This is a genomic window from Tenacibaculum aestuarii, from assembly GCF_964510395.1.
Taxonomy (GTDB): domain Bacteria; phylum Bacteroidota; class Bacteroidia; order Flavobacteriales; family Flavobacteriaceae; genus Polaribacter; species Polaribacter aestuarii.
Genome location: NZ_CAZEFY010000001.1, coordinates 115344 through 1038089 on the forward strand (window position 1 = coordinate 115344; position 922746 = coordinate 1038089).

Below are 922746 nucleotides of genomic sequence, written 5' to 3' on the forward strand. Positions count from 1 at the left end.
CAGATACCAGTGTTAAATAACGTTTTTGGAGCTATTAATGGAGTTTTTGAAGCTATAGGTGTTCCAGAAAGATCAATAGTTTTTGCTACAGACGCTGCGAGTGCTGTTGTGATTAAAGATGAGTCATTAGAAGATAAAACGGCTCAAATTGTCGGAACATTATTAGCAAGTCCTACTTTCCCTCCTTTTGTGGCAAGTTTCGGTTTGCCTACAGATGCAACTACATTACAAAAAGTGGCAGGTTTATTAGGGACTTATTATGGTCAAGCAAGACAAGCAACAGAAGCAGATTTATTAGTGCTACCAAGTAGTGCTATAATAGGAGAGGTTAATACTGATTCAGTTGGTTTTTTAATGTCTCAAGGTTTACCACAACAGTTAGCGGGAATGTTTTCTGTAGAAGGTATTTCTCTGCCTCTTGAAGATAAATGGGTGTTAATTCCAGAAGAACAAGCAGAAATTAAAACAGCTACAGATGGATACAATACAACAATAAAAGCAATGGCGGAAGCTAAAGGATTGGCTTTTGTTGACTTAAAAGCTCTTTTAGAAAAAGCTTCTACTACAGGTTTAGAGTTTGGAGACTACAACTTAAATACGAGTTTAGCAACTGGAGGTTTAGTGAGTTTAGATGGAATTCATTTAACAGCTAGAGGATATGCGTTAATGGCTAACCAAATGTTATTAGCGATTGATAAAACATATGGTTCTAATTTTGAAGATGCCAAAGATGGTTTAGCAAAAGCAGTAGATTACCCAACAAACTACTCGCCTTTGTTACAATAAACAGAATTTAGAAAAAAAAAGCTGAGAATTAATTCTCAGCTTTTTTTTTGTTCTTATCAGAATTGATAATATATTTTTTATACTTACCATCTTTATATCTATGGTATATAAATATAGGCATCAATACAAATGACATGTATAAAACACCTAATCCCATTACAACTTGACCTTTGGGGTGGTTAGTGTTTAAAAGGTAAGCTCCTACAATCATCCATAGTAAAAAAATTACAAATAATATTTTAAGTAATGTCTTCATCTGTTCTTTTGAAATAGTTTTCTAATACAAAAATAAAAATCCTAAACGGTTAGGCTTAGGATTTTTGCTTGTTTTACGGTTTTAAAAGACTATGCTTCCATTTTTTGTAACCAAGAACGTACATTTACCTCTTGATTAATAATGTTGCTTAATTCTTCTATTTTAACACGTTTTTGCTCCATGGTGTCTCTGTGACGAATGGTAACGGTATTGTCTTCTAAAGTATCATGATCAACAGTAATACAGAAAGGAGTTCCTGCAGCATCTTGACGACGATATCTTCTACCCACAGCGTCTTTATCATCGTAAGAAACATTGAAATCCCATTTTAAATCATCTACAATTTTACGAGCTATTTCTGGCAACCCATCTTTTTTAACTAATGGTAAAATAGCTGCTTTTGTTGGAGCTAAAACAGCAGGTAATTTTAATACTGTTCTAGTAGTACCGTTTTCTAATTCTTCCTCTTGTAAAGAGTTAGAGAAAACAGCTAAGAACATTCTGTCTAAACCGATAGAAGTTTCTACTACGTATGGTACATAGTTTTTGTTTTCTTCAGGATCAAAATATTGTAATTTCTTTCCAGAAAACTCTTCATGTGCCTTTAAATCGAAGTCGGTACGTGAGTGAATTCCTTCTAATTCTTTAAATCCAAAAGGAAACTTAAACTCAATGTCAGCAGCAGCATCAGCATAGTGTGCTAATTTTTCATGGTCATGAAAACGATAATTGTTAGCTCCCATTCCTAATGATAGGTGCCATTTTAAACGCGATTCTTTCCATTTTTTATACCATTCTTTTTGAGTTCCTGGTTTTACAAAAAATTGCATTTCCATTTGCTCAAATTCACGCATTCTAAAGATAAACTGACGAGCAACTATTTCGTTACGAAAAGCTTTACCTGTTTGTGCAATTCCGAAAGGAATTTTCATACGACCTGTTTTTTGTACGTTTAGGAAGTTTACAAAAATTCCTTGTGCAGTTTCAGGACGTAAATATACTTGCATAGCACTATCTGCAGAAGCACCTAATTGGGTACCAAACATTAAGTTGAATTGCTTTACTTCTGTCCAGTTTTTAGAACCAGTTAACGGATCAGCAATTTCTAACTCTTCAATTAAGGCTTTAACATCTGCTAAATCTTCATTTTCTAAGGATTTAGCTAACCTGCTTAAAATAGTATTGATTTTTTCTTGATACCCTAAAACTCTTGCGTTCGTTGATACAAATTCTTCTTTATTAAAGGCATCGCCAAAACGTTTCGCAGCTTTTGCTACCTCTTTATCAATTTTAGCTTCAATTTTAGCACAGTAATCTTCTACTAAAACATCTGCTCTATATCTTTTTTTAGAATCTTTATTGTCAATTAATGGATCGTTAAAAGCATCAACGTGCCCAGAAGCTTTCCAAGTGGTAGGGTGCATTAGTATTGAAGCATCAATACCTACAATGTTTTCGTGCATTTGCACCATTGCTTTCCACCAATAATCGCGAATATTTTTCTTTAATTCTACTCCGTTTTGAGCATAATCATATACCGCACTTAATCCGTCATAAATTTCAGATGATTGGAATACATAACCGTATTCTTTAGCGTGCGATAAAACTTTTTTAAATTGATCTTCTTGTTTTGCCATATTGCAAAAATAAAATAAGGATTTGAACTTAGGGTATTGAAAAAGAAAAAAGTGAAGAATTTAGTTAACTCTTCACTTTTGTTGAAATATTGTATGTAACTATTGTTTTATTTAAGCTTAATTTTAGTGTTTCCAGAATACACCCCGTCAACAAATGCGCTTATAACGTAGGTTCCTTTTTTAATGTCGTCACGATTAACCAATACTAAAGAAACTAAGCTTAAGCGGTTGTTGTCGTAATTTACTTCAAGCGAATCGGTATATTGAACTTGAGTACCAGTTTTTAAACTGAATTTACCTTTAGGGGCAATTACATTCTTGTTTTCATCAGTAATTTGAATGTAAACTCTTTTTTCACCAGCAGAAGTAATAGGGTTTTCTAATAAATCAAAATTTATTCGAAATGCATCAGTTCTATTTGATCTAGAAGTTGAGGTAAGTTTTCCACTACTACGTTCTTTCATCGCAACAGCTTTAACCGGACTTGTTTTTATAATACCACCAATAGCTACTTTAGCTTCTAGCTCTTTATTTTTTTCTACTAAATTTTCATTTACGCTGTCTTTTTGTTGTAAAATTTCATTAGCAATAACATTTTCTTGAGTTAAGGCTTCGTTAGCACTATTTAAAGAGTCTATTTGAATAAATAACTTTTTGTTTTCACGCTCTAGAGTTGCAATTCTTCTTCGATATTTTCTGATTAAATTGAAGTTGTCAGACTTTAAATCTTTTATAGAGTCTCTTAAACTCTTCATTTTTGTTAGCTCTATCTCTAATCTATCAGCTAAACGTTTTTTGCCAACAACAACATCTGTATAATCTTTAATCATTTCGTCAAGATCTTGCTGTAAATCGGCTTTTTCTTCTAAGAAAATGTTGTTGAGTGTTTTGTTTTCGCTTGTTTTTTGCTGAGCATAAAAAATTAGGAAAACTGTTAGAAGTACGAGTACGACAATTAGTACATTCTTCTTTTTTTGATTGTTCATGATTTTAGGGGAATTGAATTTATAATATGTGTTTTTCTATCTATTGTGGGGTTTGTTTTTTATTTTAAAGCTAATGAATTATTACCAACGTTAATGCCATTTACAAAAGTATTAATATGGTATACACCTGCATTGATTTTGTTATTTATATTTACAAATGAAACCATAGATAGTTGTCTGTTGTTGTAATCAGCGATTAAAACATCACTACATGGTGTCTTTTTATTGTTGTGTGCGCAATCATCTTTTATGGGCGCCACAACATTGTTGTTGTTGTCAGTAATTTGAATGTGTACTTCCTTAGGTCCCGGTGATGCTACTTTATTTTCTAATAAATCGAACTCTATTTTAAAAGCATTTACTTTTTCTGATCTTGTTGTAGAAGTGTATTTTCCGTTTTTTCTTTTTTTAAGAGCTTCAGCTTTAATTGTTGATATTTCAATAACTTCAGCAATGGCAACTTTTTCTTTTAAAACTTTACGTTCTTTGTTTAATTGGTTATTTATACTAAATAGCTTTGTGTTTTGATGTTCTTTGAAGAGTAGTGCTTGGTTAACACTATCGTTCTTTGAAAGTAACTCATCGTTTATACTACTTAGGTAGTTTATTTTTTCAAAAAGCTTATGATTTTCTTCGATGAGAATTTTTGTTCTTTTTCTATAGTATCGTATAAATCGGTAATCGGCTTCTTTTAAGTTTTTAACAGAATCTCTTAGTTGAACAACTTTTTCTAGCTCATCTTTTAATCTTAAAGAGTATTCGTTTTTCTTAAAACTAGCTTGCTTATAATCTTTAATTATGGAGGTAAGTTCTTGCTCTAATTCTTCTTTGTCTAATTCGAAAACGGCTTTTAATTCGGAATAATCTTTAGCGTTTTGATAGGAAAGAACTCCTATAATAACCACTAATAGAATCAAAAAGGCTGTAAAGCCATTATTTTTTATTTTTGAAGGGATCATCATTTTTAGCGTGGATGATGCATATTTGTGTTTTGTGCTAATATACTATTTATTTTTTAACACATTTGTAAATAAATGCAGGTGGAAAATTTAAAGGTTCAAAACTAAGGTCAATATCGTTACCAAAAACATCTTTTAATTTCTTGTAGTAAGTTAAACTGTATTGGTATTGAATAAAAGCTCCGTTGGTAGCAAGAAAATTATAGTTCTTTACTAAAATAGCATGAGAAATTTCTTTAGGAATAATGGTTAAAGGCAAACTAGAAACAATGTAATCTGCTTTAGTGTAACCTAACTTTTCAAGTTCTGATTTAATTTTTTCAGCAGATGCTTTTAGAACAATTAACTGTGGATGTTTTATCTTTTGTAATTCTCGGTAAAAAGCATCATTAATTTCGAAGCAAATTAATACAGTATTAGACTTAATTTTGTTTAAAATATGGTGTGTTATCGCTCCATTACCAGGTCCTAATTCTACAATTACTTCCGCCGTAGTAAAATCAATTTCTTTTAGCATTTTATTAGCCAAATACCTTGAGCTAGGAATAATTGTACCTGATGTTTTGTAGTTTTTTACTGCTTCTTTAAAAAAATTAAATTTAGTGCTCAAAATATCGTTTTCTGTTACTTTTTGTATCTTTCTGTTAAAAAGAGGCTTGTAAAGATGCAATTTTTAAAAGATATATTTTATGTATTCTATCCCAATTTATGTATAAATTGTGAAATAGCGTTACTTCAAAATGAAAAATTTCTATGTACATTTTGTAAAAATGATCTTCCAATTATAGACGATAATGAGCATATAAATGTTACATTAATGTCAACTTTTTATGGTAGAGTTCCTGTAGAAGAAGTACGTTCTTTCTTGTATTATCAAAAAGAAGGAATTACCCAAAAACTTATTCATCAATTAAAATATAAAAACCAACCAGAAATAGGAGTTTTTATTGGTGAGTGGTTTGGAAGTAATTTAGTAGATATGAATGTTTTTGAAGGTATAGATTATATTGTTCCCGTTCCATTACATCCCAAAAAACAAAGAAAAAGAGGTTATAATCAAGTAACATTATTTGGAGAAGCATTAAGTAAGATACTCGATGTTGAATATAAACCAAATGTACTTATTAGGTCTTCAACAACTAAAACGCAAACATTAAAACAGCGATTTGAACGTTTTTCTGATAGTAACACAAAATTCAAATTAGCAAACACCACAATTTTTGAAAACAAACATGTTTTATTAATTGATGATGTGATTACAACTGGAGCAACGATAGAAGCTTGTGCAAACGAATTGTTAAAAACTAAAAATATAACCATTAGTGTTGCTACTATGGCGTATACTCAAAAAGGATAGTAACTTTCCATCTTAATTTACTACTTTTGAAATTGGATTTAAAACCATCAATTTGTGAAAAATAAACATCTTATTTTAATAACACTTTTTGCTTTTATCATCGTTAGTTGTGCACGTAAAGGAAGACCAGAAGGAGGCCCAAAAGATGAAACAGCACCTATTATGGTTACAGCAAATCCACCATACGAAACTATTCATTTTAAGGAAGACAATATTCGTATTTATTTCAATGAGTATATTGTTTTAAAAGATTTACAAAAGCAATTAGTGGTTTCACCTCCAATGAAAAACCCACCACTAATTACTCCGCAAGGAACTCCAAGTAAGTATATCAATATAAAAATATTAGACACCCTACAACCGAATACAACGTATACATTTAACTTCGGAAATGCGGTTCAAGACAACAATGAAAACAATAAATTAGAGAGTTTCAAGTACGTGTTTTCTACAGGGAGTTATATTGATTCGTTAACAATAAAGGGTTCTGTCGCTGATGCTTTTGATAAAAAGGAAGTAAAAGAAGTAAGTGTGTTGTTGTATAAGCTAGATAGCGTTTATAACGACTCAATTATATACAAACAAAAACCTAATTACGTAACTAGTACGTTAGATTCTACAAACTTTGAGTTTAGTAATTTACGAGAAGGAAAATACTTAATGTTGGCCTTAAAGGAGCAAGCAAACGACTACATTTTTAGTAGTAGAAATGATAAAATAGGTTTTGTAGCCGATACAATTACATTGCCAGCTGATAGTGTTATAAGTAACCCGATTCGTTTTTTTAAAGAGATTCAACCGTATGAATTTAAAAGAGGGAAAGAAGTAACTAAAGGAAAAATTCAGTTTGGATTTGAAGGGAAGCAAGACGATATAAATATTGAAATACTGTCGGAAGTTCCGCAAGATTTCAAATCATTTACACAGTTAGAAAAAGACAAGGATACATTAAACTATTGGTATACTCCGATTGAAAGAGACTCGTTAAACTTTATTGTAAACAACCTAAATTTTAAAGATACGGTTACCGTTTTTTTAAGAAAAAAACAGATTGATTCTTTATCAGTGTCATCAAATGTGGGAGGTGTTTTACATTTAAAAGATACAATGTTTATTCAAACGAATAATCCTATTGTTTCTATTGATAAATCCAAGTTTTCTTTAATAGATAAAGATACTGTTGAGGTAGCTTTTGAATTGAAAAAACAATCGATTAACAAACTAGCAGTCTTATTTGAGAAGAAGCCTAAATTTGGTTACATTTTTAAAGGATTACCACAAGGAATTACGGATGTTTACGAAACTACCAACGATACGTTAAATTACAAGTTTACAACTCGTGCAGTAGATGATTATGGAGGTATAGTGTTGGATGTTAAAAAAGAAACACCATACCCAGTAATTATTCAATTATTGGTAAAAGATGAGGTGAAAGAAACAGTGTATCTTTCAGAATCTAAAAAAATAGAGTTTACCCTGTTAGAACCCAAAGAATATGCTATAAGAGCTATTATTGATGAAAATAATAACCGTGTGTGGGATACGGGTAATTTCTTAGAACGTAAACAACCAGAGCAAATTATTTATTACGGAACAGAACTTAAGTTAAGGGCTAATTGGGTAGTACAAAATGAACCTTTTGTGATTAAATAATACAAATGTCATTTCGAAGGAGTTTGCGACTGAGAAATCTCGCTCTAGAGATCTAATACTTCAAAATGACACTTGTAAAAAAGCTTAGAAGCACATATTAATGTGCCTCTAACCAATTTGCTCCTGTATCAATTTCAACATCTAACGGAACACTCATCTTAAAAGCATTTTCCATTTCTTGCTTAATGATAGGTTTAATGATTTCAACTTCATCTTTATGTGCATCGAAAACCAATTCATCATGTACTTGTAGTAACATTTTCGACTTAAAGTTTTCTTGCTCAAATCGCTTATAAATGTTAATCATGGCAAGTTTAATGATATCGGCAGCCGACCCTTGAATAGGTGCATTTACCGCATTCCTTTCTGCAGCACCACGAACAATAGCATTACGAGAATTGATGTCTTTCAAGTAACGACGACGTCCTAAAACAGTTTCTACATATCCGTGTTCACGAGCAAAATCTACTTGTTCTGCAATGTAACGTCTTAGTTTAGGATAGGTAGCATAATAGGTGTCGATTAATTCTTTGGCTTCTGAACGAGTTAAATCGGTTTGATTGCTCAACCCAAAGGCAGATACCCCATAAATAATTCCGAAGTTAACCGTTTTAGCATTGCTACGTTGTTCGCGAGTTACTTCGTCAATAGGAACATTAAAAACTTTAGCAGCAGTAGAAGCGTGAATATCTTCTCCATGCTGAAAGGCTTTAATCATGGTTTCTTCCTCGCTTAAAGCAGCGATGATTCGTAATTCAATTTGACTGTAATCTGCCGCTAATAATACATAATCTTCATTTCTTGGAATGAAAGCCTTACGCACTTCTTGTCCGCGTTTTGTACGGATAGGAATGTTTTGTAAGTTCGGGTTGTTTGAACTTAAACGTCCAGTAGCAGCTACTGCTTGTGCATACACCGTATGTACTCTTCCTGTTTTTGGATTGATCTCATTAGGAAGCGCATCAACATAAGTGCTTTGTAATTTTTTATACTGACGATATTCTAAAATATCAGCTACTATTTGATGATCTTTGGCTAAGTAAGAAAGTACATCTTCCGCAGTAGAATATTGTCCTGTTTTTGTTTTTTTAGGTTTGTCAACCAACTTTAATTTGTCAAATAGGATAGGACCTAATTGCTTTGGAGAAGCAATGTTAAATTCTTCACCTGCTTGTTGGTAAATGTTTTGTTCTAATTGTAGGATATCCTTGGTTAGCTCAACAGATAAAGACTTTAAAAAGTCAGTATCTAAGTTAATTCCTTCAATTTCCATAGCAGATAATACAGAAACTAACGGGGTTTCAACGTCGTTGAACAGTTTGGTTACGTTTCCGTTTTCTAATTCCTTAGAAAAATGCTCTTTTAATTGATACGTTACATCGGCATCTTCTACAGCATACTCTGTTTGTTTTGGTAATTTAACTTCACGCATAGAAAGTTGATTTTTACCTTTTTTACCAATTAACTCTGTAATAGAAACGGGTTGGTAGTTTAAATAGGTTTCAGAAAGTACATCCATGTTATGACGCATATCTGGATTGATAAGGTAATGCGCAATCATGGTGTCAAATAATCTACCTTTTACAGGCATGTTATAATTTGATAATACTTTGATGTCATATTTTAAATTGTGACCTATTTTTTCAATAGTTTCCGCTTCAAAAAATGGACGGAACTCTTCTAAAATAGTGGTGGTTTCTTCTTGGTCTTCTGGAAAAGCAACATAGTATCCTTTGTTAGCTTCCCATAAAAAAGCAATTCCAATTAATTCAACCTCTAGTGCTTTTAAACCTGTTGTTTCGGTATCAAAACACACAGAGTTTTGTTCTAACAACTTTTCTAATAAAAGTTTTCTTGAAAGAGGTGTGTTGACTAACTGGTAAAAATGATTGGTGTTATCAATGGTTCTAAATCCGTTGATAGTATTTTCTTCTGAAGTATTTCCGCTACCTGGAGCAGCAAATAAATCGAATTGACCTGAAGTGCTAGCTTTGGTGACTTTTGGTTTTTCAACAGAAGAAGTATTATCTTGAACTTCTTCTGGAGAAGCAAATGTTTTTAAGAAATTCTCTGTTAAACGACGGAACTCTAAATCGGTGAAAATTTCTTTGGTAGCTTCAATGTTTGGTTGTTCAAAAATTAGCTTATCTAGTTCTAATTCAACAGGAACGTCTAACATGATAGTAGCTAGCTGTTTTGAAAGCATACCAAGTTCCGCATTGGCTTCAATCTTTTCTTTCATTTTGCCTTTTAATTCATGGGTGTTGGCAAGCAATCCTTCCATAGAACCATAAGCAGCGATGAATTTTTTAGCTGTTTTTTCACCTACACCAGGTAGTCCAGGGATATTATCAACAGAATCTCCCATCATACCTAAAAAGTCAATTACTTGTAATGGGTCTTCAACTTCAAACTTAGCTTTTACTTCTTCAATACCCCATTTTTCATAACCATTCCCCATACGTGGTGGGCGATACATAAAAATGTTATCAGACACTAATTGAGCAAAATCTTTATCAGGAGTTACCATATAGGTTTGCAGACCTACTTTTTCGGCTTTTTTGGCAAGGGTTCCAATTATATCATCAGCTTCATATCCTTCTTTTACAATAGCAGGAATATTCATTGCCTCTAATATTTTTTCAATATACGGAACCGCTAAACGAATAGCTTCTGGTGTTTCTTGTCGATTAGCTTTGTAATGCTCAAAAGCCTCAACACGATCAGTACTACCTCCTTTATCGAAACATACAGCTAAATAATCGGGTTTTTCTCGTTTAATTACATCCATTAAAGAGTTTGTAAACCCCATAATAGCAGAAGTGTCTAAACCTTTAGAGTTGATTCTCGGATTTTTAATAAAAGCGTAATATCCTCTGAAGATTAGCGCATATGCATCGAGTAAAAAAAGTCGTTTTTGATCTGCCATGTTGTATATTGAGTCTGTTGAATTAAATTATTGATACCTATTCGCTTACGGTAAAAAGGCAATATTGTTTATTCGTGAGAATTTTGAAGGTAAAGCTACAAAACTTTAACAAGATGTTAAAAACCTATTTTAAGAATCGCTGTATCTTTGTTTATCCTTAAAAATGAAGTAAATGTCTCGTTGGGTAGTAACTCTTATTATAGTATCAGCAATCATTATTCTGCTTGAAACGTATGCGTTTCAGGCAATAAAAACACTAACTAAAAGTAAAATTGTACAGTACAGTTGGTTGTTGGTAAGTTTGTTGGTGTATGCGAATTTTTTCTATGTAATTCTTACGTCAGATAGAGGTTCTGGACAAACAATTAAGTTTCAATGGGCAGTAGGGTTGTTTTTACTTGTTTTGGTGCCAAAATTAGTAGTGTTGTTGTTAATGTTTGGTGAAGATGTTGTGAGATTTGCTCAAAAAGGATTTTCTTTTTTCTCTAAAGAAGAAACCAAAGATTTGGCAGGAAGAAGAGCTTTTGTGTCAAAAATAGCCTTAGGATTGGCTGCGTTACCTTTCGCAAGCATGCTGTATGGTATGGTTAAAGGAAAATACAATTATAAAGTATTAAAATATCAATTAAGTTTTAAAGATTTACCCGAAGCTTTTGATGGTTTTACCATATCTCACATTACCGATATTCACTCTGGAAGTTTTGATAATCATGAGAAAATTCAATATGGAGTAGATTTAATCAATGAGCAACAATCAGATATGATTTTATTTACAGGTGATATTGTAAATAATTTTGCTCATGAAATGGATGATTGGGTATCTGTTTTTTCTCAATTAAAGGCTCCTGAAGGTATGTTTTCTGTTTTAGGGAACCACGATTATGGTGATTATTCAGATTGGAAAAGTCCAAGAGATAAAAAAGCTAATTTTGAAGCAATCAAAGATATTCATCCAAAGATTGGGTTTGATTTATTGTTAAATGAAAACCGTTATATTGAAAAAGACGGACAAAAAATAGCATTGATAGGTGTAGAAAACTGGGGGAAAGGTCGTTTTAGTAAAAAAGGAGATTTAGCAAAAGCCTCTGAAGGGGTAAAGCAAGAAGATTTTAAGATTTTACTTTCTCATGATCCCAGCCATTGGGAGCATATGGTAAAAACAGATGAATATAATTATCAATTAACGCTTAGTGGACATACACACGGGTTACAATTTGGAATTGAAATTCCAGGTTGGTTTAAATGGAGTCCCTCAAAATATGTGTATAAGCAATGGGCAGGATTGTACGAAGAATTTGGCAGATATATTAACGTAAACAGAGGGTTTGGATACCACGCTTTTCCTGGAAGAGTAGGTATTTGGCCTGAAATTACCGTTATAGAGTTAAAAAAAGCCTGATTTTCAGTATTTTTTAAGAATAAAATAATATTTACCTAACAAAAAATTAGTAATTTTAGGCTCTTTACTGATTAAACTTATGCAAAAGATGACAAAGTTTGGTGAAATTATAAGTATTAACAAGCCTGTGTTAATTGATTTTTATGCAGATTGGAGTGAGTTAGAGCCTAGTTTAGACACACTTCGTGATGTTGCTGCTGCTTTGGGAGATAAAGCTAAAGTTATCAAAATAGATATTAAAAAGAATGAAATTCTTGCTGAAGCTTTACGTGTAAAGGGAAACCCTACATTTATGATTTACAAAAATGGGGAAATGAAGTGGCGTCAAACAGGTGAGCAAGATGCCAATACCTTAATTGGTTTGGTGCAACAATACGTTTAGTTTATCGCCTTAAATTCGTAACCTCTTTCCGAAAATTTTTGAAGCATTTTTGGTAGTGCATAGTATAGCTTTTCACTAGCTTTTATACTGTCGTGAAAAACGACAATACTTCCGTTTTGTGTATTTTTAAGTACATTTTGTAAGCATTTTTCTTTTGAAATTGTTTTGTCAAAATCAGCAGAAAGTACATCCCACATAATAATTTTGTAACCTTTCGCAATCAATTTTTTTGCTTGTGTTCTTTTTATTTTTCCATAAGGAGGACGAAACAGTTTTGCTGTTTGATGAGACAATAGGTTTTCACACTTATTTATATTCTCAAAATAAGTGGTATTACTATTTTTCCAGCCGTTTAAATGATTAAAAGTGTGGTTTCCTACAGAATGTCCTTCGGAAATAATTCTATTGAAAACAGCAGGGTGTTTTCGTATGTTGTCTCCTATGCAAAAAAAAGTAGCTTTCGCATTGAATTGTTGAAGTTGGTCTAGCACAAATTCCGTTACTTCTGGAATAGGACCGTCATCAAAAGTTAGAAAGATTTCTTTTTGATCAGAAAAAAAAGACCACGTATACTTTGTGAATAAACGTTTAAGTATACGTGGTGTTTTTATAAAATACAACCTCATTAATTAAGGTTTTATAGAATCTAGTTGTTCTAGTTCCAATTCTTCTTCAGTTGGTGCTCTAAAGAATCTTTCATGAACCATATAATCTTGGAATGCTTTTTTACCGTACTCTTCATCTTTGTCATAACGTACAATTTGCTGGATAATGTTTTGATACATGTACAGGTTAGTTTGTATGTTGTCTTCTACCAAATAAAGGTCTTGAGGGTCAAAAGTAATATAGTATTGTAATTTTTGCTGGAATATATCAATTAATCTTTCAGCAGTTTCACGTGCTTTATCAATATCACCTATGCGGTAGTACAATTCTGGATATCCTAAAGAGAAGTTATAGTGGTCAAAATCTCTAATAGGCATTTTATGTAACGATAAATCTAACACGTCTTTTGCGTTTACAGAATCACCTTTTTGCATAAACTCTTCCGATAAACGGATTAAGTTATTACGTAATGAAATAGCGTTACGCTTGCTTTGTTCATCTAAATAAATTTCACCGTTATTAATAGTTTTCCAATCCCATTTTTTAACGTTAGCATACATTTTTTCTGGGTCGATACGTCCCATTTCAAAAATAGATTGTCCTTCGTTAGAAGTTTTAATAGGAACCAGTTTGTACGACATTCCATCTAGCTGTAAATAATCTTTTAACCAGATGTACTCTTCATCTGCATTAGCACCACCTGTGAAATAAAGAGGGCGTTTCCAATCAAAATTATTTAAGATATCTAACATTAAAATTCGCGCTTTTGATAAAGCTCTGTTATCAACAGTAATGTCAATATAATCAACTATTTTATCAGCATCTTTCGCTGCTACTAACCCCGTTTTTAAAGCGTTTTCTTTGTTAACAGGAATACGGATTTTATTGGTTGGATAGAATTTTTCTCTCGCTCCATCCCCAGCATCTAAATAGGTTGCGTCATTGTCACTAGCAATCCAACGCATAAAGTCACTGATAGAAAGAACCGAATCTTTTAATTGTGGTATCTCGTAATAGTACGCCATATCTAAAGTTCCGTACTTATACTGATCGTGAGTTAATTGTGAAGGAATAGGATCGGCTGTATAGGTTTTCTTTTTCATTTGATCGATATACCAATCTGTTTGAAAAAGGCTAGTGTTTACAACTTTAATATCTCTACGTACTCCTTCAACTTGTTGCATATACCATAGCGGGAACGTATCATTATCACCAATGGTAAAAATAATCGCATTCGGATCACAGCTTTCTAAATAGGTTTGCGCATTTAATTGAGCCAAATAGCGGTCTGATCTATCATGGTCATCCCAGTTTTGGAAGCCCATTAATGCAGGAACCGCAACTAGTGAAACTGCAGAAGCAGCAATTGCAACTACACGTTTGTTGGCATACTTTTTAAAATAATCATATAAAGCAAGCACCCCGAAACCAATCCAGATGGCAAATACATAAAACGAACCAACTACAGCATAATCACGTTCACGTGGTTCAAATGGTTTAGGGTTGGTATAAAATATGATGGCTAATCCTGTAAATAAGAAGAACAAGGTTAGTACATAAAAATTCTTTTTATCTCTGTTAAGTTGATAAAATAGTCCGAAAATTCCTAAAAGGAAAGGTAAAAAGAAGTAGGTGTTACGTCCTTTGTTATTTTTTACATCATCTGGTAAATTTTGCTGAGAACCTAAGCGAGCTTCATCAATAAAATTAATACCACTTAACCAGTTTCCGTTTTCAACATCTAAATGTCCTTGGATATCGTTTTGACGTCCTACAAAATTCCACATGAAATAACGCCCATACATATAGCCAAATTGATAATCGACCATAAATTTCATGTTCTCTAAAAAGGTTGGGCGTCTTTTACTACGAGCAGGAATTCCAGCAATGCTTTTATATTGTTGCTCAGAAGCAGGATTAACCATACGCGGGATGAATCCTTTGTGTTTGCTAGAATAATTAGGAAGTACGTTTTTATACCTGTTTACAATAACATACTTTCCATCTATTTTTTCATATTTAGGTTTGTCGTCTTTATATGGATTTTCCGCATCTTGTTCTCTGTCAAAAGCAACAGAGTAGTAATTGTCATAAAAAACATTGGCATCACCGTATTGTTCACGGTTATAGTAGGCTAATAATTCACGAGCACTTGATGGATTGTTTTCATTGATAATCGTATCAGCATTGGCACGAATTGGTAACATTAACCAAGACGAGAACCCAATCATGATAAATAATACTGAAAGTACCAAGGTGTTTGCGGTAACCATATTCTTTTTACGCGTGTATTTTAATCCGTAAAAGAATAATCCTATTAACACTAATCCGGCGATGATTGTTCCTGAGTTGTATGGTAAGCCTATTTGGTTGATGAAGAATAACTCAGCAACACTAAAGAATTTTAAAGTAAACGGGAATAAGAATTTAAAGACAAAAGCTAACACTAAAATAGCTGCTAATGTTGCGATAGCTGTTGTTTTTACAGTAATGTTCTTATAGGTTTTAAAGAAATATACTAAAACGATTGATGGAATAACAAGTAATGATAAGATGTGTACTCCAAAAGATAATCCTACTACAAAACTGATTAAAACTAACCACTTGTTTCCTCTAGGGCTATTTAATTCGCTTTCCCAACGTAAACCTAACCAGAATAGTAGCGCCATTAAGAAAGAAGACATAGCATATACTTCCCCTTCAACAGCACTAAACCAAAAACTATCTGAGAATGTGTAAGCTAAAGCTCCAACTAAACCACTACCTAATACAGCGATAGCTTCATTATTACCTAGTTTTCCATTTTTTACAGCCATTTTTCTAGCTAAATTGGTGACTGTCCAAAACATGAAAAGGATAGTAAAAGCACTTGCCAATCCAGACATAAAGTTAACCATTTTAGCTAGCTGACTAGGATCGCTAGTAAACATAGCAAAGAAAGCACCTAACATTTGAAACAAAGGAGCTCCCGGTGGATGTCCAACTTCTAAATTTACTGCGGTTGCTATATATTCGCCACAATCCCATGAACTTACAGTAGGTTCTAAGGTTAAGGTGTAGGTAATTAATGCTATTGCAAATGAAAACCATCCTAAGATGATGTTCCACTTTTTATAGTTAGGCTCAGTCATAGTTTTTTATCTAGATATAAAGTACGAATGTATTAATTACTAATGATTTTTTCGATGAAAACAAAAATATAATTTTGACAGTTTTCTTAAAATAACCTCTTATATAAAGTTCTGTTAAATGAAATTTTAGAGGTTAAAAAAGAAGTAAACGAAAAAAACTGTAAAAAATTTGCTGAAATATAATTTTGTTTTATATTTGCACCCGCAATAAGCAATTGGCCTATGGTGTAATGGTAACACACCGGTTTTTGGTACCGATATTCAAGGTTCGAGTCCTTGTAGGCCAACAAAATCCTTACGAACTTTCGTGGGGATTTTTTTATAAAAAGTGTTTAATGATTTCTAAATATAAAACTTTGTGTTTATATTTGCATTGTAAACATTGGCCCATGGTGTAATGGTAACACACCGGTTTTTGGTACCGATATTCAAGGTTCGAGTCCTTGTGGGCCAACAAAAAGTCTTAACTATCTTTTAGTTAAGACTTTTTTATTTGTAACAAACTTCAAAGGTTATCGTCTTCATTTAAAAACAACTACTATTATGAGACGAATTGTAATTACCTTTTTTAGCCTTTTTGTATTAACTACTGTTTTTGCACAAGAAAAAAACTTTAAAGAATTTTATCAATCTAATAAAGATAGAGCCGAGGTATCGTTAAACATTCCTAGTTTCTTTGCTAATATGTTCATTTCTGATGAAGATACTGATGAGTTTGGAGTGTTTTTAAAGAAATCTAAAAACTATAAAATAATGGTTTTTAACAATAACATGTCTTCTGTTCAAAAAGACTTTCAAAAGTTTGCTAGAAAAAACAAATTAAGGACTTTAGTTAGAGTAAAAGACGGTAAAGAAAGAGTTACGGTGTATTTTAGAGAAAGTAAAGATCGTATTAAAGAAATTATAGTTAATGTTCATGACAATACAGATGAGTTAGTTTTACTTGGGATTAAAACCAATCTTACTATGGATGAATTATCAGCTATGGTTGAAGCGTCTACAAAAAATAAAAGCATAGCTTCAAATTAAAATATTTCTAAGTTCCCTGAGTGTAGTAGAAGGGAATCCTAGAGAACTAACCTTGTTATATAGAAAACTCCGACAAAAATTGTCGGAGTTTTTATTTAATCAAGCATAGCCTTTAAGCTTTCTATTACTTTTTTGCTGTTTCCAATAAAAATTTGGTCTTCAACAATAAAAACTGGACGCTTTAAAAAGGTATACTCATCTAAAATATACTGGCGATAATCAGCTTCAGTGACATTTTGATTTTTCAAATCCATTTCTTTGTAAAGTTTTGCTCTTTTGTTAAATAAACTCTCATAGCTATCAGTCATAGCACGCATTTCTTCTAACTGAGCAACTGTAATTGGTTGGGTTTTTATTTCTTGTTTTTCAAACCCATCAAGATTTACTTCTTTTAAGATTCTTCGGCAAGTATCACAAGTTTGTAAAAAATAAACTTTCTTCATCGTATTATGTTTTTAAGGCGTTAGATTTTAACCATTAAATAATAAATACTCAACACAAGTTTTCATGGTTAAATAGGTATCTTTGAAATAGCTAAAATAAGTAGAAAAATGAACAAACAATTTGAAGTTTTAAAAAGATCAAGAGAATTAGTTTTAAAAAGAATAGAAGGTTTAACAACAGAGCAATTACACACAATTCCAGAAGGTTTTAATAATAATATTGCATGGAACGTAGCTCATTTAGTAGTAACACAACAGTTATTACACTATAAATTATCTGGATTGAATTGTTTAGCACCAGATGAATTAATTGAAGAATATAGAAAAGGTACTTTTCCAAAGAAAGAATTTACAGAAGAAGAATTTGAAGAAGTAAAAGAGTTATTACTTGGTTTACCAGACACCTTACAAGAAGATTTTGAAGCAGGAATTTTTACAGAATACGAAGAGTATGAAACTAGTACAGGTTTTGTAATCGATTCTATTGAAAGTGCTATTGCGTTTAATAACTTACATGAAGGAATGCATTTAGGTATTATCATGACTTTGACGAAGTTGGTGTAATAGCTATTTAACTCTGAAGAAAACAACAAATATCGATAGATGAAGTTCAATACCAAAACCATACACGGAGGGCAAGAGCACGAAGAAGCTACAGGAGCAGTAATGCCACCTATATTTCAAACGTCTACCTATGCGCAATCAAGCCCAGGAGTGAATAAAGGATATGCGTATTCACGAGCAGCCAATCCAACTCGTACGGCTTTAGAAAAAGCTTTTGCAGCTCTTGAAAATGGAACTCACGGATTTGCTTTTTCTTCGGGTTTAGCATCAATCGATTGTGTATTGCGTACCTTAAAACCAGGTGATGAGGTAATTGCAGGTGATGATATTTATGGAGGAAGCTATCGCCTGTTCACAAGATTGTTCCAAAAAAACGGATTGAAATTTCAATTTGTTGATATGGATGATGCATCGAACGTAACTAATGCGATTTCTGAAAGCACAAAATTAATTTGGATAGAAACTCCAACAAATCCGTTAATGAAAATTGCGGATATAGAAGAAATTACCAAAGCTGTAAAAAACAAAAGAGCTGATATTTTAGTGGCGGTTGATAATACATTCGCGACTCCTTATTTACAGCGTCCATTAGATTTAGGAGTTGATATTGTAATGCATTCGGCTACTAAATATTTAGGAGGGCATTCCGATTTGGTGATGGGAGCTTTAATGGTTAAAGATGCTCAATTAGCTGAAGAATTACATTTTATACAGTTTGCTGCAGGTGCTATTGCTGGACCGATGGATTCTTTTTTAGCGCTCCGTGGAGTAAAAACCTTGCATTTGCGTATGCAGCGTCATTGCGAAAACGGGAAAGCTGTTGCTGAATATTTAGTAAATCACCCTAAAGTTGGGGAGGTGTTCTATCCAGGTTTAGAGAGTCATCCAAGTTATGAAATAGCTAAAAAACAAATGGATGATTTTGGAGGAATGGTTTCTTTTCGACTAAAAGATGAGAGTAAACAGGCAGCCTTAACTTTTTTAGAAAACACTAAAATTTTTACGTTAGCAGAATCGTTAGGAGGCGTAGAAAGCTTGGTGAGTCATCCAGTAACAATGACACATGCTTCAATTCCAGAAGCGGAACGTTTAAAAATAGGAATTACCGATTCTTTAATTCGTTTAAGTGTTGGAGTAGAAGATATCGATGATTTATTAGTCGATTTAGAGCAAGCATTGAATAGATAAATGAAAAATCCGAAGTAAGCTTATTTCGGATTTTTTTAAAATAAGAATATACCAATCAGTATATTTTGTATATTTGTCGATATTTTAAGATGATGTCTAAGTCAGAAAGAACTAAAGCCTTTATAATTGAAACGGTAGCTCCTATTTTTAATAGAAGTGGTTTTTCTGCTATGAGTTTGTCAAAAATAACAACAGCCACAGGTTTAACAAAAGGAGCTATTTATGGTCATTTTGAAAACAAAGAAGAGTTAGCTATTGAAGCGTTCAAATATTCTGTACGTAGGGTTTTAAAAGACTTGAATAAAACAGTAAATAAAGGAGAAACACCTTTAGTAATGCTATTAAATGTTGCTTTTTTTTATGGTTCATATTATGAGTATAATAAAGAATTTGGAGGCTGCCCTATTTTAAATATTGGTGTAGATTCTGATAATCAAAACAAAGCAATTGCTCAATTGGTACAGTCTTACAATTATAGAATCTTAGATCGGTTTTCACAATTGATAGAAAGCGGAAAAAAATCTAATGAAATTAAAGAATCTGTAGATAGTATGCTATATGCGAAGCGTTTTTTTTATATAATTGAAGGAGCTGTATATATGTCGCATATTATGAAAGATGGAAGTTATCTTAAAGACGTTTCCATAGTGATTCAACAAATTATAAAACAAGAATTACAGAAATAATATTTTTTTAATCAAAAATATACCAATTGGTATATTTTAAATTTTAGCAACATGGAATTACCAAAAATTTTAGAAAGTAAAACAAAAATTAGGTTTCAAGATTGTGATCCTTTTAATCACTTAAATAACGCTTCCTATTTCAATTACCTTATCAATGCAAGAGAAGATCAACTAATAAAACATTATGGTATAGACATATATCAACATGGAAAAGATCGAGGAAAAAGCTGGGTAGTAGGTTCACATCAAATAGCCTATTTACAGTCTGCAACCTTAATGGAAACAGTTACAATAGATTCTCAATTGTTGCATTATGGGAATAAAAATTTATTAGTAGAAATACGTATGTGGAATGAAGATAAAACAGAACTAAAAGCCATACTTTGGAGTTCTTTTGTATATTTTGATTTGATAAAATTATCATCAGCACAACATACTGAAGATATAATGGAGCTTTTTGAAAGTGTTGTTTTACCTGTAGAGGAAACTAGTTTTGAAAAAAGAACACAAAGTTTTCGATTACAAAAAGTTGTATAAAAAAAGACCTGCTTTTGCAGGTCTTTTCTATTTGTAGCAAAGCTGAAATTATTTAGCTTCTGCGTATCTTCTTTCTACTTCGTTCCAGTTAACTACATTAAAGAAAGCTTCAATATAGTCAGGACGACGGTTTTGGTAGTTTAAGTAGTAAGCGTGTTCCCAAACATCTAATCCTAAAATAGGAGTTCCGCCACAAGTAACACCTGGCATTAATGGGTTGTCTTGGTTAGGAGTAGAGCAAACTTCTACTTTTCCTCCTTTGTGTACACATAACCAAGCCCATCCTGAACCAAATTGTGTAGCAGCTGCTTTAGAGAAAGCATCGATAAATGCTTCTTTCGATCCAAATTCAGCTTCGATAGCATCTCTTAACTCACCGGTTAGATATCCTCTATCTTCTGGGTTCATTACTGTCCAGAATAAAGAGTGGTTATAAAATCCACCTCCGTTGTTACGTACAGCAGCATTGCTCATGTCTAAATTAGTTAAGATATCTTCGATAGATTTTCCTTCTAAATCAGTACCTGCAATAGCATTGTTTAAGTTGTTTGTATATCCTTGGTGGTGCTTCGTATGGTGAATCTCCATAGTTCTAGCATCTATATTTGGTTCTAAAGCGTCGTAAGCATATCCTAATTCTGGTAATTCGAAAGCCATAATTATTTGTTTTTAAATAGGTTAAATTTTTCGTTTTTCTGAATGTAAATTTAACCCAAAAAAATAAGGCAAACAACTGTTTGCCTTATAGATAATTTATTTAAGTATAAATAATAACTATTATTTAAATTTTGATTTTATAAACAAGAGTACTACTACGACTCCTAATATTTTTGAAATAAAAATAGCTAAATACCAATAGCTCATGACAAAATATGTGTCATGGATGTTTAAAACTAGGTTTTTATCTCGGATATAAAAACCTATTGCTAAAACTAAGGCTATTGATATTAAAAACCATCTAATCATTTTCTTAATAAGTAGGTTTATCTTCTGAAGAAAACTCACTCATAAATTCTTCTGCTTTTTCTACCATTTGTATACTTCCGCAGTAAAAAGGAACACGTTGATGTAATTCTGTTGGTTTAATATCCATGATACGTGTAAATCCGTCAGAAGCTTTACCTCCCGCTTGTTCACAAATAAAAGCCATAGGGTTACATTCGTATAATAAACGTAATTTTCCTTTAGGAGTTATCGCTGTAGCAGGATAAATATATACACCACCTTTAATCATGTTTCTATGGAAGTCTGATACTAACGATCCGATATAACGCGCTGTATACGGACGGTTATCAGCCTCATTTAATTCTTTACAGTGAATTAAGAAACGCTTCATTCCTTCCTGGAAATGCGTAAAATACCCTTCACTTACAGAGTAAATTCTACCAATCTCTGGGAATTGCATGTTAGGGTGTGATAAGTAAAAAGTTCCGATAGCTGGATTTAAAGTAAATCCGTTTACGCCATTACCGGTAGTGAAAACTAACATAGTTGAGGTACCGTAAGCAACATAACCAGCAGCTACTTGCTCGCTACCTTTTTGTAAGAAGTCTTCTTTGGTAACAGGAGTTCCAACAGGAGAAATTCTACGGTAAATAGAGAAAATAGTTCCAACAGATACGTTTACATCAATGTTAGATGAACCGTCTAAAGGATCCATTAATAAAACATATTTGTTTTCGTTAGCTTTATTGCTTCCTTCAACAATTACAAAGTCATCTTCCTCTTCACTAGCAATACCACAAACAATTTCACGGTTAATTAGTGTTTGTTTGAATAAATCATTAGCTAAAACATCTAATTTTTGCTGTGCTTCACCTTGTACATTAATATCTCCAGCAGCTCCAGTAATATCTACCAATCCTGCTTTTCTAATTTCGTGATTCACCACTTTGGCAGCAAGACGAATAGAGTTTATTAAACGAGATAATTCACCAGAAGAATACTTGAAATCCTTTTGTTTACTGATGATGAACTCTCCAAGAGTCATATGTTTATTATTCATATTAAATGTTTGTGTTGTGCGTACAAAGATGCCAACTTTTTAGAGTAACTACAACGATTTTGAATATTTATTTTTAATAATACTTTTGTATTACTTAAAATTAACTAAGGTTTTATATATTCGCAACTGTTAAAAAAATCTTAAAAAAAATTATATGAAAAAATTACTACTTCTTGTAGCGTTTATGTTATGCGCTAATTCTTTTTCTCAAAGTGCCGATTTAGATCGAGAATATTTTAATGTTTCTTATGTTAAACTTCCAAGCACCCCGATTTTAGAGAACGATAAAAGAACCTATTCTATTAACCTTAGAGGTGTTTCAATCGAAGGGTTTTCAAGAGTGAATTACCCAGGAATACTAGATGTTAATTACAATTTCAGTGGAACAACAGTAAGAGATGTAAAGGTTGATAAAATTAAACACGAAAAGAAAGATAAAGATGGAAAGGTAACATCTACTTGGTATACCTATAAAGCTAAAGCAAGTTTCACATCAAGTGCAGGAATTACGGTTATAAATGCTTTAACAAAAGAAAGTAATGAAAGAGCCTTCCAAGAAAGTTCAGATTATACAAGTGATGAGTTTTCTAGTTATTATAAAGCAGAAAGACATTATGCTTTAAATAAATATGATATAAAAAGCAATCATGCAGCTAAACATAAATCTCTGATTAAAAATAGTGTAAGGTATTATCTTAACAGTAAATATGGTTATGTTCCTTATACTAATCAAAATGAGTTCTTGTGGATTTTAGGTTCAAAAAAGCATCCTGAATATGCAAAACATCATGAAGCATATCAAAAAGTAAAAGAAATTTTCGCAAAAATGAAGTATGATGAACCAACAGATGAAATGGCAAAAGAGCTAGAGCCTATAATTGCTTATTTTAATGAAGTTGTTCCAAGATTTGAAGGAAAAAAACGTAAGTTAAGAAAGGTAAGATATGCCAGTTATTATAACATAGCTAAGATTTACTACTATTTAGATATGCCTGAAAAGGTAAAAGAATATGCTCAGAAAATAATAGACAATGATTACGATAAGTCTGATGGAAAAGGTTTTATAAGAAATGCAGATGACCTTATTGAAACGTTAAAGCGTAATGAAATGGACTCTCGTCATATGAAGGTGCTTACAGAAGACCTTAGAAATGATGCAGTAGAGGAAGAAGAGGTTGTTGTAGAAGAACAATCAAAAGAAAACCAAATTAGTTTAGAGTTGCAAAAGGCATATTTAGTTTCTGCTAAAAATGATACACTTCTTGTTAATATCAATAATAAAGATATTTCAAAAATAGGTCATACACTGAAAACAGTTCAGTTAGATAGTAAAGGAGAGTTGGTAGGTGTATTAACTAAAAATGCCAGCGATTGTAAAGAAGTTTTATTTATTGATGGAACTCGATATAAAAGTATTAAGTTTAAAGAATCTTCAGTTAAATCAGGATCAGTAGATTTAGGTCAAGCAGCTTCAGGTAAATTATGTAAAGTACTTTTCGAATCAGACAAGATTGGATTATATAAATTTAATGATACAGAGTTAGTAATTCTTCCTGCTGCTAGTGAAAAAGGAAAGTCTACTTCAGGAATGAGCTTTGTATTTGGATTTAATAAAAACTTAGCCAAAATAGCTAAAGACTGTCCTGCTGTTGTGAAGAAAGCAGGAGAAAAAACTTACAAAAATACAGAAGAAAGCTTACTAAAGTTTTGCGAAGAATTGACCAACTGTGAAGGAGATCAAGCATCAAAATAAAAGCTAACAAATCATAAAATGAAAAGCAATCTTTTAAAGGTTGCTTTTTTTATATCTTAGAATTTAAAAATTCTTACAAAAACAGTTAGAATGGAAAATTCAACAAAAAAAAATGATATGTTTTAATTTTTTTATTTGTTTTTGAGGTTTTTTTTAAAAAGTATCTTTACCCAAAATTTAAGAAATGAGTTTTATTATTAGAGCAGGAGAACAGAAAGATGCACAAGCTATACTAGATTTAATAGTAGAGTTAGCTGTTTTTGAAAAAGAACCCGATGCGGTTGAAGTTACAGTTGAAGATATCGTAAAAGACGGTTTTTCTGATAGCCCAAAGTTCAAAACTTTTGTGGCAGAAGAGGATAATAAAATTATAGGAATGGCATTGTTTTATGAACGCTATTCTACATGGAAAGGAAAAGCAATTCACTTAGAAGATTTAATGGTTACCCAATCTAAAAGAGGTATTGGTGCAGGAAAAGCGTTGTATACTTCAGTATTAAAATATGCTTATGAAAATGGGTGTAAAAGGGTAGCTTGGGAAGTCTTAGATTGGAATACTGGTGCTGTAGATTTTTATAGAGGAACAGGAGCAATAGTATACGAAGAGTGGAGAGTATGCCATATGAATGAACAAAGCTTACAACAATTTTGTAATGAGAATATTTAAGTTTGGAGGAGCATCGGTAAAAGATGCTAATGGAGTAAAAAATGTTGCACAAGTATTGCAACATGAAGGTACAGAAAATACTTTGGTAGTAATTTCTGCCATGGGAAAAATGACTAACGCGTTTGAACGTGTGGTTGATAGTTATTTTTATAAAAAGGAAGACCTTACAGAGGCTCTAAGTTTTATAGAAAATTTTCATCAACAAATGATGAACGACTTATTCAGTCAAAATCATGAAGTTTATACCAAGGTCAATTATTTATTTGGAGAGTTAAGCGGATTTATGGTGAGAAACACTTCAAAAGATTACAATTTTGTTTATGATCAAATGGTTGGTTTTGGTGAATTATTATCCACAACTATAGTAAGTGCATATTTGTCTGAAATAGGAGTTAACAATCAATGGTTAGATGTAAGAGAATTAATCAAAACCGATGGTAATTACCGTGACGCAAAGATTGATTGGGAACAAACTCAACAACAAATTCACGATAAGGTTGATGTTTCTCAATTAAATATTACTCAAGGGTTTTTAGGAGGTTTTGGAGAACAAACTACAACGTTGGGTAGAGAAGGTTCTGATTATACCGCAGGTATTTTTGCGTATTGTTTAGATGCAGATAGTGTTACTATTTGGAAAGATGTTGAAGGTGTGTTAAATGCTGATCCTAGAGTGTTTTCAGAAACAGCTTTGTTAGAAGAAATTTCATATACTGAAGCGATAGAAATGGCATTTTATGGAGCCTCTGTAATTCACCCAAAAACTATTCAACCTTTAGAGCAAAAAAATATTCCGTTGTTTGTACGCTCGTTTGAAGATGTTACAAAATCGGGAACTTGTGTTGGTAGAGGAAAGAAAATAACTCCAGAAATACCGTGTTACATTGTAAAGAAAAATCAAATTTTAGTAGCAATCTCTGCAAAAGATTTTTCTTTTATGGTGGAAGATAATATCAGTGACGTTTTTAAAAAATTACACGAATACAAATTAAAGGTAAACTTAATTCAAAATTCTGCTATTAGTTTTTCTGTTTGTATCGAAGATAAGTATAATCATTTTAAAGACTTTTATAATGACTTAAAAGGAGCCTATAAGATTAAAGCTTATGAAGATACGACGTTATTTACCATTCGTCATTTTGATGATGAAGCTATAGAAACTATTAGAAAGCGAGGAAAATCTATCATTCGTCAGATTAATACCGAAACGGCGCAATTAGTGATTCAAGAAAACGTTTAAAGCTAGCAAAAAATGATTTATATTTGCAGTTATGTCAATTGATAACTGTGTATGGGATTAGTAACACCTAAAGAAGTTGCAAAAGCAATAGGGGCTGATAAGTTCGGGGTTTTCGGAACGTTTTCAGGATGGTTGCTGATGAAAGTTCTACGAATTTCAAAAGCTAATGAAGTTTATAATAAGCACAAGCATAAAAAGGATTTACCTTTTTTAAATGGTTTGCTTGATGAGTTTCAGATAGAGTTTGAAATTCCTGAAGAAGATTTAAAACGTATTCCTAAAGAAGGACCGTTTATCACCATTTCTAATCATCCGTTAGGAGGAATTGATGGTATTTTATTATTAAAGCTTTTATTAGAGCATAGAGCAGATTATAAGATAATCGCTAACTTTTTATTACACAGAATAGAGCCTTTAAAGCCTTATGTAATGCCCGTAAATCCTTTTGAAAATCATAAGGATGCAAAATCGAGTGTTGCAGGAGTGAAAAATGCTTTACTGCATTTACGTGAAGGAAAGCCATTAGGACTTTTTCCAGCAGGAGAAGTGTCTACCTATCGTGATGGGAAGTTAATGGTTGATAAAGAATGGGAGCAAGGAGCTGTTCGTTTGATAAAAAAAGCGAACGTACCAGTAATTCCTATTTATTTTCACGCTAAAAACAGTCAGTTGTTTTATACGCTATCTAAAATTAGTGATACCTTAAGAACAGCAAAACTTCCATCGGAATTACTATCTCAAAAAAATAGAGTTATAAAAGTAAGAATTGGAAAACCAATTTCAGTAAAAGATCAAGATGCTTATCCTGAAATTCCAGAGTTTTACCAGTTTTTACGTAGAAAAACGTATATGTTGGCAAATCCGTATGAGAAAGCTTCTCAAAAGATTTTATCAACACAAAACCTTAAAATTCCGAAGAAAGCCAAAAATATTACTTCTCAAAAATCACCAGAGTTATTTGAAAAAGAAGTAGATGCTTTACGTGAGAAGGGAAGTAGGTTATTAGAAAGTAAAAATTATGAGGTGTTCTTTGCAACCGCAAAAGAGATTCCTAATATTTTACATGAAGTAGGTCGTTTGCGCGAAATTACCTTTAGAGAGGTTGGAGAAGGAACCAACAAACCAATTGATTTAGATAGGTTTGATAAGTATTATCATCATTTATTTTTGTGGGATAATGATCAAAAGAAGTTGGTTGGAGCTTATAGAATGGGCTTAGGAAAAGATATTTTTAAAAAGCATGGTGTAAATGGTTTTTACATTCACACGTTGTTTAGAATTGAACCTGAATTGTACCCAATGATGGAAAAAACCATTGAAATGGGACGTGCTTTTATCATTAAAGAATATCAACAAAAACCAATGCCACTATTCTTATTGTGGAAAGGCATAGTTCATGTTACGTTACGATATCCAGAACATAAATATTTAATGGGAGGGGTAAGTATTAGTAACCAATTTTCTGAGTTTTCAAAGTCGTTGATGATTGAGTTTATGAAGTCGCATTACTACGACCCATATGTGGCGCAATACATTCATCCGAAGAAAGAGTTCAAGGTGAAGCTGAAAGATGCCGATAAAGATTTTGTTTTTGATGCTACAGAGGCAGATATGCAAAAGTTTGATAAACTTATTGATGAGCTAGAACCAGGAGAATTACGTATTCCTGTGTTAATTAAGAAGTACGTAAAGCAAAATGCACGATTAGTAGCTTTTAATGTAGATCCGAAGTTTAATAACGCTATTGACGGATTAATGTACATTAAGGTAGCAGATATACCAGAAAGCACGGTAAAACCTGTAATGGAAGAGTTTCAAGCAGAGTTAGAGCGACGTGCAGCAGAGAACTTGAATAAATAATTATTACAGAAAATATAATATAGTTCAATAAAAAAAGCATCGTACTAAGGTACGATGCTTTTTTTATTATATAGTTTTAAAGGTTATTTGAACAACCTGAAAATATCATTTCCGTTAGCAAATAGTAGTAATGCTATTAATAAGATAAATCCTGTGATTTGTGCGTACTCTAAGAACTTATCACCTGGTTTTTTACCAGTAATCATTTCCCATAAGGTAAATACAACGTGACCACCATCTAACGCAGGAATTGGCAATAAATTCATAAAACCTAACATGATTGATAAGAAGGCTGTAATGTTCCAGAATGTGTACCAGCTAAATTCAGAAGGAAATATACTTCCGATAGAAATAAACCCTCCTAAACCTTTGTAAGCACCTGTACTCGGATTTAAAATCTTTTTCATTTGCTTAATATAGTTGGTTAGGGTAGTCCAAGCTTTGTTTGCTCCTGCAGGAATAGCTTCTCCAAAAGAATAACTTCTTTCAGCTAAGGTATAATATCCTAACTTTTCTAAATCTGGTAAGGATAATATAGCAATAACAACACCTAATTTTCCTTCTTCAGTAACTTTTACAGGAAGGCTCACATTTTGGTTATCTCTTTTGACGGTAATAGTTACATCTTGACCTTTATTTTTATCTAGTTCAACTTGAGCTTGATCAAAATAGGTTATTGGTGTTCCATTAATAGAAGTTATAATATCTGTCTTTTTTAATCCACTTTTGTTATTTGGAGAATCTTCAGGAACTTGTCCTATTACAAAAGGTGTTCTATAGCTTAGAAAAGCACCAGCATCTTTACTTCTATCAACTAACTTAGAAATAAAATCGGTAGGAATTTCTTTTTCAAGAACGGTTCCGTTTCTTTCTATAGTATAATTATGACCGTTGATAAACTCTAAAGGTAATTCTCCAAATTTTTCAATTTTTTGACCATCAATAGTTAAGATTTTATCTCCTGTTTCTAAACCTAAGTCTTTACCTAATTGGTCTTGTACCCAAACACCATCTTTTAAACTTTCGTTTGGTAAATACTTTTCTCCATAAACCCACATTAAGCAGATGTATATTAAAATACCTAAAACGAAGTTTACAAAAACTCCACCTAACATAATAATCAAACGTTGCCATGCTGGTTTAGAACGAAACTCCCAAGGTTGTGCAGGTTGTTTCATTTGCTCGGTATCCATACTTTCGTCAATCATACCAGCAATTTTTACATAACCTCCTAACGGAATCCAACCAATACCATACACCGTTTCACCTATCTTCTTTTTGAATAAAGAGAATTTGTAATCGAAAAATAAATAGAATTTTTCTACACGGGTTTTAAATAATTTAGCTGGAATAAAGTGCCCTAATTCGTGTAAGACAATTAAGAGTGATAAGCTTAAAATAAATTGAGATGCTTTTATTAATATTTCCATAAAAGGTGTTGTCTAAATTTTAAATCTGACAAATGTACGTTTTTCAGTACAGTTCTAAAAGTTTGTAATAGACTTGCGCTTTTGTTTTAACAAACTTTTTAGGGTTGCTGCATTAAAGCCCGTGTTTTTAGTCGTATTTTTGCAGAAAATTTTAGTACTGTGGATATTAAATTCTTCAAAAAATCAAAAAGCACCCTAATTTTTATACTTGTTTTTAGTGCAATTGTTGTTCCTGTATTTTATCATTTAGTAAAAGTTGATACTAAATTACCTATTTACAATCCGGCAGACATCAATCCAAAATTAGTTGATGTTTCCGTAAGAAATAGAACGAAGAATCATAAAGTAGGAGAATTTACTTTGATTAACCAAAATGGTGATACAATTACCAATGCTGATTATAAAGATAAAATATATATAGCTGATTTCTTTTTTACACGTTGTCAAACCATATGTATTGCGATGGCGTATAACATGAGCGAATTGCAAGAGCATTACAAAAATGATGATGATATTATGTTTTTATCGCATTCTGTAACTCCAGTTATGGATAGTGTACCACAATTACGAAAGTATGCCGATGAAAAAGGTGTAATTGATGGAAAATGGAATGTAACTACAGGCGAAAAAAAGCATATTTACAACTTAGCACGTAAGCACTACTTTGCTGTTTTAGATGAAGGTGATGGAGGAGAGAGTGATTGGGTTCATACCGAAAACTTTGTGTTGATAGACAAAGAAGGGCGTATTAGAGGTTCATATGACGGAACCAAAAAAGAAAACATGCAAAAAATAATCGATGATATTACTCTTTTAAAAGAAGAGTATAAATAGAAGATTATAAAAAACTCATAAGTAAAAAGACCTTGATGTTAAGCTTAACATCAAGGTCTTTAAGTTTATAGTAGAATTTAGTTTTTATTTTTTATTCCCGTCTTCGTCAAAATTCTTGTTAATCTCTTGTTCTGTTTTAATTACAGATACAGCTAAAGACAATAACATAATCGCCATGGGTTGCCATGTTAACTCTTTTGCCATGTAAGCCAAAACTAAAGCAGCAACAAGTGAAATAGCCGAATATTTTAAAAATTCTTTGATAAAAAACGCATTCGCAAACTGCCAAATAGTATCATTTTTCATGGTTTTATTAGTACGGTAACCGTAAATCGCATTGATTTTTTTTGGTGGGAAAAAGTGAAAAATAATACTGAATAAAAAAAGCACTCCGTTTATAGAAAGCACATAATAAATAGGGTTCATGTTTTAATGTTTAATAGAATTTACAATTCCTTTTAACAAGGAGTTTACATCGGCATTTTTGGTAAGTCCGGTACGAACTACTACCAAATCTTGATCAGGCAAAATAAATACATTTTGACCTTTATAACCGTTAAAAGAATACATATTTTTAGGAGCATCAGGAAATTTTCCACCAGCGTTTAACCAAATTTGTGCTCCGTAAGAACTGTCAGAGGTTGGTGTAGGTTTTGTAGCATAATCAACCCAATCTTTATCAAAAAGATGTTCACCATTCCACTCACCGTTATGTAGGTATAATAATCCAAACTTAGCCCAATCTCTTGTAGTAGCCCAAGCATATGATGAACCTACATAATGGTTGCTCATATCAGTTTCAACTATCATAGAATTCATGCCAATTTTATCAATTAAAGCACTATACCAAAAATCAAGATATTTTTGTTGTGTGTTGAATTTTGTTCTTAAAATACCAGAGAGTAAATTGGTAGTTCCAGAAGAATAATTCCAAGTCTCGTTGGGTTTACCTACTAAAGGCTTGTTAACTTGAACTTTAGTCATGTCTTTTTCTAAAAACAACATTTTTGTAACATCAGAAATGGTATTGTAATCTTCTTCCCATTCTAGGCCAGAATTCATTTGTAATAAATTATGAATGGTAATGTTTTTGCGTTCGTCACTTTCCCATTCTGGAAACAAATTGCTTTGTTGCATATCAATTTTTCCTTGACATTTTAAAATACCGAACAAAGTACCTGTAATACTTTTGGTCATCGACCAACCTAGTTGCTTCGACTCTTTGGTAAAACCAGTATCGTATTTTTCAGCAATAATTTTGTCTTTGTATACTACAATAACCGAACGAGTTTGATTTCTATCATTAAAAATAGTATCAATAGTTTCGTTAAGTTTTTTATAATCAATATTAGAAAAAATAGTGTCTTTATGATCAGCGTTTCCGTAAGGAAATGGGGTGATGTTATCAGGTGTTGAGCGTTTTGGTGTAGGTTGCGGTTTTGTGATGTCAAAATCATTTGTAACCAAAACAGCTCCTAGTCCTTCTCTGTATACAGCTTTTCTTTTTAGTAAACCGTATACTGAACCCGTTGCCGATTTTTCTTCAACATTAATTTTATCAGAAGTTACATTGATAGGTGAAAAGTTATTGTCGTTAGTATCGGTAAATTCTAAACTTCTTCCAGCAAGAAAAACCGATGAAGCAGTGTTTTTGGCAGAGTACCCAGCAAGGATATTTAGCTTTGGATAATTGTAATAAATGGCAACACCCAAGGCTATTACAATGAGTAAAAGGATTCTTTTAAAACTTTTCATAAAACGTGGTTTTAAGCAAATGTAAGAATTTAATTGTTTGATGATTGTATTTGAAAAGCAAGCCCTACCTTTGTGCTAAATTTGATGTTTTACATGTTTAGTATAGATAAAATTCGAGCTGATTTTCCTATTTTAAATAGAGAAGTACACGGAAGAAAATTAGTGTATTTAGATAACGGAGCAACTTCGCAAACACCACAGGTGGTAATTGACGCTATTGTTGATTATTACTCTAATTACAATGCTAATATCCATAGAGGAGTACATACATTAAGCCAAGAAGCAACTGATAAATATGAAGAAGCAAGAATTAAAGTTCAAAAACACTTTAATGCGAAGCATTCGTATGAAATTATATTAACTTCAGGAACTACTCACGGAATTAACATTGTGGCGTCTGGTTTTTCGGCAATTTTACAAGAAGGTGATGAGGTATTAGTTTCGGCTTTAGAACATCATTCTAATATTGTGCCTTGGCAAATGCTATGCGAGAAAACAGGAGCTATTTTAAAGGTGATACCAATGAATGAAGATGGTTCGTTACGAATGGATTTATATCATGAATTATTAAATCCAAAAACTAAATTAGTTTTTTGTAATCATGTTTCAAATGCTTTGGGAACTATCAACCCAATTAAAGAAATTATTCATGCAGCGCATAAATTTGGTGCATATGTATTGATTGATGGTGCGCAAGCGGTTCCGCATATAAAACCAAATGTACAAGCATTAGATGCTGATTTTTACGTAGCATCAGCACATAAAATGTGTGGACCAACAGGTGTTGGAATGTTATATGGAAAGGAAGAATTGTTGCAATTATTACCACCATATCAAGGAGGTGGAGAAATGATTGAAACCGTAACTTTTGAAAAGACTACGTATGCCGGATTACCACATAAGTTTGAAGCAGGAACTCCTAATATTTGTGGAGGAATTGCTTTTGGAGTAGCTATTGATTATATGAATTCGGTTGGTTTTGATGCTATTCAACAACAAGAAAATGAATTGTTAGCATATGCGACCCAAGAGTTAGAAAAAATAGACGGATTAAAAATCTACGGAACAACGAATAAAACATCGGTTGTCTCTTTTAATTTAGAAGGTATTCATCCGTACGATGTTGGTGCAATTTTAGATAAATTGGGTGTAGCAGTTCGTACAGGACACCATTGTGCACAACCTATCATGGAATTTTACTGTATTCCTGGTACGGTAAGAGCATCGTTTGCTTTTTACAATACTATAGAGGAAGTAGATCTGCTAGTTAGTGCAGTTAAGAAAGCGCAGATGATGTTAAGTTAAAAGATTATAATAATTTAAAAAAGCCTCCATTGGAGGCTTTTTTTGTTTGTAATTATATTTTGATTTTTAGTCTCTTGACATAAATATCTGCAAAACATACCAGAACAATAACATTAGAGAAGCAAATAAACCTAATGCCGCTGGAATGTAATCATCTGTAGAGAATTTATGAACTAAGTTAGAAGTTTGATATAAAATAGATCCAGCTGCCAATACACACATTCCAACTGAAAACCATAACCCTAAGTTAAATCCAAATAAAGTTCCAGCAATAATTAATCCGATAGCGATAAAAAATCCAACTGATAATCCAGCTCTGATAAAAGAAAAATCTTTTTTAGTAATAAATACGATGGAAGAAATTCCAACAAATAATGCAAGTGTTACAATTCCGGCCTGTTTTATAATATCAAAGTTGTTCGTATACGAAATGGCAATATAAATTAGAGGGATAAAAATAAAAGCTTGCGCAAAAACATATCCTGAATAGGCTAGGTATTGCAAGTTTTTATCCGAAGTTTTTAAAGCGGTACTTTCAGCGTAACTGGTTACCAACATAAAACCCCCTAGTAATAATAACCACTTATAGCCTTGGGTCATTGATAAGGCAAATTCGACAATAGTGGCACTTTGTAAGAATAAATATTCAAACAAAACAAATAATAATACACCACCCGCAACATGTGTATAGGTTTTTTTGTAAAAAGCTATTCTATCAGCTTCTGAAACTTGTGCTACAAGCACTTTTGGTTCAAATGAGTTTTCCATAATTATTTTTTTAAACTAAATGTAAATATATGTTTTTTGGATGATTTTAAATTCTCTTGTATTTATTATAAAAAATATATCTTCTAACTCTTAAAAATATCATATTCACGATTTAGTTTGTTTAAAATTGATGTTTTTTATTTGTTTTTGTTAAATTTTAACATTTAAATAATGTTAAAAAATGTAGGTTCCAAAGTGATAAAACCTAAGAAATTAACTTTTTTTTAACTTTTTTTTAGCATTAAAAAAAAATCATATATTGCACATCGTTAAAGAAACCCTTCAAAATATTATTAATAAAACAAGTATTTAACACTTTAAATTATGTAAGTCTTGTTTGTTATGTTTTTTTAACAGAATTAATGCCACAAGGGCATTTTTGTTTAACTATTTTTTTTAATTTTTCACAACATGAAAAGAATTTTTTTAACACTAGCTGTAGCGGCATCTGTTTTAGTAGGATGTCAGGAAAACTCAAAAGACGAAGCTGTACCTAATCAAGAAGCAATCGACATGAGCGATTTTTATGTAGAAACTGAAGAGGTTTCTCATAAAGGAGGAAGTGAGCAATGTCACTCAATGAGAGTTTTAAACAGACAAGTGAAAGAGAACCCAGGATTATACAAGAAAATGTATGATATTGAGTATGCTACAAGAAAGTTAACAACGGCTAAAGGTAAACCAGGAGGTGGTTCTGGAAGCGGTGATGTAGATGTTTTACCAATCGAAGACGGATTAGGAACTATTAACATTCCAGTATACGTACACGTTGTTTTACCAAACGCAAGTAGTGTTACAAACTCTCAAATTCAAGCACAAATGAATGTGTTGAATGATGATTTTAGCAGTACAAATACAAACCAACTTCCTTCAGGAGCTACTGATTTTATCAACGATGCAACTAATACAGGAATCCAATTTACATTAGCAGGTACTTTTAGACATGATGATCCTAAGTCTTCTTGGGGAACTAACGATGCTGTAAAAGCTGCTTATCCTCCAGTTACTCCTTCAACTCACTTAAACATTTGGGTGTGTGAAATAGGTGGAGGTATCTTAGGATATGCTCAATTCCCAGGAGGTAATTCTGCTACTGATGGGGTAGTGTTATTAGCAGGAAGCTTACCAGGTGGTTCTTCTGCTCCATATAACATGGGTAGAACTGCAACACATGAGGTTGGTCATTACTTAAACTTACGTCACATTTGGGGAGACGGAAGATGTCGTCAAGACGATTTCGTAGCAGATACTCCATCTTCTGATGGTGCAAACTACGGATGTCCTACTTACCCAACAGTTAATTGTCAAACAGCTGACATGACTATGAACTACATGGATTATACTAACGATGCTTGTATGTACATGTTTACAGATGGTCAACGTAACAGAATGAGAGCTTTATTTGCTTCAGGTGGTGCAAGAGCTTCTATGCTAAACTAAAAAAACCAAGTCTTTTAAAAGACGTTCTCAATAATTATTTATAATTATTATAAAGCCAAGACTAACCTAGCTCTTGGCTTTTTTTATATTTTTATAAGCTCAAATAAAACGCGCACATTGAAAAATATAAAATTCCCAACTCCACATACAATTTTGTTATTAATAGCAGGACTTGTTGCTGTTTTAACGTGGTTTATACCTGCAGGTAAGTTTGATACGTTAAAATATCAAGAAGCTGGAAATTCTTTTGTTTATAAACATTTAGAAGAAGAAAAAACAATGCCTGCAAACCAAGAAACCTTGGAAGGCTTGGGAATTAAAATTCCGTTAGAAAAATTTACGAATGGAGATATTGCTAAACCAATTAGTGTACCAGGAACCTACACACAATTAGATCCAAAACCTCAAGGGTTTTTAGATTTTTTTAAATCGCCTATAAAGGGTATTATTCAATCTTCGGATATTATCCTGTTTGTATTAATTTTAGGAGGAATCATCGGTATTATGAACTTTACAGGAGCTTTTGATGCAGGTATTGCATGGTTAGCAAAAACAATGAAAGGAAAAGAATATTGGTTGATTTTTGTAGTAACTACTTTGATTGCTGCTGGAGGAACTACTTTCGGATTAGCAGAAGAAACCATTGCTTTCTATCCGATTCTAATTCCGATTTTTTTAGCAGCAAAATACGACGCTATTGTGGCTTTAGCTTGCGTGTATATTGGATCATCTATTGGTACTATGTGCTCAACAGTCAATCCGTTTAGTGTAATTATTGCTTCAGATGCTGCTGGAATTAACTGGACGACTGGTTTTACAGGAAGATTATTAATGTTAATTGGTGGGATAATTATCTGCGTGATTTATATTCTACGATACGCAAACAAGGTTCAAAAAGATCCGACAAAATCGATTATTTACGATCAAAAAGAAATGATCGAAGGTCTTTTTGGAAGTTCAACATCAAACACACATAGGTTAACAGGAAGATTACGCATTATATTAACTGTTTTTGCGATGTGTTTTGTGATTATGATTTATGGAGTTTCTCGTTTAGGGTGGTGGTTTGAAGAAATGACAGTTGTATTTTTAATAGGAGCAATTTTAATTGGTTTCTTAGCCAAAATGAAGGAAGAAAACTTTGTAACTACGTTTATTAAAGGAGCAAATGATTTATTAGGAGTGGCTTTTATTATTGGAATTGCTCGTGGTGTTTCTGTATTGATGGAGCAAGGGTTGATAAGCGACACTATTTTACAACATGCAAGTGAGTTTACCACAGGAATGTCTAAAGGAATTTTCACAAATGTGACGCTGTTTATTTATTCAGGATTGTCGTTTTTTATTCCAAGTTCATCAGGAATGGCGGTATTAACAATGCCTATTATGTCGCCTTTGGCAGATACCGTTGGGGTGGGTAGAGAAGTGATTGTAAATGCTTATCAATATGGAATGGGGCTGTTCGCTTTTATCAACCCAACTGGATTGATTTTAGCATCGTTGGCAATAGTAAAAGTAGGATATGATAAATGGTTGAAATTTGTAATTCCGTTAGTAATTATTTTAACAGTTTTCACCATGATAGCTTTAACTGTTCAAGTGTATTTATAACCGATGAAACGAATTTGTACTTTTCTTTTTTTTAGTGTTTTCTTCGGATGTACACTTGTTAAAAAATCAACAAACATGAATACAAAAACTGTCATAGCGCATCGAGGAGCCTCAGGATATTTGCCTGAACATACTATGGAAGCCAAAGCGATGGCGTATGCGATGAATCCTGATTATATTGAACAAGATTTAGTATTGAGTAAAGATGATGTTCCTATTGTGATTCATGATATTGAGTTGGATGATGTTACCGACGTTGCCCAAAAATTTCCTGAAAGAAAACGAGAAGATGGGCGATTTTATGTCATCGATTTTACTTTTGATGAATTGCAGCAGTTATATGTTACAGAACGTTTCAATCCGAAGACGGGAGAGCAGGTGTATCCGAATCGATTTCCGAAGGGAAAAGGAAGCTTTAAATTGCATTCTTTACAACAAGAAATAGAATTGATTCAGGGATTGAATGCTTCCACAGGAAAAAATATCGGAATTTATCCGGAAATTAAAAATCCAGCATTTCATCATCAAAACGGAAAAGACATTGCTAAAATCACTTTGGATATCCTTTCTGAGTACGGTTACAAAACAAAGGAAGATAAATGTATATTTCAATGTTTTGATGCTAAGGAGCTAGAACGTGTTCGAAAAGAATTACAATCAGATTTATTTTTAGTGCAATTAATTGAGTTTTCTGAAGAAACCAAACAACTTCAGTATTTCGCAACTTATGCAGACGGATTAGGACCTTGGTACAAGCAAATTTTAGATAAAAAAGTAGGAGAGAAGTGGCAGTTTACAACACTTGTTGAAGATGCTCACAAATTGGGATTGCAAGTGCATCCGTATACGTTTAGAGCTGATCAATTAGAAGAGTTTTCTTCTTTTGAAGAAATGATGCAAGTGCTCTTTTTTGAAGCAAATATTGATGGTGCTTTTACCGATTTTCCTGATAAAATGGTCCAGTATTTAGCTAAACAGTAACTTCTAATAACTTTTTACGGTACACAGAGAGTAGTTTTGATTTAGAAATAAAACCAACATAGACTCCGTTTTTTATTACGGGTAAATTCCACGCGCCACTTTCTTTAAATTTCTCCATCACTTTTTCGGTAGTATCGGTGTAGAAAATTATAGCTGGGGCAATTTTCATAATATCTCTCACTTTGGTGGTTTCGTATAATTCTTGATTAAACATTATAGGACGAATATCATCTAACAAAACAATTCCTATAAACTTGTTTTCATCGTCAACCACAGGGAAAATATTACGTTTGGATTTTGAGACTGCTTGTTTTAACATGTCGCCAAGACTCATTTCAGGATGAATTTTTACAAAGTTTTTTTCAATAACTTGACTCATTCTCATCATCATCATCACATTTTTGTCTTTGTTATGCGTAAATAACTCTCCACGTTCCGCCAATTCAATTGTATAAATAGAGTTTGATACAAAATACTTGGTAATAGCAAACGAAACGGCTGCAACCAACATTAGCGGAACAAATAAATCATAACCTCCTGTAATTTCAGCAATTAAGAAAATTGCAGTTAAGGGAGCGTGTAATACACCTGCCATTAAACCTGTCATACCAATTAAGGTAAAATTGGTTTCAGAAACATCAAATCCAAATTGATTGATGACTTTTGCAACAGCATTTCCTAAAGTACTTCCCATTACCAATGTAGGGATGAAGATTCCTCCAACTCCACCAGCAGCGAATGTGGTGGTCATAGCAATTGCTTTAAATATTCCGATAAGTAACAAAAAAACAATGATCATCCATACATTTTCAAAATCGATATTGTAATGAATACTTTTTAACGCTTCTGGCGCATTTTCAGAGAGTAAGTTGTTGATGATTCCGTAACCTTCACCATATAGTGGAGGGATTAAAAAAAGCATTAACCCGATAGTAATTCCACCAAAAACCAACCGTTTAAAAGGTGTATACTGTTTGAAAAAATTCGTTATTCTGAAATATATTTTTGAAAAATAGACTGATGAAAATCCTGTGAAAATAGCTAGAACTAAGTAAAACATCAGGTCGTTAATTTCAAAAGCTTGCTGAAGTTTTACGCTAAATAATACGTCTTTCCCTAAAAAGAAATAAGAAGTTATTACAGCCGAAACGGACGCTAGTAACAACGGAACTAAAGATGCAAAAGCAATATCTAAACTAAAAATTTCTACGGCAAAAATAATGGCTGCAATAGGAGCTTTAAACATAGATGACATAGCCCCGGCAGTCGCACAACCAATTAATAACATTCGGGTTCTCATGTTCATATGGAATAGTTGTGCTACTCCAGAACCCAACGCTGCTCCAGTACTTACAGCAGGTCCTTGTAATCCTGCAGACCCTCCAAAACCAACTGTGATTGGTGCAGTAATAAGTGACGCATACATTTTGTAACGCTCTATAATTCCGTTTTTCTTGGAAATTGATTGTAACGTGGTAGAAATACCATGACCAATGTCTTTTTTGATTAGATATTTTTTAATGTAATACACTAAAAATAATCCGATGATAGGAAAGATAAAGTATAGTGAATGATGGTATTCTTCAATAAGACCATCTTCTAAAATATTATGGAAAAAGAACGTGAGGTTCTTTAAGATTAGCGTACCTAAACCCGCTAAAAAACCTACTAAAACACTCAATATATAGATAAATTGACGTTCAGAAATATGTTTATACCTCCAAACAAGTATTTTCTTGTAAATTTCTTTTGATGATAGCATTGTGCTTTAGAGCCTTAGTTGATATATGAAAACCTAGTTATGAATAATTAAAGATACTACCATCTTTTTAAATTAGGAATAATTTTATTACACAATTAAACGAACACCACCTAGTTCTTCTACTTTATAAGGAAACTTTTTACTTGGAGCTCCTATAAACATGAAATTAATTGGGATGTTCCATTTTTTAGATAATTCTTTGATTAATTCTGGAGTGAATTTTCCTTCAACTACTTGAAAATCGACTTTAATTTCTGGGTATTCTTTGTCTAAAAACGTAATTTCACTTGGTAAATTTTCAGGAATAGTTTGCCCTTTTTCCAATGCTAATACAATTTTTATTTTTTTAGTGTGTTCATTTCTAATAATGTATAACATCACTTTATTAAGAGTAGCAATGTTGTCTCCCTTAGTGAAAAACACAAATTCTTGAGAGTTTATTTTGTCTACGGTTTGGGTAATTTTTTTATCTACGTTAAAAACTAATTTTCTTAACGGGTTGAAGATTGCATAGATTACTCGCAACACTAATTTTAATAAAACCGTGCGGTTTAACATGATAATGACGAAAATTATGGTTGGGATAAAATAATCTAAGAAGACTACAGTGTTACTTGGTAAATCACCTTTAGGATCTATTAAGATGTTACCAACAAGAGCAGAAGATACGGCTATGATTGCTAATATAACGGATGCCCAAGGAGCTTTTTCTGGTCTGGGTAATTGATTCCTTCTTATTTTTAAAAGGATGTTTCCTATGGCAAACAAAGCCATTACCGATAAAAATGAAATGGTGTATACACCAGCAAGTAAACCTACATTTCCATTAGTTATAAGCAATACAGAAACTGCCAGAATAAAGAATAAAATAATGATTCGGTAAGAGCTTCCTCTTTTATTTTTCTTTAAAAAGAATTGAGGCATGATGCGATCTAAGGTCATACGCTCCAAGAGACCTGTAACCCCAACAAAACTAGTTAAAACAGCACCACTCAACACCAAGAAAGCATCAACAGCAATAATAGCAGCTACCCATTCTCCTCCAACAAAATCGCCCATTTGAACTAATAAAGTGTTTTGGTAATCTGCACTTTGTAATACGGGAATGGCAAATAATGATAAAGCAAAAATTGCCATTAAAGGGTTGATAATACTCACGATTATCCACATATTTTTTAATGTTTTTGGAAATACACCTTTTTGCTGTTCTTCAACAAAATTGGCAGAACTTTCAAAACCAGAAACTCCTAACATTGAAGCTGCAAAACCAAAAAAAATAGCATACCAAATACTATTTTCCGATTGATATCCCCAGTTTTCGAAAAGAATATCGATACCGTTTTGAGATAAATAAAAGATGATAAAAAAGGTTAGTACAACTAGTGATACTAAATGAAACAAAAAAATACCAACCGCTACTTTAGCCGATTCGGTAATACCGCCAATAGTTAATAATGCGAAAAATAATAAAAGTCCAACAGTTGCTATAATAATTGGCATAGAAGGAATTAGGTGATGTAAGTAATGAATAGCTTCATTGGCTGAAATAACAGCAGTAGCCATATACGAAAGGATGGTTAATGTTGCTGCAAAAGAAGCCATTAACTTACTTGTGGTATTCAATAAAGCGTTGTAGGCACCACCATTTAGAGGCATTGCACCAACAACTTCACCATAAATTTTCCGAAATAAGAATAGTACAACCGATACTATTAAAAGAGTTATCCATGCGTATTGACCTGCAAAAGCTATTGCTAAGGCAGAAACATACAAAACAGAAGAGCTGATGTCATTACCACAAATGGCAGTTGATTCTAGTTCATTAAGTTTCTTAGAAACGATTTGTTTCATAATATTATTGATTAGTTCTTCTGAGATTTAGTCTTTTTCAAGAAGTGTAACGATTAGTACATTAAAGGTAATAAAAAACCCTGCATAATTTGCAGGGTTCTTATTTTTAAGTTTTTACATCTATTTTGATGCTTAATTCTTGTAATTGTTCATCGTCTATAGTTGCAGGTGCATCGATCATTACATCGCGGCCTGAATTGTTTTTAGGGAAGGCAATAAAATCACGAATCGTTTCTTGACCTCCTAAAATAGCTACCAAACGATCTAACCCGAAAGCTAAACCTCCGTGAGGTGGCGCTCCGTATTCAAAAGCATCCATTAAGAATCCAAACTGAGCTTTTGCTTCTTCTTCAGTAAATCCTAAATGCTTAAACATGATTGCCTGAGTTTCTTTATCGTGAATTCTGATAGAACCTCCACCAATTTCATTTCCGTTTAATACTAAATCATATGCGTTTGCTTTTACAGCTCCTGGATCAGTATCTAATAACTCTAACTGACCTGGTTTAGGAGAGGTAAATGGGTGGTGCATTGCGTGGTAGTGACCTGTTTCTTCATCTAACTCTAATAATGGGAAATCGATAACCCATAATGGAGCGAATTCATCAGATTTACGTAAACCTAAACGTTCTGCCATTTCCATACGTAAAGCACTTAATTGTGCACGAACTTTGTTGGTGTTTCCTGAAAGAATACAGATTAAATCTCCAGCCTTTGCTCCAGTAGCTTCTGCCCATTTTGCTAAATCTTCTTGGTCGTAGAACTTATCTACCGATGATTTAAAGCTTCCATCTTCGTTACATTTTACATATACCATTCCTAAAGCTCCTACTTGCGGACGCTTAACCCAATCGATTAATTTATCAATTTCTTTACGAGTGTATGAGTTTCCACCTGGTACCGCAATTCCTACTACTAACTCAGCATCGTTAAATACTTTAAAGTCTTTGTGTTGTGCTACTTCGTTTAACTCTCCAAACTCCATTCCGAAGCGAATATCTGGTTTATCATTACCATATTTACGCATCGCTTCATCAAAAGTAATACGTGGGAATTTCTCTACTTCTACTCCGTTGATTTCTTTCAATAAATGACGTGTCATTCCTTCAAAAATCTCTAAAATATCTTCTTGCTCAACAAACGCCATTTCACAGTCTATCTGTGTAAACTCTGGTTGACGGTCGGCACGTAAATCTTCATCTCTAAAACACTTAACAATCTGGAAGTATTTATCCATACCACCTACCATTAACAACTGTTTGAAGGTTTGTGGTGATTGAGGTAACGCGTAAAACTGTCCAGCATTCATACGAGATGGTACTAAGAAATCACGTGCTCCTTCTGGAGTAGACTTGATTAAATATGGAGTCTCTACATCAATAAATCCTTTGTCAGATAAATATTTGCGAACTTCCATCGATACTTTATGACGGAAAATTAAGCTATTTTTTACCGGATTACGACGGATGTCTAAATAACGATATTTCATACGAATATCTTCACCTCCATCCGTTTCATCTTCAATAGTAAAAGGTGGTAATTTCGCCTCGTTTAAAATTTCTAAGTTCGATACTAAAACTTCTACATCACCTGTTGGAATGTTCACGTTTTTAGATTGACGCTCAATTACGGTACCTGTTACTTGCACAACAAACTCACGTCCTAAAGTTTTGGCTTTTTCCATTAACTCTTTAGAAGTACGCTCTTCGTCGAAAATTAACTGTGTAATTCCGTAACGATCACGTAAATCTACCCAAATCATAAAACCTTTATCACGTGATTTTTGTACCCATCCAGAAAGGGTAACTTCAGTATTGATGTGCGATGCTCTTAACTCACCACAAGTATGCGTTCTGTACATTTTTAAAAATTTTATTCTCGCGTAGCGAGATTTCCTACAAATTGCCATTCCGAACTTGTTTCGGAATCTAGAAATTTTTGCTGTGCAAATTTAACTATAAATGTTAGTTTGTAAAAAATTACTACGAGTTAGTTTTTATGAGTTTAAATCTTTTGTTTTGCAATGTAAAACCTTTTTCAAATGACACTAGATACATTTAAACAAACGATACAAAATTCACCGGAAAAAGTAGAATTTTCTGATACTATTTCAGTGATTGAAAACGTATACAATTTTACACCAACTGCTTTTAAAAATGGCGATTTATACAATGAAGCTGAAAAAAATCAAGGTTCATGTAAAGTGTTTTCGTTTGCTATACAACTGGGATTAAGTAAAGAAGAAACCTTGGCTTGTTTTGGGCAGTATTATTTTGAGGATGTTTTAAAAAATCCTGAAGGAACAGATCATCAAAACATTAGAAATTTTATAAACACTGGTTTTGAAGGATTGCTTTTTGAAGGAGAAGCGCTAACAAAACGTTAAGTATTGTTAGAGTTATTTTATTTCTTCTATCTCAAATAAATATTCCAAAGTGACCTTAAAGATTAAGTCTTTATAAAGTAATTTGAGTTTTATTATTTATTGATTTTTTTTCGTAAATTATAGGGTAATTTGATGATTATGAAGAGTTCAGCTATGTTTTTGGTGTTGTTTACTACTGTTTTCTTATTTGTACTAACAGGTTTGGTTTTTACTAAAATAGGTTTTAGTTGGGTATTTATACTTACAGTGATAGGTCAATTATTAGTCGTTTTAATGGTGTATAAAGTACTACGAGACCATTATACGACCAGCAAAACTTTTGAAGATTTTTATGAAGATTTTCCTATAGGTAGAGAGTAAAACCACCAGAGCCTGATAATAAATCATAAACTATAAAGCAGATAATAGATTAATTAACTTTTCATTATCAAATATTATTAATAAAATTATAGCTACTATGACGGGTAGGACTACATAAAATACAATCAGTTTTATTGATTTATGAATATATTTTCCAGTAAACTTAGGAAGTATGTTAAAGTTATTGTTCATTATTATAATCCTATTTAACTTTCTATTAACCCAAAGCTACAAATCATTTCTTTTAAAGCAGTTAAATAAAGTTTGTTCATTATTTTTTTGTTACTAATTATTTTCAACAATATTATGATAGCATGTAAAATAAAAATAGGACACAAAAAAACAGCTTTTACTGAAGTATAACTTATTTGTTTTTAGGTGTTTGTGTGTTTTTAAATAATGGCTGCTAAGTTTTGTGCTTCTTTGAAGTAACTGAAAAACAAGGAAATGTCCTAGAATATTCTAGGACAGAATTACAGAAATTATTTTTTGTCCTATTTTGATAAAACCTTAAATTGTATAATTCTTAGTATTTATAAGGGTTTAACAAGAGTTTTTTGATTCTAAATGAAGAAAAAAAGTGACAAAATGGTTTTAAAACTCATTTGTTTTTAACTTCTGAAAATACTTTGCAGCTTCTCTTTTTACTTTTGGCGCTAAAATTAGCGTTGACAATACTGTAGGAATCGCCATTAAAGCATAAGCACTATCAATTAGGTTGATAACAAAATCTAATTTTATAATAGAAGCAATTACAATAGTAATGATGTAAATGTAATTGTATGATTTTCCAATTTTGGTATTGGTTAAAAAGCTTAAACAACTAAATCCGTAAAAAGAGTAGGTGAAGAGTGTTGAAAAAGCAAAAATCAATACACAAATGGTTAAAATTACACTACCTATGTTGTGAGGAAGTACCGCATCGAAAGCAGCTAAGGTCATCGAAATTCCGTTACCATCAAAACCTTTCCAAACTCCCGAAGCTAAAATAGCTAAGGCAGTTAAAGAACAAACTAATAAAGTATCAATAGCAGGCCCTAGCATAGCAACTAATCCTTCTCGGATAGGTTCTTTGGTTTTTGCTGTCCCATGCATCATAGGTGCAGTTCCTAATCCTGCTTCGTTAGAAAAAGCAGCACGTTTTACTCCCGTAATAATTAAAACTCCTAAAGCACCTCCTAGAACAGACTTTCCTGAAAAAGCATCTTCAAAAATTAAAGAAAAAATAGCAGGAACTTGTTCTATTCTTAAAAACAGGATTGTTAATACTGTAACAAGATATACGACAACCATTATAGGGACTAATTTTCCTGCGACACTACCAATTCGCTTAATTCCTCCAAAAATTACCATGGCAACAATAATGGCAATAGAAATACCTAATAATAATTTAGCGGTAAAATGATTGGTTTCATGTACTTGAAAAACATCAATCAATGTTTGTGTTAATTGGTTGGCTTGAAAAGCAGGTAGAGTTCCTATCAATCCAGCAGAAGCAAAAAACACAGCTAAAGGCTTCCATTTTTTTCCTAATCCCTCTGTAATAACATACATCGGACCGCCTTTTACATTTCCGTTTTCATCTTTTCCACGATACATTACCGATAAACTACAGGTAAAAAACTTGGTTGCCATTCCTACAAAAGCACTTATCCACATCCAAAAAATAGCACCAGGACCTCCAGTTGCAATAGCAATAGCAACACCGCTAATGTTTCCCATTCCTACGGTAGCAGCAATAGCAGAAGATAAAGCTTCGTAATGGGATAAATCTCCTGGAGAGTCGGCTTTGTCGTACTTTCCTCTTAAAATAGCAATGGCATGTCCCATATATCTAAAAGGAACTAACCCTGAATAAATAAAAAGAAATAAACCACCTCCAATTAATAAAATTAATAAGGGAATTCCCCATACCCAAGAAGAAAATTGAGCAACTAAGTCTTGAATACTTAAAAACATGAAATAGGATTTTTACGAAAGTACTAAAAAGTGATAGTAAAAAAAGAACGATAGCTGTGAATTAACAACTATCGTTCTTTTGTGAATTTTTATTTACAAACAATTCCTCTTTTTCCTAAGAACTCAATATCTCTTAAAAAACCTTCTTGAATAGTTTCTGCTTGAAAAATAAAGGTTTTATCGTGTAGCTTATTGTTTTCAAAAAACGTTACCTGAAAACGATTGTCTAAATCAAACAATTCAGGTTGCATCAATTCAAATTTTTGGTAGCTGTTTGCAGGGAGTTTGTCTATTTTTCTACGGAAAACAGAAGTAGTTTTAGTGTCTGAGAATCCTTGAGAAACAATTACGACCATCTCTAAGTCAACATCCTTTCTGTTTAGAATATATACATTCCAATCCTCTTTGCCGTCAATTTCATTGGTTTCTAAAACTACAGCGATTTCTACACCTGTTACTTTAGGAATTTCAATATCTTTTTTCATTGAATACTTCTTTAAAAGGAAAGACGAAAGTTTAGTGCTTTCGTCTTTTATGTTGTTTGAATTTATTTCAAAATTAAATTACAGATTTAAATTGCTCTAAGAAACGTTTGTCATTTTCGTAGAACATACGAATATCTGGAATTTGGTATAATAACATTGCAATACGCTCGATACCCATTCCAAAAGCATAACCGCTATATTTTGTAGGATCGATATTACAGTTCTTTAAAACATTTGGGTCTACCATACCACATCCCATAATTTCTAACCAACCTGTTCCTTTGGTAATTCTATAATCGGTTTCAGTCTCTAATCCCCAGTAAATATCTACTTCAGCACTTGGCTCAGTAAATGGGAAGTATGACGGACGTAAACGTATTTTAGACTTCCCGAACATTTCTTTGGTAAAGTATAATAAGGTCTGTTTTAAATCGGCAAAAGAAACATCAGTGTCAATGTATAATCCCTCTACTTGATGGAAAATACAGTGTGCACGTGCAGAAATATCTTCGTTTCTAAACACACGTCCTGGAGATATCGTACGAATTGGAGGTTCGTTGTTTTCCATATAACGTACTTGTACCGATGAGGTATGTGTTCTTAATAACGTATCAGGATTTTTTTCAATAAAGAAAGTATCTTGCATATCACGTGCTGGGTGATATTCTGGTAAGTTTAAAGCAGTAAAGTTATGCCAATCATCTTCAATTTCTGGACCTTCAGAAACGGTAAAACCAATTCGGTTAAAAACCTCTATGATTTGATTTTTTACTAAAGAAATTGGGTGGCGAGAACCTAAATTTATAGGTTCAGACGGACGCGTTAAATCGCCGTAAACACCTTTTTCCTCAACAGCATTTTCAATAGCTTCTTTTAATGTGTTTACTTTATCTTCAGCAGAAGTTTTAAGTAAATTGATGGTTTGACCAAATTCTTTCTTTTGGTCGTTAGGTACATTTTTAAACTCAGCAAATAAATCTTTTAAAATTCCTTTACTTCCTAAATACTTAATTCTAAATGCTTCAATCTCTTCTTTTGAAGTAGTATTAAAAGCATTTACCTCTCCAATCAATTCTTTTACCTTGTCTAACATAATCTATCCAAAAGTTAAGTGGCAAATTTACGTTTTTTTGTTAAAATAAAAGAGAATTTAAGAGTGTTTACTGCAGTACTAGTAAAACTCAGAAAATAACCATTAAAATGGAAATTAAAAAATAGTAAATTAATTATATTTGTATAGTAAAATTAAAAAAATACAGAACAACTAAATTTATGGAATCTAAAATAAATGCATTTATGGATTACGTTAAAGAACGTAATGCATATGAACCAGAGTTTTTGCAAGCTGTACATGAAGTAGCAGAAACAGTAATTCCGTTTATAGAAAACAATCCAAAATATCAAGGCAAAAAATTACTAGAGCGTATGGTTGAACCTGAGCGTACTATTATGTTTAGAGTACCTTGGGTTGATGATAACGGAGAAACTCAAGTAAATAGAGGGTATAGAGTAGAGTTTAACTCAGCTATTGGTCCTTACAAAGGAGGTTTACGTTTTCATCCATCAGTAAACTTATCAATTTTAAAGTTCTTAGGGTTTGAACAAGTATTCAAAAACTCATTAACTACCTTACCAATGGGTGGAGGTAAAGGAGGATCTGACTTTAACCCTAAAGGAAAATCTGACCGTGAAGTTATGGCGTTTTGTCAATCTTTTATGACAGAATTAGCGCGTCATATAGGTCCTGATACTGATGTTCCTGCTGGAGATATTGGTGTTGGTGGTCGTGAAATCGGATACATGTTTGGTCAGTACAAACGTTTACGTAACGAATTTACTGGAGTGTTAACTGGTAAAGGAGCTTCTTGGGGAGGATCATTAATCCGTCCTGAAGCTACTGGTTATGGTGATGTATATTTTGCTGAGAACATGTTAAAAACGAAAGGAGATTCTTTTGAAGGAAAAACGGTAGTAGTTTCTGGTTCTGGTAACGTAGCACAGTACGCAACTGAAAAAGCAACTGAATTAGGAGCAAAAGTAGTTACGATGTCTGATTCTTCAGGATATATTTATGATGAGGCAGGTATTGATGCTGAAAAATTAGCTTTTGTAATGGAGTTAAAGAATGTAAAGCGTGGACGTATTAGTGAATATGTAGATCAATACCCATCAGCTAAGTTTTTTGCTGGAGAAAGACCATGGGGAACTAAATGTGATGTAGCGTTACCTTGTGCAACTCAAAATGAGTTAAACGGTGAAGAGGCTAAAGCTTTAGTTGCTAATGGATGTATTTGTGTGGCTGAAGGAGCTAATATGCCTTCTACACCTGAAGCTATAGAGGTATTCCAAAAAGCAAAAATATTATTTGCACCAGGAAAAGCATCTAACGCAGGTGGAGTTGCTACTTCAGGGTTAGAAATGTCTCAAAACTCATTGCGTTTGTCTTGGACTCGCGAAGAGGTTGATGCTAAATTACATTCAATTATGAACAATATTCACGAAGCGTGTGTTAAGTACGGTACACAAGAAGGTGGATATGTTGATTATGTTAAAGGAGCAAATGTTGCTGGTTTCGTTAAAGTTGCTGATGCAATGTTAGATCAAGGAGCTGTGTAATAAATATCGCATATATAAAGTAAAAACCTCATAGACATCTATGAGGTTTTGTTTTTTATTAGGGGAATGAAATGGATTATATAAGACGTTATTTGCTATTATTAATAGTTAAAGGCATCTTATAAATATGGTTCTTTACTGTTAATTCTTTATTTATCAGTTTATAATTTAATCTGTTTTTTACGTAGTGACAAACTTGTTCAGTATCACAATTAACATTCAAAATAACTATCTCTCCATTTTTGTTTATTAAAAATTCTACGATAGTCTTTACTTCTTTATCAAGAACAAAATTAGGATTACCCAGTAGTTCGACAATTCTTGTTCTGATTTGTTCCTTAGCAGGGTTTTCGTTTGTTGAAAATGCTGAAGTGCTCATTAACGTAACGAATACGAATACAAATAACTTTTTCATTTTTTAGAGATTTAGAGTTTGTTAAAATTTGTTACTGTAAAAGTACTGTGAATGAGTTGTTTGAGTGTTGTGTTGTTGATTAATAAAAGATTGTTTTAAGGTAAAAGAATGAGCAACGATTGGTTAGTTTACATAGAGTTAATATTGGTAATATTTGTCTTTTTTGTTGATTTTATTTCTTGTTTTTCAATCAATAATTTGTTTTTCATTTAAGATGCTAATTTTATTAAGAAAATTTAAGAAAAATTAATATTTCTAAGAGTTAGTTTTAGGTTATAACTCTCTTAAAAACTCCCTTTTACGCGCTGTTTTTTATGATAATTCTTTGTGAAAAGGCATAAAAAAAATCCTGAGAAAACTCTCAGGATTTGTATTTTGAATTGAAATCGATTTATTATTCTACAGTAACCGATTTTGCTAAGTTTCTTGGCTGATCTACGTTTTTACCTAACATTACAGCTATATGATATGATAATAATTGTAACGGAATCGTAGTTAATAAAGGAGTAAAAGCTTCTTGAGTATCAGGAATTTCAATCACGTGATCTGCAATTTCTTTAACCGTTTCATCACCTTCTGTAACAATCGCTACAATTTTACCACTTCTCGATTTAATCTCTTGAATGTTACTAACTACCTTTTCATAATGACCTCTACTTGTAGCGATTACAAAAACAGGCATGTTTTCATCAATTAAAGCGATAGGTCCGTGCTTCATTTCAGCAGCAGGATAGCCTTCAGCATGAATGTAAGAAATTTCCTTTAATTTCAACGCTCCTTCTAAAGCTACAGGAAAGTTAAATCCTCTACCTAAATATAAACAGTTCTTAGCGTCTTTATAAACAGTGGCTATTTCTTTAACCTGAGCATCAATTTTTAATAAATTCTCTACTTGCGTAGGAATTTGTTGCATCGTTTGTAAATAGTTATTTACAGCTGATGTAGATAAAGTTCCTTTAGCTTGCGCTAACTTTAAAGCGATTAAAGAAAGTACTGTAATTTGTGTCGTAAATGCTTTTGTAGAAGCTACTCCAATTTCTGGTCCAGCATGAGTATATGCTCCAGCATGCGTTTCTCTAGCAATAGAAGACCCAACTACATTACATACTCCGAATACGAAAGCGCCCATAGATTTTGCTAATTTAATAGCAGCTAATGTGTCAGCAGTTTCTCCAGATTGAGAAATGGCAATTACTACATCGTTTGGAGTAATAATTGGGTTACGATATCTAAATTCTGAAGCATATTCCACTTCAACAGGAATGCGAGCCATGTCTTCAAAAAGATACTCGCCAACTAATCCTGCATGCCAAGAAGTACCACAAGCAACGATAATAATTCTGTCTGCATTTAAAAACTTAGGCATGTTATCATCAACACCAGCCATTCGGATGATTCCCTCATTGGCTAGCATTCTACCTCTATACGTATCGATAATCGCTTTAGGTTGCTCGTAAATTTCTTTTAACATAAAGTGGTCGTATCCACCTTTTTCTATTTGCTCTAAGCTTAATTGTAACTTTTGAATATTCGCATCGATTTCTTTATCGTTTTCAATCTTACGAACTTTAATTCCTTTATCTTTTTTTATGATGGCTAACTCACCGTCTTCAAGGTAAATAGCATCTTTGGTATATTCAATAAAAGGAGAGGCATCAGAAGCTACAAAAAATTCTTCGTTGTTTTTTCCAACACCAATAGCGATCGGACTACCTAAACGTGCTACAACTAACTCGTTTGGTTTTGTTTTGTCGAAAACAGCAATTGCATAAGCTCCAATTACATTGGTTAATGCTATTTGAACAGCCTTACCTAATTTACAACCTTCACTTTTCTTTACTTCTTCAATAAGGTTTACTAAAACTTCAGTATCAGTATCACTTTTAAATTCGTAACCTCTAGATATTAATTCTTTTTTAATGGTATCGTAATTCTCAATAATCCCATTATGAACAATAACCAAATCTCCAGACTGAGAAAAATGAGGGTGTGAATTTACGTCATTAGGTACACCATGAGTAGCCCAACGCGTGTGTCCTATTCCTATTTTTCCAACTTTTCGCTCTTCTTCTTTGTTAGTAATTATTTCTAAGTCTGAAACTTTTCCTTTGGTTTTAGATAAATGCATAGTTTCTCCATCATACATCATAATACCTGCACTGTCGTATCCTCTATATTCTAAACGCTTTAACCCGTTAATTACAATAGGATAAGCATCTCTGTGTCCTATATAACCTGTGATTCCACACATAACAATTTCTTATTTTTCTTTTGAATATGATATTTTTAAAACAGCTCTTTTAGTTCCGTTAGCAGTTTCATCTCCGTTTAATAACGTTACAGACCTAGGGTTCCAATTATATGTCCTTACATTGGTACTATTATTGCTTACTGGATCATCTGTAGGGTTGTATACTTTCAGAATTAGTGGGTCAGCTGTAAAATCGTCTTTTCCATTTAACAAATTAGATATGTAATTTGTAATTTTAAAAGTATACTTTTCGGGGGTACCATCATCGTTTTTTTGTAAAGTACCTCCATAATAACCAACTTCTAAATAGGCATCCGTTAATTGAGTTGGAGAAATGTTTCCGAACTCATTTTCTTTATCTTGATAAAGAAAAAGCTGTTGAGGAATAGAACTTGATTCTAAATTAATGGTTTGATCCACATAAAAAGTAAGTGAAGCATCAGTAATTAACCAATTATTTGCTCTTAACTCTTGAACTTTAGAATCATCTAAAATTTTAATTTCCGCATTACTTCCTGCAGTTCCTTGAATTATAAATTTATTTGCTGTAGGTTGTGTTGAAGCTGGGGACATCTTATAGTGACTATTTCTTACGCCAGAAAGAGGAAAGGTATATTTACTCTGAATAGTGTCTTTTACATTTCCAGATTCGACAATAGACTTGGTGTAATAAAAATCTATTGAAGGGGTTGGTGTAGCCGCTAAATTAAACGGAGCCATTGCTCCATCATTCCCAGTAGCTATAATTTTTATTCCATCAAAATATTCATCGAAGCTATCTTTTGAAGAAAACTCAGGACTTTCAAATTTATCCCAAAAAAGATTTTTCATTGTAGCTAGATCTAAAGGGATAGCTAAGAAAGGAGTCTTAGCTTTCAGAGATTTATAAACCCTAATAGTATCTATGAAAGTAGTTGTGTTTGTTAAAGAAATAGACCTGTCAATTCTATTAAATTTAAAAATAGTATCAGCTGAACTAGGTTTAAAGTTATAAGAAGATCCCTCGTTTAAAATAGTATTTCCTAGGTAGTCTGCATCAGAAAAGAAAGAATTTTTCTTTGAAGGATCAGTAGGATCTAGAGTATTTAAAAACGTTTCATTTTGTAACACTTGTATGTTCACAGGAGTATTAGGGTCTCCTAATATTGAGTCTAACTTATAGCTAGTTACATTATTAGATGTAGTTGCAGTTGCTTGGTATGGTAGTTTTAAAATTACTTTATCTAAGTTAAAAATCGTATCTCCATCTGTTATATTTTCCTGAGTTTTTAAGCCAGAAATATACCCAATTTGAGAAATTATAGAAGCTTCAATTTTTTTTGCATTAGGATTGTTGTAAACACCTAACCAATATTCGTTAATATTGGCATTGATATTGTCCGCTTGAACTTTTTGAATATCTATTGGAGTGATTTCAACATCTAATAAAACTTCTCCTGTTTCAAATTTATCGTTTGTAACAACATTTGTTCCTACTTCACTAAAATCTTTTTCACATGATGTAATAGCTGCAAAACATAGCAGGCTAATACCTAATACCCCAATTTTTCTAATCATTACTCGCTTAATTCTAAAACGTTTTCTTTATAAAATTCTAAATATGCTTCTGTTAAAGTTTCTTCAGATTGGAAATCTAATACTTTTGCATTTGTCTTTTCAATAAAAGATTCAATTTCCTCTGGTAAAACTTCACTACCTTTTATAACGGCATCTGAGTTTTCAATAGCACTCTTTAAAATATTTAAATGACTTGGTGTTTCGATGGTTACTACTTTAGATTCTTCAATCTTGTCAAAACGAACCTTGTTAGCCATTTCTTTATTTAAATCTTCAATGTCACTATTATACAGCGAAGTTACAATCTTACTTTCTGCAAACAAAGGTTCTTCTTTATAATATTCTCTTAAATATAAAGGTAATAAAGAGGCCATCCATCCGTGAACATGAATAATATCTGGAGCCCAGTTTAGTTTTTTAACGGTTTCAACAACACCTTTAGCGAAGAAGATCATACGTTCATCGTTATCCTCAAAAAGCTTATCATCTTCGTCAGAATAAACTGCTTTACGCTTAAAGTATTCATCATTGTCAATAAAGTATACTTGCATTCTTTCTTTAGGAATAGAGGCAACTTTAATTATTAAAGGCATGTCCATATCGTTAATAATCAGGTTCATACCCGAAAGACGAATAACTTCGTGCAATTGATGCCTGCGCTCGTTAATTACCCCAAAGCGAGGCATGAAAATACGGGTTTGAATTCCTTTAGAATGTGCATTTTTAGCAACGTTAAATGCGGTAGACGATAATTCTGTTTCTGGTAAATAAGGGGTAACCTCAGACGAAACATATAAAATTCTCTTATCCTTCATTAAATCGGTCTCTTTTATTGAAGGTGCAAAAATACGAAAATTAATGCAAAAATCGTGTTAAATTGCTAATTTTGCATGCATTTCAATAAAATAACAATGAAAATTTTCACAAGAAAATCCGAATTAAAAGAGTTTTTATCAACTCAAAAAAAAGATGAAAAGTCTATCGGATTTGTCCCAACGATGGGGGCTCTTCACCAAGGGCATTTGTCACTTATAAAAAGAGCAAAAAAGAAGCATGACCTTGCTGTTGTAAGTGTTTTTGTAAATCCAACTCAGTTTGATAATAAGGAAGATTTAGCCAAATATCCTAAAACATATGATAACGATGTAGCTTTATTAGAGTCGGTTAATTGTGATGTGTTGTTTTTTCCTTCGATAGAAGAAATTTATGCTGAAAATGTGGCTTCAGAAAAGTTTGATTTTGATGGTTTAGAACATCAAATGGAAGGAAAGTTTAGAGATGGTCATTTTGATGGGGTAGGTACAATTGTAAAAACCTTGTTTGAAATTGTTGAGCCAAATACAGCTTATTTTGGGAAGAAAGACTTTCAACAATTACAAATCATCAAAAAATTAGTTGAAAAATATGAGTTGCCAGTAAAAATAAAAGGAAGGCCAATTTTTAGAGAAGAAGATGGACTAGCAATGAGCTCTCGAAATACACGATTGATTGAAGAGTATAGAGAAGTAGCACCTTTTATTTATAAAATCTTAAAAAAGGTAAGAAAGAAATTTGGAGCAAAAAATCCTGAAGAGTTGACCAAATGGGTAGAAAAGAAGTTCAAAAAACATCCATTATTAGAACTTGAGTATTTTACCATAGCGGATGAAAAAACGTTAGAAACTGTAACAACAATAGAACCAGATAAAAAATATCGTGCTTTTATAGCTGTTTTTGCAGGAGATATTCGTTTGATTGATAATGTCGGATTGAATAAATAAGATAAATCATTGAAGTTGAAACTTCAGTTAAAGTTTCTAACAATGTTAAAATCATCAAAAAACAAATTAGTATTCATCAAAAAACAGCTATTTTTGCAGCATGTTAGTACAAGTAGTAAAATCTAAAATACACCGTGTTAAAGTAACTAATGCGGATTTAAACTATATAGGAAGTATCACCATTGACGAAGATTTAATGGATGCAGCAGGTATTATTGAAGGTGAGCGCGTTCAAATAGTAAACAACAATAATGGAGAGCGTTTAGAAACGTACGCAATTCCTGGTCCAAGAAAAAGTGGAGAGATTACCTTGAACGGTGCAGCAGCACGTAGAGTTCAAAAAGGAGATGTACTTATCTTAATCGTATACGCTTTTATGGAATTGGAAGAAGCGAAGAAATTTAAACCACAATTGGTATTTCCTAACGAAGAAAATAACCTGTTAGAATAGTTTGAGTTTATCAGTAAAAAAAATCATAAAAATAGCATTACCTCTCGTTTTGGGAGGTTTTTTAGTTTGGTATTCATTATCAAAAGTATCTGTAGCCACTTTATTACAGTATTTTAAAGATGCTAATTATTCATGGATAGCTTTAGGGTTGTTTTTCGGAATTTTAAGTCACTTATCTCGTGCTTATCGTTGGAAATTTTTACTAGAACCTATGGGGTATAAACCAGATTTTGGTAATAGCACCATGGCTGTTTTAGTAGCGTATTTGGTAAATTATGCAGTTCCTAGGGCGGGAGAAGTGTCACGTGCAGCGGTAATGACAAATTACGAGGATATTCCGTTTGAAAAAGGTTTTGGTACTATCGTTGCCGAAAGAATGGCAGATTTGCTAATGATGCTTAGTATTGTAGCCATTACATTATTTGTTCAGTTTGATTTTATTTATCAATTACTGACTAAAAATTTTGATCCAATTAAAATTGGAATTCTTTTAGTAGGATTAGTCTTGTTTTTTGTTGTTTTTACTCGTTCTGTAAAAAAAGCAGAATCGGGTATTGGTTTGAAAATTAAAAATTTTGTAGTAGGACTAGTAGAGGGTGTTACTAGTATTTTTAAGATGAAAAACAAGTGGGCTTTCATTTTTCATACCGTGTTTATTTGGGTAATGTATGTGCTAATGTTTTGGGCAACCATACCAGCAATTGAAGGGTTACAAGTTCCATTAGGTGGTGTTTTAATAGGGTTTATTGCTGGTGGATTTGCAATTGCAGCTACTAATGGAGGAATAGGATTGTATCCTGTTGCCGTAGCTGGAGCTTTAGCGTTATTTGGAATTGCAGAAGAACCTGCAACCGCTTTTGGTTGGATTATGTGGACTGCTCAAACTGCTATGATTATCATTTTTGGAGGATTAGCATTTTTGTTCTTGCCTATTTATAATAGAAATAAAAAAATATAGGGCGTTCCCTTTCAGGTCGTGCTTTCCGCACTCGCTTTTTTTGTTTTTAAGAACAAAAAAGAGCTCAAACAATTGCTGCAATCGCTAACGCAAACATTTGTTCAATAAAAAAGCAAAGTATTTTATATTTGAAACTTGTAACTTTAGCATTTTTCAATATTTAAAATGTGTTAAACTAAACCAATGGCAAAAATCAAAACAACTTTTTTCTGTCAAAACTGTGGAGCGCAACATGCGCAATGGGTTGGGCAATGTGGCTCATGTAAAGAATGGAACACCATTGTTGAAGAAGTAATTCAAAAAGAAGAAAAAAGAAGTTGGAAATCGCCATCAAACTCTCAAAAAAGAGTTGCAAAACCTTTACGTGTTGAAGATATTCAACTGAATCCAGAAGAGCGTTTTGGTACGAAGAATCAAGAATTAGATACCGTTTTAGGAGGTGGATTGGTAAAAGGAGCTGTGGTGTTATTAGGAGGTGAACCAGGGATTGGAAAATCAACTTTGTTACTACAAATTGCTCTGCAAATTCCACAAAAAGTATTGTATGTATCTGGGGAAGAAAGTCAGTCACAGATTAAAATGCGAGCAGAACGTATTGAAGGAAAAAATCCTAATTGTTTAATTCTTACCGAAACTAATACACAACAAATTTTTAAAAACATAGAAGAGGTTCAGCCAGATGTGTTGGTGATTGATTCTATCCAAACCTTACATACCGATACGATTGAAGCTTCACCAGGAAGTATTTCACAAATACGAGAAACTTCCGCAGAACTCATCAAATTTGCGAAAGAAACAGCAACTCCAGTATTGTTAATTGGGCATATTAATAAAGAAGGACATATTGCAGGACCAAAGATTTTAGAACATATGGTGGATGTAGTGTTGCAGTTTGAAGGAGACCGAAATCATACCTATCGAATTTTACGCTCCCAAAAAAACCGTTTTGGTTCTACCGCCGAATTAGGAATTTACGAAATGCTATCAGATGGATTACGAGAAGTATCCAACCCTTCAGAAATCTTAATTTCAAAAAAAGACGCTGATTTAAGCGGAACCGCGATAGCTTCAACATTAGAAGGAATTCGTCCGTTAATGATAGAAATTCAAGCGCTTGTTTCAACAGCGGTTTATGGAACTCCACAACGAACTACAACAGGTTATAACCTCAAGCGCTTGCATATGATTTTGGCGGTGCTAGAGAAGCGTGCGGGATTCAAATTAGGAGCGAAAGATGTATTTTTAAATGTAACAGGTGGAATTCATGTAGACGACCCAGCAATAGATTTAGCGGTGGTAGCAGCGATTTTATCGTCAAACCAAGATTTGGCTATCAATCCAGATGTGTGTTTTGCAGCCGAAGTTGGTTTAGCAGGAGAAATTCGTCCTGTTTCTAAAATAGACCAACGAATTACCGAAGCTGAAAAACTAGGGTATAAAACATTTGTGACTTCAAAATACAATAAGATTAACAGTAAAAATCATTCGATAAAACTAATTTTAGTAAGTAAGATTGAAGAGGCTTTTGCTACATTGTTTGCGTAGACTAGTTTTCTTCCTTTTTCTTTCCAAAAAGTCTGTTGAAAAAACCTTTAATTCCTTTTTCTCTGTATGGAGGACAGTCGATTGAGGAAGATATTTCTTCTGGTATATCAAAAGAGGTTAAGTATTTTTCCTTTAGTTCAGGGTTGTTTTCTATTTCTTTGAGGATGTTGGCTACAATAGGCAGCGCTAAAGAAGATCCCGAACCATTTCCACTGTTAAAATGTATGTCGTTTTTAGAAGTCCCAACCCAAGTTCCGAGAACAATATTTGGTGTATAGGCCATAAACCAGGCGTTGGTGTAATTTTGAGCGGTACCTGTTTTGCTGGCTAGTGGACTTTTAATTTTATACCTATTTCTTATGCTAGCACCCGTTCCTTGTTCTACAGCTTGTTGTAAAATAGTTGTCAAGGTTTGTGAGCTTTCTTCTGTAAATACTCTTTCGGTTTTTTGCGCTTCGCTTTCATAAATGATATTTCCTTCTTTATCGGTAATTTTATGAATCATGTACAAATCATTCATCTCACCATTATTGGCAAAAGCACCGTAAGCTCTTGTGGTTTCAAAAAGTGATAAATCTAACGTTCCTAAAGCAATAGAAGGAGCGTCGTCAGTAATTTCAGGGAATAATAACTTTTCACAAGTGTCAATCAACCATTCTTTTTCTAGTTTGAAATATAGATTTACACTAGGAATGTTCATAGACTTCATCAACGCATACCACATGGCAACTTTTTTATCAGGAGTTGAGCTATGGTCGGCATTTTTCGGTTCCCAATTATCGTATTCAGGGTAGGTTTTTTCTTCGTTTTCAAAATAATCACACGGAGAAATTCCATTTTCCAACGCTGTAGCGTATAAAAACGGTTTGAAAGCTGAGGCTATTTGACGGTGCGATAACACCATATCAAAAGGAAGTGTATTAAAATTATTACCGCCCACCCAACTAATCACTGCTCCGTTTTTCGGATTCGTAACCAAAACAGAAGCATTTAGCATTTTATCATAATACCAAAGACTATCAATTTTATTACCAGTAATGGTTTTTGTACTGTCCCAATCAAATAGTTGAATAGTTCTCTTTTGTTTATCTTTTTCTGTGAATTGTTGTTTTTTAAACCATCTGTTTTTTTGCCTGTTTGAAGCTAATTCTTTGTCTAACTGTTGTTGCTTAATGATGAGCTGTTCCTTAGCAGATTTCTCCGCAATTTTTTGAATATCATAATTCAGCGTTGTATGAATTTTTAATCCGTCTGTTTCTAAATTGTAGTTGCTGTTAGAAGCCTCATTAATGGTTTTTATAAGTTCTACAGCTTTTTTCTTTACCTGATAGGTAAAATAACCCGCTGTTGTATTTATATCGAGGTTATGATAGTTGAGTGTAATAGGTAGTTTTTGTAAACTGTCGGTAACTTTATTGCTTAAATACGCTTCGTTGTTCATTAATTGAAGCACTATGTTACGACGTTTTTTAGCATTTTCTGGATTTAACCTCGGATTGTAATAGGTATTGGCTTTTAACATCCCTACCAATACCGCTGATTCTTCGATATTTAATTCGTTGACAGATTTGTTAAAAAATCGATTAGCAGCCGATTCTACTCCAAAATTATTTTCTCCAAAGGGAACCGAGTTTAAATACAATAACAAGATTTCATCTTTGCTGTATAGTTTCTCCATACGACTGGCAATGATGAGCTCCTTGATTTTATTGATAGGCATACTCAAAAAGCCATGGTACTGCCTTCCGTAGAGGTTTTTAATTAGTTGTTGGGTAATAGTACTTCCCCCACCTCCAGAGGCGTCTTGTAGTAAAATACTTCTAAAGAAAACACGGGCATAGCTTTGACCGTCGTAGCCATTATGAGAATAGAATCGTTTATCTTCTGTAGCTATTAAAGCTTCTTTTAAATGATTTGGAATTTGTTCTAGTTGAACATTGGTTCTATTCTCAGCAAATACTTTACCTATAATTACCTCGTCGGATGAATAAATTAAAGAAGCTTCTTCGTTGATAATAGACGTTAATTCTTCTTTGTTAGGGAGCTTCCCAAACACTTCAAAATACACTAACGAGAATAACGCCACAACAGAAAGAAACCCAAAAAGGATGAGTCCTGTTATGGATTTCAATAAAAGGCGTAAAGACCTTTTCTCTTTAAGTTTACGTTGTATTTCTTTGAGTGTTTTCATCATACTAAAAACGAAGTGTCGTTGGTAAAATTGTGGTTTTGATTTACTTTGGGTTAAAAAAATGAAAAGAAAAAAGTTTAATTATAAGGTCAAAAAACTTAATAAAAAATATATGATTAATTTTTCCATTGACTTTTAAATAAGTTTTTTCCCTCTTCTTTAAAGGATGATACTTCAATTTTAATTTTTGTACTTTCTAAAATAACTTTTTCAAGAGAAAAATTAATGTCATTTTGGCTACTTATTGTGTAGAGCGAAGTATATTTTTCGCCTAATTTATATAAATTAGGAAACCCTAATTCAATTTTAAAAGTAACATCACAATTTTTAAAGTCAACAAGAGAAGGAGAATCGTAATTAGTGACTATGTTGTTAGTGCTTAAATTTGAACCAATAAAATGTATTGATTCTTGAGCGACTCCCATGAGAAATGTGTTGTTATTAGTTAGGCTGGTGTTAAAACCTACAAATTGTATTGGTGTTTGATCAAATCCAACAGTCATTTCTTTTTCATTATTTCTGAAAACTATTTTAATAATAATCTGAGCATCTTTCAGTTTATTAAGTCGTTCAATTTTTTTGTTGTTTCTACTTACGGGTAGATGGTTTCCATTTTTACTTGCAGCTTTCTGAAGTTTCTTGAATTCAATAGAGTCTGCTTTTATTGATGAGAAAAAAGATATTTCAAATTCTTTAGGTATGGGATTATTGAGTTTTTCTAAATTCTTTATCTGAATTTCTGATTTTTCACGAAGAGCTTCTTGTAACTCAATGATTTTATCAGTTTTATCTTTAAGTTCTTGTTCTTGATTATTACTTTTAATTATACTGTTTATAGAGAGTCCTACTGTAATAAAGCCACCCAAACAAATCAGAACTATTTCAATCATTCTGTTGAATTTTTTCATTTTTAAGTTAAAGATAACATTTTAAAGATAAAAGCTAGCTGTTTAACAACATCCACCACCATCGTAATGATAGGTAGATTCTGAGAAAAATATATCGTCTCTTCCCAACGCTTTTAAATCCGCGGCTGTTTTATCACAAATCGCTAAGGGTTGGTTTTTTAATAAGGTGTGTCCTGCTCCGTCATCAAAATAGTCTTCATCACCAAAGTAAATGGCAGCTTTTCCTGTAAACACACAAGGTCCGTCAGCAGGCATCGGATCTTTAATCGCTGCTACTTCAATCGATTCGATATAAATCAATTCATCCGTAGGATAATTTTTAGGATCTAAAATTCTGTATGGTTTACGCGCTCTGATTTCAATGGTTCCAAAACCAGCGTCGGTTAACATCTTTACATATTCTGCAATCGGTAAACTTCCACTTAAACATAAGGCACGCAAACGTTCGTCGTTGCGCAAGGTTTCATTCATAGGTTGCTCACAGGTAGGATCACTCATTACCAAACGTCCGTGAGGTTTTAGCACGCGGTACATTTCAGCAATGGCTTTTTTCAATTCTTCAGCTTTAAAAATGTTGAATAAACAGTTTTGAGCAGCTACATCAATCGAATTATCTTCTACAGGTAAGTGTAAAGCATCTCCTTTTCGTAAATCAACGAACTCACTTTTAAACCAATCGTTTTGTGCTTCAGCTTCAACGAAATTCTTTTGAGCAGCTTCTAACATTTCATCTACCACATCAATTCCTATCACTCCGTTTTTCTGACGAGAGAAATATGAAAATTGCAACAATTCCATTCCGCCACCAACACCTACATATAATATTTTAGGATTGTTGGTTAAATCGCGCGCATGCACGGTAGAACCACATCCGTAGTTCATTTCTTGCATGATTTTAGGGATTTTTAATCCAGGTAACTCCCAAATTGGGTTTGTGGTACAGCACAAACCAACATCAGGGGTCAAGGCTGCTTCTTTATATACATCGATAGTGGTTTCTAAGTAACTCATGTATTGTTGGATTCTTGGAGTTTTCAATTTTTAAATAATTAGAATTAGAGAACTTGAATTCCGTTATCTAAAAATCTAGCTATCTAGTAATCTAATTATCTAAATCTCTAATTAATTCTTTAAAAAGTGTAATCATTTTCGGTTCAGCTTTTCCAGCAACTTCAATGATTTCGGTAATATCTACAGGTTGTAAATCTTTAGGATCACACTCATCGGTTAATACCGAAACAGCTGCACACGGAATGTTGAGTTGTTTTGCTACGATTATTTCAGGAACAGTACTCATTCCCACCGCATCTACTTCTAAAATTTGTAACATTCTGTATTCAGCTCTGGTTTCCAATTGCGGACCTACAACACTAGCGTATACACCTTCTTTCAAGTCTATGTCGTTAGCTTTAGCGATTGCTTTCATTTTTGTATTCAATTTTTTTGAATACGGTTCAAGCATGTCGGCAAAAATATTTCCGAAGGCATTAGCTCCTTTAAAGGCTAGGGGAGAACCTCCTTGTAAATTCAAGTGATCTTCTAACAACATCAAATCACCTTTTTTGTAAGAAAGGTTGATAGCACCTGCAGCATTAGAAACTAATAATGTTTGAATACCTAACGCATGCATGGTTCTGATGCCATAGGTAACTTCCCATAAATTATATCCTTCATACATATGAAAACGACCAGACATAACCACCACTTTTTTACCCGATAGGGTTCCGTAAATCAATTTTCCTGAATGAAATTCTACTGTTGCTTGAGGAAAGTGTGGAATGTCTGCATACGAAACTTCTTGTTCAATAGTTATTTCATTGATTAATTTTCCTAACCCTGTTCCTAAAACAATTCCTATTTCAGGGTTGGTAATTCCTTTATATTGAAGAAACTCTTGTGTTTCTTGTAGTTGTTGTTTTTTTAGCATTTTTATATCGTGTTTGTCATTATGGGGAGTGACGGTTAGTTTAAAAATTGATTGAATATTGGGTTGTTTTTGATGTCGTCAAAAACATCTACATCGTTTAAGGTTTCCAGCAAAAATACTGATTCGTTTTGTAAATCGTTCAAGGTATCTTTTCTAACAGTTGAGGTTCCCCAGTCTTTATGTTGAAAAATGTTTGCATGAAGTTTTTTCATGCCCAATAAGTAATAACCTCCATCTTCCGCAGGGCCCATAACAACATCATTAGAATTCAATTTTTCAAAAGCTTCATTGATATGTTCAGAAGTTAAATCAGGTAAATCGCTACCAATAATAATCACTTTTTCATATCCAGTAGAAAAAGCTTGTTGAAAAGCATTGTGCATTCGAATACCTAAGTCGTTTCCGTTTTGTTGATGCTTTTGATATAGGGTAGCATCCCAAATATCATGTTCACGAACTTTTACGGAATAATAAACGGCTTTGTCGCACGATAAATTTTGGGTGACTTGTTTTGTGTGTTCTAATAAGAATTTATAAATATCAAACGCAGCTTCATTTCCAATTGTTTTAGCTAAACGCGTTTTTACTTTACCTAATTCAGGGTTTCTGGTGAAAATTAAAAGAAGATTTTTTGACTTTGGCAGTAAAGACATATTGTTTACAAAGGTGTTTCGAAATTAATGTGTTATGTTACAGTTCCTTGGCAGCTACTACCAGCCCCTGCGGTACATCCGTAACAATGTTGGTTGATAATAATATTCCTGTTTTGTAACAATGCTTCGTTGTATTCAGAAATATGTTGGGACTTACTGGCTACTTTTAGGTTTAGCATCTGGTTGAAATCGCAATCATATAAATATCCGTTCCAACTTACAGATAAGGTATTGGTACACATTATATTTTCTACCGCCATAGGATTGTAGGCTTCTACTAACGAATACATATAATCTTCGTAGTTTTCAGAAGCAATTAAATAGTCTAAAAATCGGCTAATAGGTAAATTGGTAATGGCAAATAAACTGTTGAATGAGATTCCGAAATCTTCATATAATGCTTTCTTGAAATCAGTTTCTAAAGCTGCTTGATCTCCTGGTAAGAAGGCGCCTGATGGGTTGTATACTAAGTCTAATTGTAAACCAGTTCCTTCAACTCCGTAACCAACGTTGTTTAACATTTTTAAAGCTTCAATAGATTTGTCGAAAACACCGTCACCACGCTGTTTGTCGGTTTTTCCACGTGTCCAATGTGGCATAGAAGAAACCACATGTATATTGTGTTTTTTGAAAAACTCAGGTAAGTCGTAATATTTTTTATTCGCTCTAATGATGGTTAGGTTAGAGCGAACAATAAAATCTTTGATTCCTGCTTTAGATGCTTCTTCTACAAACCATCGAAAATTAGGATTCATTTCAGGAGCACCACCTGTTAAGTCTAAGGTGTGTGCTTCTGTTTTTCGAATAACCTCTAAACATTGCTCCATGGTTTCCATGGTCATGATTTCTTTTCGGTCAGGACCAGCATCTACATGACAATGTGCACAAACTTGATTACACATGTACCCTAAATTAATTTGAAGAATTTCTAATTTTTTAGGACGTAAAGGAAACTGATTGGTTTCTTTTATTTTTTTTGCAAACGTAGGTAATTCGCCATCAGCAAAAACTCCATTTGATAAGATTTCAAGCTGACGTTGTGTGTTTGATAAATCGTTGTTTCTAGATTGTAAAGATTTTTTCATCATCCTTCCTAATAAAGCTGAAATAAGTTCAGCTTCTCATCATTTTTAGTATTTAATATCCTTTGACTTTGCTCAGGATAACATAGTGAGGAACAAGTATTTTTGAGTAATGAGATCCCAACCTTCGTTGGGATAAGCGATTCACATAATTTTGATTTTCAAAAATGGTTCTCTGCTTACATTTCTAGTTTGTTCACTTTGTTCATCATTTGAACACCGTGTACTAAAGTAGCACCACTTTTAATAGCAGCTCCTACGTGAATGGCTTCCATCATTTCTTCTTTAGTGATTCCGCGTTGTAATCCGTCTTTTGTGTAAGCGTCAATACAATACGGGCATTGCTCGGTATGTGCAACAGCTAAAGCTATTAAACTTTTTTCGCGTGCAGTTAAGGCGCCTTCTTCAAAGACTTTTCCGTAGTATTCGAAAAACTTGTTTCCTAATTCTTCACTCCACTCAGTAATTTTACCAAACTTGCGTAAGTCGGCAGGATCGTAATATGTTTTTGACATGTATTTTATTTTCGGGGTTAGACGAGACGTTTATTGATACTTTACAAGCAATATTATGAAAAGTATAGATACAAAAAAAGCCTTAACAAATTTGTTAAGGCTTTTGTACTGAAGGCGGGACTTGAACCCGCACGGGCATTACGGCCCATTGGATTTTAAGTCCAACGTGTCTACCAATTCCACCACTTCAGCGTATGTGCTTTGTTAATGACTACTTTTAAAATGAAACCTCACTCATACAAGTGAGGTTTCTTGGTACTGAAGGCGGGACTTGAACCCGCACGAGCATTACGGCTCATTGGATTTTAAGTCCAACGTGTCTACCAATTCCACCACTTCAGCATACTCTTTTAAAAAAAGGCTTGAGCGAAAGACGGGATTTGAACCCGCGACCCTCACCTTGGCAAGGTGATGCTCTACCCCTGAGCTACTTTCGCGTAGTCATTTTTTATTTTAATGAACGTGCATTGCTGCGAATGCGGGTGCAAATATAAAACCTTTTTTTTAATTACAAAGCACTTTTTATTTTTTTTCAATTTTAATTCCAATAAAATTTTATGGTGGTTCAATAAGAATGGAATATCTTTGCAGAAATTTTTTAAAATTAGAAGTGAATTCTGTTTCATCTGTACATACTAAACCCTCTGTAAAATCAATAGTTAAAGATTTTAAACAATTAACTAAAGTTGGATTATCTATAAGTGTAGTTTTTACATCGGTTACAGGATATTTATTAGGAGCAGAAACAATTGATTATACTACTATAATATTATTAGCTTTAGGAGGCTACTTAATGGTAGGAGCATCTAATGCTTTTAATCAGGTAATAGAAAAGGATATTGATGCGGTAATGCAACGCACAAAAAATCGTCCGTTACCTTCTGGAAGAATGTCTACGACCGTAGCATTAACTATAGCGACTCTTTTTACGATAGCGGGTATTACAATTTTATATATTATAGATCCGAAATGTGCTTTGTTTGGGGCGATTTCTATCTTTTTATATACAAGTGCTTACACACCATTAAAAGCAGTAACACCTCTAGCAGTATTTGTAGGGGCAATTCCTGGAGCGATTCCTTTTATGTTAGGATGGGTAGCAGCAACGGGTAAATTTGGTATTGAAGCTGGATTTTTATTTATGATTCAGTTTTTTTGGCAATTTCCTCATTTTTGGGCTATCGGTTGGTTACAGTTTGAAGAATATAACAAGGCAGGTTTGCACATGTTGCCAATGGATAAAAAAGACAAAGGTGCTGTGGTGCAAATTATTTTTTATACCTGCATAATGATTTTAATGTCAATTGCACCTGTGTTAAAAGTAACAGGAGATTTATATATATATCCGTTAACAGCAGTAATTATTCTATTATTAGGATTGTTAATGTTGTATTATGCAATACAATTATATAAAACAGAAAAAAACACAGATGCACGTAAATTGATGTTGGCAAGTGTTTTTTATATTACAATAGTACCCATTATATATGTGGTAGATAAATTTTTACACTAATGAGTGAACAATCGTTACAAGAAGAATTAAAAGTAGCTAAACGTAAATCGGCTAAACCAATGCTGTGGATTTCCATGGTAAGTATGGTAATGTTTTTTGCTGGGTTAACAAGTGCTTATGTAGTAAGTATGAATCGTGAAGATTGGGTTACCTTTGATTTGCCTCAGGCATTTTACATTAGTACTGTATTAATTGTATTAAGTAGTATTACGTTGTTTTTCTCTCAAAACTTATTGAAAAAAGACAATATTAAAGGGTCATTAATCTTATTGTTAGGTACATTAATATTAGGTTTAGGCTTTGTGTGGTATCAATGGGTAGGATTTAATGAATTAAAAAATACAGGTTTATATTTTACTGGACCTGAAAGTACAGTATCAACATCGTTTATAATAGGAATAACATTTATGCACGTTTTACACTTGTTAGCAGGGGTAATCGTGTTATTGGTTGTTATTTATAATCATTTTAAAAAGAAGTATACATCAAGCAATATGCTTGGATTTGAACTAGGTGCAATCTTTTGGCATTTTGTAGATGTATTGTGGATTTACCTATTTTTCTTTTTCTATTTTATTAGATGATGAAAAATGCGTAATTTTGGCGCACTGATTAAACAAAAATTAACAAAAAGAGATTTATGGGAGCAAATATTGCTGTAAATTCTGACAACAAAGAGACCTGGGGCGGAGGTGGTGTAAAACCATTTGGCGCTAGTTATGGGAAAATGATGATGTGGTTTTTCATCGTATCTGATGCATTAACTTTTTCGGGCTTTTTAGCAGCGTATGGTTTAACACGTTTTAAGTTTATTGACTCTTGGCCTATTGCTGACGAGGTATTTACACACTTTCCTGGTTTACACGGTGTTCATGCGCCGATGTATTACGTAGCATTAATGACATTTATTTTAATTGTATCATCGGTAACAATGGTGTTAGCAGTAGATGCAGGTCATAAAATGCAAAAGAAAAAAGTAGCATGGTATATGTTTGCTACCATCATTTTTGGTATTATTTTCGTTGGTTCTCAAGCTTGGGAATGGAAAAACTTTATTAACGGTTCTTACGGAGCTGTTAAAACTGCCGATAATCACATTTTACAATTTGTAAAAGACGGACATCAAATTGCATTGGCTGATTTTGTTCATAGTGATAGAAAAGATGGAAGAGTTCAACATCAAAGAGAAAATGGATTATGGTTTGAAAAAGAAGCAGCTATTTCTCAATATTCAGTAGCTCAAGTTCAAGAAGCTTTTAAGGCAGATCCTTCTTTGTTAGTTAGAATTGAAAAAATCAATCCAGACACTAAGAAAAAAATTATTTTATCAAGAGAAGAAAGTATTGCTAAGTTAGCTACAGCAACTAGAGTTGTTGAAGGAGCTAATTTAATAGAGAATGAATACGGTAACCCTATTTTTGCTGATTTCTTCTTCTTTATTACTGGTTTCCACGGATTCCACGTATTCTCAGGAATTGTAATCAACATTATCATTTTCTTTAACGTTGTGTTGGGTACGTACGAGCGTAGAGGGCACTACGAAATGGTTGAAAAGGTAGGTTTATATTGGCACTTTGTAGATTTAGTTTGGGTATTTGTATTTACCTTCTTCTACTTAGTATAATTTTAAAAAAAAGAGGAAATGGCACACGCACACGAATCGAATACAAAAAGAATTTGGATTGTTTTAGCAATTTTAACAGTATTAACAACTGTAGAAGTTGCCTTAGGTATTGTTAGACCAGATTTCTTAGTTTTCAATGACTTTTTAGGTACTCACTTATTAAACTGGGTATTTATCATTTTAACTTTAGTTAAAGCATATTACATTGCTTGGGCATTTATGCACTTAGAAGGAGAAAAACCATGGTTAAGAAGAGCTATTGTTTGGACAGGTGTTTTCTTAATATGTTATTTAGTAACACTAATTCTAATAGAAGGTGATTACTTACACGATACATTAGCACCATTAGTAAAGTGGTAATCAAAATAAAATGAGAAAAGAGGTGGTGTTAACCGCCTCTTTTTGTATATAAGATTTAGTAAAATGAATAAAACAAGAAAATACATAGTACTGTTTGCGCTTTTTATAGTGCCTCTATTGTTTTATATTTTTTTGTCACTAGGAATCAATAATTTCGCAAAATTACCTGTGCTCACAGAAAATGTAATTGATATATCCTCAGTAAGTAAACAACATCAATTTGATAAAAAAATATCAATAGTTACTTTTTTAGGGAAGAATGTACAGGAGGTTAAAGGAGAACTATTTAATCTTAATGAGAAAATATACAAACCATTTTACGGATTTAAAGACTTTCAATTAATTGTAATAGCTTCTCCTGAAGTTAAAGACGATGTTGAAAAACTTGAAAAAGAGATAGGGACTTATACCAATATGATTAGCTGGAAGTTTGTTTATGCTGATGATACAGAAATACAAGTGCTGTACGATAGTTTTAAAACAAACCAATCATTAGATAATAAATTGCATTCATCTAAAGCCTTTATTATAGATAAGGGAGGTAATTTAAGAGGGAGAAATGATGATGAAGATAGTGCTGGTGGAAAATTGTTTGGATACAATATGAAATCAGTAGCAGAGCTGAATAATAAGATGAAAGACGACGTTAAAGTTGTGTTGGCAGAATATCGTTTGGCATTAAAAAAGAACAATGCAGACAGACAAATTTAACCAGAGTTAAGTCATGAAAAAACAGAATTATTCTTACATAGGTATTTCGCTTATCGTTTTACTTTTTGGAATTTATGCTATTCCTAAAATCATAGCACACTTTCAAACAGCAAACTTACACAAGTTTAACAAGGTGCCAGATTTTGAGTTTATCAACCAAGATGAGAAAGTAATTACTAATAAAGATTATGAAGGAAAAGTATATGTAGTTGAATTTTTCTTCGCTACATGTCCAACAATCTGCCCATTGATGAATCAAAAAATGGTAGAAATTCAAAACGAATTTATGGGGAATCCTAATTTTGGAATCGCTTCGTTTTCAATTACCCCAGATATTGATACTCCACATCAGTTGAAAGAGTATGCTAAGAATAATGGTATAAACCATAAGAACTGGCATTTGTTAACCGGAAAAGGAGATGATGTAGTGTATGATTTATCTAACGAAGGATTTAAGTTGTATGCAGGTAAAGGAGAAGTTAGTCATGGCGGATTTGAACATTCAGGATTATTTGCGTTAGTTGATAAAGACGGATACATAAGATCACGATATGACGAGAACGGAAACCCCATTCTGTATTACAGAGCATTAGATGAACATGGTTTTGGTGATCAAATAACAGAGTTAAAAGAGGATATTAAGTTATTATTAAAAGAATAGCATGAGTAGCACAGAAGAAAAAAAATATAAAAAATTTATTACGATAATATCTATCGTAATTCCTATCGCGGTGGCAGCTTTATTCGGCATTAAAATACCTAATGTAGAACCGTTATCGTTTTTGCCTCCTATTTATGCTAGTATTAATGGTTTTACAGCTGTATTATTAGTTGCTTCTGTTGTGGCTATTAAAAATGGTAAAAGAAAATTACACGAGCAGTTAAATACAATAGCAATAATTTGTTCTGCGTTATTTTTAGTAATGTATGTGGCTTACCACATGACTTCTGATTCCACTAAATTTGGTGGAGAAGGAATGATTAAGTACGTGTATTTTTTCATTTTAATAACGCATATTTTATTATCTATTGTAATTATACCTTTTGTATTAATTACATTTATGAGAGCGCGTTTAGGAAATTTTCCAGAACATAAAAAAATAGCAAAAATTACATTTCCATTATGGCTGTATGTTGCAGTGACGGGAGTAGTAGTGTATTTAATGATATCACCTTATTATGTATAAAAAACTTATAGTATTAACACTGTTGTTTTTCTTTTCGTTAAACATGTCTGCGCAGTGTGCTATGTGTAAAGCTGTTGTTGAAGGAGGTAATGAAACCATTGCAGAAGGAGTAAATAATGGAATTACTTATTTAATGATTTTCCCTTATTTATTAGTAGGGGTACTTTTTTATTTTATTTATCGCCACAAAAAGAAAGGCAAAGCTTAATTCAATTAAGTAATATTTTTTGTAACAAATTATATTTTTAATCGTCATATAGTGGCAGTTAAGAATAATTAATTGTTTTTATTGTTAGTTTTTAAACTGTTTAAAGGTTTTTCTAATTAACAATAAAATGATATATTTCTTTTTTTGAAATATCAACTAGCTAATAATTTAAACAAAAAATATTTGTCTTTTGAAAACTAAAATTGCACTATTCACAGCTATATTTACCTCATTAGCTGTTTTTTCTCAAAAACAATGGACCTTAAAAGAGTGTGTAGACTACGCTTTAGAAAATAACATTACTATTAAGCAAAATCGGTTAAATGTAAATTTAGCAGAAAAAGACGTTGAGATTGCTAAAGGAAATTTCTTGCCTGATTTAGGATTTAGTAATTCTCATAGAGGATCTTTTGGATTGTCTTCAGGGGTTAGCGGAGTTAATACCAGTCAAGATAGATATTCAACAAACTTTGCTTTAGGAACTCAAGGAACTATTTTCAATGGTTTTAGAAACTTAAATTCTAAAAAGCAAGCTTTACTTAATGTTAAAGGGAGTGAGTTAGACTTAGCGAAAATAGAAAATGACATTTCTTTAAACGTAGTAAATGAATACTTAAATGTACTGTTTGCAAAAGAAAACCTTGCAGTAGCAAAAGTTCAAGCAGAAATAAGTAAAAAGCAAATTGAAAGAGCAAAAGCTCAATATGAAGGAGGAGCAATACCTAAAGGAGATTTATTAAATGTAGAGTCTACAGCCGCTAATGATATCCAAAATGTAGTGATACAAGAAAACACATTAAGTATTGCTTTACTTAGATTAAGTCAGTTGTTACAGATTTCTTCAGAAGATTTTGCTGTTTCAGATATTGAGGTAGGGTCACCATCAGCGGCTTTATTGTATGACAATTCTAGTGTCGTATACGAAAAAGCATTAACACAATGGCCAGATATAGAAAGGGCAGAATTAAACCTTGAAAACGCAGATTTAGGAATAGAATTAGCTAAAGGAGCTTATTTACCAACCTTAACTTATTCAGCAAATGCAGGTACTTCTTATTTTACAGTATTTGGAGAGCCTGATAGAAGAGTTATTGGAGTTGATCCAGTGACACAATTACCTATATATGAGTCTTATGGTTTTTTTAAGCAATTAGATAATAATTTAAGTTATGGGGTAGGGTTGTCATTAAATATCCCAATATTTAATCGTTTTCAAACAAAAAACAGAGTAGCTAAATCTACTATTGATAAAGAGGTCTCAGAGTTAGCTCTTGAAAATCAAAAATTGCAGTTGGAACAAGAAATTGAAAGTGCTTTTTTAGATGCTAAAGCAGCAGCAAAAACTTATGAAGCAGCAAAAATATCTTTAGAAGCGCAACAAGAAGCTTTTAAAAATGCACAAGTAAGTTATGATTACGGATCAATGACTCAATTCGATTTCGATCAAGTTCGTAATCGTTTAGTAAATGCTGAAGGAGCAATGATTAGAGCGAAATATGATTATGTATTTAAAACGAAAGTATTAAAATTCTACTATGGTGAATCTATCGTAGATTAATAAGAAAGAGATATTTATTGTTGGAAGAACCTCGTTAGATTTATGCTAACGGGGTTTTTCTTTGTATGACATCCAATGATTTTTTATTCAACTTTATATAAAATGTATCTTTGCCAAAAATAATTTCAGTTTGGCAACAATCTTAAACATAGAAACAGCAACTAAAAATTGCTCGGTTAGTATAGCAAAAGATGGAGTAACCCTCGTTTTACAAGAATTGAATGATGGTAATTATTCTCATGCTGAAAAACTCCATCCATTTATTCAACAAGTGGTAGAGGAAGCTAAAATATCTTTCAATGATATTGATGCTGTAGCTGTAAGTAAAGGACCAGGTTCTTATACAGGTTTGCGTATCGGAGTTTCTGCTGCTAAAGGATTGTGTTTTGCGTTTGATAAACCTTTAATTTCTATAGAAACATTGTATTCTTTAGCTCACAAAGCTACTGTAGATAATGGAGTAATTGTGCCTATGTTAGATGCACGTCGTATGGAAGTTTATGCGGCTGTTTACGATAGCAATTTTAATCAGTTAAGAGAAATTAAAGCTGAAGTTATTGATGAAAATTCTTTTCAAGAATATTTGTCAGAAGGAAAAGTGTATTTTTTAGGAGATGGGACAGAGAAGTGTAAAGAAGTTATTACACATGAAAATGCTGTTTTTATTGACAGCAAACATCCTTCAGCAAAAGAAATGGCACAATTAAGTTACGATAAGTACAAAAAAAACGACATCGAAGATGTCGCTTATTTTGAACCTTTTTATTTGAAAGATTTTGTGGTAACGCCAGAAAAAAAACGTTAACCCTCTTTTTGTATTTCTACAGAGTGTGGATATGGAATTTCGATTCCAGCTTTGTCTAAGGCTAGTTTAGTGTTTTCGGTTACATCAAAGTAAACGCCCCAATAATCTTCTGTTTTACACCAAGGTCTTACAGCAAAATTTACTGAGCTATCTGCTAACTCTAATACATTAACAGTAGGAGCTGGGTCTTTTAATACTTTTGGGTGTGAAGTAAGAACATTCATCAACACTTCTTTAGTTTGTTTGATGTCAGCGTCATAAGAAACTCCAAAAACTAAATCGACTCTACGAGTTCCTTCCGAAGAAAAATTAATAATATTTCCGTTTGATAAAGAACCGTTTGGAATAATTATTTCTCTGTTTGATAAACCAGTAAGTTTAGTAGTAAAAATTTCTATTTCTTTTACAACACCAGTTTCACCTTGAGCTTGTATTAAATCGCCAACTTTAAATGGTTTAAAAAGCATAATTAAAACCCCACCAGCAAAATTACCTAAAGAACCTTGTAGTGCTAAACCAACAGCTAAACCAGCAGATGCTAATATTGCTGCAAACGAAGTCGTTTCTACTCCAAGTTTTGCTATTACAGTAATAATTAAAAGAATCTTTAACGTCCAGTTTAATAAGTTGATTAAGAACTTTTGAAGTGTGACATCAACTTCTCTTTTAATCATTACTTTTTTGGTAGCTCTAAGTAGTAGGCTAATAATATAAGAACCTACAATGTAAATAATAATAGCCATAATCGCTTTTGGGGCGTAGGTGACTATTAATTCTTGAAATTTTTCTAAATACTTTTCCATTAGTTATGGTAAATTTTAGTGATTAATAATTGATTTTATTAGTAGTGGTTGGTTTTTATCTATAGAAATAAACTAGCTAACGCTAATAAAGCAGGGATAGACTGAATGGCAAAAATACGAGGTTTTTTTGTAGAAAAAGAACCATAAAGACCTGCAATAAACACACAGGTTAGAAAAAATATAGCAACATCGTTTTTTTGTGAAATCATAGACCAGATTAAACCAGCTGCTAAAAAGCCATTATACAATCCTTGATTGGCTGCTAATACTTTAGTTTCTTCAGCAAATTGTTTAGATTTTAAACCGAAAGTTTTTATGCCTTTAGGTTGCGTCCATAAAAACATTTCTAGTATTACGATGTAGATATGAATCAATGAAACAAAAGCTATTAAAGTGTATTGTATACCATTCATAATGTTATAAAATTAAATTTGCGGTTTCGAAAATAATTAATCAAAACCGCAATTAGTAGTAGTTAGTATATAGTTTTGGTTATTTTACTTCAAAAGTAACCTTAAGATTTACTCTAAACTCTGTGACTTCGTCATTATTTACAACCACACTTTGTGATTGCACAAAGGCAGATTTAATTCCTTTTACCGATTTTGAAGCTTGTTTAATCGCTTTTTTTGTAGCATCTTCCCAACTATTTTCAGAGTTTGCTAAGATTTCAATAACTTTCATTACAGCCATAATTTCTCGTTTTTTTATAATTGTTATGTAAATATAAGGTTTTGTTTTTTTTATTTTACTGAAAATTAATCAATTACATTTTTAATGTTAATTTAACGTTATGTAAATGTTTCAAATATGTAAAATTTTTGTATATTTGTGTTATCAGGTATTAACTTTAAAAGATTTAGATTATGAAAAAATTAGTATTAGCAGTATGCATGTTGTCGGTAGGGTTGTTACAAGCTCAAGAAGTAGAGCCAAAATATGAAGTAACAGGAGAGTTAGTGAAAGTCACGTATTATTACGAAAATGGTGCTATTAAAGAACAAGGTTTTTTCAAAGATAAAAAGTTAGAAGGTACTTGGACGTCTTTTGATACAAAAGGTAACAAAGTGGCTATTGGTCATTATGAAGCTGGTAAAAAAGTAGGAAAATGGTTTATGTGGAAAGAAGACGGTTTAAAAGAAATCGACTTTAAAGACTATACTATTGCTAGTGTTCAAACTTGGAAAGAAGAAACCAAAATGGCAGTTAAGTAAAGTTGTTACTTGAATAAAAAATAAAAAAACCGAGCAATTTGCTCGGTTTTTTATTTTCTTCCAAAATCAGCAGGAATTTCGCCCCATGCCTTAGTTTCCCATTTCAATAATGGATTTTTATAAGAATTTTCTTGTAGCCATTTTTCGGCACGTTTTATTAAATCTAGTATCTCTTTATTAGAGCTGTCAAAAACAATATTTGTTCTGCATTCTTTCTTTTTAACCCAACTCATGGCAATTTTTGAATCAGAATAAATAGGGTAAGTATTCAGTTTTTTACTTTTTAGTAAAGCAATTCCGTGAACTAAAGCTAAAAATTCACCAATATTATTCGTGCCATTTTTAAAGGGACCCATTCTAAAAATTTCCTTTTTACTATGGGTAAGCACACCTCGGTACTCCATTATTCCAGGGTTACCAGCACAAGCGGCATCAACTGAGATACTTTCTAGAATAGGAGTTCCATATTTAGCTTTCTCTGTAGCTGATAAGGTAGGTTTTTTAGTGTCTTTCCCTTTGTACTCGTTATAGCTTTTACTCAACGCTAGTTCTGCCTCTTTTTTATCGGCAAAAGCTTTGTATTGGGCTCCTGTAAAACCATCAATTTGTTTTTTACAAGCATCCCAAGATGAAAAAACACCCGTTTTTTTCCCTTTCCAAACAACGTAGTATTTTTTCTTTTTACTCATTTTGTAAAATTACCTGTTCAATTACCTTCGGAAAATGCTCATATTCTAACTCGTGAACTTTTTGAGCAATCGTTTCTGGGGTATCTTCTGAAGAAACAGCAGTTTTTGCTTGAAAAATGATGGCTCCCTCATCGTAATTTTCATTCACATAATGGATGGTAATACCTGTTTCAGGCTCATTATTTTCTTTTACAGCCTTATGAACATGCATTCCATACATGCCTTTCCCACCGTATTTTGGTAATAATGCAGGATGAATATTGATAATTTTGTTAGGGAAGGCTTCAACAATTTTAGCAGGAATACGCCATAAAAAGCCAGCTAACACGATAAAATCGGCTTCTACATGCAAGAAATTTAAAACAGTGTCATCTTTTGTAAAACTTTCTCTATCAAAGAGAGATGCGTCTATTCCTAGTCTTTCACAACGGTCAAAAACTTTGGCATGTTCGTTGTTAGAGAGCACGTGAGTAACAATTGCAGTTTGAGTTGAGTTGAAGTGTTTTATGATGTTTTCGGCGTTAGAACCCGATCCTGAAGCAAAAATTACGATGCGTTTCATGTTAAAAATCAGTTGTTTTGTTACTACAAAAAAAAGAATAATTATTAACAATGGTGGTATTTGTAGCAAAATATTCAGGTATTTTTTTTAATTTAGACATCACATTTTTGTGCAAAAGTTAGAATTAATAACTAAGATTTGTATTTTTGCCACGATTTTAAATTTTAAAACAAACAAATTATGTCAGACATTGCATCAAGAGTAAAAGCAATTATCGTAGACAAATTAGGAGTAGACGATAACGAAGTAACTAACGAAGCAAGCTTCACAAACGATTTAGGAGCAGATTCTTTAGATACAGTTGAGTTAATCATGGAATTCGAAAAAGAATTTGATATTCAAATTCCAGATGATCAAGCAGAAAACATTGGTACTGTAGGTCAAGCGATTAGCTATATTGAAGACGCAAAAAAATAAGATTATATGCAATTAAAACGAGTTGTAGTAACTGGACTTGGCGCATTAACGCCAATAGGAAACAATAAAGAAGAGTATTGGAATAGCTTAGTTAACGGAGTTAGCGGAGCAGCACCTATAACGTATTTTGATGCTGCCAAGTTCAAAACTCGTTTCGCATGTGAACTTAAAAACTTCGACGCGACTGAATTCATTAACAGAAAAGAAGCGCGTAAAATGGATAGGTTTACTCAGTATGCAATGGTTGCCTCTGATGAAGCAATTGCTGATGCGAAGTTAAACTTAGACGAAGTAAACAAATTAAGAGTTGGTGTTATTTGGGGTGCTGGTATTGGAGGTTTAGAAACATTCCAAAACGAAATGTTAAGCTATGCTGAAGGTGACGGCTCACCTCGATTTAACCCATTCTTTATTCCAAAGATGATTGCAGATATTGCTCCAGGAAATATTTCTATTAAAAATGGATTTATGGGACCTAACTATACTACGGTATCTGCTTGTGCATCATCTGCAAATGCAATGATTGATGCATTAAATTACATTAGACTTGGTCATTGTGATGTAGTTGTAACAGGTGGTAGTGAAGCTGCAGTTACAATTGCTGGTATGGGAGGTTTTAATGCTATGCATGCCTTATCTACTAGAAATGAGAGTCCAGAAACAGCTTCAAGACCATTTGATGCTGAGCGTGACGGATTTGTATTAGGTGAAGGAGCAGGAGCTATTATCTTAGAAGAATACGAACATGCCAAAGCTCGTGGAGCTAAAATTTATGCTGAAGTTATAGGTGGAGGTTTATCTTCGGATGCTTACCACATGACGGCACCACATCCTGATGGAATAGGTGTTATTGCTGTAATGAAGAACTGTCTTGAAAATGCTGGAATAAAACCAGAAGACGTAGATCATATCAACACTCACGGTACTTCTACCCCTTTAGGAGATGTTGCAGAGTTAAAAGCAATCTCTGAAGTTTTTGGAGATCATGCTAAAAACATTAATATCAACTCAACAAAGTCCATGACAGGACATTTGTTAGGTGCTGCTGGTGCAGTTGAAGCTATTGCTTCATTATTAGCCATGGAGCACGGTGTTGTTCCCCCAACAATTAATCACACTAACGTTGATGAAAACATCAACCCAGAGTTAAATTTAACGTTAAATAAAGCTCAAAAAAGAGAGATTAAAGTTGCAATGAGCAATACATTTGGTTTTGGTGGTCATAATGCCTGTGTAGCCTTTAGAAAACTAGATTAATCTTTTATGAATTTTCTTCGTAGAATTGTCAAACCCCAAAATAAGGAGGACGAAAACTTCTACTACGAATTAAAAGAGTTACTTAATTTTAAACCAATTAAGTTATCGCTTTACAAAAAAGCATTTACGCACAGATCTCTAAAGTTAGTTGACAGTAAGGGAAACCCAGTTAACTATGAGCGTTTAGAGTTTTTAGGAGATGCTATTTTAGGAACGGTAATCGCTTCTTACCTATTTAAAAAAGTACCCGATGGAGATGAAGGGTACTTAACACAAATGCGCTCTAAAGTTGTTAGTAGAGAGCATTTGAATGATTTAGGTAAAGATTTGGACTTAATTAAATTTGTAAAAAGTAATATTTCCAAAGAACATGTTAGTAATAATATTCATGGAAATATTTTTGAAGCCCTTATAGGAGCTATATACTTAGATAGGGGGTATAACTATTGTCATCAGTTCATATACGAACAAGTTATAATGCCTTATGTAGATATTGAAAGACTTGAAGGTAAAATATCAAGCTACAAAGGTTTTGTTATCGAATGGTGTCAAAAGCAGAAGAAAAAATACAAGTTTGAGTCTTATGAAGATTCTGGTAATCAGAATAAGAAGCATTTTAGCGTACGTGTAAGTATAGATGGTAATATTATAGCAAAAGGTAGGGCAACCTCTAAGAAAAAAGCAGAAGAAATAGCTGCTAAAAGAGTGTACTACGCTATGCAAAGCCAAATGCTAAATCCTTAACACTTACTTAAAAACGTTTTCGAAAAAATTACACACTGTTTTAGATACATTCATTAATTTAGCAAAAAACAAATAATTGTTTTTATGCCAATTTATGAGGTAAATATTAATGATTTTTCTAACGACGATTACACGTTAATAGGCGTCCATACTACTTTGAATGACTATAGGTTAGCGTATTTGTTAAATAAACATTTACAAGTTAACTTTCGTAGAGCAAATTACGATTTAGATTTTTTTCAAAAGAATATAGAATCTTCATATGTCGTATATGAGTATACAAACACAAAATTAGATCAAGATTGGTTTTTAATATCCAATGTATTTAAATACACTCTTGAAACAGAATCAATAAGTCTTTTTGGTCAAAGTGATTCAACCAGCTATTTGATTCCAGAGAAGAAAAAAATCGATTTTTTTTTAAAGATAGAAGGAGAATTTGATTACGGTTTTATAGTAAAACTAATAGAAAATATTAATCAAGTTCCACAAATAATAACCTCTTACGAAATAGAGGTAAACTCATTAAAGTCGAAAGACTTTTTAATTTTTTAATAATATGCCACATAACAAGAAAACAAAAATTGTAGCAACATTAGGTCCAGCAACCAATACTAAAGAAGTTTTAGCAGATATGGCTGCTGCAGGTGTTAATGTTTTTAGAATTAATTTTTCACACGCTGATTATGATGTAGTAAAAGAACGTGTTCGTCAAATACGTGAAATAAATGAAGAAAGAGGGTATAATGTAGCAATTTTAGCCGATTTGCAGGGGCCTAAACTAAGAGTAGGGGTAATGGAAGAAGGAGTAGAATTAAAGGCTGGAGATACCTTTATTTTTACTACAGAGAAATGTGAAGGAACTCAAGAGAAGGCTTTCATGACCTATCAACACTTTCCTAAAGATGTAAAAGTAGGAGAAAAGATCTTAGTTGATGATGGTAAGCTGTTATTTGAAGTAGTTGCAACAGACAAAGAAAAAGAAGTTGTAACTAAAGTTATTGTAGGAGGTCCTTTAAAATCAAAAAAAGGAGTAAACTTACCTAATACTAAAATATCATTACCTGCTTTAACTGAAAAAGATAAAAAGGATGTTGTTTTTGCATTAGAGCAAGAGGTAGATTGGATTGCACTTTCTTTTGTAAGGACTCCAGAAGATTTACGTATTCTTCGCGATTTAATTAAGCAGAAATCACGCTATAGAGTTCCTGTAATTGCTAAGATTGAAAAACCAGAAGCGGTTGAAAATATTGATGCTTTAATCCCATATTGTGATGGATTAATGGTAGCTCGTGGTGATTTAGGAGTTGAAGTACCAATGCAAGATGTACCGTTAATTCAAAAAAGTTTGGTTCGTAGAGCTAAACAAGCAAGAATTCCAGTAATTATTGCAACACAAATGATGGAAACTATGATTGAAAACTCGGTACCAACTAGAGCAGAGGTAAATGATGTTGCAAACTCTATCATGGATGGTGCTGATGCTGTTATGCTATCAGGAGAAACATCAGTAGGAAAGCACCCAGTACGAGTTATTCAAAAGATGACTGAGATTATTGGAAGTGTAGAGTTTTCAGATTTGATTGAAGTTCCGCAAGAACCGCCACATATTCGCACAAAAAGATTCATTACAAAATCGGTTTGTCACCATGCAGCATTAATGGCAGATGATATTAATGCAGCTGCAATCTCTACTTTAACGAATAGTGGATATACCGCTTTCCAAATTTCAGCTTGGAGACCAAAATCACATGTATTAGCATTTTCATCTGAAAAGAGAATTTTAGGGAAATTGAATTTGTTATGGGGAGTTAGAGCTTATTTTTATGATAGAGAGTTAAGTACTGATGACACAATTGAAGATATTAATGAAATTGCAAAGGAGAAAGGTTTTGTAAAATCAGGAGATTTTATAATAAATCTATCTTCAATGCCTGTTGAAGCCAAAGGAATGGTAAATACCCTACGTGTTTCACATATCGATTAAAATAATAGCTATATAAATAATAAAAAAGCTCAACTTTTAAAGTTGAGCTTTTTTATTTACAATTTTATTTTTCTGTTACAAATAATAGCATCATTTATTACAAAAGGCATGGGCATCATTACTTCACTTCTTGGTTTAATTGTAAACTTAGGGTGTGATAGTAAGTCGTTAGATATTTCGTGTAATGTAATGTTGGGTTGTATGTTTTTATCAATAGAAAAAGAAATAGTTAAATCGCTATCAGTATTTGCCATTTGGTAAATAAGTAGTGTGCCTTTATCAGTAGTAAAAGCTTTTCCAGAGTCATATAAAGTACCGTTAACAGTTAGATCCGTTAAGGTAATTTTAGAAGCTGTAAACAATTCATATTTATCAATATTTCTAGTAGGTGTAATAGTAAAAGAAATGTTTCTCTTCCCATTACTAATAGTGTCTTTATTGATATTTATGTTAGAAATAGCAATGTCTTTATTCTCTGTTTTTTTATAAAAATTAAAAGAAGTATTGTACTTGCTATTTCCAGCAAGTAAGTCTTTTCCTCCTTGAGGAGAATCTTCATCAAAAAATTGTTTAGTATACCCGTCCAGGGTTTTATTATGACTAGCCCAATATGAAGTATTAGTATCAGAATTTTGGATGAATACTAAGCTGTTAGGTTTTTTCTTTTCTATTGAAAATCCACTATTAAAAGTAGCCAAAACAAAAAATAATAACGCTACAAAACCTGTAAGAGACTGCCATCCATTTTTTAGTTTTTCTTGTTGAAAAATAGGAAGCATAAATCCGAAAAGAAGTACTAAAAGTACAGCTGAAATCAATAACATTTTTAAACCTAAAGCAACAGGGAATAGTTGTACCATTGGTGCAACCATATAAATAGTTGGAATTGATAGAATAGCAAACAAAGTACCTCTAGACTCCTTTTTAATATTCATAAAAAGGAGAATTGCTAAAATAAATAATGAAGCATATACAGGAATAATTAAAAAACCAGCACCAGGAAGGTTTGTGTATATAAGGTAATTTACAACCAATCCAAAGGTAATAGGTGCAACTAATAAATCTGTTGTTTTGTGTTCTTTAAAGAACGAGTATGTTTTAAAAATTATCCAAAGGTTTAAGAATACAAAAGCGACAATGTATTGATGTCCGTTATAGGTAAACCCATGTAACATATCTGTATACTGTGGATGAATAATTAATAGCAATTGCCATAAACCATACGATATTCCTATACACATTACTAAGGAAATGATATATGGGATAAATCCTTTTAACATTCCAACAGTGGTGATTTTTTTTCTTGAAACTCCTACAAAAACCAATGCAATAAAAATAACTAGGGCAATAATTAACATAGGTAAAACCCAAGAAAAAGGATAGGTTAAAAGTTTTGTAAAAGGGAAGTTGACATAAATATAGTCGGTGTCACTGTTTAAATTAGTTAAGTCAGCATCTGCAAAATAGTTTAATGTGCTAGTTAAGTAATCTGCTTGATGTAATAAGGTTTCTCTGTTTAATCGTTCGTAAGAGTCTTGTTCGGTATGATAATCAAAATGATCATCAATAAAAGCAAAATTAAATCCGTTGACATTCCCTTTTTCTCTAAAAACTGTTAAATCGGTATCGTTGGGTAGCTTCTTGTATACTCCATACATCAAAGAATTGGCGGCAGGATAGTTTGGATTCGCTTTCAGAAATTCAGTAAGTAATGTTTTATTTTTTCCGTTAGTTTCCATTAGCATATAACTAGATCCACCACTACCACGTGCTTCAAAATTTAAAACCAAACCAACATCTTTTGCCCAAGGGTGATTTTCAACAAAGGCTTGCGCTCCTAATAAACCTAATTCTTCTGCATCCGAAAAAAGTATGATAATATCGTTTTTGGGAGTTTTATTTGCTGCTAAGTAAGCTCTAACACCCTCTAAAATAGTTACCACACCAGAACCTGCGTCACTAGCTCCAAGTGAAGAATGTGGATTGGAATCGTAATGTGATAATAGTAGCAAAGCTTTGTTACTGTCACTTCCCTTAATTCTAGCAAGAATATTTTCTGTAGTTGTAGCAGCTCTCCATTTTTTATTGATAGCTGTTTGATATTGAACTTCGGGGTTTAATCCTAGTTTTTTTAATTCTTGCACAAGATATTCTTGTACAATTTTATGCTCCTCTGTACCGGTATGATGTGGTTTTTGAGAAATATTTTTTAGATGATATAACGCGTTGTCTACAGAAAAATCAGCAGTTTTTATTTCTTTTTTACTAGATGATACACTAGGTATCATATCACTAAAGCTCCAATAAACTGTTAAAATGATAATGATTACAGCTAGGTAATTTCTTGATGTTTTCATAGTTTAATTTTATCCCTTATAAAAATAGGGAATTTATTTTTTAACATACTTAGTTTTAATTGGTTAAAAATCAGTATATTTAAGTCTATCCTAAAACTAATTATTATGGGAATTATCAATTTTCAAGGTAAACGAAATAATCCACCAGAAAAAGAGAAGGAGCCAATTTTAGTGTCAGATTATATGACAAAGAAGCTTATTACGTTTAAGGAAGGTCAAACTATTGAAGAGGCTATTAATATTTTAATTAATAATAAAATATCTGGAGGGCCGGTTGTAAATGATAATAATGAATTGGTAGGTATTATTTCTGAAGGTGATTGTATAAAGCAAATTTCAGATAGCAGATATTATAATTTACCGATAGAGAATAGTACTGTTGGAAGAGCCATGGTAAAAGAGGTTCAAACGATAGATGGTGATACGAACATATTAGATGCAGCTAATAAGTTTTTACAATCTCGTAGAAGACGTTTTCCTATTGTTCAAAATGGTAAATTAGTTGGGCAAATCAGTCAAAAAGATGTGTTAATAGCTGCGATGAAACTTAAAGGAAATACTTGGAAGTAATTACTCTTGTTTAACTAATAAATAGAATTCATTTTCCAGCTCTAAATATCCTTGGTCGTACACATAATAATAGGTGTTTCCTGTTTTTGTGGTATATAAAGATGTGACAAATTTAAAATCAAAACCTCTATCAAATAACTTGCGACGCGTTACTTTTGTTTTACCTGAAACGTTTAACTCGGAAAGAATTTTATAGTTTTTTCGTAAGCGGTTATTAGTATTTCTGATAAGGTTTTTGCTATCCTTGTTTACCTTGTTATTGTAGGCATTTCTACAGTAATCGGAACAGAATTTTTTATCAATTCGTCCGATTACCTTTTCACCACACTCTAAGCATTGTTTATCGATCATAATCTGATTTTTTTAATTCATACCAGTTCACATCTACACCCTTAAAGCCAAATTCATTCACAAATTGTAAACCTATTTTTTGTAGAATTTTGTTAGAACCAATATTTTCTACATCGGCAGCACCGTAAATAATATCATAATTCATTTCTTTAAAGCCGAAGTCTAAACAAGCAAAAGCAGATTCAGAAGCATACCCTTTACCCCAAAAACGAGGAATAAAACGATAACCGATATCAATAAAGTCAGTAAATCCATTTAATTCTTCTTTTTCTCCTGTGTTGAGTTTCAATCCTGACCACCCAATGAATTCTCCTGATTCTTTTTCAAAAGCAGCAAACCTGCCAATACCTCTTTCTTTGTATTGCTCTTCAAAAAACGTGATAATATCTTCTGCTTGTTTGTAGGTTGTGATTGGATTGTTCCCTAAATATTTATGCACTTCAGCATTTGAGTCTAACTCAAAAATTCCTTCTATTTCACTTTCTCTAAATTCTCTTAAAATTAAGCGCTCTGTTTCTAAATAAAATTTCATATTCTAACTGTTTGATTTCAAATATATTAAAAATATTTAAACGATTACATTCAATTACAAACGAAAATAAACGATTACAAACCGTTTTTAATTTGTACGGTGTTTCATCTTTGTAATGTCAATTCGTTTGAATGACAGAATCTTAACTGTTTAACATTAAAAACAAATATTATGAACGCACTAAAAAACAGAGTACAGTTAATTGGAAATTTAGGAAATAACCCAGAAATTATTACCCTTGAAAGTGGAAAGAAGCTAGCAAAATTTGCTATCGCAACTAATGAAACGTATAAAAATAATCAAGGGGAAAAGGTAACCGACACACAATGGCACAATGTAGTTGCTTGGAACAAAACAGCTGAAATTATAGAGAAGTACTTAGAAAAAGGAAAAGAAGTAATGATTGAAGGTAAATTAACATCTCGCTCTTTTGAAGACAAAGAGGGTAACAAGCGTTATGTAACTGAAGTAGTTTGTAATGAACTATTGATGTTAGGAAATAAATAAGAGGAAAAATAAACTGTGAAAAAAAGAAAAAGTAAAAGAGCGGTTATTAACCGCTCTTTTTATATTATAAATTCATGCTTAACTGAATACGTTTTCTTGAAGTATCCACTTCTAACACTTTTACCTGAACATGTTGATGTAAACTCACATGTTCATTTACATCTTTAACAAATGTATCAGATAGATTGGATACATGAACCAAACCACTTTCTTTAATTCCAATATCCACAAAACAACCAAAATTGGTAATGTTATTTACAATTCCAGGTAGTACCATACCTGTTCGTACATCATCTATTGTTTTAATATGCTCGTTAAAACTAAAAGTTTTGGCCTTTTCACGAGGATCTAAGCCAGGTTTTTCCAGCTCTTTTACAATATCTTGTAGCGTTGGTAATCCATAAGAATCGGTTACATATTGCTGAAGCTTAATTTGTTTTAAAGCAGAAGAGTTACCAATTAAATCATCTACCTTTTTACCAGCATCTTTGGCTATTTGTTTTACTAAAGTATAACGTTCTGGATGTACAGCAGAATCATCTAGTGGATTGTCACCGTTTTTAATTCGTAAGAAACCAGCAGATTGCTCAAATGCTTTTCCTCCTAAACGAGGAACTTTTTTAATGCCAGTTCTATTGGCAAAAGCTCCGTTTTCGTTTCTGTAATTTACAATGTTCTCAGCCAATTTAGGCCCAATACCAGAAACATAACTTAACAAAGAAGCACTGGCGGTATTAATATTAACCCCTACTTTGTTCACACAGTGTTCTACTACAGTATCTAGCGACTTTTTTAGTTGTGTTTGATCTACATCGTGCTGATATTGTCCAACTCCAATTGATTTTGCTTCAATTTTTACCAATTCAGCTAAAGGATCTGCTAATCGACGTCCGATGGAAACAGCCCCACGAACGGTTACATCATAATTAGGGAACTCGTCTCGTGCAATTTTGGAAGCTGAATAAATAGAAGCACCAGCTTCACTTACAACAAACACTTCTACGGGATTTTTAAAATAGACACTTTTTACCAATCGTTCAGTTTCTCTCGAAGCTGTTCCGTTACCAATAGCAATGGCTTCAATTTTATAAGCATCTGCCAAAGAGCTAAGTTTGTTTATAGCTTCTTTTGACTGATGTTGTGGCGCATGCGGAAAAATAGTTTCGTTATGTAATAAATCTCCTTGTTCGTTCAAACAAACTACTTTACAACCTGTTCTAAATCCAGGATCGATAGCTAAAATTCGTTTTTCACCCAGTGGAGAGCCTAATAGTAGTTGTTGTAGGTTTTTAGCAAATACTTTGATGGCATTTTCATCTGCTCTTTCTTTAGCAATAGTTAAAGCTTCATTTGACAATGCAGGGAAAAGCAAACGTTTATAGGCATCAGCGATGGCTAGTTCAATTTGTTCTGCACATTCGTTATGTGAACGAATAATTCTGTCTTCTATTTTTTGAAGTGCTCGTTCGCCATCAATACTGATTTTTATACGGATAAAACCTTCTTTTTCGGCACGCAAAATAGCTAGTAATCGATGCGACGGAATTCGACTTAGGTTTTCTTCCCAATCAAAATAATCTTTAAATTTTTGAGCAGCTTCGTCTTCCTTTTTGGTTTTAACGACTTTGGTTGCAATGGTCGCAAAACGCTCTAATTGATAACGAATGTTATTTCGAACATCCGTTCGTTCGTTAATCCATTCAGCAATAATATGGCGAGCACCTTCTAAAGCATCGTCTATTTGCTCTACTTCGTTCGAAAGGTATTTTGAAGCGGTAAATTCCAAATCGTTTACTCGCTGACTCATAATCATCTTTGCTAATGGTTCTAAACCGTTTTTACGAGCTGTTTCAGCTTTGGTTTTGCGTTTCTTTTTATAGGGAAGGTATAAATCTTCTAACGTGGTTAAATCTTCTGCTTTTTCAACCTTGCTTTTTAGTTCATCTGTTAAAACCTCTTGCTCTTCTAAAGCTTTTAAAATTGCTGATTTTCGTTTTTCTAAGGTTTCAAATTGTTCTTTGAATTGTACAATTTGACCGATTTCAACTTCATCTAAATTTCCTGTTTTTTCTTTTCGGTAACGAGCAATAAAAGGAATGGTACAATCTTCATTTAACAGTTCAATAGTATTTTGAATAGCGGTTGAAGAAAGGTTGGTATGAGAACCTATATAGGATAGTAAATTCATAAAATAAAACAAATATAAATTTTTATTCGGGGGTATACAATCTATATGTTTTTAGACTATCTTTCGCGGTTAGTCTAATTGTAAATTTATTAATGCAAACAACTGTAAATGAATTGCATAAGCAACAGTATGAACGATTGATTACTGGCTTAATTTCCAACGAGTTTGGAGTTTGTGATGATTTTTTTTCTGCTGATATGATAGCAGGATTTCGGGATAATTTGACACAACATTATACCGAAGGAACCATGTATAGAGCGGGTATTGGAAAAGACGCTGATTATACAAAAGACAAAGAGATACGACGAGATGTTATTTGCTGGATTAACGAAAAAACTGAAGATGCTTTAGAAAAGATGTTTATCCAAAAAATGAATGAATTTGCTGAATATCTAAACAAAACATGTTACACTAGTATCAATGCTTTTGAATTTCATTATGCCTATTATGATGTAGGTAGTTTTTACAAACGTCATGTAGATCAGTTTAAGAGTGATAACGGAAGGTTGTTTTCGTTTGTAATGTACTTAAATGACGATTGGAATGTTGATGATGGAGGAGAGCTGGTATTGTACATTAAAGAAATGACAGAAACCATTTTACCGATTGGAGGTAGAGTTGCTTTTTTTAAGAGTGATGTAACCGAACATGAAGTAAAAGCAGCGTTGACAAGACCTCGCTTAAGTATTGTAGGTTGGTTTAAGAATGTGTAAACTAAAAAACCTCACAATTTGCGAGGTTTTTTAGTTTTTGAATATATGTTTTAAGCTATAAATTCACCATTATTAACCTTTTCTGAAGGCTGAACAAAAGCTAATTTGCCATCAGGGGTATCAGTCATTAAAATCATTCCTTGGCTTTCTACGCCACGAATTTTTCTTGGTGCCAAATTACATAAAACAGTTACTTGCTGTCCAACAATATCTTCTGGTTTAAAGCTTTCAGCAATACCAGAAACGATTGTACGAACATCCATACCAACATCAACTTTTAGTTTTAATAACTTTTTGGCTTTCGCTACTTTTTCAGCTTCTAAAATAGTTCCAATACGCATGTCCATTTTTGTGAAATCGTCAAACTCAATGGTGTCTTTTTGAGGTTCAACCACTTTGTTTGCCGCTTCATTGGCTTTTTTAGTTGCTTCTAATTTCTCTAACTGTGCTTGAATAGTAGTGTCTTCAATTTTAGAAAACAATAATTCAGCTTTATTTATTTGATGATTCTCAGCTAATAAAACCTCTTTTTCAGCTACATCATTCCAAGTAAGCGTATTATCGATGTTTAAAATTGATTTTAACTTTTCAGAAGTGAAAGGTAAAAATGGTTCAGATACTACTGCTAAGCCAGCTGCGATTTGTAACGCAACATTCATGATTGTTTTTGTGCGCTCTTCATCTTCTTTAATTACTTTCCAAGGCTCTTCATCTGCTAAATATTTATTACCCAAACGAGCTAAGTTCATCATTTCTTGAGACGCTTCTCTAAAACGATAACGTTCGATTGATTTCGCAATCACATCTGGGAATTGTTTTAATTGTTCTAAAGCATTTTCATCTGCTTCTGATAATTCACCAGCAGCAGGTACTAATCCGTTATAGTATTTGTTGGTTAATACTACCACACGGTTGATAAAGTTTCCGAAAATAGCAACTAATTCATTATTGTTTTTCGCTTGAAAATCTTTCCAAGTAAAATCGTTGTCTTTAGTTTCAGGTGCATTAGCTGTTAGGGTATAACGTAACACATCCTGCTGATTAGGGAAATCTTCTAAATACTCATGTAACCAAACCGCCCAGTTTTTAGAGGTAGACAATTTATTTCCTTCTAAATTTAAGAATTCGTTTGCTGGTACATTTTCAGGTAAAATAAAATCTCCATGTGCTTTTAACATTGCAGGGAAAATAATACAGTGAAACACAATATTATCTTTACCAATAAAGTGTACTAATTTCGTATCGTCTTTTTTCCAATAGTCTTCCCAGTTCTTACCCTCACGAGCAGCCCATTCTTTGGTAGAAGAAATATACCCAATAGGGGCATCAAACCAAACATATAACACTTTTCCGTCTGCACCTTCAACAGGAACAGGAATTCCCCAATCTAAATCACGAGTTACGGCACGAGGACGTAGTCCATCATCAATCCACGATTTTACTTGACCTAATACGTTAGGTTTCCAATCGTTTTTATGTCCTTCTAAAATCCATTCACGTAAAAAAGCTTCATGTTTATCTAAAGGTAAAAACCAGTGTTTGGTTTCTTTTAAAGTAGGTACATTTCCAGTTATTGCTGATTTAGGGTTGATTAAATCGGTCGCATTATGACTTGTTCCACATTTTTCACACTGATCCCCATAACTTTCTTCATTTCCACATTTTGGGCATGTACCAATTACAAAACGATCTGCTAAAAACTGATTAGCTTCTTCATCGTACAATTGTTGTGTAACCTCTTCAATAAATTCACCATCGTTGTATAATTTGGTAAAGAAATCTGAAGCTGTTTTATGATGAATTTCTGCTGAGGTACGTGAATAGTTATCAAAAGAAATTCCGAAATCTTCAAACGATTGTTTAATGATTCCGTTGTATTTGTCTATAATAGCTTGCGGAGTAACACCTTCTTTTTTAGCGCGCATTGGTATTGCAACTCCGTGTTCATCTGAACCACAAATGTATGCCACGTCTTTTCCTCTTTGACGTAAATAACGAGCATAAATATCTCCAGGAACATATACCCCTGCTAAGTGACCAATATGAATAGGTCCGTTTGTATAAGGTAATGCCGCTGTAATTGTATATCTTTTTGGTGTACTCATGTTTTTCGACTAAAATTAAACCGCAAAAGTACGAAAAAGCAATTTTTTATACTGTTATAAATTAGGTACATTTGATGGATTTTAAACTTTTAGAATCAAGAAAGAGACTTGTTTATGGAAAAAAGAATTTTCACTTTATTTTTTTTATTGATAATTACATCGGTTTGTGCGCAAAATAAAACTATGAAATTAATAACACCACCATATTTACATAAAGGAGATACAATAGCTATTGTGGCTCCTGCAGGAATTTTAAAGAATAGAAAACATGTAATTGATAAAGCAAAAGAACTTGCTGAAAGTTTGGGATTAAAAGTGGTTTATGGTAAACATTTATTCAATCAAAATGATCATTTTGCTGGGACGGATGAAGAGCGTTGTCAAGATTTTCAAGATGCGTTAGATAACCCGAATATTAAAGCAATTTGGAGTGCACGTGGAGGATATGGCTCGGTAAGAATTATTGATAAATTAGATTTTACGAAGTTTAAACAACATCCTAAATGGATTGTTGGTTATTCTGATATTACAGTTTTTCATAATCATATTCATAATTTAGGAATAGAAACGCTACATGCTATGATGGGTACAAGTATGGAAGAAAAACCAGAAGAACTTGTACAAACTATTGCTACTTTTAAAAAAGCATTATTTGGAGAGGAATTACGATATTCAATTCCTTCTTCAAAAGAGAATAGAGTAGGAGAAGTATCAGGAGAATTGGTAGGAGGTAATATTGCTATTTTAGCTTCGATGTTGGGGTCGGATAGTCAAATTTCTACTGATGGTAAAATTTTATTTATAGAAGAAATAGGAGAATACAAATATTCGATTGATCGAATGTTGCAAAGCTTAAAACGTGCAAGGTATTTTACGAAGGTTAAGGCTATTATTGTAGGTGATATGACCAAGATAAAAAGAAACACGACTCCGTGGGGAAGTTCAATAGAGCAGTTGATTTTAGAAGTTGTTCCAAAAGATATTCCTATTCTTTTTAACTTTCCTGCAGGGCATGAGCCAGACAATAGGGCATTGATTTTAGGAAGAGAAGTTTCTTTAAGTGTTCAAAAAGAAACTTCTACAGTGCTATTTAAGTAATTTAATTTTTGTCTTTTCTAGTGTTTATACCAAATAAACGATATAACGGACAAAAATTAACAAAACTAGTGATTAGCAAAACAATAGCTAGTACAAGCAATATGTTGCCTAAAACGCCTGAGATAATTTCAAAGTAAGATAGTGCTGCAATAATTAAAGCAATTAGCGTTCTAATAGCCTTGTCGGTGTTTCCCATATTTTTTTTCATGGTAGATAGTTTTAAGGTTATTCAAATATAAGTTTTTATATGGCACAACACAATGAGCTTGGTAAGAAAGGAGAGCAATTAGCAGTTGATTATCTATTAAAAAACGGGTATGAAATTGTTGAAAAGAATTATCGTTTTCAAAAAGCTGAAGTAGATATTATTGCTCAAAAAGACAATGTGTTAATAGCTGTTGAAGTGAAAACAAGATCATCTATTAATTATGGAAATCCTCAGGATTTTGTGAATCCGAAGAAAATAAAATTACTAGTAAGCGCTATTGATAATTATGTAAATGACCGAGACCTAGATGTTGAAGTGCAATTTGATATCATAGCTATATTAAAAGAAAAAGAAGTGTTTAAAATACAGCATATTAAAGATGCATTTTTATATTTTTAAAGTACAAAAAAAGCTCAACAAATTTTGTTGAGCTTTTTTATGTTTTTAATTGTGAGGATTAATTGCTTTTTCCTCCATTAAAATATTTTTCTACATCTTCAACATGATCAGGCATTGCAATAATTTTTTTGCTCTTGTCTAATATGAAATAAGAAGGTGTACCTAGTAAGTTATATTTTTTTACTGTTTCATTATCAAATTTGTACTCAGGGTGAGTTCCTATTGCATTATGCCACTCTGGTAAATCTTTAACAAATTCTGTCCATTCAGTTGCATCATTTTCAATACCAAAAGAAATAACAGAGATTTCTTTATGGGTTTGCATAAACTTATACAACTCAGGTATTTCTTTAATACAGTGAGGACAACCAGTACTCCAAAATACTAATAAGTACTTTTCACCATCGTTTAAGGTAGATAATTTTAATTCTTGATCGTTTTCTTTCCAAGAAAAATCAGGAGCTATTCTATCTATAGTTGCAAGTAAGATATCTAACTTTTCCTTTTTAAATTCAGCGTCTTGGTCTTTACTAGGTAATTTGTCAAAGTATTCTTCAAACATCCAATCTACAGCAGGACCATTTCGTTTATCGGTAAGTGCACTTATTAAGTAGTAAGTAACAGCTTTTTCTAATTTGTCAGAAGATATTTTCTTCATAACATTTTTGATAGACTCTTTAATTAATTCTTGTTGTACTTCTTTGTCTTCAGAATAGTTTAAATAAAATACATAATCACTGATTTTATCAATTAAGAAAGAAGAGTTGAATAAATCTTCACTTCCAAAATCAACATATTCAAAGAAGTTTTCACTAGTGGCAGATAAATAATCTTTTAGGTTGTCGTGAGGGTTGTATGAGTTATACCTACGAGAAGCTTTTATAAAGCTATTTACTAACATTCCTTCAGACTTATTTTCATACGTTTTTTGAACGTCTTCAAGTTCTTTAACTTCTTTTTTGTAAGCTTTTTTAGCATCTTTATCTTCAGACTCTATATAAGAAGCTTGAAAAGAATCTATCTTTTTTTGTACTGCGTTATAAGCTTGTAGGTATTCACTATACAATTTATTTTCTCTAGAACTTGTGAATACTACAGCTGATTGATCTGAAAACTTAGGATTAAAAACAAATTCAACGTTTTCTTTATTAAAGAAGAAATCAACAAAGCCTGCACCTGTATTTCTATAAGTAGCTCTATAAGCACCAGTAGGAGCTGTTCCAGGAAGTTCAAAGTTAAATCTACCTAATACTTGCTTTTCTCCACTAATAATTACAGTGTCTAGTTGAATAGTAGTATTTGCTACAAAGTTTTGCTTAGCGCCTTCTATCTTATATAAAATTACCCAATCACCTTTATCTGGAGGGGTCATAGTACCTTTGATAGTGTATTGAGCATTAACTAATGATGTTGTAAATATTAATAGAGCGAGTAGTTTTTTCATCATAATATTTTAAAGGGTTGCTAATAAGGTTTTAAAACTAGGTATTTACAAACTTCTATCCAAGAAGTATACCACATTTATTTTTTCTTATGTATTTTAGAAATGTTTTTTTAATTGTTTGATAACATGAAATTTAAAGATCAGGTATTTTGGATTACTGGTGCTTCATCAGGTATAGGAAAATCTTTAACTATTGAATTAGCTAATCTTGGAGCAAAGTTAATTATCTCTTCGAGAAATGAAAGTGTTTTGTATGAAGTTATAAAAGAATGTAAGTTTCCTGAAAAGGTAGCTGTTCTTGCGTTAGATTTAGAGGCTTATGAAAGTTTAGCTAGTAAAGTAGTCGAAGCTGTTTCATTTTTTGGAAGAATTGATGTTTTGGTAAATAACGGAGGGATAAGCCAAAGGTCCTTGGTAAAAGATACTTCCATTGCGGTTGACAAACGATTGATGGATATTAATTATTTAGGAACGGTTGCATTAACAAAGGCTTTGTTACCTCATTTTATTGAAAATAAATATGGGCATTTTGTGGTAACCACGAGTATAGTAGGAAAGATTGGAACCCCATTACGTTCTGCTTATGCAGCGACTAAACATGCTTTACATGGTTTTTTTGATAGTTTACGAGCTGAACACTATAATGATAACATTGCTGTTACGTTGGTTTGTCCAGGTTTTGTAACAACGAATGTTTCTAAAAATGCGTTAACAGGTGATGGAAGCCCGCAAAATACGATGGATACAGCCACGGCAAACGGTATTCATCCTGATGAGTTTGCTAAACAAATGGTGAAAGCTATTCGAAACAAACGAGAAGAGGTTTATATCGCCGGAGTTAAGGAAAAGCTTGGAGTTTATACCAAACGTTTCTTTCCGAAGTTATTATCAAAAATGATTCGAAAATTAAGTGTTACTTAATTAAAAAAGTCAATTATTTCAAAATAGTTAATAATAGCTTCTTTCATTAAAACCGATTGTTCTCCTGGTTTTAAAGTTGGAAGCTCAGTTAAGGTTCTATAGTGAGGCCAACCATCATTATCAAAAAAATCGAATTCATAGTATCCGTAAGGTTCTAACAACTTACAAATAGCGATGTGCATTAGGTTAACTTTCTCGTCTTTTTTAAACTTTCTATGACCTTGTCCGAGTTCTTGAACACCAATTAAATAAATAATTCCATCTATATTTAATTCATCACCGTCAGCAAATTGTTGTGATAATTGAGTTACCACGAAGGCCCATTTTTCTTTTAAGTTGGTTTCTTTAGTCATTTGTGTTTTTTAGAAAAAGCAAAGATACAAATGAGTTATGTATATTTGAGCATGTAATTTGTTTTCGCACTTATGAATACTTTTGATATTATTATTACAGCTTTGTTACTCTTCGGTTTTGTAAGAGGTATTATGAAAGGGCTTTTTGTTGAAATAGCTTCGTTGGTAGCCTTGGTTGCTGGAGTTTATGGAGCGATACACTTTTCGTATTTTATTGGAGATTGGTTAAAAAATAGTGTTACTTGGGATGAAAAGTACATTTCATTAGCAGCATTTGCAGGAACTTTTGTAGTGATAATTATTGTAATTGCTTTACTCGGTAAAATATTGACGAAAATAGCTGATTTTGCTTCTCTTGGAGTTTTAAACAAAATACTAGGAGGTGTTTTCGGAGCGTTAAAAATTGGATTGATTTTAAGTGTGGTTTTTATTTTCTTCGGAAAAATGAATGATACGATTCCGTTTGTAAAGCAAGAAAGTTTAGAAGAGTCTATTTTATACAAACCCGTAAAAAAAATAGCACCTACTATTTTTCCATCGATTATTAAAGATGATGAAAAGGAGGAAGGAGAAAAGAATACTCTAGAGTTAGAACTCAATATATAGAAACAAAAAACGGATGAAAAGTTTCATCCGTTTTTTATTAATTTACTAATCTAAGTGATAAATTTCCATAATATCTGTTAAGATATGTTCAAAATCGATTTTTAAATCGATGAGGTTACCTGTTTTAATATCGAAAACCCAACCGTAAACTTTTAAGCCTCTATCTCTGTAGGCCTTTTGTACAGCTGCAGTTTTAATAAGATTAACACATTGTTCTTGTACGTTTAAATCAACCAAGCGATCGTAACGTTCATTTTCATCTTCAATTTTATTCAATTCATCTTTATGTAAGCGATACACATCTCTGATGTAACGTAACCAAGGATTTAATAAACCTAAATCGGCAGATTGCATTGCGGCTTTTACACCCCCACAAGAGTAGTGACCGCAAACCACAATATGGTTGACTTTTAAATGCTCTACAGCATATTCAATTACTGAAGCAGAATTTAAATCGATTGCAGGAACCATATTTGCAATGTTTCTGTGAACAAATACTTCACCAGGTTTAAGTCCCATTAAATTTTCGACAGAAACTCGACTATCAGAACACCCGATGTATAAAAATTTTGGGTTTTGCCCTTCATTTAATTTCTTAAAATAATTAGAATCTTTGGATAGTTTATTTTGTATCCACTTTTTGTTATTCTCAAAGATTTTAGATAAATCCATATTTAAGTGAGTTTATTTAACGGTGTCTTCTACATTAGTTTTAACCCAATTAAGACATTTTTCGAAAGAGCTAAATATATGTTCTTCGGAAATTAAATCAGGAATAATATCGATACGTTCCATCATATATCGAGGTTGTTTCAAGACATTAACTAACAGAACAGTAATCCCGTTTTTTTCTAAGTCAACTAAAACATCTTCGAGAGCGTACAACCCTGATTGGTCAATATATTGCATTCTTCCCATACGAATTATTACATGTGAAGCTGTGCTCGGAATTTGTTTAGATAAAGCTAAGAACTCGCTGGTAGACCCAAAAAACAAAGGGCCTTTTATATGTTTGATGAAAACCTCTTCGGTTAATTCATTAGGGAAGTTCTTTTCGTCTGCCCATTTTTCTTCTTTTAAAGATTTCACATCAGAGCGTTCAGCAGTTAAATCACCAATTTTTTTCATAAACATCAAAGAAGCAATTACTAATCCAATACCAACGGCATAGACTAAATTCCAAAAAGTAGACAATACAAGTACCACTAGCATAATAATTACTTCAGAGCTCACTTTAAAAGGTCCAATTTTAATGTCTTTGGGTAGGTTAGGAATAGCTTTTAATCCTTTATAATCCATCACGCCAATTCCGACTGTTATTAAAATACCTGCTAAAACCGATGCTGGAATTTTTGAAGCAATAGGTCCTAAACCTAGGAGTATAATCAATAACATTACACCTGCAACCATTCCTGATAATTTTGTTTTTCCTCCAGAATTAATGTTTACTACGGTACGAATAGTTGCTCCTGCACCAGGAATTCCCCCGAAAATAGCAGCAATACTGTTTCCAATACCTTGTCCGACTAATTCTTTATTAGGTTTATGTTTAGTTTTAGTCATGTTATCTGCAACTACTGAGGTTAATAAAGAGTCGATAGCTCCAAGTAGTGCCAGTGTTAGTGCTGTAAAAATATATGGAGTAACGCTAGAGAAGCTAAACTGTGTAAAGATTTCCATGTTAGGAATAGGGAATCCCCCAGGAATTTCCTCTATTGGGCGATAATTTAAATTGAAACCTAAGGCAATAGCGGTCATTACAACTAAGGCTACTAAAGTACTAGGTACAGCTGTTGTAATACGTTTGAAGCCGTAAATGATAAATATTGTTCCTAAAGCTAGAATAAGCTCTAACCAATTAATGTTTTTTAATGCTCTAGGTAATACTTTAAATGTTCCTAAAACACCAGAAGCTTCTTTACCTGCTAAAGTTTTACTTTCTTTTAAAATATCTGCTTGAGTTGTAGCTTCAGATCTTTTAATAGTCTCTCTAAAGTCTTCTAGAACTAAAATGCCTTCTCCAGCTTCTTCTCTTAAGATGTTTTCTAAAATTAACTCTTCTGCTTGAGGTTTAAATTGTTCAACAAATTGTGTGTCTTCTTTTGCGTAATATCCTACAGAAGGTAAAATTTGAGTGACTAAAATAATTACTCCTATGGCAGTCATAAAACCTGACACAACAGGGTAGGGGATATAACGAATATATTTTCCGAGACCTAAGAGTCCTAGTCCTATTTGAATAAACCCAGCGAGTAAGAATACAGTTAAAATAGCAGGTAAGGCTTTGTTAATGTCACCATCATTTGTGGCTAAAATACCAGCAATAACTACCATACTAACTGCAGTCATAGGGGCAGTAGGGCCAGAAATTTGTGTGTCAGTACCGCCAAATAAAGCAGCAAAAAAGGCGATAAATATAGCACCATATAAACCAGCACTTGGACCTAAGCCCGAAGATACCCCAAAAGCAAGTGCTAGCGGTAATGCTACAATACCGGCTGTAATACCACCAAATAAATCTCCTTTAAAATTAGAGAAAAGATTTTTCATAAGAATAATTGTTAGGTAGGCACTAAGATAATTATTCTAAAATAAAAAAGGAATCTAAACTTGAGTTTAGACTCCCTTTGTATTTAAGTGATATGTTAAGTTTTAAGTTCTATTCAAAGAAAGCAACAGATCCATCTTTAATGTCATACATAGCTCCAATAATCATAATTTCTCCGTTTTTATGCATTTCAGCAAGTACATCACTTTCTTGTAAAATTCTATCGATTGTTAATTGTACGTTTTTCTTAGCAACAGTATCAACAAATTCTAAGTTAGATGAGTTTCTTAAACTAACATCTGTTGGTTCTGTAACAGCTTCTACTGCTGGTTTAATTTTACCTAACATATTTGTTAAGTTACCTAACTCAGCATTATCACAAGCTCCTTTAACAGCTCCACAACTTGTATGTCCTAAAACTACAACTAGTTTTGTTCCTGCTAATTTACAAGCAAACTCCATGCTTCCTAAAATATCTTCATTTACAAAGTTACCAGCAATTCTTACACTAAAAATATCTCCTAACCCTTGATCGAAAACTAATTCCGCTGAAACTCTAGAGTCAATACAACTTAAGATGGTTGCAAAAGGAAATTGTCCTTCTCTAGTATCGTTTACTTGCTCTAATAAGTTACGGTTTGCTTTTAGGTTGTTTTGAAATCTTAGGTTACCTTCTTTTAAATATTGTAAAGATTTCTCTGGGGTCATTGTAGCCTGCGTTTCTTTAGTATGTGCTTTCATGATATATGTTTTTATAAGGTTGTTTTAATTAGTAGACGTTACTAATAGTGATGTTTTTAAGTTGTTTATCACTGAGTAAATGTCTGATTTTGTTAAAGAGTTTTCATTTTCTCCTCTATTTATATGTAAAAGATGAACGTTGTTTTTTAATAAATAGTTAGAGAGATTTTTAATTGTATTATTATTTTTATCGAAATTATAATTTACAGTCTCCTCATTAAGATTTTTTTGAATATTATTCATACTCTCTCGGTTTTTAATGAAATTAAAAGAAATTAAAGGCTCTTTAGTGTTAGCTAATAATCCTTTAGTTATATCTTTATCTAAAGATTGTATATTATTATTTAAAAGTCCTAAAGTAATATGTTCATCAGGATTTAAACTATTGTTGTTTTCAGCAATAAAAATAATATTATTGTAATTTTTTAAAATATAACCAGTAAGGTTATCGCCAGTAATATTTAATGAAGAAGGTTTTCTTTTACCTAAAACAATTACATCTGGGTTATTTTTACTTATATACTGATCTATTTCTTGTTTTACATTACCAAAAGAAAAATCATAAGTTATAGTTACATCATATTCTTTAGAAATAGGTGTAATAAAGTTTAAAATTTTCTTTTTAGTAGAGCTATATTCTTTATTAATAGTGCGCATAGCAGATAGCTGACTCTCTTTTTTTACAATATCTGTTGCATTTTTTGCATGAAAAAAAGTGATGTCGGCTTGAATCATTTTTGCAATACTAACAGCACTTTTAAGAGTATTGTTAGTAGATTCTTGTAAGTCAGAAAGCACTAGTATTTTATACTTGTTTTGCTTCATGGTTTAAATGATTAGATTATGCTGCTTTAGGTCTTAATTTAAAGAATTGAATAAAACTATCTGGATTTTCAACTTCACCACGTTCAGAAATAAGTTTAATGTTGATATTTCTTTCTTTGGCTTTAATAGCAAAATCTTCTAATATTTCAACAATATCGTTGTCTAAATACCTTGTTTTGCGCACATCTAGTTCTAAATACGTGTCTCTTGGCAAACTATCTAATTCTTTTAAGATAGCTCCTTTGTTAAAGAAAGTTACTTCTTCAGCAAGTGTCATTTTTATTTTGTGTAAACCATTGCTCTTGTCTTCTATGTGTAAGAAGTGAGAGTTTTGATAACTCTTAATTAAAATAACAACAACTCCTACTGCCAAACCTAATGAAATACCAGTTAATAAGTCAGTAAAAACAATACCTAAAACTGTTATAACAAATGGTACAAACTGCTTCCAACCTAAGGCATACATTTGCTTGAATAAGCTTGGTTTTGCTAATTTGTAACCTACTACTAGTAAAATAGCTGCTAAAACTGATAAAGGTATTTTGTTTAATAAAGTTGGAATTAAAATTACCGATATTAATAATAATAAACCGTGAATAATAGCAGACATTTTAGATTTACCTCCAGATTGAATATTAGCTGAACTTCTTACAATTACTTGCGTAATTGGTAATCCACCGATTAAACCAGATAAAATGTTACCTGTTCCTTGTGCAACTAATTCTCTATTGGTTGGAGTTACGTTCTTTTCAGGGTCTAATTTATCAGTAGCTTCAACACAAAGTAACGTTTCTAAACTAGCTACTAAAGCAATAGTAAAAGCAGTTACCCATACTTCATAATTAGTAATAGCGCTAAAATTAGGGAAAGTAAATTGAGCTAAGAATGAATCAACACTTTCAGGAATTGGTACACTTACTAAGTGAGAAGCTTGAATTGCTAATGTTCCGTCTCCTTGGGTAAGAGTAAAGAAAATGATACCAGTAACAACTGCTACTAATGGACCTTGAATTATATGAAATATTTTACCTTTTTTACTTAAAACTTTATCCCAAAGAATTAAAATTGCTAATCCGATTAAACCAATAACCATTGATCCCATTGTAATATTATCTACAATATTAAAGATCGCAGAAAATGTGTTTTCACCAGATGATTCAATAAAACTATCTGCTCCTTCTGGTTCAGCATCGTATCCGAAGAAGTGAGGAATTTGCTTTAAAATAATGATAACTCCAATACCGGTAAGCATTCCTTTAATTACAGATGACGGGAAATAGTACCCGATAACACCAGCTTTAAGAACTCCAAAAAGGATTTGAATAATACCTCCTAAAACTACAGCTACTAAAAAGTTTTCATAACCTCCTAAAGAAGCAATAGCTGTTAATACAATTGCTGCTAAACCAGCAGCAGGTCCACTAACTCCAATTTTAGAACCACTAATAGCTCCAACAACAACACCTCCTACGATTCCTGCAATTACACCTGAAAAAAGAGGGGCACCACTAGCTAATGCAATACCTAAACATAAAGGTAAAGCTACAAAGAACACGACTATACTAGCAGGTAAGTCGCTTTTAATATTTTTAAACATAATGTATGTGTATATTTTGATACTCTAAATGAAAATTTAGAGTGTACTTTTAAAATGAAAAATCAATTATTTTTAATTATTAGATTGAGGGGTGTAATATTATAGACACGCATCTCAAAAAATATTAATTTTATTCACCAAGTACCGCATGGAGTATTATTCCATGAAATAATTAGCAAAAAAAATTAAGCAGTAAAAAACTCGGGAGGTGGAGTTAGAATTTTAGGGTATTGAGAAACGTAGTTTTTAGACTCAAAACGTACGTTTTTCTTTTTTTGGATAGTTTTGTACAAAAAAGAAACATAATCATTGTTAGGATGCGCTTTCAATTCTGCGACCTTAACATGTTTTGTATTTTCTTCTTCTTCACTTAAACTTAAGAAGATAGTAATATCTTGGTCTTTATCTACCAATGTGATTATCGAAGGAGTAACAATAATCCCAGCGAATAATACAACAAAAAATATGGCGATTTTAGACTTCAATCAATATAACTATTATAAGTTCAGCTGCAAAAGTAATTATTTTTTTAAAGCTAAAATGTTATAATTCTTTTAAATTTTCAGATTGTGTCCAACCTATTTTGCCATCAGCAAGTTTTATTTTTTTCCAATTATCTACCGAATCTAACACAAGAACTTTTGTTCCTTCGTGCAAGGTAAAGACTTCGTCTGAGTTATTTGTAGGCTCATTGTTAACCGAAATTACTTCCGAAAAAACGATGGCTTCTATAGTGTTTTTTGATTGATTGTATTGAGTGTATGTAACAATCAAAGATGCAATTAAAAGTAAAAAAGAGATAATGCTAGTTGTAAAATATAGTCTCTTTTTACTAGGGGTATAAGCAAAATAAAATAGTAAAAAGAATACAGAAGCAATAAATGAGATTATTACTGTAACGATAGCCCAAGTGTTGTAAGCTAACTTTTGTAAATAGTTTTCATTGAATTTTTGCAATACAGATTTAGGTAAGGCTTCAATTCTATCTAAGGTTAATCGTTTTGCTAAAACTAAATTGTTTTTAGCATCTTCGTTCAAAGGATTTAGTTTTAATGCTTTTTCGTAGTTATAAATTGTAGGAGCTACTTTGTTAAGTTTATAATAACAGTTTCCTAAGTTATAATAGAGTTCAGAAGAAGCAATGTTTTGACTTTTAATTTGCTCATACAATTTAATTGCCTCTTCATAATTACCTTTTTTATACAAAGAATTGGCATTTGAAAATAAATCATTGGTGTTTTGTGCCAAGGTACAAAATGACACCAATAAGAATAATAATATAGCTAGCTTTCTCATTATAATTGTCGGTCTAATTGCATTATTACTTGTTTTGCCTTTTCGTACTCTTCTTTCATTTGTACGTTTGTAATGGGAGTATATCGAGCAAAATCACAATTATTAAAGACATCAATAAAACTACTTATTGTGGTGCTGTCAACATTTTTATTAGCTAATAATTCAGTGATTTTTTCACGACTGATATCAGAGGTTTCTACACTTAATTTAGCTTTTAAATAATTGTGTAAAGCTCTTTCTAACGCCTCATAAAAAGCTTCTTTGTTACCTAGTTGTTTTTGAGCTTCCGATAAGTATTTTTTAGCTAGTTTATCTGCTTTTCTTAGTTTGTTTCCTAAAACATCACTATTACGTTCTTCTTTCTTTTTCTGAATAAAAATTCCGATAGGAATTGCTACAATAGGAAGTAATAACAAAATATAAAATAAAGTAGATTTAAAGAAATCTTCTGTTTGTATAGGTTGGAAATTAGTTGATGTTTGAATATATCTAAAATCACTACCTGTAATATTTACATTTTGTTTGGCTACAGCATTGGTGTCTGAATCCGTAGGGATTTCTTTTCCTTCTAAAACATCAACATATAAGTCGTCTGTTGTAATTGTTTGATATACCTCTTCTTTAGGGTTGAAGTATGAAAAACTAACCTTCGGGATTTTATACTTTCCTTTAAATTCTGGAACTACAGTGTAGCTGTCGGTAACAGATCCTTTTAGCCCGTCAGAAAGAACACTAACACTTTCTTTTCTTTCTGGTTGGTATACTTCTAGCTCTTTAGGGGTTTCAATTTTAGGAAGTTCAAATAATTTTAAATTTCCTTTTCCGTTAACAGCAACTTTAATTTGAGATGATTCGTTTGCTTTTAAAGTGTTTTTACTAAGAGAAACATCAAAAGAAAATTGCCCTACTGCTCCTGTAAAATCTTCTGGTTTATTTTGAAGAGGTAATGCTTTTGCGTTGATTACTTTTTTTACTGAAGAAAACTCTTTACGAACTTGACGTGTAATAAGATTACCAAAAAAGTCTGCTTTTCCAGTAGGTACAGCTACGACAACATCCATTTTCATAGGGTCTATTGTTAGCTTACCTGAAGTTGTTGGGATTAATAAAGCTTTATGTAAAACGGCGTAACGATGACGTTCTCCATTGTAAGTGCCTATTTTAACTTGAGTTCCATTAATTTTTATCTCTTGGTTCCAAAAACCATTGTATTGTGGTGCTTCTGTAATTCCAAAATCATAAACGCTCACATTATCGCTAACATACAGACGATACTCTATGTATACTCCTTCACCTACATAAGGTTGTGACTGGGAAACTTCAGCAACTAAATGTATGTTTTGTTCGGCAATATAATTCGGATCGTTTGGATTTTTAGGGATATCTACAGCATCTAATACAATAATTTTTACAGGATTAGATTTGATGGTTTCTCCTTCAATTTCAATGCTTGCTGAAGGAATGTTAAATTCTCCTTTTCGTAGGGGCTGAAGAATAAAAGTGTACGATTGGTTAAAAGAAACTTTACCGTTAATCCAAGATTGACTTACTGATTGACTCGGACCACCAACAATTTTAAAATTAGTGAAGTTTGGTGGTTTAAAATTATCACCACCTTGTTTGTTGATAGAGAATTCAATACGTAATCGTTGGTTTACACCTAATTTATTTTTACTGACAGTAGCTGTTAATGCAGTGTCTTGTGCACTAAGAGCAATTGTTATAAAACTAACTAATAACGTTATGTATACTTTCAACTTCATATTCATTTTTCAAAAATGCCTAAAAATAATTAAGATTTTAACAACTGAAAAAATTACCAGTCTTTTTCTTGTTTTACTTTTCTTCCTTTTGATTTTTGCGCATTTATTTTCTTTTGCGTTTTGTTTTCTTCGTTGTTTAAACTCTCTAGTAGCTGTTTCATTTGCTCAGGAGTCATGTTACCTTGTTGAGGTTTAGGTTGTTGATTTTGTTTGTCTTTTTGATCTTGATTAGGTTTTTGCTGATTGTTTTGATCGTCATTTTTTTGATCTTGATTATCATTCTTTTTGTCCTTATCGTCACCTTTTTGATCGTTGTTTTGATCGTTCTGCTTGTTTTTATTATCCTTTTGGTCTTTGTTTTGCTGATCTTTCTGGTCTTTGTTTTTATTCTTTTCCTCTTCTTCTTCAATTTTTTTCTTTAAGGCATTCAACTTTCTATCATTAGGAAAAGCTTGTAATCCATCATTAACAATATCTTTTGCAGATTGAGTTTTTCCGTAGGTATATAGCTGTGCTCCCGCATTAAAAAAATTAGTAGCAGAGCTTTGTGCTTGCATCAGTGTTGAAGCCAAACAAACTAATATGAATAAAAAACTTCTCATTATTTAATAATTTGATTAATATCTTCAAGTCTTTTAATATAGTCTTGATAATGTTTGGTTGTTTGATCTTTACTTAAAGCTTCTTTCATTAAACTTAATGCTTTAGAAAAATCATTATTATTTAATGCGTTATCAGCTTTTTGTTTCATGCTTTTTGCATACTCTGATGGTTTAATATCTTTATTATCAGGATTATTTTTGTTCTTATTGTCGTTATTGTTCTGTTTGTTTTGTTCTTGTTTTTTAGCTTCTTTTTGAGCAACCGCTAAATTATAACGAGTTTCATCATCATTCGGGTTTCTTCGTAAAGCATTTTTAAAAGCTTCTACAGCTTGCTCGTATTGTTTTTCTTCCATCATAGCATTACCAATGTTGTGGTAAGCTTCAGCTTGCTCTATTTTGTTTTTTGAAGTTTTGGTGGTTACTTCAAACTGTTCAATAGCTTCTTTGTATTTTTTTTCTTGATATAAGGTGTTTCCGAAGTTATAACTCGCTTTTTCATACTTACTGTTTTTACCTAAGGCTTTTCGGTAAGCAATGGCAGCATCGCTATATTTTTCTTTGTTGTATAGTTTGTTTCCGTCTCGTAATAAAGCACGTGCTTCACGCTGTAACTTCAACGTATCTTGTTGTGCGTTTACCGTAGCCGATAAAGCAAAAGCAAGGATTATTAGGATGTTTTGTAAATTTTTCATTCTATCATTCAATACTTAACGGAGTTTACGACTCCTCATTAAATAAATCTACTTTCTTTAACCATTTGGTTTTTTTGTCAAACAAAAACATATCGAGAATTAAAAACAACAACCCAATAGCTACAAACCATTGAAATTGGTCTTTGTAATCAGAGAATTGCTTAGTTTCAAACTCACTTTTTTGTGCGTTACCAATAATTTTTTCGATGGCCTCAACTGGATTTTCAGTTTTATTTCCATCAAAATATTGTCCGTCAGAAGCATCAGCAATTCCTTGTAAAACATCAGGTTTACGTTGGGTAATTACTGTTTCTCCCATTCTATCTTTTTTATAACCAATAAGTGCGCCATTTAATTTTATAGGAATTGGACCTCCTTTTTCAGTACCTACACCTACGGTGTATACTTTTACGCCTTCGTTGGCAATATTTTGCGCAACTTGTTTAGTTTCTTCTTGATGATCTTCACCGTCAGAGATTATAATTAAAAAGCGATTGGTTTGCTCATCGTTATCGTAATAAGTTTTTGCTAAGTTCAAAGCTTCTTTTATAGCGGTACCTTGACTTGAAACCATATCAGGATTTGCATTTTGCAAAAACATTTTTGCTGCGGCGTGATCGGTTGTTATTGGAAGTAACGGATACGCATTTCCTGCATAAATGATAATACCAACTCTATCACTTCCTAATTTATCAATCGTTTTAGAAATAATTTGTTTAGCTTTTTCTAGTCGATTTGGAGCAATATCTTCTGCTAACATACTTTTAGAAACATCTAAAGCAAAAACAACATCAACACCTTCTCTTTTTACAGTTTTAAGTTTGGTACCCATTTTAGGGTTTACCAAAGACAGAATTAAAAAAGAGAGTCCTAAAATAAAAACAATCAATTTTAAAACGGATTTAAAAGTGGAAGTGTTTGGTGCTATTCTGGTTAAAAGAATAGTGTTTGCGAATTTTTTCTGTGTTCTTTTTTTCCACCATAAAACCAACAGGAAAACCACAACTATTATGGGAATAATTGCAAAAAGGTAAAAATATATTGGTTCTTCTAGTTTGTACATTTTTTATTCAAAGGTTTGAATGATTAAATAAAGCTTTTAAATAATGTGTTTTTCAGTAAAAACTCTAGTAATAAAAAGATTCCTGCTAAGAACACGAGTAAGCGATATTTTTCAGAATAATTATAGTATTTAAACTCTTCTATTTTTGTTTTTTCTAGCTTGTCAATTTCGTCGTAAATTTCTTTAAGCTTCGTGTTGTTTGTGGCTCTAAAATATTTTCCGTTAGTTTCGGAAGCTATATGTTTTAGTAGGGCTTCGTCAATTTCTACAGGTTGATTTTTAAATGAAATCTTACCTGTTCTTGGGTCTCTTGCCCAAGGTACAGGAGCCATTCCGTTAGTTCCAATACCAATAGTGTATACTTTTATTTCGTTACCTTTTGCTAGCTCCGTAGCTGTTTTAGGATCAACAAATCCAGCATTATTTACTCCGTCTGTCAACAGAATAATTACTTTACTCTTTGCTTCGCTTTCTTTTAATCTGTTTACGGCAGAACCTAAGCCCATTCCGATAGCGGTACCATCCTCTAATTGTCCCCATTTAATTTCAGAAATGGTTCTTTTTACAATGGATTTATCACTGGTAATAGGAGTTTGTGTAAAACTTTCACCAGCATATACAACAATACCAATACGATCATTGGGACGACGATTCACAAAATCAGTAGCTACTCTTTTTAAAGCTTCCAATCGGTTTGGCTGCAAATCTTTGGCTAACATACTTGCTGAAACATCAATAGCCATTACAATATCAATACCGCGATTTGTTTTTGTTTTCTTGCTTACGGCTACGTTTCTTGGACGAGCCAAAGCAATGATTAAACAAGTCAACGCAAGTAGTCTTAACAAGTACAATAAAGGTTTTAATTTAGGTAAAATAGAACCTTGTATTTTAAAACCTTTGGTGCTTGACATTTTTAATTTCGCGCTATCTTTTTTTCGGCTATAGAAACTCCAAAAAGCTAATAGAGGAATCAATATCAGTAACCATAAAAACTCGGGACTATGAAACTCAAAATTATTCCACTTCATCTTCTTCTATTTGTTTTTTTGGTTTCAAATTATCAATAATAAACTTAGCATTTTTACGGTCTCCCTCTATTTCATGAGATAAAGGTTTTGACTTTGCAAACTTTACTAAATCGGATTCTTGTAATAATCCTTTTAACTTTTCAATAGTTTCTTTAGTTGTTTCTATTGATTTTGTGTCGTTAAAATCTTTTAAAACACTAATTAATTCATCCGTAGTACTTTCTAAAGCAGGAACGTGTAACTCTCGCTCAATATACCCTCTAATAATGTCGGTTAACTCGCTGTAATATTGTTTTACTTGATTATTCTGCCACAATAATTTTTTATCTAATTCTTCTAATTTTTGCATTGCTTCTTCATAAGGAGCCAATAACGGAACAATAATCTTTTCTTGTTGTTCTTTTTTCTTTTTGAAAACAAAGAAGTAGAGTAGTAGCGCAATAATAGCTAAAGCTATTACAGCCCACCAGATATACTGTTTGAAATCGTCAAATTGATATGGTTCTCCTTTGATTCCTTTAATAGGGAATTTTTTAACCTTGGTAGTGTCAATAGGAACAGTAGCAACATTTACTAGCAAACTATCAGTTAAATAGGCTTGATTTCTAACGAATATTTGCTGCCTTGGAATGTAAAATGCGCCACTATCAAATCCTGTTAAAATATATTTTTGAACCAGTTTGTTTTCAATTGTGTCGATCTTTAGGGTATCGATTACTTCCAACCCTTTTAAACCTTCTAACTTAGGGATGATGACATTTTCGGTAGCATCAACAGATATTTTATATTGAAATTGTTCTCCAATTCTAATGCTGGTAGTGTCAATTTCAGCTTTTACCTGAGGTTGTTGTGCAAAGGTAAAAGAAGCTAAAAACAAGCATAAATAAAAAAAGTTGTATTTCATTCTTATCCTTTTCTTTTAAAATAACCTAATAATTTACGCACATAGCTTTCATCAACTCTAGTGCTAATAGTACCTGCACCACTTTTTGTAAACGAATTTTCAAAATAATCGGCTAAACGTAAGGCATTAGCTTTGTAATGTGTTCTTACATTTTTAGAACTCGTATTTACCAAATGTGTTTTGCCTGTCTCTGCATCTAACATTTGAACCATTCCTAAATTCGGAATTTCTTCATCGTGTTTATCGTATACGCGAATACCCGTTACATCGTGCTTATTACCAACAATTTTTAAAGTACGCTCATAATTGTCATCCATAAAATCAGAAAGCATAAAAACAATAGCTTTCTTTTTCATAATGTTGGATAAAAATTTTAAAGCCTCACTAATGTTAGTTTGTTTGCTTTTTGGTTGAAATTCTATAAGTTCACGAATAATTCGTAATACATGACTTTTTCCTTTTTTAGGCGGAATGTATAACTCAACCTGATCAGAAAACAGAATTAATCCAACCTTATCGTTGTTTTGAATGGCAGAAAATGCTAATGTTGCGGCAATTTCAGTAACTGTATCCTTTTTAAATTGTTCAGAAGTACCAAAAAATTCAGAACCTGAAACATCGACTACCAACATCATAGTAAGTTCGCGTTCTTCTTCAAAAACTTTTACATAAGGTTCATTGTAACGTGCGGTAACATTCCAATCGATTGCTCTAATATCGTCTCCGTATTGATATTGGCGTACTTCAGAAAAAGTCATACCACGCCCTTTAAAGGTTGAGTGATACTCTCCTCCAAAAATATGATTAGACAACCTACGTGTCTTAATTTCTATTTTTCGAACTTTTTTTAGTAATTCTTTTGTGTCCATTTTTTCAATTCTCAGTTAACAGTTATCAATAATCAGTAAAAATATATTCAGCTGATAATTGTTCATTGATAATTGATTAAGGTACTTGTACTTCGTTAATAATAGAATTGATAATATCTATTGAAGTAATATTTTCGGCTTCTGCTTCGTAAGTAATTCCAATTCTGTGGCGTAATACATCATTTACTACAGCTCTCACATCTTCAGGAATTACGTATCCTCTTCGTTTAATAAAAGCATAACATTTTGCTGCTTTTGCTAAAGCTATACTACCACGAGGAGAAGATCCAAAACTAATTAATGGTTGTAGTTTTTCTAGGTTATATTTTTCAGGATAACGTGTTGCGAAAATGATATCTAAGATATATTTTTCGATTTTTTCATCCATATACACCTCATTAACTACTTGACGAGCTTTGATAATCTGGTCTATAGAAATTACAGGGTTTATTTTTTGAAAACTTCCATTTAAGTTTTGACGCATGATAAGTTGTTCGTCTTGTAATTTTGGGTAGTCAATCACAGTTTTTAACATGAAACGGTCAACTTGTGCCTCAGGAAGTGGGTATGTACCCTCTTGTTCAACTGGGTTTTGAGTTGCCATTACTAAGAAAGGTTCGTCTAGCTTAAAAGTTTCGTCACCAATAGTAATTTGACGTTCTTGCATAGCTTCCAACAATGCAGATTGCACTTTTGCAGGCGCACGGTTAATCTCATCTGCTAATACAAAGTTGGCAAAAATTGGCCCTTTTTTAATAGAGAAATCATTCTCTTTTACGTTGTATATCATAGTCCCTACTACATCGGCAGGTAGTAAGTCTGGAGTAAACTGAATACGGCTAAAACTTGCATCGATAGCTTTAGAAAGTGAGTTGATAGCTAGGGTTTTTGCTAAACCAGGAACACCTTCTAATAAGATATGACCGTTTCCTAAAAGCCCTATAAGTAATCGTTCAATCATGTGCTTTTGACCAACAATTACTTTATTCATTTCAGTAGTTAATAAATCTACAAAGGCACTCTCTCTTTCTATTTTTTCATTGATGGCTCTTACGTCTATATCCATAGTATTTGAAATAAATTAGAATTTTATGAAACAAAGCTACAATAATAAGAAAATAAGAGTTGTTAAAGTATGGTTAAAGGTAAAAAGCCGTGATTGAGTGGTTTTTTGTTAAATAATAGTATTTCTGTTTGTGTATATGTCAATTTTATATTAAAAAATTTGCTATTCTAATATAAAATTAACATTTTTAACATTATATATAAACTAAATCTAATGAATACACTTATGAAAGCAAAAAACAAAATTTTTGTCTTTATTTTATTGATGTCATTTACATCAATGATTGGTCAGACAATTAAAGGTAAAGTGACTGATGAAAGTGGAGTACCACTTGCTTTAGTTAATGTTTTGGAAAAGGAGACAGTTAATGGGGTAAGTACAAATGAACAAGGTGAGTTTGTGCTCAATGTTAAAAAGATGCCTGCTACATTAGTGTTCTCTTCGGTAGGTTTTACTACGTTGGAAAAAACATTGTATAATGTTTCTTTCGTTACTATAGTTTTAAAGGAAGATAATGTTTTAGAGGAAGTTGTGTTAACAGGTAACCGTGCTAAGCCTAGAACAATTTTAGATTCTGCAGTGCCTATTGATAATGTAAGTGTGAGAGAGTTGCAAGCTACAGGTCAAACAAATATAGACCAAATGTTAACGTACACAGTTCCTTCTTACAATTCAAGTAACCAAACAATTTCTGATGCAACAGCGCATTTTGATCCTGCCGATTTACGTGGGTTAGGACCAAGTAGAACTTTAGTTTTAGTAAACGGAAAGCGTAAGAACCAAAGTGCCTTAGTATATGTAAATGATACACCAGGTAAAGGAGAAGTAGGAGTAGATATGAAAAGTATTCCTACAGCTGCTATTGAAAGAGTAGAAATTTTACGTGATGGGGCTTCTGCTCAATATGGTTCAGATGCTGTAGCTGGGGTTGTAAACATTATTTTAAAAAAAGGTGTTGAATTTACTCAAGTAAATGTAAACTCTGGAGTAACGAAAGAAGGAGACGGATTTAATATTGATGGAGATGTTAACCATACATTTACCTTTGGTGAAGGAGGTTTTGTGAATGCTACCTTAGGTTTAAGTTATCAAGAAAAAACCGATAGGGCTGGTGAACCAGGAAAAGATGATTTGTTTGGTGTAGATAATCAATGGACACGAGATAATCCAGATTTAGGAATGATTATTGGACAACCAGAAATGAAAAAAGGAGATTTGTTTGTGAATGCAGAATATCCTTTAAACGAGAACACTACACTATATGGTTTTGGAGGATTTAATATGCGACAAGGTAAAAGTTTTGCTCTTTATAGACCTCCATATTGGATTACAGATGATTTTGGATTGTTAACACCTCCAGGAGAAACTTATGATGGATTTCAACCAACCTTTGAAACAGATATTCAAGATATTTTATTCACAGCAGGTAGTAGGTTTAAGTTAGGAGGATTTAATGCAGATTTAAGTGGTAGTTATGGTCGTAACTCTGTTGATTATACAATAGGCAATACAATTAATGTAAGCTTGGGAGCTAACAGTCCTACTTCTTTTGATGCAGGAGCATATGCTTTCAGTAATATTGTAGGGAACTTTGATATGAGTCGTTCTTTTGGGGATGTAAGTTTAGGGTTTGGTGTTGAAGCAAGACAAGAACGATTTGAAGTAACAGCTGGAGAGGAGGCTTCGTATATTGATGGTGGAGCACAATCATTTCCTGGTTTACAACCTGGTAACGCTTTAAATGAAACAAGAACTAACGTAGGTGGTTATGGTACATTAGATTGGGATGTTTCAGAAGACTTTTTAATAGGCGGGGCAGTTCGTTATGAGAATTATTCAGATTTTGGAGATAATTTTTCATGGAAAGTAAATTCTAGATATAAGTTAGGGGAAGCAGGAGTGTTAAGAGCTTCATATAGTACTGGATTTAGAGCGCCATCATTACATCAGGTATATTTGAGTAATGTACAAACTTTAGTTTCAGGAGGTACTATTTCAAATCAAGGAACATTCAATAATGTAAGTCCAGTGATTCGAGATTTAGGAGTTGATCCATTATTTGCTGAAACTTCTAAAAATGTTTCGGCAGGTATTACGGTAAAGGCTTCGAATGACTTTACAATTTCGTTAGATTATTACAATGTTAAAGTAGATGATAGAGTAGTGTTTTCTGGAGAAATTGGAGGTACTGATGATGACGGGAATCCAAATGCAGATGTTCAACAGATTTTGGATGATAACTCAGTAACAAGTATTAAGTTTTTTATCAATGCTGCTGATACTAAAACAGAAGGTTTTGATTATACAATGCGTTATAAAAACATTGACTTTGCAGCAGGTAAATTAGGATTAAACTTAGCATTAAACATCAATAAAACTAAATTAGAAGGAGAAGTAAAAACTCCAACTAAGTTAGCAAATTATAAGAATGCTATTTTTAATAGAAAAGAACAATCAAGAATTATTAGTGCAAGACCTAATACTAAACTTTTATTTGGGGCTGATTATAAGTATAAAAAGTTTACAGCCTTTTTAAATAATACATACTTTGGAGAAGTAACATGGCAACATGCTACAGATCCTAATAAAGATCAAACATTTACTGGAAAGATAATTACAGATATTTCTTTAGGTTATGAGCTTTCTGATATGATTTCTTTCAATGCGCAAGTAAATAATTTATTTGATGTGTACCCAGACGAAATTGATACAAAGGGAGATGTTGTAACTGATTTAGGAGGTCGTTTTAAATACCCTTGGGAAGTAAATCAATTTGGATTTAATGGAATGACATTTAAAGCAGGATTAACCTTTAAATTTTAAGATTAATTATTTGATAATGAAAAAAAGCACCTTTTAAAGGTGCTTTTTTTATGGTCAATTTCTTTACTTGTATAGTGTTTTAAAAGAAAATAAGGTAAAGAGGTTCTAGGTATTGGGAAGTTTTAAGAAGCGTAAGTTTCTATTGAAGTACATAAGTTGTTTTGTTGATTTTAACGAATAGTAGTTTTTGTGTTAATGTGTTGTGAATGATTTATTTAAGGATATTCTTGTTAAGGGTTGTAAATATTAGTATGTTTATAGTTAATTAACGTTTTTAATATAAAAAACAAAAAATAAATATGATTATGAAACAAAAAATTAAATTAATAGTTTGTGTTTTATTGATGTCATTTACATCAATGATTGGTCAGACGATAAAAGGAAAAATTACAGATACTAATGGGGTAGCTTTGCCTTTTGTAAATGTAATAGAGAAAGGAACTACCAATGGTGTAACTACTGACGATAATGGAGAGTATTTTTTAAAAGTAAGCCAGTTGCCTGTTACGGTTATAGTCTCTTCAGTAGGATATAGAACGAAAGAAGTAGAAGTAACTGATAGTTCTTATCTTACAATAGTAATTGAAGAATCAAGTGAGTCCTTAGAGGAGGTGGTAATTGTAGGTTCTCGTAATAAAGGGAGAGTCGCAATAGATTCTCCTGTAGCTATTGATGTGTTAGATGTTTCTAAGCTTACTGAGTCGGCACCACAGGTTACGGTGACCGAAATTCTAAATTATGCAGCACCGTCTTTTAATTCTAATCCTCAATCAATTTCTGATGGTACGGATCATATTGCGCCAGCAGCATTAAGAGGATTAGGTCCAGATCAAGTATTAGTGTTAATCAATGGAAAAAGACGTCATAAAACTGCTTTGGTAAACGTAAATGGTACTTTTGGTAGAGGTTCAGTGGGTACAGATATGACAACAATTCCATCAATAGCTATTGAAAGAATTGAAATTCTTAGAGATGGTGCAGCAGCTCAATATGGTTCAGATGCTATTGCAGGAATCATAAATATCGTCTTAAAGAAATCTACAAATAAGTTAGAAGTTAACTTAACAACAGGTGCTAATTTTACAAGTGAAAGTAGCCCAGAGAGAGATATAGATGGAGAAAAATTAAACTTAGGGTTAAATTATGGATTGCCAATTGGTAAAGACGGTGGATTTATAAATTTTACTGGAAATTTTGATTTTAGAGGATGGACTAATAGAATGCAAGAATGGGAAGGCTCAATATTTAATGCATATAATTCTATTGAAAGAGTTGCAGCAGCAGATGGGTATAATATTTCAAATCTATTAGATGATGATTTAGATGATATTTTTAATTACGCAGGTGATGCAGGAATTACATTGAATGGTACTGAAACAAAAGAAGAATTACGAACAATCTTAGGGGCTGATGTTACCGAAGCAGAATTGTTAGCCCGTGGCTTGAAAAGGAGTGATTTTAACATGAGAGTAGGGCAATCTAGGGTAAGAGGAGCGCAATTTTTTGCAAACATGGAAATTCCGTTAGGAAATGAAACCTTTATTTATGGTAATGCTGGTTTAAGTTACAAAAATGGTAATGCGGCAGGTTTCTATAGATTACCAAATCAATCTAGAGCATACACTCCAGCATATATGAACGGATTCTTACCAGAGATAAATTCTAATATTCAAGACAAATCATACGCGGTTGGAATAAAAGGAAAGTTAGGTGATTGGAATGTAGATTTTTCAAATACATTTGGTAGAAATGAGTTTAATTACTTGATAAGCAATTCAAGCAATGCATCTTTAGGTAATTCAACGCCTTTTGAAGCGAATTCAGGAGGGTTTTATTCAAGTGAAAACACGACAAATATTGACCTTAGTAAGTTTTACGAAGACGTAATGGCTGGCTTAAATATCGCTTTTGGTGCTGAATACCGTTTAGAAAATTATGGTATTGTAGCAGGGGAGGAAGCATCGTATGCACAATACAATACATTGGGTAATGTACACGATCCAACAGATCCTAGTTCAATGGTTCCTGAAGATTTTTTTGGTAACTCAAGACCGGGAGGTATTCAGGTGTTTCCTGGGTTTAAACCAGAAAATGAAGTAAATTCATTCAGAAACTCTATAGCAGGTTATGTAGATGTTGAAGCAGATATTACAGAATCTTTTTTATTAAGTGGAGCTGTACGTTATGAGAATTTCTCAGATTTTGGAGGTACTTTAAATGTAAAAGTAGCATCTAGGGTAAAAGCTTCTAAAAACTTTAATTTAAGAGCTAGTTTACAAACAGGGTTTAGGGCACCATCATTGCATCAAATATCTTATAGTTCAACCAGTACGTTGTTTGTAGATGGTATACCAAATGAAGTTGGGGTGTTTTCAAACACTTCGAGAGTTGCAAGGATTTTAGGAATAGGTAAACTAAAAGAAGAAACTTCTTTTGGATTTTCTGCAGGATTTACAGCAAAAGTGCCAAGTGCAAACTTAAAGTTTACAGTTGATGGATATATAATAGATATTGATGATAGAGTAATATTAACAGGAAGTTTTGATGATAATGGAGACGCTGAGTTGGAAAGATTGTTCCAACAAGCAAATGCTACACAAGCAGCATTTTTTGCAAATGCTGTAGATACTCAAACAAAAGGAGTAGATATTGTTGTAGATCACAAAGCAGATCTTTCTGATAAAATGAGGTTAACTAACACTTTAGCGTTTACATTTTCAAAAACGAATGTAGAAGGTGTGAATATTCCAACTGCTATAGAAAACGCAGGATTATCTGATACTTATTTTGACCCAACAAGTAGAATTTATTTAGAGTCTGCTGTTCCTACAACAAAAGGAAATTTATCACACAATTTAACGGTTAACGATAAATGGAGTGTCTTTTTAAGGAATAGCTATTTTGGAGAAGTTGAAGAAGCAACTAACAGTAACGATCCTTCTATAGATACTACCTTTGGAGGAAAAATTGTTACGGATCTTTCTTTTGGATACAAGTTTAATAAGAGCCTAAGTTTAACATTAGGAGCAAATAATTTATTTGATGTTTATCCAGATAAAAACGACCCTGCTTTTAGATCTGATGGAAGATTTATCTACTCAAGACGTTCTGTACAGTTCGGAACTAATGGTAGACATTTATTTGCTAGATTACGTTTTGTATTAGATTAACATTGGAATAAGCCATAAAAAAAGCACCTTTTTGAGGTGCTTTTTTTTATTAATTATATTCTTTTAAAACTAATTTATTATTTTCAAAAACAGCATAGGTGTAATACTGAATCCAATCCCCTGTATTAAGGTAAACACTGTTCTCTTTAAGTTGAATTTCTAAAGGGAGATGTCGGTGTCCAAAAACAAAATAATTGTAGTGCTTGGTTTCTAATTTACGCTTACAATATTGTACTAACCACTCATTATCTTCGCCTAAAAATTTAGCGTCTTCATCACCAGAAATCAATTTGTTTTTTACAGACATATATTGACCTAATCGAACACCTAAATCTGGATGTAACCAACGAAACATCCATTGAAATAAAGGAAACGTAAATACTTTTTTCATACGTTTATACCCTTTGTCTCCTGGTCCTAGTCCATCTCCATGACCAATTAAAAACAATTTATCATTGATTTTAAATTCTTGAGGAGAATGATACACAGGAATGTTTAATTCTTTTTCAAAATAATCATGCATCCATAAATCGTGATTCCCAACAAAAAAGTAAATAGGAATACCACTGTCTTTTATTTCTGCGAGTTTACCTAAAACGCGTACAAAGCCTTTGGGAACCACAGTTTTATACTCAAACCAAAAATCAAATAAATCACCTAGAATAAAAATTGCTTCAGCATCTTTTTTAACTTCGTTTAACCATGTAACAAACTTTTGTTCACGAGGAAAACTAGCCTCAGAAGTTGGAGCTCCTAAATGTTGATCGGAAGCAAAATAGACTTTTTTATTTTCAGAAGTGTTGATTGAAATCAAATCGTAAATTTTGGTAAAAATAAGTATTTTACTCAGAGTTAGCACAAACAAATTTTGGCTACATTTGTTTAAGAACTTACATGAATCCACGTATATGAATCCGTTTGATGATACTTACTTTATGAAAAAAGCCTTACAAGAGGCTGAGCTTGCTTTTGATAAAGGAGAAGTTCCAGTAGGTGCAGTAATCGTTTTTAATAATCAAATTATTGCTAGAGCGCATAATTTAACTGAGTTGTTAAACGACGTTACAGCGCATGCCGAAATGCAAGCTTTTACTGCAGCAGCAGATTTTTTAGGCGGAAAATATTTAAAAGACTGCACCTTGTATGTTACACTAGAACCTTGCCAAATGTGTGCGGGAGCGAGTTACTGGACACAAATAGGTAAAATAGTGTATGGAGCAAGTGAGCCAAAACTTGGTTTTAGTGTATTAAAAACAAAATTACATCCAAAAACAAAGTTAATATCAGGGGTTTTAGAAGAAGAATGTGGTTATTTATTGAAGAAGTTTTTTATTGAAAAACGTAATTTAAATTAAACATAACTTCATTGTTTGATTTTCTAAAAATTAGAATAATGTTTGTTGTTTTGCTCCACTTTCGTGTTCTAATAACCATTTTTTACGCCAAACACCACCTGCATATCCTGTTAACGAACCATCAGAACCTACAACTCTATGGCAAGGAATAACTATCCAAATAGGATTTTTGCCATTCGCTGAAGCTACCGCACGAATTGCTTTTACATCTCCTAATTGTTTGGTTTGTTCTAAATAAGTTCTGGTTCTTCCAAAAGGAATGTTTAATAGCTCATTCCAAACCGATTGTTGAAAGGTTGTTCCTTGTGGATTCAATTGTAAATCAAACACTGTTCTTTTTCCAGCAAAATACTCATCAAGTTGAGCGACACAATTTTGTAAACAAGACGGAGTCTCTTTCGGAATGCTAATTGTAGCCGAAGTATTTTCATCCAATACCGAAATCGATTGGATTCCGTTTTCATCGCCATTAATTTTGGCAATCCCGATAGGAGTTTTATAATATGTGGTTTGTAAGTTAGACACCAAAAACGTCTTTAGAGTTCTGTGTTGTAATTTCCGAAATTTCTTGAAAAGTCAATCCATAAATATCTACTAACTTATCCACAACATTAGTTATGTAGCTACTTTCATTACGTTTACCTCGGTATGGAGTTGGAGCTAGGTATGGAGAATCTGTTTCCAAGACGATATGTTTGATATCTATTTGATTTAGAAACTTATCAATTTTTCCGTTTTTAAAAGTGGCAACACCTCCAATTCCTAATTTCATGTTGTATGAAATTGCCTTTTCAGCTTGTTCTAAGGTTCCTGTAAAGCAGTGGAAAATTCCGAATAAATCATCTCCTTTTTCAGTTTCTAATACCTCAAAAATTTCATCAAAAGCATCACGACAGTGAATAACAATAGGTAATTTTTTTTCTTTTGCCCATTGAATTTGAGTACGAAAAGCTTCTTGTTGTTGTGGTAAAAAAGTTTTGTCCCAATATAAGTCGATACCAATTTCACCAATCGCATAAAAATTACGTTTGTCTAGCCATTCTCTTACATGTGCTAATTCTTCTTGGTAGTTCTCTTTTACCGAAGTAGGGTGTAACCCCATCATTAAAAACACATCGTCCGGGTAGTTTTTTTCTAAATCGAACATACGTTGAGTATAAGAACTATCAATCGCAGGAATAAAGAAACGAGAAATACCAGCTTCTTTGGCACGTTGCATCATTTCGTTTCTGTCTTCATCAAATTGACTAGAATATAGGTGTGTATGGGTATCTGTTATCATATTTTTTTAAAGAAAGACCTTTCGCTAAGGCTCAAGGTGACATTGTATTATTGTATCTTTGTGATGACAAAAGTACAAGAAATGGCAAGTTTGAAAAAAGTATTACGAAAAAAGAAATACATCAAAATAAAACTTAAAAAAATGGTGACGAATCATTTAGAGTTAGATGCGGAGATAAATGGTGTTATGGGAAGGTTTATTTTAGATACAGGCGCTTCTAATTCTTGTGTTGGGCTAGAGTTAATAGAGCGTTTCAAGCTTATTTCTGAAGAAAGTGAGGTAAAGGCGGCGGGTGCGGGAGCAACAGATATGGAGACGCAAAAGTCAGAAAATAATTCATTGAAAATAGGGAAGTGGAAAACTGAAGCTTGTGATTTAGTATTGTTTGACTTAACGCATGTAAATACTGCCTTAAAACAACATAATGCACAAGAAGTTGATGGGATTATTGGTGCAGATATTTTAGAAGCTGGAAAAGCGTTTATAGATTACAATAAAAAAGCATTGTATTTAAAGAAGCCAAAAAAGAAAAAGGTTAGAAAATTGAAAGTTCCTTTTTAATCGCAGGGAGATAGCCAATTGTTTATCATAGGAAGATTTATAAAAAGTAGCGCTTACTAACAAAAAAGACCTCACAGATTTTAGAAAGTTGTGAGGTCTTTTTTTATAAAGGATTTTTAGTTTTAACTTAAAACTTCTTTAATTCTTTTGATAGCTTCACGTAATTGTAATTCAGAAGCAGCATATGATAAACGGATACAGTCTGGAGCACCAAAAGCTTCACCAGTAACTGTAGCTACATTAGCTTCTTCTAATAACAACATAGAAAAATCGTTAGCATCTTTAATTTCTTTTCCACGGATGGTTTTTCCGAAGAAATCAGAAATATCTGGGAATACATAAAAAGCACCTTCAGGTACGTTTAATTTGAAACCGTCAATTTCACCTAATAATTGTAATACTAAATCTCTACGGTTTTTAAACTCATCTACCATGTACTGTACTTTTTCTGGCGATGCTTTTACAGCTGTAATTGCAGCACGTTGTGCAATACAGTTGGTTCCTGAGGTAATTTGACCTTGCATTTTTGTACACGCTTTTGCAATCCATTCAGGAGCACCAATATAACCGATTCTCCATCCTGTCATAGCAAATGCTTTTGCTAATCCGTTAACAGTAATGGTACGGTCGTACATGCTTTCAATAGCAGCAAAACTAAACGGCTTTGTTCCGTAGTTGATGTGTTCGTAAATCTCGTCTGATAAGATATAGATGTTTGGGTGCTTTTCTAACACTTTAGCTAAAGCTCTATATTCTTCTTCGCTATAAATTGTTCCACTTGGGTTGTTTGGCGAGTTAAAGAAAATCATTTTTGTTTTTGGTGAAATAGCAGCTTCTAATTGTTCTGGAGTGATTTTGAAATCATTTTCAATAGAAGAAGGAATTTCGGTAAATTTAGCCTCACACAAAGTTGCAATTGCAGAATAACTTACCCAATATGGAGCTGGTAATAATACTTCATCACCAGGGTTTAATAATACCTGAGCTACGTTAGCAATAGATTGTTTTGCTCCTGTAGAAACTACCACTTGATTAGGAGCATATGTTAAGTTATTATCACGTTTAAACTTTTCGCAAATAGCTTCTTTCAACTCTACGTACCCGTCAACTGGAGTGTATGAGTTGTAATTTTGATTGATAGCTTCAATAGCGGCATCTTTAATAAAATCAGGAGTATTAAAGTCTGGTTCTCCTAAACTTAAACTAATGATGTCTCTACCTTCAGCTTTTAACTCTCTCGCTTTAGCAGCCATTGCTAAAGTTTGCGATACTGGTAAACTTTGAATTCTGTTTGATAATGCGTTTGACATTGTGTTGTTATGTTGTATGTTGATTATGCTAATTGAGGTTTTCTTCCTAACTCAGCTAAATGTCTAAAGTGTTCAATAACTGCTCTACGAGTTGTTTTGTATTCGTTATAAGGAAGGTTGAATTCCTTAGCAGTTTCTTTTACAATCTTAGCTAATTTATCGTAATGAATATGCGATATATGTGGGAAGATATGGTGCTCTACTTGATGGTTTAATCCACCTGTATAGAAATTAATAAACCAGTTTTTAGGTGCAAAATTTGCAGTGGTATATAACTGATGAATAGCCCAAGTGTTTTTCATGTTTCCGTCTTCATCAGGTAAAGGAGTTTCTGTTTTAGGAACGATGTGTGCTAATTGGAAAACTACACTTAAAATAATTCCAGCAGTATAATGCATTACAAAAAATCCGATTAAAACTTTCCACCAAGCAACATCCGTAATTACGATTGGTAATACCAACCAAAGGGCATAATAAATCACTTTAGAAACTACTAATTTTGTCCATTCTTTAGCTGGGTTAGGAAATTCACCGTACGATAATTTGCGCTTTAAATAGCTGTGCATTTGCTTAAAATCGGTCGTAATTGCCCAGTTAATAGTTAACAATCCGTATAAAAAGATTGAATAATATTTTTGGAATTTGTGAATCCATAACCATTCAGAGTGTTTAGAAAAACGGATGATTCTACCAGCATCCATGTCTTCATCATGATCTTGAATGTTTGTGTAGGTATGGTGTAACACATTGTGTTGTACTTTCCAGTTGTATACATTACCTGCTAAAATATAAATACTACTTCCAAAAAGTTTGTTTACCCATTTTTTGCTTGAGAAAGATTCATGGTTAGCGTCGTGCATTACATTCATTCCAACTCCAGCCATTCCAACTCCCATTAATACAGTTAAGGCTAATTTTATCCATTGAGACATATCAATAGTTAAAATTAATATGAAAGGAACAATAAAAGTAGCTAACATAATTATTGCCTTTGTGTATAATTTCCAGTTTCCTGTACGTTTAATTTCGTTTTCTTTAAAGTATGTATTAACTCTTTTGTTTAGAGTTCTAAAGAACTTTGTTTTGTCTATTCTTGAGAAATTTACTGTCGTCATTTGTTGTTTGTTTGTCCCGCAAAAATAAACGTTTTTAGTTCACGGTTATTGCTATAAGCCAACTTTTTAAGCAGATTAATATCTTTTACTTAAAAATTAACTATACCAAATTGTTTTTTATTTTTGCAGCGGAAAAAATCACTAGATGGAACTTATAAAAAAATACTTTGGCAATTTAACGGAAACACAATTAGAACAATTTTCTAAGTTGCAAGAATTGTATCAAGATTGGAATTTAAAAATTAACGTTGTTTCTCGTAAAGATATTGATGAGTTGTATTTACGTCATGTACTGCATTCGTTAGGAATTGCAAAAGTTATGGAGTTTAAAGCTGGTGCCAAAGTAATGGATGTAGGTACTGGTGGTGGTTTTCCAGGAATTCCGTTAGCTATTTTATTTCCTGAAACTCAATTTCACTTGGTTGATTCTATCGGAAAAAAAATTAAAGTAGTAAATGAAGTTGCTGAAGGCTTAGGTTTACAGAATGTAAAAACGACTCACGGGCGTGTTGAAGAAGTAGATGATACGTATGATTTTATTGTAAGTAGAGCTGTGGCACAAATGGAAACATTTCATCGTTGGGTGAAAAATAAAGTACACAAAAAGCAAAATCATGCACTTAAAAATGGGATTTTATATTTAAAAGGTGGTGACCTTACGGAAGAACTTGCGAACTTCCCTAAAGCCACCATTTATGATTTACCAGACTTTTTTGAAGAAGATTTCTTCGAAACTAAAAAAGTGGTGCATTTACCTATGAAATATAAAGGTTAAGCTTTTACAGTAGAAAAAACATAGTGCATTTCAGCTGCAATTTGTAAACTGCGCTCTAAGTATTTTTCTTTTTCTAAAGATGTTCCGTCATATAATTTAGGATCTTCATAAGTAACAGGTACTCTTTTATCAGCACCAGCAATAAAAGGACATCCTTCATCAGCTTGTGAACAAGTCATTATGGCACCAAAAGCTGAGGTTGGATTAAAGTCATCGTCATACTTTTTAGAAAAACCTATAATAGGAGGTATGTTATCAGCATACTTTACCGCGTAAATAGGATTTGTTTCATTAGATAATTGTTGAATTTTAAATCCGTTATCAACTAATGTTTTTACCACTGTTGAATTCATAGCGGTAGCTTCTGTACCACCAGAATAAGTGTTTACATTTGGTATTTGATAGTGATACGCCATGGTTTGTGCCCATACTTGCGACAAATGACTTCTTCTGGAGTTGTGTGTGCAAATAAAATTTAGGCTTATCATCTCCTTATTCTCCAGTTTTTCCTGAATGTAATTTACAAGTGGTTGTAAAACTTCTTTTCGTTCTTCCGAAACAGTTGGTAAACTAGAAATAGTTTTCTGTAGTTCAGAAAACAGAGTTGAGGTTCTTGCTTTCATATTAACAACATCCTGAGTTAGGTTCACATGCAGTTTGTTTTTGTAAATCAGATAATTTTACTCTTGGTTTTTCTTGTGGAATCCCGCAGTTATCTTTCGCTAAACAATCTGTTTGTTTTGTAGTTAATAAGAAGTTAGTTCCGTCAAAATCTAATCCATACTTACCAATAGTACTTCCTTGGTATTCTACTTCAATTTCTAAATCAGGAAAGTTTAATACTTTTTCTGATAATTCAATAATATGGATTAATTTTTCCGGGTGTAAACGATGATCATAATCATTAGCATTCCATAATTGGAAGTTTACAACTTCTTCATTTCTAACTACACCACCACAATCGATAAAATTTTTGGTGATTTTCCCTACTTCTGTTACGTGAAAATGATTAGGAACTAAGCTACCGTCAGGTAATTGAAAAGCAATAGTTTTTAATGTGCTTAAATGTTGTTTGATTTCTGATAGTTTCATGGTCTTTAATATTTATTGTAATATTACGATTAATAGATTCAAATTTTTTTAACAACAACTCTGGTTATTCATATCAAGGTTTAAAAAAGAAGAAAGTAAGGTTTTAATTTCTTTCCATGTTGATGGATTGATGCAATAGCAAACGCTAGTTCCTTCAATAGTTCCTTTAATAATACCAACCTTCTTTAATTCTTTTAAATGCTGTGATATTGTAGGTTGCGCCAAACCGATTTCATTTACCAAATCACCACAAACACAAGAATTCAATTTGAATAAGTGTTGTATAATAGCAATACGCGCTGGGTGCCCTAACACTTTTGCAATCGTAGCTAATTGATTTTGCTCTTCAGTAAATATTTCTGATTTGGTTAATCCCATTGATTTATTATTATATTGCAATATTACGATTAATAAATAAAATACCAATTACTTTTAATGTTATTTTTTATAAAAAGTTTAATACCAGCGTTTTTTCTTCTTTTTAGAAGCTTCTGATTTTCTTCCTTTTTTGTGTTTACTAACAGTGTTGGGTTGTTTTTTCTTCTTTGGTTTTGCTAGAGGGAATGGATGGTCTTCTACAATTTTTATAGTTCTATCCATAAATTCTTGAATAGCTTTGATGTAAGAAGTTTCATCGGCACTACATAAAGAAAAGGCGATTCCAGATTTACCAGCTCTACCTGTTCTACCAATTCGGTGCACGTACGTTTCAGGAATGTTAGGTAAGTCAACATTAATTACAGCATCTACTTTGCTAACGTCAATTCCACGAGCAGCAACATCTGTAGCAATTAAAATATTGGCTTTGTTATTTTTGAAATCTTCTATAGCTTGGTTTCGTAAGTTTTGCGACTTATCACCATGTACGCTGGTTGCTTTGTATCCGTTTTTTTGAAGTGTTTTTTCTAACTTATCAACTCCAAATTTGGTACGACGAAATATAATAATACGACCTTTTATGGTGTTGCGTAATAAGTGCAAACACAAATCGACCTTATGTTTTTTGGGTGTGTAATATAGTAACTGACCAATGTTTTTAGAAGTAGTCTCCGCAGGTGAAATGTCTACCTTTTCAGGATTGCGTAGCATTGATTTGGCTAAATCGTTTACCTTATCAGGCATCGTTGCAGAAAACAGTAAGGTTTGCTTTTTACGCGGACACAATTCTTCAATCTTTTGAACATCTTCAATGAAGCCCATGTCCAACATTAAATCAGCTTCATCTAGCACCAATGTTTTTAGTTGACGAACATCAATACTACCTTGTTTGTGTAAGTCGATAAAACGACCAGGGGTAGCAATTAAAATATCGATACCTTTTTCCAAAACATCTTTTTGAGGCTGGGTAGCAACACCACCATAAATAACCGTAGTTCTTAAATTAGTGTATTTGCTATAGCTTTTAAAGTTTTCTTGAATTTGAATCGCTAATTCACGAGTAGGGCTTACTACTAATGCTTTTATCTTTTTGGCTCTTTTTTCAACATCAGCTTCTTCAGAAAGCTCTTGAATAATAGGCAACGCAAAAGCAGCTGTTTTACCTGTACCTGTTTGAGCAGCTACAATCACATCTTTTTTATTAAGTACTAACGGAATTACTTCTTGTTGTACTAAAGTTGGTTTGTGGTGTCTTTCTTCGGTAAGTGCTTTTAAGATAGACTTGCTAAGTTGTAGGTCTGAAAACTGCATCAAATATTTTTTTGCAAAGGTAGGCTAAAAGGAATGATATTATAAGGTTTACCAATAAGTTAAAATATATCCTAACATAGCGCCTCCTAAAACGATAAAAGCACTATTTAATTTTTTTAAATAAAAAACAGCTACTAGGCTTATAATAGCAATAACAATAGTACGCCAATCAGTTATGGTATCTTTTGCCATTTCAATACATACAGCAATTATTAGAGCCACGGCAGCTACATTTACAGCATCTAGAATAGCACCAATAAGCTTCGATTTCCTCATTTTAGGAATCAACGGATTTAAAACTAAAACAAAAAAGAAGGATGGTAAAAATATCCCTACAGTTGCTGCAAGTGCGCCAGTTATTCCATTCATTTGCCAACCAATAAAAGTAGCGGTAGATAAAACAGGACCTGGAGTTATTTGTCCTACAGCAACTGCATCTATTAGTACTTGTCTTGAAAGCCATCCGTTAGCAACCAATTCTGCATCTAAAAAAGCAAATAATACATAACCACTTCCGTATAAGATTGCTCCAACTTTTAAAAAGGTAAATAAAATTTTCAGATTGTTAACTTGAAGCGTTTCACTCGCCTGAAATATAAAAAAAGGAAGTATGCTGGTTAAATTATTACGGTTTTGGTTGAAAAAATAGAGTAACGCACCTAGTAAGCCACAGCCAAATAAAGCTGCTATTTCGTTAACACCTAAAAGGCAGGCAACTAAAGTAATTAACCCTAAAATAGCTAAAGATGTATTCTTTACAGCTTTTTTACCTAATCGATAAGCTGCCATAACAATAATGGCGATTACTGCGGGTTTTATTCCGTAGATAAAAGGTTCAACTTTAGGAAGCTGACCATATTCTTGGTATAACCACGCAACTATTGATGTAATTACTACGGCAGGAAAAATAAAACAAAAGCCAGCTGCAATTAACCCTTTCCAACCAGCTCTTTCATGTCCGCAATGCATGGTCATTTCAGTAGAGTTTGGTCCTGGTATTAAATTAGTAGCTCCCATTAAATCTAGAAAATGTTGCTCAGTCATCCATTTTCTTTTTTTAACAACTTCATCTTCCATCATGGCAATATGCGCAGCAGGTCCGCCAAAAGCAATACAACCTAGTTTAAAAAATAGTTTGGCGACTTCTTTAAGTTGAGTTTTTTGTGACATTTTAAAGTGTTAGAAAAATAGATTTTAGTGGTTTTTGGAGGTAAATTTAAATAAAAGTACACTGGTTAAAGCTTTTTTACACTTTTTTGACAATTGATTTACACTTTTAACGGAAGGTTGCGATAGTTTTGATGAAAACTTTAAAAACGAATATTATGAAAACCATTAAAAATAGAATTTTGTTAGTTGGGGCGTTGCTAACTATAGTTTTGGTAAGCGGATTTGCTAAAAGTACTTCAACAGTTACACCAAAAGAGGAAAAAAAGGTGACAGAAACTGTAAAAAATCAAACAATCAATATGTTTGTAACACATGGTCATTGTAGCACACCGTTTGGTGGTATTGTAAACGATTTAAAAGTAGATATTCCTGTGCGAATGGATGCTGGAAACCCGTTAGAAAACATGCGTATTTCGTTTGAGGTTGACCCAAACTCATTTAAAGCGTGTAGAGGTGATGTGGCTGATTTAACCAAAAGAGTTAAAACTAAAGGAGTGTTTATTAGCGATAACAACGAAAAAATAAGGTTTAAAACGACCAATGTGTATGTGATGGGAGTAGATTGGTATCAAATTAATGGAGTGCTATCTATTAAAGGAGTGGAAAGAGAGGTGAAGTTTTTTGCTACTGGAATTAGAAATTCATACGAAAGTATGTCTAGTGAACTGGTATTACAAGGGCAAGTAAATTTATTGGATTGGGGTATTGATTATGACAAGCTAGTAAATGGACAATCGTTAGATGTTCCTACAAAATGGTTGTATTTGAATATGAAAATTGGGTTGAGTTAGTATACCCTAAAAGAACATTAGACTTTGAAAAATTAAAAGCCAGAGGAGAAAATTTTCTCCTCTGGCTTTTAGTTTTTTATTATTTGTCAGATTCAGATGTGTAATCTTTGCGAGACATGTTTTTTATCGACATTAAACCATCAATATGTTCATGAAGACTTGAATCAATATTATTCATCATTGGATCTAAAATGAAATCAACACCTTCTTTTCTAGCAAATTTAGCCGCAGGAACAAAATCACTATCTCCTGCTATCAAAATAATTTGATTGACACGTTCTTTAAATGCTAGAGTAGCAATATCAAGGCCTACTTTCATATCAACAGCTTTTTGATTCAAGGGGTAAGTTAAATCGTCATCTGTTAAATCAGAAATTTTAATTTTTTTTGTAAGTAGTGGTTTTGTATGTCTTGCATTTATAGTCCATAATCGAGAACTATTTTTTAAGAAACCGAGCCTTAATGCTATTTTTCTTTGTTGCTTTAAAGTTGTAAACAACTTATTTCTAAATTTAAATTGATCGGTATTTTTAAAACTAAATGATTTTCCGCTGATGGGTTTTTTTGAATCACCATCAAATGGTTTTGCATCGTAATAAAAAATTCGATAAAGTTCTGTAGGAGGAAGTCCATATCTACTTCTATACCTGTTAATCTTTTGTATATGTCTAAAACAATAAGAAACGATATTTTTAGCTACAACTTCAGGTTCGTCTGTTTTTTCAAACCCCTTTATGTATTTATATCTTCTTAGAAAGAATCCCCCATCAATTAAAATAGCTGTTTTCATACTTTATAGTAAAAAAAAAGTCCAAAGTCAGTATTTGTCGCTATAATTCCTTAAGAAAAAAACAAAGTCTTAAGGTGACAAATCCGCTCGATGGACATTATATACTACAAATGTAGTGAAATATATTTTTCTGCAAAACTTTTTATATTCTCTTTTTTTATATCAATTTTTGTACCAAAAAATAAAAAGTGCGTTTAAGAATTAAGCTGTTTTAAAAAAAGTAAAACTCCAATTGGATTAAACCTAAAAAATAGACTGTTCAGAAAGGGTGGTAAACTCCTCTAAAAAGCGCATACCTCTGTAGGAGTTTCCTTTTTTATTCAATTTAGGACTCCATACTGCAATCGCATACTGGTTAGGGTGTATGGCAATAATACCACCGCCAACTCCACTTTTTCCTGCAAGTCCAACTTTAAAAGCAAACTCCCCAGATTCGTCATAAAAACCGCAAGTTTGCATTAATGCATTGATTCTTTTGGATTGACTTTTAGTTAGTATTTGTTCATCTTGTCGTGTTTCTCCGTTATTGGCTAAGAAGAAAAACAATTCAGAAAGTTGTTCGCAAGTGAGTTCCAACGAACATAAATCGAAATAGAAATCCAATACCACTTCAGGGTCATTGTATATGTTTCCGTAGGACTTAATAAAATTACATAAGGCAACATTTCGATATCCTACCGATTTTTCAGAAGCCGCAATTTTTGCTGAGTAGTTAATATCTTGATTTATCGAAAGACTTTTAATGAAATTCAATAAATCTTCCTTAGGGTTTATCAAGCTACTAATTAAAATATCAGCAATTACAATAGCACCTGCGTTGATAAACGGATTTCTAGGAATACCATTATCCGTTTCCAGTTGTATCAATGAGTTAAAACTATTTCCAGAAGGTTCTACACCTAATCTGTCCCAAATAGATTCACCAAGATGCTTATACGCCAAACAAAGAGATAATACTTTAGCAATACTTTGTATAGAGAATTTTTCTTGAAAATTACCTAAACCAAAATTGGTGTTGGAAATGGTTGATATATGCACACCAAATTTTTCTGAATCAATGGTGGCCAATTCAGGAATATAGGTAGCTAACTCACCTGTGTTTTCAATAGGAGTTATTTTCTCATATACATTTTCAAGTATTTCTTTGTAATTCATCGTTTTTAAACATCTCGAATGGTTGCTAAACGAAATTAGTTGAATTCTGTTTGAAAACAAATAAAAAAGCAACCTACTTGGTTACTGAGCGTAGCCGAAGTGAGGTTGCTTTTAGTTATATAAAGTTCCGTAATCGGAATATCTTATCCTAAGAAAGGGTAACGGTAATCAGTTGGAGAAACAAATGTTTCTTTGATTAAACGAGGAGATACCCAACGTAATAAGTTTTGAGCAGATCCTGCTTTATCGTTTGTTCCTGAAGCTCTTGCTCCACCAAATGGTTGTTGTCCTACTACAGCTCCTGTTGGCTTATCGTTTATGTAGAAGTTACCAGCACAGTTTTCTAATGCCTTAGTAGCTTCAGCAATTGCATAACGATCTGTAGAGAATACAGCACCTGTTAAAGCGTATTCAGAAGTTCCGTCAACTAATTGTAATGTTTCAGCCCAATCAGCATCCTCATATACATATACAGTTACTACAGGACCGAATAATTCAGTTTCCATAGTCGTGTATTTAGGATTAGTAGTTAAGATAACTGTTGGCTCGATAAAGTATCCTTTAGATTTATCGTAGTTACCACCTGCAATAACGTCAGCGTCAGCATCAGCTTTAGCTTGATCGATATATCTAGCTAATTTATCAAAAGATCCTTCGTGGATTACAGCTGTGATAAAGTTGCTCATATCTTCTGGAGAACCCATTTTGAAAGAAGCGATATCTTCTTTTACATAATTTAAAGTTTCTTCAGCTAATGATTTTGGTAAGTATACTCTTGAAGCTGCAGAACATTTTTGTCCTTGGAATTCGAAAGCACCACGAGAAATACCAGTAGCTACTTGCTTAGCGTTTGCTGATGGGTGAGCAACGATAAAATCTTTACCTCCTGTTTCACCAACAATTTTTGGATATGTTTTATAAATATGGATGTTTTCTCCAATTTTCTTCCAAATATCTTGGAATACGTTTGTAGAACCAGTAAAGTGGATTCCAGCAAAATCAGGAGAAGCTAATACAACTTCAGTAATATCAGCAGGATTTCCTAATACTAAATTGATAACACCATCAGGTAAACCAGCTTCTTTAAAGATTTGCATAATTACGTTAGCAGAAAAAACTTGGCTACTAGAAGGTTTCCAAACTACAACATTCCCCATCATTGCTGCAGATGCAGGTAAGTTTCCAGCAATAGCAGTAAAGTTAAACGGAGTTACAGCGTACACAAATCCTTCTAATGGTCTGTATTCAACGCGGTTCCAAATTCCGTCATCAGAATTAGGTTGCTCACTGTAAATATCAGTCATATACTCTACGTTGAAACGTAAGAAGTCGATTAACTCACAAGCTGAATCGATTTCTGCTTGATGAACTGTTTTAGACTGTGCAATCATTGTTGCAGCATTAATCTTTGCACGGTAAGGACCTGCGATTAATTCAGCAGCACGTAAAAAGATAGCAGCTCTTTGTTCCCAAGGCATTTGTGCCCATTTAGTACGAGCTTCTAAAGCAGCAGCAATAGCTTTTTTAGCATGCGATTTGTCTCCAACATGAAATTGTCCTACTACATGTTGATGATCGTGAGGAGGAGTCATGTTTTCAGTCTTTCCTGTTCTAACTTCTTCACTACCGATATACATTGGTACATCCATAGATCCGTTAAAATATTCTTTGTATTGTTTAGAAACTGCTTCGCGCTCTGGAGATCCAGGAGCATATCCTTTTACAGTTTCATTAATGGCAGTCGGTACGTGAAAAAATCCTTTTCCCATTTTTGTATGTTGTTTGTTGAATTAAATTTCTTTCTTTGTTATTGAAAAGTCTTGAAAACTTTCTTAAAAAGACAAAGTTAAGGTTATTTTAGGAATATTTAGGTGGACAAAAGGCTTGAATTTAATAAAAGGAGAACAACATGTGTACGGTAACTTATTTACCTTTAAAGGATAATAATTTTATTTTAACTTCTAATAGAGATGAAGATCCGAAGCGTAAAACAATTGCGCCAAAAACTTACTGTGAAGAAGGAGTGAAGTTAACCTACCCGAAAGATGAACTGGCAGGAGGCACATGGATTGGTTTAAGTGAAAAACACCGATTGATTTGTTTATTGAACGGAGGTTTTACCAAACACAAAAGAGCGGAATCTTACCGCATGAGTAGAGGAGTTATTGTAAAGCAATTACTAAAGGTTGATAACCCTGTTGAAATGATTAAAGGTTTTAATTTTGAAGGAATAGAGCCATTTACAATTGTGTTGGTAGATTGGGCAAACGAACTAAAAGCATATGAACTGGTTTGGGATGGAGTTGAAAAACATTTTCAGGAGTTGGGTAATGAGCCTAAAATATGGTCGTCTTCAACTTTATATGGTGAAGAAATGAAACAATTAAGAAGAGAATGGTTTTCAGAATGGTTAAATACTACTCAAGAGATTAATCAGTTAAATATTGTTAACTTTCATCAAGATGAAACTAGAGGAACTCCAGAAATTTCATTAAAAATGAAACGTAGTTATGTTGAAACAGTAAGTATTACTTCTGTGGTAAAAAAAGACAATGAACTTACCATGACTTACTACGATTTACATTCAAATATTAACACAATACAAGAAGAAATCATTCGTTCGTAATTAAACCTATTTGGTATCTTTGCCAAAAAATTAATATGAACAAAAGATTACTATTGCTATTCTCACTTATTTCTACTTTTTTGTTTACAAGTTGCTTTGAGTTTGTAGAAGAAGTTAGCTTTAATAAAGATGGTTCGGGTAGTGCTGTATTAACTATCAATTTAAGTAAGAGTAAAACAAAATTAGCCTCAATAATGTTGCTTGATAGTATTAATGGTTACAAAGTACCATCTAAAACTACTATTAGAAACAAAGTAAACGAAATAGTTTACAAAATAAAGCAGACCAAAGGGGTTCATAACGTAAAAAACACGTTAGATTTTAACGAATTTATCGTAACTGTTTCGTGTGATTTTGATAATGTTGAAGCTTTGAACGAAGTGATTTCTAACTTCAGTTCAAAGAAGCATATAGAAGCGATTAAGAAAAATCAGCACTTTACCTATAATAAAGAAAACAAAACGTTTACTCGTAGTCATCATTTCGATTTAGGAAAAGAGTTTCAAAAAACAAAAAATCAAGATCGTAAAGTATTTGAAACGGCTACTTATACGAGTGTTTATCGATTTGAAGAACCTATAAAATCGACTGAGAATAACCAAGCAAGAATATCAAAAAGTAAAAAAGCAATTATGCTGCATTTACAAGCACAAGATATTATATCGAACACACAAACAATCAAAAATAAAATACAATTAGAAAATTAAAATCAGGGTGAAACCCACATGGTTAAAAGAATCTTTTAAATAGAAAGTATAAAGATTACTTTAATCATCAAAGGTTACTTATGATTTTAAAAAGCAAAAACAAACACATGAAAAAAATTATTGCTACACTACTGCTTTTAAACACTATTACAGTTATACAAGCTCAAAAATTAGAGACTAAAATACCTGAGAATGTTGATGTGCTAATCTCTGCAAATGCAGAAAACTTATTTAAGTTAATCAATGTGTCGGATATTGATGAAAATGCTATTGGAAGAGAGATTTTAAAAGATTTAAATAGAGATTATAGGAATTACGAGGATAAGTCTCAAGCGGCAGTTGTCGATGAGAATGAAGAGAGAAGTAAAGAGAATGAAGTAATTAAACATAAAGTTTCTTCTGTTGCTAAGGCAGGGGTGAATATTAATGCAAACGCATATTATTTCTTAACAAAGACGGATAGTATTTCGTATCATAACTTTTATGTTGAGTTAAATGATAGAAAAACGTTTGAATCTTTGTTGTATGAACGCGAAAAGAAGAAGCTTAAAACGGAAGGAAATTATAGTTACATTGCAGGACGTTCTTCTTTTAAAATTTGGAATGACCACACGTTATTACTTATAAACGGAAGTATGTCTTCATCATTTTTCTCTGATAACAAAGAGCGTTTAGAGCAGTTGAAAGAAGAAGGAGAATACAACTATAACTTCAAGAGAAGATTAGCTAGAGAATGGTCGAAAGAATATGGATTGAATGTTTTTGATAAAAACTACTCTAAATCAATTGCTTCAAACAGAAAGTTTCAAAAAAGTAAAAAGAAAAATTCATCAGCAACATTATGGGTGCGTAATTATGGTGAGTTAATGACAGATGTTTTTAAATCTTTTGGAAACAGTTTTTATCCTTTATATGCTGAAGGAAATCAAAATGTTTATGGAGTTGAAGAAGTAACTGCAAACTTGTTTTTTGAAAAAGATGATGCAAGAATTTTGTTAGATATGGCGGTTAGTTCTGATATGAGCAAGTCTTTTAAGAAGATTTACAATAAGAGAATGAACCGTAACTTGGTTAACAGTTTCGATCATGATAAGGCTTTAGCTTTCTGGAGTATTTCTTTAAACACTGAAGAAACATTAAAGCAGTATCCAGAATTGATCAATAAAATGTATGGAGGTATTTTGCCTAAGTTTCAAGAAGAAATTGAAATTGTAGGAGATTTATTTTCTTTAGTAATAGACGAAAAAGCTATTGGCGAATTAATTACAGGTGATGCATTGTTAGTGTTGAATGATTTTGCTAAAAAAGAAGTTGAGTACACTACCTATGAGTATGATAAAGATTACAAGCGTAAAGAAGTAACAAAAACAAAAGAAGATTTTGTGCCAGATTTCACGTTAATGATTGGTTCTGAGAAAGAAGAGTTATTAAATAAGTTTTATCAGATAGGAGCAAAGCACAATGCAGTAAAAATTCAGGATAATGTAGTTGAGTTTGTAACTAAAAAAGCAGATTTGCCATTTGGTTTATATTCTGTAGTGAAAAACGATGTGTTGTATTTAACAACTTCTAAAACTGGGGCATTAAATATTGCTAACGGTACTACAAATTTCAATACTAAAAAACATAGTAAATTAGTAAGAGATAATTCAACTGTATTGTATGCTGATGTGAACGCAATTTTAAACAAAGTACCGAGTGAGTGGATGAGTAAATCAGAAAAAGAAGCCTTACATTTTTCTACTGAAAACATGAATGATGCTGTATTTAGAGTTTCTAGAATGAAAGGAAACACCATTTCTTCTGAGTTAAAACTTTCAACGCAAGGAACAGAAGAAAACACCTTAAAATTATTATTAAAATTTATCAACTCGGTAGCGAAATAAACTGAATGATAAAAAAAATAGCATATATCTTTTTAATAGTATGCTGTATTATAGTTACGGTTGGGTTTTTTAGATACAATCCAACCGTAATTTATGCAGGAAAAGTTCCTGTTTCTGCAGAGGCGGTTATCCATATTAACCTTCGAGAAATAGAATACAATATACTTACTAGCTTTTTAGAGCATCCACTTTCTCAAGTAGATTTTAAAAAATCATCTACAGTAAAAGAAAAACAACGCTCGTTGTTAGATCAAATTGAAGTTCCTAATAGTGTGTTTTTGTATACGAATCAACAAGAATTCAAAGGGTTTTTAATCAGTGATAAAGTTTCGGTTAAAAACGATTTTGTTGAGGTTTTAAAAGAAACGGGATTTAAAGAAGAAAAGGTAGGGAAAATTACCATTTACAGGAAACAACAAATTACTTGTGTAGTTAACAATAACGAAGTTCAAATACTATTTAAGGTTGATAAAAGTGCTAAGGTTTCTAATGAGTTAATAGAGGTTCTTGATAAGGGGAATTACTTTTCTGATGATGCTGAAATTTTTTCGAATATTAAAAAACATAAAAGCCCGATAGCATTCAGTACGGATAAAGGAGGTTTCTTCAAAGTTTTGGTTGATGAAGGTCAGTTAAGTATTGAAGGGAAATTAAATGAAAATAACGATATTTTCTTGCCTTTTGAAGCTAGTTTTGAAGCTGATGCTATTGCTACTACTTCAGGGAAATTAAACACTAAAAAACTAGCTAAGATTTTACCAAAAAATGCTTCAGGAAAATTTAGAAAGCTTACTACATTATCATTAGATTCCATTGCTGCTAAATGGAACGGAGAGATGGATTTTAACCTTTCTTCATTTGTTAAGAAATCAGATACTATTGTAACTTATGAGTACGATGATGACTTTAATAAAGTGGAGAAAAAAGAGATCCAAAATACAATAACTCCTAACGTAACTTTTAATTTAGAAGGAGAGGGATTATGTGAGTATTTGCATGAAAAAGAGGTAATCAAACAAGTGGAAGATAACGAAGTGTTAACCCTAATGCCTCTGTTTACCACGTATAGTTTTTGTAAAGAGAGCGAGTTACAATTCACTTCGCAAAAACAACCAGTTTTAAATAAGCTTAAAAAACTTGATGATAAGTTTTATTTTTCGTTTGATGTGGCTCAATATCAAGCAAAAGATAGGGGGATATATTCTTTTAAAAACAACTATCTAGATAAAGTTCAGGTATTGGAATTGTCTGTAGCTAATAACAATCAGTTAAAAGCAACGATAAAGCTTAAAAACACTTCAAAAAACTTCTTTTTACAACTGTTGAATTAAAAGTTAATACAGCGCAAAAGTTATAGCCCAAACTATTACTATACCAAAAAACATCAGAGTTACAAAAACGGTGTTTATGATAAAGTATTTAATGAGTGTTTTAAAGAACGATTGACCGTAAAATTTTTTCATTGCTATAAATAAATACACTAAAAAGAGTATAGAAAAAATTGTAAGTAAATTATTACTGCTTTTGTTGATAAAACCTATGATGTAAAAAATACTAGCAAGTAGAAAAAACACGGTTTGTACATGAAAAACAAAGACTAAATGTTCAACATAAGTGTATTTTCTTCGAATGTATATAAAGGCTAAGAAAAGAGTAAACAAAGGAAGTAAAACAAATAACGAAATAGAGATATACGAGAAAAGTTGTTTGTTGAATTTATTACGTTCGTCGTCATTTCTTACATATGAGTTTACGAGTTTAACCTTAGAATATAAAAAGCGGTTACTAAAATTCTTTTCAATTTTTAAACTATCTAGAGCGCTTTCGGTAGAAAGGTTTGGGTTTTCTTCTTCAAACTTTAAGAAACTATAAAAAACAGAATTGTTAATATGATTTTGAACTGAATCTACTTCTTTTGTTGGGTCCTTTTTGTTTAGATTTAAAGAGTCTGTTTTTTTTTGATTCAGTTTTATTTCGCCAAACACAAGGTCGTGTAGCTGACTAATGTTAAGTTGTCTTGCTTCTTTGTTTTCAACGTTAATATTCAAAAAAGAGCTGTCGTTGGGAGTGCCTTTTCTAAGTTTTTCAAAATGGTCATAACTATTAATTGCTCCCAGAATCAAAAAGAAAATAATTGTTGTAGCTAAATAAAATCGAAACGGATTAGTGTATCGGATTCTTCTTCCTTCAATATAATCTTTCGAAACTTTTCCAGGATTAATTAGTAAAGGGATTAATGTTCTCCAAAACTTTGTGTCTAAAGAAAAGAAACCAGCAAAAAGTTCACGAAGAAAAACACTTAAAGTGATTTTTTTTCCTCTATTATGTTGTCCGCATTCAGGGCAAAATTTTTCATGACGAGTAAAAGGATATCCGCAATTTAAACAGTTAGGGTCTTTTATAACTGCAACTTTATTTTTTTTGCTCATTAGTTTAAAGTAGACGTAGTAGTTAGTTGAAAAGTTGGTATGATAACTAAAAACTCTTCTAAGGTTTTTGTGTTAATCATTTTATAATTACCACCCATTGCTCCTGTTGTTGAAAGTAAGAAACAATTAGATTTGTAGTTGTAAATGTCGTTTGGTTTTAAGGTAGGAGTTTCTCCAACAACACCTTCGCCTTCTACATATTCAGTGTTGTTAAGAGCATCAAAAATAACCCAAAAGCGTTCAAGTAGTTTTACGGTTTCTTTTGATCTGTTTTCAATAGTAATATAGTAGCTAAAGGCATAGTACTGCTGATAGCCCCTGTAAACGGTACCTTTGAAAGAAGTTTTTACCGAAATTTTTATCCCCTTAGTTACTTGCTGAAACATAGGATAAAGATAGTTCTTTTTCACTTTTTAGTCAATGTTTATTGTAAGGCTTACTTATTTTGATTAAAATAACCATTACCAACACCAATGACTCTGTCGTAAATTTCACCAAAAGGTTTGTAGTAAACAACCACAGTATATTCGTTTTCAGTTTGGAAAAATGATCCATCTATTTCATGTAAGTTAACAATGTTGTTTGAATTTAATGTAGCATAACTATAGTTATAAAAACCTTGTTTGAAAGGTAAAATGGCTTTGTAAATTCCTTGACTAGAATCATAGGTCATTTTGTTTTCTTCTGATAATTTATAATTATTGAAAGCACCATACACATACACATCTTTGTTTTCATAAGGCTCAAAAGCATCTAATGAGAAATGAACTAAAGAGTAATCAGCTTCGGTATCATCTTGTTCGTTATTTGCGTCTCGTTCGGTGGTTCTTACTACAAACTGTCCATTAATATCTGGATTGTAGGTGTAAGGTTTGTCTGCTCGAGGTTCATCAGTATATATATAACTGTGATATAAATTGTCACGCGTAACTTTAGCTACATTTAAACTGCTGTTTCTAATATATTTGGTGTCAAAATTTAAAAATTCATTACCTGCCCAAAAATTAGTTTCCACAGTGTGGTTATACAGTAATTGCTGAGGTTTAATGAATATAGGTTGTAAACTGTTAATAGCTGTATTCCAATTGTGATTTTGAAATAGTGTTACATTAATTTCTTGTGAAGGATTGTTGATTTGTAAATTAGGATGGTTTATTGAGAATTGAACAGTTTGTTGTTGGTTAGCTGTTGAGGCGTTTCTACTTCTAAAAACAGCTACACCTACGGTGGTTATATCTTCATAAAATACACATTTTCTGGTGAAAACAACCTCGTAATTTTCATCAATAACAGAAATTAAATAATTGCCACTTTTGGTAATAATGGTGTTCTGATTCGGTATTTCAACCCAATAATGCGTGTAGGGCTGAAGCGTGTTGAATGAATTTGAAAAATTGATGATTTCATTTTGTTCAAAACCTTGGATATATTGGTTGCTAGGCATTGAGCTAGGTTTCCAATCATGTGTCATATGTTCAATTTTGTACTGATATTGTTTGCTGTCAGCATCTAAATCATCAAAAGAAAGTTTTAAAACTTCACTTAAACGTACAATTGGAGCATATTGTTCAGAATTGTGCTTAGGGCGAAGTTGAACTGTTTTTATGTTTTGAGCATAGCTGTAAATAGTACAGAATAAAACAACGATAAGTAGGCTTCTTAATTTCATAATTAACAAAAATATCAAAATATACGCCAAAGACAATGTTTTTATTTAGAATAAATATAAATAATGTTGTTTCTTGAAGATAAAAATGGTTTTATTCTGCGGTGGATTTCAAAATTTTTAAATTTGCATGTTTTTAAGAAAATCAAATTAATCAGTTCCTATGTCAAAAGACATCCGTATTAAGAAAGGCTTGGATATCAAGCTAGTTGGCGAGGCAGAACAGGTAACTACCGAACTTCCATTAGGTAGTGTGTTTGCAGTAAAGCCAGATGATTTTCACGGCGTTATTCCTAAAATTTTAGCGAAAGAAGGTACAGAAGTAAAAGCAGGTGAAGCACTTTTTCATGCAAAAAGTGACGAGCGTATTTTATTTTCTAGTCCGGTTAGTGGTAAAGTTACGGAAATCGTTCGTGGAGCACGAAGAAAAGTTTTAGCAATTAAAATCACTGCTGATGCACAGCAGGAATACAAAGATTTTGGTAAGAAAGATGTTGATGCAATGTCTGGAGAAGAGGTGAAAAATCACTTATTTGCTTCAGGTTGTTGGCCGTTTGTAAAACAACGTCCGTACGACGTGGTTGCAAACCCTAATCAAGCACCAAAAGCAATTTTTGTATCAGCCTACGCAAGTGCACCTTTAGCAGCTGATTATGATTACGCATTGAAAGGTAAAGAAGCTGAGTTACAGGCTGCTTTAACAGCGTTAACAAAGTTAACTACTGGTAAAGTTCACGTTTCTGTTGCTAAAAACTCAACACTATCACCGTTTAAAGACGTGAAAGGAGTAGAGCTACATAAAGTTTCTGGACCACACCCATCTGGTAACGTAAGCACACAAATAGCACAGATTAGCCCTATTAATAAAGGAGAAGTTGTGTGGGTAGTAACACCACAAGACTTAGTTGTTATTGGGGAGTTATTATTAACAGGTAAGTTTAATATTACTCGTACTCTTGCTTTAGCAGGGTCTAAATTTAACAAGCCACAATATGTTACTGCAAAAGCAGGAGCACAAGTTGCTGATATTGTTAAAGAAAACTTAGATGCTGATAACGCACGTGTTATTAGTGGAAATGTATTAAGCGGTGTGCAAGTTGGAGAAGATGGTTTCTTAGGGTACTATGACAACATGATTACTGCAATTCCTGAAGGAGATGATTATGAATTCTTCGGATGGAATAAGCCAATCTTTGATAAGATATCTACTTCTAGAGCATTAACATTTTCTTGGTTAACCCCGAAGAAAAAGTATGACTTAAATACGAATACTAACGGTGAACACAGAGCATTTGTGGTAACTGGTTCGTATGAAGAAATTTTTCCGTTAGATATCTATCCGATGCAATTATTAAAAGCTTGTATGTATAAAGATCTTGACGAAATGGAAGGATTAGGAGCTTATGAAATTGCACCAGAAGATTTTGCATTAACAGAATTTATTTGTGTATCGAAACAACCTCACCAAAAAATAATTCGTGAAGGATTAGATTTAATGAGAGAAGAATTAGGATAAGATATGGGCTTAAAACAAAATTTACATAATTTAAAAGAGAAATATAAAGGTACTAAGATGGCGCCTGCGTTTAACGCAATCCACACCTTTTTATATTTGCCAAATGAGACTACTCATGGAGGAACTCATATCAAGGCAGCCGATGATTTAAAGCGTACCATGAATACAGTAATTATGGCATTAGTACCATGTTTACTTTTCGGTATGTTTAATGCAGGGTATCAACACAACGCTGCAATTAATGGCTTTACTGAAGGAATGTCTTTCTTTAGTGGAGACTTTTGGAATATGGACAATTTCCTAGTTGGTTTAACTAAAATTTTACCATTAGTAATTGTATCGTATTTAGTAGGTTTAGTAATCGAATTTATCTTCGCTGTAATTAAAGGACACGAAGTAGAAGAAGGTTACTTAGTAACAGGAATGTTAGTTCCGTTAATCGTACCAGTAGATTTACCATTATGGATGTTAGCTGTAGCTGTAGCTTTCGGTGTTGTAATTGGTAAAGAAGTATTTGGTGGTACAGGAATGAACATCTTAAACCCAGCGTTAACAATTCGTGCATTTTTATTCTTCGCATATCCAACTTGGATGTCAGGAGATAAAGTATGGGTTCACGGAGCAGATCCTCGTGTAGGAATGTTAGGAACGAATGGTGTACCTGATGCTATCTCAGGAGAAACAATCTTAGGTAGTTTAGCACAATCACAACCATTACAACACTCAGTTTCTGATATGTTCTTCGGATTTATTCCAGGTTCAGTAGGAGAAACTTCAACATTATTAATCTTATTAGGAGCTTTATTCTTAATCTTTACAAAGATCGGAAGCTGGAGAATCATGTTATCTTCAGTAATCGGAGCTTTAGTAATGGGATTCATCTTCAATCAAGTAGTTGATATGGGATGGGTTGGTGAAACTAGTAAGTTTTACGGATTAATGAGCTTAGACTTCTGGAAACATTTATTAATTGGAGGTTTTGCATTTGGAGCGGTGTACATGGCAACTGACCCTGTAACAGCAGCACAAACTAACAAAGGAAAATGGATTTACGGTTTCTTAATCGGATTTATCTCGATTATGATTCGTGTATTCAACCCAGCATATCCAGAAGGAGTAATGTTAGCGATCTTATTAATGAACGTATTTGCTCCAACTATCGATCACTACGTGGTTCAAGGAAATGTAAAAAGAAGATTAAAACGTTTAAAAGCTAAAACTGCCTAATTATGAGTAAGAAGACAGATAGTAATGTATATACGGTAGTATTCGCAATAGGAATGGTACTAGTAGTGGGTGCGTTGTTAGCTTTTACAGCGTCATCACTTCGCCCAACAATCGACGGAAATAAGCGTATCGAAAAGCAACAAAATATTTTGTATGCTATGGGTGTAAACGAAAATGATGAAACAAGTATTGAGTTTGTTTCAAAAGATAAAGTAGCTGATGAGTTTGCTAAATACATCAAAAAACAACTAGTAATCGAAGGAGAAAATGTTTCTGAGGATGCTAAAGCATATTTAATTGATGTTAAAAAACAACAAACAGCAGCTAAAGAAGGTAAAACAAGAAAATTACCATTATTTGTAGGTGAAAAAGATGGAACTACATTTTACATCGCACCAATTAGAGGTAAAGGTCTTTGGGATGCTATTTGGGGATATGTTGCAATGGATAAAGACATGGTAGTTCAAGGAGTTTTCTTTGATCACAAAGGAGAAACACCAGGTTTAGGAGCTAATATTAAGCAACGTTTCTTTATGGATGATTTTATTGGAGAAGATTTAATGAGCAATGGTTCTTTTAAAGGAATTGCAGTTTCTAAATCAAACAATGATCCAAAGAACGAAGATAAGAACGATAATGAGGTAGATGCCATTGCAGGAGCTACAATTACTGGAGACGGTGTAGCTGCAATGATTAAATCTGAATTAGGTTTATACGTACCTTACTTTAAAACATTAAAATAAATATGGGACTTTTATCAAAAAAAGACGCAGCGTTAATTACTGATCCACTAGCAGATAATAACCCAATTACTATTCAAGTATTAGGTATTTGTTCTGCATTAGCAATTACGGCAGAGTTAAAAGCTTCTATTGTAATGTCTTTATCGGTATTATTTGTATTAGGAGTAGGAAATGTGGTAATCTCGTTAATGAGAAATATTATTCCATCAAAAATTAGAATTATTGTACAGTTAATCGTAGTAGCTACTTTAGTAATTATTGTAGACCAAGTGTTAAAAGCATTTGCGTACGATTTAAGTAAAACCCTATCGGTATTTATTGGGTTAATTATTACCAACTGTATTATCATGGGACGTTTTGAGGCATTTGCTTTAGGTAACGGACCTTGGAGATCTTTCTTAGATGGTATTGGTAATGCTTTAGGATACGCAGTAATCTTAATTATTGTAGGATTCTTTAGAGAGCTATTAGGTTCAGGTACTTTATTAGGATTTAAAGTATTAGGAGATCCTATCGAGAAAACAGGATTGTATGCTTTAGGATATGAAAACAACGGATTTATGTTATTATCACCAATGGCATTAATTGTTGTAGGTATTATTATTTGGGTACAACGTACAAGAAATAAAGCATTAGTAGAAGACTAACCTAAGTTAGTATTCATTAAAAATATAGAGAAATGGAACATATAGAATTATTTTTCAAGTCGATATTTATAGATAACATGGTATTCGCAACCTTCTTAGGAATGTGTTCATACCTTGCAGTATCTAAAAAAGTATCAACAGCCGTAGGTTTAGGAGCAGCCGTTATTTTCGTATTAGCGGTAACTGTACCAGTAAACTGGTTGTTAGATCAGTATTTATTACAACCTGGAGCTTTAAAGTGGTTAGGAGCTGAGTATGCAGACTATGATTTAAGTTTCTTATCATTCATCATGTTTATTGCAACAATTGCAACCATGGTACAATTGGTAGAAATTATTGTAGAAAAATTTGCGCCAGCATTATATAACTCTTTAGGAATTTTCTTACCGTTAATTGCTGTAAACTGTGCAATTTTAGGAGGATCGTTATTCATGCAATCACGTGAAATCCCAACATTAGGTTTATCATTAACTTACGGTGTAGGTTCTGGTATCGGATGGTTCTTAGCAATTTTAGCAATTGCAGCTATTCGTGAAAAAATCAGATATTCATCTGTACCACCAGCGTTAAGAGGATTAGGAATTACATTTATCATTACAGGTTTAATGGCTATCGGATTTATGAGTTTCGGTGGAATGTTAACAGGTGGTGATGATGAAGGTAAAAAAGAAGAAACTACAGCAGTTCAGGTTGAAAAGAAAGAAGTAGAAGAGAAGAAAGTTGAAACAACTGAAGAGAAAGCTGAAGAATTAGCTAATAACACTAAAGAAATTACAGAATAATGGTATTTTTAGAAGTAAGCACAGGAGGAACAGTTGCTATTACAGTATTAGCGTTTTTAGCGGTAATCTTAGTTTTAGTAGCGTTATTATTATTTGTAAAGCAAAAGTTAGCACCATCTGGACCTGTAAAAATTACAATTAATGGTGAAAAGACAATAGAAGTACCATCAGGAGGAACTTTATTATCTACCTTAGGTAATGAAAAAATCTTCTTACCATCAGCTTGTGGTGGTGGTGGTTCTTGTGTACAATGTGAGTGTCACGTAAATTCTGGTGGAGGTGAAGCTTTACCAACAGAAACACCTCACTTTACACGTAAAGAATTACAACATGGTGTTCGTTTAGCATGTCAGGTAAAAGTAAAACAAGACATGGATATTTCTATTCCAGAAGAAATTTTCGGAATTAAGAAATGGGAAGCAACTGTTGTAAGAAACTATAACGTAGCAACCTTTATTAAGGAGTTTGTAGTTGAGATTCCAGAAGAAATGGATTATAAAGCAGGTGGGTATATTCAAATTGAAATACCACCATGTGAAATAAAGTATGCTGATATGGATATTTCTGCACATCCACAAGATCATCCAGGTGAGCCTGATAAATTTGAGGCTGATTGGGATAAATTTAACCTAAGGCCATTGGTAATGAAGAATGAAGAAACTGTAGAGAGAGCATACTCTATGGCTTCTTACCCTGCAGAAGGACGTGAAATCATGTTAAATGTTCGTGTAGCAACACCTCCTTTCGACCGTGCTAAAGGCGGATGGATGGATGTAAATCCAGGAGTAGCATCTTCGTATATTTTTAATCAAAAACCAGGAGATAAAGTAACTATTTCCGGACCTTATGGTGAATTCTTTATCAATGATTCTGAAGCTGAAATGCTATATGTAGGTGGTGGAGCTGGTATGGCACCAATGCGTTCACATATTTATCATTTATTTAGAACTTTAAAGACCGGTAGAAAAGTAACATACTGGTACGGAGGTCGTTCTAAAGCAGAATTATTCTACATTCACTACTTTAGAGCGTTAGAAAAAGACTTTCCAAACTTTAAATTCTACTTGGCATTATCTGAGCCATTAGAAGAAGATAACTGGAAGGTTAAAAAAGATATTAATGATGAAAGCGGAGATGGTTTTGTTGGGTTTATTCACCAAGTTGTAATAGACCAATATTTATCTAAGCATGAAAGTCCTGAGGATTTAGAATTATATTTCTGTGGACCACCATTAATGAACAAAGCAGTACAAAAAATGGGTGAAGATTTTGGTCTAGATGACGAAAACATTCGTTTTGATGACTTTGGAGGATAATCACTTAATAGTGACTTTAAATATAAAACCGATACAATATTGTATCGGTTTTTTTATACAGTAAAAATGACCACTGGTAATTAATAATCAACCAATTATAGATTTTTTAACCTTTAGTTAAACTGAATGGTTTTCTTTTGTAGCTATCTACTAAATATTTAACCAAACTAAATCTATGAATTGCCCAAATTGCCAATCTATTTCGATTAGAAGAAAAAGAAGAAGTCTCATTCAAAAGATTGTCTTTTTTAATAAGAAAAAATTTAAGTGCTTTGATTGTAAAACGATGTTTTTTGCAAAATGATTTATTCGTAAATCACATCAAACTTATAAACAGGATTATCTTGTTCATATTCAAAAATCTTAGAATAATCCATAACATTAGGTATTTCTTCTAGCTCGCATAAATGTTTAACAACTGAACCCAACCCGTTAAATAAAACTTCTTTGTTTGTAGGGGCTTGAGGTTTTGGGTTGTAGTGACATAGTGGAACAGTAAATCCGCAAGCTTCTAAAAATACTTTTTCAATCTGTAAGAGTTCTAAAGGTGAGTAACCATTAAATTTTCTACCTAAATTTTGATGTACCCTACCAACATAGCTTAACTCTAGCGAACCATGACCATTTGTTAGGTGTTTCCAGCTATCTCGGTTATCTAAAATATTACCAACCGCACAAGCTGAACAACATTCAGGGTTTAATTCGTCATTATGAAAAGCATTATAAAGCTTTATAAGTGCTTGCTCTAATCTTTTAGGTGTTTCCATAATCAAAATGAATTAAGTCCTTTAAATATACAAAATATTGGTTGTACCTTTGCATCAAATTATTGTTAATGACTACTTTTCAAGATTTAGACTTATCAAATCCACTAAGAAATTCAATTGAAGAATTAGGTTTCGTTAATCCAACACCTATTCAAGAACAAGCTTTTCCTGTAATTCGTTCAGGAAAAGACGTTGTAGGTATTGCTCAAACAGGTACAGGTAAAACCTTTGGGTATTTATTACCTATACTTCGCGATTTAAAGTTCTCAAAACAACAACATCCTAGAGTGATGATTTTAGTGCCTACACGTGAATTAGTTGTGCAGGTGGTTGATGAAATTGAAAAGTTAGCAAAGTACATTACGTTAAAAACTGTAGGGGTTTATGGAGGTGTTAATTTGAACCGTCATAAAGAAGCAGTTATGCAAGGGGCAGATATTATTGTAGCTACTCCAGGACGTTTATACGATCTAGCATTAAGTAATGTGTTAAAGTTAAAATCTATTCAAAAATTAGTGATTGATGAAGTAGATGTGATGCTTGATTTAGGTTTCCGTTTTCAGTTGTTAAATATCTTTGATTTACTACCACAACGACGTCAAAACATCATGTTTTCGGCAACGATGACGGAAGATGTAGAAGCATTGATTGATGATTTTTTTATAGCACCACATAAAATAGCCATTGCAGTTAGTGGAACTCCGTTAGATAATATTCAACAGACAAGTTATGACGTTCCGAATTTTTATACAAAAGTCAACTTATTGAACTATTTGTTATTCGATAAATCGGAGTTTAGTAAAGTATTGGTGTTTGCACCGAATAAGAGAAACGCAGATAGATTGTTTGATTGTGTGGCTGAAGAATTTCCGTCACAAGCCTGTGTAATTCACTCGAACAAAACACAGAATTATCGTTTACGTTCTATTGAACAATTCAATAAAGGAGAAAAACGAATCTTAATTGCAACCGATGTAATTGCTCGTGGATTGGATTTAGAAGAGGTTACTCATGTAATCAATTTTGATGTGCCACATTTCCCAGAAAACTATATGCACAGAATTGGTCGTACAGGTCGTGCTGAACGTGAAGGGAAAGCAATTTTATTTGCTACGGAAAAAGAGCAGGAAGCTAAACAAAGAATAGAGGAGTTAATGGATTATACAATTCCGAAGTTAGAAATTCCTGAACAAGTAGAAATAACCAAGCAGTTAACGGAAGAAGAGCGTCCGAAGGAAGAAAGAGAAGTGAATAAAAATAGAACTTCTCAAGAGTATGAGGCAGGTCCAGCTTTCCACGAAAAAAAGGAAAAGAATAAAAAAACAAATCAAGGAGGTTCGTATAGAAGAGAGCTTGCTAAGAAATACAAAAAGCCAAAAACTAGAGGGGATAAAAACTACAACAAACGCAATAAGAAACGTAAATAATGCAAGAACTTACCAAACAAGAACTCCACAATTTAGGAATGAATATTGTGGGTAAGAAACTGCAAGAAATGGGGTATGAATTTGTTGCAATCAATAGCGAGTTGAAAAAACATCCGCAGTTTGTGTTGTATAAAAAAGGAGAGCCTACTATTTTTGTATTGGTAAAAACTACAAATAACATTCAGTCACCACAAGAATATGATGTGTTATGGATGGAAACCTTTAAAGAACACGCAAAAAATCAAAACGCAAAAGTTTGGTATGCAGGAATTGGTATTGCTAATGCAGAGAGTGTAGAGCTACCCGTTTTTAAAGATCAACCTTATTACGTAGCTTTTGATGATTTTATTAAGTTTTAATACTTGTCATATCGAGTGATTTTGTTCTTGAGTAAAGCGAATAAGCACAAAATTGCATCGAGATATCTCTTATCAATAAAGCATTTTTAAATCGATAGGATTTTAGTATTTTTAACTATGGAAGAATTACTATCCGATATTCGTGAATGCACTATTTGTAAAGATTTTATAGAGCCTAACCCTGTTGTTTTAGCAAGTAAACAATCAAAGGTTATTATTGTTGGTCAAGCACCAGGAACAAAAGTACATCAATCAGGAATTCCTTGGGATGATGCTAGTGGAAAGCAATTGCGAAATTGGCTAGGTGTTACTGATGAGCAGTTTTACAACACAAACAATTTTGGAATAATTCCAATGGGATTTTGTTATCCAGGAAAAGGAAAATCAGGAGATTTACCACCAAGAAAAGAATGTGCACCTCTATGGCATCAACCCTTGTTAGATGAAATGCCCAATGTACAATTAGTTATTTTAATTGGTATGTATGCTCAGAATTACTATCTAAAAGACAAAGCAAAACGAACGCTTACAGAAACGGTAGATGCTTTTCACGAATATTTACCAGACTATTTTGTGCTGCCGCATCCATCACCAAGAAATCGATTTTGGTTAACTAAAAATCCATGGTTTGAAAAGGAGGTATTGCCTCAATTAAAAAAGATAATTAAAGAGTTACTATAGGATTAAAAAATAACCCAGTTCTCAAACAAATAAGTTAATTACTTTACATTGATAAATTCGTACTTTTGTACCGTATGATAGAAACACGTGAAGCCATATCAGAAAAAGCGGTTTTAATAGGAATTATAACCCAACATCAAGACGAAAAACAGTCAGAAGAATATTTAGATGAACTAGAGTTTTTAACTCTAACAGCTGGAGGGGTTGCTGTAAAACGTTTTGTACAAAAACTTGATAAGCCCAATCCGAAAACTTTTTTAGGAACAGGAAAGTTAGAAGATGTAAAAGCGTATATAGATTCAAATGATATTGGAACAGCAATTTTTGATGATGAATTATCGCCTGCACAGTTGAGGAACATCGAACGCTTTTTAGATTGTAAAATTTTAGATAGAACCAACTTAATCCTAGATATTTTTGCGAGTAGAGCACAAACTAGTTCAGCAAAAGCTCAGGTTGAATTGGCACAATATCAATATTTGTTACCTCGATTAACTCGTATGTGGACCCACCTTGATAAGCAAAAAGGGGGAATTGGGATGCGTGGACCAGGGGAAACAGAAATTGAAACCGACCGTCGTATCATTCGTGATAAAATCTCATTGCTTAAAAAGAAATTAGAAACTATTGATAAGCAAATGTCAATACAGCGTAAAAACCGTGGTAAAATGGTGCGCGTTGCTTTGGTAGGATATACGAATGTGGGGAAATCTACCTTAATGAATGTGATTAGTAAGAGTGAGGTTTTTGCTGAAAATAAATTATTTGCAACCTTAGATACTACAGTGAGAAAAGTAGTCATTAAAAATATTCCATTTTTAATGACCGATACTGTTGGATTCATTAGAAAATTACCGACTCAGTTAGTAGAATCGTTTAAGTCTACCTTAGATGAAGTTAGAGAAGCTGACTTACTATTACATGTAGTAGATATCTCACATCCAAATTTTGAAGATCATATTGCTTCTGTAAACAAAATTTTAGACGAAATTGATAGTAAAGATAAGCCTACAGTCATGGTGTTTAATAAGATAGATGCTTATACTCATGAAACAATTGATGAAGATGATTTGATTACAGAGAAAACTAAGGAACATTATACTTTAGAAGATTGGAAAAGAACATGGATGAATGATTTAGAAACAGAAAGTATATTCATATCTGCCTTAAATAAAGATAATCTAGAAGACTTTAAAGAAAAGGTGTATGAAGAAGTGAAAAAGATACATATACAACGTTTTCCTTATAACGATTTCTTATATCAAGAATACTAGTTTTTTACAGTAATAAAACACAACGATAACACAAAAAGAACTTAAATAATTGTTATTTAAGTTCTTTTTTATTACATTTATAAATGTTAACACAGTATTTTCTGTGTTTTTTTAAACATTGTAAACCAGTTTTTTAAACATTTTATCCCCCCTAAAAAATGAAAAATAACAAAACTTCGCATAAAAAATCAGCACGATTTTTAGTAGAACATCAAGTTGAAAAGAGTTCATTCATTAACACTCTAAACTTAGTTTAATTCAGCCTTGAAACTTAATAGGTATTCATAAAGCTTTTAATTTTTAAAATAAAGGCCTAAAGAATTGTCTGCTCAATTTTGTATTGAGTTACCATGTTTTAACAAAACAGATCGTGATGAAAAAAATAATAATATTCTTGTTAGCTATTTTATATAGTACACATTTAATTAATGCACAAGAAAAATGTACATCTAAAGATCATGATGCGAAAGATATAAATACGATAGATAAATGTTTGATTGAAAAACAAGATGACAATCAAGAAGAATCTCCTCTAATAGTAACTACGGTCTCTAGTAGAAGATATTTAAAAAAACGTGTTTATTTTGAAAAAGTTACTCGCTTGGCTGAAAAGTTAAAAGCGAAAGAGTTACATTCTTTAAAAATAATTAATGAACTAAATTCATATCATTTAAGTAATCTTACTCCAATCATTAGAAAAACTGAGGGCAAAGGTGTTTCTTTTGATATAGTTGATGAAATTCCTATGTTTTTATCTTGCTCAGATTCTTCAATGGATAAAACAGATTGTTTCAATTATGAAATGCAGCAACATATACTTAATACTTTAGTTTATCCAGATAAAGCTTTGGATGAGGGTATAGAAGGTGACGTGTTGGTGAGTTTTATAATTGACGAAACAGGTAAGGTTACTGATATAAAAACAGAAGGAGAAGGAGTGCATGAACTTTTAAAAGAAGAAGCAAAAAGAATTGTATTGTTGCTCCCAAATTTTAAACCAGGAAAACAAGCTGGTACTTCTTCTAAAGTATTGTATAGTTTTCCTATGAATTTTACATTGAATACAGATGTAGATTAACTATATAAATAATTTAATAATTCACAAAAAAAGAGTACTTTTGCCCGCTAATTTTTCTTTATTAATTAATATATTAATTAGTTGACTAGGAAATCATTAAAACCCTTAAGTGTGAAAAAAGTAATTTTATTTATATTTTTAGTTTGTCTATATACTACTAATGTAATGTCTCAACGTGAAGTTTGTGAAACTCCTGAAGAAGCTTTAGACTTAAATAGTATTACTAAATGTACGATTGAGCCTAAAAGTAAAAACAGCAAAGGAACACGTCAAATCTCTGTTAAGGTTTCTGCTAACAGAAGGTACCTAAAAAAGAGAGAGATGTTCAAAAAGAAAGTTGTGTCTAATGCAGCTGACCTATCTAGTGTAGGTACAGCAAAAGTTGATGAGACTCAAGAATCAGCTGAGATTGCTAAATCCTTAGTAATCAAGAATAATATTGAAGATCTAACGAGTAAACTATCAGCCGAAGAAATAAGAAAAGCTGAAAAGTTTAGTACTGTAGACAAGATACCTCTTTTTACGGCTTGTGAAAAAGCTAAAAAAGGAGACAGGTTAGATTGTTTTAATATTGAAATGGTAAAACATATTCAAAAGCATTTCAGGTACCCTAGTCAAGCAGTTAAAGAATCTATTCAAGGTGAGGTTTGGGTTCGTTTTATTATTGATAAAAACGGACAGGTAAAGAACATTAAAACCTTAGGACCAACGAATGGAGAGTTGTTAAATAATGAAGCTGTTCGAGTAGTATCACAATTACCTCAATTTATCCCAGCTAAAAAGCAAGGGGGTAATACTTCAGTTAAATACGGATTCCCTATTATGTTTGCTCTAGATGAGTAAATAAACCAACGATAACTTAACACAAATCAATTAAAATAAACATTATGTTTAAAAATCTACTATCTATATTTTTAGTAGTTTGTGCTATATCTGTATATGGACAAACTACTATAAAAGGAAAAGTCTATGACGAATATCTAGAGCCTTTTTCTAATGCTGTAATTATTTCGAAAGATGCAAGAGCTACTTCTGATTTTGATGGAAACTTTTCTATTACAGTAAAAGAGGCATACCCGGTAAGTCTTCAGGTTTCTGCTTTTGGATATAAAACGGAATTAATTGAAATTCTATCAGAAGGTCAAGAAGTAAATGTTATATTAAAAGAAAACATTGCATTAGATGAAGTTGTAATATCTGCATCAAGATCTCCAGAACGAGTTATAGAATCTCCTGTAACTATCGAAAGAATGGGGATTAATGATATTAGAAAAAATACATCGGTAACATATTATGATGGAATGGCTAACTTAAAAGGTATTGATTTAAGAGAAACCGGTTATGGTTTTAAATCAATCAATACAAGAGGATTTTCATCTTTTGAAAACACTCGTTTTGTACAGTTAGTTGATGGTATGGATACTGCGGTACCTGCATTAACATTTTCTATGGGTAATTTAGCAGGGAGCTCGGATTTAGATGTGGAAAGTGTTGAAGTGTTACCAGGAGCTGCTTCTGCCTTATATGGTGCAAATGCTTTTAATGGAATTATGTTATTAAAGAGTAAAAATCCATTTAAATACTCTGGTATTAGTACTTATTTCAAAACAGGATACAGTTCTCAAGAAGCTGGAGGAAACAATCCTTTCTACGATTTTGGAATGCGCATGGCTTACAAGTTTAGCGATAAATTTGCGGGTAAAGTAAACTTTACTTATTTCAGTGCAGAGGAATGGCACGCTAATAACATAGGGAACTCTACTGGAATTGGAGGTTTTGAAATAGGTGGAGATAGATCTTTACCAGGATATGATGGTATTAACGTATATGGAGATGAAGTATCTGCTACATTAAGACAAATAGCAACAGAAGCAAGTAAAACAAATCCATTAATTACACAAGACCTTATCAATTCGTTACCTGATGAAAAAATTACAAGAACAGGGTATGATGAATCAAGTTTAGTTGATTACAATTCAAACGGTTTAAAGTTTGATGCTTCATTACACTATCGTCCTTGGGCTAATGAAAATTTAGAGATTGTTTGGAATTCAAGATTTGCTAGAGGTAAAAATATTTATCAAGGAGCAAACAGATATGTGCAAGATGGGTTTTCTTTCGAGCAACATAGGTTAGAATTTTTAGGAAAAAACTTTTTCTTAAGAGGATATTATACTGCAAACGATTCGGGAGATTATTTTGATTCTCGTTTCAAGGCAATTAACATAAACCGAGTTTGGAAAGAAGATAAAAATTGGTTCGGAGATTACTTAAATGCTTATTTAAGTCAAGGAAGAGATCACTCTAAAGCTAGAGATTTTGCTAATAGTGGTCGTTTTATGCCAGGAACTGCAGAGTTTAATAAAGCTGCAACAGATGTGGTTTCTAAATCAGTAGCAGAAGGAGGGGCAAAATTATCAGATCAAACATCATATTACCATGCAGATGGTAACTATAACTTCCGTGATATAATTAAGTTTGGAGAAATTCAAATAGGAGGTTCTTATAGAAAAATGAACTTAAACTCTCAAGGTTCAGTATTTACAGATAGAGATTCTAAAATATCATTTGATGAATTTGGTATTTATACTCAGTTGCAAAAGAAGTTTTTTGATGAAAGATTAAAGTTTACAGGATCTGTTCGTTATGACAAGTCAACAAATTTTAAAGGAAATTATTCGCCAAGGGTATCTTTAAATTACTCATTAGGTGAAAATAAAGATCACGTAATTAGAGCATCTTATCAAACAGGATTTAGAAATCCAACATTACAAGAGCAGTACTTTGGTCTTCCTATTGGAACAGGACACTTAATAGGTGGAGTTGAAGATAATTTAGATAGATACGTAGTTAATATTGGAGGAGGAAAAACTTTAACAGGGGTTGATGCTTTTCAGAACTCTTTTTCAAAAGCTGAGCTTGATAGAGGAAACTTCAAAAAGTCTCAATTAAGTATAATTGAACCAGAAAAAGTTATCTCATATGAATTAGGATATAGAAGTATTATCAATTTAAATTCAGATAAGATTTTAGAATTAGATATTAATGGTTACTATAACAATTATGAGTCTTTTACAGCAATTAAAGATGTTATTGTGCCTCATTATGGTGGTTTTGATGCTAACGGTAATCCAGATGCACAAGCTTTAGCAGCACTACAAAGCAATGATGTAACTTCTTTCTCTGTAAATACCAACTCGAATGCAGATGTAACTTCTTATGGTATTGGAATAGGCATGTTGACTAAAATATTTAAAGGATTTGAATTAGGAGCAAGTTATAATTATGCTAAGTTTGATTTTGATGAAGCTTCAGACCCAGATTTTGAGCCAGCATTTAACACACCAGAGCACAAAGTAAAAGTTCAGTTTGGTCACCCTAACTTATTTAAAAACTTTGGATTTAACATTAATGCTCGTTGGCAAGATGAATACTATTGGCAATCATCTTTCTTACAAGGGTTAGTTGATGCTAGAACAGTATTAGATGCTCAAGTTAATTATACAGTTCCAGCAATTAAATCAAGGTTTAAAATAGGAGGAACTAACTTAACTGGTAAGGAATATTTTATTGCACCAGGAGCAGGATCAATAGGTTCTTTATATTACATATCTTGGACAATCAATGACTAATTAACTTAGTTGTATAAAATAAAAGAGGCGTGAATTGTAATTCACGCCTCTTTTTGTATAATGATTAAAATAGTTTATTCATTTTCGCTATCATCACTAATAATGCCTAATCGCTTAGCGCGTTGTTCCCAGCTCTTTCTAGCTAAGCTTTGAAGGTTAGCTACATTATCACTTTCATCCATAATTTCATAGCCTAAAAGCGTTTCTATAACGTCTTCTTGAGTAACTAAACCACTAACAGAACCATATTCATCAACAACTAAAGCTAAGTGCTCCCTTTGTTCAATCAAACGTTCAAATAAATTTGGAATGGATAACTCTCGACTAGCTATTATAATCTCTCTTTTAATACTTTTTAAAGGTTCCTCTCCTTTATTATCTACTAATGAAAGTAATAATTGGTCTTTTAAAACATAGCCTGTAATATTGTCTGGATTTTCAGCATAAACAGGAATTCTTGAAAATCGTAAAGGTCTATTTTCGTTAAAGAATGATTTTATACTTTGGTTTTCATCAGCAGTAGTAAGAACTGTACGAGGAGTCATAATATGTTTAGCCTGTACTTGTTTAAAGTTTAGCATGTTTCTGATTACTTTACTTTCGCTTTCATGAAAAACTCCTTCTTGTTCAGCAATATCGGTCATTGCGGTAAAATCTTCTCTACTAAGTACGCTTTCTCCATGAGCTCCTTTTCCAAATATTTTGGTAAAAAGTTGAAGCGTCCAGATAATTCCTGTGTATTTGCAGAAAAAGATTAAGATATTTAAAGCTTTTGTTGAAAAACCAGCCAACGATTTCCAGTAAGTAGCCCCTATAGTCTTAGGAATGATTTCAGAAGCCACTAAAATTAAAATAGTCATTATAGCTGAAACAATAAAAACACCATTACCATCATCACTAAATATCTTTTTTGCTTGCGCACCTACTAAAATGGCTCCTACAGTATGTGCGATAGTATTAACAGTAAGGATGGCGATAAGGGGTTTGTCTACATCTTTTTTTAAGGTTTCTAAATCGTCAGCGTACGCTTTACCTTCTTTCTTTTTAACATTAACAAAAGTTGGTGTTACACTTAGTAAAACAGCTTCAAGTATGGAGCATAAAAAGGAGAAAAATATAGATAAAGTTGCGTAAACAATTAAAAGTGTCATTCGTTAAAATTTTTAAGCTAAAATACATAAAAAAGAAAACCTCAAGAAGTACTTCTTGAGGTTTTAAATAGGTGTTTTGTTATGTTTTAAAAACCGTAGTTAATTCCTAAACCAAATACTTCTCTTGTTTGAAATCCTTCAAAAGCATTATCATCATAAATTGTTTGCATAGAAAGGTTTGCAGATAAATACTTGTTAACTTTCATTACTACATTAACAGTATAATCAATATCTACATTTTGAAACTCTTCTAAATAGTTGCTATAAAGGTTTAAGATATTTTCTACAGAAACATTTTTCATTACGTCTAATTTGTAATAAGCGTTTAAAGCAGCACCTAACTCATAACGGGTTGTTTCTCCTTGTGCCACACCAAAAGCTTCTCCTGTCTCAGTTAAATGTCCGTGTACTAGTATAACTTTAGAAGTTGCAGGAGCAATATTAACTTTTAAGTTGTCATGTTTTTTCCATAACATACCAGGTCCAAATTGAAAGTATGCAGGAGAAAAGAAATGCGATGTTTGGATTCCGTCTTCAGTATATGTTGATGACATTTGTGTTTTAAAGTTTAAAAAAGCAGAATAGTACCAGTTACCACCAGCTTTTTTACCCGCTAATGAGTTTAACTCTAAACGGTCATCTGTTTTTTTCATTTCTTCTCCTTTTAGTTTTGTTAAACCGTAAGAAGCGATTAATTTATTGTCCCAAGTCCAGTCACCTTTAGTATAGTTAAAGTCGTAATTTAAACCAATGGTACCAGAAATGTTATTTGTACCTCCAGCTAACCAGTTGTTAAAGGCAGATTGATTGAACAGGAAAGAAATGTTACCGTTTCTTTTCCATCCTTCTTTAGGTTCTTCTTTTTTTTCTTCTTGTGCATTAGCTGTTAAAGCACCAAACAAAACAGCGATTGCTAATAATTTTTTCATTATGATGAATTTTAATTTATTTTTTTGAGGGCGCGAATGTACGCTTTACATAAAGCTTAGACAAAGTTATTGATTAAAAGTCACGTTTTATGAAAAATATAATTCAAGCCAAGTCCAAAAACCTCTTTAAATTGTATTTTCTTAGAAGCGTCATCATCAATAATTGCATGTAAACCAAGGTTTGTAGAAAGGTTTTTATTAATCTTTACGAAGATGTTTAATTGATAATCGATATCTATATTCTGTGGATTACTTAAATAATCTGAATAGACAGCAAGAATATTTTCCATTGTTACGTCTTTCATGATTTCTTTCTTGTAGTAAGCAGAAAGGTTAAAACCTAAGCCTAGTTTTGAGGTTTTACCTTCTTCAACACCATACTTCCCTGAAAATTCATTAGAAACAAACGTATAACGAGCTGTAGCTGGTGCAATGTTTATCCTAGCATCATCATTTCGTTTCCAAAGCATACCGGGGCCAAAACTCCAATAAGCAGGAGAGAAAAAGTCAGAAACCGCTAGTTTTGGTTCTTGTTTATAATCATATCCTCTAGCATATTGTGTTTTAAAGTTACTAAAAAAAGAGAAAAACCAAAGTTTAGAAGCTTTTAGACCTAATAAAGAATTGTATTCGAATCGGTCTTCTGTTTTTCTCATTCCTTGACCGTCAACATAACTTAAACCGTAAGCAGATATAACTTTATTATCCCAGTTCCATTTCTTTTTTTTGTAGTTGAAATCATAACCAAGCGTCATGTTTCCGGCAACAGTGTTGTTTCCTCCTGCAGACCAATTAGCAAAAGATGATTGGTTGAATAAAAAAGTATATTTACCTGTAACCATCCATTTTTTTGGCGGGTTCTTTTTTATCAATACTTCAGGAGTAAGGAATCGTCTTATAATGGTAGAGCTATAGTCAACTTCAGCAGGAGCACTAACTAATTTTAATGCTGAAATGCTGTCTTTTTTTGTCCTTTGTGAAAAGGCAGAAAAAGAATAACATATAAAAAGAAATAAAAAGAGTTTTTTCATCTATAGTTAAGTTAAGGAGTTTATAAATCGAATTACTTTTTTTTCTTGTAAAGAGGTACTGTTGAACAAGCTTCACCAAACATAATAGTCTTGGCTACAGTTTTTACTTTTTCAATAAGTAAGGTGTATGCCGAAGCTGGTATAGGCTTATTTGTACAACCTTTTATAATTATGGGTTTGTCTTTGTATTCAGATATATCAATTTGGTTTATGATATCTTGGTAAATAACTGTTTCAAGTAGTGGTAAATCACCAACTACTACTTTTTTAGCAAAAGGTGTAAGCTCGACAGTTAGTAACAAGTATGCCCATGAAGGAATAATAGCATCAGAAGAGCAAGTTAGAGCAACATAACTATCTTGATATTGAGACCAGTCGTGATTTTTTACAGACTCTCTAAAGTCTTTTTCACGAAGAATTAATTCTTCAAATAACCAATCTTTAATATCAAACATTACACGTTTACCTTGAGGATAAAAATCTTCAAGGTCTATTGTAGTAAGATTACTATTTGCTACTCTATTAATTATTTCTTCTGCCATATTTTTATTCAATAGTTGTTGAGTTAAAAAACTTTAACTGCTATTTAAGTATTGTAATAATTTCCTTAAAAAATGAAATTATTTTATAACATTCCTAGCTCTAATTTAGCTTCCTCACTCATCATGTCTTGTGTCCAAGTAGGATCAAAAGTGATTTCAACTTCACAGTTGTTAATTTCTTTTAGTGTTTTTACCTTTTCTTCAACTTCAACAGGTAAAGTTTCTGCTACAGGGCAGTTAGGAGAAGTTAACGTCATTAATATTTTTGCGTCGTTTTCCTCCGAAATAAATACGTCGTAAATTAATCCTAATTCGTAGATGTCTACTGGGATTTCAGGATCGTATATCGTTTTTAATACACGTACGATTTTATCTCCTAATTCTTCTAATTGATCTTCGGTCATTGTTATTTGTTGTATGTATATTCTTCTGTTACTATTGATTGAGTATTGGGGCTGGTTTTAACTTGTTTGATTAAAAAACCATCGGCGTCATATGTATTTGTATAAGTGTTTTCAAAAAATAATTGATTATCTATATAAGACTTTGTTTTTATAAACACATTAATCGGTGGTAATGTTTTTATTTCATCACCTAGTGCAAAAGTAGCTCTAAAAATTGATGATCTGAGATAGGCTTCAAAATAAGGTACAGCAGAAAAAGGACTCTTCTTTATATTCTCATATTGAATAATATGATATTCTGTATCTTTATATACAATCTTTACCTTATCATTTTCTAAATACTCAAATGTTATTATCCAGTCAGTAGAGTTTGGTGTATCATTAACATTTCTAACTTTAACTAATCTATTCGAAGAATCATATTCATAATAGACTGTATTTAATAGGTTTAAATTATAGGTTTCGGATTTAACAATATTACCTTCATTATAAGTAAATAAAGTTTTAACAATAAGCTCTTTATTATCATACTTATATATACTTAACAATTTGTTTTCAAGATAATTAAATTCATAATAGTCATCAACGTTATTAGAATAAAAATTTTTTTTTAACCTAAATTGATCGTCATATGTGTATTGATTGATTGATGAAGAGTTATTATGTGTATATATTTTCTTTATAGGTAGTTTTGGTTCTACTTTGACAGGATCAATTGAATTACCTTCACTAGAGCACCCCAGCATAAAAAAAAACATGATATTTAACGCAATCAATATTTGTTTCTTCATATTATTAATTAGTTAATTTACTTTGCTGTGCAATCGCATACATTTTAATCTGTTTTACCATTGATACTAATCCGTTAGCTCTGGTTGGACTCAAATGTTCTTTTAAGCCAATTTCGTCAATAAAATTAGTATCAGCTTCTAAAATAGCTTTCGGTGTTTGGTTTGAAAATACCCTCAATAATAAAGCCACAATTCCCTTGGTTAAAATTGCATCACTATCGGCAGTAAATTCAATAGTGTCTCCTTTTAATTCAGAATGTAGCCATACTTTTGACTGACAGCCTTTTATCAGATTTTCATCTAATTTGTAAGCATCGTCTATTAATGGTAATGATTTTCCTAATTCGATGATGTATTCGTAACGTTCCATCCAGTCTTCAAACATTGAAAACTCATCAATAATTTCTTCTTGTATTTCTTTGATAGTCATTTTTTAAAACTATTTTTGCAGAGTCAAAAAGACCGTTTTTAATTAAAGGGGCAAAATTACGACAAAAAAGGCAGTTAACATTACAGTTTGCGTCTTAATACATATTATTAGTAAAACTTTAAGCCTTACATTGTTAAGGCAAAAAGAAAAGAAATATTTCTTCTAGTACAGGAGATTAGGTAGAGTTATGAGTAAATTATTAGCAGTAGGTACGGTAGCGTTTGATGCTATTGAAACACCTTTCGGAAAGACAGATAAGATTTTAGGAGGATCAGGTACGTTTGTAGGATTGGCAGCTTCACAGTTTGGAGTAAAAACAGGAGTTGTTTCTGTTGTTGGAGGAGATTTTCCTCAGTCATATTTAGATATGATGAACAATAAAGGAATCAATACTGATGGGGTTGAAATCGTAAAAGACGGAAAAACCTTCTTTTGGAGTGGAAAATATCATAACGATATGAATTCTCGTGATACTTTGGTTACTGAATTAAATGTGTTAGAGCATTTTCAGCCAGTAGTGCCAGAGTCTTTTAAAGATGCGCCAATTGTGATGTTGGGGAATTTACATCCATTAACACAAGCATCGGTGTTAGATCAAATGAATGAGCGCCCAAAGTTAGTGGTATTAGATACTATGAACTTTTGGATGGATATTGCTTTAAACGATTTACACGAAGTGTTAAAACGTGTAGATGTTATTACAATTAATGATGAAGAAGCTCGTCAGTTAAGTGGAGAGTATTCATTGGTTAATGCAGCTCAAAAAATTCATGAAATGGGACCAAAATATGTGGTGATTAAAAAAGGAGAGCACGGAGCTTTATTGTTCAACGAAGGTAATATGTTCTTTGCGCCAGCGTTACCACTAGCAGAAGTGTTTGATCCAACAGGAGCAGGAGATACGTTTGCAGGAGGTTTCTGCGGATATTTAGCTAAAACTGAAGATATTTCTTTTGAAAACATGAAGAGTGCCATTATCTACGGATCTAACTTAGCATCGTTCTGTGTTGAAAAATTCGGAACAGAACGTATGGAGGAGCTGTCAAACCAAGAAGTACAAGCACGTTTACAAGCTTTTAAAGAATTAACACAATTTGATATTGAATTATCATAACTATAAATCCGCGCTTTTTGGTGCGGATTTTTTTATACAACACACAAAACCACAACACAACTAAATACTTGAAATTAAATGAGTGACGCTATTAAACATGAATGCGGAATTGCAATGGTTCGATTAAAAAAACCATTACAATATTATAAAGATAAATACGGTACCGCGTTTTATGGTGTAAACAAAATGTATTTGTTAATGGAAAAACAGCACAACAGAGGTCAAGATGGTGCTGGATTAGCAAGTATTAAATTTAATGTAGAGCCAGGAACAAGGTATATAAGTAGAGTTCGATCGAATGAGTCGCAACCTATTCAAGATATCTTTGGAAAAATTAATAAAAGAGTCAACGGGGTTTTTGAAGAAAATCCAGATAAAGTTGATGATGTTGAATGGCAAGAAGAAAATGTACCTTATTTAGGTAATTTATTCTTAGGGCATGTTCGTTACGGTACTTTTGGAGGAAACTCTATAGAAAATGTACACCCGTTTTTACGTCAAAGTAACTGGAAGCACCAAAGCTTAATTGTTGCAGGTAACTTTAACATGACAAACTCTAAACAATTATTAAATGATTTAATAGAGTTAGGGCAGCATCCAAAAGAATCTACAGATACGGTTACTATTTTAGAAAAAATAGGACATTTCTTACAGTCGGAAGTTTCTGATTTATATTTAAAAGCAAAAGAAGAAGGATTTAATAAAAAAGATGCTTCTCCATATATAGAAGAACATTTAGATATCCAGCGTATTTTAAAGCGTTCAGCTAAGAACTGGGATGGAGGTTATGCTATGGCAGGTATGTTAGGACACGGAGATGCATTTGTATTGAGAGATCCATCAGCTATTCGTCCAGCATTTTTCTATGAAGATGATGAAGTAGTGGTGGTAGCTTCTGAGCGTCCAGTTATTCAAACAGCTTTTAATGTAGATATCGATTCAATAAAAGAAATTGAAAGAGGTCATGCGTTAATTATTAAGAAAAATGGTCAAACAAGCATGTCGCCAATTTTAGAGCAACGTCCTAAAAAAGCATGTTCGTTTGAGCGTATTTATTTTTCTAGAGGTAGTGATGCTTCAATTTATAAAGAGCGTAAAAATTTAGGAAAATATGTATTTCCTGAAGTGTTAAAATCGATTGATAATGATATTGAAAACTCTGTGTTTTCATACATTCCAAACACGGCTGAAACTTCTTTCTTCGGAATGATGGAAGCTGCGGAAGATGTGTTAAACCAACAGAAAACAGATGCTATTTTAGCAGGTGGAGGAAAATTATCAAAAGAAAAGGTAACGGAGATTCTTTCTAAACGACCACGTTTTGAAAAGATAGCTATTAAAGATGCAAAACTACGTACTTTTATTACAGATGACAGTAGTCGTGATGATTTAGTAGCGCACGTATATGATATTACTTACGGAGTTGTAAAACCAACCGATAACTTAGTGATTATTGATGATAGTATCGTAAGAGGAACTACTTTGAAGAAAAGTATCATTAAGATATTAGATCGATTGAATCCAAAGAAAATAGTGGTAGTTTCATCGGCACCTCAGATTCGTTATCCAGATTGTTATGGTATTGATATGGCTAAGATTAATGATTTTATCGCATTTAAAGCTGCTTTAGAGTTGTTAAAAGAAACAAATCAATACAACATTGTTGATGAAGTGTATCAAAAATGTAAGCAACAAGAAAATAGTGAGGATAAAGATGTAGTAAATTACGTAAAAGAAATTTATGCACCGTTTACTGATGAAGAAATCTCTGCTAAGATTGCTCAGATGTTAAAAACTGAAGAAATTAAAGCTGAAGTAGAAGTAATCTTTCAACCTGTTAGTGAATTGCATAAAGCTTGTCCAGATAATTTAGGAGACTGGTACTTTACTGGAGATTATCCTACTGATGGTGGTCATAGAGTGGTAAACCAAGCGTTTATCAATTTTTATGAAGGAAGCGATGCTAGAGCTTACTAATAATAAGTATTAGTGATATAAATAAAAAAAGAGTGATCAATTGATCACTCTTTTTTATGGTGTAAATATTTGTTTTTTACATAGGAACAACGATAGCTCCAGAGAATTTCTCGCGAATTTCATTTAAAGCTCTGTCTGCATGTAAACGTGTTTTGTAGTTTCCAACTTGTATTTTCCATTCAGGGGCAGAATAAGTTAACTTGGTGTATACACCAGGGTACTCCACTTGAAATCTGTTTCGTAAGCTTCTAGCTCGTCCTTCTTGGCCATTATATAGCTGTATTCTATAACCAGTTCCGTTGTGTTTGTTGTAAGCTCTTTTTTTCTCTATTAAAGAGTTAATGTTTTTGCTGTCAGCGTACTTAGATTGTGCATTTACGCTAAAAACACCAGCTGTTAATAGAAGTATAAGTGTTATGATTAAACTGCTTTTCTTCATTTTTTGAATCTTTTTACAAAAGTAACGACTTGTCCGTTAATAGATTGTTAATCTCTTTTATTTAGAATTATTATAAATTGCAAATAAGCAATCTCTTTACATTTCACAATTTAGACAGAAGTAGTACTTTTGTGCAACTTTCTGTGTGCTAAATTAAAATTAGTAATACAGGAAAAATTGTACCAAAATAGATACAAAACTTATATTTTATAGTATGAAAAGTGTGAATCATCACAGTCGGTTAACCAAAACTCTAGTAAGGAGTTTAGCTTTCTTTTTAGTTTTCTTAGTAAGTTTTTCGGCGTTCTCGCAAGATGTAGACGAAGCGCGTCAAAAAGAAGGGAAGAAATTATTTAAGTCTTTATGTGCTTCTTGTCACAAGTTAGATAAAAAACTTGTGGGACCTGCTTTAGGTAGTGTTGAAGAAAAAAGGACTAATGAGTGGCTAAAGGCATGGATTAAAGATAATGCTGCTTTAAGAGCTACTGGGGATAAAGATGCTATTGCGATTTTTGAAGAATACAATGGGTCTAACATGACAGCTTTCCCTCAGTTAACTGATCAAAATATTGATGATATTTTGTATTATACAACTGTAGGTGAGTTGAAAAAGACTCCTGCTGCAGGTGCGGAAGTTGTTGGTCAGCCTCAAGGAGATCAAGCTCCTCAGTGGTTGATATATATATTAGCAGCGGCAATTGTTGTAGCGTTTTTAATTATTGGTAGTTTATTGAAGACTATTAGTGAGTTAAAAGGTGCTCCAAAAACTCCAGGTTTAATGGGGCAAACTGCTGAGTTGTGGGAAGGAATTAAACGTAATACATTCTTAAAAGTGTTAACGGTAATTTTTGGAGCTTTAATAGCTGCGTACTTCTTATTCGGTACGTTGTTTAAAGTTGGTGTTGATACGAATTATCAACCAATTCAACCAATTGCATTTTCGCATAAAATTCACGCAGGAGATAATAAGATTGATTGTCAGTACTGTCACTCTTCTGCTAAGCATAGTAAAACATCTGGAATTCCTTCAGTAAATGTTTGTATGAACTGTCATAAAAACATTTCAGAAGTTGCAGATGATACTAAAGTTGTAATGGATGATCATACCTTAGTAAAAGCAGATTTAGATAAAGAAATCGCTAAGATTTACGAAGCTGCTGGTTGGGATCCAGATAAATTAGAATACACAGGTAATACTAAGCCAATCAAATGGGTTAGAGTTCATAATTTACCAGATTTTGCATATTTTAACCACTCACAACACGTAACAGTAGGTGGTGTTGCTTGTCAAAAATGTCACGGACCAGTAGAAGAAATGGAAGAAGTGTACCAATATTCTCCATTAACAATGGGTTGGTGTATCGACTGTCATAAGGAAACTAAGGTTGACTTAAAAGGTAATGAGTACTATGCTAAGATTCACGAAGAATTAGCTAAGAAGTACGGTGTTGAGCAAGTAACAATTGCACAATTAGGAGGAAAAGAGTGTGGTAAGTGCCACTATTAATCAAATTAGAAAGTAGAAAAACACATATATAAATGGCTTCAGACAAAAAATACTGGCAAAGTGTTGAGGAACTTAAAGGAAGTTCTATTGTTGAAACGCTACGTAATAATGAGTTTGTACAAGATATCCCTACAGATGAGTTTTTAGGTGATAAAGAAACCTTAGAAACTTCATCAACATCACGTAGAGATTTCTTGAAATATGTTGGATTTACCACTGCGGCAGCTTCTTTAGCAGCTTGTGAAGGTCCAGTAAGAAAATCAATTCCTTATGTAGTGCAACCTAATGATATCGTAGTAGGTGTTGCCGATTGGTACGCAACTACAATCGCAGATGGTTTTGATTTCGCAAACGTATTAGTTAAAACACGTGAAGGGCGTCCAATTCAAATCATGCCTAACAAAGAGGCAGGAGGAGTAACAAACGCACGTACGCAAGCATCGGTTTTATCATTGTATGATGGTAAATTAAGATTAAGAGAACCAAGAAAAGGTGAAACTGAAATCTCTTGGGCTGATGCTGACAAAGAAATCGTGGCTAAGTTAAACGAGTTAAAGAACGCTAACGAACCAGTAGTCTTATTAACAGGAACTTTAGCGAGTCCTTCTACTGATAAAGTTATTGCTGATTTTATCGCTGCTTATCCAAATGTTAAGCATGTAGTATATGATGCAATTTCTGAAAGTGCCACAGCTGATGCTTTTGAAGCTATGTATGGTAAAAGAGCTTTACCAGACTACGATTTTAGTAAAGCAGGAGTTATCGCGTCTATCGGAGCAGATTTCTTAGGAGATTGGCAAGGTGGATATGAGAAATCATATGCAGATGGTCGTAGAGTAGCAACTGGTAAAATGTCTTACCATGTTCAAATTGAAAGTAACATGTCTTTAACAGGTGCTAGTGCCGATAAAAGAATTGTTGCTAAGCCATCTGAACAAATTTTCGCTTTAATCAATTTATACAATGCAGTAACAGGAAATACTCTTCCTTCTAAAGCAACCGCTTTTGATGCAGAAGTTAAGCAATTAGCTAACGATCTTAAAAAAGCAGGTTCAAAAGGAGTTGTAGTTACTGGGTTAAATGATAAAAATGCACAATTAATTGCTTTAGCAATTAACAACGCATTAAACAGTGAAGTAATCGATACACAAGCGGTAAACTTAACTCGCCAAGGTAACGATACTGAAGTTGCACAATTAGTAGCAGATATTAAAGGAGGAAAAGTAAAAGGTTTAGTTACTTATAACGTAAACCCAGTTTACTCTTTAGCAAATGCAGCTGATTTTGCAGAAGGAATTAAAAACTTAAAATTATCTGTTGCCTTATCTACTCAGAATGATGCAACAGCTAATGCTACACAATATACATTGCCAGCACCTCACAACTTAGAAAGTTGGGGAGATGTTATGGCTAAAGAAGGTGTTTATAGTTTAATGCAACCTACTATTCAACCATTATTTAATACACGTCAGTTACAAGATGTATTATTAAAGTGGTCAGGTAGTACAGTAAACTACTATGATACTTTAAAAGAATTTTGGAGTACTAATGTTTTAGGAGGAGCTTCTTGGAATCAAGCATTACATGATGGATTCTTTAAAGCTACAACTACTACTGAAGATGTTGCTTTTGAATCTACTGCAGATGTAAATGCAGCAGCAGTAGGATTAGTAAGATCTGCTAACAGTGCTTCAGGATTTGAATTAAACTTATATTCATCAACTGCATTAGGAGACGGTAAACAAGCCAACAACCCTTGGTTACAAGAATTACCAGACCCTCTTACCCGTGCTTCTTGGGATAACTACTTAACTGTTTCTATGGCTGATGCTAAAGAATTAGGCTTTGAAAACCCAGTAAAAGATAACGGAGCAATTAACGGGAACTATGCTAATGTAACGGTTAATGGAGTTACAATTAACAAAATTCCAGTAATCATTCAACCAGGTCAAGCTAAAGGATCAGTTGGTTTAGCATTAGGTTATGGTAGAACTCAAGGATTAAAGCCAGAGATGCAAGTAGGTATCAACGCATATCCTTTCTATCAAAATGGAAACAACGTACAATTCAATGTTTCTATCGAAAAAGCTTCAGGATGGCACAAGTTTGCTTGTATGCAAGTACAAAGCACTTTAGCTGGTCGTCATGATATTTTGAGAGAAGCTTCATTAAAAGAAGTAAACGATAAGAATTTAGATCCTAAGCATACATGGAACAAACCATTTATGGTTTCTTACGATCACCAAGAAGTTGAAGGAAGTAAAATCGACTTATGGGATGAACATGATAGAAGTTTAGGACATCACTTCAACTTATCTATTGACTTAACATCTTGTACAGGATGTGGGGCTTGTGTTATTGCATGTCATGCAGAAAACAACGTGCCTGTTGTTGGTAAAGATGAAATGAGAGTTGGTAGAGATATGGCTTGGTTACGTATTGACCGTTATTATTCTTCAACTGTTGTAGATAAGCAATATGAGAAAAATGAAAATGGAGAGCCAAGAATTACTTTAGAAGAGTTCAAAGCTCAAAACCCTAATTTAGCGAACCAAGAAGTTGAAAGAAGATATACTGAAAAAGTATTAGAGTTAAGCAAAGGAGATTTATTTGATGCTTTAGAAAACCCAGCTGAAAATCCTCAGGTTGCTTTCCAACCAATGATGTGTCAGCACTGTAACCACGCACCATGTGAAACAGTATGTCCAGTAGCAGCAACATCTCACGGTCGTCAAGGTCAAAACCAAATGGCATATAACCGTTGTGTAGGTACTCGTTACTGTGCAAACAACTGCCCATATAGAGTTCGTCGTTTCAACTGGTTTAACTACGCTGAAAACAACGAGTTTGACTTTAACATGAACAATGAGTACGGAAAAATGGTATTAAACCCAGACGTAGTTGTTCGTTCTCGTGGAGTTATGGAAAAATGTTCTATGTGTATTCAAATGACACAAGCTACCATCTTAAAAGCTAAGAAAGAAGGTAGAGCTGTAAACAAAGATGAGTTTGAAACAGCTTGTTCTGCAGCTTGTTCTACTGGAGCTATGGTGTTTGGAGATATTAACAACTCTGAAGATACAGTTACAGCATTAAAAGAAGATAAAAGAGCATTCCATGTGTTAGATTATATTGGTACAAAACCAAACGTAGTGTACCAAGTGAAAGTAAGAAATACAAACGAAGCTTAATAGTAAAATTAATAAGTATATAGATTTATGTCGTCTCATTACGAATCATCTTATAGAGAACCTTTAATACTTGGTGACAAGAGTTACCATGATATTACGGAAGATATCGCAAGACCTATTGAAGGTAAAGCAAACAAAAATTGGTATATAGCATTCTATATCTCTTTAGCAGCAATGTTATGGGGATTTGGATGTATCTTTTACACCGTAGGAACAGGAATCGGTGTATGGGGATTAAGTAAAAACATCGGTTGGGCATGGGATATTACCAACTTTGTATGGTGGGTAGGTATTGGTCACGCAGGAACACTTATTTCTGCAGTACTTTTATTATTCCGTCAAAAATGGAGAATGGCAATTAACCGTTCTGCAGAAGCGATGACAATCTTTGCGGTATTCCAAGCAGGATTGTTCCCAATCATCCACATGGGTCGTCCATGGAACGGATACTGGGTATTACCAATTCCTAACCAATTCGGATCATTATGGGTTAACTTTAACTCACCATTATTATGGGATGTATTCGCAATTTCTACGTATTTATCGGTATCATTAGTATTCTGGTGGACTGGTTTATTACCTGATTTTGCAACGATTCGTGATAGAGCTGTAAAACCTTTCCAAAAGAAAATTTATGCATTATTATCTTTCGGATGGTCTGGTAGAGCTAAAGACTGGCAACGTTTTGAAGAAGTGTCGTTAGTATTAGCAGGTTTAGCAACTCCTTTAGTACTTTCTGTACACACAATTGTATCGATGGACTTCGCTACTTCTATCAACCCAGGATGGCACTCAACAATTTTCCCTCCTTACTTCGTAGCAGGGGCAATCTTCTCAGGATTCGCAATGGTACAAACCTTATTAGGTATTATGCGTAAGGTTACGAATATGGAAGCATATATTACACGTTTACACGTAGAGTATATGAACATCGTAATTATTTTAACTGGGGGTATTGTAGCTGTAGCTTATGCAACTGAATTCTTCATCGCATGGTATACAGGTTCTCCTTATGAAAACTATACATACTTATCGTTTGGTGCTGAAGCAGGTGCTTATGGATGGGCATTCTGGTCGTTATTAATCTGTAACATTTTCACTCCACAGTTATTATGGATTAAAAAAATTAGAAGAAGTTTTATCTGGTCTTTCATTATCTCAATTGTAATTAACATCGGTATGTGGTTCGAGCGTTTTGATATTATCGCAATTGTATTAAGTAAAGGACAATTACCATCTACATGGTGGCGTTTTGAGCCAACGTTTGTAGACGTAGGTATCTTCATAGGAACTATCGGGTTCTTCTTTGTATTATTCTTATTATATGCAAGAACTTTCCCAGTAATCCCTACGGCAGAGATTAAGACTATTTTGAAATCATCAGGTGAGAATTTTAAAAAATCAAGAGAAGAGAACAATGAGCACTAATAAAGTAATTCACGCATTATATAATGATGATGATATCTTAATGGATGCCGTTAAGAAAGTAAAGTCAGAAAATCATCATATTGAAGAAGTATTTTGTCCATTCCCAGTTCACGGGTTAGACAAAGCAATGGGCTTAGCTCCAACACGTTTAGCAATTACTGCTTTTTTATATGGTATTACAGGTTTATCAGTAGCAGTTTGGTTAACATGGTATACTATGATTGCTGATTGGCCTCAAGATATTGGTGGTAAACCAAACTTTTCTTGGGCAGCTAACATGCCAGCTTTCGTACCAATTTTATTCGAATTAACAGTATTTTTCGCAGCACACTTAATGGTAATCACTTTTTATATGAGAAGTAAGATTTGGCCATTCAAAGAAGCTGAAAACCCAGATCCAAGAACTACAGATGATCACTTCTTAATGGAAGTTCCAGTTCACGGAAACGAAGAAGAATTAGTAGCATTGTTAGAAACAACAGGAGCTGTAGAAATTAACGTAGTAGAAACGCACTAATAAAGAGATATGAAGAGTTTAAAAATAATTATCGCTTTAGCTGTAGTAGCAACAAGCTTAAGTTCTTGTAACGATAAACGTAAACCACAAGTACAGTACATGCCAGATATGTATGTATCTGTGCCTTACGATGTAAATGGTGCAGACGGTTTAAATGGAAAAATGGTTAACAAGTTACCTGTTGCAGGTACTGTAAATAGAAACGGTGTAGTAGCTTATGATATTCCTAATACTAATGATGGATACGAAAAAGCAAAAGCTGAATTAAAAAACCCATTACCAACAACTGAGGAAAACTTAGAAAAAGGTAAAGAGTTATACGGAATTTACTGTGCTTCTTGTCACGGAACAAAAGGTGATGGTAATGGAGTATTATCTCAAAGAGATAAATTCAACGGTATCCCAAATTACGCAGATAGAGAGTTAACTCCAGGTAATATTTACCATGTAATTATGTATGGTAAAGGAGTAATGGGATCTCACGCATCACAGTTACAATACAACGAGCGTTGGCAAGTTGTACAATACGTAGAAAAATTAAGAAGCGAATTAAAATAAGTCTATAATAGATAGTTAAGATATGTACCAGTTTTCAGGAAAATTAAAAATGCTAGCTATTGTTTTAATGGCTGTAGGACTTTTAGGAACAGGTTATAGTTTCTTTACAGCGCCTAAAACATTAGATGAAGCAAAAGAAATTTTAGCAAAACAAGATGCTCACCATGGTGGTCATGAAGCAACAGCAACTCACGCAGAAGAAGAGCATGCTGAAGCAGCTAAAGTTGAAGAGCATGTAGAAGAAGTAGCTACTGAAGAAACTCAAGCAGATAGCACAGCAACTCAAGTAGAAGAACATGCAGTAAATGTTGCAGAACAAGCACAAGATTCAACAACTGTTCATGCTAATGAAGCTGACACTAATGAAGAAGTAGCACACACTGAAGCAAAAGAAGAAACACACGCAGTAGCTGAAGCACACGGTGAAGATCATGGAGATGCTCACGCTGAACATGCTTTCCACCAAATGCAAAACAGACCATGGTCTGCAATGTATGTGGCTTTATTATTCTCTTTAGGAATTACATTATTAGTATTAGCTTTTTATGGATCTCAAATCGTTGCACAAGCAGGATGGTCAGTAGTATTACATAGAGTAATGGAAGCGATCTCTTCAAACTTACATTATGTAAGTTTAGTAATGTTAGTTTTCTTAATTGCAACAGCAATGCACATGAACCACTTATTTACTTGGATGGGAGAAGGAGTGACTGATCCTACAAGTCCTAACTACGATGCTATTGTAGATGGTAAAAAATGGTGGTTAAACACTCCAGGATGGTTAATTAGAAGTATTATTTACTTAGCAGGTTGGAATGTATACCGTTTCTTAATTAGAAAGTGGTCTTTAGCACAAGATAATGGTGATTTAAAACAACATAAGAAAAACTATAACGCTACGGTTATTTTCTTAGTGTTCTTTATGCTTACAGAGAGTATGGCTTCTTGGGACTGGATTATGGCAATTGACCCACACTGGTTCTCAACATTATTCGGATGGTATGTATTAGCTACTTTCTTAGTATCAGCTTTAACAGTGATAGCTATGGTAACTATTTACTTACGTTCAAAAGGAGTATTAACTTTAGTAAACGATAGCCATATTCATGACTTAGCGAAGTTTATGTTTGGTTTCTCAGTATTCTGGACATACTTATGGTTTGCTCAGTTCATGTTAATTTGGTATGCAGACATGCCAGAAGAAACAACGTATTTCTTATTACGTTTTAACGAATATAAAGTACCATTCTTAGCAATGGTTGTAATGAACTTTATTTTCCCAGTATTACTATTAATCAACAGTGATTTTAAGAGTAGACCTTGGTTTGTAATCTTAGGTGGTGTTGTAATCTTAGCAGGTCACTATATTGACTTATTTGTAATGATTATGCCAGGAACCGTTGGTGGTCAATGGGGATTCGGAATTGGTGAAATAAGCGGATTATTATTCTTTGCAGGATTATTCATCTTTGCTACGTTTAGTGCTTTTGCTAAAGCTAATCCAGTACCAAAAGGAAACCCTTACTTACACGAAAGTGAAACCTATCATTACTACAACATCGAACACACAGGAGAAGATAGTAATCATCATTAATAAAAAGAATTAATAAACAAATAGTTTAGATAATATGCTCGCTTTATTTTATATTTTCATAGCAGTTGCAATTGGAGTAAGTTTTTGGCAAATTACTCGTATAATGAATTTCCGTTCTGTAATTGCTACAGATGAAGACAACGAAAAACAAGGTAAATACGCTTTAGGTTTCCTAGCATTCCTTTATGCAATGATGATTTACTGTTTAATTGCCATGAACGTAATTATGTTACCAGAAGCTGCTTCTATTGAAGGAGAGCATGACGATAACTTATTCAATATTACATTTTGGTTAATTGGTATTGTACAATTTGGTATGCAGTTTTTAATTTTCTTCTTCACTTATAAGTATAGAGGAAATAAAAACAACAAAGCATTATTTTATGCTGATAGCCACAAATTAGAGTTAATTTGGACAACAATTCCTGCAGTAACAATTGTATTGTTAATTGGATATGGTTTATGGGCTTGGAATCACATTATGTATGTAGGAGACGATGAAAATCCAATCGTTATTGAGGTTTACTCTCAACAATTCCGTTGGGATGCTCGTTATGCAGGTGAAGACAACCAATTAGGTCTTGGTAATGTAAACTTTATCAAAGGAATTAACACTATGGGAGTAGATATGTCTGACCCTAGTGCGCAAGATGATAAGCAAGTAACAGAATTATATTTACCAAAAGGTAAGAAAATATTATTCAAGTTCCGTTCACAAGACGTATTACACTCAGCTTATATGCCTCACTTTAGAGCGCAAATGAACTGTGTTCCAGGTATGGTTACTCAATTTGCTTTCACACCAAAGTATACAACTGCTGAAATGCGTGACAATGAAGAAGTAAAGGCAAAAGTTGAAGGAATTAACAAAATTAGAAGAGCTAAAGGAGAAGACCCATATGAGTTTGATTACTTATTATTATGTAACAAAATTTGTGGAGCATCTCACTACAATATGCAAATGAAAATCACTGTAGTTGATCAAAAAGAATACGACAAGTGGTTATCAGAACAAAAAACATTAGCTCAAGTAATTAAATAAGATATTTTTTAAAAGTATATAAAGATATAGATTATGTCAGATCATCATCACAAAGAAACATTTGTAACTAAATACATCTTTAGTCAAGATCACAAAATGATCTCTAAGCAGTACCTAGTTACAGGTATATTTATGGGTATCATAGGAGGTTTTATGTCTATGTTGTTTCGTTTACAAATTGCATGGCCAGATACATCGTTTTCAATTGTTGAAGCGTTCTTAGGTAACCATCAAACAGATGGAATTATGAACCCAGATATGTACTTGGCGTTAGTTACAATACACGGTACAATCATGGTATTCTTTGTATTAACGGCAGGTTTAAGTGGTACATTCTCTAACCTTTTAATTCCGTTACAAATTGGAGCACGTGATATGGCTTCAGGATTCTTAAACATGGTATCATACTGGTTATTCTTTTTATCATCAGTAATCATGGTTATTTCATTGTTTGTTGAAGCTGGACCAGCATCTGCAGGATGGACAATTTATCCTCCATTATCTGCGTTACCACAAGCAATTCCAGGTTCAGGTACAGGTATGACATTATGGTTAGTGTCTATGGCAATTTTCATTGCTTCATCTTTACTAGGATCATTAAACTATATCGTAACAGTATTAAACTTACGTACCAAAGGAATGAAAATGACAAGATTGCCATTAACAATGTGGGCTTTCTTTATTACAGCAATTATTGGTGTAATTTCATTCCCAGTATTATTATCAGCAGCATTATTATTAATCTTTGATAGAAGCTTTGGTACTTCTTTCTACTTATCAGATATCTTTATTTCTGGAGAAGTATTACACTACCAAGGAGGATCACCAGTATTATTTGAACACTTATTCTGGTTCTTAGGTCACCCAGAGGTATATATCATCTTATTACCAGCATTAGGTATTAGTTCTGAAGTAATTTCTACTAACGCACGTAAACCTATCTTCGGATACCGTGCAATGGTTGGATCTATTATGGCAATTGCATTCTTATCTACAATCGTATGGGGTCACCACATGTTCGTATCAGGAATGAATCCATTCTTAGGTTCTGTATTTACATTTACTACAGTATTAATCGCAATTCCATCAGCAGTAAAAGCGTTTAACTACGTAACTACATTATGGAAAGGTAATTTACAATTAAATCCTGCAATGATGTTCTCTATCGGATTAGTTTCTACATTCGTAACAGGAGGTTTAACAGGATTAGTATTAGGAGATTCAGCATTAGATATTAACGTTCACGATACATATTTCGTAGTGGCTCACTTCCACTTAGTAATGGGTGTATCTGCCTTATTAGGAATGTTTGCTGGTGTTTACCACTGGTTCCCTAAAATGTATGGTAGAATGATGAACAAAACATTAGGTTACTGGCACTTCTGGTTAACAATTATTACAGCTTATGGAGTATTCTTCCCAATGCACTTTATTGGTTTAGCTGGTTTACCACGTCGTTACTATACAAACACAAATTTCCCAATGTTTGATGATTTAGCAGATATCAATGTATTCATGACTATCATGGCAATTATTGGTGGAGCTGCTCAGTTAATCTTTATTGCTAACTTCTTTATCTCTATGTACAGAGGTCAAAAAGCTACGCAAAACCCTTGGAATGCAAATACATTAGAGTGGACTACACCTGTAGAGCATATCCATGGAAACTGGCCAGGAGAAATTCCTGAAGTTCACAGATGGGCTTACGATTACAGTAAAACAGATGAAAATGGTGAGTATGTTCACGGAAAAGATTTCGTGCCACAAACAGTGCCATTATTAGATGGAGAAGAGCCATCTTAATAAAAGGTAAAAAAATAAAAAGCCTCCCAATTTTGGGAGGCTTTTTATTTTTATGAACATAAGAATTCTTTATAATACGTATCTTAGCATAGTAAAGAGCTAAGTAACATATATTACAAAACAACCGTTTTATTTCAAGTATATTTGCAACTATATGAACGAAAACCTAAACCCTGAAAATAAACATTATTCTAATGAAGAGTTGGACGTTGAAAAAAAGCTGCGTCCACTGTCATTTGATGATTTTACAGGTCAAGATCAAGCGATAGAAAATCTTAAGATTTTTGTAGAAGCAGCAAATCAGCGTGATGAAGCGTTAGATCATGCCTTATTTCATGGACCTCCGGGGTTAGGAAAAACGACGTTAGCACACATTTTAGCGAATGAGTTAGGGGTTGGTATCAAAGTTACCTCAGGTCCTGTTTTAGATAAACCAGGAGACTTAGCAGGTTTACTAACCAACTTAGATGAAAGAGATGTACTTTTTATAGATGAAATCCATCGATTAAGCCCTGTAGTAGAAGAATACTTGTATTCGGCTATGGAAGATTATAAAATAGATATTATGATTGAATCTGGGCCTAATGCACGTACAGTACAAATCAATTTAGAACCGTTTACTTTAGTTGGTGCTACTACACGATCAGGATTGCTTACAGCTCCTATGAGAGCTCGTTTTGGAATCAGTAGTCGATTGCATTATTACTCAACTGAGCTACTAACAAACATCATTCAACGAAGTGCTTTTATATTAAAAGTACCAATTTCTATGGAAGCCGCTATTGAGATTGCTGGAAGAAGTAGAGGAACACCACGTATAGCGAATGCATTATTGCGTAGAGTGCGCGATTTTGCACAAATAAAAGGAGATGGTACCATTACTATTGAAATCGCTAGATATGCGCTAAAAGCATTAAATGTTGATGCACATGGGCTAGATGAAATGGATAATAAAATATTATCTACGATTATTGATAAGTTCAAAGGTGGTCCAGTTGGAATTACCACGTTAGCTACTGCCGTGGCAGAAAATTCAGAAACAATAGAAGAAGTGTATGAACCTTTTTTAATTCAACAAGGGTTTATCATGCGTACGCCAAGAGGAAGAGAAGTAACCGATTTGGCATATAAACATTTAGGTAGAATTAAAGGAAGTAGCCAAGGAGAGCTCTTTTAAAAATGAAACTGTTAAAAAAACTCATACCGATACTAGAATGGTTGCCTAACTATAAAAGATCACAATTAAGAGGTGATGTAGTTGCAGGTATTACCGTTGCTATTGTGTTAATACCACAAGGTATAGCGTATGCACTTATTGCTGGATTACCACCTATTTATGGGTTATATGCCGCATTAATGCCTCAATTAATGTATGCTATTTTTGGTACATCACGCCAAGTAGCAATTGGTCCTGTAGCAATGGATTCATTAATTGTAGCAACAGGAGTTTCTACCTTAGCATTAACAGGATCTGAAAGTTATATAGGTATAGCAATATTACTTGCGTTGGTAGTAGGATCTATTCAATTTTTAATGGGAATTTTCCGCTTAGGTTTTGTAGTTAACTTTTTATCAAGACCAGTAATAACTGGGTTTACATCAGCCGTGGCTTTAATTATTGGACTCAATCAGTTTAGAAATTTATTCGGAGTAGATTTTGTACAAAGTGATCAAATACATGTGCTGTTAGAAGATATTTTGTTCCGACTTCAATATTTTAAAACAAATACTACGATTATAGGTTTAATAGCCTGTATAATTATCATAATTTTTAGAAAAGTAAATAGAAAGATTCCAAATGCATTAATCGTTGTGATATTAGGAATCATAACAATACGTCTTTTTGGAGATCAACTTGCAGATGTAGCTATCGTAAAAGATATTCCTTCAGGACTTCCTAAGTTTTCAATACCAGTAATTGATGTAGCATTAATACGAGAGTTAATACCAATTGCAGCAACATTGGTTATGGTAGGATATTTAGAAACCATTTCTATAGGAAAAACGTTGGAAGCCAAACAAGATGAATATAGAGTTCGACCAAACCAAGAATTAGTAGCGTTAGGATTGAGTAATATGGTTGGATCGTTGTTTCAATCGTATCCTTCAGCCTCAAGTTTTTCTCGTTCGGCAATCAATGCAGAATCAGGAGGCACAACAGGAGTTTCAGCAATCGTTTCGGCATTATTGGTAGTAATCACCTTACTTTTCTTAACACCGGTATTTTACCATTTACCTAAAACTATTTTATCAGCAATTATTATTGTTGCGGTTTTTAACTTGATAAATGTACAAGAAGCAAGAAGGTTATGGAAAGCGAATAACTTAGATTTCTGGTTATTATTAGCTACTTTTTTAGCAACGATTTTCTTCGGAATTGAATACGGAATTTTAATAGGAGTAGTTTTATCGTTAATCGTTTTAATTTTTAGAACCTCAAGACCGTACGTAGCGGAGTTAGGAAAAGTGCCAAATTCAGATTTTTATCGTAATAAAAACAGATTCAAGGAAGTCATTATAGAAGAAGAAATTTTAGTGTTCCGTTTTGATGCACAATTATTTTATGCCAATTCAAACTATTTTCGTGATAAATTAGACGAAATGGCAGCAGAAAAAGGAAAGGCATTAAAGTTGATTGTTTTAGATGCAGAGAGTATTAACAGGGTTGATAGTACAGGTATAGATATGTTAAAAGAACGTATTGTTTATTTTAACAAGCATAATATCCAATTCTATTTTGCGGGAGTCAAAGGACCTGTAAGAGACGCCTTTTTTAGAGGTGGTTTATTAGATGTTGTAAGTTTAGATCACTTTTTTATGCGTGCTAACGGAGCCGTAAATTTTTATAAAACAGGAGATAATCAAAACCAAAAAAAATACGCACAATACATACATCAAGCGTATAAATAACTATATAATATTATGAAAATAGAGCAGATTTATACAGGTTGTTTAGCACAAGGAGCCTATTATATTGAAAGTAACGGAGAAGTAGCAATTATAGATCCATTACGTGAAGTAGATCCTTATATAAACAGAGCTGAAAAAGATGGCGCTAAAATCAAATATATTTTTGAAACGCATTTTCATGCAGATTTTGTAAGCGGTCACGTAACCCTTGCAGAAAAAACAGGAGCAACGATTGTATATGGACCAACAGCGAAAACGAACTACGAGGCTCATATCGCAACAGATGGTGAAGTATTTACGCTAGGTGATATTACCATTACTGTATTACACACACCAGGACATACGATGGAAAGTACTTCTTATTTATTAAAAGATAAAGACGGAAAAAACCATGCGATTTTTAGTGGAGATACCTTATTCTTAGGTGATGTAGGGCGTCCTGATTTAGCGCAAAAAGCAGCAAACTTAACACAAGAAGAATTAGCAGGATTATTGTACGATAGTTTACGTACAAAAATTATGACGTTGGAAGATGAAGTAATCGTTTATCCAGCACACGGAGCAGGTTCAGCTTGTGGTAAGAATTTAAGTAAAGAAACAGTTGGAACGATTGGAGATCAAAAGAAAACCAACTACGCACTTCGTGCAGACATGACCAAAGAGGAGTTTGTTAAAGAAGTAACTGATGGTTTATTGCCTCCACCAGAATATTTTCCTTTAAATGTAAAAATGAATAAGGAAGGATACCAATCTATCGATGAAGTTATTAAAAGCGGAGCAAAAGCTTTATCAGTAGAAGATTTTGAAAAAATAGCGAATGAAACTGATGCGTTGGTATTAGATGTTCGTAATCAAGCAGAATTTATTCAAGGATTCATTCCGCAATCAATTTTTATTGGTTTAGGAGGAACGTTCGCACCATGGGTAGGAGCCTTAATTAAAGATGTTACACAACCAATTTTATTAGTTACCCCTGAAGGACAAGAAGAAACGACGATTACACGTTTATCTCGTGTTGGTTTTGATAACGTATTAGGATATTTAGATGGAAGTTTTGATGCTTGGAAAACAGCAGGAAAAGAAGTAGATACCTTACGTTCGGTTCCTGCAACTGTTTTAGCAGAGGAACTTACGAATGGAGCTCCAGTTTTTGATGTGCGTAAACCAGGAGAATATGCAAGTGAGCATATTATAGATGCACCAAGTACTCCGTTAGATTTCTTAAACGATCATATTGAAGAGTTTCCAACAAAAGGAGATTTTTATGTGCATTGTGCAGGTGGATATCGTTCAGTAATTGCAGCATCTATTTTAAAAGCAAGAGGATTCCATAACATAATTGATGTTGCGGGTGGATATAAAGCGATTAAAGAAACTGATATTCCAAGATCAGCAGCTGTTTGTCCATCAACTTTAAAATAAAAATAATGAAGAGAGATATATTTTTAGTAGGTTTATTTTTAACAGTAGTATTGTCTTGTAAACCTCAAACCAATGAGGCAAAAGATATCACGGTTGAAAACTTGCAGGTAGTTTTAGAAAACGAAGATAAGGTACAGTTATTAGACGTTAGAACTCCACAAGAATGGGCAGAAGGAGTAATTAAAGAACCGATAAAAATAGATATTACAGGAGATGACTTTGAAGGAAAGGTTTTAGAAAAGTTAGATAAATCACAACCTGTATATATTTACTGTCGCTCAGGAGGTAGAAGTAAAAAAGCTACGGAACTCCTAGCTAAGAAAGGATACAAAGCCTACAATGTTCTAGGAGGAATTTTAGAATGGGAAGAAAAAAATAAAGAATAAAAGAAAATCCCGAGCATTTGCTCGGGATTTTTTGTGCATAGTGTTTTTTACTTAATTACATATTCCTTATTTAAGTCCAAAATTTTGTGCCCGAATATTTTTTTCTTTTTCAAATCCACTACAATAATCAGAAATACATTTTGTTTTTCAGTCGAAAGTAAAATATGGTCAAAAGTTTTTAAATCATTTCGATAAACTTTTTCCACGAGTTCATTTTCGTAAACAATTCGGTTCACGATTTGACTTTCGGTCAATTTTTTCACATAATTCCATATGTCAATCGGCTCATTAATTTCCATTTCTGTAATGTCTGTCATTCCATTGCCAAAGCTGTTTTTAAATTCTATTTCTGTTAATTCTTGTGTCATTTAGGACAATGTGATTAAGGTTGTGAATTCGTTTCAATGATCTATATCCATTGACAACGAAGTTAGTCTTTTATAACTTAATTTTCAAGAGTATAAAAAAACCGAGACAATTGTCTCGGTTTTACTTTTTCTTAGCTCTTTTCCCACTTAAAATTTTAACGTTGCACCTACTAAAAAGTTTCTAGTGGCTTGCGGATAGTATCCTTGTACTTCAAAAGAGGTTCCAGGAGTATCCCAAGTATTTAAATAGGTGTATCCTCTATCAACATATTCTTTATCAAAAAGATTGTTAACCAATCCAGTAAATACAATTGATTTAAAAATTGTATTCATTTCAAGTTCATAACTAACATTAAAATCACTAACGTAATAGCTATCTAGTTTAGAGGCTTCTGTATTAGTATTACTCAAATATTGTTCACCAACAAATTTAGATAGTAAAGCTAATTGTAGCCCTTTTGCAGGCTTATAAACCAAAGCATTTCCAGCAATAATATTAGGGGAAAAAGCAATATCTGTAGTGCCAATATTGCGTTGAACACCATCACGATCTAACATAAAATTGTTGATTTTATTACTACTTACCGTAAGGTTTTGGTTAATGCTAAACTTGTCTGAAACGTTAATATTAGCATCAATTTCTACTCCTAAACGATAGCTGTCTTTAACGTTTTCACGTAAATATTCTCCAACATCATTCAGTCCACCTGTTTGAATTAATTGATTGTCGTACGACATATAGTAGATATTAGTATTCAATTGAACTGTTTTATTGTGTAAACGCCATCCAAGTTCAAAATCATCTAACGTTTCATGTTGTACGTTGATACCGTTTTGGAAATCATCACGGTTCGGTTCTCTATTCGCACGCGCATACGATGCATAAATACTGTTCTCTTTATTGATGGTGTAAGTAACCCCTAATTTAGGATTAAAGAAGCTAAACGAAGTATCAACATTTAAAGGATTTCTATCTGAAGTAAATCCGCCGGTTGTATAATCAATAAATCTACCTTGTACATCAACAAAAGCTTTTAGGTTATCAAAAACATTAAAAGTAGCCTTAGAAAAAACACTAAAATCATCTTTTTTAGCATCGCTAAAATAATAACGATCTCTAATACTAGCTCCATCAGCAAATTCTTTAGCCCAAATAACTTCTCCAAAATGATCTCCTGTATAATTACTATAAGAAGCACCAGATATTAACTCGAACTTTTCAGTTTTATAAGTTACATTAGCATTAGCCACATAAAAGTCATTGTCTAACCAACGACGAACAATTAAATCTGTAGCAGGAGAACCATACCAGTCAGTTCCTGTCGCCTCTACAATACCATCATATTTTGATACAGCACTGTCTTCTTTAAATTGCTCAAAATACCCTTTTCCTTTGGTATAATTTAAACCAATATTGGTAGACCAATTTTCTGATAATTGCTCATTCCAGTGTAATTGGTAATGATCTTGCCAATAATTATCAGTTTCATTATCGTAGGTATACGGATTTTGACGACGGTTTTCTTGTAATTCCTCAGCGCTTAATCCATACCAAGCTTGGTACGTTCTTTCTTTTCCTCCAAAAGCTAAGGCTTTAATCAACGTATTGTCATCGGTATAGCTACCTTGTAAAAAATACGATTTTAAATCGGTAAAGGCACGGTCAACATATCCGTCAGAATAAATGTTAGACAAACGTCCTGCAAACTCAAAATGATCGTTTAGTTTTCCAGTAGTAAATTTTACGGTGTGCTTTCTTGTCCCGTACGAACCAAAAGCGTTTGAAATTTCTCCACCAGCTTCCTCAGAAACGGCATCGGTTAAGATGTTTAAACTAGCTCCAAAGGCTCCAGAACCGTTCGTAGATGTTCCTACACCACGTTGTAATTGTAAACTTTGGGTAGACGAAGCAAAATCACCCATATTTACCCAAAAAGTACCCTGACTTTCGGCATCGTTATACGGAATTCCGTTAATCGTAACGTTAACACGAGAAGCATCCGAACCACGCACACGAATATAGGTGTATCCAACACCAGCACCTGCATCCGACGAAGATGTTACCGAAGGTAAATAGTTTAATAGTACAGGAATATCTTGTCCTAAATTACGTTTTTCTATTTCTTGTTTGCTAAGGTTAGAGTGTGTTACAGGCGCATCTGCTTTTACACGAACAGCAGAAACCAGCACTTCATCTAACACTGTTTCGTTAGAAATTAATTGAAAGGTAATTTGTTGGTTGTTGGTAAGTTCAACTTCTTGTGAAGTACTTTTAAATCCTACATAAGAAACCTCAATAGTATGCGTTCCTTTGGTTAGGTTTAATTTGAATTTACCATTAAAGTCGGTTGAAGTTCCTTTGGTTTGATTTCTAACAGCAACGGTTGCACCAACTAAAGGTTCTTGATTTCCATCAACTACTTTACCAGATAAAATAAACGTTTGTGCGCTCGTTGTTAATGTTGTGAATACTACGAGTAAAAAAGTTACTATCTTCACTTTTTTACGAAAAGACATCGGTCTCATTTATAAAAAACAAAATCGAATAAAAAGAGGTAATTATTCTTTAATTAAAAATTGAATAATTAAATTATGAGCGTAAAGCGTAGCTTTACTTTTGCACTCGCTAAAAAGGTCTACCAGACCTTTTATTTACGCTCGCTTCCCTAAACAGCATTACCTGTTCTAGGTTCGTTGGGTATGATCTCAGCCCTACTTTTAATTATAAGTTATAAATGTTGAATTTTAAGTTAACTAACAACTATTCATTAAACACTAATAACTCAAAAAGGCACCCCTTTATGAGAACGGTGCAAAGGTAAATATGAAATATGAATTAAGAACGATAAATAGTAGGTTTTTCTAGTGTTGTTTGTAAATGAATAGGAAGAAATCAAGGAAGTAAAAAAACATTCTCATCAATTTATAGATTTAACTCATGCATTCCATCGTAATTTTAATATTTTAGTGGTGAAAATATCAGATATTTATGAGTAAATCTTTTAAAACGAGCGTTAATAAAACGCATGATTTTGACTTTACTGAAGCGCAAATAGAGGCGTTAGATATAGTAGAAAAATCAAAAAATAACTACCACGTACTTGAAGGCAACCAATCGTATCAAGCTACTATACTTCAAACAAATTTCAATAAAAAAACATATACCATTCAAATCAACGGAAACACATATGAAGTAAGTATTTCTAACGAATTAGATATGTTGATTGATGAATTAGGGTTAGAAGTAGCAGCAGAGAAAAAAGAAAACGATATCAAGGCACCAATGCCTGGGTTAATTGTTTCTGTTGATGTTGAAATTGGTCAAGAAGTAAAAGAAGGTGATGGAATTTTGGTGTTAGAAGCCATGAAAATGGAGAATACCTTACAAGCACCAAGAGATGGAGTGGTAAAATCGATAGCGATTCAAGCAGGAGACAAGGTAGAAAAGAATACGGTTTTAATAGAAATGGAATAAGATGAAAAAGATATTAGTAGCAAATAGAGGAGAGATTGCCTTGCGTGTAATGCGTACGGCAAAAAAGATGGGAATTAAAACGGTAGCGGTTTTTTCAGAAGCAGATAGAAATTCACCACACGTAACTTTTGCGGATGAGGCTGTGTGCATTGGTCCTGCACCATCGAATCAATCGTATTTATTAGGAGATAAAATTATTGAAGTAGCGAAGGAATTAGGTGTAGATGGGATTCACCCAGGATACGGATTTTTAAGTGAAAATGCAGCCTTTGGAGAAGCCGTAGCAAAATCAGGAATTGTATTTATAGGACCGAAAACTCATGCTATTGAAGTGATGGGTAGCAAATTGGCTGCAAAAGATGCAGTAAAAGCTTATGATATTCCGATGGTTCCGGGGATTGATGAAGCGGTAACCGATGTGGAGTATGCATCGAAAGTAGCGAATGAAATTGGCTATCCAATCTTAATCAAAGCTTCAGCAGGTGGAGGAGGAAAAGGAATGCGTGTTGTTGAAAAAGAAGCTGATATAAAAGAACAAATGCAGCGTGCAATTTCAGAAGCAGAATCAGCTTTTGGAGACGGTTCTGTATTTATAGAAAAATATGTAGGCTCACCACGCCATATTGAAATCCAAGTATTGGCAGATGCTCATGGAAACGTAGTACATTTATTTGAACGCGAATGCTCGGTACAACGTCGCCACCAAAAAGTAGTAGAAGAAGCACCATCGAGTGTGTTGACTCCAGAGATTAGAGAAGCTATGGGAGCCGCAGCCGTAAGAGTTGCGAAAGCCTGTGATTATTTAGGAGCAGGAACGGTGGAGTTCTTATTAGATGAAAATAAAAACTTCTACTTTTTAGAAATGAACACACGTTTACAAGTAGAGCATCCAGTTACGGAACTTATTACGGGAGTAGACTTAGTAGAGCAACAAATAAAAATAGCAAGAGGAGAGGAGTTATCATTCACCCAAGAAGACTTGCAAATTAAAGGACACGCGCTAGAGTTACGTGTATATGCCGAAGATCCGTTAGACAATTTTGCACCGAGTATTGGAGTATTGGAAATTTATCAACATCCGAAAGGAGAAAATATTCGTGTAGATGATGGTTTTGAAGAAGGAATGGAAATTCCTATTTATTACGATCCGATGATTTCTAAATTGATTACCTACGGAAATACGCGCGAAGAAGCTATCGAGTTAATGAAACAAGCGATTAGTAATTATAAAGTAAAAGGAATAGAAACTACGTTGCCGTTCGGAAAGTTCGTATGCGAACACGAAGCTTTCACCTCAGGAAATTTCGATACCCATTTTGTAAAGAAGTATTACACACCTGAGTTGTTAGAAGCAGGATATGAAAAGGAAGCGAAGATTGCTGCACAAGTAGCCTTACAGCAGTATTTAAAAGAGCAACGTATTTTAAAAACTTGTTAACACATAATGTGCGTTAGGGATTGCAGCGGCATCCTTTTGTTGTCAGTTCGAGTTTGCGAAGCAAGTATCGAGAACTAACAAAAGATATAGCGGAAAGCCCGACCCTTTGGGAACGCCCAAAAAAAGAATATAGATGAAATCTAAAATAGAAGAATTACAACATAAAATTACCGAAGCAAAGTTAGGAGGCGGACAACAACGCATCGACCGTCATCATCAAAAAGGAAAATTAACCGCTCGTGAGCGTATCGATTATTTCTTAGATGAAGGTTCTTTTGAAGAAGTAGGCATTTTGGTAACCCATAGAACGACCGATTTCGGGATGGAAAATCAGAAGTTTTATGGCGACGGAGTGGTAACAGGATACGGTACAGTAAACGGACGCTTGGTGTACGTGTTTGCACAAGATTTTACGGTATTTGGAGGTTCGTTATCGGAAACACATGCCGAAAAAATCTGTAAGATTATGGATTTAGCCGTAAAAGTAGGAGCGCCGTTAATCGGATTGAACGATTCTGGGGGAGCACGTATTCAAGAAGGAGTACGTTCGTTAGGTGGTTATGCCGATATTTTTTATAGAAACGTACAAGCATCAGGGGTAATTCCACAAATCTCTGCGATTATGGGACCTTGTGCAGGTGGGGCAGTGTATTCACCAGCCATGACCGATTTTACCGTTATGGTAGAAAACTCAAGTTATATGTTTGTTACGGGACCTAACGTAGTAAAAACAGTAACCAATGAAGAAGTAACTTCAGAAGAGCTAGGAGGAGCAAGTACGCATGCAACCAAATCGGGAGTAACGCATTTAACGGCAGCGAACGATGTACAATGTTTGGAAGATATTAAAACATTGTTGAGCTATATGCCACAAAACAATCAAGAAACTACAGCAAAATTACCATTTGAATTAGGTGATGAAATTAGAGATGAACTAGCCAATATTGTTCCAGATAATGCAAACAAACCATACGATATGCGTGCGGTGATTGATGGTATTGCTGATGCTGATTCGTTTTTTGAAATCCATAAAGATTATGCTGATAATATCGTAGTTGGATTTGCGCGTTTAGGAGGAAGAAGTGTTGGAGTTGTAGCCAACCAACCGATGAGTTTAGCCGGGTGTTTAGATGTAAACAGTTCTAAAAAAGCAGCACGATTCACCCGTTTTTGTGATTGCTTTAATATTCCGTTATTGGTATTGGTAGATGTACCAGGATTCTTACCAGGAACCGACCAAGAATGGAATGCGATTATTACCAACGGAGCAAAATTATTGTATGCGTTGAGTGAAGCTACTGTGCCAAGAGTAAGTGTAATTACCCGTAAAGCCTATGGTGGAGCGTATGACGTAATGAACTCAAAACACATTGGAGCCGATATGAATTTTGCATGGCCTAGTGCAGAAATTGCAGTAATGGGAGCAAAAGGAGCAAGTGAAATTATCTTTAAAAAGGAAATTGCTGAAGCTGACGACCACGAAGCAAAATTAGCTGAAAAGGAAGCGGAGTATGCTGATAAATTTGCGAATCCGTACCGAGCAGCAGAACGCGGATTTGTAGATGAGGTAATTTTACCACAAGATACGCGTAGAAAACTGATTAAAGCCTTTGCGATGTTAGAAGGTAAAAAGGTGGAACGACCAAATAGAAAACACGGGAACATACCTTTGTAATTTAAAACTAAAAACTATGAAAAATGGACTTACAGATGTTTCTTACCTACTATTTGTATGGCAAGGTGTTTTACTAATATCATTAATTTTACTAGTGTACTCACTAGTTGATATTTTAAAACACTCGTTTAAAGGAAACGATAAAATTATTTGGGTACTTGTGGTGTTATTTTTACCAATTCTAGGCTCAATTTTATACTTGATTTCAGGTAGAAAACAGCGTTTGAAATTAAACGCTAACTAATATAAAAGGGTTAAGAACACGAATGTTCTTAACCTTTTTTTATTAAAATATGACAACGCAAAAAATGAACGAAAAACTATATTACGACTTATTAAATATTGAAAAACTACTTGATAAAGTAAAGCTTCAAGGTATTGAGTACTTAAAACAACTTTCAGATGCACCGACTTCTACTAAACAAACAGTAGAAACAGAAGAAACATTAAATGATGTTGGTATTGGCGGGTTTGATACATTAAAAGAGTTCAATAATAAATTCGGAAAAATAATTGTAGGTTCATCAGGCCCTCGATATCTTGGCTTTGTGACTGGAGGTTCTACTCCTGCTTCAATCATAGGAGATTGGCTGACGACAATTTACGACCAAAATACCCAAGCAATAAAAGGACAAGGAGATATTTCAGCCGTGATTGAAATAGAAACTATAAATCTGCTTTTAGACCTTTTCAACCTACCAAATAACTTTATCGGTGGTTTTGTTACAGGAGCAACAATGTCCAATTTCACATGCCTTGGAGTTGCCAGACAGTGGGTTGGAAAACAGTTGGGTAAAGATTTTGCTAAGGATGGAATTACTGAAAGAATAAATGTTTTGTCAGCGGTACCACACTCTTCCTCAATTAAAACACTATCAATGTTAGGTATAGGAAGTAAAAATATTGAGAAAATAAAAACTGAACAAGGAAATAGGGAAAGTATAGATGTCGAGGATTTGAAATTGAAAATCAATTCGTTAAATGGAGAACCATTCATACTCATTACAAGCGCGGGGACTGTCAATACGGTTGATTTTGACGATTTCATAGCAATATCAGAATTAAAAGAGAAGCATAACTTTTGGTGGCATATTGATGGGGCTTTCGGAGCATTTGCAGCCTGTTCTCCAAAATATAGACATTTGATAAGCGGCTGGGAAAATGCGGACAGTATAACGATTGATTGTCATAAATGGTTAAATGTTCCTTATGAAAGTGCCGTCTTTTTTGTAAAAGAACAACATAAAGTTCTGCAAACTGAAACATTTCAAAATTCCAACGCCCCTTATTTGGGAAACCCGCTTGACAATTTTAACTATTTAAACTTTTTACCTGAAAACTCAAGGAGATTAAAAGCCCTTCCCGCTTGGTTTTCATTAAAAGCATATGGAAAGAGAGGTTATCAAGACATTGTAGAAAACTCCATTGAAATGGCAAATATTTTAGGACAATTCATCGACAGAAGCAAGGTTTTTGAGTTATTGGCACCTGTAAGATTGAATAATATTTGTTTTACATTGAGTGGTACGGAAAATCAAGATAAAGTATTGGATTTTTTAATAAAATTAAACGATACAGAAAAGGTATTTATGACACCAACAGTTTATAATGGTAAAAAAGGAATTAGAGCATCTTTTTGTAAATTGGAGAACCACAAAACAAGATGTTGAAATTATAATAAACGAAATGATAAAATTAACAACGATCGACTAAAATGCCTATCGTTAACAACATCTCCTATAAGTAATTGCATGTTCTCGCTTACTTCTGAAAATCCTCGAGGATTTTCAGTCTGGTGCGTACTAGCAAAATTAAATACCAAACTACGCTAAAACCGAAACTTTTTTCGGTTTTCTTTTTTTTCAGCATGTTGTTTTTTTTCGTCTAAACGTTTGGCAATCGCTGCTTTTTTAGGTTTGGTAGCCTTACGTACTTTAGGTACTACTAAAGCTTGTTCTACTAAGTTAAAAAAGCGTTCAATAACGAGTTCTTTATTGCGGTGTTGTGAACGACTTTCTTGAGAACTTAGGGTTAATGTATTGTCTTTAGATAATCTGCTGTCTAGGTTTTTAAGCAACAATTCTTTTTCCTCTTCGGTGAGCCCTTCAGAATTTTCAATTGCAAACGTCAGTTCTACTTTAGAGGAAACTTTGTTTACATGCTGTCCGCCTGCACCTGAGCTTCGTACAGCTTTAAAAGTAAGTTCTTTAAGAAGTTGTTCTTTGTTCATGGTTTTCAATGAGTACCTCAAATATAGGGAATCTGTTGTTGTTTGTATAGAGGGCTTAATAATCGAAGTGACTCTTATTGGTGAGATTTCTCCCTCTGCTCGAAATGACAAAACGTACGTCATTTCGAAGGAGTGTGCGACTGAGAAACCGTAAGGTTCAGCGGAGCTAAATCTCAAAGTCGAGTGTTAGGAGTTTTAAAGGGTAGTAATTACTCTTATTGATGAGATTCCTCTTCCTTCGTCTTTCGAAATGACGTTTAGCAATGCTTACAAATCGTAATTGGGAGCATCGGGTGATTGATGCATAAAATGCATGTCTACATCGGTAAGGGTATCCGAAAAAGAATACAAGTTTTCTTTTTTAGCTAATAATTCGTCAATCACAGCTACAGCTTTTTTCAATCGGGTTTCTTTATCTCCTTTTAATAATACATACGGACGGTTGTACTTTTTCAACGCATTTTCAAAGGCTTTAAACATTTCCAATCGTTGCTCGGGTCTGTCGCGTAAATCATCGGCCTCCCAAGGTGTATCAATGTAGGTTAAGAAATAAACATCGTAGGTGTTTTCAATAGCCGCTTCATCTAGCTTAGGATCTACGAATCCACCGTAATATTCTTCAGAATATACTTTGGTTTCTAACAAATCGGTGTCACAAACCAAGACTTTATCTGCTTTTCTAGCCAATTCGTTTTCCAAACCCATTTGTCCTTCAGCAATCGGAATTAAATCGCTTTGTTCACAGGTTTTACGTTCGTTATTCCACTTGTCTTGTAAATATTCACGTGCAAATTCGGGAGCCCAAACCGTATTGTAATGACGTGCTAACTGACCAGAAAGTGTGGTTTTTCCCGTACTTTCAGGTCCAAATAATACTACCTTTACAAGGTTGATAGGTTGTTGTTTAAGCGCTTTTTCCATGCTAAATATCCTGCAATTGCTATAAAAGTAAAAATTAAATATTGAAAACTGGTAAAGGTAAACCCTTTATAAAAGTATAAAGGAACGGAAATGATATCTCCGATAATCCAATAAATCCAGTTCTCTATTTTTCGTTTTGCCATGAGCCACATTCCCACAAAGAAAATAGCTGTGGTAACGGTATCAACATAGGCAGTCCAGTTAGTCCATTTGTCGAAACTTGTGTACACAACATACACAAAAAGTAGGGTTGCTAAAAAAATAGCGATGCTTATTTTTTTCTCTTTGGGTGTGGTTCTAGAAATTGGTGTAACGTGAGAGGCATCTACTTTACGTGTCCAGATATACCAACCGTATACACTCATACTAAAATAGTACCCATTAATCATCATGTCGCCTAATAAGCCCCATTTTAGTAATAAATAAACAAAAATTGCGGTGCTAACCATTCCCGTAGGGAACACCCAAATTTTATTCTGTTTAGAATACCAAACGGATAAAAAACCAAAAATTACGGCAATAATTTCTAGCCAAATATCAATTGGGTTATATTCGGCATATTGACCAAAAAGGAAATCAAAAAGTTGGTTCATAATCGCTACGATCCGTTTTTACGATTTTCATAAATAGCAATCCGTTATCTATCAATTCAAATGTGTTTTTTAATTCAGAAGTAATTAAACCCATTACTGTGTCATAATCCCCGTACACCTGAGTACTTAACGGATTTTCTAACACCGTTAAACCTGAAGCGCGTAGCTTTTTAATAAAATTGATAATAGGTTCTTCAAATTCGTTTTGAAGTGGACTTAGGGTAAGTTCTACAGAGATTTTCATTTGTTCTTTTTATTGAAAAGAAACAAAGTTACAAAGTTTCAAAATTGTTTAAGGTGTTTTAATAGAATAGTTCCTTAGTATGCATATACACAAGTAAATCCTTCCATTTCTAAGAAGCGAATATCATAATCAGAAGTTTCACCTTCATATAAAATTTTACCCGTAGTTTCATTGGTGTCGAAAGAGAAATCTTCAATATAGATGTTATCTAAAAACAACAGTTTTTTCTTACCGTAGATTTTATACAAACTTTCTTTAGCTCCCCAAACAATGGTTAATTTACTTACCAAAGCTTCGTGATTAGCGATTGATTTGTATTCTTCAATAGGAGTGAACTTATGGGCAATTTTTACAATTTTATCACGCTGCATTTCAATATCAATACCAACAGGTTGTTCTGTAGAAATAATGATAGCCGAAAAGATGAATGAATGCGTTATCGAAATAAAATTTCCATCTTTTAAATGTGGTTTTCCATACTCATCATACACCAAATCATTATCAGTATAACCAATTTCCTTTAGTAAATGGCGCACACTTAAAAAACCTCTTTGATGTAAATCAGATTTCATACCATTTACTCGCTGCTGATTTTCATCGGTAAGAAATACCCCTTTAGAAAGTTCTTCAAAAGGTTCATCTATCTTCCAAATCAACGCTTTAGCGTGGTTGTTTACCGTTAATGTTTTGTAAAGAGGCATATTTTAGAAAGTTATTTCGTAATTTTGCGACTCAATTTTAAGATATATAAATATACAAAAATATGAGCACAAAAACCGTTACATATGTTCCTTACAAAGTTAAAGATATTTCTTTAGCCGATTGGGGAAGAAAAGAGATTGAATTGGCAGAGGCAGAAATGCCTGGGTTAATGAGTTTACGTGAAGAATACAAAGAGGAGCAACCTTTAAAAGGTGCAAGAATTGCAGGATGTTTACACATGACGATTCAAACTGCGGTTTTAATTGAAACACTACAAGCTTTAGGTGCTGAGGTTACTTGGAGTTCTTGTAATATTTTCTCTACGCAAGATCAAGCTGCTGCGGCAATTGCAGCTGCAGGAACTCCTGTATATGCTTGGAAAGGAATGAATGAAGAAGAGTTTGATTGGTGTATCGAGCAAACCTTATTCTTTGGTGAAGATCGTAAGCCATTAAACATGATTTTAGATGATGGTGGAGATTTAACAAACATGGTATTAGATAAATACCCTGAGTTAGCTCCTGGAATTAAAGGTTTATCAGAAGAAACGACTACTGGTGTTCACCGTTTATACGAACGTGTAAAGAACGGAACGTTACCAATGCCAGCAATTAACGTAAATGACTCGGTTACAAAATCGAAATTTGATAACAAATACGGATGTAAAGAATCTGCAGTAGACGCGATTCGTCGTGCTACAGATGTAATGTTAGCAGGTAAAAGAGTTGTAGTTTGTGGTTATGGTGATGTAGGTAAAGGTACTGCGGCATCTTTCCGTGGAGCAGGTTCTATCGTTACTGTTACTGAAATCGATCCTATTTGTGCATTACAAGCTGCAATGGACGGTTTTGAAGTAAAGAAATTAGAAACTGTTGTAGGTAAGGCAGATATCGTAATTACTACTACTGGTAACAAAGATATCGTTCGTTCAGAGCACTTTGAAGCGATGAAAGATAAGACTATCGTTTGTAACATCGGTCACTTCGATAACGAGATCCAAATGACTTGGTTAAATGAAACTTACGGAGATACTAAGGTTGAAATTAAGCCTCAAGTTGATAAGTATACTGTTAAAGGAAATGATATTATTGTTTTAGCAGAAGGACGTTTAGTAAACTTAGGTTGTGCTACTGGTCACCCAAGTTTTGTAATGTCTAACTCATTTACAAACCAAACCTTAGCGCAAATCGAATTATGGAAGCATGCTGATAAGTATGAGAATGATGTGTATATGTTACCAAAACACTTAGATGAAAAAGTAGCAAAATTACACTTAGCGAAGATTGGTGTTGAGTTAACTGAGTTACGTGAAGACCAAGCGAAATATATTGGTGTAACTGTTGAAGGACCATTTAAGCCTGAACATTATAGATACTAGTTTATAGATTTAAGATTTTTAGAATCAAGAAATAAAAAATCCCGCAACATTGTTGCGGGATTTTTTTATACTGTTTATAAAAGTTTTATTCGGTAGGAATACGCTCATCAATCATTTTTAATGGCATATCTTCCATTAAATCGATTAAGTCTAAAATATCTCTTACTTTTTCTTCTTCTTCGGCTTGTTCCGTAACAAACCATTGTAAAAAGATTTCAGAAGTGAAATCACCTACTTTTCTTGCAGTTTTAAATACGTTATGAATTGATTTAGTAACTTCTATTTCTGCATCCAAAGAAGCCTCGAAAATAGCTCGTAAGCTTTCAAATTCATGTGCTACTTCTGTTACAGTAGGAGAGATGGCACTACCACCATTATCGTTTACAAATTTAAAAATCTTCATCATGTGAGCTCTTTCTTCTTCAGCTTGCTTATAAAAATAAGTAGCACTATTTCTAAGCTCTCTTTGGTCGCACCAAGATGCCATAGCTAAGTATTTAGAAGAAGCATATTGCTCCATCATAATTTGGTGGTTTAGCAAATCAACTACTTCCACATCTAAAATCATGTCTCTTCTTATTGCTGTTTCCATAATATTTTGTTTAGTTTTAATACTATAAAGATACAGATTATAAGACGTTAAAAAGAAAAGAGGAGCTAATTTAAAGCTAGTCTTAGTAAAGAGTTTTTTGCTTAAAAACAGATAGTAATAACTCTCTTAACTCAATAATTTGAGGTACTTCTAAGAATAAAACATGTTGATTGTCAGCAACGAAAAGGAGTACGAAATTATCACCGTTAATGATGTTTTCTAATGATTCGTAAGAAGCATATTCTAAGACTTTTTTTCTAAAAGCTAGTAATTGACAAAAAGTAAAGTCTATTACTTTATAGCCTAAATCTAGCTGGTAACAGTTTCTGCCACTATAAGAAATTTTAAATGATATATCTTCTACGAAAAAATTCATTCGGCAAATATAGTTATTTTTAATAAATCTAAAGAAGAATAGCAGAGTAATAAAAAAGCCTGCAAATTTTGCAGGCTTTTTAAGTTATAAATGTCTTTTAAGACTTAGATGTTTAATGATTCAAATAACTCAATTAACTTAGGATTAGAAGGTCTAGGAGCATCCGAATCTACAATATTTCCTTGAGGATCAATCAAAACAAAACGAGGAATTCCTGTAACTTTATAATCTTGAACAAATTTTGAATTCCAGTTATTATCAGCAAATAATTGTACTCCTACTAATTCTTTTTCTTCAACCATTTTTCTCCAAGCTTCATAATCTTTTTTCTGATCAACAGAAATACTTACAAATTCAATGTTCTTGTTTTGAAATTTTTCTTCAACTTGTTTTAAAAAAGGAATTTCATTTTTACAAGGTTGACACCAAGTAGCCCACATGTCAATGTAAACATATTTACCTTTTAAATCATCTAAAGATGTAGTACCTCCTTTGTGATTTTCGTAATTTACAAACTTAGGAGATTCCATTCCTTTAGCCAAGTTTTTTGCTAGGTACTGTTTGTCGTTATATACTTTAGTTAAGTATTTTTCTAAACCAGTAATACTTTGTTTTTGATTTGCAGCAAAAGTAGAATCTAAAGCAGCTTCGTCTACTCTTTTGTTAAATCCATCAACAAAATCAGAAACTTTAGCTCTAAAGTCTAATTCTGGTAAATCCATTAATTCTTTATCTCCAAATAAAGCTTCTTGCTCTACAGAAGATTTAGCGATGAAAGCACTTTCTTTAGAACCTTCTCCTGTAAAAGTGATAGTTTCATCAAACTCATTAGTATCAAGAGTCATGTTAATATCAGCCCCGTTTTTTAAGTATAAAGTAGCATATTCTTTACCATCAAAAAGTCTGTAAAAGCCATCTTTTACATTCATAGTATCTTTAAATACACCATTTTCATCAACTTTTATTACTCTGTTGAATTTAAATTGAGGGTTAGATATTACAACAGAATCTGAATTTTTATTTGTTATTTTTCCAGAAAAAGTAACGTAATCTTTTGATTCTTTGCTACATGCAACGATAGATAGCGCTAAAAGCGATGAATAGATAAATTTTTTCATTTATAAAAATTTTTTATAGTGGTGTGTAAATTTATAAATATTATTCAAAGAACAAGTGTTAAAAAAATATTAATCGTCCACACAATGCTCTTTTCTAATAGTATTTATAATTTCAAGTGAAATAACTTCACCATTTCTTTGGTATTGGTATTTTACTTTAGGAAAAAGAAAAGCGACTATACGAATAATAAGAATGAGAAAGGAAAGGCAAAATATAACGACAAAAATGAAGAGTATTATTTTAGAAACCCAATCGGCTTTTTGATAGATCTCATTTTTATCATGGCAATAGGCTACAAAACAATGTTCAATACCATCTATTGGCTCAAAAGTAAAGTTAACCACATTTTCTAATAGTTTCCAAAAGTTAGAAGGATTACCTTCTTCATGATGCATAAAAAAACCAATACGAGCAGAAATGGTATTATCGGGGTTTCCTTTAGCTAAAGCATTTCCTAATTGATCAAAAGCAATTAAAACATTAAAGAACCAAGTAGGGTTTCTTCGTATATTGTTTTCATCTATTATTTTACAATATGCTTCTTTTTTTCTCATGTTAGTTTAACCAGCCCTCTCTATCTAAACTACGGTATTGAATAGCTTCAGTAATATGCTCTGATTGAATATCTTTTGAATCTGCTAAATCTGCAATGGTTCGAGATACCTTTAAAATCCTGTCATAGGCTCTAGCAGAAAGGTTTAGTTTCTCCATAGCTATTTTTAAAAGTTGTTTGCTTTCTTCTGAAATTTTACAGAATTGACGTATTTGTTTTACGTTCATTTGAGCGTTGTAATGAATGTTGTCAAAGTTTTTAAATCGTTCTGTTTGTAGTTCTCGAGCTTTAGTAACACGGTTTCTAATATCTACACTACTTTCTCCTTTACGTTCTTCAGAAAGTTTTTCAAAAGGTACAGGAGTTACTTCTATATGAATATCTATTCGATCTAATAGCGGACCAGAAATTTTGCTTAAATAACGCTGCATTTCTGCAGGAGAGGAGGTAATAGGAGCGTCAGAGTTATTAAAATATCCAGATGGACTAGGGTTCATGCTTGCCACTAACATAAAACTACTTGGATAGTTTACTGTAAAACGAGCTCTAGAAATAGTAACTTCTCTGTCTTCTAGAGGTTGACGCATTACTTCTAATACTGTTCGTTTAAATTCGGGAAGTTCATCTAAAAAAAGGACTCCGTTATGCGCTAAAGAGATTTCTCCAGGTTGAGGATATTGTCCGCCTGTCAAACCCAAGAGTAATTGATAATATGAATGTATTTTTTTGTAAATTCAACAACAGTTTATACAAATATAATACTTTATATGAAATTGATTACTCGCAAAATACAACAGAATTTAATAATGAATTCAAGAAGAGTGCGAGAAATTAAATTAAAAAAGTTCTCATTGTCAGGTCAAATAACAAGCCAAAAGAATAATTCAATAATACAGTTTGAGTCTTCATTAGAACGTGATTATTCTATTTTATTGGAATTTCAACCGAACATTAAGTGTTATTTAGAACAACCTATGATAATTAACTACAAAGAAGGAAAAAGAGGAAGAAAGTACATACCTGATTTTTTTGTCCAAGAATTAGACTCTGAGATTAACGGAAGGGTTGTCGAAGTAAAATATCAAAAAGAGTTATTTGAAAAAAGAGACATCCTTAAATGTAAGTTTGAAGCAGCAAGAAAATTTTGTTTTGAAAATAATTTAAAGTTTGAAGTTGTAACTGAAAATGAAATCAGAACAGAGTATTTAAAAAACTGTAAATTTCTGTGGAAATATAGGTTTAATAATAGTGTAATTAACTGGACAGATATAGATTTAATTCTATATTTATTTGAAGAAAAAGAAAAAGTAACACCAAATCAAATAATGGAGCTAACAAAAGATGATTTTAAGAAAGCTGAATTGTTGTATTTGACATGGTTTTTGTTGTCATCAGGTTATGTTTCGTGTAATATGAATAAATTAATAAATATGAACACCATTTTATGGATAGATTAGTTATTAACGTTGGAGAAAAAGTATTGTATAAGAATCAAGAAGCTTTGATAGTAAAAGTGATAGACTTAAATAAGGTTTCCATTAAGATTTTGAAAGAGAATATTATCTATACTGTAGATATATCAGAATTAAAAGTTTTTTCAGAAGAAGTTATTCTTAAAAGAGATTTAGGCTCAGACATATTATCGGAAAAGGAGTGGGCGCTGGCAAATAGAAGGTATAAAATTATAGAGCCTTTAATTAATACAAAAAGAACACTAAAGGAAGTAAGTAGGATAGCAAAACAGTCTTCAGTACACTATACTACTATATATAGATGGTTAAAATTATATGATGATTCAGGATTGATTTCTTCTTTAGCTAGGAAAAGAAATTTAAATGGGAAGTTTAAAGGAAGATTAAGTAAGTCACTTGAAGATATTATTAATTCAAAGATAGAAAGTGTTTATTTAACACCTTCAAAAAGATCTATTAAAAGATTGATGAGGGAAATAGTGAAAGATTGTTTGAAGTTAAAAATAGAGCCTCCACATGAAAACACTGTTAGAAATAGAATAAAAAATCTATCCGAAGAAGAAAAACTAAGAAGAAGATATGGGTTTTCGAAAGCTAGAGATAAATATCATCCAATTAAAGGAAACTTTCCAGGAGCAGACTTCCCCTTATCAGTAGTGCAAATTGATCATACTTTATTGGATATTATATTAGTTGATGAACATTTAAGAAATCCATTTGAAAGACCTTACATTACTTTAGCTGTAGATGTGTTTAGTAGAATGATACTTGGTTTTTATTTGTCTTTTGACCCCCCTGGTGAAATAGGAACAGGTTTATGTATATCTCATGCTATACTTCCAAAGGATATTTGGATGGAAAAAACTGGAGTAAATGAACAATGGCCATGTTGGGGAGTTATGAAAACAATTCATTTAGATAATGCAAAAGAGTTTAGAGGAAAAACATTGAGAAGAGCATGCCAGAATTATGGAATATCAATAGAGTACCGCCCTCCTGGAACTCCTAACTGGGGAGGACATGTAGAAAGGGCGCTGAAAACGATATCAGAAGAGATTCATGATTTGCCTGGTACCACTTTTTCTAAAGTTTCCGACAGAGAGAATTATGACTCTAAGAAAAAATCATCTTTCACATTAAACGAGCTAGAGAAATGGTTAACTATATATATAACAAAAGTATACCATAAAAGACTTCATTCGTCCATTAATATGTCACCCTTGGAAAAGTTCAAAGAAGGGATATTAGGGTCGTCTAAAAGTCCAGGAACAGGAATGCCTCCAAGAATCTTTGATGAAAGAAGAGTTCAATTAGATTTTATGCCAATGATTGAAAGAACAGTGCAAGAATATGGTGTTTTAATAGATCATATTACATACTATGATGAAGTGTTGAGAAGGTATATTAATGCAAAATCATTAACAGACCCATATGTAAAAAAAAGAAAGTTTATTTTTAAAAGGGACCCTAGGGATATTAGTGTTATTTATTTTTATGATCCTGAGTTGAATGATTATTTTGAAATTCCGTATAGAGATACTTCTAAGCCAGCCATTAGTATTTGGGAGTATAGAAGTGTTATTAAAAAACTTAAAGATAATGCCGTAAAAATAGATGAAGAATCAATATTTAATGGATATAAAGAAATGGAAGAGATTGAGTTAAATTCAATAAAAAGTACTAAAAGCTTGAGAAAGAATACTCATCGAATAATAAAAAAGCAATTGAAAAGTAAAATAGAACCTGAAATAAAAAAGAGAGTTGGGAAGAAGGGTGAAAAAGTTGAAATAACAAAAAGAATAGAACCTTTTGAAGATATAGAAGATGAAACATTTAATTAAAAGTACATCTGAGTTTGTAAAAGAAGCTTCTGATAAAGAACGTTTATTATATACTAGGAAACCTAAATGGATAGGATATCCTATTGCTAAGTCTATAATAAAAAAGTTAGATGAATTACGAGATTATCCTATGACTCACAGGATGCCAAATGTTTTATTAGTTGGAAATTCAAATAATGGAAAGACAGCTCTTTTAAAGAAATACCTTAGCAAAAACCAACCATATTCAGATGAAGAAACAGGAGAGTTGTTTGTGCCAGTTTTATATGTTCAAGCCCCACCAGAGCCTGATATAAAGAGGTTTTATAGTGCTATACTAGAGGCTATGTTTGCACCATATAAGTCTTCGGAAAAAATAGAACCAAGACAAAGAAGGACGTTTCACTTAATTAAGAAGCTAAATATAAGACTCCTTATTATTGATGAAATCCATCATGTATTGGCAGGAACAATAAGTAAACAGAGAATGTTTTTAAATGCTATTAGGCATATGTCTAATGAACTTGAAATATCATTAGTTTTTTCAGGAACAAGAGATGCTTTTAATGCAATTCAAACAGATAATCAATTAGCTAATAGGTTTGAACCAAAAGTTCTTTCAAAATGGAATTTTAATGAAGATTATTTAAGGCTTTTAGCAAGCTTTGAAAGAGTGATGCCTCTTAAAGAAGAGTCTTTTTTATACGAAACTTCAATGGCAAAGAAAATATTAGCAAAAAGTGAGGGATTAATAGGAGAAATATCTAAAGTTTTGGAATTAAGTGCAATTTTAGCTATAGAGACAGGTGTAGAAAAAATAACAAAAAACATTATAGATAGTATAGACTATACATCTCCTTCTGATAGAAAAAAGGCTATTTATAGGTTATAACATATAAGGTGCTTTAAAATAAAGGTTTATTGTATCTGTATAATTTTATATTGTAAATAATTTTCATTTTGATTTTTAGTAGTATCAAAATGAAAATTATTTATAAATAGTTAATCTCCAGGTTTATGTATGTGAGGTTTTAAGTCAGGGTGCTTAGGTTTGTTTGGAGGTGTAACTCTTCTCCTCCTATCTGGTGTATTATCTCTTTTTTTAGGTTTTGGGCCTGGTTTTATTGATTTGATTTTAATCATTTTTTATAGTTTAAGATTCTTTTTTTGTTTAAAACTTTGTGAACTGAACCATTTGGAATTTTCCTTTAAAATAATTCCCTCTATTCGCTTAACTAAAGTGTTATATGCTTCACCTTGGTTATAAGGAGGAGATTTAGTTAGGTATAAAAATTTTTCAGATTTCAAGGTCTCTGATATTAACCTATATTGAACCCAATTAGTTTGAAATTTTGATAATGAAAGTATAGTTGATATTATGGCAATAGTTAAACTTATAAAGCTGATTATTTTATATGACCATAAGGATTTCTCATCTGTTATGCTGTTTAAAAAAGGAATTAATAAAGCAAGAAAAACCTCTAAAACATGAAATGTGTAAAAAAGTTTTTTATTATGGTAACTTTTTTTGTCGTGCCAATCAATTTGGTTATTTAGTCTTTCATTTATGTATTGTTCTGAACCCATCAAAATTTTAAAATTTACTAATTATATTTTCTAGTTCCTTCCAATCCCAAGGAATAACTTTTGCATTTTCTAATTCAGGAATAATTGATTTAATGTTATTTTTGAAGATATGCATTCCAACTACTGGAATATTTTCCTCTTTAGCACATTTAATTTCCCAACGAGCACCAGAAGAATTCCATGTTTTCCCACTTAAAAGAACTATAACCCCATCACATCCTTTTATTTTGGTTCTACATTTCTTTTTCCAAATATCTTCAGGCCAAGGTTTTTTCACTGACATATCAAAGAAACTGAAAGGTGAACGATTACTTTTAGCTTGTTTTACTAAATAATCTCTGTAGATTTCATCATCTTTAGCAAAGCTGATAAATACTCTTGCTTTACCTCTATGCTTTATTTTTGATTTAGCAGTTGAAGGCTTAAAAATATCGTATATGATAGTTCCTATTGCAAGGGCTCCTAAAATAAATGCAGTCGTATTAATTGGAGACTTATTATTTTGACTCATAGAGCTATATGTATCTATTTTTAACTAAATCCCAATAACGTTCTCCTAAAGCTGTAAGCTTGCAAGATTTCGAGCACATTGCAGCATGCCACATATGAGGAGCATCTACAGGGACGACTAGATTAACGCGATTATACTTTTGTAGTATTTCAAATTTCAAAGTGTTTTCTTCTATTGGATCAGGATAGAGAGATTTTTGTTCTGAATTACGTTCAGGTTCATAGGTTGGGTCAAGTTGATAATCTTCCCCTTTTTTAGGAAATAAATTTGTTAACATTTTAAGATCAGACAATGGAATTGGTGCGTTAGCAACTCTAAGAGGCATGAACTTTTTAACATTAGTTCTGAAAATAGGTCTTTGTCCCCAATCACCAATTCCTTGATCTATATGTGCATATGCACTTCCTAGAGTTACTTGCCCAAGTAAATTAGCTGCGCTTCCATATAAAGCATCAACTAATAGATTTGTGAACACCCCAGTCCCATTTTTTTCTTTAGCATATTGATCAGCACTTGTAGCTGTTAAAATAGTCATACCATCAGATAACATAGTTAAATCTTGGTTAATAGAAAACTCACCAGCAGCACCAGCATGACAACAATCTAAAATTATTATTTTGTTTTGTGCTTTAGACTCATGTGCTATGTTTAATAACTCAGACATTGGAACCCCAGAATCTCCATGTTCACTTTCTGAGGTTAATAAATAACCTCCTGTAGTTTTATCATACCCCCCGTGACCAGCAAAATAGAAAAGAGCAGCACTGGGATTACCATGAAATAATTCTTTAATATTATCTTTCAGATCTTTCCTAGTCAACTTAGAGTCAGGTCCATTGACAGTTATTAGTTTGGTTTGAAAATTTTTAGTCCCATCACTATCTCTTTCTAATACAGCTTCTATTGAATGAGCATCATTTACACATCCGTATAGTTGTGGAGCTTTTTCATAAAAATCCACACCAACAATTAGTGCTTTTCTAATCATAATATATCAATATTTGCAAAATTATATTCAGGCTTTTTATCATATTTGACCCAACGATCAAATTCAACATAAGTATTTGAAGACTCCACAGCATAAATGCGATTGTGTAAGCCATTTAATGATGCTTCCTTAATATATGGATACAACATTAAGTATTCTGAGCGATTAAAAGTATTTTCATTATAAGCCCCTTTTGCAACAGGAAAGATGGCACACTTATTTGTATTGCCGTCTACATAACCTAACTCCCATGGAATCCATTTTGACATAGCTACCTTTGAAGAGATTGCAAGTAATAAGGATTTAGAATGTTTAAGTCTACATCTAATTAGTTCAGCACTTTCTCTTGTTACTTTATTTCTGTCTAAATGACTGTCTACAATCCAATCGACATATACTTTGTAACCTTTATTTTTTAATTCATGATATATACCAAGTACTTCATCTTTATCTAAAAAGCTGTGAGATAAAAAAATATCAAATTTTTCCGCTTTGTTAATAGCTTTAGCTGAAAAAAACCTTAGCTCTTCATTAAGAACCATTTTTTTGTTATAAGCTAGATTCTTTAAGTAATTACTTGTATAAAGTCCCATAATTCTACTTGTTTTTACCTTCCGTCATACATTGATTAATAGCTGCAGATATTTTGTCCCAATTCCAACTAATTGTTCTGTTTCTTTGTAAGAAAGAAGGAATTTTTGTGGTTGAGTTTGCTCCATCTATGTACACGCCAAAAACAGGGACATTATTATTATGAGAAAATAAAATTTCCTTTTTTACTCCCGTAGCCATATGTGTATTTTTACCAACAAGTACAATTAACATATTACATTTGTTAATTTTCTGATTAATGAGTTTTTCCCAATCTTTTTGAGGTAGTCGTGTTTTAGAAGACCAGTCCTGAATTTCAAATGGAGTTTTACTGTTTTTTATTTGACCAACAAATAAATCTCTGTAGGATTTATTATGGTCAAAATCGAAACTGATAAATGCTCTTGGATTTGCCATTTTATATTTTTTTAAATTATTGTTACAAAGATTCACTAATTGCTTTTTGGTAAAAACCTATTAGAAATAGGAGATCTCCTATTTAAGAAAAAGGATTATTCATAGATTTTAGTTGTGGGTTATTTTATGTGTGTTTTTTAAACTTTTTTTGTATCAAAATCAGGCAAGAGGGCTTGCTATTAATTTAATTAAAAACATATTAGATGAAAGACTCACTTAAGAAACTACCTTTCTTTTTTATAGGGAAAAGGGTTACCGAAGAAAGAAAAGAAAATTTTAAACAACAAAAGTATCCTGTTTTATGTAAACAGTTAGGTAAGAAAGATACTCAAAGCGTATGGTATTCAAGAGAACACATTTCCAAGTTGTTAGAAGAAATAGACCATGCAGGAGGTGATGGAATTAGATTGCACTTTGGAGCATATGAGAAAGAACACCCTTTTGAGGGACAATTATGTTTAGTGATGAATGTTACAAGAGTTAAAAAAGAAGGAGAGTTTCAAAAAAGAGAAAATATTTTTCTTGAAGAAGAATTAGATTTTGAGGAGCGCTCGAAATCAGATCGATCTACTAGTGATTCTGATTCAAATGTAATTAAAAGAGATTTTAATTTTGGTTCACCTTGCCCTCCAAGGTGTGAAGAAGACATAGAGGAAGGAAATTAATTTAAGATAAATTTAATTTATTATGTATATTGTCAGAGTGAAGGGGTTGGTTAATTATGAGTATATCTATTTAGTACCTGTGGTTTTAAGCGCAATAGTAAGCGTTAGAAGCTTTATATGGAATAAAGAAATATATTTCAGACTATTTTCAATCCTTTTACTACTGACTATCTTAGTTGAATTGTTTGCTATTTCATGGAAATTGGAACTTCATCAAACGAAGTATTGGAATTATAGTCGGTCTAATTTGTGGATTTATAACGCTTTTTTGTCTTTTAGACATGTTTTTACTTTGCTTTTTATATATTTCATAATAGAAACTCCTCAGTTAAAGCAAATGATAAAATGGTCAATAATACCATTTATATTGTTTTTTACACTCAACTATGTTTTTGTACAAACTCCTTTTTATGTAAATAGTTATACTATTATTTTATCTAGTATAATTTTAGTAGTTATATCTGTTGCCTATTTTAAACAAATATTGGAGGAAACTAAGATTATTAAATTGTCTATCAAACCAGAATTTTGGATTTGTTTAGGAGGATTTATATACTATACAGGAACACTTCCATTTTTTATTCTATTTAATAAATTAATAACTACTTCATCTTCTTATCTAAACTCTTTTTTATTTATAAACGACACTTTGAATATAGTAATGTATTCAATGTATTTAATAGGCTTTTTATGTTTACATCAGAATCAGAAATAATGCTTACAATATTAGTGTCAACAGTTTTGCTCTTGTTTTTTTGTGGAGTAGTTATATATTTTCTATTTAAATATCAACGAAAACGTTACTCACATCAGCAGGAAGTATTTGAATTAAAGGAGTCATTTAATAAAATTTTATTAAACTCTAAAATTCAAATTCAAGAGCAAACATTAGATCATATTTCTAAGGAGTTACATTCTAACATAGGTCAATTAGCATCGTTAATTAATATTAATTTATCAGAGTTATTACATAAAACCGAAGAAAAGGAAATTGTTATTGAAACTAAGGCTCTAGCCAAATCACTCTTATCTGAATTAAAATCCATTAGCACAGCTTTAAATACTGATTATATAATGAAAGTAGGTTTTGAGAAAGCTCTAAAAAATGAGTTAAATAGAGTCTCTAAAACAATAAAGTACCCTGTAAATTTTAATGTTAAAGGGAATGCTTTTAGTTTAGGTCCAGAAAAAGAGATAATTTTATTTCGTCTTTGTCAGGAAGTAATTAATAACGTTATACGTTACGCACAAGCAAGTGAAATGAATGTTAATTTAGACTATGATAACGATTCTATTAAATTAGCTATAGAAGATAATGGTATTGGATTTGATATAGATTCGGTTAAGAAAAACAGAGAAAAAAATAGTAGCACAGGACTTTTAAATATTGAAAAAAGAGCTAAAGTTATAAATGCTAATGTAAATATAGTTAGTAAAATAAATTATGGAACTAAAGTTTCTTTATTAATATCTAGATAAGCATAAAATGATAATTAAAGAAGAAAATTACCCGAAAGTAAAAATATCTATTGTTGATGATCATAATCTTTTTAGAAAAGGGTTGGAAAAGCTAATAAATCTGAGAAATCAAGATAATAGATATCAAATATTATTTGAAGCAGAGAATGGAGTGGATTTACAACAAAAACTAAGACTAGTAGGGGTGCCGGATATTGTTTTTTTAGATATAGATATGCCTGAAATGGACGGGTATGATACAGTTTCTTGGGTGAAGCAAAACTATAAAGAAATGAAGATAATAGTTGTAACTATGTTTGAGAATGAAGAAGCTGTTATCAAAATGATACGTGAAGGGGTTAATGGTTATTTATCTAAAGACCTTGAAGTAGAAGATATGCATAATGCACTAGAAACGGTTATTTCAGGGAATAATTTCTTTCCAAATTTCGCTGCGGAAATTATGGCGAATAATATAGGTAATATTGATAGCTCTGGTTACATAAAAGTAGGGCTTTTAGCTGGTGTTTCCGAGCGTGAACGAGAATTTTTAAATTATGTGCCAACTGATCTTACTTATAGCCAAATAGCTGATAAAATGTATTTAAGTGAAAAAACGATTGATGGCTATAGAGGAGCAATGTTTAAAAAATTCAATGTAAAGAGTAGGCAAGGCTTAACAACATTCTTACTTAGAAATAAGATTATAAAATAAAAATTAGTAAAACAGAATAAAATGACTTTAGAAGAAATAAAGAAAAGAAAAAACATTGTAGGAAATGTTATAGAGGAAAAAGGGATTGTTTATAAAGTGACTATAGTTCCAAAAAGAGAAAAAGACTTTCAAGACTTTATAAAAGACTATTTAGATAAAGAAAATAAGTTAGAATTAGCCATAGCATGTTCTGTAAATCAAAAGTTTAAACTTTGTGGAATTTGGTCCGATGGTGTTAATATTTTAAAAATAAATATTTAATTATGACAACTGTACAAAAATTAATAGAAGAGTTAGAAAAAATGCCGAAAGGTTTATTTGTTTCATTAAACATTGATAAAAATGGTTCTTTTTTATCTATTCCCTTAACGGAAATTAAAGTAGAAGAAAAGGCTTTAGAGTCCCCATATTCTGAACCAGGAACTAAGCAAAAATTTATTATATTAACCCAAAAAGGGTTCTAAATTTTAGATTTCTTACAACTGAAATTACTGATAAGTATAGAAAAAAGGAATTGGTATTCTAATGTTATGAGTTTATTAATATGATTTATTATTGATGTTAGACGATAAAACATTCACACATGGTCTACATAAAATCATTATCAAAAGAAATTTGGCCTGGGTATATCCCTCCTTATCAAGATGAATTGTTTTCTAGTTGGTTTTTTAGGCTTGCTGGAAATCATAAAATAAAAACATATTCATTCAGTAAAGAGAAGTTGGGGGCTATTCCTATTTGGAATAGAGATAGTGATATGTACTACTCAAAAAAATTGATTAAGAAGCTTGTTCTTCATACTCCTTTAAATGAAAAAAGAATTAAATCTCTTTTTTTAAATTCTTATGAAGGTTATCTTTTTGAAAAAGTTAATACTTCAGGAAAAAGTAAAGGAATATTACCACTAGGGATTTATCATAGGTATAGAAAAAGAAAAGGGTTATTGTTTTGCCCGAGGTGTCTGAAAGAAAGAAAATACTTTAAAAAAGAGTGGAGACTATCTTCTTCTATAGTGTGTTTAAAATGTAATTCTTTTTTACAAGATTCTTGTCCAAAGTGTAATAAGCCTATTGTTTTTCATAGGTTAGATATAAAAAATAAAAGTGAATTACTAGATAATGAGATAACTAACTGCTATAATTGTTTGTATGATTTATCAATGTCACCAGTGTTATCTCCAAACATAAAATATATTCAATACCAAAAATGTATTAATAAAACTCTTTATCAAGGTTATAATAATATATCAAACTACTCATTTTCATATTTTTTTGTGCTTTTTAGATTGTGTAATCTTTTAGGAGCAAACAGTTTAATTTGGAATAAATTTAGTTCTTATTTTAGGGATAAGTATGAAAGCTTTGGTTTAAATGAAGTAAGTCATAGAGAATTTGATTACTGTGATATTAAAGCTAGGAGGGTTTTATTATATGAAGCATATTTTTTATTAAAAGATTTTCCTGTAAATTTTAAAAAATTTGTAAATGAAAATAGAATAAATTATACGGATTTTTGGAGAGATGACAATAATAGATTACCATTCTTCATATACGATATACTTAAAACTTAAAGTTTGTCTATATATTCTTTGATCTTCCTTGATATATATAATTTAGGAATTTCATTATTTGGGAGAACACATGTAAAGTTGTGAAGTTCTATCCCTATTTTACTCAAAGATTTTCGTCGTTTTAAGAGCCATAAATTTAAACCTCTGCTACTACATTGTTTGATAACAAGGTTCAAATCTTTTTTTATTTCTTTTTTATTGAAATCATAAAATAAACCAATATACTTTGTATAAGTTTGAGGGAACTTAATCAAGTAAAAGTAGTCTGTACCTTTTTTAATTTTAAATAAATAATATTTTACTTTCTTTTTGTTAAGCGTTAAGTAATTTTCTTTTTTGTTTGTTGAGTCTAACGATATATAACTCCCAGTTATGTCCTTAAAATGATTTAACTCATTAATAATATCATAAAACGAATTAAAGCTTCTAAGATCCTCTAGATTTTCATTAGTTTGTTGTTCGCTAGCATTTATTCCTTTTGAATTAGAATTATTAGAAGTATCACTGCTAGTCGAGTAAGAAGTTTCATTAGAGGTGATAATATCAATATTTTCTTTGACCCATTGATTTTTTTGGTCATTTCTTTTAGTTTTTTCAATGGGAATATTAATTTCAAAGGAATTAAAAAAAGAATCTAACTTTTTATCATCTTTAGGGGCATTGCTTTTAGGGGAGTCTATAATTGGAGAATTATCAGGAACAGAGCTTTTAAAAACTTTACCTCTATATGCCTTTTTTTCTTTTTCATTTCTTTTTTTAGTACTATTTTTTTCAACTTTGGGGTGTATAAAAATCTTATCAACATTAATCATGTGTTTTTCAGTTATGTTGAATTCAGATACTTTCATGGCAAAAAATATATTATTAATCCCAAGTCCATCACTTTTTTTAAGATAGATTCCTTCAAGTGAGAATGTAATTTCTGAATCGAAAGGAAGACAAGCTCTAAAATAATTTGTTCTTTCTATGTTTGAACTAGCTCCAATTTCTTTAATGCTATTCTTTCCTGAACCGTTTTTTAAAAATTGAAATAGACTAAGTTTTTTAGTGTCATAATCCTCTAATACGTCATTGTTATAAATTATATGACCAAGTTTAGTTTTATTTGTTTTTTCTATATCAATTTTTATAAATAAGTCATCATAAAAACGATTTTCTAATATTGATAAAACTACATCACTTGATACACCATGAAAATAGAAATGTTGAAGAAGTATATACTCAGGAACAATGACTAAAAAGTTGTTTAATAAAAGCCGGTAATATTTAAATCCATTTAGTTTTTTTAAAGGGATAGGGTATCCAAAATCACTTAACAATTGCATCGATAAATATCGATCATTGTTTGAATCATAGCTTTCTTGTGATAAATGACTATAGGTATATTTATATTTCTTAAGAAAAATTTCTGATCCCATAATGGACTCTCCTCTAGAATTGAAAGCATATCCAATATGAATTTTATTTAACCATTCACCAGGTAGTTCAATATAAGCTTTTTTTTCTAAAATATTATCTATGATTAAGGTAGAAGATTTAAAGTTTCTTAAATATACTCCTAATCTTTTTTGACCTTTATAATATATATTAGTTTCAATCCACGTAATAATCCAAAATGTGTTTTTCTTTATGTTAGGAAGGACTTTATCTTCTATGCTATAATTCAAAGTAATACTATTATTAAATTTTAGTGTAAATTATTAAGTTTTAATGTAGATTATCAATTTCTATTAAAATTGACAATTAAGTATTTAAAGCCTTCTTCACGTGCTTTTATGGCTATAGGTAATGCTCCTTTAATAGGTTGTAAACTTCCGTCTAAAGAAAGTTCTCCCATAATTATATAGTCTCCTATGTTTTCAGATTGGATTTGATTAGAAGCGGCTAAAATCCCAACAGCTAAGGTTAAATCATAAGCGGCACCTTCTTTTCGAATATCAGCAGGAGCCATATTGATTATGATTTTTTTACCAGGAAGTTTATAGTTGTTATTGGCTAAAGCAGCCGAGATTCTGTACGAACTTTCACTTACCGCTTTATCAGGTAATCCTACCAAATGATAACCTATTCCTTTATCAATATTTACTTCAACAGTAATTGTAGTAGCTTCTATACCAAAAACAGCGCTTCCATAAACTTTTACTAGCATATTTTCTCTCTTTCTGTTAAAGATATAAAAAATATGTTAAGGTGTTGTAGTTGATTTAGTTATGATAAATCTTCTTCTTTTTTTAAAGAGGGGAAAACAAATCTGTATAATTTTCGCATGCTTAAGAAGATAAGAACAACAAAAATAATAGCTATAATAGGTAAGAAGATAGAGAAAACAGACATAACCACAGAAGAGCCTGTTTCTACTGTTGAAATTATAGGGTTTGCAACTCCAGCTGTTGTAGCTGTTGAAGTTAAACGAGCAGAAGCTGTGGTACCCTTTATTGCACTTGCAGTACCGCCACCAGCAATAATAGCTAAAGCCCAAGTGATAACAGGTGATAAATCAGCAACAGTTGAGACCATTACGGCTGTACCAGCAATAGCGGCTAACGGAATTGCAATAGTATCGAGTAAATTATCAAACCAAGGAATGTAATAGGCAAATATTTCCAATAGAGTAGCAACGCCCAATGTGATAATAGCTGGTGAACTTGCTACCCACAACCAGTTTTCATTTAAAGGGATAACTTGATAATAACCAGCTAAGCTTAAAGCAAACAAAGGAAGGAAAACTCTAAATCCGACCGAAGCGGCTAGCCCGATTCCTAAAAAGATACTGATGATTGTTTCTGGAGTCATCTTTTTTAATGTAAGATATAAAAAAAGCCCCTTTTAAAAAAGAGGCTTTGTAAATATTATGATAATACTATTATTAGTTGTTGTTGAAACGGTCTAAACCAGTTTTTAACCAATTGTAGTATGTTGTATGATCTGTGTACTGTTGAGGTGAGTTTAATACTTCTAACTCAGGACTCATTAATACATAGAATGGTTGAGAAGCAGTTTTAAAGTTTGCTGCTTGTAAGGTAGCCCACTTATCACCATACGTTCTAATTCTTTTTACTTTACCGTTAGATTTGATAAAATCAAATTGCTCTTCTTCTGGTAACATTCTTTGGTGATCATCTACGTATAAAGAAATTAATACATAATCATCATTGATTAAAGAATAGATGTTTGGTTGACTCCAAATATTTTCTTCCATTTTACGACAGTTTACACATGCCCATCCTGTAAAATCTAATAATACTGGTTTGTTAACAGATTTAGCGTAAGCAATACCTTCGTCAAAATCTTTAAAACAGTTTAAGTTAAGAGGACAGTGGTTGTCTTTTTCATATATACTATGGAATTTAGGCGGAGCAAAGCCACTTAATAATTCATTTTGATTCCAAGCTGGTTTTTCCATTACTCCAGGAGCTAAGTAGACAGATAAAGCTAATGCACCTATACCTACTAAGACTCTGAAAAGCGTCATTTTTCCATACTTTTTTCCAATAAACCCGAATAAGTAAAGAGCTAATAAGAATGCAATTAAAGCCCAAATTCCGATAAAAATTTCTCTTTTTAATAATCCCCAGTGACCAACTAAGTCAGCGTTAGATAAGAATTTGAAAGCGAAAGCTAATTCAATAAATCCTAAAACAACTTTAACAGTGTTTAACCATCCACCAGACTTTGGTAAAGTATTTAACCAGTTAGGGAACATTGCAAATAAAGCAAAAGGTAATGCTAAAGCTAAACCAAATCCTACCATACCTACAGATAATTGCATAGCACCACCACTTAACGATCCTGCTAATAAAGAACCTAAAATCGGTCCAGTACAAGAGAACGATACAATTGCTAATGTTAACGCCATGAAGAATATTCCTAAAAACCCTCCAACATTTGAAGCGCTATCTGCTTTATTACTCCAAGAGCTAGGTAACGTTAATTCGTAGAATCCGAAGAAAGAACCAGCAAAGAATATTAGAATAACAAAGAAGAATAAGTTTAACCAAATATTGGTAGAAATGTTATTTAAAATTTCTGGATCTAATGTGTCTAAGAAATGGAAAGGAAGACTTATTAATCCGTAGATTAATACTATAAAGAATCCGTATAAGATTGCACTACCTATACCTTTACCTTTTTTTTCTGTACGTTTTGTGAAAAAAGATACCGTTAAAGGAACCATTGGAAATACACATGGAGTTAAAAAAGCCAATAATCCACCAACAAAACCTAATAAGAAGATATTTAATAAACTATTATCTTTTTCTTCCCCTTCAGCACTAGTGTCTGTAGAGCTTTTTAATAAAACAGTATTTTTTAAATCTAAATTTAAAGATTGTGATAACTCTTTACTTTTCTCATCTACATCTGCAACGGTTTGCTCTACCACTTCTCCTGTTAAAGAGAATGTAAAATCTTCATCAAAAGGTAAACAGTATTCTTTACAAACTTGAGCATCAAGATTTAAAGTTACCTTTGTTAGCGTAGAGTCAGAAACAGTAATTCGCTGTACTAATTTACCTTCTTCAACGAAAAAGATTTCGTCTTTTCCCCAGATTTCACTAAACTGTGTTTCAGTTTCACTTTCTTTAGCTTTACCGTTTAGGGTGTATCCAGTTTGTCCTTCTGCAGGAGAAATTGTCATAGGTAAAGAAGCGTCTTCTGGATTATACTGAGAGTATAAGTGCCAGTCTTCAGCTATTAATACGTCAAAAATAAGGTCGTACTCAGTGTCAGAGATTTTCTCTACCTTAGGAGTAACAACTACGGGGTTATCATCAGATTGAGAATAAACCGCTAAACCTATGAATAATAAAAATAGAGTAAAGAATTTTTTCATTCTATGTAGTTTGATGGGGTTAATTAAATACTAATTTGTAATAGTTTGGTCGTTTTATCTGTTGGTAAAAAGCGTCTGTCTTGTCGTTTTCCTATAATCCAAATAATCTCATTTTTACTAGAACAGAGGAGCCAAATTTTATTTTTATTTATAATTGATATTTTCTCGTCTTTAAAATACTTACTTATTTTTTTCTTTCCTAGCATTCCTGTAGGATAAAAAAAATCGCCGGAATTCCACCGTCTAAGTTTTAGGGGATAACTAAGAAGTTCATTATCAACATAAATACTTTCTTGATTAGTGTCTGATTTTTTTTGAACCCTTTTTAGTAACAGCCTAATAGGAACTGTAATTTCTTTGTTTTCCTCCCTAATAGTGTAAACCTCCTCTTTAACAGAGGATTTTTCACTAGTGCGTAAAAGTAATAAAAAATCTCTGTCTTTCAACAAAGTATAATTTTTTGTTAAAATTTGCTTTCCAGATTGCGCATAAATAAGGTTGTGAACATCGTTCCATTCCCTGAATTCATAAGGCTTTATTAGCTGATAGAGGTAAGCTTTAGGGTTGGATAACTTTAACAGTTTTTCAATATTGATTTTTAACAAATCACCCTCTTTTGAAATGATTTCGTGGGTAATATCCTCTATTTTATCATCAATAATTTGTTGAGATTCTTTTAAATGATCAATTGTTTTATTGAAGTTTTTTAAAACACTAGCATTCAGTTCTTTTAATATAGGTGTAACTTGATGTCGTATTTTATTTCTAAGATATTTAGTTTCCGAATTACTTTCATCCTCACGCCATTCAATATTATTTTGTTTAGCGTAGTTTAAAATTTCTTCGCGAGAAAAAACAAGTAACGGACGAACAATGTTTCCATTAATAGGAGGGATGCCTGTTAGTCCTTCTAATCCTGTGCCTCTAGTAAGGTTGATTAAAAAAGTTTCTAAATTATCATCAGCATGATGAGCTGTAAGTAAATGTTCGAAAGAATATTCTTTACTTAATTCATCAAACCAATTGTAGCGGAGTTCTCTCGCAGCTAATTGTGTTGATAGTTTATTGTCAGCAGCGTATTTATTCGTGTTAAAACGGGTTACATAGGTGTTAATCCCTAGTTTTTTTCCTAAGTTCTTAACAAATTCTTCATCTTTATCACTTTCTTTTCCTCTTAGTTGAAAGTTGCAATGAGCTAAGGAAATATCAAAATTAAGTTGATGTAATAAATGAGTTAGTACTACGCTGTCAACTCCACCAGAAATAGCGATGAGTAGTTTTTTACTTTTTAAAAAAGGAAAATGTTCGTCAATATGTTTAGCTAATTCTTGGAGCATAAAAAATGTAGGTAACTATTGTAATTGACTGTTTAACCAGTTAACTACATCTTGCAGCATTTCTTCTTTACACAAGTCATTTTGTAACTCATGATATCCACCTTTGTATAATTTTAAGTTAGCTTTCGGGCTATTGTTGGCAAAAGCTTCTGTTCCTTTATAATCAATAATTTTATCACCAGTACCGTGTAGCAATAACATAGGTGTTTTTAAGGAACTAGCATTTTCAATGGCCCATTCACCAGCATCAATAAAAGATAACGAGAAATTAGGGCTCACTTTATTATGTACCAATGGATCATCAACATATTTTTGAACTTCAACAGGATCACGAGATACATCATTTGCATCCAATTCATTACCTAAAGTTATTGAAGGAGCAATTTTTTGTATAATTTTTCCTAGTGATAATTTCCAAGCTGGTGGCTCAAAAGCTAATCGTAAAAACGGACTTGTAGCTATGATTCCTTGTAGATTATGTTCTTTTCTAAGGGTGTAGTTAATTACAGTATTTCCTCCCATAGAATGCCCGTATAAAAAGATAGGTTTGTCACCAAAAACCTCTTTAGCTTTTTCAATAAGTTTGGTTACACTTTCTAAGACATACTCAAATCCTGGATTGTGACCTCTTTTTCCAGTTGTTTTTCCATGTCCGAAGTGATCAAAAGCAATTACACCAAAATTGTTGTCGGTTAATTTTTGAGCAACATGCTCGTATCTACCAGAATGTTCTCCCATTCCGTGAACAATAACAGCTACAGCTTTAACGGTTTCAGGTTGCCAATACTGACCAAAAAACGTTGCCTTTTGAAAATCGAATGTAAACGTATGATGTGTCATTAGTCTCTGGTAATGTTTCCGTCTTCTAAAATATTAAAAATAATAGTAGAAGGTGAATCAGAAATATATTCAACTAATTCAATACTATTCTTGTTAAGAGTAGAAGTGGTTCTAAGCATTCCTTCTGCAATTTCATCATAAGCTAGTACCTGACTGTTAATTATATTAAATTGCTTGTCGTAAGTTACTAACATTGAAATAAGCTCATTGTTGTTTGGGTAAAAGTAATAAACAACCGATTGGAAATTTTCTGATAATTTTGGAAGATAAGAAACACCAATTTTACTTTCTTCAGTTAATTGATCTTCAAAAATTGAAGGTAATTTTAAAAGCTCTTGTTGTGATTTGGTTAATAGTTTTCCTTCTGCATGATTGCTAAAGTTAGTACTATCAACTAAAGGAACTGTTTTAGTAGGATACTCATTTAAAAATGAATATTTGTTTGATTTACAAGAAGTAGCTGTAGCAATAACAGCGATAAAAAGTAAAATTTTAAAGGTGGTTTTCATCTTTTTATTTTTTAATAGATTTTTGATTGTAAAATACAAGTTACGAGTATTTGCTATAAATATAGTTAACTTTTGTTAGTATGTGTTAAAACATACTTCATAGCCTTTGCTTTTAGCAAACATTCTTCGTATTCTTTTTCTGGAGTAGACTTTGCAGTAATAGCACCACCTACTGAATAGGAAACGTATTTATTTTCTGAATTGTACAAAATACTTCGGATAACCACATTAAAATCAAAATCACCATCAGGAGTGAAATAGCCTAAGGTGCCAGAATACAATCCGCGTTTTGTTTCTTCTAGTTTTTCGATAATTTCCATAGCCGATATTTTTGGAGCTCCAGTCATACTTCCCATAGGAAAAGTATCTTTAATTACATCAACAGGGTGGGTGTTGTTGTCAATTTCAGAAACTACCGTAGAAATCATTTGATGTACTTGTTTAAAAGAATACACTTTGCATAATTCTTCTACTTGAACGCTTCCTTTTTTTGCGGTTCTAGATAAGTCGTTGCGAACTAAATCAACAATCATGATGTTTTCAGAGCGCTCTTTCTCGTCTCGTGCTAAATCAAATGCAATTTTTTCATCTTCAATCGGATCAATTAAGCGTTTAGCTGTTCCCTTTATAGGTTGAGAAATAATTTTAGTTCCTTCTTTTCTTACATATCTTTCAGGAGTGGCTGATAGCAAATAATGATTGTCATTTCTAAAAAAAGTAGCAAAAGGCGGTTCTGATATAGCATTTAAATGAGTGTATACTTCATACGGATTGATTTCTGCGTTTTCAGCATAAAATTCTTGACAAAAATTAGCTTCGTAAATATCGCCTCGGTGAATATGTTCTAATACTTTTTCTACTTTTTGATGATACTCATCTTTATGGATACGAAGCTTAATTTTAAGCTCGTTTTCATCAGAATCATTATCAACTTCTTTCGAAATAAAGTTTGGATTAGTTTCAATAATGTCTTCAAAATCTTCCTCTAATTCATCATCAATCATTTGTAAATAATGAAATTCGACAGTGTCGTTTTTAATGAATATTAATTTTTGAGGTTGAAAAAAATAGACATCAGGAAAATGAAGTCCGTCAAAGTTATTAGAAGTCAGTTTTTCTACATCGTTTTTTACATCGTATGAAATATATCCGAAGATATAATCTTTAGTATACGATTGATATTCTTTTAGTTGTTCAAAAGCTCCGTGATAATCGGTTTTAATAGAAGTGAATTCCTCTACAGCTAACGCGCAATCAAAAGAACTGTAATGCTGCTCGTAATTGTTAGAATCTAGCCAAATAGCAGTTTCAAATTGTTTAGCCCAAACAAACAGCTTTTGTTTGAATTTATTTGGCTCATCTATAGAAAAAATACGGACAGTTCTTGACATCGCCACAAAAATAAGAAACCCGATAGAAATACTGCTATCGGGTTTGGGTTTTATATAGGTTGAAGTTTACTCTTTTTTTGAGTTTTCGTACTCTTTAATTTTCTGTTTAACTTCTTCTAAAGTTCCTTCAAAAATTTTTTCTTCAGTTGTTTCTTCACCGTTTTTAATAATTGTAGTAGTAATAGTAGCTTTAGCAGTACCATCATCATTCTTTTCAATATTTACTTTAACGATGTTTTCTAACTTGTTCTCTGTAGTAAATTCAGTATCAGTAGAAAGTTTTATTTCATGTTTTTTACCATTCTCGTCAATCCAGACTTTCATTTCTTCTGTCTTTTCATGTGTTTCAGAAGAAGTGTGTCCGCCTAATATTGGTGCAATAACTAAACCAACTAAACATGTAAGTTTAATTAAAATATTCATTGATGGACCTGAAGTGTCTTTAAAAGGATCTCCAACAGTATCTCCTGTAACAGCAGCTTTATGTGCGTCTGAACCTTTGTAGGTCATCTCTCCGTTAATTTCAACACCAGCTTCAAACGATTTTTTAGCATTGTCCCAAGCACCACCTGCGTTGTTTTGGAAAATAGCCCACATTACACCTGATACACATACACCAGCCATATAACCACCTAAAGGCTCTGCTCCGAAAACCAATCCAATAATAATAGGGGTGATGATAGTTATTAACCCAGGTAAAATCATTTCTTTTAAGGCTGCTTTGGTTGAAATATCTACACATTTTGCATATTCAGGAGTGCCAGTTCCTTCCATGATTCCTGGAATTTCTCTAAACTGACGACGTACTTCGTGTACCATTTCCATGGCTGCTTTTCCAACAGATTGCATTGCTAAGGCAGAAAATATTACAGGAATCATTCCGCCGACAAATAAGGCAGCTAATACATCGGCTTTAAAAATGTTAATACCGTCAATTCCTGTAAAAGTAACATAAGCGGCAAATAGCGCTAAAGCAGTTAAAGCTGCAGAAGCAATGGCAAAACCCTTACCAACCGCAGCAGTAGTATTTCCAACAGAATCTAAAATATCAGTGCGTTCACGTACATGATCCTCTAATTCACTCATTTCAGCAACACCGCCTGCGTTGTCAGCAATTGGTCCGAAAGCATCAATAGCTAATTGCATTGCTGTGGTTGCCATCATTGCAGACGCTGCTAAGGCTACACCATAAAACCCAGCGAAATAATATGAACCGTAAATTGCAGCTGCAAATAATAAAACTGATAGAAAAGTAGATTTCATTCCTACTGCTAAACCAGCAATAATATTAGTTCCTGCGCCAGTAGCACTGTTTTGAACGATGTCTAATACAGGTTTTTTACCTAAGCTAGTGTAATAAGAAGTTACCATAGAAATTAAGGCTCCAACTGCTAAACCAATACAAGCAGCCCAAAACACATTTATAGAAGAAACTTCTTGAATGCCTTCACCAAAGAAATTCATGCGCATGGTTTCAGGTAACATCCATTTAATTAAAAAGAAACTTGCTGCTAAGGTTAATATAATAGCTGTCCAGTTACCAGTATCTAATGCTTTTTGAACTTGAGCTTCTTTTGCAGAGTTATCTTTAATTCCGACTAAAAAAGTTCCAATAATAGAAGCTACGATACCAACTCCAGCAATAACCAAAGGAAGTAAAATAGGTCCCATTCCATTAAAGTCATCAGTGAACTGTGAGGTTATTGACATATCTCTAATCACATAGTTTCCTAAAACCATGGCAGCTAAAACAGTTGCTACATATGAACCGAATAAATCGGCTCCCATACCTGCAACGTCACCTACATTATCACCTACATTGTCGGCAATAGTAGCAGGGTTACGTGGATCGTCTTCAGGAATTCCTGCTTCTACTTTTCCAACTAAATCAGCTCCTACGTCGGCAGCTTTGGTGTAAATACCACCACCTACACGAGCAAATAAAGCAATTGATTCTGCTCCTAAAGAAAATCCTGCTAAGGCTTCTAAAACAACGGTCATTTCATTGTAAAAATTTCCTCCTTCAGTAATAAATTGACCAATAAAAATAAGGAAGAATAAACTTAATCCTAGTACAGCTAAACCAGCAACTCCAAGACCCATTACGGTTCCTCCTCCAAAAGACACTTTTAAAGCTTGCGGTAAACTAGTTTTGGCAGCTTCTGCTGTTCTTGCATTTGCGTCAGTTGCAATTCGCATTCCTATGTTACCAGCTAAGGCAGAGAAAATTGCTCCTATGATAAAGGCAGGGACAATCATTATACTTGTGGTTTCTACTAATTGTGAAATACCGAATAGCGCTAGTGAAGCTATAATTACGAAGATTAATAACAATCGATATTCAGCAGTTAAAAAAGCAAGGGCTCCTTCTTTAATACTTTTAGAAATGGCTTTCATTTTATCATTCCCTGCGTCTTGCTTTCTAACCCAGACCATTTTTGTATACATAAAAATGAGTCCTAAAAGTGCCAAAATAATAGGCACGTACATCATGTTTTGTTTCATGTTATTGTTATTTGATTAGTTATAAGTGTTCGTAAATATAACAAAATCAATAACTAAACAAAAAACCTCTCAGTTGTAACTGAAAGGTTTTTTTAATTTTATAGTGAGTTTTACGTATTAAATAGTAAAATCTCCATTTGTTTTATGTTCGCTATTTTCATAACGCTCTAAACATTTATCTAAGATTTCGTAAGCTTCATCTGCGTTACCCCAATCTCCGATATCCACTTTCTTTTTTTCTAAGTCTTTGTAAACTTGGAAGAAGTGAGTGATTTCTTGTTGACGGTGTGGGTTTAAGTCAGATAAATCATTGTATTTGTTCCAGATTGGATCAGATACTGGTACACAAACGATTTTTTCATCTGGACCTTTTTCATCAGCCATATGGAAAACACCAATTGGCTTTACTTCCATAACACACATTGGGAAAGTTGGTTCTGCTCCTAAAACTAATACGTCTAATGGATCTCCGTCTAATGCTAAAGTTTGAGGAATGAATCCATAATCACCAGGATACATCATTGATGAGAATAACATTCTATCAAAACGAATTTTTCCTAAATCAAAATCGTATTCGTACTTATTTCTGCTTCCTTTTGGAATTTCAATTAAAACATCTACTGTTTTTCTCTCTTTTGCGGTCATATATTCTTAACTTTTCTTCGTTTCTAAAATCGGTTTGCAAAAGTAACGATTTATTACTTTTTTTTAAGAAAAAACTGGTTTATTTTATGGTTAATTGTATGATTATAAGCCAGGTTTAATTCCTATACGAATAGCAAACTTTGGGGTTGGAGCAACTGTGGAACCTGCTGGAGGTGTGTAATTGCTTCTCCAAATAGCATCAACTCTAAGAAAACGTAAGTTTCCGTATCCTATATTTTCTAGTCCAAAACCATATTCATAATACACTTTATTTGGGGCGTTGTAATTTACGTTTCCAGCATTTATAGCTCTGTTTTCTGCTGAAATTGTTCCGTAAGCGGCTCTAAAAGTTACTAAACTACGTAGTTTTAGTTTTTTCAATAATGGAATTCTATTTAAAATATAACCATTAAAGTGATGCTCAAAATGTCCTGCTAAATATTCATCAGTAACAAAATCGTAATAATTAAGTAAGGTGAAAGTGTCTTTAACTAGAGAAAATGATTGATTGGCAGGCACAGGGCTTAGCAAAGCTATTGGCACATTTCCAAAAGTTTTTCCAGCTTCAAAAGTAGCGTCTAAAACACCAAATTTACTTAGTAAAATAGGTTGGTTGTATTTGAACTGGATTTTATCATAGTTGTGTGTGCCGTTAAAAAGGTCTTTGTACCCTCTTCGATAATTAAAAACTAACGTTGGGTAAATATTACTTCCAAAACGTCTTTCTACCCCTAGACCATATACAAATCTGCCAGGAGTATAAGTAAGATAAATATCAGAAGCTACATCTGTTAATTTTGATTGAGTATCTCCGTTTGCGTCAATATAATCCATAGAGAAATATCTTTCATCAGCAGAAGAAATTTTTGCATAGGCAAGGTTTATTCCAAAGTGTAAGTTTTTTTGAATTTGATAATCAAAATTTGTAGCAATTTTTTCTACATTAGATAAAAAGTAGTTGTCGCCTCTTGAAAATACAGCAGCAGTACCAAAACTTCTACCTAAAAGTTGCGTAGTGTTTAATAAAGTACTCCCTAATTGCTCAATGTCTTTTTGATAAGCAGCTCCTATTGCTATTCTAGGTTTGTAGGATAATAAATAACGCCCTTCAGCGGCATATTTTACTTTTTTGTCTTTAAAACCGTAGGCAACATGACCTGTTAAACGAAATCGATCATCTTTGGTCACAAAAGTTCTAAAACCTAATTTGGTTCTAAAACCTTCAACTTGGTTGTTGGCAAAAATAGTCCATAAAGGACCAACTTGAAAACCTAAATTGGTGTTTACGTATCCGCTAGAGACCGTGTTAATAAGTCCCGTGATGTTTTTTATTTGCTTTTTCTTTTTAACGTTTTTAATTAATTCATACGTTTTTTTGCTTTCATCACTCTGAACAGATTCCCAGTATGTGTCTTCTTTTTCATACTGATTAGGTCTTATTTTTTCAATTTTTTCTTCGTAGAAATTTTCAGAAAGAGGTTTGTTTAAAATGTAATTTTCAAACGTAGTGTTTTTCTTAATCGTTAAACCTTTATTACTGTCATTTTTATCAATAAAAGTAAAATCTCCTTCGTAAGCATTTTTAGTAGGAATGTAAATACTATCGTTTCTAACTTCGAATTCTTTTTCAAAAGTTAATCCTCTTACAAAGTTTAGGTTGATACTTTTATGGACTTTCATTTTTAGCTTTTTTATAGAAAAGCTTTTGTCTGCAATCCATAAATTCCCTTGAAATGCTAAATCACCATCTCTTCTAGGAAAGAAGTAGATATTGTATAATTTTCGGTTGTTGTCAACAATACTATCGTATAAAACATAGTCGTAAGTAGAAAAACCATCTATAGATAGTGGGCTTACAAATGACTTACGTAATAACGTAATGTCATTTTGAAACACATCAATATTTTGAAAAGTGTTAGCCATTCTATCAAAAACAAATCCTTGAGCGTTTAATCCTTCTGATTTTTCAGCTTCAATATCTTCTCTTACAGCATTAGTTATATTATTGCCATAAATGTTGGAAACCTGTTCATTTATATAAATAGGTATGTAATAATTAATTCCGTCACTATCGTATTGAACTTGGTTAATAGCTTGTTTGTATTCGTCTTTAAATAATTTTCTTAAAAAAAGCGTGTCTAGGTTATTTAGGCCAATTTCTGTTGAAGTGTTCTTTTTATATTGATAGTGGTCAACTAAATCCAGTCCGTTTTTTCTTTTACGTTTCCAAACTTCTTTTAGAATTTTATAAGCAGGATTTTCTTTCTTTTTTAAGCGTTTTTTTGGTTTTGTAACAATAACAACCTCCTCTAATTGATTACTTTCTTCTCTTAAAACAACATTTAAGAATTTTGTTTTTTGATTGACTTTGATTGCTTGTTTTTGAAAGCCCACAAAAGAAATTTCTAACGTGCCTCTAAATTTCTTAGTTTTTAAATAAAATTTACCATCATCATCAGTTGTAGTACCATAGTTTGTCTTTTTTAACGAGATGTTTACAAAAGGTAACGGATTGTTGAATTCATCAACAACTCTACCTTGAAGAGTTAGTTGAGCGCTTAATGTGTTGGTTATTAGTAGTATTGTTAATGTTAGTGAAGTTCTCATTAGTTTCTTTACTACAAAATCCTTTTGACGAGCGCCAAAAGGATTTTAATTTTTTCAATTTCTTTTTTTCTTTTAATTACTAACGATACATTACCTCTTTTACGGCGGCAATTACGTCATCAGCATTTGGTAACCATTCTTCTAATAAAACTGGAGAGTATGGTGCTGGTGTATCGGCAGTTGTAATTCTTTTAATAGGAGCATCTAAATAATCAAATGCCTCGTCTTGTACTCTAAAAGTGATTTCTGATGAAACACTTCCGAAAGGCCATGCTTCTTCTAAAATTACTAATCGGTTTGTTTTCTTAACAGATTCTAAAATAGCTTTATGATCCATTGGGCGAACTGTACGTAAGTCGATAATTTCTATTGAAATTCCTTCCTTAGCTAATTCATCAGCAGCTTTGTAAGCTTCTTTGATGATTTTACCGAAAGAAACTACAGTTACGTCAGTACCTTCTCTTTTAATGTCAGCAACTCCAATAGGAATGATATATTCCCCTTCTGGAATTTCCATTTTATCACCATACATCTGCTCAGATTCCATAAAAATAACTGGATCGTCATCACGAATCGCTGCTTTTAATAATCCTTTAGCATCGTAAGGGTTCGAAGGAACAATTACTTTTAATCCAGGACAGTTAGCGTACCAGCTCTCAAAAGCTTGTGAGTGTGTTGCTGCTAATTGACCTGCAGAAGCTGTTGGTCCACGGAAAACGATAGGACAGTTAAATTGCCCACCACTCATTTGGCGAATCTTTGCTGCGTTGTTAATAATTTGATCAATACCCACTAATGAGAAATTGAAAGTCATATATTCAACAATAGGACGGTTACCATTCATTGCCGATCCAACAGCAATACCGCCAAAACCTAATTCGGCGATTGGAGCATCAATTACACGTTTTGCCCCAAACTCGTCTAACATTCCTTTACTGGCTTTATATGCTCCGTTATACTCTGCAACTTCTTCACCAATCAAATAAATGCTTTCATCTCTACGCATTTCCTCGCTCATTGCTTCGCAAACGGCTTCTCTAAATTGTACTGTTTTCATACGTTTTATAAGTAGTTGTTTATCAAGATTGCAAAAATAATAAAAATACGAGTAATATTGTAGCTTTAAAACAACAAATGATTAAGTCATATTAATACCTTAAATTTGAGGCAGATTAAGGTTAGGTAAAAAATTTATTATGCACGCATAGTAAATTAAAAAAAATGCTTAACTTCGTCGCATAAAATTAAGTTTCTTTAAAACAACGATATATGAAAATATTAGTTTGTATCAGTCACGTACCTGATACTACTTCAAAAATCAACTTTACTGATAATGATACAAAGTTTGATACTAACGGAGTTCAATACGTAATAAATCCATACGATGAGTTTAGTTTAACTCGTGCTATGTGGTTTAAAGAAAAACAAGGAGCAAGTGTAACAGTTGTAAATGTAGGAGGAGCTTCTACAGAGCCAACATTACGTAAAGCATTGGCGATTGGTGCAGATGATGCTATTCGTGTAAATGCTGAGCCTACAGACGGATTTATGGTTGCTAAAGAGTTAGCTGAAGTTGTTAAAAATGGAGGATATGATTTAGTGTTAGCAGGAAAAGAATCTGCAGATTATAATGGGCAAATGGTTCCAGGGATGTTAGCGTCTTTATTAGATTTTAACTTTGTTAATGGTTGTGTTGGTGTTGAAGTAGACGGAACAAACGTAACGTTAAGTAGAGAAATTGATGGAGGTGAAGAAAAAGTTTCTTCAACGTTACCAATGGTGGTTGCAGGACAAAAAGGAATCGTAGAAGAAAAAGATTTACGTATTCCTAACATGCGTGGAATTATGATGGCTCGTAAAAAACCATTAAGTGTAGTTGAACCAACTGGAGCAGCAGCGGCTACATCAACTCAAAATTTTGAAAAACCAGCGCCAAAAGGAGCAGTAAAGTTAGTAGATAATGTTGATGATCTAATCAATTTATTACACAACGAAGCGAAGGTAATCTAATTTAAAATTAACATCATATTGTTGGGACTTGTTCCTAATAATAACTAAAATATAAAAATATGTCTGTATTAGTTTTTGCCGATTCATCGGAAGGAAAATTCAAAAAAACAGCTTTTGAAGTTGTTTCATACGGAAAAAAAGTAGCAGAACAATTAGGAAGCGATTTAGTAGTGTTGACTATTAATGGAGGAGATGCTTCTGAATTATATACTTACGGAGCAGAGAAAGTTGTTGAAGTAAAAAACGATTTATCATCGTTTAATGCTAAAGCTTATGCTTCAATTATCAAACAAGTTGCAGAAGTGAAAGGAGCAAACACAGTAATTATTGACTCTAGTGTTGACGGATTAACTCTAGCTCCATTAGTTGCTGTAGGTTTAGAAGCAGGATATGCTTCAAATGCGGTAGCATTACCGAGTAGCACAAGTCCTTTTGTTGTTAAGAGAAAAGCATTCTCAAATAAAGGATTCAATAATACTGAAATCTCAACTGAGAAAAAAGTAGTAGGTGTAGCTAAAAATTCTTACGGAGCGCATGAAAATGCAGTAAGTGGATCAACTGAAAGTTTTGATGCTGCATTACCAGAATTAGGAGTGAAGTCTGAGAGTATTAGTAGAGCTACAGGAAAAGTAACAATTGCTGATGCTGATATCGTTGTTTCTGCAGGTAGAGGTTTAAAAGGACCAGAGAATTGGGGGATGGTAGAGGAATTAGCCGAGGTTTTAGGAGCAGCAACAGCTTGTTCTAAACCAGTGTCTGATTTAGGATGGCGTCCTCACAGCGAGCACGTTGGTCAAACAGGTAAGCCAGTAGCTTCAAACTTATACATTGCTATTGGTATTTCTGGAGCAATTCAGCACTTAGCAGGTATTAACGCATCAAAAGTAAAAGTGGTAATCAATACTGACCCAGAGGCACCTTTCTTTAAAGCTGCAGATTACGGTATTGTTGGTGATGCTTTTGAAGTTGTACCTCAGTTAGTAGAGAAATTAAAAGCTTTTAAACAAGCATAAAATAGGGGTGTTTTTTTCTTTTGTTAGAAATTAGAGTACAACTCATAATTTTTAGTAAATTGTGCCCACTTTAGAAGGCTGTCTAAATATTTAAGCAAAAGGCCTAAATTTAGACAGTTTTTTTGTATTTTATGATGATTGATTGTACATGAGTTTAATTAAACTAACTATAAAAGGGATTTCGTATAGCCAAACACAAAGTGGGGCGTACGCTTTAGTGCTAAGTGAGATGGAAGGAACTAGAACGCTACCTATTATTATAGGAGCTTTCGAAGCACAATCAATTGCCATAGCTTTAGAAAAAGAAATTCGACCACCAAGACCTCTTACCCACGATTTATTTAAAACATTTGCCGACAGATTTTCTATTTTAATTAAACAAGTTATCATTCATAAATTGGTTGATGGTGTGTTTTATTCAAGTTTAATTTGCGAGCGAGAAGGAGTAGAAGAAGTGATAGATACGCGAACATCAGATGCTATTGCATTAGCGGTTCGTTTTGAAGCGCCAATTTATACGTATGAGAATATTTTAGATAAAGCGGGTATTTATCTGAAAATGGATGAAGAGTTAACTATTGAAGAAGATTTGGAGTCGGATGAAGAAGATGAAATAGAATTTTCTTTTGATGAGGATGAAAAAGAAGAGGATTACTATTCACACTTATCTTTAGAAGAATTGCACGAACAACTTAACGATGCTGTAGCAAATGAAAATTATGAGTTGGCGGCCAGAATCCGTGATGAAATCAGCAAACGTTCTTAATTAAAATCATTTAAAATGAAGAAACTATTTACTTTCATAATGCTTTGCGTTACGATGATAACTTTTAGTCAAAGCATTGAAAAAAAGTGGAATTTCTCATCAATCACAACAACTGAAGGAGATTCAATTGTTACGATAAACCCTGCAGATGTTCTTAATCTGTCAGAAGGAAAATTCAACTACTCATTAGTTGATAAAGATAGTTTACAAGCTTCAGGAAACTATATTCATCAAAACAACTTATTAATTTTTAATTACAACCAACCTAACGATACTGTTCGTTATTATAATGTGGTTGAATTAACAGAGGATGGATTAACGCTTTCTGAAAAAAATATGTTGTATAAGTTTACAACAGAGTCAGTAGCAGGTTCTGTTATTGAAGCTGAAGAAGCTGAACAAAAAGTGAGTGAAATAATTCCAAGTCAAGGTTTTTCTTTTCATAGTTTGTGGAGAGGAGCACTGGGAATGGTTTCTTTATTAATCCTAGCTTTTTTATTTAGTGCTAATAGAAGAGCGATTGATTGGAAAATAGTTGGATTAGGATTAGCTTTTCAATTGCTTATTGCTGTTGGAGTATTAAAAATTCCTTTTGTACAAAAAGCATTTGAGCTGGTAGGGAGTCTATTTGTAAGTGTATTAGACTTTACAAGGGCAGGAAGTGAGTTTTTATTCAGTGGTTTAGTAGCTGATATGGATTCTTTCGGATTCATTTTTGCTTTCCAAGTATTACCAACCATTATATTCTTCTCGGCATTAACGTCGCTTTTATTTTACTTAGGGGTTATCCAATTTATCGTTAAGATTTTTGCTATGGTGTTATCGAAGATCCTTAAAATTTCAGGTGCGGAAAGTTTATCGGTAGCAGGAAATATTTTCTTAGGACAAACCGAAGCACCTTTATTAATCAAGGCGTATTTAGAAAAGATGAACCGTTCTGAAATCTTATTGGTAATGATAGGAGGAATGGCGACCGTGGCTGGAGCAGTGTTAGCTGCATATATTGGTTTCTTAGGAGGTGATGATGAAGCATTACGATTATTATATGCAAAGCACTTATTAGCAGCTTCTGTAATGGCAGCTCCAGGTGCAATTATTATTTCAAAGATATTATATCCACAAACTGAAGAGGTGAATACAGACGTGCAAGTATCGTCAGAGAAAATAGGATCAAATATTTTAGATGCTATTGCAAATGGTACAACAGAAGGTTTACAATTAGCGATGAATGTTGCAGCAATGTTATTAGTGTTTATTGCATTTATAGCCATGATAAATGGTATTTTAGGTGGAATTGGAGGTTTTGATGGGATAGAATATTTTAGTTGGAAGTTTACTTCTTTAAACGAATTAATTGCTAATGCAACACCTTATGAGGCATTATCACTGGAGTTTATTTTAGGATATGCTTTTGCGCCATTAATGTGGTTAATTGGTGTAGCAAAAGAAGATATGGCATTAATGGGGCAGTTATTAGGTGTTAAGTTAGCAGCAAGTGAGTTTGTAGGATATATCCAGTTGGCAGATTTAAAAAATGCAGCAAGTGCTACACATTTAACCTACAATAAGTCTATCATTATGGCAACTTATATGTTATGCGGATTCGCAAACTTTGCTTCAATTGGTATTCAAATTGGAGGTATTGGTTCTTTAGCTCCAGGTCAGCGTAAAAACTTATCTGAATTTGGAATGAAAGCATTAATTGGAGGTACTATTGCTTCGTTAATGTCGGCAACTATTGCGGGAATGATTATAGGTTAGTGACGATTATTAGAAATAAAAAAGTTAATAACTTATTAATATAATTTTAAAGAGCGTCTACATTTTGTGTAGATGCTTTTTTATTTTTACCTTGATTATTTAACATGAAAGTTTAACGATTAAACGGAGAAGGATGAAGCAGTATTTAGATTTAGTAAAACACGTTTTAGACAACGGAAACGAAAAAGGAGACAGAACAGGAACGGGAACCAAAAGTGTTTTTGGTTATCAAATGCGATTTGATTTAAGTGAAGGTTTTCCGATGGTAACGACTAAAAAGTTACATTTAAAGTCGATTATTTATGAGTTATTGTGGTTTATAAAAGGTGATACTAATGTTAAATATCTTCAGGAAAATGGTGTTCGTATTTGGAATGAATGGGCAGATGAAAATGGAGATTTAGGTCCTGTCTATGGTCATCAATGGCGTAATTGGAATAGTGATGAAATAGATCAGTTAAAAGAAGTAATAGAAACACTAAAAACGAATCCGAATAGCCGTAGAATGTTGGTGTCAGCATGGAATCCGTCAGTGTTACCAGATACTTCTAAATCGTTTGCAGAAAACGTAGCGAATGGTAAAGCAGCACTTCCTCCATGTCATGCTTTTTTTCAGTTTTATGTAGCTGATGGTAAACTCTCATGTCAATTATATCAACGTAGTGCGGATATCTTTTTAGGAGTTCCGTTTAACATTGCATCATATGCGTTGTTTACTATGATGGTTGCTCAAGTTTGTGGTTATGAAGCAGGAGAGTTTATTCATACGTTTGGTGATGCACATATCTATAACAACCATTTAGAGCAATTAGAGTTGCAGTTATCACGTGATCCAAGACCACTTCCGAAGATGAAAATCAATCCAGAAATAAAGAATATAGAAGATTTTACTTTTGAAGATTTTGAGTTGATTGATTATAATCCACACCCTCATATCAAAGGAATTGTAGCTGTATAATTTAACTTTATTTTTTGTAGTTTGTTTAGTAAATTTGTAGGAAATCAGCTAAAATCTATAAAAAATGACCACAGATATCGATACTTTAAAGGACGCTCTCTATGAAAAAATAGCCGATATTCAAGATGAAAATGTATTAAGAGCTATTCATACTTTAGTGGATAATATTAGTACAGAAGAATTAGAAGAGGCTATTACAGAGAAAAGAGATCTTACAGGATATATTAAAGAGTGGGTTAAAAGTATGTAAACCCTTCAACTAAGATTTATGATTACACTTATTGCTGCAATTGCAAAAAATAATGCTTTAGGAAAAGATAACGACTTAATTTGGCATTTACCAGCCGACCTAAAAAGATTTAAACAAATTACATCAGGTCATCATATTTTAATGGGGCGTAATACTTTTGAAAGTATTGGAAAACCGTTGCCTAATCGTACTTCTATCATTATTACCAGAAATAACGATTATTTTAAAGATGGATGTTTAATAGCAAATAATATTGAACATGCAATTGAACTTACGGAAGGAAATAATGCATTCATCATAGGAGGTGCTCAAATTTATAAGCAAGCTTTAGAACAAGACTTAGTAGATCGTTTGGATATTACTATTCTACATCACGAGTTTGAAGCAGATGCTTTTTTTCCGGAGATAGACAAAACTGTTTGGAAAGAAGTAGCTAGGGAAGATTTTAAAGCAGATGAAAAAAATAAATATGATTACAGTTTCGTTTCTTACGAAAAGAGAAGAGATTAAGGATATAAGGTTAAAGTAAATAAACCTTGAATCATTTGTCTAAAAATCCATCAATCTAAAAGTATGTCAATACAACTTACAGGAATATCAAAAACCTACGGGACACAAAAAGCAGTAAATACTATTTCTTTTGAAGCAAACAAAGGAGAAATTGTGGGGTTTTTGGGTCCAAATGGAGCAGGAAAATCAACTACGATGAAAATCTTAACAGGTTTTATTCAGCCATCAGCTGGAAGTGTTTTAGTGAGTGGGATTGATGTTACTTTAAACCCTATCGAAGCTCAAAAAAAGATAGGATATTTACCGGAGCACAATCCGTTGTATTTAGATATGTATGTTAAGGAGTACTTACAATTTCAGGCTTCTTTACACAATATTGATAAGACAAAAGTAGCTGAGGTAATTGAGCAAGTAGGCTTATCGGTAGAAGCGCACAAAAAAATCAATCAATTATCTAAAGGATACCGTCAACGTGTAGGATTGGCAGCAGCTATTTTACATAATCCAGAAGTGTTGATTTTAGACGAACCTACTACTGGGTTAGATCCGAATCAATTGGTTGAAATCCGTGAATTGATTAAAGAATTAGGTAAAGATAAAACGGTTTTGCTGTCTACTCATATTATGCAAGAAGTAGAGGCCGTGTGCGATCGCGTTATTATTATTAATAAAGGAGAAATAGTAATTGATAAACCGATATCTGAATTAAAAACAGATACGGAACAAGTGATAAGAGTAACGTTTGATTACAAATTAGAAGAACAGTTTATCAAACGATTACCAAATATTAAAGCCTTCAAAAACACCGTAGAAAATAACTGGATTTTAACTTTTGACACTTCAGAAGATATGCGTCCAGTAATTTTCGATTTTGCTCAAGAAAACGGGTTGAAAATCTTAGGACTAAATACCGAAAACAAAAACTTGGAAAGTTTATTTAGGGAGTTGACTAATTAATCCTATGAATATCCAAAGGAATATAGTTTTAAAAAGAGTTGATAAGAAACCAATTCTGATTGATGTGTTCTTTTCGGAAGAATTTATTAATCAGCCAGTAGTTGTTTTTTGTCACGGTTATAAAGGTTTTAAAGATTGGGGTGCTTGGAACTTAATGGCTGAAGCTATAGCTAAAGCAGGATTTTGTTTTATAAAGTTTAATTTTTCTCACAACGGAGGTACTATTGATAATCCTATTGATTTTCCAGATTTAGAAGCTTTCGGAAAGAATAATTACACAAAAGAACTTGATGATCTAAATGATGTGTTAGATTGGACACAATCTTATTTTAAGAACAATAAAAATGTAGATTCGAATTCCATCAATTTAATAGGTCATAGTCGTGGAGGTGGTATTGCTATTATAAAAGCTTCTGAAGACTCTAGAGTTTCAAAGCTTATTACGTTAGCAAGCATAAGCGATTTTGGAAAAAGAACAGCTACAATTGGTGATTTAGAAGAATGGAAAAGAAATGGAGTAAAGTATGTTGTTAACGGAAGAACTAAACAACAAATGCCTCATTATTATCAATTTTATGAAGATTTCAAAGCCAATGAAAATCGACTTCATATTAAATCAGCAGTAGAGAAACTAACGATTCCGTACTTAATTGTTCATGGAGATAGTGATACTTCTATTTCACTTAATGAAGCGAAAGAACTATATGAATGGAACTCTAATAGTGAATTAAAAATTATTCCAGAGGCTGATCATGTGTTTAATGTTAGGCATCCTTGGGAACAATCAAAATTATCAAAAGAATTAGCAAGTGTAGTAGAGGAGGTTTTATTGTTTTTTAATAGATAAATTCAACTAAAAATGTTAGTTGGAAAAATTCTTTTTAAACCACACTTTTTTCCAAACTCTTTTTAAAATTAAAAAAGTAGCATTTTCAGAATACTTATCAATATCACTTGATGCTATATTTTGTATTTCCTTTTCAGAAACATCAATACGATACAAAAGATTTGAGTACGAGTTAAAATCTTGTAGAATTAACTCCTTAATAATTTTTTGAAGAGACTCTTTTAACTCTAAAGGACTACTGTTTTCAGGAAAATTTACATCAATACCAGTTAGGCTAAGATCTTTGTTAAGTTGAATAATAAGATCTTTATATAACTTGGTGGTAGCCACACTACTCAGTAAATCAGCGCTATTTTGATAGCTAGGTAGCATTTAGTTAATTCAATTTGTAATTAATAAATTGCTCGTCTAAAGCTTTTAAAAATTCACTAGATACTTTAATTTTAGTGGTTCTACTTGGTAAGCTTAGTTCAATTTTTTCTTCAGTGTCCCAAATAGTAAAGTATAAGCTTTGAGAACCTTTATTGGTAGCAAATAAGTGTTGTAACTCCTTAATCGTGTTTTCTTTTACTTCTTGTAACGGAATTTTAATGGTTAGTTTTTTACACATTTTGTCCATGATGTCGTGTAATAATAAAAACTCATTAAATGCAATTCTAGGTTCACCTTTAACTCCTTCTTTATTAGTCCACCCAGGTTTAATGGTTGTTTTGATAAACAAGAATGAATTTGGAACCAAAAAGTGCTTGAATTTTAAGTAATCTTCCCCAAAAATTCTGAACTCGTAGCTGTCATTGTAATCTTCCATAATAAAAGAAGCCCAACCTTTTCCGGCTTTAGATACACGGTGTTGTACATCGGTAACAATACCTGCAAAAGACAATCCTAAACCTTCGTATTGAGCAATATTTTTAAAATGTGCTAGGGTAGCGTTGCAAAAATTCATTTCATTTTTAAAATCATCCAACGGATGCGCAGAAATATACATTCCTACGACTTCTTTTTCGCGGGCTAAGAGTTCCATGGTTCCCCATGTTTCGCATACTGGAACTTGAGGTTCTGGTAAATCAACTTCAGAGGCTTCTCCAAACAGAGAAACTTGAGAGGAGTTTTGATTTTCTTGGTATTTATTTCCAAAACGGATGGCTTTTTCTAAGAAAGTTTGTCCTTTTTCGTCTTTTACATAATATTGAGCACGATGTGTACTCGTAAATGAATCAAATCCTCCAGCTAAGACTAGTCCTTCAAAAGCTTTTTTGTTTGCTACACGTAAATCCACACGTTTTGCTACATCAAAAACAGAAGAATAATGCCCATTTTCTTTACGCTCATCAATAATGGCTTTTACAGCAGAGCCACCAACTCCTTTAATTGCCGCCATACCAAAACGTACAGCTCCGTCTTTGTTTACAGAAAACTTAGCGTATGATTCGTTTACATCTGGTCCTAATACTTCTAAGCCCATACGCTTACATTCTTCCATGAAAAATGAAACAGATTTAATATCGTTCATGTTGTTTGAAAGAACGGCAGCCATATATTCGGCAGGGTAGTGGGCTTTTAAATAAGCAGTTTGATAGGCAATCCACGCATAACAAGTAGAGTGCGATTTGTTGAAAGCATAGGATGCAAATGCTTCCCAGTCTTTCCAAATCTTTTCTAAGGCTTTTTCATCATGCCCGTTAGCTTTTGCTTGGTTGACAAACTTAGGTTTCATTTTAGCAAGCACGGCAGCTTGTTTTTTACCCATGGCTTTACGAAGTACATCGGCTTCACCTTTGGTAAAATCAGCTAGTTTTTGTGAAAGTAACATTACTTGCTCCTGATATACCGTAATTCCGTAGGTTTCAGCTAAATATTCTTCCATCGCAGGAAGATCGTATTGAATCTCTTCATCACCATGTTTTCTTCGAATAAATGAAGGAATATATTCTAAAGGACCTGGACGATATAGGGCGTTCATTGCAATTAAATCGGCAAAAACGGTAGGTTTTAATTCACGCATGTACTTTTGCATTCCAGGAGATTCGTATTGGAAAATCCCTACGGTTTCTCCACGCTGGAACAATGCATATGTCTCTTCGTCATCAATAGGAAAACTTTCTGGGTCGAGTTCTACTCCGTGACGCGCTTTTACAATTTTTACCGTATCCTTAATCAGGGTTAATGTTTTTAACCCCAAGAAATCCATTTTTAATAATCCAGCACTTTCTACGACCGAGTTATCAAACTGGGTAACGTACATGTCGGAATCTTTCGCAACCGATACAGGTACGAACTTGGTAATATCATCAGGAGTAATAATTACCCCACAGGCATGAATACCTGTGTTACGAACAGAACCTTCTAAAATTCGAGCTTTATTAATGGTTTCCGCTTCCAGCCCACTACCATCGGCAATCGCTTTTAGTTCGTTGACCATTTCAATTTCTTCGGAACGAAGTTTGGCTTTTAATCCGGCTTCATCCAAAGAGAATATTTTAGCCAATTTCATTCCTGGGATTAACTTGGCAATTCTATCGGCTTCAAAAAGGGGTAAATCAAGCACTCGAGCAGTATCACGAACAGATGATTTAGCAGCCATGGTTCCGTAGGTAATAATTTGTGCTACTTGGTTGGCTCCATATTTTTGGATTACATAATCCATTACCCGACCACGACCTTCATCATCAAAATCAATATCGATATCGGGCATCGATACACGTTCAGGGTTTAAGAAACGCTCAAAAAGTAGGTCGTATTGAATAGGATCAATATTGGTAATCCATAAACAATAGGCAACTACCGAACCTGCGGCAGATCCACGTCCAGGGCCTACCGATACATCCATGTTTCTGGCTTCTCGAATAAAGTCTTCAACAATTAAGAAGTATCCAGGGTATCCTGTTTTGGCAATTACATCTAGCTCAAAATCTAAACGTTCTCGAATGCTATCTGTAATTTCACCATATCGTTTTTTGGCTCCTTCGTAGGTTAAGTGACGTAAAAAATTATTTTCTCCACGTTTTCCTCCATCTTCTAAATCTTTTTCATCTCTAAATTCCTCAGGAATATCAAAGGCAGGTAATAATACATCGCGAGCTAAACCAAAAGGCTCAACTTTATCTACAATTTCTTGAATATTAATGATGGCTTCTGGTAGATCAGCAAAGAGTTTTTTCATCTCTTCGGTAGATTTAAAGTAGTACTCATCGTTAGGTAAACCGTAACGATAACCTCTTCCTCTACCTTTCGGAGTCGCTTGTTTTTCTCCATCTTTTACACACAATAAAATATCGTGTGCGTTGGCATCTTCTTTCCCTAAATAAAAGGTGTTGTTGGTAGCAACAATTTTTACGTTATGTTTTTTTGAAAACTCTAAAAGAGTTTCATTCACCACTCTTTCGTCTTCTTGTCCATGACGCATTAACTCGATGTACAAATCGTCACCAAATTGCTCTTTCCACCAAAGTAAGGCTTCCTCAGCTTGGGCTTCACCAACATTTAATATTTTACTAGGAACTTCTCCGTATAAATTCCCAGTTAAAACAATTACATCTTCTTTGTATTGTTCAATTATTTTTTTATCAATTCTTGGAACGTAGTAAAAACCATCCACAAAAGCAATAGAAGACATTTTTGCTAAGTTGTGGTATCCGTTTTTGTTTTTAGCAAGTAATACAACTTGGTATCCGTTGTCTTTTTGACTTTTATTCGTATGATCTTCACAAATATTGAACTCACAACCCACAATAGGTTTTAAAATAGTTTCTGTAGGTGTTTCGCCTTTTCCTATAGCTTCTTGATTAGCAGCTTCGGCGGCTTTGTTGTGGCCTATAACGGCTTGTACAAAGTGAAAAGCAGCCATCATGTTGCCGGTATCTGTCATAGCAACTGCCGACATATTGTCTTTTGCAGCAGCATTTACAATATTACCAATTTGGATGGTAGACTGTAGAATTGAGTATTGTGTATGGTTGTGTAAATGGGCAAATTTAACTCCTTCAAGCTCTGCTAAACCTTCTGCAGTAGAAATGGTAGTAGCTTCTTCAGTTTCTGAAGATTTCCTTTTACGGATTTTTTCACTTTCCTTTTTAAGGTTTAAGTGTTTAAGTCCGATAACTTGAATCGGATTAGGATTTGCCTCTGTATAACGTTTAAAATAATCTGAAGGAACATCTAATTGTTCTTCGGTATACTGACGTAAACGAATTAATTCTAAGAAACATCGAGTTGTAGCTTCAACATCGGCAGTAGCGTTGTGAGCTTCACCAAAACCAGTTCCGAATAAGTAATTGTGTAATTCGGTAAGGGTAGGAAGCTTGAATTTTCCTCCACGACCTCCAGGAATTTGACACATTTCGGCTGTGTGCTCGGTACAGGTATCTAAAACTGGTAATTCAGTTAGGTTATTTTCAACACCCAAACGATGAAATTCACACCCCATAATGTTGACATCGAACCCAACATTTTGCCCAACAATAAACTTTGTTTTTTGTAAAGCATTGTTGAATAATTCTAGTCCTTCACTTAATTGAATACCTTGTTCAATAGCTAAATCGGTAGAAATTCCGTGAATACGTTCTGCGTCGTATGGAATGTTAAATCCGTCAGGTTGAATTAAGAAATCGTTGTGTTCAACCAGATTTCCTAATTCATCATGTAATTGCCATGCAATTTGTATGGCTCTAGGCCAGTTATCGGTATCGGTTATTGGAGCGTTCCAGCTTTTAGGTAATCCAGTAGTTTCGGTATCGAAAATTAAATACATGGGCAAAAATTACTTGAAGTGTTTTTGAGTAAAACAAAGTGTAAAAATACGAAGAATTTAGATTGATACAGAGAGAAGTTATTAACGAGTGTTTTTGAGTTGAGGTAAAGGCTTGATTGGTTGACCGTAACTAAAAATTATGTTATTAATAGGTTAAGTTTAAAATAAATATCAGAAAAAGTGATTGATAATCAATTAATAAGATTACATTTGCACTTTAATATAATATTTTTTACAATGAAAGAAGGAACAGTAAAGTTCTTCAATGAATCTAAAGGTTTTGGATTTATTACAGAGTCAGGATCAAACACAGAACATTTTGTACACGTATCAGGTTTAATCGATGAGATTAGAGAAGGTGATACTGTTGAGTTTGAACTTAAAGAAGGAAAAAAAGGATTAAACGCTGTTAGCGTTAGAGTATTATAATATATCTCATATTTTATTTTTCTTAAGAGTCTGTTTTACAGGCTCTTTTTTAGTTTAATAAAATAGTTTTTTTGCTTTTTAATGAAAAAGATTTCATAAATTTGCGCCCACTTATCACGAGATGATAAGATTTATTAATAACCAAGGTCGCGAACCTTAAAAATTAAAATTATGCCTGTAAAAATTAGATTACAAAGACACGGTAAAAAAGGAAAACCATTTTATTGGGTAGTAGCTGCTGATTCTAGAGCTAAAAGAGACGGTCGTTTCTTAGAAAAAATCGGAACTTATAACCCAAACACGAACCCTGCAACTATCGATTTAGATGTTGATGGAGCTGTAAAGTGGTTACAAAATGGTGCTCAACCAACTGATACTGCTAGAGCTATCTTATCTTATAAAGGAGCTTTATTAAAGAATCACTTAGCTGGTGGAGTAAAAAAAGGAGCTTTAACTGAAGAGCAAGCAGAAGCTAAATTTACTGCTTGGTTAGAAGAAAAAGCATCAAAAGTAGCTGGTAAAGCTGATGGTTTAGCGAAAGCAAAAGAAGATGCTAAAGCTAAAGCTTTAGAGGCTGAAAAAGCTGTAAACGAAGCACGTATTGCTGCTGCTGTTCCTGCTACTGATAGCGAGGACGCTGCTGTTGCTGAAACAGGTGCTGATAGCGAAGAATAAAAACGTGTACTACGATGATGCAAAAAGAAGATTGCTTTTATCTTGGCAAAATCGTTAAAAAACATAGTTTTAAGGGTGAGGTAGTTATTAAGTTAGATACTGATGAACCCGATCTTTACGAAAATTTGGAATCAGTTTTTGTCGATTTAGGCAATAATCTGGTTCCTTTTTTTATTGAAAAATCTTCATTGAGTAAAGGAACTATGTTTAGAGTAAAATTTGAAGATGTAGATACTGAAGCTGATGCAGAAGCTATTTTGCGTTCAGAAGTGTATTTACCTTTAGATTTGCTTCCAAAACTTTCTGGAAATAAGTTTTATTATCATGAAGTTATTGGTTTTACGGTTGTTGATGATAATTTTGGTGAAGTTGGAACTATTGTGAGCATCAATGATGCTTCTGCACAGCCTTTATTTGAAGTAAATAGAGAGGATAAAGAAATCTTTATCCCTATGATAGATGATTTTATTAAAAAGGTAGATAGAGAAAATCAAGTAATTGAAGTAAATACACCAGAAGGATTAATTGAGTTGTATTTAGGATAATATTTTTAGATATACTTCATTAAGATAGTATAAAAACGGAAGGAATTGACCCTTCCGTTTTTTTATTTTTTAAATATCCATTTTCTTGAATCATCGTTTTCTTCTTGAATTTCAATGGTATTGTTAATTAGTTTTAGTACAAAGTTTTCATCTGTTTTAAATGAGTAGTTAGTTTCATTTATTTTATTCCATGTTCCTATGTATGGGGTTCCTTCGTCTAAATTACAATCAGGATTTAAGTGACGAGCCCATTCTAATGAGTTGTTTTCACTGAATTTTATATAATTTTTTTCAATACATTCATATTGAGATTCATTGCCGTTAATTAATAGTTTGGTTTGTTTCCAAGTTCCAATTAATGAGTTGTCAGAAACGTTTTCATCACTAGAAGAGCAGTTTAAAAAAGTTAAAGAGATAACAAGTAATAAAATATTTTTTTTCATAGTATAAAATTTAAGGCTATTTAAATTAAACAGCCTGTTTTACAACTTTTAATTTATAGTGTTTTTTGTTTATCTCTTTTGCAATTAAGTCCTTTGACCTAATTACATCAGTTATTTGAAGATTTCTACCATTAAAATTTCTTTTAACAATAACTCTTTCCAGCCAATATAGTTCTCCTTTAAAAATTAAAGGGAAGAATAAAAAGCGGCTGACTTTTCTTTTTGCTCTTTTTTGAGAGGGTTTTAGGTTGATTTTCATTTCTTTTTTTTGGTTGAGTAAAGATTTTGCATGTAATAAAACAAGGGTTACTCTTCTTTTTTTTAAAAAAAGCTTGACAAATGTAATTGGGGAGGGGAATGCTAATAAAGTATACTATCATTTAATAGTAAACTTTATTAGCATTGCAATAATAATTAAAACTTTATAAAAATGAGTTCGAAATCGTCCAAAAGAAGGAAAATTAACATAGAGATCATATTCTTGTTTAATCAGTATTTTTACCTTTTTTTATAAAATGGGCAAGAAGTATGCTTTTAAAGGTCTAAAAAATATACTCAAAAACGCAATCTTCCCCGTTTTCAAAAACTTGCTGCATCCCTATATAGCTAAAACCTAAGTTTTTTAACAATTTTTGAGATTTTTCGTTTTTAGGCATGGTTAAAGCTAATACTTTATCCTGTTTAAACTTTGTTCGAACGTACTCTATAATCAATTTTGTAGCTTCGGTTGCGTATCCTTTTCCTCTTCCGATAGGTAAAAAAGCGTAGCCAATATCAATAAAATCAAGAGAATCTCTTTGTAATGCGGTAGATGCACCAATAGGTCTGTTGGTTTCTTTTAAAATAACCGTGAAAAACCCCAATCCGCCTAATTTTGAATTTTTAAATAAAATGTCTTTTAAATAGACCTCGGTTTCTTCAATAGATTTCAAATTTTTATCACCTATAAATTGGATCCAATCAGGGTCGTTGAATAACTCAAAATAAAAAGGAGCATCACTCACCAGAGCATTTCGTATGATTAATCGTTCGCTTTCTAATAACATGGTTTAAATATAAATTAAAAATGTACTTTTGCGAAGCAAAAAAATAATAAAATGAGTTTATTACAAGAATTACAAGATAGAAGCGGAAATCAATGCGAGCTATGTGCATCAAAAGATAACTTATCGATTTACGAAGTGCCACCAATTTCTACAGGTGGAGTAGATGGTAGTTTACTGGCTTGTAGCACTTGTATTGAGCAAATAGAGAATCCTGAAACTACAGACGCAAACCACTGGCGTTGTTTAAACGATAGTATGTGGAGTGAATTTAGAGCGGTAAAAGTTGTAGCTTGGAGAATGTTACATCGTGTTAAAAAGGATGGTTGGTCGCAAGATTTATTGGATATGCTTTATTTAGAAGATGAAGATGTTCGTTTTGCAGAAGCAACAGGAGAGCATTTAGATGAAAGTGAAAAAATTATTCATCGTGATGTGAACGGAGCTATTTTACAAGCGGGAGATAATGTGGTATTGATTAAAGATTTAAAAGTAAAAGGTTCTAGTATGGTAGCTAAACAAGGTACTGCAGTACGTAGAATTTCATTAGACCCTGAAAACGCTAAATATATTGAAGGTAAAGTAGATGGAACACAAATTGTAATTATTACCGATTACGTCAAGAAAATGGCTGAAAAGGAGTAATAATCCTAGTTTCAAGAAAGAGAAAAATGTCTGCTAAATATTATAAAGAAAAACACTTACAAGCAACAAGATATAAAATAGAAAACGTTATCAGGCAGCAAGATTTTTTGTCGAGACATAGGTGGAAAGTAATTGCTGCTGGTATTGTTTTTAGTTTTTGGGCTCCTACCTATACGCAAGGGCATTACTCTTCAAAAAGGATGTCTATACTTGAAAAAACTGATTATACCTATTTAAAACTAGTAATGCTTTGTGCATCTGTTTATATGGTTTTATGTATTCTTTATCATTTATCAAGTAGGTATCAGGATAAAAAGAAATTAAAAGAATTAAAAAAACTAGAAAAAAGATTAGAGAAGGAAATTTCAGAGTTGGATTAATTGTTACTTTTCAGTATTATAATACACTTTATAAAATTTCATTTTTTTCTCTTCGTCATAACCCTGTTCTAAATATTCAGCTGAAGCATCTGGAGCATCTACATCAATTTTAATTTGAATGTTGGTGTCTAGCTTTATTTCGGTTTTGAACTTGCTTTTTTCTTTCTTTAAAACAACATCAGATACTTCAAAGTTATTACGAATTAATACATCGTTCAATTTCTCAAAGTGTTGTTTATAGTCTTCAAACAAATTTTTGTGTTTATCTTCTTCAAAAATTTCATCCTTAAAGTTGTGATAATCTACATTTTCGTGTTCTTTAAAATAATCAACTGTATTAGCTAAGAAGTTGCTTTGTTCTTGTTTTCCAAATTCAGGTTTTATTACTTCTTCAGAAAACTCCTTGCACATTTCTAAATAGTTCTGCGTGTGTAAATTGCGATCGTCGGCATACTTTACGCTTAAAAAGTTTTTAATCCAGTATTGGGCATCGTAATTGTTATTGTCTACTGATAAAACTACCGTTCCTTCTGTGTCAGAAGAGTTTAAAATCAAACAACCTTTATCTAATCTTTTAGTAGAAATTCCTTTTTGAACTACAACATCAAAACTATCATCGTCTAAATAGGTTTGAAAGAAATCTACTTTGCTTTCAATTTTAAAAACTCCAACAGCCTCTGTTAAAACATCTTTGTACTCGATACCTTCAAAATAAGCAACAATTACATCCCCTGTTTTAATATTGGCAGAGTTTGATTGCTCGTATAAGTGGTTAACAATGTTTTTAGAATGTTGGATGAAGACCTCATTGCTATCATCTTCAAAAATATCTGAAGTGTATTTGTTGATTTCGTTTAAACGAACATCTGCATGATGACTAAAACGATAACTCTGCGTAACCGAACCAAATGGTTTTAGTAAAAAAGGAAGTAATAATTCGTAGCTTTCTTCATCAAAACGCACTAAACTTTCAGAAAAAGCATTTTGTCCGCTATTGTATTTATTGGCGACTTTATGAATGATACATTTGTTAATTTCGGTACGAGTTCTTTTAATCATCTTCTAAAAAATTGGAAGACAAAAATAGAAAAATTAAAGTTCCAATTTTAATTGTTCGGGTAACAATTTAAATGATTTTCTGTGGTAGGTTGTTGCGCCAAATTGTCGAATAGCTTCGCGATGTTCTTTGGTCGGGTATCCTTTGTTTTTTTGCCAATTATACTGTGGAAATTCTTGATGAATTTTCTCCATGTATTCATCTCTGTATGTTTTTGCTAGTACAGATGCCGCAGCAATACTCATAAACTTAGCATCACCTTTTACAATAGTTTGATGAGGGACTTCTTCATATGGCTTAAATTTATTCCCATCAACAATAATAAATTCTGGTTGAATATTTAATTGTTGAATAGAACGATGCATGCCTGTGATTGAAGCCTGTAGAACATTCAATTCATCCACTTCTTCTTGATGAATGAAGGATACTCCAAAAGCTAGAGCGTGTTCTTCAATATATGGGCGAAGCTCTTGTCTTTTTTTCTCAGAAAGTTGTTTAGAGTCGTTTAGTAATTCATGTTTAAAATTATCTGGTAAAATAACCGCGGCAGCTACAACAGGACCGGATAAGCATCCTCTTCCAGCTTCATCAGTACCAGCTTCTAATTTATGTCCGCTAAAGTTTAATTTCAACATGCTACAAATTAACAGTTTTCAAAGAAATTAAACTTAAAATTAATCGTTAAATTATTTTACTTTTGCTGTTATGAAGAAAAATCTGTTAGTATTCTTTTGTTTGATTAGTGTTCAGGTATTTTTTGCTCAGTTAAGAACAATTGATGGAGGCTTTGCAAGAGGTAGAGGAGGACTTAATCAAGGTAGAGACTCATTACCTGAAAATGAAATCAATGTAAAACTTAGTGGAAAGACAAAGTATACAGACTATAAAATAATATCACATAAGAACGACACTACTATTGTAGATACTACATTGACTATTCAAAAAGAGTATAAGTTTAATTTTTTGCGAAAAGATAATTTTGAGCTATTGGCTTTTCATAATCAAGGCCAAACATTTAATAATTTAGCATACGATTTTATAAATGTTTCTCAGTTTCCGGATATTGGTTTTAGAGCCAAAATGTTCAATTATATTGGTGTAGAAGATGTAAAGTATTATCATGTTCCTACACCGACGACAGAAATTATGTATCGTACAGGTTTAGAACAAGGACAGGTTTTAGATGCACTTTTTACTACAAACTTTTCTAAACGATTTAATTTAGCAATAGCTTATAAAGGACTTAGGTCTTTAGGAACATATAGAGAGTCATTAGCAAGTACGGGTAATTTTAGAGTAAGTTTTAGTTATGAAACTCCAAAAGGACAATATGCAATAAGAGGACATGCTGTAAATCAAGATTTTTTTAATCAGGAAAGTGGAGGGTTAACAGAAACATCTTTGGAGGCTTTTATAAACGATGATCCTAATTTTAGTGCCAACAGAGGTAGGATGGATGTGGTTTTAAATAATGCTGAAAATAATTTAGATACAAAACGTCTGTATTTTGAACATACTTTTAAATTACTTTCATCTAAAGATAGTGTAACTCAAAGAGATTTTTCAAACTTAAAATTAGGGCATTCATTTACCAGAGATTCAAAATTTTATCGTTTTAATCAAGGAACAGCAACACCAGAAGTGTTTGGTAATGTTAATGTTTCTAGTGGAATAAATAACAAGACGAAATACTTGTTGTATGATAATCAGTTGTTTTTAGACTTTAATTCTAAGTATGTTTTAGGGAAGTTTCGCGTTAAAACAGGAGTAACTTCATATAACTACGGATATGAAAACTTGCAGAACAACACAGTTGGAATTACTAAAAACAAATTAAAAGGTGATGCTGTTTCGTTTGGAGCCGATTGGAACGGACGTATAGGAAACTTTCATGTAAATGCTTCAGGGAGTCTTACTCCAGGAAGTGGGCGTTTATCAGGAAATCAATTTTCAGGAGAAGCATTTTACAAGAAAGATAGTGTACTTACCATAAAAGGTAGATTAGGGATTAGTAATAAGTCTCCTAACTTCAATTTTTTACTACACCAAAGCAGCTATGATGAATATAATTGGGAAAATAATTTCTCTCAGATAGGAATGAGAAGTTTAGGAGGGGTTATTGATTCTAAATGGGGAAATGCTTCGCTAGATATTACCAATATTAGTAATTATACTTATTTTGACGAAAATGGAAAGCCTAATCAGTTTTCTGAAGATGTAAATTACTTAAAAGCCAAAGTTTCTAAAGAGTTTGCTTTCGGAAAATTTGCTTTGGATAATACTTTAATGTACCAAAAAGTGGCAAGTGGAGAAAGTGTTTTTAGAGTACCTGAATTTGTTACTAGAAATACGTTTTATTATACAGATGAGTGGTTTAAAGGAAAACCTTTGTTAGTTCAAATAGGAGCTACGTTTAAATATTTTTCAGAATATAAAGCAAATGCTTACAATCCGTTGTTAGCAGAATTTACTTTGCAAAACGATACAGAAATAGGTTATCCAACAGTTGATTTGTTTTTTAATGCACGTGTAAGAAGAACTCGAATTTATTTTAAAGCAGATAATATTAGTTCCTTTGCGTTTAAAAAGAATTATTTTTCAGCACCAAACTATCCGTATAGAGATTTTGTAATTCGCTTTGGAGTAGTCTGGAATTGGTTTATTTAAAATTATGAAAGAAAGATTAAAACAAAACTGGAAGCTATTTTTAATAGCTAGTCTAACTTTAGGTTTGGCACCTTTTAAACCACCACATATTGTAGGAAAGTTAGAATGGATTGCTGGTGGAAATGCTTTTTCAGGAGAGCACGCTATGAAATTTATGGATTGGTTTGACGTGTTTTTACATGGAACTCCATGGGTATTTTTAATAGTTTCTTTAATTTTAAACCTTTTAGCAGTAAACTTAAAAAGTAAAATAGAATAGCTACTTTTTTCAATAAAAAATAACCTCACTTTTTAAGTGAGGTTATTTTTTGTCTATTATTTAGATGTAAGTTGTTTTATTTTAATTCTAAAGGCAGCATATACTAGTGTAGTAAAGGGGCTTAACCAATTAAACATAGCATAAAAAGCATAATCTATAACAGGCACTCCTAATACACCCGAGTGGTAAGCTCCACAAGTATTCCAGGGAATTAAAACAGAAGTTACTGTACCAGAGTCTTCCAGTGTTCTACTTAAGTTTTCAGGAGCCAAACCTTTATCTCTATAGGCTTGCGCATACATTTTTCCAGGAACAACAATTGCTAAGTACTGATCAGAAGCTGTAAAGTTTAATCCGATACAAGTAGCAACTGTACTAGCAAATAAACCAAACACAGAGTCAAATAAGCTCAACATAAAGCTACTAATTTTAGCCAAGGCTCCGATAGCGTCCATTACTCCACCAAAAACCATCGCTAATAAAATCAACCATACAGTTCCTAGCATTTTTTTCATTCCTCCTGCAGTAAATAAATCTTTTAAAACCTCATTATCTGTGGCAACGGAAGTTTCAACAGTAATGGCTTGCATTACTCCTTTGTAAGCAGCTTCAAAATTTAATTTCTCAACCCCTGCAACTTGTGCTACAATGTGTGGTTGGAAAATTAAAGCAAATATTCCACCTAAAATTGTACCTGCTAAAAGAGCAATTAAAGGAGGTGTTTTTTTAATAATTAGAATGATAACTAAAATAGGTACTATAAATAACCACGGAGTAATATTAAATGCTTTGTTAATATCGGTAAGCATTTGTTGTGTGTTAGCCTCACCGGTAGTTGTTTGTGTAAATCCAAGTATGATAAAGAAGATAATGGTAATGACAAATGTAGGAATTGTGGTATAAGCCATGTATCTTATATGGGTGAATAAGTCAGTCCCAGCCATTGCAGGAGCTAAGTTAGTTGTGTCAGACATTGGAGACATTTTATCACCAAAATAAGCTCCAGATAAAACAGCACCAGCTGTCATTCCTAAAGAAATTCCTAAAGCTTCTCCAATACCTATCAAAGCAATACCTACAGTAGCTGAGGTTGTCCAAGAACTTCCTGTAGCAACAGAAATTACAGCACAAATTATTAGACAAGCGACTAAAAATATAGTAGGGTTTAAGATTTGAAGTCCGTAATAAATCATTGATGGAATAATACCACTAATAAGCCATGTTCCAGCTAAGGACCCTACCATTAAGAGTATTAAGATAGCGCCTGCTGTAGATTTAATGTTTTCAGCAACTTCTTCTATCATTCTTTCGTAAGAAACCTTGTTTCTAAATCCTACAATAGCAGCAACAGCACCTCCTAATAATAATATAAATTGATTGCTTCCGCTTAAAGCATCATCGCCAAAAACATATACATTATAAGCTAACATTGCAATTAAGGCAAAAACAGGAATTAATGCTTCCCAAATGGTCAACTCTTTATTCTGGATTATTTTTTGATCTTCAATTTTAATTTCTGAAAGGTTTTTATCGTCTTGCATGTGTAATTTTTTCGGATTGTAATGTTACGATTTTGAATAGAATTACACAAATCGAATCAGTTAATGGCTTTCTTTAAGGAAAATTGAAAAGAAATGACAGATAAACAAAAATGTCACTTTAAATAATGTGAAAGAAGTTCATAATTTTCACATTATTTAAAATGACAAGTCTAAAAATATAAAATAGAGGTTTTTACAGTACATCAACCTCTTTCATACACTCTTTCATCATTTGATAAGTGCGTTCTATATCATTATCTAATCCGATAGAAAAACGAATTAATCCATCGGTTAACCCCATTTCTTTTTGTTCATCTAAAGGAATTTCTGATGAAGTTGAAGTACCTGGAGCTGAGAATAACGTTTTATAAAAACCTAAACTTACTGCTAAATATCCTAAGTTTTTATCTTGCATTAGTTCCATTAAAGCATTGGCTTTGTCTAAAGAACCTGCATCGATAGTTAACATACCTCCAAATCCGTATTCTTCATTCATCATTGATTTAAAAACTTCATGAGATGGATGTGATTTTAACCCAGGATATACTGTTTTTAAGCCATCAGCTTCAAACTTTTCGGCTAAATAGCTAGCATTTTTACTGTGTTGTTTCATGCGAATATGAAGGGTTCTCATATTTTTTAAGATAGATGAAGCGCGTAAAGAATCCATAGAAGCTCCTAGTAGCATACTTGCGCCATCAATAACGCTTTTTTGTGAATTGATGAAGTCTGTAGTTCCACAAACAACACCTCCCATAGTATCAGATGAACCGTTGATGAATTTTGTTAAACTATGAACTACAATATCAGCACCTAATTGAGCTGGCGAGATTGATAACGGAGAAAAGGTATTATCAACAACCAACTGTAAATTATGTTTTTTTGCTATGGCAGCTAATGCTTTGATATCTGCTACCTCTAAAAGTGGATTACTTACAGTTTCGCAGTAAATCATTTTAGTGTTTTTGTTAATAGCAGCTTCAACGATGTCTAGTTTTGTGATATCTACGAAAGAAGTTTCAATTCCTATTTTAGGAGTGAAATTTTTCAAAAAAGCATAGGTTCCTCCATAAATAGTTCTACTAGAAACTATATGATCGCCCGCACCGCAAATTTGTAAAATAGTTGGCGTGATCGCTCCCATGCCCGTAGCAGCAACATTGGCTGTTTCTGTTCCTTCCATGGCAGCAAGAGCTTCTGCTAAATAAAGGTTTGAAGGAGAAGAGTGACGAGAATATAAATAGCAACCGTCTGTATTTCCTTCGAAAGTATCAAACATTGTTTTTGCTGATAAGAATGTATATGTTGAAGAGTCAGAAATAGAAGGGTTAACACCGCCGAATTCTCCAAAATACTGTAAGTCTTGTATGTTGTTTGCAGGTTTAAATTTCATGTTGAATTGAATTAATTATTTAATGACTACTAAAATCAATATTATGAGTTAAAAAATCAATAGAAGATGTTTTTTATGGTTTTTTAGACTAAATTTGTGATAATAATTAGATTTTATTACAATTATTATTATAGTAAGGTTAATTTAAATAGATTTTTTTTCAGATGAAGTTAGATAAAATAGATAAAAAATTGTTAGAACTACTTCAAGTTGATAGTAAACAAACAACTAAACAGTTGTCTTTGCACTTGGGGTTATCGGTTACTGCAGTTTATGAGCGAATAAAAAAACTAGAAAAAGAAGATGTTATTAAGCAGTATGTTGCCTTAGTAAACAAGAACAAAATTGGAAAATCATTTTTGGTGTTTTGTCATATTCGATTAGAAAAGCATACCAAAGAATATATTGCTGTTTTTGAAAGAGAAATTAATAAGTTAGAAGAGGTAACCGAATGTTTTCATGTAAGTGGTGATTACGATTATATTTTAAAGATCTATGTAAAAGATATGGATGAATATCGTGAGTTTATGGTAAATAAACTTACGGCCTTAAAGCATATAGGTAGTACCCATAGTATTTTTACTATTGGTGAAATTAAAAATTCTATAGCAATAGCTTTATAAAAAAAGCGAGTAATTAATTACTCGCTTTTTCAATTTCTATAAAAACATCTTGTGCTTTTATTATTTGGTTGTAAAACTCTTTTAAGTAATAATATTCTTCACTACTGTATACTCTTTTGTTTAGGTTCATTCTTGAGTATACACTAATTACATTATTTAAGTTTTTAAAATTAACAATAAACCTTCCTCCTTTATTTGGTAGAGATAAAGCTTTATTCTCAGGTAAACTACTTACAGTATATCCTTCAGGTAATTTTAAAGAGAGCATATAGGTGTAATTTCTAGGAAAACCATAATCGACAGGGTAGTCTCTCTGATTAAGTTTAAAAGGGTTTTGAGTATATCTGTCTATTAAAAAAGGATTGATTCTAAGTTTTGTGTCAAAATTTATATGATCAGTTGTGATTTCGTAAATTTGATGTAAAGTGTTTTCTTTTTCATCTAAGTTTTGATGTTCTAAATTTTCTACTTCTATATTAGGGTGTTCAGATTCAAAATTTTCAATATAACTTTCGATATCTGTAGAGTTTAAATTCTCTCTATCATTTACAGCATAAAAACCATCACTAGAAATCATTAAATTACCACCTAATTTATTGTCTTCATCAAAAGATAATTGAGCTTTAATACTTCTAAAGCTTTTTTTCAATAATTTAATACTTTCCCAATAACTACCACTAGCAAAATCCATGGTTCTGCCGTCACCATTTAATGATTCATGTTGTACTAAGCCAAAAGGTAATTGTTTGTTAGTAGCATCTAGAAAGTATGCTTTGTTGTTTATATTAGCTTTTACTAGTAAATAATTGAAGTCATCAATTATTGGGTGTAGTCTTGTAGGGACAGCTTTATTTCTTGTTGAGGTTAAAACAAGATAACTTTCAATATTTGCTGCTTTTAAAGAATTGTATAATGATAAATTGATATCAAAAACATTACCTGTTTTATTTTCAAAAGCATCTTTAATTCTTACTTTTTTTGAGGGCCAATATTTTTCATTCCAAGTAAAGTAATCTTGAATATAATAATAAACTTTTTTGGCTTTTTCTAAATCATCGTTAATTAAAAGAAGAGCAGGAGGTAAGTTGTTTTTAAAGAAATTTTTTTTTGAGGTTTGATTGTCTAAGAAATCATATTTCAAACTTTTATCTGCATCTTTCCATGTTTTAGTGTATTTATCAACTCCTCCTCTTGGGTTTTGAAAAGATTCTAAATCAAAACAAAGTTTAGATATAAAGTTTTCTTTACTCAACATATAATCTTCTTCTTTAAAAGCAGGAATATGGTCTATTCCATAATCTAAAATCAAACAAGCACCATCACCAAGCCCAGGAACATAGACACATCCTTTTTTTACAGAAACATCACTTCTATTTAATTCAAGAAAGCCTACAAGTCTAATATTATACTTCCAGTTACCTAAAATTGCTGCTGTAAAATCGCTTTTAATTTTAGGGATATCTGATTGAAAATACCAATCATCAATTTTAGAGTAAGGAGAGGTAACTGAGTAAGTGTATTCGATTACACTGCCTTCTTTAATATTGGGTAAAGTAAATGTAACTTCTTTCCAGTCCCCATAGAGATCCTTTGTGTAAACTTGCTTATCAATTAATTGGTTTTTTAGAATTGTATTACTTTTTGAAACATTATAAGTAATCCCTTTTATTGAATGTACTTTTTCATCTCCATAAAAAGGGATTTGTATGGTGGCTTTATTAGTTCCTTCTTTTTTAAATATTTTTACTTTAAAGTAATAATCAGTAGTTTTTTTGTAATCCCTACTTTCATCTAAATAATAATTGGCATGTTCGTATAGAACAACTGCATTTGCGGTTGTGTCTTTCTCATAGCGATTCATGTTTAACTCTTGTATACTTACATTGCCAATTTTTGTAGATCTTTTCTGTTGAGAAAAACTATTGTTCAAAAAGATTAAACAGATTAAGATTAATAATAGGTTCTTCATAGTAATTTTATAGTTTGGTTAATTCTGTTCTTAGATTATCGTATTTGGTAACTGTTTTTCTAAATTTTCTGTAGGCTTCATAACTCTCCTTAGAATAAATGCCTTTTAGAAGAGAAAATTCTCTTATATATTTAAAAGAAGTATCATCTATTTTTTCAAAACGAATACTGTACGTTCCAAATTTATTAGTGATGTTTAAGTTTTCTGGAAAGGTTGTTAAAGTATAACCTTGAGGAATGCTAAAAGTGAATTCATCTTTATCTGTAAAACCTCTTTCTATTTCTAATGAACGCTGTCTATTTCTGTATTTTTTTGGAACACCAGTTATTCTATTAAATACATTAAGTTTGAACAAATAACTACTATCTCTAACTGTTGCAAACTTTTCTATTTTGATATTAAGACTCTCTGTAAATTCAATCTTTTCTTTGTTGTTTACATGTTTAATATCTTCAATTTCTAAATTATTGTTATAACTCCAAACATCAGTTTTGTAATGTTTGTTGAGTTCTTTTTGAGTATAATTTTCAATATGATACTTGTCATCATATTGAGTTCCGTATGATTTTCTTTCAAGTTGAGCTGAAATACTTCCTTCAGGTAATAACTTAATAGAGGCTTTGGTTACCTGTAAATTATCTTTATTAATATAAGCAGGTGTTCTTTTAATGACCCCGCCTTCAGGGGTTATCACAAGCACATCTCTATCGTCAGTAAAATCTCCCAAAAAACCAAAAGGCATAGTTTGACTGGTACATTCTAACCAAATATCATTTCCATTGTTAGGAATATTTAAAATAACATGATTACCCTGCATAGAAGAAAAATCGCTGTAAACATTTTTCTTTGCACTGCCAGCCCAAACAACAGAGTAGTGTGACTCAACACCAACGGCGTCTAAAAGAGCTTTAGTGTAATTGGTCAACCCTTTACAATCACCATACCCTAATTCATGAACTTTATTTGCGGGAATCGGTTTCCATCCACCAATTCCTTCTTGAACACTAATGTATCGTGTTCTGTTTTGCATATAAGAATAAATAGCTTTAGCTTTAAGTATCGGATCTTTAATTCCTTTAGTAATATTATTAACTTCAGATTTAATTGATTCAGAAACAATATCATTTCCGTTTTTCAAATATTCATAGCGCCATTTTCCAAATTCCTTCCAGTTACTAGCCTTACCTTTTATGTTCTTTAAAGAAAATTGATTTAAAGCGATAGTTAAGTTAGGGACAAACTCTTCGAAATTTAAAGTATAATGCTCAGGTTTAATAGCTTGTTGGTTTGTTAGCACGTAATTTAAATTAGTGTCTGTAGAAGAGTTTTTAATAGAAAAACCATTGAAGTTTTTTTCTCTTTTTCTAAATGGAATGTTTTGAGGATTGTTTATAATATAAACGCTTCTTTCTGTAGCTAAATAGTAATTTTCAATAGGAAGCCATTTGGGGATAAAACCTGTAGAAGAATTTTTTTCTTCTGATTCAAAGACGACAGTATAAGGATATGATGTTGGGGTATGTTCTAAAAATTTAACTCTAGAGTCTGAATATAGAGTACCTCCATCAATAGTACTAACATCTTGAAAGTCGTTCTTGGAATATTTTTTCACCTTGTTTCCTAATGCATCATAAATAATAGCAGATAAACGGGTGATTTTGGTGTCGTTATTATAATGCTTGTAGGCATCAATATGATCTTTTCCTAGCTTATTAAGAACGGTAACAATTCTTTTTTGTTTAATTGTAAGTTGATCTACGGCTTCTACTGTTATGACTAATTCGTTTAATCGTACTACAGCGTTAGCATTTTCTTTTAGTTCTTTTGAAATGAAAAGAGAAGAAAGGTTTTGTTTTTCTTGAGAAAAAATACTAGTACATAGCATCAACACTATTAAAAAAATAGTGAGCTTGTTGGTTTTCATGCAATTAATTCATTTTGTTTTCTAACAAACGAAAATATAAAAAATAATAGAATAAGAAAATTATAGCTTTTATAAAGTCTCTTGCTGATTTTTATAAAACGAATCGGCTTGTAGTTTCATTAAGTTACGAGCCATTTTTTGTTTGTAGTTGTACATCTCTTCCTCAGTTTTTAAATCGGAATATACTTTATTGTTGAGATCTATGTCAGTTTGTAGAATAGCTTCTCTTTGATGAACTTGTTGTTGAATCCAAGTTTTTACCTGAGACTCATGGTTTTCTAGTTTATAATCATATTCACTTTTTGAACTGATTAGTTTCGCAAAAATAGGGGCAGTTTCTATCGCTAAAAACAACAAGAATATAAAAAAGGAAGGTAGCCAAGATAATTTGTTTAGAGCATTAACGCGAGCCATTAAACCATCAAAATTGGAAATAATAGGTTGGGTTTGTGTTTCTTTCAATTTCTGATTTTCCAGTAAACTGGCTATGGTAGCTTCTTTCTGCTGAATTTTGTTAGTGTTTTCAGTTTTTAACAGATTCAATTCGGCAAGAGCAGCATCGTGTTTGTCTCTTTTCTCTTTATAAACAGGACCTTTACCAAGAAGTTTTGTGCCTTTTCTTCCTTCAGCTTCGGCAATGTAGGTTTCATAAAGTGTATTGACTTCTTGTTCTTTGACGGTTATCTCATTTTTTAAAGAAGTGATTTCAGTATTGATTTTCTCGATTTCAGGAGTAAATTGCTGCGCAATTTGAGTTTTGTTGTCCAGTGTCATCTGATTTTTCTCAGTCAACAATACTTGGTTGATTTCTTTTTCGAAAATTTTTAATTCTAACGGTTTAGAAATTACCACAGCAATAATCATTGCTAACAATAATCTTGGAAGCACCTGTATAAGTTCTTTTCGTTTAGATTCACTTTTTTTTATGGTAGAAACAATAAATCTATCCAAATTAAAAATGAGTAATCCCCAAATAATTCCGAAGAAAATAGCGGTGTAAATATTGTCAAAAACAGTGTATAAGGCATAGGCAGAAGCAATGGTTGCCATAAGCGCAGTAAAGAAAACGGTAGCGCCAATACCAGCATATTTATTTTGCTCTCCGTTAGCACACTTTTCAAGCAGTACTAAATCTGCTCCTGAACAAAGAAGGAAAAATCGTTTTAACATAAAATAAGCTTATGTTTTAATAACGAGTTATTTAGGGTTTTGTTACAAAAAAAGCCTCATTTAAGAGGCTTTTAACAAGTATATGTTTTGAGTGTCAGTTATTTATTACTAGTAATATATACTGATCCTGTACCATCTTTATTTTTTTTAACATCAACTTTTTTTATGTTTTTAGGTGCTATTTTGTCTAATTTTTCCTTAGAAATAAGCTTACCATCTAAGTAATATTTTATATCAGATGTGTCAATATGGCTTATATTTTTATTAACCTTCTTGCCATAAAATTTAATTACTTTTTTAGAATTAGTTTCCTGTATTTGTATGCTAAAATCTTTTTCTTTTTTTGTAAAACTAACGGCTTCTGTATGAGTAACCTCTTTATTATCTATATAGTAGGTAGCATTTGGATATTTGAAAACTAATTCTTTTGCACTCATTGGTGGAGGTGGAAGTGGAATGTTTGATACTTCATCTTTTTTATTTTTTGCAGGCGGAGGTGGTTGTGGAAGTTGCTCTTTTATTTTTTGTATATATTCTTTTGTGTTTAACTGATACTGATGTTCTTGAGGGAAACGTTCGCTCCTTGCATTTTTATGTACAAAACTTCCTGAGTAGTTATAAAAGTCAGTGTTTTTATAATTGTTTAAAACATTGTTGTCAACTGCATTTCCGTCAATCCAAATGGCATACTTTTTAGCGTTTTTTAAATCTTGAAATAATTTATTAGACAAAGCTTTTTGTTTCAACCTAGTTGGTGGGGGAGGTGGTGGAATCATTTTCTTTTCTTCCTCAGTTAATTCTGAGAATTTTTTAGAAATAACATTACCGTCTTTTGTGGTATAAGTAAACGTTCCATTTTTATGATTGATGATTCTTTTTTGTTGAGGTATTGAGTCATTCCCTTTTTTGGGAGAATAATCTACTTTTGAGGTTTTTAATGAAGTTCCATCATCATAAAGATAAGAAAGACTGTTGGTTAATATTATTTCATTCAAGTGTTTCTTGGTCAGTTTTTCACGAATAGATTTTATAAAAGACATTAAAACTTTACCAGTAGTAAAAATTTCTAAATCTGATTTTTTTCCTTTAGTTTCTTTAAGAAATTCATTTTTAATATTATCAATATTTATTAACCTGTTGTTTAGGTAATATTTGTTAGTTTTTTGGTCGATGAACAATGTTGGAGCATTAATTTTGACATACTGTTTAAATACTTCATCTAAATTATCTTTTTTATAGTCAAGCTTCCTATTTTGATTGAAAAATTGTTTTTGTCCGTTTTGTAAAGTAAATTTTAAATTTTCCCAAGCAGAATTTTTTACTCCTTTTAAAACAATTTCTTCCTCTGTTGCTTTTATCGAAAAAGCATATTCACTTATCTTCACATGGTTGTCATTTGAAAATCCCCAATCGGTTATTGTAAACTCTTTATCCAAAGGAATATTTAAACTTGCCCACCTTTTACAATTGTAGCATTTTAAATCTATATGATTACCATCTCTTTTAATTGAAGCTATAAAGTTTTCAGGTTTTTTGTCAGTATCTTCTAAAAAAGGAGAATCAGTATTACTTACCTTCTCTGGTAAATCACCTCGTGTAATTTCTGAGTCTATCAGCCCATTAGTGTTTTCATAAGCTTCTACTCTTTCAGCAAAAAGTAGTGTAAAACCTGCTAATACGGGTATTACCGCCAGTTTTTTTAGTAAGATTTTGGTGCGAGAACTTTGTTTTGTCATCATTAGTAATCTTTTTTTAGTTAATAAATAATTCAAATTACTGGCCAAGTAATATTCGTTGTTCCAAGCAGCTCTATTTAATAGTAAATATTGATACTCGGTAGTGTTATTATGTGTTGTAATTACTTCGTTATCAGCTAAAAATTCGTGGTTTAACTTAATAGCTTTTTTAAGGAATATAAATGTCGGATTTATCCAAAACATCACTTGCAAAAACTCAATGAGCAATACATCAAAAGTGTGTTTTTGTAGTGCGTGTGTTAATTCGTGTGTGTAGAGTTCGGTTTCTATTTTATTTGAATTGTATTCATCTTTGTTAATGAAAATATAGTTCCAAAAAGTGTGTGGACTAATAACATCGTTAACTAAAACAAGCGTAGCTTTTTCCTTTTTAATTTTTTGATGGTGTTTAGTTTTGAGATAAATGCTTACCAGATTTTTTATAAAACGAATCAAAAGAATCAAAGCAATTATTACATAGGCAAAGATTAGATATTGTGTGTAGTTTACTTCTTGTACTTGAGGAGTAACGACCTCCGTAGTTATACTGCTGTCTACAATCATCGGAACAAATACTTCGGATGCCTGCGGAGCAACTTCAATATATATTTTATAAAATGGAGCTAAAAATGAAAATAATACGCTTCCTAACAGATAAAATCGGTTGAATCGATGCATTTTTTCCCGCTCTAATATCAAATGATAAAAGGCAAGCAACAAGGCTAAACAAATTCCTGATTTGATTAAATACGTTACCATTATTGTTGCTTTTTAATTTGTTGATCGATAATCTTCTTTAAATCTTCTAATTCTGAAACCGATAAATCTGTTTTTTCAGTATAAAATGAAGCAAATTGACTTGCCGAATTGTTAAAAAAGTTTTTAATCAACCCGTTTACGTGCTTAGAAAAATAATCTGATTTTTTAACCACAGGGAAATATTCTCTTGATTTTCCATACAACTTATAATCTACAAAACCTTTGTCTTTCATCCTTTTTAATAAGGTAGCAACTGTTGTTGTTGCTGGTTTCGGTTCAGGAAACTCGGCTAAAATATCTTTCATAAAAGCTTTTTTCAGTTTCCATAAATATTGCATTACTTGTTCTTCGGTTTTTGATAACTGCATTTCTACAAAATTAGAATTAACTCTACAAATGTAGAAATAATTTTTAATTCTACAAGTGTAGAGTGTTTTTTTAATAAAGAATTAATAAATTACTTATCTAAGTAACAGGCAAATATTAGTTATTTTGAAGAAAAAATTAAAAGTATGAGATTTATTACAACACTTTTGTTATTCTACATGTTTACTGGGTTTTCTCAGGAAAAGTTTGAGAGAGAATATAGGGTAGATATTAGAAAAGTGCCAGCAACTTCATTACAGATCATTAAAATGTGGGGTTTTAAAGAGAAAGTAAAGTGGTATGCAGAAGAAAGTCAAGATGGAAAAACTTTTGAAGCTAAAGTACATTATCAATCTAAAAAACACAGTATTGAATTTTCTGAAAAAGGAGAAATAATAGATGTTGAAATAAAAGTAGATTTTACAGAGTTAGATAAGGAAGTGCAATCAAAGATTGAGCATGTTTTGTTTGGGAAACTTGAAAAATTCAAAGTAAAGAAAACCCAAATTCAATATAAAGGAGATGAAAGCGAGATGTACAAAGCTGTATTTAAGTTGGTGAGCCATCATGAAAAGATACTTCCTAATTATGAGTTGATTGTTAAGGGAAAAAGAGAAAAGTCGTATGAGAGTTACGAATTTTTATTTGATAGTAAAGGAATTCTAATAAAAGAGTTAAAACTTGCTCCTCAAAACAACGATAATTTAGAATTTTAATGAAAATGAAACTTGTATTTTTAGTATTTGTGTTGTTTGTAGTATCGGTTAAAGGGCAGATAAGTTTTACGTCAGGATGGTTGCCAAAAGTAGTGGTATCAGCAAAAACATCATCCACTACAAAATGGGTAAATAGTATAGAGGCTAGGGAGATTTTTTATGAAGATGAATTCACATTTTCTCATAGTTTAGTAGATGTATCCAGTATTTTTTCGATAAAATCAGATGTAAATAAATCTTTTAATGTAGGATATATTCTCCGATTTAAAGAGGATGATATTATTCATCGTACGGTTCAACATTTTAATTTAGTACAAAGTTTTGATGCACTTAAATTAGCACATCGCTTCGGTTTTGAACAATTTTTTGAATCAGGAGCTAAACCCCAATACAGAACTCGTTATCGAACCTCTTTAGAAAAAGCTTTGTCAGGAGATAAAGTAGATGTTAAAGAATGGTATGTAAAATTGTCAAATGAATATTTGTGGCAGTTTAATGAAGAGGATCTAGAAGTACGATTATCGCCATATTTAGGCTATCAACTTTCTAAAAAAGACAAATTAGAGTTTGGTCTTGATTATCGTTTAGGAAAATTACTAGATACACCGAAGAAGAATTCTTTGTGGTTTAGAACCACTTGGTATATATCTTTATAAAAAAAAGTCATTACAGCTGTAATGACTTTTTTTGTGTTGTTATTTAGATAATTCAGTAAAATACTGATAGAAATATGGAATGGTTTCAATTCCTTTTAAGTAATTCCACACCCCGAAATGTTCGTTAGGTGAGTGAATTGCGTCAGAATTCAATCCGAATCCCATTAAAATAGTTTTACTCTTTAATTCTTGCTCAAATAAAGCTACGATAGGAATACTTCCTCCACTACGTTGCGGAATAGGAGTAACTCCGAAGGTTTCTTGATATGCTTTACTAGCAGCTTGGTAACCAATATTGTCAATAGGTGTTACGTATCCTTGTCCTCCATGATGAGGTTTAACTTCAACTTTTACTGATTTAGGAGCGATACTTTCAAAGTGTTTTTTGAATAATTCTGTAATTTCTTCCCATTCTTGTCCTGGCACTAAACGCATTGATATTTTTGCGTACGCTTTTGAAGCAATCACAGTTTTTGCACCTTCACCAGTATATCCTCCCCAAATTCCGTTTACATCAAGGGTAGGGCGAATAGAGTTACGTTCGTTCGTAGTATAACCAGCTTCTCCATGCACATCATCAATATCTAAAGCAGCTTTATAGTCTTCTAAAGAGAAAGGTGCTTTTGCCATTTCATCACGTTCTTCACGAGATAATTCTTCTACTTTATCGTAAAAACCAGGAATGGTAATATGATTGTTTTCATCGTGTAAAGAAGCAATCATTTTTGTTAAAATATTGATTGGGTTTGCAACCGCACCACCATATAATCCAGAATGTAAATCACGATTAGGACCTGTAACCTCAACTTCTACATAACTTAACCCACGTAAACCAGTGGTGATTGAAGGAATGTCGTTAGCAATCATTCCTGTATCAGAAATTAAAATTACGTCGTTGGCTAATTTTTCTTTGTTTCTAGGAACGAACCACGCTAAGCTTTCTGAACCTACTTCTTCTTCACCTTCAATCATAAACTTAACGTTACAAGGTAAGTTTCCTGTATGGGTCATGTATTCTAATGCTTTAACATGCATGTACATTTGTCCTTTGTCATCACAAGCACCACGAGCAAAAATGGCTCCTTCAGGATGCATATCTGTTTTTTTAATCACAGGCTCGAAAGGAGGAGAAGTCCATAAATCGATTGGGTCAGCAGGTTGTACATCGTAATGACCGTATACTAAAACCGTTGGTAAGTTAGGGTCAATTATTTTTTCTCCGTAAACAATAGGGTATCCAGGAGTTTCGCAAATTTCTACTTTATCACATCCTGCTTTTTCTAAGCTTTCTTTTACAGCATCAGCAGTATTTAAAACATCTTGATTGTAAGCTGGATCTGCACTTACTGATGGAATTTTTAATAAATCGATAAGCTCATTAATAAATCGATCTTTATGTTGAGCTATGTAATCTTTTACGTTTTGCATGTGTTGAATATTAATGAACTTCAAAAATAAGAAAAATAGTATACTTGTTCTTGGTAGTTTGCAAGTATTGTTTATATTTGCATCCACAATTTCAAAAGTACGCGGGCGTGGTGGAATTGGTAGACACGCTAGACTTAGGATCTAGTGCCGTGAGGTGTGAGAGTTCGAGTCTCTCCGCCCGTACTTAATCAAGATGCAATTAGCTTATTTTTAGTTAATTGCATTTTTTGTTTCTTAAGGTTTGCACGATTATTGCACGATTTTTCCAAATTTTAATTATTTCAACTCTTTATAAATTAAATCGTGATTGATTAAACTTATGTTTTATTGTATGTAAGGTCATTAGTGTGTTAATTAGTTCTAATAAAACATTTGTGATTTATTTACTAAATGTCTTTTTTATGGTTATTACTCTGTAAGTTTATTATAGTTTGTGTAGTCATTTTGACAGTTTTCTTTTGTTTGTCATGTTTTAGATGTGTATTTGACAATATGACACTCTTTTTTGTACTTGGCATATTGTTTGTTATATAGTTTTCGATTCTAGCGAAAGTTGTTTTACAGAATTATGTTTTGTAAACGGGGTTTATGTAAATGCCTTAGGATCGTAACAAAATAATCTCTAAAAAATATGAGTATTATTAAAACAGTAGCTTCTAAAATCTTATCAGAAGTTTCAAAAGAAATGGGAAAATCGTTTAATGATTTAAAATTTTACGGAATTATCTATTTAGGAATGGTAGGAGCAAAAAAAATCAACAAATTACTATTTAAATAATTAGAAATGTTGATTTATTAAGACCCAATGAATTGATGTTAGCATTGTCAGAAAGAAGTGTTACAAGTTAGGTTTAAGGTCTTTAACTTAAAATTGTAGATAATCCATAATGGAGGTTGACAATTATTTAGAGTAAATTATTTCGAAATAAAAACTCAAAGAAAAGCACGCTCATAACGAGTGTGTTTTTTTTTTTGAAAAAAGAGAAAGGTTGAGATTCTTAGTATAAAAAATTAAACTTCATTATTTATCTATTAGAGATAAAATTGGAGGATTATAAGTGAAAAAATCATGTAGTGAAACGGGTAAATTACACTACTTATAATAGAATAAAATGCACTTTACCCGTTTCACTACATGATTTTTTTTCTTTAATAACTGAAATATGGAATCCCTTTTTTTATATTAAAAATAAATTGTTTATGATTTATTCTCCATATCTAAAATTTGAATTTTTCAGCTTTCGCTTCTAAGAGTAAGAACTATCTATAAACTGCTAATGCCTTGATGTAGATAAGCTACCCTAGCTAAACGGTCAAAACAGAAAGTGTTGAAATAATCAAATAGGAGGGAAAATCACAATGCACACTAACATTTTGTGAGTGTGCATTATTTTAGCTACTTTTGTGATTATATAATGCTGATTATGAGTCAGTAATTGCAAAAGTCTAGTGAAAAATATTAATGACTACTTGTTTCACTAGCGTATTTTTAATAATTCTTTAAATTTTATTGTATAATCCAGACTATCTAATTTGAATATTAGATTTAGTCTTAAAATTTATTATTATGAATGAAAATTTAAAGGAAGTAATGATTGAATTACTAAAAAAGTTAGCAAACTCTTTAAAAGAATTAACAAAAGAGTTCCTATCAAAATTGATAAATGAATCAATTGAAATTTTATTTGAATACTTGTTAAACTATTTTAGAAAAGCTTCAATCACCTAACTTCAAATAATAAAAATACGTAGCTTGTTTTAAGTTACGTATTTTTATTTTATCACCGTAATAAAAGACCTATGAATTAATCATTAACAGCTTTAAATAATCTATTTAATGCCGCATAAGTAAAGTAAAGAGCTACTGGTTGAAATATTACTGCTATGAGTGCTATAAAAAATGAGGTGTTTCTCCATGTTACTATAAAGTTGTATATAGAAAATAATGAAAATAGAATCACTCCAAAAGTTAAATCTATAAAACAACATACAACAGCAATCAATAATCTAACTAATACTCCTGTATTAAAAACATTATATCCATAATTATCCATTGCACTGTTCCATACCAAATAACCAACAACAATTAATAAGATTGGAATACCCACTAATAATAAAATAACCATAATAAATTTCTTTTTGTATTAAATTAATTTTAAGCTAATCTATAAAATAGTTATGATATATCATAACCTTTCATGATTGTTTATTCAGGTATTTTATGATATGGAAGATATTGATAGGAAATACCTTAAGGAAGTAGGAAAAAACATTTCAAGAATCAGAAAATCAAGAGGATATAGCCAACTAGATATATGTGCTATAATTTCTATGGAGAAATCTAATCTATCCAGTATAGAAAATGGCAGACAAAATCCTGCCACCTTAACTTTGAAAAGAATTGCTGACGCTATTGGCGTTGAGGTTAAATCTTTCTTTGAATTTGATACTTAATTAGGTATCTTCTCTAATAAATCAACATAGACTTTACACCATTCTCCTTCTTGCTCAAGAAAAATAAACTTATTCTCTTTATATGATTTGGTATTCTTTTTATTTCCTTTCAATCTTTATTATTTTTTCTTCCTCTAATATTCTAAAAAAAACATCAATTAAATCCGTAAATCTTAAAATATTGAAATCATTATTTTTCTTATATTGAAACTGTACATAGCAATCTATTAAATTCCCTTTAGGATACAACATTGCTAGCTTAGTCAAAGTTATCTTAGCCTCTCTATTATTATGATGCTTAAGTTTATTATTAAACAATCTTAACTCTTTCAAGTTTTTGTACTTTCTTTCTAACTCCAACTTTTTGAAATCATTATACTTTGCTTTATATATTCCTTCAATTATAGCATATATATCTTTAGTCAAACTTTTGATTCTTGGAATTAGTTTATTAAAAGCTTGATTACTTTCATCTGAAACCCAATAATTTTCATCAAATGTTTTCGGTATATATTCATTCTTGTTATGATGAAATTTAACTTCATACAACTCACCAATAACATCAAGAACAACACCAATATCTTCATACAAATAATATGAATTATCTAGATCGTAAACTCCTACTTTATTCACCTTCAATTTTTCTTGAACTATTTTCTTATATATACAATGTTTGATGTAGCCTTTTCTTTCTTAAACTTCATAGGGTCATAATTCTCAATCTTAGGTTCTAAGATATTATTACTAAAAAACAACACTTCTTTACCCTCCCTACTTTTATAAGCAGTATGTTTAAAAGAAAATTCTTTTTTTGAACAATCACTATACAATTCTTGAATCTGCGGTACATTATCGTAAGAAACTATCCATTTAATATTCTTAATATCTTTTATTTTATCACTTACTTCTTTATGACTATCATACTGATAATGGTTCATATAAAGAGTACTTGCTTTTAAATAATAAGGAGGATCAAAATAAAAAACAACATTCTCGTCTTCTGCTTCTTGTTGCACTTTATCTATTAATCTAATAGCATCTTTTTTATAAAGTCTTATGTTTTTTTTGTACTTAGCTATTCTTTTTATTCTTTCGATTAAGTCAGGTTTATTAAAACGGCAATCCATCAAATAATTACCTTTTTGTTCTATTCCACCCATCACACCTGCATTTATTATTCCTGAGCGGTTTGTTCTATTTAAATAAAAGGTTGAGAAGCCTAAATCTAATAAATTTGACTTTTCTTTATCGAGTTGAACCTTCTTTTGTTTTCTCCATTCTTCAATTGTTAATTCAGCATCTTCAATTAATTTACAAAGTTTATTTGTATTATTCAAAACAGAGTGCCAAAAAGCATATATAGACCTATCCCTATCATTTATAGTAATCTTACCTACATAGCCTTCTAACAACAAAAACAAGGCAACTGAAGCTCCTCCAGAATAAGGCTCAATATAATGACCATTAATATTATTATCGACACATATTTTAGCTATAAATGCAGATAGTTTATTTTTCCCTCCAGGATATCTTAAAGGTGAATAAAACATTAACTATTCTTTCTAAAAAAATGTTGAACAATATCTCCCACTATATAAGATTTTTCTAAAATCCCATCCTTAGATACTGGAATACTTCCATGTGCAAACTTAGCCAAAACCGCATCAAGGTTATTACTTTTATCTAACCAACCATTAGTCAAAGCTAAGAAATTCACTTTTTCATGACTTAGATTCATTTCATCCCTAGCTACTTTTATAAAGTCTTTATACAAAGAATCCTCTTTTAATTTATCAGGTTCACTTTTTCTAAAATACTCCCTAGCTGACACATCCAATAAAAATCTTAAAGACATACCTACAATGCTCAAAATTGCATTATTTTCTTTTCCATAATTATAAATTGAGTCAATAGCCCTGTAAGTATCATTTATTTTACCACTCTCCAATTCAAGAGTTCTTCCAAAGAGAATATCATTTACTTTTGTAACTGGAGTCTTTCTTGGCTTAGAAGGAACAACCTTTGTTTTTGTTTCTCTTTGTTTTATTATTTTAGTCCTAGGTATTGAAGGATTAAAGGTCTTTAATTTTTCTTCTAAACTAGGGTCATATTGGATTAGAGGTTCTTTTAATTGCCCCCTATATTTTCTAGTAGTAATAACTCCTTCTTCTACAAGACTAACAATATTATTTAAAATCAACAAGTTTTCCTCTTCCGAATAATTTGATTTTATCCCACTTCCTACATCGTATTTAAAACCAATACTTTCTAGATTTTTTTGAGTCAGAATTTCATCTTTAACAAACCTCTTATTCATTTTTTTGTTATCACTAATTATCCCTGTTTGTTCATCTAATTGAATGAAAAGACTTTTTTCTTTACCTCTATGCAAATAAAGGAAATAATCCCTTTCTAAAGTTCCCCAAGTACCTGAATTTGTATGTTTCCTTTCAATATTTTTAAGTGCTGTTTCCTTATCACAAACATTACAAGGTATGCTTGTCAAACTCTTTAATTCTTTAGGTTCTTCATCAAAAAAAAGTCCTCCATTAAGCTTTTGATAAAGCTCTTCGTCTTGTAAGTATTTCAATATAGCAATACGTCTATTACCATCATAAACAATATTACTTCCATTTTCTCTAACAACAGTTGGCAGTTCACTAAAATCATAATATGTTCCCATTTTATCCAAAAAATCTTGTAAGTTCCACTTTTTTTTATCATCTATAATTGCTTTTGATATAATATCAAGATCAGAACTTTCAACATCAATTGGATCTCTTGGATTCTCTGTCCATAACTTTAAATTTGAAACCTTTAAATACTCGATCTGTTGCTTTTTCATATTATTTTTTCTCTTCATCCTAATACAACTTACTAAATATAAGCTTTATTAGGATTTATATTTCTTTAAATTGTATTTTACTGAAAAATAAAAGTAATAATAATTACCTAATAAGACAATCAAGATATAATCACCTATTATTCTTAAACATCATATTCTTCATCTAGTTTATCTTTTAACGATTTTAATTCTTTTATATACGGTTCTTCAGAATTATAAACTTTTAAAATACGTTCGGCAAATCCTTTTAAAAAAAACCCATACATTAATTTTATATTTCGCTTAAGAAACATCTTATCCTCCTCTTTATCAATATTCAACTCAATAACACCATCCAATTCAATCAATGATTTTAAAATAAATTGAAAACTTAAAAAGATTCCAAAAACCTCATACTTTTCTCCATAATAATGACTACTATTTTCAATTCTTAACACATATTCATTCAAAGCATTTAGTCCTTTGAATATAATATGGTTAGGTGTAGACAAAGAATTATCAGAACCAAGTATAGGCTTAGGTTGCACTATAAATTCTAAGTTATCAAGATGGCTTTTTATTGAATCGTAAAGTGAATGATAATTGTTAAATTTTCTATCATTAGAATTCCGTTCTTTTTCTTCATTTAAAGCATCCATTTGTATTCTGTTTGCTTTAATTTGTTCTTGAAAAGAGATATAAACTAAAAAAGCTCCTATTAAATTTATTACAGGCGCTGTAATTCCTCCTATTGTATCTCCTATCTGGCCAGTTTCAGTAAAATTCCATTCTTCAAAAATCGCAGGTCTAGTAAACACATATAATGATGAAAATATTAATAAACCCCCTATTATTAATATAATTAAATTCTTATTACTCATCTTGTATTATCGATAACACATCTAAACATTCATTAACACTCACATATACAAAGAGAAGCTAAGCGTGGAATTACTTAAACAGCAAAAAATCACAAACAATTTACCCTTCTTCTTATTACCCTAAAGAAACAATTTATTTCCAACATAGAAAAGTCTATTCATCATTTTAAATAAATATTAGAGCATAAAAAATCATGTCGTGAAACGGGTAAATTACACTACTTATAATAGAATAAAATGCACTTTACCCGTTTCGCTACATGATTTTTGACAAAATGATAAACAATGAACATTCCAACCTGAAATACTATGTAGAATTTCAAGCTAGAATGTTTTGTTCGAAACAGCTAGAAAAATTATTTAATCAAACTTGATAGCTTTAATTTTTTTTAATAGCTTTTATTGTTCCATAAGCAAGGCAACTGATGCCTGCTCCTATTGCCATCGGAACAGTAAAAGCAATTCCAGTAGCTAATGCTACAGCTGCACCTACGGAAGCACCAGCAGTGCTAATGGTAGCAACAGTAGTACTTGCTTTAATTTTTTCATCGTCCATAAATATTAGAAGTTTTATTATAATTCGTACTCGATTGTTTTTCTTGACCTTTCTGAATATATCAAGTTTAATGCTAAGAACTCTAACTTACATAAAGATAGTTTGCGTACTAAATGTTTCTTTGCCAGATAATCATTCTATTAGCTTCTGAAGGCTATTTAAGCGCTTTTAAGAAGTTTTTTTGTAGTCTTACAGATGTTTGTTTAAAATAAAAAAACAAAGCTTTAAAATAGGTTTTAATGATTATTTGATGTGTTTTCGATAGTAATTAATTATAGTTAAAATCTATTTTAAAGCTTTCTCTTTTACTAAACATTTAGCTCTGGTTTTTGTAATAAAGTTCTTTAAACTGTTTAGCGTAGTCATAAGAGGTTTTTCCAATGTATCCCAAAAAAGTTTTCTCGCTTGAATGACCTGTAACGCTCATGATTAAATAATTAGGAAGAGTGCCAAAATTATTTGTGCAAAAACTACGTCTACAAATATGGCTTGAAACCAATTGCCATTTTTTGTATAAACCATATTCTCTCCGTTTTGAATCTTTGTTAAAGAGCATTCCTTCGGTAATTGTGTCAATTCCTGAAATTCTACACACATCTTTTATATAGTCGTTAAACTTTTGTTGGCTAATCTTATGAGGGAAACCGTCCGAAATAATTTCTTTAGTTTCATTGAGTAAGGGAATAGTAACTTGTTTACCCGTTTTCTGTTGTTTTATTTCTATTACTTCTAAATTGTTTCTCATATGAATGTTATTTGATGTTATGTTGAGTAAATCACTAACTCTTTGACCTGTATAACACCCAAATAGAAGCCATTTTTTAGCGTTCTTAAGGCTTTTCAACTTAAAATGAGTGTTCTTTATCAATTCAATTTCATCAGGTGTTAAAACGATTATATGTTTGTTTTTAGTTTTGTATCCTGTTACCTTAACAAGTTGTGGGTGAGTTTCTAAACCATGAAAAGAAGCATCATTACATATTGTTTTAATAGCACTTAACATTCTTCCTGCGTAACCAGATGCGTATTTTTTATCATCAATCATCCAGCTTAGGAATTCATTACTAAAATTAAGATTTACATCTATGATTTTAATTTTCTTTTTCCCTTGAAATTCTTTTAAGAATCTTCTTAAGGTTTTAAAATCATCAATTCTACTCTTAGAAAGACCAAAACCACCTTTCGAATTTTTAATTGTTGGAGCTTTCTCAATGTAGTGTGAGATGTATTCTGTTAAATTAGAGGGAAATAGTTCCTTAGTTTTTTGTTTTTGATATGAAACTCTGTTAAAAAAGATGTCTATACATTCTTGTAACCAGTTCTTATCAATTCTAATTACATTATAGTCTTGATTGAATTTGTTAAATATATGTTCTTCTAATTTTATAATGGTAGATTTAACTTCTAGAGCTTCTTTACAATTAGTTTTAGGGTATTTAAGCTGTTTCTTATTTTTCGAATCAAACCAAAATGATCTTTTACAGTTGTAATTTGTGTTGATAAATAAGTCAATTTCGTTTTTATGAAGTAGTCTTAAAATTAAAGGTGCAAATTCTTTCTTAGATCTGTAAATAAAATTTATTGATGCCATAATTAGGGTGCAAAAAATTGCACGTTATTTGCACGATTCGATATAGAAAGGTTTGAAATATTGAGATTTAGGAATTAAATGAGGTAATGTGTTAAATGTCTAAAAGCCAATAAGTACGCGGGCGTGGTGGAATTGGTAGACACGCTAGACTTAGGATCTAGTGCCGTGAGGTGTGAGAGTTCGAGTCTCTCCGCCCGTACTGATTAAAAAAACGTTTTAGAATTTTCTAAAACGTTTTTTTGTGCTTAATACTTAGTGTCGGAGTCCGTTATTTTATTTCTTTTTTCCTTTACCTCTTCCGTTGCCTTGTCCTCTTGACTTATTTTTCTTGGAACTAGCATTATTCTTTAATTGGTGGAATTCGGCAGAACCAGGTTTGATTCCTGCTTGCTTTGCTATGTAACCCCATCCTTTATTTTTATGTTTCTTATAAATGATAATTACATCATCTATCGATCTTCTTGATAATCTAACTATTTGTAAAGTCAAATAGATTTCTCCTGCCTTCATACCGATACTTCCTTTCATGTATTCAATTTTTCTCTCTGAAACATTATTAGAAATACTCAAATTAGTCTTAAAGGCTCCAAAGTTTAGATTGGCATCGGCGTTAATAATATTCAAATCAGAATCTAATTGAGCACTTCCCGTATTAAAGGAAATTTGAGCAGAGACTGAAAAAGTAAAAAATAATAAAAGGATAGTAAGTAAGTTTTTCATATTTGGGGGTTTTAATTAATTGAATAGTACTAATAACTCAGTTTGTTTTTCAAAATTGTATAGTATTTTGAAACTAAGTATTTTTTTTCAGGCAATACAAAATTTAGATGAGTGATAGGAACAAACTTATCGAGGTAACCAAAGAAAAGTTTATAATATTTGGAAGTAAGGATACAATGATAGATTAAATCGCTGAATTTTTTGTGATTAAAAAAACAGTGTTTTTTTTGGAAGCAATAATCTAAACCTAGGGTTAGGTACAGATATGAGTGAGAGTTCTTCCACTCGTATGCATAAAAAAACAAAACCTTAATTCTTAAAGAATTAAGGTTTTGTTTTTTTACACATGTATACAATTTACACGTTTTTTCTTTATTTATACTTTGTTATAAGTTAATAATTAATTGTAATAATTTTTTTATAAAAGGTTATAGCTTTTCAATTATTTTATTTATCAATTCGGTTGTAGAGTTGTAATTCTTATTGTCTTCTTTTGCCTTTTCTATAGCTTCTTTCGCTTTTTTTAAAGCTTCAGTGTGTTTTCCAGTTTTGAATAACAGCGCAGCATAAGTGTCTAGATTGTAATAATTTTTGTTTAGCTCAATTGATCGAATAATCCATTTTATAGCTTCTTCTAATTTTTCTGGAGAGTTGTTATTTTTATAATAGCTCCATGCTAATGAATTTAAATCGTCTGAGCTATTCCAAATAAATTGTACATCTTTTACTCGTCCAGTTTCTATTAATCGATAGGGGAAAATATTATAATTTATTAATGCATCTGATATTTTTCCGTTATCTAGATAAAGAATCAATGGAGCTAAAGAGGTGTTAAATACATTGTCAAACCCTTTTTTGCCTTTTCCTAAATTAGCATGAAAATTTAAAGAATTTTTCCACTTTAAATGAATGCCTTGTTTTAGTACATCGTTTAAACTATTCTCTCTGTCAACATTAACAGTGATAATATTTACCATTGATAAATCGCATTGGTTATAGCGGTTGATTAGTTTTACACAAGGATCACACCATTTACCACTCCAAGTTATTACTAAGGTTGGTAGTTCTTTTTTGATATTATATTCAGAAAAAATTTTACTAAATGAAATTGTTTTATTGCTTTTTATATCTGTAATGTCAACAGCTATCTGACTGAATGAGAAGTTTGTAAGAAGTAAAAAGGAAGTTATTAACATTAATTTTTTTTTTCATTTGATAGAGAGTTTTTAATTATTGTTAGTAATAGTTTATTGGTGATTTTAGTAAATTAAAGGAGAGAAATAGATTCATAAACAATTTATACTATTATTTTTTTTCCTGTTAAATAAACGATTTATTTTTAATGTATGCAAGGGTTAAGTGTTTCAAAAAAAGGTTTTTATAGTTGCATTGGCTGAACTTTTTGGAGTAGTGTTTAGGCTTTTAAGGGTACATGAAAAGAGATAATGAAAGTAAATTTGTATTCTTAAATCTTTTTAGTACAAAATTATGAAGCTTTCAGTATTAGATTTATCTATCGTGCCAAAGAATGGAGATAGACATCAAGCCTTAATGAATAGTTTAGAGTTAGCTCAACAAGCAGATGCGTTAGGGTTTTCTCGTTTTTGGGTAGCTGAGCATCATGCGGCAGGAACAGGAGCAGGACGTACGCCAGAAGTTATGATTCCGTTTATTGCTGCACAGACTAAAAAAATTAAAGTAGGTTCAGGAGCTGTTTTGTTAAACCATTATAGCCCGTTTAAAGTAGCAGAAACTTTTAATAGTTTGGAAGAATTATTTCCTAAAAGGATAGATATGGGAATTGGAAGAGCCACTGGAGGACAAATAGTGGATATGGCATTGCAACGACATCGATCTGTATATCGTCAAAACATAAATGATTCAGCAGATCAATTAATAGAATTGTTACATTGGATGAATCAAGGTTTTGATCCTGAAAATCCTTTTTCCGAAATTAAATCACATCACAATGGCACCACTCCAGAGTTTTGGTTGTTGGGTTCTGGTCCTTGGAGCTCTAATGCTGCTGCCGAGTTAGGTTTACGTTATGCTTTTGCAGGTTTTATAAACCCTACAATGTCTTACGGAATAGCTCAGCATTACCATCAAAACTTCAAACCAATAGCACACGAATCAGGAAGTAGGAAACCACAATTAATGTTAGCGTTAAATGTATTTGCTGCGGAAACTGAAGAAGAAGCGCATCGAATGACAGCTCCACTTCAATTATTTGAATACCGTTTAAGAACGAAAGCCGATACTCAAAGTCTGCTTGAAGATGAAGATACGGCTATAAAACTGCTAGGGGATAGGTATAAGAAGCCTGAAGAATTAATAGATCCAAAACAACCACCAAAAGTTTTGGCTAGCACTCCTGAAAAATTGTACGGTTGGTTAACACAAATAGCTGAAGTTTACGGAACGGATGAAATTATGTTGCAAACTATTACAGGTAATCACGAGGCGCGACTAAAATCACAAAAACTATTAGCAGAAGTGTTTTTTAAAAAGGATAAGTAGTTTTGAAATACACTTTTAGGGGTAGTGTTTAGGCTTTTAAGAGTATTGATAAAGAGGTAGTAAGAAGTAAATTTGTAAGGTAATTACAGTACGTTAAATAAATGAGTATGAAAACAATAATGAATTTTTTAAGTAAGATAGAGAATGTCTTATTAAGAGGAAATACTCTGACACAAAAACAACAACTAGTTCCTGTTAGAGTACGTAGTAGAAGATAATAAATGTTAAAAAACAAGAATTATGAAACCATCAGAATTAGCAAAAAAACGCTATGCAACCAAAAAATACGATAGCAGTAAAAGAATACCACAAGATAAGATTGAAGAGTTAAAAGAGGTACTGCACTTAGCACCTTCGTCAATTAATATTCAACCATGGAAGTTTACGTTTGTACAAAACCCAGAAGTAAAAGGTAAATTAGCTGAAGCTTCACTTCACAACACAGAAAAAGTGAATCAAGCAGATTTATTAATTGTTTTTAGTGTAGCCGAAGACTTAGATGCTTTTCAAAAAGTAGTAGATAAAGAATTGCCAACAGGTCTTAGCGATTGGTATAACAATATAAAAGCTAACATACCAGAAAACGATTTACGAGTATGGTTAGCAAAGCAAGTATACATTGCGTTAGGAGTTGCTATGAGTACATCTATTGCACTAGGGTTAGATTCTACACCGATGGAAGGTATAGAACCTGAAAAGTATATGGATATTTTAGGAATGACAGATTACAAGCCTCTTTTTGCGTTATCAGTAGGTTACAGAGCAGAAGATGATCGTTATCAGCCTGAAGTGATGCCAAAATCGAGAAGACCTTATGAAGATGTAATTGAGGTTATCTAAACAAAAGTTACTTTTTTAATAGCTAGGTATAGGATTTATAATATTTTAAATATCTTTAACAAAAAGGTATTTATACTGTGCTCACAACATTATTCTTAATTCTATACATAGCTATTATTCTTGCCGTTGCGGTTATTATTATTAATACCTCAACCCCACCCAAAGCAATAGCGTACTTATTTTTACTTATCTTTTTTCCTGTCGGAGGAATAATTATTTATCTTACCGTTGGAATAAATCATAGAACTTATAAACTCTATAATAAGAAGCTAGAAGTAGATAAAAGTATTTTTATAGAACTTAAAGAGCAACTAAAAAATTATACTAAAAAGACGCTATCAACCTCAAAAATCCAATTAAAGCATTTTTACAATCTTTCTAAGTTTATACATCAAGAAAATGTTTTGACAAGTAACAATAAAGTTAGTTTGTTACTAAACGGAGAACGCAAATTTCCAGAAGTAATTAAGGTATTAAAAGCAGCTAAGAATCATATACATATTGAGTATTATATCTATCAAAACGATGCTATTGGAAAACAAATTGGAGCTATTTTAAAAGAAAAAGCTGCGCAAGGAGTGAAAGTACGTTTTATATACGATGATTTTGGATGTAAAGATATTCGTAAATCATTTGTAGACTCTTTAATTGAAAGTGGTGTTGAAGCGTATCCTTTTTATAAAATAAAGTGGTTGTTGTTGGCAAACAGAATCAACTATCGAAACCATAGAAAAATTATTGTTGTTGATGGTCAAGTTGGCTTTATTGGGGGAATTAATGTTTCTGATAGGTATATAAATCCTAACAAGTTTAATCGTTATTGGCGTGATACACATATAAAGATTGAAGGATTAGCGGTGTTGAACTTACAGCGTGTTTTTTTAGCAGACTGGAACTTTTGTGCTGATCAAAATGTTATTGTTGAAGAAGAACTTTTTCCTATAGATAAACAAGAAATTACAAGCGATCATACTCAGTTAGTACAAGTAATTTCTAGCGGACCAGATTCTGATCATCCAGATATAATGTATGCGCTTATTCAGGCAATTTTATTGTCAAAAAAAGAAATACTGATAACTACTCCTTATTTTGTTCCTAGAGCTTCTTTTTTAGATGCACTTAAAATAGCTAGCTTAAGTGGAGTGAATATAAAACTATTAGTACCCAGTATTTCAGATTCAAAATTGGTAAACGGAGTGTCTAATTCTTTTTATAAAGAAGTGTTAGAAATAGGAGTTGAGGTGTATAGGTATAAAAAAGGGTTTGTACATGCAAAAACGATGATTTTTGACGAGTTAATTAGCTCTGTGGGAACTGCAAATTTAGATGAACGTAGTTTTGAACTCAATTTTGAAATTAATGCTTTGGTTTATGATAAAGAATTAGCTTTTCAGCTAAAAGAAGCCTTTTTAGAAGATTTAAAGCACAGTGAAAAAATAGATATAAAACAGTGGAATAGCAGGTCTGTTTTTATACGATTTGCAGAAAGAATAGCTCGTTTGTTAGCTCCTATTTTATAAAAAAGCTTCTCAATTTAGAGAAGCTTTTTTGATTATTCTTTGATGATAAACATCGATCTACGATTGAGTTGATGCTCTTCTTCAGTACATGTTGTAGTGTTTGTACAATTAATAATAGCTATTTTATAGGTTGGCTTACTTTTTGAACATTTGGGGGTAATTGATAATCCTTAAGGAGTATTTACGTAATTTTTCGAGGCTTAATTTTGTAAAGATTATTAATACCGTAAATAAAAATAAGTAAGATGAAAAAAGTGAGTTTGTTTTTACCAATAATTGTTTCATTAGTGTTGCAATCATGTGGTAGTTTAAAGAATACAGGAAGTACAGAAGAAGTGTTTTGGGTAAGTGGCATAAAGACAGAATGTAGTGCTGGTGCGGGTAAAATGAACTGTTTAAATGTTTATAAAGGAAATAATATTGCAGAAGCAACTTGGGAGCTTTTTTATGCTCCGATTGAAGGATTTATTTTTGAAGAAGGAACCCTTCAAAAAATAAAAGTGAAAGTAGAACGATTAAATCCTAAAGATGTACCTGCAGATGCTTCTAGTATAAAGTATACATTTCTTGAAAAAATAGAGAGTCAAGCAGATATTAGAACTTATTTAGCTGGAGAATGGAGTGTTACAAGTTTGTATGATAGAGAATTTAATGAAACAACAAATGCTCCAAGCTTAACGATTGACTTAAATAAAAATAGGGTTTCAGGAAATGATAGCTGTAATAATTATACAGGTCAAATATCAAATATTACCTCGCAAAGTTTAAAAATTAAAACAGTGACAACTACTAGAAGAATGTGTTTCATAATGGATGTTGCCAATAGTTATAACAAAGCTTTAGGAGAAATAAATACCTATTTAATAAAAGGAAACAACTTGATTTTTTTTAATAAAGAAGGAAAAAAAACCGTATCTTTTACAAAATCAGTTAAAAAAGAATCAGAAGCTTCGTTGAATGGAGATTGGATTGCAGCTAGAATTGAAGGTGCTCCAATTAATCGAATGTTAAAAACTCCACGTATAAAAATTTCATTAGAAGAAATGAGATTGTCTGGAAATAACGGATGTAACGATTATACAGCTCTGATTAATAAAATATCAGAAGACAAAATTGAAATTGGTCATATTGCAGCTACACAAAAAATGTGTAGAGATATGCAAATCGGTGCTGATTATCTTAAGATGTTACAGAGTTCTGTTAGTTTCGAAGTAAAAGAAGATTTACTTAAATTTTATAACAAAGAGGGGGGAGAAACAATCTCATTTTTAAAAGTAGTGAAGTAAAACACTGAAAATAAACACATATCATCTTTGTTAAAAAAGGATTTAACAATTTTTTAACTTCGTTTAGTTCGGTTTGTTCCGAACTAAACTTATTTTTGCAGAGTAAATTTTTAATGATGATGAATCAAGTAGAAAAGAAAAAATGTGAATTAGTTGAAAAGTTGGGGATCTTTTTAGAAAAAAAAGAACAAATGGCTCCTGTGGCCGCAAGAATTTTTTCGCATATCATTTTAACGGGAAAACAAGGAACAACTTTCGAAGATTTGGTATCGGGTCTTTGTGCGAGTAAAAGCACAATTTCAACACACCTTAACCACTTACAAGATTTAAAAAAGGTGAATTACTTTACTAAAACAGGAGACAGAAAAAAGTATTTTGTTTTAAATAAAGATACAATGCTTCAGGGAATTAGTGATATGGTTGAAGAATGGAAAGGAGAGAAGCAATTACATATAGAGATTAAGGCTTATAAAGAAGAAGCTAATGAAAATTTAGAAGAAGAGAACCAATTTGAATTAGGTTTTCACGATAGCTTTATCGAGTTTTTAGATGGAGCAATAACATCTATTATCAAATTGAAAGAAACAATTGTAAACCACAAACACTAATTATAAAAAAAAATGAGAAAAACAAGAATATACGGTATTACCATACTTGGTATTGTTGTTATGACTTTTACAGGTTGTAAAAAAGAGCAACAACAAGTTCCTAATCAGCAAAGAGCTTTACCTTTAGCTGTAATAGCTGTGCCTCAAAAAAATGTTACAGCATACACAAGTTATCCAACAACTATAGAAGGTACTGTTAATAGTGAAGTACGAGCAAAAGTTTCAGGATACATCCAAAAAGTGTTGGTAGATGAAGGTCAAAAAGTAAGAAAAGGTCAAGCTTTATTTAAACTAGAAACGCAATCGTTAAGTCAAGATGCTGGAGCAGCAAAAGCAAATGTTAACGCAGCTCAGGTTGAGGTAGAAAAACTAAAACCTTTAGTAGAGAAAAACATTATAAGTCCAGTTCAATTAGAAACAGCAAAAGCAAAATTAGCGCAAGCTAAAAGTGCGTATAATAGTGTGGTGGCAAATATTGGTTATGCTACAGTAAGAAGTTCTGTAGATGGTTATGTAGGAGCAATTCCTTACAGAGAAGGTTCACTTGTAAGTGCTACTAGTGCAAAACCGTTAACTACTGTAGCAAGTATTAAAAAAGTGTTTGCATACTTTTCTATGAATGAAACAGAATATTTAAATTTTCTTCAACAAACAGAAGGTAAAACACTTCAAGAGAAAATTAAGAACTTCCCTAAGGTAGAATTGGTTTTAGCTAACGGACAAGCGTATGAAGAAAAAGGAACAATTGAAACTGTTACAGGTCAAATTGATGCTAAAACAGGTACTGTAAGCTTTAGAGCAGTTTTTGATAACCCTAACCGATTATTAACTAACGGAAATAGTGGTACAATTAAAATACCTAAATTATATGAAGAAGCTTTAGTAGTTCCACAATCTGCTACTTATGAGCAACAAGGACAAACGTACGTGTATAGCGTTGGAGAAAACAATACAGCAAACTCAACTTTAATTACTGTTAAAGATAAAAACGACATGCTATATGTTGTTGGGTCAGGTATAAAAAAGGATGATTTAATTGTAGTTAAAGGTATTGGTAAGTTAAGAAACGGAATGCCTGTTGAACCACAAAAGGTAGCTTTCGATAGTATTGTAAAGCCTATTAAACCCCTATTTCAATAATATTTTAGATCAGTAAATTATGTTAAAAACATTTATAGAAAGACCGGTACTATCTACCGTTATTTCAATTATCATAGTTATTCTGGGTGTTTTAGGGTATACAACTTTACCTGTTGAACAATATCCAGATATTGCACCTCCGACCATTCAGGTAAATGCAGTTTATCCTGGTGCGAGTGCTGAAACCATTTTAGAAAGTGTTATCATTCCCATAGAAGAACAGATTAATGGGGTAGAAGGAATGACTTATATGACTTCTTCTGCATCCAATAATGGTACAGCAAATATTACCGTATTTTTTGATCAAAAAACTGATCCGGATATTGCGGCTGTAAACGTACAAAACCGTGTTGCTAGAGCAAATCCTTTATTACCACAAGAGGTAATTCAAACAGGGGTAACAACGCAAAAGCAACAAACATCGGCGTTAATGTTCTTATCAGTATATTCTGAAAACGAAAATTACAACGCAACTTTTGTTCAAAACTATTTAAAAATTAACGTTATACCAGCACTTCAAAGGGTAAATGGTGTAGGTAATGTAAACGTATTCTCTAACCAAGATTACGCAATGCGTATATGGTTAAAACCAGAGAAGTTAGCGGCGTATAATTTAGTTCCAACAGAAGTAACAGCAGCTTTAAGAGAGCAAAGTTTAGAGGCTTCTGCAGGTTCATTAGGGCAAAACGACGGACAAGCATTTTCATATAACATTAAGTATAGCGGACGTTTTAAAACGGAAGATCAGTACGAGAACATCATTATAAAAGCATTAGATAACGGAGAGTATTTACGATTAAAAGATGTTGCTAAGATTGAGTTAGATTCTCAAGGGTACGATTCGTATGGTTTTACTGAAGGATATCCTAGTGTTAACATGGGAGTTTATCAAACTGCAGGATCTAACGCACAAGAAATTATTGAGAACATTAAATCAGAGTTAAGTCGTTTATCTCAAGATTTTCCAGAGGGAATCAAATACGAGATTAACTATGATACGAATAACTTCTTAACAGCTTCGATGAACAAGGTAAGAAATACGTTAATAGAAGCTTTCTTATTAGTATTCTTAGTAGTATTTATTTTCTTACAAGATTTTCGTTCAACGTTAATTCCAGCAATTGCAGTACCAGTAGCAATTGTAGGTACGTTCTTTTTCTTAAACTTATTCGGGTATTCGATTAACCTGTTAACATTATTCGCATTAGTATTAGCAATTGGTATTGTGGTAGATGATGCAATTGTAGTTGTTGAAGCGGTGCATGCTAAGATAGATGAAGGAGCTACAGATGCAAAAGCAGCAACATTAGATGCGATGCATGAAATTTCAGGAGCAATTATTTCGATTACTTTAGTAATGGCTGCGGTATTTATTCCTGTAACGTTTATTCAGGGACCAACAGGGGTATTCTATGAGCAGTTTGGTATTACGCTTATTGTCGCAATTTTAATTTCTGCAGTAAACGCATTAACATTAAGTCCAGCACTTTGTGCTTTATTCCTAAAAGGACACGATGATCATGAAGATGAAAACAAAAGCTTTTTACAAAAGTTTTATGATAGATTCAACGCAGGATTCAATGCTACTACAGAGCGTTACGGAAGATCATTAGCCTTTTTATACAAGAACAAATGGGTAACAGGGTTAATATTAGTTCTTTCAGGAGTAGGAATTTGGTGGGCAGCTAATACAACCCCAACAGGATTTGTTCCTAGTGAAGACCGTGGTATTATTTTTATGAACGTAGAGTTACCAGCAGGTTCTTCTATGGATAGAACAAATGTGGTTACACAAGAGTTATATAAGAAAGCAAAAGATATTCCAGGTGTTAGAGGGGTAACTGTAATTAATGGTAGAAGTTTAATTAGTGGGGCAGGAACTAACTACGGTTTAGGATTTGTGAAGTTAGAAGATTGGGATAAACGTGAGGCAGACGATCAATCAGCAAATGCTATTATAGGTAAATTGTTTGGTGTCGCAGCTACAATTCCTGATGCCAATATCATTTTCTTTGCGCCACCAAGTATTCCAGGATTTGGTCTTTCAGGAGGTTTTGAAGTAAACTTGTTAGATAAATCAGGAGGAAGCTTTGAAGATTTAGATAAAACAACGCAACAGTTTATTGGTAACTTGATGAAGCATCCAGAAATTCAGTATGGTCAATCATCATTCAATACAAAATATCCTCAATACGAATTAGATATTGATGTACCGTTGGCTAAAAAATACGGAGTTTCGATAAGCAGTATTTTCTCAACCTTACAAGGATATATTGGAGGAGTTTATGCAGCAGATTTTGCAAGGTTTGGTAAACAATACCGTGTATATGTTCAGGCATTGCCAGAAGATCGTAGCGATGCGAATTCATTAAATGAATTATATATAAAAACAGGAAGTGGAGAAATGGCTCCAATTACACAGTTTGTAAAATTAAAAAAAGTGTATGGTCCACAATCGGTAACACGTTTTAACTTATATAACTCAACAAAAATTAACGGAGCAGCAAACCCAGGATATAGTACAGGTGATGCGATTGCTGTTGTAAATGAAGAAATTAAAAACTTACCAAGTAATTATGAAGTTGCTTACTCTGGTTTATCTCGTGAAGAGGTGAGTGCAGGTAACCAAACAGTAGTGATTTTCTTATTAGTTATCGTTTTCGTTTACTTTTTATTAGCAGCGCAATACGAAAGTTACATCTTACCATTAGCAGTAATTTTCTCGTTACCTTTAGGTGTCTTCGGAGCATTTTTCTCAACAAAAGTAATGGGCTTAGAAAACAACATCTATTTCCAAATTGCATTGATCATGCTGGTAGGACTCTTGGCAAAAAATGCGATTCTGATTGTAGAATTCGCAGTACAGCGAAGAAGACATGGAGAAAGTATAGTAGATGCAGCTATTCATGGAGCAAAAGCACGTTTACGTCCGATTTTAATGACCTCATTTGCGTTTATCTTAGGGTTAATGCCGTTAGTATTAGCAAAAGGAGTAGGAGCAGAAGGAAACAACTCAATCGGAACGGGTGCAGCAGGAGGAATGTTAATTGGAACAATTTTAGGAGTATTTGTAATCCCTATTTTATTCATCCTTTTCCAATGGTTGCAAGAAAAAGTATCAAGTAAACCAGCTGTTATTGAAACTAAAGAAGATTAATTATGAAGTTTATAAATAAAACCTTGGTTGTAGTCGTAATGGCTACAACCTTACAAAGTTGTTTTGTTGCAAAAGACTACGCACGTCCTGAGCTAAAAGAAACAGAACACTTGTATCGTACCGATAATTTACCACAAGATAGCCTTTCAATGGCAGATGTGTCTTGGAGAGATATGTTTGTAGATGCTCATTTAAAGCAATACATTGATGAAGGTTTGCAAAATAACCTTGATATTCGTGTAGCTATACAACAAATGGCAGCAGCTGAAGCTTATATGAAGCAAGGTAAAGCAGGGTATTTACCAAGTATAGGAGTAGGAGCTAAAGCAACACATCAAGAATTAGCTAAAAATAGTCAGTTCGGATCTTTTTTCAACGGAAGTTTACAACAGTTTGAAATAACAGGAAATCTTTCTTGGGAAGCAGATATTTGGGGAAAAATACGTAGTAACAAAAGAGCAGGAAAAGCAGGTTATTTACAAAGTGTAGCAGCTCACCAAGCAGTTAAAACTAAGTTGGTTTCAGCTATAGCATCAACATATTATCAGTTAGTAGCATTAGATGCACAGTTAAAAATTACTGAGCAAACTATTGAAACTAGAGAGAGTAGTGTAAGTACCATTAAAGAACTGAAAAATGCTGGACAAGTAACACAGGTTGCTGTAGATCAGAACATAGCTCAGTATAATAAAGCAAAAGCTTTAAAAGTTGATTTAGAAGCTGCAATTTTCAAAACAGAAAATACGTTAAATTTATTATTAGGTAAAACCTCTGTAGTTATTGAAAGAAGTAAGTTAGATCAGCAAGAGCTTAATGCGGCTATTAACCTTGGAGTACCGGCTACATTATTAAGCAACCGACCAGATGTGATGGCTGCTGAATATGGCTTAATCAATGCTTTTGAAATGACGAATGTGGCAAAAAGTAACTTTTATCCATCGTTAACTGTAACTGCAAATGGTGGTTTCCAAAGTTTAGAGTTAGATGAGTTGATAAGAGCAAATTCGTTGTTTGCTAATATTGTAGGCGGATTAACTCAGCCAATTTTCAATCAAAGAAAAATTAGAACGCAACACGAAGTAGCAAAAGCGCAACAAGAACAAGCATTGTTAAACTTTAAGAAAACATTGTTAACAGCAGGTAACGAGGTTTCTAATGCACTTTTCGATTATAACGCAGAAACAGAAAAGTTCGAGTATAGAAAAAATGAAGTTGAAGCGTTGCGTAGAGCAGAAGTAAATTCTGAAGAATTATTGAAAAACGGATATGCGAACTATTTAGATTTATTAACTGCAAGAGAAAGTGCATTGAATGCTGAGTTAAACGTTATTAATAACAAATTAAATCAGTTGTTAAGCGTTGTAAATTTATATGAAGCGTTAGGAGGCGGTTGGAAGTAAGATCGTTTTTATTATGAGTAATAGGAAAAAACTTATCGATGTAGCTAAAGAAAAATTTATAGCTTTTGGTAGTAAACATACTACAATGGATGAAATAGCCGAGTTGCTCGGAATATCCAAAAAGACAATCTATACTTGTTTTTCATCCAAAGAAGAATTGATTATAGAAAGTATCAAAGCGCTAATAAATGAGTTTAAAATTGATGTAGAACCTATCCTTAACTCTAATGAATCAGCTTTAGATAAAGTAATAGCGATTTACGAAGTAATTTTTAAGTACGTAGTAAAATTTAAACCGTCGTTTCTTTTCGGATTAAAAAAGTATTACCCTAATGCGTACGATGCATACAAAGAAATTACTATAGATGTAGTTTCTACAGATATAATGAGGTTACTTGAAGAAGCTAAAGTGAATGGAGAGATAAGACCAGATGTAGATCTTGAATTATTTAGCAAGCTATATTTAAGTGATTTAGAACGTCGTTTGTTTGATGCTGATAATTTGTTTGACAATTATCCAAAAGAGGTGTTATTAGAATATATGATTGTTAATAATTTAAACTCTTTAAAACCTACCACTAAATAGGGATATAAGTTCGTGGTTTTTAAGAAGTGTCATGGAGTTTTAAAACTTATGGCACTTCTTTTTTTTTGATGAGAATGATAGTTTAAAAATAATTATTTTTGATGTTTTAGACGATTAGTAAGTAAATGAAGGAAAAAATAATAGAATATCAACTTGCACAACCCAAAGATTTTTTTGCAGAATTAAGTAAAATATTACCTGTAGAAATTAAAGGAACGGAACTTGTTTTTAAGGAAGAACTAGGTGAAGGAAAGATAAAATACATAGAAGTGCAAGAAGGTTTATGGGCGCAGCAAATAGATTATACTTTACATAATGATATAGGTTTGTTTCGAATTCCTAAAAGCACAAATGATTTCTTTTTAGTTGATTTCTATTTGTCAGATACAGAAATAATAAGATGTGCAGAAGGAAAAACATTTAAACAAAGTTTTGAAAATGTAAATATGGTATTGAGTTCTTCTACTACTGCATCAAAAGCGTTATTGCCTAAAAACAAAAGAATAAAAGCTTTCAATATTCTCATTTCTAAAGAGTGGTTATTTAAAAACGTATTAGACGATCATGATAGTTTACGAGGCTTTTTTAGTTGTAATAGCCCAATATACTTATCAGAAAATTTAGATTATAAACTCAAAGAGTTATTAAAGAAAATTGATTTAAACCAAAATAATAGATTAACATCAATTTCTAACATTATACAAATTGTCGATTACTTATTTATTCGTTTTGGAGACAGACCTTTAAAAGAAGGGAAGCAAAACATACATCCAAACGACTTACAGCAGTTGATGAAAGTAAGGAAAGTATTAGATACAAACCCGGAAAAAGAAATTTTGTTAAACGATCTTTCAGGAATTGCGGGAATGAGTTTATCTAAATTTAAGCGTCTTTTTAAACAAGTTTTAGGAACAACACCATATAAATATCACTTAAAGAACAAAATGGAAAAAGCGATGGAAACCCTACAACAAGGTAACTATTCTGTGTCTGAAACAGGTTTTTTAATGGGCTATTCTAATTTAAGTCAGTTTTCAAAAGCGTTTAAAAATCACTTCGGAATTTTACCTAGCGAAGTAAGCATATAAACTTATCTAAAACTCCAGTTTTTATAATTAGCAGAAGCCTCTAGTTTATTTTCTAAATCATCTGGAAGTCCAGGGAAAAAATCAATCCCTGTTTTTTGCTCTAATTCATCAATAGAAACTACAAAATCAGATAGAGGTTTATTACTGTCTTCATGTGGAAGTAAAAAAGCAATGGCTTTCACTTCAGGTTCTGTGTAATCTAATAAAACCTTGTAAAAATAGTTGGGAACGCTTACGTTTTCCTTTCCAATAGTTTTCAAGTTAGGTTCTAAAACTCCACCAGTAACAACATACAAATGGTTATATTTTTTAGCCCAATAACGAGTTTTTTGCTCTAGTTTGTTCCAAATACCAGCGTTAAATTCATGGTTTTGAGGAGAGATATTAGAGGTGTAAAAGGTTTCATCATGTGCTTTTTGTGAAGCGCGTCTATCTCCTGCAGGACATAAATGCCCTTTGTCGTAACCAGATTTTTTATAATTTCTCCAATCAGCAGATTTGGTTTTTACTTTAGGATCTTCAATAAAAAAAGGACGTTTATAATTGGTGTAAACAATATCACTTTTATCTAAAGTATAAGCGACCCACTCAGCCTGTTCATGTTGTTCACTATAAGATAACTGGTAGCCATTATGTTTAATAATAGCTCCAGTTGTAGAAGTTGGAAAGTAATTAAAGTTATTAGATGTATTGTTTGCCGTTTGCGTTAAATCTAAAGAAGAAGTGTGGCTATCTTTTTGTTGTAACCAATAGCCAACAAGCAAAGCAACAATTGTAATAACTACTTTTATTTTCCTAGAATTACTCATTTTTATTTATCTGAAATAAGCTCTTTGTTTAATACGATTTCTTTAAAGTCTGCTGTTTTTTCAACTTCATTAAAAATTTCTTGAAATTTAGCAGGAGGTACTGTTAATTTACGTTTCACTAAGTCTAACCAAGCACCATAAACAGTAATAATAGCAGATAGTTTTCCAGCTTCGTTAAAAACTTCATGTTGAATTTTCCAACGCTCACCTTTACTAGACAATCCTGTAACTTTTAAGTTCACAGTAATATCCTCTCCCATGTGGATTTCTCTTAAAAACTTGGTGTTTTCTTCAAATAAAATAGGTCCTACATTTTCTTTTGTAAAATCTTGAACTGTAACATTATGCTCTTTAAAAAAACGTAAACGTAATTCAGCTGCATAATCGTTGTATGCGGTATGACGCATGTGTATGTTGGCATCAAAATCTGCCCATCGTGTTTTAAATTGTACACTAAAACTCATATCTAAAATTTTAAGAAAGCGAAATTACAAATTTTTAAGCTTTCACGTCTAAAGCATCACGAAGCGTATTTCCGATAAGCATAAATGCCATTACTAAACTCATAATTGCTAGCCCAGGGATAATGGCTAAATACGGCTTTCCAAGAATAATATAATTGTAGTGGTTTTTAATCATAGCTCCCCAAGAAGGAGTAGGAGGTTGTGCTCCGATACCTAAGAAACTTAAGCCGCTTTCAATCAAAATAGCGGCTGCAAAATTAGCAGCAGATATTACAATAATTGGTGCTAAAATATTGGGTAAAATATGCTTGAAAATAATTCTAAAATCAGAAAAACCTAAGGCTTTAGCGGCTTCAACATATTGTTGTTGTTTAGTAGTAATTACTTGACCTCTAACCACACGTGCAACTTCTACCCACATAGTTAAACCTACAGCAATAAATACTTGCCAAAAACCTTTTCCTAAAGCCAGTGTGATTGCAATTACCAATAAAAGTGTAGGGATAGACCAAGTAATGTTGATAATCCACATGATAAAATCGTCTATTTTTCCGCCAAAATACCCTGCAATTGCTCCGATAGGAATTCCGATGACAAGAGAAATAAAAACGGCGATAAAACCGATAAAAAATGAAATTCTTGCTCCGATTAGTAACCTGCTCAATAAATCGCGTCCGTATTTATCGGTTCCTAAGTAAAATGTTTTTTCTTGAATGTATTTTTCGTAAGCTGCAGGAAAGTCCTTTGGTAAATCATCTGCATACTTAATTACTTCTAGTTGATTATTTTTAACTGAGTGTGATTGTATAGGAATTTCAGTTGCCGATTGTTCTTTTCCGTTCATAAAAACTGAAAACCACGACTGCTGACTTTTACTTTCAGAAGGGATGCTCAACATTTGAACAGAAAAGCCTGGAGGCTTAGAGTGAATTTCTAAATGCATTTGATTAGCAGAGTTACTATTGTCTGGTGCTAAAACATAGCAGAAAACTGCAACTAATCCACAAAAAATAATAAACCAAAAGCTAAACATTCCTGTTTTACTACGTTTAAATTTTTGGATGGCTATTTGCCACAAAGATGTACTTACGTTACTATTCACTCTTTTTAAATTCTTTCAAATTATTGATGTCAATACTCGACGGATTTTGAAAAACTTCTAAATCAAAATATTTAACAGAAGCTAAGATGTGATCAAAAATATTCGCCATTACACGCTCGTAATCTTGCCATACTTTTTCTCTACTAAACGCATAAATTTCCAACGGAATTCCATTAGGAGTTGGTTCTAGTTGACGAGACATGAGTAACATGTCTTGGTTAATTTTTGGATGATTTTCAATATACTTGTCTAAATAAATTCGGAAAGTTCCAAAATTGGTCAAGTTTCTACCGTTTAGTAAGACTGACTTATCAACGTTATGCTTCTCATTGTATTTTTTTATTTCCTCACTACTTTTTGTAATGTAATCAGAAATTAATTCAATTTTTTTAAAGCGTTCGATGTCTTCATCAGTAAGAAAATGAATACTATTTATTTTAATTAAAATAGCTCGTTTAATGCGTCTACCCCCTGAACTATTCATCGTTCGCCAGTTTTTGAACGAATCGGATGTTAGGTAATAGGTTGGGATGCTGGAAATGGTATTGTCAAAATTTCTAATAATTACTGAAGTTAAGTTGATTTCAACCACATCACCATCAGCACCATATTTTTCCATAGTAATCCAATCACCAATTCTAACAGTATCGTTAACCGCTACCTGAATACTTGATACAAAACCAAGAATAGTATCTTTAAAAACTAATAAAAGAACTGCTGAAAAAGCTCCTAAAGCAGTTAAAAAACGAATTAGAGGTTTACCTGTTAAAACTGAAAAAGACGAAATAGCTGCAATAAGCCATAACACAATCATAAAGATTTGCACATAGCTTTCTAAAGGTTTGTCTTTAAAAGCTTCGGTAGTACGTAAAAAATCTTTAACTGTTAATAAAATACTACGGATAAACCAGATGATGGCAAAAATAATTCCGATAGTCGTAATACGTTCTGCGTAGGTAAACAAGTTAGGGAAATCAACAAGAATTTCTTTTAGAAGATTATAAATCAGTATGAAAATGATAATTCTTGTTAAGTTTAAAAAAGTCCTGTTTTTAATTAGTAAATCATCAAAAGTGGTAGATGTTTTATTCGCCATTTTGCGAATAGCTTTTCTACCAAAGTATCTGAAAGCCTTAAAAAGGATATACCCTAATAGAGTAAGTACCACAAGGTTTGCTAAAAGATTAAGGTATATTAAAGTGGTTTCAGAAAGAGAAAAATGCTCTTTAAAAAATCTATAAAAAAACTTGTTTAACATAGTAGTACAAGGTTGTTAATCTGTTATTTCTTCTCCAATTTTTAAGCCGAAATTTCTTCGGAACCAATACACCGCAATATATAAAACAGGGGTGTCTAGGGCAGCTACAATAACTTTAAATAAAAATCCACTTATTAAAAGACTTCCAAAGATATTCCAAGGAAGAATTTTAAAGGAGCTCAATAAAAATAGTACGGTAAAAGTATCTATAAATTGTGATAAAAAAGTAGAGAAGTTGTTACGAAGCCATAAATGTTTTCCTTTGGTTAAATTCTTCCAAAAATGAAAAATTCGGATATCTATAAATTGAGCAGCTAGATAAGCTAGCATTGAAGCTAAAACAGCTAAAGGAGACAATCCAAAAACTTTTGTAAACGTACCATTGTCAATAGGAGAATTATCTATAGCAGGCGTATAATCGGCTACTAGAATAATGAGCATAGAAAAAAAGGAGGCAAAAATACCAGCGATTACTACTTGGTTGGCTTTTTTCTTTCCGTAAATTTCCGATAAAATATCAGTAATTAAAAAAGTAATAGGATAAGGAAGAATACCTACCGAAACCTCAAAACGGAACAAATTAAAAGGTTCCCAATAAAAAAACTTCTGAAAAATTAAATTCGAAGTTACTAAAGATGCAATAAATAAAGCTGCTAAAACTAAGTAGATAAGTTGCGCTTGGTTTTTTAGTCGTGCCGTCATAAAACGAAGATAGTAATTTTAAAAATTGTATGTTTGCATCGTTAAACAAACAACAAAATAAATACATGAAGGCATATATTTTTCCAGGTCAAGGAGCACAATTTACAGGAATGGGATTAGATTTATATGAAAATTCACCATTAGCTCAAGAACTTTTTGAAAAAGCAAATAATATATTAGGATTTAGCATTACCGATGTAATGTTTGAAGGTACTGCTGAAGAATTAAAACAAACAAAAGTAACGCAACCAGCTATCTTTTTACATTCGGTAATTTTAGCGAAAGTTTTAGGTGATGATTTCAAGCCAGAAATGGTAGCAGGTCACTCATTAGGGGAATTATCTGCATTAGTGGCTAATGGAGTATTATCTTTTGAAGATGGATTAAGATTAGTTTCTAAACGAGCTTTAGCAATGCAAAAAGCTTGTGAAATTCAACCATCAACTATGGCAGCTGTTTTAGGATTAGAAGACAAAGTTGTGGAAGATACATGTGCTGAAATTGATGGAGTAGTAGTAGCAGCAAACTATAACTGTCCGGGACAACTAGTAATTTCTGGAGAAATTGAAGCTGTTGAAAAAGCTTGTGAAGTATTAAAAGAAAAAGGCGCTAAAAGAGCATTACTTTTACCTGTAGGAGGAGCATTTCATTCACCAATGATGGAGCCTGCTCGTGAAGAGTTAGCAGAAGCAATTGAAGAAACTACTTTTAACGAGCCTATTTGTCCGGTATATCAAAATGTAGTAGCTAAAGCAGTAACAAATCCTGCAGAAATTAAAGAAAACTTAATCGCACAGTTAACAGCACCAGTAAAATGGACACAGTGTGTACAAGCAATGGTTGCTGACGGTGGTACAGAGTTTGTTGAAGTAGGTCCTGGTAAAGTATTACAAGGCTTAATGCGTAAGATTGATAGAAACGTAGCAGCTAGCGGAGCTAGTTTTGAAGCGTAATAAATTTTATATAAAAATAAAAAAGCGAACTCAAACGAGTTCGCTTTTTTTATGATTGTAATTCAGAATCTTTAATGTCTAAGGTTCTTGAAATTTGATGTTCTTTTGGTGCTAAGAGAATCATATAAATTAATAAAATTACTCCTAACAGTAAAAAGTCAGGTTTTAAAAATAAAATTATAAAACAAGCTCCTTCAATAACAGCCCATCTTACGATTGAAGCTGTTTGATAAATGGCAAACTTCTCTTCATTACTAGCTTCTCTTTTTACATTTTTCAACATGTTTTTAAATAAGAAATTACTAAAAACATAGGCAATTGCAGGAATGAAAGCATAGAACAAAGAAGAATTATCAATAACCATTTTGAAAATGTTTTCAAAATCTCCTAAAATAAAATACGCCAAAGTAATTCCTGCTACTAAAGCTAAATGAATAAATTTTAATGTTTTAATTTTCTGTTTCATAGTTTTATTTATTAAATAGTCATTTTGAAGAAGGTGCTATCGAGAAATCTATACTATTTATAGTAATGAGATTTCTCCCTTTGTTCGAAATGACCTTTTACCATTATTAAATAAAATCGTTAATAGTTTTCGTAATAAAAGCTAATTGTTCTTCATCTAATTCTGTATGCATAGGCAACGAAATTACTTCATCAATTAATTGATTGGTAATTGTAAAATCAGCTTCGTTATACCTGTCATCTTGATATGCTTTTTGGGCATGTAATGGTACAGGGTAATAGATAGCATTAGGAATATTATTATCTAATAAATGTTGGTGTAATTCATCACGTTTTCCATTGGTGATTTTCAAAGTATATTGGTGGAAAACATGGGTTGTAAAATCGCTAATTGTTGGTGTAACGATATTCGGATTGTTAGCAAAAGCATTTGAGTAGTATTCTGCAGCTTTTCTACGAGCATCACAATAACTATCTAATAAAGGGAGTTTAGCTTTTAACACCGCTGCTTGAACAGAATCTAAACGTGAGTTCACTCCAACTACGTCGTGGTAATAACGTTTGTACATTCCGTGGTTTACCATTCCTCGAAGTGTGTGTGCTAATTCATCATCATTAGTAAAAATAGCACCACCATCACCATAACATCCTAAGTTTTTAGAAGGGAAGAAAGAAGTGGTTCCAACATTACCCATTGTACCTGCTTTCTTTTTTGTTCCGTCAGTAAAAGTATAGTCAGCACCAATAGCTTGTGCGTTATCTTCAATCACAAATAAATTATGCGCTTTAGCAACTTCAAGAACAGCTTCCATATTCGCACATTGTCCAAACAAATGTACAGGAACAATTGCCTTTGTTTTAGGTGTAATTGCCTTTTTTAAAGCTTCAATATCAATGTTAAAGGTATCTGGTTCAACATCAACTAAAACAGGAGTTAATTTTAATAAACCAATTACTTCTACAGTAGCAGCAAAGGTAAAATCGGCAGTAATAACTTCATCACCTGGTTCTAAACCTAAACCCATCATGGCTATTTGCAAAGCATCTGTACCGTTAGCGCATGGAATTACGTGCTTAACACCTAAATATTTTTCTAAATCTGCTTGAAACTCATGAACATACGGTCCGTTAATATATGCTGAAGTATTTAAAACTTCTTGGATAGAAGCATCAACCGTATCTTTTATTTTTTGATATTGACTTTGTAAGTCAACCATTTGAATTTTTCTCATTGAACATGATTTTTATTAGCATCAAAAATACAAACAATCTATGATTGATGTTGTAGAGATTTCTAAAATAATTTATAGAGAAGGACTTTTTTAACATATTTGAGAAATAGAGGAGTAAATAATAATTCTGTTATATTTGATGAAAAATCATCCCTAATGAAGTTATTAAAAAAGTCGTTAAAAATTGTTCTGTTATTACTAGTGTTATTAAGTGTTGGTGTTTGGTTGTTTACAAAAACTCTGCATCCAACTTATGAGGGAGAGTTACAACTAGCCTCAATTTCAGATAAAGTTACTGTGTTTTATGATGAAGTAGGAGTTCCGCACATTACTGCACAAAATCAGCAGGATGCTTATATAGCTTTAGGATACGTACATGCCCAAGACAGATTATGGCAAATGGAATTGATTCGAAGAATTTCGGCTGGAAGATTAGCAGAAGTTTTTGGAAAAGATTTAGTTAGAGTCGATAAATTTTTCTCTGGATTAGGGATTGAAGAAGCGGCTGAAAAAACAATTCAAGAATTAGATAAAAATTCTGAAGCTTATAAATTAACAGAAGCGTATTTGAATGGTGTAAATCAGTTTATAGAAGAAGGGGCAACTCCTTTAGAATTTTATTTAGTAGGGTTAGAAAAAGAAAATTACACTATTAAAGATGTGTATAATGTCTTTGGTTATATGGCGTTTAGTTTTGCTGTTGCACATAAAACGGATCCGTTATTAACAGAAGTAAAAGAAAAATTAGGTGAATCTTATGTAAATGAATTATTGAGTTCTTACAACGAAAACTTAACACTTAACAAAACAACGAATAAAAAAACTATCCATGCTGATTTTTCAATTGCTGTAAATGAAATAATGGATAAACTACCTGTTTCTCCATTTATTGGAAGTAACTCATGGGTAATTGCGCCACCGAAAACTAAAAACGGAAAAGTAATTTTTGCGAATGACCCGCATATTGCATATTCTCAACCTTCGGTTTGGTATCAAAATCACATAAAAACTCCCGATTTTGAAATCTACGGATTCAATTTAGCGTTGATGCCGTTTCCGTTATTGGGACATAACACAAATTATGCTTATGGATTGACGATGTTGGCAAATGATGATTTGAATTTTTATGTAGAAGAAAACAATCCTGAAGATCCGATGGAATATAAAACACCTGAAGGGTACCAGAAATATGAGCTATGGGATAAGCATATAAAAGTAAAGGGAGGAAAAGATACCACGTATCAGGTAAAGGTGAGTAAACACGGTCCAATTATGAATGGTTTAATGGAACAGGTTAAAGACAAAAGACCAATTGCAACGAACTGGATTTATACACAGTTACCTAATAAGTTGTTAGAGGTGTCATATAAAATGTCGCATGCTAATTCGTTACAAGATTTTAAAACAGGAGCAGCACAAATTCATGCACCAGGTTTAAATGTAATGTATGGTGATGCCAAAGGAAATGTAGGTTGGTTCGCTTCTGCTAAATTATATGAGTTAAGAGATAGTTTGTCTTCTAAAATGTATTTAAATGGAGCTTCTGGTAAGGATGAAATTATAGCGTATTTAGACTTTGAAGAAAATCCGCAAGCAGAAAATCCGAGTTGGAACTATGTGTATTCAGCAAATAATCAACCTGATTCTGTGAGGGGTAAGTTGTATCCAGGATATTATCAGCCAGAAGACAGAGCAAAGAGAATTGTAGAGTTATTAGAGCCTAAAAATGATTTCACCAAACAAGATGTGGCTGAAATGATTTACGATGTTACTTCGCCTGTAGTTCCAGAAATTGGAAGAGAGTTATTAGCAAGTGTAGATAAGTCGTCATTATCACCTTCAGCTAAAAAAGCGTATTCGGTATTAGAAAAATGGGATGGAGAATATTTAAAAACCAATGTAGCTCCGACGATTTACAATCGATTTTTATATGAGTTTTTAACTGCTACTTTTAAAGATGATTTAGGAAAAAGCTTTCAGTTATTTATTGATTCACAATTGCAAGATCAGGTGTTAGCTCAACTAGCTAAAAGAGAACAATCGGTTTGGTGGGATGATGTTTCAACAACTGATAAAGTTGAAACTAGAAACGAAATAATCACGACAGCTTTTCAAAAAGCAATTGCATTTTTACAAAATCAATTAGGAGAAAACGTAGATGATTGGACGTGGAATCGTGTAATTTCTGTGGAGTATGAGCATGCTATTGGTAAAGCAGGCGGATTGCTACGTAAATTCTTTAATGTAGGTCCGTTTGAAACCATTGGAGGAAATGAGGTAATTAATAACCAAATTTTTAAGTTGGATAGCACAGGAGTGTATAAAATTCATGCAGGACCTTCAACTCGAAGAGTCATTGATTTTTCTGATGTAGAAAACAGTATTGCTATAATGCCAACGGGTCAATCAGGAAACGTGTTTAGTCCGTATTACAAAGACCAAGCACAAAAATATGTAGATGGTGAGTTTGTAAGGATGAATCTCAATGAGGAAGATATAAAGAAGAATAAAAATAAATTGGTGTTTTTACCTAAGAAATAATTCTCTAACATCATTGGAAGGAATGAAGCATTTTTTTGTTTAAATCTCTTAATATGAAAAAAGTCTATGAATAATGAAGTCAATATCACTAGCGATGGTATAAATATATACGTTAGTTTAAGGGTGGTTTCTAACAAAGTAGCGAATGCTTTTTTAGTGTTAGTTAATTGTGTGGCATTAGTGATTTTAGTACTTGTTTTAAGTAAGATTAATATTGAAGATGAACCTAAGTTGCTGTTTCCAATGATTATAGCTCCGTGTTTGTTTTTTTATTTCGCAGGACGTTATTGCTTGTGGAATTTGTACGGTGTTGAGAATATTATAATTAACAAAAATTCATTTAGCTCTTCCCTTGATTATGGATGGTATAAAACGAATTTAAAAACACAAAAAGTAGGTGAACTTGGTTTAGGATTTGAGGTTAAAAGGGTAGAAGGGGAAACCAATAAAGGAGATATAGTAATTATAGACTATGCTAACGAAGCAAAATTGCCTCTAAAAATTTACACAACAAGTGTTTTAATTCCTGAAGATAAAGCAGAAATTATTCTAGAGGAAATTTCTAAGATTTTTATTAGTGATTTAGATGAAGAGTATGATTTTGTTCCTTTTTCAGAGAATTAAACTTCTTTATAAATTTCTTCAAATGGAATTCTAAAACGTTCTCCATAAACTCCTTCTGGTTTACGGATACCACAAGAAATGACCATATTAATTTCTGCGCCAAAAGGTAAGCCTAATAAGCGTTTGAGTCGCCAAGTGTCGGAGCCTTCCATAGGGCAGGTGTCATAACCTTCAGCAGCCATTGAGAGCATGAATGTTTGTGCTGCTAATCCACAGGTTTTATGTGCTACTACACGCATATCACTATTGCGAACTTCACGATAAATAGGTCGGAAAAGCCCTATAACAAGAATCATCAAGTATTTGATATAGCCAAAAATTCCAAAAATATCAAAGTAGGTAAACGGAATTAGCTTTCCGTAGTAATTACGTGCTACTTTTTCTCTACTTCGTTGCTCCGATTTCGGATTGTTTTTTCCAAAAACTTCATCCATAAAAGCTAAGTTGGCTTTAGCGCGTTTGCGCCATAAATCTTTACGAACCACAAAAACAACTAACTGTTGTGCAGTTCTAGCAGCATTTTGATTAAAACACAAGGGAGCTATTTTTTGCATCATTTCTTTAGAAGTGATATGATAAAACTCCCATAGTTGCATGTTGCTACTGGTAGGTGCTAAACTTGCTTGTTCTAAGCATTTTTTTACAATAGCAGTGTCTATTGGTTTTTCAGAGTCGTACACTCTTACCGAACGACGATAATTAACTGCTTCTGATACGGTTTTTTCACTCATAACTTGAAAGTCTTGGTTCTTGATTCTTTTTTCTTGTTTCTGAAGAAAAACTATCCCAGTTTCATTAAGGTTTTTAATTGTTGCAATTTTCCTTTGTACGGAGCATATCGAGTAGGAACGTCTAACCAAGTTCCGCGAGAAACCACTCCTTTTTTGTGTGAAAAGGTGTCAAACGTTTGTTTTCCGTGATAACCACCTATACCACTTTCTCCCACACCACCAAAAGGTAATCTATGATTGGCAAAATGAACTGTAGTGTCGTTTATGGTTCCGCCACCAAAAGAATAACGCTGAATCATTTTTTTAGCAAATGAATTTCGATTGGTAAACACATATAAAGCCAAAGGTTTGTCGTATTTAGCAGTGATTTTTTCAATGTCGGCTTCATTTTCGTAAGAAATTAGAGGGAAAATTGGCCCGAAAATTTCTCCTTTCATTACTTCACTATCCAAACTAGGTTCGTCAATTAAGGTAGGAGCAATGTAGCAATCGTCTCTATCAGTTTGTCCGCCAATTACACACTTTTCATTTTCTAGCATCAAAGCTAACCTATCAAAGTTTTTAGTGTTTACGATACGTGGAAAATCAGGAGAGTTTTGAGGGTTCTCTCCATAAGCCCTAAAAATTTCTTCTTTAAATTGTTGTATAAACTGTTCTTTAACCGATGTATGAATCAATAAATAATCAGGAGCAATGCAGGTTTGTCCGCCATTGATAAATTTCCCCCAAACCAAACGTTTTGCGACCAATTTAATATTGGCCGTTTCATCAACGATACACGGACTTTTTCCGCCCAATTCTAAGGTAACAGGAGTTAGGTGATTTGCTGCGGCTCTGGCAACAATTTTACCTACAGGAACACTTCCAGTAAAGAAAATATAATCCCAACGTTGTGCTAACAATTCAGTAGAAACATCTACGCCACCTTCAACAACAGCTACATGATTTTTATCAAAAACAGTTTCTACAATTTCTTTGGTAATTTTACTTGTATGTGGTGTTAATTCCGAAGGTTTTAATACTACCGTATTTCCTGCTGCAACAGCTCCTAATAAAGGTGAGAATGCTAGTTGATAAGGATAATTCCAAGGAGCAATGATAAGTACAGCTCCGTAGGGCTCTTTGTAAATTTTTGCTGAAGAAGGGAAATTTAATAATGACGGTAATACTCGCTGAGGTTTGCTCCAAGAATAAATGTTTTTTATCGCCATTTTTAATTCAGCCAAAACGATGGAAGTCTCGGTCATGACTGCTTCATATTCCGACTTTTTAAAATCATCATGTAGTGCTTTGACAATATCTTGTTGTCTAGCAATAAGTTCTTTTTGTAATCTTTTTAAAGCATTTTTTCTAAAGGAAATATCTTTGGTTTGTTGGGTAGCAAAATAGTTTTTTTGCGACTGAACCAATTCGGGAATATTCATAAGTTATAAGTCTTGTAATTTTTTATTCATTATTGAAAACCATAATGGTGGAACTAATGCAACGAGCATCATACCTGGGTAGCCAGTCGGCATCTGTGGACTTTCAGGTAGTGATTTTAAAAGTTGATAATGTTTACTTCCGTTATAATGATGGTCGGAGTGACGAGATAAATTAAATAGCATTAACATACCAATTCTGTGATCAGAGTTCCATGAATGTGTTCTTTTTACTCGTTCGTAACGACCTTTTTCGTTTTGTTTACGTAATAGTCCGTAATGTTCTATATAGTTTACAGTTTCAAGTAATAAAATTCCAAAAATAGCAGCGGAGATAAAAGCTAATAATGCTTTTAACCCGAATAAAAAGAAAATACCTATTAACAATAATATGTTACAAAGTGTATAGATAAGCATTCTGTTTTGTAGGTGAAACCAACTTCTTCCAGAATTTTTTAAACGTGTGTTTTCTGCTTCCCAAGCTTGATAATAGCTTTGAAAATGAGAACGAATCCAGAAAAGGTATACTACTTCATTTTTTCTGGCGGTAGCGGCATCTTTTGGAGTGGCTACATTAAAGTGGTGTCCTGCATTATGGTACGGTAAAAAATGAGTATCTAAAGAAGTTAAGAGTAAAATTTCGCCTAATAATTCATCAAAACGATTGTTGCGATGCCCTAGTTCATGACCAACATTAATACCAATAACACCACACATTAACCCCATGGCAGATACTCTCCCTATATATTCTAAGGTGGTTAGTTCTGTGTCTTTCATCATCCACAAAAACCATCCTAAAAATACTACCTGAACAGGAACTGTTACATATAATATATAGGTGTATAATTTGTTTGCTTTTTCAATCTCTTCTTGTTCTTTGTCAAAATTGTCTTTATCTGGTTTAAAAAGTAGTTCAAGTAGCGGAACTAGGCCAAAGAAAACAATTAAAGGGATAAAAGTTAGCCAACCTGTGTAGGTAAACGAAATGTAAACAGTAACAGGAAGAATTAAAATAGCTAAAAATTTAAGGGCTTTCATCTTGGGTGAAATTTGTCTAAATATACAAATTACAAACAAGCATCCCAAATAGGGTCAGAAGGTGTTGGAGCAGTAAGTTTTATCAATTCTTTACTTACTGGGTGTGTGAATTCAATTTTTCGAGCATGTAAATGGATACTACCATCTTTATTGCTTCTTTTAGCTCCGTATTTTAAATCACCTTTTATAATAGCACCAATGTTAGATAATTGCACACGAATTTGATGATGACGACCCGTTTCTAAATCGACTTCTAGTAATGAATAATTATCTAAGTTTTTAAGTGTTTTGTAGTGAAGAATTGCTTTTTTACTTCCTTTAACTTCTTTGGTGAAGGCTTTAGATTTATTATTCTTCGGATTTTTCTTCAGGTAGTTTGTTAAGGTGTCTGAAGCTTTTTTAGGTTGTTGCTGAACTACTGCCCAATAGGTTTTCTTAATGGTTTTATCACGTAACATCTTATTCAATCTCTCTAAGGCTTTTGAAGTACGTGCGTAAATAACAATACCAGTAGTAGGGCGATCTAATCGGTGAACCGTTCCTAAAAAAACATTTCCTGGTTTGTTGTAATTTTCTTTGATGTATTCTTTTACAACGTCTGAAAGTGGTTTATCGCCCGTTTTATCACCTTGCACAATGTCACCAGCACGTTTGTTAACCACTATAATATGGTTGTCTTCGTGTAAAACTTGTAGGTTTTCTTTAGTAGAGTGCATGATAGGTGATAGCTTCAGTGGCCTGAAAGCTTATTTAAAATTCTCAGCTACGTCTTCGTTTACTTGGTCGATAAAATTTAAAAACTCATCACGCCCCATTCCTGTTGATGAAGAAGTAACAAACGACATAGGGAGTTCTTCCCAATAGTTTAATAATTTCTTTTTATAAGAGGTGATTTGTTTGTTAAGTTTTGAACTTCCTAATTTATCGGCCTTTGTAAAAGCAATACAAAAAGGAATGCGATTTTCACCTAAAAACTGCATAAAATCCAAGTCTATTTTCTGTGGATCGTGGCGAGAATCAATTAAAACAAAAGTGCAAACTAATTGTTCGCGCTCCTTGAAGTAGTTTTCAATAAAATATTGAAAAATTTGTCGTTTCTTTTTAGAAACTTGTGCATAACCATACCCTGGTAAATCAACCAAAAACCATTCATCATTAATCTTAAAGTGGTTGATTAGCTGTGTTTTTCCAGGTTTTCCAGAAGTTTTAGCTAAATCCTTACGTTCCATCAACATATTGATTAATGAGGATTTTCCAACATTAGAACGACCAATAAAAGCATATTCAGGAATACGTTCTTTTGGTGCGTTGATAACATTGCTGTTACTCATTACAAAATCAGCAGATTTTATCTTCATACTACTAAGTTATAGCTGTTGTTATATTTCGCGTTTAGAAAGCCAGCCTTCTAAAATCTCATTAAATTCTTCAGGTCTTTCCATCATAGCTGCGTGTCCACATTTATCAACCCAATATAAATCAGCATCAGGTAATAATTTATGGAAATCTTCGGCTACTTCTGGTGGAGTAACACTGTCTTGTTTTCCCCAGATTAAACAAGTAGGCTGTTTCATGCTAGGTAAATCTTTAGCCATGTTGTGACGAATTGCACTTTTAGCAATCGCTAACGTTTTAACTAACGTATTTCTATCGTTAATAACTTCGTATACCTGATCTACAAGTTCATCAGTGGCAATTTCTTTGTCGTAAAAAACATCTTGTGCTTTTTTTCTAACAAATTCTTTATCACCTCTTTTTGGGTAACTATCTCCCATAGAGTTTTCATACAATCCTGAACTACCAGTTAAAACTAAAGCCTTAACATCTTCGGGGTAATGTTTTGTAAAGTATAAAGCAATATGCCCACCTAAAGAGTTTCCTAAAAGAGTCACTTCTTTAAGTTCTTTAAATTCGATAAAGTCATGTAAGAATTTAGCTAAATTCTTAACATTGGTTTTAAGGAGAGGTAAGGTGTATAGGGGTAATTCTGGAATAATAACTTTGTATCCTTTTTTTGAAAGGTGATTAAAAGTTGAGTCAAAATTACTTAAAGCGCCCATTAAGCCATGAAGTATAATAATCGGACTTCCTTCTCCTGCTTCTGCGTATGTAAATTTGCCTTCTTTCTTTAAAAATTCAGTCATAGATTTCTTGTTTGACTTAACCACAAATGTAGTTCTTTTTTGTTAAAATTTCATTTTTATTATTTCTGAGGTTTATATTCTTTGAAAGGGCTTAAGTGTCAGTTTTTTAGGGTGAAAACCAAAACTTATTAACAAAGTGGTAAAATGTGGTAAAAAGTGGTAGATTTTTTTTATTTTTGATGCAAACTATAGTTTCTTTACGTGGTAAATTTAATTGGAACATACGAATGCAAAGTAGATGCTAAGGGAAGGATGATGATGTCATCAGCTTTCAAGAAGCAGTTGTCTTCTGTGTTGCAAGATGGGTTTGTGATTAAACGTTCTGTGTTTCAGTCTTGTTTGGAGTTATATCCGATGCAAGAGTGGAATTCGGTGATGGCAAAAATCAACAAACTAAACCGATTTGTAAAGAAAAATAATGACTTTATCAGGAGGTTTACAGCGGGTGTAAAGGTGGTGGAGATGGATGCTTCCGGTAGGATATTAATTCCAAAAGATTTGTGTCAATTCGCAGAAATTGAAAAAGAAGTAGTGCTTTCGTCTGCGGTGAACATTATTGAGATTTGGGATAAGGATAAATACGAAAAAGTAATAGATGATGCTGTTGTTGATTTTGCTGATTTGGCAGAAGAGGTAATGGGTAATATAGGAGAAGATGAGTTATCATAGTCCAGTTTTGTTGAAAGAAAGTGTAGATGCACTCAATATTAAAGAAGATGGAGTGTATGTGGACGTGACCTTTGGTGGAGGTGGGCATTCGCGTGAAATATTGAGTCGATTGGGTGAGAAAGGAAGGTTGTTTGCTTTTGATCAAGATCCGGATGCGCAGCAAAATAAAATTGACGATCCGCGTTTCGTGTTGATTGGTGAGAATTTTCGATTTATTTCGAGGTTTTTACGTTTTTACGGAGTGAAAAAAGTGGATGGTGTATTGGCAGATTTAGGTGTGTCATCACACCAGTTTGATGAGGCAGAAAGAGGTTTTTCAACTCGTTTTGATGCTGATTTGGATATGCGAATGGATCAGAAATCAGAATTGTCTGGAAAGAAAATTATCAATACTTATACTGAGGAGCAATTGTCGGATATATTGTTTTTGTATGGTGAGTTGCGAAATGCACGAACACTGGCGAAAACAATTGTTGAAGCAAGATCTGAGAAAGAAATCAAAACAAGCTTCGAGTTGAAAGAAGTGTTGCAAAGATTTCTTCCGAAGGCAAAAGAACATAAAATTCTAGCACTGATTTTTCAGGCAATACGTATTGAGGTGAATCAAGAGTTGGAAGTGTTGAAGGAGTTTTTAGAGCAGATGCCTCAGTTGTTGAATGAAGATGGTAGGTTGAGTGTGATTTCGTATCATTCTTTAGAGGATAGATTGGTGAAGCGATTTATAAGAACAGGATTGTTTACTGGGGAGCCTGAAAAAGATTTTTATGGGAACACGAATGAGCCTATGAAAAAAGTAGGTAAAATGATTGTTCCTACAAGAGAAGAAATAAAAGAGAATAATAGGGCGCGTAGTGCAAAACTGCGAATAGCAACGCTAAAGTAATGTCGAAAGAAAAGAAGAATATTGTATATAATCTTTTAAGAGGAAGTTTTCTTACAGATGAGAGCTCGTTTAAAAATTGGCGGATTTTAACTTTTGTGGTGCTTCTGTTGTTATTGATGATTTATAGTGCGCATAGTGCAGACGCAAAAGTGGTTCAGATAGCAGAGCTGAATAAGAAGAAAAGAGAATTGCGGGATGAAGATGTAGATACGAGTATACTACTTATGAAAATGAAATTAGAAAGTAGTATTCGAGATAGAGTAAAAAGTAAAGGATTGTATCCTGCAAAAACACCTCCTCAAAAAATTAAAGTAACATATAATAAAGAATAATATAAATGGTAGTTAAAAAAAGCATATTAAACAAACTCTATGTATTAGTTGTTTTAATGACGCTTTTCTTTGTTGTTATCATTTTTAGAGTTTTTAATCTTCAATATGTTGAGGGAGAGAAGTATCGTAAATTATCCCTTGAGAAAACTACAAAAAACGATACAATTTTCGCGAATAGAGGTAATGTATATGCTGCTGATGGAAACCTGTTAGCAACCTCAATGTCTAAGTTTACAATCCGTATGGATGTGGTGGCGGTAGATTCAGAAGTTTTTGAAAAAAATATTCGAGGATTATCAGAAGCTCTTTCTGGTTTACTAGGAAAGCCAGCAAGCTATTATCAAAATAGGTTGCGTGAAGCTAAAAGACGTAAGAATCGTTATTTATTTATAGCTCGAAATGTTGGGTATAATGATTATGTGAAAATGAAAAGCTTCCCGATTTTTAATAGAGGAGTGTATCGAGGTGGTTTTATTGCAGAACAGCAAACAGTTCGTGTACATCCGATAGGGAAAATTGCTGAACGAACTATTGGTTATGATGATTACAGAGGAGGAGCAGGAATAGAAGGTGCATTTGCTGATTATATGGAGGGTGAAAATGGTTGGCGACTAAAGCAAAAAATTGCTAAAGGTCAATGGAAGCCAATTAATGATGTAAATGAAAAAGAGCCTATTGATGGAAGTGATGTGATAACGACAATTGATGTGAATATTCAAGATATTACACATCATGCTTTGTTAAAGCAAATGGAGTATTTCGAGGCAGATCATGGTTGTGCTGTAGTGATGGAGGTGGAGACGGGTGAGATTAGAGCGATTTCAAACTTAGGAAAAACTTCTAGTGGAAAATATTACGAAAAAAGAAACTATGCTGTTTGGGAGAGTCACGAACCTGGGTCTACATTTAAACTGGCAAGTTTAATGGTGGCTTTAGAAGATAAGGTGGTAGATACTTCGACAGTGGTGGATTGTGAAAAAGGACGAATTTATATCAACAATCGTAAAGTTGAAGATAGTAAGAGGGGTGGTTACGGAAAAATATCGATGGGTAGGGTATTTGAGGTTTCTTCTAATGTTGGAATTGTAAAAACGATACAGAAATATTACGATAATAATCCAGAGAAATTTACTGAAAGAATTAAGTCTTTTGGATTAGATCAATTAACTGGTGTGAAAATTAAAGGAGAAGGGAAACCATATATCCCGGAACCATCAGAAAAGAGTTGGAGTCCTATTTCATTAGAATGGATGGCGTGGGGATATGGGGTGTCATTAACACCTTTACAAACACTAGCTTTTTACAATGCGGTAGCTAATGATGGTAAGTTGGTGAAGCCGTATTTCGTTAAAGAATTACGCGTGGGTGGTAAAGTGGAGCAGAGTTTTGGTACAGAAGTATTGAAAGAAAAAATAGCTTCTCAAGAAACCTTAGATAAGGTAAGGAAGGTGATGGAGAATACCATTCAATATGGAACAGGGAAGAGAATATATTCTCCAAATTTTTCAATGGCAGGAAAAACAGGGACCGCTAAAAAATATATTCCTCGAACTAAAAATGACAAAGGTGAGTATGAGGGAGGTTATTATTCTAATGAGAAGTATGTAGCGTCATTCGCAGGGTTCTTTCCGGCAGATGAACCTAAATATTCTTGTATAGTAGTAGTGCATAGTCCTAAAAAAGAAAAAGGGTACTATGGGGCTACAGTTGCAGCGCCAATTTTTAAAGAAATAGCTCAAAAAATATACACTTCAACAGCTATTAATAAGCAGTTTGTCGCTGATAAAATTTCAGATGAAGTAATTGATAACGAATATCAAGAGTACTATCAAAACTTAAGAAAGTATAAAACCATTATGCCTAAAGTAACAGGTATGAGTGGAATGGACGCTATTGCTTTGTTAGAAAACATGGGGTTAAAGGTGAAGTTTTCAGGTGTTGGAAAAGTAAAAGAACAATCGGTAGAAAACGGAAAAAAAGTAGAAAAAGGAGCAACGATATATTTAAAATTATCATAGTTGAAGAATTTAAAAGACATATTATATAAGGTATCGGTAAGCGAGGTTTACGGAAATACTGATGTTGCTGTGAATGCAATTCAGTTTGATAGTAGACAAGTGCAGGATAATGATGTTTTTGTAGCGCAAAAAGGGGTAAGAGTTGATGGTCACCAATACATTGAGAAGGCTATTAACCTTGGAGCAAAAGCAATTATTTGTGAAGAGATTCCTGAAGGAAGAAGTGAACAAGTAACGTATATAAAAGTAGAAGATTCCAATGTTGCTTTAGCAATAATAGCGGCAAATTATTATAACAACCCGTCAAAAAGCTTGCAGTTAGTAGGAGTTACAGGTACCAATGGTAAAACTACAATTGCAAGCTTATTGTATCAATTGTTCAAAAAGGCAGGATATAAAGTAGGCTTGTTGTCAACGGTTACAATAATGGTTGATGAAAACGAGTATAAGGCAACACATACAACACCAAATTCAGTGGCGATTAATAACTATTTGTCAATGATGGTTGAAGAAGGTGTAGAGTATTGTTTTATGGAGGTGAGTTCTCATGGAATTCATCAAAAACGTACTGAAGGTATAGAGTTTGCAGGAGGTGTGTTTACAAATTTATCGCACGATCATTTAGATTATCATGAAACCTTTGCAGAATACCGTGATGTGAAAAAATCATTTTTTGATTCGTTGCCAAAATCGGCATTTGCCTTGGTGAACATTGATGATAAAAATGGGCAAGTAATGTTGCAAAATACGAAAGCTACTAAACAAACTTATGCGCTAAAAACTATAGGAGATTTTAAAGCGAAAGTATTAGAGAAACGTTTTTCAGGAACTTTATTAACAATCAACGGTATTGAAGTTTGGACGAAGTTAATAGGTGAGTTCAATGCGTATAACTTATTAGCTATTTACGGTGTAGCAGAATTGTTAGGACTTGAAAAATTAGAGATTTTACGAATTGTAAGTGAGTTAGAAAGTGTAAGCGGACGCTTTCAATATACAATCTCAGATGGTGGGGTTACTGCAATTGTAGATTATGCACATACACCTGATGCTTTGAAAAATGTGCTGCAAACCATTAACGACATCCGTACAGGAAATGAAACTGTGATAACAGTTGTAGGTTGTGGTGGAGATCGAGATGCAACTAAACGGCCTAAAATGGCATTGATTGCTTCACAATTAAGTAATCAAGCAATTTTTACTTCAGATAATCCAAGAACTGAAGATCCACAGTTGATTATAGATCAAATGGAGGAAGGGGTTTCTGCGGAAAATTATAAGAAAACATTATCTATTTTAGATAGAAGACAAGCAATAAAAACAGCTTGTAAGCTAGCAAAGTCGGGAGATATTATCCTAATTGCTGGAAAAGGACATGAAACCTATCAAGAAATAAATGGAGTACGTCATCATTTTGATGATTTAGAAGAAGTAACCAACTGTTTCAATCAACTAAAAAAACACTAACGAATGCTATATTATTTATTTCAATATTTAGAAAGTGAGTTTAGTCTAACAGGGGCGAGTGTGTTTCAATTTATCACATTCCGATCTGCAATGGCGTTCATTTTGTCTTTGTTGATTTCAACCATTTTCGGTAAAAAAATCATCAATTATTTAAGAAGACAACAAGTTGGTGAAACGGTTAGAGATTTAGGTTTAGAAGGACAAGTGCAAAAAGCAGGAACCCCTACAATGGGAGGCGTCATCATCATTCTAGCTACATTAATTCCTGTGTTGTTATTATCAAAACTAGAAAATGTATACATCATAATCCTGTTAATAACCACAGTTTGGATGGGGTTTATTGGTTTTGCTGATGATTATATCAAAGTATTCAAAAAAGACAAACAAGGGTTAAAAGGAAGGTTTAAGATTTTAGGTCAAGTAGGTTTAGGACTAATAGTAGGTTCTATGCTGTATTTCCATCCAGATGTAACTATTAAAGAACAATTGCCAGTGGCAGAACAAGTTGTGCAAGTTGATGGAAAAAAGAAAGTGTTTGGAGAAACTCATAAATCAACAAAGACAACAGTTCCATTTATGAAAAACAACGAGCTGGATTACGCGAAAGCATTTAGTTTTTTAGGTGATGGATATGAAAAGTATGGTTGGATAGTATTCATTTTTGTTACCGTATTTATTGTAACAGGAGTTTCTAACGGGGCAAATTTAACTGATGGAATCGATGGTTTAGCAGCAGGATCGTCAGCAATTATGGTCATTGCTTTGGCAATTTTTGCGTGGGTATCGGGTAATATCATTTTTGCAGATTATCTAGATGTAATGTATATACCAAAATCAGGAGAAATGACCGTGTTTATTCTAGCATTTGCAGGAGCATTGATAGGGTTTTTATGGTATAACACATATCCTGCTCAAGTATTTATGGGAGACACTGGAAGTTTAACTATTGGAGGAATCATAGCAGTTATAGCTATTGCGATTAGAAAGGAATTATTGTTACCAATTTTAGCAGGAATATTTGTGATAGAAAACCTATCGGTAATCTTACAAGTATCATGGTTTAAGTACACGAAAAAGAAGTTTGGAGAAGGAAGGAGAATCTTTAAGATGTCGCCTTTACATCACCATTACCAAAAATCAGGGTATCATGAAAGTAAAATTGTAGTCCGTTTTTGGATTGTTGGAATTTTACTAGCGGTATTTACCATTGTAACATTGAAGTTAAGATAAATGAAGAGATTAGTTGTGCTTGGAGGAGGAGAAAGTGGTGTAGGAACAGCGCTTTTAGGGAAACAAAAAGGATATGAGGTTTTTGTTTCAGATAAAGGAAGTATAGCAGAGCGATACAAAAAAGTTCTTTTACATAATTCAATCGATTTTGAAGAGAATCAGCATAATGAAAGTAAAATTCTAAATGCTGATGTGGTTATGAAAAGCCCAGGTATTCCAGATAAAGTAGCATTGGTGCAAAAACTGCTTTCTGAAGGAGTGAAAGTAATTTCAGAAATTGAATTTGCTGCTCAGTTTACAGAAGCTACTATTGTGGGAATTACGGGTTCAAACGGAAAAACCACAACAACTATGTTAACACATTATGTATTACAAAAAGCAGGATTGAATGTAGGAGTTGGTGGGAATATAGGAGATAGTTTTGCAGAACAAGTTGCGGATGATAATTACGATGAATACGTGTTGGAGTTAAGTAGCTTTCAGTTAGACGGAATTGAAACATTTAAACCACATATTGCTATAATAACCAATATCACACCCGATCATTTAGATCGATACGAATATGAATTTGACAATTACATAAACTCGAAATTCCGTATTACAAAAAACCAAACGGAAGACGATTTTTTAATATACGATGCCGATGATGAAGCAATTCAAAATTGGTTAAAAAATAACAAAACAAGAGCAACCCTGGTGCCATTTTCAATAGAAAAAGAATTGGAATACGGAGCTTTTTTAAGACAAGATACGATACTGATGAAATTAAATACAGAAGAAAAATTAATGAAGGTTTCTGAATTAACATTACAAGGAAAACACAATACTAAAAATGTAATGGCAGCTTCAATGGCAGCTAGATTGCTAAAAGTAAGAAAAGAAACAATTGCTGAAAGCTTGTCTGATTTTGAAGGTGTAGAGCACCGTTTAGAAAAAGTACAAAAAATTAACGGGATAGAATTCGTTAATGATAGTAAAGCAACCAACGTAAATGCAGTTTATTACGCGTTAGAGTGTATGGATAATCCAACAGTTTGGATTGTAGGTGGTGTTGATAAAGGGAATGATTATTCAGATTTATTACCGTTAGTCAGAGAGAAAGTAAAGGCAATTGTATGTTTGGGATTAGATAATCAGAAAATCATAGACACTTTTGCGAGTGTAGTTGATGTTTTAGTAGAAACTGCTGGGGCAGAAGAGGCTGTTAAAGTAGCTTATAAAATAGCACAAAAAGGCGATACGGTATTGTTATCTCCTGCATGTGCTAGTTTTGATTTATTTGAAAGTTACGAAGACAGAGGAAGAAAATTCAAAGAAGCTGTAAGAAACTTATAAAAGCAAAAAAGATTGATGAAACACATCTTTCGACATATTAAAGGAGATAGAGCTATTTGGGCTATCGTAACAATGTTGGCAATATTTTCGTTTATGCCAATATATAGTGCTAGTACCAATTTAGTGTATGTAGTGGGTAATGGGTCTACTTTTGGACATTTAATAAAACACATCGTGTTATTAATTACAGGTTTTGCTGTGATTTATGGTGTGCATAAAATTCCGTATAGATACTTTAGTGGAGGTTCTGTTTTAATGTTTCCAGTTGTTATTGTTTTGTTGATTTTTACTCTAGCTCAAGGAACAACCATTGGAGGTGCAAATGCTAGTAGATGGATACGAATTCCGTTTGTAGGTATTGGTTTCCAAACTTCTACGTTGGCGGGTCTTGTGTTAATGGTGTATGTGGCTAGATATTTAGCCAAACATAAAGAAAAAGTTATTTCATTTAAGGAGAGTCTTTTACAGTTATGGTTGCCAGTTGGTATTGTATTGGTATTGATATTACCTGCAAACTTTTCAACCACGGCCATGGTGTTTTTTATGATTCTGTTGGTGTCATTTATAGGAGGTTATCCGTTAAAATACATCGGATATATATTAGGAATGGGACTCATCTCTTTCTTGTTTTTTATATTACTAGCTAAGGCGTTTCCTGATGCTATGCCTAACCGTGTAAATACCTGGAAGAGTAGAATTGAAAATTTTTCTCAACCTAATGGCGAAGAAAATTATCAAGTAGAAAAAGCAAAAATAGCCATAGCTACAGGTGGAGTTATTGGAAAAGGGCCAGGGAAAAGTGTTCAGAAAAACTTTTTACCTCAATCGTCATCCGATTTTATTTATGCAATTATTGTTGAAGAATATGGTTTGGCAGGTGCAGTTGTAGTTATTTTTATTTACTTTTTATTACTCTTTAGAATATTAATAACAGCTAAAAAGGCTACCACCATATTTGCAACATTGTTAGTTGTAGGTGTGGGAATCCCGATTGTTTTTCAGGCGATGATAAACATGGCGGTAGCGGTCAATATTTTACCAGTAACAGGACAAACACTCCCCTTAATTAGTAGTGGAGGTACCTCTATTTGGATGACATGTTTCGCATTAGGAATGATTTTAAGTGTAAGCGCTTCTAAAAACGAAACTGAAGAAACAATTTTAGATGATAACCCTTTAGATATTTTACATGAAACAGTCGATTAATATCATAATAAGCGGTGGAGGTACTGGTGGACACATTTATCCAGCCATAGCAATTGCTAACGAAATTAAAGTTCGTTATCCAGAAGCTAATATTTTGTTCGTAGGAGCTAAAGATAAAATGGAAATGGAAAAAGTTCCGCAAGCGGGATATGAAATTGAGGGATTATGGATTTCGGGTATCCAAAGAAAACTAACTCTAGCAAATTTGATGTTTCCTTTCAAGTTGTTAAGTAGTTTATGGAAAGCACACCGAATTATAAGAAGATTTAAACCAGATGTAGCAATTGGTACAGGAGGTTTTGCTAGTGGGCCAACATTAATGGCTGCTAATCAAAGAGGAATTCCTACTTTGATTCAAGAGCAAAATTCATATCCGGGAATCACCAATAAATTTTTAGGGAAAAACGCGCAGAAAATATGTGTAGCATATGATGATTTAGAACGTTTTTTTCCAGAGGATAAAATTATAAAAACAGGAAATCCAGTTCGACAAGATTTACTGTTTATTCATGTAAAAGTTGAAGAAGGTAAAGAGTTTTTCGAATTAAACACTTCTAAAAAAACCTTGTTGGTTTTAGGTGGAAGTTTAGGAGCTCGTAAAATAAATCAGCTAATAGAAGCTAATTTAGATTTTTTTAAAAATCAAAATATACAGCTTATTTGGCAATGTGGTAAGTTGTATTTTGATGAGTATAAAAAATACAACGAGGTTGAAAATGTGCAAGTACATCAATTCTTAAACCGAATGGATTTAGCTTACGCAGCTGCCGATTTTATCGTGTCGAGAGCAGGAGCGAGTTCGGTGTCAGAGCTATGTATTGTAGGTAAACCAACCATTTTTATTCCGTCACCTAACGTGGCAGAAGACCATCAAACAAAAAATGCTAAATCAATTGCTAAAGAACATGGAGCAATTGTGGTTAAAGAAAATGAGTTAGAAACGTTTCCTGTGGTATTAGAAACTTTGTTGAAAGATAAAGGGAAACAAGAGAGTTTAAGTGAGAATATTAATGAATTGGCGTTGCCTAATGCAACAAGTAATATCGTTAATGAAATAGAAAAATTAATCAGTTAGTGAATTTAAAAACGATACATAACGTTTATTTTATAGGTATTGGTGGAATTGGGATGAGTGCCTTGGCTCGCTATTTTTCCGAGAATGGTAAAGTAGTTGCAGGTTACGATAAAACACCATCACCTATCACTAAGAGTTTAGAAGAAATAGGAGTAGAGCTTCATTTTGAAGATGCTGTAAAGAATATTCCGATTTCATTTTTAGATAAAAAAGCTACATTGGTAGTGTACACGCCAGCGGTTCCTAAAAACCATCTAGAGTTAAACTATTTTATAGATAACGGATATACGGTTTTAAAAAGAGCAGAAGTGTTGGGAGAAATTACCAAAAACACTTTTTGTTTAGCTGTGGCTGGAACACATGGTAAAACGACGACTTCATCAATTTTAGGGCATATTATGCAGCCTGAAAAAGCAACCTCTTTTTTAGGTGGAATTGCAGAAAATTATAACTCCAATTTAATTTTAGGTGAAGATAAAGTATCGGTGGTTGAAGCAGATGAGTTTGATCGTTCGTTTTTAAAATTATCTCCAAATATTGCCTGTGTAACCTCTATGGATGCAGATCATTTAGATATTTATGGAGAGAATGAAATGCTTCAGCAATCTTTTGTTGAGTTTGCGAATAAAGTTTCAGATACATTAATTGTTGCAAAAGGATTACCACTAAAAGGGTTAACCTATGCTGTAAATGAAGATGCAGATTATAAAGCTTTTAATGTTAGGGTTGAAGTTGGTAAGTACATTTTTGATGTACAAACACCAACATCTCAAATTAAAGATATTGAATTCCATCTACCAGGAAATCACAATATGATGAATGCGTTGGCAGCATTAGCAATGGCAGATGTATATGGAGTTTCGTTAGAGAAAATAAAGGAGCAATTAAAATCTTTTAGAGGAGTACAAAGGAGATTTTCATATAAAATAAAAACAGATGATGTTGTTTTAATTGATGATTATGCACATCATCCAACAGAAATAAAAGCAGTAGCACAATCGGTTCGAGAAATGTTTCCAAAAGAAAAAGTGTTAGCAATTTTTCAACCGCATTTATTCAGTAGAACAAGAGATTTTGCTGATGATTTTGCAGTAGCATTATCCTTGTTTGATGAAGTGTTGTTGTTAGATATTTATCCGGCAAGAGAATTACCTATTGAAGGAGTTACTTCAAGTTGGTTATTGGATAAAATGACCTTAGAAAATAAAATGCTAGTATCTAAAGAAAAATTAAGTGACGAAGTGCTAAAATCTGAGTCAAAAATTGTAGCAGTGTTAGGGGCAGGAGATATTGGTTTATTGGTAGAAGAAGTAAAAAATAAAATTAAAGAAAAACACAAAATCTAGTATGAAAAAAGTAGCAACTTATCTGTCTTTTTTCTTGTTGTTGATGTTTTTGGCGTTTTTGTATGGCTTTACAACCAATAGAAACGGCTTGAAAAAGGTTAAAAACACCGTAGTAGAGTTTGAAGCAGGTGATAATAACTTTTTGACGCACAGTATGGTTGATAAATTGTTAATACAAAATAATGAATTTGTTAAAAACCAACCGAAAAGATTGGTAGATTTACACTTTCTAGAGGCTAATGTTTCGGCGAATCCGTATGTTGAAAAAACAGCAGTGTTTTTAACGGTAGATGGGGTGTTAAAAACAGTAATAAAACAACGAACACCGATAGCTCGCATTGTTGATAAGAACAAATCTTTTTATGTTGATAAGTACGGGGCAGAAATTCCATTATCAACAAACTTTTCAGCAAGGGTACCATTAGTTTTAGGAGTAGGGGAATCTGAACAAATCAAAGAATTAACACAGTTAATAAAGGTTATAAATAGTAATAGTTTTTTCGCTAAAGAAATTATTGCTATTCAGAAAGACGCCAAAAACGAATATACATTTACAGTTCGTAGCGGTGATTATGAGATAATTTTTGGTGAGTTTAAAGATGCGGCTGAAAAATTTAAAAAGCTAACAGCATTTTATAACAAAGCACTTAAAGACAAAACTATAAGTAATTACAAAACGATAAATGTAAAATACCACAACCAAGTTGTGTGCACAAAACAAAATCAAGATGGAAAACAATAAAATTGCAGTTGGTTTAGATATTGGTACAACCAAGATTGTTGCCATGATTGGTCGTGAAAACGAATACGGAAAACTTGAGGTTTTAGGTATTGGTAAAGCAAAAAGTTTAGGTGTAAAACGAGGGGTAGTTAATAATATCACACAAACCATTCAATCTATTCAACAAGCTGTTGATGAGGCCGAAAGTGTTTCAGGAAGAAAGATAGAGAATGTTGTAGTAGGTATCGCTGGTCAACATATAAGAAGCTTACATCATAGTGATTATATAACACGAGAAAAAGCTGAAGAAGTTATCGATGCGAATGACATTGAGAACTTAGTAAATCAGGTACATAAATTAGTGATGTTGCCTGGTGAGGAAATTATTCATGTGTTACCTCAAGAATTTAAAGTAGATAGTCAGCCAGATATTAAAGAACCTATCGGAATGTACGGAGGAAGGTTAGAAGCAAACTTTCACGTTGTGGTTGGTCAAGTATCTTCTATCCGAAATGTAGGAAGATGCATTAAAAGTGCAGGTTTAAATTTGTCTGACATTACTCTTGAGCCGTTAGCATCGGCATCTGCAGTATTAAGTCAGGAAGAAAAAGAGGCAGGTGTTGCGTTGATTGATATAGGTGGTGGAACGACAGACTTAGCCATTTTTAAAGACGGAATTATTCGTCATACAGCAGTCATTCCTTTTGGAGGTAATGTTATTACTGAAGATATTAAAGAAGGCTGCTCAATTATAGAAAAGCAAGCAGAGTTGTTAAAAATTAAATTTGGTTCTGCGTGGCCAGGAGAAAATAAAGAAACGGAAATTGTTTCTATTCCAGGGTTACGAGGAAGAGAGCCAAAAGAGATTACACTTAAGAACTTATCTAAAATAATTCACGCAAGAGTGCAAGAAATTATTGAGCACGTGTATTTAGAAATTAAAAACTACGGACACGAAACTCAAAAAGGAAAACTCATTGCAGGTATTGTTTTAACTGGTGGTGGAGCTCAATTAAAACATTTACGTCAGTTAGTAGAATATATTACTGGAATGGACGTTCGTATTGGGTATCCAAATGAACACCTTGCAGGAGATTCAGATAAAGCATTATCAAGTCCAGCATTTGCAACTGCAGTTGGGTTGTTAATGGAAGGCTTAAAAAAAGAAGAAAGTGAAGTAGCGGCAGAAGAAGCTCCAGAAGTGTTTGTAGAAACAACTATTGAAGAAGAAAAAGAAGCTATAGAAGAAGCTCAAGAAGAGAAGGAACTACCAGCGAAAGAAAAGTCTAAATCAATCTTTGAAAAGTTTACCAAGCGATTCACTGAAGGATTTAAAGAGTTTTTAGATAACGCAGAGTAAAAGTATATAAAAAGCTACTCCGAATTAATCCCCTAAGAAGGAGAGTGTAAATTGAATAAGAATTAATAAAAAAGAAAAGTTATTATGAGCGCAGAATTTGATAACATTTCATTCGACATGCCGAAAACACAATCGAATGCCATTAAAGTAATTGGTGTTGGTGGGGGAGGAAGTAACGCAGTAAACCACATGTATAGTAAGCAAATTCACGGAGTAGATTTTGTGATTTGCAACACTGATGCACAAGCATTAGAAAACAGTCCAATTCCTAATAAAGTACAATTAGGTGCACACTTAACTTCTGGGTTAGGTGCGGGTGCAAATCCTGAAATAGGAGCACAAGCAGCGGCTGAAAGTATTCAAGAAATTCAACAAATGTTAAGCACGCATACCAAAATGGTATTTATTACCGCAGGTATGGGTGGAGGTACCGGTACTGGTGCAGCGCCAATCATTGCCAAAATTGCTAAAGATATGGATATTTTAACGGTAGGAATCGTTACAATGCCATTTCAGTTTGAAGGAAGAATGCGCTCAAAACAAGCTCAAACAGGAATTGACGAGTTACGTAAAAATGTGGATTCGTTAATTGTTATCAATAATAATAAACTGCGCGAAGTTTATGGTAACTTAGGTTTTAAAGCAGGCTTCTCAAAAGCAGATGAAGTGTTAGCTACTGCGGCTAAAGGTATTGCAGAAGTAATTACACATCACTACAAACAAAATATCGATTTACACGATGCTAAAACGGTATTGTCTAATAGTGGAACTGCAATTATGGGATCTGCAAAAGAAACTGGAGCAAACAGAGCTAAAAATGCAATTGTAAAAGCGTTAGATTCACCGTTATTAAACGATAACAAAATTACAGGAGCTAAGAATGTATTGTTATTAATTGTTTCTGGAGGTAATGAAGTAACCTTAGATGAAATTGGAGAAATCAACGATTATATTCAAGATGAAGCAGGATATGATGCCAATATTATTATGGGTATTGGTGAGGATGAAACTTTAGAAGACGGAATAGCCGTAACAGTGGTAGCAACGGGTTTTGCTGCTGATCAACAAGGAAATATTACCAATACAGAAGTAAAAAAGATTGTTCATACTTTAGAAGATGAGCAAAAAGCTACGTACAATTTTGGAGATCAAAAAATTCAAACTTCTCCTAGTATAAATGAACCTTTACCAACTAAACCTGTTGATAAAGTTGTTCACGTATTAGAGGAGGAAGTTGTTGAGCCTAAATCGAATTTAATTCCTACTACAGAGGCTATTAAAAATATTGATGTAGTGTATGACGAAATCGCTATTGAAACCATTTCAGAAGATGATTTTATCATAACAAATATCGCTGAGCCAAAAGTAGAGGAAGAAGTAAGACAACAACCAATTCAACAAGATTTATTGTTTGATTTACCGTTGAATTCTTACGAAGAAATAAAACCAGCTTCTCATTTAGTTGAAACTACAAATGAGATTAAAAATATTGAAGTAACTGCACAAGAAATTACATTTCATAAAGTAGAAAAACGATATGTTTTAGACGATTTTAGTGCAGAACCAACAATTGGTAAAAGTTCTACACCTACTATAAAAGAAGAGGTAGAAGAAGAGTTACGTTTTCAAGTAAAGTCAAAAACTCAAGAAGAAATTAATAATATAGATACATCTAGTGAAGAAGTATCTCCGTTGAGTTTAACAATTTCTGAAGTGCAAAAAAGAGCACAAGAAAGACGTGAAAAAATGAAAGGTTTTAACTATAAGTTTAACGACCAAAGAATAAAAAATGTAGATGAAATTGAGAGTCAACCAGCTTATAAAAGATTAGGAGTTGATATTGATTCAGGGTCAAATATTAGTAAATCAGACACTGCATTAAATACTGATAATAACGATTTATTACGCTCAAATAACTCGTTTTTACACGATAATGTAGATTAATAAAAGAATAACACGTATTTTTAAAATCCCGATTTATCGGGATTTTTTTAATAGTAAAAATCACAAAATTATGAGTTTGCAAAAACAGGTAATGGATAAAATGAAAGAAGCTATGAAATCGAAAGATACCGTAGCTTTAACCGCTTTAAGAGCCTTAAAATCGGCTTTTATGTTAGCAAATACAGAAGTAGGAGCAGGTGAATTATCAGAAGCAGAAGAGTTGAAAATTGTTCAAAAGCAAGTAAAACAACGTAAAGATAGTGCAGCTGTATTTACAGAACAAGGGCGTAATGATTTAGCAGAACCAGAATTAGCTGAAGCAGCTGTTTTAGAGCAGTTTTTACCAGAAGCGTTAAGTGATGAAGAAATTGGTAAAATCGTTGAAAAAACCATTGCAGATGTTGGTGCTGAGGGAATGAAAGACATGGGTAAAGTAATGGGAATAGTTTCCAAGCAATTAGCAGGTCAAGCAGATGGAAAAACAATTTCAGCAATTGTAAAGGCTAAATTAGCATAATCATTTTTCTAGACCCAGTAGTTCAACTGGATAGAACATCAGATTTCGGCTCTGAGGGTTGGGGGTTCGAGTCCTCTCTGGGTCGCAAAAAGAAAACAGCAGAAAATATATTTTCTGCTGTTTTTATTTAAGGAAATATTTGGGGGAATTAGTTGATTAACTAAGAGCAATATTACAAAACATAAATATGAGCTTGTGTAACTTAAGTTACATAAGCTATATTTGAAGTTTTAAATTGATATGAAACCTATTTTTCTTATAAAATATACCGCTTTCCTTCTAGGCTTTATAGGAGTTGGAATTAACATAGTAGAGTCTATATATGTCTATGTTTTCAACAAGCCTATTTTTGTGCATTTTTATCCAATAAAGAAGAAGCTACCTAAAAAGAAGAAAGAGTTTTTAGTTGAAAATGTAAGATTCTATAAAAAACTAGATGAAAAACAAAAAGTATATTTTGAACATCGACTGACCAAGTTTATCAGAACTTATGACTTTGTTGAAAGAGATAATTTTGAATTAACTCCAGAAGTAAAAGTCTTAATAGCTTCATCATATATAAAGTTGACTTTCGGAATGCGAAAGTACTTAACCACTACTTTTGATAAAATTATTATATATCCCACTAGTTTTTATTCAACAATAACCAAACAATATCATAAAGGAGAGTTTAACCCAGGGTTAAAATCTATTGTGTTTTCTTGGGAAGATTTTTTATTAGGAGATATTATACTAAACGATAATTTAAATTTAGGTATTCATGAGTTTTCTCATGCCTTAACTTTTCACGGAAGAAAATCGAAAGATGTAAGTGCACGAATTTACTATCGATTATTTGAAGAAATAACCAGTTTTATGGATGATAAAGCGAATGCTGAAAGAATTAAATCATCAGGGTATTTTAGAGAATATGCGCTAACAAACAAGTTGGAATTTGTTGCTGTAATTATGGAGCACTTTTTTGAAACTCCAGAAGATTTACAGCAACAATTCCCACAACTGTATAAAAAGATTCAACTCATGTTGAATTTTAAATAACAGTTTACTCTACAACTCTAACAGCATTGTTGCTTGGATCAGCAACATATAATTTATTAGAAACGTTGTTATAATTTAATTTATATGGACCTTTAAATTGTGCCGTAGAAGCACCTCCATTTACAAAACCATAGCCGTTACCGATTACAGTTGTTACTTCTAGAGTACGCATATTAATAGCCCTAATTCCATAATTACCACCAAGAGAGCCTATATATAAAAAGGTTTCATGAGGGCTAAAAGTTAAGCTTTTTGCCGATGTAAAACGTGCACCCTCACCAATACCATTGGTTGTACCACTTTCGGTGTCAGAACCTGCTATAATAGTAGCATTGTTTGTTTGTAAGTTTATTTTTAATATGGTTCGCCAATTTGCAACATATAGATGTTCATCTTTACTATCTATCACAATTCCTTGAGGGTAAAAAGTTGTTGGTAAATTCGTTAAGTTTAAAGTAGATACTTGTTTGTTTGCTATATTAATTTTTCTAATTCTTCCTGTACTAACAATTCCATTTTCACTTTCCAGAACATATAAAACAGTTCCATTGGTGTTTGTTATAATATGAGAAGGATGCTTAAATTGAGCATTTTCACCTATCCCATCTGCACTTCCATAACTACCGTTACCAGCAATAGTACTTACTTCTTTGGTATTTATATTTATAGCTCTAATTTTAATTTGAGTAGCTACATATAATGTTTTGTAGTCTTTGCTAAAGGTTAAAGTTAGTGGACTTTGAAAAGAAGCGGTTGTACCCACACCGTCATTACTATTTGATGAACCATCTCCTGCAATTGTTGTTATATGGTAGTTTCCACTAGTATTGATAGTGATTTTTTTGATGCTGTTATCACCAGTATCAGCTACATAAATGTCACCATTTTGATCTACTGCAACATCTGAAGGGAATGAGAATGCAGATAAGGCCACCAAATCAGGTTGTGAGCCAATACTGGTTACATTTCCTTTTAAAATATCATCTATAATTTCTGCTGGACTTTTAATTGTAGAAGGATCATCACTACAAGAAATTAGTTGTAGCGCTATGTACATTAATAATATTCCTTTTTTAAATAATTTCATTTGCTTTTTTGTTTAAATGTTGTTGTACGTTCGTTATTTTTTATTCTAAAACTGTTCTCTATTTTTTAGTACCCATGCTTTTTTGTTTGTCTATCTCAGAAGCCGTTTTATTGAAAAAAATTACTAACTCTTTCATAAAACTCTCTAATGTTGGATACCTGTCTCTATTGTTATCATATCTTTCTAGTTCTTTGACTAACTCATGAGTCCATAAAAAACCGTTATTTAACTGTTCATTCAATTCCTTTTTGATTGTTTTTTTATCAAAATTATGGTCCTTCAGATATTTAATAACAGCCGTTCTAACCAACGCTTCATCATACATAGTTTTCCAATTACCATATGCTTGTTTATTCATTTCATCTTTTATATTATCAAAGATGATTGTTCCACTTTCTTGGAGTTTAGAGCGGTGTTTTTCTATAACATGATTTACAAAGGAATGATTGAATTCATGTAAAATAGTTGGGAAATAATCTTTCATTTCATATTTGGGCATACCTAAGTTATCAACACTCCACGTTCCCATTATAGCATAGACCACTTCATTTCCATTCGGATAAATTATTTTTGGACCATAGCTCGCTCCTCCATTTCCCAAGGCATTTATAATTTTAAATTCTCCTTTTGGACCTTCTCCATAAAATTTTTGATACCATTCTAGGTCTAAATTTTGATAAACTTTTTTAAATCTATTTGATGCAGCTTTGTAGAGTTCTTTATTGTTATTAAAAAAAGTTTCACAGTCGGTATCAGTATAAAATTCATTTAATAGTTTTAAAAACTGTGTAGAGTTTTTTTCAGTCCACGATTTCTCCAGTGATTTATTTGAAAAAGGTACTATCAAAGCTTTTATATTTGGAGGTTCAGTTATATGTATAGCCATACTCATAACTGAACTAAAACCAATTCCTTTTTCATGTAATTCACTTTTTACATACTTAATTAAATCGTGACTTTTAAATTTCTCAAAATGATTTTGAATGCTTTCAACATACTTAGGAAAAAGATTTTGACTATATTCATGGCTATCTGCAAGCCTAAAAACAATGCTTAATAACTCTATACGTTTATCTACTTTTGGTTCTTTTAGTATTGTTTCTTTTTGTTCGCTTACTTTTTTTCTATCTTGAGAACAAGCGCTTAAAGTGATTAAAATCAGGAATATTCCTATTATTTGTTTCATTTAATAGATCTTTTTGGACTATTTCTAATGGCACACAATTTCTTATGAAGGCCATTAAAAGTTATTTGATAAACAGCAGGTAGAAATTATAAAGAAGCTTAGGTGCTGTAAAAAAGGTCAAAACAAGTGTATGTTTTGACCTTCTTCTAATAGCATGATTTTTAAGGGCAAGAAGTATTATAGCTAGCAGTACTATCTTTTGTCCAAGTGCTTGGTGGGGTAAAACCAGCATCTATTTTTATACAAGTTAAATCTGGATTAGATGATGCATTCATATAAGTCATATTAGCATTGTTGCCATTAGCTATATTTAAACTTGTTAAGTTATTATTATAAGCCATAAAACTCTTTAAATTTATGTTATTACTTAAATCAATACTTGATAAGTTATTATTATAGACTTGTAATTGCGTTAATTTTACAAGTTTACTCACATCTAAACTTGAGAGTTTGTTTCTATTAATGTTGAAGTCTTTAATTTCAGTTAAACTACCCAAATTTATTGAAGTAATTTGATTTTCACTACAAATTAAATTAATTAAAGAAGAATTATTTTGTAGGTTTAAATTACTTAATTTGTTATTTGTAATATATAATCCCTCCAATAAAGTATTTTGAGTAAGATCTATATTTGAGAGATTGTTGTAAGAACATGTTAGGGTTTCTAGTTTTATATTTTTAGAAACGTCAAGAGAGGTTAATTGATTATTATAAATATTTATGATTTTTAGTTTAGTATTATTACTTAAATCTATATTAGAAATTTGATTTGAACTTAGGAATAATGCATTTAAATTAATAAATTCCTCAATACCCGTTACATCAGAAATGTTTTTATTATTTGCCTTAAGAGTTCCTGTAAAGTTATTAGCTTCAGTTACTTGTATTTCGTTATCTCCATTTGTATTTATAGCAGTATTTGCTACTAAAACTGCTTTAAAGTTAGCGTCTGGTATGTTTACAACGTTGCCTCCGGTTTCAACTACATCAGAAACATTAATTCGTATTTGTTTATCTACATTGTGTACACCATCAGAAATTCTTATTGTTAAAATGTGATACGTAGAGGTTTCGTAATCTAAACTTTTACCTGTAATTAATGATATTTTACCATTATTGGCATCAATTTCAAATAAGTTTCCTGTTGTGCTCAACCCTGGCAAACTATAACTAATGTTGTCGCCTTCTGCATCAGTAGCTTGTATTTGCCCAATAATTAAGGTATCATTAATATCTTCAGGAACGCCAAAGGGACCAAATGCAGTAAAAGTAGGTGCAACATCGTTTATATTCGTTACATTTATAGTAACAGTAGCGTTGTCTGAACTACCATTACTGTCACTTACTTTTATATTTAATGTATGCGTAGTATTATTTTCATAATCTAATGTTTTACCAGATGCAAGTCGTAATTCTCCTGTATTGCTAAGAACAAATAAATTAGTAGCATCTCCACTTTCTATTGAAAAACTTGATAGATCACCATCAGTATCGTTAATCGCCAACGTTCCTATCAAATCTGCATCTGTAATATCTTCAGAAACAGTAAAACTTTGATCGTTAATGGTAATAGGACTATTTTCGTTTACATCGGTAACGTTAATGGTTATTACTGCTGAGGTTTTGTCTTTACCATCACTTACTTCAACCGTAATTTCGTGTTTGGTCTGGGTTTCATAGTCTAAACTTTTGTTAGCAGCAATGCTTAATTCTCCAGCAACATTAACAGCAAACAGATTGTTGTCGTTTTTTGTGACTTTAAAAGTTAGGTCGTCTTTATTAACATCTGTGGCAGTAATAACTCCTATTTTGGTGTTGGCAGCTTTGTCTTCTGCTACCGTAAAACTTTGTGCTTTAATAACAGGAGGTGTGTTTTGTGGTTCGTCGTCTTTACTACAAGAAATTAGTTGTAGTGCAATAAAGCCTAGTAATATTCCTTTTTTAAATAATTTCATTTTGATCTTTTTTTAATTAATAGTACAAGAGTACTTTTATATGTAGATATTTTAAAAAACAGTTTACGAAGAGTAAATTGAGTTTGTAAATTGAAAATGTAAATTAAAGATAAACCATGAACCCCCTAAAAATCAATTGAATTTTAGGGGGCATGTTTTATGAAAGACGATTACTAATTTGCTATTCGTACAATAAACTCTTTAATTTTTTTCTGAGACATTGCCTTTACCTTTGTGCTATTTTTACTGTAAAAATTACTGTATGCAAAGTTAGTCCAATCTGCATCTTGCTTATTGGCTGGCATTACCATAACAAAACTTTCTTTATCATATGAAATTAAAAAAAGACCAATATTATTATAAAAAACTGGTCTGTTTAGTTCTTTACTTTCTACTTCTTGATATTTATAAATTGCAGGTATACACTTTTTACAAGCAGCTACGGCTACTGTTTTTGTAGTACCTAATAAGCTATATTGAAAAAACTTAGTTTTAGTTTGCTCATTTCCAACAGTTCTTTCTCCTTCAAGTAAATGATAAAGACCATTAATATTTTTGGTAGGTACTTCATTTTGAGCATAGACTGTAAAGGGTAATATAAATACGAAAATATATTTAAAAATTTTCATTTGTCTTTTTTTATAATCAATAATATAAGAGTACTTTTAATATATAGTTTTATAAAAAACGTTTTTACGAAGAGTAAATTGAAATAGTTTGTTACGACGCTATATTTGTTGTATAAAATACCTCAATATTAATTTATAACGTTGAGGTATTTTGCAGTTTTATTAAGGGGCGTCGTAATTTAGAATTGGTATACTTCCTTTGTAGTACCCTATAACATTGGTTCCTTTTTCATCTACTAAGGTAATTGTAATGGTGTATTCGTTGGTATTAGAAGTAACAGTAATACTTCCTGATTTTATATCAATATTACCTGTTTGATTATCTCCTAAAGACGCATCAAAGCCTACAAAGTGAAATCCTTTTTCAATAATAAAACTACTATTGCTTTGGTCGTTAACAGTATATGTGCCTTCGGTTAACTTTGTTTGTTCATCAGAATTAATTTGAAAGGCCAAAATATCACCACTGCCTTGTGGATCTTCACTAGCATCAATAGTAAGTCCTGAGCTAGAGAGATATAGTGTAAAATAGGTAATATCATTATGTGTTCCATTTTTAATAAGTACTGAGTTTTTAATTTCAAAACTTTTTGCTCCTATTTTAATTTCATTTAATTTTTTAGGAATAGTATCATCGTCACTATTACAAGCGTTAAAAAAGAATGTACTTAGTGTAAGTAAGATTACACTGAAAATTTTGAATAGTTTCATAAAAAATATTTGTTGTTAATTGTTTTTATTTAATTGTTACACTAGCATTGCATCCGCTATTGGCACTGTAGCAATGAGATTTGTTAGAAGAGTTAGGATTGAAATTGTAGTAATAATTTTTAGTACATGGTACTTTTATTGAATTAGCATGACCAACTCTACTACCATTTCTTGAACCTTCTTCAAAAACATAAATATCTTTACCTGTTCGGTTTATAATAGTAACAATAGTTGAAGCTTTTTCTTCATCTATAGAGGCTACAAATGCTTGGTATTCTTTAAGTCTTTTATATTCTGGAGTAGCTTTAACTGAATCGTTGTAACGTTTTATTTCATCAGCATCCATTTTTTTTGCTTTTTTAATAGCTTCTATTTTAGCATTATCTTTTGCTGTTAAAGGAATTGCTTGCTTTTTTTTCATAGCAACTACATAGTCGTTAAACTTTTTATCGAGGTTTAAAGATGTAAGATATTTGTAAGTAGGTGAAGAAGGTACTGATGAGTTTCTGGCTGATTTAATTTTAGCTTTCATTCTAGAAAGGAACCCTCCCTTTTTCTTTTTAGGAGTTTTAGTTGTAGCTTTTCTGTCTTTTACAAGCACATAAACCGAAGTTACATTTTCCATACTAGGGGCACTTCCGTCGTATATTTTTCTTAATTCAAATAGTAAATCATCAATTACCATATAACCTTTTTTTGTATAACCGTGTTTTATACTCATAGGATACACATAATTGTCTATGGTACCATAATCACTTAGTTCGGTTTCACGAAAAGCTCGTTTGTTTTCACTAATAAATCTAGCTTCAAAACCAACGGGAATACCCGTTGGGGTGCGTTCTAATTCAATTTTAACAGGAAGATAGTCTGTATTAAAATTATAAGTACCATCGCCTTTAGCTACTAAACCACCAAAACCTTGGTAGGTAGCTCCATCTCCATTGTTTTCTAGTGCTTCAAAAAGAGTTTGTTGTGCTTGTATTGTTATTGTTAACAAAGTTAATACACTTAGTAAGAATATTTTTTTCATCTATTATTTTATTATATTGATTTTCTGATAAGGACTGTATCTTAATTCACCTGTTGTAAAACCTTTTAATCTTAAAAAGTAATTCCCTGTACTTGGAATATAGGTTGAAAAATTTGAAGTAATAAAAGAGTATGCCCAGGTGTTTCCTGATAAGAAACGAGTAGTAGCAACTTCTCCTAATTTATTTAAACTTAAATCATATATTTCCATACTTATGGTTAAGTTGTTAGCAATAGCAGAAGCTGCAGATGATCCAAAGTGAAAATCGAATTGCTGACGGGTACTTAAACCTAATTCGGTTAATACTGTTGAGGTTGAAGTTCTATTGCTTAGGAAAAAGAAGTGATATAAAAAATCATCTTCATCTCCATCAACCATAATATAAGGTCTGTTAGGTGAAGTAGGAGGTATGCTTATTTCTAATTCTGTGTTACTTTCTTTTTCTACAATAAAAGCTTTGTAAATGTCTGTTTTAGCTTTAAAATGTTCTTTTATAAAATTTAAGATACTAATATTTGCATTAGCATCATCAACTTTTGAAAACTCAAGAGGTAATGTATATTCTTGTTTTAATACATCTCCTTTAATTTTTATTTCATAATTGTAATCACTATTATATCCTTCAACCGAAACTTCTGGAACCCAAAAATTATTAATTACATCTCCTAAATCATAAATGAAATAGGTGTCTTTGAAGTTAGCAAACGTTTTTGTGAAATAGGCTTTTGTGATACTTTTGTTTTTAGGAGTATCAACTACATTGTCATCATTATTTCCACATGATATTAATTGTAGTCCAATCATTAAAATAAATAATCTTTCTTTTAAACTTTTCATTTTTACTATTTTTTAGTATTTGATATGCAATAGTAGTTGTAAAGGATTATTTTGTAAGAAAATGTTTTGTGAACAGCAAAAAGAGTTTATGAATAGTTTTTTACAAGCAAGTAAAAAGCGATGTTAATTTAGAATAGATACTTAAAAGGCATGGTTACAATTACTCTTGTGCCATTAGGATTGTTGTTTTTATAAATATCTTCAATAACAAAACCTATTTTAGTAACATATTGTTTTTGAAAAATTTCTAAACGTTTTTTTATGGAGTTCAACGCAAAAGATTCATGACGGTTTCCTTGGCGGAGATTAATTTCTTTACTTTTCTTTCTTCCAATACCGTTATCAGTAATAATACATTGTAAGGTATTTTCTGATAGATTGAAGGTGATGTCTAGTTTTTTTTCTCCTTCTTTATGTAGTAAACCATGTACTAAAGCATTTTCAATAAAAGGTTGGATTAGTAAAGAAGGAACCTCCAATTCTTCATGAGCATCGTAGGCAATTGTGTAGGTGAAATCATCACCAAAACGAAGTTTTTCTAGTTGTAGATATACATTTAAAAACTCTAACTCTTTTTCTATAGGAATAAAATCTTGATTTGTATAGTTTAAGGTGCTTCGTATAAGTTTAGCAAATAATACAATATAGTCGTAGGAAGCATCAGTATCTTGTTGTAATACCAAATCTTGAATAGAGTTTAACGCATTAAAAATAAAGTGCGGATTCATTTGTGAACGCAAAGCAGTTAAATTAATAGCGATCAGTTCTTTTTCTAAAGATATTTTTTCAAGTTGGGCAATGCGCTCTTTTTCCTTTTTCTGCATTGCTTGTTTAAAGTAAAAAATAGTAGCTCCTAAAATAAGAGAACCAATTAATAAGATAAACCACAAGGTTCTCCAAAAAGGCTTTTTAATAAAAAAGTGCAGCTCTTTTATTCCATAGTTAGTATCTGTACGATTTAAAAAAGGATATACTTGAAAAGTATATTTACCTGCAGGTAAACTATTGTATTTTACTGAGTTTTCACCAATAGCCGTAGTTAACCAAGTATCGTTGTACCCTTTTAAACGATATTTATATGCTCCTTTTTGGTTAAACAAAAAACCATTGACATTAAAAATTATTCTTATTGCATTTTGATTATATTTTAAGGTATAATTTGAAGTAATTAAGGTGTCTTTTTCATTAATTTCTATAGTACTAAAATACACTTTAGGATGTAATGTTTTAAAAGCATTGTTTTTATCAATAGAAAATAACCCTTTGTCAGATGAGAAATAGATTTTGTTACCAATTATTTCAATACCAGAAATATTGTATGATTTAATACCGTCTCGTTTGGTGAGTGTTTTAAATTTATGAGTGAGAATATCGAGCTTTTGAATACTGTTTACACCTACAATCCATAGCTTATTTTGGTCAGCTTTAATTTTTTCAATAATATTTGAGGTCAAGCCATTTTGTGTCGTATAATGCCGAATTACCTTGCCATTTTTAATTCCTAAAAGGCCATTTTTAAATGTGGCAACCCAAACAATACCATTAGCAGTTTGGGTTATAGATTTACTATAGACGGGTTTTTTATTGTTTACAATTACTTGCTTGTTCCAAAGGCTGTCATATACAGCTAATTCGTCGACAAATGAAACATAAACTTGATGTTTTATTTTGTCATAAAAAGAATCGTAAGTTCTTTTATTTGTTGAAATAAATTTTTCTTTACCGTGGTAATTAGCGTTTTTTAATAAAACAACTTTGTTATGGTTGGTGTAAAGTAAATCGTTGTGAGCTAAGAATGAAAAACTTTTTGCAGCATCAAAAAATCTAGTTTTTTCAAGGGTTAAATTTCTATAATCTAAAATATAATTTCTAAATCCTTTACTAAGGTAAATTTTTTGCTGCTTGGGATTGTATTTTAGTTTAGACAGTTTTCCTTCGTTAATAGGTAAATTAATAGTTGTAGAAGTATGAGAGTTGGTGTTATAAAAAATAACATTTCCATGGTTACTCCCCACAACTAAGGTACTATCGTTTATTTTTTCTAGTGTTTTTACATTTTCCTCTTTTAGAGGAATATTACAGGTTTCTATATGAATATTAGGGATAATATAAACACCGTTATTTAAACTAGTAAGCCAATAATTATCGTCTTTATCTTTAATAATTTTGGTAATATGTTTATCTGTTAAAAATCTTTTCTTTAGATGAAAAGTAGCGTTTTTGAAAGTAAAAACCCATACTCCTTGATTTGTTGCTATCCAAGTTTCATCGTTATGCTCAAAAATAGTATAGAGCTTTATTTTTTCGAGAGATTCTAGCCCATTTACAGGTTCTAACTTTTTTTGAGGGAAGTTTAATTTATAAAAGCTGTTTTTTTTGTTTCTTATTTGAGAGTAAATGAAAGTTGAGTCCGTTTTAAAAATAATAGACTTCCCCAAACTTAAAGCATTACCTTTTTTTCCTATATAAGGAAGATTGGTTTCTATTAGTGAAGTTATACTGTTGTCTTTGTTTATTGAAATAATAGAGTCGATGGCTCCTGAATAAATAGCATTATTAAAAGAAAACGGAGTTCCGAATTTTTTTATAGTAGTGTGTTGTTGTATTATTTGTTTGGTTTTTAAATCTATTTTGTAGATCGTTTTTACTGTAAAAACCCATAAAAAATCATTTCGTATTACAAAATCAGCCAGTTCACCATTTAAGTAGTTACTTAAGTCTTTAAATAAATGTAGCTCATCGTTTTGGATATAGAAAAACTGACCAGAAATATTATTGCACCAAATTCGTCCTAAGTTATCTTCTTGAGTATTAAATACAGAAGCTCCGCGTTGTAAAGGATTACTATAGTTTTTAAAGGTTTTACCATCATATCTGTACAGTCCTTTATTTGCACATAGCCATATAAAACCTTTACGATCTTCAAGAATGTTATAAAACTCATTATCTGGAAGTCTATTTCTTTCAGAAAGCTGTATAAACACAGGTTCTTGTGCTTTTGTAACACTAGAAGTACAAAGGATAAATAATAAAAGAAAATATTTTATTAAGAGAAATATTTGGTTATGGCTAGATGCTATTTTCAAAGCTACTTATTCTTGATCTAGAAATCTTTGCTGTAATAGCTCCATTATCTAGGGTGAGGTTTAAAGTTGTTTTATTTAAAAAATTAGTATATGTTAAATTAACAATCCATGTTCTATGAGAACGAAAGAAAAGACGTTCATCTACCAAAATATTTTCAAAATATTTCAAATTTTTACTGGTAGTGATAGTTGTTTTAGTTGATAAGTGTATTTTACTGTAGGCTCCATCAGCTTCTATAGCAACAATATCAGCTAAGTTGACAATATGTCTATTACCCAATTCTGGAATGACAATTTTTTTATAATTTTTATCTTTTATAGTTTCAAGTAGCGCTTGATAATCAACTAATGAAGCTTCTTGGTGTAGCTTATGTTCTAACTTTTTAAGAGCTATATCTAATTTATTTCTATCAATAGGTTTTACTAAATAATCAATAGCATTTAACTCAAAAGCTTTAATGGCGTAGTGATCATAAGCAGTAACAAAGATAATTTCAAATGGTATAACATCAAAAAACCTTGCAATTTCATAGCCTGCATAATTAGGCATCTGTACATCTAAAAACACAACATTGGGTTGTAATTCTTTTATTTTTTGAACGCCAGATTCTAAATTATTACAGGAATCAAGAATGGAAATATTGGTAGAAGCTCTTTCTAGTAAGTTAGATAAAACATTTCTTGCACTTTGTTCATCGTCAATAAGAATAGCTTTAATTTCTACCATAAAAACAAATATAGTAATAGTGTTTTTATAAAGAGATTAAGATTTTACGAAAGAGAAATTGCGTTTGTGAGAGAGGAATAATCAGGAGGAAGAAGGTTAGTGACTAAAGTATAAATAGAAAATTGTTGCTGTATATTTTTAAGAGTTCCAAAAAAGTACTCTATTATTACAGCAACAATTTCTACAATTGTATAAAAAGATTCAACTCATGTTGAATTATTCCGTAGAATAAATTCTTACTCTTTTACTTTAAATACCTTGGTTAAAATATCATCCATCAAACACCATTTGGTTAATGATGATTGTAATAAGTTGGCTCCTACAAAAGCAGTAAACCATAACCAATTAATATTTACTTTAATTGCTAAGATTAAACTAATAAGTATAAAACTACCAGCAATACCACGTACAATTCTATTCTTCATAATTAAATATATTTATCAATAGGAACCACAACAGCTCGTATTGGATTATTTGTTTCTAAATTTTTATTAAAAGCTTCAATTAAGTTAAACAGTGTATCTATTTTATCAGTTTCAGTAAATGAGAAATACATATATGAACCAGTTGCTTTTTCATTTCCAGAGAACCAATTATTTACAGAAATTACAGGAAAAGAATTTCGAAAACCTTCAATATCAGAAGCACTAAAATTATCTATAGTTGCTTCTTTTAATAGTTTCATTACTTCATTTTGAAGTCCATCAACTACGGTTATTATTAATAACTTCATCTTATTTATAGTTTTTACGTTCAATTAAATAGTATACTAATGGTACTACCAATAAGGTTAGTACAGTCGCAGTAATTGTTCCTCCCATTAAAGAGATAGCCAATCCTTGGAAAATAGGGTCGAATAAGATTACAAACGCACCAATAACTACCGTACCTGCTGTTAATAGGATAGGAGTGGTACGTACCGCACCTGCTTCAATCACGGCTTGTTTTAATGGAATTCCTTCTGCTAAACGTAAATTAACGAAGTCAATAAGTAAGACGGAGTTTCGTACCATAATTCCTGCGAGAGCAATCATTCCAATAAATGAAGTAGCTGTAAAATAAGCCCCCATCATCCAGTGTCCTAAAATAATTCCTACCATAGATAATGGAATTGCAACCATCATTACAATGGGAGCTTTAAAGTTTTGAAACCACCCTACAATCAACATATAAATAATGATGATAACTCCTAAAAAGGCAATTCCTAAGTCTCTAAACACTTCTAAAGTAATTTGCCATTCACCATCCCATTTTACGGTGTAGTTATCTTCAAAATCGGGTTGTTTAATGTATAATTCGTTCAATTCATATCCCTTTGGAAGTGGAATTTCTTTCAGTTTCTCTTCCATTCCTAAAATAGCATAAGCAGGACTTTCCAATTCCCCAGCCATATCAGCCATCACATATACTACACGCTTTTGATTTTTTCGATAAATACTTTTTGCGCTATTCTTTTCTTCAACAGATACCAAATCACTTATAGAAACTAGGTTGCCGTGTTGCGATTTAATCTGCAATTGAGCAATATCTTGAACAGAAGATTTCTCTTTTTCATCCAAAGCAAACACAATTCCTACTTGATTAGAAGCATCTTCATCATATAAAGTTGAAACCGCTCTGTTGGATAACGCCATGTTTAACGTAAAAGCAATTTGCTGAGGAGCCACACCGTATAACATTGCTTTTTCTTTGTCGATTACAAATTCATATTCCGTTTGATTGTCCTCTACCATCCAATCAATATCTACGACATCGTTGGTATTGTGTAAGATGTTTTGAATTTCGTTGGCAATTTCAATTTGCTTGTCATAATCTGGTCCGTAAACTTCTGCAACAATAGTTGATAATACAGGAGGTCCTGGTGGAACTTCTACTAATTTTACATTAGCCTTAAACTTTTTAGCAATGTTTTGAATATCACCACGCATCAACTTAGCTATATCATGACTTTGTATACTTCTATCTTTTTTGTCAACCAAGTTTACTTGAATATCTGCCATATTACTACCACCACGTAAATCGTAATGACGAACTAATCCGTTAAAGGTAATTGGGGCAGAAGTACCCACATAACTCTGGTAGTTTACTACTTCTGGTCGTGTAGACAAGTATTGTGCTATTTCTTTTGTTACTGCATCGGTACGCTCCAATGTGGTACCTTCAGGCATGTCAATTACTACTTGGAATTCGTTCTTGTTATCAAAAGGCAGCATTTTTACAGCTACCGATTTGGTAAAGAATAACGACATCGAACCTAGCAACAAAAGAATAGTGATTCCTAAGAATGTCCAACGTTTGGTCTTGTTTTCAATAAGTGGGCGCTCGAATTTATCATACAACTTATAAATCAATGTACTTTGCATTGCTTTAGCTTCATCTTCTTCTACCTTTTCCTCCGCACCGTGCTTGTCTTTTTCGCGTAAGAAAATATATCCTAAATACGGGGTAATCGTTAATGCAACAAACAGTGATAAAATCATAGCGATTGAGGCTCCAATTGGCATCGGACTCATGTAAGGTCCCATTAACCCAGATACAAACGCCATTGGTAACACCGAAGCAATTACGGTAAAGGTTGCTAATATGGTTGGGTTTCCTACTTCGTTAATCGCATATAAAGCAGCTTGTTTAAACGGCAATCGTTTCATCTTAAAATGCCTGTGCATATTTTCAGCAATAATAATGGAATCATCTACCACAATACCCGTCACAAATACCAAGGCGAACAAGGTAATTCGGTTTAAGGTATAATCTAACATGTAGTAACTTAGTAAGGTAAGTGCAAAGGTGATGGGAACCGATAAGAAAACGACCAATCCACCACGCCAACCCATGGCTAACATTACCACTAACGTTACTGCGATAATTGCACCGATTAAGTGTAATAATAATTCTGATACTTTTTGAGAGGCTGTTTCACCATAGTTACGTGTAACTTCAATATGTACATCATCAGGAATTAAGTTGGTACGTAAATGATCAACCTTAGCTAAAATAACATCGGCAATTTGCATGGCATCAGCTCCTTTTCGTTTTGCTACCGAAATAGTTACTGCTGGGTACTCTGATTGATACGTTGAAGCATTGCTACTTGCTTGTCCGTACCCAAAACTTACATAGTTTTTAGGAATTTCTGGTCCGTCTAGTACCTTTGCAACTTGTTTTAAATAAATAGGTTGATTTTGTTGTACACCAACCACTAAGTTTTTTACATCTTCTGCCGATTGTAAAAACTTTCCTGTAGTCACTAAAAACTCGGTGTCGTTTTTATCATAACTCCCCGCACTTAGTTGCTGATTACTGACCTTAAGCATTTCAGTAACCGATAAAAAGTCTAATCCACTTGCAGCTAGTTTGTCTTTATCTAGTACTACACGCACCTCACGATTTCTACCTCCAATTTTTTGAGTAATCGCTACATCATTTACTTTTTCAATTTCATTGGTAAGTTCTTGTGCTATTTGTTTTAATTGATAGTCATCATAATTTTCACTCCATAAAGTCAACCCTAACATTGGTACATCATCAATGGCACGTGTTTTTACCAAAGGCATCGTAACACCTTTCGGCATTTGATCCATATGTTTGTTAATCTCATTGTATAGTTTTACGAATGAGCGCTCGATGTCTTCTCCCACATAAAACTGAACAATCACCATTCCTTGTTCCTTCATCGAAGTAGAGTATACGTACTCTATTCCTTTGATGTTAGAAATTATTTTTTCTAAGGGTTTGATAACTCTCGATTCTACTTCTGTAGGGCTCGCACCTGGATATCCTACAAAAATGTCAGCCATAGGCACATCAATCTGTGGTTCTTCTTCTCTCGGAATTAAAAAAGAACTGTACACACCAATTACCATAAACACTACCATTAATAAGATGGTAAGTTTAGAGCCTATAAACCCTTTGGCTATTTTTCCTGCTAAACCTTCTTTCATTTTATATAATTTGAAAATTTGTTGATTTGATGATTTGAAAATGGGATGATTGGTTCATTTTCAAATTTTCAAATTGATTTTATTGAATTGTAATGTTCGCTCCGTTGTAAAGTTTACCTTCAGAAGAAACGATATAACTTTCATTGGCAGATAAACCTGATAAAACTTCTACTTGATCTCCAAAAGTTCTTCCTAAGCGTAACCAACGTAATACAGCGGTGTTACTTTGACTTACGGTATAAACTCCAGATAATTGTCCTTTGTGTACTAAAGCTTCTGACGGAATTAAAACCATGTCAGTACTTTTTTGTGTTTTTTCAACAGGAAACTGAACCGTTGCAAACATTCCTGATAACAATTTCACATCGGTTTTATCTAGGTTGATTTTAACTAAGTATTGTCCTCCTGTGTTTTTTGCTGAGGTACTTACTTCCGATACTTTTCCTGTAACTGTTTTGTTGATTGATTTGATAGTTACATCAACTTTCGTGTCCTTTTTAATTTGAGAAATATCACTTTCTGGTACTAACGCAGTAACTTCAAATCCGCCTTTTCCTTCTACAGAAATTAAAGGCATTCCAGGATTCGCCATGGCACCTTTATCGATAAATTTGTTAGTTACCACTCCTGAAAATGGAGCTCTAATATTAGTATAGGCAAACTGAGAATTGATTTCGTTTCTCATTTGTTTTACTGCTTCTAGATTTGCCTTAGCAACATTGTAATGTACTGTGATATCGTCAAATTCTTTTTGAGAAGCACTGTTCTGTTCAAATAAGTTTTTAAAACGATTGTAATCTTTTTCAGCGCTTGAAAACCCTGCTTGTGCTTTAATAATGTTAGCTTCTACTTGTGCTTTCTTAGCTTGTAAATCGCTGTTGTTGATAGATAGTAATAATTGACCTTTGTTTACTTTATCACCAACTTTTACGTGTATGTTGGTTACATAGCCCATCATACGAGTACTTAATTCAGCACTGTTGGTAGCTTCCACTTTTCCACTTGCTGTTATAAACGGATTGTTATCGTTAGCCGTTACTTTAGCAACTTTTACAGCCACTGTTGGTTTGTTATTATTGTTTGTTGTTTCTTTTTTACCACAACTTATTGTTAAAAGTGATGCGGCAAGAGCGATTGTATATATAGTTTTCATTTGTTCGATTTTACTGTTGATTATTCTTTAGTTAAAAAATCTAAATAAGCTTTGGTATAATTATATTGATATACAGTTTGGTAATATTCTAATTGCTTTTGCGCGTATTGCGTTTCAGCGGTTAATAAATCGGATGTTTTTTCTAACCCTTCTTTAAATCTATTTTTTCTGATTCGTAAGGCTTCTTCCGATTGTTGTAAAGCCAATTCGGTTAGTTTTAACTGTTCCTCAGCATCAGTTAACAATCGTTTAGTATTATTTAATTCTAATTGACTTTTAGATTTGTACTGCTCGTATTCTAATCTTGATTTTTCATACTGAGCTTTACTTTTTTGTGCTTTTCCGTAGCGTTTAGAGCCTTTGAAAATATCCCAAGTTAATTGTGCTCCTACTACATAACCACTTGCATCAGCATTGAAAATTTTATCATCGTATAATTCGTAACTACCAAAAGCATTTAGGCGAGGAAGGAAATCCATTTTATCAGCTTTGTGCATTTTTTGATAAGCCTCAGAAGCTAATTCCATTGCTTTAATATCGGAACGATTTTCTGAAATCGTAATATCTACTAACTGATTGGTTAGGTTTACTTGTAAGCTATCTGAAGGTTCATAAATGTTGTTTTGTTCTTCATTCATTAAAAAAGACAAGTAGTTAGAAGCATTTAGCACATTGCTTTTTGCTGCTTGTAATTGATTTTTTACTTCGGTAACTCTAACTTCAACGGCTAGTACATCAGCACGTTGTAAATATCCTTGTTTAAAGCTATTTTCTGCCATTTGTTGGTTTGCTTCTGCAGCTTTTAAGGCTTTTTCTAATACTGAAACTCCCTTGTGAGCTAATTGCAATTGCATGTATGCTTTTTCTACTTCAAGTAATAAGTATTCTTGAGTACGTTGCGTTTGCAAGTTGGTCGCCTCCATTTTAGTTTTAGCAGCCTTACGTTGGTAGATACCGTCTAAATTCACTAAAGGTTGCTGTACTTCAATTTTAGTGGCAAAATTTTGTGTTCGCTTTGGGTTGTTCAATAAATCTGGATTAAAATCAGCTTGCGTTAAAATTTCTTGATTCAATTTGCTGCCAAATGCCATTAGCGGATTCGTAGTTACAATTCCTGTATGAGAAGCGGTAATATTTGGCAAGAAAACAGCATTGGTTTGCTTGTAATCAGCACGCGCTTGCTGATAGTTTTGTTCAGATATTTTTAATGAGGTGTTATTTTCCTGAACTCTTTTTAAAACCTCACTTTTGGAAATTGAAGTTTTAGTTTGAGCTTTTATAGTAGTAGCCATTAAAAAGGCCACTATAAATAAACTAACATATGATTTTTTCATCTTAACTATTTTGTTATAGCAAATTTAGTGGCATAAAACACAGTAGTCAGTAACTAATGTTACAATGAAAAAACGCCTAAACAAAAGTCTAGGCGTTCTTCACTAACAATTAAAAATCAGCTAATACTTGGAAATGTTTCTGTTAAATGCGCTTAGGTGATTGTATGAAGCGTTTAATAAATTGGTATATACATTTATACTGTATTCGTCATTGGTGCTCTTAATAGCTAACTGTAGATCTTTAATATCTTTTTCTTCAATTAACTTACCTACTTCAAGTGCATCTAGTTTAGATTTTTGTCCTTTGCTTATTAATTTATTATATAGTTTTTGAAGTCCAACGTTTTTAAAAACTCCCTTTTCTTTATTTAAGATAAAAGTGATATGATTGACTTGTAGTAAGTTTTTCATAGCGTTCATATGTCGCTCTTCGCTTTGACTGATGTTTTCAAAAATACGTAGGTTCCATTTTTCATTAAGAACATTATATACATCAAATGCTAGTTTTTCTTCTTCTAGCATAAAAAGCATTTCGTTTTTTTCTTCTTGAGAAAGAGTAAGTTTTGTGTTGTCTGTATTCTGGCAAGAGCTACTAACACTTGAAAAAAGTAATAAGAATAGCATGCCTATTGTATTTAAAGTTTTCATGATAACAGCTTTTAAATTATACACTAATTTAAATATTGTATAGGCTGTAGTCTGCAACTTTAGTTACATAAGGAATACATTTTAAGTGTGTTGATTGATAATGCCAATCAAGTCGTTTTTATATAACATACCCGATTGTCTCCATAATAATTTACCTTCTTTAAAAAGCATAAAAGTAGGCACCCCTCTAATTTGGTAGGTGTTTGCTATTTGCGGATTTTTATCAATATCTATTTTTAAAATAGTAACGTTTTCACCTAAATCTTGTTTAACTTCTTTTAAAATTGGCGCCATCATTTTACATGGACCACACCACTCGGCAAAGAAATCAACCAATACAGGTTTCTTACCTTTTATTATGTCTGAAAAATTTCCCATGTTTTAATTTTAAATGAATTATTTACTGTCGTTGTTAAATGAAATACTCCAAATACCACGTACTTGATTTACATCGTAACCTTGTGCTTTATCCGAAGGATATAAAAGAGCTAATTTTTGCAAAGTCTCGGTTTTTATTTGTGTTTTAGGAGTTCCGTGGCATTGTAAGCACATGTTGTTCGTTATAATTGGATAATAGAATTGGGTTGTGCTTCCTATCTGTTTCGTAACGGGTTTGATGGTTTCGTTGTTGCTTACCACTTTTTTATAGCCTTCAATAATCTCTAATTCTCCTTTGTTAGCAGCATTGTTAGGGTTTCTAGGTTTATCAGAAACTCTTTTGATTGTAGCATTAAAATTAGTAGCCATACTATCGGTTAATTTGTAAGCTTGTTCGTTGCAAAATTGTAAAGCGTGTAAAGTTCCTTGTTTTTGAATAGCTCCCATTAAGTTTTTACCTAATGCTTTTTTGGTTTCCATGGCATATTCTAGCCCAATTTCTTCTGGAGTTTTGTCAGGTTCAGTATTGCTTACTTTTCTACCTGAATTGATATAGCTTTTACCTTGTTTAGACTCCCAATGCTCTTTAAACCAACTAGGTTCTTCAATTTGATATTTGTACAAATAATCAGCTATTTTTTTAAGGTCTTCTTCTTCAAATTTTTGATAAGGCATTAGTCCAAATCGTTTAACAGCACCCCTCATTTTAGCACTTTCTTCTGTAGGGTTTACCACAAAACTTACAAAGCTTTTAGTAAATTCTTTTTCCGAAGTATTTGTATTAATATAATGAGCTTTGATAGCAATCATTGGAGGGGCTACTCTTTCGTTATGTGGTGTAGAAGCATTATGACAAACAAAACATTTTGTTTCAAGCAGTTTTTTTCCAGGAGGAATACTAGCTTCTACAGTTGTAATATCTTTGGCGTTTTTCTTAGAGTAATCACTTTTTTTAGCTTGATCACAACTAACAATTGATAAGATAGTGAGTAAGGCTATTAATTTTTTCATCGTTCTAATATTTAGTATAAAGGTAGAACGATTCTCTTATAAAATATGTAACTTAAGTTACAGGCTTATAGTTCTAACACTTTAATCTGGTTACGATATAATTCTATTTTATGTTGCTTTTCTAACGCTTTTAAAAGTCTAGATACAACAACTCGAGAGGTGTGTAAATCATTAGCAATTTGCTGGTGTGTTACGCTTATGGTATCGTTATGGTTTACCAATGCTTTGTCTTTTAAATATTTTAATAAACGTTGATCCATGTTTAGAAAAGCAATAGTATCAATAGCATCAATAAATTCTTGTAGTCTACTATGATAACTATGTAAAATAAACTCTTGCCAACTTTTATATTTACTAAGCCATTCACTCATTTTTTGCTTAGGTATCATTAAAAGTTTTACATCAGTTTCTGCAACCGCTTTTATTTTACTTTTAGTCTCACCCATACAGCATGAAAGCGTCATGGCGCAAGTATCACCTTTTTCAATATAGTATAAAACGAGATCGTCACCTTCTTTATCTTCACGTAAGATTTTAATTGCACCACTTAAAAGTAGGGGTATAGAGGTAATATAACTTCCTATATCAATAATAACATCATTTGCTTTTACATCTTTTGCTATGGCAACATCAGCTATTTCTTTTAATAATGCATCTTCAAATAAATAGCCGTAGTATTTCTGTAAGTCTTCAATCAAGATAAAATGTTTTTTGTAAAAATAGGTAATTATTTACACTTTAGATATACATAAAATAGTAGTTAATCTATGATTTTAATCAGTTTTTTACTTGAATTTAATACTGAAATTTGAAGTAGTTAATAACACAAAATTATAGTAATAATGAAAAAAAGAACTCCAGTTTCAGCAATAATGACAAAAGAAGTTATCACGTTAAGTAGTACTGATGATTTAATGACTGCGGAAAAAATATTTAAGAAAGAACATATTAGACATATTCCAGTAGTAAGTGGAAGCGAAATTAAAGGAATGTTAAGTTATACAGATTTGTTACGAATTAGTTTTGCAGATGCTGTTGATGATAATGAAACAGACGTAGACACTGTGGTATACAATATGTTTACAATAGACCAAGTAATGGCAAAAAACTTAGTAACCGTAAATTCAGATACAACTATTAAAGAGGTTGCGGAGATTTTAGCAAAAAAAGAATTTCATGCATTACCTGTTGTAAATGATAATGAATTAGTTGGTATCGTAACAACGACTGATTTAATTAACTATTTATTAGAACAATTTTAGTTTATACATAGGAAACAAAACAGATTACACTTAATAATAAGGAAAGACCTTACTTTTATTATGGTTTTTTCTGAAATGAATTATTTGACAGAATTTATTTTTGAGAAACTTAAAACACTTTATTATGTTAAAAAATATTTCAAGCTTAGGTTCAGTTTTAAATAAATCAGAGCAAAAATCAGTTAATGGAGGATGGATTTACGTTTTATGCCATAACTGTGAGCCTCTTCCTAGAGGTTATGTTTGTATGAATGATGTTTTTTGTGGAGGTGTTTAAGCTTACATGAATGAAAAAACAAAAAGCCATATAAGTGATTATATGGCTTTTTTCAATAATATTATTTAGTCCTACTTATTACTAAAGTAAGTTGTTCTTAATTTATAATATTTTTTAAATTTTCAATTGTATCTGTAGGGTTGTTACTTTTAAAAACAAAACTACCTGCTACTAATACATCAGCTCCAACTTCGATTAGCTTATTTGCATTTTGGTCAGTTACACCTCCATCAATTTCAATTAAGGTAGATGCTTCGCTAAATTCAATTAAGTTTTTTAATTGCTGAATTTTTTTGTACGTATTTTCAATGAATGATTGTCCACCAAACCCAGGATTTACACTCATAATACAAACCACATCTAAGTCTTTGATGATATCTTCTAAAACTGCGATAGGTGTATGTGGATTTAAAGCAACTCCTGCTTTCATACCAGCTGCTTTAATAGCTTGAATTGTTCTATGTAAGTGAGTACAAGCTTCGTAGTGTACGGTTAAGATGTCAGCTCCTAAATCGGCAAAAGTTTGAATATAACGATCAGGATCTACAATCATTAAGTGTACATCAATAGTTTTGTTAGCATGTTTTGTGATTGATTTTAAAACAGGTATTCCAAAAGAGATATTTGGTACAAAAACACCGTCCATAATATCAATGTGAAACCAGTCTGCATCACTATTGTTAACCATTTCAACATCACGTTGTAGGTTTCCAAAATCAGCCGCTAAAATTGATGGGGCTACAAGTTTTTTCATTACTATAAGTTGTTGTGTTGTTATTTGATGCAAATATAGTTAAAACCAAGTGCATTAAAACCAAAAAGAAAGCTCTCATATAGAGAGCTTTCATTCATTAATCAAAAAACGAATAGTTATGATAACTATTTGTTATTGTATATAGGTTTATCCTAAATATGTCATTAAAATCTTACTACGAGATGTATGCTTTAATCTTCTAATAGCTTTTTCTTTAATTTGACGAACACGTTCACGAGTTAAATCGAAAGTTTCTCCAATTTCTTCTAAGGTCATTGGTTGGTGTTCACCTAAACCAAAGTATAGCTTAACAACATCAGCTTCACGCGGAGTTAAAGTTTCTAAAGCACGATTAATCTCAATACGTAATGATTCGTGTAATAAAGTTTTATCTGGATTTGGTGATTCACCAGAGTTCAATACATCGTATAAGTTAGAATCTTCACCTTCGATTAAAGGAGCATCCATTGATACGTGACGACCCGAGTTTTTCATCGATTCTTTAACGTCGTTAACAGTCATGTCTAATTTCTTAGCAATTTCTTCAGCACTCGGTGGGCGCTCATTTTCTTGCTCTAAGAAAGCATACATTTTGTTAATCTTATTGATCGAACCAATTTTGTTTAACGGTAAACGTACAATACGAGATTGTTCTGCTAAGGCTTGTAAGATAGATTGACGAATCCACCATACAGCATATGAAATGAATTTAAAACCACGAGTTTCGTCAAAACGTTTAGCAGCTTTAATTAATCCTAAATTTCCTTCGTTAATTAAATCAGGAAGAGTTAATCCTTGATTTTGGTATTGTTTTGCAACCGATACCACAAAACGTAAGTTAGCCTTGGTTAGTTTTTCAAGAGCTCTTTGGTCACCAGCTTTAATTCTTTGCGCTAATTCTACTTCTTCATCGGCAGTAATTAAGTCTACTTTTCCTATTTCTTGCAAATATTTGTCTAAAGACGCGGTTTCTCTGTTGGTAACCTGTTTTGTAATTTTAAGTTGTCTCATTCTACTTCAAATGTATTTTAATTTCAGTCTACATTATCTTATACGTAAGCATTGAGTCTTTTGTTACAAAAAAGATGTTTTTTTGAGATAATTTATTGAAATGTTAATATTTTGTTAATTTTGTAAAATAAAAGAAAAAGTAAGTGACCCTCACTTAAAATTCTGTGTCTCACAACTAATATAACTAAAGGAAAACTAACTATACTGCCCCTTGGAGAGTATTGATGTAACAAAATTAAGCGACGAAGAATTGGTTCGTAAAATAGTAGAGAAAAATGATACTCATTTATTTGCTACTTTATACGACCGTTATGCTGGTGTGGTATATAACAAATGTTATGGATTTTCATCAAGTAAAGAGGAAGCGCAAGACTTAACGCATGATGTGTTTATTCGTTTATTTGTAAAATTGAGAACTTTTAAAGGGAAATCGAAGTTTTCTACATGGTTGTATTCTTTTACTTATAATTTTTGTGTGAATTATGTACAAAGAAACAAAGAGAAGAGAAAAGAAAAAGTAACTGTAGTAACAGATGAAATAAAAGAAGAAAGTAGTATTAATGATATTGATGACGCTACATTGTTTGAGTTAAAGTCAGATAAACTGGCTAAGGCACTCGAAATGATTTCTCCTTCAGAAAAAATAATTTTATTAATGAAATATCAAGATGAAATGAGTATAAAAGATATTTCAGAGGGGTTAGAACTAGGGGAAAGTGCTGTAAAAATGCGCTTAAAAAGAGCTAAGGAGAAAGTAGTTAAAGCGTATAATGAATTGTAATAATTATGGATAACCCGTTCAAAAAAATATTACATAACGAAGAGTTGCCCGAAGTACTTAAAAGTAAAGTACTTAACGATGTTGCAATGATAAAATTATCCATTGATATGGCTGATTTATTTGTTGTTAAATACCCCAATACCATAATTGACTTAATGGCAGGAGGAAAAGGTCAAGAAAAAAAAGACGATAAATAATTAATTGAACCAAATATAGTATACTAGTTATGAATTTTTTAGAAGTAGATGTTCTGCAGCCCTTTAAAGATATTTTTCAAGAAATTATAAACACGCTGCCAACGGTAGCAATGTTTGTTCTTTTTGTAATTCTTTCATGGTTAGTGATAAAAGTGTTTTTATATGTAGTAAGAAAAGCACTGGCGAAGACTAAAATTGATGAATGGTCTAAAAAACTACGAAAAACTGAAATTTTTGGAGATAGTACAATAAATATTGTATTGACCAATGTGATTTTAGCTGTGTTAAAGTGGTTTTTAATTTTCGTTTTTGTAATGGTAGGAGCCGAAATGTTTGGGCTAAATATCGTTTCAGAAGGAATAAAAAGCTTTTTTGCTTACTTACCTAAATTATTAACTGCGTTAGGAATTTTTGTGGCGGGTGCTTATTTAGGAACTGTAGTAAAAAAAGCTATTCAATCAATGTTTAAATCTCTCGAAGTCTCGGGAGGAAACTTAGTTGGAAATATAGCTTTTTATTTGATTGTAGTTTTCTTATCTATAACAGCGTTAGATCAAGCAGGAGTTGATACATCAATAATAAAAAGTAATGTAACATTATTAATTGGATCAGTACTTTTAGCTTTTACTTTAGCCTTTGGTTTTGGAGCAAGAGAAGCTGTTGCAAGATTACTTTTCGGGTATTATTCTAGAAAGAATATAGAGATAGGATCTAAGGTTATTATTAATGATGTTGAAGGAGTTGTTGTTGCTATAGATAATATTTGTGTAACCATTGCTACTGTAGATGGGAAGGTTATTTTACCAATTAAAGATGTGGTAGATAACAAAATAGTTATAAAAAATTAGTAAAAATTTAACATTTTTTTATATCTTTGACTTTACTAAAAACAATGTTTTTTACAGTACGATAGATTTCGGGGGACTTCTATCTAACAATAAAGAGAAATCTTTATGAAAGGAGGTCACGAAAGTGACCTTTTTTTATTTCATAAATGTGACTTATAAATATAAAATGTGTCTAAACTATATAGTAAATAGATTTCGGGGGATTTCTATCTAATGCAAAGAAAAAGGCTATCAGAATTCTGATAGCCTTTTTTATTATAGAAAATAAAAATATTGTCTTATTCAAAAGCTAAGTGTAAAAATACACCTCTGGTTCCTAGGTAATTAACAGGATCTGTCCATTGAGAAGCTTTGTTATCATATTTTACTTCGTTATTTATAGCAAAAACACCTCTTATTGAAGGAGAAAATTTAAAGTAACTTAAGTAAAAATCTACTCCAATACCAACTTCATACATAAAGTTGTTGGTTGTTGTTCTAAACTCTCCAGCAAAATTATCATCAGTATTACGTTCGTTACTTGAAAAGTTATGATCGTACGAAACTCCACCTATCACATAAGGTCTCATGTTATTAAGTCTGTTTGTGCTAAATTTTAATAATAAAGGCATATGTAAGTATGTAGCACCAACTTCACGCGTAGTTATGTTTTCTGGACCTGATATATGATTGAAACGTAATGTTTTGGTATTTGACATTAAACCAGGCTCAAAACGTAGGTTTATGTTGTTGTGAAGTCTTAAATCGGCAATTAAACCAACATTAAACCCAACAGATGACTCTACTTCAATTTCGGGATTGTCAATGCTACTTGGTTTGTAACCTATTTTGTAACTATTATTATTGACTCCTAGATAAAAACCATAGTGAAAAAGAGGTTTGTCAAAACTAGGAAGTTTTAATATTTTTTCTCTTTGAGCTTGAGCAGCAATAGAAACTGCGAAAAATCCGAAAAGTAAAAGCCTTTTTAACATACTATTTTAAAGCGGTATAAATTGATGCAACACCAAAGGTTACAGGTATATTCTTTGCATTCTTAAACCCATTTTTTTGCAAAATATTGTTGAAAGCCTCTCCAAAAGGAAAAGAATTTGCTGTTTCAGATAAATAAGCGTAGGCAACTTTGTCTTTTGAAAAGAGTTTACCGATAACAGGTAAAATAAAATTTGTGTAAAATTTGTACCCTTGTTTAAAAGGAAATTTGGTTGGATTTGAAGTTTCTAATACCACAAATTTACCTCCAGGCTTTAGTACACGAAGTATTTCGGTTATACCTTTATCTAAATTTTCAAAATTTCTAACACCAAAAGAAACTGTAATAGCATCAAAGGTATTGTCAGGAAAAGGGATGTTCTCACTATCTCCAACTACCATTTCTATTTTGTTTGATAAGTTGGCTTTGGCAACTTTTTGTCTACCTACTTGAAGCATTCCTTCAGAAATATCTAAACCAACAATTCTTTCAGGGTTTAATTCAGACATCATTAAGGCTAAATCACCAGTGCCAGTAGCAATATCTAAAATTTGTTTCGGATTATTTTCTCCTACTAGTTTTACTACTTTCTTACGCCAACTAACATCTATTCCAAAAGAAATAACACGGTTTAATCCGTCATAATCTTCAGAAATATTGTCAAACATTTTAGCAACTTGCTCTTTTTTTCCTAATTCAGAATCTTTATATGGTTTGATGTTTTCAGACATGTGTTTTTGTATGGTTTACGGTGAATTATCCGTTAATAGCGACTACTTCGTTAATTTGATTTGGCAACATTTCTTTTAGCATGGTTTCGATACCATTTTTCAAAGTTACTGTTGAAGATGGACATCCGCTACATGCTCCTTGTAAAATAACGCTTACTCGTTTGCTTTCTGCGTCGTATGATTGAAAAGCAATGTTTCCTCCATCAGAAGCAACCGCAGGCTTGATATATTCATCTAGAATATCAACAATTTTAGTTTCAACGTCAGTTAAATTCTCTTTAGGAATTTCAACGTTTTGTTTTGTTTGTTGCTTTGGTAATTCAGTAATGATTTCTTTACCTTCTTGAATAAAGTTGCGAATAAATGTACGAACCTCTTGGTAAACCTCATTCCATTCAATCATATCATATTTTGTAATAGAAATATAGTTTTCAGAAATGAAAATTTCTTTTACAAAAGGAAAATTGAATAAGGCTTGGGCTAGAGGAGAAGACTTACTAGCTTCTTCAATATTTGTAAATTCAACATCAGTTTGTGTTAAAGCTTTGTTAGTTCCGAATTTCATTACAGCTGGATTCGGAGTAACTTCTGCATATACTTCAATAGCGTCTTTTTTAGTAGTTTCTTCTTTAACTACTAAATCTCCACTTTGAATATAAGCTTCAATTTGTTCTCTAACTTCTTCTTCAACATCACCCCATTGTACAATATCGTATCGTTGAATTGCTATAAAATTAGCAGTCACTAATACTTTTTTTACAAATGGAAGATAAAAAAGTTGTTGTGCTAAAGGTGAGTTTTTAGCCTCGTCAATATTATTGTATTCATAACTACCACCGTTTACTAAAATTTTGTTGCTAACAAACTTTAAGATGGTTTCGTTATTGGTTTCTTGTATGTTTATTTTAATAGAACTCATAAGTTGTAAATAAGGAGCAAAATTAAGGTAAAAAACTGAGATATGGATATATAAAAAATCCTGCATAAAGCAGGACTTTTGTATGGTCTTTTCAAGAATTATAAACTGAATGTAACAGTCCCGGAAATTCTTGAGGTATTGTTTTTAATTGCTAAGTCGCTATTTTGGTAAATTGTATAATACTCTTTGTTGTTAGATTTGGTATAACTTAAGTCAATTTTCATATTACCAAAGTTATATCCTAATCCAGCAGATAAACCTTGTATGTTGTCATCGTCAGTATTACCGCCTAAAAGTAAATTAGGATCTTTTTCGTAATGGTATCCACCTCGTATGCTCATGTTATCAAAGCGCCATTCGGCACCAACATTTAAAGCATGAGTATTTCTATAATCATTAACAAAACTAGTGTTAGTGTTTGAGAAGTTTCCACCACTATATTTTATGTTTTTAAAATCTTTATAGGTGTAGTCTAGACTAATTAAGCCTTTTTTACCTATTACATAAGCCCCACTTGCAGTGAACCTACTAGGAGACCTGAATTTGTATAAATAAGATTCAGGACCAATAATATCAAGATCTTCAGGGATGCTTAAGTTTTCGACTCTCTTCATTAAAAGTTCATCATAATAATCTTCTAAAACCTCTTGATACCATGTAGGTGATTCGTAAGCTAAACCAAGTCTAATATTTTGGTCGAGTTTATAAATAAATCCTAAGCCTATTGAAAAACCTGTTCCTTGTATATAACTTTCAGTATAATTCTCTACATCCAATATATTACCATTTATATCGTCATTTATTTCATTGAATAAATGCTCTCTGTAAAATTCTAAATCGTGAAAGTTTAATGATGCACCAACATATAGTTTGTTTTGATGTACAGATGAGAAACCTAGGCTAAATACACTCGATTTTCCGTCAATATAACTAGAGTTGTATTGGTCGAGACTTCTATCAAACTGAGTTTTTATAGCTTTTGGGTCGGCAACGTGCTCGTTATAAATTAAATATTGACTATTACCTTCTGCCGCATGAAATCCGCTAAAATCTTTTTTGATTCGGTAATTAAAAGTCAACGCAAAACGATTCCAATCAGAGTTAAGCGCAGAATCGAAAGATAAAATACCACCAGCTTGCGTTATGTTGAAAAAATCATCTTCCGTATTTGTAGAATTCCCATAGTAATTAGAGGTGTATTCTGTGTTTCTATTGCCTAATGTAACGCCAAAGGTACTTTTAATAGCTACAGCACTACCTGCAGGGTTAATTCCGAAGGAAGAAATATCGCCCCCTAAGGCACCGAAAGCACCACTCATAGCCTCAAAACGAGCGGTTCCGTAATTGTCGTCCTTAGAAAATAAAACTCCTAAATCATTATAGTTTAAAGATTGAGAATAGGCAGTATATGTACTAGCAATACCAATTGCAAGAGCTAAAATTCTTTTCATGTGTTCATTTTTTAAAATTATCTCCTAGAACTTCTTGAGTTGTTGCTTCTTGATCTTGAGTTATTTCCAGAAGAATTACTTCGAGAACTTCTAGATGGAGCGGAATAACTACGAGAAGATCTGTTAGAAGATCTTGAATAGCTTCTGTTATTTCTTGAACTGTTACTACGAGAAGAATATTCCTTTTTACTTCGGTTATTAGATCTAGTGTAGTTGCGAGAATTTCTTGTCGGAGTAGATTTTTTTACTGATCTATTTCTGTCACTACTGTTAGTGTTATAACTTCTAGAATTTCTTGTAGATCTTGTTACACTTCTGTTGTTGTAAGAATTATTACTACTTCTTACAGCATGTCCTCTAGAGCTTCTACTTCTAGTAGTACGTGGTACGCTTCTGTAACTACCGTTAGAACGAGTTCCGCTAGAATTGTAACTTCTTGTTCTGTTAGAACGATTTATAGTTCTGTCGTTAGATCTGTTGCTTCTTGTGTTATAACCTCTAGTATTTCTTGTAGAACGAGTATTTCTAGAACTACGATAAGTTCTGTCGTTACTTCTTCTATAAACATCAGAAGAACGTCTTGAAACAGTAGTCCCTCTACGATTAGTGGTATACCCTCTTCTAGAGCTTGAAGCTACTCGGTTGTTCCTATAATAGTTAGCGCCTCTATATGGCCTATAATAATTGTTGAAATGTTGTCTGTTGTAATAATAAGGTCTGTAGTAATCATATCCATAGTATGGTTGATTCCAATAGTGGTAAGGATGCCAATATGGGTTATATCCCCAATGATGGTTATACCCCCAATAGTTGTAGTAACGAGGTCTCCACCAAGGTCTGTAATAGTCATAATAGGTGTCGTAATACCAAGAATTGTAGTAACTTCCCCATCTAGGGTAAGTATTAATATTAATTACTACATCGCTGCTGTTACTTGTATATCCCCAAGGTTCGTTATTATAAGTAATTCTTGTTTGAGGTTCTTCTTCGTAAATATCTTCCTCTTCATAATAATCAGCATTTTCAGATTTGTAGTTTTCTATATCTGTAAAAATATCTGTTCCGTTTAAAGTACCTAAACGTTCAACTTCTTTGGTAAAGTAATTTTCTTCGTAATCATCATATTCTCTTTCGTCAACAATAATTACTCTACGTTCAGGTTGTTCAATATCGTCTGCATAAATTCCATCATCATAACCAACAGTTGTTTGTGCTGATCCACAAGAAACGAATGTTGCTACCGTAAAAAGCGATAGAATAAAAAGAGGAAGTTTGGTATTGGCGTATTGGAACTTCATGACCTTAGGTTTTTAGTTAATGCAAATTATTTTTTATTGAGCAGCAAAAATTAATTTCTTTGTTGGGCTTGTTACCTTATTTAATGTAGTTTTGCAGACACAATTTACGCATAAAAAATAACAATATTTATGCCAAACTTTTGAATATGAGCAAACATTTAACAAAAAGAGCCGAAGATTACTCGAAATGGTATAACGAATTGATTGTCAAAGCTGATTTAGCTGAAAACTCAGCGGTTAGAGGATGTATGGTAATTAAGCCCTACGGATTTGCAATTTGGGAAAACATGCAAAAAGAGTTAGATAGAATGTTTAAAGAAACAGGACATCAAAATGCATACTTTCCTCTTTTTGTTCCCAAAAGTTTGTTTGAAGCTGAAGAGAAAAATGCTGAAGGTTTTGCAAAAGAATGTGCGGTAGTTACACATTACCGCTTGCAGAACGATCCTGAAAGAGAAGGGAAACTTCGTGTAGATCCTGAAGCAAAGTTAGAAGAAGAGTTAGTAGTGCGTCCAACTTCCGAAGCAATTATTTGGAATACCTATAAAGGATGGATTCAATCACATAGAGACTTACCATTATTAATCAACCAATGGGCGAATGTGGTACGTTGGGAAATGCGTACACGTTTATTTTTACGTACCGCAGAATTTTTATGGCAAGAAGGTCATACAGCACATGCTACAAAGGCTGAAGCAATTGCAGAAGCAAAGCAAATGCAAGAAGTATATGCAACTTTTGCTGAAGAATTCATGGCAATGCCAGTGGTAAAAGGAGCAAAAAGTGAGAGCGAGCGTTTTGCAGGAGCTGATGATACCTTAACTATTGAAGCGTTAATGCAAGATGGAAAAGCGTTACAAGCAGGGACATCTCATTTCTTAGGGCAAAACTTTGCTAAAGCGTTTGATGTAAAGTATACGTCAAAAGAAGGAAAGCAAGAATATGTTTGGGCAACATCTTGGGGAGTGTCAACTCGTTTAATTGGTGGGTTGATTATGACACACTCTGATGATGCAGGTTTAGTATTGCCTCCAAAGTTAGCGCCAATCCAAGTAGTAATCGTTCCTATATATAAAGGAGAAGAGCAATTAGACGCTATTTCAGAAAAGGTAGATGTAATTGTAAAAGAATTACGAGCTAAAGGAATATCAGTAAAATTTGACGATAGAGATACTTTTAGACCAGGAGCTAAGTTTGCAGAATACGAATTAAAAGGAGTACCTGTAAGAATCGCTATGGGAGCTCGTGATTTAGAAAATGGTACAGTTGAGGTCGCTCGTCGTGATACTTTTGAAAAACAAACAGTTTCTAGAGAAGAGGTAGTAGATGTTGTAGCTAACTTATTAGAAGAGATCCAAGAGAATTTATACACTAGAGCATTAAACTACAGAAACGATCACATCACAGAGGTAAATACATTCGATGAGTTTAAAGATGTGATAGAAAACAAAGGAGGATTCGTTTCAGCACACTGGGATGGTACTATTGAAACAGAAGATACGATTAAAGAATTAACGAAAGCAACCATAAGATGTATTCCTAACGACGCAAAAGAAGAGGAGGGAGTATGTGTGTTTACAGGTAAACCATCTATTAAAAGAGTGCTCTTCGCCAAGGCTTATTAAAAAAAATAAAAAAAAGCTTTGTGTAATAAAAAACAGTTTCTATATTTGCACCCGCAATCGCAAAATAGATTGTTTTGGTCCGTTCGTCTAGGGGTTAGGACGCCAGGTTTTCATCCTGGTAACACGGGTTCGATTCCCGTACGGACTACAAGTTCTTAAGCTAGTTTTAGAGTGAAAATAAAACTAATAAAAAGATAAAAATTATTGCAAATAACAAAAAGAGTTGTATATTTGCACCCGCAATCAGAACGATTGTTTTGGTCCGTTCGTCTAGGGGTTAGGACGCCAGGTTTTCATCCTGGTAACACGGGTTCGATTCCCGTACGGACTACGAGTTTTTTATAAACAATTAACGAATTTAGTACAATGGCAAATCATAAGTCAGCATTAAAGAGAATCAGAAGTAACGAAGCGAAGCGCTTAAGAAATAAATATCAGCATAAAACTACACGTAATGCTGTTAGAAAATTAAGAGCTACAGAAGATAAGAAGGAAGCAGAAGGAATGTTTTCGACTGTTGTATCTATGTTAGATAAGTTAGCAAAGAACAACATTATTCATAAGAATAAAGCGGCAAACTTAAAGTCAAAGTTGGCTAAGCACGTTGCAGCTTTATAAGAGTTTTAAGGTTAGTTAATAGTTAAAAACGCCTCGATGTTTATCGAGGCGTTTTTTATTTTTTTGTTAAATTAAAGTTTACTTTCCTTTTTTATGTGGTAACATCTATATGTTTTATTTGCTTATAGTAGCCATCAGCTATAACAATTAAATCAATAGATTCGGCTTTCTTCATATGTATTGTGTAGCTACCACTATTTATTATATTAGTTGAGTCCATTACAGGATAGGATTCGTCTAGTTTTAGATTGTAAACCCAAGCTCTACTGTAGATAGTTGTATTTTTAATGGTTTTATTGGAGTTGACATCAATTACTTTTCCATAAATTTTTATTTCTTTGTTGTTGCATGAGGCAAAGAGAAAAATAAAAGTAAATATTCTTAAGGTATTACCAGTCATACTTCTTATGAGCATCTAAACGGATAAAGATAAATAAGAGTAGTGTAAATCCCCATAAAGAAGAACCTCCATAACTAAAAAAGGGTAGAGGGATTCCTACAGTGGGAAATAAACCTATTACCATGCCTATATTAACAGCAATATGAAAAAAGAAGATAGAGGCTACACTGTAACCATATATTCTTGCAAATTTGTTGGTTTGAATTTCTGAAAGATATATAATTCTATATAGAAGCGCCATAAATAAAATAATAACGAAGGAGCTTCCTATAAAACCCCACTCTTCACCAACTGTACTGTAAATATAATCGGTGTGTTGTTCAGGAACAAAATTTCCTTGCGTTCTGTCTCCTTGTAAAAAACCTTTTCCAGAAAGCCCACCAGAACTAATGGTTTTTTCTGATTGAAAAGAGTTGTACCCAATACCTTTATTATCTTGAACTTTTCCTAGTAAGATGTCAAATCTATCTTTTTGATGTTGCTCAAGCACATTGTTGTAGGTGTAACTTATGCCTAAAATAAATAATGTAGTAAATAGATATGAACTAAGTATTTTTAATGCGTTAAAACGAAAAAAACGTTTGTCTTTATAGACTCCATAAAGTGTAGTAAGGGTTATAATAAATAAACAAGAGATTAGAACCCATTTAGCACCAAAAGACACGGTTAAAATAAACAGAATAATAGTTGTTACTCCAAATAAGATATAACTTAATGTAAGTCCTTCTCTATTTAGCACAAAAAAGAAAGCAAAATAAATTAAAACAGATCCCATATCAGGCTGAAGAGCAATAAAAAATGCGGGTAAAAAGATGACGATAAAAGCCTTTGCTTGATTTTTTAAGAGTTTAAGGTTGTATTGCCGATCACTCATTAATTTGGCTAAAGCTAAAGAAGTACAGGCTTTAGCAAATTCAGAGGGTTGTAATCCAAGTCCTCCAAAGTTATACCAAGAGGTTGCTCCGTTAATTTTTTTACCAAAAATCAAAACACCAGCTAACAGTACTAGTGAGATGATATATAAGACACTGGCAAATTGTTCGTAAAACTTAGAATTAAAAAACAGGATAAAAATAATTACAGGTATGCTTAAGCCTATGAAAACAATCTGTTTTCCATACTTTGTTGAAAAATCAAAAATTTCTCTAGTTTCTTCTGTTGAAGAAGAAGCGTAAATATTCATCCATCCAAAGCCAACTAATATGATATATAACAATACAAGTAGCCAGTCAATTCCAGCAAAAATATTATTTCTTTCTTGTCGCAATTGTATCTGTGTTTTGGATTAGTAATTGATTGTCGTATCGTTCTTGAAGGCTTAAGTTAATCATTTTGTCTTCTACATGTTTTCTAGATACTTCACCATTTAAATACTTTTCAATTAAAAGACTAGTAATTGGTGCTGCGATTGTAGATCCGTATCCTCCGTTTTCAACAAATATAGCAATGGCTATTTTAGGGTTGTCTTTTGGAGCAAAGGCAATGAAGATTGAATGATCTACCAACTGAACTTTTTTTCGATTAACTCTAATAAAATTTTCAACAGTACCTGTTTTACCGCAAATGTCTATTCCTTTAACTTGACTATATCTAGCCGTACCTCTGGTAAATGTTTCGTACATCGCCTCAATTGCAACAGGAAAATGTTCAGGAGAAACAGTTGTGTTTCTTCGCATTATATAAGTAGAGTCTTTAATAGGTTTGTTATCTATTTTTTTAACAATATGAGGAGTGTAATAATATCCTTTGTTCGCAATTGCTGCAGTCATGTTTGCTAGTTGAATAGGGGTGGTTTCTACTTCACCTTGACCAATAGAATTGGAAATAGTAGTTGTTGCTCCCCATCTAAAATCATAACTTCTATCGTAGAATCTCCCATCAGGAATTCGTCCCTTTTGACCAGAAGGTAAGTCGTACCCTAAATAATTCCCTAAACCAAAACTTTTGGCATGTTCACTCCAAACATCAGTACCAATGGTTGCGTTTTCGTATTTATCGACAATTTTTCTGTAGGTGTTAGCAAAATACGTGTTACATGATTTAGCAATAGCTGTTTTTAAACGAACAGGACGACCAACAATATTACAGTGACAGCCCATGAATTCGTTTGGTCTTCTACCATAACGATAACCATGATTACAGAAAAAACCTGAGTTTTCATCAATTACACCTTCTTGTAGGCCAATTAAACCTGTAAGTATTTTAAAAGGAGAACCAGGTGCGTATGATGCTTGTAAACCTCTGTCGAAAGTAGGCATGTTAATAGTATCGTTAAATAGTCTTACTGAGTTTGGAGAGCGTTTTCTTCCAACTAATAAATTTGGGTCATAAGAAGGAGCGGTTACTAGTGCTAAAATTTCACCCGTTTGAGGCTCTAAAGCTACAATTCCCCCTCTTTTACCTGCCATTAATAATTCACCGTATTGTTGTAATTCACTATCAATAGTTAAGGTTAAGTCTTTTCCTGGGACTGCTAACGTGTCGTATTTGCCATCTTTGTACGAACCTGTTATTTCATTTAAGTTGTTACGTTTAAATCTTTTTTTTCCTTTAATACCTCTTAAATAATTTTCATATTGTTTTTCAACACCCCAAGCACCAATTAATTCTCCTTGTTCGTAATAGTCACTTTGTTTTGCTTTGTATTCACTTACCTCACTAATATATCCTAATACATTTGCAGCGGATTTTACAGGATAATTACGAATAATACGTTTTTGTACATAAAAGCCTTTGTATTTTGGTAGTTTTTCTTGAAGGTAGGCATAATCTTCTTTAGCTAATTGTTTTAAAAATACAGATGGTAACCATCTTGCATAATTCTCAGCTTTAGTAAATCGTCTTTTAAAATCGTCTTTGTCAATTTTTAAAAGTGAGCAAAACTCTAATGTGTCTAAAGGTTCTACTTCTTTTGGAACAATCATTACATCATAAGATAATTGATTGGCAACTAGTAGTTTTCCATTACGATCATATATGTAGCCCCTTGAAGGATAATCATACTCAACCTTAATGGTGGCACTATGGGTTAGGCTGTTTTCACTTCCTTTTATGATTTGTAAGTGAAACAATCTAGAGATATAAATAATTCCGATAAGGGTAATTAAAAATAAGAGTAAAAAACTTCGTTTCATGTTAGCTTTTTCCTAAAAATAAAACTTCCTAAAAAATACAAGAGTAACGTAAAAATACTAGAAAATAGTGTGTTTATAAGTACGTTAGTGAAATTGTAAAAGCTAAAGTTAGTTAAACTAAACAAGATAAAATGATGAATAAGTGTTAAAATAGCAGTATAGTTAAACACCTTATCAAAAGATTCGTGTCTTAAGTTAAAAAGTTGATAGTCGGTAGTTGTTTTTTTAAAGATAACCTTAAAAAAAAATAGTCTGAGGTAAGCTATAAACAAGGTAGCGAAAGTGTGTATACCTCCAGAGTTAGAAAATGCATCTACCGAAAGTCCTAATAAAAAAGCTGTAATTAGAATAGGAAAACGATTTTCTTTCATAGGATATAGAAAGATAAATACAATGTAAATATAAGGGTTTACATATCCTAAAAATAAAATATTGTTAAGAACAAGCACTTGTAGTAGCAAGAGAAAAACAAATAAAAGTATTAAGTAAATAGTTCTATTCATTATTGTTTTCTAAATTTTTAATTTCTTCTTTATGAAGATTCGTTACGACATAAATGTACCCTAAGTTAGACATGTCGTTAAAAAGTTTAATATCAATATTGTTAACAGCAGATAATTCTTCGGGAACTTTTATGATCGTACCTATAGGAATTCCTTCAGGAAAAATAGTAGATCTACCTCCTGTAATAATTGTATCACCTACTTTAAATACTGCTTGCCGAGGAATGTCTGTTAACTGCACAATATTATAATCTTCACCATTCCAAACTAATGTTCCGTAATGATGATTGTTTTTAAACTTAGCATTAATGTTACTTTTAGAGTTTAAAATAGATTGTACTCTAGCAAAATTAGATCCGACATTATCGGTAATTCCAATAATACCTTTACTGTTAATTACAGCCATTTCTTTTGTAACATTGTCGTTTTTTCCTCTGTTAATTGTTATAAAATTATCCGTTTTACTATAGGAGTTCTTGATAACTTTTCCAGAAGTATAAATGTAATCAGGATTAAGTTTAACCGTATCTATAACTTGATGACTCGAAATACTGTCAAAGTAACTGTTAAGTCTTTCTAATTTATTTTTTAGAGATAGGTTTTCTTCAACTAAAACCGAATTTTTTTCTTTTAGGCTGAAGTAGTCAGATAAATTAGATGATTTTTGATATAATCCACCAGTAATAAAATTAGTAGAACTAATAAATTTACTTTTATGAAAAGAGTGGTTATTTATGATTAATGCAACAGCTATAATTTCTAGAAATAGAAAAAATAAGAAGAACTTATACTTCTGAAAGAAATAAATAAGCTGTTGCATAAATAATCATTCAATTTTATTTGATTAATACTGTTTTGTATTTTTCTAGGTTTTTTAACGCAATACCAGTACCACGTACAACCGCACGTAACGGGTCTTCAGCAACGTATACAGGTAAATCTGTTTTTCTAGATAAACGCTTGTCTAAACCTCTTAGCATAGAACCTCCGCCAGCAAGATAAATACCGGTATTATAAATATCGGCAGCTAATTCAGGTGGAGTTTTAGATAAGGTTTCCATTACAGCATCCTCAATACGTAGAATAGATTTGTCTAAAGCTTTGGCAATTTCACGATAAGAAACTTGCACTTGCTTAGGTTTTCCACTTAATAAGTCACGACCTTGAACCATCATGTCTTCAGGTGGATTCTCTAAATCTTCAGTAGCAGAACCTATTTGTAGTTTTATTTTTTCAGCGGTAGTTTCTCCAACGTGTAAGTTGTGTTGTGTACGCATGTAGTACATAATGTCACTTGTAAATAAATCACCTGCTACTTTTACTGATTGATCACATACAATGCCAGCCAATGCTATAACAGCAATTTCTGTAGTACCACCACCTATATCAATAATCATATTTCCTTTAGGTTCCATTATGTCAACACCAACACCAATAGCAGCAGCCATAGGTTCAAAGATTAAATAGATCTCTTTGGCGTTCATATGACGACCAGAATCGATTACCGCTCGTTTTTCTACTTCAGTAATTCCAGAAGGAATACAAATTACCATACGTAATGATGGTGGAAAAAGCCTCTTTTTAATTGCAGGAATTTGTTTTACAAATTCCTTAATCATTTCTTCGGAAGCTTGGAAATCAGCTATGACACCGTCTTTTAACGGACGTATAGTTTTGATATTTTCATGGGTTTTTCCTTGCATTCTATTTGCTTCATGACCTGTAGCAATAATTTTACCTGTTATTCTGTTACGAGCAACAATAGAAGGGTTGTCAATAACAACCTTGCCATTGTGAATTATAAGTGTATTGGCAGTACCTAAATCTACTGCAATATCTTCTGTCATGAAATCGAAAAAACCCATAAAGATTTCGTTATTTTATATTTATTTTAATGTATTTTCACAAATCTAATAAAAATCTGTGGGTAATTTACATTGAATATAATTAATGTTTAAAATGTCTTGTTCCAGTAAAAACCATTGCTACACCGTTGTCGTTACAATAATCGATACTTAATTGATCTTTAATAGAGCCTCCTGGTTGAATTACACTTTTAATTCCTGCTTTGTCTGCAATTTCTACACAGTCAGGGAAAGGGAAAAATGCATCACTAGCCATAACTGCTCCGTTTAAATCGAAGTTAAAGCTTGTTGCTTTTTCAATTGCTTGTCTTAAAGCATCAACTCTACTTGTTTGACCAGTTCCACCAGCTAATAATTGCTTATCTTTTACTAAGATAATTGTATTAGATTTTGTGTTTTTACACAGCTTAGATGCAAATAACAAGTCCTCTAACTCACTTTCTGATGGTTTATTGTTTGTTGGGTACGATAAATCTTCTAATTTATCAGTAATATAGTCTTTATCTTGAATTAAAACCCCGTTTAAAGCAGTTCTAACTGTTTGTTTTGGTAATTCTATTTCTTTTTGAACTAAGATAACTCTGTTCTTTTTACCTTTTAAAATTTCTAAAGCATCAGCATCGTAAGCAGGAGCAATAACAACTTCACAGAATAAATTGTGAATTTCTTCAGCAGTAGCTTTATCTATTTTTGTGTTTGCAATTAAGATTCCTCCAAAAGCAGAAACAGGATCACCAGCTAAAGCGTCTACATAAGCTTGGTGAATAGTTTTACGTTGTGCAAAACCACAAGCATTGTTGTGTTTTAAAATAGCAAATGTTGGATCTTCACCTTTAAATTCTTCAATTAAGTTTACAGCAGCATCAACATCTAATAAGTTGTTGTAGCTTAATTCTTTTCCGTGTAACTTATCAAACATTGCATCTAAATCTCCAAAGAAAAATCCTTTTTGGTGTGGGTTTTCCCCATAACGTAATACTTTTGAAGTAGTTTCACTTGCTTTGTAAACGATTTCGTCTTCGTTAAAATAATTGAAGATAGCCGTGTCGTAGTGAGAAGAAATATTGAATGCTTTTGCAGCAAACTTTTTTCTATCGCTTAAAGAAGTATTTCCGTTGTTTTCAGAAATAATGTTTAAGAACTCTGCGTATTGTTCCATTGAAGAAACAATTACTGTGTCTTTAAAGTTTTTAGCAGCAGCACGGATTAATGAAATTCCTCCGATATCAATTTTTTCAATAATATCTTGTTCAGAAGCACCTGAAGCTACTGTTTTTTCAAAAGGATATAAATCAACAATTACTAAATCTAACTGTGGAATGTTGTATTCTTCCATTTCAGCAACATCACCTTCGTGATCTTGCCTGTTTAAAATTCCACCAAAAACTTTTGGGTGTAATGTTTTAACACGTCCTCCTAAGATAGAAGGGTACGAAGTAACGTCTTCTACAGGTACAACTTCAATACCTAGGTCGTTGATGAATTTCTCTGTACCACCGGTAGAGTAGATAGTAACACCTAGTTCGTTAAGTTTTTTTACGATAGGTTCTAAACCGTCTTTATGAAAAACGGAAATTAATGCTGATTTAATAGTTTTTGTATTGTCCATTATTGTTGTGTTGTTAAGCTTGCAAAGCTAGTAAAACCCTGGGGCTTACACAATAAAATTTTAAGTTTTGAAAAGTAAAAAACGCCACCAAAATTAATTCGATTCTGGTGGCGCTTTCATACAACAAATATGAAAAAAGAAAACATTACTCTGCGGTTTCTAAAAAGTTACGAAACCAAGCAGTAAATTTTTCTAGTAAAGATTGTTGAGATGCTGAACGAGCATTAGCATTACCTAATGCTGCATAAGAAGGATATTCTCTATTGCTCATAATTAAGGGGATTAAATGGGGTTTATTATAAAACGTACCAAATAAAATAAAAAAAATCCTAATAATCAAATGATTATCTAAAAAAATTAGATAAAACTTGCTACTTTGTCACAAACATACTCTAGTAAAGCCTCGTCATTTGGGGTAAAAGGGTTAACGGTATGAGAATCAATATCAATTTGACCAATGTTTTCTCCGTTTACAAAAATTGGAATTACAATTTCTGATTTCACTTTCCATCCGCAAGAAATATAATTGTCTTGTTCACTAACATCTTGTACTACAAAATTTTCATTACTTACAGCAACTTGGCCACAAATCCCTTTCCCGAAAGGGATGATAGTGTGTTCGGTTGGTTCTCCATTAAATTGTGCTAGCTTTAGTTCCTTCTTATCTCCGTTTCTAAAGTAAAATCCAACCCAATCGTAATAGGAAATTTCCGAAGCTAAATAATCGCAGATTTGTTGTAGTTTTTCGTCTTTAGATGAAGTGTTGTTAACTATTGTGTCTATATTATTTTTTAATTCTTGTATGTTCATTGTTTATGTTTCTTATCTTGTTCGTAAAGAGGGTTTAAAGCTTACAAAAATAGTTGTATGAATTGTGATAAAAAATAGAATTTTTTAAATTTTGTACATTTGCAAAACATGAAGAAATTCGTTTCTAAAATAATAGCTACACTTTTAGCACTTGTTGTGTTACTTTCTACATTTTCTTTTAATGTAGAAAAACATTTTTGTGGAGATTCTTTAGTTGCAATTTCTTATGTAGGGAATGTAGCTAGTTGTGATGATGTAGAAGAGGATAGCTGCGAGAGCAAAACAATAGAGCCTTCATGTTGTAAAGACGATGTGGAGTTTTTAAAAGGACAAACTCAAATTCAAAAATCACTTGTTGAAAAAGTAACTTTTACAAAGGTTATAACAGCAGTTACTTCATATACTTATTACAAGCAATTATTTTCAGACTTAAAAAGACAGCTTGTTCCACACAAGTTTTATATACCACCCAAACTGTTTTTTGATATACAAGTACTTCACGAGGTTTTTATCATATGATACTAATAATTCTTTTACAAAAAGTTTAGAATTATATAATTAAGTATGATAAATTAAGAATGAAAAGATTTTTTATTGTCAGTATTTCTTTGCTGATTTCTTCATCACTTTTTGCTCAGAAAGAGTTAAAAGGAGTGATAAAAGATAAAAATGGACCTAAAGATAATTTAGGAGTTTACGGAGCCAATATCCATTGGTTAAATACGGAAGTTGGTACTACTACCAACAAAAAAGGAATGTTTAGTATTCCGTATAAAAAAGAGTATAGAAAATTAATAATAAGTTTTGTTGGTTATAAAACAGATACAATAATTGTTAAGAGTACAAAACCAATCAATCATTATTTAACTGAGAGTAATACGTTAGAAGAAGTTGCTATTACAGCAAAAAAGGACGCTACTCAACGATCTTATTTACAAACACAAAACTTGGTAACTATTAATAGTGAAGAATTGTTAAAAGCAGCCTGTTGTAATTTGTCTGAAAGCTTTGAAACCAATCCGTCTATTGATGTTAATTTTTCTGATGCATTAACAGGAACAAAACAAATACAAATGTTAGGTTTAACAAGTCCGTATTTGTTAATTACACAAGAAAATATACCATCGATAAGAGGAGCAGCACAAGCATTTGGGTTAACATTTACACCTGGAACTTGGGTTGAAAGTATTCAAATAACAAAGGGAGCAGGAAGTGTTATAAATGGTTTTGAAAGCATTTCAGGACAAATAAATACTGAGCTAGTAAAACCATCAACCAATCATAAATTTTACCTTAATGCTTATGGAGCTATGGGAGGTAGGTTTGAATTGAATACTCATTTTAATCAAAAAGTGAGTAAAAAATGGCAAACTGGTTTGTATGTACATGGAAATTATAGAGGAGAAAAGTTTGATAAGAACAATGATAACTTTTTAGATAATCCGTTAGCAGAACAAATAAATGTGATGAATCGTTGGCAATATACTGATGCCGAAAAAGGATGGGTAAGTTTTATCAATTTTAGATATTTAGATGATTCAAAGCAGGTAGGCGAAGTTGATTTTAAACCAGAAGAAGATAGAGGATCAAATACAGTTTGGGGAAGTGAAATAAAAACCAAACGTTTTGATACTTCTGTAAAAGTAGGGTGCGTTTTCCCTGATTTACCTTTTCAAAGTATGGGTTTTCAAGCAGCCTATAGCAATTATGAACAAGATTCCTATTTTGGATTAAGAGAGTATAATATTAAGCATCAAAGTTTTTACAGTAATTTTATGTTTAGCTCAATTATTGGAGATACTCGTAATAAATTTAAAACAGGTGCCAGTTTTACGTATGATAAATACGATGAATTTATAAGCACTGTAATGAATTCGAATTTTGATAGAAATGAAAACTCAATAGGAGCATTTTTCGAATATGCTTATGATAATGCTGATAATTTTAGTGTTACTGCTGGACTTCGATTAGATCATCATAATTTGTTAGGAACTTTTGTAACACCTAGGTTACATATGCGTTATGTTCCTTGGGTGAGAGGAGTATTTAGGGCTTCTGTAGGAAGAGGAAAACGAAGTGCTAATATTTTTGCGGAGAATCAACAGTTTTTTGCTTCGTCAAGAACAGTTAATATTGAAAATTCAGGAGGAAACATTTATGGATTAGATCCAGAAGTGGCTTGGAATTATGGAGTTTCGTTTTTACAAGGGTATAAACTATTTGGTAGAAAAGGAGATGTAACATTCGATTTTTATCAAACAAATTTTTCAAATCAGGTAGTAGTTGATTGGGAAAATTCGCAAGAGATATCTTTTTATAATTTAGAAGGAAAAAGTATTGCTAATAGTTTTCAGGTAGAAGTTAATCAAAATATTATTCCGTATTTCAATACTCGATTCTCGTATAAGTTTTATGATGTTTCTACTGATTATAGATCAGGAAACTTAGCGAAAGCATTACAAGCTAAACATCGTTTTTTTGCGAATGTATCTTATGAAACTAAAACAGAAGATAACGACGCTAGTTGGAAGTTTGATGTAACCTATAATTGGATAGGGGAGCAACGATTACCAAATACAAACAATCAGTTACCAATTTATTCGAATAGCTATAACTTGCTAAACACTCAGATAACAAAAGTGTTTTCAAAAAAGTTTGAAGTGTATGCTGGGGCTGAAAACATTACAAATTACAAACAAAAAAATCCTATATTAGGAAGTGATAATCCATTTGGAGCAAATTTTGATACTACTATTATATATGCACCAGTTTTTGGAAGTAACTTCTATGCAGGATTACGATTTAAAATAGATTAACTAATTCAACAAACAATAAATAGAGAAGACATGAAAAATATATTTTTATTAGCAGCAGTTTTACTATTAAGTACATCAGCATTTGCTCAGGACAAGAATGCAAAAGTATCTTTTGAGGTAGATGGTGTTTGCATGATGTGTAAAAAACGTATTGAAAAAGCTGCGTTAAAAACAAAAGGAGTAAAGTTTGCAAAGTGGGATGTAAATACTCATCAACTAAGTTTAATTATTGATGAACGTAAGACCAATACAGAAACAGTTAAAAAAACGATTGCAAGTATAGGACACGATACGAAAGATTTTAAAGCACCTAAAGAAGCATATGATAATTTACATGAATGTTGTAAATATCGTGATGAAGAAGTGCAGGAAGATCATAAAAAGGCAAAGAAATAATAAAAAATCCCGAGTTTATACTCGGGATTTTTTATTACATCATTTGTAAATTGTTAATTTCTTGTTGTGTAAGCTCACGCCATCTACCACGAGGTAAATTCTTCTTGGTTAATCCAGCAAAAACAACTCTATCAAGTTTTATTACATGGTAACCAAAGTGCTCAAAGATTTTACGAACGATACGGTTTCTTCCTGAGTGTATTTCAATACCAACTTCAGTCTTCTTTTCTCCATCTACATACGAAACAGCATCAATAAATACTTTTCTTCCTTCAATAACAACATCACCACGTAGTTTTTCTAAATCAGCTAAAGTTAATTTTTTATCTAAAGAAGCATGGTATAATTTACGTACGTTGTGCTTTGGATGTGTTAATTTCTTGGCCATTTCACCGTCATTGGTAAATAATAATAAACCAGTGGTATTTCTGTCTAATCTCCCTACAGGATAAATACGTTCTTTAGTAGCATTAGCAATAATTTCCATTACTGTTTTACGACCGCGATCGTCTTCCATAGTAGTGATGTAATTTTTAGGTTTGTTAAGTAGTACGTAACGTTTTTTCTCCATAGAAATTAACGTACCATCAAAACGAACTTCATCAGTAGGTTGTACTTTATAACCCATTTCAGTAACCAATTTTCCGTTTACTGAAACACTTCCGTGCTCGATATAAGTGTCAGCTTCTCTACGAGAGCAAATTCCTGAGTTTGAGATGAATTTGTTTAAACGAATACCAGTGTCTTCTGTTTTTTTCTGAACAGGTTTGTTGGTTTTAGGTTTTCTGAAATCTTTTTTGAATTGATTTTTTCCTTGAGGATTGCTGTTGCGTTCAGCTTGTCGTCCTCTCGACGAGTTTTTTGAATTCATTCTTAAGTTTTTAAAAAGTGCGCAAATTTACGGTAATTATTTGGTTTTTAATCTAAAACTTCAATTACTTTATCTAAAATTAAAGACTTGTCAATAAACAATAAACTAAAGACACCAATTAATAATAGCACTTTTAAAATATTGTGTGCAAGTCGATATTGATTTTTTTGAACTGAATTCCATGTGTAAAATCCGACAAAAATTAAGGTAATTGCTGCTAAATAGAAGTAGTATTTCATGTATTCAATAGCAGGGTAGGTGTTTATAATTCCGATAGGAACTAGGGTAAGAAACATTAATAAAATAATAGTTCTTTTGGTAGTACGTTCGCCATAAATTACAGGGAAAGTATTGTAGTTGTTGGCGATAGCCCCTTTAATGTTTTCTAAATCTTTGATTAATTCTCGTGTCATAATAACTAAAAAGAGAAAAATCGCATGCACAAATATTACTTTTGAAAAGTTTTTATAATGTACAAATACAACAAAAAACGGGAGTATCGTTAAGATGGTTGCACTAATGAGTCCAACCAACGGATATTTTTTTAATTTATGTGAATAGAACCAAATTCCGAAAATATACACCGCAAAAAAGAAAGCTGCTCTCCATGATACTAACCAGCCAAAACCAAAGCCAATAAAATTCAGTAAAAAATAAAGTCTAAGCTTTGTTTCTTGTTTTACGTAGGAGTCAATCCCAGTTTTTATAGGGCGATTGATTTTATCAGCATTTTTATCATAAAAATTATTGATGATATATCCTGCTGCAACTACACAAACAGTAGCGATAACTAAGTAGAGTAAATGCCAATCGAAAACAACAGGTTTAACCGATTTTGCATCAGAGAAAATAAAAATAGCAGCCAAATATTGGGCTGCTATTAATACTAAAATGTTGTAACCTCTTATGACTGATAAAAGGCTTAATATTTTTAAAAGTAAGGTGTTGTTTTTAAATGTACTCATAGTAGCATTTTAAAAGCGATACACCAATTCTAATTTGTAATCTTTTAAACTGTTTTTTGCTTTTTCGTAATCTTCAGTAAATCCTAAGATGTAACCTCCACCACCAGAGCCACAAAGCTTTAAGTAGTAATCGTTTGTTTGAATTCCATTTTCCCAAACTTTATGAAAAGCAGTAGGAATCATAGGTTTAAAGTTAGCTAACACTACTTTTGATAATTTTTTTACATTACCAAACAACGATTTTACGTTTCCTTGTAAAAAGTCTTCAATACAAGCATCAGTATGTGTTGCAAACTCTTCGCTTATCATTTTACGGAATCCTTCGTTTTTCATCTTGTTCATAAAGATGTTAACCATAGGTTCAGTTTCACCAACTTGTTCAGAATCTAATAAGAAAACAGCTCCTTTTCCTTCTTTTTGAGATGGAATGCCTGCTGGTTCAATATGTTCTTTCGAATTGATTAAGATAGGTAAGCTTAAATATGAGTTTAACGGATCTAACCCAGAACTTTTTCCATGGAAAAAAGATTCCATTAAAGAAAAAATCTGTTTTAACGTAAGTAATTTGTCGCGTGTTAGGTTTTCTAAAACCGTAATTTTATCGTTAGCGTACTGGTCGTAAATAGATGCAACTAAAGCACCAGAACTTCCTACTCCATATCCTTGAGGAATAGAAGAATCGAAGTACATACCGTTACCTATATCATTTTTTAATGAGGCCAAATCAAAAGAAACTAAATCAGAATTCAAGTTTGCCAAATACGTATAAAATTTGGCTAAACTTTGATTTGATTTTTTAGCTTCTCCTGTTAAGTTTTTGGCAGACTTTAATGCGCCTTTATATGAGCTAAAAGGAATAGCTAGTCCTTTAGAATCTTTAATGATTCCGTATTCTCCGAAGAGTAATATTTTAGCATAAAATAAGGGTCCTTTCATAGGTGTTTTAATTACAGGGCAAACATACGAGTAAAAGTACTAGTTTACAAACTAGTATACGTTTTTGTAAAAAGTTTTCCAAATACCAACTTTTTCATTTTCGCGGTATTTTCCTTTAGATTCTATTTTACCGTTTTTGTAAAAAGTTTTCCAAACTCCTTCTCTTTTACCTTCTTCGTATTTACCTTCTTCTTTAAGTTCTCCCGACTCGTAGTAAACTTTTCGTATACCGTGTAATTTTCCATCTTTATAATTAGCTCTGTGAAAAGGTTTACCGTTAGGATGATAATACAAAACTAAACCGTCAAACTGTTCTTCATTAGGAATGTTAACGGTACTAAATCCTTCCATTTGAATTTGGCCATTTTTGTAGTAATCTACAATCCAATAACCATTATTCATTCTTTTAGGAGTAGGTCTGTAAAATTCGTGATTTTCTTTAGTCGTTTCTTGCCAATTTTTATCAAACCATACGGTGTCTTGCGCGAAGATAGACGTAGTGACAAAAAGAGCAAAAAAGGATAGTAGTATAGTTGAACTTCTCATAATAATAGGAGATTTAGGTTATATAGGTTTTGCGCCAAAACCCACACTATCACAAATATACTGATTTTTTTGGCAGTATGCAGCTAAAATATTCTTAATAAACAGTTCGGTTTCAGTCTTTTCTGAATTAGGGTAAAGTACATGTACGTTTGCACCTGCATCTAAAGTAAAGCAAATATTACTGTTGTTTTCTTCTCTATACTCCCAGATTTTATTAATAATTTCTAACGTATTAGGCTTCATCAAAATAAAATACGGATTACTAGTTAACATCATTGCATGTAGCGTTAACGCTTCGCTTTCAACTAAATTGATAAAAGCTTTGATGTCTCCGTTTTGAAGAATTCTAGAAAGTTTTTCAAGGTTTTCATTCGCTTGAATAAAACGATTTTCAGCATACGGATGGTTGTACATTAAGTTATGACCAACGGTACTAGAAACTTGTTTTTCTCCTTTATCAACTAATAAAATAGTGTCTTGATAGTTTTCGAAAATAGGATGTACCTCGTATGGGAATTTTACACCAAATAAGTCTGAGCTTCCTTTTATTTCAGGGTGGTTTCCCCAAACAACTAACGGACCTTCAATACTTCTACTAGCACTTCCAGAACCTAAACGAGCTAAAAATGAAGCTTTTTTGTTGGTGTATTCCTTAGTTAGCTCTGGATTTAATTCTTTTTCTAAGCTCATTAAACACATAGCGATAGCGCTCATTCCACTTGCAGAAGAAGCAATTCCGCTACTGTGCGGGAAAGAGTTTTCCGAAGAAATTACCATTGAATACTCTAAGATATACGGACAATATTCTTGAATTCGCTCAAAGAACTTAGCTATTTTAGGTTTAAAATCATCTTTCTTTTTTCCTTCAAAGAACAATTCAAATTGAGCTTGATTTTTAGGATCTATCTTTGAAAACTCAATTTTTGTAGTAGTATGACAGTTGTTTAGGGTAAAGCTTATTGAAGCATTTTTAGGGATTTGTGGTTCACTTTTTCCCCAGTATTTTATCAAAGCAATATTGCTAGGTGTTTGCCAAGTAACAGTTAAGTTTTCTACTTTTCTGTCTTGAGATTGAAATATAAAATCAGATGTATTCAAAGTGTAAAATTTTGCGGTAAAGATAAAGTTTCACTTACACTTGTGCTAATTTTTGTAAAACAGTGTCTTTGTAACTTCTACTTATAGAAATTGCTTTTTTTTGAATTTCGATATACTCGTTGGTGTAAGAGTCAATTTTGTTAAGAGCTATAATAAATGAACGATGTACACGTAAAAATTGTTCTTTCGGTAATTTTTCATCAAAGCTACTAATTGTTTCTCTTGTAATTGTGATGTTGTCTTGTGTAAAAACTTTTACATAATCACCTAAACTTTCAATGTATAAAATATCACAGAAGTTAATTTTTACCATTTTCCTGTCAGCTCTAACAAACATATAATCTTTAGAAATCTCATTTTCTGTAGGGGTATTTATGCGGGAGTTTGATTCTGAAATTTTTTGAACAGCTTGTAAGAAGCGATCAAAAGAAATAGGTTTTAGTAAGTAATCTGTAGCTTGTAAATCAAAACCATCAACAGCGTACTCTCTATAAGCAGTGGTGAAAATTATATTAGATTTTTTGTTGATGATTTTTGCTAAGCTCAGTCCGTTAATTTCAGGCATATTAATGTCAAGAAAGAATAAATCGATTACATCAGTTTGTGTAATTTGTAACGCTTCTAGTGCATTTTTGCAACTTGCTATTAGTTCTAAGTTTGGTGTCTTTTCAATAAATGTTTCAAGAATTTCTCTTGCTATTGGTTCATCGTCAACAATTACACAAGTTGTTTTTTTAGCCATTTTTTAAAGGAATTTTTAAATCAATGATAAATTGATTTGCTTCAGGTTTTATTGAAAGATTAGCTTGGTTTTTATACAACATTTCTAATCTTTTTTGAATGTTTTCTAGTCCAATACCCTTTTTTGTGGTGGTTGCTTGTTTTGAGGTGTTTTTAATGTGGAAAATTAAAAAATCTTCGGTAGTTTTCAGGTCAATGTCAATCTGTAGAACACCATCAATTTGCGTCCCATGTTTAAAAGCATTTTCAATAAAAGGTAACAATAACATCGGTGGGATTTGTATAGTGTCATTGTATAGGTTTTTGATAAAATTAACCTGTAGACTTTCTTGAAAGCGCATTTTTTCTAACGAAATATAATCATGAATATGTAGAATTTCATTTTTTAATAATACTGAAGGTTTATCAACTTGATAGAGGATATAGTCTAACAAATTAGAGAGTTTTAAGATCATATCAGGTGCAGTGTCCGATTTTTTGAGAGTAAATCCATACAACGTATTCAAGGTATTAAATAAAAAATGTGGATGAATTTGCATTTTTAAGAACTTTAATTCTTGTTCTTTTAATTGTAATTGTGTTTGTAGGAATTTATTCTCTATAGTCTTTTTCTCTTCAATTGACTTGTAATTATGGCTTAGTATTTTATACCCACTAGCTAAAACAATGATTAAAAATACACATACCAAAATAACCGATGAACTTTTGGTTAAGGCAGGCATGTTTTGAAATTCTAAATTAAAAAAGAAAACAAACCCGAAAACAACAGTGATTAAAACTCCGAAAAGGGTGAAAATAATAGCATATATAGTATACAATAAGAACGACCAATACTTTTTTGTAAGTAAATAATTAGGGATTAAGTTATAAGCAAAAACGTAGGAAGTTATAATAGAAATTACCGATAAAATACTAGTGAACCAAAACAGAAATTGTGGGTTATTACTCCCCGTGCTAAAAAATAAGTAGAAAAATAACCAAACTAGCACCCAGTATAAAATGTGAAGTGGTGTTTTAAATAAAAAAGAAGTAAATATCTTTAGCATTTTGTAAAAAAGCACATTTTTAAGTTTAAATAAAAGTAAAAATAGACGAAATAAAGATTTAGTAAGCTTTTTAACTGTTTTTCTATTTCAGAAATTAAATTTGTTAAATCAGGTAGGTATTAGGTAGTTTGTCGTGTTTTTAATTTTTCATTTGAAGTCAATGATACTTTTACAGAGTACAATTTTAAAAACTAATTTTATGAGATTTATTATCGAAGGTGGAGCACCATTTATGATTACTCTTATCGTATTATTACTACTTACAGTCTTCTTATTTGTTAGAGGGGTGAAGAATAATACTGAGAAGAATGCTAAACTTATCAAATCAATTAGCTTGTTTTCTTTTGTTTTCGGGGTCTTTTCCTTTGTTTTAGGAATGCTAGGAGGGTTAGAAGCAATAGCTATAGCAAATGATATAGCACCTCAAGTTTTAGTAGGAGGACTTAGAGTAGGTTTATTGGCACCAACATTAGGATTGTTTATTTATCTTTTAGGGAGACTATTCGATATTATCTTGTTGTGGAAAAGAGAAAGCTAATCTAGATTTTTGATTAGTTAGTTCTTTTAATACCCATTTCTATTTTAGAAATGGGTATTTTTGTTGCATGAGAAAAATTAAACTGATTTGGGATTTTAAAGGTCCTGATGGATTGGAAACGGCAAAGCATCACTGTGTACATTTAAAAGAGTTTGCACAGATAGATAGTTTGCCATATCATGAAGTAAATTTTGTATCTTTAAACGAAATGCATACGATCGCTTTTATAGTGGTTGATGAAGAGAATATGAAGATTTTTAGAGATGCATTAAAACCTCATAGAGGAGAATTAGCGTAAATAACACAAAAAAAATAGACCTATGTTTTTAATTAATGCCTTAGCAAAACCAAAAAAATCATCTGAACATTACGATGAAGTTTTAGGAGCTTATGTAAGTTTGTATGTCGATTATAAAGATATCGAAGGAGCTATGCAGTTAGCTAAATTTTACATCAAGGAAGAAGACTGGAAAGTAGTAGAAATAGAAGACGAATATTTTACGTTAGATTCTGTTGACGATGTAGAAGATGAAGAGCAAAAAGAGTTATATGAAGAAGCAGTAGAGTATGGGTACTCTATCATTTTTAACTGTTACGAAGAAGAAGGAGAAGACGAAGATTAATAAAATAAAGTCATTTCGAACGAAGTGAAAAACTTCAATTTATGTTCGAAATGACTTTTAATCTATTCTGCAATAGCATTTGCGCAAATAAAACCACCTGTCCAAGCATTTTGAAAGTTGAAGCCACCAGTAACGGCATCAATATTTAACACTTCACCTACAAAAAACAAGTTTTTGTGTTTTTTACTTTCAAAACGTTTAAAGTTAATTTCTTTTAAATCGATACCGCCAGCTGTTACAAATTCCTCTTTAAAAGTAGTACGGCCATTTGCGTTAAACAACCCTTTTGTTAATTGATTAGCTAAATTTTGAAGTTGCTTATTGCTCAAATCAGCCCAGTTTTGGTCGTTTTTTACTTCCGAAGCTGTAACTAATCGTTCCCATAATCGACGAGGAATATCGCTAAAAGGAGATTTTAAATTCACTTGCTTTTTAGCTTGCGATTTTTTTAACTCTTGTAATGCCGAAAAAACCGAATCGGTATCTTGCCCTAACCAATTTACGAGTACATTATATTGGTAGTTTTTATCAGCTAAAATTCGAGCACCAAAAGCGGATAATTTTAAAATGGCAGGACCACTTAATCCCCAGTGGGTAATTAATAACGGGCCAGAATTTTCTAGGTTTGTTCCAACAAGTGTTACTTCTGCATTTGGTACAGAAATACCACCCAAATCAATAATTCGCTTGTCTTTAATGTTAAAAGTAAATAAGGAAGGAACGGGCTCAATAATTGTGTGATTTAGTGTCTTACATAAATCCCATACTTTTTTACTGCTTCCAGCAGCAACCACTACGAAATCTGCTTCAAAATCTTGATTTTTTGTGTTGATAACCCATTTCTCATTTTGTTGATAAACAGAATTCACACCATGATTTTTTAACACCGTAATTCCGAGGTTGTCAACAGCGTTTTGGAAACAATCTATAATAGCTTGTGATGTATTCGCTTCTGGAAATACTCGATTATCCTCTTCTATTTTTAAAGGAACTCCGCGATTTTCAAACCATTCAAAAGTATCACCAGTCATGAATTTGTGAAAAGGTCCTAATAACTCTTTTTCACCTCTTGGGTAGAATTTTGTTAGTTCTTTAGGTTCAAAACAAGCATGCGTAACATTGCAACGACCTCCACCAGAAATTTTCACTTTTTGTAAAACCTCTTTTCCTTTCTCAAGAATAGTAATGTCCAATTCAGGATTGAGTTCTTTTGCATTAATTGCAGTAAAATAACCTGCAGCCCCACCACCAATAATAATGACCTTTTTCATTATAAAATCATTTCTTTATATGAAAGGATAGTGTTGAATCCTTTTTGTTGAAAATAGCTTGTAGTATCTTCATTTCCTGTAACTAAAATAAAATCACCACCCCAAGCGCCTAAGCTTTTTACTTCACCAAAATAGTCGGAAAATAAACTTTGTTTTACAGTGTCTTGTTTTATAATTGAACTAATGATTTGTTCATGCTCAATAATGATGTTTTCTAAATTTTTAGAAGTGTTAGTTTTTAAAAACTCTTGAGTTAAATTGTCAATTTCAGGAATTAATATTTTAGCTTCTTCTTTGTGTTTTTTATAGTGAGCAATTCCTTCTCTACTATTTTGTTTTTGATTTAAATGCACAAAAAACAATTCTTCAGAAAAACTTGGATTGAAATTTACTTCTTCAATATGAGGTTGTTTTTCTTCTAGCTTATATAGAATCGGAGTGTTATGTTTTGCACAAGCAATATCGTAACCACTTCCAGAAAAAGCGTTCCAAAGCAAAGTAAACGGATTTGCATTTGCCCAAGTAGCTATATTATTAATTAAGGTTGAAGAACTTCCTAATCCCCAGTTTTGAGGGAATGTTAGATTTGCCTTAACGATATATCCATGATTAGTATTTAAAAAATCAGGGTTTAGTTTTTTTGCTTCTTGTAAAATATCACGTAAAGTTTCAGCTATAAATTCAGCGCTTCCTTCTTTATCAGACTTAAATGTTGCTGAGGTTAACCTAAGTTTTGGTAAATCGAAAGAAGCTTCAAACCAACATTCTCCGGTATGCGTAAAACTTCCCCAAATAAGTTGTGGTTCTTTAATCGGTTCAACAATTAAGTCTTGTCCAAACTTAGTTGGGACAGCTAATGATGTTGCGCCATCCAAAACAACATACTCTCCAGTGAGTAATAATTTTCCGTTAGAGTAGTGTCGCATTATACCAGCCCAAATTGTTTAAAATGATGTGTAAAATGTTTTACTTGGAATTTTTTCCAATACTCATAATCCAACTCTCCAAAAAATGGATGTACTACTTTTCGGGTTGGATTTTCATTAAAAATAGTTTCGAAATGCTGCACTTGCTCAATCAAATCAGTAATAGCCTCGTTCATAGAACTAAACTTTAATGGAGTTGGATCTTCAGATAAAAATGGAGCTTTAAATCCGATTTGTAACTCGCTATCGGTATTTAAAAAAGGCTTTCTTCTGGTTGTTTTCTCTTCAGAAACATAGATGTCAACCTTCCAGTTTCCATTCGCAATTTGAGTAACCAAGCTTAAATGTTCTACCATTTGTTGCCCGCTCATTTTACCAAACAAAGGTTTTGCATCGGCTTTTAAATTTACAAGAGTATCACGTACTTCTTCTTCGTTTAAAAAGTCTATCCATTGTACTTTTGGCTTACGAAGCTCATTTAACTTTTCAACAACAGCACTATGTGAAGCAGTTCTATCTTCAAAATAAGCAGCCACAACCTCTTTTTCTTCGTTAGTAGCTTTGTGTTGATTCAAGATATTCATCAAGTGCATTTTCATGTGTCCGTGTTGAATACCTTTAGTAGTTAAGGCACGTAAAGCAGCAAAGTTTTGCGCTAAACCTGCAGCAGCGATAATTTGCATTAAGGTGCGTGCACTTGGTTTTTGCATCATATCTAACGACAATTTTGCCATTGGGTGTAATGCAGTTAGTCCACCTACGGTACCTAAAGCTAAAGGAATTTCAATCCAAAATCTAAAAACACCATTTTTCACTTCACAATGAGTTAAACTACTGTACTGCCCATTTTTTGAAGCATAGGCATGTGCTCCTGCTTCAATTGCTCTAAAATCATTACCCGTTGCCAACACAACAGCATCGATTCCATTCATAATACCTTTATTATGGGTAACTGCACGATACGGTTCTATTTCGGCAATTTTAACTGCCTGTTCAAATTTTTGAGCAAATTTCTCTGGATTTTTACCTCCTAATTCTTCTACCTTACAGCTTACTTCCGCTCTAACTAAACATTCAGGAACGTAGTTAGAAAGTATGCTCATCACAATTTCAATATCGTCTTTTCTAAAAGCCTTGGCAATAGCCTCTAAACAAGAGTTGATAAAGTTAGCACCCATACTATCTTTTGTTTCAAACGTAACATGTAATTGATAGTAATCTGCTAGTTTATCAGTTTTGTCAACCAGTTGAATATCTAAAATACCACCACCACGTTTTTCCATGTTTTTAGTAATGGATGCAGTGGCAGCATGTAATTCGGTTTTTTGTTCATTGAAATAAGAATGTAACTCCTTTTTATCACCAGCGTACATAAAATGTACTTGACCAATTTTTGTGGTAGAAATCACTTCAGTTTTAAACCCACCTTTAGTACTCCAGTATTTGGCTACTTTGGATGCAGCAGCAACTACAGAACTCTCTTCTACTACCATAGGTATTGCATAACTACGTCCGTTAATTACAAAGTTAGGGGCAACGCCGTAAGGCATATAAAAGTTAGAAATGGTATTTTCAATAAAATCATCGTGCAGCTGTTGTAGCTTGTCATCTACATTCCAATATTGCGTAATAGTTTGTATAATTTCTGGTTGATTGTTAAAGTAAGTTTTTGCCAACCAGTCTATTTTTTCTTCTTTGGTAAGTTTAGAAAAACCAGAGATCGTTTTAGACATTCTCAATTCATTTTTGATGGCTCAAAGATACGTGAATCATGTTAAAATGGTCGTGTTATTTGGTTTTTATGATTTTTTTGAGCGGATTTTTGGCTATTTTTCCGTAAACTTGGCAAACTTTTTAGATAAACAACAACTTAACATGAAGAAATTATTACTATTGTTTATAGGAATATCTTCGCTAGTACAAGCTCAAAAAAAAGATATTTCTTTAGAGGATATATGGCGAAAAGGCACATTTAGAGCCGATTATATGAACTCTTTAAATTCTATGAAAGGAGATTTTTATTCGCTATTAAATTATGAGAATGGAAGCTCTACTGTAGATAAATACAGTTATGAAACTTTAGAAAAAGTTGAAACTATAGTTGATAGTAAAGATTTAGCAGGATTGAAATATTTTCAATCGTACAGCTTTAATAATGATGAGACCAAATTAATTTTAGGAACTAACTTCAAACAAATTTTCCGTCATTCATATTTAGGTACATATTATGTGTATGACATAGCAAAAAAATCGTTAGATTTAATTGGTACAGATATTCAAGAACCAACTTTTTCTCCTGATAGTAAAAAAATAGCCTACGCTAAAGACAATAATTTATTCATTAAAGATTACTCAGATGCTAATGCGGTAATTCAAATTACCAATAGTGGTAAAAAGAACGAAATCATTAACGGTATTACCGATTGGGTTTATGAAGAGGAATTTGGTTTTGTAAAAGCTTTTGAATGGAGTAAAGACAGCAAAAACTTAGCTTACTTACGTTTTGATGAAAGTAAGGTTAAAACTTTTTCAATGGATGTATACGGAAAAGGTAAATACCCAACACAACATGTGTTTAAATATCCAAAGGCTGGTGAAGAAAATGCTAAAGTAGCTTTACGTATATTTTCATTAGAAACTAATAAAACTGCGGAAATCAGAGTTGGAGATTATGAGTATATTCCAAGAATTAACTGGACTAACAATCCAAATATTTTAGCAGTTAGAACATTGAATCGTCATCAAAATGATTTAAAAATGTATTTTGTTGATGCAACTACTTTTAATAGTTCTATCGTTTTAAACGAAACAGATAAAGCATATGTAGATATTACTGATGATTTAACTTTTTTAGATGATAATAGCTTTATTTGGACAAGTGAAAAAGATGGATACAACCATATTTATCACTATGATAAAAATGGTAAATTATTAAATCAAGTAACTAAAGGAGATTGGGAGGTTACTTCTTACTACGGATATAATGCAGATAAGAAAACTATTTATTATCAGTCAGTAGAAAATGGTTCTATTAATAGAGGGGTATATAGTATTTCTTTAAATGGTAAAAACAAAAAGTTATTAAGTAATCCTACAGGAACAAACAATGCTTCTTTTAGTAAAAACATGCACTACTTTATCAATACTTTTTCTGATGCAAATACACCACCAGTGTACACGCTAAGAAATGATGAAGGGAAAGTATTAAAAACTGTAAAAGATAATGCAGCTTTAAAAGAAACTATTGCAGGATATAATCTAAGTAAAAAAGAGTTTTCTACAATTAATGTAAACGGAAACGACTTAAACATGTATACTATTAAGCCTGCAAACTTTGATGCAAATAAAAAGTACCCGGTTTTAATGTATCAATATTCAGGACCAGGTTCTCAAAATGTAAAAAATAGTTGGAATGGTTCAAATGATTATTGGCACCAAATGTTAGCACAAAATGGTTATATAGTTGTTTGTGTAGATGGTAGAGGAACAGGTTTTAAAGGTCGTGATTTTAAGAAAGTTACTTACATGAATTTGGTAAAATATGAAACTGAAGACCAAATCTCTGTGGCTAAAGAGTTAGCAAAATTACCGTATGTTGACGCGAATAGAATTGGTATTTGGGGATGGTCTTTTGGAGGTCATATGAGTACCAACTGTTTATTAAAAGGAAATGATGTTTTTGCTGCAGCAATTGCAGTAGCACCAGTTACTACATGGCGTTTTTATGACACGATTTATACAGAACGTTATATGCGTACACCAGAGGAAAATCCAGCAGGATATGATGATAATTCACCTTTAAACTATCCAGAATTATTAAAAGGAAAGTATTTATTAATTCACGGAACAGGTGATGATAATGTACACGTTCAAAACGCTTATAGAATGGCAGAGGCTTTAATTCAAGCAAATAAGCAATTTGAGTGGGGAATGTACCCTGATAAGAATCATGGTATTTATGGAGGTAACACGCGTTTACATTTGTTTACTAAGATGACAAACTTTATTAAGAGTAACTTATAAAGTAAAAAATAAAACTATGTACAAACTCTTTAAAAATAGTTAATATGGATTTTTCGTTAGGATTGATAATTTTTGGATGGATTTTTTGTTTAATATGGATACCTCTGGTTATAAGAGCAAACAGCAAAATGCATCCAAGAGCGCTTTTTGTTTGTTTTTTTGCAGAAATGTGGGAGCGCTTCTCATATTACGGGATGAGAGCATTACTTACCTTATATATGGTAAAAGTTGTTTTTCAACAAATATCTAGTGGTGAAGCAGATGTAAAATCCCTTGCTATTTATGGAACCTATACAGCGTCCATATATCTTGGGCCTATTATAGGAGGTATGATGGCTGATAAGTATTTAGGTTTTAGAAAATCTATCTTACTAGGCGGTATTTTAATAAGTTTAGGACATATTGTGTTAGCAGCCCAAGGCTTAATTGCTGAAACTAATGAGCTTTTCTTTTTCATAGCTTTATCTTTTATAGTTGTAGGTACTGGTTATTTCAAACCAAATATATCGAGTTTTTTAGGGAAATTTTATGATCAAGATGACCCAAGAAAAGATCCTGCATATAATATTTTTTATATGGGAATTAATGTTGGGGCTTTCTTATCGGCATTAACATGTGGGTATTTAGGAGAATCTATAGGTTGGCACTGGGGATTTGGATTAGCAGGAGTAGGGATGTTCGCTGGTTTGTTGGTGTTTTGGAGAAATCTAAAATATTTTGGAGAAAAAGGTCTTGTTCCAGATGAAAAATATGATACTAAAAGTATTTTTGCAGGACTTAGCGTTAATAAGTTAATTATTCTTTTAAGTTTTGTTGCTGTGCCACTTTGGGCTTTACTATTTAGTTATGATAATGTTTTTAAATTTGGACTTACGGGTATTACTATTGCTGTATTGGGATATTTATTTTACCTAAGTACTCAATATGAAAATGGTTCGAGATTATTAGTAGTTTTAGTGTTGTTTATATTTCATGCTATGTTTTGGGCTTTATTTGAGCAAGCAGGAGGAACACTAACTTTGATTACTGATAGGTTTGTTGATAGAACAATTGGAAATTCAGAAATTCCAGCATCACAGTTTCAAGCGTTAAATGCACTTTTCATCATTATTTTTGCGCCTGTTTTTGCTTGGTTATGGATGAAATTAAACAAGCTAAAAATGGAACCTAGCACACCTCTAAAATTTGTATATTCTTTAGTCTTGTTAGCATTAGGGTTCTTAATTATAGTTATTGGAGCGAAATCAGCAATAGCATCAGGTGAAAAAATTATAGTTTGGGCAATAATTTTTATGTATTTATTCCATACTTTAGGTGAATTATGCTTGTCTCCAGTAGGTTTATCTATGATTACCAAACTTTCTCCATCTCATATAGTTGGTTTTACAATGGGTGCTTGGTTTTTATCTTATTCAGTTGGTAATAAAATGGCAACAGAGATTGGAAAATTAATTAGTGTAGGTGAATTAGAAGAAAATGCTTCTATGGCAGAACAAGTAAGTCCTTATGTTGACGTGTATCTTCAATGGGGGGTATATGTAGTGTTAGGGTGTGCCGCAATACTACTCTTATTAGTTCCATTACTAAAAAGATTAATGAAAGGAATACATTAAAACAAATTATCATACAAACTATATAACAAGAATAATGAATACAGATATTGAGAATTTATTTAAAGACAAGGTGTTAGGACATCCAGCAGGATTGTTTGTGTTGTTTTTTACAGAAATGTGGGAACGTTTTTCGTACTATGGAATGCGTGCTCTTTTAGTTTTATTTTTTACAGCATCTTTGTTAGATGACGGTTGGGGATGGCCACGTGAATGGGCATTTGCTATTTTCGGAACCTATACTTCTTTAGTATATTTATCAACAATGGTTGGAGGGTATTTTGCCGACAACGTTATAGGTATTCGTAAAGCTGTTGTTATAGGGGCGTTATTAATGACCATAGGTCATGCTTGTATGGCAGTGGAAACATCTTTCTTTATTTATGCGGGATTAGGATTTTTGGTAATAGGTAGTGGTTTTTTCAAACCTAATATGACTTCTATTATTTCTGAAATGTATAAAGGAAAAGAAGAGAAAAAAGATGGAGCTTACACCATTTTCTATATGGGAGTAAATGCAGGTGCTTTCTTAGGAATTCTTTTATGTGGATATTTAGGAGAGAAAGTAGGATGGTCTTGGGGATTCGGAGTAGCTGGTATCTTCATGTTATTTGGATTATTACAGTTCTGGTTAGCTCAAGGGATTTTTGGTAAAATTGGTGATGGACCTAAAAATAAAAATGTAGATATTATTGATGATATTACTTCAGAAGAAAAAGAAGTTGAAGAAGGAAGAAATCCTTTTACAGGAGTACAAAAAGTATTAATAGGTATTTCATCTTTATTAGGTTTATTATGGATTTTTAATGACCCTGTCTCAAAAATATCAGAAGGAAAATACAATGTTTTCCCATTTGAGTTTGCAGGTCTTTCAGGTCCTACTGTAGCAATTCTTTTAGCATTTTTAATATTCATTGTATTATTAGTAATGCGTATTCCTAAATACACACCGGTATTAAGAGATAGAATGTTAGCAGTAATGTTTTTTGCCTTTGTAACAATTTTCTTCTGGGCAATTTTTGAACAATCACCAAGTTCATTAACTGTATTTGCTAAGGATTATACAAATAGGGTTTTAGAAGGAAATGCAGGATTTATATTTAAAGTAGTAAACTCGTTAATGACTATTGTTCCTCTTGGAATTATTACATGGGTTCTTCTTTTATTGTTTAAGAAAACATTTGCAAAGTATGCGTGGTCTAATGTGTTTTTAGGAACGAGTTTTGTAATAATTTGGTTCATTGCAATATGGATGTTAAAGGAAGAATTCCAAAAAGATGCTGCTGAAATTCCGGCTTCATGGTTTTCAGTATTAAATTCATTGTATATTATCACTTTAGCGCCATTATTCTCTAAATGGTGGGAAAGTAAATACAATCCAAATGCAAATATGAAATGGGCAATTGGTATGGGGTTATTAGGTTTAGGAATGGCAGTTATTGCTATTGGAGCTGATGGTATTGAACCAGGGGCAAAAACTGCATCAGTAAGTATTGTCTGGTTAATTTTAGTGTATTTATTCCATACTATGGGAGAGTTATGTGTATCACCAGTAGCCTTATCTTATGTTTCTAAATTAGTACCAGGTCGTATGATTGCGTTTATGTTTGGTATTTGGTATTTAGCGGTAGCTATTGGAATGAAGTTAGCAGGAGTATTTGCAGAATCATCTGAAGCAATTGCTAAAGAACAAGGATTAAGTAGCTTTTTCTGGTTATTAACGGCTATTTCTTTTGGATTAGCAGTATTATCGGCGGTTCTTTATCCAGTAATTAAAAAGTTAATGCACGGAGTTAAATAACTCTAAATAAACGTTAAAACAACCTTTTACAACCTGTCAATTTTAAATGTTGGCAGGTTTTTTTGTAAATTTGGAACACTTATTGAGACTTAAGGAGTATGAAAAAAATAATATTAGTAGCAGTTTTAACCTTTATTTCACTTGGAGTAAAGGCACAAGATAAAGTAAACTGGTTAAGCTTTGAAGAAGCGATGGAAATGAGCGAGAAAGAGCCAAAGCCAATTTTAGTAGACATTTATACTGACTGGTGTGGTTGGTGTAAAAAAATGGATAAAACAACATATAAAAACAAAGTAATTATTGAGTATATCAATACACATTATTATCCAGTAAAGTTAAATGGAGAAGCAAAACATGATATTACGTTTCAAGGAAAAACGTTTAAGTATCAAGCTCAAGGAAGAAGAGGGTATCACCAGTTAGCAGCAGCTATAATGAAAGGACAGTTAAGTTATCCTTCAACAGCTTTTTTTAATACTGAAAGACAGTTATTACAAAACGTACCTGGATATTTAGAAGAAAAAAGATTTGAAAAAATACTAGCGTATTTTAATAAGGATAATTATAAGAATACACCATGGAAAGAGTTTGAGAAGAACTTTAAAAGCGCCATGTAAAGTCTATTCTTTTAAAATATAAGCACCATTTTGACCAGTATACCAAAATGGTGCTTTTTGTTTATAACAAGTTTCTTTCCATCTGTTAATGTACGATTTGTAATTACTTCCATCAGCAATAATTTGTTGAGGCTTTAGTGTTGCAATAAGTCTGTTTAAATTAATTTTTGGACTGTTTTTCAAAATTACTATAGGCTTTTTAAGTCCATCTATTTGATAAGCCCCTAAACTATCTACAATTAAAACTTGCTTGCTTTTATATGAGAAAACATTAATAGTAGAGTCAATAACTTTAGAAGAAATATGTTCCCCAATTCTATACGATTGAAGTACTTTTTGTTGACGTAAAATTGAATCATTCAAAGAACTAATGATTGTTAATTCCTTACCATTTCTCTTTCCGTAAATTGAGTGTCGGCTTTTGTGAAATACAATAAACTCACTTTTGTTGCTAATTTGATACTTCTGATAAAAATAAACTCCTTGTAGCATCGTAATTGAAGTCAGTAAAAAAAGAATGCTTTTTGAGGTTTTTTGAATCCAAACTTGAAATATGAAGATAATAAATATATACCAAGCTAGCATCTCCCATAAAGACATGGAAATTTCTTTGAATAAAAAATCTTCTTGATGAGCAACCCAATTAACAAAATAATTCATCAAAGAAATTACGAATCCGTACGCATCAGCCATAAATTGATGTAAGATATTGAAGGTTGCTAATAGAATGATTACTATTCCGCACCCTAAAATTGTTCCTAAAAAGGGAATGATAATTAAGTTAGACAGAATAAACAATCCTGGAAACTGATGAAAATAGTACAAACTAATAGGTAAAATACCTGCTTGTGCAGCTATTGAAACTGTAAATAAGCTCCAACCTTTATCTAGTAACCAAAGTTTAGGTTTCCAGAGGCTGTAGAGTAATGGTTGTGCCCAAACAATACCAAAAACAGCTAAGTAGCTCAATTGAAATCCAACATCGAATAAAAACATTGGTTTTATTAAAAGTAAAAAGAACATAGAACTGATTAAAGAATACTCAATAATCTTTTTTCGTTTGAATGATTGTCCAATTGCGACAAAAGTGAACATGGTTACAGCTCTAACTACAGAGGCTGATAATCCAGCAATAAAAGCAAAAGACCAAAGTAATAATACAATGAAAACAGTTTTGATAATAATTCCATGCGGAATTCTTTCAAAAGGTTTAAATAGATAGGAGAGTAGCAATAACAAAATACCAATATGTAGCCCTGAAATAGCTAAGATGTGAACCGCACCAGCATTGGTATAGCTTTCTAATAATTCTTTTGATATTTCTTGACGCTGACCGAGTAATAAAGCATTAATCACAGCAAATTCATCATTTGAAAAATGATATTGTTTTAAGGAAGTTTGTACTTTTTCCCTAATACTAGCTGATAGATTGATTAAAGAAAAACTTGCATCATTAAGCTGTTTAAATTGTTTTTTATCTAAAAATACTTGATGATAGATATACTGTTTTGCCAAATACTGTTTGTAATCAAATTGATGTGGATTTAAAGGAGGAATCAATTCTTTAAAAGAAGCTTTAATAAAAATCCGATTACCAACAGCAAGTAAGGTTTGTGTACTGTCTTTTTGAATGTTTAGAAGAATAGTTCCGTTTGTTTTGGTGGAATCAACCTGAGAAACTTTGGCTACATACTTTGTATAATAATTTCCTGGTTTTAACACTTTTTGTATGGTTAGTATAGAAGTAGAATTGTCAGTTAATTGATGCTTATAATAGTTTTTATGATTCTTCGGATTGTGAATATACGTGGTACTAACTCCAATAAAAACAAAAAGTAATAAGCTAACTACGCTAAAAGCTTTTCGTGTTAGGGTTTTTCTTAAAAAATAGAGAACAGTTAGAAAACCTAGTGAAACACATCCTAAATAAAGAAAATTAAAATGCCAAATTTGTGTGTAAAATTGAAGTGTGATTCCAATAATAACACATAACAAAAAATGAAATGGAGGGTATTCTAACAATTTTTTCATAGCCTTTTAAAGTTATGAAAAAAGAGTGAATAAGGAAAATTAGTTATGGTTAGGTTACTAACTTATTTAAAAGAAAACAAAGAATTTAGTCAAGGGGAATTAGAAGTAATATGTTATACCGCGCTATAATTAGTTTTACCAAAGTTCAAAATGTGCATAAAATTTCCACGCTTTAAACCAAGTTACGAAACAACAAAGAACAAATCCAATAATCAGAAATAGTAGTCTGAATCTATCCAATTTTAATTTTCCTTTAAAATAATATTGGTCTAAAATTTCAACAATAATGCCTGTTGAGTAGAGAATGTTCATCAAAATTCCCCAAGCAATTATTCCAATTAAGTCAGTTACTATAAAAACACTATCACTCCAATCTTGTAGTCCACTAAAAATACCATAAATACCCGAGGCTCCAACAAGTAGGTTAAAAATTAACCTTTTGGATTCCCACCATTTTACTATAGAAAGTGACTTGTCAGTTTTGATGATTACGTTGTATTTATAAATTAATTGTAATGTTATTTAGAGTATAAGCTAAGTTACCCAAAATAGCATAAAAACCAAACAAAAAAAAGCAACCTCAAATAAGATTGCTTTTTTATTCATTATAAACTTTAAAAAGTAATTTATACGATTTCTACAACCAAACCTTCTTCTGTTTTTTCAACTTTAGCAAGGTTGTTTTTAGTTAATCCTTTAATGGTTTTGTCCCATTTTTTGTTCGATAAACCACTTTGAGTTTTTAACTCGTTTAAATCTATTTTTTCAGCTTTTTCAATCAATGCTAACAATGCTTTTTCATCATCGTTTAACTCAACAGTAGGAGCTTGCTTTTCAGGTTTCATTTGAGGGAAGAATAACACTTCTTGAATTGACGGATTGTTCGTTAAATACATAATTAAACGATCCATTCCAATTCCTAATCCAGAAGTAGGAGGCATACCATATTCTAAGGCACGTAAGAAATCTTGATCGATAAACTGACCAGCTTCATCATCTCCACGCTCCGCTAATTTTAATTGTGCTTCAAAACGCTCACGTTGATCGATAGGGTCGTTTAATTCAGAGTATGCATTGGCAATTTCTTTACCACATACCATTAACTCAAAACGTTCAGTTAATTCAGGATTGTCACGGTGCTCTTTACACAGCGGAGACATTTCCTTCGGATAATCGGTAATAAAGGTTGGTTGAATGTAGTTTCCTTCACATTTCTCACCAAAAATCTCATCAATTAACTTTCCTTTACCCATCGTGTCATCTACCTCGATACCCATGTCTTGAGCAGCTTTACGGATTTCATCCTCCGATTTTCCGCTAATATCAAAACCAGTAAAATGTTTGATAGAGTCTGCCATGGTAACACGTGCGTACGGAGCTTTAAAATCTACTTTATGCTCTCCAAAAGTAGCTTCTGTAGTTCCGTTAACTGCTAATGCACAGTGCTCTAATAATTTTTCCGTGAACTCCATCATCCAGTTGTAGTCTTTGTAGGCTACATAAATTTCCATGGCTGTAAATTCTGGGTTATGCGTTCTGTCCATTCCTTCATTACGGAAGTTTTTAGAAAACTCATACACACCGTCAAAACCACCAACAATCAAACGCTTTAAGTATAACTCATTCGCAATACGCATGTATAATGGAATGTCTAAGGCATTGTGATGTGTAATAAACGGTCTTGCAGCAGCACCACCTGGAATAGGCTGTAAAATTGGCGTTTCTACTTCAAAGTATCCAGCATCGTTAAAAAACTGACGCATCGCATTGAATAACTTAGTACGCTTTACAAAAACCTCTTTTACTTGCGGGTTTACTACCAAATCAGCATAACGTTGACGGTAACGCATTTCAGGATCGGTAAATCCGTCAAAAGTATTTCCTTCAGCATCTACTTTTGGTAATGGTAATGGCTTTAAAGATTTACTTAATAATTTGAAATCTTTTACCATTACAGTGATTTCTCCGACCTGAGTTTTAAACAACTCACCTTCAATTCCTACAAAATCACCTATATCTAATAACTTTTTGTACACTTCGTTGTACAAGTTTTTGTCTTCACCAGTACAAATCTCGTCACGGTTAAAATATATCTGTACACGACCTTCGCTATCTTGTAACTCTGCGAAAGAAGCTTTTCCTTGGATACGACGTGACATTAATCTACCTGCAATCACCACCTTTTTACCCTCTTCAAACTTCTGTTTAATCTCTTTCGAGTTTGAATTTAATGGGAATAAATCAGCTGGGTAGGGATTGATGCCTAATTCTCTTAGCTTCCCTAACTTTTCTCTACGTACAACTTCTTGTTCTGATAATTGCATGGGTTAATTTTTATTAATTTTTAATGAAGCTGCAAAGATACAATCAATTGCAGAATTAAACAACGCTTAACAGATTCACATTTTTTGTAAAAAAAGAATAAAAGTTTGCAAACTTTAAAAAAGGGTGTATATTTGCAGGCTGTCTAATTTTAAAAGGACAGCATTTAGTTGTGTTGTTAGGTACTTTAAATAGTACCATGGTTTTGTTAACCAATGGAAAGCTTCCCTGAGATGGGTTGCTTTTTTTTTTGCATTAAATTCAAATATTTTTTGAAGCTATTTCCCGCTTTCCGCACTCGCTTCCCGAAGTGTCGGGAGAGCTCAAACAATTGCTACAATCGGGGCTAAGCGTATTTGCTAACTTCCCTAATTATTTAAGGGGCCTCTAAGCATATCCGAAGGGACATTATCAATAAAACTTCTTCCTAAAAGAAAGAATTACTGTACTCAAAAAACTTCACTATAAATAATACCAAGTATACCGTAGCAATAGAAAATTTAATAGTTGCTGATGCTAAAAATCCTAAAAAAGCACCGAACGATGCTTTAATAGCTCTGTTAGTGTCTTTACTGTCGTAAATCAATTCACCAACTAAAGCTCCAACAAATGCACCGATTAAAATTCCGAAGGGAATAGGAGTAAAGAGTCCAACAATTAAACCAATTGTGGTACCATAAACACCATATTTAGAACCTCCAAAGCGTTTGGTTCCCATAGCAGGGATAAAATAATCAAGAATAAATATGAAGACAGCAATAGCTAGGGTAATGCCTAAAAATGTCCAGTTTTGAGGTACAACACTTGTTAAGTGTAACAATAACAAACCTACCCAACTAGTAATAGGTCCTGGTAGTACAGGTAAAAACGACCCGACAATTCCTAAACAAGCAAATACAAACCCAAGTATAACTAAAAATATATCCATTAATTTTTTTTATTGATATGACGAAGATAGGAAAGCTTTGTTACATATTTATTAACTAAAAAATTAGTTTAACTAATTTTTTAGTTATATTTGTTTCAGAAATATTTCATATAAAGTACTATGAGTAAACAATTAACGAAGGCAGAAGAGCAAATAATGCAGGTGTTATGGGATTTAAAAATAGCATCGGTAAAAGAAGTAATTGAGCAGTTGCCAGAACCAAAGCCAGCATACAATACGGTTTCTACCATAATTAGAATTTTAGAAACTAAGGAGTTTGTGGGGCATAAACCAAAGGGTAGAGGGTATGAATATTACCCGTTGATAGAAAAGTCTGACTATAGCAATGAGAGTTTACACAAGTTAATGGATGGTTATTTTGGAGGTTCATTTAAGAGTATGGTGTCGTTTTTTATGAAAGAAAATAAAATGGACATTCAAGAGCTAGAAAGTATTTTAAAAGAGGTAAATAAAAATAAGAAGTCATGATCAACTATATTATTCAAATTATATTATTTCAGGTACTGTTTGTAACGGTGTACGATTTCTTTTTAAGCAAAGAAACCTTTTTTACTAAAAACCGATGGTATTTGTTGGGTACAGCAGTGCTTTCATTTGTGTTACCCTTGTTTAAAATTCCAACGGTTCAAAAAGCTGTGCCGCAAGAATATTATATTTTATTACCAGAGGTAGTGTTGTCACCTCAAAAAGTGATTGAGAAAGCGGCTTGGTATCAGTCTATTACTTATTTAGACGTGTTGTTTTGGAGTGGATGTACCTTGTTTTTAATAGTGTTTTTAGTAAAATTAGAACGTATCATCCGACTGGTATTACAATACGGAACTACTCGAAAAGATGACTATAAATTGATATTACTTCCGAAAGAAACCAAAGCGTTTTCATTTTTCAATTATATTTTTTTAGGAAAGGATATTCCATCATCAAAGCAAGAAAAAATCATTCAACACGAATTGGTACATAGTGAACAGAAACATACGTTAGACTTACTGTTTTTTGAATTTTTAAAAATAGTAATGTGGTTTAATCCAATGGTGTATGTGTATCAAAATCGTATTTCGTTAGTTCATGAGTATATTTCAGATGCTGTAGCAAGTAAATCTGATAAAAAAGAAAATTATATCAACCATTTACTCGCTGATATTTTTCAGGTCGAGCATATTTCATTCATTAATCAATTTTATAAACATTCATTAATCAAAAAACGAATTATTATGATGACGAAAACACAATCAAAAAAGGTAAAACAGCTAAAATATTTACTGCTAGTTCCACTTTTAGGAAGTATGATTTTATATACAGCATGTTCAAGTGAAACAAGTAATGTTGAGCAGCAAAAAGAAAATTCAGTTATGTATTTAGATGAGTCAGGAATTAATAAGCGAATTTTTGAATCAAAGCAATCTTATATGGATGTGTATATGGGGGTTGAAAAACCTAAAACAAAAGAAGTACAATTAAAAGATCTAACGAGTTTAGAGTTGTCTGAATACAATGAAGTTGTAAATAGATTTAAAGAAAAAGGCCAAGATATAGACTTAAAAGTTTATGAAGGGTTTGAGAATAAAGCTCGTAAAGTTTTATTTATGGATATGAGCGTTTCACTTAAAAAATTTAAATCTAATAAGGGAAACACAATAGAGGGAGAAGACGTTCCTTTTGCTATGCTAGATAAAGTACCAACGTTTCCTGGATGTGCAGAAGGAGATAAAGACTGTTTTCATAAAAGTGTAAGCAAGTTTGTGCAAGATAATTTTGATATGTCAATAACTAAAGACCTTGGACTTCCAGCAGGAAAAAAACGAATTTATGTACAATTTAAAATAGACAAAGAAGGTAAAGTAATAGATGTAAGAGGAAGAGCTCCGCATCCAACATTAAAACAGTATGCTGAAGAATTGGCACAAAAATTGCCTCAAATGAAACCAGGTGAGTATAGAGGAGAGAAAGTACGAGTAGGGTATACCTTACCAATTACTTTTGAGGTGAAATAAAATAAGTATCTTGGTCTCAGTTAACCAATGAACAATACCAAAAATAGAAACGTGAAAAATAAAATTTTACTTATTGTTTTTGTAGTAGGAATTATAAAAGTCGAGGCGCAAGTTTCGGCTTTTCAAACTATTGATAGTTTACTAAATAAAGGACGCTATCAAACAGCATTAACAAAGTTACATGAGTTGGATACTACTTTTCAATCAACTTCAAAGATAGCTGCAATCTATGCATCTATAGATAATCATAAGCAAGCTTCTAAATATTATGAGCAAGCATTAGCATTGGAAGATGATTATACTGTAAAAGTAAACTTAGGAAAAGCGTATCAGAAAGAAAAAAAGTTAGAAAAGGCAATTGAAATTTATGAAGGAATTGTAAATGAGGATGCCGAAAATTTATTGATACAATATCAACTAGGAAAATTATACGCAAAAACCAAACAACCTGCTAAGTCGATAGAAACTTTTAAGAGTTTAACCCAGAGAGATAGTACAAATGCAAATTATTACTATCAATTAGGAGTTGGATATGCAATGTTGGACAAGAGTAATTTAAAAATTAATAGCTTTTTAGAAGCTTACAAAAACGATGAGGAGCATATTAAATCGATTCATCAATTGGCGTTGGCGTATACTTTTTTAAGAGATAAAGATTCTGCAACCATTTTTATCAATAGAGGTTTAGAAGTGGATCCGAATCACATCGCTTTAAACAAACTTAAAATTAATAACCTCTACAGAAAGGAAAAGTATAAAGAAGCGATTAAGCTATTAGATAAGATAGATTCTATAGAGCCTAATGAGCATTATACTCAAAAAATGTTAGGACGAAGTTATTTTAATTTGAAGAAGTATAAGAAGGCGAAAGAGTATTTTAATAAAGCACTTAATATAGATCGATCAGATTTTAAAGCGTATACTTATTTGGGAGATATCAATTTTGAACAAAAAAAGTATTATAAAGCTCAGTTGGATTATATGATGGCAACCTTTGCAGGTAAAGAACCAAGAGATGTAGAGTATTATCAGTTAGCGCGAGTTTATGAAAAATTAGGGAACCCTAAAGAAGAATTGAGTTTTTATAAAAAAGCAGTAGAAGAAAATAGAAAAAATTATAAAGCTTTATATCAATTAGCAAGAAAGAGTGAAAATTATTATGAGGATAAAAGAATAGCGTATAAGCATTATAAAAACTATGTAAATCGTTTTGAAAGAAAAGATTCCTCTATGACTGAGCATGCAAAAGATAGGGTAGAAGCAATTAAAAAGTATTATTTCTTACAAGGAGAAATTTTAGATTAGTGGTAAAATTCGTATATTCATCTTAAAATCAATAAGATGAATATACGTTATACCGTCTTTTTACTTTTACTAACTACTTCTTGTGATTTTTTTTTACCACCTAAAAAGGAGAATCTACAAACTCTAGATACTATAGTAGATTTTACGAAAGTAGATGTTTCACCTGCTTTTAATAGATGTAGAAGTCTTTCAGAAGAAGAAAAATCGAAGTGTTTTAGAGAAGAAATTCATGAAAGGTTTGCTAAAAGTTTACAAGAGTATTCTTTTGTAATACAAGAAGGAATAGAAGAAGAGGTACTTATTGATTTATTAATTAATACTGAAGGTAAATTTATATTGAAAAACATTACGGCTTCAAATAATGTTACGCAGCAACTTCCAGAGTTAGATAGTATTTTAAAATCTACTATTGAAAAATTGCCACAAATACAACCCGCAACAAAAAGAGGTATTCCTGTAGTTACGCAATATCATTTACCATTAAAAATTCAAACAAAATAAGCTTAGAGTTTTAACAACTCCTCTACAAAACCACGTTCGTTAGATAATCTCGGAACTTTGTGTTGACCACCTAATTTCCCTTTTTCTTTCATCCAATCGTAAAATAAACCTTTGCGGGCTTGATGCACTTTTGGCATTGCTAAGGTCATATTGTTATAACGTTTAGCCTCGTAGTCAGAGTTGCAATTTTTTAGGGCGTTATCTAACATTTCAGTAAAGAAGGCAAGATTTTTAGGAGGCTTTTCAAACTCTATAATCCATTCATGCGCTCCATTTTCCTTTCCGTTCATAAAGATAGGCCCAACAGTATATTCTTTTATTTCACTATTGGTTTTATCACTGGCAGCTTTTAATGCTTCTTCAGCATTTTCAATAATTAATTCCTCTCCAAAAACGTTGATGTGATGTTTGGTACGTCCAGTAATTTTTATACGATAAGGATCGGTTGAGGTAAATTTAACTGTGTCTCCAATTAAATAACGCCATAAACCGCCATTTGTAGTTATTACAACAGCATAGTTTATATCTTTTTTTACTTCGGAAAGAGGAATTGCAATAGAGTTTTCACCATCGTATTGATCCATAGGAATGAACTCATAGAAAATCCCGTAATCTAACATCAATAACATTTCTTCAGAATTGTTTCGGTCTTGGATAGCGAAGAATCCTTCAGAAGCGTTATAGGTTTCATAGTATTTAAAATCGTCTTTCGGAATCAACTTTTTGTACTGTTCACGATATGGGTTAAAGTTGATTCCTCCATGAAAGTATACTTCTAAATTAGGCCAAACTTCCAAAATATTATCCTTTCCAGTTTTTTCTAAAACTTTGTTTAGTAAAACTAGCATCCAAGAAGGAACTCCAACCAAACTGGTAATGTTTTCGTGAATGGTTTCGTTGATAATGGCTTCCATTTTCGTTTCCCATTCACTCATCAATGCTGTTTCTTGTTTAGGAGCAGAGCTGAAATCTGCCCAAAAAGGCATGTTTTCAATAATAATAGCTGAAAGATCTCCGAAATAAGAGTTATTGTCTTCATATACAGCAGAGCTTCCGCCTAAGCGAAGTCCTTTTCCTGTAAATAACTTGGCATCTTCATTGTTGTTAATATACAGGCACAACATGTCTTTTCCTGCTTTAAAATGGCAATATTCAATAGCTTCATCACTTACAGGAATAAACTTACTTTTTGCGTTGGTAGTACCGCTAGATTTTGCAAACCAACGGATAGGTGTTGGCCAAAACAAATTTTGTTCTCCTTTTCTACAGCGTTCAATAAGTGGTTCAATACTCTCGTAACGTTGAATAGGAATATTATTTGCAAAGTCGGAGTAATTTTTAATTGAAGCAAAGTTTTGTTGTTTTCCAAATTCAGTATTCTTAGCAGCACTTACGAGTTTGAGTAACAATTCATTTTGTACATCAATAGGGTATTTTAAAAACAACTCTACTTGATGTTTACGCTTTTTTAAGAACCAAGAAATGATTGAATTTATAAATGGAAACGTCATAGTTTAACTCTTAATTCAATTTTTTTACAGTAAGTTTGTGAAGCTAAAAGTAATAAAATTTAAGACATGCAATACCAAGGAGTTTTAAAAAAAATGCCTACAGAGAACCTAACGACTGTTCAGTATTATTTAGAGATGCCATCTGGTTATTTGAATATGAATCAGTTATTGAATAGAGAAATGTCTTTAAGTTTTGTTACTTATGAGTGTTTAAACTGCCATTTAGAAAAGAAAATTTATCGACAAGGTTTTTGTAAGAGTTGCTTTTTCGAAACACCTACTGCTGGTGATTGGATTATGCGTCCTGAGCTGAGTAAAGCACACTTAGGAGAAGAAGATAGAGATTTAGAATATGAGAAAAAAGTGCAGTTACAACCACATATTGTGTACTTGGCAAATTCAAGTAATGTAAAAGTGGGAGTAACAAGAAAACAACAAGTGCCAACTCGTTGGATTGATCAAGGAGCACACGAAGCTATTGAAATAGTTGAGGTGCCGAATCGATATTTAGCAGGAATAACGGAAGTTGCTTTAAAAGAACACGTTGCAGATAAGACCAATTGGAGAACGATGCTTAAAAATGACATTAAGGATGAAAATTTAGTGGAGTGGAGGGAGCGCTTACAAGAGTTTATTCCTGAAGAAGCAAAAGAATATTATATAGCTACGAATACGGAAACAAATATTCAATTTCCTGTAGAGAAATATCCAAAAAAACCTAAAAGTTTAAACTTAGAGAAAGAAGAAAACTATACAGGTAAGTTGGTTGGAATAAAAGGACAATACCTAATTTTTGAAGACGAAACGGTTTTTAATGTTCGTGCCAATGAAGGGTTAGTTGTGAAGATTGAGTTGCTATAGTAAATCCATTTCTCGTTGAATATTTATACGAGCAGTTTTTTCAAATTTTTGATGGAAGTATTCAGTTTTAAATATATTATCCATGGTTAAAAAATGTTTTAGAGCTTTTTTTCGACCAGGATTGTAAACTAAGTTAGGATACACAGCGTACTCTTTTCGCACATTTTTATAGTATTGCTCGTATCTTTCCCAATTTGAGCCCAAAATAGCTAAGTCAGCATCGGTAAAATAATTGGTGTCAGTATCTTCTGATACTTTATGATGTTTAGTAGCTAAAATTTGATTTTCACACCTTTTAATAATTTCTTTAGGTACATAGAGTAGTTGCATTCTTTCTATAGCGAATTCAGCACTCTTTTCTTCATTGTTATTTTTAAGTGAATTGTAGATTACATCGTGATAAAAAAGTGTAAATAAAATAGTATTCCAAGAGCTAATTTCTGTTTTCACTTGAGATAATTGAAAAAGTAAATTTTCTAGATGAACTAAAGTGTGGTAGTATCGTTTTTTGTTAGTATGGTTTTTAACAATCTCTTCCCAAAGAGTTAGGTGTAATGTTTTGTTATCAGAATAATTAGCGGCTAAACTTAGAAAAGTATTTTTTAGCATAGGAGTAAAATAATAAGATAAAAAAAACGGGGATATCCCCGTTTTTTAATTTTTTATGGCAACTTGGTGGTTATTCATTCGTAACTCACTTAATACATTTAATGCTTCATTGATGTAAATGTCTTTTTGTAAGTTTTTATGCCAAGCAACACGTTTTTCCTCTAAAACAGTGTCTTTTTTAAATAAGTTTAATTCGTATTTGGGTGATTTAAACGTTAAATGAGAATCGAACTTGAAGATATCTTTATATTGTTCGCCTTCTTTAACTTTAGCTTCACTTTCCTTTTTAAAAGTATCGTAATTTAATGAGTATACTCTTTCGTCTTGGTTTTTCTTTAACCACTTAGCGTAATCGTTTATTTTATTAAATTTTTCATCACTCATTACACGTTGCTTACTGTTGTATACAACATCAGCAAAGTTACTATAGGTATTGGTAGTTGTATATTTAGCTTGTTTTACTTTATCCCATGGTAAAGCTCCATCTAAATCACGTTCGCCAAAGTCCATATAACTGTATCTACTAGGTAATGAAATATCAGAGTAAACACCTTCAATTTGTGTAGAACCACCGTTGATTCTATAAAACTTTTGAATGGTCATTTTTAAGGCTCCTAAGTCATCAGGATATTGCTCATAAAAACGATTGATAGGTAATACGTTTTGTACGGTTCCTTTACCGTAAGTTTGTTTACCACCAATAATAACTCCACGTTTATAATCTTGCATTGCTGCAGCAAAAATTTCTGAAGCAGAAGCAGAGAATTCATTTACCATTACTACTAATGGTCCTTCCCATTGTATTTTAGAATCGGTATCATTTTTTACTAAAGGATCTTCTCCACGGTACTTTACTTGTACTATAGGCCCTTCTTTAATGAATAATCCTCCAATTTCAATTGCTGTTTTTAACGAACCACCTCCGTTATCACGTAAGTCAACGATTAAACCTTCAATATTTTCTTTCTTTAAACGCTCAATTTCTTGCTCCATGTCTTTTGCAGCATCTCTTCTGCTTAAGTCATTGAAATCAATATAAAATCTCGGAAGATTTATTACTCCGTATTTTTTACCATCCTTTTCAACAATACTCGATTTAACAAAAGTTTCTTCCAATTCTACAACATCTCTAATAACAGGAATAACTTTAATAGAACCATCAATTTTTTTCTTAACGGTTAAACGTACTTCAGTCCCTTTTTTTCCTTTGATAAACTTAATAGCATCGTCTAAACGCATTCCTACGATATCTAAAGGCTCTTCGTCTCCTTGAGCAACTTTTAATATGATATCATCAGCTTCTAGTTCACCTTGTTTCCAAGCAGGACCACCAGAAATTAACTCAACAATATGCGTGTAAATTCCTTTCTTTTGTAAACGAGCACCAATTCCTTCAAGCTTACCAGACATTTCTTGATCGAAACGTGTTTTAATATTCGGAGACATGTAAGTAGTGTGCGGATCAAAACCACTTACCACACTATTTAAGAACGTAGAGTACCAGTCAGAATTTTCCAATTCGCCTATACGCATGTACAAGTCGTCCATGTTTTTTAATACTTTCTTTCTAGCTTCAACTTCTAATTCTTTAAAAGATTTCTTTTTAAAGTTTTTGTCTTTTTTTGCTTTTTCGTTTTGTTGAGCTTCAGCATCTTCTATATTACTTAAAATAGATAGTTTTAATTGTTTTCTCCAGTAGTCGGTTAATTCGGTTTCGTTTTTAGCAAACGGAATCTTATCGTAATCAATATCAATTATCTCATTTTTTTTGTAGTTAAAAGGTTGTTTTAACAAAGCACGATAATTTGCTTTTCCTGATTCCATTTTTTCAAGAAAACGATTATAAACTAGTTTGTAAAAATCAATGTTAGATTCTCTTAGTTGATTATCTATTTGATATTTATATTGAGAGAATTCTTTTAAATCTTCTTGTGTAAAATAGCGTTTACTTGGATCTAAACCATCAATGAAAGTTGTATATACATGTTCAGAAAAATCGTCATTCAAATCTTTTTGAACATAATGGTAACGACTTAAAATGTTTTTTAAAACATATACAATAACTCTATCTTTTTCTGGGTCATTATTAGGAAGTGTATTCGAGCTAACAGAGTTCGAAAATAATAATGTAATTGCTAAAAATGGAATAATAAGCTTCGTCTTCATAAAACCTTCTATCTTTAAATTTGTGTTGAGTAGTTTAGTTGTGTTGCTAAGCTACTAAAATAATGCCAATTTTTTAAGTTTTGTTGCTTTTTATAAAAGCAGCAGTTTAATTTTTATTCTCTTGATTTAAACTTTAGGTTCATTCAAGGATGTAATACTACGATCTCTCTTAAAACACTTAGATAATATATCTTGTGTTAGATTGAAATAATAGCACAAAAAGCCGAAATAATAAAAATGGTAAGATGAACAATAATTCGTATCATGACGCTTGTGTTTGATTACCACAATTTTACGCATAAATACAACCAATCTGTCTTTACAAAATGTTAAAAAAAGAATCCTTTTTTTATGTTACATTTGTTGTAAAACTTACATACTATGCAAGACAGACCTTTAATTTTGGTTACGAATGATGATGGAATTACTGCTCCAGGTATTCGAATGTTGATTGAAATCATGAATAAAATAGGAGATGTAGTAGTAGTAGCTCCTGATAGCCCGCAAAGTGGAATGGGACATGCAATTACGGTGAATAATGTGTTGCATTGTAACCCAATTACCATAGATGAAGGCCCGCAAATAGAATATAGTTGTTCAGGTACTCCAGCCGATTGTGTTAAAATGGCAAAGAACGAAATATTAAATCGCACACCTGATTTATGTGTTTCTGGAATCAATCATGGTTCTAATTCATCTATCAATGTAATTTATTCAGGAACGATGAGTGCTGCTGTTGAAGCAGGTATTGAAGGAATTCCAGCCATTGGTTTTTCATTGTTAGATTTTGATTGGCATGCTGATTTTAGAGCTGCGCGTAAGTTTATAGAAAAAATTGCGTTAAATGTGTTGTTAAATGGCTTGCCTGATGGAGTTATTTTAAACGTAAACATTCCGAAGTTAAAAGAGAAAGATATTAAAGGAGTTCGTATTTGTAGACAAGCAAACGGATATTGGAAAGAAACATTTGATAAGCGTAAAAGTCCGTTCGGAAAAGAATATTATTGGTTGTCAGGAGAGTTTGTAAACAGAGATAAAGGACAAGACACTGATATTTGGGCGTTAGAAAACGGTTATATTTCTGTGGTGCCTGTTCAGTTTGATATGACAGCGCATCACGCAATTCAAAAATTACATACATGGGACATATAAAGAAAGAAATAGCCATAGGAATTTTAGTGTCGTTGTTGGCAACAGCATGTGGATTTTTTGTGTATTTACAATACATTTCACAATCAGACTTATCTGAAACACTAAACAAAATAAAAGAAGGAGGTATGTTAGGATCGGTAATAGCATTATCGGCTATACCTAACTTATTTGTGTTTTGGGTATTTTTAAAAAAGAAGCAAGATTATAGAGCAAGAGGAGTGTTAATAACTACCATTGCAGTAGCGTTATTAACCGCAATTTTAAAATTTTTCTAATTTTAGTAAATGAAGTATTACATTCTTGTAGGAGAAGCTTCGGGTGATTTACACGGAGCAAACTTAATGAAGGCGTTGTTGAAACAAGATCCAGAAGCAGAGATTCGTTTTTGGGGTGGAGATTTGATGCAAGAAGTAGGAGGTACGTTGGTTAAACACTATAAAGAGCGTGCTTTTATGGGGTTTGTTGAGGTGTTGATGAACTTACGAAAGATTTTAGGTATGATTTCTTTCTGTAAAAAAGACATTGCTCAATTCAATCCTGATGTACTTATTTTTATAGACAATTCTGGGTTTAATCTTCGTATTGCTAAATGGGCAAAACAACAAGGTTTTAGAACCAATTATTATATTTCGCCGCAAGTTTGGGCAAGTAGAGCAGGTAGAGTAAAAGATATCAAACGCGATATTGATGAAATGTTTGTGATTCTTCCGTTTGAAAAAGAGTTTTACAAGAAGTACGAGTACGATGTACACTTTGTAGGGCATCCTTTAATTGACGGAATTGCTGGTAGAAAGCAGGTGTCGATAGATAAATTTAGAAAAGAACACGATTTAGGCTATAAAGAAATCATAGCATTACTACCAGGAAGTAGAAAACAGGAGATAACCAAAATGCTATCGGTAATGTTATCATTGGTTGATGATTTTCCTGAGTATCAGTTTGTGGTGGCGGGCGCTCCGAGTCAGTCGTATGAGTTTTATCAAGAAATTATTGGCGATGCAAATGTGAAATTCATCAATAATAAAACTTACGATTTATTAAGTGTTTCGTATGCCGCTTTGGTAGGGTCAGGAACCGCAACTTTAGAAGCAGCGCTGTTTAAAGTTCCGCAGGTGGTGTGTTATAAAGGAAGCAATATATCGTATCAAATCGCAAGACGAATTATTACCTTAAGTTATATATCACTAGTCAATTTGATTATGGATAGAGAAGTGGTAAAAGAATTGATTCAAAATGATTTTACGAAAGAAAACTTAAAGTATGAGTTAGAGCGTATTCTTGAAGCAGAACATCGTCAGCAATTATTTTTATCGTACTTTGATTTAGAACAAAAACTAGGAGGTAAAGGAGCCTCTACCAAAGCAGCAAAATTAATTGTTGATGGAGTAAAAAAATAAAACACCTATGATTAAAAAAATCCTCTTTCTATGCACATTGTCATTTTTAATGGTTTCTTGTGGATCATCAAAAAATATAAGTGGAGCTTACCAAAAAACAGCATCAACAATTAGCCCTAAAACGGTTGATGTTGCAAGCGTTAAGACAGAAGCTACTGAAGAGGTTGAGGTAAAAGAAGTAACCGTTGCCGATAAAATTATATGGACAGCAGTTACCTACAAAGGAGTTCCGTATCGTTTTGGCGGAATGACAAAAAAAGGAATGGATTGCTCTGGATTAATTTTCACGTCGTTTCAACAACGTGAGGTTCCTATTGCCAGAAGTTCTCGTGAAATGTATCGACAAGGAGAGAAAATTTCGTTACGAGAAGTACAAAGAGGTGATTTATTGTTTTTTAAAACAAGAGGAAGGAGAGGGTCTATAAATCATGTAGGTTTGGTAACTTCTGTTGATAATGGAGATGTACGTTTTATTCACTCAACTACTTCAAAAGGGGTGATTGTAACCTCACTACACGAAAATTACTGGAAACGTGCTTTTATTGAAGCGAAAAGGGTGTTGTAATTTTTAGTGAATGTTTATATGTTAGCGTAAACATAACTTTTAATTAAAGATAAAAATAATTTAATACTTTTGGAGACACCTCTTAAATCTCTATAAAGTAAATGAAAGTATTAGATGTAGTTATTATTGAAGATGAAGACTTGGCAGCATCTTCTTTAGAAAATTTATTACTTAACAGTCCTTATTCAATTTCTGTAAAAAAGCGATTAGAAAGCGTTGAAGATTCAGTTGTATGGCTTCAAAATAATACCTGTGATTTAATTTTGAGTGATATTCATTTAGGGGATGGTTATAGTTTTGAGATTTTTGAAAAACTAAAAATATCTACACCAATTATCTTTACAACAGCTTTTGATGAGTATGCTATAAAATCATTTCAGTTTTTTGCTATAGATTACTTATTAAAACCTTACAGTGAAGAAGCTTTACTTAAAGCGATAGAGAAGTATGTAGGCTTAAAAGAAGAGAAAGGTTATGGTGATAAATTAGAGCAATTGCTATTACAAATGAGTAGCAAAATAAACGATCAAAAAGAAAAAGAACGTTTTTTAGTCTCAAAAGGAAATTTATCTATTTCTATAAAAAGAGAAGATGTAGCTTATTTTATGGCACAAGGAAAATATTTATTTCTGTTTACTTTTGATAATGAAAGCTACCTTTATGATGGGACTATTTCTAGTTTAGAAGAAGAACTTTCAGAAAAAGATTTTTTTAAAATCAATAGAAAGTACATCATCCAACACTCAGCTATAAAAAACATTTCAAAATACAGTAATAATCGTATAAAAATAGATTTACAACCTGGTCTTAATGTAGAAGAGATGCTTTTAGTAAGTGCACAAAGAATTAAAGAGTTTAAGAGTTGGTTAGATAATTAGAAGGAATGAGATTTCTGTTTAAAAAAAGAAAACATCAATATTACCTTTTAGTAAGTGTATCGCTGATTATATTATTTTTTATAGGGTATAGACTTATAACCCAAAAAATAACTTCGGAGGCAGAAGGGTTAATGGAGGTTGTTGTAGAGCAATATGCTAAAGAAAAGAAGAGTATTTTACAGTTCGATTTTAATGAGTACAACAAATTTATTGTAGATGCCCAAAAAATTATTGAAAATATTAATAGTTCAAATGAAAGAGAATTAAGGAATAGATTGCTGTTTAATAGTGAGTTGGCTTTCTCTGAAGAGAATATTGATGCAAGTTTTGTTTATTTTTTTAATGAAGGACAGATTGTTGATTCTTACTTTTTAGGAGAGAAAAATATTGAGGTAGAAGTTTTACAAAAAGTTGAGAAGTTACAAGATGTAAATCAAGTCACTGATGCTGTTATACTTTTAGAAGGAAAACCATACTATCAAGAAATAATAAAATACCAGCTGCAAGATGATTCTTATGTTGTTTTTGGGTATAATATTAACTTGTTGAAATATTGGAATTATTTTTCACAAAAGTATAGTGGAAGAGGAGGATATGTTATTTTAACAACTGAAGAGGGGGTTTGTATGCTACATCCTGAAATATCATATATAGGAAGGTACGAAGCTTCTTTTTTTGATAAAATTTCATCAAGTCAGATTGTAGGGAGGCTTAGTAAGCAGAAAAATAACAATACTGAAGAAATTAAAGTGGCAGTAACTTCTGAGTATTTAAACTTGGAGGTTATGAGATATTATGATGTTATACAAATAGGGAATTCTAATTTAATTTTAATAACCAGTTTCCCTTTAAATATCTTTATTAAGGAGTCTGTAAATAATATAAAGGAATATTTACTTTGGATGAGCTTGTTGGCATTATTAACTTTTATGTTAATACTCGGTTTTTCTCGTAGTCAACTAAGAAGTCAACATTTAAAAGCACTTCAATATGAAAAAGAACGAAAACGATTAGCTATAAGTAACGAGCAGTATCAACAAAAAAATGCTCGTTTACAATTAAGTCAATTACGTAAGAAATTAAATCCTCATTTTTTATTTAATACCTTGAATTCATTACATGTTTTAATAGGGTTAGATAAAACCATGTCTCAACAGTTTGTATTAAAACTATCAGAGGTTTATAGGTATCTATTAAAAGAAAGAGATGCTAATAAGGCTACAGTTAAAGAGGAGCTATATTTTTTAGAGCAGTATTTCTTTTTGCAAAAGATTAGATTTAACAATAGTATAAATTTAGATATTGTAAATAAAGCAGATGAAAAAAGTTTATTTAAAAAAATACCTTTTTTAGCTTTAGAAACCTTAGTTGAAAATGCAATAAAGCATAATGAAATAACAAAAAAAACACCACTTTTTATTAAAGTTTTAATAGAGGAAGACCAGATAGTAGTTAGTAATAATTATAATCCTAGAAAAAATAAAAAAGAAACAGGCTACGGTATTGGATTAAGTTATTTAAAAGATTTTTATGCGTTTTATAGAGTAACTACATTTAAAACAGAGGTTTTTGAAGAAAGTTTTAAATGTTATCTGCCTTTGTTGTCAAAATAGTAAAATTCACTCCTTTTAATAAGTACTTCACTCCCATTTAGTTTTTAAAAAACATCTTCAGTTCTACATTTGGTTTCTTGTTAATCAAGATAATTTATGAAGAGTTATACTCAAATGAAGAATGTTAAATTAAAAACACTAAGCTTACTGTTTGTGGTTTTTACCACTTCTCTTTTTGCGCAAAAAAAAGAAGAGGAGAAGAAAGATTCTATTAAAGATAGTAGCAATGTATCTTATTCTAAACTGAAAAAAGAAGGGAACATAAAAAAAGGATTATTCAATATTTATAAATTAAAAGAAGATATTTATTTTGAAATTCCTGATTCATTGTTTTCAAAGGACTTCTTAATTGTCAACAAAGTGTCAAAGGTTCCTTACGAACTAAACGGACATGGATTAAATAAAGGAATGGCTTATGAAACCAAATTAATTAGGTTTTATAAAGACACTGTGCTAAACAAGGTTTGGGTAAAAACACTAACGCCAAGAGTTAAATCACCAAAAGACAACGCAATAACTCTTTCTGTGCAAGAAAACTTTGGGGAGTCTATTATTGAAGGATTTAAAATAGAGTCTGAAAACGAAGAGAAGACTACAGCGCTTATTAAAATAAATAGAGTGTTTAACGGAGAAGATAAAAGTTTTAATGATTTACTAGCCAATATAGGTTTGGGAGGTAGTGTTAAAACGAAACTATCAAAAATTGAAACATTAAAAACGTTTTCAAAAAATATTGTAGTTAAATCTCTTTTAACGACATCAGTTTCTGAAGGAAAAAGTGCTGCTTTACCTTTATCTATAGGGGTAACAACAAATATCGTTTTGCTTCCAACTAATATAATGAAACCTCGTTTTGGAGACAAAAGGATAGGGTATTTTAGTAAACCTATGGATTATTACTCAGATAGTCAACATGAAGTAGAGCATCGTGAATTAATTACACGTTGGAGGTTAGAGCCTAAAGAAGAGGAAATAGAAAAATATAAAAAAGGAGAGTTAGTAACTCCAAAAAAACAGATTGTTTATTACATAGATCCTGCAACACCAAAAAAATGGGTGTCATATATAAAAGATGGAGTATATGATTGGAATAAAGCCTTTGAGCAAGCAGGATTTAAAGATGCTGTGGTTGTTAAAGAAGTGACCAAAGAAGATAAAGATTTCGATATTGATGATGTCCGTTATTCAGTAATTACTTATGTAGCTTCAGAAAGGCAAAATGCGATGGGGCCATCTATAGTAGATCCAAGAAGTGGAGAAATTTTAGAATCAGATATTATTTGGTGGCATAACCTAATGAAAGGGTTACATCAGTGGATTCGTGTGCAAACAGGACCTATAAACCCAGAAGCAAGAGCCAATGTTTTTTCAGATAAAATTATGGGAGAATCTATAAGGTTTGTGTCTTCTCATGAAGTAGGACATACGTTTGGATTAAAGCATAATATGGGAGCATCGTTTAGTTATCCTGTAGACTCGTTGAGGTCAGCAAGTTTTACTAAAAAAATGGGCGGAACAGCTCCGTCTATAATGGATTATGCTCGTTATAATTATGTTGCACAACCAGGAGATAATGTAACAGAAGTCAGTCCCAAAATAGGAGTGTATGATAAGTATGCTATCAATTGGGGGTATCGTTGGTTAGATGCGAAAACAGCTCATGAAGAATTACCAATACTAAACCAATGGATAAGAAAACACGAAAATGATCCATTATATTTTTATGGTCCACAACAAGGAGAAATTATAGATCCAAGGTCACAAAGTGAAGATTTAGGAGATAATGCAGTGAAAGCAAGTGAGTACGGATTGAAAAATTTACAGAGAATTGTACCTGACATTTTAACGTGGACAAAAGAAGAAGGAGAAGATTATTATAAAGCTGCCAAATTATACAAAGCAGTAATAGACCAATGGCAACTTTATAGCGGTCATGTAATGGCAAACATTGGAGGAATTTATATTAATAATACTATTTATGGTGATAATAAAAATACCTTTGTACCTGTACCGGTTAAAGTTCAAAAAGAGGCATTAGAGTATATAATAAATGAGGCAATTTTACCACAAAAATGGTTGTTTACTCCAGAGTTAATTCACAAAGTATATCCTGTAAGAGATGCACCAGACGGAGAACGTTTTTATTCTCCAATTTCCATGCATCGAGCTTATCAAACGAATATGATTTATCGTTTGGTACATACCGATCGATTAATGCGTATTACAGAAAATAAAGTGTTGATTTCAGATACTGAAGAAGCGTTTACCGAAGAGTATTTATTTGATCAACTTTACAAGGCGATCTTCAAGAAAACAATGAAGAATGAACCGTTAGATATGTTTGACCGTATGACTCAAAAAAATTATGTAGATGTACTAACTGTTGATAGAAACATACTTTTAAAGAAAACAAAACAAACGGCAATATCTAGTGATGATAAGAACTTCAAAAATGTACACTTTACATACATACCTAGAGTATCAGACGCAGGTTCTAACAAGAGAGCAGAATTAGAAAGGGTTTTAAAATTATTGAAAAAGAAAAGGAAGAAAGGAAACATAGCTACACAAAATCATTACAATGATTTAATAGCTAGAATAGAGTATAATTTGAATAATTAAGATGATGAATAAAAAAATAATTTACTTACTGCTTCTTCTACCATTTTCAGTTTTTGCGCAGAACACAAAAGTAATAAGCGGAACAGTTATCGATGAAGCAAGAAATGAAACACTTCCAGGAGTAACTATTTATGCTTCAACAAAAGTAATTGGAAATAAAACTAATATAGACGGTGTTATCCAAGCTTCAATGATTGGTACAACTACCGATTTTGACGGGAATTTTTCTTTCAATGCACCAGTAGAAACAAAGTACATTATAATTTCTTACATGGGGTTTGAAACTGAAAAAATAAATGTAGAAAATAGAAGTACAAACATTATAATACCTCTAAAAGAAAAAGAAGAGCTTTTAGGAGAGGTGGTTATAATGGGGTATCAAAAAATCGAAAAGAGAAAAGTAACTTCATCGTTTGCTAAAATTAAAACAGATGATGTTAAACGTGCGGGTACAGCTAACGTAGATCAAATGCTTTCAGGTGAAATTTCAGGGGTACTTGTGCAACCAACTACAGGAGCACCAGGAGCGCCAGCAAAAATTCAAATTAGAGGTACATCAACTTTAACAGGTTCATCTGATCCTTTATGGATTTTAGACGGAATTCCTTTACAAGGAAATGATATTCCAAAAGATTTTAGAGATAAAGACAATATCGATAATTTAAAATCTTTTCCTATTGCAGGAATAAATCCAGAAGATATTGAAGAAATTACCGTATTAAAAGATGCTTCGGCAACTTCTATATATGGAGCAAGAGCTGCAAACGGAGTAATTGTAATTACTACGAAAAAAGGTAAAGAAGGAGCTATGCGAATTAACTTTAACGCAAATACTTTTTTAACCTTACGACCAGATTTTGATAAGTTAAACTTAATGAATGCGAATGAGAAAGTAGATTTTGAGTTAGGTTTAGCGAGTAGACCAGATTTAACTTACCAAAGTAATAGAGGAGAAGTGGCTCGTATTTTAGATGCTTACGGAGAATACGGAAACTTCCAAAGTAATGGGTTTTCTAGCATAAACCCATTAGCTCAAAACGCAATTAATAACTTAAGAAATCAAGATGTTAATTGGGGTAATAAGTTGTACCAAGCTGCTATTAATCAACAATACGGATTAACGCTTTCTGGTGGTAGTGAAAAATCAAGATACTATTTCTCTTTAGGGTATTTTGATGAAGAAGGAACAACAAAAGGTACTGGTTTAAATAGATACAACCTTACGTTTAAAAATGATTATGATGTAAATGATAAGTTAAATGTAGGAGTATCAGTTTTTGCGAGTAGAAATAAAAGTACATCGTATATAACAGGGGCAGATGCTTATACAAACCCAGCTTATTATTCAAGAAGAGTAAACCCTTACTTTACACCATATAATGCACATGGAAGCTACAATTATGATCCTGATTTAATTGAAAGGTACGATTTAAGTGTAAGTTTTAAGTATAATCCTTTAGAAGAAAGACAAAATACAAATCAAGAGCTAACATCGTATTCTATAAAACCTATCATAGATCTTACATATAAGTTTAACAGTAACTTAAAACTATACACGCAGTTTGGAATGCAGTTCGATTTTGATAAAACAGAGAAATTTTCAGACAAAGAAAGCTATTACACAAGAAAATACAGGTTTAGATCTAGATATCAGGATGATAATGGACAAAATGCTTTTTTCTTACCAGAAGGAGGTATAATTCAAAACTGGAATAGCGATGCTTTTCAATACAACTGGAAGAGTACATTAAATTACAACACATCAATTAATAATATTCATGAGATTGATGTAATGTTAGGAACTGAATTTAGAGAAGATAAGCGTACAGAGATTCATACAAAAGGATTTGGTTTTAATCCTAATACATTAACTACTGTACAAATAACAGATGAAAGAGCACTGAAGAATAAATTGTTTGAACCATATAGGAAAACAGTTAACGAAAATGCATACGCATCTTTCTTCGGAACAGCTTCGTACACTTATGATAGAAAGTATACTGTTTTTGGAAGTTTACGATATGATGGTTCTAATTTATTTGGTGTAAATCCAAAATTTAGATACTTACCATTATGGTCTGTAGCAGGGTCTTGGAACGTAGCAAAAGAAGACTTTTTTGATGTAGACGCTATTAATGAACTTAAAATAAGAGGTTCGTACGGTGTACAAGGAAATATAGATAAATCTACCTCTCCTTACGTTGTAGGTATTTATGAAGAGGTAACTATTTTACCAGGAACAACAGAAGAAGGTATTAACATTATTTCTGCTCCAAACAAAGATTTACGTTGGGAAAAAACAGTTTCATCAAACGTTGGATTTGATTTAGGGATGTTTAATAACAGAGTATATGTGTCGGCAGATTACTACTATCGTAAAAGTACTGATCTAATTGGTTTACAGGCTATACCGTTAGAGTCTGGGTTCAATTTTATCAATACAAACTGGGCAACGTTAAGTAATAAAGGAGTTGAATTAGCTATAAATACGAGAAATATTGTAAAAGATGATTTTACATGGACAACTAGCTTTAATATTTCTCATAATAAAAATACTGTAGAAAGAATTCAAACCAGAGATAATCAATTAAGACCATCGTTATTAGGATACGGAGTAAATGCAGTTTTTGCCATTAAAACTGCTGGTATAGATAGTAATGGATTACCATTATTTTGGAAAGATGGTAAGAAAGTAACAGCGGTAGATTTTTATAACTTATCAGAAGGAGTTGATGGAAGTCAATTAACCGATGAAGAGCATAGAAATTTATATACCTATGTAGGTAATGGAGATCCTGAGTTTAGTGGAGGTTTCATCAATAAATTTCAGTATAAAGATTTCAGTTTAAGTATAGCTACAAATTTTAACTTAAATCAAACAGTTAGAAGAACACCTTCGTATCATCCAACGCAAGTAAGTCCGAACTATAACTTTAACAAAGAAGTGTTACAAGCAGGTACAGGAAGTTATCCAGCATTGATAGGAAGTACAACACCAGGTTTTGACACTGGTTTAGTTTATAGTTGGTATCATACTTACGATTCAGGTAATACGTTTAGAGATTTAGATATTTGGGTAGATAAAATTTCATACATAAGAGTTAACAGTATAAAATTTGGGTACAATGTACCAAGTAAGTACTTAGAAAGTATCAATGTTTCAAGATTAAGCTTTAACCTAGAAGGAAGAAATCTATTTGTTTTCGGAACAGATTACGATGGATATTTCGACCCTGAAACTTTTGGTAGTCCATACTCACAACCAATACCAAAAATTATTTCTTTCGGATTCAACCTTTCTTTTTAAAAAATATAGAAATGAGAAAACACATATATATATTATTCATAGCAGTAGTGAGCATGGTTTCGTGTGACGACTACTTAGATGTAGAACCAATAGGGCAAATAATTCCTAAATCGGTTGAAGATTACCGAAGCTTTTTAACAACAGCTTACGGTATAGAAAAAAACAGTCATGTATTAACAACATATAGAAGTGATGAGCTTCAATTAACTAAAGCATCTTTAGGATCAGAACAGTATGAAGATCTTTTTATTTGGAATGATGCCGGTGCATCACCACTAACAACAGCTTTTTCGTATGCTAGTTTTTATAGAATAATCTTTCATGCAAACCACGTTATAGAAAATCAAGCTGAAATAACTGGAGACGCCACTCAAATTAGTCAGTTGGTAGGTGAAGCTTATGCTTTAAGAGCCTTGCAATACTTTCAGTTGGTTAACTTATATGGTAAAGCTTATAACGGTGCAACTGCTAATAGCGATGGAGGAGTGCCTGTAGTAACTGAGTATAATTTAGATCAGAAATATGATATTCAGTCTGTTGAAGAGGTTTATGAACAAATCTTACAAGATATTACAAATGCTGAAACACGTTTAAATGTTGCACAACAAGAAACAGGATTAAATTATAGATTCTCAACAATAGCTTTAAAAAGCTTAAAAGCCAAGGTGTTTTTATCTAAAAATGAATGGCAAAAAGCTATTGATGCAGTTAAAGAAGCATTGGCTATAAAAAATACTGTTCAAGATTTAAACTCAGATAGCTCAATGATGCCTTCAGAATTTAATTCAGTAGAATCTATTTTAGCCTTAGATATGGTGTCTTCTTTTGATATCACTACTTACGCTTCTATGTCTGATACTTTTTTAAGTAAATACGATAGAACAAATGATTTAAGATTCAATATATATTTTAAGAAAGACGGAACGGTTTATAGAGCTGCTAAAACAGCTAATATTAAGTATAGATCTACCTTTAGAGTAGCAGAACTGTATTTGATTTTAGCAGAAGCGTATGCGCAACAAAACGAATTAAGTTTAGCAAAAACAGAATTGTTAGCGTTTGCAAAAAACAGATATACTCCATCTAAAATGACAACTCATACTACATATATCAACTCTTTAAACAAACAAGAGTTGTATGAAGAAATATTAGATGAGCGCGCACGTGAATTTGCTATTGAAGGTCAACGTTGGAATGATTTAAAGAGAACTACACAACCACAAATTGTAAAGTGGTATGAAGGAAAAAATTACACATTACAACAAAATGATAGTAGATACGTAGTTCAGTTTCCTAACGATGCTAAAATAAACAACCCAAACTTTTAAAGTATAATCCGTGATTATCGAACGGAATAAAAGAAGTCGATAGTAAATTACTAATTTTTAAATTTTTACATTATGAAAAAAGTTTTCCCTTTTTTGTCTTTAATTATAGCGCTTGTAGTAGTAAGCTGCTCTAGTGATGATAGTGACAAAATAGTACAATCATCATTAAACAGTATTACAAGTTTTAATATAGACTTTGAAGGATTAACTGAAGACGATGTTGTTTACGATTTAGGAAACAATATTACAATCAGTGTTCCTTTTAATACTAACATTTCAGGTTTAGTACCTAATATTACTATTTCAGAAAAAGCTACAATTTCTCCAGCACCAGGACAACCAGTAAACTTTGTAGATGGTGAAGCTATGCCTTTTACAGTTACTGCTGAAAACGGTGATGAAAAAGTATACAATGTTACTATTAATATTCGTGGTGAAGTAGGTAGTGGTTCACAAATAAAAACATATCATTTTAAAGATGATTATAGTGAGAGTATTACTACATATACCTACGACGACAATTCTAATTTTATCAGTTCATACACTATAGAAGAAGGAGGAGCTACTACAACTTATACATTTATATTTAATGATAAAAACCAAGTAATAGAAGTAAAGTCAGATACAAAAAGTACTGTATACACTTATAATGAAGAAGGCTTAATTGTAAGTGCAGTAGAGAAGGAAGACGGTATAGAAGCTTATACTTATACCTATACGTATAATGCTGAAAATAAATTAGAGAAAAAAGAGAGAGTGAATAAAGAGAATGATAAAATAACTAATACAAGTTATGTATATAATGAAGAAGGAAATGTTAAAACAGAAACAGTAGGTACAGAAGCATTAGAGAATACTTATGATGACAAAAATAATCCTTTTAAAGGAGTATACCCTTCAGCTTTTGCTAAAATTAACGTAGGAACAGGGTTAGATGGAGTAAATATTAATAATCCAGCACAAGGAAGTTTTTCAAGCGACACTTCAGTAACTTACGTATATAATACAGATGAATACCCAGTAACAGCTTCGTATGTTGTATTCGGTTTTATTAATACTAATATTACATACACCTATTATTAATTAATGTTTATTCCCCAGCAAAGCACTCTTAGAATTTATTTCTAAGGGTGTTTTTTTATTCTAAAATTTATGAGAAAAATAATAATACTTATCACAGCTTTTCTAGTAGTAAGCTGTAATACTAGTGAAACTAAAAAAGAAGAAATAGTAGAAAACGTAACAAAAGAAGATAAATTAAAAGAACTGTACTTAAAAACAGTAAAACCGTTGTTTAAAGAGTTTACAGATGTTGATATTCCAAATGAATTTAGAATAGACAAAGAAGACACTACTGTAAACGCAGGAGCAGCAATGAACTATGTTGAAGTAAGTCAAGGTTTAATAGAGTATGATAAAGATTATATAAAAGTTTTTGTATTGGCACATGAGTTAGGACATATCGTAACGCTAAAACAAGCAGAACAATTTAATTTGGGAACAGAAATACCAAATGGAAATAAAATAAATGCTTATAAAAAAGCAGAATATCTTGCCGATATTATAGCGGTTCATTTAATTACTACACAAGAGGTGGAGTTAGGAAACGATTTAAAAACAAATTTTGAGGTTTTACAAAACTTGTTAGGTCCAGAAATTTTTACACACCCAGGAGCAGTTGATAGAGTAGCATTGATGAGAAAGTATGTAGAAATAAGTACGAATAAAAATGCAAACACCATCTATCAAGAAATAATTGAAAAGATTTGGAATATGGAATAAAAAAACGCCTTTAAGGGCGTTTTTTGTTTTATCTCCTAGCTTAACTCTAAAATTACTTGAAATATACTTTTATTGAAACGAAAAGGGTGTTGTGAATTTTTTAAGAGTATGGTTTCGTTACTTAATGTTGATAACTAAATTAACAAAAGAAACTAAATGAGAGTGAAATAGTAGAGTTTTATGAGCATATTAGTAATAATATACATAGTGCCCCGAAAGTTTTTATTTTTTTCGACGTTTAATTAATTTTTCGTATTGATTTACTAAATGGTATAAATATGTTATTAAGGCATCAAAAAAATCAACCGCTTCTTTCGCATCTTGTTGGTTAACAATTTGATTGTGAGAATGTGCTCCGTCGTTTCCAATTAATCTTAATTCGTTCGCCCAATTATAAAGAGTGTTTTCTAAAACTCCTTTCGAGTTCAAACTTTTCAATTTATTTGCCAAGTCTCCTTTATTTTCTCCTTTGTCAATACAGATAGCCTCTATTCCTTTCCGACACATTATCACGCAAGCATCGTATGCGTGAGCTCGATAACATTTCAGAGCTTCTTTGTAAGGATTAAATACAATTTTAGGACAATTTTTTATTGCCTCATTTTCGGTGTTTGGAAAAAACTGTAATTCGCTTGTCAGAAAGTCATCTCCTCCTGCTATTTGAAAATTTTTCTCTTTTAAAAAAGGATTTTTACACCTTAAACACTGACTTAAAAAAACTTCAGTAATATATCCACATAAATCTTCATTTACTGTGTTCTCGGAAACATAGGAATAAATTATGGCAGTCTCAACTACTGAATTACAAGTCGGGCAAAAATTAATTTCTTTAGATTTTTCGCTTGTTTTTTCTTCTTTAAACATTTTCAAATTATGGTTAATATGATTAAGGAAATGAATTTATTTAATGACTTATTTCCAATTTTACACCAATTTAGTAATTTAAAAATTAAGCTTAAACAAAAAAGCAATCTCATTTGAGATTGCTTTTTATAAATATTATTTAGCAGAATAATTAATTCAACATTTGCCATAATTTATCTTTTAGTTCCATTAAGCCTAGTTGGGCAACAGATGAGATAAATATAGTTTCAATACCTTCTGGTAAATCTTGTTTAATTTCTTCTTTCAATTCGTCGTCTAACATATCCGATTTTGAGATAGCTAATAAACGATCTTTATCTAACAATTCAGGATTGTGCTTGCGTAATTCATTCAACAAAATGTCGTATTCTTTTTGAATATCCTCACTATCGGCAGGAATTAAAAAGAGTAGGGTAGAGTTACGTTCAATATGACGTAAAAAGTGATGTCCTAATCCTTTTCCTTCAGCTGCTCCTTCAATAATTCCAGGAATATCTGCCATGACAAAACTCTGGTGATTACGGTATTCTACAATTCCTAAATTAGGTTTTAAGGTTGTAAAAGCATAATCTGCAATTTTTGGTTTTGCAGCAGTAATAACCGACAATAAAGTTGATTTTCCTGCATTAGGGAAACCTACTAAACCAACATCGGCTAAAATTTTTAATTCGATACGAAACCAGCCTTCTTGTCCGTCAATACCCGGTTGGGCATAACGAGGCGTTTGGTTGGTAGATGATTTAAAGTGCCAGTTACCACGACCACCTTTACCACCTTCTAATAAGATGATTTCTTGTCCGTCTTCAATTACTTCATGTAAAATCTCGTCAGTATCGGCATCACGGATAATAGTTCCTAACGGAACAGGAACCACAACGTCTGCACCATCATGACCAGTACTTCGGCTAGCACTACCATCGCCACCATGTTCAGCTCTAAAGTGACGTTTAAATTTTAAATGGAAAAGCGTCCACATATTTTTATCGCCACGTAATATAATGTGACCACCTCGACCACCATCACCACCATCAGGTCCACCTTTCGCGATGTATTTTTCGCGATGTAAGTGAGCAGATCCACGACCACCTTTACCAGATGATGCGTAAATTTTTATATAGTCGACAAAATTTCCTTCAGTCATTGTTTTGGGTTTTAGGTTAAAGATAAAAGGCAAAAGAACATTTGCCCTTAACCTTACCTTTTAGTTTGTTTATAATGTATCAAATACGTCTGATAAACGTTGTGTAATATCATCGATAGACCCTACACCGTTTATTCCGTAATAATTACCTTGTGCTTGGTAAAAATCTTTTAAAACAGCTGTTTTAGTGTTGTATTCGTTAAAACGATTACGGATTTTACTTTCATCCATATCATCTGAACGACCGCTTGTTTTTCCTCTTTCTAAAATACGCTTAACTAATAAATCTTCTGGAACTTCTAAAGCAACCATTCCGTTGATACGCTCACCTTTTTCAGCTAAAAATGCGTCTAAAGCTTCTGCTTGAGATTCGGTACGAGGAAAACCATCAAAAATAAATCCTGCTACGTCAGCATTTTTGTTAACCTCTTCTTTTAGCATGTTAATTGTAACTTCATCAGGAACTAAATCACCAGCATCAATATATGTTTTTGCTAATAACCCTAATTCAGTTTGATTTTTAATATTAAATCGGAATACGTCTCCTGTTGAAATGTGTACTAAATTGTATTTTTCTTTTAAAATTTCTGCTTGAGTACCTTTTCCTGCACCTGGAGGACCGAATAATACGATGTTTTTCATTTTGGGTTGTGTTGTTAATTGATAAATAGCTGGTAAATTTCTACCAATACCTTTATAATCCAAGCCGTAACCAACAATAAACTTATCTTCAATACCTTTTCCGATATAGTCTATATGCAATTCTTTACGATATACATCTGGCTTGTAAAAAAGTGTAACTATTTTTAATTCTTTTAAATTTTTTGTAGAAAAAATCTCATAGATTTCTTGAAGGGTTGTTCCGGTATCAATAATATCTTCTAAAATGATAACAGTACGTCCTGTCAAGTCTTCGTTAAGACCTATTAAACTTTTTACATTTTCTGTTGAACTAGTACCTTCATAAGAAGATAGTTTTACAAAACTTATTTCACAATCACCTTTATATTGACGTAAAAAATCGGCAGTAAAAACAAAGCAGCCGTTTAAAATTCCTATAAAAACAGGAACCTCGTCTTTAGGTAAATCATTTTTAACTTGTTTGGCTAAAGATGCAACAATACTAGAGATTTCATTTGTTGAAATGAACTCTTTAAAATATAAATCGTGAAGTTTTGTAATTTTCATCAGAATGCAAAGATAGTTTCTTGATATTAAATGAAAAAACCGTTTTGAATAAACTTCAAAACGGTTTTATATATGTTTAAGTAGCACTTATTTGTTTTCTTCCTTCTTAGAAACGTCGAACATAATTGGTGTTGCAACGAATAAAGAAGAGTAAGTACCTACTACCACACCTACGATTAATGCGAACATAAATCCTTTAATACTGTCTCCTCCAAAGAAGAAGATAGCTAACATTACTAATAATGTTGTTAAAGAGGTGTTGATAGTTCTTCCTAAAGTACTACATAATGCTTTGTTTACTAAGTTAGCGGTAACCGTATTTTTACCTTCAGTAAATTCTCTAATTCTATCAAAAATTACCACGGTATCGTTTAATGAGTATCCCACTACGGTTAAGATAGCAGCGATGAACGACTGACCGATTTCCATATCAAATGGCATGAATTTGTATAGTAAAGAGAATACACCTAATACTACTAATACATCGTGGAAAACAGCCACTACCGCACCGATAGAATACGCCATTTTTCTAAAACGTAATAAGATATATAAGAACACTACGATTAACGATCCTAATACCGCCCATAAAGCAGCTTGCTTAATATCGTCAGCAATTGTAGGTTCTACTTTCATATAACTCATAATTCCGTTTCCTGCTTTTTCAAAACCAGGTTTGAAATCTTCATAGGTAGTATTTCCTAAGTGAGATTTCAATCCATTGTATAAAGCAGTTTGTACTTCTTCATCAACTTCAGTACCCTCTTCGTCAATCTTAAAAGCAGTAGTAATTTTTAATTGATGATCAGATCCGTAAGTTTTAACTTCAGGAGCAGTACCGAATACAGTTTTTAATTCTTCAGCTACTTCGTTACCTTTCATAGCTTCGTCGAAACGAACTACATAAGAACGACCTCCTTTAAAATCAACTCCTTGTTTTAATCCTACAGTGAATATAGAAACTAAACCAACAGCGATAAAGAATCCTGAAACGATATAAGCGATTTTACGCTTTTGTAAGAATTCAACGTTGATGTTCTTAAACCAGTTTTTAGAGAATCCAGTGTTGAAAGGTAAACTAGTTCCTTTAGCAACTGCACCGTCAATAAATAAACGAGTAATAAATACAGCAGTAAATAAAGAAGTAGCAATACCAATCATTAACGTTAAAGCGAATCCTTTAATTGGCCCTGTACCAAAAGTGTATAAGATTACTCCTGTTAATAAGGTAGTAATGTTAGCATCAATAATAGCAGATAGTGCTCCCTTAATACTAAATCCTTCCTCTACAGAGTCACCTAAGTTTTTACCTCCGTTTAATGCTTCTTTAATTCTTTCAAAGATAATTACGTTCGCATCAACCGACATACCAATGGTTAAGATAATACCCGCAATACCTGGTAAGGTTAATACAGAGTTGAATGATGCTAAAATTCCGAAGATAAATAAGATGTTTACAACTAAAGCAATGTTAGCATAAATACCAGCTCTACCGTAGTATAAGAACATCCAAACTAAAACTAAAATAATAGCTAAACCAAATGACCACATACTAGCATCGATAGATTCTTTACCTAAAGATGGTCCTACTACTTCAATTTGAATAGCTCTAGCAGGAGCAGGTAATTTACCAGCTTTTAAAACTGTTGCAATATCTTGTGCTTCTGTAACGGTCATAGAACCTCCAGAAATTTGAGTACTACCTCCAGAAATTACTTGGTTTACACTTGGTGCTGTATATACGTAATTATCTAAAACAACAGCAACGAATTTACCAACGTTTTCAGCTGTCATTTTAGCCCATTGTTTTGTTCCTGAAGCATTCATTAGCATAGATACTACAGGCTTGCTCATTTGGTCATATTCTTGTTTTGCATCCGCAATAACATCACCATCAATAGGGGCTTTGTCTTTTCTGTTAGATTTAATAGCGTATAAATTTATAATTTCGCTACCATCAGCACCTGGTTGTGCTTTATAATCCCATAAAAACTTAGTGTATTTTAAGTTGGTAGGTAATAAAGCTCTTACTTCTTTATTGTGTAAAAAGTTATTAACTTTTGCAGTGTCCTGAACTCTAGCTTGTGCAACTAAAGGACTTACTTCTTGAGGACCTCGAGCTACGTTAGGGTATAAGTAAGTAAATAAGTTCTTTTGAGTTTCAACATTTGTTGAATCAGCAGACTCACCTAATAAATCATCAATGTTATCAGCCGTTTTAGTAGTGTCTTTAACTTCTTCTACAGCAGAATCATCTTTTAATAATTCAGCAACTTTAGCATTCGCAGTAAAGAAAAAGTTTTGTACATCAGCATTGGTGTGTACTTCCCAAAATTGTAATTCAGCAGTACTTTGTAATAATTTTTGAGCGCGATCAATATCTTTCGCTCCTGGCAATTCTACTTGAATTCTACCAGAGTTTCCTATACGTTGGATGTTTGGTTGTACAACTCCGAATTTATCAATACGGCTACGTAATACTTCAAAAGCAGTGTTGATAGAAGTGTTGATTTCTTCTTGTAAAGTCGATTTAACCTGCTCGTTAGTTTTGTTGAAGTCTATTTTATCACGTAAAGCTTTCGTTCCAAAAATGCTTGGGTCACTTAATTTAACGTTACCGTTGCTTAATTTCTCGAACTCATCGTAGAATAAATCTAAGTAATTCGCTTGACTGTTCTTTTGAGCTTCATCAGCATTCTTTAATGCTTGCTTAAAAGTTGTGTTTTGAGAATCGTTAGATAATCCGATTAAGATATCTTTTACTGATACCTGTAAAATTGCATTAATACCCCCTTTTAAATCAAGACCAAGGTTCATTTCTTTGTCTTTGATGTCGTTGTAAGAGTACTTAGCAAATCCTAAGTTTACTACCTCTTTGTTAGCTACGCTATCTAAGTATTTTCTTTCATATCTTGCTAAAGCTCTTCCGTTGTTATCACTAACATTTGCTTTCGCATACTGTTTCGCACTGTCTTCTACCTTATTGGCGAAAAACGAGAACGATAATTGATAAATACTTACTAAACCAAAAAGTATAGCAAATAATTTAATTAATCCTTTGTTTTGCATTGTAAATAATTTAATCGACTTTATTTTAAAAACGTGCAAATATAGCGTTTCGTTAAAAAAAAAGCGAATTCTTTTGTCATATTTATGTCATAAGGCAATAATTGGGGAATAAATGCTAACAAAAGTCAGTTTTTGCGGGAATTATATTGTGTATATTTACTTACTTTTTAGAAAAAAACAAATAACTTAAATTTTAAACAATTTGCCATGGCGCATTTAACCGATATCGAGATTGCTCAAGCAAAAGAATTACAACATATTAAACATATAGCTAGTAAATTAAAAGTAAGTGAAGATAACTTAGAAATGTATGGGAAGTACAAAGCTAAATTACCACTTGATTTAATTGACGAAGAAAAAATAAAAGAGAATAACTTGGTGTTGGTAACAGCATTAACTCCGACACCAGCAGGTGAAGGAAAAACAACAGTTTCTATAGGGTTAACAGAAGGATTAAACAAAGTAGGAAAACAAGCTACTGTTGTGTTGCGTGAACCATCATTAGGACCTGTTTTTGGTATTAAAGGAGGTGCAGCAGGTGGAGGATACTCTCAAGTAGTTCCTATGGAAGATATTAACTTACATTTTACAGGAGATTTCAATGCTATAGAAAAAGCAAATAACTTATTGTCAGCATTAATAGATAACAATTTACAGAGTAGTGTTAACAATTTAAATATTGATCCAAGAACTATTTTATGGAAACGTGTAATTGATATGAACGATCGCGCGTTACGTCAAATTACTATTGGGTTAGGAGGTACAGCAAATGGAATTCCACGAGAAGATGGGTTTAATATTACACCGGCATCTGAAGTAATGGCGATTCTTTGTATGGCAACTAGTTTTGACGATTTAAAAGAGCGTTTAGGAAATATTTTCATCGGATTTACTTTTGATAAAAAGCCAGTTTTTGCTCGCGATTTAAAAGCGCAAGATGCTATGGCTATTTTATTAAAAGATGCAATTAAACCTAATTTAGTACAAACGTTAGAAGAGAATCCAGCGATTATTCACGGAGGACCTTTTGCTAATATTGCTCAAGGAACAAACACTATTATTGCAACTAAAATGGGATTGTCGTTATCAAACTATGTAGTAACAGAAGCAGGATTTGGTGCAGATTTAGGAGCTGAGAAATTTTTGAATATTAAATCACAATATGCAGGGTTAAATCCGAAATGTGTGGTGTTAGTTGCGACAATTAGAGCGTTGCGTCATCACGGAGGCTCGCCAAAAGAAGAATACAATACTCCAAGTTTAGAGCGCGTGCAGAATGGATTTAAAAACCTAGAAAAGCATATTGAAAATATTAGGAAATTTAATATTGAGCCTGTAGTAGCCATCAATTCTTTTATTTCTGATACTGAGGAAGAAGTAAACTATGTAATTGAGGCTTGTGCTAGTTTAGGTGTACAAGCAGTTGTTTCAGAAGGATGGGCAAAGGGAGGTGAAGGAACAAAAAAATTAGCAGAGGCTGTTGTTGATGTAGTTGAAAACAAGGCTACCCAATACAAACCGTTGTATGATTGGAAAAGTCCTGTAAAAGAAAAAATAGAAAAGATTGCTAAAGAAATTTACGGAGCTTCTGGAGTAACCTATGATAAAAAAGCAGAATTAAACTTGAGAAGAATAGATCGATTAGGTTTTAATGATTTTGCTATTTGTATGGCTAAAACTCAAAAGTCTTTTTCAGATAATGAAAGTTTAATAGGAAGACCAGAAGGATTTACTGTAAATGTTCGTGAAATAGAAATTGCTGCAGGTGCACAATTTATCATTCCTATTTTAGGGAAAATGATGCGTATGCCTGGGTTGCCTGCAATTCCTGCTTCAGAAAATATGAAAATTGATAACAAAGGTGTAATCTCAGGATTATCATAAGCATGGAACCTATTATTGTAGCCAAAATAATTAATGCTTCGGTTAATGAAGTATGGAAAGCAATTACTAATCATTCTTTGATGATTGAGTGGTTTTTTGAAAATATTCCTGCTTTTGAACCTGTAGTCGGATTTACAACAGAGTTTAACGTACAATCTGAAGAACGAAATTTTTTACATGTTTGGAAGGTAGTAGAAGTTGTTGAGGAGCAAAAAACTGTTTGCGAATGGAAATATCCTGAATATGTAGATGCAAGTATGTTTGTAACTTTTGAATTGAAATCAATATCAGATAGTAAAACGGATTTTACAATTACTGCTCTAGGAATAGAACATTTTTCGGGGATGAATATCCCTGAGTTTACAAGAGAGAGCTGTAAAGGTGGTTGGGAGTATTTTTCTAACCGATTACAACAGTTTTTAGTGTAAAAAAAATCCCGAGTGATAAACTCGGGATTTTTTTGTTTAAAATTAGAATCTATTCAGTGATAAGATTGTTTAGTTTTATGCTTTTTAGAGCTTCTAGACTTCCTTCTATAGAGTTCAAATCTCCTTTTAAGTCGTACTTCTTACCATTTACCGTAACAAATATTCCGATGTTATTAATTTTACCTTCTTTACTAGTTTGGTAAATTTCATAAGTAGCACCTTTGTTTTTAAAGGTCAATGTATTTTCTGTTTTATTAAGCTTGAAATTATAATCTCCTTCCATCATTTCAATTGGGAATGAGAATTCCACAGCCCCATCAGGTTTAATCAAAGCGTAATTAAGGTCTAGTTCATTCATGCTAAATAGAACAACTTGCTTTTGGTTTTTAATAAGATTAAATGATAATATTTCAGAAAGCTCATCATATTCTAAATCTAGTGTTTTAGTAGTTTTTGTACTTTTTTTATTTCCATTCCATTTGGTTGTAGTAGTAGAATAAAAAGGAGCGGAACCAGCATTTTCTTCTATGATTAGAGTAGGAGTGGGAACATTGTTAACTGCTTTAAAAGTTGAATATTGATGCCAGCAACAACCACTTTTTGTAATAGTGTGGATGGTTTTTGTTTTGTCATTCGTTTGAAACATACCACAATATTCTTGTGCTAATCGAGTAAATTCAGGACTAAAGGTTAGTTTATTATTAATTTCGAGGTATATTCTAAAAGATGGACCATGGTAACAACTGAATTGCCCATCCATAATGGCTAAATCTTTAACACCATCAAAATTGAAGTCTTTATATATTAAAATACTCTGTTCTCCGTAAGGAAGTTCTAAAATGTTTGTTTTAACAATCCCTATGGTTTCTAATTCAAAAGTTAATTCGTCGGAATGAATTTCTATAATTTTGGTATTTGTTTTAGATTCAAATACAGCAACACTTCCTTTTTTAAAAATTTCATTTTCATAACCTTTTTCAATAGACAAGAGTCCTTTATATTTTTCTGAAAAACCTTTGATTTCGTATTTTGTTTGGCCTAATACGTTTAGAAAAGTGAAAATAAGTAAGAGTGTTAAATTCTTTTTCATTACTTTGTTAAGTATAATAATTTCAAATAGTTTTTTTATCAACGACAAAATTATCAAAAAATGTACGGGATTAAACCAAAAAACAACCCTTAGGTTACAGAAGTAGCCGAATGAGGGTTGTTTTTTATGTTAACGAGTGTGTGATTAATTTACACCACGTTGTTTGTTTATTTCATCTTGTAATTGTCTACGTAATTTTTGTTCTTTTTCTATAGACTTTCTTTTGTACTGTTCAAACTCTTCTTCAGTATCAGCCAATAAACTCTTAGTTTCTTTAGTAACTACATTACTATTGTTAAAACGATAAATAAAGAAAGCTAATCCAGCTAGTAGTGCGAAAATAATACCCCATACAATAGTGTTATAGGTAGCCTTATCTAAAGGAATTCCAATAAATGAAATTGCATCTTCTTTACCGATAGAAGTAGCTAAATCTGTATTTAAAGTATCAATTTTTGTTTGTAACTCAGTAATACTTTTTTGTTGTTCGTTTATTTTAACTTGTTTAGAGGCAGCATCTGTTTTAATTACCTTTATGCTGTCTAATATACTTTTTTGAAGTCTTAAGTATTCATTCTTCTTTATTACTTTATAAATCTGGTAATTGTTCGATTTTTTATAAAGCTCATTAAATTGGTTCTCAACAGTATTTGGTTGTTCAGGAAGATTTTCTTGAGCGATAATACTTTGAGTAAAAATAAAGATGAATGCTATTTTGAAAAATTTCATAGGATTGGTATTTTATTTCAATTGATGAATATAAGATGGTTTAAAAAAACCCAAACGTTTAGGTTTGGGTTTTTAGTATAAGCAAGGTTATGAAACTTATTTTACTTTCTCTACAATGGCCTTAAAAGCTTCTGGGTTGTTCATAGCTAAATCAGCTAAAACCTTACGGTTTAACTCGATGTTATTAGCTTTAACTTTACCCATAAACTGTGAGTAAGACATTCCGAACTGACGAGCTCCAGCGTTGATACGTTGAATCCATAATGAACGGAAGTTTCTCTTGTTGTTTTTACGGTCACGGTATGCATAAAGCATTCCTTTTTCAACCGCGTTCTTTGCTACTGTGTAAACGTTCTTACGACGTCCAAAGTAACCTTTTGCTTGCTTCAAGATTTTCTTTCTTCTATTTCTTGAAGCTACTGAATTTACTGATCTTGGCATAATTCAAATGTGTTTTTGTAGTAGGCGGTTTATATAATTTTAAGTGTTTAGTTTTAGTTGTATTTAACTGAAAACTATAAACTCAAAACTTAAAACTCTTTATGGCCCAACTCCATGGTTAATAATTAATTTACTACCTAGCTAACAATTATTTTAATACTAATTGTTGCTTAATGTTAGCTTCATCAGACTTATGTACTAATGTAGCGTGTGTTAATGCAAGCTTACGTTTTTTAGACTTCTTTGTTAAGATGTGGCTTTTAAACGCGTGCTTTCTTTTGATTTTTCCAGAACCAGTTAACTTGAAACGTTTCTTGGCACTAGATTTTGTTTTAATTTTAGGCATCTCTGATCTTTAGTTTTATCTTGCTTATATTATCGTTATAGATTTGTCTATTTTGTCTTTTTAGGTGCAATAAACATAATCATACGTTTTCCTTCCAATTTTGGCATTTGCTCTACTTTACCATATTCTTCTAGTTCTTGAGCTAGTTTTAATAGTAAAATTTGTCCTTGTTCTTTGAACACAATCGAACGTCCTTTGAAGAATACAAAAGCTTTTAATTTGGCTCCGTCTTGTAAGAACTTAATAGCATGCTTCTTTTTGAATTCGTAATCATGTTCGTCTGTTTGAGGGCCGAAACGAATTTCTTTTACAGTAACTTTAGTAGCTTTCGCTTTTAAAGCTTTTTCACGTTTCTTTTGCTCGTATAAGAACTTTTTGTAATCAATAACTTTACAAACAGGAGGAACAGCTTTAGGTGAAATCTCAACTAAATCTAATTCTAACTCTCGTGCAATCTCTTTAGCTTTAGCTAAAGGGTATACACCTACTTCTACGTTATCGCCTACAAGACGAACTTCGTCAACATATTTAATTCTATCGTTAATTCTATGTTGATCTTCTTTAATTACTCTTGCGGGTTTTCTTCCGCCTTTTCTTCTAATTGCTATGACTTATAAATTTAAAATTACTATCTATTTTTTAACTTCCGAAAGGAACCAATGTTTTACTAACTTCATTCTGTATTAGAGAAATGAATTCTTCTATAGTAAATGTTCCTAGGTCTCCTTCGCCATGTTTCCTTACAGATACTGTGCCATCTTTTTCTTCTTGTTCACCAACAATTACCATAAATGGTATTTTGTTAACTTCGGCATCACGAATCTTTCTTCCTGTCTTCTCGTTGCGATTATCAACGAGGGCGCGAATTTCGGAATTTTCCAACAAAGTTAAAACTTTTTTGGTATAATTTTGATATTTCTCACTGATTGGCAGTATAATAACTTGTTCTGGAGTTAGCCAAAGTGGGAAATTTCCACCAGTGTGCTCTAATAAAACAGCAATAAAACGTTCCATAGAACCAAACGGTGCACGGTGAATCATTACAGGGCGGTGTAATTGGTTATCGGCTCCTTTATAATGTAAATCGAAACGTTCTGGTAAGTTGTAATCTACCTGAATAGTTCCTAATTGCCAACTTCTACCTAAAGCATCCTTTACCATAAAGTCTAACTTCGGACCATAAAAGGCAGCTTCACCTTCTTCAATCACATAATCTAAACCTTTATCTTTAGCTGCATTGATAATTGCTTGTTCAGCTTTTTCCCAATTTTCAATAGAACCTATATATTTATCTGGGTTTTCCATATCTCTGATAGAAACCTGAGCAGTAAAGTTTTCAAAACCTAATGATCCGAATACATATAATACAAGGTCAATTACATTTTTGAATTCTTCATCTAATTGTTCAGGAGTACAGAAAATATGTGCATCATCTTGAGTAAACCCACGTACACGAGTTAAACCATGTAGTTCTCCACTTTGCTCATATCTATATACAGTACCAAACTCAGCAAAGCGTTTTGGTAAATCTTTATATGAATAAGGTTTGTGGTTGTATACCTCACAGTGATGCGGACAGTTCATCGGTTTTAACAAGAATTCCTCGTCTTCTTTTGGAGTAGTAATTGGTTGAAAACTATCTTCACCATATTTAGCATAGTGTCCAGAAGTAACATATAATTCTTTCTGACCAATATGTGGAGTCATAACCATTTCATACCCCGCTTTCTTTTGAGCAGCTTTTAAGAAATCTTCTAATCGGTTACGTAAAGCGGCTCCTTTTGGTAACCATAAAGGTAAACCTTGTCCTACTTTTTGAGAAAATGTAAATAGCTCTAATTCTTTACCAAGTTTTCTATGATCACGTTTTTTAGCTTCTTCAAGAAGTTCTAAATATTCTTTTAATTCTTTTTGCTTCGGAAAAGAGATTCCGTAGACACGAGTAAGCTGATTGTTCTTTTCGTCACCACGCCAGTATGCGCCAGCAACATTCATAATCTTTACAGCTTTGATGATTCCAGTATTCGGAATATGACCTCCACGACATAAGTCGGTAAAGTCACTATGATCACAAAAAGTGATATCACCATCTTCTAAACCTTCAATAAGTTCTACCTTATATTGGTTATCTTGTGCTTTATAGTAAGCTAAAGCATCAGCTTTAGAAATAGAACGCATTTTAAATTCAGCTTTTTCACGAGCACGCTCTAAAAATTTCTTTTCTATTTTATCAAAATCTTTTTCAGAAATAGTTTCGTCTCCAAAATCAACATCATAATAAAAACCATTTTCAATAGCAGGCCCAATAGTTAACTTTGCGTTCGGATAAAAATCTTGAATAGCTTGTGCTAATACGTGAGCAGAAGAATGCCAAAAAGCTTTCTTTCCTGCTGTGTCATTAAAAGTATATAATACTAACGAGCCGTCTGTGGTAAGTGGGGTGGTGGTTTCAATGGTTTTTCCTTCAAAACTTGCAGAAATAACATTTCTAGCTAAACCTTCACTAATACTTTTCGCAACATCCATTGGAGTGCTGTTCTTTTCAAATTCTTTGACGCTCCCGTCAGGCAATGTAATCTTAATCATTATATATATGTGTTATATGTAATTTCCTTACAAGTGGAAATTTTGAATTGCAAAGATATTGTAAAAGCATTTTTAATACAATATATATATAAGGTATTTCTAAGACAAATTTTGTTTCGAGATATTATGCTTAATAATGACTATTTGCAAAGGTTTTAAGTGTTTTGAATACTAGGCTCCGTTAGTGTTTCATATCTTTTTAATGATAAGATGTTTCTGAAATTCGTAGAAAGTTTCTCTGTTTTAGAAGATAAATGATAGTAGCTTAATAATGCATTCAGAAAACTTTCACATGTAAATCGTTAATTTTTAAAGTATTAAAAAAAGCTTTAGAAAAAAGGCAAAAAAAGTGCTTGTTATAAGAAAAAAGGTATCTATATTTGCACCCGCAAACGGAAAAGCGGTAAGCTAAGAAGTTAGTAAGAGTTCATTAAAATAGGGTGTAAGATAAGTAAAGAAAAGGTTAAAAAATATTGTAGTTTTTTCTTGTTTTATTTAAAGTAAATGTAGTATCTTTGCAGTCCGATTTTAACGGGGATAGTTCATTAAAATAGTGTAGCGAAACAAACGAAAAAAAACTTCAAAAAAGTTTTTGTCAGAATAAAAAGAGTTTGTATGTTTGCACCCGCTTTAAGAAAGCGGTTACGATCACAGAGATTTTGGGAAGCGATAAGCTACTAGTTCGATTCTAGTGTTTCTACAAGAAGGTTGAGTTAAAGAGATGAGTTTAAGACTTGTTATTGGCGACTTGCCAAGTTCATTGAAAATATTGAAATTGACAGCGTAATTAAAAGAGTAGAATTACCACGGCGATCTAATTTAGGTTAGATTACCGAAAAAATTCTTTTGGAACTTAACATTTAAAATAATTAAAGATTTTACAATGAAGAGTTTGATCCTGGCTCAGGATGAACGCTAGCGGCAGGCTTAACACATGCAAGTCGAGGGGTAACAGGGTGCTTGCACCGCTGACGACCGGCGAACGGGTGCGTAACGCGTATAGAATCTGCCTTGTACAGGAGGATAGCCTTTAGAAATGAAGATTAATACTCCATAGTGTAGAGAAGTGGCATCACTTTTTTATTAAAGATTTATCGGTACAAGATGACTATGCGTCCTATTAGCTAGATGGTAAGGTAACGGCTTACCATGGCAACGATAGGTAGGGGGTCTGAGAGGATTATCCCCCACACTGGTACTGAGACACGGACCAGACTCCTACGGGAGGCAGCAGTGAGGAATATTGGTCAATGGAGGCAACTCTGAACCAGCCATGCCGCGTGCAGGAAGACTGCCCTATGGGTTGTAAACTGCTTTTATACAGGAAGAAACAGTCGTACGTGTACGACCTTGACGGTACTGTAAGAATAAGCACCGGCTAACTCCGTGCCAGCAGCCGCGGTAATACGGAGGGTGCAAGCGTTATCCGGAATCATTGGGTTTAAAGGGTCCGCAGGCGGTCAATTAAGTCAGAGGTGAAATCCCATAGCTTAACTATGGAACTGCCTTTGATACTGGTTGACTTGAGTTATACGGAAGTAGATAGAATAAGTAGTGTAGCGGTGAAATGCATAGATATTACTTAGAATACCGATTGCGAAGGCAGTCTACTACGTATATACTGACGCTCATGGACGAAAGCGTGGGGAGCGAACAGGATTAGATACCCTGGTAGTCCACGCCGTAAACGATGGACACTAGTTGTTGGGGTTTACCTCAGTGACTAAGCGAAAGTGATAAGTGTCCCACCTGGGGAGTACGATCGCAAGATTGAAACTCAAAGGAATTGACGGGGGCCCGCACAAGCGGTGGAGCATGTGGTTTAATTCGATGATACGCGAGGAACCTTACCAGGGCTTAAATGTAGAGTGACAGGGCTAGAGATAGCTTTTTCTTCGGACACTTTACAAGGTGCTGCATGGTTGTCGTCAGCTCGTGCCGTGAGGTGTCAGGTTAAGTCCTATAACGAGCGCAACCCCTATCGTTAGTTGCTAGCAGGTAAAGCTGAGGACTCTAGCGAGACTGCCGGTGCAAACCGTGAGGAAGGTGGGGATGACGTCAAATCATCACGGCCCTTACGTCCTGGGCTACACACGTGCTACAATGGTATGGACAATGAGCAGCCACTTTGCGAAAAGGAGCGAATCTATAAACCATATCACAGTTCGGATCGGAGTCTGCAACTCGACTCCGTGAAGCTGGAATCGCTAGTAATCGGATATCAGCCATGATCCGGTGAATACGTTCCCGGGCCTTGTACACACCGCCCGTCAAGCCATGGAAGCTGGGGGTGCCTGAAGTCGGTTACCGCAAGGAGCTGCCTAGGGTAAAACTGGTAACTAGGGCTAAGTCGTAACAAGGTAGCCGTACCGGAAGGTGCGGCTGGAACACCTCCTTTCTAGAGAAAGATGGTGAGTTACATAAGAGGTTAATTTTACTCTTTGCTGTTAATTTTAAAAAATAGACTAAGATCTTAAAAAAGAGAATTTTAGATGTTTGATATAAAATATCTAAGCTGTCTAAGACAGTCTCGTAGCTCAGCTGGTTAGAGCGCTACACTGATAATGTAGAGGTCGGCAGTTCGAGTCTGCCCGAGACTACAATTTTAAAGAGATTAGTTGAAAGGAAATTTTAGAAGTTGGGTATCCCAAGTTGACGTATAGGTCATCAATTAACTGATAACTGTTAACTGATAGCTGACTACTGAAAAGAAAAGGGGGATTAGCTCAGCTGGCTAGAGCGCTTGCCTTGCACGCAAGAGGTCATCGGTTCGACTCCGATATTCTCCACCAGGTAGCACCTGGAGGCAATAATAAATATTGTTTCAGAGTGTTGCACGAATTGTACTGATAAATACTTATCAGTGGCGATTCGCCACGTTCATTGACATATTGGTAAAATGATATCGTAAAGAATCAAGATAGAGAGTTAGAGAAATCTAACAAAATATTTTTATAAGAACAAGAATTATAAAGAGCTCGTTGTAGTATTTATACTACAGCAAAAAGTACAATAAGCTAAATAAGGGCGTATGGAGGATGCCTAGGCTTTCAGAGGCGATGAAGGACGCGATAAGCTGCGATAAGCTACGGGGAGAAGCACATATTTTATGATCCGTAGATTTCCGAATGGGGCAACCCGTCATGTTGAAGACATGTCACACCTTCGGGTGAGCAAACCTGGTGAACTGAAACATCTAAGTAACCAGAGGAAGAGAAAACAAAAGTGATTCCGTTAGTAGTGGCGAGCGAACGCGGATTAGCCCAAACCAATGTTGTTACGGCAATATTGGGGTTGTAGGGCTGCGACATTAGAATCTTAGAGAACTAGAATCGTTTGGAAAGACGAACCGCAGAGAGTGATAGTCTCGTATAGGTAATCGAAGAGGATATAGCAGTACCCTGAGTAGTGCGGGACACGTGTAATCCTGTATGAATCCACCGGGACCATCCGGTAAGGCTAAATACTCCTGAAAGACCGATAGTGAACTAGTACCGTGAGGGAAAGGTGAAAAGAACCCTAAGTAAGGGAGTGAAAGAGAACCTGAAACCGTACGCCTACAAGCGGTCGAAGCACATTTACTGTGTGACGGCGTGCCTTTTGCATAATGAGCCTACGAGTTACTGTTACTAGCAAGGTTAAGATTTTAAGGATCGGAGCCGAAGCGAAAGCGAGTCTGAATAGGGCGAATATAGTTAGTAGTAGTAGACGCGAAACCGAGTGATCTACCCATGGGCAGGTTGAAGCTGTGGTAACACACAGTGGAGGACCGAACCAGTTGACGTTGAAAAGTCTTTGGATGACCTGTGGGTAGGGGTGAAAGGCCAATCAAACTCGGAAATAGCTCGTACTCCCCGAAATGCATTTAGGTGCAGCGTTGATTAAAAGTTTTATAGAGGTAGAGCTACTGATTGGATGCGGGGGCTTCACCGCCTACCAATTCCTGACAAACTCCGAATGCTATAAAATGTTTTTCAGCAGTGAGGGCATGGGTGCTAAGGTCCATGTCCGAGAGGGAAAGAACCCAGACCATCAGCTAAGGTCCCCAAATATATGTTAAGTTGAAAAAACGAGGTTTGACTGCCCAGACAGCTAGGATGTTGGCTTGGAAGCAGCCATTCATTTAAAGAGTGCGTAACAGCTCACTAGTCGAGCGGTCGAGCATGGATAATAATCGGGCATAAACATATTACCGAAGCTATGGACTTATTAAAGTGGTAGGGGAGCATTCTATATGTGCTGAAGGTGTGCTGTGAGGCATGCTGGAACGTATAGAAAAGAAAATGTAGGCATAAGTAACGATAAAGGGGGCGAGAAACCCCCTCACCGAAAGACTAAGGTTTCCTCAGCGATGCTAATCAGCTGAGGGTTAGTCGGGACCTAAGGCGAATCCGAAGGGAGTAGTCGATGGACAACAGGTTAATATTCCTGTACTTCTTATAACTGCGATGGGGTGACGGAGTAGTGAAAGCACCGCGAACTGACGGAATAGTTCGTTGAAACATTTAGGTATTAGACTGGTAGGCAAATCCGCCGGTTTAGCTGAAGTGTGATAGTACCACAAGTCTTCGGATGCGTGGATAGTGTGCCTAAAATCTTCCAAGAAAAACCTCTAAGCTTCAGGTTATAAGAACCCGTACCGTAAACCGACACAGGTAGTTGGGATGAGAATTCTAAGGTGCTCGAGAGATTCATGGCTAAGGAACTAGGCAAAATAGACTCGTAACTTCGGGAGAAGAGTCGCCCTACTCCGGTAGGGCCGCAGTGAAAAGATCCAGGCGACTGTTTATCAAAAACACAGGGCTTTGCTAAATTGAAAGATGATGTATAAGGCCTGACACCTGCCCGGTGCTGGAAGGTTAAGTGGAGTTGTTAGCTTCGGCGAAGCAATCAAATGAAGCCCCAGTAAACGGCGGCCGTAACTATAACGGTCCTAAGGTAGCGAAATTCCTTGTCGGGTAAGTTCCGACCTGCACGAATGGTGCAACGATCTGGATACTGTCTCAGCCATGAGCTCGGTGAAATTGTAGTATCGGTGAAGATGCCGATTACCCGCAGCGGGACGAAAAGACCCCGTGAACCTTTACTATAGCTTCGTATTGACTTTGGATAAGTAATGTGTAGGATAGGTGGGAGACTTTGAAGCAGCGTCGCTAGGCGTTGTGGAGTCATCCTTGAAATACCACCCTTTGCTTATCTAGAGCCTAACTCAGTAATGAGAACAGTGCGTGGTGGGTAGTTTGACTGGGGTGGTCGCCTCCAAAAGAGTAACGGAGGCTTCTAAAGGTTCCCTCAGCACGCTTGGTAACCGTGCGTAGAGTGCAATGGCATAAGGGAGCTTGACTGAGAGACATACAGGTCGATCAGGTACGAAAGTAGAGCATAGTGATCCGGTGGTTCCGCATGGAAGGGCCATCGCTCAAAGGATAAAAGGTACTCCGGGGATAACAGGCTGATCTCCCCCAAGAGCTCACATCGACGGGGGGGTTTGGCACCTCGATGTCGGCTCGTCACATCCTGGGGCTGGAGAAGGTCCCAAGGGTTGGGCTGTTCGCCCATTAAAGTGGCACGCGAGCTGGGTTCAGAACGTCGTGAGACAGTTCGGTCTCTATCTGCTGTGGGCGTTAGAAATTTGAGTGGATCTGACTTTAGTACGAGAGGACCGAGTTGGACTGACCTCTAGTGTATCTGTTGTCTCGCCAGGGGCACTGCAGAGTAGCTACGTCGGGAAGGGATAAGCGCTGAAAGCATATAAGCGCGAAACCCACCACAAGATGAGATTTCTTTAAAGGGTCGTGGAAGATCACCACGTTGATAGGCTATAAGTGTAAGTGCAGTAATGTATGTAGCTGAGTAGTACTAATAACCCATAGGCTTATGTACGTATCCCGGTCTTCGGACCGGGAGCAAACTCTTTGATAATTTATGATATGATTTTACTAATATGTTAACTTATACAGTTGAAATATACTGCAACGATTTAAGGTGATTATCGCAATGGGGCTCACCTCTTACCATTCCGAACAGAGAAGTTAAGCCCATTAGCGCCGATGGTACTGCCACTGGTGGGAGAGTAGGTCGTTGCCTTTCTTTTAAACCTCAATCTTTTAATAGATTGAGGTTTTTTTTTGCCTTTTTTTTAGAATATTATAGCATATCCTTAATAGGAAATTCTAATAGAGTGATCTCTATAATATTAAAAAATTATGTTCTTGTGCTTAGATTTTCTAATACCCAGATTTTTCCTTTTTTATAGAAAGTTATGGCTCTTGGTAAACTTAAGTTCGTTACTGATGCATCAAAAGTTCCATTTAAGTGGTAAAACGACTAATGATTCTACTAATTGATGGTAATCCTGGGTTTCCAAATAACGAAAACCAACTATTTTAATCTAGCTCTACAACATACCTTCAGGACCAATTTAATTATAATTTGAATAGTATAAGGTTGATTAGTTCAGAATAAGAATATAAAAATTAATATAGAAAAAGTAAAAATCTATTTACCGATACAGAAAGTAATAATCTCAGTTAATTTAATATATTTAGGTAGTTGAGAAGGAGTATAAGGGGAAGGTTTAGTTTAGATTTGAATTGTTTTTTTTATTAAAACTTTCTTTAAGGTTTGCAAATGACTTTACTAAGATTCTTTGTAAAATTGGATCTCTTAAGAATTTTGGAATTTTTGATTTAGTCAATGAAAGAGCACAAAACTCTACATCTATAGTACTATTTGTAGATAATTTTAATCGCCATTCTGATAAATTATAACCTTCTCTAGTAACTCCTTTTTGAGGTTTTATAAAATTAGGGAGAGATTTAGAAGAAAGAATTAAAAAACTATCTTTCTTGGATATTGTAGAATATGTAACTAAATCTTTTTGTTTAAAAGGGAAAGGTATATCATATATGGCATGCGAAACCCAATATGAATCCTCACTTTTTAAGATATTAATATCTCTTATACCATTATTCCAAAGTTTGATATGTTTTGGTAGTTTTAAGTGATATATTACTGAGTCGAAATTGTTAGAATTTAATTTAAATTTTGCAGATAAAAGCCTTGTTTTGATGGTGTCATTGAAAATCAAATCTCTGTAATTAAGGCTTATCCCTTTTTTCTTTTTTACCTCTTTCCATTTTCCTTTTTTTGATAAGTAAACAAACTCTTGAAGTGAATTAATAGAATCTAAAAGTTTATTCTGTGCTTGTAGATTTATTAATGAGATAAAGAGTGTCGTTAATAAAAGTATTTTGTTCATCATTATAATTTGTTTTTAGCGTAATAATCTACAGCATCAATTATAGCTTTATCAATGGATTGAAGGTTAAGATGTAAATGCATTATTGACATATTGTTAGAAAAATAATTTTTAGTACATAAAATTTTAGCATTTGTTGAATTAAGACTAGATTTTATACGAAAAGTTCTTAATATATTTCCTAAGTATCCTAATGCTATTAAGAAAAATTCAGGAATTTGTATCATTGTTGGGTTTTGCTGAGTAACAGTATTTAATAAATTATAAAATTCTTTATAGCTTAAATCTTTGTTAGCTAATAAATATTTTTTACCAGATATTCCAGTGTTTATTAATTTTACAATTTGAGTAGAAACATCTTGAACGTGAATGAAATTTTTACCCCCAGGTGGGTAAAAAACTATCTTTTTTTTCCATCCCATTAATATTATTTTACCTGAACTAGGTTTTGAGTCATAAGCACCAATCATGAACGTTGGGTTAATAATAGTGATATTTATTTTGTCTTTATATTGTAATAAATCGTTTTCAGCTTCTTTTTTACTCTTTGCATAAAATGATTTACTAATAAATGAATAAACATCTGTTTTTGAACAGTAATTGTTTTGAATTGTATTAGCACTACTTACAAAAATAAATTGCTTAACCTCACTTTCGATAGCGCATTTAATTAAATGTAAAGATGCATTACAATTAATTTTTTTATAGGTATTGTAATTTAATATATTTTGATCTGTAATTGCTGCAGTATGGATAATACAATCAATTTTTTCAAATTGAATTTTGAAATCATCAAATAAATCTCCTTCAATAATTTTTAAATTAGAATGTATTTTTCCAAAGTATTTTTTTTTATTTCTTAAAAGTCCAATGACTTTAAAGTTACTATCTAGTAATTCATGGCAAATATTAGTTCCTAATAATCCATTTAGACCTGTAAGAAAAATTGTTTTCATTCTTGTAACTCTTTTTTAATCAATTTGGTAAGTATTCTTATTTTGAACCTTAAAGGAAGTAGCATAGTGATGAAATAACTAATAGGATTTAATAAAATCAAAGATTCTTTATGAAGCATTTTTTGTATTGATTTTCTTGCTACCATTTTTGGATCTAAAACAATACTTTTTCCGATGAAGTTTTGAGAATTAATCCTAGAAGTAACTTCTGGGTTAGTTTTCATTGAACCTGGTGTTATTACACTTACGCTAATATTAGAGTTTTTAAGTTCTTCAGCCAATCCAAGAGAAAACCAATGAATAAAAGCTTTCGATGCAGGGTATACTGTTTTGTATCCTACAGGGGAAAAAGCTGCGACACTAGATACATTTAAAATATAAGATTTATGTTGTTTCCTTAAATTAGGTAAAAGCTGATGAGTAAGTATAACACCAGCTTTTATATTTACATCTATAATATTAAGTAGATAATCAGTTGGTACTTTATCTATTTTTTTTGTTCCACCAATCCCAGCATTGTTGATTAACACATTTATATTAAATGCTTGGTTAATTATACTCGTAAATTCTTTTATTTCTTCTGCATTGGATAGATCAACTTCAAAATAATAAACTTTAATTTTCGTGTTTAGATTTTTAATTATTTCACATAGTTCTGAAAGGTTTTCATTAGGTAGACTAGTTAAAATTAAATTATGACCTAGTTCTGCTAAATGTAAAGCATACTCTTTACCTAAACCTTTGCTTGCACCAGTAATTAAAGAAAAGCAATAGTCGCTTTTATGATTTTTTACTTTTTTTAAACTTAACTCTGAATGGTTATGATTTGGTAAAAATGTGCTTGTTATTGCTTTCATCTTTGTAAAATAATTAGAACTCTAAAACTCTAACAGTACTCAGGTTTTCTAGTACCCATAAATTTCCTTTCTTATCAAAAGTAATGGCACCTGGTAAGCTTAAGTTAGAAACTGTTTTATCAAAGGTTCCATCTAAATAGTAGCGACTTATAGTACCTCCAATTGGATTTATACCAGGAATTCCAAGTAAAGAAAACCAACTATTCTCGTCTAATTCAACTACATACAGCATTCCGTCTGGACCAATTTCTACATCAATTACTGAGGTTAATCCGTTAATAAGCACATTACAATCACCAACAGGGTTTTCTTCATCACAAACGGCATGTGTTGCATTTGCAGGTAATTTCCATATACGTGAACGACCAATAGGAAGACCTTCTGCCAAAGCACCTGTTAATTCGCCTATATAAATATAACCGTCTGGTCCTACAACTACTGATGTTGGTACAGGTTGAACATAACATTCTATATTTTCATCTTCACCGGTATACCAACGTACAAGATGATTTCCTTCTTCATTTAAAGGAGGGGATAGAATAGCTTTGTAATCTACCTCACCTTCAGAAGTTGCATATAAAATTGTATTACCGGCAGCATCTGCTACTAAAACTGTTTCTTCGTCTAATGTTGTTACTTTATACGGATTATTTTGAGGGCCAGCACTAAAGCCATCAATAGCTTCACAAAGTTGATTTTTCCATTGCAAACCTTCAAATGCATCTGGGTCGTTATTATGTTCAAAAGCAGCTAGGTTTGCAACAATTTTTGCATTCCCGTTAGATATTTTATAAAGTTCTCCATTTTGTGCTAAATCGGTACCTCCTGTCGTTACAAAAGCATTTCCACTGCCAATGGAGGCTATTCCTTGAATATTACTAACAGAATTAATAGAAGTCATTGTTTTTATTTGACCATTTTTGATTACTTGAATAGTTTTAGAATCCGTACCATTTACAGCAACCATGATACTACCATCGGGAGCAGCAGATATATCATACACTGTTCCGCTAAATGCATATGTTTCATTTGGATTTGTTTTTTGCTTTTGATTCTTGTTGTTTGAAATGATATTTTCTTGTAATGTCTCTTCTTGACAGCTTGTTAGTAGAAAAAAGGTAAGAAGAACTATAGGTATATACCTAATTTTTATGTTTTGGTTAAAGTTTTTCATATTAGAAAATTTAGATAGTTGTTAAAGATTATTTTATTTGAGACGGTTGTTTTTTACTTTTTCTAGTCGCGAAGCTTGCTGTAGTCTAATTCTTCAATGATTTTCCAGAGTTCATCATTATTTAGACCATAACTTTCTACAGTTATACCAAAGCGCATGTCATATAAAAATAACATCCTGTAAAAGTTATCTTTCTTTACATAGGTTTCTAAAACTTTTAATCCGTTTCGTTCATAGGTTTTTTCGTAGCCAGATGCTTTTTTGCTATTAATTTTCATGTTTTGAGCCATGTAATGAGTGTTTATAGCTAGTAAACCGTCTTTACTTGCTCCATCTACAATAGAAATTTCTAGTTTATGATTTTCATCGTTTTTATAAATAGCTCCTGCTGAAGCAATATCATTTTGTGAAATACGACTTGTTGTAAATGTTTCTCTTTTAAAATCACCCAAGTTTTCAGGTAACCAGTTTTTAAGTTGTGCTTCAGTGGCTGGTTCTGTAGCTTTTAAACGTTCTCTAAAATCATTAGTCTTAGATGCTTTTTTTACTGCTTTAACAGTTTCTTGAAGAATTTCTTTGCTTTCTTTTTTATCGGTATTGCATGACCAAATAAAGAATAAACACAGTATGATAAAATATGTTTTTTGTGATTTCATTTGTATAGTTGTTATTTAGGTATGCATTTAAGCTTTCCGTTTTCATTTGCTATTTCAAGTGTTTTTTTTACTAGAAACTCTGGAGTGAACATTTTTCCAACAAAGTCTACCATATTACCTTGGTCTTTAGGAATTACGATACCTAATTGTTTATTAGTAGCATAGAATTTTTTATAAAGTAGAAAGTGTGAATCTAAATTTTCATCATAATCATCAATATTTGGATAACGAACCAAATCTGTGATGAATTTTTTTGTTTCGTAGGTTAAATCTGTATATTTTATTTCGCATTGAGGACAATACTTCTTATACTCTGATTCGGTAAGAATATAGTCGTCACTATACATATGTTTAATTTCCTGTATATCTTTTATTCCATATAGTTTAAAACCTTTTGCAATAGTGTTAGCTACATATCCCCAAAAATAATTTTTAATTTTTTCATCATATTCCATATATGTTTGTGTTTGGTCATTTTCATCGGCCTCCTCATCAGAGAGTCCATAAAATTCTTGTGGGCAGTAATTAATGGCAGTGCCAGCAAAAAGTATCATAGATTCTATACCTAACCAATCTTTCTTTTTACAAGGATCGCTTTCGGTTTCAGCCCTTAAATCACAATAGGCTAAAACTTCAGCGTAGGCTCCCATTATTTGTAAACATTTTCCTGTTTTAGATTCGTTGGAGAATTTATTTAAAGCTTCAGAAAAATTTCCCATTAACATTTTAAGTTTAGGATCGTCTAATTTTTTAGTTACTTCATCGTTTAGATCATTTACAACTTTTTTATCATCTTTTTTTTCAGTAGTTTGTGCAGGTTTTCCAAACCCATCTTTTACAGCTCCTACAATGTCATCAAGATCTATTTGACTCACCGTATGTGGTATACTAAAGCAATACACTATTGCTAGTATGAATAGTATTTTTTTCATGATGCTTTGTTTTTAGTTGTTAGAAAAACCTTGAGCTTTGTATTCACTTTTGTTAATAACTAGGTTTTGTTGTTTAATATCTGTACAAACCATACTAAAAGCGCCCTTTTTATCTTTGTTAGAAGTATGATTCATTTCCATTAGCATCGTATTTTCATCTAGAGGTATAATACCATTGGTTACTTTACCCATGCCACTCATTCCTCCTAAAAAGCCTACTGGAGTTTCATCAGTAACCCAAATTCTTGTCACTCCTTCTTTTGAGGTTATTTGAAATCCTTTACAGAAATAGCCTAAAATTGTTTTGCTGGGTATAGAAGTTATTTTAACATCACTATTTTTTACATCAGCTTTTTGGTTTAGCTTTTTAGTGTATTTGTCCATCATGCCACTATTCATTGGTAAATTCATTGCTGTTTTTTGTTCTCCGTTGTCACTAAATAGTACCATGAGTTTGTTTTTCATATCCATTACTGTAATATTATTTTGTTTTCCATCAGTCATAGAATTTCCAAAATATGCTTTGTTTGGTTCTAACCAATACTTCATATCTGTTTCTTTTTTATCCGTATCAACCTTCATAGTACACAGGTATGAGAATTTATAGGTATCAGGAACAGCATCAAGTCCGCCACCAAACATTTTTGACATTTTTTGCTGCATTGCACCTTCTTTCTCTTTGTTTTTTTTCGAAGGATTACTAGTTGTAGCACTGTCTATAACCTGCTCTGTTTTTTTGGTAACGACTTCATCTGTTTTTTTTAAAATGGTTTTTTCTGCGGCCTCTTGAGCTTTCTTTTTTAATTTTTTAAAAAATTGGGCTTCTGCTGTATAACTCATACTTAAAAAAAGTAAGGTTAATACTATGTGTTTTGTTTTCATGGTTTTTGTTTTTTGAGGTTTTAAGTCATTATTTTACTAGATATATGTATTAATAATATTATATCTACTTTGTATAATACCTTCCATTTGTTAATACTACAATTCCTATACTTTTAATACCATCAACATAACTCTAGTATAATTAAAATTTTCCCCTTTATTTTAGAGTTAATTTTTTACCAATTATAAAGTGATAAAATTCTATTTAGAATTAATCTTCTGAGTTCTGAATCATTATTTCCATCGTTGTTCCAATCTGTATCATCATTACCATTAGTCAAAATAACTACTCCAGCAGTTTTAATACCATCACTGTTACTTATTCCTCTAATTCCATTGAATATAGCTTTGAATCCAGTGTTTGTACCACCATGTCCATATCGATTACCATTAATATTGACTCCCATATGATTATCTACAAGGTTTGTAATTGCAGTTGTAGAAAGAATACGTTGGTTTTTATATATGCCGTTGTTATTAATCATAATAATTAGGTTTGCTAATTCCTCTGCATTCGTATACAGTCCAGCTGCTGCATATTGAGGATACCTCATAACAGGAAAAGCTTCACCTTTTATATTATGTCCTCTTGAAAATTCATCATACTTATTTTCTGGATTTATTAGGAACTCACTATTACCCATGCCTAAAGGCTTTAAAATATTATCACGCATCCATGTTGCATATGATTCATTTTCAATATCTTCAGTTAAAGCTTGTAATGCCGTAAACGCTTGACCTGAATACCAATTAGAAGTTATTCCGTTAGGATTATTAGTCATTTTTGTTGGGTGATACGTTATTGAAACAGCCTCCATTAAATCACTTATATTTGGAATATCATCTAAATCATCTAAATACAATTCTATGTTATTGTCTTTATTTTGATAACCTGAATATCCCCCACCTCTATGCTGACCTCTACTATTAGGTGGAATGTATTGGCAATTTGAGTTAAAAGTACTTCCTCTACCCACAATACCACTTCTATGTTGTAAGATGTTTTCTATAGTTACCTCATTAAAATTCTTAACCCAACTAGAATCTTTTACACATGAATTAAAAGGAATACTACTTTTAAGTTTCCCTGACGTTAATAGATTTTCAGTTAGCGTTACTTTATTATCATCAATTAATTTGAAGGCTCCGACTGCAGCAAATACTTTACTGATAGAAGCAGCTTGAAACATAGATTCTGGATGTACGGCATAACGCTTATTATTAGCTGTTAAATGTCCATAACCTGTGGACCAAGCAATTTTACCGTTTATTACAACTGCTATTGCAACACCAGGAATGCTTCTTTGACGCATTAACTCCCATATAGATTGACCATTTATATTCTGTTCAAAATCTCTTATTTTGTTTGAAGGAATGTTTTTAAGACGTTTATTGGCTACAACTGACCAACCATTTTTATCAGGATCGAAAACCAAAATGGAATTGTTATAGCCTTTACCTCTAAATTCTCCTAATTTTTTAAAAGCTTCTTCAGGGATGTTTCTTGAAAAGAAGTAATCATCAGCTAATATTGTCCAGCCTCCTGAAGGTGTAAATGATACTTTACTAATTTTTCGGTCACTTGGTTTGTTAGGCATATCAGTTTGCCTGATATTTCGCATTATTTGATAACATTCATCAGGTATGTTTCTAGTGTAAAATTGTCCATCAGTAGTCAAGATTACCCAAGCATTATTACTATCATTAAAAATGTTTTTATAGGGAAATGATACACTTTCTATAGTCTTACCTTGTTGTTTAAAAGATTGTATTTTCTCATAGCATTCTTGTGGGATATTTCTCGCATAAGTATCATTTTTTGTGATAATGATCCATGAATTATTACCTCCATTTGGAGGAAAAACGACTTCTTTAATTTTTATTCCTCTGCTTACGTATTCTTTAATTTTTTCATAGCATTTTGGTGGAATATTTCTTGCGAAATGTTTATTGTCTTTTGTGATAATTACCCATCCTCCATTTGGTGAAAATGAAAAAGACTGAATACCTTTAGGTAAAAGTTCTTTCATTTTTTGATGAGCTTCATCAGAAATGTTTCTATAAAACTTTATTTGATTGATAACTCCTGAATTAGTATTCGAATTATTATTCTCTTGTGAAGTTGTAACAATATTATCTTCAACATTAGGAGTTGGACTACCAATAATAGGTGTAGTTATATTAGAATTGTTTATTGAAGTATTGGTACTTAAGTTTTTTTCAGTTTCTCCTATTAAAGTTTTATCATGAGCAGGTAATAAATACAATAGATTATCTTTTAATGTTAAGTTTTTAGTAGGTGTTTTTAAAACAGTATTGGTTTCAAAATAATCTCCTTTTAGAGTGTTACTAGAAGTGTCAAAAGAATATTGTTGTATGTTATTAAAATTTAGATTTTCTGTTGCAAACTCTTTTTCAAAATCGAACACCATTTGAGCTTCTTTTTCAGGAAGTACAGTATATCTTCCGTAAGTATTAAGATCAATAAATTGAAGTTTTTTAATATCTGAAAACTCATAAGGTCTAACTGTTTGTGTATCGGGATTATTTATATTGATATTTGGTTTTTTTACATCTGAAAATTCATAAGGTCTTAATTCATGATTGCCTGAAATAGTACCTAAAAAGGTTTTGGTATTTGGATAGACATTTTTTAAGCTGGGTATTTTTTGAAGATTTGATACTGAATTAATATCTAAAACTCTATTTGTTTTTCGATCTACAATCATTGCAATTTGTATATTATTGGTAGAGGAGATGATTGTAAAATTAGCAATACCCACTTTAGCATCGTATTTATAATCGTTAATAGCACCACCAATAGAAACCATGGTAGGTTGCATTTTAAATCGAGGTAAGTTTAAAATTAATTTATTGTCTAAAAATATTTTAAGGTTACTGTTTTTACATGCTATTTTAACATGACGCCATATAGGTTCTAGCGTATGTAGGTCTTTAAAAAAGTTCTCGGCTTCGCCTGATTCTGGTTGTAACCAACTAGTTGATATTCCATTTCGTTTTATAATGAAAGGATTATAACGAATATTGCCTTGTTTATGGCTGTATTTTCCGTTCCATAACCTAACAATAATACGTTGCCCGTATATAGAACTTGTTTTTCCAAAAAAGGCATCGAACTCTATGATAAAATCACCATTAATATAATGGTTAGTTTGGTCGTTAACAACAGGCTTAATAATACTACCATGTAGTAAACTTATGGTATTAAATCCGTCAATTGCCTCAACAGTTGCCATACCAGTAATTACATCCCATTTACTGGGGAAATCCCCCATAGTTTCCCCTGAAACATCATCGTAAAATATTTGAGAATAGCCTACATGTGAAGCTATAATCATGATTAAGAATAAAAACTTTGTTTTCATAGTATTTGTTTTTAGTTATTACTATTGGAGGAGCAAAAAAGAGGGGCGATGTTTATTTATATTAATAAACATAAATGCAAAGGGTGAAGTTAAAAGGAGTATAATTTCAAAAGAAACTATTTAACTACGTGCAACTTAAAAGTAAGATTAATAGTTAAGTTGTTAAGAGGTTTATTTATAGTTTGTTTTAACCAGTACATACTTTGTATGTTGAAACTTATACATCGTTTTTACAAAGTTACAAGATGAAGTTTTCAAATTAGAAGGGTTTTTGTTGATTTTATAAAGTGAAATACACTAAAAATGAAGTGGTTATGTTATACTGAATTTTTATAAGTATATTTAAGGAAACGATGTAAGGTATGATTCGAGCAATTATTATAGACGATGAATTTAATGCCGTTAAAAACTTAAAATGGGAAATAGAAAGCTTTTGTAGTGATATAGAAATATGTGACACATTTACCAATCCTTTAGAAGCAATATCGGGGATTAATTATCTAAAACCCGATTGTGTTTTTTTAGATATTGAAATGCCAGAGATGGATGGTTTTCAGTTGTTAGAAAGATTAACTTTTAGAGATTTTGACTTGATCATTACTTCAGCATACGATAATTATGCAATAAAAGCTTTTAAAGAACATGCGGTAGACTATTTACTAAAACCGATAGATTCAGAAGACTTACTTAAGGCAGTAAATAGAGTGCGTCAAAACCAAGAAGGAAATACACTAGGCAACCAGTTAAAAAATATTATAAAATCATACATACCTGAAAAAAAGTTCGCACGTTTAGCAATGCCAGTTTTAGGAAAAACCATTTTTGTTGATTTTAAAGATATCATATACTGTAAGTCTGAAGGAAGCTATACAGAAATACATTTTAACGAAGACAGTATGGAGTTGCTTTCTAAAAAGTTAAAAGAGATCGAAGCGCAAACAGACGATTCATTTTTTAGAGTACATAATTCGTATTTAGTTAATTTACACTACGTAAAAGAGTATGTGAAAAATGATGGGCCTTATTTGGTATTATCTAATGGAGTATCAATTCCTGTTTCGAGAGCGAAAAAGAATGAATTGTTACAGATATTAAATTCCTAATTTACTTTGGAAACTTCTTCGTTAACATATTTTTTTAACCAGCCTCATCAAAATGGTTTTTTAGTTTTTACCTTAGGTATACTCTTCATTTTAACAGTTTACCACTTTTTATTGTACTTTCAACATAAAGATAAACTCTATCTTTTATACAGCGGATATACCTTTTTTATTATTCTTTCTCAACTACAACATCTTAGAGAGGGCTTTTTATTTGAATTTTTACAACCTATATCACAAATAGCGAAATATCCAGAAGTGTATACCGAAATGTATTATTTCATTTATGCTTTTTTTGCTTTCAAATTTTTAGAGATAAAAAAAGAACTCCCTTTATGGTATAGTTGGTGTTTTAAAGGATTGTATGTAATTATGGCGTATTGCGTGTTAAAGTTATTGTTTTATGTTACTACAGGAAATTACAAGTTTGTATATCAAGGATATTTTTATTTTACGATGATGATGACGGTTTTGGGTATTGTAATGTATGTTCCTTTTTTTAAATCAAAAAGCGTTTTAAAGTACTATATGATTAGCGGATCTATGGTGCTTTTTATAGCATCAATATCTTCATTATTATACTATTTACACTTAATAGAGGTTGGAAAAAAAGTTGAAACCGCTTATAGTATTTTGTATACAGGCTTTATTTTAGAAAACATCATTTTTTCTTTAGGGTTAGGACATAAGCAAAAACTAATTTTAGAAGAACGAAACGAATCGCAAAAACAACTAATTCAGCAGTATTTGGAAAACGAACAATTGCGAGAAAAAGTTCAAAAAAAGTTAGAATTAGATATTGAAGCATTGAACAAACAAACAGAACTAAAAAAGTTAGAAGCTGTTAAAATGCAATACGATAAAGAGTTGGCAGAATTAAAAGTGGCAACATTACGAAATCAAATGAATCCGCATTTTATTTTCAATTCTTTAAATTCCATCAAACGATATATTATTGATAACGATAAAGTAGAAGCAGTTTTTTACCTTAATAAATTTTCAAAGCTCATTCGAAAAATTTTAGCGAGTACTATAGATACAGAATCTTCTTTACAAGAAGAATTAGAAATTTTAGAGTTATACATGAGTATAGAAAATACTAGGTTAGATAATACAGTAGATTTTTCGTTAAGTGTAGATGAAGCGCTGAATTTAAGAATGATAAAAGTTCCGCCTTTAATAACCCAACCGTTTATTGAAAATGCGATTTGGCACGGACTCGCATTAAAAAAAGGGAATCGGAAACTAACCGTACAGGTTTTTAAAGTAAACGAAAATCAAGTGCAAATAGATATTGTAGATAATGGGATTGGTAGAGTAAGATCAAGAGAGATTAAAGAGAAGAAAATCCATCAACGTTCATCTGTTGGAATAAAACTAACCGAAGAACGCTTGCAACATTTTGCTAAAAATTATAAAAGTAAATCAACGATTGTTTTTACAGATTTGTATGAAAAAAATCAACCTGAAGGGACCAAAGTGTCATTGTTAATTCCTTTGGTGTAAGCTAAAAATTTTATATAAGTACATGGAACATTTATGCTGTTAAAAGCTGTAGTTTTGTCTGGTAAAAAACAGTTTGTTATGATTTTACAATTTAAAATGGATAAAATACAGAATGAATTATAAGTATGCTTATTTAGTTCGATTTCAATATTTAGGATTTCGCTTACATGGTTGGCAAAAACAACCTAATTTAAAAACAGTTCATTTTTTTGTAGATAAAACGTTGAAATTTGTTTGTAAAGGAATCCGATGTAAATCAGTAGGAGTTGGAAGAACAGATGCAAAAGTTTCATCGACTGATTATTATTTTCAGTTGTTTATTGATGAAAAGCTAGACGAAGCTTTTTTTATAGAAGATTTTAATAGCAATTCTCCTTCTGATATTCGTGTAGTTGCTGTTGAGCAAATAGAGGATGAAACATTTAATATTATTCAGCATCCAAAAACAAAAGAATACCGATATTATTTTTCTCACGGAGAAAAGAACCACCCTTACTGTGCGGCTTTCTTAACAGGATATTTAGAAGAGTTAGATGTGGAATTGATGAAACAGGGTGCACAATTGTTTGAAGGCTTTCATAATTTTAAGCATTACTGTACCAAACCATCACCAGAAACAAAAGTTGAAAGAGAGATTGATGTTTGTAAGATTGAAGAAAACACAGAGCTAACAGCTTCATTTTTTCCAGAGAAAAGCTATGTGCTAATCATTAGAGGAAGTGGTTTTTTACGTAACCAAATCCGTTTGATTATGGGGGCTCTAGCAGAATTAGGAAAAGGGAATTATGATTTAGAGTTTATAAAGAGAAGTTTGAGTCCTGAAAATAGTGATATTGACTTTATGAAAACTATTGCTCCAGCTTCAGGGTTACATTTACATAAAGTAGAATTCAAAAAATAAAGCTTGTCAATAGACAAGCTTTATTTTTATGATATATATATGTTGAATTAGAATTAATCTCTAATTAAACTTCTTGAAATTACAATTTTTTGAATTTCAGAAGTCCCTTCATAAATTTGAGTAATTTTGGCATCACGCATTAAACGTTCAACATGGTATTCTTTAACAAAACCATTACCTCCGTGAATTTGAACAGCTTCAACAGTTTGTTCCATCGCTACTTTAGAAGCGTATAATTTAGCCATAGCACCTTCACGATCATAATTTTCACCAGCATCTTTCTTACAAGCAGCAGCCATTACTAAATGACGAGCAGCAGCAATTTCAGTGTACATATCTGCTAATTTGAATGCGATAGCTTGGTGGTTACAAATTTCAGTACCGAAAGCTTTACGCTCTTTAGAGTATTTTAAAGCTAATTCGTAAGCTCCAGAAGCAATACCTAATGCTTGAGCTGCAATACCAATACGTCCACCAGATAACGTTTTCATCGCGAATTTGAATCCGAAACCATCTTCACCAATACGATTTTCTTTAGGAACTTTTACATCGTTAAATTGTAACGTATGTGTATCAGAACCGCGAATACCTAATTTGTCTTCTTTTGGTCCAACGTGGAAACCTTCCATACCTTTTTCAACAATGAAAGCATTGATTCCTTTGTGACCTTTGGCTCTATCTGTTTGAGCAATTACTAAGTAAACATCTGCACGTCCACCATTTGTAATCCAGTTTTTAGTACCGTTTAATAAGTAATAATCTCCTTTGTCTTCAGCAGTAGTTGCTTGTGAAGTAGCATCAGAACCTGCTTCTGGTTCACTTAAACAAAACGCACCGATTTGTTCACCAGTAGCTAATTTGGTTAAGTATTTTTGTTTTTGCTCTTCAGTTCCGTAAGCTTCTAAACCGTAACAAACTAATGAATTGTTTACAGAAACCATTACTGAAGCAGAAGCATCAATCTTAGATAACTCTTCCATGATTAACACGTAAGAAACCGCATCCATTCCGCTTCCTCCATATTTAGGATCTACCATTACTCCCATAAAACCTAACTCTCCCATTTTACGTACTAATTCGTTCGGGAACTGTTGTTTCTCATCTCTCTCTATAACTCCAGGTAATAATTCGGTTTGAGCAAAATCACGTGCAGCATCACGAATCATTAAATGCTCTTCTGTAAGATTAAAATCCATTATGTTTTTATGTTTTATTAAATTATTCGTAAAAATTGTGCTCAAAGATACTTTTTTAATAGCAAATTTTCAATAGAGTTGTTATTTTTACTTCATGCAAGAAAAATATATTTACTGCATCGGATTGATGTCGGGAACTTCGCTAGATGGGATTGATTTGACGTATATAAAAATGCACGCTTCTTCGTACAAAGATTTTGAAATTTTAAAGGCGGAGACCGTTTCATACTCAAAAGAATGGAAAATTAAACTGCAAGAAGCAGTAGCCTATAGTAATGAAGAGTTGAAATTATTAGATGGTGCTTATGGTGAATTATTAGGGAAAGTATTAAATAATTTTCTAAATAAGAATGCTATTAATAATGTAGACTTCATAGCATCTCATGGACATACTATATTACACCAGCCAGAAAACGGAATTACATTACAAATAGGTAATGGACAAATTATAGCCAATCGCACCCAGCAGAAAGTAGTATGCGATTTTAGAACACAAGATGTACAATTAGGAGGACAAGGTGCGCCTTTGGTACCCATAGGAGATAGCTTGTTGTTTGCTTATTTTGACTATTGTTTAAACTTAGGAGGTTTTGCCAATATTTCTTATGAGAAGGCGAATCAAAGAATCGCTTTTGATATTTGTCCTGTAAATATTGTGTTGAATCATTATACACGTATAATAGGATTGGAATATGATGATGAAGGAAAAATAGCTTCCGAAGGAAAAATCAATTTCCTATTATTAGAACAACTGAATTTACTTTCATTTTATCAAGAAATTCCTCCGAAGTCATTGGGGTTAGAGTGGGTTCAGAAAAACATCTTTCCTTTAATAGATAAATATGAGAATGATATTCCTACAATTTTAAGAACTTTTATTGAGCATACAGCCCTGCAAATAGGGAATATTATAGAAAATGAGGCTGTTATTTTGGTAACAGGCGGAGGAGCTTTTAATACTTTTTTAATGAACAGGATTGAGTTCTACACGAAAACCACAATCAAACAAGCGAGTAAAGAACTTATCAATTATAAAGAAGCACTGATTTTTGCATTATTAGGCCTATTAAAAGTTCAAAATAAAGTAAATTGTTTACAATCAGTAACCGGTGCAAAAAAGGATCACTCTTCAGGAGAAATATTTTACCCAAAGAAATAACATAAAGTATTTTGAGTAATGTTGTTTTTTATAATAAATTTGTTCGGTAACAACTAAATAACAAAAGCTGCACTAAAATGAATCAACTTTAACTCCCCCAAAGGGGAAATAATTATAAAGGTTTTTTGAAAATGAAAAAGAGATTATATAAAGTTGAAAATCATCTATTACAAAACTAAACAATGAAAGAATTACTTAAAAAATACGAAGAAAAGCAACCAGAAATAGTATTTAATTGGAAAGACCCTGAAACTGAAGCGGAAGGTTGGACAGTTATAAATTCGTTAAGAGGTGGTGCTGCCGGTGGTGGTACACGCATGCGTAAAGGATTAGATAAATATGAAGTAATGTCACTTGCAAAAACAATGGAAGTAAAATTTACGGTATCTGGTCCAGCTATTGGAGGAGCAAAATCAGGAATTAATTTTGATCCACAAGATCCAAGAAAAAAAGGAGTTTTAGAGCGTTGGTATAAAGCGGTTGCTCCATTATTAAAAAATTACTACGGAACAGGAGGTGACTTGAATGTTGATGAAATTCACGAAGTAATTCCAATTACAGAAGATAGTGGTGTTTGGCATCCACAAGAAGGAGTTTTTAACGGGCACTTTAAGCCTACAGAAGCAGATAAAATTAACCGTATAGGTCAGTTACGTCATGGAGTAATAAAAGTGTTAGAAGATGAAAAATTATCTCCTGATATTGCTAGAAAATATACAGTAGCTGATATGATTACTGGATATGGTGTTGCAGAAGCAGTACGCCATTACTATGATATTTATGGAGGAACAGTAGTGGGTAAACGTGCCGTTGTTCAAGGTTTTGGTAACGTAGGTTCTGCTGCTGCTTACTATTTAGCACAAATGGGAGCTAAAGTTGTAGGAATTATCGACCGTGTTGGTGGTGTTATTAAGGAGGAAGGGTTCTCTTTTGAAGAAATTCAAGAACTATTCTTACATAAAGATGGTAATACTTTGGTTTCAGAAAACATGATTCCTTTTGAAGAAATAAACGAGCGTGTTTGGAATTTACCATGTGAAATTTTTGCACCTTGTGCAGCTTCTAGATTAATTACACAAGAACAAATTAATAGTATGATAAAATCTGGTTTAGAGGTTATTTCTTGTGGAGCGAATGTTCCGTTTGCAGATAAAGAAATTTTCTTTGGACCAATTATGGAGGATACTGATAAAAAAGTAAGTTTAATCCCAGATTTTATTTCTAACTGTGGTATGGCAAGAGTGTTTGCGTATTTTATGGAAAGAAGAGTGGAAATGACGGATCAAGCTATTTTTGAAGACACTTCAAATACAATAAAAAAAGCGTTACAAAGAACGCATGCAAAAAGTGCGGCAAAGACTCAAATAAGCGAAACAGCTTTTGAAATTGCTTTGAAAGAGCTAGTATAAATATGTAAATACACAAAACTATGTTCAAATATTTTTTAGGGAATAGTCCTAAGTGGTTTAAAATGACCATGATTGGTTTTTTAATCTTTAATGTGTTTTCTTTTTTCGTTTTAGGAAAAACAATTACTGCATGGCTTTTTATAGGTGAGTTTATTTTCACGTTGGCTATGGCATTAAAGTGTTACCCATTACAGTCAGGAGGACTAATAGCTATTGAAGCGTTAATTCTGGGGCTTACAACACCCGAAAAAGCATACCATGAAGTAGATCAAAACTTAGAAGTAATATTACTTTTAGTATTTATGGTAGCAGGTATTTATTTTATGAAGCCTTTACTAATGTTTATTTTTAGTAAGGTGTTTACTAAAATAAAATCGAAGGTTGTGTTATCGTTGTTATTTGTATTCTTAGCAGCGATCTTATCAGCATTCTTAGATGCGTTAACGGTTACAGCTGTTTTAATTAGTGTAGCTGTAGGATTTTACGGAGTGTACCATAAAATTCATTCTAGCGCGTCGTCTGATTATGACAAAGATGGTGTTCTTGATAGAAAAGAGTTAAGTGGAGAAACCTTAGAGCAATTCCGTAGTTTTTTACGTAGTTTAATAATGCACGGGGTTGTAGGTACAGCGCTAGGAGGTGTTTGTACTTTAGTAGGGGAACCACAAAATTTATTAATAGGTGAGCGTTTAGGTTGGGATTTTATTGAGTTCTTTCAGCATATGGCGCCAATAACAATGCCAGTATTAGTAGCAGGTATGGCTACAACTGCAGTTCTTGAATTAACAGGATGGTTTGGTTTTGGAGCAAAATTACCAGATGTTGCAGCAAGAATTATAGAAAAATATACAGAAGAGGAAGATGCAAAACGTACAGAGAAAGAAAAGTACGGGTTAATCGTTCAAGGTACAGCAGCAGTGTTGTTAATTATCGGTTTAGCGCTTCACTTAGCTCCTGTAGGTTTTATAGGATTGGCTTTAATAATTGTACAAACTGCTTTTATGGGAATTACCGACGAGCATCAGTTAGGACATGCTTTTGAAGAAGCTTTACCATTTACAGGATTGTTAGTGGTTTTCTTTGTTATTGTAGCAATGATTCACGATCAACACTTATTTACTCCTATTATTAATTGGGCATTAGAGCAAGATCCAGCTTCTCAACCAGGACTTTTCTATATAGCAAATGGAGCATTATCTGCAATTAGTGACAATGTTTTTGTAGCTACAGTTTATATTGGAGAGGTGCAAGATGCATTTAAAAATGGAGCTATTTCAAAAGAGCATTTTGAAAATTTAGCTATTGCAATTAACACAGGTACTAATTTACCTAGTGTAGCAACTCCAAATGGGCAAGCAGCTTTCTTATTCTTACTAACATCATCATTAGCACCATTAATCAATTTGTCTTACGGAAAAATGGTAAAAATGGCATTACCTTATACTATTGTATTAGGTGGTTTAGGATATCTTATGGTGAAGATCGTATTAGGGTAGATAAATAAAAAATAGCATTTTTAAAATCCTGAATTTTTTAAAGTTCAGGATTTTTTTAAACAATTAAAAAGGAAGTCATTCGTTAATAATTAAACACGCAAAAATTACATTAATGTTAGCATATTTTCAAGAACAAACTGAGTTACTAGAAGAAATTCCACAAGAAAAAACATTATCAATCTATAATTTAATTATGGATGGAGGTGTTGGAGGACAAATTATCATTGCTTTATTATTTGTGTTGCTAGCAGTAGCCCTTTACATTTATTTTGAGCGTTTCTTTGCAATTAAAGCCGCCTCAAAAGTTGATGTGAATTTTATGGATCAAATTAGAGATCATGTAACGAATGGTAGAATTGATAGTGCTAAATCACTTTGTGATACAACCGGAAGTCCTACAGCAAGATTAATAGGTAAAGGAATTTCTCGAATTGGAAAACCTTTAGAAGATATTAATACAGCTATTGAAAACGCGGGAAAATTAGAAGTGTATCAATTAGAAAGAAATGTTTCAGTATTAGCAACGATAGCTGGAGCTGCACCCATGATTGGTTTCTTAGGTACAGTAATTGGAATGATTGTTGCCATACATGAGATAGCTAATTCAGGTGGGCAAATAGATATTAAAATGTTATCAGACGGATTGTATACAGCAATGACAACAACAGTAGCAGGTTTAATTGTAGGGATTATTGCTTATATTACTTACAATCACTTGGTGGTTCGTACTGATAAGGTAGTATATCAAATGGAAGCGAAGTCGGTTGAGTTTTTAGATTTATTAAACGAACCTGTATAATGAATTTAAGAGGAAGAAATAAAGTCAATCCAAATTTCAATATGTCGTCAATGACAGATATTGTTTTTTTGTTATTGATATTTTTTATGCTAACATCAACATTGGTTACGGTAAGTGCTATAGATGTGTTGTTGCCAAAAGCGGGAGGGAAAACTGAAAACCAAACTTCGGTAGCAGTAACGATAACAAATGATGCGTCATTTTATATAGACAAAACTAAGGTAAGTAATACAAATTTAGAAAAAGAATTACTAGCTAAAGTAGGAACAGATAAAAAGAAAACAGTGGTAATTCGTGGCGATCAAAACGTGCCGTATAAAAATGTAATGCAAGTAATAGATATTGCTAATAAAAATAAGCTGAAAATGATTTTAGCTGTAAAAGGCAAGTAAATGACAGTTTTGGACACCCAACATAAACGTAAATCTGCTGTAATTACAGTAATTATTCTGATACTGTTGTTAGTCGGAATATTCAACTACGGAATGAAGTATTTAGACCCGCCTATTGAATACGGATTGGCAATCAATTTCGGTAATTCTGATGTGGGAAGCGGTGAGCCTGTTGAAAAAACGAAGACTGAAGCAACTCCTCAGCAAGAAGAAGTGGTTGAAGAACGAGTAGAAGAAACGTCAGAAGAGCCTATCAAAGAAGAAGTCATTACAAATGACACTGCAGAAGAAGTTCCTGTAGTTGAAAAAAAAGAAGTAAAGAAAGAGGCTGTAAAAGAAACTCCAAAGGAAGTAACACCTAAAGAAAAACCAAAGCCCAAACCATCAAAAGAAACTACAGATGCATTAAATAGCTTGTTAAATGGGACTTTAAAAGATGGAGCAAATACTGGTGAAGGAGATGATAAGCAAGCTGGTGTAAAAGGAAATGAAAATGGTGACCCAAGTTCAGATAAATATTATGGAAATTCAGGAAGTGGTTCAGGAGGGAATTATAATCTGACAGGAAGAAAAGCACTATCTAAACCTATTGAAAAACCAAACTGCCAAGAAGAAGGAACTGTTGTAGTAAGCATAGAGGTAGATCAAAATGGGAAAGTAATAAAAGCTACACCAGGAGCTAGAGGAACTACAAACTCAGCTGGGTGCTTAGCAGATGCTGCAAAAAAAGCGGCATTAAGAACTAAATGGAATGCTGATGGAAATGCTCCATCAAAACAAAGAGGAACCATAATCTACAAGTTTTCTCTTTCAAAATAATTTATCTTTGCTAAATATTTATAACGTAAAGTTTTTCAATTAGGTTGTATATATACAAGAGACAATCATTGAAGAATTAATAAACACAAATACATGAAGTTAACTGTTATTGGAACAGGCTATGTAGGGTTGGTATCAGGGGCTTGTTTTTCAGAAATGGGAAATAAAGTAACCTGTGTAGATATCGATCAAGAAAAAATAAACAAACTGCACCAAGGAGTCATTCCTATCTACGAACCAGGATTAGAAAAAATGGTGTTGAAAAATGTAGAGAAACAAAACTTGTTTTTTACAACGAAACTAGAAGAAGCGATTGAAGAAACCGAAATCGTTTTTATTGCGGTTGGAACTCCAATGGGAGAAGATGGTTCTGCAGATTTACAGTATGTGTTAGCTGTAGCTAAAGAGATCGGTCAAAAGATGAATCACAGATTAATTGTGGTTGATAAATCTACCGTACCTGTAGGAACAGCCGATAAAGTAAAAGCTACGATTCAAGCAGAATTAGATAAAAGAAATGTAAAAATTGAGTACGATGTAGTTTCAAATCCTGAATTTTTAAAAGAAGGAGATGCAATTAACGATTTTATGAAGCCAGATAGAGTGGTAATTGGAGCAGAATCTGACTATGCGTTTGAAAAAATGCGTCAGTTATACACGCCATTCACCATGTCACACGAACGTTTTATAGGAATGGATGTTCGTTCTGCGGAAATGACGAAGTATGCAGCAAACGCGATGTTAGCAACTAAAATTTCGTTTATGAATGAAATGGCGAATATTTGCGAACGAGTAGGAGCGGATGTGAATAATGTTCGTGCAGGAATCGGTTCCGATTCAAGAATAGGTTACAGTTTTATTTATCCAGGAGCTGGTTATGGAGGTTCTTGTTTTCCGAAGGATGTGAAAGCATTGAAAAAAATTGCGGAAGAAAACGGTTATGAGGCACAATTGATAAGGTCAGTTGAAGAAGTAAACAACCGTCAGAAGTTTGTGGTTGCAGATAAAATTATCAAAAGATTTGGAGAAGATCTAACAGGAAAAACCTTTGGTTTGTGGGGATTGGCATTCAAGCCAGGAACCGATGATATGCGTGAGGCTCCAGCAATTTATGTGGTAAAAGAATTGGTGAAGAGAGGAGCAAAAGTGCAAGCCTATGATCCGAAGGCAATGGAAGAAGCGCAACATTTTTATTTAAGAGATGTTGAGAATGTAGCTTATAAAAATGCGAAGTATGAAGTTTTAGTTGATGCTGATGCATTGATATTATTGACAGAATGGAAAGAATTCCGTTCGCCAGATTTTTCTGAAATTGAAAAACAATTGAAAACTCCAGTTATTTTCGATGGAAGAAATCAGTACAATAGCTACAGTTTAGAAGAACGAGGATTTGAATATTATCAAATAGGAAAGAACTAATGAAAATTTTAGTAACGGGGGCAGCAGGCTTTATTGGATTTCATTTAAGTGAAAAATTATTAGCATTAGGGCATACAGTTGTAGGAATTGATAATATCAATGATTACTATGATGTCAATTTAAAATATGCTCGATTAAAAGAGTTGGGGGTTGATAGAGAGAATGCTGAGGTTTTTTATAAAGAAACGATTAGTTCAACAAATGAAAACTTCAAGTTTATCAGGTTGAACTTAGAGGATAAAGAAGAACTGCTTCAATTGTTTACTACTGATAAATTTGAAGTGGTTTGTAACCTTGCAGCACAAGCAGGAGTTCGTTATAGCATCGAAAATCCTGATGCGTATATTCAAAGTAACATTGTTGGTTTTCTGAATATTTTAGAATGTTGCAGACATCATCAGATTAAACATTTGGTGTATGCGAGTAGTTCAAGTGTATATGGAGCTAATAAAAAAGTGCCTTTTTCCGAAGAAGATAGTGTAGATAATCCAGTGAGTTTGTACGCAGCAACGAAAAAAAGCAACGAACTCATGGCGCATACCTACAGCTATTTGTATAAGATTCCGACAACAGGATTACGATTTTTTACCGTTTACGGACCATGGGGAAGACCCGATATGGCACCTATTTTATTTGCTGATGCTATTTCAAATGACCGTCTAATCAAAGTGTTTAACAACGGAGATATGGAGCGTGATTTTACCTATATAGATGATATTGTAGAAGGAGTAAAGCGAGTAATAGAAAAGTCAGTTGAAAATAGAGAGCTGTATAAAATCTATAACATAGGAAATAACGATTCTGTAAAACTGTTGGATTTTATCACCCAAATGGAAATGAGCTTAGGGAAAGAAGCAACCAAAGAAATGTTACCGATGCAGATGGGAGATGTAAAAAGAACTTGGGCAAATGTTGATGGTTTAATAAGTGATTACGAATACAAGCCTCAGATAAAGGTAGCAGAGGGAGTACGTCGTTTTGTACAATGGTATCAAAAATATCATAGTTAATTTGTAAAAGCTTCAGTTATAATATAATTGTTTAATGACTTATCAAGAAGTACTAGATTGGATGTTTGCTCAGTTGCCAATGTACCAACGCCAAGGACAAGCAGCATTTAAAAAAGATTTAACCAATATTTTCGCATTGTGTGAAGAGTTGGGTAATCCGCAAAAAAAGTTTAAAACGATTCATGTAGGAGGAACGAATGGAAAAGGATCCACTAGTCATATGCTTGCTTCTATACTACAAGAGGCGGGTTATAAGGTTGGATTGTATACGTCTCCGCATTTAAAAAACTTCACAGAGCGCATTCGAATCAACGGGGAAGAAATTTCGAGAGATGCGGTGATTGATTTTGTAGTAAACAATAAAGTTTTTTTAGAAAAGCAAGGGTTGTCTTTTTTTGAAATGACAGTTGGATTGGCCTTTGAAGAATTTGCGAATCAAAAAGTAGATATTGCAATTATTGAAGTAGGTTTAGGAGGAAGGTTAGATTCTACCAATATAATTATACCTGAAGTTTCGGTAATTACGAATATCGGATTGGATCACACACAGTTTTTAGGAGAAACCTTACCAGAAATAGCTTTTGAAAAAGCAGGAATCATCAAACAGAATATTCCTGTGGTTATTGGTGAACGTCAAAATGAAACGGAAAAAGTGTTTATCGCTAAAGCGGAAGAATGCAAAGCACCAATAGTTTTTGCTTCAGATAATCCAAAAAACTATGCGACGGATTTACTGGGAGACTATCAAAAGTATAATGTAACAACAGCCGTAACTGCAATTCAACAACTAAAAGAGTATAAAGTTTCTAAAGAAAATATTAAAAACGGATTATTGAATGTAGTAAAAAACACGAATTTAAAAGGTCGTTGGCAGGTGTTACAGGATAATCCGAAGATAATTTGTGATACAGCACATAACAAAGAAGGACTTTTTTATACCTTAGAACAATTAAAAAAGGAAAATTATAAGCAATTACATATTGTTTTAGGAGTAGTTTCAGATAAGAATTTGAGTGAAATTTTACCAATGTTTCCAAAAAATGCAATTTATTATTTCTGTAAACCAAATATTCCTCGTGGGTTGTTGGCAGACGAATTAGAAGCCCAAGCTAACGGGTTTGATCTGGTTGGAGAGGTGTTTGATTCTGTAAGTCAGGCATTTGAAAAAGCAAAAACAAATGCGTCTGAGGAGGGTGTAATCTATGTAGGTGGAAGCACATTTGTGGTGGCAGAAATTTTATAGAAAAAAAACGAAAAAAGTTATTGTCAATCTCTAAAACTGTTATATATTTGCATCCGCAATTAACAAGTAAGGGCGCGTAGCTCAGTTGGTTCAGAGCACTTGGTTTACACCCAAGGGGTCAGGGGTTCGAATCCCTTCGCGCCCACAACTCTTACAAAGATTTAATTGCAAACGGGCGCGTAGCTCAGTTGGTTCAGAGCACTTGGTTTACACCCAAGGGGTCAGGGGTTCGAATCCCTTCGCGCCCACTACAAAGTCTCATCATTTTTTGATGAGACTTTTTTTATTACCCGATATTTTGTTAAAGGTGTTTTTCTTAGTTTTGTAGATATGCATCCTACAAGTTAGTAATATTAAATAGAAATGGTTCAGGGTAGTTTAAAAATAAGAATACCTGTTTTAAATTATGTATATTATTTAGAGATATACATTGAGAAGAAAATCTATATTTTACAATTAAATAGGTTAGAAAAGAAATAGGAGCTTTTGTAGCTTTAAATGGAAAAATTCCAAGCTTAGAGTAGTAGTTGATCCAAAACCTAAAAGAAATCAATTTAAATATAATTAAGTTTTATAATGTTAAATTTAAATAAATTCATATCAAAATACATAACTAACAGAAATGAAAGTATGTTTCTTGATGATATTGAAAATAATAAAAAAATATTGTCAGAAAGAATTAAAGACAAAACAGTTCTAGTAATTGGAGGAGCAGGTACTATAGGGAGTTCTTTTATAAGAGCATTATTACCTTTTGAGCCCAAAAGCTTAGTTGTGGTTGATATTAATGAAAACGGATTAACTGAATTAACTAGAGATATAAGGAGTAACGGAGATTTTAAAGTTCCGTTAGATTATATTACCTATCCAATGGATTATGCACATTCTGTTTTTTATAAAATGTTTAAAAAAAGAGGAGGGTTTGATATTGTAGCTAATTTCTCTGCTCATAAACATGTTAGAAGTGAAAAAGACCTTTTCTCTGTTGAAGCGTTAATTAAGAACAATGTGATGAACGCAAAGAAATTGTTGGATATTTTAGAGTATTATCCACCAAAACATTTTTTCTGTGTGTCAACAGATAAGGCTGCAAATCCAGTTAATATAATGGGGGGAAGTAAAAAGATAATGGAAGATCTGATTATGACCTACTCATCAAAGTATCCAATAACAACAGCTAGGTTTGCGAATGTAGCATTTTCAAACGGATCTTTACCTCAAGGTTTTTTAGAGAGGATTTCAAAGAATCAACCTATATCTGCGCCAAATGATGTGACTCGATATTTTGTTTCGCCTGAAGAAAGTGGTCAAATTTGTTTATTGGCTTGTATTTTAGGTAATACAGGTGAAATTTACTTTCCAAAGTTAAGAGAAGAACAAGTAATGACTTTTTCAGATATGGCAGTAAAACTTCTAGAGGAAAATGGTTATGAAGTTGATTATTGTTCCTCAGATGAAGAAGCTGTAAGAAAGGCTTCGGAGGATTTTAATAATAAATACCCTGTCCATTTTTCTGGTAGTAATACTACAGGTGAAAAACCTTATGAAGAGTTTTATACAAATAAAGAGGAGGTTTCGTTAGATCGCTATAAATCGCTCGGGGTTGTGGTAAATTTAAAGCCAAGAGAAATGTCTGAGGTTAATGAATTGTTTAATTCACTTAACTTAGCTTTTAATAACGAAAAAACTACAAAAGAGGATATTGTAAATATAATGAAAGATTTTCTTGTTAATTTTGACCATAAAGAGTTAGGGAAGTCATTAGATTCAAAAATGTAATGTATAAACAATTAATAAATTTTATTAGAGATCAGTTTAAAACGGATGATTTTATTCCTTTGCATGCACCGACTTTTGTAGGGAAAGAGAAGGAGTATTTGAATGAGTGTATTGATTCGACATTTGTGTCTAGTGTGGGTAAATTTGTAGATTTATTTGAAAACAAGGTGGCGGAATATACCAAGTCTAAACATGCTATAGTTTGTGTAAATGGTACGAATGCTCTTCATTTGGCATTACTTGTAGCAGGGGTTAAACCAAGTGATGAGGTAATAACACAACCACTTACATTTATTGCTACAACGAATGCAATAGTTTATGCTAATGCTAATCCAGTATTTGTTGATGTTGATATTGATACTATGGGGCTATCTCCAAAAGCATTAAGAATATTTTTAGAGGAAAATTCAGAATTGAGAAATGGAGAGTGTTATAATAAATTTACAAATAATCGTATCAAAGCTTGTATGCCAATGCATACTTTTGGACATGCGTGTAGAATTGAAGAAATATTAAGTATTTGTGAAGAATATAAAATAGAATTGGTTGAAGATGCTGCAGAAGGTATGGGAAGCTTTTACAAAGGAAAGCACTTAGGTACATTTGGAAAGATAGCAGCCGTTTCGTTTAATGGTAATAAAATTATGACCACAGGTGGTGGTGGAATAATTTTAACAGATAACGATGAGTTGGCAGCTGAAGTTAAGCATCTTTCAACACAATCAAAAGTACCTCATAAATGGGAGTATGTTCATGATAATATTGGCTTTAATTACAGAATGCCAAATATTAATGCTGCGTTAGGCCTTGCACAATTGGAAAAATTAGATTTTTTTATAGAGAATAAAAGAGAGTTAGCTAATGTGTATTCATCCTTTTTTAAAGAGAAAGGAGTTTCTTTTTTTGAAGAAAGAGAAGATGAAAAATGTAACTTTTGGTTGAATGCAATCATTCTAAAAGACAAAAAAGAAAGAGATTCTTTTTTAGATGAGAGTAACACATCAGGAGTAATGACAAGACCAATATGGCAACTTATGAATAAGTTACCAATGTTTAAAGATAATGTAAAAGGGATGCTTACAAACTCAGAATGGTTAGAAGACAGAGTTGTAAATATTCCTAGTAGTGTTAGATTATAATTAAAAACGAATGACTAAACCAGAGCTAATACTTGTTGGAGGTGGGGGACATTGTATGTCTGTGATAGATGTTGTAGAATTAGAAGACAAATTCAAGATAAAAGGTATTCTTGAAATTAACAGTAATCAGCAAGAGGTTCTTGGGTACCCGGTTTTAGGGGGAGATGATTTGATAGAAGAGTTAGTGAATGAAAAAGTTTTTTTTCTAATAACTGTAGGGCAAATTAAAACATATAGAATAAGAGAGAAAATTTCAGAGAGGTTAACAAAAAATAAAGCACAATTAGCAACAGTAGTTTCTCCAAGAGCATATGTATCAAAACATTCGTTTATTGAAGAAGGAACTGTCGTAATGCACGATGTTGTGGTGAATTCTGGGGTTAGTATAGGGAAACATTGTATCATTAATACCAAAGCTAACATAGAGCATGGAGTTGGTATTGAAGATTTTTGTCATGTATCAACTTGTGCAGTTGTAAATGGTGATTCTATAATAAAAAGAGGGACATTTGTAGGAAGTAACGCAACGATTTCAAACGGAATAATTATTAAAGAAAACAGTATTGTTAGTGCTGGGGAATTTATTAAACGATGAGTAGGACACTTATTATAGCAGAAGCAGGTGTAAATCATAATGGTGATATTAGGCTAGCTAAAAAATTAATTGATGTAGCCGCAAAAGCAGGAGTTGATTATGTCAAGTTTCAAACGTTCAAAGCTAGCAAGCTTGTTACGAAAAAAGCAAAACGAGCAGAATACCAAGATACAAATACTAAGAATAACGACAGTCAATTCGAGATGTTAAAAAAACTTGAGTTATCTCAAGAGGACCATTTTCACTTAATAGAGTACTGTAAAAATAAGAATGTAGAATTCTTGTCTACAGGGTTTGATTTTGATAGTGTTGACTTTTTATATGAAATAGGTGTACGCTTAGCAAAAATCCCATCAGGAGAAATTACAAACTTGCCTTATCTAAGAAAAATAGCAGATCTGTTTCCAGAAGTAATACTATCAACAGGAATGGCAGATATTAAAGAGATTAAAGATGCTGTTGAGGTGCTTTTAAAAGGTGGAGTTGAAAGGGAGAAATTGACAGTTTTACATTGCAATACTGAATACCCAACACCAATGAGTGATGTTAATTTAAAAGCAATGCTTCATATAAAAAAAGAGTTAGGGGTAAATGTAGGGTATTCTGATCATACTTTAGGGGTTGAGGTACCTATAGCTGCAGTTGCTTTAGGAGCTAAAGTTATTGAAAAGCACTTTACTCTTGATAGAAATATGGAAGGACCAGATCATAAAGCTTCTTTAGAGCCAGATGAACTAAAATTAATGGTTAACTCAATACGAAACATTGAGAAGGCACTAGAAGGGTCAGGAATAAAAGAGCCTTCAAACTCAGAACTAAAAAATAAAGAGATAGCAAGAAAAAGTATCCATGTAAAATCAACTATTAAAAAGAATGAACTAATTACTGAAGATGCCATAACGGTATTGAGACCAGGTGATGGAATCTCTCCTATGGAATGGGATAAGGTAATTGGTAAAAAGGTGTCTAAAGACCTAGAACCATTTCATAAATTAACATGGGAAGACGTATTATGAGAATAGGAATATTAACTAGTTCTAGAGCTGATTTCGGGATTTATCAACCGCTGATTAATGAATTAGTTTTAGAAAAATATTTTTTTAATGTAGAAATCATTGCTTTTGGAACTCATTTGTCAAAATATCATGGTTTTACACTTTCTGATATTAAAAATAAATACAATATAAAAATCCATGAAGTGAGTTCTTTACTTGTTAATGATAGTCAGGCATCAGTAGCTACTTCTTATGGATTGACTACTCTTAAATTTGCTGATTTTTGGGATAACAACATTTTTGATCTTGTTTTTTGTCTAGGAGATAGGTTTGAAATGAATGCTGCTGTACAGACAGGAATTCCTTTCGGAGTTAAATTTGCACACATACACGGTGGTGAAACTACACTAGGAGCTATAGATAATATTTACAGACATCAGATTTCATTAGCTTCTCAGTTACATTTTACAAGTACAGAGAAATTTAAAGAGCGAGTAACCGAACTAATTCAGTCTGATAAAAATGTATACAACGTGGGAGCTTTAAGTCTTTCCGAAATAGATCAGTTTATTCCTTTACCAAAGCATAAATTATTATCAGCTTTTAATATTAAAGATGAATCTTACTGTTTGGTAACTTTTCATCCTGAAACGAATGCTTTTGATTCGAATGAAAAGTATGCTCTTGAAATGAAAAAAGCTTTAGCGAAGTTAACAGAACAGATTAATTTGGTAATTACGATGCCAAATGCTGACACGATGGGAAGTGTTTATAGAGAACAATTATTTTTATTAAAAGAAGAAAAGAATGAAAAAGTTTTTTTAGTAGAAAACTTTGGGAAAGAAAATTACTTTTCAGCAATGTATTATTCAGATTTTTTATTGGGAAATACATCTAGTGGAATTATAGAAGCAGCGTCTTTTAATAAATATGTGGTAAATGTAGGTGATAGACAAAAAGGAAGACTTCAGAGCGAAAATGTTATCAATGCAAAATTTGATTCAAAAGAGATATTGGCAAGCGCTAGCATTTGCTTAAAGCAAAAAGATTTTTCAGGAGAAAATAGATACTATAAAAAAGGTACTTCAAAAGAAATAGTAGAAAAAATAAAGAATTATGAGGAACTATAAAGAGCATTTAATTACTTCTGAAAGTACAATTAAAGAAGCTTTATTTAGGTTAGATCTTTTAGCTAAAGACGCCATACTTTTTATAATAAATAACGAAAATAAATTAGTAGGTTCTTTAACAGATGGAGATGTTAGAAGAGGGTTACTTAAAGGTTGTACAATTGATAATAAAGTTACGGATGTTATACAAGAGAATCCTAAATATATAGAGAAAGACAATTATGATATTAGTAAAATAATAGAATATAGGGAGAATAACTACAGAATATTACCAGTTATCTCTAAAGATAGAGAAGTAATAAATGTAATAAATTTTCGCTTACTAAGATCGTATTTGCCAGTTGATGCTGTGATAATGGCAGGAGGAAGAGGAAGTCGTTTGGAACCATTAACAAATACTACACCCAAGCCATTGCTAAAAGTTGGAGACAAGCCTATAATGGAACATAATGTTGATAGGTTGGCTTTATTTGGAATAGATGATTATTGGGTATCTGTTAAATACCTTGGAGAACAAATTGAAATGTTTTTTGGAAGTGGAGATTCAAAAAATTTAGACATAAGATATGTTTGGGAAGATAAACCATTAGGAACGATTGGGGCTGTATCTAAAATTAAAAAGTTTAAACATGATTATGTTTTAGTAACGAATTCAGATGTTTTAACAAATTTAGATTACGAAGATTTTTACTTAGATTTTATAGAAAAGGATGCTGATTTCTCAGTAGTTTCAATTCCTTATAATGTAAATATTCCTTACGCAGTTTTAGAAAACGAGAATGGTTATATAAAAAGTTTTAAAGAAAAACCAACGTATACATATTATTCAAATGGAGGGATATATTTGATGAAAAAGGAGGTGTTAGATTATGTTCCTAAAGAAGAGTTTTTTAATGCTACAGATTTGATGGAGTATCTAATTAAAAAAGGTAAAAAAATAATATCATATCCTTTAGTTGGTTATTGGCTTGATGTAGGTAAGCATGAAGATTATAAAAAAGCACAAGAGGATATTAAAAGAGTAAAGTTCTAGGTTCTTAGGAATTTAGAAGAAATTAATAAAACGTTATCATGTTAGCAATTATACCAGCTAGAGGAGGCTCTAAAGGGTTGCCTGGAAAGAATATTAAAGACTTAAAAGGAAAACCAATGATTGCGTATACAATAGAAGCTGCTTTAAAATCTGAAAAAATTTCCAGAGTAATAGTTAGTACTGATTCAAAAGAAATAGAAAAAGTAGTAAAATATTATGGAGCAGAAGTTCCTTGTTTAAGGCCTGCAAGTTTATCTGATGATAAAGCTTCTTCATTAGATGTGTATAGGTATGTAATAGATAAAATAGAACAAGAGGAAAAAAATAAGATAGAAGAGTTTATAGTTTTGCAGCCTACAAGTCCATTGAGAAATGAAATTCATATAGATGAAGCAATTAATTTATTTGAAAATAAGGAGGCAGATTCTGTTGTGAGTTACTGTAAAGAATCTCATTCAATTTTCTGGCATAAATATATTGATGGTGATGGAAGTTTTGTGGAGATTTTTAAGGATAACTTTCAAAAGAATAGACAAGAAATAAGAAATACATACTACCCTAACGGAGCAATATATATATTTAAAAGAAAAGTCTTAGAAACAGGTAAGTATTATTCAGAAAAATCGTATGCTTATTTGATGGATAGGAATGTTTCTGTAGATATTGACGATATTGACGATTTTCAATATGCAGAGTTTTTAATGTCAAAAAAGTAAAAACACTTAAAAACAACTAGGAGTTTTAATAGAGGAAGGCTTTGATTTTTTAACTAGACAAGTTGTTATAAACAATAATAGGTGTTAAAAAGTCTCATCATCAATGGATGATGACTTTTTTATTATATAACCTTTTGTTAATGATGTTTTTTGTAGTTTTGTGAGCTGATAAAAAGAGAAAAAGACATAAACAACTTCGAAAAAATGAATATAGATCTTTCCGGAAAAAAAATAGTAGTTACTGGAGGTGCTGGTTTTATAGGTTCCAATCTTTGTGAGGTTCTAGTAGAAAAGAATAACAAAGTAGTGTGTTTAGATAATTTCGCTACAGGGAAAAGAGAAAGTATAGCGCATCTTCATGAAAATCCAAATTTTAAATTAATAGAAGGTGATATAAGAAATTTAGAAGATTGTAAGAATGCTGTTGAAGGAGCAGATTTTGTACTGCATCAAGCCGCTTTAGGTTCGGTGCCTAGATCAATTAATGATCCTATTACCTCTAATGACGTAAATGTGGGAGGATTTCTAAATATGTTGGTGGCTTCAAGAGATGCAGGAGTAAAGCGTTTTGTATATGCTGCTAGTTCTTCAACTTATGGAGATTCAAAGGGGTTGCCGAAAGTAGAAGATGTGATAGGGAAACCATTATCACCCTATGCAATTACGAAATATGTAAATGAATTGTATGCTGATGTTTTTGCGAAAACCTATGGTTTAGAAACAATAGGACTCCGTTATTTCAATGTGTTTGGTAGAAAGCAAGACCCAAATGGAGCGTATGCAGCAGTAATTCCAAAATTCGTAGGGCAATTTATGAAAGGAGAATCTCCTACAATTAACGGAGATGGAAATTATTCAAGAGATTTCACCTACATAGACAATGTAATTCAAGCAAATTTATTGTCTTTGGTGGTTGATAAGCCTGAAGCGATAAATACAGTATACAACGTAGCGTACGGAGATAGAAATACGTTGAATGATTTGGTAGGGTATTTAAAAGACTACTTATCAGAGTTTGATGCTTCTATAAAAAATATAGAAGTAGAACACGGACCTAATAGAGTAGGAGATATCCCTCATTCTTTGGCAAGTGTAGAGAAAGCAAAAAACTTATTGAACTATAATCCACAATACTCACTTCAGCAAGGATTAAAAGAAGCGGTGAAGTGGTATTGGGAAAACTTATAAGAAAATGAAGCAACCAAAAATAGCAGTGATAGGATTAGGATATGTAGGGTTACCGTTAGCAAGATTATTTGCTACAAAATATCCAACAGTAGGTTTTGATATCAATAAAGAGCGTGTAGCAGAATTAATGTCTGGAACGGATACTACTTTAGAAGTAGAGGATGAGGTGTTACAATCTGTATTAGTTGAAAAACTATTAGATGCAAAAGGATTGTTTTGTTCCACTTCTTTAGAAGATATTAAAGAATGTAACTATTATATAGTAACAGTTCCAACTCCGGTTGATAAGAATAACCGCCCTGTGTTAACTCCTCTAGTAAAAGCTAGTGAAACGGTAGGAGCAGTATTGAAGCAAGGAGATATTGTGGTGTATGAGTCAACAGTATATCCAGGAGCAACTGAGGAAGAATGTATCCCTGTGTTGGAAAAAGTGTCTGGTTTGAAATTTAACGAGGGTTTTTACGCAGGCTATTCTCCAGAGCGTATCAATCCAGGAGATAAGGAACATACGGTTGAAAAGATTTTGAAAGTTACTTCAGGGTCTACACCTGAAATAGGAAAAAAAGTAGACGACCTGTATAAATCGGTGATTACTGCAGGTACACATTTGGCACCAACAATTAAAGTAGCGGAAGCAGCTAAAGTGATTGAAAATTCTCAAAGAGATATCAACATTGCTTTTGTAAATGAATTGGCGAAAATTTTTGGTTTGATGGATATCAATACACACGATGTGTTAGAAGCAGCAGGGACCAAATGGAATTTTTTACCATTCAAACCAGGTTTAGTAGGTGGTCATTGTATAGGGGTGGACCCTTATTATTTAGCGCAAAAAGCTCAAGAATACGGATACCATCCAGAGATTATTTTGGCAGGGCGTAGACTAAATGATAGTATGGGAGATTATGTGGCTTCTGAAGTGGTGAAGTTGATGATTAAAAAAGATATTCGCGTAAAAGATGCTAAAGTTTTAGTGTTAGGAGTAACCTTTAAAGAAAATTGCCCTGATGTACGAAATACCAAAGTAGTAGATGTGGTGGCAGCTTTAAAGGATTATGGAACAAGTATTACTATTTACGATCCTTGGGCAAACGAAGAGGAAGTGATGCATGAATACGGATTAACATCAACAAGAAAATTACCGAAAGAAACTTTTGATGCGATTGTATTAACAGTAGCGCATAAAGAGTTTGAAGATTTAGATTTTTCATCATTACGAAATGAAAAATCTGTGGTGTACGATGTAAAGAATGTGTTATCTTGCTCAATAAAAGATAAAGGGCTTTAGTGGATTGAAACTAAGACATAGACTAAAAAAAGTTGAGAGAAAGGAGAATGAGAGATTTTAGAAAATATGATATTTGGCAAGATGCTATTAGCTTAATTGATGTTGTTTATGATGTCGTTTCTAGGTTTCCTGAAACGGAAAAATTCAGCTTAAGCACACAAATTATTAGAGCAGCGGTCTCTATTCCTTCGAATATAGCTGAAGGAAGTTCTAGAGAGTCAGAAAAAGATTTTGCGAGGTTTTTGCAAATAGCCCTTGGCTCATGCTTTGAATTAGAAACACAAATTATCATTGCGATGAGAAGAAGTTATATGAACCAAGAGTCGGGAGATAACATTGTGATGAAGATTCAGAGTATACAGAAAAGGATTAATGGGTTAAAAAGAAAATTAAAGAAATGATTTATAAAAACGTTGTTTTTAAGGAGAATTATACACTAAGTCAATGTCAACGTCTAAGTCTAAGTCAACGTCAATGTCAACCATGAAAAACTTTGCACTCATAGGAGCCGCGGGATATATTGCTCCACGTCATTTAAAAGCAATTAAAGATACAAACAATGTCTTGTTGGCTGCATTGGATAAAAATGATAGTGTAGGCGTTATGGATAGCTATTTTCCAAAAGCTGATTTTTTTGTAGAGTTTGAACGTTTTGATCGTCATATTGAAAAGCTAAAACGCCAACAAAATATTCAGTTGGATTATGTAAGTATTTGTACTCCTAACTACCTACACGATTCTCATATTCGTATGGCATTACGCAGAGGAGCCGATGCGATTTGCGAAAAACCGTTAGTATTAAATCCATGGAATGTGGATGCTTTAGAGTCAATTGAAAGAGAAACTGGAAACAGCATCAATACGATATTACAATTACGATTGCATCCGAGTATTATTGCTTTAAAAAACAAAATTGAAAAAGAAAATAAGAATGAAAAGTACGAAGTAGACCTAACCTATATCACCTCAAGAGGAAATTGGTATGATATTTCTTGGAAAGGTGATGAGAGTAAGTCTGGAGGTATTGCAACCAATATTGGAATACATTTTTTTGATATGCTATCCTGGATTTTTGGAAATGTACAAGAAAATAAAGTGCATCTTAGAGAAAAACACAAGGCGTCAGGCTACTTAGAATTTGAAAAAGCCCGTGTTCGTTGGTTTTTATCAATTGATGAAACTACTTTGCCAAAAGAAATTCAAGAGAAAGGGCAAAGAACCTATCGTTCTATTACGGTAAATGGAGAAGAAATTGAATTTAGTGGAGGCTTTACGGATTTACATACTATTAGCTACCAAGAAATTTTACAAGGAAATGGCTTTGGTTTACAGGAAGCAAGACAATCCATTGAAATTGTGCATGATATTAGAAATAAAGATGTGTTTGTTTCAGATAATCATCATGCTTTTTTAAAGCTTTAACACTAGTTTTTAAAATAGTCAGAAATGAGTCAGTTAAAAAAAGGAGCTATTTTATCTTATGTTACAATTGTATTAACAAACATTGTAGGTTTAGTTTTAACTCCATTTATAATTGAAAAGTTAGGAGATGCTGAATATGGGTTGTATACTTTAATTGGAGCTTTTGTCGGTTATATTAGTGTTTTAGATTTTGGACTTAATAACACAATTGTAAGGTTTGTAGCTAAATATAGAGCGGAAAAAAATAAAGAGGCAGAGGAAAACTTTTTGGGAACTACAATACTTATTTATGGAATAATATCTTTAGTTATTCTTTTTTGTGGTGCACTACTCTATTTTAATTTAGACAGTATTTTTTCATCTTCATTAACCAATACCGAACTAGAAAAAGCTAAGGTAATGTTTGTTATTTTGATTTTTAATTTAGCAATAACATTACCCGGAGGAGCTTTTGCGGCTATATGCTCTGGTTATGAGCATTTTGTTTTTCCAAGAGCTGTTAATATAGGAAGGTATATATTTAGATCGTTAATGGTTGTAGGGCTGTTAATGTATGGAGGAGACGCAGTAGGTTTGGTGATTTTAGATACAATTATGAATGTGCTAGTTATCGTTTTAAATAGTGTTTATGTTTTTAAAAAGATTAAAGTTAGCTTTAGTTTTAAAGGAACAGAACTGGCTTTAGTAAAGAAGATTTTTTCTTATTCTGTATGGGTTTTTGTTTTTGCGCTAGTAAGTCAGTTTCAGTGGAAAGTTGGACAGGTTATTTTGGGAACATTAACAGATACCGTTACAGTTGCAATTTATGCTGTTGGTATAATGTTAGGAACTTATTATGGAGCTTTTTCTACAGCGGTATCAGGTGTTTTTTTGCCTAGAGCCACAAAAATGATAGTTGAAGAATCATCAAGTTTAGACTTAACACTAATGATGGTGAAAATTGGGAGAATTTCTTTTTTAGTTTTATTACTAATTTTAGGAGGCTTTTTATTATTTGGTAGACAGTTTGTTTTTTTATGGGTAGGTGTTCAATATGAGGATTCATGGTTTGTTGCTACTGTAATAATGGTTGCTTATACAGTAGCTCTTGTACAATCTTTTGCACATCAAATTCTTGAGGCGAAAAGTAAATTTGCTTTTAAAGCTGTAGTATACATAAGTTTTTTAAGTCTAGGTACTATACTAGGAGCTTATTTGGTAGGGAGTTATGGTATAAAAGGTATGGTAGTAGGAACTACGATAGGTTGGATTATTAGTCAAATAATAATGAACTACTATTATAATAATGTTATAAATTTAGATATTAAGTTGTTTTTTATAAAGTTGTTTTCAGGTACATTGCCAACTTTTATATTGATAATGTTATTGAGTTATTTCATTACATTTATTACTATTGATGGCTGGAGTGGGTTACTTATTAAAATAACATTTTTTTTCATAATCTATTCTTTTTTAATGTTTAATTTAGGAATGAATAAAAGCGAAAAAGATATTGTAAGAAGTTTTTTACCCCGTTTTTAAATAAAAGAAAATGTTCAAAGTTAATAATATAAGATTTACAGATTCAGGAAAGAGAATAGATTATGATTATACTTATGATAAGGCAATCTCTAGGTTCTTTGATAAAAAGGAAATATTTTATAGTAGTTACAATATAGATGTTTCTAATGTTCCAAATAGTATAGCTGTTATACCTTTATTAGTTAATATTATGCCAATTTCTTGGTTTGCCGGTTTTGATGTTTTTGTAGATGAGTTAGATAAAGAATTTTTACAGTCTTTGGAACAGATAAAAAAAGAGTTTGTAAAAAATCATCCTGAAATAAAACCTCAAGAAAGTAAGCTTATTGTAAATAATGAAATTAAAAATGTCTATGAAGTAAACCAAGTAGCTATGTTATTTAGTGGAGGGGTTGATGCATATACAACTTTTTTCAGGCACTATGATAAAAAGCCCCATTTAATAACTATACATGGAGCTGATGTTGAAATAGAAGATATTGAACAATGGCAAAGAGTTATTCAGATTAATAAAGAAGAACCAGTAATAAAGAATAATAAAAAACATTATGTAGAATCTAATATAAGGAGATTTTACACGCATCAAGTAGATTTATTATTACCTAATTTAGGATGGTGGGGAAAGGTACAACATGGTTTGTCTTTAAATGGATTAGTAGCTCCTCTTTCTTATGTTGAAGGATATCAAGAAAACTATATAGCTTCATCTTATACAGATAATATTAAAATAGCGTGGGGGTCAACACCAGAGATTGATAATAGTATTAAATGGGGGAATACTAGGGTTATTCATGATGGATATGAATTAAAAAGACAAGATAAGATTGATTTTATAGTTGATTTTATTAGAGAATCAAAGGGCTTTGTAAATTTACGAGTATGTTATTCTCTTTTGAATAAAAGTGTAAATTGTGGAAAGTGTGAAAAATGTTTAAGAACTATTATTGCAATAATTCTGAATAATGAATCACCAAATAGGTTTGGTTTTGAAACGGATGAACGAGTTTATAATCAAATAATAAAAATTTTTGAAAAAGGAATAGAGTCCAAAGGAACCAAATATTTTTGGTGGGAAATTTCTGAAAAAATTAAAAATACATCTTCGATTTACATTTTCAAAGATGAAAAAAAAGAAAAGGAAAAACTTAGGGAATTAAATAGTATCATAACGCAAAAGTTAACTGAAGTTATTGGGGGCAAGAAAAGGGAATTTGTGTCTAGGTTAAAATTTCGTTTACGAAGAAAATTTCCAAAAACATTCAATTATTATTTAAAATTTAGACAAAGAAAAATATGAAGTTCGGTTTATTAAAATATGAAGAAAATAAAAAGTTTTTTAACGTAGGAGATAATATTCAAAGTTTAGCTGCAAAACAATTTTTACCTAAGGTTGATGAATATGTAAGTAGGGAAAAAATGGCAGATTATGGAGGAGATAAGATAAAAATGATTTTGAATGGGTGGTTTACACATAATGTGCATAATTGGGTGCCTTCTGAAAAGATTGAGCCCCTTTTTGTTTCCTTTCATATAAATAATACTGCAGCTCCTTATATGTTAAATGAAAAAGGAATAGCATACCTGAAAAAACATGAACCTATTGGATGTAGAGATCAGTTTACGGCTGAAACACTTCAGGAAAAAGGAATAGATGCTTATTTTACAGGTTGTTTAACTTTGACATTAGATAATTATAAGGTCGAGGATAGTCAAAGGACTGATGAAGTTTATATTGTTGATCCTTTATATGGTTACACCACTTATAAAAAGGTAACATATAATTTTAGAAGGTTTGCGAAAAGTATTCTTAATGGCACTATATTTCAGATAGGAAGAAGTAATAAACATTTGAAGAATATTATAGATAAATCTTTATTAGAAAAAGCAATTTATATAAATCAAGAACCAGCGGCTAATAAATATACTACAGAAGAAAAGTTTGAGATGGGAGAGGACCTATTAAAAAAATATGCTAAAGCAAAATTGGTGATAACTTCAAGAATTCATTGTGCTTTACCATGTTTAGCTTTAGGAACTCCTGTAATATTTATTAATGGTTTTGATAGTTTTGTTGATTCTTGTAGGTTTGAAGGTATATTAGATTTATTTAATAGAGTTGATGTAAATAGTAAAACAGGAGAGTTTACTACAAACTTTAATTTAGAAGGAAAAATAAACGAAAACACAAAAATTAAAAATTTAGAAAAGCATCATACTTTGGCTAATAATTTAAAACAAAAGTGTAAAGAGTTTATTTTATCATAAAGATAGAAATGATAATAAATAAGAAGGAGTTAAAGGAGCAGTTGATTTTTAATTTGAGTATTCAGAAGAATAACGAGAAAGAAGTGTCTTTAAAACAATTTTATCGGTTATTGAATTAATGAGAAAGCAAATAACAATTCAGCAATCCAATCATCTTAAAGCAATAGCAATTTTGATGATGTTGTGTCTTCATTTATTTAATAGAGATTATCAAGGTATATTTAATCCTTTAATATTTTTAGGTACACAACCATTATCGTATTATATTTCTTTGTTTTGTGATGCATGTGTGCCAATTTTTGCTTTTGTGAGTGGATACGGATTATTTTATAAGTATGAGCAAAATAAAAATGATTATTTAAAGGGGAACTACTTAAGATTAAAAAAACTATATATTAATTATTGGGTAGTCTTAGTATTGTTTGCTGTTTTTTTAGGTCTTTTTTTAAATAAAAGTGGCTATCCAGGTGATTTTTATAAAATTATATTGAATATAACAGGTTTAGAAACAAGTTATAATGGTGCATGGTGGTTTTTCACTATTTATGTTTTTTTTGCACTTACAAGTAAATTTTGGTTTAGTTTATTAAATAAATTAAATGCTTATTGGTATTTCTTTTTTTTAGTAACTATTTATGTTTTAGCTTTTTATTTTAGGATTTACAAAACAGATATCTTTGATAATCCTTATTTAAAATGGATGCATGTAAAAGCGGCATTGTATTTTTGTACATTACTTCAATTTATGCTAGGTGCTTATGCGTTTAAATTTAATTGGTATAGTAAAGTGGATAAACTTTTTAATAAATTAAATTACAAAGAAATAGTATCTATATTAGTGATTGTATCAATGGTTGTTCTACATGCATTAATACCTAACTTAATAATTGCACCTTTTACAGCTTTGGTATTTATATTTATGTTTTTGCAAATTAAACAACCCAAATTTAACTATAAAATCTTAGATTTTTTTACTCCTCACGCTACCAATTTATGGTTGATACATATGTTTTTTTATCAAATTTTTTTTGCAGAATTTATCTACAACTTTCAATATCCCATAATAATTTTTATAGTGTTAGTAACCGCTTGTTTAGTGAGCTCTTTTATTATTAATTATATTATTTCTAATATAAATAGAATTATATGAAAATTTTATATATCACAAACGGTATTAATGGCGCAGGAGGTTTAGAACGCGTACTTTCTGTTAAAGCCTCATATCTTGCAGATCATTATGATTATGATGTAAGCATACTATCTTTAAATGACAACCATTTAAACCCGTTTTATACATTTTCAGACAAGATAACAATGTTAAGCATTTCGGTGACAGGAAATCCGCTCCAATATATCAAGGCGTATAAAAAGGGTATAACTCAAATTGTGGATCAAATAAAACCAGATGCGATTTCGGTTTGCGATGATGGATTAAAGGCATATTTTATACCAAAAATAGTTTCTAAAAAGACTTCTTTAATCTATGAGCGACATGTTTCCAAAGAAATAGAAATGCGTGATGATTATAGTTTTTTTAAGAAAGTAATGATAAGGCTAAAATGGAAGTTAATGGAACGTTTGGCAAAATCTTATCAAAAATATATAGTGCTAACTTCAGGCAATCTAAACGAATGGAAAAGCTTGAAAAATTTAGAGGTAATAGCTAATCCATTATCTTTTTATCCTAAGGAAAAATCTAGTTTATTAAAGAAACAAGTAATATGTGTAGGGAAACAGAGTTATCAAAAAGGACAAGACTTGTTACTGGATGCTTGGAAGAAAGTAAATCATAAATATCCGGATTGGAACTTAGCAATGTATGGAAAAATTGAACCTTCATTAAGTCTTGAGAAAAAAGCGAAAGAATTAAATATTATAAACTCAGTATCTTTTTATAAACCAGAGAGAGATATCCAAGATAAATATCTGGAATCGTCTATATATGTTATGTCTTCAAGGTTCGAGGGGTTTGGCATGGTATTAACAGAAGCCATGGCTTGTGGTTTACCTGTTGTTAGTTTTGATTGTTCTCATGGTCCAGCCGATATTATTACTGAGGAAGAAGATGGATATTTGATTGAAAAAGAGAATGTTGATGCGCTTGCTGCTAAATTAATCAAATTAATAGAAAATCAAGATCTTAGAATACAAATGGGGGCAAAAGCCAAACAAAATGTTAAAAGGTATTTGGTTGAAGAAATCATGAAGGAATGGGATTCGTTGTTTAAAGAGTTAACCAAATGAGAATAGTTTATAATACAGACCAAATATACTTGCATGGTGGTATTGAAAAGGTAATGGCAACCAAGGTAAATTATCTGGCGAAAATAGAAGATATTGATGTTTATATTATAACGACTGAACAAAAGAAAAAGCAACCATGTTATCTGTTAAATTCTGCTGTAAAATTAGAAGATTTAGGAGTTAACTATCAAAGAGGTTTATCCTATTTTAGTTGGGTAAACCTAAAAAAAGCAGTCAAACATTTGATAAAGCAGCGAAGAAAATTCAAAGAATTACAGCCTGATGTAGTCATATCTCCCAATTATAATTTTGACCATTATTGGCTACCATTTATTGTACCCAATAAAACAAAATTAATTAAAGAATTACATAGCTCCAGATTTTATGAAGTAGAAAAACGAAAACAAAAAAGTTTTAAAAACAAGTTGGCATGGAAGTTACAAGACTGGATTGAAGCTAAATACGATTATGTAGTAGTGCTTAATGACGATGAAGTGAAATATAGACCGGGGAACAACGCTGTTGTAATTCCTAATCCTACTATAGTACCTATGTATCAAGCAGATGTTATGCAAAAAAATGTCATGGCTGCTGGTCGTATTTCGCCTATTAAAGGATTTGATAAATTAATTGAAGCCTGGCAATTAGTAAATAAAGATTTTCCAGATTGGCAGTTACACATTTATGGCGATAATTATGGCAATACTAAGAATGACTTACAAAAATTAATAAAAACTTTAGCGTTAGAGCAAAGTGTTACTTTTAAAGAAAGCGTGACCAATTTGCCCAAAGCAATGCTTAACTATGGGATTTACGTTATGAGTTCAGAGACAGAGTGTTTTCCTACGGTTCTCTTAGAAGCTTTGTCTGTTGGTTTACCAATTGTGTCGTTTGATTGCCCTAATGGACCAAGACATATAGTTACTCACCAAAAAGACGGTTTATTAGTTGAACATCAAAATGTTGAAGCATTAGCAGAAGGGGTAAGAATGTTAATAAACAATGATGTTTTAAGAAACGAATTTAGTAGTTTTGCCAAAACCAGCGTGCAAAGATTTGAAGTTAATCAGGTTATGAAACAATGGTTATTGCTGTTTAAGAAAGTTAGTTAGACTTATGAGTATTGATTTTATACCATTAGAGTACTATACACCAATTTTTTTTTATACTATATTGTTGGTTGTGTTATTTACTTTTTTAGAGCTATTAACCAAAGGCATTTTAAAAATAAAGTATGGTTTGTTGTTAGTTTTTGCCATAGTACTGTATATGGGGTTACGACCTATAAGTGGTTTTTATTTTGGAGATACATCAACCTATGCACAAATTTTTGAAAGGTATCAAAACGGGTTTGCTATAACCACAACTAAAGATGTGGTTTTTCATTATTTCACCATGTTTTGTTCAACGATAATGGGCGTACATTCTTTCTTTCTTATTTGTGCCTTTATATATGTGTTTCCATTGTATTTAGTAAGTAAAAAATGGTTTAAGCAATATTGGTTTTATGCGTTTTTATTGTTAGTAGCATCATTTTCGTTTTGGGCTGGAGGAGTAAATGGTGTAAGAAATTCAATGGCAGGCTCTTTGTTTTTATTGGGGATTTCTAGAGATAAGCGCTTGTTTCAGTTTCTTTGGATTCTTATGGCAATTAGTTTTCATAAATCAATGCTATTACCAACTATGGGTTTTGTATTGGCTCAGTTTTATAATAAGCCTAAACATATGATTATTTTTTGGTTGTTATGCATTCCTTTATCATTAATAGCAGGGGAGAGTTGGGAAGTCTTTTTTGCTAACTTAGGTTTTGAAGATGATAGATTGTCTTATTTAACGCAAGGTAATGTTAACGATGATAAATTTAGCAGCACAGGTTTTCGCTGGGATTTTTTATTATATAGCTCTTGTGCAGTATATGCAGGTTGGTATTTTATAGTTAAAAAGGGTTTTAATGATAAGATTTACAATTGGCTTTTTATTACTTATTTAGTTGCTAATGCTTTTTGGATCCTAGTTATTCGAGCTAATTTTTCTAATAGATTTGCATATTTGTCATGGTTCATGATGGCTTTGGTGATAGTCTATCCATTTTTAAAAGAACGTATAATCAAACAACAATCGATGAAACTCGGATTGATTATAGTGATTTATTTTGCGTTCACATTTTTTATGAACGTCATATTAAAATAATAGTTTTATGAAAACAATTACAGTATTTACCCCCACTTATAATCGCGCTTATTGTTTGAGTCAGTTATATGAAAGTCTTTGTAGACAAACAAGTGATGATTTTAAATGGTTAATAGTTGATGACGGATCAACTGATAGCACAGCAGAATTAATCGAGGAGTGGATAAAAGAGAAGAAAATATGTATAAATTACCATTATAAAGAAAATGGAGGGATGCATACAGGGCATAATATGGCATTAAAATTAATAACAACAGAACTTAATATGTGTGTTGATTCAGATGATTATGTTCCAAAAGACTCTATAGAAAAAATTGTTAGCTTTTGGAAAAATAATAAGAGTAATAATTACGCTGGTATTTTAGGGTTAGATAGGTATAAAAATGGTGATTTGGTTAGCACAAAAAAATTCCCTAAAAATATTAAATCAGGTAAATATTCCTTGTTAAAGAGAAAATTTGGAGTAGTTGGAGATGTTAAGTTTGTATATGTTACTGATATTATAAAAAAATATGATGATTACCCCGTTTTTACGAACGAAAAATTTGTGCCATTAGGATATAAATATAGTAAGATTGATATGGAATATGATATGCTTTTTTTTAATGAAACATTATGTATAGTGGATTACTTACCCGATGGGTCAACTAGAAATATGTTTAAACAATACTACAAGAACCCAAAAGGTTTTGCGTTTAGTAGAATAGAATCTTTAAAAGGGCTCTACTCATTAAATGAAAAATATATTATTTGTATTCATTTGGTAGCAGAGTCTTTACTTTCAGGCCAATCCCCCTTTTATAATAATTCGAATAAATTATTAACATTATTTTCCTTTCCGTTTGGAGTGCTGTTGTATTTCCTAATTCTATTGAAAAATATAAAGCAATAACAATGTCAGTAGGTTCACGTTTTCAAAAATACCAAGTAATTATAAACTTTCTTGTTTTTATAAATAAAGTTATACCAAAAAAAATAAACAAATTATTTTTAGTTTTGTTTAGAAATATACCAACGCCTTTAGGGGTTTTAATTAGGTATGTCTTGTTAAAGAATATTTGCTTAAGTGTTGGTAAAAACTTAGTTGTATATGAGGGGGTTGTGTTTGATTCTCCTGAAACTATGAGTTTCGGAGATAATGTTTCAATAAACCCATATTGTTATCTCGCTGGAGAAATAATTATTGGAGATAATGTGTCTATAGCTCATACAACTGCTTTTCATAGCTATAATCATACATGGAATAATCCTGATTTGACTATTAATAGAAACCCACTATATTCAAAGAAAATAATTGTTAAAAATGATGTTTGGTTTGGTTGTAATTGTATAATATTATCTGGTGTAAAAATTGATAATCGTACTGTAGTTGCTGCTGGTAGTGTAGTGAATAAGTCGTTGAAATCTAATTCTTTATTTGCGGGAAACCCTGCACGATTTATAAAGAGTATTTAAAAATTTATATTTAGCTATTATCAGGCTTAAAATTACTGTGTGAAATATATTTAAAAATTTTGTAAGAAAAAATAAAAAATGAAAGACTATAAGATAGTAAATATATCTTCTGAAACATTATCGTTATTTAAAAAGTGTTTTGATAAAAATGGATCATCTAAGGAAGAAGAAAAAGTAAAATGGCAATTTTTAGAATCACCAATAAATGAAAGATACGTAGATATAGCGTTAGACAAAGAGAATAACAATATAGCAGCAATTTATGCAGTTTTCCCTGTTACTTTTATTTTAGATTCAAAAAATGTTACTGGTTCTCAGTCTCTTGATACAATGACAGACATAGACTATAGAGGAAAAGGACTTTTTGTGAATTTAGCTAAAGATGTTTACGACAAAGCTAGTCAAAATAATATTCAATTGGTTTATGGTTTTCCTAATGGTAATTCTATACATGGTTTTATTAGAAAATTAGATTGGGTAAACTTAGACCCAGTACCCTTTTTAATAAAACCACTAAAAACTAAATACTTCACAAAAAGAATATCTTTTTTGTCTTGGTTACCAAATATTAATTTAAGTAAGGTAAAAAAGACGCCAATAATCAATAATATATCTATAATTGAGAATAAATTTTTTCCAAATGAAGTAAATAATATATGGTGTGAGTTTTCGAAATCATTCAAAATAGCAGTCAATAGAGACAAAGAATATTTAGAATGGAGATATTTAAAAAAGCCTTTAGAAGACTATAGAATTATACATGCTTATACTAGAGAAAAGGAGTATTTGGGGTTTGTAGTGTTTACTATAAAAGAAAAACATGGTGGTAAAATTGGCTATATTATGGAGTTGATATATGATACAGCGAATAAATCAGTTGGAGAGGTTTTAATTGATTATGCAGTAAATGAAATAAAAAAGTCGCAATGTGATTGTGTCTTAAGTTGGTGTTTTGATCATTCTCCAAATTATAATGCTTTTAAAAAGTCTAAATTTTATAAAATACCAGAAAAATTAAAACCAATTGAATTACATTTTGGAGCAAGATCTTTTAATTCAGATGTTTCTGAAATAATTAATAATAGAGAAAATTGGTATTTAAGTTATTCTGATTCTGATACGGTATAAGATGAAAAAAAAGGGAAAATTTGTAATTTCATTGGATTTTGAATTACGTTGGGGAGGGGTAGAGAAATGGTCAATTGATTGTAAATACTCTTATTTCTTAGAAACAAGAAAGTCTATACCTCAAGTGCTTTTGCTTTTTAAACAAAATGATATTAAAGCAACATGGGCTACTGTAGGTTTTTTGTTTGCTAAAGATAAAAAACAGTTATTAGATTATTCGCCAAGTATTCAACCTACATACTCAAATCAAAAACTTTCATCGTATAATTATTTCAACGAAATAGGTAATAATGAAAAAAATGATCCTTATCATTTTGCTTATAGTTTGATAACAAATATACTTGAAACACCAGGACAAGAGTTGGGAACGCATACTTTTTCTCACTATTATTGTAATGAACTAGGACAAACTATAGAGGAATTCGAAGCAGATTTACAATCTGCTCAGAATTTAGCAAGAGATAATTTTGGAATATCATTAAAGTCTTTAGTTTTTCCACGAAATCAATATAACCCTTATTACTTAAATGTAGTTGAGAAACAAGGGATCAAAGTTGTCAGATCAAACCCAGATGTTTGGTTTTGGAAAAGCACTAAGGGTAAGATGATGCCAGCTTTTAGAGCTATGGATACACTATTCTCAATAAGCCGTTCATTATCATTTGATAGTAATGATCTAAAAAATAATAATAAAATTATTGAATTACCTGCAAGTCGTTTCTTTAGACCATACAAAGATAAAGAAATGTTTATTCAACAACTGAAGATGAATCGAATAAAAGGAGAAATGACTTACGCTGCGAAGAACAATTTAGATTATCATCTTTGGTGGCATCCACATAACTTAGCAGAAAATGTTGATAAAAATCATAATCAGTTAATAGAAATTATTAATCATTTTAAACAATTAAGAGGTAAATATGGTTTTGAGTCTACAACGATGGGTGATTATGCCAAGATTTAATTTTAACAGCTTATTATTAATAAAAAAAAGACTAACATTAAATACTTTATAAACGAATGATACCATACAGTCTCCTTCGCATAACTACCGTACCGATATCATTAAAAGTTTTATTAAAAGGACAGCACCGTTTTATGTCGTCAAATGGTTTTAAGGTTCTTGGAGTTTCTAGTAAAGGTCCAGAGTTAGAGGATGTTCAGGATGAAGAGGGGATCCGTGTAGTTAGTGTCGAAATGACACGAACGATAGCTCCTTTAAAAGACTTAAAGTCATTAGGAGACTTTTACAAACTTTGCAAAAAAGAAAAACCTACGATGGTACATTCTCATACACCAAAAGCTGGAATAGTGGGAATGTTGGGAGCAAAATTGGCAGGTGTACCTATTCGTTTACATACTGTGGCGGGTTTGCCTTTAATGGAAGCTAAAGGAATAAAGAGAAAAATATTAGATTTTGTAGAAAAGTTAACCTATGCTTCAGCAACGAAAGTATACCCAAATTCAAAAGGCTTATACGATTTTATTTTACAGCATAAATTTGTAGATAAAGAGAAGCTAAAAATTATAGGGAATGGCTCTTCTAATGGTATAGACACTAGCTTTTTTTCTATTAAACAGATTTCAGAAGAAAAGCAAAATCAATTAAAAGAAGAATTGAACGTGTCCGACGATGATTTTGTATTTGTTTTTGTAGGTCGTTTAGTTGGAGATAAAGGAATAAATGAGTTAGTTAGTGCTTTCTCTAAACTATCTAAAGAAAAGAAAAATATAAAATTAGTATTAGTAGGATCATTTGAAAGTGATCTAGATCCTTTGAATCAAGAGGCTTTAGAAGAGATAAGAAAGAATGAAAATATAATAGCAGTTGGTTATCAAAAAGACGTACGTCCTTATTTTGCGATTGCAAATGTATTGACTTTCCCTAGTTATAGAGAAGGGTTTCCCAATGTAGTAATGCAAGCAGGAGCTATGGGCTTACCAAGTATTGTTTCTGATATAAATGGCTGTAATGAAATCATAGAGGAAGGAAAAAATGGAATAATTATTCCTGTCAAAGATAGTACTGTAATATATAGCGCTATGCAGAGAATGATGGACGATGAGGTTTTTTATAAGCAACTAAAAGCCAATGCTAGAGAGATGATAGTGGTACGTTATGAACAATCGTTGGTGTGGAATGCTTTATTAGAAGAATACAATACATTACTTAAAGAAAGAGGGTATGCTGTATAAAAAAATAATAAAACGTTTTTTAGATTTTATTGTAGCCTTTTTAGGGGTTGTCGTTTTATTGCCAATTTTTCTAATAGTTACAATTGGGTTATTTTTTGCAAACCAAGGGAAACCTTTTTTCTTTCAAAAACGCCCGGGTAAAGATGAACAAATTTTTAAGGTCATAAAGTTTAAAACCATGAACGATAAAAAAGATGTTCAAGGAAGTTTATTATCAGATGCTAACCGACTAACAACTATAGGTAAGTTTGTAAGAAAAACTTCTTTAGATGAAATTCCGCAGTTACTAAATGTACTAAAAGGAGATATGAGTTTGATTGGCCCTCGCCCTTTATTACCTGAATACCTACCATTGTATAATGAGGAACAAAAGAAACGACATAATGTTCGTCCAGGCATTACGGGATGGGCACAAGTAAATGGACGAAATGCGATTAGTTGGCAGCAGAAATTTGCATACGATGTGTGGTATGTAGAAAATTTAAGTTTTGTATTAGATGTAAAGATTTTCTTTTTAACTTTTTTAAAAGTATTTAAATCAGAAGGAATCTCAAAAGAAGGTGAGGTAACAACAACTAAATTTTTAGGAAATGAAAAATAAGGTTTGTTTATACGGAGCTAGTGGGCACGGTAAGGTTATTAAAGATATTGCTACAAATAATGGTATAGAAGTAATTGCATTTGTAGATGATACACCAAAATTTGAAACTCTTCATGGTGTTCAAATTATAAAATCTTCGAAGATAGAATCACTAGTGAAAGAAAACTTTATAATTTCAATAGGAAATAATGAAATAAGAAAGAGAGTTAGTGAGTCAATTAAAGTGAATTTTACTTCGTTGATTGATAAAACGGCTATAATTTCCAAGTTTAGCTCAATAAACGAAGGGACAGTTGTAATGCCTTCAGTAATAGTGAACTCTGATACAAATATAGGGAAACATTGTATTATAAATACAGGAGCTGTTGTAGAGCATGATTGTACTATTGAAGATTATGTACATATTTCACCTAATGTAACAGTAACAGGAGGTGTTAATATAGGAGAAGGTACACATGTGGGAGCAGGGGCGGTAATAATACCAGGGGTAAATATTGGAAAATGGGTTACTGTGGGGGCAGGTTCAGTTATTATAAAAGATATTCCTGACTATGCAACAGTAGTAGGTAGCCCAGGGAGAATTATAAAGTAAAAGAATGAAAGAAAAAATATGGCTTTCCTCACCACATATGGGAGGTGGAGAACAAAAATATGTTCAAGAAGCGTTTGATACCAATTGGGTAGCGCCTTTAGGACCTAATGTAAATGGTTTTGAACAAGATTTAGAGGAGTATGTTGGAGAAAACTCAAAAGTAGCTTGTTTAGCTTCGGGTACTTCGGCGTTACATTTAGCATTAATTTTAGCAGGGGTAGGCTATGTAGATGAAGTGTTGTGCCAGAGCATGACATTTTCCGCTTCTGCAAATCCAATAGTTTATCAAGGAGCAATACCTGTTTTTGTGGATAGTGAAAAAGATACATGGAATATGTGTCCGAGTGCTTTAGAAGAAGCAATTGTGGATAGAATTGCTAATGGAAAAAAGGCAAAAGCAATCATTGTAGTGCATTTATATGGAATGCCTGCAAAAATGGATGAAATTGTAGCGCTTTCGAAAAAATACGGTATAACCTTAATAGAAGATGCGGCGGAAGCACTAGGATCAACCTATAATGGACAAAAATGTGGTACGTTCGGTGATTTTGGAATTTTATCATTCAACGGAAACAAAATAATTACGACTTCTGGTGGAGGAGCTTTGGTTTGTCGTAATGAAGAAGATAAACAGAAAGCAATCTTTTTAGCAACCCAAGCACGTGATAATGCCCCTCATTACCAACACTCACATATAGGATACAACTATCGTATGAGTAATATTGTAGCGGGTATTGGTCGTGGTCAAATGGAGGTGCTAGATAAGCATATCGGTTTTAGAAGAGCTAATAATCAGTTTTATCAAGAAGTATTCAAAGGTATAGATGGAATAAGAGTTTTAACAGAACTAACATCAGAGTATTATTCAAATCATTGGCTAAGTGCTGTAGTTATAGAGGAAAGTAAAACAGGTTTTTCAAGAGAAGAGCTACGTTTAGCCTTAGAAAAAGAAAATATTGAGTCTCGTCCCTTATGGAAACCAATGCATTTACAACCTGTTTTTAAAGAGTGTAAATATTATGGAACAAACATCTCAGAAAAATTATTTGAAGACGGATTATGTTTACCTTCAGGTTCTAATTTAAGTGATGAAGATAGAGCACGAATAAAAGAGGTGATTTTGAAAATAATTAAGTAATGAAAAAGATATTAGTTACAGGAGGTTTAGGGTTTATCGGTTCACATGTAGTGGTAGAACTGCAAAACGGAGGTTTTGAAGTAGTAATTATTGATGATGTATCAAACTCGAAAATAGAAGTATTAGACCAAATTACTGAGATTACGAATGTTAAACCAGATTTTCACCAGATAGATTTACGAGATAGAGAGGATGTACATAACTTCTTTAATAAAAATTTGGTTGATGGAGTAATACATTTTGCGGCTTTTAAGGCAGTAGGAGAAAGTGTGCAAAAACCGTTGGATTATTACGAAAATAATATCAATGCTCTAGTGTATCTGTTACAAGAAATGAAAGATCGAAATATTGATCATTTTATCTTCAGTTCCTCATGTACTGTATATGGACAAGCAGATGAATTACCAATTACAGAAGAGGCACCTATCAAACCAGCAGAGTCCCCTTATGGGAATACCAAACAGATAGGAGAAGAAATTATAAAAGATAGTTGTAAGGCCTATAATATGAATGCTATAGCTTTACGATACTTTAATCCTATAGGAGCACATGAGTCGATTAAAATAGGAGAATTACCGTTAGGAGTTCCTCAAAATTTAATTCCATTTATAACTCAAACGGCAGCAGGAATTAGAGAAGAACTTGCGGTTTTTGGAGACGATTATCCAACTCCAGATGGTACTGCAATTCGTGATTATATCCATGTGGTTGATTTAGCAAAAGCGCATGTAAAAGCTTTGGAACGTTTGTTGAATAAAGAAAATGAAGAAAATTTCGAATTTTTTAATGTAGGAACAGGAAAAGGAAGCTCTGTAATGGAAATTATTAAATCCTTTGAAAAAGTAACGCGACAATTATTAAATTATAAAATAACGAGTAGAAGAGAAGGAGACATCACAGCTGCGTACGCAGATACTACAAAAGCCAATAAAGTATTAGGCTGGAAACCTCAAGAAACACTAGAAGAAGCGTTGCTATCAGCCTGGAAATGGCAACAAAAACAGTAATAATAAGAAACTTGTCATTTCGACCGCAGGGAGAAACCTTTAGGTTCAGTGTAGCTAAATATTAAAGTTGTGAGTTACTCCTCTTAATAAGATTTCTCACATTCGTTATCACTCAGTTCGAAATGACGTTTTGTTTGTTATTTCGAATGCAAGGAGAAAATTTCTTTTTCAAAGAATAGGATGCAAAAGCTTCGAGATTCAGGCGTGAAACGCCGCGAAGTTTTGCGTACGGTTCTGCGTAGCAGAAATTCCTATTGAAAAAGTGTCCTTTTTTGATTCGTTTTTTGGACAAGCAAAAAATGAATGGAGAGTAAAAATAAAAGCTTGTCATCGCGATTCCGATACTTCGGGAGAAGCAATCGTTATGTTAATAGTTTGAGATAAACAAATTACTTCGGTCGCATTCTCCTTCGTGATGACAAAAAAAAAGGACACGTCATTTCGACCGTAGGGAGAAACCTTTAGGTTCAGTGTAGTTAAATCTTAAAGTTGTGAGTTACTCCTCTTAATAAGATTTCTCACATTCGTTATCACTCAGTTCGAAATGACGTTTTGTTTTTCATTATAACAAAGAGAAATCGGAGGAATCTCAACCCCGACCTATTTTCATTTTAATAGAATTCAAGGTTATGGAGTATAAGAGAATCCAAAAAGTTTACGGTCTGGATTCGAATACGGAATACAACGTAGAATTCAAAAAAAGGAAACTAAGTCTAGATTTTTTTGGTTCGTTTTTTTATCAACGGAAAAAATGAACAGTAAAAAAGAAAATCACGTCATTTCGACCGTAGGGAGAAATCTTTGTGTTCAGCGTAGTTAAATCTTAAAGTTGTGAGTTACTCCTCTTAATAAGATTTCTCACATTCGTTATTACTCAGTTCGAAATGACGTTTTGTTTTTCATTATAGCAAAGAGAAATCGGAGGAATCTCAACCCCGACCTATTTTCATTTTAATAGAATTCAAGGTTATGGAGTATAAGAGAATCCAAAAGTTTACGGTCTGGATTCGAATACGGAATACAACGTAGAATTCAAAAAAAGGAAACTAAGTCTAGATTTTTTTGGTTCGTTTTTTTATCAACGGAAAAAATGAACAGTAAAAAAGAAAATCACGTCATTTCGACCGTAGGGAGAAATCTTTGTGTTCAGCGTAGTTAAATCTTTAGGTTATGAGTTACTCCTCTTAATAAGATTTCTCACATTCGTTACCACTCATATTCGAAATGACATTTTGTTTGTCATTTCGACTGTAAGGAGAAATCTTTAGGTTCAGCGTAGTTAAATCTTTAGGTTATGAGTTACTCCTCTTAATAAGATTTCTCACATTCGTTATTACTCAGTTCGAAATGACGTTTTGTTTGTCATTTCGACCATAAGGAGAAACCTTTAGGTTCAGCGTAGTTAAATCTTTAGGTTAATCGTAGCAAATTTTATATCGAACTAAAGATTTTTGAAATTCTTCACCACTTTGTTTGAATCACTCACTAAAAACTAAAAATTGAAAACTTCAAACCTCCCTAATAGTTTATTTTTTCTATAAATTAGCAAACGATTTAAAAGTTACTATATGAAAGGTATCATACTAGCAGGTGGGTCAGGTACACGCTTATACCCTATCACAAAAGGAGTATCTAAACAGTTACTTCCGATATATGATAAACCAATGATTTATTATCCATTATCGGTATTAATGTTGGCTGGAATTAAAGAAATTTTAATTATTTCTACTCCAAATGATTTGCCAAGTTTTCAAAAATTACTAGGAGATGGTACCGATATAGGAATTCAGTTGAGTTATGCCGAACAACCTTCACCAGATGGATTAGCACAAGCTTTTATAATAGGAGAAGAGTTTATAGGAAATGATAATGTTTGTTTGGTATTGGGAGATAATATCTTTTATGGTCATGGTTTAACAAAAATGTTGGAGAGTGCTAGACTAAATGTAGAGCAGGAAAATAAAGCAACGGTATTTGGATATTATGTAAATGATCCAGAACGTTATGGAGTGGTAGATTTTGATACTGAAGGAAATGCGATTTCGATTATAGAAAAACCAAACAATCCTCAGTCAAACTACGCAGTTGTTGGATTATATTTTTACCCCAATGATGTAATACAAGTGGCTAAAAATGTAAAACCATCGGGAAGAGGAGAATTAGAAATTACTTCTGTAAATCAGCATTATTTAGAGAAGGAGCAGCTAAAAGTAGAACTAATGGGTAGAGGTTTTGCTTGGTTAGATACAGGAACACATGATTCGTTAATGGAGGCAGGTCAGTTTATTGAAACAATAGAAAAGCGTCAAGGATTAAAGGTCGCTTGTTTAGAAGAAATAGCATTGCGTATGGGGTACATTGATGAAGAACAAATAAAAAGATTAGCAGAGCCATTAAAGAAAAATAATTACGGACAATATCTTTTAAATCTTATAAAATAAAAGAATGAATTTTATAAAAACAGATATTCCAGAGGTAGTCATCATTGAACCTAAAGTTTTTGGTGATCATAGAGGTTATTTTTTTGAAAGTTTCAATCAAAAAGAGTTTGAAGAAAATATTGGAGAGATAAACTTTATTCAAGATAATGAATCAAAATCTTCTTTTGGAGTGCTTAGAGGATTACATTTTCAAAAACCTCCCTATACGCAAGCAAAGTTAGTGAGGTGTATTAAAGGTAGAGTTTTAGATGTTGCAGTTGATATCAGAAAAAAATCACCTACATATGGAAAACATGTGATTGTAGAATTGTCAGAAGAGAATAAAAGACAATTGTTTGTTCCGAGAGGTTTTGCACATGGTTTTGTGGTGGTGTCAGAAGAAGCTATTTTCTCGTATAAAGTAGATAATTGGTATGCTCCTGAATATGATGCAGGAATTGCTTGGAACGACAGCATGTTAAATATCGATTGGAACATCAACAATAGCGAAGTTAAGTTATCAGAGAAAGACCAAAAGCTGCCAATGTTAGAAGAGCTAGAGAATCCTTTTATATAACAATAATGAATATATTAGTTACAGGAGCTAGTGGACAACTAGGTTCAGAAATCAAAGAATTGTCTTTAAATTATACTGGTTCTAAGTTCTTTTTTGAAGACTCAAAAGGCTTAGATATTACCAATGCTGCTTTTGTTGATGATTATATAGAAAAAAACAAGATTAATGGAGTTATCAATTGCGCAGGGTATACCGCTGTAGATAAAGCAGAAGAGGCTCTAGAAGAGGCTAAAAAGGTAAATATTTTTGGAGTTGAAAATTTAGTTAATTCAATAAAAAGTAGAGGAGGGAAATTAATTCATATTTCTACCGATTATGTATTTAATGGTGAAAGTTTTTTACCCTATAAAGAAGAAGATAATATAGCTCCTTTAGGAGTGTATGGTTCTACTAAGAGAAGAGGAGAAGAGATTGTGGAGTCTTCATCTATTGAGGCTATAGTCATTAGAACTTCATGGGTGTATTCAGCTTATGGAAATAATTTTGTGAAAACAATGATGAAGTTGGGAAATGAGAGGGAGTCTCTTGGGGTTATTTATGATCAAATAGGAACTCCAACCTATGCTAGAGATTTAGCGAAAGTTTGTTTACATATTATTTCTTTAGATAGAAAGATAGATAGAGACTCAAAAATATATCATTTTTCAAATGAAGGTGTTGCTTCGTGGTATGATTTTGCAAAAGCAATTATGGAGTTTGGAAACATATCATGTTCAGTTACCCCGATAGAGTCTAAAGACTACAAAACGTTAGCTAAACGACCTCATTATTCAGTTTTGAATAAGCAAAAAATTAAAAATGATTTTAATATCGAAGTTCCTTATTGGAGAGACTCTTTAAAAAAATGTATATTGAATATTAATAAAGAAAAATAATATGAAAAACATATTAGTTACAGGAGGAGCAGGCTTTATAGGGTCACATGTAGTTAGGCTATTTGTAAACAACTATCCTGATTATAATATCATCAACTTAGATTTTCTTACCTATGCAGGAAATCTTGAGAATTTAAAAGATATTGAAGGGAAACCGAATTATATGTTTGTTAAGGCTGATATTTGTGATTATGATACTGTGGTCGATATTTTTTCAAAATACAAGATAGATGGAGTAATTCACTTAGCAGCTGAATCGCATGTAGATCGTTCGATAAAGGATCCTTTGTCATTTGCAAGGACCAATGTAATGGGAACATTGAGCTTATTACAGGCAGCTAAAAACTATTGGGAAGGCAATTTTGAAAACAAGTTATTTTATCATGTATCTACAGATGAGGTGTATGGTTCTTTAGGTGATGAAGGTTTCTTTTTAGAGACCACAGCGTATGATCCACATTCTCCTTATTCAGCGTCAAAGGCTTCATCAGATCATTTTGTAAGAGCTTTTTACGATACCTACGGTTTGCCTGTAGTGATTTCTAATTGTTCAAATAATTATGGTTCATATCAGTTTCCAGAAAAGTTAATACCGTTATTTATCAATAATATTTGTAACAACAAGCCTTTACCTGTGTATGGAAAAGGAGATAATGTGAGAGATTGGCTGTTTGTAAATGACCATGCTAGAGCTATTGATGTTATTTTTCATAAAGGAAAATTAGGAGATACTTATAATATTGGAGGATTCAATGAATGGAAGAATATTGATTTAATTAGGGTATTAATAAAAACAGTAGATAAGCTTCTCGGAAGAGAAGAAGGTGCTTCTGAAAAGTTAATAACCTATGTAACAGATAGATCTGGACACGATTATCGTTACGCTATAGATTCTTCAAAATTAAAAAATGAGTTAGGATGGGAACCTTCTTTACAGTTTGAGGATGGAATTGAGAAAACGGTAAAATGGTATTTAGAAAATGAAGATTGGCTAAAAAATGTTACTAGCGGAGAGTATCAAAAGTACTACCAACAAATGTATGAGTAGTAACTAAACTATTGAAAAAAAACTTTTTGCCAAACTGAGCCTGTCGAAGGGTAATCAAAATAGGATACGTCATTTCGACTGTAAGGAGAAATATTTAGACTCATCGTAGCTAAATATTTGTGTTCAGCGTAGCTAAACCTTAAAGTTGTGAGTTACTCCTTTTAATAAGATTTCTCATATTCGTTACAACTCATATTCGAAATGACGTTTTGTTTGTCATTTCGACTGCAAGGAGAAATCTTTAGGTTCAACGGAATTAAATCTCAATCCCGACCTATTTTTATTTTAGTAGAATTCAAGGTTATGAAGTACAAGAGAATCCAAAGAGTTTACGGTCTGGATTCGAATACGGAATATAACGTAGAATTCAAAAAAAGGAAACTACGTCTAGATTTTTTTGGTTCGTTTTTTCATCAATGGAAAAAATGAACAGCATAAAAAAAGTACGTCATTGCGAACCCGACATATCAATAAGCAGAATTTAATAATAAAAACTCTCTTTTTCAAAGAATAGGACGCAAAAGCTTCGAGATTCAGGCTAGAAACGCCGCAAAGTTTTGCGTACGGTTCTGCGTAGCAGAAATTCCTATTGAAAAAGTGTCCTTTTTTGATTCGTTTTTTGGACAAGTAAAAAATGAATAAGGAATAAAAATAAAAGGCCGAAACTAACTTAGTTTCGGCTTTTTATTTACTGTATTTTAGGTTTATCTTAATCTGCTTAAGCTAAGGTCTTTATTGTATTTCACGACAAATAAACCATTATTGCTACTGCTTCCAAATACTTTTTTACGATAGTCGAATTTATTTTCTACACGTAAAGAAGCTCCCTTTTTAAAGGTAGTGTCAAGATCTTCACCAGAAGCTAAACGCATTAAGATATCGTAAGTAATATCAAACCCTTTAATAGCATAATCAGAAGGAATCGTATTATTAGCTTGTAAATATTTTTCCGTAAAAGTTTTAGTCTCTATAGCTTCTTCATCAGTATAAGTGTCCGAAACATAGGTAAAGTTAATGTTTGCTAGTTTATTGTTGTCAATTCTGTAATAAGCGCTTCCTTTGTTTGGAGAAAATACTTGAACATTAACTTCATCAGGTAAGCCAATCATACTATTTAAAGCGTCAGCAACGACAACATTTTCTTCAGAAGCAATGATTACCCAATTATGTCTTTTTGAAGACATTTTTTTTGAGAAACGTTCTCTCTTGATATATCCTTTTTCAGGCTTTAAAATATGAATGTTGTTGATACTGTCATGTTGTTTTAATTCAGAAACAACTTTTGAAACCAAACGATTAGATTCGCTTTTGTCATCACCAACAACAAAAATTTCTTGATCTTTATAACTGTCCTTTAAGTAAGAAGTTAAATAGTCTACATACCTGGTTTTTTCAGGAGCTGTTTTTACCAACTTAGAAGAAGAGAATTTTTCTTGATTATTAGAATAATGAGGGAAAATTACAGGAACATTCACTCCTTTAGCAACAACTTCAGCTTTGTCTGAGTAAAAAGGACCAATAACCACATCCGTATTTTCTAATTTATTTTCATTTAGAATAGCCTCGATGTTATTTCCTCTGTTACCAGTGTCAAAAACATTAACATGTACATTTACTCCTTGTTTTTTGATAGAATCAATAGCGATTTCTGCACCCATATAAAAATCGGTAACCATATTTGCTAATTGATTTTTTTCAAAAATATCTTTACTTGATTTTTCTACATACTCATCAGCTCTAAAAGGAAGTAAGATAGCTAAGTTGATAGAAGTATCTTCTTCGATAAAATCTTTGTAAAAAGTATAATTTTCAGCTTCGTTTACTTCTTCAATAGGTTTTATTTTTAATAATTGACCTATTGATAGTTTGTTATCTGCTAAATCAGGATATTCAGGATTTAAACGTAAAATATCTTCTTTTGAAACATTGTAAAAACGCGTTAAACTATACATGGTTTCTTTGCTTTTAACCGTGTGGGTTAAAAATTTTGCTAAAACCTCTTCTTTGTCAATAGTAATCGTTTTCTTAATTTCTTTGACTTTTAATACTTGACCAATACTCAAATTGTTACTTTCAATATTGGTGTATTCAGGATTGTATTTAAGTAAGTCATCTTTGGTAATCCCATACTGTTTGGTGATTCGGTATACGGTTTCACCTTTTTGTACCTCATGAGTTTCGTACTCAATAATGGTTTGTTGATAAACAGTATCATTTTCTTCAGGTTCAGAAATTGAATCTTCAATAGTTTCAATAGTGGTTGGTTCTTCTTCTGAAGAAGGAGTAGATGTAGAAGTACTGTTTTTAAGCTTAGGGTTTGGAATCACAATTACGGTATTTGCTTCTGGTCGTCTGCTAACATCAGGATTTAAACGTAATAAATCTTTTGTTTTCATGTCCAAACGATCAGCAATGTCGCGCATCGTTTCGCCTTCTTGAACTTTATACGATACATAACGTTTTTGCTGTCCGCAAGAAACGGTAAAAGTTAAAATACAAACTAATAGTAAAAACTGTAATTTCTTCATCTACTCTTTTTTTATTTTTAATTTAATTGAAGGTTATTCCCATTCAATTGTTGCTGGTGGTTTAGAACTGATGTCATACACAACTCTATTCACACCTTTTACATTATTTATTATTTTATTTGACGTTTTTTGTAAAAACTCATAAGGTAAATTAACCCAATCAGCTGTCATACCGTCGGTACTTTCAACTGCTCTTAAAGCAACTACCTTTTCGTACGTTCTTTCATCACCCATTACTCCAACAGAGTTTACTGGTAATAAAATAGCACCTGCTTGCCATACTTTATCGTACAGTCCGCTTTCTTTTAATCCGTTGATGAACACTGCATCGACTTCTTGCAAAATACGAACTTTTTCAGCCGTAATGTCACCTAAGATTCTGATAGCCAAACCAGGACCTGGGAAAGGGTGACGACCTAATAATTCTTTATCAATTCCCATAGAAGCACCTACACGACGTACTTCGTCTTTAAAAATCATACGTAAAGGCTCTACTACTTTCAATTTCATGAAATCTGGTAAACCACCTACGTTATGGTGACTCTTAATTGTTGCTGATGGTCCACCGTTTACAGAAACTGATTCAATTACATCTGGATAAATAGTTCCTTGTGCTAACCATTTTGCATCTTCTATTTGGTGAGCTTCATCATCAAAAACATCGATAAAAACTTTACCGATAGCTTTACGTTTTGCTTCTGGGTCACTTAATCCAGCTAACTCGCCCAAAAAGCGTGCCGAAGCATCTACTCCTTTAACGTTTAATCCCATACCTTCGTATTGTTTTAATACGTCGGTAAATTCATTTTTACGTAATAATCCGTTGTTTACGAAAATACAGTGTAAGTTGCTTCCAATTGCTTTGTTTAATAAAACAGCAGCTACGGTAGAATCTACTCCTCCAGATAATCCTAAAACAACTTTATCATTACCTATTTTAGCTTTTAACTCAGCAACTGTTTCATCTACAAATGAATCGGGTGTCCAAGTTTGAGCAACTCCAGCTATACTAACTAAAAAGTTTTGTAATAATTGTTTACCGTCAGTAGAATGATATACTTCTGGGTGGAATTGTATTGCATAGGTAGTTTCACCTTCAATCTTATAAGCTGCATTTTCAACATCGTGCGTGCTTGCTAATAAGGTTCCGCCAGTAGGTAATTCTTTAATCGTGTCTGAATGACTCATCCAAACTTGACTTCCTTGAGAAATTCCATTAAAGAATTCTTCACCTTCTTTAATGAAAGATAAGTTAGCTCTACCATACTCACGAGTGTTGGAAGGAGCTACCAATCCGCCAGAAAAATGCGCTAAGTACTGTGCTCCATAGCAAACTGCTAATAAAGGTTTTTTACCTCTGATTTCAGATAAATCTGGATGCGGTGCTTCTTCTGAACGAACCGATGAAGGACTTCCAGAAAGGATAACAGCTTTAAAATCGTTTAAATTTTGTGGTATTTTGTTGTAAGGGTGAATTTCACAATAGATATTCAATTCTCTTACGCGGCGCGCAATTAACTGCGTGTATTGCGATCCGAAATCTAATATAAGTACGTTGTGTTGTTGCATGCGCAAAAATAGTACTTACATTTTAGATTTGCGAGAATATTTAGTAAGAAATTCTTCCTATTTTGGAAACTTTAATACTTGTAAACAATTGCGTTAATATTCATGCCTGCTCCAACAGATGCAAGAATGATGACATCACCTTTTTTTACTTCTTGGTTTTCAATATTTCCTTTTAATACTAAATCAAGTAGAGTAGGTACGGTTGCTACGGAACTATTACCTAATTTATGAATACTCATAGGCATAACTCCTTCAGGAATTGGTTTCTTATACAGACGATAAAAACGTTTGATGATGGCTTCATCCATTTTTTCGTTTGCCTGATGAATAAAAACTTTTTTAACATCATCAATTGAAACGCCACTTTTATCTAAAGCAGTTTGCATGGCTTTAGGTACATTATTCAAAGCGAACTCATAAATTTTGCGTCCGTGCATTTTAATGTAACGAACATCTTTGTCTTTGCTTTTATCGTTTGAATTTCCGAAGAATAAATAATAAGCTTCATCTTTGGTGAAGGTTTGTGAAGCATGACTTAAAATTCCACTGTCATTTTCATCAGTAGCTTCAACAATACAAGCCCCAGCACCATCACTATAAATCATAGAGTCACGGTCATTAATATCAACTACTCTCGATAAGGTTTCACCGCCAATGACTAAACATTTTTTAGCGATACCAGCTTTGATAAAAGCTTGCGCTTGAATGACACCTTCCACCCAACCAGGGCAACCAAATAAAATGTCGTAAGCGACACAATTTGGGTTTTCAATTTGTAGTAAATACTTTACACGAGTAGCCAAACTTGGAAGAATATCACTTTGAATGGCGTCTTTTTTTACATCTCCAAAATTATGCGCAAAAATGATGTAATCTAATTCCTCTGGATTAATATTAGCATCTTCAATGGCTTTTTTAGCAGCAAAATAACCTAAATCAGAAGCTTTGTACTCATCTTTTGCATAACGACGTTCTTCAATACCCGTAATGGATTTGAATTTTTCAATAATTATAGAGTTAGGGTTATCAAATGAGGTTCCATCTGCATTTAAAAATACATGATTGTTAAAGTTAGCATTTTCCTTTTTGATAGATGGAATGAACGAACCTGTTCCTGTAATTACTGAGTGTTTCATTGAAATAAATGATTTTTTTAGGGTTGAGTAATTACAAATAAAGCATTTTTATTGACGATATCCTTTTTATTAAGAGGCTATTTTAAAGATTTGTTAGATTCTTAAAAAAAAGGGGGTATATTGTTTTTTTAGGAATTAGAAAACCTCTTTTTTGTGATTTTGATGTCTAGAAGTTTTATAAATAAGAGCTATCGAAAGAAAATGGTAATAATGAAAGTAATGATTCTGTTTTTACAATTTGTCCAACTTCTCCCATAAATAGGATTTCAATAGGTTGTTTTTGATTGATTTCGTATTCTGATAAGGTTTGACGACAAGCACCACAAGGTCCCACAGGTTTATCAACTGTAGAATTTTCAGAAGCAGCTGTAATGGCTATTTTTTGCACTTTCATATTCGGATATTCAGAACCTGCTTTCCAAATAGCAACACGTTCGGCACACATACCTGAAGGATACGCAGCACTTTCTTGATTGTTTCCTAAAATGATTTCTCCGTTGTCAAGTAGTAAAGCGGCTCCAACATTAAATTTTGAATAAGGCGCATAGGCTTTCTGTCTCGCTTCAACAGCTTTTTCTAATAAGAAAGCATCTTCTGTTGAGAGTTGAGATATATCATCAAACAATGTAGCAGAGGTGTTTATGGTAATTTTCTTCATAGTGAATAAATTAGTCAAAAAAAGCAGTCGTATAGACTGCTTTTGTATTGTGATACGAATTTATAAAAAAAATATGAGTTTTAATAAATTTCATAGAGTTCTCCTAAATCAAAAGAAAGAGAAAAGCGTAAGGTGCTTTCTAATGGGTTATTTACTTCTGCTGTATTAATTAAGTAGGATAAATCAATGTTAAAAGCTTTAGTAGCAAAACCAGCTCCTAAAGTAAAGTATTGACGTTGTCCTTTTTCTTGGCTTTCATGAAAATAACCTGTTCTTAAAGCAAAAGAATTATTGTATAAATATTCAGCACCTAAAGCCCAAGTGGTTTCTTGTAATTCTTCCTTAAAGCTTCTATCACCTAAAGAAGTAAACATTCCTTCAAACCACCCTCTATCCGAATTTGGATCAGAAGGAACTAATAGTTTTGTGAATTCTAAATTCAATCCGAAGATATTCATATCATCAAAAATAAAATCGAATCCACCACCAATTTTAGCGTTTGTAGGGATAAAATTTGGTACTCCAGGAGTATACTCTACTTTAGGTCCGATATTCGCAATGTTAAATCCTAATCGGTAACGACCATTAAAACTTCCGTAGTTAGCTTCTTCTGATTGATAATATCCAGAAACATCTACGGCAAAAGAGTTAATAGCATTTATATTAGGATCACTACTTCTAATTTTATAATTTGAATGTACATATTTAAGACCAATACCCATAGAGAAGGTTTCACTTAGTTTTAACGAGTAAATTCCTGTAATGGCTAATTCATTTGGGATTTCGGTTCCAATATCTACATTATCGTTGTTTCTAAGAGGAACATCACCAAGGTTAAAATATTTTAAGTCTATTCCCCAAGCCGATTTTTCGCTATATCTATTAACGTAAGAGCCTCCACCAACAAAAATATCATCAGTAAGGTTTCTAAGCCAAGGAGTGTAATTAACACCAATGCTAATTCTATTTTGATTAAAAGCAGTTTTTGCTGGGTTGTGAAAAATTGCAAAAGCATCGGAAGATGTTGCAACACCAATGTCTCCCATACCACCAGCTCTTGCGTCTGGTGTAATCAATAAAAACGGCATTGCCGTTGTGTTTATTGATGTTTCATTTTGGGCTTGTACTTTATTTTGAAGGGTAAAGCATACAAAAAATAATACGATCGATAATTTTTTCATGTAAAATTTGATTAATTGTTTAGCAAATATATAATTTTAATTGAAGGATTATCGGGGCTGTAATAGGAAACTTGCATATTTCAAATTACTTTAATCTGTAGTACATTAACGACAAGCTAAAGAATATATTATAAAAGATGTTTTAATTTGTCTTTTTTTTTAGAATGCGAGAAATAATGAAGGTAATCAACCGTTATTTTAATCTTTTTCTTAGATTCGTAATACTAAAGTTTTAAATACATCGTTTGTAATCTAGCGAGGCTAAGGTTACGAAAAGAGAATTTGTGACTAAATTAGTTGTAAGAAATTAGAAATATTGTAAATTGCGACACCCTTAAAAAAACAGTTTAAAATACATGAAAAGTACGTTAAAATTATTTAGTTTATTAGCGATCACAGGCTTGCTGATTACTTCTTGTAAGAGTAATGGAGGAAGCGGTTCAAGTAAGTCCTCTCTAACTGGTTGGAACTTTAACGATCCTAGTTATGGTGGTTATTTAAAAGGGAAGTACAAAGAAGGTAAAAATGTTCCCCCAGGAATGGTTCATATTGAAGGTGGTACCTTTACTATGGGATTAGTACAAGACGACGTAATGTTTGATTGGAATACGACGCCTCAAAAAATGCACGTACGTTCTTTTTATATGGATGAAGTAGAGGTAACCAATGCAGAGTATGGGTTATTTATGCAATATACCAAAGATGTATTCCCTCAAGAAGATCCTCAATTCAAAGATATTTATCCTTCAATCTTACCAGATACTTTAGTTTGGAGAAAAGGTTTAGGAAACACAAACTTATTATCAGAAAGTTATTTACGTCACCCGTCGTATGCAGAATATCCTGTGGTTGGGGTTAGCTGGATTCAAGCTAACAAATACTGTAAGTGGCGTACCAATGCATTAAACTTAAAGATTTTAATGGATAAAGGGGTGATTAAAAACATCTTTAAAGACGATTCATTAAGCTTCAAAGGACAAAATAATTTCGATACGGATACCTATTTAACTGATCCGTATGCAATTTTTGATGGTGACTCTACTATCTATAAGAAAGGTATTCCTGTACCAAGAGTAAAAGGAGAGCCAAAACCGGCGAAAGGATCATTTACAGGTAGACAAGTAACTTCTTCTGATGGTATTTTAGCTCAGAAATTTAGACTTCCTACTGAAGTTGAATGGGAATATGCTGCAAAAGCTATTTTTGAAAACCGTGAGTATAACAACATTAGAGGTAGAAAAAAATATGCTTGGAGTGGAAAATACACGCGTGATAGAGATAAGCGTAGAAGAGGAGATCAGTTAGCTAACTTTAAGCAAGGAAAAGGAGACTATAGTGGTATTGCTGGATGGAGTAGTGATGGTTCTGATATTCCTAACGCAGTAAGAAGCTATCCTCCAAACGCATTCGGTTTATACGATATGTCTGGTAACGTTGCTGAATGGGTAGAAGACGTATATAGACCAATAATTGACTCAGAAGCAAATGACTTCAACTACTTTAGAGGAAATATCTTCACCAAGAAATTAATCAACGAAGAAGGTAAAGTTGTAATCGTTGGTGATGGAGAAGTAGAGTATGATACCTTAGAGAATGGTAGAATCGTTGCTAAAGACTTACCAGGAAGTGTGAAGTATATTCCAATTACTAAGGAAGATACCTACATGAGAAGAAATTATAACTTAGCGAATAACTCTAGTTTAGGAGATGGAGATCAAGCTTCTTCTAAGTTCTACGGATTAGATAAAGATCAGTTAGATCGTTCTTCTAGAATGTATAACTCTCCTCAAAAACCAGAAGCTGAAGTAGATTCTTTAGGAAATGCTATTGAGAATTACAAATACGACGATAAGAGAAGAACTACATTAATTAGTGATAAATCTAGAGTGTATAAAGGAGGTTCTTGGGCTGATAGAGAATATTGGTTAGATCCTGCACAAAGAAGATATTTCCCAGAATATATGGCAACTAACTACATCGGGTTTAGATGTGCTACTGATAAAATGGGACCTATGGTATTAAACAAAAGAAAGACGGCAACACCAGATAAAGTAAAATAATTACAGTTTTAATTATAGAAAAAACCTCATTGAATCTCAATGAGGTTTTTTTATTTTTACAATATGAAGATAGAAGACTTATACCAGTTATATAGCATTCATGGGTTAGTTGATACTGATACCAGAAACATTAGACAAAACACGATTTTTTTTGCCTTGAAAGGAGAAAATTTCAATGGAAATAAATTTGCAGAAGAAGCTATTGAGAACGGAGCGATTTATGCTGTAATTGATGAAGTAGCATACAACACTTCTGAAAAAACTATTCTGGTAGATAATGTTTTAGAAACGCTTCAAAAGCTGGCGAATTACCATCGTAATCAATTAGGGTTACCTATTATTGCGTTGACAGGAAGTAACGGCAAAACGACAACCAAAGAACTAATCAATGCGGTACTTTCAACAAAGTATAAAACGACTGCTACGGTAGGAAATTTGAACAATCATATTGGTGTTCCATTGACTTTATTGTCAATGAATAAAGATACTGAAATTGGTATCGTAGAAATGGGAGCGAATCATCATAAAGAAATTGCTTTTCTATCAGAAATCGCAGCACCTGATTATGGGTATATAACTAATTTTGGAAGTGCACACTTAGAAGGGTTTGGTTCGCTTGAAGGCGTGGTAAAAGCAAAATCTGAGCTGTATGATTATCTTAGAAAACATAACAAAAAAGTAATCGTCAATCCTAATGATGCTAAACAGATGGAGCGGACCAAAGGTGTTGATAGTGTATGGTTTAGCGATGATATTAAATATTTAGATGCAGATCCATTAGTCCGATTTTCTTATCAAGATAAAACAATAACAAGCAATTTAATAGGAGCATATAATTTTGCGAATATTTCAGCAGCGATTACGATAGGTAACTATTTTGAGGTTACTTCGGAACAGATTAAAGAAGCAATTGAAAGTTATATTCCGTCAAATAACAGATCACAAGTTATAAAGACAGAGAGTAACACCTTAATTTTGGATGCTTATAATGCGAATCCAACCAGTATGAAAGCCGCTTTAGAGAGTTTTAAAGTACTCAAAGCTACGCATAAAACAATTATTATTGGTGATATGTTTGAATTAGGAGCGTATAGTTCAACAGAACATCAAAATATTGCAGATATAGCCAAGGAATTTAATTACAACAACGTATTCTTAGTTGGAGAAAACTTTCACAAAACCACTACTGACTTTAAAAAGTTCAAAACTTTTTCAGAGCTAGCAGAGTATTTGAAATTTAACCCTATAAATAAGAGTACAATTTTAGTAAAAGGGTCAAGAGGAATGGCCCTTGAAAGAGTAGTTGAGTTTTGTTAAAAGGTGTTGTTTCTATGAAATTCTACTAAATTGTCAATAGGGCGCTGGATAACATCAGTAATAACTAGGTTATTCTTTGCGGCCACTTTTTCTAAGATATCTCTAAAATAGTAGGCAATAGAACCAATAAAATAAATAGGGGTTTTTGAGTCTTTTTCAAAAGGAAGTATTCTGTAGTAAAAGAAGTCTTGAAGCCCTTTTTTTATCATTCTTCGGATGTATTTCTCTTCTTTATATTCAAACATAAATCGAGCGAATGAAGCCAAATACATATTAGCGTTTGGTTTTCTGTACAAGTTCATTTTTACAACATCTGTATCCAGTTCAAAGGAATTTTCAAATGCAGTAGCTATTTTTTCAGGCATTTTTTTGTAGTAATAACCACGAAGGAGTTGCTTTCCGAAGTAATTACCACTAGCTTCATCCATTAGTGTATAACCAAGCGAAGGAGCAGTAGTAATTATTTCTTTTCCGTCAAAATAACAACTATTAGAACCTGTTCCTAAAATACAAACTATACCAGGATTGTTTCCAGAACTAGAGTAAACCGCAGCGAGTGTATCTTCAGAAACAAAAACGGTAGCTTTATCAAAAACTGATTTTAAAACGTGCTGTAAATTTTCTGCAGCTTTCGGGCTACCACAACCGGCTCCGTAGAAATGAATTTGCTGCACTTCATTTTGTATTGAAAGTAATTCTTCTGTACTATTAATCGTACGAAGCATTTCTTCTTTTGTTAATACAGAAGGGTTCAAGCCTAAAGAAGTAGTTCTAAAAACTTCTTTTTTATCGTTGTTAAGCGCAATCCAATCAGCTTTTGTAGAGCCACCATCAGCAATTAAAATCATATTATTCGTCTGTTACAGTCCAAAGATATAGCATCATAATGAAATGACAGCGATTAATTTAATCTTGAACAAAAAAAGGAATGGATTTTGATACTGCACAATACATATTATTCGTTTATTTTTGTAGTTAAATAGATATTTCGCCTTATTATGTTTTTTTTAAAGAAAAAGGAACTTCCATTACATGAAGTTTTTCCGGATGGTTTTGTAGATATACACTCACATTTGTTGCCTGGAATTGATGATGGAGCCAAAGATTTGGAGCATTCAATTTCGTTAATTTCTAAGATGTATTCTTACGGAATTAAAAACTTTATAACTACACCTCATGTTTTAGGTGATGTGTATCCGAATTCTTCTGAAATAATAAAGAATAAGCTAGAGGAGGTAAGAATTGAGTTGAAAAAGCAAGGATTTGATGAAGTGAATATAAATGCAGCTGCTGAATATATGATGGATGAACGTTTTGTAGAAAGATTAAAAGCAGATGATATCCTGACATTAAAAGATAATTATATTTTAGTTGAAATGTCTTACTTCAATGCTCCATATAATTTATATGATATTTTATTCGAGATTCAGTTAAAAGGTTATAAACCTGTTTTAGCACACCCAGAACGATATAATTTTTATCATGGCGATTTTCAGAACTTTTATAAATTAAAAAAAGCAGGTTGTGTTTTTCAATTGAATTTATTGTCATTAACAGAACAATATGGAAAAGGGGTGCAAAAAACAGCTCAGAAGTTATTAAGTGAGAATATGTATGATTTTGTAGGAACAGACACGCATCATCATAATCATTTAAAACTTCTTCAAAAAATAGGGAATGTTAAAGTAAAAAAGCAAATAGAGCATTTGCTAAATAATAACAAACTGTTTATACAAAAAAAGGAAGCTATTTAGCTTCCTTTTTTTATTTAGTCATCAGAGATTAACTAAATATTTTTTTATACCAAGGTTTATTGTCTTCTTCGGTTGCACCATATCCGTAGCCGTAACCATATCCGTATCCATATCCATAACCGCGCTTTAAATCTGTATCGTTTAATACAATTGCTAGGTTAGGTAATTTTTTGTCTTTATATAAAGTTTGTGGAACAATTAACATTCGTTTATCTAAATAGTTAGCTCTAGCTACGTACATAACAAGATCTGCATATTTAGCAATTAAAAGAGTATCAGTAACTAAGCTTACTGGAGCAGTATCAATAATAACATAATCATATTGAGATTCTAACTGAGTAAACAACTGTTCTATTTTGTCAGTCATTAATAATTCAGCTGGGTTAGGAGGAATAGCTCCCGAAGAGATTATATCTAAGTTAGGAATTTCATTAATTGAAAACTTTAATGAATCTATTGTGATGCTGTCATCTGTAATATAGTTTGTAATACCTTTTCTTTCAGGAAGTTCAAGGTATTCAATAATTTTTGGAGCTCTTAAGTCTAAACCAGCGAGTACAACTTTTTTTCCAGATAAAGATAAAGAGGCAGCTAAGTTAATAGAGGTAAACGATTTTCCTTCTCCACTAGTAGTTGAAGTAATGAAAATAGTTTTAGCCTTGTTTTCTTCTTTTTTAGGGAGCATAAAATCAAGGTTGGTTCTAATCAGCCTGAAGGCCTCAGCTGTACCAGAGCGTGCACCAGAATTGATAACTATTTTTTCTTTTGTTTCAGAATGTGGAATATCTCCTAAGAAAGGTATTGAGGTCAAATCTGTAATATCTTTTCTTGTGTGAACTTTTGTGTCAAGTAAATCCTTTAAGTAAATGATAATGAAAGGGACTATTAAACCTAATAATAAAGCAGCTAAATAGATGATTTTTCTTTTAGGGCTTACAGGAATGTCTGAACCATAAGCTTTATCAATAATTTTGGCATTAGGAACTGCATTTGCTGCAAGAGAAATAGCAGTTTCTTCTTTTTTCTTCAACAAGTACGTGTACAAACCAGCAATAATTTCTTGTTGGCGTGCAATGTCTAAAAATTCTCTTTCTTTTGTTGGAATAGAAGAAATTTGTGAGCTAAATCTATTCGCTTCATGTTGTAAGCTATTTACTTTAATCTGTAAAGAACGAAGTGTATTTTCGAGGCTTCTTTTTAAGGAACTTCTTAAGCTAGTAAGGTTTTCTTGTATGTCAATAAGTACAGCGTTTTTAGCACCAGCACTTTTTTCTAAGCGTTTTTGTTGTGCTATTAATTGATTATACTCATTAATAGAAGTAGAAATATTTGTGTCTGATAAACCTAAATTTGCAGGTAAATAATCATTGTTGTCTAATTCTTTAGTTAAGGATTTAGCTAAGTTTAATTCAGTAGTAACTTCAATTAATTTTTTACGATTTTCAGTGTTCGTTTGTAAAACTAATTGGGCTTCAGATTCAATATCAGTTATGTTATTTTTATCTTTAAAAGTTTCAACATTATCATCTTGTTTGCTTAATTCTTTTGCAACATTATTTAAACGATTAGCAATAAACTCCTTTGTTTTCTCCGAAACTTCTTTTTTGTCGGTTATGGCATCCAAATTGTATTGACTTACTAATTCATCTAAAACATCTTCGGCTTTTTCTTTAATTGAAGACTGTAATGATAATCTTAAAACACTAGACTTTTTGCTTATAGGAGAAATACTAATGCTATTTTGGTAACCGCCAATAATATTACGGATTGGACTTATTAAGATTTTGATATTTTTGTTTATATACGAATCGTTAAAAAAATCAATATTTTTCTCTATTTTAAAGTTTCCTAAATTAGTGTCTTTTATTATTTGACTATATGAGTTTTCTGAAATGACCTTTTCATCTTTATCTTTTAAAAGAAACTTTTCATTAGATAAAATTTCAACATTAAGTATTGAACTATGGCTGTAAGAAGTTGAGTCAGTTTGAACAAAAAGGATAGGAGACTTTTTATAAACTTCAGTTTCTTTAAATCTTCCTTCCGTTATATAGGTAATATTTAAGTTTAATGATTCAATAACATCACCTATAAGTTTACGAGACTTCATAATCTCTATTTCGTTGTCTATATTTTTACTACTACTTCCAACAATACCTATGTCTTCAAAAGCGGCAAGTTCTTCAGAAACACTTCCTTGTTTATCATTTTTAATTAATATAGTAGTCGAAGCATTATATATTGGAGTACTATATCTTAAATATAAATAAGCACCAATAAGAGATATAAAAAGACTTAGAGCAAACCACTTCCAGTGAATTAAGTATTTTTCTACTTCAGCTCGAATATTTATAGTATCGTTGTTATCTAATTGCGGGGAATATTGTTCGTTATTCATAGCAATATTATCTTGTAAGAATTGTTATTAATGAAATAAGTATAGAACCGATTGATATAAAAAGACCAGTGTTTTTATTATATGCTGCGTCTTGTGAAGATGCTCTATTTGGCTCTACATATACGACATCATTCTGTTGTAAATAAAAGGCAGGAGAGTTGAAGATTTTATTAGAACGCAAATCCAATTTATAAGTTTTAATTTGATTGTCTTCTTCTCTTTTAACTTCAATAGTTCTGACCCCCGACATGTTTAAATCACCAGCTAAACCAATAGCTTCTATAACAGAAATACGTTCATTTGGAATCGTAAACCTACCAGGACTTTTTACATCACCAAGAACAGTTATTGAAAAGTTAGTAATTTTGATATTTACCGTAGGGTTTTTGATATAATCAGGCGATAGTTTGTTTTTAAGTAAATCAATAGCTTCACTTCTTGTTAAGTTTACCAATTTTATTTTTCCTAAAATAGGATAATCAATATAACCGTCGTTATTTATTAAATAAGAATGTTGTGTTGTTTCTGATGTATTTGTATTGGCTGTAGAACTAGAGTTTAAATTAAAAGGTTTTACAGCTTCTATATCTAGAGCAGAAATATTGATTTGTAGTAAATCACCTGATTTAAAAATTGTTTTATAATTGATTTTTGATTGATCAACTTCATCATTTTGAAAATAAATGATATCTTTTCTTGAAGCACAAGACGTAATTAATAGAATGATAATAGCTAAAACAATTTTTGAAACTCTTTGCATTGACTTGATTTTTGGCGAAATTACTAATTTAATTTTTAGAAGCAATATCTAATTTTTCATAGATAGAATTGTTAGATATATATTCAGGTACAATTTCTTTTATAAGTTGAACTGTTTTTTTGTTGTTATGGTTTAGGTTAGATAAACACAATTCTTTTATTTTAGAATTAACAAGTGTATAATTTATAGATTGGTTTTTAGCAATCATTATTTTTTCATGATAGGTAGGAGTAGTATTTTCACCATTAGCCAAGAGCTCTTCATACAATTTTTCACCAGGACGAAGACCAGTAATTTTTATATCAATATCATCAGGGTATTGTAATCCAGATAAATAAATCATTCTTTTAGCTATGTCATATATTTTAACTGATTTACCCATGTCAAAAATATAAATTTCACCACCATTTCCCATTGTTCCTGCTTCTAAGACTAATTGGCAAGCTTCAGGGATAGTCATGAAGTATCGAGTAATATCTTTATGAGTAACTGTTAAAGGACCCCCATTTTCAATTTGACGTTTAAAAAGTGGAATTACAGATCCATTAGATCCCAAAACATTACCAAAACGAGTAGTTGTAAATTTTGTTGTATGATTTTTAGAGTTGCTAAGGCAGCTTATATACATTTCAGCGACACGTTTTGTAGCACCCATCACGTTGGTTGGGTTTACAGCTTTATCAGTAGATACCATTACAAAACGATCAATATTGTGTTTTATTGATAAGTCAGCGATATTTTTTGTTCCTCCAATATTAATTTTTACAGCCTCATAAGGACTCATTTCCATTAAAGGAACATGTTTATAAGCCGCAGCATGAAAAACTTTTTGAGGTTTAAACTCTTCAAAAATTTCATTCATTCTAATTTCATCTCTAACATCAGCTACTATAGAGGTGAAATTTTTACAATCTTTTTGAATAAGTTCTTGTTGAAGGTCATATAAGGGAGATTCTGCATGATCTACTAAAACCAAGTGTTTATGGTTGTATACACTTAGTTGGCGTGAAATTTCAGAACCTATTGATCCAGCAGCACCTGTGACTAAAATTACCTTATTATTTACCTCTCTTTTAACAATTGGATTGTCGATAGAAATTGGTTTTCTATCTAATAAGTCTTCAATTTTAACCTGTTTAATTTGGTTGGCTTCTAAATCGCCATCAATCCATTTAGATAAAGGAGGTACAATCTTTACCTGAACACCTAGTTCTAGTAATTTATCAGTTAAGTATAAAAGTTTTTCAGATTTTATATTTTGAATAGAAATAATAATTTCATCAATCTGCTTGTCTTGTATGAAGTTCTTATTGATTACTTTCTTGCTGTATATTTTTATTCGATCTAACTTTTTACCAATTTTCTTCGGATCATCATCAACAAAACCAACAACCTCATATTTGTTTTTGGTATCCCTATTTAAAGCTCCATAAGTTATCAATCCAGAGTCACCAGCACCATAAATTAAAACATTGGTGATTGATTTTAATTCAGTAGAAATAATTTCATAAAAAGCTTTAAATACATATCTACTAATAACTAAAACAATAACAGAAATCAGATAATGAATAATAAGAATCGATTTTGGGATCGTAAAATCAGGAGCAATTTTTATAAGGTTGTTAATTAGTACAAGGCTAGTAGTGATGATAAAGATTAATGTCACTCCAATAAAAACATTGAAGGCATCCCTTGTTCCAGTATGACGAATAATTCCTTTGTAAGAACCAACAGTAAGGAAACTGATAAGAGAAATAAGAGCTATGAAAGGGATTTGAAAGAGTAGATTTTCGACTTCAAAATTTAAGCTAGCATTAAAACGTACTGTATAGGCTAAAATAAAGGAAATACAAACTAATGTAATATCTATAATTAAAACAACCCATCTAGAGGCATACCTATCAAAAGCTTTTAAAAACAAACTCTTAATCATTGTTGATTTTTGTTAGCAAATAAAGGTACAAAATATAAAATGAACAAATTAAAGAAGAATTAAATCTTCTTCATTTGTTGTTTCATCATTTGCATTTGCTCTTTAAGCATTCCGTGTTTATCAAGCTTTTTAGCTTCTGCCATTAGGGTAGTAGCTTCTCTTTTTCTACGTTTAGTCATTGCTATACCTGCTAATTGTAATTTAGCCATAGCCAAATCATGATCCATAGCTAAGCCTAACTTAACAGCTTTTTTTAAGTATTTTTCGGCAAGTGTAATATTAGTTTGAGATAACATAATACCGTGTAGGTAATTGTAATATCCTTCTTGTTTTTTGGTTAAAGCAGCAGAAGGGTTTTTAATATATCCTAACCATTTTTGAGCCCCAGCAAAGTTTTGCTTACGTAGTTGTAAAAAAGCTAAAAGAATAAATTCGTTTTTGAAATAAAATAAAATAAACAGTCCAGCTAATAAAAGTATTGATATTCCATTCATTATATGACCTTGCATAAATTCATACACAGACCATACAGTTACTAAAGCTGCTAAAACTAATTTTATATTTTTATTGAACATAATTGTCTTTTCTTTTTATCGGTTTGCAAAAATACATTTTTTAACAGAAAAACTGTCAACTTATTTTTTGTAATACTTTTTGTTCTTTATCCAAGCTAGTGTTCCTAAAAGAGCAACAAAAGCTATAGAATAATATACTGAAGTAGGTGTAATTACTTTATCGCCACTAGCGTAAGAGTGTAATCCAGATAAGTAGAAGTTTACTCCAAAATATGTCATCATAATTGATGCGAAAGCTAAGATTGACCATAAATTAAAAGTAAAACGTCCTCTTAAACCTGGAATCAAACGCATGTGTAACACAAAAGCATATATCATAATAGAAATTAATGCCCAAGTTTCTTTAGGATCCCAACCCCAGTAGCGACCCCAACTTTCATTAGCCCACATACCACCTAAAAAGTTACCAATGGTAAGCATTACCAAACCAACGGTTAAAGCCATTTCATTAATAACAGTTAACTCTTTAATATGTAAGGCCATTTTCTTTTTATTCTTTTCATTGGTGAAAATGATTAAGAATAAAGAGAAAATACCTAAAATCATTCCCATCGCGAATGGACCATAACTAGCAACAATTACAGATACATGAACATATAACCACCAAGAGTTTAGTACAGGTTGTAAGTTGGCAATTTCAGGGTCTAACCAGTTTTGATGTGCAAACATTAATATAACAGAAACTAAAAATGTTGTTGCAGCAATAGTTAAAGACGATTTCTTTCCAAGAATTAACCCAAATAACATGGTAGCTAAGCCAACAAAAATAATAGACTCATAAGCATTACTCCAAGGAGCATTTCCACTAATATACCAACGTGCTGTTAATCCTAATACATGAAAAACGAAAAGGAAGATAACAATTCCTACAAGTACTCTTACTACATTGTTAACCCATGGTTTGTTGTTGAAAATTTGTAAGAAAACAAATACAATTAAAAGTAAACTTACATATCCGTAATACTCCGAAAGTTTAACAAAGATGTTTAGCTTATTATAAGCTATTTCTAAATCGATTTTATCTTTTGCAGGAATAACATCTGCGCCAAATTTTCGTTGGAATTTCTTAATTCCGTCTAGAACTTTATTGGTTTCTGTATAATCCCCAGATTTTTTTGAAGCTTGTAATAATTGTAAGTATACAGGTAATGACTGACGTACAAATACCGAATCTGTTCCTTTAAAATTGGCCTGTAAGGTTTCTGGTTGCGAAACCCATTTATTGTTTTCGTCGTTTGGGATAGGATAGGTACGTAACATTCCTCCACCTAAGGCTTGTGATAATAACCAAACTCTACGTTCAATTTTTATAATGTCTTTTTCAAATTTATTTTGAATTTTTTTCTTCTCAGCTTCAACAACAAGTTTACTGATTTTAGAAGAGCCATCAGGATTGTAAAAATCAATAAAACGTGCATATTCAGCATCTTTGTCAACTCCTAAAAGTTCTCTAACTTGTGTATTCCCGTCCTCTAGATAAACAAAAGGAACATTAAGCCAAAGCATTGGGTTTTCTGTAATAGAAAGTAAAATTTGGCTAGGATCCATGTCTTTAAATTTATCCACATGTGCCACTTTTCTAACTAATTCCGAAGCAAAGGTATGAGCAGGTTTCATACGTCCGCCAGCATCTTGAATAACTAAAGAACTGAATAAATCAGCGTGTTTATTGTCTACTTTGTTAGCGATTAAAATAGAGTCAATTTGAGCTTCAGTAATTTGTTTAGGTTCATGTTGTTTGTGTTGACTAAAGCCCGCTAAAGAAATAAATAAAGCAATTACTGATAATTTGGCTTTTTTATTTCGAATTTTGACTAATGATTGTTTTAAATCATAAAAACGAGTGCCTTTTACAAACAAAGCAGCGGTTAAACCAAAGAATAATAAAAAGTAACCGATATAGGTAATCCAAGTTCCCCAAAAATCATGGTTTACAGATAGATGTGTTTGTTCATGCTCTCCTTCAATTTTATAACTTGATTGGAAAAATTTATATCCTTGATAATCTAAAATATGATTCATAAAAATCCTGTAGTCAAAAGTTTCATCAGGTGCTATTACAGTAACTTCACTAGCGTAAGCAGCAGCACTTTCCGAACCAGGGTATTTTTCTAATTGAAAGTCATTTAGTTTTATGCTAAAAGGAGCTTGCAGCAATTTTGAACCATACCAAGCTCTAAAGTTTAAGTCACCAATACTAAATTGTTGTTGGTTGCTAACATTAAATTTCCCACCATAAAACTCTACACGTTCTGTTTCTCCGTTGGAAGTAATGTCAAAAATTACGGTATCATATTTTTTGTCATCCTTTTCACCTCTCACAGTTTTTATTTCTCCTTTTTCAGGTGATTTTGGAACAACAAATTGTAATCCGTTTACATTATGAAGTGTTAAGAATTGAAAATGTTGTACACTATCCTTAACTATTAAACCTTTCTTTTGATCAGCCATTCTAAACCAATCTCCATCATTTTTAGAAATCATTTTTAAGCTACCGTCTTCGTAAAAGAAGTTAATTGAAGCAGCTTCTTTATTAGGAGCGTCAAAACCAACTAAAATATTATGAATATTTTCTATGGTTCCTTTTTTAATATAATGTTCATGTCTGCTTCCGTCAGAACTTTCTACAAAGAATAAATGTTCTGTACCGTTTTCGTCTAAAACCATTTTTGTTTCAGACCAAGGAATATAGTCTACTAAATTAAAAGTAACCTCATGGTTTTTACCTCCTTTTTCAGGTTGGAAATTTTCTTCAAAAGTTACTGAGTTTTTACCCCAAGCAGATAAAAGTAATTTGTTAGCAGTGGTTTTTTGAAATTCACTATTATCAATAATTACATTTAAATAAGTATGTTCTGAGTAGAATTGATTGGTTGTTTCTCCTTCATCAATAACCATTAAACCTTCATAGCTAATGTAACGAGTAATACCAGCACCAATTAAGATTAAAAGAAAGGATATGTGAAATAATAATACAGACCATTTTTCTTTTTTATACAACCTATACCTAAAAATATTTCCGAAAAAATTGATAACAAAAAACACCATTATTAACTCAAACCACCAAGTGTTGTAGACTAGTGCTTTAGAAGTTTGTGTTCCGTAATCGTTTTCAATAAAAGTGGCAACTCCCATGGCAATGGCAAAAGCAAAAAATAAAACAGCCATTAAACGGGTAGAGTAGAGGGTATCTAAGATTTTTTTCATCAGTAAATCTGCTAAGTATAAAACGACGCAAATTTACGGATTAAAGCTCTAATCACCTTATGAAATTAATCATTTTTAAAAGGTAAAATGTTAAATTTATGAAGGTTAATTTCCAATTCGTTCTCCCATTTTAACAAAGGTTTCCATCCTGTTTTTGGTGTTGGTTAAAATATCTTCATCAATAGTGATTTTAGAACTATTAACTAACAATACAATAGTTGAACCTCCAAAAGCAAAGTAACCCATTTCGTCGCCTTTTTTTACTTCAGTGTTTGGTGTGTAAGTTTCAATAATACTTCCAACCATGGTGGCACCTACTGGAGCAATAATAATATCTCCCTTATCGTGTGTTTTTAAAGTGCAGTATTCTCTCTTGTTTTCACAAAATACTTTAGTAAAGTTAGCAGCTAAAGCGTAAGGAGATACTGAAAAATAGCGTCCTTTAATTTTTGTTACTTCGGAAGGAGTTCCGTCGTATGGAAAATGATATCTATGATAATCGTTAGGGGCTAACCGAAGTATAATTAAAGAATCGTCTTTATGTTTTGTGGCTAGTTCTTTATTACCTAAAAATTCTTCTAAGGTGAATTTTCTTCCTTTAATAAAGAAGTTATGAATGTCAGAAATGTTTTTAAATGCTAACATTTTTCCGTCACCAGGAGAAACGAAGCCTTCTTCAATAGGGCGAGCATCTGACTTTAATTTTCGATAGAAAAAATCATTGAAAGAAATATAGTCCTCAGAAGGTCTTTCTGCCTCATTCATGTCAATTTGAAGCTCTCTAACAAAACTATTTATTTTATTAATAGAACTGGGTTTGTTCATGAGTTTACCGTACCAAGATGATAAAAATTTACGTTTAACTAACGGCAATAAAGCCATTTTACCAAACGGATTGTTGTATAGCAATTTTAAATATCCTTCTCCAGGAGGGGTTTCGGTAATTATTTTACCTGTTTTTCTATCAATGAATTTTATTTTCATAACCGTTATTCTTCGGTACTATCAATTAAAATGGTTAGCATATCAATAGCAGCTTGTGCAATTTTAGTTCCAGGGCCAAAAACACCTACAGCGCCTGCATCAAATAAGAATTGGTAATCCTGTGCAGGAATTACTCCTCCTACAATCACCATAATGTCTTCACGACCATATTTTTTAAGTTCGGCGATAACTTGAGGAACCAAGGTTTTGTGTCCCGCAGCTAATGAGGAAATTCCTAAAATATGTACGTCGTTTTCTATAGCTTGTTTGGTAGCTTCTTGTGGTGTTTGAAATAAAGGTCCTATATCTACATCAAAACCTAAGTCGGCATACCCTGTTGCCACCACTTTTGCGCCGCGATCGTGACCGTCTTGACCAAGTTTGGCAATCATAATACGAGGGCGACGACCTTCTAACTCTGCGAACTTGTCAGCTAGTTCGGTTGCTTTTTTAAATAATTCGTCGTCTTTTATTTCTTTACTATACACGCCTGAAATGGTTTTATGTACTGCTTTATGACGTCCGAAAACAGATTCAAGAGCGTCTGAAATTTCACCTAAAGAGGCTCTGTTTCGTGCAGCTTTTATAGCTAAATCTAATAAATTTCCGTCACCTGATTTAGCACACTCGGTTAAGTCGTTTAGAGCTTTGTCTACTTCAGTCTGATTTCTTTTAGATTTTAAGTCGTTTAATCGGTTGATTTGCGATTGACGAACTGCTTCGTTGTCTACTTCTAAAATATGTAGAGGATCTTCTTGCTCTAGTTGGTATTTATTAACCCCAACAATTACATCTTGACCGCTATCAATCTTCGCTTGCTTTTTTGCAGCAGCCTCTTCAATACGCATTTTTGGAATTCCTTTTTCAATAGCTTTGGTCATTCCTCCTAATTCTTCTACTTCCTGAATTAATTCCCAAGCTTTGTTAGCAATTTCTTCGGTAAGTTTTTCTACATGATAGCTACCTGCCCAAGGATCAACAGTTTTGGTAATATGAGTTTCCTCTTGTAAATAGATTTGTGTGTTACGAGCAATACGTGCCGAAAAATCGGTAGGTAAAGCAATTGCTTCATCTAAAGCATTGGTATGTAAACTCTGAGTTCCTCCAAAAGCAGCAGCCATTGCTTCGATTGTAGTTCTGGCTACATTATTAAAAGGATCTTGCTCTGTTAAGCTCCATCCACTAGTTTGACAGTGAGTTCTTAAGGCTAGTGATTTTGAGTTTTTTGGATTGAATTGTTTTACCATTTTCGCCCATAACATTCTTCCTGCTCGCATTTTAGCAATTTCCATAAAATGGTTCATTCCAATTGCCCAGAAAAAAGATAAACGAGGAGCGAAAGTATCAATATCCATTCCTGCTTCCAATCCTTTCTTAATGTATTCTAGTCCGTCAGCAAGTGTGTATGCTAGTTCAATTTCAGCAGTAGCACCAGCTTCTTGCATGTGGTATCCTGAAATTGAAATAGAATTGAATTTTGGCATATTTTCAGAAGTATATTCGAAAATATCTGCAATAATTTTCATTGATGGAGTAGGTGGGTAAATATAGGTGTTACGCACCATAAACTCTTTTAATATGTCATTTTGAATTGTTCCTGATAATAATTCAGGAGCGACACCTTGTTCTTCTGCAGCTACAATATAGAAAGCTAAAATAGGTAAAACGGCTCCGTTCATAGTCATAGAAACCGACATCTTATCTAGTGGAATTTGATCAAATAAGACTTTCATGTCTTCAATTGAATCAATAGCTACTCCTGCTTTTCCAACATCACCTTGAACGCGTTCATGATCAGAATCGTATCCTCTGTGAGTAGCTAAATCAAAAGCTACAGACAGCCCTTTTTGACCAGCAGCTAAATTTCTGCGATAAAAAGCATTACTTTCTTCAGCAGTTGAAAAACCTGCATATTGACGAATGGTCCAAGGTCTACGGACATACATAGTAGAGTAAGGGCCACGTAAATTAGGGGCAATACCCGCAACAAAACCTTCATGTTTAAAAGAGTTGTTTGCTTGTGCTTGGTTTTTAGGTAACTGTATGTTTGATATGTCTTTTCTACTCATCTTGTAAACGTTCTTGTTCTAGCTTTTCAGCTAGTCGTTTTTGAATAATTGGCTGAATCAAGGTCTTTTCTTTACGTGTTTCCAGAAAAGGAGAAACTTCTAAATCTTGTTTCATTTTATCATTCTCATTCTGGATTTTGTTAGTACCTAGTAAGACTAATTTTCCAGAGTTGAATAATTCTTGCTCCCTGTTAGCAGATTCTTTAATTTTTCGTTGGATAACGCCTTCTTTCAATTGTTTTAAAAAGCCACCACCTTGTTCTATTTGTTTAAAGATTTCTAGCGCTTTTTGTGCTAGTTGTTGTGTAATGGTTTCAATATAGTAAGCACCATTAGCAATATTTTGGGCTTCTGCTAATTCGCTTTCTTGTTGCAGAATCAATAATTGATTTCTTGAAATACGCTCACCAAACTCATTCGGTTGATGAAATATTTTATCATATGAACTATTAGCTATTGTATTTGCGCCTCCTAAAATGGCACTCATGCACTCAGAAGTTGTACGAAGCATGTTTACATTATAGTCGTATATGGTTTTGTTACGTCTGCTAGGTTCTGCAAAAATATGAGCGGTTGTATCAGTATTATATTCTTTCAATAAAGAATCCCATAAGATTCTAAAGGCTCTTAATTTGGCAATTTCAAAAAAGTAATTGCTTCCTACAGAGAAGTTAAAATGGATATTATTTGTAACTGTACTTCCGAAATGATTCAGATATTCATTTGCATGTGCTAAAGCATAGGCTAGTTGTTGTGTAATTGTTGCTCCTGCATTTTGATAAATTGAAGCATCGACACAAATAGTATTTTTAGTTGCTTTTACTATTTCATCTAGTTGAGTATGGTCATTTTTAAGATTTGAATACCAATTTCCAGAAATTGCTAAGTGACCAATAATATCTGTGTTAAAGTAGCATTTATCTGAGTTGACAAAACTAGATACATCTTTGGTAAATTCAGAAGATAGAAAATCTAACGAAAAATAGATTGTGATATTTTCTGTATCAATCCCCTTTAATAAAGCTTTGTAATCGAACTCTTTTTTTGCTAAAAAATGAATTGATGAAGCGCCTCTTTGAAGTGAGTCTATAGCAAAAGCATTGGTTTTTTTTTCATCGTCAATAAAAATTGACTGACAAATAGCAAAGCCTTTTTGTGGAGTGTTAACCTTTGTGTTTGTTCTATCTTCTTTGGTGTAAAAAGGTCTTACAGTAATTCCTTCTTCTGTTTTCCATAATAAGGTTTCGTTGTAGTCGGCTCCTTTAAGGTCTACTTGTATTTGTTGTTTCCATTCAGTGGAGCTAACACCGTTAAATTCGTCAAATAAATAATTACTCATCACTTTTTATGGTATCAAATTCAATAATATAAATATCTTCTCCTTCTTTCTTCATTAAGTATTTTTCTCTTGCGTAACGTTCTAATTGAAGAGAGTCTTGAAGTTGTTGTATCGTTTGTTTGTCTTTTTTAATTTTCTTTTCGTGATATTCAATCCAACTATTTAGTTCTTTAATTTCTGTATTGAACTCTCTATGTGTAAGGTATGAATTTTCATCAAAAAAAAGCATCCAAACTACAAATACAGTAAGTATAATCACGTAAATATTAGTAGCGATTTTAAAGGATGGTTTGTTTTTAATTGATTTGAAATTCATATTATAAACGATCGTTAATTACGGTTCTCACAATGTCAATAGCTACAGTATTATATCTGTCGTTAGGTATAATAATATCAGCGTAATTTTTTGTAGGTTCGATAAATTGTTGATGCATTGGTTTTAAGGTAGTTTGGTAACGGTTTAAAACTTCATCAACATCTCTACCGCGCTCTTTAATATCTCTTCGAACACGTCTTATTAGGCGTTCGTCAGCATCAGCATGTACAAAAACTTTAATATCACACAAGTTACGAAGATCTTCACTATTAAAAATTAAAATTCCTTCAATAATAATAACCTTTCTTGGGTGGGTTTTTATGGTGTCTTTAGTTCTGTTATGAGCTACAAACGAATATACAGGTTGTTCAATGATGTCTCCATTTTTTAACTCAGTTAAATGTTGAACCATTAAATCGAAATCAATAGCTCTTGGATGGTCGAAGTTTATTTTAGTGCGTTCTTCGTAGGTAAGATTATCTGTTTGTTTGTAGTAAGAATCTTGAGAGATAACACATACTTCATCCGCAGGAAGTTCATTAATAATTTGATTTACTACAGTGGTTTTTCCACTTCCTGTTCCTCCTGCAATACCAATAACAAATATGTTTTTCATTAAGTCTTTGTAAAAATAGAGTTATGACAAATTTAGTAAAATAAGCGCATAAAAAAAGCGCTAACTTTTGTTAGCGCTTTTGGCTTTTGAGCCGATGGAGGGACTCGAACCCACGACCTGCTGATTACAAATCAGCTGCTCTAGCCAGCTGAGCTACATCGGCGTTTTCCTTTAAAGCGTGGCAAATATATAACGTTTTTTGATACTGCAAAAACTTTTTTTGCTTTTTGGGTAACTTTTTTTTGGTGCTCTTTTTAAGTGGTTGAAAGTTAGTTTGTTTTGATGATTAAAAAAAGAAGTAAAAAATGAGAAGTCGGGATGAGTGGATTCGAACCACCGATCTCTGGTCCCCCAGACCAGCACTTTAACCGGACTAAGCTACATCCCGATGAGTACAAATATATTTAAAAAAGAAAAAGTTCTAAGTAAATTTAACTTAGAACTTTATCAAGAATAAATATTATAATGAGAGTAGTAGTTAATATAACTACGATTCTTATGTATATATATTGCTAACGCGTTAAAACACTGTTTATTGTTTAGGCAGTTAAAGGTTTTCCTTTTAAACGTTTTTCAATTCGTTGTTTTACAGCTGTTAAACGTTTCATGATGTCCATTAACGTAGTGTCTTTTGTTTTTTTGTATACCTCGTTAATCTCTAAAATTAGAGCTTTTGCTTCTCTAGCTGCTAGTATTCTATCGCTAGTGGTCACAAATTTGAATTTTCTGTTTTCAAACTCTTCTGCCTTATTGATTAATTCTGATTTCATAAAATCTACCAATTTTAATTTAAAATTTTCTTTTAGGTTTGTCTGGTAATTGATTTAGTTAAAAAATTAACCCCTAAAATAACTGGGGCGACAAATTTAGAGGAAACTTTATGTTTACTATAAGTAAATCTATCAATTTACCTTATGATGTTATAAGTTTTTCTTATTAAGTCGAAAAATCTTTAGATATCAATTATAGACATAATCTATAAAGATAAATATAGTAATTTTTAATTGTTATGTCAAATTATTAGCAGAATATTAACAATTTTTGAGGATTAATTTAATGATTTATTAAGGAATTGTAGTGTATTGATGAGAATACAGTATTTTTGTTTGTGTTAGAAAAATAATTACAAAATGAAAAAAATAATTTTAATAGTATTTACTTTCATGTTTTTGTCATGTAAGAGTCAAGGAAAAAGAGAAGTTTTAGGAGAGTCTGATTTTCAGATAGAAATGAATACTAAATTTAAAGATGCTTCAAAATCGCCTTTAACAAAAAAGGGATTAAAGGAATTTAAAGGGTTAAATTTTTTTCCGATTGATGATAGGTACACTGTAAATGCTAAAGTAGAGTTATTATCAGATGGGCCTGTTTTTGACTTTCCTACAACAACAGATAGAGTAGCGATGTATAGAAAATATGGTGTATTATCTTTTTCTATCGATGGAAAAGATTTTGAGTTGTCTATTTATCAGGATATTAACCCTAAGCCAGAGTATGCAAACCATTTGTTTTTACCTTTTTTAGATAACACGAATGGTAAAACTTCTTATAAAGGAGGGCGTTTTATAGATGTTTATACTACAGACATACAACCAAACGGAACAGTTACAATTGATTTTAATAAAGCATACAATCCGTATTGTGCGTATAGCGATCGTTATTCGTGCCCTATTACTCCTCGAGAAAATTCTTTAGACACAGAAATTAAAGCTGGAGTGATGGCTTATAAAAAACCTTAATAAAAGAATCCTGCAAGAGCAGGATTTTTTTATTTTGAAGGAGGAGTTAATCCTTCTTTACTATCCTGTTCTATAGCTTTAGCTAATGAATCTAAATAAGGCTTTCTAACCTTCAATTTTGTTTCTGTATGTGCTTTTTTGTTTAGTTTGGTAAACATTTCAGCAATTTTAAAAGCTGTAGGTAATAGGTGTTCTTGCGGAACAACTTTATCTAAAAAACCAGCAGTAACAGCTTTTTTCGGATTGTAAATTTCTGAACAACTTATGCTTCTCTCAAAATAAATAGGAGCAAGACGTGCTTTAGCAATTTCGATACCTGCATTATGCATGGTCATACCGATCATAACTTCGTTTAGTCCAATTTTAAAATCTCCTTCAATACCTAATCTGTAATCTACAGACAGCAATAAAAAAGCACCTTTAGCAACAGCATGCCCTGAACAAGCAGCAATTATAGGATAAGGAAAAGATAACATTCTGTGTGATAATTGCGATCCCTTGGTAACTAGTTCTAAAGCAGATTCGGTAGATTGGGTCATGCTTTTTAAATCGTAACCCGCAGAGAAAATTCCTGGTTGCCCAGTTAAGATTACTGGTTTTTCTTCTTTTTCAGCGTTATCAAAAGCGGTATTTAAAGCACTAATTACTTCGTGAGAAATTGCATTGGCTTTTCCGTTGGTAATCGTAATTAGTACATGATTGTCTGCTGAGGTATATTGTATAAGTTCGTTCATTTGTTATATAAGTTTTTCAAAATTTGAGATTGAAATATTTTTATCTGTTCTGAAATCAAATTATATATTCTGCGGATTATTCCAAAAGTAGTCTACTAAGAAAATTCCTGCAAAAACCGCTAAAAAACCAATAATGAAACTAGCGATAGTATAAAGGGCAAAACTGCTAAAATCACCTGATTTTAAAAAGACATGGTTTTCGTAAGCAAAGGTTGAAAAAGTAGTGAAACCACCACAAAAACCAGTAGCTAATAACAACGTATGGTTTTGTGTTAACGCTTGGTTTTTGGCTGCTAAACCTAAAATAATTCCGATAAACAAGCTTCCTAAAATGTTAGCAGTAAAAGTTCCGTATGGAATTCCTGTTTGTGAGCTGTTTAACGCTTTTCCGATAATGTATCGTAATACACTACCAATTCCGCCGCCGATAAAGACTAATAAAAATTGTTTCACAAAAATATTTCTAGATTAAAGCTTGATTTTAACTTGTTAGAGAAATTTTTAAAATATCTCTAATCAGCTTTCTGTATGTGCTAAAATAAGAAAACCTCACAAATTTGTGAGGTTTTGTAAGTGAATAATGTTTCGTCTTATTATTTTACAGGATAATAAATGTCTGTTTGAATTTCTTCTGGCTTTACTTTGGCAGGATCGTTTACATACAACTCCCAAATAGGCCATTTTTGTGTGAGGTTGTTTTCTTTTAAATAAGATGCAATTTCCATATGCGCTTCATAATCGCCATCACCATAATTTCCAAATTTAGAAATCATTACACTATTTCCTGCAGGAAGGTTGATGATTTCCATTCCTTCAGCAGGTTCTATAGATTTGTTTAGTAAAAGACCAATGTAAAACTCTGTTTCGTTACTAGCTTCGTCATACTTGGTATAAACAGCCCCAGGTGTAAAATCACCTTCTTTTAAGCCTTGGTTTTTAGCATATATTCCAGCTTTGGGTATGTCTTGCATAAATAATTTTGTCATTTCCTCATGGTCGATTTTTATTTTATGAGGATAACCAATAAAGGTTTTCTCAGTAAGTTCTTTGGATGAAATTTGACTTGTGGTAAACTTCGGAGCTTCTGGTATGGTTTCTAACACCACTTTTTCAAGATTATCAAGTCCTTTTTCTTCCATAGGACCAAACATGTTATCCCATCCCCCAGATATTGCTGCAAACATCTTGAAGATAAAAGGATTGTTATCTGCTTTCATACCCCAAGTAACTTTTGTACCGTCTGCTACTTCTTCAAAATTCCAATAAATATCTCCTGGATCGTAATCGCCAAATGATATTTTTTGATCGATTGATTTGTTAGGAACCAGAGCTACAGTTTCCATTTTTCCAGGACCTTCTTTGCTTGTCCAACTATCAGAAGCGCCAACACCTACTGTTACGTCACCATACGTAACTACAATAGTAGTATCTTCTTCGTGCCAAGGCCCCCATTTTTCCCAAGTTTTTAAATCGTTAACGGTATTAAAAACATGACTAACAGGAGCTTTGATTACTTTACTTCTGCTTACGTCATAACTGCTAGAAAAGGTAGCTACATAAATAAGAAATAGAACGATTAAAGTAACCAGCAGGAGTAAGAAATACTTTATAAATTTCATAATTTGTTTTTTTGATTGAGTTATAAAGTTACTGATTTTTTATATTACTATACAGTTGAGACTTAAATGCGCTGTATAAAAAAATAAAGAAGAGGTCTTAAGATTAAAATATTCTTAAATAAAAATACCTTAAGGAATTCCTTAAGGTATTTTTATTTATTATGATGTTATATCTTTTATAATTTTACGTCGTCAGCATCTGTCCAGTTCCACTTTCCAGCAATTATTCCATTTTTAACGGTTACAATTCCTGGATTAGCTCTGATAACAGTTTTTAAAGCGGTTTCATCACAGAATCCGAATGTGTACGGTAGTCCATATTTTTGTTGGGTAGCCGCTAAATCTTCAATATAAGAAGCAGTTAGCACATAAATTTCATAACCTTGTTCGCTAGCTTGTTTTGCTACTTCAGAAACTTTTGAAATTCCTTCTTCTTCAGTTTTATCAAAATTAGACATAACAATTAGCATTGCTTTTTCTTTAGCTAGCATTTCTTCTAATTTATCACCTTCGTCAGTTTCAATCATAAAATCATGAATAGGAGGAATGTCATCACTTCCTTCTTGGTATTTCATCCCTTCAGCAATATCAGTTCCTACTGAGTAGGCTCTAAAATCGATAATTGGTAAGTGTTGTAATACGTAATAGGTTACTAGAAGTGATACAAAAATTGAAGCAAAAGTTGTTATAGAAGCAATTTTGCTAGAAATAAAAGGTTTAATGTATTGAACTCCTAAAATTAAGATTACAATAAATACCATAAAAACCACATTTTTATAAAATGTTTCTTTTGGTGTAAGTTTTAAAGCGTCTCCAAAACAACCGCAATCGGTAACTTTGTTGTAAGTGTACGAGTACCAAGTTAAAAATAAGAAGATAAGGTTAATACCAAATAAACTCCAAACAGTAAATTTTGCTTTGTATCCTACTAAAAGCATAATACCTAAAACCAATTCAGTAACAATTAAAAGAATAGAAAAAGGTAAAGCAAATGGTATTAAGAACTCTAAGTTTAGTACACCTGCACTAAAATATTCTTCAAACTTGTACTGAGAACCAATAGGGTCTACCAATTTTACAAATCCAGAATAGATGAATAGCAATCCTACTAGTACTCTTGAAATATGAGTTAACAATTTTAAAATCATATTAGGGGTTGTTTTAGGTTAATTATCTGACTCAGAAAGGTGAATCATGGCAAAAATAGCATAATTAATCATATCTTGATAATTAGCATCAATTCCTTCAGAAACTAAAGTTTTACCTTGATTGTCTTCAATTTGTTTTACGCGAAGTAGTTTTTGTAGAATTAAATCGGTTAACGATGAAACTCTCATATCTCTCCACGCCTCACCATAGTCATGATTTTTATTTTCCATTAACTCTTTGGTGATTTTTATGTGTTTGTTGTATAATTCAGTGGCTTGTTCAGTAGTTAAATCAGGTTGTTCAACAACTCCCAATTCTATTTGAATTAATGCCATTACTGAATAATTGATAATACCAATAAACTCTGATTTTTCTCCTTCATCAACTTTTCGCTCAGTATTTTCTTGTAATTGACGAATGCGTTGTGCTTTGATAAATATTTGATCGGTTAGTGATGGGAGTCTTAAGATTCTCCAAGCACTACCATAATCGCTCATTTTCTTGGTAAATAAATTTTTACATTCTTCAACTACAGCATCATACTGTTTTGAGGTGTCTTGCATCTTTCTTATTTAAAAGTATTCGACCAAAAATAGTAAATATTACAAGCTTTTCGTTTATTTTTACTTGGAAATTTAGTGTAATGACGATTAATTGTAAAGGAACCTTAATAGATCTTACCACGCCTAAGGTTATGGGGATTTTAAATGTAACCCCTGATTCTTTTTTTGATGGAGGAAAATATAAAAACGAACATGATTTTTTAGCTCAAACAGAAAAGATGTTGAATGAAGGAGCTACTTTTATTGATATAGGAGCGTATTCTTCAAGACCAGGAGCGAAGCATATTTCTGAAGAAGAAGAGCTGCAAAGAATGCTTCCTGTAGTTGAGTTATTAGTGAAAAATTTTCCTGAAATTTTTATTTCAATCGATTCTTTTAGAAGTAGAGTAGTAGAGGAGTCTATCAACGCAGGTGCAGCCATCATCAATGATATTTCTGGAGGAAAGATGGATGTCAATATGTTTGAAACGGTAGCAAAATTGCAAGTGCCATATATTATGATGCACATGCAAGGAACTCCGCAAAACATGCAAAAAAATCCGGAATATGAAAATGTGGTTACTGAGGTAATTTCTTTTTTTGCAGAGCAGCTTTTTAAATTACGTCAGCTAAAAGTTAATGACGTGATTATCGATGTTGGTTTTGGCTTTGGAAAAACAGTCGATCAGAATTACGAGTTGCTTAAAAACTTATCATTGTTTAATAGCTTAGATGCTCCTATTTTAACAGGAGTTTCAAGAAAATCAATGCTGTATAAGTTATTGGGTACTTCGGCTCAAGAAGCCTTAAATGCAACTACAGTAGCTAACACTATCGCTTTATTAAACGGAACACATATTTTACGAGTGCATGATGTAAAAGAAGCAGTTGAAGCGGTTACGATTGTAAATCAGTTGTAATAAAATGCTTACATTTACTTGTTTAGATTATTTTAAATAGTAAAAAAACTTCAAGAAAATTAATGAACCTAGATTTTATCGACTTTTCGTTTTTGGATGTGCTGGATATTTTTTTAGTAGCAGTTTTATTATTTTACATCTATAAACTGTTAAAAGGAACGGTAGCAATAAATATTGTGATAGGAATTGCCTTTATCTTTTTAATCTGGAAGATTACTCAAGCTCTCAATATGGAAATGTTAAGCGGTATTTTGGGGTATTTACTTTCAGGTGGAGTTATCGCGTTGATTATTGTATTTCAACAAGAAATCAGGAAGTTTTTATTAATGATAGGAACCACCAATTTTTCAGCTAAAAGAGGATTTTTAAATCAGCTTAAGTTTTTGAAGTCGGAAATTCATTCAGAAATAGATATAGATACGATTTTAAAGGCTTGTAATAACTTGTCTAGAACCCAAACAGGAGCATTATTAGTAATAGAAAAAACAAATAATCTTGATTTTTTAGTGAATACTGGAGACAAAATGAATGCCTTGGTAAATGAAGCTATTATTGAAAGTATTTTTTACAAAAACAGTCCGTTACATGACGGAGCAACGATTATTAGAGACAACTATATAATAGCAACTCGTGTGGTTTTACCTGTTTCTGATAGTACAAAAATTCCTGCACGTTTTGGTTTACGACACCGTGCTGCAATTGGTGTTACCGAAAAAACAGATGCAATTTGTTTATTGGTTTCTGAAGAAACAGGAGAAATTTCATATATAAAAGACGGAGAGTTTGTATTGTATAAATCACTCGAAGAACTTCATAAAAAATTAGAAAAAGATGTAATGGCATAAATAAAAAAAGGCTCGCAATTTGCGAGCCTTTTTTTATTTATGCTATCAAAAAAATTATTGAGCAGGAGCCATTTTAGATTGAATAGCAGCCATAACGCTATTGAATTTTTCAGCAGCAGCTTCGTCTAAGTTAGCAACGATGTCTTTAGCTTGAGTAGCTAATTCAACACCTTTTTTAGCTAATTCAGTATTTTTAACAACATCTCCTTTAGCTTCGATGTAATCTTTAGCGTACTGAGAGTAAGTTTGTAAATACTCACCTACTTTAGGATCTTCAAACTGAGGAATTTCGATACCTTCGATTGCAGATTTTACTGATTCAACAGCTTCTTCTGTTGCTTCAGCAGCCTCACCAGCAGCTTCTTTAGTTTCTTCTACTGCTTTAGTAGCAGCGTCAGTAGCTTCTTCAGTAGCGTTTTCTACAGCTTCAACAGCATCAGTAGCAGCGTCTTTAGCATCTTCTTTAGTGTTTTTACAAGAGGTAGCTAATAAAGCACCAACTACAAATACTGATAAAATTACTTTTTTCATCGTTTATTGATTTTTAGTTTTTAGATTGAATAACAAATGTAATATTTTGATTGACGTAAACAAATTTATTTACATCACTGTTTCACTATTAAACTGTTTTTCGTACAAATTCTTATAATAACCCTCATGTTTTTTTAATAATTCTGTATGATTTCCTTTTTCAACTATACGACCTTTGTCCATAACTATAATAATATCAGCCTTTTTAATCGTTGCTAAACGGTGTGCAATTACTATTGAAGTTCTGTTTTTTGTAATCTCATCTGTGGCGTATTGAATCATTTGTTCCGAGTGAGTATCTACAGAAGAAGTAGCTTCATCTAAAATTAAGATACTAGGGTTACTAACATAAGCACGTAAAAAAGCAATTAATTGACGTTGACCAGATGAAAGCATGCCTCCGCGTTCTTTTACATTGTAATGATAGTTGTTAGGTAAGCTCATAATAAAGTCATGAATCCCTATTTGTTTGGCAGCTTTTTGTACCTGATCTAGCGAAATGTTTTCGTTTCGTAGCGTAATATTATTTAAAATAGTATCTGAAAACAAAAATACATCTTGTAATACTACAGCCACTTTTTGTCGTAAAGAAGAAATCTCATAATCTTGAACAGGAATGTTATCAATAGCAATAAGTCCACTATCAATTTCATAAAATCGACTAATAAGATTTATAATAGTTGATTTACCTGCACCTGTAGCGCCAACAATAGCTACGGTTTGCCCTTTTTCTACATTAAAACTTATTCCTTTTAAAATTTCTTCTCCTTTTATGTAGCTAAAATGTACATCCTTAAAACTGATGTTTCCTTCAATGTTTTCTGCTATAATAGTTCCGTTTTTGTCTATTGAACTATTTGTGTCAATTACGTTGAAAACACGTTCACCAGCAACAATTCCCATTTGTAATTGATTGAATTTGTCTGCTATTTGTCGTAACGGTCTAAAAAGCATTTGAGCCATTTTTATAAAACCGATAATAGCACCTAAACTAACAGCACTATCTTCAATAACTTGTAATCCACCATACCAAACAATTAATCCGATAGCGATTGAAGAAAGTATTTCTGCAATAGGGAAGAAGATAGAGTAGTACCAAACCGTTTTTATATGTGCTTTTTTGTGTTTGTTGTTAATGTCAATAAAGTTTTTATACTCAATTCGCTCTCTATTAAAAAGCTGAACGATTTTCATTCCTGTAACTCTTTCTTGTACAAAACTGTTAAGGTTTGCTACTTGATTACGTACATCTTGGAAAGTAGATTTTATAGCTATTTGAAATAGTTTTGTAGCATAAATTAGTACAGGTAGGGTGGCAAGTGCAATTAAAGCAAGCTGCCAGTTTTTATAAAACATTACAGCTATAACAATAAGCATTAATAAAATATCGCTTACTATCATAAAAACACCTTGAGTAAAAAAGTTTGAAATGGTTTCTATATCTGAAACTACACGGGTTACGAGTTTACCAACTGATGAGTTATCAAAATAACTCATTTTAAATTCTAGAATTTTTCTAAACGTTTTAGCTCTGATATCTCTGATAATATGTTGACCTACCCAGTTTGCATTATAAATAAAACTAAATTGAAATAGCACCTGAACTAATAAAACAACCACCATGGCTATTGTAAAGTACAATAGTGTTGTAGCATTTTTGGTTGTTGTAAAATCATCGATTGCAGTCATTAAAATTACAGGGGTAAGAACTGCAAAACCTGCTAATAAAATTGTAGAAGCCGCAGCAACGATAAAACGTAGGCGGTACTTTTTTGCAAAACTCATTAGTCTTGAAAAAATTTTAATATCGAATGCTTTTCCTGTTGCTTTACTCACTATATGTAGTCGTATGTTACTGCTGTTAAAAATAAACCTTTTGCTGGAACTGAAACTCCAGCGTTACTTCTGTTTTTACTTTCAATAATTTTTTTAAAATCATCAATCGTAATTTTTTCAAGACCAACATCAATTAGTGTACCTACTATGGCGCGAACCATGTTTCTTAAAAAACGATTGGCACTAATATGAAAAGTAAGTTCATTCCCTTTCATAATCCATTCAGCATTGGTTATTGTACAATTAAAAGTGTTAACGTCTGTTTTTACTTTTGAGAAACACTCAAAATCTTCATATTCATATAAAATAGCAGCAGCTTTATTCATCAACTCAATATTTAATTGTTGATGATGCAATTGCCAGCTAGTTTCTAGTAAAAACGGATTTCTACCTAACCATATTTTATATTCATAACTTCTACTATTAGCATCAAAACGAGCATGAGCATCGTTATGAACCAATGTCGTGTTAAATATCACCACATCATCGGGTAAAATAGCATTGAGTTTATAAGTAAAATTATCATTTAAGGGTGATTCTACATCAAAATGAGCAAACATTTGTGAAGCGTGTACACCTGCATCTGTTCTACCAGCACCAACGATATTAACTTCTTGTCGTAAAATTGTACTGATAGCTTTGTTTATTACCTCTTGAACCGAAATTGCGTGTGGTTGTACTTGCCAACCATGATAATTTTTCCCGTTGTATGCTAATTCGATAAAATACCTCAAAAATGTAAAAATTTTAAAGAGCTAAATTATGAAATTCTGACTTGAAAAGTTATAGACAGAAGATTAAATAATGTTTTTAGGTTTTATTAACATATGTTAACAGATTGTTTAGATACTTGTCTTATTTTTGTTGCCTTCGAAAATATAATAATGAAGTCCCTCATGAATTTCATTGTCTAAATAATAGTGAATTCCCCTTTCATTAATTACCCCTTATTCTAAAGAATCCATAATGTTTAATTATGGATTTTTTTTAGTTTATAAATCATTAGTTTTGTCTTGATGAAGAAAATTTTGCTCCTTTCAGATACACATAGCTTTATTGATGATCAAATTTTAAAGTTTGTAAAGCAAGCAGATGAAGTTTGGCATGCGGGTGATATTGGTGATTTACATGTTACTGATATGATAAAAGATGTTAAACCACTAAGGGCAGTTTATGGAAATATTGATGATAATAAAGCCAGGGCTGAGTTTCCGCTAGATAATAGGTTTTTAGTAGAAGGAGTGTCAGTTTGGATTACTCATATTGGAGGTTATCCGAATAAATACAATCAACGAGTTAGAGAAGAACTAAATAGAAATCCTCCTAAATTATTTATTTGTGGACATTCACATATTTTGAAAGTTCAGTACGATAAGAGATTGAACTTACTTCATTTAAACCCAGGAGCAGCAGGGAAACATGGTTTTCATAAGGTTAGAACTATGCTACGTTTTGAAATAGATAAAGGAGAAATAAAAAATATGGAAATAATTGAACTAGCTAACAGAAGTTAATTTAAAGTTTTTCTGTTGTTTTAAAATAGGGACAGAAATATAAATAGAAGTACCAATATTTTCTTTTGAATTAATAGTTAATTTCCCATTCATGATGTGAATTCTTGCCTCTATTTGATTTAAGCCAATACCATCTGAAAAAGAAGAAGACGAGGTAGAAAAACCTACCCCATCATCTTTAACGAGAACGGTTAGTTGATCCTCTTCCTCTTTCAATATTATTTCAGCATGTTGAGCTTTACTATGCTTTAAAATGTTATTAATAAGCTCTTGAATAACATTAAATATTTTTATTTCAAACTCTTGATTATATCGATTGATATTTTGAGCTGAAACTTCAAACTTAAGCTCGCTATTAGAATATTTCTTAGTAACGTCTTTAATAGCGTACTCCAATCCGAATTTTAATAAAATAGACGATACTAGGTTATGAGATAAGTCTCTTACTTTTTGAGAGGCCTCAGAAATAATAGCTTGAGTCTTATCTATTTCTTGAGGAGTATCTCCGTTAAATTGTTTTTTAGTTGCTGTTAAATGCATATTGGCAGAAGAAAGCAAAGCACTAACGTTATCATGTAGTATTTCTGCTATGAGTTTACGTTCGGTTTCCTTTCCGTCTATTGTGGCATTTAATATTTTTATTTGCGCTTCAGATTTTAATTTTTCAATGCTTTGTTGCTGAATGAGTTTACTTTCTGATAATTTAAGATGCAGGTTTTTTTGACGTAACTTATAGTTGTAAATTATTACTCCAGAAATTATTAAAACTAGGAAACTCAGAGCTCCAAAAAGTAACGAGGTTTTGGCCTGTTGTGCTTCCTCTAATTTTCGTTGTTCTTTAACTAAAGCTGTTTTTTCTTTTTCTAAATTTTCTTTATGTTGAGTGTAAATTTGCTCAACCATTCTTCTAATTTCTTTGTCTCTCAGGTTATCTTTAATATTGTAGGATTTTTCTTGATAATCGTAAGCAGTATAATCTTTAAGAAGGTATAAAGTATATGCTAGATTAAAATATAAATCCTCTTTAAATTTTGTAGCCTTTATACTATTACTCATTTCTAACAACTTTAGCCCACTAAAGTATACTTCTTTTGCTTTTTTGTAATTTTTTTCGTGTAAATAAATATTGGCTAAATTATTTAAAGCTGAAGCTTCGGATATTTTATTGTTGTTTTTCCTATGTATTTCTATGGCTTTGTTAGTGTATTCTTTAGCTAGAGTTAAATTGTCTTTTTTATAGATGCCAGATAAGTTGCTAAAAGCCATAGCTCTCATATCTTGGGTTTTTTTATTAAGAGAGTTTATGTTAATTACCTTTTTATAATATATCTTAGCACTGTCGGTTTTACCTATTAATTGATAATTACTTGCAAGACCAATTAAAGCTTTTGCATATGATTCAGGAGGAAGGGATGTAATTGTAGAGAATTCATTTCTTGATTTCAGTAAATTAATGATATCTAGTGACTTACGATAATAGTTTGTGCTTTTATTTCTCAAATTTAAATTATCAAAAATTTGGGCTAAAAGTAAGTTAGTAGAAAAATCTAATTCTCCATCGACTTTTGTTTCTTGTGCAAGAATCAAAGCTTTGTTTAGGGCTTCAGTATATTTTTCTCTTTTGTATAAGCTATAAATACTATCGTATTTTTTTTTAAGGGAAAGGGAATCACTACTATTGAACCTTTGTAAAGAAATACTTTCTTCTTTATTTATATTATCATTATCCTTTTCGGAAGTGTTTAAATAAATAGAGTATGAGTTACCAATGATAAGTATAGAAAGTAAATGTAAAAAAAATACGATTCTCATTTTATTTATTATCTCTTATGTTGGAGTATCTACAGATGTTCTAGGCTTTTCTTCAACCTCATACGAAGAAAGAATTTCTTCTGTTTTAGCACTAGCCTCTTGTTGTATTTTATAGTAATTAACAAAGTTAAGATTTAATTTTTCTCCTTGAGAAATATTTAGATTAATTGAATAAATGCTTTTTTCTTCTATATTACTGCTAAATCCAGTGCTAGTAAGAGGAGCTATATCTTCTGATAAATGAACTTCGTAAGTATCTTTTGTGTCATTGTAAACAAACATAGTCTTCACATTATCAGCTACAGCGAAATCTAAATCATATTTACCATCATTACTAACACTAATAGTATAAGAGATAAGGTATTGAGGGTTAGTGTCTGAGCCTTTTTTAGAAAGAGTAATATTGTCATCTTCGATGTAAACTTGCCTTTTTTTTCCAGTGTTAGCTTCTAAAAAACCAATTTTCAGTTGATCGTTTTCAATAGAGAAATCATTACTATGTTTAGTAGCTGTTTTTTGAGCGACTTCAGCTAAGATAATCTCTTTAGAATTATCAGTGTTAGTAACAGTAGTTACATCTGTGTTATTGGTTGTGTTAAAATCAATAGAATAAGCACCAGTAGCATCTCTTTTAAGAGTGTACGATTGTAATAAGTTTTCAGGAGTACCTTCAATCACATCAGTTTCGTTTGATGAACAAGATGCAAATAAAAAACTTAAACTTAAAGCAAGGAAATAAGGAGTGATTTTTTTCATGACTAAATTTATAAATTACACTATTTTATATTAATTTTTTATAAAATAGCGATGTACTTAGGATAGGTATTAAGAGACGGGGGATCATATCTCTTAGGGGATATAAAAGAAAACAAAATGAAGGGGTTTTCTATACTATGTTTAATAACGCGTACATCGCTATTGTTTTCATTTGTAGTAGTTGTTAAGCGATGTATAATAATGTATAGACTCGGGGGGCTTCTTCTTAATTTGGGGGACTAAAGAAAAATTGAAGGGTTGATAATATCTTTACACTATTTTGTTTCTCACAGCATACATCGCTAAACCTACTACGTTTTTTACTTTTAATTTTTTATATAAATTACTTCTATATGTTTCTACTGTTTTTAAGCTAACATTTAATTTTTCAGCAATTTCATAAGAGCTTTTTTCTTTCGCAATTAATTTTAATACAGCAATTTCCCGTTCTGTTAAATCTTCTTGTATAAATTTAGGCTCTTCGATTTCTTTTGCATCAGAAGTATATAAATCTAATAGTTTTACTTTTATGTCTTCACTAATGTATTGTATGCCGTTGTGAACAACTTTTATGGCATCAATAATTTGTTCATTAGCTCGACTTTTGTCTACAAAACCGTTAGCTCCTAATGCTATCATTTCTTGCACAAGTTTAGGGTCACTTAAACTAGAAAGTATAATGGTTTTAATTTGTGTATTACGTTTTTTAAACGTTTTTAAAACTTCTATACCGTCCATTTCTGGCATGTTAATGTCTAAAACTAATACATCAGCTGTATTGTTAGAGGACCAATTAACGACTTGCCTTCCTGTTAAAGAAAATCCTTCAACTTCAATGTCATCTTCAGTATTTAATAAAGCAATGACTCCATCTATTAATATCTTGTGGTCATCTGCTATGTGAACTTTTATCTTGTAATTCATGGTCGTTTACAGTTACAAATCTATAGTATAAAACAAGTGTGTACAATACACAGTATCCCTATTTGTTTCATTTATAGTATAGGGATAACCCTGAGTTTTCTTTAACATTTCTTTAACATTTTGGTTTAAAGGTCAAGTAAACACAGAGTTTTTCAAAAATAAAAAACCGAGATTTAAATCTCGGTTTTTTCGCACTAAATATACTAAGATGTTAGGCTTATCGTAATCTATCAACAGATTTTACAAGATCTTCATCCTTCTTAATGGCTCTATTTGCTAAAAATAAAAGCAAAATAACAATGACAGGAAAGAACATCCCAATACCTTTCTCAGAAACCGAAGCTTCTCCAGATAACGTTTGTGATAAATATATCAATATTCCTAATAAAAAAAGGTTTATCAATATGTTTAAGCGATTCATTACAAATTGAAGTTGACGATTTCTAAATAAAAAAACACTTGCTATTGATATGAATGCTGAGATAAAAAAAGATACAGGAACTAGCTTTTCTAGTATAGAATTACCCGTAAATAAATCTATAACATAGGTAGTTGGATTTGTTTGAGTAGTGTTCCAAAGGCTAAATAAAAAAGTCAACCCTCCAGAAATAACTCCAGCAACTAAAAGATATATAGATTGTATTCTTTGTATCATAATTTTTTATCGGGAAGCAAATGTAATACTTCTTTTTTTAAAAAGAAATATTAGAAGTTAAAATATTTGTATATATTTGCCTTGTATGTAACCGCACAAAATTATTATATAGCCCCTATATAATTAGCACTCAAAACAAAACTTAATACAAAACCAATTCTTTTTATACAGAGAATTTTAAGTAACTTAACTATTTAACGAATGTTCGAAATTTCGGAATTAAAAACTAAAAAATTAGCTGATTTACAGGTTATTGCCAAAACTATAGGATTAACTAAGTTTAGTCAGTTAAAGAAATTAGATTTAGTATATAAAATTTTAGATGCGCAAGCCGAAGCAAGTGCTAATGAAGCTAAGCCTAAGGCAGAAAAACCTAAAAGAAAAAGGATAGCTAAAGATGATACCCCTACCAATACTTCACAACAACAAGAAATTAAGCCTGTAAAAAAGGTAGAAGCTAAAGAAGAGGGAGAAAAGACTGAGGTTGCAGTTAATAAGCCTGTAAAAAAGGTTGAAGAAAAAAAACAGCATCCACAAAGTCAGTCTAATGAGGAAAAAAAGCAGCAGCAGCCTCAAAAACAACATACAAAAAACCAAAATAGAGGCAATAAGAACAATAAGAATCAGAACCAAAATCAAAATACTTCTAAACAACACCATAAAAGTGGAAACAAGTATCGTGATCCTGATTTTGAGTTTGACGGGATTATTGAAAGTGAAGGTGTTTTAGAAATGATGCCTGACGGATATGGTTTCTTACGTTCTTCTGATTATAACTACTTATCATCACCTGATGATATTTATGTATCACAATCACAAATTAAATTATTCGGTTTAAAAACAGGAGATACTGTTCGCGGTAATGTACGTCCGCCAAAAGAAGGAGAAAAATATTTTCCTTTAATTAGAGTATCAAAAATCAATGGATTGAATCCGAATATTGTTCGCGATCGTGTATCTTTTGAGCATTTGACTCCGCTTTTTGCTGAAGAAAAGTTCAACTTAGCAGAAAAAGGAAGCTCTCTTTCTACAAGAATTATCGATTTATTCTCACCAATAGGTAAAGGACAACGTGGTATGATTGTAGCACAACCAAAAACGGGTAAAACAATGTTGTTAAAGGATGTTGCGAATGCAATAGCAGCGAATCATCCAGAAGTATATCAAATTGTTTTATTAATTGATGAGCGCCCTGAAGAGGTTACCGATATGCAACGCAGTGTTCGTGGAGAAGTGGTTGCTTCTACATTTGACGAGCCAGCTGAAAAGCATGTACGTGTAGCAAACATTGTGTTAGAAAAAGCAAAACGTTTAGTTGAATGTGGACACGATGTTGTGATTTTATTAGACTCAATTACGCGTCTAGCAAGAGCTTATAACACAGTAGCTCCAGCATCTGGAAAAATTTTATCAGGTGGTATTGATGCGAATGCTTTACACAAACCAAAGCGTTTCTTTGGAGCGGCACGTAATATTGAAAATGGAGGTTCTTTAACCATTATTGCTACGGCACTAACCGAAACTGGTTCTAAAATGGATGAGGTAATTTTTGAAGAGTTCAAAGGAACTGGTAACATGGAATTACAATTAGAGCGTAATATTGCTAACCGTAGAATTTATCCTGCAATCGATTTAATCAAGTCTAGCACACGTCGTGATGATTTATTATTAGACGATAAAACGGTACAACGTATGTGGGTATTGCGTAAATACTTAGCAGATATGAACCCAATTGAGGCAATGGAATTTATTCAAGATAGAATTAAGAGATCATTAAACAATGAAGAGTTCTTAATTTCTATGAATGGATAATAACTAGTGTATAAAATAAAAAATCCCGCATTTAGCGGGATTTTTTATTTTGGATATATTACAAAATCTAACGGAACGTCAAATTCGTGCGTGTCTTCTATTTTTTTGATAGGAGGGAAGAAGTTAAGTCCGATGGTTTGAGTATCTTCTCTACACTCCGATAAAAATCGGTCATAAAAGCCTTTTCCGTAGCCAACTCGGTAGTGTTCTTCGTCAGAAATAAGCATAGGAACGAAAATCAAATCGATATTTTTTACAGTAACTTCTTCTGCATTAACAGGTTCAGGAACACCAAATTTATTGAGTTCTAATTTGGTGTCTTCATCAAAAAAGAAATGAGAAAGCGTATTGTCTTCAAAATTACAGCGACTTACAATAATTCTTTTTCCTTTTTCTCTAAAGAAATTGATAATTGGTAAAGTATCAATCTCGTTGAATTTTCGCATAGATAAAAACAAATGAACATTACTAATAGTATCTATTGATAACTCATAAATTTGCTGATAAATACTTTTTTGTAATTGTTCTTTTTCGGTTTCGGTTAGATTGTTTCTCTTCTGTTTATATAATTTTCTAAGTTCAGATTTTAGCATGTTAGTTAATTCTGTTTTGGTTCATTTTTCGTTGAATTAAATAAATAACTATAGCAGTAATTGCTGAAGTAGGAATAATCATTTGATTTAAACTAAGATTAAAATAATCAGCAGTAGATCCTATAATTATTAGCAGTAAAACTGTTAAAAGTATACCGTAACCAATATATTTAAATGTAGATTTTTTTGAGGATTTTACAAAAGCTTTATTTAGAGCATATAGGTTTTTTCGTTGCAAAAGGCTGTTTTTATAATTTATAATAAATTTATTCCAACAATCAATTTCTGTTTGAGATACAAATTGATTAGAAGGGTCTACAACTCCCTTTATAGTAACATAATTATCATCTAAGGTTATTTGAAAGTGGCTTTTCCATTTAAGAGGATTCAAAACAAGTCCGTTTTTTAGTTTAGATCCTTGTTTAAATTCTAATTGAAAAAAGTTTCCTTCAGTTTTAAAATTTCCATCATTAAAGTACTCTTCAGTTAGTCTGTAGTTTAAGTCAATTGAATTATGAGTTATAAATTCTAAGGAAAACTCTAAATTATCTTGTTCCATCATAAATTACGTAGTTCCTCTTGTAATTTTTTAGTTAATCCTTTTACGACAAGATCATAAGAATGATCAATCAGTTCAAAAGCGAAAGCATCAGAAACATCATGGTTTAAAGTAACCGTGTTCCAATGTACTTTACTCATGTGAAATCCTGGATTGATACTTTCATATTCTGCACGTAATTCTTCTGCCCATTCAGGATCACATTTTAAGTTGATTTTTGTATCGCCTTGTTCCCAACTATCTAGACCAACAAGAGCATACATTTTCCCCATCACCTTAAAAACCAAGGTAACTTCATCAAAAGGGAAGTGTTCTGTCACTCCTTTTTTTGTAATACAATAATTATGTAGTTGTTCTATGTTCATAGTTAAGGTAAAATTCGTTCCATAAGTTTTTCAGGATGCTCTAATTCTGTAAAACCAAAATGTTTGTATAAGCCATGAGCATCTTTGGTTTTTAACATCCACACTTTACAACTTTGAAGCTCGGGAGCTTGTGAAATTTCAGACATTAGTTTTTTTGAATAGCCATTACCACGATCTTCCGGTAAAATAAATACATCCATAAGATAGGCAAAAACCGTATAATCAGTAGCTATACGGGCAAAACCTATTTGACGGCCATTTTTATAAACACCAAAACATAAACAGTTTTTAATTGTTTTTTTAACTTCTTCTAACGTTCTGCCTTTCGCCCAATACGTATTGGTTAAAAAAGAATGTATAACATCTACTTGTAATTTAGTTGGATCAGTTGATATTGTAATCATTACGGTTGTAGTTTTTCTTTGTTTTTATAGAGTGTAAAAGCTAGGAAAATAATAGACATGATACTAAGTAGTAAGAAAAAGTATTTAATAAGATTTATTAGTATAAAAAAATAAAATCCACGGGTTTTTAAAGAATTGTCTAATTTTTCTTGAAGTAATTCTAAAGAATCATGATTGTCTATGTAATAATATAGAAAGAAAGAAAAAGCTGAAATTATCAATAGCTTAAATGTCTTATGAAGATTTTCCATTATTTCTCTTTATTCAATATGTTTTTGAGTTGTTTCAGGAATTTCTAAAGCAGTATAATCTAGCTTCCATCCAATGGTTTCGACTAAGTTTTGCATTAAAGTAACGGCTTCTAAAGCTTCTTTATTAGCGGTTTGCATGAGGTTACTTTCAGGAATTTTTTGAAGAATATGTTCTTTGGCCTCTTTGTTTACTTCGGTTAAATCTTCTGAACTAAATTTGTTAAGTAATCCGTTTTGAATATCGTAAAAACGTAAATTAGGTTCTATTGAAAACACTTCAGGCTGAGGAAATTCAGAAAGAATCAATACTTTTTTCTTCGTATCCGTATGCATTTTAATTTTTCTAAAATCAAAACCAATATGCACTTTTGCATTGATTAAAATGATTGCCTTTTTTTTGCTGGAGAAGAGTCCTAAAAATTTCTCTTTGGTGTTTTCGTGATGATAAATCTCAGCAAACTCTCCTTCAACAGTAATTAGTTTAGATACTTTTTTAATTTTATCTAATAATACGACCGATTGTTTTTCAGTTAAGTTTTTTCTTTTAACTGTTGTAAACTTATTAAAAATGTAATAGGATATAATAGCACCTCCTGCTAATCCTAAAAAAAGTAATTCCATAAACACGAATTTACGTAAAATAGCTAGAGAATAAAAAGTACTTGTTTATAAGAAGTTGTTATACCTGAGTATATTCAGGACAATCGATTCTAATTTCTTGATTCAAAAGTTCTTTTTCTAGTAAATTACAGTAATAAGAATTGCCATTTTTTTGAAAAAATGAACAACCAAAACAAGTGCGTTGTACTGAAAGAATTCCGGTTTTATTTAGCTTATAAATTAATTCACTTAGCGTTTTAAAAACACTATCTAATTCTGTTTGATTAAAACTTTCAATTTGATTTTTCAAAGGATTTGCAAAGTCGTTTGTTAGAGTAACAATTTCTTTACCCGCTAAAGATAAGTGAATGGTGTAGCTACGACTATCAGCTGAAGAATAATCTTTGATAATCATTTTTTTCTTTTCTAAAACCTTAACAGCATCACTTATTGTTGGTTTGGTTACATTAAACTCTTTGGCTAAGTGGCTTACATTACAAAGTTCAGGTTTATGGTAAGTGACAAAAATTAATAATTGAATTTGAATAGGACTCAATCCAACTTGTTTTGCCTTTTCCCAAAGTAAAACTTTAAACACTTCAGATATTCGTTCAAGACCTGCTACAATCTTGTACGAAATATTATTTTGTTGTTGATCTGGATTAAAAACACTACTCATAATAATAAGCCTGTCGAAATTAGTCGACAGGCAAAGTTAGTAATCCTAATCAAAAAATAGCTAATTCTATAATATTTAAAATTAGGATTCCTAACTATTTTAAATTGAAAAAATTAACCTTTAACATCCGCCATAGAAGCTCCAAAGTTAATGTGAAGTGTATTTCCGTTTGGTGTTACTAAGGCAGGAACTGATTTTACACCTGCTTTTTCGGCTTCAGCTATGCGAGTTCTATCTTCACCAATGTTAACTACTTCTACATTATTAGCGCCAATTAAACCTATAATGTCTTGTTCTGCACTTACACATACAGGGCATCCTGCGTGATAAAAAATTGATTTACTCATTTTGTTTATTTTAAAGTTATTGCAAAATTGCGACACAAATATAAGTAAGGAATCCTAACTAAAAAAGAAAAAGAATAAAAATCCCGCATTAAGCGGGATTTTCTTGGTAGAGTTGTGTTGTTTGTTACGGGTTTTGTTTTCCTGAAGAGAAAACAATATCTAATACATCAGTTTTCTTTAAAAATTTCTTAGCGTGTTTTTGAATATCTTTTGGAGTAATGTTATTTAAAATAGTCTCTAAATATTCAGGTTTTTGTTTGTCTTCGCCAGTTTCATAATATGTTTTTAAAGCTGACATCCAAAATTTATTACTTTCAGTTCTGTGTTCTGTATTCTTTTTAATATTTAAAATAACTTTATCAAGTTCTTCTTGAGTAACCTTTTTCTGAATAATTTCTAATTCTTTATAAACTAACGATTTTAAATGTTCTGCTTTTTCAGGATCACAGCTAAATTGAATATTTAACGTTTGTTCCATATTAGGAATTCGAGAAGAATTTGCTCTAACGCCCACTCCGTAAGTTCCACCTTCTTTTTCACGAATATTTTCGGTATAACGTAAATTAAGAATAGAACTTAAGATAGAATGGTATATTACATTTTCTCTAGAATACTTAGCGTCAGCTCTCATTTTTATAGCAACAGTTGCTTTAGGCTCATCCATAGGAAGTTGAATTTGATATTCATGTTTTCCATGTGGATAATAACTTTTATTGCTAACCCAATTTTCTTTTCTGGTTGTTTCTTTTATAGAACCAATATATTTTTCTACTAAAGGTTTAATTTTTTCTTCGCTAACATCTCCAACAATAAAGAATGTAAAATCGCTAGCACCATCAAAACGGTCAGTATATATTTCTTTGATTTTGTTAAAGTCGATTTGATTTAAATAATCAGTGTCAAATTTACTATACCTAGGATCATTGTTAAAAATGATGCTGTTTAAGGTATCTTTCATAACAGATTTAGCCGTTTTAACTTGATTTTTTAATGCCTCACGTCCTTTTTTAATGAAAATATCAAACTTTTCTTTATCAAATCTAGGTTCTTCAAAACGCATGTATACTAATTGCATCATGGTTTCTATATCTTTAGTTGTTGAAGCTCCTGAAACTGATTCAGAATAATTACCAATTCTAAAGGAGCTATTAGCAGACTTACCAGTCATTACTTTTTTATAAGTGCTAGGACTTAAGTCACCAATACCAAATGATTTTACATATTGCGCTGCACCACCATATGAAGGAAGGTCTTTAACCTCATAAACAGAAGCACCACCGTCACTAACAGCGCTTAAAGCAACGTTGTTTTTTTCATAATCAGCAAAACGATACACAACAGTCGCTCCGTTAGAAAGTTTCCATTCTACAGCATTAAAATCTGTTAACTTCTTTTCATTGATAATTTTACCACCTTTAGGTTCTTTACTTAGTAGTTTGGTAGAAATAGGAGTGTTGTCTACATAAGGAGCTATGTTTTCCTTTTGAACTTTAGTAATGATAGCTTCTAACTTTTCTAAATTAGGCAGTGTGCTTTCTCTTCCTTCAGGAGCATTAACTACAAAAATTCTATTATGATCAGTTAAAAATTTAGAAGCGTATGCTTGTACTTCTTCTAAAGTAATTGTAGGAATTATAGCCTTAGCAAAATTGTAGTTAAACTTGGCATCTGGTATAGAAGCTCCGCTTAAATAAGTTGCTTTAAGCGCTTTACCATAAGATTCAGAATTGATAGATTCTTTTTTTATGTACTTGTTTTCAGTAGCAAGTAGCATGTTTGTTTTTAAACGTTCTAACTCATTTTTCGTAAATCCGTGATTAATTACACGCTGTAATTCTCTATATGTAGCTTCAAAAGCGTTGCTTAGTTCTCCTTTTTTAGCTTGGGTACTTATGGTAAATACTTTATAACCTCTCATAAAATCACCATAATTAGCACTACCTCTTAAAAAAGGAGCATTTCCTTTAGATGTGATTTCTTTATACCTGTTGCTCATTAAAGCGTTAAAGAAACTGTTTACGAACTTTTCACGAAGACCACCTAAAGTATTGTCATAAGAAGTTCTGTTTCTTATCATAAGAGATACACTCTCATTTTTCAATTCTTTATCAGTACCAATAGTGTAAAGAGGTTCTGCATTATCAGCTATTTCTGCAAAAAACCTTTCTTTTGGATTTTCAATTGCAGGAATTGGAGAAAATAATTCTTTTATACGTTTTTCAACAGCATCCACATCAATATCACCTATAACAGCAATCGCTTGTAAATCGGTACGGTACCAATTGTGATAAAAATCGCGTAATTCTTTTGGATCAAATGTTTTTACAACATCCATATCTCCAATAACAGTACGTTTAGAGTAGATTGAGTTGTTGTATTTTACTGCGTCTACTTGTTCTGAAAGTCTTGTTCTTGCACTAATTCGAGATCGCCACTCTTCATTAATTACCCCTCTTTCAGCATCAATTTCTTCAACTTCTAAGGATAATTCGTCACACCAATCACGTAAAATAATTAAACAAGAATCCACCAAGTTTTTGTCAGCGGTAGGTACCCTACTAATGTTGTATACCGTTTCGTTGTGTGTAGTATAAGCGTTAATATCTCTACCAAATTTAATTCCGTTACTTTCTAGCATGTTTAACATGCTTTTTTTAGGAAATGTTTTGGTACCATTAAAAGCCATATGCTCTAAAAAGTGCGCTAAACCATCTTGTTTGTCGGTTTCTAAAACAGCACCTACATTTTGGTAAATATAGTAGCTAGCTCTTCCTTTTGGTTCTTCGTTGTGTTTAATGTAATAGGTTAATCCGTTAGGTAAAACTCCTTTTCTAAAGGTTTTATCAAAAGGTACTTCTTGAGATAAATCGGTAAACGATTGAGCGAACAAAGCTCCGTTAAATAATAAAACTCCCAAGCAGAGTACTAAAATTTTTCGCATATTTTCTTAGTGTTAAAAAAGAGCATTAATTGGGTTTTAGAATAGCTGTTTGTTGTTAAAAAACTACCAATTAATACTCTTACTATTATTTTGTTTTATAATGAAATTTTTTCTCCAGCTTTCATCAAGTCTAGATTTCGCTTGATTAAAGTGATGGTTTTTAATTTTTCTTTTTGGGCAGCTTTATAAGCTTCTTCTTTAACTTTTACAGCTTCTTCTTTTTTGCCAATAACATATAAAATATCAGCATAATCGTTCATAGATTCAGCAGAAGAAGGACGGATGTAATATGCTACAGTAATCCAATTCAACACTTCTTCAGTTTCTTTTTCTGTATTTACGAAAGGAGCGAAGCTTTTTGCTGATTGATAAATTCTGTTACTTTCACGTACAGAGAAAGGTCTTATTCTTAAAGCTTCAGGATCACCTGCTGCTGTGTCTTTTAACCACTTTAAATAGTTTTTACGTAAAAATTCTTTATCTAAAGAAGCAACAAAGGCGTTGATACCATCTTGTACCATTGGTTTATATTTTTCACCTTGCCCTGTTTTAAAATAGTAATAAGTGTAGGTTCTTTTTCTTTGTTCATCATCTACTCTAAGTCCTATATTTTCAGCGTTTTTTAAAGTTAGTTCTAAAATAGTTGTGTCTTGTTTTTGAATAGCATACTCGGTAGTAGTTTCTACCATTTTTTTAGGAAGCTTTTGATATACTTCTCTAATATCTTTACGTACATATTTTTTCCATTCATCTGTACGTATGTTGCTACTAATAATTCGATCAGCTTCACCGCCGTAAACAATTTGCTCGTAGTGTCTAGCTAATAATAAAACCATTTCTTTACTAGATTCTGGAACGTTTCTTTGAATAGTAAGATAGTTTTCTAAAACATCTATGTAGCTTTTAGCTTTTGCTTGACTTAATAAGTTGTCTAAATAGTTTCTAGCTAATTTTTCGTCATTTTTATCTTTAGTATAAAGTTCGTGTAAACGTCCTACACTATTAGGGTCTTTTGAATAGTCTACCGCTAATTGCGCTTCTTTTAAAAACTCATCAGTAGGCATAGCATGAGAGGTTCTGTACACTACTTTATCATCATTATCAATAAAAACATAACCAGGTAATCCTTCAATGGCGTATTTTTCTTTAAGTTGAGGTCCGTTACCTTTTTCAACATTCAATTTAAATGAAATGAAATGTTCGTTGAAAAAATCACCCACTTCTTTTTCTTTAAAAACTGTTTTATCCATTTTTTTACAAGGTTTACACCACACGGCATATCCATCAACAAATAACAGTTTGTTTTCTTTTTGGGCTTTTTGAAAAGCTTCTTCAAAGCTTCCGCTTTCGAAGTTAATTCCTTGTTGAGCATTGCTTAAAATAGGGAATAAGAGTAGCCCAAGAAATAATATTATTTTATTAGTCATAATTTTTTCTAGTTTTAAAGAGTTTCTCCTTTTTGCATTTTTTCTAATTCATATGCTTTTGATGGACGCGTTTTACTATCAATCCATTTTTCAACAGCTATCTTTTTTAACGCAATAGCTTGTTTAGTTTTTCCTTTTTTATAAAGCATGTCTGCTTTTAAATCGTTTATGTAAAAGCTATTAGGAACCAATTCATAACCATACTCAATCCAGCTTTCTAATACTTTATAATCCTTTTTCTTTTTGGTAAGTTTTAAATAGGTATGTCCTATTTTGGTAATGGTTTCAATATTTTCACCAGCTATTTTTCCATGGCTTTTTAATTTTTCCATGGTTTGCTCTCTATTGATGCTATAGTTGGTTTTATAGTTTTTTTGAAACGTTTCGAAGTATTCAGCATCTTCTTTTTGAATTTGAGCAATTGGCTTTGCATTGATTATACCAGAGATGTATTCTTGAGCAAGTTTTTTATATCCGTCATAATCTTCAAGAATCGCTAAATAGATTAATTCATATTCTGTAGGATTACCTCTTCGGTATCTGTTAGGAAGCTGTTTCCAAGTGTCAATAAAAGATCTCATTAATTCAGCATCTTTTGTTTTTATAGCAAAATCTCTGGTGTTTTTTATAAATTTAAGATGAAAGGTTTTTAACTCTCTTTCTTCTGCTCTAGTAGCAATATCCATGTATTCATCAAAGTTTGCTTTTAGAATTTGTTCAGCTTTACTGTTTAGTAAAAGATAGTTGTTGTGTTTCATAAGATATTCCATCATATCAACATCATCTTCCTTAATTTCAGTTTGAACAGTTAACCAAGCTTCGATACCATGAATAGGAGATTGTCCATATTCAATCATCTTTTCAACGTAAATCTTTAAGAAATGCTCGTCGTTTTGTTTGTTAGGGAATTCTTGTTGTAACTTTTCTAAGCTGAATTCACTACTTAATGAAGCAATTGCTTTTTTACCTAAATTAATAAAACTTTCTGCAGATTGAGATCCAGTATCTTTATAAACTAATTTTCCGCTACTGTTTATAAAAGCTAAAGTAGGGTAGCTTGATACATTGTATTTTTTAGCTGCTAATGCACCTTTTTTTTCAGCATCTAACTTAATACTTATAAAGTTTTTGTTGTAAGCTTCTCCAACTTCAGGAAGTGGAAATATTTTTTTACTCATTACCTTACAAGGAGCGCACCATACGGTGTAAAAATCAACAAAAACAAGTTTATCTTCAGATGCTGCTTTTGCTAGGGCTTCATCGAGTGATATATGTTCAAAATTAATTCCTTGAGCTTGTGTATTGTTAGTAGTAACAAACAATACGATTAAAAATGTAAAGACAATTTTTCTCATGAATGTTTTATTAAATTAGTATTGTATACTAGTAAGACGCAGTTTTTGGCAGAAGGAGTGACATGAAAATAAAAAAGCTGTTAGTTAACTAACAGCTTTTAAAATACTCAAGAAAGAGAAAGGGTAATTGGTATGTATATGTGTTTTTTAGAATTTGATTTATAAAATGAGCTGTTAATTTTTTAATCTATAGCTCCTTCATTTCTCCATATAACAGGATATATTACAAATTTTTCTTTTGAAATTTCTTCTATCAAATAAGTATGGAAAGCCGCATTTTTTGAACCTGAATAAGGTTTGTATTTTGAATTAGAATACTTTTTGTTTACCCAGTTTATTTCTTTTTCTCTAATTTCTTTTAAGTTTAAAAAGGTGTAGTTTTTTAGGTGTTTATTACATAAGGTATCTGTACTCAATTTTTTATCATAAAAAAAGAGCATATTTTTATTGTTCTCATCTTTTATATTAAATAAAATACCGTTTTTTTATTGTTACCGTACCCATAATCACTAAGCCATTTTTTATTTTGAACTTTATTTTCATATTTTACGTAAATGGTATCTTTAGGATATTTACTTTGTTGGGCGAAAGTTACGGTCGTAAAAAGTACAAAGGCGAGTAGCGCCAGAAAAGGTTTGAGAAGAAACATATTTATAGCATTTATTTTTACTAAAAATAAGGAGTTTATTACAATTAAAAAAGCTGTTAGTTAACTAACAGCTTTTTAATCAATTCAAATAAAAAACACGTCTTTGGTAATTTTAAAGGGTAAAACTATTTAGACTTGTTAAGTTTTATAATCAACAACAATCATTTGTGTGAGCTTGTCAAAATAGGATATTGTTGAATGTATATTAGTAAGACGTATTTTTTAAATGGAAGGGTGACATAAGAATAAAAAAAACTGTTATGTTGGTGTACATAACAGTTTGTTAATCAATAAAAAAATAAAAGATTTCTTTATTTTTTCATAGGCATATTTATAAGAATAAAGTGTTTGTTTGTGTTTATAATATTTTTCATGCTTCTTTTAATGTCTCGCTTAGAAATATCATCAATTTTTTTTTGAAATTCATCTAAGGTAAATAGCTTTCCGTAATTAAGTCCCCAATTAAGATAATCGCCACTAACACGTTCTTCATCATAAAAGTTTAAAGCATAATTAGTTTTTAAAATGTTTTTCATTTTAAGAACATCGTCTTTAGTAATATTTCCTTTACTCATGGGTGTTATGATTTCATTAATCGCAGCTTCACGAGAACTATTCAAATTATCAGAATCAACAATATATCGAAGACTTACTGATGAGGTATTACTAGATATGGTAGTATAACCAGTGGTTCCCATTGAATATATAAATCCATGTTTTTTTCTAAGGATATTAAATATTTGAATGAATCCGTATTCCGATATAGCTTCTGTAATTAATTTATCTTTTAACGTAAGTTGTTTTGGTCTTTGTAAGTTGAACAAGTAATTAACCTTACTTAAAGATTTTTTACCCCAAGGAAATTCTTTTACCAATGTTTTTGCAATAGGTAAAGGATTATTGTTTCTAGTTTGAGGAATAGTAACCTCACCAGGGGTTATTGTAGCAATGTAGGTTGATATCATTTCATCTACATTTTTAGGAAGTGTGCCTCCAACATACACAAAAGAGTTTTTTAAATTACGTTTCAATATTGAATTGTAATTTAACAAACGAGCGGCTACTTCTTTGGATATGATAGTATCATTGTTGTTAGGAGTAGCGAGTGATTTACCTACAGCTTTATCAAAAAAGTTGTCAAGTTCATTTGAAGACTTTTTTCTTTTTTGTTGTATGCTGATGCTTCTTTGAAGATCCTCAACCTCAGGAAGATTTTCTTCGGTAACTAATAAATTAAAAACTTTTATTAATTGATCAAAGTTATCATCAGAACCTTTTAATTCGAATTCAAAATTAAAGTTAGAAAGATCAACACGTTTGTATATACCCAAATTACGTAATAATTTGTAAGCTTCTTTTTTTGAATATTTACCAAACGAATCGTTCAAGCTTTTAAGAGAGTTTGATAGTAATCCTCTGTCTTTTTCAGGAATTATATCTAAACCATGTTTTCCTACTATTTTTATTTTATTGGAAGTGTTTTGATTTTTGTTTACTACAACTGATACTCCATTAGCATATTTTAAAAGATATAAATTTTCTCCTAAAGTAATTTTTTCCTTGATTTCAGAAGGTGTCTTTATGTCGATTATAACTTCTTCAAGTACTTTCTTTTTTTGGCTAAAATCAAAACCTCCTTTAGGTTCTTTAAAAGTATAAGGTTCTGTTTTTATACGATCGTAATTTTTTAACGTATTTAAAATATACTCGTTCGTAAAATCTTGTTGAAATGCAGTTGAGGTATTATCAAATAAAATGGTTTTATGATAGTGAATGAAATCATTTAACATTACTTCAAAATCTTTTGGAATAAACTGATGTTTCATACTTTGAACCAATGCTAGTTTTTTCTTACCTGTAATAGGTGCATCACCCGTTAAAAAATGCTTTTTAACATCGTGATAAGAAATAAAGTCATCGTCACCGAATCTTTTATAGCTGTTTATCAGCCTGTTTAAAAAGAAATCAATTTCTTCTTGTAAAAAACCATGCGTATTCGCTTGATTAATTACGTAGGAAAAATCAGTAAGCATTTGTTTGTAAGAAACATTTTTATCTCCTTGTAACCTAACGTTGTATATTTTACTGCCTTTAACAGGACTTCCTAAATTAACACTCGAGTTACCAATTTGAGAGTTAGGTAATTGAAGTAGTCTGTTTTCTAAAATATTAGAGAAAAGAATTTGACCAATTTGTTGTTTAAAAGAACTATAGCTATTAATTGGCGTGTCAGGAAATTTAAAAGCAATAGTTAACAACGGATCTTTTTCTTTTTTACTGTTTTTGATAGTGCCGTTAATTACTGTTTTAGTAGTAATGTCAGGGTATTTCTGTGTGATTTTGTTAGGAGAAGCTTTAATACTTCCAAAAAGAGTTTCAATATAGTTTGATACTTTTTTTACATCAACATTACCATTAATAACTATAGAAAGTTGCTCGGGAGTATAGTATTTTTTATAAAAGTCTTTAACAGTTTTAGCGGTAACACTATTAATTTGTTCAATAGAACCTAAACCATCGTGTCCTTCTAAAATTGTACCTGTTAAAAGAGGAGAAGGGGTGTTAGAACGTTTGTTTATTTCTTCAATAACTACTTTTTGTTCTACTTTAAAAGAAGCATCGTCCATTTGTAAGTCACACATCCAATCTTTAAACAATAAAAGAACTTGATTCAAAGTAGCAGTGTTGTTTTCAGGAATGAAAACACGATATTCGGTTTTAGAGTCATCTACACTAGCATTGTATTGTTTACCAATTCGAAGTCCTAGTTTTTCAAGAGTTTCCATAGTTTGGTTTCCAGGATAATTTTTACTACCCTTAAATACCATATGTTCTAAAAAATGAGCTACTCCGCGTTCGTGAGGTTTTTCTACTTCAGAACCAGTATCAGATAATAAATACATACCTACCTTGCCAGGTTCACCGTTTGGAACTATGTAATAAGTAAATCCGTTATTTAATTTTTTGTAAGTAATACCCTTAGGTATATAAAAATTCTGCCCAAAAAATTGGGCAGAATTTAAAAACATAAAAAGAAAACTTACTATAAAAAATGTTTTTGAAAAATTTATGTTCATTATAAAAACTTCTTTTAATTCTTATTCGTAGAAGAAAGAGTAAATGGTTGTGTCTCCTTTATCATTAAAACCACCTCCTACATTTGTTCTTACTATTGTTGAAATATTTCCTTCTTCATCAGTTTCATAGGTAAATGCTGGTTCTAGTAAATAAGTACTACTGTAAGATGGGTCTGTAGGAACTGTTTTAGTCATTAAATACTTATTTACAAAAATATCTTGCATCATTTGGAATAAAACACTTGAGCCATTCTCAAAGAAAGGAGGTAAGCCTTCTGTATAGGTAGGTACTAGTACAGGATCGTAATCTTCTCTATGTTGTCTTCTAACCGTATTGCTAGAGATATAGCTGTCTCTTTGCCAAAAATCTCCGTAAACACTTTCACCTAAGTTAAAAGGATCACTATAATAAATGTTTTCTACAATAGAAGTTGTTGAAAAAGACAACACATTTCCACTTCCATCGTATATGAAGTTGTTAGCTAATGTTGTTGTTTCTTCTGTAGCAATATTTCCAAACTCATCGTAATCTATTTCATTCTGGTCGATACTAATAATTTGTTTAGTACCTTCTATATAGGTTATATTAGTTACATATTCTCTTGTGTATAAGCCTTCACTATCAATGTTTTTATAGGTTGTCTTAGTAACCATATCTAAATCATTATATTCGAAGTCTGTACGATAATTTCTACCTGTATTAGACCAAAGGAAATCGAAACCAGTTATTCGCTCTTTTTCGTCGTAATCAGGTACAATTTTAATAAGTATGTTAGAGCTATTTAACATGTTTATTAAAATAGGTTTTTTAACCGTTTCACTTTTGCGAACATTGATGGTAGTTGTAGATTCTTGCCCCTTATCATCGGTGATAACAATATCAATTGGATACTCAAGACTAGGATCTAAATTACCAAAAAAGATCAATGCTTTTAAAGGCATTTCGTGTAATGGGTTATCAGGACTAGCAGTAAAGCTATATTGTTCTTGTCCATCAAAAAGAACTTTTACTGTATTAATAGTGTTTAATCCTGTTGATATTAAACCCTTTACATTGTATGCAGGTGCTGCAACAGCAATGTTTTGTCCACCTACTAATTTGATTTCAGGAAAAGAGAAAGCCTTTACAGCTATTCTAATACCTTGGTTAAAACTACGTTTATCAGTATCAAGTACTTTTACAATATAGTTTAAAACGGTATCTTTAACAAAAGGAGTTAAATCTACACGATAATTAAAATCAAAGTTTTTATTGCCATTATATTCGTTAATTTCTTTAATTAAAGAATAGTCTGTAGCATCAATTAAGTCGATTCTTTGTACACCGTTAGGTACATTCATTTTCATTTTTATGTCATAAAAATCGGCAGTATCTCTACGAATTTCTATACGTTGATCTTCGATTTCAAAACCTGGATCTGGAAAACGCGGGTCATCTTGACATGACTGAAAAATCATTCCAGCAAAGACTACCGCAAATAATATATATATAATGTTTTTTTGCATGATTTTGGTTTTTATTAGTTAAGTACCGATAATTCTGGATTGATAGCGATTAAATCAACTCCTAAACCTGTTAAAAGGTCGTAAAGTGCTTTTAGGTTATCTTGAATTTTTTGTGGAAATGCTGAAATTTCATCAGCATCTCTAAACATTAACTCGTTTAAATAACTTCTTACATCTTGGTCCTTACCACTAATGAATTCATAAGAAGGACGAATAGCTTTAGTATGCCTTATTCTAGTGGGTAATCGGTTACCATCTTCGTCGTAATATTGATTGTAACTTCTTAATCCGCTAGAACCATTGTAGAAATATTGAGCATCAATAAATCCTTTAGAATAAAACCAGTTTTTATCTATTACATCTACTCTTTTTTCTTCACCAAGATTTTGTTCTTCTCTGTAAATAGGTTCCATTTCTTGATTATAGTACACATCTTTACCAGCAAAGAAAGAATTAGGTAATCTATCACCTAATTTATGTGTGCTTATAATTCTACTTAAAAAAATGTAGAAATTATCTTTAGTGTACTCGTCTTCATCGCCGTCAATTTCGTTAAGATTTAAACCAAATACGATTGAATGATCATTGTATATGGTTCTTTGACCATATTGAGCAGTAGATTTATAGCGTTCTTCAGAAGTTGTTAAAACGTCTCCAGTATTACCAACGATTAAGGATTCGCTAAATACTGACTCGCTAATAAGTACTTTAGGAGGCATTAGCGTAGCAATTTCTCCATTAGGATCAAAATAGCTAAATAGAGAAGTGTTTAAAAACTCAATAGCAGTATTTACATATTGTTTGTAACTCATACCTACTGAAACAGATGGATCGGCAAACAAGGTTTTTATTTGAGGAATTTCAACCCCACCCCATAGTTCAGCTTGGGTTGATGAGGAAGCTACATAGGCAAAATCTAAAACATTATCGTATTCATATAATACACCTACATTAAAATCTGCATATAATTTCTTAATGGTAGGATTTGATAAATCTAATTGAGATTCAACTCTGTCTTTGTCTGAGTTAGACGGTGATAAAGGAGCTTCTGAACTGTCGCACGATGCTACTGTAAGTCCCAGTAAAACCATGCATAATAAAATATATTTTTTCATGTTGATTAAATGTTTATTGCTTCATCTATTACAGGGATCTTTTCGTAACGCTCATTGTTTCTAATAAGCGGATTGTTTTGTCTTTCCTTGATAGGAATAGGAAGCGTATAGTTTAAATCATTTGGTAATAAGGTATAGGTTTCTGTACCCGTTTTTAAACCGTTGTTTTCAACTAATGTAAATACATGTTTAATTTCAGGTCTGTTTTCCATTCTTCGTAAATCGAACCATCTGTGGTGATCTTCAAAACAGAACTCTTTTCTACGTTCGTTTAAAACGAATGTTAAAACATCGTCTGCGGCTGATGGATATGTAACACCTGAAACATTCGAATAACGAGCATTGTGTAACTCTTTAATATCATTAATGGCATTTGCTACATCTGATTTTTGAGCATATGCTTCGGCTCTGTTCAAGTAAGCTTCAGACACTCTGAAGTTTGCAAAACCTAAATCAGTAAAAAGTCCTGGTTCGTGCTTTTTTGTTCTGTAGGTGTTTTTACCTGTTCCATCATCTACAGTAGCAAAAAATGCTTGTTTACGAATATCATTATCATCGTAAAGGTCTACTAACTCGTTGTTCACAATATATGGTGAGTCATCAAGAGTAGTTCCTGAAGTATAAAGACTAAAAACAGGATTTATCGTGTAGTAAGAATATAAAACTTCTTCGTTACCTTGTGTAATAAAAGGGCTAGCCGTAGACATTTTTGATAAACTTCCCGAATTGATAACTTCGTTAGAGTATTTAATTACATCATCCCATTTTTCTTGGTATAATTTTACTCTCGACATTAAAAGATTACAGGCGGCAATATTAGGGTGCCACTTACTCTTTGTCATATTACTAGCAGTTAAGTTTTCTAAGGCTAATAAAAGATCTTTTTCTATTAAAGCATATCCTTCTTCTACAGTATTTCTGTTATAAGTAGCTTCTACACCAATATCATCTCTTAAGGGAACTCCTAACTCAACATTTGCAGTTGAAGGATTAAAAGGTTGTCCGTATAGGTTAAGTAAGTTGAAGTAAGATAATGCTCTTATAAAATAAGCTTCACCTTTAATAAAGTTGATCTCTTCTTGTTCTCCAAGAGCTTCATCAATCAACTCAATAACATAGTTAGCAATAGCAATATCTTCATACATGTTTTCCCAAGCACCGTTTGTATTTATAGTTTTACCATTTTCATCAATTTCTATTTCACGTTGCCATGTATAAGTGGTTTTGTAATCAAACTTGGCTGAAGTATAGGCTTTAGGGTCTTCTACAACATCATCTGTCATATGATAAACAGATTTGAATAGAGGATATGCATAATTGAATTCGTGCAACATTAAAGCTGCATAATGATCTGTTTTTTCAGGAACTAATTTATCTTGATCTACTTCTTCAAGAAAATCGCTACATCCCAAAAAAGTGAATATCGATAGTATAAAAAGTATTTTTTTCATCTTGTAAGTTTTAGAATGACATGTTTAAACTCAAACTGTAAGTAGGCGAAGTTGGTAATCCAATTCCTGAAACTTGATCAGGGTCTTGTCCTTTCAGTTTTTTATCAAAGGCTACGAAACCAAGGTTGCTTCCTTGTACACTTAAGTTAAGGTTTTTAATGCCTGCGGCTTCTATAAACTCAGAAGGTACATTGTAAGATAGTGTTAACGATTGAAAACGGATGTGACTTGCATCAACAACTCTTTCATCACTATTATCGTACATCCACCAAGCACTAGCTCCTGTAGGAATTACTTTATCAACATTGGTAGCGTAAATTCTATCTACACCATTAGCAGAAGTACTAGAGGTATAAATTAATGTATGGTTAGAAAGCGCTGGGATGTTAGTAAAGTTTTCATCTCCTGGTTGTCTCCATCTGTCATTAAAGTCAGAGTGCATGTTTTCATAAGGTAAAGGTAAATTTTGATTACCGTTATATAGTCCTAATAACCTTGTTTTGTGTCCTAATTTATAAGTAAAGTTAGCTGAGAAGGTAAAGTTACCCGATTTAACTTGTGTTCCAAAGCCTCCATAGTATAAAGGTGTTCTACTTCCTTCATACACTAATGCCTTTTGTAATTGCTCTTCAGCAGACATTCCTTCTTCTACTAAGTGTTTAAAAGTAGGTAACCCTTCTTCTGATAAACCATCAAATTGATAAGAGAAGAAACCGCTTGTAGGGAATCCAGATCTGTAGATACTTCCTCTTAAGTAGTCGTAAATAGTTAAGTTATTTTGAGCACCGTCTTCAAACCCGCTTAATACTCTATCTCGATCAAAAGAGAAGTTAAAATGTGTACTCCAAGATACGTTATCGTTTTTTAGATTAATGGTTCTAACAGCGAATTCAAAACTGTTAACATCTTTACTACCTGAGTTATACATTTGTACAGCTGTACCATTAACTAACGATACAGGGCGACCTTGTAATAAATCGGTACTTTTTGAGTATGAATAATCTAAAGCACCACTAACACGTCCTTTAAAAAGGCTATAGTTTAACCCTAAGTTAAGAGTTTCAGTTTTTTCCCAGCGTAAATTTGCGTTAGGGAAAGTAGTTAATTGTGCTGTGTTTTCTGGATAATAAGTAGCATTGTTTTTACCATAGTTAGAAATAATTAAATACGGGCTTGCATTAGGCATTGTACCTCTTACACCATAAGAAGCTCTTAAAGCTAATTCATCAATACTATCAAGATTGTCCATGAATTTTTCATTGTGAACATTCCAACGAGTAGAAGCAGACCAAGTAGGTTTAAACTTGTATCGCTCGTATTGACCGAAAGTATTCGACCCGTCACTTCTAATATTAAAGTTAAGCACATAACGACTGTTGTATACATAGTTGAAGATTCCGAACCAAGAAAGACTGTTTTGAACGCGATCCGTAATTCTAGGATATACAGATAAATTACCATCAGACGTAAGCCAATTTATCATATTGTCATAATCGTAGTTTTCAAAATCTAAACCAGAATTACCTAAACCTCTTAAAGCTCCAATATCTGGAAGAGCAATAAAACCTCTTCCTTGATAGTGGTTGTAACCAGGAACTGTAAATCCAGTAGCTCCCCAGTAATTCGTAGAACGTGCTTCTTGTCCTAAGTTTATGTTTACAGAGTGTTTATTAGCAAATGTCTTATTGAAGTTTAATTGGTTTGTTATAGCATAGGTGTCTTGACTAACCATACCTCCGTTATAAACACCTCCGAAAGGAACCATTCCTTTTAAATCTACATGCTCTTGTACTAAATCTTCAAAAGCATCGTAGGTACGTAACTTAGCTGTGTAGTAAGAATCTTCTGTAATCCATTCTTCGGTAAGGTTGGTAGTGTTTCTATAACTTGCCTGACTTCTAAAACGGAAGTTGTCAAGGAAGTTCCAACGTAATGCTGCGGAAATAGAAAAATCTTTGTTGGTAATATTCTTTTCAGAATTGTCCATTTCATTCAATACATTGTATCTACCGTAGGTAATGTTTGAACCATCGGCATATACCTCCTTGTTTTGAAAGAAATATTCACCATTTTCATCATAAATAGGAACAGTTCTACTAGTGTAGTATGCTTCGTTAAATGTGTTTATAGAACCGTGGTTGTACTGTCCTTTTTGAACAGCTCCACTAAATTTAAGAGATAACAACACATTGTCTCTAATATCAAGATCAACGTTAGAGCGTGCAGTAATACGGTTTAATGATACGTTTTTTTCTGTACCTTTTTGGTCGTCATACCCTAAAGAAAAATAATAACGAGCATTTTCACCTCCACCAGAAGCGCTTACAGAGTGCTTTTGAGTAAAAGAGTTACGGTATAATTCTCCAAACCAATCACTATTTAAAGTTTCTAAGTAGTTAACCTGATTTTTAAATTGATTATAATTATAAGTACCATCCCATAAGTTCATTAAGGCACCTTCATACCCTAATCTGTCAACATTATCATAAAACCCTGTATACCCTAGGTTACGTTCGTACATTTCTCTAGAAACATCGATACGTTCTTTAGAGTTCATTAATTTAAAATCTTTGTAACGAGGGGCTTGAATAAAACTAAACCCGCTAGAGTAGTTTAAAACAGGTTTTCCTTGTTTTCCTCTTTTGGTTGTAATAACAATAACACCATTAGCAGCTCGAGTTCCGTAAATAGCAGTTGCCGAAGCATCTTTTAAAATATCAATTTTGGCAATATCAGTTGGATTAATACCAGTAAGGGCATTACCAATAACGTTGATGTTGTCAAAACTGTTAATTTCTTGAGCGCTTAAAGGAACAGGATCTTCATAAATAACCCCGTCAATAACCCAAAGTGGACTTTGGTTTCCTGTAAAAGTACTTCCTCCACGAATTCTAATTTTAGCAGCTGCTCCAGGAGTAGAACTTAAATTAGTAACTAATAACCCTGTAGACTTTCCTTCTAGCATTTTATCAACACTAATAGCACCAACAATATCAAGTTGTTCAGCTTCAACAGAAGCAATAGAGCTTGTTAGTTCTCTTTTGTCTACCTGTTGATAACCAGTAATAACTACTTCGCTTAATTCAAAGGCATCTGGATCTAATTTTACAATCAAATTAGAAGAACCTTGAAAGGTTACTTCTTTACTGGCAAACCCTAAGAAAGAAAAAACTAAAGTTCCTGTTTCTTTTGGAACTGAAAGTTTAAAGTTACCATCAAAGTCAGTAGCAGTCCCTAGGCGGCTATTTTTTAGCATTATACTAACTCCAGGAATAGGACTATTAGTCTCTGAATCGATTACTTTACCTGTAATTGTAGAACTTTTTTGCTTTTCGTCTACAATAACAATTACGCCATCTACCATGGTATACGACATTTTTGTGTTTTTTAAAACGTCGTTTAAAATTTCTTTAACTGTAGCACCTTGTTTGCGTATAGTTAAATTATCTAGTTTAGAAATTTTTTCTTCATTGAAGAAAAAACTATAATCTGTTTGTTTTCGAATTTCATTAAATAATTCGGTGAAACTAACATTGGTTAAGTTAAGATTCACACGTTTTGATTGTGAATAATTCGAGGCGCTGAGTGTAAGCACAGCACAGAAGAATAAAATAAAGGACAGCCTCATAAGTTAATCTTTGTTTTTAATCTTTTCAGTACGCTGAAAAGAGGTTAATAAAACATCATTTTCCATTTTCTTTAGCTTATCAATAATTTTTTGATAAATATTAAAGCCTGCGCAAGCTTTAAAGAGTAAGTAATTGTTTTTTTAATTACTTGGATACATGTATTATTTTGTTGTTTTCTATTTTAATTTTAACAGACATTTCGACTTCAATAACTTTTAAGATGTTGCTCATGTTATTGTAGCGAGGTAAGTCGCCTGTAAATCGAATATCTTTAATGCTTTCATTATCTATTATTACGGTAACATCATACCATCTAGCTATTTTTGTAAAGAAAGTTTCTAACGATTCATTTTTAAATGAAAAACGCCCTTCTTTCCAAGCGATATAAGGGTATGGGTCAACTGTTCGTTTTCTTGTTTTCTTAGAGTTTTTGTTTAAGGTCAACTGTTCATTAGGAAGTAAAAAGTTTTCCTTTACTACTTCATTATTATCTAAAGAAGTTGTTTTAACCTTACCTTCAACAAGTGTAGTAATAGTGTTAAGGTCGTCTGTATAAGCAGAGATGTTAAATTCTGTACCTAATACAGTAATATCTTGATTTTCTGTAGCAACCACAAAAGGCATTTCTTTGTTCGGAGTAACATCGAAATAAGCCTCACCTTTCAATAGAACTTTTCTTTCTTTACCAGTAAATGGAACAGAATACGTCAGTTCTGAATCAGAGTTTAACCATACTTTTGTGCCGTCTGATAAAACTAATTGATATTCAGCACCTCTAGGTACTCTTAGCGTATTAGTTTTAGATATTATTTCAGCTTGTTTTTCAGAATCATTATAAGCTAAGAGTCCGTTTTCGTTTTTAGCAGTAATTGTACCTTCTGAAATATTTGTATTAATAGAATCTTGTAGTTTAACCGTTTCACCAGTAGATAAAACAAGTTCAGCTTGTGGAGTACCAGGATTAATGTTTACTTCTTTTGCAGTTTGATATTTTTTACCATTAGAAGTGTTAAAAAATAAGTTTAAGCTAAAGCCTAAAATAAAGATGGCGGCTATAGAAGCAGACCACTTTAAAACCTTCATTTTAATAACTTTACTTTTATCAGCAGAAGTAGTTTTTGTATTTTTTAAAAAAAGCTCCCACTGCTCAGAAGTATCTAAACTTTGAACTTTAGCTTGCCATGTCTTAAAGGCTTCTGGGTTTAAAATATCTTCTTCTACTTTTTTGTTATAAGGATCAGATTCCCATTGCTGTAAATCACTTTTTTGTTCTTTAGTTAAAGAATCTAGCACTTTGCCAGCTAGTAGGTTAGAGTATTCAATTTGTTTCTTAATTTTCTTCACTATGCTCTTATTTATGTAAACAATAATGTTACTTTAAAAGTAAGACGCTAGTTTTGAGAGAGGGGGTGACAAAAATGTTAAAAAAAATGAAAAAAACTTGCAAATAAAGCTGAAACAAACTGATTTCCAAGCTTTTCTCTAAGTAGCTTGTAAGCTCTTTTTTTAACAGTTTTAACGGTGTTGATAGAAATATTAAGCTCTTCAGCTATGTCTTGATTTCTATATCCTTTAAGTGTTAGGTTAACTACTTGTTGTGATTGTGGAGAAAGTTCTTTGATAGCTTCGTGTAAAAGATTGTAAGTTTCTTCTCTTAAAACTTCATTTAAAAATTCTTTTTCAACTAAAATATAAGCTTCATCTAAAGTAGTACGACTTAACTTTTTTTCTTTTCTAAGTTGACTTATGCATGCATTTCTAACAAGCACGTATAGGTATGCCTTTAGGGAGTTTTCATCTGTAAAATCTTCTTTATCTTTTTCCCACAGTTTAACAAAAGCTTCTTGAGCAATATCTTTTCCTTTTCCATCACTTTTTAAAATATTAGAAGCTAAGATACACATAGAAGGAAACAGACGCTCAAATATAGCTTTGAACTCCTTACTGTTGTATTGAATGATTTTACCAGATACTTTCATCTATTTTCTTGTTAGCATCTTATACTGCGTATACTTTTTTAAAATAAAAGTACAAGATTTATAGAAAGAGATTAATGATATATTAATTACCCCTTAACATTAACATAAAATTACTGCAAGTTTAATAAAGTTATGTTTAATAACATATAAACTTGTTAAATTTATTTAGAGCTGTAACAAAAAACAAGAATTTGTTATAATTCTTTATTTATGTAATGATTGTCTATGATAAAGATAAGAGATAATTAAACATATAAAAAGAGTCTGGTGTTATATGTTTTTGATTTTTAAACTCTAAGGGAGAAAAGTCTAAAAGCACCTTAAAATTTAAGGTGCTTTTGAGTTGTATTATTTTTTGAAGTTGGTAATTCCTTCTTCAAGCCAGTTGAAATATTCATCTGCATCTGGCATGTATCCTACAGGATCTGATATGTTTGATTCATCGTGATTCATCAATACATAAAACGGTTGTGAGTTGGCTTTGTACTTAATGGTTTGTAGCTCACTCCACTTTTGTCCGATGTACTTTAATTTCTTTCCTGGATTCAATTTCGATTCTACGACTTCATCATCCTTTAACGGGCGCTTGTCATCTACATACAAAGAAATTAACACTACCTTGTTTTTAAGAACGTCTAACACCTTTGGTTTTACCCATACGTTTTGTTCCATTTTTCTACAGTTTACACAAGCGTGTCCTGTAAAATCTAACATAACCGGTTTGCCTACTTTTTTTGCATAAGCTAACCCTTTGTCATAATCATGAAATGATATGATATCGTGTGGAGGCATTAAATGCGCTCCTTCTGGTAAAGCTTCGTGATTGTCTTGTTGAACACTCGCTGTTCCCTTTTTTGTAAATCCTACTCCATAAGGTGATTCGCTATAATGTTGTGGTGGTGGGAAAGCACTAATTAAGTTTAGTGGTGCCCCCCAGAGTCCTGGAATCATATAAATAGTAAAGGATAAAACAATCAATCCTAAACTTAATCTTCCTACAGAAATATGACTAATTGGACTATCGTGTGGTAATTGTATTTTTCCGAAGAGATAAAAAGCCAATGCTCCGAAAATAGCTATCCAAATAGCGATAAACACTTCTCTTTCTAATAAATGTAATTGCAATACTAAATCAGCATTCGATAAAAATTTAAATGCTAAAGCTAATTCTAAGAATCCTAAAACTACTTTCACAGTATTTAACCAACCTCCTGATTTAGGTAATGAGTTTAACCATCCTGGGAAAGCTGCAAACAACGCAAATGGCAATGCAATTGCTGATGAGAATCCTAACATTCCTACAATAGGAGCAATTCCTCCTTTTGAGGCTGCTTCTACCAGTAAAGTTCCTACAATAGGCCCTGTACATGAAAACGATACAATTGCTAAGGCTAATGCCATAAAGAAGATTCCTATTAAACCTCCTCTGTCTGCTTGTGAGTCTACTTTGGTTGCCCATGAACTTGGTAAAGTAATTTCAAAAGCTCCTAAGAACGATACTGCAAAAATTACCAAGATTAAGAAAAACACTAGGTTAAACCATACATTGGTTGATAATGCATTTAATGCATCTGCTCCAAATACTGCAGTTACTACCGATCCTAATAATACGTAGATTCCGATAATTGATAATCCGTAGATAATCGCATTTCGAATCCCTTGTGATTTGCTTTTACTTTGTTTGGTAAAAAAGCTTACCGTCATTGGTATCATTGGGAATACACATGGAGTTAATAGTGCTGCAAATCCTGATAAAAAGGCGATGAAGAAAATTCCTAAAAGACCTTTCTTTTCTTCCTTTTTCGGTTCTTTTGAAGCTACTTCGCCTGTTGTTTTTGCTTCTTTTGCTGTATCAGCAGAAGCTGTTACTGCGGTAGCTTTCGTTAAATCGAAAGCTAAGTCTACTTCTTTTGGAGGCAAACACATTTCATCAGTACAAGCAATAAACTCAACAAACGCGTTAATTTGACTTACGCTAGTATCTACCAGTTCTATTTCTTGTTTAAAAACTGCTTTTTTAGCAAAGGATTTTATATTCATTCCTTCTTCACCAAAAAGTGTTGTAAACTTAATTTTTCCTTCAGGTTCTGAAGTGTTTCCTACAATTTTAATTTTTCCTCCCTCATCATCATAGGTAAAGGTCGTTGGAATTGGACCGCCTTTCGGAACTTCTTGTGCATACAAATGCCATTCGCCCTCAATCGTTGCCGTACTTACTAAATTATACGTTGTTTCTGAAACCTTTTCGACACTTGTTTTCCATTGAATTGGATCGTGGATTTGACCAAGAGCCGAAAATCCAACAGTAAAACAAAGCAAAAATGCTAGTATTTTTTTCATCATGTTAATGGGGTAAGAGGATTAATTTACGTTGAAAACTAATTCTACTTCTTTAGGAGGTAAGCAGTTTTCACCTGTACAAACCATATATTCAACAGCTCCTTTAACCGTGAACTTTTCTGCAGTTTTTAAACGAATTTTTTGAGTAAAAACAGCTTTGGTATCAAAGTATTTAATTTTCATTTCAAAAATAGGGTCGTCAATTACATGTCCTTCTGGTTCTGTTGTGTTTCCTTTTTTTAAGTAACGAGAATCTCCCTCAAAAGTAAATAAGGTAGGAATTGGTCCGCCTTTTGGAATTTCTTGCGAATACAAGTGCCAATCTTTTTGAATCGTAGCAACGGCAATTAATTCTGCTTCTTTATCGGAAATCTTTTTTACTGAAGTACTCCATTTTACAGGATCGTGTACCTGTGCGTAAGAAATACTACCGATGGCCAACAACAAGATAAAAAGTATTTTTTTCATAAAATGTATTTTAAATTAAGTGATTTACTTAGGTGATTACATTTATAAGACGTGCTTTTTTATAAAAAGGGTGACATTACCTATATAAAATGGTAGGTTTTTAGTAGAGTCATCTAAAAATGAAGAGGTGTTGAATATCTCTTGCAGGGTTATTTTGTATTTTTATACTGTTATTATTTACAGTTATTTTCGCTGTAACAAAATCTTACCAAAATAGATGAAAGTATCAAGTACTACCGAAGCAGAATTACAAGAGCGCATTAAAGAGCTAACATGCCTTTACAAGGTGACTTCTTTAATAATAAATGCAGATCTTGAGCAGATAGATGTTACTTTAAAAGCAATTGCCTATAGTTTAAAAAAGGCACTCCAATTTCCTAAATATACGGAAGTAGTTATTGAAATAGAAGGGAATATTATAGAAAAGAAATCGATAAAGGATAGTATTTGTATTATTTCGAGTGATATTCCTGTGTTTAATTTACCCAAAGGTAAAATTGAAGCACATATAAAGGGTAAAGAATTTAAAGAGAATTTATATTTAAAAGAAGAACAAGAATTATTTGATTCGGTAGCTATAAAAATTGGCGGACTTTTAGAACGAATAGAGATAAAGAAAAACGAGCTATCGATGAGGCGTAAGATGGAGCATGCAGATCGATTGTCTATTTTGGGAGAATTAACTGCAGGAATAGCTCATGAGTTGAATACTCCGTTAGCCAATATTTTAGGTTTTTCAGAATTATTAAAGGCAGATTTAAAAGAAAATAACAAGGCACTTCAAGATGTAGAAAAAATTATTCAAAGTGCGATTTTCTCAAGAGAGGTCGTTAAAAAGTTGATGTACTTTGCTTGTGAAATGCCTCATGAAATGAAACAAGTAAACATTGTTCCCAGTATAAAAGACGCCATAGATTTATTAGACGCTACATTTAGAAAACATGAGGTAAAATATATTGTAAAAGTTGAAGATGAAGAACTATTATTGAGGGCTGATACGGTGCAGTTAACACAAATAATTTTTAACCTGACGATTAATGCAATTTATTTTTCTCCTAAAAATGGGTTAGTTGTTATTGAAACTTTTCAAACAGATAAAGAAGTAGTTCTTAGAATTTCTGATGAAGGAAAAGGACTTACGCCAGAAGCTCTCGAAAAAGTATTTCAACCTTTTTTTACGACCAAACCAACAGGAGAAGGTACTGGTTTAGGGTTAAGTGTTGTACACGGAATTGTATCGAGTCATAAAGGAACGATAACAGCGAAAAATGGCAGCGAAAAAGGTGCTATCTTTGAAGTAAGGTTACCAAAATAGAAGAAATGCAACTAAAAAAAGAAAATATACTGATAGTAGATGATGACGTTCATATTTTAGAATTGTTGCACAGGCATTTACAATCCTGGAACTATCATACCTATAAAGCAGTTTCTGTAAAAGAAGCAGTAGCAATTTTAAGAGATACATCAATAGATTTATTGATTACCGATTTAAAAATGCCTGAGGTTGATGGTTTTGAACTTGTAAAGTTTGTTTCTGAACATTATCCGAAATTACCTAAACTTATTGTAACAGGATATCCTTCTGTACAAGATTCTCTTGAAGCGATTAAATCTGGAGTGGTAGCTTATTTAACTAAGCCTTTTACGAAAAGTGAGTTAAAAGAGGCGATGGATGATGCCTTGAAAAAGTCGAGAACTACACAAGATTCTACTACTCAAAAAAAGGAGCATAAAGAATTTTATGGAGACATGATAGGAGCTTCTGAAAAAATTAATGAAATATTTCAGATAATCGATCGTGTTAAAAATAACAAAGCAACAGTCTCTATCAAAGGAGAAAGTGGGACGGGAAAAGAATTGGTAGCAAGGGCAATACATTATGAAGGAAGGTTTTCAAAAGAACCCTATATCGCTGTAAACTGTGGTGCTATACCAGAAAACCTGTTAGAGTCTGAATTGTTCGGATATGTAAAAGGTGCTTTTACGGGAGCAGATAAAAATAGAGAAGGTTTTTTTCAGGCAGCGAATGGAGGAACTATTTTTTTAGATGAGATAGGAAATGCTTCGTTAAATGTACAAGCTAAATTGTTAAGAGCACTTCAAGAAAAAGAAGTAGTAAAAGTAGGAGCCCAAAAGGCAGAAAAAGTTGATGTTAGAATCATTGCAGCAACAAACAATAATTTAAAAGAAATGATTCAAGAAGGTTCTTTTAGAGAAGACTTATTTTACAGACTAACAGTAGTTGAAATAGAGGTACCTCCATTAAGAGAACGAAAAGAAGATATTTCAATGTTGGCTGAAAAGTTTCTTTTTAAATACGGAGTTGAGTATAAAGACAGGTTTGTAAAGATGAGTCCGAAAGCTTTAGATGTCTTATTGCGTTATGATTGGCCAGGAAATATTAGAGAGTTGGAAAATATTATACAACGTGCTGTGATAATGTGTGATAGGGTAGTAGAGGTAGAGCATTTACCAGAATCATTAAAATATAATGTCAACTTTTCAGAAGAAGGATTAATCTCTTTAAGAGAAATGGAAAAACGTCATATACAAAATGTTTTAAACGCTACTAATAATAATAAAACACAAGCCGCAAAAATTCTTCAAATAGATCGTAAAACCTTACGAGAAAAACTTAAAGAATAAGAATTTAATTTCTTGAGACTTTTTTACTCACCTGAGGAAAAATTACCCGCTTTAAATTTCACTATAAATTTTATTGAGTATTTCAAGCCCTTTAAAATAAAGGGATTTTTTCATTTTTGTGTTTTTTGGCACATTTAACGGCATATCATTTGCCATTAATGGAACAGAAATAAAACGTAACAATTTTATGAATGCAAATCCTTTCAATATTTGTCCTTCGTGTGAATATTTAAACACATGTGTATTGACTAAATCAAAAGAAAAAGTTTGGTCATGTAGTGAATATAATGAGGTAAAATGTAACGAAGAAGTTCAGAAGGAAGTAATAGCTGAAAAACAAGAGGTAGAATTTGTGTAAAAAACAAAATAATAAAGTTAAAGACTCAGTAACAGTTTTTACTTTTGCAGCCTCAAAAAACAGACTTACTAAATTATGGACGTATGTATAATACAAAAAGTGAAATTTCAGACAAAGAGTCGAACTCAAATACAAAAGAGATGACATTAACAAAAGAGTTAAAAGTACCAGCGAAGCCTAAGAATGCTAGAGGTATGGTTGATAATGTACTAGAGCAATTCAATAGTGCATCAGACCAAATAGGGTTACACCCAAATATCCGTAAAATATTAAGTATTACTAATAACGAAGTCATTGTTAACTTTCCTGTAAAAATGGATAACGGAGACGTTGAAATTTTTCAAGGATACCGTGTACAACACAACAATGCATTAGGGCCTTATAAAGGAGGTTTACGTTACCACCCAACTGTAGATATTGATGCAGCTAGAGCTTTAGCTATGTGGATGACTTGGAAAACTTCATTAGCAGGTTTACCATACGGTGGAGGTAAAGGAGGTATTCAATTAGATCCTTCTAAATATTCTAAAGATGAATTAGAGCGTATTACTAGACGTTTTACGTTTGCTTTAGGAGATAACATTGGGCCAGAACACGATATTCCTGCGCCAGATGTTAATACAAACGCGCAAACAATGGCGTGGATGGCAGATACGTACATGAGCACTAAAGCTCCTGCTGCGCGTTCAATGAACCAACACGTAGTTACAGGAAAACCAATTGGTAGTGGTGGTTTAGAAGGAAGAGATAGAGCTACTGGTTACGGTGTTTTCTTAACTATCAAATTTTGGATAGAAGAAAATAACGAAACTTTAGAAGGAAAAACGTTTATCGTTCAAGGATTTGGAAACGTAGGATACTGGGCAGCATATTTCTTAGAGCAAGAAGGAGCTAAAATGGTAGGGGTTCAAGATGCTTATGGAAGTATTAAGAATGCTAACGGAATTAAAGTAGAAGATTTTTTCAACTATACAAAAGCGAATAACGGAAGTTTAGTTGGTTACCCAGAGTCTGAAGCTGTGGAAAAAGAAGATTTCTTTGCGCTTGATAGTGATATCTGTATTCCAGCAGCTTTAGGAAACCAAATTACTGAAGACAATGCTCACTTAATTAAAGCTAAATTAATAGCTGAAGGAGCAAACGGTCCAATAAACGTTGAGGGTGAGAAAATCCTTTTAGAAAAAGGAGTAACAATTATTCCAGATATTTTATGTAATTCAGGAGGAGTTATTACAAGTTACTTTGAGTGGCTACAAAACCGTAACGGTGAATTATGGAACATGGAAGAAGTAATTGAAAGATTAGACAAAAAGTTAAAAGAGTCATATACAAAAGTTTCTGATTACGCTAAGTTAGAAGGAATTGATATGCGTAAAGCTGCATATTGTATAGCTATTCAACGAATAGAAAAGGCTTATGTTCAACGTGGAATTTTCCCATAAAGAATATCACAAATGAAGCACGGAAGTTTAATTTTAGAAAAAAAAGAGTACGTATATATTAAAAGTATGCTGAATGTTTCTGAGCATTCTGAAGGTCATCAAGTTCAAAAATCATTAATGAAATTTGCTGAAGAATTAAAAACAGCAATCATTTTAGATGAAGAAGATATGTTAGATGATGTAGTACGCTTAAATAGCACGGTTACTGTAGCTTCTGGTGATGTTTGGGAAAAGACGATACAAATTGTAAAACCAACAGAGAAAGACCTGAAAAATAATAAGGTTTCTATATTAACTCCAATAGGAATAGCCTTATTTGGATATGCATTAAACGATGTTGTTCATTGGGAGTTTCCTGGAGGAAATAAGGAAGTTAAAATTTTAAAGGTAACTCAAGAAGTAGTAGGAAGTGAAAATCTCAATTCCTTAATTTAAAATACTATAAAAGTTATGACACTTAATAATAGCGATATAGATGTAGTACACAAGTACAATCATGTAGAACTAAAAGGGTGGGTAGACCAATTACAGTATATAGAAAAAGAGATTGATAACCTTTTAGGTTTATATGCTAGCTCTTTAGGAGAAAAAACTATACCAATAGGAATACAAGAGCTTTTCTCTAAAAGGAAAAAATTAAACAAAGAGCTTTACGAAAAAGTCCTACCATATTCAAATGCATATACTAATGTTGCAGAATGTGATGACATTCAATGCGATATGGCATACTTAGGAGAGTATGATAGATTACGAGAAAGTTATAAAGATAATTTAGAGGCTTATCAACAACTAAAAGATAAGTTGTTTGAAGAGGCTCTAAGAAAAGAATAACATACTTGTGAAAACAAGTTTGTTAGATTAGTAGATTTAGTTGATAAACCTTGGGATGAGAATCTCAAGGTTTCTTTTTTGCAATGGACTTATTTTATTGATAAATACAGCAAGCTTAACTTATTTAATAATGATTCATATTTACTAAGTAGATAGAAATGTACTAAAAACAATTTAACTGTTTTTAGGGTAACAGCCTTTTTAAGGATGTTTTATTAAATATGGAGTTTATGGTTTTGAAAGGAAATTAATAATGTCGTAGTAAAAGTAAATAGCACTAATTTTAAATAAAAAAGCCTGTTAATCGAAAGATTAACAGGCTTTTTTTGTCGGGGTGGCAGGATTCGAACCTGCGACCTCCTGCTCCCAAAGCAGGCGCGATGACCGGGCTACGCTACACCCCGTGTTAATTGGGACTGCAAATGTAGAAAAAAAAAGTAAACTACAAATAAAAAAATGATTTTTTTGTCAAATAATCTGACCTTATAAAACGATAGTTAAAATATATTTAAAAGAAGATAATAGAAGTAAAAAAAAATTACATTTGTAACTTCAAAATTTTAAGATAATGGCAGAAAAAATTAAATGTTTGATTATTGGATCTGGTCCTGCAGGATATACAGCGGCAATTTATGCAGCAAGAGCAGATATGAAACCAGTTATGTACACAGGAATGCAAATGGGAGGTCAGTTAACAACAACTACTGAAGTTGATAATTTTCCAGGATATCCAAAAGGAACTGATGGTACTGCAATGATGGAAGATTTAAAAAGTCAAGCAGAACGTTTCGGAACAGATGTTCGTTTTGGAATGGTTACTAAAGTTGAGTTTTCTGAAGAAGAAGGAGGAGTTCACAAAGTAATCGTAGACGACACAACAGAGATCGAAGCGCAAACAGTAATTATCTCTACAGGAGCTACTGCTAAATATTTAGGATTAGAAAGTGAACAACGTTTAATAGGAGGTGGAGTTTCTGCTTGTGCTACTTGTGACGGATTCTTTTATAAAGGACAAGAAGTTGTAGTTGTAGGAGCAGGAGATACTGCTGCTGAGGAGGCAACGTATTTAGCAAACATTTGTAGTAAGGTTACTATGTTAGTTCGTAAAGATTATATGCGTGCATCTAAAGCAATGCAACACCGTGTGAATAAAACAGAAAACATTACAGTAATGTACAATACTGAAATAGATGAAGTTTTAGGAGAGAGTGTTGTTGAAGGAGTTCGTGCTGTAAACAATGAAACAGGAGATAAAACTGAGATTCCTGTAACAGGAGTGTTTGTTGCTATCGGACACAAACCTAACACAGAATTATTTAAAGGAGTGTTAGATATGGATGAAACAGGCTATTTAATCACTAAAGGGAAATCTACAAAAACTAATTTACCAGGAGTTTTTGCTGCAGGTGATGTACAAGATAAAGAGTACCGTCAAGCAGTAACAGCGGCAGGTACAGGATGTATGGCAGCGTTAGATGCAGAACGTTATTTAGGAGCGTTACATTAAAAAGCTTAAAATATAATATCAAAAAAGGTTACGTATTCACACGTAACCTTTTTTTGTTTTATAAAATCAGTTTTTTCTAACTCATATTTTTATCACTCTCTTTAATCATTTGTCGAATCCAATCGTTAGGAATCACATCTATGGTAAGATTTATACGTTCTTCATCTCCGTTATTTATGACTTTATGAGGGGAGGTAAGACGCATATACCAACATTCTCCAGATTCCATTAAAACAGGCGTGTTATTTAAGAAAAAAATTACATTTTTATTGTTAAGAATAGGGATGGTAAGACGAATTACTGATTTTTTAATCTCTAAACCTAAAGTAGGGTCGGTGTGTTCTTTAACAGTTGCATATGGTGCTAATCTAAGCAACCTGACAAGATTTACAGTTGTATGTTTCTTAAAAAAGTTAACAATACTAGTTAAGTATGGAGATTTCTCTAACGCAGCTGTGTCTAGCCAATCGGTCCAAGATCCATCAGCATAGTCTTCAGCAGGAGGAGGAAAAGGTAAAGATGTGTCTACTAAATGTGCAGGTGATCGTAGAGGAATTACATCATAGTATTCAAAATTATCTAATTGTAAGGCTTTAGCTTCTTCAAGCATTTTAGCAGCATCAAAATTAAATGATAATTTAATTCGATCAGTAGTAACGTTAGTAGTTTCCATAGAAATAGATTAATAAAAAAGATAAGGTTAGTTTTTAGTAATATTATACATCTCTATGTATTTTTCATAGAAATTGTAATTAGCTAAAGGTAGTTTTTTGCTTTAATTTATAAAAGTAGGTTTTGTTAGGTCTGTATTAGTTTTAAGTCAAGTTAAATTTTCTAATATTTTAACTTAAAAACTACAATAGCGACTTTTAAAGTACATCAAAGTCGCTATTGTATTTATGTATAAAGTTATAAGAAAGTTACGTTAACAGTTTAAAAACATCGGCTGTATTTTGTAAATAAACTATATTCTTGCTTTTTATACTAAAGGCTCAGCTTTAAAACCTTTACTTTTTACGATAGCAATTACTTCATCCGCAGTAATTCCTTTAGAACTTACGGTAAGAATTTTATCATCAAAATTAGTATCTACATTCCAATGGCAAATACCTTCAGCATTGTCTAAATCAGCTTGTACTTTTGATACACATCCTCCGCAGTTAAGGTTTGTTTTGAATTTTAACTCTTTATTATTTTCCATTATATTAAAAATTTATTTGTTATTGAATACTGCAAATTTCAGTACAACAGGGGTGTTTGTTGTTGTACAATTTTAAGATTGATTTGTGAGATTTACAGATTTACTTACTGAGTGAGATTTTACTTTTTCCATTTTAATCGTAAACTATTGCTAACCACACTAACACTACTCATAGCCATAGCTGCACCAGCAATCATAGGATTTAATAAGAAACCATTAAATGGATATAAAATACCAGCTGCAATAGGAATACCAATAAGGTTGTAAATAAATGCCCAAAACAGGTTTTGTTTAATGGTAGCTACCGTTTGTTTTGATAGTTTTATGGCTTGTGGTATTTTACTTAGGTCTGATGATATAATGGTCATTTTAGCAACATCCATCGCAATATCACTACCTTTTCCCATGGCAATACTAACATTGGCAGTAGCTAGGGCAGTACTGTCGTTAATACCATCACCCACCATAGCAACAGTTTTTCCTTGTTGCTGTAACTCTTTTACAAAATCAGCTTTGTGTTGTGGTAATACTTCAGCTTTATAATGTTGAATACCTGTTTCTTCAGCAATAGATTTTGCGGTAGCTTCGTTGTCACCAGTAAGCATGTATAGTTCAATGTCCATAGCTTGTAGTTCCTTAATAGCTTGTACTGAGGTTTCTTTTATTTTGTCTGAAATAGCAAGTACAGAAAGTGCTTCTTTACTATTAGCAAACCAAATAACAGTTTTAGCCTGTTTGCTCCATTCGTCTGCTTGTTTTAAAAGTTCGTCCGCTATGGTAACTTTATTTTCAGCCAACAACTTTTTATTACCCACAAAAAAGGTTTCGCCATTATAATCAGCCTTAGCACCTTTACCTGTAATACTGTCGAAATTTGTTAGTGGGGTAGTGGCAGTATCTCCTAAAAACTTTACAACTGCTTCTGCTAATGGATGTTCAGATTTTTTCTCAATACTTAAAAGAATGTTCTTAGCAGTATCGTTATTCTGTAACCAAGATATACCAGTTACCTCTGGTTTTCCCTCGGTAATAGTTCCTGTTTTATCTAAAATAATTGCGTTTACTTTTTTAGCCAATTCAAGACTTTCAGCATCTTTAATTAAAATACCTTTTTCGGCACCTTTACCAACACCCACCATAATAGCGGTAGGAGTAGCAAGCCCTAAAGCACAAGGACATGCAATAACCAATACGGTGATAGCAGCTAATAATCCTTGAACTACTCCGTTATCACCGCCTAAAACAAACCATATAATAAATGTAATCACAGCAATACTCATTACTACAGGTACGAAAATACCTGCAATTTTATCAACCAATTTCTGTACAGGAGCTTTACTACCTTGTGCATCTTGTACCATTTTAATAATTAGAGCCAACATAGTTTCTTTCCCAACCTTAACAGCTTTAAATTGGAAACTTCCTTTTTGATTGATGGTTCCTGCAAAAACCTTTTCATTTTCTTCTTTTAGTACCGGAACAGGTTCACCACTTAACATACTTTCATCTACATACGAACTCCCTGTAGTAACAATACCGTCTACCGCAATTTTTTCTCCTGGTTTAACAAGAATAGTATCATTTACGTTCACATTTTCAATAGGGGTTTGCTTTTCCGTTCCGTCAGGTTGTATCACAACAACAGTTTTAGGCTGTAGCCCCATCAATTTTTTAATGGCAGAAGAGGTGTTTCCTTTGGCTTTTTCTTCTAATAGTTTTCCTAACAGAATAAATGCGATAATAACCGCAGCTGCCTCAAAATATACATGTGCTTCTAATCCTCTAGATTCCCAAAATTTAGGGAATAACATATTGAATACACTAAATATATATGCTATACCTGTACTTAAAGCAACCAAAGTATCCATGTTTGCGGAACGATGTTTGGCTTGCTTCCATGCATTGATGAAAAAGTCTTTTCCAAACCATAATAATACGGGGGTAGAGAAGGCCCACATAATAAGGTTGGCGTAAGGTATGTTCATAAAAAACATACCAATAACAACTACAGGCAATGAAAGTATTACCGACCACATGGTTTTGGTCTTTAGTTGCTTGAACTTCTTTTCATGAATAGCTTCGAGGGTTTCTTGTTGTTTGGTTTCGTCTTCAATTAGCAAATCATACCCCGCACCTTGTACTGCTTTTTGCAGTTTTGTAGCATTGGTCATGTTTGGAAGGTATTCTACCGTTAAATTTCCACTAGCAAAATTTACCGAAGCATTTACTACACCTGGTTCGTAGCTAACAATACTTTCAGCACTTCCTGCACAAGAGGCACAAGTCATACCCAATACTGGAAATACTTTTTTAACAGTGGTTACACCGTAGCCCAAATCTTTTATAGCGGTAACGGCGTTTGCAAGAACTTCTTCGTTAGTAACCGTGATAGCAGCTCTTTGGTTGTTTAGTTCTACTTTGTGGGTTTCAATTCCCTCAACATGTGCTAATCCTTTTTCAACGATTAAAGCACAGTGTTCACTTTCCACACCTTCTAGAGGTAGGTAAATGATATCTTTATTGTTATTTGTTGCCATTTTTTTACTGTATTAATTTGTACAATACAAAGTTGGCATTAAGTTAGAGAAAATTTATTGTGGAATTTTGGAATTGATTTATAAGATTTACACTTCGTCTAATGGTTTTCTTCTGTCTTTACGGATTTTTTTAAAGTGACTTGGCGTTAATCCTGTAACTTTTTTAAACTGATTGCTCAAATAGGCTACGCTTGAATAGTGTAAACGGAAAGCAATTTCACTTAATGATAATTCATCGTAAACAAGTAACTCTTTTACCTTTTCTATTTTTTGAGCAATAAAATACTTTTCAATAGTAGTACCTTCTACTTCAGAAAAAAGATTGGATAAGTAATTATAATCGTGATGTAGTTCGTTGCTTAATAGTTCAGATAAGTTAACTTTTGTTTCACTGTCTTGATGGTGTACCAAATTGATGATTAAGTTTTTAATCTTTTCAATAATGCGACTTTTTTTATCATCAATAATCTCGAAGCCTAAATCAAGTAAAATCTCGTCTAGATGTTCTTTTTCATCTGAAGTAAGTTCTTTTTCGAGTATAACCTCACCCAATTTAATGCTTTTTACGCCAATACCTAATTTGTCTAATTCATTTTGAATGACTAGGATACAGCGGTTGCAAACCATGTTTTTGATAAAAAGAGTCATCTTATTTTTCTTACTTCTATTTTTTGTAAAGATACAGTTCTAATAGAAGACAATGGTTTTACTATTGCAGTTTTGTTGTTTTTAGCAATTTTATCTTTTCCTAGTATGTGGCCTTACATAAACTCTTTTTCCAGATTTAGTAGTTCTGTAATGCCCTTTTACTTTAACAGGTTTTGAATAATCAAGTGATTTTTTTCTTGAACTTGAAAACGATGATTTTCTGGAGTTATTTCTAACATATTTATATTCTAGTAATTTCAGAGATGAAGAATAATCAACTTTTAAATCTGATTCATCGACAATTCCAGTAGTTCCATTATATTCAACTTTATAAAATCCAATTTCCTTGTCAATTATTTTTATGATATCTCCTTCTTTTATTGTGTCTAATACTTCCCCGTATTTTTTGTCTTTTAGCTTTAACACAGAAAAGCTGTAACTTTTCTCGGCTTTTAAGTTATAACCATTCGTTAAAATTTCAGTTTGTATCTGTGATTTTAAGTCTTCTATTTTTTTATTCAGATTTACGATTTCAGTTTGTAAACTGTCAATTTTTGGATTTTCTTGAGAAAATCCAAAAAGGGTAAATAACATTAAAAATATTGTAATTTCTTTTTTCATATTGTTGTTAATAATAATTAGCTACAATGGTATTACTAGTTATGAGTTGTTACTTAGTTTAGCTCGACTTTTTTTACTACTGAAAAACCTTTGGTTTTGTTAAAGCTCATATTATGAACAAAATTTTGCATACTATCAGAAGGGTCAATAGTATCCAGATTCAAATTTTCAATTGTTTGAGGTGGAAATATCACAGATAAAATTGGTTGTTCTTCAAGATGCCCAGTCTTAGTATTTACAATTTTAGCCAAAGCATTAATTCGGGCATAATCAATTGGTAAATAAGCAAATACTTCTCTGGCTACACGAATTGAAGAACTGCAAATGTGGTCTTGATATAATTCATTAAATCTCGATTTAGGCATACTCTTTTTGGAAAGTTTTCCAGTTGATGTTTGTTTTAATTCATAGTCTGGAATTACATCTAGACTATTTACATGTAAATCGATATCAATATGATTTTGGTCAAAATTGAAATTAATTTTAGTTCCTAATTCTCCAATGTCAGAAAAAGGATCAAAATATTGAAGTGCTTTTTTATATGAATCAGATTCTCTTTTTTTAATTCCTGTTGTAATTTCTTGAAGTTCCTGCCAATTATTTAATTCGTCTAAATATTCTTTATATGCAATGTCAAATTCTTTTTTGTCTTTCTCTATTGCTTGATCCAATTGCTTTGAAAGCTTATTTATTTTCTTTTGAGTTGAACCAAATAGCTTATCGAAAAAAGAAGGCTTGAAATTGTCTAATTTATTTTTGGCTATAATTTCATATTTTGTAATAGGGGTCGGTTCATTTGGTCTTTCGGTATTCTCAATTTGTTGCCAATCTATTGGGGCAGTGCAATTTTTGTGGACAGATTGTATTGTTTCAACATAACTTTGCCAGTCAGAAACAGCTTGTTGAGCATTTTTAATTTCTTGTAACTTTTGCTGTTCTTTAAACCTTTTTGCAGCTTCACGAGCCTGTCGTTGTTGCTCTCTTTCCATTCTACGGACGGCAGCTCCATATGATCGTATTGCTCCTTTTAATGTAGTCATTTTAGTTTTATTAGGTTATAAAAGTATCTTTTATCTTCTTATACACCCTATGCTAGAAAGGTGTATATAGGTTATGTGTTTTCGAAATTATTATAAAAAGAGTAATAAAAATTGCGAGAAACCGTAACAAGAATAGGTGTTTTCCGTAGTTTTAGTAAATAAAGAGTGTTTGTGCTATAATTTATGGGATAACCACGTCGCTGTTGCTCCTCGTTATGACGTTATTTTATGATAAAAATAAAAACCTCACACCAACAAACCAAAAAAGGCTGTATAGCATGAGGTTTTCCCATAAGTTATTAATTCGTTTAAAGAGACAGTTATCGTGAATTATTCTTCAGTGGTTACTTTTTTAAAACGCATCATGGTTACATCGTCCATTAATAAGTTTAGTTTTCCGTCTTCATCAAAACTATACTTATTAATTTTTTTAATGGTTTTTAAAAACTCCTGTTCCCCTTGTCCGCAGTACATCATGGTTGTTGGTCCTGGTTCACCAAAAGAAATAGCGTCTCCTTCTAAAGTAAATTCAGCAGAATACCCATTACAACCATTATTCCCCATAACTTTTTGGGTTTCTTTGTCAAAGGTCAGTTGAGGTTTTTTCATGTGAAATAATCCATCAAAGGCAATTTTAGGTCCAGAGATGTATTCTAGTTCCCAAGTGGTTCCGTATAATTGTTCGCTATTGTCTTTTTTTGTACAAGACACTGTGATTAATAGAATTACTGCGAATACAAATGATAGTTTTTTCATAATATTTAAGTTTAGTTATTAGTGTTAAATTCAGTTGAGTTTTTTACTACAAATTTTCTTGATGCTTCTCCATCAACCAATTTGTAAGTAATTTGTCTGGTGCCACCTGTTGGGTTGGCATTGCTATCACGTTCTTTATAAATAGGAAAACGTTGTGCTAGGGTAGTTTCTACAATCGTGAATTCATCATGCCCCATATAACCATCACTTAACTCTTTGTTATCGGTAATAGGAGGGAAGTATATTTGACTCATCGATTTTTTATTGTTTACTGAAAATCCAACAACATTTCCATAGCTTCCACTTCCGTCAGATTTTGTGTAGATTAAAACTTCAGGAGAACCATCAGAGTTTAAATCTTCAATTTCTGCATCAACAACACTACCGTCAATAGTTTGAGTAACGGCTGAATTATCTATTTCTAATCCGTACGGAGTAACCGTTAATTCAGTTTCCATTCCATTTTTTTGAGTAGTGATATTAAAACCAATTCCCTGTAAGTTTAAATGCTTGTTAAAAATGGTTTTATCTATTTGTGCTTGATCTAAATCACCTTCAATTTTCTGATACGAACCTGCAAGACTACCTCCTCCTGAACAATAAAAATTTAAGATGTTGCTATCAGACTCGTTTTGAGTAGTGATGGAAATTTGATTGTCTTTAAAAGAAAATAGGATTGTTTTTCCTTCCGCAGTAGCTGTATAAGTACTGTCATTTACTTTTTTTGCAAGTGCGTCAAAAGTACAGGTAGGTTTCTTTTTGTCAGCACGCGAACGAACAGCAATTTTTAATTGCTCGTCTTTAGCAGTTTTTACAGCAACCGAAACCCAATCGTAACCTTCATCTTTTTTCTCGTATTCGGAAGAAACATAGTTTCCTGTAACACTAAGAGTCGTAGTTACAGCTTCTTGAGTAGTTTCTTGTGTGTCTGTTTTTTTTGTTTCGTTTTTACAGCTTACCAGGGCTAAAAAAGCCATTCCTAATAAAGCTGAAGTGTTTAGTTTTATCATGTTTTTCAATTTTTCAGAGGAATTTGTTTCAATAAATATACCATTAAAGATATGAAAAAAGGTTTTAAGAAAATATTAAGAGAGTTTGATTTTAGATGATTAGATAGTTGGATTCTTAGATAGTTGGATTGATTGATCATTAGATTTTAGAAAGAAATTTTATCAAAAAAAAGACCGCCAAAACCTAATTTGACGATCTTTTAAACAAACAACTAAATTCTAAAACCTATAATAGTTGAAGAAATTTTTTATTCAAGTTAGTTTGCTGATAGTGTGTACTAACTATGAATTATATCTAATCTTTCAGAGGGTTAGAAGCAGTATTTATTTTCTGCTTTTAATTTCTCTGCAATTGTATCACGTAACTCAACTACGTTAGGGTAGTTGGCATATTTTGTAAAACGCTTAAGTCCCATTAACATCATGCGTTGCTCATCACCTTCAGCGAAAGAAATAATTCCTTCTCTTGCGCTTTTAGTAATAATTTCAACAGCATTATATAAGTATAACTTCGCCATTGCAATTTGTTCTTTTTGAGCATCTTCACCAAAACGCTTCGCATTCTTTTCAGCTCTTAAAATTCCAGACTCTGCCATGTATATTTCAATTAAAATATTTGAAGCAGCCGTTAATAATTGTTGGTGTTGCTCTAATTCAGGACCAAACTTTTGTAAAGCAGCTCCTGCAACCATTAAGAATACTTTCTTAAGTTTAGCAAGAATTTCTTTTTCTTCTGAGAATAATTCAGAATAATCTGGAGTATCGAAAGAAGGAATTCCCATTAATTCGTTTTGAACTGCCATTGCCGGATTTAATAAATCTACATGACCTTTCATGGCTTTTTTAACTAACATTCCTACCGATAATAAACGGTTGATTTCGTTAGTTCCTTCGTAGATACGTGCAATACGAGCATCTCTCCAAGCAGACTCCATTGGGGTTTCTTCAGAGAATCCCATACCTCCGTAAATTTGGATTCCTTCGTCAGCACAGTTTTGTACGTCTTCAGAAACAGCTACTTTTAAGATAGAACATTCAATAGCATATTCTTCAACACCTTTTAATTCTGCTTCTTGATGCGTGTTTCCTTCTGATTCACGAATCGCAATTCTATCTTCAATATTTTTAGCAGCTCTGTACGATGCAGACTCACCAACATAAGCGTTAGTAGCCATTTCAGCTAATTTCATTTTGATAGCTCCAAACTCAGCAATAGGAGTTTTAAATTGCTTACGCTCGTTTGCGTAGTTTACAGCATGAGTTACAATTCTTCTTTGAGAATCTAAACAAGCAGCTGCTAATTTAATACGACCAACGTTTAAGGCGTTCATGGCAATTTTGAATCCACCACCACGTACAGATAACATATTTTCAACAGGAACTAATGTATCGTTGAAAAATACCTGACGTGTAGAAGAGGCGCGAATACCTAATTTGTGTTCTTCTTCTCCTAAAGTTACTCCGTTAGGATTGTTTTTATCATATTCTAAGATAAAACCAGTAATGTTTTTATCATCTTCAATACGAGCAAAAACGATGAAGATCTCAGCAAAACCTGCATTTGAAATCCACATTTTTTGTCCGTTAATTTTATAGTGCTTTCCGTCTTCAGTTAACTCAGCAGTAGTTTTACCTGAGTTCGCATCCGATCCTGCTCCTGGTTCTGTTAAACAGTAAGCTCCAAAACGCTCTCCCATTGCTAATGCAGGAACATATTTTTGCTTTTGCTCTTCTGTACCGTATAAAGTAATTGGCATAGTACCAATACCTGTGTGTGCACCAAAAGCTGTACTGAAAGATCCTGTTCCACTAGAAATGTAATCACATGTTAACATTGTAGAAACGAATCCCATTCCTAATCCACCATATGATTCAGGAACAGCCACACCTAAGAATCCTAATTCACCAGCTTTACGCATGGTTTCTTCAGTAAGAGCATAGTCTTTCTTTTCGAAACGTTCTTTATGAGGAATGATTTCACGGTCGTTAAATTCTTTAACCGCATCACGCATCATTGTTTGCTCTTCTGAAAAATCTTCAGGAGTAAATATATCTTCGCATTTTGTTTCTTTTACTAAGAACTGCCCTCCGCGTAAAAGATCTTTAGTTAATTCTGACATAATTTTTTTAGATTTTTAGTATTTGGTAGTGAGTATTGAGATACTAACTACTTTTATAATTCTTTTATTTATTTTAAAAAGAGCAGAGAAAATCTCTCAATACTCAATACCTATATCTTAGTTCTAGCTTAAGAACTCGAAAATACCTGCGGCACCTTGACCAGTACCAACACACATGGTAACCATTCCGTATTTGTTATTCATATTACGCTTACGCATTTCATCAAATAACTGAACAGATAACTTACCACCAGTACATCCTAATGGGTGACCTAAAGCAATTGCTCCACCATTTACGTTAATGATATCCGGATTTAAATCTAATTCGCGAATAACAGCTAATGATTGTGAAGCAAATGCCTCGTTTAATTCAATTAATTCAATATCACTTTGTTGTAACCCCGCTTGTTTTAAGGCTTTTGGAATAGCTGCTACAGGACCAATACCCATAATACGAGGTGGTACACCTGCTGCTGCATAACTAACCAAACGAGCTTCTGGCTGAATGCCTAACTCTTTTACCATATCTTCACTCATTACCATTACGAAAGCAGCTCCATCACTAGTTTGCGATGAATTACCAGCCGTAACAGAACCATTAGCAGCAAATACAGGACGTAATTTTGCCAAGGCTTCTACTGTTGTTCCACGGCGTGGACCTTCGTCTTTAGTAACTGTGTAATTTCTTGTAGCGCGTTTTCCGTTTCCATCAATGTAAGTTTCTTCTACATCAATTGGAGCTATTTGATCTTGGAAACGATCGCTATCTAATGCTTTTAAAGCTTTCATGTGCGATTCGTATGCAAATTGATCTTGATCTGCACGAGATACATTGTATTGTTGAGCTACTGCTTCTGCAGTATTACCCATTCCCCAATAGTAATCTTCGTGACCAGCATTTACGATATCGTAGTTTAATTCTGGTTTAAAACCTGTCATTGGTACAGAACTCATACTTTCTGCTCCACCAGCAATAATACACTCTGCCATTCCAGATTGAATTTTTGCTACTGCCATACCAATAGTTTCTAATCCTGATGAACAGAAACGGTTTACGGTAACTCCAGGAACATCTACAGAATCTAATCCGATTAACGAAATGATTCTTGCCATGTTTAATCCTTGAGAACCTTCAGGCATTGCGTTACCAACAATAACATCGTCGATACGCTTTACGTCGAATTCAGGCAGTTGAGTCATCATATATTTGATGGTCTCAGCAGCTAATTCATCAGCCCTTTTAAATCTGAACACACCTTTTTTAGATTTCCCTACGGCGGTTCTATATCCTTTTACTATATATGCTGTTTTCATTGTTTTAGTTTCTTAATGGTTTACCAGTTTTTAGCATGTGCTGAATACGCTCTAACGTTTTGCGTTCTGTAGTTAAACTTAAGAAAGCTTCACGTTCCAGGTCTAATAAATACTGCTCAGTAACTTTTGTTGGTTCTGATAAATCTCCTCCAGCCATAACATAGGCTAGTTTGTTTGCAATTTTCTGATCGTGTTCAGAAATATATTTAGAAGCTTCCATAGAGTCTGTTCCTACTAAGAACATACCTAAGGCTTGCTTACCTAATACTAAAACATCTTTACGTTTTACAGGTTGTGTATAACCAGCTTCAGCTAATAATACAGCGTGTTTTTTAGCTTCTGCTATTTGACGGTCTTTGTTTACAACAACAATGTCTTTTCCTTTTTGTAGTAGGTTTAAGTCGTATGCTTCATAAGCTGAAGTTGCCACTTTTGCCATACCAATAGTTAAGAAGTGCTCTTGTAATACGTTTAATTGAACATCGCCAGAGTGGAATAAGTCTTGTGCTCTTAAAGCCATTTCTTTTGATCCACCACCACCAGGAATAACTCCAACTCCAAACTCTACTAATCCAATGTAGGTTTCAGCAGCAGCAACTACTTTGTCTGCGTGTAATGATAATTCACATCCACCTCCTAAAGTCATTCCGTGAGGAGCAGCAATAGTAGGAATTGCAGAGTAACGCATACGCATCATGGTATCTTGAAAATACTTGATAGCCATATTTAACTCGTCGTACTCTTGCTCAACAGCCATCATAAAAATCATTCCGATGTTAGCACCAACAGAGAAATTCGCTCCTTGGTTACCAATAACTAATCCTTGGAAGTCTTTTTCAGCTAAATCAACTGCTTTGTTTAATCCTGCTAAAACATCACCACCAATAGTGTTCATTTTAGATTGGAATTCACAGTTTAAGATTCCGTCTCCTAAATCTTCAATCACCACACCAGAGTTTTTGAATACTTCGGTAGTTTTACGAATGTTGTCTAAGATGATAAATGAATCTTGTCCTGGCTTTTTAACTTGTGCTTTTGCTGGTACATCGTAGTAATATGTTGCACCGTCTTTAACTGTATAGAAAGATTTTTCTCCTTTAGCTACCATTTCAGTAACCCAAGCAGCTGGTTCTTTTCCTTCAGCTTTCATTAATTCGATACCTTTTTCAACTCCTACAGCATCCCAAATTTCGAAAGGACCATTCTCCCATCCGAAACCTGCTTTCATAGCATCGTCAATTCTGTATAACTCGTCAGAAATTTCTGGAATTCTATTTTGAACGTACGCAAACATTGCTGCGAAGTTCTTACGGTAGAATTCTCCCGCTTTATCTTTTCCGCCAACTAATACTTTAAATCGGTCAATTGGCTTATCGATTGTTTTTGTTAATTCTAACGTAGCAAATTTTGCTTTTTTAGACGGACGGTATTCCATCGTATCTAAATCCAACGCTAAAATTTCACGTTTTCCTTCTGCATTGGTTGTCTTTTTATAGAAACCTTGCTTAGTTTTATCTCCTAACCATTTGTTTTCCATCATCGTGTTGATGAAACTTGGTAACTTAAATAAGTCGTGAGCTTCGTCGTTTGGACAGTTTTCGTAAATTCCGTTAGCAACGTGTACTAACGTATCTAATCCAACTACATCAACAGTACGGAAAGTAGCTGATTTTGGACGTCCAATAACAGGACCTGTTAATTTATCAACTTCTTCAACTGTTAATCCTAATTCTTTTACTTGGTGAAATAACGATTGGATTCCGAAAATACCAATACGGTTACCAATAAAAGCAGGCGTATCTTTTGCTAATACTGAAGTTTTTCCTAAGAATTTAGAACCGTAATCCATTAAGAAGTCAGTAACTTCTTGTTTACAATCTGGTCCTGGAACAACTTCAAATAATTTTAAATAACGAGGAGGGTTAAAAAAGTGCGTTACCGCAAAGTGCTTACGGAAATCTTCACTACGTCCTTCGTTCATAAACTTAATAGGAATACCTGAAGTGTTGGTAGAAATAATAGTACCAGGAGTACGATATTTTTCAACTTGCTCAAAAACACTTTGTTTAATGTCTAAGCGCTCAACAACTACTTCCATAACCCAATCTACATCTTTAATTTTGTGTAAATCGTCTTCAAGGTTTCCAGTAGTAATTCTATCTGCAAATTTTGTATTGTAGATAGGTGATGGTTTTGACTTTAATGAAGCAGTCAAAGCATCATTTACCAAACGGTTACGAACTACTTTGTCTTCTAAGGTTAATCCTTTTGCTTTTTCTTGGTCGTTCAATTCTCTTGGAACAATGTCTAATAATAAGACTTCAACGCCAATGTTAGCAAAATGACATGCAATACCAGATCCCATGATACCAGAACCGATAATTGCTACTTTTTTAATTCTTCTTGCCATTTGTTTATTGGTTTGTTTTTATACAGCTTGATTGTCAATATCCTCTTCGTATATCAACTTATCTGTAATTAGTTTGTTAATTGTTGTTGTTACTTTAAAGAAGGTTTCTAATTCTTCTTCAGTAATATGCTCTCTTACTTTGTTGTTAAATTGGTAAACATGTCCCTTAGAAACTTCACGCATTTCCTTACCATATTCGGTAAGTTTTAAAATAACACTTCTCCCGTCATTAGGATTCTTTTCACGACATATAACTCCTTTGTCTTCCATGGTTTTTAACAAGCGAGAAAGACTTGTAGGCTCCATTCCCATTAAAGGACCTAAAGCTGTAGAAGGAGTACCATTTTCATAATCTATATTCAACAAAGCAAAAGCTGTAGCCATGGTGCTATCATGCTTAGCAGCTTGCTCATTATACATTTTTGCAACTGCTTGCCAAGTGGCTCTTAATTGGTGATCTATCGATTTATCTTTATCCATCGATGCCAAATATATAAAAATTTATTATGCATGCATAGTATTTAATAAAAAAATTATGCATGCATAATAAAATTAACATAAAATTAATCTTGTAACGTTTACAGCGAAGTAGATACTAATTGAGTATAAAAATATGTAAGTTTGTCACTGCTGTTTTTTAACAGGCAGCAATTAATCAACTATTGAGTCTATGAATAATTTATTAGAAATAAATAATGTGGTAAAACGTTACGGCGATTATACTGCATTAAATAATGTGTCTATGCACATACCTAAAGGAAGCGTTTTTGGCTTGTTGGGTCCTAACGGAGCTGGAAAAACTTCTTTAATTAGAATCATCAATCAAATTACAATGCCAGATAGTGGTGAGGTAATTTTAGATGGAGAAAAATTAGCACCACATCATATTGAATATATAGGATACTTGCCGGAAGAACGTGGTTTGTATAAAAGTATGAAGGTAGGAGAGCAGGCGTTGTATTTGGCACAGTTAAAAGGTTTAAGTAAAGCCGAAGCAAAAAAACGCCTTAAATATTGGTTTGATAAGTTTGATATTGGTGCATGGTGGAATAAAAAGATAGAAGAACTTTCTAAAGGGATGGCGCAAAAGGTACAGTTTATAGTAACGGTATTGCATCAGCCTAAATTATTAATTTTTGATGAGCCTTTTTCTGGGTTTGATCCTATTAATGCACAGTTAATAGCAAAAGAAATTTTGCAATTGCGTGATGAAGGTGCTACTATTATTTTTTCTACCCACAGAATGGAATCTGTTGAAGAAATGTGCGATTATATAGCGTTGATTAATAAATCAAACAAAATTTTAGACGGTAAGCTAGAGGATATTAAAAAAGAATTTAGAACAAATACTTTTCAAGTAGGGTTAACAACTTCAAATTCGAGAGAAGTTGAGAGTAAATTAAAACAAAACTTTGAAGTATTACCAGCAGATTTCAAATTATTGAATGATGGATTGAAATTAAACGTGAAGCTTTCTAACGGAAGTTCACCAAACGATTTGCTATCGTATTTAACTACTCAAGGACAAGTACAGCACTTTGTCGAGTTAGTACCAAGTGCCAATGATATTTTTATTCAAGCAATACATAAAAACAGTTAAGCTATGAAAAGATTACGATTAATTATAGAACGTGAATTTATTGCTAAGGTTAGAAATAAATCATTTATCGTCATGACTTTCCTAAGTCCTTTGTTAATGATTGGTATGGGGGCGTTGGTATTTTTCTTAATGAAAAAGAATGATGAGAAGGTTAAGAAGATAGTTTATGTTGATGAGTCAGGAAAGTTTTCTAAAGATGTATTTGTAGATTCTAAAACAGTAAAGTATCAAGATTTTACGGCGTTAGGTATTGAAGATTCTAAAAAGAAAGTTGAAGAAGGTGATTATTACGGAGCTTTATATATTCCGAAGCAAGATAGTTTAGAAGTATTGGCAAAATCGATTGAGTTCTTCTCGAAAGATTCACCAAGTATGTCTATTATGGAAAGTTTGGAGGATAAAATAGACAAAGTATTACGTCATGAAAAGCTAACCAGTTTTGGTATTGATTTAGCGCATATTGAAGAATCGAAAATAGCTTCAGAAATTAAAATGTTGAATTTCTCTGGTGAAAAATCATCAAAATTAATCAACGGATTGAAAATTGGAGTAGGTGCCATAGCAGGATACTTATTAATGATGTTTGTTATGATTTATGGTACTTCGGTAATGCGAAGTGTTATTGAAGAAAAAACAAGTAGAATTATCGAGGTAATTGTTTCTTCCGTAAAACCTTTCCAATTAATGTTGGGGAAGATTATCGGAAATGCTTCAGCTGGTTTATTACAATTCTTTATTTGGGGAATTTTGTTTTTAATATTTAGTTTTATAGCATCCTCTTTCTTTGGAGTTGATATGATGGATGTACAATCGGCTAAAGTTTCACCAGAACAAATGGAGGTAATTAAGCAAACAGCAACTGATAAGGGAGAAATGATTGTACAAGAAATTTTCAGATTGCCTTTAGTTAAAATGTTTTTCTTGTTCATTTTCTATTTTTTGGGAGGATATATGCTGTATAGTTCGCTATTCGCAGCTGTTGGTGCAGCGGTAGATAATGAAACAGATACTCAGCAATTTATGATGCCTATTATGTTGCCTTTGATTTTAGCTGTATATGTAGGGTTTGCAACGGTAATTAATGATCCTCACGGGCCTGTGTCAGTTGTATTTTCATACATTCCATTTACTTCTCCAATAGTTATGTTAATGCGTATTCCGTTTGGAGTAGCTTGGTGGGAAATAGCCATTTCTATGTTGTTATTAATTCTTACTTTTATGGTGATTGTATGGGTAGCTGCTAAGATTTATCGAGTAGGTATTTTAATGTATGGTAAAAAAGCAACCTATAAAGATTTATGGAAATGGATTCGTTATAAAGGATAATCATTTTTTATGAAATAAATTGTGCAGTCGTTAGTTTACTATAATTGAAAGAGTTTAATGTAGATTGTATTTAATTAATAAAACAATAAGAACTAGTAGATGAAAGAAATTATAAAGGAAATAACCGATTTTTTAAACTACAGAATCCCTGTGGGAGGAAAAGATGTTGAGTTCACGTTAAAAACAATTCTGTTTTTAATTGTAGGCTTACTTTTTGTCAAGTTTTTATTGAAGTATTTAAAAAAGCTAGCAAAAAGCAAGTTAGAACAAGAAGATAAAAATAAGTTTGATACTATTTTCTCCTTTACTAGTTGGTTGGCTTATGTAGTCGTTTTTTCAATAGGCTTAAGTTCGGCAGGAGTTAATTTAAGTGCAATTTTAGTAGCATCTTCTGCTTTATTAATTGGTATTGGTTTGGCTTTACAAACCTTCTTTCAAGACATCATCTCAGGAATTTTTATTATTGTTGATAAGAGTGTACATGTAGGGGATATTATAGAGTTAGATGATAAAGTAGGAAGAGTAGAAGAAATAAAATTAAGAACTACCCGAGCGGTAACTATTGATAATAAAGTATTGGTTATACCTAATCATAAGTATTTGTCAAATAGTTTATATAACTGGACGCAAAATGGAACGACAACTCGTGAAAATGTTACTGTTGGAGTGGCGTATGGTAGTGATGTAGCTTTGGTTAAGAAACTATTGTTACAAGCAGCTAATGAACATTTAAAGGTATATCAACATCCAGCTCCATTGGTGCTTTTTGAAAACTTTGGTGATAGTTCTTTAGATTTTAAGTTGATTTTTACATTGAATGATAGCTTTCAGGCAGCGGTACCAAAGAGTGATATTAGGTTTAGGATTGATGAATTATTTAGAGAGCATAATATAAGTATTCCATTTCCTCAAAGAGATATACATATTATTGAGAAGAATAAATAATGGCTCAATTGTTGCTTTTCTAGAAAGAATAAAAAGAAAATATGGCTAAAATATTAATAATAGAAGATGAAGCTGCAATCCGCAGAGTGTTAAAAAAAATCATTTCTGAAGAGAATGATTCCTATGAAGTAGAAGAAGCAGAAGATGGATTAGCAGGAATTGAAATGATAAAGAACACAGATTACGATTTAGTGCTGTGCGATATAAAAATGCCAAAAATGGATGGCGTTGAGGTATTAGAAAAGGCCAGAAAGATTAAGCCAGAAACACCAATGGTGATGATATCTGGTCACGGAGATCTTGACACAGCAGTTAATACAATGCGTTTAGGAGCCTTTGATTATATTTCGAAACCGCCAGATTTAAATCGTTTGTTAAATACAGTTCGAAATGCATTGGATAAAAAAGAACTAGTAGTTGAAAACAAACGTTTAAAAAAGAAGGTTAGCAAAAACTACGAAATGATTGGTGAAAGTGAGGCTATTACTCATATTAAAGATATAATAGAAAAAGTTTCAGCTACCGATGCTCGTGTGTTAATTACAGGACCTAACGGAACAGGAAAAGAGTTAGTAGCACATTGGTTGCATGAAAAGTCTGATCGTTCTAAAGCACCAATGATTGAGGTAAACTGTGCAGCTATTCCTTCAGAATTAATAGAAAGTGAACTATTCGGACATGTAAAAGGTAGTTTTACAGGGGCTAATAAAGATAGAGCAGGAAAGTTTGAGGCAGCAAATGGGGGAACTATTTTCTTAGATGAAATAGGGGATATGAGCTTATCTGCACAAGCAAAAGTATTACGTGCATTACAAGAAAATCGCATTCAACGTGTAGGTTCTGATAAGGACATTAAAGTGAACGTACGTGTCGTGGCTGCCACGAATAAAGATTTAAAAAAGGAAATTGAAGAAGGACGTTTTCGTGAAGATTTATATCATCGTTTAGCAGTGATTTTAATTAAAGTTCCTGCGCTTAATGAAAGAAGAGAAGATATACCGTTATTAGTAGATTTCTTTGCAAAGAAAATTTCTGAAGAGCAAGGTATGCCTATAAAAGGATTTTCTAATGATGCTATTAAGTTACTGCAAGAATATGATTGGACAGGAAATATTAGAGAGTTACGAAATGTAGTTGAACGATTACTTATTTTAGGAGAAAAAGAAGTCTCTAAAAATGATGTAAAACTATTTGCTAGTAAATAGCATAAATACTTTATAAAAAAAGAAGAGCAATTTTGCTCTTCTTTTTTATTGGTTATACTTGTTTTAATTTAAATCGTATCTGTCAGCATTCATTACTTTAGTCCAAGCAGCTACGAAATCTTTAACAAACTTTTCTTTGTTGTCGTCTTGTGCGTACACTTCAGCATAGGAACGTAAAATTGAATTTGAACCAAAAATTAAATCAGCTCTAGTTGCTGTCCATTTAGTATTTCCAGTCTTACGGTCAACAATGTTGTATAGATTTTCTCCTGCAGGTTTCCAAGAGTATTTCATATCAGTAAGGTTTACAAAGAAGTCGTTACTTAATACCCCCTCGTTTTCTGTAAATACACCATGTTTAGTTCCTCCGTGGTTGGTTCCTAATACACGCATTCCTCCAACTAAAACAGTCATTTCAGGAGCAGTTAGGCCCATAAGTTGTGTTCTGTCTAATAATAATTCTTCAGGTTTTACCACATAATCTTTCTTTTGCCAGTTTCTATATCCGTCATGTAAAGGCTCTAAAACATCAAAAGATTCAGCATCTGTCATTTCAGTGGTTGCATCACCTCTTCCAGGAGTAAAAGGAACTTTAATGTTGACACCACCTTCTTGAGCGGCTTTTTCAACAGCAGCACTACCTCCTAAAACAATCAAATCAGCAATACTTACTTTCTTGCTTAATCCTGATTGAATTTCAGCAAGTTTATCTAATACTTTCTTTAATCTTGTTGGTTCGTTTCCTTCCCAGTCTTTTTGAGGAGCTAAACGAATACGTGCCCCATTAGCACCACCTCTAAAGTCAGAATGTCTAAAAGTTCTAGCACTATCCCAAGCAGTATTGATTAATTCAGTACGAGTAAGTCCGCTATTTAATAGTTTTTCTTTTAGTTCTTCAATTTCAGTTTCGCTTAAAGTATAGTCAACAGTAGGAACAGGATCTTGCCAGATAAGAGTTTCTGTTGGAGCATCAGTGCCTAAATAACGTGTGTTAGGCCCTAAATCACGATGTGTTAACTTAAACCAAGCACGAGCAAAAGTGTCAGCGAAATAGGCTGGATCTTTGTAGAATTTTTCAGATATTTTTCTGTATTCAGGATCCATTTTCATCGCCATATCCGCATCAGTCATGATAGGATTTCTTTTGATATTCGGGTTATGAGCATCGGTAGGTTTGTCAGCATCATCCATGTTAACAGGTTCCCATTGCCAAGCACCAGCAGGACTCTTTTTTAATTCCCACTCATGATTTAATAATAAATGAAAATAGGTATGATTCCATCTGTCAGGGGTAGTTGTCCAAGCACCTTCCAAACCACTGGTAACAGTATCTGCTGCATTCCCGTTTCCTTTAGGGTTCATCCAACCAAAACCTTGATTGTGAATTTCAGCTCCTTCAGGACTTTGACCTAAAGCATCTGCATCACCATTACCATGAGCTTTTCCTACGGTGTGCCCACCAGCTGTCAACGCAACGGTTTCTTCATCGTTCATAGCCATACGCTTAAAAGTTACTCGAACATCATGTGCAGTTTTTAACGGGTCAGGTTTGCCATCAACACCTTCAGGGTTTACATAAATTAATCCCATCATAACAGCTGCTAAAGGATTTTCTAAATCTCGCTCACCAGAATAGCGCGTGCCTTTACTTCCCGTAGGAGCTAACCATTCTTTTTCTGATCCCCAATAAATATCTTTTTCAGGATGCCAAATATCTTCACGCCCTCCAGCAAAACCAAAAGTTTTGAATCCCATAGATTCGTAGGCCATATTTCCTGCTAAAATAATAAGGTCAGCCCACGATAGTTTATTCCCATATTTCTTTTTAATAGGCCATAATAAGCGTCGTGCTTTATCTAGGTTTCCGTTATCGGGCCAACTGTTTAAGGGAGCAAAACGTTGGTTTCCGGTGTTACTACCACCTCTTCCGTCTGCAACTCTATAAGTACCCGCAGCGTGCCACGCCATACGAATCATTAATCCACCATAAGTTCCCCAATCGGCAGGCCACCAATCTTGACTATCGTTCATAAATGTTTTTAAATCATTTTTTACAGCTTCAAGATCTAGTTTTTTAAATTCTTCAGCATAATTAAAATCTTCCCCTAGAGGATTCGTTTTAGTGTCATGCTGACTGAGAATGTCTAAATTCAAAGATTTAGGCCACCATTCCATAACGTTATCATGTATCTCTGTATTAGCGCCTTGTGAAAATGGACACTTTCCGTTTTTACCTGAAGAGTGAGTGTGTGCTTCTTTCATGTTATCAATTTTATAGGTTAGAATACCATCAAATTTACGACAAAACCTTGAATAATTTTTATCTATATTTTTTATTTCAATATAAAAATTTCTTATTGTTTTGTTTTTTTGGTATATAACTTTTTGATAATTAGGTTTGTATTTGTTTTGTTTATTTTGTTTTTTAAAATGTATTGATAATCTTTATAGTTGAATAAGAAAATATTTTTGCTTTTAGGCTGCAGATCGTAAGAAAGGAAATAAATTTGCCCCAGATAAAAAGAACATATTTATTATTAACCTTTAAAAAATATAAAATGGCTACAGTAGGAAAAAAATTTCCAAATTTAAGCGTAGATGCAATGAACGAAATGGGTGATACGTTTAAATTAAATGTATTAGAAGAAGCAGTAAAAAATAACAAAAAAGTATTATTGTTTTGGTATCCAAAAGATTTTACTTTTGTTTGTCCAACTGAATTACATGCTTTTCAAGCTGCGTTATCAGAATTTGAAAAAAGAAATACAATTGTAATTGGTGCGTCATGTGATACTCCTGAAGTACACTTTGCTTGGTTAAACCAATCTAAAGCTAACGGAGGAATCGAAGGTGTTACTTATCCATTATTAGCTGATAGTAACCGTAACTTATCATCTATCTTAGGAATTTTAGATATTACTAATGAAACTTATGATGAAGCTACAGGAACTGTACAAGTAGAAGGAGATAACGTAACATACAGAGCTACGTATTTAATTGATGAAGAAGGAACTGTATTCCACGAAGGAATCAACCATATGCCAGTAGGTCGTAACGTAAACGAGTACTTACGTTTAATCGATGCTTACACTCACGTGCAAGAAAAAGGTGAGGTTTGTCCTGCAAACTGGGAAGAAGGTAAAGAAGCTATGCAAGCAAACGCTAAAGCTACAGCAGAGTACTTAGCAGTAAACTAATATAACATTAAGAGAGGAAATAAGTTCGTGTGAGATAGGTGAAGGGGTCGAGCACGAGCTCCTTTCGAAATAAAATAATTTTTAAGACTATGGTACAAGAATTAAGTCAAGATAATTTATCAGAAGTTGTTGCAGGTAATAAAAAAGTAGTGGTACAATATTCTGCTACTTGGTGTGGTAACTGTCGTATTATGAAACCAAAATTTAAGAAGTTAGCTTCTGAAAATGAAGATGTGGTTTTCATTATTGCAGATGCAGAACAGTTTCCTGAAAGTAGAAAACTTGCTGATGTAAGCAACTTACCAACATTTGCAACATTTGTAGATGGTAAGTTTGTAAACCAAACGCAAACGAATAAGTTTGAAGTGTTAAAAGATTTAGTAAACGAAGTAGCTTAATTATGAAATTACCAGTAATTAAACATTTAACTTCTTTTATTGAAGAAAATGATCAAGATTACGTACTAGAAACTATTGAAACTCTAGAGGCTTTAACAGAAGTTCCTTCTTTAAAGGATGAAGAGTTAGATGTAATAGGAGAATTAATCTCTAACATGTACGGAGCAATTGAAGTTGATAAAATGATTAAAGACGGAACACCAAAAAAAGAAGCGTTGAATAATTTTATGAAACGTGTTTTAGGTTCGATTGACCAATAGTTTTACTACGAAAGAAAATAAAAATCCCGAGCAATTTGCTTGGGATTTTGTTTTATATAAATCGTTGATTGTACCTTTTACCTAAATTCGTAGCATATTCAATTACATTTTTAACAATCTTTCTATCATCATTTTTACGCCAATTAATAAATAATTCTGTTTTTTCAGGAAGCGTAATAAAGCGAACACTTGAGTTTAATGAAAATTGAAAAGAGTAAGGTAGTATCGAAATTCCTAAGTCTCTAGAAACTAAGTTTAATATCATGCTTCCAAAATCAGACTCAATATGTGTTTGTGGTTCAAAACCGTAAGTGTTAAAAATAGTACGAAGTAATGAAGAAAAGTAAGTAGTATGATGTAAGCCAGAAAGAATAAATTTTTCATCTTTTGCATCTCTTAAATCTACAAAATTTTCAGCGGTTAACCAGTGTTTTTTTGGAACTACAAGACAAACAGGTTCTGCATATAATCTTTCAGAGAGAATTGAAGTGTTTAAAACTTCATTTCTACTAAAAGCAACATCTATTTGGTAGCTTGTTAGTAAGTTTTCAAGGGTAATGTCGGTAGGCTCCATAAGTTCAACCTTTAAGTCAGGTTTTTCTTCAGAAAATATCCTAAGTAATTCGGGTAAATAGTTGTAGGAAATAGAACCAGGATAAGCAATACTAATAAGCCCAGAAGAACCTTCTTCAATTTTTTTTGCATGTTGAAGTGTGCGTTCAAACTCATCTAATAAATCTTCCCACTTTTTTTTAAGGAAAATACCTGCATCGGTTAACTTTACGTTTCTTTTATCGCGTTCAAATAAAGTGACGCCCAATTCTTCTTCTAACGATTGAATTTGTCTACTCAATGATGATTGTGAGACATATACCTTTTCCGCAGTTTTCCAAAAATGTAGTTCTTCAGCTAGTACTAAAAAATATCGAATTTGTTGTAAAGTCATTTTAATGCGGTTTTTGCATTAATCAATCAAAAATAAGTATTTTTTAATAAAAGGAACTGCCGTTGTTTTGCATAAAAAACATTGATATTCATTTTTTAAATTAAAGGAGATGGGAATTGAGAATTATATCGCATTTTTTACAGCAACTATTCTTTTTGTACTAACACCAGGAATGGAAACAATTTTTTTGCTTAACAAATCAATAAGTCAAGGAAGGAAATCTGGAATTTATACTAACTTAGGTTTAAATACAGGGTCTCTAGTGCATACGTTGTTTGGAGCATTAGGGTTGTCAATCATTGTAGCAAAATCAGCAATACTATTTGCGTTGATAAAATATTTAGGGGCCGCCTATTTAATTTATTTAGGGGTGACAAAAGTGTTTTCAAAAAAAGAATTAATACAAGAAGGTGTTGAAGTACAAAAGAAAAATTCAGCAAAAAAAGATTTTAAATCAGGATTTATAACAAATATATTAAATCCGAAAGTTGCATTATTCTTTATCGCATTTTTTCCACAGTTTATAAGCCCAGATAAAATAGAAAGCCCAATTCCTTTTATTTTTATGGGTGTTTCTTATACAATAATGAATACTGTTTGGTATTTGTTTTTAGTATCGTTTGCAGGAGTATTTTCGAGAAAAGTAAGAGAAAACCAAAAAATAGGTATTCGAATGAATAAAATATCAGGAGCAGTATTTGTTTTAATGGGATTGCAAATAGCGTTTATGTAAAAGTTAAAAACCGGTAAGATTTATAAATCCTTACCGGTTTAAATTTGGTTAATAAATTTATTTTTTGGGAGTGTAGCTAAGGTCTGGTCGCATTCTTCCTGAAATTTCAGAGTAGTTAGAAAGTAAACTGTATAGATGGTCAAATTTAAGTTTAAAATCGTTACCTAATAAGTTTCTGTTTTCTTCACTTTTTTGAGCATAATCCAATCCATCTTTTGCAGATATAACTACAACAAAACGGTCCCCTACTTGACCAAAACCACTTTCATAAACACGATAGTGCATTTTAGATTTTTTATCAACGAAAAGATCTTTAATCTCTTTCATTTTTTCTTTAAACTCACTTTTGTTTTTTGCAGATACATCCATAAAAAACCATTTTCGGTAATCTAACCCTTCTTGAGTAATGGTAAGACCATCTGGCATATAAGAAAGTTCATTGTTAAGAATAATTACATAACTACCATGATTATCATAACATTGATTGAATTTTTCAAAATAGCTTCCAAACTTTTCTTTTCCTACTTTTTTAGCTAAATCTTCCATTGGGTTTTTATCTAAATCAGCAAAGTTTTTAAGAGAAGTAATTATTAAGAATTTACCATCATTCATTTGAGCAACCTTCCAAGGTTCTGGAAAGTTGTTTTCTTTGCATAACGTTATAAATTCTTTAGAAACAGCTACATAATCACCTTGTTTAGATGGAAGTACTTGATCTTCATGAATTAAAAAAGTTTGATTTTGGGCTAAACTAGAGTTTGAAAATATAAACCCTAAGATAAAAAGTAGTAAAATTGAAGAAGAGGTGTGCTTTAAGTTGAAAATTGTTGTTTTCATAATAAGTGGTGTTTAGTTATTTAAGTTGATATTACTCAAAGCTAAGCTTGAAGTTTTTTGGAGGTGTTAGTAGTAACCTTATATAAAGATTGTTTAAATAAACTTATAGCCTTATGATATAAGTTCTAGATATACGCAGATGTTGAGAAGTATTAATTATGATTGCTCTTAAAAAAATAGAGAGCGAAACTGCGTTCAGGAGGGGAATCAATGTGTGATCACAGAGTGGGTTTTACACTAAAAAAAGTGTTGAACACAAAGGTAGTTTTTTAAATTTGGGAAAGCACTAAGGTTTTTTCTTGTTTATTCTTCGTTTTTTTCCTCGTTAGCCTTTTTAATAATTGCTTTTAAACGCTCTTTAGTGCGTTGTTTTTCTAGGCGAAGTTTATTCTCCTTTTGTTTCATTAAGCGCGTATGTTTCGCTTTGTTAACGGTGTTTTTAGCTTTTCCTTTTTTAGGCATTTTAAGGATTGATTTTCCAGATTTTATCTGCAGTTTTTAAATATTCAGACAAAGCAGCTGAACCATACCAGTTGTATAAATCTACTGCTAAATATTTTTCAGCAATAGCAGGATCTGTTTTTATTAGTTCTTGAGCTTCTTCTAAGGTTTTTACATTAAAAATAAAAAGACCTCGATAAGCGTTTTCATTCTTGCCAAAAGGTCCAGCAACAATAAGTTTATTTTCTTTAACTAACCTATTAATATTGTCTAAATGTCCCCTAAAAGCTTTACTTTTTAGTTCTTTATCAGTTGAGGTATTAGTGCCTGTTTTTAAGACAGCAAATACATAACTTTTCATTCCGTAGTCGTCTGCACCCAATTCTTTTGCAAGTTTTGCATCATAGTTAGGATTGTTTTTTTGAGCATGTATTGTGATAGACAATAAGGCTATTATGAGTATAAAAAAAGGCTTCATGTTGTGTAAGGTTTTTTGAATTATAAAATTACACGTTTTTTACGAATTGTTAATAAACCAAGGAAAGTTAAAGCTCCGTTTAAGATCAACACAAAGAAACCAAAGTCAAATCCCATTTTTTCTTTGCTGTAAAAACTAATTACATACGTTAAAACAGGAGCAATTAAACAAATAATTGGAACTAATTTGTCTTTTACATTTAGTTTGGTAAATAATCCGAAGGCATATAATCCTAATAGTGGACCATAGGTATAACCTGCAAATTGGAATATTTTAGCAATAACACTTTCATCAGCAATAAAATATTTAAAAATTAAAATGGTAGCCACTAAAATGAAGGAAAATAATACGTGGATTTTCTTTCGTGTTTTTTCTTGTTCTTGCTCATTATCTTTTTTGTCGATTTCTAAAATATCGATACTAAAAGAAGTAGTTAGTGAAGTTAAAGCACTATCGGCACTAGAGTATGCTGCGGCAATCAATCCTAATAAAAAGAATAGGGCTGTGGCTACTCCTAAATCACCACTCATGGCTATTGTTGGAAATAGTTCATCTTTATGTGCGTTTATTTCATTAGCAGTAGCATAATCGGTTAACAATACACCTAGAGCTAAGAAGAAAAAGTTTACAATTACCAATACGATAGTAAACCAAAACATGTTTTTCTGAGCATCTTTTAAGTTACGACAGGTTAAGTTTTTTTGCATCATATCTTGATCTAACCCCGTCATTACTATAGAAATGAAAGCTCCTGAAAAGAATTGCTTCCAAAAGTAATTTCCAGCTTTTACATCGTCAAAAAAGAAGGTTTTTGATAGATCATTATCAGCGACATAGGAAAATAGATTCTCGATTTGCATTTCATCTTTTATCATCACAATGCATACACCAACAGCAATCAGCATGAATAAAGTTTGTAAGGTGTCTGTCCATACAATAGTTTTTATTCCCCCTTTAAACGTATATAACCAAATTAATAAAATCGTAATGGTAACGGTAATCCAAAACGGAACTCCATAGGCATCAAACAAAATTAATTGTAACACGTTGGCAACTAAAAATAATCGGAAGGAAGCACCAATCGTTCTAGAAAGTAAGAAAAATGAAGCTCCTGTTTTATAAGAATATCTACCAAAACGACCTTCTAAATAAGTGTAAATTGAAGTTAGATTTAATTTGTAGTAAAGTGGGAGTAGTACTAAGCCAATCACGGCATATCCTAATACATACCCAAGTACCATTTGCATATAGCTCATTTTATCACCTTCAATCCATCCAGGAACAGAGATAAAAGTAACTCCCGAAAGCGAAGCGCCAATCATACCGAAGGCAACTAAATACCATGGTGATGAGTTGTTTGCTTTAAAAAATGTTTGATTATTTGCTGATTTTCCAGTGATGTATGAAATAAGGATTAATACACCAAAATAAGCTAAAATAAGGAGGAGTATATGTAGTGGTTGCATGTAGTTAAATTATGAATTACGAATGTACTAAAATTATCATTCGTAATTCATAATTTAGATTATCTAAGAAAGTTCAATAACCACTTCTTCGGTTTTTCTACGAACTTTTTTTAAGTCTTTCATATAATCGTCTTCAGCTCTAAAACCAACAGGTAAAACTAAAACCGAATTTAAGTTTAGCTTATTTAAACCTAAAATTTCATCATATTTTACTGGGTTAAAACCTTCCATAGGGCAACTGTCAATCTTTTCGTTTGCAGCTACGGTCATAAGATTTCCTAAAGCGATATAGGCTTGATTTTTCATCCAAGAGGTAAGAATTTCTTTGGGTTTGTTAGCAATGTCATTTACTAAAAATTCTTTAAACGGATTTAAAATTTCGTCTGGGGTGTTTCTTATGTCCTTTACTAATTTAAAGTAGCTTTCAACGTGTTCAGAAGTCAATTCTTTAGGGATACAAAGTACTAACAAATGCGAAGCTTGCACAACCTGAAGTTGGTTCCAAGAATGTGCTACTAATTGTTGCTGTAAATCTTTGTTTTTTACCACAACCATTTTTACAGGTTGTAATCCATATGAAGTTGCAGTTAAGTTAAAAGCTTCTTTTAAAATATTGATTTGCTCTTCAGAAAGAAATTTATGTTCGTCAAATTTTTTAACAGCATAACGCCATTGTAAATTTTCTATACTATTCATGTGGTTTAATTTTCTTATTAGGCAAAAATAGTTGAATAGGACATTGTTATAAAATACTTTGGATAATAAAAATTGATGATGCCATAAAAATATTTTGTAAATTCATGGAGAAAAAGGAAGCTTATGAAAGAAGAGTTTTTACACTTTCTGTGGAAATACAAGCTATTCAGCGCAACATATTTAAAATCGATTAAAGGAGAGCCTGTTGAGATTGTTAATTCAGGAGTTTATAATACCAATACCGGTCCTGATTTTTTAAATGCACAATTAAAAATTGATGGTCAGTTATGGATTGGAAATGTAGAAATTCATTTAAAATCATCTGATTGGTATGCGCATCATCATGAAAAAGATACAAATTATGATGCGATAATTTTACATGTGGTGTGGTGTTATGATGCTGATGTTTTTATGAAAAACAATCTTCCTTTGCCTACTTTAGAACTGGAAAAGTTTGTTCAAAAAGAAGTATTGGTAAATTATCAGAAATTATTTTCAAAAGAACAGTGTTGGATTCCCTGTGAAAAACAAATAGCAGAAGTAGATTCTTTTTTGTTGAATAATTGGTTAGAGCGTTTATATTTTGAACGATTAGAAAACAAAGCTGTTTTTATCAAAGAATTGTTGGCGAAATCAAATAATGATTATGAAGCTGTATTATTCAAACTACTCGCCAAAAACTTTGGATTAAAAGTTAATGGAGAAGCTTTTTTTGATATGTCTAATTCTTTTGACTTTTCTGTATTGCGAAAGGTTCGGTTTCAGGAAGAGCAACTGTCAGCTTTATTATTTGGGCAATCAGGATTTTTAGAAGGCGAGGTTGAAGATGGTTATTATACACAACTACAAAATGAGTATAAATACTTGCAGCATAAATATCAGTTACAGCCTTTAACAAAAAACCGATTTCAATTTTTTAGAATGCGACCGAACAACTTTCCAACGATTCGAATAGCTCAGTTGGTTGCTTTGTATTTCAGACACCAACATTTATTTTCTCAAATAGTAGAAGTCTCTCGCTTACAAGATTTTTATATGTTGTTCTCGGTGGAGGTAAATGATTTTTGGAAAATACATTATACGCTTGAAACCACTTCAAAAAAATCACCTAAAAGACTTACAAAGTCGTTTATTGATTTACTTGTCATCAATACGATAATACCTTTGAAGTTTGTGTATGAACAAGAAAGGAGAGCAGTAAATGAAGAGCAATTATTGCAATTAATGCAGCAATTAAAACCAGAGAAAAATTCTGTTATTAGTAAGTTTTCTGAATTAAAAATTGAAGCAAAAAATGCTTTTGAAACACAAGCTTTGTTAGAGTTAAAAAACAACTATTGCGCAAAGCAAAAGTGTTTACAATGCGCAATAGGAAACTATCTAATTAAATTTTAAATTATTGTATTTTTTGGCTCTTGAAGGGTATACCCTTGACCTTTAACAATAACTTCTTTATCCCCAATATTAGTTTCGAAAATTAAGGTATTCTCAAAATCTCCTAGTTGTAGAGGTTTAAATCCTAGAGAAAAAGTATAATCTTCATTAGGTTTAAGAGTAATATCCTCCTCCACACTCATAATGGAGTTTGAGTAAAAGTAGTTTTCTGATTTAAACTGAAAGCCAGAAATAATTAAATTACTGTTTCCAGTATTTTTAATTTTAAGTTCTTTAGCAACAGCATAGTTTTTAGCTGTTTTTCCAAAATCTAATGGGTTTTCACTTGCTTCAAAAACTGGTTTTTCAATAATTTCATTCTCGTCTTTATTACAAGAAATTGTTAAGATTGATACTAATACTAAGATGATGATTTTTCTCATTTTTTAAATTGTTTTTTAGCAAAAGTAACATGACAATTAAAATTGTAGTTCACCCTTTTTGGGTGATATTTTATAAAAAAAGCGCATTGAGGTTGTCAATGCGCTTTGGGCTATTATTATATGTGTTTTGTTTAGTACAAACTCTTAAATTTCACAGGATTTGCTTCGTGCATAATTTCGTATACCTTTTCAAAAATATCTTCAGCAGATGGTTTAGAGAAGTAATCTCCATCTGTACCATAAGCAGGTCTGTGTGCTTTTGCTGTCAACGTTTGAGGTTTGCTATCTAAATGTTTGTAACCATTTTGGTTTTCAACAATTTCTTGTAATAAATATGCTGAAGCTCCTCCAGGAACATCTTCGTCAACTACTAACAAACGATTTGTTTTAGCAACCGATTTTACCGTATCGTGATTGATATCAAAAGGTAATAAGCTTTGTGCATCTACAATTTCTACATCAATACCAACTTGAGCTAAATCTTTAGCAGCTTCTTCCACAATTCGTAAGGTAGAACCATAAGAAACAATGGTGATATCACTTCCTTCTTTGATGGTTTCCACAACCCCAATAGGAGTTTTAAAACCTCCTAAGTTGGTTGGTAATTCTTCTTTTAAACGATATCCGTTTAAACATTCTACTACTAAAGCAGGATCGTCACCTTCTAATAAGGTATTATAGAATCCAGCAGCTTTGGTCATGTTACGAGGAACCAATACGTGAATACCTCTTACGTTATTGATAATTCCTCCCATTGGAGAACCTGAGTGCCAAATTCCTTCTAAACGATGTCCGCGAGTACGAACGATTAAAGGTGCTTTTTGTTTACCAAACGTACGGTAACGAAGCGTAGCTAAATCGTCACTCATAATTTGTAAGGCGTACAATAAATAGTCTAAATATTGAATCTCAGCAATCGGACGTAATCCACGCATTGCCATACCAATACCTTGACCTAAGATAGTAGCTTCACGAATTCCGGTGTCAGAAACACGTAATTCACCAAATTTTTCTTGTAAACCTTCCAATCCTTGATTTACATCACCAATATAACCAGCATCCTCTCCAAAGATTAATACCTCAGGATGTTTTGCTAAAATTGCATCAAAATTATCACGCATAATAATACGTGCATCTACCATATTTGTTTCTGAAGCGTAGGTTGGTGCTTCAGCTGGAACATTTTCAGTTGCTAATTCGGTTTCACTTAATAAGTGCGCCGAATATTTTACAGAAGCTTTATCAATCGAAGCTTTGATAAAGTTTTTAAGAGCTGTTTTTTCAGCAAAATCTTCATCTCTTAAGTAACGTAACGTTTTACGTGCCGCTACTAAGATATCTTTTCGTATTGGTTCAGCAATTGCTGCTAAATCGTTTTTATATTTTGTAATAAAGGAACCATTGTTGCTTTTTTGAGCGACAGTATCTAGTAAAGTAACAGCTTCTACAACTTCGTTTTTTATTTCGTCGGTGTAAGCACTCCAAGCATCACGTTTCGCTTTGCTAACTTCTTTTTTAGCGTCTTTTTCAATATTGATTAAATCCTCTTCTGAATCAATAAATTTTAACGTTTCACCATCTTCATTTTCCAATTCAAACTCTAAAATCCACTTACGCATTTGGGCAATACAGTCAAACTCTTGCTCCCATTGTAAACGATCAGTCGACTTGTAACGTTCGTGTGAACCAGAAGTTGAGTGTCCTTGTGGTTGTGTTAATTCTTTTACATGAATTAATACAGGAATATGTTGCTCTCTTGCAATTTGAGAAGCTTTATTGTAGGTATCGACTAATTGAACATAATCCCATCCATTCACTACAAAGATTTCGTATCCGTTGCTTTCATTTTCGCGTTGGAAACCTTTTAAGATTTCTGAAATACTTTCTTTAGTTGTTTGATGACGCGCATGTACTGAAATTCCGTACTCATCATCCCAAACATTCATTATCATTGGAACTTGTAGAACACCAGCAGCATTTATTGTTTCAAAGAACAATCCTTCACTAGTACTAGCATTACCAATAGTACCCCAAGCAACTTCGTTACCATTTATTGAAAAATTAGTGTGTTTTTCTAAACCTTCAACATTTCTGTAAATTTTAGATGCTTGTGCTAATCCTAACAAACGAGGCATTTGACCTGCAGTAGGAGAGATGTCAGATGATGAATTTTTTTGAGCTGTTAAGTTTTTCCAATCTCCATTTTCATCTAAGGAATGGGTTGCAAAATGCCCTCCCATTTGACGACCTGCTGACATCGGCTCAACATCAATATCAGTATGAGCATATAAACCAGCAAAAAATTGTTGTGGAGTTAACTCTCCAATAGCCATCATAAAGGTTTGATCTCGGTAATAACCCGAACGAAAATCTCCATTTTGAAAGGCTTTAGCCATAGCTAATTGAGGTACTTCTTTACCATCACCGAAAATCCCAAATTTTGCTTTACCTGTTAAAACTTCTCTACGTCCTAGTAAACTACATTCTCGACTAATACGAGCTATTCTATAATCGTTTAAAACTTCGTTTTTAAAATCTTTAAAAGAAAGCTGTTGAGTATTAACTATTTCGGTATTTTGCGTCATAATCATCTAATTTAGGTATGGTTACAAAGATAGTTTTTTTAGTTGAAATTTAAAAATTTCTATTTTCATTGCATATTTTTCAAAAAAACAACGAAAATTAAAGAATTATTGAAGTATCTATAATACGCCTCTTCTAATAAAGTTATAAATCTGATCAATATCAGTCGTGATGATAAACCTAATTTTTGAAGGGTAGGCTTCTTTGGTAACTTCAAATCCTTCGTTTGTGTATACAGGAAGGTAGAATTCAAAAATATCAGGAAGGAAGTTTAAACGAATTCCGTTTTCATAAAAAAACTTTGGAGAAGTACTTTTGTTTTTTAACATGGCTACATCATTGTAAACTTCAGCCCATTTCCATATGCTTATGCTAGTGTTTAGAGAAGTAATGAGTTGGTTGGCGAAATAAGGTTGTTTAAAGTTAGATTTAAATCCACCTTGCCCAACTACAAACTGCTGACTAAAAATACCTTCATTTTCAGAACGTCCAAATAAATTTTGTTCAAACAAATAATCATTTCCTCGGTTTAACCCAAAGCTAAAATAATCTCCTTCGGTGTTATTTGATATAAAAAGTCCACCAAAAAATCGAATTTCATAACTTTCATCCGCAGTGAAAAATTTTCTGTAACGAATATCTGTTGATATTTTATTAAAACTTGAGTTTATCTCTGCATTAGCAGCAAAACGAATTCTTTTTATAGCATCAAATTTATTATTAATGTAGCGTACATTAAAGATATTGTATTTGTCTTGGTCACCTTGAGTTTGGTTTTGGGCAACTTCTTTATTTACACTAACCAGACGAACCATTAAAAATTCAGATCCAATATCGCGAAGTGTATTTCGTCTAAATTGAAAGTTGACAAAAGGGCTTAAGGTATTGTAGCCTAACTCAGGAGCGTAATGAAAGTTACTACCACCAATTCCGTAACGTATTTTATATAAGTCGGGGCTTTTAAGAAAATGATTGTAGGCAACAACGAATGAACCTGTTAAATTTTGACTCTTTGTACTGTAGTTTGGAGTGATGCTGAATTCAAAATTTCTATTAACAATTGATCTGTTATTAATATTAACCCCAAGTATTAATCCGTCATATAAATTGTATTTAAAATCGGGATAATAAAATAGTTGATTGTAATAAGGGTTTTCAAAATCTTTGAAAAAACGAAATTGAAGCGGTTTATTAATAAGGTTGTTATTTACATTTCTAAAATTATCTAATGAATTAAATTCAGGGTAGATGTTTTCATAGTTTAATGCAAGCTTTTTAAAATCACCTCTTTTAATTTTTACGGTTTTGGTTGAATCAACATCGGTTACCCAAGTTTTAAATTTAATGTTTTTCTTTTGAACTCCATACAAAGCCACAGGAGCGCTGAAATCACTTTTATTTTTGATAGTTACGTATAAAGAATCTTTGTTTTTAGAAAAAGCAACCTTATTTATTTTATAATCTATTTTTTTGTCAGTAGTAATATAATCTCCAAAGAACCACTGTAAATCTTTAGAGGTGTTTTTTTGAAGAATATTAGAGAAATCACTACTATTTGAAGGTTTAAGTTGATGTTTTATATAGAACTCTTTTACAGATTTTTTTAGAATACTGTCTCCAACAAAGTTTTGAAGATATTTAAACCCAAGTCCTGCTTTATATTTACTAACTACCTTTCTATTGAAGTTAGAAAGCGAATCGCTAGCAGTTGTTAGTGGTTGATCGTAAAATTTATGAGAGCTAAATTGATAAACAAGCGCATATTTATCATTTTGCTTTAATTGAGAAATATTATAAGATTTAATAGGCCAGTAGTTAGAGTATTTACCTAAAATAGTAATATCAGGATAATATTTCTTAACGTATTCCATCATCAAAAAGGTTTGTAATCCATCAGTTAACCAATAATCTTTTCGGGTGTTTTGAATAATAACATCATCAAAATATTTTTGAACTATAGCTTTGAAAAATCCTGTTTCCCATCTAAAGTTGTTAGGAAATGGTTTTAGCCATTTCGGAAGACCATAAATTTCATGTAAAGAGTTTTTACTTACTGTACGTCCATCAACAAGAATTTCAGGGTGAGGATGTTTTCCTATAAAGTTTTCAATAAATTGTATTTGTCTCTCTATAATTTTAGTAGTTTCCTTGTTGGAGATACTTTTTAAATAAGAATCAGTTTTTATTTCTTTACCCTTTATCTTGAAGGACTTGAATGTTTTAATAGAATCGATATGTAGTATGATGTCTTTCTTGTTGCCTCCAACTAAGTAATAATTGGTGGAATCTTTTTGTTCAGTTTTGTATTGATATAAGTTGCTTTCAACAAAGTAATTTTTAGGAACTACAATAGAAATATTGTAGTTCGAAAGATCTTCATATAAATCATCTAAGTTTATATTACTCATGAGGTGCCAGTCACCATCAAAAACAGCAGGAGTGATATACCAAAAGCGTAAATGATATCCAGTTTTTGTTTTTCCGTACCCTGTGTATTTAGCATTAGGGATTTTTATAAAATATGAAGTGTTTATAACTAAACTATCATTAGGGTGTAGTTCTTCATTAAGATTAACTTTAACAATATCATGATACTTCTTTTTCTCTTTGTAAGTAACTCGTTTATTGTTAATAGTTAAGTTTTTTATATAGCTAAAACCTTTGTCTTTATCTTTAGAGAAATAAAAATCATTTTTATAATCTTCAATAAAACGTTTAGCTAAAGGAGTTTTATTATTAAGAAAGCTATTTCCCCAGTTGTGTAAGTATAATTCAGATATCCTTGAAGCAGAAGTGTTAAAATAAACTGTTTTTTGTTGAATGTGAAGAAGGTCATTATCCACATCAAGAACAGCGTTAATATCAACTATGTTATTTTGTGCCGTTATATTGAAACAGCATAAAGATATTATACATACAAAAAGGAGTGTTTTTTTTTTCAAGATTAAATAAAAAAAGCTCGATGTGAATTCAACGAGCTTTAAAGATAATTATTTTTAGAAATTAGGTTTCAATTGATATTTAGCGTAGAATTTATTGAAGTGTTCTACGGCTTCGTCAGCAGTATCAACGACTCTAAATAGATTAAGGTCTTTTTCACTGATGTTACCTTCTTCTATTAAAGTATTTTTAATCCAGTCTAACAAGCCTCCCCAGAACTTCTTACCAACTAAAACAATAGGGAAACGACCGATTTTGTTGGTTTGAATCAATGTAATTGCTTCAAAAAGCTCATCCATGGTACCAAAACCACCTGGCATAACCACAAAACCTTGTGAGTATTTTACAAACATAACTTTACGAACAAAGAAGTAATCGAAATTTAGGTTTTTGTCTCGATCAATCCAAGGATTATCGTGTTGTTCGAAAGGAAGGTCTATGTTTAATCCAACTGAGGTTCCTTTACCTCGGTGAGCTCCTTTATTACCTGCTTCCATAATACCTGGTCCACCACCAGTAATAACACCAAAACCACTTTGTGTTAGTTTATAAGAAACTTCCTCAGCTAATTTATAGTAAGGGTCGTCAGTTTTTGTACGGGCGGAACCAAAAATAGATACACAAGGACCTATTTTACTTAGTTTTTCATAGCCATCAACAAACTCAGACATAATTTTAAAAATTGCCCAAGAATCGTTTGTTTTTATTTCGTTCCAAGTTTTTTGTTGTAGTTTTTCTCTAATTTTTCTGTCATCATTCGGAGTCATAATTCTTCTACTTTTATATTAAATAACAAATTGAACTGCTAAAATCTGATTTTTAGCAAGCCTGCTAATTTAGTGTTTTTTTTTAAAAAAGCCTCCTTAAAGGAGGCTTTGTAAAGCTATAAAGAATCAATTACAGATTTGTTAAGGACAAGTACATCTCCACTTATTAGTAAAGGCATCTAACCCCCAAAAACAACCCGCAGCATCGCATTCTTCTTTAGTTCTATATGAGCCACCATTTATTTCCTTTTGGTTAACTTTATTTAAAATTTTCCCTAAGTTTAAGATTGATTTTTTCATGATTAAAAATTAAAAACATTTAATAATCCTTGATCATTTAAAGACACTCAAGGTTTGTGTCTATTCTTCGCGAAAAGGTTAATTACTTAATAAGTTTTTCGTATTCAAGTAATAAAAAAACTGCCATGAAGACAGCTAAGCGTTTTTAAGAAGGTATTGTTCCTTCAAAGCAATCACTATGTATGAGTACACAATTGATAGCTCCAGGGTAATTTTGAATCTGATCACAGCTTAAACAACCAGGAACAGGACCGAAGCATAGATTGTGATCTCTGTAATAATCACATACGTTTCCACCATTAATTTGTTTTTGATTAGCTTTATCTAGGACTTTACCTAAGCTTAAAATTGATCTTTTCATATTTAAAAATTTAGAGGGTTATTAATTACAAGTTTAGTACCAAAAACATCCAAATCTATCACATCTGCCAGCATCGCAAAAAATACCCCAAGAAGTATTTTCACAACATTTACTTCCTTCTTGATAGCAAAAGCCATTTGAACCTCCGTTAATTTGTTTTTGGTTAGCTTTATTTAAAGCTTTACCTAAGTTTAAGATTGATTTTTTCATGATTAAAAAAATAAAATTAATTAATCCTTGAACAGTTTAAAGACACTCAAGGTTTGTGTCTATTCTTCGCGAGAGAATTTTTATTTGATTATATTTTTAAGTTGATAGAAAAAACGTTCTATCAAGCGTAAATCTTCAGTTACTATATCTGCAGCTCCTTTCATTTCTTGTCTAAAGGGAATTGTTTTATTATATGTAGTTTCTAAATTTTGAGGCAATTCTACATCTACAAGGTAGTTGCCTTTTTCATTAGGAATTAGAGAGATAGATTTTACTTTTCCGTTCAATTCACCAAATTCATCTGAAGGGTAGTTTAATAGTTTTATTTGAACTTTCTGACCTTTCTTAATTTTACCAGAGTTAGCGGCAGGTGCTTCTATTTTACCTATAAAAGAGTTCTCTTTGCGAGGAATAATGGTGAATATTAAATCTCCTGTATTTACAGTTTGGTTTTTGTTCCAAAAAGAGAGAAATGATACTTTTCCATCTATCGAAGAAGTAAGTGCATATTGTTTTTCCCAGTCTTTAATAGCTTTTTTTAAGTATAAGAAAGATTGAATAGCTTTCTTTTTTAATCGAGTATCTTGTTGTGTTTTTTTTATAGAAGTTCCCTCTAAATTTTTAGCAGAATTGTTGATTAATTCACGTATTTGTGAAATCGAAGATTCAAGGGTTTTGTATGATCGTTTGGCTTGTAAATATTCTATTTCTTTTTGGTCTTTTTCTTTAGCAGAAATAACTCCTTGACCAAACATTTTTCTACTGCGTTCTAAGTCTTTCTCTTTAAACTCTAGTTCTTTTAAGTTTAGTTCTTTTTGTGATAATAAAATTTGTAGTCTACCTTTTGCTTCTATAACAGACATTTGGTTTGCGAAATTTTCAGATTTAAATGGAGTTAACTTTTCATTTAAAACATATTCAGAGTAGTCGTTTTCAAATTGTGAGTAGCTAGATGTTATGTCGCCTAAAATTAGTGGAGGGACTTTGTCAACAGGGAAAAAGAATTTTTGTTGATTCATTTCAATAGTATCAACAATACTCTTTAATAGTAAAACATCTTTATAAGAAGCACTGTTTTCAATTATAGCTAAAACATCACCTTCAGAAACACTTTTACCTTCACTAGTTAAAAAAGTTTCAAATTGACCTGTTGATTTTGCATAAATTTTTTCAGGCGGAGTAGAGGTGGTAACCATTACTTCAGTTGAAATAACATCAGGGTATTTTACAAACCATGAAATGAATAATAGCATAATGATAAGTCCAAGAAGTAAAGTGTTACCCCAACGAATCATCCAGTTAGGTACATGAGTTAAAATTTCTTGAACTTCTTCGCTTCTAATTTCTATGTCTTGAGAACTGTTTGGCATTAATATTTTAGTTTTTAAAGGAGAGGGAGCATCCAATCCCTCTCCAGAGAATATGATATATCTTTCCTTTGTAATTAGGAGTTAATCACAAGGTCTTGAAGGGATACTAGTGTTTGTCACACATCTTCCTTCTTCATCCCAATAGCAGTTACATGTACATCCACCAACTTCCATAGGGCAAAGAACAATTTGTCCGCCATTAACTTGTTGCTGCTCCGTTTTATTTAGAGCTTTGCCTAAGGTTACAATTATTTTTTTCATTTTTTTAAATTTATTAAGTTTAATAAGAAGAAATTTCTATTTATTATAGTAATCTCTTTTAGAATTTATATTATGAATTATAGTGGCTCGCAAGGTTCAGAACAGATACCAGTACTATAATTGCATTCTCCACAACAAGGAAATCCATTTATCCAGCATTTTGCTCCACCATTAATTTGTTTTTGTTCCACTTTGTTTAAAGCTTTACCTAAATTCAAAATTGATTTTTTCATGATTAAAAATTTAATATTTATTAATCCTTGACCATTTAAAGACATTCAAGGTTTATGTCTATTCTTCGCGAAATGAATATTTTATTTACCTAAGTCTAGTTGATTTTTAACTAAATGGTAATAACTTCCTTTTAATTTAATTAGTTCTTGGTGGCTTCCTTTTTCAATAATTTTTCCTTTTTCAAGTACCACTATTTGATGTGCGTTTTTTACGGTGCTTAATCGGTGTGCAATTACCACCGCAGTTTTGTTAGCAAAGAACTCGTTAAGTTTTCCCATAATAACCTTTTCGTTGTTGGCATCTAATGCACTAGTAGCTTCATCAAAGAATAAGAATTTTGGGTTTTTATAAACAGATCGTGCAATTAATAATCGTTGTTTTTGACCAGTACTCAACCCGTTACCTTCACTACCAATTTTTGTGTTGTATCCTAAAGGTAGGCCTTCAATATAGTCTCCAATATTTGCTACATCGATTGCGTGAGCTAATTTTTCTTTATCAACATAATCTTCACCTACAGCTATATTTTTAGCTATAGAATCATTAAAAATGTATCCTTCTTGCATTACAACACCGCAGTTTCTTCTCCATTCTTTTTGAGAAATGTTTTTTAAATTGAAGTTGTTTATCATAATGTCTCCTTGGTCAACTTGGTAAAAACCAAGGAGTAATTTCATTAATGTGGTTTTTCCGCTTCCACTAACTCCAACTATTGCAGTTGTTTTATTTGCAGGAATTTCAAGAGATAAATCTTTTAAAACAGGTTCTAAACCACCTGTATATCTGAATGAAATATTGTTTAATTTTATAGATGCATTTTCAGGAATAACCGTTACTTTTTCATCACTAGGTTTTTCTTCATCTTCCATATTGTGAATTTCACCTAATCTGTCTAGAGAAATTTGAGCATCTTGTATGTCCCTCATAAAATTAATCAACTGAGTAATAGGGCCGTTTAATTGTCCAACGATATAGCTAATAGCCATCATCATACCTAGTGTGATTTGTCCATCTATTACTAGTTTAGCAGAAAGTATGGTAATGAACATATTTTTAAGTTCATTGATGAAATTTGAACCTACACTTTGTGTTTGTTCAAGGGCAAGACTTTTGGTAGCTACTTTAAATAAACGAGCTTGCACATATTCCCAGTTCCAGCGCATACGTCTTTCTGCATTGTGAAGCTTTATTTCTTGCATTCCATTGATAAGTTCAATAACTTTACTTTGTTCCTGGCTTACTTGAGAAAAACGTTTGTAGTCAAGTTCTTTTCTTTTCTTGAAAAAGAATAATACCCATCCAAAATATAGTACGCTTCCCAATACAAAAACTCCAAAAATTTGTAAGCTATAATACCCTAAAACTAAGCTGAAAATTATAAGGTTGAAAAATGAAAAAAGTACGGTTAAAGAAGAGGTGGTTAAAATTCGTTCAATACGTTTATGATCGTTGATTCTTTGTAATAAATCTCCTGTCATTCTTACATCGAAATAGGAGATAGGCAACTTCATTAACTTGATAAAAAAGTCTGAAATTAAAGATATATTGATTCGAGTACTAAGGTGTAGTAAAATCCAGCTACGAATAATTTCTAAAGAAGCTTTTCCAATAAAAAGAAATAGCTGTGCAAATAAGATTAGGTATACAAAGTTTAAGTCTTGGTTTTTAATACCTACATCAACTACACTTTGAGTTAAAAATGGTAAGATTAGTTGTAGTAAACTACCAGCAAGAAGCCCAATAATTAATTGAACTATAAATTTTTTGTATTTGATTAAGTATTTAAAGATGAATGAGAACCCAAATTTTTCATCTTCTTCAAATTCTTCTTGATAAAACTTAGGAGTAGGTTCTACCAACAAAGCAATTCCTTCTTCTGTGTTTTCATCAGCGTTATTTCCAATCCAATGCTGAATGAATTCTTCTTTTGTGAAGGTAATTAATCCATGTGCAGGGTCGGAAATATAAACAGTATCCTTTTTTATTTTATAAAGAACGACATAGTGGTTTTTGTTCCAGTGAACAATACAAGGAAATGGAGCTTCTTTAAGTTTGTTGAAAGCTAATTTTATACCTAAAGACTTAAACCCAATAGATTCAACAGCTTCACTAAGACCTAACAAGCTACTACCTTCACGTGTTGTTTCACTTAGGTTTCTTAATTGTTGAGTGTTAATTGTCTTACCATAGTGTTTAGCTATGATTTTTATACAAGTAGGTCCGCAATCTTTTGCTTCAGTTTGTTTGTAATTAGGGAATTTTTTCAAGTTCAGTTTAGATGTGAAATAAGTTAGAGAGTTAACTCTCTAACTTATTTGAATTTATTAATTATTACAGAATCTTCTATAGTCTTCTCCTTCCATACAAAGTCCAATGTAAGGCGGGTTTTTACAACACCCCATATGAGTTGGACAGTCAGAATTAGCATAACAGGCAATAGCAACTGAACCATTAATTAATTTTAGTTCAGTTTTATTTAGAATTTTACCTAGATTTAAAATTTGTTTTTTCATAAAAATTTTAATCTAAGGTTTATAGATAAGGTGCTGGGCACTCAGGAGTTCCATAACAACAGTTATATTGATCAGTCCAACAACATCTTTCAATAGGGTTCCAATAGTAGCCTTTATCAGTTCTACATCCTCCTGGGATTTCTTTTCCACCGTTTATTTGTTTTTGATTGTTTTTACTTAGCGCTTTACCTAAGTTTAAAATTTGTTTTTTCATTTTATTTAGTTTTTTAGATTAACATCCAGTACAGCTTATACCTCCATTAGGACAAAATTGCCATGGTCCTGTACAGTTATCACCACCTGTGTCACCATCGCCATTGCCTCCGCTGCCATTCATGTAGCAATAATCTCCTTTACAATACTGGCCAGAAGGACAGTTGCCATACACATCACAAAATCCAACAGCTCCGCCGCCATTAATTGTTTTTTGTTCTACTTTATTTAAAGCTTTACCTAAGTTTAAAATTGTTTTTTTCATTTTTAAAAAGTATTTAGTTGATTATAAAGGAATAATTCTACAATGAAGTTCGGCACAAAGAGGACCTTTCTTTTCACAAATACCATCACTATTATAATCACATTTTTCTCTTCCTCCATTAATTTGAGATTGTTCTACTTTATTTAAAGCTTTTCCTAAGTTTAAAATTGAATTTTTCATGATAAAAGAAGAGGTTAAATTAATTGACAATAAATTTCTGCACATTTCCATCCGTAATCTTCACATATGCGATCTCCATTGACATCACATTGCATTCTACCTCCGTTAACTTGAGATTGTTCCGCTTTATTTAAAGCTTTACCTAAATTTAGAATTTGGTTTTTCATAATTAAAATATTAAGGTTACTTTTGCGGCGAACATTTAAAGACACTCACCAATGTGTCTATTCTTCGCGAGAGAATTTTGTTCAAAACGCAAAGCCCTTAATTGGGCTTTGTTTTTGTATAAAGTGTATAACTTACACTACTGATAAAATTTTGGTAGTTTCTTCTAAATCTTCAATAAAGAAAATTAAGTCAGTTCTGTTGTATTCTTTTGGAAAAGATCTTCCATTGATTAAAATTTCAGGGGTAAAGTTGATGTTGTTGTCTTTACACCAATTATTTTCCCTTTCTAATTCAGATATATAAAGCTCTTTATGCTTACATTCTCCCCATTTTTTTAACCAAGTATTTGGTTTTTCGCCTCTATAAATGTCATCCATAGCAGATAAACATTCCTTTTCTCCTTTAGATTCATATATTTCTAAAAGTCTACTGGTTATTTTTACAACATCACTATTTTGATCACTTGGATTAATATTAAAGCGAATTTTAATCTTAACATTATTGTTGAATTTTTTTAAAATTTCATCAATATGAGTGTGAACAGGTCTACAGTGACCACAGAAAGGGTTAGTAACTATAGCTATTTCTAAAGAAGAATTAGGATTTCCAAATGTAATCTCTTTTGAATTATCTATTAGTGTGTTAAGTTGAGGTGACTTTTGAAGAAGACTTTCAAAAAGTGTAAAGTTTCTTTTGAATTTTACGCTTTCAACTTTTTCCTTTTTCAGTGTGTGTACATTCGTTATTAATGGTTTTAAGTAGCTCCATGTAATAAGAGAAGCGAAAGTGATTATACCTAAAGAAATAAAATCGTTAACAACAAAAGCTTCAATATAATTGTTAGTTAATACAGGGATAAGTGCTTGAACCCATAAAACACCAACAATACTTAAGCATAAAAGACACCATTTTTTTACAACTGCATATTGATAGTATAAAGAGTAAATCGTTACGGGTATTGCTAATAAGCTTATGGTATACGATAAAACAGGATTTGATATTTGAATAAAAGTAAGAATTGATAAGCCAGAGAAATAAAGAATACTAAAATCGCTTAGTTTATAACCTTTAATAATTTCTGCTCCTTTAGAAGTTAAAACGGCATCACAATCTTTTTTTTCATCTGTTCCAGAACAGAAAGCATCACCAATAGCAGATTTTAAACCAAGCTCTTGTTTCATTATAGCTACGCTAATAATAACACCTAAAATAGAAAGAGAGAAATATGCTATATTATATAATGAAGCAGAGCTTTTGTATAAAGAAAATAGTATTAAAGAGCCAAGAGTAACAAGACCGATAGTTTTGATGAAGTTTGAGTTTTCTTTTAGGTTTTCAGTGTTTTCAGTCTGTTCAACAGCTACAATAATTCCTGTAAACTTGTTAAGGAATTCATCTTCAGTGAGTTTGTTTTTTTTGTTTTCAGAGTTATATATAATATAGTCAAGTTGTTTCCTTTCAATAACAATTAATTCTTGACCATGGTCGCTGTTTATTTGAGCAATAAAACAATCTGGAAGTTGTAATAATGTTTCGGAATTTACAGGAACATCAGCTGCAACATTTTCTATGTTAAAGTGATCAAGAACTCCAGTTATAGCATGTAAGCTAGGGTAAGATGGGTGACTTTGAATTTGGAAGGAAAGTTCTTCCCTGTCAAAAGGAATTCTATTTTTTTTGAGTAACTTTTGTACTAAAGGTATTAATGTATCTTTCAAAATGAAGGGTTTTTAAGAATAGCTAATTTTTAGATTCTTCCAAATCTATCTTTTAATAATTGTGTTTTTTTAAAAAAACACATAAAAAAAGTAAGGGAAAACCTTATTTTTATAATTTTCTAGATGTAGCCTTTTTCTTTAGCTACCAAAATGAGTTCTCTATCGCCTTTATCTTTTACATTGAAAACCTTTTTTAAGTGTCTTTTACGCTTTTCAATACTAGCAGCAGATAAAGGTATGTAGTTAGGCATATCTTTCATTTTAGAACCAATAGATAGTTCATAGAGAATTTGTCTATCAATAGTATCAATTATAAAACTACTTGAAACTTCTTTTCTTAAAAGTTTTAAAACGGTTTTGCTGTAGTAAGGTATGTTGTTAACAACATTTTTAACTGCATTTTTAAATTCATCTGAAGTCAAATCACTTTTTGTTAAAAAACTTTCTGGGTTTAGACTTTTAATAACATTATGAATTCTGTAGTTATCATTACAATCTGTCGCTATGATAATTTTTGTGCTTGGGAGTAGTTTTCTGATTAAGAAACCTAAATCTTCGCCTGATAAAAGTTTTCTGTTTGTAGAAGGTTTAAGGTTTAAATCTAAAACAACAAAATCTAATTTAGTTTCTTTTTCAATTGTTCTTTTAATAATGTCGTAAGCACCATTACAGTTATATGTAATGTCAGTATTGAAACTGAAATTAGAAGTTTTTTTAGTGATTTTAGATATAATGTTCTTGTAGGTTTCACATACAAGGGGGCAGTTGTCCGCTATTAAAGCAGATTGTTTTTCTTTTCTCATATTTAAATAGTTTCGGGGGAAACAATAATGTACTGTTTTTTAAAAAAAACAGTTTTTAAATTTAGAAAAAAGGATTATAAAGACAAAATAAATATGTAAATAAAATATTTTTAACTATTTATTTAAAGCATTCTTATTAGTGTCTTTTTAAGAAAGAAGTTAGTTAGTATAGTGTTTTTAAAGCTTTATATACTGCAGGATGTAGTATAGTTGCATGATCTTCATCATAATCTGGTTTGTAAATACAGTTGATGTCACTTTTACTATTGAGTTTTTTTGCTAAAGAGTCAGCAATTTCATTCATTGCTGGGTGCTCTTTTCCAACAGATAAAAACACGTTTGGATTAGAAAACTGTTGATTAGTTAATAAGCTATCAATGTTTTTTAGCATTCTGTATTCGTTCCACCAAAGTGAAGGGCTAACAATAATATAATCGTTAAACATACTTGGTTTTTTTAGTAAAACTTCCGTAGCTAGTAATCCGCCTAACGATTGACCGATTAATGTTGTATGATTGTTGGTTTTATAGTTTTTGTTGATGTACGGTTGTGCTTCTTCTTTTAAAAAACGAATAAATTTCTCTGAGCCTCCATGGGTAGGAAAATCTTTAGTATCTAAACTATCTTTACTTGGGTGTGTAAAATCTCTATTTCTATCAATGTTTTCAATACCTACAACAATCGTGGGTTGCATTTGAGTTGATAATTGCATAAACTGAACCAGTCCAGCAATGTGTTTAAAATCCTCTTCTTTAGAGCCGTCTAACAGATAAATGGTGTTATAGGTTCTAGTCGAATCAGGATGATAACCATGAGGTAAATAAATGTTTAAATTTCTGTTTTCATTTAAAATAGAAGAGTGTAAGGTAGTTACTTCACCGATAGAAATTTGCTCTTTTTCATTTTCTATTTTAACCTCTTGTCTTTTAGTGTTACATGTAATTGAGGTAAAAAGTATTAGGATGTAAAAATAATTCTTCATCATAGCTAGGGTTTTTAGTTTAGTTCTTTTTTTAATAAGTTCCTATATAATGAGTATCTTCTGTTTGTTTTATCATATGAATTTATAATTTTAATTGTATCTCATCATATAAAAGTTGTCCACTATCACTCATTCCATTTATAAATAAAGTAATACTATTATGTTCTCCTTTGTGTATACTTATTTTATGTACTTTGTTAGGTAATAGATTAAGGTTAGGTATCCAATCTAGAGCCTCAAAAAATAATTTAGATTGAGTGTTTTTTTTAAAAATTAAAGGAGTAGATGTAAAACTTGATTTAGATTCAGTAAAACCAAAATCAATTTCACTTTCAAAAAAGTTTTTATTTGTAGTTGTGTTCGTTGTTTCATTTTTTCTTTTGAAATCAATTAAAACCACTCCTCCAGCACCTCGCATACCATATCCAGCACCAGAAGAATTAACTTTGATAGAGGCTATTTGACTTAAGGGAATGTGGGATAATGCATCAGCAGAAGAAGGAGTTCCATCGATAATAACCAATGCATTTCGACTATCTTCTCCAAAAAAAGTATTAGGGCCTCTTTGTATAGCTATTTTAGCTCCTAATGGGTATTCCGTTGCTTTTATACCTACTTGGTTGTTTATGAATTGTATAAGTGTCATGTTTAGTTTCTGATGTTCGTCGAATTTTAGTTTTCTAGTAAAACCATTTCCTAATTGATTAGGCATGTTTGGGTAAAGAGGAGTTACATCTTTTTCTCTAATTTTTCCATTGACCGTAACTTCATCTAGAACTTCATTATCTAAATCAAATTTTGATTCTGGTAGTAAGATATTATTATTAACATGCTTGTTGGTTTCTTTTAACATTTTTATTAAAATGTCGTTTTTTTTTGAGGGAGCTAATAGCAAATCGCTAGGGGTGTATTTAAGGTTACTTTTAGAAGCATATATACCGGCTTTTATAATAGCTCCTTTTTTATTTAAAACAGCCAGTTTGTAGTTTGAGGAGTTTTGCATAACTAGATTTTTAAATTCGAAAGAACTATCTTTATTTATGCTAGTTATTTTTAAAATGTTGTTAGCTTTGGAGCTTAGTAAAATTTTATAACCGGCCTTAATGGGAGTGTTTATAGAACCTTTTATTGAGATTCCTTCTTCAAAGGAGTAAAAAGGTTTAATTAAGTCAAAATTACTTTTCGATTTTTTAAGAGGTTTAGTTTGTAAAAGCAAATCTAAGTCTGAATTTGATAAATTTCTGATTAAAGGAATTCTATAATCTACGTAAGGGTTGAATAAAAAATCACTGAAAATGTTCGAATGGTTTTTGTTTAACAAAGTGTTTTTGGGTAAGACAGAAATACTTACGTTGGTTTTTTTATTGTAATTTTTTAATTTTATGTTTAATATAATAGAGTCTTTTGTTGTTTTTGTTGTTTTTATTTCAAAGTTTATGTTGTCTTTATTTCTAATAAAAAAATTACGTTTAGCAATGACTTGATTTTTATCATTAAATAAGGTTAATGTGTTTGTTCCATAAAACAAATCATTTTTGTTGAATTTTAAGAGATACTTATTAGCATTTTTTTTGACGTTAAAAGGGAGGGTATATAATAATTTATTATTTCTATGTATAAGAGCATAGATTTTTTTATTGTTGTACCTTAGTACTTCATTTTTACTCATTAGCACTAAAAAGGTTTGTGAGTCAATAGTTTCAAGCTTTGTTTGTTTTTTTATTATGATGGCAGAGTCTTTCCCTAAAAATATTCTAATTTTTCTTTTGTTTCCCCCCTCATTTATAATTGCTGAATATGTGTGTTGAGATTTGTAAAATAAAGAGAATTTACCAAGACCAAATTTATTCGTTTTAAAGTTTGTTATTTTCTTGTTGGTTGTGTCATCCATTATACTTACATATGTATTGGGTAAGAATTGGTTACCTTTTTTTAAATCGCAAAAAAAAGTATTTCTGAAGCCCTCTAGTACTCCACCACTTTCAGGGTAAAGGTTAATTCTAAGTTTTTTTTGGTTGGGAAAGGTGTCAATAAATGTATTGTTTTCTTTTAAGTTGATTATTGTTATTGGTAGTAAGTAAGGTTTATGAAAGTTTTTATTCCATTGAGTGTCAGGTTGTATGTAGTATGTTCCTGATGTCAATTTTTTAGAGGTGTTAATGGTACCGTGTGCTTTTCCTTCTTTGCAAAAAAAGAGGTTACTAGAGATTAACTTTTTTTTATTGTCATAGAAATTTAGATGTAAATTAGATGTGTTAGTTGTGGGGTTGTTATTAAAATCACTAACAATATATGCCTTCCACCAAACTTCTTCTCCAGCGAAGTAAATAGTTTTATTTGTGTGTATAAAAAACTTTTCTTGTTTTATGTTATTATAATGTAAGTTCCCAGTAAAGTTGATTGAATCGTTTTTGTTTTGAGAAAAGGAGCTTACTATTGGTATTAGAATAAATAATATTTTTTTCATAGCTTTTTATGTAAAAATATGAATTAATGTCAGTTTTTATTATGTTTGAATGGTTTTTATTTGTAAAACCTTGTTTTTTTTATAAAAAGAATAGTTCTTGGTATGAACAGGAAAGAGGGCTAAACTAACTTGATAAGTAGGTGTGGTTAGAGTAAATGTTTCTTTTACTTTTAAGAAGTTACTAGATTGAAATGTAAAAGAAAAACATACGTTAAAAGAAAAAAAAGGGATAGGTGATATTTTTACAATTAGTAGTAGATGTTCTTGTTTAAAATTACAAAGTAGAGTCAATCCATAAAAATGATTTTTACATTATTTAGATGATTTTAGTTTAGTTCTTTCTTTAAGAATTTAGCAGTATAACTTGTTTTATGTTTAGCAACTTCTTCTGGAGTACCTGAAGCTAATACTTTTCCACCTTTTTTACCGCCTTCCATACCAATGTCAATAATATAATCGGCAAGTTTAATCACGTCTAAATTATGTTCAATAATCAATACGGTATTTCCTTTGTTGGCTAATTTGTTTAGTACTTCCATTAAAACGCGAATATCTTCAAAGTGTAATCCAGTAGTTGGTTCATCTAAAATATAAAAGGTGTTTCCAGTATCTCTTTTTGATAATTCTGAAGCTAATTTAATACGTTGCGCTTCACCTCCAGAAAGTGTGGTAGATTGTTGCCCTAAAGTAATATACCCCAGTCCAACATCTTTAATGGTTTTTAATTTTCTGTGTATTTTAGGAATGTGTTCAAAAAATTCGGTAGCTTCATTAATAGTCATATCTAATATATCAGAAATTGACTTTCCTTTATAGCGGATTTCTAAGGTTTCTCTATTAAAACGCTTTCCTTGACAGGTTTCACATTCTACATGAACATCGGGTAAGAAATTCATTTCTATAACTCGAACACCTCCTCCTTGACAAGTTTCACAACGACCACCTTTAACATTGAAGCTGAATCTACCTGGTTTATAACCACGAATAGATGCTTCAGGAGTTTTAGCAAACAAACTTCTAATTTCGCTAAACACACCTGTGTAAGTTGCAGGGTTAGAACGAGGTGTTCTTCCAATAGGAGATTGATCGATATCAATTACCTTATCAATATGTTCTAAACCTTCAATTTTTTTGTAAGGCATCGGTTTTTTTACCGCTCTATAAATATGAGAATTTAAAATAGGGTAGAGGGTTTCGTTAATTAAAGTAGATTTTCCACTCCCCGAAACACCTGTTACACAAATCATTTTTCCTAAAGGAAATTCAACCGAAACATTTTTTAAATTGTTTCCAGAAGCGCCTGATAGTTTAATACTATTTCCGTTTCCTTCACGACGTTTTTTAGGAACCTTTATTTCTTTTCTTTTAGATAGGTAATCTGCTGTAAGTGTATCGTGACTTTTTAAATCTTCAAAAGTACCCTCACTTACAATCTCACCACCATGTCGTCCTGCACCTGGACCAATATCTAAGACAAAATCAGCATTTTTAATCATGTCTTCATCGTGTTCGACTACTAAAACAGAGTTTCCAACATCACGAAGTTTAATTAAAGAATCGATTAATTTCTGATTGTCACGTTGATGTAGACCAATACTTGGTTCATCTAAAATATAAAGTACCCCGACTAATTGAGAACCAATTTGTGTTGCCAATCGAATACGTTGTGCTTCACCACCAGAAAGTGACTTTGATGTTCTGTCCAAAGTCAAATAATCTAAGCCAACATCTAATAGAAATTGAATTCGTGTACGGATTTCTTTTAAAATTTCAGCGGCAATTGTTAGTTGTTTTTCTGAAAGTTTTTTATCAACTTTTTGAAACCAGCTAGCTAATTCCAGTACATCCATATGAGCTAAATCGCTGATGTTTTTATCAGTGATTTTAAAATGAAGGGCTTCTTTCTTTAAACGTTTTCCTTCACATACTGAACAGGTAACTTCATCCATAAAATCTTTAGCCCATCGTTTGATAGAAGTGCTTTCAGAATTGTTATATTGATTTTCAATAAAAGCGATGATGCCTTCAAAGTCGATCTCGTAGTTTCTAGTAACTCCTGCAGCTTTTGACTGAATTTCAAATTTTTCCTTTCCACCATGTAAAATAACTTCCATAGCTTCTTTTGGAATGCTTTTTATAGGATCGGTTAATTTGAAATTATAACGTTCAGCGATAGTTTGAAGCTGTTTAAAAATCCAGCTATTTTTTTGTTCTCCTAACGGAACAATTCCTCCGTTTTTAATGGAGATGTTATCATCGGGAATTACTTTTTGATTGTTTATTTCGTTGGTAATACCCAATCCGTTACAATGTGTACAAGCTCCTTTAGGAGAGTTGAAAGAAAAAGTATTGGGTTCAGGGTTTGGATAAGCAATTCCTGTAGTAGGACACATTAATTCTCGACTGAAATAACGTGGTTTTTCATCATCGACATCAATTACCATTAAAATATTATCACCTGTATATAAAGCTGTTTTAATAGTTTCTTCTAGGCGTTTTTCAGCAGTGTCATTTACAACCAAACGATCAATAACCACTTCAATATCGTGGGTTTTATAACGATCGAGTTTCATACCTTTTTCAATTTCTCTAATTTCTCCATCGACACGTACACGTACAAATCCTTGTTTAGAAATTTGCTCGAACAACTCACGATAATGCCCTTTTCTCGATTTGATTAAAGGTGCAAGAATTGCAATGCGTTTTCCATCAAAATCTTTTAAAATCAATTCTTTGATCTGCTCGTCAGAATAACTTACCATTTTCTCTCCTGTATTGTATGAGTAGGCATCTGCTGCACGAGAAAATAATAAACGTAGGAAATCGTAAATTTCGGTAATGGTACCTACGGTAGAACGCGGACTTTTATTTGTTGTCTTTTGTTCAATAGAAATTACGGGAGAAAGCCCGTCAATTTTATCTACATCAGGACGCTCTAATCCCCCTAAAAACTGACGTGCATAGGCAGAAAATGTTTCGATATATCGACGTTGACCTTCCGCATAAATAGTGTCAAAGGCTAGTGACGATTTTCCACTTCCGCTTAAGCCAGTAATCACAACCAGCTTTTCACGAGGGATTTTAATATCGATATTCTTTAAATTGTGAGCTCTTGCTCCGTAAACTTCTATATATTCTTGTTCTTTCAAAGTGAGGATTTTACCAAAAACAGCAAAGTTACCAAAACCAAATTTATTTTAAAGTAGTGATGTTTAACAAATGAGTTGAAATTGGTATCTTGCGTTAATTGATAATTATGAGTAATCTAAATATTCAAATACACGAAACTGCTTTTGTTACATCAACATTTAGATCTTTGAATGAAGATTTAAGTAGAGATATGTATGCGCAACTTTGGGATAATTCTCGAACAGCTATTTGGGTAGAGAAGTATCTTGATCAAGTTTGTTCAGAAGAAGTATCGGCGCATTGTTTAAGAAATCGGTTTTTTCTTGAAGAAATTGAAAGATTGAAACCTGAAGTACTTATTAATTTCGGAAGCGGTTTTAGCATGTATCCTTTTTTGTTGAATGATGATATGATTCATATTGAAATCGATAAAGAAGAAGTTGTGAGTTATAAGCAAGAGATGGTAAAAGAGTTTCAAAAGGAAGGAAAATTACCTGAAAGAAACATTCATTTTATAGGAGTCGATTTTAGCCAAGATTATGTTGATGCTTTGTTAGAAAAGCTAATTTTGCTCAAAGGAAATAAATCTTCGTTTGTTTTGATAGAAGGTGTATTATTCTTTTTATCAAGAAAAGATACAGAGAAGCTTTTTGAGTTTTTTTTTAGATTGCAAGAAAAAGGAGATTACATAGGGAGTGCTTCTTTTCAAAATGAGTTAAAGAGCTCAAAAGCTTTTGAAAAATTATTTGATTTTTGCAATAGAGAAATGGTAAAAACAGAAGCTTCTGATTGGCAAACGATAGAAGATGAGTTTTACAAAGAAAACACTAGTTACGACCTAATAAATCACCAAGATTATTTTAGTTTGTCAAAAAAGCATAATAATCTAATAAAACTAGAAAAAGAGTTAATTTTGAACGAGAATTTTTATATCTTGAAAAAAATAGTGTAATGAAATTTATCCATTCTGTACGACATTTTTTTGAACGACACGGGTTTAATGTGTCTTCCCGATTTGCAGATCGTTTAGGTATGCGAGCTACTAATGTTCGTTTATTCTTTATTTATATATCATTTGTTACTGTAGGTTTGTCATTCGGGTTGTACTTAACCATGGCGTTTTTATTGCGTTTAAAAGATATGATTTACACCAAAAGAACTTCTGTTTTTGATTTATGATAAACACCGTATTTCAGTCAAGATTATATAGAGCAATTACCTATTCTGTATTAATAGTGTCATTAGGGGTGCTAGGGTATATAGTGTTTTTTGGGTACTCCCTTATAGATGCGCTCTACATGACTGTAATAACCATTAGTACTATTGGTTTTGGTGAAGTACATCCGTTTGGTACTGGAGAAAAATTATTTACGATAGGTTTAATAATATCCAGTTTATTTATCTTCGGTTATGCAGTTTCATCTTTTTCAGAATATTTAATTAGTGGACAATTTTTCTATCAACTAAAAGTAAAAAAAGTGCAAAAACAAATAGAACAATTACAAGGGCATACTATTGTATGTGGCTATGGGAGAAATGGAAGACAAGCTATTTCAAAGTTAAAAAGCTATAAAAAACAAGTTGTAGTGGTAGAGAAGTTTGAAGGAATTGTAAAACAGTTAGATGAAAAAGGAGTACTGACTATTGAGGGAGATGCTACACTCGATGAAACATTGTTGAGGGCAGGTATAATGAATGCAAAGAATTTGATTACTGCATTGCCTTCTGACGCTGATAACTTATTTGTTGTACTAACAGCGAAACAGTTGAATAAAGATTGTAAGATTATAAGTAGGGCTTCGAAAGAAACGTCTTATAGTAAATTAAAAATAGCAGGAGCTGATAATGTAATTATGCCTGATAGGTTAGGAGGATCGCATATGGCATCTTTAGTGGTAACTCCAGATGTAATTGAGTTTGTAGATCGATTAACTATTGAAGGAGAAACTACAGCAAACTTAGAAGAAGTAGCAATTAATGATCTTCCTGAAAAATACTTAGATAAAACAATATTAGATTTAGATCTTCGAAAAAAAACAGGATGTACGGTTATTGGTTACCGAACACCAAATAAGGAGTATATTATAAATCCTGAAGCTGAAGTGAAGCTTGAAGCAGGAGGAAATCTTATTGTTTTAGGTCGCCCAGAGCAAATAAACACTTTAAGGAGGTTGTTTTAAAAATGAAATAATGAGGTAATTTGATGTGAAGGGTAATTTGTTTTTTTGAATTTTGATGATGATGTTTTTCTAATTGATAGCTGTAATAGTTGCTAAAAATTAAAATAAACTACTTTCTTTTTCAATTTTATAAAAAGTCTAGAAATTTTAATACTTAGTTTAAACAATAGTTTTCAAGGAGTTTAATAACTTAGAAATTTGAATAAAAACAGGTAGAGAAAGCTCTAAAACCTTTCTAATAATTCAAGTGAGATTTACAAAAAGTTAAAGAAAAACTAATCTTATATTCATATTTAACGATTAAAACTTGTCGTAAGTTCATTTTTTTATGATATTGCGGGCTACTAAATCAAAAAATCTAATACTTACATTATGAATAAAAGATTACTTGCATTGCTGTTTTTGATAACGCCGATGTTCACATTTGCACAAGAAAAAGGTTTGGATCAACAAATTGATGAAGCATTTAAACCTATATCAGATTTCTTTAGTAGTGTAATTTTCTTTCCAGTATTTGGAACTCCTTTTGTATTGATTTTGTTAGTGGCAAGTGCCGCTTTTTTTACGGTTTATTTTGGGTTTCCTAACATTCGCCACTTTTTTACAGCAATCAATGTTGTTAGAGGTAAATATGAAGATATAGAGAAGCATGGAGCGCAATTGTTGTATGGAGAAGATGGTATAGCTCAAGGAGTTGATATGAACAATGTAGATGATATTGAAGAGCATATAGAAAATATTGAAAGCATACATAGCGATTTAGAAATTGATGGAGATATAAAAGATACGATAAGAGATGAGAGTCATGAAGGAGAAGTATCGCATTTCCAAGCATTAGCTACTGCTGTTTCGGGTACAGTAGGTAATGGTAACATAGCAGGGGTTGCATTGGCAATTGCTTTAGGAGGTCCAGGAGCTACTTTCTGGATGATTATTTGTGGTTTATTAGGTATGTCGACAAAATTTGTTGAATGTACTTTAGGGGTTCACTATCGTGATGTAGGAGAAGATGGTACAGTATATGGAGGTCCTATGTATTATTTATCAAAAGGGTTAAAAGAAAAAGGTTTTGCAACTTTAGGTAAAATTGCAGCTGGTGCTTTTGCAGTGTTTTGTATTGGAGGATCTTTTGGTGGTGGTAATGCTGCTCAATCAAACCAAGCAACAATTGTAATTAAAGAGTTGTTAGGGTTGGAAAGTACAGCAGCAGGAGCTATTATAGGTCTTGTATTGGCAATTTTAGTAGGAATTATCATTATTGGAGGAATTAAAAGAATTGCTTCGGTTACTGAAAAAGTAGTTCCTTTTATGGCTTTATTATACTTATTAGCTTGTTTATATATTTTAGGAGTTAATTTCTCTTTAATTGATGATGCTATTTCTTTAATTCTTGCAGAAGCATTTAATCCAACAGCAATTGGAGTTGGTGGTGTTATTGGAGTGTTATTAGTAGGATTCAAAAGAGCGGCTTTCTCAAATGAAGCAGGAGCAGGTTCAGCGTCTATCGCACACTCGGCAGTGAAAACTAAATATTCTGCATCTGAAGGTTTAGTAGCATTGTTAGAGCCGTTTATTGATACTGTATTGATATGTACAATGACTGCTTTAGTAATTATCATTTTTAACTTCGGGGGAGCTTTTGAATATGGAGGAGATGGAACAGGATCTGTATTTATTGATGGAGTTGCTTATGAAGGAGCAGGAATTACATCAAGAGCATTTGCAGCGTATATTCCTTTTTCAAATGTGTTTTTAACAGTAGCGGTAGTGTTATTCGCTGTATCAACTATGATTTCATGGTCTTACTATGGATTGCAGTCTTGGAAGTTTTTATTCGGTAGAGGAAAAAAAGCGGATTTAACATATAAATTTTTATTCTTAACTTTCGTGGTAATTGGTGCTGCGGCTAGTATGAAATCTATTTGGGATTTCTCAGATGCAATGATTTTTGCAATGGTGTTCCCAAATATGGTAGGTTTATACTTGTTAATGCCAGTGGTTAAAAAGCAGTTAAAAAGGTATATGGATGCTATTAACCTAAAAAAGGAAGCAATTGAAGATTAAAAACTAAAAAAAATGAAAATATTAAAACCCCATTTCTGGTATAACAAACGCCAACGAAATGGGGTTTTCTTTTTGTTGGCGATAATTGTCGTTTTACAATTCATCTATGCTTTTGTTGATTTTTCTTCGGAAGATGAGCAAAATACTACAACAGGTGAATTAATCGCTTTTCAACACCAAATAGATAGTTTAAAGCAAATAGAGCTAGAAAACAGGAAGCCTAAGTTGTATCCATTTAATCCAAATTATATAACAGATTTCAAAGGATATCAATTAGGAATGACTACGGATGAAATTGATAGACTTCATACTTACAGAAAACAAAACAAGTTTGTAAACTCCGTATCCGAATTTCAACAAATAACCAAAGTGTCAGATAATTTGTTGGCTGCAATTTCCCCATATTTTAAATTCCCAGATTGGGTAGTGAAAAGAGAAAATCAAAAGAAAAATAAAACTATTGAAACGAGTTCTTCCGAAAAGCCTATATATAATAAGGTATATAAAATTTCTACCAACGATATTAATAAAGCTACACAACAAGATTTTGAAACTGTAAGTGGAGTAGGAGAAGTGCTTGCTACAAGAATTATAAAGTACAGAAATAAATTACAAGGATATTCGCTTCCGTCTCAATTGTATGAAGTTTGGGGGTTGAGCAAAGAAACTGCTAACGGGGTTCTAGAAACATTCATAATTAAAGATAAACCAATTATAGAAAAAGTAAATGTAAACACAGCTACTTTTAAGGAAGTACTGAAAAATCCATATATAGATTATGAACTATGTAAAAAGATTTTTGAGTATCGAGATGAGGTGGCTGAGCTTCAAAATATTTCAGAATTAAGAAATATTAAAGATTTTCCACTAGACAAATACGATAGAATAGTTATATATTTGGAAGCAAAATAACAAACAACAAACAATTAGAGAACGAATGAACAGTATGTATTTTACTGAAGAGCACGAGTCTTTTCGTCAAAGTTTTAAAGATTTTTTACAAAAAGAGGTTGTTCCGCATATAGATAAATGGGAAAAAGAAGGAACTGTTGAACGTTTTATCTGGAAGAAATTCGGTGAAATGGGATACTTTGGTTTAAATCAACCAGAAGAATATGGAGGATTAGGCTTAGACCTTTTTTATACAGTAATCTTTTTAGAAGAATTACAAAAAGTGAATTCAGGCGGATTCGCAGCTAACATGTGGGCGCATGCTTACTTAGCAATGACACACGTAAATAAAGAAGGAGACGATCGTATTAAAAAAGAATACTTAACACCAAGTATCGAAGGAGATAAAATAGGATGTTTATGTATTACTGAACCTTTTGGTGGAAGTGATGTAGCAGGAATGAGAACTACAGCAATTAAAAAGGGAGATACTTATGTAATTAATGGTTCAAAAACATTTATTACAAATGGAGTGTATTCTGATTATTTAGTAGTAGCTGCCAAAACAAATCCAGAAGATAAACATAGAGGAATGAGTATTTTTATGGTTGATAGAGATACCCCAGGAATCTCATCAACTAAATTAGATAAATTAGGTTGGAGGGCTTCTGATACCGCTGAAATCGCTTTTGATAATGTGGTAATTCCTTCGGAAAACTTAATGGGTGAAGAAGGAAAAGGATTTCCATATATCATGCAACACTTTGCTTTAGAAAGATTAATTATGGGAATCAACGCGCATGCACGCGCAGAATACGCTGTTGATTATGCTGTGCAATATATGAGTGAGCGTCAAGCGTTTGGTAAAACATTAGATAAATTCCAAGCCTTACGTCATAAAGTTGCTGAAATGGCAAGTAGAGTAGATATGTGTAAAGAATACAATTACTCTATCGCAAAAAGATTAAACGATGGTGTTTATGTAGTGAAAGAAGCAAGTATGAGTAAATTACTGTCAACTAAAATGGCAGATGAGGTAATTTATGATGCATTGCAATTGTTAGGAGGTTACGGTTATATGGAAGAATATCCTATGGCACGTTTACTTCGTGATAGCCGTTTAGGACCAATTGGTGGAGGAACTTCGGAGATTCTTAAAGAAATCATTGCAAAAATGGTAATTGATAAAAAAGAGTACAAGCCTGCAACATAACTTATTGAAAATATAGAAGTAAGAAATCCTGTTTTTGCTAACAGGATTTTTTTATGAAAAGAAGTTTAAAAATAGTTGGTTTTAAATCAATACTTTGTATCTTTGCCGTCCAAATAAATCAAAAACAATATAATCTTCTGATATACTGTGTTTTATCAAGAGATTTTAAAATATAGAAAACTACAATGAAAGGAGGTGCAAAAATATGTTAATCATTCCAGTTAAAGAAGGAGAGAATATCGATAGAGCGTTAAAACGTTATAAGCGTAAATTTGATCGTACAAAAACGATGAAGCAATTACGTAACAGAAAGCAATTTACAAAGCCATCTGTAGCTAAACGTGCTCAAATGATTAAAGCATCTTACGTTCAGAAGTTAAGAACTCAAGAAGAAGTAGGATAGTAATCGTCCTTTATAATGTATAAAAACCTGTGTTGATCTCAATACAGGTTTTTTTTGTACCTTCATTTTAATAAAAAGAAAGATATATGCTTATTGAAGCTTTTTTAGAATACTTAGCGTTTGAAAAAAACTATTCGAAACATACTGTACAAGCGTACAAAACAGATTTAATTGCATTTAAAGATTTTTGTGCGGTTGAATTTGATCAAGAAGATTTAGAAAATATTCATTACAATCAAATACGAACATGGATTGTTAGTTTGGTGAATGGTGGTGTATCTAATAGAAGTGTAAATAGAAAGGTAAGTTCACTGAAGACCTTTTATAAGTTTTTGCAAAAAATAGGGGAAGTAACAATGAATCCGTTAGTGAGTCATAAAGCTTTAAAAGTTCAAAAGAAAATTCAAACACCATTCGATCAAAATGAAGTAGAAGAGGTGTTGAAGTTGTTAAATGAAGCTTCCGATTTTGAATCGATAAGAGATCGATTAATTGTTGAATTATTGTATTCAACAGGAATGAGAAGAATTGAGTTAATAAATGTTAAAGAGAAAGATGTAGATCATTCTAAAAAAGCAATTAAAGTTTTAGGAAAAAGGAATAAAGAAAGATATGTAACGATCTTGCCTTCAGTGTATAAAACATTAGAGGAGTATTTATCTAAAAAAAAGGCATTCGAAATAGGGAATGAGGAAGCGCTTTTCATCACTAAAAAGGGAGTTAAAATTTATGAAACTCTTGTTTACCGAATAATAAATTTGTACTTTAGTAGGGTGTCGACAAAAGCAAAAAAAAGCCCTCATATTTTAAGGCATGCTTTTGCAACACATTTACTAAATAACGGTGCGTCGTTAAATTCGGTTAAAGAATTACTAGGGCATTCAAGTTTAGCCTCTACCCAAGTATATACGCATAATAGCTTGGAGCAGATAAAAAAAGTGTATAATAAGACTCATCCTAGAGGGTCAACCTAAAAGATCGAAGAATTATGAAGGTATTCACGCAATCAGTAAATTTCTCAGCAGACCAAAAATTAATAGATTACATTGAGAAAAAGGTGGGAGGATTAGAAAAGTTTCATGATAAGATCGTTGATGCAGAAGTATTTTTGAAAGTGCAAAAAACGAGCGAAAAAGAAAATAAAATTACAGAGGTAAAAATCAATATACCAGGAGATGAGCTAATGGTAAAAAAGCAATGCAAAACTTTTGAAGAGGGTGTTAGCGTGTCGGTAGAATCATTAAAAAGACAATTACAGAAGTCTAAGGAAAAAAAGAAAGATGCTCTAGTGTAAAAAAACAATAAAAAATAATTAAAAAAAGTTTTAAAAATCAAAAATTACTTTTTACATTTGCAGTCCGTTAGAAATAGCGGATTGTTTTTTTATAGCAAAAGCCGATGTAGCTCAGCTGGCTAGAGCAGCTGATTTGTAATCAGCAGGTCGTGGGTTCGAGTCCCTCCATCGGCTCTAAAAGAACAAAAGTTCATTAAAATTTTGATTTAAGATTTTTGGGGAGATTCCAGAGCGGCCAAATGGGACGGACTGTAACTCCGTTGTCTTACGACTTCGCAGGTTCGAATCCTGCTCTCCCCACAAAAATCTTAAGAAACAAAATTGCGGGAGTAGCTCAGTTGGTAGAGCGTCAGCCTTCCAAGCTGAATGTCGCCGGTTCGAACCCGGTCTCCCGCTCTAAATTCGTTGCCGACATAGCTCAGTTGGTAGAGCGCATCCTTGGTAGGGATGAGGTCACGGGTTCAAATCCCGTTGTTGGCTCTATTTTAGAGTTTATTTGACAAGAGTTTTAAAATAACACTAAATATATTTAACTAAGAATTAAAATTAATAATCATGGCAAAAGGAACTTATGATCGTTCGAAACCGCACTTAAACGTAGGTACTATTGGTCACGTAGATCACGGTAAAACTACTTTAACTGCTGCAATTACTAAAGTATTAGCAGATGCTGGATTTTCTGAGCAGAGAGCTTTTGATCAAATCGATAACGCTCCAGAAGAAAAAGAAAGAGGTATCACAATTAACTCTTCTCACGTAGAGTATGCAACAGCTAACCGTCACTACGCACACGTTGACTGTCCAGGTCACGCCGATTACGTAAAGAACATGGTAACAGGTGCTGCGCAAATGGATGGTGCTATCTTAGTAGTAGCTGCTACAGATGGTCCAATGCCACAAACTCGTGAGCACATCTTATTAGGTCGTCAGGTAGGTATTCCACGTATCGTTGTTTTCTTAAACAAAGTTGATATGGTTGATGACGAGGAGTTATTAGAGTTAGTAGAAATGGAAGTAAGAGATTTATTATCTTTCTATGAGTACGATGGAGATAACGGTCCTGTAATCGCTGGTTCTGCTTTAGGTGCATTAAACGGAGAGCAAAAATGGGTTGATACAGTATTAGAATTAATGGAAGCTGTTGATACTTGGATTGAAGAGCCACCAAGAGATACTGAAAAGCCATTCTTAATGCCAATCGAAGATGTATTCTCTATTACAGGTCGTGGTACTGTAGCAACAGGACGTATCGAAACTGGTATCATCAACACTGGAGATCCTGTAGAGATTATCGGTATGGGTGACGAGAAGTTAACTTCTACTGTAACTGGTATCGAAATGTTCCGTCAAATCTTAGATAGAGGAGAGGCTGGAGATAACGCAGGTATCTTATTAAGAGGTATTGCAAAAGAAGATATCAAGAGAGGTATGGTAATCTGTAAGCCAGGTTCTATTACTCCACATGCTAAATTCAAAGCTGAGGTATATATCTTAAAGAAAGAAGAAGGTGGACGTCACACTCCATTCCACAACAACTACCGTCCACAATTCTACGTACGTACAACAGACGTAACTGGTAACATCAACTTACCAGAAGGAGTAGAGATGGTAATGCCAGGTGATAACTTAACTATCACTGTAGACTTAATCCAACCAATCGCATTAAACGTTGGTTTACAGTTCGCTATCCGTGAAGGAGGTAGAACAGTAGGAGCTGGTCAGGTAACTGAAATTTTAGACTAATTATAGTTTAATTATAAAATTATAAGGAGTCTCCTTATTAGTGAGACTCCTTTATAAATACGGGTTTAGCTCAGTTGGTAGAGCACTGGTCTCCAAAACCAGGTGTCGGGAGTTCGAGTCTCTCAACCCGTGCAAAAATTAAAAACGAGTTGTGGTTTTACTGCAACTCGTTAAAAGGATAAAATATGAGTAACTTTGTACAATATATTAAAGATTCTTTTGAAGAATTAAATACCAACATGACTTGGGCATCTCGTGAAGAGGCTCAAAAGTCTACAGTGGTAGTAGCAGTATTCACTATTGTTTTTGCTTTAGCGGTAGCTGGAATAGATAAAGTTTTTCAAACAGGATTAGATAACTTCTTTAAAATGTTTTAATGATGGCTGATTCGGTGATGAAATGGTATGTTGTGAGAGCTATTGGTGGTCAAGAAAATAAGGTAAAATCTTATATCGAGACTGAAATAGCACGTCATGGGTTGTCTGATTATGTAAACCAAGTAATCGTTCCAACTGAAAAAGTTATTCAAGTACGAAACGGAAAGAAAATAAACAGAGAAAGAGTTTACTTTCCTGGTTATGTAATGGTAGAAGCTAATTTAGCAGGTGAGGTTCCTCACGTAATTAAATCAGTAACTGGAGTTATTGGTTTTTTAGGAGAAACAAAAGGAGGTGATCCAGTACCAATGCGTAAATCAGAAGTAAACAGAATGTTAGGTAAGGTTGATGAACTTTCTGTTAAAGATGAAAACGTTGCAATTCCTTATTCAGTTGGTGAAACTGTAAAAGTAATTGACGGACCTTTCAATGGATTCGATGGAACAGTTGAAAAGGTTAATGAAGAAAAACGTAAATTAGAGGTAATGGTAAAGATTTTCGGAAGAAAAACTCCATTAGAACTGAATTACATGCAAGTAGAGAAAATATAATTGTTACACCTATATTTTGGTGTGTTTAAGCTTCCAATTTAAGCACATCGTTAAATCTTAAACAATGGCAAAAGAAGTAAGTAAATTAGTAAAACTACAAGTAAGGGGAGGTGCAGCGAATCCGTCGCCACCAGTTGGACCCGCTTTAGGTGCTGCCGGTGTTAACATCATGGAGTTCTGTAAGCAGTTTAATGCTCGTACACAGGACAAACAAGGTAAAGTATTACCTGTTGTTATTACAGTTTATACAGACAAATCTTTCGAGTTTGTTGTAAAAACTCCACCAGCTGCGGTACAATTATTAGAAGCGGCCAAAATTAAGAAAGGTTCAGGTGAGCCTAATAGAAAGAAAGTAGCAAGCGTATCTTGGGATCAAATTCGTGGAATTGCAGAAGACAAAATGGCTGATATGAATGCCTTTGAAGTAGAGTCTGCAATGAGAATGATTGCCGGAACAGCTCGTTCTATGGGATTAACAGTAACAGGTGATGCTCCTGCATAAACTTAAAAGAGATTTAGAAAATGGCAAGATTGACTAAAAAACAAAAAGAGGCTCGTGCTAAAGTAGATAGCTCTAAAGTTTATAATTTAAGTGAAGCATCAGCTTTAGTTAAAGAAATTACAAACGTAAAATTTGATGCATCTGTAGATTTAGCAGTACGTTTAGGAGTAGATCCTCGTAAAGCTAATCAAATGGTACGTGGAGTTGTAACATTACCTCACGGAACAGGTAAGGATGTAAAAGTTTTAGCATTAGTTACTCCAGATAAAGAAGCAGAAGCTAAAGAAGCTGGTGCTGATTATGTTGGATTAGATGAGTACCTTCAAAAAATTAAAGGAGGTTGGACTGATGTTGACGTTATTATTACTATGCCTTCAGTAATGGGTAAATTAGGTCCTTTAGGACGTGTATTAGGTCCTCGTGGTTTAATGCCAAACCCAAAAACAGGTACAGTAACTATGGATGTTGCAAAAGCAGTACAAGAAGTAAAAGCTGGTAAAATCGACTTTAAAGTAGATAAAACTGGTATTGTACACGCTGCAATCGGAAAAGCATCTTTTGATGCTGCAAAGATTACAGAAAATGCAAACGAGTTAATTCAAACATTAATTAAATTAAAGCCAACAGCGGCTAAAGGAACTTATATTAAGAGTATCTTTATCTCTTCTACTATGAGCCCTAGTGTTGCTGTAGATGTTAAAACAGTATCGTAAGGCAGTTAAAACTTTTTAATTATGACTAGAGAGGAAAAATCACAAGTAATACAAGATTTAACAGCACAATTAGCAGATACTAGCACAATCTATTTAGCAGATATTTCTGGTTTAGATGCAGCTACTACATCTAACTTACGTAGAGCTTGTTTCAAAGCTAACGTGCAATTGGCTGTTGTTAAAAATACATTGCTTTCTAAAGCAATGGAAGCTTCTGATAAAGATTTCGGAGAGTTACCAGACGTATTAAAAGGTAATACTTCAATGTTAATTGCTGAGGCTGCAAACGCACCAGCAAAAGTTATCAAAGAGTTCAGAAAAAAATCAGACAAGCCTTTATTAAAAGGTGCGTATGTTGAAGAAGCAGTTTATGTTGGAGATGACCAATTAGACGCTCTTGTTAACATCAAGTCTAAAGAAGAACTTATTGGAGATATTATTACCTTATTACAATCTCCTGCTAAGAATGTTGTTTCAGCATTACAATCAGGTGGTGGTAAGTTATCAGGTATTTTAAAGACATTATCAGAAAAATAATTTCGCGCACTAATAAACTAAAATAATAAAATTTTTAAAAACAATTAAAATGGCAGATTTAAAAGATTTCGCAGAGCAATTAGTTAACTTAACAGTAAAAGAAGTTAATGAATTAGCTGATATTTTAAAAGAAGAGTATGGTATTGAGCCAGCAGCAGCAGCTGTAGCAGTAGCAGGTCCAGCAGCAGGTGGTGGAGATGCAGCTGAAGAAAAAACTGAGTTTGATGTAATCTTAAAAGCAGCAGGTGGTTCTAAATTAGCAGTTGTAAAGTTAGTTAAAGAATTAACTGGATTAGGATTAAAAGAAGCTAAAGAAATCGTTGATAGCGCACCAGCACCAGTAAAAGAAGGAATCTCTAAAGATGAGGCAGAAGGTCTTAAGAAGTCTTTAGAAGAAGCAGGAGCTGAGGTAGAGCTTAAGTAAGCTATACTCCCGATTTAAAACGGGGAAAAACAATTAAGGTTTAGGTACTAAAAACACATGTTTTTAGGCCTAAACCATTTTGTGTATATATTCGTTCTTTATTTTTCACAATAATTTACATTGTGATTTTACGATTATAAAGTGCTGATTTTTAATCAGTAAAAGCAATTAAAATTGCAGTATTGAAACGATTTAGTTTCAAAAATAATATTTTTAATTAAAAATAGCATCTCTTTTGGCAACGATAAACACTACTGAAAGAATTAACTTCGCGTCTTCGCAGTTAGGAACTGATTATCCGGATTTTTTAGATATTCAGGTAAAATCATTCCAAGATTTTTTCCAATTGCAAACTAAAGCAGAAGAACGAGGAGAAGAAGGTTTGTACAAAACCTTTATGGATAACTTTCCGATTACCGATACACGTAATCAATTTGTACTAGAATTTTTAGACTACTTTGTAGATCCACCAAGGTATAGCATTCAAGAATGTATCGAGCGTGGTTTAACTTACAGTGTACCTTTAAAAGCACGTTTAAAATTATATTGTACCGATCCTGAACACGAAGATTTCGAAACTATAGTTCAAGATGTATACTTAGGTACAATTCCTTATATGACTAACTCTGGAACATTCATTATTAATGGAGCAGAAAGAGTTGTAGTGTCGCAATTACACCGTTCACCAGGTGTATTCTTTGGGCAATCTTTCCACGCAAACGGAACTAAATTATACTCTGCAAGAGTAATTCCTTTTAAAGGTTCTTGGATAGAATTTGCTACCGATATCAATCAAGTAATGTATGCTTATATTGATAGAAAGAAGAAATTACCAGTAACAACATTATTCAGAGCCATTGGTTTTGAAAGAGATAAAGATATATTAGAAATTTTTGATTTAGCTGAAGAAGTAAAAGTTTCAAAAGCTGGATTAAAGAAGGTATTAGGACGCAAATTAGCGGCAAGAGTTTTAAAAACTTGGCACGAAGATTTCGTAGATGAAGATACAGGAGAAGTAGTATCGATTGAGCGTAACGAAATTATTTTTGATCGTGATACCATTATTGAAAAAGAACACATTGATGAAATTATAGATTCTGGAGCTAAGACTATCTTATTACATAAGGAGGATAATCAGCAAGCAGACTATGCAATCATCCACAATACATTACAAAAAGATCCTACAAACTCTGAAAAAGAGGCTGTAGAGCATATATATAGACAATTACGTAATGCTGAACCACCAGATGAGGAAACTGCAAGAGGAATTATTGAAAAATTATTCTTCTCAGAGCAACGTTATAGTTTAGGTGAAGTAGGACGTTTTAGAATGAATACTAAACTTGGTTTAGATGAAGATTTAGATCAAAAAGTATTAACGAAGAACGATATCATTACTATTATTAAGTATTTAATTGAGTTAATCAATTCAAAAGCTGAAGTAGATGATATCGATCACTTATCTAACCGTCGTGTTAGAACTGTTGGTGAGCAATTAGCAGGTCAATTTGGTGTAGGTTTAGCTCGTATGGCACGTACTATTCGTGAAAGAATGAATGTTCGTGACAACGAAGTATTTACTCCAATCGACTTAATTAACGCTAAGACTTTATCTTCAGTAATTAACTCTTTCTTTGGTACCAACCAGTTATCTCAGTTTATGGATCAAACAAACCCATTAGCAGAGATTACTCACAAGCGTCGTTTATCGGCTTTAGGACCTGGAGGTTTATCACGTGAAAGAGCAGGTTTCGAGGTGCGTGACGTTCACTATACTCACTACGGTCGTTTATGTCCGATTGAAACACCTGAAGGACCAAACATTGGACTTATTTCTTCTTTAGCTGTATATGCTAAAGTTAACAATATGGGATTCATTGAAACTCCATATAAGAAAGTAGAAAACGGTTCAGTTTCTTCTGAAGAGCCTATTTATTTAAGTGCTGAGGAGGAAGAAGGAATGAAGATTGCCCAATCTAACTTACCTGTTGCAAATGATGGTAAGATAGAAGGAGATAGAGTAATTGCTCGTGAAGAAGGAGATTTCCCAGTAGAAAGTCCTGAAGCAATTAACTATATGGACGTTGCGCCTAACCAAATCGCTTCGATTTCAGCATCGTTAATTCCTTTCTTAGAGCATGATGATGCGAACCGTGCGTTAATGGGATCGAACATGATGCGTCAAGCAGTTCCATTATTACGTCCAGAATCTCCAATCGTTGGTACTGGTTTAGAACGTAGAGTTGCTAAAGATTCTCGTATCTTAATTAATGCTGAAGGAGCAGGAGTTGTTGAGTATGTAGATGCCAACAAGATTACAATTAAGTACGACAGAACGGAAGAAGAGCGTATGGTAAGCTTCGATTCTGATGAAGTATCATACGACTTAATTAAGTTTAGAAAAACCAACCAAGGTACTAACATTAACCTAAAACCAATCGTAAAAGTAGGTGATAGAGTTGAAGAAGGACAAGTACTTTGTGAAGGTTATGCAACACAAAAAGGAGAATTAGCTTTAGGTAGAAACATGAAAGTAGCCTTCATGCCTTGGAAAGGGTATAACTTCGAGGATGCGATTGTGATTTCTGAAAAAGTTGTTCGTGAAGATATCTTTACTTCTATCCACATTGATGAGTATTCATTAGATGTTCGTGATACGAAGTTAGGAGCAGAGGAGTTAACAAACGATATTCCTAACGTTTCTGAAGAGGCTACTAAAGACTTAGATGAAAACGGTATGATTCGTATCGGAGCAGAAGTAAATCCTGGTGACATCTTAATTGGTAAGATTACACCAAAAGGAGAATCTGATCCAACTCCAGAAGAAAAGTTATTACGTGCCATCTTTGGTGATAAAGCAGGTGATGTAAAAGATGCATCATTAAAAGCTTCTCCATCATTAAGAGGTGTTGTAATCAACAAAAAATTATTCAAGCGTGCAGTAAAAGATAAGAATAAGCGTGCTCGTGATAAAGAAGCTATCGCTGCTTTAGAAGCATCTTACGTATCTAAGTTTGAAGACTTAAAAGATGTATTAGTTGAAAAATTATTCAATTTAGTATCAGGTAAAACATCTCAAGGAGTTTATAACGACTTAGGAGAAGAAGTATTACCAAAAGGTAAAAAGTTCACGCAAAAAATGTTAAACTCTGTTGAAGACTTTACACATTTAAACGGAACTTGGACTACTGATAAGGAGTTAAACGATTTAGTTGTAGAATTAGTTCACAACTACAAGATTAAAGTAAATGATTTACAAGGGGTTTTACGTCGTGAGAAGTTTACTATTTCTGTAGGAGACGAATTACCAGCCGGAATCTTAAAACTTGCTAAAATTTATGTTGCTAAGAAACGTAAATTAAAAGTAGGAGATAAGATGGCAGGACGTCACGGAAATAAAGGTATTGTTGCACGTATCGTACGTCAAGAAGATATGCCTTTCTTAGAAGATGGAACACCAGTAGATATCGTATTAAACCCATTAGGGGTACCATCGCGTATGAACATTGGTCAAATTTATGAAACTGTTCTTGGATGGGCAGGTCAAAAATTAGGTCAAAAATATGCGACTCCTATTTTCGATGGGGCTTCTTTAGATGAAATTAATAAATTAACAGACGAAGCAGGAATTCCAAGATTCGGTCATACATACTTATATGACGGAGGTACAGGTAAGCGTTTCGATCAGCCAGCAACGGTAGGGGTAATTTATATGATTAAGTTAGGTCACATGATTGAAGATAAGATGCACGCGCGTTCTATCGGACCTTACTCATTAATTACTCAACAGCCATTAGGAGGTAAAGCTCAGTTTGGAGGTCAGCGTTTTGGAGAGATGGAAGTTTGGGCACTTGAAGCATATGGTGCATCAAGTATCTTACGTGAAATCTTAACTGTTAAGTCTGATGACGTATTAGGTAGAGCAAAAACTTACGAAAGTATTGTAAAAGGTGAGGCTATGCCAGAACCAGGCTTACCAGAATCATTTAACGTATTAATGCACGAACTTAAAGGTTTAGGATTAGACGTTAAATTAGAAGAATAATCACAGTGAAATGCCTCAGAGTCTAGGCTCTGAGGCAAATCATTTTTTCAATATCAGTCTTGTTATAAGACATTTATTTTTAATTCGAATCCATTATCATGGCAAGAAAAAACGAAAAATACACTGTTAAGAAGTTTAACAAAATTTCAATAGGTTTAGCATCACCTGAGTCTATTTTAGAGGCTTCAAAAGGTGAGGTGTTAAAACCAGAAACTATTAACTACCGTACACATAAACCAGAAAGAGATGGGTTATTTTGTGAGCGTATCTTTGGTCCTGTAAAAGATTACGAGTGTGCGTGTGGTAAATACAAAAGAATTCGATATAAAGGTATCGTTTGTGACCGTTGTGGGGTTGAAGTTACTGAGAAAAAAGTACGTAGAGATAGAGTAGGTCATATTAACTTAGTGGTACCTGTAGCACATATTTGGTATTTTAGATCATTACCTAACAAAATGGGATACCTTTTAGGGTTACCATCTAAAAAGTTAGATATGATCATTTACTACGAGCGTTACGTAGTAATTCAACCAGGTATTGCTAAAAATGCTGAAGGAGAACCATTACAAAAAATGGATTTCTTAACAGAAGAAGAGTATTTAGATATTTTAGATACACTTCCACAAGAAAACATGTACTTAGAAGATACTGATCCTAATAAGTTTATCGCTAAAATGGGAGCAGAGTGTTTAATCGATTTATTAGAAAGAATCGATTTAGACCAATTATCGTATGAGTTACGTCATAAAGCAAATACTGAAACTTCTAAGCAACGTAAAAACGAAGCATTAAAGCGTTTAAATGTTGTTGAAGCTTTTAGAGATTCTCAAAAGAACAGAGAAAATAATCCAGAATGGATGATTATGAAAGTAATTCCGGTTATTCCACCAGAATTACGTCCATTAGTTCCATTAGATGGAGGTCGTTTCGCTACTTCTGATTTAAATGATTTATACCGTCGTGTAATCATCCGTAACAATCGTTTAAAGCGATTAATGGAAATCAAAGCTCCAGAAGTAATTTTACGTAACGAAAAGCGTATGTTACAAGAATCAGTAGATTCATTATTTGATAACACGCGTAAATCATCTGCAGTAAAAACTGAGTCTAACAGACCATTAAAATCATTATCTGATAGTTTAAAAGGTAAACAAGGACGTTTCCGTCAAAACTTATTAGGTAAGCGTGTTGATTATTCTGCACGTTCGGTAATTGTTGTTGGACCAGAATTAAGATTATTTGAATGTGGATTGCCAAAAGATATGGCAGCAGAATTATACAAGCCTTTCGTTATTCGTAAGTTAATTGAAAGAGGTATTGTTAAAACTGTAAAATCTGCAAAGAAAATTATAGATCGCAAAGAACCAGTTGTTTGGGATATCTTAGAAAATGTAATTAAAGGACACCCGGTGTTATTAAACCGTGCCCCTACCTTACACCGTTTAGGTATTCAAGCATTCCAACCAAAATTAATAGAAGGTAAAGCAATTCGTTTACACCCATTAGCATGTTCGGCATTTAACGCGGATTTTGATGGGGATCAAATGGCGGTTCACTTACCATTAGGGCCAGAAGCTATTTTAGAGGCTCAACTATTAATGTTAGGTTCTCACAATATCTTAAACCCAGCAAATGGAGCTCCTATTACAGTACCATCTCAAGATATGGTATTAGGACTTTATTATATGACTAAAGAAAGAAAGTCAACTCCTGAAGTGCCAATTAAAGGTGAAGGATTAACTTTCTACTCTCCAGAAGAGGTAATTATTGCCTTAAATGAAGAAAAAGTAGATCTAAATGCAGGTATTAAGGTTCGTACTAATGATGTAGTTAATGGAGAGCACGTAGTTAGAATTATTGAAACTACTGTAGGTAGAGTTTTATTCAACGAAGTTGTACCAGAAGAAGCAGGGTTTATTAATGAAGTTTTAACTAAGAAATCATTAAGAGGTGTTATTAGTAGAATTTTAAAAGTTACTGATATACCAGCTGTTGGAAAATTCTTAGATGAAATTAAAAATATGGGATATAAATACGCCTTCGAAGGTGGTTTATCATTCTCATTAGGTGATATCATTATTCCAGAAGAGAAACACGCTATGATTGCTGAGGCAAACCAAGAAGTGGATGGTATTATCATGAACTATAACATGGGTATGTTAACGCAAAAAGAGCGTTATAACCAGGTAATTGATGTTTGGGGATCTACCAACAACCGATTAACTGAATTATCGATGAAGCGTTTACGTGAAGACCAACAAGGATTTAACTCGGTATTTATGATGTTAGATTCTGGAGCACGTGGATCAAAAGAGCAGATTCGTCAGTTAACAGGTATGCGTGGTCTGATGGCTAAACCTAAGAAATCTACAGCCAGTGGTGGAGAAATTATTGAAAACCCGATTTTATCTAACTTTAAAGAAGGTTTATCAATCTTAGAATACTTTATCTCTACGCACGGTGCTCGTAAAGGTCTTGCCGATACCGCATTAAAAACAGCCGATGCAGGTTATTTAACACGTCGTTTAGTAGATGTATCTCAGGATGTTATTATTAACGAGGTAGATTGTGGTACATTAAGAGGATTAGAAGTTTCTCCTTTAAAGAAAAACGATGAAATCGTTGAATCTTTAAGTGATAGAATTTCTGGTCGTACAGCATTACATGATGTATACCCACCAAACTCAGATGAGTTATTAATAGCAGCAGGAGAATTAATCACTCCATTATTAGCTGATAAAATAGAAGCTGCAGGTGTAGATACAGTTGAAGTTCGTTCTGCATTAACTTGTGAATCTGAAAAAGGAATTTGTGAGAAGTGTTACGGACAAAGTATGTCTACTGGTCAGAAAGTTCAAAGAGGTGAAGCAGTTGGTGTAATTGCAGCCCAATCGATTGGAGAACCAGGTACACAGTTAACATTACGTACGTTCCACGTTGGAGGGGTAGCAGGTAACATTTCAGAAGATAACAAGTTAATCGCTAAGTTTGATGGTGATGTAACTATTGACGATTTACGTACTGTAAAAGGTAAAGATGCAGCAGGAGAAGAAGTAGATATCGTTATTTCTCGTACTGCTGAAATTAAGATTACTGATAAAAAGAATGGTGTTGTATTAAGTACAAATATTATTCCTTACGGATCTATCATTTTTGATAAAGACAGAAAAACGATCAAAAAAGGAGATGCAGTATGTCAATGGGATCCATTTAATGGGGTTATCGTTTCAGAATTCGCTGGTAAAGTGAAGTTTGATAACTTAGAGCAAGGAATTAACTACTCTGTAGAAATCGATGAACAAACAGGTTTCCAAGAAAAAGTAATTACTGACTCTAAGAACAAGAAAATCATTCCTTCATTAATCATTGAAGATGCTGATGGTAATGCATTACGTTCATACAGTTTACCAGTAGGTGCTCACTTAATTGTTGATAATGGTGATAAAGTTGAGTCTGGTAAAACATTAGTAAAAATTCCTCGTAAGTCTGGTAAAGCAGGAGATATTACAGGAGGTTTACCACGTGTAACAGAATTATTTGAAGCACGTAACCCATCTAACCCAGCTGTAGTTGCTGAGATTGACGGAGTTGTATCTTTTGGTAAGATTAAACGTGGTAACCGTGAAATCATTATTGAATCTAAGACAGGTGATGTTAGAAAATACTTAATCAAGTTATCTAACCAAATCTTAGTTCAAGAAAATGACTTTATCAAAGCAGGTATGCCGTTATCTGACGGAGCAATTACTCCAACAGATATCTTAAATATCAAAGGACCTTCAGCTGTACAAGAGTACTTAGTAAACGAAATTCAAGAAGTATATCGTTTACAAGGGGTGAAGATTAATGACAAGCATTTCGAAGTAGTAGTACGTCAAATGATGCGTAAAGTTAGAATTATTGATTCAGGAGATACTTTATTCTTAGAAAATCAATTAGTTCATAAAACTGATTTCATCAAAGAAAACGATGCTATTTATGGAATGAAGGTTGTTGAAGACTCAGGAGATTCAGCAAACTTAAAACCAGGACAAATTGTTACTGCTCGTCAATTAAGAGATGAAAACTCTTTATTACGTAGAGAAGATAAAAACTTAGTAATTGCACGTGATGCTCAACCAGCTACTGCTGAACAAGTATTACAAGGTATTACAAGAGCTTCGTTACAAACGAAGTCGTTTATCTCAGCTGCGTCGTTCCAGGAAACTACTAAAGTATTAAACGAAGCCGCAGTAAACGGTAAAGTAGATACGTTAGAAGGATTAAAAGAAAATGTAATTGTAGGTAAGCGTATACCAGCAGGTACAGGAATGAGAAGTTATGACGATTTAATCGTTGGTCCTAAGGATGAGATTGAACAAAGTTTATAAAAACTTAAGTTTATAAATAATATCAAGGGTTTAGAGTTCTAAGAACTCTAAACCCTTGTTTTTTTTAATAAATAACATTAAAACTTAATTATGGAAGATAGTAAGAAAGAGCCGCAATTAAATATAGAGTTAGATCAAGAAATAGCAGAAGGAACTTATAGTAATTTAGCTATTATAAATCATTCTGTTTCAGAATTTATCGTTGATTTCATCAACATCATGCCAGGTGTACCTAAGGCAAAAGTAAAATCGAGAATTATATTAACACCACAACATGCGAAGCGTTTATCAAAAGCGTTGGCAGATAATGTTCGTAAGTTTGAACAAGTACATGGTGAGATTAAAGATTATGAACAACCTCCAATTCCAATGAATTTTGGTGGAACTACAGGAGAAGCTTAAAACAAAAAAATCGTCTAGATAGACGATTTTTTTGTTTTTATATTTAGAAACCTTCAGACAAGTCTTTTAAGGCTTTAACATCTAAAATAACGATTTCTTTCCCTTGTAAATCGATCATTTTCTTCTTTTTAAATTCAGAAAGTAATCGGATCGCACTTTCAGTGGCAGTTCCAATAATATTAGCAATATCTTCTCTAGATAAGTTAACCTTTATAGAGCCATTATCGTTTTTTTCAAACTTAGCCTCTAAAAACAAAAGAGTAGCTGCTAAACGTTGTTTTACGGTTTTTTGAGCCATATCAACAATAACATCATCCGCTTTTTTTAGTGAGTTTGCCATTTTTCTTAAAAGGTCTAAAGAAAAGTTAGGGTTGCTTTCTAAATCCCTAATAATTTCATCTTTAGGAATAAAACAAACTTCCATGTCATTCACAGCAATTGCTTTTAAATTAGAAGCTTCATTATTTATTAAACTACGTTCTCCTAAAATATCTCCTTTATGTATTAAGTGAATAATTTGATCTCTACCATTATCACTCATTTTAGAAACTTTACAAACACCATCTTTAATACAAAATACTCCGTTAATATATTCTCCTTCGTCAAATAAAACTTCTCCTTTTTTTACCGTTTTCGATGTTTTACACCCAGTGATTCTTATTAACTCATCTTTAGTTAAAGCTTTTAATGAATTGAATTCACGAATGATACACTGCTCGCACTTGCTCATATTTATGCCTTTTTTTCTACTCAAATATACAGAAAAGCTGACAATTATCATGTTTTAAAATAGAATCTTATCGGACATTTGTTGTAGGCAAAAGAGTAAATATGGAAAGCAAAATATGTTTTCATTGTGGTAACGAATGTGATACCGAAAAAATTACAGTTCAAGAAAAATTTTTCTGCTGTAATGGGTGTAAAACCGTTTATGAAATATTTTCAGAAAACGATTTAACGTGTTACTATGATTTTCAAAACAATCCAGGAGCAATTCCTGAAGAAATACAAGGAAAGTACGATTTCTTAGATAATCAACCGATTGTAGAAAAACTTCTTGAGTTTAACGATGGTAATATGCAGGTTATAAATTTGTATATCCCACATATTCACTGTAGTTCGTGTATTTGGGTTTTAGAAAACCTTCACAAACTGCAAAGTAATGTGTCGTCGGCACAAGTTAACTTCCCTAAAAAAACTGTACGAATTACGTATAATTCCGAAAAAACATCACTTAAAGAAATAATATTACTGTTAAGTTCTATTGGTTATGAACCTTATATAAGTCTTGAAGACTACGAGGTAGGGAAAAAGAAGGTAGACCGTAGTTTAATTTATAAGCTAGGAATAGCGGGTTTTGCTTTTGGAAATGTTATGTTTTTATCATTTCCAGAGTATTTTGAAGTATCTGAATATTGGTTAGAGCAATACAAAGGAATCTTCCGTTGGTTGATGTTTATATTTTCTCTTCCTGTAGTTTTTTATGCAGGACAAGACTATTTTATTTCTGCTTATAAAGGACTTCGTTCTAAAATTTTAAACATTGATGTTCCTATTGCTTTAGGAATCTTTGTGTTATTTGTACGTAGCACAGCAGAAATTGCGCTAGACTTAGGAACAGGCTTTTTTGATAGTTTAACAGGGTTAGTGTTCTTCTTACTACTAGGGAAGTTTTTTCAACAGAAAACCTATAATTTCTTGTCATTTGAACGCGATTACAAATCGTACTTTCCAATTGCTGTAACAAAAATAACTACAGATAAAAAAGAAGAAAACACGCAAATTTACGATGTTAAAAAAGGAGACAGACTATTAATTAGAAATCAAGAATTAATTCCTGTTGATGGAATTTTAATTAACGGAGGAGCAAAAATAGATTATAGCTTTGTTACAGGTGAAGCTGTTCCTGTAAATAAAAAGTCAGGAGATAAATTATTTGCAGGAGGAAAACAACTGTCAGGAAGTATAGAAATGGAAGTGTTAGCTTCGGTTTCACAAAGTTATTTAACGCAGTTGTGGAGTAACGATGTATTTCAAAAAGATAAAAATTCATCATTTAAAACGTTAACTGATAAAATCAGTAAGAACTTTACCATAATTGTATTGTCAATAGCATTTTTGTCTACAACCTTTTGGTTGTACTATGATTCAAGTGTAGCATTAAACGTATTTACATCAGTATTAATTATTGCATGCCCGTGTGCCATAGCATTAGCTGCACCTTTTACCTTAGGAAATATCTTACGAATTTTTGGAAGAAAGAAGTTCTATTTAAAAAATGCTACAGTGGTAGAACAGTTAGCAGCAGTAAATTCAGTTATTTTTGATAAAACAGGTACACTAACTACCAATAAAGAAAATACAATAACGTATGAAGGTGAAGATCTAAATAAAATTCAAAAGTCAATATTAAAAAGTTCTTTAAGGTCATCAAACCATCCATTAAGTAGAATGTTGTATGCTTCTTTAGAAGAAGAAATGTTACCAGTTGATAATTATCAAGAATATGTAGGAAAAGGAATTGAGACAAGTTATCAACAAACAAGATTAAAAATAGGATCGTCTTCTTTTGTGAAAAATGCAGAAGAACAAGCAAACTTTGATACTTCGGTTCATATTAGTGTTAACAATGAGTATAAAGGGAAATTTGTATTTAAGAATGCTTACAGAAAAGGAGTTAAAAACTTGTTTTCTAACTTAAATAAAAAGTATGATTTATCAGTTGTTTCTGGAGATAATGAAGGAGAAAAGAAGTTTTTAGAAGAGCTGTTACCTAAAGAAACAACATTTTTATTCAATCAAAAGCCGCAAGATAAACTACATTATGTAGAGGAACTACAAGAAAAAAACAAAAGTGTATTGATGATTGGTGACGGATTAAATGACGCAGGAGCATTAGCACAAAGTAATGTAGGCGTAGCACTATCAGAAAACATCAATGTATTTTCACCAGCTTGCGATGCTATTTTAGATGCCACAAAATTTAGTGAGATAGGAAGTTATATTAAAGCGTCACAAAAAGCGATAAAAATTATAAAGTATTGTTTTTTACTATCTTTAATGTACAATGTTGTAGGGCTTTATTTTGCGGTAACAGGGCAGTTAATGCCTGTAATAGCAGCTATTTTAATGCCGCTGAGTTCAATTAGTGTAGTAATATTTACAACTATAGCAACCAACATGTTAGGTAGAAAAACAAAATAAAAAATTATGCAAGTAGTCTCATTTTTAGAAGATATAAAATTTAATGAACTTAAACCAGCAGTGTCTTTATTATTAGATACAGATTTCTCAAAAGAAATACGAGTGGTATTTAAAAAAGGGCAAACTATGGAAGATCACCAAGCTCCATTTGCAATCATTGTTCAAATAGTAAAAGGATCTATAGATTTTGGAGTTGCAGGAGAAGTAAAACAAATGGTTACTGGAGATATAATTTCATTAAAACCACAAGTAGTACATAATCTAACAGCTACTGAAGAAAGTATCGTAAGGTTATCGTTATCAAAATTAGACACTTTAAAAAGAGTAAAAGAAGTATAATTATGAATATTAATAAATACATAGATCATACGTTACTAAAAGCCACAGCTACAAAAGCAGATATTGTTAAGTTATGTAATGAAGCTAAAGAATATAATTTTTATGCAGTTTGTGTAAATGGATGTTATGTAGAGTTAGCAGCTAAAGAATTACAAGACTCAGAAGTGAAAGTAGCAGCAGTAATAGGTTTTCCATTAGGAGCAATGACAACCAAGGCTAAAGTTTTTGAAGCTAAAGATTGCATAAAAAATGGAGCTTCAGAAATTGATATGGTTATCAATATTGGTAAGTTGTTAGATGGTGATGAGAATTATGTAGAAAAAGAAATTCGATTAATTAAAGAAGAAATAGGAGAAAACATATTAAAAGTGATTTTTGAAAACTGTTACTTATCTAAGAAACAAATAAAAATAGCAAGTCAATTAGCTGTAGAAGCAGGAGCTGACTTTGTAAAAACGTCTACAGGATTTGGTACTAGAGGAGCAACCTTTGAAGACGTTGCAATAATGGATAGTGTTGTAGATGGAAAAGCTCAAATTAAAGCAGCAGGAGGTGTTAGAGATATAGAAACCGCCAAGAAATATATAGAAATGGGCGTAACTCGTTTAGGAACTTCTTCAGGAGTTGATTTAGTAACGAGTGGTGTTTCAGATAAGAATCAGTATTAAAAATCGAGTTTTAAATAATTTAAAACCTAAAAGAACAAAGAATGAGCATACATATAGAAGCAAAAAAAGGAGAAATAGCAGAAACTGTTTTATTGCCAGGTGATCCTATGCGAGCAAAATGGATTGCAGAAACATTTTTAGAAAATCCAGTTTGTTATAATGATGTTCGTGGTATGTTAGGATTTACAGGAACATATAAAGGAAAACAAATTTCTGTACAAGGAACAGGAATGGGAATTCCTTCTGCGTTAATCTATGCACATGAATTAATTAATGAGTACGGAGTCAAAAATTTAATAAGAGTTGGTTCAGCAGGTTCTTATCAAAAAGAAGTAGAAATACGTGATATTGTTATAGCAATGGCAGCTTCTACTAATTCAGGGTTAAATACGATACGTTTTAATGGAGCCGATTATGCACCAACAGCAAGTTTTGAACTATTCCAAAAAGCTATTGAAGCAGCGAAGGAAAAAGGAATCCCATTAAAAGCAGGAAATATTTTAAGTTCAGACGAGTTTTATGCCGATGAATTTGAAAGCTATAAAAAATGGGCAGATTATGGAGTGCTTTGTGTTGAGATGGAAACAAACGGATTATATACAGTTGCAGCAAAACATAAAGTAAATGCGCTATCAATTTTAACCATATCAGATAGCTTAGTTACTGGAGAAAGAACAACTGCCGATGAAAGAGAACAAACCTTTAAAGAAATGATTGAAATCGCTTTAGAATTGGCTTAACCGCTATTTTGAGAGGTTTTGATGAAGAATGAAACAAAATAGTATTAAGAACATGAATTCACTTATTCAAAAATATAACATTCCAGGACCAAGATACACAAGTTATCCAACCGTTCCATATTGGGATAATGATACCTTTTCAAAAGAAAAATGGATAGCAACATTTAAGCAATCGTTTATCGAAAGTAATTCTACAGAAGGAATTAGCTTGTATATTCACTTACCATTTTGCGAGAGTTTATGTACGTTTTGTGCGTGTCATAAACATATAACAAAACGTCATGAAATGGAAGATCCTTATATAGAAACTGTTTTAAAAGAATGGCAGTTATATGTTAATTTGGTAGATGAAACACCTATAATAAAAGAAATTCACTTGGGAGGAGGGACTCCAACATTCTTTTCTGAAAAACAATTAAAAAGATTAATAGATGGAATCTTTATTAGTGCAAAGAAACATCCTGAGCATGAATTTAGTTTTGAAGGACATCCAAACAATACCACAAAAGAACATCTACAAACTCTATATGATTTAGGGTTTACAAGAGTAAGTTTTGGAGTGCAAGATTACAATCCAAAAGTACAAGAAGCAATCCACAGAATACAACCTTTTGAAAATGTAGAAAAAGTACATAATTGGGCAAAAGAAATAGGGTATACATCTATTAGTCACGATTTGGTATTTGGTCTTCCGTTTCAAACGAAAGAAAATGTAATTTATACTATCAATAAAACAAAAGAATTGCAACCTGATAGAATTTCGTTTTACAGTTATGCGCATGTACCGTGGGTAAAAGGAGTAGGGCAACGTGGATTTAATGAAAACGATTTACCTAAGAATGAAGAGAAACGAGAGTTATATGAAATAGGTAAGGAGTTATTTGCTGAAATGGGTTATATAGAAATAGGGATGGATCATTTTGCATTACCAACAGACAGTTTATACAAAGCGACCGAAGAGAAAACTTTACATCGCAATTTTATGGGATATACCGCTAATAAAACTCAGTTAATGATTGGGTTGGGAATGTCATCAATATCTGATTCATGGTACGGATTTGCACAAAACGTAAAAACGGTAAAAGAGTACGAAAGAATTGTAAACGAAGGAGAAATACCTGTGTTTAGGGGGCATATATTATCAGAAGAAGATTTAATAATTAGAAAACATATTTTAAATATCATGTGTCATTTCTCCACTTCGTGGGAAGAAGAGCAATTACAGATTGAAAATGTAGAAACACATATAGAAAAATTAGAAGAAATGATAGATGATGGTTTGGTCTCTATTAAAGGGAAAAAGTTAACAGTTCCAGAAAAGGCTAGACCATATGTACGTAATATCTGCATGGCATTTGATAAGAAGTTACACGAAAAACAACCAGAAACAAAGTTGTTTTCAATGACTATTTAACTTTTTGTTATTTAGTGGTTTATGATAAATATCATTGTGTTTCTACCTAAAAAATGATTAAATTTGAGTAAACCTAAAAACCGTACGTCATGAAAAACTTTGAAGTAAATTGGTCAAAAGAAGAGTTACAAACCTATCTTTTTATCTATTGTATAAACGCAGATTATAAAGAAACAAAAGAGGAACTCGAAGCTATTTCGTTAAAAACAAACCAAGAAACATATAAGAAAATGCACGATGAGTTTGAGAAAGACAATGACTATGCAAGTATTCAGAAAATTAATGAATCACTTAAAAAATTAAACTACGGTAAAGAAGAAATAAATAAACTATTTGAAGAAATAAAAGAGTTGTTTTTATCAGATGGTAGCTATGCTATTTTAGAGAAAAACCTTCTGCTAGGTCTGCAAAGACTACTTAAATAAAGAGAACGAAAAGTTCTCTTTATTTTTTTGAAAAAAAAGTTGAAACATGACAAAAGTCATATTTTAAGAAAACCTTCACAGTTACCTTTGAACTATAATTATCAGGCAAGATATGAGCGTTATTTACTTACTACTATCACTAAGTATTTTAGTGGCTATTATTTTCTTTATAGCATTTATTGTTTCAGTAAAAAAAGGGCAGTACGATGATTCGTATACGCCGTCAGTTCGCATGTTGTTTGATGATGAACTGGTAAAAGAAGAAACAAAGAACTAACAATTAACAATAGATATTAAATTCAAATAGATTATGGAAATGCAACAATTTTATTACGATAATAAGATCGTAAAAAAATTCATCTACGCAACCTTACTATGGGGAATAGTAGGTTTTTCAGTAGGATTGTTATTGGCTTTTATGTTTTTATTCCCAAATTTAACAGACGGAATTTCGTGGTTAAGTTTTGGACGTTTAAGACCATTACATACGAACGCAGTAATTTTTGCATTCGTAGGAAACGCCATTTTTGCAGGAGTTTATTACTCACTACAACGATTACTGAAAGCCCGTATGGCGAGTGATTTTTTAAGTAACTTTAACTTTTGGGGATGGCAGTTAATAATTGTTGCAGCAGCCATAACACTTCCGTTAGGGTACTCAACTTCAAAAGAATATGCCGAATTAGAATGGCCAATTGATATTGCCATAGCATTAGTTTGGGTAGCTTTTGGTGCTAACATGATTTGGACAATCTTACAAAGAAGACAACGTCACTTATATGTAGCCATTTGGTTCTATTTAGGAACTTTTGTAACCGTAGCAGTATTACATATTTTTAACAGTTTAGAATTACCTGTAAGCTTTATGAAAAGTTACTCAGTGTATGCAGGAGTTCAAGACGCATTAGTACAATGGTGGTACGGACATAATGCAGTAGCATTCTTCTTAACAACTCCGTTCTTAGGATTAATGTACTACTTTGTTCCTAAAGCGGCTAATCGTCCGGTATATTCATATAGATTATCTATTGTACACTTCTGGTCGTTAATTTTTATCTACATCTGGGCAGGACCTCACCACTTGTTATATACATCTTTACCAGATTGGGCACAAAACTTAGGAGTAGCATTCTCTGTAATGTTAATAGCACCATCTTGGGGAGGTATGATCAACGGATTATTAACACTTCGTGGAGCTTGGGATAAAGTAAGAGTAGACCCAGTATTAAAATTCATGGTAGTTGCAATTACAGGTTATGGTATGGCAACTTTTGAAGGACCAATGTTATCATTAAAGAACGTAAACGCAATTGCACACTTTAGTGATTGGATTATTGCTCACGTACACGTAGGTGCCTTAGCATGGAACGGATTCTTAACTTTCGGTATGTTATACTGGTTAGTACCAAGAATGTTCAAAACAAAATTATACTCTACAGCATTGGCTAACTTCCACTTCTGGATTGGAACTTTAGGTATCATCATGTATGCATTACCAATGTACGTGGCAGGATTTGTTCAAGCTTCAATGTGGAAACAATTTAATCCAGATGGAACGTTAACTTATGGTAACTTCTTAGAAACAGTTAACGAAATCATCCCAATGTACTGGATGCGTGCTATTGGAGGAAGTTTATTTATACTAGGAGCATTTGTAATGTTATACAACATTATTAAAACTGTAAAATCTGGTACTGGAGTTACTGATGAATTAGCTGAAGCACCAGCGTTAACTAAAGTTTCTAAGCACAGAACTTCAAATGAAGGATGGCACACTTGGTTAGAAAGAAGACCAGTGAAATTAACCATATATGCTACTGTAGCTATTTTAATTGGAGGAATTGTACAAATTATACCAACATTATTAGTAAAATCTAATATTCCAACAATAACAAGTGTACAACCATATACGCCGTTAGAATTAGAAGGTAGAGATATTTATATCCGTGAAGGATGTGTTGGATGTCACTCACAAATGGTACGTCCATTCAGATCAGAAGTAGAGCGTTACGGAGAGTTCGCTAAAGCAGGAGAGTTTGTATATGATCATCCATTCTTATGGGGTTCTAAACGTACAGGTCCAGATTTATTAAGAGTTGGAGGGAAGTATAACGATAGTTGGCACTTAAACCACATGTACGATCCACAAAGTACATCACCAGGATCTATCATGCCAGCATACCAATGGTTAGTAAGAGATGAGTTAGATAAGAGTGATACTGAAGGTAAAATGAAAGCAATGGTAAGTTTAGGAGTTCCATATACTGATGAAGATATTGCCAATGCACAAGCAAGTATGGATGCTCAAGGAGCAAAAATTCAAGAGAATTTATACGCAGATCCTGATTTCAAAGCAAACTATGAAGCTGATAAAAAGTACGCTCAAGAAAACGGACAAACTTTCATAGAAATGAAAGATAGAGAAATCGTAGCCTTAATTGCTTATTTACAACGATTAGGTACCGATATTAAAGTAAAAGATGTTGAAGATCAATTAAGCGCTAAAAACTAGAAATTATGTTAAAGTTTGTAAAAAACCATATGGAAACAATTGCAGGTATTGAAATATACCCAATTATTTCACTAACCATATTCTTTACATTTTTCGTAGTGTTATTTTGGTGGGTATTTACAGCCAAAAAAGAATATATAAGTAGAGTAAGTGAATTACCTTTAGATAATTAGTAAAATTAAACAAGATGAAAAAATATTTTCAATCTATAGTATATATCATTTTTGTTGCAGTAACCTTTTTTGCTATTGCTACTGCAATTAAATCATACCAAAATCCATTTAGTTTGTATGAACATCCATTAGTTTGGATAGCAATTGTAGGGCTTATAACTGTTGTAGTTTTAAAAGAAGCTTTAAACATTGTAGCGCAACAAAGAGCAGAGCAGCTTCAAATGGAAAAGGACGGAGTTAAACCAGAAGAAGTTGATAACTGGGCTTGGGCTAAAAAGCTTATTAGTAAGTGGACAGAGGCTAAAGCAATTGAGCAAGAAGATGAAATTATTCTTGATCATAACTATGATGGAATAAAAGAGTTAGATAATAACTTACCACCATGGTGGTTGTATATGTTCTATGCAACAATCATTTTTGCAGCGGTGTACTTAGTAAGATATCATGTATTAGGTGCAGATAACCAAGAGATGGAATATGCGCAAGCAGTTGCTGAAGCTAAAAGAGAATTAGCAGCGTTTAAATCGACTTCTACCGAAGCTGTTATTGATGCAGAAACGGCTACTGTTTTAACAGATGCGAGTGATTTAAGTAGAGGTAAAGCAGTATATAATCTAAACTGTGCAGCTTGTCACGTTGCTGATGGTGGAGGTGGTATCGGACCAAACTTAACCGATGAGTACTGGATTTTAGGAGGAGGTATTAAAAATATCTTCAATACAATTTCTAACGGAGGTAGAGATGGAAAAGGAATGGTAGCTTGGAATAAAACCTTAAAACCAGCTGATATTCAAAAAGTAGCGAGTTATATTATTTCTTTACAAGGAACGACTCCTGCAAAGCCAAAAGAACCACAAGGAGAATTATATAAAGAAGAAGGAGCAGCTCCTGCTGTAGCTGAACCTGATGAACAACCAAAAGACAGCATTCAATAAATAGTTACAAATTAGTTTTTAATAGTTGATTATGGAAACACCCAAAAACGAACAATTTAGAGATAGTATAGGCACTATAAATGAAGAAGGTAAAAGGGCTTGGGTGTTTCCAAAAAAACCTAGCGGTAGGTTTTATAAATATAGAAGTTACGTAAGTTATTTTTTATTAGCATTTTTACTATCAGCTCCTTTTATAAAAATCAACGGAAACCAATTTTTATTATTTAATGTTTTAGAACGTAAGTTTAATATTTTTGGTTTTCCTTTTTGGCCACAAGATTTCCATTTAATGGTAATTTCAATGATAATAGGAGTGGTGTTTATTATTCTGTTTACTGTTGTTTTTGGTCGAATTTTCTGTGGATGGATTTGTCCGCAGACCATTTTCTTAGAAATGGTTTTTAGGAAAATAGAATATTTAATTGAAGGAGACAGAGGTAAACAAATACGATTAGCTAAACAACCTTGGAATGCTGAAAAGATTAGAAAGAGAATATTAAAATGGGTTATATTTTTTATCATCTCTTTTATTATAGCAAACGTATTCTTAGCCTATTTAATAGGCAGTGATAAGTTAATAAGTTATATAACAGGCAATCCGTTAGATCATTTCAGCACGTTAATTTCTTTATTAATTTTTACTGGGGTATTCTATTTTATATTCGCTTGGTTTAGAGAGCAAGTATGTATTATAGCCTGTCCTTATGGTAGATTACAAGGAGTACTGTTAGATAATAAAACAATTAATGTTGCTTACGATCATGTAAGAGGAGAAGGAAAGACTGGAAGAGGAAAGTTCAATAAAAAAGAAGATAGAGCAGCATCAGGAAAAGGAGATTGTATCGATTGTTTTCAATGTGTACATGTATGTCCTACAGGAATTGACATTCGTAACGGAACACAATTAGAGTGTGTAAACTGTACAGCATGTATCGATGAGTGTGATCATATGATGGAAAAGGTAGGACTACCTAAAGGGTTAATCCGCTACGCAAGTGAAGAAAACATTGTAAAAAAAGCACCTTTTAAGTTTACCGCTAGAATGAAAGGATACTCAGCAGTATTATTCATTTTAATCGGAATTTTAGTTGGAATGCTGTTTTTAAGAAACGATGTTGAAGCTACAATTTTACGTTTACCAGGACAATTGTATCAACATAAAGAAAACGGAATAATCAGTAATATTTACACTTTTAAAGTTGTAAATAAAACAACAAAAGAAATTGATGATGTGAGTTATAAACTGTTATCTCATAAAGGAAAAATAGAAACGGTAACACATCAAAATTTTGAAGTTCCTAAACAAGGACTAGCAGAAGGTACGTTGTTTATAGAACTACATCAATCAGAAATGAAAGATGAAAAAGAAAAACTAAAAATTGGAGTATATAGTGGTGATAAACTTATTGAAACAACTACCACCAACTTTTTAGGACCAAGAAGTTATAGATAGATTGGTCGAAAGTAAATAGAATTAATGCTAAAAGCCAACAGCTAATAGCAAAAAGCAAAAAGCAAAATAAAATGAAACTAAACTGGGGCACGGGTATAGTAATAGCAATTGTAGGATTTATAGGGTTTATCATGTATTTCGTAGTAACGATGAGTACAGGTAAAAACTACAATCACGATTTAGTAACAGAAAAGTACTACCAGCAAGAACTAGAAGTTCAAAATCAAATTAATGCTACTAAAAACGCTAAAGAATTAAAAGAAAATATTAAAATAGAAAGAGTAACTGAAGGAATTAAAGTCCATTTTCCAACGGACTTTAATCCTAAAGATATAAAAGGAAAAGTGTTCCTATACAGACCATCTGATAAACAATTGGATTTCGAAATGCCTATTTCGCTTTCCGAAACATATTTGCTCGTGCCTGAGAACCGTTTGTTGGGTGGTCGTTGGAACATAACCGTTTCCTGGAACTACAAAAATAAAGATTATTTATTTCAGAAAGAATTGGTTTACTAATGTTTCTTTCAGCAATTATATTTGGTTTATTAGGAAGTTTTCACTGCATAGGCATGTGTGGTCCTATAGCTTTTATGTTGCCTGTAAATAGAACGAACAAAGTAAAACAGTTCTTTCAAATTACTAGCTATCATTTAGGGCGACTATTTACATACAGTTTAATAGGTTTGTTGTTTGGGTTATTAGGAAAAGGATTTTATTTTTTCGGATTTCAACAACAACTTTCAATCATAGTAGGTGTTTTAATGATTCTGGTAATTTTATTACCTAAAACTTTTCAGAAGTATAATTTTTCAACGCCTATTAATAAATTGGTAATGAAAGTAAAGTCTTCTTTAGGAAAAGAGCTAAAGAAAAAAGGAAATGATACTTTTTTTACCATAGGTTTTTTAAACGGTTTTCTTCCTTGCGGATTGGTGTATATGGCCGTTTTTGGAGCATTAACTACCAATAATATGTTATCAGGTAGCTTGTACATGTTTCTTTTTGGTTTAGGAACCGTACCTTTAATGACAGCGGTGGTGTATGTAGGTAATTTTGCAAATGGTTTGGTAAGAAAAAGAATTCAACAAGCCATACCTTACGTGGTTGTTTTCATAGGAGTTTTATTCGTATTAAGAGGGTTAGGGTTAGGAATTCCTTATGTATCTCCATTACCAGTTACTGAATTACATAATTCGGTAGAAGGTTGTCATTAAGAGCTTTAATGATAAATATCATAGTTTTAATGAGAAAGTTTAGGTAAATTTATAAAGTGTATTAAACTTTAAAACTAAATGAATCATGAAAAAAATAATTGTTCCTGTTGATTTCTCTGAATATTCTGAAAAAGCGTTACAAACTGCTGTGTTTTTTGCAAAAGAAACGAGTGCAGAAATCGTAGTTGTGCACATGTTAGAGCTTTCAAACGCTGTACTTAGTCAGTCAGAAAGTTACATCCAGCAAGAAATGTTATTTTATTTAGAGTTAACGGAGAAAAAGCTCGCTGAATTTTTAAAGAAAGACTATTTATCTGGTGTGAAAATAACACCGATTATCAAGCATTTTAAAATTTTTAGCGAAATAGATCTTTTAGCTAGAGAAGAAAAAGCAGATTTGATCATAATGGGATCTAAAGGAGTTAGCGGATTAAAAGAAATGTTTATAGGTTCTAACACCGAAAAAGTAATTCGTTATGCTCATATCCCTGTATTAGTAATTAAAGAAAAGCCAATAACCGAAAAGATAGAAAAGGTGCTGTTTGCTTGTGATTTTTCTGACGATGATATAAAGCCTTACATGCAGGCTAAAACTTTCTTTAATAGCCTTAATACAAGTGTAGAATTAATATATGTAAGTACTCCTACATCTAAGTTTAAAAGTACAAAAGAGCTAGAAGAAAGAATGGAGCGTTTTTTTAAACAAACCAACGAAAGTGCTGAGGAAGGAATGAAAAAAGTGAAAATTGTTTCAGATTATTCAGTAGAAAGAGGTGTGTTTTATTATGCTGATAAAATTGATGTTGATGTGTTAGTTGTAGCAACACATGGCAGAAAAGGAGTAGCTCATTTTTTTGAAGGAAGTATTTCTGAAGATATCGCAAATCACAGTAAATTACCAGTAATGTCTTTTAAGATATAAGTATATAATTAGAAATAAAAAAGCTCATTCAAATTTGAATGAGCTTTTTTATTTTATGATAAAGAAAGGATTATTTACCTTCTTTTTCTTTTATATCACTTACAAATTTTTGCAAACGTTTTCCATATTCAGAGCTTTTAACTCTATCAGTTAAACTATTGTTGATAGTATCTAAAAGTTGAATATTAGCATCGTATAATTCAGATAAAGCAATGTAAGGAGCGGCTTCGCTATCTGCATTAGCAATGGCAAAGTTTGTAGAAAATAAGAAACGACGACGGATCATTTTTTTGTAATCTTCCTCTACTTGCTGTATTTGAGTTTCATCTTGAGATTGACGAGCTTCTATCTCTTTTTTTACAAAATTTAAACGTTGCTCTAAAAACTTCTGATTTATCTTACGATATTCATCCATTACTTCTTGGTTTTTAGAACCTTTAATTTCAGGTTTAAAACCAAATTCTTCAATATTATCATTTATTGTAATTTCACCTTCTTCACCAAAGAACATAATATGTTTATCAGTTGTGTTTCCATCAAAAGTAAGGTAGTACATCACAGGAGACTCTACATTATCGGTTAAGATAAATTTGTCATCACCTAATAAAGCTAAAGAATCAACAGATACTAATAACGTATCGTTCATTTTTTGAAGATATAAAGTACCTTTTTTTAGTCCTTTGATTTGACCTTTAACTATCATGTTTCCCTCTTTTTTAGAGGAGCAGGCAAAAGCTACAAGTGCAATTGCGAAAAGAGCAATAATTTTCTTCATTGAATTCAAAATTTGTCTGTTGCAAATATGCAGATTTCTCTTAAACTTTTGAGGCAATTTCCATTAAAATTGTACAGAGAATTGCTCCTACAGTACCGATAGCGTATCCGAAAACAGCTAATAAAACACCTACAGTAGCTAATGATGGGTGAAAAGCTTGCGCTACAATAGGAGCAGAAGCAGCACCACCAACATTTGCTTGACTTCCTACAGCTAAGAAGAAATATGGAGCACGGATTAATTTAGCTACTAAGATTAATAGTCCTGCATGAATAGCCATCCAAACTAAACCAATAGCAATTAATCCTACATTGTCAAAAATTAAAGTTAGGTCCATTTTCATACCAATAGTTGCTACTAATACATAAATAAAAATACTACCAATTTTACTGGCTCCAGCACCTTCATAATTTTTAGCTTTTGTAAAAGATAAAAGTATCGCTACAATAGTTGAAATACTGATTAACCAGAAGAACCCTGACCCTAAAAAAGAAAAGATATTTCGCCAAGTTTGAGATTCCATACCAGCAGTAATAGCAGCAAAGATTTCGCTTAAATATCCTGCAGCAAAATGACCAAAACCAACAGTTCCAAAAGCAATAGCTAACATGATGATAAAATCAGTTAAAGTAGGATTTCTACGTACGCCTTGTGTAAAATTAGAAACACGTTCTTTTAAGTCTTCAATAGCAGAAGTATCAGCTTTTAACCATTTGTCAATTTTATCTTTTTTACCAATTCCAATTAAAATAATAGCCATCCAAATATTAGCTACAACGATATCAACAAATACCATTCCTCCATATTTAGCAGGGTTATATTTGTAAATTTCTAACATTGCAGTTTGGTTAGCTCCACCACCAATCCAGCTACCAGCAAGGGTAGATAAACCTCTCCATACAGCATCAAAATCTGCACCGCCAACAGTTTCAGGTGAAACAATAGAAATTAATAAAATAGCAATAGGACCTCCGATAATAATTCCGACAGTTCCCGTAAAAAACATAATTAGCGCTTTTGAACCTAAGTTAAAAATCGCTTTTAAATCAATGCTTAAAGTCATTAAAACTAAGGCCGCAGGTAATAAAAACCGACTAGATACGTAGTATAATTGCGATTTGTTTTTTACGATTTCACCAGCAGTATTTGTAGTTTCCCATTCAGGAGAAATAACGCCTAGAGTAGTAAAGATTGCTGGGATAAAATAGGCCATGAATAAACCTGGTACTATTTTATAAAATTTATGCCAAAATCCTGAGGTTTGTGATTCTGTATAAAAAACAAAACCTAAAGAAATCATTAAAATACCAAAAACGATTGCATCGTTTGTAAAAAGAGGTGCTTCCATCTAAAAAAATTTGCCGCTAAAGTATGAAATAATAGTTAGTTCTATTTTCTGTGATCTGTGGTAATTGCAATTCCTAGTTGAATTCTATTAAAATTGCCAACATCGTTAACATTGATTAATTGATATCCTGCTTGAAGCTTTATAATATCAGAAACTTTGTATTTAAAACCAGTTCCGAACCAGTTTTGGTTGTATGCTTCACCTTCAAAATCTAAAAAAGTTTCATTGTATATGTAAGTAGACCATTTTTCATCGATAGGATGACTCAAGGCTAATTGATATCTAAAGAAATTACCAGTAGTTGATTTAAAAAAACGTTGTTCACCTCTAAAGCGATGTGCTAAATTTAAACTAGCTATTTTATGGTTAACATTCAAATCTTCATAAATGCGATGTTCGCTAAAGTCACCAGCAGTAATGCTAAAAGTTTCATCAGTGTTTAAGAAAGCATACCCTATGGTAGCATTTATATTTTTATTGAATTTATAATTAGCTCCTAAACGTCCAATGAATTGCTGCATGTCATCACCAACTTCAAAGAAGCGAAAATGTGCCATAGATTTTAACCCGAACTTATCTGAGATTTGGTGAGATCCGTTGTACATGTACCATACACCTAATTCTTTGGTTGGGTCTGGTGTGGTTGCTTGTTGTGAAAAACTGTTGAATGAAAATAAGGTGATAATTAACAATAATAATTTTCGCATAATAGTAATTGTGGTTCTTTGTGATATTAAAAATCCCCCACATAAATAAATTTGCGGGAGATTTTGTATTATGCTGACAAAAATATAAACTCGATAATTTTTAGGAAAAGTTATACTGTTAAAGTTCTTTGAATTTGTTTATAAATCATCTTTTTTAATAGGAGCTTCTTTCTTTAAATAGGTGTCTAAGAACTGTAAGATTTTACTATTTGCTTCTATTTGATTTTCTTTTTTCACAAAACCATGACCTTCATCATCAAAAAGAACATACTCCACAGGAACACCATTTTTCTTAACGCCTGCTACAATTTCATCAGATTCTACTTGTAAAACCCTTGGGTCTTTAGCTCCTTGTAATACCATTAAAGGTTTGGTTACTTTATCGGTGTGAAATAAAGGAGAAATCCTTTTTAGTCTAACGGAATCAGCAGAATATGGGTTTCCTAATTCTTTGTATAAAGCTTCTCTAAAAGATTCCCACCAAGATGGAATACTTTTTAAAGTACGCATCCAGTTGGTTACTCCATAAATATTTACACCTACGGCAAATTCTTCAGGGGTGTAGGTTAATGCAGCCATGGTCATATAACCACCATAAGACCCTCCAATAATTCCGATTTTCTCAGCGTCAATTTCAGACTGATTTGCTAACCAGTTTTTTCCTTCTACACAATCTTGTAAATCTTTTTCACCGTGATTTAAGTCATCCATAGTAAAAAAGGTTTTACCATAACCACTACTTCCACGATTATTAACAGCTAATACAGCATATCCATGATTAACTAAATATTGAATTAGCGAACTAAAGTTTTGACGAGATTGCCCTCCTGGTCCTCCATGTACCCAAACTAAAGCAGGAACTTTATTGTCTTCTGAAGCTTGATGAGGTAGATAATAAATAGCAGGAATCGTCACTCCATCAAAAGAAGGGTAGCGAATTACTTTTGCTTCTACCAAATCGTTAGGATTAATTTCTTTGTTTAATACATCGGTTAGTTGTGTTTGTTTTTGAGTTGCTAAATCGTAAACGTATAAGTTAGATGGTGCATCAGAACCTCCAGCATAAAAACGCATCATGTTTTCATCTCTAGAAAAACCAACGCTAGTTATACTTTTTCCGTTAACATTAGGTAAGGTTATATTTTTACCTTCAGCAACATCAAAAACTTCAATTACATTTTTTGCATCCTCGTTAATATAGGTAACTCTATATTTTCCATTGTTGGTAAAATAGCTTCCAGAAATATCCCAATCTTTCGTTAACACTTTTTCTGTTTCATTAGTACTAATGGTATATTTCATTAAGGTAGCAAATTCACCTTCTGCATCAGTTGTGTAGTAAAAATCAGTATCATCAATAGAAAAGTCAGCGGCAGAATTACCACTCAACGTGAGGTTAATTTTTGTAATTACTTTAGTGCTTCTATCAAACAAAAACAAGTCGCTATCGTTAGTATTAACCGTTTTGCTTAGCGCTAGAATGTTTTTATTATTTGATATTGCTGCTACATTATAACCGTCTTTATTTTCATAAATCATGGTAGGTGTAAAAGTTTCAAGATCCATTTCATAAAGGTCCATAAAACGCTTGTCTCTTTTATTAGAAGTAAAAAAGAAGCTTTTCTCATCTTTTGCCCAGCCAAAAAATCCAGCTCTAGCACCTTTAGTAGGTGTTAAATCTTTAATGTTACCATCAAGTTCTCTTAAAAATATATGATAAATTTCATCACCATTATTATCCATCCTGAATAACATTCTTTCATCCTTTGGAAAATATGAGGTTGCAAAAACAGAAGAGCTGTCTGATTTTGTTATTGGTTCAAACTCTCCGTTAGTTGTAGAAACTGTGTACATGTTATAAATTCCCGAACTATTACTGGTTACAAGTAATTTTGAATTATCAGGTGAAAAACTTCCTCCAATAACACTCTCGTTATCCATCATTTGTTCGATAGAGTATTCTTTAAGTGTTTCAGCAACTTCTGTTGGCTTTTTTTGCTCTTTTTTACAAGCACTGGCTATAATAGTAATAGCGAGTAGTACGATTATTCTTTTCATTATGTAAGGTTTAGTTAATTCGAATTATTCTACAGAAAATTTTTCCGTTTCTTTAAATGGAGATAAATCTATTTTTTCTACCTCAACTTTATATTCTTTCCAGTCTTTATCGAAAAAAGCATTGGTTTTTTCAATAGCATCTTTAAAAGCTCCTTTAAATTGATTGATTAATTGTTTTTCAGTGGCGGTTTGTTCACCAAACCTACTATTTACGTACCAATTTGCTGTACCTAACCTTTGGGTAACTGTCGGATCTGGATTACGGATAATTCCTTGACGTTTATCAACTTTGCCAAAGTAAATATCAAGTAAGCTATCAATTTTTTTAATAGCTTCGGTTGAATTTTTTATTTGCTCTTTGTAGGCCTTTTTATCCTTTTTTGTGAGCTCGGTTTTGTAATTATTAGCGATGTCTTTGCTTTCAACTAATTGTTTAACTGCATCTGCAATAATATTTTGATACTTTTCGAGCTCTTTACCTGTATCGTATTTTTGATTGATAGCCGTTTGAGAAATAGTTAGTCTAGGATCGAATTTTACCGTGATGTTTTGTTCAGAAGTTTGATCTCCAAACGTAGTTTTAATTCTGTAAGTACCTGGTTTTACTCTTACACCACTAGGTTCACTTTTTTGTTTTCTAATGGTTCTTGAAGGTCTATAAACTCCTTTTTCATCCATAAACCAAACACCTTTGTGAATTCCATTTTCTTTGGGAGTTTTTCTTTTTAGTGTTCTTATCAATCGATTACCATCAAATATTTCAAATTTAATAGAATCCCATTTTACTTTATTTTCAGTTTTTTTAGAGTTTTCGATTGCGCTCGAACTGACACCATCGGTTTTTTTAGCACCTTCTTTTTTATCAGTTTTCTCTTTTGTTTTTGGTTTGTTGATGTAGAATTGTACTAAAGCACCGCGACTTCTGTTTTCACCATTATAAATAGCATCTGCACCAAATCGGCTGCCTGTTGGTTGCTGGTAAGCTGCTTGATAAGCAATAGGAGGCTCAAATAATTCGATACTTTTTGTAAGGATATTTTTGTTTGTAGCCAAAGCTCTTAATGGGCGAATATCATCCAATACCCAAGCTGATCTACCAAATGTACCTATAACCAAATCATATTCTCTTGGATGAATTACCAAATCTTTAACAGGAACAGTAGGGAAGCCTTCTGTCCATTTTGTCCATTTTTCACCTGCGTTTAAAGAAATATACAGTCCATCATCTGTCCCTAAAAAAAGTAAATTAGATTCGATAGGGTCTTCAATAATACTTAACGCAAAACTTTCTACATCGTTTTCATCTACTATACGTTGCCATGTTTTTCCGTAATCGGTAGTTCGATAGGCATACGGTTTGTAATTAAAACGACGATAATCGTTTGCTACTAATAAGGCTTCTCCTTTGTTTTTATTAGAAGCTTTTATTTGTGTAATCCAACTATTTTCTGGTAATCCTTTTAGGTTTTTAGCAACATTTGTCCAAGTTATACCACCATTTTGAGTGACATGTACCTGACCATCATCTGTAGCTGCCCATAACATGTCTTTTTCTATTGGAGAAGGTTCAATAACTAAAATAGTACAATGATTTTCTGCGCCTGTAGCATCCATAGTTAAACCTCCACTTTCATGTTGATTGAGTTTAGCTTTGTCGTTGGTGCTTAAGTCTGGAGAAATAACTTTCCAAGTCAATCCTTTATCGGTTGATTTATGCACGAATTGACTTCCGAAGTATAAAGTTGAATTGTCAAATGGATCAATATTAATAGCGGAGTTCCAGTTAAAACGTAGCTTTACATCAGGATCTGGATGTGTAGGACGAACCGTATAATTGTTTCCTGTTTCATAGTCATAACGAGACACGAAACCTTGTTGACTCATTGTCCAACCATAACGAGCATCATCTTTATCAGGTACTACGTCAAAACCATCACCAAAACTAATTTCTTGCCAATAAGAGTTTCTAATCCCTTGGTCTTTCCATACATATGCAGGTCCTCGCCAAGAACCGTTGTCTTGCATTCCTCCATATACATTATAAGGGAATTCATTGTCAACATTAATATGATAATACTGAGCAATAGGTAAGTTGGCAATAAAGCGCCATGTTTTACCACCATCTCTGGTTATATTTAATCCTCCGTCATTACCATCAATCATAAAGCTTCCATCTTTAGGGTGTATCCACCAAGCATGATGATCTGGGTGAATTCCGTTATCAACACCATAAGCAGGCATTAATTGCTTAAAATTTTTACCACCATCAATAGAAACATTTACGTAGGTAAAAACTGTATATAATTTATGTTCATTTTGGGGATCAACATAAATTTCAGAGTAGTAGAAAGGACGATTCCCGATACCTTTTTTATCATTTGTTTTTTTCCATGAAAATCCTCCGTCTTCACTTTTATACAGGGCATTCTTTTTTGCTTCTACTAAAGCATAAACAGTGTTTGGATTGGAAGGAGCAATTGCTACACCAATTCGACCTAACTCTCCTTTAGGGAAACCTTCTTTATCGGTAATTTTTTTCCAGTTGTCACCTCCATTATGTGTAATGTATAAACCACTTCCTTCACCACCTGACTTAAAAAACCAAGGATCACGTTTATGTTCCCACATAGCAGCGATTAGTTTATTTGGATTTGATGGATCCATAATTAAATCGGCAGCACCCGTTTTTATATTGTTGAATAAGATTTGTTTCCACGTTTTACCACCATCTGTAGTTTTGTATACACCACGTTCTTTATGTTCACCCCATGGAGAACCTATAGCACCTACATATACAATATCAGGATTATCAGGATGGATAATTACACGATGTATATGTCGTGTTTTTTCTAACCCCATTGATTTCCATGATTTTCCACCATCTAAGGATTTAAAAATTCCGTAACCACCATTTAAACTGTTACGAGGGTTACCTTCACCAGTTCCTACCCAAATAACGCTTGGATTTGATTGTTGAATAGCTAAGGCACCGATAGAGGCAGTTACCTCTTTATCGAAAATAGGTTGCCATTTAATACCACCCGAAGTAGATTTCCAAACTCCACCAGATGCCGTACCAACGTACATAATATCAGGATTTGATTCAACTACATCGATAGCAGTTACACGACCACTCATACCACCTGGACCGATGTTTCGTGGCTTCATGTTTTTAACTAAATCCATTGAGAATTCTTGTGAGAACAACATAGATACAGTGAAAAATAAAAGGAAAAAGAAAAGCTTATTCATAATTGTTAGTTGATTGTAATTTAGTGTAGTACAATGTACAAAATAGAAAACGCCTAATTAAAAATTAGGCGTTTTTTTAACAAGTTGTTAAGATTTTGAGGTTATTCTTCCTTCTTTTTGGGTTCTCTTTTTGCTTCTTTAAGTGCTTGCATAAGCATCCATTCGATCTGCCCATTGGTAGATCGAAATTCGTCAGAAGCCCATTTTTCAATAGCTTTTAACATGTCTTCGTTTATGCGGAGTGCAAATGCTTTCTTTTTTGCCATGTTTGTTATTATATGTAAGAAACTATTATATTATAGAGTTAAATTACGGGTCAAAAATACGACTTCCTCATATTTAGTCATATCAAAGGGATAATGAAACTAAAAACATATATGAAGATGAATAATATTATCCGTATCATAATTGTTGTACTTTATGTTCATAGGTTTCTAAAACACGTTTTGCTTCTTGTTCTTTTTTGGTTCCTATAAGCAATTTTTTACCATTTTTTAGTTTTAGTTGAATACCTATATCTCCTGAAATATTTAAAGCAGTTCCTCTTTTTTTATTCCATAGTAATCCGCCTTTTAAGCCCCATCCTCCATATTCACCAATGGGATCATAATTTCTGACATAGGCTTTTTCAATTTCAGACCAAGCTATTTTTCTTAAAGAAAGATGAAAAGGGAAGAATTGATAATGAATTCCATATTCGTCAATTCTTGTGGTTAATTTAAAAATAAAGATAAAAGCAAATGAAGCTAAAATTCCAAGAAGAGTAAGTGTTAACTCTATAGAGCTCATTGTAGAATTTTCTTGTATATATTCTTTAACAATAAGTATTACGGGCACAATTAAACTTACAGCTAATATTACTAATAACCAAAGTTGTGTAAATCGTTGCTCTTCTTTAAAAATTTTCATTTTATCGGTTTTTATCTCTTTCTAAAATAACTTCAATATTGCCATCACTTACTTGGTATGTACTAGTAACTCGCCAACCTTGTTTCGCATAATTGTTAATTTCATCTTCAAACTTTTGTTTTCCGTTAGACCAGCTAAATTTTCTATGTATAATTTTATATTCTTTCATTAGTAAGTAATAGTTTTTTAATGGTTTAAAGTTCCTGCATTTACAACTGGTGAAGCCTCTTTGTCTCCACATAAGATCACTAATAAATTACTCACCATTGCTGCTTTACGTTCTTCGTCTAACTGAACAATTTCTTTTTTGTTTAGTTCTTCCAAAGCCATGTCTACCATATCAACAGCGCCTTGTACAATTTTATGACGGGCAGCTACAATAGCTGTTGCTTGTTGACGCTTTAACATGGCACTTGCTATTTCTTGCGCATAGGCTAAATAACCAATACGAGCTTCCAATACCTCAATACCAGCAATAGCTAAACGTTCTTCCAGCTCTTTCTCTAAAGCTTCACTTACTTCATTAACACTAGAACGTAACGTAATATCTTCTTCATGGCCTTCATCAGCAAAATTATCATATGGATACATGCTTGCTAGTTTACGTACAGCTGCATCTGTTTGTACACGAACGAAATTTTCATAATTGTCTACATCAAAAGCAGCTTTATAAGTTTCGGTAACGCGCCACACCAAAATGGTGCTAATCATTACTGGGTTTCCAAGTTTATCATTCACTTTTAAACGCTCACTATCAAAATTACTCGCTCTTAAAGAAATAGTTTTCTTTTTGTATAAAGGGTTTGCCCAATACAATCCATTTTGTTTTACGGTACCAACATATTTTCCAAAGAATAATAAAACTTTAGAAGAGTTTGGGTTTACTAAGATAAAGCCCAAGGCTAAAATAAAGGCCAGTAAAGAAACTAAAAGATATACTGGATTTTCTGTTTTTATAGCTAATGTAATTCCGCTTAAAAAAAGTGCAAGAACAATAAAGAACATTAAATATCCATTAGCTGGTTTGATGATTTTTTCTGCTTTCATTTTTTGTTTTATTTAAAGTGATGTCAAAATGATATCATAAAGATATAATTTAATTTTTGTTAAATCCAAATTTTTGAGGAATTATTTTTATAATTTAGCTTCCGATTATAATTTAAACTATTCATGAAGACAAAATTTTTAATAGTATTCGCTGCGTTTTTGGTAAGTGTTTCGTCAATAGCTAATAATGAAGATGTATGGGGGCCAACTGGTCATAGAGCAACAGGAAAGATTGCAGAAAAACACTTGACTAAAAAAGCTAAAAAGAAAATAGAAAAGCTATTACAAGGAGAAAGTTTAGCGTTTGTATCTACTTATGCAGATGAAATAAAATCTGATAGAAAGAAATATGGTAAATTTTATACTTGGCATTATGTAAATATGCCATTAGATGCTCGTTATGAAGATACCGAAAAGAACCCAGAAGGAGATATGGTTACGGGTATTGAGGAATGTATGAAAGTACTAAAGGATGAAAATAGCTCTACAGAAGATAAACGCTTTTACTTAAAGATGTTAGTGCATTTAGTAGGAGATTTACATCAGCCAATGCACATAGGTCTAAAAGAGGATTTAGGAGGAAATAAGATACAAGTTCAGTGGCATGGTAAAGGATCAAATTTACATAGAGTATGGGATGAAGATTTACTTAATAAATGGGATATGAGTTATATTGAGTTAGCTAATAATACCAAGCAATTATCAAAAGAGCAAGTAAAAGTAATTCAACAAGGAACTGTGGTAGATTGGTTACACGATACACATAAAATAACCAAAGAGGTGTATAAATCTGTTGAGGTAGGAGAGAATTTACGCTACCGCTATTCATATGTTTATTTTCCTGTAGTGAGAGAACAATTACAAAAAGGAGGATTACGTTTAGCTAAATTATTGAATGAAATTTATAGCTAAAAAATAAAAGTATTACTGATAGTAAAAGCCCGAAAAAAGTATTTTTTCGGGCTTTTTTCTTGTTAATGTTTCGTTAATTCTGCTTTTTAACTAACACAATCAGTTAATTTTGAGAGGAAACAAATATCAAATGCATAAAATTCTAGTACTTTTTTTAGGGAGTTTCATGTTGTTTTCTTGTAAAGAAAAACCAAAAGAAACATATGAAGTTACAGAGTCTTCGATTAAAATAGTCACGCTAAACTATGAAGATTTAAAACCGCTGTTGCATAAAAATGATGATAAAACTTATGTTGTCAATTTTTGGGCAACTTGGTGTATGCCTTGTGTAAAAGAACTACCTGCTTTTGAAAAGTTAAACGCAGCGTATAAAGATAAAAATGTAGAGGTAGTTTTGGTGAGTTTAGATTTTCCTAAACAGAAGGAAAGTAACTTAATTCCATTTGTTAAAAATAGAAAATTAGAATCTAAAGTACTTCATTTTGATGATGCAAATGAACAGTTTTGGATACCAGACATTGCTGAAAATTGGTCGGGTTCTATACCAGCAACGTTAATTTACAATAAAGAAAAAAGAAAGTTTTACGAGCAATCATTTAGCTATGAAGAGTTACAACACGAATTACAAACCTTTTTAAACTAAATAATTATGAAAACATTTAAAATAACATTGTTATTGTTAGTGGTTGCAACTATATCTGCATTTACTATTAATCCATCAAAAGGATATAAGGTAGGAGATGAAGCTACAGATTTTTTACTAAAAAATATAGACGACACCATGGTTTCTTTAGCTGATTATTCAGAAGCAAAAGGATTTATTGTAGTGTTTACGTGTAATATGTGTCCGTATTCAGTAGCAAATGAAGACAGAATTATTGCGTTGGATAAAAAATACAAAAAGAAAGGATTTCCTGTAATTGCTATTAATCCAAATGATCCAGAGGTTTCAAAAGGAGATAGTTTTGAAGCGATGAAAGTACGTGCAAAAGAAAAAGGTTTTACTTTTCCTTATTTGTTTGACGAAGGTCAAGAGGTGTATCCAAAATACGGAGCAACTAAAACACCACATGTTTACATATTGAATAAAAAGAAAGGTAAATTAATTGTTGAATACATTGGCGCTATTGATGATAGCTCCCGTAACGAGAATAATGTAAAAGAACGTTTTGTTGAAAATGCGGTTGATGCTTTGTTGAAAGGAGAAAAGCCAACAAAAACTGATACTAGAGCAATAGGGTGTTCTATAAAAGATAAAAGAAACAGTTAATAAATACTAATAGGATATAAAAATCCCACTCTTATGTGGGATTTTTATTGTTTAAACAGAATTAATACACATTTTCAATCGTAGTTATAACAATCAACTTAAAATTAAATAATGAAGAAACTATTACTATCACTACTATTTGTTAGTGCAGCATTAACAGCACAAACAGTCGATTTAAATTATTACCTACCACAAGATGTTTCTTACAATCAAAATATACCAACACCAAAATCTATTTTAGGGCACGAAGTAGGAGAGTGGCATGTAACTCACGATAAATTGGTAGAGTACATGAAAGCATTAGCAATATCTTCAGATAGGGTAACGTTTGAAAATAGAGGAACAACTTATGAAGGAAGACCATTAGTGTTGTTAACAATTACTTCCCCAAAAAATCATCAAAATTTAGAAGCAATACGAGAAAAGCATATTAAAGCAACAAATGATGCTTTTGTAGATGTGTCTAATAATCCAATTGTGATATACCAAGGATTTTCAATTCATGGAAATGAGGCAAGTGGAACCAATGCAGCGTTAGCAGCCGCTTATTATTTAGCAGCGGGAGAAGGGCAAAAAATTGAAGAATTATTAGATAATTCGGTAATTCTTTTTGATCCAGCGATGAATCCAGATGGTTTACAACGTTTTGCGTATTGGGCAAATACAAATAAGGCAAATAATATAAATCCAGATCCAAATGATAGAGAATATCATGAGGTTTGGCCAGGTGGAAGAACGAATCATTATTGGTTTGATATGAATCGTGATTGGTTACCAGTTCAGTTGCCTGAGAGTAGAGCAAGAATTCAAACTTTTCACAAATGGTTGCCGAATATTTTAACCGATCATCATGAAATGGGAACAAATTCTACCTTCTTTTTTCAACCAGGAATTCCGAGTAGAACAAATCCGTTGACTCCAAAAATGAATCAGGAGTTGACCAAAGAAATTGCTACGTATCATGCAAAAGCATTCGATAAAATTGGTTCAACCTATTATTCAGAAGAAAGTTTTGATGATTTTTACTATGGAAAAGGATCAACTTTCCCAGATATTAATGGAAGTATCGGAATTTTATTTGAACAAGGAAGTTCTCGCGGGCATGCGCAAGAAAGTGAAAACGGAATATTAACGTTTCCATTTACAATTCGTAACCAGTTTACAGCAGCATTATCAACGTTAGAGGCTGCAAAAAGTATGCGAACTAAAATCTTACAATACCAACAAAACTTTTATAAAAACTCAAGAAGTTCAGAAAAGAACAATGCTATTGTGTTTGGAGATGAAAAAGATGCAGCGAAAACAAATCATTTAGCAGAAGTTTTACAACGTCATCAGGTAAAATTCCATGAGTTAAAAGAAGATTTTACATCCAACGGAAAAGATTTTAAGAAAGGATACAGCTACGTAATTCCGATGAATCAAAAAAATCATCGATTGGTAAAAGCGATGTTTGCTGTTCAAACGAAATTTAAAGATAGCTTGTTTTATGATGTATCTGCATGGACATTTAATCATGCTTTTGGGGTTGATTTTGCTGATAATGTTTCGTTGTCGAAAGCAGGAGCTGAGGTAACTAAATTACAACCAAAACAAGGGAGAATTCAACAAAAAAGTAGTGTAGGATATTTATTTCCATGGAATGAATACAATACACCAAAAGCGTTGAACACAATTTTAGAAAAAGGATTACGAGCTAAAGTAGCGATGAAAAAGTTTACAAATGATGGTAACTCGTATGATTACGGAACCATTTTTATCCCTGCTCAAAATCAAAAATTAAATGGAAGCGAGTTATTTAATTTCTTAGGTACAATAGCCAGTGAAAATCATATAGAAATAAAAGGAGTTTCTACAGGATTGAATGAGGGAATTGATTTAGGAAGTAGAAATTTAGAAACCGTAAAACAACAGAAAGTAGCGATGTTAGTAGGTAACGGGATTACAAGTTATGATGCAGGTGAAATTTGGCATTTGTTAGATCAGCGTTACGATATGAAATTAACGAAGTTAGATACTGATTATGCTGCGAGAGTAAACTTAGATAAGTACACAACGATTATTGTTCCTAATAGTCGTTCACTTGACAAGAACTTAGAAGAAAAATTGAAGGTTTGGGTACGTAATGGAGGTGTGTTAATTGGATACCGAAACGCAGTAAACTGGTTATCGAATAAAGGGTTTATTGATGTGAAATTTAATAAAACTAAAATAGACTCTCTGAAAGATGTGTCGTTTGAAAATCGTTCGTTACAATCAGGAGCACAAGTAATTGGAGGAGCTATTTTTGAAGCAAAGGTTGATCGCTCACACCCAATCAATTTTGGATATAAGAATGATAAGATAGCTTTGTTTAGAAACACCAAGCAATTCATTCAAGCGGATGCAAAAAGTTTTAACAATCCAATTCAGTACACAAGCAATCCGTTATTGAGTGGTTATATTTCAAAAGAGAACTTAAAGGAATTGAAAAACACTGTTCCGTTTAAAGTTCAGCGATTAGGGAGTGGTAGAGTGATTGTTTTTACAGATAACACCAACTTTAGAGCGTTTTGGTTTGGAACTAACAAATTATTGATGAACGCTATTTTCTTTGGAAAGTTGATGTAACAGAATTAGAGGTGTAACAAAATTCTAAATAACTCGTCTTTTAAGTACATTAATCAATAAAGAACTATGAGTTTATTAAGGGTTTTATTAGCAATTTTATTTCCACCTTTAGCAGTAATAGGAAAAGGATGCGGATCAATCATAATTGTATTTTTACTGACGCTTTGTGGATGGGTTCCAGGAGTTATAGCAGCACTTATCATATTAAACAATCCGAATTAAAAAGTGTAATAATTTGGGAAATGAATTAATTAAAAAAAAGCCATTTTGATAACATCAAAATGGCTTTTTTTATAGACTCTTTTTTCTTCTGGATTCTCTATTCAAGAACTTCTTCTATAATTTTTCCAGTAGATCCGTTTGGGAATTCAATTTGTAATAAATTAGAAATCGTTGGAGCAATATCTACAATTTCATATTTCTTTTTAGAAACTCCTTGTTTAATTCCGTTTCCGTAGAAAATCATAGGAATGTGAGTGTCATAAGAATATCCTGACCCATGTGAAGTTCCTTTTCTAGAACTACTAGCTAGTGTAGACGGATTTGGAACTAAAATCACATCACCCGAAAATTTTTGATTATAACCGTTTTGTAAAACATGTAAAATTCCGTTAGTAAACGTAGTAGTTTGCATGGTTCTAGCAGTTACAGCTTTGTAAATTCTCTTATGATTAATAGCTTCGTCAGCGATAGTTTGTGCTACCGTTTCATAATCTAATTTTAACTCTCTGATTTTATCTTTATTCAAGAAAACTTGAAAGTTTGAAACATTTTCAATGATTTCATCCGATTTAAAATGCTTTACAGTAATCTCATTTAAAAAGTTTTTAAAAGCTACAGGTTTTACATATCCTGCAGGTATTTTTAAAGATTCTAAGTATGATGGAACTTGTACCGCAGCATGATCGGCAGTTAAGAATAATGTATAGTTGTCTTTTCCAACTTGTGTGTCTAAAAACTTAAATAATTCTGCTAAATCTTGATCCAAACGTAAATACGTATCCTCAATTTCTTTAGAAGCTACTCCAAATTGATGCCCAACATAATCTGTAGAAGAATAACTGATAGCTATAAAATCAACAAATTCAGATTTTCCTAAGTTTTCACCTATAATAGTAGCTTTGGCAAAATCGGTAGTAATAGAATTACCAGCAGGAATTCCTTTTATAATACTGTAATTGTTATTACTTTTTCTTAGAGTAGGAATATCATGAGGGAATACAGGTCTATCTTGTCCTTTAAAAGTAACTTCAAAATCGTTGTCGTCTTCAATACTTTGAGTGTAGGTACTGATATCATATAAAGTTTCCCAAGGCTTACTTAAATATTTATCAGCTTTTCCAGAAGCGTTAAATTCTTTTACCCAAGTAGGTAATTCATTTAAGTAAAAAGAAGAAGAAATCCATTGTCCTTTATCACCACCATCAAACCAGTAAGCAGCATCAGCAGTATGACCTGCTGGTAAAATAGCTGAGCGATCTTTAATAGCAACTCCAATAGTTTTTCCTCTCATATTTTGAGCTAGTTTTAACTGGTCGGTAACGGTGGTCGTTAACATTCTATAAGGAGATTTTTTTCCTCCTTCACCTTCATTACCAACCGTATTGTAGTTGTCGTCATCAACACAATAAATAGTCTTCTTTAAGTATTTATCGTACCAATGGTTACTTATAATACCGTGATTTGTAGGTGTAGTTCCTGTATAAATAGAAGTATGCCCTACAGCAGTATAGGTAGGAATGTAGTTATAATGAGCATTTTCTAAAGAAAATCCTTCTCTTTGTAAACGTTTAAAACCATCATTTCCATATCGACTAGCGAAACGAGTAAGATAATCATATCGCATTTGGTCAATAACAACCCCTACAACGAGTTTAGGTTTTTGGGTACTTTTTTGAGGAGCGGTAGCACAACCTGTAATACATACAACGGCTAGTAAAAAAGCTATTTTTTTCATTTTATTCTTTAAAAATTAAAACTCAAAGGTACATAAAAAGAAAGCTAAAACTCTTAAATAAGGCGAGGAGTTAATGGTTTTTTAATACTTTAGCAGAAAGAAAAATAGATTTCGTTTAATGAATTACATTGAGCATATAGGCAAATACGTTGCAATGCTAAAGCAGGTTTTTACTAAGCCGCAAAGAGCAAGAGTGTTTCGTGAAGCTTTATTTAGAGAAATAGATGAACTAGGGCACAAGTCGATAGGAATTATAGCTTTTATATCCTTTTTTATTGGAGGAGTTATCGCCTTACAAACAGCATTGAATTTAGAAAGTCCGTTTATTCCAAAATCATTAATTGGTTTTGCGGCGAAACGATCAGTAATTTTAGAGTTTGCACCCACGTTTTGTTCTATTATTTTAGCAGGAAAAGTAGGTTCATATATAACTTCAAGTATAGGAACGATGCGTGTTACAGAGCAAATTGATGCGCTAGAAGTAATGGGAATTAATTCATTAAATTATTTAGTGTTACCTAAAATAATAGCCACAGTTTTCTTTTATCCTTTTTTAATAATCTTAGGAATGTTCTTAGGGATTTTTGGAGGATGGGTAGCAGGAGTTTTATCAGGATTGTTTTCTGGGGCAGATTACATAGCAGGAGTTCAAATGGATTTTGACCCATTTCTTATAACCTATGCATTAATTAAAACAGTGGTTTTTGCCTTTTTAATAGCTACAGTACCTTCTTATCACGGATATTATGTAAAAGGAGGGTCGTTAGAAGTTGGAAAAGCAAGTACACAGTCTGTAGTTTGGACTACAGTGCTTATTGTAATAGCGAACTATTTCTTAACCCAAATGTTATTAACCTAATGATAGAAGTAAATAATTTACATAAAGGATTTAATGGTGTTGAGATTTTAAAAGGTATATCAACATCTTTTAAACCAGGAGAAACAAGTTTAATCATTGGTCAAAGTGGTTCAGGTAAAACAGTATTTTTAAAATCATTAATTGGTTTGCATACACCTGAAGAAGGAACAATCGTGTATGACGGTTTAGCAAATATTGATATGACAATAGAGGATAAACGTCAATTTCGTCAAGAATTAGGAATGGTATTTCAGGGAAGTGCTTTGTTTGATTCACAAACAGTAGAAGAAAACGTTATGTTTCCTTTAAAGATGTTTACAAAGAAACCAGAAGATGAAATGTTAGATAGAGTAAACTTTGTACTGAATCGTGTAAACCTTGAAAATTCGAATAAAAAGTTTCCAGCTGAATTATCTGGAGGAATGCAAAAGCGTGTAGCAATTGCTCGTGCGATTGTAATGAATCCTAAATACTTGTTTTGTGATGAGCCTAATTCAGGTTTAGATCCGCAAACATCTATTGTAATAGACAACTTAATTCAAGAAATTACTGACGAATACCAAATTACTACGGTAATAAATACACACGACATGAATTCAGTGATGGAAATAGGAGATAAGATTGTTTTTCTTAAAAATGGAGTTAAAGCATGGGAAGGATCACACAAAGAAATCTTCAAAACAGATAACGAAGCAGTGGTAGATTTTGTGTATTCATCGAATTTATTTAAAAAAGTGAGAAAAGCATACTTAAATGATCTTTAGGTAACTTTCTGTTAATTAATAGGTAACAAAAAACATTAAAAATTTTTCAAAAAAACTTCTGAAAAATGTTTGTGGGAACAATAAAAGCTTCTATATTTGCACCCGCAAACGCAGAAAAGCAAAAGCAAAAAATGACCGGGTAGCTCAGTTGGTAGAGCATCTCCCTTTTAAGGAGAGGGTCCTGGGTTCGAGCCCCAGCCCGGTCACTAGTAAAGCTTCTCGATTTTACTGAGAAGCTTTTTTTAAAAGCTTTGGGGAGATTCCAGAGCGGCCAAATGGGACGGACTGTAACTCCGTTGTCTTACGACTTCGCAGGTTCGAATCCTGCTCTCCCCACGAAAACTCAATCATATCGATTGAGTTTTTTTGTTTGTATAATTATATTGTTTAGTGTTTTATGTTTTTTGTTAAACAAAATATGTATTTTTGTTTGGTCTTAAAATAATATGATATGAGAAAAGTGTTGATACTCTTAGTTTTACTTCAGTCTTTTGTTGGGGTATCTCAAAATAGTGGGGGAATATCAGGAAAGATTATTGATTCTAAAACAAGAGAAGTACTTCCTTTCGTTAATGTTTTAGTTTATGGAACAGGAATAGGGGCAGTTTCAAATGAAAAAGGGGAGTTTGTTTTGAATGATGTTCCTTTAGGCTATAATAAAATACAAGCTTCGTTTGTGGGCTATAAAACGTTAATTTCTGATGAGTATTTAGTAACAAAAGACAACTCACCTTATATAACCTTAGAGTTAATTGAAGATGCAACACAGCTAAAAGAAGTTCAAATACAAGCACCATTATTTAAAGAATCTGTAGATAGCCCATTATCTCTTCAAAGTTTGGGTATAGCAGAAATAGAAAAGAACCCTGGAGGAAACAGAGATGTGCTAAAAGTAATTCAGTCTTTTCCAGGAGTAGCATCAAATCCTGGATTTAGAAATGATATTATTATTAGAGGTGGAGCAACCTCTGAAAATAAATTTTATTTAGACGGTATTGAAGTTCCTGTAATTAACCATTTTCAAACACAAGGAGCTACAGGTGGACCTGTAGGAATTATGAATGCCGATTTAATCCGTAAAGTTGATTTTTATTCAAGTGCATTTCCTGCCAATAGAGGTAACTCTTTGAGTTCTGTTATAGAGTTTACTCAAAAAAGAGGTAATCCGACTTCGTTAAATACTAGAGCTACTATTGGAACCTCAGATGCAGGAATTACGTTAGACGGGCCTTTAGGAAAGAATACAACCTTTATGTTTTCTGCACGTCAATCGTATTTACAGTTTTTATTTAAGTTAATAAAACTACCTTTTTTACCAACCTATAGCGATTTTCAAGTAAATGTTAAATCGCAATTATCAAAAAACAGTGAATTATCAATAGTTGCTTTGGGAGCCATTGATGATTTTGAAATTAATAAAGAGGTAAACGATGGAGAAACAGATTTAGAAACGATAAAGAGGAATAAAGTTATTTTAAATTCTGTTCCCGTAAACAGCCAATGGAATTATACGGTAGGAGCAAGTTATAAGTACTTTGCTCCAAACTCAACACACTTGGTTGTGTTAAGTAGAAATGAGTGGAAAAACAAGGCGGTAAAATACTTTTTAAATGAAGAAATACCAGCAAACTTATTGTTAGATTATTCATCAAAGGAGATAGAAAACAAGTTGAGATATGAAAATAGCTTTAAGAGTGCTAACAAGATTGATTTTAACTTAGGTTTTAACCTAGAAACAGCAAGGTATACGAATAGTAACTATCAGAAAAATGCTAACTCAGATGGAGTTATTATTTACGATTTTAACTCAGCTATAGATTTTGTTAAATATGGGGTTTTTGGACAAGTGTCGAAAAGATATTTAGATGAAAAACTAGGAGTTTCTTTTGGGTTTAGAATGGACGGAATTGATTACAATTCAGAAATGAAAAAACCATTCAACCAGTTTTCACCAAGGTTGTCGTTAAGTTATAACTTGTCTGAAAAATTGACGATTAGTTCTTCAGTTGGGCGTTATTATCAATTACCATCCTATACTGTATTAGGATATAAAAATAATGTAGGTGAGTTTGAGAATAAAAATGGGTTGAAATATATACAATCAGATCATTTTGTAAGTGGATTGAGTTATAAGCCTGATACAAGTTCAAAAATAACTTTTGAAGGGTTTTATAAAGGATATAAAAACTATCCATTTTCAATAAGAAACCAGATAAGTCTAGCAAACTTAGGTGCTGATTTTGGTATTATAGGAAACGAAGCAGTAAGTTCAACATCTGAGGGTAGGGCATATGGTTTTGAGTTGTTAGCACAAAAAAAATCGTATAGTGGATTGTACGGAATAGCATCATATACTTTTGTAAGAAGTGAATTTAAAGGCGCGCAAGGAGAGTACATTCCTTCAACTTGGGATAATAAACACTTACTAACAATTACAGCAGGGAAAAAATTAAATAGAAACTGGGAAATAGGAACGAAATTTCGATTAGTTGGAGGAAAACCTTATACACCATATGATTTACAAGCTTCTTCTTTAAAAGATAATTATGATGTGCAAAACGGAGGAATTTTAGATTACTCTAGACTCAATACAAAAAGATTAGATACATATACACAGTTAGATATACGTGTAGATAAAACATGGTTCTTAAAAAAAGCAGCTATTAACTTGTATTTAGATGTTCAAAATATATATGCTAGTAGTTCTAAACAACAACCTTTTTTATTACCACTTGAAGACGAAAACGGAAGAGTAACCGATCCTAATGATAGTTCTAGATATTTGTTAGAAGAAATAGAAAGTACAACAGGAAGAGCTTTACCTCGTATAGGTGTTATTGTAGATTTTTAACAGTTTGGAAGTTTAATAATCTTTTAAAAAGAGTAAATTGCTTGCTTAAATTATCATAAGATTTTTAAATATGAAAAAAATTCTATTAGGAGCAGCATTCACTTTTTTAAGTATAACTTCAACTTCAGCGCAAAAATATCAATTCTCAACAGTAAAAGATATTGAAGATACAGAAGTAAAAAGCCAAGGAAGAACAGGAACGTGTTGGAGTTTTTCTACAACCTCTTTTTTAGAATCAGAAATTATCAGATTAACAGGTAAAAACATCGATTTATCTGAAATGTATACGGTTCGTAATACGTATTCTGATAAAGCAAATAATTACTTATACCGCCAAGGAAAAGCACAATTTAGCGAAGGTGGGTTAGCGCACGATGTAATTAATTCTGTAGAAAAATATGGGTTAGTGCCTGAGCAGGTTTTTACAGGTTTAGATCTTGGACAAGATAGACATAATCATGCAGAAATGATTGCGGTCTTAAAATCGATGTTGGATGCTTATATCAAAAATCCAGCAGGAGAATTAAGTCCAAAGTGGAAGCAATCAGTAGAAAGTGTTTTGGATGTATACTTAGGGAAAAATAAAGAAGAATTTACTTTTGAAGGAAAAAAATATACTCCTAAGTCTTTTGCAGAGTATGTAAATATTGATCCTTCAAATTATGTATCGATTAGCTCTTTTGAACATGCAAAAAAATACGACCAATTCATTTTAAACATTCCAGATAATTTTTCAAACGGGGCATTTTATAATGTTTCTTTAGATGAATTAGTAGCAGTAACAGAAGACGCAATTAAAAAAGGATATACAGTAGAGTTAGATTGTGATGTTTCAGAAAAAACATTTTCATCAAAAAACGGAGTAGCAGTAATTCCCGCTAGTAGTACAGAAAACAAAAAAGCATTGACTGAAATAGTAGAAGAAAGAACTATTACACCAAGTTTACGTCAAAGTGAGTTTGAAAACTTTAATACAACAGACGACCACTTAATGCATATTGTAGGTTTGGTAAAAGACCAAAAAGGAAACACCTATTTTAAAGTAAAAAATTCTTGGGGTAAAAATCAGGGAAACCAAGGTTATGTATATATGTCAGTTCCTTACTTTAAATTAAAAACAATATCTGTTTTATTACATAAAGATGCAATTGCACCAAAGTTGAAAAACAAATTAGATATTAAATAAGAATAAACTCTTTAAGGGTATGTAAAACGCTTGGAGACTTAGAATCTTCAAGCGTTTTTTATATCTTTTCTAATTTGGGAATTTCGTATCTTTCCAAAGTTAACAAAAATCAAAATTTATGGAAGAAAATAAGCAAGAGGAAGCTGTAGAGCAATCATCAAAGCAAGCAATACAGCAAGATGCAAAAGGCTTATGGGAAAAGATAAAGAAGTTTATATTAGAACTTCTAGATTTTAGAGATGATACCGATCAAGAAGCTACAATTGAAGCGATAAAAAGCGATATTTCTTTTAAAGGAGCAACTGCATGGATTTTAATTTGCTCAATCTTTGTCGCATCTATAGGGTTGAATGCAAACTCAACAGCTGTGGTAATTGGTGCCATGTTAATTTCTCCACTAATGGGACCAATCTTAGGAGTGGGAATGTCGATTGCAATCAATGATATTGATACATTACGAAAGTCGTTAACCAACTTAGCAACAATGATTGTGTTGAGTTTGTTAACCGCTTTTTTATTCTTCTTTTTATTTCCACTTCGTGAAGAAACTTCAGAGTTGTTAGGTAGAGTTCGTCCAGATATTCGAGATGTATTAATTGCCTTTTTTGGTGGTTTAGCTTTGATTATTGCTCGAACTAAAAAAGGAACTATTGCTTCAGTAATTTTTGGAGTAGCAATTGCAACCGCTTTAATGCCTCCATTGTGTACAGCAGGGTATGGTTTAGCAATAGGGAATTTTGATTATTTCTTAGGGGCAATGTATTTATTTACCATTAATACAATCTTTATTGCGTTAGCAACTTTCTTAGTGCTAAAGTTGTTAGGGTTTACTATGATTCGTTATGTAAACTCAGCAAAACGTAAAAGAATAGCTCAAATAGCATCTTTCATTGCTTTTTTAGTAATGGTTCCAGCTTTGTTTACTTTTGTAGGAGTATATAACGAAAGTGTAATTGATGCTAGTTATAAAAGGTTTTTAAAAGCAAAAGTGTATGATAATCCTAACTTATGGTTGCAGCGTGAAAAGCTAGAGGTTAAAGAGAAAACCATAAAATTATTTTTTAACGGAGACGTAAGCGATGCAACGGAATCTTTTTTAAGAAATGAATTAAAAACTTTCCCTAAAATAGATGCTTATTCTTTAGTTATTAATGAAAATAAAGCTAAAAGTGTTGATAGGGTAGTAGATGCTTATGATAGAGCTGTAAAAGAATTGGATGAAAAAGATAATGTGATAAAAGGTTTACACATGGAAATTGATGACTTGAAAAGAACAATTTCTAATTTAAACCAAAGAATAGAACAGGATGCTTTGTATAGAGATAAAAACTCAATTCCTTTTAGTAAAATTAGTACAGAGGCAAAAATAAGGTTTAATGATATAAAAGAAATGAGTTTAGCAAAGGTACTATCATCGAGTGATTTTATTAAAGTAGATACAACCACTGTAGTTTCTGTAAAGTGGAATAAAAAATTGAAAGACTCTGTAATTGTTAAAAATGAAAAAGAGTTAAGAACTTGGATACAAAAAGAGTTGAAAACTGATAAAATTCAAATAACAAGAAAGTAGTAGTAAAAAGATAAATTTATAATAAATAAAAAACCTCGCAATAGCGAGGTTTTTGTTTTTGATTTTTTGTTAGAGTATATCCATAAATAAGAAATTACTCTAACTATATGACACTATAATTCTGTGAAAGTCACAAAACAACGTTTAAAGCTTGTTGAAGTATAGACTTTTAATGATTCCGTCTGAAAGTCCAATTTTAGGAACATAAATTTTCCTAGCGCCGCTCCACTTCATCGCAGATAGGTATATTTTTGTTGCAGGAACAATTACATCGGCTCTATCAGGGTTTAAACCTAATTCAGAAATACGCTCTTGGTAGCTCATTTTTTTTAAGAATTGGTATTGAGCATTCAAGTAAATGTATGAGATAGGTTTGCCAATATCTCTTCCAGACATTTTAAAGAGTTTGTTGATGTTTCCTCCTGATCCAATTAAAGAAATTCGTCTGTAATCACGGGTGTTTTCTTCAATCCAGTTTTGCACTTTACTAAAAATGATCTTGTTTTCAGATTTCTTATTGTTTAGTAAACGTACGGTACCTATCTTAAAAGATTTAGAACGGATAATTTTTCCTTTTGAAAATAAAGTGAATTCAGTACTACCACCACCTACATCTACATACAAGTAGGTAGAGTCAGACTCTATTAATTGGTTTAAATCGGTAGAGGATATAATGGCTGCTTCTTTCTTACCGTCGATAATATCAATTTTAACTTCAGTATTTTTTAAAATTGAATTAACAACTTCTTCACCATTTTCTGCTTCTCTCATTGCTGAGGTAGCACAAGCTTTATAGCGTTCAACTCCATGAATTTTCATGATGAGTTTAAAGGCCTGCATTGCATCAATCATACGTTGCGTGTTTGCTTCTGAAATTCGTCCAGAAACAAAAGCATCAGCTCCTAAACGAATAGGTACACGAACTAACGATGATTTTTTAAATTGGGGTTCTCTATCTCTTTCTTCAATAACGTTAGCTACTAATAACCTTACTGCATTAGATCCAATATCAATAGCGCCGTACTTCTTTATTTTCAAAATATATAGATTTATCTATGGTTCTTAGGAAACTCTATCAATATAGTGCTTCCTTTCTTAATATCTTTCCAGTGTTTAGTATCAAACTGAATTCCTACAACACCACAAGTAGTTACATGGGCAATAGGTTTGTTACCAAATTTGTTCACAAAACTATTAATACCGTGGTCATGACTAAATACAATGGCACTATCAAAACTATCATCAAGTGCTTTTACTGTTTTTACTAAATAACCATCACTAAAATTATATAACTGACGTTTTATTTTAAGGTTTGACAATGGATATCCAAAGTTTTCACAAAAAATAACCGCTGTATGCAGTGCTCTATTGGCACTACTAGAAAGAAAAACATCAGGTTTGTTAATTTTCTTAGCTAGGTATTTTGACAAAAGATGGGCATCATTAATACCACGTTCTTTTAAAGGTCTATCAATATCTTTAACGCTATCATACTCCCATGATGATTTAGCGTGACGAACGATATATAGTGTTTTCATTCAAATATAAATACTATGTAAATATAAAACTAAGGAGCTAAACGTTCAAGTTTCCAAGAAAAATCTTTTTGTAACGTGTATCGAATGCGATCGTGCATACGATTTGGGCGTCCTTGCCAAAACTCAATAGAAACAGGTTTTACTAAAAAGCCCCCCCAGTGTTTAGGTCTTGGAATTTCTTGATTTTCAAATTGTTTTTCAAAAGAAACTAACCTTTGGTCTAGTTCTTCACGTGATGTAACTACGTTACTTTGTTCAGAAGCCCAAGCTCCTAATTTGCTTCCATCAGGTCTCGATTCAAAATAGCCATCAGATAGGTTTTTTGCCAGTTTTTCAGCAGTACCTTTAATAATGATTTGTTGTTCTAAGCCAGACCAAAAGAAAGATAAACACACGTGGTTGTTATTTAAAATAGCTTTTCCTTTTTCTGAATTGTAATTGGTGTAAAAAATAAACCCTTCCCAAGTATATTTTTTTAACAAAACAACTCTACTTTTCGGAAAACCATCCAACCCTATAGATGCTATAGTCATAGCATTGGCTTCATCTACCAACTCAGATTCGTCGGCAACAAAAAACCAATCTCTAAATAACTCAATTGGATTTTCAGGACAGTTGCTTTCTAACAACTCTTTTTTCTCATAAGATTTTCTGTAGTCACTTAAATCGTGTGCCATTACTGTTAATTTATACTATGTAAAAGTACAATTTTTCAAATGTATAGATGTTTTTATGCACTAAAATTTAGCAAGATTTGTATAATCAAAAGTAAGAAAGGCGTAGGGTGAAAAGTATCTGCTATCAGTTTAGATGTTTAAAACAGTTCGTCTTTAAAATTATACGATTGGGTAGTTCTTTTTATGTAAAGGTTTTAAAAGAAGACAGTTTTGTACCATCAAAAAATCAAAATAATGAAACACTTTTTAGGTATTGTATGTCTTTTTATTCAGGTTTTAGCTGTTGCACAAACCACTATTTCAGGAAAAATAACAGATAATCAAGGAAATCCAATTACAGGAGCAAATGTATATTTAGAAGGTACTTATGACGGAACTTCATCTGATGAAAAAGGAAATTTTTCGTTTACTACTTCTGAAACAGGAAAGCAAACGTTAGTTGTGTCTTTTATTTCTTTTGAAAACTATACAAAAACGGCAGATGTTACTGAATTTAAAAATATATCAATAGCGCTTCGTGAAGATGTAATCACTTTAGATGCTGTAACCATTAACGCAGGAACTTTCGAAGCTGGTGATAATGCTAAGGTAACTGCCTTAAAACCGTTAGATGTAGTAACTACCGCAAGTGCTTTGGGAGATTTTGTTGGAGCTTTACAAACCTTGCCAGGAACTTCTTCGGTAAGTGAAGACGGACGATTGTTTGTACGTGGTGGTGAAGCTGATGAAACACAAATTTTTATTGATGGAATTCGAGTATTTACACCTTATACACCTACCGCACGTAATATTCCAACACGTGGACGCTTTTCTCCTTTTTTGTTTAAAGGAATTAGGTTTTCAACAGGAGGGTATTCAGCAGAGTATGGTCAAGCATTATCAAGTGTTTTATTGTTAAATACGAATGATGAAACAGTAAAAGAAAAAACAGATATATCATTAATGACAGTTGGTTTAGGTGTAGGTAATACACAGGTGTTTGGTAAAAATTCATTAAGTGTAAATGCATCGTATATCAATTTAGCACCTTATCAAGAGTTGTTTCCAGATAGAAATATATGGAATAAACCAGTACAATCATTAAACGGTGAAGCGGTTTACCGATTTAAGTTTGATAATGAATCGCTGTTAAAGTTGTACGGAGCTTATAGTTATGCAGATTTTGATATGATTCAAGATAACATTAATTATGAAAACGGATTTCACTTTGCTTTACAAAATAGAAACCTGTATTTCAACGGATCGTACAAACAACATTTAGCTAATAATTGGACGATTTCTGGAGGAGCTTCATTTACTAATGATCATTCAAAAATTGGGATTATAGATGATAAGGTGGTTGATAATGAGAATTCAGCTCATTTTAAAACGGTGCTAAAAAAACGATTTTCCAATCGATTTAAACTCAATTTCGGAGCAGAATATTTCGTAACCAATTTTACTGAAGATTATCAAAGCGAAACCAATGGAAATACTACTTACCAATTCAACAATAATATTTTAGGAAGTTTTGCCGAAGCGGATATTTTCTTCTCTAAAAAACTAGGGTCAAAAGTTGGGGTTCGTGGTGAGTATTCAGAATTATTGGGAGAATTTACACTGTCTCCAAGAGCATCAATAGCATATAAATCTGGAGATAATGCTCAATTTTCACTAGCGTATGGACGCTTTTATCAAAACCCGAAGAATGATTATTTAAAATTCAATACGGAATTTAAGGCAGAGAATACTTCACACTTTATAGCTAATTATCAATATGTAAAAGACAATCAGATTTTAAGAATAGAAGGATACTATAAAAAGTATCAAGATTTGGTAAAGTACGATACAGATTTTGCTCAACCCAATTCAAATTATTCAAATTTAGGCGAAGGTTTTTCTAAAGGAATAGATGTTTTTTGGAGAGATAATAAGAATATAAAAAATACAGATTATTGGGTGTCGTATTCATTATTAGATACCAAAAGAGATTATAAAAATTACACAACAAAAGCGACGCCTAATTTTGCTTCAAAACACAATGTGTCAGTAGTAGCAAAGCATTGGATTGCCGATTGGAAAAGTCAAGTAGGAATGAGTTATAGTTTCGCATCTGGAAGAAGTTATACCGATCCTAATACTAGTGGGTTTTTAAATCAAAAAACTAAAAACTACAACTCTGTAAGTGTGAATTGGGCGTATTTAATCAGTCAACAAAAAATCTTGTATTTCTCAGTAAACAATGTGTTAGGTAGCCAAAATGTATTTGGGTATAATTACAAGGATACTCCGAATTCAACAGGTGTTTATGATCGACAAGCAATTGTGCCGTCAGCTGATCGATTCTTTTTTGTAGGGTTCTTTTGGACTATTAGTGATGATAAAAAAGATAACCAACTAAACAATTTATAGTTTTTTAAGTAAGAGAATACATTTAGTTAGATTTCTTATCACTCGTTCTTTCGAAATGACTAATATTTATATAGTTCGTCATTTCGAACAAAGTGAGAAATCTAAAAAAGATAACAACTCAGTCATAAAAAAATAACAGCTCAGTGCTCTTTATTATGAGAGCAATAGCAATCACAAGATATTTGAAGTATTAATTAAAACTAATCAGAAAAATGAAAAAAATCATCACACTTTTAGCCATTGTATTTGCTGTAAATGTATCAGCACAAAGTCAATATGAAAAAGGAATGACCAAAGCGTTTGAGTTATGGAAAACAAATAAAACTACAGAAGCAGCTCAGTTGTTTGAAAGAATTTCAAAAGCAGAAAAAGACAACTGGTTGCCATCTTATTATGCTGCGACTATTGAAATTGTAGAGAGTTTTCAAATTAAAGACGAGACAACTTTAACTGCTAAACTAACCAAAGCACAAGGTTTTTTAGATGTTGCTAAATCGATTTCACCAGAAAATCCAGAAATTTTAATAACGCAAGCTTTGTTGAATATTTCTTATATGGTTTTTGATGGACAAAAGTATGGAATGACCATGTCGATGAAAAACGCAGATTTGTATGCAAAAGCGTTAAAAATAGCTCCTAACAACCCAAGGGTTATTTTAAGTAAGGCAGAGTCTGATATGGGAGCAGCTCGTTTTTTCGGTCAATCTACTGAGCCTTTTTGCAACAACGTAAAAAAAGCTATAGCGCTAGGGAAAGAAGAAAAAATGACCGAAAAGTTTTATCCAAGATTTAATATACAAAGAGCAGAAGAGGTCTTAAAAAAATGTAGGAAGCCTTAAGTTGTATCTTTTGTGCAGTAATTCCGAGTGGATTGGAAGGTAATCGAATCCATTCGGAATTATAGTTATTTATCGTTTTTTTATATCGTATCTAAAATTCAGTACTTTCAATCCGTAAAATGTCAATTCTTGGTTTGCTGTTATTTTGTTGTTCTCTGAAGATACCGTCAAACTATCTTTAAAGGATTTTATAAACTTAGTCCATAAATTTCCTTTTTTATCTTTTAATAAAAAGTAAAATCCGCTATCTCCAATTTTTCTTCCAGCTGACTTTAAAATTAGTTCCCCATTTTCACCAACAATTGGTTGTAAAATTACTGTTGCATTTCCGTTTGGTAATGGAAAAATAGCTTTTATGCAAACTTTTCCATTTGGGATTTTACAAGTTTCATAAACACCTGAATAGACTACTTGAAAAGTTTGTTTAAATGTTCTTAACCAAATTATTCGTTTTACTTTCTCTGTTGCTTTATCAGTTAGTTGAACAATCTCACTATTCATTTCTTTTGAGTTTTTATTACTACTCAAAGGAATATTTAGTTGTTGAAGTCTATTACTAAAAAGTAATTTTAGTAAATGTCCGAAAAGGAGAAAAAAAGGATTCCATTTTGTTGTCAAGTCAAATTCATAGTTGCTTGTATTTTCATAAAAATCAATGACGTCTTTTGAAAGTTTATTTAGGTCAGAAGAAGGTAGATTTAACTGTTCAATCGATTTTAAAAGACCTTTGGGTTCATTGGATTTACAGATTGATAAATTTTCATTTTTTGCTAATTGTTCAATAAATTTTGATCCAATACCATTTATTTCACCAAATGGACCTAAAAGCCATTTGTGTTTTGATTGATCGATTTGTTTACCAAAAAGAATAACCCATTGTTGGGTAATCCAATCTTGTATGCTTTGGTTTTTACTAGCTATGCTCATTATGCTTGATATCTATTAAGCAAAAGGAATAAAGTTTGATTGATTTTTCCATTTTCCAAATTCGCTTAAAGGTTTAAATCTAAGAGTAGTAAATTCAAAATGAAAATCTTTCCTTTCCCTTTCTTTCATTGAGTTCGAATGTCTTTTAGGGTTTTCTATTACACTATGACCATGAACCATATTGGTCATTTCTCTTTCAGTTTTCCAAATTGAAAATGTTGAAACTGTATTAGGAAACTTTACTGAAGCTAATGCAAGTGTTGTTCCTGGATGATCTCTTACAAGTTTTTCAACTGGTCTTCCCCAATGAATAAATCTAGGTACTTCAAAAGGTTTCATTCTAGCTATAGTTACAGCAACTACTGGAGAATTTGGGTTTTCTAATTTGTCTTTATCTAGAGGTATCTTGAAACCACTGAATTTACCCCATTCTCTAATAAAAGATAATCGTACGTGCCACCCTTTTGAAAGAATTTTCCCAAAAGTGTCTTGTTCCAAGTAATTTTCAAGCGAAATTTCATTTTCCCACTGCATAAAAACAGCTACTTGTTTTATTAAGATTCTAGATGTAGAAAGGATTGGGGAGCCTAGAGTCATTGCTGTCATATATTCTGAATGAATTAGTCCTTTCGTGTTTTTGGAGATAGGATTCGAGAATATTCTTTTTACCGATTCAAATAAAGGAAGTTCGATTAAATGATAAGAGAATATATTCATCTTGATTGAATAATTAGTTTTTAAGTGTTTTAAAATTACAGGAAGAGATTTGTATGTGTTTAATTTCTTTTTTTAAGTATCCAATTTAGTAAATTAAAACCTATATGAAAATCCGCGAGGATTTTTAGAAGTAGGCGAGAAAAAGCAATTACTTATAGCCATTGTTGTACACAGTTATTTTTTAATTCAACATCTTTCCTTTCTCATCAAACAATTTAAAACTTTTATAAGAAGTCGATAAGAATGATTTTTTTTCTTTAGTCACCAATTCCTCAAACTTATAGTCTAACAATTCAAAACCCTTTGGAATTCCTAACATCAATAAGTTTCCATTATTTAATAAAACAAAGCGTACATACTTTCTTTTCGGAAATGACACATATAGAGAAATTGCATTTTTAAAGTCCAATTCGTCTACTAATTCCTTTGGCATATCTTCGGTCACTCTGTTTCTGTGATTAACAAATGACTTGTCGGTTGTGAATTTTATGTAAACCCTATTTTCTTTATTATCATTGATAATTTTCTGTAAGAATGAATGTTTCTCAACACTAGATTTCAAATTGCTTTTTTTGTCAATAAAATTTTGAAGTGGCGTTATTTCCTCTCCGATTGCCATTGTTAAGTCGTAAATAATTTTTCCATCAGAGTTTTTGTCAATAAGTTCCGCTTGCCAACAGTCTCCGCCGAAACTGTAAGAATAAATATTTGCGATTATTGAGGATTTGATTTCAAAGCTATCCAACGTTTGCTTTTCACGATAAAGCAAATCGTATAATTGTTTGTTGGGGTTTTCAATTCTTGATTTTATTTCTTTAGGAAGAAATGGAATTAGATTTTCAATGTCTTTCTCTAACTGAGTTTTTTCAATACTATCTTTAACAAAATATTGATAGTTTTTTAGAGTATTATAAAAATGAAGCTTATTAAAAGCATCAATTTCTTTGTCTTTAATTATTTCAAAAACTGTATTCTTGAAATATTCTTGTTTGTCCGAATTTAAGTTAGCATATGCTTTTGCGATTTTGCTACCATTTGAAAAATAATGGGTTCGGGTTGTATCATTAATTCTTATGTTAGAACCTAATAAGATTTTATCAATATATATATCCAATTTCGCAAGTTCTTCTATATACGTTTTTCTTGCATTTGAAGCAATATTACTATTTGCATTTCTGGAAACATTATCATTCATTATGTTTAAGAACGACTTTATAAAAACAATCCAATTTTGAGTTTTGGAAGCCAAATTAGCAATCCTTTTTTGTTGGATTATTGGTCCGTTGTCAAAACTACAAGTTCCAACTTGTCTATTTTGTCTCATTAATTCCAAAGCTCTTTTCTCCGAAATAAGTTGAGCAGTAAAATCCTCTAAATCTCCGTTTGAGACTTTGTTTTTTTCTGCGTAATCTAAAGCTTCTAATAAAAGGTTTTTAAAATTACTATCATTGGTATAAAGGCTGTCAGCAAATTTCTCTTTTTTAGATTGCCATTCATTTAATTCGTTTCTACGAGTGATATAATCTTGTTCTTTTCTATAAGGAGGTTTTTCGGTTTTTAGTTCATAGTAATTTACTAATGAGTCAATAATGGTTCTTTTATATGGTTTAAATTCATTTGACTTGTCGTCATTATCATAAAAAATAGATGTTTCTGGCTTTACTATTAAGTCTGTATAGTTTATCCAATCTGAAAGTCTTTTTGGAATGCTGATTGATTTGAATTCATTATTCAAATAAAAGCCACGAATCGTAGTTATGCTATCCCTTTTACTTGTATAACTAGAGTGAAAATGTTTTAAGTTTTTATGGTTTAGGGAATCATTAAATGATAACTTAATGCCATGGTTTTGATTGTTTGCAATTTCAAAAGATTTTATTTCTAATTTCTTTTTATTTTTATAGTCAGAATAGATGTTTCTTATTACCAATAAATCATTGTCAACTTGTAATCCTTTGAATTTATTTTGTAGTTGTTCTAGGTTCTCTGACTTCTTTAATTCAGTGAGGAAACTTTTTGGGTCTTTTGTAATGATTTCGAAATAACTGCCTGACGTCTGTGGAAGTGAGTAAAAATTAGGCGTTTTACTTTGACTGTAATTCACTTCCAAGCCATTTATAATGGAATCAAGTTTTGGAATATCACTTTCATTAATTATTGAATTTTGACAGAAAATATTTCCCGAAATCAATAATGTTAGCAGTATGTAAAATGATTTTTTCATAATTGTTTACGGCGGTTTGTATAAGAATAGTAAAGGGTTAAAATGCACTTACTTTTCAAACTAGCGGACTTTATTAATATGCACCAACTTTGGGTTTGGCACTTAACCCTTATTATTTTTATACTTTGTTGTAAGTAGTTATTTTCCCTTGTAATGGCATTCTCCTAAGGTTTTTCCACTTCCGCAAGGACAAGGGTCATTTCTAGACATAAAACTCTCTTTTACGACAAAATCAGGTTCACCTTTAAATTCCCCTTTTTTACCTGTTTCGACTATTTTTAATATTTCTTCAAATTCTTTTTTTGCTCTAGCTTTATCTTTGTCTGTTGGTTTTAATTTAGCAGATAATTCTAAGTCAAAAAGATTATCCCAAATTTCAAATGTTTCAGTTTCTTTATCAGGCGGAACTTCAGACCAGTTTTCACTTGTGTTTAATGCTTGAAACTTCGCTAAATCATCTTTCAAAGATTTTAAGGAGATAAAGCGGACATTTTTTGGCTTGATTACATTGAAAAGAGAAATTAAAAATTTATCATTTGTACTAAATACGTTTGAAAATGGTGCGTAAAATAAATATTCTAAATCTAATAAATTGGTTAATCTATCTCCGAAAAGGTTATTATTCATACCAATGAAAAACATTGAAACAATCGAATAACAATAATATGCGTATTCTGCAAACTCTTCTAATTGATAAACACTTCCATTATTATATCTGTTTAAAATCTCTTTCTTTTTATCTTCTTCTATCTGAAAATATTCAAGCATTAGGATAAGAGTATCCTCTTCTTCCATTTCAATATTTATTCGCTCAAAAAATCGCTCTTTTAATTCCTCAAATTTTTCAGGATTTGTAGCCTTTGTGTTTGTGACTTTTATATTTTCTAAATGTTCAAATTTATTTTTAAAATTATTTATTACATTTTCATCTTTAGATTCATTTCTCCATAAAGTCGAAGTTATTTCATCAATTGATTCGAAGTTTCCCACTTTCCAACGTTTAATAGATTCTTCTTCTTCAGTTTCCTTAAAGGTCAATCCGTTTTTATCTTCTGTTGTTATGGATTCGTTCGCAATTAAAAATGGGCGATTTTCGCTATCAGTAAACTTTCCAAGAAATGAATATTCTATAATTAATTTACAAGGCATATTAACATAAGAATTATATGGAAATAATTTTTTGGATAAATTTATTACCTCCTCCTTTGGTGGTTTTCTTCCAGCCTTTTCTTCTTTTGATAAATCCCCTAAAATTTCTGAAACCAAAAGGGGTGTTATATTGACTCTATAGTATCTGTGTAATTCAATAATATCTCTGTAATTTAGACCTTGAAAAGTAGATTTATCTAATACAATTGGTACTGACATTATTGGTTGTTTTAATTACTTACAACGGTTGGGCTATGGTTTCGTTGCGGAAAAATCCGCAGGATTCTTTCCGCCGTAGCCGAAAGATAGTAAAAAAGCGTGGAATTTTCGGCAGAAAATTCCGCCGCAATGAACTATAGCCGGTGTTGGGTTTTAGTGCTTTTTTGTCCGTTTATAATTCTGTTCCGAAATTTTGGTTTTCCGTTGATTTATTTTTCCGAGTTTGAGTGGGTTCCGTCATTTTTCAATTCCGCAAACCTGTTCAAATTCCGATTGTGTTTTTGTTCGGCAGAGTGGAAGTCAGACATTTTTTTGCGTTCTGTTCTGTTTTCCGTTTTTCCGCATTTTTGTCAAATTCCGCACAGCAATTCAGTCAGCGTTCGAGTGAGCAATTCCGCTGTTGCTTTTCATTCCACGTTTGAGTAGTGATTCCATAAAATTTTGAAATTCGGCACGATAGTTTTTCTGAACTATCTACCTTAAAATTCTGAAAAAATCCGAAAATAAAACCAGGCTTTTTTCAGTTGCGCAAACTTGCTCCAGCATTAAACCCAACTAGTTTATATACAGAATAATTTTACCATTATACTCCTTTTTTGGCAGGATAAGCAGAAGTTTTTAGCAATTTTATTCTTTTTCATTTTACGAACTAAATATAGTGAAAAAAGAAACATAGCTTCTTGTCAAAAAAAAAGCCCTCTAAAAAGAGGGCTTGAAATATATTGTAGAAAAAATATTAAGCGAATAAACTATCAATCTTTTCTTTTTCTTCTTGTGCTAAAGCGGCATCAACTAAGATACGTCCACTGTGCTCATCAATTGTAATTTTCTTACGGTTAGCAATTTCTAACTGCACCTGTGGTGGAATGGTAAAGAAAGAACCTCCAGCGGCACCACGCTCAATAGCTACAACAGCTAATCCGTTACGTACTTTAGTTCTAATTCTTTTATAAGCAGATAATAAGTGATCGTCGATAGATTGAGAGAACTCTTCTGATTTTTCTTTTAATAACTGCTCTTCTTTTTCAGTTTCTTTTAAGATAGCATCTAATTCGCCTTTTTTGTGAGTTAAATGGTTTTCTTGTTGTGCTAATTTCTCTTTAGTATTCTCGATAACCTCATTCTTTTGAGCGATTTTAGCTTTGAATTCTTTAATTCTTTTTTCTGATAATTGAATTTCTAATTCTTGATATTCAACTTCTTTTGTTAAAGAATCAAACTCACGGTTATTACGAACGTTTTTTTGTTGTTCTTCGTACTTCTTAATTAATGTTTTAGACTCATCAATAGCTAATTTTTTATTGCTAATATCAGTTTCTAAATTTTTAACATCTTCAGCTAAATTAGAAAGTCTCTTGTTTAATCCGGCAACTTCATCTTCTAAATCTTCAACTTCTAAAGGTAATTCACCGCGAACGTTTCTAATTTCGTCAATTCTAGAATCGATTAACTGTAAATCATATAACGCTCTTAATTTTTCTTCTACCGTTACTTCTTTTTTTGCCATCTGTTAAATATAGTATATTGGATTTGTACTCTTTTCGCTTAAAATAATTGCAAAAGTACTAAAATTTTTGTTAAGATAATCAACTAAAAGATTTTTTGTAAATTGTTCGCTTTCATAATGTCCAACATCGGTAAGTAAGATGTTTTTTTCTGCTTTAAAAAACTCATGGTACTTAAAATCAGCACTAATGTAAGCATCGGCGCCAGCTCGTAAGGCATTTTTAATAGCAAAACTCCCTGAGCCTCCTAGTACAGCTACTTTTTTAATAGGTTTGTCAAGTAGTTCTGAGTGTCGAACACAACCAGTTTTAAAGGTTTCTTTTACAAATAACAAGAAGTCTTTTTCATTCATTGGTGAAGAAAGTTCTCCAATCATTCCCATACCTATATGTTGGTTTTGGTTATCTAAGGTAATAACTTCGTAAGCAACTTCTTCATACGGGTGATTTTTAAAGAGAGCTGAAAGTATTTTTCCTTCTAAATAAGAATCAAATGTTACTGTAATACAGGTTTCTTCTTCAAACATCAATTTACCTTTTTTCCCTACTGTAGGATTTGAATTTTCGTTTCCTCTGTAGCTTCCTTTTCCTTCTACATTAAAAGAACAGTTATCATAATTCCCAATACTTCCTGCGCCGGCTTCAAATAATTTTTCACGTAAATTAGTAGCTTCGGCAAACGGAACATAAGTTGTTAGTTTTTTGATGATTCCTTTTTTAGGAATCAAAGTTTTCATGTTTTCTAACCCCAAAACTTCTCCCATTTTAGCTGAAACTCCATTGTTAACATTATCTAAAGCTGTATGTGTAGCATAAATAGCAATGTTGTGTTGAATAGCTTTTAATACGACGCGTTCTACATAATTGTTACCGTTAATCTTTTTCAATCCGCTAAACACAATAGGATGAAAACTCACAATAAGATTACAGTTATTAGCAATTGCTTCATCTACAGTTTCTTCAAGGGTATCTAATGTGACTAAAACTCCAGTAACTTTAGTAGTATAGTTTCCTATTAGTAAGCCAACATTATCAAAATCTTCAGCATATGAAAGTGGAGCTAATTGTTCAATGTAATTGGTAACGTCTTTTATTTGCATTTTTTTGAGTTTGAAAGTTGTAAAGTTACAAAGTTTAAAAGTTTTTGTGTTGTAAGTGTAAAAACTAATTTAGTACTTTTGAAGTAATGAAACTACTTCGATTTTTATTATTTCCGTTTGCTGTTTTGTATGATGTAATTACGAGGATTCGTAATTGGTTTTTTAATTTGGGGATTTTAAAATCTACTTCTTTTGATATTCCTGTAATTGCTGTTGGTAATTTAAGTGTAGGAGGAACAGGAAAATCTCCACAGATTGAATATTTGATACGATTATTGAAAGATGATTATAATATTGCTGTTTTAAGTCGTGGATATAAACGTAAAACAGAGGGGTTTCAAGTAGTAAATGATACCCATACTGCAGAAGATGTAGGAGATGAACCTTTACAGTTTTATAAGAAGTTTAAAAAAGATGTTACCATAGCTGTGGATGCTGATAGAACGAATGGAATTCAACAGTTGTTACAGCGCAATAATCCGCCAGAAATTGTATTGTTAGATGATGCTTATCAGCATAGAAAAGTAACGGCGAGTAGTTATATTTTACTCACAAAGTATAACGATTTATTTGTAGATGATTTTTTATTACCTACAGGAAATTTACGAGAAAGTAGGAGAGGGGCTAAACGAGCAAAGATGATTGTGGTTACGAAATGTCCTGAAAATTTATCTGAAGTAGCGCAAGAAAAAATAGTGAGAAAACTCAATCCAAAGCCATATCAAAAAGTATTCTTTACAACAATAGCTTACGATGAGAATTTAAAAGGAACAAATGAGTTAACAATTGATGATTTGCAGGATAAAGAAGTGTTGTTAGTGACGGGAATTGCGAATCCGACTCCTTTATTGAATTTTTTGAAAGAAAAGAAAGTAAGTTTCAAGCATCTAAACTTTCCTGACCACCATAATTTTACGAATCAAGATATTGAGAATATCAAGAAATCATATGAAACATTAACTTCTCAGCAAAAAATCATACTAACTACCGAAAAGGATTATATGCGTTTAGAAGGAAAGGTTGATTCTCTTAATTATATCTCTATAAAAAGTCACTTTATAAGTGAAGAGAAAGTTTTTAACTCTTTGGTGTTGAGTGAAGTAAAAAAGATAAACTAAATAACTCGTTCGTCAGCTTTATAAGCACCTCGTCGATGTAAAATCCATTGAGCTTCGTCTAATGGATTCACTCCTTTAAAAGGTCTTGACTCTCCTTCTCCTTCAGGACACACGTCATAACCATGAAAAACCATTCGTAAACGTATACGACCACTACAAATAGTATTTAATTTAATACTTAAATCTAAAGAAGTAGCAACAGGAATCGTTCCTGTAAGATGCATCATTTCATTTTGAAAAGTAGGAGAGTTAATAGTAGCTCTTCTCGTAGTAAGTTCTGAAATAATTTTACTTAAAAACTCTTCATTTGTTTTTATTTCAAAGCGAACTAAAGGTTCCAGCAAATGTGTTCCACCAGCTTGTAAACCTTTCATGATTCCCATAGGAGTAGCTAAGTTAAAATCACCAGGTCTTGAATGTACATTATGATCTTCTCCTTTAATCAATGTTATTTTTACATCGGTTACTTCCCAGCCAAGTAAACCTTGTTCTAAAGCTTTAGGAATCGTTCTGGCTATTTCGTTTTGATATTTGTTATGAATGTCGTTTTTAGAAACAATAGATTGGTAACTAACACCAGAATTTAAAGGAGCTGGTTCAATTAAAAAAGTCATGATTGCCCAACAAGGTTTAGGCATCCAATAACGAACATAACCTTCTGCGGCTTTGCTTATGGTTTCTTTATAAACAATTTGAGGCTCTGTAAAAGTAGCTGGTATTGAAAATCGCTCTAATAAAACATGTGTAAGCACTTCAATTTGCATATCTCCCATTAGTAACAATAATAATTCTTTTTCGGGTTTATGCCATTTGAACTGTAGCGTTGGATCTTCTCTGTCTATGATTTGTAAAGCCTGCGCTAAAGCATTGTAATCTTTATCATTATCAGGTATTACTTGTACACTCAAAACAGGCGTGTTTAATTCTGGTAGTTTTGGAATTCCTTCGGGGTTGCCAAGAATGTCTCCTGTTTTTGTATCAACAACACCTGTAATAATTCCGATATCACCAGTTTTAATAGTAGTGTCAATATGTTTGGTATGATGAAAAACTTTTGATTGGTTTATTTTAGTTTCTACAGCTTGTGTGTGATTATAAATAACCGACTTAGAGGATAACTCACCCGAAAAAACTTTTACATGTGCCATAACACCATGAGTTTTATGATGTTCCAACTTGTATACATAAGCAGAAGTTTCTTGTGTGGCAGTATTTTTATCTGGTTTGATGAAACTTGTTAATCCATCTAATAATTCCTTTACACCAATGTTGTTTTTAGCAATTCCAACAAATACAGGAGAAATTAAAGCTTTGGAAGTGTTTTTTACAATAGATTTTATATAGGTCTCATCAGTAATGGTGTGACCGTTTAAGTATTGTTCTAGTAAACTTTCATCGGTTTCAATTAACTCTTCTAAAATGGCTTCTTTTTGTTCTTTGGTAATTAAATCATCATGAAAAATAGGACTAATACAAGCAGCATCTAATCCTTCATGATGACTGGTATAGATAGACACAGTTTTAATTTGAAGCTCATCTTTTATCTGTTCTAAAACATTCTCTGTATCTGCTCCTTGTCGGTCAATTTTATTAATGAAAATTATTGTAGGGATTTTTAGTTTTTGCAAAGCATCCGCAATAGTTAAGGTATGAGCTTGTACACCTTCAACAGCCGAAACAACTAAAACAACAGCATCTACCACACATAATGTTCTTGCAACTTCACTAGAAAAATCTACGTGTCCAGGAGTATCTATAAGATTAACTTTAGTATTGTTCCAAATAAAAGAAGTGGTTGCTGCTTTTATGGAAATTCCACGTTCTTTTTCCAGTGCTAAACTGTCAGTAACAGTAGAACCTTTATCTACACTTCCGATATTTCTTATAGCTCCTGTATGGTATAATAAATGTTCGGTTAAAGTAGTTTTACCAGCATCTACATGCGCTAAAATTCCTATGTTAAGAATGTTAGAATATTCCATTAATCAATAATATCTTATAAAGAGAGAGATAGTTTGTTAAAATTTCTCTTTTGCTTCAGTTCGTAGTTGCTTAATGTCTTGTTCGTCTTTACGTGGACAAATTACCAAAACATCATCTTTTTCTACAATAATAAAATCTTGTAACCCTTGGACCACTACTTTTTTACCGTTTTTAGTGCTGACCATATTTCCGTTGGCGTCTTTAAATATAGTTGTGGCTCCAACTGTTGCGTTTTGATGAGTGTCTTTACCTAGTTTGTTATATAAAGAACCCCAAGTTCCCAAGTCATCCCAACCAAAATCTACAGGGAGTACATGTACTTTTTCAGAGCGTTCCATGATTCCGAAATCGATAGAAATGTTTTCACATTTTTCATAGTTACGTTTAATAAAATCATCTTCAAAATTGGTGTTGTACACGTTGTCTTCGGTTTCTAAAATGTTTACCATTTCAGGAAGATGTTTTTTAAAGGAATCTAAAATGCTAGAAACAGACCAAACAAAAATACCAGCATTCCATAAATAGTCGCCACTCGCTAAAAACTGAGTAGCTTTTTCTAGGTTCGGTTTTTCGGTAAAGGTTTTTACTTTTTTTATATCGGAAGAATTTTCTTCAAACTGAATATAACCATAACCTGTATTTGGATGACTCGGTTGTATTCCTAGAGTCATTAATATATCTTCTTGAGAACAAGCGTTAAAAGAAGTTTCTATATTCTTAATAAATTCTGTTTCATTTTCTATCCAATGATCCGATGGCGCTACCAACATCACAGCATTTTCATTTTGCTGACGGATTTTTAACGCAGCATATAAAATACAAGGAGCAGTATTACGCATTGTAGGTTCAAGTAATAGCTGTTTGGCGCTAATTTTAGGAAGCTGCTCTAATACTAATTCTTCATAACGTTTATTAGTGGCAATTAAAATATTTTCAGAAGGAATTAATTGATTAATTCTACTAAAAGTTCTTTGCAGTAAAGATTCACCACTTCCTAATAGGTCGTGAAATTGTTTTGGGTACTTTTCAGTACTTACTGGCCAAAGACGAGAACCTACACCTCCCGCCATAATTACTGCGTAATAATTAGTGTTCATACTATTTTGTTTATTTAGAAACGACTAGCTTCACTTCTGCATTTTGGTTGAATAGATACACGCGTTTGTTTTCTAAATTTAAACATTCATAGCGTGTTCTACGTTTATTTCCTCTTTTGTAAAGTGTTTCTTTAAACTGAAAAACACTTCCGTTAGGAATTTCAAAGATAAAATTCTTTCCATCTTCTGATTTTCCTTCTCGTAGTGCTAATGATAAATTTACATCGGCATCTGTACTGGCTTTTGGGTTTTTTAAATAGTTAGCTAAATAAGGTAGAATATTTTTTGGATAAATATCAGGCTGTAAAAAAGGTAGCATTAAATGTTGGAAAACTGTTTTCCATTCTTTACCATGAGGTTGTACTCTTCCAAATTTTTGATAGGTAACATGATGTGCAATTTCATGAACTAAAGTCAACAAAAACTGATATGGGTTTAAGTTGTTATTCACCGTAATTTGCATGTGACCATTTGGTAAGCGACGAAAATCACCATGTTTGGTTTGGCGTTCACTCACTATTTTTAAATTGATTTTATGCTCAATAATTAAATATTCAACTAACGGAATAGCTTCTTCAGGGATGTATTTAATCAATATTTTTTTCAAATGTAGTACTTGAATTTAAGGAGTAGAACTTGAAACTTGTAATACTTTTCCGTTGTAGTATTTGTTACCTGTTAAAGCAAAATCAAAAATATAAGTAGCCATTTCTTTAGCTGATAATGGAGCGATATAACCAGGGAAAGCCTCTTCTAACATTTCTGTTTGTACAGCCCCTAAGGCTAATACATTAAAAGCTATTTGTTGTTCTTTATATTCTTCAGCTAATAATTCTGATAAGGTTATTACAGCACCTTTGGCAGAGCTATAAGCGGCTAGTCCAGGAAATTTCATGCTTCCTTGTATTCCGCCCATACTACTCACTGTTACTACATGACTCCCTTGTTGCATAAAAGGCAGTAGGTTTTTAGTCAATTCAGCAACTGCAAAAACATTCACTTTATAAACTTCTTCAAAATCTTGAGTAGTTAATTGTTGAAAAGGTTTATTAATCAATTTTCCTGCATTATTGATAAGAATATCTACCTTTTTCCATTCAGTTGAAACAAAATCAACCGCTTTTTTTATATCCTTTTCGTCAGATAAATCGACAGAGATGGTTGTGATGTTTGGGTGATTTACTTGTTCTAAAGGTTTTGTATTTCTTGATAGAGCTAAGACTTGATGTCCTTGATTAGCAAACTGCTGCGCTAATTCAAAACCAATACCTCTACTAGTTCCAGTAATAACAATGTTCTTCATGTAATTGTCAAAATTTAAAAAGGCAAGCTACATAAAAATCACTACATTTATTGCTTAATCATTCTTAAATTATCATGAAAAAAAGACTTTTTTTAGCGCTATTCTTAACAATGTCAATTACTACATTTGCTCAAAACACCTATATATTTTGTGGAAAATTAATTGATACAGAAAAAGGTAAAATAAAAGAACAACAAACCGTAATTGTAAAGGATAATAAGATTGTTGATGTGTTAAAAGGCTATGTGAATCCTGAAAACACTGATGATATAACGATAGATTTAAAAGATAAGGTGGTAATGCCTGGATTGATTGATATGCATGTGCATATTGAAAGTGAACACAGTCCAAAGTCGAGATTAGAAAAATATATATTGAATGAAGCTGATAGAGCGTATAATTCAGTAAAATTTGCAGAAACTACTTTGTTAAACGGTTTTACCACAGTAAGAGATTTAGGAGGAACTGGAGTTAATATTTCTTTAGCCAAAGCAATTAAAGCAGGTAAAATTACAGGTCCTAGAGTATTTACAGCAGGAAAATCTTTAGCAACTACGGGTGGGCATGCGGACCCAACGAATGGAAGTAGTAGAGAGTTGATTGGGAATCCTGGTCCAAAAGAAGGAGTCGTAAACTCTGTTGAAGATGCAAAAAAAGCAGTTCGTCAACGTTATAAAAATGGAGCAGATTGTATAAAAATTACAGCTACGGGAGGAGTGTTAAGTGTGGCTAAAAGTGGAGACAATCCGCAATTTAATATTGATGAAATAAAAGCAATTTGTGAAACTGCAAAAGATTATGGAATGCATGTAGCGGCTCATGCTCATGGAGATGAAGGAATGCAACGTGCTATTATTGGAGGTGTAAAAACTATAGAGCACGGAACGTATATGAGTGATGAAACAATGGAGTTGATGAAAAAGCATGATGCATACTTGGTGCCAACTATTACAGCAGGAAAAGAAGTTGAAGAGAAGGCCAAAGTAAAAGGTTTTTATCCAGAGATTGTAGTACCTAAAGCATTAGCAGTTGGTCCACAAATACAAGGAACTTTTAGTAGAGCTTACAAAAGAGGGGTAAAAATAGCTTTTGGTACAGATGCTGGAGTATTTAAACACGGTAAGAATGGTAAAGAATTTGGGTATATGGTAGAAGCTGGAATGCCTGCTATGGAGACTATACAGTCTGCTACAGTAACTAATGCAGCATTATTAGATATGAAAAATGAGCTAGGACAAGTTAAAAAAGGATTTCTAGCAGATATTATTGCAGTAGATGAAGATCCTACTCAAAACATCCATACGATGGAAAACGTAGTTTTTGTAATGAAAAATGGAGTAGTTTATAAAAAATAAGGATGAATAAAAAAATCTGTTTCTTAATTATTTAGGAAACGGATTTTTTTCTTTTTAATGAAGAGATTATTGTTTGATCAACTCAATTTCAAACAATTTTCCCCAATGTTTTCCGGTAACAAACAAACGATTATTTTCAGCATCGTAAGCAATTCCGTTTAAAACCTCGTCTTGATCTAAAGTTTGTTCTTTTAAAACAGTATCACGTAAATCATCTAAACCAATTAAACCTTCAACCGCACCACTGTTAGGATCTATGATGGCAATGGTAGCTTTACCTTTTCCGTCAGTTTTCCAGTAATTAGAAAAGATTTTACCGTCTATATACTCTATTTCATTTAGTTTGTCTAATGCTCTATCGTGAGTGTACACTTGAATACTTCTTTTTTCTTGTAGATTTTCAGGGTTTAAAAACCAAATTCTATTAGTTCCGTCAGTTTTTATTAATTCAGAATTGTTGTGTGTTAATCCCCAACCTTCATTACTGTTGTTATAATCGAAAGAACCAAGTTGTTTAAAAGTTTCTAAATCATAGATGAAACCTTTACGAGATTGCCATGTTAACCAATAAATTTTATTGTTAAAAATGGTCATTCCTTCTCCGAAGTATTTCGCATCTAAATCAATTTTTTGTAAAACTTTTCCAGTTTTAATCTCCACTTTACGTAAAGTAGATTGCCCTCTACGTCCTGTACTTTCATATAAATATCCGTTTTTATACTCTAATCCTTGAGTATAAGCTTCTTTGTCATGCGGATAGGTGTTAAGAAGTTTATAAGAATATACTACAGGAGCTTTTTTCGCTAAAACTTCAATAGAATTGTTTAGTTTTTTAGATTTATTCGGATAAAAAGCTAAGGCAGTAACAGCATGTTTTCCTACCCCAAAATCGGCTGTATTTATAATTACACTAGCTTCATTTTTGTTAACACGTTTGTTGTTTACATATAACTGAACAGAGTCTATTTGATCGCCCTTCAATTGTTCAAATTTTATAGCTGCTTTTTCACCTAAAGTAGTTTTCTTTGTTGTGTCAAGTTTGAATTTGTAATTGGTTTCACTACAAGAAGTTATCAATAAAGTAGCTAGTCCTAAAGTTAAAAATGTATAAAAACGCATATAATAAAGAGTTGTTTTCTGTGATTTAAAATCTTGTTCTACAAATTAAAGCAAATTATTTGTTTGCAAATTAAAAAAAAGGGTTAAATTTGCACCCTCAAATAGCCATTGCAGGTTTTTGAATTATGAAATGATTATAAAGATTTACCAACTTTATATTTTTCAACAAAAATAAAAGATTTAAATTTACAAGAGATGAAAAAAGGTATACATCCAGAAAATTATAGAATGGTAGCGTTTAAAGATATGTCTAACGGAGATGTTTTCTTAACGCGTTCAACTGCTAATACAAAAGAAACTTTAGAAGTAGATGGTGTTGAATATCCATTAATCAAATTAGAAATTTCAAGAACTTCACATCCTTTCTACACTGGTAAGTCTAAGTTAGTAGATACTGCAGGACGTATTGATAAGTTCAAAAACAAATACGCGAAATTCAAAAAGTAATTTTACGTATTTAATAATATACGAGAAGCTCTGGCTATGTGTCAGGGCTTTTTTTATAGTTAAAATTGTATTTTTGTTCTCAAAAAAATAGAAATGAGAGATACTATCTTATCTGTAGTTTTAGCCATTAATATTCTGTGTGGAGTATTAGTATACTTTATGCCAGATATGGGAAATGTAATATTGTTAACAATAGCAACAGCTATTACTTCATTAGCAATATACGATGCTTTTATTCAAAAGAAACACTCACTTATGAGGGCGTTTCCTGTCATTGCTCGTTTGCGATGGGTTTTTGAAGAAGAGCGTGAAAAAATTCAACAATACTTTATTGAAGATGATTTAAACGGAAAACCAATAAACCGTGAAAAGAGGAGTATTGTTTATCAGCGTTCAAAAAAAGAGATAGAAACTGTTCCTTTTGGTACGCAGCATAACGTATATGCAAAAGGGTATGAGTTTGTAAAACATTCATTATTTCCTAAAGATCATCATCATATTGGTGGAGATAGGGTTATAATAGGGTCAGATAAGTGTTCGCAAAAATACGATGCTTCAATAGTTAACATTTCTGCTATGTCTTTTGGTTCATTAAGTAAGAACGCTATTATGGCGTTGAACCAAGGAGCTAAAATGGGGAATTTTGCACATAATACAGGTGAAGGAGGGATATCTCCTTACCATTTACAAGGTGGAGATTTAATCTTTCAGGTAGGAACAGGCTATTTTGGAGCAGGAAAAAGTGTAGGTGGTAAACGTGTTTTCGATCCAGAGGTTTTTGGGAAAAATGCAGTAAGACCAGAAGTGAAAATGGTTGAAATAAAACTTTCTCAAGGAGCCAAACCTGGTCATGGGGGAATATTACCTGCAAAGAAGAATACAAAAGAAATTGCAGAAATTCGTTCTGTAGAACCTTTTACACGCGTTGATTCGCCACCTGGACACGATGCCTTTTCTAATTTTGAAGAAATGATTGAGTTTATTCAACAAGTTAGAGATTTATCAGGAGGAAAACCGGTAGGAATTAAGTTTTGTGTTGGTGATAATGATGAAATTGAAGCGATGATTAAAGCATTTGCAGATGCGAATAATTATCCTGATTATATAGCTGTTGATGGTGGAGAAGGAGGTACTGGTTCAGCACCTTTAGAATTTTCAAATTACATAGGAACTCCGTTGCTAGAAGGGCTTTCTTTTGTAAATAAAACATTGAAAAAATACGGATTAAAAGGGCAAATAAAGATTATCGCAAGCGGAAAAGCTATTGATGCTTTTGATATCATAAAATACATGGCCTTAGGGGCTGACGCTATTGGAATGGCACGTAGTTTTATGTTAAGTTTAGGATGTATTCAAGCACGTGAGTGTAACTTAGATACATGTCCGGTAGGGGTGGCAACCCAAGAGAAAGATTTGGTAAAAGCCTTGGTTGTTGAGTATAAAAATGTACGTGTAAAGAATTACCACAATAAAACTATTAGTGCGGTTAAAGAAATGACTGCGGCAATGGGAAAAGGGTCTATCACAGAAATTGAATCAAAGCACATTTTTAGGAGAGATAGAGGAGGAGAGATTACTTCGTTAGATAAAATTTATTATCCAGAAGAAGAAGTGTTAATGTATTAAAAACAGTTTGTTGGAGTTTAATTCTCAAACATATCAATTAGAGCGTTATCCAAAAACGTTCGATAAAAGTTTGCGAGCTTGGAGTAATGCCGAACTGTTAGTGCTGGATACTATTGCTGATAGAAACATAGAAACGGTACATGTTTTTAATGATCGTTTCGGGGTGTGGAATTGTGCTTTGCACGATAAAAAAGTCACTACAGTTTGGACGTATGCAAGTCAACAGAAAGCAATTCGTCAAAATTTAGAACTGAATAAATTAGCTGTTGAAGTTGACTATAAAACTCCTTTAGAAGATTTACAGAGTGTTGAGCTGGCACTGATTAAAATTCCGAAGTCGATAGAGTTGTTTGAGTTGTTCTTACAACAAATTCATAAAGCTTCACATGAAAATACTGAAGTAGTTTGTGGATTTATGACTAAATATTTTTCAACTTCTTTTATAAAAGTTGCTGAACAATATTTTGAAGAGGTAAATCAATCAAAGGCCTGGAAAAAAGCACGATTATTAGTGTTGAAATCGCCTAAAAAATCACTTCCGAAGAAAGAATTTATCAATACAATTTCATGGAAAGACAAAACTCTTCAACAATATTACGGAGTATTTTCTTCAGGAAGTATTGATATTGGTACCCAATTTTTTTTAGAGAATTTAGAGTTAAAATCTGACGAGTTAAAAGTGTTGGATGTTGCTTCAGGAAATGGTATTATCGCTTATGAAGTGACGAACCAAAATCCTGATATAGAAGTAACTTTAATAGATGATTTTAACTTAGCTATTGAGTCGTCAAAAATAAACTTAGAAGGAAAAAAAGTACAGTTTGTATGTGATGATACTTTAGAAAAATTAGATAAAAACTCGTTCGATTTAGTAGTGTCAAACCCACCTTTTCATTTTGAACATGAAAATAACATAGAAGTAGCACTCAATCTTTTTAGAGGTGTAGAAAATTGTTTAAAAGCAAACGGAAGATTTTTACTAGTTGCTAATTCGCATCTAAATTATAGTACACATCTAAATCAATTGTTTGCTTCAGTGAGTATATTAAAACAGAATAAAAAGTTTCAAATTATAGAATGTATAAAAAAACGCTAAGAAATTTTCTTAGCGTTTTTTGTTTGATAGAATAATAATTTGATTTTTACCAGTAATACGATAAACCGAACATTAAATCAGTTGAGTTTATATTAAACTGAAATGTGTCAGATTCTCTGTCTGGAAAATTATTTTCATTAAGGTCTGTCTTGGAATATCCTAAGCTACCTATATTAGCTTCTAAGGCAATATTTTTGTTTAAGAAGTAAGTCATTCCTGGTCTAATTCCTATAAAATATTGGTTAGAGTTTCTCTCATTTGGATTAGGTAAGCTATTATCTGAAAATTCAGAGTAATTATAGCTAAATTCTCCTTGTAGCGAAATAGTTAATTTCTTTCCAAGTGGAAAATGTTTTTTGATATAAGGAAAGATTTGGTACGAGTTACCTTTTCCTATTCCATTCCCTGATTCACTTTTTGAATATCCGTAACCTACACCTAAACCTATAATTAAGTTGTCGTTAATGGTGTATCCGACTTTAGGAGAGAAGTTAAAACTAAAGTACTTAGAAGTTTCAGGAGAACCTTCAAACTCATTACTACTTTTTCCAATTGAAAAATTTCCAGCAGTATACCACGTGCCTTTTTCAATAGTTAATTTTTCATTGTCCTTTTTTTCTTGTGCATTAGCAAGCGAAAAAGCAAAAAGCATTGTACACAGTAATAATTTTTTCATAATTAATTTTTCTTTTAAAGCAGCCGAAAGTACTGTTTATAATTTAACCGAATGTTAGCTTAATGAAAAATCATACGAAAATTCCTCTTCAATAATTTGTTCGGTGCAATTTTTTAAATCGCTTACAAATTCATCAATTTGTGCTTTGGTTACATTGGGCATACAAATTACATGAGAAATATCTCCTTCGGTTGCTAATTGCCATTTGTCTTTTATACTTTTCGGAGTTTTTGGTAATACCACAGTAATCGCATTAGGGTTTCTCCAAGCATTTACTCCAATTTTTTGTAATTCAGCTTCGCAATATTCAGCAACAGCTAAACTATGCTTGTAACGTTGCTGTAAACCTTCAATTCCTAATTGCTTTAAGGCATACCATAAAAATAACGGTGAATGCCCATTACGAGAACCTGTAATGGTAGTATCGAACGAACCGATATAAGAAATTCCCTTGGCAATTCTATCTCTGTTAGATCGTTTAGCCATCAGTACTCCAGTAGGAATAGGAGAGCCTATGAATTTATGCCCACTAATAGAAATACTATCTGCACCGTCCATAAAGTCAAAAGGTAAACGAGGTTGCATAAACGGACCAAATGATCCAGCCAAAGCAGCATCACAGTGAATATAATGGTCTTGAATAGCTAGGTTGCTTAATATTCCTTTAATTCTACCTATGTCATCTTTTGCCTCTTTCATGGTTGTGCCAAAAGTAGCCAATACGATTACTGGCTTATGACGATTCATACGAACAGTATTTTCAAAATCTTCATAATCCATTTCACCATTTTCTTGCGATTTAATTACAATACTTGGGATGTTTAATAAATGGATATTCTTTCGAACACTGTAATGTGTAGATTCAGAATAGTATACCATGGCTTTAGGAAACAACTCGCGAGCGATATACAATCCGTATAAATTACTTTCAGAACCACCGTTGGTTACATAGCCCCAAAAATCTTTCGGATTTGCTCTGAATAACTTAGCGAAAAAGGCGATAACCTCACGTTCCATTTCATGAGTTTGTACGCGGTAAGTACCTTGCTCAAAAGGATCACCAAGGTTGTTAATTGGATATTGAAAGAATTTATTTAGTTCAGAATAGTCAAAATCTTTTGATACAGGATACCCTAAAAAAGTATCACGAGCAGTACTTAGTGCTTGCTCTAGTTTATGTAGTTTTTCTTGATTTTCTACTGATAATTTTTGCTCGTTTGCCATGAGTGAAATTTTAAGCGCGCAAAAGTATATTAAACAATAGTATTTGTCATTTAAAAGATTAAAAGTTAGATTATTTTTCTGATAAAAATATTTTAACCGTTAAATAATCTGTTTTGAGTTCTTGAGACTAGTTTTTAATGAAGGATTTTAATCTGAGTTAATAGTTAAGCATAAAAAAAGCTCATCAATTTGATGAGCTTTATAACTTGTAATTTAAATTTGGATAGACCTTAGTTTGCAGCTTTATCAACAACAACACGATTTTCACGATTAGCAACTTCCCAAGCAGTATGGAAAACTAAACGAGCTCTGTTTTCTAACATTTCGTAGTTAATTTTGTCAGGTGTATCGGTTGGTCTATGATAATCAGCATGTGTTCCATTAAAATAAAAAATAATAGGAATGTTATGCTTTGCAAAATTATAGTGGTCTGAACGATAGTAAAAACGATTAGGGTCATTATCATCGTTGTACTTGTAATCTAAGTCGATATTTGTGTATTTCTTGTTCATTGCTTCTGAAATGTTGTGTAACTCAGTACTCAATTTATCAGAACCAATTAAATATACATAGTTTGGGTTTCCTTTATGACGGTCATCAACTCTACCAATCATGTCAATATTTAGGTTGGTAACCGTATTTGCTAATAGGAAAATTGGGTTTTCGGTGTAATACTTAGAACCTAATAATCCTTTTTCTTCACCTGTAACGTGTAAAAATAAAATAGAACGTTTAGGACCTTTACCAGCATCAGCAGCTTGTTTAAAAGCCTCAGCAATTTCTAAAATAGCTACTGTTCCAGAACCGTCGTCGTCAGCACCGTTGTATATTTCACCATTTTTAATACCTTCATGGTCTAAGTGAGCTGAAATAACAATTATTTCGTCTGGTTTTTCAGTTCCTTTGATGAAAGCAAGAACGTTTTCAGAATCTTTTAAAGTCATTCCTCTACGATTACTGCTTAAATATTCAGATGGTACTTCTTGAAAATAATCATCACCACCTAGCGGAGAAGCAATTCCTTGACTTACGTAGAAATCCTTTAAATATTTTACTGCTTTTTTTTGTCCAGGTTCACCAGTATTTCTTCCTTCAAATTCATCGGAAGCATAAATAAATAAGTGCTTACCTAAGTCTTTAGCAGTAATGGTTTTGGCATATTTAGCAGAATAATCAGTGGTAGTATCATTATCGGCACTAGCAGTGTCTTTGCTAGAACCACATGCTACCAATGCAATTGCACCTGCCATGTAAAGTAATTTTTTCATCAATAATTAAGGTTTGTTTAGTTTGATTAGTTTCCAAATGTAACAAAATGTTACAGGGATTCAAATTTAATTTTTCTTAATAACGAATTGTTCTAACGTTTTGTTAAAACTTATAAGTTCTTTCGGAAAAAGTTCTTCAAAAGCATTTTGCTCAATCAATTCCTGAGAAGTTCCAGTGTATAATTGATTTTCTGAAAGTAAGATGAACTCATCTGCTAATTGAATAGCTAGGTTTACTTCGTGTGTAGAAATGATGATAGTTTTACCAGTGTTTTTTACTAGTTTTTTTAGTAATGAAAATACTTTAAAAGTATGGTGTATGTCTAGGTGAGCTGTAGGTTCGTCTAAGATAATAATTTCGGTGTCTTGAGCTAAAGCTCGAGCAATTAATACACGTTGTAGTTGACCGTCACTTAACTCATAAAATCGTTTGTCTTTTATATGGGTGATTTCAGTTTGTTCAATAGCCCAAAGTATTTTTTTTAGGTGCTCTTGAGTAAGTTTGTCAATCCAGTTAGTATAAGGTTGTCGCCCCAATGCAACTAATTCAAAAACGGTAAGTTGACTTAAAGGTAAACGCTCGGTAAGTACTAAGCTTAAACAAGTTGAAAGTTCTTGATTCGAATAAGAAGAAAGTTCTTTTTGGTTAATTTTTACGAGACCTTTCAGTGGTTTTTGAACTTTAGAAAGTGTGCGTAGTAAAGTAGATTTTCCAATCCCGTTTTTACCCAATAATGCAACAAATTTTCCTTTTTCAATTGCAATATTTATGTCTGAAGCAATAACTGTTTGTTGCTTTTTTGACTGATAACCAATGATTAATTGTTCAGTTTGTAGTACGGTATGTTTTTCAGTATTTATCAAAACGACTTATACGTATATTTTCTTTTTTCGAACGAGTAACCAAATTACAATAGGAGCTCCAAACAATGAGGTTATGGCATTAATAGGTAAAGTGTATTCACTCGTTGGTAACTGTGCTATACAGTCGCAAATTAGCAAAACAATTGCTCCAATCAAAGCAGCGGAAGGGAGTAATATTTTGTGGTTTGAGGTTGAAAATAACATTTTAGCTATATGTGGAACTGCTAAACCAACAAAGGCTATAGGGCCAGAAAAAGCGGTGATAACCCCAGTAAGAATACTTGTAATTAGTAAAATGATGTTTCTACTTCTTTTAATGTTTATTCCCAGACTTTGTGCGTAGTTTTCACCTAAAAGAAAACTGTTTAAAGGTTTTATAACCGAAAAAGTTCCGAGTATACCTACAAGATAAATAAGGCCAAAAATAGAAAGTTCTTCCCAAGTTAGGTTCCCTAAACTTCCAAAGCTCCAAAACAAGTATTGTTGTATTTGTTCTGCTTGACTAAAAAAGGCCAGTACACTAATTACTGCCGATGTTAAAGAGCCAAACATTAATCCAATAATAAGTATAGACATGGTGTTTCGAACTCTATTAGCAGCAATAATCACCGCAGACAGTACAAAAAATGACCCAATACTAGCAGCAATTGCCAAAGCCCAATTAGAAAACATAGATGTTAAAAAGAAACCTCCAAAAACGCTAGCTCCTAAAATAAGTAATGCAACACCTAAACTAGCACCAGAAGAAATACCTAAAACAAAAGGGCCTGCTAGCGGGTTTCTAAATAAAGTTTGCATTAACAAACCACTTATAGATAAGCCGGATCCTACTAAAATTGCAGTAATAGCTTTTGGCAAGCGATAGCTTATGATAATGGTTTCCCAACTACTTTTTGATGCAACACCTCCTGATAATAAGTTGAAAATTTCTTTTATCGGGATAGAAACAGAACCTAAACTAATATTGGTAATAAATAAAATAACCAGTAGTACAAACAGGAGTGTAAAATGTGTTGTGTATGTTTTTGATACGTTCAATTAGTTCATTGATTTTAGAAATGAAACTAATTGCTGAATAGCTAATCCTCTATGGCTAATTTTGTTTTTCTCTTCTGCGGTCATTTCAGCAAAAGACTTCTTATAACCTTCGGGTTGAAAAACAGGATCGTAGCCAAAACCTTGCTCACCTTGTTTTTTAGATAAAATTTGTCCCTTACACACGCCGTCAAATAAAAATTGTTCTCCGTTTAAGTTTAAACAAATCGAGGTTCTAAACTGAGCATCTCTATTAGTTTGGTTGTGTAATTCGTTTAAGAGTTTTTGCATGTTGTTTTCTGCATTGGTAGGTTCACCTGCATATCGTGCAGAATACACTCCAGGAGCCCCGTTTAAAGCAGAAACTTCTAAACCTGTGTCATCAGCAAAACAGTTGTAACCGTATTTTTCGCTAATGTGATTGGCTTTAATTTGAGCATTTCCTTCTAAGGTTGTTGCTGTTTCTTCTATATCATCAAAACAATTAATATCCTTTAAAGAAAGTAACTCGATAGTAGTAGGAAGCATTTTTTGTACTTCAGCAAGCTTATTTAGGTTGTTAGTAGCAAAAACTAATTTCATGTATTGGTAATTAACTAAAGCAAATGTATTCAATTTTTATCATCTTTACTGTTGTTTTTCTTATTTGTAGAAGGAATACAGTTGCATAAAGAGTTCACATAGAAAAATAAAAAAGAGGCTTTAAAGCCTCTTTTTTTTATCCTTTAATTTTTGATAATTCAAGTTTTTTAGCGTCTATTTCGTTTTCTATTTTAAGTAAACGAGTTTCGATTTGGCTGATGATAGCTTCTTTTCGTTCGATACTTTCTTTAGAAGTAGAAGCGTCTTTTTTAGCTTCTTCTAGTTTAGATTTCATTTTTGCTAAACCTTCTTTTCCGCTAATTAAAATCTCTTCATTAATGCTAATATCATCTTCAAGATCACTTATTAACGTGTTTTTCTCTTTACTAATGTTTTGCTCCTTAGCTTTAATTTGATTGCTTAATTGTTTTAATTTCTCTTCTTCTAAACGTAAAGCTTCTTGTTCTTTTAAGTAAGCAAGCTCTCTAGCTTTTCTTTCTTCGTCTAATTTTTTACGAGCATCTTCTAATTGTTGTTTCTGTAAAAGAATTTCTTTTTGCTCACTACTAATGTTATCGTCATATACAACCTCAGTATTTTGAGTTGTAGTTTCAACTTTTTCTACAGGTTGCTCTTTTTTTAGTTTTCTAGCTAATTTTCTTTCAAGAGTAGCTAAATCTTTTTTATGTAAATCTATTTGAGAATTTAACTTAGTAAGTCTTTGTTGCATGTTTGCAACGATTTTTTCTTTTCTTTCTACCTCTTGTTTGGTAGCTTTTTTACTCTTTTTAAAACGCTCTAAATTTCCTTTTACACGTTTTAAAGCGGTAACACCACTCATTAAAATTTCTTCATTAGCACTAATTTGGTCTTGTTTGCTCTTAACCTGAGTTTTTAAGGTGTTTATTTCGTCTTGTGCAGAAATTTGTTGTGTGCTAACAAGGGCGATAAAAAAGATTGAAGCTAATAATCTTAATGTTTTCATTTTAATAAGTTTTATTTTTTTTGGGCGCAAAAATACAGCTTCTTACTAAAAGAACATTGTTTTATATGGCTTTTTTGAAAAAGGAAATAATTTACTCGTGATGATACGGTTCGTTACGAAGAATGGTAAATCCACGGTAAATTTGCTCCACAATAAATAGGCGAATCATTTGATGAGAAAAGGTCATTTTTGATAACGATAACTTTCCTTGCGCTTTACTATATACAGCCTCAGAAAAACCATAAGGACCTCCAATAACCAATACCAGTTGTTTAATACCAGAGTTCATTTTCTTTTGTAAGTATTCTGAAAACTCCATTGAAGTATGTTGCTTTCCTTTGTCATCCAATAAAATTAGCTGATCGGTAGCTTGTAGTTTAGACAGAATTAATTCGCCTTCTTTTTCTTTTTGTTGTGCTTCGCTTAGGTTTTTAACGTTTTTAATATCTGGTATTACTTCCAACTCAAACTTTACGTAGTGTTTTAATCGGTTTTGGTATTCGTCAATTAATTGCTGTAACTGTTTATTGTCAGTTTTGCCTATGGCGAGTAGTTTTATTTTCATACGGCAAAATTACGAATGTTTGACAAATTTTAAAGAGATAGCTTTTAGGTTAAAAAACTTGCTTAATAGAGGTGTGTAATAAGCTGCTAAAACAGGTTTACCGTATAATATGAACTATAAAAATACTTTGATATAAAATTTACTTGTTTTTATCTCAGCTCTTTATAGAGCTTAGTTTTTCTCTAATATTTCAATTTTTGGTTTCTCAATTGATATTATATCAATTATGTCGCTTTCAGTCCACAATCTATAATGTTTTCCTTCTTTATCAACCACATCTTTATACCAACCATGACTTTTTTCCACGTATGATAAATAGTCAGATTTTAATATAATTTGAAGAAATCCATTAGTGTCACTTATTTCATTTTTATCAAACATTGTATAAGATTCATCAATTACTTGAAAGTTAATTATGTCATCAAAGTCAAATTCAATTTTAAATTTTTTACTATTTTCTGTAATCACGATCGGTTTTACATTATCAATAGTTCCTTCTCCAATTTTTATTGATTGATTCTCATTTAAAAGAATTCCTTCAGATACGATGAGTTGTAAGCTTTCATTATAATGAAGCTCATCTAAAAATAATGTTTTGCAGTTATCAAGTATTGTTTTCATTTAATTAAGCTCAACGGTTTGTGTAAGGATAGTTGCGTGTGTAAGCAACTAACTTACTAAAAATGGACGAACCAGAGGAAAATCCATAGGATTTTCCGAGTAGGCTAGAACCAAGCAATTATTTTTACACGGTGTTGGCATTAGTTTTTATTCTTTTTCCATTCCGATATAAACTCTTTTGTGTTCTCTATGTATGAAAATAAAATTGTGTCAAATAGACCAAGGTTGTCTTGTTGATTTGTTTTAGATATTTCGGCAATCATCTTTAAACCAACTGGAAAAGTATGTATTGATTTATCTCTAATTCTTTCTTTTAATAGCTTGTATAAATTCACTGAATATAAATCATAATGTTTTTCTAAGTCCAAATATTCGTTTTGAACAACTTTAAAATTCACTTCAATGACCTTTAAAATACTAGCGTTTTTATTGTTAGGGTAGTTAATGGATGATTTGTGTTTTGGGGATGTGTTTAATAGGACATTTTTTAGTTCTTTTTGAGTGATGTTATCTATTGTTAGAGTTTCCTGATCAGTTTGGTAATTCAACTCTTTCAAAATCTGATTTAGGCAATTTTCAATAACGTTTATTTGTGTGTCGAGATTTTCAAGTAGTTTTTTACGTCTTTTTCTTTGTGGTAGGTAGTTTACTACTAAATAAAATATAAAAGCTGCTATATAGCTTAAACAGAGTTTGTTTACTATCTGTCCAACTTCATATGCTTTAAAAAAACATTCTGGCTCATTGGAAAACCAATAAATATGCAAGGTAATGTATGTGATACAAGCAATAAATAATATGGTAAGCAGTAAGGTGTGGTGTTTCTTCATTTTTTAAATTAATGCCAACTCGTTATATGCTAAGTTTAACTTTTGTTATCCCGACAATAGCAAGGGATATCACAAATAAAGGATAGCAATTTTATAGGTTATCAAATATAGCAAAACCAGTATTTTATCAAAAGTAAAGTTATTAACGAGTGTTAATTAATTGTGCAATTCCTGCGAACCTAATACAATGTGTGTATACATTCTTACGGGATTCCATAAATCCTTTTAATAATCTATCTATACGGAGGTCCTGCAATCCAACCCACAATAGATTTACGAACCCCTTTGGTAATAGGAGTTACGCGATGCATCATAAAAGAAGGAAAAACAATGATGGTACCTTTCTCTCTAGGAGCACTTACAATTTTTTGATTCAGCATAAACTGTAAATCACCACCTTCATATTCATCAGGGTCAGATAATTGCATGGAAATACTTAGTTTTCTATCAGAAATTTCACCTGCACCAAAATCCAAATGCCAATCAAAAAAGTCACCCTCAGTATAGCTAGCCAATTGTAAATTATTGTGAAAACCTAACAAATCAAACCAATATCGTTCGTTATTACACTGAATAGCCAAACCCGCCAATCGGTTGTATATCCATTCAGTTTCAGGCGTGTTTTCAATAAACATTACATCGCTTTTTCTAAGCTCATCATCGTAGGTGTCTGCTCCGCTAAGCGTAGCCTTAATTTTTTGATTTTCATTCCATAAATTCAAAATTCTATCAGTTTCATGCGGAAGAAATAAACCGTTGTAATGCACAAATTCAGCAAAATTATGTTTTAACGGAAGACCAAAAGGATAGTTTATAGCCATGATATAAGAGTAGTTATAAGTTGAAAGAAAATTTGTTTTTCTTTATAACAATTAGGTTTTAAAGATAGCAAACTATAAAAAAGTAAAGAAGAAAATTAAAAGATGGTCGTGAAAGCAAGTATTTTAATCAAGAGTGTCAAATTGTTTGTAAAGAAGTGGTGAAAATTACCAGAATAATAAGCTGCGAACCCAAAACAGAGAACTAAAAATAATTGTATTTTTACGTCAATAATTCAATACTATGATTTCACAAGAACAATTTAATAAAGAGTTAGATTTAATTATAGCAAATGCTATTAGAGAAGATATAGGCGATGGCGATCACACATCATTATCATGCATACCTGCTGATGCAACAGGAAAAGCAAAATTATTAGTAAAAGACGAAGGTATAATAGCCGGAGTAGAATTTGCTAAAATGGTGTTTGCTTATGTGGATCCTGAGTTAGAAGTTGAAACATTAATAAATGATGGTGAAAAAGTGAAGTATGGAGATATTGTTTTTTATGTATCAGGAAAATCGCAGTCTATTTTAATGGCAGAACGTTTGGTGCTAAACGCAATGCAACGTATGAGTGCTATTGCAACCAAAACTAAGTTTTTTGCTAATTTGTTAGAAGGAACCAAAACCAAGGTGTTAGATACCCGTAAAACCACACCAGGAATTCGTGCTTTAGAAAAATGGGCGGTAAAAATAGGTGGTGGTGAAAACCATCGATTCGCTTTATACGATATGGTAATGATTAAAGACAATCACATCGATTTTGCAGGCGGAATTACACAAGCAATAACTAAGACTAAGAAATACCTAGCGGAAAAAGGACTAGATATTAAAATTATTGTAGAAGCACGTAGCCTAGAAGAAATTGAAGAGATTATACAAAACGAAGGTGTGTACAGAATTTTGATAGACAACTTTAATTATGAAGATACCCGTAAGGCGGTAGCTATGATAGGAGAGCAATGTTTAACAGAATCTTCTGGAGGAATCAACGAAAAAACCATTAGAGAATATGCAGAGTGTGGGGTTGATTTTATCTCATCAGGAGCCTTAACACATTCGGTTTACAATATGGATTTAAGCTTAAAAGCTGTTGATTAATATAACTTAATACATCATGAAAAAACAACTATTCCTCATAGCAACACTAGTAGTGGCTATGTCGTGTAAAACAGAGCAAACTAAAAAAGAAACCACTTCAAACATGGTAGAAAATCCATTATTAGTAAAAAGTTCTTTAGATTTTGGAGCACCAGATTTTACTAAAATAAAGAACGAACACTTTATGCCTGCAATTTTAAAAGGTATGGAAGTTCAAAATGAAGAGATTGCTAAAATTGTAGCAAACACTGAAGCTCCAACTTTTGAAAATACAATTGTAGCGTTAGAGGAAAGTAGCAAAACATTAGACAATGCTACGGCTGTTTTTTATGCATTAGCAGGAGCTCATACGAACGATACGATTAAAGACAATCAAAAAGAATTAGCGCCTAAGTTTTCTAAACACAACGATGAAATTTTATTAAACACTAAGTTGTTTGAAAAAATTAAAGCGGTACACGATAATGTAGAAAATTTAGAGTTGGATGCTGAGTCTAAACACTTGGTAAAAGAGTATTACAAAAACTTTGTAAAAGCAGGAGCTAACTTATCTGAAGAAAAGAAAAACGAGTTAAAAGAAATCAATGCAGAATTAGCAAGTTTATCTAACGACTTCGGAAAGAAGTTATTAGACGCGAGTAAAAAAGGAGGGTTAACAGTTACCGATAAAGAACAGTTAAAAGGACTTTCAGAAGAAACAATTAAAGGTTTAGAAAAAGACGGGAAGTATGAAATCCAATTAATCAACACTACACAACAACCGTTATTACAAACGTTAGAAAATAGAGAAGTTCGTAAAGAATTGTTTGAAAAATCAATTCACAGAACTGATGCGGGTGATTATAACACAAGCGACTTGGTAAAGAAAATGGCTTTGTTACGTGCTAAAAAAGCGCAAATCTTAGGTTTTGACAACTTTGCAAGCTGGAGTTTACAAGGAACAATGGCATCTACACCAGATAAAGTTTTTGAAATGTTCAACGGATTAATTCCAGGTTCATTAGCAAAAGTAGCTGCTGAAACGAAAGAAATTCAAGCAGAAATCAATAAAGAAGGAAACGATTTTACCTTAGCACCATACGATTGGAATCATTTTGCTGAAAAAGTACGTAAGTCTAAATACAACTTAAATGAAGACGAGGTAAAACCATACTTTGAGTTAACCAACGTATTAGAAAAAGGAGTGTTTTACGCTGCTACAAAATTATACGGAATCACCTTTAAAAAGCGTACCGACATTCCTACCTATCATCCAGATGTAGTAGTGTATGAAATCTTTGAAGAAGACGGAAGCAAGCTAGGATTATTCTACGGAGATTTCTTTGCAAGAGACAGTAAGCGCGGTGGTGCGTGGATGGGAGCTTTTGTAAAGCAATCGAAATTAAGAGGACAAAAACCAGTAATTTACAATGTTTGTAATTACCCAAAACCAGCAGAAGGAGAACCAGCATTAATCAGTTTTGATAATGTAGAAACTACGTTCCATGAGTTCGGACACGCGTTACATGGTTTATTCGGAAATCAAAAATATGCATCAATTTCAGGAACAAGTACTGCAAGAGACTTTGTAGAGTTTCCATCGCAGTTCAATGAAAACTGGTCAACACATCCAGAGGTGTTAAATAACTACGCTTTACATTATAAAACAGGAGAAGTGATTCCAGATGCGTTATTACAAAAAATTAAGAATGCAGGAACGTTCAATCAAGGGTATTCAATTATTGAAAACTTAGCATCTTCTAATTTAGATATGCAATGGCACACCATATCAGCAGATACGAACATTGAAGATGTAGCTAAATTTGAAGAAGAAGCGTTAGCTAAAATGAAGTTAAAGATTGATGAGGTACCACCAAGATACCGTTCAACATATTTCGCACATATTTTTAACGGAGGATACGGTGCAGGGTACTACTCGTATTTATGGACAGAAATGTTAAGTCATGATGCCTACGACTGGTTTAAAAACAACGGATTGTTAACCAGAGAAAACGGTCAGAAGTTTAGAGAACAAATCTTATCGAAAGGAAATACGATGGACTATGCAGAAATGTATAAAGTTTTTGCAGGAAGAGATCCGCAAGCTGAACCAATGTTAAAAGCGAGAGGATTACAATAAATGAATGATTTCTTTGACAACGAAACATTTACAAAAGTTGATTTTACACTAACAAAAATCAACAAAGGAGAATATGACAGCTGTACGTTTGAGAATTGCAATTTCGAGAACGTACATGCTTCAAATATCGAATTTTTAGAGTGTGAGTTTATCAACTGTAATTTTAGTAATACAGTGGTAAACCACACTTTTTTTAAAGATTGCACTTTTGAAAACTGTAAAATGGTTGGGGTAAAGTTTAATGAATGCAACAACTTTTTGCTAGAAATGAGCTTTCATAATTGCCAGCTAAACTTATCTTCGTTTTACCAATTAAAAATTCCCGCTACAAAATTTGTAAATTGTAATCTGCAAGAAGTAGATTTTACGGAAGCTGATGTAAACAAAAGCCTTTTTGAAGAGTGTGATTTAAAAGGAGCAATTTTTGATCAGACGAATTTAGAAAAAGCAGATCTTATAACTGCCACTAATTTTGCGATCGATCCTGAAAATAATAGCATTAAAAAAGCTAAATTTTCCAATGAAAACATTGTAGGATTATTGTATAAGTATGATATTGTGGTGGAGTAAAGTTTGAAAGTAAAAAAGTAGCAGAGTAACAAAGTGAAAAAGTAAAAATAAATGACAAAACCTATAGAAGATAACCTTGAAAAGATTCCAGTAATAAACTGGTTGGTAGCCTTCGGGAAAAAGATTAAAATTCCAGGGTTAGAAGGAATGTCTTTGTATGATGTACTTGAAATGTATGTTATTGGTATTGTAAAAGGAGCATTAACAACAAGGGCAGGAGGTATTGCTTTTAGTTTCTTTATGGCAATCTTTCCATTTTTATTATTCATTTTAACACTTATCCCATATATCCCAATTGAAGGTTTTCAAGAAGGGCTACTTTCATTAATGCAAGAAGCATTACCGCCTAAAACCTTTGAAGCGGTAGATCTTGTTATAAAAGATATTATTAACAATCAATATGGCGGATTGTTATCGTTTGGTTTCTTTGCTTCTATTTTTTTAATGACGAATGGTGTAAATGCCATTTTTGGCGGATTTGAATATTCGTACCATGTCAAAGAAATGAGAAGTGTTTTTAAAGCCTATATTATTTCTTTAGGAGTATCGTTACTCATGTCTTTTTTCTTAATTGTAACGGTAACTTTGATTATTTTTTATCAAATAGCGTTGACAAGAATCCATAAGTTTGGATGGTTAAATACAGGAGATTTAGATTTGTTTTACTACGGAAGAGGTTTCTTGTTTCTTGTTATGATTTTTACCATTGTATCGCTACTTTTTAGATACGGAACCAAACAAGGTAAAGATGTAAAATTCTTTTCTCCGGGCGCTATTTTAACCACTGTTGTTTCAATGTTTACATTCTACTTATTCGGAATTTACGTGGTAAAATTTGCTCAGTATAACCAATTATATGGTTCAATAGGAACCTTATTAATTTTGATGCTTTTCGTATGGTTAAACGCAATTATTCTACTCTTAGGTTTTGAGTTAAATGCTACGATTTACCGTTTAAAGCGTAAAAATAAAGCGAGAGCTAAATAATATTTTTCTTCATATTTTTTCGGATATTTGCAGGCTAAAACGCAAATCAAATTAGGAATTAACAATTACAAATTGTCAATTAATTCATAATTATAAATATACTTTAGTACTTAGTGTAACTAACGACTAAGAGCTAACGACTAAAAACTAATAAAATGAAACCAGGAATCCCAAAAGGAACAAGAGATTTTTCATCAACAGAAGTAGCAAAAAGAAATTACATTTTTAATACGATTAAACATTCGTTTGAAAATTTCGGATTTCAACCTATTGAAACGCCAAGTTTTGAAAATTCTGAAACTTTAATGGGAAAATATGGTGAAGAGGGAGATCGTTTGATTTTTAAAATCTTGAATTCAGGGGACTATTTGAAAGATGTAAGAAGAAATGTTATAGAAGCAGTAACTATTTCAAGTGTTTTTAATTCATTATTAGATTTGCTTATAGAGGCACAAAAGAGAGAAGAAGGAAACATAGACCCCTTTTTTGATAATCTTGATTTAGTTTTTAGTCAGATTAAGAATATAAAAGAAGACCAAAAAACTTTTTTTAAAACTTTTTTTACAGATAATAAGGAAGATGTGAAGAGTTCATTGGAATTGTTTTTTAGTGAAGAAGTTTTTGAAAAAGATTTAATCTTTGAGTTGATTCCATTTAGAGAAAGACTTTACAAAAAACTTTTTTCAAAACATATTGATGAAATAAAAGTTTTAGACTCAAAAAAAAATACATCTTTAATTTCTGAAAAAGCATTACGTTACGATTTAACGGTGCCGTTTGCACGTTACGTAGTACAACACCAAAACGAAATTACATTCCCGTTTAAACGTTACCAAATTCAACCAGTTTGGAGAGCGGATAGACCTCAAAAAGGACGTTTCCGTGAGTTTTATCAATGTGATGCCGATGTAGTAGGAAGTACTTCATTATGGCAAGAAGTTGAGTTTGTTCAATTATATGATACCGTTTTTAGTAAGTTAGGCTTAAATGGTACGACTATCAAAATCAATAACCGAAAAATCTTATCTGGAATTGCTGAGGTAATCGGAGCATCAGACAAGTTGATTGATTTTACAGTGGCTTTAGATAAGTTAGATAAAATAGGAAAAGACGGTGTGGTTAAGGAGATGTTGGAGAAAGGAATTTCTGCTGAAGCTATTGAAAAAGTACAACCGTTATTCAATTTCTCTGGAAGCAATCAAGATAAGTTAGCTTCTTTAGAGGCTATGTTACAAGGATCGGAAGAAGGATTACAAGGAGTGGCTGATTTAAAAACTGTGGTTGATAGTGTTGAAAGCATTGGATTAGATTCTGCAAGTTTAGAGTTAGATGTAACCTTAGCTCGCGGATTGAACTATTACACAGGTGCTATTTACGAAGTAGCAGCGCCAGAAGGTGTAAAGATGGGATCTATCGGAGGTGGTGGTCGTTATGATGACTTAACAGGAATCTTCGGGTTAAAAGACGTTTCTGGAGTAGGAATTTCTTTCGGATTAGACAGGATCTATTTGGTAATGGAAGAATTAGGCCTTTTTGAAGCGGTAGAATTACCAAAACCAAAAGTATTGTTTTTAAATTTTGATGAAAACGAGAGTTTAGAAAAGGTAAAAATTATAAAAACATTACGTAGTAATGACATAAAGGCAGAGATGTATCCTGATGTTGCAACTAGTAATAATCAACAAAAAAAGCAGTGGAAATACGCTATAAATAGAGAAATTGAGTTTGTAGTAACTACTATTGAAAACGGTACACTTGTTGTTAAAGATATGGTGGTTGGAGAGCAAACTACTTGTTCTTTAGACGAATTGATAAATAAAGTGCAGTAAATTACCAACAATGTTGTAAATTTGCGCCCTACTAATTTTTAGATAGAAATGTTTGAAGTGAACAGCAACAAAATGAATGACGATAGAATAGACGAAATAGGAGAGAACCACATCGGTACGTCGGCAAAAACACCTTTACGTGCAGATGCTTTCGATATTTCTGACAAAGAAAAAATTGAGAAAATTCAAGAGAGTGTTAGAGAAATTCTTGAAACTTTAGGAATGGATTTAACAGACGACAGTATGAAAGGTACTCCTAAAAGAGTAGCTAAAGCTTTCGTGAATGAGTTGTTTATGGGATTAAATCCTGAAAACAAACCAGAGCCTTCTACATTTGACAATACCTATAAGTATGGTGAAATGTTAGTTGAAAAAAATATCATCGTGTACTCAACTTGTGAGCATCACTTATTACCAATTATTGGTAGAGCTCATGTGGCGTACATTTCAAATGGTAAAGTAATCGGTTTATCTAAAATGAATCGTATTGTAGAGTATTATGCTAAGCGTCCGCAGGTACAAGAGCGTTTAACGATGCAAGTAGTACAAGCAATGCAAGAAGCATTAGGAACGCAAGATGTTGCTTGTGTTATTGACGCTAAACATTTATGTGTTAACTCACGTGGTATTAAAGATATTGAAAGTAGTACAGTAACTGCTGAGTTTGGCGGAGCATTTAAAAACAAAGAAACCAAGCGTGAATTCTTAGATTACATAAAATTAAACACTGATTTTCAATAGAAAATAAGTTGTGAATAAATAAAAAAGCTCATTCGAAAGAATGAGCTTTTTTATTTTATGCTTTTGCTTTAAATCTCTTATATCCAGTAAAAAAGAAGAATAAACTAAAGATAATTTTTATACCTAAATAAAAATATTTATCAGTTGTAGTCCAAGAGAAAAGCAACTTGTATATCTCTTTGTTTTCTAAAAATTGAGCAACACCATCAAATAGTATAACTAAACCAAATATAAGATAAAAATAGGGCATTACTTTATTCATTATTGAACAGGGATTTTAATTTCGTATAATTTTCTACTCTTATTATTTAATTTGTTTTCTCTTAACCAAGAGTTGTGTAGTTTTAAATCTTTATAGGTAGTACCAAACTTTTTAGCAAACAAAGCAATGTTGGTAATCGCTGTATCTACTTTTACAGTGTAAGTTTCAGGTAACGTGTATAAATCTTCTTTATCGAATGTAAAACCGTATTTTTCTGGATTTGTGATAATTTCTTTTAAGGCTAAAATTCTGAATACATATCGTTCAGTTTCGTCAGGTAATAAAGCATCGTAATAACTTGTTACTCCTTGCTCATCTAATCTTTTAGAAACACCGTAGTTTCCTGCATTATAAGCTGCAGCAGCAAGTGTCCAAGAACCAAAACGTTCTTTTGATTTTTTTAAATATTCAGCAGCTACTTCTGTAGACTTTTCAATATGATAACGTTCGTCTACATTGTTGTTAATTTCTAACCCATATTCTCTACCTGTTTGCTTCATAAAGTGCCACATACCTGCAGCTCCTACATTAGAAGTTTCATCGATAAAACCACTTTCAGCTAAGGCTAAAAACTTAAAGTCATCAGGTAACCCATGTTTTTTTAATAATGGTTCTAAGATAGGGAAGTACTTGTTGGCACGTTTTATTAGTAGCAATCCGTTAGACTGCCAATAGGTGTTTACTAATAATTCACGATCCATTCGTTCTTTAATGTCTGGTTTCTCTAACGGAACACGTTCTCCTGCTAAATTTAAATCGTTAGGTAGTTTTAAAGCTTTGACTTCATAGGTTTCAGCTACATTTTTAATAGTTGGTTCGTTAGTTTTACTAATAGTATTGGTAAATAAAATTCCTACGAATACTATAGCTATAATTGATAAAAAGCGGATTGATTTATTCATTTTTTCTTTAGTTTTTGTTGAAATTGGGGTCTGGTATTTAATCCATCAAAAAACATTCCTTTTCCAATATTTTAGAAATAGTTTTTGCTTTGTTCAGTATCATCACATGCGTGCCATTCTCAATTTCAATAGAGTTTTTAATATATTTAATAGGAAAAACTTCGTCTTTTTTTCCATGAATATGAGTTATATCTTTTAGTGGTTCTTTTTGCTGCCAATGTAACACGTTGTATATAGCCCATTGCAAATAATCTTTATCTCTTATTGATAAATATATTTTATAAAGTTCTGCTCTTTTTTTTAAATAATCATTGAAAAAATAGTGTTCATAATTTTCAATGTTTGCAATAACTTTTGAAGGGAAAAGTTTATAGGCTTTTGTTAGTTGAGCTAGTCTTAAACGTTTTGGAAGTTCTTTATTACTTTTAATACTAGAAATAATAATTACCTTTTTGCAATCAATAATTTTACTCATCTCCTGTACCATAATACCTCCAAAAGAAACCCCAATTAATATAGAGTTTTTATGTTGGATTTTAGCACACAAACGTTGCGCATATTCTTGAATAGTTTCATTGATAGAAGTAGGTATAAGCCAATCTAAAAAATGTAATTCAAAATGTTCTTCTGGTAAAGAAATGCGCTCAAATATTTTGGTATTGGCAGCTAAACCAGGAACAAAATATAAGTGAGTTTTTGGCATTATTCAAAAAACTTTTTTTCTAATAAAATACCGTCTATATACTCATGGACATCAATAAGTTCATCAGGAATATCTTTCCATAAACGAATTAAGACTTGTTTTCCGTCATGTACAATATAGGTACTAGATAAATCAGGGATTTTAGGGTTGCTATAAACATCTTTAAAACTAGCAAAATCCTTTTTAGTAAGCTTATCATTCAACTCTTGCAGTTGTTCTTTTGACAGTGTAAATTTTTGTATCCCTTTTACCAGTACATATTCCATTCCGTTGTAAACAACATTTCCTTCTTTATCAATAGAAACAGAATATACAGGGCAATCACCAAAGCAAGGAGTTTTGATAATTCTTAAAAGATTATTTTTTTCTTCGGAAATGATGTTAGTTAATTTTTCTTCTGTGTTAGCATCAATCAATCTAAATTCACCACTTTCCTGTAGTTTATTAATCCAAAATTCACGCTTTCCCTCAGGAACTTCAATAATACTTATTTTTGAAGCATCTGTTTCATAAGCCATTTTGCTCCAAGTTAAACCGCTGTTTTTTATAAGTGATTTTACATCATCAATACTTTTAGCGTTTTTAAGAACAACAATTAGCTCGTTTTGAGAAATTGTAGGCTTTGTAACTTCTTCTTCAATAGTGATCTCTTTTTCAGTTGGCTCAGCTAGTTTAGTTTCAGAACTTTTTTTAGGGATACTACAAGAAATTCCTAAAACTAAGAAGGAATATAAAAGATATTTCATAGGTGAATTTTATTGATTTTGTGAACTAGGCAACAAGTTAAGCAATAACTTCTGTATCCACAAAATCAAAACGCACTAAACCATCTTCATCAATTTTAGTCAAGGTAACTTTATGTAGGGTGTTTACCAAGTCCGGATTCCAAGGAGCTTTTACTTTAACGTAATTTTCGGTAAATCCGTGAATGTATCCTTCTTTATTTTCACCTTCAAATAAAACAGTAAGAGTATTTCCTAATTGATTTTCGTAAAAAGCTCTACGTTTTTTAACAGACAATCCGCGTAACATCTTACTACGTTTTGTACGTACATTTTTAGGTACGATACCATCCATTTCAACCGCTTCTGTATTCGGTCTTTCAGAATAAGTGAAAACGTGTAAATAAGAAATATCCATTTCACTTAGGTAGTTGTAAGTTTCTAAGAAAAGTTCATCTGTTTCACCAGGGAAACCAACAATAACATCAACACCTATACAAACGTTAGGCATCACCTCTTTAATTTTTGATACTCTATCGGTATAGACTTTACGTAAATAACGACGCTTCATTTTCTTTAAAAGCGTGTCGCTTCCTGATTGTAACGGAATATGAAAATGCGGAACAAAGGTGTCTGAGTTAGAAACAAAATCAATCGTTTCATCTTTTAACAAGTTAGGTTCTATTGAGGAGATTCGTAAACGGTGAATTCCATCAACTTTATCTAATGCTTGTACCAATTCTAAAAAGGTGTGTTCGTGTTTTTTATTTCCAAATTCACCTTTTCCGTAGTCACCAATATTAACTCCAGTTAATACAATTTCTTTGATTCCTTTTTCCGAAATTTCTTTGGCATTTTTTAGTACATTTTCCAACGTATCACTACGAGAGATTCCGCGAGCTAGAGGAATAGTACAATACGTACATTTGTAATCGCAACCATCTTGTACTTTTAAAAAGGCACGAGTACGATCGCCAATAGAATATGAACCTACATAAAAATCAGCTTCTTCAATTTCACATGAATGCACTTCACCAATTTCATTTTTGGTTAAGTCGTTAATGTAACTAGTTACATTAAATTTTTCAGTAGCTCCTAATACTAAATCAACACCATCAACAGCAGCTAGCTCTTCTGGTTTCAATTGTGCATAACATCCAACGCCAATTACAAAAGCGTTTTCGTTTTGTTTTAAGGCAGACTTTACAATAGATTTAAAACGTTTATCAGCATTGTCAGTTACTGAGCACGTATTAATCACATATACATCTGCTTTTTCTTCAAACTCAACACGTTCAAAACCTTCGTTAACAAAGTTTCTAGCAATAGTTGAGGTTTCTGAAAAGTTTAATTTACAACCTAACGTATAAAAAGCTACTTTTTTATCTGCATTCATCTTTTCTCTATCCTAAATAAAAAATAAAAGTCTTGTACAAGTCTTCAATTTTTTAGAAGTTCGTATAGTTTATTTAATCTGCTACTGTTTTTAACAGTTTAAGGTTTGCAAAAGTACGATAATATTCATGATTTTTGAAACTAAAAGACTATTAGTTAGAAAACTAAAACATTCTGATTTAGAGGCGTTTTATGAGTTGGAAAGCAATCCGAAAGTATTGCAATACGCTACAGGTGAGCCTAAAAATTTTGAAGAAAGTAAGGAAGATTTAGAGCAGTTGATAAAAAGATATGGCAACTTAACTAATGATTTTTGGATTTATGCAATAGAAAGAAAAACAGATAATGAATTTGTAGGTACTGTTGCTTTGGTAAAAGATGAAGAAGGAAATGATGAAATAGGATATCGATTTATAGAAAGATACTGGGGAAATGGTTTTGCAACTGAACTTTGTGAAGGATTGATACAATATTGTAAATCCATAGGAATGAAGAAATTGATTGGATGCGTTGTAGATGAAAATGTAGCTTCCGCTAAAATATTAGAACGATTCAATTTTGTTGCTATAGAGAAATTTATAAGTGACGATATTGGTTTACCAGAAACTAAATATGAACTAAATTTATGATAGTAGATAATTTAAAGCCTCCGTATTACGCAGTGGTTTTCACCACAACTCTTTCTGAGGATACAGAGGGATATTATGAAATGGCTGAAAAAATGGACAATTTAGCTAAAGAACAGGAAGGGTATTTAGGTGTTGAATCGACAAGAAGTGATGTAGGGATTACGGTTTCTTATTGGGAAAGTTTGGATGCTATCTTAAAATGGAAAAATAACATAGAGCATACTGAAGCTAGAAATATAGGGAGAGAAAGATGGTATAAAAAATATCAACTACGTATATGTAAAGTAGAACGAGAGTATGGGTTTGAAAAAGGGTAATAAATAAGGTAGTAAATTCATGTACGCAGTACTAAATAAATTTTTAAGTAAGTTTTTTAAGAAAAGCACCATATTTAAGTATGGGTTTAACTTATCTCCAATGTACAAAAGGTCTACAGGAAAAATAATATATGTATCTGATGACTTATTGAACGTGAAAGTGAAAATTCCTGTTAGTTATAAAAACAAGAATTATGTAGGATCCATATTTGGTGGAAGTTTATTTTCGGCAACAGATCCAATTTATATGATTCAATTAATTAATATTTTAGGAAATGATTATGTTGTTTGGGATAAAAGTTCATCTATTAAATTTATAAAACCTGTTTATGAAGATGGTTTTATAGATTTTGTTTTTTCTGCTGATGAAATTGAAGAAATAAAGAAGAGAGTAGAAGTAGAGAAAAAAATAGATTTGATTAAAGAGCTAGAAATAGTAAGTAAAGATAAATCTACTGTTTTTACAAAAATTGATAAAACCATTTACATTGCAGATAAAACGTACTATAAAAATAGACGAAAGAATAAATAATTTTTTATTAGTTCTTATAGCTTTATTAGTAATAACTTCTTGTAAAAAAGAGAAAAGTAACTTTACAGATAAACAAGTTTTTCGCTATAATGAGCATTCAAATATTACCTCATTAGATCCTGCTTTTACAAAAGATCAACGAAATATTTGGGCTGTAAATCAGCTGTATAATGGATTGGTAGAGCTGGATGATAGTTTACAAGTACAACCTTCAATAGCAAAAAAATGGACAATTTCTGAAGATGGGAGAACCTATCAGTTTCATTTAAGGAATGATGTATTATTTCACAAGCATGAATTATTTGGAAGAGACTCTACAAGAAAAGTTATAGCAAAAGATTTTGAATATTCTTTTAATCGATTACTTGATAAAAATGTGGCGTCTCCAGGTGGTTGGGTATTGCAAAATGTTGCTAATTTTAAAGCAGAGAGTGATTCAGTTTTTACAATTAATTTAAAGCAACCTTTTCCACCTTTTTTAGGATTGCTGGCTATGAAATATTGCTCTGTAGTTCCAAAGGAAGCTGTTGATTATTTTGGGAATGAGTTTAGAGCAAATCCGATTGGAACAGGACCTTTCCATTTTAAACTTTGGGTTGAAAATACAAAGCTGGTATTGAGAAAAAATCCACTCTATTTTGAAAAGGATGAAAAAGGAAATCAACTTCCGTATTTAGAAGCAGTAGCTGTAACTTTTTTACCAGACAAACAAAGCGAGTTTTTACAGTTTATTCAAGGAAATATAGATTTTATGAAGAGTTTAGATGCCTCATATAAAGATGATATTCTAAATACTGATGGAACCTTAAAAGATAAATATGTTTCTAAAATCAATATGCAAACAGGAGCGTATTTAAATACAGAATATTTAGGAATATATTTAGATGGAGAAGAGGAGCATCCAACAAAATCTAAATTGATACGACAAGCTATAAATTATGGTTTTGACAGAGAGAAGATGATTAAGTTTTTGCGGAACGGAATCGGGAGTCCTGCTACAAGTGGATTCATCCCCAAAGGATTGCCTTCATTCAATAATCAACAAGGGTATTCATACAAACCTGAAGAAGCGAAGAGGTTAGTAGCACAGTACAAAGAAGAGACAGGAGATGAGAATCCACAAATAGCCATTACAACGAACAGCAATTATTTAGATTTGTGCGAGTTTATTCAACGTGAATTGCAAAAAATAGGAATAGCTACCAAAGTAGATGTGATTCCGCCTTCAACATTGCGCCAAGGAAAAGCAAATGGTAAGCTGCCTATTTTTAGAGCAAGTTGGATTGCTGATTACCCTGATGCGGAAAACTATGTGTCGTTATTTTACAGTAAAAATTTTACTCCTAATGGACCTAACTACACGCATTTTAAAAATGAACTTTTTGATACTTTGTACGAACAATCTATTAAAGAAGTATCTGTAAAAAAGCGTCATAGATTATACCAAAAAATGGATAGCATTGTAATTACTGAAGCACCAATTGTACCGTTATATTACGATGAGGTAATTCGTTTTACACAGAAAAATGTTACAGGTTTAGGAATTAATCCTATTGATTTGTTAAACTTAAAAAGAGTACAGAAAAACTAAGCGTTATTTTTTGTTTCGTTCCAGTAATAGCTGTCAGGGTATATTCGTTCTCCAAATATAGCTGTTCCAACTCGTACAATAGTAGCACCTTCTTCAATAGCAATTTCTAAATCACCACTCATTCCCATTGAAAGCTCTTCCATAGCAACATTAGGAATTTGAAGTGCTTTAATTTCTTCTTGAAGTTGTTTTAAAAGTTGAAAGCATTTTCGAACTTCATCTGATTCTGAGCTTAGTAGACCAATAGTCATTAATCCTTTTATATGGATGTTTGTAAACTTTGAAATTTCTTTTACAAGCTCAATAGTTTCCTCTGGATTAGCACCAAATTTGCTTTCTTCAAAAGAGGTGTTTACTTGTATGTATACATCTATTTCTTTTTCCTCTAAAGTTAATCGTTGATGCAATTTTTGAGCAACAGATAAGCGATCAATAGATTCAATACAACTAGCCCACTTTATAACTTCTTTAATCTTGTTACTTTGTAAATGACCTATAAAATGCACTTCAGGTTGCAAGTGTTTTATTGCATTACATTTTTGTTTTAGCTCTTGTACTTTGTTTTCACCAACAAGAGATTCACCTTGCTCTAAAGCAAAATTTATTTTGTCTGTATTTACCGTTTTTGTAGCTAATAATAAACGAACATCTTTTGGGTTTCTATTAGCTTTTTTACAAGAAAATTGTATTCTTTGATGAATAATGTTGAGGTTGTTTTGAATATTATCCATTTACTAATTGACTATTAAGTTCTTCTTTTTCAATAATTTTATTTTTTACAGCTCTAAAAGTAATGTCTTTTGCTTCTGCATAAGATATCCCATAGATACGATTCACTTCTCTAAATTCTTCGGGAAACTGTTGTAGTAAAGCTTCATAATAACTATCTAAATCTGATTCATTAGGAGCTTCGAATTTAAGCTTCAGTTGAAAACGTCTTAAAAGAGCAGTGTCAATAACACTAGAGTGATTCGTAGCAGCAATTAATAAAACGTCATTTGGAAGTTGATCTACAAGTTGAATAACTGTATTAACCAATCGTTTCATCTCACTAGAATCTTTACTATCATAATCTCGAGCTTTACCGATGTAATCAAACTCATCTAAAAATAAGACAGCGCTTTCTCTAGTGGCTTTTTTAAAAACCTCAGATATGTTTTTAGCTGTTTCTCCTAATTTTGAAGAGACGATACTTCCTAAATTAAGTGTGATGATTTTTTTATCGAGCTTTTTAGCAATAGCCTTTGCAGTGGTAGTTTTACCACAGCCAGTATGTCCAAACAATAAAATTTTATTATCAACAGGCAGTTTGTATTTATCTAAAACAGCAACGTGTTTAAATTCTTTTAATAGTTGTAGTAATGTGTTTTTGTTTTTATCACTTAGATGAACTTCGTGTAGTTCAATAGTTGTTTCTTTCGACTGAAGAATCAAGTTATGTATAGCCATTTTATAATTTTTTGTCAAAAATAAAAGGTTGTACGTAATAAATTAAACCTTTTAACATACCGTTAAGAAGTAGGGTTGATGCTTTAAAATATTAACTCTTAAATTCATGTTCAGGACAATCAATTCTTAACTCTTTAGAGGCTAGTTTAGATTGTAAAAGTTTACAAAAATGCTCATTGTTTTCATTTTGATAATAAGAACAAGTAAAACACATTCGTTGTATGGTTATTACTCCTGTTTGATTTAACTGGTATATTACTTTCAAAAGTCCAGTTAAAATATCTTTTTTCTGCTTTTCAGGCAATGAACTTAAAGGTTTCTCAATATTGAAAGTAAAATTAGCGGATTTCTCTGCTATTTGTTTTCCTTGTTCAGTTAGACCAATAATATAACTTCTAGTATCGCTAGGGTTATGAAACTTTTGAACTAATTCTTTTTTTAATAAAACCCTAATACTATCACTAATAGTAGCTTTAGTCATGTTAAACTCTTCAGCTAAATAACTCACTTTACATTTTTCTTCTGAATGAAACAGTAAAAAAATCAGAAGTTGAATTTGAATAGGGCTTAAAGAGTTCTCCTTGCTTTCATTCCAAAGAAGTACCCTAAAAGCTTCAGAAATTCGTTCTAAAGCCACAACTATTTTGCTTTCAATTTTATTGTTTTGCTGATCTAAGTCAAAAGGAGATTTCATTAATTACAGTTTTCCATTTCGTATATAAAATACCCTTTTTTATGTATAGAATCTTCCCATTCAGGTTTGAGTATTTCAATATGGCAAAATACACATTCTTTTGAAGATAGTTCAAGGTTTTCTAGGCCTTTAGTTTTTAAATATTCCGTACCATAATTAAAAATTATGTTAGTGTCTTTATTGTTTGAAGGAACAATAATATCAAAATGCATTATTGTATTATCTTTCTTTGTTACATATGTATCCCAAACAGCTACTTTCATTTTATTTAGTTTATAATATTGAAAAGCTCTATAAAATTAGGAGTCCTAACTTTATAGAGCAAAAAAATTATCCTTTTACTTCGTCCATTGAAGCTCCAAAATTAATGTGAAGTACATTTCCTGTTGGAGTAACTAGAGCAGGTACAGATTTTACACCGGCATTTTCGGCTTCTAAAATTCGACTTTTGTCTTCTCCAAAATGAACAACTTCAACATTATCAGAACCAATTAAGTTAATAATGTCTTGTTCTGCGCTTACACAAACAGGACAACCTGCGTGATAAAAAATAGATTTACTCATAATTATATTGATTTTAAATTTTGATACAAATATAGTTAGGTTTCCTAACTATAAAAAATATTTTTTATTTTTTTATAAAAACTGTTACTGTTTTGGAGATGGGTTGTGTATAATAAAGTTGTTAATAGTTAATTAAGAAATAAAAATGTTATGTAATTTTAGCGGTTCTTATTGTTTATAGAAAAGATTTAATAATTGGGATGAGAATAGGTTACTTAAAAAAAGAAATGAGATTATTATTTGTAAAGCAAGCTATAATCACAGTTCTTTTGTTTTTTGCTTTAAAAGGGATGTCGCAGTCGGGAGGAGTGCAAGGATTTAAGGCCTTTGGTGTAAACCCTACAATACCTAATGATTCTCTTTTTTCAAAAATAAATAAGGCAAAAAACTTCAAAGCTAAATATGATGCCACATTTGATCTTATAGAGTTTCATAGAGAAAAAGGAAATTTAGATTCCATTATATACTATGGAAATAAACTGTATACGGAAACAACTAAGAATAAATTGATAGATAAAGAAAATCATTTATCAAAGGTTTCTAGTATAGTAGCTGAAGGAAAGTTAGAAAAAGGACTTTTTGATGAAGCTTTGAAGTGGTTTTTTAAAGGAATAGAGCACTCAAACAGTAAACCAAATGATGAATTGTTTATTAAAAATAGAATAGGGCTTGGGGTTGTAAAGTATGTTAGAGGAAAAGAAGAAGAAGGAAAAGCAATCATAGAAAAGTGTGTTGAAGATGCTCCAAACGAAAAACTAAAACACGATGCTCTTTTTGAGCTTGGTTTCATTTATTATACAAGAAAAGAGTTTGAAAAAGCAAAAGAAAATTATGAGAAAGCAAAACTATTTTATGTATCAGATGACTTTGTAAAAGAGGCATTAAAAATTGACTTATGGCTTGGTAGAATATTACAAAAAGAAGGTAAAATAGATGAGGCATTAGATCTTTGTTACAATGTTTTTAACGAATCGTTATCCAGAGGCTTCTATACCTTATATGCTAAGGCAGGAAATGTAATAGGTAATTTTTATTTAAAAGAGAAAGACTATGAAAACGCCAAAACTATATTATCTACAGTATATATAAACTCTATTCAGTGGAGAAATTTAGAAATAGAAAGAAGAGCTATTTTAGGTCTTCAAAATGCTTATGCTGAAACTGGAGATTATAAAAATGCACATGCTTTAATGACACAATTAAATCGTGTAAATAATGAAATTTTAGTAAGTCAAAATAAACAGCAAGTCAATGAGCTAGAAGTACAGTATAAAACTCTAGAGCAAAAGCAAGAGATAGAGCGACAAAAAACAGTGAAGGCATACATACTAATAGCCTTTCTTATTGTATTAATACCTGTACTAGCTTTGTTGTATATGTACTATCAAAAATTACAAACACAAAGTAAACTTAATAAGACTTTAGAAGAAGTAAATCAACAAAAAATAACTACGTTACTTAAAGACCAAGAGTTAAAGTTGGTAAAAGCTTCACTAGAAGGGCAAAATAACGAAAGAAAACGTATTGCCAGAGAGTTACACGATAGTATTGGAGGAAACTTAGCAACGATAAAATTACAATTATCAAATAAGAGCAAGTTAGAACAAGAAAGCCTCATTAAACAAGTAGATGAAACGTATAATCAGGTAAGAGAGTTGTCTCATAACTTAATGCCTAAAAAGTTTAAAGATTCTGCTTTTACAACAATTATAACAGAGTATATAAATAATGTTAAGGCATTATCTAAAGAACAAATAACGTTACAAATTCATCCAGCAGAAGAGGTGAATCAAATTGATGAGAACTTAAAAGTAGAGCTCTATAAAATAATTCAAGAATTATTGACCAATGCATTAAAACATGCCAAGGCAACACAAATAGATATTCAACTTTCTGTATTTAATAATACCATACAACTACTTTTTGAAGATGATGGTGTTGGGTTTGATCAAGAAAAAGTAAAATACGGATTAGGGTTTCAAAATTTAAAAGATAGATTAAAAACAATTAGGGGAAATATTTTAATTAACTCTTTCCCTAGCAGAGGAACAGTGATAGATATTGATGTACCTTTAAATTAATATATGATGACTTATAATATTATTTTAGTTGATGACCATAAGATGTTTTTAGATGGATTGTTGAACATTTTTAACAATGAAGATGTTTACAATATCTTATTAACGGCAAACAGTGGTGAAAATGTAATAAAATACATAAAAACAAATCCAGATCAACATATAGATATTGTTATTAGTGATATTTCTATGCCAGATATAGATGGTATTACATTGAACGATTATATAAAAAGAGAACGCTCAGATATTAAAACATTAATAGTAAGTATGCATACTGATACAGGGATGATAGATGCATTAATAAAGAATAATGTTGACGGATATCTGTCTAAAAATGCAACACAATCTGAATTGCTACAAGCTGTACAAACCATTCTTAAAGGTGAAAAGTATTTCTCACAATCTGTACGAGAAGCTTATATGGAAAATGTTTTTAATAAAAGAAAAGAAACCTCTGTAATGCTAACAGCAAGAGAAAAAGATGTACTTAAACTAATTGCAGAAGAATATACTACACAAGAAATAGCAGATAAACTCTTTTTAAGTAAACATACTATTGAAAGTTATAGAAAGAATTTAATATCTAAACTTAACGTAAAAAACTTAGCAGGTTTAACTAAATACGCAATAAAACTGGGCTTAGTAGAGTAGTTTTTGCGTCTACCCCCTGAAAACAGGGTATTAACTTTCGCTAGTTTCAGTCTATTTTAAGAAACACTTCCAACGCATCTTTGTACCGTAATTATTAAGCAATAAAGTTATGGTCATTTTTGGGTGGCGTGAAGCTAAAATAAACATACAGCCAGTAAACAATCACAGTTGTAGTTATTGTAATACATCAGAGCGTTTATTTATTCAGGTGAATAGATTGTATGTGCATATATTTTGGATTCCCGTTTTCCCATTATTCAAAAAAACATATAGCATTTGCGGACATTGTAAATTAGAGATGAGTAAAAGTCAAATGCCTCCAGATTTACAACGAAAAGCCAAAGAATATAAGCAAACCAGTAAAACTCCTTGGTGGATGTTTTCAGGGCTTATCATCGTAACTTTTTTAATGCTGTTTATGTTTTCTTCAGCACTTTTTAATTCATAAATAATAAAAATCAATATACAAACCATTTAAATTTTAATTAAACATGATTTACGGAATCTCATTAGTGTTTTTAAGTATTGTGGCAGTGCCATCTTTAATTTTATCAAAAAAACCAAACGCTAAAGAATTGCTAGAAAAAATAGAGCCTTACCAAGGATGGATTGGTCTTATCTTCTGTATTTGGGGTATTTGGGGAATTATTTCAGCAGTTTTAAACATAGGCTGGTTAACTACTGCGCCAATTTGGTGGGTAACTTTCTTAGCAGGTAGCTTAGTTGAGGCTGTCTTAGGATTTATGTTAGGATACGGAATGATAAATAAATTATTCTTATCAAAAAATGCTGAAGCTAAAGAAAAAGCAGAACAGTTGAGAGGGAAGATTGCACCAAAACAAGGAAAGTTTGGAATATTAGGTATTATAGTAGGAATTTGGATGATTGTTGCTTCATTCTTATTCATATAACCTAATAAAGAAAGAAAAAGAAAAATATTTATAGCATTGCAAACTGAGGTAAAATATAGGTAGGGGTGTGGGGTTTCTATCAAAAAATCAAAAGCCTTGTTTGCAATGTTTTTTTATAAGAAAAGGAAGTTTACTTTTATAATCCGATAAAAAATTGTCGAAAATGAAAAAGATAAAAAATGTTTTAACAATCATGGTAGCGTTTGTATTCTTAGTAAGCTGTCAGAAAGAAACTCCGCAAAAAGTTGTTGAAAAAACAGTATTAAAAGCCAATTTGTTAACGGCTAATTATGGTATTGGATATTTTGAGCAACTTAAAGAATTACAAAAGAATGAATATCTAAAGTATTATGATAATGATGGAGAAGAATATGCAGCAACATTCTCTCAATATCTTCATAAGGTAACAATTCCAGATTTAGAAAAAAGTTTAAAAGATGTTCAAAAGTTAGAAGTAAACGAAGACTCAAAAGAGTTAATTAGCACTTCTATAGAGTTGTTTGAGTATAGCATAGACTTATATAAAAAAGACTATGCAGAAATAGCATATATGTATGACGAGGGAAAAACTCAACAAGAAATTAATCAATTGATTAAAGAGTTTAAAGCAAAAAGTTTAGAGGAGTTTAAAGAGAAAAACCTTAAACTAGATGAGGCGGCTAAAATTTATGCTGAGAAAAAAGGAGTAAAGTTAAAGTTTGTTTAAATAATTTTTATTTCAAGCTTGGGTTCAGAGCCAATTACATATTGAGACTCGATAGTTAAGGGCTCTTTTTTGTTGTTAGAAATATCTTCAATGTATTTAGGAGCGGTTAAGCCACTTTCATTTATAAGAAGTTTCTCATTTTTATAAATTGTAATTTCTGTCATCACTACAATTTCTTTAGCTCTAGAAAGTTCTTCAATTTTTAAAATAGTCTGTTTTTTAGCAAAATTCAACTGGGTAGTAGTTTTATCAAATAACCAGTTTTCCGAGTTCATGGCTTCTTTACTAACTTCAAAAACCTTGTGATGTTTACGATGGTATTTTTGTAGAGTATCAGGTTTCTGAATTTCATAAGCGCTTGAGCCAATAGATAATGTTATTTTCTCTGGAATAAAAATAGTATCAGAATTAGCTTGCTTCATTAAATTATAAAAGATAGAAACTTGTTGCTCACTATCTAGAGCACGTTGCATGGTTTCGCTTACAATAATATCAGGAGAAAAGCTTTTTGAAATGTTATATTTTGTAGCATCTTCATTTATAAAATTGATGGCATGTGTTTCTAAACCTAATTTTTTAATTGTGTTTTTTAAAGCCTCAAAACTGAGAGGGTTTATTTCTAAAAGCGTATATGTTATATTAAAATCGGCATATTTTAATATAAAAGGAAGTATAAGTGAAGCAAAAGGACCTGTACCTGCGTAAAGAATATGTAATGAGCCTTTTTGATGAATTTTCTCTTGAATTGCAATATCAATGCCTTTGATAAACTTATGAGTTCTTATTAAATCATCAAGACAATTGGCAGCCCATAAAGTACCTATTGCAATACCATTTTTACGTTGAATATTGTTTAGATATACTTCATTGTTTATATCTTCATTTGAAACACTAAGTAGGAATTGTTTATATTCATTTATAGCTGAAGAATAATCAGGTATTTCCTCAAAGAATTGAGATGTAATACGTAGTAACTCTTTTTTAAGATTCATTATAGGTTATTGATAGAGTTGTTATTTTTTTGATGTAAGTTTTAATAACTTCTGCTCCATTTTATGAATAAGCTGTTTAGAAGCAGGTTCATTATGGTGTTTTAACTCGTTTAAAATAAGACGTATTGTTTCAGGAGAGTCAATCTCTTTTTGTATAGGTTGAAAGCTTTCTTTTGGAGCGAGCGAAAAAAATAAAGCATCAGACCATTCGTTCCTTTCAGCATCTATAACTAAATGAATACGATCTTCATTTCCTTTATTAGTAACTGAATGTATATAATTTACATTCGTATACCAACATTCACCAGATAACATCTTCAATTGTTCATCATTTAAAATAAATTGAACCTTGTTATTCGTAACAATAGGAATATGTAAACGAAAATGTCCATCTTCATAACCTAGCTCGTAATCACGATGAGGTTTTATCTCTGCACCAACACCTAAACGTAATAAGCGAGCAGACAAAATAGGACATTTAAAAGAACTAATTACTTCTTTAAAATACTTACAATTACTCATAATAGGAGTTTCTAGAATAGTATTGTTATCGTTTTGAAAAGCAAAAATATTAGAAGCATCACCATTGCTAGTATATAAAGGAATTGCTTTCCATTCTCCCTCATATCCCGATGTATTAAAGTGAGGAATCCAATGTTGGTTTACAACTAAAGAGTAGTCATATAAAAGCTTATTAATATCAAAAAGAAAAGGAAGTTTTAAAGACGAAGTAGTTTTAATTTCTTTCACTTGTAAGTAAAGATTAATGTTATAATAGTTCTACAGCAAGTTACTAGAAAAATTGTAGATTAAATATTTTTTTAGAATAAGCGCCGATTTTTTAAGTATGAATGGAAGAATATTCAAAATAAAAAAGCAACCCTTTTGAGGCTGCTTTTCATTTTTAAGAAACTAAATCTTTAATTCGTTTCGTAATTGTTTTTTTAATGTCTTTAGGATAACTTCTATCTCCGTGAAAAACATCAGCCATAGCTTCGCTAAATTGTTGACCATATTTTTTTAATACAATATTTCGAATACTTTTTTGTTCGTAAAACCATTTAGAAAGCCATAAACCAGTTTTTATTTCAGGAAGTAAGTTTTCAGATATTTTTTCTAAATATAATTTTTCAGCTAATTCAGGTTCTTTTTTACTTTCAATTATAGCTTCAGCAGCTAATTTACCACTGTAAATAGCGTTAGAAATTCCTTCAGCTGTAATAGGATCAGCAAAGCCAGCGGCATCACCAATTAAAAACACATTATTTTTAACAAAACCATCTGTACGAGGAGAAACAGGTATTTGAAAACCATGTTGAGATTCACTAACAATATTCGTAATATTTAGAGTTTTTAAATATTGTTGATAGTGTTCTTTTAAGTTAATTTTAGTTCTTCTAGCGGAAGCAACACCAATAGATAAATGTTTTTTCTTCGGAAAATTCCAAGCATAACCATAAGGAATAGCATCAATGTCAAAACGAACTTCTTTTGATAAACGTTCAAAATCTTCATCAGAAACTTCTACTTCATATTCTAGAGCAGGAATTAATTTACGAGTATCTTCTTTCCATCCTGCCATTTTAGCTGTTGGACTCAACGCACCATCTGCAGCGATAACAAAACTAGCAGTAAAATTACTTTGAGAAGTTTCTAGAGTAATAATATCATCAGAAAAAGTTAATCCTTTTAATTTGTGGTTTTCTAGTAAAGTAGCTCCAAACTCTTTTGCTTTTTGAGTAATAAGATTGTCAAAAGAATCACGCATAATCATAGAAATAGTTGGCTCTTCTCTATGTGTTTTAAAGTGAAGTTTCTCTCCCAAATAAATATCAACAGTATGGAACTCTTTTTCAACTACTTCTTTAATATCAAAAGGTAAGTTTTTACGACCTCTAAAAACAAAACCTCCACCACATGTTTTATAGCGGGGTAAAGTTTCTTTTTCAATAATAACTGTTGAAATTCCTTTTTGAGCTAAGTAAAAAGCTGTTGAAGCTCCTGATGGTCCGCTGCCAATAACAGCAACATCGTAGTGTTGTTTCATAGGTGTGTTTTTAAATCGGTTAAAAATACACTTTTATACCGAATTAAAAATAAATTTACCAATGTAAACGAGCCATAACAGGGTAGTGGTCAGAAAGTTTGATGTCTCCGTAAGTTTTAAATTGATTAATAGTGGCCTTTTTATCTGTTAAAATAAAGTCGATTCGCATAGGGTAGATATAGCGAAAAGATTTACCCATACCCATGCCAGCTTCAATAAAAGCATCTTTTTTATCGGTAGCTAGTTGGTTGTATGCCCATGAATAGGCAGTGTTGTTAAAATCTCCGCAAATTACTTTTTTACCTTTCCAAGTGGCTTCGTGTTGAGTTATCAAATCAACTTGGTCAACTTGTTTCACAAAACCATTTTCTAAGCGTTTAAACAAGCGTTCAGAACTTTTTTCGCCAAAATTCTCTTTTTTCGGATTAAGTTTTAACGATTCTAAATGTACATTGTATACACGAATGGTGTCTTTCTTTACAACAATATCGACAAAAATAGTGTTGTTGGCACTGCTTTTAAAATTAAGAGAACCAGAGTTAATGATAGGATATTTTGAGTAAATCGCTAACCCAAACTTATTTGTTTTAGTCTTAGTTTTTATGTACTTGTAAGGAAGTTTTATGTCTAAAAGTTTTGAGTTGTAAAACTCTTGAAAAGCAACTACATCGGGAGTTTTGTCATTAATGAACTTGTATATTTTTTGTTCGGTAGTTGCATCATTTTCATGTTTGTAATGATTAAACAAACGAACATTATAACTCATGATTTTTAAATCATTATTAAGTATAATTTCCTTGTTCGTAAACTTAATTAGGGGAGTAGAAATAAACCACCCTATAATTAAAACAAGAAGAGACAAAAAAGCATTTTTATGAATTTTAATAAGCCAATAAATAAAAAAGCAAATGTTAGTAACAACTAGTAATGGAACAGTTAAACTAAAAACTGAAAGAAAAGGAATTGTTTTAGGAGAAATATATGGAAGTGTATACGAAAGCAATAAAACAGTTGCAAAAACTGAATTAATGAAAAATAAAAATTTATGAGCTATCGAATACTTTCTCATTTAGTTTTTTCCTTGTTTGAATAAAAATTCTTTTTCACTTTTACTAAGTGTATCGTAACCAGACTTGCTAATTTTATCTAAAATAGCATCAATATCTTGTTGATTTTGTGTTTTCTTATCTCTGTTTTTTGGTGTTTTGTTCCCCGATTTATATACTGTTTTAAGCTTTGGTTCTTTTTTAGCAAAGAATTTTTTAATTGATTTAAAAATATCTAAGTCTTTATTGCTGGCACTACGAACGTAGAAAAAACCAAACAAAGCACCGCCAATGTGTGCTAAGTGTCCACCCGCATTTCCGGCAGGAATTTGAATAATATCAATAGCTACCCAAATACATGCCAATACCCACAATTTTACAAAACCAATTAAAGGGAACTTTAATTCATAATTGGGTATATAGGTAGCAATACCTATAAAAATAGCTGAGATACCAGCCGAAGCTCCTAGCAAAACACTATTATGAGCAACATTTTGTAAAGCAGGGAAAAAGTTATAGCTAGCTATAAAAATAATTCCTCCAAATACAGTTCCTAATAGATAGAAACTAAGTAGTTGTTTGGGTGTAAAGTACTGTTGAAATAAATACCCAACATAAAACAAAGCGATTAGATTTAATAAAATGTGTAAAAAACTAGTGTGTAAAAAACCATAGGTAATAAGAGTCCATGGTCTAGTGATAAAATCGTTAAAATTGGCAGGCAAAGCAAACCATTCAACAATAAAATTAGTTTTTGATTGGAATAAAAAACCAAAGGTATTGGTGATAAAAACCAATAAAAATACAGCAAGGTTTACATAAATAAGTTTTTCAACTACACCTGCGTGTTTAAATCTATATTTTAAGTTATCTAGTATATTCATTATATATAGCTCCTTTTTATAAATATACTAAATTAGTGAAATCTGAATTGATTTTTCTTCCAGTACCATGCTATAATAAAACCAATAATAGCTCCACCAACGTGGGCAAAATGCGCAATATTACCAATCGAATAACTCGTCATTCCGAAGAATAAATCACTCAAAATAATTAACGGAATAAAGTATTTTGCTGCTATTGGAACAGGGAAGAAGATCAAAGCTAGTTTAGCGTTAGGATAGGTTAATCCGAAAGCTACTAAGACACCGTAAACAGCACCTGAGGCACCAACAGCTGGAGAGTTAAAAAGATTGTTAATTTCTATTAAGTTGTCTCCAAGTCCTTGATATGGAGTCAAAGTTGAGTTGTTAGATAATATTATATTACATTGATTTATAAATTCTTTTGTAGAATAAGTTGAGATATCTAATATTTTAGATACTTCATCACTTGTAATTCCAGATGAAATTAATTGCTCGTAAATTCCGTTAAACTGATAGTAATTAGCAAGTGTATAAATTAATCCAGCTCCAATTCCTGCAGAAAAATAAAAAAATAAAAACTTATTTCTACCCCACATTTGTTCTAACGGAGTACCAAAAGCCCATAAACCATACATGTTAAAAAGTAAATGTGCAGGACCTCCATGCATAAACATATGAGTAATATATTGCCAAAAACCAAAATGCTCATTTGCAGGATAGTGCAAAGCAAACAGATTGGTTAAATCCATATTTAATAACTGCGGAGCAAAAAATAGAATCACGTTAATGATTATTAAATGCTTTATGGCTTGTGTTAATCTAGGCATAGAATTTTTTATTTATTGAAAATGGCATCAATTTCATTTAAAGACAAGGTTTTAAAAGTTGGTTTGCCAAAAGGTGAAATAGTCGGTTCTTTACAAGAAAATAGATTGTTAACTAAATTTTCTTGCTCTTTCATATTTAAAGAAGTACCAGTTTTTATAGCTAATGATTTAGCAAAAGATTTTGCCATTACATCAAAGTGGCTAAAACTTGTGTCGGGGACTTCGAGTTTTATATCGTCTAATAACTGTTCTAAAATTAGCGTTATTTGACTTTCAGTTATTGAAGTTGGAATCCCCGCAATAACCACACTTTCTTTTGTGAATTCATCAAACATAAAACCAGCACTTTCTAAATCAGATTTTATACTGTAAATCATTTCAATATCTGATGAAGAAAACGAAATATTTACAGGAAATAGTAATTGCTGACTGCTAGCTTCTTTAACGGTAATATTCTCTAAAAATTCTTCATATAAAACACGTTGATGTGCTAAGGATTGATGAATTAATACCACTCCTGATTTTATAGAACTCAACAAATATTTCTTTTGAATTTGAAAAGTTTTTCCTGTCTCAGTTTCTTGTTGAGTTTCAAAAAGTTGTTCTTGTTGAATAGGCTCAATGGTCTCAGTATTTGTATATAGAGCTTCCCAACTTCCAGTATCTTTTTTAAAATTAGACTGATAACTGTGTGTTGTGCTACTTTTAGGTGAGCTACTTGTATTAGTTGGCTCTTTGTAATTAGTTTCCGTTTTAAACGGGTTAAAAGTAGGATCTACTGTTATCGGTGGAATAGAAGAACCGCTTTTTTTACTATAATCATATGGAGTATCCAAAGTAGCATCTCTATCGAAATCCAATACAGGAGCAACGTTGTATTGCCCTAAACTATGTTTTACCGTAGCACGTAAAATAGCGTATAATGCTTTTTCATTATCAAACTTTATTTCCGTTTTTGTCGGATGAATATTAATGTCAATCGTATTTGGTGGTACTTCTAGATATAAGAAATACGAGGGATGCGATCCGCCTTCCAACAAACCTTCAAACGCATTCACAACCGCATGATTTAAATACGAGCTTTTGATAAAACGATTGTTGACAAAAAAGAATTGTTCTCCTCTTTTTTTCTTAGCAAACTCAGGTTTAGCTACAAATCCGTTTACGGTAATAATATCGGTTTGCTCGTTAATAGGAACTAACTTTTCATTCATTTTAGTTCCAAAAATAGCTACGATACGTTTACGAAGATTACTCTTTTTTAAATGGTAAACTTCGTTATTGTTATGATGTAGTAAAAAAGTAATATTCGGATGTGCTAAAGCAACACGTTGAAATTCATCAATAATATGACGTGTTTCAATAGTGTCTGATTTTAAAAAATTTCGACGAGCAGGAATGTTAAAAAATAAATTTTTAACTGCAATACTTGTTCCTTTTGCTGTCGAAACTACTTCTTGAGAAACGATTTCACTACCTTCAATTTTTATTTGTGTACCTAATTCATCATCTTCTTGTTTGGTTTTTAGCTCAACATGTGCAATAGCTGCTATTGAGGCTAAAGCTTCACCACGGAACCCTTTAGTGTTTAGGTTGAATAAATCTTGTGCGTCTTTAATTTTAGAAGTTGCGTGACGTTCAAAACTCAAACGGGCATCAGTAGGACTCATTCCTTTACCATCATCAATTACCTGAATTAAAGTTTTACCGGCATCTTTTAACAATAAAGTGATTGAAGTAGCACCTGCATCAATAGCGTTTTCAATCAATTCTTTTACTACAGAAGCGGGGCGTTGTACCACTTCACCAGCAGCAATTTGATTGGCAACATGATCAGGAAGTAACTGTATGATATCTGACATTTAGTTATTTTTTAGGGAAAAAGATTGAAAGATCAAAATCGATAATGAACAAGAAAATAAGCGTTAAAATTAATGCGATAATTACGATTGTTTTATTAAATCGATACCCTGACTCTTTAAGGTCGTCTAAAGCAGCATTGAATTTTCCTTTTAAATTCTTCTTCTTTCCAATAGTAGTTCTGTACTGATCAAACTTTTGTTTTATCTCATAAGGATTCCCTTCTCCTTGATAATAACGAGGTTTATAATCGAACTTTTTATTTTCTCTTTTGATAAATCCCATAAAAATGTTGCTTCATTAATAGCTTATGTGTAACAAAAATCACACCAAATAAGTCCAAGTTCAAAGTTACTGAATTATAGAGAGGTGGTCAAAAATTGTGGATAAATTAAAGTTAAAAAAGAAGCGAGAAACCTTTTTAAGATTTCTCGCTTCTTTATGCTGTTCTTTTTTTAAGAAATTAAAATCCTAATGAGTTAGATGTACGCTCTTGGTTTTTAATAGCAGCCATTTTAATAGCGGCTACAGCGCATTCAATTCCTTTGTTTCCTAATTTTCCGCCAGAACGATCAAGTGATTGTTGCTTGGTGTTGTCAGTCAGCACACAGAAAATTACAGGAACATCGTATTTGATGTTTAAGTCCACAATTCCTTGTGTTACGCCTTCGCATACAAAATCAAAATGCTTTGTTTCACCTTGAATAACATTTCCAATTGCGATGATAGCATCTAATTTTTGAGTTTCAATCATTTTTTTGCATCCGTACACCAATTCAAAACTACCAGGAACGTCCCAAGAAATAATATTTTCTTGTTCAGTACCACAGTCTACTAAAGTTTCAATAGCACCTTTATGAAGGTTTTGAGTGATTTCAGGATTCCATTCTGAAACAACAATCCCAAATCGAAAAGGTTTCGCATTTGGGATTGAAGCTTTATCGTAATAAGATAAATTTGTTGTTGCCATTACTGAGCGTATTTTGCGCTGTTGATATATTTTTCAATATCTCTTCCTTGGTCAGAATCAGCGTATTTTTCTTTAATGGTTGTGTATAATTTTTCAGCTTTACTGTACTCTTTTAAATCCATAGCAATTTGAGCTGCTTTAAATAAGAATAAAGGAGTAGTAAATTGATTGTCTTTTTTGTTTGCTGCTTGTTCGTAATAATTTAAAGCATCTTTTGGTTGGTTGATGTCTGCAAAAGCATCACCAATAGCACCTAAAGCAGTAGGGCCTAATAATTCGTCATCAGACTTAAAGCTACTTAAATACTCAATAGCTTCTTCATACTTTTTCATTTTTAAGTAAGAAATACCAGCATAATAGTTTGCTAAGTTTCCTGCTTTTGTACCACCAAATTGATCAGCAATATCAATAAAACCGTATTTACCATCAACTCCTCCTATTAAAGCTAAGTTGTAGATAGAATCTGCTTTAGTACCAGCAAAAGTAGCAGCTTCATCAAATAAAGCTCTTGGGTAAGCTAATTCATTTGAAGCTTCTTGTTGCTTAGGTTCAGCAATAAACTTGCTATAAGCTAAGTACACTAAAATTAAAGCTGCAATAGCTACCAATCCGTAAAATAATGGTTTGCTGTTTTTCTCAATCCATTCCTCTGATTTGTTTGCAGTTTCGTCTAAAGTATTAAATACTTCAGCGGTAGTACTTTGCGTTTCATCAAATGTTTCTTCTACTTCTTGTGTAACCTTTTCTTTCTTAGGTTTATAACCTCTTTTCTTGTATGTAGCCATAGTTGCTTAAAAAATTAGTGGCGACAAAAATAGTTTTTTTAATTGGATTTTAAAAGTCGTTTTTTCGTAAATTTTCGATAATTTGCGCATTCTTTTTTGAAACAACGCTTATTCATGTATTTGAAAAAAATATCATTGGTTAACTTTAAGAATATCGAATCGCAAACTTTTGATTTTCAAAAGAAAATAAATTGTTTTGTTGGGAATAACGGTATTGGTAAAACCAATATATTGGATGCAATTTATTACTTGTCTTTTGCTAAAAGTTACTTCAATTCGATAGCTGGACAGAATATTCGTCATGGTCAAGAATTTTTTATGATTGAAGGCGATTATTTACTGCATGATAGACAAGAAAAGATTATTTGTTCTTTAAAAAGAGGGCAAAAAAAGGTGTTAAAGCGTAACGGTAAAGCCTACGAAAAGTTTTCTGAACACATTGGGCAATTACCACTTGTAATTATTTCTCCTGCTGATAGAGATTTAATTGTTGAAGGAAGCGAAACACGTCGTAAGTTTATTGATGGCGTCATTTCGCAACAAGACAAACAGTATTTACAAGCTTTAATCTCGTACACAAAGATTGTAAGTCAACGAAATGCCTTGTTGAAATACTTTGCTGCAAACAGAACGTTTGATGCATTGAACCTTAAGGTGTACGATGAACAGTTGATTGAATATGGAAAGATTATTTATAATAAACGAAAAGTGTTTTTAGAAGCATTTGTTCCTATTTTTAATGCAAAGCATCAAATTATTTCAGGGGCTAAAGAGGAGGTGAATTTGCGTTATAAAAGTCAGTTAAACGAAATGCCTTTGGAAAGGTTATTGCAACAAAATTTAGAGAAAGATAAAATTTTGCAGTATACATCGGCAGGAATTCATAAAGATGATTTAAGTTTTGAAATAGGAGAGCATCCAATAAAAAAGTTTGGATCGCAAGGACAGCAAAAATCGTATTTAATAGCACTAAAATTAGCACAATTTGAGTTTATCAAACAGCAATCTAACGTAACGCCAATTTTGTTGTTAGATGATATTTTTGATAAGCTAGATGAAAATCGCGTAGCTCAAATTGTAGACTTGGTAAATAGTGATGAGTTTGGTCAGATTTTCATTACTGACACGCATGCAGAACGCACAGAGGATGTGATTAAACAGAGTAATCAAGAGTATCAGATTTTTAAATTATAATGGCGTTACTAGGAGCAGGGTAAAAAGTAGAATAAATGGCTAAAAGAGAAAATGATAGTTTTTCGTTAAAAGACTTAATGGGAAGTTTTATTGAAGAAAATAATTTAAAAAAAGGATTTCAAAAAATTCAAATAGACGAGGCTTGGGGAAGGTTAATGGGTGCAGGTATAGCTTCATATACAAGTGAGGTAAAGCTACAAAACGGAACCTTAATTGTTCGTTTATCTTCTTCTGTATTACGTGAAGAGTTAAGTTACGGAAAAGACAAGATTGTCCGTATGATTAACGAAGAAATGGGGGAAGAGCTTGTTAAAAAGTTAATGTTGGTATAAGTTTGTTGTCCTAATGTTTTTATAATCAGTTTACTATATTTTTTATGGTAAGTTTATTTAACTCTTTGAAATATAATACCATCTTTATCATTAAATTCTGTAGGGCGTTTTCCATTGAAACCAAATTGGAGTTTAATAGCATTTTCCTTAATTTTTTCGGCAATACATAATAATCTGCTTATTTCGCCACTCTTTTTCGTTCTAACGACCAAGTCAATTTCTATTGGAGTTTTGGTATAATCTACTTCATATGACATAGTTGCTTTCTCACCATCTATAACAAATTTCTTTCCTCCTAAAGTTTGTCCCTGAGATTTAAAATAAGCATATCCGTTTTCTTTAAACACAATATAACCGACTTCTTTTTTATCTTCTCCTTTCCACTTTCCAACAATACTGAAGTCAGTTTTGAAATTTTTATCAAAAGATGTTAAAGTAAAGGTTATAATTAATAAAACTATTATTTTTTTCATAGGTTTAATTTTTATAAATGTAATAAATGATTGAGATATTTGTTTGGTAAGTTTTTAGTTAATAGTTCGTTTGTTTATATACTTTACTGTTTAAAAGATTTTTTCCACTAGAAGAGGTTTTTCCCTTTTTTTGATCGACTTTCTTACCATTTCGCCAATTACCAGCGTAAATGATTTTACCATTTTTCTTTTGGATACCATATCCATGTGGTTGACCTTTTAGATTAAAACTACCTTTATATTGAACATTGTTGCTGTAATACCGAGTGCCTTCTTTGTAAGTAATTTCGTTATAAACATTTTTTTGAACAGTACCTGAGAATTCGAGTTTACCATTTTTGTATATTTTTCCTCCTACAAATTCATTGTTTTTAAAATACCCATCAGTAATATTACCATCGCTGTATTCAGCGATACCTCTACCATTATATTTACCATCTTTAAACTCACCTTTGTAAATTCCATTGCTTAGTTTTAATACGCTATATTTATCATGACAGTTTCCTTCAAGACAATTTCCTCTTCTTCTGGCTTTATAGATTCCATCTTGAGTGTCTTCTTCAACAGCTTTTTCAAAAGTTATGTCTATCCCATTTTTATAATGTCTAGTGATATATTTACCGTTTTTGTTGATGGTCCATTTCCCTTCTTTTTTGTTGTTTTTATAAGGTCCAGAAGCTGTGAATTTGCCTCCGTTTTCAGGATAAAAAGATCCACTTATTTTTATGGGTAGTTCTGAAGTTTCCTTATACTGTGCTATTTCTTTTTTATTGCCATTGTTGTAATATTTTGTTAGTTGAGAATAACCGGTTGTTCTATATTCTTTTACGGCTATAATCTTACCAGATTCATAAGCTGTAGCTTTTGTTGGGTTTCCATTTTTATCGTATTCATACCAATTTTTTATTTTAGTTTTACCTATACCCATGCCGGTTTCTTTTATTGCTCCAGTATAATGGTAATAGGTGTATGTAATAATATTATTATTGTCTCTAATCCAAGACTCAGCTAAAAACCTTTTATTGGGTTTATAGTATTCTTTATGAAGTATTTTATTGTACGAATCGTATCGGCGGTATTCTATTTTAAGACCATCAGTGTATCTTTCATAGAAAGCAAGTACATCTGGTTCAAAATAGGATTTTTGTTCTCCATGAAATTCCCCATCTTTAAAATTTTGAATGTATTCTAGGGTGCCATCAGAATAAAAACTCTTTTGTTCTCCATGACGTTTTCCATTCTTGTAGTTTTCAATATCACTAATTTTACCATTGGTCTTGAGTAGCTTGTATTCTCCATGCTTTAAGCCGTTTGTGTAGGTGTGTTTACCCCAAGGTTCTCCGGTTTTATGAAATGTTTCTGAATGTAGCTTTAGGCCTTTGGAATAAGCTGCTTTTTCTCTAAGGTTTCTGTTGTTGTAAAAATAAATCCAATTTCCTTCTCTTAATCCATTTTTATATGTTCCTTCTCCATAAAAACTATAATATTGGGTGTTGTAAGTTTCTTTATACTGGCCATTTTTTAATGCTCCTGTTTTAGAGTCATAGGAAGGAGTAGAGCTAGAGTTATTTCTAAATTGAGCGTTGCAAGGAGATGTAGTAAGAATTATGATAAAAAATATACTTGATTGAGCGAGTATAAAAGAAAGTTTGGTAAGGTTGGACATTTGTTTTTTGATTTGTATTCTTTTAAAGAGTTTTATTTACTTTTTTGTCGTTATTAAGGAAAGCGAAATTATAGGTAATAATATACTTTCCTAAAAAAAGGATGTATAAATATAAGAGATTATTTTTTAGTGTGTTATGTGCTTTTTTAGGGTTTGTTAAAATTGTGTACTTTTAGTTTGTAGAATAGATTTATTAAAAATTAAATACATGCAAACACGTTCTTACGATTGTTATATTGAAGTTGCAGAAATTAAAGGGTATAGGCAGGTGAATGAAGATTTTACAGCGGTTATACTTGAACAAGAGACTAATTGTTATACCAATATGTATGTTGATAATATGGCAGTTAGCTTTTTGCATTCAATGGAAGAAGAACAGTTAAATGCGATTCATTTTTTTGAGGATAATCAACAAGCTATCATTGATATTATTACAGCTCATCTTTCAAAAACCTTCAAGGATCCTAAAAAAGAATTGGGATTAGATTGTATAAATATTTTAAATGAACAAGAAGATGGAGTTTGTTATGTGACGTATCGATTTATAGATGCTTCAGGAAAAAAGTATTTAATTAAGCTTCATAAAGATAAGGTTGTAGAAGATAAATTTTTTGTGATTTTAGAGGAGATTAAGTCAAGAGTATGGTGGTTATGTAGATTCCTAATCCATAAATTGCGTGAGTAACTAAACTTTTAAAACGTGCAATGTTTGCGTTAGGTAACTTAGAAGCAGCTATTCCAAATCCAAATGAAGGTTGCATTATAAAAAACGGAGCAACTATTGTGGTTATGCCGATAACCAATGCAGGTAATATAGTTGGTGCTTGAAACCAATTTTTTCCGTAGATAAAAAATAAAAGAAAGGTAAAAGAAATGCCAATAAGGTAATGTGTGAACCATCCAATAATTAACTCATTTGGGTGTGGTTCTGTATTAAATATCTTATCGTGTTTAAATTTACCTTTTGTAAGATGTCCTAACCATCTGCCTACAAAGCGATAATCCAATGATTTTATATTAAAGAGGCTTAATAAGTATGCCCAAATGTCCATAATAAGCGTAGCTCCAATTCCTATAATTATAATTTTAAGTGTTATATTCATGCTATTGTTTTTTTTGGTAAAGATAAACTTTTAAATTAATATTGCGACATTATCGCGTTAAATAAAAAATGAAGAGAAGAAATACAATACATACAAATGAAATTTATTCCTTATTAAAAAGTTCAAAATTAGCGTTGAGTCATGAGATGATTCATGAGAAAATGGTGAGTAAATCGGATCGAGCTACAATTTATAGAGTGTTAAATAGATTATGCGAAGATCGTGTAGTTCATAAGGTAATAGGAGATGATGGAAAGCAGTATTTTGCTTTTTGTGTAGCGTGTGAAGAGAAGAAGCATAAACACAATCATTTTCATTTTAGATGTGTTGCTTGCGGTAAGGTTGAATGTTTAGAAGGAGAGATAAAGGTAAGGCTGCCAGAAAAATATGTGTTGGAAAATTTTAATGGAGTAGTATCTGGAACTTGTTCAAATTGCAATTAGTAAATAAAAAGCAATAAAAAACTCGCTACAGAAATGTAGCGAGTTTTTTTATTTGTTAGTTTTTCTAGGGTAGAAATTAAAACATTTCTCTTCCTGAAAAATGGAAAGCACCTTCGATAGCTGCATTCTCATCAGAATCAGAACCGTGTACTGCATTTTCACCGATAGAAGTAGCGTATAATTGACGGATAGTTCCTTCAGCAGCTTCCGCTGGATTAGTAGCACCGATTAAAGTTCTAAAATCTTCAACAGCGTTATCTTTTTCTAAAATAGCAGCGATGATTGGTCCACGAGTCATAAACTCAACTAATTCACCAAAGAAAGGACGCTCGCTGTGTACTCCGTAAAAAGTTTCAGCATCACGCTTAGTCATTTGAGTTTTCTTCATAGCTACGATTCTAAATCCTGCAGCATTAATTTTTTCTAAAATTGCACCAGTGTGTCCGTTTTCAACAGCATCTGGTTTAATCATTGTAAAAGTTCTATTTGTTGCCATTATTAAATGTAATAATTATCAATAAAATGATAAATTCCTTAATTGTTGTTGTTTATACAAACTTTGTATAAATCGGCGCAAAAATACACTTTTTAATGTTATCTACAAGTTAAGGGTATATTTCGTTGATTTCTTGTAGGATAGCTCCATCTTTACCACGTATTTGTAAAGTAGCTTTTTTAGTTTTTAAGTCTAAAAGCAACGTTCCATAGCTTAAAGAGTTTACAACTTTTCCAATTCGGTAGTCATTTTTTTCAGAAGTAAAAGAAGAATACGCGTGTGTTAACCCGCTTGAAGTGAAATCAATAACTGGGTATTTTAATCCTTCAATATTTGTTTTAGAGAATTCTGAAATATGTCTATCTCCTGAAAGAAGGATTACGTTCGTGTTTTTAGCCTCTTTAATTAAGTCGAATAACTTATCTACTTCATGAGGGAAGTTACCCCATTTTTCAAAACCATGTTCTTTTGATAATATTTGAATACTGCTTACAACTACAGTGAAAGTAGCGGTAGAGTTGGTAAGCTCGTCTGTAAGCCATTTCCATTGTGTGTCCCCTAAAACAGTACCTTCGTTATAGTTGTTTGGTTGAAAACGTTGTCCGTTAGTTCCCTTAGTTAAAGCGGTTCTGAAATAGCGTGTATCAAGTACAATTACTTTTACATCTCCATTTTTGGTATTAAATGTTTTTGAGTGGTACACACCTTTTTGTTTTCTTCTTGGAGAGTCATTCGGTACATCTAAAAAATCTAAAAATAACTGCTGACTTTCATCTTTCATCACAAATTCTACTCCAGCATCGTTTTTACCATAATCATGATCATCCCAAGTAGCAAGTATAGGAGTTGTAGAACTTAATTCTTTGTAACCTTTTATCTTTTTTTGAGTTTTATACATGCGTTTCATTTTACGCATATTGTTGGTGTCGGCATAAATATTGTCACCTCCCCAAATCCATACATTAGGTTGTAACGAAACGATATCTTGCCAAAAAGGATTGTCAAGTTTTTGGTTGTTACATGATCCAAAAGCAATGGTGAAATTTTCTTGTCCAAATGAGGAGATAGAAAAAGTAACTAAGAGTACAAATGAAATTACAGATTTCATAAATGTCATGATGATTTAATTTTTATGCGAAGAAACAAAAAGAAAAGCTTAAAAAGGTTAGTAAAACATTAATTTGTATCTTCGCCACTTATGATTTTAAAGCACTTTACAGAACTAAAGCAATTTTTATCACAAGCTAGAAATATTGTGATTATAGGACATAGAAATCCTGATGGAGATGCAATAGGCTCAACCTTAGGGTTAAAACATTATTTAGATAAAAAAGGGCATACAACTCAAGTGTTGATGCCTAATGAATATCCTGAGTTTTTACATTGGGTTCCGGGTTCAGAAACAGTAAAGCGTTTTGATAGGCAAAACAAACAATCCGTTAAAGCTTTAGCAAAATCAGATATCGTTTTTTTATTAGATTTTAATGCTTTGCATAGGGTTGGAGATGATATGCAAAATACCTTAGAGCAATATGAGAATGAATTTGCTTTGATAGATCATCATCAACAACCAGATGAATTTATGTACATGTATTCAGATACTTCAATGTCTTCTACTTGTCAAATGGTCTATAATTTTGTAGAAATGATGGGAGATGTTGAGTTGATAGATAAAAATATTGCTACTTGTTTATATACGGGTATTATGACGGATACAGGTTCTTTCCGTTTTCGTTCTACAACGAGTACAACTCACAGAATCATAGCTGACTTAATAGATAAAGGAGCTGAAAATGATAGAATTCATAGTAATGTACACGATTCGAACTCTTACAGTAGGTTGTTGTTGTTAGGACAAGCTTTGAGTAATATGAAGGTATTACCAGAATATAAAACGGCATTTATAACACTTACGGAGGAAGAAAAGAGAAGATTTAATTACGAAAAAGGAGATACTGAAGGAGTTGTTAATTATGCACTATCTTTGAAAGGAATTGTATTTGCAGCTATTTTTATAGAAGATGAAGAGCAAGGAATTATAAAAATATCTTTTAGGTCTAAAGGGAATTTTTCAGTAAATCAGTTTGCTCGTAATTACTTTAATGGAGGAGGGCATGACAATGCTGCAGGTGGAAGAAGTGATGAAAGTATGGAAGATACGATAGCAAGATTTAAAACGTTATTAACTTCGTATCAACAAGAATTACAAAATTCGTATGAAGCATAAAACAATACTTTTTATTCTTATAACTTTAGTGATGGTGGTTGCGTGTGAAAAACCTGAGGCAAGAAGACCCAAGCAACACGGTACAACAAATTTTTATGATGAAGTTCTTAAAGAGAATAAAAAATTAAACGCTTTAGAAAAAAAGCGTTTAGAAAAATGGATTTCTCAAGATACAATTACAGAATATAAAACATCGTCTCATGGTTTTTGGTATACTTATGTTACAAAAGATACCTTAGGTTTAAGTAGCCCTAAGCCAGAAGATGTAGTTTTATTATCATATAGTATTTCAGATATGAGTAACGGACTTATTTATGAAAGAAGAGAAAAAACTTATAAAGTAGATAAAGAAGATTTTATTCCTGCATTACAAGAAGGAGTAAAGTTGATGAAAAAAGGAGAAACTATTACATTTGTAATTCCATCATATAGAGCTTTTGGAGTTACAGGTGATGGAAATAAAATCGCTGTTAATCAGCCAATACAGAGTACAGTAACACTAATCGATATTAAATCAAAAAAAGACAATGAAATTAACTAATATTTTAGCAGCTACGGTAGTAGGTTTATCAGTAGTATCTTGTAGTAATGGTCAGTTCCAACAAAAAAGTTCTTTAGCAACAGAGGTAGATTCTGTAAGTTATGCTTTAGGGTTAGATATGGCAAATAAAATTAAAGAAAACTTTGATGATATGGATCAAGGTTTATTCGTTCAAGGTTTTAAAAACGGAATGGATTCTACGAACTTGTTAATAGAGTCAAAAGATATTAACGTTATCTTAAGAGTTTTTTTTCAAAAGAAGCAACAAGAAAGAATGAAAGAAATGCAAGAAGAGCAAGCAAAAAAAGCAGAAGTTGAGTTTGGAGATAACAAAAAAGCAGGAGAAGAGTTTTTAGCGGAAAATAAAACCAAAGATGGAGTACAAACTACTGAAAGTGGTTTACAGTATATCGTTTTAAAAGAAGGTGAAGGAGAAGCTCCTACAGTAAATTCTAGAGTTAAGGTTCACTATCACGGTACTTTAACTGATGGAACAGTGTTTGATAGTTCGGTAGAGAAAGGAAAACCAGCTGAATTTGGAGTAGGGCAAGTAATTAAAGGATGGACAGAAGGTTTACAGTTAATGAAACCAGGAGCAAAATACAAGTTTTTTATTCCTCAAGAGTTAGCTTACGGAGCACAACAAAGAGGACAGCATATTAAACCTTTTTCAGCTTTAGTTTTTGAAGTTGAGTTATTAGAGGTGAAATAAAATTAAACTCAAAAGGTTGATAATTAATTAGGTTAGCACTCGTTGTTAACCTAATTAATTGTTTATAAAAGTAATTTTTTTAAAAAATAAATTAATGAAACTATTTAAAATTCTACTATTAGCGTCAGTCCTGTTTGCGTCATGTAAAACAACAAAATATTCTGATTTAGAAAATGGATTGTATGCCGATATTCAAACCAATCAAGGTGATATTTTGGTAAAATTGTTTGATAAAGATGTACCTATGACAGTGGCTAATTTTGTAGCTTTAAGTGAGGGAACACATCCTAAAATGACCGATTCTTTAAAAGGAACTCCTTTTTATGATGGGGTAAAATTCCACAGGGTGATTAAAGATTTTATGATACAAGGTGGTGATAGAACTGGGAAAGGAAGCGGAGATGCAGGTTATACATTTCCTGATGAGTTTCCTACGAACGAAGAAGGTGAATTATTACATAAGCACGATGGACCAGGTGTTTTATCTATGGCTAATTACTCAAGACCAGTAACAAACTCTAGTCAGTTTTTTATTACGCATAAAGCAACTCCTTGGTTAGATAATGGACATTCTGTTTTCGGGCGTGTTTTAAAAGGTCAAATGGTGGTAGATACTATTCAAAAAGGAGATGTTATTAATAAAGTAGAGATTCTAAGAATAGGAGAGAATGCAAAAAAATTTGATGCGCCATTAGTGTTTGAGCAAGAGCTAGTAAATGCAGAGAAGATGGAGGTAGAGCGTAAACAAAAATTAGAAGAGTTTAAAAAGAAGTACCAAGAAGAGCAAGGAATTAACGATGCAGTTACAACTAATTCAGGATTAAAAATTTTATCGTTACAAAAAGGAAATGGGAAAAAAGTAAATCCGGCTTTACCTACCACAGCACATTATACATTATATTTAACAGACGGAAGAAAAATAGATTCTAGTTTAGATAAAGGTGAAGCTTTTGTTTTTACAGTTAATGATGAGAATTTTCCGTTAATAGCTGGTTGGAAAGAAGGAGTAAAAACGATGAGAGAAGGAGATAAGATGCGTTTATTTATTCCTCATTATTTAGGGTATGGAGACCAAAGAATGGGGTCAATTCCGCCTAAATCAGATTTAATTTTTGAAATAGAAGTTTTAAAAGTAGGAAAGTAGTTTTGATAGAAAATATTATACAAAAAGATAAAGAGCTTTTAATTTATCTTAATAGTTTAGGTAGTGAGCATTGGGATGGTTTTTGGTTAACAATAACCAACCAGTTTTCATGGATTCCACTGTTTGCTTTAATTTTATACTTAGTATTTAAACACTATGGATGGAAGAAAGGATTGTTTACAGTTGTTTTTTTAGCTCTATTGGTTACTTTTTCTGATCAATTTACAAATTTTATAAGAGGAGTTTTTGAGAGGTTGCGTCCTAATAATGATCCTGAAATAAAAGATGTATTGAGGACTTTAATTAGACCCCAAAGTTATAGTTTTGTTTCTGGGCATGCTACTACTTCTACTGTTGTAACAGTATTTATGATTTTATTGCTTAAAAAGCATGTTAAATATATAAAGTTTTTAGTATTGTTTCCTTTAGTTTTTGCTTACAGTAGATTGTATTTGGGAGTGCATTTTCCTATAGATATATTGGCTGGTTTTATTAACGGAACTATTATCGGGTTTTTAGCTTATAAATTATATGATTTTCTAGAAAGGAGAATGAATTTATAATTACTTTTTATTATTATAGTATAAGTACTTGGTACTATGATATACGGCATTTAATAAACTATCTAATTTTCTATGTAAAATTGGATGGTTTTTTTTTATATCGGTTTTATATTCTTTAGCCTTCATGTTGTACAAGTGGCTATAGTTGCTACTAACAGTTTTGGTAAATAATAAAGAATCCTTTAAAATAGTTAAAGCAGGTTCTCCTTTTATTTTAGAATATAAAAAGGCATAATCTGAAGTGTTTTTAGCTAAAGCGTCTGTACCTAGAGTATAATTAGTGTAATCAATATTTGCTAAACCAGCAGCAGTAGGTATTACATCAATTAAGTTACAGAATTTTCTAACCTCTTTAGGTTGTACTAGTTTAGGAGCATGAATAAAGAAAGGTACATTATGAACGTTTAAATTTAAATTAAATAACTTGTCATACTGATTTACATAACTCATAGAGGTGTTATGATCCCCAAAGAAAAAGAATATAGTATTGTCATAATATCCAGATTCTTGAGCTCTTTTCAAGAATTTTGCTACATTAAAATCTAGGTAGCGTAAAGCATTTAACCTATCTATTCCATCAAAACCAGCTTTTTTTAATTCCTCTTTACTAATGGTGTCTTCAGTTAAAGGTTGGTAGCTTTCTTTCTTTTCAGGGACAGTGAAAGGCATATGGTTTGTAGCTGTTTGAATATAAGCTATAAATGGTTTTTTATCATTATACAGCTTTTCAAGTTCAGTGTTAGCTTCCTTAAATAAATCATAGTCATCAATTCCCCAAACATCAGCTCTGTTTTCTTCTTCAAAACTACCTTCTTCATATATTTTTAGGTTTTGAATATTTGATTGAAAAATTCCTCTAATATTAGCCCAGTTAGCACTTCCTCCTAAAAAATAAAGTTTATCATAACCATTAAATTGATCAAAAATAATCCGTTGGTCGATAACTCTTGGATTTCTAGAAGCTGTTCTAATTCCATCAACATCAGGTAAACCAGTTATACTGGAAAAGACGCTTGCAGCAGTACCTGCTTTGTGCACATAAAAATTAGAGAAATTAACACTTTTTTTAATAATGCTATCCATTTTAGGAGTAGAATTCAAAGGATTTCCATAATAACTCATAGGTACCGTTCCTAAAGATTCTAACATTACAATTACAATATTAGGAGAGTTTTTTAATGAATCGTTTTTGTGATAAACTCTTTTAAAATAAATAGAGTCTTTAGGTAATTGTAACTCTTTAGCGATAGCAGGGTAGTATTGTTTGGTTTTCTCAAGATTAAAACCTTCATTTCTGAATTTAAAACTATCAAAAAAATATAGAACAGGGTTCAAGGCAAATTGATTTACAGCGTTGTTTTTTGAAAAGAAAGCTTCACTCCATCGTAAGGGATAATGTGTGAAACTATTATAAACACCCAAGGCAAACAATAAAAAAGGGACTACAATAAAAAATGCTTTTTTCTTTTTTGAAATATGTTCCTCAGAAGTGTTAAAAATATTGTAAATCCAACTTGAAAATTTGTATAGAAAGAATATTAAAATGATAAAAGCGAAAATACCTTTATAAACAGGATAGCTTTCAAAAAGAACCTGTGTTGAGATACCAATATTACTTAAGAATCGTAAAGAAGAAGAATCTAAACGAATATTTAAGTAATCATAATAACCAAAATCAAAAATATGGAATAGAGTGATTATTATATATGTAAGAATGATATAGATAGTACTAAGTTTCTTGAAAAAAGGCTTAGAAAAAAAGCGATAATTAATAATGAAAATTAAAATAGCAAGAGGTAAAAAACTAATAACAGCTAATTTAATGTCAAAACGAATACCTAAGGTGAAAGCTTTTGATATTTCAGAAGTAGATTCATTTTCTATTCCAGAAAAAAAGTAATAAAAAATAATTCTGAAAATAGATATATATATAAATAAGAATAAAGTATTACTAAAGAGGTACTTAATATAGTTAGGGGTTCTCTTAAACATTCTGTGTTATTTAAAGATACAAATATATTTATTTTAAGAAGGTGTTATATTAATATTAACATAAAATCAAAAAAAGCTTACGTAATTGTAAGCTTTTTTTTCTTTAATCCCCTAAAAAAAAGTCCGAAGCTTTTGCTTCGGACTTGCGGAGAAAGAGGGATTCGAACCCCCGGACCTGTTACAGTCAACGGTTTTCAAGACCGCCGCATTCGACCACTCTGCCATTTCTCCTGAGCGTCTCATCAGATATTCCCTGATTGCGGGTGCAAATATATGACCTTTTTTCAATTCTAAAAAAGTTTTCGCCTACTTTTTTTAAGTTTTTTTTCAATCAAAAAGTAATGGTAATTATAACACTTTTGCAATCAGTTAGTTTGCTTTAACTTGAAGAAGAAAAAAAATACGTTTTTTTATTGAATCTAATGATGGGCTAGGTAAAACAGTAGCTTTGTAAGGAAATAATAGACTTTTAAATGTAGATTTTTTATAAAATAATTCTACCTTCGTTCTTAAATTTATTAAGTATGTTTAATTCGTTTGGAAATATTTTAAAAGTGACTACTTACGGAGAATCTCACGGAGTGGCAATAGGAGGTGTTATTGATGGATTCCCTGCAGGAATGAAAGTAGATTTTGAAGCAATTCAGTATGAATTAGACCGCCGTAAGCCAGGTCAATCAAAAATTGTAACTCAACGTAAAGAACCAGATACAGTTGAGTTTTTATCGGGAATTTTTGAAGGTGTTACTACAGGAGCTTCTATTGGTTTTGTAATTAAGAATACGAATCAGAAAAGTAAAGATTACAATCATAACACCGACGTGTACCGCCCTTCACATGCTGATTATACCTACGACAAAAAATATGGTATTAGAGATCATAGAGGTGGAGGAAGAACCTCTGCGCGTGAAACTGCAAACTGGGTAGTAGCTGGAGCGTTAGCAAAACAGTTAATCAATCATATAAATATTAATGCATTTACCTCGTCTGTAGGTGATGTATTTATGATGAAACCATACCAAGATTTAGATTTTTCAAAGACAGAAAGTAATATAGTTCGTTGTCCTGATGAACAATCTGCTGAAATCATGATTGATAAAATCAATGAAATACGTAAAGCTGGTGATACTATTGGAGGAACTATTACTTGTGTGGCACAAAATGTACCTGTAGGTTTAGGAGAACCTATTTTTCATAAACTCCATGCTGAGTTAGGAAAGGCAATGTTATCTATTAATGCAGTAAAAGGATTTGAGTTAGGAAGTGGTTTTTGCGGAGCGAAAATGCAAGGTTCTGAACATAACGATATTTTTAATCCAGACGGAACTACACAATCTAATTTGTCAGGAGGTATTCAAGGAGGAATTTCTAACGGAATGGATATTTACTTCCGTGTAGCGTTTAAACCGGTGGCTACGATTATGCAAAATCAAGCAACAATTAATTCAAAAGGAGAAGCTACCGATATTCATGGAAAAGGGCGTCACGATCCTTGTGTGGTGCCCAGAGCAGTGCCCATTGTAGAAGCGTTAACAGCTTTGGTGCTAGCAGATTTTTGGCTGTTAGACAGAACTAGAAGAGCCTAAAATACAAATGTCATTCTTTATTGAAATGGCATTTTTTGTTTATAAAATCTTTTTTATTTAACAGTTGTCGAGCGTTTTGTGATGTAACTTTAAGGTGGGTTTTAAATCATTCATCTTTTTTATTGTGGATATCATTAAAGGACGTGGCGCACAACACAACACTCATAATAAGTTTTTGCAGCATCAGCATACGATGTTGGATGACTTCTTGAATTATTGTGAAACTGAAAGTGAATCGGCAGACAATAATAAAACGTCCTATTTAGAAATTTATCCTAAAACAATTCTAAACAAAGTAACGAGTCCAGATATAGGATTTTCATATTCTATGAATCCTTATCAGGGATGTGAACATGGTTGTATTTATTGTTATGCGCGCAATACGCATGAATATTGGGGATATTCCGCAGGTTTGGATTTTGAGCGTAAAATTTTATATAAAGTCAATGCACCTAAATTGTTGGAGAAAAAATTACGAAGCAAAAGCTGGCAGCCACAAGATATTATGTTTTCAGGGAATACAGATTGTTATCAGCCGATTGAAAAGAAACTAGAGATTACTCGAAAAATGTTACAAGTACTGCTGAAGTTGAAGCATCCAGTAAGTATGATAACCAAAAACTCGTTAATTCTTCGTGATTTGGATATTTTGAAAGAAATGGCTGAAATGAATTTGGTTCGGGTAAGTATTTCTATAACCTCATTGTCTGAAGAAACGAGAAGAGTAGTAGAACCGAGAACAGCATCCATCAAAAAAAGACTTGAAACTGTTCAGGTTCTTTCAGAAAATGGAATTCCTGTTAATGTAATGATGGCGCCAATAATACCATCCATAAACAGTCATGAAATACTGCCTTTAGTAAAAAAAGTAAGTGAATTAGGAGCAACATCAATAGGGTATACAATTGTCCGTTTGAATGGAGCTATCGGAGAAATTTTTACCAATTGGTTGCGTAAAACCTATCTAGATAGGGCAGATAAAATTTTACATCAAATAGAAGATTGTCATGGAGGATCGTTAAATGATTCTCGCTATGGAAATAGAATGCGAGGAGAAGGTAAAATAGCGGAACAAATTAATATGCAATTTAAGCTTGCGAGAAAATTGTATTTAAAAGATAAGAACTTCCCTCTGTTAGATTTTTCTAAATTTGACAAACACCAAACCAATCAAATTTCATTATTTTAATTAAAGTGTTTTAAAATATAGCCATAGAAAGTCCAAAATTATAACATTGGACTTTTTTTAAAGCGAGAAAAAGGTGTTTGAAACAAGAAGATTTGTACATTGAATTTTGTTTTTTAATCTTTACGTTTCAGAAAAAGCAAAAATGAGTTTAGACAACGCGATTTTATTTTTTATTTGCTCTTTGGGGGTATTTAATGGTCTTTTGGTGAGTATTTATTTTTTATTGATAGATAAAACAAAAAGAGTTCCTAATTTTTTGTTTGGATTGCTAACCTTTTTCTTAACAGTGAGAATAGGAAAGTCTGTTTACACAATATTTACTCCTAGAGAAGAAAGAAATTTATGGATTATCCAAATAGGATTGTCGGCTTGTTTTTTAATAGGAATCTCGCTGTATTACTATTTAAAGTCTTCTGTAACTAAGACGAAGAGCATTCCGTTAAAGTGGAAAACCCATTTTTCAATATTATTTCTAATTATACTTATTGTAGGAATTATAAAACCCTATGCAATAGATGCTCTTTTTTGGAATACCTATTTTGTTAAGTTTATTTATTTGATATGGGGTATTTATGTTGTGTTGTCAGGTTTTGTTTTAAAAGATGTTTTAAAAAAACTATTTTCAAAGAAAGAAACTTGTACTACTTCAGAAGTATGGTTGGTAGCCGTTTATATGAGTAATTTGCTAATTTATTTGGCATACATTATTGGGTATTTTTATTTCTATTTTGTAGGAACCGTTACTTTCTCTATTGTTTTTTATGGCTTGGTATTGTTGTTTCTTTCTAAGAAAAATAGAGAGTCTATTTTTAAAGATTTACCAGAAAAATACTCAACTAAAAAAATTGAAAATGAAGAAGCGGATTCTTTAAAGTTACAATTAGACACTTTAATGAAAGAAGAAGAATTGTATAAAGATACGGCTATAAAACTGTCTGATATTTCAGTTAAAATAGGAGTCTCTTCTCATAAATTATCACAATTTTTAAATGACAATCTTGGAAAAAGCTTTGCAACCTTCTTGAATGAATACAGAATTGAAAAAGCGAAGAAACTATTAAAAGAAAATCATAAAATTACTTTAGAAAGCATAGGTTTTGAAGCAGGGTTTTCTTCAAAATCAAACTTTTATGCTACGTTTAAAAAGGTGGTTGGACAAACTCCAGCTCAATATCAAAAGCAGTTTTTATAAGGTTTTTAGTGCAGAATTATAATTTAGGACACCTAAATTATAGCCCATCATCAAAAAGGAAAATTGTTTTAAGAGGTTTGAATTCAAATTAAAAATCTTTTAAAATGAAATTTATATGTACAGTAGTAGTGTTTTTCTTTTTTCTAACTAGTTTTTCACAAGGAAAACAGGAAAAAGAAGATACTAAAGAAAGTCTTTTGGTTAATGTTTATGGAAGTAAAGAACTCAAGGAGTTTCATTCGACTTCTTCCGATAAAGAATTGATCGAACAAACCCTTAATAATTATATAGAAGGAAGTTCTTTTAATAAAATGAATACTCTAAAAAGTTCTTTTTACAAAGACGCAACACTTTATTTAACAGGAAAAGACGGCTTTAAACAATTTACTACTGAAGAGTATTCAAATTTTTTTCCATCTAATAAGAAAGGAGAATTTAATGGTAGAATAGGAGAGATCATTTCTATTGATATAACGAATGACATTGCTACGGCAAAAGTAGAAATCTTAATACCTAACCGTAAATGGAGGTTTGTAGACCTTTTTTTACTGAAGAAGTTTGCAAATAACTGGAAGATTATAAGTAAAACAGCGACTAGAGAATCGTCAATTGAAACAGGAAATAAAATTTTGTTTGTAGTTTCGAATACAGACTATTATGTAGGAACAAACATTCCTACAGGAAATAGTTTCGATGAAATAGTGTTGGCTTATAAAATGTTTACTGATGCCGGTTTTAATGTGGATATTATAAGTCCAAAAGGTGGTGCTATTCCATTAAAATATTTGAACACATCTGAAAATATAAAGAAAGAGTATTTATACAATAGTGATTTTATGTACGCACTAAAAAACACCAAGAAGCCTACACAAGTCCGTTCATCTGAGTATAAAGCTATTTATTATGTTGGAGGTGGTAGTGCTATGTTTAATGTGCCTAAGAACAAAGAAATACAAAAAATAGCTATGGATATTTATGAAAAGCAAGAAGGTGTTATCAGTGCCGTTTGTCATGGTACAGCAGGAATCGTTTTTTTGAAAAAGGTTGATGGAGAGTACGTGGTAAAAAACAAACGTGTAAATGGTTTTCCTGAAGATCATGAAAAAAAAGAAAGAGAATACTTTAAAAGCTTTCCGTTTTTAATAAGAAAGACTGTCGAAAACCATGGAGGAAAATTCTTTTATTCAGATGCACTAGATGAACATGTTGAAGTGGATGGACGATTGGTTACAGGGCAAAACCCAGCCTCGGTTCCTAAGTTGGTAAGAGAGGTAATTAAAATTATTAACTCAAAATAAAAATAACTTCACTCATAAAAAAAGCTCACCATTGGTGAGCTTTTTAATTATAATTTTATTGAAAACTATGCTAACATTGTAACTGGGTTTTCAATATACGTTTTTAATGTTTGTAAAAACTGAGCACCAACAGCACCGTCAACCGTTCTATGGTCACATGCTAAGGTTAATTTCATTGTATTACCTACAACGATTTCTCCGTTCTTAACTACTGGTTTTTGTACAATTGCACCTACTGATAAAATAGCAGAGTTAGGTTGGTTAATAATTGAAGTAAAACTTTCAATACCGAACATTCCTAAGTTAGAAACGGTAAAAGTACTTCCTTGCATTTCTGCAGGAGTAATTTTCTTAGTTCTAGCTTTACCAGCTAAATCACGTACAGCAGCACCAATTTGTGTTAAACTTAAAGCATCAGTATGCTTAATTACTGGTACAACTAAACCTTCATCTACAGCAACAGCAACACCTACGTTAATATGACTATGGAATAAAGTATCATTATCTGTCCAGCTAGTATTTACTTGTGGATGTTTTTTCAATGCCATTGCACATGCCTTTACTACCATATCGTTAAAAGATATTTTAGTATCAGGAATTGCATTAATGGTTTTACGAGAAGCCATTGCATTGTCCATATCTACTTCAATATTTAAGTAGAAGTGAGGAGCAGAGAATTTAGAGTTACTTAATGCCTTAGCAATCGCTTTACGCATTTGAGAATTCTTAACTTCTGAAGTATTTTCTTCTCCAGCAATTGCAAAATTAGTTACAGCTGATGGAGTAGAAGCAGTACTTGTAGCTATAGGAGCTTCAACTTTAGATGCTGGCGTGTAATTTTCTACATCTTTTTTAACGATACGACCGTTTTCTCCAGAACCTTTGACATCTGCTAAATTGATTCCTTTGTCTTTTGCTATTTTCTTAGCTAAAGGAGATGCAAAAATTCTTCCTCCACTAGTATTTGATACAGTTGCTACTGGAGCAGCTGTAGTTTCTGTTTTGTTTTCTGCTACTGTTTTAGGAGCTTCTTCTTGTGTTTCAGTAGATGGAGCACTTGTTAAAGTACCTGCTTTATGTGCTTCTACTAATGAAGAAACATCAGTTCCAGCTTCACCAATAATAGCTAATAAACTATCTACAGGAGCACTTTCACCTTCTTGAACTCCGATATGTAATAAAGTTCCTTCGTTGAAAGATTCGAACTCCATGGTAGCTTTGTCAGTTTCGATTTCAGCTAAAATATCACCTTCTTCAACTTTATCTCCAACACTTTTTAACCAAGAAGCAACAGTACCTTCAGTCATAGTGTCACTTAAACGAGGCATCGTAACAACTTTTACTCCTTCTGGAATAGTAGTGTTTGAGCTTGCTGCTTTAGGCTCTTCAGTTTTAGGAGCTTCTTCTGTTTTAGTTTCTGCAGGAGCCGAAGCATTTCCATCTAATAAACCAGAAATATCTTCGCCTTCTTCACCAATAATAGCTAATAGGCTATCAACAGGAGCAGTTTCACCTTCTTGAACTCCGATATGCAATAAGGTACCTTCGTGAAAAGATTCAAATTCCATCGTAGCTTTATCAGTTTCGATTTCAGCTAAAATATCACCTTCTTCAACTTTATCACCTACTTTTTTCAACCAAGAAGCTACCACTCCTTCTTCCATCGTATCGCTTAAGCGAGGCATGTTTATAATTGTAGCCATAGTTTACTTAGATTTTATGAATGGATAATCTTCTTGTTCGTACACCATATCGTATAATTGATTTAATTCTGGATATGGAGATTCTTCAGCGAATTTTTCACATTCCTTTACTAAATCTTTTACTTCTTTATCAATCGCTTTGATTTCATCTTCAGTCGCATAATTGTTTTCTTTGATGATATCTAAAACTTGAGTGATAGGATCTATTTTTTTGTACTCTTCAACTTCTTCTTTAGTACGGTAATGTTGCGCATCAGACATAGAGTGACCTCGATAACGATACGTTTTCATTTCTAAGAAAGTTGGTCCATCACCACGACGAGCTCTTTGAATAGCTTCGTCAACTGCTTCAGCAACTTTAATAGGATTCATTCCGTCAACAGGTCCACAAGGCATTTCGTATCCTAAACCTAATTTCCAAATATCTGTGTGGTTTGCAGTTCTTTCAACTGAAGTACCCATAGCATATCCGTTGTTTTCAACAATAAATATTACAGGTAATTTCCAGTTCATTGCCATGTTAAAAGTTTCATGTAAAGAACCTTGACGTGCAGCTCCATCACCAAAATAACATAAAGTAACAGCATCGCTACCTTTGTACTTGTCTCCAAAAGCAATACCAGCACCTAAAGGAATTTGTCCACCTACAATTCCGTGACCACCATAAAAACGGTATTCTTTAGAGAAAATATGCATTGAACCACCCATACCATGTGAAGTACCAGTTGCTTTACCATATAATTCTGCCATAACACGTTTTGGGTCTTCACCCATACCAATTGGTTGTACGTGGTTACGGTATGCAGTAATCATTTTATCCTTAGTCAAATCCATTGCATGTAATGAACCTGCTAAAACAGCCTCTTGACCGTTATATAAGTGTAAAAAACCTCTTACTTTTTGTTGAATGTAAACAGCTGCTAGTTTATCTTCAAACTTTCTCCAAAATAGCATATCTCTATACCAGTTGATATAGGTTTCTTTGGTGATTTTCTTCATTATATATTAGTTGTTTATTTTAAAGTTTGTTTATTAAAAAACGTAGCTACAAAAGTAAGTAGTTTTTAGTAATTTAAAAAAGGGTTATTCATAAAAGTTGTAAGAATTAATAAAGACTTAAATGAGTTGCGATTTTACTCTCCTTCTTCCTCTCTGATAACCATAGCGATTACTTTTGCTCCTTTAGCTAATTGCCATAAATCAGATACGACAACTTCATTGAAATCATCATAAACGGTAAAAGCACCTGTATTAGGCCTTAAGCTTCCTTCATCAACTGCTAAAATTTCAATTTTATTAAAACCAACTTTTAGAGGAATTGAGAACTTTTTAGCACTATGTTTTAAGTAGTAATTTTTAATGATTGGTTCTCCATTGTTAAGAATAGTAACTATATCACCATCAATTTGACCAAAATCAACAGCATCAATGTTTATATTTTTAGATTTTGTGCGGAAAGTCCCCATATCTTTATCAATAAGAGGGATTTTTAAATTATACTTTTCAGCTTTCTTTTGAAGAGTTATTTTTCTTTGTAGTTCAGGAGTGATAACACCTTTATTTTCAAATTCTCTTTCAGCTCGTTGTTTTTCAAGTTCTTTTTGTTGTTCTTGATGAGCTGATTTAAAACCACTATCACTATTAAAATCTAAGTTCTTAGGTTTAGTAACTTCTTTTGCAGGAGCAGTAATAATTCCGAAGGAAGTATTTCCTTTTTCTTTACCGCCTATTGTACCATCCATTTGAGCAACAACATTAGATGTTATGCTGAATAAAAAAATGATAGCGAGTGTTGGTATAATTTTCATCATTGCAAAAAAACTAAACAAATATAATGCCGATTTTTAAGAGATTCTTTTAATAAAGAGTTAAAACTAATTATTTTACAGGGAAATCAAAAAAAGTTTTAGGGAAAGGTTCACCTCTAAGAGTAAAATGCCACCATTCTTTACTGTAAGATCTGAATCCATGCTTATTCATAATTTTTTGTAGTAATTGCCTATTCTTTTTTTGTTGATCAGAAAGACTATCATAAGCGATATGAGATGAAATTCCAAAGAAATCATACGGACTTCCCATGTCTAATTCTTCACCAGTTTCTAAATTGATGATGGTAAGGTCAATAGTACTACCTCTTGAATGTCCAGATTTAGAAGAAATATATCCTTTTTTAAACAGATGACGTTTGTTAACTTCAGGATAGTATTGTTGTTTCATTAAAGTATCATTAATGACTCGAGCCCATTTTACAAAATGATTAACAGCTGTTTGTGGGCGATAGGCATCGTAAATTTTTAGTCCTAGTTTTTGTAAAGCTAACTCATCTTGTACTTTTTTCAAAGCTTTAGCAGCAGGAGTAGTTGCTATAAGGATATTTTCTTCATATCCGTTAACAGGAGTTCCCATGAAATTGTTGTTATAGCAATATCTTAATTCACTTTGTATGGTTGGAGAAATATCGTTTATGTATGAAAAACCTTTAGGTAGGTTTTGTGATTGAATTCCTAAAGAAGATAGTAGTAAAAAAGTTAAAATCCATTTCATAGGGTAAAAGTAATGAAATGGATTTTAACAATATTTTTTAATAAAAAGATTAACGTTTATTTATCTAAAAAATCTTGATAAGCATTCTGACTAATAGCTCTACCTAAAGAATCTAAAGGGTGGTAGTTTCCTTCTTTGATTACAGGTTTGTTGCTTACATAATCAAACACAAAGGTTCCGTTTTTAGAAATAGTACCAAAACCTTTGTTAAATACATAATGCGCATATTGATTTTCAGAAGCATTGAAAATATTTTTTCCAAATTGAAATTGTTTTGGATTTCCTCCTAGCATATCTGTTAAAGTATATGCAAGATCGCTTTGAGCACTGAAGTTGTCTATAGTAATTCCTGTTTTGTTAAGGGCTCCTCCTAACCAAACCATAGGAATTTGGAACCTTATGGGAGAATTAAAGTATCCTTTATGTTTAGGAAGTGGATGTCCGTGGTCAGATAAAATAATTACCAAAGTATTGCTCCACCAAGGTTGTTTTTTAGCTTCGTCAATAAACTTTCCTATAGCTTTATCTGTATATGCTTGAGCACTTCTGTATAAGTTTTCTACAGAGTTTTTTCCGAATTTATACTCACCGGGAAATTCATAAGGTTCATGACTAGTAAGGGTTAATGCTATTTCAAAAAAAGGTTCTTTAAGATCAGGGTTAGATAAGTCTTTTATAAATCGATCTAAAAAAATATGATCGTGTGCTCCCCATTTCGAATTCCAATTTTCTTTGTCAAATTCAGTACCATCTATAATTTTATCTATTTGACCATTTCTTAAATAAGTAATCATATTCCCAAAGTTGCTATCGCCACCATAATAAAAGCTAGTGTTGTATCCTAGTTTTTTCATTTCTTTGGTTAGCATTGGTAGTTTTCTAGCTTTATAAGGGATTTTCATAATGCTATTAGTTGGTTGAGGGTAATAACCGCTTAAAATAGCAGGAATCCCTTTGTCTGTTCTATCTCCATTACCATAAAAGTTAGAGAATAAAATACCTTCTTTGGCAAATCTATTTAAGTTACTCGTAACATCAGATTCACCACCTAAAACACCCACCGCTTTAGCAGAAAGGCTTTCCCAAATAATTAAAATTACATTAGGTTTTCGTGTGTTTAAAATAGAATCTGTATTAGCTGTTAAAAGTTGATTTTTAGTTTTGTTTATGGTGTTTTGAGCAATGTCAGCTTTGTAGTGTATGTAAGGATTCTTACTGTCAGTTTTGTGACTAATAGTGTTAGCGAAATTCCAAATGAAGTTAACTGCTGAGTGATTAGCAAACATGTTAGTTGAGAAATATACGTTACTTTGGTTTATTGGAATATTAGCAAAACCACCACGTATAGGAATGATCAAACTGCCAATCAATATAAGAAACACTGGTGCTTCAACAAAATGCCCGTTAACAACTTTGCTAAAAGCTTTGTTTAATGCTTTGTTGAATAAATATATGGTAGCAATAGAAAGTAATAGCCAGGTGATTATTCCGCTTACTAATTGTAATGTGCTTACTGATGCTAACATTGCTTTAGGAGTATTGATGTAATTAAGTACAGTCACATCAATACGAACTCCCCAAAATTTGTACAGGGCAATATCGGTTAGCATAAATAAATTAACAATCAGGATGATAGGAAATGTGTATCCTTTTAATAAGTAACAGATTATTTTTTTAGGAATCCAAATGGAAAAAAGAATAATTAAAAAAGGAATAGCTGCTAAATAAGCGGCAAAAGAAAGGTCTAATTTAATACCGTATACAAATGTTTTTAAAGTAGTAAGAAAGCTTAGCTCGGAAGTTTTTTCATAATAATAAGCTAGAAACAAAAATCGAGCAAATAAGAAGTAAACGACCCATAAAAAATAATAGGTGATACTAAGAAGAAGTCTACTTTTAAATTTATCCATTGTTTAATTTATAAAGGGTTATTCAGTAACTTTTAAACGTGCTTGAGCCGTTACAGAAATGTCAGAATAATCATTGTTTAAGTATTTTAAATATCCAGCAATAGCAATCATAGCTGCATTATCTGTGGTGTATTCGAATTTAGGGATATAGGTTGTCCATCCCCAGTGCTTTTGAGCTGTAGTTAGCCGTTTTCTAATTTCAGAATTAGCAGAAACCCCACCAGCTATTGCTATGTGTTTTATACCTGTTTGTTTTACAGTATTTTTTAGTTTATCCATTAAAATTTCAATAATGGTATATTGAATAGCTGCACAAATATCGTGTAGATTCTCTTTAATGAAATCAGGATTTTCTTTTGTGTTTTTTTGAATGAAGTATAATATTCCTGTTTTCAATCCACTAAAACTAAATTCTAAATCCCCAACTTTTGGTTTGGTAAATTTGAAAGCTTTAGGGTTTCCTAATTGTGCATATTTATCAATTAAAGGACCACCAGGGTAAGGTAAGCCTAATATTTTAGCAGACTTATCAAAAGCTTCACCAACAGCATCATCAATCGTTTCTCCTAAAATTTCCATTTCAAAATGATTGGTGATTTTTACGATTTGAGTGTGGCCACCGCTAATAGTTAAGCAAACAAAAGGAAAAGGAGGAATTTGACTACCTTCTTCTTCAATAAAATGCGCTAAAATATGCGCTTGCATGTGGTTTACATCTATTAAAGGAATGTTTAGCCCTAGGGCTAGAGACTTAGCAAAAGAAGTTCCAACAAGTAATGACCCCATAAGTCCAGGTCCACGAGTAAAAGCGATAGCATTCAAGTCATGTTTTGTAATACCTGCTTGCTCGATAGCTTGTTGAACAACAGGAACGATATTTTGTTGATGTGCTCTTGAAGCTAATTCTGGAACTACACCGCCATATTTAGCATGTACTTCTTGGTTAGCAACAACATTACTTAGCACTTTTCCGTTGCAAATTACTGAGGCACTTGTATCGTCACAAGAGCTTTCAATTCCTAAAATATAAACAGTTTTGTTACTCAAATCATTTCGGATTTAGGTTACAAAAATATTGATATTACGTTAGATTTTCGTTAAAATCAATATTTCTTTAAAATAAGGCAACATTTTTGCAGTTTGCTGATTACTTTTGTTTATTAAGATTGTAAAAAGGGAAATCATTAAAAGAGTAGGTAACATAATAGGTAGAATACTAAAGTACACGCTGCTTTTTTTACTCTTGCTTTTTATTTTGTTATCACTTCCTTTTGTGCAAAGCAGGATAGCTAAGCAAGCTACAAATTGGGTAAACAAAGAATTTAACACCAATATTGTAGTAAAACGAATAGATTTGTCTTGGTTAGGTAAGGTTCAGTTAAAAGAAATTGAAATTAGAGACCATCATAAGGATACCCTCATTTTTGTTGATAAACTAAGTACTTCTCTGTCGAATGTAAAGCGGATATTAGATAATAAAGTAGATTTAGGTGAAGCTTCTTTAACAGGAATTCATTTTTATATGAAAACCTATAAAGGAGAAAAAAATGATAACATGTCTATTTTTGTTGAAAGCTTTGAAGATGGTAAGCCGAGAGATAGTTTAGCAACTCCTTTTATTCTTAAAAGTGAAAAAATCGCTTTGGAAGATTTGACTTTTAAACTGCTGGATGAGAATAAAAGTGAATTACTTCAATTTGCAGCGTATGATGGAGGGGGAGAACTACAAGATTTTTCTATTATAGGACCAGATGTTTCTGCAAAAATTAGAAATCTACATTTTACAGAGAATAGAGGAATAAATATATCTAATCTATCCACGGATTTTACGTACACAAAATCATCAATGGATTTTGCTGAAACAGTGCTTGAAACAGATAATGAAACTAAGTTACAAGCAGGGATAAAATTTACCTATGACAGAAAAGACTTCGTGAACTTTAATGACAAGGTAAAAATTAAAGCGAAGTTTCAAGAAAGTACGATATCGGTTAAAGACTTGAATAAACTCTATAATGAAATTGGAGGGAATGATTTTCTGTATCTGAGTGGAAGTATTAATGGGGTTCTTAATAATTTCAGTGCACATAATGTTCGAATACACTCCAAAGGAGGTATGCGAATTATTGGAGATATGGGGTTTGTTAATGCGTTTAATACAGGTAGAGGTTTCGTTTTTGATGCAGATTTAGAAAACCTTACGGCAAATTATTATCAGTTAAGAAATGTGCTTCCGAATTTACTAGGAAAGACATTGCCAACAGAGTTTCAGCGATTAGGGAATTTTACGATGAATGGTTTGGTAAAAGTAACTCCAGATCAAATGGATGCTACTTTATCGGTAAAATCTGAAATAGGAACTGCTATATCAGATCTTCAATTAACTAATGTTGATAATATAGACGAAGCTGAATACACAGGAGAAGTTGAGTTTAAGAACTTTGATCTAGGAGTTTTTGCAAACGATCCTGTACTAGGAACGGTATCATTAAAAGCTGATGTAAATGGAAGTGGATTTAATGTAGAGAATGTAAATACTATTATCATAGGAAAAGTAACTAGTTTGTATTTTAATAACTATGAATACAAGAATTTATTAGTCAATGGACAGTTTCAAAATAAAAAATTTGATGGATTATTAAATGCCGAAGATGATAACTTTAAATTGAAGTTTGAAGGGCTAGCAGATTTTTCATCGGAAATAAATAAGTTTGATTTTATAGCGAATGTCGATAGGGTTGATTTGAAAAAAACAAATCTGTTTACTAGAGATAGTATTGCTGTGTTAAAAGGAAATATCAATTTGAATATTTCAGGAAACACTTTTGATGATATTGTAGGTAAGGCAACGTTTAAAAACTTGGTGTATACAAACCAAAAACAGAGTTATCCTTTTAAGAGTTTTGAAGTAAATTCATCGGTAAAAGATAGTATTAAAACGATAGAAGTAAATTCTGAAGATATTGTAAAAGGAGAGTTAAGAGGTAAGTTTTCTTTTGAAGAATTATTACCGATAACTCAAAATGCATTGGGTAGTGTGTATACGAACTATCGCCCACACGAAGTAGCTCCAAATCAATTTTTAGATTTTGATTTTACTATTTACAATCAAATTATCGATATCTTTTTACCTAGCATTTCAATAGGTAGCAATACGCGATTAAAAGGACGAATCAATTCTGATAAAAACTCCTTGAAACTTACGTTTGAGTCGCCTGAAATTAATGTTTACAAAAATATAATTGAAGGGGTTGTTTTAAGGTTAGACAATAAAAACCCATTATATAATACCCACCTAACAGCCAGTAAGATTAATACAAAGTATTATAATATTGAAAAACTCAACCTGTTAAACCGTACTCAAAATGATACACTGTTTTTTAAATCGGTTTTTAAAGGAGGTAAAGATTACGCTGAGAGTTTTAATTTAGATTTCTTTTATACAATTAATGAACTTCAAAAATCGGTTGTAGGAATTCAAAAATCAACCTTACACTACAAAGGGTTTGATTGGATTGTGAATCCAAACGATGATAAAAATAACAAAGTGGCTTTTGATTTACGAAAAGACGATTTTAACATTAGTCCATTTGTATTTAAATCAGGAGAACAGCGAATAGGTTTTAAAGGAATTGTAAAGGACAGTACTTATAAAGATTTACATGCCAACTTTGATAAAGTAAAATTAGGTAGTTTTTTACAACCTATAGATAGTTTGAAGTTAGATGGAAAGTTAAACGGAAAACTAGAGTACAAACAAGATCAAGAAACGATAGCACCTAAAGGAAATCTATATATAGAAGACTTTTTTATTAATGATTACTCCCAAGGAAATCTAGCTTTAAATGTTACAGGAAACAACTCGTATGAAAAATATAATGTTGATCTTACTTTAGAAAATGACAATGCTAAAAGTATTTCAGCAACAGGAGGAGTAGATTTTTCAGGAGAAAGACCAACGATAGATTTAGAAATATACTTAAAAGAATACGATATAGCAGCTTTTAGCCCTTTAGGAGAAGATGTTTTGTCTAAGTTAAGAGGAAAGGTAACAGGAGATTTTACAGCAAGGGGTTATTTAGGGAGTCCAGATTTAGAAGGAGAACTTAATTTTGAAAATGCAGGATTGGCGTTTCCTTATTTAAACGTAGATTTTGACTTAAAAGGAAACTCTAATGTTGTGTTAGAAGGACAAGAATTTATTTTTAAAGATATTATTCTTGAAGATACTAAATATCTAACACAAGGAGATTTATCTGGAAGTATAGCACATCAAAATTTTAAAGATTGGTATTTGAATTTTGACATCAATACCAGAAATTTATTAGTGCTAGACACACAAGAAAAAGAAGAATCTCAATATTATGGGACAGGTTTTTTAAATGGGGAAGCTAAAATTAGAGGACTTACAAGTAATTTGGATATTGATGTAAATGGTAGAACTAACAAAGGAACTTTATTTGTAATACCTTTAAGTGATGTTAAAACGATAGATAATTATAAGTTAATTCGATTTAAAACAGGAGAAGAGGGAGAAGGAACTAAAGGTAGAGTAGTTAAAGATATTAAAGGATTAGATTTAAAGTTAAATTTAACTGTAACTAAGGAGGCTGTAGCACAAGTAGTGATAGATAAAGTTTCTGGAAGTGAGCTTAAAGGTAGTGGAGAAGGGAATTTATTTATAGATATAGATACCAGAGGTAAGTTTAATATGTTTGGAGACTTCACTGTAGATAATGGTTTTTATAACTTTAAGTATGCAGGAATTACCAAACCCTTTATAGTACAAAAAGGAGGGACTATTTCATGGAATGGAGACCCTTATGATGCAGAATTAGATATTACTGCAGTATATCGAACTAAGGCGAATCCAGCACAGTTGTTAGATAATATCAATTCCAATCGTAAAATACCTATCGATTTATATACAAAAATAACTGGAGGTTTATTTAGTTCAACACAAGAGTTCGATATTAAAATACCTAATGCGAATTCAACGGTAACTTCAGAGTTAGAGTTTATTCTAAACGAAAATGATTTAAATACCAAAATGCAGCATTTCTCATTCTTACTAGCTTTTGGAACTTTTTACAATGCTGATGCAATTGGTAATAGCGCTAGTTCAGGAATAGCAGGCACAGCATCAGGAATTGCCTCGAGTATATTAACAAATATGCTAAATAGTGATGGAAACAAGTTCCAATTAGGAGTAGGGTATACACAAGGAGATAGAAGTGAGGTGGATAATCTTAATTCAGATGACCAAGTAGATGTTTCCGTTTCAACGCAGTTAAGCGATAGGGTGTTAGTAAATGGTAAGGTTGGGGTGCCAGTAGGAACAAATACACAAACAAGTGTTGTAGGTGAGGTAAAAGTAGAGGTGTTGTTAAATGAAGAAGGAAATTTAAGAGGTACCGTTTTTAACCGTCAAAATGAAGTGCAATATTCTACCGAAGAAGAAGGATATACGCAAGGGGTGGGTATTTCTTATCAAGTTAATTTTAATAACTTGCGCCAGTTAGGAAGAAAACTAGGATTGAACAAAAAAAGAGAAAAGAAAGACACTTTAAAAGACAGTATTCACCCAAAAAAGAAAAAAGGATTGATCAACTTTAAGCCTAAAGAAGAAAAATAACCAAACAATTTTATGAGTAGAACAGTAAAGGATTACATGGTAATCATGTTGAAAGGAATTGCCATGGGAGCTGCTGATGTTGTTCCTGGAGTTTCAGGAGGTACAATTGCATTTATTTCGGGAATTTATGAAGAGTTGTTAGGGTCTATTAGTAATATAAACTTAAAATTATTAAAAACCCTAAAAAGAGAAGGAATAAAAGCAGCATGGAAACAAGCTAATGGTAATTTTTTAGCATCTCTTTTAGTGGGTATTTTTGTCAGTATTGTTTCATTAGCAAAAATAATATCTTGGTTATTAACGAACCATCCAATTTTAGTGTGGTCTTTTTTCTTTGGATTGGTATTAGCTAGTGTTATTTATATTGCAAAACAAGTTACACAATGGAACGTTTTATCCGGGTTTTTACTAGTTATAGGAGCAATTTTGGCTTATTATATCACTACATTAAATCCATTAGTTTCTGAACATTCCTCTATGCCGTTTATGTTCTTAGCAGGAGCAATAGCAATTTGTGCGATGATTTTACCAGGTATTTCAGGATCCTTTATTTTGGTGCTTTTAGGAGCGTATAAACCTGTTTTAGCGGCTGTAAATAATCGAGATTTAACAACGATAGCAGTTGTAGGGGTTGGAGCAATTGTTGGATTATTATCTTTTTCAAGGGTGTTAAAATATTTATTTGCTAATTATAAAAACTACACGTTGGTCGTATTGACAGGCTTTATTATTGGTTCATTAAATAAGATTTGGCCATGGAAAAAAGTGTTGACCTATCGTACCAATTCGCACGGGGAACAAGTTCCGTTTAATGAATTGTCAATTTCACCTTTATCATACGATGGAAACCCTCAGTTAATGTATTCAGTAGTATTAGCATTCATAGGGTTTGGACTAATTTTAATGTTGGAGAAATTAGCAGTAAAAAAGCAATAGAAAATAATTAACTTAGTGTTCTAATCAAACAATATGTATAAAGAGCGCACGCTACCACAAAAAATACACCTTTTTTTAAAAGGCCTAATTATGGGAGGTGCCAATAAAGTGCCAGGGGTTTCTGGTGGTATGGTAGCCTTTGTTATGGGGTTTTATGAAGAGCTTATTTATACATTTCAGAGAATAAATGGTAAAGCTTTTAAACTGCTTTTTAATGGTAGGTTTAAAAGTTTTTCAGATTATACAAACCTACAGTTTTTGGTGTGGGTAATGGCAGGAAGTATGTTTAGTTACTTTAGCGTTTCTTTGGTGTTAGATTATTTTCTGAAGAATTACGAGTTATATGTTTGGTCATGGTTCTTCGGAATGATTATAGGCTCTATTTATTACATTTCAAAAGACTTTGGTGATTGGAAACCTAAAACAGTAATTGGTTTACTCGTTGGTGCTACAGTAGGTGTTTCTATTAGCTTTATGACGCCAGCAACTGAAAATGACAACTTATGGTTTGTGTTTGTATGCGGAATTATTGGTGTTTCAGGAATGACATTACCAGGCTTGTCAGGATCCTTTATTCTGATACTACTAGGGAATTATGTGTTGTTGCTGGTGGATAGTGTAAACGTTTTAGGAAACGTGATTACGAACTTAGTTTCGGGTAATTTTGAAGTGTTACAAGATGAGGTTAAAGTAAGATATCTAAAAATAATAGCAGTTTTTACTGCGGGTTCAGCATTTGGATTGGTTTCCATTTCACATATGTTAGGGTATGTGCTAAAAAGATGGCACCAGATTGTAACAGCAATTATTATCGGATTTATAACAGGGTCTCTAGGGGTTGTTTGGCCTTGGAAAAAAACAATATATAAAACCGAAGGGACTTCTTTTTTATTAGATCAGAACGGAAATAAGATCATCGAAAACTACCAAAGATTTATTCCTAATTTTAACAATCAAGAAACATGGATTTCAATAGGATTCATTATTATTGGAATCTCATTAATCTTAATTATTGATTTTTATGACAGAAAAAGAAAATAAGCATTTGTATGCTTTAGTAGGAAGAAATATTTCCTACTCATTTTCTCGTGGATATTTTACAGAAAAATTTGAAAAATTAGACTTAGAAGATCATAAGTATATCAATTTTGATATTCAATCAATACATGAACTTCCTCAAAAGATAGAAGAAAATAAGAAGAGGTTAAAAGGAATGAATGTTACAATTCCTTATAAGCTAGAAGTCTTTAATTTTTTAGATAGGATTGATAAAAAAGCATTGAAGGTTGGAGCAGTAAACACTATAAAAATCTCCAAAAATGGAAGGTTAAAAGGATTTAATACTGATGTATACGGATTTAAAAAATCACTAAAACCTTTGCTGAAAAAAAATCATAAAAAAGCATTGATTCTAGGAACTGGAGGAGCAGCTAAAGCTGTTGCCTTTGTACTTGAAATGTTAGAAATTAAATACAAACAAGTTTCTAGAGCTCCAGAAGGTAAAAAGCAAATTTCTTATAGTGATATTACTGAAGAAATGATGAACTCATATCATTTAATTGTAAACTGTACACCATTAGGAACACATCCGAATGTAGAAAATTGCCCTGATATTCCTTACGAGTTTATTTCAGATAAGCATTTGCTATACGATTTAATATACAATCCGGCAGAAACTGCCTTTTTGAAGAAAGGAAAAGAAAAAGGAGCAATCATAAAAAACGGATTAGAAATGCTAGAGCTTCAAGCTGAAAAAGCTTGGAAAATATGGAATGAAGACTAATTCTTTAAAACCGTAAATAAAATTTGCTATTATATTAGAATCCGTATCTTTATAATCTAAATCAAAGGAACTTAAACATTGTAGATATGTTAGAAAATAACGAAGAGAAAGTAGAAAACCCAGTAACAGAAGAACAAATCAACGCAAGTAAGGAAACTGAAAACGCAGTTAATGAAGTAGAAAATGAAGTGGCTAATGAATCTGAAAAGGCAGATGAAAAGCACGAAATTCCAATGCTTGATTATGATTCGATGGAATTAGAAAAATTGGTTGATGAACTAAAAAAGTTGTTAAAAGATCATCCTGTTCAACAATTAAAATCAAATGTAGATGCTTTAAAAACAGCATTCAACTCAAAGTTTGGAGCTTTACTTGCTAATAAAAAAGAAGCTTTTTTAGCAGAAGGGGGTAATTCTATTGATTTTCAGTTTTCTAGTCCTGTTAAAACAGAGTACAACAAATTACTTGGTGAATATAAAACCAAAAGAGATGCGTATTATTCTCAATTAGAAAAGCAACTAAAAGAGAATTTAGAAAGAAGAAATAATTTAATTGAAGAGTTAAAGAATTTAATCGAAAACGCTGATCCTAAAACGATGTATAACGATTTTCAAGAAATTCAAAATCGTTGGAAGAGTATTGGTCCAGTTCCTAAAACAAAGTATAATGATACTTGGAGAACCTATCACCATCACGTAGAGCGTTTTTACGATTTATTACACCTAAATAAAGATTTTAGAGAGCTTGACTTTAAACATAATTTAGAAGAAAAGCTACGATTAATTGAAAGAGCAGAGGCTTTAAATGATATTGAGGATGTAAATGTAGCTTTTAAAGAGTTGCAAGAATTACACCGTTTATGGAAGGAAGAAGTAGGACCTGTTGCAAAAGAAAATAGAGAAGAAGTTTGGGGTAAGTTTAGTGAAGCTACCAAGAAAATACACGATAAGCGTCATCAGTATTTTAGAGAGTTGAAATCAAAATATCAAGAAATGATTGATATTAAATTGGCGGTAGCAGCTGAAATTAAAGCTTACGATACTTCTAAAAATAAAACGCATAACGATTGGCAAAAGAGTATAGTAGAAATAGAAAAACTACGTAAGAAATACTTCGATATAGGAAAACTTCCTTATAGTAAAAGTGAAGCTGTTTGGCAAGAGTTTAAAGCTGCAACTAAAAAGTTTAATACTGCGAAAAATGCTTTTTATAAAAATGAAAAAAGTGCGCAGAATGATAACTTAAAAAGAAAAATGGAATTGGTTGAGCTTGCTGAAAGTTTAAAAGATAGTGAAGACTGGAGTGAAACAACCAATACCATGAAGCGTATTCAATCAGACTGGAAAAAGATAGGACACGTGCCTAGAAAATTTTCTGATGATATTTGGAAACGTTTTAAAAATGCTTGTAATCACTATTTTGATAGGTTACACGCTTTAAAAAATGAGCAAAACAAAGAACAATTAGCTACTGTAGAAGCTAAGAAAGATTATATTGAGCAAGTAAAATCTCAAGACATTAAAACAGAAGAAGATGTTGAAAGAGTGTTAGGAGAGTGGAGGGATTTAGGAGCTTTACCTAGAAATGCTCGTCATTTAGACGAGAAATTCAACAAGGCAATGGATGCGCATTTAGAAAAATTGGATCTGAATAGAGTAGATGTTGAAATGATGAAGTTTAAGAATGTAGTAGATTCATATTTATCACAAGAAGATTACAGAAAGCTAGATAGCGAGCAATTCTTTATTCGTAAGAAGATTGATGAAACTGTAAGAGAAATGCAGCAATTAGAGAATAACTTAAGCTTTATTTCTAACGCTACAGAAGATAATCCTTTAGTTCAAAATGTACGTAAAGGAATCCAAGATTTCAAAGACCAATTAGACCTTTGGCAAGAAAAGCTAGATTACTTAAAAAGATTAGATTACTAATCTGATGTAATTTTACAAAAAAAATAAACTCGAATCAAATTGATTCGAGTTTTTTATTTTATATAACTGTTGTTAAACAGATTTGGAATACACATAAAAGTTTTCGTCAATTTCAATAGAATTTCCTTTCATCGGTTTTGTTTGCCAGTCTTCTGTCGGATTTAATAATTCAGACTTTCCGTTAACAGTTATTCGTAAAGGCATATTAAATCCCTCAACAACATTAGTCCAACGATATTTTATTTTATTGTTTTCAATATGGTATTCAAACTCAGGAATATCAACCGTACGTAAGTATTGGTCAAAAATTTTGCTTAAATCAATTCCTGATTTTTCAATCATATATTTTTCAATTTCTTGAGTGGTAACTGTTTGATGATAGAAGTTTGAGTTTAATCCGCGTAAAATTTGTCGCCATTTTCCATCGTCATTTATTAGTTGACGAATGGTGTGCAACATGTTAGCTCCTTTGTAATACATGTCGCCAGAACCTTCGTTATTAACATCATAATGACCTATAATTGGTTTGTCATTTTGAATAGCATCACGAGTTCCTATAACATATTCCGAAGCAGCTTTTTTTCCGTAGTAATAATCTAAAAATAAGTTTTCAGAATAGGCAGTAAAACTCTCATGAATCCACATGTCAGCAATATCTACATTAGTAATGTTGTTGGCAAACCATTCATGACCTGCTTCATGGATGATGATAAAGTCAAACTTTAATCCCCAACCAGTTCCTGATAAATCTCTACCTAAATACCCATTTTTGTATTGGTTTCCGTAAGTTACAGAACTTTGATGTTCCATTCCTAAATATGGAACTTCTACAAGCTTAAATCCATCTTCATAAAAAGGGTATTTACCAAACCAATGTTCAAAAGCTTTCATCATTTTAGGAGCATCTTTAAATTGCTCTTTTGCTTTTTCTAAATTATCTCGAAGTACATAATAGTTCATGTCTAATTCACCATCTTCTCCTTGGTATTTCTCAGAAAAGTGAACATAATCTCCAATGTTTACATTTACTCCGTAGTTGTTAATAGGGTTGTCTACAAACCAGTGGTACGTAGTTGTGTTGTCATTGTGTTGTTCAATATTGCGTAAGCGACCGTTAGAAACATCCATTAAGTTTTTAGGTATGCGAACACTAATTGCCATACTATCTACTTCATCGTACATGTGGTCTTTGTTAGGCCACCAAACACTGGCACCTAAACCTTGGCAAGAAGTAGCAACAAAATGGTTTCCGTTATTGTCTTTTTTCCAAGAAAAACCTCCGTCCCAAGGAGCTCTAATTGCTTCTTTAGGGTTTCCTTCGTAATAAACATCAATTGATTGAATTTCTCCTGTTTTTTGAGAATCTTGTAACTGAATGAAATGCGCATTTCCTTCAGAAACAACTTTTAATTCTTTATTGTTTTGGGTAACTTTAGTAATCTTTAAAGGAGATTGTAAGTCAATCTGTAAAACTTGATGAGGTTTTAAAACTTTGTATTGCACTGTGTTTTTTCCTTCAATGAATTTTTTATCAGGATTAACAGTAACATTCAAATGATAGTAGGTTAAGTCCCACCAAGATCTTTCTGGTGTAATAGATCCTCGTAAAGAATCTTGACGTGTAAATGTTTCACTTTTTGAAAATAATGAAGTGCTTTTTTGAGCGGTTGTAGAAGAGCATCCAGCAATTAAAAAAGCCAAAGATGTCATAAAAACAGATAAGGAAAATGTTTTTTTATACATAGTGTTTGTTCTTGAGAGATAAAACGCTAAGATAAGTTTTAAAGTTTTTTTATTGGAACTAACTTTAAGATATTTGCTTAAAATTACAAGCATGTCAAAAACAGTTTTCATTACAGGAGCTTCTTCAGGAATAGGGAAATCTATCGCTTTATATCTGCATGACAAAGGATATACGGTGTTTGGAACAAGCAGAAACCCCGATAAGGTTAATGTGCCATTTCAAATGGTAGCTTTAGATGTTACAAATGAAGAGTCAATTAAAAATGCGGTATTAGAAGTAGTAATGAAAGCAGGAAAAATTGATGTGTTGATTAATAATGCAGGAAAAGGAATTACTGGCCCTATTGAAGATACACCGACAGAAGAGATGAAAGAGAATTTTAATACGAATTTCTTCGGGGTTATTGATGTGATTAAAGCAGTGTTGCCTTATATGCGCGAGCAGAAATCTGGAATGATTATTAATACTACATCGATTGCTGGTTATATGGGATTACCTTTTAGAGGAATTTACTCTTCGAGTAAAGGAGCTTTAGAATTGGTTACAGAAGCATTGAGTATGGAGGTAAAAAGCTTCGGAATTAAAGTAGTAAATGTGGCTCCTGGTGATTTTGCTACGAATATTGCGGCAGGAAGATACCATACGCCGGTTTTTGAAAACTCTGCTTACAAAGAAAAATATGCTGAAAACTTAGCGTTGATGGATGCCCATGTTGATTCTGGTGCAGATCCAATACTAATGGCGAAAGCAATTCATCAAATTATAGAAAATAAAAATCCAAAGATTCATTATAAAGTGGGTGGATTTATGGAAAAATTCTCGATAGTTTTAAAAAGAGTATTGCCTGATAAAGTTTACGAAAAACTCTTAATGAATCATTATAAGTTGTAAATTCGCAAAGGATTAAAGTAGGGGGTAAATAGTATTTGTAAAGATATTTTTAACTCTTGTTTCATAAAGGTTTAAGACCTTTAAATATAAAATTTGAACACAACTAGATAAATATATATAAGATGAAATTTTTTATTGACACGGCTAACTTAGACCAAATTAGAGAAGCTCAAGCTTTAGGTATTTTAGACGGAGTAACAACCAATCCTTCATTAATGGCAAAAGAAGGAATTACAGGTGAAGAAAACATTATTAACCACTACAAAGCTATTTGCGAAATTGTTGATGGAGATGTTTCTGCTGAAGTAATTTCTACTGATTTTGATGGAATGATAAAGGAAGGAGAAGCGTTAGCTGCATTACATCCACAAATTGTGGTAAAATTACCAATGATTGCAGATGGTGTTAAAGCATGTAAATATTTCTCTGATAAAGGAATTAAAACCAATGTAACTTTAGTGTTTTCTGCTGGTCAAGCATTATTAGCAGCAAAAGCAGGAGCAACTTATGTGTCTCCATTTATTGGTCGTTTAGATGATATTTCTACTGATGGATTGAATTTAATTTCAGAAATCCGTCAAATTTATGATAACTATTTATTTGATACGCAAATCTTAGCGGCGTCTGTACGTCACACAATGCACATTATCGATTGTGCTAAATTAGGAGCCGATGTTATGACAGGTCCTTTAAGTGCAATTGAAGGATTATTAAAACATCCATTAACTGATATTGGTTTAGCTAAGTTTTTAGAAGATTATAAAAAAGGAAACTAACCAACAAAGTTGGTTTTAGTATTTTGTCATTCCCGCGAAAGCGGGAATCTCATTTTTTAAAAGATATGTACCCAAAAAAGGAACTCGCACAACTTGTTATTACTGCATGTCATGAATTTGATGTTGATACTGTAGTTATTTCTCCAGGTTCTCGTAACGCACCACTTACTGTCGGATTTTCAAATCATCCAAAAATAAATGCATTAAGTGTTGTAGATGAGCGTTGTGCTGCTTTTTTTGCGTTAGGAATAGCGCAACAAACTCAGAAACCTGTGGTAATCACATGTTCTTCAGGTTCGGCTTTATTAAACTATTATCCAGCAATTGCTGAGGCATATTATAGTCAGATTCCGTTGATAGTAATTTCTGCGGATAGACCAAAACATTTAATTGATATCGGTGATGGACAAACCATTCGCCAAGAGAATGTGTTTGAAAATCATATTTTGTTCTCAGCGAATTTGATTGAAGAAGATGAGCAGTTAAAAAATAACGCTGACTTATTGTCAAAAGCGATGCAAACTGCTATCACTCAAAAAGGTCCAGTACATATCAATGTTCCGTTTGATGAGCCTTTATATGAAACAGTTGAGGAACTAAAGCCTTTTGATTTTTTTGATGTCATTTCTAGCGCAGTCGAGAAATCTTTTGATTTAGAAAAATTAGCTTCAATTTGGAATGCTTCAACTAGAAAAATGATTTTAGTAGGAAGTAGTTTTCCAGATGTTGAATTACAAAAGGTTTTATCGAGGTATGCAGAAGATGATTCCGTAATAATTTTAACTGAAACGACTTCTAATGTTTATCATCTGAAGTTTATCAATAGTATTGATAAGGTAATTTTTCCTCTGTCTTCTGAAGAGTTTGAGGAATTTAAACCTGAAATATTGGTAACTTTAGGAGGAATGGTGATTTCAAAGAAGGTTAAACAGCTGTTACGAAAATCACCTCCAAAACATCATTGGCATATTGATGAGCTTGGAGCAATGGATACTTATCATTGTTTGTCAGAATTTGTACAAACTAATTCTGCTGAATTTTTAACAAGCTTGTTTGAAACGAACGAAAATGTAGAAAGTAATTATCAGCAAAAATGGTTAGAAGAAAAGAGCAGAAGGGCCGATAAACACGGAGCTTACATGCAAAACTGTGAGTATTCAGATTTAAAAGTCTTTGAAGCAATTTTAGAAAAACTTCCTAACGAATCACAGTTGCAAATTAGTAACAGTTCAACGATTCGATATTCTCAATTATTTGATGTGAATTCAACTTTAAGAGTATTTTGTAATAGAGGAACAAGTGGTATAGATGGTAGCACAAGTACTGCTGTTGGTGCAGCATTTGCCGATGAGAAACCAACGACGTTTATTACAGGAGATTTAAGCTTTTTTTATGATAGTAATGCTTTGTGGAACAGCAATATTCCGAAGAATTTTAGAATCATAATATTAAACAATGCAGGAGGTGGTATTTTTAGGTTTATTCCTGGGCCATTGAAGACGAATGCTGCAGATTATTTTGAAACTCCTCATAACTTAACGGCAGAACATTTGGCAAAAATGTATGGCTTTGAATATGTTCAGGTAGCAGATTTAAAAGAGTTGAATGAAGAATTAAATGAGTTTTATACAGAAACTGAACAACCAAAAATAATGGAGATATTTACTCCAAAAGAAATAAATGATGTAGTTTTAAAGAACTATTTTAAAAACTTATAAAAGATGGAATTAAAAGAAGGGGATAAGGTAGATTTAGTTATTGGAGTTCAAACAGCTTTAGGTTATACGGTTTTAATTAATGAATCGTATGAAGGGTTGTTGTATAATAATGAGGTTTTTAGCGATGTAGAAGAAGGAATGTGTACCGTAGGTTACGTAAAAAAGATACGTGAAGATGAAAAGATAGATGTATCATTACGTCCACAAGGTTTTAAGAATGTCATTGATTCTGATGTAGATAAAGTGTTACGAAAGTTAGAAGAAAAAGGCTTTTTATTATTGACAGATAAAAGCTCTCCCGAATCAATTAAATTTCACTTACAAATGAGTAAAAAAGCATTCAAGAGAGCTATTGGCAGTTTGTATAAAGACAAAAAGATAGAATTAGAAGAGGATAGAATAGTGTTAAAATAACCTATTCTTGACCATCTTCTTGTTCTATATTTTCATTTTCGTTTATTTCTTCAGTAGGGTTTTCTTTCTTTTCCGTTTTCATTAAATCGTTTACACGTTTAATGTTTTCATAAAAAGCATCAGCATTAGGGTTTGAAGGATCCATTTTTCCGTAAGCAGCTTTATAGTAAAAATCTGCTTTTTCATATTCTTTTCCTAACTCATAATACTTACCAATGTAAAAATCCCCCATGTGTGAGTCTGGATATTTTATCATAACAAAGTCACCTAAAACTCTAAGATAATCACCATCTTGTCTATCAATAACGATATCTTCAATAACAAAAATATCATCCAAACGAACATTTAAATTAGATCCATATAAATATTGAATATCTAAGTATTTTTTCTCAACATATTTAATAGCATCTAGCGGAGCTAAGTCTTTAACGTTTGCTTCAAATTCCTCTTTAGTGATTTTTGAATATAAGGCAAACATTTGATTAAATGCCCTAGGGATTGTTTCGGCAATAACCGCTAGGTGGTTAGGAGCATTAGGGAATTCATCAAAATTAACGTGTAAGTTTTTAGCTTCGTAAGAAGTTACTAATGTTTTGATTTCACTGAACAAATTGTATTGCTTAGAGTCTATATATTTCTTGTTATTACTAGTGTATAAAAAGTAAGTGTTATCTATAGAACCTAATCTGTTTAAAGAATAAGATTCTATAATAGCAGGAGCAAATTGAGGAAACTCTGGGGTAATGCAAATAAGTGAGTTAAAAACAGGTTGCTCATCTTTTAAGTAATGAGTTATAAAGTTAGCAGCTTTACCTTCACCAACAATTGTCATAAAAGGAGAGGTTCTAAAGTTACCTTCCATGAAAGGAATTAATTCGTGTTTTATAAAGTTGAAAAAATGTGCCCCGGAAGTTGTTAAAGCATTGTTAGCAGGTATTATTGAAACATCTTTTCCGTACGTATCTTTCATGTCAATTCCAACAACAATTTGTCTAGGAGCTTTATCTACATTAGCATACAGTTTTGCGTTTCCTACATATAAATCAAAAAGGTACTCGTCTCCTAATACGATTGCTAACGGGTAATTAGTGGTTTTATCTATATCATAACCTTGAGGAATATAAATTTTAACATTTCTACTTCCACTTAATTCTTCAGAGTTAACTTTTTGAGAAATTATTTTTTGAGAAAAAAGGTTAGTGCTAATTAATACGGCGAATAATAAATATAGTTGTTTCATACTAGGGGTAAATTATATCGTTCAAATATAGAAAAGAAAAATAAAGTTATTATGTTATTTTTGTACATCTAAATAACGACAATATTTTAAAATTATGATACAACCAGATTGGAAAGTTGCCAAAGAATACGAAGATATTACCTATAAAAAATCTCATAATGTTGCAAGAATAGCATTTAACAGACCTAATGTGCGTAATGCATTTCGTCCTAAAACTACATCTGAGTTGTTAGATGCTTTTCATGATGCGCATGAAGATACCAATATTGGAGTTGTATTATTATCAGCAGAAGGACCATCAACCAAAGACGGGGTTTGGAGCTTTTGTTCTGGAGGAGATCAAAATGCACGTGGACACCAAGGGTATGTAGGAGAAGATGGTTACCACCGATTAAATATCTTAGAAGTACAACGTTTAATCCGTTTTATGCCAAAGGCAGTAATTTGTGTAGTTCCTGGTTGGGCAGTAGGTGGCGGACATAGTTTACACGTAACTTGTGATTTAACCTTGGCAAGTAAAGAGCATGCGATTTTTAAACAAACCGATGCCGATGTTACTTCGTTTGATGCAGGTTATGGTTCAGCATATTTAGCTAAAATGGTGGGGCAAAAGAAAGCTCGTGAAATCTTTTTCTTAGGGAGAAATTACTCGGCGCAAGAAGCGTATGAAATGGGAATGGTAAATGCTGTAATTCCTCATGATGAGTTAGAGCAAACAGCTTTTGGTTGGGCACAAGAAATCTTAGCAAAGTCACCAACTTCAATAAAAATGTTAAAGTTTGCAATGAACCTAACAGATGATGGAATGGTTGGTCAACAAGTATTTGCAGGAGAAGTAACACGTTTAGCTTATATGACAGATGAAGCTAAAGAAGGACGTGATGCGTTTTTAGAAAAACGTAAGCCAAACTTCCCAAAAACTTGGATACCTTAAGGTTTAAATAATGAGTTACTCTGAGTTAAAAATAATAAGACCTTTATATTCATTATCTAAGAAAATCTCTGATAAAAATCTAAAGATAGGAGATAGGTTTATTTATAAAGAGAATTACTCTTTGCTTTTTAAGATTGATTTAGCTCCAAAAGGAGATAATTATCCATGTTCTGATGAAATGGGAAAGATTACATGGATAAAAGGAGATGAAAGAGTAATTAAAATTAATGGAGTTGCTGGAAGTTTAAAAGGAATTTCCGCAGAGTTTAAGAATGAATATCTTTATAAGGTTAAAAATAATTCATAATTAAAAAATGAAAATAATTTGTATTGGTCGCAATTATGCAAAACATATAGAAGAATTAGCGAATGAAAGGCCAGAGAACCCTGTGGTTTTCTTAAAACCAGATTCGGCTATTCTTCCGAAGAAAATGCCATTTTTTATTCCGCCATTTTCAAATGATGTGCATTATGAGGTAGAAGTATTGGTAAAAATAAATAAAGTGGGAAAACATATTTCTCCAAAATTTGCTCATAAATACTATGACACAGTCGGATTGGGAATTGATTTTACTGCACGAGATGTACAAGCTGAGTGTAAAGAAAAAGGATTGCCATGGGAAAAGGCCAAAGCTTTTGATGGCAGTGCCATTGTTGGCGAGTTTTATCCGAAAGAAGAGTTTGATTTAGAAAATATTTCTTTTCAATTGTTAAAGAATGATGAAGTGGTTCAAGATGGAAACACGTCTAATATGTTATGGAAGATTGATGAGCTGGTAAGCTATGTGTCGCAGTATTTCACCTTAAAAAAAGGAGATATTATTTTTACAGGTACCCCAGCAGGTGTTGGTAAAGTAGTAGAAAACGACATATTAACAGGAGCTATTGAAGGAAAACAAGCTTTTCAAATTAAAGTAAAATAAAATATCCCGCTTCGGCGGGATTCTTTTTTAGAGATAACTAAATGAATGCAGAAATTATAACGATAGGAGATGAGATTCTTATCGGACAAATAGTGGATACCAATTCACAATGGATTGGGCAGGAACTCAATAAAATTGGAGTTTCAGTTTATCAAATATCTTCTATCCAAGATGAAAAACAACATATACTCAATGCATTGAAAGAAGCAGAAGGCAGAGCAGATATAGTCATTATTACTGGAGGATTAGGCCCTACTAAAGATGACATCACTAAAAAAACAATTGCTGAATATTTTCAAGATGAAAAGGTTGTTGAATATCCAGAGGTAATCAACCATATTAAACATTTATTCAAGAAAGTAAATCATCCGTTTAATGAAATTCAGCAGTATCAAGCACAACTTCCTTCTAAAGCAACTTTATTAATGAATCGTTTGGGAACTGCACCTGGAATGTGGTTTTATGAAAATAATACGGTTTTTGTATCGCTACCAGGAGTTCCGTATGAAATGAAAGGATTGATGAAAGATGAAGTATTACCAAGACTTCAATCAACTTTTAAGTTGCCTTTTATTTTACATAGAACCATTATGACGGTAGGTACAGGTGAAACCATCATTGCTGAAAGAATTTCAGAATGGGAGGATAATTTACCTGATTTTATCAAGCTAGCCTATTTGCCATCTTTTGGAAGTGTTCGTTTGCGTTTGTCAGCTAAAGGAAATGATAAAGAATTGCTAGCACAAGAGATGGAGAAGCAAGTAGCAACATTATATACTCTAATTCCAGAGATTATAGTTGGGGATGATAATGAAACTTCACTAGAAAAAGAAGTAGGGAAGTTGTTACAACAACATGGAAAAACAGTTTCAACTGCTGAAAGTTTGACAGGAGGAAAAATTGCATCCACTATTGTTTCCGTTTCAGGGGCTTCCAATTATTTCATGGGAGGGTTTGTAACGTATACAGCAGCATTAAAACAACAATTATTAGGAGTTTCAAAAGAAATAATTAATGAGTTTACTGTAGTAAGTAAAGAGGTTGCTGAAGCAATGGCAAAAGGATGTTTAGATAAATTACAAACGGATTATGCTATAGCGGTTACAGGAAATGCAGGGCCAACTACCGATCATAATGATAAAAGTATAGGCTTGGTGTATATTGCTATTGCTAGTAAAAACGGAGTAGAAGTACAGGAGTTTAACTTTGGGCAACCTAGAGAAAAAGTAATCAATAGAACGGTAACTAAATCTTTAGAACTTTTACAGTCAATCATATTAAAATAATTAGTATTTTTGCGCCCGTTACGCTTCCAAATAGGTTAGATGCTGAACCTAAGTTTTGAATGGATTAAAATAATTTAAAATTTAATCGAGAATATTTTTGTGCAATAAATTAAATTGCATAAATTTGCACCTCGTTTAGAAATAACACTAAAAACTGTCAAGAAGATGTCTAGAGTTTGTGAATTAACAGGAAAAAAAGCGATGGTAGGTAATAATGTATCTCACGCTTTAAATAGAACTAAAAGAAGATTTAACGCTAATTTAATGACTAAGCGTTTTTATATTCCAGAAGAAGATAAATGGATTACTTTAAAAGTATCTGCTTCTGCATTAAAAAATATTAATAAAAAAGGAATCTCTGCGGTTATTAAAGAAGCAAGAGCTAACGGTTTCTTAACTAAATAATTCCTTACTAGATAAAATTTTAGAGAGATGGCAAAAAAAGGAAACAGAGTTCAAGTAATTTTAGAGTGTACTGAGCACAAAGCTTCTGGACAACCAGGAACTTCTCGTTATATTACAACAAAGAACAAAAAGAATACTCCTGATAGAATGGAATTAAAGAAATTTAATCCAATCTTAAAGAAGATGACAGTTCATAAAGAAATTAAATAATTAGCTACGGCGTAAACTTTAATTAAAATGGCAAAGAAATCAGTAGCAACGTTACAAACAGGTTCGAAAAGATTAACCAAAGCTATCAAAATGGTGAAGTCTCCAAAATCAGGAGCTTACACTTTTGTTGAAGCTATTATGGATCCAACACAAGTAAACGACTTTTTTGCAAAAAAGTAATTCTTGTATACAGTTTAAAAAAAAGCTACTTTCATTAGAGAGTAGCTTTTTTTATATTTGACAGTCTCAAATCTCCTTAGCATAGCTTAAGGTTTTATCAGAAAGACAACGATGTAATGACAATTTGACCGTATAAATTAAATGGTATAGTTTTTAACCTATAATAGCGATTATAAAATTTAACAATGAGTTTTTTTAAGAAAATCTTCTCAAAAGAGAAAAAAGAAACCTTAGACAAAGGATTAGAAAAAACCAAATCAAGTTTTTTCTCTAAATTATCAAAAGCAGTTGCAGGAAAAGCAAAGGTAGATGATGATGTGTTAGATAATTTAGAAGAAGTACTCGTGTCGTCTGATGTAGGAGTAGAAACAACCTTAAAAATTATTGATAGAATTGAGGAACGTGTATCTCGTGATAAGTATTTGGGAACTGATGAGTTAAATCAAATTCTACGTGAAGAAATTGCAGGTTTATTATCAGAAACCAATACTGGTGATGAAACTGATTTCACGATTCCAGCAAACACGAAACCGTATGTGTTAATGGTGGTTGGAGTAAACGGAGTAGGTAAAACAACTACGATTGGTAAGTTAGCTTCACAATTTAAAAAGAAAGGTTTAAAAGTGGTTTTAGGAGCTGCTGATACTTTTAGAGCAGCTGCGATTGATCAATTACAAGTTTGGGCAGATAGAACAGATGTGCCAATTGTACGTCAAGAAATGGGCTCTGATCCAGCTTCTGTAGCTTTCGATACGGTACAGTCTGGAGTTAATCAAGATGCAGATGTAATTATTATTGACACCGCAGGTCGTTTACATAATAAGGTTAATTTAATGAATGAGCTGACAAAGATTAAACGAGTAATGCAAAAAGTAGTACCTGATGCACCACATGATGTATTGTTAGTGTTAGATGGTTCTACCGGTCAAAATGCCTTTGAACAGGCGAAACAATTTACCAAAGCAACGGAAGTAACTTCATTAGCAGTAACCAAATTAGATGGTACTGCCAAAGGAGGAGTGGTTATTGGTATTTCAGATCAATTTCAAATTCCTGTGAAATATATCGGAGTAGGAGAAGGTATCGACGATTTACAAGTGTTTAACAAACACGAATTTGTAGATTCGTTTTTTAAATAGTAGGTGTAATTCCTACGTAGGTAGGAATCTTAGTATAAAATATAACTCCCTAATTGGGAGTTTTTTTTATGTTTGTTATTACAAGGTGGGTGTTGTAGAGTATAGTTTTTATTTAAACTCAGGAGGGTTTTTAATGGCTTCTTTTATAACTAAAGCTACAGAATCTTTAGTAATTCCTTTGTTTTTACAATAATCACTATTCAGCCAATCTTCTAATAATTTAGCTCCTTTACTTGCATTACAAGACATACAGCAGAGGGCAATATTGTTAGCTTTGTTTATTCTTATATCGTTTACTATATGTTCCCAAGATTGTTTTGTTTTTCTTGAGTTGTCGTTGTTAGAAAATGTTACTCCACAATAAACACAAGACTTATCTCTTGATAGTACTAAATTTTCTACTTCAATTGGAATTCCCCATTTATTCCCCATGTCAATTTTTTATAAAATTTGTTTATTAACCTTCTGCATTTAATTAGTTTCATTGCCCTATTAAGCACAATGTTTAAGATAGCTGTCACTTCAAATAATTAAATTATATAATAACGAAGTTCAATAAAAATATGTTAAGAATCAAACTAATTTTAAGGGTTTAAACTACCTAAAAACCTGAATTAAAGCGTATATTTGCACTCCGAATTTTTTTACAATATGCGTACTAAAACAACAAAACAAAACAAAATCAACGTAGTTACTTTAGGTTGCTCTAAAAACGTTTACGATAGTGAAGTGTTAATGGGCCAGTTAAAGGCCAATGGTAAAGAGGTGGTTCATGAAGATGAAAATGACGAAGGAAATATTGTAGTAATCAATACGTGTGGTTTTATTGGTAAAGCTAAAGAAGAAAGTGTAGAGACTATTTTACACTACGCACAAAAGAAAGAAGAAGGTGAAGTTGATAAAGTATTTGTTACTGGTTGTTTAAGTGAGCGTTACAAACCAGATTTAGAAGCTGAAATCACGAATGTAGATCAGTATTTTGGCACACACGATTTACCAAACTTGTTAAAAGTTTTAGAAGCAGATTATAAGCATGAGTTAATAGGAGAACGTTTAACAACAACTCCAGATCATTATGCGTATTTAAAAATAGCTGAAGGTTGCGATCGACCATGTTCGTTTTGTGCCATTCCATTAATGCGTGGTAAACATGTTTCTACTCCAATTGAAGATTTGGTTACAGAAGCGACGAAGTTAGCCGAAAAAGGTATCAAAGAAATCATGCTAATAGCGCAAGATTTAACCTATTATGGGTTAGATATCTATAAAAAACGTGCTTTAGCAGATTTGCTTAAAGAATTGGTAAAAGTTGACGGAATTGAGTGGATTCGTTTGCATTATGCTTTCCCAACAGGTTTCCCAATGGATGTGTTAGAAGTGATGAAGAACGAACCAAAGGTTTGTAATTATTTAGACATTCCGTTACAGCATATCAATACTGAGATTTTAAAATCGATGAAGCGTGGTACGACACATGAGAAAACGACTGCGTTGATTCACAAATTCCGTGAGGCTGTGCCAAATATGGCCATTCGTACAACGTTGATTGTTGGATATCCAGGAGAAACTGAAGAGCAATTCCAAGAGTTGAAAGATTGGGTAGAAGAGATGCGTTTTGAACGTTTAGGAGCTTTTGAATACTCTCATGAAGAAAATACGGGAGCGTATGTTTTAGAAGATGATGTACCTGCAGATGTTAAGTTCAGACGAGTAAATGAAATCATGGAAGTGCAATCGCAAATTTCTTGGGAATTGAATCAAGAAAAAATAGGAAAGACATTCAAATGTTTGTTTGATAGAAAAGATGGAGAGTACTATTACGGACGTACTGAATTTGACTCACCAGATGTAGATAACGATGTCATTGTAGATGCTCGTGAGTATTACATCAAGTTAGGAGAGTTTATTGATATAGAAATTTTCGATGCTGGAGATTTTGACTTATATGGAAAGCCTGTGGTAAAACAAGAAAGACCAGTTCTTTTAAATCAGAAGAGAAAATAAAAGAACTTTATATAAAACCAAAAACTGCTTTTTAGCAGTTTTTTTTGTTTTTAATGTATTGTTAACTAAATCTGTATATGTTTTTTATTGTGCATATTAATTGAAAATAGATAAGTTCTAAAATTATATTATGTTTACATACCCAAAAAAAATATAAAATGAAAACCTCTTGTAAAATTTTCTTTGTGATGTTTTTACTATCACAAGTAACATTTTCCCAATCCTCAAATTTTAAAAATAAGCTAGAAGAATTAGTATCAATCATTAAAGATTTAGAAACAGGTAAATCTACTTTTAAATTAGCAATAACTTCAGATGAACCAGGTGTTGCAGCTTTTAAAGTCAATGAAATAACTAAGAAAGGAAAATCAAGCGAAACACTTTACGAGTTTAATTTTGCTGATATTGATGTAAATACGGTTAGGTATGAAACGAAAGGAGACGTGTTGCAGGTACAACTCATTGTAAAGCAAAATCAACGAATGATTAAAGTAACTCAAGATGCTGAAAAAGTGAGTTATGATAAAGAATTGATGATGATTGCTCAAGATGTAGAAAACGCCAGAGCTATAGTTGATAAGGTAAAAGAATTGATTCCTATTTCAAATAAGATTACAGAAAATCGTTTGTCGTTAAATTCTTATAACGGTCGTTTAAATTGGTTAGTGAAAAATGTTTTTTCAGTAGAAGGCTCAAAGGAAAAATACGAGCAAAGTTTAGAAATTTCTAATAGTTATCCTGGTGATTTAGTGTTAAACACAATGGAAATTAGTAGTAAATCATCAAAAGAGAAAGAATATAGATTTAATTTATCAAATATTAATCCTTACGGAATTCAATTTAAAAATAAAGGAAGTGACTTTGTTTTAAGTGTGGAAACCAAAAGGAAATTAAAAGCGATTAAGGTAATTGAAGATGGTGATAATGACTACACAAACACTTTAGAAATCGTTTGTCAAAGTGTTGAAAACGCTAGAGATCTTCAAAAAGTATTAAAGGATATTATTCCGTTAAGTGAAGAAAAATTTACAGCAAGTTTACCTAAAGTTACTTCGTTACAAGAAGGAATTAATTTATTAAATCAAAAAGTTAGCACTATAACTACCAATAAAATAAAAATAGAACAGAAGCTAGAAGGAGCTTGTATTTTAAATTTTCATCAAGTAAAAGAATCTGACAAAAAGAAAGAAAATCACGAATATGAGTTGAATTTAATAGATGTCAATAGTCAGGATATTGAGATAAATGTAAAGGGAAAAGAGGTAGTTGTTGAAATAAATACCATAGCTAAAAATAAATTCATAAAGCATTTAGAAGATAAAGAGTTACAAAATTATACAAACAAGCTAGCTATCATATTCAATTCTTTTGAAGAGGCGCTGGTAGGTGAAAAAGTTATAAAAGATTTAGTTAAGTTATGTGAAGCTAAAAAAAGAGTAGTATCTGGATCAGTAGATGCATTTATAACCCAAATAGAAGAGGTTTCATTAGGAAAAACTAAGTATGAGCAAAAAGTAGAAACGTTATCTAGCTCTGATGTGAAATATACTTCTATGAAAGTTTCAGATAAAAAATCTGAAGAAAGTATTTATGAGTTTAAGCTGGAAGATATTGATTCTAAATCTGTAGAAATGAAAGTTTCAGGAAAAGAAATTTCAGTTGAGTTTGTCACAAATTATGAGGAAAAAATAATTAAGGCATACAAAAACGGAGAAATCAAAAACTATGTTAATACTGTAAAAATATACTGTACTTCTATAGAGAATGCTAGAAAAATGACAGAAACATTAAAAGAAATTACAGGAAATAAAAATTAAAACTTCTGATTTCAATGAAATAATAGGAAACCTGCTAAAAGCAGGTTTTTTTATGCATATTTGCTACATGAAAAAAGCCTATTTTAACTGGAGTTCAGGAAAAGACTCATCATTAGCATTGTATAAAATAGTACAACAAAATGAATACGATGTGCAAAAGTTGATTACGAATGTGAATCAAGATTATCAACGTGTTTCAATGCATGGTTTGCATGAGGATTTATTAGATGCACAAGCAGAGAGTATTGGGATTCCTTTAGAAAAAATATATTTTCCTGCAGAAGTTACCATGGATTTGTACAATCAAAAGATGAAGGAGAAAACTGCGGAGTTAAATGAAGCTGGACTTGTAAATGGTATTTTTGGTGATATTTTTTTAGAGGATTTAAGAGCTTATCGTGATTCAAAATTACAAGAGGTTGGAATTACTGGTGTTTATCCGTTATGGAAACAAGACACTAAAGAGTTGCTTAGAGAGTTTTTAGCTTTAGGATTTAAAACGATTACTGTTTGCGTGAATGCTAAATTATTAGGTGAAGAGTTTGTAGGAAGAGTTATTGATGAAGATTTTATTAATGAGCTACCTGATGGAGTTGATGTTTGTGGAGAGAATGGAGAGTTTCATACGTTTTGCTATGATGGACCTATTTTTAAGAAACCAGTAGAATTTGAAATAGGAGAAAAAGTGTTGAAATCGTACACTTTACATACAAATGATGATGATAACTGTTATCAAGATTCAAAGAAAACTAAGAAGTCAGAAGAAACTACTATTAAAAACTATGATAGAAGTTTTTGGTATTGTGATTTACAGTTAAAAAAATAAACTACTTACTGTTTTTAGTAATTCTTTAGCAGGTGCATTTTCTAAGCAAGAATTACATACATTGTACATAAACAAGCAATCGATAAAATCGGTTAACATATGTAGTAGAAGTCCTAAACCAATAATATTATAGGGTCTTTTAAAAAAGAGTAAAATAATATAGAAGCCAATTGCGTAGTAGGAGTGGAGTATATGAAAGCCAAAACTACATCGATTGGGATCAAATATAGGGCTTGCTAATAAGTGATCTAAATCTACCAGCATAGTTGCTAGTAGTATTATAGCAACTTTTATCCAATCTTTTCTAAAAAAGAAGAAAGCGATTAAAACAGGAAATCCGAAATGTAAAAAGTAGTGAATAAATGTCTGCATTTACTTAACTTATAGGATTAAACTACTTCTTTTTCTAAGGCTAAAAAGTGAGTAATCTTTAAATTATTATTGTGTAGAGGTATAATATGTAATTCACACTTATAAGTAGATTGGTCTTTTCTGTAATTGATGATTACATCTTTAAAAGGTTTACCTTGTGAAAGTTTTGTTTGTATTCTTTTTCTAGTATTTTCTGTAGTTTTTTCGCCTTGTAAAAAACGTGGAGTTTTGTTTAAAGCAAATTCTTTTTTATACCCTGTCATTTTAGTAAAACCATTACTTACCCAAAGTATTTTTTTCTCAATATTAGTAAGAACTAAAGACTCATAATAGTTCTCTTTTATAACTGTTGAAACATTGTCTTTCCAGTTAAAGTTCTCAGAGAAGGTCTTTATGGTGTCAAGATCATTGAATAGTTCTTTTTCAAAAAACAAGTCTTGAATTCCCCAGCTCAGAAGGTTTACACTTTTTTTAGAAGAAGGTTGAAGATCAGCGTTAATTTCTGAATACTTTTCTTCTTCTAAATTAGATGCATAAATGTCTAAAGCCATCATTTTGGTTAGGTCATTTTTCATGTCAACTAAATAAATACTTTTTTAGGAAAAATTAAAACTTTTCAAAAACTCCTAATCCAAATAAAGCAAAATCATATTTAACGGGGTCTTTAGCGTCAAAATCTCTTAAAGTTAAGTCTAGTTCTTGAATTGCTTTCCAATCATTTTGTTTTCGAGTAAGAATTCCAAGTTTTCGAGCAATATTTCCTGTATGAACATCTAAGGGACAATGTAAATGAGCTGCTGAGTGGGTATGCCAAATACCTAAGTCGACACCAGTTGTATTGTCTCGAACCATCCAACGTAAAAACATATTTATTCGTTTTGAAGCTGATCCTTTTAACGGGTCAGAAACATGTTTTAAGGTTCTTGGTTGATGAGGAATTTCAAAAAACACTTGTTTGAAATGATGTATAGCGTGTTGGTAATTATCAGCATTGTTTTTTGGTTGCAAAACAGTTTCTAATCCACCATGATTTTGATAGATGTTTTTTAACGATTGAACAAAAAACTTAAAATCATCGGCATTAAACGTTCTGTGTACGAATCCGTCAAAATTAGCAAGGTCTTCTTCAGAATGATTCATGATAAAATCGTACGGAGAATTCCCCATTAAATCCATCATTTTATGGGAGTTGTTAATAATCATTTTACGATTTCCCCAAGCAATGGTTGCTGCTAAAAAACCAGCAATTTCAATATCTTCTTTTACTGAAAATTGATGCGGTATTTGAATAGGGTCACTATCAATAAAATCAGGATTATTATATTGTATAACCTTTTCGTCTAAAAAATCTTTCAGTTCTTTTTTGTTCATCTTACATTAAATCTCCTAAAAAAGTAGCTCCTACAAAAATCCCATTATAAACAGCATGCAGTGCCATTGCCCAAAGTAAGCCAAAGCGAACACGAATAAAACCTAAATAGAATCCTAATAAGGTTTGAGGCAATACTAAAATAGGAGATAGTAATAATACATTTGTAGAAATTTGGTAATTAGTAATATGTACAAACCCAAATAAAATAGCAAAGAGATAAAAAGCTATCCTAAATTGTTTTCCTTTTTTAAAAGCTGTAAGAGGGGCTCTAAAAAAAGTTTCTTCGAGTAAAGGAGCAAGAATAACAGCTAAGAAAAAAACTACAATTTTAGGAAGTGACTTAAATAGTTCTTCAGCTTTATGATCTTCAGCTAAATTAACTAATCCAAGTTTATCAACAAGACCTATTAAAGCTAAACTAACCATTGCAGTTAATATACTTATTATTAAAAGATGTAAGAATTTTTGAAATCGATACAAAGTATCTTGATTGTCATCTTTTTCTAAAATAGGATTTTTTAAATAGTTGATAAGCTCGTGAAAAGTTTCTTGCATAGTTTTAGGTGTATTTTATACTACATAGGTATATAGAAACTTAAAAACGTTACATTATTCAATAATAATTCCGTCTTTCATGGTAAGTGTTCTATCGGCCATTAGTGCTAAGTCTTTGTTGTGTGTAACTAACACAAAGGTTTGTCCAAACTCATCACGAAGTTTAAAAAATAATTCGTGTAAGTTTTTTGCTGAAGTAGAATCAAGATTACCTGATGGTTCATCAGCAAAAATAACAGAAGGCTCATTTATTAATGCTCTTGCAACAGCTACACGTTGTTGTTCACCACCAGAAAGTTCATTAGGTTTGTGGTTTTCTCTGTGAGATAATCCTAAAAAAGCTAATAATTCTTTCGCCCTTTTTTCGGTTGAAGCTTTTGCTTTTCCTCCAATAAAAGCTGGGATGCAAACATTTTCTAAGGCTGTAAATTCAGGTAGTAACTGATGAAATTGAAAAATAAACCCGATGTGTTTATTTCTGAAAGATGAAACTTCTTTGTCGTTTAAACTTTTGATTGAAACTCCATTAACAAGTAATTCATAGTTTTTATCTTTTAAAGGTTTATCTAAGGTGCCTAAAATTTGAAGCAAGGTAGTTTTTCCAGCTCCTGACGGACCAACAATAGCAACAATTTCTCCTTTTTTTATATGAAGATTTACTCCTTTTAAGATTTCAACATCTCCGTAGTGTCTATGAATATTTTTAGCAACAATCATGAGGTAATTTTCAAAGTAACGAATGTATAAAAAAGAAATCAGATAGACTTTAAAAGCCTATCTGATTTCAAACAATAAATAATTCCCCTTTTAAAATATGTTTTTAATGTTGTTGTAATCGATAAAATACACCAATCGAACAGAAAAAGTATGTTGATGTTTCTCATCAAAAAGTCGATCTAAATTTTTAAAGAAACTGTGTTTTGCATGACTGTTTGAACCAAAGATAGAGTTTCTATAAAAAGCAATTAATTGACTACCAGGAGCAAATTGCCATTGGTAGTTCAGGTCTAAATTCCAGCTATTAAAGTTTTTGTCATGATCTCCTTGATAGCTACTTTGAATTAGCTCTCCGTTAGTTTGGTCTAAACTGTAAAATTGATTTTGATATGGAACTTTACTCCAGTTGTGTCTAAACGATAATGATACTGCCGATTTTGTGCTAAATGTGTATTTACCAGTTAAAGAGTTGTTGTATGAAGTCCAATCTCGTTGTCCGAAATAAATAGCAGTGTCATCGTTATTTACATACCCAAATTGATTTTCATACTTATTATAGTTTAAACCATAAATTAAAGAAAATTGATTATTGAATCGGTATCTAGGTCTTATTCCAAAACCATAACTCATTTGGTTAATATCATTTACGGTTTCTCTATGAAAGGTGTACCAGAAATCATAATCAAGAGCAAGTTTTTTTCTGTAGTCACTAGATCCCCAGTGGTTTATGTTTAATTGTTCAGGTCTTTTAAAATAAATTCCGCTAGTACTTCCTTCTCTAGGTTCAAAGAAATCCTTTCGTTCGGTGCGATAGTTTAAATTTCCTCCAAAGCTAAATCTATTTTTAGTGTCTGCCCAAAAAGATAATCCTCCATTTGTGCCTGTATAGGTTCCCGGATTGTGTAAATAGTTGATATTGTAATATAAGTTAACACCATAATTATTGAAAATTCCCTTTGGTTTTAACAAACGATAACCAACAAATCCATAAATGGTTTGTTCATTATTGCTAAAAAGAATCCCCATATCATTAGGGTTGTAGTCTTTGTTTTCGAAGTTATATCCAATTTCTCCACGCCAATTTCCTGATTGTTTTCCTATACTGGTATCAAAAGTATATCCCGTATTAGGATTTTTTTCATCATCAGAAATAGTACTCATTTTAAAACTCCCGTCTATATTGTATCTACTTTTCTTGTCTTCTACATGCCATAATAATCCAGTAACATTGGCATCTCTAAATCGACCATCACGAGTTACGTTGGTGTTAATTAAGGTTACCGATGAGTTTTGATTAAACTGCTGATCTAAAACCATTATATTATAGTTGGAAAACGGGTTTACTGTAGTTTTATAAGTACTAACATTACTAATAGTATCTAATCCGTTAATTGTTTGCTCGGTTCTTTCAACAGTGGCTTCTGTTTTTTCAGTAATAGCATTAAAAAAACCAACACCTAATCCGCCTTTGGTTCTACCAGATATTTTAATGGCATTAAGCATTTGAACTTTTTCAGGAACATCTACTACTTTATCATTAATCTTTTTACCATCAACAAATTCATCATCATTTTTACGCTCATTAGCAAATTGATCGATAGGTCGAGAACCTATTCTTCTTGAATAGAATAAATTTCCTTTACTGAACAGTTCGGTTCCTTCAGTAAAAAACTGACGCTGTTCTGTAAATTGTTGTTCAAAAGGCCCCAAGTTTAAGGTTACATTGTCAAAACCTACTTGACCAAAATCAGGAATTAAGGTTGCATCAAGAGTAAAGTTTTCAGTAATACCATATTTTACGTCCATACCAACACTCCAATCAAAGTCAGTGTTACCATCTGAAGTAGTAACAGTTGTTGATGCATATGGATAAAAATTTAATCGGGTAGGAGGTTTTATGTTGGAGAAGTTTTCATACAAACCATCATATTGAGTCCAGTTTCCTTGTTGGTTATCAATATGATTCCAAGTAAATTGAGCGTTTAAGTTTAGTACTTTTCTGTGGAAGTTAATTCCCCAAGATTGCACAGGAACATTAGCAAATCGCAAAGCTCTGTATGGAATTTTCATCTCAACAACCCAAGAATCATCATTCATGCTAATATCGCTTTCCCAAACAGCACTCCAATTAAAATCTTCGTTTCCGTTCGATACTTTCGAGTCTGCTTGCGCACCAGAACTAGTAACTAAGAACTCAAAAGGGTTTTGTCCGTCATCATTAGGGTTAATAGTTATTAAAAAGAAATCACTATTACCTATATTATCTCTGTTAGTAAACTCAGCCGGTATTTTTGATGGCTCAGGATCGTACATTTTAGCACTGATGTAAATAGCATCATCATTGTACACTAGTTTAACTTCTGTCTTATGCGTATCGGGTTCTGGTTTGCCATTATCAGGGCGCATCATCACAAAATTGTTTGCTACAGGAACATTTTTCCATGCATCATCATCCAGTTTTCCATCAATTTTTGGAGGTGATTCTACACGTATTACATCTAGTTTCTTTCTGTTTTGGTTTACGGTTTGAGCGGCAGTTGTTTCTATGAAAAAGAAAAAAACAGCAATTAATGCTAAAATTTTACGCATAGTTGATTTGAGATAGAATTAGTTGTTTAGCTAAATTATTATGATTTAAATTGTAAAATCACAAAATCATGTTAATTACTATAAAGACCTGTTAAAAAAATGAACGTTACATTGTAAGTGTTAAAAAAATGTGAAAAAGAAAATTGATATTAATCATAAATTAAAGTACAAATTATAAGGTATTATAAATTGAATTTGTATTTTTGTTCGACTTTAAAAATTCATATCTAATGAACTTACACGAATATCAAGGTAAAGAAATATTAAACAGTTTTGGCGTTCGTATTCAACGTGGAATTGTTGCAAATACTCCAGAAGAAGCTGTTGAAGCAGCGAAGAAATTAACAGAAGAAACAGGTACTGGTTGGCACGTAATTAAGGCTCAAGTACACGCAGGTGGTCGTGGAAAAGGTGGAGGTGTTAAGTTAGCTAAAAATTTAGATGAGGTAAAAAGTATCGCTGATGACATTTTAGGAATGATGTTAGTAACTCCTCAAACTTCAGCAGAAGGTAAGTTAGTTAACCAAGTGTTAATTGCTGAGGATGTATATTATCCAGGTGATAGTGAGCCAGATGAATTTTATATGTCAGTTTTATTAAACCGTGCTACAGGTAGAAACATGATCATGTACTCTACTGAAGGAGGTATGGATATTGAAACTGTGGCAGAAGAAACTCCACACTTAATTTTTACTGAAGAAGTAGATCCAGCAACAGGTTTATTACCTTTCCAAGCTCGTAAAATTGCGTTTAACTTAGGGTTAAGCGGTGCAGCTTTTAAAGAAATGACAAAATTTGTTACTGCTTTATATACAGCATACGTAAAATCTGATTCATCTTTATTTGAAATTAACCCAGTATTAAAAACATCTGATGATAAAATCATGGCTGTTGATGCTAAGGTTACTTTAGATGATAACGCTTTATACCGTCACAAAGATTATGCAGAAATGCGTGATTTACGTGAAGAGAATCCAATTGAAGTTGAAGCAAATGCTGCAGGATTAAACTATGTAGATTTAGATGGTAACGTTGGATGTATGGTAAACGGAGCTGGTTTAGCAATGGGAACTATGGATTTAATTAAGCAAGCAGGTGGTGAGCCAGCTAACTTCTTAGATGTTGGTGGTACTGCAGATGCACAACGTGTTGAAACTGCTTTCGGAATCATTTTAAAAGATCCTAACGTAAAAGCTATCTTAGTAAACATTTTTGGAGGTATCGTTCGTTGTGACCGTGTGGCACAAGGTATTGTTGATGCTTATAAAAATATGGGTGACAAAATTAATGTGCCTATTATTGCTCGTTTACAAGGAACAAACGCTAAAGAAGCAAAAGAATTAATCGATAACAGCGGAATGGAAATTATCTCAGCAACTGAGTTCCAAGAAGCAGCTGATAAAGTACAAGAAGTTTTAAGCGCTTAAAACTTTTTAATTAATTCTTAGTAATATATTAAAAAACCTCACTGAAAAGTGAGGTTTTTTGTTGATGCTTTTATGAGTGTTTCGCTATCCGATAAAGTGTTTAATATTGAATGATAGCTTACTTATCATTATAATTTTATTTAACAAAATTTATAATCAAATAAGCTCCAAGTATAATAATGAAAATTACCCATTGCCACAGGACACCTCTCTTTCGAATGTCATTAATAGTATTACTAGTTGCTGGTACTGTTTTGTAATCAATAGGTTTCTTTTCAATCATTTTTAAATAACCTTTGATACCAATAATGAAAAGGATAATTCCAATTATTATAGGGTAATCAGAAATAATTATTTTTAGTCCATCTAAAAAATATTCAAAGTATTCAGTTAATATGTTTAAACTTTTATTTTTCATTAAAGCTATTTTTAGATATTCGTTGTTTTAATGAACTGATATCGTTTGATAGCGAAGTTAACAGTTAAAAAATTAAGAATCAAACCAGATTCACTTACAAATTTTCTTTCAAAACCTCAATCTCATCACGTAATTGCGCTGCAACTAAAAAATCTAAAGCTTTAGCAGCTTCTTCCATTTGTTTACGTTTGTCGCGTATACGTTTTTCTATTTCTTGTTTTGGTAGGTATTCTAACTCTTGTTCAGCAGCTTTTTGCGTAGCATTGTCGTAATGATACGAAGTAATCGCGTTTTTAGATAACGTATTGTCTATCTTTTTATTGATTTGCTTTGGAGTGATCCCATGAGCTGTGTTATAATTGATTTGTTTTTCACGTCTACGGGTGGTTTCGTCAATGGTAAGTTGCATGCTATTCGTAATTTTGTCAGCATACATAATTGCTTTACCATTTACGTTACGTGCAGCACGTCCTACAGTTTGTGTTAACGAACGGTGCGAACGTAAAAAACCTTCTTTATCGGCATCTAAAATAGCGACTAAGGAAACTTCTGGTAAATCTAATCCTTCACGAAGTAGATTTACTCCAATTAGCACATCAAATAAACCTTTACGAAGATCTTGCATGATTTCTACACGTTCTAAGGTGTCAACATCAGAATGAATATAACGACAACGCACTTGAATACGGGTTAAATACTTTGCCAATTCTTCTGCCATACGTTTGGTAAGTGTGGTTACCAAAGTACGTTCGTCTTTTTCGATACGAATTTGAATTTCTTCAATTAAATCATCAATTTGATTCAAACTTGGTCGAACTTCAATTTCTGGATCTAACAATCCTGTAGGGCGAATCACTTGCTCTACAAATAAACCCTCGGTTTTTTGTAACTCATAATCGGCCGGAGTTGCCGAAACATAAATCACTTGATTTTGCAGCGCTTCAAATTCTTCAAACTTTAACGGACGGTTATCCATTGCCGCTGGTAAACGGAATCCGTATTCCACCAAGTTTTCTTTTCTGCTTCTGTCTCCACCGTACATAGCGTGAACTTGCGGTACAGTTACGTGGCTTTCATCAATCACCATTAAATAATCATCAGGAAAGTAATCTAATAAACAGAAAGGTCGTGTACCTGCTTCTCGTCCGTCTAAATAGCGAGAATAGTTCTCAATTCCTGAACAATAGCCTAATTCACGAATCATTTCTAAGTCGAATTCGGTACGTTCTTGCAAACGTTTCGCTTCTAAATGTTTCCCGATTTCTTTGAAGTAATCTACCTGTTTTACCATATCATCTTGAATTTGATGAATGGCATTTTGAAGCACATCAGGAGAGGTTACGAATAAGTTAGCAGGATAAATATTCAGTTTGTCTAACCGCGTAATAACTTCATTAGTTTCAATATCGAAGGTTTCAATTTCTTCAATCTCATCCCCAAAAAAGTGAATTTTATATCCATTATCACCGTAAGAAGGGTAAATAGTAACCACATCACCTTTCACTTTGAAGGTTCCGCTTTTTATTTCAACTTCGGTACGTGCATATAAACTGGTTACTAAGCGATGTAAAAACTTTGTGCGTGATATTTGTTGGTCAACTTCAATGGTAATAACATTCTTTTTAAACTCTGTAGGGTTACCTATACCGTAGAGACAAGAAACGGATGCTACTACTAACACATCTCGACGCCCAGAAAGTAGGGAAGAAGAGGTGCTAATTCGTAAACGTTCTATCTCATCATTGATGGATAAATCTTTCTCAATATAAGTTCCTGTAACAGGAATATAGGCTTCGGGTTGATAGTAATCATAATACGAAACAAAATATTCCACAGCATTGTTTGGAAAGAACTGTTTGAACTCTGAATATAACTGAGCAGCTAAGGTTTTGTTATGAGCCAAAACTAATGTTGGACGTTGTACTTCAGCGACAACATTAGCCACAGAAAATGTTTTACCAGAACCTGTAACACCTAAAAGTGTTTGGTACTTTTCATCGGCTAAAATTCCGTTAGCTAACTGTTTAATTGCTTGTGGTTGATCACCAGTAGGTTTAAATTCAGAGTTTAATTCAAAGTTCATTCAACAAAAATACGGATAGTTTTACTGAAAATCTATCCGTATTAATTGTAATTTATTTAAGAGTTTTTACTTTCTAAGTAAAGAAAAATGACCTGTCTTTTTTCTAATTTTACCTTTTTTATCTATCAATTCTGCATTGTACCAATAATCATTTGTAGGTAGGGTAGTACCATTGTATACTCCATCCCAGCCAGAGTGATTTTTATCAGTAATTTCACTAATCAATTTTCCATAACGATTAAAAATTTGAACTTTTAAAATATCGTAGTAATCGTTATTAACACCTAATACTTTCCATGTGTCAAAATGCCCATCTCCATTTGGGGTAAAATGACGTTGGAAGTATATGGTTGAAATTTGATTAGAAGATACAATGCCACAACCATTTCGATCTCTAACAGAAATAAAATTCAATCCAGGAGGAATATTGGTAAAGGTATATGTTAGGTTTTCATCTCCTTTGATAAAATCACCAAAATTAGTACTGTTGAGAGCATATTCGTAATCTCCAACTCCATCCACCGTAATTTCTATTTTATTACTATCTGGATTGTCTTGATCGTCTACAGATTTAATATTAACAATTAATGCTTGATTGGATTCTTTGACAAAAAAAGTGTTATATCCCATGGATGGAGTATTTATCTTAGGATACTTTCTGTATGCTTCAACTTTATATTCACCTGCTGAATTAGCATTATAAATAGCTGAGGTTTCGTTTAGAATTAAATTACCATTTAAATACCATTTGTAGGTGTCTGTTGTATTTCCAGTATCAGCATTTAAGGCTATACTGTGTGGCTGTGGTGTTCGTCTTGGGTTGTCTACGCATAAAATTTCTCCATTTAGATTTCCTTGTGGAATAGGTAATTTTTTTACAAGTATTTTAAAATTTCCAACAGTTTCACAAGATGTTGCTCCTTTGTTAGAAATCCTTACATAGACATCAGAATTATTGGTAAATAAATCATCTTCATAAGGAGGGAGAATTTGATTTATTTGTAAGGAGGCGTCTTCTGCAGTTCTGTAATATTGAAAATCATGAGTTGTTTGAGATAAGGCTCCTCCAGAACTATTGATTATTTGTTGAGTTTTAACAGAGAAATCAAAAAAGCCATTACCTGTACCTATACTAAATTTAGCATCTGTATTTGATGCATTTTGATCTAATTCACTAATATGTTCATCAGAGTAAAAATTTAATCCTGTAGGATTTACCTGTAAATCGATAACCTGAGTTTGGTAACAGTTTGTAGTATTGTTTGTTACTTTTACTGTAATAGAATGATTTGTAGCTACTGAATTAGTATAGTTGTTTTTGTTAAGAGGTCTTGAAAAGTTACTGTCAGAAGTTTCAAAAAAATCTATTGAAATATTAGAAGAATCATAAACTAAAGAAGTCTCCAAAAGTTCAAGGTTAAAGGTAGCAAATCCGTCATAAGGATTACTATCAAAGTCACATTGAATATAGGGTTGAATTGTATTAATAGTAGGTTTAGGTTCGAAAGTAACTTGAACTTTACCTGTATATGTTTTTTTACAATATGAATTAGACTCTATTTTAACTTCGTATAAACCGCTTCCAAAATTAGCGTTATCCACAGTTAGTGTTCTTGTGCTAGCTATTACTGTTCCGTCTTTTGACCATGTATAACTATCGCTTGGATTATTAATTTCAGGAACTATTTCATAGCTATCTCCTATACAAAATACTTGATTTGTGTTGCTTAATACAGCATTAGAGTCAGCATTCAATAACTTAACAGGAGCAAAAAAAGATTGGATAAAAGGAGGTAAGCCCTGATTGGTTCTTCCTCTTCCTAAATCAATAGCTACTGGTTTGTACGTAATGTTTTTTGCGCTTTCATCAGGGTTTTCAATAGCACCTAAATACGATTTATCAGGAATAGAACTGTATATTTTACCATCTGAAGCTAGTTGTAAAGCGCCTCTATATCCAGATCCTCTCCATATTAGAGCTTTTGTTTGCGTTACATCTCTATCAAGTAAGTCGAATTGGAAAATACTAAAGGTAGATGGAGGAATAAATAATGAAGCATAAAGTTTAGATGATTGGGGAGAGAATTCAACACCGTATGGTACTCCATCAATAGAAGGAGTAGTTAATATTTCTCCTGATGAAGTAATTTTTCCAGTGACATTATCAAAATCATACAATACCAAACGACCGTTTCCTGTATTTTGACCAGCTGTAAAGTCGGCCAAAGCTACTTTTGTTCCATCAGGCGATACTTTTAAATATCCTCTTTTATCTTGTAAGATATAAGAAGATTTAGAAATAACAGGATTCAAATGGTCTACACCGTTTTGATCAATTTTATAAGCATAAAAAGAGTCTTCTACAATAGATAAAACCCAAATTTCAGTACAGTCTTTTCCTTGTACAGCTGTAACTTTTTCAGACCATTCCCAATTTCTGTTATTAGAAAGGCTCATAGGTCCCGCTATAATTTCACCTCCATTTCCTTGAGAAACATCAATAGTATAAAAGTTAAAACCAGGATTTCTTGGGTATCCAGAATTATTAGGGATATAATCGGTTCCTACAGTGAAAATATAGTATATGTTTTTATTTTCTGGAGCAGGTACAATTAAACCAGATTGAGAGCTTGATGGATTTCCTTGTAAATTATTAGCAAGTTGCCCATTAGAATATCTCATTAATTCGTGGTTTTTTGTCCATACTTTAATTCCATCAGAATAAAATAAAAGATTTCCGTCTTCATCTGAAATAGTAGAACAACCTTCTTCGGTATTTAATGCGCCATTTGTTAAAGTGATTGGAGTTCCATTAAAATCAATTCCAGCATTGTTTCCAAAATACCAAACATTGGCTTCTTTTTGACTATAAATAGAGAGTGAGGTTATACACAGAAATACAAAGAGTAGTTGTTTTACCATTTAAATAAATTTTTATACAGATAAAACAACTAAATTACATAAAACCCTCTATAAATCTCGTTTTTTTAACAAAGCATATGATGAATAAATAAAAATAGCTGTCCAAATTAACACAATTATTATGTTGAATAAGCTAACAGAGTAGTCTTTGGTAAAGTTTTCACCTATTTGACTCGCAACCGATTTCACAGCTCCTAATCTAGTAAAAGGTTCTTTAATTAAGTTAGCCATCGATTCTAAAGGAAAAAATTGCATGACACTGTTTACTGCTTCATCAGTTCCTGTTTTTACATCTCTAAAAGTCCAATACAAGTAGCCTTTAATTAAACTTTCAACAATTAACCAAACAATCATAGCTGCTACAGCAAATGCTGATCGTTTAATTAAAATTCCTAAGAATAAACCAAAAGAGAAAAAGCCTAATAATTTTATGAAAAAAGCAAATAAGTAACCTAAATCTGAAAAGATGATAGACATTTCATTAAAATCTGAATAAATAGCACCAAGAATCAATGAAACAATAAATACAAATACGGTAGAAATAAAAGCAAAAGCAATAACAGTGTAGAATTTAGAAAGAACAAACTCTTTTTTACTTAAACCATCGATTAAGTTTTGTTTTAACGTTTTATAGCTATACTCATTAGCCATCATAGAAACAATAACTAAAAGTAAGAAAAATTTAAATATTGCAGCTATATAGGTATTAAAGTGCCAGATGTAAGGAAAGTTAAAAATACCTTGTTCTGCTAAGTGAAATTTAATCGGACCTATATCAAATTTTATTGCAGCAATTAAAGCAATTGATGTTAATAGGGCGAAATAAATAATTGAAAGAACTTTACTAGCTCTGTTATATTTTAATTTATGTAATTCTATGTTTAAAAGTCGTAGCATGATGTAAGTTTATTGGTTGTTGGTAAGGTCTAAGAATTGTTGCTCTAAACTAGGTTTACGTTTTACTAAATGCGAAAGAGAAATTCCGTTGTCAAATAGAAATTTATTAATTTCTGAGGCAGACAATTCAGAAGATAAATTCGCAATTAAAACTCCATTTTCACTGTTAATAGTTCCTATTGAAGAATGATTTTCTAAAAGTTGTTTAAGCTTGTTTTGATCTTCGGCTTGTAGCTCGAAAAATCCATTTGAAGCTGTCATTTCATCAACTCTACCACTGTATAGTTTTACACCATTTCTTATTACTACTACATGAGAACATACTTTTTCCACTTCATCAAGTAAGTGTGAGGCAAGTAAAATAGTCGTGCCGTTTTGAGCAATTTCTTTTATAATTTGACGAATTTCATGTATCCCCTGTGGATCTAGTCCGTTAGTAGGTTCGTCTAAGATTAATATTTCAGGATCGTTCAATAGGGCAGAAGCAATTGCTAAGCGTTGTTTCATTCCTAAAGAGTAAGTTCTGAACTTGCTGTTTCTACGCTCGTAAAGGTTTACAATTTTTAATTTTTCTTCTATTTTATCGTACGAAACCCCCTTTATTTTACAGATAAGCTGTAAGTTTTGAACTGCCGACATGTATGGATAAAAATTAGGACGCTCAATAATAGCGCCTACTTTTTTTAAAGCTTCATGAGTAGATAGTTTACCATCAAACCAGCTAAAACTTCCTGAGGTTTTGTTAACTACATTTAAAATAATACCTAAAGTGGTTGATTTTCCACTTCCATTAGGTCCTAATATTCCGTAAACATTTCCTTTTTGAATGTCAAAAGAGAGGTTATTTACCGCATGAACTTTTCCGTATTTTTTATCGAGGTTTTGTATAGATAAAATTGTTTCCAAGCTTTTTTGATTTTGTTGATTATATGTATTTGACGACTCATTCAAATTATTGTTACAATGTATAAAAAAAGTAACAGAAAATAGTTTAAAAGGAAAACACGACTTTTTAGAAAGAAATAAGACCTATTCAGAAGTAAATTTAACTAGATGGTTTAAAACCAAGGTAGTTTTGCATGTCAAATTATATTATTATGAAAAAAATAAACTACTTATTAGCGATTATTTTAACAACTGTTTTTTATGTAAGCTGTTCATCTGATGATGTTCAAGAAACACCAAATCAATTTATAATTGAAGGAAAAAATTATCCGATTGAATCAATTTTCGTAGAAAAATTCATTAAAGAAAGTGGAACTTCTGTATTGTTACATTTATTAAATATTACTGAACAAGATATAGAAGCTGCTCGAAACTCAGGTGTAGCTTTAACTGAGGTAGATTTCTTTTCAATTGCTGTTCGTGATGAAAGTTTAACTTCAAAAACTTATACAACGAACAGTTTATGGTATGAGTTTATGACTGATGGAGAATTTTTAGGAGAATACGATAATGAACAATTACTAATGGAGTATGAAAATGGAGATGAAGTTACTTTAACTATAAATTCAATTAATGAAACTAACATTTCATTAGACTTTAAAGTGAAAAGAGTTAACGGAAGTGTAGCAACAGGAAGTTATAAAGGAAAGTACAGTACTATTGAAGAATCATCAGGGCAGAGATAGAAAAATAAATAGATTAGATAAGAAAAAAGCTTAGGTAAATCCTAAGCTTTTTTCTTTAAAATAATATTATTTGTTGTCAATCAATCTAAATCCTTCACCATGAATGTTTAAGATTTCTACATTTTCATCATTCTTCAAATACTTACGAAGCTTTGCAATGTATACATCCATACTACGAGAAGTAAAATAGTTGTCATCTCTCCAAATTTTCGTCAACGCTAATTCACGTGGCATTAAGTCATTTTTATGGATAGCTAACATACGTAATAACTTACTTTCTTTTGGTGATAATTTTTGAGGTTCACCACCTTTGTAAGTTAAGTGACGTAACTTAGAGTTAAAGTCAAATCCACCAATTTTGAATTCGAACTCGTCACTGTCGTTTGTTTTTTCAGTTTCTTTACGTTGTAAAATAGCTTTGATTTTATGTAATAAAACTTCAGAATCGAAAGGTTTATTTAAATAATCATCAGCTCCAACTTGATATCCTTTTAAAACATCTTCTTTTAATGTTTTAGCAGTTAAAAATATAATTGGAATTTCTTTGTTTGTAGAACGAATGTCTTCAGCTAAAGAAAAACCATCTTTACGAGGCATCATAACATCTAGAATACATAAATCGTATTCTGCATTTTTAAACATGATTAAACCATCGATTCCATCTTTAGCATGTGTAACATTGTAATCGTTAAGTGCTAGATAATCTTTAAGAACTGTTCCAAAATTAGGATCGTCTTCTACTAATAATATTTTTTTACTCCCCATTCCTTAATCTTTTATATTAATGGTAATTTAACTGTAAACGTGCTTCCTTTGCTTTTTTCACTCTCAACGTAAACGGTACCCTGGTGACTATCTATGATTTCTTTTACATAGGCTAGTCCTAAACCATGACCTTTTACATTGTGTATGTTCCCTTTGTGTTCTCTATAGAATTTATCGAACACATATTTTTGAGCATTTTTACTCATTCCTATACCTTCATCTTTTATCTTAAAGATAAAGTATTTATTTGTGTTTTCAGTAAATACATCAATTTTAGGTGCATTTTCTGAGTATTTTAATGCGTTTTCTAACATATTAACAACAACATTGGTTAGGTGGAATTGGTTTCCTAAAACCTCTGTTGAAATAGCTTGAAAATGTGTAGTAACACTTCCTTTTTTATCATCAGTCAATAATTGAATATGCTCAATAGCTTCTTCAATAATATCGTGCATGTCAACTGCATCTTTACTAATTTCAAGTTGATTTTTTTCTAGTCTTGAAATTCGTAATACATTTTCTACCTGCCCGTGCATACGCTTGTTTTCATCGCGAATCATTTGCACATAACGTTTTACTTTTTCTTCGTCAGATATGATCTTTGGGTTTTTAATCGCATCTAAAGCAAGGTTAATGGTTGCAATAGGTGTTTTAAACTCATGTGTCATATTGTTGATGAAATCTGTTTTAATTTCAGAAATCTTCTTTTGACGTATTAGTTGGTATAACGATGTTGAAAAAGCAGCAATTATAATCCCTATAAAAAATAAGGAAAGAATTAATACTTTGATCATTCCAGATAACAAGTTTTTACGCTTGTCAGGAAATTTTACGTATAATTTATATTTACTGTTTCCTTCTTCATCTTCAAGCAGAGGATAATTAATATCTTCTGGCTGTATGTTAAAATACCCTGATTTTAATTGTGTTGCTAATCCGTCTTCATAAACAATATATTTAAAATCTTGAGTAATGTTCATTTTGGCAAACTCTTCTTTTAATCGGCTGTTTAATTCTTTATTACTTATTCGTTGATGAATAGGAATAAAAATATTTTTACTTTGACGAAAAGCGTATGCTATTTCTTTGTCATTCCAACTAGGATAGTTTCTAAAAACAGAATAACGGCTTTCGTTTAAATAGGGTTTAAAATCTTTGTTTTCTGATTTTATTACCTGAGAAAAGAAGATGTCTTCTTTACCAGAGTAACGTTTGATAATAATAGAATCATTATCGACAAATTCTCCTGGTATTTTAGTGCTTTCTTCTAAAATTGTACTACCAAAAGAAAATTTCTTTTTACTAACAGTATCTACCTGTTGAAAAAGAAAAGTTTTTATTTCGGCATCAGTTCTAAATTTGTTACTGTCGAAATAATCTTTATAGTTTTGCTCAAACTCTAAATATTCTCTTTCTTTGATGTTTTCAGAGGTGCGAGCTAAAGCAATAGTTACATTGTTTTTAAATTGTTGTTGTTTGTTTTTAATAGCATCTTTTATCCAATACACTTGAATAGAGATAATTCCTATTAAAGAAATACTCATTAAAACAACAATGAGAATAAAAATTTTCTTACCCATTATTCAAAAATAAATTAATAAAAGTTAGAGATATAATGTTTTAACTTAGATTAACAAAGTTGTTATAAAATTAAGGAAATTTTAACACTTAAAGTTAGCAAAGCGTAAATTATACTACGCTTTTTGTTAAAGAATTATGGATTTTTAATACTTGTTCTTTGGAGTGGTTAAGTGTTTTATTATCAATAATGTAGTTTGATTGTAGTGTTTTTCTGATATCACTCCATTGATTTTTTATTCTATTTTTCACTTCTTCAACAGTAGTGTTGTCTCTTTTTACAACTCGGTTAATTCTGACTTCTTCTGGAGCAGTAACAGTAATAATTTTATCGCAAAAAGCATCACTTCCGTTTTCAAAAAGTATCGCATTTTCATATAAAATGTAAGCTTTGTCAGAATTTTGTTTGATAAAAGCTTGCAAATGCTCATTAACAACAGGGTGAACAATAGAGTTTAATAAGGCTAATTTTTCTTTGTTTTTAAAAACGATAGAAGCTAAATATGGTCTGTTTAATTCGTTGTTGATATAGGTTTCTTTGCCAAATTCAGTAATTAAACGAGATTTAATTACTGGTGAAGTATGCATGAGTTTTTTAGCTTCATCATCGGCCATGTAAATAGCAATGTTTTTAAACTCAGAAAACATTTTTAAAATGGTAGATTTTCCACTACCGATTCCGCCTGTTAAACCTACTACCATGTTATTCGTAAATTAAAAAGTCAATTTTATCGGGTACTATTCTTAGTACCGTAGCTAAATTAGGAGTACTCTTAAGTTTAGGGGTGAGATAGTTCAGCTCGTTACTTTCAGCTTCTAAATAATCACATTCTATTTTAAATAAATCGGGTGTGATTTCATTAAAATTTTTCAACCCTACTTTATAAATCACTTTTACTTTTTTAGGGAAAATATTTATTCCTTTTGGGGCATTTTTAACTAATACAGGCACTTCAATTTCCCCTTCTGTAAATTTGTCTACCAACAATTCAATATTTACTGATTTATGGCTTGCTTTGAGCTGAATATTTTCAGGAAATAGAATAGAAGAGGTGATATTTGTATTTTTAGAAATGTTCTCTAAAGTAGCGCTATCAAGATTTAGAAACTCTATTTTGTTAACATCAGTTTCATCACCAGAAATTAAAATGCTATCAGGTGTGAGACTTAAAGGTTTTGAAAGACCGTATCCTAACTGAAAAGAGATGTTTATATTAGGTTTTAACGGAACTTTTTTAGAACTCAATAATCCTATTTTTACAGGAATAGTATCTTGCGTGATGCTGTTTAATTCAATATTATATTTTAATTGATGTTGTATTTCAGGGTGCAAGTTTTTTGATAAAAAATAATAGTTATTTCCCTTCTTTTTAACAGCTTTATCTAATTGTAGAGTGATTGGTTTGTGGTTAATGCTGGACATTAATAAATTATAACCACTACTTTTTACATCTAGGGTTAGTTTGTTAAAAGGAGCGTCAATTAATGTTTTTTGTTGAGGTAATTGAGTGTATTCAATGTCGTATTCTACCTCTGCATTGTATTCTTTTGAGAGGTTTGTAAGTAACCAAAAAAATATTGAGGCAATTAAAAAGCCAAAAAAGGTTTTAGGTATGTTGAATTTTTGTTTCAAGTAAATAAATATTGATGCAATCTACATAAAAAACAAAAAAGTGAGCTAATTAGCTCACTTTTTTTATATAAGTGTATTACTGTTAGTTTTTACTTTCAGTACTGTATTTTTTGCTTAATTCCATTGAAATTGCAGAACGTTCAAATTTAATTTTACCAGCACCTGTTTCGATAGAAATAGTGTTGTCAGTATCATTAATTTCAACTATTTTTCCGTGAATACCACTTGTGGTAACAATTTTAGCTCCTTTTTTAATTTCTGTTTGAAACTGTTTTTCTTTTTTTTGGCGACGCATTTGAGGGCGAATAATTAAAAAGTAAAAAACAGCAATCATTGCTACAAAAGGAAGCATATTCATTAAACTTTCTTGAGAACTAGCTTGTAAAAAAATGGTTGTAAACATTATACGTCTTTATTTTTAGGGGTTACCATACCAGAAATCTTGATAATTTCTCTACCTTTCTCAGTATTGGTAGTTAATGTAACAGATTTTGATTGTTTGTTAGTTCTTCCACTTGTATTAAAGCTAACTTTAATATCACCTGTTTCACCTGGTGCAATTGGGTCTTTTGTCCACTCAGGAACCGTACAACCACAAGATGCTTGGGCGTGTGTTATTACTAAATCACTTTTACCTGTATTGGTTACAACGAAAGTAGTTTCAACAACTTCACCTTCTTTAACTGTACCGAAATCAAATTCTTCTTTGTCAAAAGAGATCTCTGGAGCACCTTGGCTAATAGTATTATCTCTTTTTTCAGCGTTCTCAACGTTTTCTTTTTTTACTTTTGATGAGGCATTACCTTGTCCACAAGAAACTAACATTCCTGCTGAAACAACAAATGCTAATGCTACTGCTATTTTCTTCATTGTAAAATATTTTTGTTTGTTGTAAAAATACTAATTTTTATAATAATCCTCTACCTATTTTTACCATCTTGTTAGAACTAAGATAGTCTTTCGCTAATTTATCTAAAACACCATTGATAAAGTAACCACTTTTATTGGTAGAATAGTCTTTAGCTAACTCAATATATTCATTAATAGAAACTCTACTTGGAATAGAAGGGAAGTGTAAAAACTCTGTAATAGCCATTTTGATAATAATCATATCAATATCAGCAATTCTATCAGCTTCCCAGTTAGGTGTTTTTTCTTTGATATCCTCTTCGTATTTATGCTGATTTAACATGGTTTTGTTAAATAAGTTGGATACAAAAGCTTGGTCTTCGCTATCTTTATATAAACTACCTAAAATAAAAGGCTTGTTGGCTTTTTGTTTGTTAAGAGTTTTTAATACCCAAGTGTTTACAAAAGGAATATCATCAACCCAAGAAATCATTTTGTCCTCAAAATAATCCGCTATTTTTTCGTTAGGAGCTACAATTTCTCTAAAAAAGTCAATAACAAAAGCACGGTCTACATTAAAAGAATCTTCAACGGTGTCCATGTACTTTTTGTAGATGTCACTTTTTTGTAATTCATCGAACAAAATTTTTACGTACTCATCGTCAAGATCCCAATAATTTAATTTATTAAGCTCAACATACCCTTCTAAGCTTACGCTTTCGTTAAGTTGGTTTAAAACCTTATTGTCAATAAACTTTGTATTTGGATTAAGTTCTTCTTTAGTAGCAAGAATTTTCTTTTTTGAAAGCTCTATTCTCTTTCGAGCTAATTTTTGAACTTCAACTAATAATTGAAGATTTAAAACGTACAAGTCGTACATTTTTTGAATGCTGTGTTTTAAGAATTTTTCTTCCTTAACTAAATCATCGCTGTGCGATTGTTGCATCGCATATACCGACTGCATTACTTTAACACGAATATGTCTTCTGTTAATCATTCTAAAGAACTTTAAAAAAAAGAGCGATAGAAACTATTTCTAACGCTCTGCAAAAGTAAAACTTTTTTATTTTTTATCTAGCTATTTTGCTCTTTTTTGCGAGCATCAATTCTTGCTTGTGCAATATTGAAAGCAGCTTGATGTGTAGTGATGTTTTCTTTTTCTGATAAATTGAAAATTTCTAATGTAGTGTTGTAGATGTTTTCAGTTCTTTTTAAGCTTTCAGCTTTATCGTAACCTTCAACTTCTGCATATACATTAATAATACCACCAGCGTTGATTAAGAAATCAGGAGCATACGCAATACCTCTTTCTTTTAACATCGTACCGTGCTTTAATTCGTTTGCTAATTGGTTGTTAGCAGCACCAGCAACTACTTGAGCTTTTAATTGAGCAATGCTTTCATCGTTAAGAGTAGCACCTAAAGCACAAGGAGCATAGATATCAAGGTCTAAACCAAAAATATCATTTCCTAATACTACTTTAGTACCGTATTTTTTGCTTAATTCTTCTAAACGAGCTTCGTTAATATCGTTTAAGATAACTTGAGCACCTTCATCAGTAATGTGCTTTACTAAAGTTTCACCTACGTGACCAACACCTTGTACTAATACTTTTTTACCTTCTAAGTTGTCAGTTCCGAATTTATATTTAGCAGCAGCTTTCATACCCATGTACACTCCGTAAGCAGTTACAGGAGAAGGGTTTCCAGATCCACCTATTGCTTCAGAAACACCTGTTACGTGTGGAGTTACTTCACGAATAACATCCATATCACGAGTTTCCATCCCAACATCTTCCGCAGTAATATATTTTCCGCTTAAAGAGTTTACAAACTCACCAAATTTGCGCATTAAGGCGTCATTTTTTTGAGTTTTTGCATCACCAATAATAACTGCTTTACCACCACCAAGGTTTAAACCAGTAACAGCAGACTTATAAGTCATACCACGAGACAAACGTAAAACATCGTTTAAAGCTTCCCATTCACTTTTATATTGCCACATTCTAGTACCTCCTAAAGCAGGTCCTAAAGTTGTGTTGTGAATACCAATAATTGCTTTTAAACCTGTATCTTCGTCGTTGCAAAAAACGATCTGCTCGTGATTGTCAAAAGATAATTGACCAAACACAGGGTCGTTCTTAAGATCTTTAGTATCAATGATTTCTGATGTCATTTGTTTTAGTTTTTTAATTTGAGATAATTTAAGCAATCTCAAAAATTCGAGCACAAAAGTAAGAAATCGTTAAAACAAAAGCAAAAAAAGAGAGCTCAATTATGGTATCTTTAACAAGAGCCCTTTTTAAAGTTAAATTTTTATAAAAAAGTAAGATTGAAAGCATTACAGCATTTAAATAAGTATTTCATAAAGTATAAGTGGAGGTTATTGTTAGGGGTTTTTATAACTGTTCTAGCAAAAATATTTACACTAAGAATCCCCGATTTTGTTGGTGATTCATTAAATGTAGTAGAAGACTATCAGTTAGGAAAAATAACAGAGCTATCTGAAGTAAAAAGCATTTTATTAAATAATATTTTACTTATTATCGGAGTAACTTTATTAGGTGGTTTTTTCACTTTTTTGATGCGTCAAACTATAATAGTGATGTCTCGAATGATTGAATTTGATTTAAAAAACGAGATTTACCAACAATATCAGCGATTATCACTTAATTTTTACAAGCAAAATAGGACAGGTGATTTAATGAACCGTATTAGTGAAGATGTGTCTAAGGTGCGTATGTATGTTGGTCCGTCTATCATGTATTCTTTAAACATGCTAGTGTCTTTTGTAATTGGTTTTACTCAGATGTATGCAATTTCTCCAAAACTAACTTTATATACTATGATACCATTTCCAGTTTTATCGGTATCGATTTTTGTGTTGAGTAAGCAGATAAATAAGAGAAGCACCATTGTTCAACAATATTTATCGAAGTTAACAACTTTTAATCAAGAGTTTTTCTCGGGTATTAATGTAGTGAAGTCATATGCTATTGAAGATGCAGTAATCAAAAATTTTGATGATTTAGCTGATGCCAATAAAGAAAAGAATATTGACCTATATAAAGTACAAGCACTGTTTTTCCCTCTAATGATACTATTAATAGGAATCAGTAATATTATTGTGTTGTACGTTGGAGGAACATTATATATTAATGGAGAGATTCAAGTTGGAGCAATCGGTGCTTTTGTTATGTATGTAAATATTTTAACATGGCCTGTTGCTGTTGTAGGTTGGGTTACTTCTATGATTCAGCAAGCAGAAGCTTCTCAAGAAAGAATTAATGAGTTTTTACAGCATGTTCCTGAAATACAAAATAGGAATGAAGGTACAACAGAAGTAGAAGGAGAGATTGAATTTAAACATGTTTCCCTTACGTATGAAGATACCGATATAACAGCATTAAAAGATGTTAGTTTTAAAGTTGATAAAGGAGAAACTTTAGCAATTTTGGGTAAAACAGGTAGTGGAAAGTCAACTATTATCAATCTTATATCGCGATTGTATGATACTACTGAAGGAACAGTGTTTATAGATGGACAAGATATTACAACGTGTAACTTATATGACGTAAGAAATCAAATAGGATTTGTACCGCAAGAACCATTCTTATTTTCTGATACAATTGAAAATAACATCAAGTTTGGTAAAGAAGATGCTACAGAAGAAGAAATTATTGAAGCTGCAAAAAATGCTGTAATTCATGAGAATATAATTGATTTTAAACAAGGCTATAAAACTATTTTAGGAGAAAGAGGTGTTACACTTTCAGGTGGTCAAAAGCAACGAACCTCTATTGCAAGGGCGATCATTAAAGATCCGAAAATCTTAATCTTTGATGATTGTTTATCAGCGGTAGATACCGAAACAGAAGAGCGAATTTTATCTAATTTAGAGCGAGTTTCTAGCGATAAAACCACAATAATTATTAGTCACAGGGTATCTTCAGCAAAAAATGCAGATAAAATTATTGTATTAGATGATGGAAAGATAATTCAACAAGGTGTTCATAATCAATTAATAAAGGAAAAAGGATACTATAAAGACCTGTATGAACAACAACTTTTAGAAAAAGAAATATAGCAATTCGTATTGCCAAGTCAAATATTTTGTTAGATTTGTTGAGAAATTTTAAGTAAACAACTATTATTTAAAGCGAATTATGAGCGAGAGAGTAGAACAAGAAGAAATCTTTTCACAGGTTTTAAGAGCAGGAAGAAGAACGTATTTTTTTGACGTTAGATCTACAAAGGCAGATGATTATTATTTAACAGTAACAGAAAGTAAAAAATTCACTCACGATGATGGATCTTTCCATTATCAGAAACATAAAATTTACTTATACAAAGAAGACTTTACTGATTTTGCAGAAATGTTGAATAAAGCAACAGACTTTATTGTAAACGAAAAAGGTTCTGAAGTAATTAGTGAGCGTCACCAAAAAGACTATAAGAGAGAAGAAGGCATAGCTACAGAAGCTACCTCTACAGAAAGTTTTACTGATGTTTCTTTTGATGATATTTAAAACAGAAGATAACTGTTTTGTATAAACCCTAAACACAAATTGTAATTTGTGTTTAGAGCTTGGTTTGTGCATAAAAAATCAATTCAAATTCAATTTACACTTAAAAACTGCCAATTGTGCACAAGCAATTGGTGGTTTTTGCTTTTAAACAAGAGTTTTTATTTTGTTTGGTAGTTTTGATGCGAATTCAACCAGCTGCTTATACGTTAAAGTTCTACCAACTCTACTATTAAGTTTATCTTCACGCTGGTTAATCCTAAGTAATTTTTGTTTCATAGGAAAGCGAGTTTTAAGTTTACCTAAATATAGTAAAAAAAGCTGTATTTCAGAGGGTTAATATTTCTGTTAGGTGAGAAGTTTTATAAAATAGGGGATTTTCCTATAAAACCTTTTTCATTGTAGTGGTCTTAGCTACGGTTTCTTGCCACTCTTTTATAGGGTTGCTATCTCGTGTAATACCGCCGCCTACATAAATATTTACCGTGTTATTTTCAACTTCCATACAACGTAAATTCACAAACAAATTACTTTTTTTAGAGTTGATGTTTAATTCTCCTAAAAAACCAGTGTAAAAGTTTCTGTGATAGTTTTCAGTATTTAAAATAAATTCTCTTGAAGCTTCTAAAGGCAATCCACAAACTGCAGGAGTAGGGTGTAAGCTGTTTATTAAAGTAGCATTATCTGTTTTTAATGCTCCATTAATAATAGTTCTTAAATGAAGTAAATTCCCAGCTCTGATAGTTTCGGTATCAGAAGTTGTAATTTCTGAACAGTAATTTGAAAGTTTGTCTGTAATATAATCAGTAACAAACTGCTGTTCTTCTATTTCTTTAGGTTGCCAAGAAACATTGGTAGTGCCATTATAAACTTGTGTTCCAGCCAAAGACATAGTAGTAAAGGTGGTACCTTGAATACTCACTAATGTTTCAGGAGTAGCGCCCAACCACAAACCAACTTTTGGATGATACCAAATATATACAAAAGCTGTAGGGTAACTATTCAAAAGTTTTTGAAAAGTCTCAATAAGGTTGAATTCTGGTAATTCAACTTTTTCCTTTCTTGAAAGAACTACTTTTTTAAATTGATTATTCTCAATGGCTTGTATTCCTTTTTCAACAAGTTGAATATGGTTTTTTTCGGAAGAAGTGTCAGGTGTGTGTTTAGTGTTGTTATTAGAAAGAATAGAATCAATACTGATTTCTTCTTCAAAATAAGTAGATTGATTTTCAGGAATTAGAATAGCTTTTTCTCTACTATCAAACGGAGCAAAAATAAATCCACTTTCGCTATAGTTTTCAGAAGTAATTAACGTAGCATTTTGCTGAAACCAACCTTTAAGTAAAGATGTATTTGGTTTTCTGTAAGCAACAAAGGGTAATTGTTGTTTTAAAGCTTCTTTTATATTTGAAAAAATACTCAATCTAGTTCTTGTATTAAATGTTGTTTAATTGTGTCAAATTTACTCCAAATAAACCCATGACCTGCATCAGAAATGTTAATTAACTTAAACTGATTTTTAGGAAAGAGTTGTTCTAAAAATGTTGAGTTTTCATGAGGAACAATCCAATCATTTGTGCCATGAATACTTACTATTTGGTTTGGGGTTGATTTCCAATTGTTTTCAAACTTTTGTAAATCTTGTTTATGCGATAATTTTTCTCTGCTGGCTTCTTGCCATACGGGTGGAACAAGCCATCTGGTAAATTTCCATTTATAAAAATTCAAGGTCCAAGGCATTGGTTCAACTTCACTGTATACAGCAGGAGCCAATAATAGTACTTTATGAATTTTTTTCTGAAGAGCTAAAGCAATGGGACCTCCATAAGAATATCCAACAACAATTGTTTTTTTAGGATTTATGCCTTGCAAAATGTCTTGAAGCATATCACGTTCAAAATTAATACTTTCTTGAACCGGATTTTTGTCTTGATAATTGTAACCAATCCTATCGTACGAAATCATATTAGCTTTACTAAGTAGCAAACTGTCTTTCATGTATTTTACAAAATCGGTGGAGGAACCTATGGTTCCATGAATAAAAACTAGCGTAGGTAAGGTGGTATCTTTTATAATAGAAAGTTTTCTGTATTCAAATCCTTTAAAATTTTCGTGAGAAAGTGTAGGAGCAATAGTACTTTGACTAAACCTTTCAATCACTTGTTGATCAGATTTTGGAGCAGAAAATTTCCAGAATAAGAAGTATAAAACAAGTAGAATTACAAAAAGAGTAATTCCTGTAAATTTCAAGATTTTTTTCAATAATTTCACATGAATAAATTTTGAATTAAAATATTGATTTTTAAGTTTTAGATCTATTTGTTGGTTGCTAAGCGTAGTCGAAGCATAAAGCTTCCGAGGTCTTTTTTATTCATGTCCTTATTGTTTAAGTGATATCTAGGTGTGCTTAATCCCTCTATGAGGGTTCATGCTACTGTTTGTCTAAAACAATATTGGTTATCTTACAAAGCGAAATCAAATTGTTGTCTTCATCTACAATCTTTACTTCCCATAAATGTGTAGTTCTACCTTTATGAATCGCTTTAGCAGTAGCAAAAACATGTCCTTCCTTTTTACTTTTGATATGGTTAATGCTTAGCTCAATTCCTTTTATAATTTTATTAGAATCTCTTAAAAAAAAAGCCGAAGCACAACTTCCAACCGATTCTGCTAAGGCAGCTGTGGCTCCACCATGCAATATTCCGTAGGGTTGATGCACTTTTGAGGTTACAGGCATTTTGGCAGTAATAAAATCATCTCCTAAATCAATAAACTCAATTTCTAAAGTTTCCATTAGGGTATTTTTATTGTAGCTGTTTAAGACTGTAAGAGATTCTTGCTTGTTCATTTTACTAAAAATTATCATTCAAAAATACGTATTTTTGTACTGACAAAAAATGATAGAATGTATAAAGTACGTGTAATTTTAGATACAAAAGAAGATGTAATTAGAACCCTAATGGTAAGTGAAAATAATTCGTTAGAAAATTTGCATTTTGATATAGCAAAATCATTTGGTTTTAACGGACAAGAAATGGCTTCTTTTTACCGTACCGACGAAGACTGGAATCAAGGAGAAGAAATTCCGTTATTTAATATGGCAGAAGCAGGTGAAGGGGTGTCAATGGCAACTTGTATATTGAATGAAACTTTGCCTAATATGCACGATAAGTTAATTTACGTGTATGATTTCTTACAAATGTGGACCTTTTATGTAGAGGTAATAGAACAGTCTGACGAAGCTGTTACCGAAACAAAAATGATATTATCAATCGGACAAATTCCAGAAGAAGCTCCAGAAAAGGAGTTTAAAGCAGAAGATCTTTCTACAGATTTAGAAGAGGAGTTTGACGATGAGTTTAATGATTTTGAAAGTTTAGACGATTTTGATTTTGACAATTACTAAACCATGGCACAATTTATAAAGTTGTATAACGACAACCCGAACCCTAAAGAGATAGAGAAAATTGTAAAAGTTTTACAAAATGGAGGGGTAATAATTTATCCAACCGATACGGTTTACGGGTTGGGTTGCGATATTACAAATGCTAAAGCTTTAGCTAAAGTTGCAAAAATTAAAGGAATAAAGCCTGAAAAGGCAGATTTTTCCTTTGTGTGTAATGACTTAAGCCATTTGTCAGATTATGTAAAGCAAATTGATACAGCTACGTATAAAATTTTAAAGAGAGCTTTACCCGGGCCGTATACTTTTGTGTTACCTGGTAGCAATACGTTACCGAAAGCCTATAAAAAGCGTAAAACGGTAGGTATACGTGTGCCTGATAATAATATTGCAAGGGCAATTGTGGCAGCTTTAGGAAACCCAATAGTGTCTACTTCTATTTATGATGAAGACGAAGTATTAGAGTATACTACAGATCCTGAATTAATCTTCGAAAAGTGGCAAAACATTGTAGATGTTGTTGTTGATGGAGGCTATGGAGATAACCATGCATCTACCGTAATCGATTTAACAACCGATGAGCCAGAAGTGATTCGTGAAGGAAAAGGAAGTTTAGATATTTTGTAATGCCTAGAATTGAGCTAATCACTTATATAAATTCATCTAAAAAAAATCGTTTTTGACTTATCTCGTAGTGTGGAATTACACAAAATATCAACTCAAAAGACAAAAGAAGAAGTCGTTGCTGGTAAAATGACGGGCTTAATAGGATTGGATGAAAGTGTTACTTGGAGGGCCAAACACTTGGGGTTTTATCAAGAATTAACTTCAAAAATTACAGAATATAAGTATCCAGAATATTTTGTAGATGAAATGCAAAAAGGAGCTTTTAAAAGTTTTCGACACGAACATTATTTTATTGAAGAATTTGAGAATAAAGTAAAGATGGTTGATGTGTTTGAATATATTTCTCCTTTTGGTTTTCTAGGAAGATTAATAGATAAAATATTCTTAAAAAAATATATGATAACGTTATTAGTAGAGAGAAATAAGGTTATCAAAGAGTTTGCTGAAACAGATGCATGGCGTGTTGTTTTATAAAAACTTTAATTTTTAATTAAAACATTAATCCTTATCTTGTTACATAATAGAAAAGGATATATGTTTTTACTGGAAAGATTTCCTAACGACAGCGGACCAATATATCAAGAAACCATCGCAGGTAGGTTACCTGTTGAACCTTTCAATACCTTTAGCAATCTTATTTTTATAGTGTTATTGATTTACTTTGGAAAGAGAGTTTATCAAAGCCCTAGGCAATATCCTTTTTTTCTGTTTGCCATTCCTGTAATATTTATTAGTTGGGTAGGGGGTACCATGTTTCACGGAACCCGAAGCCATGAGTTTTGGTTGTTGTTAGATTGGGTACCTATTATGCTTGTATGCTTAGGAGCAATTATTTATTTCATCGGAAAAATAAAAAGAAATTGGTGGCAACGAATAGGAATATTACTAGCAATACTTTTAGTGTCTATTTTACCTCGTTTTTTACCAATACCAGTAGGGTACAGAACATCGTTCGGATATGCAGTAACAGCCTTAGCAGTATCAACTCCTTTAATTTGGTACGCTTATAAAACACATTGGAAAAATGTAAAATACATAGCCTACGGAGTATTTGTGTTCGGAATGGCGCTTTTGTTTAGAACTCTGGATAATAAAATTGAGTTATTCCCCATGGGAACTCATTGGTTATGGCATACCTTTGGTGGCGTAGCGGTTTTCTTTTTACTCTACTATATTTATAAAGATGAAAAAGAATTAACGTAAATCCTCAAACTTTTTTCTCCCTCTAGCATAATATTGCCAAACAACAGAAGTATGTAATGCGTAGTTTGATTTCTTCGGAAGTTTTTTCCTCTTTTTTAAAAATGTTGGAAGGTGTGCGTAAAAACTAAAATGAGCTTTTAAAATGGCAAAAAGATGTTTTGGTTTTCCTTCTAATAAAAATTTAACTCCGGCTAAGCCATCTAACACTAAACGAAAGAAAATAATCGGAAGTAATTTAAATAGAGGTAAATTTTTAACTAGGTTAAGTAAACTATTCCTGAAATTTAAAAACGTTTTTCTAGGATTTAAAGAATCTAATGTTGCTCCACCTACATGGTATACTGTTGATGTTCCTGCATATTTTATGATGTGTCCACTATTTTTAGCACGCCAGCATAAATCAATTTCTTCTTGGTGTGCAAAAAAGTCTTCGTCAAAACCATTGAGTTGATGAAACACTTTTGAGCGGATAAAAAAACAAGCTCCTGAAGCCCAAAATATTTCGGTAGTATCGTTGAATTGTCCGTTATCTGTTTCTAAGTAGCTAAACAAACGACCACGACAATACGGGTAGCCGAAAGCATCAATAAAACCACCACCAGCGCCAGCATATTCAAACTTTGTTTTGTCTTTAAAGTCTAAAATTTTAGGTTGAATAATTGCCGTATTTGGTTCCTTTTCAAAAGTATCAATAATGGGAGTTAACCAGTTGCTAGTAACCTCAATATCTGAATTTACCAAACAATATACATCGGCATCAATATGTTGTAAGGCGTCGTTGTAACCTTTGGCATACCCACCATTTTCTGAGTTTTGTACAATCTTTACAGTAGGGAAATGCTGCTTAATTAATGCAATAGAATCATCTGTAGAAGCATTGTCTGCTACATATACTTCCGCTTCTTCAGAACTAAAATTTACGACAGAAGGTAAAAACTGCTTAAGCAATTTTTTCCCATTCCAGTTTAATATGACGATTGCTGTTTTCAAGACGGCAAATTTACAGTTTCTAAATGAAATGCTGTTAAAAAAGCAAGAATCATTCTAGGTCTCGTTATCCCGTACGAGGTACGAGGAGGAATCTCATAAGGTGAGCAATTCTTATGTTTAGGGTTTTTCCTTCCGTTAGGCTCCAGTTCGAAATAATAATTGCGCTTGGTCATTGCGAGAGGAACGAAGCAATCTCTTAGTTGAAAGAGGTAGACATGTCTTTACTCCTCCTCGCTATGACGTTTTGCATTCCCGTCATTCCGACTGTAGGGGAGAAACAGTAAGGTTCAACAAAGTTAAACTCCAGTAAACTACGGAACTCCTATTCTGATTTTTCAGGTTCATATATTGCATTTTCCAAGCTAAAACAAAAGGGTTGAGAACCACCACCAGTCATTACAATATCAGCACTAATGACTCTCAATAAACTTATTTCTGTATTTATTTCCGAAATAATAGCTGAATTAAGAATTTCTCCTTCTTCAATGTTAGAAGCAACACCTATATAAAGTTTAGGATTGAATTTAAAAACAGCTTTTTGACCTGGTGCAAGATTAGTTTTTATAGCTAATAGCTTACTATCTTTATAACAATTAGCATCAATAGCGCTTCGTGTTAGGTTGTTTCGTATTTCTACTTCGTCATCCATTACTGCGGAAATTGAAGAGAGTTGTAAAACATTTCCAGAAGCATTTTCAACCATTTCAAAAGCACTTCCATCATAAGCGCTTAACTTAGGTGTGTAGTTTCCGTAAGAATCAACAGCAGCAACTTGAAAGTTAGTAGAATAATTAATAGGGTGGCTTTCCTCGTGACTTGGATTTTTAATTACTTTCCATGCAGTAGGACGTTCATCAAAACTGCTTGCAACGTTCTTTTGAAAAATCACAACATCACTGTTGTTAGCATCATTAGACCTGTTTATAAAGTTTAGTTTAATAGTATTGATCATAAATTAATTTTTAAAGTTTAGTGTAAAGTTGTTTTTATTATGTGAATTTAAGAAATAGAGCGTAAAAAAGATAAATAAAGGTTATAAGCGGATAATTTTTGTGTTGAAATATATGTTGAGAGTCATTAAAGAAATTAGCGTCATTGAGAGTGTAAGAGAGGGAGTTAATGAGGAGAATAACTTACTTGTTTAAGGTTTCTCAGTTGTAACCTCTTTCGAAATGAGGTACAGTTTTGTCATTCCGAACGGTAAAGGAGGAGGAGTTTCATGAGGCGAGTACTCTTTACTCTTCAACAACCAACTTCTCCCAAGTGTCTTTCCATCCTTTGTTTACAATTCTGTTTCGATAGGTTATCAAATCAAAATTAGGAGTAGGTCGTACAACAAGGTTAAATAAATCGTTTAAACCATACGGAGCAATATATTCAATTTGATTGTCAGAGTTTAATTGAATAGCAATCGCAGTGGCTGTTTCAGGCCAGTAAGAAATAGCTTCGTAACAATTTTTATAAGGTGAATTACCATTACGAATATGCATTCTTGCTTGATTCTTTACCGACCAATTCACTGAAGGATTCATAGTTTTTAGCTGTTCCTCAAGTATTAATTCACGAGTTTTAGAAGTATCGCTTTCATCAAAGTAAATAACATCAACATCGTTTAATGAGGTTCTTTTATTATTGTGTTTGTGATCCCAAATTTTATTTCTAACAAAACCAGCGCCAATCCAACAATCGGGTAGGTGTAAGCTACGAACGGCTTCAAGAATGTTAAACATCCAAGTGTCAGTTTTAATAATACTTATGAATTCAGTGGTAAAATCTGTTTTCATATAGGTTTATCTGTATTCAGGAATATCTCTTAAAAACACATAGGTTTCGTTCTCTTTATCGAGCATACAAAAAAAGTGTTGCAGTCCGTTGGTTACAATGAGGTAATTTGCATCGAGTTTTAAGTTATAACGCGCAATTTGATCAAAAGTATCTTGAGTAATTGGTATGTGTGGAGCTTTACATTCTACAATAATATTCGGATGTCCGTCCGAAGCAAAAATCACAATATCAGTACGCTTTTTTAGGTTGTTGATAATCAATTGTTTTTCAATAGCAATTAAAGAAATAGGATAGTTTTTTTCTTGAATTAGTAATTGAACAAAATGTTGGCGTACCCATTCTTCAGGAGTTAAAACCACATATTTTTTTCTCAAATTATCAAAAATAAGCGTCTTATTTTCGTTACTTTTGAGCTTGAATGTATAGCTAGGAAGGTTGAGCTTTTGCATAAACCAAAAGTAAGAAAATTATAAGTTATTTCTAACAGAGAATAAGGAGAAGCCGTCATTTCGACCAGAGGGAGAAATCTCATTCAACGGAGTAACTCCCATGTTTAAGATTTCTCAGTCGTAATCTCCTTCGAAATGACATTAGCGAAACATTTTAAATATGAACACCAAAAGAAGGTAGAAGAAAGGCTTTATGAACGAAATTAAATCTATCATATCCGATATAAAAGGAGGTAACATCAAACCCATTTATTTTTTAATGGGAGAAGAACCATATTACATCGATAAAATTTCAGATTATATTGAAGACAACGTGCTTGATGAGTCTGAAAAAGGATTCAACCAAGTGGTAATGTACGGTCGTGATGTATCGATAGAGGAAATAGTGTCTTCGGCTAAGCGTTTTCCAATGATGGCAGAAAAACAGGTGATTATTGTTAAGGAAGCACAAGATTTAAGTCGTTCTATTGAAAAGATTGAAAGCTATGCAGAGAACCCTCAACCGAGTACGGTGTTGGTGTTTAATTACAAATACAAAAAGCTCGATAAACGTAAAAAGGCGTACAAAGCCATTGCCAAAAGTGGACTTATTTACGAGAGTAAAAAACTATACGATAATCAAGTAGCCGATTGGATTCGTCAGGTTTTGGGAGGAAAGAAGTTTAATATCGAGCCAAAAGCTGCTCAAATGTTGGTAGAGTTTTTAGGAACTGACCTTAGTAAGATTAATAACGAACTTGATAAATTGACTTCAGTATTACCTGCAGAAACTATTATTAGCGATAAGCACATTGAAGAAAATATCGGTATTTCTAAAGATTTTAACAATTTTGAGTTGCGTAAAGCAGTAGGACAGCGAGATGTGGTAAAAGCGAACCGGATTATCAATTATTTTGCTCAAAACCCTAAGAATAATCCGTTAGTAATGACAATTTCGTTACTAAATAGTTTTTTTACACAGTTATTGATGTACCACGGATTAAAAGATAAATCGAAAGCTTCGGTTGCAAAAAACTTGGGGGTGAATCCATATTTTGTGGATGATTATGTAAACGCAGCACGTAACTACCCAATGAGAAAAGTATCACAAATTATAGCCTTATTGCGTGATGCCGATGTAAAAAGCAAAGGGGTTGGTGCTAACCAAACCCATGCTGATATTTTAAAAGAATTGTTGTTTAAGATTTTACATTAAATTTTTCTCGTAATCTTTAGTTAAGGGTTTATAATTGAGGTTTATATGTTGTTGGATTTAGTGTTTTTATATATGTTCAAACAATAATTCAAGTGGTTTCCTGACTTTTTCTAAATATTGCGTTTCATCTTCATTGCTTCTGTAGCCTATTGTAGCAAGTATAGATGCGTTTAAACCTTTTTCTGTAAGTCCTAAAATTTCATTGTATTGCTCGGCTTCAAAACCTTCCATTGGACAAGCATCTATTTTAAGAGAGGCACATACAGCAAGTAAATTTGTTAAGGCAATGTAAGTTTGATTTTTTGTCCAATTAAACTGATCGTTTTGTGATTTTTTGGCAATTTTCATTTTCATAAAATCACGATAACCATCTAATTTTTCAATGTCAACACCTCTTGTTTTTGCTGTTAGTTCTATGTGTTTATCTATAGCTTGAGGTATTCCTTTAGTGTAATTACAAAAAACAATTAAATGAGAAGCATCTGTTATTTGACTTTGGTTCCAAGAAGCCGGTTGTAGTTGTTTTCGAATATTTATATCTTCAATAATAAGTATTTTATACAACTGCAATCCGTAAGAGGAAACAGACAATTGTACTGTACGTTTAATAAGGTTTAAATTATTTTCAGATACTTTTTTGTCTGGATTGAATTTTTTTGTGGCATATCTCCATTCCTGATTTTTAATGTAATTCATGATTTATTGTTTTAGGGTGTAATTTTCCATTAAAAAGTTAGTTGTAAATCCCATTTTTAAGTACATGTTTTTAGCCATTTCTGATGCTTGTAATGTAGCTAGGTTGCAATTAAGATCAATTGCTTTGTTCAAAATATGGTGCATTATACTTAAGGCGTACCCTTTTTTTCTTTGAGATTGTATAACTCCCAAGCTATGTATTCCTGCAGTGTTGTTTGTAACTAATAAAATAACTGTTCCAACGATGTTTTTGTTATCGTAAACAAGAAAATATTGTATTTCATTACAGGTTTTTACAACCGTATTTGCTGTTATTCTATATCCAAAAGCATCAAAAAAAGCATTACTCCACAAAGAAGCTTTTACTTCATTATTAACTTGTATGAATTCAATTTTTCTTTTGGTTTTAATTTTTTTATTGAGAGGTAAGCTCATACCATATTGAAGTGACTTAAGTTTGAAATGATTTAAAGTAGTAAAATTGTCATTTTCTTGATGTTGTTTGAAATAAGAGAAAGTCAATTCAGTATGATTTTTCATTTTTAAGCTTACCTCTTCTAAAGATGTTACAGAAGGGGGAGATTCAATCCAAATTCTATTGGGCCATTCAGCTTTATCTATTATAGAAAGACTATATTCTGAATTTTTAGAATACCCTTGAAAAGTTTGTCCAGCGATTTTCCATAAATGGGTTAAGTTGTCTATGTTTTGTTTTATATAATTCATTTCGAGTTGATTAAAATTATTCCAATTATCATTGCAAAAGCTCCTATAATTCGTTTGGTTGTTAAAGGTTCAACAGGTAAGTTTAACCAGCCTAGTTTTCCTGCTATTAAAGAGAAAATAAGCTGTCCACATAAGCCTAGTGCAATCATTTTAGAAATTCCAAGTTTAGGAATGGTATAAAAATAAAGCGAAATACCAGCCATACTAAACAAACCTCCTATAAACCATAAATACCATGGTACTTGTTCAAAAATATATGGTTGTATAGTTCCTTTATTAAAAATTAATAAAGTAATTACACCAAAAATAGCACTGACGACAGATGTTGATATAACAGCTAAAACAGGTTGTTTTAAAATAGCACCTAACTGTGTATTGAATCCTGCTTGAATAGCAAGAAAAACTCCGCCAGTAAACGCAAGTGTGAAAAGTAGTATTGATTTCATACTACAAAGGTGGAAAAGAATAATTTTTATATTCTTTACATATGTTGATTAGGAGTATTCTTTTTTATTTTTTTTTCGGATCCTACTTAATTGGGTAGGTGTTATACCTAAGTGTGAAGCTATATAATGTAAAGGAACTTGTTGTTCTATATTAGGGTGAATAGTGATGAAATCGAGGTATCTTTCACTAGCGTCTTTTAATACAATATCTATTTCCCTTTTTTCTTTATCAATAACCCAATTTTTTTCGAGGTAAGCGATATAAAAGTTTTTGAGTTCGTCATTCTTTTCCATGAGTTGACGGTATTTCTTATAATCAAAACTGATAAGAGTAGATTTTTCAATTGCTTCAAGAGAAAAATTTGAAGGCTCATTTGTTAAGGCAGAAACTGTTGAGCCTACAAAATCACCTTTTAAAAAGATGTTTTTATGATATAAATTCCCATCACTACTTATGTATGAGGAAACAATGGCTCCTTGATACAAGATGTGTTTTTGTTTAGAAATTTTTCCAATTTCTAGTAATGTTTGTCCTTTTTCCAAATGTTTTATTTCAGAAATTGAAGCTATCAAAGAAACAGAAGCATCACTTACAAGACAGTATTTATTTAGAACTTTTTTTATGAAGGGGGTATATTTTTCTGTGTTATTCATTATAATTCTTAAGGTGACTTATTAAGCTTAAAAGGATATGACAAGTTGTGTAATTTAGCTAAGCTATATTTACCTGCTCCTCGTTTTTTATTTACTTAATTTTAATATTCTATATGCTCCTTGAATTACCAAAACAAAAACAATAGTCCCAATAATTAAATCTGGTTTACTAGAGTTTAACCAATTCACTAAAAGTCCAGCAACTATAACTCCTAAATTAATAATAATATCATTTGAAGTGAAGATCATACTAGCTTTCATATGAGCTTCTTCTTTATTTTTAGACTTTTGAATGATGTAAAGACAAATTCCGTTTGCGATAAGTGCAAAAATTGAAATGATAATCATCGTTGAAAAATCTGGTAGTTTTTCTGTTCCTAAAAACCTCCTTAAAACTTCTAAAAATCCAATAATAGCAAGAGTAATTTGAAAAAATCCAGCAAGTTTGGCAATCCTTTTTTTTCTTTTTAAAGTTCCTCCAACTGCAAACAAACTAATACTATAAACAAAACTGTCGGCTAGCATATCTAAACTGTCGGCAACTAATCCCATTGATTTAGAAATTATTCCTGTAGTTATTTCAATTAAGAAAAAAGCGAAGTTTATTCCAAGAATTGTCCAAAGTATTCTTTTTTGGTTAGAACTATCATTAAACTCTGTTTGGTCAGTTTGTACAGTTGAAATTTTTTTTCCTCCTAAATTCAATTCAAGAATTGATTTTTCTATTTGGTCGACTTCTCCGCTGTGAAAAATCGTCAACTTCCGGTTCGGGATATCAAAGTTTAGATTAGCTATACTTGAAATTTCATCCAATTTCATTCTGATTAGGTTTTCCTCAGAAGGACAATCCATTTTGGTGATTTCAAATATAGTTTTGTTCATTTAGTTTCTCGGTTTTTTCGATATTAACCACAACGGTATCGGCTATGAGTGGTTGCGTGGGTTAGCACTTAACTTTACAAGTACACACCAAACTGAAAATCCGCGAGGATTTTCAGAAGTAGGCGAGAACAAGCAATTACTTATAGCCATTGTTGTAAACAGTGCTTTTAATAATTTTCTATTTCGTATTTGTAATTTTCTAAACTGTAAAAATTATATTCTATTTTTTTCTTATTCGCCATTTTTTGTAAATCCGTTAATTTAAATTTCAAAATGGTATCTCTCGCCGTTCCAATTAATTGTTGAGTATATTCGTTTTCATAATACTTAAATATTTCTATCCAAGGTTTTTCTATTTTAGCATTATAATGTAGGCTTTTAATTTTTCTTCCTTTATCGTCTAAATACGTGGTGTCTGTTAGAATCATTGCATTTTCAATCTTTGGGTTTTTGGTTGGGAACATTTCCCAAGAATGAACTTTTGTTATTCTAATGTTCTTTAGATTTTTTATTTCTCTAATAAATCTTATGCTCGAATCAGGTTCAAAAAGAGTCTGTTTTTCGATTCCAGTATTTTTGTCAAATTCAAATTTTGAAAAGGAACGAATTACACAAGTATCTTGTTTTTTAAAATAATCACACGATTTTTCAAATACCTTTCTATTATTTCTGAATTCACTTGTTATAATTCTGTTGCTTCTCAAATTTCCAATTCCTTTACTCAAAATTTTATTCCCATTTTTATCAAATTCAGTATACCTTTTGGGTGTAAATTCATCTCCTTTTTTTTGATATTCAAGAATTGATTTAATTTTTGGTGAACAACTAAAAAGAAGTCCAAAAGTTGTTAATATGATTATCGTTTTTCGCATTGTTTACAACTTGTTATATGTCAAACTTTAGTTCTTTTATCCGGAGAATAACATTGGATATAATAAAGTTTAAGCAATTTTTTATTCTCTCAAATATAACAAAATCAATAAACTATCTAAGTGAAAGTTTTTACAAACTTATTCACAGTTTTTGCTAATTTCGCCGCTTAAAATTATTTGTATGATTACGGTAGATCAATTAACGGTTGAGTTTAGTGGTAACACCTTGTTTAGCGACGTGTCGTTTGTAATTAACGAGAACGATAAAATTGCTTTAATGGGTAAAAATGGGGCAGGAAAATCCACCATGATGAAAATTATAGCAGGAGTTTCTAATCCTACCAAAGGAGGGGTTCGCAGTCCGAAAGATACCGTAATCGCTTATTTACCGCAGCATTTGTTGATGGAAGACAATTGCACGGTAAAAGAAGAGGCATCTAAAGCTTTTGAATCGGTTTTTGCGATGAAAGCCGAAATGGAAGACCTTAACAAACAGCTAGAAACCCGTACCGATTACGAATCGGATGATTATATGAAAATCATCGAGCGTGTATCGGATTTAGGTGAAAAATATTATGCGTTAGAAGAAGTAAACTACGAAGCAGAAGTAGAAAAAGCTTTAAAAGGGTTAGGATTTAAGCAAGAAGATTTTGAAAGAGCAACTTCTGAGTTTAGTGGAGGTTGGCGTATGCGTATTGAGTTGGCGAAAATCTTACTACAAAAACCCGATTTAATTTTGTTAGATGAGCCTACCAACCACGTAGATATCGAATCGGTAATTTGGTTAGAAAATTTCTTGTTAAACAAAGCCAAAGCGGTAGTGGTAATTTCACACGACAAAGCCTTTATCGATAATATTACCAACCGAACCATTGAGGTAACGATGGGAACCATTCACGATTACAAAGCAAACTATTCGCACTATTTAGAGTTGCGTAAAGAGCGTCGTGCACATCAGTTAAAAGCGTATCAAGAACAACAAAAGTTTATTGCTGACACCAAAGCATTTATAGAGCGTTTTAAAGGAACTTATTCAAAAACAAACCAAGTAGCTTCGCGTGAGCGTATGTTAGAAAAATTGGTTCCTGTAGAAATTGATGAGGTAGATACTTCAGCGTTGAAACTGCGTTTTCCGCCTTCACCACGTTCGGGAGATTATCCTGTAAAAGTAGAAGGATTGACCAAAAAGTATGATGATTTAACCGTGTTTAAAGACGCAAGCTTTTCAATAGCTCGTGGCGAAAAAGTGTCGTTTGTAGGAAGAAACGGAGAAGGAAAATCGACCATGATCAAAGCAATTATGGGAGAAATTGATTTTGAAGGAACATGTGGTTTAGGGCATAATGCTAAAGTGGGCTACTTTGCTCAAAATCAGGCTTCGTTGTTAGATCCTGAATTGACGATCTTCCAAACGGTAGATGAGGTTGCCGAAGGAGACATTAGAACACAAATCAAAAATATCTTAGGACGTTTTATGTTCTCGGGAGATGATTTAGAAAAGAAAGTAAAAGTACTTTCTGGAGGAGAGAAAACACGTTTGGCAATGGTAAAGTTGTTGTTGGAACCTGTAAACGTGTTGATATTAGATGAGCCTACAAACCACTTAGATTTAAAATCAAAAGAAGTGATTAAAGAAGCCTTATTACACTTCGATGGAACGTTGATTTTAGTATCGCACGACCGTGATTTCTTACAAGGGTTATCTCAAAAAGTATTTGAATTTAAAGATCAACGTGTCATCGAACACTTTGAAACGATTGATGCGTTTTTAGAGCGTAACAACATCAAAGCGTTAAAGGAAATAGACTTGTAGTCATCCCGACTGAAAAGAGGGATCTCATTAAAGTGAGTAACTCCTGAGGTTAAGATTTCTCCCTTTGGTCGAAATGACGTTTCAGTTGTAGTCATTGCGAACGATAGTGAGGTAATGTCACCATCGTTCGTGTTGACTCTTTATTGTTTTATCATAGGTTTATAAGCATCGCAGTTTTCATAAATAACCCAAAGGTTGATAGCAAATAATACTAAAGCTATAGGAAGACCAGAGGGAGCTTGAAAAATGTGAGTAATCATAATTCCAATCATTATAGGAAAAATAACCACAGCTCCTAAAGCTCGTGTTTTAGGAATTATAAATAATATTCCTCCTAAAATTTCTGCAATCCCTACCAAAGGCATTAGCCATCCTATTTCCATCATAGCGGTCATAGCACTCATCATTTTTTCAGGAAGATTTTCAGGCATAGGCATATAGTTTAAAAACTTGTTAAGTCCAGAGTTGATAAACATTAATCCGAATAATAAGCTTAGTACGAATAAATTTTTTTGTTTCATAGTGTTAGTTGGTTTGGGGTTAGTTATTTGTTTTTCAGTTTTTTAAATATATGGAAAATAAAAGTATAATGAAAAGAGTATTGAGAATAATATAGCCACGTCATTCCGAACGTATGTGAGGAATCCCATAAGATGAGTAACTCCTATTGTTGAGATTTCTCAGTCGTACCTCCTTCGAAATGACGGGTAGAGAAGAAGGTCTAGTTTACCCCACAACACTTCTTATATTTTGAACCACTATCACAAGGACAAGGATCATTTCTAGAAATATCAATACGTTTTAAATTTAGATTCATGTCATCCATATCTTGTTTGAAGATTTGTTCTAACAAATGATATAATTCTGGATGTTTTTTTACCAATAGTTTTGGGCGTTCAAAAAAATATTCGCTAGCAACCGAGAAGAATTCTGCTTTGTTGGTTCCTCCATAAGGGTTAATATCGGAAGTATTGTTGTAGATTTCTTCAATTTTTTTATTGATTAATTCTATCCATGGAATACTGTATTGTTTTTCTAGTAAAACTTGTGGTATTCCATCTATAGAACCATCCATTTTATCAATCAAATGCACAAATTCGTGAATGGCAGTATTCTTTTTGTCTGTTTCATTAGTAAAACCTAAATGTAATGCAGGTTTAGATAAAATCATTTTACCTTCTAAATATCCGTTACCTACCATTCCTAATATTCTTCTATTATCTCCTTCTGTTTCGAAATGCTCGTTGAACATTGCTGGATATAAAATAATTTCTTTAATATTTGGATACCTCCATTCGGGAAAATTAAAAATAGGAATTACAGCACTTGAGGCAATTAGCAGTTTATCAGTAATGGTAACTGTAACGTCAACTCCTATAACTTCATGATTTAATATAAACTCAAAAACTTTGAATTCAAATAATTCTTTTTCATTAGAGTTCAAAGCGTTGTAAAAAGCTACATTTTTAGTTAGAATAACTCTCCATTTGTTAGGGAATGGAGTCGTGGGTTTTTTCCATTTAGAGATTGAGGTACTTTTATTGAATATAAAAAAAATACCTGCGAGTATAATTACAGAAAAATAGATCATTAAAAATTGAGGTTATGGGCACATAGAAATTTGTTTTCAAATATATAAAATTAAGAATGGGAGCAGCTCTTATATTATAGGAGTTAATTGGTTTTTTATTGTTTATGATAGTGTTTTATTGTTAACTTTCTTGTTGTTAAGGTGTTTTTGTGTGTTAAAGTTAAAATTTATAATAATTAGTTAAATTATTTGTAATTGAGTTTTTAAATAGATACATTGGGCAACGAGATTTATGCTTTGTGTTATAAATCCTACGTTAATTAAGTAGTAATCTTTAATTCCCCTAACTATGTTAACAAACTTAAGTTTTCAAACTGTAGCTAAAGAACAAATTAAATTCTTAAAATTTCCAAAAGAAGAAGTATTGTGTAAAAACCAACAAGCAAAAGTAAATCGTTGTGTTGATTTACAAAGAGCAATGTCTTTAGGAAACTTGGAAAGAGAAAAGGTAAAAATATTTTTTATAGATGAAGATGGTTTAAAGAAAGTAGAAACCACTGTTTGGGGTATTACAGATACTTCGGTAATCTTAAAAGAATCTACAATTATTCCACTCGAAAGAATTGTAAAAGTAGCATAAAAAAAGCCCTCGAAATTTCGAGGGCTTTTTTTGTTGTTTATAATTAAGCTTCCGCTTCCATATAATCTTCAATAGGATTACAAGAACAAATTAAGTTACGGTCACCAAATGCATCGTCAACACGACGTACAGAAGGCCAGAACTTATTGTCTGCAATATACTCTAACGGGAAAGCTGCTTGCTTACGAGAATATGGCAAATCCCATTCATCAGCAGTTAACATTTCTTGTGTATGAGGTGCATTTTTAAGCGGGTTATTAGGGTTTTCCTTACTCGCCTCAGCAATCTCTTTTCTAATAGAGATTAACGCATCACAAAAACGATCTAATTCTGCTACACTTTCAGATTCTGTCGGCTCTACCATAATTGTTCCAGCTACAGGGAACGATACAGTAGGCGCGTGGAATCCGTAGTCCATTAAACGCTTTGCGATATCTGTTACTTCAATTCCGTTTTGTTTAAAGTCACGGCAATCTAAAATCATTTCGTGAGCTGCACGGTTCATTTCACCAGTATATAAAGTACTAAAATGTCCGTTTAAACGCTCTTTAATATAGTTTGCGTTTAAAATAGCATTCTTAGTAGAATTTGTTAATCCGTCAGCACCCAACATCGTGATGTATCCGTAAGAAATTAAACATACTAAAGCAGAACCCCAAGGGGCAGCTGAAATAGCTGTAATTGCATTATCACCACCAGTAGTAACTACAGGGTTAGTAGGTAAAAACGGAACTAATTGTGGCGCCACACAAATTGGTCCAACACCTGGTCCACCACCACCGTGAGGAATCGCAAATGTTTTGTGTAAGTTTAAGTGACAAACATCAGCACCAATAGTTGCAGGATTCGTTAATCCTACCTGTGCGTTCATGTTAGCACCATCCATATATACTTGTCCGCCGTTATCGTGGATAATTTGCGTAATTTCTTTAATGGCTTTTTCGTATACTCCGTGAGTAGATGGATACGTTACCATTAAAGCAGCTAAATTATCTTTGTATTTTTCAGCTTTAGCACGTAAATCTTCTACGTCGATGTTTCCTTTTTCATCAGTTTTGGTAACTACTACCTTCATACCTGCCATTACAGCAGACGCAGGGTTAGTTCCGTGAGCAGATGCAGGAATTAAACAGATGTTTCTGTGAGTATCTCCGTTAGCTTCATGATAAGCTCTAATAACCATTAAACCAGCAAATTCTCCTTGTGCACCTGAGTTAGGTTGTAAAGAAGTACCTGCAAATCCAGTAACCACGTTTAATTGGTTTTCAAGATTGTTAAGCATAACTTGGTATCCTTCTGCTTGATTTAAAGGTACGAATGGGTGGATATTTCCCCATTGTGGATTGCTTAACGGTAACATTTCAGAAGCAGCGTTTAGTTTCATAGTACATGACCCTAAAGAAATCATTGAGTGATTTAACGCTAAATCTTTACGCTCTAATTTTTTAATATAACGCATCATTTCAGTTTCTGATTGATACGTGTTGAATACTTCGTTATCTAAGAATGAAGTTGCTCTTTTTACATCCGCAGGAATTACCTCTGCTGTAGTAAATTCAGTAACTAAAATATCTTTGATATTGAACGCTTGTTCGAAACAATCAACAATAGCATTGATTTCTTTTAAACCAACAGTTTCGTTTACAGAGATAGAAATATGGTTTTCGTCAATGTAGTTAAAGTTAATTCCGTTTGCTTCAGCTACAGGACGCAATTTATCAGTTTCAACTTCAACTAAAATAGTATCGAAGTATGAAGTGTTTTGTTGTTTGAAACCTAAATCGGTTAAAGCTTTTGCTAGGGTTGTAGTACTTGTGTGAACACGGTCAGCGATATATTGTAATCCATCTTTTCCGTGGTACACAGCATACATGCCCGCCATAACAGCTAACAATACTTGTGCAGTACAAATGTTAGAAGTCGCTTTTTCACGTTTAATGTGTTGCTCACGTGTTTGTAATGCCATACGTAAGGCACGACCACCGTCAACATCTTTTGTAACACCGATAATACGACCAGGCATACTACGTTTGTATTCTTCTTTAGTAGCAAAGAATCCTGCGTGAGGACCTCCATAACCTAAAGGAATACCAAAACGTTGCGTAGTACCTACTACCACGTCAGCACCAAATTGTGCAGGCGCTTTTAATTTTACTAATGATAAAATATCAGCAGCAACCGCTACCTTGATGTGTTTAGCATTACAGTTTGCTACAAATTCTGTATAGTCATAAACTTGACCATGTTTTCCTGGATATTGTACAATTGCTCCGAAGAATTCTTCAGAGAAATCAAATTTTTGGTGATTACCAACTACTAATTCAATTCCGATAGGAATTGCGCGTGTTTGTAATACTGATAAAGTTTGTGGTAAAATTTCTTCAGAAACGAAGAACTTATTTACATCAGCTTTCTTTTGTGCTCTATCACGAACATCAAATAATAAAGCCATAGCTTCTGCAGCTGCTGTTCCTTCATCTAATAAAGAAGCGTTTGCTAACTCCATTCCTGTTAAATCACAAATCATTGTTTGGTAATTTAACAATGCTTCTAAACGTCCTTGTGCAATTTCAGCTTGATAAGGCGTGTAGGCAGTATACCATCCTGGGTTTTCTAAAATATTACGTTGAATTACACTTGGTATAATTGCTTCGTGATATCCTAAACCGATATAACTCTTAAAAACTTTGTTTTTTGCACCTAACTCATTAATGTGAGTTAAGTACTCATATTCACTCATTGCAGGAGCTAAATCTAACTCTTTTTGTAAACGAATATCGTCAGGAATAGTCTCATAAATCAATTGGTCTAAACTCTCTACGCCAATCGTTTTAAGCATTTGGTCTTGGTCTTTAATACGAGGACCAATATGTCTTAATTGAAATGAATTTGTGTTCATTATTGTGTTGTTGTTTTAAGTGGCTCAAAAATAGTGAAATTGGTTGACTTGTGAGTACATATTTTTTTGTTAAAAAATGATATTTTATTAACCAATACTAAGGGTTATAAACATAAAAACTATTTTTGTTAGATGAAGTTTTTTAAAACAGTAATCGATTTTTATATCAATGCTAGTATTCATGTGGCACTAGCAGTTTATGCTTTGTTACGAATAACGGAGATTTATTTTGAAATTCCGCATAATGAATCGTTGGATTGTTTTGTCTTTTTTGCAACAATAACTGGGTATAATTTTGTGAAGTATGCTGGAGTAGCGAAGCTGCACCACAGGAGCTTGACTAAAAATTTACAAGTTATTCAAGTATTTTCACTGATTTGCTTTTTATTGATGTGTTATTTCGCGTGGTTACTTCCTTTAAAAACTTTACTGTTTTTTGTACCTTTTGGGTTGTTAACTTTTTTATATGCGGTTCCTTTTTTAAGCGGATTTCAGAAAAATTTACGAAGTATCGGCTATTTAAAAATTATAGTAGTAGCCGTAGTTTGGGCAGGAACCACTGTTTTACTGCCAACTTATGCCAATGAGTCTTCTTTTACAGGAGTGGTATATTTAATGATAGTTCAGCGCTTTTTATTGGTGATTATACTAATTCTTCCTTTTGATATTCGTGATGTGCAATACGATGCTATTTCTTTACAGACCATTCCTAAAAAGATAGGGGTAGAAAACACTAAAAAATTTGGGTATGTTTTGCTGCTTTTATGTTTGGTCTTGGAATTTATGATAAGCCCTAATTCTCATTTTAGAACAGCTTTTCTAGGTGTGTTTTTTCTGCTTCTTTTCTTATTGATGAGAGCCGAGACGAATCAATCTAAATATTATAGTTCTTTTTGGGTAGAAGCAGTTCCTATTTTATGGTTATTCTTACTGTTTTTACTTTAAAAGCGAAATTTTTTAGTGTTGAAAGTTGTTAAAATGTAATTGAAGAAATAGTAAAAACAATATCAGTTTAAAAATTGAAACTTAACTAGCTTGTTATGAAAGTTTTTACGAAAAGCTTTGTACATTCGTTGGCTTAACAACACAACAAGAAAAATACAACAAAGTAACATGAATTTAGCAAAACGAAATTTCGTTTTTGATTTCGATAGCACGTTAACACGTGTAGAAGCATTAGATGTTTTGGCAGAAATCACGCTGGCGGGAAATCCGAAGAAAGAAGAGATTGTTCAAGAAATAGTCCATATAACCAATCAAGGAATTGATGGCGATATTTCTTTTACGGAGTCTTTAGAAAAGCGTATTCAATTATTAAAAGCAACAAAGGCAGACTTGCCTTTGTTAATTGAGGAGTTAAAACAAAAAGTATCTCCATCAATAGAGAGAAACAAAGAGTTTTTTGAAAAATTCTCTGATGATATTTATGTGATTTCCGCAGGATTTAAAGAGTTTATCGATCCTATTGTGGCTGCATATAACATTCCTTCAGAAAGAGTATTTGCAAACACATTTGAGTTTGATAAAGCAGGAATTATTGTAGGGTTTGATACTGAAAACCCATTATCTAAACATAATGGTAAAATAGATTGTTTAAAATCCTTAAATTTAGAAGGTGAAGTACAAGTGATTGGTGATGGCTATAGCGATGCAGTGACCAAAGAAGCAGGAGTAGCAGACAAGTTTTTTGCGTATACAGAAAATGTATTACGAGATAAAACAATTGCCAATGCCGATCATATCACACCAAATTTAGATGAATTTTTATACGTTAACAAATTGCCTAGAAACTTATCATACCCAAAGAACAGAATCAAAATTTTATTATTAGAAAACGTACATCCTGACGCTTTTACAAAATTATCAGGTGATGGATTTTCTGTAGAAACTGTTTCAAGAAGTTTGTCGGAAGATGAATTGATTGAAAAATTAAAAGATGTTCATGTGTTAGGAATCCGTTCTAAAACACAAGTAACTCGTAAAGTGATTGAAGCTGCTGAAAAACTAATGGTAGTTTCTGCTTTTTGTATTGGAACCAAGCAAATCGATTTAGAAGCATGTAAAGAAAACGGAGTAGTAGTTTTTAATGCACCTTATAGCAATACGCGTTCGGTAGTTGAATTAGCGATTGGAGAAATCATTATGTTGATGCGTAGTGTATTTCAAAGAAGTACAGAAATTCATAACGGTGAGTGGAACAAAACAGCTCAGGGATCGAGAGAGGTTCGTGGTAAAAAGCTAGGAATTGTAGGGTACGGAAACATAGGAAAGCAATTGTCAGTGCTAGCTGAAGCACTTGGAATGGATGTGTATTATTACGATGTAGAAGACAAATTAGCTTTAGGAAATGCTACCAGAATGAACACTTTAAAAGAGTTGTTGAATATTTCTGATGTAGTTACGTTGCATGTGGATGATAATTCTGCTAACAAAAACTTTATAGGAAGAGAAGAAATAGCTGAAATGAAAGATGGAGTTCATTTAGTAAACCTTTCTCGTGGATTTGTAGTAGATATTGAAGCTTTGGTTGAAGGATTGAAGTCTGGTAAAATTGCTGGAGCAGCTGTAGATGTGTATCCTGAAGAACCAAGAAAAAATGGAGAGTTTTATACTGAATTAAAAGGGTTGGATAACGTGATTTTAACTCCGCACGTGGGAGGTAGTACAGAAGAAGCTCAAAAAGATATTGCTGATTTTGTTCCTAATAAGATTATGGCGTATATCAATTCAGGAAATACAGTAGATGCGGTTAATTTCCCAAATATTCGTTTACCTAAGCATAAAAATGCACACCGTTTTTTACATATTCATAAAAACGTACCTGGAGTAATGGCGAAGATCAATAAGGTGTTAGCGAAATACGAGTTGAACATTACAGGACAATACCTGTCTACAGATGAAAAGGTAGGATACGTAATTACCGATGTAGATAAAGAGTATAACCAAGAAGTAATTGCAAAACTGAAAAAAGTAGATGGTACTATTAAATTTAGAGTACTGTATTAAGAAATATAAAATCCCGCTTAAGCGGGATTTTTCTTTTATAAACGATCAAAGTCACTTAAATTTTGCTCTATAATATTGGCTCCTTTTTGTAAAATCTGAATGTAACTAGATACATTTTCCATTTTAAATCTACTAGAAGGTCCAGACGCACTGATTCCTGCAATAACTTTACCTTTTTTATTATAAATAGGAATGGCAATACAAACTAAACCCAATTCTGATTCCTCAATATCTAACGCAAATTTTTGCTGTTGAATTTGTAATAATTCCTTTTTGAATTTTGAAACAGATGAAATCGTGTTTTTGGTAAACGATTCTAAAGAAATCGAGTTGAAAAAAGTTTCTTGAGTTTCTATTGAAGAAAAAGCTAAGAGTAGTTTTCCAATCGCGCTTCCATTGACAGGTGCATAAGAGCCAATGGAGGTGCTTATTTTAAGTCCTTGTAAACTATCAGCTTTATTAATATGAAATACCTGCTGTTCTTTTAAAATACCCAATAAAACAGTTTCTTGAATTTCTAAGGCTACCTTTTGTATTGGTTCATTGGTTAAGTCTCTGAGTGATCTATATATAGAAACACGATTGCCTAATTCAAACAGCTTACTTCCTAGTTGATATTTTTCGTTGTCGTTTTGTTGCACAGCATTCAACGAAACTAAAGTACTTAGTAATCGGTATACGGTACTCTTGTTATAGCCAGTTTTATTAGCTAATTCTCTAACGCCCCATTCTTTTTTATCATTGGTGAAAGCATCTAAAACAGCAAACGCTTTGATGATAGATTGGTTTAAATTTTTAGAATCTGTATTCATTTTCTCAAAAAATTATTGACTAATATAATAAAAATATGTAAATTTATAAAACACCGTTTTATTATGTGAAACACTTTAGGTTTTATTTTGAGGTAAAAATGAAGTATCTTTAGTGTTTTAGAAATGGTTTTTAGAAATATAATAAGTATGTATAAACCAACACTTGATTACGCACAACAACTAGATAAAGAAGATAACTTAGCGCATTTAAGAGCGCAGTTTCATATTCCAAAAGATGCAAAAGGAAATGACTGGTTGTATTTTACAGGAAACTCACTTGGATTGCAACCTAAACAAACGCAACAATACATTCAACAAGAATTAGATGATTGGGCGAAATATGGAGTAGAAGGGCATTTTGAAGCTCGAAACCCATGGATGCCGTATCACGAGTTTTTGACAAATTCGATGGCGAAAATAGTGGGAGCTAAACCATTAGAAGTGGTAGTGATGAACACGCTAACGACCAACTTACATTTGTTAATGGTGTCGTTTTACCAACCGACTAAAACAAAGTATAAAATTGTTATAGAAAGTGATGCTTTTCCTTCGGATAGATATGCGGTACAATCGCAATTAAAATTTCATGGGTTTGATACAGAAGAAGGATTGATAGAGTGGAAACCTCGTGAAGGAGAAGAATTATTACGTATTGAAGATCTTGAGAAAATAGTAGACGAGCAAGGTGATGAAATAGCTTTGTTGTTGATAGGGGGAGTGAATTATTATACAGGACAGTATTTAGATATCAAACGTATTGCAGAAATAGGACATGCTAAAAACTGTATCGTAGGTATAGATTTAGCGCACGGTGCAGGAAATATTTCACCTGAATTGCATGATAGCGGAGTAGATTTTGCAGCTTGGTGTACCTATAAGTATTTGAATTCGGGCCCTGGAAGTTTAGCAGGGTTGTTTGTACATGAAAAGCATGCACGTAATAAAGAGTTACCGCGTTTTGCAGGTTGGTGGAACCATAATAAAGAAACTCGTTTCAACATGCGTCAACCATTTGATGTGATGCCGGGAGCAGAAGGTTGGCAGTTATCAAATCCACCTATTTTATCAATGGCAGCAATTAGAGCTTCGTTAGATATGTTTGAAGAAGTAGGAATGGAAGCGTTAAGAGCCAAATCAGAAAAATTAACGGGTTATTTTGAATATTTAATCAACCAGATTGATACGGATAGAATTAAAATAATTACGCCATCGAATCCGAAAGAAAGAGGATGCCAATTATCTATTCAAGTGAAGAATGCAGATAAAAGTTTACACAAAAAACTAACCGAAAATAATATTATAACCGACTGGAGAGAACCTGATGTAATTCGTTGCGCACCAGTGCCAATGTATAACAGTTTTGAAGATGTATACAGGATGGTTGAAATTTTAAAAACATTGTTATAAAACAAATGATCAAACAAGAAAACATAGTAATTATAGGTGCTGGTTTATGCGGAAGTTTATTAGCACTTCGTTTAGCACAAAGAGGCTATAAGGTAGCAATGTATGAAAGCCGTCCAGATTTACGAATTACCGATATTTCGGCAGGACGTTCTATTAACTTAGCATTATCGGATCGCGGTTTTAAAGCTTTACGCTTATGTGGTGTAGAAGAAAAAGCGCGTGAAATTTGTATTCCGATGTATGGACGTTTAATGCACGATAGAGAAGGGAATACGTTTGCATCGAACTATTCAGGTAGAGAAGGAGAGTATATCAATTCTATTTCAAGAGGAGATTTAAACGGAATCTTATTAAATGAAGCGGAAAAACATGAAAATGTAACCATACATTTTAATACCGAATGTACTTCGGTAGATATAGAAAATACAGTAGCACACTTTAAAAATTACAATACCAAGGAAGAGTTTTCAGTAGATGGAGATGTGATTTTTGGAACAGATGGTGCTGGCTCTGCATTGAGAAAGAGTTACTATTTAGAAAGAAAATTCTTGTTTAGCTATTCACAGAATTTCTTAACGCACGGATATAAAGAATTAGAAATTCCTGCAGACAAGTTAGGAAACCATCAAATAAGTAAAGATCATTTGCATATTTGGCCTCGTGGAGAGTATATGTTAATCGCGTTACCGAATTTAGATGGAAGTTTTACGGTAACCTTATTTTTGAGTTACGATGAAGGAGAATACAGTTTCAATAACTTAACTTCCGAAGAAAAGATAACCGAGTTTTTTGAAAAAGAATTTTCAGATGCGTTGGCTTTAATACCAAGTATAAAAGACGAATTCTTAAACAACCCAACAGGGGCTTTAGGAACGGTAAAGTGTTCACCTTGGCATTATCAAAACAAGACCTTGTTAATGGGAGATGCGGCACACGCGATTGTTCCTTTTTATGGACAAGGAATGAATGCTTCGTTTGAAGATGTAACTGTATTTGATACGATTTTAGATACACACGAAGGAGATTGGCAAGCGACTTTTAAAGCGTATGAAAAAGCACGTAAAGAAGATACCGATGCGATTGCTGATTTAGCCATTGACAATTTTTATGAAATGCGAGATCATGTAGCGAATCCATTATTTAAGCAAAAGAGAAAGTTAGAAATGGATTTAGAAAAGACATTCCCTGAAGAGTATTTCTCGAAATACTCAATGGTAACCTTTAATGAAGAGATTCCGTATGCAGAAGCGATGAAAAAAGGACGTGCGCAAGATAAAGCCTTGTTAAATATGGTAGCTCATCACGATTTAGATACCATCACCGATTTGAATGAGGTGTTAAAAAAGGTGCAAGAAGAAACCAACGAGATTTTAGAAGAAGATAAAATAGCAGGATTATAAATGAATAGATATATAATATTACTAAGAGGGATTAATGTCTCGGGAAAAAACAAGCTTCCGATGGCTGAATTACGAGAAATGTTGAATGAATTAGGGTTTCAAAATGTACAAACCTACATTCAAAGTGGTAATATTATTTTAGATTCTGAAGAAACAAAAGAGATCGTTTGTCAGAAAATTAAAGAAGTGATTGCTGCTAAATTTGGATATGATATGCCTGTACTGGCTAGAACACCAGAGGAATGGAAAAGTACACTAGAGAACTATCCGTTTTCACAAGAAAATGAAAAAATAGTAGCTTTTACTTTTTTAGATAGAATAACTAAAGAATCAGTTATCGAAGTTAATGGAATTAACGAAGACAAATATGAAATAGTTGATGATGTGGTGTATTTGTATTGTCCGTCTAATTTTGGAAGTACTAAATTAACAAACAGTGTAATTGAAAAGAAGTTGAAAGTAACAGCAACTACACGCAATTTAAAAACAACGATAAAACTATTAGAATTAGCAATTTCATAAACGTCATTTCGACCAAAGGGAGAAATCTCATGTAAAATACGTTTGGAAGCAAAAAATATAAAACATGGACAGTAAAGTAATCAAAGGAAAAGCGATACCAAGAGGGAAATTTCCACATGTAAAACAAGTAGGAGATTTTATTTATGTATCAGGAACAAGTTCTCGAAGACCTGACAATTCTTTTGAAGGAGTTGAGGTAGATGAATTTGGAACGACCAACTTAGATATTAAAAAGCAAACCAGAGCGGTAATAGAAAATATTCGTGATATCTTACAAGAAGTTGGCGCTGATTTATCTGATATTATAGATGTAACTTCATTCTTGGTAAATATGAATGATTTTGGAGGCTATAATGAAGTATATGCTGAATACTTTGACTATAACGGACCAACTAGAACAACAGTTGCTGTGCATCAATTACCACACCCACATTTATTGATTGAAATTAAAGTGGTGGCGTATAAGCCAAAAGCTAAAAGCTAAAAGCCTTATGCAGAACATTAAAAACTACATAAACGGAGAATTCGTTAATCCAATTAAGGGAGGGTTTATAGATAACTACAATCCTTCTATTGGAGAGGTGTACGGTCAAATTCCAAATTCTACTACAGAAGATGTAGAAAAAGCATATCAAAGTGCTAAATCTGCTTTTAAGCAGTGGTCGAATACTACCTTAAACGAACGTAGAGATATTCTTTCTAAAATAGCACAGTTAATTCAACTGAGATTACCTGAATTGGCAAAAGCTGAAGCTAAAGATAATGGAAAACCATTAAGTTTGGCTAAAGCGATAGATATTCCGAGAGCCTCATCCAATTTTCAATATTTTGCAGATGCGATTACACAATTTTCATCTGAAGCTCATGAAAGTATTGGCTTAGGAGCGATGAATTTTACGTTACGTCAACCTATTGGTGTAGTGGGATGTATTTCTCCGTGGAATTTACCACTTTATTTATTCACGTGGAAGATTGCTCCAGCAATAGCCGCAGGAAACTGTGTGGTAGCAAAACCAAGTGAAGTAACACCCATGACAGCCTATTTATTAGGTGAGATTTGTAATGAAGCAGGTTTACCCAAAGGGGTGTTGAACATAGTTCACGGATTAGGAACTACCACAGGACAAGCTATTATAGAACATCCAGATATTAAAGCGATTTCATTTACAGGAGGAACTGCTACAGGGGCACACATAGCTCGTACAGCAGCACCTATGTTTAAGAAGTTATCGTTGGAGTTAGGGGGTAAAAATCCAAACATCATTTTCGCGGATTGTGATTATGAGAATATGTTAGCGACTACAGTTCGTTCTTCATTTGCGAATCAAGGTCAGATATGCTTATGTGGAAGCAGAATTTTTGTAGAAGAAAGTATCTATGAGCAATTCAAAAAAGATTTTGTTCAGAAAGTATCAGAACTAAAAATAGGAAATCCTTTTGATGAAGATACAAATATTGGAGCCTTGGTGTCAAAGCCACATTTAGAAAAGGTAAAATCATATATAGATATTGCGGAACAAGAAGGAGGTAAGATTCTATATGGAGGAAATACAGTAACGGTAGAAGGTAGTGAGAATGGATATTATTTAGAACCTACTATTATAGAGGTTTCTAGTAATCAATGTAGATTAAATCAAGAAGAAATTTTTGGACCAGTAGTAACCTTAATGTCTTTTAAAACGGAAGAAGAGGCTTTACAATTAGCTAATGATGTGGTATATGGATTGTCATCAACATTATGGACAAACAATTTGACGAGAACCATGCGATTGTCTAAAGAATTACATGCAGGGATTGTTTGGGTAAATACTTGGTTGTTGCGTGATTTGAGAACTCCTTTTGGAGGTCAAAAAGCGAGTGGAGTAGGGCGTGAAGGAGGTTTTGAAGCATTACGCTTTTTTACAGAACCCAAAAATGTATGTATAAAATATGAATAAGGAAATAAAAGAAAAAATAATTGATGTTTGTAAAGAGAAAATTGCTAAAAAAGGAGAAAACGTAGGGCTTTCGTTTTATGCATTTTTCAAAAATAAAAATGACAATCCGAAAGTACTGATGGAAGTGGCTACTTGGTGGATTCAGACACATCAATTAGATCATTTTGAGAAAGCGGTTAAGATTAAACAAATGATTCAGAATAACGAATAAAATGAATTTAGATATACAACATAAAAACGCCTTGGTATGTGGTAGTACACAGGGAATAGGAAAAGCATCGGCAATACTATTGGCTCAAGAAGGAGCAAATGTAACGTTAGTAGCTCGTAGCGAGGAAAAACTAAAAGCGGTGTTAGCTGAGTTACCAAATGACAATCAAAATCACGGTTATTTAGTTGCTGATTTTACCAATCCTGCAGACTTAAAAGAGAAGTTAGAGGCAACAAATTTACAGTTTCATATTTTGGTAAATAATACAGGAGGTCCAGCAGGAGGTCCAGTATTCAACGCTAAATTAGAAGAGTTTGAACGTGCTTTTACGATGCATTTAAAATGTAATCATGTGTTAGTACAGGCGGTGGTTCCATTTATGAAAGAAGAAAATTATGGTAGAATTATTAATGTAATTTCTACTTCTGTAAAACAGCCGTTGGATGGTTTAGGAGTTTCGAATACGATTCGTGGTGCAGTTGCTAACTGGAGTAAAACCTTAGCGAATGAATTAGGTCAATTCGGAATCACGGTAAATAACGTATTACCTGGGGCAACTGCTACAGAACGTTTGACAGAAATTATCAATAATAAAGCAGCAAAAACAGGTAAAACAGTTGAGGAAGTTGCCGAAATGATGAAAAATGCATCGCCTGCAAAACGTTTTGCTAAACCTGAAGAAGTAGCTAATGCTATTGTGTTTTTAGCAAGCGAAAGAGCAAGCTTTATCAATGGAATTAATGTTCCTGTAGATGGAGGAAGAACAAAAAGTTTGTAAGCTTATAGAATCAATACAAATTTAAGTAACTTTATAAAATTTCCGTCATTATGAGGAAGTATGACGAAATAATCTCAAGAATAAAATAACGGATTGCTACAGCAAATTGAAATTTGTTTCGCAATGACAAAATCTAAATAAAATGAGCAAGTTAGTACAACCTTTGAATTTCAAAAAGTGGATTGATGAAAATCGTCATTTATTAAAACCACCAGTAGGAAATAAACAAGTTTGGGATAATGGTGAATATATCGTAATGGTTGTTGGAGGACCTAACAACCGTAAGGATTACCATTACAACGAAACACCTGAGTTTTTCTATCAATTAGAAGGAGATATGGTGCTGAAAATTATTGATGATAAAGGTGAAATGATTGATGTTGAAATTAATGAAGGAGATATTTATTTGTTGCCAGGAAAGGTACCACATTCACCACAACGTAAAGCAAATACCGTAGGGTTGGTTATCGAATATCCACGTGATAAAGGAATGATGGATGCTTTAGAATGGTACTGCGAAAATTGCGGACATCAATTATATAGAGAAGAATTTGCTTTAGACAATATTGAAACGGATATGCCGATAATTTTTGATAAGTACTATTCTGACAAAGAGAAGTGTACTTGTGATAATTGTGGTACTGTAATGGAAGCTCCTAATAAAGCATAAATTTTGCAATTGAAAAATAACATGGAAAAACGCAAATTAAGAATAAACGGACATTCACACTTGTTACCTTACCCAGAACAGATTCCGCAGTTTATGAAAGACAAAGGAATTTTTTGGGTAGATAAGGACCGAAAGTTCATGTTACAAAAAGATTGGAGTCGACCAGTAACTGACTCTAGTTTCTTTTTAGATGAAAAACTAGCATGGATGGAGCATTTTAAAATTGATCATGCTGTGGTATTAAATCTGTCTCAATTATACGGAAATGGTTTGCGCTTAGAAGAGATGAAACAGGCCTTACGTTTTCAAAACGATTTTAATGCGCGTGTACAACATGAAAACCCATCTAAATTTACAACTGGTTTCGTGGTGCACCCAGGATTTGTTCGTGGTGCTTTATGGGAAATAGAACGTTGTGTTGAGGTATTGGGAATGCGTTTGTTGTGTTTGCCAACACACTATATGGATACTATTGGTACTTGGCGTTGCATTTTTGATGAAGAAAACGAACCTATTTTTGAATTAGCTAATAAATACAATTTAGCTGTTGAAATTCATCCATATGATGGAGAGAAGTTTATCAAACTACAAAATACAAGTTGGCGTTTTCACTTAATTTGGATGTTAGCGCAATGTGCGGACGCATATCACTTTTTAACCTTAAATGGATATTATGAAAAATATCCTAATATGCGAATTTGCTTTGCTCATGGTGGACAGTTAGCGCAAATGAACTTAGGACGTCGTATACAAGGTTTTGATGGAAGACCAGATTTGTTTGAAGGTAAAACTCACCCTAGAAAAGCGGTGGGGCACAAAAACATTTTCTTTGACACATTAGTCCATGACACCGGTTCGTTAGATTTACTGATTAAAAATCAAGGTTCCAAGCAAGTGTTAATAGGATTAGATGATCCATATCCATTAGGAGAGATGGAGAGTGAAATTCAATCGTCATATCCAGGGAAAATTTTAGATTTAGCAATTGATAGAAATATTATCACAGAAACAGAACGTGATGAGATGTGGGAGGATAATGTATTACAGTGGTTATTCGGAGATGATGAAAAAGCAAAAAAAGATTTAGTATCTAAAATTCTTAAATAGAAGAAGTAGATATAAATAAACAAAAAACCGAAGCTAATACTTCGGTTTTTTGTTTTATAAACTATTTAATTTACCTAATAGTTTTACAAGCTTTCCTTTTGTCTTAGCGTATTCATACTCATTTTTAATTTCTTTCAATTTACTCTCAATTAATTTTACTTCTCTATAATTAATTAGAAAAATAGAGCTCTCTCCCAAAGAAAATTTACGCTCTTCACTTTTTACAATTGTATTATAATCGTTTACAAGGTTTTTTAAAATATCATTTTGTTTTTTGTATGATGTAATTTCTTGCTCGGTAGCCGTTATTTTGTTTTGTAAAGAGACTTTAGTTGATGCAATTTCAAAGTTGATATCTTGTAGTTTTAGCTTAGCAAGTTTTAAATCTCCTCTAGATTTACGAAGAAAAAGAGGAATGCTAACTTGAAGAGAATTTTTATAGTTAGCAGTACTAAAAGCATCAAAATTATCCACTTTTGAAGCAAGGAAGTTATACTGAAAATCTACTTTAGGTAATAGATTGTTTACTTTTAGTAGCTTATTTATTTCTAGGTTTCTTTTCTTTAATTCTAGCAACTTTAACTTAGGGTGGTTTTCAAACTCATTATCAAATAAGGTGGTTACTGAAGTATTTAGAATAATATCAATATTAGAAAAAGTAGTAACGTCAGGAATTATTTCTTCTTTTATTTCCATAGGAATATTGTTACCAATCCATAAGTAATTAGAAAGTTCGAGTTTAGATTTAATGTATTTAATATTCGCTTTTTCTAGGTCTAAATTTCTGTTTTTTAAATTTATGTTAGCTTCTAAAGTGTCGATAGCTGGTTTATCACCAGTTTTAAAGCTTTTCTTTATATTTTTTAGTCTGGTACCAGCATTAGTATAATAATCTTTATAAACATTATAGTTCTGGTAGTATTGTAACCAATTTAAGTATGTGTTGATAGCTTCAAATAAAATATCATTAACTAATAGCTGTTGTTCTAATTTACCTTGTTGAGTATAGAGTTTAGCTTGTTTTAAAGTAGCCATTCTTTTGTTAATAAATAAGTTTTTAGCCAGAGAAATTGATATACCAACGTTATATAAGCCATTTTCTGGAGTATTATGCTCTGGGTTTAAATACTGACCAGAATTATTTTCATAACTACCTTTTAATTCTATTCCATACCAGGTTGGAATTTTAAAGGTTGAATTTAACTTTTTGTAATAATCTTTGCCTTTAAATTCTTTTCTGTCATAGTCTACTTCTATTTTAGGATCAAAACCACCTCTAGCTTTTAATAATTTAGCCTCATTAGTACTAGTAATAAGTTCGGCTTGTTTTATAACAGGATGATATTTTTTTACATACCCTAAATATTCTTCTAAACTAAGTTGAGTACTAAAATTATTCTGTGCTGTAGCTATAAAGCTTAGTAATAAAAAAAAGATATTTAACCTTTTCATCTATTTGTTTTTTATTGTTTACAAAGAGTTTTAGCCTTCTTTTTTTGACTTTTTACCACTTTCTTTATTATTTGGTTGATAGAAGTTAGGAGGGAAGCTGTTAATCTGTCTCCATAACTCAAACCATATAGGTACATTTTCCAATAAGGCAATGGTTTTTGCTCCAGAGCCTACTCTAATAGCTTTTGGCCAAGGTTCTTGCTCGTTATTAGGAACAATTAAAACACGATACTTCCCGTTACTACTAATAAAATTTTCGATAGCTACAATTTTAGCACCGTAAGTTCCGTATGATACATTAGGCCAACCACTAAATACCATGGCGGGCCAACCGTCAAACTGAACACGAACTTCCTCACCAATGTGTATCAATGGTAAATCTATGGGTTGTATGTACATTTCAACTGCTAAGTCGTAGTCAGCAGGCATAATATTTACTAATTGTTCACCTTCTTTAAAAGTTTCACCAATACCAGACTTTATAGCTTTATTAATGTATCCATCTTGTGGAGCAGTAATGAATAATAAAGAGCTTCGTTTGCTATAATTAGCTAAGCTAGTTTCTAGTTTTGAAACTTGAACTTCGGCGTCATAAGCACCAGATTGAGCACTATATAAACTGCTTTCTGTTTTAGAAAGTTTATCAGCATAAGAAGCTTGTGTACTACTAATAGCTAATTGAGCATTGATGATATTATTTTTAGAAGTAAAGAATTTATTTTCTTGAGAAATCAATTTAGCAGATAACTCTTGAAGTTTCGCTCTTTTTTCTTCAACATCTTTTACAGCTTTTAAACCTTCTTTTTCTAAAGTGACAGTTCTGTCAAACTGAGTTTGTGCTATTTTTTGTTTTATTTTAATAGCTTCAAAATCAATACTATCACTTTTAGTCTTTAAATAAGCTTGCTTTAATTTATTTTTTGCCTGTTCTAGTTTTAGTTTACGCTCTTTTTTAATCGCGATAATCTGATTTTGTAAAGCATTGATTTTATTGTTGTATGCTTTTGCGGATAGTGTTTTAGAGTTTAACTGTTTACCAGTTCTTTCAGCAAGTTTAGTGTCAAAATATCCACTTTTTATTTCTGAAATCCTTAAAATAGTATCTCCTTTCTTTACAAAATCTCCTTCTTGTACAAACCATTCTTCAATACGTCCTGGAATTTGAGATTGGAGTGTTTGTGGACGTTGATTAGGTTTAAGGGTAGTAACCTGCCCTTCGCTGGATACATTTTGAGTCCAAGGTAAAAACAAGATAATTAGTAAAATTACAGAAAAAACGAGTAGAAATTTTTTAAATAGTTTATGATATTCTTTTGTAAAGATATCTTTTCCAGATTTGAACTTTGTAATATCTATGTGATCTGAAACTGTATTTTTTGATATGTTTAACATGATTACCTAGGCTTTAAAGTTAGTTATACTACCTTTTTCAAGGGTAATTTGTTTGTTGCATTTCTCTTTCCAATATTCATTACGGCTCACAATAATTAAACTCCATGGTTGAGAAGTGTCAGTAATAAAGTCTATTATTTTTATAGCTTCGTTTTTTTCAAACTGATCAAGAGGATCTTCTAATATGAGTAATTTTGGTTTTTTGATTATTGCTCTGGAAAGAATAATTTTCTTAGCTACAGTATAAGCAATAAGTTTTCCTTCAGGTTTTAAATAGGTATCTAAACCTTTAGGTTGTTGTTTTAAGAATTCTGTTAGTCCTGTAATTTTAAAAATACTATATATTTCTTCGTCAGTTATGGAAGAGTCTCCAAATGTTATATTTTCTCTGATTGTTCCTTTAAAAGGGGTTTCTTCAGAAAGTGATAAACCTAAATTAGCTCTATAATTATTGATGAAAATACTTTTTAGAGATAAATCGTTGACAAAAATATGTCCATGAGTTGGTTCAATTAAACCAGAAATGAGTTGAATTAAACTAGATTTTCCCGAATTACTACTTCCTTGAAGTAAAACTCTATCACTAGAGTTTATTTCAAAAGAAACATTATCAATTACTGGTTTTGGTCTGTTGTTAACAACATATGAAACATCTTGAAGCTCAATTTTAAATGGTTTATCTCTATTAATATAACTACCTTCTTGTGATTCTATTGGTTTGTCGATGACTTCTCCGAGCTTTTCTAAAGATGTAAGTACATCGTAAAAAGATTCGAGTCCTAATATTAATTTTTCAACAGAATTCATAATTAGGATGATAATAATTTCAGCTGCAACAAATTGCCCAATATTCATTTGTTGTGTGAGTACTAAAAAACCACCTATAAGCAATAGACCTGCAGTGATAATTACTTTAAAGCTAATCATTTGTATATACTGCATAATGAGTACTTTAAAGTGACTCTCTCTAGATTTTAAATAATCATCTACCAGAATATCACTTTTTTCTAGCGCTAAATTTGTTTTTCCAGACAGTTTGAAACTTATAATAGTTCTTGCAATTTCTTGTAACCAATGCGCTACTTTATATTTGTTTTTTGACTCTTTTAAACTTGTTTCTAATCCCTTTTCTGCTGTATACTTAAAAACAACAAAGATTAACAGTAATACTAACAATCCAAAAATGATAAAAAATGGATGGTAAAATGAAAGGAGTAGTAAGGCAAAAATGATTTGTAACAAGGCAGAAGGAGCATCAATTAAAATTTTTGAAATACCTTTCTGAATAGTTAATGTATCAAAAAAACGATTGGCAAGTTCGGGCGGGTAATAATTTCTTAGTTCTATCATCTTAATTTTTGGAAAACGATAACTAAGCTCTATAGATGCTCTAGTAAAAATTCTTTGCTGAATAGTTTCAATAATTCTAAACTGCATCAGTTTTAAAATTCCACTAAAAGCAACACCAGCAGTTACTAATAAGACTAATACAATCCAAGAAGCAGAAATTTGAGCAGCTTGCAATAAGTTAATAATAGCCTGCACCCCTAGAGGAAGAGAGAGAGCTACAATACCTTCAAAAATAGCGTAATAAGCGATTTGGGTTGTGTCTTTTTTTTCTAGTTTAATCAGCCCTAAAAATCGTTGCCACGGAGTTAGTTTACTTTTTTCCTTCATTAGAAAGTACGTTTAAAGTTAATTCTGTAAAAAAGGATGTGGTAGTAGCATTTTCATCACAATTAGTAAGTGATTTAAAATGCAGCTTTATGAATTGTTGATGTAAAATCCCTTCAATTATAGTACTTGCTAATGTTAAAGGATGTTTGTACGAATTGTCATAATTACTAATAATTTCTGCAAAACGTTTTATTACTTCTTTATACAGTTTAAAAAACCCGTCTTTATTTTCAGTATCTACCTCTTTTGTAGAGTATGATTTTGAATTTTCATTGATTATGATTAAGTTAAGTAAGGCTTCATTTATATGAGAAAAGTTATTGTCTTGTTTGGCTTTTCTAGTTAAAACTTCAATAGCTTTAATCAATTTTTCTTTTGGGTTGTTAATACTATAAGTTTCTATTACTAAAGAATACTGAATCCATCCCCAATACCAAGAAGTTAAGTAGATTAAAAGTCTATGCTTACTTTCAAAATAACGATAAATAGAACTTTCGTTCGAGCCTATTACTTTGCCTAATCTCTTGAAATTAAAGTTTTCAAAACCAATTTCTTCAATTAGTATAATACTGTTTTCTATTATTCTTTTACCTAAATCAGATGTTTCAGGATCTTTAATATAAATACCAGAAGGAATCTCTATTTTTAAATTTGATAGTAAATTTTTCATAATTAAAAATTAACTGCGCAAATATAATAGTAAAACTATTAATTATGAAAATAAAAGTATTAATAAGGTGTTAATTTTAATTACATAAAATACTTATGAAGACTTTTTAGAATATGACTAACTTTATAGAATAGTGTTAAATTAAGATTTATTTGGGGTAAAAATGAATGTTTGAAGTACATTAAAAATAAAAAGCCTCAGAGTAATTTCTGAGGCTTTAAAATATATTTTAATTTGTTTTTTATTTAAACACAGAAGTGATGTTTAATGCTACATCATCCCAAGTTTTAGAAACTCCGTCAGCACCTTTATGCAAATCATTACAAGCTGTATTTAAGGAATCTAAAGCATTTTGAGCTTGCCAATCAGATATGTTCATTGTAGCGCTTAAGCTAAATTCTTTTCCGTTTAAAGTGTATTTAAAAGGAAGTTTTTTAGTAACGCTGTTCATAGTTAAATCAGCATAACCAATAGAATCATTTTCTAAAACTAATTTACCTGAAAGTAATTCTGTTTTATCCATAATTCCGAAGAAAAATTTTCTAATTTTAAAATCTCTACTACTGTCTTGAGTGAAAATGCTACTTACTGGAATTGAAAACTCTGCATCATTGATTGCTTCTTTTGCAGTATCTCCTTCACCACCAGTAGTAATGTTTACTTTTTGAAATTGACCTTTTACAGGCACTTTATCGGTAGTTTTATAAGCTACCCAGTTAATAGTATTGGTTGCGTCTTGTAAAACAAATGCTTTTTTAGTTACTTTAACTTCTTCTTTTGTTGTCTCAGTTTCTTTTTTAGCTTCAGATTTACAAGAAACAATTTGAGCAATTGTAAGACAGATAACTAATGAATAAACGATTTTTTTCATGAGGATTATTTTATGATTGAATTTACTAATTTAATATATTCTTCTTTAGCTTCATCTTCTCCCATGCCTCTAAGCTGCATCCATGCGTTGAACTTAAAAGCATTTCGTAGGTCGCTATTATCGTTAAATGTAAACCTGTCACCTTTTACGGCTTGTTTATAGTAAGCATATAAACGTAGCATAACATCAGGAGGAAGCTTTTCCTCTAGTTCAGATGCTATTTTATAAGCTTCTTTAAACCTTAAATCTAAATCATTTTCCATGGGTTTGGATAATTAAATGTGTAGACAGTTTACATTATATAATGTATATACAAATATACGAATGGCGCAAGGAAAAACAAGCTGTCAAGTCTATCTAATAATCCACCATGACCTGGCATAATTGTACCACTATCTTTTATATTCGCTTGTCTTTTAAATTTAGATTCTACCAAATCACCTAAAGAACCAAAAACAGCAACGATAACAGCAACGATTATCCAGTTAAGTATAGTGAAAATTCCTGAATACTGTCCTATAATAAATCCTAATACCATAGAAAAAACTACACCACCTATAAAACCTTCAATAGTTTTCTTAGGAGATACCTTTTCGAATAACTTATGTTTTCCGAAGTTTTTACCAACTAAAAAAGCAAAGCTATCATTCGTCCAAATAAGGAGAATAATATAAATTATTATGTGTGGGTTATAAATACTATTAATAAACGGAAGATTTATTAAAAAGTAAAAAGGAAAGATTAAGTATATAGCTTGTAAAAATACTTTTTGACTAGAAGCTTCTGTTTTAATTGGTTTTGTACTTATAAGTAGATATAATAAGATAGATAAACCTAATAGGGTAATTGCTAGTAAAAAATCATTGTAATTAATACTTGCTTTTACAGAAGAGAAAACAACGTAAGCCAAAAGTAGATATGGAATAAAACTTTTTGACTTTAAAATTTTAGAAAATTCCCAAATACAAACAGTAGCAAATATAGCTAGTAAACCTATATATGTTTCTGCAGAATATAAAATAGCAGAAATGAATAGGATAGCGTAAACAAGTGCAGAAAGTGATCTTGTTAAAAGATTAGACATAGGTTAAAGGTCTTCAAAGAGCAGCAAATATAAATCTTTTGTATTATTGTTGCCATAATTTAAGAAATTATCATCTTCTACTTCAAATTTATAATTTCTTATAGAGCTAATATTGGTCGGAATATTACCACTAAAGTGTGTTTTAATTCCCATTAAACCCTCTCCTGTATTTTTTACTAATTGACTAGTTGTAGCATACACAATAAAATGCTTAGAGTGTGTAGCTAATTTTTGGCTACCTAATTGATTAGAAGAGAATAATATCTCTCCTTTGTCTGCAATTAAGTGTTCGCAAGAGGTGAAAAACGGAACTGATTCTGATGAATGTTGTTGAACGTTTACATCAATTTTTTCAGTAATTTTTAATAAGTCATAATCTGTACAAGTAACTTTTCGCCAATTATTTTCTTGTAAGATATTTTTTAAATTATTAGTTACTTCATCTATCGAAGTACAGTATAAAAATTTACCTCCTTTATTGATAAAATGATGAACAAAAGAATCATCTAAAGATAAATGAACTACTTGCTCATTGATAATCTTCTCTTTAGATGATTCTTTAAAGGTTTTAAATAATTTATTGAAAAAATTCATTCAAATAAAAAACTATTCTTCAGTTGTTGTTTCAGTTTTTTCTTCTTCCTTTCCAAACGGTCTGTCTCCAAAGATTTTTACTAAATCGTCTTTGAAAATTACCTCTTTTTCAAGTAATAATTCAGCTAACTCAGTTAGTTTATCTCTGTTTTGATCTAGTATATCAATAGCTCTTTTGTATTGATTTTCGATAATTTCTGAAATTTCTTCATCAATTTTTTGAGCTGTAGCATCACTATACGGCTTTACAAAAGCATCATTTCCAGATGAATCGTAATAGGTAATGTTACCTACCTTATCATTTAAACCGTAAACAGTAACCATAGCACGAGCTTGTTTTGTAACTTTTTCTAAGTCGCTTAATGCTCCTGTAGAGATTTTGTCAAACATTAACTTTTCAGCAGCTCTACCACCCATGGTAGCACACATTTCATCAAGCATTTGTTCTGTTTGAACAATTTTTCTTTCTTCAGGAAGATACCAAGCAGCTCCTAATGATTGACCACGAGGAACGATAGTAACTTTTACCAAAGGAGCAGCATGCTCTAACATCCAACTTACTGTTGCATGACCTGCTTCGTGGAAAGCAATAACTTTCTTTTCTTTCGGAGTAATTACTTTGTTTTTCTTTTCTAAACCACCTACAATTCTATCAACAGCATCTAAGAAATCTTGATGCTCTATTGCATTTTTACCTTTTCTAGCAGCAATTAAAGCAGCTTCGTTACAAAGGTTGGCAATATCAGCTCCAGAGAAACCAGGAGTTTGTTGTGCTAAGAACTCTAAGTTTACGTTTTCCGCTAACTTTAGAGGTTTGATGTGTACATTAAAAATTTCTCTACGTTCGTGTAAGTCTGGTAAGTCAACATAAATTTGACGATCAAAACGACCTGCACGCATTAAAGCTTTATCTAATACATCAGCACGGTTGGTAGCAGCTAATACAATTACGTTAGTATCGGTACCAAAACCATCCATTTCTGTTAATAATTGGTTTAAGGTGTTTTCACGTTCGTCATTACCACCTGTCATATTGTTTTTACCTCTAGCACGTCCAATAGCATCAATCTCATCAATAAAAATGATTGAAGGCGATTTTTGTTGCGCCTGCTTAAATAAGTCACGTACACGAGATGCACCAACTCCTACAAACATTTCAACAAAATCAGAACCAGATAAAGAGAAGAAAGGTACACCAGCTTCACCAGCAACAGCTTTAGCTAATAAAGTTTTACCAGTACCAGGAGGTCCTACTAATAATGCTCCTTTAGGAATTTTACCTCCTAGTTTAGTATATTTTTCAGGGCTCTTTAAGAAGTCAACAATTTCTTGAACCTCTTCTTTAGCACCTTCTAAACCAGCTACATTTTTAAAAGTAGTCTTAACTTTAGTATTCTCGTCAAAAAGTTTAGCTTTTGATTTTCCGATGTTGAAAATTTGACCTCCAGCACCACCGCCTCCAGCAGCTCCTGACATCCTTCTCATAAAGAACAACCAAATCGCAATTAATAAAATAAATGGAAGGAAGCTGATAAGGGTATCCATCATGCTTGTTCTTTCAATATTTACTTTATCAAAATCAAGGTTGTTTTCTTTCTTTTCTTTTTCAATCTCGTTTTCAAAATTTTGTAAATCACCAAAATTGTAGCTGTACAACGGAGAACCTTTTCTAAAGAAAGGAGATTCAACTAATTTTTTATGCTCTTCTTTTTTTTCTGCTTCAGGCTTTAAGAAAATTTGAGCAACATTGTTGTTTTCAACAACTATTTTTTGAATATCGTTGGCTTCTAAAATTTTAGTGAACTCGTTTTTAGAAATATTACGAGATCCTAAATTACCAGAGTTAAAAAAACTTAACCCTAATAATATAATTAGTATTGGTATGTACAGCCAAAACGAGCTAAACGTAAATTTTGGCGTGTTTTTTTTATTATCACTCATAAATAGGTGTATAAAATGTTAGCAATTAAGCAGGGTTGATTTCTGTAATTTTTGCATCTCCCCAAAGACTTTCAATGTCGTAAAACTCACGAACTTGTTTTTGAAAGATATGTACAACAACATTTACGTAATCCATAAGAACCCATTCAGCGTTACCAAGACCTTCAACGTGCCAAGGTTTGTCTTTAAGTTCTTTGCTTACTACTTTTTGTACAGAGCCCGAAATGGCATTAACTTGTGTGTTCGAGTTGGCAGAACAAACTACAAAATAATCACAAACAGTGTTTTCTATCTCCCTTAAATCTAGTAACTGGATGTCTTCTCCCTTTACATCATCTATCCCTTTAATAATCACAGCTAAAAGATCGTCTGTGTTTGTTTGTTTTATTGTCATTAAATAAAATTAAGTTTTAGCAAAGTTATTGTTTTTTTGTGAGTAATTTATGTAATATTGATACTTGTTTCACTCACTAAATTTACATGAAAATAATCAAACTTAATGCCATCGATTCAACCAACACTTTTTTGAAAGATATGGTGTCAAAAATGTCAATTGATGATTTTACAGTAGTGGTTGCTAAAACTCAAACAAAGGGTAGGGGACAAATGAATTCAGAATGGGTAGTTGAAGAAGGTAAAAACTTGACTTTTAGTGTGTTTTGTAGGTTTGAAGCTTTGAGTGTTGAAAATCATAAGTATTTAAATTTCTGTGTTTCGTTAAGTGTTTTGGAAGCGTTGAAAAACATAGAAATACCAAATTTGGCGGTGAAATGGCCTAACGACATTCTGTCAGGAAATAAAAAAATAGTAGGAATTTTAATAGAGAGCTCTTTAAAAGGTAGTAATATAAGTTCTTCTGTAATAGGAATAGGGATTAACGTAAACCAAGATACTTTTTCTGAAAAATTACCTAATGCTTCTTCAATCAAAATAATCTTAAATAAAGAAACAGATTTAGATACTTTATTAGAAACCGTACTTTTTAAACTTAAAGAAAATTTAGAGCTTTTAGAAAAAAATGAATATCAGTTATTAGAAGAGAATTATTTAACAGTGTTGTATAAAAAAAATGTTCCGACGATGTTTAAAAACAATCAGAACATTTTATTTATGGGTAAAATCATTGGAGTTTCAGAAAATGGAAATCTCCAAATTGAATTAGAAGACGAAACGATTCAAGAATTTGGGTTGAAAGAAGTTTCGTTTGCTAATTTATAATTTTGCTAAGTTTTCAGTTAAAGTACCAATAAACTTTGTTAACGGAGCTTTCACCATCATTGCCATCATAGCATTGAACTCACCGTCAAACTTTAAAGTTACCTCACTTTCGTTTTCAGAAACCTCATTAATGTCAGCAGCTAATGTAAAAGGTAACTTACTGCTTGCAGCACCTAAAGTAACATTAGAATATTCGGTTTTATCTTTCATAACCAATCTAATTTCAGGCATGCCTTTTAAACCAAAAATAAAGCTATCACCATCTACTTCAAATTTTTGAGTATTCTCAGGCATTAATTGTTCAAAGTTTTCAAGTTTGGTTAAAAAATCGAATAAATCTTTAGATGACTTTTTTACAGTTACTGTATTTCCTTCTATATTCATTGTGCTGTTATTTTTCGTTTTGTTTCCATTTACTAGGTTCAATTCTCCAGTCTTCTAAAGTACGGAGCTCTTCGCTAGTTATATATTTACTGTCTAAAGCTTGTTCTAATAAGTATTCATAGTTACTTAATGTAGTTAGTTCTACACCGTCTGCTTTAAAATTTTCAGAAGCAATACTAAATCCGTAAGAAAAAATAGCTACCATACCTTTAACATTAGCATGTGCTTCTTTTAAAGCTTTTACTGCATTTAAACTACTTTTACCTGTACTAATTAAATCTTCAATAACTACTACATTCTGACCGCTTTCTATATGTCCTTCAATTTGGTTTTGTCTACCATGTTTTTTAGGCTCTGGTCTTACATATACAAAAGGCACTCCTAGTTCTTGAGCAACTAATATACCAATAGCAATAGCTCCGGTTGCTACACCTGCAATCACATCAGGTTTACCATGTTTTTCTTCAACCAGTTTAGCAATTTCTTGTTTCAGAAAATTCCTAACAGGAGGGTATGATAATGTAATTCTGTTATCGCAATAAATTGGAGATTTCCATCCAGAAGCCCATGTAAAAGGCTCTTTCGGACTCAATTTTATCGCTTTAATTTGCAAAAGAAGCTCGGCAGTTTTTTTTGCTGTATCTTTGTTAAAATCCATGTCGCAAATGTATAAAGTTTTTGTTAATGATAAACCAATAATCTTTACAACTTCAATTAAAAATGAAGCGGATTTTCCTGTTTATATTTACAAAAATACAATTATTGAAGAACTTATTTACAAGTTAAAAGTAGGTAAGATTGAAGGTGTTTACTTGTATTCGAATAACTTAGCTGAAGTTTGGTTAGAGTTTAAAGAAAAATTTAAGGTAATTGTTGCTGGGGGTGGATTGGTTTTAAATGACAACAACGAAGTGTTGTTTATATATAGAGGTAGCAAATGGGATTTACCCAAAGGAAGAATTGAAGAAGGGGAAGGAATAGAAGAAACAGCTATTAGAGAAGTAGAAGAAGAATGTGGTATTGAAAACCTAACAATACAAAGAAAACTTATTGATACTTACCATTTATTTGTAATGGATAATGAATACCGTTTAAAAGAGACTCATTGGTATTTAATGCATTCTGATTATGACGGGGAGTTAATTCCACAATTAGAAGAAGGAATTACAGAAGTGGCTTTTAAAGATGAGAAAGCAACCCAAGAAGCCTTAAAGAATAGCTACGCTAACATACAACTTGTCTACAATTCCTACGCAAACGGATAAGTTTGTGACACTCTGTCATAAAAAATAATTACTTTTTGCTCTTTTTCTGCCAAAATAAAAGATGAACTCTGTTGGCATACACTTTGACTAATACTACTCGTAAATTTGAATTAAAAACTTAAAAAGATAAATAAAGATTATGAGTAAAATTATAGGTATAGATTTAGGTACTACGAACTCATGTGTGTCTGTAATGGAAGGAAATGAGCCAGTAGTTATTCCAAATGCTGAAGGAAAAAGAACTACACCATCTATTGTAGCATTCGTAGAAGGTGGTGAGCGTAAAGTAGGAGATCCTGCAAAGCGTCAAGCAGTAACAAACCCAACAAAAACAGTTTATTCTATTAAACGTTTTATGGGGAACAAGTATTCTGAGTCTCAAAAAGAGGCAGATAGAGTACCTTATGAAGTAGTAAAAGGAGATAACGATACACCAAGAGTAAAAATTGATGATCGTTTATATACACCGCAAGAAATTTCTGCAATGATCTTACAGAAAATGAAGAAAACTGCTGAAGACTATTTAGGTCAAGGTGTTACAGAAGCGGTAATTACAGTACCAGCATATTTTAACGATGCACAACGTCAAGCTACTAAAGAAGCAGGTGAAATTGCAGGATTAACAGTTCGTCGTATTATCAACGAGCCAACTGCAGCAGCATTAGCTTACGGATTAGATAAAGCAAATGATGATAAGAAAATTGTAGTATTCGACTTTGGTGGTGGTACGCATGACGTTTCTATCTTAGAATTAGGAGATGGAGTATTTGAAGTATTAGCTACTGATGGAGATACACACTTAGGTGGTGATGATGTAGATGAAAAAATTATTAACTGGTTAGCAGAAGAATTTAAGACTGAGGAAGATATGGATTTACGCAAAGATCCTATGGCTTTACAACGTTTAAAGGAAGCTGCTGAAAAAGCTAAGATTGAATTATCAAGCACAACTTCAACAGAAATTAACTTACCATATATCACAGCTACAGCTAGTGGACCAAAACACTTGGTAAGAACATTAACAAGAGCAAAGTTTGAGCAATTAATCCACGATTTAATTGATAGAACAATTGAGCCATGTAGAACAGCATTAAAAAATGCTGATTTATCTACATCTGATATTGATGAAGTAATTTTAGTAGGAGGTTCAACTCGTATTCCTGCAATTCAAGAAGCTGTTGAAAAATTCTTCGGAAAAGCACCAAGTAAAGGTGTAAATCCAGATGAAGTTGTATCGTTAGGAGCAGCAATTCAAGGAGGAGTGTTAACAGGTGATGTTAAAGACGTATTATTATTAGACGTTACACCATTATCATTAGGAATTGAAACAATGGGGAATGTATTTACAAAGTTAATCGAAGCAAATACAACCATTCCAACTAAGAAATCGCAAGTGTTCTCTACAGCAGTAGATAACCAACCATCAGTTGATATTCACGTATTACAAGGTGAAAGAGCGATGGCAGCAGATAACAAAACAATTGGTCGTTTCCAATTAACAGATATTCCACCAGCACAAAGAGGAGTGCCTCAAATTGAAGTAACTTTTGATATTGATGCAAACGGAATTATTAAAGTATCTGCAGTAGATAAAGCAACTGGTAAGTCACAAGATATTCGTATCGAGGCTTCTTCAGGATTATCTGATGAAGAAATCCAAAAGATGAAGCAAGAAGCAGAAGCTAATGCTGATGCGGATAAGAAAGCGAAAGAAACTGCTGAGAAAATTAACGGAGCAGATTCTATGATTTTCCAAACAGAAAAGCAATTAAAAGAGTTTGGTGATAAATTATCAGCAGATAAAAAAGAACCAATCGAAGCTGCTTTAGAAGAGTTAAAGAAAGCACACGAATCTAAAGATCTTGCTGCTATCGATGCTGCAATGGAAAAGATCAATGAAGCTTGGAAAGTTGCTTCAGAAGAAATGTATAAAGCACAACAAGATGCACAAGCTAACGGAGCAGATGCACAAGGAAATGCAAATACAGGTTCTTCATCAGAAGGAGATAATGTAGAAGATGTAGACTTCGAAGAAGTAAAATAATTTTACATACTTAAGTTTTTAAAAGCTCGCCTATTGGCGAGCTTTTTTGTTTTCAATAAAGTTGCAGGATTTCTTTTAGAAAGAAAAAGAAACGTTTTAGAAAAGGATAAACCTCTTTCAGCAAGTTTTTCAGTGTGTTAGTTACTGTGCTTATACTTTTATTCCCAAATAAGGGAAAAGCGCTTTTATATAGAAGTGCAAAAAATAAAAATTAGAAAAAAAGACACACATGAGAAAAAAAATTACCATGTATGCAGGTGCTATTCTTTTTGTACTTGCAAGTATCACAAGTTGTGATAAAGATGAAGAAATTATTCCAGCAGTATTTTCTATTGATCAAATAGAAAAAGACTTCGGAACAGTAGAAGTAGAGCAGTCTACTAGTTATTCATTTGAAGTAACAAATAAAGGAGAAGCAGATTTAGAAATTGATGAGTTTGTTATAAAAGGAACAGATGCAGCAGATTTTTCTACAAGCGCAGTTCCTAAAGTAATTAGAAAAGGAGAGGCTTATAGCTTCGAAATTACTTTTGCTCCTCTAACTGAAGGAAACAAAGAGGCTATTTTAGAAATTACTACTAACATAGGTAAAAAAGAAGTAACAGTAACAGGAGTTGCAGAGCCAAAACCACTACCAACTGTAGATTTAAATGTAACAACTTTATCTTTTGGAGATGTAGAAATTAACCAAACAGATGATGCTACATTCACCATAACAAATAGCGGAGATGCCGATTTAGAAATTACTGCTTTTGAGGTAAAAGGAACAAATGCATCTGAATTTACAACGGCTGCAACAGCAGAAACGTTAGCTGTAGGAGGTACAAAAACGGTTTCGGTAACGTTTGCTCCAACAACAGAAGGGAATAAAACGGCTAGTTTAGAGATAACAACAAACGTTGGTGTAAAAGTTATAGCGTTAGATGGTAAAGGTACTGCGGTAGCAGAACCAGTAATGACATTTAGTGAGTCGCCAATTGCTTTTGGTAATGTAGAAGTAGGTCAAGAATTATCTAAAAACATTACTATTAGTAACACAGGAAATGCTGATTTAGATATTACTAATATAAATATAGTAGGAGGTAGTACCGCATCATATTTTTCAGTGGTAGGAGGAACAAGTTCATTAATAAGAACTATTGCCCCAGGTGATACATATACTTTTGAAGTTAAATTTACTCCAAGTTCAGAAGGGTTTGCTTCAGGGTCTATTAGGCTTTTAAATAATTCTAATGATAGTGATGTGTTTTTAGGAATGAATGGAACAGGAACAGCGCCAGCGCAACCTGCAATAGCTTTTAGCGAAACAGGATTAAATTTTGGTGATGTAACAGTAGGAAATTCTGGAAATGATTTAACTTTTGAAGTTCAAAATAATGGTCAAGGCAATTTAGAGGTAAGCAATATAAGTGTGAGTGGAGGAGCTGATGCTAATAATTTTACTTTAATAAATGTATCAGCACCTCAAACGATTGCGCCAAATAGCTCTTATGTTATAACAGCACGTTTTACACCACAATCTGAAGGACAAAAAAATGCAACGATACTTGTAGAAAATAATGACCCTACAAAACCAAGATATGCTATTGTTGTAACAGGTAAGGGTTTACAAGCCGCAACAGGTAATGTGGTTAATATACCAGACGCTAATTTTAAAACGGCTTTAGTTACTAATAATGCTATTAATACTAATGCTGACTCTGAAATTCAGGTTTCAGAAGCACAAGCTTACACAGGTGTTATTCGTGTTGATGGACTTAATATAGCTGATGTAACAGGTTTAGAGGCTTTTGTAAATATTTCACAATTTCATGCAATGAACAATTCTCTAACTAGTATAGATTTAAGCCAAAACACAGCAATAACACATTTATCGTTAAATAATAATAACTTAACTTCATTAGATCTTTCAGCTAATACTGCTTTACAAACAATATTAATTAAGCAGAATAATATAAGTTCAATCGATTTAACAAACCACTCAAGTTTAGGTAACTTTCAGTGTGGTGATAATAATATTTCAACCTTATTGTTACCAACAACTGCAAATAGTTTAAAATCTTTATACTTAGAGCAAAATCAAATTAGTTCGTTAGATGTTTCTATGTACCCAGATTTAAGAAGTTTAATTGTTTACAACAACAATTTAACAAGTTTAGATATTTCTGCTAATTCAAAAATTAGAAGCTTGCATGTTAGAGATAACAACCTATCTAGTTTAAATGTAGCCAATGGTAATAATGTAAATTTTATTTACATGGTTGCAGACAGAAATCCTAATTTAACATGTATACAGCACGATGCTGGATTTGATCCTTTAAATCCACCAAACACAGCAGCAAATCAATGGATAAAACCTACAAGTGCTAGTTGGAATACAACCGCATGTCAATAAAAAAACATTCCCTTTAAATAGTAATTCAAAAAAAGTTACCTGTGTAAAAGCAGGTGACTTTTTCAAGGTAAAAACAATAATAGAGATGAAAAAATATACAACATTACTTTGTTTATTCTTCGCTAGTTTTTTATTTCATCAAACGGCAAATGCTCAGTTTGGCAATATGTTAAAGAAAGCTAAGCAAAAAGTAACTAAAAAAATAGAAGAGAAAGCTTCTTCAACAATAGAAAAACCAACTACAAGCTCAAATAGTAGTTCAACCTCTAATACTAACGAGTATTCTGATGAAGAGTTTAAGAAAGAGTTAGCTAAAAAGTATCCTAATGATAAAGAAAAGCAAGATTTTTATTTTAAAAAGTACAAAGAGTATCAACAAAAGCAAGCAGCAGAAAAAGAGGCTTTGTTAGCTAAAGAAAATAGTAAAGGGAAAGTTGTGAATGAAATTCCTTCACCAATAGAAAGTAGTGAAGAAAATAAGTTTAAAGACAACCAAATTTATCTATTAAACAGAACAAAGTTTAAAAAGTTACCTGCTTATGATGGTGGTTTCTCTGATAAAATGGAATTATCTGGTTATTATCATTTATCACAATATTTTGTTAGAAATCCGTCAAGTCATTTTGATAGTAATCCGGGAGATATTTATGAAGGTTTTTCTATAGAATATGATCCAACAACATATCAGTTAAACGCGTTTTTTACTCCAGACCAAAAAAGATACGGAGTAGTGCCAGAAAACTATAGAAAATCTGCCGATAAAGGAAATATTCAGTTTCAATTCGGTATGGGAGGTGGACCTGAGTGGACCAATGCAAATGTACTTTTATTAGAACCAGGTGTATTATTAATTGGTGCTGAAGTATATCATAAAAATGAGAAAGAAGGTCATAAGTGGATGAATAATGCACAACCAAAACAATTTGTGATTGCAGCAAAAGATCCTGAAAAGATTAAAAAATATTACAAAAATGTTGAATTAACTGAAAAAACAACCTTTGGTCTTTTTGAAGAATTACGTAAAGATTCGGAAAGAGATGCATTAGCTAAAGTAAAAATGCCAACTAAAGGTAGTTTAAACAGTAGTTTGATAGGAATTGCTACCAAAGGTTTGAATGCTTATTACGGTAAAACAAGCATGAAGAACTTAAAGCAATATGTTACTTCAAACAAGTGGTCAACAGTAAAGCATAAAGTAACAGGGGTTCCTTTGTACCAATGGGTAGTAGGAGCCGTAGTTCAGAAAAATTCTGATGGGGCGTGTATGTTACAACAGTTTATTTTACGAAGAGATCATACAGGGGGAGGAAAATACGGAGAAGTTTATTTTAAAGGAATTAGCCGAACTGGAGGAGCACCTTACGGAGGATATTGTAAGTGTGACGCAAAGCCTTAAAATAACAATGAAACTTCATGTAAAAAAAAGAAGTGGAAAAAAAAGATACACTCATACAGTTCATAAATTCCTATTTATACCATTAATTTTTAGAGGTAAATTTTATTGGTTAAAAAGAGTAAGGATTGAAAAGTCATTCAATGGTTATAAATTGACTATCATAGGAGTTAATTAATGAATTTTAAACTAAGAACAGTTGTGAATAAAGGTGGTGTTTTGCGTATTATTGCATAGCCACCTTTTTAAAGTATTATTAAACTTGTGAAAAAAACTTTTTACATACTTGTTTTCGTATTTCTTTTTTTTGAAAATATTTTTTCACAAGAGCCTTTTTATACACAATTTACATCGGATGATGGTCTAGCTTCTCTGGCTAATTTTAATACTATTCAAGATAAAGATAATCTTGTTTGGGTTGGTGCAGAACAAGGATTGTTTTACTACAATGGTAAAAAGTTTATTAAGGTGAAAAATCCGATTGCTACCACTAAAAGTATCTTCAATTTACAAATTGATGATGAGGGACAGATTTGGTGTTCTACAATTTCAGGACATATTTATAAAGTTGTTAATAAAGAACTACAGTTATTTAAAGACTTTTCTATTGAGTTAAAAGGAACCTTTGCTCATTTAATGGTTTTAAAAAATGATATTTTCTTTATTTCTCAGAGAAAGAGTTATCAGATAGATAAAAAAACAGGATCAGTAAAAAAAGACTTAAATGCTGAGGTTTCTAAAATAGCAAAATCTGAAAACGGTTTTTTTTATTACAACTTAAAAGAAACAAATACGATTACTCATGTTTATGAAGAAGATGGAATACCAGTTTTCAAAAAAGTAAAATGTGATAAAAAAAGATTTTCTTTAGATGAAGAGAATTTTCAGATGTTTCAGTGGTTTGATGAGATTGTTGTTAAACTTGATAGTGATGTATCAAAAGCATTTTCAATTAATATTCATACAAGAGAAATTAGTTCTATAAAACTTCCGAATAATTTTCAAAAAGCTCAGGTATACAATACAAAGAAGTTTCATAAAAACTGGTTATTAACATCAAATGGAATTTATAGAACTTCAGAAAAAATAAAAGTTAATGATACCGAACAAATTTTTAAAGATTATCATATAACGGATGTTTTAAAAGATAATGAAAACAATTATTGGTTAACTACACTTCAAAATGGTGTTTTTGTAGTACCAAGTTTAGGAATAACAAAGAAGAGTTTTTTAGAGATAAAAGAAGATATTATCTCAATAGAAGCTGTAGCAGAAAACCGTTTGTTACTAGGTACCCAAAATGGTAATTTAATAGATTATAATACACAGAATAACAATTATACAATTGTGGATTTACCGAACCAGCGACCGGTAAATAGAATCAAATATGATAAAACACTCGATAGGGCATATATAAGTACCAACGGAACGAGTAGCTATATTTATGATTTAAAGAGTAAAAAAATTACGAATGTTGGGAGTCAATTTACAACAGCTAAAGGTTTTGCTCAAATAAGTAAGGATTCGCTGGTGTATTTATCGTATCGACATGCTATTATTTACACCCATTTGTCAAAAAATAAAGAGCATATAGTTTTAGAGAGTAAAAGACCTATTAGTACTCATTACGATTCTAAAAATAAACTTATTTACGTAACTTACATTGACGGAACGGTAGTTTATAATAAGAAACTACAAACTATTCCTGTAAGTTATCAAAACAAGCCTATTATTTTTTCTGAATACACTCAAACTGTTAATGGCAAAATATGGGCAACTACAAGAGGTAAAATCTTAGGATTAGAAGCTGGAAAAGTCACAGACAGTATTACGTATTCAACGGGGTTATTGCAATCTCAAATAAAAGGAATTTTAGGAAAAGAAAATTTTCTGTGGATTGTTACTGAAAAAGGGATACAGCGATATGATACAGATAAAGAATTGATAAAAACAATCAATTTAACTGATAAAAGTGCTATCAAGTTTAAACATCCAGTTGTTCAAAATGATCATTTATGGGTGCCAGGAAATAATTTTTTATGTAGAGTAGATGTATCTATTCCTGATTTAATGCAACCTAAAACAGCTCCATTAGCTTATATAAGCAATGTTAAAATTGGAGGTAAAGAGCACGAAATAAAAGCAAAGTATGAACTACCTTATAAAACCAATGATATTACATTTAATATTAATGCAAACGGATTTAAAGCTAGTAGTAAAAATGTTTTTCAATATAAACTTTTGGGTTTCAATACTGAATGGCAGACATCAGAACTGAATGATGATGTTGTTAGGTATATAGGAATTCCATCTGGAAAATATGAGTTTTTACTTAGAGCCAAAAGTCTAGATGGAAGTATTGGGGAAGAAAGTAAAGGCGTTAAAATTATTGTTCAAAAACCTTTTTGGGAGAATTGGTGGTTCATAGCTGCCGTATTTTTTACATCGGTTTTAGCGGTAGTAATATATTACCGAATTAAGTTACAATGGAAAGAGAAAGAAGGAGAAAGAGAATTAGAAAAAGTGATTTTAGCTAGTAGAATAAGTAAGTTACGATTAGAGAACTTACGCTCACAAATGAATCCTCATTTCATTTTTAATTCATTAGGAGCAATTCAAGATTATGTAATGAAGAACGAGAAATATTTAGCGAGCGATTATCTAGTTAAATTTTCTCGCTTGATTAGAATGTATTTGAATCATAGTAGGGTTAATGTAATATCGCTTAAAGAAGAACTCAATTCGCTAGAAATTTATATAGCACTAGAACAATTGCGATTTGAGAATAAATTTAAAGTTCATTTCTTAGTAGATAAAAATGTAAATAAAGATCAATTTGAAGTTCCACCGTTGTTTTTACAACCGTTTGTAGAAAATGCCATAAAACATGGACTTGTTCATAAAAAGGAACAAGGGAATTTATGGATAACAATTAAAAATAAGACTACTAATTTGTTAATTGTAACTATAGAAGATGATGGTATTGGAAGAGAAAAATCATCAGAAATTAATAAGAAAAGACAAGGACATAAATCTTTTGCTGTGAACGCAACTCAAGAGCGAGTTTCACTATATAAGAAAGAAAAGTTATTTGATATTTCAGTAGAGTTTACAGATAAAGTTGATGAAAATAATAAGGCTACAGGAACGGTAGTAACACTAAAAATAAAAAGAATTTAATAATGAAAGCGTTAATAATTGATGATGAGGCAAAAGCACGTAGCGTAATGGAAACGATGCTTACAGAATTCTTCCCTGAAATAAAAAGTATTATTACAGCTGACAACTTGTTAAATGGAGTAAAAGAAATAAATCAGTATGCTCCTGATATTGTTTTTCTTGACATTGAAATGCCAGAGTATTCAGGGTTAGAAATTTTAGACTTTATTACTGAGCCTATCGAATTTCAATTAATTTTTACAACAGCCTATCAACAATATGCGTTAGATGCGTTAAAGTTGTCGGCAATAGATTATTTAGTGAAACCTATTGATAGAGAAGAGTTACGAGTAGCTATGAATAAGGCTAAAGTAAACATAGAGCAGAAAAAGGTTTCAGCACAATTTTCAGAGCTGAAAAAAGCAATTCAATCTTTATCGTCACATAAAATAGCTTTAGAAGTTCCTGGAGAAATCATTTTTGTATCTCATGAAGATATCTTGTATTTAGAAGCAGATGGTATGTATACAAAGGTACATTTGGCAAATAAAGAAAAGCAGCTTATTTGTAAACCGTTATCATATTTCGAAAATCAACTTCAAAGCAATAATTTATTTTTCAGGTGCCACAGGTCTTTCTTAATAAATCTACATTATTTAGAGAAGTTTATAAAAAAAGATGGAGATTTTTTGTTGATGCAAAATCAAACAACAATACCTATTTCTAAAACAAAAAAGCAAGAATTTCTAAAGATTATAAAAGAAGTGTTTTAGATTTGCGGTATGCAATTTTATCAAAAAGAAATTCAATTACCAGCATTTAACAGAGGCTACCATTTAATTACAGATATTTTATTAGAAGCATTTCCAGAGCTTAAAAATATTAAGATAGGGCAGTTTCAGGTGTTTATAAAACACACATCAGCAAGTTTAACGATTAACGAAAATGCTGACCCGACTGTTCGAATGGATTTTGAGTCGCATATCAACAAAATGATTCCTGAAAATATGCTATACTATAAGCATGATTATGAAGGAGCAGATGATATGCCTGCACATATTAAAAGCTCGATGTTAGGGTGTCAGGTACAGATTCCGATCACCAATGGAAAACTTAATTTAGGAACTTGGCAAGGAGTGTATTTAGGAGAGCACAGAAATTATGGAGGTAGAAGGAAAGTAGTACTAACAGCTTTTGGAAATTAAATGAAGTATCATAAATTTAACTTTTACAGAAGTACCTATTGTGAGTTTGAAATGCAAAACATCAATTTTTTTGATGATATGAAAGCTCATTTTCAAAGTAAATCGGGGAGCTATTACTATTACACTGAAGAAGGTGTTTTTCGTTACTCAAACCACTGGGGTAGGGTTGCAAACTGCCGATGGAAAATTCAAGGGATAGATCATTATAAAAATCAGAAATATTATGTGGGCTATGCAAATTGGTCAGACTTTTATCCGCTGAATAGTACAGATAAAGTGTTTTACCTAGAGGTAGATTATCAAGAGTGTAAAGCAAACATCAAAAGAATACGAACTGACGAAGAGTGTAAAGAATTCTTAATGACCTCAGAATTTGCACATCAACGCTTAAAACAAATTCAAACCTTGTTTAAAGAGTATAAGTGGGCGCGATACTATGAAGAAGATATAGATGTTTTAAGAAAAATAATAATCGACAAACTCATAACAACAAACAAAACACTACAACAACTAAAGCAGGAGTTATAAATCTTTGTAATCTCTATTAACACCAAGACTAAAGCCAAAGCGCGTGTCACTTTCTCTACCTAGTCTGTGAATAGCAACTTTACCTAACGGAATTTTACCGAACTCGTTGTTGGTAATTTCTTCATTATTTAAAATAAGCTTTCCTTTAAATTGCTTTTTAGTGTTGTATTCGCTTCGGTCTATTTTATTTTGATAAACGTTTATAGATAAAATATTATCCTTATCCGTATAACCACAGAAAATACCGTGCTTATCCCAAATCATGTACTCGTTACTCTTTTTTAATTCTCTACTAGGCTTACCCAATACTTGAATTAAAGTACTGTAATTTGTAGGAAAAGTTAGGGGTTTATTGTTTACATGAATCACATCTGTATCGCATTCAATAACTAAATTTTTTACCTTTTTTTTCTTGAAGAAATTAAGCATAGTAGTTGTTTTATTAGGTTAATGAATTTAAGGGATGAAATGTAAAACTAAAAAATAATTTTTAAGAAACTCCTTTCTCTTTTAGTTAAATTTGCTAATTACTTATAAAACCCTAATTAATAATGAACATACCTCAAACGAGTTTTCCTCGAGTTATTATTGTAGGAGGTGGATTCGCAGGATTGGCAGCTGCAAGAGCATTAGAAAATCAAGAATTACAAGTTGTTTTAATCGATAAACACAATTACCATACATTTCAGCCTTTATTGTATCAAGTAGCTACAGGCGGATTAGAGCCAGATAGTATAGCATTTCCTTTAAGGAAAAGGTTTAACGATATTGAGAATTTTTATTTTCGGTTAGCTAAAGTTACGGGTATAAATGCAGAGAAACAAATTGTAGAAACTACGATAGGTAATTTGGAGTATGACGAGTTAATTCTTGCCACAGGATCTACTACAAATTTCTTCGGAAATACCAATATTCAAAAATATGCGATGGAAATGAAATCGGTTCCGCAGGCATTGAATATTCGTAGTTTAGTTTTAGAAAACTTTGAAGAGGCATTATTAGTTACCGATTTAGAAAAACGAAGAGCGTTAATGAACTTTGTTATTGTAGGAGGAGGGCCAACCGGAGTAGAGTTAGCAGGAGCATTAGCCGAAATGAAAAAAGGAATTCTTCCTAAAGATTACCCTGATTTGGATATTCGAGAAATGAAAATTAATCTCATTCAAAGTTCAGGAGAGTTATTAAAAGGGATGAGTGAAGCTTCTTCAGAAAAATCAGAAGATTTTTTAATAAAACTAGGAGTTGACGTTTGGAAAAATTTACGGGTATTAGATTATGACGGAGAAACGGTAACAACCAATAGCGAAGACCATTTTAAAGCCCAAACTGTTATTTGGGCAGCAGGAGTAAAAGGAGCTGCTGTTAATGGTTTAGCCGAAGAATGTGTAATTGAAAGAGCCAATCGATTTAAAGTAGATGAATACAACAAAATAATTGGTTATGATAACATATACGCTATTGGAGATGTAGCGTGTATGGAAACCAAAGATTATGAAAGTGGACACCCTATGATGGCACAACCAGCGATTCAACAAGGAAGGTTGTTGGGGAAAAATATCATAGCGAAATTAAAGAAGAAAAAACAAAAACCATTTAAGTATAAAGACAAAGGATCAATGGCGACTATTGGAAGAAACAAAGCCGTTGTTGATTTACCTAAATGGAAGTTTCAAGGATTTTTTGCTTGGTTTGTATGGATGTTTGTGCACTTGTTTTCACTTATTGGATTTAGAAATAAAGCAGTAGTGTTTATGAATTGGGTGTATAATTACATTCGTTTTGATCGTGAAACAAGGTTGATTATTCGTCCGTATAAAAAGAAAAATAAATACAGCTTTAAAGAACAAGAAAATGGCAATTACTAGAAACGTTAAATGTCCAAACTGTGGAGTTTTTAATAAGAATAGCGATTACTGTAAAAATTGTAATACGTTAATTTCTTTTGAAAAGAAACAAGAACAAAAAGTAGCAGCATATAAAGAAGAAGAGCTTCAAAAAGTAAAGTATGAAATAGAAAACCCAAACTTGGCAGAACGCTTAAAAAAACATTCGTTTTGGTTGTATCGTATTGTTGGTTGGATTTTATACTCGGCGTATTTATTGGTAAGTGCCATAGGAGCGTTAATTGCATGGTTTATAGCAATGGTAGCAGCTGGATAAGAGCGTATGCAAAAAAGGATACTTCCATATTACTTCTATATTTCAGTTTCTGTAGGAAGCTTTATTTATCTCGCTCAGCAATTTGAAATTACACTACCTAAAATCGTTAATAATTATGTAAATGATTTTTTAATACTACCGATTGTTTTGACTATCTGTCTTTTTATTTTACGATGGAGTAGAGGAGATAAAAATTATACAATCCCTATTGGTGTAATTATGTATATCTGTGCTTTCTACGGAGTTATTTTTGAATATTTACTACCTAAGTTTCATCCAAGATACACCGCTGACTTTATTGATGTATTCTTATATTTTATGGGTGGCGTAGTTTTTTATTTTCTTCAGAAAAAGGAATAAATATTTTGAAAAACAGAATTAGTGCTTTTTATAAGACACGGTGTTGTACACAGTTTTTATTTCTCCTTTTTTAATTAATTCAATCAGTTCGCATTTTTCTTTTGATTCAAAATGCTTAATGGAATCATTTCCAATAGCTAAAAAATTATATGGAATATATTTTCTAGTAGAATCATTTTTTATTTCAAAACTACTTTTTCCATAACCGAGAAGTTGTGTTTTGTCAGAACTTTTTGAACTTAACAAAATTCTCTTTAAATCTCCGTTTTTTTGCTTAGTAAAAACCCTAAATCGAGAGCTTTGTAAATTCAATTCAGTTGGGTAAAAGGCAATTCCATTGTCGTCAAATTCAATTTGTTCCCGACGATTCTTTTTGTCAAATTTTTGTCCAAAATCAGCGTTGTCAATAATTATTGCAGTTCCTTTAAAGTCAATTGGTAGAATTAAGTCAACTTTTTGAATATCTGTAAAATAGAATGTAATTTCATTGAAGGTTTTAGAAATCGGATAGAACAAAACCAAAGGTGTTAGAATCCATAATAACTTTTGTTTCAGTTTGAGATTACCGAAAGAAAGAGTAATTGCTCCGATTATAAAAACAGGAATACCAATTATACTTCCCATAAAAACAAAAAATGGAATTAAAAATCCTATTGCGATTAATCCAATTCCAATTTTATCAAACTTGTTCATTTCTCAAATTGTATATATCATGTTTGTGTATAATTTCGTTGCGTGGGTTAGCACACTAAACTTTGCAAGTACACACCAAACTGAAAATCCGCGAGGACTTTCAGAAGTAGGCGAGAACAAACAATTACTTATAGCCATTGTTAGGCACAGTTTTTATCCGATTTTAGTTCCATTTTCAACTTTTCTTTCAGGTTGAATTAAAGTCACTTCTTTATTTTTTCCAACTCCACCTAAAATTAAGCATTCACTCATAATATTTGTAATTTGCTTTGGTGGAAAATTAACGACTGCAATTACTTGCTTTCCTATAATATCTTTGGCGTTATAAAGTTTAGTTATTTGTGCAGAAGTTTTACGTTGTCCGAATTCTTCAAAATCGAGGACTATTTTATAAGCAGGATTTCTTGCTTCTTTAAATTCTTCTGCTGATATAATCGTTCCTACTCTCATTTCAACTTTCATAATGTTATTTCATTCTAATTTTTTTCTTCTGAAGACTCCATAAATATATTGTTTAAAGCACTATTTTGGTTTTTTATAAATTTGTTATTTGCTTATTTTCAATCCTGTAATCACGAATATCGTTCCTATTACTTCGTAAAGGGTTATTTCTTCTCCTAATATCAGATACGATAATAAATATCCAAAAACAGGCGCTAAAAATAACCACTTACTTGCTTTGACGGTGTCTTTTTTGAGTAGATTTAGCCAAAGTAATGTGGCGAAAACTGAAATCACAATAGTTAACCAAAACAGAGAAACATAAAAATTAGTATCTAAAATGATAGCTTTGGTATTCATTAGATATGCAACTGGAATCAGAAAAATTCCTCCAATAAGAGTTTGCCAACCATTAATAGATTTATTTGATAATTTTAAATCAATTTTTTTATAATATACACTTCCAATTGAGTATGATGACATTCCGATTATTAATAATATAATTCCAATTAAACTAGCTTTAGGTTTTTTAAGTATCGGAATAGTTGCTATTAAAAGACCGCTAAAACAAATTAAAAAACCAATTATTTCATATTTAGAAACTTTTCTTTTTAAAAAAAGAACTGAAAATAATATTATTAATATTGGATTAATGGAGATGAATAGATTCATTAATCCAGCTGATACAAATTCTATTGCTGCAAATAAACAGCCAAGATAAATAGTTATATTAAGTAGTCCGAATGTTGTAATTTTTAACCATTCAGATTTAGTTGGTAGTTTTTCATTTGAAAAAATTTGAAGAACTGTGACCATCAATAAACCTGCTATTAAAAATCTAATTACCGCTAATGTTAATGGCGAAGATGAATTTAAGCCTATTTTCATAGCAATTGCAGCAGAAGCCCAAAGTATAGCAAAGAATATTCCAGTTGTATTTTCTTTTTGTCGTATAGTTAATATTTGCATTTAATTTATCTGGTTATTTTGTCTTACTTATTTTTTTAAATTGTGCCTAACTTGTTATATGTCAAACTTTAGTTCTCTTATCCCGACAATAGCATGGGATATAATGAAGTTTAGCAATTTTATTGTTTTCTCAAATATATACAAAAAATCCCGAGTTAATTAACTCAGGATTTTTTGATTTTATGTTGTTTGCGATTAGTAGCTTACATAATCAACAATTTCTAATCCGTAACCAATCATACCTACACGTTTGGTTTGTTTGGTGTTAGAAACTAAGCGTAGTTTATGTATGTGTAAATCGTGTAAAATTTGAGCACCAATACCAAAATCTTTGTTATCCATTACCACGTTCGGAGCTTTCATTTCTCCTTTCGCTTGGTTTTCTTTTAACACACGAAGTCTGTTTAATAAGTTTAACGCTTGCATTTGTTGGTTAATGAATAAGATAGCACCTCTACCTTCATCATCAATAACCTTAAACATTTGGTCTAACTTTTTATCAGCATTATTGGTAAGTGTACCTAAAATATCGTTGTTAACTAAAGTAGAGTTTACACGAGTTAAAATAGGTTCGTTCTTACTCCAAGTACCTTTGGTTAACGCAATATGAACTTGGTTGTTAGTTGTTTGTTGGTAAGCACGTAAACGGAAGTCACCAAAACGAGTTTGAATATTAAAGTCTTCTTTCTTTTCAATTAAAGAATCATGTTCCATTCTATAAGCCACTAAATCTTCAATAGAAACAATTTTCAAGTCGAATTTTTTAGCAACTTCTAATAGTTGAGGTAAGCGCGCCATGGTACCGTCTTCATTCATAATTTCAACGATAACTCCAGCAGGTTGTAAACCAGCCAAACGAGCAAAATCAATAGCAGCTTCTGTATGTCCTGTTCTACGTAAAACACCACCGTTTTTAGCTTTTAGCGGGAAAATATGTCCAGGTCTAGCTAAATCGAAAGGTTTTGTATCAGGATTTATTAAGGCTTCGATAGTTTTAGCTCTATCAGAAGCAGAGATACCAGTTGTAACTCCATTTCCGCGTAAATCTACAGAAACGGTAAAAGCAGTTTCCATAGGGTCGGTATTGTTGCTAACCATCATACCTAATTCTAATTCTTTACAGCGAGTTTCGGTAAGTGGCGTACAAATAAGTCCACGACCATGGGTTGCCATAAAGTTGATCATTTCTGGAGTAATTTTTTCAGCAGCGGCCAAAAAGTCACCTTCATTTTCACGATCTTCATCATCAACAACGATAATAACTTTACCGTTTTTGATGTCTTCTATAGCTTCTTCAATTGTATTTAATTGAATATTCGTTGATGCTTGTGTTGTCATTATTTTGTTGTTTTCTCTTTTTTAGAGAATATGTTTTTAAAAGAGTTTCGTATTGGAGCCAAAAAGCTGTTAATATCGAACAATCCTTTGTCTTTAGTTGCTCTAAGTGTTAAAGTTATCGCCAAAGGTAGCATTAAAAATACACTTAGCCAAGAACCGACAATTGCTGTTAGCGAGCTTTCTTCTGCTAAATTTCTACCAAAGGTATTCGAGAAAAAGTACAGTACATAAATAGCAATGGCTAAAATCATGGGTAAGCCCATACCACCTTTTCTAATGATGGAACCTAACGGAGCTCCGATAAAGAAAAGTAGTAAACACGAAAGAGAAAAAGCAACCCTATTGTAAAATTCAATGTCGTATAAGTTTAAATATTTACGCCTGTTTTTTAAGGTTTCTTTGTAATCTTTGTTGTTGTTTATTGTACGTTCTAACTTTGAAGTTGCTGTGATAAGCACATTTTGCTTTTCTCTTAAATCAAAGTTATCAAGAATATCTAACGATAATTTTTTATTAGTTAATGAGTCAGGATACTGGTGTAAGTCTTCTACATCGATACCTAAAAATAAGTTTTTAGCTCTACTAACAACATAGTCATCATAACTTTGTTTCATTGTAGGTAACGTGTCCTTAAGTTGTGCTAAACTTAACATGTTATACTGCGTTTTGTATTTTTCTTGTTCAAGATCGTCATCACTAAAAGAAGAAATATCGATATTGATGGTATATTTATCAAAATCGGCATAGGAAGCGGGCATCTTTTCTCGCTCTTTAAAAGAAGCACCATTTTTTATATGATGTTCAAAATAATGACCATCATATAAAACTAAAGTCATATAACGGCTACCTTCTTCAGAAAGAATTTCCCCTCTTTTAGCAGTAATAATTACGTTATTTCCTTTTTTTGAAGATAAATCATAAATCATAACCTCTTTTAAAAGGTTGTCTTCTTCTCCGTATTTTTCTTTAAATTTAATTTGAAATTCAGGAAGTTCGGTATTAAAACCACCAGGGACTAAAGCAATGGCTGGTTGTTTCTTTTTTATATTAAGCTTCATGTTTAGCTGTTTTAATACAGCGTAAGGGTATACGTAATTAAGGAACAAGAAGTTAATACCACTTAAAAAAATAGTAAGAAAAACAATTGGACGCACCATTCGCTGTAAAGAAACACCAGCAGATTTTGCAGCAGCAAATTCATAGTTTTCTGAAAGGCTCCCTAATGTCATAATAGAAGAAAGCAGTACGCCAATAGGTAATGCTTGAGGAGCTACAATTAGTGTAGTATACCAAAGAAATTTTAAAATAATATCAACGCTAAGTCCTTTACCAGCAAAGTTATCAAAGGCTAGCCACAATGCTTGCATTACCAATACAAATAAGATGATAAAGAAGGTTGCTAAAAAGGGTATTAAAAAGCTTTTTAATATATATCTGTCTAATGTTTTCACAGATGCAAAGGTAGTAGGTTAGAGGTATATAAACACAAAAGTTTTGTTAATGATTTTTATAAGTAAATCATTAACAAAACTTTTGTGTAATTTTTTAGTCGATATAGTAACCTTGTTTAGTGTACTTAGCTCTATCGAAAGAGAAAAGTTTTTCAGAAATAGGCTGGTTACTTTTAAACTTAGTGATAGTAAATGTAGTTTCAGCACCGTTAGCGCCTATTTGAGTAAGTTTGTAAATGTGCTTTGTTTTCGCATCAATTCCTAACTCTACTTTTACGATATCAGAATTACTGTCAATAGGAGTTAAGTTGATGTATTGAACATTACGTCCGTTACTGTTTTTTAACGACCCCATCGTGTAGTTGTACCCTTCTTTGTAAAAAGTCAATAATTTAGAAGGATAGATAAATCCATCTTCTTCTTCAATATTACCATTGGTAATGGTAACTTCTTTTTCGTCTTGATTGATAACAACTAATTTTTTTCCGTCAAAAATAAACGTGTTTCCTAAGTAATCTAAGTTATATTTTTCGCCAGATAGGGTTATTTCTCCTCTAATTGGTGGGTCGTTGGTAATACCTGCAGCTTTGTTTACTAGTGATGAGTTAAAACCTATCACCATGTTTTTATAAGCTCCCATTTTAGAAGATACTTCATCAAGCAATTTTTTTGCTTCTGAAGATTTTGATTGTCCCATAGCACTTACGCTAATACATAATCCAATAAATAATAATCCTATTTTTTTCATCGTCTTTCTAATTTCCACTTTCGGAATAGTTTATAATTATTAATTCTTTTCGTTTTCTAATAATTGCTCTAAGGCAATTAAATCGGTTACTAAAACTTGTCTTGCTTTACTACCTTCAAAAGGCCCCACAATACCTGCGGCTTCTAACTGATCTATCAACCTACCGGCGCGGTTGTATCCTAACTTTAATTTACGTTGCAATAACGATGCCGAACCTTGTTGCGCGGTTACAATTATTTCAGCAGCATCATTAAATAATTTGTCTCTGTCTGCGATATCGATATCAAGATTTGTGCCACCTTCTTCACCTACGTATTCTGGTAATAGATACGCTTCAGGATAAGCACGCTGAGAACCAATGAAATCGGTAATTTTCTCTACTTCAGGAGTGTCAACAAAAGCACATTGAATACGGGTGATATCATTTCCTGCAGAATATAATAAATCTCCTCGGCCAATTAACTGATCAGCTCCAGGCGCATCTAAAATTGTTCTTGAATCAATTTTTGAAGTTACTCTAAAGGCAATTCTTGAAGGGAAGTTCGCTTTAATAATACCTGTAATTACATTTACCGACGGACGCTGCGTAGCTACAATTAAGTGAATACCAATCGCACGGGCTAATTGTGCTAAACGAGCAATAGGAGTTTCTACTTCTTTACCAGCAGTCATAATTAAATCGGCAAATTCATCGATTACTAACACGATATAAGGTAAAAATCGATGTCCGTTTTCAGGGTTTAATTTACGAGCTTTGAACTTCGCATTGTATTCTTTGATGTTACGAACCATTGCTTCTTTCAACAAGTCGTAACGATTGTCCATTTCAATACATAACGAATTTAAAGTGTTAACAACCTTCGTAGTATCAGTAATAATAGCATCAGATTCATCAGGTAACTTTGCTAAATAATGACGCTCTATTTTGTTGAACAATGTTAATTCTACTTTTTTAGGATCGACCAAAACAAATTTTACTTCCGCAGGATGTTTTTTGTATAAAAGGGAAGTAAGAATAGCATTCAATCCAACCGATTTACCTTGTCCTGTAGCACCTGCCATTAGTAAGTGAGGCATTTTAGCTAAATCGACAATAAAGGTTTCGTTAGAAATCGTTTTTCCTAAAGCAATAGGAAGTTGCATTGGTGATTCTTGGAATTTTTTAGAGGCAATTACCGAATGCATAGAAACGATGGTTGCCTTTTTATTAGGAACTTCAATACCAATAGTTCCTTTCCCAGGAATTGGTGCGATAATACGAATTCCTAAAGCAGAAAGTGATAGGGCGATATCGTCTTCTAAATTCTTAATTTTTGAAATACGTACCCCTGCTTCTGGTACGATTTCATATAAGGTAATTGTTGGTCCAACCGTGGCTTTAATTTGAGCAATACCAATTTTGTAGTTTTTTAGGGTTTCTACAATTTGGTTTTTATTGGCTTCTAATTCGGTAGGATCAACAGAAATACTTTCGTTATATTCTTTAAGTAAGTTGAAGGTTGGAAATTTGAAGTTTCCTAGTTCTAGCGTAGGATCAAATTCACCAAAATCTTTTATTAATTGATCCGATAAGTTTTCGGTAACACTTTTTTCTTCTGCAATTTTTTCAATAGCAACTTCAACTTCGTTTTTACTGTCTTCTGCAATATTAAGACTAGGTTCTTTTGTTTGGTGAACGTTTAAAGGAATATCTTCTGTTTCCTTTGTGTTATTTACATCAGAATAATTAGAAATCGTAGGTTGTAAATTTTCTACAGATAATTCAAAGTCTGATTTATTATCTGTTTTAGGTTTTTCAACTTCAGAAGTAGTCTTTTCAATAATTGTTGAATCTTCTATAATTGTAGTATCATCTTGAGTTGTGGTGGTTTTTTCATTAAAAATAATTTTACTCTTCTCTTTTTGACTTTTTACTTTTTCGCTAATTGTTTCAGGTGTAATGCTAAAACGAATGATTAAATAAGCTACTAAAAAGAATAATAATAAAATCGTTAAACCAGTTTTACCTAAAAATGTTTGTAAATATTCGTTTAATTCAAAACCGATAACTCCAGATAACAAGGCGTTTTCTTTTTCTACAAATCCTAGTGAAGTAGAAATCCAAAGCATAATTAAGATACCCCAATTCCAAGAAGTAATAATGCGTTTTAAGTTAGTTTGTAATAAAATACGAGCACCTGTTAAAAATAAGGTTATAGGAATAAGAAATGCTCCTAAACCAAAGCCTTTATACACAAAAAAGTTACTCAATTTAGCACCAATTTTACCTAGCAAATTTTTTGTTTGAACAGTTCTGTCTGCAAATTTAGTTAAGGTACTTTGATCTTCTTGCCACGAAAAGAAAAAAGAGATAAAAGCAACAGTTAAAAAGATAGAAAACAGTAATAGAAAAAAACCAAGAATTGTTTGGTTTTGTCTATTAGAAAAAAAGGAACCTATTCTTGTAATAATAGATTTTTTAGGTTGTTTTTTTTGAACAGTTGTCTTTTTTTTTGCCATGTATTTTTGTTAGAAATAAATTGAACGCTACAATATAGCTATTATTTTAGGAAGGTAAATTATCCCTGCGATAATTAAAGATATCATTGCAGCAAAGGCAGGAGCTCCAGCTGCAATATCTTTTATAAAGCCTATTTTCTCATGATAATCTGGATGTACAAAATCAGCTACTTTTTCAACAGCAGTATTTAAAGCTTCGGCTACTAAGACAATACCGATGACTAAAGTTTGGAACATCCATTCTGTAGCTGATATATCAAAATAAACCCCGAAGATAGTAGCAATCAAAGCAAATGTAAGTTGAGCTTTTATGCTATCTTCTGTGGTCATTAGTAGCCACATTCCTTTTAAAGCAAATTTAATACTACGTATGCGTCCTTTCAAAAAGCCGTCATTAGGGTTCTTCATAAATGATTACAATGCTTTTAATGCGGCTTCGTAATTAGGTTCATCAACAGTTTCATTTACTTGTTCTGTGTATGTTACATTACCATTTTCATCAATAATAACAACAGAGCGAGAGTGTAAGCCTGCTAAAGGTCCTGTAACAATTTCTAAACCATAGTCTTTACCAAATTGACCAGCGGCAAAATCAGATAACATAATAACGTTTTCAATACCTTCAGCACCACAAAAACGACCTTGAGCAAAAGGTAAATCTCTAGAAATACATAAAATTTTAGTGTTTTCTAGGTTAGCAGCTTTTTTATTAAACTCTCTTACCGAAGTAGCACAAGTACCTGTATCAACACTAGGAAAAATATTAAGAATTAAGCGTTGTCCATTAAAATCGTTTAAGTTTTTAATTGATAGGTCTGTTGCAACTAATGAAAAATCAATTGCTTTAGTTCCAGTTTCAGGTAGGTTACCTATTGTTTCAATAGGGTTTCCTTTTAGTGTTATTGAAGCCATTTTATTCGAGTTTTAATAAAAATCAAAGGTAGTTAAATAAATTAAAAAATGAAGAAGATAAAGTAAGAGCACCTTTAAAAAACTTATCTTCGCAGCTTGTAAAAAGGACGCAAATTGAATTTACAACAATATACTTCGGAGTTTAAATATAACTTGAAACTTGCAGCGCCTGTAATGTTGGGAATGCTAGGGCATACATTTGTAAGTTTTATAGATAATATTATGGTGGGGCAACTAGGAACAGCTGAATTAGCAGCGGTTTCATTAGGGAACAGTTTTATGTTCATTGCCATGTCGTTAGGTATTGGTTTTTCTACTGCTATAACACCTTTAATTGCAGAAGCTGATTCGTCAAACAATTTTGATCAGGCTAAATCAGCTTTTAAACATGGACTTTTTCTGTGTACCATGATGGGAATCATTTTGTTTTTAGCAGTGTTCTTTTCAAAACCTTTAATGTATTTAATGAAACAACCTGTAGAGGTGGTTGAGTTGGCAATACCATATTTAGATTTGGTAGCTTTTTCATTAATACCCATGATTGTTTTTCAGGCATTTAAACAATTCAGTGATGGAATGTCGATGACGCGTTATCCGATGTATGCGACATTAATAGCCAATGTGTTAAATGTATTGTTGAACTATTTATTAATCTACGGAAAGTTTGGTTTCCCAGAATTAGGAATTGTAGGTGCTGCTTACGGAACCTTGCTATCAAGATTTGTAATGGTAACCTATTTATGGTGGTTGTTAAGTAAAAAAGAACGTTCAAAACGTTTAGTAACCAACATTAAGTTTTTTGTGTTAGATACGTTAATGCTTCGAAAAATCATCAATTTAGGAACACCTAGTGCCATGCAAATGTTTTTTGAGGTAGCTATTTTTACAGCTGCTGTTTGGTTAAGTGGATTGCTAGGAAAAAACCCGCAAGCAGCGAATCAAATTGCATTGAATTTATCTTCAATGACCTTCATGGTAGCAACAGGATTAAGTGTAGCATCAATGATTCGAGTGGGAAATCAGAAAGGATTACAAGATTATAAAGAGTTGAGAAGAATAGCGTTTTCTATATTTTTCTTAGGAACGATTTTAGCAGTTGTTTTTGCAACCTTCTTCTTTGTTTTTCACAAGTCATTACCAAATTTATACATGGATTTAAGCGATGCTGAAAACTATGTAGATAATATGGAGGTGATGAGTATTGCAGCTAATTTATTAATTGCGGCAGCTATTTTTCAAATTAGTGATAGTATACAAGTAATGGTGTTAGGAGCTTTGCGTGGTTTACAAGACGTTAAAATGCCGACATTGATAACATTTATATCGTATTGGGTGGTTGGTTTTCCAATCAGCTTTTATTTTGGTTCAAAAGAAATGTATGGTAGTTTCGGAATATGGCTTGGACTATTGGCAGGATTAACAACCGCTTCAATTTTACTTTTTATACGATTTAATAAATTAACTTTACAATTGATTAAAACCAAACATAATGAACTTACCTAAATTTTTATTAGCAGATAATAGCAATCATCCAGAAGATATTTTTGTGTTACATACAGAGTATCCACGTTTTTTAATCAATTTAAAAGATGATGAAATAGAGTGGTTTGAAGACTTATCTGATGAAAATGAACAAGATTTAGCAAATGAACTTGAAGGACTTATTGAAGCAGCAGGTTTATTTTATGATGCAGAAATGGAAGGACTAGAATAAACTTTATTAAGAATAATAGAAAAACGCCATAGTGATTAAACAAACACTATGGCGTTTTTTGTTTATTTAGTTATTTCATGTGACCAAAAAGCACCGCTAATGTCTGTTATTTTTACGGTATATGTTCCGTTCGAAAGCTGTGAAAAAACTTGATTACTAAAAGTCATTTTTGCTTTGGCTCCTAAAGGAATAACTAAGCTATGTTTGCCTGGTTTAATTTTAGCAACATAATAGTTTGATATGTTTTGATCAGCTAACGAAGCTAATTCTTTTTGAGAATATTGAACAATAGTGTTGTTATTTTGATCCAATACCTCGATAGCAATAATCCATGAGCCGTATACATCAACACCTTCTGTTCTAAAAACGTCAAAAGAAAGCATGTTGTTGTTAATTTTACCTTCTGTTATTTTTAATTTAGGTTTAACCGATTTGTTATGAAGTGTTCCCCAAACACCGCCATGAAATACTTGATTGGTAAATAACGTCATTCCTAAAATGGCTAACGACCCTATTAAAACAAACCTTGGAAAAATGTTGTTTTTAATTGGTAAAATTCCTGATCCTAACCATGCAAACCATTTTTTATTAGTGAAGGAAAAATTGTTCTTCATAAAGTAGTTATCTAGTGAGTACTTACCGCTTCCTGTTAAAAATAGTACATATCCTGTTGCGATTCCAAGCACACCAATTTGCCATTCGTCAAGGCAGGTTGTTCCAATCCAACCAGAACCTAAAAGAATTCCCATAGCAAGACCGAATACACCAATACTCATTATTCTGGTGAATAAACCAAAGATGATAAAGAGTCCTACAATTCCTTCAATAATGGTAAATATTACCATATTTAACCAGAGTATATCTGGGTTTTCAACTAAATATTGAATAATAGGCTTAATACCTAATGCATTTGGAAGAAAATGGTTGAATTTCTCTCCGATGTAGCCTGCTACTTCAGGATCGAGTTTGTTAGCTAAAATAGTTCTTCTCCAAAAAGCTGAGAAGTAAGTCCATCCAATAACTAATCGTATTGCCAGAACTAAAAGTCCTGAGTCGTTTTTTATATTGTTGTTTATCATAATATTTTATTTCGGTATGATGACCGATGCTATTTTAAAGTTTTAAGCACAGTCGATGAACTACATAAGTTAGTATTATGTAGATTTTATTTTATTTGTGAATGTTAATAGGAGGGAAGGCTTAAAGATAAACCTTGAAGTTTTTGAATAAAATATAAAGAGGGATAGAAGATGTTATAAACCCCTTTTTTTGATAATCAGTAGTAATTTTATTAGGAAAACTTTCAACAAAGTAAAAAGAGAAGTTAAAAGCTCTAGTTAGAAAAAATGGTGAAATTTTGGTAGAAGAAGCCGCTTGTATTAGAGAAGCATCTGTAATTTCACTGTCATAACAACTTATATGGTTGTGAGTTGTTTGGCTTTTGTTTGAAACCTCTGTTTGCGGAACATTTAGTTCTGCTTGTACAAAATTTCTAACTTTACAAGGAGAAAATAACAACAAAAAAATCAACCCTATTATAGGAAATAGAGTTGATTTTTTGGTTATTTTATTAAGCTTTCTCACATGGTAAACTTATAAAATAAACTAAGTAATATTTGTTATAATTTTCTTAATTAAATTATAACTTTTTATTTGCTTTCATGAGTTCTAGCTCATGCTCAAAATTCACTTTCTTTTTTACGGTGTAAGGCATTTTTTCTATAGCAATAGCTTTAAGAGCAATTGCCTTTTTTGTTTTTCCTGCTTTGTACAACATATCTGCTTTTAAGTTATCTACTGAATATTTTTCAGGAATTAATTTATAGCAGTATTTAACCCATTTCTCTAAATTTCTTTTTTCTTTTCTTGTTTGTGCGAAGTCGAAGTAATGATTAGCTGTTTCAATAATAGGTTTTACAGTATTGTTAGCTTCTCTACCTTCTTTATAATTTTGTAGCATGATATCAGTAAATGAATCTTTTCCAAACTCTTTATTTTTGGAATAAAATTGATAATACTTACTGTCTTCTTCCTTAATTTTTTTAATAGTTTTTTGGTTCATTAAACTATCAATGTATTGTTCAGCTAAACGTTTAAAAGCTTCATAATTTTTAGAAAAACGGTAATAATCCATAGTATAAGTAGTTAAATTATCACCAGATTTTGAACGATAATCACCAGTTTTATAGCGTTCAATTACTACTTTCATAAGTTCAGGGTCTTGGCTTTTTTGAGCATATCTAGCCGACCTTAAGAAGACTGCATTTTTAAATCGATTTAAAGATTTTTTTTGTCTATCGGTAGCAAGAGTTAAATAATGTTCGTAATTATTGTTGAAAATTTCTTCAGCTTTTGACCCCACATATATTTCTTGTTTACTTAACAAGAAATTCATCATTTGAATGTCAGACTCTTTAAATTCAGTTTGCACTTTTAACCAAGCATCAATCCCTTTCGAAGTATCTGTGCCAAGTTCTTCCATTTTTTGAATGTAAAGTTTTAGAAATGCTTCGTCATTTTGTTTTTCAGCAAACATTTCTTGTAGTTTCGCCCAACTATATTTTGAACTCGAAGCGTTTAATGCTTCAGTTCCGAACCCAATCATATCGTACCCATTAGTAACTCCAATGCCTTTATGAACAATGTTTCCATCACTATTTACAAATATTAAAGTAGGGTAAGAAGTAATTTTATATCGTTTTGCTTCTGCTATACCTTCTTTTTCAGCGTCAAGTTTTAAATTGATGAAGTTTTTATTATAAAACTCACCATTTTTAGGTTCTTTAAACGGACCTTTAGCAAGCTTTTTACACGGACCACACCATTCTGTATGAAAGTCGATAAATATTAATTTATTTTCTGCTTTAGCTTGGGCTAAGGCTTCTTCAAATTTTAGGTTCTTAAAGTCAATTCCTTGAGAAAACACTAAGTTTATTGTAAGCAAGAAAAGTACAAGAGCTATTGATTTTTTTTTCATAAGATGATTTCTTTATAAATGAATAGTTGTTTTGGTTTCATATATAAGACGAAAAAATCGTAGCACAGGGTGACAAGTAGGGTGAAATAATATTTTAAGAAATAAGAATAGGTTTTATTTGTAAGTGTTCCATTTCTTTTCCTGTAAGAGTCCTTTCTCCTGTTACTTCAAACCCTAGTTTTAAATACAATCTTTTTGCATTCGGATTATCTTTATCAACTAATAAACCTAAGGTTTCTTTTCTTTTAGAAACGTATTCATCAATTAAAAAGTGTAGTATTTTAGATCCAAGACCTTTACCTTGATAGTTAGGGTTTACACCGGTACAGTCAATATAAAACTCACCTTCTTGAGTTTCGTCTTCACATTGAAAATCTCGATTGAACATTGTTTTTACCAAAGAAGCTACAGGAGTTCTCAGTTTCTTTAAATCTGCTCCGTTATAAACGTTTACTACAGCAATAGCATTATCATTATCGTCAATCACCCAACAGTTTTCGTAAGAATATTGGTTTTCTTTTTGAAGAATTAACTTTTCTAAAAAAGAAAGTGCTTTTTCTCTTGAGTTTTCTCCTATGAATTCATATACAATATCTTCCATTGCTAACATCATATAAGCAGCAATTTCTTTGGTGTCTTGTGGAGTAGCTTTTCTAATAATCATGTTAGTTTTTAATGTTGTTATAAGAATGATAAAATTAAAACTACTTTTTAGCTCTTTCTACCAATTCTAATTGTTCTATTTTGGCTTCTGTTGTAAATAAACCGTAATTGATAAAGGCTTTTTTCTTTTCTATTTTGTCAATGGTACCTACAGCATTTCCATCTACTAAACGAACCCTGTCATTAACTTTAAAAACATAAGCAGCTTTTTCTTTGGCGATTTTTTCAGCTTCTTTTTGCTTCTCTTCTCGAACTTTTACTACTTTTTGAAGCACTTCTTTCTCTACTTTTTTAATAGCTTCTTGTTGTTTTTGTGCAGTTACTTTTTCTTCCTGCTTTTCTACTTTTGTTTTCTTTTTTGGAGGATTCTTCTTTAAGTGCTTTGTTTTTTCAGCAGTTACCCATTTAAAAAAGTTGGTAGATAATTCCTTTTTATTGTTAGTTTGAAAATACTTATTCAATAACTCGTTAATCTTTCTACCTAAGGTAAGCATACGTTGGTTATTGTCGTATAGTTCTTGAAAACCTTCTAATTTTTCGCGAATTCTTAATTCTTTTTCTTGAAGATTCTCAATGTGTTCTTGTCCTTTTGATTTTTGCTTGTCTAAACTTTCAGAAGTTTTTTGTAAGCGATTTCGTTCTTTTTGAAGTTTAGAAATCGTTTTGTCTAAACGTACTTTTTCAGTTTCTACACGTTTTTTAGCTCTGTTAATTAAGCTATACGGAATCCCGTTTTTCTGTGCTACTTCAAACGTAAAAGAACTTCCAGCTTGACCGATATATAATCGATATAAAGGTTCTAAAGTACGTTCATCAAACTGCATATTGGCATTGGTAACGTTTTCTAATTCATCAGCTAATACTTTTAAGTTTGCGTAGTGCGTAGTGATAATTCCGAAGGCTTTATTTTCGTAAAATTCTTCTAAGAAAATTTCAGCTAAAGCACCTCCTAATTCAGGATCAGATCCCGTACCAAATTCATCAATTAAGAATAAGGTTTGGTTATTACATTTTCTTAAGAAGTAACGCATGTTTTTTAATCGATAACTATAGGTACTTAGTTGGTTTTCGATAGATTGATTGTCTCCGATATCTGTTAAAATAGTATTGAATAATGTTGTTTCACTACGTTCATGAACTGGAATTAACAATCCACTTTGCAACATGAGTTGTAGTAAGCCAATTGTTTTCAGTGTGATACTTTTTCCCCCTGCGTTCGGGCCAGAAATAACAATAATTTGTTGTTTTTCGTTAAGTTCAAGGGTTTGAGGTATGGTTTCAATATTTTTAGCCTTGTTTTTTTGCCATAGAATAGGGTGGAAGGCGTCTTTTAAAAATACCTTTTTCTCTTTAGTTATTTTAGGCAATAAACCGTTAATGCTTTTAGCATATTTAGCTTTGGCACCTACAACATCCAAATGTGTTAAAAACGTGAGGTATTCAGTTAAAAGTGGAGTGTAAGGACGTATTTCGGTAGCTAAAGCTCTTAAAATACGAACTACTTCTTGCTTTTCTTCGTATAATAGGTTTTGTAATTCTCTACTGTAAGCAAGTGTAGCTTGCGGAGCAATGTATACGATATTACCAGATTTAGATGAGCCTAATAAACTTCCTTTAACTTTTCGTCTATGCATTGCCAAAACAGCTAACACACGTTGATTGTCGATCACCGTTTCTTTAATGTCGTCTAAATATCCGCTTGATAAATTTTTACTTAGAGCACGAGAAAAACTCTCTGATATTTTACCTCTAACAGCACCAATATCTTTACGTATTTGTTTTAAAGTAGCAGAAGCATTGTCGGCAACTTCACCATACGGAGTGATAATTTTTTTGATACTATCAACAATAACTGTGGTGAACTCAACTTCATCACTTAAAATAAACAATGAAGGGTAGTAGGTTTCAAATTTTTTTAGAAACTTTTTTAGCTCGTTTACTGTTTCAGAAACAGCAGCTACTTTTAAAAATCCGTCAGTTTCTAAAAAACTATTTTCAATAGCAAGTCGCTTAATTTCTTCAGAAATGTTTTCAAAATAATGATTAGGAATTCTGTTTTCGTTTTCAAATGAAGCTAAGTATTCATTAACCATATTTAATTCGAAAAATAAATTTTTCTTGTTAGCTATTGGTTGAATTAGCATGGCTTTGTCTTTTCCTAAAGAGGAGATACAATGTGTAGCAACTTGTTCTAAAACCGTTGTAAACTCTAAATCTTGAAGTGTTTTTTCTGAAATACTCGTTTTCAAATTTCTATTTTTGTTTTTTAAATGTCACATCGAGTAAATAACTCGAGTTGACAGAAATTTTTTGAGAATCACAAAAATAACAAACAATGCAAGTAAAAATTAACGATAGCTGGAAAAATATTTTACAATCAGAATTTGAGAAACCGTATTTTGAAAACCTTACCAGTTTTGTTAAAAATGAATATTCAAAACACACCTGTTATCCAAAAGGGACAGATGTTTTTGCAGCGTTTGATTTTTGTGATCTAGATGATTTAAAAGTGGTGATTTTAGGTCAAGATCCTTACCATGGAGAAGGGCAAGCAAATGGATTGTGTTTTTCGGTTCATGATGGTATTACACATCCACCATCACTCATCAATATTTTTAAAGAAATTGAAACAGATGTAAATATTCCGTACCCCAAAAGTGGTGATTTGTCACGTTGGGCAAAACAAGGAGTATTGTTGTTAAATGCTACTTTAACGGTTAGAGCAGGAGAGGCAGGAAGTCACCAAAAACAAGGATGGGAGCAGTTTACTGATGCCGTGATTCAGAAAATTTCCGAAGAAAAAAATGATGTAGTGTTTTTGTTATGGGGTGGTTTTGCTAAGAAAAAAGTAAAATTAATTGATAATAAAAAGCATCACATTTTAACTTCTGGACATCCTTCACCATTAAGTGCTAATCGAGGTTACTGGTTTGGTAATAAGCATTTTTCTAAAACCAACAACTTTTTAAAAGATGTTGGTTTGGCTACTATTCAATGGTAATTTCAGGGAGTATTGTTTTGTTGTAATAGGGTAAGATGATGGCATCTAGCATATCTTCAGTAACATCAGGATAGTGAACTTCAACAATTTTGTTTGAGTTAATCCACTTTTCAATTTTTGGCAATTGTTTTTTACTTAATTTTTTTACAACCGTAACCCCCATTTCTTTTAAAGTGATAGCATTACACTGCTGTTCGTATTGGTTTTTCATAGGAATAACCAATAGTTTTTTACGCAGATATAAAGCTTCGGTAGGAGTAGCAAAACCTGCACCGCAAATAACTCCTTTAGAGGAAGCTATACTTCGAATAAAAGCATCATCGTTTATAGGAAGAATTGTAATGTTATGAAAAAACTGATGTTCTTTACTTTTCTTTGAAAACACCTGCCATTTAATATCTTTTATGTTGGAAAGTGTTTTTACTATTTTCTCATCACTATAAGAAGGAAGGTACACGGTATAATGCCCTTTGTTAGTAGTATTTCGATAACGAATTTCTTTACGAATAATAGGTAAGAAAGTGGAAGATGAGTGTGTTTTAAAGTGAAATCCGAATTTATTTTTAGCTGGAGCGTAATATTTGATTATTAATCGTTCTAATCTAAATTTTTGATAGGCTGAATTTTTTTCGTTTAACAATGCGTTTTGATTGCTTAAAGAAATAATAGGTACATTTCTAAATAAGCAAGCCCAGGCTGAAATAGGTTCAAAATCATTGATTACTAAATCGTATTCTTTTACAGGAAGTGTTTTAATTTCTTGATACACTTTTTTTAAGTTTAAACTTTTTAAAGTGCTAATCAGGTCAATTCCTCCCTTTTTACCAAAAACGAATCCTAAACCATGTAATTTATATTTTATATCAAAAGGAAGTCCTATTTCGTATTGTGATCCGCTTACAAGTATATCTACCTCACCACGTCTTTGTAAATGAGGAATAATTTCTAAAGCTCTACTTGCATGTCCGTTTCCTGTTCCTTGAAAAGCGTATAGTATTTTCATTTGCTTGTTTTTTAATTGTTTGTTTTTAGAAATTTAACAAGGTCAATAGATGGTGTTGACCTTTTCTTAACTAAATGCCCATTATGGGCTTCATAATTATTGAGTTTTAATATTAAACTCTTTAAGTAACTCTGTGAAAAGTTCGCTACTATTTTGACCTGAGCTTACAAACTCTAGATCTTTTACAGTATAATTCAAATGGATATTTTTAGCTATTTCGTCTTTTTCGTATTCGTACAAAGACCAATTGTTGTTTTTGTATTCTAAAGCAGTTAAGTTTTCTATCCAATCACCAGAATTCAGGTAAGTGGTAGTTCCTTTATCAGTTTCAATAATTCTTATTTCTGGTTGATGAATATGACCGCATACAACATAATCATAGCCTTCATCTATAGCGATATCTGCTGCAGTAGTTTCAAAATCATTAATGAATTTTATAGCGCTTTTTACGCTGTTTTTTATTTTTTTAGAGAAGGATAATCTTCCATATCCTATTTTATGACTAACCCAATTTACAATGGTGTTGATAAGGATTAAAAAGTCATAGCCCATTCCGCCTAGTTTGGCAAGCCATTTCGAATGTTGCATGGTAACATCAAAAACATCTCCGTGAAAAAACCATCCTTTTTTACCGTCGATATCTAACACAACTTTATTAACAATTTCAAAGCTTCCTAAACGGAATCCTCTAAATTTACGTAGCATTTCATCATGATTCCCAGTAATGTAGTATACCTTTGTTCCAGAGGTGATAAAATTCATCAATTGTTTGATGACTTTCATGTGTGGTGTAGGAAAGTAACGTTTGTTAAACTGCCAAATATCAATAATATCTCCGTTTAGAATTAGAATTTTCGGATTGATAGTTTTTAGGTAATTGTGAAGTTCTGTAGCTCTACAACCAAAGGTTCCTAAATGGACATCTGATATTACAGCAATATCTAATTTACGTTTTTTGTGTTTTTTCATTCTGAGTATACTTCGATGTTTCTCAAAGTTATCTCTCGAATGTTTTTAAAAGATGAAGTAATTATAAATTATTAGTAATAAAATCTTTATTAAAAAGTATTGAAAAGGTTACGTGAAAGTTTCGTGGGTTAGAAAATAGAAAATAGAGAAGAGACTATAAAAAAAACTCCAATTTGATTTTATCAAATTGGAGTTTTTAATTGTTATATGTTGTTTACTGGATAAGATGTTAGAAATTTTAAATCACTAATCTAATAATCCAACAATCTAAAAAAGATTATTTATTGTGTAATACCCAAGTTCCTTGTTCTAATAACGGAATGGCTTGCTTGAACTTAACATCTTTTTCTTCACCAGTCATTACATTTTTGATGGTCACTTTTTCGTTACGACCAATTTTAGGCTGTTCACGTACAACTGTTTCAACTATTTGTTGTTCTTGCGTTTGTTGATTACGTGCGCTGTTAATAGCTTGCTGAGTAGAGTTTTGAACTTCGTCTTTACGTAGGTCTAATTTTTCTCTTTGTTGCTCACGCGCTTCTGAAACTTGAGATGCTTCTTGGCTAGGTAATTGACCTTTAAATAAGAATGATAACACCTCTTTGTTGACCTTATCAATTGTTTCTTGGAACAATTCGAAAGCTTCAAACTTATAAACTAATAACGGATCTTTTTGTTCGTACGTAGCATTTTGGACGGTTTGTTTTAATTCGTCCATTTTACGTAAGTGATCCTTCCAGTTTTCATCAATAATTGCTAAAGTGATGTTTTTCTCAAAATCGTTTACTAATGATTTACCTTCAGTTTCGTAGGCTTCTTTTAAGTTAGTAACTACTTGTAACGTTTTAGTTCCGTCAGTAAAAGGAACTACGATACGCTCATAACGATCACCTTCGTTTTCAAAAACATTTTTGATAACAGGGAATGCGTTAGCAGCATTTCTTTCAGCATCATTTTTATAATGCTCGGTTACAATTTTATATAACTTGTCAATTAATTCTTGTTCTGGTGTTTTGTTGAATTCTTCTTCAGAGAAAGGAGAAGTCATTGCTGAGAAACGAATTAATTCAAATTCGAAGTTTTGGAAATCTTTTGCTTCTTTATTTTGTCTTACCACAGAATCACAAGTGTCATAAATCATGTTTGCGATATCAATCTGTAAACGTTTTCCATCTAAGGCATGACGACGACGTTTGTATACAAACTCACGTTGTGCGTTCATAATGTCATCATACTCTAATAAACGCTTACGGATTCCGAAGTTATTTTCCTCTACTTTTTTCTGAGCTCTTTCAATAGATTTTGAAATCATTGAATGCTGAATTACTTCACCTTCTTTTAATCCCATTCTATCCATCATCTTCGCAATTCTTTCCGAACCGAATAAACGCATTAAGTTATCGTCTAAAGCTACATAGAATTGAGAAGAACCTACATCTCCTTGACGTCCTGCACGACCACGTAACTGACGGTCTACACGACGAGAATCATGACGTTCTGTACCAATAATGGCTAAACCACCTGCTGTTTTAACTTCGTTAGATAATTTAATATCTGTACCACGACCAGCCATGTTTGTTGCAATAGTAACAACTCCTGGTTTACCTGCTTCAGCAACTACATCTGCTTCTTTCTTGTGTAATTTCGCATTTAAGATATTGTGAGGAATCTTACGAATTTGTAACATTCTTCCTAGTAATTCAGAAATTTCAACCGAAGTAGTACCCACTAATACAGGTCTTCCTTCTCCAACTAATTTTACGATATCTTCAATTACCGCGTTGTATTTTTCACGTGTAGTTTTGTAAACTAAATCTTGCTTATCGTCTCTTTGAATTGGTCTGTTCGTAGGAATTTCAACTACATCTAATTTGTAGATTTCCCAGAACTCACCTGCTTCTGTAATCGCTGTACCTGTCATACCAGATAATTTGCGATACATTCTAAAATAATTTTGTAAAGTAACAGTTGCAAAAGTTTGTGTCGCGTCTTCAATCTTCACATTTTCTTTAGCTTCGATCGCTTGGTGTAGCCCGTCAGAGTAACGACGACCGTCCATAATACGACCTGTTTGCTCATCTACAATCATTACTTTATTATCCATTACTACATATTCTACATCTTTTTCAAAAACCGTGTAGGCTTTTAAAAGTTGATTCATAGTATGGATACGTTCGCTTTTTACGCTAAATTCACGATATAACTCTTCTTTTTGATTAGCTTTTTCTTCAGGAGTGGCTTCACTCTTATCTATTTGACCAACTTTTACACTGATGTCTGGTAAAACGAAGAACGTTTCGTTTTTCGTAATTTCAGAAAGGTGAGCGATACCTTTATCAGTTAAGTCAATTTGGTTGTTTTTTTCTTCAATAGTAAACCATAATTCTGCATCAACTTCAGGCATTAGCTTGTTGTTGTCTTGCATGTAGAAGTTTTCTGTCTTTTGAAGGATTTGTTTAACTCCTTCTTGAGATAAAAACTTAATTAAGGCTTTGTTTTTAGGAAGACCTCTGTAAACTCTTAATAATAAGAATCCTCCTTCTTTAGAATCTCCTTCTTTGATTAAACGTTTAGCTTCTGCTAAAACACCTACTAAGTATTTGTTTTGAAGCGAAACTAAATCGGCTACTAAAGGTTTTAATTCATTAAACTCATGGTGGTCTCCTTGTGGTACTGGTCCAGAAATAATTAAAGGAGTACGAGCGTCATCAATTAAAACAGAATCCACCTCGTCAATTATAGCATAGTTAGGCGCACGTTGTACTAAATCTTTTTTAGAGTTAGCCATGTTATCACGTAAGTAGTCAAATCCGAACTCATTATTAGTTCCGTAAGTAATATCAGCGTTGTAGGCTGCTCTACGTGCTTCTGAGTTTGGCTGGTGGAAATCAATACAGTCAGTACTTAACCCGTGGAACTCAAAAATAGGAGCCATCCACGCGCGGTCACGTTTTGCCAAGTAGTCGTTTACCGTAACAACGTGAACTCCGTTACCTGTTAAAGCGTTTAAGTATACAGGAAGTGTAGAAACTAAGGTTTTACCTTCACCTGTCATCATTTCGGCAATTTTACCTTGGTGTAAAACTGATCCACCGATTAACTGTACATCGTAATGAATCATATCCCAAATAACTTCTTTACCAGCAGCATCCCATGAGTTAGCCCAAAAAGCTTTGTCATCTTCAAGGGTAATATGTTCTCTGGTAGCTGATAATTCTCTATCGAAAGGAGTGGCTGTTACTTCTAATTCGGTATTGTTAGCAAAACGTTTAGCAGTTTCTTTTACAGTAGCGAAAGCTTCAGGCATGATGTCTAATAAAACAGCTTCTGATGCTTCGTAAGCTTCGTCTTTTAATTTGTCAATTTCAGTATAAATTTCTTCTTGACGATCGATATCTGCACTTTTAGCTTCTTCTTCAAGTTCAGTTATTCTATCTGTAAAAGATTGAGTAGCTTCTTTAATTTTAGCTTTAAATTCGATGGTTTTAGCCCGTAATTCATCATTAGATAAATTGCTTAATGAATTTTCAAAAGATCGTACTTTTTCAACGATCGGTTGTAGTGATTTTAGGTCTTTTTCTTGTTTGTCTCCAACAAATAGTTTTATAATCGAATTTAAAACGCTCATTTGTAAAATATTGTTTTTTAGTTGGTTAAATTGTTTTAACTAACGTTTTTTTGTTTTTATTTTAAGTGCTTAAAAGTAAGCAAAAAAAAAGCCTCTGTAAAAGAGACTTTTTGTTATTTATTTTTTCTAGTATTCATCTTCGTTCCAAAGATAATCTTCTTCTGTAGGGTAATCTGGCCAGATTTCAACAATAGAATCGTACGCATCACCTTCATCTTCGATATCTTGTAAGTTTTCAACCACTTCTAGGGGTGCTCCAGTACGAATTGCGTAATCGATTAATTCGTCTTTAGTTGCAGGCCAAGGTGCATCTGCTAAATAAGATGCTAATTCAAGTGTCCAATACATTTCTTTATCGGTTTAATAAGATTTTCCGCAAAAATAATTTTTTTTTGTAAAAAGTCAAGTTTTTTTTAAAAAATGTGAATCAATAAAAAAAGAACTTTGTTAAAGCTTTTCAGGAATCCATTTAATTTCCTCAGCTTGTAAGTCTTGGGTCAACTTTCGTGCCAACACAAAAAGGTAGTCAGAAAGTCGGTTTAAATACTTCAAAATGGTGTCGCTAATCGTTTCTTCTTCGTTTAAAGCGACAGTTAATCGTTCCGAACGACGGCATACACAGCGGGCTATGTGACAAAATGACACGGTTTGATGTCCGCCTGGTAAAATAAAATGCGTCATTTGAGGTAAGTCGTTATTCATCAAATCAATTTCATCTTCTAAAAATTGAATAGAGCTCTCGTTAATTTTAGGAATATTTAAACGCTCTTTACCACTTTTTAAAACTTCTTTTTCTGGTGGAGTTGCTAACATAGCTCCAAGAGTAAATAAATCACTTTGAATTTTTGTTAGTTTTTTTTTCAAAGAGTCGTCTATTTCTTGGTCTCTGATTAAACCAATGTAAGAGTTCAACTCGTCAACAGTTCCGTAACTTTCTATTCGTAAATGGTATTTTGGTACTCGAGTGCCGCCAAATAAAGCAGTTGTTCCTTTATCGCCAGTTTTGGTATATATTTTCATTAATTTTTTGTTTAGTTATTTTGAAACAGCTAATTTATCTAAAATATAATCAGGACAACGCATAGGTTTTTTTGTTTCAATGTTAATAAATGCCAAAACGGTGTTACCTGTACAAATTAGTTCATTGTTTTGATTAGTGATTTCGTAGTCAAATTCAATCTTAACTGAAGGTGTTTTTTTTAGAATCGTGGTTACCGTCAATTCGTCGTCGTATAAAGCTGATTTTTTAAAATTACAAGATAAAGAAATTACCGGTAACATGGTACCTGTTTTTTCCATATATTTGTATGTAACGCCCAAAGAACGTAGCCATTCGGTGCGACCAATTTCAAAAAATTGCGCGTAGTTTCCATGGTAAACTACACCCATTTGATCAGTTTCAGCATACCGAACACGTATAGATGTGTTATGTTTTTGCAAAAGATTATTTTTTTAATTTGCACAAACAATACGCAAAAAAAAAATAAAAGTCAATAGCGATTTGATTTTTTTATACTAAAATTTATTCACACTTTTGTTCGCCCAGACGTTGGTGTTTGGTGTCCCCTAAATCTGAATAAAAATTAACAACTAAAATTGATTTTTACCTAATATGACTAAAACAGCCGATTCAGTTTGGATGGAATGCTTGTCTTTTATAAAAGACAACATTAAACCTCAAGCATACAAAACTTGGTTCGAGCCAATTAAGCCAATTAAATTAGCAGGGGAGGCTTTAACAGTACAAGTTCCAAGTAAATTTTTTTACGAATGGTTAGAGGAACACTACATCAAATTGTTAAGAGTCGCTTTAGTTCGTCAGTTAGGAAGTGATGCAAAATTAATCTACGATGTGCGTATGGAAAATACGTATAGTAGTAATAGTCCACAAACTGTAAAAATACCAAGTTCAAATCGTAATCCTTTAAAACCTCAAAAGGTAACAGTTCCGTTAGAGTCGAAACGTGAATTGAAGAATCCTTTTATTATTCCAGGTTTACAAAAAGTAAAGATTGAGTCTCAGTTAAATCCGAACTACAATTTTGTGAATTTTGTAGAAGGAGACTCAAACCGATTAGCACGTTCAGCAGGTATGGCAGTTGCGAATAAACCAGGAGGTACCTCATTTAATCCATTATTAATTTATGGTGGGGTTGGTTTAGGAAAAACGCATTTAGCACATGCTATTGGTGTTGAAATAAAAGATAAATATCCAGATAAGACCGTTTTATATATTTCTTCGGAAAAATTTACACAACAATTTATAGATTCGGTAAAGTCGAATACTAGAAATGATTTTATTCATTTCTATCAGATGATTGATGTGTTGATTATTGATGATGTTCAGTTTTTATCAGGAAAAGCAGGAACACAAGATGTGTTCTTCCATATATTTAATCATCTACATCAAAATGGAAAACAGGTAATTTTAACTTCAGATAAAGCGCCTGTTGATATGCAAGATATTGAGCAACGATTATTGTCTCGTTTTAAATGGGGATTGTCGGCTGAATTACAAGCACCAGATTATGAAACAAGAATTTCTATCTTACAAAACAAATTGTACAGAGATGGTGTTGAAATGCCAGAAGAAATTGTAGAGTATATTGCTAAAAATATCAAATCGAATGTTCGTGAGTTAGAAGGAGTGATTATTTCGATGATTGCACAAGCTTCTTTCAATAGAAAAGAATTTACAATTGAGTTGGCAAAACAAATTGTAGACAAGTTTGTAAAGAACACGAAAAAAGAGTTGTCGGTTGATTATATTCAAAAAGTGGTATCGAAGTATTTTGATATGGATGTAGCAACTTTACAATCGAAAACACGTAAACGTCATATTGTACAAGCACGTCAGTTAGCTATGTATTTTGCTAAGCGTATGACAAAATCGTCATTAGCAAGTATTGGAAGTCAAATAGGTAAAAGAGATCACGCTACTGTATTGCATGCTTGTAAAACTGTAGATAATTTAACGGAGACTGATAAGCAGTTTAAAAAGTACGTTGAAGATTTAACGAAGAAATTAACGCTTTAAGAAATAGCCTCACTAAGTGAGGTTTTTTTATTTTATAGAGATGAAAAAAATATTAATGGTTTGTTTGGGGAATATTTGTCGATCACCATTGGCAGAAGGAATTTTACAAGCAAAGTTATCTTCAGAGTTATATGAAGTAGATTCTGCAGGAACTGCTGGTTATCATGTAGGTGAATTACCAGATAAACGTTCTGTTCAAGTAGCAAAAAAATATGGGATCGATATTACAAATCAACGTTCAAGAAAGTTTGAAAAAGCTGATTTTGATAAGTTTGACATGATTTTTGCTATGGATAAAAGTAATTACGATGATGTTGTAGCGATATCTGAAAATAGTATGCAACGAGAAAAAGTAAAAATGATTTTGAACGAGTTGTATCCTAATGAAAATATGAGTGTTCCTGATCCGTATTATGGAGGAGATCAAGGTTTTGAAAATGTGTATAAAATGTTAGATGAAGTGTGTACAATTATCGCTTCAAAATTAGAGATAAATAATGAAAGGTAAATTATACTTGATTCCTACGACTTTAGGAGATACTGAACCTTTAGAGGTTATGCCTTTATCGGTTAAAAAAGTGGTAGAGCAATTAGATTATTTTATTGTTGAAAATGAGAAGTCGGCTCGAAGATTTATTAAAAGAATTACTCCTACCAAATCTCAACCTTCTTTACAGTTAATGTTGTTAGATAAGTATTCTGATGATTTAGAAACTAAGAATTATCTAGATATTTGCGAAACAGGAGTGTCTGTAGGTTTACTTTCAGAAGCAGGAGTGCCTGCGGTAGCTGATCCAGGAGCTAGTATTGTGAACTTAGCTCATCAAAAAGGTATTCAAGTGGTGCCATTGGTTGGTCCATCATCAATTTTGTTGGCAATTATGGCGTCGGGAATGAATGGGCAAAGTTTTGCGTTCAACGGATATTTGCCTATTGATAAAGCGGAAAGAAAAAAAGCAATCAAAGACTTAGAGAAGCTGTCAAAAGATAAAAATCAATCGCAACTATTTATAGAAACTCCTTATAGAAATGAGAAAATGTTAGACGATTTAAGAGCTACTTTATCTCCTGAAACAAGAGTTTGTGTTGCATGTGATATTACGCTTCCAACAGAGTATATTAAAACATTGACAATAAAAGAGTGGAAAAACGCTAAACCGGATTTACACAAGCGTCCCGCAATTTTTATCATTCATAAATAATAAAAAAGCATCGAAATTATCGATGCTTTTTTTGTTGTTTCTGTTTGTTGTTAGTTAGACAACGGGCTTTTTAGTTGCTTCGATATTAGAAACATCATAATCAGCAAACTTTTTCAAATACGATTCTATTGATGTTCCAAAAGCATCGTTAAATTGAATAGCTCCGTTTGATCGTAAAAACTTTTTTACATTTCCAGCACCACTTAAATGGGCTGCAGCTAAAATACCTGATTCAGTTATCTTTATTCCGTTAATGGTTTTGCCAATGCTTCTTTTAATATCCTTACGTAAAATCCATTTGTTTAGCTTACAGTAAGCTACAAATGTACGTTCTTGTAATTCAGGGGTTTTTAAGAAGTAATCGGTGTTGTAAATTCGGAATCTTTTTAAAGTTTCTTTACCAAATTGGTATTTCCCTAAGTAGCCAAGCTCATTAATAACTCTGTATCTCCCTTGAGATTCTTTAAAAGCTAAAGCTTCTTTAAATCCAACAAAATCATTTGATAAAAAAGGAACATTCACTTTTTCGATTTTGTTCACTGGAACTGGGGTAGTAACAGCTTTTTCGTGTTTAATTGTAACCTCTGTAAAACTAGTTAAGATTGTAAAGGTTACAATTACTAATACTAAATGCTTGATAATTAAATACTTTCTGTTTAGCTGTGCAAAGATACGGTAATTTTTTATAACAGATTATAAATCAGTAAATTACCGTTTATTAACTGTTAGAAATAAAGCTGTTTTCCGGTGTTATATTTGGTTTAAATATAAAAAAAATAGGGTTTTATTATCTTTTTGATAATCTTTTATTAAAATTAGTAAAAATAAATTTTTGTTAATTTATCTTCTTATTCCTTGTTGATTTATCCATTGTTGGTATTTCGCAGCATTTCTGTTGTGCTGTGCTAAAGAATTTGCAAATTCATGAAAACCAATCTTATCTACACTTGCACACATATAATAATAGTTGTGTTTTTTGTGGTTTAAAACAGCATCAATAGAGGAAATGTCAGGCATTGCAATTAAAGTAGGAGGAAGTCCTGTGTTCTTGTAGGTATTGTAAGGAGAGTCTATTACTAAATCTTTATTCAAAACTCTTTTTACTACAAAATCTTGTCCTTTAATTTCTCTAATAGCATAAATAACAGTAGGATCAGCTTGCAAAGGCCAGTTGTCTTTTAAGCGATTTAAATATAAACCGGCAACAATAGGACGCTCAATTTTTTGAGCTGTTTCTTTTTGAACAATAGAAGCTAATGTGATAACTTCTTCTTTTGAAAGATTTAGTTTTTTAGCTTTTTCTAATCTAGCAGAAGTCCAAAAACGATTGTATTCACGTAACATTTTATCACGGAAGTTTTCTGCGGAAGTATTCCAGTAAAACTCATAGCTATTTGGAATGTACATTCCTAAAGCTGATTTTTCTGTAAAATTGTTAGTTGATAAAAAGTTAGTATCAATCATTGCTTGTAATAAAGCAGTAGAATCAGCTTCAATTTGTTCGGAAATTCTTCCTGCTAATTTTTCTAAAGTATCTTGATTGTTGAAGGATAAAGTGATTGGAGTTTGATTTCCGCTACGTAAAAGGTTTACCACATCATTCATACTCATACCTTCTTTTAACAAGTATTTTCCGCCTTTAGGGTGAGTGAATTTTTTCTTTTCTGCAACCCAAACAAAATTTTCGGGATGTTTTACAAATTCAGTAAGTTGTTTTTGAACATCTATAAAAGAAGCGTTTGAACCAATAAAAACAGCACCATCTTTGGTAACTGCTTTTCCAAATATTTTTTGATAATAGTTAAAGCCAATAATTCCGCCAATTAAAAAAATAACAGCAATGCCTCCTAAAATAATTTTCTTATTCATTGATTAATTGAAATAGTAGTTCGTTTTTATATGTTCCTTTGTGGTATGTCCAATCTTTTTTGATACCAATCTGTGTAAAGTTGTGTTTTTGAAAAAGATGTAAACTGTTATGGTTATCATCTGTAATATTTGCATATAATTGATGTAATTGTAAATGCGTAAAACAATACTTTATTAATAATTCTAAAGCTTTTGAAGCAAGCCCTTTGTGTTGAGAATCAGGGTGGACTAAAATTCCAACTCCAGCTCTTTTGTGTTGAGGGTTAAAATCAAACAAATCAATCATTCCAACAGGCTCACCAGTAGATTTCTCTTCAATAACTAAACGTAATTGCTTTGCTTCATATATATCCAAATGTGAATTTTCTAAATATTGTTTCAATAAAAATTTAGAAAAAGGAGCTTGCGTATGGCTAACTTCCCAAAACAGTTCGTTGTTTTCCATCTGAAATAAAAACTCTAAATCTTCAGGTTCTAAAGCTCTTAAGTTGATATATGTCCCTGTTAACGTTTGCACTAAATGTTTATTTTACCTTCAAATACAAATGTAGCAGGTCCTGTTAAAAATACATTAGTATAAGTGCTGTTTTTTTCTTCAAAAGAAACTTCTAATTCTCCTCCTTCAACAGGTAGAGTAATTGACGCATTATCAGTTTTTTTAGTAGCATGCATAGCAATAGCTACAGCGGTAACACCTGTTCCGCAAGCTAAAGTTTCGTCTTCAACACCACGCTCGTAGGTACGAACTCGGAAAGTATTAGAGTTAACTTGCTCTACAAAATTTACATTACTTCCTTCGGTACCGTAAATTTCATTTCTGATTTTTCTTCCGTTTGAAAAAACATCATATTCAGAGAGGTCATTTACTAGTTGTACATGATGAGGAGAACCTGTGTTGGTAAAAACATAATTGTCAAATATTTTTACATTATTAACATCTATCATTTGAAGAGATACAATGTTATTAGCAATAGATGCATGATGAAGTCCATCAATAGCAATGAAAGTTGTGTTGGTTTCAAAAAGTCCTAGTTTATGGGCAAAAGCAACAATACATCGTCCGCCATTACCACACATAGTACTTTCGTTACCGTCAGAGTTATAGTATACCATTTTAAAATCGGTATCAATATCTTCTTCGAGTAAGATTAAACCATCAGCACCAATTCCAAAATTTCTATTACACAATTTTGCAATAATGTCAGTTTTATTTTTTGGAAAGGTTTTTGAACGGTTATCAACCATAATAAAATCGTTCCCTGTTCCTTGATATTTGTAAAATTCTAAATCCATAATAGTAAACAAAGATACATATTTTATCAAGGAGAGCAGACTGTTAAATAGCGGTTAAAGTCCGTTAAATAGAAGTTAAACACATTTACTTAAAATGTTAAAATTGATATATTTGAAATATAAAATTTTGTAAGCATATGAAGAAAATATTTGGAACTTTAGGAATTGCAATCTTAGGAGGAGCAATAGCACTTGCAGGATATAAAACATTGATAGAAGAACCGCAAGTAGTTGTAGAGAAAGTAGTAGAACCAACAATGCAAACTGTTGAAGCAAGTTATACACCAACAGTTATAAACTCATCGTCAACCCCGACTGATTTTACCGAGGCAGCTGATAAAACGGTACACGCAGTAGTACATGTTAAGAATACATCGATACGAACACAGCAAAATCCGTTAGCAGAATTGTTTTACGGTAGAGGAAGTGGAACCAGAAAGTATGAACAAGTTGGTACAGGTAGTGGTGTTATCATTTCTCCTGATGGATATATTGTAACCAATAATCACGTAATTGAAGGAGCAAACGATATAGAAATTACGTTGAACAATCAAAAAAAGTTAAAAGCTACGTTAATTGGAGCAGACAAAGCAAATGATATAGCTTTGTTGAAAGTAGAAGCTGATATTGAATTGCCAAATTTACCTTTCGGAAATTCAGATAACATGAAGGTTGGAGAATGGGTATTGGCAGTAGGAAATCCGTATAATTTAACATCTACAGTTACAGCAGGTATTGTAAGTGCAACAGGACGAGATTTAAACGGGAATACGAATATTGATTCGTTTATTCAAACAGATGCAGCGGTAAATCCAGGAAATAGTGGTGGAGCTTTGGTGAATACACGTGGTGAATTAATCGGAATAAACACGGCAATTTCATCAAGAACTGGTTCGTTTATTGGATATTCGTTTGCGGTACCATCAAACATTGCTAAAAAAATAGTAGATGATTTGTTAGAGTTTGGAATGGTGCAGCAAGCTGTTTTAGGAATTGGTGTTGATACAGAAGCAAACGATATTGAAGGAGTTAAAATCAAAGATATATACGATGAAGGAGGTGCTAAAAAAGCTGGATTAAAAGAAGGAGATATTATAACGAAAGTAAACAATGTGAAAATCACCAAGTTTTCAGACTTAAAAGGTCAGTTAACAGCAAAAAGACCAGGAGAATACGTAAATGTAATAATCGATAGGGATGGAGAAGAACTAACTAAGGTTGTTAAGTTAACTAAGCTTATAAAACTACCTGTAAGTAAAGTTTTACAAACCGAGTTTGAAGATATTACAAAGGATGATAAAAAGAAGTTTAAGATAGAGAGTGGAGCTAAGATAAAAAGAACTGAGAATATAGCATTTAAGCAGTTTGATGTAGGAGAAGGGTATATTTTGACTAAAATTAACGGAAAGAAGGTTGCTGATGCAAAAGAAGCAGCAACTATGTTAGATAAAACTTATGGTAGTGGTAATAGACTTTTGCTAGAAATGATTAGTCCTTCCGGTCAAATAGAAAGATTTAGATATTAATAGAATAATATTTTTATAAAGAAAGCCCTGTTAAAATCACTTTAACAGGGCTTTTTCTTTAAAAAAACCAATCAAAAATCAAGAAGAAATACCTATTTTTGCACAAATTTTTTAATTTTTAGTTAACACACAACTATGTCAACAATAACAAATTACGAAAAAGAAGTAGTAAATCAAGCGCAAGTTCGAAGAGCTACTGTTGAGTTTATTAACATCGTAAACGATTTATGGTACGATAAATCTATCGAGTTAGTATTATTTAGAAATCCATTAGTAGATAAAAGAGCTAGTGAGGTTTTAAACTTAATCAACTATGCTAAAGAGTTTGTAGCTAAACCAATAACTATTGAAGATGCTTTAGAAATTGCGAAAGCTATTCAATCAATTGATTTACCACCATCAAAATTAGATATCGGTAAATTAGCTTATGAATTTCACTTACAAGACGATGCTTCAGTAGACAAAATTGCTTTTGTAAAAGAGCAATTAAAAGATGCTACTGAGGCAGAAAATATCAAGCCAAAAGATGTAGTATTATACGGTTTTGGTCGTATTGGTCGTTTATTAGCTCGCGAGTTAAGTAGCAAAATGGGTAAAGGTTCTCAATTACGTTTAAGAGCTGTAGTTACTCGTGGTAAAATAGACCAAACAGTTTTAGAAAAAAGAGCTTCATTATTAAGCGTAGATTCAGTTCACGGAGATTTCTTAGGTACTGTTCAAGTAGATGCTGATAACAATGCGTTAATCATTAATGGAACTACCGTATACATGATCTCTGCAAATCAACCAGAAGATATCGATTATACTGAATACGGAATTAATGATGCGTTAATTATAGATAATACAGGTGCTTTTAGAGATGAAGAAGCGTTAAGCCGTCACTTAAAAGCTAAGGGAGCTAGTAAAGTATTATTAACTGCTCCAGGTGGTGGTGTGCCAAACATCGTTCACGGTGTAAATCACGAAGAGAACAACCCAGATAATATCGATATTTTCTCTGCGGCTTCTTGTACTACGAATGCTATTACTCCAGTATTAAAAGTATTAGAAGATAACTTCGGAATTAAAAAAGGACACTTAGAAACTATCCACGCATATACTAACGACCAAAACTTGGTTGATAACATGCATAGTAAATACCGTAGAGGTAGAGCAGCTGCTTTAAACATGGTAATTACTGAAACAGGAGCAGGAAAAGCAGTAGCAAAAGCGTTACCAGCATTAGCAGGTAAATTAACGTCAAGTGCTATTCGTGTACCAGTACCAAACGGATCGTTAGCAATCTTAAACTTACAATTAAACTCTCCAGCTACAGTAGAATCTGTAAACGCTATTATGAAGAAATATGCGTTAGAAGGAGATTTAGTAGAGCAAATTCAATACTCATTAAGTAATGAATTAGTTTCTTCTGATATTGTAGGAACAACAGCTCCATCTATTTTTGATAGTAAGGCTACTATTGCAGATGGTGATACAATCGTAATTTACGTATGGTATGATAATGAGTATGGATACTCTCATCAAGTAATGCGTTTAGCGAAGCACATTGCTAAAGTACGTCGTTATACTTACTATTAATAGAAGGTAAATAAATAGATAAAAAAAAGTCGAAGTTTAAAAGCTTCGACTTTTTTTATTATATTTGAAATAAGAGTAACCCCTTAAAATGTCCCCTAAAATGAAAAAGATAGTTGTACTGCTATTTTTAATGCTTGGTGCTGCTTCACTAAGTTATTCTCAAGAATTAAAAACATTAATTTCTGGTAAATGGTTTGTTGATTCAATGAAAGTTGGCAATGAAATTTGTGAATTTTCTGAAGGATCAAGCTGGTTAGAATTTTCTTCTGAAGGAAAATATGAAATCATGATGAATGCTCAAAAAGAAAAAGGAACTTGGAAGCTACTTAAAGAGAAAAATGAATTAGAGTTTGATGATAAGAGCTTTGATAAAAATTTAAAAATTGAAAAAATAACTGAAACAGAATTGTTAGTTTCAGCAAAAGATGAAGATATTATCTATACTATGTCGTTAAAAAGGTAAGCAATAATAGTTTGTTTTTTTAACAGCCGAGGTAAGGGATTACCTCGGTTTTTTTATTTTTAATTGATAGGGTTTACTTCTAGTACTCATAAATCTTTTCCTTAAATTAGCATTTAAAAATAAATTTAATGAGACTAATATTTACTCCTATATTATTATTGTTTGCGGCAATAACAACAAATTCACAAAACAAATTACCTTATTACGAAATACCTCAAGAAGCAGAGGAGTTTACAGCAGGAACTGTTGTGAGTAGAATGATAGACGGATTAGGTTTTCGCTATTATTGGGCTACAGATGGTTTAACTGAAGAAGATTTAGAATACAAGCCAAGTACTGAAGCAAAAACGGCAGGAGAAACAATAGATCATGTGTTAAGCTTGTCAATAGTAATTAAAAACGCTGCGTTAAAGGTTCCGCATAAAGAAGTAAAATCAGAAATGACATTTGCTGAAAAGAGAAAAGCAACCTTAGAAAATTTAAAGTTAGCGAGTGATATTTTTAGAAAAAGCACAGATGTATCGCAACACAAAATAATTTTTGGAGAAAAAGAACATCCGTTATGGAATGCTATTAACGGGCCTATTGCTGATGCTACATGGCATGCAGGTCAATTAGCTTCGTTTAGACGTGCATCAGGAAATCCAATCAACTCAAAAATCAATCATTTTACAGGTACCGTTAGACAATAATTTAATGACAGTTCAAGAAAAGATACAACAGTTAAGAGAAGAGCTACATCAACATAATCATAGTTATTATGTGTTGGATAAACCAACTATTTCAGATTATGAGTTTGATATTAAGTTAAAAGAGCTTCAGCAGTTAGAAGACGAGAATCCAGAATTTTTTGACCCAAACTCACCAACACAACGAGTAGGAGGAGAAGTAACTAAGAGCTTCGAAACTGTTACTCATAAACATAGAATGTACTCGTTGGATAACTCGTATTCTAAGGAAGATTTGTTGGATTGGGAAAAACGTGTTCAAAAAATCTTAGGAACTGATGAGGTTGAATATACATGTGAGTTAAAATATGATGGAGCCTCTATTAATCTTACTTATGAGAACGGTGAGTTTGTACAAGCAGTGACACGAGGAGATGGTTTTCAAGGAGATAATGTCACAACCAATATCCGTACAATAAAATCTATACCGTTATTACCGAATAGTGATTTTGTAACTGATTTTGAAATGAGAGGAGAAATCATTTTACCATTAGATGGATTTAATAAAATGAATGAAGAACGTATTGCTAACGACGAAGAACCGTATAGAAATCCTCGTAATACTGCTAGTGGAAGTTTAAAACTGCAAGATAGTGCAGAAGTAGCGAAGCGCCCGTTAGATTGTTTGTTGTATCAGTTGGTAACCAGAGAGCGTAAGTATGCTTCACATTTTGAAAGTTTAGAAGCAGCTAGAAAAGTTGGATTTAAAATTCCAGACACAATTGTCTTAGCAAAGTCGATAGAAGAAGTGTTAGACTTTGTAAATGAATGGGATGTAAAACGTCATACATTGCCTTATGAAACTGATGGAGTTGTAGTAAAAGTAAATTCGTTTCAGCAACAAGACGAATTAGGGTATACGTCAAAAGCACCTCGTTGGGCAATTGCATACAAGTTTAAGGCGGAACAAGTTTCAACAGTGTTGAATGAAATCACGTATCAAGTAGGGCGTACAGGAGCAATAACTCCAGTTGCAAATTTAGAACCTGTGCAGTTAGCAGGAACTATTGTAAAAAGAGCTTCACTACATAACGCTGATCAAATTGAAAAATTAGATGTACGAGTAGGAGATACTGTTTTTGTTGAAAAAGGAGGAGAAATTATTCCGAAGATTGTAGGTGTTGATTTAACAAAGCGTCCAGCAGATTCTGTACCTACTCAATACGCAACGCATTGTCCTGAATGTCATACCGAGTTGGTAAGAACTGAAGGTGACGCAAAGCATTATTGTCCGAATGAATTTGGTTGCGCGCCGCAAATTACAGGAAGAATCAAGCATTTTATTAGTAGAAAAGCCATGGATATTGATGGTTTAGGTGGTGAAACGGTTGATTTATTGCGTAAAGAAGGATTGATAAAAAATTACGCGGATTTATATGATTTAACAGTGGAGCAGGTTATTCCATTAGAGCGAATGGCTGAAAAATCAGCGCAAAATATGATTGACGGAATTGAGAAATCGAAAGAAATTCCGTTTGAAAAAGTGTTGTTTGCACTAGGAATCCGTTTTGTAGGTGAAACTGTGGCTAAAAAGCTAGCAAAACATTTTAAGTCAATCGATAATTTAATGAATGCTGATTTTGAAACACTTATTGCAGTTGACGAAATAGGTGATAGAATTGCACAAAGTATTATTGATTTTTCAAATGATTTAGGAAATATAGAATTGATAAATCGATTAAAATCTTACGGAGTTCAATTAGAAGTTTCAGCAGAAAGTTTAGAAGGTCAAACCGATAAATTAGCAGGGAAAGTATTTGTGGTTTCAGGAGTGTTTCATCAAATGAGTAGGAATGAACTCAAAAAAGCGATTGAAGACAATGGAGGAAAAGTGTCGAGCTCAATTTCTAAAAAAACTACCTATATTGTAGCAGGTGATAATATGGGACCAAGTAAACTTACAAAAGCTGAAAGTTTAGGGGTTCCAATTATATCCGAACAAGATTTTATTGATATGATTGGTTAATTTTTAATTAAAAAGGAAAACATGACTAAACAAACTAAAATAACTTTAGCTTCTATAGTGTTTTTATTAGTTGCTATTGTTGATGTGTATGCGGTAATTACACAAAACAAAGCTATCGAAATGATTTTTAAACCGTTGCTAATGACAACACTTGCGGTAGTGTATTTAGTATCGGTAAAAAAGCCGAGTTTTTGGTTGTTATCAGCTTTGTTTTTCTCTTTTTGGGGAGATGTGTTTCTATTAGATAAAGAGAAATTGTTTGTGTTTGGTTTAGGGGCTTTTTTAGTTGCTCATCTTGTTTATATTAAAATAACCACTGATTTGTTATTTAAAGATTTAACAGCAAAAATGATAACTTCAGCAATTCCATTTGTATTGTTGTTTGTAGGGTTACTAGGTTTAATTTATGATAATTTAGGAGATATGCTATTACCAGTAATCGTATACGGAATTACAATTTCAACTTTTGGTACTGCGGCATTATTACATTATCGTCAGCAAAAAACAACTTCGAGTTCTTGGTTATTATTGGGAGCTATTTTGTTTATAGCATCTGATAGTTTAATTGCGTTAAACAACTTTTATACGCCAAAACACTTATTTAATATTGCTATTATAGTATTGTATATCGTTTCTCAATACCTAATTGTTAGGGCAATAATAGCTAAAGAAAAGTAACGCTCTAATGGAAAAACCGAGGTTAACAAGGTTAACTCAAATCGTAACTTTACTACAATCAAAAAGATTGCTAACGGCTAGAGAATTAGCCGATAAGTTTCAGGTAAGTTTGCGAACAATTTATAGAGATATTAGAACGTTAGAAAGTTCAGGTATTCCGGTAGTTACTGAAGAAGGAAAAGGATATTTTTTACAAGAAGGATATCAATTACCTCCAATTATGTTTTCAGAAGAAGAAGCTAATGCGCTGATAACGGCAGAGCAATTAATTCTGAAAAATAAAGATGCTTCACTAGTAAAAAAGTATAGCGAAGCTATTACTAAAATCAAAGCAGTTTTAAGGTATTCACAAAAAGGGAAAGCTGATTTATTATCTCAAAGAATTGCTTTTAGAGCAAATATAGAAAAAGAACAATCGAGTAATTATCTTATTCAAATTCAGTCAGCAATTACAAGTTTTCATTTACTAGAATTAGCTTATTTATCTCTTGAAAATAATTTTACTGAAAGAATTATAGAACCTTTTGCTTTATACAGTACGAACGAAAATTGGTTGTTAATCGCCTATTGCCGATTGAGACATGAATTCCGAGTGTTTAGGTTAGATTGTATTCAGAGCATGAATTTTTTAAACGATACTTTTCCCCCTCATAAAATGACTTTGGAAGAATACTTTAAAATTTGTCAAGAAAAATATGGCATACCCCTGACATAGGGTTGACATAGTGGGGGTTTATTTTTGTTGAAAATTAAAAAACAAAAGATGAATACAGAACAAAAAGAACCGTTTTACATTGTTGGAATTTCAGTAAGAACTACTAACGAGAATCAACAAGCAGCAAAAGATATACCTGCTTTATGGCAGCGATTTATGTCAGAAAATATAGCTGAACAAATACCTAACAAATTTTCAAATGAAGTATATGCTGTGTATACCGATTATGAATCAGATTATACCAATCCATACACAACAATTATTGGTTGTAGGGTAAATGAAATTGGTAATATCTCCGAAGGATTGGTGAGTAAAAGAATAGAAGCTCCTAAATATAAAAAATATGTAGTCAAAGGAGACTTAGCTAATAATATTGTGTACAATAAATGGTTGGAGATTTGGGATGAAGAAATAAATAGGGCTTATACTTCCGATTATGAAATTTATGGAGCAATGGCGTCAGATTCAACAAATGCAGAAGTAGAAATATTTATAGGAGTAAATTAATAAAAAGGACAGTTGTAAAACTGTCCTTTTTAATTGTAAAATTATAGATTCTTTCCAGTAAAAGGAATGATTTTTCGATAGGAAAACAATAAAATCAATCCTGAAATTAAAGTAACAATGGCGCTAGTAAATAAAGTGCCTCCGTCACCATTATGTTCAATACCTATAATAGTTAAGTGACTCATAATTGCACCAAACATTAAACCTACGGTTAGTAAAGCACCCAACCAGTTTTTTTTAGGAGTAAATAAAAGTACAGAAGCAATTAACTCTAAAACACCTGTACTTATTCTCATATAAGCTTCGTTATTTCCTGCTATTTTGGTAAATAAATCAATGCTTTCTTGTGCTCCAGTGAATTTGAAAAATAATGTTTGAAGCATAATAATAGAAGCTATTAACTTTAAAATTAAAAGAATATGTTTTTTCATGTTTGATAAAATCTATTAGGTTAGACGCTATAAATTTTAATGCTTACATAAACTAAAAACAATACTTTTGTAGGTATGAAAAAAATAGCAATAGCCTTGTCAGTTTTTGGTTTACTAGCGTGTAAACAACAAAAAACCTCACTTAAATTTTTAAATGAATACGTAGTAAAAGATTCTTTACAGATTGATAATACCGTAATAGGAGGAATTTCAGGAATCGACTATTATAATAATCAATATTATATGGTTGTTGATGACGCGGCACATCCGAGGATTTTGATAGGTGATATTGTTGTTAAAAATGACTCGATTCAATCGGTAAGTTTTGAAAAAGTTATTGTAGTTGATACTGTTAGTCAGTTTACTAAAAACCATGTGTTAGATTTAGAGTCTATTTTTATTCAAGACGGAATAATTAATCTAACAAGTGAAGGTTCAATTCAGTATAAAAAAGATCCGAGTATTTTTCATATAGATACAAAAGGGAATTTTATAAATGAGGTAGTTATACCAAATTACTTCAAATCTACTTCAGAAGCAAAACCTAAACACAATGGAGTTTTTGAAGGTTCATCAAAAAGTATTGATGATAAAGGTTTTTGGGTAGCAATGGAAGCTCCGTTAGAGGCAGATGGGGAAGAACCAACATTTCATGAGACACAATCACCTGTTAGAATAACTTATTACGATAAGAACACAAAAGAAGCAACTAAACAATATGCTTACCAATTAGAAAAGATTGATAAGCCTGCTAAGGGAAATGTGAATTTAAATGGAGTAACTGCTATTTTAGAGTATAAAAAAGATCATTTTTTTATCATCGAAAGAATTTATCAAAGTGGTTATGGAAGTCACGGAAATGTAGTTAGAATTTTTAAAGCTACGATTGATGATGCTTCAACAAATACACTAGCTACAGAATCATTGAAAAATGAAAAATATACACCATTAAAAAAAGAGTTATTACTAGATTTTAGCACTGTTGAAAGTCAACTAACAGACGGAATTATAGATAATATAGAAGCAATTACTTTTGGTCCAACCTTAGCTAATGGAAATAAATCGTTAATTCTAGCTTCAGATGATAACTTTCAAGTGTATGGCAAACAATTGAATCAGTTTTTATTGATAGAAATTGAAGAGAAATAAATAAATTAGCTACCCCTAATTTTCATACATGATAAGTACATTAAAAAGTAAATCTATTCAAAAAGAATACGATAAGTTAATAGCTAAACAAGGTAAAAGACCGCATAAGAGTTCTCAGGTTAAAAAAGTAGCGATTTTGTTAGATAATGAGGCTTTGGTAAATGTTGTGTTAGCAAATTTAGCAAACAACTTTCCGTTTAAAAATGAAGATGTTGCGGTATTGGTATTTAGAGAATATTCTAAGAAAGATGAGCCTTCACCACAGTTTTTTACTGAAAAAGATTTAGGATTTAAAGCGAGTTTAAAATCCGACAATTTGAAAGATTTCGTTAAAAATGATTACGACTTACTTATAAACTATACAAAAGCCTCCAACTTATTAACGAATGTAATAACTTTGTTGTCGCAAGCAGATTTAAAAGCTGGTTTTGCTGAAATTGATGACAGGTTATACGATATTGTTGTGTCTGACGAAGGTTTTAATGAAGCGGTTTTAAATCAAGAGTTAAAAAAATATCTAACGATTTTAAATAAAATATAATGCAAAAGTTTGTAGGAACAGGAGTGGCTTTGGTAACTCCTTTTAACGAAGATTTAAGTGTAGATTTTGATGCACTTAGAAAGTTAGTAAACTATAATATTGAAAACGGTACAAACTATTTAGTAATAAATGGAACTACTGGAGAGAGTGCAACCATTACTAAGGAAGAAAAATTAGAAATAATAAAGGTTGTAATTGAAGAAAACAATGGTCGTTTACCTTTAGTTTTAGGAGTTGGAGGAAACAATACGCAAACAGTTGTTGAAGAGTTACAAACGTTAGATTTAACTGGTATCGATGGGATTTTATCGGTAGCGCCATATTATAGCAAACCAACTCAAGAAGGTTTTTATCAGCATTATAAAGCAGTTTCTTTAGCAAGTCCTAAACCAATTATTTTGTATAATGTTCCTGGAAGAACTGCAAAAAATATGGAGCCAGCGACTACCTTACGATTGGCAAGAGACTTCGAAAATATCGTTGCTGTTAAAGAGGCAGGAAATAATCAACAACAGTATTATGAGTTGTTAAAAGATAAACCAGAAGGTTTCTTAGTAATTTCTGGGGATGATGATTTAGCTTTAGGTGTAGCTTTAGCTGGAGGATCAGGAGTTATTTCTGTAATCGGACAAGCATTACCAAAAGAATTTTCAAAAATGATTCAGTTAGGATTAGAAGGAAAAGCAAAAGAAGCGTATGAAATACATTATCAATTAATGGATATTATAGGCTTAATCTTTGCTGAAAACAATCCAGCAGGAATCAAAGCAGTATTACAAAAATTAGGAATTTGTTTAGATGAAGTGCGTTTACCATTGGTAAAAGCTTCAGAAGAATTACAAACTGAAATTTCAGATTTTATCGACAAGATGTAATTTTTCTAAATAAAATTTAAAAATACAAAAGACTACAATTTCGTTATTGTGGTCTTTTTTTAGCATCTTTGTATAAAGATTACAGTTTACAATTAAAACAGAAAATATGTTATCAAAAGTAATAGAGAAAGCATTAAACGATCAGATAAGAGTAGAAGCAGAGTCTTCACAAATATATTTAGCAATGGCATGTTGGGCAGAAATTCAAGGTTTTGAAGGTGTTGCGCAATTTATGTATGCACATTCTGATGAAGAGCGTATGCACATGTTAAAGTTAGTAAAGTTTGTAAATGAACGAGGAGGACATGCACATGTTTCAGAATTAAAAGAACCACCAGCAAAGTTTGGATCTTTTAAAGATATGTTTCAAACATTATTTGATCATGAAGTAATGGTGTCGCAATCAATTAATGATTTAGTGCATATTACCTTACAAGAAAAAGACTACGCTACACATAATTTCTTACAATGGTATGTGTCTGAACAAATAGAAGAAGAGGCGTTGGCACGTAATATTTTAGATAAAATTAATTTAATTGGAGACGATAAAGGAGGTTTGTATTTGTTTGATAATGATGTGAAGCAAATTGTAGCACAAACATCAGCTGCAGCTCAGTAATAAGATTAACAAACATTTAGTAACTTTTTTGAAAATTTATAAGAGATTTTATAGTTTCTTGTAAAACTCTATTTTAGAGTAAAAAAATCGTTTTAATAATCCATAATTAATCACTAATTTTGCCAGATGCAAAAAATGAAAAATCTAGCGTATATTGTTGTGATGCTTTTAGTACTAACTTCATGTGGAGAGTACCAAAAAGTATTAAATAAAGGAACTGTAGAAGATCAATACAAAATGGCTGTGAAAATGTACGAAGCACAAAAGTACGGAAAGGCCTTACGATTGTTTGAGAAAATTGTACCTTCCTATAGAGGAAAACCTCAAATGGAACGCATTCAATTTATGATAGCACAATCTAATTTTAATGAGAAAAACTACAGTTTAGCTGGTTATTATTTTAATAGATTTACAGGGAATTACCCAAAGAGTTCTAAGCAAGAAGAAGCGGCTTTTTTATCAGCATTAAGTTATTACAAAGCAGCTCCAAGTTTTAGTTTAGATCCAACAGATACAAACAAAGCGTTAGAGTCTTTTCAAAAGTTTATAGATGCTTATCCAGATTCTGACAAGCAAGAAGAGGCAAATAAATATTACACAGAGTTACGCTCAAAATTAGAAAAGAAATATTTCGAAATAGCAAAAACATATTATAAAACTGCAGATTATGATTCGAGAAATTACAAGGCGGCTATCGTTGCATTTGATAATTTATTAGAAGATTATTTAGGAACCAAGTATAAAGAAGAAGCTTTGTACTATCGTTTAAAAGCAGCGCATGATTTTGCAATGAAGAGTACGCAACGTAGAAAAGCAGAAAGAATAAAAGAAGCAGTAAAAGCGTACGACAAGCTTAAAAGAAACTTCCCAGAATCAAAATTCATGGAAGAATCAAACGAAATGTTAGCAACATTAAACAAAGAACAAGAACAATTAGTTAAAGGTTAAAAAATGGATTATAAAGAAACGAAAGCGCCGTTAAGTACTATAACTTATAATAAAGAAGCTATCGAGGCTCCAACGCATAATATTTATGAAGCTATTTCTATTATAGCAAAGAGAGCTACACAAATTAATTCTGATTTAAAAAAGGAGTTAGTAGATAAGTTAGATGAGTTTGCTACTTATAACGATAGTTTAGAAGAAGTTTTTGAAAACAAAGAGCAAATCGAAGTTTCTAAATTTTATGAGCGTTTACCTAAGCCACATGCTATTGCGGTAGAAGAGTGGTTAAACGACAAGGTATATTATAGAACTCCAGAGACAAAATAATATGTCTGTACTAAGCGGTAAAAAAGTTTTACTTGGTGTTACCGCCGGTATAGCGGCATACAAAACAGCGAACTTAGTTCGCTTATTTATAAAATCGGGCGCAGAAGTCAAAGTAATTATGACTCCTGCGTCTAAAGATTTTATAACACCTCTTACACTTTCCACCTTATCAAAAAATCCAGTTCATTCTACTTTTTATGATAAAGAAGATGAAAATGAATTGTGGAATAATCATGTAGATTTAGGTTTGTGGGCAGATTTAATGCTAATAGCACCAGCTACTGCAAATACCTTGTCTAAAATGACAAATGGTACTTGCGATAATTTATTATTGGCAACCTATTTATCAGCAAAATGTCCAGTATATTTTGCACCTGCGATGGACTTAGATATGTATCAACATCCATCAACAAAAACTAGTTTAGAAAGCTTACAAAGTTTTGGGAATATCTTAATCCCTGCTACTTCGGGTGAATTAGCAAGCGGGTTGGTTGGAGAAGGTCGTATGGCTGAACCAGAAGATATTGTTGACTTTATAGAGAAAGATATTGTATCTAAACTACCACTTCATGGGAAAAAGATGCTAATTACTGCAGGTCCAACCTACGAAGCGATAGATCCTGTTCGTTTTATTGGAAACCATTCCTCTGGTAAAATGGGATTTGAAATTGCAAAAACAGCGGCAAACTTAGGAGCACAAGTGTTTTTAGTAGCAGGACCTTCTCATCAACAAGTAAACCATTCATTTATTCATAGAATAGATGTGAAGTCAGCACAAGATATGTATGAAGCGTGTCATAAGTATTTTGCTGAGGTTGATATAGCTGTGTTATCGGCAGCAGTTTCAGACTATCGACCAAAAAATGTAGCTACTCAAAAAATAAAAAAGAAAGAAGCAGCGTTAAGTATTGAGTTAGAACCTACTAAAGATATCTTAAAATCTCTAGGAGAAATTAAGAGAAATCAGTTGTTAGTTGGGTTCGCCTTAGAAACGAACGATGAGGTACAAAACGCAAAAAGTAAGCTTACACGCAAAAATTTAGATTTTATTGTATTAAATTCGTTACGTGATGAAGGTGCTGGTTTTGCAACCAACACCAATAAAATTACAATTATTGATGCTGATTTGGACGAAAAATCATTCGATTTGAAGTCAAAAAAAGAAGTATCAAAAGATATCGTTAACGAAATAATACAAAAATTAGATGCGTAAATTAGCCTTTATAGTTTTTCTTTTTTCAATTGTTTTTTCTTCTCATTCACAAGAATTAAATGCTACGGTAATTATCAATTCAGATAAAGTACAAAGCAGCAATAAACAAGTATATCAAACCTTACAAAAAGCGTTAACAGAGTTTATCAATGATAAACAATGGACGAACCGAAATTTTAAACAGCAAGAGCGCATCAACTGTGCATTTAATATTATTATAAACGAACAAAATGGAAGTAACTTTTCAGGGACTTTACAAGTACAGTCTACACGACCAGTTTATAACTCTACCTATGCAACGCCAGTTTTAAATATTAACGACACGAATTTTAACTTTCGTTATAATGAGTTTGATCCGCTAATTTATAATCCAACCGTTTACGAGTCTAATTTAATTTCTATGATAGCTTTTTATGCGTATACGATCATAGGAGTTGATGCTGATACCTTTGCTTTAAAAGGAGGAGAAAGCTATTTGAAGCAAGCAGAAAGTATAATGTTGTTAGCACAATCTAGTGGAGAATCAGGATGGCAAAATGAAGTTGGTAAGCAAAATCGTTTTGCTTTGATAGATAACTTGTTGTCTTCAAAGTTTAGCGCGCTGCGTAGTATTTATTACAACTACCACCGTAATGGGTTTGATAACCTTGCGGATAATAAAAATTCAGCAAAAGAAGCTATAGAAAAAAGTGTTTTAGATTTAGATAAACTATTTAATATAGCTATAGGAAACTACATGATTCGTGTTTTTTTAGATGCAAAAGGAGATGAAATTGTAAATGTTTTTTCAGATGGAATTCCGTCTAAAAATCAATCACAAATGCTTACTGTTTTAAATAGAATTGCTCCGACCTATAAAAGCAGGTGGAAAAATATTAAGTAAAATGAAGTTTAGAAAAATAGTTTTATTTTCAGTTCTAATCTTGCTTATAATATTTGTTACGGTAAAAGGAATAGTACTTGATGGAGACTTAACAAAGTTTGACCATGTATTACTACTAATTATTTTCTTGTTTTTAATATTAAAAGAGAAAGTTTATAAACTGTTGAAAATTCAATAGACTTCCTTAGTTTTTGGTCGATATAATTCAATCAAAATCCTTACTTTTATTCCTTTTAAAGAATAAAATTTGTTAACACATTTATCCATACAAAACTACGCGCTAATCAATCAGTTATCGATTGATTTTACAAAAGGTTTATCTATCATTACTGGTGAAACTGGAGCTGGAAAATCTATTTTATTAGGAGCTTTAGGTTTAGTAATGGGTAATCGTGCCGATTTATCGTCACTTAAAGACACTGAAAAAAAATGTGTAATTGAAGCGCAATTTTCGGTTGAAGGCTATGATTTACAAGAATTGTTTGCAGAGTTAGATGTAGATTATGAAGTAGAGACGATTATTAGAAGAGAAATTTTGCCTTCAGGAAAATCACGTGCTTTTGTAAACGATTCACCAGTTACCTTATCTGTATTATCAGCTTTAAAATCAAAGTTAATAGATATTCATTCGCAACATCAAACTTTGCAGTTATCGGACGAGAGTTTTCAGTTTTCTGTAATTGATGTTTTAGCGAAAAATCAAGCTAAAATAGCCTCTTATAAAAGAGGAGTACGTGCCTATAACAAATTAAAAAAAGAGTTAAAACTTCTTCAAGAAGAAACTGAAAAATCAAAAGAACAGTACGAGTACAATTTACACTTGTTTAATGAACTTGAAGAAGCAAAATTACAAGTAGGTGAGCAAGAAGTTTTAGAAGAAAAATTAGATAAATTAAATAATATAGAAGATATAAAACTGAATTTATCGGAAGCTTTAAGTGTTTCAGTAAATGAAGAAATTGGTCTTCAAACCTTATTACTTTCTCTAGAAAATAAACTACAGAAAATAAGCTCATATTCTAAACAGTATGAAGAGTTAGCCAATCGTGTAACAAGTGTTAAGATTGAGTTAGATGACGTGATAACTGAATTAGAAGGAGCGAATGAAGAAGTAGAATTCAATCCGAATGAAATAGAAGAGTTGAATGATAGGTTACAATTAATTTATAACCTTCAAAAGAAGCATTCAGTAGCGACGGTAACTGAGCTACAAGAAATCCATGAGTCGTTAAGTAAGAAAGTAGCACAAGTTGAAGACGCTGGAGGATTGATAGGAAAAAAGGAAGCAGAAATTAAAGAAGTTGCTAAAAAGCTTGATGAAGTAGCAAATATGATTACTACTTCGAGAAATAAAGTCATTCCAAAGTTGAAAAAAGAATTAGAATACCTCTTATCAGAATTAGGAATGCCAAATGCTCGTTTTGCTATCGAATTACAACCTTCCGAAGATTATTTATCTAACGGAAAAGACAATTTAGAGTTCTTGTTCTCTGCCAATAAAGGAGGGAATTTTGGTGAATTGAAGAAGGTGGCATCTGGTGGAGAATTGTCAAGAATCATGCTGTCCATCAAAAAAATATTATCAGAAAATATACAATTACCAACGATTATTTTTGATGAAATAGATACAGGAGTTTCAGGTGAAGTTTCTAACAAAATAGCAAAAATAATGCAGGATATGGGAGCGAATATGCAGGTAATAACTATTACACATTTACCACAGATAGCTTCAAAAGGAGTACAACACTATAAAGTATTTAAAGGAGAAGAAGCAGGAGTTACTACTTCAAATTTAAAACTATTATCAGAAAGTGAGCGAATTAGGGAAATTGCAGAGATGCTAAGTGGTAAGGATGTTTCTGAAAGTGCATTGACCCATGCTAAGGAATTATTAGCATTATAACTAATAAGAAATAAATGAAATACTTAATTGTTTCTGTTTTAATAATACTTTTTTTAGCCTTTCTGTATTGGGCTTATTTACCTGATTATAAAAGAGACCCCAAAGAGTTTAGAAGGACTATAATAGGTATGCCAATTGGAATGCTATTAGGAGGCTTAGGCTTCGATGTGTTAAATGATATGATAAAAAGATGGGCGATGGATAAGGGAGAAAAAGATAAAAAGAAAGATAAGAATTAACAATTAGTAATATATTTGTTTTCTAAACGAACAACGATAGACTAAAATATTTTAAATATGTATAATTTATTAAAAGGAAAAAAAGGAATTATTTTTGGAGCATTAGATGAAAATTCTATTGCATGGAAAGTTGCTGAACGTGCTCACGAAGAAGGGGCAGAGTTTGTATTAACCAACGCACCAATCGCTATGCGTATGGGAGGTATCAAAGATTTAGCAGCAAAAACCGGATCTGAAATTATTCCTGCTGACGCTACTTCTATGGATGATTTAAACAACTTAGTTGAAAAGTCTATGGAAATTTTAGGAGGTAAAATCGATTTCGTTTTACATTCAATCGGTATGTCAGTAAATGTACGTAAAGGAAAACACTATACAGATTCTAATTACGATTTTACAACGAAAGGATGGGACGTTTCAGCGGTATCTTTTCACAAGGTAATGAACGTTTTATACAACAAACAAGCTATGAACGAGTGGGGAAGTATTGTTGCATTAACGTATATGGCAGCACAACGTGTATTCCCAGATTATAATGATATGGCTGATAATAAAGCGTATTTAGAAAGTATTGCTCGTAGTTTTGGATATTTCTTTGGAAGAGACCACAAAGTACGTGTAAACACAATTTCTCAATCTCCAACTCCAACAACAGCAGGTCAAGGAGTAAAAGGATTTGACGGGTTTATTTCGTATGCTGAAAAAATGTCTCCATTAGGAAATGCTACAGCGTTAGAATGTGCAGATTATACAATCTCATTATTCTCAGACTTAACTAAAAAAGTAACTTTACAAAACTTATTCCATGATGGAGGTTTCTCTAACATGGGAGTAAGTGATGCAGTAATGGAAAGATTTACTGAAGAGTAAGATCTTTACTGAAATAGAATATAGATAAAATGCAAATCGTTAGATTTGCATTTTTTATTGATAGCTACAAAATGAACAATATTTTACAGATAGAAAAGGAGTTAGCACCGTTAAGACGACAGTTAAAAGAGCATGAATTGTACAATTCGTTACATCATATTGACGATGTAAAATTATTTATGGAATCGCACGTGTTTGCTGTATGGGATTTTATGTCATTGCTAAAAGCGCTACAGCGAGAGCTTACTTGTGTAGCCTTACCTTGGTTACCTGCTGTAAATACAAAAACAGCGCGATTTATTAATGAAATAGTGCTAGGTGAAGAAACTGATGTAAATGAGTTAGGAGAGCCTAAAAGTCATTTTGAGATGTATATTGATGCTATGCGTCAAGCTGGAGCGAGTACTTCTCAAATTTCAAGCTTTATTTCATGTATTATTGACGGAAAGCCTGTTGAGCAAGCTCTAGAAAATTGTTCGATTATTAATGAAGTAAAAGACTTTGTAAATTTTTCTTTTGAGGTTATCAAAACTGGACAAGCGCATATTATTGCATCAAGTTTTACCTTTGGAAGAGAAGATGTGATTCCTGATATGTTTTTAGAAATTGTAAAGAATACGGAAGAAAAAGAAGGTAGTTCATACAGTAAATTGACGTATTATTTAAATAGACATATTGAGCTAGATGGTGATGAACACGGACCGTTATCATTACAAATGATTGAAGAGTTGTGTGGAGAAGATCAGCAAAAGTGGGATGATGTGTTATATTACGCGAAAGAATCATTACAGAAAAGAATTCAGCTTTGGGATGGAATAGCTAAGCAAATAAACAAAAGAGTTTTAGTGTAATGGACTTGCAGTTTTCAATAATAGTACCTGTTTATAATCGACCTCAAGAAATTGAGGAGTTGTTGGAAAGCTTAACTAAACAAGAGCTGAAAGACGATTTTGAGGTATTAATTGTTGAAGATGGTTCAGAAAATTCATCTGAAGAAATTGTAAAGAAATACACTTCTGAACTTAATCTAAACTATTTTTATAAGGAAAATAGCGGAGCAGGAGCGAGTCGTAATTACGGAATGGAGCGAGCATCAGGAAATTATTTTATTATTTTAGATTCTGATGTAATTGTTCCGCCTCAATATCTTTCCGAAGTAAAAAAAGCGTTAGAAGAAAATTATACGGATGCTTTTGGAGGTCCAGATGCAGCGCATCCTAATTTTACAGCTTTACAAAAAGCAATTAATTATTCGATGACTTCGGTTTTAACTACAGGAGGAATTCGAGGTAAGAAGAAATCTGTAGGGAAATTTCAACCAAGAAGTTTCAATTTGGGTTTGTCTAAAGTAGTTTTTGAAAGAACAAAAGGTTTTTCAAACATGAAAGCAGGAGAAGATATTGATTTAACTTTTCGTTTGTGGGAAAACGGTTTTGAAACGCAACTAATAGATAAAGCTTTTGTATATCATAAACGTAGGAGTACTATTAAACAGTTTTTTAAACAAACGTTTGCTTTTGGTACAGCAAGACCCATTTTAAATAAAATGTACCCTGAAACAACTAAATTAACGTATTGGTTTCCGAGTTTGTTTATTATAGGAATTGATATTGCCATCATCGTGGCTTTTTTTGGGTATTGTCAATTATTAGCTTTTTATGGATTTTATTTTACCTGTATTTTTTTAGATTCTCTAATTCAAAATAAAAATCTAAAAGTAGCTTTGTTGAGTATAGTTACAACCATTACACAGTTTTATGGTTACGGATTAGGTTTTTTAGAGTCTAGATTTTTTAAAAAATAAAAAGCCCCCAATTTCTTGAGAGCTTTTGTAAGTTGTTATGTGTTGAGAATTATTTCTCAGGATTTAAAATTCCTAAGATATATCCGTTAGTTAAATATTTCTTGGCTACTTTTTGAATGTCTTTTGTAGTTAAAGAGTTTACACTTTCTTCAAAAGAGGCTACGTCTGAAACATCGTTGTTTTGATAATCTATATTTTTAATAGTGCTTAACCAAAAACGATTCTTTTTAAGATCTTCTTTGTAGTCAGCAATCATTCCCTTTTGAGCTTTCATTAAATCTTCTTTTGTAGGTCCATTTTTAACTACAGAAGCAACTTCAGCAACTGAAATGTTCTTTAATTTTTCAACATTTTCAGGTGCACAAGGGTATGAAATTGTGAAGTTATACCAACCGTAAGGCATTTTGTTTATACTACCACGAGCACCAGCAGAATAAACACCACCTTCTTGCTCACGTAGTTTTTCAATTAACTTAATTCCTACAACTTCTCCTAAAACTTTAAAAGCTAAAGCATCTTTTTTGTTGTATTTCGCTTCTCCTTGGTAGGTAATGCGAACGTTACTTTTAGGATCTTTTCCTTTTTCTACTATCTTAGTGTGTGAACCTGATAAAGGTCTGAAATCAGTAACATTATATTTTTCGTTTGAATTTTTTCCTGGTAAACCAGCAATATATTTAGTTGCATACTCAGCAAGTTTCTTTTCATCAATATTTCCTACAAAATAGAAGTTAAAGTCTCCAGCATCTGCAAAACGCTCTTGGTATTTTTGATAAGCCAAGTTGTAATCAGCGGCTTCGTATTTTTCAGGAGAAGGAAAACCTGTATAACGAGGATCTTTACCGTAAGCAAATTCACTCATTTCTTTTTGGAAAAAGAAATTAGGACTAGCTAATAAGTTTCCTAAGAAACTTTTTTGTTTGTTTACATAAGAACCAAATGCTTTTTCATCTTTGTTTAAAGAGGTGAAGTACAAGTGTACCATTTGGAATAATTCTTCTAGATCTTTAGGAGTAGCAGAACCTCTAAATCCTTCACTTATTCCACCGATATAAGGAGAAACACGAACGATTTTACCAGACATCATTTTAGATAAATCTGTTTTAGAGAAACCATTAATTCCTGCTTCAGAAAGTCCGCTATTTGCAAAAGCAGTAGCTTTTAATTCTTCATCAGAGTATAACGAAGTTCCACCGAAACTAAATGCTTCAAATAAAATTTCATCGTTTTTAAAGTCAGTTTTCTTATAAGTAATCTTAGCCCCGTTACTTAAAACCATCGTTTTTGTACCTAAATCTTTGTTTTCAATAACCTTAGTAATAGTACCAGGAGTTGGTTGCTTTGTAATTAAAGAAGCAGCTACAGCTTTATCTTCATAAGGTTTTAACTCTTTAGTTTTAACGTTGTTTAAAGCATCTAATACCTGTTGTTCAGTTACTACTTTTTTAGGTCCAGTAATAACTACAACACGGTTATCATCATGTAAATAGTTTTTAATTAAGCTATTTACTTCTTCTAATTTTACAGAAGGCACTAACATTTGGTGTGCTTTGTATTCCCACTCGATACCTGGAATTGGCTCTTGCTCTAGGAAATTGTTTACATATTGACCAATAATTCTGCTAGACTCTCTTTTGTCTTTGTCTTTAAAAGCCTTTTCCATACGAGCATTAACGCTCATTTTTGCACGATCTAATTCTCCTTGTTGGAAACCGTATCTTTTAACACGCTCGCTTTCATCTAATAAAGCTTGTAGTCCTTTTAATTGACCATCGGCACTTACACTTGCTCTTGATTGGTAAGCTTCTTTACCACGAGCCCATGTTCCACCATGATAACTGAACCCGTAAACAAAAGGAGGGTTTTCGCTATTACGTAATTCGTCTAAACGATTATTAATCATTTCAGCAAATAGCGATTGAACAATTGAATTTCTGTAATCAGCAACAGTTGTTTCTGGTTTTGCTTCATCATAATCTTTGTACATTAACTGTACACTAGCAAAAGGAGCTTCTTTATCAGCTTCAATCGCGATAAAAGTTTCTTTGTGATTTTTTAATGGAGCAACTTCTCTTTTACGAGGATTTTTAACTGCAGGTATTTTACTAAAGTGTAATTTGATTTTTTCTTCTAAAACGTCAACACTTACATCACCAACAGCTACAACAGCCATTAAATCTGGACGATACCAATCTTTATGAAAGCGACGAATACTTTCGTGTTTAAAATTTTCTATGTTTTCTTTAGTACCGATAGGTAATCTTTCAGCATATTTAGAACCATGCATTACTTTTGGTAAATACTTTTCTAACATACGGCTGTCAGCTCCTCTACGAGAACGGTATTCTTCTAAAACTACACCACGCTCTTCGTCAATGTCTTTTCCTTCTAGTAAAGCACCATGCGCCCAATCTTCAAGAATTTGAAATCCTTTTTCTAGTTTTTCTTGGTCATCACTTGGAATAGGCAAGATGTATACAGTTTCATCAAAACCTGTATAAGCGTTTAAGTGTGCTCCAAACTTTACTCCGATAGACTGTAAATAATCTACCAATTCGTTCTTTTTAAAGTTTTTGGTACCATTAAAGTTCATGTGCTCCATAAAGTGAGCCAGCCCTAACTGGTCATCATCCTCTAAAATAGAACCTGCATTTACAACTAATCGTAATTCTACTTTGTTGGCTGGTTTCGGATTCTGTTTGATGTAGTAGGTCATTCCGTTTGATAGTTTTCCTATCTTAACTGAAGGATCAGTCGGAATGTTCATAGCAGTTACTTTTTCTTTTTTGTTTAGCTTTTGTTGTGTTTCTTTTAAAGCTTGACTATACCCCGTGGAAATAATGAAGGCCAGGGATAGCCCTAATACTACTTTTTTCATAGTGAATGAATTTTTAATTTGAGAGCAATTTACATGGAATTATTAATAAACTAAAGAATTAGTTATTTAAATTGTGTTAAAATAAAAAAGCTCCCAAATTTTTGAGAGCTTTTAAAATAATTAGATAATTTCTTTGATAGTTTCAGGCGGACGACCAATCACCGCTTTGTTACCGTTAATAACGATTGGACGTTCTATTAATTTTGGATTACCAACCATTGCTTTGATAATTTCTGAATCTGATAGTTCTTTTCCTTTATATTCCTCTTTCCAAATTTTTTCATTTTTTCGAACTAAATCAATCGGAGAAATATTTAATAAACTAATGACTTCTTTTAACTCTTCAGTAGAAGGAATAGTATCTAAATATTTTACAGTTTCAAACTCTTTACCAGAGTTTTCTAAAATTTCTAAACCTTGTCTTGATTTAGAACAACGTGGATTGTGATATATTTTTATCATTATTAAGAGTTTTATAGTATTAATCTTCTTTTTGCCCCATCATCATTAAATAGGCTTTTAAAAACGGATTGATGTTTCCGTCCATTACAGCATCTACATTTCCTGTTTCATGAGCTGTACGGACATCTTTCACCAATTTATATGGGTGCATTACGTAGTTACGGATTTGGCTTCCCCACTCATTTTTCATTTTGTTGGCTTCAATTTCATCACGAGCAGCCAATCGCTTTTGTAATTCAATTTCATATAGTTGAGATTTCAACATTTGTAACGCAGTAGCTCTGTTATCGTGCTGCGAACGTGAATTAGAACACTGAATTTGAATTCCTGTAGGTTTGTGTACTAGTTGTACTTTTGTTTCAACTTTGTTTACATTTTGCCCACCAGCTCCACTAGAACGTGCTGTAGTAATTTCAATATCGGCAGGGTTTACTTCAATTTCGATAGAATCATCAGCAACTGGATATACATATACAGAAGCAAAGGAAGTATGACGTTTAGCATTACTATCAAAAGGAGAAATACGCACCAAACGATGCACGCCATTTTCACCTTTTAACCATCCGAAAGCATAATCACCTTCAAATTCTAAAGTAACTGTTTTAATACCAGCTACATCACCTTCTTGATAGTTCAAGGTCTTTATTTTGTAGCCTTGTTTTTCTGCCCACATGGTGTACATACGTGTTAACATTTCTGCCCAATCACAACTTTCAGTTCCACCTGCACCTGCAGTTATTTGTATAGTGGCACTCAAACTATCTCCTTCTTCAGAAAGCATGTTTTTAAACTCAATATCTTCTAAAAAAGTAGCTGTTTTTTTATATTGCTCTTTAACTTCACTATCCTCTACATCTCCTTCTTTGTAAAAATCGTACAAAACTGTTAAATCGTCGTTCATAGCCACAACAGTATTGTAATCTTCTACCCATTTTTTCTTAAAACGAAGGGATTTCATAACAGCTTCTGCTTCTTTTGGATTGTTCCAAAAATCAGGATTTGCTGTTTTTTCTTCTTCATTTGAAATTTCAATTAACTTCTTGTCAATTTCTAAATATCCTTTTAACTTGCCAATTCGTTCAGCGATATTTTTAAGCTGTTCGTGTGTAATCATAGATGCAAAAATACATTTTAAAAATCGTAGTTAGAAATGGAAATAAACTTAATAAGTGATACTGTAACAAAGCCAACTCAAAGAATGTTGGAAGCAATGATGAGAGCTAAGGTAGGAGATGATGTTTTTAAAGCAGATCCAACAGTTAATTTGTTACAAGAAAAAGTAGCGGATATGTTTGGAATGGAAGCTGCGTTATTTTTTCCTTCGGGAACCATGGCGAATCAGACAGCGATTAAGATTCACACACAACCAGGAGATAGAATGTTTTGTGATAAATGGGCTCATGTATATAATTATGAAGGAGGTGGAGCAGCATTTAATGCAGGAGTAACTTCTTGTTTAATTGATGGAAATAGAGGAATGTTTACGGCGGAACAATTAGAAAGTGTAGTAACAGGTAGGAATGA

869 protein-coding genes, 25 tRNA genes, 3 rRNA genes and 2 pseudogenes (2 of these 899 running past the window's edge) are annotated in these 922746 nt (G+C 32.2%); 435 read left to right on the forward strand and 464 right to left on the reverse strand.

The genetic code is table 11. From position 1 onward, the window contains the following. A protein-coding gene (locus tag ACKTSU_RS00570; protein ID WP_408034446.1) for a G-D-S-L family lipolytic protein crosses the window boundary here: on the forward strand, positions 1-786 show its 3' portion. 852 nt of this gene lie to the left of the window's left edge; only the last 786 of its 1638 coding nucleotides appear in the window; its start codon lies off the left edge, out of view; it ends in the stop codon at positions 784-786. Positions 787-814: 28 nt separating this feature from the next. Here ACKTSU_RS00570 and ACKTSU_RS00575 read toward each other — a convergent pair whose 3' ends face one another. The 5 genes from ACKTSU_RS00575 to ACKTSU_RS00595 form a co-directional block, all read right to left on the reverse strand. Next, the gene (locus ACKTSU_RS00575) at positions 815-1042 is read right to left on the reverse strand and encodes a hypothetical protein (RefSeq protein WP_408034447.1); all 228 of its coding nucleotides are present in this window, start codon (positions 1040-1042) and stop codon (positions 815-817) included. An 89-nt stretch (positions 1043-1131) separates the two neighbouring features. After that, complete coding sequence (locus ACKTSU_RS00580; RefSeq protein WP_408034448.1) at positions 1132-2679, reverse strand: glycine--tRNA ligase; 1548 nt, start codon at positions 2677-2679, stop codon at positions 1132-1134. 107 nt (positions 2680-2786) lie between these two features. Next, positions 2787-3665, reverse strand: a complete 879-nt coding sequence (locus ACKTSU_RS00585) for a hypothetical protein (RefSeq protein ID WP_408034449.1) — start codon at positions 3663-3665, stop codon at positions 2787-2789. 59 nt (positions 3666-3724) lie between these two features. Then, positions 3725-4627 carry a hypothetical protein gene (locus ACKTSU_RS00590; protein ID WP_408034450.1) on the reverse strand — a complete coding sequence of 301 codons (903 nt, stop codon included), beginning with the start codon at positions 4625-4627 and terminating at the stop codon, positions 3725-3727. 46 nt (positions 4628-4673) lie between these two features. Next, positions 4674-5234, reverse strand: coding sequence for a class I SAM-dependent methyltransferase (locus ACKTSU_RS00595; RefSeq protein WP_408034451.1), 561 nt, complete (start codon positions 5232-5234; stop codon positions 4674-4676). A 207-nt stretch (positions 5235-5441) separates the two neighbouring features. Here ACKTSU_RS00595 and ACKTSU_RS00600 point away from each other — a divergent pair, with 207 nt between their 5' ends. Both ACKTSU_RS00600 and ACKTSU_RS00605 read left to right on the forward strand, forming a co-directional pair. After that, on the forward strand, positions 5442-5981 hold the full coding sequence (locus tag ACKTSU_RS00600) for a ComF family protein (protein ID WP_408034452.1): 540 nt from the start codon (positions 5442-5444) through the stop codon (positions 5979-5981). Between the two features lie 54 nt (positions 5982-6035). Further along, positions 6036-7634 carry an Ig-like domain-containing protein gene (locus ACKTSU_RS00605; protein WP_408034453.1) on the forward strand — a complete coding sequence of 533 codons (1599 nt, stop codon included), beginning with the start codon at positions 6036-6038 and terminating at the stop codon, positions 7632-7634. 97 nt (positions 7635-7731) lie between these two features. On the opposite strand, the gene polA is transcribed toward ACKTSU_RS00605, so the two are convergent. After that, the gene (gene polA / locus ACKTSU_RS00610; protein WP_408034454.1) at positions 7732-10563 is read right to left on the reverse strand and encodes a DNA polymerase I; all 2832 of its coding nucleotides are present in this window, start codon (positions 10561-10563) and stop codon (positions 7732-7734) included. Positions 10564-10735: 172 nt separating this feature from the next. Here polA and ACKTSU_RS00615 point away from each other — a divergent pair, with 172 nt between their 5' ends. Then, positions 10736-11962, forward strand: coding sequence for a metallophosphoesterase (locus ACKTSU_RS00615; protein WP_408034455.1), 1227 nt, complete (start codon positions 10736-10738; stop codon positions 11960-11962). Positions 11963-12050: 88 nt separating this feature from the next. Then, a complete protein-coding gene (locus ACKTSU_RS00620) occupies positions 12051-12344 on the forward strand; it encodes a thioredoxin family protein (protein WP_274634836.1) in 294 nt (97 codons plus the stop codon). On the opposite strand, the gene ACKTSU_RS00625 is transcribed toward ACKTSU_RS00620, so the two are convergent. Both ACKTSU_RS00625 and ACKTSU_RS00630 read right to left on the reverse strand, forming a co-directional pair. Continuing rightward, positions 12341-12970, reverse strand: coding sequence for a polysaccharide deacetylase family protein (locus ACKTSU_RS00625; RefSeq protein WP_408034456.1), 630 nt, complete (start codon positions 12968-12970; stop codon positions 12341-12343). The two genes, ACKTSU_RS00620 and ACKTSU_RS00625, sit on opposite strands and share 4 nt — an antisense overlap. A 3-nt stretch (positions 12971-12973) precedes the next feature. Further along, positions 12974-16081, reverse strand: coding sequence for a protein O-mannosyl-transferase family (locus tag ACKTSU_RS00630; RefSeq protein ID WP_408034457.1), 3108 nt, complete (start codon positions 16079-16081; stop codon positions 12974-12976). A gap of 216 nt (positions 16082-16297) precedes the next feature. On the opposite strand from ACKTSU_RS00630, the gene ACKTSU_RS00635 reads away from it, so the two are divergent. The 3 genes from ACKTSU_RS00635 (at position 16298) to ACKTSU_RS00645 (ending at position 17110) form a co-directional block, all read left to right on the forward strand. After that, positions 16298-16368: transfer RNA gene (locus ACKTSU_RS00635), tRNA-Gln, on the forward strand. A 96-nt stretch (positions 16369-16464) separates the two neighbouring features. Further along, positions 16465-16535 (forward strand) — tRNA-Gln (locus ACKTSU_RS00640). Positions 16536-16624: 89 nt separating this feature from the next. Beyond that, on the forward strand, positions 16625-17110 hold the full coding sequence (locus ACKTSU_RS00645; protein ID WP_408034458.1) for a DUF4252 domain-containing protein: 486 nt from the start codon (positions 16625-16627) through the stop codon (positions 17108-17110). A 95-nt stretch (positions 17111-17205) separates the two neighbouring features. Here ACKTSU_RS00645 and ACKTSU_RS00650 read toward each other — a convergent pair whose 3' ends face one another. Next, on the reverse strand, positions 17206-17553 hold the full coding sequence (locus ACKTSU_RS00650; RefSeq protein ID WP_408034459.1) for an arsenate reductase family protein: 348 nt from the start codon (positions 17551-17553) through the stop codon (positions 17206-17208). A 108-nt stretch (positions 17554-17661) separates the two neighbouring features. Between ACKTSU_RS00650 and ACKTSU_RS00655 the strand changes: the two genes are divergently transcribed. From ACKTSU_RS00655 to ACKTSU_RS00670, 4 genes are all read left to right on the forward strand, one after another. Beyond that, positions 17662-18117, forward strand: a complete 456-nt coding sequence (locus ACKTSU_RS00655) for a DinB family protein (protein WP_408034460.1) — start codon at positions 17662-17664, stop codon at positions 18115-18117. Between the two features lie 39 nt (positions 18118-18156). Beyond that, a complete protein-coding gene (locus tag ACKTSU_RS00660) occupies positions 18157-19305 on the forward strand; it encodes a cystathionine gamma-synthase (RefSeq protein WP_408034461.1) in 1149 nt (382 codons plus the stop codon). Between the two features lie 92 nt (positions 19306-19397). After that, positions 19398-19991 carry a TetR/AcrR family transcriptional regulator gene (locus ACKTSU_RS00665; protein ID WP_408034462.1) on the forward strand — a complete coding sequence of 198 codons (594 nt, stop codon included), beginning with the start codon at positions 19398-19400 and terminating at the stop codon, positions 19989-19991. Positions 19992-20042: 51 nt separating this feature from the next. Further along, on the forward strand, positions 20043-20528 hold the full coding sequence (locus ACKTSU_RS00670; protein ID WP_408034463.1) for an acyl-CoA thioesterase: 486 nt from the start codon (positions 20043-20045) through the stop codon (positions 20526-20528). A 48-nt stretch (positions 20529-20576) separates the two neighbouring features. On the opposite strand, the gene ACKTSU_RS00675 is transcribed toward ACKTSU_RS00670, so the two are convergent. Both ACKTSU_RS00675 and fbp read right to left on the reverse strand, forming a co-directional pair. Next, positions 20577-21185, reverse strand: coding sequence for a superoxide dismutase (locus ACKTSU_RS00675; protein ID WP_298997242.1), 609 nt, complete (start codon positions 21183-21185; stop codon positions 20577-20579). Between the two features lie 313 nt (positions 21186-21498). Further along, positions 21499-22533, reverse strand: coding sequence for a class 1 fructose-bisphosphatase (gene fbp, locus ACKTSU_RS00680; RefSeq protein WP_408034464.1), 1035 nt, complete (start codon positions 22531-22533; stop codon positions 21499-21501). Between the two features lie 154 nt (positions 22534-22687). Here fbp and ACKTSU_RS00685 point away from each other — a divergent pair, with 154 nt between their 5' ends. The 4 genes from ACKTSU_RS00685 to ACKTSU_RS00700 all read left to right on the forward strand — a co-directional run bounded on the left by ACKTSU_RS00685 (position 22688) and on the right by ACKTSU_RS00700 (position 28053). Beyond that, positions 22688-24286: a hypothetical protein gene (locus tag ACKTSU_RS00685; protein ID WP_408034465.1), complete on the forward strand. Its 1599-nt coding sequence runs from the start codon at positions 22688-22690 to the stop codon at positions 24284-24286. A gap of 184 nt (positions 24287-24470) precedes the next feature. Continuing rightward, positions 24471-24953 carry a GNAT family N-acetyltransferase gene (locus ACKTSU_RS00690; RefSeq protein ID WP_408034466.1) on the forward strand — a complete coding sequence of 161 codons (483 nt, stop codon included), beginning with the start codon at positions 24471-24473 and terminating at the stop codon, positions 24951-24953. Beyond that, positions 24940-26193, forward strand: a complete 1254-nt coding sequence (locus tag ACKTSU_RS00695) for an aspartate kinase (RefSeq protein ID WP_408034467.1) — start codon at positions 24940-24942, stop codon at positions 26191-26193. The genes ACKTSU_RS00690 and ACKTSU_RS00695 overlap by 14 nt, the downstream gene beginning before the upstream one ends. A gap of 51 nt (positions 26194-26244) precedes the next feature. Then, on the forward strand, positions 26245-28053 hold the full coding sequence (locus ACKTSU_RS00700) for a GNAT family N-acyltransferase (protein ID WP_408034468.1): 1809 nt from the start codon (positions 26245-26247) through the stop codon (positions 28051-28053). Between the two features lie 83 nt (positions 28054-28136). Here ACKTSU_RS00700 and rseP read toward each other — a convergent pair whose 3' ends face one another. Further along, positions 28137-29483, reverse strand: a complete 1347-nt coding sequence (gene rseP / locus ACKTSU_RS00705) for an RIP metalloprotease RseP (protein ID WP_408034469.1) — start codon at positions 29481-29483, stop codon at positions 28137-28139. Positions 29484-29642: 159 nt separating this feature from the next. Between rseP and ACKTSU_RS00710 the strand changes: the two genes are divergently transcribed. After that, the gene (locus ACKTSU_RS00710) at positions 29643-30317 is read left to right on the forward strand and encodes an SCO family protein (RefSeq protein WP_408034470.1); all 675 of its coding nucleotides are present in this window, start codon (positions 29643-29645) and stop codon (positions 30315-30317) included. Positions 30318-30401: 84 nt separating this feature from the next. On the opposite strand, the gene ACKTSU_RS00715 is transcribed toward ACKTSU_RS00710, so the two are convergent. Further along, entirely contained in the window at positions 30402-30743 is a 342-nt protein-coding gene (locus ACKTSU_RS00715) for an SdpI family protein (protein ID WP_408034471.1), read from the reverse strand. A 3-nt stretch (positions 30744-30746) separates the two neighbouring features. Next, a complete protein-coding gene (locus ACKTSU_RS00720; protein WP_408034472.1) occupies positions 30747-32072 on the reverse strand; it encodes a serine hydrolase domain-containing protein in 1326 nt (441 codons plus the stop codon). A 93-nt stretch (positions 32073-32165) separates the two neighbouring features. Between ACKTSU_RS00720 and ACKTSU_RS00725 the strand changes: the two genes are divergently transcribed. Further along, positions 32166-33377, forward strand: coding sequence for an aminotransferase class V-fold PLP-dependent enzyme (locus ACKTSU_RS00725; RefSeq protein ID WP_408034473.1), 1212 nt, complete (start codon positions 32166-32168; stop codon positions 33375-33377). Positions 33378-33443: 66 nt separating this feature from the next. On the opposite strand, the gene ACKTSU_RS00730 is transcribed toward ACKTSU_RS00725, so the two are convergent. Continuing rightward, positions 33444-34145: a Bax inhibitor-1/YccA family protein gene (locus ACKTSU_RS00730; RefSeq protein WP_408034474.1), complete on the reverse strand. Its 702-nt coding sequence runs from the start codon at positions 34143-34145 to the stop codon at positions 33444-33446. A gap of 411 nt (positions 34146-34556) precedes the next feature. Here ACKTSU_RS00730 and ACKTSU_RS00735 point away from each other — a divergent pair, with 411 nt between their 5' ends. From ACKTSU_RS00735 to glpQ, 3 genes are all read left to right on the forward strand, one after another. Further along, on the forward strand, positions 34557-35585 hold the full coding sequence (locus ACKTSU_RS00735; protein WP_408034475.1) for a zinc metalloprotease: 1029 nt from the start codon (positions 34557-34559) through the stop codon (positions 35583-35585). Between the two features lie 117 nt (positions 35586-35702). Next, a complete protein-coding gene (locus tag ACKTSU_RS00740; protein ID WP_408034476.1) occupies positions 35703-37196 on the forward strand; it encodes a YfcC family protein in 1494 nt (497 codons plus the stop codon). A gap of 3 nt (positions 37197-37199) precedes the next feature. Further along, the gene (gene glpQ, locus ACKTSU_RS00745; protein WP_408034477.1) at positions 37200-38177 is read left to right on the forward strand and encodes a glycerophosphodiester phosphodiesterase; all 978 of its coding nucleotides are present in this window, start codon (positions 37200-37202) and stop codon (positions 38175-38177) included. Here glpQ and ACKTSU_RS00750 read toward each other — a convergent pair. The 3 genes from ACKTSU_RS00750 to aspS form a co-directional block, all read right to left on the reverse strand. After that, complete coding sequence (locus ACKTSU_RS00750) at positions 38167-39939, reverse strand: chloride channel protein (RefSeq protein ID WP_408034478.1); 1773 nt, start codon at positions 39937-39939, stop codon at positions 38167-38169. The genes glpQ and ACKTSU_RS00750 overlap by 11 nt on opposite strands. Before the next feature lie 87 nt (positions 39940-40026). Beyond that, positions 40027-41790: an APC family permease gene (locus ACKTSU_RS00755; protein WP_408034479.1), complete on the reverse strand. Its 1764-nt coding sequence runs from the start codon at positions 41788-41790 to the stop codon at positions 40027-40029. Positions 41791-41896: 106 nt separating this feature from the next. Beyond that, on the reverse strand, positions 41897-43651 hold the full coding sequence (gene aspS, locus ACKTSU_RS00760) for an aspartate--tRNA ligase (protein WP_408034480.1): 1755 nt from the start codon (positions 43649-43651) through the stop codon (positions 41897-41899). A 180-nt stretch (positions 43652-43831) separates the two neighbouring features. On the opposite strand from aspS, the gene ACKTSU_RS00765 reads away from it, so the two are divergent. Together ACKTSU_RS00765 and ACKTSU_RS00770 are read left to right on the forward strand one after the other, a co-directional pair. Further along, positions 43832-44176 (forward strand): HopJ type III effector protein, encoded by a 345-nt coding sequence (locus tag ACKTSU_RS00765; protein WP_408034481.1) that lies wholly within the window; start codon positions 43832-43834, stop codon positions 44174-44176. 138 nt (positions 44177-44314) lie between these two features. Beyond that, entirely contained in the window at positions 44315-44536 is a 222-nt protein-coding gene (locus ACKTSU_RS00770) for a hypothetical protein (protein WP_408034482.1), read from the forward strand. A gap of 594 nt (positions 44537-45130) precedes the next feature. Here the strand turns inward: ACKTSU_RS00770 and ACKTSU_RS00775 are convergent. The 3 genes from ACKTSU_RS00775 to pheS all read right to left on the reverse strand — a co-directional run bounded on the left by ACKTSU_RS00775 (position 45131) and on the right by pheS (position 48073). Then, positions 45131-46495, reverse strand: a complete 1365-nt coding sequence (locus ACKTSU_RS00775; RefSeq protein ID WP_408034484.1) for an alanine/glycine:cation symporter family protein — start codon at positions 46493-46495, stop codon at positions 45131-45133. Between the two features lie 89 nt (positions 46496-46584). Then, positions 46585-46980 (reverse strand): hypothetical protein, encoded by a 396-nt coding sequence (locus ACKTSU_RS00780; RefSeq protein WP_408034485.1) that lies wholly within the window; start codon positions 46978-46980, stop codon positions 46585-46587. Positions 46981-47053: 73 nt separating this feature from the next. Then, on the reverse strand, positions 47054-48073 hold the full coding sequence (gene pheS / locus ACKTSU_RS00785) for a phenylalanine--tRNA ligase subunit alpha (RefSeq protein ID WP_028891465.1): 1020 nt from the start codon (positions 48071-48073) through the stop codon (positions 47054-47056). Positions 48074-48252: 179 nt separating this feature from the next. On the opposite strand from pheS, the gene gdhA reads away from it, so the two are divergent. Then, positions 48253-49596: an NADP-specific glutamate dehydrogenase gene (gene gdhA / locus ACKTSU_RS00790; RefSeq protein WP_408034486.1), complete on the forward strand. Its 1344-nt coding sequence runs from the start codon at positions 48253-48255 to the stop codon at positions 49594-49596. An 88-nt stretch (positions 49597-49684) separates the two neighbouring features. On the opposite strand, the gene ACKTSU_RS00795 is transcribed toward gdhA, so the two are convergent. The 4 genes from ACKTSU_RS00795 to ACKTSU_RS00810 all read right to left on the reverse strand — a co-directional run bounded on the left by ACKTSU_RS00795 (position 49685) and on the right by ACKTSU_RS00810 (position 54634). Next, a complete protein-coding gene (locus ACKTSU_RS00795; RefSeq protein WP_408034487.1) occupies positions 49685-50011 on the reverse strand; it encodes a hypothetical protein in 327 nt (108 codons plus the stop codon). Positions 50012-50405: 394 nt separating this feature from the next. After that, a complete protein-coding gene (gene glmS, locus ACKTSU_RS00800) occupies positions 50406-52262 on the reverse strand; it encodes a glutamine--fructose-6-phosphate transaminase (isomerizing) (protein ID WP_408034488.1) in 1857 nt (618 codons plus the stop codon). Positions 52263-52271: 9 nt separating this feature from the next. Beyond that, positions 52272-53819, reverse strand: coding sequence for a DUF4270 family protein (locus ACKTSU_RS00805; protein WP_408034489.1), 1548 nt, complete (start codon positions 53817-53819; stop codon positions 52272-52274). Then, positions 53819-54634 (reverse strand): glycogen/starch synthase, encoded by an 816-nt coding sequence (locus tag ACKTSU_RS00810; protein ID WP_408034490.1) that lies wholly within the window; start codon positions 54632-54634, stop codon positions 53819-53821. The genes ACKTSU_RS00805 and ACKTSU_RS00810 overlap by 1 nt, the downstream gene beginning before the upstream one ends. Positions 54635-54730: 96 nt before the next feature. On the opposite strand from ACKTSU_RS00810, the gene panC reads away from it, so the two are divergent. From panC to radA, 4 genes are all read left to right on the forward strand, one after another. Next, positions 54731-55579, forward strand: a complete 849-nt coding sequence (panC, locus tag ACKTSU_RS00815) for a pantoate--beta-alanine ligase (protein WP_408034491.1) — start codon at positions 54731-54733, stop codon at positions 55577-55579. A 100-nt stretch (positions 55580-55679) separates the two neighbouring features. Next, positions 55680-56030: an aspartate 1-decarboxylase gene (gene panD / locus ACKTSU_RS00820; protein WP_028891458.1), complete on the forward strand. Its 351-nt coding sequence runs from the start codon at positions 55680-55682 to the stop codon at positions 56028-56030. 1 nt (position 56031) lies between these two features. After that, on the forward strand, positions 56032-56988 hold the full coding sequence (locus ACKTSU_RS00825; protein ID WP_408034492.1) for a lysylphosphatidylglycerol synthase transmembrane domain-containing protein: 957 nt from the start codon (positions 56032-56034) through the stop codon (positions 56986-56988). 183 nt (positions 56989-57171) lie between these two features. Further along, positions 57172-58533: a DNA repair protein RadA gene (gene radA, locus ACKTSU_RS00830; protein ID WP_408034493.1), complete on the forward strand. Its 1362-nt coding sequence runs from the start codon at positions 57172-57174 to the stop codon at positions 58531-58533. A 1-nt stretch (position 58534) separates the two neighbouring features. On the opposite strand, the gene ACKTSU_RS00835 is transcribed toward radA, so the two are convergent. The 10 genes from ACKTSU_RS00835 to ACKTSU_RS00880 all read right to left on the reverse strand — a co-directional run bounded on the left by ACKTSU_RS00835 (position 58535) and on the right by ACKTSU_RS00880 (position 66246). Further along, on the reverse strand, positions 58535-60727 hold the full coding sequence (locus tag ACKTSU_RS00835) for a transglycosylase domain-containing protein (RefSeq protein ID WP_408034494.1): 2193 nt from the start codon (positions 60725-60727) through the stop codon (positions 58535-58537). Positions 60728-60840: 113 nt separating this feature from the next. Further along, positions 60841-61632: a hypothetical protein gene (locus ACKTSU_RS00840; RefSeq protein ID WP_408034495.1), complete on the reverse strand. Its 792-nt coding sequence runs from the start codon at positions 61630-61632 to the stop codon at positions 60841-60843. 42 nt (positions 61633-61674) lie between these two features. Then, a complete protein-coding gene (gene arsM, locus ACKTSU_RS00845) occupies positions 61675-62643 on the reverse strand; it encodes an arsenosugar biosynthesis arsenite methyltransferase ArsM (RefSeq protein ID WP_408034496.1) in 969 nt (322 codons plus the stop codon). 91 nt (positions 62644-62734) lie between these two features. Further along, positions 62735-63559: a purine-nucleoside phosphorylase gene (locus ACKTSU_RS00850; protein WP_408034497.1), complete on the reverse strand. Its 825-nt coding sequence runs from the start codon at positions 63557-63559 to the stop codon at positions 62735-62737. A 35-nt stretch (positions 63560-63594) separates the two neighbouring features. After that, complete coding sequence (locus ACKTSU_RS00855) at positions 63595-64212, reverse strand: TIGR04282 family arsenosugar biosynthesis glycosyltransferase (RefSeq protein ID WP_408034498.1); 618 nt, start codon at positions 64210-64212, stop codon at positions 63595-63597. A gap of 32 nt (positions 64213-64244) precedes the next feature. After that, positions 64245-65300 carry an arsenosugar biosynthesis radical SAM (seleno)protein ArsS gene (arsS, locus tag ACKTSU_RS00860; protein WP_408034499.1) on the reverse strand — a complete coding sequence of 352 codons (1056 nt, stop codon included), beginning with the start codon at positions 65298-65300 and terminating at the stop codon, positions 64245-64247. Positions 65301-65473: 173 nt separating this feature from the next. Continuing rightward, entirely contained in the window at positions 65474-65809 is a 336-nt protein-coding gene (locus tag ACKTSU_RS00865) for an arsenosugar biosynthesis-associated peroxidase-like protein (RefSeq protein WP_120185760.1), read from the reverse strand. Positions 65810-65915: 106 nt separating this feature from the next. Then, positions 65916-66001, reverse strand: a tRNA-Leu gene (locus tag ACKTSU_RS00870). Positions 66002-66062: 61 nt separating this feature from the next. Beyond that, positions 66063-66151: transfer RNA gene (locus tag ACKTSU_RS00875), tRNA-Leu, on the reverse strand. A gap of 23 nt (positions 66152-66174) precedes the next feature. After that, positions 66175-66246: transfer RNA gene (locus tag ACKTSU_RS00880), tRNA-Gly, on the reverse strand. A gap of 137 nt (positions 66247-66383) precedes the next feature. Between ACKTSU_RS00880 and cyoE the strand changes: the two genes are divergently transcribed. The 10 genes from cyoE to tsaB all read left to right on the forward strand — a co-directional run bounded on the left by cyoE (position 66384) and on the right by tsaB (position 73775). Next, positions 66384-67322 carry a heme o synthase gene (cyoE, locus tag ACKTSU_RS00885; RefSeq protein ID WP_408034500.1) on the forward strand — a complete coding sequence of 313 codons (939 nt, stop codon included), beginning with the start codon at positions 66384-66386 and terminating at the stop codon, positions 67320-67322. Continuing rightward, positions 67322-67906: a cytochrome c oxidase subunit 3 gene (locus ACKTSU_RS00890; RefSeq protein WP_408034501.1), complete on the forward strand. Its 585-nt coding sequence runs from the start codon at positions 67322-67324 to the stop codon at positions 67904-67906. The genes cyoE and ACKTSU_RS00890 overlap by 1 nt, the downstream gene beginning before the upstream one ends. Before the next feature lie 56 nt (positions 67907-67962). Continuing rightward, the gene (locus ACKTSU_RS00895; RefSeq protein ID WP_408034502.1) at positions 67963-68946 is read left to right on the forward strand and encodes a cytochrome c oxidase subunit 3; all 984 of its coding nucleotides are present in this window, start codon (positions 67963-67965) and stop codon (positions 68944-68946) included. A gap of 18 nt (positions 68947-68964) precedes the next feature. Further along, positions 68965-69306, forward strand: coding sequence for a cytochrome C oxidase subunit IV family protein (locus ACKTSU_RS00900; protein WP_408034503.1), 342 nt, complete (start codon positions 68965-68967; stop codon positions 69304-69306). 168 nt (positions 69307-69474) lie between these two features. Beyond that, positions 69475-70017: a hypothetical protein gene (locus ACKTSU_RS00905; protein WP_408034504.1), complete on the forward strand. Its 543-nt coding sequence runs from the start codon at positions 69475-69477 to the stop codon at positions 70015-70017. 13 nt (positions 70018-70030) lie between these two features. Beyond that, positions 70031-70678: an SCO family protein gene (locus ACKTSU_RS00910; RefSeq protein WP_408034505.1), complete on the forward strand. Its 648-nt coding sequence runs from the start codon at positions 70031-70033 to the stop codon at positions 70676-70678. 1 nt (position 70679) lies between these two features. Then, on the forward strand, positions 70680-71204 hold the full coding sequence (locus ACKTSU_RS00915) for a DUF420 domain-containing protein (RefSeq protein ID WP_408034506.1): 525 nt from the start codon (positions 70680-70682) through the stop codon (positions 71202-71204). A 43-nt stretch (positions 71205-71247) separates the two neighbouring features. Then, the gene (locus tag ACKTSU_RS00920) at positions 71248-71412 is read left to right on the forward strand and encodes a hypothetical protein (RefSeq protein WP_408034507.1); all 165 of its coding nucleotides are present in this window, start codon (positions 71248-71250) and stop codon (positions 71410-71412) included. A 190-nt stretch (positions 71413-71602) separates the two neighbouring features. Then, positions 71603-72970 (forward strand): TolC family protein, encoded by a 1368-nt coding sequence (locus tag ACKTSU_RS00925; RefSeq protein ID WP_408034508.1) that lies wholly within the window; start codon positions 71603-71605, stop codon positions 72968-72970. A 130-nt stretch (positions 72971-73100) separates the two neighbouring features. After that, the gene (gene tsaB, locus ACKTSU_RS00930) at positions 73101-73775 is read left to right on the forward strand and encodes a tRNA (adenosine(37)-N6)-threonylcarbamoyltransferase complex dimerization subunit type 1 TsaB (protein WP_408034509.1); all 675 of its coding nucleotides are present in this window, start codon (positions 73101-73103) and stop codon (positions 73773-73775) included. On the opposite strand, the gene ACKTSU_RS00935 is transcribed toward tsaB, so the two are convergent. The 3 genes from ACKTSU_RS00935 to ACKTSU_RS00945 all read right to left on the reverse strand — a co-directional run bounded on the left by ACKTSU_RS00935 (position 73772) and on the right by ACKTSU_RS00945 (position 75271). Next, positions 73772-74578, reverse strand: a complete 807-nt coding sequence (locus ACKTSU_RS00935) for a mechanosensitive ion channel family protein (RefSeq protein WP_408034510.1) — start codon at positions 74576-74578, stop codon at positions 73772-73774. The two genes, tsaB and ACKTSU_RS00935, sit on opposite strands and share 4 nt — an antisense overlap. Before the next feature lie 59 nt (positions 74579-74637). Further along, positions 74638-74991 (reverse strand): DUF1304 domain-containing protein, encoded by a 354-nt coding sequence (locus ACKTSU_RS00940; protein WP_408034511.1) that lies wholly within the window; start codon positions 74989-74991, stop codon positions 74638-74640. A gap of 79 nt (positions 74992-75070) precedes the next feature. Further along, positions 75071-75271, reverse strand: a complete 201-nt coding sequence (locus tag ACKTSU_RS00945; RefSeq protein ID WP_408034512.1) for a dodecin family protein — start codon at positions 75269-75271, stop codon at positions 75071-75073. Positions 75272-75444: 173 nt separating this feature from the next. On the opposite strand from ACKTSU_RS00945, the gene ACKTSU_RS00950 reads away from it, so the two are divergent. Then, on the forward strand, positions 75445-75792 hold the full coding sequence (locus ACKTSU_RS00950; RefSeq protein ID WP_408034513.1) for a toxin-antitoxin system YwqK family antitoxin: 348 nt from the start codon (positions 75445-75447) through the stop codon (positions 75790-75792). 50 nt (positions 75793-75842) lie between these two features. On the opposite strand, the gene ACKTSU_RS00955 is transcribed toward ACKTSU_RS00950, so the two are convergent. Next, positions 75843-76481: a ribonuclease H1 domain-containing protein gene (locus tag ACKTSU_RS00955; protein ID WP_408034514.1), complete on the reverse strand. Its 639-nt coding sequence runs from the start codon at positions 76479-76481 to the stop codon at positions 75843-75845. Next, positions 76474-77043 (reverse strand): phosphoribosylglycinamide formyltransferase, encoded by a 570-nt coding sequence (gene purN / locus ACKTSU_RS00960; RefSeq protein ID WP_408034515.1) that lies wholly within the window; start codon positions 77041-77043, stop codon positions 76474-76476. The genes ACKTSU_RS00955 and purN overlap by 8 nt, the downstream gene beginning before the upstream one ends. Positions 77044-77223: 180 nt before the next feature. Here purN and ACKTSU_RS00965 point away from each other — a divergent pair, with 180 nt between their 5' ends. From ACKTSU_RS00965 to pyk, 5 genes are all read left to right on the forward strand, one after another. After that, complete coding sequence (locus ACKTSU_RS00965; protein WP_028891431.1) at positions 77224-77460, forward strand: acyl carrier protein; 237 nt, start codon at positions 77224-77226, stop codon at positions 77458-77460. A 6-nt stretch (positions 77461-77466) separates the two neighbouring features. Next, positions 77467-78717 (forward strand): beta-ketoacyl-ACP synthase II, encoded by a 1251-nt coding sequence (fabF, locus tag ACKTSU_RS00970; protein ID WP_408034516.1) that lies wholly within the window; start codon positions 77467-77469, stop codon positions 78715-78717. Positions 78718-78723: 6 nt separating this feature from the next. Beyond that, entirely contained in the window at positions 78724-79461 is a 738-nt protein-coding gene (rnc, locus tag ACKTSU_RS00975) for a ribonuclease III (protein ID WP_120185750.1), read from the forward strand. An 84-nt stretch (positions 79462-79545) separates the two neighbouring features. Further along, complete coding sequence (locus tag ACKTSU_RS00980; protein WP_408034517.1) at positions 79546-80016, forward strand: IPExxxVDY family protein; 471 nt, start codon at positions 79546-79548, stop codon at positions 80014-80016. Positions 80017-80020: 4 nt separating this feature from the next. Further along, entirely contained in the window at positions 80021-81448 is a 1428-nt protein-coding gene (gene pyk / locus ACKTSU_RS00985; protein WP_408034518.1) for a pyruvate kinase, read from the forward strand. A 56-nt stretch (positions 81449-81504) separates the two neighbouring features. Here the strand turns inward: pyk and ACKTSU_RS00990 are convergent, their stop codons facing one another. Further along, entirely contained in the window at positions 81505-83805 is a 2301-nt protein-coding gene (locus ACKTSU_RS00990; RefSeq protein ID WP_408034519.1) for a M20/M25/M40 family metallo-hydrolase, read from the reverse strand. A 105-nt stretch (positions 83806-83910) separates the two neighbouring features. Between ACKTSU_RS00990 and ACKTSU_RS00995 the strand changes: the two genes are divergently transcribed. Beyond that, complete coding sequence (locus ACKTSU_RS00995; RefSeq protein ID WP_408034520.1) at positions 83911-84375, forward strand: CBS domain-containing protein; 465 nt, start codon at positions 83911-83913, stop codon at positions 84373-84375. Here ACKTSU_RS00995 and ACKTSU_RS01000 read toward each other — a convergent pair whose 3' ends face one another. Together ACKTSU_RS01000 and ACKTSU_RS01005 are read right to left on the reverse strand one after the other, a co-directional pair. Beyond that, a complete protein-coding gene (locus ACKTSU_RS01000; protein WP_408034521.1) occupies positions 84376-84726 on the reverse strand; it encodes a hypothetical protein in 351 nt (116 codons plus the stop codon). Beyond that, positions 84716-85258: a GNAT family N-acetyltransferase gene (locus ACKTSU_RS01005; RefSeq protein ID WP_408034522.1), complete on the reverse strand. Its 543-nt coding sequence runs from the start codon at positions 85256-85258 to the stop codon at positions 84716-84718. The genes ACKTSU_RS01000 and ACKTSU_RS01005 overlap by 11 nt, the downstream gene beginning before the upstream one ends. A 171-nt stretch (positions 85259-85429) precedes the next feature. On the opposite strand from ACKTSU_RS01005, the gene ACKTSU_RS01010 reads away from it, so the two are divergent. Beyond that, a complete protein-coding gene (locus tag ACKTSU_RS01010) occupies positions 85430-85765 on the forward strand; it encodes a single-stranded DNA-binding protein (RefSeq protein ID WP_408034523.1) in 336 nt (111 codons plus the stop codon). 64 nt (positions 85766-85829) lie between these two features. On the opposite strand, the gene ACKTSU_RS01015 is transcribed toward ACKTSU_RS01010, so the two are convergent. Continuing rightward, positions 85830-87953 (reverse strand): Tex family protein, encoded by a 2124-nt coding sequence (locus tag ACKTSU_RS01015; protein ID WP_408034524.1) that lies wholly within the window; start codon positions 87951-87953, stop codon positions 85830-85832. Between the two features lie 92 nt (positions 87954-88045). On the opposite strand from ACKTSU_RS01015, the gene ACKTSU_RS01020 reads away from it, so the two are divergent. Further along, positions 88046-88666 (forward strand): 2OG-Fe(II) oxygenase, encoded by a 621-nt coding sequence (locus ACKTSU_RS01020; RefSeq protein WP_408034525.1) that lies wholly within the window; start codon positions 88046-88048, stop codon positions 88664-88666. Between the two features lie 50 nt (positions 88667-88716). Here ACKTSU_RS01020 and metG read toward each other — a convergent pair whose 3' ends face one another. Continuing rightward, the gene (gene metG, locus ACKTSU_RS01025; protein WP_408034526.1) at positions 88717-90771 is read right to left on the reverse strand and encodes a methionine--tRNA ligase; all 2055 of its coding nucleotides are present in this window, start codon (positions 90769-90771) and stop codon (positions 88717-88719) included. A gap of 114 nt (positions 90772-90885) precedes the next feature. Here metG and ACKTSU_RS01030 point away from each other — a divergent pair, with 114 nt between their 5' ends. Continuing rightward, a complete protein-coding gene (locus tag ACKTSU_RS01030) occupies positions 90886-91869 on the forward strand; it encodes a S66 peptidase family protein (RefSeq protein ID WP_408034528.1) in 984 nt (327 codons plus the stop codon). Between the two features lies 1 nt (position 91870). Here ACKTSU_RS01030 and ACKTSU_RS01035 read toward each other — a convergent pair whose 3' ends face one another. Then, positions 91871-92077, reverse strand: a complete 207-nt coding sequence (locus ACKTSU_RS01035) for a YgaP family membrane protein (protein WP_408034530.1) — start codon at positions 92075-92077, stop codon at positions 91871-91873. Positions 92078-92116: 39 nt separating this feature from the next. Here ACKTSU_RS01035 and ACKTSU_RS01040 point away from each other — a divergent pair, with 39 nt between their 5' ends. Continuing rightward, a complete protein-coding gene (locus tag ACKTSU_RS01040) occupies positions 92117-92476 on the forward strand; it encodes a YraN family protein (RefSeq protein WP_408034531.1) in 360 nt (119 codons plus the stop codon). A gap of 58 nt (positions 92477-92534) precedes the next feature. On the opposite strand, the gene ACKTSU_RS01045 is transcribed toward ACKTSU_RS01040, so the two are convergent. Next, positions 92535-93920: a redoxin domain-containing protein gene (locus ACKTSU_RS01045; RefSeq protein WP_408034532.1), complete on the reverse strand. Its 1386-nt coding sequence runs from the start codon at positions 93918-93920 to the stop codon at positions 92535-92537. A 126-nt stretch (positions 93921-94046) separates the two neighbouring features. Here ACKTSU_RS01045 and ACKTSU_RS01050 point away from each other — a divergent pair, with 126 nt between their 5' ends. After that, complete coding sequence (locus ACKTSU_RS01050) at positions 94047-94841, forward strand: SDR family oxidoreductase (RefSeq protein ID WP_408034533.1); 795 nt, start codon at positions 94047-94049, stop codon at positions 94839-94841. Here the strand turns inward: ACKTSU_RS01050 and ACKTSU_RS01055 are convergent. After that, positions 94838-95194 (reverse strand): hypothetical protein, encoded by a 357-nt coding sequence (locus ACKTSU_RS01055; protein WP_408034534.1) that lies wholly within the window; start codon positions 95192-95194, stop codon positions 94838-94840. The genes ACKTSU_RS01050 and ACKTSU_RS01055 overlap by 4 nt on opposite strands. Before the next feature lie 72 nt (positions 95195-95266). Here ACKTSU_RS01055 and ACKTSU_RS01060 point away from each other — a divergent pair, with 72 nt between their 5' ends. Next, positions 95267-95800, forward strand: a complete 534-nt coding sequence (locus ACKTSU_RS01060; protein WP_408034535.1) for a CvpA family protein — start codon at positions 95267-95269, stop codon at positions 95798-95800. Between the two features lie 45 nt (positions 95801-95845). Here ACKTSU_RS01060 and ACKTSU_RS01065 read toward each other — a convergent pair whose 3' ends face one another. From ACKTSU_RS01065 to ACKTSU_RS01135, 15 genes are all read right to left on the reverse strand, one after another. Next, the gene (locus ACKTSU_RS01065; RefSeq protein ID WP_408034536.1) at positions 95846-96472 is read right to left on the reverse strand and encodes a carbonic anhydrase; all 627 of its coding nucleotides are present in this window, start codon (positions 96470-96472) and stop codon (positions 95846-95848) included. A gap of 12 nt (positions 96473-96484) precedes the next feature. Next, positions 96485-98350 (reverse strand): SulP family inorganic anion transporter, encoded by a 1866-nt coding sequence (locus ACKTSU_RS01070; protein WP_408034537.1) that lies wholly within the window; start codon positions 98348-98350, stop codon positions 96485-96487. Positions 98351-98459: 109 nt separating this feature from the next. Beyond that, a complete protein-coding gene (locus tag ACKTSU_RS01075; protein WP_408034538.1) occupies positions 98460-99089 on the reverse strand; it encodes a carbonic anhydrase family protein in 630 nt (209 codons plus the stop codon). 24 nt (positions 99090-99113) lie between these two features. Further along, positions 99114-99914 carry a universal stress protein gene (locus ACKTSU_RS01080; protein ID WP_408034539.1) on the reverse strand — a complete coding sequence of 267 codons (801 nt, stop codon included), beginning with the start codon at positions 99912-99914 and terminating at the stop codon, positions 99114-99116. 16 nt (positions 99915-99930) lie between these two features. Continuing rightward, complete coding sequence (locus ACKTSU_RS01085; protein ID WP_408034540.1) at positions 99931-101511, reverse strand: SulP family inorganic anion transporter; 1581 nt, start codon at positions 101509-101511, stop codon at positions 99931-99933. A 185-nt stretch (positions 101512-101696) separates the two neighbouring features. Next, positions 101697-101996, reverse strand: a complete 300-nt coding sequence (locus ACKTSU_RS01090; protein WP_408034541.1) for a hypothetical protein — start codon at positions 101994-101996, stop codon at positions 101697-101699. Positions 101997-102054: 58 nt separating this feature from the next. Then, positions 102055-102807, reverse strand: a complete 753-nt coding sequence (locus tag ACKTSU_RS01095; protein ID WP_408034542.1) for a tetratricopeptide repeat protein — start codon at positions 102805-102807, stop codon at positions 102055-102057. After that, positions 102807-104570 (reverse strand): BatD family protein, encoded by a 1764-nt coding sequence (locus tag ACKTSU_RS01100; protein ID WP_408034543.1) that lies wholly within the window; start codon positions 104568-104570, stop codon positions 102807-102809. The genes ACKTSU_RS01095 and ACKTSU_RS01100 overlap by 1 nt, the downstream gene beginning before the upstream one ends. A gap of 53 nt (positions 104571-104623) precedes the next feature. Further along, positions 104624-105172, reverse strand: a complete 549-nt coding sequence (locus tag ACKTSU_RS01105) for a hypothetical protein (protein WP_408034544.1) — start codon at positions 105170-105172, stop codon at positions 104624-104626. Next, the gene (locus tag ACKTSU_RS01110; RefSeq protein WP_408034545.1) at positions 105172-105867 is read right to left on the reverse strand and encodes a tetratricopeptide repeat protein; all 696 of its coding nucleotides are present in this window, start codon (positions 105865-105867) and stop codon (positions 105172-105174) included. Before ACKTSU_RS01110 ends, ACKTSU_RS01105 begins: the two co-directional genes overlap by 1 nt. A gap of 25 nt (positions 105868-105892) precedes the next feature. Then, entirely contained in the window at positions 105893-106930 is a 1038-nt protein-coding gene (locus ACKTSU_RS01115; RefSeq protein ID WP_408034546.1) for a VWA domain-containing protein, read from the reverse strand. A gap of 23 nt (positions 106931-106953) precedes the next feature. After that, positions 106954-107961: a vWA domain-containing protein gene (locus ACKTSU_RS01120; RefSeq protein ID WP_408034547.1), complete on the reverse strand. Its 1008-nt coding sequence runs from the start codon at positions 107959-107961 to the stop codon at positions 106954-106956. Further along, positions 107948-108865: a hypothetical protein gene (locus ACKTSU_RS01125; protein ID WP_408034548.1), complete on the reverse strand. Its 918-nt coding sequence runs from the start codon at positions 108863-108865 to the stop codon at positions 107948-107950. The genes ACKTSU_RS01120 and ACKTSU_RS01125 overlap by 14 nt, the downstream gene beginning before the upstream one ends. A 2-nt stretch (positions 108866-108867) precedes the next feature. After that, positions 108868-109734 carry a DUF58 domain-containing protein gene (locus tag ACKTSU_RS01130; protein ID WP_408034549.1) on the reverse strand — a complete coding sequence of 289 codons (867 nt, stop codon included), beginning with the start codon at positions 109732-109734 and terminating at the stop codon, positions 108868-108870. A gap of 76 nt (positions 109735-109810) precedes the next feature. After that, complete coding sequence (locus ACKTSU_RS01135; RefSeq protein ID WP_408034550.1) at positions 109811-110800, reverse strand: AAA family ATPase; 990 nt, start codon at positions 110798-110800, stop codon at positions 109811-109813. 213 nt (positions 110801-111013) lie between these two features. Here ACKTSU_RS01135 and ACKTSU_RS01140 point away from each other — a divergent pair, with 213 nt between their 5' ends. Further along, positions 111014-113623 (forward strand): TonB-dependent receptor, encoded by a 2610-nt coding sequence (locus ACKTSU_RS01140; RefSeq protein WP_408034551.1) that lies wholly within the window; start codon positions 111014-111016, stop codon positions 113621-113623. Between the two features lie 305 nt (positions 113624-113928). Further along, a complete protein-coding gene (locus tag ACKTSU_RS01145) occupies positions 113929-116793 on the forward strand; it encodes a TonB-dependent receptor (protein ID WP_408034552.1) in 2865 nt (954 codons plus the stop codon). A gap of 49 nt (positions 116794-116842) precedes the next feature. Here ACKTSU_RS01145 and ACKTSU_RS01150 read toward each other — a convergent pair whose 3' ends face one another. Further along, the gene (locus ACKTSU_RS01150; protein WP_408034553.1) at positions 116843-117607 is read right to left on the reverse strand and encodes a UDP-2,3-diacylglucosamine diphosphatase; all 765 of its coding nucleotides are present in this window, start codon (positions 117605-117607) and stop codon (positions 116843-116845) included. A 94-nt stretch (positions 117608-117701) separates the two neighbouring features. On the opposite strand from ACKTSU_RS01150, the gene ACKTSU_RS01155 reads away from it, so the two are divergent. Next, the gene (locus ACKTSU_RS01155) at positions 117702-118148 is read left to right on the forward strand and encodes a nucleoside deaminase (protein WP_408034554.1); all 447 of its coding nucleotides are present in this window, start codon (positions 117702-117704) and stop codon (positions 118146-118148) included. A 30-nt stretch (positions 118149-118178) separates the two neighbouring features. Here the strand turns inward: ACKTSU_RS01155 and ACKTSU_RS01160 are convergent, their stop codons facing one another. Both ACKTSU_RS01160 and ACKTSU_RS01165 read right to left on the reverse strand, forming a co-directional pair. Then, the gene (locus tag ACKTSU_RS01160) at positions 118179-118673 is read right to left on the reverse strand and encodes a methylated-DNA--[protein]-cysteine S-methyltransferase (RefSeq protein WP_408034555.1); all 495 of its coding nucleotides are present in this window, start codon (positions 118671-118673) and stop codon (positions 118179-118181) included. Further along, complete coding sequence (locus ACKTSU_RS01165; RefSeq protein WP_408034556.1) at positions 118666-119430, reverse strand: TatD family hydrolase; 765 nt, start codon at positions 119428-119430, stop codon at positions 118666-118668. Before ACKTSU_RS01165 ends, ACKTSU_RS01160 begins: the two co-directional genes overlap by 8 nt. A gap of 81 nt (positions 119431-119511) precedes the next feature. On the opposite strand from ACKTSU_RS01165, the gene ACKTSU_RS01170 reads away from it, so the two are divergent. Next, entirely contained in the window at positions 119512-119991 is a 480-nt protein-coding gene (locus tag ACKTSU_RS01170; protein ID WP_408034557.1) for a retropepsin-like aspartic protease, read from the forward strand. 122 nt (positions 119992-120113) lie between these two features. Here the strand turns inward: ACKTSU_RS01170 and ACKTSU_RS01175 are convergent, their stop codons facing one another. Next, the gene (locus ACKTSU_RS01175) at positions 120114-121301 is read right to left on the reverse strand and encodes a pyridoxal phosphate-dependent aminotransferase (RefSeq protein WP_408034558.1); all 1188 of its coding nucleotides are present in this window, start codon (positions 121299-121301) and stop codon (positions 120114-120116) included. Positions 121302-121324: 23 nt separating this feature from the next. Further along, positions 121325-122416, reverse strand: a complete 1092-nt coding sequence (locus tag ACKTSU_RS01180) for a fatty acid desaturase family protein (RefSeq protein ID WP_408034559.1) — start codon at positions 122414-122416, stop codon at positions 121325-121327. A 145-nt stretch (positions 122417-122561) separates the two neighbouring features. Between ACKTSU_RS01180 and rsmG the strand changes: the two genes are divergently transcribed. Then, positions 122562-123191 carry a 16S rRNA (guanine(527)-N(7))-methyltransferase RsmG gene (gene rsmG, locus ACKTSU_RS01185; protein ID WP_408034560.1) on the forward strand — a complete coding sequence of 210 codons (630 nt, stop codon included), beginning with the start codon at positions 122562-122564 and terminating at the stop codon, positions 123189-123191. Here rsmG and ACKTSU_RS01190 read toward each other — a convergent pair. The 5 genes from ACKTSU_RS01190 to chrA form a co-directional block, all read right to left on the reverse strand. Then, entirely contained in the window at positions 123188-123814 is a 627-nt protein-coding gene (locus tag ACKTSU_RS01190; RefSeq protein WP_408034561.1) for an arsenate-mycothiol transferase ArsC, read from the reverse strand. The genes rsmG and ACKTSU_RS01190 overlap by 4 nt on opposite strands. Position 123815: 1 nt before the next feature. Then, positions 123816-124283, reverse strand: coding sequence for a DUF6428 family protein (locus ACKTSU_RS01195; RefSeq protein ID WP_408034562.1), 468 nt, complete (start codon positions 124281-124283; stop codon positions 123816-123818). 48 nt (positions 124284-124331) lie between these two features. After that, the gene (locus ACKTSU_RS01200; protein WP_133534951.1) at positions 124332-124661 is read right to left on the reverse strand and encodes an ArsR/SmtB family transcription factor; all 330 of its coding nucleotides are present in this window, start codon (positions 124659-124661) and stop codon (positions 124332-124334) included. Positions 124662-124739: 78 nt separating this feature from the next. Next, positions 124740-125972: a DEAD/DEAH box helicase gene (locus tag ACKTSU_RS01205; protein WP_408034563.1), complete on the reverse strand. Its 1233-nt coding sequence runs from the start codon at positions 125970-125972 to the stop codon at positions 124740-124742. 48 nt (positions 125973-126020) lie between these two features. After that, the gene (gene chrA / locus ACKTSU_RS01210; RefSeq protein WP_408034564.1) at positions 126021-127142 is read right to left on the reverse strand and encodes a chromate efflux transporter; all 1122 of its coding nucleotides are present in this window, start codon (positions 127140-127142) and stop codon (positions 126021-126023) included. Between the two features lie 155 nt (positions 127143-127297). Between chrA and ACKTSU_RS01215 the strand changes: the two genes are divergently transcribed. After that, the gene (locus ACKTSU_RS01215) at positions 127298-127933 is read left to right on the forward strand and encodes a YceI family protein (RefSeq protein ID WP_408034565.1); all 636 of its coding nucleotides are present in this window, start codon (positions 127298-127300) and stop codon (positions 127931-127933) included. Positions 127934-128012: 79 nt separating this feature from the next. On the opposite strand, the gene ACKTSU_RS01220 is transcribed toward ACKTSU_RS01215, so the two are convergent. The 3 genes from ACKTSU_RS01220 to pruA all read right to left on the reverse strand — a co-directional run bounded on the left by ACKTSU_RS01220 (position 128013) and on the right by pruA (position 131647). Next, a complete protein-coding gene (locus ACKTSU_RS01220; RefSeq protein ID WP_408034566.1) occupies positions 128013-128723 on the reverse strand; it encodes an NYN domain-containing protein in 711 nt (236 codons plus the stop codon). 243 nt (positions 128724-128966) lie between these two features. Next, complete coding sequence (locus ACKTSU_RS01225; protein ID WP_408034567.1) at positions 128967-129878, reverse strand: glutaminase; 912 nt, start codon at positions 129876-129878, stop codon at positions 128967-128969. 143 nt (positions 129879-130021) lie between these two features. After that, on the reverse strand, positions 130022-131647 hold the full coding sequence (pruA, locus tag ACKTSU_RS01230) for an L-glutamate gamma-semialdehyde dehydrogenase (protein ID WP_408034568.1): 1626 nt from the start codon (positions 131645-131647) through the stop codon (positions 130022-130024). 140 nt (positions 131648-131787) lie between these two features. Here pruA and ACKTSU_RS01235 point away from each other — a divergent pair, with 140 nt between their 5' ends. From ACKTSU_RS01235 to ACKTSU_RS01250, 4 genes are all read left to right on the forward strand, one after another. Continuing rightward, complete coding sequence (locus tag ACKTSU_RS01235) at positions 131788-132504, forward strand: NRDE family protein (protein ID WP_298996924.1); 717 nt, start codon at positions 131788-131790, stop codon at positions 132502-132504. 35 nt (positions 132505-132539) lie between these two features. Then, positions 132540-133211, forward strand: a complete 672-nt coding sequence (locus tag ACKTSU_RS01240; RefSeq protein WP_408034569.1) for a hypothetical protein — start codon at positions 132540-132542, stop codon at positions 133209-133211. A 107-nt stretch (positions 133212-133318) separates the two neighbouring features. After that, positions 133319-135097 (forward strand): hypothetical protein, encoded by a 1779-nt coding sequence (locus ACKTSU_RS01245; RefSeq protein ID WP_408034570.1) that lies wholly within the window; start codon positions 133319-133321, stop codon positions 135095-135097. A gap of 5 nt (positions 135098-135102) precedes the next feature. After that, complete coding sequence (locus ACKTSU_RS01250; RefSeq protein ID WP_408034571.1) at positions 135103-136428, forward strand: hypothetical protein; 1326 nt, start codon at positions 135103-135105, stop codon at positions 136426-136428. 3 nt (positions 136429-136431) lie between these two features. Here the strand turns inward: ACKTSU_RS01250 and ACKTSU_RS01255 are convergent, their stop codons facing one another. From ACKTSU_RS01255 to ACKTSU_RS01265, 3 genes are read right to left on the reverse strand one after another with little or no spacing between them, the layout of a single operon-like run. After that, positions 136432-137526 carry a DUF3667 domain-containing protein gene (locus ACKTSU_RS01255; protein WP_408034572.1) on the reverse strand — a complete coding sequence of 365 codons (1095 nt, stop codon included), beginning with the start codon at positions 137524-137526 and terminating at the stop codon, positions 136432-136434. Continuing rightward, positions 137526-137912, reverse strand: a complete 387-nt coding sequence (gene apaG / locus ACKTSU_RS01260; RefSeq protein WP_408035318.1) for a Co2+/Mg2+ efflux protein ApaG — start codon at positions 137910-137912, stop codon at positions 137526-137528. The genes ACKTSU_RS01255 and apaG overlap by 1 nt, the downstream gene beginning before the upstream one ends. A 50-nt stretch (positions 137913-137962) precedes the next feature. Then, complete coding sequence (locus ACKTSU_RS01265) at positions 137963-139195, reverse strand: type IX secretion system plug protein (protein WP_408034573.1); 1233 nt, start codon at positions 139193-139195, stop codon at positions 137963-137965. A gap of 160 nt (positions 139196-139355) precedes the next feature. Here ACKTSU_RS01265 and ACKTSU_RS01270 point away from each other — a divergent pair, with 160 nt between their 5' ends. The 6 genes from ACKTSU_RS01270 to nqrF are packed head-to-tail and all read left to right on the forward strand — an operon-like array spanning position 139356 to position 145423. Beyond that, on the forward strand, positions 139356-140708 hold the full coding sequence (locus ACKTSU_RS01270) for a Na(+)-translocating NADH-quinone reductase subunit A (RefSeq protein ID WP_408034574.1): 1353 nt from the start codon (positions 139356-139358) through the stop codon (positions 140706-140708). Positions 140709-140711: 3 nt separating this feature from the next. Beyond that, the gene (locus ACKTSU_RS01275) at positions 140712-141935 is read left to right on the forward strand and encodes an NADH:ubiquinone reductase (Na(+)-transporting) subunit B (RefSeq protein ID WP_408034575.1); all 1224 of its coding nucleotides are present in this window, start codon (positions 140712-140714) and stop codon (positions 141933-141935) included. 2 nt (positions 141936-141937) lie between these two features. Then, a complete protein-coding gene (locus ACKTSU_RS01280) occupies positions 141938-142678 on the forward strand; it encodes a Na(+)-translocating NADH-quinone reductase subunit C (protein WP_408034576.1) in 741 nt (246 codons plus the stop codon). A gap of 2 nt (positions 142679-142680) precedes the next feature. Continuing rightward, positions 142681-143325, forward strand: coding sequence for an NADH:ubiquinone reductase (Na(+)-transporting) subunit D (locus ACKTSU_RS01285; RefSeq protein WP_028891371.1), 645 nt, complete (start codon positions 142681-142683; stop codon positions 143323-143325). Between the two features lie 32 nt (positions 143326-143357). Further along, entirely contained in the window at positions 143358-144107 is a 750-nt protein-coding gene (gene nqrE / locus ACKTSU_RS01290) for an NADH:ubiquinone reductase (Na(+)-transporting) subunit E (RefSeq protein ID WP_028891370.1), read from the forward strand. Then, positions 144107-145423 (forward strand): NADH:ubiquinone reductase (Na(+)-transporting) subunit F, encoded by a 1317-nt coding sequence (gene nqrF, locus ACKTSU_RS01295; protein WP_408034577.1) that lies wholly within the window; start codon positions 144107-144109, stop codon positions 145421-145423. The genes nqrE and nqrF overlap by 1 nt, the downstream gene beginning before the upstream one ends. A gap of 305 nt (positions 145424-145728) precedes the next feature. Here nqrF and ACKTSU_RS01300 read toward each other — a convergent pair whose 3' ends face one another. Continuing rightward, positions 145729-146190, reverse strand: coding sequence for a Na(+)-translocating NADH-quinone reductase subunit F (locus ACKTSU_RS01300; RefSeq protein ID WP_408034578.1), 462 nt, complete (start codon positions 146188-146190; stop codon positions 145729-145731). Positions 146191-146258: 68 nt separating this feature from the next. On the opposite strand from ACKTSU_RS01300, the gene ACKTSU_RS01305 reads away from it, so the two are divergent. From ACKTSU_RS01305 to ACKTSU_RS01335, 7 genes are all read left to right on the forward strand, one after another. Then, positions 146259-147617 carry a DEAD/DEAH box helicase gene (locus ACKTSU_RS01305; protein ID WP_408034579.1) on the forward strand — a complete coding sequence of 453 codons (1359 nt, stop codon included), beginning with the start codon at positions 146259-146261 and terminating at the stop codon, positions 147615-147617. Continuing rightward, positions 147617-147976: a Na(+)-translocating NADH-quinone reductase subunit F gene (locus ACKTSU_RS01310; RefSeq protein WP_299005692.1), complete on the forward strand. Its 360-nt coding sequence runs from the start codon at positions 147617-147619 to the stop codon at positions 147974-147976. Before ACKTSU_RS01305 ends, ACKTSU_RS01310 begins: the two co-directional genes overlap by 1 nt. A 117-nt stretch (positions 147977-148093) precedes the next feature. Next, the gene (locus ACKTSU_RS01315; RefSeq protein WP_408034580.1) at positions 148094-148657 is read left to right on the forward strand and encodes a uracil-DNA glycosylase family protein; all 564 of its coding nucleotides are present in this window, start codon (positions 148094-148096) and stop codon (positions 148655-148657) included. Between the two features lie 74 nt (positions 148658-148731). Further along, complete coding sequence (hflX, locus tag ACKTSU_RS01320) at positions 148732-149931, forward strand: GTPase HflX (RefSeq protein ID WP_408034581.1); 1200 nt, start codon at positions 148732-148734, stop codon at positions 149929-149931. Between the two features lie 373 nt (positions 149932-150304). Continuing rightward, the gene (locus ACKTSU_RS01325; RefSeq protein WP_408034582.1) at positions 150305-151009 is read left to right on the forward strand and encodes an energy transducer TonB; all 705 of its coding nucleotides are present in this window, start codon (positions 150305-150307) and stop codon (positions 151007-151009) included. A gap of 111 nt (positions 151010-151120) precedes the next feature. Next, entirely contained in the window at positions 151121-151852 is a 732-nt protein-coding gene (locus tag ACKTSU_RS01330) for an energy transducer TonB (protein ID WP_408034583.1), read from the forward strand. Positions 151853-151896: 44 nt separating this feature from the next. Next, entirely contained in the window at positions 151897-154641 is a 2745-nt protein-coding gene (locus ACKTSU_RS01335; protein WP_408034584.1) for a TonB-dependent receptor, read from the forward strand. 74 nt (positions 154642-154715) lie between these two features. Here the strand turns inward: ACKTSU_RS01335 and ACKTSU_RS01340 are convergent, their stop codons facing one another. From ACKTSU_RS01340 to ACKTSU_RS01370, 7 genes are all read right to left on the reverse strand, one after another. After that, the gene (locus ACKTSU_RS01340; RefSeq protein ID WP_408034585.1) at positions 154716-155792 is read right to left on the reverse strand and encodes a CNNM domain-containing protein; all 1077 of its coding nucleotides are present in this window, start codon (positions 155790-155792) and stop codon (positions 154716-154718) included. Positions 155793-155878: 86 nt separating this feature from the next. Then, positions 155879-156721: a DUF3078 domain-containing protein gene (locus ACKTSU_RS01345; protein ID WP_408034586.1), complete on the reverse strand. Its 843-nt coding sequence runs from the start codon at positions 156719-156721 to the stop codon at positions 155879-155881. 80 nt (positions 156722-156801) lie between these two features. Continuing rightward, positions 156802-157752 (reverse strand): DUF3078 domain-containing protein, encoded by a 951-nt coding sequence (locus ACKTSU_RS01350; RefSeq protein WP_408034587.1) that lies wholly within the window; start codon positions 157750-157752, stop codon positions 156802-156804. A gap of 32 nt (positions 157753-157784) precedes the next feature. Further along, on the reverse strand, positions 157785-158294 hold the full coding sequence (locus tag ACKTSU_RS01355) for a DUF2480 family protein (protein ID WP_408034588.1): 510 nt from the start codon (positions 158292-158294) through the stop codon (positions 157785-157787). Positions 158295-158377: 83 nt separating this feature from the next. After that, positions 158378-158698: a DUF59 domain-containing protein gene (locus ACKTSU_RS01360; RefSeq protein ID WP_028891358.1), complete on the reverse strand. Its 321-nt coding sequence runs from the start codon at positions 158696-158698 to the stop codon at positions 158378-158380. A gap of 2 nt (positions 158699-158700) precedes the next feature. Beyond that, complete coding sequence (locus ACKTSU_RS01365; protein ID WP_408034589.1) at positions 158701-159489, reverse strand: hypothetical protein; 789 nt, start codon at positions 159487-159489, stop codon at positions 158701-158703. Between the two features lie 4 nt (positions 159490-159493). Further along, positions 159494-159919: a SufE family protein gene (locus ACKTSU_RS01370; RefSeq protein WP_408034590.1), complete on the reverse strand. Its 426-nt coding sequence runs from the start codon at positions 159917-159919 to the stop codon at positions 159494-159496. 187 nt (positions 159920-160106) lie between these two features. Here ACKTSU_RS01370 and ACKTSU_RS01375 point away from each other — a divergent pair, with 187 nt between their 5' ends. Then, a complete protein-coding gene (locus ACKTSU_RS01375) occupies positions 160107-161033 on the forward strand; it encodes a PfkB family carbohydrate kinase (protein ID WP_298996834.1) in 927 nt (308 codons plus the stop codon). A 78-nt stretch (positions 161034-161111) separates the two neighbouring features. After that, positions 161112-163010: an amidophosphoribosyltransferase gene (locus ACKTSU_RS01380; protein ID WP_408034591.1), complete on the forward strand. Its 1899-nt coding sequence runs from the start codon at positions 161112-161114 to the stop codon at positions 163008-163010. Between the two features lie 76 nt (positions 163011-163086). On the opposite strand, the gene ACKTSU_RS01385 is transcribed toward ACKTSU_RS01380, so the two are convergent. Continuing rightward, on the reverse strand, positions 163087-163449 hold the full coding sequence (locus ACKTSU_RS01385) for an SPOR domain-containing protein (protein WP_408034592.1): 363 nt from the start codon (positions 163447-163449) through the stop codon (positions 163087-163089). A 214-nt stretch (positions 163450-163663) separates the two neighbouring features. Here ACKTSU_RS01385 and ACKTSU_RS01390 point away from each other — a divergent pair, with 214 nt between their 5' ends. The 12 genes from ACKTSU_RS01390 (at position 163664) to ACKTSU_RS01445 (ending at position 179807) form a co-directional block, all read left to right on the forward strand. Further along, positions 163664-164956: a c-type cytochrome gene (locus ACKTSU_RS01390; protein WP_408034593.1), complete on the forward strand. Its 1293-nt coding sequence runs from the start codon at positions 163664-163666 to the stop codon at positions 164954-164956. 32 nt (positions 164957-164988) lie between these two features. Next, positions 164989-168147, forward strand: a complete 3159-nt coding sequence (locus ACKTSU_RS01395) for a TAT-variant-translocated molybdopterin oxidoreductase (protein WP_408034594.1) — start codon at positions 164989-164991, stop codon at positions 168145-168147. A gap of 27 nt (positions 168148-168174) precedes the next feature. After that, on the forward strand, positions 168175-169575 hold the full coding sequence (gene nrfD / locus ACKTSU_RS01400; protein ID WP_028891351.1) for an NrfD/PsrC family molybdoenzyme membrane anchor subunit: 1401 nt from the start codon (positions 168175-168177) through the stop codon (positions 169573-169575). Beyond that, positions 169565-170092, forward strand: coding sequence for a DUF3341 domain-containing protein (locus ACKTSU_RS01405; RefSeq protein ID WP_274633446.1), 528 nt, complete (start codon positions 169565-169567; stop codon positions 170090-170092). Before nrfD ends, ACKTSU_RS01405 begins: the two co-directional genes overlap by 11 nt. A 9-nt stretch (positions 170093-170101) precedes the next feature. Beyond that, complete coding sequence (locus tag ACKTSU_RS01410) at positions 170102-170650, forward strand: c-type cytochrome (protein WP_408034595.1); 549 nt, start codon at positions 170102-170104, stop codon at positions 170648-170650. Positions 170651-170672: 22 nt separating this feature from the next. Next, on the forward strand, positions 170673-172244 hold the full coding sequence (locus tag ACKTSU_RS01415) for a quinol:cytochrome C oxidoreductase (protein WP_408034596.1): 1572 nt from the start codon (positions 170673-170675) through the stop codon (positions 172242-172244). Positions 172245-172278: 34 nt separating this feature from the next. Then, complete coding sequence (locus ACKTSU_RS01420; RefSeq protein ID WP_408034597.1) at positions 172279-173286, forward strand: cytochrome c oxidase subunit II; 1008 nt, start codon at positions 172279-172281, stop codon at positions 173284-173286. A 33-nt stretch (positions 173287-173319) separates the two neighbouring features. Then, positions 173320-175089: a cytochrome c oxidase subunit I gene (locus ACKTSU_RS01425; protein ID WP_408034598.1), complete on the forward strand. Its 1770-nt coding sequence runs from the start codon at positions 173320-173322 to the stop codon at positions 175087-175089. 154 nt (positions 175090-175243) lie between these two features. Then, positions 175244-176266 (forward strand): Holliday junction branch migration DNA helicase RuvB, encoded by a 1023-nt coding sequence (gene ruvB, locus ACKTSU_RS01430; RefSeq protein WP_120185687.1) that lies wholly within the window; start codon positions 175244-175246, stop codon positions 176264-176266. A gap of 2 nt (positions 176267-176268) precedes the next feature. Continuing rightward, positions 176269-177999, forward strand: coding sequence for a SulP family inorganic anion transporter (locus tag ACKTSU_RS01435; protein WP_408034599.1), 1731 nt, complete (start codon positions 176269-176271; stop codon positions 177997-177999). 12 nt (positions 178000-178011) lie between these two features. Further along, positions 178012-179421 (forward strand): MBL fold metallo-hydrolase, encoded by a 1410-nt coding sequence (locus tag ACKTSU_RS01440; RefSeq protein ID WP_408034600.1) that lies wholly within the window; start codon positions 178012-178014, stop codon positions 179419-179421. Between the two features lie 5 nt (positions 179422-179426). After that, on the forward strand, positions 179427-179807 hold the full coding sequence (locus ACKTSU_RS01445) for a rhodanese-like domain-containing protein (protein WP_408034601.1): 381 nt from the start codon (positions 179427-179429) through the stop codon (positions 179805-179807). A gap of 47 nt (positions 179808-179854) precedes the next feature. Here the strand turns inward: ACKTSU_RS01445 and ACKTSU_RS01450 are convergent, their stop codons facing one another. After that, positions 179855-180175, reverse strand: coding sequence for a hypothetical protein (locus ACKTSU_RS01450; protein WP_408034602.1), 321 nt, complete (start codon positions 180173-180175; stop codon positions 179855-179857). A 147-nt stretch (positions 180176-180322) separates the two neighbouring features. Next, entirely contained in the window at positions 180323-182692 is a 2370-nt protein-coding gene (locus tag ACKTSU_RS01455; protein ID WP_408034603.1) for a TonB-dependent receptor, read from the reverse strand. Positions 182693-183164: 472 nt separating this feature from the next. Between ACKTSU_RS01455 and ACKTSU_RS01460 the strand changes: the two genes are divergently transcribed. From ACKTSU_RS01460 to ACKTSU_RS01480, 5 genes are all read left to right on the forward strand, one after another. Continuing rightward, positions 183165-183650, forward strand: a complete 486-nt coding sequence (locus ACKTSU_RS01460) for an acetyl-CoA carboxylase biotin carboxyl carrier protein subunit (protein ID WP_408034604.1) — start codon at positions 183165-183167, stop codon at positions 183648-183650. Between the two features lies 1 nt (position 183651). Beyond that, entirely contained in the window at positions 183652-185088 is a 1437-nt protein-coding gene (accC, locus tag ACKTSU_RS01465; RefSeq protein WP_408034605.1) for an acetyl-CoA carboxylase biotin carboxylase subunit, read from the forward strand. Between the two features lie 133 nt (positions 185089-185221). Beyond that, entirely contained in the window at positions 185222-186763 is a 1542-nt protein-coding gene (locus ACKTSU_RS01470; protein WP_408034606.1) for an acyl-CoA carboxylase subunit beta, read from the forward strand. Between the two features lie 16 nt (positions 186764-186779). Then, positions 186780-187007 (forward strand): PLD nuclease N-terminal domain-containing protein, encoded by a 228-nt coding sequence (locus ACKTSU_RS01475; protein WP_408034607.1) that lies wholly within the window; start codon positions 186780-186782, stop codon positions 187005-187007. A 49-nt stretch (positions 187008-187056) separates the two neighbouring features. Next, positions 187057-188433, forward strand: coding sequence for a pyridoxal phosphate-dependent decarboxylase family protein (locus tag ACKTSU_RS01480; protein WP_408034608.1), 1377 nt, complete (start codon positions 187057-187059; stop codon positions 188431-188433). Between the two features lie 158 nt (positions 188434-188591). On the opposite strand, the gene arfB is transcribed toward ACKTSU_RS01480, so the two are convergent. The 5 genes from arfB to ACKTSU_RS01505 all read right to left on the reverse strand — a co-directional run bounded on the left by arfB (position 188592) and on the right by ACKTSU_RS01505 (position 191452). After that, positions 188592-188993 (reverse strand): alternative ribosome rescue aminoacyl-tRNA hydrolase ArfB, encoded by a 402-nt coding sequence (gene arfB / locus ACKTSU_RS01485; RefSeq protein WP_408034609.1) that lies wholly within the window; start codon positions 188991-188993, stop codon positions 188592-188594. Positions 188994-189260: 267 nt separating this feature from the next. Further along, positions 189261-189914 (reverse strand): AAA family ATPase, encoded by a 654-nt coding sequence (locus ACKTSU_RS01490; protein WP_408034610.1) that lies wholly within the window; start codon positions 189912-189914, stop codon positions 189261-189263. Then, entirely contained in the window at positions 189875-190507 is a 633-nt protein-coding gene (gene pnuC, locus ACKTSU_RS01495) for a nicotinamide riboside transporter PnuC (protein WP_408034611.1), read from the reverse strand. Before pnuC ends, ACKTSU_RS01490 begins: the two co-directional genes overlap by 40 nt. Continuing rightward, positions 190491-190751 (reverse strand): hypothetical protein, encoded by a 261-nt coding sequence (locus ACKTSU_RS01500; protein WP_408034612.1) that lies wholly within the window; start codon positions 190749-190751, stop codon positions 190491-190493. The genes pnuC and ACKTSU_RS01500 overlap by 17 nt, the downstream gene beginning before the upstream one ends. 74 nt (positions 190752-190825) lie before the next feature. Next, positions 190826-191452 carry a 4'-phosphopantetheinyl transferase family protein gene (locus ACKTSU_RS01505; protein ID WP_408034613.1) on the reverse strand — a complete coding sequence of 209 codons (627 nt, stop codon included), beginning with the start codon at positions 191450-191452 and terminating at the stop codon, positions 190826-190828. 62 nt (positions 191453-191514) lie between these two features. Here ACKTSU_RS01505 and ahcY point away from each other — a divergent pair, with 62 nt between their 5' ends. Beyond that, entirely contained in the window at positions 191515-192831 is a 1317-nt protein-coding gene (ahcY, locus tag ACKTSU_RS01510; RefSeq protein WP_408034614.1) for an adenosylhomocysteinase, read from the forward strand. A gap of 85 nt (positions 192832-192916) precedes the next feature. Here ahcY and ACKTSU_RS01515 read toward each other — a convergent pair whose 3' ends face one another. The 5 genes and pseudogenes from ACKTSU_RS01515 to ACKTSU_RS01535 all read right to left on the reverse strand — a co-directional run. After that, on the reverse strand, positions 192917-193423 hold the full coding sequence (locus ACKTSU_RS01515) for a ferritin (protein ID WP_408034615.1): 507 nt from the start codon (positions 193421-193423) through the stop codon (positions 192917-192919). 82 nt (positions 193424-193505) lie between these two features. Further along, positions 193506-193799: a hypothetical protein gene (locus ACKTSU_RS01520; protein ID WP_408034616.1), complete on the reverse strand. Its 294-nt coding sequence runs from the start codon at positions 193797-193799 to the stop codon at positions 193506-193508. A 104-nt stretch (positions 193800-193903) separates the two neighbouring features. Further along, positions 193904-194917, reverse strand: a complete 1014-nt coding sequence (locus ACKTSU_RS01525; RefSeq protein WP_408034617.1) for a TlpA family protein disulfide reductase — start codon at positions 194915-194917, stop codon at positions 193904-193906. Between the two features lie 69 nt (positions 194918-194986). Continuing rightward, complete coding sequence (locus ACKTSU_RS01530) at positions 194987-195472, reverse strand: hypothetical protein (protein ID WP_408034618.1); 486 nt, start codon at positions 195470-195472, stop codon at positions 194987-194989. A 1-nt stretch (position 195473) separates the two neighbouring features. Continuing rightward, positions 195474-196157, reverse strand: a pseudogene (locus ACKTSU_RS01535) (YifB family Mg chelatase-like AAA ATPase); the annotation flags it as partial. A 120-nt stretch (positions 196158-196277) separates the two neighbouring features. Here ACKTSU_RS01535 and ACKTSU_RS01540 point away from each other — a divergent pair. The 3 genes from ACKTSU_RS01540 to ACKTSU_RS01550 are packed head-to-tail and all read left to right on the forward strand — an operon-like array spanning position 196278 to position 199655. Further along, positions 196278-196928 carry a TnsA endonuclease N-terminal domain-containing protein gene (locus ACKTSU_RS01540; protein ID WP_408034619.1) on the forward strand — a complete coding sequence of 217 codons (651 nt, stop codon included), beginning with the start codon at positions 196278-196280 and terminating at the stop codon, positions 196926-196928. Further along, positions 196916-198784 carry a Mu transposase C-terminal domain-containing protein gene (locus tag ACKTSU_RS01545; RefSeq protein WP_408034620.1) on the forward strand — a complete coding sequence of 623 codons (1869 nt, stop codon included), beginning with the start codon at positions 196916-196918 and terminating at the stop codon, positions 198782-198784. Before ACKTSU_RS01540 ends, ACKTSU_RS01545 begins: the two co-directional genes overlap by 13 nt. After that, positions 198768-199655, forward strand: coding sequence for a TniB family NTP-binding protein (locus ACKTSU_RS01550; protein WP_408034621.1), 888 nt, complete (start codon positions 198768-198770; stop codon positions 199653-199655). The genes ACKTSU_RS01545 and ACKTSU_RS01550 overlap by 17 nt, the downstream gene beginning before the upstream one ends. A 110-nt stretch (positions 199656-199765) precedes the next feature. Here the strand turns inward: ACKTSU_RS01550 and ACKTSU_RS01555 are convergent, their stop codons facing one another. The 6 genes from ACKTSU_RS01555 to ACKTSU_RS01580 are packed head-to-tail and all read right to left on the reverse strand — an operon-like array spanning position 199766 to position 202857. Next, positions 199766-199906, reverse strand: coding sequence for a hypothetical protein (locus ACKTSU_RS01555; protein WP_408034622.1), 141 nt, complete (start codon positions 199904-199906; stop codon positions 199766-199768). A gap of 3 nt (positions 199907-199909) precedes the next feature. Further along, on the reverse strand, positions 199910-200350 hold the full coding sequence (locus tag ACKTSU_RS01560; RefSeq protein WP_408034623.1) for a DUF4231 domain-containing protein: 441 nt from the start codon (positions 200348-200350) through the stop codon (positions 199910-199912). Between the two features lie 7 nt (positions 200351-200357). Further along, positions 200358-200861: a TIR domain-containing protein gene (locus ACKTSU_RS01565; protein ID WP_408034624.1), complete on the reverse strand. Its 504-nt coding sequence runs from the start codon at positions 200859-200861 to the stop codon at positions 200358-200360. Positions 200862-200865: 4 nt separating this feature from the next. After that, entirely contained in the window at positions 200866-201849 is a 984-nt protein-coding gene (locus ACKTSU_RS01570; protein WP_408034625.1) for a caspase family protein, read from the reverse strand. After that, entirely contained in the window at positions 201846-202442 is a 597-nt protein-coding gene (locus ACKTSU_RS01575; protein WP_408034626.1) for a TIR domain-containing protein, read from the reverse strand. Before ACKTSU_RS01575 ends, ACKTSU_RS01570 begins: the two co-directional genes overlap by 4 nt. 4 nt (positions 202443-202446) lie before the next feature. Then, positions 202447-202857 (reverse strand): TIR domain-containing protein, encoded by a 411-nt coding sequence (locus tag ACKTSU_RS01580; RefSeq protein ID WP_408034627.1) that lies wholly within the window; start codon positions 202855-202857, stop codon positions 202447-202449. 203 nt (positions 202858-203060) lie between these two features. Here ACKTSU_RS01580 and ACKTSU_RS01585 point away from each other — a divergent pair, with 203 nt between their 5' ends. The 6 genes from ACKTSU_RS01585 to ACKTSU_RS01610 all read left to right on the forward strand — a co-directional run bounded on the left by ACKTSU_RS01585 (position 203061) and on the right by ACKTSU_RS01610 (position 207265). Next, complete coding sequence (locus tag ACKTSU_RS01585) at positions 203061-203522, forward strand: hypothetical protein (RefSeq protein ID WP_408034628.1); 462 nt, start codon at positions 203061-203063, stop codon at positions 203520-203522. 690 nt (positions 203523-204212) lie between these two features. Beyond that, on the forward strand, positions 204213-205001 hold the full coding sequence (locus ACKTSU_RS01590; RefSeq protein ID WP_408034629.1) for a sensor histidine kinase: 789 nt from the start codon (positions 204213-204215) through the stop codon (positions 204999-205001). A 7-nt stretch (positions 205002-205008) separates the two neighbouring features. Further along, on the forward strand, positions 205009-205695 hold the full coding sequence (locus ACKTSU_RS01595; RefSeq protein ID WP_408034630.1) for a response regulator: 687 nt from the start codon (positions 205009-205011) through the stop codon (positions 205693-205695). A 21-nt stretch (positions 205696-205716) separates the two neighbouring features. Then, positions 205717-205956 (forward strand): hypothetical protein, encoded by a 240-nt coding sequence (locus tag ACKTSU_RS01600; RefSeq protein WP_408034631.1) that lies wholly within the window; start codon positions 205717-205719, stop codon positions 205954-205956. 2 nt (positions 205957-205958) lie between these two features. Beyond that, positions 205959-206159: a hypothetical protein gene (locus tag ACKTSU_RS01605; protein ID WP_408034632.1), complete on the forward strand. Its 201-nt coding sequence runs from the start codon at positions 205959-205961 to the stop codon at positions 206157-206159. Positions 206160-206278: 119 nt separating this feature from the next. Further along, on the forward strand, positions 206279-207265 hold the full coding sequence (locus ACKTSU_RS01610; protein ID WP_408034633.1) for a TniQ family protein: 987 nt from the start codon (positions 206279-206281) through the stop codon (positions 207263-207265). On the opposite strand, the gene ACKTSU_RS01615 is transcribed toward ACKTSU_RS01610, so the two are convergent. From ACKTSU_RS01615 to ACKTSU_RS01670, 12 genes and pseudogenes are all read right to left on the reverse strand, one after another. Continuing rightward, positions 207262-208932, reverse strand: a complete 1671-nt coding sequence (locus tag ACKTSU_RS01615; RefSeq protein WP_408034634.1) for a hypothetical protein — start codon at positions 208930-208932, stop codon at positions 207262-207264. The two genes, ACKTSU_RS01610 and ACKTSU_RS01615, sit on opposite strands and share 4 nt — an antisense overlap. Before the next feature lie 71 nt (positions 208933-209003). After that, a pseudogene (locus tag ACKTSU_RS01620) lies at positions 209004-209414 on the reverse strand (magnesium chelatase domain-containing protein); the annotation flags it as partial. Between the two features lie 59 nt (positions 209415-209473). Beyond that, on the reverse strand, positions 209474-210058 hold the full coding sequence (locus tag ACKTSU_RS01625; protein WP_408034635.1) for a DUF4126 domain-containing protein: 585 nt from the start codon (positions 210056-210058) through the stop codon (positions 209474-209476). Between the two features lie 73 nt (positions 210059-210131). Continuing rightward, positions 210132-212096 carry a protein-disulfide reductase DsbD family protein gene (locus ACKTSU_RS01630; RefSeq protein WP_408034636.1) on the reverse strand — a complete coding sequence of 655 codons (1965 nt, stop codon included), beginning with the start codon at positions 212094-212096 and terminating at the stop codon, positions 210132-210134. Between the two features lie 23 nt (positions 212097-212119). Then, positions 212120-213433 carry a tRNA lysidine(34) synthetase TilS gene (gene tilS / locus ACKTSU_RS01635; protein ID WP_408034637.1) on the reverse strand — a complete coding sequence of 438 codons (1314 nt, stop codon included), beginning with the start codon at positions 213431-213433 and terminating at the stop codon, positions 212120-212122. A 15-nt stretch (positions 213434-213448) separates the two neighbouring features. After that, on the reverse strand, positions 213449-214273 hold the full coding sequence (locus ACKTSU_RS01640; protein WP_408034638.1) for an alpha/beta hydrolase: 825 nt from the start codon (positions 214271-214273) through the stop codon (positions 213449-213451). After that, positions 214273-214782, reverse strand: a complete 510-nt coding sequence (locus tag ACKTSU_RS01645; RefSeq protein ID WP_408034639.1) for a hypothetical protein — start codon at positions 214780-214782, stop codon at positions 214273-214275. The genes ACKTSU_RS01640 and ACKTSU_RS01645 overlap by 1 nt, the downstream gene beginning before the upstream one ends. 65 nt (positions 214783-214847) lie before the next feature. Continuing rightward, a complete protein-coding gene (gene pabB / locus ACKTSU_RS01650) occupies positions 214848-216173 on the reverse strand; it encodes an aminodeoxychorismate synthase component I (protein WP_408034640.1) in 1326 nt (441 codons plus the stop codon). A 66-nt stretch (positions 216174-216239) separates the two neighbouring features. Beyond that, on the reverse strand, positions 216240-218678 hold the full coding sequence (locus tag ACKTSU_RS01655; protein ID WP_408034641.1) for a sodium-translocating pyrophosphatase: 2439 nt from the start codon (positions 218676-218678) through the stop codon (positions 216240-216242). 117 nt (positions 218679-218795) lie between these two features. Further along, positions 218796-219323, reverse strand: coding sequence for an inorganic diphosphatase (locus tag ACKTSU_RS01660; protein ID WP_274633416.1), 528 nt, complete (start codon positions 219321-219323; stop codon positions 218796-218798). Between the two features lie 102 nt (positions 219324-219425). Next, the gene (locus tag ACKTSU_RS01665; RefSeq protein ID WP_408034642.1) at positions 219426-221930 is read right to left on the reverse strand and encodes a DUF5686 family protein; all 2505 of its coding nucleotides are present in this window, start codon (positions 221928-221930) and stop codon (positions 219426-219428) included. Positions 221931-222009: 79 nt separating this feature from the next. Then, positions 222010-222987: a pyruvate dehydrogenase complex E1 component subunit beta gene (locus ACKTSU_RS01670; protein WP_408034643.1), complete on the reverse strand. Its 978-nt coding sequence runs from the start codon at positions 222985-222987 to the stop codon at positions 222010-222012. Positions 222988-223199: 212 nt separating this feature from the next. On the opposite strand from ACKTSU_RS01670, the gene ACKTSU_RS01675 reads away from it, so the two are divergent. The 9 genes from ACKTSU_RS01675 to ACKTSU_RS01715 all read left to right on the forward strand — a co-directional run bounded on the left by ACKTSU_RS01675 (position 223200) and on the right by ACKTSU_RS01715 (position 231002). Beyond that, positions 223200-223940 carry an electron transfer flavoprotein subunit beta/FixA family protein gene (locus ACKTSU_RS01675; protein ID WP_408034644.1) on the forward strand — a complete coding sequence of 247 codons (741 nt, stop codon included), beginning with the start codon at positions 223200-223202 and terminating at the stop codon, positions 223938-223940. A gap of 59 nt (positions 223941-223999) precedes the next feature. Next, entirely contained in the window at positions 224000-224953 is a 954-nt protein-coding gene (locus ACKTSU_RS01680; RefSeq protein ID WP_408034645.1) for an electron transfer flavoprotein subunit alpha/FixB family protein, read from the forward strand. A gap of 148 nt (positions 224954-225101) precedes the next feature. Beyond that, a complete protein-coding gene (locus tag ACKTSU_RS01685) occupies positions 225102-225719 on the forward strand; it encodes a bifunctional nuclease domain-containing protein (RefSeq protein WP_408034646.1) in 618 nt (205 codons plus the stop codon). 15 nt (positions 225720-225734) lie between these two features. Beyond that, positions 225735-227480, forward strand: coding sequence for a NupC/NupG family nucleoside CNT transporter (locus tag ACKTSU_RS01690; RefSeq protein ID WP_408034647.1), 1746 nt, complete (start codon positions 225735-225737; stop codon positions 227478-227480). A 133-nt stretch (positions 227481-227613) separates the two neighbouring features. After that, a complete protein-coding gene (locus tag ACKTSU_RS01695; protein WP_408034648.1) occupies positions 227614-228438 on the forward strand; it encodes a thymidylate synthase in 825 nt (274 codons plus the stop codon). Positions 228439-228502: 64 nt separating this feature from the next. Beyond that, positions 228503-228688 (forward strand): hypothetical protein, encoded by a 186-nt coding sequence (locus tag ACKTSU_RS01700; protein ID WP_408034649.1) that lies wholly within the window; start codon positions 228503-228505, stop codon positions 228686-228688. Positions 228689-228706: 18 nt separating this feature from the next. After that, positions 228707-229198, forward strand: a complete 492-nt coding sequence (locus ACKTSU_RS01705) for a dihydrofolate reductase (protein WP_408034650.1) — start codon at positions 228707-228709, stop codon at positions 229196-229198. 63 nt (positions 229199-229261) lie between these two features. Next, positions 229262-230155 carry a gliding motility-associated ABC transporter ATP-binding subunit GldA gene (gldA, locus tag ACKTSU_RS01710; protein ID WP_408034651.1) on the forward strand — a complete coding sequence of 298 codons (894 nt, stop codon included), beginning with the start codon at positions 229262-229264 and terminating at the stop codon, positions 230153-230155. A 4-nt stretch (positions 230156-230159) separates the two neighbouring features. Further along, complete coding sequence (locus ACKTSU_RS01715) at positions 230160-231002, forward strand: alpha/beta hydrolase family protein (RefSeq protein WP_408034652.1); 843 nt, start codon at positions 230160-230162, stop codon at positions 231000-231002. Between the two features lie 15 nt (positions 231003-231017). On the opposite strand, the gene ACKTSU_RS01720 is transcribed toward ACKTSU_RS01715, so the two are convergent. Further along, on the reverse strand, positions 231018-231374 hold the full coding sequence (locus ACKTSU_RS01720; RefSeq protein WP_408034653.1) for a hypothetical protein: 357 nt from the start codon (positions 231372-231374) through the stop codon (positions 231018-231020). 4 nt (positions 231375-231378) lie between these two features. Next, positions 231379-235752, reverse strand: coding sequence for a DNA polymerase III subunit alpha (gene dnaE / locus ACKTSU_RS01725; protein ID WP_408034654.1), 4374 nt, complete (start codon positions 235750-235752; stop codon positions 231379-231381). Between the two features lie 237 nt (positions 235753-235989). Here dnaE and ACKTSU_RS01730 point away from each other — a divergent pair, with 237 nt between their 5' ends. From ACKTSU_RS01730 to rimM, 3 genes are all read left to right on the forward strand, one after another. Next, positions 235990-236181 (forward strand): cold-shock protein, encoded by a 192-nt coding sequence (locus tag ACKTSU_RS01730; RefSeq protein ID WP_028891302.1) that lies wholly within the window; start codon positions 235990-235992, stop codon positions 236179-236181. A gap of 171 nt (positions 236182-236352) precedes the next feature. Next, entirely contained in the window at positions 236353-236856 is a 504-nt protein-coding gene (locus tag ACKTSU_RS01735) for a 30S ribosomal protein S16 (protein WP_408034655.1), read from the forward strand. 17 nt (positions 236857-236873) lie between these two features. Beyond that, on the forward strand, positions 236874-237401 hold the full coding sequence (gene rimM, locus ACKTSU_RS01740; protein WP_408035319.1) for a ribosome maturation factor RimM: 528 nt from the start codon (positions 236874-236876) through the stop codon (positions 237399-237401). 62 nt (positions 237402-237463) lie between these two features. Here rimM and ACKTSU_RS01745 read toward each other — a convergent pair whose 3' ends face one another. The 3 genes from ACKTSU_RS01745 to ACKTSU_RS01755 form a co-directional block, all read right to left on the reverse strand. Further along, a complete protein-coding gene (locus ACKTSU_RS01745; RefSeq protein ID WP_408034656.1) occupies positions 237464-237844 on the reverse strand; it encodes a hypothetical protein in 381 nt (126 codons plus the stop codon). A gap of 25 nt (positions 237845-237869) precedes the next feature. Next, on the reverse strand, positions 237870-238103 hold the full coding sequence (locus ACKTSU_RS01750; protein WP_408034657.1) for a hypothetical protein: 234 nt from the start codon (positions 238101-238103) through the stop codon (positions 237870-237872). A gap of 283 nt (positions 238104-238386) precedes the next feature. Further along, the gene (locus ACKTSU_RS01755; protein ID WP_408034658.1) at positions 238387-238890 is read right to left on the reverse strand and encodes a GNAT family N-acetyltransferase; all 504 of its coding nucleotides are present in this window, start codon (positions 238888-238890) and stop codon (positions 238387-238389) included. 51 nt (positions 238891-238941) lie between these two features. Here ACKTSU_RS01755 and ACKTSU_RS01760 point away from each other — a divergent pair, with 51 nt between their 5' ends. Beyond that, entirely contained in the window at positions 238942-239532 is a 591-nt protein-coding gene (locus ACKTSU_RS01760; RefSeq protein ID WP_408034659.1) for a PhnA domain-containing protein, read from the forward strand. 26 nt (positions 239533-239558) lie between these two features. Continuing rightward, positions 239559-239912 carry a hypothetical protein gene (locus ACKTSU_RS01765; RefSeq protein ID WP_408034660.1) on the forward strand — a complete coding sequence of 118 codons (354 nt, stop codon included), beginning with the start codon at positions 239559-239561 and terminating at the stop codon, positions 239910-239912. A gap of 3 nt (positions 239913-239915) precedes the next feature. Here ACKTSU_RS01765 and ACKTSU_RS01770 read toward each other — a convergent pair whose 3' ends face one another. After that, entirely contained in the window at positions 239916-240971 is a 1056-nt protein-coding gene (locus tag ACKTSU_RS01770; RefSeq protein WP_408034661.1) for a nucleoid-associated protein, read from the reverse strand. 33 nt (positions 240972-241004) lie between these two features. Next, positions 241005-241604 (reverse strand): ribonuclease HII, encoded by a 600-nt coding sequence (locus ACKTSU_RS01775; RefSeq protein WP_408034662.1) that lies wholly within the window; start codon positions 241602-241604, stop codon positions 241005-241007. Positions 241605-241674: 70 nt separating this feature from the next. On the opposite strand from ACKTSU_RS01775, the gene ACKTSU_RS01780 reads away from it, so the two are divergent. Next, complete coding sequence (locus ACKTSU_RS01780) at positions 241675-243636, forward strand: putative porin (RefSeq protein ID WP_408034663.1); 1962 nt, start codon at positions 241675-241677, stop codon at positions 243634-243636. A gap of 4 nt (positions 243637-243640) precedes the next feature. Beyond that, positions 243641-243895, forward strand: a complete 255-nt coding sequence (locus tag ACKTSU_RS01785; protein ID WP_408034664.1) for a hypothetical protein — start codon at positions 243641-243643, stop codon at positions 243893-243895. Between the two features lie 56 nt (positions 243896-243951). Here the strand turns inward: ACKTSU_RS01785 and nhaC are convergent, their stop codons facing one another. Together nhaC and ACKTSU_RS01795 are read right to left on the reverse strand one after the other, a co-directional pair. Further along, positions 243952-245436 (reverse strand): Na+/H+ antiporter NhaC, encoded by a 1485-nt coding sequence (nhaC, locus tag ACKTSU_RS01790; protein ID WP_408034665.1) that lies wholly within the window; start codon positions 245434-245436, stop codon positions 243952-243954. Positions 245437-245629: 193 nt separating this feature from the next. Beyond that, positions 245630-246829, reverse strand: coding sequence for an aminotransferase class I/II-fold pyridoxal phosphate-dependent enzyme (locus tag ACKTSU_RS01795; RefSeq protein ID WP_408034666.1), 1200 nt, complete (start codon positions 246827-246829; stop codon positions 245630-245632). Positions 246830-246993: 164 nt separating this feature from the next. Between ACKTSU_RS01795 and ACKTSU_RS01800 the strand changes: the two genes are divergently transcribed. Next, positions 246994-247452, forward strand: coding sequence for an Lrp/AsnC family transcriptional regulator (locus tag ACKTSU_RS01800; RefSeq protein ID WP_408034667.1), 459 nt, complete (start codon positions 246994-246996; stop codon positions 247450-247452). Positions 247453-247465: 13 nt separating this feature from the next. Here the strand turns inward: ACKTSU_RS01800 and ACKTSU_RS01805 are convergent, their stop codons facing one another. From ACKTSU_RS01805 to ACKTSU_RS01825, 5 genes are all read right to left on the reverse strand, one after another. After that, positions 247466-249421 (reverse strand): DUF3857 domain-containing protein, encoded by a 1956-nt coding sequence (locus ACKTSU_RS01805; protein WP_408034668.1) that lies wholly within the window; start codon positions 249419-249421, stop codon positions 247466-247468. Positions 249422-249428: 7 nt separating this feature from the next. Beyond that, the gene (locus ACKTSU_RS01810; protein ID WP_408034670.1) at positions 249429-251345 is read right to left on the reverse strand and encodes a DUF3857 domain-containing protein; all 1917 of its coding nucleotides are present in this window, start codon (positions 251343-251345) and stop codon (positions 249429-249431) included. 69 nt (positions 251346-251414) lie between these two features. Then, positions 251415-252515 carry a DUF4407 domain-containing protein gene (locus ACKTSU_RS01815; protein WP_408034671.1) on the reverse strand — a complete coding sequence of 367 codons (1101 nt, stop codon included), beginning with the start codon at positions 252513-252515 and terminating at the stop codon, positions 251415-251417. Positions 252516-252613: 98 nt separating this feature from the next. Beyond that, positions 252614-255010 carry a M56 family metallopeptidase gene (locus tag ACKTSU_RS01820; RefSeq protein WP_408034673.1) on the reverse strand — a complete coding sequence of 799 codons (2397 nt, stop codon included), beginning with the start codon at positions 255008-255010 and terminating at the stop codon, positions 252614-252616. Continuing rightward, positions 255010-255378 carry a BlaI/MecI/CopY family transcriptional regulator gene (locus ACKTSU_RS01825; protein ID WP_408034674.1) on the reverse strand — a complete coding sequence of 123 codons (369 nt, stop codon included), beginning with the start codon at positions 255376-255378 and terminating at the stop codon, positions 255010-255012. The genes ACKTSU_RS01820 and ACKTSU_RS01825 overlap by 1 nt, the downstream gene beginning before the upstream one ends. Before the next feature lie 144 nt (positions 255379-255522). Here ACKTSU_RS01825 and ACKTSU_RS01830 point away from each other — a divergent pair, with 144 nt between their 5' ends. Together ACKTSU_RS01830 and ACKTSU_RS01835 are read left to right on the forward strand one after the other, a co-directional pair. Next, complete coding sequence (locus ACKTSU_RS01830) at positions 255523-256092, forward strand: hypothetical protein (RefSeq protein ID WP_408034675.1); 570 nt, start codon at positions 255523-255525, stop codon at positions 256090-256092. 5 nt (positions 256093-256097) lie between these two features. Next, positions 256098-256748, forward strand: a complete 651-nt coding sequence (locus tag ACKTSU_RS01835; protein WP_408034676.1) for a DUF2490 domain-containing protein — start codon at positions 256098-256100, stop codon at positions 256746-256748. 39 nt (positions 256749-256787) lie between these two features. Here ACKTSU_RS01835 and ACKTSU_RS01840 read toward each other — a convergent pair whose 3' ends face one another. Further along, complete coding sequence (locus tag ACKTSU_RS01840; RefSeq protein WP_408034677.1) at positions 256788-258176, reverse strand: dipeptidase; 1389 nt, start codon at positions 258174-258176, stop codon at positions 256788-256790. Between the two features lie 101 nt (positions 258177-258277). Here ACKTSU_RS01840 and ACKTSU_RS01845 point away from each other — a divergent pair. The 3 genes from ACKTSU_RS01845 to ACKTSU_RS01855 all read left to right on the forward strand — a co-directional run bounded on the left by ACKTSU_RS01845 (position 258278) and on the right by ACKTSU_RS01855 (position 259905). Then, positions 258278-258359, forward strand: a tRNA-Leu gene (locus ACKTSU_RS01845). Between the two features lie 448 nt (positions 258360-258807). After that, on the forward strand, positions 258808-258954 hold the full coding sequence (locus tag ACKTSU_RS01850) for a hypothetical protein (protein ID WP_408034678.1): 147 nt from the start codon (positions 258808-258810) through the stop codon (positions 258952-258954). Positions 258955-259743: 789 nt separating this feature from the next. Next, positions 259744-259905, forward strand: coding sequence for a hypothetical protein (locus ACKTSU_RS01855; RefSeq protein ID WP_299031117.1), 162 nt, complete (start codon positions 259744-259746; stop codon positions 259903-259905). 76 nt (positions 259906-259981) lie between these two features. Here the strand turns inward: ACKTSU_RS01855 and ACKTSU_RS01860 are convergent, their stop codons facing one another. Further along, positions 259982-260302: a hypothetical protein gene (locus tag ACKTSU_RS01860; protein WP_299031115.1), complete on the reverse strand. Its 321-nt coding sequence runs from the start codon at positions 260300-260302 to the stop codon at positions 259982-259984. 100 nt (positions 260303-260402) lie between these two features. On the opposite strand from ACKTSU_RS01860, the gene ACKTSU_RS01865 reads away from it, so the two are divergent. Further along, the gene (locus ACKTSU_RS01865) at positions 260403-260630 is read left to right on the forward strand and encodes a helix-turn-helix domain-containing protein (protein ID WP_408034679.1); all 228 of its coding nucleotides are present in this window, start codon (positions 260403-260405) and stop codon (positions 260628-260630) included. Positions 260631-260729: 99 nt separating this feature from the next. Here ACKTSU_RS01865 and ACKTSU_RS01870 read toward each other — a convergent pair whose 3' ends face one another. The 6 genes from ACKTSU_RS01870 to ACKTSU_RS01895 all read right to left on the reverse strand — a co-directional run bounded on the left by ACKTSU_RS01870 (position 260730) and on the right by ACKTSU_RS01895 (position 266482). Next, positions 260730-261263: a hypothetical protein gene (locus ACKTSU_RS01870; RefSeq protein WP_408034680.1), complete on the reverse strand. Its 534-nt coding sequence runs from the start codon at positions 261261-261263 to the stop codon at positions 260730-260732. 17 nt (positions 261264-261280) lie between these two features. Further along, positions 261281-262180 (reverse strand): DNA adenine methylase, encoded by a 900-nt coding sequence (locus ACKTSU_RS01875; RefSeq protein WP_408034681.1) that lies wholly within the window; start codon positions 262178-262180, stop codon positions 261281-261283. Then, positions 262180-263475, reverse strand: coding sequence for a hypothetical protein (locus ACKTSU_RS01880; RefSeq protein WP_408034682.1), 1296 nt, complete (start codon positions 263473-263475; stop codon positions 262180-262182). The genes ACKTSU_RS01875 and ACKTSU_RS01880 overlap by 1 nt, the downstream gene beginning before the upstream one ends. Positions 263476-263618: 143 nt before the next feature. Continuing rightward, on the reverse strand, positions 263619-264335 hold the full coding sequence (locus ACKTSU_RS01885) for a hypothetical protein (RefSeq protein ID WP_408034683.1): 717 nt from the start codon (positions 264333-264335) through the stop codon (positions 263619-263621). A 379-nt stretch (positions 264336-264714) separates the two neighbouring features. Then, positions 264715-264891 (reverse strand): hypothetical protein, encoded by a 177-nt coding sequence (locus tag ACKTSU_RS01890; protein ID WP_408034684.1) that lies wholly within the window; start codon positions 264889-264891, stop codon positions 264715-264717. A gap of 316 nt (positions 264892-265207) precedes the next feature. Continuing rightward, positions 265208-266482, reverse strand: coding sequence for a tyrosine-type recombinase/integrase (locus ACKTSU_RS01895; RefSeq protein WP_408034685.1), 1275 nt, complete (start codon positions 266480-266482; stop codon positions 265208-265210). Positions 266483-266599: 117 nt separating this feature from the next. On the opposite strand from ACKTSU_RS01895, the gene ACKTSU_RS01900 reads away from it, so the two are divergent. Next, positions 266600-266681 (forward strand) — tRNA-Leu (locus ACKTSU_RS01900). A gap of 74 nt (positions 266682-266755) precedes the next feature. Here the strand turns inward: ACKTSU_RS01900 and ACKTSU_RS01905 are convergent. Together ACKTSU_RS01905 and ACKTSU_RS01910 are read right to left on the reverse strand one after the other, a co-directional pair. After that, complete coding sequence (locus tag ACKTSU_RS01905) at positions 266756-267202, reverse strand: hypothetical protein (RefSeq protein ID WP_408034686.1); 447 nt, start codon at positions 267200-267202, stop codon at positions 266756-266758. Positions 267203-267630: 428 nt separating this feature from the next. Then, complete coding sequence (locus ACKTSU_RS01910) at positions 267631-268398, reverse strand: tetratricopeptide repeat protein (RefSeq protein WP_408034687.1); 768 nt, start codon at positions 268396-268398, stop codon at positions 267631-267633. A gap of 292 nt (positions 268399-268690) precedes the next feature. Here ACKTSU_RS01910 and ACKTSU_RS01915 point away from each other — a divergent pair, with 292 nt between their 5' ends. The 10 genes from ACKTSU_RS01915 to ACKTSU_RS01960 all read left to right on the forward strand — a co-directional run bounded on the left by ACKTSU_RS01915 (position 268691) and on the right by ACKTSU_RS01960 (position 281347). Then, on the forward strand, positions 268691-269722 hold the full coding sequence (locus ACKTSU_RS01915) for an MsnO8 family LLM class oxidoreductase (RefSeq protein ID WP_408034688.1): 1032 nt from the start codon (positions 268691-268693) through the stop codon (positions 269720-269722). 240 nt (positions 269723-269962) lie between these two features. Then, the gene (locus ACKTSU_RS01920) at positions 269963-270562 is read left to right on the forward strand and encodes a nitroreductase family protein (RefSeq protein WP_408034689.1); all 600 of its coding nucleotides are present in this window, start codon (positions 269963-269965) and stop codon (positions 270560-270562) included. A gap of 77 nt (positions 270563-270639) precedes the next feature. Then, positions 270640-272082 (forward strand): cardiolipin synthase, encoded by a 1443-nt coding sequence (cls, locus tag ACKTSU_RS01925; protein ID WP_408034690.1) that lies wholly within the window; start codon positions 270640-270642, stop codon positions 272080-272082. Positions 272083-272327: 245 nt separating this feature from the next. After that, the gene (locus ACKTSU_RS01930; RefSeq protein WP_408034691.1) at positions 272328-273368 is read left to right on the forward strand and encodes an META domain-containing protein; all 1041 of its coding nucleotides are present in this window, start codon (positions 272328-272330) and stop codon (positions 273366-273368) included. A 116-nt stretch (positions 273369-273484) separates the two neighbouring features. Further along, positions 273485-273976 (forward strand): GbsR/MarR family transcriptional regulator, encoded by a 492-nt coding sequence (locus ACKTSU_RS01935; RefSeq protein ID WP_408034692.1) that lies wholly within the window; start codon positions 273485-273487, stop codon positions 273974-273976. A gap of 12 nt (positions 273977-273988) precedes the next feature. Further along, on the forward strand, positions 273989-275116 hold the full coding sequence (locus ACKTSU_RS01940) for an efflux RND transporter periplasmic adaptor subunit (RefSeq protein WP_408034693.1): 1128 nt from the start codon (positions 273989-273991) through the stop codon (positions 275114-275116). Positions 275117-275135: 19 nt separating this feature from the next. After that, a complete protein-coding gene (locus ACKTSU_RS01945; protein WP_408034694.1) occupies positions 275136-278273 on the forward strand; it encodes an efflux RND transporter permease subunit in 3138 nt (1045 codons plus the stop codon). Positions 278274-278275: 2 nt separating this feature from the next. Then, a complete protein-coding gene (locus ACKTSU_RS01950; protein ID WP_408034695.1) occupies positions 278276-279673 on the forward strand; it encodes an efflux transporter outer membrane subunit in 1398 nt (465 codons plus the stop codon). A 13-nt stretch (positions 279674-279686) separates the two neighbouring features. Beyond that, the gene (locus ACKTSU_RS01955) at positions 279687-280259 is read left to right on the forward strand and encodes a TetR/AcrR family transcriptional regulator (RefSeq protein WP_408034696.1); all 573 of its coding nucleotides are present in this window, start codon (positions 279687-279689) and stop codon (positions 280257-280259) included. Positions 280260-280384: 125 nt separating this feature from the next. After that, entirely contained in the window at positions 280385-281347 is a 963-nt protein-coding gene (locus ACKTSU_RS01960; protein WP_408034697.1) for an AraC family transcriptional regulator, read from the forward strand. A gap of 2 nt (positions 281348-281349) precedes the next feature. Here ACKTSU_RS01960 and ACKTSU_RS01965 read toward each other — a convergent pair whose 3' ends face one another. The 5 genes from ACKTSU_RS01965 to ACKTSU_RS01985 form a co-directional block, all read right to left on the reverse strand. Then, positions 281350-282156 (reverse strand): DNA/RNA non-specific endonuclease, encoded by an 807-nt coding sequence (locus ACKTSU_RS01965; RefSeq protein ID WP_408034698.1) that lies wholly within the window; start codon positions 282154-282156, stop codon positions 281350-281352. Positions 282157-282158: 2 nt separating this feature from the next. Further along, positions 282159-282620 (reverse strand): acyl-CoA thioesterase, encoded by a 462-nt coding sequence (locus tag ACKTSU_RS01970; RefSeq protein WP_408034699.1) that lies wholly within the window; start codon positions 282618-282620, stop codon positions 282159-282161. Between the two features lie 34 nt (positions 282621-282654). Further along, positions 282655-283722: an ABC transporter permease gene (locus tag ACKTSU_RS01975; protein ID WP_408034700.1), complete on the reverse strand. Its 1068-nt coding sequence runs from the start codon at positions 283720-283722 to the stop codon at positions 282655-282657. Then, entirely contained in the window at positions 283715-284818 is a 1104-nt protein-coding gene (locus tag ACKTSU_RS01980; protein WP_408034701.1) for a mechanosensitive ion channel family protein, read from the reverse strand. Before ACKTSU_RS01980 ends, ACKTSU_RS01975 begins: the two co-directional genes overlap by 8 nt. Before the next feature lie 177 nt (positions 284819-284995). Then, positions 284996-285682 (reverse strand): queuosine precursor transporter, encoded by a 687-nt coding sequence (locus ACKTSU_RS01985; RefSeq protein ID WP_408034702.1) that lies wholly within the window; start codon positions 285680-285682, stop codon positions 284996-284998. A 65-nt stretch (positions 285683-285747) separates the two neighbouring features. Here ACKTSU_RS01985 and fabD point away from each other — a divergent pair, with 65 nt between their 5' ends. Then, the gene (gene fabD / locus ACKTSU_RS01990) at positions 285748-286635 is read left to right on the forward strand and encodes an ACP S-malonyltransferase (protein ID WP_408034703.1); all 888 of its coding nucleotides are present in this window, start codon (positions 285748-285750) and stop codon (positions 286633-286635) included. Between the two features lie 49 nt (positions 286636-286684). On the opposite strand, the gene ACKTSU_RS01995 is transcribed toward fabD, so the two are convergent. After that, positions 286685-287101 (reverse strand): MFS transporter, encoded by a 417-nt coding sequence (locus tag ACKTSU_RS01995; protein WP_408034704.1) that lies wholly within the window; start codon positions 287099-287101, stop codon positions 286685-286687. Positions 287102-287207: 106 nt separating this feature from the next. Continuing rightward, positions 287208-288332, reverse strand: coding sequence for a DegT/DnrJ/EryC1/StrS family aminotransferase (locus ACKTSU_RS02000; RefSeq protein ID WP_408034705.1), 1125 nt, complete (start codon positions 288330-288332; stop codon positions 287208-287210). A gap of 156 nt (positions 288333-288488) precedes the next feature. Between ACKTSU_RS02000 and ACKTSU_RS02005 the strand changes: the two genes are divergently transcribed. Together ACKTSU_RS02005 and ACKTSU_RS02010 are read left to right on the forward strand one after the other, a co-directional pair. After that, complete coding sequence (locus ACKTSU_RS02005; protein WP_408034706.1) at positions 288489-290873, forward strand: penicillin acylase family protein; 2385 nt, start codon at positions 288489-288491, stop codon at positions 290871-290873. 66 nt (positions 290874-290939) lie between these two features. Continuing rightward, positions 290940-291497 carry a hypothetical protein gene (locus ACKTSU_RS02010; protein ID WP_408034707.1) on the forward strand — a complete coding sequence of 186 codons (558 nt, stop codon included), beginning with the start codon at positions 290940-290942 and terminating at the stop codon, positions 291495-291497. Here ACKTSU_RS02010 and ACKTSU_RS02015 read toward each other — a convergent pair. Genes ACKTSU_RS02015 through ACKTSU_RS02040 form a run of 6 tightly spaced genes read right to left on the reverse strand, consistent with a single transcriptional unit; the run spans position 291494 to position 296831 of the window. Further along, on the reverse strand, positions 291494-292228 hold the full coding sequence (locus ACKTSU_RS02015) for a nitroreductase family protein (protein WP_408034708.1): 735 nt from the start codon (positions 292226-292228) through the stop codon (positions 291494-291496). The two genes, ACKTSU_RS02010 and ACKTSU_RS02015, sit on opposite strands and share 4 nt — an antisense overlap. A 50-nt stretch (positions 292229-292278) precedes the next feature. Further along, positions 292279-293652 (reverse strand): aldehyde dehydrogenase, encoded by a 1374-nt coding sequence (locus ACKTSU_RS02020; protein ID WP_408034709.1) that lies wholly within the window; start codon positions 293650-293652, stop codon positions 292279-292281. Positions 293653-293655: 3 nt separating this feature from the next. Next, positions 293656-294687 carry an alkane 1-monooxygenase gene (locus ACKTSU_RS02025; RefSeq protein ID WP_408034710.1) on the reverse strand — a complete coding sequence of 344 codons (1032 nt, stop codon included), beginning with the start codon at positions 294685-294687 and terminating at the stop codon, positions 293656-293658. 29 nt (positions 294688-294716) lie between these two features. Next, positions 294717-295403 carry an RluA family pseudouridine synthase gene (locus ACKTSU_RS02030; RefSeq protein ID WP_408034711.1) on the reverse strand — a complete coding sequence of 229 codons (687 nt, stop codon included), beginning with the start codon at positions 295401-295403 and terminating at the stop codon, positions 294717-294719. 30 nt (positions 295404-295433) lie between these two features. Further along, positions 295434-296045 (reverse strand): ribosome biogenesis GTP-binding protein YihA/YsxC, encoded by a 612-nt coding sequence (yihA, locus tag ACKTSU_RS02035; protein ID WP_274634012.1) that lies wholly within the window; start codon positions 296043-296045, stop codon positions 295434-295436. 21 nt (positions 296046-296066) lie between these two features. Next, complete coding sequence (locus tag ACKTSU_RS02040) at positions 296067-296831, reverse strand: alpha/beta fold hydrolase (RefSeq protein ID WP_408034712.1); 765 nt, start codon at positions 296829-296831, stop codon at positions 296067-296069. Positions 296832-297032: 201 nt separating this feature from the next. Between ACKTSU_RS02040 and mraZ the strand changes: the two genes are divergently transcribed. The 16 genes from mraZ to ACKTSU_RS02120 all read left to right on the forward strand — a co-directional run bounded on the left by mraZ (position 297033) and on the right by ACKTSU_RS02120 (position 313972). Then, entirely contained in the window at positions 297033-297500 is a 468-nt protein-coding gene (gene mraZ, locus ACKTSU_RS02045) for a division/cell wall cluster transcriptional repressor MraZ (RefSeq protein WP_408034713.1), read from the forward strand. Beyond that, positions 297487-298383 carry a 16S rRNA (cytosine(1402)-N(4))-methyltransferase RsmH gene (gene rsmH, locus ACKTSU_RS02050; protein ID WP_408034714.1) on the forward strand — a complete coding sequence of 299 codons (897 nt, stop codon included), beginning with the start codon at positions 297487-297489 and terminating at the stop codon, positions 298381-298383. Before mraZ ends, rsmH begins: the two co-directional genes overlap by 14 nt. Next, on the forward strand, positions 298383-298715 hold the full coding sequence (locus tag ACKTSU_RS02055; RefSeq protein WP_408034715.1) for an FtsL-like putative cell division protein: 333 nt from the start codon (positions 298383-298385) through the stop codon (positions 298713-298715). Before rsmH ends, ACKTSU_RS02055 begins: the two co-directional genes overlap by 1 nt. Before the next feature lie 5 nt (positions 298716-298720). Beyond that, positions 298721-300733: a penicillin-binding protein gene (locus ACKTSU_RS02060; RefSeq protein ID WP_408034716.1), complete on the forward strand. Its 2013-nt coding sequence runs from the start codon at positions 298721-298723 to the stop codon at positions 300731-300733. Continuing rightward, positions 300734-302200 carry a UDP-N-acetylmuramoyl-L-alanyl-D-glutamate--2,6-diaminopimelate ligase gene (locus ACKTSU_RS02065; protein ID WP_408034717.1) on the forward strand — a complete coding sequence of 489 codons (1467 nt, stop codon included), beginning with the start codon at positions 300734-300736 and terminating at the stop codon, positions 302198-302200. It abuts the gene before it with no gap. Between the two features lie 3 nt (positions 302201-302203). Continuing rightward, positions 302204-303430 (forward strand): phospho-N-acetylmuramoyl-pentapeptide-transferase, encoded by a 1227-nt coding sequence (gene mraY / locus ACKTSU_RS02070; protein ID WP_408034718.1) that lies wholly within the window; start codon positions 302204-302206, stop codon positions 303428-303430. Next, positions 303431-304765, forward strand: a complete 1335-nt coding sequence (gene murD / locus ACKTSU_RS02075) for a UDP-N-acetylmuramoyl-L-alanine--D-glutamate ligase (RefSeq protein ID WP_408034719.1) — start codon at positions 303431-303433, stop codon at positions 304763-304765. 15 nt (positions 304766-304780) lie between these two features. After that, the gene (locus ACKTSU_RS02080) at positions 304781-305971 is read left to right on the forward strand and encodes an FtsW/RodA/SpoVE family cell cycle protein (protein WP_408034720.1); all 1191 of its coding nucleotides are present in this window, start codon (positions 304781-304783) and stop codon (positions 305969-305971) included. Continuing rightward, positions 305955-307046, forward strand: a complete 1092-nt coding sequence (murG, locus tag ACKTSU_RS02085) for an undecaprenyldiphospho-muramoylpentapeptide beta-N-acetylglucosaminyltransferase (protein ID WP_408034721.1) — start codon at positions 305955-305957, stop codon at positions 307044-307046. Before ACKTSU_RS02080 ends, murG begins: the two co-directional genes overlap by 17 nt. Beyond that, on the forward strand, positions 307046-308392 hold the full coding sequence (gene murC, locus ACKTSU_RS02090; protein ID WP_408034722.1) for a UDP-N-acetylmuramate--L-alanine ligase: 1347 nt from the start codon (positions 307046-307048) through the stop codon (positions 308390-308392). The genes murG and murC overlap by 1 nt, the downstream gene beginning before the upstream one ends. Before the next feature lies 1 nt (position 308393). Beyond that, positions 308394-309134: a cell division protein FtsQ/DivIB gene (locus ACKTSU_RS02095; RefSeq protein WP_408034723.1), complete on the forward strand. Its 741-nt coding sequence runs from the start codon at positions 308394-308396 to the stop codon at positions 309132-309134. After that, positions 309121-310473, forward strand: a complete 1353-nt coding sequence (ftsA, locus tag ACKTSU_RS02100; protein ID WP_408034724.1) for a cell division protein FtsA — start codon at positions 309121-309123, stop codon at positions 310471-310473. Before ACKTSU_RS02095 ends, ftsA begins: the two co-directional genes overlap by 14 nt. Before the next feature lie 84 nt (positions 310474-310557). Continuing rightward, the gene (gene ftsZ / locus ACKTSU_RS02105) at positions 310558-312417 is read left to right on the forward strand and encodes a cell division protein FtsZ (protein ID WP_408034725.1); all 1860 of its coding nucleotides are present in this window, start codon (positions 310558-310560) and stop codon (positions 312415-312417) included. A gap of 70 nt (positions 312418-312487) precedes the next feature. Then, positions 312488-312934, forward strand: coding sequence for a GatB/YqeY domain-containing protein (locus ACKTSU_RS02110; protein ID WP_274633997.1), 447 nt, complete (start codon positions 312488-312490; stop codon positions 312932-312934). Positions 312935-312945: 11 nt separating this feature from the next. Then, positions 312946-313019 (forward strand) — tRNA-Arg (locus tag ACKTSU_RS02115). Between the two features lie 155 nt (positions 313020-313174). Continuing rightward, positions 313175-313972: a zinc-dependent peptidase gene (locus tag ACKTSU_RS02120; RefSeq protein WP_408034726.1), complete on the forward strand. Its 798-nt coding sequence runs from the start codon at positions 313175-313177 to the stop codon at positions 313970-313972. 4 nt (positions 313973-313976) lie between these two features. On the opposite strand, the gene ACKTSU_RS02125 is transcribed toward ACKTSU_RS02120, so the two are convergent. From ACKTSU_RS02125 to ACKTSU_RS02210, 18 genes are all read right to left on the reverse strand, one after another. After that, positions 313977-315059, reverse strand: coding sequence for an NHL repeat-containing protein (locus tag ACKTSU_RS02125; RefSeq protein WP_408034727.1), 1083 nt, complete (start codon positions 315057-315059; stop codon positions 313977-313979). A gap of 58 nt (positions 315060-315117) precedes the next feature. Continuing rightward, positions 315118-316245, reverse strand: a complete 1128-nt coding sequence (locus tag ACKTSU_RS02130) for a DUF4932 domain-containing protein (RefSeq protein WP_408034728.1) — start codon at positions 316243-316245, stop codon at positions 315118-315120. Between the two features lie 161 nt (positions 316246-316406). Next, the gene (locus ACKTSU_RS02135) at positions 316407-318200 is read right to left on the reverse strand and encodes a cadherin domain-containing protein (protein WP_408034729.1); all 1794 of its coding nucleotides are present in this window, start codon (positions 318198-318200) and stop codon (positions 316407-316409) included. A 173-nt stretch (positions 318201-318373) separates the two neighbouring features. Then, positions 318374-318829, reverse strand: a complete 456-nt coding sequence (locus tag ACKTSU_RS02140) for a hypothetical protein (RefSeq protein WP_408034730.1) — start codon at positions 318827-318829, stop codon at positions 318374-318376. 162 nt (positions 318830-318991) lie between these two features. Continuing rightward, positions 318992-319540 carry a hypothetical protein gene (locus tag ACKTSU_RS02145; protein ID WP_408034731.1) on the reverse strand — a complete coding sequence of 183 codons (549 nt, stop codon included), beginning with the start codon at positions 319538-319540 and terminating at the stop codon, positions 318992-318994. Between the two features lie 25 nt (positions 319541-319565). Continuing rightward, positions 319566-320570, reverse strand: a complete 1005-nt coding sequence (locus tag ACKTSU_RS02150; RefSeq protein ID WP_408034733.1) for a hypothetical protein — start codon at positions 320568-320570, stop codon at positions 319566-319568. A gap of 3 nt (positions 320571-320573) precedes the next feature. Then, on the reverse strand, positions 320574-321407 hold the full coding sequence (locus ACKTSU_RS02155; protein ID WP_159615075.1) for a hypothetical protein: 834 nt from the start codon (positions 321405-321407) through the stop codon (positions 320574-320576). Positions 321408-321535: 128 nt separating this feature from the next. Further along, entirely contained in the window at positions 321536-324493 is a 2958-nt protein-coding gene (locus ACKTSU_RS02160) for a sensor histidine kinase (RefSeq protein WP_408034734.1), read from the reverse strand. Further along, positions 324477-325220 carry a LytR/AlgR family response regulator transcription factor gene (locus ACKTSU_RS02165; RefSeq protein ID WP_408034735.1) on the reverse strand — a complete coding sequence of 248 codons (744 nt, stop codon included), beginning with the start codon at positions 325218-325220 and terminating at the stop codon, positions 324477-324479. Before ACKTSU_RS02165 ends, ACKTSU_RS02160 begins: the two co-directional genes overlap by 17 nt. Before the next feature lie 236 nt (positions 325221-325456). Then, entirely contained in the window at positions 325457-325645 is a 189-nt protein-coding gene (locus ACKTSU_RS02170; protein WP_028891241.1) for a YgaP family membrane protein, read from the reverse strand. Positions 325646-325647: 2 nt separating this feature from the next. Beyond that, positions 325648-325953, reverse strand: coding sequence for a hypothetical protein (locus ACKTSU_RS02175; RefSeq protein ID WP_408034736.1), 306 nt, complete (start codon positions 325951-325953; stop codon positions 325648-325650). A 1-nt stretch (position 325954) separates the two neighbouring features. After that, positions 325955-329161 carry an efflux RND transporter permease subunit gene (locus tag ACKTSU_RS02180; protein WP_408034737.1) on the reverse strand — a complete coding sequence of 1069 codons (3207 nt, stop codon included), beginning with the start codon at positions 329159-329161 and terminating at the stop codon, positions 325955-325957. 79 nt (positions 329162-329240) lie between these two features. Beyond that, positions 329241-330314: an efflux RND transporter periplasmic adaptor subunit gene (locus ACKTSU_RS02185; protein ID WP_408034738.1), complete on the reverse strand. Its 1074-nt coding sequence runs from the start codon at positions 330312-330314 to the stop codon at positions 329241-329243. Between the two features lie 20 nt (positions 330315-330334). Next, positions 330335-331648 carry a TolC family protein gene (locus ACKTSU_RS02190; RefSeq protein ID WP_408034739.1) on the reverse strand — a complete coding sequence of 438 codons (1314 nt, stop codon included), beginning with the start codon at positions 331646-331648 and terminating at the stop codon, positions 330335-330337. A 120-nt stretch (positions 331649-331768) separates the two neighbouring features. Continuing rightward, positions 331769-332296, reverse strand: coding sequence for a DUF2202 domain-containing protein (locus ACKTSU_RS02195; RefSeq protein ID WP_408034740.1), 528 nt, complete (start codon positions 332294-332296; stop codon positions 331769-331771). A gap of 81 nt (positions 332297-332377) precedes the next feature. Continuing rightward, positions 332378-332674 carry a thioredoxin gene (trxA, locus tag ACKTSU_RS02200; protein ID WP_408034741.1) on the reverse strand — a complete coding sequence of 99 codons (297 nt, stop codon included), beginning with the start codon at positions 332672-332674 and terminating at the stop codon, positions 332378-332380. A gap of 18 nt (positions 332675-332692) precedes the next feature. Next, complete coding sequence (locus ACKTSU_RS02205; RefSeq protein WP_408034742.1) at positions 332693-333685, reverse strand: Tll0287-like domain-containing protein; 993 nt, start codon at positions 333683-333685, stop codon at positions 332693-332695. A 65-nt stretch (positions 333686-333750) separates the two neighbouring features. Then, on the reverse strand, positions 333751-334383 hold the full coding sequence (locus ACKTSU_RS02210) for a Crp/Fnr family transcriptional regulator (protein WP_408034743.1): 633 nt from the start codon (positions 334381-334383) through the stop codon (positions 333751-333753). Between the two features lie 144 nt (positions 334384-334527). Between ACKTSU_RS02210 and ACKTSU_RS02215 the strand changes: the two genes are divergently transcribed. Together ACKTSU_RS02215 and ACKTSU_RS02220 are read left to right on the forward strand one after the other, a co-directional pair. After that, the gene (locus ACKTSU_RS02215) at positions 334528-334947 is read left to right on the forward strand and encodes a CBS domain-containing protein (protein WP_408034744.1); all 420 of its coding nucleotides are present in this window, start codon (positions 334528-334530) and stop codon (positions 334945-334947) included. Positions 334948-335071: 124 nt separating this feature from the next. Next, entirely contained in the window at positions 335072-335224 is a 153-nt protein-coding gene (locus ACKTSU_RS02220) for a hypothetical protein (protein WP_408034745.1), read from the forward strand. A gap of 97 nt (positions 335225-335321) precedes the next feature. Here the strand turns inward: ACKTSU_RS02220 and rpe are convergent, their stop codons facing one another. Next, the gene (gene rpe / locus ACKTSU_RS02225; protein ID WP_408034746.1) at positions 335322-335978 is read right to left on the reverse strand and encodes a ribulose-phosphate 3-epimerase; all 657 of its coding nucleotides are present in this window, start codon (positions 335976-335978) and stop codon (positions 335322-335324) included. A 147-nt stretch (positions 335979-336125) separates the two neighbouring features. Then, positions 336126-336989, reverse strand: a complete 864-nt coding sequence (locus tag ACKTSU_RS02230; RefSeq protein ID WP_028891227.1) for a sigma-70 family RNA polymerase sigma factor — start codon at positions 336987-336989, stop codon at positions 336126-336128. 211 nt (positions 336990-337200) lie between these two features. Between ACKTSU_RS02230 and ACKTSU_RS02235 the strand changes: the two genes are divergently transcribed. From ACKTSU_RS02235 to ACKTSU_RS02245, 3 genes are read left to right on the forward strand one after another with little or no spacing between them, the layout of a single operon-like run. Beyond that, positions 337201-337770, forward strand: a complete 570-nt coding sequence (locus ACKTSU_RS02235) for an RNA polymerase sigma factor (RefSeq protein WP_408034747.1) — start codon at positions 337201-337203, stop codon at positions 337768-337770. A gap of 5 nt (positions 337771-337775) precedes the next feature. Then, positions 337776-337967, forward strand: coding sequence for a hypothetical protein (locus ACKTSU_RS02240; protein WP_408034748.1), 192 nt, complete (start codon positions 337776-337778; stop codon positions 337965-337967). A 29-nt stretch (positions 337968-337996) separates the two neighbouring features. Continuing rightward, positions 337997-338815, forward strand: a complete 819-nt coding sequence (locus ACKTSU_RS02245) for a mechanosensitive ion channel family protein (protein ID WP_408034749.1) — start codon at positions 337997-337999, stop codon at positions 338813-338815. Positions 338816-339093: 278 nt separating this feature from the next. On the opposite strand, the gene porT is transcribed toward ACKTSU_RS02245, so the two are convergent. From porT to ACKTSU_RS02270, 5 genes are all read right to left on the reverse strand, one after another. Then, on the reverse strand, positions 339094-339789 hold the full coding sequence (gene porT, locus ACKTSU_RS02250) for a type IX secretion/gliding motility protein PorT/SprT (RefSeq protein WP_408034750.1): 696 nt from the start codon (positions 339787-339789) through the stop codon (positions 339094-339096). Between the two features lies 1 nt (position 339790). Then, positions 339791-340519, reverse strand: a complete 729-nt coding sequence (ubiE, locus tag ACKTSU_RS02255; protein WP_408034751.1) for a bifunctional demethylmenaquinone methyltransferase/2-methoxy-6-polyprenyl-1,4-benzoquinol methylase UbiE — start codon at positions 340517-340519, stop codon at positions 339791-339793. Between the two features lie 25 nt (positions 340520-340544). After that, on the reverse strand, positions 340545-341438 hold the full coding sequence (locus tag ACKTSU_RS02260) for a NifU family protein (protein ID WP_408034752.1): 894 nt from the start codon (positions 341436-341438) through the stop codon (positions 340545-340547). A 98-nt stretch (positions 341439-341536) separates the two neighbouring features. Next, complete coding sequence (locus ACKTSU_RS02265) at positions 341537-342889, reverse strand: OmpP1/FadL family transporter (protein ID WP_408034753.1); 1353 nt, start codon at positions 342887-342889, stop codon at positions 341537-341539. A 17-nt stretch (positions 342890-342906) separates the two neighbouring features. After that, positions 342907-344187: a hypothetical protein gene (locus ACKTSU_RS02270; RefSeq protein WP_408034754.1), complete on the reverse strand. Its 1281-nt coding sequence runs from the start codon at positions 344185-344187 to the stop codon at positions 342907-342909. Positions 344188-344333: 146 nt separating this feature from the next. On the opposite strand from ACKTSU_RS02270, the gene proS reads away from it, so the two are divergent. The 4 genes from proS (at position 344334) to rpsT (ending at position 346430) form a co-directional block, all read left to right on the forward strand. Then, on the forward strand, positions 344334-345812 hold the full coding sequence (proS, locus tag ACKTSU_RS02275; protein WP_408034755.1) for a proline--tRNA ligase: 1479 nt from the start codon (positions 344334-344336) through the stop codon (positions 345810-345812). Positions 345813-345888: 76 nt separating this feature from the next. Next, positions 345889-345960 (forward strand) — tRNA-Glu (locus ACKTSU_RS02280). 111 nt (positions 345961-346071) lie between these two features. Further along, positions 346072-346143, forward strand: a tRNA-Glu gene (locus ACKTSU_RS02285). Positions 346144-346178: 35 nt separating this feature from the next. Next, on the forward strand, positions 346179-346430 hold the full coding sequence (gene rpsT / locus ACKTSU_RS02290) for a 30S ribosomal protein S20 (protein WP_028891217.1): 252 nt from the start codon (positions 346179-346181) through the stop codon (positions 346428-346430). Positions 346431-346521: 91 nt separating this feature from the next. Here the strand turns inward: rpsT and ACKTSU_RS02295 are convergent, their stop codons facing one another. From ACKTSU_RS02295 to ACKTSU_RS02335, 9 genes are all read right to left on the reverse strand, one after another. Then, a complete protein-coding gene (locus ACKTSU_RS02295; protein ID WP_408034756.1) occupies positions 346522-346830 on the reverse strand; it encodes a hypothetical protein in 309 nt (102 codons plus the stop codon). After that, positions 346820-348097, reverse strand: coding sequence for a rod shape-determining protein RodA (gene rodA, locus ACKTSU_RS02300; RefSeq protein ID WP_408034757.1), 1278 nt, complete (start codon positions 348095-348097; stop codon positions 346820-346822). The genes ACKTSU_RS02295 and rodA overlap by 11 nt, the downstream gene beginning before the upstream one ends. Then, complete coding sequence (gene mrdA / locus ACKTSU_RS02305; protein WP_408034758.1) at positions 348078-349964, reverse strand: penicillin-binding protein 2; 1887 nt, start codon at positions 349962-349964, stop codon at positions 348078-348080. Before mrdA ends, rodA begins: the two co-directional genes overlap by 20 nt. After that, positions 349961-350467, reverse strand: a complete 507-nt coding sequence (mreD, locus tag ACKTSU_RS02310; RefSeq protein WP_408034760.1) for a rod shape-determining protein MreD — start codon at positions 350465-350467, stop codon at positions 349961-349963. The genes mrdA and mreD overlap by 4 nt, the downstream gene beginning before the upstream one ends. Further along, on the reverse strand, positions 350460-351287 hold the full coding sequence (gene mreC / locus ACKTSU_RS02315; protein ID WP_408034761.1) for a rod shape-determining protein MreC: 828 nt from the start codon (positions 351285-351287) through the stop codon (positions 350460-350462). Before mreC ends, mreD begins: the two co-directional genes overlap by 8 nt. A gap of 16 nt (positions 351288-351303) precedes the next feature. After that, complete coding sequence (locus ACKTSU_RS02320) at positions 351304-352332, reverse strand: rod shape-determining protein (RefSeq protein ID WP_408034762.1); 1029 nt, start codon at positions 352330-352332, stop codon at positions 351304-351306. An 82-nt stretch (positions 352333-352414) separates the two neighbouring features. After that, positions 352415-353941, reverse strand: coding sequence for a bifunctional phosphoribosylaminoimidazolecarboxamide formyltransferase/IMP cyclohydrolase (gene purH, locus ACKTSU_RS02325; protein ID WP_408034763.1), 1527 nt, complete (start codon positions 353939-353941; stop codon positions 352415-352417). A gap of 145 nt (positions 353942-354086) precedes the next feature. Further along, complete coding sequence (locus tag ACKTSU_RS02330) at positions 354087-354212, reverse strand: hypothetical protein (RefSeq protein ID WP_408034764.1); 126 nt, start codon at positions 354210-354212, stop codon at positions 354087-354089. A gap of 86 nt (positions 354213-354298) precedes the next feature. Further along, positions 354299-354751: a GAF domain-containing protein gene (locus tag ACKTSU_RS02335; protein WP_408034766.1), complete on the reverse strand. Its 453-nt coding sequence runs from the start codon at positions 354749-354751 to the stop codon at positions 354299-354301. A gap of 108 nt (positions 354752-354859) precedes the next feature. Here ACKTSU_RS02335 and ACKTSU_RS02340 point away from each other — a divergent pair, with 108 nt between their 5' ends. The 3 genes from ACKTSU_RS02340 to ACKTSU_RS02350 are packed head-to-tail and all read left to right on the forward strand — an operon-like array spanning position 354860 to position 357963. After that, entirely contained in the window at positions 354860-355270 is a 411-nt protein-coding gene (locus ACKTSU_RS02340) for an HYC_CC_PP family protein (RefSeq protein ID WP_408034767.1), read from the forward strand. 59 nt (positions 355271-355329) lie between these two features. Further along, positions 355330-357567, forward strand: a complete 2238-nt coding sequence (locus tag ACKTSU_RS02345; RefSeq protein ID WP_408034768.1) for a TonB-dependent receptor — start codon at positions 355330-355332, stop codon at positions 357565-357567. A 30-nt stretch (positions 357568-357597) separates the two neighbouring features. Next, a complete protein-coding gene (locus tag ACKTSU_RS02350; RefSeq protein WP_408028254.1) occupies positions 357598-357963 on the forward strand; it encodes a heavy-metal-associated domain-containing protein in 366 nt (121 codons plus the stop codon). 34 nt (positions 357964-357997) lie between these two features. On the opposite strand, the gene ACKTSU_RS02355 is transcribed toward ACKTSU_RS02350, so the two are convergent. The 7 genes from ACKTSU_RS02355 to ACKTSU_RS02385 are packed head-to-tail and all read right to left on the reverse strand — an operon-like array spanning position 357998 to position 363842. Next, positions 357998-358834: a pseudouridine synthase gene (locus tag ACKTSU_RS02355; protein ID WP_408034769.1), complete on the reverse strand. Its 837-nt coding sequence runs from the start codon at positions 358832-358834 to the stop codon at positions 357998-358000. Between the two features lie 47 nt (positions 358835-358881). Then, positions 358882-359799 (reverse strand): geranylgeranylglycerol-phosphate geranylgeranyltransferase, encoded by a 918-nt coding sequence (locus ACKTSU_RS02360; protein WP_408034770.1) that lies wholly within the window; start codon positions 359797-359799, stop codon positions 358882-358884. A 9-nt stretch (positions 359800-359808) separates the two neighbouring features. Beyond that, the gene (locus tag ACKTSU_RS02365) at positions 359809-360735 is read right to left on the reverse strand and encodes a mevalonate kinase family protein (RefSeq protein ID WP_408034771.1); all 927 of its coding nucleotides are present in this window, start codon (positions 360733-360735) and stop codon (positions 359809-359811) included. 51 nt (positions 360736-360786) lie between these two features. After that, positions 360787-361281 carry a toxin-antitoxin system YwqK family antitoxin gene (locus ACKTSU_RS02370; RefSeq protein WP_408034772.1) on the reverse strand — a complete coding sequence of 165 codons (495 nt, stop codon included), beginning with the start codon at positions 361279-361281 and terminating at the stop codon, positions 360787-360789. Positions 361282-361299: 18 nt separating this feature from the next. Continuing rightward, entirely contained in the window at positions 361300-362379 is a 1080-nt protein-coding gene (locus ACKTSU_RS02375; RefSeq protein ID WP_408034773.1) for a diphosphomevalonate/mevalonate 3,5-bisphosphate decarboxylase family protein, read from the reverse strand. Between the two features lie 34 nt (positions 362380-362413). Beyond that, positions 362414-363121, reverse strand: coding sequence for a LytR/AlgR family response regulator transcription factor (locus tag ACKTSU_RS02380; protein ID WP_408034774.1), 708 nt, complete (start codon positions 363119-363121; stop codon positions 362414-362416). Further along, on the reverse strand, positions 363114-363842 hold the full coding sequence (locus ACKTSU_RS02385) for a sensor histidine kinase (RefSeq protein WP_408034775.1): 729 nt from the start codon (positions 363840-363842) through the stop codon (positions 363114-363116). The genes ACKTSU_RS02380 and ACKTSU_RS02385 overlap by 8 nt, the downstream gene beginning before the upstream one ends. Positions 363843-364365: 523 nt before the next feature. Between ACKTSU_RS02385 and ACKTSU_RS02390 the strand changes: the two genes are divergently transcribed. The 3 genes from ACKTSU_RS02390 (at position 364366) to ACKTSU_RS02400 (ending at position 365327) form a co-directional block, all read left to right on the forward strand. Further along, positions 364366-364704 (forward strand): hypothetical protein, encoded by a 339-nt coding sequence (locus ACKTSU_RS02390; protein ID WP_408034776.1) that lies wholly within the window; start codon positions 364366-364368, stop codon positions 364702-364704. 67 nt (positions 364705-364771) lie between these two features. After that, positions 364772-365002: a hypothetical protein gene (locus tag ACKTSU_RS02395; RefSeq protein ID WP_408034777.1), complete on the forward strand. Its 231-nt coding sequence runs from the start codon at positions 364772-364774 to the stop codon at positions 365000-365002. Between the two features lie 22 nt (positions 365003-365024). After that, positions 365025-365327 carry a hypothetical protein gene (locus tag ACKTSU_RS02400; RefSeq protein WP_408034778.1) on the forward strand — a complete coding sequence of 101 codons (303 nt, stop codon included), beginning with the start codon at positions 365025-365027 and terminating at the stop codon, positions 365325-365327. Between the two features lie 62 nt (positions 365328-365389). On the opposite strand, the gene ACKTSU_RS02405 is transcribed toward ACKTSU_RS02400, so the two are convergent. From ACKTSU_RS02405 to ACKTSU_RS02415, 3 genes are read right to left on the reverse strand one after another with little or no spacing between them, the layout of a single operon-like run. Beyond that, positions 365390-366598: a BaiN/RdsA family NAD(P)/FAD-dependent oxidoreductase gene (locus ACKTSU_RS02405; RefSeq protein ID WP_408034779.1), complete on the reverse strand. Its 1209-nt coding sequence runs from the start codon at positions 366596-366598 to the stop codon at positions 365390-365392. Beyond that, positions 366598-367524 carry a GYDIA family GHMP kinase gene (locus ACKTSU_RS02410; RefSeq protein WP_408034780.1) on the reverse strand — a complete coding sequence of 309 codons (927 nt, stop codon included), beginning with the start codon at positions 367522-367524 and terminating at the stop codon, positions 366598-366600. The genes ACKTSU_RS02405 and ACKTSU_RS02410 overlap by 1 nt, the downstream gene beginning before the upstream one ends. After that, on the reverse strand, positions 367524-369257 hold the full coding sequence (locus ACKTSU_RS02415) for a hydroxymethylglutaryl-CoA reductase, degradative (protein WP_408034781.1): 1734 nt from the start codon (positions 369255-369257) through the stop codon (positions 367524-367526). The genes ACKTSU_RS02410 and ACKTSU_RS02415 overlap by 1 nt, the downstream gene beginning before the upstream one ends. 142 nt (positions 369258-369399) lie before the next feature. Between ACKTSU_RS02415 and ACKTSU_RS02420 the strand changes: the two genes are divergently transcribed. From ACKTSU_RS02420 to ACKTSU_RS02435, 4 genes are all read left to right on the forward strand, one after another. Beyond that, positions 369400-371547 carry a S9 family peptidase gene (locus ACKTSU_RS02420; RefSeq protein WP_408034782.1) on the forward strand — a complete coding sequence of 716 codons (2148 nt, stop codon included), beginning with the start codon at positions 369400-369402 and terminating at the stop codon, positions 371545-371547. Positions 371548-371591: 44 nt separating this feature from the next. After that, on the forward strand, positions 371592-373160 hold the full coding sequence (locus ACKTSU_RS02425; RefSeq protein WP_408034784.1) for a peptide MFS transporter: 1569 nt from the start codon (positions 371592-371594) through the stop codon (positions 373158-373160). A gap of 34 nt (positions 373161-373194) precedes the next feature. Continuing rightward, positions 373195-374958: a peptide MFS transporter gene (locus ACKTSU_RS02430; RefSeq protein WP_125345594.1), complete on the forward strand. Its 1764-nt coding sequence runs from the start codon at positions 373195-373197 to the stop codon at positions 374956-374958. A gap of 98 nt (positions 374959-375056) precedes the next feature. Continuing rightward, on the forward strand, positions 375057-375575 hold the full coding sequence (locus ACKTSU_RS02435; protein WP_125066784.1) for a thioredoxin family protein: 519 nt from the start codon (positions 375057-375059) through the stop codon (positions 375573-375575). Positions 375576-375578: 3 nt separating this feature from the next. Here ACKTSU_RS02435 and ACKTSU_RS02440 read toward each other — a convergent pair whose 3' ends face one another. From ACKTSU_RS02440 to ACKTSU_RS02450, 3 genes are all read right to left on the reverse strand, one after another. Then, entirely contained in the window at positions 375579-377606 is a 2028-nt protein-coding gene (locus tag ACKTSU_RS02440; protein ID WP_408034785.1) for a ComEC/Rec2 family competence protein, read from the reverse strand. A 626-nt stretch (positions 377607-378232) separates the two neighbouring features. Then, positions 378233-379930, reverse strand: a complete 1698-nt coding sequence (gene lysS, locus ACKTSU_RS02445; RefSeq protein WP_408034786.1) for a lysine--tRNA ligase — start codon at positions 379928-379930, stop codon at positions 378233-378235. Between the two features lie 425 nt (positions 379931-380355). Beyond that, on the reverse strand, positions 380356-380856 hold the full coding sequence (locus ACKTSU_RS02450; RefSeq protein ID WP_408034787.1) for a DUF456 domain-containing protein: 501 nt from the start codon (positions 380854-380856) through the stop codon (positions 380356-380358). Between the two features lie 120 nt (positions 380857-380976). Between ACKTSU_RS02450 and ACKTSU_RS02455 the strand changes: the two genes are divergently transcribed. From ACKTSU_RS02455 to ACKTSU_RS02470, 4 genes are read left to right on the forward strand one after another with little or no spacing between them, the layout of a single operon-like run. After that, the gene (locus tag ACKTSU_RS02455) at positions 380977-381345 is read left to right on the forward strand and encodes a BlaI/MecI/CopY family transcriptional regulator (protein ID WP_408034788.1); all 369 of its coding nucleotides are present in this window, start codon (positions 380977-380979) and stop codon (positions 381343-381345) included. Continuing rightward, complete coding sequence (locus ACKTSU_RS02460) at positions 381342-382868, forward strand: M56 family metallopeptidase (protein ID WP_408034789.1); 1527 nt, start codon at positions 381342-381344, stop codon at positions 382866-382868. The genes ACKTSU_RS02455 and ACKTSU_RS02460 overlap by 4 nt, the downstream gene beginning before the upstream one ends. Positions 382869-382919: 51 nt before the next feature. Continuing rightward, positions 382920-384173, forward strand: a complete 1254-nt coding sequence (locus tag ACKTSU_RS02465) for a tetratricopeptide repeat protein (RefSeq protein ID WP_408034791.1) — start codon at positions 382920-382922, stop codon at positions 384171-384173. Between the two features lie 36 nt (positions 384174-384209). Beyond that, positions 384210-384674: a hypothetical protein gene (locus tag ACKTSU_RS02470; protein ID WP_408034792.1), complete on the forward strand. Its 465-nt coding sequence runs from the start codon at positions 384210-384212 to the stop codon at positions 384672-384674. A 2-nt stretch (positions 384675-384676) separates the two neighbouring features. Here the strand turns inward: ACKTSU_RS02470 and ACKTSU_RS02475 are convergent, their stop codons facing one another. Then, a complete protein-coding gene (locus ACKTSU_RS02475; protein ID WP_408034793.1) occupies positions 384677-386185 on the reverse strand; it encodes a GH3 auxin-responsive promoter family protein in 1509 nt (502 codons plus the stop codon). A gap of 66 nt (positions 386186-386251) precedes the next feature. Between ACKTSU_RS02475 and ACKTSU_RS02480 the strand changes: the two genes are divergently transcribed. After that, entirely contained in the window at positions 386252-387046 is a 795-nt protein-coding gene (locus ACKTSU_RS02480) for a DUF2797 domain-containing protein (protein ID WP_408034794.1), read from the forward strand. Here the strand turns inward: ACKTSU_RS02480 and ACKTSU_RS02485 are convergent. Further along, on the reverse strand, positions 387041-387655 hold the full coding sequence (locus tag ACKTSU_RS02485) for an HD domain-containing protein (protein WP_408034795.1): 615 nt from the start codon (positions 387653-387655) through the stop codon (positions 387041-387043). The two genes, ACKTSU_RS02480 and ACKTSU_RS02485, sit on opposite strands and share 6 nt — an antisense overlap. A gap of 45 nt (positions 387656-387700) precedes the next feature. Beyond that, positions 387701-389821, reverse strand: coding sequence for a carboxy terminal-processing peptidase (locus ACKTSU_RS02490; RefSeq protein ID WP_408034797.1), 2121 nt, complete (start codon positions 389819-389821; stop codon positions 387701-387703). Positions 389822-390202: 381 nt separating this feature from the next. Here ACKTSU_RS02490 and surE point away from each other — a divergent pair, with 381 nt between their 5' ends. The 11 genes from surE to ACKTSU_RS02545 all read left to right on the forward strand — a co-directional run bounded on the left by surE (position 390203) and on the right by ACKTSU_RS02545 (position 404465). Continuing rightward, positions 390203-390973, forward strand: a complete 771-nt coding sequence (gene surE, locus ACKTSU_RS02495) for a 5'/3'-nucleotidase SurE (RefSeq protein ID WP_120185539.1) — start codon at positions 390203-390205, stop codon at positions 390971-390973. Next, positions 390961-391248 (forward strand): hypothetical protein, encoded by a 288-nt coding sequence (locus ACKTSU_RS02500; protein ID WP_274634930.1) that lies wholly within the window; start codon positions 390961-390963, stop codon positions 391246-391248. Before surE ends, ACKTSU_RS02500 begins: the two co-directional genes overlap by 13 nt. A 9-nt stretch (positions 391249-391257) precedes the next feature. After that, positions 391258-392370: a lipid-A-disaccharide synthase gene (gene lpxB / locus ACKTSU_RS02505; protein ID WP_408034798.1), complete on the forward strand. Its 1113-nt coding sequence runs from the start codon at positions 391258-391260 to the stop codon at positions 392368-392370. A 7-nt stretch (positions 392371-392377) separates the two neighbouring features. After that, positions 392378-392935: a C40 family peptidase gene (locus tag ACKTSU_RS02510; RefSeq protein WP_408034799.1), complete on the forward strand. Its 558-nt coding sequence runs from the start codon at positions 392378-392380 to the stop codon at positions 392933-392935. A gap of 101 nt (positions 392936-393036) precedes the next feature. Beyond that, entirely contained in the window at positions 393037-393813 is a 777-nt protein-coding gene (locus ACKTSU_RS02515; RefSeq protein ID WP_408034800.1) for a LytR/AlgR family response regulator transcription factor, read from the forward strand. A 5-nt stretch (positions 393814-393818) separates the two neighbouring features. Continuing rightward, complete coding sequence (locus ACKTSU_RS02520; protein ID WP_408034801.1) at positions 393819-395426, forward strand: sensor histidine kinase; 1608 nt, start codon at positions 393819-393821, stop codon at positions 395424-395426. 96 nt (positions 395427-395522) lie between these two features. Continuing rightward, positions 395523-398048: a zinc-dependent metalloprotease gene (locus ACKTSU_RS02525; RefSeq protein ID WP_408034802.1), complete on the forward strand. Its 2526-nt coding sequence runs from the start codon at positions 395523-395525 to the stop codon at positions 398046-398048. A gap of 4 nt (positions 398049-398052) precedes the next feature. Then, entirely contained in the window at positions 398053-401355 is a 3303-nt protein-coding gene (locus ACKTSU_RS02530; RefSeq protein WP_408034803.1) for a SusC/RagA family TonB-linked outer membrane protein, read from the forward strand. An 11-nt stretch (positions 401356-401366) separates the two neighbouring features. Continuing rightward, positions 401367-402683, forward strand: a complete 1317-nt coding sequence (locus ACKTSU_RS02535) for a RagB/SusD family nutrient uptake outer membrane protein (RefSeq protein ID WP_408034804.1) — start codon at positions 401367-401369, stop codon at positions 402681-402683. A 72-nt stretch (positions 402684-402755) separates the two neighbouring features. Further along, positions 402756-403766 (forward strand): hypothetical protein, encoded by a 1011-nt coding sequence (locus tag ACKTSU_RS02540; RefSeq protein WP_408034805.1) that lies wholly within the window; start codon positions 402756-402758, stop codon positions 403764-403766. A 69-nt stretch (positions 403767-403835) separates the two neighbouring features. Continuing rightward, positions 403836-404465 (forward strand): M48 family metalloprotease, encoded by a 630-nt coding sequence (locus ACKTSU_RS02545; protein ID WP_408034806.1) that lies wholly within the window; start codon positions 403836-403838, stop codon positions 404463-404465. Positions 404466-404687: 222 nt separating this feature from the next. On the opposite strand, the gene ACKTSU_RS02550 is transcribed toward ACKTSU_RS02545, so the two are convergent. The 4 genes from ACKTSU_RS02550 to secDF all read right to left on the reverse strand — a co-directional run bounded on the left by ACKTSU_RS02550 (position 404688) and on the right by secDF (position 410724). Next, the gene (locus ACKTSU_RS02550; RefSeq protein ID WP_408034807.1) at positions 404688-405329 is read right to left on the reverse strand and encodes a DUF4145 domain-containing protein; all 642 of its coding nucleotides are present in this window, start codon (positions 405327-405329) and stop codon (positions 404688-404690) included. Between the two features lie 151 nt (positions 405330-405480). Next, entirely contained in the window at positions 405481-406470 is a 990-nt protein-coding gene (gene obgE / locus ACKTSU_RS02555) for a GTPase ObgE (protein ID WP_408034808.1), read from the reverse strand. 69 nt (positions 406471-406539) lie between these two features. After that, a complete protein-coding gene (locus ACKTSU_RS02560) occupies positions 406540-407658 on the reverse strand; it encodes an adenylate kinase (protein WP_408034809.1) in 1119 nt (372 codons plus the stop codon). 87 nt (positions 407659-407745) lie between these two features. Beyond that, a complete protein-coding gene (gene secDF / locus ACKTSU_RS02565) occupies positions 407746-410724 on the reverse strand; it encodes a protein translocase subunit SecDF (RefSeq protein WP_408034810.1) in 2979 nt (992 codons plus the stop codon). Between the two features lie 207 nt (positions 410725-410931). On the opposite strand from secDF, the gene ACKTSU_RS02570 reads away from it, so the two are divergent. Both ACKTSU_RS02570 and ACKTSU_RS02575 read left to right on the forward strand, forming a co-directional pair. Next, positions 410932-412608 (forward strand): formate--tetrahydrofolate ligase, encoded by a 1677-nt coding sequence (locus ACKTSU_RS02570; protein WP_408034811.1) that lies wholly within the window; start codon positions 410932-410934, stop codon positions 412606-412608. 2 nt (positions 412609-412610) lie between these two features. Next, on the forward strand, positions 412611-413036 hold the full coding sequence (locus tag ACKTSU_RS02575; RefSeq protein ID WP_408034812.1) for an SRPBCC family protein: 426 nt from the start codon (positions 412611-412613) through the stop codon (positions 413034-413036). Positions 413037-413085: 49 nt separating this feature from the next. Here ACKTSU_RS02575 and ACKTSU_RS02580 read toward each other — a convergent pair whose 3' ends face one another. The 6 genes from ACKTSU_RS02580 to thrS all read right to left on the reverse strand — a co-directional run bounded on the left by ACKTSU_RS02580 (position 413086) and on the right by thrS (position 418228). Further along, positions 413086-414126 carry an XAC2610-related protein gene (locus ACKTSU_RS02580; protein WP_408034813.1) on the reverse strand — a complete coding sequence of 347 codons (1041 nt, stop codon included), beginning with the start codon at positions 414124-414126 and terminating at the stop codon, positions 413086-413088. A 144-nt stretch (positions 414127-414270) separates the two neighbouring features. Continuing rightward, the gene (locus tag ACKTSU_RS02585; protein WP_408034814.1) at positions 414271-414855 is read right to left on the reverse strand and encodes a hypothetical protein; all 585 of its coding nucleotides are present in this window, start codon (positions 414853-414855) and stop codon (positions 414271-414273) included. Between the two features lie 96 nt (positions 414856-414951). After that, the gene (gene rplT, locus ACKTSU_RS02590) at positions 414952-415296 is read right to left on the reverse strand and encodes a 50S ribosomal protein L20 (protein WP_028891166.1); all 345 of its coding nucleotides are present in this window, start codon (positions 415294-415296) and stop codon (positions 414952-414954) included. Between the two features lie 148 nt (positions 415297-415444). Further along, on the reverse strand, positions 415445-415642 hold the full coding sequence (gene rpmI / locus ACKTSU_RS02595; protein ID WP_028891165.1) for a 50S ribosomal protein L35: 198 nt from the start codon (positions 415640-415642) through the stop codon (positions 415445-415447). Between the two features lie 47 nt (positions 415643-415689). Further along, a complete protein-coding gene (gene infC / locus ACKTSU_RS02600; protein WP_408035320.1) occupies positions 415690-416208 on the reverse strand; it encodes a translation initiation factor IF-3 in 519 nt (172 codons plus the stop codon). A 73-nt stretch (positions 416209-416281) separates the two neighbouring features. Beyond that, on the reverse strand, positions 416282-418228 hold the full coding sequence (thrS, locus tag ACKTSU_RS02605) for a threonine--tRNA ligase (RefSeq protein ID WP_408034815.1): 1947 nt from the start codon (positions 418226-418228) through the stop codon (positions 416282-416284). A gap of 880 nt (positions 418229-419108) precedes the next feature. On the opposite strand from thrS, the gene ACKTSU_RS02610 reads away from it, so the two are divergent. The 5 genes from ACKTSU_RS02610 (at position 419109) to rrf (ending at position 424318) form a co-directional block, all read left to right on the forward strand. Further along, positions 419109-420626: ribosomal RNA gene (locus ACKTSU_RS02610) — 16S ribosomal RNA — on the forward strand. A 128-nt stretch (positions 420627-420754) separates the two neighbouring features. Continuing rightward, positions 420755-420828, forward strand: a tRNA-Ile gene (locus tag ACKTSU_RS02615). Positions 420829-420943: 115 nt separating this feature from the next. Beyond that, positions 420944-421020, forward strand: a tRNA-Ala gene (locus ACKTSU_RS02620). Between the two features lie 218 nt (positions 421021-421238). Continuing rightward, positions 421239-424111 (forward strand): 23S ribosomal RNA (locus tag ACKTSU_RS02625). 98 nt (positions 424112-424209) lie between these two features. Further along, positions 424210-424318: ribosomal RNA gene (rrf, locus tag ACKTSU_RS02630) — 5S ribosomal RNA — on the forward strand. The 16S, 23S and 5S rRNA genes sit together here with 2 tRNA genes alongside, the layout of an rRNA operon. A gap of 487 nt (positions 424319-424805) precedes the next feature. Here rrf and ACKTSU_RS02635 read toward each other — a convergent pair. From ACKTSU_RS02635 to ACKTSU_RS02670, 8 genes are all read right to left on the reverse strand, one after another. Then, the gene (locus ACKTSU_RS02635; protein WP_408034816.1) at positions 424806-425489 is read right to left on the reverse strand and encodes an SRPBCC family protein; all 684 of its coding nucleotides are present in this window, start codon (positions 425487-425489) and stop codon (positions 424806-424808) included. A gap of 2 nt (positions 425490-425491) precedes the next feature. Continuing rightward, positions 425492-426445, reverse strand: a complete 954-nt coding sequence (locus tag ACKTSU_RS02640; protein ID WP_408034817.1) for an NAD-dependent epimerase/dehydratase family protein — start codon at positions 426443-426445, stop codon at positions 425492-425494. Further along, on the reverse strand, positions 426442-427302 hold the full coding sequence (locus ACKTSU_RS02645) for an SDR family NAD(P)-dependent oxidoreductase (protein WP_408034818.1): 861 nt from the start codon (positions 427300-427302) through the stop codon (positions 426442-426444). The genes ACKTSU_RS02640 and ACKTSU_RS02645 overlap by 4 nt, the downstream gene beginning before the upstream one ends. A 13-nt stretch (positions 427303-427315) precedes the next feature. Next, positions 427316-428476: a ScyD/ScyE family protein gene (locus ACKTSU_RS02650; RefSeq protein ID WP_408034819.1), complete on the reverse strand. Its 1161-nt coding sequence runs from the start codon at positions 428474-428476 to the stop codon at positions 427316-427318. Between the two features lie 62 nt (positions 428477-428538). Beyond that, positions 428539-429132, reverse strand: a complete 594-nt coding sequence (locus ACKTSU_RS02655) for a hypothetical protein (protein WP_408034820.1) — start codon at positions 429130-429132, stop codon at positions 428539-428541. Between the two features lie 11 nt (positions 429133-429143). Continuing rightward, positions 429144-430064 carry a hypothetical protein gene (locus ACKTSU_RS02660; RefSeq protein ID WP_408034821.1) on the reverse strand — a complete coding sequence of 307 codons (921 nt, stop codon included), beginning with the start codon at positions 430062-430064 and terminating at the stop codon, positions 429144-429146. Between the two features lie 12 nt (positions 430065-430076). After that, positions 430077-430946 carry a DUF4412 domain-containing protein gene (locus ACKTSU_RS02665; protein ID WP_408034822.1) on the reverse strand — a complete coding sequence of 290 codons (870 nt, stop codon included), beginning with the start codon at positions 430944-430946 and terminating at the stop codon, positions 430077-430079. Between the two features lie 176 nt (positions 430947-431122). Next, positions 431123-434332, reverse strand: a complete 3210-nt coding sequence (locus tag ACKTSU_RS02670; RefSeq protein WP_408034823.1) for a serine hydrolase domain-containing protein — start codon at positions 434330-434332, stop codon at positions 431123-431125. 362 nt (positions 434333-434694) lie between these two features. On the opposite strand from ACKTSU_RS02670, the gene ACKTSU_RS02675 reads away from it, so the two are divergent. The 3 genes from ACKTSU_RS02675 (at position 434695) to ACKTSU_RS02685 (ending at position 437839) form a co-directional block, all read left to right on the forward strand. After that, the gene (locus ACKTSU_RS02675; RefSeq protein WP_408034824.1) at positions 434695-435435 is read left to right on the forward strand and encodes a LytR/AlgR family response regulator transcription factor; all 741 of its coding nucleotides are present in this window, start codon (positions 434695-434697) and stop codon (positions 435433-435435) included. Between the two features lie 6 nt (positions 435436-435441). Beyond that, positions 435442-436938, forward strand: a complete 1497-nt coding sequence (locus tag ACKTSU_RS02680; protein ID WP_408034825.1) for a sensor histidine kinase — start codon at positions 435442-435444, stop codon at positions 436936-436938. A gap of 112 nt (positions 436939-437050) precedes the next feature. After that, complete coding sequence (locus ACKTSU_RS02685) at positions 437051-437839, forward strand: tRNA pseudouridine synthase A (protein ID WP_408034826.1); 789 nt, start codon at positions 437051-437053, stop codon at positions 437837-437839. A 53-nt stretch (positions 437840-437892) separates the two neighbouring features. Here the strand turns inward: ACKTSU_RS02685 and ACKTSU_RS02690 are convergent, their stop codons facing one another. Beyond that, on the reverse strand, positions 437893-439035 hold the full coding sequence (locus ACKTSU_RS02690; RefSeq protein WP_408034827.1) for an acyl-CoA dehydrogenase: 1143 nt from the start codon (positions 439033-439035) through the stop codon (positions 437893-437895). 94 nt (positions 439036-439129) lie between these two features. Between ACKTSU_RS02690 and ACKTSU_RS02695 the strand changes: the two genes are divergently transcribed. The 42 genes from ACKTSU_RS02695 to rfbB all read left to right on the forward strand — a co-directional run bounded on the left by ACKTSU_RS02695 (position 439130) and on the right by rfbB (position 481323). Then, the gene (locus tag ACKTSU_RS02695; RefSeq protein ID WP_408034828.1) at positions 439130-440194 is read left to right on the forward strand and encodes an anhydro-N-acetylmuramic acid kinase; all 1065 of its coding nucleotides are present in this window, start codon (positions 439130-439132) and stop codon (positions 440192-440194) included. A gap of 182 nt (positions 440195-440376) precedes the next feature. Further along, positions 440377-441603, forward strand: a complete 1227-nt coding sequence (locus tag ACKTSU_RS02700; RefSeq protein ID WP_408034829.1) for a Glu/Leu/Phe/Val dehydrogenase dimerization domain-containing protein — start codon at positions 440377-440379, stop codon at positions 441601-441603. A gap of 20 nt (positions 441604-441623) precedes the next feature. Next, a complete protein-coding gene (nhaB, locus tag ACKTSU_RS02705; RefSeq protein WP_408034830.1) occupies positions 441624-443099 on the forward strand; it encodes a sodium/proton antiporter NhaB in 1476 nt (491 codons plus the stop codon). Positions 443100-443211: 112 nt separating this feature from the next. Beyond that, a complete protein-coding gene (locus tag ACKTSU_RS02710) occupies positions 443212-443898 on the forward strand; it encodes a MotA/TolQ/ExbB proton channel family protein (protein ID WP_408034831.1) in 687 nt (228 codons plus the stop codon). Continuing rightward, entirely contained in the window at positions 443898-444290 is a 393-nt protein-coding gene (locus tag ACKTSU_RS02715; RefSeq protein ID WP_028892747.1) for an ExbD/TolR family protein, read from the forward strand. The genes ACKTSU_RS02710 and ACKTSU_RS02715 overlap by 1 nt, the downstream gene beginning before the upstream one ends. After that, positions 444291-445109: an energy transducer TonB gene (locus ACKTSU_RS02720; RefSeq protein WP_408034832.1), complete on the forward strand. Its 819-nt coding sequence runs from the start codon at positions 444291-444293 to the stop codon at positions 445107-445109. It begins immediately after the preceding gene. 93 nt (positions 445110-445202) lie between these two features. Next, positions 445203-446528, forward strand: coding sequence for a UDP-glucose dehydrogenase family protein (locus ACKTSU_RS02725; protein WP_408034833.1), 1326 nt, complete (start codon positions 445203-445205; stop codon positions 446526-446528). After that, positions 446528-447538 carry an NAD-dependent epimerase gene (locus ACKTSU_RS02730; protein WP_408034834.1) on the forward strand — a complete coding sequence of 337 codons (1011 nt, stop codon included), beginning with the start codon at positions 446528-446530 and terminating at the stop codon, positions 447536-447538. Before ACKTSU_RS02725 ends, ACKTSU_RS02730 begins: the two co-directional genes overlap by 1 nt. 34 nt (positions 447539-447572) lie before the next feature. Next, entirely contained in the window at positions 447573-448781 is a 1209-nt protein-coding gene (locus ACKTSU_RS02735; RefSeq protein WP_408034835.1) for a bifunctional folylpolyglutamate synthase/dihydrofolate synthase, read from the forward strand. A gap of 70 nt (positions 448782-448851) precedes the next feature. Beyond that, positions 448852-448926 (forward strand) — tRNA-Val (locus tag ACKTSU_RS02740). A gap of 28 nt (positions 448927-448954) precedes the next feature. Continuing rightward, a tRNA-Val gene (locus ACKTSU_RS02745) sits at positions 448955-449029 on the forward strand. Positions 449030-449357: 328 nt separating this feature from the next. Next, positions 449358-450560, forward strand: coding sequence for a UDP-N-acetylglucosamine 4,6-dehydratase (locus ACKTSU_RS02750; protein WP_408034836.1), 1203 nt, complete (start codon positions 449358-449360; stop codon positions 450558-450560). After that, entirely contained in the window at positions 450560-451699 is a 1140-nt protein-coding gene (locus tag ACKTSU_RS02755) for a LegC family aminotransferase (RefSeq protein ID WP_408034837.1), read from the forward strand. The genes ACKTSU_RS02750 and ACKTSU_RS02755 overlap by 1 nt, the downstream gene beginning before the upstream one ends. A gap of 10 nt (positions 451700-451709) precedes the next feature. Continuing rightward, positions 451710-452294 carry a NeuD/PglB/VioB family sugar acetyltransferase gene (locus ACKTSU_RS02760; RefSeq protein ID WP_408034838.1) on the forward strand — a complete coding sequence of 195 codons (585 nt, stop codon included), beginning with the start codon at positions 451710-451712 and terminating at the stop codon, positions 452292-452294. After that, the gene (neuB, locus tag ACKTSU_RS02765; protein ID WP_408034839.1) at positions 452291-453310 is read left to right on the forward strand and encodes an N-acetylneuraminate synthase; all 1020 of its coding nucleotides are present in this window, start codon (positions 452291-452293) and stop codon (positions 453308-453310) included. The genes ACKTSU_RS02760 and neuB overlap by 4 nt, the downstream gene beginning before the upstream one ends. Next, complete coding sequence (neuC, locus tag ACKTSU_RS02770) at positions 453292-454419, forward strand: UDP-N-acetylglucosamine 2-epimerase (RefSeq protein WP_408034840.1); 1128 nt, start codon at positions 453292-453294, stop codon at positions 454417-454419. The genes neuB and neuC overlap by 19 nt, the downstream gene beginning before the upstream one ends. Then, a complete protein-coding gene (locus tag ACKTSU_RS02775) occupies positions 454406-455452 on the forward strand; it encodes a nucleotidyltransferase family protein (RefSeq protein ID WP_408034841.1) in 1047 nt (348 codons plus the stop codon). The genes neuC and ACKTSU_RS02775 overlap by 14 nt, the downstream gene beginning before the upstream one ends. 38 nt (positions 455453-455490) lie before the next feature. Beyond that, positions 455491-456168 carry an acylneuraminate cytidylyltransferase family protein gene (locus ACKTSU_RS02780; protein WP_408034842.1) on the forward strand — a complete coding sequence of 226 codons (678 nt, stop codon included), beginning with the start codon at positions 455491-455493 and terminating at the stop codon, positions 456166-456168. 204 nt (positions 456169-456372) lie between these two features. After that, positions 456373-457356 (forward strand): SDR family oxidoreductase, encoded by a 984-nt coding sequence (locus tag ACKTSU_RS02785; protein WP_408034843.1) that lies wholly within the window; start codon positions 456373-456375, stop codon positions 457354-457356. Between the two features lie 4 nt (positions 457357-457360). Continuing rightward, the gene (locus ACKTSU_RS02790; protein ID WP_408034844.1) at positions 457361-458644 is read left to right on the forward strand and encodes a nucleotide sugar dehydrogenase; all 1284 of its coding nucleotides are present in this window, start codon (positions 457361-457363) and stop codon (positions 458642-458644) included. A 47-nt stretch (positions 458645-458691) separates the two neighbouring features. After that, entirely contained in the window at positions 458692-459045 is a 354-nt protein-coding gene (locus tag ACKTSU_RS02795; RefSeq protein WP_408034845.1) for a four helix bundle protein, read from the forward strand. A gap of 82 nt (positions 459046-459127) precedes the next feature. After that, the gene (locus tag ACKTSU_RS02800; protein ID WP_408035321.1) at positions 459128-460066 is read left to right on the forward strand and encodes a Gfo/Idh/MocA family oxidoreductase; all 939 of its coding nucleotides are present in this window, start codon (positions 459128-459130) and stop codon (positions 460064-460066) included. A gap of 24 nt (positions 460067-460090) precedes the next feature. Next, a complete protein-coding gene (locus ACKTSU_RS02805) occupies positions 460091-461587 on the forward strand; it encodes an oligosaccharide flippase family protein (RefSeq protein WP_408034846.1) in 1497 nt (498 codons plus the stop codon). Positions 461588-461597: 10 nt separating this feature from the next. Continuing rightward, positions 461598-462884: a hypothetical protein gene (locus tag ACKTSU_RS02810; RefSeq protein ID WP_408034847.1), complete on the forward strand. Its 1287-nt coding sequence runs from the start codon at positions 461598-461600 to the stop codon at positions 462882-462884. After that, on the forward strand, positions 462881-463852 hold the full coding sequence (locus ACKTSU_RS02815; protein ID WP_408034848.1) for a polysaccharide pyruvyl transferase family protein: 972 nt from the start codon (positions 462881-462883) through the stop codon (positions 463850-463852). The genes ACKTSU_RS02810 and ACKTSU_RS02815 overlap by 4 nt, the downstream gene beginning before the upstream one ends. A gap of 118 nt (positions 463853-463970) precedes the next feature. Then, a complete protein-coding gene (locus ACKTSU_RS02820) occupies positions 463971-465002 on the forward strand; it encodes an acyltransferase family protein (RefSeq protein ID WP_408034849.1) in 1032 nt (343 codons plus the stop codon). After that, entirely contained in the window at positions 464999-466096 is a 1098-nt protein-coding gene (locus tag ACKTSU_RS02825) for a glycosyltransferase family 4 protein (protein WP_408034850.1), read from the forward strand. The genes ACKTSU_RS02820 and ACKTSU_RS02825 overlap by 4 nt, the downstream gene beginning before the upstream one ends. Next, on the forward strand, positions 466093-467208 hold the full coding sequence (locus tag ACKTSU_RS02830; protein ID WP_408034851.1) for a glycosyltransferase family 4 protein: 1116 nt from the start codon (positions 466093-466095) through the stop codon (positions 467206-467208). Before ACKTSU_RS02825 ends, ACKTSU_RS02830 begins: the two co-directional genes overlap by 4 nt. Before the next feature lie 4 nt (positions 467209-467212). Then, positions 467213-468286, forward strand: coding sequence for an EpsG family protein (locus ACKTSU_RS02835; RefSeq protein ID WP_408034852.1), 1074 nt, complete (start codon positions 467213-467215; stop codon positions 468284-468286). Between the two features lie 7 nt (positions 468287-468293). Continuing rightward, on the forward strand, positions 468294-469178 hold the full coding sequence (locus tag ACKTSU_RS02840) for a glycosyltransferase family 2 protein (RefSeq protein ID WP_408034853.1): 885 nt from the start codon (positions 468294-468296) through the stop codon (positions 469176-469178). Positions 469179-469180: 2 nt separating this feature from the next. Beyond that, positions 469181-469741: an acyltransferase gene (locus ACKTSU_RS02845; protein ID WP_408034854.1), complete on the forward strand. Its 561-nt coding sequence runs from the start codon at positions 469181-469183 to the stop codon at positions 469739-469741. Positions 469742-469819: 78 nt separating this feature from the next. Beyond that, a complete protein-coding gene (locus tag ACKTSU_RS02850; RefSeq protein WP_408034855.1) occupies positions 469820-470869 on the forward strand; it encodes a GNAT family N-acetyltransferase in 1050 nt (349 codons plus the stop codon). A 1-nt stretch (position 470870) separates the two neighbouring features. Next, the gene (locus ACKTSU_RS02855; RefSeq protein WP_408034856.1) at positions 470871-471833 is read left to right on the forward strand and encodes a polysaccharide deacetylase family protein; all 963 of its coding nucleotides are present in this window, start codon (positions 470871-470873) and stop codon (positions 471831-471833) included. Positions 471834-471889: 56 nt separating this feature from the next. Next, positions 471890-473065, forward strand: coding sequence for a glycosyltransferase family 4 protein (locus ACKTSU_RS02860; protein WP_408034857.1), 1176 nt, complete (start codon positions 471890-471892; stop codon positions 473063-473065). Further along, positions 473058-473666 (forward strand): sugar transferase, encoded by a 609-nt coding sequence (locus tag ACKTSU_RS02865; RefSeq protein ID WP_408035322.1) that lies wholly within the window; start codon positions 473058-473060, stop codon positions 473664-473666. The genes ACKTSU_RS02860 and ACKTSU_RS02865 overlap by 8 nt, the downstream gene beginning before the upstream one ends. Continuing rightward, positions 473656-474258, forward strand: a complete 603-nt coding sequence (locus tag ACKTSU_RS02870) for an acetyltransferase (RefSeq protein WP_408034858.1) — start codon at positions 473656-473658, stop codon at positions 474256-474258. The genes ACKTSU_RS02865 and ACKTSU_RS02870 overlap by 11 nt, the downstream gene beginning before the upstream one ends. 4 nt (positions 474259-474262) lie before the next feature. Next, complete coding sequence (locus ACKTSU_RS02875) at positions 474263-475396, forward strand: DegT/DnrJ/EryC1/StrS family aminotransferase (RefSeq protein WP_408034859.1); 1134 nt, start codon at positions 474263-474265, stop codon at positions 475394-475396. Beyond that, the gene (galE, locus tag ACKTSU_RS02880) at positions 475396-476403 is read left to right on the forward strand and encodes a UDP-glucose 4-epimerase GalE (protein ID WP_408034860.1); all 1008 of its coding nucleotides are present in this window, start codon (positions 475396-475398) and stop codon (positions 476401-476403) included. Before ACKTSU_RS02875 ends, galE begins: the two co-directional genes overlap by 1 nt. Positions 476404-477971: 1568 nt before the next feature. Then, positions 477972-478844 (forward strand): glucose-1-phosphate thymidylyltransferase RfbA, encoded by an 873-nt coding sequence (gene rfbA, locus ACKTSU_RS02885; protein WP_408034861.1) that lies wholly within the window; start codon positions 477972-477974, stop codon positions 478842-478844. A gap of 4 nt (positions 478845-478848) precedes the next feature. Continuing rightward, positions 478849-479400: a dTDP-4-dehydrorhamnose 3,5-epimerase gene (gene rfbC / locus ACKTSU_RS02890; protein ID WP_408034862.1), complete on the forward strand. Its 552-nt coding sequence runs from the start codon at positions 478849-478851 to the stop codon at positions 479398-479400. Positions 479401-479405: 5 nt separating this feature from the next. Next, positions 479406-480275, forward strand: coding sequence for a dTDP-4-dehydrorhamnose reductase (gene rfbD / locus ACKTSU_RS02895; RefSeq protein WP_408034863.1), 870 nt, complete (start codon positions 479406-479408; stop codon positions 480273-480275). Position 480276: 1 nt separating this feature from the next. Continuing rightward, positions 480277-481323, forward strand: a complete 1047-nt coding sequence (gene rfbB / locus ACKTSU_RS02900; protein WP_408034864.1) for a dTDP-glucose 4,6-dehydratase — start codon at positions 480277-480279, stop codon at positions 481321-481323. 704 nt (positions 481324-482027) lie between these two features. Here the strand turns inward: rfbB and ACKTSU_RS02905 are convergent. The 5 genes from ACKTSU_RS02905 to porV form a co-directional block, all read right to left on the reverse strand. Further along, entirely contained in the window at positions 482028-483851 is a 1824-nt protein-coding gene (locus ACKTSU_RS02905; RefSeq protein WP_408034865.1) for an amino acid ABC transporter substrate-binding protein, read from the reverse strand. Between the two features lie 33 nt (positions 483852-483884). Beyond that, positions 483885-485420 carry a glutamine-hydrolyzing GMP synthase gene (guaA, locus tag ACKTSU_RS02910; RefSeq protein ID WP_408034866.1) on the reverse strand — a complete coding sequence of 512 codons (1536 nt, stop codon included), beginning with the start codon at positions 485418-485420 and terminating at the stop codon, positions 483885-483887. Between the two features lie 71 nt (positions 485421-485491). After that, positions 485492-486556, reverse strand: a complete 1065-nt coding sequence (locus ACKTSU_RS02915; protein WP_408034867.1) for a 3-oxoacyl-ACP synthase III family protein — start codon at positions 486554-486556, stop codon at positions 485492-485494. A 175-nt stretch (positions 486557-486731) separates the two neighbouring features. Next, entirely contained in the window at positions 486732-487214 is a 483-nt protein-coding gene (cdd, locus tag ACKTSU_RS02920) for a cytidine deaminase (protein WP_408034868.1), read from the reverse strand. Between the two features lie 80 nt (positions 487215-487294). Then, positions 487295-488395: a type IX secretion system outer membrane channel protein PorV gene (porV, locus tag ACKTSU_RS02925; protein ID WP_408034869.1), complete on the reverse strand. Its 1101-nt coding sequence runs from the start codon at positions 488393-488395 to the stop codon at positions 487295-487297. A 356-nt stretch (positions 488396-488751) separates the two neighbouring features. Between porV and gldJ the strand changes: the two genes are divergently transcribed. Both gldJ and ACKTSU_RS02935 read left to right on the forward strand, forming a co-directional pair. Beyond that, the gene (gene gldJ / locus ACKTSU_RS02930; RefSeq protein ID WP_408034870.1) at positions 488752-490455 is read left to right on the forward strand and encodes a gliding motility lipoprotein GldJ; all 1704 of its coding nucleotides are present in this window, start codon (positions 488752-488754) and stop codon (positions 490453-490455) included. Between the two features lie 63 nt (positions 490456-490518). Continuing rightward, positions 490519-491772: a UDP-N-acetylmuramoyl-tripeptide--D-alanyl-D-alanine ligase gene (locus tag ACKTSU_RS02935; RefSeq protein WP_408034871.1), complete on the forward strand. Its 1254-nt coding sequence runs from the start codon at positions 490519-490521 to the stop codon at positions 491770-491772. Here the strand turns inward: ACKTSU_RS02935 and ACKTSU_RS02940 are convergent. Continuing rightward, entirely contained in the window at positions 491769-492620 is an 852-nt protein-coding gene (locus tag ACKTSU_RS02940; protein WP_408034872.1) for an N-acetylglucosamine kinase, read from the reverse strand. The two genes, ACKTSU_RS02935 and ACKTSU_RS02940, sit on opposite strands and share 4 nt — an antisense overlap. Before the next feature lie 150 nt (positions 492621-492770). Between ACKTSU_RS02940 and ACKTSU_RS02945 the strand changes: the two genes are divergently transcribed. Then, the gene (locus ACKTSU_RS02945; RefSeq protein WP_408034873.1) at positions 492771-493526 is read left to right on the forward strand and encodes a tyrosine-protein phosphatase; all 756 of its coding nucleotides are present in this window, start codon (positions 492771-492773) and stop codon (positions 493524-493526) included. 28 nt (positions 493527-493554) lie between these two features. Here the strand turns inward: ACKTSU_RS02945 and ACKTSU_RS02950 are convergent, their stop codons facing one another. The 13 genes from ACKTSU_RS02950 to ACKTSU_RS03010 form a co-directional block, all read right to left on the reverse strand. Next, on the reverse strand, positions 493555-495924 hold the full coding sequence (locus ACKTSU_RS02950) for a GumC family protein (RefSeq protein WP_408034874.1): 2370 nt from the start codon (positions 495922-495924) through the stop codon (positions 493555-493557). Positions 495925-495931: 7 nt separating this feature from the next. Then, on the reverse strand, positions 495932-496684 hold the full coding sequence (locus tag ACKTSU_RS02955; protein WP_408034875.1) for a polysaccharide biosynthesis/export family protein: 753 nt from the start codon (positions 496682-496684) through the stop codon (positions 495932-495934). Between the two features lie 28 nt (positions 496685-496712). Next, complete coding sequence (locus tag ACKTSU_RS02960) at positions 496713-498617, reverse strand: polysaccharide biosynthesis protein (RefSeq protein ID WP_408034876.1); 1905 nt, start codon at positions 498615-498617, stop codon at positions 496713-496715. 59 nt (positions 498618-498676) lie between these two features. Continuing rightward, positions 498677-499192 (reverse strand): DUF2892 domain-containing protein, encoded by a 516-nt coding sequence (locus ACKTSU_RS02965; RefSeq protein ID WP_408034877.1) that lies wholly within the window; start codon positions 499190-499192, stop codon positions 498677-498679. Positions 499193-499252: 60 nt separating this feature from the next. Continuing rightward, a complete protein-coding gene (ccsA, locus tag ACKTSU_RS02970; protein ID WP_408034878.1) occupies positions 499253-502399 on the reverse strand; it encodes a cytochrome c biogenesis protein CcsA in 3147 nt (1048 codons plus the stop codon). A 105-nt stretch (positions 502400-502504) separates the two neighbouring features. Next, positions 502505-503383 carry a phosphatidylserine decarboxylase gene (locus ACKTSU_RS02975; RefSeq protein ID WP_408034879.1) on the reverse strand — a complete coding sequence of 293 codons (879 nt, stop codon included), beginning with the start codon at positions 503381-503383 and terminating at the stop codon, positions 502505-502507. Positions 503384-503388: 5 nt separating this feature from the next. Then, a complete protein-coding gene (scpA, locus tag ACKTSU_RS02980; RefSeq protein WP_408034880.1) occupies positions 503389-505452 on the reverse strand; it encodes a methylmalonyl-CoA mutase in 2064 nt (687 codons plus the stop codon). Then, on the reverse strand, positions 505445-506791 hold the full coding sequence (locus ACKTSU_RS02985) for a methylmalonyl-CoA mutase subunit beta (protein WP_408034881.1): 1347 nt from the start codon (positions 506789-506791) through the stop codon (positions 505445-505447). Before ACKTSU_RS02985 ends, scpA begins: the two co-directional genes overlap by 8 nt. Beyond that, a complete protein-coding gene (locus ACKTSU_RS02990) occupies positions 506784-507107 on the reverse strand; it encodes an FtsB family cell division protein (protein WP_408034882.1) in 324 nt (107 codons plus the stop codon). Before ACKTSU_RS02990 ends, ACKTSU_RS02985 begins: the two co-directional genes overlap by 8 nt. Before the next feature lies 1 nt (position 507108). Then, the gene (gene udk, locus ACKTSU_RS02995; RefSeq protein WP_274635074.1) at positions 507109-507714 is read right to left on the reverse strand and encodes a uridine kinase; all 606 of its coding nucleotides are present in this window, start codon (positions 507712-507714) and stop codon (positions 507109-507111) included. 98 nt (positions 507715-507812) lie between these two features. Then, positions 507813-507886, reverse strand: a tRNA-Thr gene (locus ACKTSU_RS03000). 150 nt (positions 507887-508036) lie between these two features. Then, a tRNA-Pro gene (locus ACKTSU_RS03005) sits at positions 508037-508111 on the reverse strand. Positions 508112-508262: 151 nt separating this feature from the next. Next, positions 508263-508493 carry a hypothetical protein gene (locus ACKTSU_RS03010; RefSeq protein WP_028892791.1) on the reverse strand — a complete coding sequence of 77 codons (231 nt, stop codon included), beginning with the start codon at positions 508491-508493 and terminating at the stop codon, positions 508263-508265. Between the two features lie 360 nt (positions 508494-508853). Here ACKTSU_RS03010 and ACKTSU_RS03015 point away from each other — a divergent pair, with 360 nt between their 5' ends. Continuing rightward, positions 508854-509462, forward strand: a complete 609-nt coding sequence (locus tag ACKTSU_RS03015) for a DUF1684 domain-containing protein (protein WP_408034883.1) — start codon at positions 508854-508856, stop codon at positions 509460-509462. Positions 509463-509491: 29 nt separating this feature from the next. Here the strand turns inward: ACKTSU_RS03015 and ACKTSU_RS03020 are convergent, their stop codons facing one another. The 5 genes from ACKTSU_RS03020 to ACKTSU_RS03040 all read right to left on the reverse strand — a co-directional run bounded on the left by ACKTSU_RS03020 (position 509492) and on the right by ACKTSU_RS03040 (position 513527). Beyond that, entirely contained in the window at positions 509492-510196 is a 705-nt protein-coding gene (locus tag ACKTSU_RS03020) for a crotonase/enoyl-CoA hydratase family protein (protein WP_408034884.1), read from the reverse strand. 60 nt (positions 510197-510256) lie between these two features. Further along, positions 510257-510649 carry a fluoride efflux transporter CrcB gene (crcB, locus tag ACKTSU_RS03025; RefSeq protein WP_408034885.1) on the reverse strand — a complete coding sequence of 131 codons (393 nt, stop codon included), beginning with the start codon at positions 510647-510649 and terminating at the stop codon, positions 510257-510259. Between the two features lie 140 nt (positions 510650-510789). Beyond that, the gene (locus ACKTSU_RS03030) at positions 510790-511815 is read right to left on the reverse strand and encodes a GyrI-like domain-containing protein (protein WP_408034886.1); all 1026 of its coding nucleotides are present in this window, start codon (positions 511813-511815) and stop codon (positions 510790-510792) included. Positions 511816-511991: 176 nt separating this feature from the next. Then, on the reverse strand, positions 511992-512963 hold the full coding sequence (locus ACKTSU_RS03035; RefSeq protein WP_408034887.1) for a DoxX family protein: 972 nt from the start codon (positions 512961-512963) through the stop codon (positions 511992-511994). A gap of 18 nt (positions 512964-512981) precedes the next feature. After that, positions 512982-513527, reverse strand: a complete 546-nt coding sequence (locus ACKTSU_RS03040; RefSeq protein WP_408034888.1) for a DUF1599 domain-containing protein — start codon at positions 513525-513527, stop codon at positions 512982-512984. 80 nt (positions 513528-513607) lie between these two features. Between ACKTSU_RS03040 and folP the strand changes: the two genes are divergently transcribed. Both folP and cdaA read left to right on the forward strand, forming a co-directional pair. Then, on the forward strand, positions 513608-514426 hold the full coding sequence (folP, locus tag ACKTSU_RS03045; RefSeq protein ID WP_408034889.1) for a dihydropteroate synthase: 819 nt from the start codon (positions 513608-513610) through the stop codon (positions 514424-514426). A 62-nt stretch (positions 514427-514488) separates the two neighbouring features. Continuing rightward, a complete protein-coding gene (cdaA, locus tag ACKTSU_RS03050; protein ID WP_408034890.1) occupies positions 514489-515271 on the forward strand; it encodes a diadenylate cyclase CdaA in 783 nt (260 codons plus the stop codon). A 54-nt stretch (positions 515272-515325) separates the two neighbouring features. Here the strand turns inward: cdaA and ACKTSU_RS03055 are convergent, their stop codons facing one another. The 3 genes from ACKTSU_RS03055 to truA all read right to left on the reverse strand — a co-directional run bounded on the left by ACKTSU_RS03055 (position 515326) and on the right by truA (position 518372). After that, entirely contained in the window at positions 515326-515802 is a 477-nt protein-coding gene (locus tag ACKTSU_RS03055) for a hypothetical protein (protein WP_408034891.1), read from the reverse strand. Positions 515803-515871: 69 nt separating this feature from the next. Continuing rightward, a complete protein-coding gene (locus ACKTSU_RS03060; RefSeq protein ID WP_408034892.1) occupies positions 515872-517638 on the reverse strand; it encodes an ABC transporter ATP-binding protein in 1767 nt (588 codons plus the stop codon). Next, positions 517638-518372 (reverse strand): tRNA pseudouridine(38-40) synthase TruA, encoded by a 735-nt coding sequence (truA, locus tag ACKTSU_RS03065; RefSeq protein WP_408034893.1) that lies wholly within the window; start codon positions 518370-518372, stop codon positions 517638-517640. The genes ACKTSU_RS03060 and truA overlap by 1 nt, the downstream gene beginning before the upstream one ends. Positions 518373-518654: 282 nt before the next feature. Here truA and ACKTSU_RS03070 point away from each other — a divergent pair, with 282 nt between their 5' ends. Beyond that, the gene (locus ACKTSU_RS03070; protein WP_408034894.1) at positions 518655-519152 is read left to right on the forward strand and encodes a metallophosphoesterase family protein; all 498 of its coding nucleotides are present in this window, start codon (positions 518655-518657) and stop codon (positions 519150-519152) included. On the opposite strand, the gene ACKTSU_RS03075 is transcribed toward ACKTSU_RS03070, so the two are convergent. From ACKTSU_RS03075 to ACKTSU_RS03090, 4 genes are all read right to left on the reverse strand, one after another. Further along, entirely contained in the window at positions 519135-520964 is a 1830-nt protein-coding gene (locus ACKTSU_RS03075; protein ID WP_408034895.1) for a tetratricopeptide repeat-containing sensor histidine kinase, read from the reverse strand. The two genes, ACKTSU_RS03070 and ACKTSU_RS03075, sit on opposite strands and share 18 nt — an antisense overlap. 15 nt (positions 520965-520979) lie before the next feature. Then, positions 520980-521720: a hypothetical protein gene (locus tag ACKTSU_RS03080; RefSeq protein WP_408034896.1), complete on the reverse strand. Its 741-nt coding sequence runs from the start codon at positions 521718-521720 to the stop codon at positions 520980-520982. Positions 521721-521990: 270 nt separating this feature from the next. Continuing rightward, a complete protein-coding gene (locus ACKTSU_RS03085; RefSeq protein ID WP_408034897.1) occupies positions 521991-522644 on the reverse strand; it encodes a response regulator in 654 nt (217 codons plus the stop codon). 217 nt (positions 522645-522861) lie between these two features. Beyond that, positions 522862-523299, reverse strand: a complete 438-nt coding sequence (locus ACKTSU_RS03090; RefSeq protein WP_408034898.1) for a DUF4293 domain-containing protein — start codon at positions 523297-523299, stop codon at positions 522862-522864. 201 nt (positions 523300-523500) lie between these two features. On the opposite strand from ACKTSU_RS03090, the gene rho reads away from it, so the two are divergent. Continuing rightward, positions 523501-525111 (forward strand): transcription termination factor Rho, encoded by a 1611-nt coding sequence (rho, locus tag ACKTSU_RS03095; protein WP_408034899.1) that lies wholly within the window; start codon positions 523501-523503, stop codon positions 525109-525111. 44 nt (positions 525112-525155) lie between these two features. Here rho and ACKTSU_RS03100 read toward each other — a convergent pair whose 3' ends face one another. The 20 genes from ACKTSU_RS03100 to ACKTSU_RS03195 all read right to left on the reverse strand — a co-directional run bounded on the left by ACKTSU_RS03100 (position 525156) and on the right by ACKTSU_RS03195 (position 550846). Continuing rightward, positions 525156-525704, reverse strand: coding sequence for a 5-formyltetrahydrofolate cyclo-ligase (locus ACKTSU_RS03100; RefSeq protein ID WP_408034900.1), 549 nt, complete (start codon positions 525702-525704; stop codon positions 525156-525158). 1 nt (position 525705) lies between these two features. Beyond that, positions 525706-526266 carry a hypothetical protein gene (locus ACKTSU_RS03105; RefSeq protein WP_408034901.1) on the reverse strand — a complete coding sequence of 187 codons (561 nt, stop codon included), beginning with the start codon at positions 526264-526266 and terminating at the stop codon, positions 525706-525708. Next, positions 526263-526628, reverse strand: a complete 366-nt coding sequence (locus tag ACKTSU_RS03110; RefSeq protein ID WP_408034902.1) for an MmcQ/YjbR family DNA-binding protein — start codon at positions 526626-526628, stop codon at positions 526263-526265. Before ACKTSU_RS03110 ends, ACKTSU_RS03105 begins: the two co-directional genes overlap by 4 nt. A 2-nt stretch (positions 526629-526630) precedes the next feature. After that, positions 526631-527032: a GNAT family N-acetyltransferase gene (locus ACKTSU_RS03115; protein ID WP_408034903.1), complete on the reverse strand. Its 402-nt coding sequence runs from the start codon at positions 527030-527032 to the stop codon at positions 526631-526633. Between the two features lie 260 nt (positions 527033-527292). After that, on the reverse strand, positions 527293-527904 hold the full coding sequence (locus tag ACKTSU_RS03120) for a DUF4230 domain-containing protein (RefSeq protein ID WP_408034904.1): 612 nt from the start codon (positions 527902-527904) through the stop codon (positions 527293-527295). A gap of 58 nt (positions 527905-527962) precedes the next feature. Then, the gene (locus ACKTSU_RS03125) at positions 527963-528562 is read right to left on the reverse strand and encodes a MarR family winged helix-turn-helix transcriptional regulator (protein WP_408034905.1); all 600 of its coding nucleotides are present in this window, start codon (positions 528560-528562) and stop codon (positions 527963-527965) included. A gap of 113 nt (positions 528563-528675) precedes the next feature. Then, on the reverse strand, positions 528676-528909 hold the full coding sequence (locus ACKTSU_RS03130) for a thioredoxin family protein (protein WP_408034906.1): 234 nt from the start codon (positions 528907-528909) through the stop codon (positions 528676-528678). A gap of 124 nt (positions 528910-529033) precedes the next feature. Continuing rightward, the gene (locus ACKTSU_RS03135; RefSeq protein WP_408034907.1) at positions 529034-531850 is read right to left on the reverse strand and encodes a M16 family metallopeptidase; all 2817 of its coding nucleotides are present in this window, start codon (positions 531848-531850) and stop codon (positions 529034-529036) included. Between the two features lie 95 nt (positions 531851-531945). After that, the gene (locus ACKTSU_RS03140) at positions 531946-533277 is read right to left on the reverse strand and encodes a thioredoxin family protein (protein WP_408034908.1); all 1332 of its coding nucleotides are present in this window, start codon (positions 533275-533277) and stop codon (positions 531946-531948) included. Positions 533278-533291: 14 nt separating this feature from the next. Then, positions 533292-534632: a thioredoxin family protein gene (locus ACKTSU_RS03145; RefSeq protein WP_408034909.1), complete on the reverse strand. Its 1341-nt coding sequence runs from the start codon at positions 534630-534632 to the stop codon at positions 533292-533294. A gap of 182 nt (positions 534633-534814) precedes the next feature. Continuing rightward, complete coding sequence (locus ACKTSU_RS03150; RefSeq protein ID WP_408034910.1) at positions 534815-535048, reverse strand: hypothetical protein; 234 nt, start codon at positions 535046-535048, stop codon at positions 534815-534817. A gap of 544 nt (positions 535049-535592) precedes the next feature. After that, positions 535593-538184, reverse strand: coding sequence for an insulinase family protein (locus ACKTSU_RS03155; RefSeq protein WP_408034911.1), 2592 nt, complete (start codon positions 538182-538184; stop codon positions 535593-535595). Between the two features lie 195 nt (positions 538185-538379). Further along, a complete protein-coding gene (locus tag ACKTSU_RS03160) occupies positions 538380-539864 on the reverse strand; it encodes a hypothetical protein (RefSeq protein ID WP_408034912.1) in 1485 nt (494 codons plus the stop codon). A 14-nt stretch (positions 539865-539878) separates the two neighbouring features. Then, positions 539879-540979 carry a hypothetical protein gene (locus tag ACKTSU_RS03165; RefSeq protein WP_408034913.1) on the reverse strand — a complete coding sequence of 367 codons (1101 nt, stop codon included), beginning with the start codon at positions 540977-540979 and terminating at the stop codon, positions 539879-539881. 5 nt (positions 540980-540984) lie between these two features. Beyond that, complete coding sequence (locus ACKTSU_RS03170) at positions 540985-542430, reverse strand: RagB/SusD family nutrient uptake outer membrane protein (protein ID WP_408034914.1); 1446 nt, start codon at positions 542428-542430, stop codon at positions 540985-540987. A 10-nt stretch (positions 542431-542440) separates the two neighbouring features. Continuing rightward, positions 542441-545983, reverse strand: coding sequence for a SusC/RagA family TonB-linked outer membrane protein (locus ACKTSU_RS03175; RefSeq protein ID WP_408034915.1), 3543 nt, complete (start codon positions 545981-545983; stop codon positions 542441-542443). Positions 545984-546203: 220 nt separating this feature from the next. Further along, entirely contained in the window at positions 546204-547403 is a 1200-nt protein-coding gene (locus ACKTSU_RS03180) for a FecR family protein (RefSeq protein ID WP_408034916.1), read from the reverse strand. Positions 547404-547480: 77 nt separating this feature from the next. After that, on the reverse strand, positions 547481-548038 hold the full coding sequence (locus tag ACKTSU_RS03185; protein WP_408034917.1) for an RNA polymerase sigma factor: 558 nt from the start codon (positions 548036-548038) through the stop codon (positions 547481-547483). Positions 548039-548386: 348 nt separating this feature from the next. Next, positions 548387-550378, reverse strand: coding sequence for a protein-disulfide reductase DsbD family protein (locus ACKTSU_RS03190; RefSeq protein ID WP_408034918.1), 1992 nt, complete (start codon positions 550376-550378; stop codon positions 548387-548389). 21 nt (positions 550379-550399) lie between these two features. Further along, positions 550400-550846 (reverse strand): protein-disulfide reductase DsbD domain-containing protein, encoded by a 447-nt coding sequence (locus ACKTSU_RS03195; RefSeq protein ID WP_408034919.1) that lies wholly within the window; start codon positions 550844-550846, stop codon positions 550400-550402. Between the two features lie 217 nt (positions 550847-551063). Between ACKTSU_RS03195 and ACKTSU_RS03200 the strand changes: the two genes are divergently transcribed. The 6 genes from ACKTSU_RS03200 to ACKTSU_RS03225 all read left to right on the forward strand — a co-directional run bounded on the left by ACKTSU_RS03200 (position 551064) and on the right by ACKTSU_RS03225 (position 556123). Next, complete coding sequence (locus tag ACKTSU_RS03200; protein ID WP_408034920.1) at positions 551064-552161, forward strand: sensor histidine kinase; 1098 nt, start codon at positions 551064-551066, stop codon at positions 552159-552161. A gap of 5 nt (positions 552162-552166) precedes the next feature. Further along, on the forward strand, positions 552167-553492 hold the full coding sequence (locus ACKTSU_RS03205; RefSeq protein ID WP_408034921.1) for a sigma-54-dependent transcriptional regulator: 1326 nt from the start codon (positions 552167-552169) through the stop codon (positions 553490-553492). 187 nt (positions 553493-553679) lie between these two features. Continuing rightward, a complete protein-coding gene (locus tag ACKTSU_RS03210) occupies positions 553680-553850 on the forward strand; it encodes a hypothetical protein (protein ID WP_408034922.1) in 171 nt (56 codons plus the stop codon). 140 nt (positions 553851-553990) lie between these two features. Then, a complete protein-coding gene (locus tag ACKTSU_RS03215; RefSeq protein ID WP_408035323.1) occupies positions 553991-555292 on the forward strand; it encodes a Glu/Leu/Phe/Val family dehydrogenase in 1302 nt (433 codons plus the stop codon). A gap of 12 nt (positions 555293-555304) precedes the next feature. Further along, positions 555305-555727 (forward strand): GreA/GreB family elongation factor, encoded by a 423-nt coding sequence (locus ACKTSU_RS03220; RefSeq protein WP_408034923.1) that lies wholly within the window; start codon positions 555305-555307, stop codon positions 555725-555727. Between the two features lie 15 nt (positions 555728-555742). After that, a complete protein-coding gene (locus tag ACKTSU_RS03225; RefSeq protein ID WP_408034924.1) occupies positions 555743-556123 on the forward strand; it encodes a hypothetical protein in 381 nt (126 codons plus the stop codon). A 329-nt stretch (positions 556124-556452) separates the two neighbouring features. Here ACKTSU_RS03225 and ACKTSU_RS03230 read toward each other — a convergent pair. Beyond that, positions 556453-556527 (reverse strand) — tRNA-Pro (locus ACKTSU_RS03230). A 164-nt stretch (positions 556528-556691) separates the two neighbouring features. Between ACKTSU_RS03230 and trxB the strand changes: the two genes are divergently transcribed. Next, positions 556692-557630: a thioredoxin-disulfide reductase gene (gene trxB / locus ACKTSU_RS03235; protein ID WP_408034925.1), complete on the forward strand. Its 939-nt coding sequence runs from the start codon at positions 556692-556694 to the stop codon at positions 557628-557630. A 76-nt stretch (positions 557631-557706) separates the two neighbouring features. On the opposite strand, the gene ACKTSU_RS03240 is transcribed toward trxB, so the two are convergent. The 12 genes from ACKTSU_RS03240 to ACKTSU_RS03295 form a co-directional block, all read right to left on the reverse strand. Beyond that, the gene (locus tag ACKTSU_RS03240; RefSeq protein WP_408034926.1) at positions 557707-558303 is read right to left on the reverse strand and encodes an aspartyl/asparaginyl beta-hydroxylase domain-containing protein; all 597 of its coding nucleotides are present in this window, start codon (positions 558301-558303) and stop codon (positions 557707-557709) included. Positions 558304-558609: 306 nt separating this feature from the next. Further along, positions 558610-558831, reverse strand: coding sequence for a heavy-metal-associated domain-containing protein (locus tag ACKTSU_RS03245; RefSeq protein ID WP_408027953.1), 222 nt, complete (start codon positions 558829-558831; stop codon positions 558610-558612). 119 nt (positions 558832-558950) lie between these two features. Further along, positions 558951-561368, reverse strand: coding sequence for a heavy metal translocating P-type ATPase (locus tag ACKTSU_RS03250; protein WP_408034927.1), 2418 nt, complete (start codon positions 561366-561368; stop codon positions 558951-558953). A gap of 87 nt (positions 561369-561455) precedes the next feature. After that, a complete protein-coding gene (locus tag ACKTSU_RS03255; RefSeq protein WP_408034928.1) occupies positions 561456-562016 on the reverse strand; it encodes a helix-turn-helix domain-containing protein in 561 nt (186 codons plus the stop codon). Positions 562017-562106: 90 nt separating this feature from the next. Beyond that, positions 562107-562637, reverse strand: a complete 531-nt coding sequence (locus ACKTSU_RS03260; protein WP_408034929.1) for an SH3 domain-containing protein — start codon at positions 562635-562637, stop codon at positions 562107-562109. A 53-nt stretch (positions 562638-562690) separates the two neighbouring features. Further along, positions 562691-563677, reverse strand: coding sequence for a hypothetical protein (locus ACKTSU_RS03265; protein ID WP_408034930.1), 987 nt, complete (start codon positions 563675-563677; stop codon positions 562691-562693). A 330-nt stretch (positions 563678-564007) separates the two neighbouring features. Then, positions 564008-564433, reverse strand: coding sequence for an META domain-containing protein (locus ACKTSU_RS03270; protein WP_408034931.1), 426 nt, complete (start codon positions 564431-564433; stop codon positions 564008-564010). A gap of 11 nt (positions 564434-564444) precedes the next feature. Then, complete coding sequence (locus ACKTSU_RS03275; RefSeq protein WP_408034932.1) at positions 564445-565443, reverse strand: PliI family lysozyme inhibitor of I-type lysozyme; 999 nt, start codon at positions 565441-565443, stop codon at positions 564445-564447. Positions 565444-565754: 311 nt separating this feature from the next. Next, on the reverse strand, positions 565755-567563 hold the full coding sequence (locus tag ACKTSU_RS03280) for an acyl-CoA dehydrogenase family protein (protein WP_408034933.1): 1809 nt from the start codon (positions 567561-567563) through the stop codon (positions 565755-565757). 123 nt (positions 567564-567686) lie between these two features. Beyond that, positions 567687-568877, reverse strand: a complete 1191-nt coding sequence (locus tag ACKTSU_RS03285; RefSeq protein WP_408034934.1) for an acetyl-CoA C-acyltransferase — start codon at positions 568875-568877, stop codon at positions 567687-567689. A gap of 4 nt (positions 568878-568881) precedes the next feature. Further along, entirely contained in the window at positions 568882-571287 is a 2406-nt protein-coding gene (locus ACKTSU_RS03290) for a 3-hydroxyacyl-CoA dehydrogenase/enoyl-CoA hydratase family protein (protein WP_408034935.1), read from the reverse strand. Positions 571288-571305: 18 nt separating this feature from the next. After that, positions 571306-571767 (reverse strand): MarR family winged helix-turn-helix transcriptional regulator, encoded by a 462-nt coding sequence (locus ACKTSU_RS03295; protein WP_408034936.1) that lies wholly within the window; start codon positions 571765-571767, stop codon positions 571306-571308. A 190-nt stretch (positions 571768-571957) separates the two neighbouring features. Between ACKTSU_RS03295 and ACKTSU_RS03300 the strand changes: the two genes are divergently transcribed. The 4 genes from ACKTSU_RS03300 to ACKTSU_RS03315 all read left to right on the forward strand — a co-directional run bounded on the left by ACKTSU_RS03300 (position 571958) and on the right by ACKTSU_RS03315 (position 576363). Then, on the forward strand, positions 571958-572887 hold the full coding sequence (locus ACKTSU_RS03300; RefSeq protein WP_274633590.1) for an ABC transporter ATP-binding protein: 930 nt from the start codon (positions 571958-571960) through the stop codon (positions 572885-572887). Between the two features lie 3 nt (positions 572888-572890). Then, complete coding sequence (locus tag ACKTSU_RS03305) at positions 572891-574213, forward strand: ABC transporter permease (protein WP_408034937.1); 1323 nt, start codon at positions 572891-572893, stop codon at positions 574211-574213. Between the two features lie 99 nt (positions 574214-574312). Next, positions 574313-575158, forward strand: a complete 846-nt coding sequence (locus ACKTSU_RS03310) for a mechanosensitive ion channel family protein (protein WP_408034938.1) — start codon at positions 574313-574315, stop codon at positions 575156-575158. Positions 575159-575199: 41 nt separating this feature from the next. Continuing rightward, positions 575200-576363, forward strand: a complete 1164-nt coding sequence (locus ACKTSU_RS03315; RefSeq protein WP_408034939.1) for a sigma-54-dependent transcriptional regulator — start codon at positions 575200-575202, stop codon at positions 576361-576363. Between the two features lie 63 nt (positions 576364-576426). Here the strand turns inward: ACKTSU_RS03315 and katG are convergent, their stop codons facing one another. Beyond that, on the reverse strand, positions 576427-578625 hold the full coding sequence (gene katG / locus ACKTSU_RS03320; protein WP_408034940.1) for a catalase/peroxidase HPI: 2199 nt from the start codon (positions 578623-578625) through the stop codon (positions 576427-576429). Between the two features lie 296 nt (positions 578626-578921). Here katG and ACKTSU_RS03325 point away from each other — a divergent pair, with 296 nt between their 5' ends. The 3 genes from ACKTSU_RS03325 (at position 578922) to ACKTSU_RS03335 (ending at position 580218) form a co-directional block, all read left to right on the forward strand. After that, positions 578922-579560 (forward strand): peroxiredoxin, encoded by a 639-nt coding sequence (locus ACKTSU_RS03325; protein ID WP_408034941.1) that lies wholly within the window; start codon positions 578922-578924, stop codon positions 579558-579560. Between the two features lie 89 nt (positions 579561-579649). Beyond that, entirely contained in the window at positions 579650-579958 is a 309-nt protein-coding gene (locus tag ACKTSU_RS03330; protein WP_028892838.1) for a thioredoxin family protein, read from the forward strand. A gap of 2 nt (positions 579959-579960) precedes the next feature. Next, complete coding sequence (locus ACKTSU_RS03335) at positions 579961-580218, forward strand: DUF6952 family protein (RefSeq protein WP_028892839.1); 258 nt, start codon at positions 579961-579963, stop codon at positions 580216-580218. Between the two features lie 52 nt (positions 580219-580270). Here ACKTSU_RS03335 and ACKTSU_RS03340 read toward each other — a convergent pair whose 3' ends face one another. After that, the gene (locus ACKTSU_RS03340) at positions 580271-581164 is read right to left on the reverse strand and encodes a LysR family transcriptional regulator (RefSeq protein WP_408034942.1); all 894 of its coding nucleotides are present in this window, start codon (positions 581162-581164) and stop codon (positions 580271-580273) included. Positions 581165-581273: 109 nt separating this feature from the next. Between ACKTSU_RS03340 and ACKTSU_RS03345 the strand changes: the two genes are divergently transcribed. Beyond that, positions 581274-581897, forward strand: coding sequence for a LysE family translocator (locus tag ACKTSU_RS03345; RefSeq protein ID WP_408034943.1), 624 nt, complete (start codon positions 581274-581276; stop codon positions 581895-581897). 57 nt (positions 581898-581954) lie between these two features. On the opposite strand, the gene ACKTSU_RS03350 is transcribed toward ACKTSU_RS03345, so the two are convergent. The 5 genes from ACKTSU_RS03350 to ACKTSU_RS03370 form a co-directional block, all read right to left on the reverse strand. After that, complete coding sequence (locus ACKTSU_RS03350) at positions 581955-582734, reverse strand: hypothetical protein (protein ID WP_408034944.1); 780 nt, start codon at positions 582732-582734, stop codon at positions 581955-581957. A 303-nt stretch (positions 582735-583037) separates the two neighbouring features. Continuing rightward, complete coding sequence (locus ACKTSU_RS03355) at positions 583038-583196, reverse strand: hypothetical protein (protein WP_274633599.1); 159 nt, start codon at positions 583194-583196, stop codon at positions 583038-583040. Position 583197: 1 nt separating this feature from the next. Beyond that, entirely contained in the window at positions 583198-583653 is a 456-nt protein-coding gene (locus tag ACKTSU_RS03360; RefSeq protein ID WP_408034945.1) for a YciI family protein, read from the reverse strand. A gap of 20 nt (positions 583654-583673) precedes the next feature. Further along, positions 583674-585119: a sodium:solute symporter gene (locus tag ACKTSU_RS03365; RefSeq protein ID WP_408034946.1), complete on the reverse strand. Its 1446-nt coding sequence runs from the start codon at positions 585117-585119 to the stop codon at positions 583674-583676. Between the two features lie 63 nt (positions 585120-585182). Beyond that, the gene (locus tag ACKTSU_RS03370; RefSeq protein ID WP_408034947.1) at positions 585183-585815 is read right to left on the reverse strand and encodes an NAD(P)H-dependent oxidoreductase; all 633 of its coding nucleotides are present in this window, start codon (positions 585813-585815) and stop codon (positions 585183-585185) included. Between the two features lie 123 nt (positions 585816-585938). Between ACKTSU_RS03370 and ACKTSU_RS03375 the strand changes: the two genes are divergently transcribed. After that, positions 585939-587210: a DUF2851 family protein gene (locus ACKTSU_RS03375; RefSeq protein WP_408034948.1), complete on the forward strand. Its 1272-nt coding sequence runs from the start codon at positions 585939-585941 to the stop codon at positions 587208-587210. On the opposite strand, the gene ACKTSU_RS03380 is transcribed toward ACKTSU_RS03375, so the two are convergent. From ACKTSU_RS03380 to uvrA, 21 genes are all read right to left on the reverse strand, one after another. Continuing rightward, complete coding sequence (locus ACKTSU_RS03380; protein ID WP_408034949.1) at positions 587207-587632, reverse strand: Ig-like domain-containing protein; 426 nt, start codon at positions 587630-587632, stop codon at positions 587207-587209. The two genes, ACKTSU_RS03375 and ACKTSU_RS03380, sit on opposite strands and share 4 nt — an antisense overlap. 131 nt (positions 587633-587763) lie before the next feature. Then, complete coding sequence (locus tag ACKTSU_RS03385) at positions 587764-590217, reverse strand: alpha-ketoacid dehydrogenase subunit alpha/beta (RefSeq protein ID WP_408034950.1); 2454 nt, start codon at positions 590215-590217, stop codon at positions 587764-587766. A gap of 117 nt (positions 590218-590334) precedes the next feature. Next, positions 590335-593058, reverse strand: a complete 2724-nt coding sequence (locus tag ACKTSU_RS03390) for a gluzincin family metallopeptidase (RefSeq protein WP_408034951.1) — start codon at positions 593056-593058, stop codon at positions 590335-590337. A 153-nt stretch (positions 593059-593211) separates the two neighbouring features. Beyond that, entirely contained in the window at positions 593212-593922 is a 711-nt protein-coding gene (locus ACKTSU_RS03395; RefSeq protein ID WP_408034952.1) for an LOG family protein, read from the reverse strand. A gap of 141 nt (positions 593923-594063) precedes the next feature. Further along, entirely contained in the window at positions 594064-594222 is a 159-nt protein-coding gene (locus tag ACKTSU_RS03400) for a hypothetical protein (protein ID WP_408034953.1), read from the reverse strand. Between the two features lie 145 nt (positions 594223-594367). After that, the gene (locus tag ACKTSU_RS03405) at positions 594368-594583 is read right to left on the reverse strand and encodes a hypothetical protein (protein ID WP_408034954.1); all 216 of its coding nucleotides are present in this window, start codon (positions 594581-594583) and stop codon (positions 594368-594370) included. A gap of 33 nt (positions 594584-594616) precedes the next feature. Beyond that, on the reverse strand, positions 594617-594793 hold the full coding sequence (locus ACKTSU_RS03410; protein WP_408034955.1) for a hypothetical protein: 177 nt from the start codon (positions 594791-594793) through the stop codon (positions 594617-594619). 80 nt (positions 594794-594873) lie between these two features. Next, positions 594874-596163, reverse strand: a complete 1290-nt coding sequence (locus ACKTSU_RS03415; protein ID WP_408034956.1) for an HlyD family secretion protein — start codon at positions 596161-596163, stop codon at positions 594874-594876. 81 nt (positions 596164-596244) lie between these two features. Continuing rightward, positions 596245-596424 (reverse strand): hypothetical protein, encoded by a 180-nt coding sequence (locus tag ACKTSU_RS03420; protein WP_408034957.1) that lies wholly within the window; start codon positions 596422-596424, stop codon positions 596245-596247. A gap of 77 nt (positions 596425-596501) precedes the next feature. Next, positions 596502-596657 carry a hypothetical protein gene (locus tag ACKTSU_RS03425; RefSeq protein ID WP_408034958.1) on the reverse strand — a complete coding sequence of 52 codons (156 nt, stop codon included), beginning with the start codon at positions 596655-596657 and terminating at the stop codon, positions 596502-596504. Positions 596658-596738: 81 nt separating this feature from the next. Continuing rightward, positions 596739-598925: a peptidase domain-containing ABC transporter gene (locus ACKTSU_RS03430; protein WP_408034959.1), complete on the reverse strand. Its 2187-nt coding sequence runs from the start codon at positions 598923-598925 to the stop codon at positions 596739-596741. 57 nt (positions 598926-598982) lie between these two features. After that, a complete protein-coding gene (locus ACKTSU_RS03435) occupies positions 598983-599171 on the reverse strand; it encodes a hypothetical protein (protein WP_408034960.1) in 189 nt (62 codons plus the stop codon). Between the two features lie 19 nt (positions 599172-599190). After that, the gene (locus tag ACKTSU_RS03440; RefSeq protein ID WP_408034962.1) at positions 599191-599385 is read right to left on the reverse strand and encodes a hypothetical protein; all 195 of its coding nucleotides are present in this window, start codon (positions 599383-599385) and stop codon (positions 599191-599193) included. Between the two features lie 18 nt (positions 599386-599403). Next, the gene (locus tag ACKTSU_RS03445) at positions 599404-599649 is read right to left on the reverse strand and encodes a hypothetical protein (protein WP_408034963.1); all 246 of its coding nucleotides are present in this window, start codon (positions 599647-599649) and stop codon (positions 599404-599406) included. A 21-nt stretch (positions 599650-599670) separates the two neighbouring features. Beyond that, positions 599671-599829 carry a hypothetical protein gene (locus tag ACKTSU_RS03450; RefSeq protein ID WP_408034964.1) on the reverse strand — a complete coding sequence of 53 codons (159 nt, stop codon included), beginning with the start codon at positions 599827-599829 and terminating at the stop codon, positions 599671-599673. Positions 599830-599843: 14 nt separating this feature from the next. Then, entirely contained in the window at positions 599844-599996 is a 153-nt protein-coding gene (locus ACKTSU_RS03455) for a hypothetical protein (RefSeq protein WP_408034965.1), read from the reverse strand. 132 nt (positions 599997-600128) lie between these two features. Then, entirely contained in the window at positions 600129-601715 is a 1587-nt protein-coding gene (locus tag ACKTSU_RS03460; protein WP_408034966.1) for a vitamin K epoxide reductase family protein, read from the reverse strand. Positions 601716-601834: 119 nt separating this feature from the next. Then, positions 601835-602518, reverse strand: coding sequence for a response regulator (locus tag ACKTSU_RS03465; protein ID WP_408034967.1), 684 nt, complete (start codon positions 602516-602518; stop codon positions 601835-601837). Between the two features lie 163 nt (positions 602519-602681). Further along, positions 602682-603503 (reverse strand): alpha/beta hydrolase, encoded by an 822-nt coding sequence (locus ACKTSU_RS03470; protein WP_408034968.1) that lies wholly within the window; start codon positions 603501-603503, stop codon positions 602682-602684. A gap of 79 nt (positions 603504-603582) precedes the next feature. Next, positions 603583-605967: a hypothetical protein gene (locus tag ACKTSU_RS03475; protein ID WP_408034969.1), complete on the reverse strand. Its 2385-nt coding sequence runs from the start codon at positions 605965-605967 to the stop codon at positions 603583-603585. Between the two features lie 326 nt (positions 605968-606293). Beyond that, positions 606294-609116 carry an excinuclease ABC subunit UvrA gene (uvrA, locus tag ACKTSU_RS03480; RefSeq protein WP_408034970.1) on the reverse strand — a complete coding sequence of 941 codons (2823 nt, stop codon included), beginning with the start codon at positions 609114-609116 and terminating at the stop codon, positions 606294-606296. Between the two features lie 107 nt (positions 609117-609223). Here uvrA and ACKTSU_RS03485 point away from each other — a divergent pair, with 107 nt between their 5' ends. The 24 genes from ACKTSU_RS03485 (at position 609224) to ACKTSU_RS03600 (ending at position 630805) form a co-directional block, all read left to right on the forward strand. Next, a complete protein-coding gene (locus tag ACKTSU_RS03485; RefSeq protein WP_408034971.1) occupies positions 609224-610048 on the forward strand; it encodes a class I SAM-dependent methyltransferase in 825 nt (274 codons plus the stop codon). Continuing rightward, positions 610048-610275, forward strand: coding sequence for a PspC family transcriptional regulator (locus ACKTSU_RS03490; RefSeq protein ID WP_099214064.1), 228 nt, complete (start codon positions 610048-610050; stop codon positions 610273-610275). Before ACKTSU_RS03485 ends, ACKTSU_RS03490 begins: the two co-directional genes overlap by 1 nt. Further along, complete coding sequence (locus ACKTSU_RS03495; RefSeq protein ID WP_408034972.1) at positions 610272-611276, forward strand: potassium channel family protein; 1005 nt, start codon at positions 610272-610274, stop codon at positions 611274-611276. Before ACKTSU_RS03490 ends, ACKTSU_RS03495 begins: the two co-directional genes overlap by 4 nt. Before the next feature lie 372 nt (positions 611277-611648). Beyond that, entirely contained in the window at positions 611649-613340 is a 1692-nt protein-coding gene (locus ACKTSU_RS03500) for an alanine/glycine:cation symporter family protein (RefSeq protein ID WP_408034973.1), read from the forward strand. 12 nt (positions 613341-613352) lie between these two features. Next, complete coding sequence (locus ACKTSU_RS03505; RefSeq protein ID WP_408034974.1) at positions 613353-614252, forward strand: ComEA family DNA-binding protein; 900 nt, start codon at positions 613353-613355, stop codon at positions 614250-614252. A gap of 25 nt (positions 614253-614277) precedes the next feature. Next, the gene (locus ACKTSU_RS03510) at positions 614278-615444 is read left to right on the forward strand and encodes an acyl-CoA dehydrogenase family protein (RefSeq protein ID WP_408034975.1); all 1167 of its coding nucleotides are present in this window, start codon (positions 614278-614280) and stop codon (positions 615442-615444) included. 205 nt (positions 615445-615649) lie between these two features. Beyond that, positions 615650-615847 carry a 30S ribosomal protein S21 gene (gene rpsU, locus ACKTSU_RS03515; protein ID WP_274633612.1) on the forward strand — a complete coding sequence of 66 codons (198 nt, stop codon included), beginning with the start codon at positions 615650-615652 and terminating at the stop codon, positions 615845-615847. 86 nt (positions 615848-615933) lie between these two features. Beyond that, entirely contained in the window at positions 615934-616821 is an 888-nt protein-coding gene (locus ACKTSU_RS03520) for a tyrosine-type recombinase/integrase (protein WP_408034976.1), read from the forward strand. A gap of 14 nt (positions 616822-616835) precedes the next feature. Then, the gene (gene hpf / locus ACKTSU_RS03525) at positions 616836-617141 is read left to right on the forward strand and encodes a ribosome hibernation-promoting factor, HPF/YfiA family (protein ID WP_408034977.1); all 306 of its coding nucleotides are present in this window, start codon (positions 616836-616838) and stop codon (positions 617139-617141) included. 100 nt (positions 617142-617241) lie between these two features. Beyond that, a tRNA-Thr gene (locus ACKTSU_RS03530) sits at positions 617242-617315 on the forward strand. 43 nt (positions 617316-617358) lie between these two features. After that, positions 617359-617441 (forward strand) — tRNA-Tyr (locus ACKTSU_RS03535). 23 nt (positions 617442-617464) lie between these two features. Beyond that, positions 617465-617537: transfer RNA gene (locus ACKTSU_RS03540), tRNA-Gly, on the forward strand. 11 nt (positions 617538-617548) lie between these two features. Continuing rightward, positions 617549-617621: transfer RNA gene (locus ACKTSU_RS03545), tRNA-Thr, on the forward strand. Positions 617622-617696: 75 nt separating this feature from the next. Beyond that, entirely contained in the window at positions 617697-618884 is a 1188-nt protein-coding gene (gene tuf, locus ACKTSU_RS03550; RefSeq protein ID WP_408034978.1) for an elongation factor Tu, read from the forward strand. Positions 618885-618943: 59 nt separating this feature from the next. Further along, a tRNA-Trp gene (locus ACKTSU_RS03555) sits at positions 618944-619016 on the forward strand. A 53-nt stretch (positions 619017-619069) separates the two neighbouring features. Then, on the forward strand, positions 619070-619261 hold the full coding sequence (gene secE, locus ACKTSU_RS03560) for a preprotein translocase subunit SecE (protein ID WP_274633616.1): 192 nt from the start codon (positions 619070-619072) through the stop codon (positions 619259-619261). A gap of 2 nt (positions 619262-619263) precedes the next feature. Next, positions 619264-619812, forward strand: coding sequence for a transcription termination/antitermination protein NusG (gene nusG, locus ACKTSU_RS03565; RefSeq protein ID WP_028892874.1), 549 nt, complete (start codon positions 619264-619266; stop codon positions 619810-619812). Positions 619813-619876: 64 nt separating this feature from the next. Then, the gene (rplK, locus tag ACKTSU_RS03570) at positions 619877-620314 is read left to right on the forward strand and encodes a 50S ribosomal protein L11 (protein ID WP_028892875.1); all 438 of its coding nucleotides are present in this window, start codon (positions 619877-619879) and stop codon (positions 620312-620314) included. A gap of 20 nt (positions 620315-620334) precedes the next feature. After that, a complete protein-coding gene (gene rplA / locus ACKTSU_RS03575; protein ID WP_028892876.1) occupies positions 620335-621027 on the forward strand; it encodes a 50S ribosomal protein L1 in 693 nt (230 codons plus the stop codon). A 21-nt stretch (positions 621028-621048) separates the two neighbouring features. Beyond that, positions 621049-621564, forward strand: a complete 516-nt coding sequence (rplJ, locus tag ACKTSU_RS03580; RefSeq protein ID WP_274633618.1) for a 50S ribosomal protein L10 — start codon at positions 621049-621051, stop codon at positions 621562-621564. A gap of 49 nt (positions 621565-621613) precedes the next feature. Continuing rightward, on the forward strand, positions 621614-621988 hold the full coding sequence (rplL, locus tag ACKTSU_RS03585; protein ID WP_408034979.1) for a 50S ribosomal protein L7/L12: 375 nt from the start codon (positions 621614-621616) through the stop codon (positions 621986-621988). 235 nt (positions 621989-622223) lie between these two features. Beyond that, positions 622224-626033, forward strand: coding sequence for a DNA-directed RNA polymerase subunit beta (rpoB, locus tag ACKTSU_RS03590; RefSeq protein WP_408034980.1), 3810 nt, complete (start codon positions 622224-622226; stop codon positions 626031-626033). Between the two features lie 98 nt (positions 626034-626131). Next, positions 626132-630403 (forward strand): DNA-directed RNA polymerase subunit beta', encoded by a 4272-nt coding sequence (gene rpoC / locus ACKTSU_RS03595; protein WP_408034981.1) that lies wholly within the window; start codon positions 626132-626134, stop codon positions 630401-630403. Between the two features lie 90 nt (positions 630404-630493). After that, positions 630494-630805, forward strand: coding sequence for a DUF3467 domain-containing protein (locus ACKTSU_RS03600; RefSeq protein WP_408034982.1), 312 nt, complete (start codon positions 630494-630496; stop codon positions 630803-630805). A 43-nt stretch (positions 630806-630848) separates the two neighbouring features. Here the strand turns inward: ACKTSU_RS03600 and ACKTSU_RS03605 are convergent, their stop codons facing one another. Further along, a complete protein-coding gene (locus tag ACKTSU_RS03605) occupies positions 630849-631535 on the reverse strand; it encodes a Crp/Fnr family transcriptional regulator (protein WP_408034983.1) in 687 nt (228 codons plus the stop codon). A gap of 101 nt (positions 631536-631636) precedes the next feature. On the opposite strand from ACKTSU_RS03605, the gene ACKTSU_RS03610 reads away from it, so the two are divergent. From ACKTSU_RS03610 to ACKTSU_RS03675, 14 genes are all read left to right on the forward strand, one after another. After that, positions 631637-634009, forward strand: a complete 2373-nt coding sequence (locus tag ACKTSU_RS03610) for a heavy metal translocating P-type ATPase (protein ID WP_408034984.1) — start codon at positions 631637-631639, stop codon at positions 634007-634009. Positions 634010-634015: 6 nt separating this feature from the next. Then, the gene (locus ACKTSU_RS03615) at positions 634016-634348 is read left to right on the forward strand and encodes an AraC family ligand binding domain-containing protein (RefSeq protein WP_408034985.1); all 333 of its coding nucleotides are present in this window, start codon (positions 634016-634018) and stop codon (positions 634346-634348) included. A gap of 2 nt (positions 634349-634350) precedes the next feature. Continuing rightward, a complete protein-coding gene (gene deoC / locus ACKTSU_RS03620) occupies positions 634351-635016 on the forward strand; it encodes a deoxyribose-phosphate aldolase (RefSeq protein WP_408034986.1) in 666 nt (221 codons plus the stop codon). A gap of 41 nt (positions 635017-635057) precedes the next feature. Then, the gene (gene deoD / locus ACKTSU_RS03625; RefSeq protein ID WP_408034987.1) at positions 635058-635756 is read left to right on the forward strand and encodes a purine-nucleoside phosphorylase; all 699 of its coding nucleotides are present in this window, start codon (positions 635058-635060) and stop codon (positions 635754-635756) included. Positions 635757-635808: 52 nt separating this feature from the next. Continuing rightward, the gene (gene hemN / locus ACKTSU_RS03630; protein WP_408034988.1) at positions 635809-637170 is read left to right on the forward strand and encodes an oxygen-independent coproporphyrinogen III oxidase; all 1362 of its coding nucleotides are present in this window, start codon (positions 635809-635811) and stop codon (positions 637168-637170) included. An 89-nt stretch (positions 637171-637259) separates the two neighbouring features. Beyond that, on the forward strand, positions 637260-637595 hold the full coding sequence (locus ACKTSU_RS03635; RefSeq protein ID WP_408034989.1) for a hypothetical protein: 336 nt from the start codon (positions 637260-637262) through the stop codon (positions 637593-637595). Positions 637596-637707: 112 nt separating this feature from the next. Beyond that, positions 637708-637872, forward strand: coding sequence for a cbb3-type cytochrome oxidase assembly protein CcoS (gene ccoS, locus ACKTSU_RS03640; RefSeq protein ID WP_073184498.1), 165 nt, complete (start codon positions 637708-637710; stop codon positions 637870-637872). Between the two features lie 33 nt (positions 637873-637905). Beyond that, positions 637906-640107, forward strand: coding sequence for a cytochrome-c oxidase, cbb3-type subunit I (gene ccoN, locus ACKTSU_RS03645; protein WP_408034990.1), 2202 nt, complete (start codon positions 637906-637908; stop codon positions 640105-640107). Positions 640108-640112: 5 nt separating this feature from the next. After that, positions 640113-640280, forward strand: a complete 168-nt coding sequence (locus tag ACKTSU_RS03650) for a cytochrome c oxidase subunit IV (RefSeq protein ID WP_047790117.1) — start codon at positions 640113-640115, stop codon at positions 640278-640280. A gap of 14 nt (positions 640281-640294) precedes the next feature. Further along, a complete protein-coding gene (locus ACKTSU_RS03655; RefSeq protein WP_408034991.1) occupies positions 640295-641215 on the forward strand; it encodes a cbb3-type cytochrome c oxidase N-terminal domain-containing protein in 921 nt (306 codons plus the stop codon). A gap of 31 nt (positions 641216-641246) precedes the next feature. Further along, complete coding sequence (ccoG, locus tag ACKTSU_RS03660) at positions 641247-642668, forward strand: cytochrome c oxidase accessory protein CcoG (RefSeq protein ID WP_408034992.1); 1422 nt, start codon at positions 641247-641249, stop codon at positions 642666-642668. A 71-nt stretch (positions 642669-642739) separates the two neighbouring features. Beyond that, positions 642740-643186: a FixH family protein gene (locus ACKTSU_RS03665; protein ID WP_408034993.1), complete on the forward strand. Its 447-nt coding sequence runs from the start codon at positions 642740-642742 to the stop codon at positions 643184-643186. Then, a complete protein-coding gene (locus ACKTSU_RS03670; protein ID WP_408034994.1) occupies positions 643186-643884 on the forward strand; it encodes a sulfite exporter TauE/SafE family protein in 699 nt (232 codons plus the stop codon). The genes ACKTSU_RS03665 and ACKTSU_RS03670 overlap by 1 nt, the downstream gene beginning before the upstream one ends. An 85-nt stretch (positions 643885-643969) precedes the next feature. After that, positions 643970-644806, forward strand: coding sequence for a universal stress protein (locus ACKTSU_RS03675; RefSeq protein ID WP_408034995.1), 837 nt, complete (start codon positions 643970-643972; stop codon positions 644804-644806). A 70-nt stretch (positions 644807-644876) separates the two neighbouring features. Here the strand turns inward: ACKTSU_RS03675 and ACKTSU_RS03680 are convergent, their stop codons facing one another. From ACKTSU_RS03680 to ACKTSU_RS03720, 9 genes are all read right to left on the reverse strand, one after another. After that, a complete protein-coding gene (locus ACKTSU_RS03680) occupies positions 644877-645581 on the reverse strand; it encodes a DUF4369 domain-containing protein (protein ID WP_408034996.1) in 705 nt (234 codons plus the stop codon). Positions 645582-645621: 40 nt separating this feature from the next. Beyond that, the gene (locus ACKTSU_RS03685) at positions 645622-646929 is read right to left on the reverse strand and encodes a DUF819 family protein (RefSeq protein WP_408034997.1); all 1308 of its coding nucleotides are present in this window, start codon (positions 646927-646929) and stop codon (positions 645622-645624) included. A 41-nt stretch (positions 646930-646970) separates the two neighbouring features. Then, positions 646971-647636, reverse strand: coding sequence for a DUF2490 domain-containing protein (locus tag ACKTSU_RS03690; RefSeq protein WP_408034998.1), 666 nt, complete (start codon positions 647634-647636; stop codon positions 646971-646973). 138 nt (positions 647637-647774) lie between these two features. Next, a complete protein-coding gene (locus tag ACKTSU_RS03695) occupies positions 647775-649694 on the reverse strand; it encodes a S9 family peptidase (protein ID WP_408034999.1) in 1920 nt (639 codons plus the stop codon). A 24-nt stretch (positions 649695-649718) separates the two neighbouring features. Then, on the reverse strand, positions 649719-652946 hold the full coding sequence (locus tag ACKTSU_RS03700) for a WD40/YVTN/BNR-like repeat-containing protein (protein WP_408035000.1): 3228 nt from the start codon (positions 652944-652946) through the stop codon (positions 649719-649721). Positions 652947-653047: 101 nt separating this feature from the next. Further along, positions 653048-653212, reverse strand: a complete 165-nt coding sequence (locus tag ACKTSU_RS03705; protein WP_120187537.1) for an Arc family DNA-binding protein — start codon at positions 653210-653212, stop codon at positions 653048-653050. Positions 653213-653348: 136 nt separating this feature from the next. After that, on the reverse strand, positions 653349-653855 hold the full coding sequence (locus ACKTSU_RS03710) for a hypothetical protein (RefSeq protein ID WP_408035001.1): 507 nt from the start codon (positions 653853-653855) through the stop codon (positions 653349-653351). Position 653856: 1 nt separating this feature from the next. Next, positions 653857-654024 (reverse strand): DUF4177 domain-containing protein, encoded by a 168-nt coding sequence (locus tag ACKTSU_RS03715; RefSeq protein ID WP_408035002.1) that lies wholly within the window; start codon positions 654022-654024, stop codon positions 653857-653859. 17 nt (positions 654025-654041) lie between these two features. Continuing rightward, positions 654042-654902 carry an SPFH domain-containing protein gene (locus ACKTSU_RS03720; protein WP_408035003.1) on the reverse strand — a complete coding sequence of 287 codons (861 nt, stop codon included), beginning with the start codon at positions 654900-654902 and terminating at the stop codon, positions 654042-654044. A gap of 123 nt (positions 654903-655025) precedes the next feature. Here ACKTSU_RS03720 and ACKTSU_RS03725 point away from each other — a divergent pair, with 123 nt between their 5' ends. The 5 genes from ACKTSU_RS03725 to ACKTSU_RS03745 all read left to right on the forward strand — a co-directional run bounded on the left by ACKTSU_RS03725 (position 655026) and on the right by ACKTSU_RS03745 (position 659916). Further along, entirely contained in the window at positions 655026-655814 is a 789-nt protein-coding gene (locus ACKTSU_RS03725) for a S1/P1 nuclease (RefSeq protein WP_408035004.1), read from the forward strand. 130 nt (positions 655815-655944) lie between these two features. Beyond that, entirely contained in the window at positions 655945-656457 is a 513-nt protein-coding gene (locus ACKTSU_RS03730) for a TlpA disulfide reductase family protein (protein WP_408035005.1), read from the forward strand. Positions 656458-656463: 6 nt separating this feature from the next. Beyond that, positions 656464-657084, forward strand: a complete 621-nt coding sequence (locus ACKTSU_RS03735; RefSeq protein ID WP_299000545.1) for a thioredoxin family protein — start codon at positions 656464-656466, stop codon at positions 657082-657084. A gap of 111 nt (positions 657085-657195) precedes the next feature. Then, on the forward strand, positions 657196-659694 hold the full coding sequence (locus ACKTSU_RS03740) for a M14 family metallopeptidase (protein WP_408035006.1): 2499 nt from the start codon (positions 657196-657198) through the stop codon (positions 659692-659694). Between the two features lie 66 nt (positions 659695-659760). Beyond that, the gene (locus ACKTSU_RS03745) at positions 659761-659916 is read left to right on the forward strand and encodes a YqaE/Pmp3 family membrane protein (protein ID WP_408035007.1); all 156 of its coding nucleotides are present in this window, start codon (positions 659761-659763) and stop codon (positions 659914-659916) included. Positions 659917-660013: 97 nt separating this feature from the next. On the opposite strand, the gene pafA is transcribed toward ACKTSU_RS03745, so the two are convergent. Then, entirely contained in the window at positions 660014-661651 is a 1638-nt protein-coding gene (gene pafA / locus ACKTSU_RS03750) for an alkaline phosphatase PafA (RefSeq protein ID WP_408035008.1), read from the reverse strand. A 118-nt stretch (positions 661652-661769) separates the two neighbouring features. Here pafA and ACKTSU_RS03755 point away from each other — a divergent pair, with 118 nt between their 5' ends. From ACKTSU_RS03755 to ACKTSU_RS03785, 7 genes are all read left to right on the forward strand, one after another. Continuing rightward, complete coding sequence (locus tag ACKTSU_RS03755; protein ID WP_408035009.1) at positions 661770-662510, forward strand: MlaE family ABC transporter permease; 741 nt, start codon at positions 661770-661772, stop codon at positions 662508-662510. Then, positions 662510-663274 (forward strand): ABC transporter ATP-binding protein, encoded by a 765-nt coding sequence (locus ACKTSU_RS03760; protein ID WP_408035010.1) that lies wholly within the window; start codon positions 662510-662512, stop codon positions 663272-663274. The genes ACKTSU_RS03755 and ACKTSU_RS03760 overlap by 1 nt, the downstream gene beginning before the upstream one ends. A gap of 133 nt (positions 663275-663407) precedes the next feature. Further along, a tRNA-Lys gene (locus ACKTSU_RS03765) sits at positions 663408-663480 on the forward strand. Between the two features lie 47 nt (positions 663481-663527). After that, a tRNA-Tyr gene (locus ACKTSU_RS03770) sits at positions 663528-663610 on the forward strand. A gap of 115 nt (positions 663611-663725) precedes the next feature. Then, positions 663726-666125 (forward strand): TonB-dependent receptor, encoded by a 2400-nt coding sequence (locus ACKTSU_RS03775; RefSeq protein ID WP_408035011.1) that lies wholly within the window; start codon positions 663726-663728, stop codon positions 666123-666125. Between the two features lie 70 nt (positions 666126-666195). Continuing rightward, a complete protein-coding gene (locus ACKTSU_RS03780) occupies positions 666196-667311 on the forward strand; it encodes a C1 family peptidase (protein WP_408035012.1) in 1116 nt (371 codons plus the stop codon). Between the two features lie 118 nt (positions 667312-667429). Further along, a complete protein-coding gene (locus tag ACKTSU_RS03785; RefSeq protein WP_408035013.1) occupies positions 667430-668881 on the forward strand; it encodes a DUF389 domain-containing protein in 1452 nt (483 codons plus the stop codon). 144 nt (positions 668882-669025) lie between these two features. Here the strand turns inward: ACKTSU_RS03785 and ACKTSU_RS03790 are convergent, their stop codons facing one another. Genes ACKTSU_RS03790 through pdxH form a run of 3 tightly spaced genes read right to left on the reverse strand, consistent with a single transcriptional unit; the run spans position 669026 to position 671096 of the window. Continuing rightward, complete coding sequence (locus tag ACKTSU_RS03790; protein ID WP_408035324.1) at positions 669026-669922, reverse strand: Ppx/GppA phosphatase family protein; 897 nt, start codon at positions 669920-669922, stop codon at positions 669026-669028. An 8-nt stretch (positions 669923-669930) separates the two neighbouring features. Then, entirely contained in the window at positions 669931-670419 is a 489-nt protein-coding gene (locus ACKTSU_RS03795; protein ID WP_408035014.1) for a SixA phosphatase family protein, read from the reverse strand. 29 nt (positions 670420-670448) lie between these two features. Then, positions 670449-671096 (reverse strand): pyridoxamine 5'-phosphate oxidase, encoded by a 648-nt coding sequence (gene pdxH / locus ACKTSU_RS03800; protein ID WP_408035015.1) that lies wholly within the window; start codon positions 671094-671096, stop codon positions 670449-670451. Between the two features lie 234 nt (positions 671097-671330). On the opposite strand from pdxH, the gene ACKTSU_RS03805 reads away from it, so the two are divergent. Both ACKTSU_RS03805 and ACKTSU_RS03810 read left to right on the forward strand, forming a co-directional pair. Further along, entirely contained in the window at positions 671331-673487 is a 2157-nt protein-coding gene (locus ACKTSU_RS03805; RefSeq protein WP_408035016.1) for a TonB-dependent receptor, read from the forward strand. Positions 673488-673699: 212 nt separating this feature from the next. Next, positions 673700-674326: a hypothetical protein gene (locus ACKTSU_RS03810; RefSeq protein ID WP_408035017.1), complete on the forward strand. Its 627-nt coding sequence runs from the start codon at positions 673700-673702 to the stop codon at positions 674324-674326. A gap of 69 nt (positions 674327-674395) precedes the next feature. Here ACKTSU_RS03810 and ACKTSU_RS03815 read toward each other — a convergent pair whose 3' ends face one another. The 6 genes from ACKTSU_RS03815 to ACKTSU_RS03840 all read right to left on the reverse strand — a co-directional run bounded on the left by ACKTSU_RS03815 (position 674396) and on the right by ACKTSU_RS03840 (position 682167). After that, positions 674396-675253 carry a hypothetical protein gene (locus ACKTSU_RS03815; RefSeq protein ID WP_408035018.1) on the reverse strand — a complete coding sequence of 286 codons (858 nt, stop codon included), beginning with the start codon at positions 675251-675253 and terminating at the stop codon, positions 674396-674398. A gap of 15 nt (positions 675254-675268) precedes the next feature. After that, a complete protein-coding gene (locus tag ACKTSU_RS03820) occupies positions 675269-675970 on the reverse strand; it encodes a hypothetical protein (RefSeq protein WP_408035019.1) in 702 nt (233 codons plus the stop codon). Between the two features lie 181 nt (positions 675971-676151). Then, positions 676152-678194 (reverse strand): hypothetical protein, encoded by a 2043-nt coding sequence (locus tag ACKTSU_RS03825; protein ID WP_408035020.1) that lies wholly within the window; start codon positions 678192-678194, stop codon positions 676152-676154. A gap of 138 nt (positions 678195-678332) precedes the next feature. Next, a complete protein-coding gene (locus ACKTSU_RS03830) occupies positions 678333-679562 on the reverse strand; it encodes an SEC-C domain-containing protein (RefSeq protein ID WP_408035021.1) in 1230 nt (409 codons plus the stop codon). 736 nt (positions 679563-680298) lie between these two features. Then, the gene (locus ACKTSU_RS03835) at positions 680299-681069 is read right to left on the reverse strand and encodes a zinc ribbon domain-containing protein (RefSeq protein WP_408035022.1); all 771 of its coding nucleotides are present in this window, start codon (positions 681067-681069) and stop codon (positions 680299-680301) included. Between the two features lie 3 nt (positions 681070-681072). Then, complete coding sequence (locus ACKTSU_RS03840) at positions 681073-682167, reverse strand: Nif3-like dinuclear metal center hexameric protein (protein ID WP_408035023.1); 1095 nt, start codon at positions 682165-682167, stop codon at positions 681073-681075. Positions 682168-682253: 86 nt separating this feature from the next. Here ACKTSU_RS03840 and lpxK point away from each other — a divergent pair, with 86 nt between their 5' ends. Continuing rightward, positions 682254-683285: a tetraacyldisaccharide 4'-kinase gene (lpxK, locus tag ACKTSU_RS03845; protein WP_408035024.1), complete on the forward strand. Its 1032-nt coding sequence runs from the start codon at positions 682254-682256 to the stop codon at positions 683283-683285. Here the strand turns inward: lpxK and ACKTSU_RS03850 are convergent. Genes ACKTSU_RS03850 through ACKTSU_RS03865 form a run of 4 tightly spaced genes read right to left on the reverse strand, consistent with a single transcriptional unit; the run spans position 683282 to position 687668 of the window. Next, on the reverse strand, positions 683282-685267 hold the full coding sequence (locus ACKTSU_RS03850; RefSeq protein ID WP_408035025.1) for a GTP-binding protein: 1986 nt from the start codon (positions 685265-685267) through the stop codon (positions 683282-683284). The two genes, lpxK and ACKTSU_RS03850, sit on opposite strands and share 4 nt — an antisense overlap. A gap of 36 nt (positions 685268-685303) precedes the next feature. Then, a complete protein-coding gene (locus ACKTSU_RS03855; protein WP_408035026.1) occupies positions 685304-686365 on the reverse strand; it encodes a mannose-1-phosphate guanylyltransferase in 1062 nt (353 codons plus the stop codon). A 10-nt stretch (positions 686366-686375) separates the two neighbouring features. Next, entirely contained in the window at positions 686376-686972 is a 597-nt protein-coding gene (locus ACKTSU_RS03860) for a SprT-like domain-containing protein (protein WP_408035027.1), read from the reverse strand. A 15-nt stretch (positions 686973-686987) separates the two neighbouring features. Then, positions 686988-687668: an SDR family NAD(P)-dependent oxidoreductase gene (locus ACKTSU_RS03865; RefSeq protein ID WP_408035028.1), complete on the reverse strand. Its 681-nt coding sequence runs from the start codon at positions 687666-687668 to the stop codon at positions 686988-686990. A gap of 74 nt (positions 687669-687742) precedes the next feature. Here ACKTSU_RS03865 and ACKTSU_RS03870 point away from each other — a divergent pair, with 74 nt between their 5' ends. Beyond that, the gene (locus tag ACKTSU_RS03870) at positions 687743-689023 is read left to right on the forward strand and encodes a metal-dependent hydrolase family protein (protein WP_408035029.1); all 1281 of its coding nucleotides are present in this window, start codon (positions 687743-687745) and stop codon (positions 689021-689023) included. A gap of 66 nt (positions 689024-689089) precedes the next feature. On the opposite strand, the gene ACKTSU_RS03875 is transcribed toward ACKTSU_RS03870, so the two are convergent. Next, complete coding sequence (locus ACKTSU_RS03875; protein WP_408035030.1) at positions 689090-690142, reverse strand: glutaminyl-peptide cyclotransferase; 1053 nt, start codon at positions 690140-690142, stop codon at positions 689090-689092. Between the two features lie 195 nt (positions 690143-690337). On the opposite strand from ACKTSU_RS03875, the gene ACKTSU_RS03880 reads away from it, so the two are divergent. From ACKTSU_RS03880 to ACKTSU_RS03890, 3 genes are all read left to right on the forward strand, one after another. Continuing rightward, positions 690338-690589 (forward strand): type B 50S ribosomal protein L31, encoded by a 252-nt coding sequence (locus tag ACKTSU_RS03880; RefSeq protein ID WP_133537019.1) that lies wholly within the window; start codon positions 690338-690340, stop codon positions 690587-690589. 93 nt (positions 690590-690682) lie between these two features. Then, positions 690683-692215, forward strand: a complete 1533-nt coding sequence (locus ACKTSU_RS03885) for an FMN-binding glutamate synthase family protein (protein ID WP_408035031.1) — start codon at positions 690683-690685, stop codon at positions 692213-692215. A gap of 10 nt (positions 692216-692225) precedes the next feature. Next, positions 692226-693311, forward strand: coding sequence for a class I SAM-dependent methyltransferase (locus ACKTSU_RS03890; protein ID WP_408035032.1), 1086 nt, complete (start codon positions 692226-692228; stop codon positions 693309-693311). A 46-nt stretch (positions 693312-693357) separates the two neighbouring features. On the opposite strand, the gene ACKTSU_RS03895 is transcribed toward ACKTSU_RS03890, so the two are convergent. The 11 genes from ACKTSU_RS03895 to ACKTSU_RS03945 all read right to left on the reverse strand — a co-directional run bounded on the left by ACKTSU_RS03895 (position 693358) and on the right by ACKTSU_RS03945 (position 702782). Then, positions 693358-693987: an outer membrane beta-barrel protein gene (locus ACKTSU_RS03895; protein WP_408035033.1), complete on the reverse strand. Its 630-nt coding sequence runs from the start codon at positions 693985-693987 to the stop codon at positions 693358-693360. A gap of 54 nt (positions 693988-694041) precedes the next feature. Next, the gene (locus tag ACKTSU_RS03900) at positions 694042-695211 is read right to left on the reverse strand and encodes a histidine decarboxylase (RefSeq protein ID WP_408035034.1); all 1170 of its coding nucleotides are present in this window, start codon (positions 695209-695211) and stop codon (positions 694042-694044) included. A 230-nt stretch (positions 695212-695441) separates the two neighbouring features. Further along, on the reverse strand, positions 695442-696479 hold the full coding sequence (locus ACKTSU_RS03905) for a M28 family metallopeptidase (RefSeq protein WP_408035035.1): 1038 nt from the start codon (positions 696477-696479) through the stop codon (positions 695442-695444). A gap of 66 nt (positions 696480-696545) precedes the next feature. Then, a complete protein-coding gene (locus ACKTSU_RS03910) occupies positions 696546-697343 on the reverse strand; it encodes an ABC transporter ATP-binding protein (RefSeq protein ID WP_408035037.1) in 798 nt (265 codons plus the stop codon). A 6-nt stretch (positions 697344-697349) separates the two neighbouring features. Continuing rightward, positions 697350-698381 carry a FecCD family ABC transporter permease gene (locus tag ACKTSU_RS03915; protein WP_408035039.1) on the reverse strand — a complete coding sequence of 344 codons (1032 nt, stop codon included), beginning with the start codon at positions 698379-698381 and terminating at the stop codon, positions 697350-697352. Beyond that, positions 698382-698960, reverse strand: a complete 579-nt coding sequence (locus tag ACKTSU_RS03920) for a non-canonical purine NTP diphosphatase (RefSeq protein WP_408035041.1) — start codon at positions 698958-698960, stop codon at positions 698382-698384. A gap of 136 nt (positions 698961-699096) precedes the next feature. Beyond that, positions 699097-699945, reverse strand: coding sequence for a coiled-coil domain-containing protein (locus tag ACKTSU_RS03925; protein ID WP_408035043.1), 849 nt, complete (start codon positions 699943-699945; stop codon positions 699097-699099). Between the two features lie 91 nt (positions 699946-700036). After that, positions 700037-700510 carry a 23S rRNA (pseudouridine(1915)-N(3))-methyltransferase RlmH gene (gene rlmH / locus ACKTSU_RS03930; RefSeq protein WP_408035045.1) on the reverse strand — a complete coding sequence of 158 codons (474 nt, stop codon included), beginning with the start codon at positions 700508-700510 and terminating at the stop codon, positions 700037-700039. Positions 700511-700681: 171 nt separating this feature from the next. Further along, entirely contained in the window at positions 700682-701131 is a 450-nt protein-coding gene (locus ACKTSU_RS03935) for a hypothetical protein (RefSeq protein ID WP_408035047.1), read from the reverse strand. Positions 701132-701271: 140 nt separating this feature from the next. Next, positions 701272-701961, reverse strand: a complete 690-nt coding sequence (locus tag ACKTSU_RS03940) for a hypothetical protein (RefSeq protein ID WP_408035048.1) — start codon at positions 701959-701961, stop codon at positions 701272-701274. Positions 701962-702194: 233 nt separating this feature from the next. After that, the gene (locus ACKTSU_RS03945) at positions 702195-702782 is read right to left on the reverse strand and encodes a 2OG-Fe(II) oxygenase (protein WP_408035049.1); all 588 of its coding nucleotides are present in this window, start codon (positions 702780-702782) and stop codon (positions 702195-702197) included. Between the two features lie 241 nt (positions 702783-703023). Here ACKTSU_RS03945 and nadC point away from each other — a divergent pair, with 241 nt between their 5' ends. From nadC to folE, 6 genes are all read left to right on the forward strand, one after another. Continuing rightward, positions 703024-703884 carry a carboxylating nicotinate-nucleotide diphosphorylase gene (nadC, locus tag ACKTSU_RS03950; protein WP_408035050.1) on the forward strand — a complete coding sequence of 287 codons (861 nt, stop codon included), beginning with the start codon at positions 703024-703026 and terminating at the stop codon, positions 703882-703884. 16 nt (positions 703885-703900) lie between these two features. Further along, positions 703901-706003 carry a M3 family metallopeptidase gene (locus tag ACKTSU_RS03955; protein WP_408035051.1) on the forward strand — a complete coding sequence of 701 codons (2103 nt, stop codon included), beginning with the start codon at positions 703901-703903 and terminating at the stop codon, positions 706001-706003. Then, positions 706004-706573: a pentapeptide repeat-containing protein gene (locus ACKTSU_RS03960; protein WP_408035052.1), complete on the forward strand. Its 570-nt coding sequence runs from the start codon at positions 706004-706006 to the stop codon at positions 706571-706573. Between the two features lie 51 nt (positions 706574-706624). Beyond that, the gene (locus ACKTSU_RS03965) at positions 706625-707560 is read left to right on the forward strand and encodes a YihY/virulence factor BrkB family protein (protein WP_408035053.1); all 936 of its coding nucleotides are present in this window, start codon (positions 706625-706627) and stop codon (positions 707558-707560) included. A gap of 155 nt (positions 707561-707715) precedes the next feature. Then, the gene (gene hisS, locus ACKTSU_RS03970) at positions 707716-709389 is read left to right on the forward strand and encodes a histidine--tRNA ligase (protein WP_408035054.1); all 1674 of its coding nucleotides are present in this window, start codon (positions 707716-707718) and stop codon (positions 709387-709389) included. Between the two features lie 72 nt (positions 709390-709461). Continuing rightward, entirely contained in the window at positions 709462-710130 is a 669-nt protein-coding gene (gene folE, locus ACKTSU_RS03975) for a GTP cyclohydrolase I FolE (RefSeq protein ID WP_408035055.1), read from the forward strand. 55 nt (positions 710131-710185) lie between these two features. On the opposite strand, the gene ACKTSU_RS03980 is transcribed toward folE, so the two are convergent. The 5 genes from ACKTSU_RS03980 to mtaB are packed head-to-tail and all read right to left on the reverse strand — an operon-like array spanning position 710186 to position 714115. Further along, positions 710186-710392: a hypothetical protein gene (locus ACKTSU_RS03980; protein WP_408035056.1), complete on the reverse strand. Its 207-nt coding sequence runs from the start codon at positions 710390-710392 to the stop codon at positions 710186-710188. Beyond that, on the reverse strand, positions 710392-711294 hold the full coding sequence (locus ACKTSU_RS03985; protein WP_408035057.1) for a lytic transglycosylase domain-containing protein: 903 nt from the start codon (positions 711292-711294) through the stop codon (positions 710392-710394). The genes ACKTSU_RS03980 and ACKTSU_RS03985 overlap by 1 nt, the downstream gene beginning before the upstream one ends. A 37-nt stretch (positions 711295-711331) precedes the next feature. Beyond that, entirely contained in the window at positions 711332-711997 is a 666-nt protein-coding gene (locus ACKTSU_RS03990) for an alpha/beta hydrolase family protein (RefSeq protein ID WP_408035058.1), read from the reverse strand. After that, a complete protein-coding gene (locus ACKTSU_RS03995; RefSeq protein ID WP_408035060.1) occupies positions 711997-712743 on the reverse strand; it encodes a DUF6438 domain-containing protein in 747 nt (248 codons plus the stop codon). Before ACKTSU_RS03995 ends, ACKTSU_RS03990 begins: the two co-directional genes overlap by 1 nt. A 37-nt stretch (positions 712744-712780) precedes the next feature. Further along, on the reverse strand, positions 712781-714115 hold the full coding sequence (gene mtaB / locus ACKTSU_RS04000; RefSeq protein WP_408035061.1) for a tRNA (N(6)-L-threonylcarbamoyladenosine(37)-C(2))-methylthiotransferase MtaB: 1335 nt from the start codon (positions 714113-714115) through the stop codon (positions 712781-712783). A 127-nt stretch (positions 714116-714242) separates the two neighbouring features. Here mtaB and ACKTSU_RS04005 point away from each other — a divergent pair, with 127 nt between their 5' ends. From ACKTSU_RS04005 to ACKTSU_RS04020, 4 genes are all read left to right on the forward strand, one after another. After that, positions 714243-714743 carry a GNAT family N-acetyltransferase gene (locus ACKTSU_RS04005; protein ID WP_408035062.1) on the forward strand — a complete coding sequence of 167 codons (501 nt, stop codon included), beginning with the start codon at positions 714243-714245 and terminating at the stop codon, positions 714741-714743. Then, positions 714740-715060: an antibiotic biosynthesis monooxygenase family protein gene (locus tag ACKTSU_RS04010; protein ID WP_408026716.1), complete on the forward strand. Its 321-nt coding sequence runs from the start codon at positions 714740-714742 to the stop codon at positions 715058-715060. Before ACKTSU_RS04005 ends, ACKTSU_RS04010 begins: the two co-directional genes overlap by 4 nt. A gap of 100 nt (positions 715061-715160) precedes the next feature. Next, entirely contained in the window at positions 715161-715592 is a 432-nt protein-coding gene (locus ACKTSU_RS04015) for a DUF4442 domain-containing protein (RefSeq protein ID WP_408035063.1), read from the forward strand. Then, positions 715549-717183, forward strand: a complete 1635-nt coding sequence (locus ACKTSU_RS04020; RefSeq protein WP_408035064.1) for an ABC transporter substrate-binding protein — start codon at positions 715549-715551, stop codon at positions 717181-717183. Before ACKTSU_RS04015 ends, ACKTSU_RS04020 begins: the two co-directional genes overlap by 44 nt. Here the strand turns inward: ACKTSU_RS04020 and ACKTSU_RS04025 are convergent. The 5 genes from ACKTSU_RS04025 to ACKTSU_RS04045 form a co-directional block, all read right to left on the reverse strand. Continuing rightward, positions 717180-717914: a YggS family pyridoxal phosphate-dependent enzyme gene (locus ACKTSU_RS04025; protein WP_408035065.1), complete on the reverse strand. Its 735-nt coding sequence runs from the start codon at positions 717912-717914 to the stop codon at positions 717180-717182. The two genes, ACKTSU_RS04020 and ACKTSU_RS04025, sit on opposite strands and share 4 nt — an antisense overlap. Continuing rightward, the gene (locus ACKTSU_RS04030) at positions 717907-718632 is read right to left on the reverse strand and encodes an AAA family ATPase (protein WP_408035066.1); all 726 of its coding nucleotides are present in this window, start codon (positions 718630-718632) and stop codon (positions 717907-717909) included. Before ACKTSU_RS04030 ends, ACKTSU_RS04025 begins: the two co-directional genes overlap by 8 nt. Positions 718633-718723: 91 nt before the next feature. After that, on the reverse strand, positions 718724-719326 hold the full coding sequence (locus ACKTSU_RS04035) for a MarR family winged helix-turn-helix transcriptional regulator (protein WP_408035067.1): 603 nt from the start codon (positions 719324-719326) through the stop codon (positions 718724-718726). Next, positions 719326-719589, reverse strand: a complete 264-nt coding sequence (locus ACKTSU_RS04040; protein WP_408026722.1) for a DUF2024 family protein — start codon at positions 719587-719589, stop codon at positions 719326-719328. The genes ACKTSU_RS04035 and ACKTSU_RS04040 overlap by 1 nt, the downstream gene beginning before the upstream one ends. Before the next feature lie 67 nt (positions 719590-719656). Beyond that, positions 719657-719890 (reverse strand): thioredoxin domain-containing protein, encoded by a 234-nt coding sequence (locus ACKTSU_RS04045; protein ID WP_073184826.1) that lies wholly within the window; start codon positions 719888-719890, stop codon positions 719657-719659. Positions 719891-720117: 227 nt separating this feature from the next. Between ACKTSU_RS04045 and ACKTSU_RS04050 the strand changes: the two genes are divergently transcribed. The 5 genes from ACKTSU_RS04050 (at position 720118) to ACKTSU_RS04070 (ending at position 724236) form a co-directional block, all read left to right on the forward strand. Then, positions 720118-721971, forward strand: a complete 1854-nt coding sequence (locus tag ACKTSU_RS04050) for a tetratricopeptide repeat-containing sensor histidine kinase (protein ID WP_408035068.1) — start codon at positions 720118-720120, stop codon at positions 721969-721971. A gap of 6 nt (positions 721972-721977) precedes the next feature. Next, positions 721978-722619: a response regulator gene (locus ACKTSU_RS04055; protein ID WP_408026724.1), complete on the forward strand. Its 642-nt coding sequence runs from the start codon at positions 721978-721980 to the stop codon at positions 722617-722619. 109 nt (positions 722620-722728) lie between these two features. After that, complete coding sequence (locus ACKTSU_RS04060; RefSeq protein ID WP_408035069.1) at positions 722729-723067, forward strand: zinc-ribbon domain-containing protein; 339 nt, start codon at positions 722729-722731, stop codon at positions 723065-723067. A gap of 43 nt (positions 723068-723110) precedes the next feature. Then, entirely contained in the window at positions 723111-723530 is a 420-nt protein-coding gene (locus ACKTSU_RS04065) for a hypothetical protein (protein WP_408035070.1), read from the forward strand. Between the two features lie 163 nt (positions 723531-723693). Then, entirely contained in the window at positions 723694-724236 is a 543-nt protein-coding gene (locus ACKTSU_RS04070) for a hypothetical protein (RefSeq protein ID WP_408035071.1), read from the forward strand. On the opposite strand, the gene ACKTSU_RS04075 is transcribed toward ACKTSU_RS04070, so the two are convergent. The 4 genes from ACKTSU_RS04075 to ACKTSU_RS04090 all read right to left on the reverse strand — a co-directional run bounded on the left by ACKTSU_RS04075 (position 724233) and on the right by ACKTSU_RS04090 (position 728041). Then, positions 724233-725228, reverse strand: a complete 996-nt coding sequence (locus ACKTSU_RS04075) for an SAM-dependent methyltransferase (RefSeq protein WP_408035072.1) — start codon at positions 725226-725228, stop codon at positions 724233-724235. The two genes, ACKTSU_RS04070 and ACKTSU_RS04075, sit on opposite strands and share 4 nt — an antisense overlap. Before the next feature lie 21 nt (positions 725229-725249). Beyond that, positions 725250-725978: an aspartyl/asparaginyl beta-hydroxylase domain-containing protein gene (locus ACKTSU_RS04080; RefSeq protein WP_408035073.1), complete on the reverse strand. Its 729-nt coding sequence runs from the start codon at positions 725976-725978 to the stop codon at positions 725250-725252. Between the two features lie 154 nt (positions 725979-726132). Further along, positions 726133-727275 (reverse strand): geranylgeranyl reductase family protein, encoded by a 1143-nt coding sequence (locus ACKTSU_RS04085; protein WP_408035074.1) that lies wholly within the window; start codon positions 727273-727275, stop codon positions 726133-726135. Between the two features lie 55 nt (positions 727276-727330). Next, a complete protein-coding gene (locus ACKTSU_RS04090) occupies positions 727331-728041 on the reverse strand; it encodes an endonuclease/exonuclease/phosphatase family protein (RefSeq protein ID WP_408035075.1) in 711 nt (236 codons plus the stop codon). Between the two features lie 142 nt (positions 728042-728183). Here ACKTSU_RS04090 and ACKTSU_RS04095 point away from each other — a divergent pair, with 142 nt between their 5' ends. Next, positions 728184-728324 carry a hypothetical protein gene (locus ACKTSU_RS04095; protein ID WP_408035076.1) on the forward strand — a complete coding sequence of 47 codons (141 nt, stop codon included), beginning with the start codon at positions 728184-728186 and terminating at the stop codon, positions 728322-728324. A 20-nt stretch (positions 728325-728344) separates the two neighbouring features. Here ACKTSU_RS04095 and ACKTSU_RS04100 read toward each other — a convergent pair whose 3' ends face one another. From ACKTSU_RS04100 to ACKTSU_RS04125, 6 genes are all read right to left on the reverse strand, one after another. After that, on the reverse strand, positions 728345-729205 hold the full coding sequence (locus tag ACKTSU_RS04100; protein WP_408035077.1) for a rhomboid family intramembrane serine protease: 861 nt from the start codon (positions 729203-729205) through the stop codon (positions 728345-728347). Between the two features lie 32 nt (positions 729206-729237). Next, positions 729238-730014 (reverse strand): rhomboid family intramembrane serine protease, encoded by a 777-nt coding sequence (locus ACKTSU_RS04105; RefSeq protein WP_408035078.1) that lies wholly within the window; start codon positions 730012-730014, stop codon positions 729238-729240. A gap of 8 nt (positions 730015-730022) precedes the next feature. Then, on the reverse strand, positions 730023-731876 hold the full coding sequence (mutL, locus tag ACKTSU_RS04110) for a DNA mismatch repair endonuclease MutL (RefSeq protein ID WP_408035079.1): 1854 nt from the start codon (positions 731874-731876) through the stop codon (positions 730023-730025). Between the two features lie 4 nt (positions 731877-731880). Beyond that, complete coding sequence (locus ACKTSU_RS04115; protein ID WP_274633535.1) at positions 731881-732159, reverse strand: riboflavin synthase subunit beta; 279 nt, start codon at positions 732157-732159, stop codon at positions 731881-731883. Positions 732160-732337: 178 nt separating this feature from the next. Continuing rightward, the gene (gene ribH, locus ACKTSU_RS04120; RefSeq protein WP_408035080.1) at positions 732338-732844 is read right to left on the reverse strand and encodes a 6,7-dimethyl-8-ribityllumazine synthase; all 507 of its coding nucleotides are present in this window, start codon (positions 732842-732844) and stop codon (positions 732338-732340) included. Continuing rightward, positions 732844-733629, reverse strand: coding sequence for a tetratricopeptide repeat protein (locus tag ACKTSU_RS04125; protein ID WP_408035081.1), 786 nt, complete (start codon positions 733627-733629; stop codon positions 732844-732846). Before ACKTSU_RS04125 ends, ribH begins: the two co-directional genes overlap by 1 nt. Before the next feature lie 114 nt (positions 733630-733743). Here ACKTSU_RS04125 and recF point away from each other — a divergent pair, with 114 nt between their 5' ends. Both recF and ACKTSU_RS04135 read left to right on the forward strand, forming a co-directional pair. After that, on the forward strand, positions 733744-734823 hold the full coding sequence (gene recF / locus ACKTSU_RS04130; RefSeq protein ID WP_408035082.1) for a DNA replication/repair protein RecF: 1080 nt from the start codon (positions 733744-733746) through the stop codon (positions 734821-734823). A gap of 35 nt (positions 734824-734858) precedes the next feature. After that, positions 734859-735155 carry a DUF721 domain-containing protein gene (locus tag ACKTSU_RS04135; RefSeq protein WP_408035083.1) on the forward strand — a complete coding sequence of 99 codons (297 nt, stop codon included), beginning with the start codon at positions 734859-734861 and terminating at the stop codon, positions 735153-735155. A 53-nt stretch (positions 735156-735208) separates the two neighbouring features. Here ACKTSU_RS04135 and ACKTSU_RS04140 read toward each other — a convergent pair whose 3' ends face one another. Together ACKTSU_RS04140 and ACKTSU_RS04145 are read right to left on the reverse strand one after the other, a co-directional pair. Next, a complete protein-coding gene (locus ACKTSU_RS04140; protein WP_408035084.1) occupies positions 735209-735628 on the reverse strand; it encodes a hypothetical protein in 420 nt (139 codons plus the stop codon). A gap of 58 nt (positions 735629-735686) precedes the next feature. Continuing rightward, positions 735687-737294: a hypothetical protein gene (locus ACKTSU_RS04145; RefSeq protein ID WP_408035085.1), complete on the reverse strand. Its 1608-nt coding sequence runs from the start codon at positions 737292-737294 to the stop codon at positions 735687-735689. 208 nt (positions 737295-737502) lie between these two features. On the opposite strand from ACKTSU_RS04145, the gene ACKTSU_RS04150 reads away from it, so the two are divergent. After that, complete coding sequence (locus tag ACKTSU_RS04150) at positions 737503-737979, forward strand: hypothetical protein (protein ID WP_408035086.1); 477 nt, start codon at positions 737503-737505, stop codon at positions 737977-737979. Here the strand turns inward: ACKTSU_RS04150 and ACKTSU_RS04155 are convergent. Then, on the reverse strand, positions 737924-738397 hold the full coding sequence (locus ACKTSU_RS04155; protein ID WP_408035087.1) for a DUF2938 domain-containing protein: 474 nt from the start codon (positions 738395-738397) through the stop codon (positions 737924-737926). The two genes, ACKTSU_RS04150 and ACKTSU_RS04155, sit on opposite strands and share 56 nt — an antisense overlap. Positions 738398-738465: 68 nt before the next feature. Here ACKTSU_RS04155 and ACKTSU_RS04160 point away from each other — a divergent pair, with 68 nt between their 5' ends. Next, complete coding sequence (locus ACKTSU_RS04160) at positions 738466-738840, forward strand: Fur family transcriptional regulator (protein WP_408035088.1); 375 nt, start codon at positions 738466-738468, stop codon at positions 738838-738840. Positions 738841-738916: 76 nt separating this feature from the next. Here the strand turns inward: ACKTSU_RS04160 and ACKTSU_RS04165 are convergent, their stop codons facing one another. Further along, positions 738917-739336 carry a nucleoside-diphosphate kinase gene (locus ACKTSU_RS04165; protein WP_028892988.1) on the reverse strand — a complete coding sequence of 140 codons (420 nt, stop codon included), beginning with the start codon at positions 739334-739336 and terminating at the stop codon, positions 738917-738919. A gap of 109 nt (positions 739337-739445) precedes the next feature. Then, positions 739446-740453 carry an alkaline phosphatase D family protein gene (locus ACKTSU_RS04170; RefSeq protein WP_408035089.1) on the reverse strand — a complete coding sequence of 336 codons (1008 nt, stop codon included), beginning with the start codon at positions 740451-740453 and terminating at the stop codon, positions 739446-739448. An 81-nt stretch (positions 740454-740534) separates the two neighbouring features. Between ACKTSU_RS04170 and ACKTSU_RS04175 the strand changes: the two genes are divergently transcribed. The 5 genes from ACKTSU_RS04175 (at position 740535) to ACKTSU_RS04195 (ending at position 744523) form a co-directional block, all read left to right on the forward strand. Then, positions 740535-741563 (forward strand): DHH family phosphoesterase, encoded by a 1029-nt coding sequence (locus tag ACKTSU_RS04175; RefSeq protein ID WP_408035090.1) that lies wholly within the window; start codon positions 740535-740537, stop codon positions 741561-741563. Beyond that, positions 741553-742104 carry a gliding motility-associated peptidyl-prolyl isomerase GldI gene (gldI, locus tag ACKTSU_RS04180; RefSeq protein ID WP_408035091.1) on the forward strand — a complete coding sequence of 184 codons (552 nt, stop codon included), beginning with the start codon at positions 741553-741555 and terminating at the stop codon, positions 742102-742104. The genes ACKTSU_RS04175 and gldI overlap by 11 nt, the downstream gene beginning before the upstream one ends. Beyond that, on the forward strand, positions 742091-742816 hold the full coding sequence (locus ACKTSU_RS04185; RefSeq protein WP_408035092.1) for an FKBP-type peptidyl-prolyl cis-trans isomerase: 726 nt from the start codon (positions 742091-742093) through the stop codon (positions 742814-742816). Before gldI ends, ACKTSU_RS04185 begins: the two co-directional genes overlap by 14 nt. A gap of 94 nt (positions 742817-742910) precedes the next feature. Further along, the gene (locus tag ACKTSU_RS04190) at positions 742911-743960 is read left to right on the forward strand and encodes a peptidylprolyl isomerase (RefSeq protein WP_408035093.1); all 1050 of its coding nucleotides are present in this window, start codon (positions 742911-742913) and stop codon (positions 743958-743960) included. A gap of 2 nt (positions 743961-743962) precedes the next feature. Further along, positions 743963-744523, forward strand: a complete 561-nt coding sequence (locus ACKTSU_RS04195; protein ID WP_408035095.1) for a phosphatase PAP2 family protein — start codon at positions 743963-743965, stop codon at positions 744521-744523. Here ACKTSU_RS04195 and ACKTSU_RS04200 read toward each other — a convergent pair whose 3' ends face one another. Together ACKTSU_RS04200 and ACKTSU_RS04205 are read right to left on the reverse strand one after the other, a co-directional pair. Next, positions 744524-746515, reverse strand: coding sequence for an LTA synthase family protein (locus tag ACKTSU_RS04200; protein WP_408035097.1), 1992 nt, complete (start codon positions 746513-746515; stop codon positions 744524-744526). It abuts the gene before it with no gap. A gap of 146 nt (positions 746516-746661) precedes the next feature. Then, a tRNA-Ser gene (locus ACKTSU_RS04205) sits at positions 746662-746746 on the reverse strand. Positions 746747-747039: 293 nt separating this feature from the next. Here ACKTSU_RS04205 and aroC point away from each other — a divergent pair. The 4 genes from aroC (at position 747040) to ACKTSU_RS04225 (ending at position 751780) form a co-directional block, all read left to right on the forward strand. Next, positions 747040-748101 carry a chorismate synthase gene (aroC, locus tag ACKTSU_RS04210; protein ID WP_408035099.1) on the forward strand — a complete coding sequence of 354 codons (1062 nt, stop codon included), beginning with the start codon at positions 747040-747042 and terminating at the stop codon, positions 748099-748101. Positions 748102-748222: 121 nt separating this feature from the next. Further along, positions 748223-749290: a PA0069 family radical SAM protein gene (locus tag ACKTSU_RS04215; RefSeq protein WP_408035325.1), complete on the forward strand. Its 1068-nt coding sequence runs from the start codon at positions 748223-748225 to the stop codon at positions 749288-749290. Between the two features lie 142 nt (positions 749291-749432). Continuing rightward, on the forward strand, positions 749433-750482 hold the full coding sequence (locus ACKTSU_RS04220) for a helix-turn-helix domain-containing protein (protein WP_408035101.1): 1050 nt from the start codon (positions 749433-749435) through the stop codon (positions 750480-750482). Positions 750483-750586: 104 nt separating this feature from the next. Continuing rightward, positions 750587-751780: a nuclear transport factor 2 family protein gene (locus ACKTSU_RS04225; protein WP_408035103.1), complete on the forward strand. Its 1194-nt coding sequence runs from the start codon at positions 750587-750589 to the stop codon at positions 751778-751780. A 65-nt stretch (positions 751781-751845) separates the two neighbouring features. Here ACKTSU_RS04225 and ACKTSU_RS04230 read toward each other — a convergent pair whose 3' ends face one another. The 6 genes from ACKTSU_RS04230 to tsaD all read right to left on the reverse strand — a co-directional run bounded on the left by ACKTSU_RS04230 (position 751846) and on the right by tsaD (position 758984). Beyond that, positions 751846-753483, reverse strand: a complete 1638-nt coding sequence (locus ACKTSU_RS04230; RefSeq protein WP_408035105.1) for a pyruvate dehydrogenase complex dihydrolipoamide acetyltransferase — start codon at positions 753481-753483, stop codon at positions 751846-751848. 3 nt (positions 753484-753486) lie between these two features. Beyond that, positions 753487-754482, reverse strand: coding sequence for a pyruvate dehydrogenase (acetyl-transferring) E1 component subunit alpha (gene pdhA / locus ACKTSU_RS04235; RefSeq protein WP_408035106.1), 996 nt, complete (start codon positions 754480-754482; stop codon positions 753487-753489). Between the two features lie 134 nt (positions 754483-754616). After that, positions 754617-755294: a hypothetical protein gene (locus ACKTSU_RS04240; RefSeq protein ID WP_408035107.1), complete on the reverse strand. Its 678-nt coding sequence runs from the start codon at positions 755292-755294 to the stop codon at positions 754617-754619. 67 nt (positions 755295-755361) lie between these two features. Beyond that, positions 755362-756027 (reverse strand): M15 family metallopeptidase, encoded by a 666-nt coding sequence (locus ACKTSU_RS04245; RefSeq protein WP_408035108.1) that lies wholly within the window; start codon positions 756025-756027, stop codon positions 755362-755364. Positions 756028-756083: 56 nt separating this feature from the next. Further along, the gene (locus tag ACKTSU_RS04250; RefSeq protein ID WP_408035109.1) at positions 756084-757937 is read right to left on the reverse strand and encodes an LTA synthase family protein; all 1854 of its coding nucleotides are present in this window, start codon (positions 757935-757937) and stop codon (positions 756084-756086) included. Positions 757938-757955: 18 nt separating this feature from the next. After that, positions 757956-758984: a tRNA (adenosine(37)-N6)-threonylcarbamoyltransferase complex transferase subunit TsaD gene (gene tsaD, locus ACKTSU_RS04255; RefSeq protein ID WP_408035110.1), complete on the reverse strand. Its 1029-nt coding sequence runs from the start codon at positions 758982-758984 to the stop codon at positions 757956-757958. Positions 758985-759210: 226 nt separating this feature from the next. Between tsaD and ACKTSU_RS04260 the strand changes: the two genes are divergently transcribed. The 5 genes from ACKTSU_RS04260 (at position 759211) to ACKTSU_RS04280 (ending at position 768222) form a co-directional block, all read left to right on the forward strand. Next, positions 759211-763572, forward strand: a complete 4362-nt coding sequence (locus ACKTSU_RS04260; RefSeq protein ID WP_408035111.1) for a translocation/assembly module TamB domain-containing protein — start codon at positions 759211-759213, stop codon at positions 763570-763572. A 12-nt stretch (positions 763573-763584) separates the two neighbouring features. Next, positions 763585-764508 carry a DUF368 domain-containing protein gene (locus ACKTSU_RS04265; RefSeq protein ID WP_408035112.1) on the forward strand — a complete coding sequence of 308 codons (924 nt, stop codon included), beginning with the start codon at positions 763585-763587 and terminating at the stop codon, positions 764506-764508. Between the two features lie 33 nt (positions 764509-764541). Next, on the forward strand, positions 764542-765549 hold the full coding sequence (locus ACKTSU_RS04270) for a DUF368 domain-containing protein (protein WP_408035113.1): 1008 nt from the start codon (positions 764542-764544) through the stop codon (positions 765547-765549). Next, positions 765530-766291 (forward strand): shikimate dehydrogenase family protein, encoded by a 762-nt coding sequence (locus ACKTSU_RS04275; RefSeq protein ID WP_408035114.1) that lies wholly within the window; start codon positions 765530-765532, stop codon positions 766289-766291. The genes ACKTSU_RS04270 and ACKTSU_RS04275 overlap by 20 nt, the downstream gene beginning before the upstream one ends. Positions 766292-766377: 86 nt before the next feature. After that, complete coding sequence (locus tag ACKTSU_RS04280; protein WP_408035115.1) at positions 766378-768222, forward strand: DUF349 domain-containing protein; 1845 nt, start codon at positions 766378-766380, stop codon at positions 768220-768222. 72 nt (positions 768223-768294) lie between these two features. Here the strand turns inward: ACKTSU_RS04280 and ACKTSU_RS04285 are convergent, their stop codons facing one another. Next, positions 768295-769965: a M1 family metallopeptidase gene (locus ACKTSU_RS04285; RefSeq protein WP_408035116.1), complete on the reverse strand. Its 1671-nt coding sequence runs from the start codon at positions 769963-769965 to the stop codon at positions 768295-768297. Positions 769966-770056: 91 nt separating this feature from the next. On the opposite strand from ACKTSU_RS04285, the gene ACKTSU_RS04290 reads away from it, so the two are divergent. The 4 genes from ACKTSU_RS04290 to ACKTSU_RS04305 all read left to right on the forward strand — a co-directional run bounded on the left by ACKTSU_RS04290 (position 770057) and on the right by ACKTSU_RS04305 (position 773765). Next, positions 770057-770857, forward strand: coding sequence for an SDR family oxidoreductase (locus ACKTSU_RS04290; protein WP_408035117.1), 801 nt, complete (start codon positions 770057-770059; stop codon positions 770855-770857). A gap of 122 nt (positions 770858-770979) precedes the next feature. After that, positions 770980-771633, forward strand: coding sequence for a fructose-6-phosphate aldolase (gene fsa, locus ACKTSU_RS04295; protein ID WP_274633560.1), 654 nt, complete (start codon positions 770980-770982; stop codon positions 771631-771633). A 65-nt stretch (positions 771634-771698) separates the two neighbouring features. Then, positions 771699-773351, forward strand: coding sequence for a 2-succinyl-5-enolpyruvyl-6-hydroxy-3-cyclohexene-1-carboxylic-acid synthase (gene menD, locus ACKTSU_RS04300; RefSeq protein ID WP_408035118.1), 1653 nt, complete (start codon positions 771699-771701; stop codon positions 773349-773351). A 3-nt stretch (positions 773352-773354) separates the two neighbouring features. Beyond that, positions 773355-773765, forward strand: coding sequence for a S1 RNA-binding domain-containing protein (locus ACKTSU_RS04305; RefSeq protein WP_408035119.1), 411 nt, complete (start codon positions 773355-773357; stop codon positions 773763-773765). Between the two features lies 1 nt (position 773766). Here the strand turns inward: ACKTSU_RS04305 and ACKTSU_RS04310 are convergent, their stop codons facing one another. Then, positions 773767-775005, reverse strand: coding sequence for an alpha/beta hydrolase-fold protein (locus ACKTSU_RS04310; protein WP_408035120.1), 1239 nt, complete (start codon positions 775003-775005; stop codon positions 773767-773769). 94 nt (positions 775006-775099) lie between these two features. On the opposite strand from ACKTSU_RS04310, the gene ACKTSU_RS04315 reads away from it, so the two are divergent. The 8 genes from ACKTSU_RS04315 to ftsY all read left to right on the forward strand — a co-directional run bounded on the left by ACKTSU_RS04315 (position 775100) and on the right by ftsY (position 780082). After that, positions 775100-775939, forward strand: a complete 840-nt coding sequence (locus tag ACKTSU_RS04315; protein WP_408035121.1) for a 1,4-dihydroxy-2-naphthoyl-CoA synthase — start codon at positions 775100-775102, stop codon at positions 775937-775939. A 10-nt stretch (positions 775940-775949) separates the two neighbouring features. After that, a complete protein-coding gene (locus tag ACKTSU_RS04320) occupies positions 775950-776246 on the forward strand; it encodes a hypothetical protein (RefSeq protein ID WP_408035122.1) in 297 nt (98 codons plus the stop codon). 7 nt (positions 776247-776253) lie between these two features. Further along, complete coding sequence (locus tag ACKTSU_RS04325) at positions 776254-776862, forward strand: fumarylacetoacetate hydrolase family protein (protein WP_408035123.1); 609 nt, start codon at positions 776254-776256, stop codon at positions 776860-776862. 41 nt (positions 776863-776903) lie between these two features. Next, positions 776904-778148 carry a competence/damage-inducible protein A gene (locus ACKTSU_RS04330; RefSeq protein ID WP_408035124.1) on the forward strand — a complete coding sequence of 415 codons (1245 nt, stop codon included), beginning with the start codon at positions 776904-776906 and terminating at the stop codon, positions 778146-778148. 165 nt (positions 778149-778313) lie between these two features. Then, complete coding sequence (gene rpmB / locus ACKTSU_RS04335) at positions 778314-778553, forward strand: 50S ribosomal protein L28 (RefSeq protein ID WP_028893013.1); 240 nt, start codon at positions 778314-778316, stop codon at positions 778551-778553. A gap of 27 nt (positions 778554-778580) precedes the next feature. After that, positions 778581-778763 (forward strand): 50S ribosomal protein L33, encoded by a 183-nt coding sequence (rpmG, locus tag ACKTSU_RS04340; protein ID WP_013070733.1) that lies wholly within the window; start codon positions 778581-778583, stop codon positions 778761-778763. A 27-nt stretch (positions 778764-778790) separates the two neighbouring features. Then, positions 778791-778943 carry a DUF4295 domain-containing protein gene (locus ACKTSU_RS04345; protein ID WP_081728324.1) on the forward strand — a complete coding sequence of 51 codons (153 nt, stop codon included), beginning with the start codon at positions 778791-778793 and terminating at the stop codon, positions 778941-778943. A 185-nt stretch (positions 778944-779128) separates the two neighbouring features. Beyond that, the gene (gene ftsY / locus ACKTSU_RS04350) at positions 779129-780082 is read left to right on the forward strand and encodes a signal recognition particle-docking protein FtsY (protein WP_274633566.1); all 954 of its coding nucleotides are present in this window, start codon (positions 779129-779131) and stop codon (positions 780080-780082) included. A 108-nt stretch (positions 780083-780190) separates the two neighbouring features. Here ftsY and ACKTSU_RS04355 read toward each other — a convergent pair whose 3' ends face one another. Beyond that, entirely contained in the window at positions 780191-780514 is a 324-nt protein-coding gene (locus ACKTSU_RS04355) for an HNH endonuclease (protein WP_408035125.1), read from the reverse strand. Between the two features lie 219 nt (positions 780515-780733). Here ACKTSU_RS04355 and rimO point away from each other — a divergent pair, with 219 nt between their 5' ends. The 3 genes from rimO (at position 780734) to ACKTSU_RS04370 (ending at position 784729) form a co-directional block, all read left to right on the forward strand. After that, entirely contained in the window at positions 780734-782086 is a 1353-nt protein-coding gene (gene rimO, locus ACKTSU_RS04360) for a 30S ribosomal protein S12 methylthiotransferase RimO (protein WP_408035126.1), read from the forward strand. Between the two features lie 158 nt (positions 782087-782244). Then, entirely contained in the window at positions 782245-783903 is a 1659-nt protein-coding gene (locus tag ACKTSU_RS04365) for a hypothetical protein (RefSeq protein WP_408035127.1), read from the forward strand. Positions 783904-783970: 67 nt separating this feature from the next. Further along, positions 783971-784729: a Dph6-related ATP pyrophosphatase gene (locus tag ACKTSU_RS04370; RefSeq protein ID WP_408035128.1), complete on the forward strand. Its 759-nt coding sequence runs from the start codon at positions 783971-783973 to the stop codon at positions 784727-784729. Here ACKTSU_RS04370 and ACKTSU_RS04375 read toward each other — a convergent pair. From ACKTSU_RS04375 to ACKTSU_RS04400, 6 genes are all read right to left on the reverse strand, one after another. Next, complete coding sequence (locus ACKTSU_RS04375; RefSeq protein ID WP_408035129.1) at positions 784718-785101, reverse strand: DUF6122 family protein; 384 nt, start codon at positions 785099-785101, stop codon at positions 784718-784720. The two genes, ACKTSU_RS04370 and ACKTSU_RS04375, sit on opposite strands and share 12 nt — an antisense overlap. 17 nt (positions 785102-785118) lie before the next feature. Then, the gene (locus ACKTSU_RS04380) at positions 785119-785676 is read right to left on the reverse strand and encodes a PAS domain-containing protein (RefSeq protein ID WP_408035130.1); all 558 of its coding nucleotides are present in this window, start codon (positions 785674-785676) and stop codon (positions 785119-785121) included. A 31-nt stretch (positions 785677-785707) separates the two neighbouring features. After that, the gene (locus ACKTSU_RS04385; protein WP_408035131.1) at positions 785708-786472 is read right to left on the reverse strand and encodes a TIGR02757 family protein; all 765 of its coding nucleotides are present in this window, start codon (positions 786470-786472) and stop codon (positions 785708-785710) included. 1 nt (position 786473) lies between these two features. Continuing rightward, entirely contained in the window at positions 786474-787028 is a 555-nt protein-coding gene (locus tag ACKTSU_RS04390; protein ID WP_408035132.1) for a CPBP family intramembrane glutamic endopeptidase, read from the reverse strand. Between the two features lie 54 nt (positions 787029-787082). Next, positions 787083-787745, reverse strand: coding sequence for an ABC transporter ATP-binding protein (locus tag ACKTSU_RS04395; protein WP_408035133.1), 663 nt, complete (start codon positions 787743-787745; stop codon positions 787083-787085). A gap of 90 nt (positions 787746-787835) precedes the next feature. Continuing rightward, entirely contained in the window at positions 787836-790334 is a 2499-nt protein-coding gene (locus ACKTSU_RS04400; protein WP_408035134.1) for a DUF5916 domain-containing protein, read from the reverse strand. A 230-nt stretch (positions 790335-790564) separates the two neighbouring features. Here ACKTSU_RS04400 and sucC point away from each other — a divergent pair, with 230 nt between their 5' ends. Beyond that, a complete protein-coding gene (gene sucC / locus ACKTSU_RS04405) occupies positions 790565-791761 on the forward strand; it encodes an ADP-forming succinate--CoA ligase subunit beta (RefSeq protein ID WP_274633576.1) in 1197 nt (398 codons plus the stop codon). 136 nt (positions 791762-791897) lie between these two features. On the opposite strand, the gene ACKTSU_RS04410 is transcribed toward sucC, so the two are convergent. From ACKTSU_RS04410 to ACKTSU_RS04430, 5 genes are all read right to left on the reverse strand, one after another. Next, complete coding sequence (locus ACKTSU_RS04410; protein WP_408035135.1) at positions 791898-792179, reverse strand: hypothetical protein; 282 nt, start codon at positions 792177-792179, stop codon at positions 791898-791900. A 94-nt stretch (positions 792180-792273) separates the two neighbouring features. Then, positions 792274-794262: an excinuclease ABC subunit UvrB gene (gene uvrB / locus ACKTSU_RS04415; RefSeq protein ID WP_408035136.1), complete on the reverse strand. Its 1989-nt coding sequence runs from the start codon at positions 794260-794262 to the stop codon at positions 792274-792276. Between the two features lie 66 nt (positions 794263-794328). Beyond that, positions 794329-797184, reverse strand: a complete 2856-nt coding sequence (locus ACKTSU_RS04420) for a T9SS type B sorting domain-containing protein (protein ID WP_408035137.1) — start codon at positions 797182-797184, stop codon at positions 794329-794331. A gap of 48 nt (positions 797185-797232) precedes the next feature. Then, positions 797233-798081, reverse strand: a complete 849-nt coding sequence (locus ACKTSU_RS04425) for an ABC transporter permease (protein ID WP_408035138.1) — start codon at positions 798079-798081, stop codon at positions 797233-797235. Positions 798082-798090: 9 nt separating this feature from the next. Further along, the gene (locus ACKTSU_RS04430; protein ID WP_408035139.1) at positions 798091-798987 is read right to left on the reverse strand and encodes an ABC transporter ATP-binding protein; all 897 of its coding nucleotides are present in this window, start codon (positions 798985-798987) and stop codon (positions 798091-798093) included. A 191-nt stretch (positions 798988-799178) separates the two neighbouring features. On the opposite strand from ACKTSU_RS04430, the gene ACKTSU_RS04435 reads away from it, so the two are divergent. Then, positions 799179-799712, forward strand: coding sequence for a hypothetical protein (locus ACKTSU_RS04435; protein WP_408035140.1), 534 nt, complete (start codon positions 799179-799181; stop codon positions 799710-799712). Between the two features lie 66 nt (positions 799713-799778). On the opposite strand, the gene ACKTSU_RS04440 is transcribed toward ACKTSU_RS04435, so the two are convergent. From ACKTSU_RS04440 to ACKTSU_RS04475, 8 genes are all read right to left on the reverse strand, one after another. Further along, the gene (locus ACKTSU_RS04440) at positions 799779-800477 is read right to left on the reverse strand and encodes a response regulator transcription factor (RefSeq protein ID WP_408035141.1); all 699 of its coding nucleotides are present in this window, start codon (positions 800475-800477) and stop codon (positions 799779-799781) included. Positions 800478-800488: 11 nt separating this feature from the next. Further along, positions 800489-802057, reverse strand: a complete 1569-nt coding sequence (locus tag ACKTSU_RS04445) for a sensor histidine kinase (RefSeq protein WP_408035142.1) — start codon at positions 802055-802057, stop codon at positions 800489-800491. 109 nt (positions 802058-802166) lie between these two features. Continuing rightward, positions 802167-802757 (reverse strand): dephospho-CoA kinase, encoded by a 591-nt coding sequence (gene coaE / locus ACKTSU_RS04450; protein WP_408035143.1) that lies wholly within the window; start codon positions 802755-802757, stop codon positions 802167-802169. Position 802758: 1 nt separating this feature from the next. After that, the gene (locus tag ACKTSU_RS04455; protein ID WP_408035144.1) at positions 802759-803688 is read right to left on the reverse strand and encodes a YbbR-like domain-containing protein; all 930 of its coding nucleotides are present in this window, start codon (positions 803686-803688) and stop codon (positions 802759-802761) included. A gap of 82 nt (positions 803689-803770) precedes the next feature. Then, positions 803771-804091, reverse strand: coding sequence for a preprotein translocase subunit YajC (gene yajC, locus ACKTSU_RS04460; RefSeq protein WP_408035145.1), 321 nt, complete (start codon positions 804089-804091; stop codon positions 803771-803773). Next, complete coding sequence (locus ACKTSU_RS04465) at positions 804091-804558, reverse strand: DUF1573 domain-containing protein (protein ID WP_408035146.1); 468 nt, start codon at positions 804556-804558, stop codon at positions 804091-804093. The genes yajC and ACKTSU_RS04465 overlap by 1 nt, the downstream gene beginning before the upstream one ends. A gap of 37 nt (positions 804559-804595) precedes the next feature. Further along, positions 804596-805534 carry a transcription antitermination factor NusB gene (gene nusB, locus ACKTSU_RS04470; protein WP_408035147.1) on the reverse strand — a complete coding sequence of 313 codons (939 nt, stop codon included), beginning with the start codon at positions 805532-805534 and terminating at the stop codon, positions 804596-804598. A 77-nt stretch (positions 805535-805611) separates the two neighbouring features. Further along, positions 805612-806712 carry a Glu/Leu/Phe/Val family dehydrogenase gene (locus ACKTSU_RS04475; protein ID WP_408035148.1) on the reverse strand — a complete coding sequence of 367 codons (1101 nt, stop codon included), beginning with the start codon at positions 806710-806712 and terminating at the stop codon, positions 805612-805614. Between the two features lie 156 nt (positions 806713-806868). Between ACKTSU_RS04475 and ACKTSU_RS04480 the strand changes: the two genes are divergently transcribed. Together ACKTSU_RS04480 and ACKTSU_RS04485 are read left to right on the forward strand one after the other, a co-directional pair. After that, on the forward strand, positions 806869-808623 hold the full coding sequence (locus tag ACKTSU_RS04480) for an ABC transporter ATP-binding protein (RefSeq protein ID WP_408035149.1): 1755 nt from the start codon (positions 806869-806871) through the stop codon (positions 808621-808623). Between the two features lie 79 nt (positions 808624-808702). Further along, positions 808703-809065 carry a PUR family DNA/RNA-binding protein gene (locus ACKTSU_RS04485; protein WP_408035150.1) on the forward strand — a complete coding sequence of 121 codons (363 nt, stop codon included), beginning with the start codon at positions 808703-808705 and terminating at the stop codon, positions 809063-809065. Positions 809066-809444: 379 nt separating this feature from the next. Here ACKTSU_RS04485 and ACKTSU_RS04490 read toward each other — a convergent pair whose 3' ends face one another. From ACKTSU_RS04490 to ACKTSU_RS04500, 3 genes are all read right to left on the reverse strand, one after another. Next, on the reverse strand, positions 809445-810485 hold the full coding sequence (locus ACKTSU_RS04490) for a chorismate-binding protein (protein WP_408035151.1): 1041 nt from the start codon (positions 810483-810485) through the stop codon (positions 809445-809447). Beyond that, positions 810482-811333: an alpha/beta fold hydrolase gene (locus tag ACKTSU_RS04495; protein WP_408035152.1), complete on the reverse strand. Its 852-nt coding sequence runs from the start codon at positions 811331-811333 to the stop codon at positions 810482-810484. Before ACKTSU_RS04495 ends, ACKTSU_RS04490 begins: the two co-directional genes overlap by 4 nt. Positions 811334-811493: 160 nt before the next feature. Beyond that, entirely contained in the window at positions 811494-811910 is a 417-nt protein-coding gene (locus tag ACKTSU_RS04500) for a PaaI family thioesterase (protein ID WP_408035326.1), read from the reverse strand. Between the two features lie 57 nt (positions 811911-811967). Here ACKTSU_RS04500 and ACKTSU_RS04505 point away from each other — a divergent pair, with 57 nt between their 5' ends. The 4 genes from ACKTSU_RS04505 (at position 811968) to ACKTSU_RS04520 (ending at position 814295) form a co-directional block, all read left to right on the forward strand. Further along, positions 811968-812468, forward strand: coding sequence for an IS1096 element passenger TnpR family protein (locus ACKTSU_RS04505; protein ID WP_408035153.1), 501 nt, complete (start codon positions 811968-811970; stop codon positions 812466-812468). 3 nt (positions 812469-812471) lie between these two features. Beyond that, entirely contained in the window at positions 812472-813092 is a 621-nt protein-coding gene (locus ACKTSU_RS04510) for an L-threonylcarbamoyladenylate synthase (protein ID WP_408035154.1), read from the forward strand. 69 nt (positions 813093-813161) lie between these two features. Then, positions 813162-813566, forward strand: coding sequence for an SRPBCC family protein (locus ACKTSU_RS04515; protein WP_408035155.1), 405 nt, complete (start codon positions 813162-813164; stop codon positions 813564-813566). A 36-nt stretch (positions 813567-813602) separates the two neighbouring features. Beyond that, positions 813603-814295 (forward strand): hypothetical protein, encoded by a 693-nt coding sequence (locus ACKTSU_RS04520; RefSeq protein WP_408035156.1) that lies wholly within the window; start codon positions 813603-813605, stop codon positions 814293-814295. Here the strand turns inward: ACKTSU_RS04520 and ACKTSU_RS04525 are convergent. The 4 genes from ACKTSU_RS04525 to ACKTSU_RS04540 form a co-directional block, all read right to left on the reverse strand. Beyond that, positions 814287-815285 (reverse strand): glycosyltransferase family 2 protein, encoded by a 999-nt coding sequence (locus tag ACKTSU_RS04525; protein WP_408035157.1) that lies wholly within the window; start codon positions 815283-815285, stop codon positions 814287-814289. The two genes, ACKTSU_RS04520 and ACKTSU_RS04525, sit on opposite strands and share 9 nt — an antisense overlap. A 322-nt stretch (positions 815286-815607) precedes the next feature. Beyond that, positions 815608-816237, reverse strand: coding sequence for a hypothetical protein (locus ACKTSU_RS04530; RefSeq protein ID WP_408035158.1), 630 nt, complete (start codon positions 816235-816237; stop codon positions 815608-815610). A 283-nt stretch (positions 816238-816520) separates the two neighbouring features. Next, on the reverse strand, positions 816521-817069 hold the full coding sequence (locus tag ACKTSU_RS04535; RefSeq protein ID WP_408035159.1) for a nucleotidyltransferase family protein: 549 nt from the start codon (positions 817067-817069) through the stop codon (positions 816521-816523). 6 nt (positions 817070-817075) lie between these two features. Beyond that, positions 817076-817519, reverse strand: a complete 444-nt coding sequence (locus ACKTSU_RS04540; protein WP_408035160.1) for a type I restriction enzyme HsdR N-terminal domain-containing protein — start codon at positions 817517-817519, stop codon at positions 817076-817078. Positions 817520-817712: 193 nt separating this feature from the next. On the opposite strand from ACKTSU_RS04540, the gene holA reads away from it, so the two are divergent. Then, the gene (gene holA, locus ACKTSU_RS04545; RefSeq protein WP_408035161.1) at positions 817713-818714 is read left to right on the forward strand and encodes a DNA polymerase III subunit delta; all 1002 of its coding nucleotides are present in this window, start codon (positions 817713-817715) and stop codon (positions 818712-818714) included. 66 nt (positions 818715-818780) lie between these two features. Here holA and ACKTSU_RS04550 read toward each other — a convergent pair whose 3' ends face one another. The 6 genes from ACKTSU_RS04550 to ACKTSU_RS04575 all read right to left on the reverse strand — a co-directional run bounded on the left by ACKTSU_RS04550 (position 818781) and on the right by ACKTSU_RS04575 (position 822990). After that, positions 818781-819410: an NAD(P)H-dependent oxidoreductase gene (locus ACKTSU_RS04550; protein ID WP_408035162.1), complete on the reverse strand. Its 630-nt coding sequence runs from the start codon at positions 819408-819410 to the stop codon at positions 818781-818783. A 3-nt stretch (positions 819411-819413) separates the two neighbouring features. Next, entirely contained in the window at positions 819414-820136 is a 723-nt protein-coding gene (locus ACKTSU_RS04555; protein ID WP_408035163.1) for a GNAT family N-acetyltransferase, read from the reverse strand. Then, on the reverse strand, positions 820133-820582 hold the full coding sequence (locus tag ACKTSU_RS04560) for a DMT family transporter (RefSeq protein ID WP_408035165.1): 450 nt from the start codon (positions 820580-820582) through the stop codon (positions 820133-820135). The genes ACKTSU_RS04555 and ACKTSU_RS04560 overlap by 4 nt, the downstream gene beginning before the upstream one ends. 48 nt (positions 820583-820630) lie before the next feature. Next, positions 820631-821236, reverse strand: a complete 606-nt coding sequence (locus tag ACKTSU_RS04565; protein ID WP_408035166.1) for a Crp/Fnr family transcriptional regulator — start codon at positions 821234-821236, stop codon at positions 820631-820633. Between the two features lie 87 nt (positions 821237-821323). Continuing rightward, entirely contained in the window at positions 821324-822118 is a 795-nt protein-coding gene (locus tag ACKTSU_RS04570; protein ID WP_408035167.1) for a cation transporter, read from the reverse strand. A gap of 167 nt (positions 822119-822285) precedes the next feature. Next, positions 822286-822990: a hypothetical protein gene (locus tag ACKTSU_RS04575; protein ID WP_408035168.1), complete on the reverse strand. Its 705-nt coding sequence runs from the start codon at positions 822988-822990 to the stop codon at positions 822286-822288. Positions 822991-823171: 181 nt separating this feature from the next. Here ACKTSU_RS04575 and ACKTSU_RS04580 point away from each other — a divergent pair, with 181 nt between their 5' ends. Further along, positions 823172-824803, forward strand: a complete 1632-nt coding sequence (locus ACKTSU_RS04580) for an ABC-F family ATP-binding cassette domain-containing protein (protein WP_408035169.1) — start codon at positions 823172-823174, stop codon at positions 824801-824803. 140 nt (positions 824804-824943) lie between these two features. Here ACKTSU_RS04580 and ACKTSU_RS04585 read toward each other — a convergent pair whose 3' ends face one another. After that, the gene (locus tag ACKTSU_RS04585) at positions 824944-825324 is read right to left on the reverse strand and encodes a DoxX family protein (protein ID WP_408035170.1); all 381 of its coding nucleotides are present in this window, start codon (positions 825322-825324) and stop codon (positions 824944-824946) included. A 200-nt stretch (positions 825325-825524) separates the two neighbouring features. Then, positions 825525-826394: a zinc-dependent peptidase gene (locus ACKTSU_RS04590; protein ID WP_408035171.1), complete on the reverse strand. Its 870-nt coding sequence runs from the start codon at positions 826392-826394 to the stop codon at positions 825525-825527. A 289-nt stretch (positions 826395-826683) separates the two neighbouring features. Here ACKTSU_RS04590 and ACKTSU_RS04595 point away from each other — a divergent pair, with 289 nt between their 5' ends. Further along, on the forward strand, positions 826684-826974 hold the full coding sequence (locus ACKTSU_RS04595) for a hypothetical protein (RefSeq protein WP_408035172.1): 291 nt from the start codon (positions 826684-826686) through the stop codon (positions 826972-826974). Between the two features lie 43 nt (positions 826975-827017). Here the strand turns inward: ACKTSU_RS04595 and gcvP are convergent, their stop codons facing one another. Beyond that, positions 827018-829873, reverse strand: coding sequence for an aminomethyl-transferring glycine dehydrogenase (gene gcvP / locus ACKTSU_RS04600; RefSeq protein ID WP_408035173.1), 2856 nt, complete (start codon positions 829871-829873; stop codon positions 827018-827020). 132 nt (positions 829874-830005) lie between these two features. Here gcvP and ACKTSU_RS04605 point away from each other — a divergent pair, with 132 nt between their 5' ends. Together ACKTSU_RS04605 and serA are read left to right on the forward strand one after the other, a co-directional pair. Further along, a complete protein-coding gene (locus ACKTSU_RS04605; RefSeq protein ID WP_408035174.1) occupies positions 830006-830818 on the forward strand; it encodes a UbiA prenyltransferase family protein in 813 nt (270 codons plus the stop codon). Positions 830819-830986: 168 nt separating this feature from the next. Beyond that, positions 830987-832879, forward strand: coding sequence for a phosphoglycerate dehydrogenase (gene serA, locus ACKTSU_RS04610; RefSeq protein ID WP_408035175.1), 1893 nt, complete (start codon positions 830987-830989; stop codon positions 832877-832879). Positions 832880-832914: 35 nt separating this feature from the next. Here serA and ACKTSU_RS04615 read toward each other — a convergent pair whose 3' ends face one another. After that, complete coding sequence (locus ACKTSU_RS04615) at positions 832915-833691, reverse strand: IclR family transcriptional regulator (RefSeq protein WP_408035176.1); 777 nt, start codon at positions 833689-833691, stop codon at positions 832915-832917. Between the two features lie 147 nt (positions 833692-833838). On the opposite strand from ACKTSU_RS04615, the gene kynU reads away from it, so the two are divergent. From kynU to ACKTSU_RS04660, 9 genes are all read left to right on the forward strand, one after another. Further along, entirely contained in the window at positions 833839-835098 is a 1260-nt protein-coding gene (kynU, locus tag ACKTSU_RS04620; RefSeq protein ID WP_408035177.1) for a kynureninase, read from the forward strand. Between the two features lie 5 nt (positions 835099-835103). Further along, on the forward strand, positions 835104-836498 hold the full coding sequence (locus tag ACKTSU_RS04625; RefSeq protein WP_408035178.1) for an FAD-dependent oxidoreductase: 1395 nt from the start codon (positions 835104-835106) through the stop codon (positions 836496-836498). Continuing rightward, positions 836499-837020, forward strand: a complete 522-nt coding sequence (locus tag ACKTSU_RS04630; protein ID WP_408035179.1) for a DUF1697 domain-containing protein — start codon at positions 836499-836501, stop codon at positions 837018-837020. A gap of 64 nt (positions 837021-837084) precedes the next feature. Further along, positions 837085-837504 carry a RidA family protein gene (locus ACKTSU_RS04635; protein WP_408035180.1) on the forward strand — a complete coding sequence of 140 codons (420 nt, stop codon included), beginning with the start codon at positions 837085-837087 and terminating at the stop codon, positions 837502-837504. A 7-nt stretch (positions 837505-837511) separates the two neighbouring features. Further along, the gene (locus ACKTSU_RS04640) at positions 837512-838957 is read left to right on the forward strand and encodes an aldehyde dehydrogenase (protein ID WP_408035181.1); all 1446 of its coding nucleotides are present in this window, start codon (positions 837512-837514) and stop codon (positions 838955-838957) included. Continuing rightward, positions 838950-839168: a DUF6500 family protein gene (locus tag ACKTSU_RS04645; RefSeq protein WP_408035182.1), complete on the forward strand. Its 219-nt coding sequence runs from the start codon at positions 838950-838952 to the stop codon at positions 839166-839168. Before ACKTSU_RS04640 ends, ACKTSU_RS04645 begins: the two co-directional genes overlap by 8 nt. Position 839169: 1 nt before the next feature. After that, a complete protein-coding gene (locus ACKTSU_RS04650) occupies positions 839170-839946 on the forward strand; it encodes an SDR family oxidoreductase (protein ID WP_408035183.1) in 777 nt (258 codons plus the stop codon). 142 nt (positions 839947-840088) lie between these two features. Next, entirely contained in the window at positions 840089-840616 is a 528-nt protein-coding gene (locus ACKTSU_RS04655; RefSeq protein ID WP_408035184.1) for a 3-hydroxyanthranilate 3,4-dioxygenase, read from the forward strand. 21 nt (positions 840617-840637) lie between these two features. After that, the gene (locus tag ACKTSU_RS04660) at positions 840638-841723 is read left to right on the forward strand and encodes an amidohydrolase family protein (protein WP_408035185.1); all 1086 of its coding nucleotides are present in this window, start codon (positions 840638-840640) and stop codon (positions 841721-841723) included. A 54-nt stretch (positions 841724-841777) separates the two neighbouring features. On the opposite strand, the gene ACKTSU_RS04665 is transcribed toward ACKTSU_RS04660, so the two are convergent. The 10 genes from ACKTSU_RS04665 to rsfS form a co-directional block, all read right to left on the reverse strand. Further along, positions 841778-843175 (reverse strand): TolC family protein, encoded by a 1398-nt coding sequence (locus tag ACKTSU_RS04665; RefSeq protein ID WP_408035186.1) that lies wholly within the window; start codon positions 843173-843175, stop codon positions 841778-841780. 30 nt (positions 843176-843205) lie between these two features. Then, on the reverse strand, positions 843206-844567 hold the full coding sequence (locus ACKTSU_RS04670; RefSeq protein WP_408035187.1) for an HlyD family secretion protein: 1362 nt from the start codon (positions 844565-844567) through the stop codon (positions 843206-843208). A gap of 6 nt (positions 844568-844573) precedes the next feature. After that, a complete protein-coding gene (locus tag ACKTSU_RS04675) occupies positions 844574-846244 on the reverse strand; it encodes a peptidase domain-containing ABC transporter (protein ID WP_408035188.1) in 1671 nt (556 codons plus the stop codon). After that, positions 846228-846914, reverse strand: coding sequence for a TetR/AcrR family transcriptional regulator (locus ACKTSU_RS04680; RefSeq protein ID WP_408035189.1), 687 nt, complete (start codon positions 846912-846914; stop codon positions 846228-846230). Before ACKTSU_RS04680 ends, ACKTSU_RS04675 begins: the two co-directional genes overlap by 17 nt. Before the next feature lie 241 nt (positions 846915-847155). Continuing rightward, positions 847156-847785, reverse strand: coding sequence for a YceI family protein (locus ACKTSU_RS04685; RefSeq protein WP_408035190.1), 630 nt, complete (start codon positions 847783-847785; stop codon positions 847156-847158). 5 nt (positions 847786-847790) lie between these two features. Continuing rightward, positions 847791-848048, reverse strand: coding sequence for an acyl-CoA-binding protein (locus ACKTSU_RS04690; RefSeq protein ID WP_028893071.1), 258 nt, complete (start codon positions 848046-848048; stop codon positions 847791-847793). Between the two features lie 29 nt (positions 848049-848077). Further along, a complete protein-coding gene (locus tag ACKTSU_RS04695) occupies positions 848078-848869 on the reverse strand; it encodes a phosphatidate cytidylyltransferase (protein ID WP_408035191.1) in 792 nt (263 codons plus the stop codon). A gap of 3 nt (positions 848870-848872) precedes the next feature. Continuing rightward, the gene (locus ACKTSU_RS04700) at positions 848873-849463 is read right to left on the reverse strand and encodes a hypothetical protein (RefSeq protein WP_408035193.1); all 591 of its coding nucleotides are present in this window, start codon (positions 849461-849463) and stop codon (positions 848873-848875) included. Positions 849464-849475: 12 nt separating this feature from the next. Continuing rightward, positions 849476-851404: an ATP-dependent zinc metalloprotease FtsH gene (ftsH, locus tag ACKTSU_RS04705; RefSeq protein ID WP_408035195.1), complete on the reverse strand. Its 1929-nt coding sequence runs from the start codon at positions 851402-851404 to the stop codon at positions 849476-849478. A 25-nt stretch (positions 851405-851429) separates the two neighbouring features. Further along, positions 851430-851798, reverse strand: coding sequence for a ribosome silencing factor (gene rsfS / locus ACKTSU_RS04710; protein ID WP_028893075.1), 369 nt, complete (start codon positions 851796-851798; stop codon positions 851430-851432). Between the two features lie 86 nt (positions 851799-851884). Here rsfS and ACKTSU_RS04715 point away from each other — a divergent pair, with 86 nt between their 5' ends. Further along, a complete protein-coding gene (locus ACKTSU_RS04715) occupies positions 851885-852622 on the forward strand; it encodes a biotin--[acetyl-CoA-carboxylase] ligase (protein WP_408035197.1) in 738 nt (245 codons plus the stop codon). On the opposite strand, the gene ACKTSU_RS04720 is transcribed toward ACKTSU_RS04715, so the two are convergent. After that, complete coding sequence (locus ACKTSU_RS04720; protein WP_408035198.1) at positions 852617-853006, reverse strand: SRPBCC family protein; 390 nt, start codon at positions 853004-853006, stop codon at positions 852617-852619. The genes ACKTSU_RS04715 and ACKTSU_RS04720 overlap by 6 nt on opposite strands. A 7-nt stretch (positions 853007-853013) precedes the next feature. Next, positions 853014-853664 carry an orotate phosphoribosyltransferase gene (gene pyrE, locus ACKTSU_RS04725; protein ID WP_408035199.1) on the reverse strand — a complete coding sequence of 217 codons (651 nt, stop codon included), beginning with the start codon at positions 853662-853664 and terminating at the stop codon, positions 853014-853016. Positions 853665-853671: 7 nt separating this feature from the next. Here pyrE and ACKTSU_RS04730 point away from each other — a divergent pair, with 7 nt between their 5' ends. The 8 genes from ACKTSU_RS04730 to ACKTSU_RS04765 all read left to right on the forward strand — a co-directional run bounded on the left by ACKTSU_RS04730 (position 853672) and on the right by ACKTSU_RS04765 (position 864995). Continuing rightward, positions 853672-854271: an NUDIX hydrolase gene (locus ACKTSU_RS04730; RefSeq protein WP_408035200.1), complete on the forward strand. Its 600-nt coding sequence runs from the start codon at positions 853672-853674 to the stop codon at positions 854269-854271. A 139-nt stretch (positions 854272-854410) separates the two neighbouring features. After that, the gene (gene dnaK / locus ACKTSU_RS04735; protein WP_408035201.1) at positions 854411-856315 is read left to right on the forward strand and encodes a molecular chaperone DnaK; all 1905 of its coding nucleotides are present in this window, start codon (positions 854411-854413) and stop codon (positions 856313-856315) included. 229 nt (positions 856316-856544) lie between these two features. Then, complete coding sequence (locus tag ACKTSU_RS04740) at positions 856545-858710, forward strand: choice-of-anchor D domain-containing protein (protein ID WP_408035202.1); 2166 nt, start codon at positions 856545-856547, stop codon at positions 858708-858710. An 85-nt stretch (positions 858711-858795) separates the two neighbouring features. Then, entirely contained in the window at positions 858796-860106 is a 1311-nt protein-coding gene (locus ACKTSU_RS04745) for a hypothetical protein (RefSeq protein WP_408035203.1), read from the forward strand. Positions 860107-860367: 261 nt separating this feature from the next. Continuing rightward, positions 860368-863283 (forward strand): sensor histidine kinase, encoded by a 2916-nt coding sequence (locus ACKTSU_RS04750; RefSeq protein ID WP_408035204.1) that lies wholly within the window; start codon positions 860368-860370, stop codon positions 863281-863283. 2 nt (positions 863284-863285) lie between these two features. Beyond that, positions 863286-864035: a LytR/AlgR family response regulator transcription factor gene (locus tag ACKTSU_RS04755; protein WP_408035205.1), complete on the forward strand. Its 750-nt coding sequence runs from the start codon at positions 863286-863288 to the stop codon at positions 864033-864035. A gap of 9 nt (positions 864036-864044) precedes the next feature. After that, positions 864045-864467 carry a secondary thiamine-phosphate synthase enzyme YjbQ gene (locus ACKTSU_RS04760; RefSeq protein ID WP_408035206.1) on the forward strand — a complete coding sequence of 141 codons (423 nt, stop codon included), beginning with the start codon at positions 864045-864047 and terminating at the stop codon, positions 864465-864467. Continuing rightward, entirely contained in the window at positions 864468-864995 is a 528-nt protein-coding gene (locus ACKTSU_RS04765; protein WP_408035207.1) for a hypothetical protein, read from the forward strand. Here ACKTSU_RS04765 and ACKTSU_RS04770 read toward each other — a convergent pair. Continuing rightward, positions 864990-865424, reverse strand: a complete 435-nt coding sequence (locus ACKTSU_RS04770) for a DUF7738 domain-containing protein (protein WP_408035208.1) — start codon at positions 865422-865424, stop codon at positions 864990-864992. The two genes, ACKTSU_RS04765 and ACKTSU_RS04770, sit on opposite strands and share 6 nt — an antisense overlap. A 122-nt stretch (positions 865425-865546) precedes the next feature. Here ACKTSU_RS04770 and ACKTSU_RS04775 point away from each other — a divergent pair, with 122 nt between their 5' ends. The 3 genes from ACKTSU_RS04775 to ACKTSU_RS04785 are packed head-to-tail and all read left to right on the forward strand — an operon-like array spanning position 865547 to position 867515. Next, on the forward strand, positions 865547-866860 hold the full coding sequence (locus tag ACKTSU_RS04775) for an NAD(P)/FAD-dependent oxidoreductase (protein WP_408035209.1): 1314 nt from the start codon (positions 865547-865549) through the stop codon (positions 866858-866860). Further along, positions 866847-867155, forward strand: coding sequence for a hypothetical protein (locus ACKTSU_RS04780; protein WP_408035210.1), 309 nt, complete (start codon positions 866847-866849; stop codon positions 867153-867155). Before ACKTSU_RS04775 ends, ACKTSU_RS04780 begins: the two co-directional genes overlap by 14 nt. 6 nt (positions 867156-867161) lie before the next feature. Beyond that, positions 867162-867515: a hypothetical protein gene (locus ACKTSU_RS04785; RefSeq protein ID WP_408035211.1), complete on the forward strand. Its 354-nt coding sequence runs from the start codon at positions 867162-867164 to the stop codon at positions 867513-867515. A gap of 18 nt (positions 867516-867533) precedes the next feature. Here ACKTSU_RS04785 and ACKTSU_RS04790 read toward each other — a convergent pair whose 3' ends face one another. The 9 genes from ACKTSU_RS04790 to tpx all read right to left on the reverse strand — a co-directional run bounded on the left by ACKTSU_RS04790 (position 867534) and on the right by tpx (position 876566). Further along, complete coding sequence (locus ACKTSU_RS04790; protein ID WP_408035212.1) at positions 867534-868208, reverse strand: hypothetical protein; 675 nt, start codon at positions 868206-868208, stop codon at positions 867534-867536. A gap of 153 nt (positions 868209-868361) precedes the next feature. After that, positions 868362-868670, reverse strand: a complete 309-nt coding sequence (locus ACKTSU_RS04795) for a tRNA-binding protein (protein ID WP_408035213.1) — start codon at positions 868668-868670, stop codon at positions 868362-868364. Between the two features lie 84 nt (positions 868671-868754). Beyond that, the gene (locus ACKTSU_RS04800) at positions 868755-869618 is read right to left on the reverse strand and encodes a DMT family transporter (protein ID WP_408035214.1); all 864 of its coding nucleotides are present in this window, start codon (positions 869616-869618) and stop codon (positions 868755-868757) included. 195 nt (positions 869619-869813) lie between these two features. Next, the gene (ribB, locus tag ACKTSU_RS04805; protein ID WP_408035216.1) at positions 869814-870956 is read right to left on the reverse strand and encodes a 3,4-dihydroxy-2-butanone-4-phosphate synthase; all 1143 of its coding nucleotides are present in this window, start codon (positions 870954-870956) and stop codon (positions 869814-869816) included. Further along, the gene (locus tag ACKTSU_RS04810; RefSeq protein ID WP_408035217.1) at positions 870956-872407 is read right to left on the reverse strand and encodes an LptF/LptG family permease; all 1452 of its coding nucleotides are present in this window, start codon (positions 872405-872407) and stop codon (positions 870956-870958) included. Before ACKTSU_RS04810 ends, ribB begins: the two co-directional genes overlap by 1 nt. Before the next feature lie 94 nt (positions 872408-872501). Further along, a complete protein-coding gene (locus ACKTSU_RS04815; RefSeq protein WP_408035218.1) occupies positions 872502-873155 on the reverse strand; it encodes a LolA family protein in 654 nt (217 codons plus the stop codon). Positions 873156-873194: 39 nt separating this feature from the next. Further along, entirely contained in the window at positions 873195-875654 is a 2460-nt protein-coding gene (locus ACKTSU_RS04820; protein ID WP_408035219.1) for a DNA translocase FtsK, read from the reverse strand. Positions 875655-875681: 27 nt separating this feature from the next. Beyond that, positions 875682-876062, reverse strand: coding sequence for a diacylglycerol kinase family protein (locus tag ACKTSU_RS04825; protein WP_408035220.1), 381 nt, complete (start codon positions 876060-876062; stop codon positions 875682-875684). A gap of 6 nt (positions 876063-876068) precedes the next feature. Beyond that, positions 876069-876566: a thiol peroxidase gene (gene tpx / locus ACKTSU_RS04830; protein ID WP_408035221.1), complete on the reverse strand. Its 498-nt coding sequence runs from the start codon at positions 876564-876566 to the stop codon at positions 876069-876071. A gap of 114 nt (positions 876567-876680) precedes the next feature. Here tpx and ACKTSU_RS04835 point away from each other — a divergent pair, with 114 nt between their 5' ends. Beyond that, on the forward strand, positions 876681-878069 hold the full coding sequence (locus ACKTSU_RS04835) for an MATE family efflux transporter (RefSeq protein ID WP_408035222.1): 1389 nt from the start codon (positions 876681-876683) through the stop codon (positions 878067-878069). After that, positions 878056-878280, forward strand: coding sequence for a hypothetical protein (locus tag ACKTSU_RS04840; protein WP_028892684.1), 225 nt, complete (start codon positions 878056-878058; stop codon positions 878278-878280). Before ACKTSU_RS04835 ends, ACKTSU_RS04840 begins: the two co-directional genes overlap by 14 nt. 62 nt (positions 878281-878342) lie before the next feature. On the opposite strand, the gene ACKTSU_RS04845 is transcribed toward ACKTSU_RS04840, so the two are convergent. From ACKTSU_RS04845 to ACKTSU_RS04860, 4 genes are all read right to left on the reverse strand, one after another. Next, on the reverse strand, positions 878343-879359 hold the full coding sequence (locus ACKTSU_RS04845) for a TQO small subunit DoxD (RefSeq protein WP_408035223.1): 1017 nt from the start codon (positions 879357-879359) through the stop codon (positions 878343-878345). 560 nt (positions 879360-879919) lie between these two features. After that, positions 879920-881257 (reverse strand): thioredoxin family protein, encoded by a 1338-nt coding sequence (locus tag ACKTSU_RS04850; RefSeq protein WP_408035224.1) that lies wholly within the window; start codon positions 881255-881257, stop codon positions 879920-879922. Positions 881258-881351: 94 nt separating this feature from the next. Further along, positions 881352-881921, reverse strand: coding sequence for a GNAT family N-acetyltransferase (locus tag ACKTSU_RS04855; protein WP_408035225.1), 570 nt, complete (start codon positions 881919-881921; stop codon positions 881352-881354). Between the two features lie 40 nt (positions 881922-881961). Further along, positions 881962-884169, reverse strand: a complete 2208-nt coding sequence (locus ACKTSU_RS04860) for an endonuclease MutS2 (RefSeq protein WP_408035226.1) — start codon at positions 884167-884169, stop codon at positions 881962-881964. 86 nt (positions 884170-884255) lie between these two features. Between ACKTSU_RS04860 and ACKTSU_RS04865 the strand changes: the two genes are divergently transcribed. Beyond that, positions 884256-884921, forward strand: a complete 666-nt coding sequence (locus tag ACKTSU_RS04865) for a uracil-DNA glycosylase (protein WP_408035227.1) — start codon at positions 884256-884258, stop codon at positions 884919-884921. Here ACKTSU_RS04865 and ACKTSU_RS04870 read toward each other — a convergent pair. The 6 genes from ACKTSU_RS04870 to ACKTSU_RS04895 all read right to left on the reverse strand — a co-directional run bounded on the left by ACKTSU_RS04870 (position 884908) and on the right by ACKTSU_RS04895 (position 891961). Next, positions 884908-885924, reverse strand: coding sequence for a glycosyltransferase family protein (locus ACKTSU_RS04870; RefSeq protein ID WP_408035228.1), 1017 nt, complete (start codon positions 885922-885924; stop codon positions 884908-884910). The genes ACKTSU_RS04865 and ACKTSU_RS04870 overlap by 14 nt on opposite strands. 96 nt (positions 885925-886020) lie before the next feature. Beyond that, the gene (locus ACKTSU_RS04875; protein ID WP_408035229.1) at positions 886021-886893 is read right to left on the reverse strand and encodes a UDP-2,3-diacylglucosamine diphosphatase; all 873 of its coding nucleotides are present in this window, start codon (positions 886891-886893) and stop codon (positions 886021-886023) included. A gap of 277 nt (positions 886894-887170) precedes the next feature. Beyond that, a complete protein-coding gene (gene secA / locus ACKTSU_RS04880) occupies positions 887171-890521 on the reverse strand; it encodes a preprotein translocase subunit SecA (protein WP_408035230.1) in 3351 nt (1116 codons plus the stop codon). A gap of 126 nt (positions 890522-890647) precedes the next feature. Then, entirely contained in the window at positions 890648-890869 is a 222-nt protein-coding gene (locus ACKTSU_RS04885; protein ID WP_274635479.1) for a DUF2795 domain-containing protein, read from the reverse strand. A gap of 99 nt (positions 890870-890968) precedes the next feature. Beyond that, the gene (locus ACKTSU_RS04890) at positions 890969-891541 is read right to left on the reverse strand and encodes a cob(I)yrinic acid a,c-diamide adenosyltransferase (RefSeq protein ID WP_408035231.1); all 573 of its coding nucleotides are present in this window, start codon (positions 891539-891541) and stop codon (positions 890969-890971) included. A 15-nt stretch (positions 891542-891556) separates the two neighbouring features. Beyond that, entirely contained in the window at positions 891557-891961 is a 405-nt protein-coding gene (locus ACKTSU_RS04895) for an acyl-CoA thioesterase (protein WP_408035233.1), read from the reverse strand. A 172-nt stretch (positions 891962-892133) separates the two neighbouring features. Between ACKTSU_RS04895 and dnaA the strand changes: the two genes are divergently transcribed. From dnaA to ACKTSU_RS04910, 3 genes are read left to right on the forward strand one after another with little or no spacing between them, the layout of a single operon-like run. Further along, complete coding sequence (gene dnaA, locus ACKTSU_RS04900) at positions 892134-893558, forward strand: chromosomal replication initiator protein DnaA (RefSeq protein ID WP_408035235.1); 1425 nt, start codon at positions 892134-892136, stop codon at positions 893556-893558. 40 nt (positions 893559-893598) lie between these two features. Then, positions 893599-894066 (forward strand): low molecular weight protein-tyrosine-phosphatase, encoded by a 468-nt coding sequence (locus tag ACKTSU_RS04905; RefSeq protein ID WP_408035236.1) that lies wholly within the window; start codon positions 893599-893601, stop codon positions 894064-894066. After that, positions 894056-894760 carry an SAM-dependent methyltransferase gene (locus ACKTSU_RS04910; protein WP_408035238.1) on the forward strand — a complete coding sequence of 235 codons (705 nt, stop codon included), beginning with the start codon at positions 894056-894058 and terminating at the stop codon, positions 894758-894760. The genes ACKTSU_RS04905 and ACKTSU_RS04910 overlap by 11 nt, the downstream gene beginning before the upstream one ends. Before the next feature lie 54 nt (positions 894761-894814). Here ACKTSU_RS04910 and ACKTSU_RS04915 read toward each other — a convergent pair whose 3' ends face one another. The 4 genes from ACKTSU_RS04915 to dapF all read right to left on the reverse strand — a co-directional run bounded on the left by ACKTSU_RS04915 (position 894815) and on the right by dapF (position 897922). Continuing rightward, positions 894815-895300: a peptidoglycan-binding protein LysM gene (locus tag ACKTSU_RS04915; RefSeq protein ID WP_408035239.1), complete on the reverse strand. Its 486-nt coding sequence runs from the start codon at positions 895298-895300 to the stop codon at positions 894815-894817. A gap of 300 nt (positions 895301-895600) precedes the next feature. Continuing rightward, positions 895601-896629, reverse strand: a complete 1029-nt coding sequence (gene mltG, locus ACKTSU_RS04920; protein ID WP_408035240.1) for an endolytic transglycosylase MltG — start codon at positions 896627-896629, stop codon at positions 895601-895603. Beyond that, positions 896622-897146 carry a GNAT family N-acetyltransferase gene (locus tag ACKTSU_RS04925; RefSeq protein WP_408035241.1) on the reverse strand — a complete coding sequence of 175 codons (525 nt, stop codon included), beginning with the start codon at positions 897144-897146 and terminating at the stop codon, positions 896622-896624. Before ACKTSU_RS04925 ends, mltG begins: the two co-directional genes overlap by 8 nt. Then, positions 897146-897922, reverse strand: coding sequence for a diaminopimelate epimerase (dapF, locus tag ACKTSU_RS04930; RefSeq protein WP_408035242.1), 777 nt, complete (start codon positions 897920-897922; stop codon positions 897146-897148). Before dapF ends, ACKTSU_RS04925 begins: the two co-directional genes overlap by 1 nt. 137 nt (positions 897923-898059) lie before the next feature. Between dapF and ACKTSU_RS04935 the strand changes: the two genes are divergently transcribed. From ACKTSU_RS04935 to ACKTSU_RS04970, 8 genes are all read left to right on the forward strand, one after another. Then, positions 898060-899448 (forward strand): S1C family serine protease, encoded by a 1389-nt coding sequence (locus tag ACKTSU_RS04935; protein WP_408035243.1) that lies wholly within the window; start codon positions 898060-898062, stop codon positions 899446-899448. A gap of 135 nt (positions 899449-899583) precedes the next feature. Then, positions 899584-901026 carry a glyceraldehyde-3-phosphate dehydrogenase gene (locus ACKTSU_RS04940; RefSeq protein ID WP_408035244.1) on the forward strand — a complete coding sequence of 481 codons (1443 nt, stop codon included), beginning with the start codon at positions 899584-899586 and terminating at the stop codon, positions 901024-901026. Positions 901027-901126: 100 nt separating this feature from the next. Continuing rightward, positions 901127-901489 (forward strand): hypothetical protein, encoded by a 363-nt coding sequence (locus tag ACKTSU_RS04945; RefSeq protein WP_408035245.1) that lies wholly within the window; start codon positions 901127-901129, stop codon positions 901487-901489. A 128-nt stretch (positions 901490-901617) separates the two neighbouring features. Continuing rightward, positions 901618-902181, forward strand: a complete 564-nt coding sequence (locus tag ACKTSU_RS04950; RefSeq protein WP_408035246.1) for a hypothetical protein — start codon at positions 901618-901620, stop codon at positions 902179-902181. Positions 902182-902185: 4 nt separating this feature from the next. Then, positions 902186-904183, forward strand: a complete 1998-nt coding sequence (gene ligA, locus ACKTSU_RS04955) for an NAD-dependent DNA ligase LigA (protein WP_408035247.1) — start codon at positions 902186-902188, stop codon at positions 904181-904183. A gap of 21 nt (positions 904184-904204) precedes the next feature. Next, on the forward strand, positions 904205-904861 hold the full coding sequence (locus ACKTSU_RS04960; RefSeq protein WP_408035248.1) for a lysoplasmalogenase: 657 nt from the start codon (positions 904205-904207) through the stop codon (positions 904859-904861). Between the two features lie 7 nt (positions 904862-904868). Then, the gene (locus ACKTSU_RS04965) at positions 904869-905576 is read left to right on the forward strand and encodes a helix-turn-helix transcriptional regulator (RefSeq protein ID WP_408035249.1); all 708 of its coding nucleotides are present in this window, start codon (positions 904869-904871) and stop codon (positions 905574-905576) included. Positions 905577-905624: 48 nt separating this feature from the next. Further along, on the forward strand, positions 905625-906083 hold the full coding sequence (locus tag ACKTSU_RS04970; protein ID WP_274634739.1) for a GyrI-like domain-containing protein: 459 nt from the start codon (positions 905625-905627) through the stop codon (positions 906081-906083). A 41-nt stretch (positions 906084-906124) separates the two neighbouring features. On the opposite strand, the gene ACKTSU_RS04975 is transcribed toward ACKTSU_RS04970, so the two are convergent. After that, positions 906125-906514, reverse strand: a complete 390-nt coding sequence (locus tag ACKTSU_RS04975; RefSeq protein WP_408035250.1) for a DoxX family membrane protein — start codon at positions 906512-906514, stop codon at positions 906125-906127. A gap of 75 nt (positions 906515-906589) precedes the next feature. Between ACKTSU_RS04975 and ACKTSU_RS04980 the strand changes: the two genes are divergently transcribed. From ACKTSU_RS04980 to ACKTSU_RS05040, 13 genes are all read left to right on the forward strand, one after another. After that, positions 906590-907663, forward strand: a complete 1074-nt coding sequence (locus ACKTSU_RS04980; RefSeq protein WP_408035251.1) for an esterase-like activity of phytase family protein — start codon at positions 906590-906592, stop codon at positions 907661-907663. 28 nt (positions 907664-907691) lie between these two features. Next, complete coding sequence (locus ACKTSU_RS04985; protein WP_408035252.1) at positions 907692-908204, forward strand: DUF6913 domain-containing protein; 513 nt, start codon at positions 907692-907694, stop codon at positions 908202-908204. Then, a complete protein-coding gene (gene dapA, locus ACKTSU_RS04990) occupies positions 908204-909079 on the forward strand; it encodes a 4-hydroxy-tetrahydrodipicolinate synthase (protein WP_408035254.1) in 876 nt (291 codons plus the stop codon). Before ACKTSU_RS04985 ends, dapA begins: the two co-directional genes overlap by 1 nt. A gap of 106 nt (positions 909080-909185) precedes the next feature. Then, a complete protein-coding gene (locus ACKTSU_RS04995) occupies positions 909186-909698 on the forward strand; it encodes a ferritin (RefSeq protein WP_408035255.1) in 513 nt (170 codons plus the stop codon). 135 nt (positions 909699-909833) lie between these two features. Then, on the forward strand, positions 909834-910646 hold the full coding sequence (locus ACKTSU_RS05000; protein WP_408035256.1) for an outer membrane protein assembly factor BamD: 813 nt from the start codon (positions 909834-909836) through the stop codon (positions 910644-910646). 3 nt (positions 910647-910649) lie between these two features. Then, positions 910650-910970: a DNA-directed RNA polymerase subunit omega gene (locus ACKTSU_RS05005; RefSeq protein WP_274640446.1), complete on the forward strand. Its 321-nt coding sequence runs from the start codon at positions 910650-910652 to the stop codon at positions 910968-910970. Position 910971: 1 nt separating this feature from the next. Further along, positions 910972-912183: a bifunctional phosphopantothenoylcysteine decarboxylase/phosphopantothenate--cysteine ligase CoaBC gene (gene coaBC / locus ACKTSU_RS05010; protein WP_408035258.1), complete on the forward strand. Its 1212-nt coding sequence runs from the start codon at positions 910972-910974 to the stop codon at positions 912181-912183. Then, positions 912176-913066: a type IX secretion system protein PorD gene (porD, locus tag ACKTSU_RS05015; protein WP_408035259.1), complete on the forward strand. Its 891-nt coding sequence runs from the start codon at positions 912176-912178 to the stop codon at positions 913064-913066. Before coaBC ends, porD begins: the two co-directional genes overlap by 8 nt. 247 nt (positions 913067-913313) lie before the next feature. After that, positions 913314-914969 (forward strand): DNA repair protein RecN, encoded by a 1656-nt coding sequence (gene recN, locus ACKTSU_RS05020; RefSeq protein ID WP_408035260.1) that lies wholly within the window; start codon positions 913314-913316, stop codon positions 914967-914969. A 14-nt stretch (positions 914970-914983) separates the two neighbouring features. Then, the gene (locus tag ACKTSU_RS05025; RefSeq protein WP_408035261.1) at positions 914984-915208 is read left to right on the forward strand and encodes a hypothetical protein; all 225 of its coding nucleotides are present in this window, start codon (positions 914984-914986) and stop codon (positions 915206-915208) included. A 57-nt stretch (positions 915209-915265) separates the two neighbouring features. Beyond that, complete coding sequence (locus ACKTSU_RS05030) at positions 915266-916078, forward strand: enoyl-ACP reductase FabI (RefSeq protein ID WP_274634730.1); 813 nt, start codon at positions 915266-915268, stop codon at positions 916076-916078. Between the two features lie 71 nt (positions 916079-916149). Then, the gene (locus ACKTSU_RS05035) at positions 916150-916929 is read left to right on the forward strand and encodes a DUF3050 domain-containing protein (RefSeq protein WP_408035262.1); all 780 of its coding nucleotides are present in this window, start codon (positions 916150-916152) and stop codon (positions 916927-916929) included. After that, positions 916929-917882 (forward strand): glycosyltransferase, encoded by a 954-nt coding sequence (locus ACKTSU_RS05040; protein ID WP_408035263.1) that lies wholly within the window; start codon positions 916929-916931, stop codon positions 917880-917882. The genes ACKTSU_RS05035 and ACKTSU_RS05040 overlap by 1 nt, the downstream gene beginning before the upstream one ends. 49 nt (positions 917883-917931) lie before the next feature. Here ACKTSU_RS05040 and ACKTSU_RS05045 read toward each other — a convergent pair whose 3' ends face one another. The 3 genes from ACKTSU_RS05045 to prfB form a co-directional block, all read right to left on the reverse strand. Then, entirely contained in the window at positions 917932-920760 is a 2829-nt protein-coding gene (locus tag ACKTSU_RS05045) for a M16 family metallopeptidase (RefSeq protein ID WP_408035264.1), read from the reverse strand. A gap of 120 nt (positions 920761-920880) precedes the next feature. Continuing rightward, positions 920881-921222, reverse strand: coding sequence for an arsenate reductase (glutaredoxin) (gene arsC / locus ACKTSU_RS05050; RefSeq protein ID WP_408035265.1), 342 nt, complete (start codon positions 921220-921222; stop codon positions 920881-920883). 19 nt (positions 921223-921241) lie between these two features. After that, entirely contained in the window at positions 921242-922336 is a 1095-nt protein-coding gene (gene prfB, locus ACKTSU_RS05055; protein WP_408035266.1) for a peptide chain release factor 2, read from the reverse strand. A gap of 36 nt (positions 922337-922372) precedes the next feature. Between prfB and ACKTSU_RS05060 the strand changes: the two genes are divergently transcribed. Continuing rightward, positions 922373-922746, forward strand: partial view of a threonine aldolase family protein gene (locus ACKTSU_RS05060; RefSeq protein ID WP_408035267.1) — the start only. It continues 646 nt past the right edge of the window; only the first 374 of its 1020 coding nucleotides appear in the window; the start codon lies at positions 922373-922375; its stop codon lies beyond the right edge, outside the window.

Coding starts and splice junctions, on each gene's coding strand:
- ACKTSU_RS00575 (WP_408034447.1), bottom strand. CDS start 1,042: ATGAAGACATTACTTAAAATATTATTTGTAATTTTTTTACTATGGATG.
- ACKTSU_RS00580 (WP_408034448.1), bottom strand. CDS start 2,679: ATGGCAAAACAAGAAGATCAATTTAAAAAAGTTTTATCGCACGCTAAA.
- ACKTSU_RS00585 (WP_408034449.1), bottom strand. CDS start 3,665: ATGAACAATCAAAAAAAGAAGAATGTACTAATTGTCGTACTCGTACTT.
- ACKTSU_RS00590 (WP_408034450.1), bottom strand. CDS start 4,627: ATGATGATCCCTTCAAAAATAAAAAATAATGGCTTTACAGCCTTTTTG.
- ACKTSU_RS00600 (WP_408034452.1), top strand. CDS start 5,442: ATGTCAACTTTTTATGGTAGAGTTCCTGTAGAAGAAGTACGTTCTTTC.
- polA (WP_408034454.1), bottom strand. CDS start 10,563: ATGGCAGATCAAAAACGACTTTTTTTACTCGATGCATATGCGCTAATC.
- ACKTSU_RS00615 (WP_408034455.1), top strand. CDS start 10,736: ATGTCTCGTTGGGTAGTAACTCTTATTATAGTATCAGCAATCATTATT.
- ACKTSU_RS00620 (WP_274634836.1), top strand. CDS start 12,051: ATGACAAAGTTTGGTGAAATTATAAGTATTAACAAGCCTGTGTTAATT.
- ACKTSU_RS00625 (WP_408034456.1), bottom strand. CDS start 12,970: ATGAGGTTGTATTTTATAAAAACACCACGTATACTTAAACGTTTATTC.
- ACKTSU_RS00630 (WP_408034457.1), bottom strand. CDS start 16,081: ATGACTGAGCCTAACTATAAAAAGTGGAACATCATCTTAGGATGGTTT.
- ACKTSU_RS00645 (WP_408034458.1), top strand. CDS start 16,625: ATGAGACGAATTGTAATTACCTTTTTTAGCCTTTTTGTATTAACTACT.
- ACKTSU_RS00650 (WP_408034459.1), bottom strand. CDS start 17,553: ATGAAGAAAGTTTATTTTTTACAAACTTGTGATACTTGCCGAAGAATC.
- ACKTSU_RS00655 (WP_408034460.1), top strand. CDS start 17,662: ATGAACAAACAATTTGAAGTTTTAAAAAGATCAAGAGAATTAGTTTTA.
- ACKTSU_RS00660 (WP_408034461.1), top strand. CDS start 18,157: ATGAAGTTCAATACCAAAACCATACACGGAGGGCAAGAGCACGAAGAA.
- ACKTSU_RS00665 (WP_408034462.1), top strand. CDS start 19,398: ATGTCTAAGTCAGAAAGAACTAAAGCCTTTATAATTGAAACGGTAGCT.
- ACKTSU_RS00670 (WP_408034463.1), top strand. CDS start 20,043: ATGGAATTACCAAAAATTTTAGAAAGTAAAACAAAAATTAGGTTTCAA.
- ACKTSU_RS00675 (WP_298997242.1), bottom strand. CDS start 21,185: ATGGCTTTCGAATTACCAGAATTAGGATATGCTTACGACGCTTTAGAA.
- fbp (WP_408034464.1), bottom strand. CDS start 22,533: ATGAATAATAAACATATGACTCTTGGAGAGTTCATCATCAGTAAACAA.
- ACKTSU_RS00685 (WP_408034465.1), top strand. CDS start 22,688: ATGAAAAAATTACTACTTCTTGTAGCGTTTATGTTATGCGCTAATTCT.
- ACKTSU_RS00690 (WP_408034466.1), top strand. CDS start 24,471: ATGAGTTTTATTATTAGAGCAGGAGAACAGAAAGATGCACAAGCTATA.
- ACKTSU_RS00695 (WP_408034467.1), top strand. CDS start 24,940: ATGAGAATATTTAAGTTTGGAGGAGCATCGGTAAAAGATGCTAATGGA.
- ACKTSU_RS00700 (WP_408034468.1), top strand. CDS start 26,245: ATGGGATTAGTAACACCTAAAGAAGTTGCAAAAGCAATAGGGGCTGAT.
- rseP (WP_408034469.1), bottom strand. CDS start 29,483: ATGGAAATATTAATAAAAGCATCTCAATTTATTTTAAGCTTATCACTC.
- ACKTSU_RS00715 (WP_408034471.1), bottom strand. CDS start 30,743: ATGAACCCTATTTATTATGTGCTTTCTATAAACGGAGTGCTTTTTTTA.
- ACKTSU_RS00720 (WP_408034472.1), bottom strand. CDS start 32,072: ATGAAAAGTTTTAAAAGAATCCTTTTACTCATTGTAATAGCCTTGGGT.
- ACKTSU_RS00725 (WP_408034473.1), top strand. CDS start 32,166: ATGTTTAGTATAGATAAAATTCGAGCTGATTTTCCTATTTTAAATAGA.
- ACKTSU_RS00730 (WP_408034474.1), bottom strand. CDS start 34,145: ATGGAAAACTCATTTGAACCAAAAGTGCTTGTAGCACAAGTTTCAGAA.
- ACKTSU_RS00735 (WP_408034475.1), top strand. CDS start 34,557: ATGAAAAGAATTTTTTTAACACTAGCTGTAGCGGCATCTGTTTTAGTA.
- glpQ (WP_408034477.1), top strand. CDS start 37,200: ATGAAACGAATTTGTACTTTTCTTTTTTTTAGTGTTTTCTTCGGATGT.
- ACKTSU_RS00750 (WP_408034478.1), bottom strand. CDS start 39,939: ATGCTATCATCAAAAGAAATTTACAAGAAAATACTTGTTTGGAGGTAT.
- ACKTSU_RS00755 (WP_408034479.1), bottom strand. CDS start 41,790: ATGAAACAAATCGTTTCTAAGAAACTTAATGAACTAGAATCAACTGCC.
- aspS (WP_408034480.1), bottom strand. CDS start 43,651: ATGTACAGAACGCATACTTGTGGTGAGTTAAGAGCATCGCACATCAAT.
- ACKTSU_RS00765 (WP_408034481.1), top strand. CDS start 43,832: ATGACACTAGATACATTTAAACAAACGATACAAAATTCACCGGAAAAA.
- ACKTSU_RS00770 (WP_408034482.1), top strand. CDS start 44,315: ATGAAGAGTTCAGCTATGTTTTTGGTGTTGTTTACTACTGTTTTCTTA.
- ACKTSU_RS00775 (WP_408034484.1), bottom strand. CDS start 46,495: ATGTTTTTAAGTATTCAAGACTTAGTTGCTCAATTTTCTTCTTGGGTA.
- ACKTSU_RS00780 (WP_408034485.1), bottom strand. CDS start 46,980: ATGAAAAAAGATATTGAAATTCCTAAAGTAACAGGTGTAGAAATCGCT.
- pheS (WP_028891465.1), bottom strand. CDS start 48,073: ATGTTAGACAAGGTAAAAGAATTGATTGGAGAGGTAAATGCTTTTAAT.
- gdhA (WP_408034486.1), top strand. CDS start 48,253: ATGGAATCTAAAATAAATGCATTTATGGATTACGTTAAAGAACGTAAT.
- ACKTSU_RS00795 (WP_408034487.1), bottom strand. CDS start 50,011: ATGAAAAAGTTATTTGTATTCGTATTCGTTACGTTAATGAGCACTTCA.
- glmS (WP_408034488.1), bottom strand. CDS start 52,262: ATGTGTGGAATCACAGGTTATATAGGACACAGAGATGCTTATCCTATT.
- ACKTSU_RS00805 (WP_408034489.1), bottom strand. CDS start 53,819: ATGATTAGAAAAATTGGGGTATTAGGTATTAGCCTGCTATGTTTTGCA.
- ACKTSU_RS00810 (WP_408034490.1), bottom strand. CDS start 54,634: ATGAAGGATAAGAGAATTTTATATGTTTCGTCTGAGGTTACCCCTTAT.
- panC (WP_408034491.1), top strand. CDS start 54,731: ATGAAAATTTTCACAAGAAAATCCGAATTAAAAGAGTTTTTATCAACT.
- panD (WP_028891458.1), top strand. CDS start 55,680: ATGTTAGTACAAGTAGTAAAATCTAAAATACACCGTGTTAAAGTAACT.
- radA (WP_408034493.1), top strand. CDS start 57,172: ATGGCAAAAATCAAAACAACTTTTTTCTGTCAAAACTGTGGAGCGCAA.
- ACKTSU_RS00835 (WP_408034494.1), bottom strand. CDS start 60,727: ATGATGAAAACACTCAAAGAAATACAACGTAAACTTAAAGAGAAAAGG.
- ACKTSU_RS00840 (WP_408034495.1), bottom strand. CDS start 61,632: ATGAAAAAATTCAACAGAATGATTGAAATAGTTCTGATTTGTTTGGGT.
- arsM (WP_408034496.1), bottom strand. CDS start 62,643: ATGAGTTACTTAGAAACCACTATCGATGTATATAAAGAAGCAGCCTTG.
- ACKTSU_RS00850 (WP_408034497.1), bottom strand. CDS start 63,559: ATGCTAAAAAAACAACAACTACAAGAAACACAAGAGTTTCTTCAATAT.
- ACKTSU_RS00855 (WP_408034498.1), bottom strand. CDS start 64,212: ATGTCTTTACTGCCAAAGTCAAAAAATCTTCTTTTAATTTTCACCAGA.
- arsS (WP_408034499.1), bottom strand. CDS start 65,300: ATGATGAAAAAATCTTTACAATCTAGAAACAACGATTTATCAAACACA.
- ACKTSU_RS00865 (WP_120185760.1), bottom strand. CDS start 65,809: ATGTCAAAAACATATTACGATCCTGCCGACTTACGCAAGTTTGGTAAA.
- cyoE (WP_408034500.1), top strand. CDS start 66,384: ATGGAATATCTTTGCAGAAATTTTTTAAAATTAGAAGTGAATTCTGTT.
- ACKTSU_RS00890 (WP_408034501.1), top strand. CDS start 67,322: ATGAGTGAACAATCGTTACAAGAAGAATTAAAAGTAGCTAAACGTAAA.
- ACKTSU_RS00895 (WP_408034502.1), top strand. CDS start 67,963: ATGGGAGCAAATATTGCTGTAAATTCTGACAACAAAGAGACCTGGGGC.
- ACKTSU_RS00900 (WP_408034503.1), top strand. CDS start 68,965: ATGGCACACGCACACGAATCGAATACAAAAAGAATTTGGATTGTTTTA.
- ACKTSU_RS00910 (WP_408034505.1), top strand. CDS start 70,031: ATGAAAAAACAGAATTATTCTTACATAGGTATTTCGCTTATCGTTTTA.
- ACKTSU_RS00915 (WP_408034506.1), top strand. CDS start 70,680: ATGAGTAGCACAGAAGAAAAAAAATATAAAAAATTTATTACGATAATA.
- ACKTSU_RS00920 (WP_408034507.1), top strand. CDS start 71,248: ATGTCTGCGCAGTGTGCTATGTGTAAAGCTGTTGTTGAAGGAGGTAAT.
- ACKTSU_RS00935 (WP_408034510.1), bottom strand. CDS start 74,578: ATGGAAAAGTATTTAGAAAAATTTCAAGAATTAATAGTCACCTACGCC.
- ACKTSU_RS00940 (WP_408034511.1), bottom strand. CDS start 74,991: ATGAATGGTATACAATACACTTTAATAGCTTTTGTTTCATTGATTCAT.
- ACKTSU_RS00945 (WP_408034512.1), bottom strand. CDS start 75,271: ATGGCTGTAATGAAAGTTATTGAAATCTTAGCAAACTCTGAAAATAGT.
- ACKTSU_RS00950 (WP_408034513.1), top strand. CDS start 75,445: ATGAAAAAATTAGTATTAGCAGTATGCATGTTGTCGGTAGGGTTGTTA.
- ACKTSU_RS00955 (WP_408034514.1), bottom strand. CDS start 76,481: ATGAGTAAAAAGAAAAAATACTACGTTGTTTGGAAAGGGAAAAAAACG.
- purN (WP_408034515.1), bottom strand. CDS start 77,043: ATGAAACGCATCGTAATTTTTGCTTCAGGATCGGGTTCTAACGCCGAA.
- ACKTSU_RS00965 (WP_028891431.1), top strand. CDS start 77,224: ATGTCAGACATTGCATCAAGAGTAAAAGCAATTATCGTAGACAAATTA.
- fabF (WP_408034516.1), top strand. CDS start 77,467: ATGCAATTAAAACGAGTTGTAGTAACTGGACTTGGCGCATTAACGCCA.
- rnc (WP_120185750.1), top strand. CDS start 78,724: ATGAATTTTCTTCGTAGAATTGTCAAACCCCAAAATAAGGAGGACGAA.
- ACKTSU_RS00980 (WP_408034517.1), top strand. CDS start 79,546: ATGCCAATTTATGAGGTAAATATTAATGATTTTTCTAACGACGATTAC.
- pyk (WP_408034518.1), top strand. CDS start 80,021: ATGCCACATAACAAGAAAACAAAAATTGTAGCAACATTAGGTCCAGCA.
- ACKTSU_RS00990 (WP_408034519.1), bottom strand. CDS start 83,805: ATGAAAACATCAAGAAATTACCTAGCTGTAATCATTATCATTTTAACA.
- ACKTSU_RS00995 (WP_408034520.1), top strand. CDS start 83,911: ATGGGAATTATCAATTTTCAAGGTAAACGAAATAATCCACCAGAAAAA.
- ACKTSU_RS01000 (WP_408034521.1), bottom strand. CDS start 84,726: ATGATCGATAAACAATGCTTAGAGTGTGGTGAAAAGGTAATCGGACGA.
- ACKTSU_RS01005 (WP_408034522.1), bottom strand. CDS start 85,258: ATGAAATTTTATTTAGAAACAGAGCGCTTAATTTTAAGAGAATTTAGA.
- ACKTSU_RS01010 (WP_408034523.1), top strand. CDS start 85,430: ATGAACGCACTAAAAAACAGAGTACAGTTAATTGGAAATTTAGGAAAT.
- ACKTSU_RS01015 (WP_408034524.1), bottom strand. CDS start 87,953: ATGAATTTACTATCCTATATAGGTTCTCATACCAACCTTTCTTCAACC.
- ACKTSU_RS01020 (WP_408034525.1), top strand. CDS start 88,046: ATGCAAACAACTGTAAATGAATTGCATAAGCAACAGTATGAACGATTG.
- metG (WP_408034526.1), bottom strand. CDS start 90,771: ATGAGTACACCAAAAAGATATACAATTACAGCGGCATTACCTTATACA.
- ACKTSU_RS01030 (WP_408034528.1), top strand. CDS start 90,886: ATGGAAAAAAGAATTTTCACTTTATTTTTTTTATTGATAATTACATCG.
- ACKTSU_RS01035 (WP_408034530.1), bottom strand. CDS start 92,077: ATGAAAAAAAATATGGGAAACACCGACAAGGCTATTAGAACGCTAATT.
- ACKTSU_RS01040 (WP_408034531.1), top strand. CDS start 92,117: ATGGCACAACACAATGAGCTTGGTAAGAAAGGAGAGCAATTAGCAGTT.
- ACKTSU_RS01045 (WP_408034532.1), bottom strand. CDS start 93,920: ATGAAAAAACTACTCGCTCTATTAATATTTACAACATCATTAGTTAAT.
- ACKTSU_RS01050 (WP_408034533.1), top strand. CDS start 94,047: ATGAAATTTAAAGATCAGGTATTTTGGATTACTGGTGCTTCATCAGGT.
- ACKTSU_RS01055 (WP_408034534.1), bottom strand. CDS start 95,194: ATGACTAAAGAAACCAACTTAAAAGAAAAATGGGCCTTCGTGGTAACT.
- ACKTSU_RS01060 (WP_408034535.1), top strand. CDS start 95,267: ATGAATACTTTTGATATTATTATTACAGCTTTGTTACTCTTCGGTTTT.
- ACKTSU_RS01065 (WP_408034536.1), bottom strand. CDS start 96,472: ATGGATTTATCTAAAATCTTTGAGAATAACAAAAAGTGGATACAAAAT.
- ACKTSU_RS01070 (WP_408034537.1), bottom strand. CDS start 98,350: ATGAAAAATCTTTTCTCTAATTTTAAAGGAGATTTATTTGGTGGTATT.
- ACKTSU_RS01075 (WP_408034538.1), bottom strand. CDS start 99,089: ATGAAAGCACATACTAAAGAAACGCAGGCTACAATGACCCCAGAGAAA.
- ACKTSU_RS01080 (WP_408034539.1), bottom strand. CDS start 99,914: ATGAAGCAAAACAAGTATAAAATACTAGTGCTTTCTGACTTACAAGAA.
- ACKTSU_RS01085 (WP_408034540.1), bottom strand. CDS start 101,511: ATGTTTAAAAATATTAAAAGCGACTTACCTGCTAGTATAGTCGTGTTC.
- ACKTSU_RS01095 (WP_408034542.1), bottom strand. CDS start 102,807: ATGAGAAAGCTAGCTATATTATTATTCTTATTGGTGTCATTTTGTACC.
- ACKTSU_RS01100 (WP_408034543.1), bottom strand. CDS start 104,570: ATGAAGTTGAAAGTATACATAACGTTATTAGTTAGTTTTATAACAATT.
- ACKTSU_RS01105 (WP_408034544.1), bottom strand. CDS start 105,172: ATGAGAAGTTTTTTATTCATATTAGTTTGTTTGGCTTCAACACTGATG.
- ACKTSU_RS01110 (WP_408034545.1), bottom strand. CDS start 105,867: ATGAAAAATTTACAAAACATCCTAATAATCCTTGCTTTTGCTTTATCG.
- ACKTSU_RS01115 (WP_408034546.1), bottom strand. CDS start 106,930: ATGTACAAACTAGAAGAACCAATATATTTTTACCTTTTTGCAATTATT.
- ACKTSU_RS01120 (WP_408034547.1), bottom strand. CDS start 107,961: ATGAAGTGGAATAATTTTGAGTTTCATAGTCCCGAGTTTTTATGGTTA.
- ACKTSU_RS01125 (WP_408034548.1), bottom strand. CDS start 108,865: ATGAAATACAACTTTTTTTATTTATGCTTGTTTTTAGCTTCTTTTACC.
- ACKTSU_RS01130 (WP_408034549.1), bottom strand. CDS start 109,734: ATGGACACAAAAGAATTACTAAAAAAAGTTCGAAAAATAGAAATTAAG.
- ACKTSU_RS01135 (WP_408034550.1), bottom strand. CDS start 110,800: ATGGATATAGACGTAAGAGCCATCAATGAAAAAATAGAAAGAGAGAGT.
- ACKTSU_RS01140 (WP_408034551.1), top strand. CDS start 111,014: ATGAATACACTTATGAAAGCAAAAAACAAAATTTTTGTCTTTATTTTA.
- ACKTSU_RS01145 (WP_408034552.1), top strand. CDS start 113,929: ATGAAACAAAAAATTAAATTAATAGTTTGTGTTTTATTGATGTCATTT.
- ACKTSU_RS01155 (WP_408034554.1), top strand. CDS start 117,702: ATGAATCCGTTTGATGATACTTACTTTATGAAAAAAGCCTTACAAGAG.
- ACKTSU_RS01165 (WP_408034556.1), bottom strand. CDS start 119,430: ATGATAACAGATACCCATACACACCTATATTCTAGTCAATTTGATGAA.
- ACKTSU_RS01170 (WP_408034557.1), top strand. CDS start 119,512: ATGGCAAGTTTGAAAAAAGTATTACGAAAAAAGAAATACATCAAAATA.
- ACKTSU_RS01175 (WP_408034558.1), bottom strand. CDS start 121,301: ATGTCAAACGCATTATCAAACAGAATTCAAAGTTTACCAGTATCGCAA.
- ACKTSU_RS01180 (WP_408034559.1), bottom strand. CDS start 122,416: ATGACGACAGTAAATTTCTCAAGAATAGACAAAACAAAGTTCTTTAGA.
- rsmG (WP_408034560.1), top strand. CDS start 122,562: ATGGAACTTATAAAAAAATACTTTGGCAATTTAACGGAAACACAATTA.
- ACKTSU_RS01190 (WP_408034561.1), bottom strand. CDS start 123,814: ATGAAAGCAAGAACCTCAACTCTGTTTTCTGAACTACAGAAAACTATT.
- ACKTSU_RS01195 (WP_408034562.1), bottom strand. CDS start 124,283: ATGAAACTATCAGAAATCAAACAACATTTAAGCACATTAAAAACTATT.
- ACKTSU_RS01200 (WP_133534951.1), bottom strand. CDS start 124,661: ATGGGATTAACCAAATCAGAAATATTTACTGAAGAGCAAAATCAATTA.
- ACKTSU_RS01205 (WP_408034563.1), bottom strand. CDS start 125,972: ATGCAGTTTTCAGACCTACAACTTAGCAAGTCTATCTTAAAAGCACTT.
- chrA (WP_408034564.1), bottom strand. CDS start 127,142: ATGTCACAAAAAACTCAACTTAAAGAAGTCGCCAAACTATTTTTTAAA.
- ACKTSU_RS01215 (WP_408034565.1), top strand. CDS start 127,298: ATGAAAACCATTAAAAATAGAATTTTGTTAGTTGGGGCGTTGCTAACT.
- ACKTSU_RS01220 (WP_408034566.1), bottom strand. CDS start 128,723: ATGAAAACAGCTATTTTAATTGATGGGGGATTCTTTCTAAGAAGATAT.
- ACKTSU_RS01225 (WP_408034567.1), bottom strand. CDS start 129,878: ATGAATTACAAAGAAATACTTGAAAATGTATATGAGAAAATAACTCCT.
- pruA (WP_408034568.1), bottom strand. CDS start 131,647: ATGGGAAAAGGATTTTTTCACGTACCGACTGCCATTAATGAAACTGTA.
- ACKTSU_RS01235 (WP_298996924.1), top strand. CDS start 131,788: ATGTGTACGGTAACTTATTTACCTTTAAAGGATAATAATTTTATTTTA.
- ACKTSU_RS01240 (WP_408034569.1), top strand. CDS start 132,540: ATGAACAAAAGATTACTATTGCTATTCTCACTTATTTCTACTTTTTTG.
- ACKTSU_RS01245 (WP_408034570.1), top strand. CDS start 133,319: ATGAAAAAAATTATTGCTACACTACTGCTTTTAAACACTATTACAGTT.
- ACKTSU_RS01250 (WP_408034571.1), top strand. CDS start 135,103: ATGATAAAAAAAATAGCATATATCTTTTTAATAGTATGCTGTATTATA.
- ACKTSU_RS01255 (WP_408034572.1), bottom strand. CDS start 137,526: ATGAGCAAAAAAAATAAAGTTGCAGTTATAAAAGACCCTAACTGTTTA.
- apaG (WP_408035318.1), bottom strand. CDS start 137,912: ATGTTTCAGCAAGTAACTAAGGGGATAAAAATTTCGGTAAAAACTTCT.
- ACKTSU_RS01265 (WP_408034573.1), bottom strand. CDS start 139,195: ATGAAATTAAGAAGCCTACTTATCGTTGTTTTATTCTGTACTATTTAC.
- ACKTSU_RS01270 (WP_408034574.1), top strand. CDS start 139,356: ATGTCAAAAGACATCCGTATTAAGAAAGGCTTGGATATCAAGCTAGTT.
- ACKTSU_RS01275 (WP_408034575.1), top strand. CDS start 140,712: ATGGGCTTAAAACAAAATTTACATAATTTAAAAGAGAAATATAAAGGT.
- ACKTSU_RS01280 (WP_408034576.1), top strand. CDS start 141,938: ATGAGTAAGAAGACAGATAGTAATGTATATACGGTAGTATTCGCAATA.
- ACKTSU_RS01285 (WP_028891371.1), top strand. CDS start 142,681: ATGGGACTTTTATCAAAAAAAGACGCAGCGTTAATTACTGATCCACTA.
- nqrE (WP_028891370.1), top strand. CDS start 143,358: ATGGAACATATAGAATTATTTTTCAAGTCGATATTTATAGATAACATG.
- nqrF (WP_408034577.1), top strand. CDS start 144,107: ATGGTATTTTTAGAAGTAAGCACAGGAGGAACAGTTGCTATTACAGTA.
- ACKTSU_RS01300 (WP_408034578.1), bottom strand. CDS start 146,190: ATGGAAACACCTAAAAGATTAGAGCAAGCACTTATAAAGCTTTATAAT.
- ACKTSU_RS01305 (WP_408034579.1), top strand. CDS start 146,259: ATGACTACTTTTCAAGATTTAGACTTATCAAATCCACTAAGAAATTCA.
- ACKTSU_RS01310 (WP_299005692.1), top strand. CDS start 147,617: ATGCAAGAACTTACCAAACAAGAACTCCACAATTTAGGAATGAATATT.
- ACKTSU_RS01315 (WP_408034580.1), top strand. CDS start 148,094: ATGGAAGAATTACTATCCGATATTCGTGAATGCACTATTTGTAAAGAT.
- hflX (WP_408034581.1), top strand. CDS start 148,732: ATGATAGAAACACGTGAAGCCATATCAGAAAAAGCGGTTTTAATAGGA.
- ACKTSU_RS01325 (WP_408034582.1), top strand. CDS start 150,305: ATGAAAAAAATAATAATATTCTTGTTAGCTATTTTATATAGTACACAT.
- ACKTSU_RS01335 (WP_408034584.1), top strand. CDS start 151,897: ATGTTTAAAAATCTACTATCTATATTTTTAGTAGTTTGTGCTATATCT.
- ACKTSU_RS01340 (WP_408034585.1), bottom strand. CDS start 155,792: ATGACACTTTTAATTGTTTACGCAACTTTATCTATATTTTTCTCCTTT.
- ACKTSU_RS01345 (WP_408034586.1), bottom strand. CDS start 156,721: ATGAAAAAATTATTAGCAATCGCTGTTTTGTTTGGTGCTTTAACAGCT.
- ACKTSU_RS01350 (WP_408034587.1), bottom strand. CDS start 157,752: ATGAAAAAACTCTTTTTATTTCTTTTTATATGTTATTCTTTTTCTGCC.
- ACKTSU_RS01355 (WP_408034588.1), bottom strand. CDS start 158,294: ATGGCAGAAGAAATAATTAATAGAGTAGCAAATAGTAATCTTACTACA.
- ACKTSU_RS01360 (WP_028891358.1), bottom strand. CDS start 158,698: ATGACCGAAGATCAATTAGAAGAATTAGGAGATAAAATCGTACGTGTA.
- ACKTSU_RS01365 (WP_408034589.1), bottom strand. CDS start 159,489: ATGAAGAAACAAATATTGATTGCGTTAAATATCATGTTTTTTTTTATG.
- ACKTSU_RS01370 (WP_408034590.1), bottom strand. CDS start 159,919: ATGACTATCAAAGAAATACAAGAAGAAATTATTGATGAGTTTTCAATG.
- ACKTSU_RS01375 (WP_298996834.1), top strand. CDS start 160,107: ATGAGTAAATTATTAGCAGTAGGTACGGTAGCGTTTGATGCTATTGAA.
- ACKTSU_RS01380 (WP_408034591.1), top strand. CDS start 161,112: ATGAGTGACGCTATTAAACATGAATGCGGAATTGCAATGGTTCGATTA.
- ACKTSU_RS01385 (WP_408034592.1), bottom strand. CDS start 163,449: ATGAAGAAAAGCAGTTTAATCATAACACTTATACTTCTATTAACAGCT.
- ACKTSU_RS01390 (WP_408034593.1), top strand. CDS start 163,664: ATGAAAAGTGTGAATCATCACAGTCGGTTAACCAAAACTCTAGTAAGG.
- ACKTSU_RS01395 (WP_408034594.1), top strand. CDS start 164,989: ATGGCTTCAGACAAAAAATACTGGCAAAGTGTTGAGGAACTTAAAGGA.
- nrfD (WP_028891351.1), top strand. CDS start 168,175: ATGTCGTCTCATTACGAATCATCTTATAGAGAACCTTTAATACTTGGT.
- ACKTSU_RS01405 (WP_274633446.1), top strand. CDS start 169,565: ATGAGCACTAATAAAGTAATTCACGCATTATATAATGATGATGATATC.
- ACKTSU_RS01410 (WP_408034595.1), top strand. CDS start 170,102: ATGAAGAGTTTAAAAATAATTATCGCTTTAGCTGTAGTAGCAACAAGC.
- ACKTSU_RS01415 (WP_408034596.1), top strand. CDS start 170,673: ATGTACCAGTTTTCAGGAAAATTAAAAATGCTAGCTATTGTTTTAATG.
- ACKTSU_RS01420 (WP_408034597.1), top strand. CDS start 172,279: ATGCTCGCTTTATTTTATATTTTCATAGCAGTTGCAATTGGAGTAAGT.
- ACKTSU_RS01425 (WP_408034598.1), top strand. CDS start 173,320: ATGTCAGATCATCATCACAAAGAAACATTTGTAACTAAATACATCTTT.
- ruvB (WP_120185687.1), top strand. CDS start 175,244: ATGAACGAAAACCTAAACCCTGAAAATAAACATTATTCTAATGAAGAG.
- ACKTSU_RS01435 (WP_408034599.1), top strand. CDS start 176,269: ATGAAACTGTTAAAAAAACTCATACCGATACTAGAATGGTTGCCTAAC.
- ACKTSU_RS01440 (WP_408034600.1), top strand. CDS start 178,012: ATGAAAATAGAGCAGATTTATACAGGTTGTTTAGCACAAGGAGCCTAT.
- ACKTSU_RS01445 (WP_408034601.1), top strand. CDS start 179,427: ATGAAGAGAGATATATTTTTAGTAGGTTTATTTTTAACAGTAGTATTG.
- ACKTSU_RS01450 (WP_408034602.1), bottom strand. CDS start 180,175: ATGACACAAGAATTAACAGAAATAGAATTTAAAAACAGCTTTGGCAAT.
- ACKTSU_RS01455 (WP_408034603.1), bottom strand. CDS start 182,692: ATGTCTTTTCGTAAAAAAGTGAAGATAGTAACTTTTTTACTCGTAGTA.
- ACKTSU_RS01460 (WP_408034604.1), top strand. CDS start 183,165: ATGAGTAAATCTTTTAAAACGAGCGTTAATAAAACGCATGATTTTGAC.
- accC (WP_408034605.1), top strand. CDS start 183,652: ATGAAAAAGATATTAGTAGCAAATAGAGGAGAGATTGCCTTGCGTGTA.
- ACKTSU_RS01470 (WP_408034606.1), top strand. CDS start 185,222: ATGAAATCTAAAATAGAAGAATTACAACATAAAATTACCGAAGCAAAG.
- ACKTSU_RS01475 (WP_408034607.1), top strand. CDS start 186,780: ATGAAAAATGGACTTACAGATGTTTCTTACCTACTATTTGTATGGCAA.
- ACKTSU_RS01480 (WP_408034608.1), top strand. CDS start 187,057: ATGACAACGCAAAAAATGAACGAAAAACTATATTACGACTTATTAAAT.
- arfB (WP_408034609.1), bottom strand. CDS start 188,993: ATGAACAAAGAACAACTTCTTAAAGAACTTACTTTTAAAGCTGTACGA.
- ACKTSU_RS01490 (WP_408034610.1), bottom strand. CDS start 189,914: ATGGAAAAAGCGCTTAAACAACAACCTATCAACCTTGTAAAGGTAGTA.
- pnuC (WP_408034611.1), bottom strand. CDS start 190,507: ATGAACCAACTTTTTGATTTCCTTTTTGGTCAATATGCCGAATATAAC.
- ACKTSU_RS01500 (WP_408034612.1), bottom strand. CDS start 190,751: ATGAAAATCTCTGTAGAACTTACCCTAAGTCCACTTCAAAACGAATTT.
- ACKTSU_RS01505 (WP_408034613.1), bottom strand. CDS start 191,452: ATGCCTCTTTACAAAACATTAACGGTAAACAACCACGCTAAAGCGTTG.
- ahcY (WP_408034614.1), top strand. CDS start 191,515: ATGAGCACAAAAACCGTTACATATGTTCCTTACAAAGTTAAAGATATT.
- ACKTSU_RS01515 (WP_408034615.1), bottom strand. CDS start 193,423: ATGGAAACAGCAATAAGAAGAGACATGATTTTAGATGTGGAAGTAGTT.
- ACKTSU_RS01520 (WP_408034616.1), bottom strand. CDS start 193,799: ATGAATTTTTTCGTAGAAGATATATCATTTAAAATTTCTTATAGTGGC.
- ACKTSU_RS01525 (WP_408034617.1), bottom strand. CDS start 194,917: ATGAAAAAATTTATCTATTCATCGCTTTTAGCGCTATCTATCGTTGCA.
- ACKTSU_RS01530 (WP_408034618.1), bottom strand. CDS start 195,472: ATGAGAAAAAAAGAAGCATATTGTAAAATAATAGATGAAAACAATATA.
- ACKTSU_RS01540 (WP_408034619.1), top strand. CDS start 196,278: ATGAATTCAAGAAGAGTGCGAGAAATTAAATTAAAAAAGTTCTCATTG.
- ACKTSU_RS01545 (WP_408034620.1), top strand. CDS start 196,916: ATGGATAGATTAGTTATTAACGTTGGAGAAAAAGTATTGTATAAGAAT.
- ACKTSU_RS01550 (WP_408034621.1), top strand. CDS start 198,768: ATGAAACATTTAATTAAAAGTACATCTGAGTTTGTAAAAGAAGCTTCT.
- ACKTSU_RS01555 (WP_408034622.1), bottom strand. CDS start 199,906: ATGATTAAAATCAAATCAATAAAACCAGGCCCAAAACCTAAAAAAAGA.
- ACKTSU_RS01560 (WP_408034623.1), bottom strand. CDS start 200,350: ATGGGTTCAGAACAATACATAAATGAAAGACTAAATAACCAAATTGAT.
- ACKTSU_RS01565 (WP_408034624.1), bottom strand. CDS start 200,861: ATGAGTCAAAATAATAAGTCTCCAATTAATACGACTGCATTTATTTTA.
- ACKTSU_RS01570 (WP_408034625.1), bottom strand. CDS start 201,849: ATGATTAGAAAAGCACTAATTGTTGGTGTGGATTTTTATGAAAAAGCT.
- ACKTSU_RS01575 (WP_408034626.1), bottom strand. CDS start 202,442: ATGGGACTTTATACAAGTAATTACTTAAAGAATCTAGCTTATAACAAA.
- ACKTSU_RS01580 (WP_408034627.1), bottom strand. CDS start 202,857: ATGGCAAATCCAAGAGCATTTATCAGTTTCGATTTTGACCATAATAAA.
- ACKTSU_RS01585 (WP_408034628.1), top strand. CDS start 203,061: ATGAAAGACTCACTTAAGAAACTACCTTTCTTTTTTATAGGGAAAAGG.
- ACKTSU_RS01590 (WP_408034629.1), top strand. CDS start 204,213: ATGTTTACATCAGAATCAGAAATAATGCTTACAATATTAGTGTCAACA.
- ACKTSU_RS01595 (WP_408034630.1), top strand. CDS start 205,009: ATGATAATTAAAGAAGAAAATTACCCGAAAGTAAAAATATCTATTGTT.
- ACKTSU_RS01600 (WP_408034631.1), top strand. CDS start 205,717: ATGACTTTAGAAGAAATAAAGAAAAGAAAAAACATTGTAGGAAATGTT.
- ACKTSU_RS01605 (WP_408034632.1), top strand. CDS start 205,959: ATGACAACTGTACAAAAATTAATAGAAGAGTTAGAAAAAATGCCGAAA.
- ACKTSU_RS01610 (WP_408034633.1), top strand. CDS start 206,279: ATGGTCTACATAAAATCATTATCAAAAGAAATTTGGCCTGGGTATATC.
- ACKTSU_RS01625 (WP_408034635.1), bottom strand. CDS start 210,058: ATGACTCCAGAAACAATCATCAGTATCTTTTTAGGAATCGGGCTAGCC.
- ACKTSU_RS01630 (WP_408034636.1), bottom strand. CDS start 212,096: ATGAAAAAATTCTTTACTCTATTTTTATTATTCATAGGTTTAGCGGTT.
- tilS (WP_408034637.1), bottom strand. CDS start 213,433: ATGCTCCAAGAATTAGCTAAACATATTGACGAACATTTTCCTTTTTTA.
- ACKTSU_RS01640 (WP_408034638.1), bottom strand. CDS start 214,273: ATGACACATCATACGTTTACATTCGATTTTCAAAAGGCAACGTTTTTT.
- ACKTSU_RS01645 (WP_408034639.1), bottom strand. CDS start 214,782: ATGAAAACCACCTTTAAAATTTTACTTTTTATCGCTGTTATTGCTACA.
- pabB (WP_408034640.1), bottom strand. CDS start 216,173: ATGTCAAGAACTGTCCGTATTTTTTCTATAGATGAGCCAAATAAATTC.
- ACKTSU_RS01655 (WP_408034641.1), bottom strand. CDS start 218,678: ATGAAACAAAACATGATGTACGTGCCTATTATTTTGGCACTTTTAGGA.
- ACKTSU_RS01660 (WP_274633416.1), bottom strand. CDS start 219,323: ATGACCGCAAAAGAGAGAAAAACAGTAGATGTTTTAATTGAAATTCCA.
- ACKTSU_RS01665 (WP_408034642.1), bottom strand. CDS start 221,930: ATGAGAACTTCACTAACATTAACAATACTACTAATAACCAACACATTA.
- ACKTSU_RS01670 (WP_408034643.1), bottom strand. CDS start 222,987: ATGAAAACAGTACAATTTAGAGAAGCCGTTTGCGAAGCAATGAGCGAG.
- ACKTSU_RS01675 (WP_408034644.1), top strand. CDS start 223,200: ATGAAAATATTAGTTTGTATCAGTCACGTACCTGATACTACTTCAAAA.
- ACKTSU_RS01680 (WP_408034645.1), top strand. CDS start 224,000: ATGTCTGTATTAGTTTTTGCCGATTCATCGGAAGGAAAATTCAAAAAA.
- ACKTSU_RS01685 (WP_408034646.1), top strand. CDS start 225,102: ATGAGTTTAATTAAACTAACTATAAAAGGGATTTCGTATAGCCAAACA.
- ACKTSU_RS01690 (WP_408034647.1), top strand. CDS start 225,735: ATGAAGAAACTATTTACTTTCATAATGCTTTGCGTTACGATGATAACT.
- ACKTSU_RS01695 (WP_408034648.1), top strand. CDS start 227,614: ATGAAGCAGTATTTAGATTTAGTAAAACACGTTTTAGACAACGGAAAC.
- ACKTSU_RS01700 (WP_408034649.1), top strand. CDS start 228,503: ATGACCACAGATATCGATACTTTAAAGGACGCTCTCTATGAAAAAATA.
- ACKTSU_RS01705 (WP_408034650.1), top strand. CDS start 228,707: ATGATTACACTTATTGCTGCAATTGCAAAAAATAATGCTTTAGGAAAA.
- gldA (WP_408034651.1), top strand. CDS start 229,262: ATGTCAATACAACTTACAGGAATATCAAAAACCTACGGGACACAAAAA.
- ACKTSU_RS01715 (WP_408034652.1), top strand. CDS start 230,160: ATGAATATCCAAAGGAATATAGTTTTAAAAAGAGTTGATAAGAAACCA.
- ACKTSU_RS01720 (WP_408034653.1), bottom strand. CDS start 231,374: ATGCTACCTAGCTATCAAAATAGCGCTGATTTACTGAGTAGTGTGGCT.
- dnaE (WP_408034654.1), bottom strand. CDS start 235,752: ATGTATTTAATTTTCGATACCGAAACTACTGGATTACCTAAAAGCTGG.
- ACKTSU_RS01730 (WP_028891302.1), top strand. CDS start 235,990: ATGAAAGAAGGAACAGTAAAGTTCTTCAATGAATCTAAAGGTTTTGGA.
- ACKTSU_RS01735 (WP_408034655.1), top strand. CDS start 236,353: ATGCCTGTAAAAATTAGATTACAAAGACACGGTAAAAAAGGAAAACCA.
- rimM (WP_408035319.1), top strand. CDS start 236,874: ATGCAAAAAGAAGATTGCTTTTATCTTGGCAAAATCGTTAAAAAACAT.
- ACKTSU_RS01745 (WP_408034656.1), bottom strand. CDS start 237,844: ATGAAAAAAAATATTTTATTACTTGTTATCTCTTTAACTTTTTTAAAC.
- ACKTSU_RS01750 (WP_408034657.1), bottom strand. CDS start 238,103: ATGAAAATCAACCTAAAACCCTCTCAAAAAAGAGCAAAAAGAAAAGTC.
- ACKTSU_RS01755 (WP_408034658.1), bottom strand. CDS start 238,890: ATGTTATTAGAAAGCGAACGATTAATCATACGAAATGCTCTGGTGAGT.
- ACKTSU_RS01760 (WP_408034659.1), top strand. CDS start 238,942: ATGAGTTTATTACAAGAATTACAAGATAGAAGCGGAAATCAATGCGAG.
- ACKTSU_RS01765 (WP_408034660.1), top strand. CDS start 239,559: ATGTCTGCTAAATATTATAAAGAAAAACACTTACAAGCAACAAGATAT.
- ACKTSU_RS01770 (WP_408034661.1), bottom strand. CDS start 240,971: ATGATTAAAAGAACTCGTACCGAAATTAACAAATGTATCATTCATAAA.
- ACKTSU_RS01775 (WP_408034662.1), bottom strand. CDS start 241,604: ATGTTGAAATTAAACTTTAGCGGACATAAATTAGAAGCTGGTACTGAT.
- ACKTSU_RS01780 (WP_408034663.1), top strand. CDS start 241,675: ATGAAGAAAAATCTGTTAGTATTCTTTTGTTTGATTAGTGTTCAGGTA.
- ACKTSU_RS01785 (WP_408034664.1), top strand. CDS start 243,641: ATGAAAGAAAGATTAAAACAAAACTGGAAGCTATTTTTAATAGCTAGT.
- nhaC (WP_408034665.1), bottom strand. CDS start 245,436: ATGCAAGACGATAAAAACCTTTCAGAAATTAAAATTGAAGATCAAAAA.
- ACKTSU_RS01795 (WP_408034666.1), bottom strand. CDS start 246,829: ATGAAATTTAAACCTGCAAACAACATACAAGACTTACAGTATTTTGGA.
- ACKTSU_RS01800 (WP_408034667.1), top strand. CDS start 246,994: ATGAAGTTAGATAAAATAGATAAAAAATTGTTAGAACTACTTCAAGTT.
- ACKTSU_RS01805 (WP_408034668.1), bottom strand. CDS start 249,421: ATGAAGAACCTATTATTAATCTTAATCTGTTTAATCTTTTTGAACAAT.
- ACKTSU_RS01810 (WP_408034670.1), bottom strand. CDS start 251,345: ATGAAAACCAACAAGCTCACTATTTTTTTAATAGTGTTGATGCTATGT.
- ACKTSU_RS01815 (WP_408034671.1), bottom strand. CDS start 252,515: ATGTTAAAACGATTTTTCCTTCTTTGTTCAGGAGCAGATTTAGTACTG.
- ACKTSU_RS01820 (WP_408034673.1), bottom strand. CDS start 255,010: ATGGTAACGTATTTAATCAAATCAGGAATTTGTTTAGCCTTGTTGCTT.
- ACKTSU_RS01825 (WP_408034674.1), bottom strand. CDS start 255,378: ATGCAGTTATCAAAAACCGAAGAACAAGTAATGCAATATTTATGGAAA.
- ACKTSU_RS01830 (WP_408034675.1), top strand. CDS start 255,523: ATGAGATTTATTACAACACTTTTGTTATTCTACATGTTTACTGGGTTT.
- ACKTSU_RS01835 (WP_408034676.1), top strand. CDS start 256,098: ATGAAACTTGTATTTTTAGTATTTGTGTTGTTTGTAGTATCGGTTAAA.
- ACKTSU_RS01840 (WP_408034677.1), bottom strand. CDS start 258,176: ATGCAAAACGTAAAAGATTACATAGCTCAACATAAAGATCGATTTATT.
- ACKTSU_RS01850 (WP_408034678.1), top strand. CDS start 258,808: ATGAGTATTATTAAAACAGTAGCTTCTAAAATCTTATCAGAAGTTTCA.
- ACKTSU_RS01855 (WP_299031117.1), top strand. CDS start 259,744: ATGAATGAAAATTTAAAGGAAGTAATGATTGAATTACTAAAAAAGTTA.
- ACKTSU_RS01860 (WP_299031115.1), bottom strand. CDS start 260,302: ATGGTTATTTTATTATTAGTGGGTATTCCAATCTTATTAATTGTTGTT.
- ACKTSU_RS01865 (WP_408034679.1), top strand. CDS start 260,403: ATGGAAGATATTGATAGGAAATACCTTAAGGAAGTAGGAAAAAACATT.
- ACKTSU_RS01875 (WP_408034681.1), bottom strand. CDS start 262,180: ATGTTTTATTCACCTTTAAGATATCCTGGAGGGAAAAATAAACTATCT.
- ACKTSU_RS01880 (WP_408034682.1), bottom strand. CDS start 263,475: ATGAAAAAGCAACAGATCGAGTATTTAAAGGTTTCAAATTTAAAGTTA.
- ACKTSU_RS01885 (WP_408034683.1), bottom strand. CDS start 264,335: ATGAGTAATAAGAATTTAATTATATTAATAATAGGGGGTTTATTAATA.
- ACKTSU_RS01890 (WP_408034684.1), bottom strand. CDS start 264,891: ATGGACGATGAAAAAATTAAAGCAAGTACTACTGTTGCTACCATTAGC.
- ACKTSU_RS01895 (WP_408034685.1), bottom strand. CDS start 266,482: ATGGCATCAATAAATTTTATTTACAGATCTAAGAAAGAATTTGCACCT.
- ACKTSU_RS01905 (WP_408034686.1), bottom strand. CDS start 267,202: ATGAAAAACTTACTTACTATCCTTTTATTATTTTTTACTTTTTCAGTC.
- ACKTSU_RS01910 (WP_408034687.1), bottom strand. CDS start 268,398: ATGTTAATAACTTCCTTTTTACTTCTTACAAACTTCTCATTCAGTCAG.
- ACKTSU_RS01915 (WP_408034688.1), top strand. CDS start 268,691: ATGAAGCTTTCAGTATTAGATTTATCTATCGTGCCAAAGAATGGAGAT.
- ACKTSU_RS01920 (WP_408034689.1), top strand. CDS start 269,963: ATGAAACCATCAGAATTAGCAAAAAAACGCTATGCAACCAAAAAATAC.
- ACKTSU_RS01930 (WP_408034691.1), top strand. CDS start 272,328: ATGAAAAAAGTGAGTTTGTTTTTACCAATAATTGTTTCATTAGTGTTG.
- ACKTSU_RS01935 (WP_408034692.1), top strand. CDS start 273,485: ATGATGAATCAAGTAGAAAAGAAAAAATGTGAATTAGTTGAAAAGTTG.
- ACKTSU_RS01940 (WP_408034693.1), top strand. CDS start 273,989: ATGAGAAAAACAAGAATATACGGTATTACCATACTTGGTATTGTTGTT.
- ACKTSU_RS01945 (WP_408034694.1), top strand. CDS start 275,136: ATGTTAAAAACATTTATAGAAAGACCGGTACTATCTACCGTTATTTCA.
- ACKTSU_RS01950 (WP_408034695.1), top strand. CDS start 278,276: ATGAAGTTTATAAATAAAACCTTGGTTGTAGTCGTAATGGCTACAACC.
- ACKTSU_RS01955 (WP_408034696.1), top strand. CDS start 279,687: ATGAGTAATAGGAAAAAACTTATCGATGTAGCTAAAGAAAAATTTATA.
- ACKTSU_RS01960 (WP_408034697.1), top strand. CDS start 280,385: ATGAAGGAAAAAATAATAGAATATCAACTTGCACAACCCAAAGATTTT.
- ACKTSU_RS01965 (WP_408034698.1), bottom strand. CDS start 282,156: ATGAGTAATTCTAGGAAAATAAAAGTAGTTATTACAATTGTTGCTTTG.
- ACKTSU_RS01970 (WP_408034699.1), bottom strand. CDS start 282,620: ATGAGTTTTAGTGTACAATTTAAAACACGATGGGCAGATTTTGATGCC.
- ACKTSU_RS01980 (WP_408034701.1), bottom strand. CDS start 284,818: ATGGCGAATAAAACATCTACCACTTTTGATGATTTACTAATTAAAAAC.
- ACKTSU_RS01985 (WP_408034702.1), bottom strand. CDS start 285,682: ATGACGGCACGACTAAAAAACCAAGCGCAACTTATCTACTTAGTTTTA.
- fabD (WP_408034703.1), top strand. CDS start 285,748: ATGAAGGCATATATTTTTCCAGGTCAAGGAGCACAATTTACAGGAATG.
- ACKTSU_RS01995 (WP_408034704.1), bottom strand. CDS start 287,101: ATGAAACAGAAAATTAAAACATTAAAATTTATTCATTTAGCTTTAGTA.
- ACKTSU_RS02000 (WP_408034705.1), bottom strand. CDS start 288,332: ATGAGAAAAATTCAAATGGTTGACTTACAAAGTCAATATCAAAAAATA.
- ACKTSU_RS02005 (WP_408034706.1), top strand. CDS start 288,489: ATGAAGTTATTAAAAAAGTCGTTAAAAATTGTTCTGTTATTACTAGTG.
- ACKTSU_RS02010 (WP_408034707.1), top strand. CDS start 290,940: ATGAATAATGAAGTCAATATCACTAGCGATGGTATAAATATATACGTT.
- ACKTSU_RS02015 (WP_408034708.1), bottom strand. CDS start 292,228: ATGAGTGAAAAAACCGTATCAGAAGCAGTTAATTATCGTCGTTCGGTA.
- ACKTSU_RS02020 (WP_408034709.1), bottom strand. CDS start 293,652: ATGAATATTCCCGAATTGGTTCAGTCGCAAAAAAACTATTTTGCTACC.
- ACKTSU_RS02025 (WP_408034710.1), bottom strand. CDS start 294,687: ATGAAAGCCCTTAAATTTTTAGCTATTTTAATTCTTCCTGTTACTGTT.
- ACKTSU_RS02030 (WP_408034711.1), bottom strand. CDS start 295,403: ATGCACTCTACTAAAGAAAACCTACAAGTTTTACACGAAGACAACCAT.
- yihA (WP_274634012.1), bottom strand. CDS start 296,045: ATGAAGATAAAATCTGCTGATTTTGTAATGAGTAACAGCAATGTTATC.
- ACKTSU_RS02040 (WP_408034712.1), bottom strand. CDS start 296,831: ATGACTGAATTTTTAAAGAAAGAAGGCAAATTTACATACGCAGAAGCA.
- rsmH (WP_408034714.1), top strand. CDS start 297,487: ATGAGTTATCATAGTCCAGTTTTGTTGAAAGAAAGTGTAGATGCACTC.
- ACKTSU_RS02055 (WP_408034715.1), top strand. CDS start 298,383: ATGTCGAAAGAAAAGAAGAATATTGTATATAATCTTTTAAGAGGAAGT.
- ACKTSU_RS02060 (WP_408034716.1), top strand. CDS start 298,721: ATGGTAGTTAAAAAAAGCATATTAAACAAACTCTATGTATTAGTTGTT.
- mraY (WP_408034718.1), top strand. CDS start 302,204: ATGCTATATTATTTATTTCAATATTTAGAAAGTGAGTTTAGTCTAACA.
- murD (WP_408034719.1), top strand. CDS start 303,431: ATGAAGAGATTAGTTGTGCTTGGAGGAGGAGAAAGTGGTGTAGGAACA.
- ACKTSU_RS02080 (WP_408034720.1), top strand. CDS start 304,781: ATGAAACACATCTTTCGACATATTAAAGGAGATAGAGCTATTTGGGCT.
- murG (WP_408034721.1), top strand. CDS start 305,955: ATGAAACAGTCGATTAATATCATAATAAGCGGTGGAGGTACTGGTGGA.
- ACKTSU_RS02095 (WP_408034723.1), top strand. CDS start 308,394: ATGAAAAAAGTAGCAACTTATCTGTCTTTTTTCTTGTTGTTGATGTTT.
- ftsA (WP_408034724.1), top strand. CDS start 309,121: ATGGAAAACAATAAAATTGCAGTTGGTTTAGATATTGGTACAACCAAG.
- ftsZ (WP_408034725.1), top strand. CDS start 310,558: ATGAGCGCAGAATTTGATAACATTTCATTCGACATGCCGAAAACACAA.
- ACKTSU_RS02110 (WP_274633997.1), top strand. CDS start 312,488: ATGAGTTTGCAAAAACAGGTAATGGATAAAATGAAAGAAGCTATGAAA.
- ACKTSU_RS02120 (WP_408034726.1), top strand. CDS start 313,175: ATGAAACCTATTTTTCTTATAAAATATACCGCTTTCCTTCTAGGCTTT.
- ACKTSU_RS02125 (WP_408034727.1), bottom strand. CDS start 315,059: ATGAAATTATTTAAAAAAGGAATATTATTAATGTACATAGCGCTACAA.
- ACKTSU_RS02130 (WP_408034728.1), bottom strand. CDS start 316,245: ATGAAACAAATAATAGGAATATTCCTGATTTTAATCACTTTAAGCGCT.
- ACKTSU_RS02135 (WP_408034729.1), bottom strand. CDS start 318,200: ATGAAATTATTTAAAAAAGGAATATTACTAGGCTTTATTGCACTACAA.
- ACKTSU_RS02140 (WP_408034730.1), bottom strand. CDS start 318,829: ATGAAAATTTTTAAATATATTTTCGTATTTATATTACCCTTTACAGTC.
- ACKTSU_RS02145 (WP_408034731.1), bottom strand. CDS start 319,540: ATGAAACTATTCAAAATTTTCAGTGTAATCTTACTTACACTAAGTACA.
- ACKTSU_RS02150 (WP_408034733.1), bottom strand. CDS start 320,570: ATGAAAAAAATATTCTTACTAAGTGTATTAACTTTGTTAACAATAACA.
- ACKTSU_RS02155 (WP_159615075.1), bottom strand. CDS start 321,407: ATGAAAAGTTTAAAAGAAAGATTATTTATTTTAATGATTGGACTACAA.
- ACKTSU_RS02165 (WP_408034735.1), bottom strand. CDS start 325,220: ATGGTAGAAATTAAAGCTATTCTTATTGACGATGAACAAAGTGCAAGA.
- ACKTSU_RS02170 (WP_028891241.1), bottom strand. CDS start 325,645: ATGAAGAATAGAATTGTACGTGGTATTGCTGGTAGTTTTATACTTATT.
- ACKTSU_RS02175 (WP_408034736.1), bottom strand. CDS start 325,953: ATGAAGTTATTAATAATAACCGTAGTTGATGGACTTCAAAATGAAGTA.
- ACKTSU_RS02180 (WP_408034737.1), bottom strand. CDS start 329,161: ATGAAAGAAGGTTTAGCAGGAAAAATAGCCAAAGGGTTTATAGGCTCT.
- ACKTSU_RS02185 (WP_408034738.1), bottom strand. CDS start 330,314: ATGAAAACTATATATACAATCGCTCTTGCCGCATCACTTTTAACAATA.
- ACKTSU_RS02190 (WP_408034739.1), bottom strand. CDS start 331,648: ATGAAAAAATCATATGTTAGTTTATTTATAGTGGCCTTTTTAATGGCT.
- ACKTSU_RS02195 (WP_408034740.1), bottom strand. CDS start 332,296: ATGAAAACTTTAAATACAATAGGCATGCTATTCTTATTACTTTTTTCA.
- trxA (WP_408034741.1), bottom strand. CDS start 332,674: ATGGGAAATTTTTCAGACATAATAAAAGGTAAGAAACCTGTATTGGTT.
- ACKTSU_RS02205 (WP_408034742.1), bottom strand. CDS start 333,685: ATGAAAAAATTAATAGCCTTACTCACTATCTTATCAATTGTTAGTTGT.
- ACKTSU_RS02215 (WP_408034744.1), top strand. CDS start 334,528: ATGAAAAAAAGAACTCCAGTTTCAGCAATAATGACAAAAGAAGTTATC.
- ACKTSU_RS02220 (WP_408034745.1), top strand. CDS start 335,072: ATGTTAAAAAATATTTCAAGCTTAGGTTCAGTTTTAAATAAATCAGAG.
- rpe (WP_408034746.1), bottom strand. CDS start 335,978: ATGAAAAAACTTGTAGCCCCATCAATTTTAGCGGCTGATTTTGGAAAC.
- ACKTSU_RS02230 (WP_028891227.1), bottom strand. CDS start 336,989: ATGAGACAACTTAAAATTACAAAACAGGTTACCAACAGAGAAACCGCG.
- ACKTSU_RS02240 (WP_408034748.1), top strand. CDS start 337,776: ATGGATAACCCGTTCAAAAAAATATTACATAACGAAGAGTTGCCCGAA.
- ACKTSU_RS02245 (WP_408034749.1), top strand. CDS start 337,997: ATGAATTTTTTAGAAGTAGATGTTCTGCAGCCCTTTAAAGATATTTTT.
- porT (WP_408034750.1), bottom strand. CDS start 339,789: ATGTTAAAAAGGCTTTTACTTTTCGGATTTTTCGCAGTTTCTATTGCT.
- ubiE (WP_408034751.1), bottom strand. CDS start 340,519: ATGTCTGAAAACATCAAACCATATAAAGATTCTGAATTAGGAAAAAAA.
- ACKTSU_RS02260 (WP_408034752.1), bottom strand. CDS start 341,438: ATGAGTTCTATTAAAATAAACATACAAGAAACCAATAACGAAACCATC.
- ACKTSU_RS02265 (WP_408034753.1), bottom strand. CDS start 342,889: ATGAAAAGAATTTTAGCTCTTGCAATTGGTATTGCTAGTACATATACT.
- ACKTSU_RS02270 (WP_408034754.1), bottom strand. CDS start 344,187: ATGAAGTTCCAATACGCCAATACCAAACTTCCTCTTTTTATTCTATCG.
- proS (WP_408034755.1), top strand. CDS start 344,334: ATGAGCAAACATTTAACAAAAAGAGCCGAAGATTACTCGAAATGGTAT.
- rpsT (WP_028891217.1), top strand. CDS start 346,179: ATGGCAAATCATAAGTCAGCATTAAAGAGAATCAGAAGTAACGAAGCG.
- ACKTSU_RS02295 (WP_408034756.1), bottom strand. CDS start 346,830: ATGACTGGTAATACCTTAAGAATATTTACTTTTATTTTTCTCTTTGCC.
- mrdA (WP_408034758.1), bottom strand. CDS start 349,964: ATGAAACGAAGTTTTTTACTCTTATTTTTAATTACCCTTATCGGAATT.
- mreD (WP_408034760.1), bottom strand. CDS start 350,467: ATGAATAGAACTATTTACTTAATACTTTTATTTGTTTTTCTCTTGCTA.
- mreC (WP_408034761.1), bottom strand. CDS start 351,287: ATGCAACAGCTTATTTATTTCTTTCAGAAGTATAAGTTCTTCTTATTT.
- ACKTSU_RS02320 (WP_408034762.1), bottom strand. CDS start 352,332: ATGGGTTTTTTCGATTTCATGACAGAAGATATTGCAGTAGATTTAGGT.
- purH (WP_408034763.1), bottom strand. CDS start 353,941: ATGGACAATACAAAAACTATTAAATCAGCATTAATTTCCGTTTTTCAT.
- ACKTSU_RS02330 (WP_408034764.1), bottom strand. CDS start 354,212: ATGAGCAATAGAGAATATCCTTCTTATGCAGCATTAGGTAATGCTAAT.
- ACKTSU_RS02335 (WP_408034766.1), bottom strand. CDS start 354,751: ATGAACATACAAGAATTAAAAAATAATATAGACACAATAGTTAACAAC.
- ACKTSU_RS02340 (WP_408034767.1), top strand. CDS start 354,860: ATGAAGAAATTCGTTTCTAAAATAATAGCTACACTTTTAGCACTTGTT.
- ACKTSU_RS02345 (WP_408034768.1), top strand. CDS start 355,330: ATGAAAAGATTTTTTATTGTCAGTATTTCTTTGCTGATTTCTTCATCA.
- ACKTSU_RS02350 (WP_408028254.1), top strand. CDS start 357,598: ATGAAAAATATATTTTTATTAGCAGCAGTTTTACTATTAAGTACATCA.
- ACKTSU_RS02355 (WP_408034769.1), bottom strand. CDS start 358,834: ATGAATTCAAAAAACTCGTCGAGAGGACGACAAGCTGAACGCAACAGC.
- ACKTSU_RS02360 (WP_408034770.1), bottom strand. CDS start 359,799: ATGAGTACATTTAAAAACAACACCTTACTTTTAAAAATATTAAGCCTT.
- ACKTSU_RS02365 (WP_408034771.1), bottom strand. CDS start 360,735: ATGAAAGGACCCTTATTTTATGCTAAAATATTACTCTTCGGAGAATAC.
- ACKTSU_RS02370 (WP_408034772.1), bottom strand. CDS start 361,281: ATGAGAAGTTCAACTATACTACTATCCTTTTTTGCTCTTTTTGTCACT.
- ACKTSU_RS02380 (WP_408034774.1), bottom strand. CDS start 363,121: ATGGCTAAAAAAACAACTTGTGTAATTGTTGACGATGAACCAATAGCA.
- ACKTSU_RS02385 (WP_408034775.1), bottom strand. CDS start 363,842: ATGCCTGCCTTAACCAAAAGTTCATCGGTTATTTTGGTATGTGTATTT.
- ACKTSU_RS02390 (WP_408034776.1), top strand. CDS start 364,366: ATGAGATTTATTATCGAAGGTGGAGCACCATTTATGATTACTCTTATC.
- ACKTSU_RS02395 (WP_408034777.1), top strand. CDS start 364,772: ATGAGAAAAATTAAACTGATTTGGGATTTTAAAGGTCCTGATGGATTG.
- ACKTSU_RS02400 (WP_408034778.1), top strand. CDS start 365,025: ATGTTTTTAATTAATGCCTTAGCAAAACCAAAAAAATCATCTGAACAT.
- ACKTSU_RS02405 (WP_408034779.1), bottom strand. CDS start 366,598: ATGAAAAAGGTCATTATTATTGGTGGTGGGGCTGCAGGTTATTTTACT.
- ACKTSU_RS02410 (WP_408034780.1), bottom strand. CDS start 367,524: ATGCGACACTACTCTAACGGAAAATTATTACTCACTGGAGAGTATGTT.
- ACKTSU_RS02415 (WP_408034781.1), bottom strand. CDS start 369,257: ATGTCTAAAACGATCTCTGGTTTTTCTAAACTTACCAAAGAAGAAAAA.
- ACKTSU_RS02420 (WP_408034782.1), top strand. CDS start 369,400: ATGAAGAAATTATTACTATTGTTTATAGGAATATCTTCGCTAGTACAA.
- ACKTSU_RS02425 (WP_408034784.1), top strand. CDS start 371,592: ATGGATTTTTCGTTAGGATTGATAATTTTTGGATGGATTTTTTGTTTA.
- ACKTSU_RS02430 (WP_125345594.1), top strand. CDS start 373,195: ATGAATACAGATATTGAGAATTTATTTAAAGACAAGGTGTTAGGACAT.
- ACKTSU_RS02435 (WP_125066784.1), top strand. CDS start 375,057: ATGAAAAAAATAATATTAGTAGCAGTTTTAACCTTTATTTCACTTGGA.
- ACKTSU_RS02440 (WP_408034785.1), bottom strand. CDS start 377,606: ATGAAAAAATTGTTAGAATACCCTCCATTTCATTTTTTGTTATGTGTT.
- lysS (WP_408034786.1), bottom strand. CDS start 379,930: ATGCAATTATCAGAACAAGAAGTTGTACGTAGAGAAAAGTTAGGGAAG.
- ACKTSU_RS02450 (WP_408034787.1), bottom strand. CDS start 380,856: ATGGATATATTTTTAGTTATACTTGGGTTTGTATTTGCTTGTTTAGGA.
- ACKTSU_RS02455 (WP_408034788.1), top strand. CDS start 380,977: ATGAGTAAACAATTAACGAAGGCAGAAGAGCAAATAATGCAGGTGTTA.
- ACKTSU_RS02460 (WP_408034789.1), top strand. CDS start 381,342: ATGATCAACTATATTATTCAAATTATATTATTTCAGGTACTGTTTGTA.
- ACKTSU_RS02470 (WP_408034792.1), top strand. CDS start 384,210: ATGAATATACGTTATACCGTCTTTTTACTTTTACTAACTACTTCTTGT.
- ACKTSU_RS02475 (WP_408034793.1), bottom strand. CDS start 386,185: ATGACGTTTCCATTTATAAATTCAATCATTTCTTGGTTCTTAAAAAAG.
- ACKTSU_RS02480 (WP_408034794.1), top strand. CDS start 386,252: ATGCAATACCAAGGAGTTTTAAAAAAAATGCCTACAGAGAACCTAACG.
- ACKTSU_RS02485 (WP_408034795.1), bottom strand. CDS start 387,655: ATGCTAAAAAATACTTTTCTAAGTTTAGCCGCTAATTATTCTGATAAC.
- ACKTSU_RS02490 (WP_408034797.1), bottom strand. CDS start 389,821: ATGAAGACGAAGCTTATTATTCCATTTTTAGCAATTACATTATTATTT.
- surE (WP_120185539.1), top strand. CDS start 390,203: ATGCAAGACAGACCTTTAATTTTGGTTACGAATGATGATGGAATTACT.
- ACKTSU_RS02500 (WP_274634930.1), top strand. CDS start 390,961: ATGGGACATATAAAGAAAGAAATAGCCATAGGAATTTTAGTGTCGTTG.
- lpxB (WP_408034798.1), top strand. CDS start 391,258: ATGAAGTATTACATTCTTGTAGGAGAAGCTTCGGGTGATTTACACGGA.
- ACKTSU_RS02510 (WP_408034799.1), top strand. CDS start 392,378: ATGATTAAAAAAATCCTCTTTCTATGCACATTGTCATTTTTAATGGTT.
- ACKTSU_RS02515 (WP_408034800.1), top strand. CDS start 393,037: ATGAAAGTATTAGATGTAGTTATTATTGAAGATGAAGACTTGGCAGCA.
- ACKTSU_RS02520 (WP_408034801.1), top strand. CDS start 393,819: ATGAGATTTCTGTTTAAAAAAAGAAAACATCAATATTACCTTTTAGTA.
- ACKTSU_RS02525 (WP_408034802.1), top strand. CDS start 395,523: ATGAAGAGTTATACTCAAATGAAGAATGTTAAATTAAAAACACTAAGC.
- ACKTSU_RS02530 (WP_408034803.1), top strand. CDS start 398,053: ATGAATAAAAAAATAATTTACTTACTGCTTCTTCTACCATTTTCAGTT.
- ACKTSU_RS02535 (WP_408034804.1), top strand. CDS start 401,367: ATGAGAAAACACATATATATATTATTCATAGCAGTAGTGAGCATGGTT.
- ACKTSU_RS02540 (WP_408034805.1), top strand. CDS start 402,756: ATGAAAAAAGTTTTCCCTTTTTTGTCTTTAATTATAGCGCTTGTAGTA.
- ACKTSU_RS02545 (WP_408034806.1), top strand. CDS start 403,836: ATGAGAAAAATAATAATACTTATCACAGCTTTTCTAGTAGTAAGCTGT.
- ACKTSU_RS02550 (WP_408034807.1), bottom strand. CDS start 405,329: ATGTTTAAAGAAGAAAAAACAAGCGAAAAATCTAAAGAAATTAATTTT.
- obgE (WP_408034808.1), bottom strand. CDS start 406,470: ATGACTGAAGGAAATTTTGTCGACTATATAAAAATTTACGCATCATCT.
- ACKTSU_RS02560 (WP_408034809.1), bottom strand. CDS start 407,658: ATGAAAATTACAAAACTTCACGATTTATATTTTAAAGAGTTCATTTCA.
- secDF (WP_408034810.1), bottom strand. CDS start 410,724: ATGCAAAACAAAGGATTAATTAAATTATTTGCTATACTTTTTGGTTTA.
- ACKTSU_RS02570 (WP_408034811.1), top strand. CDS start 410,932: ATGGCGCATTTAACCGATATCGAGATTGCTCAAGCAAAAGAATTACAA.
- ACKTSU_RS02575 (WP_408034812.1), top strand. CDS start 412,611: ATGGAACCTATTATTGTAGCCAAAATAATTAATGCTTCGGTTAATGAA.
- ACKTSU_RS02580 (WP_408034813.1), bottom strand. CDS start 414,126: ATGAAAAAGAATTTAACACTCTTACTTATTTTCACTTTTCTAAACGTA.
- ACKTSU_RS02585 (WP_408034814.1), bottom strand. CDS start 414,855: ATGAAATTTTTCAAAATAGCATTCATCTTTATTTTTACTCAAAGTATT.
- rplT (WP_028891166.1), bottom strand. CDS start 415,296: ATGCCAAGATCAGTAAATTCAGTAGCTTCAAGAAATAGAAGAAAGAAA.
- rpmI (WP_028891165.1), bottom strand. CDS start 415,642: ATGCCTAAAATTAAAACAAAATCTAGTGCCAAGAAACGTTTCAAGTTA.
- thrS (WP_408034815.1), bottom strand. CDS start 418,228: ATGATTAAGATTACATTGCCTGACGGGAGCGTCAAAGAATTTGAAAAG.
- ACKTSU_RS02635 (WP_408034816.1), bottom strand. CDS start 425,489: ATGAACAAAATACTTTTATTAACGACACTCTTTATCTCATTAATAAAT.
- ACKTSU_RS02640 (WP_408034817.1), bottom strand. CDS start 426,445: ATGAAAACAATTTTTCTTACAGGTCTAAATGGATTATTAGGAACTAAT.
- ACKTSU_RS02645 (WP_408034818.1), bottom strand. CDS start 427,302: ATGAAAGCAATAACAAGCACATTTTTACCAAATCATAACCATTCAGAG.
- ACKTSU_RS02650 (WP_408034819.1), bottom strand. CDS start 428,476: ATGAAAAACTTTAACCAAAACATAAAAATTAGGTATATACCTATAGTT.
- ACKTSU_RS02655 (WP_408034820.1), bottom strand. CDS start 429,132: ATGAAATCACAAAAAACATATTTTATCATACTGTGTTTATTCTTTATT.
- ACKTSU_RS02660 (WP_408034821.1), bottom strand. CDS start 430,064: ATGAAAAAAATACTATTCATACTAGCAATAGTGTATTGCTTTAGTATA.
- ACKTSU_RS02665 (WP_408034822.1), bottom strand. CDS start 430,946: ATGAAAACAAAACACATAGTATTAACCTTACTTTTTTTAAGTATGAGT.
- ACKTSU_RS02670 (WP_408034823.1), bottom strand. CDS start 434,332: ATGAAAACAAAGTTTTTATTCTTAATCATGATTATAGCTTCACATGTA.
- ACKTSU_RS02675 (WP_408034824.1), top strand. CDS start 434,695: ATGATTCGAGCAATTATTATAGACGATGAATTTAATGCCGTTAAAAAC.
- ACKTSU_RS02685 (WP_408034826.1), top strand. CDS start 437,051: ATGAATTATAAGTATGCTTATTTAGTTCGATTTCAATATTTAGGATTT.
- ACKTSU_RS02690 (WP_408034827.1), bottom strand. CDS start 439,035: ATGGATTTTAATCTTACAGAAGAGCATTTAATGATTCGTGATGCTGCA.
- ACKTSU_RS02695 (WP_408034828.1), top strand. CDS start 439,130: ATGCAAGAAAAATATATTTACTGCATCGGATTGATGTCGGGAACTTCG.
- ACKTSU_RS02700 (WP_408034829.1), top strand. CDS start 440,377: ATGAAAGAATTACTTAAAAAATACGAAGAAAAGCAACCAGAAATAGTA.
- nhaB (WP_408034830.1), top strand. CDS start 441,624: ATGTTCAAATATTTTTTAGGGAATAGTCCTAAGTGGTTTAAAATGACC.
- ACKTSU_RS02710 (WP_408034831.1), top strand. CDS start 443,212: ATGTTAGCATATTTTCAAGAACAAACTGAGTTACTAGAAGAAATTCCA.
- ACKTSU_RS02715 (WP_028892747.1), top strand. CDS start 443,898: ATGAATTTAAGAGGAAGAAATAAAGTCAATCCAAATTTCAATATGTCG.
- ACKTSU_RS02720 (WP_408034832.1), top strand. CDS start 444,291: ATGACAGTTTTGGACACCCAACATAAACGTAAATCTGCTGTAATTACA.
- ACKTSU_RS02725 (WP_408034833.1), top strand. CDS start 445,203: ATGAAGTTAACTGTTATTGGAACAGGCTATGTAGGGTTGGTATCAGGG.
- ACKTSU_RS02730 (WP_408034834.1), top strand. CDS start 446,528: ATGAAAATTTTAGTAACGGGGGCAGCAGGCTTTATTGGATTTCATTTA.
- ACKTSU_RS02735 (WP_408034835.1), top strand. CDS start 447,573: ATGACTTATCAAGAAGTACTAGATTGGATGTTTGCTCAGTTGCCAATG.
- ACKTSU_RS02750 (WP_408034836.1), top strand. CDS start 449,358: ATGTTAAATTTAAATAAATTCATATCAAAATACATAACTAACAGAAAT.
- ACKTSU_RS02755 (WP_408034837.1), top strand. CDS start 450,560: ATGTATAAACAATTAATAAATTTTATTAGAGATCAGTTTAAAACGGAT.
- ACKTSU_RS02760 (WP_408034838.1), top strand. CDS start 451,710: ATGACTAAACCAGAGCTAATACTTGTTGGAGGTGGGGGACATTGTATG.
- neuB (WP_408034839.1), top strand. CDS start 452,291: ATGAGTAGGACACTTATTATAGCAGAAGCAGGTGTAAATCATAATGGT.
- neuC (WP_408034840.1), top strand. CDS start 453,292: ATGGGAAGACGTATTATGAGAATAGGAATATTAACTAGTTCTAGAGCT.
- ACKTSU_RS02775 (WP_408034841.1), top strand. CDS start 454,406: ATGAGGAACTATAAAGAGCATTTAATTACTTCTGAAAGTACAATTAAA.
- ACKTSU_RS02780 (WP_408034842.1), top strand. CDS start 455,491: ATGTTAGCAATTATACCAGCTAGAGGAGGCTCTAAAGGGTTGCCTGGA.
- ACKTSU_RS02785 (WP_408034843.1), top strand. CDS start 456,373: ATGAATATAGATCTTTCCGGAAAAAAAATAGTAGTTACTGGAGGTGCT.
- ACKTSU_RS02790 (WP_408034844.1), top strand. CDS start 457,361: ATGAAGCAACCAAAAATAGCAGTGATAGGATTAGGATATGTAGGGTTA.
- ACKTSU_RS02795 (WP_408034845.1), top strand. CDS start 458,692: ATGAGAGATTTTAGAAAATATGATATTTGGCAAGATGCTATTAGCTTA.
- ACKTSU_RS02800 (WP_408035321.1), top strand. CDS start 459,128: ATGAAAAACTTTGCACTCATAGGAGCCGCGGGATATATTGCTCCACGT.
- ACKTSU_RS02805 (WP_408034846.1), top strand. CDS start 460,091: ATGAGTCAGTTAAAAAAAGGAGCTATTTTATCTTATGTTACAATTGTA.
- ACKTSU_RS02810 (WP_408034847.1), top strand. CDS start 461,598: ATGTTCAAAGTTAATAATATAAGATTTACAGATTCAGGAAAGAGAATA.
- ACKTSU_RS02815 (WP_408034848.1), top strand. CDS start 462,881: ATGAAGTTCGGTTTATTAAAATATGAAGAAAATAAAAAGTTTTTTAAC.
- ACKTSU_RS02820 (WP_408034849.1), top strand. CDS start 463,971: ATGAGAAAGCAAATAACAATTCAGCAATCCAATCATCTTAAAGCAATA.
- ACKTSU_RS02825 (WP_408034850.1), top strand. CDS start 464,999: ATGAAAATTTTATATATCACAAACGGTATTAATGGCGCAGGAGGTTTA.
- ACKTSU_RS02830 (WP_408034851.1), top strand. CDS start 466,093: ATGAGAATAGTTTATAATACAGACCAAATATACTTGCATGGTGGTATT.
- ACKTSU_RS02835 (WP_408034852.1), top strand. CDS start 467,213: ATGAGTATTGATTTTATACCATTAGAGTACTATACACCAATTTTTTTT.
- ACKTSU_RS02840 (WP_408034853.1), top strand. CDS start 468,294: ATGAAAACAATTACAGTATTTACCCCCACTTATAATCGCGCTTATTGT.
- ACKTSU_RS02845 (WP_408034854.1), top strand. CDS start 469,181: ATGTCAGTAGGTTCACGTTTTCAAAAATACCAAGTAATTATAAACTTT.
- ACKTSU_RS02850 (WP_408034855.1), top strand. CDS start 469,820: ATGAAAGACTATAAGATAGTAAATATATCTTCTGAAACATTATCGTTA.
- ACKTSU_RS02855 (WP_408034856.1), top strand. CDS start 470,871: ATGAAAAAAAAGGGAAAATTTGTAATTTCATTGGATTTTGAATTACGT.
- ACKTSU_RS02860 (WP_408034857.1), top strand. CDS start 471,890: ATGATACCATACAGTCTCCTTCGCATAACTACCGTACCGATATCATTA.
- ACKTSU_RS02870 (WP_408034858.1), top strand. CDS start 473,656: ATGAAAAATAAGGTTTGTTTATACGGAGCTAGTGGGCACGGTAAGGTT.
- ACKTSU_RS02875 (WP_408034859.1), top strand. CDS start 474,263: ATGAAAGAAAAAATATGGCTTTCCTCACCACATATGGGAGGTGGAGAA.
- galE (WP_408034860.1), top strand. CDS start 475,396: ATGAAAAAGATATTAGTTACAGGAGGTTTAGGGTTTATCGGTTCACAT.
- rfbA (WP_408034861.1), top strand. CDS start 477,972: ATGAAAGGTATCATACTAGCAGGTGGGTCAGGTACACGCTTATACCCT.
- rfbC (WP_408034862.1), top strand. CDS start 478,849: ATGAATTTTATAAAAACAGATATTCCAGAGGTAGTCATCATTGAACCT.
- rfbD (WP_408034863.1), top strand. CDS start 479,406: ATGAATATATTAGTTACAGGAGCTAGTGGACAACTAGGTTCAGAAATC.
- rfbB (WP_408034864.1), top strand. CDS start 480,277: ATGAAAAACATATTAGTTACAGGAGGAGCAGGCTTTATAGGGTCACAT.
- ACKTSU_RS02905 (WP_408034865.1), bottom strand. CDS start 483,851: ATGAAGAAATTACAGTTTTTACTATTAGTTTGTATTTTAACTTTTACC.
- guaA (WP_408034866.1), bottom strand. CDS start 485,420: ATGCAACAACACAACGTACTTATATTAGATTTCGGATCGCAATACACG.
- ACKTSU_RS02915 (WP_408034867.1), bottom strand. CDS start 486,556: ATGAAACACTCAGTAATTACAGGAACAGGTTCGTTCATTCCATCTATC.
- cdd (WP_408034868.1), bottom strand. CDS start 487,214: ATGAAGAAAATTACCATAAACACCTCTGCTACATTGTTTGATGATATA.
- porV (WP_408034869.1), bottom strand. CDS start 488,395: ATGAAAAAATTATCGATCGTATTATTTTTTGTATGCTTTACCCTTCAA.
- gldJ (WP_408034870.1), top strand. CDS start 488,752: ATGAAAAGTACGTTAAAATTATTTAGTTTATTAGCGATCACAGGCTTG.
- ACKTSU_RS02935 (WP_408034871.1), top strand. CDS start 490,519: ATGAAGATAGAAGACTTATACCAGTTATATAGCATTCATGGGTTAGTT.
- ACKTSU_RS02940 (WP_408034872.1), bottom strand. CDS start 492,620: ATGATTTTAATTGCTGATGGTGGCTCTACAAAAGCTGATTGGATTGCG.
- ACKTSU_RS02945 (WP_408034873.1), top strand. CDS start 492,771: ATGTTTTTTTTAAAGAAAAAGGAACTTCCATTACATGAAGTTTTTCCG.
- ACKTSU_RS02950 (WP_408034874.1), bottom strand. CDS start 495,924: ATGAATAACGAACAATATTCCCCGCAATTAGATAACAACGATACTATA.
- ACKTSU_RS02955 (WP_408034875.1), bottom strand. CDS start 496,684: ATGCAAAGAGTTTCAAAAATTGTTTTAGCTATTATCATTCTATTAATT.
- ACKTSU_RS02960 (WP_408034876.1), bottom strand. CDS start 498,617: ATGATTAAGAGTTTGTTTTTAAAAGCTTTTGATAGGTATGCCTCTAGA.
- ACKTSU_RS02965 (WP_408034877.1), bottom strand. CDS start 499,192: ATGTTCAATAAAAATATAAAATTAGTTTTAGCAGCTTTAGTAACTGTA.
- ccsA (WP_408034878.1), bottom strand. CDS start 502,399: ATGAAAAAAATCTTAGATACCCTCTACTCTACCCGTTTAATGGCTGTT.
- ACKTSU_RS02975 (WP_408034879.1), bottom strand. CDS start 503,383: ATGAAAATAAAATTCATTGATAGAAAAACAGGTAAAATAATTACCGAA.
- scpA (WP_408034880.1), bottom strand. CDS start 505,452: ATGAGTAGAAAAGACATATCAAACATACAGTTACCTAAAAACCAAGCA.
- ACKTSU_RS02985 (WP_408034881.1), bottom strand. CDS start 506,791: ATGAGTAATTATTTATTTGACGAATTTAACGGTGTTAGCTCCACTGAA.
- ACKTSU_RS02990 (WP_408034882.1), bottom strand. CDS start 507,107: ATGAATTTCAAATCAATTAAAAACAAACCATCCTTTAAAATCGCTACT.
- ACKTSU_RS03010 (WP_028892791.1), bottom strand. CDS start 508,493: ATGAAATCAGAATTAATCAATAAGGCAGAAGAGTTTGAAAACAGAAAA.
- ACKTSU_RS03015 (WP_408034883.1), top strand. CDS start 508,854: ATGAAAAAAATAATTTTAATAGTATTTACTTTCATGTTTTTGTCATGT.
- ACKTSU_RS03020 (WP_408034884.1), bottom strand. CDS start 510,196: ATGAACGAACTTATACAATATACCTCAGCAGACAATCATGTACTAATT.
- ACKTSU_RS03030 (WP_408034886.1), bottom strand. CDS start 511,815: ATGAAATTTATAAAGTATTTCTTACTCCTGCTGGTTACTTTAATCGTT.
- ACKTSU_RS03035 (WP_408034887.1), bottom strand. CDS start 512,963: ATGATTTTAAAATTGTTAACTCATATTTCAAGAGTACTAGTAGGATTG.
- ACKTSU_RS03040 (WP_408034888.1), bottom strand. CDS start 513,527: ATGCAAGACACCTCAAAACAGTATGATGCTGTAGTTGAAGAATGTAAA.
- folP (WP_408034889.1), top strand. CDS start 513,608: ATGACGATTAATTGTAAAGGAACCTTAATAGATCTTACCACGCCTAAG.
- cdaA (WP_408034890.1), top strand. CDS start 514,489: ATGAACCTAGATTTTATCGACTTTTCGTTTTTGGATGTGCTGGATATT.
- ACKTSU_RS03055 (WP_408034891.1), bottom strand. CDS start 515,802: ATGAAAAAAGTAATTTTATCAGTATTTGTAGTTGGTGCTTTATTAGCT.
- ACKTSU_RS03070 (WP_408034894.1), top strand. CDS start 518,655: ATGAAGAAAATTTTGCTCCTTTCAGATACACATAGCTTTATTGATGAT.
- ACKTSU_RS03075 (WP_408034895.1), bottom strand. CDS start 520,964: ATGAGAATCGTATTTTTTTTACATTTACTTTCTATACTTATCATTGGT.
- ACKTSU_RS03080 (WP_408034896.1), bottom strand. CDS start 521,720: ATGAAAAAAATCACTCCTTATTTCCTTGCTTTAAGTTTAAGTTTTTTA.
- ACKTSU_RS03085 (WP_408034897.1), bottom strand. CDS start 522,644: ATGAATTACAAGATAAAAGTTCACATAGCAGATGACCACAAGATATTA.
- ACKTSU_RS03090 (WP_408034898.1), bottom strand. CDS start 523,299: ATGATACAAAGAATACAATCTATATATCTTTTAGTTGCTGGAGTTATT.
- rho (WP_408034899.1), top strand. CDS start 523,501: ATGTTCGAAATTTCGGAATTAAAAACTAAAAAATTAGCTGATTTACAG.
- ACKTSU_RS03100 (WP_408034900.1), bottom strand. CDS start 525,704: ATGCTAAAATCTGAACTTAGAAAATTATATAAACAGAAGAGAAACAAT.
- ACKTSU_RS03105 (WP_408034901.1), bottom strand. CDS start 526,266: ATGATGGAACAAGATAATTTAGAGTTTTCCTTAGAATTTATAACTCAT.
- ACKTSU_RS03110 (WP_408034902.1), bottom strand. CDS start 526,628: ATGAACATAGAACAACTACATAATTATTGTATTACAAAAAAAGGAGTG.
- ACKTSU_RS03115 (WP_408034903.1), bottom strand. CDS start 527,032: ATGATTACAATATCAACTGATCCAACTAAATTACAAGTAGATGTTATA.
- ACKTSU_RS03120 (WP_408034904.1), bottom strand. CDS start 527,904: ATGGAATTACTTTTTTTAGGATTAGCAGGAGGTGCTATTATATCCTAT.
- ACKTSU_RS03125 (WP_408034905.1), bottom strand. CDS start 528,562: ATGAGTAGTGTTTTTAATCCAGATCAACAACAAAATAATATTTCGTAC.
- ACKTSU_RS03130 (WP_408034906.1), bottom strand. CDS start 528,909: ATGAGTAAATCAATTTTTTATCACGCAGGATGCCCTGTATGTGTAAGT.
- ACKTSU_RS03135 (WP_408034907.1), bottom strand. CDS start 531,850: ATGCGAAAAATTTTAGTACTCTGCTTGGGAGTTTTATTATTTAACGGA.
- ACKTSU_RS03140 (WP_408034908.1), bottom strand. CDS start 533,277: ATGACTAATAAAATAATATTATTTCTTGGGCTACTCTTATTCCCTATT.
- ACKTSU_RS03145 (WP_408034909.1), bottom strand. CDS start 534,632: ATGAGAAAAATTGTCTTTACATTTTTAATCGTATTGTTTGTTACTACT.
- ACKTSU_RS03155 (WP_408034911.1), bottom strand. CDS start 538,184: ATGTATTTATTATCTGATACTGGTTCTGAAGTAGAAAAACCTCACGAA.
- ACKTSU_RS03160 (WP_408034912.1), bottom strand. CDS start 539,864: ATGCAAAAAAACATTATATATATATTATTTGCGGTAGTCTTTGCTGGA.
- ACKTSU_RS03165 (WP_408034913.1), bottom strand. CDS start 540,979: ATGAAAAAATATATTTTATTATGCATGGTTTTACTGGGACTTACAGTA.
- ACKTSU_RS03170 (WP_408034914.1), bottom strand. CDS start 542,430: ATGAAAAAAATACTTTTTATACTATCGATATTCACTTTTTTGGGATGT.
- ACKTSU_RS03185 (WP_408034917.1), bottom strand. CDS start 548,038: ATGAAAGTATCTGGTAAAATCATTCAATACAACAGTAAGGAGTTCAAA.
- ACKTSU_RS03190 (WP_408034918.1), bottom strand. CDS start 550,378: ATGAAAAAAATACTAGCATTTTTGCTTTGTTTTACTGTTGGATTTTCG.
- ACKTSU_RS03195 (WP_408034919.1), bottom strand. CDS start 550,846: ATGAAAAAAATACTTTTTATCTTGTTGTTGGCCATCGGTAGTATTTCT.
- ACKTSU_RS03200 (WP_408034920.1), top strand. CDS start 551,064: ATGAAAGTATCAAGTACTACCGAAGCAGAATTACAAGAGCGCATTAAA.
- ACKTSU_RS03205 (WP_408034921.1), top strand. CDS start 552,167: ATGCAACTAAAAAAAGAAAATATACTGATAGTAGATGATGACGTTCAT.
- ACKTSU_RS03210 (WP_408034922.1), top strand. CDS start 553,680: ATGAATGCAAATCCTTTCAATATTTGTCCTTCGTGTGAATATTTAAAC.
- ACKTSU_RS03215 (WP_408035323.1), top strand. CDS start 553,991: ATGACATTAACAAAAGAGTTAAAAGTACCAGCGAAGCCTAAGAATGCT.
- ACKTSU_RS03220 (WP_408034923.1), top strand. CDS start 555,305: ATGAAGCACGGAAGTTTAATTTTAGAAAAAAAAGAGTACGTATATATT.
- ACKTSU_RS03225 (WP_408034924.1), top strand. CDS start 555,743: ATGACACTTAATAATAGCGATATAGATGTAGTACACAAGTACAATCAT.
- trxB (WP_408034925.1), top strand. CDS start 556,692: ATGGCAGAAAAAATTAAATGTTTGATTATTGGATCTGGTCCTGCAGGA.
- ACKTSU_RS03240 (WP_408034926.1), bottom strand. CDS start 558,303: ATGGAAACTACTAACGTTACTACTGATCGAATTAAATTATCATTTAAT.
- ACKTSU_RS03245 (WP_408027953.1), bottom strand. CDS start 558,831: ATGGAAAATAATAAAGAGTTAAAATTCAAAACAAACCTTAACTGCGGA.
- ACKTSU_RS03250 (WP_408034927.1), bottom strand. CDS start 561,368: ATGGCAACAAATAACAATAAAGATATCATTTACCTACCTCTAGAAGGT.
- ACKTSU_RS03255 (WP_408034928.1), bottom strand. CDS start 562,016: ATGACTCTTTTTATCAAAAACATGGTTTGCAACCGCTGTATCCTAGTC.
- ACKTSU_RS03260 (WP_408034929.1), bottom strand. CDS start 562,637: ATGAAAAAAGAAATTACAATATTTTTAATGTTATTTACCCTTTTTGGA.
- ACKTSU_RS03265 (WP_408034930.1), bottom strand. CDS start 563,677: ATGACTACATTAAAAGGAGCAATACGATCATATGGAGCTGCCGTCCGT.
- ACKTSU_RS03270 (WP_408034931.1), bottom strand. CDS start 564,433: ATGAAAAAACTATCATTTGTATTCGCAGTAATTCTATTAATCACAGTG.
- ACKTSU_RS03275 (WP_408034932.1), bottom strand. CDS start 565,443: ATGATAAAACTAAACACTTCAGCTTTATTAGGAATGGCTTTTTTAGCC.
- ACKTSU_RS03280 (WP_408034933.1), bottom strand. CDS start 567,563: ATGTCAGAATTAACTAAAGATCTTTTACGCGGAGGGCAGTTCTTAGTA.
- ACKTSU_RS03285 (WP_408034934.1), bottom strand. CDS start 568,877: ATGAAAACAGCATATATAGTAAAAGGATATAGAACCGCCGTAGGGAAA.
- ACKTSU_RS03290 (WP_408034935.1), bottom strand. CDS start 571,287: ATGGCAAGAAGAATTAAAAAAGTAGCAATTATCGGTTCTGGTATCATG.
- ACKTSU_RS03295 (WP_408034936.1), bottom strand. CDS start 571,767: ATGGATAAAGATAAATCGATAGATCACCAATTAAGAGCCACTTGGCAA.
- ACKTSU_RS03300 (WP_274633590.1), top strand. CDS start 571,958: ATGAATAATTTATTAGAAATAAATAATGTGGTAAAACGTTACGGCGAT.
- ACKTSU_RS03305 (WP_408034937.1), top strand. CDS start 572,891: ATGAAAAGATTACGATTAATTATAGAACGTGAATTTATTGCTAAGGTT.
- ACKTSU_RS03310 (WP_408034938.1), top strand. CDS start 574,313: ATGAAAGAAATTATAAAGGAAATAACCGATTTTTTAAACTACAGAATC.
- ACKTSU_RS03315 (WP_408034939.1), top strand. CDS start 575,200: ATGGCTAAAATATTAATAATAGAAGATGAAGCTGCAATCCGCAGAGTG.
- katG (WP_408034940.1), bottom strand. CDS start 578,625: ATGAAAGAAGCACACACTCACTCTTCAGGTAAAAACGGAAAGTGTCCA.
- ACKTSU_RS03325 (WP_408034941.1), top strand. CDS start 578,922: ATGGCTACAGTAGGAAAAAAATTTCCAAATTTAAGCGTAGATGCAATG.
- ACKTSU_RS03330 (WP_028892838.1), top strand. CDS start 579,650: ATGGTACAAGAATTAAGTCAAGATAATTTATCAGAAGTTGTTGCAGGT.
- ACKTSU_RS03335 (WP_028892839.1), top strand. CDS start 579,961: ATGAAATTACCAGTAATTAAACATTTAACTTCTTTTATTGAAGAAAAT.
- ACKTSU_RS03340 (WP_408034942.1), bottom strand. CDS start 581,164: ATGACTTTACAACAAATTCGATATTTTTTAGTACTAGCTGAAGAACTA.
- ACKTSU_RS03345 (WP_408034943.1), top strand. CDS start 581,274: ATGGGAATTGAGAATTATATCGCATTTTTTACAGCAACTATTCTTTTT.
- ACKTSU_RS03350 (WP_408034944.1), bottom strand. CDS start 582,734: ATGAAAACAACAATTTTCAACTTAAAGCACACCTCTTCTTCAATTTTA.
- ACKTSU_RS03355 (WP_274633599.1), bottom strand. CDS start 583,196: ATGCCTAAAAAAGGAAAAGCTAAAAACACCGTTAACAAAGCGAAACAT.
- ACKTSU_RS03360 (WP_408034945.1), bottom strand. CDS start 583,653: ATGAAGCCTTTTTTTATACTCATAATAGCCTTATTGTCTATCACAATA.
- ACKTSU_RS03365 (WP_408034946.1), bottom strand. CDS start 585,119: ATGCAACCACTACATATACTCCTCCTTATTTTAGCTTATTTTGGTGTA.
- ACKTSU_RS03370 (WP_408034947.1), bottom strand. CDS start 585,815: ATGAATAGTATAGAAAATTTACAATGGCGTTATGCTGTTAAAAAATTT.
- ACKTSU_RS03375 (WP_408034948.1), top strand. CDS start 585,939: ATGAAAGAAGAGTTTTTACACTTTCTGTGGAAATACAAGCTATTCAGC.
- ACKTSU_RS03380 (WP_408034949.1), bottom strand. CDS start 587,632: ATGAGAAAAATCATCATCTTAGTATTAGTATCAATCTTAACAATTTCT.
- ACKTSU_RS03385 (WP_408034950.1), bottom strand. CDS start 590,217: ATGACGCAAAATACCGAAATAGTTAATACTCAACAGCTTTCTTTTAAA.
- ACKTSU_RS03395 (WP_408034952.1), bottom strand. CDS start 593,922: ATGACTCCGAATGATGACAGAAAAATTAGAGAAAAACTACAACAAAAA.
- ACKTSU_RS03400 (WP_408034953.1), bottom strand. CDS start 594,222: ATGAAAAAATCAATCTTAAACTTAGGGAAAATTTTAAATAAAGTTAAC.
- ACKTSU_RS03405 (WP_408034954.1), bottom strand. CDS start 594,583: ATGAAAAGATCAATTTTAAGCTTAGGTAAAGTCCTAGATAAAGCTAAT.
- ACKTSU_RS03410 (WP_408034955.1), bottom strand. CDS start 594,793: ATGAAAAAATCAATCTTAAACTTAGGTAAAGCTTTAAATAAAGCTAAC.
- ACKTSU_RS03415 (WP_408034956.1), bottom strand. CDS start 596,163: ATGCCAAACAGTTCTCAAGACATAGAAATTAGAAGCGAAGAAGTTCAA.
- ACKTSU_RS03420 (WP_408034957.1), bottom strand. CDS start 596,424: ATGAAAAAAATAATTGTAACCTTAGGCAAAGCTCTAAATAAAACGGAG.
- ACKTSU_RS03425 (WP_408034958.1), bottom strand. CDS start 596,657: ATGAAAAAATCAATTTTGAATTTAGGTAAAGCTTTAAACAAAGTGGAA.
- ACKTSU_RS03435 (WP_408034960.1), bottom strand. CDS start 599,171: ATGAAAAAACAAATTTTAAATCTAGGTAAAATTCTAAATAAAACTGAA.
- ACKTSU_RS03440 (WP_408034962.1), bottom strand. CDS start 599,385: ATGAAAAAACAAATTTTAAACTTAGGTAAAGCGCTAAGTAAAAACAAT.
- ACKTSU_RS03445 (WP_408034963.1), bottom strand. CDS start 599,649: ATGAAAAAAACAATTTTAAACTTAGGTAAAGCTTTAAATAAAGTAGAA.
- ACKTSU_RS03450 (WP_408034964.1), bottom strand. CDS start 599,829: ATGAAAAATTCAATTTTAAACTTAGGAAAAGCTTTAAATAAAGTAGAA.
- ACKTSU_RS03455 (WP_408034965.1), bottom strand. CDS start 599,996: ATGAAAAACCAAATTCTAAATTTAGGTAAAGCTTTAAATAAAGCGGAA.
- ACKTSU_RS03465 (WP_408034967.1), bottom strand. CDS start 602,518: ATGAGAAAAGAAAAACAATCTGCTTTAATAGCGGACAACTGCCCCCTT.
- ACKTSU_RS03470 (WP_408034968.1), bottom strand. CDS start 603,503: ATGATGAAGAATTATTTTTACATCCTAATACTTTTTACCTCAATTACA.
- ACKTSU_RS03475 (WP_408034969.1), bottom strand. CDS start 605,967: ATGAAAAAAATATTATTTATTCTAATACCAATAGTAAGCTCCTTTTCT.
- ACKTSU_RS03485 (WP_408034971.1), top strand. CDS start 609,224: ATGAGTAATCTAAATATTCAAATACACGAAACTGCTTTTGTTACATCA.
- ACKTSU_RS03490 (WP_099214064.1), top strand. CDS start 610,048: ATGAAATTTATCCATTCTGTACGACATTTTTTTGAACGACACGGGTTT.
- ACKTSU_RS03495 (WP_408034972.1), top strand. CDS start 610,272: ATGATAAACACCGTATTTCAGTCAAGATTATATAGAGCAATTACCTAT.
- ACKTSU_RS03500 (WP_408034973.1), top strand. CDS start 611,649: ATGAATAAAAGATTACTTGCATTGCTGTTTTTGATAACGCCGATGTTC.
- ACKTSU_RS03505 (WP_408034974.1), top strand. CDS start 613,353: ATGAAAATATTAAAACCCCATTTCTGGTATAACAAACGCCAACGAAAT.
- ACKTSU_RS03510 (WP_408034975.1), top strand. CDS start 614,278: ATGAACAGTATGTATTTTACTGAAGAGCACGAGTCTTTTCGTCAAAGT.
- rpsU (WP_274633612.1), top strand. CDS start 615,650: ATGTTAATCATTCCAGTTAAAGAAGGAGAGAATATCGATAGAGCGTTA.
- ACKTSU_RS03520 (WP_408034976.1), top strand. CDS start 615,934: ATGCTTATTGAAGCTTTTTTAGAATACTTAGCGTTTGAAAAAAACTAT.
- hpf (WP_408034977.1), top strand. CDS start 616,836: ATGAAGGTATTCACGCAATCAGTAAATTTCTCAGCAGACCAAAAATTA.
- tuf (WP_408034978.1), top strand. CDS start 617,697: ATGGCAAAAGGAACTTATGATCGTTCGAAACCGCACTTAAACGTAGGT.
- secE (WP_274633616.1), top strand. CDS start 619,070: ATGAGTAACTTTGTACAATATATTAAAGATTCTTTTGAAGAATTAAAT.
- nusG (WP_028892874.1), top strand. CDS start 619,264: ATGGCTGATTCGGTGATGAAATGGTATGTTGTGAGAGCTATTGGTGGT.
- rplK (WP_028892875.1), top strand. CDS start 619,877: ATGGCAAAAGAAGTAAGTAAATTAGTAAAACTACAAGTAAGGGGAGGT.
- rplA (WP_028892876.1), top strand. CDS start 620,335: ATGGCAAGATTGACTAAAAAACAAAAAGAGGCTCGTGCTAAAGTAGAT.
- rplJ (WP_274633618.1), top strand. CDS start 621,049: ATGACTAGAGAGGAAAAATCACAAGTAATACAAGATTTAACAGCACAA.
- rplL (WP_408034979.1), top strand. CDS start 621,614: ATGGCAGATTTAAAAGATTTCGCAGAGCAATTAGTTAACTTAACAGTA.
- rpoC (WP_408034981.1), top strand. CDS start 626,132: ATGGCAAGAAAAAACGAAAAATACACTGTTAAGAAGTTTAACAAAATT.
- ACKTSU_RS03600 (WP_408034982.1), top strand. CDS start 630,494: ATGGAAGATAGTAAGAAAGAGCCGCAATTAAATATAGAGTTAGATCAA.
- ACKTSU_RS03605 (WP_408034983.1), bottom strand. CDS start 631,535: ATGAGCAAGTGCGAGCAGTGTATCATTCGTGAATTCAATTCATTAAAA.
- ACKTSU_RS03610 (WP_408034984.1), top strand. CDS start 631,637: ATGGAAAGCAAAATATGTTTTCATTGTGGTAACGAATGTGATACCGAA.
- ACKTSU_RS03615 (WP_408034985.1), top strand. CDS start 634,016: ATGCAAGTAGTCTCATTTTTAGAAGATATAAAATTTAATGAACTTAAA.
- deoC (WP_408034986.1), top strand. CDS start 634,351: ATGAATATTAATAAATACATAGATCATACGTTACTAAAAGCCACAGCT.
- deoD (WP_408034987.1), top strand. CDS start 635,058: ATGAGCATACATATAGAAGCAAAAAAAGGAGAAATAGCAGAAACTGTT.
- hemN (WP_408034988.1), top strand. CDS start 635,809: ATGAATTCACTTATTCAAAAATATAACATTCCAGGACCAAGATACACA.
- ACKTSU_RS03635 (WP_408034989.1), top strand. CDS start 637,260: ATGAAAAACTTTGAAGTAAATTGGTCAAAAGAAGAGTTACAAACCTAT.
- ccoS (WP_073184498.1), top strand. CDS start 637,708: ATGAGCGTTATTTACTTACTACTATCACTAAGTATTTTAGTGGCTATT.
- ccoN (WP_408034990.1), top strand. CDS start 637,906: ATGGAAATGCAACAATTTTATTACGATAATAAGATCGTAAAAAAATTC.
- ACKTSU_RS03650 (WP_047790117.1), top strand. CDS start 640,113: ATGTTAAAGTTTGTAAAAAACCATATGGAAACAATTGCAGGTATTGAA.
- ACKTSU_RS03655 (WP_408034991.1), top strand. CDS start 640,295: ATGAAAAAATATTTTCAATCTATAGTATATATCATTTTTGTTGCAGTA.
- ccoG (WP_408034992.1), top strand. CDS start 641,247: ATGGAAACACCCAAAAACGAACAATTTAGAGATAGTATAGGCACTATA.
- ACKTSU_RS03665 (WP_408034993.1), top strand. CDS start 642,740: ATGAAACTAAACTGGGGCACGGGTATAGTAATAGCAATTGTAGGATTT.
- ACKTSU_RS03670 (WP_408034994.1), top strand. CDS start 643,186: ATGTTTCTTTCAGCAATTATATTTGGTTTATTAGGAAGTTTTCACTGC.
- ACKTSU_RS03675 (WP_408034995.1), top strand. CDS start 643,970: ATGAAAAAAATAATTGTTCCTGTTGATTTCTCTGAATATTCTGAAAAA.
- ACKTSU_RS03680 (WP_408034996.1), bottom strand. CDS start 645,581: ATGAAGAAAATTATTGCTCTTTTCGCAATTGCACTTGTAGCTTTTGCC.
- ACKTSU_RS03685 (WP_408034997.1), bottom strand. CDS start 646,929: ATGGAAGCACCTCTTTTTACAAACGATGCAATCGTTTTTGGTATTTTA.
- ACKTSU_RS03690 (WP_408034998.1), bottom strand. CDS start 647,636: ATGCGAAAATTATTATTGTTAATTATCACCTTATTTTCATTCAACAGT.
- ACKTSU_RS03695 (WP_408034999.1), bottom strand. CDS start 649,694: ATGAAAAGAATAATCGTACTACTCGCTATTACTATTATAGCCAGTGCT.
- ACKTSU_RS03700 (WP_408035000.1), bottom strand. CDS start 652,946: ATGAATAAGCTTTTCTTTTTCCTTTTATTTTTCACTGTATCTATGTTG.
- ACKTSU_RS03705 (WP_120187537.1), bottom strand. CDS start 653,212: ATGGCAAAAAAGAAAGCATTTGCACTCCGCATAAACGAAGACATGTTA.
- ACKTSU_RS03710 (WP_408035001.1), bottom strand. CDS start 653,855: ATGAAAATTTTTAAAGAAGAGCAACGATTTACACAACTTTGGTTATTA.
- ACKTSU_RS03715 (WP_408035002.1), bottom strand. CDS start 654,024: ATGAAAGAATATAAAATTATACATAGAAAATTTAGCTGGTCTAACGGA.
- ACKTSU_RS03720 (WP_408035003.1), bottom strand. CDS start 654,902: ATGAAAGCAGAAAAAATCATCAAACCAGCTAATGGATATTTAATGTTC.
- ACKTSU_RS03725 (WP_408035004.1), top strand. CDS start 655,026: ATGAAGACAAAATTTTTAATAGTATTCGCTGCGTTTTTGGTAAGTGTT.
- ACKTSU_RS03730 (WP_408035005.1), top strand. CDS start 655,945: ATGCATAAAATTCTAGTACTTTTTTTAGGGAGTTTCATGTTGTTTTCT.
- ACKTSU_RS03735 (WP_299000545.1), top strand. CDS start 656,464: ATGAAAACATTTAAAATAACATTGTTATTGTTAGTGGTTGCAACTATA.
- ACKTSU_RS03740 (WP_408035006.1), top strand. CDS start 657,196: ATGAAGAAACTATTACTATCACTACTATTTGTTAGTGCAGCATTAACA.
- ACKTSU_RS03745 (WP_408035007.1), top strand. CDS start 659,761: ATGAGTTTATTAAGGGTTTTATTAGCAATTTTATTTCCACCTTTAGCA.
- pafA (WP_408035008.1), bottom strand. CDS start 661,651: ATGAAAAAAATAGCTTTTTTACTAGCCGTTGTATGTATTACAGGTTGT.
- ACKTSU_RS03755 (WP_408035009.1), top strand. CDS start 661,770: ATGAATTACATTGAGCATATAGGCAAATACGTTGCAATGCTAAAGCAG.
- ACKTSU_RS03760 (WP_408035010.1), top strand. CDS start 662,510: ATGATAGAAGTAAATAATTTACATAAAGGATTTAATGGTGTTGAGATT.
- ACKTSU_RS03775 (WP_408035011.1), top strand. CDS start 663,726: ATGAGAAAAGTGTTGATACTCTTAGTTTTACTTCAGTCTTTTGTTGGG.
- ACKTSU_RS03780 (WP_408035012.1), top strand. CDS start 666,196: ATGAAAAAAATTCTATTAGGAGCAGCATTCACTTTTTTAAGTATAACT.
- ACKTSU_RS03785 (WP_408035013.1), top strand. CDS start 667,430: ATGGAAGAAAATAAGCAAGAGGAAGCTGTAGAGCAATCATCAAAGCAA.
- ACKTSU_RS03795 (WP_408035014.1), bottom strand. CDS start 670,419: ATGAAAACACTATATATCGTTCGTCACGCTAAATCATCATGGGAGTAT.
- pdxH (WP_408035015.1), bottom strand. CDS start 671,096: ATGGCACACGATTTAAGTGACTACAGAAAATCTTATGAGAAAAAAGAG.
- ACKTSU_RS03805 (WP_408035016.1), top strand. CDS start 671,331: ATGAAACACTTTTTAGGTATTGTATGTCTTTTTATTCAGGTTTTAGCT.
- ACKTSU_RS03810 (WP_408035017.1), top strand. CDS start 673,700: ATGAAAAAAATCATCACACTTTTAGCCATTGTATTTGCTGTAAATGTA.
- ACKTSU_RS03815 (WP_408035018.1), bottom strand. CDS start 675,253: ATGAGCATAGCTAGTAAAAACCAAAGCATACAAGATTGGATTACCCAA.
- ACKTSU_RS03820 (WP_408035019.1), bottom strand. CDS start 675,970: ATGAATATATTCTCTTATCATTTAATCGAACTTCCTTTATTTGAATCG.
- ACKTSU_RS03825 (WP_408035020.1), bottom strand. CDS start 678,194: ATGAAAAAATCATTTTACATACTGCTAACATTATTGATTTCGGGAAAT.
- ACKTSU_RS03830 (WP_408035021.1), bottom strand. CDS start 679,562: ATGTCAGTACCAATTGTATTAGATAAATCTACTTTTCAAGGTCTAAAT.
- ACKTSU_RS03835 (WP_408035022.1), bottom strand. CDS start 681,069: ATGGCAAAAAAAGAAGTAACGGTAGAAGAAAAATTAAGAGCGTTATAT.
- ACKTSU_RS03840 (WP_408035023.1), bottom strand. CDS start 682,167: ATGCAAATAAAAGACGTTACCAATTACATTGAACAATTAGCTCCACTT.
- lpxK (WP_408035024.1), top strand. CDS start 682,254: ATGAAACTACTTCGATTTTTATTATTTCCGTTTGCTGTTTTGTATGAT.
- ACKTSU_RS03850 (WP_408035025.1), bottom strand. CDS start 685,267: ATGGAATATTCTAACATTCTTAACATAGGAATTTTAGCGCATGTAGAT.
- ACKTSU_RS03855 (WP_408035026.1), bottom strand. CDS start 686,365: ATGAACACTAATTATTACGCAGTAATTATGGCGGGAGGTGTAGGTTCT.
- ACKTSU_RS03865 (WP_408035028.1), bottom strand. CDS start 687,668: ATGAAGAACATTGTTATTACTGGAACTAGTAGAGGTATTGGTTTTGAA.
- ACKTSU_RS03870 (WP_408035029.1), top strand. CDS start 687,743: ATGAAAAAAAGACTTTTTTTAGCGCTATTCTTAACAATGTCAATTACT.
- ACKTSU_RS03875 (WP_408035030.1), bottom strand. CDS start 690,142: ATGCGTTTTTATACATTTTTAACTTTAGGACTAGCTACTTTATTGATA.
- ACKTSU_RS03880 (WP_133537019.1), top strand. CDS start 690,338: ATGAAAAAAGGTATACATCCAGAAAATTATAGAATGGTAGCGTTTAAA.
- ACKTSU_RS03885 (WP_408035031.1), top strand. CDS start 690,683: ATGAGAGATACTATCTTATCTGTAGTTTTAGCCATTAATATTCTGTGT.
- ACKTSU_RS03895 (WP_408035033.1), bottom strand. CDS start 693,987: ATGAAAAAATTATTACTGTGTACAATGCTTTTTGCTTTTTCGCTTGCT.
- ACKTSU_RS03900 (WP_408035034.1), bottom strand. CDS start 695,211: ATGGCAAACGAGCAAAAATTATCAGTAGAAAATCAAGAAAAACTACAT.
- ACKTSU_RS03905 (WP_408035035.1), bottom strand. CDS start 696,479: ATGAAAAAATTACTTTACATGGCAGGTGCAATTGCATTGGTAGCATGT.
- ACKTSU_RS03920 (WP_408035041.1), bottom strand. CDS start 698,960: ATGAAATTAGTTTTTGCTACTAACAACCTAAATAAGCTTGCTGAAGTA.
- ACKTSU_RS03925 (WP_408035043.1), bottom strand. CDS start 699,945: ATGAAAACATTAAGATTATTAGCTTCAATCTTTTTTATCGCCCTTGTT.
- rlmH (WP_408035045.1), bottom strand. CDS start 700,510: ATGAAAATAAAACTACTCGCCATAGGCAAAACTGACAATAAACAGTTA.
- ACKTSU_RS03935 (WP_408035047.1), bottom strand. CDS start 701,131: ATGAAAACAATACTTGATAACTGCAAAACATTATTTTTAGATGAGCTT.
- ACKTSU_RS03940 (WP_408035048.1), bottom strand. CDS start 701,961: ATGAAGAAACACCACACCTTACTGCTTACCATATTATTTATTGCTTGT.
- ACKTSU_RS03945 (WP_408035049.1), bottom strand. CDS start 702,782: ATGGCTATAAACTATCCTTTTGGTCTTCCGTTAAAACATAATTTTGCT.
- nadC (WP_408035050.1), top strand. CDS start 703,024: ATGATTTCACAAGAACAATTTAATAAAGAGTTAGATTTAATTATAGCA.
- ACKTSU_RS03955 (WP_408035051.1), top strand. CDS start 703,901: ATGAAAAAACAACTATTCCTCATAGCAACACTAGTAGTGGCTATGTCG.
- ACKTSU_RS03960 (WP_408035052.1), top strand. CDS start 706,004: ATGAATGATTTCTTTGACAACGAAACATTTACAAAAGTTGATTTTACA.
- ACKTSU_RS03965 (WP_408035053.1), top strand. CDS start 706,625: ATGACAAAACCTATAGAAGATAACCTTGAAAAGATTCCAGTAATAAAC.
- hisS (WP_408035054.1), top strand. CDS start 707,716: ATGAAACCAGGAATCCCAAAAGGAACAAGAGATTTTTCATCAACAGAA.
- folE (WP_408035055.1), top strand. CDS start 709,462: ATGAATGACGATAGAATAGACGAAATAGGAGAGAACCACATCGGTACG.
- ACKTSU_RS03980 (WP_408035056.1), bottom strand. CDS start 710,392: ATGAATAAAGTAATGCCCTATTTTTATCTTATATTTGGTTTAGTTATA.
- ACKTSU_RS03985 (WP_408035057.1), bottom strand. CDS start 711,294: ATGAATAAATCAATCCGCTTTTTATCAATTATAGCTATAGTATTCGTA.
- ACKTSU_RS03990 (WP_408035058.1), bottom strand. CDS start 711,997: ATGCCAAAAACTCACTTATATTTTGTTCCTGGTTTAGCTGCCAATACC.
- ACKTSU_RS03995 (WP_408035060.1), bottom strand. CDS start 712,743: ATGAAATATCTTTTATATTCCTTCTTAGTTTTAGGAATTTCTTGTAGT.
- mtaB (WP_408035061.1), bottom strand. CDS start 714,115: ATGAATGCAGATAAAAAAGTAGCTTTTTATACGTTAGGTTGTAAATTA.
- ACKTSU_RS04005 (WP_408035062.1), top strand. CDS start 714,243: ATGATTTTTGAAACTAAAAGACTATTAGTTAGAAAACTAAAACATTCT.
- ACKTSU_RS04010 (WP_408026716.1), top strand. CDS start 714,740: ATGATAGTAGATAATTTAAAGCCTCCGTATTACGCAGTGGTTTTCACC.
- ACKTSU_RS04015 (WP_408035063.1), top strand. CDS start 715,161: ATGTACAAAAGGTCTACAGGAAAAATAATATATGTATCTGATGACTTA.
- ACKTSU_RS04025 (WP_408035065.1), bottom strand. CDS start 717,914: ATGGATAATATTCAAAACAACCTCAACATTATTCATCAAAGAATACAA.
- ACKTSU_RS04030 (WP_408035066.1), bottom strand. CDS start 718,632: ATGGCTATACATAACTTGATTCTTCAGTCGAAAGAAACAACTATTGAA.
- ACKTSU_RS04035 (WP_408035067.1), bottom strand. CDS start 719,326: ATGAAATCTCCTTTTGACTTAGATCAGCAAAACAATAAAATTGAAAGC.
- ACKTSU_RS04040 (WP_408026722.1), bottom strand. CDS start 719,589: ATGAAAGTAGCTGTTTGGGATACATATGTAACAAAGAAAGATAATACA.
- ACKTSU_RS04045 (WP_073184826.1), bottom strand. CDS start 719,890: ATGAGTAAATCTATTTTTTATCACGCAGGTTGTCCTGTTTGTGTAAGC.
- ACKTSU_RS04050 (WP_408035068.1), top strand. CDS start 720,118: ATGAGATTATTATTTGTAAAGCAAGCTATAATCACAGTTCTTTTGTTT.
- ACKTSU_RS04055 (WP_408026724.1), top strand. CDS start 721,978: ATGACTTATAATATTATTTTAGTTGATGACCATAAGATGTTTTTAGAT.
- ACKTSU_RS04060 (WP_408035069.1), top strand. CDS start 722,729: ATGGTCATTTTTGGGTGGCGTGAAGCTAAAATAAACATACAGCCAGTA.
- ACKTSU_RS04065 (WP_408035070.1), top strand. CDS start 723,111: ATGATTTACGGAATCTCATTAGTGTTTTTAAGTATTGTGGCAGTGCCA.
- ACKTSU_RS04070 (WP_408035071.1), top strand. CDS start 723,694: ATGAAAAAGATAAAAAATGTTTTAACAATCATGGTAGCGTTTGTATTC.
- ACKTSU_RS04075 (WP_408035072.1), bottom strand. CDS start 725,228: ATGAATCTTAAAAAAGAGTTACTACGTATTACATCTCAATTCTTTGAG.
- ACKTSU_RS04085 (WP_408035074.1), bottom strand. CDS start 727,275: ATGAAACAACACTACGATGTTGCTGTTATTGGCAGCGGACCATCAGGA.
- ACKTSU_RS04090 (WP_408035075.1), bottom strand. CDS start 728,041: ATGAGTTATAATGTTCGTTTGTTTAATCATTACAAACATGAAAATGAT.
- ACKTSU_RS04095 (WP_408035076.1), top strand. CDS start 728,184: ATGTTAGTAACAACTAGTAATGGAACAGTTAAACTAAAAACTGAAAGA.
- ACKTSU_RS04100 (WP_408035077.1), bottom strand. CDS start 729,205: ATGAATATACTAGATAACTTAAAATATAGATTTAAACACGCAGGTGTA.
- ACKTSU_RS04105 (WP_408035078.1), bottom strand. CDS start 730,014: ATGCCTAGATTAACACAAGCCATAAAGCATTTAATAATCATTAACGTG.
- mutL (WP_408035079.1), bottom strand. CDS start 731,876: ATGTCAGATATCATACAGTTACTTCCTGATCATGTTGCCAATCAAATT.
- ACKTSU_RS04115 (WP_274633535.1), bottom strand. CDS start 732,159: ATGGGATTTATCAAAAGAGAAAATAAAAAGTTCGATTATAAACCTCGT.
- ribH (WP_408035080.1), bottom strand. CDS start 732,844: ATGGCAACAACAAATTTATCTTATTACGATAAAGCTTCAATCCCAAAT.
- ACKTSU_RS04125 (WP_408035081.1), bottom strand. CDS start 733,629: ATGGCTACATACAAGAAAAGAGGTTATAAACCTAAGAAAGAAAAGGTT.
- recF (WP_408035082.1), top strand. CDS start 733,744: ATGTATTTGAAAAAAATATCATTGGTTAACTTTAAGAATATCGAATCG.
- ACKTSU_RS04135 (WP_408035083.1), top strand. CDS start 734,859: ATGGCTAAAAGAGAAAATGATAGTTTTTCGTTAAAAGACTTAATGGGA.
- ACKTSU_RS04140 (WP_408035084.1), bottom strand. CDS start 735,628: ATGAAAAAAATAATAGTTTTATTAATTATAACCTTTACTTTAACATCT.
- ACKTSU_RS04145 (WP_408035085.1), bottom strand. CDS start 737,294: ATGTCCAACCTTACCAAACTTTCTTTTATACTCGCTCAATCAAGTATA.
- ACKTSU_RS04150 (WP_408035086.1), top strand. CDS start 737,503: ATGCAAACACGTTCTTACGATTGTTATATTGAAGTTGCAGAAATTAAA.
- ACKTSU_RS04155 (WP_408035087.1), bottom strand. CDS start 738,397: ATGAATATAACACTTAAAATTATAATTATAGGAATTGGAGCTACGCTT.
- ACKTSU_RS04160 (WP_408035088.1), top strand. CDS start 738,466: ATGAAGAGAAGAAATACAATACATACAAATGAAATTTATTCCTTATTA.
- ACKTSU_RS04165 (WP_028892988.1), bottom strand. CDS start 739,336: ATGGCAACAAATAGAACTTTTACAATGATTAAACCAGATGCTGTTGAA.
- ACKTSU_RS04170 (WP_408035089.1), bottom strand. CDS start 740,453: ATGACATTTATGAAATCTGTAATTTCATTTGTACTCTTAGTTACTTTT.
- ACKTSU_RS04175 (WP_408035090.1), top strand. CDS start 740,535: ATGATTTTAAAGCACTTTACAGAACTAAAGCAATTTTTATCACAAGCT.
- gldI (WP_408035091.1), top strand. CDS start 741,553: ATGAAGCATAAAACAATACTTTTTATTCTTATAACTTTAGTGATGGTG.
- ACKTSU_RS04185 (WP_408035092.1), top strand. CDS start 742,091: ATGAAATTAACTAATATTTTAGCAGCTACGGTAGTAGGTTTATCAGTA.
- ACKTSU_RS04190 (WP_408035093.1), top strand. CDS start 742,911: ATGAAACTATTTAAAATTCTACTATTAGCGTCAGTCCTGTTTGCGTCA.
- ACKTSU_RS04200 (WP_408035097.1), bottom strand. CDS start 746,515: ATGTTTAAGAGAACCCCTAACTATATTAAGTACCTCTTTAGTAATACT.
- aroC (WP_408035099.1), top strand. CDS start 747,040: ATGTTTAATTCGTTTGGAAATATTTTAAAAGTGACTACTTACGGAGAA.
- ACKTSU_RS04220 (WP_408035101.1), top strand. CDS start 749,433: ATGAGTTTAGACAACGCGATTTTATTTTTTATTTGCTCTTTGGGGGTA.
- ACKTSU_RS04225 (WP_408035103.1), top strand. CDS start 750,587: ATGAAATTTATATGTACAGTAGTAGTGTTTTTCTTTTTTCTAACTAGT.
- ACKTSU_RS04230 (WP_408035105.1), bottom strand. CDS start 753,483: ATGGCTACAATTATAAACATGCCTCGCTTAAGCGATACGATGGAAGAA.
- pdhA (WP_408035106.1), bottom strand. CDS start 754,482: ATGAAGAAAATCACCAAAGAAACCTATATCAACTGGTATAGAGATATG.
- ACKTSU_RS04240 (WP_408035107.1), bottom strand. CDS start 755,294: ATGATGAAAATTATACCAACACTCGCTATCATTTTTTTATTCAGCATA.
- ACKTSU_RS04245 (WP_408035108.1), bottom strand. CDS start 756,027: ATGAAATGGATTTTAACTTTTTTACTACTATCTTCTTTAGGAATTCAA.
- ACKTSU_RS04250 (WP_408035109.1), bottom strand. CDS start 757,937: ATGGATAAATTTAAAAGTAGACTTCTTCTTAGTATCACCTATTATTTT.
- ACKTSU_RS04265 (WP_408035112.1), top strand. CDS start 763,585: ATGAGTAGAACAGTAAAGGATTACATGGTAATCATGTTGAAAGGAATT.
- ACKTSU_RS04270 (WP_408035113.1), top strand. CDS start 764,542: ATGTATAAAGAGCGCACGCTACCACAAAAAATACACCTTTTTTTAAAA.
- ACKTSU_RS04275 (WP_408035114.1), top strand. CDS start 765,530: ATGACAGAAAAAGAAAATAAGCATTTGTATGCTTTAGTAGGAAGAAAT.
- ACKTSU_RS04280 (WP_408035115.1), top strand. CDS start 766,378: ATGTTAGAAAATAACGAAGAGAAAGTAGAAAACCCAGTAACAGAAGAA.
- ACKTSU_RS04285 (WP_408035116.1), bottom strand. CDS start 769,965: ATGTATAAAAAAACATTTTCCTTATCTGTTTTTATGACATCTTTGGCT.
- ACKTSU_RS04290 (WP_408035117.1), top strand. CDS start 770,057: ATGTCAAAAACAGTTTTCATTACAGGAGCTTCTTCAGGAATAGGGAAA.
- fsa (WP_274633560.1), top strand. CDS start 770,980: ATGAAATTTTTTATTGACACGGCTAACTTAGACCAAATTAGAGAAGCT.
- menD (WP_408035118.1), top strand. CDS start 771,699: ATGTACCCAAAAAAGGAACTCGCACAACTTGTTATTACTGCATGTCAT.
- ACKTSU_RS04305 (WP_408035119.1), top strand. CDS start 773,355: ATGGAATTAAAAGAAGGGGATAAGGTAGATTTAGTTATTGGAGTTCAA.
- ACKTSU_RS04310 (WP_408035120.1), bottom strand. CDS start 775,005: ATGAAACAACTATATTTATTATTCGCCGTATTAATTAGCACTAACCTT.
- ACKTSU_RS04315 (WP_408035121.1), top strand. CDS start 775,100: ATGATACAACCAGATTGGAAAGTTGCCAAAGAATACGAAGATATTACC.
- ACKTSU_RS04320 (WP_408035122.1), top strand. CDS start 775,950: ATGAGTTACTCTGAGTTAAAAATAATAAGACCTTTATATTCATTATCT.
- ACKTSU_RS04325 (WP_408035123.1), top strand. CDS start 776,254: ATGAAAATAATTTGTATTGGTCGCAATTATGCAAAACATATAGAAGAA.
- ACKTSU_RS04330 (WP_408035124.1), top strand. CDS start 776,904: ATGAATGCAGAAATTATAACGATAGGAGATGAGATTCTTATCGGACAA.
- rpmB (WP_028893013.1), top strand. CDS start 778,314: ATGTCTAGAGTTTGTGAATTAACAGGAAAAAAAGCGATGGTAGGTAAT.
- rpmG (WP_013070733.1), top strand. CDS start 778,581: ATGGCAAAAAAAGGAAACAGAGTTCAAGTAATTTTAGAGTGTACTGAG.
- ACKTSU_RS04345 (WP_081728324.1), top strand. CDS start 778,791: ATGGCAAAGAAATCAGTAGCAACGTTACAAACAGGTTCGAAAAGATTA.
- ftsY (WP_274633566.1), top strand. CDS start 779,129: ATGAGTTTTTTTAAGAAAATCTTCTCAAAAGAGAAAAAAGAAACCTTA.
- ACKTSU_RS04355 (WP_408035125.1), bottom strand. CDS start 780,514: ATGGGGAATAAATGGGGAATTCCAATTGAAGTAGAAAATTTAGTACTA.
- rimO (WP_408035126.1), top strand. CDS start 780,734: ATGCGTACTAAAACAACAAAACAAAACAAAATCAACGTAGTTACTTTA.
- ACKTSU_RS04365 (WP_408035127.1), top strand. CDS start 782,245: ATGAAAACCTCTTGTAAAATTTTCTTTGTGATGTTTTTACTATCACAA.
- ACKTSU_RS04370 (WP_408035128.1), top strand. CDS start 783,971: ATGAAAAAAGCCTATTTTAACTGGAGTTCAGGAAAAGACTCATCATTA.
- ACKTSU_RS04375 (WP_408035129.1), bottom strand. CDS start 785,101: ATGCAGACATTTATTCACTACTTTTTACATTTCGGATTTCCTGTTTTA.
- ACKTSU_RS04380 (WP_408035130.1), bottom strand. CDS start 785,676: ATGAAAAATGACCTAACCAAAATGATGGCTTTAGACATTTATGCATCT.
- ACKTSU_RS04385 (WP_408035131.1), bottom strand. CDS start 786,472: ATGAACAAAAAAGAACTGAAAGATTTTTTAGACGAAAAGGTTATACAA.
- ACKTSU_RS04390 (WP_408035132.1), bottom strand. CDS start 787,028: ATGCAAGAAACTTTTCACGAGCTTATCAACTATTTAAAAAATCCTATT.
- ACKTSU_RS04395 (WP_408035133.1), bottom strand. CDS start 787,745: ATGATTGTTGCTAAAAATATTCATAGACACTACGGAGATGTTGAAATC.
- ACKTSU_RS04400 (WP_408035134.1), bottom strand. CDS start 790,334: ATGCGTAAAATTTTAGCATTAATTGCTGTTTTTTTCTTTTTCATAGAA.
- sucC (WP_274633576.1), top strand. CDS start 790,565: ATGAACTTACACGAATATCAAGGTAAAGAAATATTAAACAGTTTTGGC.
- ACKTSU_RS04410 (WP_408035135.1), bottom strand. CDS start 792,179: ATGAAAAATAAAAGTTTAAACATATTAACTGAATACTTTGAATATTTT.
- uvrB (WP_408035136.1), bottom strand. CDS start 794,262: ATGAACTTTGAATTAAACTCTGAATTTAAACCTACTGGTGATCAACCA.
- ACKTSU_RS04420 (WP_408035137.1), bottom strand. CDS start 797,184: ATGGTAAAACAACTACTCTTTGTATTTCTGTGTATAACCTCACTCTCT.
- ACKTSU_RS04425 (WP_408035138.1), bottom strand. CDS start 798,081: ATGCTACGACTTTTAAACATAGAATTACATAAATTAAAATATAACAGA.
- ACKTSU_RS04435 (WP_408035140.1), top strand. CDS start 799,179: ATGAAAAAAATAAACTACTTATTAGCGATTATTTTAACAACTGTTTTT.
- ACKTSU_RS04440 (WP_408035141.1), bottom strand. CDS start 800,477: ATGGGGAGTAAAAAAATATTATTAGTAGAAGACGATCCTAATTTTGGA.
- ACKTSU_RS04445 (WP_408035142.1), bottom strand. CDS start 802,057: ATGGGTAAGAAAATTTTTATTCTCATTGTTGTTTTAATGAGTATTTCT.
- coaE (WP_408035143.1), bottom strand. CDS start 802,757: ATGGTAGTAGGTTTAACAGGCGGAATCGGTAGTGGAAAATCTACCATT.
- yajC (WP_408035145.1), bottom strand. CDS start 804,091: ATGTTTACAACCATTTTTTTACAAGCTAGTTCTCAAGAAAGTTTAATG.
- ACKTSU_RS04465 (WP_408035146.1), bottom strand. CDS start 804,558: ATGAAGAAAATAGCAGTAGCATTAGCATTTGTTGTTTCAGCAGGAATG.
- nusB (WP_408035147.1), bottom strand. CDS start 805,534: ATGATTAACAGAAGACATATTCGTGTTAAAGTAATGCAGTCGGTATAT.
- ACKTSU_RS04475 (WP_408035148.1), bottom strand. CDS start 806,712: ATGACATCAGAAATCATTGATACTAAAGATCTTAAGAACGACCCTGTG.
- ACKTSU_RS04485 (WP_408035150.1), top strand. CDS start 808,703: ATGAGCGAGAGAGTAGAACAAGAAGAAATCTTTTCACAGGTTTTAAGA.
- ACKTSU_RS04500 (WP_408035326.1), bottom strand. CDS start 811,910: ATGAACAAGCAAGAATCTCTTACAGTCTTAAACAGCTACAATAAAAAT.
- ACKTSU_RS04505 (WP_408035153.1), top strand. CDS start 811,968: ATGTATAAAGTACGTGTAATTTTAGATACAAAAGAAGATGTAATTAGA.
- ACKTSU_RS04510 (WP_408035154.1), top strand. CDS start 812,472: ATGGCACAATTTATAAAGTTGTATAACGACAACCCGAACCCTAAAGAG.
- ACKTSU_RS04530 (WP_408035158.1), bottom strand. CDS start 816,237: ATGATCAATACTATTAAACTAAACTTTATAAACAGGTCTAATGATGCT.
- ACKTSU_RS04535 (WP_408035159.1), bottom strand. CDS start 817,069: ATGAAAACAGATTTTACCACTGAATTCATAAGTATTATTAAAACTGAC.
- ACKTSU_RS04540 (WP_408035160.1), bottom strand. CDS start 817,519: ATGCAAAAGCTCAACCTTCCTAGCTATACATTCAAGCTCAAAAGTAAC.
- holA (WP_408035161.1), top strand. CDS start 817,713: ATGAACGAAATTAAATCTATCATATCCGATATAAAAGGAGGTAACATC.
- ACKTSU_RS04550 (WP_408035162.1), bottom strand. CDS start 819,410: ATGAATTACATTAAAAATCAGGAATGGAGATATGCCACAAAAAAATTC.
- ACKTSU_RS04555 (WP_408035163.1), bottom strand. CDS start 820,136: ATGAATTATATAAAACAAAACATAGACAACTTAACCCATTTATGGAAA.
- ACKTSU_RS04560 (WP_408035165.1), bottom strand. CDS start 820,582: ATGAAATCAATACTACTTTTCACACTTGCGTTTACTGGCGGAGTTTTT.
- ACKTSU_RS04565 (WP_408035166.1), bottom strand. CDS start 821,236: ATGAATAACACAGAAAAATATACCCCCTTCATAAAAAAAGTTCTAAAT.
- ACKTSU_RS04570 (WP_408035167.1), bottom strand. CDS start 822,118: ATGAACAAAACTATATTTGAAATCACCAAAATGGATTGTCCTTCTGAG.
- ACKTSU_RS04575 (WP_408035168.1), bottom strand. CDS start 822,990: ATGCGAAAAACGATAATCATATTAACAACTTTTGGACTTCTTTTTAGT.
- ACKTSU_RS04580 (WP_408035169.1), top strand. CDS start 823,172: ATGATTACGGTAGATCAATTAACGGTTGAGTTTAGTGGTAACACCTTG.
- ACKTSU_RS04585 (WP_408035170.1), bottom strand. CDS start 825,324: ATGAAACAAAAAAATTTATTCGTACTAAGCTTATTATTCGGATTAATG.
- ACKTSU_RS04590 (WP_408035171.1), bottom strand. CDS start 826,394: ATGATCTATTTTTCTGTAATTATACTCGCAGGTATTTTTTTTATATTC.
- ACKTSU_RS04595 (WP_408035172.1), top strand. CDS start 826,684: ATGTTAACAAACTTAAGTTTTCAAACTGTAGCTAAAGAACAAATTAAA.
- gcvP (WP_408035173.1), bottom strand. CDS start 829,873: ATGAACACAAATTCATTTCAATTAAGACATATTGGTCCTCGTATTAAA.
- ACKTSU_RS04605 (WP_408035174.1), top strand. CDS start 830,006: ATGAAGTTTTTTAAAACAGTAATCGATTTTTATATCAATGCTAGTATT.
- serA (WP_408035175.1), top strand. CDS start 830,987: ATGAATTTAGCAAAACGAAATTTCGTTTTTGATTTCGATAGCACGTTA.
- ACKTSU_RS04615 (WP_408035176.1), bottom strand. CDS start 833,691: ATGAATACAGATTCTAAAAATTTAAACCAATCTATCATCAAAGCGTTT.
- kynU (WP_408035177.1), top strand. CDS start 833,839: ATGTATAAACCAACACTTGATTACGCACAACAACTAGATAAAGAAGAT.
- ACKTSU_RS04625 (WP_408035178.1), top strand. CDS start 835,104: ATGATCAAACAAGAAAACATAGTAATTATAGGTGCTGGTTTATGCGGA.
- ACKTSU_RS04630 (WP_408035179.1), top strand. CDS start 836,499: ATGAATAGATATATAATATTACTAAGAGGGATTAATGTCTCGGGAAAA.
- ACKTSU_RS04635 (WP_408035180.1), top strand. CDS start 837,085: ATGGACAGTAAAGTAATCAAAGGAAAAGCGATACCAAGAGGGAAATTT.
- ACKTSU_RS04640 (WP_408035181.1), top strand. CDS start 837,512: ATGCAGAACATTAAAAACTACATAAACGGAGAATTCGTTAATCCAATT.
- ACKTSU_RS04645 (WP_408035182.1), top strand. CDS start 838,950: ATGAATAAGGAAATAAAAGAAAAAATAATTGATGTTTGTAAAGAGAAA.
- ACKTSU_RS04650 (WP_408035183.1), top strand. CDS start 839,170: ATGAATTTAGATATACAACATAAAAACGCCTTGGTATGTGGTAGTACA.
- ACKTSU_RS04655 (WP_408035184.1), top strand. CDS start 840,089: ATGAGCAAGTTAGTACAACCTTTGAATTTCAAAAAGTGGATTGATGAA.
- ACKTSU_RS04660 (WP_408035185.1), top strand. CDS start 840,638: ATGGAAAAACGCAAATTAAGAATAAACGGACATTCACACTTGTTACCT.
- ACKTSU_RS04665 (WP_408035186.1), bottom strand. CDS start 843,175: ATGAAAAGGTTAAATATCTTTTTTTTATTACTAAGCTTTATAGCTACA.
- ACKTSU_RS04670 (WP_408035187.1), bottom strand. CDS start 844,567: ATGTTAAACATATCAAAAAATACAGTTTCAGATCACATAGATATTACA.
- ACKTSU_RS04675 (WP_408035188.1), bottom strand. CDS start 846,244: ATGAAGGAAAAAAGTAAACTAACTCCGTGGCAACGATTTTTAGGGCTG.
- ACKTSU_RS04680 (WP_408035189.1), bottom strand. CDS start 846,914: ATGAAAAATTTACTATCAAATTTAAAAATAGAGATTCCTTCTGGTATT.
- ACKTSU_RS04685 (WP_408035190.1), bottom strand. CDS start 847,785: ATGAAAAAAATCGTTTATTCATTAGTTATCTGTCTTACAATTGCTCAA.
- ACKTSU_RS04690 (WP_028893071.1), bottom strand. CDS start 848,048: ATGGAAAATGATTTAGATTTAAGGTTTAAAGAAGCTTATAAAATAGCA.
- ACKTSU_RS04695 (WP_408035191.1), bottom strand. CDS start 848,869: ATGTCTAATCTTTTAACAAGATCACTTTCTGCACTTGTTTACGCTATC.
- ACKTSU_RS04700 (WP_408035193.1), bottom strand. CDS start 849,463: ATGAATTTTTTCAATAAATTATTTAAAACCTTTAAAGAATCATCTAAA.
- ftsH (WP_408035195.1), bottom strand. CDS start 851,404: ATGAGTGATAATAAAAAAAACACGCCAAAATTTACGTTTAGCTCGTTT.
- rsfS (WP_028893075.1), bottom strand. CDS start 851,798: ATGACAATAAAACAAACAAACACAGACGATCTTTTAGCTGTGATTATT.
- ACKTSU_RS04715 (WP_408035197.1), top strand. CDS start 851,885: ATGAAAATAATCAAACTTAATGCCATCGATTCAACCAACACTTTTTTG.
- ACKTSU_RS04720 (WP_408035198.1), bottom strand. CDS start 853,006: ATGAATATAGAAGGAAATACAGTAACTGTAAAAAAGTCATCTAAAGAT.
- pyrE (WP_408035199.1), bottom strand. CDS start 853,664: ATGGATTTTAACAAAGATACAGCAAAAAAAACTGCCGAGCTTCTTTTG.
- ACKTSU_RS04730 (WP_408035200.1), top strand. CDS start 853,672: ATGTATAAAGTTTTTGTTAATGATAAACCAATAATCTTTACAACTTCA.
- dnaK (WP_408035201.1), top strand. CDS start 854,411: ATGAGTAAAATTATAGGTATAGATTTAGGTACTACGAACTCATGTGTG.
- ACKTSU_RS04740 (WP_408035202.1), top strand. CDS start 856,545: ATGAGAAAAAAAATTACCATGTATGCAGGTGCTATTCTTTTTGTACTT.
- ACKTSU_RS04745 (WP_408035203.1), top strand. CDS start 858,796: ATGAAAAAATATACAACATTACTTTGTTTATTCTTCGCTAGTTTTTTA.
- ACKTSU_RS04755 (WP_408035205.1), top strand. CDS start 863,286: ATGAAAGCGTTAATAATTGATGATGAGGCAAAAGCACGTAGCGTAATG.
- ACKTSU_RS04760 (WP_408035206.1), top strand. CDS start 864,045: ATGCAATTTTATCAAAAAGAAATTCAATTACCAGCATTTAACAGAGGC.
- ACKTSU_RS04765 (WP_408035207.1), top strand. CDS start 864,468: ATGAAGTATCATAAATTTAACTTTTACAGAAGTACCTATTGTGAGTTT.
- ACKTSU_RS04770 (WP_408035208.1), bottom strand. CDS start 865,424: ATGCTTAATTTCTTCAAGAAAAAAAAGGTAAAAAATTTAGTTATTGAA.
- ACKTSU_RS04775 (WP_408035209.1), top strand. CDS start 865,547: ATGAACATACCTCAAACGAGTTTTCCTCGAGTTATTATTGTAGGAGGT.
- ACKTSU_RS04780 (WP_408035210.1), top strand. CDS start 866,847: ATGGCAATTACTAGAAACGTTAAATGTCCAAACTGTGGAGTTTTTAAT.
- ACKTSU_RS04785 (WP_408035211.1), top strand. CDS start 867,162: ATGCAAAAAAGGATACTTCCATATTACTTCTATATTTCAGTTTCTGTA.
- ACKTSU_RS04790 (WP_408035212.1), bottom strand. CDS start 868,208: ATGAACAAGTTTGATAAAATTGGAATTGGATTAATCGCAATAGGATTT.
- ACKTSU_RS04795 (WP_408035213.1), bottom strand. CDS start 868,670: ATGAAAGTTGAAATGAGAGTAGGAACGATTATATCAGCAGAAGAATTT.
- ACKTSU_RS04800 (WP_408035214.1), bottom strand. CDS start 869,618: ATGCAAATATTAACTATACGACAAAAAGAAAATACAACTGGAATATTC.
- ribB (WP_408035216.1), bottom strand. CDS start 870,956: ATGACAACACAAGCATCAACGAATATTCAATTAAATACAATTGAAGAA.
- ACKTSU_RS04815 (WP_408035218.1), bottom strand. CDS start 873,155: ATGAAAAAAATAGGATTATTATTTATTGGATTATGTATTAGCGTAAGT.
- ACKTSU_RS04820 (WP_408035219.1), bottom strand. CDS start 875,654: ATGGCAAAAAAAAAGACAACTGTTCAAAAAAAACAACCTAAAAAATCT.
- ACKTSU_RS04825 (WP_408035220.1), bottom strand. CDS start 876,062: ATGAAGAACCCTAATGACGGCTTTTTGAAAGGACGCATACGTAGTATT.
- tpx (WP_408035221.1), bottom strand. CDS start 876,566: ATGGCTTCAATAACACTAAAAGGAAACCCTATTGAAACAATAGGTAAC.
- ACKTSU_RS04840 (WP_028892684.1), top strand. CDS start 878,056: ATGAACTTACCTAAATTTTTATTAGCAGATAATAGCAATCATCCAGAA.
- ACKTSU_RS04845 (WP_408035223.1), bottom strand. CDS start 879,359: ATGATAAACAACAATATAAAAAACGACTCAGGACTTTTAGTTCTGGCA.
- ACKTSU_RS04850 (WP_408035224.1), bottom strand. CDS start 881,257: ATGAAAAAAAAATCAATAGCTCTTGTACTTTTCTTGCTTACAATAAAC.
- ACKTSU_RS04855 (WP_408035225.1), bottom strand. CDS start 881,921: ATGATTATTAGAAAAGCTACTCCACAAGACACCAAAGAAATTGCTGCT.
- ACKTSU_RS04865 (WP_408035227.1), top strand. CDS start 884,256: ATGCAAGTAAAAATTAACGATAGCTGGAAAAATATTTTACAATCAGAA.
- ACKTSU_RS04870 (WP_408035228.1), bottom strand. CDS start 885,924: ATGAAAATACTATACGCTTTTCAAGGAACAGGAAACGGACATGCAAGT.
- ACKTSU_RS04875 (WP_408035229.1), bottom strand. CDS start 886,893: ATGAAAAAACACAAAAAACGTAAATTAGATATTGCTGTAATATCAGAT.
- secA (WP_408035230.1), bottom strand. CDS start 890,521: ATGAGCGTTTTAAATTCGATTATAAAACTATTTGTTGGAGACAAACAA.
- ACKTSU_RS04885 (WP_274635479.1), bottom strand. CDS start 890,869: ATGTATTGGACACTTGAATTAGCATCTTATTTAGCAGATGCACCTTGG.
- ACKTSU_RS04890 (WP_408035231.1), bottom strand. CDS start 891,541: ATGAAAATATATACCAAAACTGGCGATAAAGGAACAACTGCTTTATTT.
- dnaA (WP_408035235.1), top strand. CDS start 892,134: ATGACTAAAACAGCCGATTCAGTTTGGATGGAATGCTTGTCTTTTATA.
- ACKTSU_RS04905 (WP_408035236.1), top strand. CDS start 893,599: ATGAAAAAAATATTAATGGTTTGTTTGGGGAATATTTGTCGATCACCA.
- ACKTSU_RS04910 (WP_408035238.1), top strand. CDS start 894,056: ATGAAAGGTAAATTATACTTGATTCCTACGACTTTAGGAGATACTGAA.
- mltG (WP_408035240.1), bottom strand. CDS start 896,629: ATGAATAAGAAAATTATTTTAGGAGGCATTGCTGTTATTTTTTTAATT.
- dapF (WP_408035242.1), bottom strand. CDS start 897,922: ATGGATTTAGAATTTTACAAATATCAAGGAACAGGGAACGATTTTATT.
- ACKTSU_RS04935 (WP_408035243.1), top strand. CDS start 898,060: ATGAAGAAAATATTTGGAACTTTAGGAATTGCAATCTTAGGAGGAGCA.
- ACKTSU_RS04940 (WP_408035244.1), top strand. CDS start 899,584: ATGTCAACAATAACAAATTACGAAAAAGAAGTAGTAAATCAAGCGCAA.
- ACKTSU_RS04945 (WP_408035245.1), top strand. CDS start 901,127: ATGAAAAAGATAGTTGTACTGCTATTTTTAATGCTTGGTGCTGCTTCA.
- ACKTSU_RS04950 (WP_408035246.1), top strand. CDS start 901,618: ATGAGACTAATATTTACTCCTATATTATTATTGTTTGCGGCAATAACA.
- ligA (WP_408035247.1), top strand. CDS start 902,186: ATGACAGTTCAAGAAAAGATACAACAGTTAAGAGAAGAGCTACATCAA.
- ACKTSU_RS04960 (WP_408035248.1), top strand. CDS start 904,205: ATGACTAAACAAACTAAAATAACTTTAGCTTCTATAGTGTTTTTATTA.
- ACKTSU_RS04965 (WP_408035249.1), top strand. CDS start 904,869: ATGGAAAAACCGAGGTTAACAAGGTTAACTCAAATCGTAACTTTACTA.
- ACKTSU_RS04970 (WP_274634739.1), top strand. CDS start 905,625: ATGAATACAGAACAAAAAGAACCGTTTTACATTGTTGGAATTTCAGTA.
- ACKTSU_RS04975 (WP_408035250.1), bottom strand. CDS start 906,514: ATGAAAAAACATATTCTTTTAATTTTAAAGTTAATAGCTTCTATTATT.
- ACKTSU_RS04980 (WP_408035251.1), top strand. CDS start 906,590: ATGAAAAAAATAGCAATAGCCTTGTCAGTTTTTGGTTTACTAGCGTGT.
- ACKTSU_RS04985 (WP_408035252.1), top strand. CDS start 907,692: ATGATAAGTACATTAAAAAGTAAATCTATTCAAAAAGAATACGATAAG.
- dapA (WP_408035254.1), top strand. CDS start 908,204: ATGCAAAAGTTTGTAGGAACAGGAGTGGCTTTGGTAACTCCTTTTAAC.
- ACKTSU_RS04995 (WP_408035255.1), top strand. CDS start 909,186: ATGTTATCAAAAGTAATAGAGAAAGCATTAAACGATCAGATAAGAGTA.
- ACKTSU_RS05000 (WP_408035256.1), top strand. CDS start 909,834: ATGAAAAATCTAGCGTATATTGTTGTGATGCTTTTAGTACTAACTTCA.
- ACKTSU_RS05005 (WP_274640446.1), top strand. CDS start 910,650: ATGGATTATAAAGAAACGAAAGCGCCGTTAAGTACTATAACTTATAAT.
- coaBC (WP_408035258.1), top strand. CDS start 910,972: ATGTCTGTACTAAGCGGTAAAAAAGTTTTACTTGGTGTTACCGCCGGT.
- porD (WP_408035259.1), top strand. CDS start 912,176: ATGCGTAAATTAGCCTTTATAGTTTTTCTTTTTTCAATTGTTTTTTCT.
- ACKTSU_RS05025 (WP_408035261.1), top strand. CDS start 914,984: ATGAAATACTTAATTGTTTCTGTTTTAATAATACTTTTTTTAGCCTTT.
- ACKTSU_RS05030 (WP_274634730.1), top strand. CDS start 915,266: ATGTATAATTTATTAAAAGGAAAAAAAGGAATTATTTTTGGAGCATTA.
- ACKTSU_RS05035 (WP_408035262.1), top strand. CDS start 916,150: ATGAACAATATTTTACAGATAGAAAAGGAGTTAGCACCGTTAAGACGA.
- ACKTSU_RS05040 (WP_408035263.1), top strand. CDS start 916,929: ATGGACTTGCAGTTTTCAATAATAGTACCTGTTTATAATCGACCTCAA.
- ACKTSU_RS05045 (WP_408035264.1), bottom strand. CDS start 920,760: ATGAAAAAAGTAGTATTAGGGCTATCCCTGGCCTTCATTATTTCCACG.
- arsC (WP_408035265.1), bottom strand. CDS start 921,222: ATGATAAAAATATATCACAATCCACGTTGTTCTAAATCAAGACAAGGT.
- prfB (WP_408035266.1), bottom strand. CDS start 922,336: ATGATTACACACGAACAGCTTAAAAATATCGCTGAACGAATTGGCAAG.